Consider the following 922746-nt stretch of genomic DNA (forward strand, 5'->3'; position numbering starts at 1 on the left):
TTAAGAGTTACCAAAGATTTAGATACTCCTGACAATTTGGAGAAATTGTATCAAATTATCGAACATTTTCCGGGACCTATGCCGGTGATTGTCTATCGAGAGAAAAAACGTCAAGCGTTACTGTTGAAATCTAATCGATGGATAGGTTTTAATAGTAACGTACAGAGTCAACTGGAAGACTTTTTAGGTAAAAAAAGTGTTTTCGTAAAAAAAGACCACTAATTTCATTTAAAAACGTTTTCAGCTCTACAAACTAACCTTTAAAAATGTTATATTTGATTAGGTTTTGTTTTAGAAACAAATAATTTTGGAGTGTGAACAAATGAAGCGTATTGGTATTTTAACCAGTGGTGGAGACGCCCCTGGTATGAACGCTGCTATTAGAGCAGTCACACGTCGAGCCATTGATAAAGGGCTTGAAGTGTTTGGTATCAATTATGGATATGCTGGTCTTGTTGCAGGTGATATTTTCCCACTAACAAGCGACGACGTATCCGACCGTATTCAACGTGGTGGAACATTCTTGTATTCTGCAAGATATCCTGAATTTGCTAACGTAGAAGGTCAATTGAAGGGTATTGAGCAATTAAAGAAATTTGGAATTGATGCATTGGTTGTTATTGGTGGAGATGGTTCTTACCATGGTGCATTGCGTTTGACTGAACATGGTTACAATGCAATTGGTTTGCCAGGAACAATTGATAATGATATTCCTTACACCGACTTTACCATTGGTTTTGATACAGCCGTATCTACTGCTGTTGATGCCATTGATAAGTTAAGAGATACTGCTTCTTCTCATGAAAGAACATTCGTTGTTGAAGTAATGGGTAGAGGTGCTGGAGACGTCGCTCTTTGGGCTGGTGTTGCCGGTGGTGCTCAAGAGATTATCGTTCCAGAACGTGAATTTGACATCAAGGAAATTGCTGAACGTGTTAAAGAAGGTCGTGAAAAGGGCAATAAGAATATGATTATTGTTCTAGCTGAGGGTGTTATGCATGCTCAAGATTTCATGAACGAATTGGACAAGTACGGCGACTTCCAAACACGTGCAACTGTCTTAGGACATGTTCAACGTGGTGGTTCACCAACTGTTAGAGATCGTGTTCTAGCAAGTAAAATGGGTGCTTATGCTGTCGACTTATTGCTCGACGGTAAAGGTGGCCTAGCGGTTGGTATCGAAGATAACAAGATTACTTCTCATGATATTCTTGATCTCTTTGATAGCAAGCACAAACCTGATTTATCTCTATATGACCTAAATAAATCAATCAATAGATAATTTATTTAAGCATATAAACGCATTGTTTGTTACAATAAACGATGAAAACAAGAAAAGGGGATTCTCGATGAAAAGAACAAAAATTGTAAGTACACTTGGACCTGCAAGTAACGATGTTGATACTATCGTTAAATTAATTCAAGCTGGAGCAAATATCTTCCGCTTCAACTTCTCACATGGTGATCATCCAGAACATAAAGCTCGTATGGAAATGGTACATGAAGCTGAAAAAATTACTGGCAAGACTGTTGGTATTGTTCTAGATACAAAGGGTGCTGAAATCCGTACAACTGTTCAAGAAGGCAACAAATTTGAAGCTAAGATTGGTCAAACAATCCGTATTTCAATGGATGACTCATTGACTGGTACACCTGAAAAGATTGCTTCAACATACCCTGGACTATACGATGATACACATGTTGGTGGTCACGTATTGATCGATGATGGTCTTGTTGACTTGAAGATCACTGAAAAAGATGACAAGAACCGTGAATTAGTTACTGTTGTTCAAAATGACGGTATCATTGGTTCAAGAAAGAGTATCAATGCTCCTGGTGTTGAAGTTCGTCTACCAGGTATCACTGAAAAAGATTCTGACGATATTCGTTTTGGTTTGGAACAAGGTATCAACTTCATCTCAGCTTCATTCGTTCGTAAAGCTCAAGATGTCTTAGATATTCGTGCAATCCTTGAAGAAAAACATTGTGAATATGTACAAATCTTCCCTAAGATTGAATCACAAGAAGGTATCGACAATATCGATTCTATCCTTCAAGTATCAGATGGTTTGATGGTTGCTCGTGGTGACATGGGTGTTGAAATTCCATTTGAAAATGTACCATTCTTACAAAAGAGCTTGATCAAGAAGTGTAATGCTCTTGGCAAACCAGTTATCACAGCTACACAAATGCTTGATTCAATGCAAGAAAACCCACGTCCTACACGTGCCGAAGTTACTGATGTTGCTAACTCTGTTCTTGATGGTACAGATGCTACAATGCTTTCAGGTGAAAGTGCTAACGGTGACTACCCTGTAGAAGCTGTTGCTACTATGGCTCGTATTGACGAACGTACTGAAAAAGAATTAGACAAGAATAACTCACTTGCAATTCAAAGATTCGAAGACTACAAGGGCTCAAACGTTACAGAATCAATCGGTGAATCAGTTGTTAGAACTGCTGAAGAATTGAACATTAACACAATTGTTACAGCTACTAAATCTGGTTACACAGCACGTATGATTTCTAAGTACCGTCCAAGCGCTGATATCTTGGCTATCACATTTGATGAAAAGACACAACGTGGTTTAACAGTTAACTGGGGTGTTGATCCTATTATCACTGACAAGCCAGAAAACACTGATGAAATGTTCGACCTTGCTGCTAAGAAAGCTCAAGAACTTGGCTTTGCTAAGGAAGGCGATTTGATTCTTGTTGTTGCCGGTGTTCCAGTTGGTGAAAGTGGTACAACAAACGTTATGAAGGTTCAATTGATTGGCTCAACATTGGTTAAAGGCCAAGGTGTTGGTGAAGAATCAGTTGTTGGTAACGTTGTAGTTGCAAACTCAGCTGAAGAAGCAAACAAAAAAGTTAACGAAGGCGACATTCTTGTAACAAAGATGACAGACAAGGATTACCTACCAGCTCTTGAAAAAGCTAGTGCCGTTGTTGTTGAAAACGGTGGTTTGACATCACATGCAGCCGTTGTTGGTATTGCTATGGGTCTACCTGTTGTTGTTGGCGCTAAGAATGCTACATCACTTGTTAAAGATGGTGACACTGTTACTGTTGATTCAAGACGTGGTGTTGTATACAAGGGTGCTTCACGTTCACTTTAATTTTTAATTAAAATAAATTAAAAATGATTTAAATATAATTAGACTGAAAGAGACTGACGAGTTTCTTTCAGTTTTTTTGTGTTTGCGGTAATATCATATTATTAAAAACTTTTGAGGTGAAATTTTGTCGAATAAAGATGTATTGGTTTTTGAGATTGAACAAGCAAAAGGAAAGCCAAGGGATATAAAAAAGAAAAAAGATTATTGTCCTTTCTGTGATACTAAGAATCTGACTAATATCATTGAACAAAAGAACGATATGATTTGGTTGGAAAATAAGTTTAAAACCTTGAAGGATACCAATCAGACATTAGTAATTGAATCTAGTGATCACTATGGAGATATTTCTAACTATTCTGTTGCTAAAAATAAGGAAGTATTTGAGTTTATTTATCACTGTTGGGATGAAATGATTCAAAGTAAAAAATATGAAAGCGTCTTAATGTATAAGAACTTTGGACCAATGTCTGGTGGTTCTTTACGTCATCCACATTTTCAAATTATTGGACTAGATAAAGTTGACGGATACAAGCATATTGAGGAAGAGAATTTTACAGGGATGGATGTTTTTAATTCCAAACATATCAACGTTAATGTGTCACAAAAGCCCATCATGGGTTTCGTTGAATTCAATGTTGCAATTAATAACCCCCAATATATTGATGATTTGGCTGAGTTTACTAGAGTAACGGTTAAATATGTCTTAGATGATTTATATGGTGGTAAGTTCGATTCCTACAATATTTTCTTTTATAAATTTGGAAAGAAAATCATTTGTAAAATTGAAGCTAGATATGTTGTTTCACCTTACTTTGTGGGTTATCGTTTATCGCAGCGTGATGGAGATAAGCAGGTCAGAGGTATTGCAGATGTCTTGTTAAAGAGATTGCAGGAAAATACCCAAAGTGATGAGATAAAGTAAAATAAGTTGATAAATCTGTAGAAGATTTATCAACTTATTTTTTATGAATAACAGTTGTACACAACTTATTTAAACAAATTTTATGTAACTTTGATTTATTGAAAAATAATTAGACCCAATTATTTTTCTTAGCTATGTTCAAAGCCTCGATTCGTGAATGAGTTCCAGTTTTACTAAGAATTGAAGAGATATAATGTCATCTAAAGCTTGATGAATAATATCAACCAAACCAGAAAGATTTATTAAAGTTGAGTAGGGAGGGAAAGTTTATAGTAACCTTGAGTTAAATTAATGATTTCTTTTACATTGATTCGCTCCAAATTAAGATTCTCTTGCATCATAACTCTTCCAATATGATTTGGAAAGATGTTCGATTTTTAAAGCAATTGACATAATGATCATTCCTTAGATTTATTTGATGATTTTATTTTAGTATTTGATAAGTTATGACAGTAGTAATGTTTGTCATTTATTGAGGTGATAAATGTCATGTTTTCTTGTTTATATACATGTTTTACGAAAACATATATAAAAAAAACAAACCATCAAAAGATGATTTGCTCAATATAATTCAATTATTTACCAGGTTGATAATCTTTATCAATAACTAAGATAGGTTTGATAGTCTTACCACTAACAGAATCAGCGTCGGCCTCATTGATTTGGTCAAAGTCGTAGAACTTTTCAGTCAAATCAAATGGAAAGGCACCTAACTTATAAAATTCAATCAAACGAGGGATGTCGATTTGAGGAATCGAGTCACCCATGTTGACGCCGACAACTTTTTTATCATCAACACAAAGATCATTCCAAGTACTAATATCGATGTTATGTGGTGTAACAGCAATTGTAGCGGTTGTACCACCTTGAGTCAAAGCGGCAATCGAATCAGTCATCACTTTGGCAACACCAGTAGTATCAACAGCCCAGTCAACACCAAGACCGCCAGTTAATTTCTTGATAGCTTCAACAGCATCTTCATTTTTACTATTGATAGCGTCGGTTGCACCCATCTTTTTAGCCAATTCCAAACGGGAATCAACAATATCAACGGCAATAACTTTGACACATCCAGAGATCTTACCAGCCATCATGGCAGCTAGACCAACAGCACCAGTACCAAAGACAGCAATTGTGTCGCCAGGTTTTGGTTGTAGAGTATTAAAGACTGTACCACTACCAGTTACATAGCCACAGCCCAAAGGTCCAAGTTTTCTTAGATCAAGATCCTTAGGAACTTTAACAGCGTTTCTCTTGTCGATCACTGTATGAGTTGTAAAAGATGATTGATTGAACATATCACTAACGTGGTGACCATCTTCAGTAAATTGGTCAGATCCGTCAGGACGTGTACCTGAAAGGTTGGATGCAGCATATTTACGACATTGAGTTGGTTTACCTTTCAAACAATTATCGCACTCACCACATGAATAAAATGACATAATAATATGATCGCCGGGTTTAAAATTAGAAACATTTTTACCGACTTTTTCAACAATTCCAGATCCTTCGTGACCTAAAACAACAGGAAAACTAAAGGCGGCATCACCTTTACGTAGAGCCTCATCAGAATGACAAATACCAGAAGCAACGACTTTAACTTGAAGACCGTCATCAGTCACATCAGCTAATTCAACGTCATCCTTAATAACAAATGGATCATTTACTTTATCAACTACAGCAGCTTTAATTCTCATAAGATAAATCCTTCTTCCAAAATTATTTGAAAACGCTTTCTACAATTAGAAATTATTTCACAATATCAAAAATAATTCAATCATATTTTGAAAAAAAGATTAATAAAAACGGTAAAAAAAGTATTTACATTTTGTGATGAAAAGAACAACTAATCGATAAGATATCAATCGTAAGTTTATTTTTGTTATAATGAATCCGTTAAAGTTGTTAATTAATTTTGCAAATTTAGCATTCTTAAAAGTATTATGTAACGTAAACTGGTAGAATATAAAAGCAAAGAAAATTGATTAAAAAGAGTATGGTGAAATATGGAAATAGCAGAAATGTATGGTCAAGTTTTGGCAGGAACTGTGACTGACTTAAATAAGGACGAAGCTTTCGTTCAAATAGATGGGAAGACTTTTGCTTTAGATCTAAATGAATTAACAGAAATTCCAGAATTAGGTGATGAAATCAGTGGATTTATTTATGAGAATCAAGCTCATAAAAACAAAATGACAACTGTTATGCCATTTGTCGTTCAAGGCGTTTGGGATTTTGCTGAAGTAACAGAAGTTAGAACCGATTTAGGCGTTTTCGTAAATGTTGGATTAGAAGATAAGGATATTGTTGTTTCTTTGGATGATCTGCCATTTGAACATTCAGAATGGCCTAAAAAAGGTGATAGTCTGATGGTTAAATTGGAAATTGATCACAAAGGACGCTTATGGGGAAAATTAGCTGATATTGAGCTTTACACTCAAATTGCTCGTAGTCCTGGTGAAGACACTAAGAATAAAGATGAAGAGGGTACTGTTATTGCCATTCGTGAGAGTGGTGCTTTTGTCATGACTGAGAGTTATTATATTGGTTTCATTCATGTCAATGAACAAGGGGAACCTTTACATATCGGCCAACATGTTAAAGCCCGTGTCATTGGTACAAGCCATCGTCGCTTGAACCTCTCAATGAAGCCACGTGCTTATGAAGAAATTACGCCAGATGCACAAATGATTGTTGCTGTGTTGGAACATGCCCAGGAGAAAAAGATTCCTTATACTGATAAAAGTGATCCGGATGATATAAGAGAATACTTCGGTATTAGTAAGGGAAGCTTCAAACGAGCTTTAGGCAATTTAATGAAGCAAGGTAAGATTGAACAAAAAGATGGCTATACTTATCTCAAATAGAGGTAATATTTATGAGTGAAAAACTATCAATTAAGAATCAAAAGATGATTGATGCGATTGCTGATTATGCAAGATATTTACGTTTAGATCGAGGTTTATCCCAAAATACGATTATCTCTTATCAACAGGATCTTCTGGAATTTAGTAGCTTTTTGGAACAACAAAAGATAGCTTTTTATCCTGAGGATCATTTTGTCGTCACTAAATTTTTTGTCAGTCAGGATAAAGAGAAAAAATCTAAGACTTCACAAATGCGAATGTTTTCATCTTTAAAAAGGTTCTATCAATGGATGGAAATGATTGACAAAATCTCGGCCAATCCTATGAACGAATTGGATGCTCCCAAAAAGGGCACACATTTACCAGTGGTTCTATCAATGGAAGAGGTCAACGCTTTGATTGAGTCACCTGATGTTTCTACGCCATTGGGTGTCAGAGATCGGACTATTTTTGAAGTGATGTACGCGACTGGCTTGCGTGTCAGTGAATTAGTCAATCTAAGTATGGATGATCTACATTTGGACTTGGAGTTGATTAAGACTTTGGGTAAAGGGAATAAAGAACGTTTGTTACCAATTGGCGATACAGCTATTACTTGGCTAAAGAAATATTTTGAACAGACACGAAAGCCATTAGTAGAAAAATATGGTGAACAAAAAGAAGTCTTTTTGAACTTTCGTGGTAAGAAATTAACGAGACAGTCGATTTGGCGTATGATCAAGAAGTATATTGCCCAAGTTGGTATTAAAAAAGACGTTACACCACATACTTTGCGCCATTCCTTTGCGACAAATTTGTTGGAAAATGGCGCTGATCTGCGTGTTGTTCAAGAATTATTGGGTCATTCTGATATTTCAACAACACAGATTTATACGCATATTAATCAGACGAGAATGAAACAAGTTTATAATAAGGCTTTTCCGAGAGCCTAAAAAGATGGGAGGGTAAGAATGCTTAGTAAGTATAGTGATGAGAATAAAAAAATTGCGATGGGATTTTTGTCATATATCGGCGATTTGAAGGACTTAGATAATTTAGAACAAGAGTTGGAATTATACTCCGAAGACGAGAATCGGCAGTTGTATCTTTGGAAAAGCAATATGGAAGATTATTCTGGAATTGTGGCCTTGTCGTTCTCAAAAAATACTGTTTTTGTTGAGTATATCTCGCTGAATCCATCCTATCGTTCACAAAGTAATGTGTTTAAAATTTTTGATGATATTCAACAACGCTTTCCAGAATTAATTATTTTAGGAAACTTTACATTGAGTCAGCAAATTCAGCAGTGGCGACAGAATAAGCAGAAACTTGAAAAAGATAAGAAAGAAAAAGAAAACGATTAATGCAAAAATTAAATTTAGTTCTAACTGATTTTCAAGGTCCGATTGATTTGTTGCTGCATTTGATCAAGGAATCAAAAGTGGATATTTACGATATACCAATTGCACAAATTACCCAGCAATATATTGACTATTTAAAAAGTATGAAAGTATTGCAGTTGGATATTGCTGGTGATTATTTGGTCATGGCGTCCACTCTAATGTCAATCAAGAGTAAGATGTTGTTGCCGCAATCTCCAGATGAGATTGAGGACGATATTTCAGAAGATCCACGAAATGAATTGGTTTCACAATTATTGACGTATCAAACTTATAAAAGAGTGGCAGCCTATTTTGAAGAAAAGGAACAAACAAGGCACCAACAATTCGATAAGGGTGTCAGTGTTCCTAAAGAACATCTGAATCAATTTTTGAAACCTGGTTCAGTAGTCTTGAATGATTTGGCGGTGACGTATGCGGAATTATTGAAGGAACAAAAGTTTCATCAGCCGGAAACAGAAACGATTGAAAATGAAACCTTGTCAATTGAAGACGCGACTAAGAACATTTTGAGTGAATTGAAAACAGTTAAAAAGATGACTTTTAAGGCACTTTTGAAATTAAATAATAATATTGAAGAAATAGTCACTGATTTTATGGCGATTCTGGAATTGGCTAGCAAACAGAGAGTCTCAGTCAGCCAGAATGACTTTCAGAGTGAACTATTTATTGAATTGAGGAATTAATGTGTATCAAGCAAAGATAATGGCGTTGTTATTTGTCGCAGGTGATCAGGGTATTAAAGAGCATGATTTAGCTGATCTTTTGGAGATAGATGGTGCGGCTTTGAGACAAAACTTGGAACAATTGAAAGTTAAATTGATAACTGATGGCGAGTCAGGAATTCAATTAGTACAATATAATTCAACTTATAAATTGGTTACTAAAAATGAGAATAGTGAATTATTGACTAAATACTTCAAAGCTGGTTTAGGGACTAAATTGAGTCAGGCGGCTTTAGAAGTTTTGTCGATTATCGCTTATCGTCAACCAATCACGCGAATTGAAATTGATGAGATCCGTGGGGTTCAGAGTTCCGGAAGTATAAATACCCTTTTGGTTCGAAAATTGATTAAAGAGAATGGTAAGAAGAATGTTCCAGGTCACCCTAATTTATATGTGGTGACGGATGAATTTTTTGATTACTTTGGAATTAAGAGTTTAAAAGAATTACCAAAAATAGAGAATTTTGAAGATGCTTCCGAAATAGGAGAAATAAATGGAGAAAGTTAGATTACAGAAATTTATGGCTGATGCAGGAGTTGCTTCCAGACGCAAATCTGAGGAGTTAATTGCTAAAGGTCATGTCAGAGTTAACAATAAAGTAGTTACTGAGATGGGCGTTAAAGTCGATCATCATGATAAAGTTGAAGTCGATGGGATGCCGCTTGAAACAGAAAAGAAACGTTATATTTTAATGTATAAGCCCCGTGGCGTTATTTCTGCCGTCAAGGATAATAAAGATAGAAAAGTTGTGACTGATTTATTAAAGGAAGACGTTGAAGAACGTGTTTATCCTATTGGTCGCTTGGATTATGATACGTCTGGTTTATTATTGTTGACCAATGATGGTGAATTTGCCAATCATTTAATGCATCCTAGATATCACGTGGACAAGACCTATGTAGCTAAGATTGAAGGCATTTTGACGACTGAGGAGATCAAGAAACTAGAGGGTGGAATCAAGTTTAAAGACTACACCTCTGCTCGAGCAAAAGTTTCGGTGATGTCTAAAGACAAGAAGAAAAATTCTTCAATTGTAAAGATAATTATTCATGAAGGTCATAATCATCAAGTAAAAAACATGTTTGATGCTGTAGGACACAAAGTTGAAAAGTTGGCTCGTGAAAAATACGGTTTCTTAACTTTAGATGGACTAGTTTCTGGTAAATATCGTGATTTAACTAGACAAGAGGTAGCCCAGTTGAAGAGTGACAATAAGTAGCATTTATTAAAAATATAAAAGTGGCACATTTTTGGCACACTTTTCGGAATATAGAGGCCGTAATAACTCTTCAGTTGCACCATAATAAGGGTTCTGCTATATTATAAATATAAAATTAAATAATTGGTTTTCAGGGCAGGGTGGAATTCCCGACCGGCGGTAAAGTCCGCGACCCAGCGCAAGCTGGTTGAATTGGTGAAACTCCAATACCGACAGTAAAGTCTGGATGGAAGAAAACAGAGTAAGGTCTGTTTTGGTGTGCCCAAAATAGGCCTTTTTTCTTTGGGAATCAATGGAGAGGTTGATTTTGATGGGAAAGAGTTTAGACAAGTTTCATGAGCTAATTGGAGTAGCTGTTTTTGCGGCATTGGGAACAATTTTGATGTTCTTTGAATTTCCAGTATTGTTTTGGTTACCCTTTTTAAAAATTGATCTTAGTGATGTTGTCACTTTGATAGGGACTTTTGCGTTTGTACCAGTTGGAGGAACTTTGATTGCATTGATCAAGTCAATGGTGCATGTTATTGTTACCGGTAGCGGTGTAGCGGGTTTGATTGGTAATGGCTCAGCTTTTGTTGGAGCGGTTTCATTATTATTACCGTTCAATTATTTTTGGAAAAAGGGTAAAAAAATCTCAGCAATTGTTTTTGGGACCATTGTTATGACGATTGTAATGTCAATTTTAAATTATTTTGTTGTCATGCCACTATACATGAATGTGATAGGAATGAAACTTAATATGAGTTTAGCTGAATATGTGGCAACAGGTGTGGTACCATTTAATATTGTTAAGGCTTTAATCATTTCGATTGCTGTAATGATTGTTTATCCAAGAATTAAAGGACATTTTGCAATAAAATAGATAAACCTTACGTAATTTTATAAATCTTTAAAGAAAAAGTTTAAACTTTTATGATATGCTTTACTAGATAGAAATTAGGAGGTTGGTTTTTAATGGCCGATAAGGATAAAAACAATATGTCTGGCGATACTCGCGTTCCTAAATCCACACAAGGACTTGAGGGATCCGTTAGTCTCGAAGATCTGAAGAAATATCATTTAATTAATAATGGTGAGAATACACCTACGGATGCAGTTTCTGATGATCAAACTTCTAATGATGAGCCTGTAGATAATAATGATAATTCAGATGTTAATAATTCTAACGTCGATGAACAATCTGATTCTATAGATCATCTTCGATCTGAAGAAAGCCAAGATCATTTAAGCGATTCAAAACCGGTAATTAATCCGGATTCAATTGATAATAGTGAACAAAGTTCTCAAGAAGTTAATGAACAACCGGTTGATACTGATGACAATTATGAACAACCAGTCGATAGTGATGAAAATCAAGCAGATACCCAAGAGGATACCAAAAAGAGCGATAAGCCTTGGGAGAATAGTTTTGATACCGATACTGACGACGATGGTCATGTTTCTCGAGCTGTCACTAAAGAAAAGCAACGTGGTAATCATACATTAGTAATAACCTTAGTAATTGCTTTGATTATTATTATGTTTACTCCAGTTGTTTATAATGCTGTGAAAGGCAGTAGTAGTGGAGATTTAGATAGTGCTCAATCTGAAAAATCAGTTGAGAACAAAGATAAGTCTAATAAGAAGAAATCTTCTAAGAAGAAGACGACTCCTAAAAAATCTACTAAGAAATCATCTACTAAGAAAGCAGCTGCAAATAATAATTCAACTGCAAGTAATAAGAGCAATAACGACAGCAATAACAATAGTTCAACAACTGCTAATAATGATACTGATTCTAATGCTAATAGCGGTTCATCAACTGATGGCAGCACTAATAATACAGCATCAGGTACTACTGATAGCAATAGTGGAACGACTACTAATGCTAATGATAGTAATTCGACTTCAAACTCGCAGTCGCAAACTAATCAACAAGCATCTAATACAACGTCGAATAGTAACGATTCATCTACGACGTCAAGCAACGATTCTAGTTCATCAGCTTCGTATTATACGGTTAAAGCTGGAGACAATTGGTTTAGAATCGCATATAATAACGATTTAACAACTGCTCAATTAAAGAGTTTAAATAGTAATGTTGGTACATTGACACCAGGTACTACATTAAGAGTAAAATAGAAGTAATTAAGGGTCTCTGACATTTTTGTCTGGGCCTTTTTATTAAGGAGAGAAAACTAGATGCAAATTGCGATCGATGGACCAGCTTCAGCTGGAAAAAGTACTATTGCTAAATTAATTGCAAAGAATTTAAAATTTGTTTACTGTGATACAGGTGCGATGTATCGGACAGTGACATTGCTTGCAAAAAAGAATGATGTAGGTTATGGTGATACTCTTGATATTTTGAAGTTGATGTCAGAGCACAAGATTCATTTTCTTAATAAGGAAGATGGACAACATGTTTATTTAGATGATGAGGATGTATCTGATACTATTCGAACTGAGGATATTACGAATAATGTTTCTCAAGTCTCAGCTATCAAGGAAGTTAGAACGGAATTGGTAAAAATGCAACGAGATATGGCAAACAATATTGATATTGTGATGGATGGTCGTGATATTGGAACAACTGTTTTGCCAAATGCAGAAGTAAAGATTTTCTTAATAGCAAGTGTAGAAGTGCGTGCTCAAAGAAGATACAAGGAAAATCTTGAACGTGGGATCAAGACACCGTTAAAGGAATTACAGGATGAAATTGCTGCACGTGATTATAAAGATTCACATAGGGAAGTTTCTCCTTTGAGAAAAGCCAGCGATGCAATTGAAATTGATAGTTCAGATATGACGATTGAACAAGTTGTTAAAAAAGTTACAGAAATAGTTAATGAGAAAAAGTAGGGAGGTAGATTATGGCTGTTCCAGTAGTTGCGTTAGTAGGACGCCCCAATGTTGGTAAATCTACTATTTTCAATAGAATAATCAATGAACGACTATCTATTGTAGAAGATACACCAGGTGTAACTAGAGATCGGATTTACTCACGAGCTAGTTGGCTTGGAAAAGAATTTCGCTTGATTGATACCGGTGGTATTGAAATGAGCGGGGAGAAGTTATCAGTTCAAATTAAGAACCAAGCTGAAATTGCGATTGATGAGGCTGATGTCATTGTTTTCATCGTTAATGGTCAAAATAGTGTTACTAAAGAAGATGAGGATGTTGCTAAAATCCTTTATCGGACAAAGAAACCAGTTATTCTTGCTGTTAATAAAGCTGATAATCCAGAACAACGTGAAAACATTTATGATTTCTATTCATTAGGGTTTGGCGATCCTAATCCCATTTCTGGTGCTCAAGGTACTGGTTTAGGTGATTTGTTGGATGAAATTGTTAAGGCATTTCCTAATGATGACAAGGCTGAGGATGATGAATCAATAAAATTTAGTTTCATTGGTCGTCCTAACGTGGGTAAATCATCATTGGTCAATGCTATTTTGGGTGATGAACGAGTTATTGTTTCTGATATGCAAGGAACGACTCGAGATGCTGTCGATACCAAATATCATGATGAAAGACTTGATAAAGATTTTACGATGATTGATACAGCAGGTATTAGAAAACGTGGGAAAGTTTATGAGAATACTGAAAAGTACTCTGTCTTACGTGCGTTGAGTGCAATTGATAAGTCAGATGTTGTCTGTGTAGTTTTGAATGCTGAAGAAGGTATTCGTGAACAGGATAAACGTGTGGCTGGATATGCCCATAATGCTGGTAAAGGTGTTATTATCGTTGTTAATAAATGGGATACTTTGAAAAAAGATACCAATACAATGAAGGACTTTGAAAACCAAATTAGAGTTGAATTTCAATATTTAGCTTATGCGCCAATAATTTTTACTTCGGCTATTAAGGGACAACGATTGGATAAAATTCCAGAATTGGTTGAAAGAGTCTTTGATAATCGTCACCGTCGAATCCAATCATCCGTTCTAAATGATCTCTTGTTGCGGGCAACTTCTATTGCACCAACACCATTAGTTAACGGTAAGCGATTAAGAATCTACTACATGACTCAAGTGGCGATTCAACCGCCAACATTCGTTGTTTTTGTAAATGACAATGAATTATTGCATTTCTCTTATGAAAGATTTTTGATTAATCAATTGCGGGAAACTTTTGACTTTGAAGGGACCCCAATTAAGATTTTACCTAGAAAGCGGAAATAGTCCTAGAATAGTGGCGCTTTATACGTTTTTATTAATATATTTATATTTAGGATAAATTATTGTAAAAAACGGCTTAAATGCTTGCCACATCCGCATTGCTATGGTAGTTTTGTAAATAGAATAATGAATGCATTTAAGGCAGTTCATGTGTTCTAAATTTTTTACAATTTTCGGAGGTATTTTACATATGGCAAATAAAGCTGAACTTATTGATAGTGTAGCAAGCAAAACTGGCTTGACAAAGAAGGATGCAACTTCTGCTGTTGATGCAGTTTTCGAAACAATCCAAGACAACTTATCAGAAGGAAACAAAGTTCAATTGATCGGCTTTGGTAACTTTGAAGTTCGTCAACGTGCTGCTCGTAAGGGTCGCAACCCACAAACTGGTGAAGAAATTAAGATTCCAGCAAGCAAAGTACCTGCATTTAAACCAGGTAAGGCTTTGAAGGATTCAGTTAAATAATTCTCTTTCTTAATTAGGGGCGGTCAATGGACCGTCTTTTTTTACGCAAAAATGGAGGTAAAAATTTGAGTAAAGCAGATGAAGTTATTGATACCATTGATGATGGTGATTTTTCAAAAGTTGATAGTTTAATTCAATCTTCCCTACGAGAAGATGATGATCAAACTAAGTTCTCTTTGGCTGAAACTTTGATGAGTCGTGGCTTATCAGTTCAAGCTAAGACGATTTATGAGCACCTCTTGGACAATTATCCAAGTGAAGGACAGATACTGTCTAGATTGGCTGAAATTGCCGTATCAGATGGTAATAGTGACCAAGCGCTAGATTATATTTCTCAAATCACACCAGATTCACCAGCTTATGCTGAGAATCTCTTGGTGTCGGCTGATATTTATCAATCACAAGGATTATATGAAGTTAGCGAACAAAAATTATTGACTGGAATTCGTGAATATCCCGATGAAGAAGTTTTCAAATTTGCTTTAGCAGAAGTTTATTTCGATGAGAATAAATTCAGCAAAGCACTAACGTATTATGACATGCTCTTGGATATGGGAATTAAGAATTATTCCGGAATATCAATCGTTTTGCGTAAAGCTAGTTCTTTAGCCGGAGATGGACAGTATGAGGAAGCTATCAGTGTTTATGAAGATTTGAATGCAATTGAATTGAATGAAGATGCTCAATTTCAATTAGGTTTTCTCTATAATCAAGTTAAGAATTATAATAAATCCATTGCCATATTGGAAAAGTTATTAGAGACTAATCGCGATTATCCAACAGCTTATCCAATATTAGCCGAAGATTATTTGAATATTAAGAAAAACGATGATGCCTTTAAGTATGCTCAATTAGGATTGAACCTTAATGAGTTAGACGATCGTCTGTATCAAATTGCCTTTGATGCCGGAACTGCTGAGAATACCTCTGAAGCAATTAAGATCATTGAAAAGGGAATCCAAACAGTGGATAATCCTTTACCATTAGTGATCAAATTAAGTGATTATTACATTACTAAAGGACAATTCAAGAGTAATTTGGATCTCTTGGAGGGTCGTGAAATTAGCAACAATCCTAAATTGATTTGGAATTTAGCTAAGTCAGAATTTGAAACTGATGATGTAAATCAAGCTCAAGAGGATATTCTGCAAGTCTTAGACGATTTTAAGGACAATCTAGACTACTTATCAGATTTGATTGAAATCTTGCGTAGCAGTGGAAATAACGATGTTCTCAAGGCGGCTATTCAGTTGTACTTGAAACAAGATCCAGATAATGAAGATATGCAGAATTTGTTAGATCAAATATAAAATAACAAAAGGGATTGAATGTAGATTAAAAAATCTATATTCAATCCCTTTTTTGATAAAAGCTTTTTTAGTCAAAAAAAAGCCGCTTTAGTAAAATTATTGGTCACAGTTACTTTATTATAATGGCTGTAAGCGGTTACTAAAGACTCTTGTGGAGGTCTCTAAATGGAATTTAAACAAATATATATAAATCATATGAAAAATCCAATTGGTTTTGAGTTTGATAACTTATTTATCAATTGTGAGGTGACAGCTAATAATTATCCTAAAAATTTGGAAAAGCGATTAATAATTACTCACTCCGATAAATCAATTTACACAACTGATTGGCAGTTGGCTAAAGATTTGAATTTTAAACCTATTTTTAAATTAGATAGTAAAACAAGGTATACCGTTTTAGTTAAATTAAGATCTGATGAAAAAGTTTATTCTCGAAAAGCCTATTTTGAAACTGGATTAATAAATGGCTTTCACCATAGTCAATGGATCGGAAGCGATGATACTAGTATTCATGGAATTAGTTTAAGCAAGCAGTTTACACTTCCAAAAATTAAACAGGCTCGTTTATACATTAGCGGTCTAGGGTTGTATGAAGCATACATTGATGGACAAAAAGTAGGAGATGAGTATCTAGCTCCCGGATTTACTAATTATAACTATTATGTCCAAATAGCCAGTCATGACGTTTCCAGTTTATTACAAGATTCTGGTTTTCACACGTTGAGGATTATAGTAGGTGATGGTTGGTATAAGGGTAAATTAGGAATTAAAAACCATGGTGGGACGGCTAATCAATATGGAAATATTTTAATGGCTAACGCAGAGTTGGACTATGTAGATGATAGTAAGATTCATCATTCTTTAGGTACCGATATAACATGGAAAACTGAAACATCTCAGATAACCCATTCCGGAATATATTACGGGGAAGATTTGGATGAAACTTTAAGTGTTAAAAGTTTGTCAACAAAGGAATTTAAAAAACCAACGAAACATCTTAAGGATCGGTTGAGTCTACCAATTAAAGAGCATGAAACATTTTATCCTAAAACAGTCAATACTTCTGATCGTAGTGTCGTCTTAGATTTTGGTCAGAATATGGCAGGTTGGGTAACTTTTGAGAATACTTTACCCAAAGGAACTAAAGTTGAATTGCAATATGGGGAAATTCTTCAAAAGGGCATGTTATATCGTGATAATCTAAGATCAGCCCGAGCAACTTTCACATATGTGAGTGATGGCAAAAAACATCTTATTAGACCACATTTTACTTACTTTGGTTTTAGATATGTAAAGTTAGTAGGTTTTCCTAAAGATATAGATGTCAATCTCTTTTGTGCTCAAGCTTTATATTCAGATATGAAACAAATTGGTAGAATTCAAACGAATAATTCATCAGTTAATCAATTATTTAGCAATATCGAATGGGGACAAAAGAGTAATTTTATAGATATTCCGACTGATTGTCCACAACGCGATGAACGTTTGGGTTGGACAGGTGATGCGGCTATTTTTGCTAAAACTGCGAGCTACAACATGGATACTTATCAATTTAACAAGAAATTTGCTTTTGATATTGCAGTGGAACAGAGTTTTCGTGATGGAAAAGTCCCATTATACGTCCCTAATGTTGATGGGGATGATGGTGGAAAAGCTGTTTGGGGAGATGTAGCAACTATTGTCCCTTGGATCACTTATGTACGATCACATGACAGTACAATTCTACGTCAAAATTTTGGTGCCATGATGTCATGGGTCGACTGGATACATGATTATGCCAAATCAACTAAGAATGAATTCTTATGGTTAGATTCTGATCAGCTCGGTGATTGGTTGGCGTTAGATACTGAAGATATTATGCATCTTAAAGGCAAGACTCCAGATGAATTAATTGCTAGTGCTTATTATTATCAATCGGTACGAATTGTTGCGCAAACAGCTTTGATTTTAAATGCTAAACGAGAACATGAATATTACAAGTTATTGGCTGAAAAGATTAAGGAAGCTTTTATTGCAGAATTTTATACCGCTAGTGGTCGTTTAATTACTGATACACAAACGGCATTAGCCTTATGTTTAAAATTAAAATTGTATCCTCAAGGATCCCAGAAAAGGATTACTCAAAAATTAGTTGGTCGAATTGAAAAAGACCAGAATCATTTAACGACAGGATTTGTGGGAACACCGGCATTGTTACCGGCTCTATCGGAAAATGGACAAAATGATTTAGCTGTACAGATATTCTTGAATGATGATTATCCTAGTTGGCTTTATGAAGTAAAAATGGGTGCGACAACAATTTGGGAACGTTGGAATTCAGTTATGCCTGATGGTTCTATCAGCGATAATGGGATGAACTCACTTAATCATTATTCTACCGGCGCAGTAATGCAATGGGCTTATGAGTATCTTTTAGGAATTAAACAAGGTGAGAGCTTAACCATCCAACCAGAAATAACACCTAAGCTTAGAAAGATGAGTGGTTATACGGAACTGGATACTGGAAAATTAAATATTCAATGGAAATTGGTTGATCATCAAGGGTCTAAAGTTAACTTAATATTGGATCTACCATTTGCTAATGCTGCCAAGGTTATTTTGCCTAGGACAAATGCTTGGATTGATAACGGAGTCAGACATCGAAATGGTGATATTTTATCACCTGGTCATCATGAAATATCTTACAATCCAAAGACCAATTTTATTGATACTTTTAACGTTCATACAGCTCTATCACAATTTATAGACAATCGTGAAATAACAGGTGCTTTAAAACAATTAGTACCATTTTGGGATTTCATTCAATTACCTGGCAATATTGAGCATTTTAAGGACTATTCAATCTTACAGTTGAGTCGGGAAATGAAAGGAATAGGTTTTTCACCACTAACTGAGGAACAATTAGAAAAGATAAATCAATATTTTAGAACTTATGCTCAAAGTCAAATAGAAGAGGAAGATGAATTAAAATGAGAAAAATAATGACACGATTTGCAATTTTGATATTGTCTGTTTTTACCGTAAGCGCTGGAGCAACTGCGGCAACAATTCCGTTAATTATGAAGAGCTTTCCAAATATTAGTTCAACAACAATTGAGCTTTTAATGACGATACCTTCATTAGGAATTATCGTTTTCACACCAGTAAGTAATTGGGTAGCTGATCTTATCAGCGTGAAAAAAACTATCATGACAGGCCTTGTTCTAATTTTCTTTGGCGGGGTCATTCCAGCCATTACGATGAATTTTCCATTGATTTTCGTTTCTAGAATTATTTTGGGATTAGGAACAGGTTTATTAATGTCTTTTTCACAGTCATTGATCATTCAACTATATCAAGGTAGAGAGCAACAAAGAATGCTGGGACTATCCAGTGTTTTTCAAGGCTTAGGGATGTTTGTTATGACTTATGCAGCTGGAGTTCTATTAAATAATGGCTGGCAGATGTCGTATTGGGTTTATTTGATTGTTGTACCTATTATCCTTTTAGTTGGTGTTTATGTGCCTAAAACAGTAGGGAAAGTGGTTGATAAAGACCACCCTGAAGCAGCATCTGACAGTAAAAAAATTGACGGGAAAATTTGGTTATTAGCATTATTTGCATTTGTATTTAATGCTACGTTTGCTTTTATATCTATTAAATTTGCTCTCTTAGTTGTTTCAAGAAATTATGGTACTGCTGCTGATGCAAGTACATTATTGGGACTAATGGCCTTTGCCATGGCAGCTGGTGGATTTGTTTTCATGTATGTTCAAAAACATTGGTTCAAATATACAACAGCAATTGGTTTAGGGTTTGCTACGATTTCATTTTTACTTTTGACTATTTCACATTCTCTAATCCTAAGTGGTTTAGGTGTTATCTTAGTTGGTATTTCAGTTTCAATTTTTATGGCTTCAATGGTTGCTAATATCAATAAAATGACATCTGCTAGTCAAGTGGCATTCTCCACCTCAGTAGTTATGACTTGTGCCAATATAGGAACACTTCTATCACCCTATTTTGCTAAAGCAATTTCAAATGTTTTTGGTAATCAAGAGGCTGGATTCACTTTTGAAGCGGGATTAATTATTTTTGCTATCTTATTTGTAATAGCAACTTTTGTTGGAATAAATTACTCAAGATTCGAATATAAAGAGTCAAATAAGTTATCGAATAATGTGAGAACACAAAATTAGGAGAAAAATAATGTTAAGTAAAGAAGCAAAAGAAGCAATTAAAATTGCTAGGACCATCAAAGAGCAGCAATCCGATGCTCTAACTCCAGATCAAGCTGTTTATTTAAGAAATGATGCTGATAAAAATAATAGTGTACCGGTTCCTGATGATATTCAATTGGATGAAGTTACTGAAGGGACTAAAGGTGAACTTTATCATTTTAACAACGTTAAAGATACTGTTTTAATGTTCATCCATGGAGGTGCTTATGCCACAGGAACAGTCAAATCGAGAAGAAATCTTTGTTTTAATCTATTAAGACGTCTTTTGTGTGATGGCTTTTCAGTTGAATATCGACAATGGCCAGAAGCAAAACATCCAGCAGCACAGGAAGATGTTTTGGCAGCGTATAGTTTTTTGAAGAGGCGTTATAAGCATGTGTTAATATTCGGTGAATCAGCTGGAGCTACTTTAGCTTTGACCTTAACGTTGCAATTGAAGGCTGAACATAAGGAATTGCCAGATAAGCTTGCTGTCTTTTCACCAGTAATTACTCAAGTGAATACGATGCCGTCAGAATTTCTCATGCAAGAACGTGACCCTATGTTGCTTGGTGCAGGAGAGCCTGTTCCATACTTTGCAGAACCTTATAAAAATGATCCATTGATTTCACCAATATTTGGTGATTTTACCGGTTTTCCGCCTTTAATGATTAATTGTGGAAGTGAAGAAGTAAAGTATGATGATTCTAAAGTGTTGAACTATCTTTGTCAAAAAGCGGGTGTAGATGTAAATTGGACAGTTTGGCAAGATTTGTTTCATGTTTTTGTATTGTTTGATATGCCGGAAACAAATCAAGCGTTGGACAAGATTGCTAACTTTTTAAAATAAAGTAGGGCACAACCTACTCAATCTTTAAGCATTAACGCAAAAAGAACTCGGTAATCATACTTTGACTACCGAGTTCTTTATTTTTAATTGGAGAAAGCTATATTAGGTTATAAATTTTGATTCTTTTTAAATTGTGAGGGTGAAATGCCGGTGGCATTTTTGAAAGTTCTGGAGAATTGAGAGGTACCGTTATATCCCAAGGTGTTGGCGATTTCATAGACTGATAATTGAGTGAATAGAAGTAATTGCTTTGCCGAAAGAATTCTTTGTGAGGTGAGAAATTCAATGATACTAACACCAGTAGTTCGCTTGAAGAGATGAATCAAGTAAGATTTACTACATCCCATTTCTTGCGCAATCTCGTCAATATTCTTGACAGTTGCTAAATTGTCATAAATATATTCTTGGGTTCGATAAATTAAAAAAGGAATATTCTTTCGCTTGATTTGTGCAACGTTTTTGACGAACCGTTCACCAATCGTTCTCGTGTATTCGTAGATGTTAGTGATATTTTGTTTTAATTCAGTTTTTTTAATACATTCATCGCTGAGATCGTAGGCGTTCTCGGCATACATACCGCCACGGATAGCGGCACGGGTGAACAGTGTGGTTGCAGCAACAGTAATATTTTTTTTGCTACGTAAATCTGAGGTTGCAAGAATACCGAAATTTCCCTTATCCATGAATTGGACATAGTTATTGTTGAACTCTTTCAAATTACCATGTTCGACGCCTAAAAGCATTTGTTGTTCCGCTAAATAGCCATTGTGTGATGGCTTATGAATATTGAATGATTCAAATTCTTGATTAGGACGATCAATAATATCAAAGTCTGACAAAGATAATTGACTTTCAGTAAATTTGGGAGTGCTTTGTGTTAATGACAAATAGAACAAGGTTAGTTGTGCTTCAAAGGTATGAAAGTCAATCAAGGGGACTTTATCATCGTATTTTCCATTGCCACTGATCATATTTGAAGTCGCCCAAACGACTACCTTATGGTGATCAATTTGGAAAGTAGCTATGCTGCCAATTCTTAAAAACATATGAATAGAGATTTTTTGACTTATATTCATTAATAATTTATTAGCTAGTTTTGTCGGCAATTGAGGTGCAATCGGCATCTTGAAAGTTGCGATAGCTTGATCTTGAGAATTGAATACAAAAGTCGATAAATTAGTCGCTTCGAAAAATGATTTTGCTACATCGGTGATTTTCATTAAAAGCCTCATTTCAAAAAACATTATTTGTAAAGAAAAAGCTACATTAAGCAAAAAGATTATATGAAAATAATAATAATAGGATATGTGAATTGTAAAGGAGAAAAAATGAAAATTTATTTAGCATTTGATATTGGGGGAACTAAATTAAAATACGCTTTAATAAGTGAACAAGGGCAACTATTAAAAAGGTACTCTGAAAGTACAATTGTTAGTTCAAAATCAGAATTTATTAAACGCTTTAATCAAATTGTTGATAAATTTGAAACACAAATTTCTGGGATTGGCGTCAGTGTGCCTGGAAAAGTTGATTTTCAAACACAGAAAATAAGCTTTGGAGGATCATTACCATTTTTAGATGGAATTTCATTTAATGAAATTTTAAATACCAGATTACCTGTATTTGTAGAAAATGATGCTAACGCTGCTACTTTAGCTGAAATGTGGTTGGGCTCATTAAGAGATGTTAACAGTGGTGTAATGCTTGTCTTAGGTACAGCCGTAGGATCAGGAATCATGATAAATAAAAGACTTCTATATGGCGTCCATCAACAAGCCGGCGAAGTCAGTTTTGTAAGCTATAGCAAATTGGATAAAGAGCATATGATGGGGAGTCAAGGCTCAGCGGTAGCTTTGATAGAGGATATTGCCCGGAATGCTAAGTTAAGTGAATTAGATGATGGTCGAGCAGTTTTTAAAATGATTAATCAGGGAAACAGTTATGCAGTAAATAGGTTTAAAATTTTTTGTCAAAATTTGGCGTCATTAATTTATAATATGCAAACTATTCTAGATGTAGAACGGTTTGTAATTGGTGGTGGTATTTCACAACAAAGTATCGTTGTAAAAGGAATCAATCAAGCATTATGTGATTTGCGACAAACTAGTTCTTTTGTAAGTACCACTTTAGAAGCACCTAGAGTCGTTAGTTCAAGATTGTATAATGATGCCAATCTTTTTGGGGCTATTTCTCATTTTGAATTAAGGGATGTAAATAATTTGAGCCAAAATATTGAAGATAATTAAGAACGAAGAGGTGTTCTATGGATCAATCAAAGTTAAAGAAAGACAATAGGGATTTTCTTTTTTATATAAGTCGTTTAGCAACTATTTTTTCAATTATGATGTATGTTTCATATATTCCTCAAATTTTAGATAATTTGAATGGTATGAAAGGAAATCCTATCCAACCGTTGAGCGCTACGATCAATAGTGCTTTGTGGGTTTTATACGGATTATTGAAAGATAAAAAGGATTGGCCAGTTATAATAGCTAATTTACCAGGTATAGTTTTAGGATTATTAACCTTTTTAACGGCACTTTAGTTCAATAATCCTTAGTCTTTATTTAGTAACATTTCTGATTGGTATATAATAAATGAAGACTTTATGATTATGTGAGGTAAGAATATGCAAATCAAGCAACTTCCTGAGGATTTCAAACAGGCATTACCAGTACTAGAAAAAATCGAACAAGCCGGCTATGAAGCCTATTTTGTTGGCGGAAGTGTGCGCGATCATATTTTAGGACTGCCGATTCACGATGTGGATATTGCGACGAGTGCTTACCCTGAAGAAATTAAAAGTATCTTTAAAAGAACGGTCGACACGGGGATACAACATGGGACAGTCACGGTCTTGTTAAACGATGATTCTTATGAAATTACGACTTTTCGAACGGAATCGGGCTATCAAGATTATCGTCGACCTGATAAGGTCACTTTTGTTCGTTCCTTGTCGGATGATTTGAAGCGCCGTGATTTTACGATCAATGCTTTGGCAGTCGATTTAAACGGAAATGTCATTGATAAGTTCGATGGTCTTAAAGATCTTGATAAAAAAATTATTCGTGCCGTTGGCAAAGCAGAGGAAAGATTTCATGAAGATGCCTTAAGAATGATGCGTGCTGTCAGATTTCAAGCACAGCTGAATTTTAAAATTGAGGATAAGACGGCGAAAGCAATCGCTGATAACGCTCCTTTATTATCTAAAATCGCTATTGAACGTATTCGCGAGGAATTCGTCAAATTACTCTTGAGTAGGTCTTGGCAAACTGGTTTTGCAGACTTTTTGAACCTTCATTTGAGTGAATTTTGCCCAGGCTTTAAAGATAAGCGAACTGAATTGGCCGAATTGTTAGAATCAAAGGACAAAGTTTTTTTAGATGAAGAAGAAGCGTGGAGTGCAATTGGATACGTTTTGAACTTAAATCATCCTGAATTCAATCATTTCTTACGCAACTGGAAGGTTTCTAATAAGACTAGGGAAATGAGTGTCAATACTTTGAAGATGTTGCATTTATTTGAGAGTCAAGATTTCGATGTTTGGAATATTTATAAATTAGGTTTAGATAATTTCAAACGGGTGATCAGTCTCTGTCAAATATTTCAAATTGAGTTTGACTATGACAAATTAAGACAAAAGGTAAATCAGATTTCTATTAAAAATAGTCATGATTTAGCAATTTCGGGAAAGGATATTTGTCAGATTCTTGAGGTTAAACCAGGCCCAATAATTGGAAAATCAATGTCACAAATAGAGCGAGCTGTCGTGGAAGGAAACGTTTACAATAATTTTGATGAATTAAGACATTATTTGTTAAGTAATCAATAATGCTGTGTTATTATGAAAACAGTAAGTATTTTAGGATTTGAAAGGGTGATAATATGACTAAGCATGTTTTTAAGGAATTAAAATTCTACTTTAGAAACGGTGATACTTGGACGGTCGATCATGGTGAAATGAGCGACGTCTGGATTTCTCGTGTAACTACTAGTTATGGACGTATTGAAGGTGGAAGAATGCAAGAAATCCATCCATGCAAACGTTTCAGAATTGAGATTCTACCTGCAGCTGATTATATTAAGGATACTGATGTATCGACAGCTGCCTTAGCTGATGGGATGTTCAACCGTATTATTAAATATCAAGATATCGAAAAGTGCGACATTGTATTTGAAGATGACGAAGATAAGGAGCCAATGCAAATTTACTTCCCATTCAAGCAAAAAGATGCTGAAGGATTAGATAATGTTTATCAAACTTCAACGATTTCAAGTAAGAGTGGTAATCTGTTTATTTCAATTAATCCAGAGAATACAGTTTATGATTTATATAAAGAAGAACTTTAATTAATCTTACGTACGGGACAGTAGCTAATAACTATTGGTCCCGTATTTTATTGAGGGGAAATATATTATGGGAAATTTAAAAATTGGTTCGATGGTAAAAATTGCTGACCCAACCGATGCGATGAAGGATCAAATTGGAGCAGTCGTTTATTTTGATGAGAAGCGCAACAAAATATTGGTTAGATTTGGTGGAGTTCAACAAATGTATTACACCAAAAATCAACTGCAAGAATATCTCTAAGAAGTTTTACAATCTTTAGGTTACATGTGATAATAAATATTGAAAAAGTCTTAATACCTCTATCTAGATGGGTAGAGGAATTTTTTATTTATAGTGGTGAAAATTAATTGAAAACCTTGAATATAACGAATGCATCGAAAACTTTCGGTGAAAGAACCCTTTTTAAAAATGTAACTTTTACAATTAATGAGGGTGATCGAATTGGTCTCTTAGGATTAAATGGGACTGGTAAGACTACTCTTTTGGATGGAATTGTCAATAACAATGATTTGAATACCATCAATATTGATAAACCTAAAGATTATAAAATTTCCTATCTCAAACAGCAGCCCGATTTGGATGATAATTCATCAGTGATTGATGCTGTTTTTAATGGTAGCGGCGAAAAGTTTCAATTGATTCGTCAATATGAAAACTCATTGACTAAGTTCAATGCCCATTCAACTGATACTAAAATTCAAAATGAATTCTTTAAATTGCAGGAAAGAATGAATGCGGCTGAAGCTTGGCAGATGGAGTCTGATGTTAAAGCAATTTTGAATAAGTTAGGGATCACAGAATTAGATAAGAAGATTTCTGAATTATCAGGTGGTCAACAAAGACGTGTTGCTTTAGCTCAGACTTTGATTTCTGAAGCTGATCTTTTGATTCTGGATGAGCCTACTAATCATTTGGATTATGAAGCTATTGACTGGCTACAATCGTATTTGAGTAAATACAAGGGTTCCGTTTTGTTCGTAACTCATGATCGTTACTTTTTGAATGAAGTAGCAACGAGAATCTTTGAAATTGAAAATCGTAATGTAACTGAATACGATGGTAATTACGAAAAATACTTGCAACAAAAGGCTGACAATGAAGAAATTTACGCTTCCGTTCAACATCATAAGACACAACTCTATAAACAGGAGTTAAAGTGGATGCGTGCTGGTGTCAAGGCTAGAGGGACTAAGCAGCAAGCTAGAAAAGACCGTTTCAGTGATTTAAAAGAGGATCTACAGGATAAACCAGATGTAGAAAAGGAAATGTCAATTGACATAGCTCAACAACGTTTGGGAAATGATGTCTTTGATATCAAAGAAGCTAGCTTGAAATTTGCGCAACATGTTATTTTGAACCAATTCAGCTACTTAGTTTCACGGGGTGATCGAATTGGTATTACTGGGGCAAATGGTTCAGGTAAGACCACCTTTTTGAATGCCATTGCGAAGAAACTTCCCTTAGATAGCGGTGAAATCAAGACTGGTCAGACAGTTAAAATTGGTTATTATACGCAACAAACCGAAAATATGGACCCTGATAAACGTGTCATCAGATATTTGGAAAGTATCGGTCAAGGTGTTCGTAACTCTGGTGGCGAGCACATGTCGGCTTCACAGATGTTAGATACTTTCAAATTTGATCATCAAATGCAAGGAGCCTTTATTCGTGAACTTTCTGGTGGTGAGAAACGTCGTTTGTACTTGTTAGCGATCTTAATGGATCAGCCGAATGTCTTATTACTTGATGAGCCAACTAATAATTTGGATATTGAAACTCTGACAATTTTGGAAGATTATTTGAATAGTTTCAAGGGAACTGTTTTGGCTGTTTCTCATGATCGCTATTTTCTTGATAAGGTTGCAGATAAACTATTGATTTTTGAAGGTCAAGGTGAGATTGAAGAAAGTTATGACTCATACTCAGGCTATCTTCAAAAGGCAACTGCTAAAAAGCAGGCTAAGCATCATGAAATTAAGGAACAAAAGCATCAAGAAGTTAAACAACGTGCAGAGGACAAACCAGAGTCTAAGAAGAAGAAACTAACTTATGCGGAACAGATAGAATATAACAAATTGGAACCAGAGATCGACAAGCTTGATACAGAAATTTCTAATTTGGAAAAAGAATTAAATGACCCAGCTAATGATTATGAGAAATTAATGGATTATCAAAAACAATTGGATGAAGCTAATCAAAAAGAAGATAAATTAATGGAACGCTGGGATTATTTGAGTCAATTCGCTTAGGAGGAAAAGATGCAAAACGAACAACAATATTTAGATCTCTTACAATATGTTTTAGATCATGGTCATAAGAAAAGCGACCGTACCGGAACAGGGACTATCAGTACTTTTGGATATCAGATGAGATTTGACCTACAAGAATCGTTTCCTCTTTTGACAACTAAGAAGATTCCTTTTGGATTGATCAAAAGCGAATTGTTGTGGTTTTTGCATGGCGACACTAATATTAAATATCTTTTAGAACATCATAATCATATTTGGGATGAATGGGCTTTTAAAAATTACATTGAGAGTTCTGATTACAAAGGTCCTGATATGACTGATTTTGGTCGTCGCAGTTTAGTTGACGATGTTTTTGCACAAGAATATAAAGCTCAAAAAGATAAATTTGATAAAGCTATTCTTGAAAATGATACATTTGCACAAAAATTTGGTAATTTAGGCGATGTCTATGGCGCACAGTGGCGTCACTGGCAAAAAAGAAACGGTGGTTTTATTGATCAAATTGCTAATGTTATTCAACAAATCAAAACGACTCCCGATTCTAGGCGTTTAATCGTCAGTGCTTGGAATCCTGAAGATATTCCATCAATGGCATTACCACCGTGTCACACATTGTTTCAATTTTACGTTAATGATGGCAGGTTATCTTGTCAGCTGTATCAAAGAAGCGGTGATCTCTTTTTAGGCGTTCCCTTTAATATTGCCAGCTATGCTTTATTGACGCACTTAATTGCTCGTGAAACTGGTTTGAAGGTCGGAGAATTCGTTCATACCTTAGGGGATGCTCATATTTATTTGAATCACCTAGATCAAGTTAAAGAACAGTTGAGTCGAACTAAAAGTGTGGGACCACAATTAGAAATTAAGAGTGATAAAAGTATTTTTGATATTGATACTAAAGATATTATTGTCAATAATTACCATCCCCAACCAGCTATTAAAGCGCCGGTTGCTGTTTAGGAGGAAAATATAATGATAAGTTTTGTCTGGGCTGAGGACGAAAATGGTGTGATCGGTGTCAATGGACACTTGCCATGGAAATTGCCTAATGATATGAAACGCTTTAAAGATGTGACAACTAATCATCCCATAGTTATGGGACGTAAGACTTTTGAAAGCTTTCCAAATGGACCTTTGCCAAAGCGTTTAAATATTGTCATTTCTAAAAATGTTGATTATCAAGTTCCTGAATCAGTGGTTTTAATTAATGATAAGGTTGATTTAAAAAAGTACGTTCAATCAGATGAAGAGATTATGGTCATCGGTGGTAGAGGAATATTCCAATTGTTTAAGGATGATGTTGATCGACTCTATTTAACTAGAATTGAACATGAATTTGATGGAGACACAAAGATGATCAATTTAGATTATCGGAAATTTAAATTGATCGAAAAAAAAGAAGGTCATATGGATAAGCAAAATATTTATCCATATACCTTCGAGACATGGCAAAAAATTTAATTAACAAAGAAATAAACTGAAAAGTACATTAATGCTGTACCTATCATGACAAAGATGTGCCAAATGACGTGAATGTACTTGATGTTTTTCATCAAATACAGGCAAGCACCGACCGTGAAGGCTACTCCACCGGCAATCAATAGAGTTATTCCAACTTTTCCAATAGCAAAGTACAAAGGCTTCATAGCAATAATGATGGCCCATCCCATCAGGACGTATAGAAATGTTTCAAAATATTTAAAGCGACCAACATTAAAGATCTTGTACAGAATGCCGCCAATCGCTAATAGCCAAATGAAAGCCAGAATAACAATTCCAAAAGTTGAATGCAAACTTATTAAACAATAGGGAGTATAAGTTCCAGCAATCATTAGAAAAATCGAACTGTGATCCAGAACTTGGAAAACTCCTTTAGCCTTGGTGAAGTAGAGACTGTGAAATAAGGTGGAACTGAGATAAAGGAAAAAGAGTGTAAAAGCGTAAATAAAGTAAGCCGTAATATTAAGGGGATTACCTTGATGGAATCCTTTGATTAATAGAAAAATTGCACCAATTATGGCTAATATTATTCCGATTCCGTGAGTTACAGCACTAAAAATTTGATCTGTAATCAGATAAGCTCTAGTTAAAGGATGTTTTTTTGACATTTTTATAACCTCGGTTATTTTCATTCTTTACAAATATTATAAACGTCTCGAAGGTCTTTTCATACGCTTACCGTATTGTATAATTAAGTTTGTTCATATCTAATAATAAAAATATCTAGATATTGTTAAATTTTTTTTTATGTTGCAATGGCTTTTGTTATAATTAAGTCAACCAAGAACTAAGACCCTATGAAAGAGGGATAAAATGAGTAAAGTAAAGATCCTTGCCGATTCATCGGTACAATTAACACCAGAAGAAATAGAAAAGTACGATATCAGTATCGTTCCTTTAACCATCAGTATTGACGAGAAAACTTATGTTGATGGTGTAAATATTACTCGTGAAGAATTTGTTCGTGAAATGGATTCTTCCAAGGATTTGCCTAAGACGTCACAACCATCCATTGGAACATTTATGGACATAATTGATAAAGTTCCAGATGACTATACTGACATCTTGGCATTAATAATGACACCATCAATCAGTGGAACCATTAATGCAGCTAGACAAGTGGCTGATATGGTCGATCGAAATGTTGAAGTTATCGACACAGAATTTACAGATCGGGCTCAAGGGTTCCAAGTGATTCAAGCAGCCAAAATGGCTCAAGCAGGTAAATCTGTAGCTGAAATCAAAAAAGCTTTAGATGAGATCCGTGAGCATACATATTTATATATGGGTGTTACAAGTATTGAGAATATTCTACGTGGTGGACGCTTGAGTCGTTTTGCCGGAACATTGTCAACACTTTTGAATATCAATTTAGTTTTGACGGTAAAGAACAATAGTTTGAATATTGCTAAACGTGGTCGTGGTCGTAAAACGATTGAAAAATATATGAATAACGTAATGGAAGAAATCAAAGGTTTGAAAAATATTAAAGCCGTAGGGATTTCTTATGTTGATAAGATGGATTATGTCAACGAATTGAAGGCTAAATTAGAAGAGATAATTCCAGATGTACCTTTACTCATTAGAGTAACGAGTCCTGTTATAGCAACACATGCAGGATCTGGGGCCTTTGCAATTGAATTTTACACAGAGTAAAGCTGATGAATGCATCAGCTTTTTTTTGAAAGATGGATTAATTAATGAAGAAAAAAAGAATTTGGATCATATTAATAATAGTAATTATAGTAGCAGTCGGAGCTGGATATTATTTTTTCAATAATAATTCTAATAATGAGCAAACCAGTCAAGTCGCTAAAACAGATAGCAAGAAGGCAAAGCCTAAGAAAAAAGTCATCCCTAAAAAGAAGCAGATCAACATTGTTGCAATAGGAGATTCCTTGACGCAGGGCGTTGGGGATTCTAGGAAAAATGGTGGCGGTTATGTCACACGTCTGAGGACAAAGGTACAATCAAAGTACAATGTTAAAACGCAAGCTGCTAATTATGGGGTATCAGGCGATACTAGTAACCAAATTATGGCACGAATAAAATCAGATAAAAAAATGCATCAGGATCTACCTAAGGCTGATATCATTACAGTAACCGTTGGTGGAAATGATTTTATGCATTTATTACAACGTAAGGGACTAGATTTAACTGCCGGCGAGATTGCAGATGAACAAGTGCAGTTTGATAAACGGCTAAAAAAATTGTTGACTGATATTAGAAATTATAATGAAAACGCTCCAATTTATTTGGTTGGGATTTATAATCCTTTCAGTATCTATTTATCAAATGTAAAAAATGCTAAAATAGCCTTTATTAATTGGAACAAGGGGTCAGAAAAAGTGGCCGCTGGTTTCAAGAAGACTTATTTTGTTGATATTAATAATTTGTATCAGACTAAACAAATCAATAAAAAAGTCCAAAAGAGTGGTGTCAATCCTTATCTCTATAAGAAGGACCATTTTCATCCTAATGGGGTAGGCTACGATATGATGACACAGAAAATATTTGTTAAGGTGAATGATACGACAAAGGAGTGGCTGTTTAAGTAATGAAAAATAAGAATTATTGGAAATACGCATTTATTGTCCTAGTGGCAATTTTAGTAGTTGGATTTGGTTATTTAGGAACGAAAGTTTTAAGTTCACCAACTGAAAATTATCAGGTTAGCTCAAAAATAAATAATGATGACAAAGTCTTTACCGTTAATATGGACAAGGCTGAAGCCAATAAAATGGCTCAATATTATTTAAAGAATACCTTGAATGATGGTAAAACAGATTATCAATTGGTTTTGAAAAAAGATGCTGAGTTATCTGGAGCAATATCATTTTTAGGAGCAAAGATTCATTTTACGATTTTAATGCAACCATATGCTAAGACTAATGGGGATGTCCTATTAAAGGCCAAACAAATGAAGATTGGAGACTTATCATTGCCAATTTCATTTGTAATGAATTATATTAAGAATAGCTTCAAGACGCCTAATTGGGTAAGCATTAACGGTAAGGATAAGACTGTTCTCTTAAAATTTACAAAGTTTACTACGAGTGAAGGTTATGGTATTCGAGCTAAGAATATTGACTTGAAGAATGATAAATTATCATTTGAAGTACTTAATACTAAAATTACCGACAATCAATAAAAGGAGTCGCAATGAGAAGAAGTTTTTACGAATATTTAATGACTCTCCGTAATGCAGATAGTGTTGAACCGGAAGCAGAATTTGCGAATAATGCTTTTCACGATCAATCATTTCCGAAGCATGAAGAGAGCTATCAAAAAATATCCGATTATCTTGAATTGAATGCTGGATATTTACCAAGCATGACAATTTTTGATGAGGCGTATCAAAAGTATCAAGAAATCGATAAGAAATAGGTGATGACAATGGCTTTACAATGGTATCCAGGACATATGAACAAGGCAAAGAATCAAGTACAGGACCGACTTAAATTAGTCGACATTGTTCTTGAAATTGTCGATGCAAGATTACCCTTTTCGTCAAGAAATCCGGTTTTGGAACAAATAATTGATCAAAAAAAGCATATTATTATTCTTAATAAATCCGACTTGGCTGATCCTAAAGTGACCGCTGATTGGAAGCTTAACTTTGAACAGGAAGGAACAAAGTCAATCGAGCTCGATGCCAAGCACAACAAGGGACTTGGAAAAATTAAGAGTCTGATTCGAAGCGAACTATCTGAAAAAATTGATCGTTACGAGCAAAATGGTGTCCAAAATTATCGAATTAAAGCAATGTGTATCGGAATCCCTAATGTTGGAAAATCTACAATTTTGAATCGCCTAGTAGGTAAAAACGTTGCTGTCACTGGTAATAAGCCTGGCGTAACCAAGAATCAAAATTGGCTAAAAACAAATATTGGAATTGATCTTCTAGACACCCCTGGTATCCTATGGCCTAAAATTGATGATCCTAAGGTAGGAATGAAGTTGGCTTTGTCAGGAGCCATCAAGGATAAAATCTATGCTCCAGATGACGTGGCAATTTATGCCTTGAACTTTTTGGAAACACATTATATGGACCAATTTTTAGAAAGCTATAAATTAGACAAGTCGGATATTTTCAATCACACTACACCGGAACTCTTAATGGATTTGACTAAGAAGTTTGGCTACAAAGAGGATTACGATCGTGCCTCCAGAAGAATTATTGATGATGTTCGGAAATTGAAATTGGGACGATTGACCTTTGATATTCCTGGGGAGTTTTATGAAGAATAAGTATACAATTTCAGAAATAAGAACCTTTTTGAAACAAGACGCAAAGCCAGAATTATTAGATGAATTAGCTCAGGATACAAGAATTGGTGTAAAAAAATTATTAGAGCAATATTTTAAGCGTCAAAAACGGACTACGGAGTTGATGGAGAAATTTCATCATAAAGAGTTTTTGGAGAAGCCCTTCTGGGATCAGAATTTAGCCGTTGCCGGTGTTGATGAAGTAGGTCGTGGACCTTTGGCTGGTCCAGTGGTGACCGCGGCTGTAATCCTGCCTCCAGACAATACCTTATACGAAGTGGATGATTCTAAAAAGTTGTCCATCACTAAGCGCAATGAATTGTATAAGAAAATCTGTGAACAAGCCGTTGACATTAGTGTGGCACTTGGAAGTCCTAAATTGATTGATCAAGAAAATATTTATCATGCCACTGAGTTAACGATGCGTGATTCGATCAAGAATCTCTACTTGCGTCCCGACCACATTTTAGTTGATGCAATGACGATTCCTGTCGATATCAGGCAGACTAAATTGATCAAGGGTGATTCCAAGTCATTGAGCATTGGTGCAGCTAGTATCGTCGCTAAGGTGGCTAGGGACCGTTTGATGACGATGTATAGTAAAATATACCCGGAGTTTGACTTTGAAGATAATGATGGCTATGGAACTAAGAAACATTTAACCGCATTAGATAAGTTTGGTCGAACGAGGATTCATCGTCTGAGTTTTTCACCGGTTAGAAAGATTACTAAATTATATTAAAGTTAAACATCATTTCCGTAATTTATTTTAAGGGAGTGATGTTTTTTATTATGACAAAATTAACCGAATTTTTGATTAGATGCCGTCTAACAGGGATGGTTTCTAACCAGATAATGCTAAAAATTATAAAAATCTCGATAAAGAGTGCTAATCTAAGGAGTGAAACTTTTCATTTGCTCAAAAAAGAATGGGGACTTGATAAATTTCATCAGTTTCTACTATTATTAGATAGTCAGTCAATAAATAATTTACAAGCGATAAATTACCTTGATGACCAATACCCCGAATTATTAAGAACAATTTATAATCCACCGGCACTCTTGTTTTTTGAAGGAAATATTGCTTTACTTAAAACGGAATGTATTGCGATCGTGGGTTCAAGACAAGCGACAGATTACAGTTTTCGTTGCATTGGTGGTCTTGTTCCGCGACTTGTAAATCGTTATACTATTGTGAGCGGATTAGCTAAGGGCGTTGATTCGTGGGCACATCAAGCGACTTTGAGAAATCATGGTCAAACAATTGCTGTTATTGGAAGCGGTTTGGATACATTTTATCCAAGGGAAAATCGTAACTTGCAAGTCGAGATTATGACTAAAGGGTTAGTAATCAGCGAGTATCCTCCGAAAACTTCAATAGAGCCTTGGCACTTTCCTCAACGAAATCGAATCATCGCGGGTCTTAGTCAAAAAGTCATTATTACTGAAGCAAAGAAGCGCAGTGGATCCTTGATTACAGCGGATTTAGCTTTGGAAAATAACCGTGATGTTTGGGCCATCCCCGGAAGAATCGATGTTACTCTTTCAGCTGGATGCAATAGATTGATTGAAGAGGGAGCAATGCCCTTGATTAATTTTAATGATTTGTAATTTTAAGCTGTTAATCGAAAGTGATTTATCTTTTAGATTGACAAATTAAAATTCTGTGATTAATATATTGAACAGTTTTAATTGATACATTTTGGAAAGGAGCACTTTGCGTGCCATCAACACAAAAGAATTTGGTGATCGTTGAATCACCATCAAAAGCTAAAACAATTGAAAAGTATTTGGGACGTAATTATCACGTGGTTGCAAGCTTAGGTCATGTTCGTGATTTACCTAAGAGTCAAATGGGTGTCGATATTGAACATAACTATGAGCCAAAGTATATTTCCATTCGTGGTAAGGGTCCAGTAATCAAAGATTTAAAAAAGGAAGCTAAAAAAGCTAAACGAGTTTATCTGGCAGCCGATCCGGATCGTGAAGGGGAAGCCATTGCTTGGCACGTCTCACACCTTCTAGGATTAGATGATCAAGATAAAAATCGAGTTGTTTTTAATGAAATTACTAAGGATAAAGTAAAGCAAGCATTTAAAACACCTCGGACGATTGATATGAAACTAGTAGACGCCCAACAGGCAAGACGTGTTCTGGATCGTTTAGTCGGTTATTCTATTTCTCCTATCCTTTGGGCTAAAGTTAAAAAGGGTCTGAGTGCCGGACGAGTTCAATCGATTGCTTTGAAATTAGTGATTGAAAAAGAAAATGATATTAAAAAATTCGTCCCACAAGAATATTGGACGATTGAATCTACTTTTAAACATGGTAAGGATAAATTCAAAGCTAATTTCTATGGTTTAGATGGTAAAAAAGCTGAATTGAACAGTAATGCTCAAGTACAAGATGTTTTAGGAAAAATTGATAAAAAGTCAGACTTTAACGTTGATAAAGTTACTAAAAAAGAACGTAAGAGATTCCCGGCTGCACCATTCACAACTAGTTCCCTACAACAGGAAGCCAATAAGCGTTTAAATTATAAAACTAGAAAAACAATGATGATTGCTCAACAGTTGTACGAAGGAATCAATTTAGGTCGCAAAGAAGGTACTGTAGGTTTAATCACATACATGCGTACCGATTCTAAGCGGATCTCAAAAGTTGCTGAAGCTGAAGCTTCTAAGTTTATTCATGAAGAATATGGCGAGCGTTTTGCTACAATAAAAGAACGTAAGGATAAGAATCAAGAAGGTGCTCAAGATGCCCATGAAGCTATCCGCCCATCTTCAGTAATGAGAACTCCTAAATCATTGAAGGATATTTTAAGTCGTGATCAATATCGTTTATATAATTTGATCTGGTCAAGATTTGTTGCTAGTCAAATGACACCAGCAATTTTTGATACGATGACGGTCGATCTTTCACAAAATGGTGTTATGTTCAGGGCTAATGGTTCTAAGATGAAATTCGAAGGTTATCGAAAAGTTTATCAAAGTACTTCTGAAAGTAGTAAGAAAGATAATATTTTACCGGACATTGTCGAAAATGATAAAGCTAAGTTGCAGACAAATGATCCAGCTCAACACTTTACTCAACCGCCAGCACGCTTTACTGAGGCTTCACTTGTTAAAGCTTTGGAAGAAAATGGTGTCGGTCGTCCTTCTACTTATTCACCAACTATTGATACCATTCAACGTCGTTATTACGTCAAGCTCAACGGTAAGAGTTTTGAACCTACTGAATTAGGTGAAATCGTTGATAATTTAATTCAAAATTACTTCCCCGATATCGTAAATATTGATTTTACGGCTAACTTGGAAGATGAATTGGATCATATTGAAGAAGGTAAAGAGGATTGGGTCAAAGTAGTTGATCGTTATTACAAGCCTTTTGCTAAAGAGTTAGAATCTGCTGAAGACAAGATTGAAAAGGTACAGATCAAAGATGAGCCCGCAGGGATGGATTGTGATATCTGTGGGGCACCAATGGTAATCAAGATGGGAAGATATGGTAAATTCTATGCCTGTTCTAGATTCCCAGATTGTCGTAATACTAAGCCAATTGTTAAAGAAATTGGAGTTGTTTGTCCTAAGTGTAAGAAGGGACAAGTCATCGAAAGGAAATCAAAGAAGAATCGGATTTTTTATGGTTGTTCACGCTATCCTGACTGTGATTTCGTTTCATGGGATAAGCCTATTGGACGTGATTGTCCTAAGGATGGTCACTATTTAGTAGAGAAGAAAGTTAAAGGTGGTCGTCAAGTAATCTGTCCAAATGGAGATTATGAAGAGGATATTCAAAAATAAATGATAGAAAAAGATTTAATCGATAAATTTGTTGATAATTTAATGATTAATCACCATTACTCAAAAGAAACAAAAAAATCTTATTTAGAAGATATAGATAATTTTGTTTCTTTTTTGTCTCAAAATGGTGGCTTTAATGGCTTTACCAAGATCAACCGACTTGATGCTGAGACGTATTTGACTTATTTAGATGAAAAAGATTATGCTGATGAAACAATTGCTCGAAGAGTCTCTGCTTTGCGGTCTTTTTATAACTTCTTAGTGCGAAATAAATTCGTTAAACAAAATCCGTTTGATTTGATTCAATTACGTCACAAGGGTCGTAAGTTGCCAAGATTCTTTTATGAAAAAGAAATGAATCAGCTGTTTGATGCAGTTAAGGGCGATGATCCTTTATCGCAGAGAAATTCCGCATTGTTAGAATTGCTCTATGCCACTGGCATGCGTGTGAGTGAATGTGCTAATCTATTATTAGATCAATTGGATTTTGATAATAGTATCGTTTTGATTCATGGAAAAGGCGATAAGGATCGGTATGTTCCCTTTGGAAGCTACGCAAGATCTGCATTGAAGAGATACTTTGATCAAGGACGAAAAGAGTTGATGACTAAGAATCATCAAGATCATCAATTCGTTTTTGTAAATAATCGTGGTAAAGGGTTGACTAGTCGTGGAATTGAATATATTCTGAATCAAATTATTAAGAAAACTAGTTTGACTTCTGATATTCATCCCCATATGATACGCCATACTTTTGCCACACACATGTTGGAACATGGAGCCGATTTGCGGACGGTTCAAGAATTACTAGGTCATGCTAGTCTTTCGACGACCCAGATCTATACCCATGTGACCATGGAGCATTTACAAAATGATTATAAAAAATATTTTCCGAGGTAAATAAATAATGACTACAATAGTTGCTGTAAAACATAATAACCACACAGCCATCGCTGGTGATGGTCAAGTTACATTAGGCGAGAAATATATTATGAAAGGCTCAGCTCACAAAGTTAGACGGATCTTTGATGACCAAGTCGTTATCGGATTTGCTGGTGGAGTTGCTGATGCAATCACTCTTCAAGATTGGCTAGAAAAGAAGTTAAAAGCTTATTCTGGTAATTTAAAGCGAGCTGCTGTCGAATTAGCTCAAGACTGGAGAAAGGATCCAACCCTGCAAAAATTGGAAGCAATGTTAATCGCAATGGATAAAGATAACTTGCTGTTGATTTCTGGTAGTGGTGAAGTGATCGAACCAGATGAAGATGTTGTAGCTATTGGTTCTGGTGGTAATTTTGCTCAAGCTGCTGCGATTGCCATGCAACGTCACGCCAAGGATATGGATGCTCAAGAAATGGCTGTTGAAGCTATTAAAATTGCCTCAAGTATCGATATTTTTACAAATGAGAATATTATTTCAGATAAATTTTAGTAGGAGTGGAGATTAATAAATGGACACAGATACATTAACACCGAAAGAAATTGTGGCTCAATTGGACAATTATATTATTGGCCAAACTGATGCTAAAAAAGCTGTGGCGATTGCTCTTTATAATCGTTACCGTCGTTTGCAAGTTCCTGAAAAATTACAACAAGAGATTACTCCTAAGAACTTAATGATGATCGGACCTACGGGTGTTGGTAAAACGGAAATTGCTCGAAGACTGGCAAAGGTAGTACACGCTCCCTTTGTAAAAGTCGAAGCAACTAAATTTACTGAGGTCGGATACGTAGGTCGAGATGTTGAATCTATGGTTCGTGATCTTGTCAGTATGGCCGTTTCAATGGTTGAAAAGGAAAAGTTTGATGAAATCAGACCAGAAGTTCGCCGTGATGTAGATAAGAAATTGGTTAAATTATTGGCTCCTGGTGTTAAAAAAGAACAACGTCAAAATAATCCAAATGATTTTTCAAGCATGTTAAGCGCCATGCAAAATAATGCCAATCTAGGTAGCATTTTTAATAACAATGGTACTGATGATGAAGATCCTGATACCAATGCTGAGGTTACCGATGAAGTTCGTGATCAACGTCTCAGTGTTAAAGAACAATTGGACAAGGGTTTGCTTGAAGATGAAGAAGTAACTATTAAAGTTGAAGAGTCCAAAAAAGTTGGCCCAATGGATGATCAAATGGGTCAAATGGGCGTTGATATGAGTGGAATGATGGACTCATTGATTCCTAAGAAAAAGGTTACGAGAACTTTGCCCGTTAAAGAAGCTCGTGAATTGTTGATTCAACAAGAATCAGAGAAACGTGTTGATCACGATGAAATTTACCAAAAGGCTATTGATCGAACTCAGAATAAGGGAATTATTTTTATTGATGAGTTCGATAAGATCACTGCTGGTGAAAAGAAGAACTCTGGTGAAGTATCTCGTGAAGGGGTTCAACGTGACATTTTGCCAATCGTTGAAGGTTCAAGAATCAATACTAAGTATGGCCCAGTCGATACTGATCATATTCTTTTCATTGCTTCAGGTGCTTTTGCTGAAAGTAAGCCAAGTGATTTGATTGCTGAATTACAAGGTCGTTTCCCTATTCGAGTTGAATTGAAAGATTTGACAGAAGATGACTTTATTCAAATATTAACTAAGCCTGATAATGCTTTGACAAAACAATATGTTGCTTTGACTAAAGCTGATGGAATTCATTTGACTTTCACTAAAGAATCCGTTGAAGAAATTGCTAAAATTGCTTTTGATTTAAACAACAGCAATCAAAATATTGGTGCCAGAAGACTTTCAACCGTACTAGAAAAAATTCTAGCTGATATTCTTTATGAAGGTCCAGACATGCAGATGGGTGATATTACAATTACACGTGAGTACGTTCGTCAACAAGTCGGAAAGATTGCAGAAGATCAAGATCTATCACGCTACATTCTATAGGGGGCAATTATGACAGTCTATCAATTGAAAAATGATTTTTTAACAGTAAAAGTAGAATCATTGGGTGCTGAAATTATTAGCGTCAAAAATAATGAGGGTGTAGAGTTCATGTGGCAAGCTAACCCTAATGTCTGGGGAAGACATGCACCAGTCTTATTCCCAATTGTGGGTCGTTTAAAAGATAATCATTATTTTATTGATGATCAAGAATACAAAATGACGCAACATGGTTTCGCTAGAGATCAAGAATTTACACTCGACTCTCAAACAGATTCTCAATTAGTGCTGAGCTTAACAACGAGTGAAGCTAGTTTAGAGAAATATCCCTATCATTTTAAATTGAGGATTGTTTATCAATTAGTTAAGGGTACACTCCAAATTTCCTACCTAGTCGACAGTTTGGAAGATTCAGAAGATATGTACTTCTCGATTGGAGCCCATCCGGGATTTTCAGTACCTTTTGAAAAGGGACTGAATTATGAAGATTTCAACGTTTCGGTTGATCCTAAGGAATCAAGAACTTTAATTCCTATTAATGGCGAGACTGGAAATGTAGATCTTAATAACGAGAAGAAAGTTGAGAATCAAGATTTTCAATTAAAACATGATGCCTTTGTTAAAGATGCGATTGTTTATCGTTTGAATGAACCAACACAAGTAACTATTGCTAGTGAAAAAAGTCAGCATCAAGTAATCTTAGACACAGGGAATGCTAAATTCTTCGGTATGTGGTCGTCTTATCCAACTGAGGGCAATTTTATGTGTATTGAGCCTTGGTGGGGGATAGCCGATCGAGAGGACTCTGACAACCAATTTAAGTCTAAGTATGGTATCAATCGTTTAGCTCCAGGTAATCAATTTGAAGCTTACTTTAGTATTTCGATTAAATAATTAATTAAAAGAAACCAAAACAAAAAGTCTGGTACTGGATTTAATCAGTAGCAGACTTTTTGGGGTTGAAAATTTTTAATGAGAACGATGATTAGAACGATATTGAGCTCTAGTTGGAAGAGAACTATTATTTTGAAGATTGTTACGATGAATATTTTGCTGGCTGATCTTTTTACTATTTAATTTGTTGACAATAATATGCCAGATCAAAAATCCGAAGCCAATAATAAAGCCTAAAATGATCCAAACTATTAAATCTTGATAAACATTGTCAGAATTGCTCAAGCCGATAAATCCGAACAAACCTAAAATAACGGCGCTAATAATGTCGCCACCTAAATTAGTTTTGTTTCTGGTAGCTATGTAGACAATACCAACAGCAAGATAGCCGATTGATAAAATAATTCCTGCAGAGCCGCTGGTGTTACCTTTGTTTTCAAGAACATTTACGAATCCCGCTGCACTGCTTTCAAAGAAGATAAATACCGATAAGATAATCATTAAAATGCCGACTACCAATTTTGTCACTTTCATAGAAATCACCCCGATAAGTTATTTTAATCCCGTTTGACTTTTACTGCTGACCTTGTCGTTGGCGATATTAACAGACAAGGTAGCGCCTTCATCGCCATTTAAACCGGAGGTGTATTTGAGGACTTTCATCTGCATCCCATTGACGGATGATTCACTATAGTCATTAGGTTTGCCCAGTTTTTTGATGATGTTTTCAGTAGTTTGCCCAGTTTTTATTTGTTGGTATTGTGCCAAACTTATTTTTTTAGATCGACTCACTTTTAGGCCAATCAAGGCTTTGGTAACAGCGTGATCATTGTAGAAATGAATGATCAATTTAGAATTCTTATTTCCATTAGCAATTTTGGTCCAAGTCTCTATTTTTGTTTGAACACCATCGACTTTACTAGTGGTGCTAGTAGTTGGTTTGCCAAAAAATTTAATAAGATCATTAAGAGACATTCCATCTTTTTCACTGATATAAGTACCGTTATATTGTTTTAAAGTAATTCCGGTAACTTTTTTGGTAGTTTTCTTTTTCTCAGGCTTTTTTTTACTAGATTGAGTAGTTTTAGCAGTTTCGTTTCCAGGATTATAATAGTATCCTGTAAGCCCTCCTATAAGACCGCCGATAATTAATATAACAATAATTAACCAGAACCACCATTTTTGATAAAATGGTTTCCTGATGGGTTTTAAATGATGAATTTTACGATACTCAGCTCTACTAGGATACTTATGATTATCCATATTAAAATCCCCCTAAAAAAACATAGATACTTTATGAATATTTTATCAGTAACAAGCAAGTTTTACGTCAAATTTAAAAAATTGGTAATAAAAAACAAGATCAATTTTGACCTTGCTTAAAATGAAAAATCTATTTTTGTTGCTCGCGTTGTTGTTTCTTATATTTCAAGCCAATCGGAACTAAATTTTCCTTTCCCTTAAGCAAACGCTTGATGTTAGGGATGTGACGTACGTAGATAATGATAGTCACTATGGCAGCTACGATTGTTAAAATCCAATCGTGAAGAAATAGAGATGCTATTGTAAAAAATAGAACCGTAGTTAAACTGGCAACACTGACCATACTAGTAACATAGACGATAGTTGCTAGAACAATGAAACAAATTAAAAATAATAGTGGATTGTAGGCTAATAGGATACCAGCGCTGGTTGCCACAGCTTTGCCACCTCGAAATTTTAAGAAAATTGAGAAACAATGTCCGATAACAGCGAAGATTCCAATAAAGAGAACCCAGTGCCGGTCTAGATTGAAAAATAGAGGCATCAGTGCGCCCAAAGTTCCTTTTAGAATATCGATAATCAGCACCACTGTTCCAGCATATTTTCCGAAAACACGATAAGCATTGGTAGTACCGACATTGCCACTACCATAATCAAAGATATTCTTGTGAAAGAATATTTTCCCCACTAGATAAGCCGTTGGAAACGAACCGATTAGGTAGGCTAATATTGCACAAATGAGAAGTTTCATTAAAAAATCACTCTCTTAGCTTTAATTTTTTGGTATATTGTAACTCTATGGTGCTTTTATAAGAATTATAGATACCAACTTAGACATTATCCACTATTTTACCAGAAATTAAAAGATTTCTTATGTACGAACATATATTCGTGTTAAGGTAATAGTGTTATAATATTGAAATATTGAATTATGTAGTAAATGAAAAGGAATGATATAAATGCCAAAATCATCTTATGATGATTCGTCAATTCAAATCCTTGAAGGATTAGAAGCTGTACGAAAAAGACCGGGTATGTACATTGGCTCCACTGATTCACGTGGTTTACATCACTTGGTTTATGAAATTGTTGATAATGCTGTCGATGAAGCTTTGTCAGGTTTCGGTAAAGAAATCAACGTTACGATCAATAAGGATAGTAGTATTACTGTCGTCGATCATGGACGGGGAATGCCCACAGGAATGCACTCGAGTGGGAAACCTACTATCGAAGTTATTTTGACAGTGTTACATGCCGGGGGTAAGTTCTCAGAGAACAGTTATAAGACCTCTGGTGGATTGCACGGTGTTGGTTCTTCAGTTGTTAATGCTTTGTCTGAATGGATGACTGTTAGAGTTGTTCGTGATCATAAGGTTTATGAAGAACGTTTTGAAAAAGGCGGTCATCCCGTTGGAACTTTGAAGAAAACCGGATCTACCAAAGAAGGTAGTGGTACTACGATTAGTTTTAAACCTGATGCAACGATTTTTCAGACCACAAAATTTAATTATGATACTTTGGCCGAAAGATTGCGTGAATCAGCTTTCTTGCTAAAAGGTGTTAAATTTACTATAACCGATAAACGCGGCGAAGAAGATAAACAAGACATTTTCCACTATGAAGATGGAATCCAATCTTTTGTTAAGTATTTAAACGAAGGAAAAGACGCCTTAGGTGGAATCTTTTATGTTGAGGGAACTAATTCAGATATTGAAATTGAATTTTCTGGTCAATATAACGATGGTTATTCGGAAAACATTATTTCATTTGTCAATAATGTTCGAACTGCTGATGGCGGGACACATGAAGCCGGAATGAAGTCTGGTTTAACCAAAGCTTTTAATGACTATGCTCGAAAAGTTGGACTTTTAAAGGAAAATAGTAAGAATCTTGAAGGTAGCGATGTTCGTGAGGGACTCTCAGCTATCATTTCCGTTCGCATTCCAGAAGAGATCCTCCAGTTCGAAGGTCAAACTAAAGGTAAATTAGGTACACCTCAAGCTCGTGGTGCGGTTGATCAATTGGTTTATGAACAGATGAGTTTCTATTTGATGGAAAATGGCGAACAGGCTCAAATGTTAGTTAAAAAGGCTCTGAAAGCTCGTGAAGCTCGAGATGCTGCTAGAAAGGCTCGTGAAAGTAGTCGTAGTGGTAGAAAGAATAAAAAAACTGATGGTTTATTGTCTGGTAAATTAACCCCAGCTCAATCGAAAAATCCTGATAAGAATGAATTATTCTTAGTCGAAGGTGATTCCGCTGGTGGCTCTGCCAAGCAAGGTCGGGATCGTAAATTTCAAGCAATCTTGCCTTTACGTGGTAAAGTCTTGAATACACAAAAAGCCAAGCTGGAAGATATTTATAAAAACGAAGAGATCAACACGATGATTTATACAATTGGCGCTGGAGTCGGAGCTGATTTTAAATTAGAGGATCGTAATTATGACAAGGTCATTATCATGACCGATGCTGATGATGATGGGTCACATATTCAGATTTTGTTGTTGACATTCTTTTATCGTTATATGCGTCCATTAGTTGAATCAGGACATGTCTATATTGCTTTGTCACCTCTTTACAAATTACAAAAGGGTAAGGGCGCTAAAACAAAAATAGAATACGCCTGGACTCCTGATGAGTTGCAAGAAGATATTAAAAAAATGGGTAAAGGCTATGAATTACAAAGATTCAAAGGTCTTGGTGAAATGAATGCTGATCAACTTTGGAAGACCACAATGGATCCAACAAATCGGATTCTGATCAGAGTCAATATTGATGATGCAGCCTTAGCTGAACGCCGTGTTACTACGTTAATGGGTGACAAGGTTAAACCAAGACGAGATTGGATCGAAGATAATGTCCGCTTCAATGGAACTGAAGAGGGAGATCATATCTTGGAAAAAGTCGATGACGATACTGATCCGATTGATAGTAAACTTGTCGACGATTTATTGAATAAGGAATAGGTGATAGATAGTGACTGAAAATTCTCCTAAAATTCAAGATATTTCGCTCGAAAAAATCATGGGAGATCGATTTGCGAGATATTCAAAATCAATTATTCAAGAAAGAGCGTTGCCAGATATTCGTGATGGCTTAAAACCAGTTCAACGGAGAATTCTTTATTCAATGTTTTTGGATGGTAATACTTACGACAAAGGCTTTCGGAAGTCAGCCAAGGGTGTCGGTAATGTTATGGGTAATTTTCATCCCCATGGAGATTCCTCCATCTATGAAGCTATGGTTCGTTTGTCTCAAGACTGGAAATTAAGAGCTCCCTTGATTGAAATGCACGGAAATAACGGTTCAATGGATGGGGATCCACCTGCCGCTATGCGTTACACCGAAGCTAGATTAAGCAAAATTTCTATGGAAATGTTACGGGATATCAATAAAGATACCGTTGATGAAGAATGGAATTTCGATGATACTGAAAAGGAACCAAAGGTTCTACCAGCTCGTTTCCCTAATTTATTAGTTAATGGGGCGACAGGTATTTCTGCCGGTTATGCGACTGAGATTCCACCTCATAATTTAGCTGAAGTTATTGATGCAACAATAAAGATGATCGATGATCCTGACGTAACACTTGATGAATTGATGAAGATTGTTAAAGGACCAGACTTTCCTACAGGTGGTATTTTGCAGGGTAAGCAAGGTATTAAGGATGCTTATACGACTGGTCGTGGGCGAGTTTATATTCGTTCTAAGACTTCTATTCAAGAGCTTCGTGGTCATAAATCACAGATTGTTATCACAGAGGTTCCTTATGAAGTCAATAAGGCTCAACTAGTTAAGAAAATGGATGAGATTCGTGTCCTGAAGAAGGTTGAGGGAATTGCCGAAGTTCGTGATGAAAGTGACCGTCAAGGGTTGTCCATCGTCGTTGAATTAAAGCGGGATGTAGACGCTAACGGAATTTTGAATTACTTGTTTAAGAATACCGATTTACAAGTTTCCTATAATTTTAATATGGTTGCCATTGCTGACATGCGTCCTCAACAGGTCGGTTTAGTCCAGATCCTGAAGGAATATGTGAAGCATCAAAAAGACGTCGTTTTACGTCGTAGTAAATTTGATTTGAATAAAGCTAAGAAGCGTTTACATATTGTTGAAGGTTTGATCAAGGCTTTGTCAATTTTAGATAAAGTTATTAAAACAATTCGCTCTAGTAAAAATAAATCTGATGCTAAAAATAATTTGATCAAGAATTATCAATTTAGTGATGAACAAGCAGAGGCCATCGTTTCTTTGCAATTGTATCGTTTGACTAATACTGATGTGACTGAATTAGAGCGTGAAGATAAAGAATTGAATGAACAGATTGACAAATTTAATAAGATCATTAATGATCACGTAACTTTGATGAATGTTATTAAAAAAGAGTTGATCGAAGTGCGTGACAAGTATTCTGATAAGCGTCGAACAAAAATTGAAGCTAAAGTGGCGGAAATTGAAGTTGATACAAAAGTCATGGTTGCTAGTGAAGATGTGAGATTGTTAGTTAGTCATGATGGTTACGTTAAGAGAAGTAGCTTGCGCTCTTATCAAGCCTCTGATCCGGATGCAAATGGTCTGAAAAATGAGGATTATCCAATCGCTGACATGAATGTTAATACTTTGGATCATCTGTTTATTTTTACGGATAAGGGTAATTTGATCTATCGACAAATTTTTGAGATTGAAGATAGTCGTTGGAAGGATACGGGTTCACATCTTTCTCAAAAGGTCGGTTTGGATACTGATGAATCTATCTTGAAAGTATTTGTCTTCAAGGATTTGAAGGAAACTGGAAACTTCTTAGTGGGAACTGATGAAAATTATATTAAACAAGTTGCTTTTAGTGACTTATTGCCAGGACGAACTTATAAGTCCAGAGCTTCTAAATATTGTAAGTTGAAAAATGATGTCTCAAGAGTATTGGCAATTTACTATGTACCAAACGATTCACAGAAATTAATCTATGTATTTACAAAGCATTCTTATGCCTCAGCATTTCCTATCGAAGAAGTGCCAGTAGTCAGCGGTAAAGCTATGGGTGTCAAGTTTGTTAGTTTAAAGGATGATGACAGTTTGGCAGGTTACTTTTTAGCTGATGATGAAAACGATAAGATCGCTGTCTTGACGCAACGAGGCTCGTACAAGCAGATGAAATTATCGGAAATACCAGTTACTAGTCGTGCTCGTCGCGGGGTATTGACTTTGCGTGAATTGAAACGTCAGCCGCATCGAATCTGCTTAGTTACAAATATTAATAACAGTTTGAATTTGTCGATTATAACTGATACCAATAAAGAGATTCCTGTAGATATAGCGATTCATCAGAATGCTGATCGTTATTCTAATGGTTCGTTCATTATGGACCCAGTGACCGATGGTAATCCAATTAGATTTGTGAAAAAAATTCCAGAAAAATAATGATATAAATGGCGGATAATAAGCTTGTATAGTATTATTATCTTATTGATTATATTATTTTTTACTTCATAAAGACCTAGGAGGATTCTCTTATTGTTAGATGAGAAATCAAGAAGAGTTTTTAGTTCTAAAGCATTGAATTATTTTGATGAATTAACTAAAAATATGAGCTATACCAAAACAGCTCAATTGTTAGGAATTACTCAGCCTGCTTTGACGCAACAAATCAAAAAGATTGAAAAAGTAGTGGGTGCACCATTGTTTTATAGTGTTGGTAAAAAGATTTATCTGACTGATTCTGGAACCTTGTTACTGAAAGCTACACATCAAATGTTTAATTTGATAAATAACGTTACCGACCAGATTCAACAAGAGTCCTCAGAAAGATCAGGAACGATTAGTATCGGTTTGCTTTCGACAGCAGAATCAATTGTTATTGAAGACTTTATTGTTGAATATAATCGAATCAATCCTGACGTAGTGATTGATTTGAACCTCTTGAACCGTAAAGAGTTATGGGATAATATTCAAAATAATCGGATTGATTTAGCAATTATGTATTTACCCGATAAGAGTATTAAAAGCTGGAAATTGTATCGGTCAAAAAAAATTATGAGCGATAATATTATGTTGATTCATAATGATAAGAAGATTAATAAGAAAAGAAGCGTTACTTATAAAGATGCTACGGTTAAACCATGGGCAGCATATTTAAAGAGTTACTATTTTTCTGAATTGATCAGTGAAAGGTATCGGGATGCTTTAGTAGATTTTCCACAAGTGATTGCTCGCTTTTCATCAACATACCAATTGCTGAAGTTCGCACAAGAATCTGACGATGTTTATACAATTTTACCGTTGAGTTTCTGTATTGCACATCAGGATAAATTTAAACTTTATCAAACACCACTTGAACCAGCTATCACAAGTGATTTATCATTTGTATATCGAGAGGATAAGGAAAAGATTCCTCGCTTTGAAGATTTTCTCAGTGAATGGGATAATTTTCTAGATAAGATGAGTTATGTTGATCGTCTTAAATCTTCAAGATAAATTTTATAAAGGGGCCACAATTATGCCAAAGGAAAAAGAATTAGTTTTTGGACACAAAAATCCTGATACAGATGCTGTCTCAGCAGCTGTCGCTTATTCATATTTACAAAATCAATTAGGTTACAACACTGAAGCAGTTGCTTTAGGCGAACCTAATCTAGAAACAAAATTTGTTTATGATCATTTTGATGCTAAGTATCCTCGTGTTATTTCAGCTATCAATGGTGAAGTTAAGAAAGTTATGTTAGTTGACCATAATGAAAGACAACAAAGTGTTTCTGACATTGATGATGTTCAAATCACACATGTTGTTGATCATCACCGAATTGCTAACTTTGAAACAAAATTGCCTCTCTATTACCGTGCTGAACCACTAGGCTGCGTAAGTACAATTGTTTGGAAGATGTACAACGAAGAAGAGATTGAAATTCCAACTAAGATTGCCGCTTTGATGGCTTCATCAATCATCTCTGATACTTTGTTATTAAAATCCCCTACAACAACTGATGAAGATCGTGATGCTTTAAAGGATTTGAGTAAGATTGCGGGAATCGACTATGAATCATACGGTCTTGAAATGTTAAAGGCCGGAACTAACTTAGATAGTAAGTCTACTCAAGAATTGATCGACATGGATGCTAAGAGTTTTGATATGAATGGTAACAGTGTCCGTATTGCTCAAGTAAATACTGTTGATATTGATGATACTTTGAAACGTGAAGCTGACTTTATTAAAGATATCAAAGCTGAAAATGTTGACAAGGGTTACAATTTGTTTGTACTTTTGATTACAAATATCCTAACAAGTGATACAACTGGTGTCATTATTGGTGACGATGATGCAATCAAGACTTTTGAAGAGGCCTTGAATACTAAGGTTTCTGATAACAAGGCTAGTTTACCTGGCGTTGTTTCACGTAAGAAACAAGTTGTTCCTCCATTGGATGCTAAGTTTTAATATGATTTAATCAATAAGGAATCTATCTAGATTCCTTATTTTTTAGCAAATTTGCTAATCGCTTACATTTAATAATTTATAAACAATAGGAGCTCAAAAGCGTTGTCATTTCAAGGCACAATTACTATTTAACTATATTTAAATAAGTAAAAACTAATAATAAATTTAATGAAAACAGGCACTTTTCTTGAAAACGTATTCTCAGTTTTGCTATAATATCATTATTGCTGAAAAATGCTTTTTTATCTTGAGATTAGAGGGAGTTTTTATTTAATGAATACGATGAATATTTTAATTGGCCTTATGCCAATGATTGGATGGGGTGTGTTCCCTGTTTTGACTGGTAAATTCGGAGGGAAGCCGGTTAATCAAATTGTTGGAGCAACTTATGGAACGTTTTTGTCGGCCGTTGTTGTATCGTTAGTCATGCAAACACCCATATTGACAGGAAGGGACTTCTTGTTTACTTTCTTGTCTGGTGCATGTTGGTCAATTGCACAAAGTTTGGTTTTTTATGCGTTTACAGAAATGGGTGTTTCAAGAACCATGCCTGTTTCAACTGGATTCCAATTGATTGGAACATCCCTATGGGGTGTCATCGTCCTAGGTGAATGGTCAAGCGTGACTGCTAAATTAATTGGTTTCTTCTCAATTATTTTGATTATAATTGGTGTGTATTTAACAACCTATAGTGAAAAAAAGGTTTCTGAAAGTGAATCTAACGTTGTTAAAGGTATTACATTAGTTTTGATTGCTACAATTGGTTACGTTGGTTATTCTGCTTTTCCACAAGCCGTGACTGTTGATGGTTTCCAAGCCTTTCTACCACAAGCTTTGGGAATGGCTGTTGCTTCAACTGCCTTTGCTTTTATCACTAAGAGTAATCGTGAAGCTAAGCCCTATCGTGCTAAAAGTACTTATTTAAATTTGATAAGTGGTGTGTTCTTTGCATTTGCGGCTTTGACATATCTGATCTCATCTAGAAAGGATGTAAATGGTTTAGCAACTGGTTTTACTTTGTCACAGATGAACGTAATAATCGGTACTTTAGGTGGAATTTATATTCTGCATGAATATAAAACTCATAAGGAAATGATTATGGTTGTTTCTGGTCTAGCTTTAGTTGTGATTGCTGGAATTATTACCGCCTTTATTTAAAATGAAATAGCTAAAATTGAAAATATAAAAAATGAATTTTGAGCTTTTAAATTAGTGAGATATGATATAAATATATAATTCAAAATTATTTTGAAACTATTGGCCAAATAAAGTTGATAATAGTTTGATTTAACAGTTAGAATTTGGCCTTGAAGTGTGCCCTCTGTATTGGAGACAATACAGGGGGCTTTTTTTGGACATAATAAGACAAATTCACTTAATGTTATTACCATGCATTACTATGATCCGACAAAGTTATTTGCCGCAGTTTGTTAAGAATTTTTCCCTAAAATAGAGAAGTTACTTGGTTCTACTGATGTTGACCTTCTCATAAAAAATATGATTTGTGAGGTGCTATTTATTTTATTTCAATTCCCAATTTTCAGCATTCAAAATCCTCTGACTTTTGTATTTTGCTATTAAAAAAAAGAACTCTATAATATCAAATTTTCTTGTGATTAATGATAGAAAGTAGGTTCAAGTATTATTGAAAAATAATCTGATGTGTTAAAGAATGACCGATTGGTTAAATTACTATAAGATTGAAAGTATGAAATATTTATTTAATTTGATTAACCAAAAAATACTATAATTTCATTGCTAAATTTTGCTAGATTTGAATTATTATGTATGAATTGATATAAAAATATTATTGACAGCGTTTACAAATGGTAATATGATATATTTGTAGAATTTAGTAAAACGATTTACTAATTTGGAGATGAGTCGCTTTGAGATTGAATAATAAAACAACTATAAGGGATGTTGCTAATAAGGCCGGTATCTCTGTTACTACAGTGTCTTTGATTCTTAATGGTAAAGGTAAGCGTTTCAGTGATATGACAAAGAAGAGGGTCCATGAGGCACAAAAGGAATTAGATTATTATCCTGACTATTATGCTCGTGGCATGGTAGGACAGCGAACTAATTCATTGGGGGTAGTTATTCCCAATATTATGAATCCTTTTTTTGCAAGTTTTGCTTTAAGCATAGAACAATCAGCTATTCCTAAAGGTTATTTTCCACAAATTTTTAGCGTCAATGGGTTTAAGGAGAATATCGATTTCTTTATTGAACAATTTGCTTCGGGAACTCAGAAGGGATTGATTTTATCTGCACCAGGTGCATCTAAAGAAATTGTGGACAAGCTATCCGTCCATAACAATATACCTATGGTTTTGACCGATCAGGCTGATTTAAATACGGATGATGATCGAGTACTAATTGATGAAGAATCAGCTGGTAGGGAAATTGCAAGGTACTTACTTTCACTGGGGCATAGGCGTATAGCAATTATAATTCCTTATAAGTTAACTATGAACTTAGTAAAACGTTTTACTGGATATAAGGAGGCATTTAAAGAATATGGATTAACTATCTCTGATGATCTTGTTTTTAGAACAGGATTCGGACCTGAAGGGGGTGTTGAAGCAACAAGAAAAATTATAAAGAGTGATGCGACGGCCATCATTGCTATTAATGATGATATTGCGATAGGGGTTTACAAAGGATTAAATTTATTAGGTAAGGTTGTTCCAGATGACTATTCAATTGTTGGGTTTGATGATATTAATATGAATAAATACTTAATTCCTGGATTAACAACAATATCGCAACCGATTGATCAATTAGGAGAAAAGGCTGTCGAGTTGTTGATTAATCGTATAGTATATCCAAATTGTGACAAAAAAATAGTTACTTTAAAAACAAAATTGAAAATTGGTGGATCTACTAAGAAGTTAATATAAAGAAAGAAGGATAAAAGAAGTGAAAAAAGGTATGGTTCTAAATACACAAGTATCATCAGTAATTGCTGACATGGGTCACTTTGATACACTATCAATAGGTGACGCTGGCATGCCGGTTCCAGAAGGTACCAAAAAAATTGATTTAGCGGTACAAAAGGGGCTACCAAGTTTTATTGATGTATTAAAGAACGTTTTATCGGAATTGCAAATTCAAAAGGTTTATTTGGCGGAAGAAATTAAAATTCAAAATCCAGATCAATTAGCAAATATAAAAAAAATAATTGATGTTCCAATTGAATTTATTTCACATAATGATATGAAGAAACGCCTAGGATCAAATAAAGCTTTTATTCGAACTGGGGAGGCTAGTCCATATTCTAATATTATATTGGAAAGTGGAGTTACGTTTTAAATGGAGGTGATTTTTTATGAAAATAGAGATGAAAAATATTTCCAAATCTTTTGGTACTAATAAAGTTTTAGCAGGTGTTAACTTCACAATTAGATCAGGAGAGGTCCATGCATTAATGGGAGAGAATGGTGCTGGTAAATCGACATTAATGAATATTCTGACTGGATTATATGGAGATGATGGTGGTGAAATATATATAGATGGGCATAAAACAAAATTTAAAGGACCATTAGATGCTGAGCAACATGGTATATCTTTTATTCATCAAGAAATGAATAATTTTTTGGAAATGTCAGTCGTTGACAATATGTTTTTAAATAAGGAAATTAAGAATAAATTTGGCATTATGGATGAAAATAAAATGCGTGAGAAAGCTAAATTTTATCTTGATAAGTTAGGAACAAGTATTGATGTTAACAAAGCAATTGGAACATTGAGTGTTGGACGTCAGCAAATGATTGAAATTGCTAAATCCTTAATGACAAATGCAAAGATAATCATTATGGATGAACCAACTGCTGCGTTAACTGAAAATGAAATTGAACAATTGTTTGGTGTCGTACGTGAATTGAAAAAGCAAGGGGTTGGATTTATATATATATCTCATCGAATGGAGGAGATATTTAAAATTGCTGATAAAGTTACTGTAATGCGTGATGGTATTTCAATTAATGAATATGCCACTAAGGATGTAACAATGAAACAATTGGTTAGAGATATGGTTGGTAGGGAAATAGATGATTTTTATCCCAATCGTCAACCACATTTTGGGAATGTTTCTCTTGAAGTTCAGCACTTAACAGAGAACAATGTTTTTAAAGACGTTAATTTTCAAGTTCATGAAGGTGAAATACTTGCTTTTTCAGGTCTAATGGGAGCTGGAAGAACTGAAATTATGAGATCAATATTTGGAATTGATCCACATAATGAAGGTAAGATTCTTATTGATGGTAAGGAAGTTCATATACATTCTCCACAAGAGGCTATTAAACATCAAATAGGTTTTCTGACTGAAAATCGTAAGGATGAAGGACTAATTTTAAATGATTCTTTAAGAGATAATATAGTTTTACCGTCAATTAATGGGTTTGTAAAACATGGCATAATTGATGATAATGCAGTAAACGATTTCACAAATATGCTTTTAAAAAGACTCAGTGTTAAAGCGCAAAGTGCAGAAGTTAGTGCAAAAAGCTTGAGTGGTGGAAATCAGCAAAAAGTGGTTTTAGCAAAATGGGTTGGTTCTGGATCGAGAGTGTTGATTTTGGATGAACCAACTCGAGGAGTTGATGTAGGTGCCAAACGTGAAATTTATGATTTGATGAATGAATTAACTGACCGAAATGTAGCAATTATTATGATTTCTAGTGATCTTCCAGAGGTTTTAGGGATGAGTGATAAAATTGCAGTTGTTTATGAAGGAAGAATTACGGGAATTATTGATACTAAAACTGCGACACAGGAATCGGTTATGACTTTGGCGACAGGGGGATCAAATGATGGAAGAGCAAACTAAAGTTACTTCAAAAAATAAAAAAAATAGTTTTGATTTTAAAAAGTTTATTGGTAAGATGGGGCCACTAGTAGCCTTAATAATTTTGATTATTTTGGTTACTGTTCTAAGTCCGGGGTTTATTCAACCAAGTAATCTGTTAAATTTGCTGCGACAAGTTTCGATTAACGCTGTTATTGCCTTTGGAATGACGTTTGTTATTCTAACGGGTGGAATTGATTTGTCGGTTGGCTCCATTTTAGCATTGACAGGTGCGGTTACTGCCTCAATGTTAGCAAGTGGAGTTTCTGCAGTCGTTGCTTTATTAATAGGCTTTTTAATGGGTGGAATTTTGGGATTCTTAAATGGAGTTTTAATTGCCTATGGAAAAGCAGCTCCGTTTATTGCTACTCTAGCTACTATGACGATTTTCCGTGGAGCTACATATGTATTTACTAATGGTAATCCTATTACTGGGGCTAAAATGAATAGTAGCTTTTTGTTCCAATTTATGGGACGTGGCTATTTAGTGGGAATACCTGTACCAATCTTTATTATGGCTATAGTTTATTTAATCTTGTATGTTTTGTTACATAAGACAACATTTGGACGAAAGACGTATGCATTAGGTGGTAATGAACAAGCTGCATATATTGCCGGTGTCAAAACAAAATTTGTTACTATGTGGATTTATACTATTTCTGGTTTAATGGCTGCCTTGGCAGGTGTCATTTTGACATCACGTTTAAGTTCTGCCCAACCTGATGCTGGAACATCATATGAAATGGACGCTATTGCTGCGGTTGTTTTAGGTGGAACATCATTAGCCGGTGGCAAAGGTCGGATTTTTGGAACATTGATTGGTGCTTTAATTATCGGTACATTAAATAATGGAATGAATTTATTAGGTATTTCTAGTTTCTATCAACAAATTGTTAAGGGTATCGTGATTTTGATTGCTGTGCTATTGGATAGACGTTCATCAAATGACTAATCATTCTAAGGGGGATTCTCTATTATGAAAAAATCTTTAAAACGAATTATTTTAGCAATAAGTATTTCTGCATTAGCATTCTTATCATTAGCCGGTTGCGGTAAGTCCGGTCTGGATTCAGGTAATTCAGAAGATTCTAAAGTTGAAACCAAAAAGCCCAAGGATATAAAAGTTGGAGCCTCACTTTCAACTTTATCTAATCCATTCTTTGTTTCCGTGAAGAAAGGAATTAACAATTTAGCTAAAAAAAATGGTACTAAAGTCCAGATTTCAGATGCTCAGAATGATACTGCCAAACAAAATAATGATGTTGAAGACTTAATAACCAAGAAAGTCGATGTTTTGATTATAAACCCAGTTGATTCATCGGCAATTACTCCTGCAGTTAAGGATGCAAACGAGGCTGGTATTCCTGTAATAACCGTGGATCGATCAAGTGATGGTGGGAAAGTATTATCCCTTGTAGCTTCTAATTCTACTAAAGGTGGAAAAATGGCTGCTAAATTCTTAATCGATAAATTGGGTGCTAATGCTAAAGTTGCTGAATTGCAAGGTATTCCAGGAGCATCAGCTACTCGTGAACGTGGTAAGGGATTTGATAAATACGCTAAAGGTAAACTTGATATTGTCGCCAAACAAACTGCTAGTTTCGATCGTGCTAAGGGATTGAGTACAACTGAGAACATTCTTCAAGGAAATTCTGATATTGTTGGAATTTTTTCACAAAATGATGAAATGGCCCTTGGAGCTGTTCAGGCAGTGAAAGCGACAAACAAAAATATTACTATCGTAGGATTTGATGGCGAGGAAGATGGAATTAAGGCTGTTAAATCTGGCAAGATGTCTGCAACTGTCGCTCAGCAACCGGAAGAAATGGGTAGGTTAGCATTACAAGCCGCATATAATTATTTTGATGGTAAAACTGTTAAGAAAAATATTGAATCACCATTGAAATTAGTTACAACTGAAAGTTTAAATAAATAAAAACATGATTAGAGGAGGATGTGAATTCATTTCATGTTCTCCCCTTTTGAGGAGGCACTAAGAATGACAAATAAAGTAGTTGTTATTGGAAGTATTAATGTTGACAGTATCGAACACATTGACAAGTTACCAAAGCCTGGAGAAACTATTAAAATGAATGCTTTTTCCAAAGCCGGTGGTGGCAAAGGTGCTAATCAAGCCGTTGCCGCAGTGAGATCTGGTGCAGAGACTAGCTTCATTGGTCGTGTTAGTGATGATGATAATGGCAAGATGATGTTGGAATTAATGCAAAAAGACAAGATTGATGTCAAAAACATTATCGTAACGCCTAATGAGGATACTGGACAATCATATATTCTGCTTCAAAAATCAGGTCAAAATTCAATCATTTATCAAGCTGGTGCCAATTCCTTAGTAACGGCTGAGGATATTGACAAAGCAAGTGATGTGATAAAGGCAAGTGATTTTGTCGTTACAGAATTTGAAACGCCAATTGTAGCAGCGATTGAAGCTTTCAAAATCGCTCATAAAGCTAACAAGAAGACCATTTTGAATCCTGCTCCAGCGGTTAAGGATATTCCTGAAGAACTTTTGAAATTGACTGATGTCATCACTCCTAATGAAACTGAAAGTGAATTGATTTCAGGAATCAAGATAACGGATAAAGAGTCGTTAGAAAAATCTGCTAAGTTTTATCATAATTTAGGAATTAGTTGCGTTATTATAACTTTGGGATCGAAAGGATCATTTGTTTCTTGCAAAGATATTGAAGAACAAATTTCCGCTTTCAAAGTTAAAGCAGTTGATACTACGGCAGCAGGCGATACCTTTATTGGAGCTTTGGTTGCTGAATTAAAGAGTGATTTATCTAATTTACACGATGCTATTGTATACGCCAGCAAAGCTTCATCACTAACTGTACAAAAGTTGGGAGCTCAACCATCTATTCCTAAACGTGAGCAAGTTATAAAATAAATTGAACTTAAAAAACACGCCGAAAATTAATTCGACGTGTTTTATTTAAATCAGAGAGTTTATAAATTGATTTGTATTCAAAATCTATACAAATTGGGAGGATATTTATTATAAGTAGTGTTAATGAGAAAATCACATTTTTGTAATGTGTCCATCTAAGGAGAATATTTGTCAGATATTTGTTCCTATCTGACACCTTTAATATAATTCCTAAAATTCAAATAGTTAAATTATTTGACTAGATCAGGATTGATATCTGCGTAATTTTGGAGGCAAATAGTTTGCAATGAAGTGACCGATTTCATCTAAAGAATCGCTAAATAACAGGGTGTTACGAGCCTTAATGTCCAAGAAGCCTTCTTGGGTCATGGAGTCAAAAAAGGTTTCCAATTCGTCATAATAGTGATTTATATTATAGAAGATACAGGGATGATTGCTTTCCCCGATGATAGTCCAAGAAAAGGCTTCAGAAATTTCCTCCAAGGTTCCAGGACCACCGGGTAGAGCAATGTTTGCGATGGAGTCATTAAGCATTGCTTCTTTGCGCTGAGACATATTATTGACTATTTCAAGTTCTGACAATTTATTATGTGCTAAATTACGATCATATAATTTTTGAGTAATGATTCCATGAACAAAACCGTTTTTCTCGATGACGCTGTTAGCCAAGAGATTCATTAAGCCCTTATTGCCACCACCATAAACTAATCCATAATTATTTTCGACAAGCCAATAACCGAGTTTTTGAGTATTTAATTGATAAATCTTTTGGTTGCCTGATGAGGCGCCACAATAGACTGCAATATTTTTCATATTTTTTCCTTATATATTAAAATTTGTTTCACGCTTTAAACGTCTATAGTATAAGACAGAAGCCGTATCCAAGGCGTCTAAAGCTCGCAGTTGATCTTCTGAGAGCTCTCTAGTGCTTAATGCTAGTAAGATGAATGTCGTGTAAAGCTTTTTAGGAGAAAGATCTAAGTTGGTACTGTCACTGTCCCGCTTTAAATCTCGGTGTAAAGCGGTAACAGTTAGTAGTGGGGAATTGGCAGCCTTATTACGACTCAAGAAAAGGTTATCGTTATCCCAATAATTTTTGTATGGTTCAATATATGTTTGATAGGTACTTAGAAATTTTCTTTGATCAAGGTCGAAGTTTAACTGATTGAACTTTTTATAAAAATCAGGGGCCAGGGCTTCTTTATAATTAAATCCCTTAGAGATAATGAGAATTAATAGTCTTGTATAAATACTCAAATCTGCTTTTAGATAGTCAGGCAATTTTAAAAAAACAGTCACGGGAAAGTCTGATTGTTTTGGGACCGTGACACTGTTGATATTTAACGTGGGAATTTCAGGAGTTTTTTTGAGACTGAAGAGATATTTGAAATAAACATTGAGATTGCTAATGACTTTATTGATGGTACTAGGACTCAATTCTAGTTTTTCTAACATGAAATCTTTGAACAGTCTAACGTCCATTTCGTGGACATCAGTAATTTTTTCAGAAATTTTATAGTCAGTATTATGCTGAATCGTATAATTGAAAAAGTCATTTAAAGAATTCATATATTCCGTGTGTGCTTTGGCAGAAATATGTCTAGTTTTTAGATAAGCATTGAAACCAGATAGATAGGGAATTTTAACCATATTGTTGCCTCCTAACTTTACTTTTATTATATCTTAGTTGCTTTGATACACAAATAACGATAGTAATCAGAGTCTGACTACTATCGTTATTTTTTGTACGTTTTAATCTGTTTTATTTAATTGACAGCAATATCCAAAGCTTGGTCGCCAGCTTTCACATCATGTTCTGAAAATTCCCCCATATCCTTAACAGCATCAGAATTAGTAATGATTGTCATGATGGCAGGATCTTTACCAGAATCCTTTACCTGTTTGAGATTCATAGTAGCTATTTTCTGACCTGTTTTAACAGTCTGACCTTCTTTAATAAACATTTCAAAAGGTTTACCTTTTAATTCAACTGTATCAATTCCCAGATGAAGCATGATTTCTAAACCGTGTTTAGAAGTTATCATTAAAGCATGCTTTGTAGGGAAGACGGTTCCAACTATTCCTCCGATTGGAGCTACGATTGTGTTGTCTGTTGGAGCTAAAGCATAGCCATCACCCATGAGTTTTTGTGAAAAAACTGGATCACTGACTTTATCCAAATGGATCAACTTACCGGTTGCTGGTGCAACGAATTCATCAAGCTTTTTTCTAGAAAACAACCCCATATTTTATATCTTCCTCTCTTATTTACCGTATATGTGACGTAGAGTAATAGACATTTTACTTAGTTAGGTTAAACTTCCAAGTCTAACTTGTAAGCGCTTAACATACTTATATATAGTATAACTACTATTTTGTGTTTTCAATAGAAATTTAATTTATTATAATATTAATGATAGAAAAATGTGTATTGGTTGATTAGGTATCTTTAAAGAGAGGAAGTCATATTATATTGTCAATTTATTTTCATTCATACTTTATTAGGCAACATTATTATGTAATTGGTGCCTCTAAGGATGGATTAGTCTTTGTTGGTTCGCAGGATAAAGGATTTGAAGAGTTAAAAAGGATTTATCCAAGTGGGAAAATTATAGATGACAATGGCAGGACACAATTCTATGCTCAACAAATTGAAGAATATTTAGCTGGATGTCGTAAGGATTTTGATATTCCAATAGATGTCAATGGGACTACTTTTCAAAAATCAGTTTGGAAAGAGTTATTAAAAATTCCATATGGACAGACAAGAACTTACACGCAAATAGCGGAGGCTATTAATCGACCCACTGCAATTAGAGCAGTGGCCACAGCTATTGGTAAAAATCCATTGCTAATAGTGATTCCTTGTCATCGTGTAGTGGCTAAGTCAAGGAAGCTAGGTGGGTATCGTGGTGGTTTAACAATGAAACGGGAATTGTTACAATTAGAGTCTGATAAATGAAGTGCATCAGTAGTTTTCTGATACACTTTTTTGCTATTTGAATGTATAAATGCTATATTCACACCGTTATATGAGTGAGTGAACACTCACCTTAAGCGATATAGGTGTTAATTTTTTTCTATAAAGGGATTATTAATGGACATTTCTACGTAATTTCAATTAGAACTATTTCAGTTACTACAAATAAAATGAATATCGAAGGGTTTAACAATTATGGATGACGTGTTTCAAGGCTTTAACAACTGGTTAGATATAAAAACTATGCCTAATGGGAAGAGAAGAGTAATTAAAGCAGCTGTAACGCTTTTTTCTAGACAGGGCTTTGAACATCAACTTCACAGATTGCTCAAGAGTCGCAAATGAGTCAAGCAACTATTTTTAAATATTTTAGATCGAAGAAAGAATTATTACTGTTCATTATTAAACCGATGATTGAGAATATTTTACCGACTACTCAACGAATCTTACAGGATAATCATGATGGTTTGATTAGTTGGGTGCATTTTCTTGTAAATGATCGTTATCATTTTTTATCACGCAATAGGGATGCAGCTATTATTTTGATTTCACAAGTTTTAATTGATGAGCAAGTTAGGGGGATGCTTTTGGATAGGGTAAGTTACTCAAAAAGTCTATTTGCTAAAAAAGTTTGGGAAAACCTATTGATTTCCGATGAAATTAGGGATGACTTGAGTATGCCTGATTTCATTCAGCTTGTTTTAGGACAGATCCTTTTCTACTTTTTACAAAGTCAACGTATCGAGGTAATTGATGATCCAAGACAAATTAATCGTGATTTGCAAAGGATTGAACGGACAATAATTCTGGCAATTAGAAAATAAATTCAAAGAAAAATTGTGATATGCTTAAACTAGTATTTTGAGATATTTTGAGGAGAGTTTAACCTTGAATTTAGAAGCTATTTTAAAAGAGAGATTTGGTTACGACACATTTAGAGCTGGTCAAAGAGAATTAATTGAAAAGGTCTTGGATGGTCAAAAAGCTATGGGTATCATGCCTACTGGTGGTGGTAAATCAATTTGCTATCAGTTGCCGGCTACTATTTTGCCTGGGATAACTTTGGTTGTTTCGCCATTGATTTCTCTTATGAAGGATCAGGTTGACAGTTTAAATGAGGTTGGTATACCGGCCACCTTCTTAAATAGTACAGTAGAATGGCTCGACCGTGAGGAGCGGATGCGCTATATTGAAACTGGCGCCGTGAAGCTCCTTTTTGTTGCTCCTGAAAAAATTGTAGATGATGAATTTTACAGTTGGCTATCACAGTTAGATATTTCATTAATTGCAATTGATGAGGCTCATGTACTGTCTTCATGGGGGCATGATTTTCGAAATAGTTACTTGAAGATGATCAAGCCACTGAAACAATTGTCTGGAGAGCCTGCTTGGTTGGCACTGACTGCTACTGCAACCGAACAAGTACAAGATGACTTAGCTGACATTTTAGAGATTCCAAATGAAAATATTGTTAAAACAGGATTTGCTAGAACTAATTTAACCTTAAAAATTGAGCGTGGTGTTGATAAAGTAAAATTTGTTTCCAATTATGTTTTGAGTCACGCAGATGAATCAGGGATTATTTATGCGGGACGTCGTGAAGATGTTGATAATATTTATACTTTTCTCCAGAAAAAAGGTATCAGGGTAGGGCGTTATCATGCTGGATTGAGTGATCAAGAGCGGCATCAACAACAAGAAGATTTCTTGTATGACCGAATAGATGTTATTGTGGCAACCAATGCTTTTGGTATGGGTATCAACAAGACTAACGTTCGTTATGTGTTGCATTTTACTATACCTGGTACAATTGAGAATTATTATCAAGAAGTAGGTCGTGCGGGACGTGATGGGCTACCAGCAGAGGCCGTCTTATTATATGCTCCAGTCGACTTGCAACTGCATCGATTCTTTATTGGAAAATCTTTGGGTGATGATCAATATAAGATGAGTCTGACCAACAAACTCTTTAAGATGAGTCAGTATGCTGAAACCGAATCCTGCTTGATGAAGTTCATTTTGGACTACTTTGGCGAAGAAGATACTCAGCCTTGTGGTAAATGCTCTAATTGCTTGGACAATCGGGAAGTAGTAGACATCACAGCTGACGCTCAGAAGGCTTTGAGCTGTATTGTAAGGATGGATCAAAGATATGGTAAAAAGATGGTTACGCGCGTCCTAGTTGGGAAAGATGATGTAGCAAATGATTGGCACCATTTTGAAAAGCTGTCGACGTTTGGAATCTTCAAGGATAATACTTTGAAGCAAACTAGTCGATTGCTTGATTTTTTAAGTGCTAATGGCTTTCTTAAGAGTAGTGGAGGAAAGTATCAGACGCTCTTGTTGTCTGATAAGGGGTTGAAAGTACTTAAAGGCGATTTGAATGTTGTTAGAAGAAGAGAGCAAGTAAATACTGAGATTAAGACTAAAACGATGGTGGCCGATGGTAGTTTTGATGTTGACTTGTTTGAAGATTTACGTAAATTAAGATTAGAATTAGCCCGGAAGCAAGGAATAGCACCATTCATGATTTTTTCTGATAAGACATTGAAAAACATGTGTGAGATGATGCCAACTAGTACTGAAGAATTTCTGTCAGTTAGTGGTGTCGGTAAAGTTAAACTTGAACAGTACGGAGAAACTTTCTTGACAGCAATTACAGAATTTCAAAAAACTAAACAGAGAATATCTTAGAATGAAACTTTTAGTATTTCTGAATGTTTTACGAAAACATTAAAGCAAAACGAAAAAAAGAGCAAACAAATTGAAAAAAATCGCAGTAATCTCAGATATACATGGAAATTTTAATGCCCTAAAGAATGTTTTAAAAGATTCGAAAGAACAAGGCGTTGAAGAATATTGGTTCTTAGGAGATTTATTAATGCCAGGACCTGGAACTAATTCGATTTTAGAACTTCTTAAGTCCGTTAATACTACTATAAAATTACGTGGAAACTGGGACGACTTTTTATTTGAAGATATTCTTTCTATCAGCAAGCAATATATTGATGAACCGCAGACAACTTACATTGTAGAGCTCTATAAATACGTCACTGAACATCTGGATCACAAGTACTTGAATGAAATGCGGCAATGGCCAATTTATTCTAAAACTAAAGTTGGTAAATTAAATATTTTATTAGCACATAATTATCCGCAAAAAAATTTTGATCATGAATTGTTGCCATATGCAGACCAAAAGAACTTTGACACATTATTATTTGAGAAACCATATGATATAGCAATCTATGGGCATACACATCATCAACTAATGAGGACCAGTAGCAAAGATCAATTAGTTATTAATCCCGGTTCGATTGGACAACCATACACTGCATGGAATAATTTCAATGCTGACAGACGTGCTCAGTATGCTATTTTAACTTTCGATGATATAGGATATCGTGGAATTGATTTTAGAAAGGTTTCTTATTCAATTACTGACGAATTAAAATTCGCTCAAGCTAATCAATTACCATTTTTTGAGCTTTATAAAAGAATCTTTACAGATGGTAAAGCTTTTACACACAATAATGCAGTTTTAGATGAAGTAATTGCAAAGCATCATTATAAAGAAGCAACTTTGAAATATCTTAAAGAATTATCGAATTCAAAAGATGATAGACAATAAGATGTTGCATTTGGGATTGACATCTTCCCAAATAATACGGCTTCTTATAATACATATTATGTAACCTTAAATAATAATATTTAAATAGGACGTATAAAAATTCACCCTATTTATTTTTTTGGCTTTTTTAGTTTATCTACAATGATTTATAATTATTGGACTCGCTAGCAATAAATCTTTTTTGGAAAGTTTATTGTTATATTAAATCTACTAAATCAGTTGGACGATTTTGGTTAAATTAATTTATTAACCAGAAATTTGAGCGTCATTGAATCGCTTTAGACGTAGAATTACCCATTAAATAATCGAACGAGTTCATAGAATTAACGTCATTAATTTATGATTGACTATACGATTATAATCCTAATTAGTTTATATAGACTTTAAATCGAATTTACTAGAATGCATAAAAATGTTTTGACTAGTATTTATCTATATAACTAAATAACACTTAAGCCTTGATATAACAATGATTCAAGGCATAAATGACGGATAAATTTGCTGAATTAATCATTTTTACCATTGCTTTATTAAACTGAAATCCCTGGATTGTGGGCATATTTGACGTATTTTGAATGTTTTGTTAAATGTAGTTTTGAAATAATATGAATAATTAACTGGATTTAGTATTTTAATTAATGGGTTGAAGTCTAATTTTTTAGCATTAGTAGGTTTCTTTAAAAGTACTTTCATTAAAACTAACATTTTAATGAAAGTACAACAGGAAAATGCAACTAACAATTTTAAAACTAATTGAAAATAAGTTATCTGAAATTCTTTGATTCGTTAACAAACATTATCGGACTAAAATTACTGTACCACTATCCCATATATACCTGTATCAATATTTGCCCGTAGTTTACAGTTTATTTAACTGATTGTGATCATTCTGTCCCCCGTCGAGTCGATCAGCTATTTATTATTAAAGTTTAATAATAAATCAAAAAAATCCTCAAATGATATTTCATTCAAGGACCCTTTTAGTTCGAGCTTTAATTTTATAAATCATGTTCTATTTCTCTAATTTTGTGTAACATGTTGTCAGTCCCCGGCTGACTGATACCATAGCTACCACATTGGTATTTCTTGTCGTCATCGATAATCTTGACCACAAAATCAGCAATGCTAGCTCGAGAGATCATTGTGCCTTTAAAGGTTTCACCTTTAGTGGTCAACTCATAGTCAATCTTAGGATCATTAGTCATATAAGCAGCACGGATGATCGTATAAGATAATTGACTATTTTCAATAATCTTAGCTGCTCGTCTAGTATCTTCTTTTGATTCATGACCTACATAGTTTTCAACCCATGAACCAAAAGGATTGGGTACTTCATGATAAAGACCAGAACCGGTAATCCAAATCAAACGTTGAACTTTAGTTTTTTCCATTGCTTCGACGATATTTTTAGCCCAATGTTCCATTTGCCCGTTAAGATTCGCATAAACAACATCTTGACCGGACATAACTTTACTTAATAATTCTTTATCACTGACGTCCCCATCAACGATTTTAACATTGTTGGCTTGATTCAATTGGTGCAAACGATAAGCATTTCTAAGAACTAAAGTCAATTGATAATCGGGATTATTCAACAAGTTGGTTTCAACAATCCGAGCTATTTTACCATTAGCGCCTAAAACTAATATATTTGTCATCTAACTTATTATCTCCTTCAAAGTTGCTTATTTAAATTGCATTGTAGTGTTACCCACTCCATCAAAAATGGAAACATCGGAACTGATATGACCGACTATTTGTAAGTCACTGATAATTTCACCAGTTTGTTTATAAAAAATCACAAAGCTGTGTCTTGGTGTCCAATAGGCAATATCTCCTACTTTATAACCGCTAGTCTTGGCTTTTTTAGCTGGCAACTTTTCATTGAATCGATAAGTCATTTCGCGTGAATAAAGATTCATCATCTTCACGTTCAGTGGAAAATGATTTAATAAAGCTTGAGCAGTATCACTGTTGTTGAAATCTGCCTCTAGAGTTTGTCCATTCATATTAATAGTTACTTTTGTCATTTAATTATCCTCAATTCTTGGCTCTTAATTTAATTGCTTGTTGTGCCAATATTTTATTGTTTATTGTATCTAGGAACTCATTATAGAAAAAACCATTAGCTAATCCAGTCAAATTACTTAAAGCGTATACCGTCAATGTATAATCATGTGGTTTATCTGGTGGAACTGGGCCAGCATAATGATTGATCACATAATCGTTATTCAAAGAATAGAATCGTGAATACCAACTATTCTTACCTTGCGGTCCTTCAAAATTACGACTAAAATCTGCGGGTATTTCATTAGTAACAGGAATATCAGCCGCTAACCAATGAATGAAAGGAAAACCGGTTCTTAAAACAGCGTCATAATCAATCAAAGATATTGCCAAAGCTTTCGTATCTTGGGGCAAAATTTCTAACTGAATTGGAAACGAGACGACTGGCTGTTCACTAATTTTTGTTGTTGCAAATTTACTATATTCGTCCGGAATAAAACCATTTTTTAAAGCAACATTTATTTTCATATTTTCTCCTTTTTTAATAAAATGTCCGACTGCCGATATTGTGAAGTGAAATCAGACATGAGTACTATTGTTAGATAATAATAAGCACTTTATTTCTTATTCAAAATGTGATCATAATTTACAACTCTCATTTGCTGTCGATTATGCTTATTAATGATGATTTTCTCACCATAAGGAGCAAGCTTAATCGTTCGTTTACCGATGATCTTCCAAGTGCCTGAATAAATGTCCTTGACCCCATGTTGATTTTCGTGCCATTTATGATTCTTGGTAAAAGTTATTTTTTGATGAATACTTTTATTATGATGGTTGATCCAAACTCCAGTGATATCTTTAGTAGTTATTTTTTTCACTTGTGAACTTCGACTGTTATCGTCAGCATTAGTTTGATCTGTTGGACCATAGCGAAAACTGACAAATAACAAAATTGCGATGAATAATAAGGTGCTGATGATACCCTTAAACTTTTTGTTCATTAGAATTTCCTTTCTGTTAAGCTCATTCTTGATTACAAGTACTAGTATAATAGGTCTTGTAAATAATTGAAGAATCTAATGATTAATGTAGTGTTAACTAAAGGTTGACGCTTGAACAACTTTTTGTCGATTCTAATCGGGTATCAAAGCTACTATACTGAGAGTATCGAATTGAATTAGAGGTATAAATTATGTCAGTCAAGAACAAGCTTTATCGTAATTTTATTTTATTACTGGTCATTCTACAAATGTTAGAGATAATTTTTCCGATACATTTAACATTATTAGTAGCTTTGATTGCTGTTCCAATTTTTATTCTTGGACTAGGGCGTTTGAGCAACTCATTTAAAATTGCGACTAGTATCTTTTTGGTTATGGGCGTCATCTTACTATTGACTAGTAAATTATCATTAAATAGTCTAACCAATTCAGTAACCTCAATGATTGATATTGTGGTTTTATTGGTAGTGATGCAATTATTTATGGTACCGGTAACTATAGGTAATTATCAAACGGCCGTTGAAGACTTTATGAAAAAGAAATTACATACGCCCAAAGCCATCTATATTTTTGTTATGGTCGTAACTCACTTACTGTCAAGTATCTTATCAATGGGAACAGTTTCAATCGTTATCTCAGTTTTAGGTGACAGTATCAAACAACGTGTCAACGATTACCAACAGTTTTCAGGAAAGGCTATTACTAGGGCTTTTACCTTAGGAACACTTTGGGCTCCTGGTGCAGCCACGATTTTCTTGATCAGTACAGTAACCAAAGTCAAATGGAATACGCTATTTCTTCCCTGTATTCTTTTGGGAATAATAGGCTTGTTCTTAGCCTATTTTTTGGAGTCAAAACAAAGCTTTTTTAAAAAGCCTCAAGGGACAAATACTTTTAGCGAGTTAATTGAACAATCAAGTAAAGGGCAATCATTGATCCCAGTTTTGATTGCTATTGTCGGCTTATTAATCTTAAGTTTTGTCTTTATGCATTTTAATATTGGAAGTTCTATGGGTTCTGTTACTCTCGCTGGTATTATCACTATTGCGATCTGGATCGTCTTGTTGTTATTGCCTAAGAACAAACGTCAGGAACACTCGCAATCGTTGAATTCAGCAGTTAAGGAATACTTAAACAATGGTGTTTTTAGTGGCGCCTCATTAGCACCATTCTTCATTGGTATTGGAACCTTTACCTATGGCTTTGAACACTCTACAGTTAGTACCATGTTGATCCAATTTCTCAGACCAATCTTTTCTCAGTTGGGTTGGGCTTTGGTCATATTGATTCCATTGATCGTGGTTTTATCCTCATTAGTTGGAATCCATCCCTTAGCATCAGTCGCTCTGATCGGGAAAATTGTTATGTCCGCTCACCTAGCTTTATCCCCATTACTAATCGCCTTGAGTTTAAATATCGGAAGTGTGATAGCATACATGGTCTCTCCATTTGCCGGAATCATAATAATCGTAGCCTCATTACTGGAAGTCAAACCTACAATAATTTCTCTGCGGTGGAACTGGCTGTTCTGTCTTTTGTTTGCGGCAGTAGGATTAACATTTTCAGTTTTGTTTAGTTTTATATATTGAAAAGTTGCAACAGCAATTGGTTCTCGAGTATCATATAATTATTAGGAACACATGTTTGGAGGATACTCATGGAAAAGCAACATTATTTAAAATTAATTGACGAAGAATTGTCAACGGCACCTTGGTTTGTCAAAGAATATTATCAAGCTAAATCGACCGTTCCACTCTCTCCTGCAACGTTGTATCAATACTTAACTGAGTTTAGGCGCTTTTTTAATTGGTTGATCAGCGAAGGAATTGCTTCTGTCCCCAATCAAGCAGACATTCCTTTATCATTATTAGAACATCTGAAAAAAGAGACTGTTGAATTGTACAATTCTGCCCTCCTCAATCAAATAAAGCCATCTGGTTCAGGGGGTAGTCGAACTCATCCAACAATCAATCGTTCATTGAATGCCCTCTCTTCGCTTTTTAAGTATTTAACTGAAGATACTGAAGATGAAAATGGTGAAGCTTATTTTGATCGTAATGTGATGCATAAAATTGCTTTAGTTAGAACGAATGAGACTTTCGCTACCCGTGCTGCTAATTTGAAGACTAAGTTGATGCTTGGCGATACAGATCATAAGTATTTAGCCTTTATTGATGAAAAATATGAAGCTGAATTGACTCCAACACAGAAGCGCTATTTCTTACGTGATAAAAAACGTGACTTAGCTATCAATGCTCTCCTACTAGGTAGTGGTTTAAGAGTTTCTGAAGCTGCAAATAGTGACGTTCGCCAACTAAATTTAAAGACTGGAACAATCGGTGTCATTAGAAAAGGTGGTCAAAAGGATATCGTTCAAATTGCACCTTGGACATTGCCTTATATCAAAGACTACCTTTCCGATAGAACGAAATTGTACCATCCAACAAGTAATGATCGGGCTTTATTCTTAACGGTCTATCGTGGTAAAGCATCTAGAATGCAATCCAGTACAATGGAAAAAATGGTAGCTAAGTATTCAGCAGCCTTTAGCGTACGAATAACGCCACATAAATTACGCCATACGTTAGCTTCTAAATTATATTTAGCAACTAAAAATGAGCAATTAGTAGCAACCCAATTAGGGCAAAACAGTACAGGAGCAACTAGTCTGTATACGCATATGATTGATGAGGAACAACGTAAAGGTTTAAAGAAGCTATAAATATAAATAGAGTCATGAAGTGAGATTAAATTCTTACTTCATGACTCTATTTATATTTATTTTGATTGCCAAATCCCATATAAATCACTAGCTTGACTAGGATAAGCAAATAATTGTTGTTGTAAATCATTAGCACTAACATGTTGTTGAATTAGTAATGATAAGTAATCAACCAACTGATCCGCATCTTGGCTTAAAACTTCAGCTCCAACAATTTGCTGACTCCCCTTATTGAAAATGATCTTTAGTTGTGCCAAATCATCACCATTACGGGCATATGTCTGCCAGTTCTTTATATCCATTGTTTTAACTTCTAATTCTGGTTTATTGGTAGCTTGTTGTGTACTAATTCCCACTTGTCCTAATTTAGGTATACTAAATACGGTTAAAGCGGGAGTTGGATATTTGATTGGGAATTGCACTGACTTTTGCAAGTTATTACCCAAGTATTTCCCTTGATAGATAGCGTAGTTACTTAGCTTAGGAACAGGAACATCACAACAATCACCAAGCGCAAAGATTTTAGGATTACTAGTTCTTAAATTTTCATCAACTTTAATACCTTGTGGTCCAGTTTTGATACCAACGGCAGACAAATTCAAATCTTCTGTGTTTGGTATCCTTCCGGCAGCACAGTAGACTGCTTTTGTTTCAAAACAATCTTGATCTGTAGTCACTTTGTAAAAACCAGTTGATAATTCGGTAATATTTTGAATAGTATTATCAAATTTGAATATTACTCCAGCATCTTCCAAGCGTTTAATTAAAACTTGAACCAAATCTTGGTCAAAAATTCTTAAAGCTTTCTGATTATGTTGAATGATTGTTACTTTTTTTCCCGCTTCAGTAGCTATACTGGCTAGTGCGAATGCGATGATTCCTGCACCGACTATTGTTATATTATCAGGTAAATTAGAGGACTTTAGGAAACTAGCACTATGTTCCATATAGTGGCTTCCAGGAAACTCTAATCTTCTAGGACGTGCACCAGTAGCTAAAATGATTTTTTTGGCTTGATACTCTTGTCCATGAACCGAGATTGTTTTTGAATTTACAAAAGTTGCGTGACCTTCAATAGTGGTTATTCCAGAATTAACCAAATTATTGCCGTATCGTTGATTGGCGGCTAAAGTTACTTTAGCACTATGACTTGCCATTTCTGACCAGCTGAGAGGGGCAACGTTTTTGACTAACTGAGTCATACGAAAATGTGTTTCAGCACTAGCTAATAGTGCACGCTTTGGAGTACTACCACGATTGATTGTTGTTCCTCCCCAATCACGTTCTTCGACGATTGCTACTTTAAATCCACGAGCTGCTAAATTTAAAGCAGCAGAACCACCGCCTACACCCCCTCCGATAATTAGAACATCATATTGCATTTAATCACTCCCTATTTAAAGAATTTCCCAGCCTTATATTGAAGATCCTGTGGAGTTTCTTCAATAGAGCTTTCGGCATTCTTCTTTGAACGGCTTTGGTCGTACCAGACAACTGCCGCCTCTTCTTTGGGGAATTGATTGATTGTTTCAGAACTAATGTTCAAATGATCGGAAACCATTTGAGTTGGTGAAGTAGCCAACCATTTGTTTAGAGAAATATCTGAATAAATAGGATTTTTGAAGACTTCTAGAAAGATCAAAGGCTCATCGCCGATATTCTTAATATAGTGTCCTGCAACAATCGGAATTACACCAACGTCACCAGCTTGAAAATTAAATGTTCTTGCAAGCGAAGCTGAGTTGAAGACGCCAACTTTGGCATGTCCTTGAACAAAATAATCCCATTCTTCTGACTTGAGGTGCCAGTGAAGTTCACGCATACCACCCGGTTGAATCTCTACAATTGCAGCTGAGATTGTTTGTGCAACTGGAAATACCTTTGAATCAACGATCCAAACTTTACCAGCCTCGAATTCATGTGGCTTTAGGTCATTCATATGAAATGTGAACGGTGATGGTACGTCTCCATTAGGATTATTCTTTTTAACTTCAGAAATTGGACCTGGAACTTTACCATTGAAGATATATTTTTCTTTGTTAGGCAAATTAGCCAGCACGCTCTCATCAACTTTAAAATTAGCAGCAATAATATCTTTAGGGGTATGTGCCAGCCAATCAGTTAGTAAGAAGGTATTGTTTTCTGAGAAGTCAGGTTCACTGAATACTAGTAAAAATTCACAGCCTTGATCCAAAGCTTGAATTGAATGCGGAATTCCGGCTTCAAAATTCCAAAGATCTCCGGCCTTGATATCGTCAATAAAGCTACGACCTTCGGCATCTAGAGCAGTTACTCTGGCATTTCCTGCAATCATGAAAGCCCATTCTGCTTCCTTGTGCCAATGCAATTCTCTATATGCTCCTGGTTTCAAACACATATCAACTCCAGCTAAATCATGTGAAGCTGGAAGTTCACGGTTGGTAACTTCACGTGTCCAACCACCCTCTTCAATTCTCATATGTGCATCAGAAAAGCTAAAACGCAAATTAGCCACTGTACCATGATCGGTGATTGGTGGTACAAGCAAATCGGGGTTCTGCAAGTCACGTTCATAATTTCTTGGACCGCGATCGATCCAACCTGCATTATCAGCTGTACGTTCGGGGTCAACTCTTCTATTTGACATCATGTATACCATCCCTTTTTTAATAATTTAATGGTATAGCAAACGATTTCAAAAAACAAATATAAACATATAATACAAAATTGCTTTCAATTATTTGATTATCGAAAAAGACTATGAACCATTATATTTACTTTCGTGTTGCAACTAATCAATGGATAACTAATGATGATTATGAGGGTAGTTCCAATGATATTTTCTCCAATGGACCTATTACCATTACCCTCAATAGGATATTACACTTTATGACACCTCAACTAATGAGTGGCTTCTGCTTACTGATGGATCAATTCAAGACTACGCTGGTGGTAATACACTTGTAAGCGGCTTGAAATATGTTGCTACGTTCGAACTAACTTTTGCTACTAATGTAATTAAATAATTTTAAACATATTATAAAAAGCAACATCTTTTTGAGAAACTCAATACACTCTATATGTATTAAGCAATCTGAATAGATGTTGCTTTTTGCTTTGGACTGAAACAAATGTCCTTGTATCATATTATGTTAGTAAATCATTGAATCAAGTAACTATTGTTCAACTGTTCTATATTTATCACGTACTATCATTATTAAACTTATCACAATACCTACAACTGTAACCAACATTAAACCAGCAAAGACATGACCGGCTCCACTAGTAATTGCATTAGAGATTTCGTTAATTGACTTCGGATGGATTGAAGCAGATAAATAGTTATTTTTCGTTTTCGTTAAGACTGTTACTGATAGAGCAACACCGATTGCTCCCACCACTTGTAATAGTGTATTCAAGGTTGCTGAACCATGAGCATATAAATGTGGAGGCAACTGATTTAATGCTTGCGTTTGCGCTCCCGTCCAAACAATTGCTGTACCAGCCATAAGAATTACATCTAAAATCATTATCAAAGCAATACTAGAATTTGGTGTTAATGTTCTTAAAAAGAATAAAGTAATCAACATGATAATTAAACCAGGAATGACTAATACTTTATACCCATATTTATCATATATTTTACCAGCAAACATTTGTAATGCACCATTGGTTGCACTGCCTGGTAACAAGACTAATCCAGCCAAAAGAACGGTTAAACCAGCACCTGTTTGTAAATACATTGGCAAAATAATCATTGTTCCTTGGAAGATTAGAACACAAACTAAAACTAATGACATTCCCATAACAAAAACGGGGTATTTTAAGACTGATAAATTCAAGACTGGATTATCAATATTCTGTCTTTTGACAAAATAGAATAACGATATAGCACCAATAATCAATGAAATAATTACTACTGGATTCATTAACGAATTTTCAGCTTGACTAAGTCCAAAAACTATTCCACCAAAACCAATTGTTGACGAAATAACCGACGGAACGTCAATGTGCTGCTTAGATACTTCGGTAATATTTACGATATTCTTATATCCGATGAACATCCCCAAAAGGATGAACGGTATTAATATTAAGAAAATAAAGTGCCAAGATGCAAATTGGATTAGTACACCGCTAATGGATGGTCCTAATGCTGGTGCAAATGATAAGACTAATCCTAGCATTCCCATAGCACTTCCACGTTTACTTTTTTCAAAAGTTATTAAAATGGTATTAGACATTAATGGCAACAAAATTCCCATTCCAATTGCTTGTAAAATTCTTGCGACCAATAACATATTAAAATTTAAAGCAAGGCCACCTGTTAATGTTCCAATCAGCAAGCTAGTTGTTGCAATAAAAAATAGTCTCCTAGTTGTAAACATTTGTATTAACAATGCTGTCACCGGCATAATAATACCTAGAGTTAATAGATATCCAGTTGTCAGCCACTGTGCTGTCGATGCACTTATTTTGAAGACGCCCATCAATGTCGTTAAAGCAATGTTTAGAGATGTCTCACTGAACATCCCCATGAATGCACTTATCAGCATTGCCATCAATATTTTATTTGGATTAATTGTTTTATTCATAAAACCACATACTCTTAACACATAATTCTATATTTCCAAAAATATGGAATTATACGGTAAAAATTTAATCTCCTATCTCGATTTTTGTTAAAAATTTTTCAGCTATTTTGAAGTTGAGACTATAGTCAATATACGTTCCACTTTTTTCTCGAATCAATAGTCCACAATCAATCAGCACTTTTAAATGATGTGATAAGGTGGACGCAGGTATTTCGTTCAATTCATGGCTTAGATCACTGGGGCACAGTGATCTTCCATTTTGCAGATGTAAAACAATTTTAAATCGAGTTATGTCTCCTAATGCTCTGTGTACTTTAACCGTTTGTTCTATTGTCACTTTTTATCCCACCTACTCTACTCATAGATATTCACTCCTTTTCAACTCAGTACAGAGTAATATACATATTAATTAGTTCTGTGACACTAGACAAAAATACTAGAATGTATAAAAATTAGATACAATAGATTTTTTATATAAAAGGAGGTTGCTAATGGATTTTAAAAATCAAACTAAATTGCTCTTTGCTAAACAATTAGAGGAAATGTTAAAGACTATACCTATGGATAAAATCCGCATTGTAGACTTATGTAAGCGATGTAATACGATTCCACAAACTTTTTATTATCATTTTCATGATAAATATGAATTAATTGCCTGGATTTTTTTGTATGATTTTTCTAGAACTTACATCAACAAAGAGCTTGAATATTCAATAAATAGTATTGTCGATAATCTAAAGCAAATGAACAAAAGGCGTATTTTCTATCAAAAAACTTACACACAACGCTCACAAAACTCGATTGACCAGTATATTCAAAAATTCAATGTTCAATCGGCAACTGATGCTGTTGAGGATTACTTTAAGAAACCATTATCTTTTGAACAATTAATAGAGATTAAATATCACTCTTATGGAATGATGGGATTATTTCAAGAATGGATTACTGATGACAGTAGTATTTCAATTGAGCAATTAGCCAGTTTTCAATATGAACATACACCAGATTTTTTGAGGAAGACCTATCAGAATTATTCGTTTAAGAACGTACTCAAAAAAAATACTTCCAAAGCAAATGGGCTCTAGAAGTATTAATTAAAATATTCGATTTCTAAATTACCACGGAGTTAGTTTTGAAGTGTTACGGAAATTAGGGGGAATTTCTAATGCCGATGCTGACTATATAAAACGCGCTGATGACGTAAATTCAAGGTAAGCTAAATATGATTTCTCGTCAAAATGAAAAACTGTTCCCAATGTTGTCAAAACGTAATATCGTATTTGTTGCATATTCTCTATCGGCCTGGCTACTTAAAAAGGAACCATGGATTGTTCCTATCCCTGGTACTAGAAAGCAGCAAAGACTGATTGACAATGCTCAAGCCGCAGATATCGAATTAACTGATAAAGACAAAGACGATATAGACTCTTTACTGGAAAAAGTAGATTATGAGCAATTCGAAAAATAAACAACTATCTATTAAAAATACTATTTTGAATATCAGTATAAATAATTTTAATACGAAATAAATTTATCCTACACATGTCTTAATGTTAAAAAGCGTATCTTAATTTTCTAGATTTTACTCTATGAAAATGAGATACGCTTTTATTATTGAAAATTCATTAGTGCAGTGAGCAATGCTTTAACAGGTACGACTGATTTGATAATATTAACTCCAAATTAGATTTTGTTCCGTTTAAATATTCTTTACTTATCTTAATTTTTTCTCTATAGTAATTTTATTCAAAAAAATATCCCCAAAATTGTTCTGACTTTAGGGATATACCTTGTAAATCTGACGGAGCTTTTTGACATTTAAATGGATTCATTACAGTGTGTAAATCTTGTTTTATTTAATTGCAAAATTAAGATGATTTTAATTCTCATATTTTTTAAACTTAAATCTTAATACCAATGAAAATATTAATGCTATCAATGAAAATAGCATAATCCCTTGTGCTTGGTAATGGAAAGCCAAATTTTGTGGGTTCAATAAATTAGAAGTAGCTGATAGAATAGCCAGTCCAAAAGCTCCCCCAATTTGAAGCATGACATTGATCATGCTGGAACTAACTCCAGATAGGTTTTCCGGCGTATCTTCTACGGCAATATTTGTTACAGGACTTAAGACAAGACCTTGACCAATTCCAATAGTAATCATTGGTAGCGCAATAGATAGCCAATAATTCGATCCCATCTGATATAACGTTAGTCCCCCAAAACCAATAGTTGTTATAATTAAACCACCAGTCATTAATTTTATACTACCAATTTTTTTCGTTAAGTCACTGACCAGATTTGCTGAAATAAAATTAAAGATGGTCATCGGTAAAAATGAGATGCCAACCATAATTGGATCCAAATGAAAATTACTTTGCAACATCAGTGGAGTAAAGAACCAAAAGCTAGTAATGGCGGAAGAATAAGTAAAACGAATAATGTAAGCTAAATTACGCTTCATGGAACCAAATAAAGCTAGTGGTAAAATTGGTTTATCTGATTTGTATTCGTGATAAATAAAATAAACTAATAATAAAAATCCTATTGTCAATGAAATTAAATGAGAACCAATACCGCTGATGCCATTGATAATGAAAATAAGTGCTAGGCATGAGAAGATAGATCCATTTAAATCAATTTTTTCATGTTGAATGGTTCCTTTTTGTAAAAAGTTCAGCGACAATATAATTAAAATAATAACGATGGGAATGTTAACAAAAAAGCCCCATCTCCAAGATAAAATGGTGGTAATCCCCGCTCCAACGATAAGTCCAAGGCTCACACCGATTCCTGACATCGCACCATATATTGAAATTGCTACTACTCTATCATTACCTTTGAAGGAGTCCATGATAATTGCTAACGTAGCTGGCGCAATAATTGCGGCTCCAATCCCTTGAATAGCTCTGAAAAGGATTAGCAATCCTGCTGTTGGGGACAAACCCACTAAGCCAGAACTTATCCCAAAAATTATTAGCCCGATAATGAATATCTTTCTTCGTCCAAAAATATCACCCAATTTTCCTCCTAATAAAAGAAGGCTTCCAAAAGTAAGTGCATATGCATTACTTATCCACGCTGCCAAACTGGCCGTCATTTGAAGTGAACTACTTATTTCTTTTGAGCAAGTAAAAACAAGTGATGTATCAACAAGTATGATAAAATACCCCACCAATACAATGGTAATTGTTAAAATGCTTTGTTTTTTTTGCATAACTACATATCCTTTATTAATTTATGTAATCAATCATAATTCACAGCTAAGAAACGTGGAAGAAGCTTTTTTTTATAAGCGTATTAAACAAAATTTACAATTAAGGATGGTTTTTGAAATGCTTGAATTATCAACTTTGAATATTTTTAATACAGTTGTTGAATCTGGCAGTTTTTCCTCTGCCTCAATAAAACTATTTATGTCAACTCCTGCTGTCTTACATCGAATGAATGAAATGGAAAATTCCCTTGGTGTATCGTTATTTCTCCGGAATAGTCAAGGAGTAACTTTAACCAAACCTGGTGAGGTACTTTACGCTAATTCTAAGCAACTCTTGCACCAAAGTGAATATATTGTAGATTTGGTTAAAAAGAGTGCTTTGAAAACTAACTTAACTATTAGAATTGGTAGCGCATTCATTAATCCAGTGAATAACCTAAATGGATTATGGGATAAAATGGCCGCTCGCCTTCCACAATATCATTTGCAGTTTATCCCTTTGGAAAATGATAATTTCAAATTTCCAGATACTTATAATAATATGGGAAAGAAAGTCGATATATTATTCAGCCCTTATGGTATGAGTTCTGTTCAGGATAAAATAAATTTTATTGAAATTGGACATTTTCATTTTACTATTATGATGCACGCTAACGATCCCTTGACGAACAAGGAAAAAATAACACTGGGGGATTTAAATGGCGCTACCGTTGATATGATGCCAACAGGTATCTCGAAGAAAGTTGACAATATTTATCAAGAAATTGAGCGTCAAAACTTAAATATTAAGATATCAAAGATAGATGCTCATTATACTATCAATACTTTTAATAAATTTTCTGAATCAGGTCAATATTTGTTATCACTAAGTTGCTGGAATGATATTTTACCAGGTCTAGTCAGTCGACCATTAGCTATCCCTTATTCCATTCCTTATGGATTTATTACCACAAATAAGCCAGATGCTAATTTGAAACTATTCCTTAAAATTTTACAATCAGAGGTACATGCTGTTAATCAATCCTGATTCAAAAATAAAACAATCATAAAAGAATTATCACAAGTTATTGTCTAATAATCATGGAGCATTTTTAAGTAAATTTTAATCTTATAAATCATGTTCTATTTCCCTGATCCTGTGCAATATGTTTTCAGTCCCAGATTGACTAATTCAAAAACTCCTCTGAAGACCTTAATAATAAATCGTTATTGAATATTCCGATGGGTATAAGTGAGAAAAGCCTATCAGAATTATTCATTTAAGAACGTACTCAAAAAATACTTCTAAAGCAAATGGGCTCTAGAAGTATTAATTAAGATATTCAATTTTTAATTACCAAGGTTGATTAGTTGGGCCGACGGTAAACTCACTAACATTAGTGTCTTCTGGTTGGTCAATGGCAAATGCAACGACGTTAGCAACACGATCAGGTCCAATTTGGTACTTATCGTAATTAGCTTGCATAGCCTTAGCTGCTTGCGGGTCTGTAATAGTATCTAATAGTTCTGTGTGAATTGCAGCTGGATAAATAGTAGCGGTTCTGATATTACTGTTCTCTTGTGCAGATTCCATTCGCAAGACTTCCATTAAATCACGAACTGCGTGCTTTGTGGCACCATAGACGCCGACACCAGGATATGGTTTCAAACCAGCTACTGAAGAAGTTGTAATGATATGTCCACCATTTTGTTCTTTGAAAGTAGGAAGAATAGCAGCAATACCATTCAAGACACCCTTAATATTGACATCAACTGTACGATTCCATTCATCGGTCTTTAACTTGTCAATTTCAGAACTTGGCATTAATCCTGCATTTAAGAAGATGACATCAACTTTGCCAAATTCATTTTTAGCAGCTTCAACTAAAGCTTTATTGTCATCGGGATTTACAACATCTGTTACTTGATAGATTACTTTCCCACCGTTTTCTTTGATCTTGTTTACAATTTGCTGGAGTTTGTCTTCACGACGTGCTCCCAAGACTAGTTTTGCACCTTTACTGGCTAATAACATGGCAGTCGATGCTCCAATACCACTTGATGCCCCAGTAATAATTACTACTTTATCTTTAATCATATTTATAATCTCCTATTTGATTTTTGCTTGTTTGACATTTTGTGTTCATGTCTTAATCAATGACCTTAGTATAGTGCGGAGGTTGACACTTGAAAAATTACAATTTTGAATGCTAGTATAAATATAATTAATACTGGAGGATTGATAATGATTGACTTTTATTTATTGAAAACATTAGTGACATTCGATGAATATGGAACTCTTTCTAAAGCAGCAGGTCATTTGGGTGTTACCCAACCCGCATTAACACGTTCCTTGAAAAATCTTGAGGAGAACTTGGGAGTACAACTATTCGACCGTACACCTAACAGACTTTATTTAACGGACACTGGTAAATATGCGGTTCAACAAGCAAAGAGATTAATTGCGGCTAATTATAAATTTACTGATAAAGTTAAACTTTTTGAGCAAAATCAATCAGTTATCACTATCGGAGCCAATGTACCAGGTCCCTTGATAGTTATCCGTTCTTTAAATCTTGATAGTATCGTTGTCCAAAAAGAACAAGTCCAACAGGATTTTGAAAAAGTTCTTAATGAAGAACAAGTAACCTGTTTATTGACCAACAAGTCTTTGGAAACAAAACAAATAACCTCAGCTTTTCTTGGTAGTGAGAGAATGGCCGTTAACTTAACCTCAGAGAATCCACTAAGTAAAATTGATTCGTTGAGATTTGTTGATTTAGCAGGAAACACCTTTCTATGTCCGCAAGAGATAGGTTTCTGGAAAGATATTTATGAATCACAAATTCCTGATGGCAAATTTATTTATCAAAATCAATCGACTGAGTATAAGGAGCTACTTAGTTTCTCGAGTATGCCCTTCTTCACAACCAATTTAACGAAACTCGATCCTAATTGGGGCAAGAATCTTCCTGATAATCGGGTATTAAAGCCATTAATGGATGCATCTGCAAACCAAACATTCTATATTAGTTTTTTGAAGCGTAATCAAAATCGTCTGAAGACCTTAATTCAAAAAGTGCAGGATCAATGGTCAACCGTTGATTTTTAGTAATAATAAAGAAACACTCAGCAAGAAATTCCCTTATAAGGATTCATGCTGAGTGTTTTTTGATATTACGACAATAACTGGATTCTTACCACTCTAACGAAAATTGAAATTTCGTCACTTCATATTTAAATCTGCCTTATTGTCAAAAACAATGATTTTCTTACCAGTATTCCCGCCAGCCTGAAAATCTAGGTGGGCTTGTTTAATATCATCTAAGTCAAAGGGATATGTTTTGTCGATAGTTACATGTAGTTTACCCTGATTATAAATTTCAATAATATCTACTAATTCTTTGGTAGATAAGATACCCTTGGAATAAATTCCAGTGATACCCCGAAGCCTAGTTTGAATGGGATTAATAATTGCATTTACAGATGTTATGCGACCACCCTTCTTAACGATTTTATAACTATTCCTGAGTGTTTTGAGCCCCGTCAAATTGACAACTAGATCAACATTTGAGACTAGTTTTGTAAAATCTTGTGTTCGATAATCAATAGTTCTATCAGCACCTAAATTTTTCATATATTCGGTTTGGTTCGCTGTTCCAGTTGCTATGACATGGGCTCCAGCATTTTTAGCAAATTGAATGGCATTAGAACCAACCCCGCCAGCTCCACCATGAATAAGAACCTTTTGGCCAGATTTAATTTGACCATCTCGAATCGTTGCTGCGTAAGCTGTTGCGGCACCTAGCACAAATCCACCCAATGGGACTAAATCTAAGGTTTTAGGTACAGCAGCAATAAGGGCAGATTCTTCCAAAACAATATATTCGGAATAAGTGTTCATTAAGGACATACCTACTACATGATCATCAACTGCATATTTTGTTACACCATTACCGATAGCAATAACAATACCGGAAAAATCTTGTCCTAAAGAATGTGGCAGAACTGGTTTGATCTTCTTGGGCATAGTCGAAAATGGACCCTTAGCACGAATACCTATGTCAGGATCATTGACACCAATAGCGACTGTTTTAATCACAATTTGATTTGCTGAAGGCTTGGGAATATCAACGTTAGTCATCTTCATAACATCCACATCGCCATATTGATTGAGCATTATTTTTTTCATAGGCTTACTCTCTTTCTTAATACTGTCATTATGATGATGTACCCGTATTTTTAAAAGTACTAAATTTTTACATAGATACTATCTTTTTAGTTTTAATTGAATCATGGTGCAGGTTAGAGTAAAAAAATTCCAGAAAATCTACTACAGAGTAGTACTTATAAATATAGAAAAAACAGCTAGACCAATTATGATCTAACTGCTTATGCAAATTGCCATCAACTTAATTTAACTAAAATATTTATATCATCTTTGCTTACTTTATATCATAAAAATGTTATTTCTTTGCTCAAAAGTAACCAAGAAGATTGTTCTTTACTTTGCATCGTCTTATTCAGCCAATGTATCATTTTGTAAGCTTTAATTTTCAAGCTTCAATATATGAAAATTTCTCATTCTTACCTACATCGGAGAAATTACATTTTAGATATTTATTACTATAACCAATCAGTAATATATTCATTACTTTTATCCTCTCTAAGAGTGATACCAAGGCCATTATTTTGACTCGGAATGGTAATAACTCCATGAGAATCATTAATCCCTCCGGCAAAAGGACTATCTGATATATAATCGAGTCCATCTAAATCAATATAATTAACATTTTTTAATCCAGCACTTAAATATGATGCCATTGTCATTGCGATATTTGCTTCTGTCGTACATCCAAATAAACAGGATATCCCTTTTTTATCTGCATAATTTGCTATTTCAATAGCCTCTAAAGGTCCACCGCATTTAATCAATTTAATATTGATTGCATTGCCGTAACCCTTGTCAATCACAGATTTAGCGTCTTCCAAATTAAATACTGATTCATCGGCTATAATGGGGATACCGCACGATATGCTTAATCTTTTCATTAATTGAACTTGTGAGACTTTCACAGGCTGTTCGATAAATTCAATATTTAGATTAGATTTTTCCAGTTCCTTTGAAAAATCCATTGCATTTTTACAATCCCAACTTTGGTTCGGATCTATCCTAATTGAAACTCCATTTGGAATATAATCTTGTAACATTAGAATTCTATCTATTTCACTTTTATCACCATTTATTTTGTACTTTATGTGTCGATAACCTTTTTTTAATACTCTTTTTGTCTCAGAAATTGTTTCTTGTTCTCCAAGAATGCTAATCGTAGTATCATTTTCCATCTTTCTTTTAGAAAGATTTAAGTTCAATAATTCATTTATTTCCTCTGATCTATGTCTGGCCATCGCATCAATCAAAGCGGTCTCCAATCCATACCGTGCCGCAATATTTTTTGGATAATTCTTCAAATCAGAGATACTTTTTTCTACAGGAACATTCAAATGTCCATCCAGAAATTCTTTTGAGAATCTTTTCATTTGTAATCGAGACTCTCCAGTTAACTTAATATTCTCAGATGATTCCCCATATCCAACGGACCCATCGCTTAAAAGAACTTCATAGAAAATACCCTTTAAACTATTAGACGATCGAATACTGGTAATAAATGGTCTTTTTAAGGGGATATTCAGTTTAAGTATTTTATAATTTACCAATGTTATCGACTCCATAAGTTCACTTCCCATTCCTTGTACAAATATATTTAGAGATTTAAATTATAATGTACCCAATTCGAAAGCAAGTTGAAATTCTATATTTAAAGTAGTTTTCGATGTAATAAAAATATTATTTAAAGTTAGGTTTACTTTCCTCAGTAATCTTTGCAAATCTCAATACGGTTGCTGGATCATGATGATTAAAGAAGAGCGATTTTTCCGTATCCATATTACGAATCTCTTGCATATCATCCTCATCCAATTTAAAGTCCCAAATCATCAAGTTTTGCTTCATTCTATCCTTATGAACCGATTTTGGAATAATGATAATGCCGTTCTGTGTCAGAAATCTTAACGCAACCTGCGGACCCGTTTTACCATATTTAGCACCAATTTTAATCAAAGTTTCATTCTTAAAGAAGTCATTGCGTCCTTCTGCAAATGGTCCCCAGGACTCCAAATGTGTTGCATATTCTTTCAAATACTTGTTTAATTCGTTTTGTTGATTAAAAACGTGCGTTTCAGATTGATTAATTGCTGGAACGATCCTACTGAATTTCACTAGATCAACGTAACGATCAGGCATGAAATTAGCAACTCCAATGGCCCGAATTTTGCCTTCATCGTATAAATCCTCTAAAGCACGATATGCACCATAGTAATCACCAAATGGTTGATGCAACAAAACTAAATCCAAATAATCAGTTTGTAGTTTTTCAAGTGAAGTTTCAATCGAATCCTTTGTTGCCTGATAACCATAATTGGCAATCCAGACCTTCGTAGTCAAAAAAATGTTCTTACGGTCTACATTGCTTTCCTTTAAGGCTGCACCAATTGCTTCCTCATTATAGTAAATTTGAGCGGTATCAATCATACGGTAACCGACACTTAACGCATCCAGTACAGCTTGTTTGACCTGTTCAAAACTGCCATCACGAACTAAAGCTCCAAATCCTTCTTGTGGCATCTGTACACCATTATTTAATTTAATCATTGGGATATTGTTCATAATTATTTTCTCCTCATAAAAAGCGATATTTAAAGAGTCCTTTATGCGCTCCTCAACAGTGAATATAGTATCAGCTTTAAATTTGGCAGAGAACTGAGCAAAATATTAAATGACTATTAGCTTGTGGTTAATGCTACCTTTTGGTCTTATTTAGAAAGGGCTTACTTGATTACTTTGATTCGATGTTTTTAATTACTTGAATGAAGCTTTCCATTTTTTTAGATGGTGATTTCGAATAAATGATGCCATAAGGAGAAGCGTAATCCCAATCGACTTTAACAGTTTTCATCAATGGATGTATGTCTTTCCAGCTATCTCGAGTTAAGAGCAAATCCTGTGAGTTTGCATAGCGATTAAATACATTCGCATTATAAAAATTAAGTGTATGGATAATATTAATTTCTGGATGCTTCTCTTCCAAATCAGAAGTCATCTTATCTAAAACAGGTGACTGACTTTTTGGTGGTAGAACTAAAGTCTGTCCACGTAAATCGGCAAAAGTTAATTTATCTTTAGTGAAAAGTGGATGATTTTCTGGAATGGCTAAACGAAATGAATCCATCCCTAGTTTGAGAACATTGTAATGATTGTACCACCCGTCGGAATCACACGGTCCAACGATACAATCAAAGCTTGTTCCAATCTTCGTTGAAGGACTTTCCAGCGTAACATCGTCGTCACTAAAGGAAACTAAATTAAACTTGTATGCGTTTAAAGCACTCTTGTGTGTTTTCCAAATATCCATTAAGGGTGTACCTGGTCGCATAATGGAAGCACCCACTTTGATTTCTGATTTTTCTATTTGACCAATTTGTTGGACTTGTTCAAGCATATCAGTGGAATCCTGAATAATTTTTGAAACGCCAGTATACAGACGCTCCCCCGCCGGAGTTAAATTAATTCCACGCGGATTACGATTTAATAATCGAATCCCTAATTGATTCTCCAGCGTGTTCATTTGCTTCATGACTGAAACCGGTGATATAAACAATATCTTTGATGCCTTCGAAAAGCTTCCACTATCAGCAACTTTTAAAAAGGTTAGATACATTTGAACTATCAATAAATTCGCCTTCTTTTAGTTTTAACTATACGTTAATACTATTTTAGCATTTTGGTCACTTCTTTACACGCCTTTTAGTTGTTAGTATATCCAATGTTGAAAAGCAATAATGAAACTCTAGAGGAAAGAAGGATAAATATAATGGAAAGTATTTTTATAACTGGTTCTACAGAAGGACTCGGATATCTAACTGCTAAAAGCTTGATTGAAGCAGGAAACGAAGTAACGTTACATGCTCGTAATCAACAACGTGCCGATGATGTTTCAAAAAAGCTCAAAGGTGCAAAGCACATAGTAATCGGTGATTTAGCAAATCGAGAAGATATCGAGAGTATTGCTGATCAAGTAAACAGTATAGGAACGTTTGATACCGTAATATATAACGCTGGGGTCTCAACACCTGACACTAACTTGACCCTCAAGGTAAACGTTGAGGCGCCCTATTTGTTAACAATGTTAATAAATAAACCTAAGCGAATTATCTATGTTAGCTCAGGAATGCATAAAGGTGCAAAGTTAGACATCAATGACTTATCTGGTACAACAGACTATTCATCGTCCAAGCTCCAAGTTCTTCTATTAATGAAAATTTTTGCTAAGCAATTTCCTGATACGATTGTGACTGCCGTTGATCCTGGTTGGGTTCCAACTAGAATGGGTGGAAGCATGGCAACAGACGACTTGAACATGGGCTTTAGTTCACAGGTAAAACTAGCTACATCGGACGATTCTGCACTTACTGGCAGTTATTTTTATCATTTAAAGCCTGATCGATACGATTCAAGAGTTGATGATACTGACTTACAGCAACAATTATTGAAAAAATTACAAGAGATTACGAAGCGCTGAGTTAAAAAATTATAGATTGGAAAATTAACGTTTATTCAACGTAAATTAGGACGCTGTTCTAAATGTTTTGATTAAATGGTGAGAAAATTGATTTCTCGCTGTTTTCTTTTCTTAGATTGGAATGATAATAATCGTGACTAAGAGAAAAACAAATTTAATTTTATTTAGTATCATTTTATTGGCAATTAATATGAGACTGCCCATTACGTCAATCCCGCCTATACTGGGCTCCTTGCAAAAGGCGACCGGTTTACCTAATAGTTCTGCTGGCCTTTTGACCACAATACCCTTGCTGACATTTGCACTGGTTTCACCAATTTTAGCTTGGATTGGAAAAAAGTTTGGCAATGAATTAACCATTCTTTTGTTCTTTTGCTTACTAGTCGTTGGTAGCTTGTTCAGAATCAGCACGTCGATTGCTATGGTCATGGTCGGAACGTTTTTAATTGCACTTGGTATTGACAGCGCCAACGTACTTTTACCTGCCGTTATTAAAGACAGACTTCAGTTTAAGCCAATGTTAGGCGTTAGTGCATATACAACATCGATGAGTCTTGCTGCTGCATTAGGGACTGGATTTGCTGGAGTAATTGTTGCAGGTAGTTCTTTAAGGATTGCCATGATTATTTTAACAATTATCGGAATCATCAGTGTTCTAGGATGGTTACCAATGATTCATAAAACAAATCGTACTAAATTCCAAGTAGCATCGTCAACTTCTCACAAGAGGTCCATTTGGTCGAGCAAAATTAGTTGGTTAATTTCATTATTCTTTGGTCTACAATCTTTAATTTACTATTCTTTGTTGACCTGGCTCCCATCGATTTTTGTTTCTAATGGATTTTCGAGCGTTCAAGCAGGAACCTTCGTAACAATTGTGCAAATCGGGTCATTCCCTTGCGCTTTTGTCGTCCCCTTCTTGGCTGATCGTAAACATGGAGATGCCATTTTAGTTTGGATACTTGGACTTGGCTTCACTTTAGGGACTATTTGTTTTGGAATTAACGGATTAAATGTTTGGTTTGTCTCGCTTGCTTCATTAGTCGTTGGTATTTCTTCAGGAATTGCATTTAATCTTGCAATCGTTTATTTTGCTCAAAAATCGATAAACGCTGAAGAAACTGCCGAAATTTCAGGAATGGCACAGACAGTAGGTTATCTATTGGCAGCAGTTGGTCCTGTTGTCTTCGGTTATCTTCAAAGCTTTTTCCACTCTTGGGGACCAGTTTTGATTATTTCAATAATATTATCAATTTGTTTGCTGATTGTCGGAATTTTTTTAAACAAACAAAAATCCGTGTTTTAAGACATCCAGGAACGTTTAAAGTTTTTTAAGTAACATCATTACATTTACTATGAAAGAGGTAAAGAGCATGAAAAAAAGAACTCTAGGAAAAGATTTAGAAGTTTCAACTATCGGATATGGAGCTATGGGTTTATCCCATGCTTATGGAGAGGCATTAGATAAAAAAGATGCTATTCAGTTAATCCATGATGCATATGATCAAGGCTATACTTTGTTCGATACAGCGTCTGCCTATGTTGGAAAATACGCAGATGGAAGTACTGCAATCAATGAAGAATTAGTTGGTGAAGCGATTCGTCCATTTAGAAATAAGATTACTCTGGCCACTAAAGGTGGAGTTAGTTTTGAAGGTAACAATTTATTGATTGACGCCAGTCCAAAAAGTTTAAGAAGAAGTGTCGAGAATAGTCTTCGTCAATTAAATGTTGATACGATTGATCTTTATTATCAACACATGCAAGATCCAAAGGTAGAACCCGAAGTTGTTGCGGAAACCATGGGAGAATTGATTAAAGAAGGAAAAATCCGTCATTGGGGAATTTCTAACGCCGATGCTGATTATATAAAACGTGCTGATGACGTAACTAAGGTTACAGCCGTTCAGGGTAAGTTAAATATGATCTCTCGTCAAAGTGAAGAACTGTTTCCAATGTTGTCAGAGCGTAATATTGGATTTGTTGCATATTCTCCATTGGCTAGTGGTTTCTTAACAAGCAATTCTAAACCAATTTTGGATAAAAATAATAATTTGGATTTTCGTAATAGAATGCATCAATACACTACAGATGGAATGGATGAAGCTAAAGATATCTCACAAATGATTGCAAAATTAGCTAAGCAGAAAAATGCTACATCAGCACAAATCTCATTGGCTTGGCTACTCAAAAAGGAATCATGGATTGTTCCCATCCCTGGTACAAGAAAGCAGCAAAGACTGATTGACAATGCTCAAGCTGCAGACATCGAATTGACCGATGAAGAAGAAAATGATATAGACTCTTTGCTGGAAAAAGTAGATTATGAGCAATTCGAAAATAAATAACTATTTAATCACCACTAAGTCATCCCTAGAAATATTTACTTTACTAACATTAAAAAGATAATGAGACCATGTAGTACGGTTATTGAAAGCCAATGTTAATTCCTCGTCCAAAGTCAACTTACCTTTTTGTAGTTTTGATTTCAGTTCATAAATAAATTCACTTTTAGGAAGTGCTCCTATTGCTAAACACTTTCCAGTTTCATCCAGCAAGACAAAGTTACTTAGCGATCGAAGATACCCAAATGGAGCCATCACTTTTCTTGAAGTAAGGCTTAAAATTCCTCCATGTTCGTATAAAGCAGTTAAAAGCTGTAGAACATTTGCTCTATCGACTAAGATTTGCCGATTATAATTGCCATAAGATAGCCAAGTAACTGCGTTGTCAGGTAAATTACTAATTATTACTTTAGGTAATGTTGATACATTGGTATACGATAAAATTCTTCTAATTTTAGGATCTTGCATAACGGAAGGACTATTTTGAAAATCTTTTCTAAGCAATTTAATTAGGTCTATAAAGTCAGCGAGATAGTAATTAAATCCAGGAGTATCCATGTTAATCAGGATACGTTTTGCAATACAGAAAGCGACAGCATCCTGATATTTTGGACATGAGTGTTTCATTGCGTCTTCGTATGCTGTAAATATATCGTACAGTCTTGGGTTTTTGTATGACGTCGTTGTCGTGCCACTATGCTTGAAATAATGATAAAAAGGCTTTTGAATATAGGAAATCTTATTACATGTTGTCAACATGTCCAAAATAATATCTAAATCTTCATAAACCATAGACTTATATGTAAATTTTTCCCACAGACTTCTTTTATAGATTTTATTCCAAGAATAGGCATTGTTTAGACCATGCTTGATATATTCAGATATATCTATATTGTTGCTTTCATGTGACAAACTATGCAGACTTGTCTTTCGATTTTCCCAATCAAAAATTTTGTTAACATCACAGACAACAATATCAGAATCGTTTTTCTCAGCTTTCTCATACATGGATTTAAACATATCATTGTCAACCCAGTCATCTGCATCTAGAAAACCAATATATTTACCTTGAGCGGTTTTTATACCTAGATTTCTGGATGGTCCTTGACCTTGGTTCTCATGATGAATAACCTTGAATTTTGAAGGAGCTTCTCTCATATATTCATCACAAATGCTTCCAGTCAAGTCAGTACTACCATCATCGACAATAATAAATTCTAGTCCTTCATTCATAGTTTGGTGCTTCAAAGAATCTAAACATCGCTTTATATAATTTTCTTCATTGTATGCAGTTACGATAACGGATAATTTCATATGACTAATATTCTCCTATAAGAGCATTATTTTGTTACAGAATCCAAGTGATTAGGCTTTTGTTCGCACTTTCACAACAAAAGAATACATCTTCTTTTATCGTTTGTTAACGCTTTTATGAAAAGAAGTCAGATGCACATGGTACCTATTTTATTTATCGTAGAAAAGTAAGATAATATAATTATTAGTAAATGACTTATTGAGTTTTTAAGAATGTGAGGGATTTTGTATGACTATACTTTTAGGCATAGGATTAATAATTTTGGCAATCTTTGCTATCGTTGGCAATATCAGTAATTCAAAACAATTCGGCAGAAAAATTTTGTCAGATAAGTTATATTTTTATATTTTAGTATTGGTTGGTGGCATAGTTTTAATCATCTTTTAAGCTTTGGCATTGATCATATACAATCACTTCTAAAGAATAACGTTGTAAGAATTTGAAGAAATTCATAAAAACCAATCAATTCATAAAAAATCATGAATTGATTGGTTTTATTTTTAATAATTATTCATTTCTAATAGATACAATGATACTTACCGAAATCAATCCCAGACCAATAAAAAATCCTGATTTGATTGATTCGTTTAAAAATAGCCAGCCTAATAATGTCCCAACAATTGGTTGAAATAAGAAGAATAATCCTGATGTTGGGCTGTGAAATAATACTAATCCCTTGTTCCAAAGGAAAAAGGCAATTGCAGTTGAAACAATTCCCAAATACAAAAGACTAAGCCAAATGTGTAGACTACCCCAAGATATATTAACAAGCGTATTTCTCTGTATAAAAATAATAGGAGTTAAACAAACAATTGCAACAAGGGTAGCTAGGAAAGTCACTTGAATAATGCTATATTTTTCATCTATCAATTCGATAAGAACTGACATTAGAGCCCATGTGAGACCTGCAATGAAAAGAAAGATTACTCCTAATAGTAAATTCTTACCACTAAATCGAAGACCAATGATTGATACCACACCTAAAATAGCAAAGATTAAACTGATCCATTTATTTTTGGTAGGTTTAATTTTCAATAATGGCCAACTGAAAATTATCATAAATGCTGGCGTTGTCGTTGTGATAACTGATCCTAATTGTGCCGATGAAAACATTGTTCCACTCTCTTGTGCAACTATAGAAATTGTGTCACCAATAAGTCCTACCATAAATATCAATAATAGGTTTTTTCTATCCCAGTGCCATTTGATCTTTGCTACTAGGGCGATTATTAATAACGCGATAGAACCAATTAGATATCTTAACCAAACTAGTTGAATCGGTGGAATCTCCTTGACGACGGATTTTACGACGACAAACATACCACCCCAAATACATGCTGATATTGCCAAATAAATACTACCTATTAATTTATTCTTATTCAAAATACAAAAACCTCCGCTTTATTTACTTATAAATTAAGTAATCAGCGGATTTCACACCACTGATTAGCGGTATGAAGGAACATCACATTCAAATAAAGGTGAATATAACAAAATGAAAACCTCCCCTAACTAAAATATGATTTTTATTATATGATTGGATCAAAAGAAACGCAAATTCAAGTTTGGATAAAGCACAAAATTAAGTACTATTCAATGATATTATTTCACATCCCTTTTAGATAACTGTTGGTCCAGAAGAATTAATAAGAGTGATCGAATCGTCTATGTTGTAACAAAATCCTCAATCATTATTAATTTTAAAGAAAAACTCTAGTAACGCTTGATTTCAAAGCTGTTACTAGAGTTTTTCTTTCATTAAATATTGATTATCTTGATCTACGAGCAAATCAATAAAATCATCAACTACATCGGATGTTTTTCGTTGTTTACTCCAAATTAATTGTTGTTTGATTGAATCTGTATCTTGTAATGGCAGGAATTTTAATTTTGAAGTATTACCGACAAAGGCACCACTAGCACATAGAGGATAAGCAGTTTGATTTTCGGCTAGATAAAGTGAATTTGAAACTAAATTTTGAGTACCAACAATTTGCAACTTCTCCAAAGGTATTTTCAATAAAGAACTCATTTCCGATTGCATAATACTATTGCGAGTAATGAAGATAGGTAATTTCTGCAATTCTTGCTGAGAAATAGTCTGTTCATCCGGCAAAATATTTTTAGAGACAACAATCCCCCATTGATCCGTTAAATTCAAATTTTGTACGTAATACTTAGCAGTTTCGCTAGGCTTTAAAACAACCCCCAAGTCAAGCAGTCCTTGATCGAGACGTTCTTGGATATCCGTACTGTCTAAATCATACAATTCAAATTTTACAGCTGGATATTTTTGATGATATAGTTTAATGCTTTTGGCAATCAATTCAGCAGCATTAGCCTCAATACAACCAATAGTGATCGTGCCAACAACATTATTTTCCACCTGTTGAGCCTTTTTCTTAGCATTATCCAACATCGAAATTATTTTGTGAGCATCCCTTTGATACTGGACGCCAGCACGAGTCAGTATCATTTGACGTTGTTTTCTGATAAAGAGCTCTGTTCCCAACTCCTCTTCTAATGTTTTTAATTGTCGGCTCAAAGTAGGTTGAGTAACATGCAGCTCCCTAGACGCTTTCGAAATTGTTCCGGCTTTAGCAATAGCTAAGAAGTATTTTAATAATCTAGTTTCCAATATTTTCTCCTAATATACATGAATTGAATAGGTATTAAGTCAATATAAGTATTTTACATATATAACTTACTCTTTTAAGATTATCTTAGTCAATAAAAGAGGAGTGATGACTGTGAAGACAGTTACTTTGAATAATAATTTAAACATGCCACAATTAGGTTTAGGAACAATAAATGTCGAAAAACTACCTGAGATTTTGCCAGAAGCAATTGACGTCGGTTATCGTTTAATTGATACAGCAGCTAATTACAATAATGAGACCGAGGTTGGTATCGGCATCAAAAATAGTTCTGTTAATCGAGAAGATTTATTCGTTACTTCTAAACTAAAGATCCAAACAGACGGCTACAATGGAACTCTAAAAGCCTTCGAGGATTCGTTGAAGAAATTGCAATTAGATTATTTAGATTTATATCTAATTCATCAACCTTACGGGGATGTCTTTGGCGAATGGCGCGCTTTGGAAAAACTATATCATGATGGAAAAGTTAAGGCTATCGGTGTCTCTAATTTTGCCCCCTTCCAATTAGCTGACTTGAGTTTTCATAGTGAAATCAAGCCGATGGTGGACCAAATTGAAATGCATCCTTTCTTTCAAGAAACTGCTCAAACACAATATGCACTTCAAAACGATATTCAACCAGAATCATGGTCTCCTTTTGGGGAAACTATCAAAGTTTTAAGCAAGTTGCCTATTCTTAAAAGTGTTGCAGAGCAACACGATAAAGCGGTTGCACAAATTATTTTACGTTGGTTAATGCAGCGAAACGTTGTCGCCATCCCACGTTCAGGCAATCTCCAACATTTAAAAGAAAACATTGATATCTTTGACTTTGATCTTTCAAGTAAGGAAATGGATTTGATATCGCAATTAGATACCAATCACTCTACTTTTATCGATCATTTGACTGCTGATGGCGCAGAATTTTTATCGAAAGTAAATTAATGAGGTTTAAATATTGAAAATATACGACATGAATTCAAAACTTTATCAAGATGGAGTTCAAGAGAGTAAACGTTCCAAATCGCTTTGCTTTAAGCTTAACCAAACAGATCCTAGTGATATTAAAACTAGAGCATATCTAGAAGAGTTGTTTGAAGATCGCTTGCCAGATGACAGTAACATCTGGACGCCAACACAGATTGATCGAGCTAAGCCAATCAAGATTGGACATAATGTTTTTATCAATCACAGTTTGATTACAGTGGCTTTAGGCGGAATAGTAATTGATGATAACGTTCAAATTGCCCCTGAAGTTACACTGTTGACAGCTAATCACGATATCGAACATATGAATATTCTAAAGACTGCTCCAATTCATATTAAAGAAGGTGCTTGGATCGGTGCTAAAGCTATCCTTTTGCCCGGATTTACGATTGGCGAGCATGCCATTGTCGGTGCTGGAGCCATAGTAACTAAAGATGTTGAACCTTATAATGTTGTTGGCGGCAATCCCGCAAAAGTTATTAAAAAATTAAATAAATAAGCAAAAATCTCACCAGAAATTTATGGTGAGATTTTTTTACTAACTTTATAATAACTTTTTAATAGCTTCTGATAGATCTGGTAATGGTTGACCATTTAATTCATCGAAAGTACTTTGACTAGCTTGATCTTCTCCATTATTCCCCTTAATAGTATAATCTTGATAAGATTTAGAGATCATTGTAAATTGTTGATTAACGCCGGCTCCATTTAATTTTGAGACAAACTCATCGGCAGAAACTTTTTTAATATCCAATTTCTCGCCTAAAGCTTTTTGAGTAGCTAAGCCTAATTCCTGATAAGTTATCGGTGTTCGAGCAAGATCTAAAATCTCTTGGTCACTACCATTAACAATTACCTTTGCACCAATCTTGGCGTATTCACTCTTCAAAGCAAAAGTCGTTTTACCTTTGTCAGCGAAGTATAGAAATTGTTTCGTCTTCTTAGCGTAATCAATTAAAGATTGGGCGATTTCTAAATACCAGCCATTGCGCAAGAACGTATGAGCAATACCCGAGTCCTTGATCCATTGTTCAGTTTGTGAATGATTTATTTCGAGTCCAAACTTAGAATATTGTGGATCTAAAATACTAGTATAAGCGATATATTTAACATTATTGAAGACGGCCGCATCTACCACGTTTTTTTGAATGTTAGGAATCGATACGGAAACGAAGAGTAGACGGTCAATTCCTTTTAAAGCTTTTTTCATTGATTCTAGATCTGAGAAATCACCGATTCTAACGTTGATACCTTTAGCCTTTAAAGCAGCACCTTTAGCTTCACTTCTAACCAAAGCATATAAGTTATCTTTTTTAGTTATTTTTTGAAGATATTCCAAGGCATAGTGACCATATCCACCACTAGCGCCTGTTACTAAAACATTCATATGTGTGTATTCTCCTTACGTTGAATTATTAATCGTAAGTACATTGTAAAGACTTGATTATTATATTTCACTAGATGAAAGTATTAAAGTATATAGTAAATAGATGAAATATCATTTTTATATAAATAGAATACGTTTAAAAAACGTTAATTTCTTAAGAAAGGAACCTTTAAAATGCCGTTCAAAACGCCTTTAGCCGACCTCATGCGTCCTAAAAAACTAAGCCAGATGGTTGGTCAACAAGAATTGTTAAAAGTTGGACAACCCTTGCGACAGATTATTGATAAGAATGTGAATATCCCTTTAATACTTTGGGGAGCTCCAGGGACTGGAAAAACTAGTTTAGCCCAAATAATTGCTAAGCAAAATAACTACCCCTTCGTCTCATTCAATGCCTCAACTGATAATAAAGCCAAATTGACTAAGTTAATCGATCAATACCCAGACCAGTCGTTTGTTTTATTAATCGACGAAATTCATCGTATGACCAAGACTTTGCAGGATTTTCTACTGCCCTATTTAGAAAATGGGCACATTATGCTAATCGGTTCAACTACTGAAAATCCTATCATGTCAATCGTACCGGCAATTCGTTCTAGATGTCAGATTTTCGAATTTAAAGCGCTCAGTGAAGACGATATAGTTATTACCTTGAATCGAGCAATAAAAGAAGTATATAAATTGACCGATGAACAAGTTGACCCTAAAGCTTTGAAATTAATCGCTATTTCAGCCGACGGGGATCTGCGAATCGCCTTAAATATTTTAGAAACGATTCACGCTATTAATTCCGATAAAATAACAGTTGATGACGTTAAACAATTTTCCAAGCAGCAACATTTCAGTTACGATAAAAAAGCCACTAAGCATTATGATTACTTAGCAGCATATTCTGATTCAATGGCAGGTTCTGACACCGACGCTGCCCTGTATTACTTAGCGGTGCTCTTAAAGAATAACGATTTGCCATCAGTCGTTCGCCGATTACGGGAAATTCCTTATACGTATATCGGTTTAGCCAATCCACAACAAGTCACTCAAATCGTTGTAGCAGCCAATCAAGCTGAAAAAGTTGGGATGCCTAAGGCTAAATATTCCTTGATGTTTGCCACAATGTTGATGTGTATCTCACCGAAGTCCGGTTCCTTTGATGAAATTTGGGAGCGGTTGGATGAAGATACCAATCACCCTAACGAACATCCCATGCCTAAAGGACTACGCGATATGCACTATAAGCATTCTGAAGAAATCACTGGCGGTGGCTTGATAGATTCACCCTTTGCGCAACCACATCAGATTGCCCAACAAAATTATATGCCTAAAGGTTTAGAAGGACGGCGCTACTATTATCCTAAGGACAACAGTAATGAAAGAAAGCTTGGCAAGCAGTATCTGAAATTACATCGCTTTATTTATCAAAAAGATTATCCTGAATAAATTTCAAAAACGTTATGTTTTAGTATGCATAAAATGAAATGATTTCACTTCAAAATAGGTATTTTACATGACCTCACTATCAACTTATGCTTAAAGTAAGTAGATTTATCTTATGACGATTGTATCTATAAAATAGGCAGCACTAACTTCGATAGATCTAATAAAAGTCTACTAACACATAATGATAAGGAAGTTTTTCGATGAATAAGAATGTATTACTATTAGGCGCCTCTGGTACAGCGGGATCTGCCGTTAGACAAGCATTATTGTCACAAACAGAGACACATTTAACACTAGTTTCTCGACACGCCAGTCGAATGATGCCAACTCCAGGACGTGAAACTATAGCTGAGCTTAATGTACACGACCATAGTGCATTAGTTAAAGCTATGCAAGGACAAGATGTGGTCTTTTCTGCATTGTCATCTGAAAATGGTGATTTTGATGAACTCGCTTCACTCGCCCAAGATGTCATTAAAGCCATGCAAGAATGCCATATTAGCCGCTTAATTTTTATGGTTGCTATGGGTATCTATAATGAGATTCCGGAGTCGGTTGGAGCTCAAGATAATGTTCAAAACAATTCGGCACAGATTCATAATCTCCGTGCGGCTAAAGTAATCGAAGCATCTTCATTAGATTACACACTTTTGCGTCCAGGCTTTTTAATTTCTGGCCCTAAAGATGTTGTGATTACACATCGTAATGAGAAAGTTTCAGGCAATACTACTGCCGTTTCATCAGTTGGTGAAGTTGCTGTTCGTTTAATTACAGGAGATATCGATGCCATTCATGATAGCTTGGGTCTCAATCAGCCCGCTATTAAGAAGTAAGCGTCTAAAAAAGACTTCTTCCGTTATTAGGAGAAGTCTTTTTGAATACTTACGTGTTTTTTTACCCACTCAGTCAAGGTAATCATCATATCGTCATTGTCTGTAGTATTAGTTACATCAAGTATCAGGTTTTCACCTTCATCTGTTGAAAAGTTTAACTCAATCCCATTTATACTGAGAAATGTTAATCCAGACAAAAGTGCTGTTCTTTTATTTCCATCGATGAAGATATGCTTTTTAGTAACCTTTTGGATGATAAAGGCCGCTTTGATCCAGACATTAGGGTATAGTTCTTTGCCAAATACTACCTGTTTAGGTTGATTGACCACTAAATCTAAACCTTGCGGGTATTGAATTCCGATAGAGTCACTATTTGAACGTTTAAGAACCAATTGATTAATAGCAATAAATTCTTCCGGTGTTAAATAAATCATAAGTTTTCCAACCTTTTCATTAGATCAGCATGATCATCATATAATTTGTTGGCAGTTTCTAAAACATTAGGGCGTACTTTCTCAATCTTCTTAAATGTTATCTCCTTACCATCTGGTGAGATAGTTTTTTCAAAGCGAGTTTTATCATCAGCATTTAGAAACTCACTATCTTTTTTAGAAATGGGAAAAGCATAGGAGTCGCCATCTTTAATCATTATTACAACTTGCTTTAAATCTTCTGGATTAATCATTTATACCAGCTCCTTTGTACGTATATTATAGGTCATAATACATATATAAAGCCATTTTTAACTAGACTCCATCTGATTCAACTTTTGCTTTGATAATTTTCTCGGTACCATCATCAATGGCAATTTGATAGTAATCGCATTTCCATTTGATTTCAGACAGAGTCTCTTGTAGTTCCTGTATTTGCTTCAAGACAATCTTTTCACGTTTCTTAAACACATCAAGCCGAGTTTCTAAGGTCGAGTCACCCGCTTGAATCAAAGCAACGTATTTTTTTATATCCTTGACGGGCATCCCAGTCTTTTTCAAACATTCTATTGATTGAATCATGTTTATATTGGAAGCGTCAAAAATTCTTGTCCCGTTTTGATCTCTTTTTAAGTCGGGAATCAATCCTATATCATCATAGTAGCGAATAGCTGATTTGGATAAACCAAATTTTTCCCCTACTTCAGTAATATTATACATTTTCATAAAAAAACTTCCTTTTTTTACTTGCGTTCAAGTTAACTTGAACGACTACAATTCATTTTATCAAGTTAATTGGAGGAAACAAGTATGAGTTTGAAAGATAAAGTAATAATTATTATGGGAGCATCCAGTGGCATGGGAGCAGCAACTGCTAATTTATTGGCTCAAAGTGGAGCAAAATTATCTATCGCTGCCCGTCGTTTAGATAAATTAGAGGTAATTAAAAAGCAAAATCCTGCGGCAGATATTTTAACTTTTAAAGCTGACGTTACTAAAATTAATGAGGTACAAGCCGTAGTTGATCAGACTGTTAAAACATATGGACATGTCGATGTAATGTGGAACAATGCCGGAATTATGCCTGTCAACGAATTAAGAAAGGGTGCTAGAAATGAATGGGACAATTTGATCAATATTAATATTCATGGAGTTTTAAATGGAATCAATGCTGTTTTGCCTACAATGATTCAGCAAGGCTTTGGACATATTATTTCGACCGATTCCGTAGCCGGCTTTGTAACGCATGCTAAATTTGCTGTTTATGCCGGTACTAAGGCTGCCGTACGTTCAATAATGGAAGGATTACGTCAAGAAGAAGGAAAAAATGGGATTAAGTCGACAACCATTTATCCCGGACAAGTAGCAACTGAATTAGCTACTTCAATCAATAATGATAAATTACGTCAAAAGATCTCTAATGATATCAAGGAACCATCAATGAGCGTTTTACAACCTGATGAGATTGCTAAAACCGTAGCTTTTGTGATTGATACACCAAAGAATATGTCTATTAATGAGTTAGTAATTCGTCCAACTGCTGAATTGTAGTGATATATATTTAATAAAAAGAGCTGACAAACTGTCAGCTCTTTTTACATGTTAATTATTATTCTGAATTTGATTTGAAAATTCTAAAGGACTACAACACGTTTACCACTGGCTTTGCCTGATTCAAGGTCACTTTGAGCTAAGCTTGCTTCTTCTAATCCATGATAAGCTTTAGCAATTGGAACAGATATTTCGTGTATTTCAATTTTTTTCAAAACTGAATCAAAAACATCTGCTGGAAGATCACTTGCTTCACCAGCATAACTAGTTAAATAAACGCCGGTTGGTATCATGAATGGTGAAAAGTTATCAATCGTCCATTTCCCTCCTAAAGCACCAGTAAAGCAAGCATAGCCTCCCTTTTTCAAGAAACTCATATCTTGGAATAAAGTGTCAAGACCAACTAGTTCCAATACCTTATCGACTCCTGCGGGAGTTATTTTTTTGACATTCTTTTCGAATTCTTGATCGTCTAGTAATGGATAATCGACACCATATTTTTTCAAAGTATCTATTTTTTTAGGATTACGACTAGTTGCAATAACCGTAACCCCTAAATCTTTAGCAATAACCCCTGCCATTAAACCAACGGTTGAAGTACCGCCCCTAATTAATAAAACATCATCTTTTTTAAGCTGTAATCCTTCATTTAAGGAACCGTAAGCTGTTTGCAGCATTTCTGGTAAAGCACCAACAGTTTCCCAATCTAGTTGTGTTTCAATAGGAATAACATTTTCTTCCTTAACCAATGTATATTCAGCGTATGTTCCGTCGATAGCACGTCCTAAACCACCCATCATAGTGGCAACTTTTTGACCGACTTTAAAAGAACTATCGTCATTGACTTCTGCGACAACACCGGTACCTTCGATACCTAATATTCTAGGATAAGAAAAGTCCCCATCTGACTCTCCCTTGCGGCTGGTAACCTCAGATTCATTAACGCCAAAGGCTTTGACATTTATTAAAACATATCCTGGTTTAATAGTTGGTTTGTCTACCAATCTAGGTACTAAGTCTTCAACTTTACAACTGTGTTCAATTTTAATAGCCTTCATTTTTGTGTTTTCCATAATGATATTCCTCTCTAATTTATGATTTACCAAATAATATTTGAACTTTCTTTACTATTTAAATCCTAAACTATACCGTGCCGTTACAGTCAATGGTTTCTGAAAAGATATTAATTTTAAAATCAAAAAACAGCTAGACCAATTACGGTCTAACTGCTAAAACGATCTATTTATTCCCAATCGTAATTGGTTGGGTCTTGCAAACCACGCCCAGTTGCTTTATCGAGCATAATTCTTTGTTCAAAGTGAGCAACGTTGCGCTTTGTTGCCTTAACCATGTCAGGGTTAACTGAAACGTAGTCGATACCACATTGAATTAAGAAGTTGGTAAAGTCTGGATATTCAGAAGGTGCTTGACCACAGATTGAAACAGTTTTGCCATCTTTATGAGCAGCCTTGATCAAGTGTTTAATAGCACGCTTTACAGCTAAATTACGCTCATCAAAGAGACTTGCAACTGTATCATTGTTACGATCACAACCAAGAATCAACATTGCTAAATCGTTAGAACCGATTGAGTAGCCGTCAATGTATTGATTGAATTGATCAGCAAGAATGATGTTTGAAGGAATCTCAGCCATCATGTAAATCTTGAAGTCAGCACTACGTACTAATCCTTCGCCTCTCATAATGTCAGTAACTTTTCTAGCTTCATCAACAGTTCTGACAAATGGAATCATAACATTCAAATTCTTCAATCCAAATTCATTCCGAACTTTCTTAACGGCACCTAATTCGAGTTTAAAGGCTTCAATATATTTAGGATCATAATAACGTGAGGCACCACGCCAACCTAATAGATCAGCTGGTTCATGTGGTTCATACTTCTCTCCACCCTTTAGATTACGATATTCACTTGATTTGAAGTCTGAAAGACGTAAGATAACTGGTCTTGGCGACATTGCCCGAGCAACTTTAGAAATTCCATCGGCTAACATATCAATGACTTTTTCTGGGTGTCCTTGCTCGATCAAATATAGTGGGTGTTCATGGATAAAGGTTGTCCAGAGGAACTCTTCTCTCATTAGACCAATTCCGTCAGCTGGAAGTGTTGAGTACTTGTCAGCTAAGTCTGGATCGCCTAGATTCATCATAACTCCAGTAGCTGTTGGAGCAAATGTTTCTGCAGCAACTACTTGACCGCTTTGTGTGGATGCAGCCGGTTTCTTAAGCATGCTGGCAACTTTACCGTCATAAACGATACCATTTGTAGCATCGACAGTAATAACATCGCCAGTCTTCAAAACATCAGTGGCAGCAACTTTTTTACTCTTTGTACCAACAATACATGGAATCTGCATTTCTCTAGAAACGATAGCAGCGTGGCAAGTCATACCACCATTGTTAGTAACAATAGCAGCAGCTTTCTTCATGGCTGGGACCCAATCAGGTGAAGTCATCAATGTAACAAGGATTTCACCCTTCTTGAATTGATCAATATCATCAGGATTGTCGATTACGTGAACAACTCCGCTAGCTACTCCAGGACTTGCTGGCAATCCACGAACCAAAACTTTACTATCAGCTTCTGAAACCACGTTATCACCTTCGTTTTCAGTAGTCTTCTTTTCCTTATTTCTTTGTGACCAAACTGTTTCTGGACGAGCTTGGACGAGCCAAAGTTTATCAGTGCTTTTATCTAAGGCATATTCCATATCCATGTAACAGCCATAGTGGCGTTCGATTTCTTTAGCATAGCCAGCTAATTCAATAACTTGTTTATCTGTCAAAACTTGTTTGTCTTGTAATTCTTCAGGAACAGCTTCTTCCTTTGTTCCTTCAATTGGGTCTCTGACTAATTGAATAGTTTGTTTAACAACATTTTTCTCAACTATTTTCATAGATTGTTTGTCGACAACAAAGTGATTAGGTGTAACCTTCCCTAAGACAATGTATTCGCCAAGACCATAAATTGAATCAATAACAATCTTAGATGCATCGCCATTAGTAACATCTACTGAGAACATAATCCCTGAAGCTTTGGAGAAGACCATCATTTGAACAGCGGCTGACAAAGCAACTTTTTCATGTGGGAAGTGTTGCTTGTGTCTGTAGTAAGTTGCCCGATCAGTAAATAGTGACGAATAGCATTGTTGAACTCTATTAACAACATCATCTTTGCCTTTAATATTTAAGTAAGATTCCTGTTGACCAGCAAATGATGCGTTAGGTAAATCTTCAGCTGTAGCGGATGATCTGATGGCAACAAAGGGATCTTTTTGACCCATTTTCTCAGATAAATCAGTATAACCTTTTTTGATATCTTCAGCCAAATCATCAGGCATCTTTGCGTCAACAATCAAATTTCTGATTTTTTCACAGGCCTTATGAAGCTCATCTGAATTTTCATAGTCCTTGATACTTTCTAGTAATTCATTAACTTTATCGTTTAGTCCTGTTTGACTCATAAAATATCGATATGCACGTGCAGTTGTAGCAAAACCATATGGTACTGGAATATTCATTGACGAAGTCATCTCTCCAAGTGAAGATGACTTACCTCCTACTAAATTGACATCCTTTCGATGTAAATCTTCGAACCATAAAACATTTGCAGTATCACGACTACTCATAGTATTTGCCTCCTTGAATTTTATATTCTAAATCATTCCTAAACTATAAATGTAACCGCTTTCTTATTACAAATACATTATAGTTCAATCACTCACAAAATGTTACCTTATTTTATGATTTTAGTTTTAAAATTCATTTTATACTCTTTTGAATCAAGTATAATTATATGATATATACGTTAATATATAGGCATTCAATAGACGAAGTGTCTATTGATAAGTAATTTATTTAATCGCTTGATCACAAAGATAAACTATTCACAATGTTGTCATTAAACTCAAGATTTAATTCAATAATTTACCCGAAAATAGATAGTTCTATTAATGATTTAAGTACAAAAAAGACTGATTTATGTAAAAATCAGTCTTTTTGTATTTAAAGATTTTCTTTAAAGAATTTATCAAATTTATCAAATGGAATTAAATCCATTTGATCATATAAATCAGTATGAGTAGCTCCAGGTACAATAACCAATTCTTTTGGATCCTTCAGGCGGTCGTATGACTCTTCAGCCATATAGCGTGAATGAGCTTTTTCTCCAGTTACAATCAAAGCTGGACGCGGTGAAATAGTCTCAATGTGTGCTTGTAAATGGAAATTATAATATCCAAGCGGTGTAGTGGCAGTCCATGCAGCTGCAGAATTAACTGAACGAGGATGGAAGGCTCTGCCACGATAATAATTATAGAATTCTGTTGTTACCGGATCAGCATTCTTTGGCAATTTTTCTGGGAGAATTGTATCGGATTGCAAAGGTTTATTATTTTCATCAAATGGTAATTCATGAAGACCTCGGGCAGGAATGCGATTTTTAGCATCTTCCCAACGCTGTTGTGCCAAGGTGTGCTTCTCTATTTCACGTTGCTTTTCAGTTTTGGAATTATTCATCCCCATCCACATAGAATCGGACATATCATACATAACTGATGTAGCAACGGCTTTGATACGGACATCGACTGAAGCAGCAGTCAAAACGTGGCTACCTAATCCACAAATACCAATAGCTCCAATCCTGTCGCAATTGACAAATTTCTGTAGACCAATGAAGTCAACGGCAGCTGAGAAGTCTTCGACAAAGATATCAGGAGAAGCAACATTTCTGACACTGCCAGAACTTTCGCCTGTAGTTGATTGGTCAAATGCTACTGTTACAAAACCACGCTCGGCCAGAGTTTGGGCATACAAACCGCTTGATTGCTCTTTAACGGCACCAAATGGCCCAGAGATTACGATGGCAGGATACTCTTTACTGTCATCGAAGTCTGTTGGTAAATATAAATGTCCAGCTAGAATAAAACCATAGCGATTTTTGAAACGAACATTTTGAACGTCTATTTTCGGATTAATTTTAAAAACACGTGTATCATTAGCTAATTTACTCATAAATTATATTTCCCTTCTTTATTAAACATCTTGTCTGATAGGACGAATGATAACCTCGTTAACGTCCATATTAGCTGGAGAACTGATGGCAAAAGCTACGGACTTAGCAATATTTTCCGCTGACAAACCAATCTGGTTTTCTACATTGATTTCAGCCTTTTGATTTTCAGGATTATTGATAGATTTATAAAGCTCAGTCGAAACAGAACCTGGTGAAACGATTGTCGTTCGAATATTATTCTGATGCTGTTCCTGACGTAATCCTTCCATGATTGCTCTGACAGCAAATTTTGATCCATTGTAAACTGCTAGAGTTGGCACAACAACATGACCAGCAACGGAATCAGTTGCAATAATATGACCTGACTTCTGCTTGACCATGGTTGGTAAGACTGCAGCAATCCCATTGAGGACGCCCATAACATTAACGTTTAAAATCTGTTGCCATTCGTCACGAGCACGGTTAATCAAAGCATTGACTGGCATAATTCCTGCATTGTTATATAAAACGTCTATCCGACCAAACTTTTCGTTGGCAGTATCAATTAAAGCTTGTACTTCATCGAAATTAGTAACGTCGACTTTTTGAGTAATAATCTCTTCATCAGGAAATTCAGCTTTCAAATCATTCAGTCGATCTAACCTTCTAGCTCCAATGACTAATTTGGCGTGATTTTTGGCTAATTCTTTCGTTGTGGCAGCACCAATTCCACTTGATGCACCAGTTATTACAACAACTTTGTTTTCTATACTCATAGAATAATCTCCTTTATTTTTTATTAATTTTTTTTGCAGGATTCCCGCTCACTTCAACATTGTCAATAACTTTTTTGGTAACGACAGATCCAGGATCAACTATTGAATTTTCACCAACAGTGACACCAGGTAAAATGGTCACTTGTCCGCCAATATTAGCATTTTGCTTAATTCTGATAGGCTTTTTACTTAAATTATCTTTGGAGTAATTAGTAGTCAATAATGTTGTGTTAGGACCGATGATTACATCGTCGTCAATTTGGATACCACCAATATCAACCATCGTGACGTTGCTGTTGATAAAAACGTTTTGTTTAATTTTAATGTTTCTTCCATAATCGGTGTGAAAAGGCAATCTGATTTCATTATTAGGATTCAATTTATATCCTAATATTTCGCTCAATAATTGATTGATCTCTTGTGAACAGAAATGACCAGTATTCAAATGTTGAAGCAAGCGCTGGTTCTGTTCCACTAGACGTTGATCAACTTTAAATAAATCAGTTTGGCATGTCATGACAAATCCTCTTTCCATCGAATAGCTATAGTATAAGATGATTTGCCAAACATGTGAAATACTTCTAAAATATACATAAGTATAATCAAAAGCTATGGAAGCTGGTGTAATTTTGGAATTAAGAATCTTACGTTACTTTTTAGCCGTAGCTCAGGAGAAAAATATTACAAGAGCTGCTGAAAAATTATTGGTCTCACAACCCACCCTATCAAAGCAATTATCTGATTTCGAAAAAGAATTAGGTACCAAATTATTTATTCGAGGACATCGCCAAATAACTCTAACCTCTGAGGGTGTTTATTTAAAATCAAAAGCCGAAGAGATTATTTCACTTGCTGACAAAACATCATTGAATATTAAAAATGATCAGATCATCAGTGGAGACCTAACTATTGGTGCTGGAGAAAGCATTGGGATGAAACGAATCATAGATATTATGGGAAACATTAATCAAGATTATCCTGATGTCAAAATACATTTAATTAGCGGGATGGCTGATGAAATGGAAACCTTGCTTAATCAAGGCAATTTGGATTTCGCTGTTTTCATGGGAGAACGAGATTTAAATGAATATAACTATTTACAGATGCCGGAGACTGATGAGTGGGGATTAATAATGCGCAAGGATTCCTTATTAGCGGATAATGATTTTATTTCTCCAAAAGATTTGTTAGGTAAACCATTGCTTATTTCTGCACAAGAAATCTCCAAAAGTCGCTTTAAAAATTGGTGGGGAAATTTAGGTTCAAAAATGAATATTATGGGAACCTTTACCTTAGTCTTTAACGCTGAGCTATTAGTAGAAAATGGTAATGCTTATATGATGAGTTTCAATCATCTAATTGACAAAACTCACCAGGACAAATTGACCTTCCGCCCACTCAATCCACCTATGATAGAACCTATTACCGTAGTTTGGAAGAAAAATACAGTCCTTTCAAAAGTTGCTCAGTTATTTGTTAAAAGATTGCAGGCTTCATTACATAATGAAGATTTATAACTTTTTAAACTATATAAAAGCTCCTTAATTATATAGACTATTTGAAGTCCATACAACTAAGGAGCTTATTTTGTATTTAAGTTTTTCTAGGGTTACATAATTTTATTTTAAATAAGTTGTGAAAAATATAGTTGAATACCAATTAAATGTGTCCCCTTATTTTCCTTAATATGTACTCACAAAGATGAATTAACGCAGTAATTTCATAGGATGCTGACAGGCGTCTTCTGTGGAAAACTAATGCATAGTTCTTCGTCTAAAGAATGAACTTACCCATAGAATTAACATTCTCCATTTTAGGGAAAATATAGGCAAAACGGGGGCTATTTGTAATAAATAGCCCCTGCAAAATGTTGACGTATCAAGCCGAAAAAATTATAATATATTGATGGGGGCTATTTATCAGTGTATTGTAAAAATAACCCCTTCAATAAAACGAAAAATTTAACCTAAAAAAGACGTAAATTTAGACCAAAGAATTATATTAATGATAAATATGAACTTTTTTCAATTTAGAATGGAGAAATAATGAAACAATTGGTTTTACCGATTAAGGACAGTAATATATTAAGTGAAGTTCAAGATACTCTATTGCGAAATTTTAAATACGGACGCAGAAACTATACGATTTTTCAAACTGGCAAAGCCACCCTACTTCGAGTTTCCGATGTTTTAGCTTTAAAATATAATGATATTTTTGACGAGTATGATGAATTAAGGAAAACAGCATTTATTCATGATAAAAAAACTGGCAAACCTAACACTCTGTATTTAAAACCAATTAATCGTGATTTATTGATTTATCAAAAATGGTTGTTAGAAAACAAAATTAATTCTGAATGGTTATTTCCATCAATGCAGAGACCTGAGCGTCACATAACTGAAAAACAATTTTACAAAATAATGTCTAAAACTGGTGATCTGTTGAATATTAATTATCTTGGTACGCATACGATGAGAAAAACCGGAGCTTATCGTGTTTACATTCAATCGAATTATAATATCGGTCTAGTAATGAGATTATTGAATCATAGTAGTCAACAAATGACTTTGGCTTACTTGGGATTAGATCAGGAATCACGTGAAGCAATGCTTGATCAAATTGATTTTGGATAAAAAAAGGAATAAAACATATTTCACTTTTAAGTGAAATCGTGTTTTATTCCATATTTAATTTAATATAAGAAACCTTAATTAAGTGCCAATTGATTTTGTTGAATCCAAGCGTTAGTTCCGATACGATACATTTTAACATTCGTCAATGGGTTAACAGCTCTTCTATCAACAATCCAGGCTGACTTAGGAGCAACCGTAGCACCGGTATAGTTACCATTATTATCATAAACCTTAGCAGTGGTTGTTGCTGTTACGGTTGTGCCTGCCAAGAAACTAGCCCAAGGTAATGCATCATTGGCTGAAACAAAACCATTGGTAGATACGTGGTAATAGAAGTTACCGTCAATAATAGCAATGATATCGGATGCCCAAGAAGTATCTGGAGCTAAGGACAAGTCAACTCGTTTATTACCATTACGATCGTAGATAGGAGTAACTTTGTCCTTAGTAGTTACGCCACCACGAACATCAGCTACGGAATAGTTATCTCTATTTGTGTAATCTGGATTAGTGCGACCAGAATCAGCTAAATCATATTTAGAAACGTTGGCGTAATCATTTTCATTAGTTAAGTAGTAAGCATAAATATCGTTAGCATTATATTGACTATGTGAGGCTTGATTATTTCCCATTTCTTGTGAGAAGTAAACCATTCCGTCTGAACCAACACTCACCCCAATACCAACATAATTGATATAAGGATTTAGCATGTTCTTTCTATGACCATAATTAGGCTCGGGATCATATGTTTCACTGTAAAATTCATGCGTAATTTTTTGAGCAATAACGGTTGGATCAGTTGAATTGATCATTGAATAAGGCATTTGAGCGATATTCTCTTCTGCATCTAAATAATACGGATACATGTCGGCTGAATTCCAACCGGCATGATTGTCGACACTACCTGTTTGAATAAAACTGTCGGTTCTCTTTTGAGCATAATTATTAAGTTCTGCAACTTCACTTAATGGCATTAGACCATTTTGAGAACGCAAACGATTCAATTCGTTAAACATAGCTGTTTTAACAGCCATGATATCAATATTGCTGTACGTAGATTGAGTTTTAGCAACTCCGTTGGCACTATTTGTATTAGTAGTTACACTACTATTAGCGTCAGATGATGTGGAAGTTGCTGGATTCACAACTTGATTGTTTGTATCACTATTATTATTTGTAGCAGTTTCTACGTTTTTATTAGTATCGCTGTCAGCAGTTGTTACACTTGTCGTGGAATTATTTACATCAGAATTAGTATCAGCGTAAACAATGTTCCCTCCCAGACTTGTGGTAAGAAGTGCGGCTGCGGCTAATAAAATAGCTGCTCTCTTAGTTTTAGAAAACATGATACTCCCCTTTTCCTTGTGAAAATATGCTTATACTTATTTTACCTCATAAACATTATTAATAAAGCTTTAGCTATAATAAATATTTTATATTATTTCATTAAAATAAAAAAGCCTTTCGGCTTCATATTAAGATTTTTCAAAATCTCTAATCCAGGCAATTGCTAAGGCGTCTTTGCCTAAATGAGCTCCAATAACAGGTCCAAAATATGAACGATCGATGGTTACGTCAGGATATTTCTCATGTATCTCACTTGCCCAACGGTCTCCATCTTTTCTGTCGTCAGCGTCTATTACTAATAATCTCAATGGATAATCAACCGAGTCCATAGCTTTAGAAAGTTTTTCTTCAGCTTTCAATTTAGCCTTTTTTATTGAACGTACCTTGTCATAAGCTACGATCTTGTGAGTTTGGTCATCGAATTCTAATAATGGCTTAATATTTAAAACGGTACCAATAACTGCTGAGGTATTAGATAATCTTCCACCTTTAACTAGATTCTTTAAATCGTTGACGACAAAAGATTCACCAATAGAACTTCTTAAGGTATCCAGAAGATCAATTATTTCATCGAGTGGTTTATTTTCCTGAGACATCCTAGCAGCCTCTTGTGCTAAGTAGCCCATTAAGCGTACAGTTATATGAGAGTCGTAGACAACTACGTTAATATTATCAATTGTTTTAGCAGCACTCTTAAGATTATTTACGAATCCGGAGATTGTACTTGCTAAATGAATTGAAATTACGGTATCATAGCCTTCTTTAGCCAATTTATCGTATATTTTCATCATTTCACCAATCGAAGGTTGTGCTGTTGATGGTAACTCTGGTGATTCCTGTAGTAATTTATAGAATTCAGATGTAGTAATATCAATATCTTCACGATATGTTTTAGTATTAAATACTACCTCTATTGGCACAACTGTTATATTATATTTATCGACTGTTTCTTGTGGCAAATAAGATGTACTATCTGTTACAATGGCTATTTTCATAAATTTATCAATTCCTTGTTTGGTTACGTATAATGATTGTATAACCATTAGATTATATCATATTCAATCAATTTTATTTTTGTTACACCACAAAAGTTTCAGAATTTATCATGTAAGAATGGAAAGGAAGCAAAATATGTCTTTTGACGGAATGTTTACCCATGTTATGGTAAACGAATTAAACCAGAATTTGCGCGGTGGACGAATTGCCAAGATTCAACAGCCTTTTGCTAATGAATTGATCTTGACGGTTAGAAGTAATCGAAAGAACCAACAGTTACTTTTATCAGCTCATCCCTCATATGCTCGAGTTCAAATAACTGATCAGCCCTTCGCAAATCCTGCTAAACCCTCCACTTTTGTTATGTCTTTGAGAAAATACATCACTAGTGCGATTGTACAAGATTTTAAACAGCTCAACAATGACCGAATCGTTATTATTGACCTTAGTGCTAAAAATGAATTAGGAGATATTCATGAATATACTTTGATCACAGAAATCATGAGTCGTCACAGTAATATCTTTTTAGTTAATAAGGAAAACGGTAAGATAATTGATTTAGTTAAACGTGTTTCACCCGAGAATAATAGTTTTCGTGGACTCTTACCCGGCGACGATTATAAATTGCCACCTGCTCAAAATAAGATTAATCCTTTTGAACAAAATGATGAAAGTCTATCAGATTTAACTGCTAGTGATTTGCGTAGTAAATATGAAGGAATCGGCTTAGATACTTCAGCTGAATTAGAAGCTTTTCTGAATGATGGCAATACATTGTCTGATTTTATCAATTTATATCAGAACAATCTTCATCCTAACAGTGCTAATTCCAATAGTAAGCACAAGCTAGGCTTTTTCCCAATTGCTTTTACTAATACAACACAGGAAGTTAAGAGCTTCGCAACTTTAAGTGAATTATTGGATAATTATTATTTGGATAAAGCTCGAGTAGACAGAATCGAACAGCAGACTAAGAGTATCACACGTCGCTTAGATATTATTTTGAAAAAGGATAAATCTAAGATCAAGAAACTAAACAAACAACTTGATCAGACTAAGATTATGAGTAAATACAATTTGTATGGAGAATTATTAACTACTTATATGTCGAAAGTGAAACGCGGTTCTTCAACAATTACTTTAACCAATTATTATAATAATGAAGATGTGAAAATAAAACTTAATCCAGAATATTCTCCTTCTGAAAATGCTCAGCATTATTATAAAAAATATCGGAAATTACAAAATTCGATTCCCCATATTAATGAGCAATTAGAAATTACGACAAACGAAGTTAACTATCTTGAGTCAGTCTTAGCCTCTCTTGACTATGTTGATATTGAAGATGTTGATGGCATTGTCGATGAATTGATTGATTCTGGATATATCAAGAAAAGACGTAAGAATGCTCGTAAGAAGCGCAAGAAACATATTGGCGAGGATTTCAGATCAACTAACGGTATTGATATTACTGTTGGTAAAAACAATCTTGAAAATGACCAATTAACAATGAAGCTTTCTCAAAAAAATCATTACTGGTTCCACGTTAAAGATATTCCCGGTTCACACGTCATTTTAAAGACGAGTGATCCTGATGAACAATCAATCACAGAGGCTGCTACAATTGCCGCCTATTATTCAAAGGCACGTGAATCTAGCAAGGTTCCGGTTGATTATGTTCAGATTAGAAATATCCGTAAACCTAATGGCGCTAAACCAGGCTTCGTCATCTTTGAAGGTCAAAAAACAATTTTAGTTGACCCTGATCGTCAAATGGTTGCTGATTTGAAGAAATAGTTGAATTTAGAATGATCAAAATACCTCTAACTGAAAAAGTTAGAGGTATTTTGGTTACTTATTATTCTGTTTTAATTCATCGATTGTCTTTTGCATTCCAGCTTTATCAAGTAGTTTGTAACGTTTATTATCAATTGTTAGTAGATAATCCTCATCACAATTACTAAATATTTTAGTTAGAGGTAAATCATTGCCAATTTTATTGCCGAGCAACAATTTAACTAAGGTGTCGATAACATGAACTGAGCTAGCTAATTCATGACGAATAATATCATTGGTCATCCCACGATACTTCTTAGATACTAACCAACGGTCATTGGGACGGACAAATTCAAAATTATAGATAGCAACTTGATCTTCGTCTTCCAATTCTCCAGAAATTAATTTTGAAAAATCATTATAATCTTCTGGAGTCATAAAGTTATTAACGGAACTAACTTCATATAAGTGTTTATTTTTTTTCATACGAAGAATAACTGATGGTACTAAAAAGTCATGTCCATCTGTTACAACCATCACACGTGCTGAGATATCACTAGTTATACCAGTATTCTTTATCTCTTGAGCACTGAATTGAAAGAGACGATCGTCACCGGAATCAATCAAATTTTTCGATAAGTCAATGATATTTAAAATATTATCATTAGGAATCAATTTTAATGATTTCATTTCCATGTGTGGATCGTCAATTTCGATAATCTTCTTACGCATTGATAATGGAGCATTCCAAGGCTCTCGACCAACAATAATTGGCTCTAAACCATTTTGATCAATTGATTTAGTAAGTTGAAACAAGACAAATTGTCGAATCGTAATATCAGTTTTTGAAGTAATGATTGGTGTTCGTACAACAATTTTTTTACGATCAGTTAATTCCAGTTCATTGCTGATACCACTAGTGACGAAATAATTTCGGTTTGAATAGTCTTTATTGGCCACTGAAACGGCAGATTTATTTTTTACGACTGTTCTGGTAACAATATCCTGACTATCTAGCAGTAATTTACTGTGACCAACACCTTTAACGCCCATTTCGACCATGCGTTCAACATTTTTGCCGTCAATTTCACCCTCGCGAATGATCAAACTATTGTCAATGATATTCTGTAGTGCCGTTAAATAAGGCATATTGATTCCGGTAATCTCAGATAAAACCGGTTTTTCAAATTTACGACGCATAGCCTCCAATAAAACATCTAACATCCAATTAGTGGGGTGAATGATCTTTTCAAAGAGCTCATCATCATCTAATTTACGTAATTTTTCATATCGGTCAAAATTATTGTTGAATTTATCGTTGAGAGCACCCTTATTTAGAACTTCTTCCAAACTAAACCCATTGACAATAATACTTGAATTGGAAGTTTTGCTTGGTCCCAAATACTTTTGTCCGGGAGTCTTCCATTGTGGAAATCTTGAAGTGATATGATCGACAAATGGTTCGGTAGCACCATTGAAAAAGTTACCAGCATCCAATTGCAATTTGTCCAAGTGAAAACCAACGCATAATTCAGCAACTGCGGTGGCTAGAGGGTAACTAGTCGCATATTCCAAGAATTTGGTTTCCTCGCTCAAACGAGGAATAAATTCAGTAATATAACTTTCATCGGTGACGTGATTATAGGCAAAATGTACGGTGCAGACACCAACGATATTGAAAACACGAGCTAATTTAATCGAATAATTTCTCAGTCTTTGAAGTTTTGAATCATTCAAAGAAATAGCTGGTGAGACTAAATTTGAGTCTAGGTGGTGAATACCAATTGGTTCAATATCTTCAATCGTTCCAATAAGAGATGAGTTATCAAACCTATCCCGAACGATCGTAAAGGAATATTCACTGAATCCTCTGATACTTCGTTCAATTTCAATTTTAGTGTCTTCTAGGTCATCGAGTGACATGAAATTATCTAGTTCAAATAAGTTATTGATGTTAGTCCAGCCACTAGAATGACGATTAGAGTATCGACGTCTGGCAATAATTGGGAAGCCAATTGAACGAATAAAACTATAAATTTCCTTTTCATCATCAGATGAAATAAAATTGATGACTGGTAACTTAGCACGATTCAAACGTTTTATGAATAGATCTCTTTTAAAAGTTGCTAAAGAAGAGGCATAGTTTGGTCCCAAAATTTTAGTATTCCCAATTTTACCGTTCAAGCTGGAAACAATCCCTAACGCATTACGATCGCCAACGGTTGGCAAGATAGCGTCGGGATGATATTTCTGTACAAATTTTAAAACATTGTCGCCACTGACTCTTTCCACAATCGTTTTATCAAAAAAGATTCCAGATGATAATAATGATGTTGGATCTTCAACAATAATAGATGTTTTATATCCTAATTTGTGTAAGATGTCGACAGTATCGTATAAAGCAGTAGAAAGGTCGACATTCTTATCACTAATTGTAGGTCCAATAATTAGAATAGTATGAATATCGTTTAATTCCATTGTTCTCTACTCCCCTCTTGTTGCTTGACTGACTCAATGAGGTCAATAAATTCATCAAAAACATAATAACCATCTGTCGGTCCCGGTGCAGCCTCGGGTTCAAAAAGAACTCCCATAATTGGCAAGAATTCATGACGAATTCCTTCGATAGTCCCATCAGCAACACAAATGTTAGTCACGATAAAATCGGAAGAACCGATGAACTTTTGATCCAACGTGTAAGAATGGTTGTGATTGACAAAATCAATTTTGCCACTGGCAACTTCTTTGACGGCCAAAGATGACTCATGGTGAGGTGTTTTTAGTTTTTCAATTTGACATTTATTAGCTAGTGCAATCAATAAATTACCTAAGCCAATTCCAAAAATAGGATATTTCTTCTCTAAAACTTGAATTACCTTAATAACATTAGGTAAATCTATAGGATCTCCTGGTCCGTTAGAGTAGATAATTCCATCTGGATGAAGATTCTCTATCTCTTCGGCTGTCGAATTATAATTAACAATAACCGAATTACAATTACGGTATGATAACTGCCTTAAAATGGAATATTTTAAACCTAGATCAACGATGACAATTTTTAGACCCATATTGGGATTAGGATACGATTGAAGTGTAGAGACACGTTTAACCAAATCGGGCGGTAATACTAAAGCCTTAATTTGATCAATTGCATGTTCATCATGCGTATCCATAATACTAGCCTTCATCTCTCCATGTTCTGCAATGTGGCGTGACAAAGCACGTACATCAACGTTTTTGATTCCAGGAATCTTTAAACTAGTGATCCAGTCTTCAAATGAGACCGAACCATCAACGGTAGATAAACTTGATGAGCCGATAACGACTCCTTTGCATTGAGAATTAATAGATTCATAAAAATCGCGGTTAATTCCTGAGCTACCAACAGCTGGAATTGTAAAGGCAATGATCTGTCCTTCAGAATTAGGATCGGTAACCGATTGCTCAATTCCGGTACGATTATTTGAAATTACCAATTGTCCCGTGGTAATGATAGAAGATCCAAAACTTTCTCCAGGAAATACAGTTCCGTCTTCTAAGATTAAATAACGTTTCATTGTTTAAGCAACTCCTCAAAAATTGTAGTGATCATTCAATTTCAATTTTGTCTTCCCCATCGATTTCTTTCATAGAAACCTTGATTTTTTCTTTTTGGGAAGTAGGAATATTTTTGCCAACAAAGTCTGCTCTGATAGGTAATTCGCGGTGTCCTCGGTCAACCAAGACCGCTAAAGATATTTTCTTAGGACGTCCAGAACTCATCAAAGCATCCATTGCGGCGCGGATAGTTCTACCAGTATAAAGAACGTCATCAGTCAAAATAACGTGTTTATTGTTAATATCAATATCTAGTGGTTGAGTTTTTACTTCACTAATATCTTTTTCATCGTGAGTTTTATCATCACGGTAAGGCGTTATATCCAATTCTGCTACAGGAATAGAGATGTTTTCTAGTTGTTTGAGTCGTGATTCGATTCGATGGGCCACAAAAACGCCACGAGTTTTGATGCCTACTAAAACAAGATCCTCAATTCCCTTGTTCCTTTCAATAATTTCATAAGTGATTCGTGTTAATGCTCTGGTCATAGTTTGACCATCAATAATTTCTTTAGCCATAGTTTCCCCTGCTTTCAAAAAAGCACTCACAAGAATGTGAGTGCTTCAATTTATTTATAATCGCACACAATCCTATTTGTAGATTATAGCACGACTCATTGTTTAGAACGTAATTGCTTGAGTGTCTCTTGGAAAATTTTTGGTGGTTCGATTGAAAATTGCATCCATTCATGTGTTCGCGGATGTTCAAATCCTAGAGTCTCAGCGTGTAAGAACTGTCCTTGACCTTTCAAAGTATTCTTAGGACCATACAATGGATCTCCTGCAACTGGATGACCAATGTATTGCATATGAACCCTGATTTGATGAGTTCGGCCAGTTTCTAATTTTAATTTGAGAAGCGAATAGTTTTCAAATTGTTCTAAGACTTCAAAATGGGTTACTGCATGACGTCCATCTTCGACTACAGCTTGTTTCTTACGGTCAAATTTTGAACGTCCCAATGGTGCATTGATTCTCCCATTCTTTTCTTTAAAGTTCCCATGAACAATTGCAAGATACTCACGAAGATTACTCTTCTCTTTTAGTTGTTTCATTAACGACTGTTTTGCTAAATTGTTTTTAGCTATCATCAACAAACCCGAAGTGTCCTTGTCGATTCGGTGAACTATTCCCGGTCTGATAACATCATCATCATTGATCTGACAATGATACAAGATGGCATTGACCAAAGTCTTATCAGGGTGGCCTGCGGCGGGATGAACTACCATCCCTTGTGGTTTATTGACAACGAGAACATCCTTATCTTCATAGACGACTTCAATGGGTATATCTTCTGGGACAGCTTTAATTGGTTCCTCTTCGGGAATATTGACCGTTATTTTATCACCTGAAACGATTTTAATGCCAGTCTTTGCAACGGATTCCCCATTGACTAAAATATATTTTTCTTTAATTAATTTTTGGATTTGAGATCTAGTCATGTCGTCCAATTCAGTATTTAAATAAGCGTCAAGACGACTTTTCTTTGGTTCGTTGTATTCTAACTCAAAAGATTTGTTAATTATTTTTCTCACCTGCTACCTGGATAATTAATGACACAATTATTAATATTACACCAACTGTAATGTAAGTGTCAGCTAAATTAAATATTGGAAAGTTCATAAAGTCTAAATTAAACATATCGACTACAAAATGTCTACTGAACCGATCAATGGCATTGCCTAGTGTACCTGCTAGTAAAAAGATTAAAGAGAAACGATATAAATATTCCTTCTTATCAGCTTTAACGAACAAATAGACTAAAACAATTACGGCAATAATTGTTATCAAGTAAAAGAACATCATCTTGCCTTCCAACATGCTCCAAGCTGCACCTGTGTTAGTAATATGTGTGATTGATAATAATCCCGGAATGAATTCATGGACACTCATTGGTGCAATGTTGTTTGTGACATAAAACTTCAAACCTTGATCACCAATAATTAAAATTGCGCAAAGCAACCAATAGATCAACTGCACTAGAATAGTCCTCCAATGGTTCCTTCATTATCGACGTCCATATTCAAGGCAGCGGGTTTTTTAGGCAATCCCGGCATAGTCATAACATTGCCAGTCAAGATAACGATGAATCCAGCACCCAATTTTGGAACGATTTCATTAACGTGTAGTGTGAAGTCTCTAGGACTACCAAGACGTTTAGGATCGTCACTTAAAGAATATTGCGTTTTGGCAATACAGATTGGTAAATCATCCCAAGCATTGTCTTTTAAAACTTGTAGTTGGTTTCTAGCTTTTTTACTATATTCGACGTTGTTAGCGCCATAAACTTCAGAAGCGATTGTCGCAATCTTAGCTTCGGTTGTTTCTTCATCCTCATATAGACGAGTATATTTAGATTCTTTTTCAGTTGCCTTAACAACAGCCTTAGCTAAAGCTTGACCGCCTTTACTACCCTTGTGATGAATCTCAGCTAATTCAACATCAACTCCTACTTCATCACACAAACTAGTTAGTAATTTGATTTCATTATCGGTATCAGTCGCAAATTTGTTGATGGCAACAACAACTGGCACATGATAATAACGCATATTATGAATATGGCGTTTCAAATTCTTAAAGCCAAGATTCAAAGCATTTAGATCTTCTTCTTGGATCTCGGCTAACTTTTGACCACCATTGTATTTCAAAGCTCTAATGGTAGCTACGATAACGACTGCATTAGGTGCGTGACTCAATTTAGGAGCAACAATGTCCATAAACTTCTCACCACCAAGATCAGCACTGAAGCCAGCCTCAGTAATAGCGTAGTCACCTAATTTCATTGCTAACTTAGTAGCTAAAATACTGTTACATCCGTGAGCAATATTAGCAAAAGGACCACCATGAATAATTGCTGGCGTATTTTCAAGTGTTTGCACCAAGTTAGGTTTCAGAGCATCTTTTAAGAGTACAGTGATAGCTCCTTCAACGTGTAAATCTCTAACAAAGATTGGTTTCTTATCAAAGGTATAAGCAATCAGGATACTGGAAATTCTTTCTTTCAAATCATCAATATCCTGAGCCAAACACAAGACTGCCATCAACTCGCTGGCTACAGTAATCTCAAAGTGTTCTTCACGAGGGACAGAACTAAAAGGTCCACCTAGACCAATAACCGTGTTTCTTAAAGAACGATCGTTGATATCTAAGGCGCGCTTCCACACAATTCGACGAGGATCAATGTTTAATTCATTGCCTTGATGAATGTGATTGTCAATCAAAGCTGCTAGAGTGTTAACCGCACAAGTCAAAGCATGCATGTCACCAGTGAAATGCAAATTGATATCTTCCATTGGTACAACTTGAGCATAGCCACCACCGGTAGCTCCACCTTTCATTCCCATCACAGGACCTAAAGAAGGTTCACGTAAAGCTAAAACAGTTTTCTTGCCAATTGATTGCAATGAATCGGCCAAACCAATAGCGACGGTAGATTTACCTTCACCAGCTGGCGTAGGATTGATTGAAGTAACCAAAATAAGCTTTCCATCATCCTTTTCCATTGATTTGGTAATACTACGACCAGAAAACTTAGCTTTATAGTGACCGTATGGTTCAATATCATCCGGCGTTAAACCGACTTTTTTGGCAATCTCATTAATGTTCTTCATATTATCATGCTCATTTATTTGAGCAATTTCGATATCACTTGGAAATGACATTGTTTTCACCTGCTTCTTTTTTTATTAAACTTAAAATACCTTTTGTGGATGTGATCTTAAATGGAAAATAATCATGATTACTGAAACTAAATTCCACAGACCAACGATTATTCGCCTTTATGTTAACATCTTGATTTTCAAAAGTACGTGTTTTGTAATAAGGTTCTTTGATAATTACTTGGCTGTCTGTAATTTTCACCCATGAATTAGCTATAATATAAATTACATAGACGAGATCAACGGCCCAAATCAAGATGGGGAAGATACTTAACGACATAATTTCTAGCTGTAAAATTATTCCCAAACAGACCAGACTAAGTGCAACCGACCACATGATGATTCCCCAAGGGCCGGCTGGTTGAACAAAATGTTTCTTTGACATAATTTCTCCTGAAAGGTTTTAATAAATATGATTAAATTGTACACCGATGCCGGATTAAATACTAATTTAAATCTAGGCGTCGTTAGCTTTGTAATAAGGACTGATGAAAAAAATTATAAAGCTACAGAGGTTCATAATTTTGACGACAATCATTACTTGGAATTTTTAGCATTAAAGATTGCTTTGCAAAAAATTATAGAAAATGATTGGAATAATGAGATAGTTTTAATTCATTCCGACAGTCAGATTGTCGTCGACAGTGTCGAAAAAAAATATTCTAAGCATTATCAACCAGTTTTGGATGATATTTTAACAGAGTTAGAGAATTTTCCAGATTACTTCATCAAACATGTTGCTGACAAGGATAATCGTGAAGCTCATTTTCTCGTTCATCAAAAAATGTTAAATATTAGGAAACATTGGCATAAGTGATTTCTATACTGCGAAAACTGTGCTACTATAAAAACGTTTCCAATTTTGAGAGGAGGTACCACCATGTACTACGTTGTTATGAAAGATCGCGATATTCGTGATAACTTGGCTACAGAACAATATTTGATGAATAACGTCAAGTTTGATGAGCCATTAGTTCTTTTCTACATTGAAAAACCCTGCATCATTGTTGGTCGTAATCAAAATACGATTGAAGAAATAAATAGTGATTACATTGAGGATCACAAGATTACTGTTACCCGTCGAATTTCCGGCGGGGGTGCAGTTTATCAGGATTTGGGTAATTTGTGTTTCAGTTTTGTAGTAGATTCTAACGATAAAAATTTTGGTGACTTCAAGTCATTCACTCAACCAATCATAGATGCCTTGCATCAAATGGGCGCCACAACCGCAGAAGTGTCCGGTCGAAATGATTTACTAGTTGACGGCAAAAAGTTCTCAGGAAACGCCATGTATTCTCGTAATGGCAAAACATTCTCACATGGAACTCTATCACTTGATGTGGATCTAGATGTTTTGACCAAGGCTTTACACGTTCAAAAGGATAAGATTGCTTCAAAGGGAATTAAATCAATCAGAAGTCGTGTTACTAATTTACGCCCTTATCTAGATAAAGAGTATCAAAATCTAACAACTGAACAATTTCGTGATCGTTTACTTTTGGAATTATTCCATGCTAATAATTTAGCTGATATAAAAGATAAAGAATACGACATCACTCCAGAAGACCAAAAACAAATCGATAAAATCAAAAAAGATTATTATTACAATTGGGATTGGGTCTATGGTAAGTCCCCTGCCTTTACCGCCAAGCAAAGAAAGCATTTTGACATGGGAACAGTTGATGTTCGTTACAATATTGCTAACGGGAAAGTCGATAATGTAGAAATCTACGGTGACTTTTTCGGTATGAAAGATGTTAATGATATTAAACAGAAATTATTAAATATTAAATTTACTCGTGAAGATATTTTAAAAGTATTGAATCAATTTAATTTGGATGATTACTTCAAGGGTATCCCACAAGATGAATTGACTAAATTATTCACTCCATAAAATTAAAAAACATAAAAAAAGACGGATCGAGAAAAATAATTCTCGACCCGCTTTTTATTTTTGGTATCATTATCCTTAATGAGGGGATAAAAAATGATTAATGAAATAGTTTTGAATAAGCGTCACAAACTAATTGATGTTCATTCAACAGAAAATTTAAATAATACTGATCGCACTAAATTAATTGAGGATTATGATTTAACTAATGAAATCCTCGATTATGCTGATGACGAAAATGAACGTGCCCGTTTTGAATATGACGAACTTAGTCATACTTTTTTAGTCGTTTATAATGTTCAAAATGAAAATGAAGACTCCAATGATTTGTCACAAAGGGTTTTACCAATCTCTTTTGCTATCAAAGATGACCAGTTGTTCCTTTTTACCAGTGATTCCACGCATTACATTAAAGATTACATCTTGGAAGCTAAAGCACATTTCACTGAAGAAAAGGAAAATCTACTTTGGGAATTTATTTTTTTTGCATTCGATCAAATATCTAGCGATTATAGCGATCAAATCAGTTCAACTGATGAACGGAGAAATAAAATTCAAGCTCTGATCAAAAAACACCATTCTTCTGAAAACCAAATTTTAGAGTTATCCGATTTGCAAGATCTGACGACTTATTTAAACACTGCCATTAATGGAAATGTAGCTGTTGTTAATCAAATCGAATTGATTTCAAGTGGCAAAGTTCAACAACTGCACCTTACTAAAGTGACGCGAGAACATCTTCATGATTCAATGATTGAAATTGAACAAATTAAAAACCAAGTCAATTTAAGTTCCGATATCATTGATCGTATTTCCAACACTTATAATAATATTTTAAATAATCGAACAAATACGACCATGAAGGTGCTGACAGTTTACACTATCATTTTAAGCATCCCCACGATCGTATCAGGTTTTTATGGAATGAACATGAAATTACCTGTGGCCGATAAAGGCTGGTCTTGGGTCTTTTCATTGATCATTACTATTGTTATTATTTTAATAATTCTTTGGGATCTGCACCGACGCAATAGTCTTTAGTGCTTTGCCCAATATTGATAGAGGTCAGTTCTTAAAGAACCATTGTATAGTTTACGTTTCTTTGTAGCTAATTCTCCATAGTATTTTTCAAATTCAGTATCACTAGTTAAAATATATTTATTCCAAGTGGGGGCAGTTGAAAAGACTTCTCCCATTTCTTTATATAATTTACGGACGCCTTCCATATCGCTCATTCTTTGACCATAAGGAGGGTTAGAAATAATTGTTCCGTAATCCCCTTCAATCTTCAAATCCTTCACGGCAATCTGTTTGAATTGGATATCATGCAAGACCCCAGCATCATGAGCATTCAATTTTGCTACATCAATCATTGAACCGTCAATATCACTGGCAAAGATATCTAAGTCAAGATCTTTTTTAACGCCAGCTTTAGCTTCTTCCTTTAAATTATCAAGAATTTTATTATCGAACCAATCAAAATCTTCAAATAAGAAATGACGCAAAATACCAGGAGCAATATTTCGAGCTAAACGAGCGGCTTCAATAGCAATGGTACCTGAACCAGTGGTTGGATCTAAAAATGGATCATCTTCTGGATGCCAAACAGTCAATAAAATCATTGCGGCTGCAAAGTTTTCTTTCAAAGGAGCAGCACCGTGTTCAACACGATAACCACGTTTGTAAAGTGAATCACCTGTTGTATCTAAGGTTACTTCAACCATATCTTTATGAATACGAGTTTCAATTTGAAATTTTGCACCAGTCTCAGGCAAACGGCCTCGTCTCATGAAAACATCAGCCATCTTATTAACGATAGCCTTTTTAGTGATTGCTTGAATATCACGTTCTGAGTGTAATTTAGACTTCACTGTTCTAGCTTTAATTGGAAAAGCCGCATTCAATGGCAACCAATTGTCCCAGTCAATGGCGTAAACTTTATCAAACAGTTCTTCAAAGCTAGTAGCTTTGAAAGTACCAATTAACACTTTGATTCGATCGGCACTTCTCAACCAAAGATTTGTTTTAGCAATATCTTCGTTTTCACCGTCAAAATAAACTTTACCATTCTCAGTTCTCGTCTTGTATCCCAAATTTTGTAGTTCTTTTGCGGTTACAGATTCAAAGCCGCTTGACATAGTCGCAATTAATTTCATATTGCCCCTCTTATATTTGTTTTTTTGTATAAAAAAAGGACGAACAAGTCGTCCCTCGCCTTAGTAAATTCCTATAAGCCACGTTTTGTTCATGCATTAGATTGGCAATCTAATGCAGTCAGTAATCATCTATCTACAATTAAGCCTTCACAGTAGATTCATTTCTCGTTATGAAGCGCCCCTACCAAAGTTTGGGTTGCCAGCTTGCGGGGTTTACCGCGTTCCATTATTGCAATTTCTCACAATACTGCGTCTCTGTGGCACTTTCAAGCTATTAACACATAGTTAAAAACCTTAGTGCTTTCACTGCCGTTACCTAAAAGGTACCTTGGCTTATTGAGCCAAGCACAAACACTGCAAGCATCTCAGCTCGCGCTGGCGTGGACTTTCCTCAGCCTAGATAACTAGACCGCGATTACTCGTAATTTACCAACTCGACTAGTATACACTAAAACCTATTGAAATTTCCACCATTATTTTGATTTCCATTAAAATTATTTTGATTTTGACCATTACCATTATTCATTGGACGGTTTGACTGAAAATTATTTTGGCTGTTAAAATTACTGTTCATACCAGGATTAATTTCAGTATGACCACTTTCAATCCCATCATGATTATTCATGTTATTGGGAACGACCGCCGAAGCAAATTGCTTTGCACCGTTATTGTTTTCAGGAACACCATTAGCAAAGTCATGACCAAAGACACGTTTTTCAAGATTTGATAGACGTCTTAAAATGTCATAATTAGTAGTTCCTTCAGCAATAGCACTAGAAACTGGCTTATTAGCTTGAGGTCTTCTACTTTGAGGTCTATTCTGGTTTAAATTATTAACCGGACCATGTGATTGAGCCAAACGTTCATTCTCAGCTTTCAATGAGTTGATTTCGTTAGCAAAAGTTTCGTAATCTTTAATAATACCATCTAAGAATTGATCAACTTCATTTGGATCATAGCCTCTCATCTTAGTTTTGAATTCTTTTTGAAGAATATCATTTGGTTGATAGTTCAATGAAAATTCATTGCCACCATTATTGCCGTTTTGATTCATTCCATTCATATTATTCATTATTAAACACCCCAGTGTTAATTTATTATTCTAAAAAATTGACCTTAGCTATCAAATAACATATTAGCAAAATCCTGCATGGAATCAAAATCAATCAATTCTAATTGATAATCATTCCCACGGTCTTGATAAGATTTTATTGCCTCATAGTCATATTTCGGCTTACCACCACTATCTGGGTCATAAAAAATTACAGCTCCGTTAGTATGTTTTAGCATAAAGCTTTGCCAAATTCTTAATTGTCTACCTGAATGATAACTCATATTCGAGACTTTATTAACATAATCAGCTTTTCTTAAAACATTTTTTAGTAATAGCTGATTGTTCTCATTCCATTTACTGCCGAATTCCGCATATGGTAACATCACTGCATGTCTAATATTATAGCCTTTTTTCTTCACTTCTTGTATAGCTTTGCTAACAATTTGTTCAGTTCCCAATTGTGCTCCGGTTAAAAACCATTCTGTTCCATCTTCGGCGTAATTGGTAATGCGTTCTTGAAAAAAGTCTTGAATTACTTTGGCTTTTGGGTCATCATCTTTAAAAATACCTAATTCAAAGGATCGATACCCTGTTAACCATATATTTTTAAGCATAAAGAATCTCCCTTAATTAATATCTTTGTCATCATGGTATAATTTGCACAGTAGGAGTTGATATTTTGAAAATAAACTACCCTGATGGTCGAATCTTTCACAATAAGCCATCACAAACTTCTCTTGATGTTGATACGACAAATGCCAAAAAGAAAATGATTTTTGGTGATCGTGGTATGACTCTTGAGGAGGAAATCAATGAGAGTAATAAATATTATCGTAGTCATGATATTGCGGTAATATATAAAAAGCCTACACCGATTCAAATTGTAAAAGTCGACTACCCTAAAAGAAGTAAGGCTGTCATTAGAGAGGCTTACTTTAGACAGGCCTCGACGACCGACTACAACGGTGTTTACAATGGCTATTATGTTGATTTTGAAGCTAAGGAAACCAAGAATAAAAATATCTTTCCTTTAAAAAACTTTCACCAACATCAAATTGATCACTTAAAAAAGTGTCAAAAACAAGGCGGTATCTGCTTTGTTATTATAAAATATGTCGCATTAAAACGCTATTTTGTTATGCCAGCTGATAATATTTTCGCCCATTGGGATGCTCAAAAGCATGATGGAGCGAAATCAATTCAATTAGCTGACGTTGTCGACTGTTCTATCGAGATCAAAGCAGATTACAATCCTACTTTACCCTATATTAAGGCTGTTCAACAGCTAATCGAAAGTGGGAAGGAGAAAAAATGAGTAAAAAAAATACCAATATATTCACCTTCAAAAATATTTTAAAATGGTTGTTATCAATTATTGCTGTTTTAGTCGGAATATTTTTGTTTATCTTTGTCTACTATGCTTTCAGCGCACCAACAGTTAGTCAAGAAAACTTACAAAGCGGTGGTTCCTCTTCAATCGTCGATTCAACTGGAAAGCAAATTGCTTCTCTAGGAGACAACAAGAGAAATTACGTAACTATTGATAAAGTGCCCCAACAGATGGAAGATGCTGTGGTTTCAATTGAGGATAAGAACTTTTACAATGAGCCACTTGGTATCGACCCTGTCAGAATTGCGAAGTCAGCGTTTAATAATGTTACTAAAGGTACTCTACAAGGTGGAAGTACTTTAACGCAACAATTAGTTAAGTTAACGGTCTTCTCCACAGAAACAAAGGATCAAACTTTTAAACGTAAAATGCAAGAAGCTTGGCTAGCTATGAGGGTTAGTCAGAAGTTCTCTAAGCAACAAATACTTGAGTTTTATATGAACAAAGTTTATTTAAACAATGGTATCTATGGTGTTGAAACTGGTGCTAAATATTATTATGGGAAGAACTTGAAACAACTTAGTTTGGCGCAGATGGCTCTTCTAGCTGGTTTGCCTAATGCCCCAAGTAACTATGATCCCTATACACATCCTGAGGCTGCTAAGAATCGTCGTGATTTGGTTATTAGAGCTATGTACAATAATAATAAGATTACCAAATCTCAGGCCGAAGAAGCTATTAATACACCAATCAGTTCTGGATTACAACCATATAAGAAAGTAAGCAATAGTAATAATACTAAACGAATTATTGCTGATCCTTATATTAAAGAGGCTATTACTGAAGTTAAGAAAAAGGGATTTGATCCTTATCGAGATAACTTGAAGATTACCGTTAACATGGATTACGCAGCTCAAAAACGTCTGTATAACATTGTTAACACTTCAAACTATGTTTCCTTCCCTGATTCTAAACTACAAGTTGGCGCCTCTGTCGTGAACCCCAACAACGGTAAAGTCGTTGCTATGATTGGCGGAAGAAACTTAGGCGATGTTCAATTTGGACTAAATCGTGCCGTTCAAACTGGACGTAGTAATGGTTCAACTATGAAGCCTTTACTTGATTACGCTCCAGCCATTGAAAACTTAAATTGGTCCACATATCATCAACTGGAAGATACGGAATATACTTATGCCGGTACTGATATCCAATTGAAAGATTGGGATGAACAGTACGAAGGTCAGATGAGTATGAGAAAAGCCTTGGTTAACTCTAGAAACATTCCAGCGGTAAGAACCTTATCAGCTGTCGGGCTTTCCAATGCTAAACAATTCGTTAAAAAATTAGGTATCAATATTAAGGAAAATGGTTTATCCGTAGGTATCGGTGGTAATATTTCCTCACTTCAAGGAGCCTCTGCTTATTCAGCCTTTTCAAATGGTGGGACATATTACAAACCATATTATGTTTCGAAAATTGAAACAGCTGATGGAATCACACATACTTATAATAAATCCGGTACGACAGCAATGAAGGATTCAACAGCTTATATGATTACTGATATGCTTAAGGGTGTGCCATCAACTTACGCTACTTATGCTAATATTTCTGGTTTACATCAAGCTGGTAAAACTGGTACAACCAACTATAGTTCTGAATCCATTGCTGCAAATTCTGCTTTAAGTGGAACAGCCAAAGATTCTTGGTACAACGGTTATACGAAGAATTATTCTATCAGTGTTTGGACCGGTTATGATTCTCCAAATGAAAAAGGTATCTCCTCTACTTACCAAAGCGTTGCTGGTAAAATTTATAAAGCTGAAATGAGTTATCTAGCTGAAAATACTAACAGTAACCCTAACTGGAAGAAACCAAGTTCCGTTGTAAGTAGAAAAATCGTTAACGACGGTTCCACAGATCCAGTGGTTCTCAAACCAGGTAGTTCTCAAAGCTATACTAAAGAACTATTCGTTAAGGGACACGCTCCTGCTAGTTCTTACAAAGAGTCAGATTATTCTTCATCAAGTGCTTCTAAGTCAAGCAGCAATGAAGTAACAAGCAATAATCAATCAAGCAGTTCCTCTGAGTCATCTGATTCCGATAATGATACTAGTGATCAAACTGAAACAGAGACTGGAACTGGATCTGATTCTGATGATCAAACTAACAGCGATACTAACACAACCGATAACAACAATACTTCCAGCGATTCGTCTAATAGTAGTGATACTAATACCGGTACTAGTTCTAACAGTAATAACACTAATAGTACCAACACTGGAAACAGCGATAATAGTACTAACAGTAATACCAATACCGGTGACACAAGCAACAACAATAGTTCTAACACCAATACTGGTAGCGACACTAATACTGATTCCGGTAGCAGTAGTGGCGATAGTAACGGTGGTTCAACTACTAATAGTGGTGCTACTACTAATGGATCGTCAACCGATAGTTCAAGTGCACAATAGTCTTTTCAAAGAGTTGAGATTTGGTTTTTAAACTAAATCTTGGCTCTTTTTTTATACAATAAAACACCTCATAATTTGATTAATTGTGAGGTGTTTGGCAAGAATATTATTCAACTGTAACGTTATCAGCTTTAACAAAATCATCAGTTGCAATACGATAATATTTAGTACCAGTATTATCAAGATAAGCAACCCGATCGACTTTCCATGCGGTATTAGGTGCTAACACGCAATTATTGCATTGATCATCTTGACAGTTATTGAAGTAAGTTATTTTATTACCAGTTTTAACTATCAAATTCATCGGCTGATAAAGATAAACTGATTGAGCTTTTACCCATTCATTAGTAGCAACACGATAATAGGTTTCATTGGAAATCTGAGCAGTCTCATCACTTCTCCAATCAGAATTGGAACTTAGATCGTGATTAGTGATCTGAGAAAATTTATTATCGTTTAATTTATAAAGCGTCACGTCACCCTTGTCAGGTAACGTTGAAACCAAATGATCTTTCTTGATAAGATCAATATCATTATCTACATTATTACCAGCTGTACTTGTTGATGAAGTTATAGGAGTGTAATAAAGATTCAACGACAAATTAATACCTGACAATTGATTATCAATTTGCCCTCCAGAAATTAATTTTAAAAGATTAGCTAAAGTATAATTATTTTTTAGAACTACACTAATAGGTTCACTAGCTTGTTGCTTACCATAGGTCTCAGTGACAGTGGATTTATTTAGGTCAAGTTTAAAAACATTGTCATTTGGTTTACTACTTTCAATATATTTCTGATAATTCTTTATCTCGCTACCAATTGATAGTTGGTATTTAATATTTGAGTATAATTCATTATTAGTATAAACATTCTCCTCAATGGTAAAAACGCTTAACTGAGGTATTTTAACACTGACTGATAAATTATTAGGATCTAGACTTGCTCCATTCAAAGTAATTTCAGGTTGATAAGTAGTATTATATCCTGTACTGCTTATTGAAGAATCTTGTAAGCTTGGCAATGAAATTTTAACATCGGTTTTATCTAATTTAACTAATTTTGTTGCCTGTCCGATTACTTTTTGTGGGTCATTAGCCTCAAGATAGTTAATAGTTAAATTAGCGGCAGACAAATAGACTGGTATTGACGTTTTAGCATTATCTGCTAAAACTATTTGTTTACTCGAATTTAATTTGACTGGAATCGAATCATCACTAACTGGTTGATAAACATTATCATTTTTATCTTTGGCTGGATTAAAGTTAATCTTCACAGTTTTTTGATCTTGTAAAGCAAGTTGCTGTGCATTTGTCAGATTCGTAGTTAAGTCAACAACCTTTTTCCCATCCATTGTTCCTGGGAATGTGACGGTCTTAGGTATTTGATTATCAAGATAATTGATTTGGCTATCACAAGTGATTTTGCCGTTACTATCAATGTTTGCTTTCACAGTCTGTTGATCTGCGTTATAACCTTTAAGTCCGGGAACCTTAACATTAACTTCAGAGTTTTTATCACCAGCGACTGTTACAGTTTTAGTGCCTAAATTAGTATTTAGCGAAACATCTTGAACGACATAATTTTCGTCAACGGTATAAGGTACTGTTATTTTGGCCATATTTCCACTAGATGTTATAGCACCATAATCATGAGGGACTAAATAATCATTGGAATTCTTCTTAAGCCAAGTATTCTTAGCAATCATATAATAGGTATCGTTATTGAAATCGAGGATTTTTCCGACGACCCAACGTCCAGTTCCAATCTGAATCTTACTGATTACCATTTGATTATCATCCAAATTGTAAAAATGGCTACTCTCACCCAATTGGGCGTAACTATTGTCAGTAACCGTTACTTCAGTGCCATCAACGATTACTTTGGGCATGTAAGGATATTGTTGAGCATCAATTGGTGATGCAGTGGTAGTTTGTCCCAATTTGGTTGAATAACTATATTCAATATCTTTTTGATAATAATCCGAATGAACTTCAAAAGTTCCGGTTATCATATTGTTAGTAGTATTAAAGCTTCCAGTTGCAGTTTGAGTAGTGTCAGCTTGCAATGGTGTGGTTGGAATTGTTAATAGTATGAAAAGGCTAAACAACCCTAATGTACATAGATTTAATATTATTTTAAAATAACTATTTGTTTTCAATTTATATTTCAGCATACTTTTTAATTCAACTCCTTTTATTCACATTATAAAAACATCAGTAATCCAGCCAACTTCATTATAGTTCGATAAAAATGGTAGAGTTATTATAAATGATTACAGTTAAGTCAAATAAAAACAATACACGAATCGTATATTACTTTTTGTAAGCTCTAAATTATTTTAGAGTAGTCTTTACTAAGACATATTGTCTTTAAAAATTAATCTACTAACAGATATTAAGAACCTTTCGATTTAATTCATTTTTGCTTCAACTTTAACCGTATCAACATCATTCTTTTGAACGATTGCTAAGGCCTTGCCACTGAACAATTTCACAGTTTGACTGTTACCCACTGTTTGATTGATGGGGTTTCCATTTGCTGAGTTAACAAGTTTACCTCCATCAACTTCAAGTCTAATTTGATCATTTACTCCTTCAACAAAATTACCATTCTCATCAATTGCCTTGAGTTCAAATAGATCAATTTCTTTTCCAGAGAAAATTTCATTAGCTACTACTTTTGTAGTTGTCTTATTAGTTAAACGTTTTGTTTCAGCAACGACTTTATCATTTTGATAAGCAACCACTTTTAATTCACCAGGTTCAAAATCTACTGTCCAAGATGCTTGGCAGTCTTGAGTTTCTTTCTTGCCAAAACTTTGACCATTAATAAACAATTCAATTTCTTTAACGTTGCTAAAAGCTTTAACTAAAACTTTGCCATTTTGATCAAAGGTGATCTCAGACTTATTCCAACTAGGCATGACATGGACCATTGGTTCCTTAGTCCAATGTGCTTGATAATAGTAATAATAGTCCTTAGGAAAACCGCATAAATCTGCAATACCAAATTGCGAACTGATAGCAGGCCAATTAAATGGCGATGGTTCGCCATAATAGTCAAAACCAGTCCAAAGGAATACGCCGCCCATATAAGGATTTTCCTTTAAATAGGATAAAACTTCTTCAGGATGAGCTGTACCACCAAGTCCTGGATCTCCAGGTTTTCTAAGTCCTGGTAAAACCATTGAGAAGTAAGATCCAAAATTATTACATTGACGTAGTTCTTCATTATCCTTATAAATTCCTCTAGTTGAAAAGTATGAGGCATTTTCGGTACTCATCATTGGTAATTCAGGATTGTTTTGATGAATCAGTTTAGCACCAGCACCCATGACGCCGGCTTCTGGATAATTAACTCCCAGAATATCAAGATTCTTAATATAATCAGAGTCCACGATGCCTTCTGGATTCAGTAATTCAGCACCGATAATTAAATGCTCATAATCATTTTTTCTAATTGTTCGAGTCAACTTCTTGGCAATCCTTGTTCCAAAGGTAGTGTTACCAATTAACTCTTCATTAGAAATAGACCAAAAGGCAATTGATGGATGCATTCGATCTCTTAAAACGGTCTGTTCTAAATCATCAACTCGCCATGGTGAACTTTCCAAAAGTCGATTTTCATCAATTAAAATGATTCCGAATCGATCACAGGCATTTAATAATTCTTCTGAGGCGAAGTGATGGGTACTTCTCCAAGCGTTGACACCCATTTTCTTCATAACCTTAACTTTATAGTCTACAATATCTTGATTCAAAGCAGTTCCTACGCCACCAAAATCTTGATGTTCGCATATCCCATGTAATTGATAGTTCTTACCATTCAAAAAGAATCCTGCAGTTGTATATTTGAAAGTATGAATCCCAAAATTTTTAGTTATTTGATCACTTTTGATTTCAAACTTCGCGTGATAGCAATTAGGAGTCTCCGGTGTCCAAAGTTTAGGATTGGAGATTTCAACGTCTGTTGCAAACTTATGGCTCTGATAAGGTTTAATCTCAATGTCGGGAAATTCTGCAATCGTCAAATCATTTAAATGAACTTTAGGCGCAATGACTTGGACTTGATTGGAATTATTATCTACTTCTAATTCTATTCCCAATTTAGCTGTGTTTTTAGTCAGCTCTTTAGTATAAAGATAAGCTTTGTCTGAATCTAAGCTGACCAAATTCCTTTCTTCCAACCAAACATCACGATAAATACCAGCACCTTCATACCACCAACCTTCAGCACCGGTAGTGGTGTCAGCACGGACTAGTAAAACATTGGTTCCCTCGTTACCATAGTGAGCCAGTTCAGAGATATCAAATGAAAAATGATTATAACCGCTATTATTATGACCTAGATAGATTCCATTTAGCCAAACGTCAGCCATTCTCATAACACCTTCAAAGTGAAGAATCGTCTGATTTTGTTTTTGTTCGTCACTTAGATCAAAAGTTCGACGATAATAGCCCACATTGTCTGGCTTTGAACCACTCATTAACTCTTCTGGATCATTAATATAAGAAACATTTCGTTTCCAATCATGGGGAAGATTGATTTTTTCCCAGTTTCCAGGTAATTTGTCACTCAAATCTGTTCCAGCAAGATTCTTCAACCCTTGTTCAGTGTCCCCTTGAGCAATTAACTTTAAGAAATGGTTTCCTCCAGCACTAACCGACACTCTTGGACCCGCCTCATCGGATAGACTTGCGGTAACGCCACCCAAGGCAGCAGCTTTTTTTGCTGTTTTTCGAGGTGGATTCTCCAATTCGCCATAGTGAAACGACCAAGATTTATTTAGATTTATTTTTTTAAACACAATTATCAACTCCCTACTCATAATCAATCATAGTAAAAATATCCCTGTGTTATAATGTTTTTATGCGATTTACAGCAAGCGCTTACTGTTAATTTCCAACTTGGAGGTACAAATGGCTAAGGAAAATTTCAAAGCACTCGATTCACATTCCTCTAAGGAACAACCTGAAATTTATACGAAAGAACCACTAACAATCTTTTTTAAAAGAAAACTCAATCATGACGTTTTATATACCATGATTAATTCTAAGGGATTTAAAGTCTTTGAAGAGCAAGATTATCAAAAAAAACATCAAGATCGTGATTTTGAAATAATGTATGTTTTAAATGGTAGTTTGACCAATACTATTGAGCAAAACGTTACTTCTTTTAAAGCAGGTGAAGGCTATATTTTGAATCCTCAAATCAACCACAAAGAAACTCTCGACGATAACTGTACAGTTGTCTTTATCAATCTCTCCAGTTCACTGTTAAAAAAATTGATGAAGAATTTGAAAAACAATGGACCAGTCTTTTCCTTTTTTAAGCATAATCTAAGTTCTGATAATTCTTGGGAACGCAATTTTTTGGAGTTCACCACTCGCATGCCTTATTTAAATAAGATTTTTGAAATCACTTTAGATTCACTACAACAGGAACTAGTCACGCCTAAAGTTGGTTCGAAGTATTTTCAAGCAGGGTTAGTTCTCCGTCTCCTGGCGGAATTAGAGGACGAAACCTACTTTCACGTAACCAATATTTCACTTGATCAATCAAAGGATGATTTTTTAGTCGATCAAATTATTAGATTGATTGAAAATCATTATGGAGATATAACTAGAAAAGATTTAGAGAAGAATCTACATTATAATTCTGAGTATTTAAATCGATTATTGAAGAGCAAAACTCGTTTAACAATTAGTGAATATGCCCAAAATATCCGGATAAAAAACGCTGAACAACTGTTAATCAATACTGATTGGACAGTCCAAAAAATTTCACAAAAATTAGGTTTTTCGAGTGAAACCTATTTTTATCATTACTTCAAAAGACATTTACAATTGTCTCCCCGCGTTTATCGAAATAAATTTAAAGTTTAATTAGAGTAAAAAAAGAGAGTCAAGACTGAATTCACAATCTTGGCTCTCTTTTGATATTTTCAATTTTATAAATAGTGGTAACTATTTAATATATTCAAAGAAGTTTTATCAGCAGGCTTATATCCTTGCTTTACCATATCTTTAACATAAAGACGATTGTAAAAGAACGCAAAAATAAAAGTCACCAAGAGCGCTCCCCCACCCCACGTAAAGGAACCAAAAATTATTTCTGCTATAACCAAAAAACAAGCCCATTTGAAATCGCCACGAAAAACTGGAGTCCAAAATCCAAAGAACATCTCTGTCCAAGAAAAACCAACTTTAACATTCTTATAAGTTTGATTTTTTTCATTTATCAAATTAGCAAACATACATTTCTCCTTCTATAATCCATTCACAATATACTTAATTGGTTTCCCTGATGCTGCAGCAATCGTATTGTTGGCAACAATTTCTGCCATAGCATCCCGAGCCTCTACCGTAGCATTGCCCAAGTGTGGGGTTAACAAAACATTTTTCATTTGTTTCAATTCATCAGAAACTTCTGGTTCATGTTCATAAACATCCAAAGCAGCACCTGAAATAACGTGCTTCTTTAAAGCTTCTGTCAAAGCCAATTCATCAATAATTGGACCACGTGCAGCATTGACCAGAATAGCACTATCTTTCATCTGTTTGAATTCTTTAGCACCCAATAAATGTTTAGTATGCTCATTTAAAGGCAAATGTAATGTTACAATATCAGATTTTTCCAAAAGCTCATCTTGAGACACAAACTTCGCTCCTAGTTCAATTTCCCGGCTTACAGGCAAACGATGATGCTGTGTATAAAGTATTGGCATATCAAAAGCATGCATTCGTTTGGCAACAGCTTGTCCAATTTGACCTAAGCCAATAATTCCTAAAGTTTTACCTTGCAACTCGTGGCCTAGGAAAAATAGTGGTGCCCAGCCATTAAAACCAGTCGTCCTCATCAAGTGATCACCTTCAGCAATCCGATGCATAAGTCCGATAATCAATCCAATCGTAGATTCAGCAGTCGAAACAGTTGAGACCATAGGCGTATTCGTCACTGCTATGTTTAGTTTTTTAGCATACTTTGTGTCAATATTATTCGTTCCTGTACCAAAGTTTGCTATCAACTTTAATTTAGGGGCGTGATCAAGTACATCCTGATCTACCTGCGTTGACAATGGCGTGATTAAAAATTCACTATCAGACACATGCTGTTTTAATGTGGTCGTATCAATCAATTTATCATCTGTATACATATCAATCGTTAAATCTGTTGCTTTTAATAAAGCCACCGCTTTATCTGGAATTTTTCCAGCAATAAAAACTTTTGCCATTGTTAATCCTCCACTTTATGAATAACTCTTTGTTTAAGTATGACCTCTCGTGATTTTTCTGACAAGTTTTTTTGTTTATATAATTGGTTAAAGGATGAAAGTTAAATATTATATGATAATTTTCAGGAGACCATTCAGAATAAAAAATCGGAAAATAGTACTTGCTAATTATAAAAAAAGTATCTCATAATTGTCAGACTTTTCTAACATTATGAGATACTCTATTACTTTTTACCCGAATAATCAGGCCGTTATTGAATATTTAAAAACAATATTATCCCCTTGAGATTTACTTAGTAACTTACCCTTATTGAGAATTGAGTTACCTAGCTGATAGTTAATATCTTTGGGAATAGAAATAATTAAATTAATATGATCATTTCCTCTATTCCAATTAACATCTATGTCTCCATGTATAGTTTTGATATTACATTTCATTTGATTAATTGACTGATCGAAATATGGTGCAATTCGAATATCCGAAAATCCTACAGAACTTGATAAATTTTGAATGCCGCCAAGTGCTTCATAATACCATTGAATATAACTTGAAAACATTGCATGATTAGCTGAATAATATTTACCATTAAATAATTCTGAAAGAACTTGATTGCCATTTTTTAGCATATTATAAAAACTCATTGAACTTTTTTGTTTTAACCAGTTAGCAACAACCTCATCATTTCCCGACTCATGTAAAACTCTATACATGATTGCTGTACCAAATATACCTGTCGTAAAAATTCCTTTATCCTTACTAATTCTATTTAATAATGCTGATGTTAAATTCTTTTCCGTATTAAGATTCAATAATAACGAAAAAGCTAGACTGGTTTGTGTACCTTTTCCAAAAGTTCCATCGCTATTTTTAAACCGTCCTTCTATCTCTTTTTTGATAGATGTTAACTGTTTTCTTATTATCTCAGTATCTTTGTCTTTATTTAAAATTTTAGCTAATTTTTCCATCAGGATCGAAAACGATAATATTGTACAATATCCTACAAATAGTTTGTCTGGTGTTTCGTCATAGAAATCTTTTACTAAAACACTACCATGATCGCCGATACACTTTGTCGCTAAATCCGTTATCTTAAATGACATTAAATAATCATATTGATTTTTAGCTGCTTGATAATATTTTGTCAGAAATTTTTTATCACCATAAAATTGGTAATATTTATTTAGAATATATGGTAAAACCAATTGCCAAAGAATAGGTCCTTCACCATCTCCAGTGCCATTTGTCTGAATTCCAATATATGGTGCTGTTTCTGGAATACCACCTTTTTCAGTCTGTTCGATCACAAAATCATCAATAACCTTTTTATAAAAGTTCTTTAAATCAAAACTGTATAAATTAGAATTTGCCAAGGCAACAATATCTCCACCATAGCTGAGTCTCTCTCGAGCACAATCTTCAAAAATTGAATGGACATTATTAAGTTTTGTTCTCATACCAGCGTCAAATAACTTTGAATAAAATTCATTATCAATTTCAATGTATCCCGTAGATTTTAAATCCGTGTGAACATATATTGCATTAATATCTGTTAATTTTTCTTCTTCGATACCCTTTACGAAAACATATCTAAAAGAATGATAACAAAATTTATTTTGAAACTTTTGTATTCCATCTCGACAAATAATTATATCTTCTTGAATTGCTTTTTGGGGAGAACCCGGTCCGCCACTAACTCCCGGCACATCTCCAATGTTTCCGGCATAAGAAGTTTCAAAATCTAAACCTTCACTATTTTTAGTTTCACTATAATCAAAAATGATTTCTTGATTATTACAACCATCAATCTTAGCATGGAAAAATCCACTAATCGTTTCTCCAAAATCAATGATAAACCCATCCGTAGTATTAATAATACTTTTTGGATTTACAGTTTGATGTCTTGTGATTTTAGGTATAAAACTTCTAACCATGTGATTCTGATCTTGTTTATTAATCGGTTTTTCTTCAACTAAAGTTTCATTATCATTAATATTAGTATAGTCTACATGCTCTCCTAAATATAAATTATTCATCTTTATTTTTCCTGATTGACAATGCCATTTTTTATTCGTTGAAAGTAATACTTGACCGTTCTGAATTAAATTTAGGACAAACGTTGGATCTCCAATACGTGGTAGTTCATCTCTAAGATTATATTTTCCAAATAATCTTAGTGGCGATGGATTAAACATTCCATTTCCCAATTCTATTTCAATTTTGTTAGATCCTTTTTGTAGATATTTAGAAATATCATAAATATCAAAATAAATTCTTTTTGAAAAATCAGTCCAATCGTTATTTAGTTCAAAGTTACCAACTCTTTGATCATTGATATGGATAATATAATATCCTAAACATGCAATTTTTAAATAGATATTTTCATTATTATTGCTTACAAATTCCTTTTTAAAAATAGGATTAGGATTTGAAGTATAATATTTCACATCATTAATCCCATAATCTGGTCTAGATGCATATATCCAATCACCAGTAAAATTAGGGAATTCTTCTTTATTTGTCATTGTTTGCTTCTGCCTTTCCTTGTTCTTCTTCTTTTAGAATTGCCCTATCTTCAATTTTTACAAATGGGAGCCAAACTAAAATTACCGCTATAAAACAAACCAATTGGAGAATAGCTCCGGATATACTGCCAGTTACTAAGTAACCACTGATAACAATTGGTGTGGTCCAAGGGACTTGAACTAAACCAGTTGGCAGTGGGACTAAATGTAAAGCAAAAGCACCATACGAAATAATAATTGAAACAACATTACTTAACATTAAAGGAATAAAATAGGTAACATTTAGCATTAAAGGTATTCCAAATAATGTTGGTTCACCAATATTAAAAATATATGGAATACCTGCAATCTTCTTCATTTCACGATAACGACGACTATGTGCAATCAAAATAATCGCAAAAATAGATCCAATAACACCAATACTTGCAAATCCATCCCAGAAACTTTGCGAAATAATATTAGGAACAACGTGTCCCGCAAGACTTGCAGTCTTATTCTCATCTTGTAATACTTGAAAAATTGGTGTCATAACACCATTTACAATAGAATCTCCATGGATTCCAAAGAACCATAGTAATTGTCCAAACATTTTAACGAATACGACGCCGATTAATGATCCACCCATCGCCTTTAATGGAGTACCTAAAATTTGATTGAATAAAGATAAAGCACTTAAATTTACAAAAGCATCTAAAATCAATCTAACAATCCAGAATAATGTGATTACAACAAAAGATGGAATTAAAGACTCAAATGGCGATGAAACAGCAGGCGGATCTGAAGCTGGCATTTTTATCTTGATTCCTTTACGATCGATTGTACGGTAGATTATTGCAACGACTATTGATACTAAAATAGCTAGAAAAATAGACTGAGCTCCGATAGTTGTAACATCAAGAAAACTTCCAGCTTTAGTTGTTTTATAAGGTGTTAAAACCATAAAACTAACAACAGAGGTTAGCATTACTTGCATGCCGTTAATTTTCATTTTATCGGCTAAAGTCCTAGATACTGCTAATAGAACAAGCAGACCTCCAATAGTTAGACTAGCATCGTTCACAATGGCTAACTTTGCTGACCATTGACTGACGTTCAAGCCAAATAATGAAGCCATCCACTTATTTACACTAGGAACCGGAAAATTACCAATAATTAAGAAAACAGAAGTTATTACTGTAAATGGCATATATGCCAACATGCCATCCTTAATTGCATTAATGTATATATTCTTATTAAAAGTCATTGATAATTTTCCTAATGACTCTTGAAATTTACTAATAAAATTGCTCAAAAATATGCACCCCCTTTGCATTTGTTATTATCTTAACGATGCTATAATATCAATATAGTAACCGATTACACAATGCCACAACGTGTCCAAAAAAGTATCTTATTTTGATATTAAGGAGAACAGTATGAATTTTAAAGAACTTGATAATTATTTAAAAGGCGTTACATCATATAATTACGAGTCAAACGATAATATACTTAACCATTTTCAGAATAAATATCAATCAATAAATTATCATGGAAAGCCACTTTATATTTTTAACAATCAACGACAATTCAATAACAAAAATCATTTGATTCAGCTACATAAAAGAAATATGGGAAAGGTACCTTATCACACCTATCATTTCATCGTCTTAACTTACATATATTGTGGTTCCTTAACAATGCTAGTGGAAGGGAAGAAAATTTACCTTAAACAAGGGGACCTAATCATTTTAGATAAGCAGGTTCCGCACTGTGTTCTTCCTTCGTCTAAAATGGATCTAGGTATTAATATTATCCTTAGCAATAAATTTTTCGATAATACAATCATAAAACCAGAAAAGAATAATTCTCTTCCCACATTCATTATCGAATTAATGGGCCATCAATATGAACATAATCATTTTCTGATTTTTTCTACAAATTTATTACCAATAATTAGAAACTCTATCCAAAACATACTCTGTGAATACTTTGATAATAATGAATTTTCAAGCCAAATAATTGATAATTTGATTATTATTATCTTTATGTCTCTAGTTCGTCTTAAGCCCATTGAAGATAGTTTCACATCTGCTAATCCAAAAGTTGAAAAATTAATGTCTGAAATCTTAAAATATGCTCATGAAGAATATAAAGAAGGAAAACTAAATAAATTATGTGAAAAGATAAATTATAGTCCCTCACATGTAAGTCGAATGATCCACACTAATACTGGAAAAACTTTTAAATCTATCATTAACTATCAACGCATCGAACATGCCAAAGTTCTATTACAAGACAAAAAAACTCCAATCAGTGAGGTTGCCACTAGAGTTGGAGTTAATAATTTAACTAATTTTTACAAAAGATTTGAGAAAGAAACAGGTATGACTCCTAAAAAGTACCGCGATAATTTGAAGAATTGAAGTGAAGAGAGTTATTACCCTATTACACATTAATGAATATAATTTATTTCTTTTAACTCATTAATGTCAATGCAAACAAAGCCGTATGTTTTTTTATTGAGCAAGTTTTCAGCTCAATAAAAAACAGTCAGATCAAGCGTGATCTGACTGCTGGCTTAAACCATCATCAATTCACTTTGATGAATATCACTGATTAATAATCTTCAATATGTTCTTTCGAAAGGAATCTATCTTCCGTTCGAGATTAAAATCCTCGACTTCCTCAAGGTTAATATTTTGAAAAGGATTATTTATGACCTGAATGATTCTTTTATCATGAGAATTCATAATTGCAATTCTATTCCCGCAACGTATCGCCTCGTTCAAATCATGTGTAATCATAAAAATGCTTGTTTCTTCTTTATGCCAAATATCTAAAATAAGCCGTTGCATCTTTGTTCTGGTAAAAGTATCTAATGCTCCAAATGGTTCATCCATTAATAACAGTGGTGATTTATTGGCTAAAACACGTGCGATGGCAACTCGTTGTTTCATCCCTCCAGAGAGCTCAAATGTTTTAGTATTAGATTGATCACTTAATCCAATTAAATCTAATAAATACGAGACCCTACGATCAATCTCATCTTGTGAAAACTTTCTTGCTTTAAGGCCAAAACCAACATTATCTTTCACTTTAAACCAAGGATAAAGTGAAGAATCCTGAAAGACCACCCCACGTTGCCAATCAGGGCCAACAATCCTGTGCCCATTCATTTCTAATGTACCGTCTATCGGTATGAAACCGGCGAGAGCTTTCAATATAGTGCTCTTGCCACATCCTGAAGGTCCAACCAATACAAATATTTCATTCTTATTGATCATAAAGTTGGCGTTATTTATTACCGTATCATTAGATTGAGGATATTTGATGGTTAAATTTTTTGCTTTAATCAATTCCATCTATATCTCCTCCCAGATAAACAAATCTCTCGAATTGTTTCAACGTTGGTGTATAGCTAATCGTTTGCTGACTATGCATAAATTTACTAGCTTTTTGCATCTCAATAATAAATTTACCTAGATTACCTTTCCTTCCTAAATAATTTGAAGAATATTCCTCCTTTAATGAGGGCCATTTAGTTCCTCTCATTTGTTTATCCGCATCTTTTTCACTGATACCCGTTTGACTTGCAGCCGCTTTAACAGCAACTGAGTAGTTATTTTTGCGTAAATGGTGTGCTTTTGTCAACACGGATACAAACTTCTTTACATCTTTAGGATGATGATTTAAAAATGAATTACTAACCAGAGTAATATTCCCAGTAGAATATCCATTTCGAGATAAATCAGAACTATCTAATAATACCTTTCCATCAATTTGTAATTGGGATAAAGTTGGTTGCCATGTATATGCTGCATCAATATTTCCACGTTTCCAAGCAGCCACAATATTTTGTGTATCCATATCCAGCAACTTTACCTTATGCTCTAAACCAAATTTTTTTAAAGTAATCATTAAACTATAATGTGACGTGGATGCAAATGGCGTTGCTATTTTTCTACCTCTTAAATCCGCAATTGATTGAATTCCTAACCCCTTTTTTACTATCAAACATTCATTTGCCCCACACATCTCATTAATCCAAAGTAGCTTAGCAGGGATGCCTGCAGTTAACGCAACGATTCCATTAGTATCACCCATAGTAGCAAAATCGACTCCACCAGACATTAAGGCTTTATTAGCATCAACTCCAGAATCAAATGTAATAAAAGTTATTTTCCTATTTGGAAATTTTTCTTTAAAATAATTTTTATTCCTAGCCACAGCCACATCATTGGGTGTGTTAAGAATCCCTATTTTAATTTCGCTAGATTTGGCTTCACCTTTGGAGGAGCATCCACTTAGGCTAATTAATATAAAGAATATCAGAATCACTAAGGTATACTTTTTGAATTTCCCCATTATTCCTTACCCTTCCAAAAAATCAATTTTCCTTCAAGTAATTGTAAAATCCAATCTAGGAATAAGCCTAGGCCACCAAGTATAAAGATTCCTAAAAACATAACGCTACTCTTTAAATATTTCGATGCATCAATTACCATCCAGCCAATTCCTGAAGTTGAAGCTACCATTTCTGCGGCAACAAGTGTAGAAAAGGAAACTCCCATTGCAGTCCTGATACCTGTAAAAATATCAGGTAATGTTCCTGGGAAAATAATCCATTTGAAAACTGACCATTTTCTTGCTCCCAATGACTTAGCACTTAGAATATAATCTCTGTTCAAATGATGGACCCCTTCTACACAGGCTATATAAATAGGAGCAAAAGCCGCCAAATAAAGTAAAATAATTTTTGAGCTTTCACCTATTCCCAACCAAAGGATAAGGATCGTATAGTAAGCCAGTGGTGGAATTGGACGATAAAATTGAATTACCGAATCGATCACTGCATGGACCCATTCAAACATCCCAGAGGCTAATCCAAGTGGTACTGCAGTTATTATTGCTAATATTAATGCTGAGAAAAGCCTGAAAAGGGTAATTCCTAAATGTTCCCAAAAGGGAATATTATTATATCCATGAATCAGAATATTCGTAAAAGTAAGCCAAACATCCTGTGGTGATGGAAAAAGAATTGGTGATATTAATTTAAGATTAGTTACTATGAACCAGATTACTAATAAAATTATCCAGACACAAATTGTTGTTAATCTAGCTTTTCTTCTCATATCACCACTCCTCTAATATCTATTACAGCAAATCAAAACGATAATTTGTCACGATTGGTTTACGATCCGTTGTTTGATCTTTGAAGTATTCATATTCACATAATTCCAAATATGATCCAGAGATATTAATGACATTCTTGTATCCTCTGTTATTTAAAGCTCTGACCATATTATAGCTACGTTGCCCCGATAAACAGTGAACATATACAGGACAATCGTTTGGGATTTCATCTAACCTTTGACGAAATTGGCTTAAGGGAATATTAACAGCTGTAGTGATATGTCCTTCTTCATACTCAAATGGTTCACGTGCATCAATAATGAAAGCATTCTTCTCTACTAATTTACGTATTTCGCTGACTTGTACTTGTTTAAATTCACCATTAAGAATGTTCTCTGCTACTAAGGCAGCCATATCTACCGCATTTTTAGCTGTACTAAACCATGGAGAATAGCAAACCTCTAAATGTGTTAAATCAGAAATATGTCCATGCATTGAAATCATAGTAGAGACAATATCAATCTGTTTATCGACGTCTGATTTACCTAATGCTTGAGCACCAAGTACCTCTCCATTTGGATAGCCAAAAATCAATTTTAAATACAATGGTGTGGCATCCGGCATTATTCCAACACGACTCTTGGGAATTACTGTGGCTGTTCGATAGTCAATTCCATCTTTTTGACATTCACTTTCCGTTAGACCTGTTGAAGCAATATTAATATCAAATACATGAATTGCTTGAGAGCCAATCACCCCTCTATTTTCAATTGTTCTTCCATATATATGGTCAATTGCATCTCTGGCCTCCATTTGAGCTGGGAAAGCTAATGCCAAACGTGTTTTTTTACGCGTAATCATATGACTAACTTCAATGGCATCACCGACCGCATAAATATTAGGAATAGAGGTTTGATAATGTTGATCAACTGCAATTCCACCAGTTAATCCCAATTTACAGCCAATTTTACTTGCTAAAGCGACATCTGGCTTAACCCCAATGGCCATGATTACTACTTGAGCTTTGATTTTATTTCCAGATCCCAATTTGATATGATCATCTGTAATTTCTGCTAACCCATCATTTAAAATTACATTCACCCCATGATCATAAAGTTCTTTATGAATCAGTTCAGCAAAATCATCATCAATAGTTCCCATAACATGTTCAGAGGCTTCAACTAATGAAACATGTTTATCGGTTTGGGCTAAATTCTCACATACTTCTAGTCCAATAAAACCACCACCAACTATTGCTACATCAGTTACCTTATTTACTTCCAAGTAGGTATGAATTTTCTTTATATCAACAACATTTCTAACTGAAAAAACATTATCGTGATCTATCCCTTTAATACAACCTGGCATAATTGGGTTTGCTCCTGGAGATAAAATCAGTTCATCGTATGGTACACATTTTAATTCCCCAGTTTGTGTATTTTTAACTTCAACCTCTTTTTTACTAACATTAGCATTAATCACTTCGGAATTAATTTCAGCATCAATATTATATTGATTTTTAAATTGATCGGGTGTCATTAAAACAATACTATCAGCATCTGGGATTAAACCGCTTAAATGATAAGGCAATGAGCAATTAGAGAAGGAAACATTTGGTCCCTTTTCAAACATGGTAATGTCAGCAAATTCATCTAAGCGACGTGCCCTAGCTGCAGCTGAAGCACCCCCAGCGACTCCTCCTACAACGACAATTTTTTTATTATTCATTATTAAATCCTCCTAATATCCATAAATTGTTTTAGATAACTTATTACCAATAATTCCACCCAATACTAAAGCAGCTAAGAAAATCCAGCCTGATACTGAAAATTGTGCAATTGGTGTATAAAGTGCTCCTACGTTACACCCATTAGATAATCTTGTACCAAATCCCATGGTAAAACCACCAAGTGCAAATAATGAAGCGTTTTTCATGTTTAAGGTTGAAACTGAGTGCATTGTTTCTTTAAAAAGTCCAGCAGTGAATATAAAAATAATTGCACCTAGAAAAATCCCCAAGTCTTGAACGGTAACGCCATTAGCTAACAATGGACCTGAATATACTTCTGCTGGTTGATGTGTAAAGTTTGCTAGTGATGTAGCAGAAACTCCAAATGAATTGAGAACTTTCCCAAACCAGAAACCATATGGTGTTGAAGCTCCCCAGCCAGATTTAGTTAATCCCATCATCAGGATAAAAACAATAGTCATACCTACAGCGCCCTGCTTTAATGTCCACGGCTTTTTGAATAGGATATTGTATGTAGGCTTACTGCTCATCGTAAAGTTGGCAATATCTTCATCTTTTGGGTTATCTTGAACACGTTCCGATGGGACTCCTACATAAGTCGATTTTTGGCGTCTTTTCTTTTCATAACTATAAGATAGATAGATAACTAAACCAACTAAAAATGCTGTTAAAATGACTGATCCAAAGTATCCGTCTAAACCATCCCATTTAAATAGGTCTGGCATATAAACACCTTGTGAGAATTTAGCACCTGTTTTAGAAGTCAAAACTGATCCCTTTATCCAAGATTGTGTTGCTTGAAGAGGAAAGCCTATGAAGACTCCAAAGCAAAAGAAAATCAATGTTACGCCGGCTCTTGGTAGATCGGTTGCTAAATCCGTCATGACACCCGTTGCACAGCAAGATGAAAATGCCATTCCAAAGCCAAAAAATAGTCCACCTAAAATCAAACCAATATTAATTGGATTAATTGATAAATCATATGCCGTCAAATTTTTAGCAAACATTAAAAATGTGACATTGGCAATTGCTGTTATTAAAAACATGAACATCATAGTACGCATTAGTTTAGTAGATCCAGTCTTATAGGCACGATTCACACTACCCGCAAACCCTGTATAAGATCTGGATAAAATATAGCCTAGTGCCAACCCCATCAGTAGTCTCAGATAATGTATATTCGAAGGTAAAACAAATGGTGCACCAATAATTAGAACGAGAAATAATATGAAACCAACGGTTTTATCCCAATTTTTAATAGGATTGATAGGTTCTAAACTTCCATCTAAATTTTCCATTATAACTAACCCCCTAACTGTTCTTATAGGGTAAATGTAGCATAAAGTTTATTTATATGTTAATCTCATCGAGATAATTTGACTCTTATACATTTGTGAAATATTTATTATATTAAGAACACATGTTTAGTATTGTTGCTATATTAATGTTTAATTAAGCAATCTACTTATGTAATTATTTCACAATATTTCAGTGTTATTATATTTATGTATTCATTAATAAAAATATTTTATATTGAGGAGGAATCTCAATGTTTAGAGCTATTACAACATTTCAAAAAGTTTATGAAACTCGTAGTATTACACGTGCAGCCAGAGAATTATATGTTACTCAACCCACCGTTTCAATTCAAATTAAAAAATTAGAAGAGGAATTAAATGTACAATTATTCAAACGCAACGGTAATAAACAATTGGTACCTACTGAAAATGCAAACAGATTTTATCGTGATTCTCAATTAGTTCTAAATAACTGGGAAAACTCTCTCAATCACCTCGTTAAAAAACATAAAAGTAATCGAATCAAATGTGTGATTGGTGCATCGCCAACTACCGCTAATCATGTTTTACCTCCTCTAATGCAAAGCTTAGAAAGATATTTTGACCGTTTTGATTTTGAATTAATAACTGGGGACTCTGAAAGAATATTGGAAGAAATAATTAAACATGAAATAGATTTTGGAATCGTAGAAAAGCCTATTGTGACTCACGGAATGGAGCAGATTTCTTTTGCCTCTGATGAATTAGTATTAGCTGGTAACTTGGATAGCCCCGAATGGATTATCGGCAAGCCCGGTTCTACTCAAAGAGAGTACTCTGATAAATATTTCAAAGAACATCATTTGCGCCCAACCAAAATAATTAAAGTAAATGACAATGATCTTATTGTTAAACTCATTTCCAGAAAAATTGGTAAGGCAATTGTTTCTAAGCGTTCAATTATAAATACATTATTACCTTATCAACAATTATCAAATGATTTCTGTAATCAATTCTATTTAATTAATCCCAAACTTCCTAATTCAAATGAAACACAGAAGTTAATTGCTTTGGTAAAAACACTGTTACCACAGTTAAGATTCTAAAAAAGGATGCATACTGAAAATTAATTACTATCAGCAAGCATCCTTTTTGTGACTTCAAATTTAATATTCAACATCTAAACTCAAATCTTGTCCGTTCGTTGCGATTACTCGTTTATACCAGTTGAAAGACTTCTTCTTACTACGCTTTAAGGTACCGTCTCCATGATTGCCACGATCAACATAAATAAATCCATAGCGCTTCTTCATTTCTCCGGAGCCTGCGCTTATTAAATCTATACATCCCCAAGATGTATAACCTAATAATTCAACACCATCATATTCGACTGCGTCTTCCATTGCCTTAATGTGGCTTGCTAAATATTTAATGCGATAATCATCGTAAATTTTACCATCTTTATCAGGTTTATCAGTAGCTCCCAAACCGTTCTCCACGATAAACAATGGTTTATGGTATCTATCATATAGATCAATCATTGTTATTCTTAATCCAAGTGGATCTATTTGCCATCCCCATTCAGATTTTTCCTTTAAGTATGGGTTTTTAACTGAATCAAAAATATTTCCTGTCGTCATTTGTGCAACCTTTTCATTTGCGGTAGCAACTCTTGACATATAGTAAGAAAATGATACAAAATCCACAGTATTATCTGCGAGCAATTTTAAATCGCCCTCATGCATATTTACATCTAATTTTTCCCGCTTGAACATATCTAACACATATTTAGGATATTGTCCTCCAGCCTGAATATCAGAGAAGAAATAATCTTCTCTATTACTTGTTGTGGCTGCATAAACATCCTTTGGATCACAACTATAAGGATAGAATTTTCCTGCTGCAACCATACATCCAATTTTATTGTTAGAATCAATTTCATGTGCCATTTTTGTGGCTTTAGCGCTAGCAATTAATTCATTGTGAGCTGATTGATAAAGAGTTTGCTTCTTTTCTTTTTCATCTAAATCTCCAATATACAATCCTGCTCCCATAAATGGAGCATGAAAAATCATATTTATTTCATTGAACGTTAACCAATACTTAACTAATCCTTTATATCTTGTAAAAAGGACCTTACAGAAATTTAAGTAATAGTCAACCATACGTCGATTACGCCATGAGCCCATGTCTTTTACAAGATGCATTGGTGTATCGAAATGAGAGATAGTTACTAATGGCTCAATGCCATATTTCTTACATTCTTTAAATACATTCTCATAAAACTTTAATCCAGCTTCATTCGGCTCAATTTCATCACCATTTGGAAAAATTCTTGTCCATGCAATAGACATTCTATAAACATTGAATCCCATTTCGGCAAACATTTTAATATCTTCTTTATAGTGATGATACATATCAATCGCCTTAAGAGCCGGATAAAAATGTTTATCATCTAAATCAAACATTTTCTTTTCTCCCATGACAACGGACCTTCTATCATCTCCTAATGGCAATAAATCAACATTTGCTAATCCTCGATTATCTAAGTTATAACCACCTTCTGATTGATTAGCTGCCGTGGCGCCACCCCATAAAAAATTCTTTGGTAATGTCATATCTAATTTCCTCCTTGAATATCAAATATTGGCATTGAAGAACCAATATCCTGTTGTACATTATTTTCTACCAATTTTTTACCCGTTGAATCAAGATTTGTTACCACGACAGGCGTTGTCAGATCGTAACCTTGAGCTTCGATAAATGACATATCGAATTTTAGTAATAGTTGACCAGCTCTAACATGGTCTCCCTGCTTAGCAATCTTTTCAAAGCCTTTTCCCTCCAGTTTGACAGTATCCAAACCTATATGGATTAATATTTCATTTCCAGTATCAGATAATAATCCGATTGCATGTCCTGTCTTATACATAACTTGAACGGTTCCCTCTACAGGTGAATAAACTTTCCCTTCAGACGGTTCAATTGCAATGCCATCTCCTAATAATTTGTCGGCAAATGTTGCATCCTTTACTTGCTCTAGTGGAATCACTTTACCTTTAATCGGGGCTAAAACTGATTGATTATTTAATTTAATAGAGTTCTTATCATTCTCCGCTTCTTCCCTATAAGACAACCAAGTAAATACAAATGCAGAGATAAATGAAACTATCGCTATGATCAATGCATAAACAATATTTGCTGGATATTTCTTAGATAAGAAGGAAATCATCGCAATAACACTAGGTGAAACTGGTGCAAATATTTTTAGATGTAATAATCCTACAAGAACACCACCAATACCTGAACCAAGCATTGCAGATCTCAAGGCTTTTTTGTTCTTCAATAAAACACCAAATAATCCTGGTTCAGTGATTCCAGCCAATCCAGCTGAAATGGCAGATGAATATGCTAATGATTCTTTCTTCTTATCTTTTGATTTGATACCAACAACCAAAATTGCAGCAGTCATAGAGAAATTCATCGCTAACATCATTGGCAGAAACAATGGATCATATCCAACTTTTGCAAAACTAGATAAATAAATTGGATCAAATGCATGGTGTAATCCTGCAATGACAAGCAATGGTAAAAACGCTGCCACAATACCCATTGTTAACCATGGCACATAATTGGTCATGGTCGTAGTTATAATACTTAATCCTTGTCCGATAATTGCTCCAATAGGTGCAAAGATGACTAAAACAATAGGGATAGTAATTAACAAAGATAACATCGGATTGAGAATCGTCTTGCTCCAACTGGGGGTTATTTTATCTATTAATGGAATTATCAGTGACAATACCCAAGTTGCTAGTAAAGGTGGAATAATGGATGATGCATATGTTGTACTATATACAGGAACTTTTAGAAAAGTTACATTTCCTTTAGCTAACATAGAAATTAAGTTTGGGTGAATTAAAAATGCTGATACAACAATAGATAATGCTGGATCAATCTTTAATTTTTTTGCAGCTGTATAAGCTAAAACTATTGGTAAGAAATAAAATCCAACATCACCGATAATAGTCAATAAATTATATGTTGAACCATGTTGTACTCCTATTAAATCTAAAATTACCAGTAATAATTTAACCATCCCACTACCAATGATTACTCCCAATGCAGCGGTAATAGATGATGAAAGATAATCTATGACATTATTAAAAATAACTTTTGGTGTCAATTTCTCTTTGGGCTTTGTTTCTACTTGAGATGAATCACTATCCTTAACGCTATCCGGCAATTCAGAAAAGACACTAGTAACGTCACTACCAATTATGACTTGATATTGTCCACTTTGACTCATTACACCTTTGACACCATCAATTTGTTCAATTCGTTTTCCATTTGCTTTAGATTCATCCTTCAATCCAAATCGTAATCTGGTCATACAATGAGTTGCGTAATCTATATTCTTTTCTCCACCAATATTTTTTAATATTTCATCGGCTGATTTTTTATAATCCATTTTTCCTCCTTAAAGCACAAAAACCTAAATCAAGCCAATTAGACTTTGATTTAGGTTTTGCTCTTAACGATAACAATCCTGATATTTAATTTTCTGTTAATACTCTATTAATATGAATCGTTAAATACGATAGTTCCGCATCAGTAAGTGAATAATTTAGTTCTTTTTTTACATATTTTGCAATCTTCAGAGCACAATTGAATTCATCAGTATAGCTCTGTTTGATCATTTCAAATAACTTATTGTCATTATCAGGCAATGGTTGATTGGTAAGAACGCGTTGTATAAAGAATTTTAAATGTGTCATCAATCTTTCATATGCCAAACTTGTATCTGATAATTCAACGTGAAAAGTATATTGAATTATTCCTAATATCTCTTTAATTAGCTTGGTCATACCTACAGTATGATCCATAGAATTATCTAGCTCAGCATTTACCAAATGTAAGGCCACGGTTACAGCTTCATCATCAGGAAGACGTGTTCCAGTACGTTTTTCAATGATATTTAATCCTTCTTTACCAATTAAATATTCATGATTATAGAAGTGCTTAACTTCCCAAGACAAAGCATTGCCAAAGTCCATACCCTTTTTAAATCGTTGAATGGCAAAATGAACATGATCTGTTAAAGCAACGTAAATACTATCGCTTAGTCTTTTTCCCAAGGATAATTTAGCATACGAAATAATTTCATCACAGGCTTGAAGTTCTTGCATAGGAACATCTTTTAACAATAGTTTGAACCTATCAACGCCATCTGACGTATTTAAAGCAAAGACTTTTTCAATTTTTGTTTGAGGAATAAGATCACCACTGGTTTTGTTAAATCCTAATCCTTTTCCCATCACAATAACTTCATTGCCATCTTGATTAGACGTAACAATATTATTATTGATTACTTTAATTATTCTCAAAAGATATTTTTCCTTTCCGCCCAAAACAAAACCCAGTTATCCTCTTTAAAAGGTATAACTGGGTTTAGCTCATAAAATTACTCTTATGATAACAATCCCGATATTTAAAATATTCTAGAATATTAAGATTGCCTACTTGAAGTCACAACCTATAAATCATAGTAACATAATTTATAAATATTGCAATAGCGCTTACATGGTTTTGATAACAACCTTCGTAATCGAATCTTTAATTAAACTGCCAGTCTTATATTTAGACCTCTCTTGCGAGGAATGGTTTTATTCTTCTTTTATATAAAATGTAGAAGCGTTTCTTCTATATTCAAAATTTTCTAAGTTCTTAATCTTATACTCATGATTATTTATAAAATCCCTAGCAAAACAAGAAGCATATATCAAATTAAGAATATGAATAATTGATTACTCCGACGTAAAATTATTAAAGATTATATTTTTCAATCAAATAGACAGGGGTACACGACCAGGCATGACAATAACTATTCACTAATGGACTACCATAGGGAGAAAACTCAGGATCATCAGGTTTAAATGCTTTCCAAAATGTATCTGCACTTTCCATTTTCGGCAAATAAAAAAGTGCAACACTAATCCTATTTAGAAATTGGCATTGCCTGATCAAATCAGTAACAAATTTAATTTGTAGTTTCAGAATAATTTTAATTATAAGCATTGTTAATGATGCTCATAGTTTTTTTACCCCATTGTGAAAATAAATTTCAATTATTTATTTTCTGATTTCTTTACAATATCATACTCTTTTCTTCAAAAACCAATTATTTAATTGATAACCATAATCTTCCTTATTCTTGCAAAGATCTCTTAATAGATTTGTTCTCCATTTGGCAAAATTTATTACATTTTCCCTTCTATAAGTTTCTTTCTCAAAATATTCCTTATACCCATAGGAACTTAGAATTAATTGATAGTAATATATATCAAACATTCTTTCTATATCTGAATGAGTCAAGGTTCCATAAGTAAGATAGGCCTCTATATATGCTTCCAAAGAAAATATATTAATTTTCCCATTTTTACAATCTGGGTCTGAATAAGTAAATGATCTAATTACTTCCCACACTGCAGGTAATTTAGAGGCGGTAGCAAAATCAATAACCGCCGTAATGTGATCGTCATTACAAATTAATTGATTGATACTATAGTCACCATGTGAATTTACATAGGTAAGGCTGCTTTTATCAAATGAATTGGGTATCTCTTTGATTAAAGATAGTTTGAATTTTAAATCGTTAATTATTTCCTCAGAATTTGAGTTACTATCTTTTTCTGCTTTTTTTATGTATTCCTCAAATCTTTTTCCCTTTTTATTCTTAATATCCAAATTTAACCAATTACTTTTAAAACCATATCTTTTCATAGGATAATTTGAAAGTTTCACATGAATTTTTCCAAGTAGCATAGAAGATTCATTCATAAGCCATAATGGTGCCTCATTTGGATTTACAGTGTATCCTTGTATATATTTTTGTACCGTAACAAATCTTCCATTAATTTTATTGACGGTATTACCCTTATTGTCTCTTAGCAATTCGGAAGTATGAATTCCCTTTTTCATAAGAAAATCACATATTCCAACTTCATTTTTAATACTTTTTTCGGAATATCCAGATTGAAATTCTTTAACTATATATTCAAATCGATTTTTCATTAAAATTTTATAAATCCCCGCACTTCCTCTATTGATGACACTGATTTTATCAATATCAAATATTCCATAATTATTTTCTAAAAGTAGTTTTATTTTGTCGGATGTTAAAACAGATTGATTTAACATTTGATATCACCTCAATGTACAAAAAAATTCTAAATAAAAAGATATACCTTTACTTAGAATTAATTTCAGATTGCTCTATTTTGATTCTTGAATTAAATAAATAATAGTTTTTAATATTTTATTCTCAAAAATTTTCTTTTTCCTACTTGTATAATCATACCGTCCGACACTGTTACCTTACTATCCCCTTCTTTTAATTTCTTTGAATTGATCCTCAATCCACCATTTTTGAGCATTCGCATAGCCGCTCCTTTCGAAGGCAGCAAAGAAGTAGTTGTAAATAATGTTGAGATGGATACTTCACTATCCCCGTTCCAAGCAAAATTAGGTATTTGATTGGGAACCTGTCCTTTTTTGAAAACATTATTAAATTCTTGTTCCGCAGAGTCTGCACTTTTCTGATTATATAATTGCTTAATTATATCTTTTGCTAACATTACTTTAACATCTTTGGGATTTATCAGATTAGAATTCATTTTCTTTTCAATAACATCGATTTCCTTATCTGAAAAAGTAGATATTGATTTATAATATTCTAGCATTTGTATATCCGGAATTGACATTATTTTTCCAAAAATAATATCTGGCTTCTCTGTAATACCAATATAATTATGCTTTGATTTTGACATTTTCATCTTACCATCTAAACCGACTAATAATGGCATTGTCATTACTACCTGCTTACTTTGATCAAAGTGGTCTTGTAATCTTCTCCCCACCAATAAATTATACTGTTGATCATTTCCGCCAAGTTCAACATCAGAATGTAATGCTACTGAATCGTACCCTTGAAATAGTGGGTACAAAAATTCATGTAAATATATTGGTGTCTGATTATTGAACCTTTTTGTAAAGTCATTTCTTTCTAGCATCCTTGCAACAGTAGTGGTTGATAAAAGATCTATCAAGTTCTTTATATTTAATTTTTCTAGCCAACTAGAATTGTAATGTACCTCAACATTCCTCATATCTAAAATTCTTCCAAATTGTTCGACATACGTTCTAGCATTTTTTTCAACTTCTTCCTTACTTAACTGAACCCTCGATTCGGATTTACCAGTTGGATCTCCTATCATTCCCGTAAAATCACCTATAACAAGATGTATTTTATGACCAAATTGTTGAAATTGCTTTAATTTTTTTAAAACAACTAAGTGCCCCAAATGGATATCTGGTGCGGAAGGATCTAACCCGAGTTTAACGTTTAAAGGCTTGTTATTAATAACAGAATCCTTTATTTTCCTCTTTAATTCGGCTTTTTCTACCACACTGGTAACATTAGATGTTAACACACTATATTGTTCCTCAATTTTATTTTTTTGTAATTCAGATACGTCAACGTCCATTAATTATGCCAGCTTTCCTAATAAAACAAATTATCTTCTTATTACATAATTTTAAATTTAGCGTTATCTAACAGTATGCAAAACAAGAAATCGCTTACATAAGCAAGACTAGCACTCTTTCTTCCTAAGTTCTAGGTTAATGCTATTAGACTATTATTCCTTATTTAAATTAGAACAAGAATTAATATCATAATCCATAATAGTCAAGATCTTACAACAATTTTTCCCTACCGACGGGTTTAACCTCACCCGCTTCAGGAATTTCCTCTAAATCCCGACGAAAGTCATGCTTCTTAAACTCCTCAGTACTAAACACATTAACGTGTTCAACAGGCGTATACAAAACACTACCATCTTCGTGCTGGGTAACAGAATACTTAGTACCAACTTTATCAGTCAATTCAGATGGAGCAGTAAAAATAAGGCTATTTCCTGATTTTCTCAAAGTTACTTTTTTACTCATACAACGACCTCCTCTAATATAACTATCATTTTGAGCCCTTTTATAAAAAATACAAATCATACGCACATAGAAATTTCCTCAAACTAAAAAAATTCTGAAACTAAGAGAATTAAACTCCTAATTTCAGAACTTTTAGTATACTCAATTATAAATCAGTTTCATTTTCAGCATTCAACTTATCGCATTCAATAATCAATTGATTGGTCTCTTTAGCAGGGGCTAATTTCATTGAATACTTACGTCCGTATTCGATCATTGTATGATGGGCTCGGTGTAATCCTTCTGGCGGCATGACGCTGACAATTTTCTTTTCTACTTGCAGCGGGTTAGCTTTCTCATCTACAAAGTGTAATCGTTTTGAAATTGCGGAAACGTGCGTATCTACGGCAAAAGTAGGCTGATCAAAGACGTCACTTAAGACGACATTGGCTGTCTTTCTCCCAGCTCCTGGTAGTGCCATGATGCCTTTTCTTGTCTTTGGCACAACGTCATTTAAATCGTTATGAACAATTCCAGCAGTTTTAATAATATTCTTAGCCTTATTATGAAAAAGTCCAACACTTTTAATGATCTGTTCAACGTCTTCAACTTTAGCATTCATCAAATCTTTTGGTTCTGGGTATTTGCTGAATAAAATCGGAACGACTTTATTAACGGAAACATCGGTGGCTTGGGCGCTTAAGATTACTGAAATTAAATATTGAAATGGTGTCCTAGAATCGAGTGATGGTCCGACTGGTCCAATATCTTCTTCCATTTGGTGAATGGCCCAAACTATTTGTTCATCTTTTAACATTAATATCCCAACTTCTTTCGACGATCTTGTAATTGTTCTGCTGTCTTTATATTACTCTTTTCCCAACTAATTAAAATCCGATCCATATATTTTAATGAATAAGCTTGATTCAAAACAGCTTCTCTCAAGGCTAGATCAATCAATTCAACGCTATAATGGTCATCGTCGATCCATTGGTGAATCTGTTCTTGTTCAATTGGTGACAGTGGCCGACCAAATTCAACTTCAATTTTGCGAAATAATTCTTCAGTGTCAGACATCAATTTGTGTTGCTTATCTGATTGTTGTTCTTGTTGCAACAGGCTTTGAATTCGATGATAAATGGGAGTCAACGAATAAATATCACGTTGTTGGTGATGATCCATGATTGTCTTTAATTCAATTATACCCAATTTTATTAAGCCTTGGATGATTGTATAAATACTGGCTTCGTCCATCCCTGTATCGTCAGCTAAATCTTTTGCCATCGGAAAGGTGTTCCCTTTTTGACCATACATGGACAAAGCTAAATAGACAATTAAATCTTTTTCCGTCATTCCCAATTTATGATAATTTTTTAGTATTAAATTATTAATACTGGTGCTGCCACTATCAACAAATTTATTGAATAATTCATCTTCCATATGATTAACCCCAATTAACAAAAAAAGCCCGAGAACATTGTAATCTCGACTTTTTTATTTTTAAATATTATTTATAATTTGAAGACTCTTGCCAGTTCGAAAATCAATTAGATTATAACCGATACTGCCATTCTTCTTCTGGAAAGTAACTTCCCAAGTCGGTTTCTTTTTATACAAACCTAAATTAATATGCAAAATCTTTTTAGCGTTATAACGCTGTGCTACACCATCAATAATTGTCTGACGTACAGGAGCGCTATTTTTATTGAAAGTTTCAGTTTTACCACTTTTAGCATCAATAATAATATAACGATACTTTTGTTTTTTGGTCAAACCGCCAACTGAATAATACTGTTTCTTACGTGTATAGTTACCGAAATAATCCGGTTGAACAATACCTGCTTTTTCTTTTGCAATATCATTAGCTTGCGACTTAGCACTGGAATGTGGTGCAACGGAAAGATTCAAGTATGTCAACGCCGAAACAATAGCGAGTGCAATCAGAGATATGGTCAATAAAATTTTTGTGCTTTTATTCATAATACTTCCCTTTTTTAGTTACCAGAAATAGTATAACAATCTTTTGACTAATTCAAAAATTCATTTATATCTTTTTTAATCGTATCCATATCTTCATTAATTAATGGCAAACCTTTTGGTAACGAATCTAAAATTGTTTTGCCATAATTCTTTGTTAAAATTCGATTGTCTAACAATAGAATAACTCCACGATCAGTTGGGGTTCTAACTAAACGTCCTAGTCCTTGACGTAACTGCAAAATAGCATTAGGTAAAGAATCCACTTTAAAGACGTTCAAATTTTGCTGCTTAAGAATATCTTGCTTGATCTTAACATCAGGTTGTTCTGGCGATTCAAAAGGAATCCGCGTGACAATCAAAATTTCCAACATCTTCTTAGGAAAGTCGACTCCCTCCCAAAAAGAATTAGCACCCAAAAGGACCGAACGACGTCCAATGGCAAAACGTTTCTTGATTTTTTCATTAGAACCGGTAACACCTTGGGCCAAAATCTCCCACTTCTCTTTGACGTCAGTTTCCATTAGACGATTGTAAACATTACTCAAAGTGTTCAATGAATTGAATAAAATCATCGTTTGATGATCCAAATTATCCAGTATATCTACAATATAGCTAGTTACCATCTTATAATACTCATCACTCGAGAGGGATTGAATATCTGGTAAATTAGCTGGCAAATAAATTTTACTATTTTTAGAAATACTATTCATATCAGGCAGAATAACCATTTGATTGATCTGGTTTTGATTTAATTGTGTATCTAAAATAAAATGTGAAAAGTCTTTTTGAACCGTAATTGCAGCTCCGATAGCAAAAATTTGGCTAAAACGATCTGTCGTCTCTTCAATCAAAGTTTTAATATCAAATTGACGCCAGCTGATCTTTAACGTATTAACTTCATAATAATCACGCATCTCAATTTGAACGCCAAACTTATCATCATTGCCTTGTAAGGCTTGAGACAATTCATCTAAGTTAATGATCACCGAACGCAGTTTGCTGTTTTCAATCGTTAAATTAGAGATAACTTTTGAAAGTTCTACCGAAATAAAATTCTTTTGAAAATTATATTGGTCGAACAACGTTTCTACACGATTAGAAATTAACGACAACTCAACAATCAAATCAGACAATAAATCAATTAGCTTGATATTATTTTTTCCAAATTTATGGTCGCTATCTAAGATGGAGACAAACTCTTCACGATCTTTAAATTTGACTTGATTCTGAACATAGGTGCCAAAGATATTGTATTCCAAGCGTTGCATCAATTCATCAACAGCTTGAAAATGTGTCTCCATCCCCTGCAAATCTTGATAATTCCAAAGCTGAGTCGTGACTTCCGTAAAAGCATAACGTAGTGTCACGCGATTTTGGTAAAGAATATCACTGATTTTTTTAACATATTCATTCAGCTTCAAAAAGTCAATAGTCGGTGAACTTGCATCCCGCAGACTACCAGCAAAATGATTGGCCTCATCAACTACTAGATAAGAGTTTTTACCCCAGAATTGACTATCCAAATGTCGAGCCAAAAATGATTGATTCGTTACTAAAATTCGTGATTCTAAATAACGATTCTGTTGATACAGCCAAAAGTCATCTTCACTAAAGATTGAATTTTCTTTGGGCTCGCCACGATGACGAATAATACTGAACAGTGGACTATTATAGTTGGTCAAATGCAATTCACTTAAATCGCCAGTTGTCGTCATGGTCAGCCAAACGATGATTTTCATCTTCAAAATAGCCGTGTGACTGTGCAAGCGATAGTTATCAAGTGCTTCATAGAAACGATCCAAATCAATGAAGTTATAACTGCTTTTCACGATTTCAGCGTGGAACTCATTATGTGTCACCTGATTCAACAATGGTATCGATTGTTCGACAATTTGTTGCTGTAAAACTTTAGTCGTTGTCGCAATAATCAATTTTTGGTCAACATTGACCAAATATGACAGTGGCAAAAGATAACCCAACGTCTTTCCAGCTCCAGTTGGTGCTTCAATTAAGTTCCATTTTTTAACTTTATCACGGTTTTGACTCGTGTGATAAATGTTATCCATTAACTTAGATTGATTGACACGATAATCCAAAATTCCATCTAAGAGTTCCTTCTTAGCTTCACGAGTCTGCGGATATTTAGTCGTGTGATCGATCTTCTCACTGACATGAAAATCCTTTTTTCGTAAGACTAAGCCATTTTTTTCAAATAAGTAGGCTGGTAGAACGATACTGCGTGATTCTTTTTCACGTTCTTCTAGAACAGTTTTGAAAACTAAGTTAGTTTCACGAATAGTATTTTTCCCAAACTTAGCCAACAAGCGCAATGTTTGAATTGGCAATTGCTGGATACGTTTGAGAATAATTAAGAATAATTCCGCTGTTACGTGCGCATCAGAGTTAGCGCTATGCGGATTCCTATGAACAATGCTTAAATAATGCGTTAAATCTTGTAGTTTATAACTACTAATTGTTGGAAAAAGTATTTGCGATAATTCAACAGTATCGATTGCTTTGACATTGAGTTGGTTCATTCCGATACGTTTAAGTTCTCGATTTAAAAAGGTCAAATCAAAATTCACGTTATGTGCAATAAAAACTCGATTTTTTAAAAGTTTAAAAATATCAGGTGCAACTTCTTCAAATGTTGGTGAATCCTTAACATCCTTGTCGCTTAATCCCGTTAAAGCAGTGATACGATTGGGGATTGGGACTTTGGGATTGATTTTTTGATCATAAATATGTGTTATTTCACCGTTTTCGATAAGGGCACAGCCGAATTGAATTATACGCCCGTTGTCATGCCAATTAGAATTGGTAGTTTCTAGATCAACAACAGCGTAAGAATTTTTCAAATCATTCACCTCTCATCTTCAATTTTCTTGTAAATTAACAGCCTTATTAATTTTCAAGAAGTAAAGATATTTACCCACGACGGGGTTGTTCTTGATCGCAGAGATTGCTTCTGCATATAAATTAATTTGTCCCGAATATTTAGAAATTAATTCTTCCAAATTTTTATCCGTGACACGATCAGTTTTATAGTCAAAAATAATTACTCCATGATCTAATTCAATTACTCCATCAATAATACCATGAACTAATATCTTATCGTTAGTAGAATAGTCCTTCGTTGACGTTTTAAATAACTTTTGGGCTGGCATTAAAATTGAACAAGGATATTCTCGACTGACAAACTGATGTTTATCGACTATCATCTGTCCTAAATTGCTCTGATAAAAATCAGCTAGACTCTGACAATCAATTTGTTCCGCTAATTCTTCTGTCAGTAGTTTTTCATTAACCATTTGTTCTACCAAGTCTTGGAAATCAGCTAATTGCGGGGTTTTATCAATGCTGATCTTTTGTAAAACTAAATGAGTTGCGCTTCCGATTGCGGCAGCGGTAACTTTTTTAGTCTTAGTTAGAAATTGCGGTTTAGCAAATGAGCCTAAATTATATTTTGCGGGATTTTCTTCAGTAAGTAAATCATTTCCCATACTTTCTTCATCCGGATCAGCAAATAATCCTTTGATTTCTGAAACGGATTGATAAGCTGTCGTGTTGACGGCTTCTTGATAATCATATTGGAAGTCTAAAATACTTTTAACTGTTTTTTTAAACAAGTCTGTCGGTTCATTAATTTTACTTTGCGGAATAATAATTTTGTTAGCTGTCGCTTGATGCTTTTGAGTATACAGTAAGTTCAATCTCAAATTACATTGCTTGTTTTGATAGACATTTTGATCTACTAATTCACGTTCGTCGACCGTTAAAGTACTAATTCCGACTAAATTCTGAAAATCATTAGCTTTAATTCGAATTGATTCATTGATCACGCCAGTTTGAGGTTGAGCATTATCCCAGAACTTTTTTGTCTTTTCTAAATCTTTAGTAAAGCCAAACATAATCAATTTTTGCTTAGCTCGCGTCAATGCAACGTACAACAAACGCATTTCTTCGGAAACAGTCGCAATCTTTCTTTGATTGGCAATGACGCTTCTTTGCATAGTTTTATACTGCAAGCGCGTCTTACTATCAGTTAAAGTAATCCCAATTCCCTGTTTAACATCAAAGACCGTTGCTCCTTGATAGTCCTGTTTATTAAATTGTTTGGCCATATCCAGATAGATCACGATTGGAAATTCCAATCCCTTAGAAGCATGAACCGTCATGACTTTCACTGTATCATCAGTTGCTTCGATACTATTAGGTTGCGACAAGTCTTTGTCTAGATCTTGTATTCGTTGAATAAAATCAATAAATTGATGCAGTCCCTTATAATTGTTCTCTTCATAAGAATTAGCACGTTGATACAGTGCATGTAAATTAGCTGCACGTTGTTTGCCACCAGGCATCCCAGAAACATATTCCAAGAGTCCTGTTTCTTGATAAATTTTCCAAATCAAACGAGCAATACTATTCTTGTTAGCAAAGTCACGATAATTTTCCAGTTGCACTAAGAAAGCTTTAACTTTTTTAGCAATTTTAGGGTTAACTATCTCCGAATCTAAATATTCCTTTATAGCGGTAAAATAATACTCTTGTTTGTCAGCTAAGCGTATTTCAGCTAGTTCTTCTTCATTTAAACCGACAATTGGTGAGCGTAAGACGGCAACTAAAGGAATATCTTGATAAGGATTATCAATAATTTCTAGCATAGACATCATGATTTGAAGTTCAGTCGTTTGAAAATAATTTTGAGCATCTGTCACCATGACCGGAATATCAGCTTTAGCAAAGTAAGAAATCAAATCAGTGTTGTTCTCTTTAGTTCGAGACAAAATAGCAATATCAGAATATTTAATAGTTCTCAATTCATCTTTTTTGCCATCATAAATTTGAAATCCATCTTGAATGAGCTTTTGGATTCGCTTGGCCGCATTTTCAATCAACATCTGCCGTTTAGCAACATCTTCATCATCGTTATTAATTAATAGATTGAATTCATTTTGACTGTCAATTTCCTTAGGAAAATTAGTTCCCGGAATCAATTGCGAATTTTGATCATAATCAATATCACCGATTTTCTTATCAAAAATACGTCTAAAAATTTGATTGACGAAATCATCAACCGCCACTGACGAACGGAAATTCTTTGATAATTGAATCAATTCATTGGGATTATCTTCTTTTTGAAAATCCTCATATTTTTGAGCAAAGATATATGGAGCAGCTTGACGAAATCCGTAAATTGATTGCTTGATGTCCCCTACCATGAATATGTGATTAGTTTGATTAGACAATAACTGGATAATCTTTTCTTGCATAGCATTAACGTCTTGATATTCATCAATCATTAATTCATGAAATTTAGTCTGGTAATAATCTAGTGCCACTAAGTTGTCATCGACTGGTGTCTGCAAGATATTTACTGCCATGTGCTCCAGATCATTAAAATCTAAGACGTGATTGATTGCTTTCAAATGGTTATATTCCTTGATAAATCCTCGTTCAACTTCAACCAGTTTTTCAATCAAAGCTTGTGCTTGGATTAATGAGTTTTCAACGCCCGTTTCAGAACGAACGAAGAAATCATTGATCAAGCTATCAAGTTGCGTCTTAAGTTTTTTTCTAATTTCTTGAGCGTCTTCTAGGATTGTCAAATCTTGATCAGCTTTGTCATCCTTAGATAGTCGTCCTGCTGTTTTAAATTTGAAATTAACTATCTCTGCTCGAACATCGGTGTAACTTTTGGTCGATAAGTCATTTTCAATTTTTACCAGGTCTTTTACAGCATTTTGAAAAGTATCCATTAGAGCCTTTGCAGCCAGTGGGTCCTCATTTGTTAAATCTAATCCTTGTTGTGCCTGATCTTTGATCTGTTCCAAACGTTGTTTGATCTGGGGAACAGCCATATTCTGATAAAACTTCGAGTCGGAAAAACTATCGTCAAATTGATAAGTTGAGATTAAGCTATCAAGCCATTTTTGAGTTTCTGAATTGGTGATGGCAAAATCGTACAATTTAAAGACAATATCTTTCAAACCATCATCACTACGGTCATCAGTGAAGTTATCGGTTAATTTTAAAAAATCAGCATCATCTTTATCATAATATTTATTACGTAAGTTATCATAAGCTTGTTCTTTCATGATTGATTGTTCTGTCGTGTCACTTAACAATCTAAAATTAGGGTCTAAATCAATTACATAATAGAATTTCTTAATGATACTCAAGCAAAAGGCATGCAAGGTACTGATGTTAGCAATTGGGATACGAAAGATCTGTTTTTGAAGGTGTTTATGTAAATCGCTATCGAGTGATTTGTCGTTGATCAACTCCTTGATTCGTTTCAAGAGTCGTTCTTTCATCTCTAAAGCTGCTGCGTCTGTAAAAGTAGCAACCAAAAGATTATCGACATTTTCGCCATCCTTTAACATCTCCACAATCCGTTCAATCAAAATTGTCGTCTTACCAGAACCTGCCGCGGCGGAAACGAGAATATCGTGTCCACGATGATAGATTGCTTTATTCTGATCTTCGGTCCATTTAGGCATCAGTCTCACCATCCTCTAAAATTGCCTGTATTTCTTTAATGACATCTTCTTTTTTATAATTAATAATGTCATGATAGTCATTTTCTGGAAGCATCGCGTCGAATTCAAAAATAGGACGATAATCGCTATATTGCAACCCTGTCAATTGACCATAGCGATAAGGATTCAAATTTAATTTTCCAGAATAAATTTTTTCGCCAGCTTGTCTGATCAAACGTTCATTATAGTTAAGAATTCGGAATAAGTCTTTTTCAGAAACAACATTGTTGCGACTTTTCTTGGCCACTGGTGAAGTACTAGCAACGGTTCCTTTTAGGGTCCGTGCCTTCGTATCAATATTTGCCAATAATTCATCGTCATTTAACAATAAACCGTTCAATTGAAATTGTTTGAAGATTTTATCTTGCACATCGACATTTAAAATATCTGAATCCAAATCTTTTTTGTTAAGCAATGACTTATCTAATTTGATTAAAGGATTTTGGATATGCTCGTACAAAGCTCCCCCAACCTTAACTTGAGAACTATCGCTTAATAAGTGTAAATTGTTGTAAACACTTTGAATATAGGTCGGCATTTGCATAGTAATACCGTCTAAGAATTGAGCAAAATCGAAACTCTTGTTGCCAGATTTATAATCAATAATTGTTAAATAAGTAATATCGTCTAAAATCATTTCATCGATCCGATCAATCTTTCCACGAACATTGACTAAATGTCCTCCTGGTAACTCGTAGGATAGTCCTGGTAAATCTTGTTTATGATTGATTCGTCCAAAGGTAACTTCAGATTTCTCTGGTTCCGAATTATTTCGCAAAAATTGCAATTTCATGTTCTTAACTAGTTGAATCAACGTAGTCTTCAACTTGTCGGCAATGTATTGCATCCGAGCTGAAGAAGTAAAAATTCGATTCTCGGGCAATTCGATTTGTGTATAGAATAAATCACTCACTAGATCTTGAATTTCACCATCTTCTAGATCTCTTAATGAACGATTCCCTTTTTCGTGTAGGTATTTAACTAGACTGTCTAGGACCGCATGGAAAATAGAACCAGTCTGAGCTGGCGTGACTTCAAACAATCTTCTTGGTTTTAAACGTAAACCATATTTTAAGAAATATTCATATTCGTTCATATAAAATGTTTCTAGTTGTGAAATCGAAACATTGATATTCTTACCATACAAAGCTTCAACCGTATCTGGATTAAGTGTCGTCGGAATATTTTGATAATCGAGTGAACTCAAGGCAAAATCAGTTGTCAGCTCTTCTTTTAATAAGACCTGTCGAACGTATTTCCAAGCATTAGGAATATCAGATTTTTTATCCAGAGCAGAGCGTGATACACGAATCAAATAGTTTAAACTAGAAGCTTTGGACCCTAAATAACGCACCACTTGATCCTCAGTTTGATCATCACTAGAAGGATTCAAAAGTACTAACTGTTCATCCAAACGGAAGTGATTTTTGATCCGCACAACATAACTAGAGAGTTCCTGTTGTTTATTATCCTCAGTAAAATTAGGATACGTGAAAATTAAGCGCTGAGAACTAGTTGTAAAAGTAATGTCGTGTAGAAATGGTTCCGAATTATTGATCACTTCATCAGGTTCATTCAAATACTTGCCATCAGTTAAAGCACCATTCAAAAACTCTCGTTCATCATCGGTCACAATGTTATTTGAAACGGTAGTACCTGGCATATTAGTAGTTGTTGAACCCAAAATGAAGGTGATCTTTCGATTATTCGGTTGGATCATTCCTATTTCAGAAATACTTACAGCATCCAAAGTTGATGGAATCTGTGAATAAGAAGCATTTTCAAAAGCTGCATCCAAAATTTCAATGAACTCTTTAGCATCAAACTCACGCTCTCCAAAGACTGAAACGTATTCATCTAAAATCTGATTGAAGAGGTCCACAATTTGTTCTGGTTGATTAGCTAGAGTTAAATTTTTTTGCTCAGTCGCTTGCTCTTGCCAAATCAATAAATTATCAAAAACTCGGTTTTGTTGTAAAAAGTTATATAAAAAACCGACACTCTCTAGTGATGAATGTGATTTCTTCAAGAATTTTTCCAACTGCGAATAGATATTTTTGACAAAATTCTTAACTAAATTAATCAATTGATATTCTTGTAATTTGATTTTGTCGACTACTGGATCCAGTTTCACATCAGGGGCAAAATTGCTGCCTAACCACTCTCGTTTAGTTAAGCCGTTTGTCAAAGCGTAATTTTCTGTTAAATCGACCGCTTGACGAAAGGCAGGTAGATTGTTCTTAAAATTATCTGGTAGCAATAATTCTGTTCGTAGCAAGCTGATAACATCATCGGTCTGCATTCCCTTGTTAACCAAAGCAAACAACAAATCAACTAAACGTTTAAAGGGATGATTAGCCATTTTCTTTTGAAGATCAATAAAATAAGGAACTTCATTATTTTCCATAAATGATTCAATAAACGAACCATATTCTGATAGATCACGAGCTAGAATCAGAAAATCTTTGTAGCGATAATTCTGAGTTGCGACTAACTGTCTGATATAAGTACTAACGGCTGAAACTTCCGTCTGCTTGTCTGTACATTTCCAGATTTGGACCGAATTTTGACTGTCGAAACCGCTATTTTGAATACCGCCAACACTAGATTGGACCCAATAATCTTCCATTTTGCTTAAATCGGAACTAATTCGTTTTTGATCAGCAAAATAATTTCTCGTAATAATTCTTTGACTACGTGCTGCTTCATGTAATTGTCGATAAGTTGCACCAGAACGGAAGAAAAATTCTGATTCGTCATTATCATTTAAAAGTGGCTTATCTAATACTAGAGAAATATTCAGACTGCCACCATTAACCAGCATCGACTTGACTAAATTGCATTCGGTAGCCGTAAATGAAGAAAAACCTTCAATGTAAAAATAATAATGAGATGTGCCAATTTTTGTATTCAAATAATCTGCTAAAGCGTTCAATTGAAAATCATTAGTATTATAGTTTTGGATTTGTTCTAAATAGGCACTATACATTATGTTCAATTCTTGGATCTTATCCGCAAAAATCCCTTGTTGCCGATTGTCGAGTGCCATAGCAATATCATCGGGTTGAACTTGCCCGTTCATGAATTCATCAAATTGTGAGATCATTTGGTCAATGAATCCAGGCTTGTCGATCATCCCTGCAAAAATCTTCAATTCTGATTTATGCTCTTGAACAATATTTTTCAAAAGCATAGCTGATTTAGTTTGTGTTAATGTTTCTGCATTATAATCGCTACTGTCACGCAAAAAATACCATGCCAAACGTGAGAAAGAAAAGGTTTGAACATTGTGCGTTGCAACTAATGCATCGTTATTTTTTTCAAAGTATCTGAGAATATTGGCCTCAGATTCAAATTTAATGTGATTTGGTACTAAAAAGAAAAATTGTCCATTCGGATCTTTTGTATAATCCTGTTGGAACAGTTCCATCAGCTTCTCATGATGGTCATATTGGTTTTTACCTAGTACAAAATTTAATGTCATTTTTCTTCACCCGCAAAAATTTTATCATAGATGGTCGTTTGAAAGTGGAAATTGCAACAATAGATGTATAAAATATAGTTTTAGAGAAATTGAGGTGAGCATGTGCTTAAAGGAATAGGAAAAAGTCATGGAAAAACTATCATAATGGGAGAACATGCCGTAGTTTACGGTTACCCTGCGTTTGCAATCCCACTACTTAGCATCCCCGTCATCGTAAAAATTCAACAGAGTACGGAAAATACTTTAAATTCAAAGTATTATGCTGGAAAAATCGATCGTATCCCTGATTCACTCTCAGGAGTAAAATTTTTGATCAACCTGTTAGACTCCAAATTAAACACCGACAAAATAAATTACGCTATTAATATTGATAGTGGTTTACCAATTGAACGAGGAATGGGGTCTTCAGCGGCCATTGCAGCTGCCATCACTAGAGCTTTCTTTAGTTTATTCAATCAAGAACTAACTCACAAACAACTTTTAGATTACGTCAATCAATCAGAGACCATTACCCACGGAAAGGCTAGCGGTCTGGATGCTTTAACCGTCAGCTCTGAAAATCCTATCAAGTTCAGTAAAGATGAGCCACCGAAACATTTTAACTTTAATTCTGAAGGTTTCATTATTATAGCTGATTCCGGAGTTAAAGGAAAAACTAAAGAAACTGTCGCTGATGTCAAGAAAATGTATGATGATGACCCTCAAAAAATTGGATCTTATCTGCAACAATTAGGCGATTATGCTACTAAAGCTAGCAACTACTTAACACATGGTAATTTGAAAAAGCTTGGCTTAGTTTTTACTTTGGCCAATGAAGCCTTAACTAAATTAAACCTAGCTATTCCTAAAACTGACCGATTGATTGAGGCCGCTAATAATGCTGGAGCTTTAGGTAGTAAGATTACCGGTGGTGGTCGTGGTGGATGTATAATTTGTTTAGCTAGAAATCTCAAGAATGCACAAATGATCCAAAAAGCACTCACCAAAAATGGTGCTGAACAGACTTGGATTCAACCACTATCAATTTATGCGGAGGATGACGACATTGAGTAAGACAGCTCGAGCCTATACTAATATTGCTTTGATCAAATATTGGGGTAAAAAAAATCAAACCTTGAAACTTCCTTATACCAATAGCCTATCTTTAACGCTGGATCGTTTTTATACTGACACCAAAGCCTGCGTGATCAACAATGACCAAGATATCATTTATTTGAATCAAACCTTATTGGATCAAACCTTATTGGATCAAACCCAAAGTCAGCGAATACGTAATTATTTAGATACAATTCGTCAAATGTATTCATTTAATGAACATTTTCAAATCGACACAGTTAACCATGTACCAACTTCGGCCGGTTTCGCCTCATCAGCTTCAGGGTTCGCTGCTTTAGCAGCTGCTATCAATGAGACCAAACAGTTGAATTTAGATAAGAAGCAATTGTCGATTTTAGCCCGTAACGGTTCTGGTTCCGCTAGTCGTTCAATTTATGGTGGATTCGTCGAATGGATTGCCGGAAGTGACAACGAAACTTCCTTCGCACAACCAATCGAAACGGAATCTGAAATAGATTTAACAATTTTGTCAGTGGTTATTAATAAGAACGTTAAAAAGATTTCTTCGACAGTCGGAATGGAAAATAGCGTAAAAAGCTCCCCTTTTTATCCAAATTGGGTTACACTAGTGGCTTCAGAGATAAAAGAAATTAAGCAAGCAATTGCTAAAAAAGATGTTCAAAAAATTGGGGAAATTGCCGAACACAATGCGATGAGCATGCATGCTTTAACGCTTTCAGCTAATCCATCATTTACTTATTTTGAACCTGAGACTATTAAAATTCTTCAAATAATTCATGAATTACGTCAAAAAGGCATCCTCGCATATGCTACAATTGATGCCGGTCCAAACGTTAAAATTATATGTACGAAAGAATCGCTCAAACAGGTTCAAAAATACATTGAAGAACAATTATCCAATGTAACTTGTGTTGTTGCTAATATTGGTAGCGGCATCCAATACATCTGATACAAATTGAAAGGTATGATATTTTTGTCTACAGGAAAAGCACCTGGAAAATTATATTTGGCTGGAGAATATGCTGTCGTTGAAACTGGATTTCCGGCGGTTCTGACATCAGTTAATAAATATGTAACCGTTACTGTCAGCAAATCTCAAAATGGCGGAACTATTCAGTCAAAAAACTTAAATAAAGAATTAATTCATTGGAATCGTCAAGGAACTGAATTGGTCTTTGATGACTCAGAAAGTCAATTACAATACATTCTCGCAGCTATCAAGTTCACTGAAAAGTATGCTCTTGAATGTGGCGTTAAGTTGAGTTACTACGACTTATTAGTTACTAGTGAATTAGATTCAGAAGATGGTAAAAAATATGGTCTTGGCTCATCGGCAGCCGTGACCGTTGCAGTGGTGAAAACACTGGGAGACTTTTATAATCTAGATCTCTCGGCAATGGATATCTATAAGATTTCTGCCCTTTCACATTTATCCGTTCAAGGAAATGGTAGCTTAGGAGATATTGCAGCGAGCGCCTTTGGAGGCATTGTTGCTTATTACTCACCCGATCGAAACTGGATTTTTAATATGATTCGCAATCATAGTATTACTGAAATTTTATCTTTAAACTGGCCTCAACTAAAGATTCAAACCTTGGATCTTCCAAGGGACTTAGAACTAACCGTTGGTTGGACTGGCTCACCTGCTTCAACTTCAATTTTGGTTGATCGAATTGCCTTAACTAAAGCTCAAAAAGTTGGAAAGTATCAAAGCTTTTTGCAGGCTAGTCGGAAAAATGTTGAACAATTGATCAAGGGCTTTAAAAATAACGATGCCATTCTGATTAAAAAAATGTTCAGTAAATATCGCGATCTACTGGAAGATCTTGCCGACTTCAGCGACGTTCACATTGAAACAGATTTACTAACTAAACTCTGTGATATTGCTGAAAAACTCGGCGGTTCTGCTAAGACTTCCGGTGCCGGTGGTGGCGACTGTGGAATTGTCTTGAGTGATCGCTCTTTAAACGTCACTGAACTTAAAAAAGAATGGCAAAAAGTTGGAATTACCCCACTTACTCTAAAAATCGGAGAAATAATAGCTCATGCCTAAACAAGATGCCCAAATTCAACGTAAAGTTGAACATCTTTTCTTAGCTGAAAAATACTTTACAGATGAATCCTTTGCTGGTTTTGACAATGTCCGTTTATTGCATAACGCTTTACCAGAACTCAGATTAAAAGATATTGATCTGTCAGTTAATTTCATTGATCAAAAAATCTCTCTGCCGGTCTATTTTAATGCCATCACAGGTGGCTCTAAACAGTCGACTCGTTTCAACACTGAGTTATCTCAGTTAGCTCATACACTCAACATCCCTGTTTCCAGTGGTTCTATGGGTGTCTATTTACGTTTACCTGAAACTAGCGACTCTTTTAAAGTTTTACGCGAAAATAATCCTGATGGATTCGTAATCAGCAATGTATCCGCTAAAGTCAATGCGACTCAAGCTCAACAAGCAATTGACCTCTTAAGCGCTGATGCTTTACAGATTCACTTAAATGCTCTTCAAGAGTTAGCCATGCCAGAAGGAGATCAAGAATTCTTCTGGCTCGATAATATTAAACAAATTGTAGCTTCCGTAAACGTTCCTGTGATCGTCAAGGAAGTTGGTTTTGGCTTGTCCCAAAATAATTTGGAAGACCTCTATAAGGTCGGTGTGAAGTACGTTGATATTTCTGGCTTTGGTGGAACCGATTTTGCTCAGATTGAAAGTGCTAGAAACCACGAATTAGACCTAACTTACTTAGATCGATTCTCGCTTTCGACGACTGAATCCCTTTTAGAGTCAATCCCCTATCAAGAAAAGATGACAATCTTTTCTTCTGGTGGAATCAGGACTCCCATGGATGTTATCAAATCTTTACGCATGGGAGCTAGTGCTGTGGGGATGTCAGGCTTAGTCTTGCACCATCTTCAAAAATACTCTTTAAGTGAAACAGAAATATTTTTTGATGAGTTTATTAAGCAATTGAAACTGATTATGGCAGCAATTGGGGCTAAATCAGTTCAAGACATCAAAAAAGCCCCCATCATTTTCGATGAAAGCTTAATCAACTACGCTAAACAACGTAATATAATCTTACCGTCTTAATCCTTTAGGATAGACGTTTTTTATTTGCTGATTGCTATAACGTCCCCAGCTGAACAGTTTACCTTGATAAGATAGACCAATCCATTTGTTGTTAAATTCAGGACGCTTACTTAAGATGATCGATTCACCATGCAAATACTTTTCAAATTGTTCATCAGTTAATTCAAAAATAGTTTTTAAAACATCAGGTTTGAGTGCCAATATCCAAGCGATATCGGGCTCGAACCTATTTTTTTTGAATTCGCCCAGTTTTAAACCATTCCGCAAAATGTGTAATCCCTTAAAACGGTGATCTAAACTAGCTGCTTGATATAAAAAGTCACTAATTCGTAGCCAATTATTTTCCGTTAGACTATTCAAATTAGTTTTGGCAAACTTTTGAACATATTGAAGATCATCTTTTTTCAAGCCATTATTGATTTTACGTTCCTTAGGTTCGGTCAAAGTACCATCTTTGATCATCTTGCACATGAAGTGCCCTTCGCCATTGAATTGATCAGGGAACATTCTTAAAGCTTTGCTTAATTCAGGATTGTCATTGCCCCACTCAGGCTTAGCATCTTCCATTCCTGAATACTTCTTTACCGGAACCAAATGCATGTCAGGATACTTTTTCAAGAACCAGTCGATATTTTGCTCATTTTCTTCCGGAGAAAAGGTACAAGTTGAGTAAACTAGAGTACCGCCTTCCTTTAACAATTTATAAGTTGAATCAAGAATATGTCTTTGACGGTTAGCACATTGTTCCACATAATCCAAAGACCAATACTTAACCGACTCAGGATCTTTACGAAACATTCCCTCACCCGAACAAGGTGCATCAACTAAAACTTTATCAAAAAATTGATCAAACTTTTTTTCAAAATCTTTCGGAGAATTATTAGTTACAACTGTATTAGTAATCCCCATTCTCTCGATGTTTGAAGAAAGGACCTTAGCACGCTTAGTATTTATCTCGTTACTGACTAAAAGTCCCTGAGAGGCCATTTTTGAGGCTATATAAGTCGTTTTACTTCCTGGTGCTGCACAGAGATCAAGAATTTTATCATTAGTCTGTGGCTCCAAAATTTCCGTGACATACATGGCACTAGGTTCTTGACTATAAACATAGCCTGACAAGTGATCGATTGAATTACCGTTGATCTCACCAAAATAACCAATATTGCTATATTCAATAGGTTTATTTAAAGAATAAGAGACATTCTTAAAATTAGATTTCAAAGGATTCAAGCGAAATGCCTCTTGACTGTCATCTTGAATCGCTTCAAATAGCTTTTCGGCTCTCTTTCCCATTAAATTACGATATTTATTCTTAAAGTCTTGACTCAAATCGACTTTCATTAATTATTCACTCCGCTTTTTTACAAAAATTATTTGTGACATTCCCACTAAGATCGTTATCAAAACTGAAACCAATATGAACATATTAAAGGTGCTGTAACTGATGATTGCTATCTTCCAATTGACTAATAAATAGCCCACAATAAACGGAATTAATGTATAGATCAAGTAGCGAACCATTAAACCATTACGATAATTATTCTTCAAATCACCCGTCAAATGTGAATGCGATAAGTCGAACTTCAATGGTACCAAAATATAAAAATCAATGATTACAAGCAAGATAAATAACAAGACAATTCCAACAAGATACATTTCACCATTATTGCTGGTTTCAGCGTTTGTAAAATCATCCGTTTGTGGGACATAACGATGAGTGGAACTAACATGTAGAACTTTTTTAATTTTAACTAGACTGTCTTTGTTGTTAACAGCGTCCCCATCTATGACCGTAGTTACCTGATTCAAGTGATACTTTGACTTGGGCTGATTGGGCGAAAGCGAAATTAGCGTCTGGCTATTTAAAATGTCAGCCCCATCGAAGCCGATATTTCCAATCACAGAAATATAACGATCATTCATTTTGATATACGCTTGCTCCTGCGGTTTATAAGCTTCTAGTTGTGAAGTTTTCCCTTGGACCGCAAACGGAATCTGTGAAATAAAATCATCCTGTGAAAAATAACGTCCTGACGTTATTGGCAGTTTATTAACTTTTTTGTGACTATAAATATAACCTAAATCACTATTGCTCTTTTCAAAGAAAATTATTTGATAAGATGATAACTTCTTAGTTTCACTCAAGTTACTAACTGCTGTCTTTAGATTCTTCTTTGATTTCGTATGCAGGACTAGCGCCTGTTCACTCATTCCTAAACGATTCATTGTATTATTATATTTAATGGAATCGCTTTTTGAGATAGCGACACCAGCAAGCATTACAATTAAAAAAATAACAATACTAGATATTACTTTTTTCATAAAAATTCACCTATTATTTTGTCTGACTGATATTCCTATTTTACACTAAATGACAAAATTTACTTATTTAACTAGGTAAAGTTGATCATGAACTAAATCATAACGCGAATAAACTCGATTAACTTGTTTGATTCTTACGTCATCAACCAACTCAGCTTTGTCCCAGAAAGTCCTACTATTAGTAGCACCATACTTTTCTCCGATTACTAGAAAATTGACATCTAACTCACGGATTCTTTGTAAAATTCTTACATCGATTTCTTCTCGATCAGGACTCCACGCCAAAATAACATTATCGACCTTGTGACCATATTTATTCAAGGCACTTAAAGCATCTAATTTTTCTACATCTGTAACTAAAAGATTTCCTGTTTGATCATGCTTGGCCCAACTACGATCATCAGTACAATACGTTTCTACCTTTAAGTCACGCAATCCCTTGGAAAGATAGCCGTTTCCCGCCATCAATTCTAAAAAACTTTGTTCTGGAAAATCAATTGTTAATTGTTCAACAAAGTCTTGTGTGATCGTAGCCCAATAGCCAAAACGGGTTTGGAGATAAGTTCTAAATTCACCCAGATCATGATCAAGTTTTTCCAAATTCTGTGACATTGTCTCAAACTCTGATTCATTAAGTGTGACATTTTGTTGCATATAATTGGTAATCTCTTTTTCACTGAGCTGGAACTTAGGAAAATGATACCGAGGCAAATGATTATCTAAGAGTGCTTCGCAGATTCGTTGCATAAATTTGACTCGGGCGTTGAAAATCATTCCATTTGGTAAATTAGAAATATCTTGCTTTAAATTGTCAATATAATTCATCTTATCTCCCATTCGAACTGATATTAGTATCCTGCTAATATTTTACTAGAGACGTGATGGAACTTAAAGCAATTATCTAGATTCCCCTATTTTTAAATAAAATCTAAAATTTGTTAATGAAAGTTGTACATTTATTTCCAATAATTTCGAAAAAGTGTAATATCTTAGTTAGTAAGTATAAGAGGTGAAACATGGCAGAAAATAATGGAAGACGTCGGCCTCAGAAGGAAGAAGAATCGGGTTGGAAGTTTTGGTTGCAAACTATTGCAATGACGCTTGCAATCTATGCCGTCTTCTTTTTAGGTTTTAAGTTTATCCTTTCAAACGATAGGGTCTCAGGACCGTCAATGCAGCCGACTTTTGAAAATGGTGATAAGGTCATTTCTGCTAGACATTCAAAGCTTTCTCGTGGTGACGTTATCGTTTTGAAGGCTCCAGATGAGGCTGGTTCGTTCTATATCAAGAGAATTATTGGTCTACCAGGAGATACAGTCGTTTCCAAGAACAATAAAATGTACATTAATGGTAAACTGTATAAGGAGGACTTCCTCAAAGCTGGTTCGAAGTTAAAAGAACCTGATACTAGTTTATATGCGGGTAAACCCTATAGTTACACGTATAATTTTACCTTAAGTTCTCTAGCTAAGAATTCACCTGAGTATAAAGAGAGATACAGTAATTCTTATCTAAAAAAGGTTGAGAAAACTAATAAGGTTCCTGCTGGAACTTACTTTGTTATGGGAGATCATCGAACTGTTTCAAAGGACAGTCGTATTATTGGTTTTATTGATAAAAAGAGTGTCGTCGGTGAGGTTAAGTGGCGTTATTGGCCATTTACAAGATGGGCAATTTTTTAGATTTAAGTTTTAGACAAACTTGTTGGAGGTAGTTTCATGGATAAACCAAATATTGCTGAAATGATAATTCAGTATGAAAAGAATAAAGATATGAATGATACACAATTTGCTTTTGAAAGTCACCTTTCTGTTGAGCGTATTCATAATTTAAAATCAGGTGATTACAAAGCTACTGCGGATGAGGAAAAAACTATTTTAGAGTATATTAAACTGCATCAATAGAATTGCAGTGTTAATGCCTAATAAAAGAGTCGACAATTATTGATTGTCGGCTCTTTTATTTCCAAAAATATTTCATGCACTCTATTTCAAATATTTTTCGATTAATTTACTATTATTAACCATTAGTTTATGACTGTACTTCTTTTCCTGATTAGAATCTCTAACCTTTTTCCATAGAATTGAAGCAACTTTCATTGGAGTTCTATAATTCTTCGAAGATATATCCAATCGAAAGTCCCTTACAAAATTGTTCCATTGATAGGTCTGTTCTTCTTTATTGTGTTTTAGATCCACCTGACTGTTTTCTAATGCCCAAATCAAATCCCGAACAGTCGCATTTGTGTCTGCGTTTCTTTCAACCTCTCTCATCTTAATTCCCATAGATTTACGAAATGAAAATGAGGGAACTTTATAATATTGTTCAAAAAACTTTCTAGCTTCATTATTCAGAGAAAAGCCTGAATTTAGTAACTTTGTATTTAAATTGATATCTTCAGCTTTTAAATTTCCAGAAGTAGACCGCCTAATTTTTCTAACGGGCTTTATACTCGATACGGGTACGCCATCCAAGAACTTTACGATATAATTGGTTAATTCTGCTTTTGTACCATAACTTGGCAATTGATATTCCCTACAAATTTTCTGTAACTCTTCCTTATACCAATAAAAACTAATGAAGACATCGCTACTCATTTTCGAATTGAAACGTGGCTTTTCAGACATTTTTCCTCCAGCAGTTTAAAAGATTACTATAACTATTTATAAAACAAGTTTAAATAATTGTCATTCATTTTTATCTCTTTAAATTTTGAAATATCTGTTGATCATGAAAATAAACAAAACAACCTTTGATACCTCTTTTTAACAAGACATTCATCGAATTCAAAATAATCCGTCGTTTAGCTTCTTCCAGTTTCTCAATATCATTTTCGTGACGATTCTTAAAAGCCTCTTGGTCTTCATATTTAGAAACATCAATTCTTATCTTGTCAGTACCGTCATGTACGATTGAGGGCCCAATAATTACTGCCACGTAATTAAGATCAAATCCTTGAACAGTGTAAATCGAACCAATTTCATTGATAGTTTCAGGCTTTTGAGCCCAAGTTACTTTAGAATAGTTGTATTGATCCCAAGGCAAATGGAATTTTCCTTCATTGACATAGTGTTTCTTACCATCCAAAGTCGAAGGATAATCAGCAGTCGCGACAATACGAGACTCTCCTATCTCGTTATTTTTTGCTCTTAAATCTTGATACATTTTTTCAGCATCTTTATAAATTCGAAAATCATAATCAGCATCACTCGATAAATAATCGGAGTTAATTTGATTCAGTTTGTCTAACTGTAAATCATCGGTCAAGTCATCGATCCATTTGATAATTTTGACTGGTGCTTGCATTCGCATTTGAGCTTTCAAAGTAGCAGTTTTGAAACGAATATTTTTTGGAATTACTTGGGCTAAGCGTTGGTCTGACCAGAAACTCTTTAATTTCAATACTTGACGCGCATCAAATACCAAAATAACCACTTTACTCAACTTAATTATTTCTTCTAATTGATTTTGCTGCATGAAATTATTGTAATGATCACTCTCACTAAGCAATAAATGGGCTTCATCAATCACTACCACATCAGCTTTTTTACCAATTTTATGTAAACGATTGATAAAAGATGTCGGCCGCAAAAATCGATTTTTTCTTAATTGAGGAAACTCACCGGCATTCTCCTGATATACCTTTAATAATTCGGGATGATTGACTAGAAAATAATTATCATTCTGATTTTGTTTGGCAAACGTCTCTAATTTTAAGAACAGTTGCGTTAGAATAACACTTTTACCAGTTCCAGCGTCACCATTTAATTGGAAAACTGATTTTTGTTTACTTTGTAGACCTTGACGAGTGAATTCTAAAATATCATTTAAAACTTGTTCTTGTTCGTCAGTAAGATCCTTATTTGGAAAAATTGATGTTAACATTTTACCTCCAATAAAAAAAAGCCCTGCGGCTTTTATTTTTCGTCACTCTTTAAAATTCCACCAACGGCATAGTGTTCTTTAGCCATTTCATTCAAAACGACGTGAACATGTTCTGCTGGAGCACCAGTATTTTTAACGATGGCGTCAGTAACGTCCTTAACCATACCCTTTAACTGTTCTGGATTACGACCTTCAATAAGATCAATATGTACTAATGGCATAAATTTTCTCCCTTTATTGATGCATGGTTTCAACATGCAATTTTGTTTAACATTTACAGCCCCAAGACTTTGAGACGAAACTGACTATTAACACTAAAAAATTTCATTCACACGATTCAATAACTTTTTAGCTCGGTCGTCCCAAGTTCGTCTCGTTTTGTAATCTTTTGGAACTTTAATTTCACTTAATTCAGCAAAATAAAAAGCATGTAAATTATCTCATAACTTACATGCTTTTTAAATATTTCATTTCCAATTATGACAATCCAAAAATTAAATTAGCAACCGTAAAACGTTTAAAACATCTTTCTTTTCCGGTCCAACATCAATTAATAAAAAACAGAATCAAATAAAGAATCAAGGCATAAAAATCAGGAATCATTGAAATCCAACACAAGCAATGAAGAAAATTTTCAATACCGTATTAATGAGATGAATTGGACAAAAGGATATGACATTTAAATCTAAACTAGAGATGAAATGTTTATGAAAACTGACTATTATACAATTTAGCATAAAAACCATTCTTCATTAACAACTCCTGATGAGTTCCTTTTTCGATGACTTCACCATGATTGATTACAACGATTTGATCCGCATTTTTAATCGTCGATAACCTGTGAGCAATCACAAAACTGGTCTTCTTTTCCATCAAGTTGGTCATAGCTTTTTGAACATCCAATTCGGTCTGGCTATCAATTGAGGCAGTTGCTTCGTCTAAGACTAGTACAGGCGATTCAGCGATAAATGCTCTGGCGATACTGAGGAGTTGCCTTTGTCCTTGGGAAAGCTGACTGGCGTTCTCACTCAAAATAGTTTCATAGCCATCCGGTAATTGATTAATAAACTTGTCCGCATTGGCACGCTTAGCTGCCTTTTTAACGTCTTCGTCACTAGCATTAGGTCTGCCCAATCGTATGTTCTCTAAAATACTAAGATTAAACAGAAATGATTCTTGCTGCACTACTGTAACCAGTTTTCTTAAATCATGTCGACGGATTTTTGTGACGTCATGTCCATCCAATAAGACTCGCCCTTTTTGGAGTGGATACAGATTAGTTAATAGATTCATAATCGTCGTTTTCCCGGCACCAGTAGGTCCAACCAAGGCTACAACTTCTCCTGGATTAGCTGTTAAACTAATGTTCTTTAAAATTGGTGTTTGATCGTATGCAAAAGATACATGCTCAAATGAAACGTACCCTGTCGACTGTTTCATTGCAATAGCCTGCGAGTCATCTATTTCTGGTCTCTCATCAATCAATTCAAAGACACGCTCAGCACTGGCTAACGACAACTGCAAGGTATTTATTAGATTCAATACATTATTGATAGGACCAGTGAAATTACGCAGATAAATTAAAAAAGTAAAGATAACTCCCACAGTGATTTTTCCATAACCACCAATAATAGAAATGGCACCCACAGCTGTAATCAATAAGTATGCAATATTATTCGTCATATTATTAAAGGGACCAATAATTGAAGATAGAGCCTGAGCTTTGAAAGCCGATTTCGTATACTGAGCATTGACTTGATCAAATTTATTCAAAGTCGTTTCTGTATGATTGAACAGTTGCACCAATTGTTTGCCAGAAACAGTCTCTTCAATCTGAGTATTCAATTCGCCTAGAGAACTCTGTTGGGTTGAAAAAGCCCTTTGCGTTAGTTTAGAGATACCTTTTGAAAAAAGATAGGTCGCAACAGTACTTAAAAGTGCAATCACAGTTAAAGTTGGCGAAAGAATCAGCATTGCTAATCCCATACCTAAAACGCTGATTACACCAGTAAATAATTGCACAAACGTCTGCATTAAAGCGGTATTGATATTATCGACATCATTAGTCAAACGACTCATCACATCACCATTGTCATGCGTATCAAAAAATTTCATAGGAAGCCGTTGCAAATTGGCAAAGACATCCTGCCTTATTTGATTACTAGTAGCTTGGGCAACTTTGATAATGATTGAGTTTTGAAAGTAAGTAAACACACTGGAAATCAAATAGATAATTGTCAGAAAAATGCAAACATAAATTAAAGCTTTTAAACGGTTCTTATCAATATATTGATCTACAACAATCCCATTCATTCTATTACCGATAATTGTAACCGCGGTCGTTACTGTCGTCAGTCCAAAGACGATTGCCAATTTCCAACGATAAACTTTAAGATAATTCCACATTCGTTTAATGGTTTCTTGCCAATTATTAAGTGACACTTTTTGACGATGAATATTTCGTGGTCCGCGTCTATGCATGTCCAAAATTAACATCCCCCATCTGCGTTTTAACTAGCTGACGATAAAAGTCTGATTGTTTTAGTAATTCCTGATGAGTCCCTTGGGAAATCAAACGACCATTTTTTAAAACAATAATTTGATCACAATCCATAATGTTCGTCACCCTTTGAGAAATGATGATAGTAGTTTTATTATGGCGTAATTTTTCCAATCGTTGCTTAATTTTTGCATTGGTAGATTGATCAACTGCACTCGTTGCATCATCCAGTACTAAAATATCTGGATTAGGAACTAACGAACGTGCAATATTTAAGCGTTGACGTTGCCCACCAGAGAAATTCTTACCAGCCTGTTCAACATCGGTTTGAAACTTTTCTGGCAATTTTTGAATAAACTCCTTACTCATTGACACAATACTAGCTTGATTGATACTTTCTTGAGTTGCAGTACTATCTCCATAAGTTAAGTTACTGAGAATATTACCAGAAAATAATAATGAATCCTGTAACGCTACTGCCACTTTTTTATGAACATCTTCTAGACTCAGCTTCTGAATATCAATCCCACCAATTTTAATTTCCCCTTGGTATTGATCGTATTTTCTTGTTAGTAGATTAATCACAGAACTCTTTCCCGATCCAGTTTCGCCAATGATTCCTAGCCATTGACCATCTTTTACTTGAAAGTTTAAATCGTCCAGGATTGGTTCGCCTTCAGCATAGCCAAAAGAGACTTTTTCAAACTCAATTCCGCTTCCTGAAGGTATCTTAACAGTCTCATTTTCAATTACTTCTGTTTTTGCTAAATCTAAGACCGCTTGAACTCTAGTGGAACTCGTAATTGCTCGTGAGAAAGCTGTGATAATATTGACCGTTTGGATCATCGCATTCGTGATTTGGATCATGTAGTTAACGAAAGCAATAATTTGTCCATCACTGATGGTGTTACTAATAGCTAAACTGCCACCATAACCAATCGCAATGATAACGCCAAAATTCAACATCAATTGGATAACCGGCGATAAGATAACCGTTGCCAAAGCGGCACTTTGACTCTTTTGTTGTAAGTTGTGATTTTGCTGCGTAAACTGGTGCAATTGATGATTTTCAAGGACATAGGACTTGATTGTCTTTGCCCCTTGAAGATTCTCACGCATCACCTTGTTGACCGTATCTACGGATTGCTGCATTTTAGTATATTTGGGGATACTTTTACGTACAACAATAATTAAAAAGATAATCAAAATTGGCATGATAACGCCTAGAATTGGTGCCAAATCCGGACAAATGATGATTGACATAACTACTCCACCAAACAAAAGCATTGGTGAACGAACTAGTCCACGAGTCACTATCATAACTAAATTTTGCATTTGTGTTACGTCATTAGTGATTCTTGTGATGAGAGTAGCTGGCGATAGGGTCTTTGGCTGACGATCATTTAAAGATACCCTCAATAAATGACTTCGTAATGATTCCCCCATTTTTAACGACGCAAAACTCCCTAATGCACCGCAACTGCCACCAAAGATTAAGCCTAAAATAGCAAACATCAACATTAACAAAGCATGTTGTATCACAAAATTCAGATCTCCTTTTGCTAGACCTTGATCGATAATTTTTGACATTAACGTTGGTTGTTGAAGATCACAAAAAACCTCTCCTAACATAATTAACGGTGCCAAAAAGAAACTCAAGCGAGCTTTTCCATGTATATGTTGCATTACAATATTGAACAATTGATTCACTTCCTAAAAAAGCGTCACGAATCCCAAGGCCTAGTAAGGACTAAGGAATCCGTGGCGCTTATAAAAATTGTCTGTTTTTATTCTAAGCTTGTGTTATGGTGTGTTCAAGTTTTTTTGTTTTTTATTGATATGTTTTCGTAAAACATTTAGTTTAACTATAATTCTACGTTAATTTTTGAGCGCACAAAAAAAGCCATTTTTTAAAATTTCGTATAAAATCTAAAAAATGACTTTTTACTTAAATTCTTCGATTATTTAAGGTTACATAATAAATTTATTTAAAACTTTCTAGAAATAAACTATTAAACCAGTCCTTGAGCTAGCATAGCTTGGGCAACCTTTTCGAAACCAGCAATATTAGCACCAGCTTGAAAATCTTTTCCCAAATCATATTCTTTATCAGCAGCGGCTGTTTTCTCATAAATATCTTTCATGATACTTTGCAACTGCTTGTCGACGTCTTCAAAACTCCATGATAAACGCTCGCTATTTTGACTCATTTCTAGTGCTGATACAGCAACACCACCTGCGTTTGCTGCTTTAGCTGGTCCATAAATAACCTTATTATCCTTATAGACCTTAATGGCACCTGTATCACTTGGCATATTGGCACCTTCTGCTACGTACTTAACACCATCTTTGACAATCATTTGAGCTTCTTTTTCATCAATCTCGTTTTGAGTAGCACATGGTAAAGCTATGTCATATTCAATATCTTGATCCCACACTGAACCTTCAAAGTATTGAGCTGACTTAATTTTTTCAGCATACTCTTTGATTCGGCCACGCTCTACTTCTTTAATTTGCTTAACGGTTGCGAGATCAATTCCATTGGGATCATAAACATAACCATTAGAATCTGAAACAGTTACTACCTTAGCCCCATTTTCTTGAGCCTTTTGTAATGCATAAATAGCCACATTCCCAGCTCCAGAAATTTTTACGATCTTATCTTTTAAGGTATCATTTTGATCTTTAATTAAAGCGTCCAAGTAATAAATTAAACCAAACCCAGTCGCTTCGGTTCTAGCTAATGAACCGCCATACTGCAAACCTTTTCCCGTAAGAATTCCATTTTGTGAACCATTCAAACGTTTATATTGTCCATACAAATAACCAATTTCACGTCCACCAACACCAATATCGCCAGCAGGGACATCTAAGTCTGGTCCGATATGTTTTTGTAATTCTGTCATAAAGCTTTGGCAAAAACGCATAATTTCTGAATCAGATTTTCCTTTAGGATCAAAATCAGATCCACCTTTACCCCCGCCAATTGGGAGTCCTGTTAAACTGTTCTTTAAAATTTGTTCAAAACCTAAGAATTTAATAATACTCAAATTAACACTCGGATGAAATCTCAGTCCACCCTTATAAGGTCCAATGGCGGAATTGAATTGCACACGGAATCCACGATTAACTTGAAAGTTTCCTGTGTCATCTTGCCAAGGAATGCGAAATTGAATTACTCGTTCCGGTTCAACCATTAGGCCTAAAATATTAGCCTTAATATATTCTGGATGTTTCTTCAAAACAGGTTTCAAGCTGTCCAATACGGTAAAAACAGCCTCTTGAAATTCTGATTGATCAGGATCTCTGTTAGTGATTTTTTCTTTCAAATTTTTAATATAATTCTCAACATCTGCCATAAAAAAACCTACCTTCTAATAAAATAAAGATTCATCCATATATTTAATCAGTAATTAAATAACTAGATAGTTATTATTATATCTCTATTATTAGAAAAAATGACTTTTTATTAAAAAAATTCTTCTTTATGCTGGCTTTGATAATTTATAAAACTCTGCTTCCTGATAAATCTTAACAATCGTTCTTTCATAATCCGCATCATTCACTCCAAAAATCACTTTCATATTACTGCCTTCTTGAATAACCAGTTTGACATTGATGCGACTATTATCAAGAAAATCCAAAATCTTCCCAGCTAAAGACGGACGTTGACTCAATTGCCATGAAACCGCTGCTACTAAAGCAATGTTCTTATTGATGATTATCTTATCTAAGTTACAACTATTTCTTAAATTACTAATTGCAGACTCTAAGTTTGGATTTGAAGAATCCTGTTGACACAGAAAACTGAAACCATCATTTCCCGACGGAACATAACTTGCTACAATATGGTGTTTTTGTAAAATTGATAATACTTGTTGCAGTATTTCGATATGTCTATTGAGCTGATATTTTTTAATCGTAATGACAGTATAGTTCTTCTTTCCAGCAATACCCGTAATAATTCTCTTTTCAATTTGTCTATCAATTGATCCGACCACCAGCGTCCCGCTTGCTTTGGGATCGTTCGTATTTAATATCTTAGTAGGAATTTGTTTTTTCCTAACTGGTAAGATTGCTTCTTCTTGAAAAACACCAATTCCCATATATGACAATTCTTGTAATTCTTCATACGATAGAATATCAATTTTTTGAGAATGATCAACAATTCTAGGATCAGCCATTAAGATTCCTGAAACATCTGTCCAATTCTCGTACAGTTTCGCATCCAATAGATTAGCTAGGATTGCTCCAGAAATATCACTGCCACCACGTGCCATTAATTGAATTGACTTATCAATTTGAACACCATAAAACCCTGGGACAACAATATTTTGATACTTACTACGTATTTTTAAAAGTGCCCGTTTAGACGCTCCATAATCAAATCCATTTTCTTTAAAAATCATAACCAAACTAGCGTCAACGAACTTGTAACCTAAATACTTTGCCATTAACTTGGCCGTCAAGTACTCACCACGTGAAATCAAATAATCATGCGAACAAGTAAATAAATTATCCTTGATCTCTAACAAATCCTTTTCTAAGACCAATCCTATTTTTAAATCATCCCTAATCTTCAAGAATCTTTCACTGATACTTTCAAAAATTTCATTAATATCTTCTCCAAGATCGCGGGCTCTTTCCAATTCAATCAACATATCTGTCATTTTAATCGGCTGTTGTAAACTTTTTCCTATGGCACTGACCACTACTACTTGACGCCTGTTATCAGCTTGAATTATGGCTTTTACTTTTCTAAATTGCTTGACATCAGCAACTGAACTGCCACCAAATTTAACGACCTTCATTAGGCAATTACCCCCTGATTAACTATCTCCTTATTACTTATGACATTTTTTTGAATAGTATCAGGTAATCCAGCCATAAAAGCTCTTGGGTCTTTTTCTAAAACAAAATCCATTAATTTATGCATTTTGCCAACACTAATTTGATGAACATAAACGTATTGTTCTTCTTCAATCAAATCAAAATCTTTAAATAGATCTTTAACATCAAAATTAGCTCTAACAACATAATCCTGTTGAAAAATATTGGCATCATATTGTACCTTCTCATCAAAATTACGTTCAAGATGCTGCTTATTCTCCTTAATATCAAGGATATCTTGAACAACCGCATTAGCAGTCGGAAACATCCCAGCGCCTTGACCAAAGAAATCGAGTTTACCAATTGTTTCCCCATTTAAAGAAATCAGATTGTAATTACCAGGCGTATTAGCTTCCAGAGAATCCTTTCGCATTAAAGCAGGTTCAACCACATAATCGTATTCATTATTTAATTTATGAGTTAAACCAAGCAATTTAACAAGATAACCTTTTCGTTCGAAATATCGGACATCTTCACTTCTAATATTTCTAATACCAAAAATTGGTAATCTATCACGATCAGAAATTTTGATGTTATAAGCAATGTCGGCACTAATACAGAGTTTATTGGCAATATCAACTCCGTCAATGTCCGCACTAGGATCATTTTCAGCATAGCCTAATTTTTGAGCCTTACTCAAGACCTCAGCAAACGACTGATTGTTCTTACTCATTTGATCAAGAATGAAATTACTTGTTCCATTGAAAATACCCGAAATACAGTCAACATTATCGATTCGCAGAGCCTTTTCTAACCCCTGAATCCAAGGAATCCCTCCGCCAACGGAAGCTTCAAAATAAAATTTAACATGATTCTTATTAGCAACATCTGTAAATTCTTTCAAATACTTAGCAATCACCGCTTTATTGGCCGTAACAACATGTTTTTGATGATTTAAAGCCTCTAGAATATAAGCATGTGCTGGCTCAATTCCACCAATAGCTTCAACCACCACATCAACTTCATCATCATTGATAATTTCAGCAATACTATCTGTCATTTCCGGCAGAATTTTCTTTTTACCACTCCTAATCAAAATACGGCTTACTGTGAGGCCCTGGGTTTGCATCTTAGCCTTCTTAATTATTTCGTAAACGCCTTTTCCTACGGTTCCAAATCCTAATAATGCAATTCTCATAGGTTTAACCTCCAGTTTTATAATTTGTGTTCATTTTAAGTGAACACTTGTCTTTAAATTAAAAACAGGTTAACATATAGACATTCGAAATACAAGGAGTCATGTTTTATGGACAAAAACTACACAAGTACTAGAAATGACAAAGTAAAACTTTCAGCTAAGGACGCAATAAAGAAAGGCTTTGCCGATGACGGCGGCCTATTCGTCTATCCACAGTTAAATAGTGATATTAGTTTAAAATCTCTCTTATCACTAAATTATCAAGAGATTGCTCAGATAATTCTCGAAAAATTATTACCTGGTTTTTCCAAAGAGGAAATCCAAACAAGTATCTTTGATGCCTATAATGATAGTTTTGACACTCCAACCATTACTCCTTTAGTCGCTGTTGATGACTTTTACGTGCTCGAGTTATTCCATGGACCAACTAGCGCCTTTAAGGATATTGGCTTGCAAATCTTGCCTCAATTGATGAAAAAGGTATTAAAACCCGATAATAAAGTAATGATTTTAACTGCTACCAGTGGCGATACTGGCAAAGCGGCTCTTGAAGGATTCAAGAACCTCGATCAAATGGGAATTACGGTCTTCTACCCCTATCAAGGCGTAAGTAAAGTTCAACAATTACAAATGGAAACGACTAATGGAAATAACACCGACATTACAGCCATCAGAGGAAATTTTGACGATGCACAAAGTAATGTAAAAAAAATTTTCAATGACAAGAATTTCAAACAAAGTCTAGGTAATAAAGTCAATCTCTCTAGTGCTAACTCTATCAACATTGGACGTTTAATCCCTCAAGTTGTTTATTACTTTGCCTCTTATGTGCAATTGGTTAATAAACACTCAATCAAACTCGGTCAAAAGGTTAATTTCACTGTTCCGACTGGAAATTTCGGTGACGTTTTAGCCGGATTCTTCGCTAAACAGATGGGTCTGCCAGTCAATAAATTCATTGTTGCTAGTAATGAAAACAATGTTCTCACACGATTCTTTAATACTGGTATATATGACCGTAATCTCCCCTTCCATCAAACTGTTGCTCCTAGCATGGACATTCAAATTTCCAGTAATTTTGAACGCTTACTTTATTACGAAAGCAATCAAGACACAGCTTATGTAAAAAAACTAATGGACCAGCTCGAACAAAGTGGTCGTTATCAAGTTTCTGACAAAGTCCTCACAGCCATCAGAGACGACTTCTTCTGTGCTTACAGTACTGATGACGAAATAAAATCCTCTATAAATTCTGTTTTCAAACGAGAGCACTATCTTATGGACCCTCATACTGCCGTCGGTTACAAAGCTATGCGTGATTACCAAAAAACTGGCGATCAGACACCCAACATTTTGCTAAGTACGGCTAGTCCCTATAAATTCGTTCACGCAGTCTCAAAGGCAATTCTTGATAACCCTATTGATGACGATAGATTGGCTATGCAGCAACTGCAACAATTCTCTAATGTAGCGATTCCCCAAAATCTCATTAAAGTTTTTGACTTACCAATTCGACATCGAGATGTCATCGAAAAAAACAATATGGAAGACTACATCAAATCTAAAATTGAGGAGAAATTCTATGATAAAAATTCAAGTGCCCGCAACTAGTGCAAATATTGGCGTAGGTTTCGATTGCTTAGGACTCGCTGTCTCGCTTTATTCAACGGTTTACTTTGAAAGAAACCATCAGAAATTAGAAATTAGTGGCTGTCCACTAGAATATCAAAATGAAAGTAATTTAATCTTCCAAGCTTTTGTAAAAGGTTGTACTTACTTGAATCGGCCAGTGCCCAACCTCAAAATAACTATCGAAAACAATATTCCTATCGCCCGTGGCCTAGGAAGCTCAGCTTTTTGTATTGTCGCTGGTCTCAAAGGCGCTAGTGCTTGGTTCAATGCCAAATTATCAAAAGAAGAACTCCTAGCTTTAGCGACAGAAATGGAAGGACATCCCGACAACGTTGCTCCTGCTATCTACGGAAAGATGGTAGCATCCTTCATTGATCAAAATAATGAAATCCAAAGTGTTTCTTTTAATGTTAACGATAAGCTTCAATTCATAACAATTATTCCTGATTATCAAGTATCTACTCAAAAAGCCCGAGCAATCCTTCCCTCTAAAATGTTTTATCAAGATACGACTTATCAAATAGGACACGCATTGATTTTAACCAAAGCAATGGAACAAGGAGATCTAGATCTAATTCACAAGAGTATTGTCGATAAAATGCACGAACCTTATCGCAGCAAATTAATACCTGATTATCAAAATACCAAAAGAATCTGCGAATCAGAAAATGGAACGATGTATATCAGTGGCAGTGGATCAACCATGATGGGTATTGTAGATAATAAAGAAAATGCAATTCATATTATCAATAAAATAAAAAAAGCCCATCCAAATTGGAGGGTTCATCATCTTAAACTTGATACTAAAGGAGCAACTAATGAGTTAGTAAACATCGACAATTTAACGGTAAATATAAATTAAATTTAACAAAAAAATCATAAATCTGATCACGGACCGAATTGGGTTCACACTTTATCGTGTTGGTAGATTAATTCTACTCACACGATTTTTTACACTAATCAAAAAAGGACATCTATAACATCCTCTATAACTTTCTTGCCACCAAATGGAAATCAAAAAGTATAAAGAAATATTATTATGTCCCATAAGTAATTCTATTCCAAGACTACTAATATCAAAACGATTGATTGTATCGCATAAAACCATTATTTTAAAGTAAAAACGAATAGCATATTCTTTTCACTTATTCTAATTATGATTTTGACACGATCAAGTGTCGCTTTAACTTTCTTGGAATTCAGAATATCCTGTCTCAATTCAAACTATTTTTTCAAGAAGGCAAGCACGTTTTTTGTATCTGGTTTCATTCTTCCTGCTAAGAACGCAATTATGGTTGCAACAATGGAGAACAAGAATTCCCATACCGACCATTTAAAAATTAGTGTTAAAGCTAACATAATAAAAACTGAAATTAACATGACTCCATCTCTAGGGCCTAATTTAAAATACGAAAAGAACATCAGATGTCACTTCTTTCACTATTTAATATAGACTAAATAAGTTCAACCAGAATTTGATTGTGTATGTAGAATCTTTAGGTAGCCTTTTTCCTTTTTAATCGCGAGTTGTTCGAATATAGCGGATGGAACAGGCAGATTCCGTAAAATCTCGACAAACACGTTTATCTCCAGCAAGAAGAAGTCTAGGAATAATTCAAACATCCATTTAAATCCCAAAAATATTATAACACCGCTTTCATTCTTGCTGAAAGCCATTTTATAAAGATCATTCCAAAAACTTTCATGTCGTCATTTTGACCACAAATGGTCCACAGATGAATCTAAAAAAAGGCATCTATTTAGGAGCTCACATTGATTCTTAATCCGTGAGACTTAAGTCTAAATAGATGCCTTTTTAATCTATATTATTTTTTATTATCATTATTCAATTTGATGATTTCAAGAATTACATCAACGGCTTTTTCCATGGACTCTTCAGCCACATATTCAAAACGACCGTGCATATTCTCCCCACCAGCAAATAGGTTTGGAGTTGGCAAGCCCTTAAAGGAAATAGTCGAACCATCGGTCCCACCACGAACTGGGGCTTCGTCAGGCTCGATATTGAGATTCTCCATTGCTTTTTCAGCAATCTTCACAACATCCATATGATCTTTAATGACATCAATCATATTGTAATATTGATCTCCCATATCAATTTCAACTGTACCTTGACCATACTTGTCATTCAATTGTTTAACAATTTCAGTAACTTTATTCTTACGACTCTCTAAGCCATCGCGTTCAAAGTCACGAATGATATATGACAAATCAGTATGATCGACCGTACCATTCTCTTCAAGCAAATGGAAAAATCCTTGGCGATCTTCGGTTTGTTCAGGAACTTCCATACTAGGTAAAGCATCTTCAAATTTGCGAGCAACTGTCAATGAATTGATCATAATACCTTTAGCTTCTGATGGATGAACATCCTTACCATTAACGTGAACTTTCAAACTAGCAGCACTGAATGTTTCATACTCCAATTGACCAACTGGTCCACCATCGACTGTATAGGCGAAATCAGCTCCAAAATCAGCTACGTCAAAATTCTTAGCACCGGTTCCTATTTCTTCATCAGGACCTAAGCCGATTTTGATCTTGCCATGTTTAATCTCTGGGTGACCGATAAGATATTCCATCGTTGTAATAATTTCTGAAACACCAGATTTATCATCTGAGCCCAACAAAGTATCTCCACTTGTCGTAATCAAAGTTTGACCAGCATATTTAGTTAATGAAGGGAAAACTTCTGGATCCAAAGTATACTTTCCATCATCGTCCAATTTGATAACACTCTTACCATCATAATTTTCAACGATTTTAGGTTTGATGTTTTCTGAGTTGAAGTCAGCTGTATCAATGTGTGAGATCAATCCCAAAACTGGAACATCATAGTCAAGATTTGATGGCAATTCAGCGGTCAAATATGAATCAACTTTGCGAATCTTAACATCCTTCAGACCAATTTCTTTTAATTCAGTTGCCAATTTCTTCAAAAAGACTGTCTGTCTTTCAGTTGAAGGAATCGTCGTTGAATTCTCATCTGAACGAGTATTTTGTTTTACATATCCCAAGAAACGAGGAATTAATTTTTCATATTTTATTGCCATTACCGCACTCTCCCTATAAAAAGTTATATGGTTCTGTATCTACTTCTGATTGTACTATATCTAGGTCCCATTTATTAGATTTTTTCCAATCTTCTAACAAACTTGCCATTTCTTTTATAAAGATTGCTTCAATATGATGACCTGGATCAACTACGTTTAAACCGTTAGCCATCATATCGTGGGCAGTATGATAGTAAACATCCCCAGTTATAAAGGTATCAGCCCCAGCTGCTAAAACCTCTGGGTAGAATTTACCGCCATCGCCACCAATAATAGCGACTTTTTTAACTTTTTGTCCCAAATCAGATTTCACATAACGCAAATTAGAAACATGAAAAGCATCGCGAACCATCTTTGCAAAATCGATTAAATCCATCGGTTCCTTTAAGTCACCCATGCGTCCAAGTGAATAATCATCATCTTCATTAAGGAAACGAACATTATTCAAGCCTAATTCTTCCATCAACCAATCATTCATTCCACCATGAGCCTTATCAAGATTAGTATGCACCGCATGGACCGCAATATTATGTGACAATAAATCACGATACATTCTATTCTGTGGCGAAGCTAGATCCAAGTTTTTAGCTGGGTGAAACATAATTGGATGATGTGCCAAAATAAAATCGACATTCTTATCAATTGCTTCCTTAACAACTTGTGGACGAACATCTAATGTCGTCATGAGACGATGCACATCTTGATTACGATCACCAATTTGAAAACCGGTAGGATCGCCATCTTCTTTAATTGCCAATGGAGCAAATTCATCAATATGATTGATAATATCTTGAACTTTAATTTTAACCATTATAATATCTCCTTGATATATTTGATATATTGGTTCATTAAATCAATTTTTGCTTGATCGATCTCTTTTGCATGTTTCATATTTTCGAGTGCTTTATGATAGCCGTTCAATTTATGTTGCCACTTTGCAACAAAAGTTGGACTCTTTTTAGTCATCAAAACTGGTCCCATTAAAAATTGAGCCTCAGTTAAAGGTTTAGTTTTATCGACACGACCAGCCTTAATGATTTCATAAACGTGATGCTCTTCATTAACGATATCTTCATCAACGATTTCAAAACCGTTTTCGACCAACCAGTGACGTACAAGCGGTTCACCAATATTTGGTTGCAAAACCAACGTCTTCACATGAGAAAGTTGCTCCTCAGTTGCTCTGGTTAAGATATTTTGAATCAAAATACCGCCCATACCAGCAATCACGACTGTATCAATTTGATCATCAGCCTTAATTACTGCTAGGCCATCACCTAGTCGAACATCAATATTATTGCTTAAACCAAACTTTTCAACGTCTTCTTTGGAGCGAGACATTGGACCTTTTGCTACTTCACCAGCAATTGCAAAATGACAAACATCATTTTCGATTAATTCTACTGGCAAATAGGCATGATCAGATCCTATATCAGCTACTCTTGTATCCTTATCAACCATTTGATAAACGGCTTGTAATCTCTTTGAAAGTAAAGTCACTTCAACCTCTATTCTGCAGTCTTCTTATCTAAGTCTGTCATGTATTCACGTGTCATTGGCATAGCTGTACCACTTGGTCCATTTGTCAAAAGATATTGAATAACATCAATATTTCCACTTTCAAATGAAGCGGCACAAGCTTGTAGATACAAATCCCACATCCGAACAAATCTTTCACCATACATTTGGTCAACTTGGTCCTTAACCTTATTAAAGTTATGGTCCCAAATCTCAACAGTCTTTTGATAGTGACGACGAAGTGGTTCCATATCGCCAATTTGTAATCCAGCGTCTAAGATATGACCAACATTTTCTTTAACATCAGGAATGTACCCACCAGGGAAGATATACTTAACTAACCAAGCATCGACACCAACACCATAGTGTTGACCAGTGATACCATGGATCAAAGCATTACCGTTTGGCTTCAAAACATCTTTAACGGTCTTAAAGTAACCAGGCAAATTATCCTTACCAACATGTTCGAACATTCCGACTGAAACAACGTGATCAAATTTTTCATTAACTTCACGATAATCTTCCAACATAACTTCCATTTGGTCGCTCAAGTTCTCATCTTGAATCTTTTGGTTAACATAATCATATTGTTCTTGACTAAGCGTAACACCTTTAGCCTTCAAGCCATACTCTTTTGCAGCAGTGAACATCATAGTACCCCAGCCACAACCAATATCAAGGATTGTCTCGCCTGGTTTAGTATTCAACTTATTTAAAATATGGCGAACTTTGTTCATCTGAGCTTGCTCCAAAGTATCCTCTGGTGTTCTGAAATAAGCACATGAGTAAGTCATAGTCTTATCAAGCCATAATTTATAAAAATCATTACCAATATCATAATGTTCTTGAATTTCCTTTTTGTTACCCTCTTCTGAATGATTGAACTTAGGGATATACTTCTTCAACTTCAAACTTGACATAAAACTATCAGATTGAGTATAAGCTGATGTGATCAATTTTTGGATTGAACCATCAATTTCAATTTTTTTATCCATATAAGCTTCACCAAGTGTCAATGTGGCGTGCTTAACAACTTCAGAAATAGGAATCTTGTCATTAAACTTAACAGTTATATCAGACTTTCCTTCTGGTCCATAAGTCTTTTCTTTCCCGTCCCAAAAAATCACCTTAATAGGAATTGTGAATGAACGTGAAAATATTTCATCGTAAATCTTTTTATCTAACATAACTATCCTCCAAAAAATATATATACTAATTGTAAAACAAATGTTTAAAAAAAATAAACTAAAACTCTCTTTTTCATAAAAACATATTAAATAATATGTCTCTTTTTCATGAAAAAGAGGATTACCTTTAGGTAATCCCCAATTTTATTCGATTATTCAAGAAAATCCTTCAATTGTTTAGATCTTGATGGATGACGCAATTTTCTCAAAGCTTTGGCTTCAATCTGACGGATTCTCTCACGAGTAACGCCAAAGACCTTACCAACCTCTTCAAGAGTTCTTGTCCGACCATCATCAAGTCCGAAACGTAGCCGAAGTACGTTTTCTTCACGATCTGTCAAAGTATCCAAAACATTTTCAAGTTGTTCCTTCAACAATTCATAAGAAGCGTGGTCTTCTGGACTAGTAGCATCAGAATCTTCAATGAAGTCACCTAGATGTGAATCATCCTCTTCACCAATAGGTGTTTCAAGAGAAACTGGCTCTTGAGCAATCTTCAAAATATCACGGACCTTACCAGTTGGCATATCCATTTCAGCACCAATTTCTTCTGGAAGTGGTTCACGACCTAAGTCTTGAAGTAATTGACGTTGAATTCTGATCAACTTGTTGATTGTTTCAACCATATGAACAGGAATACGGATTGTTCTAGCTTGATCAGCAATAGCACGCGTAATAGCCTGTCTGATCCACCAAGTTGCATACGTTGAAAACTTGAACCCTAACCTGTAATCAAATTTTTCAACAGCTTTCATTAGACCCATGTTACCTTCTTGAATCAAATCCAAGAATTGCATCCCACGACCAACGTATCTCTTAGCAATGGAAACAACCAAACGTAAGTTAGCTTCAGCCAAAGCTTGTTTAGCTTCTTCGTCGCCTTGTTCAATCTTCAAAGCCAAATCAACTTCTTGTTGAGCATTTAATAAAGGAACACGTCCAATTTCCTTCAAATACATACGAACAGGATCATTAACTTTAATATCTGTTGTTGTCGTAGTACCTTTTTTCTTACTCTTCTTGGCTTCGCTCTTTTCCTTTAGAAGTGCAAGTTTACTTGGATTACCATTGTCGTCGACAACGCCGATACCAACATCTTCAAGTTCACTGATAAAGTTATTTAGAGCTTCACCCTTAAGCTTGTAAGGCTTAATGATTTTTTCTTGTAAATCATCTTCTGTGATCTTACCAGTTTTCTTAAGATCCTTAATAAGTTTCTTTGTAGCAGTCTTTAATTCTTTTGATACTGTTGTTTTCTTTGTTGCCATATATTATATTCCTCCAGTATGCTTAATTGCTAAGAATTCTTCTCACATTAATCAATTGCTTCGTTAAATCCAACTGTAACTTATTGTCACCAACCATCGCCGCCTTTTTAAGTTGCTGATTGATTTCTTTGATCTGATCTTCCAGACTGGAATTCTTAATATTACTGATGTAATCATCAATTTCTTGATCATTGTATTCATCAGGCATATTCATCATTTCCAAATCAGCCAATAAATTCTTATCATCATTATCCAATACATTCATAAAATCAGAAATATTAATCTCTTCTTCTACATCATCTGATTCGACATAAGATAATAAATTGTCAAAAATACGTTGGTAACTTTGATGAACAAATTGGAAGCCATCACCTTTAAGATTGACTCGTACCTCCGGAAAATTAATTGCCCAATACAAAAGATATCTTTCGGATTTTTCCAAGCGATCATATTTAGGCTTGACGCTTGAGGTAACTTGGTCAAGCGCTTTTTGTTGAATGTTCTTGTAATTGTTAGCTGGCTCTTTAATAGCCAATTGTCGACGTAAAGTATCAAGTTCTTTGTTGATGGCTTCTTTGGATACTCCCATCTCATCGGCAACTCGACTAACATACATATCAACTTCAACGGGTGACTGTAATTTAACTATTTCATGCAATGACTGATTTAAAAATTCTAACTGATCATGTTCGTTATTTAGATTATAATTACGCTTGAAATAATTCAAAATAAACGAAATAGGTGTTTGAACTCCATTGTTAGTTAAATTTTGAAATTTCTCTGCGCCTTCACTACGGATATATTCATCAGGATCCTTCTTATCAGGAATACTGATTACTCCATAGGTAAAACGATCATCATTCAATTGCGTCAACGCCCGATAAGTTGCCTCGACACCAGGATCATCGCCATCGTAACAAACATTGATTTGATTAGTTAAACGACTTAAAGTATATAACTGATCATCGGTCAAACTAGTACCCATCGAAGCGACACCATTAGTCACTCCAGCTTTATAGGCACTGATGACATCCATGAATCCTTCAAATAAAATAACATTGCTCTTTTCACGAATCTCCTTTTTGGCATTACTCAAATTGAATAACGTTTTTCCCTTATTAAAGATTGACGTTTCAGGACTGTTTAAATATTTAGCTGTGGAAGCATTTTTATCCAAAACACGCCCTGAGAAAGCAACTATATTACCAGATTCATCAGTTATCGGAATCATTACCCGATCACGGAATCGATCGAATAATTGACCCTCTTGATTTTCAGCGAATAGTCCTGACTTTCTCAAAACATCTTCACTGACATCACGACCTTTAAAAAACTGTAATAAAAGGTCGTTATTACTTGGTGCATAACCGATATTAAAGGTTTCAATTAAATCATTACCTAAATCACGATTATTGAGATACTTCAAAGCCTGCGTACCATTTTCCGTTTTCAGCAAAATGTGACTATACAGCTTGGCTGCATCAGAATACATTTTTAATAAAACTCGACTATCTGAATTCTGATACTGAGTAGTTGCTTGATACTGATCAGGTACAGGAATATTTCCCATCTGTGCAACTTCAATTACAGACTCCGGAAATGACTTGCTTTCGATTTCCATGATGAACTTAAAAACATTACCACCGCGACCGCAACTAAAGCAATGAAAAATCTGCTTATCTTCTGCGACTGAAAATGAAGGCGTTCGTTCTTCATGAAAAGGACACAATCCAAATAGATTCTTCCCTGACTTCTTCAACTGCACATACTTACTAACGACGTCCACAATGTTAGTCTTCGAAGTAACTTCATCGATGAATTCCTGAGGAATTCGTGTTGCCACGACACACACCCCCTCACAGAATATTTATGAAACCAAACACACAATCTAACACATTCATTTAGCTAAAACAAATATGTTGGATCACACTCGTGACATAGAAATAAAAAAGTGCTCCCGTAAAAAAGTGCGAACTGGGACCACTAGTCACTTGTCAACTATTTATTATACACGGTTTAGTTTGTTTGTCACGTATTTTACTCAAAGATTTAATACAAAAAGCCCTATAATTGTCAGATTATTTTCCTCTAACGATTATAGAGCTTTTCAATCATTTTTCCATTAAATTATTTTGTAATGACTTTAGATAAATCACCCAGATTAGCAATTAAATGATTAGCAATAACCAATTGTGTCAAACGGTTATTCTTAACTTTTTCATCCTTAGCCATGATCATATTCTCATCGAAGTATGAATCAATAGTTGGACGTAAAGCAGCTAATTGTTTGAATAGATCTTCAGCATTATCATTATTGATCTTTGCTACTTGTTCTTTTAATTTAGCTTCAGAAGGATTCTCAAAGAGTGAATCATCCACCGTTAAATCATCTGAATAGCCAAACTTAGCTTTCTTAGACAAGTTGACGATTCTACCTAAAGCTTCCATGACAATCTTAAAATCATCATCTGAAACATGATTTTGAAGTACCTTAGCAACATCAATCATAACGATTGGATCAACATTTGACCCACCAGCAACGGCATCGATAATATCTACTCTGATCTTATCTTTCTTCAATAATTGACGAACACGGTCAATCATGAAGTCATCAATATCCTTTGTGTGCTTGCTTAAATCTAACTTAGCCGGAACAGTTACATTATCTTCTAAGTAGTTTTGCAAACCATCGAAATTCAATGACCATTGATATTGATTCAAAATTCTAACAATACCATAGGCTTGACGACGTAATGCATAAGGATCATTTGAACCACTTGGAATCAAATCAACAGCAAAGAAAGTAACGATTGAATCAATCTTATCAGCAATAGCTAATGCGGCCCCCACCTTACTTTTTGGAAGTGCGCCTTCAGAAGAAATTGGCATGTAATGTTCTCTAATTGCTTGAGCTACAGCCTTTGTTTCACCCATGATCTCAGCATACTTTTCACCCATGACACCTTGAAGTTCAGAGAACTCATCGACCATGCTAGTTACAAGGTCAAATTTATAGATATCACTAGCACGTAATAGATCCTTTTTCTCGGTTTCAGAAAGATCAAAAATATCAGCCAAATGTTCAGCAATTTGATGAACACGAGCCATCTTCTCATACATGGTACCAATCTTAACGTGGAAGTTAACTGACTTCAATTTTTCAACATAATCAGCAATTGTCTTCTTTTGATCTTCTTTAAAGAAGAAATCGGCATCTTCAAGACGGGCCACTAGAACTTTTTCATTACCACGAACAACATTTTCAATATGTTCGCTGTTACCATTTCTAACGCCAATGAAGTAAGGAGCTAACTCTCCATTTTGGTCACGAACGTAGAAGTATCTTTGGTTATCCTTCATTGAAGTAATCAAGACTTCATCAGGAATCTCCAAATATTTCTTATCAAATGATCCATAGAAAGTAGTTGGATATTCAACTAAGTTGTTAACCTCTTCCAATAGATCTGGATCGACATCAACATCCCAATCATTATCTTTAGCAATCTTATCAATTTGATCAGAAATCATTTGTTTGCGGACTGAGGCATCCACGATCACAAATTGTGATTTGAGTTTCTCAACGTAATTCTTTGCATCGTCAATTTCAATATCTTCGCCTAAGAATCTATGTCCACGAGTCATTCGACCGGATTTAATATCCAAAACCTTGACCGGAACTTCTTCATTATCAAGTAATGAAACTAGCCAATGGATTGGACGAATATATTCAAAATCATATGAACCCCAACGCATTCTAGTTGGGAAAGTAATTGACTTGATAACTTCATCCATATGACTCAAAATATCTTCAACTTTTTGACCATCTTCGTGCTTTTGAATATAAGCGTATTCTGTCCCCTTCAATTCTTCAAAGAAAATATCATCAGGAGTCATTTTTTGTCCGCGGGCAAAGCCTTGAGCAGCCTTAGTCCAATTACCATCGGCATCTTGAGCAATCTTTTTAGAAGGACCTTTAGCTTTAATGTCAATATCAGTTTGTTTATCAGCGATACCTTTAACAAAAATCGTCAAACGTCTAGGAGTAGAAAATTTTTCAATTGAATTAAAGGAAATACGGTTTTCTTTCAAAAACTTTTCCGTTCTTTGAGCAAATTGTTCAACACTCTTGGTTACAACATGGGCTGGCATTTCTTCCAATCCAATTTCTAACAAGTAATTTTTAGTCATTTTCATTCTCCTTTGCTGCCTTGCTATTTGCTAATAATGGGAATCCACGTTTCTTTCTTTCTTCAACGAAGGCTTTAGCTACCTTATGGGCCATCTTTCTAATTCTTGATAAGAAAGCAGCACGTTCAGTAACCGAAACGGCCCCACGAGCATCAAGTAAGTTAAATGTATGTGAACATTTCAAAATATAATCATAAGCTGGATGAACTAATCCTAGATCCATCAAACGATTAGCTTCTTTTTCATAGTCATCAAAGAACTTGAACAACATATCCTGATTACTTTCTTCGAAAGAATACTTAGAATGCTCATATTCTGGTTCCTTGAAAATATCACCATATAAGACGCCATCGCCCCATTCAAGATCGTAAACAGAATTAACATCTTGAATGTAAGAAGCCAAACGTTCTACACCATAAGTGATTTCACTAGTAGTTGGGTGACATTGAAGACCACCAACTTGTTGGAAGTATGTAAATTGAGAAACTTCCATACCATCTAACCAAACTTCCCAACCAACACCGGCACAACCCATTGAAGGGTTCTCCCAGTTATCTTCAACGAAACGAATATCGTGCTCAAGTGGTTCAATTCCTAGAGCACGCAATGAGTCTAAATAATACTCTTGAATATTTTCTGGAGCTGGTTTCATAACAACTTGGAATTGATGATGTTGGTACAAACGGTTAGGGTTTTCACCATAACGACCATCAGCTGGACGTCTTGAAGGTTCAACGTAAGCTGCGTTCCATGGTTCTGGACCGATAGCTCTCAAAAATGTATAAGGGCTCATTGTTCCAGCACCCTTTTCTGTATCATATGCCTGCATCAACATGCAGCCCTTACTGCCCCAAAACTTTTGAAGCGTAAGAATCATATCTTGAATATTTAACTTCTTAACCATATTTTCTCCCTTCAGGCAAAACTCGCCAAACAAAAAAATCCCTTGCAGGGTACACTAAGGTACTCTCTGCAAGGGACGATTATTCGCGGTTCCACCCTAATTCAGGACAAAGTCCTGCTCTTTTATATTAAAATTAAAAAATTTACGCCATGAATCTGTTCAGGGCTTCCACCATCCCCTGTCGCTGTTTTCACAAGTACAAATATAACCATTTTTTAATAGGTTGTCAATTGACTAAAAACGCCAACGTTTCATTTTATCAATAAAATTTTTACTCTTAGAGTAATAGCCTACAGTTCCCAAATAAATTGCGTCAATCGCGTGTTGAATTAGATCCTTATTATTTTCTTTGATCTCTATTTTACCAATTTGATCAAGACTGATCTTACTGAACAGTCGCAAAAAATAAACGATTCTTTTAGGAATGTGCAATCGATGTATATCGCTATCAAAATGTTTTGAACAAATCAAGCCTCCTAAAAGGACTGAAAAGTCAAACACGCCTTCAGTTTCGCCACCGACCACACAAGAATCCATATTTGGTTTAACCCCAAAAGCATCCAATAATTGCATCTGCATAATATTAACAACAATTTGAGCATCATAGCCATTATCTATATATAACAAAGCTTTAAATAGCCTACGATACCAAACATCCGGTACTGGGTCATCAATAAAAGCTTCGTGGAATAGGTCGAATAAAAAAGTTGCATAGGCATTCAATTCAATATCTTGAACTATTTCATCGAATTGTTTGATATTACTAGCTGAGTTCAAATAAGACAGACCACTATCACGCACAACTCCAGTATATTCACCATATGAAAAGGTAATGACTGATCCTGATATTTTAGACTTAGAATTCTGAGTCCCACGAACTAAAAAAGTTCGAAAACCATACTCTTTCGTCAAAATAGTCACAAGTGCATCCCGTTCTTTATAGCGCTGACGTCTAACAACTATTCCAAAAAAATTAGTTGCCGTTTGATGCATTAATTATTGAGGTCCTTCATTGAGTAACCGGCACTAGCTAAGAAGGCTTTATCGTCACGCCAATTCTTTTTAACACGAACCCAAAGCTTCAAATTAATCTTCTCACCCAATAAATGTTCAATTTTAATACGGGAACCAATACCGATGTTCTTCAACATTGAACCGCCACGACCAATAACGATTGGCTTTTGACTCTCACGTTCAACGTAAATATAAGCTTCAATCTGTAACTTGCCAGCTGCACTTCTTTGATTCATTGATTCAACCACGACCGCAATTGAATGAGGAATCTCATCACGAGTATCTTCCAAGATCTTCTCACGGATCAATTCACCGACAATAAAATATTCAGGATGATCGGTAATTTGATCATCAGCATAATATTTAGGACCCTCTGGTAAATGTTTTGTCAAAGTATCCATCAGATCATCAACATTGATTCCTAATGAAGCCGAAATAGGAATAACTTCAGCAAAATCCATTAGATCTTTATATTCATCAATTTGAGGAGCCATTTCATCCGGATTGATCAAGTCAATCTTGTTCAAAATCAAGAAAACAGGTGCTTTAATCTTCTTCAATTCTTCAATAATGAATTTGTCTCCAGGACCAGACTTCTCACCAGCCTCAGTCATAAATAGTACTGCATCAACTTCCTTCAAAGCAGAAACGGCCGCTTTATCCATGTACTGATCCAAATCATTATGTGGCTTATGAATTCCTGGTGTATCCAGGAAAATAATTTGACGATTATCGTCAGTAAAAATGCCTTGAATCTTATTACGGGTCGTTTGGGGCTTAGGCGAAGTGATTGCTATCTGCTCTTTAATAATTCGATTCATAAATGTTGATTTACCAACATTTGGACGCCCAATAATCGCTACGAAGCCTGATTTAAAATTTTTATTATCCATATTAATCCATATCCTCATCACTGAATGCCAGTGGCAAAATTTGTTTAAAGCTATATTCTTTGAACTCGTTATCCTTATTAGCCAAAAATACGATGTTGTCAGGCTCCATGAACTCACTCATCACTTGACGACAAGCTCCACAAGGCTTTGACATTTCCGCAGTATTATTAACTACTAAGATGGCCCTTACTTTAGTTGCACCTTCTGAAACCGCCTTAAAAATTGCTGTTCTTTCAGCACAATTAGTTAATCCATAAGAAGCGTTCTCAACATTAACACCAGTATAAATTTGACCATCTTCACAAATAATTGCTGCACCAACCGCATAATTCGAGTATGGCGCATAAGCATGATCCATTGCTTTACTGGCAAGATCAAACAAGCGTTTTTCGCTAATTTCCACTGACTTCAGTCTCCTTTTTTGTTTCTCACTAACAAGTATAATACAAGAAAATTATCAAACCACAAAGAAATATCCTACCTAGTGGCAATTATTTTCCCTAATGAAACTAATATCCGTGATAACTAAAAATAAATTATCACGGATATCTTTTTCTAATACATAAATTATTTTTCTAAGCCATAAGCACCAAGAATCTTTTCTTGTAGTCCAATCATGACTTTTTCGTCCTCTTTTTTAATATGGTCATAACCATTGAGGTGTAAAATTCCATGAACAATTGTGTAACCTAATTCACGGTCAAATGAATGTTCATAGTCTTTAGCATGTTCGGCCACGATCTCAGTACTGATGAAGAGGTCGCCGAGATCAACTGGCAAATCAGGAATTTGATTTTCCAAATAATCTAGTGAATCCTCACCATCATTAATGGCAAAGCTAATAACATCAGTTGCTCGATCAACGTTACGATACTCTTTATTGATATCATGAATACCATCTTTAGTCACAAAATGAATCGATAACTGCGTATTATCTTTTAATTTCAATTCGTTAAAAGTAAATTGCACAATATCTTTGACCCAATTTTCTCTATCTTTGTCGATCAAATCATCATCATTAAAAATTTCTAAGTCCATAACAATTCCCCAATATTATTTTTCTTTTTTATCTGATTCCTCATAAGCATCAATAATTTCAGCTACTACCGGATGTCTTACAACATCAGCGGAAGTAAAGTTTACAAATTCAATATGTGGCAAGTTTTTCAAAACTGACTGTGCCTGAATCAAACCACTACGAGTATGTCCTGGTAAATCAATCTGCGAAATATCACCATTGACAATCATCTTCGAGTCAAAGCCTAGACGAGTTAAGAACATTTTCATTTGTTCACGCGTCGTATTCTGAGCTTCATCTAAAATAACAAAAGCCTCATCTAGCGTCCGACCTCTCATATAAGCTAGTGGTGCTACTTCAATCACGCCTCTTTCCAACAAACGACCCGTGTGATCTGATCCTAATATGGCATACAGTGCGTCATAAATCGGTCTCATGTAAGGATCGACCTTTTCCTTTAAATCACCAGGAAGAAATCCTAAGCTCTCTCCAGCCTCAACAGCGGGTCTGGTCAGAATAATTCTTTGAACCTTACCTTGTTTCAAAGCTGCAACGGCCATGACAACGGCTAAATATGTTTTACCAGTACCCGCAGGACCAATTCCAAAGGTGATATCATTATGATTTATTGCATTAACATATTGTCTTTGTCCAAAATTACGAACGCGAACTGGTTTTCCACTAAAATCTTTAATTAATTCATCTTTATACAAATCGCCAAAATAATCGAGTGTACCTTTTTCGTCCATCTTTAGACCACTGACGATATCAGCTGATCCTAAAGTTACACCACTATTAGCTAATTCCATGAATTTCTTTAACAAAGCCAATGTATGCTTCACATTGTCTTCTTTACCCGTAACGTCTAAATGATCCCCAAAGGCGTTTATTTCAACTTCTAATCCTTCTTCAATCAAATGTAAGTTACTATCATTAACACCAAAAAGGTTAATGGCATTTTGAGGATTCTTAATTTGAATGCTCTCTTTACTTTGTTCAACTTTTTCTGTCAATAGAAACCAACCTCCATCTTACTTGAATGATAGCACAGTGCAGGTTTTTTTTTACAAAAAAAAGGTTAAAACAATGTAAATTGTTTTAACCTTTAAGAAACTATTAACGACGTTTCTTATTGCGCTTACGAGCAGCCTCAGACTTTAACTTTCTCTTGACACTTGGCTTTTCGTAAAACTCACGTTTTCTATATTCTTGAAGAGTACCACTCTTTGAAACGGAACGTTTGAATCGACGAAGAGCATCATCAAGCGACTCGTTTTCACGAACGACGGTTTTTGCCATATGATAATCCCTCCTTCCGATTTCTAACGTAACTGTCTATTGCTCTTGCAGTTCATATGTTATTATAACAAAAAGAAGGTAATGTTCAAATATTTTTTTTAATTTTTTTGGAGGAAATTATTATGGATCAAAAATTAAGCGTCTTCGTTTTGTCAGATGGTGTCGGTGAAACCGCTCTAAGAGTAGCTAAAGCGGCATTTGCTCAGTTTCCTGATATGGATACAACCTATACTAAATATCCCTTTGTAAAAAATAATTCTCAGCTAATAAGTATCTTAAATTTAGCCAAAGACAAACAAGCTGTCATTTTGCACACTATTGTTTCAACTGAAATTTGTAATACGATCAATGAATTTTGCCAAGAGAACCAATTAACTTACTATGATATCTTGAATCCAATCATTGGAACCTTTTCTCAAATGGTCCATCAAAAACCCTTAAGGAAAAAAGGACTCCTGCATGAGTTAGATAAAGATTACTTCGATATGATCTCCGCAATGGAGTTCACTGTCACAAACGATGATGGTAAAAACCCTAAAGGGTTCTTAGAAGCAGATCTAGTTTTACTCGGTATCTCAAGAACCTCGAAAACCCCTCTATCGCTTTATCTAGCAAATAAAAACATCAAGGTGGAATTTACCACTAGGCCCAACAACGGCCCTCCCAGAGGAATTATGGTCGGTTGATCCGCATAAGATCATTGGATTAACCAATGATATGAATGTTTTGAGAAAAATACGTCGCCAACGTATGATTGCTTACGGACTAGACCCTAATACAACTTACTCTGGAGAAGAAGAAATCCAAAAAGAATTAGATTACTCAAATAAGATTTATGAAAAGATCGGTTGTCCTGTTATCAATGTAGCTGAACGCTCAATTGAAGAGACTGCCGCAATTATTATGGAAAAGCTTAATTTTAATGGTTACAAGAAAAGCTAACTCAATGAGTTAGCTTTTTTGATTTGCTTGAATTAATTTAGTTTTCATTTCTGGATCAAATTTATTTAAACGTAACATTTCAATTTCCGGTTTGAAAGGTGCAATCCCCTTCTTGTCGTTTTCATCCCTTTTTACATATGGTGTTTCCATAATTTTGGGAATATTTTCCAACTGAGGATGATGTGCCACGTAATTTAAAGCATCGAAACCGATCGTTCCAAAGCCAATATCTTCATGACGATCTTTATGTGAGCCACGCTCATTTTTAGAATCATTGAGATGGATCACTGACAGTTTATCCAATCCAACTATGTGATCAAATTCATTCAAGACACCGTCAAAATCATTTTTCACATCATAACCTGCATCACTCATATGACAAGTATCCATCGTTACTGATAATTTGTCATTACTCTGACAATTATCAAAAATTTCCGCAATTTGTTCAAAAGTGATTCCCACTTCTGTCCCTTTGCCTGCCATAGTTTCAATAGCAATTGATACTTTTTGGTTGGGTTCAATTATTTCATTAAGAGCGTGACCAATTTGTTTCAAAGCAACTTCTGGTCCTTGATTGAGATGAGCTCCTGGATGAAAACTCAGGGCTTCAATTCCCAAAGCATCACAACGTTTGATCTCCTCTTTCATAAAAGAAATCCCAAAAGTTAAATTCTGAAGCTTAACCGTATTGCCCAAATTAATAATGTAGGGAGCGTGACCTATTATATGGTCAATTCCGTAGAGTTTTAAAAGCCGTTGACCTTCAGGAATATTCATTTCTGAAACATCTTTTCGACGAGTATTTTGCGGTGCACCAGTGAAAATCATCATCGCATTTGCATCGTAACTGTGAGCTTCTTTGGCTGATCCTGCCAACATTTTAGGCGCCTTCATCGCAACATGTGAACCAATTATCATTTTCTACCTCCTTAGATTCTTCGCCAAAATTATATCATAAAAAAAGTGAAGCCCATTGGACTTCACTTGATAAGCATTAATATATATGGGCCTGATAAAACCTACCCATGACTTTAACAGTATCTGTAACACTAACAAACGCGTGCGGATCGGAATTGATCATTGCGTTCTCTAAATCATGAAGCTCGGCTCGAGAAATAACAGTAAATAAAATTGTCTTCTCTTCATGTTTATATGCACCTTCAGCGTCATGAACAATAGTGATACCACGTCTCATTTCGTTTTGAATTTGTGTAATAACATTCTTAGGTTTGGAAGTCACAATCATCACTTGAAGTTTTTGATCCTTGTTATAGATCATATCAATCACTTGACCATTGATAAAGATACTGACAGCACTGTAAAGAGCGTGAACCCAACCGAATAGAAAACCAGCGCAGGCTACAATGAAAATATTAAATATAATATTAATTGTCCCGACACTCTTACCTGTCTTCTTACGTAGAATAATACCCAAGATATCAATTCCACCGGTCGAAATACCATTTCTCAAGGCCATCCCTGTACCAAATCCGTTTGCTACCGCACCAAAAATTGCACAGACCAAAGGATCAGCTGTGATTTTGATTGGTGGCAATAAATGCATCATTAAACTGGCTAAAGCTACAGCAATAACTGTAAAAACTGTAAATTTATGGTCAATTTTTCTCCATGCTAATACAAATAATGGAGCATTCAATGCAAAATACATAACGGCAGTCGATAGATTAAATGGCAACCACCGTTGAGATATCGTTGAAATCAACTGTGCAGCACCTGTTACGCCTGAACCATAAATACCACCTGGCGTCCAGAACATGTTAACCGCAATTGACACAGCAATGGAATATAAGAATGCTACTGAAACCTTGGATAAGTATTGATGTCTTTCGATCAACTTATCTATTTCACCCATACTAAAAGTTCTCCTAAATTGTCTTAAGTTACCTAAACAATATTAGCACAAATGAAAAATATTTCAGTTATTTATGGTGTTTTTTAATAAATTCTCCACGTCCACCGCTTTCTTCAAGTTGGTATCTCAATGGATTCTTCTTATAGAAGTCTTGGTGGTAGTCTTCGGCATCATAGAATGTTTTAGCAGGAAGAATTTGTGTAACGATAGGATCATCGTATTCTCCAGACTTTGCTAAAGCTTCTTTAGATTCCTCAGCGACTTCTTTTTGTTCCTCATTAGCATAATAGATCACTGGACGATAACTATCGCCACGATCTTGGAATTGGCCAGTAGCATCTGTTGGATCAGCTACCTGCCAGTAAATTTCAACTAATTGTTTATAAGTAATAATGTCAGCATCAAAGGTAATCTTTACAGCTTCAGTATGACCGGTCTTTCCAGTACATACTTCTTCATAAGTTGGATTTTCAACGTGTCCACCAGTATAACCTGAGACAACAGAAATAATACCTGGTTGTTGATCAAAAGGACTGACCATACACCAGAAACATCCGCCAGCGAAAATTGCAGTCTCTTTTTTCATCTATTCAACGTCCCCTTCTTCAACATACTTCTTATAATCTGAATATCCGTTTTCATCCATCTTTTCATATGGAACAAACTTTAAAGCAGCAGAGTTGATACAGTATCTTAAGCCACCCAATTCTTTAGGTCCATCGTTAAAGACATGACCCAAATGCGAATCAGCACCTTCACTTTTTACTTCAGTCCGTTCACGACTCAAACGAGTATCGCGACTTTCCTTTAGTTTGGCAATTGGTTCACTGAATGAAGGCCAACCGCATCCAGCGTCATACTTCTTAGCAGATGAAAACAATGGCTCACCGCTAGTGATATCGACATAAATACCCTTTTTGTAAAAATCATCGTACTTTCCACTGAAAGGACGTTCAGTCGCAGCGTTTTGAGTCACCTCATATTGTTCACTAGATAGACCTTCTAGATTCTTCTTGTACTCACTTGCCATAAAATCACTCCTTCTCATTAACTACAAGTTCTAGTATAAACATCAGAAATATTAAATCTACAAATATGCTCAGAAGCATACTGCCACAGTTGAATCCATTGCTCAGTTGTGCACAATTTAAATAATTTTCTAATGTTGTTCTAAGTCTACAACAATAGACTATTGTTTGGCAATGGGTTGTAAAATTCTAAAAAATAAAAAAAGTTATCTAATTATTAATGCGATTAGATAACTTTTCTACTATATCAAATTAATCTTTTTTACTTACTTCAATTCCGAGGTCAACCAATTGTTGATCTGAAACTTCCAATGGAGCATGTGTCATTGGTTCTGTAGCGTTTGAATTCTTAGGGAATGCAATAACATCTCTGATATTGTCTTTGCCTGAGAGTAACATTGCAAATCTATCCAAACCAATAGCCAAGCCACCATGTGGAGGACAACCGTATTGCAAAGCATCCAAGAGGAAGCCAAATTGTTCATAAGCTTTTTCTTTGGTGAAGTTCAAAGCTTTCAACATCTTTTCTTGAATTTTGTAATCATGGATACGGATTGAGCCACCGCCAAGTTCGTAACCGTTTAAGACGATATCATAACTTTGGGCGTAAGCCTTATGAGGATCTTCGCCATCATTTAGATAGTGAACATCTTCTTCATTAGGCATAGTGAATGGATGATGAGCAGCAGTCCAACGTTGAATACCTTCGTCATATTCAAACAATGGCCAATTAACAACCCAAATGAAGGCGAATTCTTTAGGATCGTAGAGATGTTGTTCTTTAGCAATAGCTTTTCTCAAGTATCCTAAAGCGTCAGCAACAACCTTTTTATTGTCAGCAACGAATAATACTAAATCATTATTTTCAAGACCCAAACGCTCAACTAGAGCATCTTTGTGATCCTTGATGAATTTAGAAACGCCACCAGTCATATCGTCGTCGTTATACTTGAACCAAGCAAGCCCCTTAGCGCCAAAACGTTTGATATATTCTTGATAATTTTCAATATTCTTACGTGAATACTTATCGGCTGCATTCTTAACTACAATAGCTTTAACTTGACCGCCGTTATCAATGGTATTCTTGAAGACCTTGAACTCAGTATCTTTCAATACTTCATTTAAGTTCTGCAATTCCATACCGAAACGAACATCAGGCTTATCTGAACCATAGCGGTCCATTGCATCATCCCAATCAATTCTTGGGAATGGTGTTTTAACCTCAATGCCCTTTTCGTCTTTCATAACACGGGCAATAAGTCCTTCAGTAACGGTCTGGATCTCCTTTTTGTTCATAAAGGAAGTCTCAAGATCAATTTGAGTGAACTCTGGTTGACGGTCTCCACGAAGATCTTCATCACGGAAACAATGTGCCAATTGGAAATAACGATCGAATCCACCGACCATTAGCAATTGTTTGAACAATTGTGGTGACTGAGGCAAAGCGAAGAAACGTCCTGGATAAACACGTGAAGGAACAAGATAATCACGAGCACCTTCTGGTGTTGATGGTGTCAAATTAGGTGTTTCGATGTCAATAAAACCATTTTCGTAGAGATATTCATTAACTGAATGCTTAATTTGAGCACGAGTTCTGATTGCTTTTTGCATTTCCGGTCTACGAAGATCAAGGTAACGATACTTTAATTTAGTCTCTTCTGAAGAATCAATACCGTCTTTAATTTCAAATGGTGGCGTTAATGACTTGTTAAGGATCTCAACCTTTTCAACAACAACTTCAACCTTACCAGTTGTCATTTCATCATTAGTAGCGCCTTCGCCACGTAATCTTACAGTACCCAAAACATTAATAACATATTCTGATCTCAAAGTCTCAGCAATATCTAAGACATCTTGATGGTCAGTATTAAATACTAATTGAACAATTCCCTTATAATCTCTTAGATCAACAAAAACTAAGCCACCTAAATCTCGGCGACGTTGAACCCAACCATCTAGAGAAACTTTTTTACCGACATATTTCTCAGTAATATTACCGCAATAATCTGTTCGTTCTTCCATATTTTATCCCTCGATTTTCTTCAATTCTTCAGCCAAGTTTTCCAACGATACGCTCACTTGATCACCAGTAGCCATATTCTTGACATTAGCTGTATCGTTTTCCAGCTCAGTATCGCCAATTGTTACTGTATATCTAGCATTCAAATTATTGGCTGTTCGGAATTGAGCTTTAATTTTTCTTTGTAGATAATCTTTATCAGCTGAAAAGCCAGCTAAACGTAGATTTGATAAAATCTTAACCGATGCACGTTCTGCCTTATCGCCAATTGTTACCAAATAAACATCTAGATTAGACTTTGTAGGCAAATCCTTATCCTTCAATAGCAACATCAAACGTTCTACACCAAGGCCAAAACCAATTCCTGGAGTTTGTGGTCCGCCCAACTCTTCGACTAGACCATTGTATCTTCCGCCAGCCAAGACTGTGATTTCTTTATTGTCAAAAACAGGATCCGTTACCATAAATTCAAAAATCGTATGATTATAGTAATCAAGTCCACGAACCATTGTAGAATCAACTTCATAATTGATTCCTAAATCTTCAAGCAATTGCTTCAAATAATCGAAACGTTGACTGGAAGCATCATTTAAGTAATCCAAGATTGAAGGTGCGTTAGCAACGATTTTTTTATCATTTTCACCTTTACTATCAAGAATTCGTAAAGGATTTTTTTCCAAACGAATTTGAGAATCTTCACTCAATTGGTCCTTAAATGGTGTGAAATAATCCACCAAGGCTTGATGATAATTAGCACGTGATTCGGGATCGCCTAGAGTATTTATGGCTACCTTTAAATTCTTAATTCCCAAACGATTTAAGAATTCTAAACCAACGGAAATAATTTCCGCATCCAACTCCGGTGAATCTGATCCAAAAGCTTCTACACCGATTTGATGAAATTGACGTTGACGACCTGATTGAGGCCTTTCATAACGAAACATTGGTCCCTTGTACCAAACTTTATAAGGTTTTATTTGATCTGGTCCATAAAGTTTATTTTCCACATAAGCTCGGACAACACCAGCTGTTCCTTCTGGTCTCAAGGCAATGTGTCGATCACCTTTGTCATGGAAATCATACATTTCCTTTGAAACAATATCAGATGTATCGCCTGACGATCTTTCAAAGACATCGTATGATTCAAACATTGGAGTTCTAATTTCAGAAAAACGATATTTATCAAATGTATCTTTTGCGACAGACTCGACATATTGCCACTTTTCAGATTCTCCTGGCAAGATGTCCATAGTCCCCTTTGGTTTTTGATAGCGCATAAATTCCTCCTTAATAAAAAGCACCCCTGTCCAATTCAGACAAGGGTGCTTTTTGCACGGTACCACCTAGTTTTTTTGCTGCAGTTAACGCCTGCCAAACGATTAGAACGTCACGCACTTAATTGTTATCTGTTCTCAGCTTCCAGATTCTCTGTAAAACAATTATTTGTTTTCAATATATTTATAAACTATCCGAAATAAACTATAAAGTCAAGTCTGGTACGTTATTTATTGCAATTTTTTTGAAATTTTACTATATTAAGAAAAATATCGATAAATCGTTAATTTTTTTAGAGAAAAACTCCATTCTATCTTTTAAGTTAGCATTTTTTTCAGTAAGATATACTTATGTAGTAGTATGGTATTTATACCACAAAGGACTCAGTTCAATGAAAAAAATTATAAAATTCTTCATTAAAAACCGGATTCTACTTTCTATCTTGTTATTGCTTACCTTATCGGGTTGGTCAACTGTCGCTCTAGCGAGTGCCAATTCAGTTATTGTTCAATCCGATTCTGTCAACGTTCGAGTCGGACCAGGACTTGCTTACGCTAACATGGGGCAAGTAAAAAAAGGCGACAAATTAGCTATTTTAGCCGAAAAAAACAAATGGTATCAAGTAAGATTATCTGGAGACAAAATTGGCTGGATTGCCAGCTGGTTGATTGACAATACTGAAGTAAGTTCAACAACCAATAAAGTTGGAATTGTAAAAGTACCTAATACAACTGTTTTTAAAAGTGCCGATTCTAATAGTAACGTCTTAGGGACAATCGAACAGTCTGAAAAGGTAACCATAATGTATCAAGAACAAGACTGGACACAGATTCTTTATAACGGAACTGCTGGTTGGGTCAAGTCAAGTTTTATACAAGGGACTGAAAAGACCTCGGGTTCTACCAATACTTCTAATAATGACAATGGTATTAAAACTGTTACTGTTACACAATCCAGTACTAAAATCAGAATTGAACCTAATCAAAACGGTCGAGTGGTAAAATCGGTAAAAGTCGGTAAAAAGCTTGATTACTTGGGCAAAAATGGTAAATGGTATAAGGTCCGTGACTCTGATGGTACTGTCGGTTATGTCGCTAGTTGGGTAGTTACGGTCTCAGGTACTAAGAGCGCTGTTAAATCAGGTGCTACTAATATATCAGAAGCTACGATCGTAATTGACCCTGGTCATGGTGGCAATGATTCTGGTGCTGAATCGAAAAAGAATACCTTCGAAAAGAACTTTACTTTGAAATACGCCAAGGCAATCAAAGAACAACTTGAAAAAACTGGAGCCAATGTCATCTTGACTCGTTCAGGAGATGACAGTAAGTCTCTTGGCGCTCGTGCTCGATTATCAAGTAAGATTCAAGCCGATGCTTTCATCAGTTTACACTTTGATTCCAGTGCCCAAGCCAACTCTGGTTCTGGAGTAACCACTTACTATTACAACAAGAATAAAGATGGTGATCTAGCAAATGATATTAATAATCAGCTAAAGAGCTTGTCTATTGGTAATCGTGGAACAGCACGAAAAGATCTCTATGTATTGCATTACAATAGCCAACCGTCGGTATTGATCGAATTAGGCTATATTAATTCATCCAGTGACTATAAATACATCAATTCCAATTCTTACAAGGAAAAAGTTGCTCAGGATGTAACCAATGGTTTGAAAGAATATTTTAAATAATTAATACTAAAAAGTACCAGTGCAGTAGCCTAGAATGGTTGCTACACTGGTATTTTTTTATGAAAATTTACAATTTCTAATAAAACTAGAATTAATGCTGCTCTAACTTTGTTATAATACTATTAACATTTCTTTGAGAGGACCTGTTGCAAATGCATAGACTTAAAAATATCTTTCCTAAAAAAACTGTTCGTGATCTGTACGATCAAGATGGAAATTTACCTAAATTATTCAGGACCTATAATCGACGTCAACTATTCGAATTAATTATTGGCTTAGCAACTGTCATGTTAGGCGGTTTAGGTATCCTTTTTCTAATACTTTCCCTACTTGATTTGTATGTTTTCTCATATACTCTAAATATTAGGAACATGTCAACCGGCGCCACTGTACTGATGGACAAACCCGAATGGCAAAAATATCGTCAACTATACAAACAACAAGTCGCAAGCCATAAAAATAAAAAAACAATATAAATAGCGCCTATCAAGGTTCACAAAGACAATTGTCTCGCGTGAATCTTAATAGGCGTTTTTTAATCTAATTAATTATTTATAAGGATGAACACAATCTGCCAAGCGAGACTGAATATAATTCAATTCCGTCTTTTTTAATTCCCGACTCTCTTTAATCGTTTTGACTAGTCCAAGGATTGTTTCTCTTTCAGTCGCATTATCTAAATCCAAACAATAGCCATTTCGACGCAAGAAATAATCCATTGCCGCAATTGCTGTCTGGACATTATATTTTTCAAAAATATCATCACAGATAATTGTACAAAACAGATGTGTCAAATAAACATTTAACTTATCAAATTGATTCAAAAACTCCATATTGCTCTGCAATCTTTTTTCACTGAATGTGATTTCTTCATTATTTTCTATCGCCAAATGGATTGCTACAATTTGATCGTAAGTTAATTTTTCGAGTTTGTTTTCCATATTATTTCCTAATTTAAATTATTTTTTTAATCTCTAAAAGATCATTCACGCGATAATCATAAGAAAAATCGACTGCTTGATTATTGAGTAAAATCGTCTTAGCCCCCACACTATGACCGAATTTAACATCAATTTCTCGATCGCCAACGACCCAAAGTTCGTCTCTTTTTAGATCATATTTATTGATCAAATAATTCAACATATCAGGATCTGGTTTGCGTTTGTAGCCATCGTCGACACTGATTATTTCCTTGAAGAAATGCTCAATTCCTAAGGATTTTGCTAAATCATAAATTGATTGATCTCGATGCGTAACGACAAATTGAATATAATGTTTTTCATCACAATATTTCAAAATATCTTTAATATGAGGAACAAGCGTAATCTTATCATGATACTCACTCTCGTAGTGATGATAAACTTTATAAAACAAATCCACCGCTTGATCAGGATTTTCCTGATCTTTTAATAAATCAGTTACAAATTTTCTAACTGAGGTTTTCTTTGATTCTTTAAAAATCGTATCTTTTGATAAACTAATACCAAAGTTTTCTCGTAGAGATCTTTGCGTAGCATTGACAATCCCGGGATAACTATTAGCAATCGTATCATCAAAGTCCCAAACAATACTTTTCATTTTTATCGCTCCATTAAAATAGTTACTGGTCCATCATTAGTAAGTGACACTTGCATGTCAGCTCCAAATTCACCAGTTTCAACGTTTATATCATAATCACGCAAAGCATTATTAAATTGCTCATATTTTTTACTGGAAGTCTCAAAATTCCCTGCTCCAATAAAACTTGGTCGGTTACCATGTTTAGTCTCGGCATAAAGGGTGAATTGGGATATTGAAAGAATCTCCCCACCAACATCTTTAATCGACAAATTCATTTTATCATCAGTATCCGAGAATATCCTCATATTGGCAATTTTTCGTGCCATATACTTGATTGTTTCATCATTATCTTCATCAGCAAAAGCCACTAATAAACAAAATCCCTGATCAATTTGACCAAGGATTTTTTGATCCACAGTGACCTTAGCTTCAGAAACTCGTTGTATAACAACTTTCATTAAGCTACCGTCCTCTTTATTTCATAAACATTCGGAATATTTTTCAATTTTGAAATAATATTGTCCAAATGTTCCTTATTATTGACACCAATGCTTACGTGAACAATGGCCATTTTTTCTTTATCAAGTCTTCCAATCACATTATTGAGCGTATTTGTATTGGAATTGATCACTTGCAAAACCTCATTGATCAACCCATTACGGTTGAACGCATAAATATCCAATTCGGCAGTGTAGCGTTTCTCTTTTGTAACATTGTCCCAAGAAACATCTATAAAGCGACTCTTAGCCTCTTCGCTTTGGACATTCGGACAATCAGCCCGATGAATCGTCAATCCACGTCCCTTAGTAATATAACCGACGATTTTATCTCCTGGTATAGGACTACAACACTTAGCCAGACGAATTAAGAGATTATCGATTCCTTGAACGGAAATACTATTATTGGCATTATTACGTTCTTTTTGTAGCTTAGGATTCTCATTTTGTGGTTGCTGTGGCTTTTCATCCGTTTCAGTAATAACAGAGTCTTCAAGTTCTTTTTTCTCAGCTTCACGTTTCTTTTCAGGATCTTCATTCAACAACTTATGAACCACGTTGATTGGCGAAAGCTCACCATAACCAACTGCATTAAAGAGTTCATCTGGATCAGTATAATTAAAGATCTTCATCGCTAATTCCAAATGTTTCTTATCTAAATACTTTTTACTGGAAAGGGAACGGTTCTTTAATTCTTCTTCAATAGATTCACGACCAAGAACAATATTATTCTCACGGTCTTTAGTTCTAAAATAACGTTTGATCTTATTACGAGACCTAGAAGTGAATACTACATTGACCCAATCTCTACTTGGAGATGAGCTGGAATTAGTCAGCATTTCCACAATGTCGCCATTCTTCAACTGATAATTCAATGGCACCATTTTGCCATTAACTTTCGCACCAATTGAGTGATTACCCACTTCAGTATGCACTTGATAAGCAAAATCCAATGTGACGGCACCCTTTGGCAGTTCAATAACTTCGCCTTCAGGAGTGAATACATAGACGCGATCATTAAAGATTTCACCTTTAACTGATTTCATAAAATCAGAAGCGTTGTCGGAATTTTCCTGTAACTCAAGGATTTCTCTAAAGACGTCAATCTTTTGCTCATCATCGTCAAGATGAACCCCTTCGAAGTTACCTTCCTTATAGGCCCAATGAGCAGCAACACCATATTCAGCAACTTGATGCATCTTAAAGGTTCTGATCTGAACCTCTAGTGGCTGACCACCAGGACCTATAATCGTCGTATGTAGCGATTGATAGCCATTAGCCTTAGGGACAGCAATGTAGTCCTTGAAGCGTCCTGGAATAGGCTTCCATTTGGAGTGAATCGAGCCTAAGACGGCATAACAATCCTTCACTGATTCAACCACAATTCTAATTGCCAACAAGTCATATAGTTCTGAAAATTGTTTATGCTTGTCACGCATTTTTTTATAAATAGAATAGATGTGTTTTGGTCGACCATAAATATCATATTTAATATGTAAGGCGTCAACATTTTTCTTGATATAGTCAATTGCTTCTGCAATATAAGCTTCACGTTGGTCACGTTTACTATTCATTAAATGAACAATACGATAATATTGTTGCGGATTAATATAATGCAGCGACAGATCTTCTAATTCCCACTTGATTCGACTAATACCTAAACGGTCAGCTAGTGGTGCATAAATTTCCAAAGTTTCATTAGCAATCCGACGTTGTTTATCAGGACGCAAAGCTTTTAGAGTACGCATATTGTGCAAGCGGTCAGCCAGTTTTACCATGATGACACGTAGATCCTTAGCTGTAGCGAGAAGCATCTTTCGATGATTTTCAGCCAAAAGCTCCTGATGCGAATGATACTTATACTTACTGATCTTAGTGACGCCGTCAACAATTGTTGCTACTTGATCGCCAAATAATTCTCGAACATCTCCGAGAGTAATATTGGTATCTTCAACGACATCATGCAAATAACCCGCTGCTACTGTATAAGGATCCATTTTGAGAGAAGCTAAGATTTGTGCAACTTGTGTTGGGTGAATAATGTATGGTTCACCAGTAGCCCGTTTTTGTTCCTTATGAACATAAGCGGCAAAGTTATAAGCTTTATTAACAAATTCAACGTGATCATCATTCATGTACTCACGACAAATATCCAAAACTTCCTCTGGAGTATAGTCCTTATTCTTTTTCATTAAATTCACCCCTATTACAATAAAAAGCACTCAATGAGTGCTTTTTAAATTTATATATCATTATGATTGGTTCGTTCTTAAATTTCAATTATTTCTCTTCATCTTGAAATAAGAAATAAATCAAGATACTCAAAACCAGATAGATTCCGGCTAAAAAGTAACCATATCTGCCATATTTAATGAAGACACTAATCACAAATATCACCGGAAAAATCACTAAATTATAAAAAGATAACTCATATTTTCTTGTAAACCATCCAATAAAACCAGCAAATAAAAGATTGATAATAAAGAATAGCCAAATAATTCGATTAGTTCTTCCTAAATGAAATAAATTAAATAGGATTGGCATAATAAAAACTAAAACAATAGAGATTAAAGCAAGATAAGTCGTTTTTGACTTTTCAATCATTTTCCAAATATTTTTCACGTTCTATTTCCTCATTTTACTGTTAGTTCATACTTATATGATAGCACGGATAGGAAGTACATGGGTGCCGTTTCTGCTCGCATTATTCGAGGTCCCAAGCCGACTGACAAAAAACCATTTTGATTCAAAAACTCTACTTCATCAAAAGCGAATCCACCTTCGGGTCCAAAGGTACACATAATAGAAGTAGGCTCTTCTTGAATAGCTTGAGCGAGTTGACTAATTTCACCCTGCTTAGCCGATTCCTCATAAGCCACCAAATTAGTAGCTTCCTTTTCCTCGATCAATTTATCTAACTTATCCAAATAAATTACGTCAGGAATTAGTCGACGTTTAGATTGTTGCGCCGCATTTTTAGCAATTTCCTGTAGTCGCATTAATTTCTTCTCAACTACATTCTTCTTCCAATGCATAATTGAATACTTTGAATCAAAAAAGATAATTTTTTTAGCACCTAATTCTGTAGCCTTTTGCGTAATCCATTCAACTTTGTCTTTTTTCGACAAAGAACAGGCGATCGTAACGCCTAATGGCATTTCAGTCGTTGTGCGCTCATCCTTATCTACTACGACGGTTAAATTTGAAGCATCATTATCAATCTCTGAAATTTTTGCTACAAATAAAGTTTGTGTCGAATCTACTAAATAAATTGTATCTCCAACTTTATGACGTAAAACTTTAACAATATGCTTATAACTCTCTAAATCATCGATCACAAATTTCGATTGATCGATAACTTTTTTAACGAAGTATTGCTCCATCTTCTGCCTCGAATTCCTCTTTTCTTCTACAAATCAAAGTTGACCAGCCTTTCAAATGGAAGACTTCTAAGACAATAAAGCCGATTTCTGCCATTTTTTCAGTGATCAATTGTTCCTTCTCATTAATAATACCAGACAAAACAACAAATCCATTATCATTTAAATGCGAATCAATTTGGGGAATAAATTTCAAGATTACATCAGCCAACATATTGGCCACGATGACATCCACCTTACCACTGACACCATCTAGTAAAGAGTTTTCATAAACTTCAATATCCTCACAACCTGGATTCAATTGAATATTCTCCTTAGCGGCTGCTACAGCAACTGGATCAAGATCATAGGCTTTAATATCTCTGACTCCCAATTGACGGGCTTGTATCGAAAGAATTCCTGAACCCGTTCCAACGTCATATAAGGACTTCGCATCGCCTAAGATTAGCTCCAGAGCTTGCATACACGAATAAGTTGTCGGATGAGTCCCGGTACCAAAGGACTTGCCCGGGTCCATAACAATTGTATGTTCATCTGGATATTTAGGCTGATAGTTTACCCAATTAGGTACAACAGTCAAATAGCGACTGATCTTAACGGGATGATAATACTTCTCCCACTCAGTTTGCCAATTATTATCATCTAAATCACTCACATCAATTTCAACACCAGTAATATCGAAACCATATTGTGGTAAAGCTTTAATTTGTTTTCGCAAATTGTTTAAAATCTCTTCGCTGTAATTATTTTCATCAAAGTAAGAATTTATCTTTGTCTTAACTGATTTATTTTCATCATCTACCATTTCTGTACCGTTAGCACCAATGCGCATAAAAATATCAGAAATAATCTCTGGATCGAAATTGTTCGGTATTTCGACAGTAATTTTTTTCCAAATCATAACGTTCCTCCATTAGTAATAAGATTACTAAAATTTGCGCATAAAAAAAAGACGTTTCAACGTCTTATTTTGCTAAATTTCCAATTGTACTCATAAATTGAAGTTCTGTAGATCTAATTTTTTCTTTAGCTTTTTCAAGTTGGCGGTGATCAATGAGGTTTTTATCAAAGTCCAAACAATTGATGGCACTGATCACTTCCATAAGGTATTGATTTAAACTGTCAGCTAATGAACTATTTTCTAAATTATACTTCTCTAAATACTTATTACACATTCGAACAAATTGATGCACATTAACTGTATAATTATCCGCCAATCGAGAATAAGTTTCGTAACGTAAGGCTTCCCCGCGTTCAATAACCTTCATCGTCTTAAAATGTTCTGAAAAAACTTCTCGATAAATCAAAAATCTTTCTAACAAAAAGTTTGTTTCTAATAAGTGATTCTTACCATTGATTTTTCCCATAAATCCACCTCATTTCGTTTTTTATATAATACCATATGTTTTTATTTATGAAAAGCATTAGTTTTAATTAATAATCAAATTAATAAAAAAAAGACTATTTCATATAAATGAAATAATCCTCTCTATAAAGACTAATACTTTCTGCTAATTATCCTTAATTTCATTATCTTTTCCCGGATGCGTTTTTCCATCAATAACTTTCTTGCGTAAAGATTCATCGTTTTTAAATAATTTTTGAGCCTCAGATAATTTTTTTGGACTGTTCTTAATTTCTTGTGAAATTTTACTAAAATCATTTTCGGCAGGATCTTCTTGATGTTTTTTAAAAAAACTCATTATAATTCGCTCCTTATCCTGTTGTAACTCCATAATTATATACCAATATAAAAAATTACTAAAAATATTTTCATGCCAACAATTTCTGTTTACTTTCAAAAATTGATAGCTTTGTTATTATATACTAAGTAAGAGTTAAGTTTTAGGGATTGGTGAAGAAAATGAGTAAAAAAAAGAAAATACAAAAAACTTTAGTTGAAAAAATTCTTTATAAGAAAAAGGTCACTTATCAACCAATGACTTTTGAAACTGAGGCTGATGGTGATACCCAAGAAATCGTAACTGATAAAACTAGCCGTAACGGCTACAAAATTTATAAGACATTAGTCTTAACTGGTAATAAAACTGGTCCGTTAGTGGGAATGCTTCCTTTAGACAAACATCTTAGTTATAAAAAATTAGCTAAAATCTCTGGTAATAAAAAAGTGGGCATGATTCCTCTCAAGGACCTTGTTAAGACTAGCGGTTTCGAACATGGCGCTAACAGTCCTGTCGGAATTCGTTCACTTCATAATTACCCCATTTACTTTTCAAGAGAAGCTGATGAGGCCGAGAAAATTATTGTCTCAGCTGGAAAAATTGGTCAATCGCTTTTAGTAGAGCCACATGACCTAGCCAAAGTAGTCGATGCTAAATTCGGTGACTTTGCCGTTGATAATCCAGAGTAATAAAAAAGCCGAGATGACTATATTAATCATCTCGACTAGTTTTAATACAAATATTATGCAGCTTTTTGTTTTAAATTAGCGATAGCTTTTTCAATGGTAGTACCGTTGCCATAGCGATTACTATTATTAACATCAACTGCTGTGAATAATTGATCCTTCATATCTAAAAGAATTCTATATTTCATATTATTCACGCCTCCTTTATGTTCCGTATATCTGAGAGGTAGCGATTAACAGTTATACTACGTTCTTAAAGTTAAAAAGTCAATGAAATTGTCTTGCTTGACTTTTTTAGCATAATGAATAAAAATTACTATACAATAAAAAGGAGAAATAAATGAACAACATTTGGAAATACGTTTTAGGCTTCTTCATTGCCCTTCTACTATTTGGAATCTTCATTCATCTAATTTTACCGTTGATTGTGATTCTAGCAATTGTGGGTGGCATTTATTACTTATATAAAAAACATCAAAAAGGTAAATATACTCCTGAGGGACGTAAAAAAGTTAATTAAAAATAATACTAGTGTAATGACCATTCTGAATGGCTCACACTAGTATTTTTTCATTTTCTTACTTTATCAACATCAGACGTAGCTGCAATTAACAGTAAAACTGCCCCTGCCACTGCGGCTGAAATCAAATTGGAATTACTGAACCATTTAAAGATAAATCCCAAAACGGCCACGACTAGTAACAAAATCCCTAGCCAAAGATCAATTTTCATCAATAACTTCATTATATACATTCCTTTTATTATTATTTTCTGACAAAGAATACTAAAATAGTAAGTGATTATTATGAATATTATACATTATCTTGGAGGATTAAAAATGGACAAAGCACAAAGACTCAGTATTCTAGATGATTTGATCAAACTGGAAACTGTTAATGGCAATGAGGAAATTGTTGCTAATTATCTCAAGGATCTCTTTGAAAAGCATGGTATCAAAACGGAATTAAATAAATATGACGATAATCGTTATAACTTAATTGCCACACTTAAAAATACTGATGAACCATACCTAGGTTTCACTGGACACGAAGATGTAGTCGGAACGGTTGACGACAGTAAATGGAACTACGGTTCTTTCAACCCTAAGCATATTGACGGCAAAATCTTTGGTCGCGGCTCTTCTGATATGAAAGGCGGCTTAGCTGGTTTAGCTATTGCTTTGATTGAATTAAACGATGATCCTGACTTCAATGGAAACATTAAATTCATCGCTACTGTTGGTGAAGAAATCGGCGAACTCGGTGCTGAAAAACTTGCTAAGGAAGGTTTCACTGATGACTTAAGTGCTTTAATTGTTGGTGAACCAAGTAATTCTTCATCACGTTTAGTAATGGATCAATTGATCAATCACGGTTTAGTCGAAACTAATGGTGCTAAACCAGAAACTCGGATGGCCGCCTTTTGTGCCCACAAGGGATCTGTTACTTACAAAGTTATCTCACATGGTAAAGCCGCCCATAGTTCTATGCCTGAGGTCGGAATCAATGCTCTTGATAATTTAATTTCCTATTATAATAAGCAAAACGAATACTTTAAAAATTTAGTCAGCGTTGAAGACGATATCTTGGGTACGACTAAACCTTCTGTCACCGTTTTAAATGCTGGCGAACAAGAAAACACTATTCCTGATTACGCTGCAATGACCGTTAAGATCAGAACAATTCCTGAATACGGCAATGATAAAATCATTAGTGAATTAAAAAATTTAATTGCTCAAATGAACCAAGAGGATCCAAAGATGAATTTGGAGTTTGATTTAGAAAGCAGCAATTGGCCAGTTAAAACTGATATTAACTCAGATTTCATTAATTTAGTGCGTGATAGCTATAAAGCGGTGTTAGGTGTCAATATTTTAACCGTTGGTGCACCTGGTGGTACTGATGCTTCTAAGTTCGTTCAGGCAAATCACGACTTGGACGTTGTCGTTGCTGGTCCTGGTAATGAAAGTGCCCATCAGATCAACGAATTTGTCTTTGAAGATGACTACTTGCAATACATTGAGATTTATAAGACTATTGCTGAAAAGTACTTTGCTGAATAAGATATATTTTTAAATTGACTGCGAGCCGTTTGATATGGTTTCGCAGTTTTTGTTATTAGTCACAAAAAAATGAGAGTCAGAATCAATTGACTCTCATTTTAGAATTTAAAAGAAGGCTGATATTCCAATAACAAACAAAAATAATCCAATTATAAAAGATGACCAGACTGCTAGCAAAACGAATCGTGACGTATCTTTATTGGCATTTTGTTTCAAATACTTAAAATACTTAACACTAATAAAGATTTGCCATATACCAATAATTATAAATAAAATAGCTACTACTATATCCACTTTACTCATTATGGAACCCCCTAATCTTTTTTAGATTGAATCCGTATAATTGAATCAAAGAAAACAAGCAATTAAACTTATTCCTCTCCCCTTTAAATTCCAAATTTTCACAATTCCATTATGCTCTTCTTGGTAATCGCTTACAATAATCTTGAACGTTTTTCCTTATTATCTTAGGATTCTCTTTACAAATGACAATATTAATCCATATAAATACTAATTTCATTATGCATAATCCAAGACAATTATCGTTTGTTACAAAAATGTTACGATAATGACAAAGAATGCTCCTTTTAAGACAAAAGTTAATATTAGAGTAGCTAACTTAGTACTATATATATTGAATATAATTTGTTTTAAGGAGATATTTTGAAATGAAAAAGAATAAGATTTTGTTAGCATCTACACTGGCTGTTTTAATTGCTCCAAGTGTTTTGAATAACGCTTCATACGAACCTGAGGCTTCTGTACAAGCTGCTACTACAACAGTTGACAGTATTAAAACCCCCATTGGAACTGTCGACTATGGTGGGGCTTATACAGTTGATGCAAACGGCAATCAAACAAGTCTCTATCTTTCAGGAAAATCATCTTGGAAGTTAGGCAAATCTGTTCTTATTAATGGATCAAGGTATTATGAAGTAGCTACAAATAAATATATCAGTTCCGATCATATTACTCTAACAGATGGACTTCCTACTACAAGTAGTGTCATCAAGCCTGCTGTCCCTAATCAAGTTGGTACTTTAAATACTGCTGGTAAAGTATTTGATATCAATGGAAACTTTAATGGAGTAGTCTTACCTGCAAGTTCCTCATGGAAACTGGGTCAACTAGTAAACATAAATGGTAATGCATACTACCAAGTGGCAACTAATGAATACGTTCTAGCTGGAAACGTTATAATAAATTCAACCTCTGGCACATCAATAAACACTGTCATTACTTTAAATAATGCTTCCCGAATTGTAGATGATAATGGTAATTATACTGGCAAAACATTACCAGCTTACTCATCATGGAAAGCAGATCGTACGAAGACTATGTACAATGTAACTTATTATCGTGTTGCCACTAATCAGTGGGTATCAAATGTTCCCATCAAGAGTTACTCTTTGGTAGCAAATCTAAAAAGTAGTCAAGCCGTATATAATACAGAAACTAATTCTATGACCAGAAGCTTACCTGCGGGCTCTTCATGGAAATTCAATAAAGTTGTTCGCAATAAAAATAACCAATTCTGGGGAAAAGTTTCCACTAATGAATGGTTATTGCTCGATTCTAACGTCTCAATGTCATATGGAGATTCTGATACAGTGCCAAGCGTTGCTGTTAGCGAGCCTGAATTTGCTACAAATCTAAATAATTAATAATTTTATTTTTTACGGTATTAACAAATTACAATAATCCTTTTATGTTCGTTAGATGAACAATATAAACTCATCTGACCTTCATAGAGGGATTTTTTATATATTTAAATATAATTAAATCTATGAATTTAGTAGTAAAATAATTCTATAAACCTTAATTAAGGAAATCAAGGTTATCAAATGAGGGAGATTATAATATGTTTAAAAAGGGAAAGAACATATTTAGTCTACTAATCATAATTGCTTCAATTTTTATGACTGGCTCGACAAATATGATCGAAGCGCAAGGTTCAGGAAACTTATCAGAAACTGGTACAGTTGATACCTCTAAGGATTGGGGAAATCAATTCATTACTAAGGCTCAATTGCAAGATGCTAACGGGGAGGTCAAGAATTCCTTTGGATTATATGAGGATATTTATGCCAACTGGGAATTTTCTACCAATAATCAAAAAATAAATAATGGCGATACAATGAAGATTACTGTACCTAAGCAATTTACTATCACGAATAATATCGTTAATTCCAAAACACTTAAAGATAAAAATGGCAATGAAATTGCCACCATTACACTAGATAAAACTAGTCGTATTATTACTGTTACCTTCAATAACTACGCTGCCACTAAATCTAAAACTAGCAACGTTACAGGTTGGATCAGTTTAAAAACAAATTGGAATAAGAATTTAATTACAGCTAATCAAAATGTTAATATCGATTGGAATCTGGATAAGTCCGTTATAAACAACCCAGACTCCACTACTTCGGCCACGGTCACTCCACCATCAAATAATCAAAATGACAATACCATACTTTATAAATATGGTAGCTTTGATAAAGATAAAATTCTCTGGAATGTGGAAATCAATTATTCTGGTGAAAAAATTTCAAAAGCTAGCTATAGAGATTTTATCGGTGAAAATCAGGACTTGATAGCAAATAGTATAAAAGTAAATTCAGCTACACTGGAAACTGATGGTTCGGTAACAAATGATAAGGAAAATCAATATACTAATGCCAAAGTTACCTATGGTGATGACAATAAAAGTTTTAGTATTGATTTAGGAGACATTAGTCAGCCGATAAATATTAGTTATTACACCAAAATAACTAACTATGATAATCTCTCCGACAACTACTCTAATTCAGGAGACTTACTTTCTGGTACTAAGATTGAACAAAATATTACTGTTAATGATTCCACCACTTCAATCGGTGGTTCAGCTAGCACCAGCGGTATACTCATCTCTCCATTAGGTCAAAAAACTTGGTCCGTACCTTCTGGTGTCACATTACCAAAGTCAATCACAGTTCACTTACTTCGTCGCAACAATGAAAAAGATGAATACGAAGACGTTGTACAACAAAAAGTTTCCGCAGACAGTAATTGGCAATATATTTTTCGCAATCAACCAAAATATGATTCACAGGGAAATCTTTATCAATATACCGTTAAAGAAGAACCTATCAAAGGTTTTACACCCGTATACAATTCCACAAATTATGATATAACTAACTATCCTTCTGAAACATTTAAAGTCACTAAGATTTGGCACGATGGCAACAACGCCCAAGGTACCAGACCAGATAGCGTCTTGGTTCACCTCTTTGATGATAAAAATCAAGCTGGTAGTACTAAGTCCATTAATCTAAGCGATGCTAACAATTGGACATATACGTATACCGATTTACCTTATGTAGAAAATGATAATTGGTACGTTTCTGAAATAGGTTACGACGGTAAGCAAACTAATACTATTCCAAAAGGTTACATAAAAACTCAATATGCTAACAATGGCAATCCCCAAGATCAAACTATTATCAATACTTTAGCAACTTCATTAACTGTCAAAAAAGAATGGAAAAATGATGACAAGCTAAGTCGTCCAGAATCTGTTAAAGTTCAGCTGTACTCTTACTATTCTAATGATGAAAAAAAGGATTATACAAAAGTTGGTGATCCAGTTACTTTGAATTCTCAAAATAATTGGAGCTACTCATTTGGCACAAATTCTAATACTGAAAATAAAGATGATTCAACTAATCAATTGCCTAAATATGATAAAAACGATAAGGAACTCAATTATCTTGCTAAAGAGATTGACACACCCACTGGCTATACTGTTTCTAATAGTTTTAATAATGATAAAACTATAGAAACTATTACCAACATCAAAAAGAAAGACTCCTCTACTGATACTGAAACTGATAAAACTAAAGATTTTACTGTTACTAAAAAATGGCACGACGACAATAATGCCAATCGACCAAAATCTATTCAAGTTCAGCTGCTAGCTAATGGGAATCCTCAGGGAGACATTGTTAAAATCACTCCTGATAAAGATAACAATTGGACATATACTTGGACTAATTTGGATAAAAATGTCGATTATTCAGCCAAAGAACTCAATACCGATACCAAATACACTACTAATGTAGATAAGATTGACGACAATCATATTACAATTACTAATACTTTAAAGTCCGATTCTAATGGAACAACACCTACACCAAACAACCCAGACAATCCCCAACCAGAAACACCTAGTACATCTGATAAAACACCAACAGAACCACATCCAGACACACCATCTGTAGAACGTGACCCAGATCCTGATACTTCTCTTGTTCCTGACACACCAATCATTCCAAATGTGCCAAATACAAGTACCAATACCAGTAAGAATTCTAATTCAGTTATTCCGACTAAATCATTGACGCCAAATACTGATAAAACAAGAAATTTTGATCCTGATCCAATGGTTCCAAAACTACCTTATGACACTACTAAATTACCGCAAACTGGCAATCAAAAATCAAAATGGTTTTACCCTTTAATTGGCCTAATGATCCTTGGATTACTTATTTTTAAAACTAAAAAAAGAATGTCAACTACCACTGACTAAAGTCAGTGGCTTGTAGGTGATACATAAACTGTCTATCTACCAGCTACAATTTGCATAGATACACGCCACTTGACGAATACGTCTTACATGCTAATTACCAATGCCTTTTTAGTCCGCAAGTTGCCAAACGGACTTATTATCTACTGGGTTATGGTTAGTAGACCCTTGTTCAGTATATTGATAGCCGCATTATGATCTCTGCTATGATGAGCTTTACATATTGGACAATCCCATTGTCTATCAGATAAAGTCAACTTATTGTCACCACTCATGACGTGTCCACACGTGGAACACGTCTGGGTGGTGTTTTTTGGATTGATTGTTATAAATGTCTTACCGTATAAATCAGCTTTATAGGTTAACATCGACAAAAAGGTTCTCCATCCAACATCAGAGATTGACATCGCTAAAGCATGATTTTTTAATAAATTGGAACTTCTCAATTCTTCAGCTACTACTAAATCGTGGTTATTGATGAGTGTAGTAGACAATTTATTCAAGAAGTTGTGCCGTTGATTTTTAATCTTAGTACTTAATTGGGACACTAGTAGTCTTTGCTTTTGATAGTTCTTTGAAGTCCTAAGTTTTCTTTTTTCGGACTTGGCACGAGTGCCTCGTCTAGATAGTGTTCGTTGTTCTTTAGCTAATCTCTTTTTGACTCTTCGATAAAACCTTGGATTACTAAAGACAACATTATTACTTGTTGTTAAGAAATTCTCAGTATTCAGATCAATTCCGATACTTGTCCCAGTTTTAATCTTTTCTGAAACGAATGGTGTATCAGAACCCAATTGAAGTGAGACAAAGTATCTGTTACAAGCATCTTTATTAACAGTGACGGTACCGATTCTTATATCTGTCTTATGATCAAATATTCTTTTATGTTGTCCCTTTATTCTAAGTTTGCCAAGCTTTGGTACTTGAATATGTTTGTTATCCAAAAATCTAACTGAACCAGAATAAATATTCATTTTAGCTTTTTTAGGATACTGACAATTAGTCTGATATTTCTCAAAATATCCTTTCTTATGAAATTTCGGAACTCCAGCTTTATGGACCTCTCGAAACATTTGCCATGCCTTCAAATAATTTTGAACGGCATTAGCTTTGGCTAAACTATCAATTCTTTTGTCTTCCATATATTGGTAATGATTAGATAATTCACGGATCTTTTTACGTCTTTTCAATTCATCAATACGTGTTTGAACTATCTTTATTGGCAGCCCAATTTTGCTTAGATGATAGACTTCTCTATCTATTCCAACCAATTTATTATAGATAGTTCGACTGATATTAGAATTTAATTTTATTAATTCTTTTTGCTTATAACTTGGGTAAATACGTACTTTAATTCCATAGTGATATTCAAGCTCAGACATTGACTTCAAATCGTTCACCACCTATGTGGTATAAGTATACCAGAACATATGTTCTGGTAACAACAAAAAAGATGGCTATCCATCCCCTGACTAAAGTCAGGGGATTTCCGCCAGTTCTTTATTAAATCTAATCCATCAACTGTAATAGAACCACTACTAGGTTGTAATATACTGACTAAACTTTTTAAAGTAGTCGATTTCCCAGCTCCATTGTGTCCCAAAAAGCCAAAAATCTGTCCTTCAGGAATTTTTAAAGATAAATTCTGCAAAGCCTTTTTCTCGCCGTAATTCTTAGATAGATCATCAATTTCAATCATGTTTTTAATCTCCCTATTAAGTAATGCGTCTTGATGTAAATCATTATACCAACTGAATGCCTACTACCTAGCCCTTTATGGAAAACTTAAGACATTCTGTATATGATATTTCAATTATCAAAATGTAATTAATTTTATTTTGATTTTTGCTTTTTGAAGTATTTTTTTAAGTGTATCTCTCTACTAATTTTTTAATCAGACCTATAATTGAGCTGATGAATATTATTGAATAATTTTCATTATTTTAAAAGCTGGTGAAAGAATTGAAAAAAGTTGATACGAAATCATTAACAAATGACTTTGCCCAAGGATCACTCGAACAACTATTTGAAAAATTACAGACATCTAAAAATGGTCTTAATCAAACAGAAGCTGAAAAAAGGTTAACTAAATATGGGCCCAATACAATCCATCACAGTAAACAAAAGTCTCAAGTTAAAGCCTTTCTTAAAAATTTTGCTAGTTTAATGGCAATTTTGCTTTGGATCAGTGGTTTGATTGCAATCCTAACCGGATCAGTTGAACTAGGAATCGCCATTTGGTTGGTCAACATTATTAACGGTATTTTTAGCTTTTGGCAAGAATATAAAGCTGCTAAAGCGACCGACTCACTAATGGCTATGTTGCCAACTTATACAAGAGTCTTTCGGAATGGAAAAATAAAACAACTGGACGCTAAAGACATCGTCCCAGGCGACGTATTTGAATTACAAGCTGGTAATTCAGTTCCAGTTGACGCTCGATTACTTGAGGCAACTTCGATTCAAGTTGATCAATCAGCTCTAACTGGTGAAACTGTCCCCGAATCTAAAACTGTTAAATTTACACCTGGAGAGGGAAAATTTTCAGAATCGAATCTAGTCTATGCCGGCACGACGATTGGCTCTGGTGATGGAAAGGCTGTGGCCTTGGCTACTGGTATGAAAACCGAATTTGGAAAAATTGCTTCATTGACTCAGAAACAAAACAAATCTATCAGTCCACTGCAACAAGAATTGAATCGGCTAACTAAACAGATTTCAATGATTGCGATCGCGGTTGGGGTTGTCTTCTTTATTGCAGCAATCCTCTTCGTTCATCACCCTGTAGCACAATCATTCATTTTTGCTTTAGGGATGATTGTAGCCTTTATCCCTGAAGGATTGTTACCAACGGTCACATTATCATTAGCCCAAGGTGTTCAAAGAATGGCTAAAAAGCATGCTTTAGTAAAAGACTTAAACAGTGTCGAAACTTTGGGTGAAACTAGCGTTATTTGTTCTGATAAAACTGGTACTTTGACTCAAAATCAAATGACCGTCAATCATATCTGGCTACCTTCTGGAGAATATACAGTCACTGGTCAAGGATATGTCAATAATGGAAAGATTCAAAAAAATCATCAAGACATCAATTATCAAACTAGTCCTGACCTTTCACAATTATTGAGAGTTTCGGCTTTTGACAACGATACAACTGTGGAATCTACTAACAATTCTCAAAAGCCCAAAATACTAGGTACACCGACGGAAGCTGCCTTGGTTATCATGGCTCAAAAAGCCGGTTTTGATGCCTCTACAGAATTGAAAAAAATGCCCCGTTTAAAGGAACTACCTTTTGATTCTGATCGTAAGAGAATGACCACTATTCATCAAGATGGTCAAAAACTCTTCATTGCCGTTAAGGGTTCACTGAGTGACTTATTGAAGCAATGTTCTAACATTCAAATCAATGGGCAAACTCAATCAATTACTTCAGCGGATAAAGCAAAGATTAACCAAGCTAATAAAAATTACGCAACGAAAGGCCTTCGTTCCCTAGCAATCGCATATCGAATTATTCCTTACACTGATCAAAAACAAATTGACCAATTAAACATTGATAATACCGAAAAAGATTTGACTTTCGTTGGGTTGACCGTCATGGCTGATCCGCCTCGTCCAGAAATTTATGACGCTGTTAAGAAGTGTCACAACGCTAGTATCAAAATCATTATGGTCACTGGCGATAGCGAATTAACCGCTAAATCAGTTGCCGTAAAAATCGGTATTACAAGTGATAAGGTTACCGTCGTCACAGGGTCACAATTGGATGAGATGTCTACTAACGACCTGCAAAAAGTTTTACAAGGTGAAGTAATTTTCGCTCGAGTTGCACCTGAACAAAAGTATAAGATTGTTTCAACCTTACAAAAAATGGGTAAAATCGTGGCTTCAACTGGCGATGGCGTCAATGATGCTCCAGCTTTAAAGAAAGCTAACATTGGTGTAGCTATGGGTGTCACCGGCACAGACGTTGCTAAAGACGCTGCTGATATGATTTTAACCGACGATAATTTTGCTTCTATCGTTGCTGCGATTGAAGAAGGTCGAACCGTCTACAGCAATATTCAAAAATTCTTATTATATATCTTTAATTCCAACGTTCCCGAAGCCGTACCCTCTGCTCTATTTCTGCTCAGCCGTGGTTTGATTCCATTACCACTGACTGTTCTACAAATCCTAGCAGTTGATCTAGGTACCGACATGTTGCCTGCATTAGGCTTAGGATCTGAGAAACCTGAACCCGGTATTATGAATCAAAAACCACGGGCACATAACTCTCATCTTTTAAATAAACATTTAATTTTGACAGCCTTCGCTTGGTACGGGGCTATCGCATCTTTAGTTTCAACTCTAGCTTATTTCTTCGTCAACTTTCAAAACGGTTGGCCAGTTAAGAATCTATTATCCAGTGGTATTGGCTATAATCGAGCCACAACTATGACCTTAGCTGCCATCATTTTCTGTCAGATTGCTGCCGCTTTAAACTGTCGTAGCAAATATACTTCTGTCTTTAAATTAGGTATTTTTAGTAACCACCGTGTCTGGGCCGGAATTATTTTTGAAATCGTGCTTCTAGCAATTCTAGTTTATACACCCGGTATTCAATCCGTCTTTAATACTGCTCCATTACAAGTTAACGATTGGATCTTTCTCTTCATTATTCCTATTCCCATCTTTTTAATTGAGGAATTACGGAAATTAATTGTTAGATACAGACATCAAAATAGATAAAATTCTTGAAATTAACTAGGCAATCGTATCTTGATTGCCTAGTTATTTTTATTTTAGGCACAAATATTATTTTACGTTCTACTTTTCCATTGCAAATCCAGAATTATTGTTATACTGTATTAGTGTACTAGTACAAACAAACTATAAGCGAGGACATTGATCTTGAATTCAATATTTTTGAGAATAGAAGACTTACATAAATCGTTCGGCAATAAAGAAGTTTTAAAAAGCATTAATTTCACCGCTCAACAGGGACATATTATTGGATTAATTGGTGCTAATGGCGCTGGAAAAACAACTATTATGAAGGCTATTTTGGGTATTTTGTCTTTTCAAGGAAAAATTACAATTAATAATCAAGAAGTCTCCATAAACCAACACCAACCTTTACAATCAGTCGGAGCCTTAATCGAATATCCCGGACTCTATCCCTATCTTACTGGACGGGAACAGCTCAAACTTTTTTCAATTGGTCAAAACCGCGAAAAAAAAGTTGAAGATATCATTAAGAAATTACGGATGGAACATTTTGCCGACCAAAAAACTAAAAGTTACTCTTTAGGAATGAAACAAAAACTTGGCGTTGGTTTAGCTCTTTTGAACAATCCTCAATTCGTTATTTTAGACGAACCAATGAATGGTCTCGATCCTAAAGCAACTAAAGAATTGCGTGATTTGATTGTTCAAGAAAAAAAGACTGGCACAACTTTTCTAATTTCCAGTCACATTCTTAGCGAGTTACAGAGAATAGCTGACGATGTAATCGTCATCGATCATGGCAGTGTTGTTACAGCTACAACTATGAATGAACTTTTATCAGCCAATAGAAAGTTTTATTTATTGGAGACTAACAACAATAAATTAGCCACTGACATTTTATTAAAGAATCGTTATCAAATTGTAAATAAATCTATTTTGACAGTCGCAGTTACTAAGAATTTCTCTATCAATAATCTTTTACAATTACTGTTATCCCAGGGTATAAGAATCAACGATATTAAACAACAGGATGGCGATCTTGAAGAATCACTTCTACAAGTCCTAGATAAAGAAGGTACTAAAGCATGAGAACGTTGATTAGACAGGAATCATACAAATATATCAAGCAGCGAGGCACACAAATATTTTTGATTGGATTATTTATTTTTCAATTATTAATTGTTTTTTGTTCCCAGCGATATCCAAAAGTTATATCCAATAAAGATGCTTTTCTCAATAATTATCTTTCAGATTTTCTTATAACATTTTTCTTCATTTCTATCAGTAGCACCATCATAAGTAAAGAACGTCAATTCGGCACTTTACGTTCCCTACTTTATCGAAATTTTTCATACATTCAAATCATCATTAGTAAAATAATCACCATGCTAATTTTTACCATCATTATATTTTTGAGTAGTTCTGTTGTTAGCTTAGGCTTCAAGTTCATTTTTGCTAATAAATTGGATTTAACTAAAGCAGTCTGGAAAGCTTGGTTGTTAACTAGTCTAAACAATTTCTTAACACTGATATTTTTGATGAGCCTCGTTATCCTTTTAGGAACATTGATCAACAACTCCAATCTAGCTTTAATGACTGGTCTTATTGGCTATTTTGTCATTAATATCTTCAATCAATTATTACTAGGATTGATTAGTAAGTTCAACTGGCTCAAGTGGAATCCCTTAAACATGATGAATCTCGGTGAACAAATTCAAAATCATGACTTGCATCAACTGACACAGCTCTCGTTAACCCAGATTTCCGTCGGTTACATTCTTTATATGTCAATATTCATTATTTTAGCTATCTATAGTTTTTGTAAAAAATCAATCTAATAAAAAAAGTGTATTCTCCGTCATCATAATGATTTGGGAGAATACACTTTAGTTTTTACTACATTTCTTTATTTCTAATAACTACCACTGACAAAACCATCGTTATCAAAACAACCACTAGGCTGATCGAAATATAGTTCCACAGTTGATTATTAGGAATTAATTTCAAGCTAATCTTCAATGCAACACTAAAGAAGTCAAAGTATTTCAACCAACTCCAGTCAGCAATATTATGTAGCGTTGCCACTAAAATCGGAAAAGCAACGATAAAAACTGATCCTGTTACAATTGATGATGTTAAAAGCAAAACTAGAATTGCTAATTCGAAAATTACGCTAATAAAGAAAGCAATTACTAACGATGTTTTAAAAATCATTGTTAACAGACTCGACCAACTTGTACCCACAGAACGGGATAATGTCATCCCCGTCACAATACTAGTAAAAAAGTAAATCAAGCTAAAAGCAAAGATATTAATCAACATAATAAGATACTTAGAAACGATAAATTGTGTTCGAGTAATTCCTGAAACTAAAGTATTTTTATACGTCTTTTGGCTAAATTCATACCCTATCGTCATCACAAAAATGCCGATGAAAATATACACTAATAGACTAGATGATAATGTACTAGCATTGATACCATCTTTCAAGCTCCAGACTTTAATAGAATTTAATTCCTTCATCGAATAGTCTGAAACTATAATTCCACCAATAAGCTCTTTCCCTGTAATAATAGCAGAATAAATAATCGTAACTAATAATGTTAGATAGATTCCCATCGTGTGACTCAAGCGATAGAAGTCAGCTCGTAATTGATTAAGCATTCTTGAATCCTCCTATCAGCTTTGTATAGTAATCTTCCAATGATTTCTCTTCTTTAGTTAAACCTATAACTGCAACGCCATTTTCCACTAATACTTGATTCAATTTAGGAATATCAATTGCTAAAGAATGAATTAAGATATTCTTATCATCAATAACTGTAAATTTTTCTGAAAATTTTTCATCAATCAGTTGTGAAGCTTTAGAAACATTATCGACCGTCACAATCAAGCCTGATTGATTGACCTTATCTAAATCTTCTCTAGTGATTTTCTTAACCAATTGTCCATTATAAATGAAGCCAAAGCGAGTCGAGACTTGATATAATTCTGTCAGAATATGACTAGAAATTAGGATTGTAACTTGTTTTTCTTGATTCAATTTCTCTAATAATTTTCTAAATTCAATAATACCTGAGGGATCAAGACCATTGATAGGTTCATCTAAAATTAAAAGATCAGGCTCTGGTAAAATAGCGATTGCCAAACCTAAACGTTGCCTTTGACCAAGCGATAAATTTCTAGCCTTCGTGTGTAATTTCTTCGTCAAACCTACAAATTGAACTATTTTCATAATCTTCGTAGAATCATTGATGCCACGTTGAATGGCCACTAATTTTAAATTCTCTTGAACTGTCAATTTATCAAAAGCAGCTGGAGTTTCAATAACTGCTCCAACGTGTTTGAGTGCCTGTTGATTGATTTTTTGACCAAATAATTCAATTTGTCCGACCTTGAGTGGTGACAGTTGAGTAATTAGACGCATGATTGTTGTTTTGCCGGCACCATTAGCCCCAATCAATCCATAAATATCGCCTTTTTGTAAAGTAAAACTTAGATTGTCGATAGCTTTATAGCGTCCAAATGACTTACTGACATTATCTACTGACAAAATTGTTTTTGTCATAACAATCCCTCCCTTCAATTAATATAGTAAATATTGCTCCTTAACTTTAGATATAAATAAATCTTAATTAATTATTAATTCTGAAGAAACCGACACTTTCATACGATAAAATTGAAATAACGAACGATTAGAGGTTACAGTATGCACTCAAAAATATTAATAATTGAAGATAATGAGGATATTCAGTCACTTTTATTCGATGTACTGTCGGATAATTATTTAGTTTATAAAGCTCTTGATGGAATCAATGGCGTCAGTGAATTTAAGAAGGTGCAACCAGACTTAATTATTTTGGACTTGATGTTGCCACAGATTAACGGCGAAAGCGTTTTGAAAATTATTCGTCATCAATCAAAAGTTCCCATTATCGTTCTAACTGCCATTCAAAATAAGGATAAGACTGTTGCCATGCTTAACGATGGGGCCAATGATTATTTGACTAAGCCTTTTGATATTGCTGAATTACAAGCACGCATTTCAGTGCAATTACGTAACAACCAAACTGACAACAACCACTTATTGTCCTTTGATAACATCTTCTTAAGCAATCAAACACACGAAGTAACTGCTAACAATAAATCTTTAGTATTATCCAAAAAAGAATTTAATCTGTTACAGATTCTTTTAGCTCATCCCCATCAGGTTTATGAAAAAAGTCAATTATTCCAAATGATTTGGCATGAAGAATATTTCGACAGTTCCGACAATACTTTGAATGTTCACATCAGTAACTTACGTCACAAATTAGCTAATGCCACTGGTAATAATTACATTGTCTCAATTTGGGGCATTGGCATTCGCTTTGTCTGAGAGGTATATCAATATAGTAATATTTTTGACAATCAGCTGCCTTATTTTAATTTCAATTCTTGGTTTAATATTGCATGATATCTCTCGAATCACTAAGGATTTGAATTACATTAACGAAAATGATACTAATGGTAAAGTTACGACTAGCACTACTCTTCTTGTTATCAAAAAGTTAGCCCAAGCTTGCAATTTCAACTTAGAAAAAAAGCAACAATTAAAAGAAAATCAGGAAATCCAAAATAAGCAATTCAATCAAATGTTGACCAATTTGACTCATGATATTAAAACCCCACTAACCGTCTCGATTGGTTATGTACAACTATTAAACCAAAACAGCACTGGCAAGAATCAACAAGATTTAACTAGAGTTCAGGATAACCTCAATTCGGTCAACTACTACCTTCACTACTTAATGGATTTCAATTTGATCAGAGAAAAGAGCAAGAATCTCAATATTACTCAATTCAATTTATCAGATGTTCTACAAAGGGAATTATTCAATTACTATGACCAATTGAACGCTAAAAAAATTAATGCCCAAATCGAAATTGCTCCCAAGATCATTGTGAACAGTGATGAAATGTTATTCAAACGTATTTTTCAAAACCTTCTTGGCAATATTCTTAAATACGCTACGACCGATATGCGTGTCATGCTAAATAATGATGGTGGTATCATTAAACTTTCCTTTGAAAACCAGACAGCCGAAAAAATAAACGATGGAACACAATTACTCAATCGCTTTTACACCGCTGATAACTCTCGAACAAATCGAAGTATTGGTTTGGGATTAAGCATCGTCCAATCACTTGTTACTACTCTCGGTGGCAAAATTAAATTAGAAACCAATCATAATAAGTTTGTTGTCAAATTAACTTTCAAACACTTACAGACAAAAAAGGCTTCTACAATCGTTTAGACGGTTATAGAAGCCTTTTTCTATTAAAAATTTTATTTAATTAGATATTTCTGAAAGAATACCAATTCATCATCATTTGCTTTTTTGGCAATCTCATCCTTTTGGTCAATCAAAAAGACATGTCCGCGACGATTTTTTTCATCACCATACATTTTACAAATATGTGGTACATTTTTAGCAGTTAAGAATCCATCGAATTTGAGTGAACTATTTCGAATAAAATCATCAATAGCTGTACAGATATAAGTTGGTAGGAAGTTCTCTTGAATATATTTTTCCGTATCTAATTTTTCACGTTGATTCTTCTTTATTTCTGGTGTGAAATAGGCCTCAGTTACACCCCGGGACTCAAGCACAAAATTAGCTGAGCTATTCAATGCCAATGCTCGAAAATTCAAATCAGTCAGTTCATAATTGAACAGTTTCCGGTAGGACTCATTTGTCAAAATAGTCGCATACTGCTCAGCCATCTGACCACCAGCACTGTCTCCGATTAGGAAAACATTTTGAGTATCCAATCCATATTCAGCTGCATGTTCTGCCACCCAATGAATATAACGATCGACATCATCTAATTCCTCAGGAAAAACTACATCTGGTGCTATTCGGTAATTAGCGTTCACAAAAGCGAAACCTTTTTTAGCCCAATTTAAGCCGTAGAACTGATATGTCTCCTTCGTTCCATAGCACCAACCACCACCATGAATATTTATAATGGTAGGAATTGGTTTATCAACATTCTCAGGTAAATAAAGATCCAAAAGGTTCCACTTAGGATCAGGACCATAAGATAGATTGTCAATTCGTTTAACACCTTTCACTTCAGTTGGAAGTCCGGCATCACGTTTATCATCGTTATCCTTGGCACTCTTTCTGAATTGCATAATTTCATCGATAAGTTCTTGTTTCATTATTGTAAACGCCTCCATCTATTGAAATTTTAGCATAAAAGAAGTAAGCCGTTACACAAACTATTATATTTTCAAAAAAAGCCGATACACTGCCACATTAATGGCTGTCGTATCGGCATTTTAATCTTATTTAGCAAATCTAGTTGCCTTTCTATTCACAATATATTCATAAGTTACCATCAAAATCGCTCCAATAACAATTCCTAGAGCATTAGCCAAAACGTCATTGATATCACTAGTCCGATTGATTAAGAAAAAATGTGATAAATAATACTGTGCCGTTTCGATTCCACTACCAATCATGAAGCCAGTAAAGGCCATCGAGAGAACTGATACGTGTGAGAAAAGATTCTTGATCAAAAAACCTAAAGGAATCGTCAAGATGATATTCTCCGCAAAACCGATATCAATTATATCAAGTTGATGCAGATTTACATGTCCAACCCCCGCTGACATCACATAAACTGATGTTCCATCAAATGAGATTGGTGTAAAGAGAATCATCCCTAGAAAAGTCAAATAGACCAGGCTTATGAGATAGAAATGACGCTTCTCAAATTTTTCAATATTATGATTGATGAATAAAGCACTAATTATCGAGATAGTTAATATTACTAATAAAGGTATAAAACGCATAACAATCGCTCCTTTCATAACTTGTCATTTATTAATTTATACTTACACTTTAAAACTTATTTATTTAAGCAAGCTTAAAATTAATTGACTAAATTATGAAGTTATTATGGTTTTATATATTTAATGGAACTCAAATCATATCTTTAAAATATCTGATTCCTTCTTCTCCATAAATCAAAATATTCTCTCATGTATTTAACGGGAAATGGAATCACTGTATATTGACCATTTCTAATATATTGAACCCTCATCAATCCTGACAAATCATCAAAGATATTGGCAAATTCATCAATATCCTCTCCATTTACAAACACTATTCTTCTTAACCTAATTGTTCGAGAAATATTTTCTTTCAAACTATTAATATCTCCCACATAGTAGTACAATTCTCCATCCATTCTAGTAAATCCCATCCCTTTAAATCCAGGAAATAATGAATATGGCTCTTTTTGACGGACAGAATTATTAAATGTGTAATCAAATCTATTTTCTAAATCTCTACAAATATTACGAACTAATTTATTTCTAAAAGAAGTCTCTCTGTGATTTTTCAATTCATCATGAATTTCACCGATAGTTAAATAGCTTTTCTTCAATCCTTTTATATAAACTATAATTTCATTTGCTTTCGAAATATATTCTTCACTTTCACTATCATTTTTCAAGAACTTCAAATCGTTAATAACTTTCTTTTTGGAAAGTACAGAATTTATATCAGATTTTTTAACTCTTTGATGTATCTCATCTTGAAATGGGATAACCTGTTCACTACCTCTAAGTATCATAAAAAGATTTCCATTACTCCTTATGACACATTCGATATTATCAAAAAAATATTTTTTCTTCTGATTATTTCCATTGAACAGACTCCCACAGATTTCCGAAAGTTCATCATCCATATTAAGATTATTCAAATCAATTTTCTTATCTATAAAGGTTAAGTTTCCTACAGAATCAACTGTCATTTTCACAATATAAACAATGGCTTCATTTTTTTTCAACCAATTAACCCAAAAATATTCATATTTACTAGTGATTTGTATTAAATCCTTGGAGATTAATTTTAATTTTTTACTGTTAATTTCTTCTTTTATAGCTAAATTATATAAAGTGGTAACAAATTCTGATTTGTTACTAGAATAGTTTAATTCACCATTTCTTAATTTACCAAATCCATCTGGGGTGATATGTTGAATGACTTCGTCGGATGAGCCTATTATATAATCCTCTTTAGCTTTTTTATCCTTCCGTACATCTCTCAGTATTTGAATATTTAGTTCCTTTGAAGGTTTATTAGAAAAAGTTATATTTACATTTTCTAACAAATTATCGTTATACTCTTTAAAAAAGTTCATTAATTTAATATTGTTCTCATCATCACCTTTTAAAAAAATATTAATACTCGCACCATTAAAATAGTCAAAAATATCACGTTGAGATTTAGTTCCTCTTCCGGGAAAACATTGCTTTTCAATTGGAAATTTTTTTATTTTTAATTTTTCAATAAAAAAATCTTCAAAATATTTTTGTAATGCGTTAACCACAAAATTAATTACCCCTAATTTACTATTTTCATATTTTTCCAAACTGCCTAAATCGACAAAGTCTATATTATTATTACTATAAGGATTTTTAATTTTATATAAACTATCATCCTGACAAAAATCAGATCTTTGCATCAATCCACGCTTGTCATTCCAAAAATAAAACGCATTATGTTCATTTTCCTTAGCCTTAGTAAAGGTAACTACTCTTACAATTAAATTCCTTTTCCAATCTAATTTGACCTCTAAAGCATATCTCTGATCTAATCTTTTTCTTTCCCATTCTGGCTTAGAAATATAAAGTAAGGGTGTTTTATTAAAACCAATATTTAAGTTTTTATCCCCAGCGATTTGATTGATTAATAATTGAACAATGCAATTAGAGTATATTTCGTTAGTAAATCTAATTTTTTTAAAATAGAATTCTCCAATTTCTTTGGATTTTTTAAATGTACCTTTTTCGAATAAAATTAAATATCTATTCTTAGACATTAAAGACAGTGTTATAAAGTCCATATGAGAAAGTACTTTGTAAAGAGAATTACGCTTATCGTAGTTTTCTATACAGACACAAGCCAAGTCATATTTTAAATTTAAATTCAAATAATTCAATTTGTAAGAAGTTCTATTAGTTTGTATCCATTCATCAACTTTCAATTAAAAATTCCTTTACCTTTCTCACATCAGAAGATGCTAAACTAACAATTCCTTTACTATTAATTAATCCGGGGATTTCCATAATACGCCCACTGACAGTCGTAGTTATTTCATTTTCACCTTGTGCAATAATATTTATAATGATTACTCTCCAGGATTTTCCAGTATTATTTTCTAATGTATCTAGCTTCTTAGTATTTTTCTCTCTAGCTTTATCTTGCCGTTCTGAATAACTATTTCCCCAATTCTTAAAATCAATAACAATCCCTTTATTTTTAACTTTATAATCAAATAATTCTGTATTCTCTAACTGCTCAATATCTTCCAGTTTTTCATCCAAAATATCCTCAAAAAGCACTTTACCTACTTTTTCCCCTAAAATCCCCTTATAAAGGGTAAATTGAATAGGGTTAATAATGTAATCTTTTTTCCCCCAGAATAAAGGATAATTATGCTCTTTAAAATTCTGAACAACTTTAGGATTCTTTAAACAAATATCCAATCCTGATGATTCCGAAGAAATAATCATATTGGCTTCATTATCCTTCTCAAAATCAAAATCACCTTCATTCAAGGAAATACATTTTGTTTTATATTCAGTTTTTTGATAAGGATTGCTCAAGTATTGTAAACTTCTTTTTATCTCTTTTTGAGCTTCTGCTAGTTCCTTTTTATTGACAGTGGGATTCTTTAAAAGAAATTCACGTACTTTATTATATTCAAGTCTATATCGTGGACTATTTCTTAATCCTTTTAAGAGTTGATTGTTATCACGACTGGTCTTTGCAGTTTTATTTGCATTATCTAATTTTGAATTATCCGTTTGTATCCAATTATTTTCTTCACCTTTGTAACTCATTAATGCTTGAAACTCTGGACTATATCTTTCACGATGAGGAGTCACGTAATTAATATTATTAATAACTTGATAATTAGCAACTACCAATGGATTTTCAATTTTATTAAAAGTCCGATTCATTCTTCCCAATGCTTGAATAATTCTTGTTACTAAGCTTGATACAACACTTTGTAGATATCGCGGATATTTAATGTATCGTCTTTTCTCCATTTTATTAAGAATATTTTTTATTTCATAATTCGTAATTTCATTTGCATCCAATAAATATTCTAATTCAAAGACAAACTTCAAGACATCCGTATCTAACTTATAATTTCTCAAATTTGTTATGATATTAGTGACTTCCCCTAAATAAATACCTCCTAGATCAATTTCAGTATTACGTGGATCGCTATTATTATTAGAATCCATTGAAATATTCTTTGAGATTTTCTTCTCAAATGATGTCATTTTATGCTGCAAATTTTGCCCTACACCGATTGACAAATATGCGCTTAACAAGTAAATCCTTTTCCCATTCTCGACTAAATTCAAAGATTTTTTGATTTGTTCTGGAACTGATATATTATTCTTCGCAATAATACATAATTTAGGATATTTATCATCATCTGGGCCTAGAATTTGTTTACATAGTATTTTAAATACATCTTCAATTAGATCACGATACATTTCAGGACTATTATCTGGCAATTTAGATTGCAATCCCAAAAAAGAAGTGATCTTAGAATCTTTAATGAAATAAATAAAACTTTCAAATAAAGAGAGGTATCTCCTTCTAAAATAATCTTGATTCCCCTCTTTTTTTTCGTTATCTCCTTTGGATATTCTATTAAGTGTCTCTTGTAATTTAGAGTTAAGTTCATTTACCATACTTTGATCGTAATTTCCTATAATGTCTGAATGCTCCCTTAAAATTGATTCAATAGAGTTATCAGCTCCTACCATTGCGACTTTTATTTTAATCCCTTGATTTTTATAACGCGTATGATAATCGAATTCTTTTAAGGTCTCTTCTGTTAAAAACCTTCTTCCATCTTTTATAAATTTGTCGCCCAATTCAGATTTCAAAAATTCCAGATCATAATTATCCAAAACTGTTGGCATTTGCGAAGTGGCTGATAATCCCAAAACCATACATTTTTTAGTCAAAGCTATAAGAAATTTTTCTGGTGTGGCATTAATAATAGAAGCATTAATTTCTGTCTGTAAATCATGTTTGTCTGAATCCTTAAAATAGTATAATGTTATGCCCTTCTTTTGAAATTCTCGATAATCTTCCACTTTGAACTTCTGTAATTCATTAGAACTTTTTTTATTAAATTTATTGCCAAAATCGACTTCGATATTTCTCAACATTCGAATTTGCACATCTTCTAAACCTAAAGCCCTATATATGGTGAAAAATGCATTCTCCTCATCCATTCCATTCTCATTGTCCTCACGATGAGTATTACTTAACTCCACATATTTAATAGCACATTTTAGAATCAGACGATTAAATGATTTTATAAAGTTGGATGTTCTTCGTAACATATTTTCAAAACCTAAATCATTAGATCTATCATTATCAATTAAGACCTGATTTTTTACTGAGCTAAAGTGCGAATACCATTTTGCATTATCGCTGATTAATGTGTGTAGTGAGGCGTGAATCAGAAAATTATCTTCTCCATATTTACTAGGATCTCTTTTCATCTTATACAAATAGGACAAGAAAAATTGCTTATTTATAGCTTTGGAATTATTAACCAAATCTTTATAATTGTCCTCACTAGTTATGATTTCCTTAAGACTATCCGGAAGTTCATTTTTAATAATCTCAATTCCCTTAAAAATATTTCGAAACAAGGCTATCAAATCAACCTCTATCTTTAATGAGTCATCAATTATTTTATCCAATATTTTTTTCTTAGTACTATCTACCTCATCAAAAACCACAAGTGATTTTTCTATCATTTTCGAATATAAAAAAGATTTTCCATTTTTCTCAAAAAATGTTGTATAACTTCTAATAAATTTATCAGTAGTACATAGATAAATTTGATATCTTTCTAAATCAATTGTCGGATATACCTTATAAAACCAATTGCTAAGTCCTGTTTCATCATTCGCCAAAAATCTTTTTACCTTATTTTGACATTCTATATCTAGCATGCTACCTTCTGTGCCGTCAGATTCAAATAAAAGTCTTTTGAATAAAGCTTTTCTAAAATCATATTCGACATTCTTTAAATTTTTCCAAATGCCATTATTTTCATCTTTCGAATCTATTACTTCAACAAGATCAGAAATATCCTTTAATTTTTTGAATGCCAACTCAACCTCATTATCTTTAAAAATTTTTTCCAAATCAGCAAATGTAGATTTTATGATATTAGTCGTGTCTTTAATAGATCTAATAACCGCTATTTTTTCATAGTCATGAGGATCGTCATCATTTGACCTTCCCTTCTCCCAAAAATCTCGAAATTTGTCTCGCTGCAAATTCTTTTTTTGATCTGTAACAAAAAAGAATTTAAATGAAGAATCAATCCTGGCACGTTTACATGCAAATTCAATAACACTATGTGATTTCCCACTACCCGTAGGGGCATCTAAAAACAATAATTTATTTTTCTTTTTTTCTTTTGTTATTTCATGATAAATATTTTCAAAATCCGTATAATTGATTTTATATTCACCTCACAGAAAATATTATTTACTTATAATTTTTTGCTCTTTATTCTGTACTAACAAATGTCATTAAAGCAAATTAATATTATTTATTCAATGAATTCCCACCACTATTGAAGGATAATGTGTTTCCATTATTATCATTTTTCAGATCATTAATTTCTAAATTAATTTAATATAAATTTATACGTCAAAAAAAAATCCCGATTCTTTTCTAAAGTGCTTCATAATTGTTAGACAAGAAATCTAACAGTTATGGAGCGCTTTTTATATGGTTAAATACAGTTCAAAATTAAAGGCAGAGGTTGTTGGTGAATACCTCCAAGGTAGAACCAGCATGCAAAGTCTCTCAGAGAAACATAATTTACCTAAACGGCAAGTCAGTTTCTGGATTCAAAAATATCGCTTAAGCGGCGTAGACTCGCTTAAGCGAAAAAAAACTAAACGGAGCTTTTCAGCTGAATTTAAAATTGATGTGATAAACTACTATCAAACTCATGATGAAACTTTAGCTGAAGTATCCGCCAGATTTGATGTTAACAAGTGTCAGATTAGTTCCTGGAGAACGGCATTCAATAAACATGGCATAGAAGCCTTGAAGTCTCATCCGAAAGGCAGAAAATCCAAAGTGAAAAATGATAAAAAGAAATTACGTCATTTAATAAACAAGAATGAATTAGATCAACTTCGCGAGGAACTCGCAAAGAAGAATCAAGAATTATATGACACAAAGTTGGAGAATGATATTTTAAAAAAATCAATGACCCTGTTCGGAACTTCAAAGGACGCAAAAAAACACAAATAGTTGATCAGATCAGGGTAGAACAAGAGTCTCTTCCAAAAGCAGAACGGTATAAGATAGGCGATATTCTTAAGGCCATTGGACTTAAAAAGGCCACTTACCATGATGAGCGTAAACATATCAAAAATCATGTAGATAAGTACAAAGATATAAAAACTGAAATATTAAAAATTACTGAAAGTGGAAAATGTCGTGGACGCCTAACCTACGGTTATCGTCGCGTACAAGAAGGATTAATTAAACTAGATATTCACATAGCAGATGCCGTAGCTCGTCGCTTGATGAATGAGTTAAATGTTCAAGTAAATCTTTATAATCGTCATAAAAATGGAAAGTATTCCTCATATAAAGGAACTGTTGGAAAGGTCGCACACAACATTTTACATCAACAGTTTAATGAAACTGAGCCCTTTAAAGTCCTGCATACAGATGTCACACAAGTTCGTTTAAGGGATAACGAATGGGCTTATGTTTCCGCAATTACCGACGAGGCAAGCAAAGAAGTTCTAGCGTTCCAAGTAAGTAATAGTCCCAATAGTAAATTAATTATGGATACATTAAATGAATTAACGACAGTTATACCTAAAGGAAGCAACCCAGTGATACATTCAGATCAAGGCTGGCATTATCAACTAAATTATTATACTGATAGGCTTTCTGAAGATGGATTTATACAGAGCATGTCTCGCAAAGGAAATTGTCTCGACAATGCGCCAATCGAAAGTTTCTTTCATCTATTCAAAACAGAATGTCTCAATGGATTTCCACCTTGTAAAGATATGAAAGAATTTAGGAAACTTTCTAAGGAGTACGTCGATTGGTTTAACAATCGACGCATCTCAAGAAAAACAAAAGGCATGACTCCCCGCGAATACAGGGAACATGCCTTATCAGCTTAACAATATTCAATTTTGTCTAACTTTTGTGTTGCACTTTATTCCAGAATCAGGATTCTTTGATTATCTTATTTATCTAATTCAGCAATTTGTGCTTCAATCTGTTCATTGTTTCTAAATTCATCATAAGTCGTATCAGCTCGATCGACTACACCGTTTTCTGTCAGATAAATCAAACGATTGGCAATAGTCTGAATAAATTGATGATCATGAGAGGCAAACATGATTGAACCTTTGTAATCTATCAAACTATCGTTCAAAGCTGTAATAGATTCCAAATCTAAATGGTTAGTTGGATCATCAAGTAGTAAAACATTAGCTTTTAACAGCATCATCTTCGACAACATGACCCGAACTTTTTCGCCACCAGAAAGGACGTTAACTTTTTTCGTAACATCATCGCCAGAGAACAACATTCGTCCTAAAAAGCCACGCAAGAAAGTATCATCATCTTCACCCTTTTCAGCGAACTGACGTAACCAATCAATAATTGGTGTATCTTCATTAAACATTGCATTAAAGTCTTTTGGCAAATAAGCTTGACTAGTTGTGACACCCCAAGTTACTGTACCTGAATCTGGCTCTAACTCACCTGTCAAAACTTTGAATAAAGCAGTTGTTACCATGTCATTCTTAGCTAAGAAAGCTACTTTATCATCTTTATTTAAAATAAAATTAACATTCTTCAAAATTGTTTTTCCATCAATGGAAATCGTCAAATCTTTTACTTGTAGTAAGTCATTTCCAATTTCACGATTAGGTACAAACTTAATAAACGGGTAACGACGTGAACTTGGTTGAATGTCATCTAGAGTGATTTTATCCAACATTTTCTTACGTGAAGTAGCCTGTTTTGACTTGGAAGCATTGGCTGAGAAACGAGCAATGAAATCTTGTAATTCCTTGATTTTTTCTTCCTTCTTGGAATTTTGATCTTGCTTCATTTGTTGAGCCAACTGTGAAGATTGTTGCCAGAAATCATAGTTACCGGCATAAAGCTGAATCTTACTGTAATCAAGGTCAGCCATGTATGTACAAACCTTATTTAAAAAGTAACGGTCATGGGATACGACGATAACAGTATTTTCAAAATTAATTAAAAAGTCTTCCAACCAGTCAATTGAATCGACATCTAGTCCATTAGTGGGCTCATCCAATAACAAAACATCTGGTTGACCAAAGAGAGCTTGAGCTAACAGAACTTTAATCTTTTGGCCAGCAGTCAAAGTAGACATTTTCTCTTGGTGCAAATTTTCAGGAATATTCAAGCCTTGAAGCATTTGAGAAGCTTCACCTTCTGCTTCCCAGCCACCCATTTCACCAAATTTGGTTTCCAAATCGGCTGCTTTTAAACCATCTTCTTCATTAAAGTCAGGTTTCATATAGATGGCATCTTTTTCTTGCATGATTTTATACAAATCAGCGTGTCCCATCAAAACTGTTTCCATAACAGTATAATCATCGTAATCAAAATGATTTTGCTTTAATGTTGCTAAGCGTTCATTAGGTCCTAATTTAACAGAACCAGTGGATGGCGTGATTTCACCAGACAATACTTTTAGAAAAGTTGATTTACCGGCACCATTTGCACCAATCAAACCATAACAATTGCCCGGGGCAAACTTAATATTTACATCCTCGAATAACTTACGATCGGCAAAGTGCAAACTAACGTTACTTACAGTAATCAAATATATAATCCTCATTTCTTAAACATAGTTAAACTGCATTATACGGACTATTTTCACAGTACGCAAGTAATTGTTTCTTTCAAATAGCCGTAAATAAATAATAGATCCCACTTAATCCAATAAACAAATAAATAAAAATTTTCATTAATCTAATATTTAAGTGTGTTACTAAACGATTAGCTAACAGCGTCCCCATAATAGCTCCAATAATACCGATAATAACAAATTTCAAATTATCTGCCTTCAAAATTCCCGTACTAAAACGTAAACTTGTCATCACAAATGTATCTAATAAAAAGAAGGTTTGCAAATTAGCTAAGTAATTCTCTTTGGAATCTGAAATGGTCAAAAAATACAGTGCCATCAGCGGACCACCGATACCAAACATCCCATTGAAAAATCCTGAAATTAACGCAAAGATCACCATTATCAAAGTTGGTATCGCCTTTATCGTGATTGATTTCCAATTCATTATAGAATAATAGATTGACAAGATTACCAACAATAAACCTAATAATAATTTTAAATATCCACTTGCCAAGACACTACTTAAATAAAGTGAAGATATTGCCATGACAATATAAATTAAGAATGGAACTACTAATTGGCGCCACTTCAAAAATTTTCGATAACGCCAAGCCAACATGATTGTCGCTACTAACATGGTCAAAGTTGAAACTCCAGCACTTTGATTGATTGGCAACAAATGTGGTAGAAAAATCATCATGACGATACCTGAGCCAAATCCGGTCACCCCTTGAACGAATCCGGCTAATAATGCCGCTAAGATTATAATAACTATCCAACTCACTAGTTTTCCCCTTTAGTTTTAAAATATCGATAAAGCAACATCAAAATTGCCCCAATAACTATCCCCAAGGTATTTGAAATCACATCATTGATATCACTGGTTCGATTTATTAAGAAGAGATGTGACAATACATACTGAACTGTTTCAAAACTGCCACTCAAAATAATTCCTAAGATAGCGATTAAGGTTAATGGTAACTTTGAAAAATATTTCTTTATAATCACACCTAACGGTACAGTCATAATAATATTTTCTACAAACTCGAGATTAGTCAACTGTAATTCCTGTAAATTAACGCGGCCAACCCTTGGTGTCGTCAAATGAATCACCAAACCATTAGAAGCAATTGGCATAAATAAAACTGCTAACAAACACATTGTATATAACCACGAGAGAATCATAAAACGTGGATGTTGAATTTTTTTAAAATTGATAGCAATGTCCAAACCACTGACCCCTACCAAAAGAACAATGAATAACGCCGGTATCCAACGCACTTGTTACCACCTCTTCTTCTAATTTATCAAATAGGTTCTATCATAATACTTATACCCAACTAAAAAAAGTACCCTAATGCATCTGAAAATACATCAAGGTACCATTGATCATCTTTTAAAATCCTTTAATCACTTTAGAATCACCAATTAAAGGCAATAATTCTGGTTTGCCATAATAATAGCCTTGGCGTAAATCAATTCCTAGTCGATTGCTCATCTGATCATCATCAGAATTTTCAATTCCTTCAAGGATCAAACGTTGACCGAATTCTTGACTGATACCCTTCCAAGCCCGTAATTTTTCTCGCAAGTGTGGATTCTCAATATTGGAACGAAAATTCTGCAAGGCAAACTTAATCTCTGAGGCTAGAGGCAAAAGATCTTTAATATTTTCATAGTCATTATCACCCGTTCCGACATCATCTAATGAAATCTGCATTCCATGTTCCATAAATTTGCGTAAATAAGGAACTAATTTCGCATCAGGGTATTCTCTTGGCCCTTTTTCTTCAGTTAATTCCACCACCAATTTAGTTGGATAAAGTTGCATCTGACTCTTGATAATTGCCCTAGCCATTTGCGTATCCATCAACTGCTCTCGATTGACATTGACCGAACAATATTGCACTTTCATCCCTAAAATTTTAGTAGTCTTCACTAACAAAGCCGCGTTTACTTGTAAATCAATATCAATAAATGATTTAGGCAAGCGCCACCCCTCTGGAGTCAACTGTTTAATTAATAATTCATAGCCAAAAATTGTCTTTGTCCGAACATCAATTTGTGGCTGTACAAAGTATCGATAAATTGGTCTCAATTTATCCCATCGCCCTTCTAAGTAGAAGCTAAATTTTTAACCTTTTTAATACAAATGACTATACTTTATAGTATATAATAAACACGGAAGAATGAATTATAAATGAATATAAATAAATATAATAATAGAGAAGTCGTGATAATTGAATGAAAGTGGCCATAATAGGATGTACTCATGCCGGTATTGCTGCGATGAATCAGTGTCTAAAGTATTATCCTCAGACGGAAATTACTGTCTGTGAGCGTTCCAAAGATATTTCATACCTATCTTGTGCAACTTATCTACACATTGGAGGTAGCGTTGACGACCTAGGTGATGTTTCCTACGCTAATCCTGAGGAATTCGTTAAAAAAGGTGTCAAAATGCAAATGGAACATGATGTCATCAAAATTGATCCACAGGCCCACACCATCCTGGCACAAGATCTTAAAACTAAAGAATTCGTCCATGATAAATACGATAAGTTAATCATGGCAACTGGCTCAATCACTTCAATTCCTGTCATTGCAGGTATCGAAAATCCTAAAGTTATGCTCTGCAAAACCCGCAATCAAGCTCAAAAGTTACACGAAGCAGCTAAAGGACGCCATATTATTGGTATCCTTGGCGGAGGATATGCTGGTGTCGAAATGGCAGAAGGATTCGTTAAATCAGGGCATGAAGTTGTCCTCTTTCAAAGAAATAAACAACTTTTAGACGAATATATGGATTCCAACATTTCCAACAACGTAAAAAGTCTTTTAAAGAAAAACGGCGTATCCGTCCTAACCGATACTACTGTCACCCGCTTTGATGATACTAGTGATAATCAAATTAAGATTACAACCAAACAGAATGAATATCTAGTTGATATGGTTGCGATTTGTCCTGGTGTCTTACCTCAATCGGACCTCTTGAAGGGACAAGTTCAAATCGCTAAGAATGGTGCTATTATTACTAATCAGTACATGGAAACTTCCAACCCTGACATTTTTGCGGCTGGAGATGTGACTCAAGTACATTATAATCCAACACTCAATACCAAGTATATTCCTCTAGCTTCACATGCAATTCGCCAGGGAAATATTGCAGGTATGAATCTGTTCAAACGACGCATGAAATCAATGGGAACTCAAGCTACCACTGGTATGTTGATTTTTGGGCATACAGTTGCTTGTACAGGTTTGACCTTTAGAGCCGCTCAAAAGTCCATTTTTGATGCTCAACATGTTTTCTTTACGAGTAATTATCGTCCTAATTTTATGCCTACCAATAATCAAATCAGTATTGATTTGATTTACGATCGAATAAGTCGTCGCGTTTTGGGCGCCCAATTAATGAGTAAACATGAAATTTCACAGTCAGCCAACACCGTTTCCGTAATTATTCAAAATAATAATACTATTGACGAATTAGCTTATGTCGATATGCTCTTCTCCCCTAATTTTGATGAACCATTTAATTATCTTAATCTGGTAGCTCAAAAAGCAATCGATAAAGAATTAACCAATAATAAATGAATTTAAAAAGTTCAGTACGATCTCCATTTAAAAATGGTTATCATACTGAACTTTTTAATATCATATATTATCTTAATTCAAACCTGTAGGAAGCTTTTGATAGGCACGACCGTGTGTATCATTAATTGTAGCCTGATATAAAGTATCAATTGCTGCTGGTCCATCAGTGTGTCCCATACCCCAAAATTGCAATGACTTGTTCAAATCAGCCGCAACTTGATGATAATTATTTGTAGACTTCAATTGCTTGGCACTCTTAACCAAAATAGCCATTAGTTCAGAATTGCTGCGAACTTTTTCATCCTGACTAGCCGTATGAATAGCTTGCATTAAAGTTTCAGATGGTTCCATTTTTGTCATTTTAAAATCCCCCCTATTTTATATGAAAAGGGTAACATTAGAATATTTTGATGTCAATTTACAGTTATAGGTAAGCATAATTAATGATAGTTTATTCAAAATATCTTATTATAGATAACAAATGGAATTACTGTTCAATCCATTTATAAATAGTAATGAGCATAATATTTGCTTAAGTCATCAATATAGCGTAAATTAGTAACTGTAATAAGAGTTGCGTGCAAATAAAGATTGCACAATTGATTTTAATATTGGAAAGGATCTTAATGATGAAAATTAATTTTAAAGATGAAGCACAAAAGTATTTAGCAGATAAAATTCCCGCAGGAAGCACCGTTATTTTAACAACAGATGATGGTTCAAATAAGTATTCTAGCCTAGGTGGTAGCTGTGCTATTGGCGACAAATTTCAATTAGTTATTCTTAAAGATGAGGATCCTAAGTATACTGTTCCGATTGAAAATAATGCTGGTTACAACATGAGTACAGCTTCACAATATACTGATTTCTTTACTGATGGTTTGAATATTTCATTGTGGCACAACGCTTTAGCACTTAAAGATAACTCTGGTATTCTTGACGGTGCCCTCTCAGTTGTTGATTGGAGAAATGTTAAGTCTGAAACCGCTGAACAACGTAAAAATAAAATGGTTAAACTCGGCGATCAAATTTGCTAATTGAACAGATTTTTAAGATGTGAATAAATTTAAGTGTTAATTCACATCTTTTTCTTTAAATATATAAATTGTGAACAATTTACTTGCGTACGATATAAAATCGAGGTATAGTATTACTTGTAAACAAGTTAAAGAATATAAATGATTTTTAAATACGAAAGGAACTTAATTATGAAAATTAATATTAAAGATGAAGCACAAGCATATTTAGCAGAAAGAATCCCTAGTGGTTTCCCAATGATCTTAACTACAGATGATGGTTCAAATAAGTATTCTAGTTTAGGCGGTAGCTGTGCTATTGGTGATAAATTCCAAATCGTTGTCTTAAAAGATGAAGATCCTAACTACACTGTTGAATTAGAAAACAATGCCGGTTTTGATTTAAGAACATCCCCTAATGACGCCGATCTTCTAACAGATGGATTGAATATTTCATTGTGGCATAACGCTTTAGCCCTTAAAGACAACTCTGGTATTTTAGATGGTGCCCTCTCAGTTGTTGATTGGAGAAATGTTAAACCTGAAACTGCTGAAGAACGTCGCGATAAAATGGTTAAACTTGGCGACCAAATTTGTTAATCAAATTTTAAATAGATTTAAAAAATCTTCTTGGAAGTTTTCTAAGAAGATTTTTTTGTGGTCAAATTTCAGTATAATACTAACTATTAGAACTGATGATGGAGGTACATTTAATGAAATATCCTATTTTACTCCTTGATTTAGATAATACGATTCTCGATACCAAAACTAATGCTGAAAAGGCATTACACCAAATGTCCAAATCCATTGATTTTCCCTTTAATAACGAGCAAATTCAATATTGGCATCTATTAAATGATAAACTCTGGGAAAAGTTTGAACGGGATGAAATAACGCGTCCTAAATTATTAACAAGTCGTTTTGAATTGTATTTCGAACATTACAATCGTCAAGTTAATGTTGATGAGTACAACAAAACTTATTTAAAACTCTTCAAATCACAAGATACCCTGATTCCGCACGCAAAAGAAACCTTACAAAAGCTCAAACAAGATCATCATCTTTTTGCGATTTCTAATGGAACCAAAGAAAAGCAATATAATCAATTGACCCAGGCACATTTGATCAATTTCTTTGATAAACTTTATTTGTCCGAGGACATTGGTTTTCAAAAACCTGATCCAGCATTCTTTGAATTCGTTATCGGAGATCTTAAAAAGTCTAAATCGGAAATGCTAGTAATTGGCGATTCACTCACTGCCGATATTTCTGGCGCTAATGCCGCAAAGATTGACAATGTTTGGTTTGATCCCCAAAAGAATAATAATCCAACCAATTTCAAACCTACTTATGAAATCAATGACTTAAGACAATTAATTTCTCTATCCGCAAATTAAGAAATATAATCTTTTTTAGAATAAATAACGCCAGATAATCAAAATACGATTACCTGACGTTATTTATTTAGTATATAAAACTAAGCATTTCTTCGACGCTGAAAGAATTTGACAATTTCTACAATCAAGATCATCAAGACGCCAGCACCTAACACAATTGCCCATTGCAATAGATTTAATTCTGTCACGTGGAAAAGACTATTAAATCCAGGTACAACAATTGTTAAGGCTACCATGATAAAGGAAACTGCAACACCTATATTGAACATCTTATTTTTGAAAGGATGAACTTTAAAGATTGATTGATACGTTGATTTCACATTGAAAGCATGGAACAACTGGATCAAGGCCAATGTTGCATAAGCCATCGTCAAGGCATCAGCGTGAACAGCTGCATTGCCACTGTGGACTGGGAACATAATTGCTAAGCCGTATACACCCAGCGTAATCAGACCTTCTAAAATTCCTTGGTAAACAATGGATGAACCAATTCCACCACTTAAGAAGCTAGATTTACGACCACGTGGCTTTCTATCCATGATTCCCGGTTCAGTAGGTTCAACCCCTAAAGCAATCGCAGGAAATGTATCTGTTGCTAAATTGATCCAAAGTAATTGAACCGGCAACAAAATATCCCAACCCAATAGTGTCATCATAAACAAGGTTAAAACTTCACCTAAATTGGCTGAAAGCAAATATTGAATTGATTTCTGAATATTTGAAAAGACTTTTCTACCTTCTTCAACGGCAACAATAATCGTGGCAAAGTTATCATCCGCTAAAACCATATCAGAGGCTCCTTTGGACACCTCAGTTCCTGTGATACCCATTCCAATACCAATATCAGCGGATTTCAAAGCTGGGGCATCGTTGACGCCATCACCAGTCATAGCAACAACTTTTCCTTTATTCTGCCAAGCATTAACAATTCTAACTTTGTGTTCAGGTGAAACACGTGCATAAACAGAATATCTTTTTACTTTTTTGGCAAATTCCTGATCACTCATTTGATCCAACTGAGCACCTGTAATAACCGCTCCGTCATCTCCAGGTTTGATGATTCCCAAACGACCCGCAATAGCTTCGGCTGTATCTTGATGGTCCCCTGTAATCATAATTGGACGAATACCAGCACTTTTAGCATCTTCAACCGCCTTAGCAGCTTCTGGACGTTCAGGATCAATCATTCCAACTAATCCAGCAAAAATCAAATCGTGTTCGATTGTATCAGAATCAACCGTTTCAGGAATTTCATCAATGACCTTATATCCCATTGCTAAAACTCTCAAGGCTTTTGTTGCCATAGATTTATTTTGTTGCAATATTTCTGTTTTATCAGTATCCGTCAAATCACGTACTTCGCTTGAAGTAGCCTGAATTCGATTAACTCTTTGCAACAACATATCTGGAGCACCCTTAACGGCAACGAAAAATTTTCCATTGGGTAACTTATGGATTGTTGACATCAATTTACGTTCTGAATCAAATGGTACTTCAGCTACACGTGGTTCTTTAACTAGTTCATCTTCAACTTTAAAATCATGATCAAATCCGAATTGTACTAAAGCTGTTTCAGTTGGATCTCCAACTAAAACTCCATCATTTTGAATCTTAGTATCATTACTAAAGGTCATTACTTGAAGCACCTTATCAGAACCAGAAATGTCTGCTGAGGCATCCTGCAATTGACCATATTGATAAACTTTTTCAACCGTCATTTTATTTTGAGTTAAAGTACCCGTTTTATCAGAAGCAACAATGTCCGTACTGCCTAGTGTTTCAACCGCGGGTAATTTTCTAACTAGAGCTTTTCTTTTGGCCATTCGCGTCGTACCTAAAGCCAAAATAATTGTTACAATAGCTGGCAATCCCTCGGGAATAGCTGCTACGGCTAAGGATATTGCTACTAACATCATATTAATGATCAATTCATTCATTGGTAAACCACTGCTATTATTAAAAATACCAACAGCAAAAATTACCGCTGCAATAATTAGAATTAACCAAGTTAATGTTTTACCTAAGGAATTCAAATTGTCTTGTAATGGGGTACCAGTTTCTTCAGCCCGATTAATCATACCGGCAATTTGACCAACTTGTGTATCCATCCCAACGCCAACAACAATTCCAGAACCACGACCATAAGTAACATTACTATTCATATAAGCCATATTCTTACGATCGCCTAGAGGTATGTCTTCATCAGGTAATACACTACTTTCTTTTTCAACTGGAACTGATTCTCCAGTTAAAGCCGACTCTTCAATCTTCATCGAAGCTGAATCAAGCAAACGAATATCAGCTGGAACAATATCCCCTGCTTCTAAAAGTACCAAATCACCTACTACTAAGGCTTCACTGCTAACCGTTTCTAATTTGCCATTACGACGAACATGGGCTTCAGGAGTTGACATTTCTTTTAAAGCATCAATAGCTTCTTCGGCCTTAGACTCTTGGAAAACTCCGAAGATAGCATTAACAATTACAACCGCTAAGATCAAGCCAGCATCAGCCCACTCTTTAGCAACTACCCCTGAAATAAAAGCTGCCACTAATAAAACAATGATCATAAAATCCTTGAATTGATCAAAAAAACGTTGGACCAGACTTTTTTTCTTACCCTGTGCTAATGCATTAGGACCGTTTTTTTCTAAACGTTGTTGAGCCGTTTCACTACTCAGCCCCGTTTTACTAGTTTGAAACTTATCTAACAACGCCCTCTCATCTAATACATAGTAACGGGAGTGTTTAGTTTCATTGATTTTTTTCATTGATTTATTCCTCCTTATAAAAAAAGACCTGTACGCCAAATACACGTACAAGTCTCACTAAATTAAGACAAAACCAGAGCTACGTCTTGTTGATGATTTTGTCGCAGGCAACCTCTGCAAGTTACTCCCTTGTTTAAAATTATTATAAATGATACAGAACTTTAAAGCAAAAGAAAAAAGTCGAAGTTAAGAAAAATTTTTCTTAGCAACGACTTTTAAGTAATTTCAAAATTATTTTAGAACATAACTAGCATTAACCCATTCATTATTACCAACACTGTAATAAGTTACACCGTTAACAACCTTTGTTTGGTCTGTCTTCCATGTACTATCATTTGCTAGAAGACGGTTAGTAATTCCCTTCATTGTTCCATCGCTTTGAAGAGCGACCAATTGAACGGCATATGAAGAAGCATTATCAACTTTAATCACGTTAGTTGTTGAACTTGTTGAACCACTATCAGTTACAGCTGATGAGCTACTATTACCACTAATGTAGTTTGCAGCAATCCATTCGTTTGTAGCAACACGATAATATGTCACACCATTAACAGATTTAGTTTGATCTGTCTTCCATGAACTATTATTGGCTAAATTACGATTAGTAATTCTTTGCATTGTACCATCACTTTGCAAAGCCATCAAAGGAACGTAACTAGCAGAAGTATTGTTTACTTTGACAATGTTACTGGATGAACTAGTAGCACTATCGGAATTAGAACCGCTGTTAGTTGTTGCAGAATCATCAGAACTACTATCATTTGTAGTTGTTCCACTTGGTGAAGTGTAACTTGTGAAGTAGCTGTCATAGAGTTCAGAAACATCAAAGTATCCGTAACTACCATTAAATGTATATGAACTAGACCATTGCCATGCATGTTCACTTGTATACCATTCTTTACCGCTTGGACTATATGGATAAGAAGCAATCCAGCCTTGACCAACTGTCATGACTGAACCAACCCATGAACCCATTGTATAAATTACAGAACGGTAACCATACTTAGCAACTTCTGTCATGAAGGCTGCGTTATTGGCATCATTTTGAGCCGCTGACAATCCTTGTTGTTCAGAGCTTTCAACATCAGTAGCTAAAACCATCTGCCTGAGCAAGCTTTGCAGCGTAATCAGCTTCCGCCTTAGCACCACTGACACTACTATATCTAGCATAATGATAACCATTAACATAAAGTCCAGCAGATTTAGCAGCTGCAATATTACCAGCAGCCGTTGTATCTTTGAAAGATGTACCTTCACTAATTTTAGTAACCATCGCTTTAACACCATAGTTGTCATGCATATCTTTAAAATTAGAAACAGTCATTGCACCATTATTATTGGATACATCCACCATATCTACACGTGCAGCTTGAACATTAGTTGCACAGAAAAACAAGACTACCATCGACATTAATGTAGTAAGAGCTACAATAATCCTTTTCTTTAAAACCATAATTCCCTTCTCCCTTTCGTCGCCATCGCAACAAATAGATTATAAGGCAAATTTCTTGACATGGTTTGAAAGTTACAGAGTTGTTCACTGAAAGTAATATAGTAATAATCTTGTAACAAAATAGTAAAAAAAGAATATTGAAATTTTGACAAAAAAGTAGGTTATTAAATACCGTACTTCCAGTTAATCATATTATGGTTCATAACTTATATTAATTTATATCTTAAAAATAGTACCTATTAACCGTTTGCTTTAATAAAGCTAATGGTTAATAGGTACTTCTTATTGAAATAAATTTAGTTTTTTCTTATGAAATCTCGATACCAATAGAAACTCTTCTTAGGAATTCTAGCTAGATCCTTTTGATCATCATCATTTCGATTTATATAAACAAAGCCATAACGTTTCTTATAACCATTTAGCCAACTCAATAAATCAGTAAACGACCAAGCACAATAACCTAAAATATCTACTCCGTCAGTTAACGCACGCTGCATTTCGATAATATGAGTTTGTAAATAATCAATTCGATATTGGTCATTAATAACGCCATTTGCTTCCAATTTATCCTGCGCACCTAACCCATTTTCAGTAACCATGATTGGCAACTGATATTTTTCGTAAACTCGACGTAAAGTAATTCGAAATCCTATTGGATCAATTTCCCATCCCCACTGGGTTTTATCTAAATATGGATTTTGAACACTATCAAACATCGGTGTTTCTGGAGTTTGTGCCTGTGCATCTTTAGGTTGCATCAAGTAGGGATCCGTTTTAGAAATTTTTTTTTCATGTTGATTCCCCTTATCGGGATGTTCTATTTGGTTTTGCTGGAAAGTCCCTCCATGATAATAGTTAATTCCTAGAAAATCAGGTTTAGCTGACTTCAATAATTTTGTATCCTCAAATGTTACTGTTGGTGCTACCCCCAAATTCTTTAAATGATTCATAACTAAAGTCGGATATTTTCCTCGACAATAAACATCCAACCACCAGTTGTTATTAAAATCATCGGCATTATCAGCAGCTAAGACGTCTTTAGGATCGGCTGTAATTGGATAAGCTGGACCATAACCAAAGCTTGGTCCAATTTGATCGTTTGGAACCATTTGATGAAATAAATTGATGGCCTCAGCATTTGCTAAATTAACAATATGATTAGCCGCATACATTCGCTTAATATCCGTCACGTTAGGTGGATGTGATGCCCAACGATATCCCATTGCCGTAAAAACATTTTGTTCATTGAATGTTACCCAATAACGTACTCTACTACCATATGCTTCAAAAACAGCTCGACAATATTTTTTAAAAGCTTCAATCACTTCGCGTGATTCCCAGCCATGATATTTATCTTGTGAAGCTTGTGGTATATCCCAATGATACAAGGTAATGATTGGTTCAATTTTATTTTTCCTCAGTTCATCAATCAGATTACTGTAAAACTCTATTCCAGCTTGATTGACCTCTCCATCACCATCAGGAATAATTCTCGACCAAGAAATGGAAAAGCGATATGCTTTTAATCCCATTTTAGCCATTAAATCAACGTCTTCTTTATACCGATGATAATGATCAACAGCCACATCACCATTTGTTCCATGAAAAGTTTTCCCTGGAATCTTAGAAAATGTATCCCAAATTGAGGGACCCTTACCATCCTCATTCCAAGCGCCTTCAATCTGATAAGCAGCCGAGGCCGCTCCCCAGAGAAAATTTTTAGGAAACTTTTTTAGTTTTTGATAATACATAAATTTAAGCTCCCTTTACTGACGTATCGGTAATTGAATCGTTAGCATCATCTTTACTTGATTCTTCTGCCTGTTCAGTCTTTAATTCTTGACGATCAAGTACTCTAAAGAACGGATAATAAGCGGCAACGGCTATGATTAATTCTATTAATTGCCAAACGGCGGCACGCCAATCACCACCAGTCATTAAGAAGCCACTGATAATCGTTGGTGTTGTCCAAGGTACTTGTGCAACGATCATACTGATAACGCCAAACTTCATTAGATAATAAGTAATGAATTCCAAAACCATTGGTGTAACGATGAATGGAACCATCAAGGTAGGATTTAAAACAACTGGTAAACCAAACATAATAGGTTCACTAATATTGAATACTGAAGGCATAATACCTAAATTACGCATTGCCTTGTAGCGTTTACTCTTGGCTGTAAACATACAAAGAACTAACCCTAAAATAGCTCCAGTACCACCGATGGTTAATCCGAAATTCAAAAATCCATCAGCTGCAATATGTACTGGTGCATGACCTTTAGAAACAGCATTGATATTAGCTGTTAAAAAGCTTAGAAAGACTGGTGTGTAAATACTTCCGATAACGTTGGTACCATGAACACCAACGACCCAAAGTGCCACAACCAAGAAGATAGCTAATTCAATTCCCCAGATGCTATCCAAACCAACAACAAGTGGTGAGAAAATCAATTGAATAACGGAATTGATGTTAATATGCAATACAACTCTTATGAGCCAAACTATGAAAAGTGCAATTGAGCCAGGGATCAAAGAAGAAAATGACTTAGCAACTGCAGGTGGAACGGAATCTGGTAACTCAATGGTCCAATTACGAGCAACACAGAAACGAATAATTTCACTAGAAATAATACAAACAACAATCGCAGTAAAAATACCGCCAGATCCAAGATCAGCTGGATCAATTGTCAATTTATCATTTAACATAGCTAACAAAAATGCAACCGTGGGAATAACTGTTCCTGTCATAGTATCAAGTTTATTAGCCTTAGCTGATTGATAGCTGATCCCCATAGCAACAATCAAAGCTAAAATACCAAAAGTAACAGTAACTGCCGCATTCAAATAACCCGAAATTGGTTTAATAAAATCGGCCCACCAAGTAAATGGTAAGTTAGCGACAATCATAAAAATACTACCAAAAATTGTGAATGGAATGGTGATAATCATCCCATCACGAAGTACTACCATATACTTCAGATTTCCAAATTTTGCTAAAGCTGGCAAAAATCTATTTTGAAATCCAGAAATAATGTTTTTCATAAATACCCCTCCAATTAGTTAGTTTTTATATTAAAAGAACTAGCTAAAATGTAACCGCTTTCTGATGAAACGTCAAGCCCTTTTCTGCACTCAATTATTAATATGTTCGAAAAAAATACTAACTATGTTATGAATCACACAGTTAGTACTGAATTTTTACATATCTTAATTAGTAAGCGGCATGATTCTCCTCTTGAAATTTAATTCTGCCGTTGGTAAATCTAATATTTTTCGTGTAATCAATGCACAACCCCCTAATAAGTTGTCATTATCGGCATTATCAGCCAATTCTAAATCAAGCGGATGTGACATAATTTGATTTAATTGTTGTTTAACCTCAACTAGAATATCTGGAATTGCTCGTAAGATTTTCGAACTTAAGACGACCTTCTCTGGATCAAATAAAAGCAAAATATTTTGTAAAATTATAGTTAAACTTTTTTGAAAGTTTTTTAAAATATTCATGGCTTCCTCATCACCCAAATCATACCAACGAAGAATGTCGGCTACTACAACTCTTTTGTTCTTCAATTTCTCTAATTGATTAAGAACTGCCTGATCCGACCCTACTTCCTCTAAAGAGATGGGAAGATTGTTTCCAAGTCCAAGGAATTTAGCTTGGCCAATTTCCCCTGCTTCACTATTGAAGCCACTATACAATTCTCCATCAATAATCAAACCAACCCCGACCCTGTCAGTCAGGCTCAATGCAGCAGCACTTTTTATTGTTCGACTGGAGAAATCTCTAATAGCTAGAGCAGCTAAATTAGATTCATTTTCTATCAGAACAGGTACATTAAAACGGCTTTGCAAAATTTGAACCAAGTCATAATTTGCCAAATCATGATTTAAAGCATTAACCACTCGATTATTCTTTACAACACCACCGATAGCTACAGATATTCCTGATAAATTATTATCCAATTTAAGCAATTTGATTGCTTGATACAAGGCCAATAATTGTTGTGAGGCTTCTTTACCTTCAATAGGAAATTCTTGTCGATCAATTATACTGCCATCTAACCAATTAGACATACAACTAATCGTTGTACTATTAATCTTAGCATTAATCGTATAACCTGCTTGGGCATTAAAATTAGTCAAGATTGGTTTACGACCACCACTACGAGTACTATTTCCTTGACCAATGTCATAGACCAGATTATCGTTAGATAATTGCGTAAAAATATTATAAACTGTTGACTTAGTTAATCCTAGATTTTTTGCTACATCAGCTCTAGAGGTTGGTGTCTGATTAAAGACCTCTCTTAAAACATTTAACTCATTAATTCTTCTGATCGTTAATCGATTCATACTCGCCACCCCTTAATTATCAATAAGAATTATAATATTTTCATTTTAATAATTCTATACACTTACAATAATACTACACATGTATAGACCAACTGATAAATAAACTCACTTATACCGAAAATGATTATAAAAGCCATCAATTTTCATTCAAAAATTGACGGCTTTTATTCACTAATCAGCTTTCTTTACACCACAAATTCAGCCTTATTATTAATCAGTTTTGCGCTCTCTATCAATTCACTATCATGTAAATAGACATTTATATCACCAGTAATACCCTTTGTTTCAACAGAGATTTTATCTCCTTTACGTTTGGCAATAATCTGAGCCACATCTTGACCATGAATATCAACTACCTTAGTTGAGACAATTCCTTCTTGCAATTGATACAAATGAATATCAACATCCTTTGTATAATTATAGGATGCATGAGCTGCTTTTTCATTACGGACAATAATACTATTTTCACGCACTAATACAGGTAGACTTAATTTATCAAATTTTTGATTGACCCATTTACCCGATTCTGGAGCTTGATAAACTTGATTATCTAAAATACTTGTCCACGTACCGCCTGGTAAATAAAAATGAGCCTTACCTTGATCATTAAAGATTGGTGCCACTAAAATTTGCGAGCCAAACATATATTGAGTCCCATTGTCATAGACATTAGGATCATCTGCAAATTCCATAAACATTGGCCTCATTAAAGGATTCCCAAAATGAGCACTATGAGAAGCTTGCGTATAGAGATACGGCATCAGTGACAACTTTAAGTCTACATAACGTTTAGTATTCTTGACAGCTTCTTCATCAAAGTTCCATGGAACTCGATATACATTACTGCCGTGATAGCGACTATGCGATGACAGAAGTCCAAATTGTGTCCAACGCTTGTAAAGATCTGCTGTTGGTCGATCATCCCCATCTTCAAAGCCACCGATATCATGGCTCCAAAAACCAAAACCTGATAATAAGAATGATAATCCCCCACGTAAAGTATCACGCATAGAACTATAATTCGATAAACAATCCCCACCCCAATGAACTGGGTATGATTGTGATCCAGTAGTGGCAGAACGAGCAAAGACAACGGCTTCCTCTTTACCTTTAATTTCCTCAATAGCTTCATAAACTGCTTGATTATATTGTAATGTGTAATAATTATGTTCTTGTTGTGGATTGGAACCATCAAAGAATTTCACATCATCAACTGGAATTCTTTCACCAAAATCGGTTTTGAAACAGTCGACACCCATTTTCAACAAATCTTTCAATTTATCTTGATACCACTTCTTAGCATCAGGATTGGTAAAATCGACGAAACCATTACCAGCTTGCCAAAGATCCCATTGCCAAACGTCACCATTTTGTCGCTTGATTAAATAGCCCTTATCTTTTGCTTCTTTGAATAAGAGTGATTTTTGTGCAATATAAGGATTTAACCAAACACAAACTTTGATACCTCGGTCATGTATTTTCCTTAACAAACCTTCTGGATCAGGAAATTGTTCTTTATCCCAATTTAAAGTACACCATTCAAACCCTTTTTGCCAAAAACAATCGAAATGGAAAACATCCAATGGAATGTGACGTTCTTTCATACCATCAATAAATTTCAAAACAGTTTCTTCACTATAGTCAGTTGTAAAAGACGTACTCAACCATAGACCAAACGACCAAGCTGGTGGTAGATTAATCTTCCCAGTCAATTGCGTATAACGGTGTAAAACCTCTTGAGTTGTTGGTCCATAAATAACGTAATACTGAAGCGATTGTCCTTCAGTACTAAATTGAACTCGATCAACATTTTCAGAACCAACTTCAAATGAAACTTTCTGTGGCTCATCGACAAAGACCCCATAGCCACGACTACTGATATAAAATGGAATATTTTTATATGCTTGTTCGCTTCCAGTACCGCCATCTTGGTTCCAAGTATCGATCGATTGACCATTTTTAACAAAATTGCCAAATCGTTCACCTAAACCATAAATTTTTTCGTCAATGTCCATCGACAATTGCTCACGCATATAACTCTTCTTAGTCTCACGATCATAAATTACACCTTGAGCTTTCAAGGGTGACTCTGTAACTAATTTTTTATCCGATAAAAATTTCAAACTAAAGTCTTGTTTCAAAGGTAACTCAAGTCGCAAATCTCCACTTTGTAGTGATGCAACACACTTATCTACATCAACTTTGACACTTGGCTTTAAATCATTAATTTTAAATCTTGGTCCATGATCATCACTATCAAAATGTTCGAGTTTGACGCCAATAACATTTTCAACTGGTGAAGTAATCGTTAAGGTCGTTGCTCCCAGATTCAACTGATCCCCACGACTTTCAACCTTTTTAAATGGAGCAAAGGCTTTTAAAGTGTTATCGACTTTCTTAGCTTCATAAATCTCCATTGGTGAATCAATATTAAATTCCTCACGATTCATCCAATACCCATTAGTAAACTTCACTAATTGCACCTTCCTTATTGAGATTTTAGTTAGTTCTTTTAACGAACTAACTAAGTTAACGCTTACATTATAAACATGATTTACTACTTAATTCAATTACTTTCCTACTTTTATTTACAAAACAATTTATTTCTTAAAGTATAAAAATAACCGTAATTGTATTCAACTACGGTTATTGCTTTTATAAAATTGTTCGTTGATTGGATCTTTTAGTAACTCTTTTTATTTGCCACCAATATGCAATAATCCCAAATAAAATCCAGACTACTAGAATTGGTACGTCTTTCCAAAACAAGGCTAATTGGTTCATTCGAAGCGCATCAATCGTATGCCTATATGGGAAAAAACCACCAATAAAACGCAACCAAGTAGGATATTTCTCAAAAGAAATCAAGGTACCAGAAACCAAATATCCTACAGCACTAATTATATTAGAAAAGAAATACGGTTCGGACATCCCCATTGAAAGGACAAACGATACAATACCCAAAATCACTCCTGATACAACTGCCATAAAGGACAGCATAAACAATAATCTCAAAGAAATATTTCTGTTAATCAGCCATAACAATAATCCATTAATTATGACCATTGTTTCTGCTACTACACTAGAGATCAAAATTTTACTTCCCCAATAAGCCATTGAAAATGGGCGGCTGATCATTACTTCCAAAATGATACTTCTATTAATATCCCCAACTAGTAAATTATTAATACTGCCAAGTGCTAAAAGTGGTCCTGATATTAATACTGAACTAGTCGCAACTTTCCAATCAATTTGACCGGTCTCACTATTCGTCACAGCCACAAGCAGCAACATATTCAAAATTGGAATAATTAAAAAGTAAACTAGAATGACTCGCCAATTACGAATATAGGATAAAGTTGATAATTGTGTCTTAATCATAATTCGCCTAGCCTCCCCGTCTTTTTGGATAAACGCAATATACGAGAAGCTATTGACCACGCAACACCGATCCAGATACTGGTACTAACAATCATCGCTAAAATATCTTCAAAGGTTAATTGTTCTGTCAAAATTCTAACGGGACCACTAATAGGAATTATCCATCTTGTTACTTTTACTAAACCAGACAATTTTTCTGGGAATCCAAAGACTCCTGACATCAAAACTATCGGTATATTAATTAATTGTTCATAAATAATGGCATCGCTACTTAAGACAAAACAAATAGCAATTGTTAAACTCATTGCCGTAGAACTAATAAATAATAAACTTCCACCAGTAATAATTTGAAGCCAATCAAATTGTATTTCCACTCTTAATATTAATGCTAAGAGATAGCTCAGTGGGAAAGCTAAGAAGCCAAATACCGTCGCCGGCAATACTAAAACAGCCAAAGCAATTCGTTCATCTACTTGCTGATTCAAAACCATATCTAAGGTTTGTTGGTACTTTTGAAAAGAAATAGCTCCTGCAGCTGTAGTGGCGGAAGACCACATCCCTACAATTGCCGCTTTAATCCAAATTTGTTCATCAACTTGACCTTGTGAATAATCAACGAGATAAAGCGTTAAAAACATTGAAACGGTACTCGTTAATAGTAACCAGAAAAAATATTGATTTTTAGCATACAGTTTTGTTTGAAACCAGACCATCATAAGAAAGCTTCTCATTGTTCTCGCCTCAATTCTGGAGCGAAAGCAAGATACGATTCCTCAAGTGTCGCTGGACGATCAATGTGATGTACTGATGATTTAGCAATAATTTCTGACACAGTACCAGTTTCTTTGACTTTACCATCACCAATAAGAATAATCTTATCGGATAAAGCTTCTACTTCACTCATAATATGACTTGTCAATAAAATGGCAACACCAGTATTTTTAACTAACTTTTGCAAAACTCCATGAATCTCTTTTGCTATCTCAACATCTAAGCCATTAGTTGGTTCATCTAACAATAATAATGACGGACTGCCTAACAAGGCTCGGGCAATATGTAATCGTTGATACATCCCCCGAGAAAATGTCCATACTTGTTTATTAGCAACGTTTTGTAAATCTACCAGTTTTAAAACACGTTGAATTTCACTTCTTTGTTGACGCCACTTTATCTTATTCAAATTAGCAAAGAAGACCAAATTATCATAAGCACTAGCACGACCATAAAAACCTAATTCACCACCAAAAACTACTCCAATTCCAGAATGGTCAAAATGTTTTGACTTCCAGATATCATGTCCATTGATTTTTACTTGTCCAGAACTTGGGTTTAAGAAGCCTCCTACCATTGATACTGTTGTAGTTTTTCCAGCACCATTGGGACCAATCAAGGCAACAATCTCACCTTGATGGATTTTTAAACTTACATCTTTAACTGCTGCAAATTTTTTTCCATGATTGTCAAACGTCTTTTGGAGATGTTTAACTGTTAATATTTCTTTTTTCACCTAATCACTCTCTTTAATTAAAATCTGAGTTTTCGATGTCTCCAATCATTGCTTTATTATTTTTAGTCATAATTCATACTTCCTTTTTATAAATTATCTGTATTATAGCATTTTTATTAATTTATATTTAATATGATTTGATTATTGCTAATTTATTTATTGAATTGAACCTAAAAAGACCAGTGTGACAACTATACTAATAGTTAACCACGCTGATCTTTTCTTAATATTTAATATAATTTCTTAAAATAATTTTCTAAAAACTTAGAGATCCCATCATTAATATTAGTCTCAGTTATATAATTGGCTGCTTGTTTTACTTCTGGTTGAGCATTACCCATTGCAACTGAATACTTAGCTTCTTTCATCATACCCAAATCATTCATCCCATCGCCAAAAACGAATGTGTGATTTCTATCAATTTCATTTTCCAATTGAATTTGCTTAATTGCTGTCCCTTTGTCAGTCTTCAAGGGAATCATTTCAATATTGCTGGGTCCAGATGAAGACAAGTGTAACAATTTACTATCGCTTAATTGCTGTCGTACTTGATTCAATTCGGCCATATTTCCTCGACTCAAAACGACGCCATTAGTGATTTGAGGAGAAATTTTTTGTAAATCATTCAAACTCTTAATTTCTCTATATCCAAAAGCCTCATCAAAATTACCAGCGTTTTGAGCAATAAAATGAGGGATTTTTTCTGTAAAATAAGCTATTTTGGGTGTAAATAACATCATCGGTAACTTATTAATCTGAGTAACTCTATATGCCAAATCAACTGCCTTAGATCCTAAATATTTAACTTCTTGTCCACCGACGCCATCAAAAACAGCTCCATTGGAAGTAACCAGTCCAACGTCATGATTGAGACGATCTTGAGTAATTTTAGCGAGTTCATACATTCTACCTGTTGCAATATAGAATTTCACATCGTATCTTTGCAAATATTCAATCGTTGCTTTAGTTCTAACTGAAACTTTCTTATGGTCACCTGATAGAAGTGTTCCATCAAGATCGGTGAAAACTAAATATTTTGACATTATTATCTTCCTCGCATTATATAAATAATTACATAATACATTGTAGCAAATTATTGGAACCGTTTACTTAGATTCTGCAAGATAATCGATTTTTGCTTGATTTACTAAAGTATCCAATTTTAAATCCTTTCTATTGATAACCTGACCAAAAGATGTCCAATCTCTATATAATTGAGAATCATCACTTACTTCAAGTATCAGCCAGTAATTATCCAGCTTAGCGAGATGAAAGGCTGTCAATTCGCCTTTTGTTTGTCGTAATAGTAAATCGATTTGTGAATCTTCAACCTTCAATTTCGTCATTCGAATGCTATAAGGATTTTTGCCAACAATTTCTAAATTTTTTGGACTCGATAAAAGGATTGGTTCTAATTCAAATAGTTCTTTCTTTTTAATAATCTTTTGTGCTAATTTGCCATATCGTTTAAATTGCGACGAATCAGCATGAATTCGATAACTCTTTTTATTCAAATATAGTTCAAAAACATAGTTAACTGCCCCAACTTCATCACTGTGAGTTGCATACATTAATAGTGTTCCCGGTTCATTTTTGTGTGAAACTGTAAAATTATTTTCTCCTTCTTCAACAAATGCTTGACGATCTTTTGGTTCAATCACTAATTTATACATTCGAAAAATCAATCCATCAGTCATTTTTTACCTCGGGTAATGATTTGATAAATTTGGCTGGAACACCACCAACGACACAATTATCTGGAACATCTTTAACTACAACTGCCCCAGCACCAATAATGACGTTATTTCCTATATGAACACCACCAATGATCGTGACATTTCCGCCGATCCAAACATCACTACCAACAGAAATGGGTTCAGTATAAGTAATCAAGTAGTGACTACCATCTTCTCTGATACCAAATCTTTTAGTAGCATCCTCGGAATGTTCACCACAATAAAATTTTGTATCTGGAGCAACAATTACTCGATCTCCTAATGTAATTTTATTGGAATCTTGAAAATAGCAGTTTCCATTAATAAATACATCATCGCCAAAACTGATATGCTTCCCATAAACAGCTCCAAATTTTCCGTTGATTGTTAACCTTTGACCCACTTTTGCAAACAATTCATGCATTGCCTGTTGTCGCTTTTCTTGGTCATTTTCAGTATTTATTTCATGAACCAATTCTTTACCGTTAGTAATCATTGATTGCAATTCTAGATCACGATAATCATAATCCTGACCGGCTAATAATTTCTCATGTTCTGTCATCATCAAAAATTTCCTCCTAATATTTTAAATCTCGTAATTTCTTTGCTGGTGATCCAACGTAGACACTATTTGATTCCACATCTTTTGTTACTAATGAGCAAGCACCTACAATAGAATTCTCACCAATCGTCACTCCAGGTAAGACTGTTACATTAGCTCCTAGCCAAACATTTTGTTGAAGATGTATGCTCTTGGTAATTAACTGTTGTCGCTTCTGTGGATTTTCAGCATGATTGACTGTAATCAAACTAACGCGTGGACCAATTTTAACATTACGATCAATCCAAATTCCGCCTAGATCCATAAAGAAACAATCTTTATTAATAAAAACATTCTCCTTAACAAAAGTTTGGCAACCGACGTCAGCATTAAAAGGTGCTTTAATATCAGTTGATTCTGGAACTTGATAGCCAAACAATTTACTAAATAAAGCTCTTCGCTCTATAACGGTGTGAGATTTTTGATTAATCTGGTCAATTATTAAAGTATTCTTCTCAACAATATTATCAATGGTAACTAATTCCTCACTAGAAAGGTCTAAGACTCCACCTTGACGAGCTTTCTTTAAAACTATCTCTTTTTCTGCCACATTTTCACACTCTTTTTCTTGTTCTTATCTTTAGAGTAAGCGTAAAAATCTCTAACGTCTAATACCTATCTTGTATCATGACAAATTCATATATTGCATAACAAAAAAATCCCAAAAGCTTTTCTCAACTTTTAGGATAATTTTTAAACTGTTAATTCAATTTGATTACCTTCGGGATCACAAACGACACTCTCATAATAGCCGTCACCAGTAACCCTGGGACCACTTAAATGCTTATATCCTGCATCAGAGATTTTCTTACTTAACTCATCAACCTTTTCTTTAGAACCCAAAGACATGGCAATATGCATGTAGCCCAAAGGATAGCCATCAAGCTGGTGCTTATTCAGATCCTCTCTAGTACAAATTTCCAATCTTGTCCCATCTGGAAAAGACATAAAACGTGATGAAAATGTCGTCACAGGATTATGATATTTTTCAGAAGCCTTTGCCTCAAAGAATTCTTCATAAAATTCAACAGTTTTTTCTAGATCCTTAACAAATAACCCAACATGCTCAATTTTCATTACTTACCCCTCTATTCAAATCTACGGTACTTATATTTATTAGTATAGACAACCTTTTGCCCTTTACCTAAAACGATATCGCCAAATCCTAAGTGATGAACAGCATCTGGTAAAGTTTGCATTTCCATTGCTAAGGAGCTGTACTCATGTTTTTCAGTTTTTTCAGTGTCCTTTGGATCTGCTGTAAAAATAACCATCCCATTACGATCCGTATATAAATCAACTGCTCGTTTATCAGATTTAATGGTTGCTGCACGATTATCAACTACAAAGGCATCATCGTATTCATACTTATTTAATAATGCTAATTCATCCAAGCCTTGACCAATAGTTTTAGCTTTTTTGAAGTCATAAGGTCCGTCAGTCGCTAAGAAATCCCCCGTTGGAATTTTTCCATCGTCAACTTTCAAAAAGCTATTAGCATTAATTTGTAATTTCTGCTGACGAATATTTTCATCATCAACATCAAAATAAACATGACACGTTGGATTAAATAAAGTATCGTGATCGGTTTCAGCACTATAGATAATCGATACTTCATTGTCATCATTCAAAATATACTCTACGTTAACTTTCAATGTGCCCAAAAAGCCATCTTCGCCATGAACTGTATGACTCAATAAAACAGCATTTTCAGCAACTTTCTTTGATTCAAAATTTTGATATTGCAATCCATGACTACCACCATGAAGTAAATTCTCACCTTCATTTTGTTCCATTTGATAATCAACACCATTTATTTGAAAACTAGCGTCCTTGATTCGTCCAGCTACACGACCAATTGTTTTACCAACTTGATAAGGCGTCTTAATATAATCGTCCAAATTATCAAAATGCTCAATCAATGAATGTTTTTTACCGTCCTCAATTACTTCAAAGTTTTGCCAAGTTGCAGCATAACTTAAAACACTAATACTTGTTTGATTCTTATTACTAATTTTATAGAGGTAAACCGGTTCGGAATCAATTTCCCCAAAAATTGTCTTTGAAACTGCCATATTTTTACCTACTTTACCTTTTATTTAGTCCATTGCCTTTTTTATATTAGCCAAAGTTACTTGTGATGTATCAGTGAAATTGATATCTGCCTCATTTAATATTTTAGGATCACCGATTCCAACTGATGTTTCATGAGCACCGTTAATGGATTTAACTCCTGAAACAGCATCTTCTAAGCCAATACATTCTTCTGGCTTTAAATTCAAAATCTCAGCTCCACGGCGATAAATCTCAGGATCTGGCTTACCATGCGTCAACGTATCAGGATCTACTCTTTCATTGAAATATTTGGCTAAATCCAATGCTTCAAGAACCTTGGGTGAGTTTTTAGACGATGAAGCTAGAGAAATCAAATAATGATGTGCATCAAGATCCTGAATAAATTCCTTCATACCAGCAAGAATGTCATCATCAGTTAATCCCTTCAAAAGATTCAAGTAATTATCATTTTTTTTAGTCGCATATTTTACTTTTTCGTCTTCAGTGTAATCGTTTTCTTTGCCACCAGATTTAAGAATCAAATTCAATGAATCCATCCGACCAACACCTTTAAGCTGGTTAGCTAGGTCATCGGTCCAAGTGACACCTAATTCGTCCGCCAATTGATGCCAAGCTTGAGCATGATAAACTGACGTGTTAGCAATCACGCCATCTAAATCAAATATAAATCCTTTAATCTGTTCAAATTTAACCATATTAAACTCCTTTTGATAAAAAGATGCCTGAAAAGTTTTCAGACACCTCAAATTTTACAATTATTTAAGCATTAGTGGTTTGTCATAAACCTTAATTTGAAGTGGATCACCAGATACCAATTTAAACTCTGGTCCATCTTCCTTGACTGATATTTCGATGACACGACCTCTAAACACCTGTCTAAACGAATAGCTATTCCATTTCTTTGGCAAAAATGGTTTATAACTCAAAGTGCCATCGTCATGAACACGCATTCCAGCAAAGCCTTGAACCATCGCAAGCCAGCCACCTGTCATTGAAGTTATGTGCAATCCATCTGCAGTGTCATTATTATAATTGTCTAAGTCCAGTCTAGCGGTTCTCTCATATAAAGCAACCGCTTTCTCTTCATAATGTAAATCAGCCGCCAAAACAGAGTGGATTGCAGGAGAGAGACTTGATTCATGGACCGTTAATGGTTCATAGAAGTCAAAGTTACGCTTCTTCTCCCTTTCTGAAAAGTCATCAATAAAGTCCCAGATTCCTTGAAGAACATCGCCTTGCTTGATGTATGGAGAACGTAAAATCTTATCCCATGACCAATGTTGATTAATAGGCAATTGATCCTTAGGGATGGAACTAACTGGCTCAATATCCTTGTCTAAGAAACCATCATGTTGCACGAAAATACCTAAATCTTCATCATATGGCAAGTACATTTTATCGACAATGTCTTGCCAATTAGACATTTCGTCTTTTGAGACATCCAATTTCTTAAATTGATCAGATGTTACTTCACCAAGAATTTCTAATGTATATTTCAAGGTCCAGCGGGCCAAGAAATTAGTATACCAATTATTATCAACGTTATTCTCATATTCATCCGGTCCTGTAACGCCATGAATCATATATTTGCCGTTACGTTTACTGTAATGAACTCGATCAGCCCAGAAGCGTGACATTTCTGTCAGCATCTTACTACCTTCATTAAGTACAAATGATTTATCACCGGTATAACGCGTGTAGTTATAAATAGCAAAGGCTATATCGCCGTTACGGTGAATCTCTTCAAAAGTGATCTCCCATTCATTATGGCATTCAATTCCATTGAACGTCACCATTGGATAGAGCGCTCCTTTTAAGCCTTGTCTTTGAGCATTGATATAAGCACCTTTTAGTTGGTTATAACGATACATTAGTAAGTTACGAGAAACTTCGGGTTGAGATACTCCTAAATATACCGGAATACAGAATGCCTCAGTATCCCAATAAGTTGCTCCACCATATTTTTCGCCAGTAAAGCCTTTAGGTCCAATATTCAATCGAGAATCTTCACCAGAATATGTTGTGAATAATCCAAAGAGATTGAAACGCATCCCTTGTTGGGCATCAGTGTCACCATCGATTTTAATATCCGATTGATTCCAACGATTTTCCCAAACATTTTCATGGGCTCTTAACAAGTCATCATATGAGACTCTAGCAATTTTTGCTGCGATTCCTTCTTGGGCATCTCTAATATCATCGACTGACTCATAATCACGTGAAGTAACAACTACAACACGCTTTTCAATTGTACCCACATCATTAGGATTCAAATTAGCCTCAAAAGTTTTACTAGTCTCCATTTTATCAATCTTAGAATCAATTTCTTTAAGATCAGTAACATAACCAACTTGCATTCCAGACGTAAATCTTGGTGTACCAAAATCATTTGGCTTAGTTTCAGCAATAATACTATTGTCAGTAATCTCTAAAACCTGCCAGAAATGTTCATCATAATTAGCATCCTCATTTTTAACATCCGCATCTAAAGCCGATATAACTTTAATTTCGATTGATTGATCACTCAAGTTTTCGAAGCTAACTCTTTGAACAGACAGTTCCTTTGAAGCCACACTGAGGAATCTTTCGAATTGAAATTTAACTTTTTGACCATCTTTATCAACCACAAACGAACGACTCAAAGTAGCATGTTTCATATCAAGATCTAGTGTAAAATCACTAATCTTATCTTTATATAAATCAAGCTTTGAACCATTGATCAAAAAATTCATCTTGATAAAATTGACTGCGTTAATGACTTTTCCAAAGTATTCTGGATAGCCATTCTTCCACCAACCAACTCGAGTCTTATCCGGGTACCAGATACCTGCTAAATAAGTTCCAGGAAGACTATCACCTGAATAATCTTCTTCAAAATTACCACGCATCCCCATATATCCATTACCTAAACTAGTGATGCTTTCTTGTAATCGTTTATTTTCCTTGTCTAATTTGTGTGTGACCACATTCCAAGGATCCACTTCAAATATTCTCTTCATAATCAAAACCACCATACATATAAATTTATCTACTAATTAATCTTTTCCATTACAGTTACTGCATATGGTTGCAAAGTCATATTCTTACTAATTTTCAAAGTATTATCATTCGTCAACTTTGTTCTCCATACATTCTGAACTACTTTTCTAGGCAATGTGACAGTCCGTTTACCATCACTTAAATTACTAATAACTAAATATTCTTGTTCAGAATTCTTTCTCAAATAAGCAAAAACATTAGGATCATTATCCAAAATCAGTTCAAAGTCTCCATCAGTAAAGGCTGATTCATTCTTTCGTAAAGCAATCAATTTCTTATAAAAATTCAATATTGAATGAGAATCTTGCAATTCTTTTTCCACATTGATCTTTTTATAATTATCATTAATTGCTAACCAAGGATCTCCTTTTGAAAACCCAGCGTTAATCTCAGAACTCCACTGCATCGGTGTCCTAGCGTTATCTCGTGACCAGTGTGACATAATTTTCATAGCTTCTTTCGGATCATGACCTTGCTTGATAATTTCCTCAAAACGCTTTTTAGTGTTCAGTCCATCCATCTGCTCTGGCTTAGTAAAAGGATAATTGGTCATTCCTAATTCTTGGCCTTGATAAACAAATGGGGTTCCACATAACAACATATAAGTTGCCGCAATAGCTTTAGCCGACTGAGCAGTCTCATTACCTAAAACGGTATTAATTCGAGGATTATCGTGATTTTCCACGTATAAAGCATTCCAACCACCATCTGCCAAATCTCTTTGCCATCTAGCCAATACTTTTTTAAAACCTAAAGGATCAATCCTCTGCTCACCTAATTGACCTTCTTGAACGTTTTGCTCTAGTTCGAAAATCATATTAATATAGCCATCACGTTTAGGGTCAGTCCAGTTAATAGCCTTACGGCTAGTAACACCACTGGCTTCACCAACCGTCATTACTGAATATTCATTAAAGATATCTCGTAATTCAGACATATATTTGTCGATTCCTTTAACATTCATAAACGGTGCCCAAGGATTGTCTTTAATTTTAAAATCCCAAGGTTCCTTTTGAATATGACTAATAGCGTCCATTCGAAAACCATCGATTTCTAAATCAAGCCACCAACGAATCATTTTATAAATAGCCTTACGAACTTTAGGATTCTTCCAATTCAAATCAGGTTGTTCCGCAGCAAAAACATGGAAATATGCCTGACCAGATTTCTTATCATAAGTCCATGCAGAATGACCCGAAAAACTCTTCCAATCATTTGGCATTTTATCTGGACTTGCATCCGCCCAAAGATAATAATCACGATAAGGATTATTTTTCCCCTTTTTGGATTCAATAAACCAAGGGTGTTGATCAGATGTATGGTTCACTACTAGATCCAAAATAACCTTTATTCCAATTTTATGTGCTTTTTGAAGTAGCTCTTTAAACTCATTCAAATCACCAAACTCTGGCTCAATACTTTCGTAATCCGAAATGTCATAGCCATTATCGACATTAGGAGATTTATAAATTGGATTAATCCAAATAAAATCGATACCTAAATCCTTTAAATAAGGTAATTTTTCAATGATTCCACGAATGTCGCCTATTCCATCACCATTAGAATCTTTAAAACTACGTGGATAAACTTGATATCCTACCGCATTTTTCCACCAAGTTTTACTAGTCATATTATTCCTCCACTTTTACGGCAAATGATTCCCAAGGCTGCAACTCAAGATTAGAAACATCCGTTATAGCATGATCATAATTTTGAATAATCATAGATCCAGGTTTAATATCTGGTAATTGCAAACGATGAATGTCATTAGAAAAATTATTGACGATCAACCACTTTTCACTCTGATAAATTCTTTCAAAGACAAAAATATCAGGTTCTGTCTCCAAAAGTTTAAAGTCTCCCCAAATCATAATGGGATTATCTTTTCGTAATTGGATTAATTTCTTATATGTATAAAAAATCGAATTACTATCATTCAAAGCGTCCTGAACATTAATAGATTTATAATTAGGATTTACTTCTAACCATGGTGTTCCAGTCGTAAATCCAGCTTGTGCGCTCTCATTCCATTGAATTGGTGTTCTAGCATTGTCACGACCCTTAGTATTGATTGATTTAATGATATCTGCTTTTTTATATCCTTTAGCGATTCTTTCACGATACATATTACGGCTTTCAATATCAGAAATTTCGGAGAAATCTTTAATCGGTTTATTGGTCATCCCAATTTCTTCACCTTGATAAATATAAGGAGTTCCCTTCATCATATGGAGTAAAATGGCTAACATTTTAGCGCTTGGAACACGATATTCTTGATCATTTCCCCATCGAGAAACTATTCTTGGTAAATCATGATTATTCCAGAATAAAGAATTCCAACCTTCATCGCCAAGCTCTGTTTGCCACTTGGCTAAAACCTTTTTCAACTTACCAATATCTAATGGTTGTAAATCCCATTTCTCCTTACCGGGCTGTTGGTCCAATCCACTATGCTCAAATTGAAATACCATAGACAACTCATGACGTTCGGGACTCGAATAAAGTTTGGCTATTTCAGGAGTTGCACCCCAAGTCTCACCAACTGTTAACATATCTTTGCCACCAAAAGTAGCTTGGTTCATTTCTTGTAAATACTCATGAAGTTTAGGACCATTTCCAGTAATCATTTTGTCAGGTTGTTTCCCAATCAAATCAATTACATCCATCCGGAATCCTCCGATTCCCTTATCAATCCAGAAGTTCATCATTTTATAGACCGCTTGACGAACTTTTTCATTTTCCCAATTCAAGTCAGGTTGTTTCTTACTGAAAAGATGTAAATAATATTGACCCGTTTTCTCATCAAATTGCCAAGCTGATCCACTAAATGACGATTCCAACTTGTTCGGCACTCCGCCGTCTTTAGGATCGCGCCAGATATAAAAATCACGATATGGGTTATCCTTGCTTTTCTTAGATTCAATGAACCACTTGTGTTCATCAGAAGTGTGGTTAACAACGAGGTCCATAACGATACGAATATTTCTCTTTTTAGCTTCAGAAATCAACTCGTCCATATCGTTCATAGTACCGAATTCCTTCATAATATTTTGATAATCAGAAATATCATAACCATTATCATCATTGGGTGAACGATAGACTGGTGAGAGCCAGATAGCCCCAATCCCTAAATTCTGTAAATAATCTAGTCTACTAATAATTCCTTGTAGATCACCAATTCCATCACCGTTTGAATCTTTAAAGCTACGTGGATAAACTTGATATACTGTTGTTTCTTGCCACCAATGTTTTTGCAAATTTAGCACCCCTTGTCTAGTCTTTAACTAATGCGAATCCTTTAGGACTAATAGTTAATTCATGATTATTTGTTATTGTTAAATTACTTAAAATGACACTTTGATTAATTTTTACATTTTGATCCTTAATTCCTGAATTTAATATGATCTTCACGATCTTTTTATCATCTTTACGACTAAGAATTAATAGACCATCATCTTGAACTCTTTCCCAAACCATCTTACCTTCAGAAAGCACCTCTTGATTGTTTCTTCTGAATCTGATTAATTGTTTGAAAAAGTCATATAGTTGTAAATCTTGTTTCGATTTATCCCAAACCATACACTTACGACACCCTGGATCATTACCGCCATCCATACCTATCTCGTCGCCATAGTAAACACATGGAACACCTGGCTGAAGATAAGTGAATGCTAGAACTTGTTTCATTAGATCCTTATCATCATTGGTTTCCGTTAACAATCTAGCTGTATCATGGGAATCTAAGACATTGAATTGAATCTGATCAGTCTGATCCCGATAAAGCATTAATTGATTATTGATATCAGATACCATCTTGTCTATAGGTATCTCTTGCTTAATTAAGTATTTTGAAATCGAATCTGTATATGCATAATTCATTACTGCACTAAATTGGTCTCCTTGTAGCCAACCTTGAGATGAATGCCAAACTTCTCCCAAAATGTAAAAATCTTTTTTAACGCTATCACAAGTTTTCTTAAAATCACGCCAAAATTCATGATCGATTTCATTAGCCACATCTAAGCGCCAAGCATCTATATCGAATTCTTTAATCCAATATTTTGCAATTCCTAATAAATATTTCTTAACTTCAGGGTTAGCAGTATTTAATTTAGGCATATGCGGCGTAAATCCAAATGTATCGTAAGTGATATTCTCAGCTTGATCAAAACCTGTATCCTGATAAGTTATCGGGAACTTATTGATATGAAACCAGTCAGCATACTTAGAGTCACGACCGTTTTCAAGTACATCTTGCCATTGAGGCGAATTATCCCCCATGTGATTAAAGACGGCATCCAGCATGACTCTGATGCCACGCTTATGACATTCATTTATTAATTTCTTAAAGGTTTCTTTATCACCAAAAGCTGGATCTATTTCCATATAATCAATTGTGTCGTATTTGTGATTAGATTTAGCTTTGAAAATAGGACAGAAATAGATTTCATTGATACCTAAGTCAGTCAGATAATCCAAATGATCAATTACACCTTGCAAATCACCGCCAAAAAAGTCAGTTTGACTAGGGTCCTTCGATCCCCAATTTAATGTGTTTTCTGGATCATTAGTTTTGTCTCCATTGGCGAATCGTTCAGGAAAAATTTGATACCAAACAGTTTTCTTAACCCACTCTGGTGCTTTAAAACGATCAATTTCATGAAAATATGGCATTCTGAAATAATTATCAGCACTATCCAAAACATTCTTTTCAAATGAAAATATACCGTGATCACCATAAAAAATAGTTATTCCATCATTTCCAGTAATCTTGAAGGCATATGAAATTCGTTTAAACGGTTCAGTTAATTCAATTGTCCAAAAATCATACAAGTCAGTCGTTAAATAGCGTTCCATTGAACTGGTTTTTTCTTGCCAATGTTGTGTATCCAATGTATACGGATCACCATGTATTAGATCAACCCTTTTAACATCACCACGCGCAGTTCTCAATCTAATATGCATTAAATTATCCTTATAAAGATAAGCAAACTCACTATCGGGACGATGATAAATTGCTGGCGTATTCATTAAAATAACCTCTTACTTTTCAAAAATTTGAATAAAAAAAGCTCTGCATCAAATAAATTCAAGACATTCACGTATTGAGTAAATTTTATGCAGAGCCAGATAAACTATACGAATTTAGTAATTCAAGTTTCTAGAATCAAGGTTCCAAGCTTAATTACTTAACAGCACCTGATGTGACACCTTCGACATAGTACTTCTGCATATAAATGAAGAGTAATGTAATTGGAATCGCAATCAGAACACATCCTGCGGTAAATGTCATAAACAAAGAATTAGCAGTTGTCTTTGTCATCATTGAATATAGACCAATGGCAACGGTGTAATTCTTAACGTCATCACCCATGATGATTTTAGCAAAAATGAAGTCCATCCATGGACCCATGAATGCTGTCAATGCTGTATAAACAATAATGGGTTTAGATAATGGTAATGTGATCTTTGTAAAGATCTGCCACTTATTAGCACCATCGATCATAGCTGATTCATCCAGAGCCATCGGAATTGTATCAAAGAACCCCTTAGCAACATAGAATGTTAAAGCTGCACCTGCAGAATAAACAAGGATCAAGGCCAACAGACTACCAGCTAGATTTAAACTAGATTTAAAGCTTTAAGTACGTAGTAAATAGCAATCATACTCATGAAAGCTGGGAACATGTTTAAAACTAAAGCAACCTTTAAAAATGGTTTACGCAATTTAAATCTTAAACGAGATAAGGCGTACGACATCGAAATGGTTATAAAGGTTGATAAAACACAAGTACATACAGAAACGATTAATGTGTTTGTAAACCACCGAACAAATGGATAACTTCCTGAAGAATCGGCTATCAATTTTACATAATTATTAAAAGTAAAATGCTTTGGAATGATGTATGGAACAAAGGCTCCACCCTCAGCTCTAAAACTATTCAATACAATCCATACGATTGGAAATAGCCAGACAATAGCCATGACCGTTAGGATGGTATAAACAATAGCCTTGGTACGTTTCTTTTGTGCTTTGTAATTGATTTCTTTTTTCTTTGCCATTTTTTAACCCTCCTTGTATGAATTGGTATGAGTATATGCCCATAAACTGAACACTGCAGATAGAATAAAAATTAAAATACCGATAACAGAAGCTAAATTGTAATCCATAGTATTTACAGTCAAATTATAAAGCCAAGTTACAAGTAGATCTGTCGATCCAGCACCATAATAATTTGAATTTGTAGGTCCACCACCAGTTAATAGGTAAATAACATTGAAGTTATTAATATTACCAATCAACTGTTGAATTAATGATGGCATCATAACAAATAAAATTTGTGGAAAAGTGATTTTCATAAAAATTTGAAATTTATTAGCACCATCCATGATGGCTGCTTCAATTTGTTCCTGATCAAGATTTTGAATAATACCAGTTGTAATCAACATTGTGGCTGGAATACCAATCCATAGGTTAACTATGATGATTGAAAACTTAGCCATTGTAGGATCTGTTAAAAATGGAATTGATTTACTTATCCAACCCCAATTTTTAAGCATTGCGTTAACAGGACCAGCATCATTTAACAAATTACGCATGATTAATAGAGAAATGAACTGTGGAACGGCCATTGTCAAGATAAAAATCGTACGCCATACTTTCTTAAATTTGATTCCTTTAGTATTGATCAACAAAGCCAAAATAACACCTAATAGAAAACATGATACGGTGGCTACAAAGGCCCAAATTAATGTCCAACTCAATACCGGGAAGAAAGTTGAAGCTATATCACCAGTAACAACTTGAGAAAAGTTATGAAAGCCTACCCAACTAAACAAATTCTTTGGCGGTAAATTATTATGATCATAATTGGTAAATGCTATTGCAATCATGTACAATAGCGGCAAAATTGTGAAGAACAACACACCTAATAATGGAATTGTCATTAGAGTCTGATGGAATCTTTCATTCAAGAGACTTCTAAGATCATCCTTCAAAGATGGAATTGGCTTATTAGCAGCCTTTAGTTCAAAAATATGTCTAGCACTCTTTAAATTAACTACATAGAGTATTACTAAAACGATACAAATCAAAATTGCTGCGATACCAAACAATAGGATAAGCATCGAATTGTCGCCTTTTTGCAAGACGTCCATACCCAATTTAGAACTATAAACCAATCCTTGTTTCTTGGTTCCTAACGACTGTAACATCGCTAAAGCATGAATACCATTGCGAATTAGCCAGAATATAAATCCAACTTCAGCAACTAAAAATATTAAACCTTTAAGAATTTGTTTATTTGCAAAGTTTGAAAAGCCCATAATTATAAACGAAAGCTTCTCTGGCAATCCGCCCTTCGTAAACAATTCTCTAAATGTTATATGTTGTTCCGTGGAATGTTTCTTAAACATATAATCGCACCCTTACTTTTTTTTTAGAGAAAATTGTTTTAATTTGACTTCTTTGATGCAACAGAAACAACTTTATCTAATTTCTTTTGATAATCTGATGACTTAATCTTACCTTTGTAAGTATCATTAATGACTGAATCCATTTGTGGCCATAGATCTGTAATTTGTGGTACCTTAGGCATAACAACTGAATGATCTGAAGCTGACATTGTCATAACTGATTTAGCAGTTTCATCATCTTTAACTACTTGTAAATCTTGTGCTTTAGCGTTTGAAGGTACAACACCATTCTTTTCAAATTCAACTTTTTGTGTAGCTTCATTAGTCAAATATTTAGCAAGTTTCATAGAAGCAACTGGTGATTTAGTTTGTTGGTTAACACCGTAAACTTTAACACCTAAGAATGCCTTCATTTGAACATCGCCACTACCAAAGTTTACTGTTGGATATGGAGCAACAGCCATGTTCTTTCCTAGAGCCTTCTTAACATCATTCTTTGACCATGGGCCTGAAAGGAATGCATCTGTTTTTCCAGATTGTAAGTTTGATAATGCGGCAGCGTTTGTTTGTACAACACCTGAATTATCCTTTTGCTTTGCAATCCAACTTAATACTTGAATACCTTTTTCATTATTGAAGTTAGTGCCTTTAACTGTTTCACCATTCTTACCATAAAGAACGTCTCCATTACTCATGAACAATGGTGTAAAGATGTAATTAGCACCTGCTTCAGCAAAGTTTGTACCTAACTTACCTTTTGATGTTAATGTATCCCAACTCTTAACATCTTCGGCTGATAATTTAGCTTTATTATAATAAAGAACTTGTGACTCAATACCGTAAGGGAATCCGTAAACTTTGCCCTTCCATGTAACACCATCAACAGCTGACTTAACATCATTTTTCTTGATTGAATTACTGTATTTCTTTGAAACTGGGTAAAGTAATCCGGCATCTGCCATTTGACCAACTTGATCATGTGGCATCATGAAGACATCAGCAGCCTTATCTGGATCTTTTGAAACATCTTTCAATGCATCAGCTGATGATCCAGCTTTAATCGTAACGTGTACCTTAGGGTTGGCTTTTTCAAATTTCTTAACCTGACCCTTGATAGCAGCGATATGCTCAGTATCAACCCAAAGCTTAATATTTTGAGTATTACTACTACTACTTGATGAACTACTGCTCTTGCTACCACAGCCTGCTAAAACTACCATGGACATGCTAAGAACTAATCCACCTAAAAGAATCTTTTTCCAATTCTTCTTCATGTTTCTCTCCTCCTAAAAAATATCTAATCACTTAACAACTTCTATATTACCTATTTTTTGAAAAGTTGCAATCGCTTTCACAATGTTACCGCTAACAGAATTCATTATTGTCATTTTCTTATAAAAATCTACCTTTAATTATTTAAAGGTATAAAAAATAGAAGCCCTCAACGTTTGTGAGTGCTTCTTTTTTTAAAATCAATAACTATCTGAGTTCTCCCTCAATGATGATAGGGTCATAATCAATAGTTAAAATACCATTTTGTACATTAACTAGTGAATTATCGATCAAATTAGTATAATGATCACTTCTGACATTGACTTTGGCACGCCCCGACTGTCCTTTCAAGGTAAATAGTCCGACTCTAATCTTGTTACCTAATTTATAGGTAACTTTAACAACCTCATTTTCCAAAGCTTTAATATCATAAATACCTTCATATTCAATTTGATCTTGACTTAATTCATGCATTCTTTCCATTAATGCACTAAGATCCATTTTCTGATCTTTCCAATTAACTTTATCTTTTTCAAATAGACTTGGTGTATGCTTCATACCTGCTTCTTGTCCAGCATAAATTAACGTAGAACCCTTTTGGAATTCTGAAAAAGCTGTCCAATTGAACATATCATTCTCATTAATAAATAATTTATGTGCTCTAACTTGATCATGATTCTCCAGAGCTCTCATTTTAATGTAATTTTTAGGATAAATATACTCTTGTTGATTCAGAGCTTCTACGTACCGCTCCAATGGAACTTTGTCATTAATATATGCATGCCATATCTCGTCAATATCATAGTCATAGGTCATATCAAATGCTTGATACATTTCACTATCAGATTCAGCACAATAACCTCTGTCCCGTAAGTATTTAATATAGCCACCACCAGAAGTTTCTGCTAGCCATATCATATCTGGATTAACCTTAGCAACATCTTTGCGAGCTTCTTTCCAGAAATCAAGCGGTACTTGTGGTGCCACATCGCATCTAAAGCCATCCACTAAATCAGCATATTTCTTTAAAGTCTCAATTTGATACTTCCATAAATCTTTATGAGAATAATCTAATTCCGCAACGTCAGTCCAGTCAGGGTTCTTGTTTAAAAGATTCCCCATATCATCGCGCAAGAACCAACCCGGATGTTCTTTTAAAAGAACTGAATCGCGTGAAGTATGATTATAGACAATATCAATCATCAATTTCATACCCATATCGTGAACAGTTTTTGAAAAATGAACGAAATCATCCCATGAACCAATTTTAGGATCAATTGAACGATAATCCTTAATAGAATATGGTGAGCCTAATTTACCTTTACGATCCTTTTTACCAATTGGATAAATAGGCAATAGCCAGATATAATCTGTTCCTAACTCCTTAATACGTTCCAAATCGCTCTCAAGAGCTTTCAAAGTACCCTTCTTAGTATGATTTCTTACAAAGACACTATAAATTTGAGCTTTTCTTAATTCTACACTTGTATTTTTTGCCATAATTTACACCCCTACTATTTTTTTGATTCCAAAGCACAGCATCCCCATGGATCAATGGTTACATTTCCATCAGATACTTTGACAACATGGTTAGTTAGCATTTGCTTCCATTTTCCCTGTGGTAAATGATAGGTTTTAGCTTCAGTGGAAAAATTAACAATGACTAACCCCTTGTCAGCATTCGTTTGTCGTAAATAAGCATATATTTCTGGATCAGTGATCAACAATTGGTAATCACCATTAGTAAAGCAATCATCTTTCTTTAATGCTAATAAACTTTGATAAAAAGTAGCAACGCTAGTTGGCTGCTTCAATTCCTGTTCGACATTATTCTCATCAGTCAAAGCCCAATTCCACGGTTGTTTCTTTGAAAATCCGTGATATTTGGAGGTATCCCATTGCATTGGGCCTCGAGCTGTCATTTCGTCTTGATTATTCAATAATTGCAAAATAGTTTTATCATCAAAGGATTTTTTACGTAGCGTCTTTATTAAATCCACAGCTCTTTGATCATTGAAATCATTAATATGCTGGAATTTTAAACCATGCATACCTAATTCCTCACCATAATAAATTACCGGAACACCTCTTTGTAAAAACATCAACATCGCTAATAGTTTAGCTACATCCGTATTCTCAACTGGTAAATTTAATCGGTCCAATACTCGACTAATATCATGGTTGCCCCAAGTCAAGGTTGGCAAGCTAATTCCATTAAGAATACTTTCCCAAGTAACGTAGGTTTTTTTTAAGCAATCCAATGATAGTCGTCTAGTTTGAAAGAACCCAGGGATCTCTGAATTACTATCATCGTACACTTCACCATAATTCCCCGAATTAACAACTACATCACAGCCATCTTCATTAGGTCTAGTGTATTCAGCAGCATCACGAGCCTTGGCAGAAGATGCTTCACCAAACAAAAAGGTATCAGGCTTATAAGCTTTAATGTCCCTAACAAAATTTCCTAAGTATTCTTTTACCTTTGGTAACCTTGCATAAAAGGTATCATCAGCTGGATACTTTTCATTTGTAAGCAAAGAATTCTGCTCCAAATTAGCCTTAGCTATGTGAATAAAAGCATCCAAGCGGAATCCATCGACGCCCTTTCCAAGCCAAAACTTACCAATATCGGCAATTGATTTTTGTACTTCCGGATTTTTCCAATTCAAATCTGGCATTCGCTTATCAAATAAGTGAAAATAATAGTCATTTTCATTATTTGGATTCTTTTCCCAAACACTTCCGCCGAAAAATGAACCCCAATTATTAGGTTCATGTCCATCTACTTCTTGATGCCATATATAATAATCCTTAAAAATACTATTAGGATTATTAATAGCGTCTTTGAACCACGGATGTTGATCGGAAGTATGATTAATTGGTAAATCCAAAATAATATGTAATCCTAAATGATGAGCTTTTTGTATCAATTCTGTAAAATCATTCATATCCCCTAAAATAGGATCTATTGCAAAATAATTAGACACATCATAACCATTATCAACTTGTGGTGAAACAAATATAGGATTAAGCCAAATAGTATTACAGCCTATACTTTTAACATAATTTAAATGCTTAATTACTCCTCGAAGGTCTCCAATACCATCATCGTTGGTGTCCTGAAAACTTTTGGGGTAAATCTGGTATATGATTGCTTTATCATACCAATTCACAATACATAGCCCCCTTCTTGTAAACCCTTACATACCAGTATAAAAAAGTAAGCCCCACTATAGCAAGGCTTTAAACGATGTTATCGGTAACAATTTAATTACGTAAAGTTCCTCCCAAACTAATTTTAGGTTCAAAGACAAGCGAGCCTTGGGGAGCAGCATTCTGGATCTTATCTAAAAGATTTTCCCCACAAGCACTTCCCATTTCAATGATAGATTGCTTGATTGTCGTAATCTTAGGCGAAGCTATTTGATTCAAAAACACACCATCAAACCCTGTAACGCCAAAATCCTCAGGAATTTTACCGCCACAACGAATAATACCACGTTCAATACCAATAGCTAAACGATCGGATGCACAAATAAAAGCCGTATTCTTAGGAATATTATCCCAATTATTCTCCACAAATTCTTCTGACATGTGACTATGATTTCCAAAACGATGCAATTCTGGAATCATTTGTTTCTCCTGAACTTGCTGGAGATAACCAGCCTCACGAGAATATTCAAATGATTCCTTACTGTCGATTCCAATATAGATCAATTTTTCATAACCCTTTTTCAAGGCTAACTGTGATAACAGATACGTACCTGCTTTATTATTAGTATCAACATAATCCAAGCCATAACGATTCTCGCCAAATAAAATGACTGGCTTTTTCAACTTTTTTATCCACTCAACATCATTTATTCGCATTCCCGTAATAATATACCCATCACAATTCCCAATATCGAAATTGCGGCGAGTAACTAGTTGCAATGAATACTGATGCAAATCCAAAATCTTAGCAATTCCAATCATCAAATTCATATAATATGGTTCAGTCGTATCAATGTCCTCTAGAATGCATAACTTAACAATTCTAGTACTATTATTTGCCAAAGCTTTGGCAATCACATTAGGATGATAATCTAACTCCCGCATGGCTTCATAAACCACTTGCTTCAACTCATCAGTGACCTTATCCGGATGATTGATTACTCTCGAAACCGTCATTTTTGAAACATTGGCTTTCTTTGCTACATCTAATAAAGTAGTCATGAGTTCTCCCTCCATACCACAATTTTATTATAACAATATAAAAACCCTTTCAGTGCTATTTTTATATATTTTTCATTTTACACATATATTCATTAAATTTGATTTTAAAAAAAGATCAGTTCTGTCATCCATTTTTTGATGGTTGACTAAACTGATCTTTTTGATATTTATAACTTTAATAACATTCATATCCTTTAGCTTTTTTGAATTCTCAAAATCCTTACATCATAACCTTGTAGAACAATCTGCTTAGATATAACTTTCTGTGACAAAAGATCCAAACTTCCTGGATAAGGATTATCAATTTTCTTAACTTCAGAATCGGTATTAATAATAAAAACAAATTTAGTATCATCGTTTTGTCTTACCATTACTTCTACATCATTTTTACTAGAATCAGCTTTCAAACCAGCCTGTTTTAAGATATCAGTCAAGAAATAATCCATAGCCTTATCATTCAAACGTGTTCCAGAATAATAGGCATATCCTTGACCAAAATGATTTCTCGTCAAGGCAGAGTAATTCGAATAGAAAACCTCAGTACCATAATGAGCTAATGATTGAGCAGTTTGTGGTTGAATCAAATCACAAACCAAACTCCCATTTCCAATCTTTTGACTATCATTTTCAAGTGTATGTTGTGTTTCAAACGGTAAGGCGTCAGTTTCATCATATTTAAGCCCTAGAACATTCTTCAGTAATCCTGGATAACCACCTAAATACACATTATCATTTTTATCAGAGATCCCTGAAAAGTAATCCGTTACAAAAATTCCACCTTCATTAACAAAATCTTCAATTCTTTGAGTTAAAGATTCGGAATTAATGTACATATTTGGAGCTATAACAATCTTATATTTTTTAAAATCAGTCTCTTTTGAAATCATATCGATACTAATTTTCTTATTATAAAAGGCCTTATAGTAATCATGAATTCCATTGACATAATTGAGATTAGTTGTTGGACCCATACAATCTTCTAATCCCCAATAACTATTCCAGTCAAAAATAATTGCTACTTTTGAAGAAATTTTTGATAATTTTATTTCATCAGGCAAATTATATAATTCTTCACCTAATTGTTTTAATTCTTTAAAAACTCTCGTTTTGGTTGAATCACTATGGGAAATCATGGCACTATGAAATTTTTCAGATCCATTGCGCGATTGTTTTAATTGGAAAAATTGAATTGTTTCTGCACCATGAGCCATTGCCTGATAACTAAGCATTCGCATCTGATTAGGAAATTTTAAAGAATTAAATGGTTGCCAATTTTGCTGACTAGGAGTCTGCTCCATTAGCATAAAGGGCTTTCCTTTTAGGCCACGCATCAGATCGTGTTGCATTGCAGTATAGCTCGCAGGGGTATCGAAACTAGGATAATTATCCCAAGAGACTACATCCATTTCTTTTGCCCATTTGAAATAATCAAGATCCTTTTGTGAACCCATTAAGTTCGTTGTAATTGGTCGATTATCATATTTTCTTATGATATCCCGTTCCATCTTAAAGTTATTCAACAAACTATCAGATTGAAATCTACGATAGGCTAAGTCTAATCCTGACAAAACTGATTTTCCATTACTAAAGGTATCTCCTAGTCTCATCGGTGGCATGATTTCATCCCATTGACGATAAGTATGACTCCAAAAATTAGTATTCCAAGCGCAATTAATTTTTTCTAAATCATTATCATATTCCTTTTTAAGCCATCTACGAAATTCTCTTGCGCAATTATCACAATAACAATAACCATTATATTCATTAGATATATGCCAATGAGTTATATTTTTTACATTTGAATAACGCTTAGCTATTTTTTCGACTAATTGAGCTGCTAATCTTTGGAAGCTTTTACTATTAGGACACGCATTCTCACGTTTGCCACCAATCTGTCGATGCCCATTTGTGTCTACCCGATTGATATCAGGATATTTTTTTGTCATCCAAAAAGGAATTGCCCCAGTAGCAGTTGCCATAACTATTTTTATATTGTTTTTCTCCAATAATCTCACAATTCTATCAAGTTGTGAAAAATCAAACTCATCCTCTGTTTGTTCCAATAAAGACCAAGAAAAAACATTAATCGTTGCTGAATTAACATCAGCTAGTTTTAATTTATCCCAGTCAGACTGCCATGAGCTTTGTGGCCATTGCTCCGGATTATAATCACCACCATATAAAATAGACATAGTTTTACCTTTACCTTTCATAATTAATTAGAGATTAATCTAACACAGATGACACACATAGTAATTAAGGAAAGCAATTTAAAAATGCTATATTTTGAAACTACTTATATAAACTTCTGAATTTTCCCGGTGTAACTTTTTCACTTCGTTTAAACATTGATATAAAGTAACTATTAGTATTGAAACCAACTTCTCGACTAACTTCATCAACTGACAATTGTGGTTCATTCAACAATAATTCTTTAGCCATTTTAATACGATAATCAATCAAAACTTGATGAGGCGAACTACCATAATTATTTCTAAAGGCTTCTAAAATATATTGCAAGCTATAATTGGTTACACTTACAAAATCGGTATTAGATAGGTTCTCTTGATACGATTTTCTGATTAAATTTAAAATAGGAATAATTATATTTCGATTTAATAAATAATTTCTTGAATTAATAGCACAGTATTTTTTTACTAATAATAGGAATTCGTAAACTAATGTAGACGAATCATATATATTTAACCGATTATTTTCTTTAAAATCCTTATAATGATTTTCGATGAAAGCTTGAAGTTTGATTTCTGGAGACTCAATAAAAAGATAGTCATGAAATCCTAAAATCTGGGTAATCTCAGAAATTAGTAGTCCTCCAAATGTAAAATAATTGGTTAACCAAGCTCCTTTTTTAGAGTAATAAGAGTGGGGAATATTCTGATTAATCAAAATACCCTGATTCTTTTTTAATACGATCTCTTTACCTTCAATTTCTACTATTCCAACTCCAGAATAAGTTTGTAACCAATGAACATAATTATATCCTTTCGGTCTAGATAGATTCTCTTGTCGCCACTTATATCCGATACTGTCAACATATAGTGGTAAGGATCTATCCTTTGTTTTAAAACTATATCGCATTATTTCACCTTCAATATTTGATATTTAGGAAGCATTATCTGTAATTACAATACCATTTTAGTATGTTAAATTGAAGGTAATTAGAGGAGAGGAAGGCTTTGAAATGAAAGTGATTACAAACTGGTTTCAAAATAGTTTTAGTCCTGCACTGGCTAAATTAAGCAACATGAAATATATGCTGGCACTGCGTGATGGCATGATTATCACAGTGCCGTTTACAATTTTTGGTAGTATCTTTATGATCTTAGCAAATTTACCAATTCCAGGTTGGACACAATTAGTAGCCCCATTTCAAGCTCGATTACAATCAGCTGTAAGTATAGCGTTTGGTATCTTAGCTGTAATTGTAGCAATTGGAATGAGTCACGAAATGGCCAAATTGAATAAAATTGATACTCTCACAGGCACTGCAATTGGTGTTTCAGCTTTTTTACTTTGTATGCTGAACAATAAGTTTCAAATTGATCCATCAACTTTGGGTTCAGACGGAATGTTTACTGCAATTATTGTTTCTATTATTTCAAGTGAAATAGTAGCCTTCTTTATTAGAAAACATATTGTTATTACACTACCAGACTCTGTTCCTCCAGCAGTCGCAAGTTCATTTGTGGCTTTGATTCCAGCTTGTGCTTCATTAGGCTTTTTCTGGATTATCAGAGTTTTATTCAATATTAAAATAAATGCAGTTATTCAAGCAATTTTTTCGCCACTTGTTGGTGGTCTTAATAGCTTTTGGGGAGTGGAATTTGCTCTATTCCTAACATTAATTCTTTGGACTGTTGGTATACATGGAAATAATGTTTTGGGTGCTGTTGCCTCACCCGTCTATACCTACTTTTTGATGTCAAATATCAAAGATGTTTCAAAAGGTATAGCCCCGACTCATATCACTGCCGATGGTTTTCTTGATTTCGGAATGAATATTGGTGGTACTGGTGCTATATTAGCTTTAGTTATTTGCTGTCTATTATTTGCCAAAAGTAAGCGCTATAAACAACTGGCAAAATTGGGCGCCATTCCCTCAATATTCGAAATCAGTGAACCAATTATGTTTGGATTCCCAGTAGTTTTGAATCCTACTCTTTCAATCCCATTTATCATTATTCCTATGGTTCTCCAAGGAATCACTTATTTCTTGATGAAAGCACACATAATTGGTATGGTCATCGCACAAGTTCCATGGACAACGCCTATTTTTATTAATGGCTACCTGATAACTGGTGGTGACTGGCGTGCTCCCGTATGGCAATTGATAGAATTAATAATTGCCGTCGCAGTTTACTTACCATTCTTTAAAGTACTTGATAGATCTGCTTACAAACAAGAACATGTTACTAATGATTAGGTAAAAATATTAATAATAAATAAAAGGCATCAGGATAGATCAAATTTTTGATTTGTCCTGATGCCCTCTTTGTTCTAAATATAATTAAATTTATTTATTATAAAACAACATAAATAGTCAACATGTTTGAACATCTTTTTCAAATGGATCAGAATTTACTTGGGCATTGAATGGGAAGGTGATTTAATTGCTGATATATTTACTAGCCGCAACTATTTTTATAGTTCAATGTTTTATTATGTTCTATATATATGTAAAACAACATAAGCGCTTTGTTGAAAAATTGAAAAATGCCTATCAACCAGATCCAGATAAGGATAATTTCTTCTATTTCATGTTGTTACCATGCCTAAATGAAGGAAAAGTTATTCAAACTTCATTAAAACGTTTGCTTAAACTTAAAGGACAAAAAGAAATTATTGTTATTGATGATGATTCAATCGATGACACAATTTTGCAAGCCAAAAGATTAAAAGGACCAATCGCTATTGTTCAACGTAAGTTACCTAACGCTCGAACTGGCAAAGGTGATGCTTTGAATAGCGCCGTACCAACGATTCAAAAAATCATGCGAAATAAAAAGCTTGATCCTAAAAATTGCATTGTTGGTGTCTTAGATGCCGATGGAATTTTAAGCTCCAATAGTATTTGTAAACTAAATCAAGGCTTTAGAGATCCTAATGTCGATGCTATTCAATTAAGAGTTAAAATGCAGCATCCTAAAAAAATTTTACAAACATTTCAGGATATTGAATTTTTTGTCATCAATCATTTGATTCAGCTTACAAGAACATATCTAAAAGCTGTTGCTTTATGTGGCAACGGCCAATTTTTCCGAGTATCATCAGTTTTCAAGGCCTTGGGAACAACTCCTTGGGGCAATGCTCTTCTGGAGGACTACGAACTAACCTTACGAATGGAATTACACGGATTAAAGATCAAATATATTGACGAAGCATATGTTGAACAAGAGGCACTTTTAAGTGTTAAAAAGTTGATCAAGCAGAGAGCTAGATGGGCTCAGGGAGGCTGGAATTGTTGGAAATATCTCAAACCTATTACGTTCTCCAAAAAAGTTACTTTAAGTCAAAAATTTGATACCTACTTTTTCTTCATCCAACCACTTATCAATATTTTTGCTGATTTCAGTATTATCTATTTAACCATTAAATTTATTCTCCATTATATTTACAATCCTAAATTTATTTTAACTATATTTATTTTGATGTTAATTTCAAGCTTTTTCTTTGGTACCATCTTTACTATTATTTACATCAGAGAATTAAAACTGACTGACAAGGCAAATTTAACTATCCATGCTAGCGATGTAATCAACGAAAAATTTCACGTAAGAAGAGCTCTACTTTCCATCGGATTAATTTCCTACATTTATATTGTTCTCTTCTTTAGTCTAATTATCTCCGGTTATCATTTATTGGTCGGTCACACTAGTTGGGATAAAACACAGCGTAATTAAATTTATTGCTTTGACAAATTTCCATTAATATTTTTTCTAGGCATCAAATCAATTTTAATGTAGCAAAGATTGTAAGATTAAATTGCTTATGAAATAATAAAATTAATAAATCCAAGGAGGATAATTTTATGAGTTCAGTCACACAAATTATTTTCATTATTACTAGTTTTATTATTTCCATATCACTATTAGTTGGTCTTATATTAATATCCATCAGTCTTTTTAATATTAAGAGTTTGCTCAAAAAGCGTAATCATCTATTGGAACAGACAAGTCGTCCTTATATCCTTTGCCGCAAAATAAATTCACAACAATTAGAATTTCGAAACGCTGGCAATACTCCTGGGAAAATAACTAAGATCGACACCGATAGCAATGCTAATTTTAATAACTTAATTGGTACTACTATTTTTTCCAATCAGACATATACCTTTAATATTAATCCTACAGAAAAATTTGAAATCACTGTCAATTACCGTGACCAAATCAATAACTATCAATCTTCCTTTTCAAATACTTTATAAATCTATTACTCATCTTACAAACCTTACAAAAACGTTAGGATACAAGCATTTATAACTATGATACTATCCTAGTGAGCCAAGGAGGGATTTTGATGAGCAAAAGAGTAAAAATCAGTTTAATAACTATAATAATTCTACTAATACCAATAATTGGATATCAATTCTGGTACGTTCCTAATTTTACTGGAGACGATTATTACACTTATATCAGTAATTCCTATAAAGAAATTATTGAAAAAGACGATTCAGGTGCTAATATGAAAGAATATTATTACCAACAAAAATCTTACGACAAAGAAGGCAATGAAAAACTTTTAAAGTTCAACAGTACGATTGGTCGTCCTATTAAAGCCAATAACTATTTAAAAGTAACTTATAATCCAAAGCATAAAAGGGTTCTTTCCTGGGAAAAAGTTCAAAAAGATAATATTCCGCAGAAATCTATTGATAAAATTTCAAAATAAACATGTTTTATTTAATAAAAAGTCCATTGAACGATATTATACTTTCATTCAATGGACTTTAATATTACTTATTATAATTTAAAAATACTTCTGAGAAAAAGCAGTTACTTTAGTAATATACTTCAGAGTTGCCTTATCAAATGACTCCGCATGTGCAGCGTTCTTAACAATCCATAATTTCTTAGGACCGTTATCATATCTATAATTCTTATACGCATTAGCAGTTGGTACAAACTTATCTTTTCCACTATGAATAATGAACAATGGCACTTTATTATTTTTCAAGGTATTCTTTGTACTTGCTTGATAAAAATTATATCCTGCTAAAAAGTCACCGAATAAACTTGCGGTTGGCACAATTGGAAAACTTGGCAAATTGAATTTATCTTTCAATTCATAAGTCAATTCCCCCGAGATCGTACTATAACCGCAATCAGCAACTGCAAAATCAACGTTCTTAGGATGTTCCCCTAACGTATACATAACGGTTGCAGCTCCCATACTGACGCCGAAAAGGCCAATATGAGACTTCGACCCATACTTATGATTGATTTTTTTGATCCAATTAACAATATCAAGCCGGTCGCTCCAACCAAAACCAGTATATTGTCCTTGACTCATTCCATAGGCCCGATTATCTGGTGAAAGAACGTTATAACCGGCATTGTGAAACATTCTGACATAGGAACCCATATATTTACTAGCACTACCAAAGCCATGGACAACAACCACGGTTTTAGTGGTCTCCTTCTCTGCTGGTAAAAAGCGAGCCTTTAACTTCAAATTATCTTTTGATGTTTGTTGCCAGATATCTTGTTTCTGTCTTAAAAACCAACGATCATCTTTGTTCAACTTACTTTTGATATCACTACTATAACCGGTTTTATTAAAAGCATAATTAAACATATAACCACTAGCAGCTATATCGGCTACCAAAATAACGCCAATAACCACTGAAAGTGAAATCTTAATAAATTTTTTCACTGTAAACTACCCTTATTCATAAATTAATTTGCTAAATAATGATAATCTACTTGGCAATTTAATTGCAAATTAAATTCTAATCACTTGTTACTTGTTCCGATTTAGCTCTATTGGCTGTAGCATCACTATGGAACCAGTGAATATGTGAATCAAAGAAAGCTATCATATCATTCATAAAGTACATAATATATGTCAAGAATAGAACTGGACTAGCGTCACCTTGTGTAGCTGTGACACCCCAAAGAACGATTGACATAACTCCTTGAACTGTCCAGAAATAATATTGTTCACGGAAACGTAATGTACATAGAAGTGCTCCAGTAAAACCAATAGCAGCTGCTACAGAATCAATTACTGGACGTGGACTGATGAATAAATTTGTATCCATCAAATAAAGCAATCCCCATGCAGCAAAGAAGAATACAGCCGTTAAAAGCCACTTAACAGGTGTCAATCCATGGATATGCTTTTCAGCATCTTTAGCCCATTGTGGACTTACTAAAACAGGAATATCCAATAAAATAATATAACTTAATTGTAGAACAACATCAGAGAAGTTCTTAGCATTGATGGCAACAAAGATATAAATCAGTGCTGAAACCAATCCCAAAACACCATTCAAAGGCTTAGCGTTAGTAATGGCAACTGTACATGTAAAACCTAAAACGGCCGCAAACCATGTCCAAATAGCAATTGCGTTAATAGAATGTGAAAGTGTTGATGCAGTGATGGCCCCCAAGCCAAACATTAGTAGCATGTAACTCTTGAAACTCCAATGTTTCATTTGTTCAACATACCACTTTGGATTAAAAATACTCATTGATTCTTCTCCTCTGGACGAATTCAAAATACTTGATTGTGGTAATTATATTCTGAATTCATCAAATTTTATTTATCTCCTAAATTGAATTTAAGAAAAATATCAATTTAACCGACAGCTAAAATCATACCACCAATCGAAGAAGAATTGGTCAATGGATTCTTAAACGTATTGAAGACATATCGGTGTAAAGCGCTTAACTTACCCGCTAAATGGGTAATTTATCATTTGATACAAGATATAGATTTTTTTTAATTCATATCACTACATCTAGTTATAACGAAGCCATAATTGCTAATGCATTAAATTATAACGAACAAAAAAAGAGCATTTCCAAATTAATAGAAATGCCGACAAGTTTTCTTAGATCATTTATTTATTAAATTTTACCAACCAGATCACCACTAGGTTTGATGGTTTCATCCCCCGGATGCCAATTTGCTGGACAAACATTATCGCCATGGGCTTCTACAAACTGTGCTGCTTGCAAAGTCCGTAAAATCTCTTTAGGATTTCTACCAACACCCATCGCATTAACGGTATATGATTTAATAATCCCTTTAGGGTCAGCAATAAAGACTCCACGATAAGCTTGACCACTGTCTTCGTCAAGAATATTGAAGAAGTCAGTCAATTGATGCTTCTGATCAGATAACATCGGATATTTAATCTTTCCAATAGTATCAGTTGTCTCTGCCCAAGACATATGTGAAAACTGACTGTCAACAGATACCGAGTAAATCTCCGCATTAGCAGCTTTAAAGTCATCGTGAAGATCTTGTAGCTCACTTAATTCAGTTGGACAAACGAATGAAAAGTCGGCAGGGTAGAAAAAGATAATTGACCACTTACCCAATAGATCAGACTTATTAAAAGTCTTCAACTCTCCATTTTGATATGCATTAACGTTGAAATCTGGTATTTCTTTATTAATATAATTCATTGTTAGGTCCTCCTAAAATTCAATTTAATTATACAACAATCTTTTTAAATTACCAGAATTTACCCATTTTATGTTTAAACAATTATGCATATCCGAAATCTAAATCCATTTCAAATATTGAATTTTTTGTGTGACAATATAGTCATTACTAGAAGAGAGGAATTGATCTTTTGAATGAGGAAAAACAAATTTCTGCTATAAAGCAGTACTCATATGACAAAATGAAAAACGATTCTACGGGACATAATTTCGATCATATCCAAAGAGTAGTCGCAACCGCTGAACAAATTTTACAGACTGAACCTGCCGACAAACTAGTCACGCTTGCAGCCGCCTATTTACATGATGTTGCCGATGACAAATTAGTTCAAGATCCTCAAAAACTTGAACAAGAAATCCATAGTTTTTTGCTTGATATTAATCTATCTAAAAAACAAGCCGACGAGATTCTTTACATCACACATAACCTATCCTTCAGTAAATCCCTCAACAGCCCACCTAAATTATCTTTATCTGGACAAATTGTCCAAGATGCTGATCGTTTGGATGCTATCGGAGCAATCGGCATCACACGCGCAATCTATTATGGTGGAAAACATTCAGAGACTATCTATGACCCAGAAATTCCGCCACGAAAGAATCTAAATAAATCTGAATACCGCAATTTAAAGAATGAAACCATCATCAACCATTTTTATGAGAAACTATTGAAACTAACTGAAATGATGAATACAACTACAGCCAAGAAAATAGCGCAAGCGCGACATCAATATATGTTAGATTTTCTTACTGAATTCAAATCCGAATGGAATATTAAAAAATAAAGAGGTCAATAAATTTGAAATCATTTGCAGAACAAGACAAAGAATATTACGAACATATTATTAGAAATTTGAAGAATCGGGGCGTTAAATTAGAAGATATCGCAGAGATTGTCATCTTCTTGGAAAAAGATTACGTCCCGGGGTTAGATACGGACATTTCAATCTACGCCATCAATAAGGTCCTTCATAAACGTGAGGCTCAAAATGCCATTATGACTGGTATTGAGCTAGACGTCCTTGCTGAAAAGGGATTGCTTTCAGGCCCAATGCAACGAATCATGCGCACTGATGAATCAACCTACGGAATCGATGAGAATATGGCAATAACTTTAGCCTCACTCTATGGATCCGTTTCCGTTACCAATTATGGTTACGTTGATAAATTGAAACATGGAATTTTAGCTAAGTTAAACGATAAATCAACAGGAAAAATTAATGTCTTCCTAGATGATTTGGTTGGCGCTATCGCTGCTGGTGCTTGTGGTTGGTTAGCCCATAATGAATCCGTTGTTAAAGAAATGATTAATAAATAAAGTTTAAAATCCTTATTCAACAATCAAAACACTACCGGCGTGTTCTGAAACATAACGTGTCACAGAACCAACGAGAGCTCTAGTAAGTGAATTTTTACCAGTTTTTCCCATAACTACTAAATCAATATTATTATTTTGAGAATAATTAGTTAATTCAACACGAGGCTCACCTTCTAACAGTTTCACATTACACAACAAACCAGCGTTCTTGACTAAATCTTTCCCTTTATTTAAGTCGTTTTTAGTCCCTATTTTCAGATCTTCAATTAACCCCGGTACATAAGATACACCTACGTTCGTTGGTAAATTAATGGTATTGACTACACCTATTAAATAAAGCTTCGACTCAAATTTTTTTGCCAATTCAATCGCTGTATCCAATGCTCTATACGAAACCTCACTGCCATCAATTGCTACTAAAATTCTTCTAAACATCATCTTATCCTCCTGTCAATTTCATCTACTTTAATTTTATCAACTTCCAGAAGAATTAGATATTTTTACACATTTACCCTAGTACTGATTAATAATATCAATCTAAAGAGATTTACTTTTTAGTTATTAAAATTATATTATTCTTAAGATAAAACGTTATCATTTAAATCATTAGTTATATAAGGTTACTTTTATTACTCAACTGTAATATAATATTTTTGTTGGAAGAAACCCAAAACATGCGATAATCAAATATTCAATAGTACAATCCTTCTATAGAATAATTCTTCTAACGATAAACACTGCCTACATGGCGGTGTTTTTTTCATATTAATCGCTAGTTTTCACCATTTTAGATATAATAAGCAAAAGTCTAAGAGGTGAAAATATTGAAAAAAAAATTAAAAAAGCTTATTAGATTAAATATATTCTTCACTTCGGCTATGATCCTAGGCGATCTTCTAATTGTTCATCATCATACTAATGACAATCAAGATGCCGTCAGACAAGTCAGCGCTTCTAATCAAATGCGTATTCGTAAGGGATTAAAAACCGTCCATGCCGATGAAGAATTTGAACATAGCGACGATTAGAATAACAAAGTACAAAGTTTCCTTAGTTTCCAAATTCGAACATATTAAATACATTAAAAATATTTTAATCTAAAATTATACTATCTTCGAATGGAATGTTTAAATTTGCTTAGATATAATTAGGAAAAATATTTAGGAGCTTAACATGAAACGTAAAGCACTTCTCTTAATTTCTCTAGCAACCATTGCTTTTAACAACTCCATCATCATTGTCAATGCCGACACTACCAACCACTCAGATGAGAAGCGAGCCGAAAAGTTCTTCAAAAAAATCAAGAATTTCAACCAAAAAATCAATCAAGATATACTTGATAAGACTGTTGCCGCAAATAGAACTCTCAAGAATAAGTATCAATCAACCAACGAGGAAACACTCAATCTCAATCGCTATTGGACAACTTTTATTAAAAAAATTAATTATTTAAAAAATGATCAATTAGAAATCTATGTAACTGCCGATTTTAAAAAACTGTCACAATCAAAAAGATCGCAAATAATCGAATTTACACAGCAATTAGCCCTTAGTCAACTTGATACCTTTAAAGCCGTGAGTGATTTGGCTTATGGTGAGAGCTTAGCTGTTACGATTTTTTGCGATGGAAACTATTTAGGGCGTAGCCTTTTTATGAATAATAAAGAGTTTAGATGGAAATCCTAAGAAAACGTGCTTATCCAAAAGAATTATTATAAGATATATTAATATTGGGGGGATTAGCATGAAGACTTTTTTCAAAAGAAAATTAACTACTTCATATTTATCGGGACGTTCCTATACTTTTTCATTATTTCATTTCTAATAATTCCAGTTGGCGACGATTTTTTTTGGTGGGGGAAACCAGGACATTATCTACTAACACATAATTTTTTTAGTTCTGATCCTGGTGTAGGAGGTAGTTCTAACGGAAGATATTTAGGAAATCTTTTGGAAATAACTATAATGCATAGTCCTATAATTGCGGGGTTTCTTTATGCAACCGTCATTTCACTTTTTATTTGGTGTTTATGGAAATTAAGTGGCAAGAGATTAGCTTTAGTCATGGCGTTAGCTTTTTTTGTAACTACGCAAATGGGTTATATTCAAACCGTTTTTCTGTGGTTTGCCGGATTTATTAACTATTTACCACCTATTACCGCCTTGTTGCTTTACTTTGTCCTATTAGAAAAATATTTACGACAAAATAAAATTATTTTTTTACCAGGATATTTTTTAATCTCGGTAATTGGTGGATTATTTGTAGAACATATGACGCTTTATCAAATTTTTGTGGGTATACTTTCAATTCTATCCATTTATTTATTAAATAAACGCACAAGTAAGCATCTTTCAATAATGCCTGCATTTTTGTACAGTTTGGGAGCACTTTGTTCAGCGGCATTAATGTTCAGTAACCCTTCGTATTATCATGGCAGTGACTACCGGACTATTTCTCCCAACCCTTTGACTTACATTGATAATTTTGTCAGTATAACCCACTTTTGGATGATCACTTTTAACTACATTACAATTATTTTGATCTGTGTGGCAATTATCCTAATTAGTTTAAATAAATTCAAGAAAACAAGTTCTAAATCTTTATCAATCATCCCGGCAATATTCTTCATTATTTATTATCTTGGCATCAATACTTACCTTGATCCGACTTTAAAGCTTAAACTTACCAAGAATTCAATTGATTCTACGCTGGCCTCAACTGACAGTCTTATCGGTCTAGCCTTTTTAATTTACCTAATTATTTGTACCCTAATTATCTTTAGGGGATTAAACAATATTAATGTAAAATTTTATCTGTTTAGTTATTTTGCTTTATGCATCCCCTTTTTCTTCATTACTTCTCCTATCTTTATCAGAGAATATTTTTCATCATATGTATTCCTATTCATTATCAGTATCATTTACATCAATAAAGCACTCGCTTTTAAATATCATCTAACGCCTAAGTTGCTCACCCGTACACTTGGAATTGTCGTTTGCCTAAGCTACTTAGTGGTCATGACAATGATGCTTTCCAATTATCAAGTTAACCTTAAAAGAGTTGCCGATGATGATTTTCTCTATGAAGAAAAAACTTTAAAACATAAAGTTCCTTATCCAAATTACGTAGCTTCAAACGATTCTCTAATGATGCAATCCCCAATGTATTGGCATAATCGTCTCGGTTTCAAATTCAACGACTATTTTTATAATAAAAAGTATAAATAATGTAAAAAAATTATTGAATATTTTACTAATCTAATTTGTTGCAAATTGAATTGCAGTAATTTCTTGTCAAAATTATCCTTTTTTAAATATACTTCAATAAACAATTGAAGGAGGGATAATTTTTATGAAGAATATTCTTACGAAAAAGGGACCAGTTTCTTTAATACTATTTGTGGTACTAATTGAATTACTTGGGGGATTATCTTCAGCTTTTGCCGGTAATATTAAACTAAAGTATAATGCTTTGGACTTACCGCCTCTGTCGCCGCCTGATTACGTATTTGGGATTGTCTGGCCGATTCTCTACTTAATGATTGCCATCGCTGGATATTTAATTATTTTTTCAGATAAACCGTCTTCAAGATTAAAGTTCGTTGCCTCCGGATTATTTTGGCTACAATTATTGTTAAATTTCATTTGGTCGATAATATTTTTTAACGAATATTATCTCTGGGGAGTAGTAGTTATCTTATTATTAGATATCATTGTTCTGCTATGTCTATTCTTCTTTTCAATGATAAATCGAATCGCCAGTTATCTTCTGATTCCCTATATGATCTGGATACTTTTCGCAACCTATCTAACTATCGGCGTGACAATTCTAAATTAAGGACCCCCTTATCAAAAAACGTATCTAAAGTGCTTCATAACTATTAGATTTCTTATCTAATGATTATGAAGCATTTTTAATTTAGAACTCCTATACTTTTGATCTCAACTCTTTTATTCAAAATAATTTTAGAGAACAAAATTATTAATTTCTATGATATTAGACGCACGTATTTCCTATTCATTTGATAGAAGTTACAATCCTAAGTACAACACACCTGCAAAGATGGACAAATGCTTTACCACTTTCTTTAAATCAAAAAAATAACATTCAATTAAATTGATTGAATGTTATCCAGCAGCGTACATCATAGTTTTCGGCGGATTATTTTTTAATTCCAAGGTTCCAACAACATAGTTAATGATAAAACCGATTGGAAATAGAATACTAAAATTACCCCTGGTTGAAATACTGTTGTTATCTAACTTATTTACCGTAACAAAGCCAATATCATCACCACATATAACTTTATATGTTCTCTCAGAACTATTTTCTACAACCAAAATAAATTCTATCAACATCACCTATCGCCTCTTTCTTTTGATCAAGCTCTTATTTCTTTGATAATCATAAGTTTTATTTGTTAAGTCTTGTACTTTAACATAAATTATTTTAGAACTATCCATTAAATTTGCTTTATAAACCTTATATTTTAGTCTCATTGTACCACGTCCTAACAGGTTGAGCATAAGGATATATTATCCCTTAACTATATGACCCTGTAAGGCTACAATCAACACAATATTTAACGTCTTTTATAATTTGTGAAAAATAAACCCTTTAACGTTATACTGGGACAAAAAATAACGTCTAATTAAATTGATCGAATGTTATCCAGCGGCGTACATCATAGTTTTTGGCGGATTGTTTTTATATTTCAAGCTTCTAACAACATAGTTAGTGATAAAGCCGATTGGAAATAGAATACTAAAATTACCCCTAGTTGAAATACTGTTGTTATCTAATTTGTTTACCGTAACAAAACCAATATCATCATCACATATAACTTTATATGTTCTCTCAGAACTATTTTCTACAACCAAAACGAATTTCATCATCATTATCTATCGCCTCTTTCTTTTGACCCAAAACCTTATATTTTGGTCTCATTGTATCACGTTCTAACGGGTTGTCCGAGTGTAACTAATATAATTTTGTGTTATATCATAGTTTGAATTAAACTCCTTTTTTATTTTTAATATGGCTGGATCTACCACATCATATTCAACATTTAAAATATAATTCATAGTGACTGTTATAATTATTATTTTAATTCTAGAATTTTCATCTTTTCATGACTGTAATCATATTGTCCCACTGACCGACATATTGAAGTCTAGTTACACTCACTAATCATTATACTAATCTCTCAAGACCAAATTGTTTTTGATATGTCGCACTCAATATATTAATGCTTTTCATTTCTCTTTCATTTTTCACATAGTAAAAAAATAGGAATGCTGTTAAGTCAGCATTCCTATTAATTCATACAAGAATTTTTATTCTCTTTCACTCTAAATAAGGAGAGTACAGGATTTGAACCTGCGCGCCTGCTATAAAACAGGTTCGCCGGATTTCGAGTCCGGTGCATTACCACTCTGCCAACTCTCCATAATAAAGGTCTTTACAGACCTATTTTAAATTAATATTGCATAAGAGTAAACATATCATACCCTTTTATTTTATCACGTCCGTGCAAATCAGTTAATTCGATTAAGAAGGCTGTCCCAACAACAATACCGCCTAATTTTTCAATTAACTTGATTGTAGCGGCTAATGTACCGCCTGTGGCCATTAAATCATCAACAACCAAAACCTTTTGTCCTGGTTTGATCGCATCTTTTTGCATATACAACGAACCTTGACCATATTCTAGGTCATATGTGACTGAGACGGTCTCACGAGGAAGCTTTCCTTTCTTACGAGCAGGAGCAAAACCAATCCCCATATTATATGCCACCGGGCATCCGACGATAAAGCCACGTGCCTCAGGTCCTGCAATCATTTCTGCACCACGACTTTTAGCATACTCAACAATCTTATCGGTTGCTGCAGCATAAGCTTTACCATCAGCCATTAATGGTGAAATATCTCGAAATAGTACACCAGGTTCTGGAAAATCTTGAACATTAGCTACATATTTCTTAAAATCAATATCCATTTTTTTAAATTCCCCATTCAATCTAACAATGGCAATCGTAATCACTCATCCAGGATAAGAGATCGTCAAAGTTGGACTCAATTAATATTTTTTCAACATCATTGCGTTGTAATCTCTTTAAGTAAGTCGGAGATTCAATCAATTCGCGTTGTTGTGAAGCATTAGCCTTTTCAACAAAGCCATTTACCATTTTAACAAAATTTAGCTCAAAAAACACTTTTAAATAAAAATCAATGTCATTTTTTTCAAAATTAAGGTACTTAGCAACCAAGTCCATCTGATCTACTTTAATATTTTGATGAGTATAAAGATACTTTAAAAGTGTCTTCATCCTTGACATATCTGGCTTTAGATACCCCCTTGTTAAATTAGTATGGAAGAATAAGGCTGTGTGAGTCGATTTATTATTTTGAATAAATTTTTCAAATAATTTTAAATCATGCGGACGATCATAAATCAAAATGTTCTCCCCATCGACATCTTCATTATATCGAACCATCTTAGAATTAACTTTTGATCTCTTCGCAGCCTCATAATAAGTTTCGTTAAAGAAAACAATATTATCAAAATGATCCATTATCTCAGCGGATATTCGTTTATTACGATAATCCAGATAAATCTTTTTCAAAGTTTGAATTTTCGCAGCCATGGGTGAAACTTGAAAATCATCTAGCATTAATTGCAAATTCTTACGACCAGCCCACTCATTGATTCCAATCTCACCGTAAACGTCACAAATCGCACCATTCACTTCTTTGGACTTTTGATACATCCCAAACCCAATTGCGTCAACTTGATGGCTCTGATCGGCAATTTTCACTTTCAAATGCGTACCATCTTGACCGATTGATCTAGGTTGCATTAATTCAACATTCTCCAATTTAATAACTGGTTTAGGATTTCCCATTCCAAATGGAGCTAAGGCGTTGATACTCTTGATCAAATCAAAATTTAAATCAGCTACATTAAGATCCAAATCGTAATTCTTCACAACTGGAGCTTTGTAATCATAACCCTGCTTGGCTGGTTCAGTTTGAACTAATTTAGTTAATTTATCAAGTTGTGTTTCTTCAATTGAAAAGCCACATGCCTGTGCATGTCCTCCAAAAGCAGTAAATAAATCTTGATACTGTTGTAAGGCGGTAAAAAGATTGAAACCTTCGGGACTTCGACCTGACCCTTTCATAATGCCGCTATTTTCGTCAAATTGTGTCGCTAAAACTGGTTTATTTTCTTGATCCATGGCACGGCTAGCAACGATTCCTAAAACTCCTTGGTGCCAATTATTACCTTTTAAGACTAAAACACCGTTATCATGCTGTGCTTGGATTTGACTCTGAGCGTCTGCAAAAGCCGTTGCAACTAATTCTTGTCGATGAGAGTTGATCTCCTCAGTCTCATTGACAATTTCTTTAGCAAAGTTTTCATCGCCAGTTGTCAACAATTCAATGCCAGATGAAGCATTATCTAAGCGACCTAAGGCATTGATTCTTGGAGCAATTTTAAAGCCAATATCCTCTTCACTGATATCGTTTAGTTTAACTTTGCATTTTTTAATTAAGGCACTCAACCCTACATGATGATTTTGTTTCATTTGCTTGAGTCCCTCAGTTACAATAACTCGATTCTCACCTTTTAAAGCCACTGAATCAGCAACTGTTCCAATTGCGGCTAGATCAATCAATTCTAAAGCTTCGTCTCCCAATAGCGCATCAGCAATCTTAAAAGCTACTCCTGCACCTGATAAGTATGGACAGACGTATTCTGAACCTGGAATAGTCGGGTGCACAATAGCATCCGCTTCAGGTAATTCTTTTGGCAGATCATGGTGATCAGTTATAATAACTTTGATACCACGATCCTTTAAATATTTGATCTCATCTTTGCCACTGACACCATTATCGACCGTTATCAGAAGATTTATTCCTTTATCGGCTAATTCCTTATAACGATCCAAATTAGGCCCATAACCGTCTTTAAAACGATCAGGAATATAAAAAATTGGTTTAGCTCCCAATTTTTGCAACGTTAATTTCATAATTGAGGTACTTGTTACACCATCAGCATCGTAATCGCCGTAAATAGCAATCTTACTCTCGGAATTAATTGCATCATCTATGATTTCTAAAGCCTTGTCCATATCGTGCAAACCGAACGGATCTTGTAATTCATCAACATTGGCATGTAAAAATGACTCGACCTCAGAATCGTCAACAATTCCCCGTTGTAGCAACAATTGTGCCACGATTTTATTTATATCTTTTTTAGAAGCAAACTCTTCTATTGCTTGTTTTGTGGGTTCTTTACGCTTTTCCCAATTTATTAATGTCAATCCATCACCTACTAACAACTAATTATATCAATTAATGAACGCAAAAAAAAAGGCTTGACAGAATCATTTATAATTTGATCTCATAAATTCAGCTATCGGCCCTTTTAAGCTTAAATTAAGAAAATACTGCTAAAGTTTTTTTATTGGCTGGTTGATTACTAACAAGTGATCCTTGTAGAGCCCAGCGATTAGTTCCCCCATCAGCACAAGTTATCAGCGTTAAAAGAGTTTGCCCTTTTATATCATCTAATAAATAAACTGCTGTTGGTGGAACGATTTTTTTATAAAATATCTTATAAGTATAAACTCGTTTCATATCAGTAATATAAGCCATATCACCGATTTCAGCATTCTCTAACGGTGAAAATAACGCTCCCTTATTGGTCATATAGTGACCAGCTAGCGCATAATTATTCTTACCCATCTTTTCATTCTCTTTCATCGTGCCACCACCAGTGGATAACGAATTATCGCTCAATCCCACGACGATTGGAAGACGAAGGTTAACAGAGGGAACAGCCATTTTTCCAATCACGGCTGCATCGTTATTGACTGATGCTTTGGCAACCTGAGTTGCAGAGATCGGTTTTACTTTTTTGAAATCGAATTGTCCCTTTTTCTTTGCATTAGAATGTGCTTTTTTAGCTGTCAAAGTAGTTAAGTTTCGTTCTGAAATTCTTTTAACTGCATATTCTTTGATTGGTTGGTTAAATATCAATGCCAAAGCAACTAAAAGAAGGATAATTGTTCCAAAAATTGAAAAGAATTTCTTCATCTTTTTCATTCCGTTTCAATAGATTTTCTTAATAATACTTTTAATATTAAAGCATAACTTAAAAAAAGTTAAATTATTAATTCACTTGATAGTTCAAGGATATTGATTTAATACTAACTAAATAAGTTATAATATAACTATAAACTAATTTGGAGGTAATTTTATGAGCATTCTTGTTTTAGGTGGGGCCGGATATATCGGTTCACATACAGTTGATCATTTATGTGAACTTGGTTACGACGTCATTGTAGCAGATAATTTATCCACAGGACACAAACAAGCTATCAATTCAAAAGCTAAATTTTATCAAGGCGATGTCCGTGATAAAGAATTCTTGATCAAGTTATTCCAAAATGAAGATATTACTGATGTTATTCATTTTGCCGCATTCTCAATCGTTCCTGAATCCATGAAAGACCCACTCAAGTACTTTGATAACAATACTAGTGGTATGATCTCGTTGCTTCAAGTTATGCATAACTTTGACGTTAAACATATTGTCTTCTCGTCAACTGCAGCAACTTATGGTGAACCTAAACAAATTCCGATTAAGGAAACTGATCCAACTGTTCCAACTAATCCTTATGGTGAAAGCAAGCTGGCTATGGAGAAAATCATGCACTGGTGCGATGTGGCCTATGGTATTAAGTTTGTTGCTCTAAGATACTTCAATGTTGGTGGTGCAAAGCCTGACGGATCAATTGGTGAAGACCACAATCCAGAAACTCATCTTATTCCAGTCGTTTTACAAGTCGCTGCCGGTCAACGCGATGAATTGACGATTTTTGGTGATGACTATGATACTAAAGATGGTACCAATGTTCGTGATTATGTCCACGTTGAAGATTTAGCCGAAGCTCATCGTTTAGCTATGGAATACCTTCGTAGTGGCAATGACAGCAATGTCTTTAATCTTGGTTCATCGACTGGATTTTCTAATAAGGAAATCTTGGAAGCTGCCCGTAAAGCAACTGGCAAAGAAATCCCTGCCAAAATGGGACCAAGACGTGCTGGCGATCCTAGCACTTTGATTGCTGATTCAACTAAAGCTAGAACGATTCTTAAATGGAGTCCTAAGTATGATGATGTTGAAAAAGTTATCAGCGACGCTTGGAACTTTAAATCAAAACACTTAAACGGTTATGAAGACTAATTTCAAAAAAGCTTATCGAAAGATTTTTCGATAGGCTTTTTTTACTGCACACTATCAACGAAAGTCCAGTTTAACTTTGCGTGATAGCTACCTGATTTATTTAACTTATTATTCATTTCCAACAAAACACCTTTATCCGTGCGCCAACTGAGCGAATTCATCTCTTGTCCACCGCTTGTTTCTGAAACTATCGCTGAACTATTCAAAAGGTCAGCTTCAGAATCATCGTTAATATACTTCAAATGACCCTGTAGCTCATTTTCTTGGTCATCTTTTAATGGTGCTTCCTGCGATAAAAAAAGTTTTAAAGCCGTTTTATTGCGTCTCATATCATCAATATCTAAGATATTGTTTGGCCAGTTGGTCTTTTCTTGACGATAAATCAATTTTTCATTAGCAATCGGTTTGATGCTGCCGTAGTCAATATCATTAACCGAATATTCCAATTTATTAGTAATTAAATTAATTGTTCTTGCCTCACTGAATTTCTGATATGCGGTATCATTGTCATCTACTCCATGAATATATCCCGTCGAGCGATATGTTTCCCGCTTATTAACATCACCAATTTTGATGTCAATTTCAATCGTATGACTTTGATTGATTCCAAAATTCAACCCCGAAATTTCCACAATATCGTCTGATTTCCCATCGGTGTTGATTTGGTAATCACTATCAGTTCCGTCAACTAAAACATTATTAACTTTAGTACCTTTTCTGATTGGCAAATAATACGTTGCATTTTTCAAGCGACTTCCAGAACTGTTATTAGTAATTTTAGTATCATAAACAAGATTGTCATTACCAATTACATCAAACAACATAGTTGCTGAATCATTCTTATCACTCACCGTTTTATTAGTCAAAGTATCGTCAATTGAAATCTCTGGACCATCTTTTGATAGAACATTTAATTTGGCCTTGTTAGTATCGTATTCATATTTTTTACCACCGGTTTTAACTTCGATATGGGCAAAAATCTCAGTTCCATCATCATCCAGAGTCGTCACTGGCGTAGTATGTGAGATAGAATTTTTACCAACTTCAATTTCTTCTTGTTCGTGGTCTATTGGATCTTCCTTGAACCAGCGAATCGAATAGGCCAAATCTTCTTGATCTTCAAATTCACCAATATTTCCCATCAGTTTAAAAGTGGCTGTTTCACCAGCATAAACCGTCTGGTCCTCTAGACCTCCACCGACCATTAAAGTAGTACTAGCTTCCTTAATACCTCCATTCGAACTATTAATTGCTGTGGCAGTAACCTTAACTTCTCCACTAATAGAACGGGTATTAGCTTCAATTAAACCGGTATCCTCATCGATTGTAGCAATTTCAGGCTTATCAATACTCCATTTGACCGTTCCCGTAAAATCTTTTGGTTCAATGTCAGCTCTAGCGTAAGTTGATGTAGTAGTTATGTCATTTTTCAAATTATAAATATAATCGTCATCAGTCGTAACTTTTAAATCGGTGACATCAACGTCACTATCTAAAGCATGGACTGTTGCAACTTGCGACCACACTTGTGGATCAAAAATAGTGGGGCCAAAAAGCATATACCAAGCTGTTCTTAACTGATAATACTTAACTCCCACTTCTGTTGGCGTGACAGTTAAATTGCGTTTATCGCCACCTTTTTTATCACTTACGCTGCTCCATTTTTTACCATCAGAACTTTCATACCACTGGTAATGTTGCCAAGAAGTAAAAGTTAAGATAGTCGTCAAAAAGGACCGACCTGCATCGGTATAAAGTGTGATGGGGGTCCCCTCAATCGTATAGGCATTAGCCTGCGGCTGTAGACTATAACCCGAAGTCATCCAAATTCCAAGAAATTTCCTAACATCCCCAGTTGGTTCATGTTTAGGAACAATTGTCACTTCATCGCGATTATCGATCAATCCCGCCGTTAATTCAGCTGCCTCAACTTCTTTACTTTTTTTAATTGCAAAACGCCCGACAAAAAAAGAAAACATAATTATGCAAACAAGAAATTTTTTGAAACTATTTGATTTACGCATATTTATGAATACCCTTTCCTTTATTATACAAAGAGTATATCATCCCCAAAAAAAGGTATAAATATCAAATTTAATAAAATATTTTTAAATAAATAGACTTATCGTCAATATTTTTATTCTAATATTCAACTATAACAAAAAAGACCATGAAAAATTCATGATCTTCTTTCGTCTATATCAGATATTCCAAATCACTACCAGCTGTTGGATAAGCCAATATTTCCTTTGTGACGTCTTCATGCGTCATCTTCTGCTCAATTGCTTTAGTTAAAAGATTAATCAGACTATCAGCTTCGTTGCTCAATAACGTAGCACCGATAATTTGCGATTGATCATTTAAAACAATTCTTACCTTAGCTTTAGGTTCATTGGTGTGGCTATAAGTAAACCACTTAGTAACATCTTGATCTACCACTTTACTACCAGTCTGCTCACCCACTTGAGCCAATTTAGGACTGCCATAAACGACTGTCGGAATTAATGGAAGTTTGATATCTGAGGTTGTCTTTTGCAAAATCACATCACTAACGTAACTAGCTTCAAAGCCTGCCACCGGAGTCAATTTAGGTGCTTTAGTAGAAACTACATCCCCAATAGCAAAGATTCTCTCGTTACTAGATTGCAATTGCTTATTTACAACTACCCCATGACGATCCACTTTGACACCAGCTTTATCCAAATCCAAATAATCGACATTAGGGATTCTTCCGGTTGCTCCAATAACAATATCGCTGGACAATTCAAAATTATCAGCCTTGAGAATGAACTTGTCACCTGATTTAGCAATTTCCTTGGTATCAATATTGAAGTGAAATTCAACGCCTTTGTTTTCTAGTTGCTTAACTAACTCTAAGGCGTACTTTTCATTAAATGCCTTCAATGGATGGTCATTGTGATGAACGACATGTACCTTAGCTCCTGTTGCATTAGCAATCGTCGCCAATTCAAAAGCAATGTAACCCGCACCAATAATAGTAACTTCTTTAGGCATTTGCTTTAAGGACAAGAAATCTGTACTAGATAAGAGATTTTCTTTACCCTTAACATCCAAATAGCTTGGACGTTGACCTGTAGCGATAATAAAGTGATCTGCTTGATAAGTCACTTCATTTACTGACACTTCTTTATCAGATACAAATTTAGGTTCTCCATCAATTGTTGTGATTCCCGCATCAATAGCTCCCTTTTTACTGCTATCAGAAACCGGATCAGTAAAGGTCTCCTTAAACTTCTCTAAGTCAGTCCAATTAACATAAGGAACATCACCAAAACCTTTTCCTTGCAATTGAACCATTCGATCACGTGCTTCAACCGCTCCAATCAAAACCTTTTTAGGGTCACAGCCACGATTTGGACAAGTTCCTCCCCAAAGATTATTCTCAATGACGGCCACGTTCTGACCAGCTCCACTCAAATCATATGCAGCTGCTAAACCGCCAGGACCAGCTCCGATAATAATTGTGTCAAATTTTTCCATATAAATTCCTCCAAATAAAAAAAGTACTTATAATGAATTAACTAACTCCATTATAAGCACTTTCTTAATTTTTGCCGTCTTCTTTGCCTCGATTGAGGTTCAAGACTGACATGAAGGCTTCTTGAGGAATTGAAACTTTTCCAATTTCCTTCATTCGTTTTTTACCAGCTTTTTGCTTATTCAACAACTTATCACGACGAGTTCTATCACCACCATAGAGTTTAGCAGTAACATCCTTTCGATAAGCTTTAACATTTGAACGAGCTACAACTTTATTTCCAATGGTTGCTTGAATAGGAATTTCAAACATTTGACGAGGGATAACTTGCTTCAAACGAGCCACAATATCTCGACCACGCTTTTGAGCAAAATCTTTATGAACGATAAAGCTCAAGGCATCCACTGGTTCACCATTCAATAGAATATCCATTTTTACCAATTCACTTGGTTCATAATCATCAATATCGTAATCCAATGAAGCATAACCTTTAGTACTTGATTTCAAATCATCAAAGAAATCAAAGATTATTTCTAGCAATGGCAATTTATAAATAACGTTCACTCGATATTTATCTAAATAATCCATCGTTACGAATTCGCCACGCTTATGTTGACAGAGTTCCATAACAGCACCCACATAATCTTCAGGGACCATTATCTCCGCTCTAACATAGGGTTCACGGACTTCTTTTATTTCAGAGGCATCTGGTAACTCAGATGGATTATCGACCACAATATTTTTACCATCATTGGTTGTTACGTGATAATCAACTGAGGGCGAGGTTGTAATCAAATCAAGATCAAAATCTCTTTCCAATCGTTCCTGAACAACATCCATGTGCAATAAGCCTAAGAATCCACAACGGAATCCAAAGCCCAAAGCTTGTGAAGTTTCTGGTTCAAATTCCAAAGCAGCATCATTTAATTGTAATTTCTCTAATGCTTCATGCAAATCCTCATATTTAGCATTGTCAACTGGATAAAGTCCTGCAAAGACCATTGGCGTGCTCTTACGATACCCCGTCAACGGTTCAGCCGTAGGATTATTAGCTAATGTAACGGTATCACCAACTCGTGTTTCCTTAACTGATTTAATGCTGGCAGTAATATAGCCAACATCCCCTGCCATCAAATAGTCACGTTTAACCGCCTTAGGAGACATCACACCAACTTCTGTGACTTCAAAGGTCTTCTTATTACTCATCAATTGAATCGTGTCTCCAACCTTAACAACGCCTTCACGGACACGTACATCTAAGACCACGCCACGGTAACTGTCATAGACTGAATCAAAGATCAAAGCCTTTAAAGGTTTATCGAGATCTCCAGTTGGAGCGGGAACATCCGAAACGATTCTCTCTAAGAGTTCATCGACACCAACACCAGTCTTAGCGCTCATTAAAATTGATGATTCAGCATCAATCCCGATCATCTCTTCAATCTCTTCTTTAACCTTGTCCGGTTCAGCCGAAGGAAGATCAATTTTATTGATAACCGGAACGATCTCCAAGTCGTTATCAATTGCCAAATAAGCGTTAGCTAATGTTTGAGCCTCTACCCCCTGTGCTGCGTCGACAACTAACAATGCGCCCTCACAGGCAGCCAAAGAACGTGAAACTTCATACGAGAAATCTACATGTCCTGGGGTATCAATCAAGTGAAATATATAAGTCTGACCATCTTTAGCCTCATATTCCAATTCAACCGCATTCAATTTAATCGTAATTCCACGTTCACGTTCCAGATCCATATCATCTAGGATTTGAGCTTTCATTTCACGTTTCGAAACCGTTTTGGTTCTTTCCAAAATTCGATCAGCAATCGTTGATTTACCATGATCGATATGCGCTACGATAGAGAAATTACGAATTCTTTTTTGTCTTTCTTTTAATTTATCGAGATCTAAATCCATAAATTATTCCCTTCTATCAGAAATTTATCATTCTTTCTATTTTACACTATTGTACTACTATGTTCTATATGTAAAAAAGAAGAGACCAATGGCCTCTTCTTTTTTACTATTATTCGCCTTTAAAGGCATCTCTTACTTTATTGAAAAAGTTACTATCTTTTTCTTTAACTTTGTCTCCACCAGCTTCGGCAAATTTCTTCAAAGCACTGCGTTGTTCACCAGAAAGTTTGCGGGGTGTAACAATGTTTACTGTAACCTTTTCGTCACCGATACTCTTGCTATTCAAAACAGGAGCACCCTTGCCACGCAATCTGAATGTAGTCCCAGTTTGTGTACCACTTGGCACATTAAGCTTAACGGGACCATGCACAGTATTGACTTTAATTTCATCACCTAAAGTAGCTTGAGGGAAACTAATATTTACTGAAGCATAAATTGTCGAACCATCACGTCTAAACTCCTTGCTTGGAGCAACATGGAAGACAATATAAAGATCACCATAAGGTCCACCGTTGGTTCCAGCCTCACCTTGACCATCAAGACGCATTTGTTGTCCATCTTCAACACCAGCTGGAACTGTAACCTTAAGTTCATGCTTTTCGTTTACCTTACCTGAACCATGGCAAATATTGCATTTTTCTTTGATTTCTTTACCAGTACCATTGCAGACATCACAGACAACTCTAGTACGCATACGACCAAGTGGAGTCTGACGATCAACTTCTACATAACCTGAACCGTGACACTTAGAACATGTCTCTGGATGTGTACCAGGTTTTGCACCTGAACCACCACAAGTAGAACATTCTTCTTCACGATTGTAGGAAATGTTAGTTTTCTTACCAAAAACTCCTTCTTCGAAAGTCAGATCCATACGATATTGAAGATCGGAACCTTGTCTTGGGGCATTAGGATTTTGACGAGCAGCACCGCCACCGCCAAAGAATTGGCTAAAGATATCTTCAAATCCGCCGAACTGATCTCCAGCTCCAGCACCATTGAAACCACCAAAACCTCCTTGGCCACCATTCATACCGGCAGAACCATATTGATCATATTGAGCACGCTTTTGTGGGTCTTTTAAAATTTCATAGGCTGCATTAACTTCCTTAAATTTGTCTTCGGCATCAGGTGCCTTGTTCAAATCAGGATGATATTTTTTTGAAAGTTTACGAAACGCTTTTCTGATATCATCATCAGAAGCATTTTTATCAACGCCTAGTACGTCATATGGATTTCTATCTGCCATTAAATCACCTTTGTATGACAGGACAATTAAGTCCTATTCCTTTTTAACGCTCAAAAGAGCAGTTATTGTTTTACTATACCATAAATTGGTTTTAGTAATTAACTGACTGCTCTTCATCACAATTATTATTTCTTATCTTTATCAGGATCTACTTCTGAAAAGTCGCCATCAACGGTACCGTCATCTGACTTCTTGCCATCAGTTGAATCCGTACCAGTAGCACCTTTATCGCCACCAGCTTTTTGTTGTGCTTGTTGAGCTTGTTGATAAAGTTTTACAGACAAGTCTTGGACAATCTTATTCAAATCGTCACGTTTCTTCTTCATGTCTTCAAGATCACCAGAATCTTGAGCCTTCTTCAAAGCATCACGAGCATCTTGGGCCTTCTTAATTTCGTCATCAGAAACTTTACCCTTAACGTCTTTTAGAGTCTTGTCAGTTGCAAACAATGTTTGTTCAACATCGTTCTTAACGTCAACCTCTTCCTTACGCTTGTTATCTTCTTGTTCGTGTTCCTTAGCTTCTTTCATCATCTTGTCGATTTCTTCATCGCTCAAACCAGATGAACTCTTGATAGTGATCTTTTGTTCCTTGTTTGTTCCCATATCCTTAGCAGATACGTTAACAATACCATTCTTATCAATATCAAATTTAACTTGGATCTGAGGTACACCACGTGGTGCAGCAGGAATATCTGTTAGTTGGAAACGACCCAAAGTCTTATTATCTGCGGCCATTGGACGTTCACCTTGAAGAACGTGGATATCAACAGCACTTTGATTATCAGCAGCAGTTGAGAATACTTGTGACTTACTTGTTGGAATAGTTGTATTTCTGTCAATCAATTTAGTGAATACTCCACCCATTGTTTCAATACCAAGTGACAATGGTGTGACATCAAGTAAGACAACATCTTTAACATCACCAGAGATAACACCACCTTGAATAGCAGCACCTAAAGCAACAGCTTCATCAGGGTTGATTGAGTGATCGGGAGCTTTACCAGTCCACTTAGCAACAGATTCTTGAACGGCTGGAATACGTGTTGAACCACCGTTTAAGATAACCTTGTCAATGTCAGAATTTGTTAGATTTGCATCTTTCAATGCATTGTCAACTGGAATCTTAGTTCTTTCAACTAAATCTGATGTCAATTCATCGAACTTAGCACGTGTCAATGTTTCTTCCAAGTGTAATGGACCATTAGCACCTGATGAAATAAATGGAAGACTGATTGATGTTTGAGCAACACCTGACAAATCTTTCTTAGCTTTTTCAGCAGCATCCTTCAATCTTTGAAGAGCCATCTTATCTTGTGATAAGTCAACGCCATTCTTTTCCTTGAATTGTGCAACTAGCCAATCGATGATCTTTTGGTCAAAGTCATCACCACCAAGATGTGTATCACCATTTGTTGAAAGTACTTCGAAGACACCATCGCCTAGCTGAAGTACAGAAACATCAAATGTACCACCACCAAGGTCATATACAAGGATCTTTTCGTCACCCTTATCATTATCTAGACCATAAGCAAGTGCTGAAGCTGTTGGTTCGTTAACAATACGTTGAACATTTAAACCAGCAATTTTACCAGCATCCTTAGTAGCTTGTCTTTGTGAATCATTGAAGTATGCAGGTACTGTGATAACAGCGTCTGTTACTTTTTCACCTAAGTAGTCTTCAGAAAACTTCTTAATGTGTTGAAGAATGAATGCTGAAATTTCTTGTGGTGTATATTCCTTACCGCCAGCTTTAACTTTGTATCCAGCCTCACCCATGTGACGCTTGATTGAAGAAACTGTATCAGGATTTGTGATTGCTTGTCTCTTAGCAACTTCACCAACTTGAATTTCACCATCTTTGAAAGCAACTACTGAAGGAGTAGTTCTGGCACCCTCTGGGTTAGTGATGATCTTTGGTGATCCACCTTCCAAGACGGCTACAGCTGAGTTTGTAGTACCTAAATCAATACCGATAACTTTTGACATAAACTAAAACCTCTTTTTAAATTTTTAATTATTATTTTTATTATTGTGCAACAACGACCATCGCTGGACGCAAGACACGATCTTCTAATTTGTAACCTTTTTGCAAAACTTGTACTACAGTATCCTTCTTATGCTTATCATCAGCAGGAACTGTCTGAACAGCTTGGCTGAACGTTGGATCAAATTTTTCACCAGCGTTGTCTATTTCAGTTACGTGATTATTTTGAAGTGCCTTAACCATATGTTGTTGAACCATTTCAATACCCTTTTTCAATTGCTTGCTGGCTTCATCGTCAGCTTCAACATTTAGAGCACGTTCAAGATTATCCAAGACAGGAAGAATTTCTGTTGCCAACTTTTGACCATCATATTTAAGAATACCAGAAACTTCTTTATTATGACGATTGTTCATGTTTTGAATTTCAGCTTGGCTTCTTAAGAATTTATCTTCCAAATCCGCATTCTTAGCTTTTAGATCTTTAATCTCTTTATCTTTGGGATCGATCTTTTGAGCACTTTCTTTTTTCGCTGATTTTTCAGCCTTTTTATCAGTCTTTGAAGTTTCCTTAGCAGCTGATTCTTCTGCTTTTTTAGAAGACTTCAAATCTGGATCTTTTTCTTTATCTGCCATTACTTCCTCCTAAATTTCAAGAATCATCATACCTTGAATAATAATCGATCAGTCTTTTGGCTAATTCAACTCTAAATTCACCTAACAATCCAATTAATTGTGAATAATGCATTGTCGTTGGTCCTAACAAGGCAATAACACCTTTACCGTGATGACCCACATCATAATTAGCAGTTATAATGCTGTAATTTTTCAATGCATCACTACCAAGCTCACTACCTAAACGAACTTTGATACCATCGTCTGCGATACTTGGATCTAACAATTTTCTTAAATCAGTACTTTGATTCATCAGTGAAAATAATGATTGAACTTGTGATAAGTCTTCATTATTAGCATAATTCAAAAGATTCAATTGACCATCAACATAATACTTTTCAGATTCAGCTTTCTTAAAGAGCGTATCCATCATATCTAACAATCCATCAGACGAATACATATACTCAGAAAGAATTGCTGGAACATCTTCATGCAGCATTTTAATGACCTTAGGCAATGGCTTTCCTACCAACTTATCATTAACAATATTAACTATTTTTTCAATCAATGAAGTATCAAAATCATCATCAATTGTATAAATGTTATTTTCTACATTATTATCACTCGTAACAATAATTGCCATAAGCTGATGTGGATTCAAAGGAACGATTCTAAATCCTGTTAGAAGGATCGAATTGCTCTCTGGACCCAAGGTAATCGCCGTATAACTAGTTAAATGAGATAAGATCTTAGCAGATTGTTCGATAATATCGCCTATTTGATGATAGGTTTTACCGAAGTCATCGTCGATCCTTTGTGCAATATCTTGCGGTACACTAGTCGGCTGTACCAAATGATCAAGATAATAACGGTATCCCATTGCTGAAGGAATTCTTCCTGAAGAAAGGTGGGTTTTCTCGAGATAACCTACTTCTTCAAGAACTGCCATTTCATTTCTGATTGTTGCAGAACTAACGTGAAACGGTAGTTGATTCATCAACGTTTTTGAACCAACCGGCTGGCCGGTATCTGTAAAAATGCGCACGACTTCTCTCAAGATTGCATCTTGACGTTGTGATAACATTATACCGTCCTCCTTTTAGCACTGTTCATACCTGAGTGCTAACAATGTAAAATATAACAATCTATCCTTATGGTGTCAAGTATGCAAGCTCATTTTTAAAAATTATTTCTTTAATTGCTTTTTTTAATAAAAAATATGATAGTATCAAGGCAAAATATATATGATGAGGTGTAATTATGTCTAATCAAATTATCAGTGTAAAATTCATGCGAGCCCACAATTATCAAGAATTAGTTCAGGCTCCCACCTTAATCTCACTGACAGCCGGTAAGGCCTACAGCTACGTGAACGTTGGTTTCAAAGTCAAAATCAACGATTTAGTTATTGTACCCAATAGTGGCTACAATGAACTTCCCGTTGTCCCAGCAGTCGTAACGGCACTCAACAGTGATTATGACCTAGGAATTGCTACTCGACCTATCCTTGCAGTCATCCCTCAAGAGATCATCAAGAATCAAGAAAATAAATCTATCGAAGTACTGGAACATTTACAAAAACGTGCCGAATTGTTGGATGATCTTGAGACCATTTATGAACAAAATACTAAATTACAGAAATTCCAAGAAATGGCGAAATCGAATCCACAAATGGAACACCTACTAAAGAAATTAGTTCAACAAGACAAATTACTCAATGAAAATAAAGATTAATTAAGAGAATCCATCTATTATAAAAATTACGATTAGATGGATTCTTTATTTTGCAAAATTCGTAAAGAATCCTCTTTATCTTGTTGCAGTTGTTTGATTAAACCATCAGCTCCGGAGAATTTTACTTCACCACGCAGGCGATCTACCCATTCCAAACGAAGCCTTTGACCATAAATATCTTGATCAAAATCAAAAATATTCGTTTCAACAGTAACGCCAGTATTCTCTTTGAAGGTAACATTATACCCAACGGAAGTCATAGCACCATACCATTTTCCATCAATCTCAACTCGGGTTGTGTAGACGCCAATTCCTGGCAATAATTGAGCTTCATCTACTGCTAAATTAGCTGTGGGAAACCCCAAAGTTCGTCCACGTTGCAACCCATGGATTACTGTACCTTGATTTTGATAGCGGTAGCCGAGAAAACGATTGGCAGACGAAATTTGTCCTTCACTGATAAATTTTTTAATAGCACTAGAGCCAATCTTTCGGTCATCAAGCGATTGTTCCGCTACAGTAACTGTCTCAAATTGATCTCGACTATACTGAGGCAATGTCATCATATTAGCAATATCTTTTTTACCATAAGTATAATCAAATCCAGCCACAACAAACTTGGCCTTTAAATCAATCATGTATTGATCGACAAACTCTTGTGGTTTCAATTGAGCAAAGTCTTGGCTAAATTTCACAAAATACATTATATCCACGCCTAATTTTGCTACTAATTCAGCTTTTCTAGACATGGTAGATAAATACTTATAATTTTTTTCATGTTGATAAACAGTTCGTGGAGAACGATCAAAGGTTAACAAAACCGACTTTAAATTATGCTTTTTAGCTAAATTGACACCAGTTTTAATCACTTTTTGATGTCCTAAATGAACCCCATCAAAAAAACCCATGATCAAAACAATATCCTCATCTGGTCGTTGCTTTTTTTTCAACGGATGCTTAACATTTATTATCTGCATTTTTAATCTCTTCTATTTATTATTTAATAACATTAAATCAGGTATCCACATATCACGTATTTTATCATACTTATAAAGTGCCTTTGTGGTACCTGCTTTCATGACCCGTAATTGCTTTGTAGTATCCGCATTTTTGAGTTCTAAGAAGCCCCCATGAAGTACCCTTACTTCCCACTCATAATCAGTTAATTCGTGGCTAGGAACATCTTTTAGGACATCATCAATTTTTCTTAGGAAACTGTGGTCATCCTCAGCCATCATCTTTTCAATTTGTCCCAAGGTATATGTTTCTTCTATTGAAAAGCCAGCACTTTTTACTCGTGTCAGTTGTGACATAAAAGCGGGCAAGCCCAATAGATGACCGAACTCCACTGCTAGAGTCCTCACATAAGTCCCTTTAGAGCACTTAACATGAAATTTAATTGTTTGAAGTCCAGAATTCTGATCAAAAATTGGTTCATCCATAATATGGAAATCATAGATATGGATATGACGTTCTGGCCGCTCTACTTCAATACCTGCTCGAGCATACTCATACAATTTTTTCCCATTAACTCTAACCGCTGAAAACATTGGAGGTATTTGGGTTAGATCACCCGTCATTTTTTGAAAAATATCGTTTAATTCTGCGATGGTGAACGGCTTATCTAATTTCTGTTCAGCTACCGTCTTACCTTCTCGATCCTCTGTAGTTGTGGAACGTCCTAAAGTAATTTCTCCTTCGTATTCCTTTGGCGAACCTGTCAGAGTATTTACTAATTTAGTTGCCTGACCTACACAAATTGGTAAGACTCCGTCAACTAATGGGTCTAAAGTTCCCGTATGACCAATTTTTCGTGTATGTAAAACCTTCCTTAATTTATAAACATAATCCGAACTTGTTTGTCCAATTTCTTTATTTAATGGAATTACTCCGTCCATAATAATTCTCCATCCCTATTTATTGAGTCTGATCAGGTTTCCCCAACAAACTAGTTTAAATACCATTAAGAATAATTTTACTAGTCTTTTTAAAGAATAGAAAGAATTCCACAAAAAATACCTCTAACTTCAAAAGTTAGAGGTATTTTTGTATTTTAACGATTTGCTTCGTCCTGATGTAACTTAGCAATCAACTTATCAATTTTTTCACCGTAGCGAATTGATTGATCTTGTTTAAATTCTAATTCAGGAACCTTATACAAAGTAAGATTTTGACCTAATTCTCTTCTAATCAGTCCTGTAGCTTTGTCTAATCCGGCTTGGGTCTTTTCAACATCACTAGCTTTTTCAGAAAGAATACTGAAGTAAATTGTAGCTTGTTGTAAATCACCTGTCATTTCGACGCCAGTTACAGTAACACCTTGAACGCGAGGATCACGAACACGTTTTAAAAGAATATCGTTAACTTCTTTTTGAATCTCTTGTTCTACTCGACCAATTCGATGTTTTACCATATTCTCATCTCCTATTTAACTGGAACTTCTTCCATTACATAGGCTTCGATTTCGTCACCGATCTTAATGTCATTGTAGTTTTCGATTGTGACACCACATTCGAATCCAGAACCAACTTCTTTGACATCATCCTTGAAACGCTTAAGTGAAGCAAGCTTACTTTCAGTGATAACAATACCATCTCTAATAAGTCTTACGCCACTGTCACGTTGAACTTTACCACTATTTACGAAACAACCGGCAATAGTACCAATCTTAGAAACATTGTATGTTTCACGGACTGTTAAGTTACCAATAACTTTTTCTTCATAAACGGGTTCAAGCATACCCTTCATGGCTGATTCAACTTCATCAATTGCCTTGTAAATAACTCTATGTAAACGAATATCAACTTTTTCATCCTTAGCTTGAACTTTAGCTTGAGCAGTTGGACGAACATTAAATCCAATGATGATAGCATTACTTGCTGCAGCTAAGTTGACATCACTTTCGGTAATTGCACCAACAGCGGAATGAATAATATTGACACGTACACCCTTAACTTCGATCTTCTTCAAACTTCCAGCAATGGCTTCAGCAGAACCTTGAACATCGGCTTTAATAATAACGTCGACTTGTTTAAGTTCTCCTTCTTTCATTGTTTCAAACAAGTTGTCTAGTGTAACAGGGTTAGTATTTTGACGTTCCTTTTGAAGAGCACGACTAGCACGTTCCTCACCAGCTGCACGAGCAGTCTTTTCATCATCAAAGACAACAAACTTATCGGCAGATTCAGGAACCTCATTCAAACCAGTAACTTCTACTGGCTCAGAAGGTTTAGCATCATCAATTTCTTTACCGTTGTAATTAGTCATTGTTCTAACACGACCAAAGGTGTTACCAACAACAATTGGATCACCAACATGTAAAGTACCTTGTTGTACTAATAGTGAGGCAACAGGTCCACGACCCTTGTCCAACTTAGCTTCAATAACTGTACCAATAGCCTTTTGCTTAGGATTTGCTTTCAATTCCAAGACATCAGCTTCTAGTAAAATCATTTCCAACAATTCATCAATGTTAGTTCCCATCTTAGCTGAAATATTAACGAAGATAGTATTCCCACCATAATCTTCAGGAACAAGATCATATTTCATCAATTCTTCAGTAACATGTTGTGGATTAGCACCTGGCTTATCGATCTTGTTAATAGCTACAATGATTGGATCATTAGCAGCCTTAGCATGGTTGATAGCTTCAATGGTCTGTGGCATAACACCATCATCGGCTGCAACAACTAAGATAACGATATCAGTAATATCAGCACCACGAGCACGCATATTAGTAAAGGCAGCATGTCCTGGAGTATCCAAGAATGTAATCAATCTGTCCTTTAGACGTACTTGATAAGCACCAATATGTTGTGTAATACCACCAGCTTCAGAGGCAGTAACGTGAGTATGTCTCAAATGATCAAGCAAAGTAGTCTTACCATGATCAACGTGTCCCATAATTGTTACTACTGGAGGACGTGTTACCAAATTATCAGTTGTGTTAACTTCTGTTTGGAAGTACTTGTCAATATCGGCAACATCTTCTTCAACCTTTTCTTGAGCCTTAATTCCATAATCAGCAACTAACAATTCAATAGTATCTTTATCCAATGACTTGTTTTGATTAATCATAATACCCAACATGAATAATTTCTTAACGATTTCAGCTGGTTCTCTATGAATTAATTTACCAATATCTTGAGCATTCATACCAACACTATAAACAAGTGTTTCTGGCAATGGACGATCTTTTCTTTGTGGCATTGGCTTCTTAGGTTCGACACGCTTACGTTGTTGACGCTTACGTTCCTTCTTCTTCCTACGACTACCAAATGGATTAGCAAGATTTTGCTTATGACCAAAGTCACGATTATTATTAGTTGGTTTAGCCTTCTTATACTCTGGCTTTGGAACTGCAACGTTCTTTACTGTTGCTTTTGGTGTTTCCTTAGCTTTAGCAGCAGTATTATTGTTGTTGTTTGGTCTTCTATTTTGGGAATTGTTATTATGGTTATTGTTGTTATTATGGTTGTTATTATTATTTCTATAACGATTTTCGTTGTTAGGACGGTGATTGTTCTTATGGTTATTATCACTATTGTGATTATTGTGATTATTGTGGTTATTCCTTGTTGGATGACTTGGAATATGACTAGCATCTTGAATATTTGTCTTAAATTGTTCTAGATACTTATTACCAGCACTTTGTCTTGGACGTGGAGCTTGCCCTTGAACAGTTGAACGATCACGTCTGTTATTGTTGTTACGGTTACGATTGCGATTATCACGTGATTGAGAATTGCGGTTATCGTTATTGCGATTTCCATTGTTGTGATTATTGCGTTCGTTGTTGTTACGATTGTTACGTTGGTTATTGTTATTACTACTATTGTTACTATTAGGGCGGTGATTATTGCTTGAATGATTAGCGCTGTTTGGACGATTACCAGTGGAGTTGTGATTATTGTTACGATGGTCAAAATGACCGTTACCCTTATTAGCATCTCTTCTTACAGCAGTAATCTTAATCTTTGTCTTATGATCACCTGAATTGTGATTACTACTTTCATGTTTTTCACCTGTAGATTTTGATGCATGATTGTTTTGAGCATGATCATTGTGTTTAACAGGGGCTGGTCTACTTCCATTATTGTGATTGGGTTTCTTACCACTCTTTAAGTTACTTACAATTTTCTTCTCATCATTTTCATCTACTGATGACATATGGTTCTTCACATCCATACCTAATTTTGCAGCAGCATCAAGAATTACTTGATTCTCAACACCATTTTCCTTTGCAATAGTATAAATTCTCTTTTTGACCATCCTATCACTCTCCTTAATTGTCCATAATTTCTTTTAACCTTTTAGCAAATCCCAAATCAGTTATTCCCATAACTTTTCTGTCTTTTCCAATAGCCATTTTTATTGAATTACTATCGATTGTATCTACCACAGGTACATTATAATAACTTGCTTTATTGTGCAAATCTTTTTTAGTTCGTGGACTACAGTTATCTGCCATAACCACAAGCTTTACCTTGCCAGCACGAATGCCATTAACAGTTAGCTCCGTTCCACTGATGTATTTACCAGCACGAACAGCTAGACCTAGTAAATTTAAAAACTTATTCATTAATGTTTCTTTCCCAAATCACCAAATAGATCCATTCTGGCCTTTTGATGATCCACAAAATCAAATAATTCATCATAGAAATCTTCTGGTACTGCATGTGAAAATACTTTTTCCAATGATTTCTTAGATTTTGCGGTTTTAATTGCTTCAGGGTCTAATCCAACATAAGCACCACGACCAGGCTTCTTACCAGTTGGATCAATCGAAATAGTACCTTCTTTATCTTTTACGATCCTGACCATTTCTCTTTTAGGATACATCTTATCTGTTAAAATATCCTTACGCATGGGTATCTTACGAGTTGCCAAATCTATCACCCCTTTTATTCTTCTGGATCTGTTGAACTATCGTCATCAATATCTATATCTGAATCAGATTGATCTGCAGGATTTTTAGCATCATCAGCATTGGCTGCATTTTCTCTAGTCTTATCAATATCAATTTTGCCACTTTCAACATCATTAATATCAACGTCTTGATCATTATCGTCAACAAATTCAACTTGTGATTCAGGCTTAATATCAATCTTATATCCAGTTAGTTTTGCAGCTAAACGTGCATTCTGACCTTTTTTACCAATTGCTAATGATAAATGATAATCTGGAACGATAACAATACATTGCTTCTTATCGTTTTCATCAAATTGAACAGCAATAACTTCAGCAGGATTCAAAGCATTGGCGATAAAATCAACTGGATCATCAACGTAAGGAACTACATCAATGTTTTCACCATTCAATTCATCGACAACTGATTGTACACGTGAACCCTTTGGTCCTACGCAAGTTCCGACTGGGTCAACATCTGGATTATCTGACTTAACGGCAATTTTAGTTCTATCTCCAGCTTCACGAGCGATTGAAACAATTTCAACAGTTCCATCATATATTTCAGGAACTTCTTGTTCAAATAAACGCTTTACTAAACCGGGATCAGTCCTAGAAACAAAGACTTGAGGTCCTTTAGTAGCATTCTCAACTTTTGTCACATAGACTCTGATACGATCACGTGAATTGTAAGTCTCGCCAGGCATTTGGTCACTCTTAGCCATGACAGCTTCAATTTTACCAAAATTAATGTAAACATATCTATTATCGCTACGTTCAACTGTACCTTGAATAATCTCATGTTCATATTGACTATATTCATTATAGATGATATCGCGCTCAGCTTCACGTACTCGTTGCATAATAACTTGTTTTGCAGTCTGAGCAGCAATCCGTCCAAAATCCTTTGGCGTTACTTCTTCTTTGATGTGATCTCCGATTTCATAACCCCTACTTTTCTTTTGAGCATCTTCAAGATTAACTTCCAGACGGTCATCAGCTACTTCATCAACAACTTCTTTAACCGCATAAACATGTATATTACCCTTTTTCGCGTCAAATTCAACATCAACGTTTTGAGCTTGATTATAGTTTCTCTTATAAGCAGCAACTAGAGCAGCTTCTAATGATTCAATAACATATTCTTTCTTGATACCCTTTTCGCTTTCAAGTGCATCAAGTGCTTCAACCATTTCTTTACTCATGATTTTCTCCTTAGAATTCTATTGCAAGTCGAATCTTAGCGATGTTGTCGCGACTAATTTCTACTTGTTTCCTTAAATTCTTAACTTTAACGTTCAAAGTTATCTTCTTATCTGTTACTTCGATCAAAGATCCTTCAAAAGCTTTTTGACCATCTTGTTTTTGATAGAGCGATGCGTGTACATAGTCGTCGACATAATTTGATAAACTCTCATCATTCTTTAATGGACGCTCCGCACCAGGAGATGAAACCTCTAAGTAATAAGCGGGATCAATTGGATTCAATTCATCCAACTTCTCACCGTATTCCTCACTAATAAGGGCACAATCATCAATACTGATTCCACCCTTCTTATCAGCATAAACTCTCAAATACCAATCTCCACGTTCATGAACGAACTCCAAATCAACTAAAAAGAAATCATGTTGATCTAAGATTGGCTGTAAAATGGCTTTTAATTCTTCAACTTTTGTATCCAAGGACATTCCTCCAAAGTAATCGGCAATAAAAAGAGTGAGCATTTCTGCTCACTCATTAATCAGTAATTAACTAGTAGTTAATTTAACATATATTAATTATTAAAGCAACTTATAACGACCGTACCTAGAACAATGATAACTGATTTTCGTCTGGCATGCCATCTAAAACATGATTTTCTGTCATATACTCAATAACTGTCTTAGATACCTTCCCACGAGTTCCCAAATCTTGCTTAGACAAGAATGGCTGTTCTTCACGCGCAGCAACAATTTGTTTAGCAACGTTATCACCCAATCCAGGGATAGCGTTAAATGGTGCTAATAAAGTTTTATCATCAATAATTTTGAAATCAAATGCGTCTGACTTATCAAGGTCGACCATTTTGATCTTAAAGCCACGTTCCAAACACTCATTAGCCAATTCCAAAACTGTCAACAAATTCTTTTCTTTAGTCGATGCATCCATACCTTTATCATTGATAGCCTTCATAGCTGATTTAACAGCATCTTTACCAGTAGTCATAGCAACTAAGTCAAAATCATCGGCACGAACTGAGAAGTAAGCACAATAGTAATAAAGTGGATAGTGTACTTTAAAGTAAGCAATTCTAAGCGCCATGATAATGTATGCCGTCGCATGAGCTCTAGGGAACATGTACTTGATCTTCAAACAAGAATCAATATACCAATCAGGAACATTGGCATCCTTCATTGCTTGCTTCCAGTCATCAGGAATACCACGTCCCTTACGAACATGTTCCATGATTTGAAAGGCCATTTGTGAATCCATACCATAATGAATCAAATCCATCATAATATTATCACGACAACCAATAACATCTTTCAAAGTAACAATACCCTTATCAATCAGCTCTTCGGCATTTCCTAACCAAACGTCTGTACCATGTGAAAGACCAGAAATTTGTAATAATTCAGCAAAGGTAGTTGGATGAGTTTTCTCTAACATCCCTCGTACGAAACGAGTACCAAACTCAGGTACACCCAAAGTACCAGTCTTAGAAAAAATTTGTTCTGGCGTAACATTCAATGAATCAGTTCCACTGAACAGCTCCATAACTCCAGGATCCTTGACTGGCAAAGTCTTAGGATCAATACCAGATAAGTCTTGTAGCATACGAATCATCGTTGGATCATCATGTCCTAAAATATCTAATTTCAAAATATTATCATGAATAGAGTGGAAATCAAAATGTGTTGTTTTCCACAAAGCCGATTGATCATCAGCTGGATATTGAATCGGCGTAAAGTCGAAAATATCCATATAATCGGGCACAACGATAATCCCCGCTGGATGTTGTCCAGTTGTCCTCTTGACACCAGTTGAACCCATCGCTAATCTTTCCTCTTCAGCGTTACGAAGATTTTGACCAGTCAATTCCTCATAATTCTTAACATATCCAAATGCGGTTCGATCAGCGATCGTACCAATTGTTCCAGCTCGGAAAACGTGATCCTCCCCAAACAGGACTTTTGTATAGTTATGAGCCACTGGCTGATAATCTCCAGAGAAATTCAAATCAATATCAGGAACCTTGTCACCTTTGAAACCTAAGAATGTCTCAAAAGGAATATCCTGACCATCTTTTTTCAAATCAGCCCCACACTTAGGACACTTTTTATCAGGTAGATCATATCCAGAACCAACTTCACCATTAGTAAAGAATTCTGAGTATTTGCACTCAGGACAACGATAATGTGGTGGCAGCGGATTAACTTCTGTGATACCTGTCATTGTTGCAACAAAACTTGAGCCAACAGAACCACGGGACCCAACCAAATAACCATCCTTATTAGATTTATAAACCAATCGTTGCGCAATCAAGTAAATAACTGAGAATCCATTACCAATAATACTTTTCAACTCACGATCCATTCGTTTTTGAACTAATTCTGGTAAGGGATCTCCATACAATTCGTGTGCCTTATTCATCGTCAAACTGTGGATTTCCTCTTCAGCTCCCTCCATTTTAGGAGTATAGAGCTTATCTTTGACCGGTGACATTTCATCAATTGAATCCATAATCTTCTTAGGATTGTCAACGATTATCTCTTGTTCAGTCTGCTGATCCATATAGTCGAATTCATCAAACATTTCATTAGTTGTTCTAAATTGAACATCTGGTAATTCAGGCCGACGGGCTAAAGCATTGCTTTTAACAGCTTTGATAACAATGTCTCGATAAACTTTATCGTGAGGATCGAGGTAATGTACATCACCAGTAGCAATGACAGGTTTACTTAATTCTTTGCCTAATTTGACGATATTCTTTAAAATTTCTTCCAAAGCATCCTCATCTTTGATGATCTTAATATCAATCAAATGTTGATAAAGTGTCTTAGGCATGACTTCTAAGTAGTCATAATATTGTGCCAATTCACGCGTATCATCGTAGCCCTTTTGCATCATACTAGTGAATACTTCGCCATTTTCGCAAGCAGACCCGACAATAATACCTTCACGATATTTATTTAATAAACGTCTCGGAACACGTGCTGTTCGATAAAAATACTGTGTCATCGAATACGAAACAATTTTGAACATATTCTTTAATCCAGCTTGAGTTTTCGCCAATAAAATTGCGTGAGTCGGACGAGCTTGCTTATAAGCTTCTTCTCCACCAATATGATCGTTCAATTGATTGACGTTAGTCGTACCAAATTTGTCCTCCAATTCATCGAACAACTTGTACATCAAATATCCAGTAGTTTCCGCATCAGAGTCAGCTCGGTGATGGTGCTCCAGTACAATGTGATATCGTTTGGCTAAAGAATCCAATTTGTGATTACGATACTCTGAATGCAAGGTTCTCGACATTTCTAAGGTATCAACGACCGGCATGGATAGACGCTCTTTTCCCATTCTGGTTAAAGCAGCATTCATGAAGCCCATATCAAAGGTTACGTTATGACCAACTAAGATATCGTCGCCAATGAAATCCATGAATTCTTTAATAATGACTGTTTCATCTGGCGCATCTTTTACCATGTCATTAGTAATACTAGTTAAGTTAGTAGTTATCTCAGATAATGGGTGTCCTGGATTAATGAATTTATCAAAACGATCAATAACCTCGCCATCTTTCATTTTAGTGGCACCTATTTCAATAATTGAATCGTATACAGCTGACAACCCCGTCGTTTCAGTATCAAATATGACATACTCTGAACCATTTAAAGGTTGATCACGCAAATTGAAGGCGATGGGATTGCCTTCATCGACCAAATCAATTTCAACGCCATACGCAATCTTAACGCCAAATTTTTTACCAGCATTGTAAGCTTCTGGAAAGGCTTGGAGAGCGTGATGATCAGTAATAGCAATTCCTGACTGCCCCCATTCGCTGGCCCGCTTAATCAAATCAGTTGCACTAGGAATCGCATCCATCTGGCTCATATTCGTATGAGCATGCATTTCAATTCGTTTATTAGATTCATCCGCCGTATCTTCTCTGTTTTCGTGCTTAATAACATTGATGTCATTGGCCATAATGACCAACTCACGAGAAAAATTATCTTCTTGTACATTACCACGAACTCGAATCCAAGATCCTTGGTCCAAGTTGGCAAAAAAGTTTTCATCATCTTCACCGTTAGAGAATTTTTTGATACTGAATGAAGATGTGTAGTCAGTTACTTTCATTATCAAAAGCGAACGACCAGATTTTAATTTACGAACATCAATATCAAAAACGTAGCCTTCCACAACCTTGTTGCGATCCTCTTCTATGATGTCAACCATCTGAGTTATTTCTTGGTCATTAGGAATCTTTCGTCCAACTTTAGAAACATTGCCTGCTGGTTTGGCAGCTTTCTTTTCACTGACCTCTTTAGCCTTAGCTTGAAATTGCTTGGTCTTTTCATCATTAGCAGCTTTCATGGCTGCAGCCTTTTGTTGATACTTCTCTTTATCAACATTTGTTCTAATTCGAAAATCAGGGAATCCTAAACTACTATATTCTGATTGCAAACCTTCAACTAATTTACCGTCGACAAAATCAGCCATAAAACTGTTGGACACATCCAAAAAGACCTGACCATTTTCGACATGAGGTGGCGTTTGACTTATCTTATCCAAGACCATTGGCGATTGCACATTGCAATCATTCAACACATAATTCCAATAGTCTTTAATATCTTTTTCTGTTAATTCAGAGTTAGTTGTTTTGATCTCAAAATTAATTTGAGCAATTCCGTCAAAGCTGGCTCTTAAAGCTTTTACAAAAACCATAAATTCATTGAACGGCAATACGTGATCGAATTCAAAAAAGAACGTCCAACGTTTACTATTCTTATGAACTTCAAGCTTATTTAATTTTCCATCAGCAAATGAATCATTCGACTCCAACAAGCGGTCTAATTTGATTTGTTTAACTAAAATTTCAAAAAGTTGTTTTGTGTCTGACATATTCTTTCCTTCAAAAAATAAAAAAAGGCCTAAGCCTCATTACTGATTCTTAAGCAATATTTTTACTGAATTTACTAATTCATCTTTATTTACTTCAATTGTCTCACCGGTACTTCTAATCTTTAGTTCAACAATTCCGTCACCGGCTTTTTTACCAACAGTGATTCTAATTGGCAAACCAATTAAATCTGAGTCAGCAAATTTAACACCAGGACGTTCCTTACGATCATCAAGTAAAACATCAAAGCCTTCATTTTGCAACAATTCTACAACTTCATCGCTAAGTTTCCCTTGAACATCGTTATTGTATTTGATTGGAACCACGTGAATTTGATATGGGGCTAATTTAACAGGCCAAATAATACCATTCTCATCATTATGTTGTTCAATGATAGCTGACAATAGTCTAGAAATACCAATACCGTAACATCCCATAATCAATGGATTAGATTTACCATTTTCATCTAAGAAATTAGCACCGAGTGCCTTAGAGAACTTAGTTCCCAATTTAAAGATATGGGCAATCTCAATTCCACGAGTAAATTTAATCTTACCGTGACCATCAGGTGAAGTTTCACCCTCTTTGATGACACGGAAATCTCTGAATTCAGGAGTCTCAGATACGATATCATCAAAGTTAGCATTGAACAAATGGACGTCAGCTCTATTAATTCCAACAACAAAATTCATTAAACCAACCAATGAGCTATCATAAAGAACTTTAACTTTGTCATCCATTCCTTTAGGACCAATGAATCCTGGTACACTATGGAAAACATTTTGAACTTCATCGGCTGTAGCTTCACGCAAGAAGTCAGCACCCAAATAGTTCTTCACTTTAACATCATTAACGTCATAGTCACCACGAATCATAACTAAGACAGGTTCGTCATCAGCCATGTAAGCAACAGCCTTCATAATTCTTGAAGCATCGACTTTTAATAATTCGGCTAAAGCAGAAATAGTATGCACATCAGGCGTATCGACTTCTTTAGCTTCTTTTTTTGCTTCAACTAGATTCTCATCCATTTTACTAGCAGCCATTTCCAAGTTAGCTGAATAGTCACTATCATCTGAATAAGCAATCGTATCTTCACCGATTTTGGCAATTGCAGAAAACTCTTTAGAATCAGTACCACCCATAGCTCCTGCATCGCCAATAATAGCTCGATAATTCAATCCACAAATATCAAAGATATTGCGATAAGCCTGTTCCATTTGATTAAAGATAACATCCAATTGATCCTTGTTAGCTGTGAAAGAATAAGCATCTTGCATTAAGAATTCACGACCACGAAGCAATCCATAACGAGGGCGATCCTCATCACGATACTTCATTTGCATTTGATATAAAACTAGTGGCAATTTCTTGTAACTATTCAAACTTTCTTTGACAACACTAGTAAAAGTTTCTTCATGTGTTGGTCCTAAGACGAATTCTCTTTCATGACGATCCTTTAATTTGAAAAGATTATCACCATAGGTTTCATAACGGCCACTTTCCTTCCAAAGATCTGCGGGCAAAATAGCAGGCATTTGCATTTCTGCTGCATCAATTTTATCCATTTCTTTACGAATAATATCTTCAAGCTTACGAATTACTGACCAAGCAAGTGGTAAATAACTATAGACACCTGCAGAAACTTGACGAACATATCCGGCTCTCAGCATCAACTGATGACTGACAGCTTCAGCATCTGAAGGAGTTTGCTTCAGAGTTGGAATATATAATTTTGATTGTTTCAAGTTCTTATCCCCCTATTTTATAAAGAAACGCTGAATATCATTCCAAGTAACGGCAATCATTAATAAGACCAATATCCCAACACCAATTAAGGTAATAACAGTCTCATATTGTTCTGGTATGGGCTTTCTTCTGATTGCTTCAACGATATTTAACAGAATTTTTCCTCCATCCAATGCTGGAATCGGAATTAAATTAACAATACCCAAGTTCATTGATAGCATCGACGTGAACAAAATAATATTAACCAAGCCTTGCGAGGCGACTTGTGAGGTCATCGAATAGATCCCCACTGGACCTGATAATTGATTGATATTAAAACCACCTGACACCATTTTACCTAGGGCATGGAAAACTGCTACAGTCGTTCCCCAACTATAGGAAAAGCCATACTTGATTTTAGCTCCAATACTGGAATCACGCTTAGGCATAATTCCAATAAATCCAAAACTTTGACCTTGTGACTTAACAGACTTAGGTGTCAATTTGACGGTTCTCACTTTATCACTAGATTTAACTTTCAAGCTAACCCTTTTACCAGGATTATTTTGAATGTTAGTTGACAAAGCGGTCCAAGAACCAGTGCTTTTACCATTAACGCTTAAAATTGTATCGTTTACTTTTAAGCCAGCTTGTTGTGCAATGGAATTCTTTTCAATATGCCCTAACTGATTAGTTGCTACACCATTCATCATAAAGGCGGCAAGAATTGCTGCTAGAACAGCTAGAATAAAGTTATTGAATGGTCCAGCAAAATTAGTGATCATTCGCTTCCAAACGGAAACGGACTGAAGTTGTACATCGCGTGGTGCGATTTGCACCTCAGTACCATCCTCTTCAACAATTGTGGCATCATGGTCGACTGAATACTTCTTTACTACCGATTCATCGCCATTTTCGTAACCTTCAATTTCCAAGTCATCAACTAAATCAGACTTAGAAATCTGTACTGGGACCGCATTTGCATCGTAAACTTTACTGGAAGTTATAATTTTAGTTACTTTATTTTGATTATTTAATACTAAAGATGCCATTGTTCCTGGTTGAATATCAGAATCATCCTCTTGTGCACCCGCCATACGAACGTAACCACCTAAAGGCAAGAGCCTCAAAGTATACGTCGTATGGTTTTTACGATAAGCGACAATTTTTGGACCCATCCCAACTGAAAATTCACGAACTAAAATTCCTGACTTTTTAGCAGCATAATAGTGTCCAAATTCATGAACAATTACTAATATCCCAAAAACAATTATAAATGTAATTATCGCGGTCATTTTAACCTCCACGAGTTGCTTATACTAAACCGAATATATGTAGCAATGGTAAGACAATCAACATACTATCGAAACGATCGAGAATCCCACCATGACCTGGCAAGATATTTCCAGAATCTTTTACTTTGTAATAACGCTTATAGGCTGATTCGATCAGATCACCCATTTGTCCCATAATTGATAGAACAAAAGCGATTATTAACATCGTCGTCATTGAATACTCTTGTGGAACAAAAATCATATAAATACCTGAAAGGATCAATGCCATAATAATTCCAGCAATAGTACCCTCCCAAGTTTTATTAGGACTGATTGCGGGCCACAACTTATGTTTACCAATTTTTCTACCAAATGTATAAGCAAAAATATCGGTTGACCAAACAACAATCAAAGCGTACATCAACAATCCTAAACCTGGCTGTGAATTTCTAACAGCTGCCAAATAATGGAAACCTGTTCCAATATACAGCATGGCAACAATTGAAACACCAGCATCTTCAAAATTAAATTTGTTCTTAGTTAAAACAGTAATTATCAACAAAATTACCGCAAAAACATAAAATAAATCTAATCTAGAGATACTCTTAGGAAACCAGCCTTGATAAAATCCATTAGGTACAACTAAAGCTAATGTTCCTAAAATAGTTACTAAAAAATCAAACGAAACGATAATTCTCTTTCGCATGATATAAATTTCAAATACACCAACTGCGGCCAGAGCTGCGGCAGCAACTTCTAACCAAACTCCACCTGCAAGCAATATGGGAATAAAAATTGCTAATGCAATAACGGCAGTAATGACACGTTGTTTCATAATTTTCCCCCAAACTAAACCGATCCGAAGCGTCGATCTCGACGATCAAATTCTTTAATGTCTTCAACTAAGTCAGCTACCGAAAAATCAGGCCAATAACTGTCGTCAAAAATCATTTCTGTGTAAGCTAATTGCCAAAGCATAAAGTTAGAGATTCGCTCTTCACCACTAGTTCTGATCAACAAATCAGGATCAGCTAAATCTTTTAATTGATTAGTTAACAAATGGTCTGAAAACATTGAATCATCTATCTCATTTGGATCTATTGAACCACTAGCAGCCTCAATTGCCAAATTTTTAGCAGCATTGACAATTTCGGCACGACCACCATAGTTGAAAGCAAAATTGAGGATCATCCCAGTATTATCCTTGGTATCCTCAACTGCTTTCAAAACTACTTTTCTGGTTTTTTCTGGCAAGTGATCAGTAAATCCGGTTACGAACACTTGAATGTTCTCTTTAATTAGATCAGGCATAAAAGTCCCAAAGAAGTCCACTGGCAACTTCATCAAGAAATTGACCTCTTTACTAGGTCGACTCCAATTTTCAGTTGAAAAAGCATAAAGGCTCAAAACCTTCACGCCTAAATGACTAGCAGCGGTTGCAATTGTTTTGACATTATTCATGCCTTGCTTATGACCAGCAATTCTCGGTTGACCTTTTCTTTTGGCCCAACGTCCATTGCCATCCATAATAATTGCAATATGTTTCGGGACTAATATATCTGGATCTAATTGTCTTTTACTATCGTCTGTCATCAGGATTACTATCCTTCAGTAATTTCTTTTTCTTTGGCTGCTGCAAGTTTATCTACATCGGCGATTGCTGAATCAGTAACTTTTTGAACTTGATCTTCAACATCATGAAATTCATCTTCAGTTACTTCATTAGCTTTCAATTGCTTCTTCAAATCGTCCATAGCTTCACGACGAACGTTTCTAACGGCGATACGGCTCTCTTCAGCCTCTTTACCTACCTGCTTAGCAATCTCTTTTCTACGCTCACCTGTAAGCTGTGGAATGACCAAACGAATTACACTACCATCATTAGCTGGATTCAAACCTAAATCAGATGAATTGATCGCATGCTCGATATCATCAAGTGATGATTTATCATAAGGCGTGATCATCAAAACACGTGCTTCGGGAATATTAATTGAAGCAACTTGGTTCAATGGTACATCAGTACCATAATATGAAACTTTAACGTTACTCAAGATTGAAGCATTAGCTTTACCCGCACGGATATTGGCTAATTCTTTTCTTAAAACGTCAATTGATTTTGACATATTTTCTTTTGCTTTTGAAACAGCTTTGTTAGTCATCATTACCACCCTTTATTATTGTTCCAATATTTTCTCCTTGAACAACCTTCTTAATATTTTCAGGTTTGTTCAAATTGAATACAATCAATGGAATATCATTATCCATTGACAATGATGAAGCAGTTGTATCCATAACTCCAAGATTCTTATTAATAATATCAAGTTGTGTTAATTCTGCATACTTCTTAGCATTAGGATCTTTCTTTGGATCAGCTGAGTATACACCATCAACGTTATTCTTAGCCATCAAAATGACATCGGCTTCAATTTCAGCGGCACGAAGTACAGAAGTAGTATCAGTTGAGAAGTATGGATTACCAGTACCACCAGCAAATATTACTACACGTCCCTTTTCTAGATGTCTAATAGCCTTTCTTCTGATATAAGGTTCAGCCACTTGACGCATTTCAATGGAAGTTTGAACACGTGTTGGTACACCGATGTGTTCCAAACCATCTTGTAAGGCAAGTCCATTCATAACCGTAGCCATCATACCCATGTAGTCGGCTTGGGCACGATCCATTCCCATTTCGGCACCCGTTTCACCACGCCAAATGTTACCACCACCACAAACAATAGCAACTTGAACTCCTAAGTCATGAACACTTTTGATTTGTTCAGCTATTTGTTTAATGACTGGTGGGTTAATGCCAAAACCCTTTTCACCAGCTAAAGCCTCTCCAGAAACTTTTAAAATTACTCTTTTATACTTGATATCAGGCATAAGTACTCTCCTTTAAATTTGCTATTAAACATTTTAACATATTAGATTAGTCTAAATTTATCTAAAGACTATTTTTAAATAAAATTTGCTCGGATACAACCCTAAATACAAGAAAAGGCCGTTTAATTCACAATGAATTAAGCGACCTCTCTTTCAAATTAATAATTAATTACTTCATTTGATTCTTAACTTCTTCAGCAAAATCTTCTTGTTTCTTTTCGATTCCTTCGCCAACTTCGTAACGAACAAATGAAACTAATTTTGAATTCTTTGATTCAACAAATTGTTGAACAGTCATATCTGAATCCTTAACAAATTCTTGGTCAGCCAAACTAATCTCTGACAAGTACTTGTTTACACGGCCTTCAACGATTCTTGGAATAATCTTTTCAGGTTTACCTTCAGCCTTTGTTTCTTCAGTGAAGATAGCTTTTTCATGTTCCAAACGATCAGCAGGAACTTGATCACGATCCATGTATTCTGGATTGATAGCTGCAACGTGCATAGCAACGTCTTTAGCAGCATCTTCGTCCTTACCCTCAAGTGTAACAATGGCACCAATAAGGCCACCATTGTGTAGGTATGAACCAAATACTTGTGAGTCTGTCTTATCAAGAACTTGGAAACGTCTCAATGAAATCTTTTCACCGATAACAGCTGTTAAGCCTGTGATGGCATCGTTAACTGTTTGGTCGCCAATTTTAAGTGCCAAAGCTTCATCCATGTCTTTTGGTTCATTAGTAACAATTACTTTACCAATTTCGTTTACAAGATTGATAAATTTGTCATTTGATGAAACAAAATCTGTTTCTGAGTTAACTTCGATAATAGCAGCTTTATTACCTGAGATTTCAATATGTGCTAAACCTTCAGCAGCAATGTTGCCACTCTTCTTAGCGGCTTTAGCAATACCTTTTTCGCGAAGTTTGTCGATAGCCTCTTGCATATTACCGTCAGCAGCAACCAATGCCTTCTTAGCATCCATCATACCAACGCTTGTCTTATCACGTAATTCTTTAACTTGAGCAGCAGTAATTTTAGCCATTAGTAATCCTCCAGTCGTATAAATAAAGCCATCTTACTCAGATGACTCTATATTTACGCTTATTATTATTTGTTATCTTCGTTATTGTTTTTAGCTTCTGCTAAATCTTCGATTGATTTTGCATCAGCAGCGTCTGAATTTTCGTCTTTTTTGTCATCCTTAGCGAAATCTGCGTCTGTAACAGCTTCTTCACCTTGTTTACCTTCAACGATAGCATCAGCCATCTTAGATGTAATTAATCTAACGGCACGAATAGCATCATCATTTGAAGGAATGATAACATCAATAGGATCTGGATCTGTATTTGTATCAACCATAGCTACGATAGGAATGTTAAGTTTCTTAGCTTCGTTAACAGCAATGTTTTCCTTATGAGGGTCAACAATGAACATAACATCAGGGATTCTTGGCATATCTTCGATACCACCAAGGAATTTCTCCAACTTAGCTTGTTGCTTTTCAAGTAAAGCAACTTCTTTCTTAGGTAGACGATCAAAAGTACCATCTTGTGACATAGCTTTGATATCTTTTAATCTCTTGATACGTTTTTGGATTGTATTCCAGTTTGTCAAAGTACCACCTAACCAACGATGGTTAACATAGTATTGACCAGCACGTGTTGCTTCTTCAGCAATAGAATCTTGTGCTTGTTTCTTTGTACCAACGAATAGGAAAATACCATCATCACCGGCAACGGCCTTCATATAGTTGTATGCATCGTCGATCATGCGTACTGTTTTTTGTAAATCAATGATGTAAATACCATTTCTTTGTGTAAAGATAAATGGCTTCATCTTAGGGTTCCATCTTCTTGTTTGGTGACCGAAATGTACACCGGCTTCAAGAAGTTGTTTCATAGAAATAACTGACATAAAAAGTTCCTCCTGGTTTTTACCTCCACCTAAGTCATGTCTAGTTGAAACACATCTGTGCACCAACAACTAAATCGTTAAGTGTGTGTATTCAATACAGCTAAATATTATAAGGGAATATTATTATGAAATCAAGTAGTCACGCCAATTTATTCCATTACTTTTTAATAAGTTTTCTTTTTGAAGCCGTGATAGCTTTTTAATAGCAATTTCCCGTTTCAAAGCTTGCGACTTATTTTCTAATTCTTCGGTATACATTAATTTAACTGGCCGTCTAGTCTTAGTGTACTTGGCACCTTTACCGGCATTGTGAGTTGCAACCCTCTTTTTTACATTGTTACTTGTGCCAGTGTAAAAAGTTTTATCGTTGCATAATAATATATAAACGTAATATTTACTAGTTTCCATTAATTATCTGATTAGCCTCTTTAGTCAAATGATGCTTTTCATCATAAATTATTAAATCTGGTTCAACTCTTAGGGATGCTTCTTTAACCGTTTTAATAACATCTAATAAAACAAAATTAGCATCTTTTTGTGTACTAGTTCTAACGAAACGTATACGCTTTGGCTGCAATCGTTGCTGCAACATTAAAGAAAGTAGTTCACTTAAACGCTCTGGTCGATAAACTAAATACGCATGAGAATTTTCTTTTAATAAAACCTTAATTGAATATAAAATATCTTCTAAATTGGCTTTTAATTCATGACGGGCAATTGCCAACACTGGATTCTCCTTTAAAGGAGTCTGGTCAGATACTTTGAAATACGGTGGATTGCAAACAAGCATGTCGACTGTATCATGATCAATATGCTTTTGAACATTCTTCAAATCATCATTTATTAGATGTACTTGTTGCTCCAAATTATTATCAACAATACTCTTTTGAGATAACTCAGCTAGTTTCTTTTGAATTTCAACTAAATATATTTGCGCTTTAGTTTTAGAAGCCAATGACAATCCAATGGCTCCATTTCCCGAACATAAATCGACTATTTTTCCTTTTTTTACTGTTTTAGCAAAATTATAAAGTAAAATAGTATCAAGGTTGAATGAATAAAGCTTTTTATCTTGATTAATGATTATTCCACTATGCGAAATAATATCTTGAGAATAAATCGACATGTTGCACCTACTTTATGGTATTTTAAATAAGTTAAGATTATTTTAGGGAGAATGATAATTCTATGTTTTATAAATTTATCCGTGTAATAGCGAGAGGCATTGTTTTTATTTTAAATGGCCGTTATAAAGTCGTGGGTAAAGAAAATCTACCTGACAAGCCTTTTATCTTAGTAGCACCGCACCGTACTTGGTGGGAACCAATTTTCTTTGCATTAGTAATTTCCCCACGTGAAGCTACTTTTATGGCTAAAAAAGAACTTTTTAAGAATCCTATTTTAAGATTCATTCTTGTGCACGCACACGCTTTTCCTGTTGATCGTGCTCATCCAGGACCCTCAGTAATAAAAACACCAGTTAAAGCTTTGAAAAAAGAAGACAAGGTTTTAATTATGTTTCCATCAGGAACTCGTTACTCCGAACAACTAAAAGGTGGAGCTTCACTGATTGCCAAACTTTCAAAAGCCCCACTAGTTCCCTTTGTTTATCAAGGGCCCTTATCTTTTAGCGATTTAATGAAACATAAACAGATCACCATTGGTGTAGGACCTGAGATTGACTTTGACTTCAAGGCTAAACTTGACGAAAAACAAACTAAGCAAATCAACGATGATATGGAAAAAGCTTGGGATAAAATTGATGATGAAATTGATCCATCTTTTGAATATATCCCACCTAAGAAAAAAAACAAGTAATTATATAAAAATGGACATGAATTACTACTTCTATATATGTTAGGCTACCACAGCCAAATATATAAAAGTGTATTCATGTCCATATTTTTATGGTTTTTAAAATGAATCTTATCAAGGAATAGCCTTTTTACAGCTTGACAGGATTATAAGAAAGAAGTTTGAATCATCCCCATTATATAGGGAGCACGCCACCTGAATAGCACTATCTTGTCGATTAACGGAATCATCCCTATACACATAGGGAAACACGCAACTAGGGAACGTCATAGACATCTGTGGCGAGAATCATCCCTATATACATAGGGAACACCCGGAGAACGTCATGGAAAAGATTTACCCCATAGAATCATCCCTATATACATAGGGAGCACACTAAGAAAAGACTGATATATCAACATTCTAAAATTAGAATATCACTTATTTTTATCAACTTGAAAAATATAACTATCAGTTTCTTAAAGAATAACCTCTCTTTTTATTCTAAGCAACTGTATTTTCAAGATTTTAACAATCGACAAAAAGGTAGAAGCAATATTTCAAAGGTAGAAGCAATATTTCAAATGAAATTTCACTTCTACCTTTTTATTTATTAAATGGAATTCTTACCAATATCACGTCGATAAAAAATATTTGCCTGATCCATTTTTTGAAGTTCTCGATAAACTTTTTTCTGAGCTTCTTCAACTGATTTAGCTTGTGCCTGCATCAAATATAAACGTCCACCATGACTAAACAATTGCTCTTGCTCTCGTTTTACGGCCGCATAATTGATTGCTAATGGGCATTTCTTGAAACTGTCCCTATCTCCTAAAGAACCAAATACGGGTTTTGTAGGATAACCCTTACTGACAGCGAAGACTCCTAAATTTAAACCTTTTTGTTGCCACTTTATCGACTCAAGCTTTTTATGATTTAGGATGGAAAAAATTATTTCAGACAAATCAGACTCTAAGCGTGGTAAAACTACTTCTGTTTCGGGATCACCGAATCGAGCGTTAAATTCGATAACTTTGATTCCTTTTTTTGTCTTTATCAAACCGGCATAAATTATACCTGTATATTTGATGCCTTGTTGATATAATTCACTGACAAAGGGTTTTAAAACTGTCTCAATAGCTGTCTGCTCAAGTTCTTTAGAAATATTCATTACCGGACAAACAGCTCCCATGCCGCCTGTATTAGGCCCTTTATCTCATCAAGTATCTTCTTATAATCTTGAGCTAGTGGCATTGGATAGAATCGCTTGTGATCTACAAAAGCCATCAGCGAAAATTCTTCACCCTCCAGAAACTCTTCAATCACAATCTTTTGAGTATTAAACTTATGACCTTCTAACAAATCGGACACAACAACCTTGGCATCAGCTAAATTCTCTGCAATGTAGACGCCTTTACCAGCTGCTAGTCCGTCTGCTTTGATCACGATTGGAAATTCTTGATCTTTTAAAAAGTCGAGTGCTTTAGTTAACTCGTTAAATTCACAATATCGGGCTGTTGGGATTTCTGCTGCTGCCATAATCTTTTTAGTAAAAGTCTTTGACCCTTCAACCTGAGCAGCTTTTTTATTTGGTCCAAAAATTTTCAGCTTTTTGGATTTAAAGAAGTCAACGATACCATTTACCAAGGGTTCTTCTGGTCCAACAATCGTAAAATCAATATTGTTCGTTTGAGTAAACTTGGCTAAATGTTCAAAGTCATTTTCATCAATAGCAATCGTTTTAATTTTAGAAAATTTCATCCCGTCGTTACCCGGAGCGCAAAAGACAACATTATCAACATTTTTCATCAATGACTTACATATAGCGTCCTCTCGGGCTCCTGAACCAATAACAAGTATTTTCATTTTTCACCTCTAATGTTTGAAATGTCTTCTGCCAGTGAAGACCATTGCAATACCAAACTTATCAGCCATATCAATTGAGTCTTGATCTTTGATTGATCCTCCTGGTTGAATAATAGCTGTAATGCCATGTTCAGCTGCGTATTGAACGCAATCATCCATCGGGAAAAAGGCATCTGAAGCCATAATTAGTGGTGCATGCTCATCAGCTAATTCTTCTTGTTCAATGGCAATCTTAACTGAGCCAATTCGATTCATCTGACCAGCACCAACGCCTAAAGTCTTATCCGTTGTAGTGATAACGATTGCATTACTCTTAACGTGCTTAACCACTTGTTGACCAAAGAGCAAAGCCTTCATTTCTTCTTTTGTAGGAGCTTTTTTAGTTACGACTTTAAATTCATCAATCTTATCAACTGTCGTATCACGTTCTTGAACTAAAAGTCCTCCCATAACTGAAACATATTCATGCTTATCAGCTTCCTGGGCCTTTGAAAAATCAAGTGTCATCAAACGAATATTTTTCTTAGCTTCTAGAATTTCTAAAGCCTCGGCAGTAAAACTTGGAGCGATTACGATTTCTAAGAAAATCTTGTGCATTTCTTCAGCAATTTCTTTAGTTACTTCGCGATTAACCGCTACAATACCACCAAAAATTGACATAGTATCGGCTGTATAAGCTTTACGCCAAGCTTGATAAATTGATTCATCATCGACACCAATACCACAAGGATTCATATGCTTCAAAGCAGCGACACAAGGTTTGTCAAAGTCGGCGACAATTCTTAAAGCAGCGTCGGCGTCTTTAATATTATTGAAGGACAATTCCTTACCATGCAATTGTTTAGCAGAAGCAATTGAATAATCAGATGGCATAGCACTCTGATAAAAGGCAGCCTTTTGATGAGAATTTTCGCCATATCTCAATTCTTGATGGAAATCATAACCAAGCACTTCAACATCGGGGAACTCTTCGCCATTCAAATCTGATAAGTAGTGAGCAATAATACTGTCATATTCAGCGGTGTGTCTAAAAGCTTTGGCAGCTAATTTTTGTCTCAAAGCTAAATCGTCAGAATTGTTTTCAATACTATTTAAAACGGTTTGATAATCATTATTATCAATTACTACATAGACACTCTTGAAATTCTTTGAGGCAGAACGGATCATAGAAGGTCCACCGATATCAATTTGTTCAATAGCTTGTTCTGGAGTGACATTTTCTTTGGAGATGGTCTCTTTAAAGGGATACAAATTAACACAAACTAAATCAATCATCTGAATGTTCAATTTTTCCAACGTCTTCATATGTTCTGCATTGTCACGTTTAGCTAAAAGTCCTGCATGAACCATAGGATGAAGTGTCTTTACTCGACCGTCAAGAATTTCTGGAAACTTAGTTATTTCATCTATTTCAATAACCTTAACATCATTTTCTTGTAATTTTTTATAAGTACCACCAGTTGAGACGATCTCAAAGCCATTATTGATCAATCCTTTGGCAAACTCTACGACGCCTGTTTTATCAGAAACACTAATTAATGCTCTTTTCATTATTAACTACCCCATTATTTTTTATTAATAAATCACGAACTACAGCGCGATACATTTGATGCTCAGTTTGATGAATCCGACTTTCCAATCTAGTTTCTGTATCATCTTGTAATCTGACAACTTTAGATTGCTTGATAATAGGCCCTGTATCGACCCCTTCATCAATATAGTGAATTGTGACGCCTGTTACTGGTTCATTGGCTAAAAAAGCTCGATGGATTGCCTCTAATCCAGAATATTTAGGTAACAGCGACGGATGAATATTGATTATCCGATTAGGATAATTGCTTAATAAAGTTTTTGTGACAACTCGCATATAACCAGCCAACAAAATATATTCCACTTCTAATGGCTTCAACTTTTCTACAATGGCCTTTTCATATTCACTACGGTTGTTATAATCAGACAATTTATTAACAAACGTTTTAATATGATGGTTCTTGGCTCTTTGCAAAACTTGAGCTTGTGGTTGATCACAAACCAGGATCTCTATTTCCAAACCTAATTTCTTTAATTCTTCTGAACTAGCGATACTTTCAAAATTACTACCATTACCTGAAGCAAAGATGGCTACTTTCATAGCTTCTCTCCTTTCAAGATCAAACTATCAGTCTTTCTTTTAACAACTGAACCTATCGTATAAGCCAGGGTTTCAGATTGATTTAATTGATTCAAAACTTCAATTTCATTCTTCGGGTCAACTGCTAAAACGATACCTAATCCCATATTGAAAATATGATACATATCAGATAATTGTAATTGCCCATACTTTTGTAACGCCTGGAATATTGGCAATTCTGGCCAAATATCAACATTGATCTCAGCGCCAAGATCATCAGGCAAGATACGAGGAACATTCTCATAAAAACCCCCGCCAGTAATATGAGCAATTCCCTTAACTAATCTCTGCTTTAACAAAGGCACCAATTCTTGGGTATAAATCTTAGTTGGCTCTAATAGAATGTCTCCTAGTTTTTGGTTAGGAAACTCTGGTAAACGTGTTTCAACATTAAAATCATGTTCCTGAAAGAATATTTTGCGAACTAACGAATAACCATTGGAATGAATGCCACTAGAAGTAATCCCAATTAGAACATCCCCTAATTCAACTCTTTTTTTAGTTAATAGCTCATCTTTTTCACAGATCCCGACCGCAAAGCCAGCAATATCGTAATCATTTTCCCCATAAACTCCAGGCATTTCAGCAGTTTCTCCACCAATCAAAGCGGCATCAGCTTGCTTGCAGCCAGCAATCACGCCTTTTAGAATCATTTCGACTTTTTGATTTACTTTGCCAGTTGAAATGTAATCAAGAAAATACTGAGGAATTGCCCCTTGAGCTAAAATATCGTTAACACACATAGCGACACAATCGATCCCAATCGTATCCCATTTTCTTAATTCATTAGTTAAGAGTAATTTAGTTCCCACACCATCATCACTAGAAACTAATACGGGGTGTTTAAACCCCATTGGAATCTCATAAACGCCGCCAAAATTACCAATACTCTTGCTGTGAGTATTTTGTTTCACAAATTTAGAAATCTTATATCCTGACTCAACATTAACGCCCGCATCCTGATAGGGATTTGTCATTTTGAAAACTCCTTATTTTTTAGACTCATAATCATATAAGTAAGTTGGATAGTCGCCATTAAAATATGACATATCTAATCCAGAGTATGGAGCATCTGCTTTTAATCCAATCGCTGAGATCAAACCTTTTTCACTCAAAAATTGTAAAGAATCCGAGCCAAAAATTTGATTCATTTCTTCAACACTTTTATGAGCTGCGATCAGTTCACTCTTTTCTTGAATATCAATACCGTAAAAACAGGGATGCATGAATCTTGGCGAAGCAATTCTTAAGTGTACTTCTAATGCCCCGGCCTCTTTTAACATTTGAACGATATATGCACAAGTTGTCCCTCGAACAATTGAGTCATCGACTAAAATGACTCTTTTTCCCGATACGACACCTTTTACCGCTGCTAATTTTTGACGGACACTCTTTTCTCGCAATTCCTGTGTTGGCTGAATGAATTCTCGACCCATGTACTGGTTTTTAATCAATCCCATTTCATAGGGCAAGCCACTGGCTTCAGCATAGCCACTAGCAGCTGACAAAGAAGAATTGGGAACTCCGACCACAATATCTCCTGGCGCAGGGAATTCTTTGGCTAAAATGGCTCCCATACGTTTTCTAGCGGAATGTACGTTGATTCCTAAAATATTTGAATCAGGACGAGCAAAGTAAACATATTCCATCGAACAAATTGCCAATTGTGTTTTTGTCGTCCAATGATCGATTTTTACACCTTTATCATTAATTGTGATCAATTCACCAGGTTTTACATCCCGATAAAAAGTTGCTCCAACGGCATCCAAAGCACAAGTTTCACTGGCTACTACATAACCGCCAGTCTTTAATTTTCCAATTGAAACTGGTCGGAAACCATGTGAGTCTAAAGCGACGATCAATTCATTCTTAGTCAAGAGTAAATAGGCAAATCCACCTTGAATCTTGTTCAAAGCTTCAACTATCTGTTCATGAAATGTCGACTTTTGAGATTGTTTGATCAAATGGACTAGAACTTCTGAGTCAGAACTAGATTTAAAAATATGTCCATCTTTTTCTAACTCTTTTTTCAAAGTATCTGCATTAGTGAGGTTACCGTTATGAGCGAGGGCCAATTGACTGTCAGTGAAATCAAATAATAATGGTTGCACATTCTCAATTTTGTTCTCACCAGCCGTCGAATAGCGAACGTGACCAATAGCAGAATTACCAAGCAAACTATTTAAATACTCTGGCTTAGAGAATACCTGGGTCAACAATCCTAAATTACGATAAGCACGTAGCTTTTGACCGTCATTGGCGACAATTCCTGCACCTTCTTGACCGCGGTGTTGAAGACTGTGCAATCCCAAATAGGTTAGATAATTGGCATCTTTAGCACCCCACACTCCAAAGATTCCACATTCTTCATTTAAGCTTTTGACTTCATCAAACATGAAATTGCCCCTTTCCAATTGTTTAGAGCTTCCATTCCGTTAATCGAAACAGAAGTGTCACTTGTCGCGACTTTGAAATCTGTCTCATTTGTTACTTGACCCAACAATTCAAAATCTTGTTGTATTAAATCTTCAAACGCTTGTTTGTTTTCGGGCCTAATGGAAACTAAGAAACGTGATTGAGTCTCTGAAAACATTTGTGCATTAGTCAAACTTGTTTTAATTTCAAAACCTAATTTATTTTCAAAAGCTGATTCTGATAAGGCTACAGCTAGACCACCCTCACTTAAATCGTGGCAACTCGCAACTAAATTTCGAGTAATTGCTTGATGGATCAAATCTTGATGAAGTTTCTCTTTATTCAAATCTAGGGGACTTAAATCTCCTTTTATAGAACCAGTCTGTTGCAATTGAATTTCGGAGCCGTTGTAATCATCAGTAGTTTTACCAACTAGATAAATCAGGTCCGTAGCATTTTTAAAGGCAATAGTCGTTACTTTCTGTAAATCGTCAATCAATCCGACCATCCCAATCATAGGACTAGGATAAATGGCCTCATCGTTGTATTCGTTGTAGAGTGACACATTCCCTGAAATTACGGGAGTATCAATTTCTCGACAAGCACTGGCGATTCCTTCAACGCTCTTATCCAATTCCCAGAAAACTTCTGGATTCTCAGGATTTCCATAGTTCAAGCAATCTGTAATACCGATTGGTTGGCCACCACTGGCAACGATATTTCGAGCTGCTTCCATAACGGCAATTTGACCACCAACGTATGGATTTAAATAAACGTACTTAGAATTACTGTCATTTGTCATTGCAATGGCTTTTTTAGTACCACGAATTCTTATTACGCCTGCATCACTACCTGGAGTTATTAGTGTATTAGCTTTGACTTGTGCATCATAAGTTTGATAAAAATGACGTTTACTTGCGATATTTGGTCGTTGGAGCATTTCTTGCCAAGTATTCTCCAAAGACTCAATTTGTGGTTGGAAATGATAACTCTGATTTTCTTTGATACGTTTTGGTTCTATTTCAGGACGATCATATTCTGGCACGTCTTCGGTCAAACTCTCTACTGGAATATCGGTCACTAATTTCTCATGATGATAAATTTTATATTGTTTATCGGCAGTTACGTGTCCGATCACCACTGCATCTAGTTCAAAATGTTTAAAGAAATCTAAGACTTTAGTTTTAAACTGGGGCTTAATACACAAGACCATCCGTTCTTGTGACTCTGAAAGCATCATTTCATAAGCTGACATTTCAGTTTCACGCTGGGGAACATCATCTAGTTTCAAAACCAGTCCACTGCCAGCTTTTGATGCCATTTCGGCTGTTGAAGAGACTAACCCTGCAGCACCCATGTCTTGAATTCCTAAAACCCATTCTGGATGTTGTTCAATGATTTCTACACAAGCATCCATCAATAGTTTTTCAATAAAGGGATTTCCAACTTGTACTGCTGAACGTTGTTTGTTTTTAGTATCAGTGAATTCATCTGAAGCAAATGTGGCTCCATGAATCCCATCGCGACCAGTTTTAGCTCCAACATAAACGATCAGATTTCCTTCGCCACTAGCTGTTCCATGTTTGAAATCAGTCTTATTCAAAAGTCCAACACACATAGCATTAACGAGAGGGTTATTTTCATAACATTTTTCAAAAGAAATTTCTCCACCAACTGTTGGCAATCCAATACAATTTCCATAACCGCCAATTCCTGCCACAACTTCATCAACTAAATGTTTAGTTTTACCATTGTCCAATGGTCCAAATTTCAAACTGTTTAATAGGGCAATCGGTTCTGCACCCATAGAAAAAATATCTCTAATGATACCTCCAACACCTGTAGCTGCTCCTTGATAAGGTTCAACCGCTGAAGGATGATTGTGACTTTCAGCTTTAAAGACTACCGCTTGACCATCGCCAATGTCTAAAATACCAGCGTCCTCGCCAGGACCAGCTAATACTCGATCACTCTTGTTAGGCATCTTTCTCAAAACTTTTTTAGAATTCTTATATGAACAGTGTTCACTCCACATAACGGAGTACAATCCTGTTTCTGTATAATTGGGTAACCGATTTAGAATTTTCTCACAAATCAACTGGTATTCTGTATCACTCAAACCCCATTTTTGATACAGTTTGGAATCTTTAATTTCTTTTGCAGTAGGTTCAATTATTAATTATTCACCCTTACCTGATAATTGATTATTGATTGGAACAATTTGAGTCCATCATCGGAACCCAAAATCTGTTCCATAGCCCTTTCTGGATGTGGCATCATTCCCAGAACATTTTTACGTTTGTTGGTTACTCCGGCAATCTGTTGCACGCTTCCGTTAATATTCTTGTCATATCTAAAAACAATCTGTTCATTTTCTTGTAAACTCTTCAAAGTTTTTTCATCACAGAAATATCTACCTTCTCCGTGAGCAACAGGAATTTGCAGGCGTTGATCTTTTTCATATTGATTGGTAAAGGCTGTCCGGTTATTTTCAACTATTAAAGTCGTCGTTTCACAGATAAAACGACTTTTTTCATTTTGAATTAAGGCACCGGGCAATAAATGCAATTCTGTTAAAATTTGAAAACCATTACAGATACCCAACACGATTTTTCCTTCATTAGCAAAACGGATAATTTCCGAAATAATTGGTGCATGGACAGCAATAGCTCCACTACGCAAATAATCTCCATATGAAAAGCCACCCGGAATCAAGACACCATCGAAACCATTCAGACTTTTCTGTCGGTAATCAACTAATTCAGCTTCTTCATTAATACCATCTTTAATTGCATAATAGAGATCCATATCACAGTTGGAACCAGGAAAATTCACTACTGCAAACTTCATCTATTTTTCCTCCACAATTTCATAACGATAAGTTTCGATATTAGGATTAGTCAGTAATTCATCGCAAATTGCATCGACATCTTGATCCAATTGAGAGTAATCATCAAAACGTAATTCAAAGTACTTACCCATAGAAACTTGCGAAACGTGATCATATCCCATGGTTTGAATAGCTGATTTAATTGCTTCCCCTTGAGCATCCAGAACTGAGGTTTTCAGTGTCACATAAACTTTTACTAATTTCATCATTTTCTCCTATCGCATTGCTAATCGTTTTAGAACTTCTAAATAAGTTTTTACTAAGTCACCTTCATGCTTACGAAAAACATCTTTATCCATTGAATCGTGGCTTTTCTTATCCCAAAGACGACAATTATCTGGAGAAAATTCATCCACCAAAATGATTTTTCCATTTACTTTTCCAAATTCTAATTTGAAGTCGACTAAGTCAAATCCACTTTTGGAGAAGAATGGTACTAATAATTGATTTATTTTCAGAGTCATTTGCTTAATGAAGGCGATTTCTTCATCGTTAGCAATTCGTAAGGCTTTAACTTGGGAATCATTAATGAAAGGATCGTCTAAAGCATCGCTTTTATAATAAAATTCGATAATGGGATCACTTAAACGCAGACCACTTTCAACTTGAAATTTTTTAACTAAACTTCCCGAAGTAATATTTCGTAAAACGACTTCTAGTGGGAAAACTTCACTACTCTTCACCAATTGTTCGTGATCTGATAAATTCTTGATCAGATGTGTTTCAATTCCATTCTTGATCAAATAATCGAATACTAAGGCTGAAATCTGACAATCTAATACACCTTTACCAGGTAATTCTTCTTTTTTCTTACCATTAAAGGCCGTTGCTTGATCTTTATAGACCATCAATAATTCGTCATCATTTTCTGTTTGATAAACGTTCTTAGCTTTGCCTTCATAAAGCAATTTATTTTCTGCCATGACCTACACATCCCAAATTAAATTTTTGTCAATTGCTTGTTTCTCTTGTTCAATCTTTTCAGTCAAAATAGTGATATGTCCCATTTTGCGATTATTCTTTATTTCAGCTTTACCATAGTCATGGAAATGCCACCCTGCATGATCAGGCAATTCTTCTTTAGCTTTTAATAAATGTTGACCCAAAAGGTTGACCATCACAGCCGACTTTAATAGTTCAACTTTGGGCATTGCTAAATTACAAACGCCACGAATATGAGCTTCAAATTGTGAAACATTACAAGCTTCAATAGTTAAATGGCCTGAGTTATGCGGTCTTGGAGCAATTTCATTAACAAAAACTTCATCATCGGTTGAAATGAAAAATTCGATGCACATCGTCCCAACTAGTTCTAAATTCTGAGCTAATTTTTCTCCAATCTGATAAATGAGCTGACTAGCCTTGGAACTGATTGCCGCCGGACAATTGCTTAAATGTAAAATATTATCTCGATGAATATTTTCGATCACTGGAAAAACTGAAGTCTGACCTTGACTATTAGCAGAGACGACAACCGAAACTTCTTTTTTCAAATTGATTTTTTTTTCAACAAGACAAGGACCTTGCATCAATAAGTGTTCAATTTCTGCGAAGCAGACATTTTCAGGATCTGTCACTAGAATTTGTCCTTTACCGTCATACCCGCCCGTAATCGTCTTGATAATCACCGGAGCCTGTAATTTTTCAATTGCTCGATGGTATTCAAAAATATTTTTTATAACAACATGGGGAACGGTTCTAAAATCATTTTCTTCAATAAAATTTTTTTCTAAAATTCTGTTTTGGGTAATGCTTAAAGCTTTGGTTCCTTGTGGCACCTGAGTGTACTTTTTAACTTCAGCAATCGTTTCAGCGTCGACATTTTCAAATTCGTAAGTCAATACATCGCAACGCTTAGCTAAGGCAATTAATTTTTCCAAATCATCATAATTGGCAACAATCTGGTCATCTGAAACTTGTGCTGCCGGGCAATTTGCCGTTGGATCTAAAATGATAACCTTATATCCCATCTCTTTAGCTGAAAGAGCCATCATTTGTCCCAATTGCCCTCCGCCAATGATCCCAATTGTAGAACCAGGTAAAATTGCTTTATTCAAGATTTTTCCCACTTTCTAATGATTGATCATGCATAGCTTGCACGTAATCTTCCAATGAAATAGCATATTGACGATTATTCAAAGCACAAATCTTCGTTGCTAGGATAGCAGCGTTCTTAGCTCCAGCTTCACCGATAGAAACTGTTGCGACAGGAACACCCGCTGGCATTTGGACGATTGACAATAAAGAATCCATCCCTTTTAGATACTTAGATGGAACCGGAACGCCAATCACCGGAAGACTAGTAGATGAAGCAATCATACCTGGCAAATGTGCTGCTCCCCCAGCACCTGCCACAATCACTTTAAAACCGTTGTTTTCAGCATTGTTGGCAAAATTTAGCATCTCTTGTGGCATTCGATGTGCTGAAATCACTTTGACTTCATAGCTGACTTGAAGTTCTTTTAAGACGTCTAAAGTATTCTGCATAATTTTCAAATCTGAAATTGAGCCCATAACTACTGCTACATCATTCATTAGTTTTCCACCCTTCTGTTCTTGGTAACCAAATTCTATCAATTTATGAAAATTCTTTCAACACAAAATACGTATTTAATTCTAAAAATGCTAAATATTGTTCGTATATATCGTTTTCAAATGGATATTTTTAAACATTATTAATTTTTATAGCCAATAATAAACGAACTATTTGTTTTTAGAAATTCTAAACTTATATAAATTAATTCCACAAAAATAGGTCCAATAACCCGAAATCGAGTTATTGGACCTATTTTCATTAAATATCTGAGAGTTATTTCAATCTCAAAAGCTTTTCCTACTTCTTCTTTTGTGAAGCTTTCATAGTACTCATTAATTGGTTAAGCTTCTTTTGTGATGGTTTTTGTCCCATTTGGGCCATCATTTGTTTGATCATATCCGCACTAATTGGTGGATTATCTTGGAAGTATTTCTTCATATACCATCTGGCAATAAAGAATCCGCCGACTAATCCGATTAATAAGGCTAAGATACCAACGATTATTGTTGTTCCCATTTATGTTTCACCCTTTCCATACATCTACTAATATTACAAAAAAAAACTACTAATTGAAAGTGTTAATCGTCACGAAGTCCCTTTTTACGTTGAATTTCTCTAACTTTTTCGGGAGTGACCTCATTTCCTTGCTTATCAAAGACACGAGTCATTTCTAGTTGTGATCTAAAACTTGCTCGAAAGTTCTTTAAATATTCTTTTCTAAGCTCAGCTTGCTGATCTTCTTCTTCTTTAGTAATTGTTCCGTCCTTAGCTTTGTGAGCTAGTTCGTTGATTCTTTTTAATAATTTCTCTTGTTCGTTCATAATTTTCAATTCCCCTTATTATATCGAACACTTGTTTGAACTTGCACCTATATTTTGATACAATCTAACTAAGATATTAACAATGAGGTGTTCTAATGTCAAAAGCTGAAGGCTCTAAACAGTCACAAATTTTACAATGTATTTATGATTATTTAGATGAACATGGCTATCCACCAACTGTCAGAGAGATCTGTGAAGCGGTGAATCTATCGTCTACATCGACGGTCCATGGTCACCTATCTCGTCTCGAGAAGAAAGGTTTCATTCAACGCGACCCTACTAAACCTAGGGCAATTGAATTAACTGGTGCCGGTTTGAATTCTATCGGTATCAAATCTAAACAGATCCCTATTTTGGGTGCTGTCGCTGCGGGTCAGCCAATCACAGCTGAACGTAATCCTGATGGTTACTTCCCAATTCCACCTGACCTTAATCGTGAGTCCGGTGAATTATTCATGCTTGAGATTCATGGCGAAAGTATGATTAACTGTGGAATTTATGATGGTGATCACGTTATTGTACATGAGCAAAACTTTGCTAACAATGGCGAAATCGTAATTGCTATGACTGAGGATATTGAGGCTACATGTAAGAGATTCTATCAAGAAAATGGACATTACCGCCTACAACCTGAAAACGATACAATGGACCCAATTATTTTAGATAGTGTCGAAATAATTGGTAAAGTTGTTGGATTATATCGTTCACAAATCTTTTAATTCTAACCACTTACAATTGTGAGTGGCTTTTTTTATCGAAAAGGAGCAACAAATGACTGAATTCTACCTAATTCGCCACGGACAGACCAAGGCAAATGTTCTAAAAATGAAACAAGGCAATATTAATACTGAAATCACATATTTAAATGAACATGGACAAGAGCAGGCCAAAACTTTAAAAGATAAATTTGATATCAGTTTTGCTGATCGAATTATCTGTAGTCCCTTAAAAAGGGCCCAACAGACAGCTGATATTTTAAATTCTTCTACTAATTTGCCAATCACTTATGATAATCGACTAAGAGAAATTTCCTATGGTCAATGGGATGGAAGAAAAAATGCTGATTTAAGAAAGGCTTATCCTGATGCTTATAACGATTACTGGAATGACGCCAAGCCAATCTATTCTAATTATGCCACTGAGGGCGAAAAGTTTACCGACGTAATTAAACGCGTCAATAGTTTTTTACTAGATTCTGTAGCTAAATTCCCTGACGAAAAAATCATTTGTGTTACTCATGGTTTCACAATTAAGGCGGCTGCTTTAGGCATTTTGCAGCCCAAAGATATGATGAGTATTCCCGAACCTAGAAACACTAGTGTGACTAAAATCATCGGCTTATCACCAACTGAATTTTACTTAGAATACTATAATCAACTAGCTAACTAAAAAAAACTCTAATAACAAGTTCAAACTTGTTGTTAGAGTTTTTTAATTATGCTGTATTAAATTAGTCGCGACGGAGTTCTTTAATACGAGCAGCCTTACCTGTACGAGCACGTAGGTAGTAAAGCTTGCTACGACGTACACGACCATGTCTGATAACTTCGATTTGTTCAACACGTGGTGTGTTTAATGGGAATGTTCTTTCAACACCAACACCATTACTCATCTTACGAACAGTGTATGTAGCACTGATACCTGAACCATGTCTCTTGATTACGACACCTTCAAATAATTGAATACGTTCACGGCTACCTTCGACAACCTTAGCATGTACACGAACAGTGTCACCACTACGAAAGTCAGGAATGTCAGAACGTAATTGTTCTTTAGTAATATCTTGAATTAAGTTATTCATTAATAATTTCTCCCTATTCGACACTCTTATATATCTCTGACATACAGCGGAATATCGTTAATATGTGTCCAAACACTCTTACAATGATACTTTATTTGAACGAAATTGTAAACTATCTATTTTGACGAATTTCACGCAAAAGCTTTTTTTCTTCATCAGTCAGTTTAGCTGTTTCTAATAAATCAGGACGACGTTCTAAAGTCTTCTTCAAAGCTTGCGTTAAGCGCCAAAGACGAATCTTTTCATGATCCCCACTAGTTAATACCTCAGGGACCTTTTTACCGCGGAAATCGGCCGGCTTAGTGTATTGAGGGTATTCTAGTAATCCATTAGAGAATGACTCCTCTTCTGCAGAAAATGAATTACCAAGAACTCCAGGCACGAATCGTAAAGTTGCATCAATCATACTCATCGTAGGTAATTCTCCACCCGTTAAGATATAATCTCCAATTGAAACTTCATCAGTCACTAAATCCTTTACCCGCTCATCAAAACCTTCATAATGACCGCAAATAAAAACTAATTGGTCTTCCTTGGCAAAATCACGTGCCATTTTCGTGTTGAAGGTTTTTCCTGCTGGATCTAATAAGACGACTCTTTTTTTGCCCGGCTTTTTTGCTTCAACGTGTTCCATAGCATCATAAATAGGCTGTGCTTGCAACAACATCCCTGCTCCACCGCCGTAGGTTGTGTCATCGACATGATGTTGCTTGTTAGTTGTAAAGTCACGAAAATCAACTACGTCAATATTGACTAATCCACGTTCCTGAGCTTTACCAATCAAAGACTCATTTAGTGCCTGAAACATTCTTGGAAAAATGCTTAAAATTGTAATATCCATTAATCTATCAATCCATCCGGTATTTCAACCTCAACAACTTTTTTGTCGAGATCGACTTTCTTAATAACATCCTTAATATAAGGCAAAAGGACTTCCTTATACTTAGTTCCTTTAACGACCCACACGTCATTTGATCCTAATTCCATGATTTCAGTTATCTGACCAATTTCGCCTAATTCCTTATCCACAACTTTTAATCCAATAATTTGTTTATAAAGAAACTCGCCGTCATTTAACTCCGAAGTAAGCTCGCCTTCGGCAAACAATTCTGACTTAACATACTTTTCAACGTCATTGATATTGTCATAGCCTTTCAACTTTAAAAGCACAAATTGTTTGTGCTTACGGGCTGATTCAACGATGAACTCTTCAGTAGTCTTATTCTTTTTAAAGAATAACTTGGAACCACTTTTAAAACGATCTTCTGGAAAATCTGTAATTGGAACGACTTTTAATTCGCCTTTAATACCATGCGTATTGACAATAGTACCAACTCGATATAATTTTTCAGCCATTTTTCCTCCGCAATAAATAAAATAGGACCGAGACAAAACATAGTTTCGTCTGGTCCCATCAAAATTACTATTTTGTATACTTGCTTTCATGGAACTTTTGCATAATACCATGTTGTTTCAACAAGTGACGAACTGTATCTGAAGGTTGTGCACCTTTGTTTAACCATTCAACGATCTTGTCATCATCAAGTTTGATTTCTTCTGGTTGTGAGATTGGGTTGTAGTAACCAACTTGTTCGATAAAGCGGCCATCACGTGGTGAACGTGAATCTGCAACAACTAATCTATAAAATGGGCGTAACTTACTACCCATACGTTTCATTCTAATTTTAACTGACATGTATTTGTTTCCTCCTAAATACTTAACTTCGTTAGTATACACAAAAAAAAGAGTGCTGTAAAGTTTTTTTCTTTACACCACTTGATTTTTTTACGATTTGAAACGTTTGATTTTCTTTAAGCGTTTCTTTTTACGCTTCTTACTCTTTCTGACCATTGAATGCATAGCCATCTTACCCAAACGTCCTTGCATTCCATTGCCCATCAATTGATCCATTCCAGCCATGTTACCTTTACTCATCTTATTCATCATTTCACGTGACTGCTTAAATTGTTTGATCATTCTGTTAACATACTGCACGCTTTGACCGGAACCCTTTGCAATTCTTCTTCTTCTCGAAGGATTCAACATATCAGGATTTTCACGCTCTTGAGGTGTCATCGAAAAGACGATTGCTTTTAAATGGGCAATATCTTTTTCACCAATATTGATGTTGGCTAATTGAGGATTATTAGCCATACCTGGAATCATCTTCATAATTTCATCTAGTGGACCCATTTTTTGAATCTGGTCCATTTGATCAATAAAATCATTGAAGTCAAAACTATTCTCACGAATTTTTTCTGCAACTTGCTTAGCTTGTTTTTCGTCGTAATCAGTCTGAGCCTTTTCAATCAAGGTCAGCATATCACCCATACCAAGGATTCGGTTGGCCATACGATCTGGATGGAAGACATCTAATTGATCTAACTTCTCACCTTGACCAATGAACTTGATAGGTTTACCGGTAACGGAACGAATTGAAAGAGCAGCACCACCACGGGTATCACCATCCAACTTAGTCAATACCACACCAGTGATATCTAATTGTTGATCAAATCCTTGAGCAACCTTAGCTGCAACTTGACCAGTCATAGAGTCAGCAACGAAAAGAATTTCATTTGGTTCAGCCAACGCTTTGATTTTGGTCAATTCGTCCATCAATTGTTGATCAATTTCCAATCGACCAGCCGTATCAATAATGACATAATCATTTTTATTCTCGTCAGCTACTTTTAAACCATTGCGAACAATATCAACCGGATTGTGTTCAGTACCCTCATCATAAACTGGAACATCTAATTGCTGTCCAATAGTCTTTAATTGTTCAACTGCAGCTGGACGATAAACATCTCCGGCAATAAATAAAGGACGAGCCTTTTCTTTATCTTTCAGATAATTAGCTAGTTTTCCAGCTGTAGTAGTTTTACCAGCACCTTGAAGACCAACCATCATAATGATTGTCGGTATATGTGGTGATTTGTTTAGTGGGACAGCTTCCTGGCCCATTAACTTAGTTAATTCCTCATCAACAATTTTAATAACTTGTTGCGAGGGCGTCAGACTTTCCATAACTTCGGCGCCTAGTGCACGTTCTCTTACTGTTTTAACGAATTTCTTTACAACATCAAAATTAACATCCGCTTCAAGTAAAGCCATACGTACTTCACGCATAACTTTACGGATATCTTCATCAGAAAGCTTTCCTTTACCTTTTAAGGCTGAGAAAACTTTTTGCAAACGTTCGCTTAATCCTTCAAAAGCCATATCCTACTCCTATTATTTTTCATTTATTTTCGAAATTCTTTGAACTAATTTTAATAATTCAGTATCACCAGAATACTTCTTTTCAACTAGTAACTGCAATTTTTCAGCAATATCATCTATTTCAGTCGTTTTCTCAATCAATCCCAATTCTCTTTCAAAAGATTCTAAAAGATTCACTGATCGATGTAAGTTGTCTAAGACCGCCTGTCGTGAAACTTCTAATTGCTCAGAAATTTCGCTCAAGGAAAAATCCTCAACATAGTAAAGGTCTAAATAGCGACTCTGTTTCTTGGTCAACAGTGAATGATAAAAATTGTATAAAAGATTGATCCGTGTCGTCTCATCAATATCCATCTACTTATCAGAAGCCCCAACAATCAACTCTTTGAAGAGTCCATAAATAAATTTCTCAGGATCAAAGTCACGTAAATCATCCATCTGTTCGCCCAAACCAACTAGTTTAACTGGTATGTGCAACTCATTTCGAATGGCTAAGACAATTCCACCTTGGGAACTACCATCCAATTTTGTCAAAACGATTCCTGATACAGCTGTCGTTTCATTAAATTGCTTAGCTTGGCTTAGGGCGTTTTGTCCTGTCGAACCATCTAATACCAAGAGAACTTCTTGTGGTGCTTCTGGTAACTCACGAGTAATGACACGTTTAATCTTTTCAAGCTCACGCATCAAACCCTCTTTATTTTGCAAACGGCCTGCTGTGTCAACTAGTAGAATATCAAAATCTTCATTGATAGCTCTTTGAACAGCGTCATAAACCACTGAGGCTGGATCAGTATGCGCCTTACTTGCTTGAACAGGAACATTAACACGTTTACCCCATTCTTGCAATTGTTCAATGGCTCCCGCTCTAAAAGTATCTCCCGCAGCTAAAAGGACCTTTTTACCTTCTTGTTGATAACGATGAGCCAACTTTCCAATTGTTGTTGTCTTACCAGCACCATTGACTCCAACAAATAGAAATATTGTCGGTGTCTTATCAGTACTGAATTTCAAACTATTATCTTCATCTTTCCCTTCTTCACCGTACATATCAACTAATTTCTTTACAATTACGTTAGAAACGTCAGAACGCTTCTTAGCATTTTCTAATTTTACTTCTTCACGCAATTCATCAGAGATTCGTACAGCCGTTTCATAGCCAACATCAGACTCAATCAACAACTCTTCCAAATCATCGAAAAAGTCTTCATCAACACTTCTAAAGTTTGCCAAAAAGCGATTAAAGCGGGCACTAAATGAATTACGACTCTTCTTTAGACCCTCGTCATATTCTTCAACGTCGTTTTTAGATTCCTCTTTTGAAGTTTCTTTTGGTGTTGTTGGTGCTTTTTCTGGTGTTTCTTCTTGTAGTTTATCATTAGTAGATTCACTAGTTTCAGTAACGGTCTCTTCAGAAGTGTTCTCAGCCTCGTTTGTCTTAACAGATTCTTTTGTTGATTCAATTTCGTCTGGCTTTGTCTCAGAAACAATTTTCTTATCACTTTCAGTTGAATTCAAATCTACTTTTTCGGTTGACGTTACTTCCTTTTCAACCGTCGATTCAACTTTTTGATCATCGCTCGAAGCAGACTCTGCTGATTCTTTAGTCTCTGGTGTGGCTTCTTTTACTTTCTCTTCTGTATCCTCTGTGGTTGGTTTTGGTTCAGTGACTTCTTCTCCTTTATCGGAATCAGTAGAAGTTTTATCAGTTTCAGTACTTTGGTCAGTTTCTTGGGATTTCTTTTCTAATTCTTCGTCTTTTTTAGATTCAGAATTATCTTTCCCAGTAAAAGCCTTTTTAATACGATCAAATAATCCCATAATTAACTCCTTATCCTTTGACTTCGACAGATAGCATCCGAGATACACCGGATTCTTCCATGGTTACTCCGTAAAGACGATTTACATTCATCATCGTCCCTTTACGGTGGGTAATAACAATAAATTCTGTATTGTCATCATATTGATTCAAGTAATTAGCAAAGCGATATACATTTGCATCATCCAAAGAAGCTTCAACTTCATCCAAGATACAAAATGGAACTGGTTTAACTTTAATGATAGCAAATAATAAAGTTATTGCCGTCAAAGCTTTTTCCCCACCAGATAACAGACTTAAACGTTGGAATTTCTTCCCAGGTGGTTGAGCAATGATCTCAATTCCCGTTTCCAAAAGATCATCTGGTTGCGTCAAAACTAATTTGGCCCGTCCTCCAGCAAACATCTCTGGAAAAATAACTTCAAAAGCATTCGCCACGTCATCGAAAGTCTTCTTGAATCTAGTTGTGACTTCCTTATCCATTTCGGACATTGTTTCTAACAACTGTGCTCGAGCTTTCAAGAGATCATTTTGTTGTTGGGTTAAGAATTCATATCTATCCTTTACTTTATCATATTCAGCAATAGCAGACAGATTAACATCCCCTAATTCTTCAATTCCCATCTTAAGCAGACGTGCTTCTTTTTGTAATTCATCTTGATCATAATCGCCCTTATTTAATTCCAATAAGGAAGCCTCATAAGTCAATTGATACTCCTTAGATAACGTATCCAAGCGACTATTGATTTCATTAGACAGTTTAGTATCTTGGATGGCTAAACCTTCTTGTTGATCTGAAGCGCTCTTTTGCAAATCAAAATTGCGTTGCGCTTTGGCATTCAGATCAGTTGCTAAAGTCTGCTGCTGTTGTCTTTCACTCTTTAAGTCAGCAACCACTTTCTGTAAGTTATCAATTTCTTTTTTCAATTCAGCAATGTGTTTCTTAACTTCTGAGCTACTCATATTAAGCTTATCTTTTTCAGAATTCAAAGTTTTTAAATTAGTCTGAATGTTTTCTAATTGCTGAACAAGATTTACTTGTCTCTTTTGTAATTCATCATTTTGAGATTGTTCATTCTCATGGTTACTTCTTACAACCGCTAATTTTGTTTGTAAGGATTGCTCGTTTTCATTAATAGAACTCAATTCAGTATCAAAGTCGGCTAATAATTTTTCCTTTTGTTTAATGTCGGCTTGGACTTGGTCAATTTGTTTTCTAATATCATCAGACTTTTGCACTTGCTTTTGCAGATTATTCTTTAATTCAGCTTCCTCAGTTCGATTGTTCGTTAATCCATATTGAATGACTTCCAAATGTTCGTTAAAATGTTTTTCCTCATTCTGATGTGTCGACATCGAATTTTCTAGCTGATTTTTTTCTTGCGTAAAACTACTTAATTTTTCATCAGCTGTTTTCTTCTCCGCATTTAATGCGATCAACTCTTGACGTAAGTCTTGTACTGATTTTTGTTTCTGATCTAATAGTATTTCTCTTTTAGAAAGTTCCGTTGTTAAAGCCGTTAAATCTTCTTTTCTAGTCAAAATATTCGAATTAACTCGACGTTGTTGCCCACCAGTTAACGAACCACCAGCATTTACAACATTCCCATCCAGCGTTACAACACGATATTTTCGACCTACTGCAGCGGAAATTTTCGTTGCTACATCAATATTTTGGGCAACTAATAGATTTCCTAAAATATTCTTAACAATATTTTCGACTTTGGAATCATATTGAATCAAGTCACTAGCGACTCCAACAAAACCCGCGATTGCTTGGGCTTTGTTCAAATCATTAGTGTAAACATTACGGGGTTTAATAATATTTATAGGCAAGAACGTTGCCCGTCCACCACGACTTTGACGCAAAAAACCAATAGCTTTTTTAGCTGCCACTTCATTTTCCGTAACTATCGACTGTAATTGATTACTAACAACTGTTTCAATGGCCAATTGATAATCCTTGGGTACTGAAATCAATTCCGCAATAGCTCCAACTATTCCCGTAAGATTTTGATTATTTAAAACATTTTTAGCCCCTTCGAAGAAGCCAGCATGTTCCTCTTCCATGTTCTCCAGAACTTTTTTGCGCGCTTTTATTTCTTGAAGTCCTTCTAAGATATTTAAATAATTGCGATTCTCATTTTTACCTGTCTCAGTTACTTTTTCAATTGAAACACTAAGCTTTTCGTCATGTTCAATTAAGGATTTATTATTAGCTACTAAAGATTTAATTTGCTCTTGAATAGCTTGTCGTTTGCTTTGCGAATCCTGTAGACCTTCATTCACTGTCTGTAATTGATTGTTCTGATCCTCAATTAAAGCTTGAATTCGATCCAACTGTTTTTGTGAAAATTTCTGCTCATTATTGTTAGAAACTTGATCCTGCAATAGATTGACATATTTATCACGCAATTCATCAATATTATCTTGAATATCGGCCGGTGTTTTTTGTTTTAACTGTTGAAGATCTTTTAATTGCCGTTGATAATCAATAATTTGTTTTTGACAGTCAGCTAATTTTTTATTCGATATTTGCAATTTAGCTTCATTGTCATTTTTTTGTTGTTGAATACTTGTTAATTGATTTTTCAATGATTCCTGACTGGAAGAATTGAAACCACTTCGTTCGTCTGCAACAGCTACTTTACCGTTATAAACTTCTAAATTTCTGGTATCTTCAGTCAATTTACTTTGATGTTCATCAATTTTTTTAGTTAAAGATTGAATGGCATTATTATTATCTTCAACTTGCTTATTAGCAATTTTAACTTGTTGAGCGATATTTTGCGCACTCATCTTAACTTCACGCAATTCTTTATTAATTTGGTGCTTTTGCGATGATAACTTCTTAATTTCAATCGTTAAGATTTTTTGATAAATACTATCATATTTACTCTTTTGCTCCTGATAATCACGAGCAATACTGGCTTGTTCTTTCAAAGGCTCTACTTGCTTGGACAACTCTGAAACAATATCAGAAACTCGATGTAAGTTATCAGTTGTTTCTGAGAGTTTATTCTCAGCTTGTTGTTTCTTTTGTTTAAATAAAGAGACCCCAGCGGATTCCTCAATAATGCTACGTCTCTCTACAGGCTTACTGTTAAAGATTGCTTCAACTCGCCCCTGAGAAATAATCGAAAACGATTGTTTTCCCATCCCTGAATCCATAAATAATTCTGTAATATCACGCAAGCGACAAGGTTTTTTATTAATCAAAAACTCAGTATCGCCATTTCTAAAGAGACGTCGACAAATAGTGATATTATCTTGAGAAGCTTTTAACTCATGATTATGATTATCGAACTCTAAAATAACTTCTGCACGATTCATCTGTGGACGTGTCGCACTTCCGGCAAAAATCACATCGACCATCTTGTCACCACGCAAGCTTTTTGCTGATTGTTCTCCCATCACCCAACGAATGGCTTCAGTAATATTTGATTTTCCACTCCCATTGGGTCCGACGATACCCGTGATTCCACTAGTAAAGTCGATTTTTGTTTTATCAGCAAATGATTTAAACCCATTGATCGTTAATGATTTTAGTGGCATAAACTAAACTCCTATAATTCTTCTAATGCTCTCTTGGCAGCCATTTGTTCAGCGTGTTTCTTGCTGTAACCAAGACCCTTGGACAAAATCTTACCGTTAGCAATTAATTCAACTTTAAATTTTTTATCGTGATCTGGACCTTCTTCGTCGATTACTTTGTAATCAATTTCAACTTCGCCAGATTGTTGTAATTTTTCTTGTAAATGTGTTTTAAAATCAGTGTCTTCAGAGAATTCTCCGGAATCAATATGTGGATAAACAACTTTTTTCAAAAATTCATTAACCACATGATTACCTTGGTCAAGATATAATGCACCATTGAATGCTTCAAAAATATCCTCTAACAACGTATGTCTCTGACGAGCTCCTTGCTTTTCTTCGCCTTTACCAATTAAAAGATATTTTTCAATATTAATCTCTTTAGCAAAGCGAGCAAAACTATCAGTTCTAACGATATCTGATCTTAAACGTGTTAATTTTCCTTCGGGCAATTCTGGATATTTTTCAAAGAGATAACGAGAAATATTGATTTCCAAAACGGCATCTCCTAAAAACTCCAATCTTTCATAATCGCCAATTCCTAATTCTTTATGCTCATTGTCGAATGATGAATGAGTCATCGCTCTTTCAATAAGTTTCTTATCATTAAATTTAATTCCATATTTTTCATCTAAAAATTCTAAGAATTTCGGATCTAACATAATGAGTCCCCTCTCTAATAATTCTAATTATACTAAACTTTTAACTTAAATAATTATCTGGATAAAAAAATAAGACCGAGCGGCCTTATTTTTGATGTGAAGAAATATAATCGACTGCTTCATCAACAGTAGTGATCTTTTCTGCATCGTCATCTGGAATCTCTGAACCAAACGCATCTTCTAATTCAAGCACAAATTCAACTAGGTCAATTGAATCGGCGTCAAGATCCTTAGTGAATGATGTTTCTCTAGTAATTGTTGATGGTTCAACTTCAAATTTATCAGCAATCAATGAATTGATTTTGTCAAAAACTTCTTGTTTTGTCATGGAGTTTCTCCCTTATTTTTCTGAACTCATTTTCTCAAAGTATTTATTAGCTTTATTAATAGTATCGTTTTGTAGCATATCATTAATTTGCTTAACAGTATAATAGACTGTCTTCGCATCTGCTGCACCATGGGCTTTAATAACTGGCGACTTTAAGCCAAGTAAAACCGCCCCACCAGCTTGAGAAGTATCAAACATCTTCTTTAATCCCTTTAATGATGGCGAAACAACAGCTGCACCCATTTTAGTAAAAATACCATTATTTAGCAAGGCGTCCTTCAATTCACTCAATAGAATTGTTGCTGTACCCTCAGTTGCCTTCAAGGCTGCGTTGCCTGTAAATCCATCGGTAACGATAACATCTGCCACGCCAGCTAAAATATTATTAGATTCAACATTACCAATAAAATTGATTCCTTCAGTATTTTTAAGCAATTGATAAGCTTCTTTGTGTAAAGTGTCACCCTTGTCATATTCAGTACCATTATTCAATAACGCAATTCGGGGTTTATCAATTTTTTTGACATCGTGAGCATAAATCGATCCCATAATAGCCCATTGCTGTAAGTAGGCGGGCTTTGCTTCAGCATTAGCCCCTACATCTAGAACGTTTACTCCTAAAGAAGAGTTTGTTACTGGCAAAGTTGGCATCAATGCCGGACGATCAACTTGCTTAATACGACCAACAATGAATATACCAGCAGCCAGTAAAGCACCTGTATTACCTAAAGAAAATAATGCATCATTTTTGCCTTCCTTAACTGACTTAGCAGCCAGCACCATTGAAGCATTCTTCTTGGAACGAATTGCCTTCACCGGTTCATCTGTTCCTAAAATTTTCTCTTCTGTATGAACAATTGAGATTCGGGTAGTATCTTTAAGATAATCTTTAATCCGTGTTTCATCTCCATACAGGACAAACTCCAAATCATTCCACTCATCGCGAGCTTGTTCAATTCCCTTAACAATTACTTCTGGGGCATTGTCTCCACCCATTGCATCAACAGCTATTCTCATTTTATTTCCTCACTAATCAAAATTATTAAGCTGATCAAATTCATCTTTGATAAATGATCTTAAGACTTCCGTCTTCGAACTATTCATCAATTTCTTATCTTCAAATAAATTCTTAGCTTCTTCTTGGGCAACCTCTAATATATTAATATCGTTGATTGGATTACCAACTTTAAATTCTGGCAAACCTGATTGACGATTCCCCAATAGATCGCCCGCACCACGCATTTTTAAATCTTCTTCCGCCAAAACGAAACCATCATTGGTAGAAGTTAGTATTTTCATTCTTTCTAAAGCAGCTTCATTTTTAGGGTCGGCAATCAGAATACAATACGATTGTTTTTCCCCACGTCCAACACGACCACGAAGCTGATGTAACTGCGACAAGCCAAAACGATTAGCATCATAGATCACCATTACTGAGGCATTAGGGACATCAACTCCAACCTCAATAACCGTAGTCGATACTAAGACGTCAATCTCTTTGTTGCTGAAATCGTTCATCACGGATTCTTTTTGATCGTTAGGCATCTGACCATGCAATAAACCTATTTTATACTTCTGACCAAACAATTCCGTAAATTTATCATAAATTAATTCTGCATTTTTTAAATCAATTTTTTCAGATTCAGAAATAAGCGGTGTTACCACATAAACTTGTGCTCCGGTACTTAATTCTTTAGCCACGAATTGATACATTTGCTGAATTTTTTGACTTCTGATCCAATAAGTTTCAATCTTTTTTCGACCGGCCGGCAATTGATCAATTCGTGAAACGTCCATATCACCGTAAGTAGTTATCGCTAGAGTTCTCGGAATCGGCGTGGCTGTCATTGCTAAGACATCAGGGTTATTCCCCTTTTGTCGCATGGCTTTACGTTGATTTACCCCAAACCGATGTTGTTCATCAATTACGATCAATCCTAAGTCTTTGTAATCAACCCCTGCTTGAATCAGAGCATGCGTTCCCACGATGACATTAGTTTTACCATTAGCAATATCTTGCGTGATAAAATCATGTTCTTTTTTTGTTTGGGAGCCAGTTAACAAGGCTGTTCTAATTTTTAGCGGTGACAGTAACTTACTGATTTTATCAAAATGTTGCTGTGCTAGAATTTCAGTCGGCGCCATAATAGCAGCTTGATACCCTGCCGTCACTGAAGCAAGCATAGCAATCACTGAAACGATTGTCTTACCTGAACCAACATCCCCCTGCAAAAGGCGATTCATATGATGTTTTGATGACATATCGTCCAATATTTCTTTAACCACTCGATTTTGAGCTTTGGTCAATTGAAATGGCAATTCATTAACAAATTTATTAATAAATTCTTGATCATACTCTTCATTGATTCCTATATTTTTTTGACTATCTTCAAGTTTAATACTCTGTAAACCACATTGAAACAAGAAAAATTCTCTGAATTTAGCACTCCGACGTGCTTCGTCACTCTGGTCAGCCGTTTTGGGGAAGTGAATTCCCTCAACAATTTGCTCATCATTCAATAACTTATACTTTTCTCTTAAAAAATCAGGAATTACAGTTTCAATTTGCTGATGATATTTTTCAAAAGCTAACTTTATCAAATTAATTAGAGTTTTTTGATGGATATTTTTATTAACTGAATAAACTGAATCGATCGAATCATCACTATTGACATCAATAACCTTAATACCGGTTAATGAGCGACGATTCTCATTCCATTTACCATAAATAGCTACTTCACTGCCTGTTTCAAATTTATCCTTTAACCAGGGCTGATTAAAAAATGTCACCATCACGGATTCATTTTCGACCAGAATTCGAACATTCAAACGATTTTTCTTATACCCAAACCTAAAGACAACTGGATCACTGGCAACGACGCCCTTTAAAAGAATTTTTTCTTGATCAGTCGCATCGTTTAAAGACTTGGCTTCCATATCCTCATAGCGGAAAGGAAAATAAAACAACAAATCATAGACATTTTCTATTCCTAGCGATTTCAAAGACTCCAACCTTTTCGGTCCAACGCCTGGCAAGGTTGCTAACGATATTTTTCTAAGATCCATAAATTCTCCTTTCCTCAAATAAAATCAAAAGAGGCCTGACAAAACTAACGTTTCATCACTGCCTCCTTTTAACTATTCAACTGAAATCAAATATGGATAAACCGGTTGATCACCTTGATGTATCTCAGTTTCAAGATCTGAATATTTATTATCCAGATAATCGGAAATCTTTTGAGCATCATCAGTATTTCCATCTTGACCGACAAGAATCGTAATGACTTCACTATCTTCATCAATCATCTTATCAAGCATTCTTTCAGTACCAGCAATAATATCAGAATCATCGACCAAAATCTTACCGTCGACAATTCCCATATAATGACCCTTGCTGATCTTTAGACCGTCAATTTCAGTATCGCGGATAGCTTGAGTTATTTGACCACTCTTAACAGTATCTAAGGAGTCTTCCATGTTGTCTTTGTTTTCTTCCAAGTCTGATTCTGGATTAAAGGAAAGCATTGCTGTCATCCCTTGTGAGATAGTCTTGGTCTTAACAATCGCAACTGGAATATCTGCTAGATCGACTGCTTGCTTAGCTGCCATAACAATATTGCCATTATTTGGTAAAACTAAAGCTCGCTTAGCATTCGATTGATTGATTGCATTAACAATGTCATTAGTTGATGGATTCATCGTTTGACCACCATTGATAACATGTGTTACTCCTAAACTCTCAAACAATTTAGTCAAACCTGCACCAGAAGAAACGGCGATTACGGCATAGTCAATTTGTTTTTGTTTATTATTAGTTTCCTCTTGGAGAGGTTCATCCTCTTCAAGGATCGTTTCATGTTGTAAACGCATATTATCAATTTTGATTTTTGACAATGAACCATATTTACGTCCAGCTTCCCAAACTTTGTATGGATAATTCGTATGTACGTGAACCTTAACTACTTCATCATCCGCAACACAAATTAATGAATCACCAATTTTATCTAAATAATCACGTAATTTATTATTATCGAATTTTTCATCTGAAGTTGGATTTTTGCCCAATTCAACCATCATTTCAGTACAGTAGCCATTCTTAATTTCATCAGTATTGAAATGACCTTGAGCTGTTTGGTGATGAGTTGCATTGACCATTTCCGTCATATCACGCTCATCAGGCACATACTCTTCATCAACAGTAGTTTGACCACTTAAACCTTCTAAGAAACCTTCATAAATAAAGACCAAACCTTGACCACCGGAGTCAACGACGCCAACTTCTTTCAAAACTGGTAATAGTGACGGCGTCTTTTCAAGACCTTCTTTAGATCCTTCTACAACTGCTTGCATAATTTCGATCGTATCATTAGTACTCTCTACTTTCTTCATAGCAGCTTCAGCACCAAATCTAGCTACAGTTAAGATAGTTCCCTCAACCGGCTTCATAACGGCCTTGTAAGCTGTTTTAACACCATCATCGAACGCTTTAGCTAAGTCCATAGCCGTTAAAGTATCTTTAGCCTCAATACTTTTTGAGAAACCACGGAAGATCTGTGATGTAATAACACCAGAATTTCCACGTGCACCCATCAAAAGTCCCTTAGCAAGGGCTTTACCTAGTATCCCAACATTATTGCTTTCTGATTCATTAACTGCTTTAAAACCACTTTGTATTGTTAAACTCATATTAGTTCCAGTATCCCCATCAGGAACTGGAAAGACATTCAACGAGTTTACAAACTTAGCGTTTTTTTCAAGTCTATGTGATGCAACTCGCACCATATCTGAAAATTCTTTTTTGGTAATTAGTTCTTTGCTCAAAAGTTTTCCCTCCAACCAGCTTTATTCAATGTCATCTAGAACTTTTATTCCTTGAACATATACATTAACAGTGCCAGCTGGTGTTCCAAGCATTGTTTCTAGGTTATATTTTACTTTTTCTTTTAAATTCTTTGCTACTTCGGATATTTTAATACCATATCCCACGATTATGTAGACATCAACAGCTAGTTTACCATCTTCTTGCTGAATAACTACTCCTCTAGAAAAGTCTTCACGGTTCAGGATTGTGTTCATGCCATCACGCAATTGATTTTTGCTTGCCATACCTACAATTCCGTAGATATCAGAAGCAGCTCCACCAACGATTGTCGCAACAGTATTTGTTGAAACTTCAATTTCACCATGCTTTGTTTTTATTGTAACTGCCATTTCTGGATCCTCCTATTCTTTGGACCTAAGCTATCATAAACATTAAAATTTTATCATAGCAACATTTCGAATTAAAGAATTAAACTATATTAAACTCTATTATTACACAATTAGTCTATTGATTTCATTTGTTGATTATGGTAAATTAGTCAGGTGATATTTAAAGAAAACATGTAGCCAAAGGAGGTCGGTCCCATGGCAAAAGATATTATTACAGGCCGTAAAACAGTGTTCGGTAACAAACGTTCACACGCTCTTAACCAGTCAAAGCGTTCTTGGAAGCCAAACTTGCAAAAAGTTCGTATCATGGTTGATGGTAAGCCAAAACGTGTATGGGTTTCAGCTAGAGCATTGAAATCAGGAAAAGTTACTCGTGTATAATTATCACTTATTAATGTAAAAAGGACTAGCAATCAATATTGTTAGTCCTTTTTATTTTACACTTAACAAAAATTATTTTATTTCAGGAGGAATTTTAATGAAAATCACAATTGGCAATCAAAATAATAACGATGAACAACTCACCAAGGCTATTATTGACGCTAAAGATGGTGATGTAATTGAATTATTGCCTGGAACTTATTTTTCAAAAGACAATCCTTTTATTTGCACCATCGGTAGAAATATTACCCTTATTGGGAAATCAGCCCACAAAAATGACACCACAATATATGCCAGCTTTACCATTGGAGACCAAAATATTATTATTTTCAAAAATCTCAATATTAGTTACACTGCCAATGGCGAGAATACCTTGTCTGCTTATGATGGAGCTAAAGTTTACGGTAATAATATTACAATCAATCGCCAAACAAGCGACGACTGGGATACTATTTACGGACAAAATTCTTTCTTCTCTTTTAAAGATTCAGAAATCTTAACTGGTAGAAAAGTTAAAGCCATTGGCATATCACTTGAAAAGAGTAAATTGTTTGCCGACAATACTTCCATTCAGCTTTTGTTCCAAAAAAATTCTCAGACTCTTTTAAGGGATACTAAAATTTACCATAAAATCGAATTAAGACGACATTCTAGTCTATATTTTAAAGATTTAACAATTGATTCCAGTAAAGTCCGTGTCAAAAACGATCTAGCTGTTAAAACTTCATCCAATATTTCTGGACAAAATCTAACTTTTTTACGGAAAAACCCTCAAATCAGAATTTTGAACAGTCGTTTTAATGTAGATCAATTTCAACCAAAACCCGAAATAATCCACTTCAAATTTGATCAAGATTCTCAAATTCAGGCTGATGGTAAATTACCAACCAATCATCAAACCTAAGAATTAGTTCAATTTATCCAAGCTCTGTGCTAAATCAGCAATCAGATCTTTTGGATCTTCAATTCCAACTGACAATCGTACTAATTGGTGCGTAATACCAGCCTTTAATTGCTCCTCAGTCGATAATTCGGCATGTGTCATCTTATATGGCAATTCAATTAAACTTTCCACAGCGCCCAAACTAACGGCTAATTGAATCAAATTAGTTCCTTCAACAAATTTTGTTGAATCCAATCCTTCTTTCAATTCAAACGAAACAATGCCACCAAAACCATCTGCTTCATCTTTAGCAATCTCGAAATCTTTACTACCCTTAATTCCTGGATAATAAATCTTAGCGATTTCTGGACGTTTCTGTAAGAATTCCACAATTTCTTTAGCATTGCTCAAATGACGATCCATTCTCACCGCTAAAGTCTGAATCCCACGACGAACCAAATTGGAATCTTCTGGTGACAAAGTTGAGCCAATGCTATTTTGATTGAAATAAATTCTTTCAGCCAATTCTTTGTTCTTAGCCACCGCTATTCCCGCAATCACATCAGAATGACCACTGAGATACTTTGTGGCTGAATGAACCACAATGTCACCTCCTAAATCGAGGGGACGTTGTAAATATGGCGATAAAAAGGTATTGTCAACGATTGTTAAAAGATGATGCTTCTGTGCTACTTTAGAAATTGCTTTCACACTAGTGACATGTAACAAAGGATTAGTAAAACTTTCAAAGTATATTGCCTTAGTATTTGACCTAATTGCTTCTTCAACCGCAGTTGGATCTTGAGTATCGACAGCTGTGAACTCTATTTTCCATCGCTTGAAGAATTGATTGATGATCCTAAAAGTTCCACCATAGATTTCTTTTCCAATTATCAGATGATCTCCCGGTTTAAAGATAGCCAAAACTGCGTGAATGGCAGCTGATCCAGAGGAAAAAGCGAATCCTTTATAACCGTCTTCTAACATTGCCATTTGTTCCTCAAGATAATTTCTGGTTGGATTTCCCGAACGGGCATAATCATACAAAACATTAGCATCAACTGATGGATAAATATAAGTTGACGAATTATAAATTGGGACATTGACGGCTCCTGTATTGTTATCATTTTGCGGTTTGCCATGAACCAACTTTGTATCAAACTCTGACATTATTGTCCTCCAATTTTTCAATTTTATTATCAATCATTATAATTACAAATATAATTATAATTAAAATATTTGACGTACCCCCAGTGTAAACTAGTAGACTATTAGGTAACAACAAATAAGGAGAGAAACTAATGAGTAAAATTATTGCAGTAATGGCAAACAGTGTTGAAGATATTGAATATAGTTTCCCAGCCCAAGCACTTAAGGACGCCGGACATTCAGTTACTTTAGTCGGTGCACAAGCCAACGAAAAATTAACTGGTAAACATGGCACTGAATTTACAACTGACAAAGGTATTGATGACATCAACTTTGATGATTACGATGCATTATTGATACCCGGTGGCTTCTCACCTGATAATCTACGTAGTGATGACCGTTTTGTTAAATTAGCTAAAAAGTTCTTGCTAACCGACAAACCAGTCTTCTCAATCTGTCACGGTCCACAACTATTGATTCAAACTGGATTAGTTAAGGGTAGAACTTTAACTTCGTACGAGACAGTTCAAACTGACCTTTATTATGCTGGTGGTATTGTTAAGGATGAGCCAGTCGTAATTGATCGTCATTTAATCACAAGTCGTACGCCTGATGATTTAGAGGCCTTCAACGAGGCTATTGTTAACGAATTAGCTTAGCCTTTAGAATAATTAATATTAAGAATTAGGGATATAACCATCTATTAGCTAAATTTGCAGTATAAACGCGGAATATAACATAGCCTTTCCGCCTAAATAAATGGACCAAGGTAATCATATATTTTGATTACCTTGGTCCATTTGTTTTAATGTTCAAAAAATGACCACGCTATGTCCCGTTTCTTATCAACTAAATCACATGGCGTTCAAAAGGATCGTCAGAAATTCCATCTTCAAGAATTTGCTTTGACCACTCTTTAGCTGAGAACAATGAGTGATCACGATAATTACCACAGCTATACTTATCTGTTCCTTGAACATCTTTCCATTCAATATCATTAGCAATAGCATCAAGTGAACTCTTTAAGGCCTCTGCCACCTCGGTTGTTGAATGCTCACCCCAAGTAATCAAATGAAAACCAGTTCGGCATCCAAATGGTGAACAGTCAATCACGCCATCCAATCTGTCTCGTAATAACCCAGCTAAGAGATGTTCGATTGTATGCAATCCAGCAGTAGGAATTGCATTTTCATTTGGTTGAACTAGACGCAAATCAAAATTAGAAATTGTGTCTCCTTTTGCTCCGTGTTCTACCGTAATCAATCTAACGTAAGGTGCCTTTACCTTTGTGTGATCTAATGTGAAGCTTTCTACTTTTGCCATAATTAATATTTCTCCTTAAATTTTATTTGTTTAAATTATTTTCTTACTTGTTTTGTCGTGGTATAACTTGACTATTTTGGTTCTTCTCCTCATTTTATCCTCAAATTTTAATTCTTAAATCATCTCCTTGTTTGATTCGCTTATTTAATTTATTTGTTAGGGTCTGGTTGTTGTCTTCTAACAAAAGCAAGGAAATTGATTGTATAAGAGCATGGTATACGGACGTCAATTAGACGTCCCCATAACGCTCTCTAATTTGTGGCTCCGCCACAAAAGCAAAGGTATACGGACGTCTTCGACGTCCCCATAACGCTCTCTAATTGTGGCTCCGCCACAAAAGAGAGCGTAAAAAAAATCGTCCCTACACTGCAGACTAACTCTCCAATGTAGGGACGATTACCGTGGTACCACCCTAATTCATACTTTGTTTACACAAAATACCTCAACGACACTAACATGTCCGGGATGATATCGCATCCTTGCGTACCTTGGCTTTCACCGTGGTAAGACTCCAAGCTCATCTTCAACCAACGTTTGTTCCGTCTTTTCACTAAACAACGGTCACTTTTCAAACTAATAATTGATTTACTCTTCTCTTCAACGTCTAATAAAATTAAATAAGTTTTAATTGTTTGATTGGTGATTAATTTACACTTCTTAATTATTATTGTCAATCTTTTTTGAAATATTATTCTGTGCAAAAAAACTACTTCAATTCAATTTTGAAGTAGTTTTTTTTATGTTATTAATTTTTATCTTTACTTTGAATTACTGCAACGATTCCACTCTGAAAGCTGAAATCAATTGTCTCACTCAGAAATTCATTACTGGCCCAACTTACTGGGTGTCCTGCACTAAAATCGTCTAATTTATACTTAGCATCATAAATATTTAAATGGGTCACGGGTCCAAGATTTACGAAGGCAATGTATTTCATACTATTTTCATGATAAACCGTATAACGTCCCGGTCTAAAGAAGCGAATAGTATTGGTTCCCGACTTATAATACAGTTTATCGTAAAAATCTAAAAATCTCGGATCGAATGGTAAAAACAAATTGATCAGAAAATGATCGATTCGACCTCCGGTAGCCCCGTAAACGTAATACTCCTGAGCATTGAATTTTTCTCTTGCAGCTAAGAGACATAATTCTGAATCGGAATCATCTTTTTCAGGCGGAAATTTTTTAAAATCAGGTACGTTTTCTCTTAAAAGCTTCTGCTCTTTTTTACTGATAGAATCAAAGTCTCCAATAGCAATCTCTGGAATTATGCCATTTTCTAGCAAATAGAGTCCACCACGATCAGCTCCGACCCAAGGTCCGGGTATTGCTTTGATACTTTGACTCAATTCATCAGGATATTCAGTTTTGGGACCACCTAAAAGAATATTTACACGTCTCATTGTTTTGCATTCACAGCCAAAGATCTAAGATTATCTACACGTTCTGTAATATCATTTTGACCGAATAAATATGAACCAGCTACAAAAATATCAGCTCCTGCATGGGCACATTTTGCAATTGTCTCGTTATTTACTCCACCATCAACTTCAATTTCAAAATCATCGTCAGCTGCTGTTTGACGCAATTGATCAAGACGTTGAATTTTTTTAGTCATATTAGTAATAAATTTTTGACCACCAAAGCCAGGATTTACAGTCATAACTAGAATCTGATCAATCACTGGGAATAATTCCTTAACCGTTTCCAAAGGCGTTCCCGGATTAACTACTACTCCAGCTTTAACGCCTAAACTCTTGATCAAATCAATTGAACGATAAATATGTTGCGTACTCTCGGCATGGACTAGAATCGTATCGGCTCCAGCATCAACTATTGGTTTGATGTAAGCATCAGGATTTTCAATCATCAAATGAACATCAAGTGGTTTGTCCGTAACTTGGCGCATCCCTGCTACTACGCTAGGACTAAAGGACATATTGGGTACAAAGTGACCATCCATAATATCAATATGGAACAAATCTGCCCCTGCTTGCTCGGCTAATTTAACATCACGTTCAAGGTTCATAATATCTGCAGACAAAATTGAAGGTGCAATTTTTACTGTCATTTAAATCAACTCCTCAATATCTTTTTTTGTATGAATTAATTTCATTCAAAAAGTAAAGATAATTGTCATAGCGACTTTGCATTATCTTACCTTCTGACAAAGCTTTTTTAACTTCACATCCCGGTTCATTGACGTGACGACAACCTCTAAATTGACAACCATCACGATAATCTAAGAATTCTGGAAACAAGGTCGGCAATTCTTCTGGTGTTATCTCCATCAAATCAATCGAAGAAAATCCTGGCGTATCGGCAACTAAACCCTCACAAATGTTAAATAGAGAAACTTGTCTAGTCGTATGTTTACCACGATTTAAAGTCTGGGAAATAGCTGCTGTCGCCAATCCTAACTCCGTGTCAATATGATTCAACAACGTAGACTTACCCGCACCAGATTGTCCCGTAAAGACTGTTACTTTATCAGCAAAAGTGGCTTTTAATTTGTCCAATTGCTGTGAATTATAGCTATCTTGGTCGTCAAAAACTAAATATCCAGCCTGATGATAACCAAGTAAGTCTTGTTTGAGTTCAACATATTTATCATCTGATAACAAGTCCGCTTTTGTCAAAAAAATCACTGGTTCGATTCGATTATGTTCAATATTGACCAAAATCTTATCTAACAAATTGCTAGAAAAGTTTGGTTCAGCTGCCGAAGTTACAACGATTGCCTGATCGACGTTAGCAATCGGTGGACGCACAAGACTATTTTCTCGTGGCAAGATCTCTAGTATGTAACCCAAATCTCCTGTAGCGTCAAATGAGACTTTATCGCCCACTAAAGGTTTGATTTTACGCTTCCGAAAATTACCTCGTGCCCGAGTCCTGACTATTTCTTCACTTTCATTATCAAAAACGTCATAAAAACCACTGATTGATTTTATGATTCGTCCTGTTTTTTCCATAAATCACCTATTTGACTGAACCACCAAGAACAGTTTTATTATCTCGTTCAACTACATATGATCCAGTTTGTCCATCTTTCAAATTAAAACTCAATGTTACTGGTGTATCTTGCGTAATGGTCATTGTTCTATAAGCGGTTGTTATATTGTGTGCAGCATCTGAAATGTAAATTGTGACACTATTATTCCCATTAGTATCATAAGGAATCGTAATATCTTTTGTGACGGTACTAGTCGATGATGAACTATCGCTATCATCAGTACTATCGCTATCATCAGTACTATCGCTATCATCTTTACTATCACTATCATTGTCATCATCTTTATCGCTAGTAGTAGACTTATCAGGCTCTTTACCCTTCGACATGACAACACTCAACGTACCGCCTTGACTTATTGTACTATTAGCGGCTGGATTTTGACTAATCAAAAGTCCAGAATCCACATCATCCGAATACTCATATGACACATCCAAGGTCAAATCGGCTTCACTAGCATAATCTTGAATGCTCTTAAGATTATATCCATTTAAATCCCGTACTTTAACCATCTTAGGTTTGACTGTCTTGACCTTAGCAATTGTCAGTGTCAAGGATTTATCTTTAGTGACTACTTTTTTGCCCTTAGGAATGCTCTGCTTCAAAATAGTTCCAGCTTCATATTCATTCGTAGCTTTATATTTAACTTTGACCTTAAAGCCACGCTTCTTCAAATTATCGGAAATATCCTCATACTGTTTGCCAACTAATTTTGGCATTTTATAATAAGTTGCTCCAAGGCTAACAACTAGATTCACTTGAGCACCATTTTTTAATTTTAACCCTTTTGCTGGGATTGATTTGATCACATGTCCTGCTTCAACATCATCATCGTTTTCTTTTGACAAATCACCGACTTGAAGGTTAGAACTTTTTAACATTACTGAAGCTTGTTTCATTGTTAAATTATATAAGTCTGGAACGGTCGTCTCTTGATTGCTCTTGATTATCATTGCTACTACAAACAAAATCAAGACTAATGGTACCAAGGAAATCAAAATAATAATTCGCTTCTTACGACTGATCTTTTTAGGCGTATGTTTTGGAACTGCAGCATCATCATCGGTACTATCCAGCGGTTCCATCACACGTGTTTCTTCTAAATTATTGATTGGGGTCGGTATGAATTTAGGTTCATCAGCTCGTTTAGGCATCAGACAAGTGCTGAGATCATTGCACATTTCTTTAACAGATTGATAACGCTGATCTGGATCCTTCGCTGTGGCCTTTAAAACTGCGTTCTCCAAAGGTTGAGGAATGTTTGGATCTATCTTACGCAAATCTGGCATTTCTTCCTTAGAATGCTTCAAAGCGACAGTAACCGCTGTATCTCCTGTAAATGGAACATGCTTAGTTATCAATTCAAATAAAATTATTCCTAAAGCATAAATATCGGACAAAACAGTTGCTGAGCGTCCTTTGATTTGTTCTGGCGACATGTAGTGAACCGATCCTAACAAGGAATTGGTTCTCGTGATCGAACGTTCACTCAATGCTAAAGCAATTCCAAAATCAGAAACTTTAACTTGAATTGGATCTTTAGCTTCATCAACCAAGATATTTTCTGGTTTCAAATCACGATGAATAATTCCGTGTTCATGCGCATCAGAAACAGCCATACAGATTTGTATCATAATATCGACAACTTCATGATAGGGGATCGGATAGTGATTCCTAATATACTTCTTCAAATTCGGGCCATCAACATATTCAATTACAATGTATTGCATACCACTATCATTTCCAACATCCAAAACATTAACGATATTAGGATTGGAGAGACCACTAGTTGCTTTAGCTTCACGAGCAAACCTTCTTTTGACTGATTCATCATCTTGAAGGTCATATCTTAAAGCTTTGACTGCAACTTTACGATTTAATAAAGTGTCGTTGGCTAAATAGACATTCGCCATACCACCTTCACCAAGCGTACCTAGAATCTCATAACGACCGCCTACTAGGTAACCCTTCTCCATTTAATGCTTACCTCCGTCTTCATTTGTAGAAAAAAGTAGGGCGGTAATATTATCTCTTCCTCCGGCAGCATTAGCTTTATCAATCAAAATATGGCACTTAGCTTCAAGCGTGATATCCTTTGCCAAAATATCCTTGATCTCATTTTCAGGAACCATATTAGTCAAACCGTCGGTGCACAATAAAATAATTGAGTCATCGATTAAATCAAAATTCTTTACGCGTGGTTGGACCGTCTGTGACACTCCTAAAGTCTGCGTGATGATATTTTTTTGCGGATGATTCTCAGCTTCTTCTGGACTTATTTGACCAGTTTCTAAGAGTTCATGAACCAATGAATGATCGACACTCAACTGTTTCAATTCATTATTCGTATAAATATAACATCTAGAATCACCGACATTTACGACCATCATCTTCTCATCAATGAAGAAAACTCCGACCATCGTTGTTCCCATACCGCTTAAATCATCAAATTGATTTGAGACTGAAACGATTCGGTCATTTTCCTTACTCAATTCACTAATGATCCATTCACGCAACTCTGTAATGTTATTGACTTCTGATTCTTCAAAATTGTGTCCCAAATGGGAAACTGCCATATCAGAGGCAACATCCCCACCACGATGGCCGCCCATTCCATCGGCTACGATTCCGAACACAATACCTTTTTTGTTTTTAAAAACATTGACGTAATCTTGATTATTTTCTCTGAGTTTTCCAACATCAGTTAATAACGCATACTTCATTAGTCTCAACCTTACCTCTTTAATTTTTTCTAACAAAAGCTGCTACAAAGAAACCATCTGTAAAGTAATCACTTGGGAAGATTTTCAACATTCCGTGAGTGATCGAACCATCTAAAGCTGGTTCATGTTTGACTGGAATCAAATCAAAATTTAAATGCTTGTCAAGAAACTTCTTTACTACTATTTCATTTTCTTCGTCGTCAAAAGTACAAGTACTGAAAACTAATTTACCATTTACTTCTAGTAAATCAACCATGCTATCCAAAATTTCTAACTGAACTCGTTGAAGATTTTCCAAATCTTCGGGCTTTCTAAAGAATCTTAATTCTGGCTTTCTTCTCATCAAACCTAAACCAGAACATGGAGCATCTACCAAGATACGATCAAATTTAGTATTGAGTAGATCCTTTGCTTTTCTCGCATCAACAGCACCCGTACTAATAATATCGCCATAGCCCATTCTTTGACCGTTATCACGAACTAATTTAGTTTTATGCTTATGAATATCTAAAGCAACTACCTCACCGTCTTTTAAATAACTAGCAATGTGAGTCGTCTTGCCTCCAGGTGCAGAGCAAGCATCCAAAACCTTGCTATCAGGCTTGATATCAAGAGCTGGTGCCACTAACATAGAGCTTTCATCTTGAATAGTGTACAAACCGTCTCTAAATTCCTGAGTATCTACTAAGTTACCACTCTTACAAATTAACCCCACCGAAGAAATTTTACTTGGTGAAACATCAAAGCCCTTTTTATCCAAAATTTCCTTTAAATCAGCAACAGTTGTCTTATTAGTGTTAACTCGAATAGAAATATGTGAAGGTTGATTGATTGAACCTAAGATTTCCTTAGCCTTGGCCTTGCCTTGTTGATCAATAAATAAATCCACTAGCCAGCGAGGTACACTGTTACGCAAACTTAGGTCGTAGACAGAGTCGCTCTTAGGCAGTTCTTTATAGCCATGACGTTGATAATTTCTCAAAACGGCATTTACTAAATTACCAGCCCCACGTCCAGCTTTTTGTTTAGCTATTTCAGTTGATTCATTTAAAACTGCATGGGCTGGTATCTTGTCTAAAAATTGTAATTGATAAATGGCGCTCATCAATAACAAATCAAGCCATAGTTCAACTTTTTTATCCTTATCTTGTAAATAAGGTTTCAATTGGTACTCTAAAACGTACTTATGTTGAATTACACCATAGACAATATTAGTCATTAAACGACTGTCAGCATCTGATAAATCAGAATTCTGAAGTAAGTTGTTAATTTCAATATTTGAATATGCTTTATTTTGGAAAACTCTAGTTAGAGCTATAACTGCTAATGCTCGAGGATTATTTTTCATCGATTATTTGTTGTCCTTTTTTAAGATCTTTGCCTAAACCATTCATGTAGTTGGCAATATCCATAATTTTTTTACCGGCTGGTTGAATACGTTTGATTGAAAGTCCCTTTTTATCGCCAGCAACGATCACCAAACGCTTTTTGCCTAGGTCATAAATACTACCAGTTGGTAATTGCGTATCAATTGTTTCTACTTCAGTCTGATAGAGCTTAGTTCTTTGTCCATTTAACATCACCCAAGCACCTGGATCAGGACTCAAAGCTCTGATTTGATTAAAAATCGTTTCAGCGGGTTTGGTAAAGTCCAAATGTTCCTGATCTTTAGTAATATTAGGCGAGAAAACTACCTTTTCAGGATCTTGCTTGATCGGTTTAATATCACCACTCAAGATCTTAGGAATAGTATCAAGCAACAATTCACGTCCAACTATTGCTAATTTTTCAAACAAACTACCGTTATCATCAGTCTTTTCAATCGTTAGTTTCTCTTGACTGATGATATCGCCAGCGTCCATCCCTTTAACCATATACATAATGGTAATACCAGTCTCTTTGTCGCCATTGAGTAACGACCATTGAATTGGAGCTCCACCACGGTACTTTGGTAGTAGTGATCCATGGACGTTGATAGCGGCCACTTTGGCAGAATTCAAAAATGAAGTTGGTAAAAATTGGCCGTATGCAGCCGTAATAATTAAGTCCGCTTGCAGTTCCTTTAATTCAGCCACCTCTGGACTACCAGATAACTTGGCTGGTTGAAAAAGTTTAATATGCTCATCTTCAGCAATTAATTTAACCGGACTTTTTTGTAGCTTTTGCTTCCGACCAACTGGCTTATCTGGTTGAGTTACCGCTGCAATTATGTCATAACCTTCCTTAAGAAGTCCCCGAAATACCGTTGCGGAAAATTCTGGTGTTCCTAAAAATATAACTTTTGTCATTAAATCACCCTTTAATCTATATGTTGTGGTTCATTATCAATTGCAATCGTAAATCCTTTTTTGGCATCCGCCTGGGTCTCATTTAAAATTTCTAGTAATTTGTCATGCAATTTTGGTTCATGCTTATATTTTACAATAATTTGATAATAATATTTGTTTTGTTTACGTGAAATCATCGTGGGACTAGGACCAAGTAAGATAGCATCTTTAGACAGAGCTGTTTGTAACTGTTTCTTTAACCAATAACTCTGTTTCAATGTCTGACCTTCGTCTTTATTAGCCACACTGATCAAGGTTGTAAAATAATACGGCGTGTAATTGGATTGATGGCGGAGATACATTTCCTGTTTGAAAAATGTCTCGTAATCTTGCTTGGCGGCGTCCTTGATAGCATAGTGATCTGGATTAAAGGTCTGAATAACCACACGACCAGTCTTTTTAGCTCGACCCGCACGACCACTAACTTGTGTCAACAGTTGAAAGGTCCGCTCACTAGCCCTAAAATCAGCCAAACTCAAAGTGGTATCGGCATTGATTACACCAACTAAAGTAACATCTGGAAAATCCAACCCTTTAGCAATCATCTGTGTTCCTAATAGAATATCAGCTTGATGACTGCCAAATTTTTGAAGAATCTTAGCATGTGCGCCCTTTCTTCTAGTCGTATCAACATCCATTCTCAAAACTCGTGCTTCGGGAAATAGATCATTTAATTGCTGTTCAATATTTTGTGTGCCGGTTCCATAAAAACCAATTTTTTTACTTCTACAGTTAGGACAACTATTAGGAACAGGTTCTTCGTGACCACAATAGTGACACTTCATTTTGCCGAGATCCTTATGGTAAGTCAACGAAACATCACAATTTGGACACTTCAAGACAAATCCACACTCTCGACACATCATAAATGAAGAATATCCACGTCTATTTAACAAAATAATTGCTTGATCATGATTTTCTAGAGTTGCTTGCAAATTATTTTTCAATACTGGCGAAAAGTCACCTTTGATGGATGAATTTTCAGCGTCACGCATATCCACTATCTGTACATGTGGCAAATTCTGATTATTGATCCGTTTTTTCATCCTGATCAAGTGATAAACACCCTTTTCAGCTCGTGCTCTTGACTCCAGAGATGGTGTTGCACTTCCCAAGACAACGGGACAATGGTTAACTTTTGAACGCCACAACGCTACGTCACGAGCATTATAGCGTGGATTATCATCTTGTTTATAACTTGCTTCATGTTCCTCATCAATAATAATCAAGCCAATTCTTTGCAACGGGGCAAAAACGGCGCTCCGAGCTCCAACGACTACTTTAACATCTCCATTTTCAATTCTAGTCCACTCATCATATCGCTCACCACTGGACAAACCACTGTGTAAAACGGCTACTTGATTGCCAAAGCGGCCTACCACACGATTGACCATTTGTGGAGTTAAGGAAATCTCTGGAACTAACATTAAAGCTGTTTTATCTTGTTGCAAAGCTTTTTCAATTGTCTGTAAATAAACTTCGGTTTTTCCACTACCAGTAACACCTTCAATTAAAAAAGTTTCTGGCTGTTCCCTACTGATAGCCTGACCAATTTGATCAACAGCCACTTGTTGCTCATCAGTTAATTCTAACTTTGTAGTCTTTTCAGGATTAATTCCTTCCGGCTTACGTAATTTAGTTACCTCAACAATTTTTAACAACTTATTTTTTTCAGCCGTCTTTATTGCAGAACGTGCTATTCCAAAATTTTTCTGAAGCTCACTCATTTCAACCGGTAGATCATTTAAATGTTGTATTAAAAAATCCAATAATTTAACTTGTGATTTAGCATTCCCACGTAACTCATTTTTTGCTTCATGCAACTGAATTATATTCAAATCAGTCATAACTGCCTGACGTTTGATCTGTTGTGCCTTATTTTCGACCACATAACGAAGGTCAATTTTTTCATTCTTACGTAAACGATTGATCAAGCGAATTTGAGAATCGGTCAGAGAATTAGTGATTTCGAAAGTAGCTTGTCCTTGAAACAAATTTAAAACCTCTGGATCTGTCTTGTCCAACGGTATCGCATATTGTTTATACTTTGCGCGCATGACGCTTGGTAGCATTGTCTGCAAGCATGAGATTTGAAAAGAATAAGTCTTATCAGCTAACCAATACGAAAGTTGCAACATTTCATTAGATAAAACTGGCTTCAAATCAATCACACGTGAAATTGGTTTCAATTTTCCCTTGAAATCACTTTGATCCTTAGTTTTCATGACAAAACCTTGAATCTTCCTCTTGCCACGTCCAAATGGTACCTCGACACGCATCCCTGGAACCACTACATCATTCAGTGCTTCAGGAATTGAATATTCAAATGGTCTATTTGTCTGCATAGTAGGTACGTCTACAATTATCTCTGCTACTGTCATAAAAACCACCCATAAAAATAAATTTCTAAAAATAAAATAAAAAAGCCTCCACTAATTCAATAATCAGTGAAGGAATGATTTATTCGTCTTCTTCTTTTTTCTCTTCTTCAATCTTTTCAGCTTCTTTTTCAAGAAGAATTGAATTAGGATCAATTTCAATTTTATCGTCAGCAATTTCTTCAAGTGCACGACCGACTGTTCTTGGTGATTCGTACTTATTTAACAATTCAATATCACCATTTTCCAATTGGTGAGCACGCTTGGCAGCTAGAACTGCTAATGAGTAACGAGAATCAACTCGATCTAAAAGTTTATCAATTGATGGATAAATAATCATATTATCAATCTCCTATTATTTTTTTATATTTATCAATTACACGCGGCACTCTTAAGTGTTCGCTTCTAATTATACCTTCTATTTTTTCAACTGCATTAGGTATTTTATCATTTACGACGGCATAGTCATAGCTTGTCATCATTTCGATTTCGTTTTTAGCTTGAACCATACGTTTGTCGATAGTCTTTTCATCATCAGTTCCACGATTAGTTATACGATCTCTTAAGCTTGTCAAATCAGGTGGTGTAAGGAAAATAAACACACCATCAGGCATTTTTTCACGAACTTGCATCGCACCATTGACTTCAATCTCCAACAAAACGTCAATTCCAGCATCTAATTTCTGATTAACGTATTTTAGTGGTGTTCCATAATAGTGGTCGACATACTTAGCATACTCTAACATGCCGCCATTTTTTATTTCTTCTTCAAATTCCTCATTTGTTCGGAAATAGTAATCGACTCCATCGACTTCTCCAGGTCTCATTTGACGAGTAGTCATTGAAACAGAATAATCAAACTTGATTGATGAATTCTTCAGCATAGCTTTTCTAACGGTTCCTTTACCTACTCCTGATGGACCTGATAAAACGATTAACATTCCCCTTGTTGACATAATTAAATTATCCCTACTATCTATATAATATGGTATCTATCATGCAATAAAATCATATGATTTTCAAGGCTTTAAAACTTGTCAACACAAAAAAATTTAAGGAAATCAAAAAATAGAGTTGCTCTTTCGAACAAAGGTTCGTATAATAAAGATACAAACAAGTGTTCGGGGGATTTAAAAATGCAAGCAAAACAAGCATACAATCGTTTCACTACAAATTTAATCAATAATACCACTAACTTTATTAACAATAATTTTGATTTTAACATTGACAGTAATAAACAACTTCAAATTAAACAAATGCCTTTAATGCAATTAGAACTTTTCGCAGAACAGAGTTTTCAAAAAAAATCTTCTGTCATTATTACAATGTTAAACGATGAACGGTTTCAAGGCAAATTTATTTCACGAGTTAATCAAAATAAATACGTTTTTAAGGTAAGCGACGCCTTCTTTGAAATTGTTACACTCGATCGAATTAAATCAATTAATCTAGTCTAGTCGCTTCTGTTCGCCTTCAGCCAATTCTAATAATTCCTGCGCATGTTTTCTCGTTAAATCAGTGACCTTTGTACCAGCCAACATCAATGAAATAGCTTCAATTCTTTGGAGATCGTTAAGTAATGAAACTTTTGTTTCAGTTTTATCCTTAACGGTCTCTTTTTTGATTTCAAATTGAATATCACTCATAGCTGCAACTTGTGGTAGATGCGTGATACATAAAACTTGTAAGAACTGTGAAACCTTATATATCTTATCACCAATCGCCTGAGCCACACGACCACTGACACCAGTATCTATTTCGTCAAATACAATCGTCTCAACATTCATCTTTTCGGCGATAATAGCTTCAAAAGCCAAGATCACACGTGACAATTCACCACCAGAAGCTACCTTAACTAATGGCTTATAATCTTCACCAACATTAGTTTTTAAATTGAATTGGATTTGATCGATACCTTTATTTGATAAATTATCATCATCCAAGGATCTAAATGAAACGTCAAATTTAGCATCCGGCATATAGAGGTCCTTTAATTGATGATTAATTGATTTTTCTAATGCTGTTGCCGTTTTATGACGCTTTTTAGACAAAGATTTGCCTAATTCTAATAAATTAGCTTGAGCCTGCGCAATTTCTTGGGTTAATTTATCTTCAGTATCATCGTCTATATCAATCTTTTTTAATTCGTCGTGTGCTTTTTTATCAAATTCGATTACTTCATCTAAGGTAGGACCATACTTCTTTTTTAAATTATCCAAAGTTATCAGACGTTTTTGAATATTGTCTAAACGATTCTCGTCAAAATCCAAATTCTCCAATTGATCAGCAATCGTTGCGGCATTATCTTGCAATTGATAATAAGCCCCGTTGACGGAATCATACAATTCCTTATACGACTTATCGTAATCCATAATTTCTTCTAATTGATTCCGAACATTACCGAGCGCATCGACTACACCGACATTATTCTCAGATAATCCACGATAACTTTCCTGAAGTGCAGAGCTGATTTTTTCAAAGTTAGATAATTGATTCTTTTCATCCTCTAGCTTATCATCCTCGCCCTCTGTAACCTGAGCACTGTCAATATCTTCGATTTGAAATTTAAGCATGTCGATTCGTTGCGCTAAATTCTGTGAATTCTTTTGAATCATCCTTAAACGACTCTTTTTAGCTTGATAGGTCTCAAAGATTCGACCATATTCGACTAGATCCTGTTGAAATCCATCGTCAGCAAATCGATCCAAAATATTAATATGATTTTCCTCGTCTAATAATTCTTGCTGCTGATTTTGACCGTGAATTTCGACTAAAAATTTCCCTACTTGTCGTAAAACATTCGTCTTAACTAATTCATTATTAAGTCGACAAACATTTCGTCCCTTACGATTAATTTCTCGCTTAATGATAATCTGATTGTCATCGTGGACAATTCCATACTCGTCTAAAATAGCAAAAATAGGACTACTTGATCTAACTTCAAATAGTCCCTGCACATTTAATTGTTCTTGTCCCGTTCTAATAAAATCAATTGAGGACCTGCTCCCCACTAATAAGCCTAAGGCGTCGATAATAATTGATTTACCTGCCCCAGTCTCACCAGTTAAAGCCGTCATCCCACTTTTGAAATCAATTTGAAGTTTATTGATGATTGCAAAATTATTGATTATTAGTTTTTTTAGCATTATCTCACCTATTTATTAAGATTTGCATATGCTGCTTCCATGGTCTTTTCAACTGAAACGCTATCCAAAATTTTACCTGCTTGTTTTTGTTCAGGCTTTTGAATATGCATCAAAAATTCAATATTGCCTTCTCCACCTTTGATGGGAGAAAAGTCTAATCCAGAAACGATAAAACCGGCTTCTTTAGCAAAATTAGTAATTTTTTCTAAGACCATTTTATGTACTTTATGATCACGGACAATTCCGTGTTTACCAACATTTTCTGGTCCAGCTTCGAATTGAGGTTTAATTAAACAAACAGCATCAGAACCAGGCAAGATAATATTAAACATTGGTGGCAAAATTAACTCTAAGGAAATAAATGACACATCTGTCATCGCAAATTGAGGTAGTCCTTCATGAAAATCATCGGGTTTACTGTAGCGGAAATTTACCCGTTCCATGACCACGACACGATCGTCTTTGCGCAATTTCCAAGCTAGTTGATTATAGCCTACATCCAAGGCGTAAACTTTTTGAGCACCATTTTGTAAAGCCACGTCAGTAAAACCACCAGTTGAAGAACCAATATCCAAACAAATCTTATCTGTCAGATCAATATCAAACGACTTCAAAGCTTTTTCTAGTTTATAGCCGCCACGACTGACGTACTTACTGTGGGCGTTTTTTGCCAAGTGAAAAATCGTATCCGGATCGACCTTTTCACCAGGTTTATCAAAGCGCAAGTTATCTTGATTATAAACTTCTCCCGCCATGACTGAGCGCTTTGCCTGCTCACGAGATTCAAATAAATTCTGTTCAACTAATAAAACATCAATTCTTTTTTTTGCCAATATGTGTCACCTATTCTTTGAAATAATCTAAAAAGCTTACCAATAAGTTCTTATCAAATTCAGTTTCCTTCAAAACAGAATTCAAGGCATCTTTTACCAAATCATTCAATTTTGTCTTTGTAGCTTCTTTACCAATCAAATTAGGAAAAGTATTTTTAGAGTTATCTTCCCCGTCATCAGCATCATTTAGGTCATCTTTTAATTGAAAAGCTAGACCAATATCATTAGCGTATTGAACTAAACGAGATGACAATTCATGATTAGCGCAAAATGCACCAATTGTAACTGCCGCTGTAATTAAATCGGCGGTTTTTTCTTTATGCAAAGTTGTTAATTCTTCTTCATTAAGAACTTTATTTTCCATAGTAATATCAGTCATTTGACCAGCAACCATACCCATGGGACCAGCATTGTGAGCTAAAATTCTAACGGCTGCCATACGTTTATCAGTATCCAAACTAGATTTAGCAATCCAATAAAAAGCCTGTGTCAACAATCCATCACCAGCCAAAACAGCTGGACCAACACCAAATTTTTTGTGATTTGCCAACTTACCCCGACGGTAATCAGAATCATCCATCTCTGGTAGATCATCATGGATCAAAGAGTAAGTATGCACTAATTCAATAGCTCCAGCTATATCATACATTTTTGATAAATTCTCTTGTTTAATACCACAAGAATAAGCTACGGCTAAAAACAACATTGGGCGAACTCTCTTACCACCTGCATCCAATGAATAAAGCATTGCATCTCTTAAGGTATCTTGTTTTATTTCTGTTCTTAACTTAGTATCTAAAAATTTATTGAAATCGGGTAACACTTGTTCACAAAAATCAGAGAAATTCTTTATTTCCATAATTAATCCTGATCCTTATCTTGATCTTTTTTAATATTGATCTCTTCGCCATCTTTAATCATAACTTTTGTAACAGTTTCCTCAGCATCACTGAGTGTCTTTTCTAGTTCTTTACTTAAAGTTACGCCTTTTTTAAATTTTTCCATGGCTTCTTCTAATGGAACATTACCCGATTCAAGATTGGTTACAATTGCTTCTAGATCAGCAAGATTTTCTTCAAAAGTTTTTTTCTTCTCAGCCATTCTTATCCTCACTTACTTCTTTGGTTACTAGCTTGACGTTACCATTTTTAACTCTCAGGTCAACCTCTTGGTCAACTTGATAATCTGTCACATCTCGTAAAACTTTACCCGATTTATCCACCGGAATCGCAAAACCACGGCTTAAAGTCTTAAGGGGGCTCAGAGAATCTAAACTAGCAACCTCACTATTAAATATATTACGATTTTTATTGATAACTTTGTTCACATTATTAATCAAAATCTGATATAAACGATTGACTTGATTCCCATAACTGTAGATTTGATCTCTGGGAGATGACTGTACCAAACGGTTAGCATATTGAATCAATTCTGTTTTAGATCTACTCAATGAGTTTGCAAAATTTTGTTGAAGTTTATCCTGTAAGTAGTCAACCTTTTGAAGATACACTTCGTATATTCGCTCAGGATGCTGTAAAAATACATTCTTAGCTAAAGAATCGACTCTATCCTTATAGTTACCAATAATCTTAGTTTGAGCATTGTAGAGCCTCATATTAAGATCCTGCAAATGAGCCAGGACATCTCGTAAAACAGGCGTAGCTAATTCAGCAGCAGCTGTTGGTGTGGCAGCTCTTAAATCAGCAACTAAATCAGCAATCGTAGTATCAGTCTCATGACCAACTGAACTAATAACCGGAATTTTACTTTGAACAATTGCTTGTGCAACGATCTCTTCATTAAAAGGCCACAGATCTTCAATCGAACCACCGCCACGACCAATAATAATTGTATCGTAATTTCCGTTCTCATTGATTCGTTCAAGTTGTTTAACAATCGTTGGTGCTGCCTCTTGTCCTTGAACCTGAGCAGGATACAAGACGATTTGAACTATTGGGAAACGTCTTTGTACTGTTGTCATAATATCATGAATAACCGCTCCGGACTGACTAGTAACCACTGCAATTCGTTTAGGAAATTGAGGGATCGCTTTTTTAGGCAAATCAAAGACACCCTGTTGTGCCAGTTTCTTTTTTAATTGCTCAAAAGCTAAATATAACGCTCCTAACCCGTCAGGTTCCATTGATTCCACATAAATCTGATAAGAACCACTCGGTTCATAAAGTGAAATTCTTCCTTTGACGAGAACTTTCATTCCTTCTTCGGGCTGAAATTTAACTTTACTAAAATTAGACTTAAACATAATTGCTGAAATCTTAGCTTTATCATCTTTTAATGAAAAATATTGATGGGCATTAGGACGCATTCGGAAATTGGATATCTCGCCCATCAAATAGACGTGTCCCAAATAAGGGTCCACGTCAAATTTTCTCTTCAAGTATTGTGTTAAAGCTGTAACGGTTAAATACTGTTCATTATCCATTTGCCCTGCCTTCGGCTAATTCGATCACTTGATCTACTAATGCAGTGATGGTCATTGGACCAACCCCACCGGGAACTGGAGTAATCATTGAAACCTTGTCTTTAACATCTTCAAAATCGACGTCACCACAAAGTTTCCCCTGATCGTCTCGGTCCATTCCAACATCGACTACAATTGCTTGATCTTTTACGTAATCTTTCTTGATAAATTTAGCTTGCCCAATGGCAACTACCAATACATCAGCCTTACTTGTTATTTCTTTGAGGTTCTTAGTATGAGAATGTGTGATTGTTACGGTAGCATTTCGATCCAACATTAATGCAGCAGTCGGTTTACCTACAATATTGCTTCGACCAACAATTACAACATTTTTTCCATCAAGGTCGACATTATAATGATCCAACATCATTAAAATACCTGAAGCAGTTGCTGGCTTAGTCAAAGGTGTTCCAATCCATAGATTTCCAACACTGATTGGTGTGAAACCATCGACATCTTTTCTAGGATCGATTGCTTCAATGACCTTGTCCTCATCAATATGATCAGGAACGGGTAATTGCACAATAAATCCATCAATTGTCGAATCGTTGTTTAATTCAGAAATTTTTTCCAATAATTCTTGTTCAGTAACGGTGGCATCGAAATGAATAAGTTGAAAATTGATTCCTAATTTTTCTGCGCGACGTTTTTTATTACGAACATACACTGCACTGGCACTGTTGTCCCCAACTAAAATTACGGCAAGTCCTGGCGTAACACTCTTCTTCTTGAGTGCCGCCACTCTTTGAGTCATAGTTTCGTCTAAAGCTGCTGCTACTTTTTTACCCTCTAATAATTCCATACTAATCACCATAAAAAGGCTGGCAAAAAATCACCAGCCTTACCCTTCTACAAAATTAGATAAAATACCATTAATGAAGGACTTTGAGTCCTTGTCGCCAAAATCACTAGCTATTTCAATTGCCTCATCAATAGCTACCTTTTTTGGTACTTCCAAACTGTTTTCCATTTCAAATAACCCGACACGTAAAATTGTACGGTCAATTCTTGACAATCGTTGCACAGTCCATTTGTTTTTCAAATGAACCGCAATTTTTTTATCAAGGTCATCTTGGTGTTCAATTACACCTGAAACTAAGAATGTCAAATAATCCGGAACGCTTTCCGTAGCTAAATCGCATAATTGCATGGTAGAAGAAATAGCTTCTTGCGGCGTATCCTGAGTAGTTTCAATAGAAAATAGTGATTGAACTGCGAGTTCTCTGATCTTATGTCTACTTATCACTAGTTTTATTCCTTTTTATCTGTTGTTACACGTTCTATTTCGCCAGTTTCCTTTTTAGCGATCAATCCTACAACATGTACATTAATTTCACTCAAGTCTAAATCGGTCATGAATTCAAGTTGTTCAATGGCTGATTTTTGGATCTCCAATGAAACTTTAGGGATCGAGACGCCATAGTCTAAATATACGTAAACATTAGCAGATATTTGATCATCATTAAATGATACGTCTACACCCTTGCCGTGATTGATAATGCCAAAGAGTGAATCAATTCGATTAGAAATTGTTCCACGCATTTCTACGACACCATCAACTTGGTTCGTGGCGATTCCAAGCAGGATTTCAATAACTTGATGTGATATTTCAACATTACCGTTTATTTTTCCACTATCTTGTTGTAGAGAAACATATTTTTGTTCAGCCATAAACTTATCTCCATAATCAGTTATTAATTAGCACGTGAAATGTAAGTACCATCTTGCGTATTAATAGTTAACATATCGCCTTCATTGACGAAGAATGGTACTTGCACAACTAAGCCTGTTTCCATTGTTGCTGGTTTTGAACCACCGGATTGTGTGTCACCCTTGATTGAAGCTTCTGTTTCTACAACTTTAAGATCAACTGTATTGGGAACATCTACACCAAGCGTTTCGCCACCGTACATTACAACACTGACTTCCATATTTTCTTTCAAATATTTCAATTCGTCTCTAATTTCATCACCAGGTAATGAAAGTTGTTCATATGTTGTTGTATCCATGAAGACATAATTGTCGCCATCAGCATATAGATATTGCATCTTTTTGTTTTCAATGTTAGCCTTTTCAACTTTAGCAGTTGATCTGAAAGTCATTTCTTGAACGGCACCTGTTCTTAAGTTCTTTAACTTTGAACGAACAAAAGCACTACCCTTACCTGGTTTTACATGCTGAAACTCAACAACACGCCAGATACCATCTTTTACTTCAATTGTTAAACCATTTTTAAATTCGTTTACTGAAATTGACATTTTTTTCTCCTTGGTTAATTAAATTCATCCTACAAAACACTATACATTATCTTACCAATATTTCGGGGTTAATGGCAATAACTCATACTTATTATATAAAAAAAAGAGGAACATTGTCCTCTTCTTCATCAATATATTAATATACTGAAACTTTCTTCTTGTCTTTGCCAAGTCTTTCAAACTTAACAACGCCATCTGTAAGAGCGAACAATGTATCGTCGCTACCACGACCAACATTAGCACCAGGATGAACCTTTGTACCACGTTGTCTATAAATAATTGCACCAGCAGTGATAGCTTGGCCATCAGCACGCTTTGCACCTAGTCTACGACCAGCAGAATTACGGCCGTTGGCAGTTGATCCACCACCCTTATGGTGAGAGAAAAATTGTAAATTCATTTTAAGCATGAAGTTTACCTCCTAATCAAGATCTATTTTATTTTTTTGTGCCTGAACTTCAATGTTTTTAGGATAGCTACCTTCGATATCTTTCAATATCCAAAATAAATTATCCAATAATAAAGCCGTATCATGGGATACTTCTTTATCAAACTGGCAACCAAGATGGCCACCGTTGACTTCATCTATGACGACTTGAGGACTAGCCTCAGTAAGTTTCTCCAGATTGTTGATGGTTCCAATTGTCACTGCGGAAACAGCGGCACAAACCAAATCCTGACCGTATGGTCCCGAATCGGCATGTCCTTTGATTAGGAAAGAATCGATCACTTGCTCTGAATTACGATGGAAACTTGCCTTTATCATAATTAAGCCTTGATACTATCGATAAGTACCTTTGTATATGGTTGACGGTGACCTGTCTTTGTATGTGAATGCTTCTTAGGTTTGTACTTGTAAGTAACAACTTTCTTTTCCTTACCTTGCTTTTCAACCTTACCAGAAACAGTTGCGCCCTCAACTACAGGACTACCAACTTTAACACTTTTACCATCAGAAACGAGGATTACATCATCAAATGTAACAGCGTCCCCTTCTTTGACATCAAGTTTTTCAACATAAATTGAAGAATTTTCTTCAACCTTATATTGCTTACCACCAGTTTTAATAATTGCGTACATAAGCGTACACTCCCTTCTAAGACTCGCCAACTAGGTGCACTAAGCTTAAACCTAGTTTTGAGCGGTTGTAGATGCAATAGCGATTGCAACTAATAAAATATAGCAAATTTCACATACTTTTTCAACTATCTACCATGATTTTTTTACTTGGACTACGTTTTTGTCTTACCCAAACATAAATTAAAATGATGATTCCAACTAGATTGATTGCCAACATCAAGATGCCTAATGGAGTATAACTTGAATGAATCTCAATAATATTCCTGTTTGGCTGCGTTCGAATTTGTACCGTGCCACGCTTGGAATTCTTTACCCGAACCTTTTCATTATTGATAGTAACGTTTATTCCAGCATAATTTTGAACAGGAATATCCATTGTAACAGCCTTCGGATTATAATATTGAACCCAATACTCATTTTTCTTCGTAAAAAATTGAATCTCTTGGGATTGTCCATTAATCAAAAATTGATTATTAGTGGTGGCTGCTTGATCATGATAATTTACTACATATTTTTTATAATCAATTTTCTCATGTAGATTCATCGGCGAAGTTGTTTGTAAATCCTTAGCTTGTAAAAAGTTTCCATATCCTAATCCCAATATTGCTACTAATAGAATCAATAATCGCAATATAACTGGGCTTTCCTGAAATAACATTAAGATAACCCTTATTCCAACAACAATGACGAAAAGACTAAAAATCATCTGGAATGATAAATTTAAGCGACTTAAATTAATTCCCTTTATATTGATTCCAAATAATAACAAATACGTTAACGGAATCAATTCTAAAATAATTATTTTGTAACTGAATGTCCCTGTCCAAAAAATAAACAACAACAATAGAACAAAAAGGATTGCGATCGCTAACAATAAATACTGATTAGCCAATTGTAAATGCATCCCGTTGAACCACTTAATAAAATTGAATTTAGCATAATCTGCTTGAATCAATTTCTTTGTTACTTGATCTTCAAGCATAACGCCCCAAAATCCTACAGTTAAAACTCCCGTCAACAATCCACTTTTTAGAATTTGTAAAAACCATTTTTTAAAATACTCTACAGAGTGTGTTTGTCGATTAAAAAATAGAATAATTGGCATCGGCAATATCGTTAAAAGTACACCCAAAGATACGATTGGGCTTGTCCAAATAATCAATGAAAGCCCTAAAGCAAATGTTAACCATTTTTTTGAATGTAAACTAAAAATTTGATAAATCCCAAAATAAACCATTGGCAAAAATATTAAGACTAAATAGTTTTCCAGTCTTTGTTCCTGATAGACCAAAAAGAATCTATTCAATGAAAAAGTATAAAAAGCTGAAAATAACAATGCTTCAAAAGTATTGTGTGAAAACTTTTTCATATAATAATAGGCACTCAAAGACGTTAAGTAGGTAATCACGACCATAAAGAGTAAAAAGCCAGCTAACAGATTTTGGCTCAAAAATAAAGCTCCGGGTAAAATCGTTAACCACGGACTATATAGATTCAATAAACTACCTGAATGATTCCAGTAATCAAAATTAATTGGCGTTGAAATATCTTCTAGGCTTTTAATGTGAGCAATGTTAAAGATCATTGTGTCCGTGATAGCAGTATTTCTGAAAAAAACAAATACATAAAATAAGCTAAATATTAAAAATATTATTCCTAAAATAATTTTTTTCCAAGAATTACTCGACATGCTTACCTCCTTTTATAGGATTTTTTAATAATTATACTAAAAAAGGACTGTGAAGAGTTCATTCAACACAATCCTTTAGAATATTCTTTTTCAATAAATTGGTAATGTCGTCATAACCATGTGTCCGATGATCAAAAAGAAAAATAGCGTTGCTAAAACTAGTTTACCACTGCTAAGTTTCAATCTTCTGATTACGCTCGTTATTAGTATCAAAGCAATAATTAACCCGATACCAATTAAAATCCCCATTAAATTACTAATAATCGCCTTTTGCGTTAAAAACGCTGCTATGACATCAATCAAAATGAAAGCAATTGTAATAACAAATGAAAACTTCCTTTTCAAATCGCCCACCTCTAAAATCCTAAACACCCAAAAAGGCGCTTAAATTTAAGCACAACAGCTTTATTATAAAGGCGGTATTTATTAATTGCAATATATTTTTTTATAACTTATATGATTGCCAAGGCAGATCTTTAGGATAACGATAATTAATTACTGAGACACTTTTGAGATCATCTGCGTCCAATTCCAATACTAAACGATCATCGTCATACGCAGGCCACTCGTATTTTATCTCTTCATTATAGGGCTTTCCATTTTCAATAAATTCTCTCAAAAGCTGTGTGATATAAGTCTGATTTTTTCGATAATCAATTTTTAATTCATTTGTTGGCCGATTCAAATAAGCTACGATACCACCATGCTTACCCTCCTCTACTTTGACGTAATTACAATATACTTCAGCATCGCTATTTTTCGTCAACAGTTCTGCTAACCTTCGAGCAGGTAAGGCATACATTGCCGTACCTAACATTTCGATCAAAGCAGCTTTAGAATCTGGTTCATGTAATAATTCCTTTTTAAAAATTGGCGCATTCTTTCCAAATAAATCAGGAAGGACTTGCCCTTCAATTTTCTCTTGATCCATATCCTCAAAAAATTTCAATTCGTTGCTACCCGCTGAAATCAAACTCTTAAAGCCTGTTTTTTTAACACGTGCTATTAATTTTTCCTGCCAATCATCAGAAATCAGATCCTGGTCGATTACCGGTCCAAACCAATTTGTAGCAAAATGATCTTCCAAAGCTTTTTCTTGAACTAATTGTAACCCATCATCAGTTAGGTTGAATAAGTCTTTACTCGATTTAATATTATTAGCTCGGCAAACTCTTTTAACAACCGCATCGGCGGTTTTCGAATCACGAATTGTCTGAACTCCCCCAGAGAAAAGAATAACTTTCTTGACCCGATCTAAAATACTGGAGTTTGATGCCATCAAAGCCGCAATAGACTTGGCACCAGCTGATAGACCTATCAAATTAATATTCTCTACATCTCCACCGAAACTTTTAGCATTGTCAATTACCCATTGAATACACATCAACTGATCTGACATACCAACGTTAGTATCGCCGCCATCAATCTTACCCCAACCAAATAACCCAAGACGGTAGTTAGGAACAACGTGGACAACTCCTTGGTGGTCTAGCCAAGACATTTGTTTTTGATAATTCCCTCCTGTAGTAAAACCTCCACCAAAGAATTCAATTACAATAGGATAATGTCCCTCAACATTAGGTGTACAAATATCTAAATTCAAACAATTTTCACCAAAACGAATTTTACTGTCGTTTTGCTTCAAGGCCTCATTTTGCATTGGTTGAATCCCGTTGTGTACTGCATACTGGAGCTTATTGATTTCATTTTTACCAAACTTAGTAATGGAGAACTCCTCAGCCCGCTTAAACCTGCGACCGTAACCAAAAGGAATCCCCAAAAAATCAAGATGATGATGATCAACAATTCCTTGATACGTACCAGTTGTAGTTTTTATAATCTTCTTCATCAAATAAACCCCCAATGAACGAAATATCAATTTAATTAATATTCTAAACCAATATTATTTTTCTACAAGAATTTAATGTAACCATTTTTACAAGAAAGCTATATAAAAATATTCATAAATTACCTTGTTTAGTTATTTAACCTTGTATATAATTTCAGAGATATGCTTTTAAGGGAGAGGAATTTTATGGTATTAACAGATGCACAAAAACGTGCCAATGAAAAATGGCATAAGAATCACCGTGAACGTGCCAATTATATTGCAATGCGTTCATCAGCTAGAAGTTTTATTAGAAAAAAATCAACTATTGACGATTTAGAGGAACTACAAGAAATAATCGATGGACGAAAAAAAGAACTTGCCAAATCATTAAATGACTAGATTTAGCTAATGTATGCCCTTACATTATAAAGATGTGTTTTTCCTGTAAAAAGTAAGACATATGTTTATATCAAATTTTATTTTTCTGATATAATTTATTTGTGGATGAGGTTAAGGAAGCCCTGTCCAGTAAGTGTTTTGTCCAGATGCTGATGACATTAAAAGCTGCAATTATTTCGGAGATGAAGATTATGAAATTGATAATTAGAATCAAGTCATTATTAAAAACCGAAAAAAACGATGCTTCCACACAAGATCGAGAAGTACTTTCTGAATTAGAGTCAGAAAATAAACCTTTCTTGTCCGGTAAGTAATGTTATTCAGTAAATTATTATTAGGGATGGTTCACTTAATTTATAAGTGAGCCTTTTTTTATATCAAAATTTTTCAGTTATCATCAAAATTACATTGACATCAACTCTATACTTTCACTATAATAGTAAAAGTGATGTCACAGTGGCTCAGTTGGATAGAGCAACGGTCTTCTAAACCGTAGGTCGTGAGTTCGAATCTCACCTGTGGCATAATAATACAATTTTAGAATGATTCTAAATACTTAAAGCAATTCATGATTGTTGTTAAATCAACGATTATGAATTGCTTTTTGTTTAAACATTTTAACCAATTCTAATTTTTTATATCTTTGTTCCACAACTTGCCCACAAAATTAATTATGCCTCTAAAAAATTTAAATTAATGATTGCAAGTTAAAGTACTTTTCACTATAATAGTACGAGTGATGTCACAGTGGCTCAGTTGGATAGAGCAACGGTCTTCTAAACCGTAGGTCGTGAGTTCGAATCTCACCTGTGACATTTTTTTATACTCTAAAAGTCGTCAGAATAAATTCTGGCGGCTTTTTTTATTAATAAAAATTAATTTTTAGATCAAAAAAAGACCCTTTCAAGAAGAAAGGATCTTTCCTTATTCATCGTTGAGGATAGAATTGCAACTTTCGTTGCTCATTTAATATATCATCTATCAACTAAAAAATCTTTATTTTAAAAGATACGTAAAAAAGTTGTAATAAATGATTAATATTGAATATAATTCTGATTACCCCAATTTCAATAATTTATTCATAGCTTCTTCAATTGACTTACCGCATGCAGAAACCCGAGTGTTTTTCTTATCGAATACGGTAAACAACTGACGTTTAGTATCTAAAGTCACTTTATATCTCATATTGCTTACCTCCAATTATTTGAATCCTAATTATACACCCATAAACAAAAAATACAATGAAATCAACTTAAAAAATATAATTATTATTCTATTTGAAAAATAATTCCTTACATGCATTGGCAATAGCAATTTTAACGTGCTCGAATGTTAACCCACCTTGGATATAAATGATGTATGGAGCACGCATAGGACCATCACATGAAAATTCAATACTAGCTCCTGAAACAAAAGTTCCGGCAGCCATAACAACTTTATCCTCATATCCAGACATTTCACTTGGTACTGGTAAAACATTGGAATCGATTGGTGAAAACTTCTGTACCATTTCAGCAAATTTGACCATTTTATCGGGATCGTTAAACTCAATAGTTTGAATCAAATCTGTCCGGTCAGCATCCCACTTAGGTGAAACGTTTAATCCTAATTTCTCAAAAATACCAGCTTCAAAGATGGCTCCTTTAATCGCATTGCCAGTTACTCTAGGTGCTAAGAAAAATCCTTGGAACATCTCTGACAGACGACCAATCGTTGGCCCCTCAGAAGCTCCGATTCCAGGTGCCGTTAGTCGATAACTAGCTAGTTCTACTAGATCTTTTTTACCGACAATGTAGCCGCCGACTTTAGCTAAGCCACCACCAGCATTCTTGATCAATGAACCTGCCATAATATCAGCGCCTACTTCAGTTGGCTCGATTGTCTCTGAAAATTCTCCATAACAATTGTCGACAAAAATAATTGCATTGGAAACTGTCTTAACTTGTTTAATTATTTCAGCTATCTCTGCAACTGTGAGACTCTTTCTAACTGAATACCCGCGAGATCTTTGAATGGCAATAACTTTAGGATTTTGGTCTTTAATCTTTTTCTTCATTAAATCAAAATCGACTTGATCTCCATTCATCTTTACATAGTCAAAGCCAATTTTGTAATCGATCAATGAACCACGTTTGTTCCCAGCCGTGCCGATTACTTCTTGCATCGTATCATATGGCTCTCCAGTAACATATAAAAGATTATCTCCTGGACGTAAAAGTCCAAACAAGGCAGTTGCTAGTGTATGGGTCCCTGAAACAAATTGTGGACGTACCAAAGCAGCTTCAGTTTTAAATACATCAGCATAAACTTGTTCTAGTTGGTCACGACCACGATCGTCATCGCCATAGCCAGTAGTTCCCAACAAACTACTCTCATCAATACTTTCCTTTCGAAAAGCCTCTAGTACCTTATTTTGGTTGTCCAAGACTTGTTCATCAATCTCCATTAACTTAGGAGCAATCATTTTATCTGTTTCCTTAATTACCTCTTTTAATTTATCTGGAAAAGCTGCATCCCATTTAGCCATGATATCCCCCTATAAATTTTTCAATCTTTTCTTCGATTGTTTTTTGATAATTATTATCATTACTGATATTATACCAATCCACATCCATCTGATTACGAAAATATGTAAATTGCCGCTTAGCAAAGTGACGAGAATTCTTTTTGATCTCTGACAGACAGCTTTCTAGAGAAGCTTTTTCTTCAAAATACGGAAACAATTCTTTATAGCCAATGGCATTTTTGGATTGGATAAAAATATCACGATGATCGAAAACATACTTTGCTTCATCCACTAATCCCAATTTAACCATTTTATCAACCCGTTGATTGATACGCTCATAAAGTTTAGGTCTATTATCTGTTAAACCAATCAAATAAAAATCAGCCCACTTATTTCCATTCTCCTGCTCCACAATTGATTTACCTGTTGTTTGATAAACTTCAATGGCTCGCATTAATCGTCGAGGATTTTCAATATCAATTTTTTCAAAAGCTTTAGGATCGTCTACCTTTAAAATCTCTTGCAGCCGTCCCAAACCCTCGTCTTCTTCAATTTTAAGCAGTCTCTGACGAATTTCTTTATTAGCCTTCATCTCTCCACCTAAATTCAAATTGTTAATCAGAGAGCTTAAATAAAAGCCTGTTCCACCTACAACAAAGGGAATCTTCTTTTGAGTATTTAATTCATTAATGATTTGTCGTGCTTTTTCTTGAAAATTCTTCACTGTATATCTTTGATCAGGATCACAAATATTTACCAAATGATGTGGAACCTCTTGTAACTCTTTAGGCGAATCCTTGGCGGTACCAATATCCAAATGTCGATAAATTTGCATCGAATCGCCCGAAATTATCTCACTATCAAACTTTTGAGCTAGTTTTAAACCCAAAGCACTTTTACCAACCGCCGTTGGTCCGACGATTGCAATAACTTTTTTCAAAAAATTACCCCACTTAATATAGTCTTTTATAGATATTTTAAAGGAAATAAGCCATAATGAGAACTAAAGACAGGAGGAAATATATTATGGCAAAAAATCAAAAACATTTACGTTTTGTTAAAGGCTTCCTTGTTGGTTCACTAACAACTGCTACAGCAGTTTATGGTGCATTGCATGCCTTTAAGAAAAAGGTTATCGAACCAGAAAACAAAGAAAGTGAACGTGTTGAGGAAAATCGTAAACGCGCTAACCGTAAGAGCCTACAAGCTCACCAAGGCTAATCTATCAATTTAATTACAAAAAATGCTGTGTCAGAAATTTTTCTGCACAGCATTTTTTTATAATTTAGTAGTCTTTTTAGTTTGACCTTCCCAATCAGAAAAGCGATCCTCTAACCACTTAACATCAGAAAAGTTCCATTTCTTCGTCAATTTGATAGCAGCACGAACACAAATATTCTTACTATCTCCGTATAAATATACAGGAAGATCAGGTCTCAATTCGCCCTCATTATACTTTAATTGCGTATAGGGAAGGTTTCTTGCACCTAGGATATGTTTTGCATCGAACGCATTTTTTTCTCTTAAATCAACAATTTGAGCTTTTCTCATTGTTTTCTCAAAGGTCTTTTGGTCAATGGAACCACCCATTTGTCTACCCTTATACCAGAAATAGAGCCATGATCCAACCCAATAGACTAAAAATCCTATTACGATAACATACAAAACTGCATTTAATACTTGCATTAACAAAAACCCCTAATCAACTTTAATCAATGAAGCAGCACCAATAACACCCGCACCGTTACCAAGACTAGCGAGTCTTAGTTCAGTAGAATCCTTGATAGTAGCAAATTCGTTTTTACGCATTGCTTTATCAACTTTGTTAAGTAAGAAATCACCAGCAGCTGAAACGCCACCACCGATAACGATATACTTCGGATTCAATGTATTGGCAATATTTCCAAGAACAAATCCAAGTGATTCACAAACATAATCAGCAACAATCATTGCTAGGTCATCATCTTTTTTAGCTAAATCGAAAACATCCTTAGCTGAAATATCTTGACCATCATCAAGCATGGCCTTTAATTCAGAAGACCCAGCATATTCAGAAGCACGATCTCTAGCTACACGAACAATCCCTGTAGCTGAAGCAATCGTTTCTAGACAACCTTTTTTACCACATGTACACATGAAACCATTAGGATCAACAGTAACATGACCAATTTCACCAGCAGCACCATTTTGTCCATGCAACAAGTGGCCGTTAGCGATGATACCACCACCAACACCAGTTCCAAGCGTTACGAAAACAACATCATTAGCATTATTACCAGCACCTTGCCATCTTTCGCCAAGAGCAGCCACATTAGCATCATTTTCAATTGTTACAGGGATTCCAGTTCCTTTTTGAATATCTCTAACTGGATAGACTGGATCTGTCCAGTTTAGGTTATAAGCACCTTTGATAGTACCCTCTTCAAAATTAATAGTACCTGGAGAACCCAAACCAATTCCATCGAATTGATCTGAACTCATGCCGTACATTTCAATATGATGATTAATTGAATCAATAATATCAGGAATAATTAATTGTCCATCAGAAAGGATATTTGTTTCAATACTCCATTTTTGTTGAATCTCACCTTTATCAGTGAGAATAGCAAATTTGATTGTTGTACCACCAAGGTCAACACCGATTAACTTTTTGTCTGTCACTTTGATCTGTCCTTTTCTTTCTTTTCTTCTTTTCTATGCTCCCGTTTTAAGACCAATTGAGCACTGATAAAAGTCTTTTTGTCGATCATTTGGCTCTCATATAACCGTTTAACTTCAATAAACATGAGCTCTATATCCCACAATCTCTTACCAACGTGAACATAGGTCCCAAATCTCTTTAATAACTGTTGAACGTCATAGAGAGTCGTAAAACTCATTCTATCATCCATAAACTACCATCCCTCTTGCGTACATGTAATAAGAAATGGCCACAATCACTACTAAAGCCAATATTCTAATTATCATTTTAGGACGCTTAATACCAGGTAAACTCAAAGCGTAGCCTAAGAAGAAACCTCCGACCGCACCACCGACGTGTCCCCAGATATTAATACTTGGCATAAATAGATCCAACAAGAGATTAATTACGATCAATCCTAGAAAACTTTTCCCGACTTCTGTCATAAACCGATTCTCACGATATATTAAAGCTAAAGATAGAAACGCTGCAAACATCCCGAAAATCGCAGTACTGGCACCTACAGAAATAGCATTTTCATTGCCAAAAGCAAAACTAGCTAAATTCCCAGTAATACCACTCAACATGTAAATCGTAAAAAAGCGCCAATGTCCGACCATCGGCTCTAATCTTTGACCAACATATAACAGTGTAAACCCATTCATGAAAATATGGAAGATACTTAGATGTAAAAATATTGGTGTAATCAAACGCCACCAATCACCAGTTTGTATACTGGAATTAGTCATTGCACCGAGAGTCATCAGTGTACTAGCATTCTGCGAACCACCAGACAGGACCTCAACTAGATATAGGCCAATAGTTACAACTAAGAGAGTCCATGTCACATAAGCATTGCTTTGTCTATTAAACATCTTATCTATCCTTATTGCTAAAAATTATTTTATCAACTGGTTTATCTAAAACATAAATTGGCCATGGTGCTTGCTCATAACATTGTTGTGATGAAGCCAAAGAAATGGTTTTAGTTGGATATTTGGCTAAGTAACGGTCAAAATAACCCGTTCCAGAACCTAAACGCTCATGCCTATCTTTAGAGAAAGCCAAACCCGGTACAATTAAAAGATCTGGCGGATCCATCAAATTATTATCATAATTTTTAGGCTCCTTACTCCCAAATGGACTTTCTTCAACTTCAGTGTCCTTAGTATATTTAACAAAGTTCATTGAGTAATCCGGAAAAGTCTTTGGAATATAGACTTCCTTTCCCATTTCAAAGCATTGATTAATAATAGGAAAAGTTGGTATCTCATCATCCATACTCAAAGTAATCCCAATACTTAATGCATTTTGAAAATCTAAATCATTAAAAAGCTGAAAATAAAGATCATTGAACTCCCTTTGAGCTTGATCAGATTTCATAAAATTATTGATGAGATCAAGCTGCTTTTTTCTAAAGCTAACTTTATCCAACTAATCACTCCCAATCCTAGTAAAAAAAAACAACAGGGATTTTAACCTGTTGTTTATTTTGTTTCACGATGCAATGTAACAGTACGTTCGCGTGGACAATATTTCTTAAGTTCAAGGCGATCGGGATTGTTACGCTTGCTCTTGTTTGTTAGATATGTACGTTCATGACATGAAGTACATTCCATTGTTATGTTTACTCTCATTATTGGAACATCCTTTCATAAATACTTAACTAAATTCAACTAATTAAATATATCATTTTTTACGGTATTTTAAAAGGTCAAATTAGGATTATTTCTGTCCCGTTAATTTATAGTAGTCCGTATAGATCTGCTTTGCAAGCAATTGAGGGTAACTTCCCTTCTCACTAGTAAGATTAGGGAAAACAATAGCCATGGCAATATTAGGATCATCATAGGGTCCAAAAGTTACCAAACTGTTAGTAACTGTTTCTGGAGGATCTGAACTAGGATTGTCAGGATTGTAATAGAATGACTGTGCAGTACCAGTCTTAGCAGCAACCTTAGGTTCAAGACTAGCTAATCTAGTAGCGGTAGTCCAATAACCACTACCGTGAACGGCAGCGTACATACCCTTTCTTACGACATCCAATTCATCATTGGTGAAACCAACTTTATTCAAGACAGATGGCTTAGTAACTGAGGTTAAAGCTCCCTTAGTTCCATCATCCTTAGTCTTTTGAATTGATTGCACAATATACGGCTTCATTCGATAACCACCGTTAGCAATAGTTGAAATATATTGTGCCATTTCAATTAAGGTATAAGCATCATAGTTACCATAAGATAAATCCAGTGCAGAACCAGTCTTTAATTGCCCACTACTATTTGTAGTAGAACCTTCAATACCAGTTGTTTCACCAGAAATATCAATCCCAGTTTTTACACCTAAGCCAAATTGGTTGAAGTATCCTCGTAATTTCGAGAAAATGTCTGAATCCATTTTAATATAAGAATGTGGCGTATATTTAGCATTAGCTTCTTTCATGGCTAAAGCCATCATATACTCATTAGATGATACTTGTAGCGCTTGAATAGCACTTAAACTGCTAAAGGTACCGACTGGATAAACTGATTTTTTAACTGATGTACCTGGCAAATAAATAGGATTATCAGCTAATGTATTATTAGTTGGTGTAATTACACCGTCCATCATCGCACCCAAGACTGTAGCACCCTTAACCGCAGAACCCATAACGAAGGTTCTATTGATAACGCCTAAAGCATCTTCAGAAGTTTTACCAGTTTGAGGATTGTTGTGAATCCCAGCCATAGCTAAAATAGCACCAGTCTTTGGATTCATTGCTACAACGTAAGCACCATCAGAGTACTGAGTAATTCCAGCTGATTTAGCAGCACTAAATTGTTCCTTCAAAGCGCTCTGAACTTGTTTTTGAAATTTAGAGTTGATAGTCAAATTAAGGTTACCACCCTTTTGACCACCATAAACAACGCTACTCTTCTTGATTTGGTTATTAGAGCCAACTTGAACTTCACGTTTACTCTTAGTACCAGAAAGAATTGATTCATAGCTCTTTTCCAAGTAACTAGTACCGACACGGTCATTTCTTGAATAACCAGAAGCAAGCATACTATTCAACTCATCATCAGGAATACCTTGTTGCTCAGTCGACACGCCACCAATGATACTTTCAATTGATTTACCTTGAGGATACTCACGGTCCCAATTACTGCCGATACTTACTCCAGGTAACTCGGTTAAATGTTCACTAACTTGTGCAATCTCTCTAGAAGTCAAACCTTTATCTTTTAAGAAAACAGTTGAAAGCGAATAAGCTGAACTCATCTTTTTAAATAAAGTAGCCCTTTGGAGATCCTTGTCACTCAAATGGATACCTTGCTTTTCAACATATTTAACTTCATTAGCGTAAATCTTAGTAGTTGACAGAGCCTCACCGTTAGAATTTACACGATAAGATTTAGGCATCTGTTTAACTACTTTAGATGATTTCCCTGGTGCAGACAAAATGTAATCGGCCTTATCACGACTGCTCAAATTAGTTTTTTCAACTGTTAAATATTTAGTTAGTCGATTAACAATTTGATAGATATCACTCGATTTAACACTACCACTCTTCGTATAAGTAATAGCATTCTCAGTTGAATTACCTACCAAAAGCCTACCTTCCGAATCATAAATCATCCCACGTGGAACACTACCAGTCATTACTGTCTTGTCTGTTCGGTCGACTTCAGCTTGAAACTTACCACCATAAACGATCTGTAAATATGCAAGTTGTCCAACTAATAAAGCGAAGAGGACAAAGACAATAAAGAAAAGTAAATTGAGACGAAATGGAATAGTCGACTTTGCTTGACCACCGGTTCTCTTTTTTATTATATCAAGTATTCTTCTCATATTATCCTTCAAAAAACGAATAGTTATTCATTAGATTTAAAAATATATTTTGGTCCATCCAACTTTGGATCGTACTCTACCAATAGATCATATCTGGCAAAAAACCAAGTATCACTATCAGTTATAAAATATGTAATACCATCCACAATTGTACTAGACTCTGGATCAAGTGGCTTTTCCTTTCGCATCGCTATTGAAAACCCATCATGAACCATAGTTTTACCGTAAACTTTACCGTAGAAATGTATTCCATCTCCGGGAACCAAATCCAACTCTTCTCTAAACCATTTAGAAGCTTCATCTGTTAGTTCAATTTTCATAACGTTCACCTCATTATTTTATAAAGTAAACATACCAGAAATTGTCGCTACTAAGCAACTTCTACGGTCTTAATTGTTAGATCATAACTTCCAACAGGAGTTTCAACCGTTACAACATCACCAACATGTTTGCCCAACAATGCTTTAGCAATCGGTGAGTCATTAGAGATCTTTCCTTGATCAGGATCAGATTCAGCTGCACCAACGATCGTGTAAACGTCAGGTTCTTCGCCATCTTCTTGAACGGTAACTTTTTTACCAATGGAAATTTCGTCACTAGCAACTTCATCAGTATCAATAACATTAGCGTATTGAATCATTTCAATAATTTGTGAAATACGTGATTCAACAACACTCTGTTCATCTTTAGCAGAAGTATATTCTGAATTTTCTGATAAATCACCAAAACTTCTAGCAATTTTAATTCTATTAATTACCTCTGGACGTTTAACTTTTTTCAGATTCTCCAATTCTTCTTCCAGTTTTTTCTTACCTTCAGCTGTCATAGGATAACTTTTTTCTGCCATTTTTATAACTTCCTTCAAAATAATTTATTAAGTTTATAATTTCAAAATGTCATCTAATCTACATCGATTAGATGACATTTTATTGTTCTATCTATGATTATACATTATTGACCGGTTGTTGCATATCTACTGTTGTGTTCTTCAAGTGTATGTGAGTACGTAATCTTACCAGTCTTCAAGTTTGCAAAGAAGTAAAGGTAATCTTGATCCCTATCAGATGGATTCAATGTTGCATCAATTGAATCAATACTTGGCGTATTAAAAGGACCAGGTCCATATCCTTTATTCTTATACAAATTATATGGTGATTTTACACTAGTATCTTTATTATTCAAACTAGTTTTATGCGTATTCAAAGCATACATAACTGAAATATCAGATTGCAGTGGCATATCAATTGCCAAACGATTATAGAATACACCCGCTATCTTCTTACGATTCTTAGTATCCAAGCCTTCACGTTCAACTAACGAAGCAATCGTTAAGACTTGTTGAACAGTATAGCCCTTCTCTTTGATCGTAGAATAATAAGGTTGCAATTTCTCATTTTCATTATCTACCATCTGATTGACCAATTCCTTGAGAGTCATTCCCTTATAAACACTATATGTAGCTGGGAATAAATAACCCTCCAGATGATATCTGACATTCTTTTTGGCCATTGAAGAATCTAATAATTGAGGATATTTCTTTTGAAGTTGTTTCAAGTAAGATTTATCCTTCATCAACTTCAAAAAGTCCTTCTTCTTAAACTTCAAACTCTTCTTGGTTCCACTTTGAATGGCACTACCTATTTGTTCGATTGTAACACCTTCACGAACTAAGACCGTATTGCCAGAATTAGTCGTTGGTGGTTCAGCACTACCACCTTTTTGCAATTGTTTGACAACATCACTGACGCCCCACGATTGCTTAAACTTATAGTACCCAGCTTGAAAATCATTATAATTTTGAGCTTTAATATAGAAATTAAAAACTGTTGCACTCTTAATAACTTTATCCTTTTCAAGAGCTTTAGCAATTTCTTTACTAGAAGAACCTATTGGGATTTTAACAACGATATCTTCTTTACTATTTGCATTGTATGGTTGAAGCGAACTATTCACATAGTTAAAACAAATTATAGCAACAACTACTGCTAAGACGGCAATGACACCGACAATCCAGTAAGCAATATGGTTAGCAACGGAACGTTCCTGCGCACGAGTTTTTATCTTATCGCTTGATTCTTGCGCTAATGCTTCTTTTTTTTCATCCTTTTGGCTCAAGACACAGCCTCCCGAGTTAATTTATTAGAATTATACCATTAGTTTTGGAATAATTATCTAATTTCCACATTAAATTTTTGAACCAAACTGTCTTTAACGAGTGAAAAGGCCTTTTCAACTTCTTCATCGGTCAATGTATCATTAGGATTCAAAAACTCTAAATGATATGCAAGTGATTTGTAATTTGTCTTAATGTTCTTGCCTTCATAAACATCAAAAATAGTTACATCATTTAGATATTTACCACCATTTGCATAAATATCCGCGATGATTTCTCCATTTTCAACAGAACTTTTAACTAAAATAGCCAAATCACGACTGATACTTGGATACTTTGGAGCACTCTGAGATTTAATATTCTTACTATTCAAATCAAACAATGCATCAATACTTAATTCGAAGACATATGTCTCATCAACGCTTTGAGCTTTTTGATACTTAGGATGTAACTTACCAATCAAACCAACAACTTGACCGTTAGCTAAAATCTTAGCTGTCTGTCCAGGATGAAGATTAGAATATTCTGAAGTTGCCTTGTATTCAAATTTAGCATCAGCATTAGTAAACATTAATAATTCATCAACGATCCCCTTGAGATAATAAAAATCACTCTTTTGAGCCTTAGTATTCCAAGAATCACCACTCACGTTACCACTAATGGCACCGGAAAGATATTCAATTTCGTTTGGACGAGCTTGGCCTTTAGGACGATCAAAAATACGAGCTTGTTCAAAAATTCTTAAATCATTATTATTACGAGCTTGGTTATAGGCAATATTACGTACTAAACCAGGAATTAAACTATTACGTAAATATTCATGATCTTCAGTCATTGGATGCAAGAGCTTAGTATATTCAGTTTTGATCGTATTAAAAGCATCAACTTCTTTTTTACTGAGAAGTGAGAAATTAATAACCTCGTCCATACCTTCGCCAAGCAAGACATCACGTAATTTATTACTGAATTCACGCTTCTTACTGTAGCCGCCTCGTGTTTCCATACCAGCAGGTAAAGTATTAGGCAAGTTTTCATAGCCATAAATACGGTTTACTTCTTCTACCAAGTCAGCCTCAATACTCATATCAAAACGACGTGTGGGAATCGTAACTGAGATTTTATCGCCATTGACTTTTACAGTAAATCCTAAACGATCCAATATTTTCACAATTTCATCAGTTGGAAGATCTAACCCCATCAAATGATTAATATGGGAAATACTACCATCAATTTCTACAGGTTGCGCTTCTTTATAACTTCCTGTAATAACCTTGGAAATTTCTTGAGCATCACTGAATTGATCGGCTAATTGTGCAACGCGAGTCAAGGCTTCAGTAACAATTCCATTATCAACACCCTTTTCAAAACGATTTGAAGCATCATCGCGAAGGTCATGTCTTTGGGCAGTTTTACGAACACTGGCACCGTCAAAGACTCCAGCTTCAAGTAAGACGTTCTTAGTATTCTCATCAACACTAGCTTTTGTTCCATTGACGATTCCGGCTAAACCTAAAACTTCCTCCCCTGATGTAACAACCAAATCATTATGATTCAAAACTTTATCTTCGTCAGCAAGAATTAACTTGTCACCATCTTGAGCCTTTTTAACTATCAAACTCTTCTTAGGGAGTTTGTCAAGGTCATAAGCTTGAATTGGTTGACCGTATTCGATCATGACATAATTAGCGGCATCAATAATACTATTTACAGGACGAATACCTTGATTCCACAATCTTCTTTGGACCCAAAGAGGACTCTTTTTTACCGTAACATTCTTCAATTCACGAATTAAGTAATCGGGAACCAAATCTTTATCCTCAACTTTTACTTCAACATCGTTCAAATCTGTAATTTTCTTATTATCAAGCTCTGGCTTTGTAAAAGTTGGCTTCTCATCATAAGTAGCACCAATTTCCCAAGCAGCACCACGCATACCCAAAGTGTCAGCTCGATTAGGAGTAATATCAATATCGATCATTTGGTCTTTCAAACCTAATAAATCGTAAACTGCTTGGCCTGGTTTTTGAGGCTCGTCAAAAACATAAATTCCATTTTCGAATTCCTTAGGCATGTATTGAGCTGGTACACCAACTTCATCTAATCCACAGATCATACCATCTGACTCTTGTCCACGTAACTTGCCACGTTTGATTCTGACACCATTTGGTAAGTGTGATCCGTGTAAAGCAACAATAACGTATTGATCTTTTGCCACATTAGGGGCACCACAGACAATTTGCTTATCTTCTGATTCACCAACGTCTACCATACAAATTTTTAAGTGATCTGAATCAGGATGTGGTTTCACGCTAGTGATATGTCCGATGACTAGTCCGTCCACTCCTTCACCCAATTTAACGGGACTAGATTCAATTCCGGTCAAAGAAATTTTATTAGCCATTTCTTCGACTGTATGTGTAACAGGAATATATTCTTTTAACCAATTAATAGAGATTTTCATTATCTTAATTTACTCCTTTGAATTGTTCTAGGAATCTTACATCGTTTAAATAGAAGTCACGGATATCATTGATTCCGTATTTCAACATGGCAAATCTCTCAGGACCAAGTCCAAATGCCATACCACTGTACTCATTAGGATCAATGCCTGACATCTTCAAAACATTAGGATGAGTTAGTCCTGCACCTAAAACTTCGATCCAGCCGGTATATTTACAAATACGACAACCTTCACCACCACAATTAAAGCAAGATACATCAACTTCAACTGATGGCTCAGTAAATGGGAAATAACTTGGTCTAAAGCGAATTTCACGTTCATCACCAAAGACGTGACGACACAGGGCCTCTAGTGTTCCCTTGAGGTCAGCCATACTAATATTCTTATCAACTACTAAACCTTCAATTTGATGGAATTGGTGTGAATGAGTTGCATCGTCATCATCACGGCGGTAAACGACACCAGGTGAGATCATCTTCAAAGGTCCCTTAGTAAAGTCATGAGCTTCCATGTCACGACCTTCTTGAGCTGAGGTTTGGGTTCTCATCAACAATTCGTCAGATAGGTAGAAAGTATCTTGCATGTCACGTGCAGGGTGATCCTTTGGTATGTTCAGTCTTTCAAAGTTATAATGATCCTCTTCTACTTCATATCCGGGAGCTACCTCATAACCTAAGCCGATAAAGAATTGTTCAATATCTTCAATAGTTTGATTCAAAATATGTTTTGTTCCTTGGACTTGTTTTGTTGCAGGTAGCGTAACATCAATTTTTTCTTCTTCAAGTTGATGTGCTACCATTTTTTCATTCAATTCGGACATCTTTTCTTCAATAGCTTGTTGGATATCCTTCTTTACATTATTAGCTAAAGTTCCAATTTCAGGACGCTTTTCAGCTGGAACATCTTTCATACCACGAAGGGCCTTTGTAATTGGACCCTTCTTTCCTAATAGATTAACTCTTAGGTCATTTAATTCCTGTAGTCTTTGTGCACGTTTGGCTTCGTCGATACCATTTTCTCTTAAGCTCTTTAACTTATCATCTAATGACATATTTTTCCTCCTGCATAAACTTGATTTTAACTGGCAATAATTTGTAAATGTACCAGCTGACACTTACAAATTACTGCCAGATTTTACTTTTGAGGTCTTATTGATTTCTAGTTGATTTTAAATTTTTCTACAAAAAAAGTCCCCGTTCCTAAATAAGGGACGAGGACTCGCGGTACCACCCTAGTTCATACTAAATAATGTATGCACTCAAGAAGTTATATAGTAACCAACTGCAAACTTTAAAATCTAGAAAGTGAATTCATCATTTCATTCATCAAGTCTTCTCAGTCTACGACCCTTCCTGTTATGAAATCCATGATTACTATTTTTCATCAAAGTTTAATTTATTTTCATATGACTAATTATACAAAAACTATTGAGTTTCGCAAGTTTTAAAGTGTTTGTAAACCATACATTAAGACACCACTTGCTACAGCAACATTGAGTGATTCAGCTTTTCCTAAAATTGGAATATAAATATTCTCATTACAAGCATTCAAAACATCTTGTGTTACTCCGTGTGCTTCATTACCCATAACCAAGGCATAGTCAGAAACCTTTTCTAATTCATTGTATGGTTTAGCTTCTGAATTTACTTCTGATCCATAGATTACTAAATCAGATGCCTTAGCTAAATCAATGGCCTTGTGAATATCCATTCGATAGATTGGCAAGTGAAATTGGCTGCCTTGCATCGAACGTTGTACTTTTGGCTGATAAAAATCAGCGCTATCCAAACTAGTAATCACGCCATCATAACCAGCTGCATCAGCAGTTCTTACGATAGTTCCAACATTGCCAGGATCTTGAACGTCATCTAACATGACCCATTTCCCTGTAATTTCTGACAAGGAATCGTTATCCTTAACTTTTAATACCGCAAAAATTCCTTGGGGTGTCTTTGTTTCTGATAACTCTTTAGCAACATCTTCAGAAATAGTTGTAGCAATATCATAATATTTCTTAACCAAACGATCATCGCTATACTTATCGGTCACCAACACTTGAACAAAATCTTGTTCATACTGGTCGGCCTCACGAACTAAATGGAAACCTTCTACCATGTATGTTCCCGTTTTTCGAATGTATTTTGTTGATGCTAATTTCTTTAATTGCTTAATTTCGTCATTTTTCTTTGATTCAATATATTTCATATAGTCTCATCCCTCTTGTTCTATAATATAAATATTAACACATAAGATGATTTGAGGTGATTAGTTGTGAAACATCTTTCCATTAATGTTAATGGTTTAGTTCAAGGAGTCGGATTTCGCTACTCGACTTTACAAGTTGCTGTCGAGCTGGGCGTTACTGGGACAATCAAAAACGAAATTGATGGTTCAGTGTCGATTGAAGCTGAGGCAGAACAAAAAATTCTTTACATTTTCTTAAATCGGGTTAAATCTTCACCATCGCCCTTTGGAAAAGTTGAGAAATTGGACTATACTTTTTCTGACGACTTACAACATTATGAAAAATTCATCGTGATTGGTTGAAACGTCAATTGAGTTAAAGTATATTACAGTATATACGACTAAAAGGGTGGTTTATTAATTGAATAAAAAATACGTCAAATATCTATCAGTGCTTTCGTTATTTTTAGTACTGACACTAGTTTTGACGGGGTGTGCTCAAGGTTCCGCAAACCTTCACGCTCCTACTAGTGGGCCATACGGTTTTATTTACAAATGGCTTGGAGTTCCGTTCCAGAATCTAATTCTCAAGACGGCACAAACTATTGGTGGTAAAAACGCCTACGCTTGGGGAATTGTTATTATTTCTTTCGTTGTCCGTTTGATTCTTGTTCCACTATCATTAAATCAACAATACAAGTCTACAAGACAACAAGAAAAAATGCGTGCTGTGCAACCTCAATTGAAATTAATTCAAGTTGCACAAAAAAAGGCTAAAGATCCAGCTGCACAACAAAAAATCAGTGCTTTGATGATGGATGTTTATAAGAAGAATAACCTAAGCTTAACTGGTGGTTTGGGATGTTTGCCATTACTTTTGCAAATGCCAATTTTGATTGGTATTTATCAAGCGGTGCAATATTCTAAAGAAATCGGTGCTTCAACTTTCCTATCAATTCCACTAGGAAAACCAAGTGTCGTCATTGCCATAATTGCTACACTGTTCTATTTATTACAGGGATGGATGTCTCTACAGATCGTTGCTCCTGAACAGAGAAAACAAATGCAAACAATGATCATGATGAGTCCCTTGATGACCTTCTTCATTTCTATGATTTCAACTGCAGCTCTAGCACTTTACTTCTTAGCTGGTGGTATCGTAATTGTGATTCAACAATTGATCACAAATTATATCGTTACGCCAAAGATCAGAAAACAAACTGATGCTGAATTAGCTAAGAACCCTGTCAAAACAGTTGTTACACAAGAAATGCTTGATGGCATTCTAAACGGTGGCAGTACTCCAACCACTCCAGAAGGTCACGCTAAACAAACTGAGGAAAAAGAATTCCATAAGAATATCCGTGAACTAAATAAGGGTAAACAAAATCGTAATAAAAAATAATAATTTAACTAAAAAGGGTAACAGTAATCTATCGTGATTACTGTTACCCTTTTTCATACAGACTATTACATTGACGGACTTCCATGAACAACATATCCATCTGGATAAATCGTCCAATCATCACTGCTTTGTGTACTACTTGTTGCTGAATCATCCTTTTTAGTAGAACGAATCCAATAAACTGATTCACCATTACTATCTTTAACGGTATCTGAATCGCCACTAGTTGCGTTAATAACAACTGAGTAGTTATTATCAGAAGACTCTCCGCTTTGGTTCTCAACTAAAGCTATTGCCTCCTGAGAACTATTGACACTATTAGTACTTGCTGAAGTCTGGTCATTTTGTGTAGTTTGACTAGTATCTTGATCACTTTCAGTATCAGTATCCTCAGTCGAATTATTTTGATCAGTCTGTTGCGTATCTGTAGTGGTATCTTTAGTTTCATTAGTTGTCGACTTCTTAGTTTTAGTTACTTTGCTAGTAGCTTTATAAGCCTTTTGTAAACTACTTTTCGTTAAATTAGATGATGAATCAATCAATGAATTTATTTCACTATAAGCCAATTTATTCTTAATATTTTTATAAATAAATAATCCAACAGTTTGAAATTCAGTTGTTTCCAAATTGGAAAATACTTTTTTAACTTTCTTAGTACTATTAGATTCAACTACTGTATCACCATTCTTATCAGCTGATATCTCGTCGTCATTACTATGTACTAAGAGAAGATTCGATTTATTAAATGATACATTTTTGTTAGTCCGATTAATAATCTTTAAATCAATTGTATCTGCAGCCAAACTGCTTCGGCTAAATTGAAAAGTCATCTCATTTTTTTCTGAGCGACTTAATTTTGCATAATCAATCGTTTTTGGCGAATCCTCAGTAGCCTTAATATTGTTATTATCGTTAACGCTAACCTTGGAACAACCCGTGACAATTAATATCATACCTAAGATGACCCATAAAAGTGTCTTCTTCAATTAGATTCCCCCTCAATAATGGTACTAATAATATACCACTATTAATATTTTGAGAAACCCTAATTATTATAGATTGCTTTTAACGTTGCTATGTCTGATTCTGTCAATTGCGTTACTCCTTGATCAGTCGGATACATGACAGATTGAATATCGCTACTATGTCCCAATCCTAAGGCATGTCCCAATTCGTGAGTTGCCACAGAAACTGAGATACCCTCTGAATAATGGACGTTCAATCTAGCTGTACCGTGGTTCCAATCGCCAAGTGTACTTTGGAATATTTCGGGTCCACCTTTACCTAACTCCATGTTGATCGTATTGCCTTGAACGCTTGTCGTGTCCTGATTATAAGTACCTAGAGTAATTTCATTTTGCATTTGTGAAGCTTTTCCGGCTACAAGTTTAACAATACCCGTATCGTTATATGTCTTGATAGCACTGTAAAAAACATTTTTCACAGACTGTGGAACGCCCTTTTGAAAATGATAATAATAAGTATTAGACAAAGCTACCTGCTGAACGTTTGATTCAACTGGCGTGGTCGAATCAGTTGACTTGGTCTTTGATTTTGTTTTATCTGTCTGTTGATAAGTTTTATCATTCTTTACTTCAATTTTTCCGACATTAGCTTTTGAAGAAAAACTCTGTGCATTTTTAATGATTGAATTTCTGATCTGTTCCCCATATGCCATTATCGGTAATTTATTTTTACCAGTCATCATCTGACCAGTAAAAAATACCAAAACAGCTATAACAATTACTAAAAATAATCCCCTGATTAACGTTTTAATAAAATAACGCATCTCAGTTCTCACTTTCTTTTCATTGTGTAAATATATTTAAAGACATTTTCACTTCAAATGCAAATATTTGTTTGCATTCATCCTTTACTTACTTATAACAAATAGCATGAAATAATCGACAATTGATTATCCCATGCTATTTGTTATTTTAAATTTCTGATTTTTTACTTGCTTCTTTTTCATCGTCATTTTCATCAGTTTTTTCTTGAACTAGTGGCAATTCAATTTTAAAAACAGTTCCTGAACCAACGACACTTTCAACTTCTAGACTGCCATGATAGATTTCAATCAATCTTTTAGCAATAGAAAGCCCTAATCCGTTTCCTCCGCGTTTTCTAGACCTTGCCTTGTCAACTCTATAGAAACGATTAAAAATCCGTTTCAAATCGTTTTTAGCGATTCCTAGGCCATAGTCTTGTACAACGACTTCAAGCAAAGCTGAATTAGTTGATGCCGCAAAATTGATTTCCTTACGATCAGCTGAGTATTTAAATGCATTATCCAACAGAATAACTAAAACTTGTTCCAAATGATTTCGATAAATCTTCACTTTGCTACCTTCGCGAATATCATCATCAAAATTAATTACAAAGTCTGAATGTAACATTTTGAAATCGTTATAAACCTGTATAAATAATGGCTTGACCTCAGTTGTCTGTTCTAAATAAGCACTGTCAATTTGCTCAACACGTGTCAAATCTAGCATCTCTTGAATCAACGACTGCATACGCTTCAATTCTTGCAGTGAAGAATTAATCGAATCGTTCAACACTTGAGGATCATCTTTTCCCCAACGTTGCAACATACTCAAGTGACCTTCCAACACCGCCACAGGAGTTCGTAATTCATGAGAAACATCTTCAACGAATTCCTTTTGTTGATTCGTATAAGCCTGCATCCGATCTAATGTCTTGTTGATATTGACCGTCATATCATATATTTCATCGTTTCTTTTACGTAATTTAATTCTAGAATCAGAGTCAGGCTTTTTGTTAAGATCATCAATCGTTTTGTTGATTTTTTTCAAATCATTCAAAACTAATGTAACCGCAAAATAACTGAGTACAACTCCAATAATAAAAACCACGACTCCGCCAGCAATCAACTTAGTCGTAAATGAATGTATTTCATTCACAGAAGCCACATGCTGAACGGTTCTCATCGCTAAGATACCAACAAAGATATAAGCCAACAAAATGACGATTGAAATCAAAGCGGTCCACTTGAATCTAATGGAAATTCTCATCGTCTCATCACATATCCTTTACCACGAACGGTTGAAATATAACTTGGTGCACCAGCACGATCAATTTTATTTCTGAGGTATTTGATATAAACATCCACTACATTAGTTTCTGTTGATGAACCAGTTCCCCAGACACGTTCCAAAAGATCATCACGACTTAGAACTGTTCCAACGTTTTCCATCAAAACACTCAAGAGATCGTATTCACGACGAGTCAAATCAATAACTTCACCGTTTCGTTTTAGAGTTTGGGTCGTCTTGTCAATTACTAGATTCTTATATTTTAGAACTTGATCGTTATTTCTAGTAACATCAATATCTAAATCAATTCGTCTCAACAAAGCTCTAATACGAGCTAATAGCTCCTCAATAGCAAATGGCTTAACAATATAGTCATCAGCCCCATGATCCAAACCTGAAACACGATCAATAATAGAATCCCTTGCGGTCATCATAATAATTGGCGTGTTCTTTTCTTGTCGAATGCGTCGACATACTTCGATTCCGTTTAGTTCTGGCAACATTAGATCTAATAAGATCAAATCCCAATCTTCTGACAATGCTGCATCTAAACCAGTTCTACCGTCACGTTCAACAGTTACTTCATAGTTTTCATGTTGAAGTTCAAGTTGAACAAATTTAGCCATGTTCTCTTCATCTTCAATAACAAGTATTTTAGCCATACTTTTCTCCCATACATTAAATATTAAATTATCTTTAATTATCGCTTAATCATTAATTTGAATATGCCATATTCTTGGCAATGCACTAATGATTTTAACATATAGCAAAAATTAAAAGAAGACAAGCTTTTATTTTTATTTTTTTAGAAAATAAAAAAGAGACGAATAAATCGCCTCATTTTCTAAAATTAACTCAATTATTGTTCTTCATACCATGTATAATGGAAAATTCCTGGCTTGTCATTTCTTTCGTATGTATGAGCACCGAAGAAATCTCTTTGAGCTTGAATTAAGTTAGCAGGCAATACTTCTGAACGATATTGATCGTAATAAGAAATAGCAGCCATAAATCCTGAAACAGGAATACCAGCTTGAACAGCATAACTTACAACGTCACGAACATCTGATTGATATTCTTTAACGATTCCCTTGAAGTAATCGTTCAACAATAAATTATCCAATTGTGGTTCTTCATCATATGCATCAGTAATCTTTTGTAAGAATTGAGCACGAATGATACAACCAGCACGCCAAATTTGAGCAATCTTACCATAATTTAGATCCCAATCATAATGATCAGAAGCTGCTTTCATTTGAGCGAATCCTTGAGCATAACTGATGATCTTACTGAAGTACAAAGCTTTACGGATCTTGGCAACCAAATCGTCAACATCTTTAATAACTGGCTTTGTTTCAGGCTTTGGAAGAACCTTACTTGCTTTAACACGTTCATCCTTGTAAGCAGAAACGTAACGAGAATAAACTGATTCAGTGATCAATGATTGTGGAACACCAAGTTCTAGAGCACTTTGTGAACTCCACTTACCAGTACCCTTGTTACCAGCCTTATCTAAGATTTTATTAACGATGTAGTCATCTGAGCCTTCGTCGTCTTTTCTAGTTAAAATCTTAGCAGTAATATCAATTAAGTAACTTGAAAGTTCACCCTTGTTCCAGTCATTGAAGACATCAGCAATCTTATTAACATCATTGTTAAACAAGTGCTTTAACAAGTTGTAACTTTCTGAAATCAATTCCATATCACCATATTCGATACCATTATGAACCATCTTTACATAGTGACCGGCACCATTTGGTCCAATATATGTAACACATGGAGCACCGTCTTCATCAGCTTTAGCAGAAATTTGTTCCAAAATAGGAGCAACTAAGTCATAAGCTTCTTTTTGACCACCGGGCATCAATGATGGACCTTTCAAAGCACCCAGTTCACCACCAGAAACTCCCATACCAATGAAGTTAATTCCTGATTTGTCTAGACGTTCACTACGTTCCATTGTATCTTCGAAGAATGTATTACCACCATCAATCAATACATCGCCTTTATCTAGTAAAGGTAGCAATTGTTTGATAACGGCATCTGTACCAGCACCAGCCTTAACCATCATCAAAATACGACGAGGTGTTTCTAGTGAGTTTACAAAGTCTTCAATTGTATAACTAGGTACTAATTTCTTTTCAGGATGTTCCTCAACAACAGCCTTAGTTTTTGAACCTGTACGATTGTAGATAGCAACTTCATATCCGCGACTCTCAATATTTAGGGCAAGATTCTTACCCATAACAGCCATACCAATAACACCAATTTGTGGTTTTGCCATTAATAATTACCTCCGATTTTTGTTCACAGTACTAATTTTAACAAAAAAATTGAAAAGGAGTACATAAAAGGACTTTTTTACCAATTTTTTTATAATCATTATTTTTATAATCAAAAAAGAGCAGTTTCAACTACTCTTTTTTAGTGTCATCATTAAATAAATTCTTTAGTTTAGCAAATTCTGGATTAACGTGTTCTTCTTCATTTTGTTTCTTAAACTCGTCTTCAGAAATAACGCTCCAATTTTTACCGGAAGGCATAATATTGTCTTCGGCTTCTTTTTTAGTTAAAACTTTCGATGGAATACTTAACAAAATATTATCCACGATTGATTCATAAACATTAATTGTTGGATTATCGTCATCAATTGGAATAACGACATTATAATCCTCAAGGTCTTCATCAGCCACATCATCAATATTATATGCCTCGTTGATTCTAATATCGACTGGTAAATCAACTGGTAAAAGGCTTCTAGTAGAAGGCACAGTCAAAGTTGTCTGTACCTTAATATCAGAAATAACTAAGCCATGATCATTGAATAGTCGACCATCGACTTTTACTGGAGAAATATCCAAAACGTCCTTAGAACGTGTCCGCATCTCCTTAGTTAAATCGAGTGTCTCATTGAATTCAAAAGGCTTGTCCTTGTATCGACGTACATCTTGAACATCCCAATTTAGCATTAATTTACCCCTTTCATATAAGGTATTCTTCCAAAATTTTGTTCCTGTTTATTTTCAAGCTGAAAAATTCGATCAACTTTTATTTCTAAATTCAAAAATACTTGTTCCTTTTTACCTACCCGAGTGATCAATTCAACATTATTCTTTTTCAAACTATTTAAATATTCTTGACCTACTCGATTAAATCCTAATATTCGTAGATAAGGATTCTCATAGACATCATTAATATCCGACTCTTTCACATTTATTAACGTATACATCAACAAACGCCTGAGTCGTGCCATAGTATAACGCTTTGACTTTATTCGTTCAATAAATTGATTAAAATCAGAACTTGAATTAATTTCCTTTTTTAGTTTATACTCTAGCCCCTCGACCATCTGATAAACTTGTCCTAGTTCTTGAGGTGTGTGACTCAGAATCTGGTACTTCAAATAAGGAAAATACTTGTCCCAAGTGACTAGCTTTTGATCCTGCAGCATTTCATTGGCTAATTTAGGAACCAAATCGCTAACGGAAACTTTCTCTTTCAGAGCTTCTCGAATCTTGGTAGCACTATAATCATTGGCCAAACGTTTGATCGTGGCGACTTGTATATCATAATCACCCTTGATGATTTCCGTTGCATAATTAATGCCTAACAATTGATTAGGTAGCTTTTCAACATCAATTCCCAATGAATGATAATAATTGGTTAGATTAGTGGCTGAGCTTTGATTGTAATTTTGAGTGAAATCTGATTTTGAAGCAATTATTTTTTGGGCCATTTCAAGAAAGTCAAGTTGATTCTCAGTTCCAAAGACTAAATGATCAATCTCTAACTGATTTAATAGCTTCATTGCTCCTTGAGCAAAAAATTGGGCTGGTTCAAGTGCAAATGCGAAAGGCAATTCCACGACTAAATCAACCCCATTTTCAATTGCTAATTGAGCTCTATTCCACTTATCCAATATAGCAAAATCACCCCGCTGAACAAAATTGCCAGACATGACGGCAATTAAAACATCAGGGTGATACTGTTGTTTGATTTTTTCAATAAATAATTGATGCCCTTTGTGAAACGGATTAAATTCGGCAACAAAACCATAGACTTTTGTCATAAGATCCTCTATTTTTCTGCAGAAAAGAACCAGCGATTAGAATCATCCTTAATTTCTGACTCGCCAAAATCGGCTGTTACTTGAATATTTTTGAAGCCAATATCTTCAAGAATCATTTTAAAGGTTGCAGTAGGATAAGTTCTTTCCTTATGCAATTCAGTATTGACCGAATATCCTTGAATCTTTTCATCCCAATTAAAGAAGGTCAATTCATGCTCGATACTGTGAGGATATTCTCCTTCAAAACTATTCCACATAAAGGCTGAATCCTCTGTTCGATGATTAAACATGTAACCTGGGAAAACTTCATCCATTTGATAAAGTGAATGGGCATCGAACAGATATTTACCGCCATCATTTAAGTGATCATAAGCTTGTTTGAAAGCTATTGCCAATTCATCTTCATCAGTCAAATAACAGATAGAATCATCAAAACAAGTAATAACATCAAACTTATCGAAATCATACAGATCCATCATATTGCTTTGAATAAAGGGAATCGACTTACCAGCAGTCTTAGCTTTCTCTTCTGCAATTTTCAACATTTCTTCGGACAAGTCAGTTCCCGTAACTTGAAAACTATCAGCTAACAAAATAGTCAAATCACCAGTTCCGCAAGCTACATCTAACAACGACTCATTACTCTTGACCTGTTTTTTTACGTACTCTGCCCATTTAGCATAGAGTGAATCATCCATCAATTCACTATAGACTCGTGCAAATGAGTTATAAATCATTCTTCGGTTACCAAACTTGAAATATCAACTTCGGTTGCGTTTGACCAAAGTTTTTCCAAGTTGTAGAAATCACGTTGTTCTGACGTAAAGACATGGATAATAACGTCATGAAGGTCAATCAAAACCCATTCAGAATTGCGATTTCCTTCGACGTGTCCTACATCAATATCGTTTTCTCCAGCCTTATCCAAGACTGATTGAACGATGGCGTCAACTTGACGCTGTGATCCTGCGTCCATAATGACAAAGTAATCAGCCATAATACTTACTTTACTGATATCCAAAACTTTAATGTCATTAGCATGTTTCTCATCAGCCGCTTTAACGGCAATTTCCATTATATTCTTTGAGTCCAAATTATAATTCTCCTTTTGTTATCCAGTAATTGTAACTAATAAACGTTTCTGGATATATTTCTCTATTCTTATCAATCAAATGTGCTAAAGAATGTTTCAATTCAAAAGCTACCGCTGAATTCAAAGACTTCTTTGCATAGTCTCTTGCTTCATTGATCCCTGGAAAATCTCGTTTAGGTTCAATGAAATCACCTACAAACACACATTTATCAACTTGGGTCATATTGGTAGAACCAACAGTATGTCTTCTGATAGCATTTAAAACATCTTCATCATAGATACCTAACTCATCTTTAACAATTTCTGCACCAACAACACCGTGCCAGATTGCATTGTTATATTTCAATAGTTCAGGATTCAAATGCTTATTTTTAATGACACTGATAAATTCTTCATCGCTACGCTCTTTAGCGTAATCATGCAATAAACCAGCTAATCCTGCTCTTTCAACGTCTCCACCATACTCTGCTGCTAATCCACGACTTACTTTTTCAACTCTTAAACAGTGGGTATAACGAAAATCACTTAATGTGTGTTGCATCTGATCTACTATCTTATCTCGATCAATGTCTGCTTTGATTTTGTCATAATTAAACTCATTCATTATATAGCCCCCGGTCTTTGATATACCAAGCAACGTCATCTGGAACCAAATATTTAATGGATTTACCCTTTTTAACGCGCTCACGAATCATACTTGAACTAATTTCTAATTCAGGTGTGTTTACCCAAAGTATAGGGTACTTTGATTTTTTCTCAAAGCCCTTTCGACAAACTCCTACAAAATGAATCATTTGGATTAACTCATCAATATGTGACCATTTCGATAAATTCTCAACCATATCGCCACCAATAATAAAATAATATTCCGTATTCGGATTATATTCTTTTAATAATTTGATGGTCTCATAAGTATAGCTGATTCCGCCACGATTGACATCAGTTAAGTCCAAATCAAAATGCATGTTATCACGAATAGCCAATTTAATCATATTAATTCGATCATCGCTACTAATTGAAGGTAGAGTTTTTTGTACCCCCCGATGTGGCGGTATTTTGTCTGGTAAAAATAAGACCTTATCAAGACAAAGCTGTTCATAAACCTGCTCAGCAATCAATAGGTGGCCTAAATGAATAGGATTAAATGTCCCTCCCAAAATACCAACATGCTTTTTAGGTAAATTACTATGAAATTCTAATTTTGCTTTAGTTAATAGTTGTTTTTGAGTATCCATTTTTCATCACTTAAATTACATTTTTTCTAATTCGATTGAGTATTTACGGTTCTTGATCTTAGGAGCTTTTTTATAAAGTACCATTTTGGAACCGATAGTTTGAATATGAACAATTTGATCATCAAAATCATTCAAAGCATCAATCAAATCCTGTGGTTCTACCATCGTATTTTGCAAGAGTGACACTTTGATAATTTCATCTTTATTGATCAAAATTTCTAATTGATTCAAAAGATTCTCGCTTAAACCATCACGACCAACTTGAATAGCTGGCTTCATAGTAGCGGCTTGACTTCTCAAGTAACGATTCTTTTTTCCTTTTATTATCATTAAATTTTCTCCTTAAATAATTGCATCTCTGATTGAGACATGAACCCCAGCGGGTACGTACGCTTTAACTTTACTGCCAGCGGGAATTGTAACCCAGCCCAAACCATAGATAACAATATCCGACTTTTCATGAGCCGAAAAGATTTGTTGTTTCATTTTAGGAAAATCTTCAATCTCAGTTGGTGGAGCCAAAATATCTCCTAAATGTCTTTCGTAAAAATCATCGGCATTAATAGTCTTTGTTCTGTGAATTGGCAAACCTTGGTTAACGTAGAAAGTAACATTGGTTTTATAATCTAGAAAATCAAATCTAGCTAAACCAGCCACAAAGATGGTTTGTCCATCACGTAATTGGAAAGTAACTGGACGTAAAGGCTTCTTAGGCGTAACTGTTTTTAAATCCTTGGCATTCAAAAAATGAGCTAATTGATAGCTGTGAATAATTCCCGGTGTATCAATCAAATTATGTCCATCATCTAGTGGAATATCAATTCGATCAAGTGTTGTTCCAGGAAATCTGGAAGTTGTAATCAAGTTCTTAATGTCTGAATTAGAACTGATAATACGATTAATTAAGGTAGACTTGCCTGTATTAGTAGTCCCGACGACATAAACATCCTTGCCATCTCGATATTTTTCAATCATAGCCATTAATTCATCAATATTGGTTCCCTTGACTGCCGAAACTAAGATTTGATCGGTCGATTTAATGCCATTTTCCTTACTCTTTTGTTGCAACCAATTCAAAAGTCGATTTTGGTTAACTGAACTAGGCAACAAGTCAACCTTATTACCCACGACAAGTATCTTCTTATCGCCAACAAAACGTTGCAATCCAGGAATAACACTACCTTCATAGTCAAAGATATCAACAACGTTTACGACTAAAGCGTCTTTTTCAGAAATGGAATCCAACAATTTCAAGAAATCATCATCTGAAACATCAACATCGGTAATTTCATTATAATTCCGCAATCTAAAACAGCGCTTGCATAATAATTCTTTTGAATCATCCTCAGAGTATTTCTTCAAAGTAGATTCTTGAACATATCCAGGCTTAGTCTTATCTTCGGTTTGGAGTCTAGCACCACAACCTATACAGTACAACTTATCATCAATTTCTGTCATTTAATGAATCCTTCCAATATAAATTTTTATCACGTTTTTGCATTATTTTCAAAATAGGACGTTCAAAAAATCTATTGACTCGCGTCTTTTTAGCATCAGTTTTTACTAACGGTTTAACTAAAACTGTCTTTAATCCAGCCATATTACCCGCCAAGACATCTGTCATAACTTGATCACCAACGAATAAAACATTTGCTGGATTTATTTTTTCTTCTCTTATGTGATTCATAATTACAAATGGCAATGGTTTAACTGCTCGAGCTACAATACTGACTGGTAACTCTTCGACCGCTTTTTCCACACGTTCGTAACTATTATTTGAAACAATCATAACTTCGATATCATTTTTAGACATCTGATTGAGCCATTTTCTCAATGACAAATCATATCTATTACTATTCCATGGTAAAAGCGTATTATCAAGATCTGTCATAATTGTCGTGATCCCTAACTGTTTAAGATCACCAATCTCAATATCGGTAATTTTATCAAGCATAATATATGGTTTAAACATTTTTAATCCTCATTATCTGCTAATTAGTAAAAAAACGTAATTTGGGTTATCCAAATTACGTTTGTTTTAACAATTAAGCCAAAGCTTTTTTAGCTGTGTCTACTAAACTTGTAAATGCCTTTGGATCTTCAATAGCAACTTGAGCCAACATCTTACGATTAATGTCGACATTAGCTAATTTCAAACCATGCATTAATTTGCTGTAACTGATTTCGTTCATTCTTGCAGCAGCATTGATTCTTGCGATCCAGAGTTTTCTGAAATCACGTTTTACTTGACGACGATCACGGAATGCATAACGGTATGAAACCATGATTTGTGTATGTGCTGCTTTAAAAGTGATATGTTTTGAACCACGATATCCTTTAGCTAATTTTAAAACTTTCTTACGACGTTTGCGAGTTACTGTTCCACCTTTTACACGTGGCATAATGACTCCTCCTTTTGATTATAAAGAATAAATAATTAGTATGTAGCTAACATTTGTTTGATACGTTTCATATCACTTGAACTTACCATACCTGGCTTAGCCAATTGACGACGTTGCTTCTTTGTCTTACCGTGGAAACGGTGACTTGTGTAAGCATGCATTCTCTTCCAACCACCATTAGCAGTTTTCTTAAATCTCTTTGCTGATGCACGGTGTGTTTTTTGTTTAGGCATTGAAAATCCCTCCACTATTTCTTCTTTTTGTTATCTTTTGCATTAATTGGATCAAGCATTAAGAACATACTACGACCGTCCATTTTAGGCCTAGTTATCACTGTTGCAACATCCTTAGTAGCTTCTGCGACACGGTCTAAGACTTCCTTACCTATCTCTTTATGAGTAATTGCTCTACCCTTAAAGCGAAGAGAAACTTTGACCTTATCACCCTTAGATAAGAACTTGCGAGCATTATTAAGCTTAGTATTGAAGTCATTTTCTTCAATAGTTGGACTTAAACGTACTTCCTTAAGACTAACGGTTTTTTGTTTTTTACGTGCTTCACGATCTTTCTTTTGAAGATCAAACTTGTATTTACCATAGTCCATAATTCTGGCAACTGGTGGCTTAGCACCAGGTGACATTAGAACTAAGTCCATACTAGCGGCATCTGCTAAACGTTGTGCTTCTGCCCTTGGCTTAACACCAACTTGATCGCCCTTTTCAGAAATCAATCGAACTTCTTTTGCACGTATTTGATCATTTATTAATAAATCTCTTGCTATGAGTAGTCACCTCCGAAGTAATTTAACCCACTAAAAAAGTGGGCCGCATAAGCATGCCCACTATATATTTACGCAATCGTATTAACCTAGAGGCGAATGCATAGGTGAGAAGCGGGCGCTTCTGCTTAATCTCAACAGTTATAAACTATAACAATATAAACGCGACATGTCAATAAACATCGGCAAATTTGTTATAGAAAAGCTGAGAAAACTCAATATGAGTAATTTATCACGTTAATTTAGCTAACACAAGTTTTTAGACTTATATTAGACTTACTCAAAATATCTTAAGTTTCAAAGATGATATTTATCATAGGAAGAATCCGGTTATATTTAAATAGGGCTTAGAAATCAAAAACTGATTTCCAAACCCTATTAGTTTATTCAGGATTAATTTCTAATTTCGGTACTTTTCTTGAATCGCTATCCACTTTTTGTCCATCAAGATCCCATTTGTTTCTCAAGTAGAAGTATATCGGAACACCTATAGCAGTGACACTAATTCCAATAATCGTGGTAACAAACTCTGTCAATAAAGTACATACCAAGATGAATACTCCTCCTAAAATGGCAATAATAGGAACGATCGGATATAGCGGAACTTTATAAGGTCTCTTCAACTCTGGCTGAGTATGACGTAACTTAATGACTGCGATGAAAGCCATGACGTAAAACACCCAAATCACGAAAATCAGCATATTAGTAATGGCATCGAATTCACCAGTTAACATCATTAAGCAAGCAATAATCAATTGAATTGCACCAGCAGCCCAAGGAATTCCCGCTTTATTTAATTTGGCAAAGACATCACCAAATGGTAATTTATGCTCTTTACCCATAATATATGGAATACGCATACTTGTCATTGTATAACCATTCAAACCGCCATAAACTGAAATCAAAATTCCAATTGTAACCAATTTACTACCCATATTACCAAAAATCATTGTGGACGCATCTGAGGCAGCATTTAGATTACCAGCAATTTGATTAATTGGTAATACATACATGAAGACTGCATTGACTAAAACATAAACTAACATGATAACTGCAATTCCTAAAGAAATAGCTTTTGGCAAATCTTTACGAGGATTCTTCATTTCTCCAGAAATATTTCCTACATGAATCCAACCATCATATGCAAACATAGTTGCTAATAATCCATTTCCCATTGCTGTAATTAAATTACGATGCGGTCCTGCAACAACTGGAAATAATGATAACTCTACCGGTCCTTTGTGCATGAAACCAAACAAGACAATCAAGGCTAATGGAATCAGTTTTGCAACTAAAGAAATAGATGTAACTCGTCCTCCTACTTTAGCACTGATCCAATTAAGTGAAGTTACTGACAAAGCACTCAAAATTGCTACTGGAACTATCCATGAATTAGAAAGTGTAAATAAATGCGTGAATTGTGTACCAAAAGCAATTGATATGGCTGCTACATTGGCGGGAAAATAAATGATTGCTTGTGCCCAGCCAGCCATGAATCCCCAAAAGCCGCCATAACTATGTTCAATATACTTGGTTAATCCACCCGTTTCAGGATACGCAGCTGCTAACTCGGCTCCTGTCAAACCGGCACAAATAGTAATGAATCCTCCCAATAGCCAGACAAACATAGTTAAACTAGTTGATCCTGTATAGTTAGTAACAGCTGACGCTTTAAAAAATACTCCCGTTCCAATTACGCTCCCAGTTACAGTAGCAAAAGCGGGGAAAAAACCAATTGTCTTTTTCAATTTGGCATCTTGATCGCCCATAATCTTATACCTCCACGTAAAAAACCTATTTTTTAGAAAAGAAAAGATGTTGCATTCAAATGCAGCATCTTTTCAGGTTTCAAATTAATTTTTAACCAATGCCTCCGTCGGCTTTAACTGGCTTCAAGAATTGATCAATAATTTGTGAAACACGATTAAGATCAACATTACCACCAGATACCATAGCAACAGTCTTTTTATTCTTGAGCCATCTGTCATCAATTTTATGTGATTCAAGAGCTGCTACTGGAAGTGCACCAGCACCTTCTGCTACAACCTTTGTTCTTTGTAATAGATCTTTCATAGCATGAGCAATTTCATCTTCATTTACTAATACGATTTCATCTACCAATTCACTAACGATTGGGAATGTGATATCTCCAGGTACAGCGACATCTGTTCCATCTGCCAATGTGAAATCTTCATGATGTTTAGTTATTTGACCAGCTTTAACTGATGCATACATCCCATGAACATTTTCTGATTGAACTCCAACAATATGAATATTAGGATTGAATGATTTCAATGCAGTAGCCATTCCAGAAATCAAACCGCCACCACCAACAGGAATAATAACAGTATCTACATCCCAAATGTCATCAAGAATTTCTAAACCGATTGTTCCTTGCCCAGCAATAACGTATTTATCGTTGAACGGATCAACAATAGTTTTTCCTTCCCTTTTTGCACGTTCGAACATCCACTGATGTGCATCATCAAAAGTTGCACCATGAATGTCTACTTCAGCACCATATCCTCTTGTAGCGTCACGTTTCATTTGTGGAGCTTCATCAGGCATAACAACCGTTGTATCAATTCCTAATAAATGTCCTGTTAAAGCCACACCCTGAGCATGATTACCAGCTGATGCTGTAATAACGCCTCGATTTAATTCTTCTTGCGATAAATGATTAATTTTATTATTGGCACCTCTGAATTTGAACGACCCCGTTAATTGCATATTTTCTAATTTTAAGAAAACATCTCCATCAACAACATTACGGCTCAAAAACATGGATTGAACTAGAGGAGTTTTACGAGCATATTTTCCAACAATTGCCTTTGCTTCTTCAATATCATGAATATCAACAATATTATCAATGCCTACACCTTTAAGCATGATCCGTACCTCACCAGTCTTTAGTTTTTATCTATATTTAATCAATATTTAGTTAGTTGTTTCTTCATCAATTGATAATTTTGTATATGGTAGATCAAGTGAATCTGCCAATCCTTTATTAGTTATCTTACCTTCAAAAAGGTTAACTCCTGATGCTAAGGACTCATCCGTCTTAATGGCTTCATTAATACCTTTATCAGCAATTTCCAGTAAATAACTTAAATTGCCCTTTGCCAAAGCCATTGTTGCTGTACGTGGCACTGCTCCCGGTTGATTAGGAACTGCATAATGAATAATTCCATCTTTTACAAAAATTGGATCGTCGATAGTCGTTGGATGATCAATTGTTTCAACCGTTCCACCTTGATCAATAGCTACATCGACTAGAACACTTCCTGGTTTCATTGATTTAACCATGTATTCCTTAACCAACTTAGGTGGTCTTGAACCTGGAATTAAAATCGTTGAAATAAAGATATCTGCATCTTTAATTTCTTTAGCTAGATTTTCTTCATTGGATTTAACAACTCTAAGCTTCTTACCTGCAAATTTATCTTGTAAAAGTTTAATTCTTTCATCATTCAATTCAATAATTACTACTGAGCATCCCATGTTCAAAGCTAATGTAGCGGCATTTGTAGCGGCATTCCCACCACCAAAGATTACAACGTTGCCACCATCGATTCCAGGAATGCCGGGTAAAAGAATTCCCTCGCCTTGATGTTGTGCTTCAAGATAATAAGCACCCATAATAACTGATCTTCGTCCAGCAATTGCACTCATTGGTGCTAACAGTTCTAATTTTCCATCTTTAACAATTGTTTCTCCACCAATTGCAGTTGTACCTGCTTTCATCATTGCCTCAACAGTTGGCTTTGATGATGCTAAATGTTGAAATCCCCAAACGATTTTACCCTTTGAGAAATACTTATATTCTTCGGGATCGGGCTCCTTAACCTTGATGATCAATTCGGCTTTCCAGCCATCTTCATGACTAACCAATTTACCACCAGCATCGACATACTCTTCGTTTGTAAAGCCTGCACCAATACCTGCATTTTTTTCAACAAGTACCTCGTTGCCAGCTTCAACCATTTTACGGACATTTTCTGGAGTTGCCGCTACACGACCTTCTCCTTCTTTTTGTTCCTTAATTACAGCGATTTGCATATTTACACTCTCCTTTTGTGAAAAAAATAACTATTTCCTTACAAGGGCATGATAACGCTCACAACTAGCGGTATCAACCTATTTTTTTGCTTCACAAACTAAAAAATCGGGATAACCATTGCCAAGATTGAGAAAATTTTATCAAAATATTTTTTCATTTCACAAATTATCACATTTTAGAACATCTTTGATTTATATTTTGTATATGAAATAAATACAACTGTTTATTTTAAGTGAACACATCACAATTTTTTTGATTAAAAAAAATACACCCAATCATTTTCATGACTGAATGTATTTGAATTATAAAATATTATTTAACTGACAAATATTGATTAATCTTTATCATCAGATTTATCAGTAACATCTTTACGACTGAAATTATTGATATCAGCAACAACAGAACTTACAAACATCTTAGCATTTTCTGATGATGAATCATCTTCACCATATTTTCTAACTGAAACTGTTGCATCTCTTGTCTCTTCATCACCAACAACAACTGTATATGGAATCTTCATTGTTTGAGCGTCACGGATCTTGTAACCCATCTTCTCATCACGATCATCAATTTCAGCACGGATATTCTTAGCACGTAATTCACTAAGAACGTCGTTAGCATAATCCGTATGTAATTTTTGGTTAACAGGAATAATTCGAACTTGTGTAGGAGCCAACCATGTTGGGAAAGCACCCTTGTAAATTTCAATTAGGTAAGCAATGAATCTTTCCATAGTTGAAACAATACCACGGTGAATCATAACTGGTCTATGGTCTTCACCATCTGAACCAACGTATGTCAATTGGAACTTCTCTGGTTGCATGAAGTCTAATTGAATTGTTGACAATGTCTCTTCATTACCAAGAGCTGTCTTTGTTTGTACATCAAGCTTTGGACCATAAAATGCAGCTTCACCTTCGGCTTCATAATACTTCAAGCCCAGATCATCCATAGCGGCTTTAAGCATTGATTGTGATCTGTTCCACATTTCATCATCATCGAAATACTTTTCAGTATTAGCTGGATCTCTGTAGCTAAGACGGAATGTGTAATCATTGATATCAAAGTCTTTATAAACTTCAACCATCAATTGCAAAGTACGTTTGAATTCTTCTTGAATTTGATCAAGGGCAACGAATGTGTGACCATCATTTAGAGTCATTTCACGAACACGTTGTAAACCACTCAAAGCACCTGATTTTTCATATCTGTGCATCATACCAAGTTCAGCAATACGAAGTGGTAGATCACGGTATGAACGATTATGATGCTTGTAAATTTGGATATGTGAAGGACAATTCATTGGACGAAGTTCAAGCATTTCGCCATCACCCATGTCCATTGGTGGGAACATATCTTCACGATAATGTGCCCAGTGACCTGAAGTCTTGTAAGCATTCAAGTTCATCAAAATTGGTGTATAAACGTGCTTGTATCCCCAAGCAACTTCCTTATCAATAATGTATCTTTCAATAACACGACGAATAGTAGCACCATTTGGCATCCAGTATGGAAGACCTGCACCAACCTCTGGATCAACGAAGAACAAATCAAGATCACGACCGATTGTTCTGTGGTCACGTTCTTTAATTTCTTGACGACGTTTCAAGTCAGCCTTTAATCCATCTTCCTTGTAGAAAGCTGTACCATAAATTCTTTGTAACATTGGATTACTTGACTTACCTTGCCAATAAGCACCAGCAACAGAAAGCAATTCAAAGTGTTTCAAAGCTTTAAGATTATTTAGAACTGCATCGTAACCAAAGTCAACAAAACCATCAATTGTATAGACAGGAATCTGTACTGACTCAACTGCACCAATCAATGATGACTTGTAAGGATCGTCTTTGAACATTTCAACAAGATCCTTTTTATCCATCATAGATCTTTCAATCTTATCGTTATTCTTGATAATCTTATTCATCAAGGCAGTGATTTCTTTCAATTCATCGACACTGATTTGACCATCTTCGTTATCAGTATCAACATAGAATCCATCATCGTTGGCTTGTTTTTCACCAAAGTGAAGATCTTTCTTAAATTTCTTAGCAGCAGCACTGAATACTAATGCTGCAGTATTTCTCAATACTTTTAAAGCGTCATCTTTGTCTTCACCAGAAATGATTTCAATCTTGGCATCTTGTTTGATAGGACGTTCAAGATCAACCAAAGTATCATTAAGCTTACCAGCAACAGCTTTTTTACCTAATGAAGTACTAATTGACTTAGCAACGTCTAAAGTAGTTGTGCCTTCGTCAAACTCCTTAACAGAATTATCTGGGAATGTTAACTTGATTTTTGACATAGACTATTTCCTCCTAAATTTTAGATAACAAAAAATGCGTCCCTGAAGTATAGACATATAACTAAATATGTACATACTTCAGGGACGCATCTGCGCGGTTCCACCCATGTTAAAACTGTATAACAAATAACAGTTTTCACTCTATGGTTATAAAGTAACCAACAATTATATAGTTTTATATGGAAGTGGTAACTCCAGTAATGGGTAAGCTTTCAGTAATCGTACCCTCCCTGAATAGAACCGAAGTGTTATCTTTCATGTCTTTATTGAAACACTTATTTTTAAATAATACAAGTTATTTTTTAAATCTTCTATTCTGACCAGTTACAATGACTTCACGTGAAAGATACTTAACTCGTTCCATGATACGTTTGGCTTTCACAGGTTCCTCTTCGCCACGTTGATTCACGGACAAATGCTGTTCAAATTCTTTCATGGAAAAGTTAGATGAAAAGAAAGTTGGCAAATTTTCCTGCATCCGATACTGCAAGATAACTCCCAAAACTTCATCCCTGATCCAACTGGACATCGTATCCGCACCAATATCATCCAGCATCAAAATATCAGCAACCTTAATCTTATTAACTTTTGCTAAAACGTTATTTTGACCAATAGAATCCTTCATCTCCACAGCAAAGGTTGGAAAATGCACCAAGGTCGTATGAACGTCATGCTTAAATAGTTCATTCGCAATTGCACCAAGAAGATACGTCTTACCAACGCCAAAATCGCCAGCCAAGAACAGACCTGGGGTAAATGTTTTTGAATGTAAATAATTATCAATAAAATCTAATGCTTGTGCCAACGCATCTTGGCGGCCTTCACCATCATAATCATCCAGTTTGGCACGACGAATGTCTGGAGCCATGTCCATCAAGACGAAACTTGATTCATATTGATTTCTCTTTTCTCGATTTTGAGTTCGTTCATTAGGATAATAAGCAACTTCAATATTGTGATTACTAACAATTAGTTTAGGATAATACCCCTTACTCAACTCACTTGCATGATTTTTATTATTATAAAATTCATAAATACTAGCCGCACTAGTAGAAATCGCATCGGAATTGATTTTATTTTCATTTTCTTTTAAAAATTTCTGTACATCGGGATCATTCAAAGCATTATTAAGAAGACGGCGATAATCCTCCGTCAAATTTTTTGAATTCAAATATTCTGCTAATCTACTACCTAAATTGTCCATGCTTAATTATCCTTATTTCTCAATCTTTTCAGTCTATTCTGAAGATCTGTCTGTTCGTTCTCTTGACTTGCTTTCTTTGGTACCTTAGCTTTAATTTTACTCCAATCAGTCGCTTGTTCAACTTTACGATTTTTATTGTTATAACGGCGTTTAGGATTACGTGGACGATTTTGAAAATCGCTAATTCGTTTCAAAGCCTGTTCTGCCGTTTTAACCCCGTTTTGCTGCCAATCATTTGCGACTGTCTCCATCAAAGGCAAAGTCAAGGTTGGTGATGTCTGTAAAATATAATAGACCATAATATTTAATACTGATGGTGATAGAAATGACTTCATTGCCATATTCCGTAAAGCTTTGGATTCCACTGTACCAGTAAAGCCACCGCTTTTTTGTTTTTGAGCAGCCAAAAATTCTGCCGGCCTCAACTCTCGAGCTTGCTTTAATAACAATTGATCAGAACGATTTAAATTACTGTCATCACTTTTTTCTTCTTTTTCTGAATTTGCTTGATGTCTAACTGAAATATTGGCATTTTTCTCAAATCGATCCTGAATGTCTTTTTTTAATCGTGTAGGGTCAATCTCATTTTTTACAATATCACAAGTTCGTCCAATAGCATTAATTATTGTATTTTCATCTAAATCATAAAAAGCATGTAAATTCAAAATCAACTCCTGATTTTGCAATAAATTATCAGGGCTAATTTTAAATAAATGCTGGATCCGATCGGAAATCAATTCCCAGTCTAATTGGGGTACTTTCTCTTCGCTCAGAGATGGGCTCTGATGATCATTTTCATTAACTTTAAAGTTACTCTGCGTATTTTTCACTTCTGTAGGGGCATTGATCAAATCGTTATTGCTTAATTGAAAGACTTCCAGAAAATCCTTAGTAATTTCATTAGAGTTTTTCAAGATCAAATTAGAATGAGAATACTTATCGGCTAACAAATGAAATTTTTTTTCACCAACTTGTTCGTACAAAAAAATGCTCATCAAATCATCTTGAAAAAATTCATCCGGAGAAAGTGGCTCAAACAATTGATAAATGTAATATGGTCCTATATCATCTTTTTTTTGATACGTTCTAATTAAACCTAAAGCTTCTGCTTTGATTCTTGCATCATAAAATCGTTTTAAATCAATTCCCAACAAACTCATTAGTTCGGCATGACTCTTTCTTTGCGTAACTAATTCTTTATTAGGTAGTTTTTCCCAAAGCAATAAATATAAACTAAAGGCTTCTATACCCAAGATTGGTAAATACAAATCCGTCAAAATATGCCGATCGTCATCATTTAAATGACCACTGGGTAAGCACCAGTAGCCAACTAATGGCGTGAATTTATCTGTTCCAAAATTACTCGTTGCCAATAGGACTCCCCTTACTTCTTATCAATTTTCTTACCATTGGACATCATTTCTTGAACTTCCTGCATGAAACCATTCATATCTTTAAATTCACGATAAACACTGGCAAAGCGTATGTAAGTCACATCGTCAACTTTAGACAATATTTTCATCACATGCTCACCGATTACTTGCGATCTGACTTCACTTTCTCCAGTAGATCTGATTTCATTTTCAACTTTGTCGACAATATCATTCATTTGATCCATAGTTACAGGACGCTTTTCAGCCGCACGAACTAAGCCGTGAAGTAATTTTTCTCGACTAAATTCTTCCCTATTTCCATTTTTCTTGATGACTAATAGTGGTGACTTCTCTAATCTTTCAAACGTTGTGAAACGAGTACCGCAATACTCACATTCACGTCGTCTTCTAATTGCACGTCCTTCATCGCTGGGACGACTATCAATAACTTTTGATGAATCATGATGACAGTGTGGACAAATCAAGATTCCAACCTCTTTTCCAAATTAAAGTTGTGCTACTAACTTATTAAATTCTTTTGTAAGATTTGCTAAATCTCCTGAATTATCAATCACAAAATCAGCACGATTCTTTTTCTCGTCCATCGACATTTGTGAATTGATCTGCTCCAAAGCAACTTTTTTGGTTAAGCCATTTCGCTTCATTAAACGTTGTAATTGAATCTGTGGCTCTACATAGATACTAATCACGCCGTCAAAATAATTCTGATAATTGCCTTCAAACAAAAGCGGTATTTCAAAAATAGAGATTGTCTTTTCAGATGATTTCTTATTAGTTTCAATCGTCTGTAAAATTTCTTTTTTTATCAATGGTCTCGTAATGGCATTCAATTTAGCTAGTTGCTCTTGATCACTAAAAACAATGGAACTTAATTTCTTACGATTCAAGGTTCCCTCAGGCAATAAAATACCCTCGCCAAATTGTTGCGTAATCTGTTGCAATCCCACTGTACCAACTTTGACCACTTCTCTAGCCACATAATCAGCATCATAAATAACAAACTTGTTTTGTCTAAATAGATTTAAAACGGTTGATTTGCCTGAAGCAATTCCTCCCGTTAAACCGTAGATCTTACTCATTTCACTACCTGGCACCTTGGGCAAAAATGCGTTCCTCGACCTCCAACTTTAATTTTTTCAATCAAGGTTTGGCATCTTGGACAAGGCGTTCCTTCTTTTCCGTAAACTTTTAAATTATTTTGCATGTTACCCATATGGCCGTTTGCATCCACATAAGAACGGACGGTTGAACCACCAGATTCAATTCCTATTTTCATCTCTTTATTGGATGCTTCAATGATATTTTGAATATCTTCATCACTCAAATGATTAGCAGGCGTTTTGGGGTGTAATTTTATTTTCCAAAGTACCTCATCGACGTAGATATTTCCCAGACCACTCATGACCGATTGGTCTAACAGAACAGTCTTAATATCTTTATGATGACGCATAATTCTTGGTTTCAAATTTTGAAAAGTGAATTCCGACGATAAGGGCTCTGGTCCTAATTTTTTTATAGATTTATTCTCTGATAAATCATCAGTTCTCCACAGCTGCATTCGGCCAAATTTACGAACGTCATTATAAATCATTTTTTCGCCATTATCCAATGTAAAAATAGCATGCGAATGTTTGTCAATAGCACTAGGATCTGCCGAAATCCTATATCTTCCTTCCATTCGCAAATGACTAATTATTGTATAACCATTATCCAAATGAATCAATAGAAACTTAGCTCGTCGATCAACATTTTCGATTATGGCGCCAGTCACAAATTCAATGAACTGTTCCACATCCCCGGTAATCAAATTCTGATACCGAATCTCCACATGTGTTATTTTACGACCCTTAACTCGAGCGTTCAAACCTCTTTTAACCGTTTCAACTTCTGGCATTTCTGGCATTTTATCACCTACTATTTAGCTTCGTACCAAGTTTTTCCATGAGCCGTTTCAACTTTCAAAGGTACATCCAATTTTACAGCTGAATCCATGACGCTTGGAACTAATTTCTCTAATGTTGCAATTTCTGTCGCCGGTGCTTCAAAAATCATTTCATCATGTACTTGCAACAATAGATTAGCTTGCAATTTTTCCTTTACTAACATCTTTTGCATATTGATCATTGCCACTTTAATAATATCCGCAGCACTACCCTGAATTGGCGTATTCATAGCCGTTCTTTGGGCAAAATTACGCATATTAAAATTCTTTGAATGAATATCTGGTAAATAGCGACGACGATGCATAATTGTTTCCACGTAACCATTTTCACGGGCATATTTAACAATATCATCCATATATTTTTTAACGCCTGGATATTGTTCGAAATATGACTCAATAAAAGCTGCGGCTTGTTTACGACTAATGCCGATATTTTGTGACAGACCATAGTCACTGATACCATAAACAATCCCAAAGTTAGTAGCTTTAGCTTGACGACGCATATTAGGAGTCACTTCATCAGTACTATTCAAACCAAAGATCCGCATAGCCGTATGTGCGTGAATATCGTAATCCTCGTTGAAAGCCTCTTGCATGTGTTCGTCTCCTGAAATATGGGCCAACACGCGTAATTCCACTTGTGAATAATCAGCTGAAAAAATCTCCCAATCCTTATGCTGAGGAACAAAAGCCTTACGTATCTGCTTTCCTTCATCAATTCTAATAGGAATATTTTGTAGATTAGGTTCAATTGAAGATAGACGTCCGGTTTGCGTCAAAGTTTGTAAATAAATCGTATGAATTTTGTTATCCGGCTGAATAAACTTTTGTAATCCAACCACATAAGTCGATTGAATCTTAGAAATTTGACGATAATCTAAAACCATCTGAACGACAGGAGACTTATCCTTTAACTTCTCTAAGACATCGACCGAAGTAGAATAACCTGTTTTAGTCTTTTTAATCACGGGCAATTTCAAATCTTCAAATAAAACGACACCTAGTTGTTTGGGCGAGTTAATATTAAACTCTTTACCCGCCTCTTGATAAATCTTTTGCTCAATTTCATTCAGCTTCTTTGCAAAAGTATTCTCCATTTCCTGTAATTTGGAGGCTTCAACCGTAATACCCTTAATTTCCATTTCAGCCAAAACAATTGATAATGGCAATTCAATTTCATCATAAAGGCTATCTTGGTCATTATCCTTTAATTCAGCAAGCATCTGATCTTTCAAGGTATCAATAACTTGAGCCTCCTGAGCTAGGAAATTCAACAATACTTTTTCATCTTCAGGAACGGCTTTTTTAACACCTTTACCATAGAACTCTTCTTGGGTTGGCAAACTAATATTATAATTGTGAGCTACTAAACCAATGTCTTGTTTGTTGTCATTGGTATCTAGTAAATAGGCCACTAATAACATATCGAAACTAACCCCAGCGAGCTGACAGCCATAACGATGCAATAACGCTATAGTCTGCTTATTGTCAAAGAGATACTTCTCTTTTGTTTTATCAGCCAGCCAAGTTTTCAGTGATTGATTTTCCAAAACTGAAACATCAGTCGTTCCATAGTATGTCTGACCATCGGAAATTAAAATTCCAATGATTGGCGCTGTATGATAGTTTTCTCCAAAGCCTTCTACGACCAAAGTATGAACTTTTTGGCTTTCAACAATCTCTTTAATTGCTGAATCATTTAATTCTTTGACCTCAATTTTAACTAGGTCTTTTGAACTATCTTCTGTCTTAATATCCATTCTTTCCAAAAATGATTGAAAATTCATCTTTTGATAAAATTGAATCAACATTTCTTGATTATCTCCACGATATTCCAAATCGCTCAAATTTAATTCAACCGGCGAATCACAATTGATCGTAGCTAATTTTTTACTTAAAAATGCTTGGTCCTTATCGTCGATCAAATGCTCTTTTAGTTTGCTCTTCTTCATTTCATCAACATGTTCATAAATATCTTCCATACTGCCATATTGATTGATCAATTTAATAGCAGTCTTTTCACCGACTTTTTCAACGCCAGGATAATGATCAGAGTTATCACCCATTAAACCTTTCATATCAATGATCTGTTGTGGAGTAATACCCAATTTCTCTTTGACATGTTTTGGAGTATAACTTTCCGTCTCCGTCACGCCTTTGACATTTACACGTACAGTAACTTTATCAGTCGTCAATTGAGTCAAATCACGATCCCCTGTAATGATGGTAACGTCCATGCCATCTTTTTCAGCTTTACGTGACATAGTTCCGATGATGTCATCAGCTTCATAATTAGGCAACTGATACGTCTTGATTCCTCGGTAATTTAATAAATCTTGAATCAATGGCAATTGTTCCATTAATTCTGGCGGAGTTTTCGCACGTGTCCCTTTGTATTCTTTGAACATTTCTGTTCTAAAAGTAGTTTTACCAGCATCAAATGCCACCAATGTATGCGTTGGCTTTTCATCTTTTAAAATCAAATCCAACATATTGTTGAAAGCATACAGGGCGTTGGTATGAATGCCATCCCCGTTGACAAATTTATCTAAGACGTTGTGCATGGCGAAAAATGCTCTGAAGGATACACTATTTCCGTCTATTAAAAGTAATTTTTTATTTTGTGTCATATTTTCTCCAATTTAATTGAATTAACTAATCTTATTTTAACAAATCAAAGCACCTAAAAAAAGTTACTCCCTCGTTAAATAACTTTATCTATCAAAAAAGCCGACGCCATAACTACTAAGAGCTATTATATCGACTTTTACAATAACTTATTCATTTTTTTGATATTTAAAGTGAACATAAAGAATTGATCCAAGTACTAGTACAGATAAAATCGTCAAAATAATAAAGTCAACTTTTGTTCCAGAAATTGTATTAACCACTGAATTATTAGATCCACTAGTCAAAGCGGCAGCTGAAATAACTACTGACAAGACATTAGTACCTAATGAACCCGCGTACTGTTGCATCATACTAAACAAAGAGTTCTGATCAGATTTCTTAGCGCCTTGAACTTGGCGACTCCCATCAGACAATGAGGTCCCAAATCCAAAATTAAAACCAATTCTGAGAATCAAATAAATCAAGGTAATACTCATCAAAGTTAAACTTTCACTTTTTATTAAGAAAAGCCCTGATCCTACAGTAATCAGAATACCACTGATAACCAATGGCAATGTAGGACCTTTTTTATCGTACAAATATCCTGCAAAAGGCCCCATAACTGCTCCTAGTAGTGAACCAGGTAACAACATTAAACCAGCTTCAGCCGAATTCAAGTGTAAAGCTGTTTGTGCGAAGATTGGTAAGACGAATGACAAACCAATATTAATAAATTGCAGACTGAAATAACTGAACAAACGTAAACGTAAGACAGGTAGTTTTAATATTGAAAAATCAATCAATTGACGTTTACTCTGACTATTGTACCAAGCAAAAATGAGCACAACTACAATTGATACTACGATCCATAGCAAAAATTGACTCGAAGTAAAACCATGAGTTCCAGCTTGATCAAACGTAAATAAGATCATTGAAAATATAATTGCTAAACCAATTACACTAAAATAATCAAAAGAAATCCCCTTAGTCCCAAAAGCTTTTCCACGAATGGACAATTGTCCGATAATAAATAGAACAATAATTAAAGGAATTACACCTACAAATATTTCTCGCCAACTCCACATACGATTAATTATTCCACCATAAGTTGGTCCTAGTGCTGGGGCCAATGAAATAACCACTCCTGCTAAACCAGTATACAATCCTAACTTAGCTGGTGGTACTTCTTCAAAAATCAAATTAAACATCAACGGTGTCGACAAACCAGTCGCAATAGCTTGCAATAATCTTCCAGCCATTAATACCGGAAAATTAGGAGCCATCATACAAATGATTGAACCAATCAGACATAAAGATGCCGCAAAGATAAAAATTTTTAATGGATCAAATTTTTTTAAAATATAAGCTGTCGTACTCATTACAATTGTCGTTAATAACAAGTATCCGGTCGTTAGCCACTGAACCGTGCCTAAACTGACATTCAATTCCTTAGTCAGAGTTGGAAAAGTTACATTCATCGATGTTTCAATTAAAATTCCAGTAAACGATAATAATCCGACGGCAAAAATTGATAATTTTACACGTGTTGAAACAGTATCTTTCACGTTTAGTTCCTCTTTTCATAAAAAAAGAGCCATGACAATTCGCTCTGTCATAGCCCTTACTATTTAATTTATTGTTGATTAGGATTTAAGGTACTTAGCAATTGTTCATAAGCAGTTTCATACTTTTGAACATCACCGGCACCCATGAATATCATCACAGTATTATGATATTCCAATAATGGAGACATATTATCAAGTGTTAGAACTTTTCCACCCTTATGAATCTTGTCGCCAAGATCTTTACTTGTAATATCGCCATGGGCTTCACGAATAGAGCCAAAGATATTAGTTAAGTAAACTTCATCAGCTAGATCCAATGACTTAGCAAAGTCATCCATCAAAGCTAAAGTTCTTGTATAAGTATGTGGTTGGAAGACCGCAATAATCTTCTTATCAGGATATTTTTGTCTAGCAGCATCAATCGTTGCTTTGATTTCTTGTGGGTGGTGAGCGTAGTCGTCGATGATAACTTGGTCAGCCACTTTCTTTTCACTGAAACGTCTCTTAACACCACTGAAGGTTTGTAATTCACGATTAATCAAGGCATGGTCAAGTTTTTCCATATGACCTACACCGATGACAGCTAATGAATTTAAAACATTGTGTTCGCCAAACAATGGAACTTGGAAATTACCAATATTTTCACCATCAATTGAAACATCAAATGATGAACCTTTGACCGTTCGCTTGATATTAGTTGCACGAATGTAATCTGATTCATTTAAACCATATGTATAAATAGGTGTATCAGCTTTGATGGTCTTAGCATGTTTATCTTCGCCCCAAATGAAAATACCCTTTTTAGTCTTTCGAGCTTCTGATTCAAAGGCGTCAACAACATCATTGATCCCACCAAAGAAGTAATCAGGATGATCAAAGTCAATATTAGTAATAATCAAATAATCAGGAGAATAGGCTAAGAAATGACGACGATATTCATCGGCTTCGAATACAAAGAACTTAGCATCTTTGATTCCTTTACCAGTACCATCACCAATCAAATATGATGTCTTAGCAATTCCGCTTAAAGTATGTGCCAACAAACCAGTTGTACTAGTCTTACCGTGTGAACCAGCGATACCAATTGAAGTATAATCTGAAACTAACTCACCAACTAATTCTGGATATGTAATTACTTTTAAGTGCATATCATTAGCTTTTTTAATTTCTACTTGATCATTACTAAAAGCGTTTCCCTTAACAATAGTTAAGCCTTCGTGAATATTTTTCTCATCGAAAGGCAAAATCTTGATTCCTGCTTGTTCAAGACCACGTTGAGTAAATGTATATTTATCAATATCTGAGCCTTGAACTTCATATCCTAAATCTTTCAAAATGAGTGCCAAAGCGCTCATTCCTGTTCCTTTAATTCCAACAAAATGATAAACTGTCTTTTCCATAATAGCTCCTAATTAAACAAATTCTTTGCTTCTTCAAAATCAAATGCTTGACCAGCTTTTCCTTGATCAAGTACTAGAATACCACGTTTTTGCGGTGCATTAGGAATTCCTAATTCTCTAGCAGAACAGATCATTCCGTAACTATCGACACCACGCAACTCACCTGGCCAAATTTCCTTGCCAGTAGGCATAACAGCACCTGGTAAAGCAACGACAACTAATTGTCCTTCGTCAATATTTGGAGCACCACAAACGATTTGGACTGGTTTATCTAAGCCGACATCAGTCTGAGTAATATGTAAATGATCTGAATCAGGATGAGCCTTCATTTCATCAACATGTCCAATTACAAACTTCGGACTTTTATCAGCTTCTAATTTGTCAGAAAAACCTGCTTTAACAAGCGTATCATTTAAAACATCTACTTGTTTATCATCTAAGAAAACTTGACCGGATTCATTTTGAATTCCTAGTTTCTCTCCTAGGTCAAAGAAATTGAAGCCAATAGCTTCGTCATTCTTTTCATTGAAAATACGTACAATATTATCTTTTTGGGTCGTATCCTGTGAAATACCAACATCATTGCCTAATTCCACAATTAGAACGTCCCCTAAAACTTCTGGATTATAAAAGCTTAATAGCAAGTTTTTCCCCTCACTTGATCAATTATTTGTTAATTACGCTGTTAATAAAGGTCTCAACTTCTTCTTTAGTTTTTCGATCTTTATTTACTAGTCTACCAATTTCTTTTCCATTTTCAATAACAACAAAGCTAGGAATACCCATAATTCCTAATTCTTGAGCAACTTCCATGTTATTATCACGGTTAAAACTGATCCAAGTGAAATCTGAGTACTCTTTTTCTAATTCTGGTAGTTTTGGTTCGATAAATTTGCAATCTGGGCACCAATCAGCGTGGAAAAATAGGACATACTTGCCTTCCTTTGTTGCTTCATGCCAATCTTTTACATTATAATCTTCAATTGTCTTCATATTTATTCACCTCTGTCAATAAGATACTTTTTATTTTTAAAACGGTCAATTAAATGTTCTTGAGCATTCGATTGAGATATAATAGTGTTAATATATCAGTAAATCGAAATCAAGGAGTGATTTTTTATGAGTAAAAAAGGTATCGGTTCATTAATCGTTACTGGTTCTGTACTTGTGGCTGGTGCAGCCGCTACAGTTTTAGTAAAACACCATCTGGATAGCGAGAAAATAATTGATAAAGTTAAGTCTGTTTTAGGCGAAGATAGTAAAGTTATTGGTTCTTGGGTTGAACCATTTTATCAAAGAGTCGATGTAAATGGTCGTTCAACATGGGGAATCGTTGGTGGCGTTACTACCATGGACGAATTCGACGTCGCTCAATATCATTTCATTGCTGACGCCATTACCGGTGAATTACTTAACATTAAAAAAGTACAATAAAATTAATAAACTAGTTTTCGAAATGGGCTTTCAGGTAATTGATCCTGAAGCCTTTTTTTGAAAACTTTTTTTCATACTCAGTTTCAATATTATTAACATTCAATTTATCATCGTTGTGTAAATCTAATGATATTTCATCAAATTTCATACCATAATTATTCATGCTAACCAATGAGTACTCGAATAAACCTTGATTATCGGTCTTAAACTGTAAATAGCCATCATCATTCAAGATGTATTGATATTGTTTTAAAAAGTCTTTATAGGTTAAACGACGCTTTTCATGACGAGTCTTAGGCCAGGGATCAGAAAAGTTTAAATAAATACCGTCAACTTCCCCTTCACCAAATAATTCAGATAAACCAGAACCATTAGCTAACAATAACTGCAAGTTGGGTAATTTCAATTCAACTTGCTTTTTTAATACCAAAGCAATTGCCCCTTCTTGAACATCCATTGCAATATAGTTGTTTTGAGGATTTTCTTGAGCTAATTCAGTTATAAATTTACCTTTCCCCGAACCGACTTCGATAAATAAAGGCTGTTTTTTAGCAAAACGTTCTTGCCACTTACCCTGCATATTTTCAGGCTGTACTGCAATCAGGTCAAGGTTTTCATTGATCATATCCTTAGCCCAAGGTTTGTTTCTTAATCGCATAAATCAAATTTTCTCCATTAATCTAGATATTTTTTTAATTGTCGTGGCATATAGAAGTAGTTCACAAAAATCAACACTAATAAACCAGCCGCAATAATTATCAAACTATTGATACTTAAACCAAATTTATAAAGGATAGCTAAAGCACTAACAATCCATTGAATTCCTAAGATGACTGTACTCAACTTTGTAAACGAAGCAATCTTCATTTTACCCGAAATTGGATATAATCTCTGCATTAAATTTTGCATAACTTCTTTAAAGTATGGTTTTAATTGAAATCCTACTAGATAAATAAACAACATTTCCACTATCAACGAAATATAAAAGCTGTCGATCAAACAGAGCATTATTGCTTGAATAATCGTCAATCGTAAAAACAAGCCTATATATTCATTGTTTCTCACGAATCCACGTGCAAATAAATACAAATAAGTATTGTTATTACTTGGTTTAATAAATTTATAAACCCAATCTAACCACTTACGGCGCTTAATCTTGCTATTAACTCCAGGAACATCTGTAAATAAATTATAGAAACGTTTGATTCGAAACATTCGTTGATTCTCTGTTTCAATCGCATATTTCCACTGTAATTGTCCACTGGTCTCTAAAGTCTTAACTCTCATATTTAGAAATAGGTAATAAATCACACCTACAATCACCATTAAGGGACTAAATGAATAAACTGAAAGAATTAAAGATACTATCAAGATTAAATTCGAAACCAATTTCATACTGAAATTTCCAAAATGATCTCGTCCATAAAGTGCCATCAAATTTACATTCAAAAAGCCTAACTTGTAAACAATTAAACCAACTGCAACTAAAACAATATCGGCTATTCTCATTCCTGCAGCTCGTGAAGCAAAAGCTGACAGCAAGAAGTTAGCTAAAGCCAAAGTCACGATTGGAATAAACACACTGTAATTTTTAGCAGCCTTAAAATATTTATAAAATTCTTTTTCCTTAACTAACAAAAATGTGCTGTCAGGATCTTCCATTAAGGTTGCAATACCACCAACTTGAACTGCTAAGAAAAGCAACAGAATTACAATTGGTTTTCCCAACATTAATTGATGATGAATTGTTCCTAAGAGATTAGAATACCAAAAACCTAAGGCACCTATCAAGACAATAAAGGCTAAAACAAAATTGTCGTTAAAGATAAGTCGCAAATATTTAAATTGGTCTAGTTGATGACGTCTTAATCTCTCTTGCCATAATTTAGTCATTAGAGATCCTCGTGGGACATCTTGATATAGATATCGTCTAAATTACTGTCTTGTTGCATATCAAATTTAGCCTTTAATTGATCCAATGTACCATCAGCACGAACTTGACCATGATTGATCAAGACAAATTTATCCGCATGATTTTGAACTGTCGCCAAAACGTGCGTCGACATCAAAACTGAACATCCCGCCTTTTTCTTGGCTTCAACGACGTTCAGTAAATCATTGACTGCCAATGGATCTAATCCTGTAAAGGGTTCATCAATAATAAATAAGGAAGCATCAGTCATGAACGCACAGACAATCATTACCTTTTGCTTCATACCCTTAGAAAAGTTTTGTGGAAACCAATCTAATTTATTATCTAAACGAAATGTTTTTAGTAATTCATTGGCATTCTTCCACGTCTGATCATGGTCTAAACCATAAGCCATAATTGTTAAATCAATATGCTCCCTTAAGGTCAATTCTGGATACAAAATGGGCATTTCAGGAACATAAGCAATTTTTTTTCGATATTTTTCAACATCATCATGTAAACTTATTCCATCAATCAAGATTTGTCCGCCACGAGGAGTCAAAAGTCCAATGATATGTTTAATAGTTGTTGATTTACCAGCACCATTCAAGCCAATCATTCCAACAACTTGCCCACTTTTAACTGTGAACGTTTCTTTTTTTAAAACTGATACTTGACCGTATCCACCGGTCAGTTCTTTTACTTCTAAAGTCATGGATTAAACCACCTATTATCTGTTTTTAATAATGTTAATATGATAGCATTGTAGTAAATATATTGCTGTTTTTGAAAGGAGATTTTTTACATGGATGATTGTGTATTTTGCAAAATCATTAACAATGAAATTCCAAGTACTACCATTTACGAGGATGATGATATCAAAGCATTCTTCGATATTTCTCAAGTAACACCAGGTCACACACTGGTCGTTCCTAAGAAACACGTTCAAGACATTTTTGCTTATGATGAAGATCTTGCTGAACGCGTCTTCAAGAAGATTCCGATGATTGCTCGTGCCATCAAAGCTTCTAATCCTAAAATCATTGGTATGAATATCTGCCAAAATAATGGCGAGATTGCTTACCAAAGCGTTATGCATTCACATATTCACCTAGTCCCTCGTTATTCAAAAGATGACGACTTTTCAATGCACTGGGGAGACAACACGGGTCTTGCAAGTAGTGAAGAACTACAAGATCGTGCTGACAAGATCAAACAAAACTTGGAGGATTAAAGATGAAATTCTTTACTGGATTCGCAATCGGGGCAGTTTCAGGTGTCGCCATTCATTTACTCCAATCAAAAGACACCACGTCTAGTGTTAATAATACCAAGTTATTTCAGAATATAAAAGATTTTAAAGACATATTAGCTGATCTTCAAAAAAATGCTACTGTTGTACCTGAAGTTATTTCAGGCATTCAAGAAGATTTAACTGACTACTCACAAAGCATTAAGCCAGATGTTGAAGAATTACAAGATTCCATTGCCGAAATGAAAGAAAACCTTGATAAATTGAACAAAAATTGAGGTCAAATATGAATTTTCTGTGATTTTTTCATAAAATGATAAACTATTAACCACTTTTTATGGTAGTCTTTTCAACTGTAGAGATATATAAATTAAGGATGTGTAAAGATGAATAAACGATTAACTAAATGGATCTTGGCACTTGCTGGTCTATTGATGGTAACTGTTGTTGCCGGATGTTCCGGTAACAAGACTGTTGCTACGCTTAAGGGTGGTAAAATCACTCAGGAACAATATTATAAAGAAATGAAGAGTTCTTCCCAAGGTAAGCAAACACTTCAAACAATGATTATCACAAAGGCCCTTGAAGACCAATATGGTAAGGATGTTTCCACAAAGCAAGTTACTAAAGAATACAACAAGTACAAGAGTCAATACGGTTCTTCATTTAGTTCACTTCTTCAACAAAATGGTATGACAACAGCTCAATTTAAGAAGAATCTCCGTACAAATCTTCTTACAGAAGTTGCATTGAAGAAGAACAAGAAAGTTACAAACAAACAACTTAAGAAAGAATGGAAGAGTTACCAACCTAAGATCACTGTTGCACATATCTTAGTAAGTAAGAAATCAACTGCTCAAGAAGTTATTCAAAAACTTCAAGACGGTGGCGACTTCACTAAACTTGCTAAACAATATTCAACAGACTCAGCTACAAAGAACAAAGGTGGTAAATTAGCAGCCTTTGACAATGATTCAACAAGTATTGATTCATCATTCAAGACAGCTGCTTACAAGATCGACAAAGTCGGTGATTACACAACAACACCTGTTAAGACTAACTATGGTTACAGTGTTATCAAGTTACTTAAGAAACCTGCTAAGGGTAAGATGAGTGACCACAAGGCTGAACTTAAGTCTAAGCTCTACGCTTCATGGTTACAAGATTCAACCGTTATGCAAAAGGTTATTTCTAAAGTCTTGAAGAGAGCCGATGTTTCTATCAAGGATAGTGATTTGAAAGATGTTCTTTCAGGTTACGTATCATCATCTTCTTCATCAAGTAAGAAATAATAATAGATAAGTAATTGAAAAGATTCTTGTGAAGTGAACTCCAATAATTGGAGTGAATTTCATTAATATGTCTGATCGCAGAAATGTGGTCAGGCATATTTTTTTTGGCATTTATTTCTCATTTCAATTGGTATTAGTCAATTGTTTGATTGTCGAATTCGTTTATTATTATAAAATTTGATTCATTTAGATATTGCTTGCTCTAATTGTTTTCGTGTCGCGTATTTATAATTCAGCACAGTTCCTATCTTTAACTGATGGATCTTTGGATCCCTTGATCTGAATGCATTGTCGATAAATATCCAGTATCTTTGGTCATTTTTAGAACCGATAAAAGAGACTCGATAATGAAATCAGTATTTGGATGCAATGAGGTGCTATACGAAAGTATTTCTCCTGAATAAAAATCAATGAAGATTGAAAGATAAAGTCTTTCATCTGTGGTTTCAAATCTCCATCTTGCCTCAGTTACGTCAGCCCCAATTTTCTGTATCGGCAAAAGTATAGCAAAACAATTTGATAAAAGGTTGTTCCTGTTATAAACCAAAAAAATGTGAGATAGATACATCTTAAAAAATGATCTATTCTCCAATTTTTAATTTACAAAACTCGTGATTAATCTCATGTTTTTGAACCTAACTGGGTTTGGAAACACTTAGTTACTTAAAAAAGGTCCGATATGAATTTTAAAATTCATATCGGACCTTTTTTTAAGCAACTATAGATTATCTAATTCTTAAGAAGTAATTCACTTATTTTTTAACTTTTTATAAAGTAATCCTTCCGGAACCGAAATAACGATCAAGACAATTAGAGTAGCGCAAATCGCATAATATGATATAGGCGTAAAACTAGCATACTTATTTTGTTGCACAATAGTAGCCATTAAGGCAACTATTTCAAATATATAACTTTTGCGGCCCATCTTATATAAAATGGTCTTCAATTACTGAAGTCCCCATGTAACCAAAGAACCTTCATTGCTTAACTTAGCCCAAACACCTCTACCATCAGGAACCTGTCCAATTAGTCCACCAACAACTGTAGATATGGCTGCCGTTGGACCCGCGGTTAATCCTGCTGTGGCGGCTACAGAAGCAATAGCCCATGCAACTGCACCCATTCCCGCAAGCTTTGCAGTTTTTACAATAGCCGAATTAAGATAAACCGTAAATCCCGTACTATTAGTCTTTATATATGTTTCGCCCTGACGCAACATGTCCTGTCTTAAAAGAGCCGTTCTTTCCGACACGGAAATTTTGGCATATGCTTCTGGATTATTTTCTTTAAGTGCATTTAGGATTTGACTATTACTAATACTTATATACTTATCCGGTATCGTCATTTCTTCATTTACATTATTGATTGAATCCGCCTTTGCAGTAACTACTCCAATAGAGGTAGATTCTAACATTAACAATGCAGCTCCGGAAATAGCAATCCTATTCATTAAATTCATAATATTCAATTTCCCTTTCATTTTATGGAATAATAGATTAAAAAACTCAAAAGATATTATCTAGAATTTATCTCTTTTTAATCTATTTCCTATTCCAACTTTTATTATGAAGCTGTTTCCTTTATAATGAAAGAAAGGGGTACTTTCGAAAGAGCTCCTTTCTACATACTCGTTGGGGGGATAAAAACATGAATATATCTGAAAAATTGAAATATCAGAGAAAAAAGAATGGTCTTTCACAAAACGATGTCGCAAAAAAATTACATATTACAAGACAAGCAATATCCCAATGGGAAAGAGAAGAAAGTTATCCAGAATTAGAAAATTTACATTTAATATCAAGTATTTATCATATCAACTTATCTTATTTTTTTGATTAATTATTTGTTCATTGATTCATCTATTAAACCAGTCTGAGGAACCCAAAGTGTGTTTTATAAATAGGGAATCTCAGACTATTTATTTTCAACTATCTCTCCGACACACTTCATCCACAAACATGAAGACACATTTTCCTTACTCAAACTTTATTATTAGTAGTATCAATTCTGAATAAAGAAACTATATTTTGAATTAAATCTAAAACTAACTGAATTTCCAGATTTGAAGTGAAACCCAATAATAAGAAGAACTTAAGACATAACCATCTATTAGCTAAATTTTCAAAGTAAACGCAAAACTATCATAGCTTTTTCCTTAAACCAAATAGACCAAGGTAATCAAAGTACGATTGCCTTGGTCTATTATTTTAACGCTCGAATGACCACATTATATCTTGCTTTCTTATATTTATAAATTACAATAACTAGTCTAATACACCTAAGCCTGTAATCTTTTTATTAGTAGCTAAAGACATTTGTAAGAAGCCAAATGCTTCAAGTTCTCGTGCTCTATTTAGATTACCGGCATCAATAACTTCAACTTGACTTCCCTCAAGTGATTCTTTCAAAGCCTGCTTAGCTTCCAAAGAATCTCCAGCTGTCAAAATTTTAGTTGGAACAGTTTCATTTACTTTCTTTGTTACCAAGGTATTCGAAAAGTTTGTATTGAATGCCTTAATAACTTGCGAGTCTGGTAGTAGATTTGCAAGTTGTTCAGTTGCCGAACTATCGGCTGGGACAACTAATCCATCCCAAGTTTCAAAGTTAACTGGATTAGTAACATCGACAACTACTTTTCCCTTTAACTCGGATTTATTTGCTTTAGCAATTGCAAGAGCTGCATCATATGGAACTGCTAAAACAACGATTGATCCTAATGTTGGTACTGCATCGGAATGTCCCAATTTAGTAACCTGGTTGCCACCTTGAGTCATCAATCCGCCAATTGCTTGTCCCATATTTCCTCTACCAAAAATTGTAATATCTGCCATTACACAATCCTCCTATGAATGTATCGCTTTCAAACATACATTCACACTAACTAATCTCAAAAAAGTTGTCAAAGAATTGATTTTTCAAACCGAATAATTACATTTTAGCTGTGCTTATAAAATGAGCGATTATCCAATCCAAAGACTCGCTCTGAAAACTTGCCATTTTCAGTCTTAGTCAATGCCTTAGTAATCATATTAATGGATGCGTCCATCACGATATTATGCAAAACCTCAGCCTCAAGCAATTTAGGGCGTTCTGGGGAGCCATATTCCAACAAACCATGATGTGAAAGAATCATGTGTCGTAAAAGAATCATATCTTCACTCTCTAAATTAATCTGTAAATCAGTTGCAGCTTGAACAATTTCCTCATCGACAATCGTAATGTGTCCTAACATGTTACCTTCAAAGGTATATTCAATATCAAGATTACCTGTCAATTCAACGATTTTACCAAAATCATGTAAACAAGCACCGGCAATTAACAGTGCTCGATTGATTTGTGGATAAAGATCAGCAACTTTTTCAGCTAAACGAACCATACTCAATGTGTGATAAGCTAAACCACCTTGAAAATCGTGATGATTGCTTTTTGCAGCAGCACTGATAAAGAAACGATCGTGATATTTCTTAAACAAGTAACGGACAATTCTATTCCAAGCTCCATTAGTAATTTGTAAGAAGACATCTTCAAATTCATCTTCCATATCTGACTTCTTCATGGGTGCCGTTTGAACGAATTGGGCCATGTCAACCGTCTGTGGATCAAGTAATCCTAAACGAGTAATATTCACTTGGGGCTTGCCTTGATAAAGGTCTCTTCTACCTTCTAATTGGACAATAGCCCCAACATGATACTTCTTAGCATCTTCTTCGCTTGCATCCCAATATTTTCCAGGGATTTGACCAGACTTATCTTCAAAAACTAATGACAAAAAGTTTTTCCCATTTTTTGCTAGGCGAAAATCCGAGCGCTTAATGATAACTTCCAAACTCATGTTTTCACCTTTGTTAAAATCAATAATATGTTTAACCATTATTACTTCCCCCCAACCTTAAGATATGATCTTGCGATAAATGTTTTGGCTCATTAGCAGTGACATAAATGACTTGATTACTCTTAGCCACCTCTTGAATCAATTTAAATACATTATTCGTTCTAGAGATATCAAAATCAACAAACGCATCGTCAATTAAAATCGGTAGTTTGATTAAATCAGCGATTTCAGTTACGAAAGCCAATCTTAATGATATGTACAATTGGATGGTTGTCGCCTGTGATAATTCGTGAACATTAAATTTATTTTTATCTTGACTGATAACGCCAATATCATTTTTATTGAAATCAATTCGAATATAATTATTATTCGTTAACAAGGAAAAATATTGTGTTGCTCTAGCAATCATCCTCGGATAACGATTCTCCGTAGCAATATTGAGCATCTTACGAATCCACTTGCTAGCCAATTTTCTAGCCAACCACTCATCGTAGTATTCAACAATATCGGCCTGATTTTGAGCTAATTGGTCTACAAGTTTTTGATATTGTGTATTGTCATAAACCTGTTGCATTTGTTCTTTCAAAGAACCCATCTGTCGACTCAATTCATTATTTCTATCGGTCAATTGTTGCTTCTTTTTTGTAACCTGATTTAAATCTCTCATCAAAGAATCGTGACTATTATACTGTTGTAATTTCTTTAAATCATCGCCTAAAAAGGCCTTATCCTGTTTTACTTCATTAATAATTCTTTGATTTTGAACTTGATTGGTGTGCATTTGGACAAAGGTTTCAACATTTGGCACTTGATATTTAGCAACAATTCGTGAAATTTCGGCATTGATTTCTTGCAAACGCTGATTACGATCATTAGTAATTTTTTCAGTTTCAGACGCACTTTGAGCATTCAAATCTGCTCGAGCTTTAATCTTATCTAATCGCGTAAAATACTTTTCTATTTGTTCATTATAATTATCTTTCTTATAGGATTTATCCAAAACATTCAGTTCAATCAAAATATTACGCCATTTATTTAAATCAACTTCGATAGCTTTGATACCATCACTTAGTCCATTTTGGATCGTTCTAAAATTTGCCAGTTGAATGACAACACTTTGTAAATTGAGGATATTTTCCCTAGTCAAATTCTCGTATCCCTTTTGTTGTAAAAAAGAAGGTCCACTAGCTCCCTTAAATTTAGAATTTTTCCCCTGATACCAGTACCAAACACCACAAGCAATCGCTACGATAGCAAAAATCAATTTCAAAGGATTCTTTGTTAAAAACATCAAAATCACAGCAATACCTATAATAATCAATGGAAGATTATAGTTCTTAGTATTTTGCTGTGGTGTAATTTTCCCCAGTTCAGAGCTGGACAACGGTTTCATATCTTCTGACAATTGGGGATTATTTTTAAAGAGTTGATCGACTTGCGTATCGACCTTCAAAAGCTTTGACTTCATATCGTCACGATGAAATTGTAAATTTTGCAATTCAAACTTTTGATTGCGAATATAATCCAGACGTTTTTGATTAGTCCGATAATTGACCAAAATCTGCTTTTCGACATTGTCCAATTGTGCCACACGATTTGTCGTGGAAGTTTCCTGCAAAGTACTCAATTCCTGATTATCAGTAAGAAAGTTCTCCCAATCATCATTGCTAACTGAGATCCCACTGCCAGCAGGGACTTTTGATGAAGAAAGCTGTTCGTAACGAGGCCACTTCTTATCCAAATTACGCAAGTCATTTTCATTCTGACTGACACTTTTCAATAATTCTTCATTACGATCAAATTTTTCCTGAACTTGTGCTAACTGACTTTCAACTTTTCGATAAGCAACTTGTTGATTCTCAAATTCTGATTTTTCAACTAAAAGATCATCACGTTCTTTTAGTTTCGTCACTAATGGCTGCTTTTGTCCACGTTTTTTGTAAATTGTTTCCGCAGCCTCATTCATTCGATCAGCTGTAGCTAGCCATTCTTTACTACCGACAGCTCCCACTGACATTATTTCTGTCTCCAATTGCTTTTCATCTAATCCATAGATAGACAAAATATTTTTATCGTCAAAAACATGCGTGTGTTCAAAATCATCTTTAGTGAAGCTGCCAATAATCTCTTGCAAAAGACTTTCTGGCACTTGTTGATCATCATGAAATAAGGTAACTGTTCCGTTGCCTTTTCCTTCAACTCTACGAACTAGCCAAAGACTTTTGTCATCAGACTGAAACTCTAATTCACCACCATAACTACTACTATTTTTGGGCTTATACTGTAAATATTTATTATCTCCACGGGCCGAAGCGAAGCCAAATAAGATACTTTTAATAAAATTTAAAAGGGTCGTTTTTCCAGCTTCATTTGAACCAAAAATAACTTGATAATCTTGTTTAAAGTCAAATTCTTGATCGACCCATTTACCAAAGCCGTATATTTTTGCCTTAATTAATTTCACGATTACTCTCCAGTATATTTTTGATTAATTGTATTTTTAGTCAATTCAATTATATTTTTCAAAAAATCAGATTCATTAATATGTTTACGAATAATATCAGAACTATAAAGTTTGCTATCTAGATCTTTAATAGCATCCAAATCAATTACTTCTTTTTCTGCTTCATCCCAATATTTCTGATCAATTGTAGCCAGTTGTGGATTATCATTGTACTTCAAAATAATTTTATACAATAATCCTGGCGTATTCATATTAGATACCTGTTGCCAAAGTTCATGACGATGAATTACTTTTAAGACATCTTCATGCAACTTCTGTGCATCATTTATCGTTAAAGTTAAGAGAACTTGTGGTTCATTCAATTTAGCCCCAATCTTTTTTATTAGAGATTGAACCGTATCATCGCTCGTTACGCTTAAACCGGACTTCTCCCAGTCATAGACGCTGCTTTGAACAAATCTTAAGTGCGTTGTTTGTTTGTCAACTGAAACGATATAAAAGCCCTTAGGAGTCGTTTCATTTTGATTGCGGCCTTGAATGTCCCCAGGATACACAATCACTGGTCTTTCGTGTAGAACTTCTCGCTTATGAATATGACCTAAGGCCCAATAATCGTAGCCTTTTTTCAAGAGATCATTGATTTTAAAAGGAGCATAATTATCATCACCGACACCTGCATGCAAGATACCAATCTGATAATCAACTGAATTACGTTCAGGATAATTTTCCACCACGTTCTTTTTAACGTGTTGTTGATGATAGCTAAAACCAGCTATTCCCACTTTTTGTCCATCCTTAGCGATTAAAGTTTTCATTTCAGGATTTTCTCCAAAGACAGTCACGTTCTCAGGAAAATCAATGACTGAAAAATCATTACGATAATAATCGTGATTGCCATAGATCATAAAGACTTTAATATTAACTTGAGACAACTTTTCGAATTCAGATTTTAAAAACATTTGAGCCTTTAATGAACTATCTGTATCGTCAAAAATATCTCCTGCTAAGATAACAAAATCAACTCTTTCAGATATTGCTGTCTGAAAAAGCTTTTTAGCTGCCTCATAGGTTGAATCTTTGAGTTGATCCTGTAATTGTTTTGAAAAGTCACTGATGCCGACAAAAGGTGTATCTAAATGCAAATCGGCTGCATGCAAAAACTTCATTCTGAAACTCCCCCATAAAAGAAAAGGACTTGAGCAAAAATACCTCAGCCCTAAGTCCTTATTATTTATCTTGGTAAATTTCGGCGATTGGCTTTGAAATGATCTTGTTCAATTCTTCCATCATCGAATTCATCTTTTGCTCTTTTTCCATTAAGTTTTGAATTTCACTGTAATTTGAAAGTTGATCTGTCAATTCACGCATTCCTTTGATATCGTCATCCGTGATTTCTTGACCTTGGGCTTGCTTTTGTTGGAGTTCAAATTGTTTGTTTTGAACTTTATCAAAAAGCTTGTAAGCCAAGTCATTTGCCTTAACGGCTTCAAAAGCAAGTTTTAATTCAGAAACTTCCGTTGTCTTTCTTAAATCTTGTTCGAGTTGGTTGGCACTATCATAAATGTTCATACAGTCCTCCTATTGACCAAAAAAATTCTTAATATCATTATACCATTCCGTGGCTTTATCTTTAACGTTATTTACACCATCTTCAATAGATTTTGTAATATTTTTGCTACCAGAAGAATCGTCTTTATTAGCTTGAGCTAAATTAGCGGCATCTTTTACTCCAAAGTCAGTACCTTTAGTTTCTGGTAAAATATTCGTCATCTCATTCTTAAAGAGTGTTGCCAAACCATTTTCACTATAGGCCGGGATGAAGTGATCTTTATCAGAATTATCGAATCCAATCCAATTGGCTACAACGATATCCGGTGTATAACCTATCATCCATTGATCCTTTGTCCCATCATAACCCCAAGAACGTGGAACCTCAGTACTACCTGTTTTACCAGCAATTTGATATCCTGATGGCTTGGCGGCTTTACCAGTACCCTCGTTATATACACCCAACATCATACTAGTCATTTCTTTAGCCGTATTTTTACTGATAATCTGCTTAGTAGAAGTATTAGTGTTATTAACAATCACCGTACCAGTCGAATCAACGATTTTAGTAATGAAATGCGTATTAGCTAATTTTCCTTCATTAGCAAAAGCTGTGTAAGCGCGAGCCATTTGTAGTGGAGAAACACCATTTTCTAAACCACCCAAAGCTAGTGCTAAATTCTGATCATTTTTGTGAATTTTGATACCAAAGTTTTCAACCGAATTGACACCTTTTTGCACGCCAATCTTATCTAATAAAGCAACTGCTGGTACATTCTCACTTTGAATCAAAGCCTTGTACATCGGAATTGACTTTTGATACAAACCATCAGCATTGGTAGGAGTATACTTATTTTTACCAAAACTAGTTACTTCATCAGGCAGTTCGGAATCATAGCTATAGCCGTTTTCAATGGCTGGAGTATAGACTGCCAATGGTTTGATAGTCGATCCAGGCTGTTGTTTCATCTGCGTTGCCCGATTGAAGCCTCTAAACGTATGGTCACCTCGACCACCCACAACTGCTAAGATTCCACCGTTCTTTGGATTTACCGCTATTGAAGCACCTTGTATCTTAGTACCATCAGCTGCATTAGCTGGGAATAAATAACTATTATTAAATGAGTTTTGCATCTTAGTTTGAATATTTTGATCTAAGGTCGTATAAATCTTGTAGCCCTTATTCAAAATATCATCTTCCTTAAGACCATACTTGTTGACAGCCTCAGAGATAACAGCATCAAAGAAGTAAGGATACTTGTAAGAACTATTACCCGAATAATTATCATTCAACGTAATTGGTGTATTCTTATAATACGTAGCTTGAGCGGCTGTTATCTTCTTAGTTTGAGTCATCAAGTCTAAGACCAGATTACGTCGTGCCTTTGAGTTAGACATACTATCAATCGGATTATAATTATTAGGAGCCTTTAGAATAGCCGCTAAAACGGCCCCCTCAGCTGGATTCAATTCTGAGGCATTCTTACCAAAATACTTTTCAGAAGCATCCTGAACTCCCCAAACACCGTTACCAAAATAAGCGTTATTCAAATACATTGTCAAAATTTCTTTTTTTGAATAAACTCGATTGATTTCAATAGATAGAAATAATTCCTCCCCTTTACGGGAAAGAGTCTGTTTCTGCGTCAAAAGTGAATTCTTAGCCAACTGTTGCGTCAAAGTACTTCCACCACCAGTAATGCCATGATGTATTACATACCCCAAAGCAGCGCGCATGTATCCCTTAATACTGAATCCGGGATTGGTCCAAAAGGTTCGATCCTCAGTCGAAATGACTGCATTTTGAATATTCTTAGAAATCTTGTCGAAACTGACATAAGTCCCCTTGTTAGCATACAATTCGCCAGCATCATCTCCATCTTTATCCAAAACAGTTGTTTTATTCTGTAAAGATGATTGTAAATTTTCTACATTCGACGTTTTTGCCTTATAAGTCCAAAAACTACTTAAAACTAATATCGCCATTAGAACCAATAAAATGATCCAACGCGTAATTTGAAATCTTTTCCAATATTTTTTGATAAAAGACCAAGCAATTAGTAACTTCGGTTTGAGCCAAACCCAAAACCTGTTTTCATTATTCATTGTTTAAAATACCTCTGTATAAGAACAAATTTTATCACATTATTGGAATATTTTTTAATCTACTCACTAATATTTAAGGAGTTGCAAAGTAATGTATCAAAAAAATATCATTTATCATTCTAAAAAACAAGAAGATTTATCGCTTCGTCAACTATTAAAAAAGTGGCTAATACCTAAGAAGTGGCAGCATTTTCTCCGCATTCAGCACGACGTTTTAATTAATCAAAAATATCATCCCTTTAATACAATTGTTAAAGATAAGGATGAAATAACACTTAAATTCAATTTTCCACCCCGTACTCAACAACATTACCTGCCTGGTCATGATCCAGTCCAGGTTGCTTATGAAGACAATGATATTATCGTCGTCAACAAAGCTGCTGGTAAAAAGACCCATCCCAATACCAATCAAGAAGATGATTCTTTGATGAATGACGTAGAATCATATCTGAAAAATGGTCACCCTTACATGGTTCATCGAATCGACATGGAAACTTCAGGACTAGTCTTAATTTCTAAAACACCTTATCTAGTTCCAATTTTTAATCGGCAACTAAGCAGTAAGAAATTACATCGTCAGTATCTAGCCGTAGTAAAGTTAAACAATCCTATTGCTGAGCGTGGCACTATTGACTTACCGATTGACCAAGACCCTGAAGATGTTAGAAAGAGAATGGTCAAAGATTCTGGGTTAAGAGCTGTTACCGAATATAACGTAATTAAAAAGAATTCCAATTATGCCCTGTTAAATCTAAACCTTTTAACTGGTCGTACACATCAACTCCGCGTTCACTTATCTTATTGTGGTTGGCCGATTGTAAATGACCCCCTTTACAACTCTGATCCTAAAAATGGCAAATTATTATTATTTGCCTACAAATTAGTCTTTGAAGAACCTTTTACGGGTAATTTAAAAATAATTGAGGCAAAGTTATCAAAAGATATGTATAATTTAATATGTGCTTATTTTAAGCAACCAAAAAGCTCATCTAATCCCGACAATTAGATGAGCTCTCTTTTTGTCTAAAAAAGTTTAGGAGTGAGTCAACTTTTCTAGTGGGCTGTAACTATAAGGGACATAATCATCTTAATAATCGCCCCGACAGCAATTAATAAGATATAACCCACGACTAACTTTGTCACAGCTTTAATTACTAAAGGATATGTCTTTGTCTTTATCTGTTCTTTTAGATAAGGACGTAGATCATCCCAAATATTTGGATAAAGCAGTACGAGTAACAGTGTAATGTAAGGTACTACTTTTAAAACAGCCAAAATGGGAATTAGCAGGAAGGCTAAGGCCCAACTAGCCTTAAATAAACTCAATGCATTGGTTTTGCCTATTCTGCTGACCAATGTATTCCGACCATTTTTAACATCTGCTTCTAAATCACAAGTTCCATTACTTAATTCTGCACAAAAAGCAGCAAAAGTATTTGGCAAACTAACCAAAATTATTGAAATTGCGGTACTAGAATCAAATTTGCCAACTCCAACTAACCCTAGATAAACATAGGTCACTGGAATCAACTGGGTAATGGCAACAGCCACCACTATTTCTCCAAACATCGTAGAGTTTAATGGCTTTGGACCCGCAGAATACAATAAACCAACACCGATACCAATAATACCAAGTACTAAAGTTATCCAGCCGGTTTTGTAAACTAAAAAGGCTCCAATTATTAATGGAAAAATGGCCAAACCGTACATCCATTTTTTGACTATTGCCAGTGATTCACGATTGATTCCGATCGTACTGATTTTCTTACGGTATTCTTCACTCGTGGAATTTCGATAATCCATATAATTATTGTGAAAATTAATAAATAAATGAATGAAAAATACTGCGACAAAACCCAATAAACCGTAAATCAAGTTAAAAGTTTCATAATTTAGATAGGTAAAAACGATTGCTAAGATCAACCACGCAATATCTAACGTTGTTGTCTTTATTTCTGATAGTTCGCTAAAAAGTTTTCTATCCAAAATTAATTCACCCTACATTTCTTCTGGAGCTCTAACACCAAGAAGTGCTAAAGACATTTGTAAGACCGTTGAAACTGATTTAACTAAGGCTAATCTAGCTTTCAAGCCTTCATCATCAGCCAAAATCTTACTGTGTGCATAATATTGATTGAAACTCTTTGCTAACTTTAGAACATATTTAGCGATTACTGATGGCTCATAAGTTGCTGCAGCACGTTTAACAACATTAGGGAAATCTTCAAGCATCTTGATAGTGTCCCAAGCTTCTGGATCAGTTAATGAAAAGTCAGTAGCATCTGCATAATCAGCATCAGATTTTCTCAAAATACTTAAAGCACGAGCATTCGTATATTGAACATAAGGACCTGTTTCACCTTCAAAACGAACAACTTCTTCCAAATTGAAGTCAAAACTATCACGACGATCATTCTTCAAGTCATGGAAGACAACCGCACCGACACCAACAGCTTCCGCAACTGCATCTTTATTCTTCAAATCAGGATTCTTTTCTTCGATTTGCTTCTTAGCTAAGTCGACTGCATCGTTTAAAACATTATCTAATAAGATAACATTTCCCTTACGTGTCGAAAGTTTCTTACCGCCAGCTGTAATCAAACCGAATGGAATATAAACAATATCGTCAGCCCAGTCATAACCCATTTTCTTAAGAACAATCTTTAATTTAGCAAAGTGCTCTGCTTGTTCACTACCAACAACATAAAGCGATTTAACGAAATCGAACGTATCCTTACGGTATTTAGCGGCTGCCAAATCACGTGTGATATACAACGTAGCTCCATCAGTCTTCTTGATCAAAGCCGGTGAAAGATCATATTCTGATAAGTCAACGATCTCAGCTCCACGACTCTCTTGCAAAAGTCCTTTTTCTTCCAAAGTATCAACAATTGCATCCATCTTGTCGTTATAGAATGATTCACCCGTAAAGTGATCAAAAGTAACATCCAAACGATCATAAATTGATTGGAATTCTTTCAATGAAAGTTCCTTGAACCATGTCCAAAGACTAAGAGCCTCTTTGTCGCCATCTTCCATCTTCTTAAACCAAGCACGAGCCTCATCGTCTAATTCTGGTTTAGCCTCTGCCTCTTTATGGAAACGAACATAATATTTCAAAAGGTTATTAATAGGATCTGCTTCAACTTCTGCCTCTGAACCCCACATCTTATAACCAACAATCAACTTACCAAATTGTGTTCCCCAATCACCCAAGTGATTAATTTTAACTGGTTGATAGTTTAATTTACTGATGATCTTTGAAATCGAATTACCAATTACAGTTGAACGCAAATGACCCATTGACATAGGCTTAGCAATATTAGGTGATGACATATCGATTGGTACGTTGCGTCCCTTACCTTCGTCTGCGTTACCATAATTATTTTTTTCTGTTAAGACTTCTTTAATGACATCATTTGAAAAGCTCTTTTTATCTAAGAAAAAGTTAATATATGCGCCTGTGTTTACAACTTGTTCAAAACCAGTCGTATCAATTTTGCCAACTAATTCTTCGGCAATCATCTTAGGTGCTTTGTGCAATGACTTAGCAAGAATAAAAGTTGGAAACGCATAATCACCAAGATCTGATGTCTTAGGTTTCTCAATTAATTTTGTTACTTGTTCCTCAGTAATTTCGTCAGGTAATACCTTAACTAAGGCATCAACTACTTGTTTTTTAAAGTCCATATTTTCCTCCTATTGGATAAAAAAAACGCCTCTTCCAATAACTATAGTATTGAAAGAGACGAGATTTCCCGCGGTACCACTCTAATTGATTAATATCCACTCATTAATTAATATATTAAATTTATAATTATTAAGATGGGATGCGACTTAGTCACTGAAATGATCAACTTACACCAAAATTTGATCTCGCTTTAAATCAATTAACTAATTAGTCCTTCTTTTGCAAAAATATAATAGCACATAAAAAAGGCAATAACAATCTTTATCAGCTATTTATCTTTTAAAAAAGTGTGACACATCTGTGACACACTCTAATCAATTTCTATAACTTACTAGAACTTCTATAATTAAGATAAAGCGAACTACGAGAATCGAACTCGCGACACTAGCTTGGGAAGCTGGTATTTTACCATTAAACTAAGTTCGCATTTGACAACTAGTTAATTATACAACAAATTATGCCAAAAAGATAAATTTTATTTAAATTTACTTTGAGAATTTACAATATAAATTGATTTTTATTTTTCGTTACCATAGAATCAGAAGTGACGATAGATTTCTATCAATATATTGCATCAAGGAGAAGATTATAATGAAAAAAACATTGGTTACTTTATTAGCCGCTGTTTCATTAATGGGTGGATTTGCTACAGTTGCTACAGGCTGTTCAAATGGTAATACACAACAAGTAGAAAAACACTCTGCTAAAAAAATCACTAAGGACGAAATTAAGGGGCATGACTATGTTGGTGTCAGTTCCGATAATAAAGATGAATTTATCACTTTCTTTACTGGTAAGGACAAAAAGACTGTTCAATTCGTTCGTGTAAGCAAAAATGGTTCTCAAAAGGCAATCACAGATTTCAAAAAAGCCAAATTGGTTATGAATAAAAAGAATGCTAAGAAATTCAAGATTGATGGTTTCAGAGTTATCAAGGAACCCGATTTCGAATGGAACTTTGTTAAAGTTGGTAAAACAACAATTAAATCTCCTGATGGCAAGAAATGGAAACTATTTAACGGCTCACATAAAAAGGCAATCAAAGCCGTACAAAAGAATGCTAAATAACTTGAAATATAATAAAAGCAAATCCAGTAATGGGTTTGCTTTTTTATATTTACTTTTTCAGCAAACAAAAAGACCCATAGCTCAAGCTATAGATCATTTATTTACTATAAAATTCAGTTATTAATTAAACAGTCGTCTTTAATTTGTTAACTGCTTCTTCAATTGTTTTACCGTTTGCAAAGACTTTTGTATTTGTATCCACAACGGTAAACAATTGAGACTTTGTATTCAAGCTTACTTGATATTTCATTTGTCTACCTCCTAAAATTAACTCAACGGATGAACCTAATTATATTACTAAATTAATAAAAAGCAAGCCCTTACATTTTGGAATTTTCCTACTAATTATTTAGTTCAGTGGTAGAATTTTCAATAAGTTCTCGATATAATTAGTTTAGAGAATAAGGAGAAGATGCAAAATGAAGAATATGTCCAAAAAAGAATATCCGTCGTGGTACCCTCGTAAACGGGGGCATAACACAGTTGAGTTTAATAAACCTGATAGATGGTACGAATGGTCGGCCATTCTTGGTATTATCTTTTTTGCGATTTTTTTACTTATAATAAATTAATGATTTTAAAAAAGACGTCCAATTGGACGTCTTTTTTTTTATGAAATAAATGATTTATACATCGTATTGAGTTTCATGAATACCTGCATTCATCAAATCATATGGTGTCTTCATCGTCGACGAATCCCAGGAAGCAATTCCGACGATCATTGAAATTGCCATTGTTGAAAGCGAGTCATTAGCCTTAACATTTTTTTCAAAGCCATCTTTGATTCGACTCGTGGCAATCCCAGCACCTTTTGCATCAGTATACGAAAGAATCGCCCAAGTAGGATCCTCATTATTCAACAAGTAAGTAATATCATTAGTTCTAGTCTTTTCTTTAATGGAGTCCGTCGTCAATTTCAACAATAATTGCATTTGATTTTGACTCATCATGCGCTTTAAATCATTAAAATAACGGATTTTAATGATTGCTGTCGTTACAGGTATATCAAATCTTCGGTTTGTTTCCGCAAAGACCGCTATATCTTCAATATAAGCCACTGTAGTCCGCAAATTGGTTTGTTCATCAAATGCCCCACGTTCAATTAAAGCTGTTCTCAACTCACCATTGGACTTTTGAATAGCAACTAGGTTTTTAGTCATCATATACAAAGTTAACGACAAAAGTATCGGCATAATCATCCAAAAGCTTAATTTCCATGGAATACGAGCTGTTTGACTCACGTATTGATAAATCATGATCACTGCTTGAATACCAATGAAAACTATATTAGCAATCAAACTTGGCAAAATGTCAAAGAAATACGTAATCATCAATAAAAGAATCGTACAGAACAAATAAATTACGTTCAAAAGGATACTACCTGATAAAGCCATCAGTACAGCCGTAGCACTGAATAAAGAAATAAATAATAACAATCCAACATCTTGTAAGAGTGAATCTTTTTCATCATTGTTGTTTGTCATTCTTATTACCCCCATTCAAATGTCCTTGTTTTCTGACCGTCAAAATTATAGCTATGCCAATTAAAATAATCACGACCAAAGCCATCCCTAGATAAAGGATTAACTGAGAATTTTTAGTGAAAGTCTGTTTAGTTTCAAGTGATTTATCAATTGCTTTGTTCTTCTTGAAACGATAACTGTAATGAGCATTATTTAAATCAACGACCACAGCATCTCCCGTAAATTGTTGAATATTTTTCTGAAAATTAATCTGTGTCGAAGCCAAATATGCATCTTGAGAATTTGCCCCGGTAACGACTAACATCCCCCGCTTATCATTGTAAGGGGAACGTATTAATTGAGCCGTTCCAATATGTTTGCCATAATCTTTTTCAATACTCAATTTTTCATTAGATACAATCCGACTAAAGTTTTTTGAATATTTGAAATACAATTTAGAATTCAATTGCTTGATCATTTGATTATTCTGAGGTGTTCCCAAAACAATCACATTACTGTCTTTTAAAACAGATTTACTAGGAATTTCTTCATAAAACTGAATCTTACCAGTATTACTTTTAGCAAAATTACCAATCAAATTAAAAATATTCGTCAAAGATTTGAAATCATTTGCTTTGAGATTCTTCGGTACAATTACAGCTAAATTATCATACGTCTCATTATTGATGAACAAAGTTGGATAGTTGGTGAATAGTAAGTCATTACTCCGTTCTGATTTAACGATCATCTTAGAATTAGGATTTACTTGTATCCAAGGTGTATTGCTATTATCACTTGTATCCTGATCCTTCATCTCTAGGTCAAAGCCAACTCTGACAGTGAAACTACTCCCCAGTGCCAATCCCCTAGGTAGCTTGACGGTCAATGTATCGTTGTCAGCTTTATTAGCGGTTAATTTCTTGCTGCCAATAACTGTATTGTTAACATAGACCGTGACGAGTGACCGATTGAAATTCAAGTTCTTACTATAATTAAAATGCAAAGTTATTTTAGAGCCGTCAGCATTAGAACGGTCATTTGGCAATTGAATCAAATAACTAGTTTCCTTATGACCGGCGCCTTGAACTTGATTTGCTGTATCCGTTAAATAATGAGTGCCATTATCTCGTAATGAAGAAGTAAATGTCTCAGTATTTTGATCAATATCTTCAACAACTTTGTCAGTTTCCTTCATCAATTCTTCATTAGCCACAAAACGAGCTGCTTTTTTGAGTAAAGAACCTGAATTAGCGGTAACAATCAAATAATATTTACCATCTGTATAGTATGTTTTAATCACAGCTTTATTTTTCACTTCATCTGCACTGACTTGTTTCTTTAGATCTTTCGGCAAATGAGAGTACTTAGCTACTGCTAAGATATAATCGTTTTTAGCAGCAGCCAAATTCTTCATTTGAACGACTGGAATTTGGTCATTTTCAGTTGTAATAATCCGAGATTCACCTGACAAAGCAATCATGCTAGCGGTCAATTCACTATCAGTTGGATTATTGGCTGTAGCAATCTTTGATATGCAATAGTATCTTGTCCTGAGAAATGTGCATAAAAGGAACTCAAAGTATTTTCAGCTTCTTTTAACTGATATTCAAAATTAATATTAGAGCCATCACCTATCGTTAACCAATTGGCTGGCGTTTGCTGCAACTGATAATTCTTTGACGTCTGATCTAAGACTTGACCATCAATCGTTAAGTGGTTACTACCACTGAGCAATTTCAAAGGAACATCGATCTTTTGTGTCTGATAACCCGTTTTATTTCCTGGTCTAAAAGAATAAAATTTCACACCATTTAAAGCCACTGTAATATCCGATGTCTGTCGATTAGCCAATTGTGAAACCTGATAATTGAGGTTAAAAGTAACCTTTTTGACATCCCAATAATCCATCTTAGTGAAATACATATTTGCCTCAACGGACTTGCCAGACAAAGTAGTAATACTATTTTGAAATTGTTGTGTATACGTCTGATTATCAGCTGCTTTTATTGTAGTAGGAGTCGATAACCATAAGGTTAATAAGAAAATCAAGCTCGTTAATAAAAGACTACTTATAACGTTTTGTTTTATACCATTTGGCTTGTTTATGAAAGACTTGTTCACGAATATACCCCACCATTCCATATGCAGCTACCGCTAGCCACATTTGACTATAAACTAAATACATAAAAATAATTAATAACAAATTACTAAAAGTCAATTCGCCACGTTCAGTTGTTATCGTTACAAAAGTACTGATTACAAACATTAATACCGCAAATAACCACAAGTAATTGCTGAATCCTTGTAGATTCGAATGAACGATTCCTGCAACCGACAATACAAAGACGGAATCAGATAAAACTAAAGACGTCATCAATAGGAAATAAATTGTCAAAAAATACAATAGGTCGAATCGAATCGGCCGGCCTTTTTTCTGAAATAGTAATTTAGCATTCTTTATAATGACATAAATATTTCCCTTGACCCAACGTGTCCGCTGATGGAACCAAACGTCTAAAGTTTGAGGTTCCTGTTCCCAAGTAACTGCTCGAGGTTGAAATTTGATTCGATACCCCATTTGATAAATTCGAAAACTGATTTCAGTATCTTCTGCTAAAGCTTTAACATCCCAACCACCGACTTTTTCAATCACACTACGTCTAATCACATAGTTAGTTCCAGGAATTGTACAAAGGTGAAATAATTGCTGTCTGCCAGCCTGTGCCATCCATTGAAAAGATAACGTTTCAATATTAATAAAGCGAGTAAGCAAGGTGGCATTTTTGTTACGTGTTCTAAACTTTCCAATTACAGCCGCCAAACGGTCATTACCCAACAATTCAGCTACGAGAATTCGTAAAGCTCCATGCTCAGGCGTATTGTCCGCATCATAAATTGAAATTAAGCTTCCTTTAGCTTTAGTTAATCCGATGTTTAAAGCGTTGGATTTACCTTTACCACCAGTAATATTATCTGTATTGATCACTTTGAGTCGGTGGCTTCCAAATTGATCCTGTAAGTTTTTCAATAAATCTGCTGAATTGTCGCTTGAATTGTCATTGATAACGATAACTTCATAACGATCTTGAGGATAATCAAAACTAAGTAATGACAAGACTGTCTTGACGATTACGATACCTTCGTTGTGAGCAGGTACTAAGATCGAAACAAAGGGTGGATCTTTCGGTAACTTTGGATCCGGCTTAGAAATATGGCGCAAATACCACGTATAGCCGGCTACTGTCAAAATTAGATTGACGACCAAGGTCCCCCAAATTGAAATCACAGCGACCATCAAAAAGAAATCTAGGACTGAAATAGTATCACTTCCTTAACTAACGTCTGAATCTATTCCAATAGACTTTTTGTCCAATAAAAATAAAAATCAATAAAATAATCATAATTATGACAAAGAAAACCGCTAAGATATGTCCTTGCACTTTGAAATAATTACTAAAGAGTGAAGTTGGCTTACCATCTGAAAATTGCTTATTCAAGTTAGAACTAGCCGATCGAATCTCTTCAACTTTCCCATTAACAATATAGGAACCGTGATTGTATTGCAATGAGGTAGTTTCTGTACTTATTTTACTACTTAACCCAGAATCCACCGGGTCATACCAACTCAGTGGCAAACTCTTAATTTCTGATTCCACATGCTCCAATTCCTTTTGTGTATAAGGCATTGGGATACTCAATGATGTCGGAATGGGAAATGTAGTCGTATCGCTTTTTTTAACATTATTTAAGGATGTCGCCGGCATCGAAAAATAACTTTGTTTAGAAATTTGCGAATTATTATCCTGATTCACATAGGTAACTTTTTGTCCATCGGGCAACAATAGCCAATGATCAGCGTATTTCAACGAATTGCTCCGTAAAATCTTATCCTGATTCCAAAATCCTTCTGCACTAACACCAACTGGAAAAACTTGTTGTCTAGCTAAACTAACAATATAAGTTAGAAAATCTCGATTCAGAATTTGTCCATCCGTGTCCGAGCCTGAACTAACTGTCGGCATTTGTAAGAAAATAACGCCACCACGATTCTCAACATTTCTTAACACTGCTGTAAAACACTCAAATGCTTTCATGCCAGTATTCTCACTCACAGAAGTCATGCTGATTGCAAATGGAATATCCATTTTGTAAAGAAAGCGACTCAATTTATCTAAAGTCTCCAAATTGGAATAGGGTGACACATTGCTAATAGTCAACAACGGTTGAAATTTCCCAGTCTTTCCAAAAAGCTGTGCGATCATCTGAGTTTGAACAATCATACTTAATCCTTTGTGCGTAAAGAAGGGTAAATACCCCTGTTTACCATTAATGTAACCAAACGGATAAGTCTTTTGATCTTCTTGTTGCGTCATTAGGGTTCCAATTTGTTGTGATTGAGCATTTTTCTTAGTAATCACTGTAATACTTTGCTTAAAGGGTAATGTCTCTTGATTGTCAGATGATTGCAAAATCAATTGCTGTTGATAAATCTTTTTTACTTTAACTCCTAATTGACTCGCTTCTGTGGCGGTAAGATTTTCTCCGATATGTAATTTAATACCGGAAAACTTGTCCCTATCTGCAACGAAATTTTGATTTATCAAACCGACTTGACGCCAATTGATCATTGTTATTACACCTAAATAATTTTTATTCAACATACCTTTTTTATAATCCGCTTGTTGAACTGTTTTAACTTGTAGATTCATACTCGTCAAACTACGCTGCAAAGCATCCACATTTTTCTTATCGGATCGAACATCATTTTGAGAATCATAAACTAACAAGACTCGATCACTAGTCGTAGAAGCCTCAATCACTTGAGTTTTCCCCATCACTAAACCAAAAAATAGCAAACTCACAATAAACATCAATGATTTAATTTTATTCACGAGCCTCATCTCCTTTGGTATTCCACAATGTATGATTGAAAAGATCAGATACAAACATCAGTAATGACATATTCAAGCTAACCGGTACCAAGAAAAGATGCTTGGCCAAATCAGCATCGCCATCACCAATAATCGAAACGATTGGGACAAAAATCACGATTGTCATCAATCCAAAAATTAAAAAGAAGCGCAAAATTCCCATGTAGCGTTTTGCCTTGATATCTAAATAAAAACCTACACTGTAGACAGAAATAAAACCAATTGCTAATAAACAGTCAAAAGCATATTTACCAGGAAAAAAGGCCCCCATAAACGAGCTATAAGCCGTAAAGGTTTTCAGCTGTTCGCCTGGCTTATGTCCACTTTTTCTCACAAAATCTCCTACGGCCCTAGGTTGGACTGCCGTAATATCCTTAGCCGCTACATCTAATAAATTATTGAACTGTTTCAAATTGGAAGCATAGTAACGAATGACCCAGCCAAAGCCAGTCTTATCCATCAAGTGTTTTTTGACATACTTACTGCTTGGATCCAATGTAGCATAATCTTTAGAATAATAATTTTCCCCTCGCATCAAAGCAAATTGTCCATCAACACCACCATGTTCAACTTTTTTAGTAGGGTCACCTGTTTCCAAAAGAACACCATGAGAAAAGGTTTGAAAAGTATTGGCCCCAACGATTTCTGATCCAATTGATTTATAAATTCCTATTCCCGACATCAGAACTAAGACGATTCCTAAAGCGGTCGCCATCCTTCTGGCCTTAAAGTTTGGCAAAAACATAATTCCAATTGCCACTACGCCGAAACTTAAAGCTAAAGGCGCATTTTGCTGTTTATTGGTTATTAACAAAATAGTCGAAATAAAAAATAGAAAAGTCATCGGCCATCTTCTTGAATAAACATTTCTCGCCAAGGAAATGATTGAAGCACACAAATAAAGCATAAATATTAACATCCCTGGTTCAGCGAAAAATGAATTAAAATACAACGTATAAGCTGAATCTGCAAAAATAAAAACAATCAAGAAAGCCATGACGTAGCTTTTTATTCTCCGATATGGATGAACAAAAGCATTGGTTAATAAATAGATCCCACCTAAATAAAATAGATAGTAAACTAAACCCATGAAGCGAATATCAAAAATGGTTCTACTATAAAATAATTTATTTAGAAATAATGCTATTTGAATAAACAATGATTGTGAAGATAATACCGCAATATTATTTTCATTAAAATATTGCATAATACCAAACTTTGGAATGACATAATCACTGTACTGACTGTAATTAGTTGGTAGTCGATAAATTCCATTGCCTAAAATTGAACGATAGAAATCACCATTGTCAGCCAATCCATGGATCGGTGGGACAAATAAAATAATTCCACTAATAACTGCCGCTAAAATCGTGGCAAATAGGGCTGGGGAAATTACGTTAGAAAATTTTTTCAAAAAACTATATATATATTTTCTCAATGATCTCATCCTCAATATCTTGCTGCTAATAAAGTCGTTAAATTATTAAATGAATAGGCTTCGTTTTGATGTTTGATACCTATTCCACCATAAATATCTGATTTTTTATCCTTAACCTGATATTTCCAAACCAATTTCATCGTTTGACGATACATTTTTTTATCACCTTGAGTAGCAAATATCATTGCAGCAATGGCATAGCTACCAGCTGAATGCGACCGACTAACCACGTTTCCATTGACTGAATAACTATTATATAAAGTGTTATTTTTAACTTGCTGTTCTAACCAATTTAACGAAACTTTCTTTATTTTGCCAATCTCAGCTAAATGCAATAATGTCTCCATTGCCTCAGAAGTATTCAAATCGGCATCGCTGTACGATTTACTTTGCCAATTATAGCTTGAGGAATAGAGAGGGAAAGCATCGCCTAGGTAGCCATCCTTGACCACTGCTAATTGCTTTTGATACATTTTCTTTTGCTTAGTAGTAGTTTCAAAATATTTCAAAGTCAAAAAGTCATAGTAAGCTAATGAACCCTCTACACTGGCTTTTTTTGTTCCCACATCATAGAAACTAGCAATTTTACCATTACTCATCGTATTCTTTGCCAGCATAGCGAACCTAGTAGCTGCTTCCTTTTTAAAAGTTTTATTTCCAGTTTCGTCGGCATAGATCTGCAAGGCTTTAATAATCCTTAAATCATCCAGAGTCGCATTGACGTCGAATTTTTTATTAGTTGATGGCGTGTAACGATAACTAAATTGCGTTTTTTGATCAAAAGTCTTCTTAGTGGCACGATAAAACTTTCTAAAATCACTATATTTATGATTATAAGCAAGATATTGCAACCACATTCCTGAAGATTCAGAGAGTAATTCATGACCACGAGCGACATCCTTTTCATAGGATTGCTTTCTATAATTGGTATAAATCCCCTTTTTAGTCAACATCTTATTTTCAATAAATGCTTTTAACTTCTTTTCATTAGTTGAATAATTGCCATAATCTGATTTTTCGACAAAATCACTTTTACCACTGGGAATAGTCACTTTTACATCTTGTTTACTACAACCCATTAAAGTGAAAAAAATCAAAATCATAGCCACGGTTTGTAATTTTTTTTTCAAGCTTTTCCCTCCACTACTAAACAAATTTAGCTTAATACATCTGTCTTGCCTTTAATAGTTTTTTACAACCAACTTGAAGGTTTGTCTTTAATTTAGTTTATTCTAACTTAATTATAATATTTTCGGGATTAATTTTTTATTTTTGTTATAATCAAACTTAAGAGGGGGCGCTTTCATGAGTATAAATATTAATTTAATAAATGGAGAAAGTATCAAAATTAATGAAGATACTTATATCGTTGCTTGGAAATATCAATCATCACTAATGGCCAGCAATGCCGATCACTACTATCTTGACTGTATCTTTAAGGGAAATTTTGAAGATGGTAAAGTTACCGAAGATGACGAAGAAAACAAGCTTGAAGGTTTAATCAGTGCCGCTGATTGGATTTCAATTGGCAAGGGAAATAAGAACTCGCTCAAAACTACAGCTGTTTTAAGTATTACCAGAAATTAAAAAAAGGTCTCAGCTTACGCTGAGACCTTTTCTGCTCTCTGGGGGGAAAGCAGTAATCAGAATTTTGATTACGCTAAATCTTAACACGAAAAAAAGCTAATTTCCATAAAATAATTGAAAACAAATAATTAATTATTTGCCAATTAAAGTACCTTTGAAGCGGTTTTCACAATATCGCACAGTCATCTTATAAAACTTTATTTTCTGTAAAAACAAAAAAAGCACGAACAGTAATTAGTTAGAAATTAATTACTACTAATGCTTTTTTATCAATCATTGAAATTAATACTGTGACATATAAGTATCTCTTTCCCATTGTGAAACAGTTTGTTGATATCTAGCCCATTCAGCGTTCTTAGCTGCAAACAAGCTATTAGTCAACTCCTTACCAAGGGATTGTTGAACATACTCATCTTTGCGGAGTGCTTTCAATGCATTGTGCAAAGTTGAAGGTAGATCAACAATACCTTCTTCGCGACGCTTGTCTTCTGACATTTCATAAATATTATCTTTAACTTCTGGCATTAAATCATAATTACTCTTAACGCCATCTAAACCTGCATCAAGGATACATGCAATAGCAAGGTATGGATTTGTTGTTGGGTCAACACTTCTCATTTCAATACGTTTGGCCTTACCAGTTGCAGCAGGTACACGGATCAATGGTGAACGGTTCTTACTTGACCAGGCAATATACGTAGGTGCTTCATAACCTGGAACTAAACGTTTATATGAATTAACAGTAGGATTATTTACAGCTGTAAGAGCACGTGCATGTTTCAAAACGCCACTCATAAACTCTTTAGCTGTGTCTGACAACATATCATCTTTAGTATCAAAGATATTTGTATCGCCATTAAACAATGACATATTGATATGCATTCCAGAACCATTAATACCCTGAACGGGTTTTGGCATGAAGGTTGCAAATAAACCATGTTTTCTAGCAATTGTTTTTACGACCAACTTAAAAGTCTCAATGCTATCCGCAGCTGATAAAGCATCTTGATACTTGAAATCAATTTCTTGTTGTCCAGGAGCAACTTCGTGATGACTGGCTTCTACTTCAAAGCCCATCTTTTCTAATCCTAAAACTATATCTTTACGAACATTAACACCTAAATCGACTGGTGAAAAATCAAAATAACTACCATCATCATTTAAATGAAGAGTTGGATTTCCTTGTTCGTCAGTATTGAATAAGAAGAATTCTGGTTCAGGTCCAATGTTGAAATGACTGTAACCCATATCTTGCATCTTCTTGATGATTCTCTTCAAATTAACTCGAGGATCGCCAGCAAATGGTGTGCCATCCGTTTCGTAAATATCACAGATCAAACGGGCAACTTTTCCATGTTCTTCGCCCCATGGGAAAATCAACCAAGTTGATAAATCTGGATGTAATAACATATCACTTTCTTCGATACGAGTAAATCCATCAATTGATGATCCATCGAAAGTAATCTTATTTGCAAGTACCTTATCCAATTGTGAAATAGGTACTTCAACATTTTTGATGATTCCATTGATATCTGTAAACATTAAACAAATAAATTCAACGTTTTCATCATTTGCCATTTTTGTAATATCTTCTGCAGTATAATGTTGCATTTTTTAGCCACTCCTATTGTATATACCAATTTTTTGTAGACTTCTAATAAACGTTATTAATATACCGTTCTATTAATAATAAGATGATAATACCAATTCCATTTATCAGTGTCAAATATTTCTATTTGATTTCTTAATAAATTCAATAGCAAATACAAATTATTTTGTATATGAAAATTCTATCACATTAATGAAATTTGTTCGTAAATTATATTTGACTTTTTTACTTTTCCCAGTTAAATTATATATACGAACGAAATAGAATATAAAAATAATAATTGTTCGTAATTAATGGAGTGAATAATACATGCAAGTATTTGATTATGAAGATATTCAACTAATACCGAACAAGTGTATCGTCGATAGCCGTTCAGAATGCGATACAAGTATCCAATTTGGACCTAAAAAATTTAAAATTCCCGTAGTTCCAGCAAATATGCAGACAATTCTCGATGAAGGACTTGCTGAAAAATTAGCTGAAAACGATTATTTTTACATTATGCACCGTTTTGAACCCGAGAAAAGAATTCAATTTATTAAAGATATGCAACAAAAAAGCCTCTTTACTTCCATTAGCGTTGGTATCAAACAAAATGAATTTGATTTTATCGACCAACTAAAAAATGAAAACTTGAAGCCTGATTACATCACGATTGATGTGGCCCATGGTCACAGTGATCGTGTTATCAAAATGATTAAATATATCAAACAGATTATTCCTACTAGTTTCTTAATTGCAGGAAATGTTGGTACCCCTGAAGCTGTCCGTGAACTAGAAAACGCTGGTGCCGACGCTACCAAGGTCGGTATCGGTCCTGGTAAAGTTTGTATCACTAAATTAAAAACTGGCTTTGGGACCGGTGGCTGGCAATTGGCTGCTATTAGACTCTGTGCTAAGGCCGCTAGTAAACCTATTATTGCTGACGGTGGTGTTCGAAACGACGGAGATATCGCTAAATCAATTCGCTTCGGAGCTAGTATGGTTATGATCGGTTCACTTTTGGCTGGTCACAAAGAATCTCCCGGTGAAGTCATTGAAAAAGATGGTAAAAAATACAAAGCCTATTTCGGTTCTGCGTCTCAATACCAAAAAGGCGAATATAAAAATGTCGAAGGCAAGAGAATGTTAGTTCCTTATAAAGGAAAAATTCATGATACCTTAATAGAAATGCAACAAGATCTACAATCGGCCATTTCCTATGGCGGTGGTAAAGACTTAAAATCATTACGTAAAGTTGACTATGTAATTGTTAAAAACTCGATTTATAACGGCGATGTTTATTAAATAAACTATAAAAAAAGAGGCTGACGACTGGGTGTTCGTCAGCTTCTTTTTTATGAATGGGATAGTTCATATTCAATTCGATAAGATAAGTGTCCATCAAACAACTATAAACTTATCAAATTTACCATTACTTTAACACATTACCGATTAATTAAACAGTATCAAAACTTTTTAATTTGATAAATTATTTTTTAATAAAAAAATTAGCGAAAATCCCCTGTCTTTAGTCGGGGGATGGATAGCCATCTTTTTTATCCTTTTTGTTGCTGCCAGAACATACGTTCTGGTATACTTATGTCACAAAGATGGTGAACGATTTGAAGTCAATGTCTGAACTTGAATATCATTATGGAATTAAAGTACGTATTTACCCAAGTTATAAGCAAAAAGAATTAATAAAATTAAATTCTAATATCAGCCGAGCCATTTATAACAAATTGGTTGGAATAGATAGAAAAGTCTATCATCTAAGCAAAATTGGACTGCCAATAAAGATAGTTCAAACACGTATTGATGAATTGAAAAGACGTAAAAAGATCCGTGAATTAGCCAATCATTACCAATATATGGAAGACAAAAGAATTGATAGTTTAGCCAAAGCTAATGCCGTTCAAAATTATTTGAAGGCCTGGCAAATGTTTCGGGAGGTCCATAAAGCTGGAGTTCCGAGATTTCATAAGAAAGGATATTTTGAAAAGTATCAGACTAATTGCCAGTATCCTAAAAAATCTAAAATGAATATTTATTCTGGTTCAGTTAGATTTTTGGATAACAAACATATTCAAATACCAAAGCTTGGCAAACTTAGAATAAAGGGACAACATAAAAGAATATTTGATCATAAGACAGACATAAGAATCGGTACCGTCACTGTTAGTAAAGATGCTTGTAACAGATACTTTGTCTCGCTTCAATTAGGTTCTGATACACCATTCGTTTCAGAAAAGATTAAAACTGGGACAAGTATCGGAATTGATTTGAATACTGAAAACTTCTTAACTACTAGTAACAATATTGTCTTTAGTAATCCAAGGTTCTATCGAAGAATCAAAAAGAAATTAGCTAAAGAACAACGAATACTATCTAGACGAGGCACTCGTGCCAAGGCTGAAAAGAGAAAACTTAGGACTTCAAAAAACTATCAGAAACAAAGACTACTAGTGTCCCAATTACGTACTAAGATTAAAAATCAACGTCACAACTTCTTGAATAAATTGTCTACTACACTCATTAATAACCACGATTTAGTAGTAGCTGAAGAATTGAGAAGTTCCAATTTATTAAAAAATCATGCTTTAGCGATGTCAATCTCTGACGTTGGATGGAGAACATTTTTGTCGATGTTAACTTATAAAGCTGATTTATACGGTAAGACATTTATAACAATCAATCCCAAAAACACCACCCAGACGTGTTCCACGTGTGGACACGTCATGAGTGGTGACAATAAGTTGATTTTATCTGATAGACAGTGGGATTGTCCAGTATGTAAAACTCACCATAGCAGAGATCATAATGCGGCTATCAATATACTGAACAAGGGACTACTAACCATAACCCAGTAGATAATAAGTCCGTTTGGCAACTTGCGGACTAAAAAGGCATTGCTAATTAATGTAAGACGTATTCGTCAAGTGGCGGTACGCAGAGCTGTATCTATGCAAATTGTAGCTGGTAGATAGACAGTTTATGTATCACCTACAAGCCACTGACTTTAGTCAGTGGTAGTTGACATAATTAACTATGCATTTGTCTAGTGTTTAAATTATGAATGCCTTTGTTTCTTTCTTCAAAGCCTTCAGTTTTACTAACAATATATCTCGGGCGATCATTTACTTGGTCTAAAACTCGACCTAAGTAACTACCAATGATACCGATGGATAACATCAATAATCCTAAGGTAAACAATAGAATGGTAATACCTACAGACGCCACACTATAGTTACGACTAGCAATCATATAACCCAGATAAAAAACACTGCTTACTAGTGGAACCATCGAGAACACATTAACGAATTGCAAAGGTTTCATTGAAAATGAAGTAATTCCATCTAATGCTAATTTAATCATCTTAGAAAGTGGATACTTAGTTTCGCCAGCAATTCTTTCTTGGCGATGATATTTGACACTCGTTTGACGAAAACCAATCCAAGTTACTTGTCCTCTTACAAACGGATCTTTTTCATGGAGTTTCAATAATTGATTGACCGCTTTACGATCCATTAATCGAAAATCACCAGTATCCAATGGCATTTTGATTGTCGCTAATTTTTCAAAGGTTCGATAGAACATTTTAGCTGTAAATTTTTTAAAAACCGTCTCGCCATCTCTTTGCATCCTTTTACCATAAACAATTTGATATCCTTCATGCCATTTTTGAATCATTTGAGGAATTACTTCTGGTGGATCTTGTAAGTCAGCATCCATCACTACCACGGCATCACCTTTGGCATAGTGCAATCCAGCGGTAATTGCTAATTGATGTCCAAAGTTTCTAGAAAATTCAACCAATTTAATATGATTATTTTGATTCATAGCCTTTTTAATGATTGGTACTGACTTATCACTTGAACCATCATTGACAAAAATCAACTCATAACTCTCTTCTTGTTGTTCAATGTAATTCAACAACGTATCAATAGTAACTTGAATGCCGGCCTCTTCGTTAAAAACTGGTAAAACTATCGAAATTAATTGATTCATAGTCAATCATTCCTTTCTGTATCTATTTGTAAATACTTGATAAATCATATAGCGTTCCTGATTGACCTGGAGTACCCATACCTTGACCCATTGAGCCATTTGATTTATTAGATTTTTTCATCTTTTTAAGTTGTTTCTTAGTTAGTTTCTTTTTACCAGTTGGTTTCTTCATTGAACCACTAGGCGCTTGACCTTGGTTCTTAGATTTAGTGCCAGATGGCTTCTTACCAGGTTTTGCCCCACTAGGCTTAGTGCCACTTGGTGGATTACCAACTGAACCATTCTGATTGCCTTGACTCGGCTGAGTCATATTGCTACTTGGCTTTTTAGACTTATTCTTAGTTGAAACAGTAACCGAACTAGAAGCATTAGTTTGAGTAGTGTTGCTACTGCTTAAAGTTACCTTCTTAGCGTGTTTCTTAATCCAATTGACAATTGTCGAATTAGAGCCACCTGTCTTACCACCAGAGTAGTAATACTTCAATTTTCCTTCTTTGACTAATTTCTTGAATTGCTTCAATGTTATTGCCTTGTCGGTACCATTGAAACCACCCATAGCCATGACGGCTTTTCCAGTAGCAATAATATATGGTGCAGCAGTACTAGAATCATCTGTAGCAAATAAATACTCAGCGTTTCCTTGGTGTTTCTCAAGATACTTCAAAAGAGTTGAATCAACTTGAGAATTACCCATACCGCCACCACCTGCAGATGACAACAAGCTTGGACCCGCACTAGGAATACCATCACTAGATCCAGCTAAAGTAGGTGTCAATGACCACCAAGTTGGGGCTAGCATTACAATTATTAAAGCAACAATTGGCCAAATGCGTTTATTCTTCAATTTAATAGCAATCCCAGGAAGTACAAATAGTGGAATTGAAATAATGATTCCAGCAATCAACAGTACCCAAGAAAGCGTTGGATAATAATCAGTTAAATACCAAGCTTGCAAAATACTTGTAGACAAAATGGAAATTGGTAATAACATTGCCCAAAGCGACTTTTCTTTCCATTGCATAATCATCGTATAAATCCCGATACCTGCCAAAGCAGCCATCGCTGGTGCCAACATGATTGTGTAATATGGATGGAAGAAACTTGCAACTGAGAAGAACCCAGCAACTGGGACTAACCAACCTAACCACAACCAAAGTTCTTTTCTTTGTGGCGTCAAAGCGTACCATTTCTTCATTCTAGAACCTCTGAAATAGGCATAACTGGAAATAACACCAAAAACAGCTAATAACATTAACCAACTAATTTGTGGTCCCAATTCTTTCTGTAATAATCTAAACGGTCCAGCTGTACCGATATTGAAGGCTCCAGCGCCTCCACCACCAGTACCAGCACCACCGCCAGCTTTATTGCTACCGCCGGGTTGCCCTTTTTGACCACCCATACTTGGTGCATTGCCACCCTTTTTAGAGCCAGATGGTTTAGATGGAGGATTCCCATTAGCGGATTTCTTCTTAGAACCACTCGGTGGAGTTGGTGCGTTAGTTGATGATTTTTTCATTCCGCTAGGTTTCTTTGACTTAGAACCAGATGGCGGAGTCATTGATTTACTACTCTTTTTAGAAGAATTCCCCATCCCTGGGAAAGCCCCACCAGTACCAGTTGTTTGTCCAAGTAATCTTTGAGTTCCGTTATATCCAAAGTCTAATTCTAAAGCCGAGTTGGTTTCCGAACCACCCTCATAGGGACGATTATTTGAATTAGTCATATCTACTGACAAAGGCCAAATTAATGTGAAAACGGCCAAGAAAACAGTAGCAATTGATAAATGAGCCAATTTCTTTTTCCAATTGACTTCACTAGCCAACCAGTAATAAAGATACATCGCTGGTAAAATCATGAATGCTTGTAGCATTTTTATATTGAACGAAAAACCAATCAGTGCAAAACCAATCCAGACATAACGTTGTTTTTTACTCATAACGGCTTTTTGGACAAACCAGATTGACAATAGTAGGAAAAATACCAATGTAGCATCCATATTATTTGTCCGCGAATCCGCAACTACAATTGGTGTCAATGTCATGATCAAAGCAGAGATTTGAGCTGGTATTTTACCAAAACGTTTAGCTACCATATTGTAAATCAAATAAACAGAACCAATTCCAAACAGAATTGATGGTAAAACGACACTCCAGCCATGAACACCAAAGATTTTGGCACTGATAGTCATAAACCAAAGTGCTACTGGCGGTTTATCAACGGTAATAAATCCTGCCGGATCAAAACTGGCATACCAGAAATTTTTAAAACTCTTGGTCATACTGACAATAGCGGCAGTATAGAAATTATTAGCCTCACCAGCTTCCCAAATATTCCATGCATATAGAAATGCTGCTAATATTAAAATAGCAATTAGCCAGTAATCATATTTAATAGTTCTTAATTTATAAAAGAGATTATTATTTTTCTTCTTTTGAATACGACTAGCTTCTTTTGATTCCATCATCTATCTTCTCCCATCTTTTAAAAAACTTTACTGATAAAAAAACAAATGATTGAATAAACTAGGACCGACAATAATATCGGTGGTAAATGTAAATTGTTTTTCATCTGTTCAATTCCTTTCTTTACGACAAGGACAAGATTAGACAAACTAACTTAAATTAAGCTTAAATTAATTTTTATGCTTTATACTTAATATTAGTAATTGATAAAAGGAGTCAGTAATGTCAAATAATATTAAAATTTTAGTAGTTGAAGATGACGAGAATTTGGCCAACAATATCGCCACTTTCTTGTCGGATTTTTCAGAAGTTCATATTGAAAATGACGGTTTAAGTGGTAAATTTGCTGCCACAGAAAACGTTTATGATCTAATCATCTTAGACATCATGTTGCCGGAAATGAATGGATACGATGTTTTAAAAAATATTCGTAATGATAAAATTAATACTCCTGTTCTAATACTGACCGCCAAAGCTGAGATTGACGATAAAGTTCATGGCTTTAATCTAGGAGCTGACGATTATTTAACTAAACCGTTTCATCGTGAGGAACTATTAGTTCGTGTTAAAGCTCTATTAAAACGAAGCGGGGTTCTTGCCGATGATTCGATCTTAAAAATTAGAAATCTTGAAGTAAATTTGAATAATCACACTATTTTGGCAAACGGCCAACCTATTTCTCTTAATGGAAAAGAATATGATTTATTAGTTTATTTGTTACAAAATAAAAATACAATTTTAACTAAAGATCAAATTTTCGAGCGTATCTGGGGATTCGATTCTGATACCTCCATCACTGTAGTAGAAGTATATATGAGTAATCTTCGAAAAAAATTACGTCCTTCTCAAAACGACAGTTTGATCAAAACAATTAGAAACGTTGGGTACATCTTCCAAAATGAAAATGAAATCTAAACAAAATACCATCACTCGTCGGCAACAATTTAAATTGTTTCTTTCCATCATGGCCGCATTTGCCATTCTCTTCTTAACCTTAGGTCTGATTATTTTTAACCTATTTCAATCATCAACTTACAAAAGCATTGATAAAGACGTCAAAAGCGAAGTTATTACTGTCAAAAAACAGCCTAATATGCAACAAAATACTGGACCTGATCCTCAAGGCCGAAATCCCAATCCTGATACTAAAAAAAAGGAACCTAGTCCTAAGGCTCCTTTCCAAGCATCAATTTTGGTTTTCAACAATAGTGGTAAATTACTCAATAAAACAAGCCTAGGAAATCGCTATTCAATACTAAAGAATATAAAATTAAACAAAAAAAATCTTAATAAAAAACAAACCATTACAATTAAGAATATGAACTTCCGATCTATTTTAATAAAAATCTCAAAAAATAATAATAATCCTATGTATGCCGGTCATTATGTTTTGATTATGCAAAATATCGATACACAGATTCAAACAATGGAAAATTTTGAGAAAATCTTGATAATTACTTTCTTCATTTTTTGGATTATCGCTTTAGTCATTTCATACTTTTTGGCGCGAATCAATATGTTGCCAATTGTTCGTTCTTGGAAACAACAGACAGAATTTGTAAATGATGCCGCTCACGAACTGCGGACTCCGTTAACCATTATCCAAGGAAAACTTGAATACATGCTGACCAAGCCTAACAAGAAGATAATTGATGAAGCAGAGTCGATTTCCGTTTCATTAGATGAAGTGAGCCGTTTAAATTCACTAACCAATAATCTGCTCGACTTAGCACGATTTGACAATGCCACTACCAAATTAAATTTTGAATACACTCAACCGGACTTTTTCTTAAAAGATCCAATAATGCCTTTCAAGGACATCATCAATTCACAATCAAAAGTCTTTCAAGTCAGCCTCTATCATCACCCTACCTTACTTTTAGATCGCAATAAGATTAAACAATTACTAATCATCATTCTCGATAATGCCACTAAATATACTCCCAAAAATGGCACCATCAGAATATACGACCAAATTGAAGGCTCTAAATATCAATTCATCATTTCCGATACTGGAGTTGGTATTAGCGATGATGATAAGGATAAAATCTTTACCAGATTTTATCGAGTCGACAAGTCACGCACCCAGAGCAGCGGCGGTCATGGCTTGGGCTTAGCAATCGCTAAACAAATCGTAGAAAACCATCATGGCCACCTTTTTGTGAGAGATAATCTACCTCAAGGCAGTGAATTTGTAATTGAATTGCCAATTAAAAAAAATTAAAACCAATTATAATCCAATTTGTTTTACAACTCTTTATATGAGAGCAGTAACACAATGGCGATTATTTAATGGTTTTATTTTTTTTATTTCGAATATAAATCATACGCTTTCATGTGATTTTGATTAATATTTTTAATGCAAATTTTAATATTTTCGACTTCATTTCACGAAAAAAATCCTTTATTACTTTGAACCATAAAAAAATTATTCAAATGATAAGATATTTCAATCATCTTTTAAGGGAGCTTTATTTATGAAATGGAATCGTCTTTTATTTTGCATACTTTCATTGTGCTGTTTAGTATTATTAAAGCCAACATCTATTAACGCGGCGGAAGAAAAATTGACTGATGCCGACATCGCTGAAGTCTATCCACATAAAAACAACACCGAATTAATTGTCAGTTACATTCTTGAAGAAAAAAAAGAATTAATTTTGAAAACTAACGAAGAAAATGTTATCGACCTAGAAAGTTTAGAACGTGAAATTGGCTCTGACAAAATCTTGGTTGATTCTGACAAAAAAGAATTCAAGCTAACTTTGGACAAGCCAGAAACAATTTCTTTCAAATTATTTGTAAATAATCAAAAACCATTTACATTGTCAATTTTGAAAGCTAACGGCGAAAAAATCTTTGACTATGATCTCAATCAACCAGAAAAATATAGTGCAACGTTTGATGATGTTTCTGACGACGAGGACAATATCGGCTGGAACTTTTCTGAATTCTTGCGTGTCAGCGAGGGCCAAATTTTCGAGCATTCTGATGGGACCAGTACTAGACCATATTTATATTTTGGTGACTATGATTATGCTATTAGAAAAGCTTCAATCAGTGAATCATTCGATATCAATGGTAAGTCTCGCAAAAACAGCTTAACTGCTGCTAACTCAGCGATTCTTTATTCAGAACCTGGCAGTCGTATTTTAGATGGTCCCAAAGGATCTGGTAATCACATCTATACGACCCATTATGGAGATCATCAAAAAGGAGATTTTGATTCTTTAGAACTTTCTGAGATGGCCTATGAAGGTTTAAAAATGGAAGACAAGCCACAAGGAGCAGCGAGAAATTTTATTTCTAACAATGTTTTTAATTATGTCGTCCCTTCTGACGGAAAAGGCGTGCCTGGAACTTCTGGTCCTGATAAAATCGGCATGAGTTATGCTATGCTAGAAACTCCTAAATTTTACTATCGAACCAATTTAAAAACTGGTCTCGAAGAACAAAAAATGGTCTATAAACAAAGACCGTTTTACGTTAACAAAAAGGGACGTCACAACCCTGAAATTACTACTACCATCAAACTTAGTTTTAATAGTATGGGACGTGTCGTTACTAAAATAACATTTACAAATACCAGCAAAGTCAATCCAGAGACTCACGAAGCCGATACATTTGGTGGATTTATTGGTTTTTCGAATCAAGATTTATCCCTGAATAAAGATGGTAAAGAAATCACTGATAAAAATGGTAAAAGAATCGGAAATTACCTTCCCCTAAGAACACTAGGAAACAAGCGTGGTATGTACATTCAATCAGCAGATAATCAAATTCGACACAGTATTTACACTAATCAACCTAATGGTCCTGCCGCTTTTGCCGCCCGTTCAACCAGTAGTTCTTATATTGCTACAAAGGGATACAGTTATAATCCTGGTTTGATTGGAATAGTTGCGTTTAGAGAAAGGTATTACCCTTGGAAAATTGGTAAGCCTCAATCTAGCGGCGTCTTCGGCGGCGCTTCAAGATATTTCAATAAAAGCAAAAATCAATTCCTATCTCCTTATGTTCCTGAAGGATTGTTTAACGCTTTTGATGACCAATCCGACAAAGGCGATTCTGAGAGAAAAGATGCCTCTGGAGCTCGACTAGGTGTTGCAGAAGGGAAACCAACTTGGGATGCAGGAATAACCATGCGTACTGAGGCACAACATCTTCACCCCAAAGAATCAGTTTCTATGGAATATACTTCTCAAACAGATATTAAAGGAACAACTTTTAATCCCGTTATCGAATTGGATCTACAAGGAAGTGATGATGATCCACAAATCTTACCAATGTCGAGTGACACTTTACCAATTTCTGGTCAATGGTACGACTTCGACAGTAAAGATGTCACAATGCATTATTCAATTGACAGTGATAAAGAGGAAGATTATCAAATTCTTTTTAATGCCTCTCAAAAAGACAGTGATATTTTCTATGGTAACCACCATGAAATCGTAAATCAAAAAATTTCTCTAAAAGGATTAGAAAAAAATAAGCATAAAATTCGTTTTTACATGGAAGATAAGGAAGGCCACCGCTCGCCTATCAAGGAACATGTTATTAAATTCGTAAAACCAGCTACAGATAAACCACAAATCGTAGTTACTTCCCCTGGTTCTACCATTAAAGAACCTCACGATCCAATTGATAATTTAATTGACCTAAAGGGTTATTGGTCCGATAAGAATAGTAAAAAGATCAAAAAAATCACTTACAAAATTGATGATGGCGATGAAATCACCGCTGCTGAAAACCTTGATAATCCTAACCTAGGTAAATTAATTCCTTGGAAATGGAAGGAATTAGACATTGAAAATTACAATGATTTTGAAACTCACAAAATCGAAATAACCATCGCGGATGAAGATGGCAATGAAGGTCTTGAAGAATTTTATTTTCGTCATCAACCCGGAGCTTTGAAATTAACCGCACCAGAAAAAATTGATTTCGGAACCGTCGCTGTTTCCCAAAATGGAAGCTCTAAAACCGCCCCACAAATTGAGGAAGGAAATGTTATTTTAGATGACTATCGAAGGGAAAATTCTGGTCCCATCTCCGTAAGTCTTTCGATGGACACTTTCTATAAGGAAATTGAAGAAGTTCACGATGACTCAGACACCGGAGATGATAGTTCTTCCATTGGCGACCATGATAGAGTTGTTTCTCCTACAGATTCTCTAATTCATAAAGCCTACTGGAAAAATAAACTTGTCGATAGCAACAATCTAATCATTGGCACCTCGGATGGTAAAACATCCCCTAAATGGAGGGATTCAGTTGATTTTACCAATGAAGTCCTTAAAAATCTGAAACTTGACTTCCAATCCCGTAACGAAGGCTTAAAAACTGGGAAATACGTTAGTCATTGGACTTGGCAAACTGTTGAATCCATTCAATAGTTGATTCTAAAATAGCCTCTTTAAAGTTGAAATAAACTTTAAAGAGGCTATTTTTGTGATTATTACTTATTCTGATTTTTTTCATCCAATGAATCAGAGATTTTCTTTAAATACATAACCATCTCTTCTTCCTTATTATCTTCCGGTTCTTCCTCTTCTTGACGATTATGAATGATCTTATTCATAACTTTAACGAGTAGAAAAACCACAAAAGCGATAATCAAGAAATTAATGATTGATTCAAGAAAAGTCCCATACTTAAAGGTAGCGTCTCCAACTGTTAAAGCTAAATTACTGAGATTGACCTTACCCAAGAACATTCCAATCAGAGGATTTATTAAATTACTTACCAATGATTGCACGATTGATGTAAAGGCAGCACCCATAATAACACCAACAGCCAAATCCATTACGTTACCACGACTGATAAAATCTTTAAATTCTTTTAACATAATATGATCTCCCCAAATCTTTATATTACCTTAATTATTACCTTTTTCAGGCAACTTTGGCAAATTATTTACTATCCAATTTAATTATTCTCAAATTAATTCTGGAAAGAATATAATGTAATTGTTACTTTCGATGAAAGGTTGAATTCTAATGAACTATTTTGATATGTATAAATTAATTCTAGAGATTATATCCGAAAAGAACCCTAAAGATTTTCAGGAGCTTTTAGACGATTCACAGCATTACTCACAAGTAAAAGACTACATTGCTAGTGACAACAATAATCAATTTTTAATCAGTGATATGCAAAATACTCTCCTTGAAATGATCAATAATAACTTGGTCTCTGGTACCGTCAGTCCATTGAAATACGTCACTCTAATCAAATTGAACGGTCTCACGATTGCGGGATTCCAATACCTTAAACGACTCAAATACTCTGATTCTAAAAAAGAAATTGAGTCCCTAATGAAGCAAAGCAATTTACCCATGACGACTGAATCTCTAACCAAAATACTTTCTAAAATCATTTTTAGTTAAAACTAACGTATTTACACTAGTCAACTAAGTTATCAGTTGACAGTCTTCTTATTAAGAGCTAATCTTACATTGTAATGATTCTTATTAAGCAAATCGGAGGTTATTTTATGTCAAAGACTAAAGTAGTTATTGTTGGTGCATCACATGGTGGGCATCAATCCATTTTGGAATTATTGAAGCGTTACGATGACGTTGATATTAAATTATTTGAAGCTGGAGATTTCGTCTCCTTCATGTCCTGTGGTATGGAGCTATATTTAGAGAATAGCGTCACTGGAGTCAATGATGTTCGTAATTTCAGTCCAAGCGACTTCTCAGATAACAAGAACGTTGAGATCCTAAATAACCATCAAGTTACTAAAATCAATTCAGACAAAAAAACTGTTACCGTAGTTAATACTAAAGATCAAAATAGTCAAGAATATCCATATGACAAATTGATCTTAAGCTCTGGCGTTAACCCTAAGCCTATTCCTGTACCGGGAAACGATTTGAAAAATGTTTTCTTAATGCGTGGTTATGATTGGGCAACACAGATTAAGGCTAAGTTAGAAGATCCAGAAGTTAAAAACATCACTGTTGTTGGTGCTGGTTATATTGGTATTGAAGCTGCCGAAGCCAGTGTTAAAGCTGGCAAGAATGTCACTTTGCTCGATGTGATCGACCGTCCTCTAGGAACATATCTTGATAAGGAAATGACTGATATCCTCGAAAAACATCTTGAAGACAAAGGTGTCAAGGTACTTACTGGTGTTAATATTAAAGAATATACCGGTAGTGATAAAGTTACTGCTATCAAAACAGATAAAAAAGAGATTCCTAGCGATTTAGTCATTCAAGCTGCTGGTGTTCAACCAAATACTGATTGGCTCAAGGGTACTGTCGAACTAGATAATCGTGGCTGGATCAAGACTAACGAATATCTCCAAACTAACTTAGACGATGTGTATGCTATCGGTGATGCTACCTTGGCTTATTCAATTCCAGCAGATAACCACGTTCCAATTGCTTTGGCAACTGTAGCTCGTCGTGAAGCTAGATACGTTGTAAAACACTTATTCGAAAAGAACCCGGCTCTACCATTCAGTGGTGTAGTTGGATCATCAGCTTTGAGCGTCTTTGATTATCACTTCACTGAAAGTGGTCTTAATAGCTTTACTGCTAAACGTTCAAATGTTGACATCAAGACTTCCTTCTACCAAGGCAGTTTGAGACCAGCTTATGTACCTGCTGGCAAAGATAATCCAACTGTTTATGTCCAATTATTCTTCAATCCTAGTTCACATGTTCTCTTGGGTGGCTCTGTTCTTTCAACTTATGACATCACGGCTCAAGGGAATGTCTTAGCTTTAGCTATTCAACACAAGTTAACCGTTGAAGACTTAGCCGATGCTGACTTCTTCTTCCAACCAGGCTTTGACAGACAATGGAGTATTTTAAACGTTGCTGCTCAACACGCACTTGGAGAAACTGATTTCTAATCCATCACATAATAATAAAGTCAAAAAGGCAAGGACATTATTTACCAATGTCCTTGCCTTTTAAATTCACTTTATTCTAAAACTGCCGTTGGCGAGATTCGAACTCGCACCTAGTAAACTAGACAGCGACCTGAACGCTGCGCGTCTGCCAATTCCGCCACAACGGCAAAATAGTACAATTGCTTTCAGAAATATACTACAATTAAAATGATACTACAAATGGAGGTACTTGCAATGGAAAAAATTAATAAATCGGTATTAAATCAAGTGATAACTCCACGAAATCCTGAATCCTACAAGGGAAACTATGGTAAGGTTCTCATTATTAGTGGTTCAACTCATTTTGGTGGAGCCACCATTCTTTGCAGCAGTGCTGCTGTTAATACAGGTAGCGGTTTGGTGACTGTTGCTACTATTCCTGAAAAATTTACCGCTATCAACGTTAAAATTCCTGAAGCAATGACTATTGATTACCAAAATAAAAAAGCTTTAACAGAAGCTATAAAGAACAGTGATGTCATAGCAGTTGGTCCAGGATTAGGTACCTCCTCTATTGCCAAAGGAGTTGTAAAAGCGGCTTTAACACAAACAAATAATAAACAGACTCTGATCTTAGATGCTTCAGCAATAACCATCATAGCTCAAGAAAATTGGCCTTTAGAATCTAAAGCTAATCTGATTTTAACTCCTCACCAAGGGGAGTGGCAGCGTTTATCTGGTTTAGATATTGCCGAGCAAAATCCAAAAAGTAATGCACAAAGTTTACAACAGCTAAATCCAGAAGCGCTTTTAGTTTTAAAGAAACATCATTCTGAAGTTTATTATCATGAAACAACTGCTCAAATTGAAGCTGGTAATCCAGGGATGGCCACCGGTGGTATGGGTGACACCTTAACTGGTATTATTGCTGGCTTCATTGCTCAATTTGGCTTCTCTTTTCAAACAGTAAGTGCTGGACTCCTACTTCACAGTACAATTGCTGATAAACTGAATAAAGATAATTACGTAGTTTTACCATCGAAAGTAATTGAAAAACTACCTAAATATATGGCCAAGTATAGTTATAAAGATTAGTTTTCCCATTTAAAAACCCAGTGTAGCGACCAAAAACGGTCATTACACTGGGTTTTAATATTATTTGATATTAAAAATTCTTCTGATTCGAGACACTTTGGAACCTAAAATTCGATCTGCTAGTGCCGTCTTCAAAACTAGATAGCCATAAACAACGCCGCCTAATCCAGCTTCTAGAACTAAAACAACCACACTAATAATTCGATCCGAATTACCAACAAAATGGAAGACAACCCAATTAACAAAGATCACTGAAACAAACATGACTAATGAGAATAAGATTATGCCACTAATCCGCCGTGAAATTCGACCAGTATCAAATGGATAAATTCGATGTAACTCTCTTAACATTAGCCAAGAAACTACACCCATCCCGATACTAGTGGCTACCAATGGTCCAAATTCATGGAAAATTCCTATCATTGGCAATTGAACAACGACCTTAACAATAAGACCATAGATGAAATATTTAATAGCTAATCTGTTACGATACAAAGCTTGTAAAATTGCTGAAAGAACTGTGAACAATCCTAACAAAATGGAAATTATTGATGAGAACTGCAACATCAAAACACCCAAGGAATCATAACGATAAAAGGTTGTCCATAACGGTTGCGCCACGGCGTACATCCCTAACGAAGCCGGTATCATGATAAAGAAGAATAATTCCAAGGTATTAGAAATCTGATCTTCAATCTTTTTCTTATTACCCTTAGAATACAGTCCTGAAAGAATTGGAACTGCTGTAACTGCCATCGCAGATGATAAGGAAACAATAATCATAATCAATTTATTAGCTTGGAAACCAAATAATGAATAATAATTATCAAGCTGTGCTCCTGTTGCGTTAACGAACATTCTCATAAACTGATTAAAGGTTGATTGATCATATAAATTGAAGAAAGTAATTCCAGCATCCAAAATAATAAATGGAACCGCTTGTTCAAAGATTTCGCGAGTAAAGCTTCTTTCATTCAAGTTCTCAATTGGCTTACTATTTCTCGATAATTGTCGTAATTTCGGCATTTTTTTCAAAATAGCAAATACTAAAATGACAATAGCCACTGCCGCACCAATAAATGCCGCAAAAGTTGACTGAACTACCGCGTTGATATAACTACCCTTATTGATCACCATAATTAGATACGTGGCAATCAACATATAGATAACTCTAGCAATCTGTTCAATGAATTGAGAGATTGCTGACGGAGCCATATCCGAATAACCTTGTAGATAACCACGTAAAATACTCAAAATAGGAATAATCAACACTGCTACTGCCAATGATTTGATAACTGGAATACTTCGAGGATCACCATCAGTAAATAAAGTCGCCAAGACTGGAGCTCCAAAAAACATGACTGCCCCAAAAATTATACCCATGAAAGTCATAATTTTTAGACCGTGCTTAAATAACCTATTTCCAGTCGCGTACTGGTTCAATGCGTTATAATGCGAGATTTGTTTTGAAATTGCACCTGGAATTCCCGCTGTTGAAACAATTAAAAACAAACTATAGATATTATAACCCTTAGCAAACAATGCGTTAGCTGCCGGATAATCAGAACCCATCCAGGCCATCCAAGGAATAATATAGATTGCACCTAAGATCCGAGAAAAAATACTACCAGCAGTCATCCATGCTGAACCCTTTAACATCGTACTCTGTGAGGACGATTCCGGGTCTAAGACTGGCATTACTTCTTCTTCTTCTTGGCTCTTATTTTTGCCCAAAACATGCACCACCTTAAAAACTATCCATTTAATTATAGCAAAGTTCTTATCCTAAAGATTTTAAATTACGCTTAAATTTTAAGAAATGCAAACTATTTTTGAGATATTTCTCTCAAATTTAGACAATTTGGCAATATATTTGCTGTTCTTACAAGGTATATTAATGATAGAATATAATTTGTTGAGTATTTAAACAAAAAATATTATACACATAGACAAAAAAGTAGTTTCATGCAATTATTCATTTATAAAGTATCAGCCCTCACCCTTTAATGTTAATTAGTTTTCATATTCAGCCTAAAAAAGACCTCGGAAACATTTTCCGAAGTCTTTTTTTGTTTTTTACTTAACAACAATATTAACAATCTTATTAGGAATGACAATCACTTTAACAACATTTTTACCATCAATGAATTTTTGAACTTTTTCATCAGCAGTTGCTAATTTTTCAAGCTCATCCTTAGGCGTATCAGTTGCCACTTGCAACTTGTCTCTTAATTTACCGTTGACTTGAACGATAATCTCAACAGTATCTGAAACCAATTTACTTTCATCATATGTTGGCCAAGCAGCGTAAGAAATTGATTCAGCGTTTCCAAACTTATTCCAAAGTTCTTCCATCATATGTGGAGCGATTGGTGCCAAGAGTTTAACCAAGCCTTGGGCGTATTCTTTAGGCATCGTCTCAACCTTATGTGCCTCGTTAACGAAGACCATCATTTGAGAAATGGCAGTATTGAAATGCAATGCATCATAATCCTCAGTAACTTTTTTGACAGTTTGATTATAAACTTTGTCCAACTTACCATCGTTGTTATCTGTTAAGAAGCCATCACGCAATGTGCTGTAGTCATCATCGTTGACGAACAAGTTCCAAACTCGATCCAAGAATTTAGATGATCCAGAAAGACCATTTTCTGACCAAGCAATTGAAGCATCCAATGGTCCCATGAACATTTCATAAGTTCTCAAAGTATCGGCACCGTATTGTTCAACCACATCATCAGGATTGACAACGTTACCCTTTGACTTAGACATCTTTTCATGACCCTTACCAAGAATCATTCCTTGATTAAATAATTTTTGGAATGGTTCCTTAGTTGGTACAACACCTAGGTCATACAATACCTTATGCCAAAATCTTGCATAGAGTAAGTGAAGCACCGCATGTTCTGCCCCACCAATGTAAAGATCAACTGGTAGCCATTGTTTTAGCAAATCATAATCAGCTAATTCTTTATCATTATGTGGATCAATATATCTTAGGTAATACCATGAAGAACCGGCCCACTGTGGCATTGTGTTAGTCTCACGACGTCCCTTACGACCATTCTTATCCACGACATTGACCCAATCAGTCAAGTTTGCCAATGGACTCTCACCAGTACCTGATGGCTTGATATCACTATCTTCAGGCAACTTAAGTGGCAATTCATCTTCAGGAACTAGTGAAGTTGTACCATCTTCCCAATGAATAACTGGGATTGGTTCACCCCAGTATCTTTGACGGGAGAAGACCCAATCACGAAGACGATAATTGACTTTCTTCTTACCGATTCCCTTGTCTTCTAAGTATTCAACCATACGACTGATGGCATCTTCCTTATTTAGACCATCCAAAAAATCAGAATTGATATGTTTGCCATCGCCAGTAATTGCTCCATCATCCAAATTACCTTCAATAACTTGTTTCATTGGCAAATTGAACTTCTTAGCAAAGGCAAAATCACGATCATCATGTGCTGGTACGGCCATAACGGCACCTGTACCATAAGTTACTAGTACATAATCAGAGATCCAAACTGGAATTTTGTCGCCATTGACTGGATTAATTGCATAAGCACCAGTGAAAACGCCTGTTTTTTCATCGTTTAAATCAGTCCGATCAAGATCAGATTTGTGTGACACTTCTTCTTTATAGGCATCGACAGCACTCTTTTGCTCAGGAGTTGTGATCTTATCAACTAAGTCATGTTCAGGTGCTAGAACCATATATTGAACACCAAAGGCAGTATCTGGTCTAGTTGTGAAAATATTGACTTTTTCATCATGATCAACTAATGGGAAAGTGATTTGAGCTCCGACAGAACGACCGATCCAATTACGTTGCATTTCCTTGATACTTTCAGGCCAATCAATGTCATCTAAGTCATCAATCAATCTGTCAGCGTATGCTGTAATCTTCAACATCCATTGACGCATAGGTTTTCTAATAACTGGGAAACCACCACGCTCAGTTTTGCCATCAATGATTTCCTCATTAGCAACAACTGTTCCTAAATCAGGAGACCAGTTAACTGGAACCTCAGCCTCATAAGCCAGACCCTTTTTATACATTTGTTCAAAGATCCATTGAGTCCATTTATAAAACTTAGGATCAGTTGTTTGAACTTCACGGTCCCAATCATATGAAAAGCCAAGTGAATTGATCTGACGTTTGAAATTTTGAATATTCTTCTCAGTGAAATCAGCTGGTGTATGCCCAGTATTCAAAGCGTACTGTTCAGCTGGAAGCCCAAAGGCATCAAACCCCATGGGATGTAAAACATTATATCCTTGAGCACGCTTCATTCTAGCGATGATGTCTGTTGCAGTATACCCCTCTGGATGTCCCACATGTAGTCCTTGTCCTGATGGATATGGGAACATATCCAAAGCATAGAAGTTTTTCTTCTTTGGATCATTAGTAGTTCTAAAAGTATCATGCTCTTTCCAATACTTTTGCCATTTCTTTTCTACGGTATTGTGATTGTACATATTTCTCCTCCTATACAAAAAAAGCCCTATGATTTTAAAATCATAGGACGAATTATCGCGTTACCACCTAAGTTCCGCACCAAATAAGTACGACTCTCAAAATCCTTAACGAGGATCAGGCGCAGTCACTTACTTAGTTTCGGCAACTATTGTCAGTGGACGAGTTCGAAAATAAAAATCTACGCATTCACATCAACATGCGCTTTCTGTAAAGAATTTTTATAATCTACTACTTCCGTTGTCTTATATCTTATACCAATAATGTTTGTCCGACAACCAATAAATCTGAATTAAGATTATTTAATTTCTTAATATTGTCAACCGTCGTCTGAGCTTGTGAAGCAATTGAATCAATCGTATCACCGTTTTGAACTGTTACAGATTTATTGTCTTGGTCACTTGAATCATTATTAGAATCATTAGAACTATAATCATTTTGGACATTAATTGCAGTTGAATCTGAATCAGAATCAGAGTCGTCAGCTGGAACATATTTCTTCACACCGTCACGTTCATCTTGAACAACAACTGGCGCTTGTTTAGTCCCATAAGCATCCCCAACGTTACCAACATCGCCATCTTCGCTAGTTGTATTATTACTATTAGTCGTTGTGGCTGTATTAACCATATTAACATTGCTATTCTGGCTAGCTGATAATGGTTGACCATCTTCTCCGATAACTTGCGTAATAACTAAAGTCTTACCTGGATAAACATAACTGCCAGTCTTTAAATTATTAATACTCATTAAATCCTCAACAGAAATATTAAACTTATCGGCAATTGATTGTAAAGTATCACCTTGAGCCACAGTATAAGTTTTATCTTTGTTAGTTGTATCTTGATCAAATCGAGTTAAATTATACTTTTCAATCATACTATTTAATTTGTCAGCATAAGTCGTATCGGTCGCATAACGACCTGTCAAAAATTTAGTTGCGTCTTTATAAGAGGTAGTGTTACTCTTCCAAGCACCTGCATAAAGTTGCGAATTGCCAGAAGTACCGCCTCTTAATAATGAAACGTAATCCTCAAGCGATTCCTTGTAGGAAGGATACTTTCTGAAATTAGAATCAATGGAATAAAGATTACCACTACCATCATCTTCTTGAGTACCCATATTTACGGATTCGCCATTATAATCTCCCTTAATACCAAAGAGATTATAATTAGGAGCACTAGCCAATCCACTAGTTCCCCAACCGCTTTCAACCATTGCCTGCGCAATCATTACGGAGGCATAAAGGTCGTTGTTTGAGGCAAGCTTACGGGCAGAGTTACCGATATAATCAAGGAATTGTTGATCCCCGGTACCTTTAGAACTAACTGGAGTATTAGTGATCGTTGAATTTTGAGATAATAAATTATTAACAGACAAAGCTTCAGCTTTAACTGGTGTCGGAGTGGAAATATCGGCAATTTCAGCCACAGCAGCACCGACAAACATACTGGAACCCAAAATCGTCATATTTTTACGCAAATTTGCATTCTTATTTTTTTTATTATTTAATCTAGTCAAACGACTATCTTCAATTTTTCTTTCACGACGTGTAATAACCATAAGTATTTTGCTCTCCCTCAAAATCTTTATACTTTATTATATTTCTTAACAAAAACTTAAACAATAGAGAGATTAAAAATCATGAAAATATCTAAAAAACTAATTATTACCAATGTTTTACTCGTATTATTCTTTGTTTTCTGGACAATTAATATTACGCAGAAAACCACCTTAATTACCAATTTCGATAATTTTTTTATTGATCAAATTTACCATCACAATAATTTTTCACTCAATATTTTTCGACCAATAACTAATCTCGGCGATACGCTTCCAACTATCCTCATTGCGGCAGCTTTTTTTGTACTTTTAATAATTAAAAAGTATTACTATGCGGCAATCTTCTTGGTGCTGAACAAAGTCGTTGTTGCTCTTTTAAATAGTCTAATAAAAAACATAATAGAACGACCACGACCAAGTCATTACCATTATGTTTATGCTGGCGGCTTTAGTTTCCCAAGTGGCCATTCGGCAAGCTCATTTGCGTTATACATCTCACTATTAATCATTGCTTGGTTTATCTTCAAAAACATCAAGTTCAAATTACTGATTAGTATATTAACAATTAGCATCGTCATATTAGTTGGCTATAGTCGAATTTTTCTTGGTGTACACTATCCTAGCGATGTGTTAGGTGGATACACTTTAGCGGCTATAATTTTAACTTTTAACTCTCTATTATTTGGAGCCAAGAATTTTTCGATTCTTCAGCTCAAAGGCATTAAGAACTAATCCCACTATCAATAGTACAAGAGAAGCAACATAAATGTTGTGCAATCCTGAAAAAAGAATTTGTCTCATTTTGGGTAAAAGCTGCTGTGGCAATGAATTAGCCGTTTGTGGATCAATTAATTTATTCATCATATCAACGGTAATATTCTTATTTTCTGCCGCACCTTTGGCTAAAGCAGTATTCAAAATGATCCCATAAACTGAAACCATCATTGATTGACCGATAGTTCTTAATAGCGTATTAAAACTGGTAGCAACACCAACATTTTCCGGTTCAACGACAGTTTGAGCTGTAACGGTTGTTGTCGTTATTGTAAGACCAAACCCTAAACCGGCTACTGCAGCTAGACTACAGAAATAAATAAATGGCGTCGTTGGTCCTGCCATCAATAACAATCCATTAGCAATTGCTAGGAAGAAGAGACTGATATAAATAACCCGATTAGGTGCCATCTTCTTTATCAAAGTACCAGCCCAAAACGATCCAAAAATCCAAACAATTGAACTAGGAGTGACTGCAAATCCTCCCATAGAAGGACTCAATCCTAAGATTCCCTGCATCCATGTAGGAATATAGGCTTCAAAACCAATAAGAAATCCACTGACAATCAAAGCTAAGACATTTTGAATGACAAAGGTCTTATTTTTGAACAATTCCATTGGCAAAATCGGATCTTTAACCCGTTTCTCAACTCGAATAAATAAAAAGATTGAAACAATTGAAACAACTACTAAAGCAACTGTCAAAATGGCTTTTCCCGTACCAATGTTTTGTAAAGCTAACATCAAGGGTAATAGGACAAAAATCAATAAGACCGTTCCTGTATAATCAATATTTAATTTTGCATGTTCTCTTTTGTCCTCTTTAAAGAAGATCCAAATCAGAGCCATCGTTAACAAACCAACTGGCAAATTAATCAAGAATACCCAATGCCAACTTAATTGTTCAACAATGAAACCTCCCAAAAGCGGTGCTATAACTGCGGCAATTCCCCAAGCCGATCCGTTAAAGCCTAAAATTTTAGCTCTTTTTTCTAAGGGATAAATATCAGCAATAATTGTAAACGTTAAAGGTTGGATTGCTCCAGAACCAATACCTTGTACCACCCGAGCTAGAATTAGAGTTAACATCGAATTAGACATTGCACAAAGTGTTGACCCTATTACGAATAAAACTAATCCAATCATCAAAACAGGTTTACGTCCAACTATATCAGACAATTTCCCGTAGATTGGCGTTGCAACTGCCGTCATTAATAAATAAATTGAGAAAACCCAGTTCATTAAACTAACGCCATGCAAACTTCCAATAATAGTTGGCATAGCGGTCGAAACAATTGTTCCTTCAATAGCTGTCATAAAAGTAGCGATAAAGACAGCGATTGTAACAATTACGACATTTGATTGATTCTTCTGTGTCATTAAATAATTCCTCCATAAAAAAAGAGACCCTCTCTAAAGTTATACTTTAAAGAACGCCTCTGTAATCACCGACTAAATTTTCAAGAAACTCTTAATATCATTAACTTTATCAAGTTTTTCCCATGGTAAATCGATATCTGTACGTCCGAAGTGGCCATAAGCAGCCGTCTTCTTATAAATTGGTCTTTGTAGATCAAGCATTTTAATAATACCGAGTGGACGTAAATCAAAGAACTTATTAATAACTTCTTCAATTTGATCCTCGGAAAAGTTGCTAGTACCAAATGTATCAACATGAATGGAAACTGGTCTTGCTACACCGATGGCATAGGCAATCTGGATCTCAACTTTTTCAGCAACTCCGGCAGCTACTAAATTCTTGGCAATATATCTAGCTGCATAACTAGCTGAACGGTCAACCTTAGTAGCATCTTTACCAGAGAATGCACCACCACCGTGACGAGCAAATCCACCATATGTATCAACAATAACTTTACGACCAGTCAAGCCAGAATCCCCTTCTGGTCCACCGATCACGAAGCGTCCTGTTGGATTGATCAAGATCTTCGTCTTGTCATCCATCATATCAGCTGGAACAACTTCATCGATAACATATTTCTTAATATCTTTTTTAACTTGATCCAGACTAGCTTCAGCCTTGTGTTGTGTACTTAAAACAATTGTATCAACACGAACTGGATGATCGTTGCCATCATATTCAATAGTAACTTGTGACTTAGCATCTGGCATCAAGTAATCAATTGTTCCATTCTTTCTAACTTCAGCTGTTTTTCTCATTAACTTGTGAGCTAGAGAAATTGGTAAGGGCATGAATTCTTTTGTTTCGTTTGTTGCAAAACCGAAAACAAAGCCTTGATCACCAGCACCGATTTGATCCAATGGATCAACGTCTTTTTCGTTATCACGTCTTTCCAAAGCATCATCGACACCCTGAGCAATATCAGGAGACTGTTCATCTAGTGCCACCAATACGGCACAACTATTACCATCAAAACCTGGGTTTGAACCATCGTAGCCAATATCGGTAATGGTCTTACGAACAACGCTTTGAATATCAACATATGCAGTAGTTGATATTTCCCCTACAACTAGAACTAATCCAGTTGTGACAGTTGTTTCGCACGCAACACGTGCATCTTTATCCTTTGCTAAAATAGCATCAAGAATTGCATCACTTATTTGATCAGCAACTTTATCTGGATGTCCTTCTGAAACTGATTCAGAAGTAAATAAATAATTTTTTGACATATTCTCTTTTCCACCTTTTCGGTTACAGGGCCTCTCCTCGTAAAAAAAAAGGATCCCATCAGGAACCTCTTAATAGGTTAACACAAAATTAATTTATTTTCATAAAAAACAGCAATTGACGTCCAACTTTTTCTACACTAATATAATTTTATGAACAAAAGGAGTTTTTATGGACAATTTAAAATCTAAAAGACTATTGGCATCCCTGATAGAATTCATAAGTTACCATATTTTCCCATTTATCTTTATTTTCGTTAATGGACTCAATAACTATTCTATTCATGGATTTTTACTAATCATGGTCGCAATGGTCGCCCTGTACAAAGAATATCTTCTTCAATTAAATCCTAATAAATATTTCCACATACTATACACACTCATTTATTTGGCTTTAGCAATTCTTTCACTTCATTCGCTCAATAAATTTGTCATTATTCTAATTTTTGCACAATTAGCTTTCTTATTTATGTTGAGATATTTACCCGACAGTTTTCAAAACATTTCTTCATTAATTTCAGACTTTATCGTACCAAGTTTTATGTCAATTGCGATTGCTTTTACCTATATGCATTTTATTTCAGTAAACTTTGTAGTTCCATTGCTTTTGATAAACTTATCGAGTGTTTTGATAAATTATTTTGAAGGTTCCAGATCTGACTATCTACAATTGGTAGCTTTGTCCGTTCTTTCTTTGATCCTATTCTTATTAAATTACATTAATGTTTGGACAGCTTTAGTTATTGTCATTTTTGTTGTTGCAATGTCCATGTTGAAAAAATACCGTAATTTTTCAGAACCTAATCTTTGCTATCGTATAATTGGAAACATTATCCTAATTATTTAAGAATAATCCTGAAGAAAAAATTTCTTCAGGATTTTTTGATAAAAAAAACATCTAACTATAAGTTAGATGTTTAACGTTTTTGGAATGGAGGATACAGGGATCGAACCTGTGACCTCCTGCTTGTAAGGCAGATGCTCTCCCAGCTGAGCTAATCCTCCAAAATGACCCGTACGAGATTTGAACTCATGTTACCGCCGTGAAAGGGCGGTGTCTTAACCACTTGACCAACGGGTCATAAAATTTATTTATGTAATGCGCTCTTAAGCACAAGAAATATAATACAATAATAATAAGTGCGTAGCAAGCTTTTTTTGAACTTTTTTTAAATTTCAGGAGGATATTTAAATTTGAACATACAAAAATACTTCGAATCCGCAGAAACAATGGATTTAGCCCAAGACATGTTGGGACATACTTTTACTTATACATCTGACCAAGGATTATTTTCAGGACTAATTGTTGAAACCGAAGCCTACTTAGGACCAATCGACATGGCGGCCCACAGTTACAATGGCAGACACACTAAAGCTAACGATCCACTCTACCAAAGCGGCGGAACTATTTATATCTATTCTATTCACAGTTGGTTAGATATGGATATCAGCATTCAAAAAGCTGGAACTCCAAATGGAATCCTAATTCGAGGTCTACAGCCTTTAAAGGGAATCGACTTGATGGAAGATAATCGTAAGAAAACTGGCTTTGAGGTTTCCAATGGTCCCGCCAAATGGATGGCAGCCTTCGGTATCAAAAACAAGGATCTTTCCGGAACAAAATTAAATGACGGTAATTTTATTTTTTCCGAAAAAAAAGTCCAGACCCCTAAAGAAATTTCAGCAACGCCGCGAATCGGCGTGAAGAATAAGGAACCTTGGACTTCTAAGAATATGCGCTTTATTGTTAAGGGGAATCCCTATGTTTCTAAATTACCCAAGCGTGATATGGATCTTGATTCATACGGTTGGCTATAATTTGTCACTTCTGGCCCGAAGAGCATATAAGATGGCGACGGTATCTACCACCTCTTGTAACATTGCTCCAATAATTGTTGGAATTAAGCCAAATGCAGCAACAATCATCAAGGCTATACAGATGAAGATTCCAATTAAGACGGCTTCTTTTGCCACTTTCATCGTATCGTGAGCAATTTTTACGGCCGTTGAAACCTTACTTAGATCATCTTGTAAAATCACCGCATCGGCTGATTCACTAGCGGCATTGGCACCTTTGTAACCCATTGCAATACCGACATCTGCTAAGGCTAAAGCAGGTGCATCATTGACGCCATCCCCTACCATAACGGTTGGATGATACTTTTTATCTAATCCATTGATTATTTTCACTTTATCTTTTGGCAAACTGACTGGAAAATATTTCGTAATACCTACTTTGGAAGCAACCATTTCGGTTGCCTCTTTTTTATCCCCAGAGATCATCAAAATATTTTCAATACCAAAATTCTTCAATTCTTGAATCGTTGATTTAGCCTCAGGGCGAATTTGATCCAACAAACTATAGACACCAGCATACTTATCATCTATTGATACGTACACTCCTGAGCCCTTGACCTCATCAACAATCTCTGTCGTTACAAATTTGCCTTGACCAACTTTAACAACATGACCAGCAATTTCACCTTGAATACCCTCAGCCGTGACTTCCTTCAAATTCGAAGCATTAACAAAGCCTACTTCATTTTGCACAGCATAATCCACAATTGCCTTTGCCATCACATGGCTTGAATTTTGTTCCAAAGAAGCTGCATAACTAAGTACTTGTCGTTCACTAAAGCCATTTTTCACTTGAAAATCATCAACTACCAATTTTCCCATAGTTATAGTTCCCGTTTTATCAAAAGCAACCGTCCTAGCAGCATTGAGTTTCTCTAAAGCTGTTCCAGATTTAACAATAATTCCATTACGGCTAGTCCGACTCATTCCTGACACAAAAGCAATCGGAGCAGCGAGAATTAAAGGACACGGCGAGGCAACCACTAACACTTGGGCAATCCGTATTGGGTCTTTTGAAACATACCAGGCAATCCCTGCAATTAAATAGGCAATCAAAGTGAAGGGTACAGCATAACGATCAGCCAAACGGACAAAATGTGCCGGATGTGTCTCTGATTCTTTAACCAATTTCACAATTGCTTGATACTCTGAATCAGCTGCAATCTTTTCAGCTTTAATTTTAAAAGGATTGTCGCCATTGATTGATCCTGACATAACGTAAGTTCCCTTTTGAACCGTTACAGGTGCCGATTCACCAGTTAATGACGACTCGTCAATTTCTGAAGTGCCTTCAAAAACAATCCCATCGACAGGAACTTGTTCTTTAGGACGAATCAATAAGGAATCTCCCACTCTTATTTCATCAATATCTCTATCTTCAATCCCTTTAGCAGTAATCAAATGAGCCTTAGATGGCGTGTTATCCAAAAGCGACTTCAATTCACTTTTAGCTTTATTAGCCGCAAACTCCTCTAGAGTATCTCCTCCTGTGAGCATAAGTAAGACAATCCAGCCTGCCCAATATTGACCTAAAACAATCGTAGCAACTATCGCTGTAATAGCCAAAAGATCGATACCGAAGTTCCCCGATTTCAAAACTTTGATCATGTCGACAAACATAATCAAAGCTAACAACAATCCTAAAACACTAATAAGTAGTTGAGCATAGTTTGGCAAACGGAATAGAAATTCTAAGACAGCCGCAATAAATCCTATCGCCAAAGTTCCATATAATTTGATCTTGTCAGAATTCAAGAAATCACGTCCTTCCACAGAATATCCTCTATTTATTAAAAATTATACATTGTTCCAGTGAATAATAGAAGCGCTTTCAGACACAATATAGAATCATTCTCATTTAATTATCAATTCATTTTTTGACTTATCATTTGATAAACAAATCACATCATCGTTATATTAATGTAACAAAAAAGCCCATCAAAGTTGATGGACCACAAATTTAATTCATAACGATACAGTTATTCTTTTTCCCGTGCAAAGTAAAACGTAACAGCTGCATAAATAAAAACAATTATTGTGATAAATATATGGACACTATAGAGAACTGTATTAGTTGGTCCCCCAGTTGCTTGGCTATTAAAAAAGCCCAAAGCATTTATTTTAGTAAAGAAACTTATAAAGTAAATCGTTGTCATATATACTAATTGCTGTGAAACATTTCCGATACAAGACAATTGATACTTTATTAAAAAAGCCCTCTCTGAATCTAAATTAGTATTGTTATACAAAGCATCATTTAAAATACGATTATCTGTACCCACAAATATAGCGCAGAGAAATAGTCCTATAAAGTATGTGAAGTTCACCAAGGTCAAAATTAATCCTAACAGTAGTAACGGATACCTTAACGCTTGATGCTTCTTTAAAATCATTGGTCCTAATTCAAAACCTATCAGATAAATTGCATAAATCAACATCAAAGAATTAAATCCAAAACGAACTGTACTATCAAAAACTGCGTAGAGCATCACAAAATTCATTACAACTCCACGATTAATCGCTACCAAGCTAACTGGAAAAATCTTCTTATGAATATCAATTTGATAATAAGCCAAGAACAGAAATAATATTATCGCTATGATACTAATTAGTAAATCAAAAGAGTGTGATACTTCTTTTAATCTAGAGTAGCGAATAATAAAGATCAACATCACTAAACTGGCTAAAACAATCAAACTGAATAAAGAGTTGACCCGAAATTTTTGCTTAGTTTCGATTCCTTGATAGAAAGTCAAACGGTGTGTAATATTCATCCCACCGACCATACTTGCAAAAAACAGAAAAGCTAAAAAGATAAAGGATATACTTGTCATCTGCGTCTTAGTAGCAATTAATTGAACAATTATTAAAATAATCAAAGTTAAGGCAACTGACAAAGTATGCATTTGATTGAATTTAAACTCTTTATCCATTTTTCCACGAGATCTAACCGTTAAATAATACGGCCAAATCCAACTCGAAGCCAGTCCCAAAAGAATACCACCTATTATTCCTAAAATTGGATTACTTGCTCCTAATATGCATAACGACCCTATAACGCCAAATAGACTGGACATTGCCAACATTGTCGAAGCCGGCAATGTTATAAACGTTGTTAAAAGCATTCCTAAAGCTCTAAATGTATAAAGCATTAAAAAGGGCAACGCATAAACAAAAACATTTTTATTTTGGTTATACAAAGTCAAACAAAAAAAATACGGTATTGCAACTCCGGCATTAGCCAGAAGATCCAAAACACCTTCATTAAAGATATTCGTTATTCGCTTCATTTTTTTCTCACCCTGAAATTAATTGTCTTTGAATATTTTAACAGAAATCTTCAAAAAAAAATGGAACGCAGATTAAAATCTACATTCCAATTCAATTATTTCACATGAACTAGGTCATCAGCGACTAATCTTTCAGCAATCTGAACAGTATTCCAAGCTGCACCTTTGAGTAAGTTATCAGATACAACCCACATATTAAAAGCTCCTTTATTTTCCAAATCAGGACGAATTCTTCCTACAAAAGTATCACGCTTCCCAACAGCATTGATTGGTTGGGGATATACTTGATGCTTAGGATCATCTTGCAAAACAGCGCCTGGAGCTTGTCTGATCAATTCTTGAATTTGCTCAACAGTGGCTGATTGATCTTCAACCTCGATATAGATTGATTCGCCATGACTGATTGGCACTGGAACTCTGACACAAGTGGCAGTAACTTTGATTTCAGAAGAATTCATATCTCCAAGCATTATTTTCTTAGTCTCATGAATCATTTTCCACTCTTCATGAGAGTACAAATTATCTTCCAAAACATCAATCTGTGGCAAAAGATTGAAGGCTAATGGATAATGTTCTTTATCACCCTTGGTAGGGAAAATATTGGCTTTCATATCTTTGCCATCGAGATACTCCTGTGCTTGAGTATACAATTCATCTAAAGCACTTTGACCAGCACCACTTGCGGCTTGATAAGTTGAAACAATGATCTGCTTCAAGCCAAAAGTCTTTCTAATTGGCTCTAAAGCGACCATCATTTGAATGGTTGAACAATTAGGATTGGCAATTATACCATGATGATTATAAAGTGCTTTTTCGTTTACTTCAGGAACTACCAACGGAACGTTCTCTTCCATTCTAAAGGCACTTGTATTGTCAACACAAACTGCCCCACGCTTAACTGCTTCGGGTAATAATTTCTTAGAAACTGCCCCTCCTGCAGAAGCCAACACAATATCAACGCCTGTAAATGAGTCTGGCTTAGCTTCTTCAACGGTTATATCTTGTCCCTTAAACTGTAACTTCTTACCAGCTGAACGAACTGATGCTAACAATTTCACCTTACTTACTGGAATAGTTGACTGCTCTAATTGTTGAATCAAACGTGTACCTACGGCACCTGTGGCACCTAAAATTGCTACTGTATATCCATCACTCATAAATCTTCATCCCTTAAATCAATTTTTTAAATTCTCTGTAAAAATCCGTAACCGTTTCATAGCTTCTTTAATATCATCCATTGACGAAGCATAAGACATTCTAAAATGTCCTTCGCCACCTTCACCGAAAGCAACTCCAGGAGTGACACCAACTTTTCCTTCTTCTGCTAATTTATTGGCAAACTCAATTGCCGTTAAATTAAATTCTGCTGGAATTTCTGAGAAAGTATAAAAAGCTCCCTCTGGCAAAAGCGTTGGATAGCCAATGTCATTTAGTTGGTCAACAATATAATCACGTCGTTCTTGATAAATTTTACGCATTGCAATTGGATCATCTATTCCATTCGTCAAGGCTTCTTTAGCTGCATATTGGGCTGGATTGGAAGGTGCCGTAACGACAAAAGCATGCATCTTAGCAGCATTAGTTACGAAATCTTTTGGAGCGGCAATATAACCAATTCGATAGCCTGTCATTGCATGTGACTTAGATAAACCATTGATTAGAATTGTTTTACCAGGCAAAAGCTTTGCTAGAGAAATATGTTTTCTACCATATGTCAATTCAGCATAGATCTCATCAGAAACGACAAACATATTTTTGTCTTTTACTACGTCAACAATCTCTTGCAATTGGTTCTTTGAGTAAACGAAACCAGTTGGATTACCGGGAAAGTTAAGCATTAATGCTTTAACTTTATCTGCCCCTTCTTTTTCAATCACTTGAGCTAGCTTTTTACCAGTCAATTGAAAACCGTCTTCAGTCGTATTGATCTGAACTGGAATACCACCAAGTATTTTTACAATTGGAATATAAAGCGCAAAAGTAGGCGTTGGTATCAAAACCTTATCTCCAGGGTTAATAATAGCTGCCAATGAATCATAGATAGCTTCAGTCGCACCGATTGTCACAACTATTTCAGTTTCGGGATCATACTGAATCTCAAATTGTTTATTTAAATAATTTGAGATGGCTTCTCTTAAACCAAGTATTCCTTTTTGAGCAGAATAATGAGAATCATTTTCCTTAATGCTTTCAATTGCTGCCATTTTGACATGCTCAGGAACATTGAAATCGGGTTCGCCAAGCGTTAATTTAATTAATCCGGAAATCTTAGCAAATTTTTCAGCAAATACTCTAATTTGAGAAATTCCCATGGGATCAATCGTTTTATTTACAACATTTTTTACGGTTGAATCTAATTCTGGCATTTTGTGACACTCCTTAAATTATAATAATCTAATTTTATAACAAATTAGGCTTATTTAATTAATTTAAATATAATTATTTCTAAATAATTTGTTCTAATCCAATCACTAAGTGATCAATTGACATAATTTCATGAATTGCCAATTTAACTCCTGTCATAAACGACTCCCGATCAGTTGTACTTTGCGATATGGTCAAAGTTTCTCCAACACCACCAAAAATAACCTCTTCATCAGCTACGAATCCAGGTAATCGTAACGCGTGAATCTTAATTCCATGATAGTCGCCGCCACGAGTATGCATTGGATCATTATTGCTATGTGGAATTTGTTCATGTCCACGTGCTTGATAGATCAATCTTGCCGTGTTCAAGGCCGTCCCAGAAGGAGCATCAATTTTATCTTCGTGATGCTTTTCGACTATCTCTGATTCGTCAAAATATTTTGCTGCTACTTGGGCAAATTTCATCATCAAAACAGCTGAAAGGCCAAAGTTTGAAGCAATAATTCCACCCAATCCCTTCGCATCAGCCATTTTTTTCAATTCAGCTGTTTGATCTTCGGACATCCCGCTAGTTCCGATTACCGGTCTGATTCCCTTTCCAATCGCAAATTTAGTATTGTCGAAGACAGCACTTGGAATAGAAAAATCGATCCAAACATCGGCTTTTGTATCAATCTTAGATACTTGATTAAAAATCTTTACATTCTTATTCAGACCATAATTCTCCGGATTCAAATCCTTAACCACTGGATTAAATCCAGCAACCAATTGCATATCGGTGCTTTCATTGACCATCTTGACAGCTTTTTGACCCATTGAGCCATTAAAACCAGAAACTATAACATTTATCATTTAAAAACTCCTATAAATCTAGTTTTTTAAAAAGAACCTTTTTCTCATCATTATTCAACGTAGCAATCGGTAAACGACAGCCACCTACTTGATAACCCAATTTATTCAAAGCAGCTTTGGTTGGGGAAGGTGATGGATACATGAATAAGGCATTCATCTTTGGTGTTAATTGACGTTGAATTTTTCCTGCCAATTGATAATTTCCACTATCCAAAGATTGGTACATCCTCGTCAATTCCGTTCCATAAATGTGTGAAGCCACTGAAACGACACCATTAGCACCAATAATCTTTGCAAATAAAGCTTGTGCATCTTCGCCACTATATACATTGAAATCATCATCCGTGTGTTCAACGATATATTCCAAATCTTCCATCGTATTGCACTGTTTAATGCCTTGAATATTTTTATTCTGAGCTAATTTAACAACAGTCTCTTTAGCCATTAAGACACCTGTCCGACCAGGAATATTGTAAATCATAATTGGCAAAGGTGAATTTTTTGCAACTGCCTCAAAGTGATTTATCATCCCTCGTTGATTGGGCTTGTTATAGTAAGGTACAACCACTAAAGCCATATCAATTCCATTGATCTGTGACAGTTTATTAATAAAATCAATTGTTTGCTGAGTATTATTGCTGCCGGCACCAGCAATTATAGGAACACGCCCTGCAACGATTTCAACAAATTTACGATATAGAGTCAATTTCTCATCTTCCGTTAACGTCGGAGTTTCACCAGTCGTTCCGCCGATAACAAATCCCTTTGAACCAGTCTCTAAAAGATGTTCTGTTAATTTTTTCAAAGCTTTAAAATCAATTTCTTGATTCTCATCAAATGGCGTTATTATTGCCGTCATTAAATCAACATTTTTAAGCATTAGTTTCCCTCCAAATTCATCCGATAATTTAAAAAACCAACCATAGCGTTAATGCCCTTTTGAATAGCCCCTTCATTCGGTAAAAAATCTGCTGAATGCAAAGCTCCAGGACTTTCGACACCTAACCAAAACATTGTTCCCGGAATTTTATTAAGTAAATACCCAAAATCCTCTCCTGTCATTTTGGGAGTTGTTTCTTGAAAATCTACCTGAGAATTATTTTTCATGTAATCAATAAAATTCTTAGTTAATTTAGGATTATTTTCAACTGGGAAGTAGCCGCCTTGGTTATACTCCACTTCGATTCGACAGCCAAAAGATTTCTCTAAGCCATCAGCAATCTCTAGAACTCTCTGTCGAATAAATTCAATCATTGTTTGTGTGAGACCTCGAATCGTCCCTTCCAATCGAGCCTGACCAGCTATAACGTTACGAATGACGCCCGCCTCAAACTTACCGAAGGTAATTACTCCACATTTAGTTGGATCAATGCTACGAGAGACCACTGTTTGGACCTGATTAACAAAATTAGCTGCAATTACTATTGCATCATTTGCCAAGTGTGGATAAGCTGCATGTCCACTCTTACCTTTAACAGTGACATTAACCTCCGTAGTCCCAGCAAACAAAGTACCGTTACGACATCCTATAACGCCTGCTTTTAATTGTGAGTTATCATGGAGTCCATAAAATTCATCGACTTTAAACTTTCCCTGAAAGGCATTCGAATCATAAGCAATCTTTCCACCGCTTTGACTTTCTTCTGCTGGTTGAAAGAAAAAAACTAAATTGTCTTTTGGTTGATTGACACTGAAATAATTAAGAATACCCAAAGCAACTGTCATATGGATATCGTGACCACAAGCATGCATAACATGAGGATTTTTAGATGCATAACTTAAATGATTGACCTCATCTACTGGCAAAGCATCCATATCACAACGATAACCGATATTTCTTGAAGGTTCTTTCCCTTTAACCAACACCAACAGAGCAGTTGGTAATTCTGGTAGCTCTTTAATTTCCAAATTGGTTTGGGGAAACCTATTAATCACTTGCTTCAAATAAGCTTGAGTTTGATATTCATTCAAAGCTAATTCGGGAATCGTATGTAAGTGACGTCGAATTTTAATTAATTCATTATTAGTTAGTGTCATCCCTATAGCTTCCTTAAATTACTTTCGATTTGGGTTTTATCAGTCGTCTTTTGATCCTTGATTTTCAAAACTTTGGCGGGTACCCCAGCTACGACACTATTTTCAGCCACATCTTTAGTTACGACAGCACCAGCGCCAATGACGGCGCCATTACCGACCTGAATGCCTTCTAAGACAACCGCATTAGCACCTACAATTACGTTATCGCCAATTCTTACTGGTTGAGCAGATGCAGGTTCAATCACTCCAGCTAAAACTGCTCCAGCACCAATATGAGAATTCTTTCCGACAATAGCACGACCGCCTAAAACAGCGCCCATATCGATCATTGATTTATCGCCAATTTCAGCTCCGATATTGATAATAGCGCCCATCATTATAACGGCGTTATTGCCAATTTCGACTTGATCACGAATAATAGCACCCGGTTCAATTCGAGCATTGATGTGGTTGATATCCAACATAGGAACAGCTGAGTTTTGAGCTTGTGTCTCTACATAATAATTGGTTAAGTTATTAGCTTGCAAAATTGGTTGGATAACTTGATAATCACCAATAATAATTGCTAATTCATCACTTTTAAAAACATTTACTTCCTTAGGAAAATCAACTTTTTGAATATCTGCTTGTAAATAAACTTTAACCGGAGTTGTTTTCTTAGAGTTTCCTATATAATTAATAATTTCTTCTGCATTCATCTTCGACATAATTTTCTCCTTAATAATCCAGATCTAAACTAATTAAATCCTCATATGTTTCACGTTTAACTACTAATTTATCTTGACCATTCTCCACAAATACTACTGCTGGTCTGGGATTACGATTATAGTTCATAGCCATCGAATAACCATAAGCACCAGTATCAAGTACTGCCAAAATATCTCCTGGACTAGTCTTTGGAATAGCCTGGGAGTCAATCAAAATATCTCCTGACTCACAATACTTACCAGCAATATGAACCGTTTCAACATTTTCTTGATTCATTTTATTAGCAACAACCGCTTCATATTTGGCTTGATACAAGGCAGGTCTGATATTGTCTCCCATACCGCCATCGACTGAAACATAAGATTTCAAATTGGGAATATCTTTTCTTGAACCAATCTTATAAAGTGTATATCCTGCTGGACCAACAATTGAACGCCCTGGTTCAATCCAAATTTCAGGAATACTTCGATCCTGACAAGCTTTTTTTAATTCTGCGGCAATTTCAGAAATAAAAGTTTTAGCTGCAATCGGATCATCATTATCGTTATAACTAATTCCAAATCCACCACCTAGGTTAATAACCTTAGGCCAATAATTGAAATCAGCTTGAAACTGTTTAGAAATATCCACCATTTTTTTAGCTAATAATTTAAAGCCCTGTGTACCAAAAATCTGTGAACCAATATGAGCATGAATCCCTAATAATTCCATATGCGGATCGCTAAGTACCAATTGCATTGCCTGTTTGGCCTGATCTGAATTTACATCAAATCCAAATTTACTATCAGTTTGCCCTGTTTGATCATATTTATGTGTATGTGCTGAAATACCAGGGGTCAATCGCAACATTACTTTTATATTCTGATCAGTATCTTTTAAAATCTGAGATAGTAATGCAATTTCGTGAAAGTTATCGAGAATAATCAACCCTACTTGATTTTTCACGGCCATTAATAATTCTGCTCGCGATTTGTTATTGCCGTGAAAGCTAATTTTTTCACTGGGAAAACCAGCTTGCAGTGCTGTATATAATTCTCCACCTGAAACAACATCTACGTGAACATCTTCTTGTTTCATAACTTGATAAATAGCCTTGATTGCAAAAGCTTTGCTAGCATAACTAATTTGATAATTTAAGTTTTCTTTTTGAAAGGCTGATTTGAATTTTTTTATTTGATTTCGAATCATCGCTACATCAAATACATATAGTGGAGTGCCATACTTCTCAACCAAATCAACGCTATCTACGCCACCAATCATCAAATGGTTGTCTTTACTAGTTAAATCATTAATAATCATTTTCAAAACTCCTTTATCAAATAAAAAAAGATCTCTTTGCTTAACAACAAAGAGATCTCAGAATTGATCCACAGAAATTTGTCATAAGCGCAACGTGGTTATTTACCACGACAGTTCGTATCATCTTATTAATACGCCCCAGTTCATTAGACACTGCAACATCCAACACTTCGGCAATTTTCCCTTTCAATAAGTTCAAAGCTCTTACAGAAGCTCCCTCATTTACTAATGTCAATTGCGACCTCTTTTATTGATATTAAGATTATAACAACACTCATTATTCGTCAAGTAATATTAGAAATATTTCATTTTTTCTAACTTTATTCACTTTTTTCTTGTCATAACAAACAAAAATGATACACTCATCATTAAAAACTATTTAATTTTTAGGGGTGTATTTTATGAAAGTCATCAAATTTGGTGGTAGTTCCCTTGCCACTGGCGAACAATTTGAAAAAGTTATTAAAATTATTAATGACGATTTAGAAAGGAAAGTCATCGTTACCTCAGCTCCTGGTAAAAGATTTCCAAATGATACTAAAGTAACTGATTTACTGATTCAATATGCACAAATAGTTATGAATCAAAGCGATACTCAGGAAATAATTCAAAGAATTACTGACAGATACCAAGAAATCGTTGATTATTTTAAACTTACCGATTCAACTTTGAAACTTATCAAAGATAAATTAATCAAATTATCTCATGATAGGTTTTCAGATAATGATCATCTTCTAGCAGCTTTCAAAGCTCATGGTGAATATTTGAATGCCATTTTATTAAACAATGTTTTAAATGCTCAAGGTATTAAATCGGTTTTCATCGATCCTAAAATTGCTGGAATAGTTGTTCATGGACAGCCAAATGATGCTGACATTTCACCTGAAACTTATTTTAATTTAAGCAAATTATCATTGCCAAAGGACTCTCGTGTAGTTTTTCCTGGGTTCTTCGGTTATAGCAAGAACGGTTCAATCTATACTTTTTCTCGTGGCGGTTCCGACATTACCGGCGCTATTCTCAGTCGTGGACTTAATGCTGATTTATATGAAAATTTCACAGACGTAGATGCCATTTATGTCGCTAATAACAAGATTGTCAAACATCCTCAAGCCATAAAAAAAATGTCCTACCGAGAAATGAGAGAACTGTCGTATGCTGGATTCTCTGTTTTCCAAGATGAAGCCATTATTCCAGCCGTTAAAGGACAAGTTCCCGTTAACGTTAAGAATACCAATAACCCCGAAGCAGCGGGTACAATGATAGTTCCAGAGCAATTTATCTTTGATCCAGCTAATCAAATTACCGGTATTGCATGTTCCAAAAGATTTTCAGCACTTTATCTACACAGATATTTGCTAAATAAAGAAGTTGGTTTCACTTTAAAACTTTTGAAAATCTTTTATAAATACAATATTTCTTATGAACATATGCCCTCAGGAATTGATGATCTTACTGTTATTTTTGACCGTAGTAAATTAGATAAAGATATTATTCAAAAACTCTGTCGCGATGTTAAAGAAACCCTTCAGCCAGATTACTTAGAATGGATCAATGATTATGCGATTATTATGGTTGTCGGCGAAGGAATTGCTCACAATATTAATACCATTGGTAAAGTCATTGATTCCTTAACACAGAACAATATTGCAATTCATATGATCAACCAAGGCGCTTCAAGAATTTCTATTATGATTGGAACTCAAGTTGCAGACGCTGATAACGCCGTTCGGCAAATTTATAAAACATTTTTTGAATAAGTGAGGTAACAATAAATGGTTAAAATATTAAAAGTTCATGGTTCAGAAAACAAATTTTTCATTCTTGACCAAACAATCTTAGAACAGCCGCTAAATGATACTGAATTAAAAAATTTAGCTGTTAATTTATGTCAAAATATTCTAAATGGTGCCGATGGTCTATTAGTCGTTGAAACTAGCGAAAATTGTTTGGGTAAAATGCGTGTAATAAACGCTGATGGAAGTGAAGCCAAAATGTGTGGGAATGGCTTGCGGACAGTCAGTCGTTACTTATCTGAAAAATATCAGTTAAATGAATTTCAAGTTGAGACAGAAGAATCAAATTTACATGTTAAACGGGCTTCAGATTTTTACGAAAACGTACCTGCATTTAGTGTTGAGATCTCACCAATTTCTTTTAATAAAAATGATCTTTCTTTCTCTTATCATGGATTAGACGAAATGATTGATGAACCCGTTGATGAATTTATTTCTAACACAAAATTTTCGGCTGTAGCAGTGCCTAATCCACACTTGATCAGTTTTGTACCAGAGATTAATCAAGAAGATTTAAAAGCCTTAGGAAGCAAATTAAACGCTTCTAATGACTACTTCCCTGAAGGAGTTAATGTTAGCTTTTGTAAAATCCTTGATACTAATAAATTGTTCGTTCAGACATTTGAACGTGGTGTCGGTTTTACCAATGCCTGTGGTACAGGAATGTCTGCCACTAGCCTTTTATTCGCCATGTTACACTCTGACAAATTTGATCCTACTAAAAATATTTCCGTTTACAACCCTGGCGGAATGGTCATGACACAAATCAATTTGAATTCGACAAAGGAATTAAGCCAAATAAGGTTAATTGGTAATGCTACCTTTACACATGAAATTGAATTGGCAGAAAGCGATTTGCACCAAAACAAATTGGATAATTTAAAAGTTAATTCAACTGGCGAAGAATTAGCTTATCAAGAATTTGTGAAGAGTATAAATAATTAGATAAAAAAATAGACCCATGATAGGAAACCATCATAAGTCTATTTTTTCCTTGATGCGCCCAGTAGGAGTCGAACCTACAACCTTCTGATTCGTAGTCAGACACTCTATCCAATTGCGCTATGGGCGCATATCAATAACTCAACAAAAACAATTATAGCATACACATTATTACCTTGTATATAAATTTTATGTAAATAAATAATAAAACCTCTATTTTCGATTTAAATATCTTGGTAATTTATAGTCAACAATATCTTTTGGATCTACAAAAAAAGACTCATCATCATCTTCAGATACTTGAGAAAGAGGATAGTATTCTACCAAATATGCTGGTTTTTTTCCTGCAAAAACTTCAAGAATTGTTCCAGTAATTCCCTTGTTTGTTTTTACCCACGTGTATTCTGGGAGTAATTTAATATTCATAGTAAGAATTTTCCTTTCTTTTTATAATTTATAAAAAATGACGTTAATCCTAGCTGCTCTTAAATTGTTTTTTCTCACTAGATCTTATTATAAATAATTTATCCTGAATAATAATTTGAATCTTGTAGCACCATTGTATATCTTATTTTTACAAATAAAAGATTAAAAAACAAAAAGACTACCATATAATTAATATGATAGTCTCTTTACACTGTATTATACAGCTATTTAAGTTGGTACAAATAACCTACGGAGAGTAAGGGATTTGAACCCTTGATACAGGTCAATACCCGTATACATGATTTCCAATCATGCTCCTTCAGCCACTCGGACAACTCTCCAAGTAAAAAAAAACTCCGGATGTCAGACTCGAACTGACGACACCCTGATTAACAGTCAGATGCTCTACCAACTGAGCTAATCCGGAATAATTACAGCGTGGCAGCTACCTATCCTCGCGGGTAGTTTCCCACCAACTACTTTCGGCGTGGAGAAGCTTAACTTCTGTGTTCGGCATGGGAACAGGTGTATCCTTCTCGCTATCGCCACCACACTATATTCGCTCGTACCTTCAAAACTAGATATTAAGATTATGAATTAATTAATGAAACACTTCAAACTGTGAACTCTTCTCGGTTAAGTCCTCGATCTATTAGTACTGCTCAGCTCCATGTATCGCTACACTTCCACCCGCAGCCTATCTACGTCATATTCTTTAACGGATCTTACTTCCTTAACGGAATGGGAAATCTCATCTCGAGGGGGGCTTCACACTTAGATGCTTTCAGCGTTTATCCCGTCCATACGTAGCTACCCAGCGATGCGCCTGGCGGCACAACTGGTACACCAGAGGTATGTCCATCCCGGTCCTCTCGTACTAAGGACAGCTCCTCTCAAATTTCCTACGCCCGCGACGGATAGGGACCGAACTGTCTCACGACGTTCTGAACCCAGCTCGCGTACCGCTTTAATGGGCGAACAGCCCAACCCTTGGGACCGACTACAGCCCCAGGATGCGATGAGCCGACATCGAGGTGCCAAACCTCCCCGTCGATGTGAACTCTTGGGGGAGATAAGCCTGTTATCCCCAGGGTAGCTTTTATCCGTTGAGCGATGGCCCTTCCATATGGTACCACCGGATCACTAAGTCCGACTTTCGTCCCTGCTCGACTTGTCAGTCTCGCAGTCAAGCTCGCTTATGCCTTTACATTCTACGAATGATTTCCAACCATTCTGAGCGAACCTTTGAGCGCCTCCGTTACATTTTAGGAGGCGACCGCCCCAGTCAAACTGCCCACCAGACACTGTCCCTCGTCGCGATAAACGACGTAGGTTAGAGTTTTCATATAACAAGGGTAGTATCCCACCAATGCCTCCATCGAAACTAGCGTTCCGATATCAACGGCTCCTACCTATCCTGTACATGTCACACAAAAACTCAATATCAAGCTACAGTAAAGCTCCATGGGGTCTTTCCGTCCTGTCGCGGGTAACCCGCATCTTCACGGGTATTATAATTTCACCGAGTCTCTCGTTGAGACAGTGCCCAAATCATTACGCCTTTCGTGCGGGTCGGAACTTACCCGACAAGGAATTTCGCTACCTTAGGACCGTTATAGTTACGGCCGCCGTTTACTGGGGCTTCAATTCTCAGCTTCGCAAAAGCTAACTGATCCTCTTAACCTTCCAGCACCGGGCAGGCGTCAGCCCATATACGTCATCTTACGATTTAGCATAGACCTGTGTTTTTGATAAACAGTTGTTTGGGCCTATTCACTGCGGCTGGCTGTTACACCAGCACCCCTTCTCCCGAAGTTACGGGGTCATTTTGCCGAGTTCCTTAACGAGAGTTCACTCGCTGACCTTAGGATACTCTCCTCGACTACCTGTGTCGGTTTGCGGTACGGGTAGTTTATTTCTAACTAGGAACTTTTCTCGGCAGTGTGAGTTACTGTGCTTCGCTACTAAAATTTCACTCCCCATCACAGCTTGTCCTTAAAGAGTTAAGCATTTGACTCAACTCAAGACTCACTGCTTGGACACGCATATCCATCAGCGTGCACACATCATCCTCCTGCGTCCTTCCATCGTTCAAACAAAATAAACTAGTACAGGAATATCAACCTGTTATCCATCGATTACACCTTTCGGTCTCATCTTAGGCCCCGACTAACCCTGGGAGGACGAGCCTTCCCCAGGAAACCTTAGTCTTTCGGCCGACCAGATTCTCACTGGTCTTTCGTTACTCATACCGGCATTCTCACTTCTAAGAACTCCACTACTCCTCACGGTATAGCTTCAATGCTCTTACAACGCTCTCCTACCACGTATCTTACGATACATCCACAGTTTCGGTATCATGCTTAGCCCCGGTACATTTTCGGCGCAGAATCACTCGACTAGTGAGCTATTACGCACTCTTTGAATGAATGGCTGCTTCTAAGCCAACATCCTAGTTGTCTATGCGTTTCCACATCCTTTTCCACTTAGCATGAATTTTGGGACCTTAACTGGTGATCTGGGCTGTTTCCCTTTCGACGGTGGATCTTATCACTCATCGTCTGACTCCCGGGTAAAGATCAATGGCATTCGGAGTTTATCTGAATTCAGTAACCCAAGACGGGCCCCTAGTCCAAACAGTGCTCTACCTCCACGATCCTAATCCCCGAGGCTAACCCTAAAGCTATTTCGGAGAGAACCAGCTATCTCCAAGTTCGTTTGGAATTTCACCGCTATCCACATCTCATCCCAGCATTTTTCAACATACACGGGTTCGGTCCTCCAATGCGTTTTACCGCATCTTCAACCTGGACATGGATAGGTCACTTGGTTTCGGGTCTACATCAACATACTAGATCGCCCTATTCAGACTCGCTTTCGCTCCGGCTCCGACTTTTCATCTTAACCTTGCATGTTAACGTAACTCGCCGGTTCATTCTACAAAAGGCACGCCATCATCCATAAACGGACTCTGACTACTTGTAGGCACACGGTTTCAGGATCTATTTCACTCCCCTTCCGGGGTTCTTTTCACCTTTCCCTCACGGTACTGGTTCACTATCGGTCACTAGGGAGTATTTAGCCTTGGGAGATGGTCCTCCCGGATTCCGACGGAGTTTCTCGTGTTCCGCCGTACTCAGGATACTGAATGGAGAAGTATTGATTTCACTTACGAGGCTTTCACTCTCTTTGGCCAGCTTTTCCAAGCTGTTCAGCTATCTCAACTATTTGTACTCACAACATCAGTCCTACAACCCTAAAGAGCAAGCTCTTTAGTTTGGGCTATTCCCGTTTCGCTCGCCGCTACTCAGGGAATCGAATTTCTTTCTATTCCTGCAACTACTTAGATGTTTCAGTTCATTGCGTATTCCTCTTGACTGCTATGTATTCACAGACAAGTAAATATCCATTACGATATTTGGGTTCCCCCATTCGGAAATCCCCGGATCAAAGCTTACTTACAGCTCCCCGAGGCGTATCGTCGTTAGTTACGTCCTTCATCGGCTCCTAGTGCCTAGGCATCCACCGTGCGCCCTTTATAACTTAACCTAATAAATTACAAAAGCAATTTAAATCATTTGCCATAACATAAGTTACAGCTGGCAACTAAAAAGTTGCCGCGCAGTTTTCGGTGTTTCTTTAATTCATTAATTCTTAATATCCAGTTTTCAAGGTACGAGTATGACATCTCTGTCAATGGAGGTTAACGGGATCGAACCGATGACCTCCTGCTTGCAAAGCAGGTGCTCTCCCAGCTGAGCTAAACCCCCATGTTACTATTAAGCTTTGCAGAGAATGGGCCTAAATGGACTTGAACCATCGACCTCACGCTTATCAGGCGTGCGCTCTAAACCAGCTGAGCTATAGGCCCGAAAGCGCCAGGTAGACCTCTCAAAACTAAACAAAGTTTTAACGATTGTGTATTCCGTTGGTACCAAAGTACCATATCCTTAGAAAGGAGGTGATCCAGCCGCAGGTTCTCCTACGGCTACCTTGTTACGACTTCACCCTAATCATTTGTCCCACCTTAGGCGGCTAGTTCCCCGAAGGGTTACCCCACCGACTTTGGGTGTTACAAACTCTCATGGTGTGACGGGCGGTGTGTACAAGGCCCGGGAACGTATTCACCGCGGCATGCTGATCCGCGATTACTAGCGATTCCAGCTTCATGCAGGCGAGTTGCAGCCTGCAATCCGAACTGAGATCGGTTTTAAGTGATTTGCTTGCCCTCGCGAGTTCGCAACACGTTGTACCGACCATTGTAGCACGTGTGTAGCCCAGGTCATAAGGGGCATGATGATTTGACGTCGTCCCCACCTTCCTCCGGTTTATCACCGGCAGTCTCACCAGAGTGCCCAACTGAATGCTGGCAACTGATAATAAGGGTTGCGCTCGTTGCGGGACTTAACCCAACATCTCACGACACGAGCTGACGACAACCATGCACCACCTGTATCCATGTCCCCGAAGGGAAAGACTAATCTCTTAGCTTTTCATGGTATGTCAAGACCTGGTAAGGTTCTTCGCGTTGCTTCGAATTAAACCACATGCTCCACCGCTTGTGCGGGCCCCCGTCAATTCCTTTGAGTTTCAATCTTGCGATCGTACTCCCCAGGCGGAGTGCTTAATGCGTTAGCTGCAGCACTGAAGGGCGGAAACCCTCCAACACTTAGCACTCATCGTTTACGGCATGGACTACCAGGGTATCTAATCCTGTTTGCTACCCATGCTTTCGAATCTCAGCGTCAGTTACAGACCAGAAAGCCGCCTTCGCCACTGGTGTTCTTCCATATATCTACGCATTCCACCGCTACACATGGAGTTCCACTTTCCTCTTCTGCACTCAAGTTCACCAGTTTTCGAAGCACTTCCTCGGTTGAGCCGAGGGCTTTCACTTCAAACTTAATGAACCGCCTACATTCTCTTTACGCCCAATAAATCCGGACAACGCTTGCCACCTACGTATTACCGCGGCTGCTGGCACGTAGTTAGCCGTGGCTTTCTGGTTGAATACCGTCAGTACGTGAACAGTTACTCTCACATATGTTCTTCTTCAACAACAGAGTTTTACGATCCGAAAACCTTCTTCACTCACGCGGCATTGCTCCATCAGACTTTCGTCCATTGTGGAAGATTCCCTACTGCTGCCTCCCGTAGGAGTTTGGGCCGTGTCTCAGTCCCAATGTGGCCGATTACCCTCTCAGGTCGGCTACGTATCATCGCCTTGGTGAGCTATTACCTCACCAACTAGCTAATACGCCGCGGGTCCATCCAGAAGAGATAGCAAAACCATCTTTTAAACAAAAAACATGTGTTTAATGTTGTTATGCGGTATTAGCACTTGTTTCCAAATGTTATCCCCCACTTCTGGGCAGGTTACCCACGTGTTACTCACCCGTCCGCCACTCACTTAGATCTAAATCATGATGCAAGCATCAATCAATAGGAAAGTTCGTTCGACTTGCATGTATTAGGCATGCCGCCAGCGTTCGTCCTGAGCCAGGATCAAACTCTCATATTAAAAGTTTGTGACTCATAAAAAATATTACTAGCGAATTGACTTCGTTGTATATCAACAAAAATGTTGACCTACACAATTTTAGTGTTAAAACTTTGTTCAGTTTTCAAAGGTCTACCAGCTGATTAAGCGCTTACGCTCATCAGCGACTTAATTATTTTATCAAGCCGACAAGTTGATGTCAAGGACTTTTTTAAAATAATTTTACTAACAATTCAATGAAATGAATCAGAGAATTGTTAGGTGTTATCTCAACAGACAACTTAATAATCATATCGAAGATGAAAGACCAAGTCAAGCATTTTCTCAAGAAAATTTAGAAGCAATGGAGATGAATAAATCATCAAACCGTTGACTCCGTTGAACTGTCGCAACAACAAGATATATATTACCAATCGGTGTAATGAGTTGCAAGTCTTTTTTACAAAAAAATTGAATTTTTTCAGAAATTAATCAATATTAACTATTAATCACAGCTTTTTACTATTCTTTTAGTTAATAGTTCCCTCGGTTCTCTTCAAATAACATACAAAAAGACACCGAAAGCAGTTACTCTTCCAGTGCCTTTTAGTTTATTTATTATTACTTAGTTCTGGAGCGTCAGTCTGATACAAGTCAAGCATCGACTTATTATCATTTTGTTCAATTAGACTGGTACCCTTCTTCTTCTCAGCAGCTTTAAGCTTCTTCAAAGCCGTACTCTTCTTATATGAGTAGTTTTTCTTATTAACCGTTGTAAAGCCTGGCAACTTATGGAATCTCAGTAGATCGCCATTTATGACTCTATCAGACAATGATAATTCAGTTGTGACCTTATTAGCCAACTTGTCCTTTTCAGTCTTAGAAATCTTCTTATCAACTTTACCATTCTTAGTATTATAGTAGGTACTTCCTACCTTAGTAACCGTTGGCGATACAAAATCACCATTCCTGAAGGCCACGACTTGCGAATGTTCACTCGATAATAGATCACTACCAAACTGAATCATATTCTTATTATCAATTCCCAATAGATTTAAAATAGTTGGCAAGACATCAATTTCTCCACCATAAGTATGGTTAATACCGCCTTTTAATCCATCCATATGAATCATAAATGGTACACGTTGATACTGGGCATTATCAAAATCGTTAAATCCTTTAATACCTGTAAGTTTAGCCATTGCCTTTTTATGGTTGTCAGAAATACCATAGTGATCACCATAGAAGACAATCATACTCTTTTTGTCTAATCCGGTTTCTTTTAACCAATTCATAAACTCGCCAATAGATTCATCCAAATACCTTGCTGTTTGGACATAACCATCGACAGTCTTATCGCCAGTATTCGTCTTAGAAATGCTCTGGTTCTTTTTATCCAAAGTATATGGATAATGATTAGTAACAGTAATCAGTTTTGCATAAAATGGCTGTGGTAACTGTTCAATATATTGGGCAGAATCCTTCAAGAATATCTTATCCTTCATACCATAGCCAACGTTATAACTCTTCTTTTGCTTATAATAATTGGAACTAAAGAAGTAATCATAGCCCCATGACTTATAAGCATTATCACGATTCCAGAAACTTGGAACATCCCCATGGAATGATGCCGAAGTATATCCGGCTTCCTGATCTAGAATAGCCGGTGCGGCTTGGAAAGTATTACTTGTACCATCAGTAACCATTGCTGATCCCTCAGGCAAGCCAAAGAGCGAATTTTCAAGCATAAGCTCAGCATCAGCTGTTTTCCCTTGACCAACCTGATTAAAGAAATTATCGAAACTCAAAGTATTACTTTCATGATAAATCTTATTTAAGTTAGGAGTTACTTCTTCTCCATCCCACTTATAATCAATCATGAATTGCTGCAAACTCTCTAAGTGAATGATAAACACATTCTTACCCTTAGCTACGCCACTATACTCTACATTGGGCTGGACATAATTATCCTTCATGTATTTCTCAATTGAATCAATGTCAGAACTCTTAGCCTGAGACTTAACTGCATTAGTTTTAGTAGTTTTTATCAGATCATAAATATTAAAAACGTTTAAGCCTAAATATTTAACAATATAGTTATTATCAAACGTTCTTGTCAACAACTGTGAACGATCACTCTCAGCAAGAGTTAAATTTGCTCCGAATAATAAAACTGCTAAAGAACTGATCAAAATTGGAATTTGCCAATTCAATCGTTTAACATCCATCTTAATTACATGAAAAGCCAATAGTAGTATCAATACTAAAACATCTATAAACACAAGAAAATCAGTTGGCTTTAAAATTCCCATAATACTTTTACCTAAGTTGTTGGTTACTGAACCAGAACCCTTGATAAGTACCATAGTTAAAAAATCTGAAAATTCACGATAATACAAAATATTCGAAAATAACCAGACAGAATCCAAGAAATCAACGATCAGAAGGAAAATATACGATTTTCTTCCTTTCATGTATAAAGCAATCCCAAACAGCAACAGCATGATTGGAATTGGATTAATAATCATCAAAAATGTTTGGATCGAACCCTTAACGCCTAAATTAAACTTAGTAGTATAAGCATAGACCGTCTTAAGAGTATATAAAAACACAGCTAGAAGTACAAATCCTAGCCTAGTGTTTAAAAAATTGGAAATACCTTTAATAATACGCTTCATTATTTTCGCTCCATAGATTTATTAGCAACTTGTTGTTCAATTTTTGGTTTTTTCGAAACTGCGATAATCCCTAAGAACATCCCCAAATAATACGTAATAAATCTCCATAAAAACATACCTAAGATTAAACCTGACGAAGAAGGTATAAACCCAGCAAAAAGTGTTTTAAAACTGAATTCAGCCCCACCTGATCCACCAGGAATTGGAAAGATTGAAACAATCATGACAATCATAATGTGCATGACTAATACATCCACGATATTCACATGGTCACGATTCAATGCCAATAAGACAAAATAGACTACAAAGTAATACAAGAATAATTGGACAACCGTCAAAAGAGCTGCCTTAATAACTTTTTTCTTCTCACGTTTTAAAACTAAACTCTCTTTATAAAAACTATCAATGCTATTGATAGCTGACTGTAAAATTTTATCACGTTTTTCTTCATTTAGAAAAAATAAAATCGGTTTCAGAATAATTTGAACCATTTTTTTAGTGAAATCATAATAATACATGATCATTAATAAGAAAGAAATAGTAACCACATGAATGATCATTCCAAATACAATCAAAGTGGCCAAACCTGAAAAATGCTTTGCTACACTATTAAAACTTACTAACATGGCCACAATAAAATTAATCAACACCATTGCTTGATAAATGACAAATTTCATTAACAATACGGAGCTAGCACGTCCGCCATCAATTTTCGATTGCATCAAACCAACTAACTGGGCTGGTTGACCTCCAGAAGAAAATGGCGTGATTGCATTAAACAGAGCTTGGATCAAAGGAATCCGATACATTTCCCACCAACCAAACTTTCGATCTTCTTTTTTCTTTAATAAAGTATGTAATACCATTGCCTCAACCCCGTAGGATAGCAAAATTGATAAAAATGCTACCGCGAGCCAAAAGTAATTCAAATTCTTAAACGTTGCGACTAAAGAACTGAAATTGATTTTTCGTGCTTCCCACCAAAAAATACCAATTCCTAAGCCTAACATTACAAAAATTGCAGCTATATGTTTTCTACTCATTATTTATCCCGTTTAGCAATATTATATTGTTCAGTATAAAAGTCATGCCAAATCTTACTCAAATTGTCTTCTGAATATTGATTAGCAGCTTCCTTTGATTTTTTCTTATAATTCTCCAAAATCGATCGATCTTGATTAGCACGATTTATAAAAGCATTCATGTCAGAAAATCCATCTGCTTTTTGATAATAACCGTCAATAATGGCTCGATACAATTCCAAATCACGTAACAAAACTGGTGCCCCACAACTGAATGCCTCTAAGACAGACATTGGGAACAATTCATCATATGATGGTAATAAGAATAAATCACAAATATTATAATAATTTACCAAATCATTTCGGTCAACGATACCTGTAAAAGTCATATTACTAGGAGCATTATCAATCATTTCCTTATAACGGTCATATCCATCAGTAATCTTGCCAAATGAAAATCCACCCGCCCAGATAAATTGAATATCTGGATTGACTTGAGCCAATTTATAGAAATCATCAATTCCCTTACGCTCTTGAACTTGTCCGTCACCGAAAACAACGAACTTGTCTTCTGGAACTCCAATTTTTTTTCGAAATGCAACTTTTTCTTCAGCTGTCTTTTCATAAAAATTATCAGTTGATACAAAATTAGGAATATATTTAATTTTCTTACGATCTAAACCATGTGCAACCAGTTTATCAATAAAAGTTGGATTCACAACTACGATTTGATCCATTCTTTTATAAAAACTTATCACATATTTATAAAAAATACCTCGCGCCGGTTGGGGCAAATTGATACTGCCTTCCAATGTTTCCGGTAGAAAGTGAACATAACCAATCTTACGTCCTCTCTTATTAGAAAAAGTTGATAAATAAAATTGAGGGTCAATTGTATGATAATGGCTCAAATCACTTTTATGGTAGTCATTAATTTTAATTTCAAATTCATCGCTAAAACGATCTTTTAGTAGATTGATCAGTTCAATATAGGCACTACCTACACCCTGACCAGCTACTTTATCAGCCGATGAAAACATGTTTATTTTAATCATTAGAATACTCCTCCGGATCAATTGATGAATCTGAAAGCTTCTCTCTTACAAAGTAATCTTCAGCATGACGATAAAAACTGAGAATTGAATTGCCAAATCCATCCGACGAAATCCCATATAATACCTTTTGCCGTGCTTGGCGATCATCGAATGAATTAGGATGATCCAAATACGTCTTGATCTTGGGTACTAATTGGTCGTCTTGGTTGAATGTTACACCAACTGAAGGATCAGTCAACAAGGCGTCAGTATAAGGTGCACTTCTAACAATGATTTTCAATCCAGAAGCAATCGCCTCAATGTAAGTTAAACCTTGTGATTCGGTATCACTTGAGGACACAAAGATATCAGCCATATGATAATATGGTGAAATTTGATCATGGGCAACTTCGCCAGTAAATATGACATTATTGCTGATCTTCAAGTCTTGACTCATCTGAACTAATTCATCCATATCAGGACCGTCTCCTACGATAACCAACATAATTTTAGGATCGTATTGTAACAGTTCTGGCATTGACTTCAACATATGATCAATTTTCTTTTCCAAAGCAATTCGACTTAACATCAAAATAACTGGTGTATCTTTAGATAAACCCAATTTTTCACGAATAACAGCAGCATTGACCGGTTTAGTATATTCGGATAAATCCACCCCAGTTGGAATAATTGAAACTGGAGCTTTTATACCGTAGCGATCCATAGTTTCTTTCACTTGTTTACTAGGTGCTACGACTCCTGATGCATTCTTTAAGAAAAGTCTCGTCATCTGTTTAACATGATATGGCTTTAGTAAATGACCATTGAGAACATAGTGTAAATAGTCCTCATACATAGTGTGATAAGTATGAACAAATGGAATCTTCAACTGCTTTGCGACAAATTTTCCTATCATCCCTAATGAAAACTCAGTTTGAGTATGAACAATATCCAACTTTAATTCTTTTGCCAATTCGACTGCGTGAAACATTCCTCTGATGGCAATTCTTCGATCAGTAAACGAAATAAAGGGAACGCTAGCCAGGCGAAAGATATTTGGCTCAATCGTTTCCTTTGGAACATTTGGATCAGTCGTCGTAAAAATATAAACTGAATGACCCTTTCTTTCCAGATCATTCTTCAGTGTCTGAATCGACGTTGCAACCCCACTGACCTGAGGGAAGTATGTATCAGTAAAAATCCCGATGTTCATAAAATCACATCTCCTTGCGAACTCTATAAAGTAGATTATAACAAAAAAAAGAAGGAATCACTTCCCCCTTCGATGTCTTAAGCTATTAATTTTTTAAAATTTTGATTTTTCATCAAAAAATAGAATATTACGGCACCAATTGCCACAACAACCAATTCACCTAATCCGACCGTGACAAAATTTAAAGCAAACGGCAATTTTAAGACGAAGTGTAATTCTGCTCCAACAATCAAACCGTTAACCACCGCACAAATTATTGGTACTAACCATAAAAATTTATTTTCCTTTGGCAATCTCGTAATCAAGTAACAAGCAATTGCGGTCGCCAAAGTTCCTAGGATCAAATCATAAGCCCCTAATGAGGCACTAAATATATTAGAAATAAAACATCCAATAATCAAAGACCAACTATACTTATGATTGAAAAACGGCAATAACATCAAAATCTCTGAAACTCTAAATTGAATTTGACCGTATGAGAATGCCGAGATAACTGGTGCAATGGTCACTGCTACATAAAGCGCAGCAATCAAAGCTAACTGTGTAATATCCCTTACCTTTAAATTACTCAAAACAAAACCCTCCACTGTTTTAGTCTTTTAGCAGGTTAATCAGTGTAAACTGCTTTAAATAGGTTATCTTATTTTCAAACCCTTAGCAAGGAAATCCCTACTTTAAAGTCCCTCTAGAACGTAATTGTTCATCAATCAATTCTAAAACCTTTTTTTGATCTGCTGGATTTTCAACAAAATCATACTTATCACCATCAATTTTCATCTTAGGACTGTAATCATAATCATCATACCAACCATCATAACGACTAAGAAGTTGCTTATAATATTCAGGCAAAGTAGGATCTTGTTCTGGTTGTTCATATGAACGACCGCGTTTTTCAATTCGATGAATCATTGTATCATAAGAAATATCAAGATGTACCAATAAGTCAGGAGCTTTCTTAGCTGCAGCATATGGTAATTCTTGCATCATATTATCCAAAAGCTCGTCATAAACTTTTACTTCTTGTGGAGTTGCTCTACCCATATCAGCATTCATATGGAAAAATAATGAATCTTCATAGATTGAACGGTCCAAAACATTATTATCCTGTACCATTGCTTTCTTAATTGAATCAAAACGTTTGTTTAAAAAGTAAATTTGTAATAGAAATGCATATTTTTTAGGGTCTTTATAAAATAATGGCAAAACCGGATTATTGTCAACTTGTTCATAAAATGCTTCTGTTCCCAAGTGTTCTGATAAAATAGTCGCCAATGAACTCTTTCCGGCTCCAATTGCGCCGCTCAATACGATCATCATTATTCTCCTCCGTAGCTTTATAATACTTTATTTGATTTGTTTATTTGTAAAAAACAACATTCACTATGATACCACTTCAAATCTATATATTGAATAAGATTTTTTCATTTCACAAGATATGGTATTGTTTTACAAACGAAGAAGTCACTCTTTCCATAGCTTAGCGAGTTTGGAACTAATTTTATTAATATTTGTTACCAATCCCCTATCACAATTATCGTAATCATCCTATAATTAATTGTGTACTAAAGGAAATATTAGTTTCATTAAGGAAGGGGAAAATATGGGGAATAAATTACGAAATATTTTTATATCTATACTGGCAATCTTAGTTTTGGTTCTGACGTTTAATCTTCAAAATGTTAAGGCTGCAACTAACTACACTAGTTCGGATATGATCACAGAAGCAAAAATAGTCAATCAGGATAAAACCTATACAGTAGGTGGGACAGTTCCACTTACTTATGAGTTTGATTCTACTGGCCATCAGCTTAAAAATAACGATACTTTAACAATTGATGTGCCAAGCCCACTATCCGTAACATCAGGATCTCAATTTGATGTTACCGATGATAATGGACAAGTTATTGGTACGGCTGTTTTAAGCGATAACAATCAAATCATCGTTACTTTTAATGAAAACGTCGAAGAGCTTGAAAGCGTTCAGGGGACTCTTTCGATCAACACTGGCGTCAATGTCGACCGCAAGGCTCAAATCGGTACTAACAACGTCGATTTTCCCGTTAAGGATAATCAGACTCAGACTAGCATTTTAAAAACCAAAACTAACGACAAGAACATTTCTAAAAAGGGTGTACTTGGCAAAGACTCTCAAGGAAATGATATCGTTACTTGGACCATCTTGGTTAACAGAAACGAATTAGATTTTGGTAACCTAACCGTCAGCGACCAAATCACTGATACTAACCTTGCTTATGTTCCTGGTTCAGTTGTCGTTCAAGAGGCAAACTGGATCGATAAAGATGCTGGAACCTATAAACGAGGCAATACTGTTTCAGCAGATAAATATAGTTTGACTGAAACTGGCAGTGGCTTTGACTTAGCAATTCCTAAGTCAGGGAAACAAATGTACGCCATTGTCTTTCAAACTAAAGTTACTGACCCCGACAAATTGACTGATGGAACAGTCTTTAGAAATGATGCTTCTATGACGGGATCATTTAGTGGAAATAATGGCAATGGAACTCAAATAATTGAAGATTCTGCTTCTGGGAAAGTTTCTAACGAAACTAACTCTGGCAATGGTAGTGGAACTAAACTAGGCAGCGTCGTTTTGACTAAAAACGATGAACAAAACAATAATGTTCTAGAAGGTGCCATCTACGATCTTTATAAAGTTGGCTCCACTACTCCACTACAAACAGGACTAACTACTGACACAAATGGTCAAATTAAAGTTTCTAGTTTAAGTGCTGGCGACTATTATTTCAAAGAAACTAAAGCTCCATCTGGCTACCAATTGAATGAAAATGAGATTCCTTTTACCATTACTGGACAAACCACTACGCCAATAAAAGTAAATGGCGTCGATGAACCCGAAAAAGAAGAATTAGGTTCAATTGTAATTAGAAAAATTGACGCCGAAACTGGCTACAAATTGGCTGGTGCTGAATTCAATATTGTCAACGATCAAGGAGTCGTAGTTGGAACTATTACAACTGATCGTTTAGGAATTGGTCATTATTACAACTTACCTATTGGTCACTATAAATTAGTGGAAACTAAAGCTCCTCAAGGCTATCTTAAGGGACAGGATGTTGAATTTGACGTTACATCCAACAATTTAACGCCAGAATTAATCTCTGTTGAAAACGAAAAAGAAGTTACTGGTGAAGATAGTTACAGTATTGTTTTACAAAAGTTTGACACGGATGATATGACTTTAGGAGTTCCCGGAGCAGAATATACGCTTTATACTACTGATGGAACTGCTTTAATGTCAGGTATTACTAATGAATTAGGTGTTATCAGAATTGATAATCTTAAGCCTGGAAATTATTATTTCCAAGAAACCAAAGCTCCTCAAGGTTACGATTTAAATCCAGATAAAATTTTGTTCACTATCAAAGAAAATGATAACGAAGCTGGTGTTGGTACCTTAATAACATCTGATCCTCAGACTAAATCTGAACCTGGAGATAACAATAATGGTAACGAAATCGACCCATCTGAACCCGGCGATACTGATGAAGGAAACTCTGAAGAACCTAACACTGAGAAACCTAACGTTGAAGAACCAGATGATAATAACGGTGGTCTAATCGTTGACCCAGAACATCCAACAGCAAATAATGATGATGACGATCAAATAGGATTAATTCCTAACCCAACAAATCCTGATTCTACGACAAATAATTCAGGTGCAAACAATGAAAAATTACCTCAAACTGGTAACAATTCTAATTTGTTGGCTTCCCTTCTTGGATTGGTCATTTTAATCAGTATTGTTTATCACAAGCAACGTCAAGCTTAATCAAAAATAATATAAGTAATGTGGAATAAATTCTAATTTATCCTGCGTAAAATGAAACAATCCCGATAATCAAAATACGATTATCGGGATTGCTTTTTTTAATACATAAAATTAGAAAGCTCCACCTCCGGAACCGCCACCAAAGCCTCCAGAGGACCCACCAGAAAAGCCACCGGAACTAACACTGATACTAGAATCTCCTGCTGATAAGGCACTAGTAAAGGCTGATTGAAATCCGGAACTACTACTATTAAGAAAGCTAGTACTACCCAAGTAATAATATAAGATAGGTGAACTATTAATGTCCTCTGTACTGAAGTTTACCTTCAATGCCTTGACCACTTTATCCGATACACCAAAAGCTACCGCATACGGCAAAAATCGTTCCCAAAGGACCAAATCTCCCACTTGAGCTAATTTAATATCGTCAATATCATTCAACATACGTTTAAAGGCTCTAATCTCATTAACGGTTATTTCCCCTAAATCAGTATAAGGAGTTATCCTTTTTCTAATAAAATAATATGGCACCCAAGTAATAAGTACCAAAACAGTTAACATTACCACACTTAAAATCAAATGGGATGATAAAACTAAAGAAACTGCCAGCATAACTCCAAGAATTATATCAACTACAATTGTAATATTTTTAAAATCATTGACTAATCCTAAATTACCCAAATCTAAATATTTTTCGCGACCATGAGCAGCACTTTTAGCCCATTGATCAAATTTAGTACCTAATTTATTACTATGCTTACGGGCGAAATGACGAATCTGTTTGATTCGAACTGATTTACCATCACCAATCTTTTCAAATAAATATTGATAAAAGGTTAAAGTTGGTTTTACTAGAGCTGTACTCTTATAATCCTTACCAATTTTCTCAAGCTTCATTCGATTATGCCCAACTTCATCTAAAATATCGGCGGTCAACGATAAACTATCAGCCCTTTTAGATCTATCCAAAATCACTTTAGCAAAGCTGGGGAGAAATTTAGGCTCATCAAAGAAATGATGCAATGGCATTGGAATTTGATGTTTTTGTCCCGGATTTTTATGTAATTTAATAATTTGATATAAGTAAATCATCAAAATAATCACGATGCCGGCGGTCATAATGACCCAATAAATAATCTTTTTCTGTTGTCTTTTAGCATTTGCTTCTTGAGCAAGTTTCTTTTCCTGAATTAAAATTTCTGCTTTAGCATTCCTATTAACAACTTTTTTATTAGTCGCTGTAACTGCGGTTGGAAAAATCATATGCGTTTCAACAAAATTATTAGCGGGCAAACCATCTAAAGTAATTGTAACCTGACCAAGTTTACGATTTACTTCATTGTGCCCTGATAAAGGACCGTGAGCCCAAGCTTGTAACTTAGAAATATTTTTTTGAGGAAGATTAATTTTAATCTTTATATTATTTAGCTCATTATCCCATCCCTTACCAATTACTTTCCAATTCAATTCAGCTGTATCCAAATAATTGGTTATCAATCCATATATGCGATAACGATAAATATAAGTAACCCGACTTGAATCAACTGTGTGATAAACCTTCATATTCATTGAATCTTTAGTCTGGTTGATCTTAAAAGTATTATTAGCCTCTGAATCACTCTTAATTAACTTATTTTCACCATGACCATCATCAAATGATATCTCCGGTTGACTAGTACCATCTATTCCTCTTAAATCTTGATTATAGTAGACTCCATGAAATTGGCCTGTAAAATCATAAGTTATCCTTTGTGTTAAATCGGCATTCCCATCTTTTAAAACATTGACGTCAACGTCATAATCCTTAATTGTAAAATCATCGGCTTTAACTGTAGTCGTTGATTGAAAGGCTAAAAAAATACTAAAAAAGGCAAAGATAAATCCCCATATCTTTTTCATACATCCCCCAAATTTGATAATTAATTAATTTCATCATACTAAAGTTTTGTCATTAATGGGATATTTTAATGCAAAAAAAAAGCGATCAATTGAAAAATCAATACGCATTCTTAACGATACGTTGAATTTCTCTTTCTTGATCACGTTTTTTAATTGTTTCACGCTTATCATATTTTCTTTTACCTTCAGCTACGCCGATCAATACTTTAGCAAAGCCATGTTTCAGATAAACTTTCAAAGGAATTACCGTAATTCCCTTCTCTTGCACAGTTGAACTTATTTTACGAATCTCTTTTTTATGTAAAAGTAATTTCCGATTTCGCAATGGATCATGATTGAATTGGTTTCCTTGGTCATAAACGCTGATATTAACGTTCTCTAACCATAGTTCCCCATTCCTTGGCTGTACGAAACCATCTTTAATATTAATCTTACTAGCACGAACTGATTTGATCTCAGTTCCTGTCAGAGAAATTCCCGCCTCATAAGTATCTAAAATATTGTAATCATGACGAGCTTTACGATTATTGGCTACTTCATTAGCAGCCTTTGTGTGATGTTTCTTCATTGTTCATCACCGTCTTTCGTATTTACCACGTCTCTTATGGTTGTTATTGTGATTATTATTATGTCCATTGCCGTTGTGGCGACCATGTCCACCGCGACCGTGACCATGTTGCATTGAGCGCTTCTTCTTAAATTCAGCTTCACGCTTATCTGCCTGTTCTTGCTCTTCAGGAGTCAAGACACGTTCAAAGTCCAGTTGACGATGTTCAACATCTGCTCTGATCAACTTAACTTTAATTGGTTGTCCAACCTTGAAAGTCTTGCCAGTGCCACGACCATGCATTGACATACTCTTCTCATCATATTCATAGAAGTCGTCTTTCATATTAGAAATATGAATCAAACCTTCGATTGTATTATCCAATTGGATAAACATTCCAAAGCTTGTAACCGAACTGACCACAGCATCAAATTCGGAACCAACTTGATCTGCCATATACTCAGTTTTCTTCAAATCATCAACGGCACGTTCAGCATTGATAGAGATTCTTTCACGACCAGATGTATGTTGAGCCACGTCAGGCAACTTGGCCTTCCACTTAGCTTGTTCATCATCAGTGAAGCCAATTTCAGCATAACTGTGAATCATTCGATGAACCATCAAATCAGGATAACGTCTAATAGGTGATGTGAAATGAGTATAGTACTTAGCGGCTAAACCAAAATGACCCAGTGGATCGTCTGAATATCTAGCTTGTTGCATACTACGCAACAACATAATTGTAACAACTGGTTCCTCTGGTGTTCCCACAACTTTTGTCAAAACATCTTGGAACATCTTTGGCGTAATCTCTTTCAAATTACCTTGAACGGGTACACCCATAGCTGCGACGAATTCAAAGAAACTCTTAACCTTCTCATCATCTGGCTTTTCGTGGACACGATACAAGAATGGCACGTGCTTCAAGTTATAATTCATAGCAACTGTTTCATTAGCAGCTAACATGAATGATTCAATCATCTTTTCAGAAGTACCACGTTCTCTTAATTTAATATCAATTGGCTTACCATTTTCATCGACAATGATTTGAGCTTCAGTTTCTTCAAAATCAATGGCTCCACGTTCATGACGTTTGGCAAAAAGAATCTTATGCAAATCAGCCATATTCTTAAGCATTGGTACCAATGGAGCGTATTCATCGTTGAGTAGTTCGTCGCCCTTTAAAATTTCGTTGACATTATTATAAGTCATGCGATATTTAGACCTAATCACACTAGGGTAAATATCATATTTAACAATATTACCTTCATGATCGATTTCCATATCACAAGTCAAAGTCAAACGATCTTCATTAGGATTCAATGAACAGATACCATTTGACAATCTAAATGGCAACATCGGAATAACTCGATCGACTAAATACGTACTAGTCCCACGAGCATAGGCTTCTTGATCAATTGGAGAACCCTCCTTGACGTAATGAGTTACATCGGCAATATGAACTTCCAAGTGGAAATTACCATTTGGTAACATATCAACACCAACGGCATCATCAAAGTCCTTAGAATCATCCCCATCAATCGTAATGACCATGTTATCGGTTAAGTCTTTTCGACCAACTCGATCGCTATCTAAAACATGATCCGGAATCTCTTCGGCAGCTTTAAGTACTTCACTAGGGAATTCTGGATTGATATCATTATCGACAACAATCGACATAATATCGACACCGGGATCATTTTTATTACCAATGATCTCTAAAGCAGTTCCCTCCATACTTTGTGGATGTTTATCGTTAGGATACTCATCAATTGATACTTGAACCATATCACCCATCTGTGGATGAAGACCCTTATCAGAGATGAAAATCATATATGAAGCAATTTTCTTTTCGTGACTTTGGACGTAACCATAGAAGCCAGTTTTCTCCACTTGTGAGTCACTATAAGGATGAAATTCACCAACAGCTTTAGTCAATGATCTTTCAACAATTTTAGTAACTTCACCTTCTGGTCCCTTGTCGATCCAGGGATTTGATGGCTTAGTAATTTTTACGTCTACGGTATCGCCATTAACCGCATGCAAGGTGTTGCTTCTAGCAATAAAAGCATCTGGTTCCACTTCGTCATAACGAACGAAGCCAAATCCCTTATCGTTGCCCTTAAATTCACCTTCGACAACATTTTCAGGTGCAGCCATTCTAAATTCATCTTTATTAGTCAGACTGATTTTACTCTCGCCTTCCAAAACAGCCAAAGCTTTGACCACACGCTTGAAAGCTGATGCGCCATGGAGTCTTAATACATCTTCAATTTGTTCAGATTTATATCGACGATCAGGATTGCTCCTAAAAACCTCCAATATATCCGCAATTAATTTATTTTCTTTATCTGGCATTTTGTTCCTCAATTATTTTCTAAAAAGTTTAACACAGCACTCTCTAACTGTTTGTGAGCACTGTTGATGGTTAAAACATGCCCTGCATCATACAAATGCAACTGTGACGTTTCAACCTTTTGAGCCACAATTTTTGCAGCATCAGGATCTACCAATTTATCACTCGTACCTTGACCAATAAAATATGGTCGTTTTATTTCAGCTAAGTTTTTATTTACACCAACGGTTGTTTTTCTAATATCAGTTAACATTGAATCAATTTTTGTATCTACAACTCTAATTTTAGAATCAATTTCGACTTCTGTTAAGCCCTGTTGAAAAGAATACACCTTTTTCGAGTATGTCATAAAGGCTTTTCTTATTTCTTCAAAATTAGTCGTATACAATGGCGAACCAAAAACTCCACCAGCAACTATTCCTGGAATCTCTTCTAAGGCTTTAGTTGCAAATATCGCCCCTAATGACAATCCAAAGACAGAAATTTGCTTCTTTCCTTGCATCTCTAGGAATCCAATCGCACTTTTAGTCTGTTGCCACCATTTATCAGGACTCCCTAATTCTAAAATATCTAACGGTTCACGTGTTCCGTGACCAATAAACATTGGTGCGTATACCGAATAGTTATTTCGTTCTAAAGCTCGACCTAACAGTCGCATATCATTGGATGTCCCCGAAAAAGAGTGCAGCAATAAAACTGCTTTTTCTCCTTTATCAAAATAAAATGGCTTTGGCGTCATTATTTTCATATATTACGCTCCTTATAACAAAAAACCTCCTGAGAAACTTCAGGAGGAATAAATTGCTTAGTGAGATGATAAGTATACTAGTATTAATGAACATACAAAAAATAGTACTAGTAAAACGTAGGTAACCTTAACCATAAAGGCTTCGAAACCACGTTTCTTTTGGTTGCTGAATAGGTCGCCACCACCACCAGATAATGCATTCAAAGCATCTTGTTGCTTTGTAGGTTGCATTAAGACGGCAATTATTATCAAAATGGAAACGATTATCAACACTGTTTCAATAACGTTATACACCTGTAAAACCTCCGTTCATGGTGTTGAAAGCTGAAATCACTTCTAAAACAATAACATAAATATGGTCAAATTTCTAGTTAATTCCATTAATCAAATCCTTTAACTTCTGCGAAATTTTGGCTCTCTGACCAGCATTGACCATGAAGACAATCCTATCTCCTGCCTTGATCAAAGTGTCACCCCTAGGAATTAATTGACGTTCACCACGGTATACCGCAATGACCAAAATATTTTTGGGAAAGGGAATATCACGAATATATTTACCGTCAATCGAACTGCCCTCATATATGGGAACTTCTAAACGATCATTAAACTTGCTAACTCGATTCAAATAATCAGAATTCAAGTTTAAACGTTCCTTTAATGATTCGTAAATTGGTGCTCCATTTAAAAGATCCACTACAATGTAGGCAACTAATGATAAAACTGCTAGAGGCATCAAATGCTTCAATGATCCTACCATTTCTGTGACCAAAATAATTGCTGTAAAAGGTGCTTTACCAATACAAGCAAAGTAACCTGCCATAGCAAAAATAATTAAATTACTTTCAAAAGCAATTGGCAACAACCCTAATTGATTCATACAAATTGCATAGATAGCTCCAATGATAGCTCCTAAATTCAAGATTGGCAAAAAGATTCCACCAGGTAGACCTGAACCATAAGAGATCATTGAATAAATAAATCTTAACGCAAAGAGTCCTAATAACAATAATAAACCTGTTCCATATTTATCCAAATTAATAATAATCCCATTACCACCACCAATAAAGTTTGGTGCAATCATTCCAATTGGAATAATCAAAATCAACGGAATAATCCCATGAATAAATCTAGGCAAACGTGTCTTGTTGTAAAGACTTGGCATCCACAACAAAACAATTTGATACAAACGTCCCATAATTCCTAAAATAATTCCTAAAACAATCAGATGCCAATAATATTTGATCGGCAAGCTATATTGATAAGGTACTCGTAAAACTGGCTGTAAACCAAAGACATATAAAGCAACAACATTGGCACTGACAGCACTGGCTAGAGAAGTTACCCACACTAACGGTGAAAAATTATGATAAACTTCTTCCAAAACAAACATTGCTCCAGCAATTGGGGCACTGAAAGCCGCCGCTAATCCAGCTGCCGCACCACTAGCAATCAAGACACGTTGATTAACACCGACATTATCGTGCGTTAAATCACCCACACCTTGTCCGATCGCCGATCCCAACTGAATCGAAGGACCTTCTCGACCAAGGAATAATCCTGGACCAATACTTACGATTCCACCAACAAATTTTTTCCAAAGAATCGACCACCATTTCAAATGCATCTCTCCACCCAATTGAGCTTCGACCTGTGGAATACCTGATCCAGAAATATTGGGTTCTCCTTTTAATAAATAACCTACAAAAACTGCCACGATAATCATCGCTACAACTAATCCAATTAACAATAAAACATTGGTACGTGCAGCTACATATAACCCTTGAAAAATTTTTAACGATTGGGCAATTGACCATCTAAACATACTTACGACAATTCCTGAAATAATTCCGACTAATACACCTTCTAAGGTTAGTCTTAATTTCTCATTATCAGTAATTACAACTTTCATTATTATCCCCTACATTAAAAATTTAATTTTGGTACCTCATAAATTGAAGGTGATTCTTGATAGAATCCCGCCTCTAATAATTCCATATCTGTCAAAATTTGTTCATCACTAACTAGTCTTTCCCGATGATTGACGAGTGTTTGATAAACTGAATCGTAATACAAGCCATAATCACCCAATGGCGTCTTAATCTGCTTTTTAATCCAATCGCCATTAGAATTGCGATATTTAGCCAAGCCATAATACATCGGACTGTCTTCGCCAAATCCTGGAGTTCCAGGCATAATTCCAGCTTTTAGATCATTTTCTTGTTGATCGGCACCATACTTGATAAAGGAACCATTCATTCCATGAACGATAAAGCGAGGGTATTCTTGGGCAACATCTGTGCTGACCTTTACTTTAACTTTCATTTTTGATCCGTAATGCAAGTCAACATCAAAATAATTATCAACTGCATCGCTTACTTCAGTATTTCTGATATCATAGACAACTTTATCAGGACGTCCAAAGATCGCTACCATTCGATCCATCAAATGAATTCCAAGACCATAAAACTCACCTTGTTCTTTGGTCCCTTTGCCATTTACTGTGTTGGGACGATAGTAGTCAATGTGTGACTCAACTTCAACAATATCCCCTAAAAAGCCTTGATCAATTACTTGTTTTGCAGCCAAATAATCACCATCAAAACGACGATTTTGATATGGCATTACCAAAACATTGTTGTCTTTTCCTAATTGAATCAATTCTTTAGCATGTTCCAAAGTATCAACAAAAGGTTTTTCGACAATAACCGATTTCTTAGCCTCGATTACACTCTTAGCCAATTGATAATGTGTCTGTGCTGGCGTACAGATCGTAACTAAGTCAATCTCTGGATCATTTAGAATATCATCTAATTCATTAGTGAATTTAACACCTTTATCACGATAAGGCTTAGCTAATTCTTCATTAGGAGCCTTTCTTGTATAAACTGTTTTCAATTGAAAATTATCTCGAATATTCAAATATGGCAAATGATAACGATTAGCTGATTTACCAAAACCAATAAATGCAATTTTTAGCGTCATTTTTTTCTCCTTCAATCATCAATACTTCTATTGTACAAAAAAAACAGCCCGAGGGCTGTCTTTATTAATCACTTATCGTAATTATTTGTTTAAGTTATAGAAACTCTTGATACCCTTGAATTCAGCTTGATCGCCAAGTTGGTCTTCAATTCTCATCAATTGGTTATATTTAGCAATACGGTCTGTACGACTCATTGAACCAGTCTTGATTTGACCTGCGTTTGTAGCAACAACAAGGTCAGCAATTGTAGTATCTTCTGTTTCACCTGAACGGTGTGAAACAACGGCTGTAAAGCCAGCTTCCTTAGCCATTTCGATAGCTTCAAATGTTTCTGTAAGTGTACCGATTTGGTTAAGCTTGATAAGGATTGAGTTTGAAACTCCCATTTCAATACCCTTCTTCAAGTAGTCTGTGTTTGTAACGAACAAGTCATCACCAACAAGTTGTACTTTCTTACCAAGTTTAGCAGTAACTTTTTGCCAGTCTTCCCATTCATTTTCATCAAGTGGATCTTCGATTGTAATAACTGGGTACTTGTCAACGATTCCATCAAGCAAGTCGATGAATTCGTCAGTTGTTAGGCTAGCACCGTTTTCGCCTTCACCCTTAAGGTTGTATTTCTTTGTTTCAGGATCGTAAAATTCTGATGAAGCACAGTCAAAACCAATAGCAACGTCTTCGCCAGGTTTGTAACCAGCCTTTTCAATAGCTTCAACCAAAATCTTGAAAGGAGCTTCGTTGTTTTCAAGGTCAGGAGCAAATCCACCTTCATCACCAACAGCTGTGTTCAAGCCACGGCTTTCAAGAACAGCTTTTAGTGAATGGAATGTTTCTGAACCCATACGAACAGCTTCACGCATTGACTTTGCACCAACAGGCAAAATCATGAATTCTTGGAAATCAACGTTGTTGTCAGCATGCTTACCACCATTGATAACGTTCATCATAGGTGTTGGAAGTACGTGAGCATTAGGACCACCAAGGTATTCGTACAATGGAAGACCCAATTCGTCAGCAGCAGCACGTGCAGCAGCAAGTGATACACCTAAGATAGCATTAGCACCTAGGTTACCCTTGTTTGGTGTACCATCTAAATTGATCATTGCTTGGTCAATGGCACGTTGGTCAGTAACGTCCATACCAATAACTTTTTTAGCAATCTTGTCGTTAACGTTAGCAACGGCTTTAAGAACACCTTTACCACCGAAACGTGATTTGTCGCCATCACGTAATTCAACAGCTTCGTGTTCACCAGTTGAAGCACCTGATGGAACAAGTGCGCGGCCAAAGCCACCTAATTCAGTATATAGTTCAACTTCAACAGTTGGGTTACCACGTGAATCAAGAACTTCACGGCCTAAAATATCAGTAATTACAGACATATTTTAAAAATCTCCTTTATGATTTTAATACAACCTAATTTTAACCTTTTTGACACTTAAAATAAATAACTTAATAGAAGTTAATTATTTATTGAAGTTAGCCAAGGCAATAAATGATTCTGGATCCATTGATGCACCACCAACAAGTCCACCATCAATATCTTCTTTAGCCATCAATTCTTTAACGTTAGCAGGTTTTACAGAACCACCGTAAAGAATACGTACTTTGTCAGCTGTGTCATTATCGTACAAGCTAGCAATCTTTTCACGGATTACGTGAACCATTTCTTGTGCTTGATCAGCAGTAGCAGTCTTACCAGTACCGATAGCCCAGATTGGTTCGTAAGCGATAACTGACTTAGCTAAGTCAGCAGCAGAAATACCTTTAACGGCATTTTCGATTTGACCAGTTACCCAGTCTTCTGCTTTTCCAGCTTCACGTTGTTCTAGTGTTTCACCACAGCAAATGATTGGCAACATGTTGTTCTTCAAGATAGCAAGAGCTTTCTTGTTGATGTCTTCATCAGTTTCACCGAAGTATTGTCTTCTTTCTGAGTGACCAATGATTACATAGTCAAGACCCATTTCGTCAAGTGCTTTAGGTGAAGTTTCACCAGTGAATGCACCAGCATCTTCAAAGTATGAGTTTTCAGCAGCTGTCTTTAATGGTGTGCCCTTAGCTCCTGCAACAAGTGTTGTAAGATCAATGGCTGGAGCACCAATAATTGTTTCTACGCCAGATTCTGGTAACTTACCTTTGATACCGTCTAAAAATTCTTGGGTTTCTTTAGGATTTTTGTTCATCTTCCAGTTACCCGCAATAATAGGTGTACGCATAAATTAATTCTCCTTATGAAAAATAATTATTTATTTGAGATTGAATCGATACCAGGCAATGTCTTACCTTCAAGGTATTCAAGTGAAGCACCACCACCAGTTGAGATGTGTGTCAACTTATCAGCAATACCAAGACTCTTAGCAGCAGCAGTAGAATCACCACCACCAACAATTGTGATAGCATCTGTTAAGTTACCCATAGCACGTCCAACTTCTAGTGTACCTTCAGCAAACTTGCTCATTTCGAAAGCACCCATTGGTCCATTCCATACAACAGTCTTTGCACCATTTAATTTGTCTTGGAACAATTTAACTGTCTTAGGTCCAATATCAAGAGCCATTTCGTCATCGGGAATGTCAACGCCGTCAGTAGTTGTTGCTTCTGCGTCATTTGAGAATTCTTTAGCAACGATGTGGTCTACAGGAAGGACAATCTTGTCTCCAGCTTTTTGAAGGAGGTCTTTAGCTAGATCAACTTTGTCAGCTTCGAATAGTGACTTACCAATCTTGTGGCCTTGAGCAGCTAAGAATGTGTATGCCATACCACCACCGATTAAGATGTGGTCTGATTTTGGAATTAAGTTTTCAATAACACCGATCTTATCTGAAACCTTTGCACCACCAAGGATTGTTACGAATGGGTGTACAGGATTGTCAACGGCGTTACCTAAGAACTTGATTTCCTTTTCCATTAAGAAACCAGCAGCAACGGGCTTACCAGCAGCCTTCATAGCTGTTGAGATACCAACGTTTGAAGCATGGCTTCTGTGGGCTGTACCGAAAGCATCGTTGATAAATACGTCACCAAGTGATGCCCAGTATTCGCCAAGTTTAGGATCGTTCTTGCTTTCACGTTTGCCAAAGTCGTTATCAATATCTTGGAAACGAGTGTTTTCCATCAATAGGATTTGACCGTCTTTAAGATCGTTGATAGCATCTTCAAGTTCTTTACCTTCGTTAGTTGGTACGAACTCTACAGGCATACCGCTTAATTCTTGAAGTTTAGCAGCAACAGGCTTCAATGATAAAGCTTTCTTGTCTTCGTCACTCTTAATACGACCCAAGTGAGATAGCAAGATAACCTTTCCACCATGTTCTGAAACATATTTGATTGTTGGGATAGCACCAACGATACGGTTAGTATCGCCGACAACACCATCTTTAATAGGAACGTTGAAATCTACACGCATCAAGACTTTTTTGCCTTTTACGTCAACGTCAGAAACAATAAGTTTAGCCATTGTATATAAATCCTCCAATATTTTCCTTAAAAAAAAGCGGAAGGAGTTATCCTCCCTCCGCCAATTTAAATCACACTAAATTAGGTTTTTGAAATCACTATTTTAGATTAACGAATTAGTCTAATGTAGCAAACTTTTCAAGTGTACGAACCATTTGTGCTGTAAATCCTGATTCGTTGTCATACCAAGCAACAGTCTTTACAACTTGGGCGTCACCCTTACCAACAATTTGTGTTTGTGTTGGGTCAAAGATTGAACCAAATGATGTACCGATAACATCTGATGATACGATTTGGTCATCGTTGTAACCGAATGAAGGGTTGTTGTCAGTATACTTCTTGATTGCATCGTTTACTTCATCAACTGTAACTTCTTTGTCAAGAGTTGCAACTAATTCAGTAACTGAACCTGTGATAACAGGTACACGTTGTGCATGTCCGTCAAGTTTACCTTTAAGTTCTGGAACAACAAGACCAAGAGCCTTAGCAGCACCAGTTGAATGAGGGATGATGTTTGCAGCAGCAGCACGTGCAGCACGAACATTACCTTTACGTTCTGGACCATCTTGAAGTTTTTGTGTAGCTGTGTAAGCATGGATTGTTGTCATTGTACCAGCTTTAATGCTGAATTCTTTGTTTACAGCATTTGCTAGAGGTGCAAGACAGTTTGTTGTACATGAACCAGCTGAAGCGATCTTAACGTCATTTGTTAGAATGTCGTCGTTAACGCCATAAACAACTGTAGGCATGTCACCTGATGGAGCTGAGATCAATACACGTTTTGCACCGGCATCCAAGTGAGCTTGGGCCTTGTCAGCAGATGTGTAGAATCCAGTACATTCAAGAACGATGTCAACACCGTCGTTTGCAACCCATTTAAGGTCTGCAGCGTTCATTTCAGCATATACAGGAATCTTCTTACCATCAACAACGATAGCTGCATCTTCAGCAGTGATCTTGTCAATTTCGAAGTTACCATGAGCAGTATCATACTTCAACAAGTGTGCAAGCATAGCAGGTGAAGTTAAATCGTTAATTGCAACAACTTCCAAATCTGTTTTGCCAGCTGCTTGAAGTGCAGCGATACGGCGGAATGCCAAACGACCGATACGGCCAAATCCATTAATACCAACTTTTGTAGTCATACAAAAATTCCTCCTTCAGGAAATGAAAAAATATTATTTTAAAGGGTTATCCCTTAAAATCAGTTTTGAGGCAGACTCATCAGTAATTAAGATCGTATGATGAGGTGCGTTTTTCATATATGACTGGATTGCGTTAGCTTTACTTTCGCCACCAGCAATCGCAATCACATACTCTATTCTATCAAGGTCCCGGACATGAAGTCCAATCCTAGGTACCTTATATACAAGTTTACCACTTTGATCAAAGAAATCGCCAAACGCTTCTGATACGGCGTGACCATTATCAATAATGTCCTGCTCTCTTTGAGAAAGATTTCTTCTCTCAGCCATAATACTTGCAGTGCCAATGCTGTGAATAACAACATTACTTCTATATATTAAATCAAGAACCGACTTAATTGAAGTCTCTTCTTGCAAAGATTCAAAACTTTTTTCAGAAATGTCTTCCGGAAGATACATTGCCCGGTACTGGCTCTGCGTCTTTGAAGCCATTTCTGCGCAAACACTGTTAGCTTGAATCATCACAGATTCACCGACGCCGCCTCGTGCTGGTAAAAATACCAATTGGCGGTTCTTGGAAAGGTCTGGCGAAAGATTTCGTGCAACTTGTGCTAGTGTACTACCACCAGTAACAGAAATCATCGATTGACCCGTTGGCAACAATGTTCCTAAAAGCTGATTAAGTCTTCTACCGAATGAATCGATCACCCGTTGTTGCTTATCAGCGTTACCGGGCAATACAATACACCGACTAATCCCAAGTTTTTTACTCAATTGTTTTTCCAAAAGAGCCGTTCCTTGATAATCGGCTAATACATCCGTTAGTCTGATTACTGCATCGCTACCTGTTTTTGTCAAAGACATCCCAGATTTCGAAGATATAATCAAGCCTTGCTTTTTCAATAAGTCTGTTTCAGTTCTTAACCCACGTTCCGTAATGTTAAGATCATCAGTCAACACTCTGCGCCCGACCGGTTCCATTAATGAGATACTCTGAAGTATTTTAAATCGCTTTTCCAGAGTCTTAATGAAGTCTGGGGCAACCAAATCCAGCAATTCTAAATCTTCATTATTAGTCATTTGATATACTCCATGGGACAAATGCCGTCCCTGTATGTCTGTTTACGACCCATGTACTCAAAAAATAAAAGCCGTTGATGATTTAACTCATCTCCTAAGCACAACTATTAGTATAGACTCTCTTGTGAATATTTCAAGTCATATGCAACAAAAAATGCAACTTATATTATTTTTTTTACTGATTTACTTTTTATACCTAAGTGCGCTAAAATTAAACCATGCTTGCGTCGTTAGTATAATGGATAGCACACAGGATTCCGGTTCCTGGAATGTGGGTTCGACTCCCACACGACGCATTGATATTTTCACAAAGTCCAAACTTTATGTGTTGATGAATCAACAAAGAGCTTATTTTTACCGTTTCACAAGAATTATATTATACAAAAGCAAGATAATCTTTCGGGTTTTACCTAAAAGACTATCTTGCTTTTTATTTTTTCATACTATCGAAGACAAAATGTCGTAAGGTTTGATTAAATTCCTCGGGGATTTCTGCCATAATATCGTGCCCGCAATTATTCATCGTTACGCTCGTAATATTAATATTCTTTTCAGCTAAAATATCTCCAAAATGATAATCAAAATAAGGACTTTGTCTGGCAACGACTAATTTTACCGGTACCTCGGTATTAATTAATACCTTACGCCAATCCTTTTGAACATGGTCGAATAATAACGATAAGTTATACTTTCGATCAAAGGGATGCTCCATCTTTGCTTTACTAAGTGGATCAAAAACTCGATCATCTAAGCCATGCAACGTTTCTCGAACCTTTTTAGGTTGTTGCAATTGATATTTAAAATTCTCTTCATTAATATTTTCAAATCCATATTGCCAATCAAGGTCATTTAACATTTTGGGTGATTGGTCAATCGCCATTACAGACTTAACATTTTTACTCTTGCTTAAATAAGCATAGCAAGTACTTGCTCCCATTGAATGTCCAACTAGAATTGGTTGATCTAATTTTAAATGATTAACCAATGTTACTAAGTCATCACTCAATTGATCTATCGTTAAATTCTGTTGTGTCCTTTGAGAAGCACCGTGATTCCTGTGATCATAAGTTATCACTCGGTAATTCTTCATTTCAAGTAAATATTTTACCTGCAAACTCCAAATCTCTTGGTAACCACCAAACCCCGGCACCAAAACAATTGGTTGCCCAGTTCCATAATCGTGATAATTCAACTTGATTCCATCATCTGTAATTAATTCCATCTTTTTCTCCTATCCAAGTGGTCATCATAATTATTATAATGCTATTTTGCTGAAAGCAAATAATGACGGCAACCATTTCTTCGATGATTGCCGTCATTATTTGTTTTATATTAATTTTTAGATCCAGGGATTCTTCACTAAAATCGGATCACCAAGGGTCTTCATCATAATAGTCGAACCACTATTAGCGTACTCCTCAAGCGAAAAGCCATTATTGTTACGAATAACCTGCAAATCAACGTGAACGCCAAACTGATTCAACTTTTTCAGAAGGTTTTTAGCCGACTCCTTTGAAAGCGGCTCTTGCGGTAACCAAACCAAATCCAAATCACTCGTCATTTTACTTGTCTTGGTGGCAGTCGCTAGTTCAAAACCGACGCTGCCGCTTATTCCCCATTTGAAATCTTTTAAAATTTTTGACACTACTGGCAATGCTTTGATAGCTGGAATATCTTGACGGTCGCTAGATACATTGACCCAACATTTTCCCTTTACCAATTCATATGGAGTAATAACTCGAACTACATTTTCAGAATTAACAAAAGTTGCAAATCGCTGTTCCCGTTTCATCCCTCTTACGCCAACGGGAATTTGATTATCAACAATTGGACTGCGTCGTACAACTACGGTTAACGATTCAAGAAAACTCTTGTCAGCCCAGTCAGATAGACCGTCAGTCAAACTAGCAACTGAATCAATTTTTAATAAATCATGCGGATGAATTTCTACCATTGTTCATCAACTAATTGACGGACTTTCAAAGTAGCCTTACGACCACTGGCCTTAGCAATTGGTGTCTCATAGCGGAAATGCAAAGTCTTGTCGCCATCTAAACTTGCGATTGCTTCATCAATAATTTGATCAATTTTTTCGACATTTTCATCAGTAGCTTCCCAAGAACCGATACCCTTAACTAACTTGTATAAAGCACCTAATTTCTCATAATTATCAATATCATAAGCCATTGCTGGTACGTGCTTAGTGGCCTCTTCAAGTTCAGAAATAGTTCTTTGAGTAATTCTTGCAGCACTAGCCTTTGACATAGCTTGAATCGTGATTGAATCATCATCAAGTGCAATCATACGGTTTGATTGAAGTCCATGAGCTAAGAAACCACCAGATACAGCATCTCCTGGAATAAAGTCAATTACTGGGTGCCCAGCTTGTCTAGCCTTAGCGTATGCAGCAGCACTTGAACCAAGAGCCACATGAATTCCAATCAATTCTTCTTGATAGCCATAAGCTTGACTAGGTACATCAACGATTAAGATAATTGGACGTTTGACATCCTTATCTTTATCTTCTGCTACAACCTTATTAATAATGCTTGCCACAGCGAATCCTTCTTGCAAACCAACTTCGCCATTACGAACACGTGGGAAATCATTTTCAGCATCAGGAACAATGGCAACATATTCTTTGCCATCCTTTTGAGCATGAAGCACAGTTGAAACAGAACTTGTCGCATTCTTGATTCCAGTAATAGCTTCAAACCAAACACGACCACGACTCTTAGTTCCCTCTTTGAAACTAGTAATAGCCTCAGGAATATCATGTTTAACTGTTTCGACTTGTTTAAATAAATCATCGTAAGTTTCAATATCTAACTTTTTACTCAAATCTAACTTATCTAACAAGCTTAAGTAAAAGTCGACATTCTCTGTTCGATGAGCATCTTTTTTAGTTTTAATTTCATTAACCAAAGAAGCCTTAATACTGTCAACAGTATCGTCAACAACCTCATCAACCAAACCTGTAGCCAATCTTTGTTTAGTCCCTAAAGTATTCCAAATCAAGTTCTTATCGCTTGAATCAAATTCACGAACACCAGCTTCTTGTTCAATAACTTCTGGACCATTCAAAGCAATTCTAGCTTTATTAGTAGCAATCAAATAAGACAAAATAGAAGCTGTGATTGACATACCACCAAAAGATCCAACACGTCCCGGTACCAAACCAATCACTGGAACATACTTCTTCAAAGCGATAACGACGTTTTGAATTTCAGAAATTGATAATAGACCATAATTAGCCTCTTGGAGACGGACACCACCAGTATCCAAAACTAAAATTGGATAAATTGTTTTACCGTTCTTATTATCTTCAAGAGCTTTTTCTAAGGCTGCAACAATTTTACTACCGCTGACCTCACCGATACCGCCGCCTTGGAATTTACCTTCAATTGAAATTACCAAGACATTATTGCCGTCGATCTTACCTTTCATCAAAACAATTCCATCATCACTCTCAGGAACAATGCCTTGAGGCTCCAAGTGTGGAGAAATCATATCATCAAGTGGACCGACTAACTCTTTAGCAGTCTCTGCATCCAATAATGAAAGTGCACGTTCACGTGCGTGTAATTCAACAAAACTATTCTTCATTTTTTAGTTCCTCCAATGCTTGAGTTAAACGAAGATTAACAACTCCTGGAGTTGAACCAAAGTCGTTAATTTCAATGTTGGCTTGGATTGGATATCTATCAAAGAAACGTTTCAAGACATTTGCCCAAACTTCTTTGAAACCATCACTACCAGTTACGATATTAACTTCTGTTTTCTTATCTGTTGGTCTGAAAATAACTTCGAGATCGCCAGATGCAACAACACCAACATGGACTGGTTTTGCAATTGCATCAGTTGTATCGAAATTAAAGTGTAATTTTTCCATATTTTTCTCCATTCCTAATTCAAATGTTTTAAAAAGTAACTTGCAGCAAACAAATCAGCACAACCACCAGGAGAAATATTTTTTTCTTTGGTGAAAGTTTGTAAAGTTTTGAATTGCGGATTATCAATCACGCTAGTGGATGAACGTACTATTTCTGAAGAGAGTCGTTGGAATTCTTGTAAAGTTTGTAAATTACTGCGATAAACGATATTCGTATCATTAACATTGCTATACAAAACCAACAATCTCCGCATCCAAGTATCATACGTATCACTTTCAGCTTGAAAACTTAAGGCTTTAGAAACATTGACGAAACCACTTTGGGCTTCACCTTTAGCTCCAGTCAAAGCATACTTTTGTTGCGTTACCATCCCGTGCGTTTTAGTTTTAGTAACAAACTTATCCTGCAAACGTGACAATTTCTTTACTCCTGTAAGGATCTGTTCCAAATCATCGGTTTGTAAGCTACTAATAACACTGACCAATAATCCTAAGCTCCAAATAGCACCTTTATGCGTATTGACCCCATTGGTTGCCTTGAACATATTTTTTTCGGCAATTCTTCCAATACGACCAATTTCTTCACGTAATTTAACATCGAGTGGTTGTTGATAAGAGACACGAATCATTTCTTCGAAACCACTTAGTAAACTATCTGCCGATCTATAAAATAAATCGATATTCATATCCGTATGCGATCCATTAGAAATTGCATCGACTAATCCAGGTTTAGGCGAAAAAGAAACCTCCCATTTTAAAGCTATCACTGCTTGTTGTGCTAGTTGTAAATAATTTGTTTCAATCATTAATTATGACCAACTTCTGAATTTTGCAGGTGGATTGTAGAGTCCATCTGACCACTTAACTAAGTCGTCCATGTTTTGAGCTGCAAGAAGCGATCTCTTAGCTTCATTACGATGTACGTCTAAGTCTTCTGGTAAAGCAACGATTCCTTTAGCACGTAGATCAGCTAATTGTTTAGGATTACTTCTCAAACCGACTGGTGTGACACCAGCAATTGCCTCAATCGCGGCTTGTCTTTCGGCCATACTATCGGTCTTGTAAAGATAAGCAATTCCCTCTTCTGTCACGATATGAGTCGTATCTTCGCTATAGATCATAATAGGAACGTTAGCTAACTTAGCTTCCTTTTGAACTTCTTCGGCATCCAAATGATCAACGAATACTGGTTTCTTATTGGAGCCAAACGTCTCAACCATTTGTACAACTAATTTTTGTCCTTTACCTAATGGATCATTGTCAGGACGCAAACTTTGCCAAGCTGGGGTTGAATGACGACGACCATGTGGATTACTACCCATATTAGGAGCACCACCGAATCCAGAAAGACGTCCATTAGTAACAGTTGAAGAATTACCATATTTATCAATCTGTAAAGTTGAGCCCACGAACATGTCTAGCGCATATTGACCAGCCATTTGACCAAAGGCACGATTGGAACGCATACTGCCATCTTTACCGACGAAGAAAATATCAGGACGATGAGCGATATAATTTTCCATTCCGACTTCTCCACCGAAACTGTGGATTGTTTGGACCCAGCCACTTTCAATTGCAGGAATCAAAGTAGGTGTTGGGTTAACTTCCCAATTAGGAACAATCTTCCCCTTCAAACCAAGTTGTTCACCATAAGTTGGCAATAACAATTCAATTGCGGCAGTATTGAAACCAACACCATGGTTAACTGTTTGAACATTATGTTTTTCATAAATACCACGGATTGCCATCATTCCCATAAGAATTTGCAATTCGGTCACATTTTGAGGATCACGGGTAAATAGTGGTTCCAATTGATATGGTTCATCAGCAGGAACAACAATATCGACCCAGTCACCAGGAATATCCACACGCGGAACTTTATCAACGATTTCATTAGCTTGAACGATGACGATTCCATCCTTGAAAGCAGCTGATTCAACAATAACTGGTGTCTCTTCTGTATTAGCACCGGTATAAAGATTTCCATCACGATCAACTTTGTCAGCGGCAACTAGGACAACATTAGGAATCAAATCAACATACAAACGAGCGTATAACTCTAAGTAAGTATGGATATCGCCAACTTCCACCGTTCCATCAGCAATCATTTGTGAAATTCTAGTACTCTGAGGTCCTGCAAAGGAAAAGTCTAATTTCTTAGCAATACCAGTTTCAAAAATATCCAAATGCTCAGGACGGGACACACTGGACATGATCATATGTAGATCATGAACTTTTTCAGGATCTACTGAAGCTAAAGTCTCTGATAAGAAACTAGCTTGTTTTTGATTGTCACCTTCCAAAACAACTCTGTCGCCAGGTTTGATAACATTTTCTAATAATTCTTTAGCATTTTCTGTTTTAACTAACTTACCGTCTAATAATGATGAAATATTGCTCATCTTACTAGCTTTGGCATCACGGTTTTGAGTCCAACTTCTATTAGCCATCGATTATCCTCTTTTCCATTTTTCTAACAAAAATTCAATATCATCGAGATTCATACTATTCATGGTGATGGTTCTAAAATCAGGAAACTTACTCTTAACTAACTTAGTAAAAGTCTGCCCAGGTTTAATCTCAAGTGTTGTATCAATTCCAAGTTCAGACGCAACATCCATCATCGTGTCCCAATAAACGGGATGAGTCAGGTTGTTGATCATATCGTATTTGATACCGTCGACTTTTCTTATAGCGTGACCATTGTAATTAGCTAAGTAAGTACATTGTGGATTCTGCAATTCAATATTTGCCAATTCTTTTTCCAACACGTCAGCAACTTTTTGCATCAAAGGAGAATGTGACGGAACTGGCACTTTTAAAAGTACTGTTTTCTGAGCACTGTTTTCCTTCGCCAATGTCAAAACTTTCTTAATACCCACAATCGAGCCAGAAATCACAGTTTGTAATTCCGAGTTTTGATTTGAAGTAAAGACTGGTTGGTCATTATTATTAACTTGACTCACTAAATTGGAAACTTCTTTTCTCGTCAAGCCAACGATTGCACCCATCCCATAGCCTGTTGGATAAGATTCTTGCATCTTCATTGAACGGATGTAGACAATCTTAATCGCATCATCTTCACTAATAACACCTGAAGCAACTGCTGCTGCAAAAATTCCTAAAGAATGACCTGCAACTGCGTCTGGTTTTTGCTTAATTGACTGTAACTGTCGGATACTAAATAATTGCAACATCAAAATTCCTAACTGAATCTGAATCGAATCATGATATGCTTTCTCATCATCTTGCAATTGCACTCCAGTTAATTCTTTTACCCGTTGAATCATTTCTTGTGGGACTTCTTTCAACATCCCACTTCTTTGACCACCTTGGCCTGGAAATATCCACAAAGTTCTGATAATTAATCACCTCCAACAATCCTTCCTATTGATCTCACAGATTCAGTATAATTGCGAATTCATAACATGTATAATATATAAAAAGCAAGATACTTAACCATTTGGTTATGTGGAGGTGCGTATTTTGAATCTTAATCAATTAAAATATTTTGTCGTCGTTGCTAATCAGGAAAGCATCACCAAAGCAGCTAGTATTCTTTATGTATCGCAGCCTGCTGTGAGTAAAACTATCAAGCAATTAGAAGATGAATTGAATACCAAGCTGTTTGATCGGACGGGTCGAACTCTGAAATTGAATCGAGCTGGTAAATTATTTTACAGTTACGTCAACGACAGCCTAGAGGAATTGAATCGAGGAATATCTGCTGTTAAAGGTGGACTTGATCAAACTCAATATCCCGTTTCCCTATTAATGGAAGTAGCCTCTCCTTTTATTCCTAACATTGTCACTAATATTAAAGAAAAATTCCCTAATGTTAGATTGAACATCGCTCAACATAACGTTAGGGAAACCGATTTTAAACGATTCGACTTTATTATCACAAGTACTCCTTTACAAGGATTGACCAATGTACCCGTATTAAAGGAAGAAATTTTTGTTGGTTGGAATATCAACTACGGTTATAGCCAGCATTTCGTCAAACCAGAGGAATTAACTTCTGAGAAAATGATTGGTCTCTCTCCTGACAACCCCTTGCGTGTGACAATCGATAAATATTTTTTAAAACGGGATATCACTTTAAACTATAAGTATGAGGCCGATGATCCGGCAACTGTCCGTGGAATCATTGAAGCTGGTGTTGGTCTAAGTTTTATTCCCTCTGTCACTTGGCAAACTATCGATTCCAAAGTCCAACTAGCACGCCTGACTCCTGACCCTTTACAACGAACGATTTATCTTGCTTCACCCCATAAAAATCTTAGCAATACCCAACGTGAAATCAGTAATGAACTGATTTTGATTTTCTTATCCTTTCAACGCTCCGAATTAAAAATTTAGTTGCAATTTTTTCGAGATGAGAATATATTGAGTCTAAATATTTCCTTTTGTTGATCTCACAATTTTACAAGGGGAGATCGTCACATGAATATAAAAAAAGACATTACGCCCAAAGCTGATATAGGTGACTATATGAAAGTCTTTGCTTGTACTGCCGTTATGATGCAGACCGTACTTAGTTTAGTTTTATCAGCCAATCCTAGTTTTAGTTATCAAACTCCAATCGGAATTATTTATAACTTGGTGAAGTTTACTGCTCCAGCCTTTATTTTTGGTATTTTATATACCACGACTCGGACCACAAATGAAAACACCTGGGGTAATTATGGTGGATATATGAAGAAACAATGGTCTGCTCTTTTTGTGCCCACGATTTGGTGGACCCTAGCTTACCTATTAATTTTTCCAAATGTCCAACAAGTCAATAAATTTAATAATCTTGCTTCTTTTTGTTGGCATTTCATCAATGGTAATGCTGCACCGCACTTGTGGTATAACACGATGATGTTACAGTTCATCATCTTAATGCCTTTCTTTTGGGCTCTAGCCCATTGGGTAAAGGGCAATGTTAAACGTGGTCTTTGGACCATTATTTTGACTGTATTAGTATTCGGTGCTTGGATTTATTTCTACGATATGCAAGTCTTTCACGGACCTCATGAACAAAGTTGGTACTTACTGGATAGAATCTTTATTAGTTTCGCTATCTATGGTATTTTTGGAGTCTTAGCTTGGATGTTTCGTACTAAATTGGAAAGCTTTCTCAAAAAGGCCTTTCCAATTTTGATAATCTTACTAGTAGCTGTCTTCTACTGGACCAACCGCGAATTATTTGCTTTCGGATACCCAGTTAGTTTAGCCAATGCGCCTTACTATAAGCCTTCAATGACACTGTATGCTCTTTTAGTAATCGGATTAGTAGCAACACTTGCAATTCATCACATTAATACTAATTCGAAAGCTTTACCGATTTTTCACTTTCTAGCAACTTACGCTTATCGAGCTTACCTGTCCAACGTTTTCTGGCTTCAAATCATTTGGAGATTAGGTGGACAAAATTTATCAGAAATTAATCCAATTTTAGCTATTGTTGTTTGCTATTTATTAACTTGGATATTATCATTTGCTTCAGCCTACACGTTCCACATTGTTTGGTCTAAAGTTAAAAATTCTGTTACTAGACAGGGTGTTTCTACCGAAACCAAATAATTATTTTTATTTATCAAGCTTTGTTTGTTGACCCCATATTAATATTATGCTAAATTAGCACTGTGCTATTAAGAGTGCTAATTAAAAACAGGAGGCATTTTATGTTAGTTCCTACAGTTATTGAACAGAGTTCACGTGGCGAACGTGCCTATGATATTTACTCAAGATTATTAAAAGACAGAATCATCATGTTGTCAGGTGAGGTTAACAGTCAAATGGCTAATACAGTCATTGCTGAATTGCTATTCCTAGACGCTCAGGATTCAGATAAGGATATTTCTATGTACATCAACTCTCCCGGTGGCTCAGTTACCGATGGATTGGCTATCATGGATACTATGAATTTCGTTAAATCTGACGTCCAAACAATTGCAACAGGTATGGCTGCTTCAATGGCCAGTGTCTTGTTGTCAGCTGGTACTAAAGGCAAGCGTTTTGCCCTACCAAACTCAACTGTCCTCATTCACCAACCATTAGGTGGTGCTCAAGGTCAACAAACAGAAATTGAAATTGCTGCTCAAGAGATCTTGAAGACAAGAAAGAGATTAAATCACATTTTGGCTGATAATTCTGGTCAAACCTTTGAAAAACTACAAAAGGATACTGATCGTGACAACTACATGACAGCCCAAGAAGCTAAGGATTATGGTTTGATTGATGAAATCATGACTAATAAAGCTGAAAAGTAATTTTTACTCAGTAAAGTTTTAAAAACAGCTAGATCATTTTGATCTAGCTGTTTTTTTGTTCTCTTCATTTTGACAATTGAATTAATTATTTTCTTGATTTTCCTATTCCCAGCATTTGATAAGGCGATAGATACAACCCTTTCATAATTATTTTTGAAACTGCTTCCTTAGTCAAACCATCATCGCCATCGATCCAAGTTTTAATAATAGTCAGAATCATACTAGTGATCAAACGAATCGCATACTCATTTGGAATACTAGAAGTAAAATCTTGATTTCCCTTAACTCGCTTTAGATCATTCAAAATAGCCGTTTTTAATTCTGCCGTAATTGTAGGATAAAATTCTGGATCGCCATTGATTCCTAGCATAAATCTGACTAATTCTTTGTTTTCAGCAACCAAGTCGACCAGATTTTTAATCACTGGATATGGTTTGTCCTCAGAAAAATATCGATAATCCATTGATTCACTCATTTCCGTACGCAAAATCATCTGAACTTGCTCGATGAATCCTTTGGTGACTTGATTGACCAAATCATTTTTATCAAGAAAATGTAAATAAAATGTTCCACGATTAATGTGACTGACTCGAGTAATGTCACTGACTGAAATTTGAGCCAAAGGTTTTGTCTGCCCAACTTCTAGCAATGCTTGAATAATATTTGTTTCAGTTTTTTCTTGTCGCTCTTTTTGTGATGCCATGCTACTCTCCTAACTTAATCAACACTTTTTACAAATCTGAACATTGAAATAGAACCATCTAATGGTTTAATGACCTTGAACAATTAATCAACACGGTGTTCATTATATTATCAGTTGGAGGGGAAATACAATGACAAATTTTATTTCAGTCAAAAATGAAACCAAAACTTATGGGAAAGGAACCAATGCCGTTAATGCTAATGATGATATTAGTTTTGAAATTGCTCAAGGAGAACTCACTATTATTTTAGGAGCCTCTGGAGCTGGGAAGTCCACACTCCTAAATGTTTTAGGAGGAATGGACAAGCTTACTAGCGGATCAGTCAATATTAATGGCGTCGAGTTAGCTACTTTAGATACAAAAGGTTTAACAACTTATCGTCGTAAAAAAATTGGCTTTGTTTTTCAATTTTATAATCTAGTTCAGAACTTAACAACCTTGGAGAATGTCGAATTAGCAGCTGAAATCACCGAGCAGCCGATGCGTGCAAAAGACGCTTTAGAAGCAGTGGGACTTAAATCTAGGATGAATAACTTTCCTGCCCAACTATCAGGTGGTGAACAACAACGAGTTGCCATCGCACGTGCAATTGCTAAAAACCCTGATCTACTACTGGCAGATGAACCAACAGGTGCTCTCGATTACAAAACAGGTAAAAAGATTTTACAACTATTTCAAGATTTCACCCATAATTATCACAAAAACGTAATTATCGTGACTCATAATAGTCTGATCAAAAAAATGGCCGACCATGTAATCGAAATCACCGATGGTCAAATTAAGTCGGAGACACATAATCCTAATCCAATGCCAGTTGAAAAACTCGAATGGTAGGTGTAGAAATTGAAAACATTAAATAAAAATATTAGACGAGAATTTAAGATGTCATTAGGGCGCTTTCTGTCCGTATCAGCTCTATTAATATTAGGTGTCTTCATATTAATCGGCCTAAACGTTACTGGTCCCAATATGCGACAAACTGCTCAAAATGCCTATGATAAATCAAATTTGGCTGATGCAAAAATAACTACATCTACATATTTAAGCCAATCTGATCAAACTTATTTAAAAAATTTAAAACAGATCAAACAGCTTAACTTTGGCCATAGTAAAGATGTTCTGATCAAAAAAACACAACATGCTTTACGAATCGAAAGTGTTCCAACTTCCCTTTCTAAAATGACTCTAACTAAGGGACATCGACCAGAAACTGCCAACCAAATAGTCTTAAGCGATAACTTACGTGGCAAATATCATTTAAATGAATCTATTAATTTAACTGGCACTAAAAAGCAAACCGCTTCCGGTCTGAAGAAAAGCACCTTTAAAATCGTTGGTTTTGTAAAATCCACCGAATATCTCAAAAAAGATAATATTGGTAACACTACTGCTGGTACTGGACAACTTTATGGTTTCGCCTATCTCAAAAAGCAGGCCTTTTCAGCTCTCAATCCTAATTTTGCTCGAGTCAGTTTTAAAAATGTCAGTGGTAATGCTTACTCTCAAAAGTATGAAAATAAAGTTTCTAAAATAGTTAAATCATTACAACCTAAAATGAATCACCACAATAAACTTGAAACTGCTAAATTGCGTAAAAAGATCAACCGAAAACTAATCACTGGAAATCAAACTATCAAGGCAAGTGATTCTAAGCTTTCAACAGCTAAATCAACCTTACAAGTTGCACAGAAAAAACTTTCGACACAAATAGAACAAGTCGAGGCATCTGGAAATACTGCTGCTCTTACTCAATTGTCGGCTCAAGCTGACCAACTAAACGAGCAAAGTAAAACTTTAAAATCCCAAAAATCAGCTTTACTTAAAGCAAAAAATAACCTGCAACAATTGCAAGATAAAAAGAAACAGCTCAATAATATGTCCCTAACTATTCAAGGACGAAATGACTACAACGAAGGCTACAATAATTACGGTGAGGATGCGCAAAGAATCGATTCATTAGGAAAATCTTTTCCAGCCTTCTTCTTTCTAATTGCTATTCTAGTCAGTTTTACAACGATGAGACGAATGGTTGAGGAAAAACGGATTGAGATGGGAACATTACGGGCTTTGGGCTATTCAAAAGCTGAAGTTATGCGAGAATTTTTAGTATACAGTTTCCTTGCAGCTTTATTGGGAACTGTTTTAGGAAGTTTCCTAGGATTAATAACTCTTCCCAGAATAATTTTCAAAGCTTACACAGCTAATTTTACTTTTAACAAATTACAACTTGATTTCCATCCTTGGTATATTGTCTTATCATTTTTAATTGCCTTTCTTTCGACTGTCCTAGCCTCTTGGTTGGCTGCCCGAAAAGAACTTAAAACAGATCCAGCTCAATTGATGTTACCAAAGCCTCCAGCAAGCGGTTCACGAATCCTACTAGAACGAATCAATTTTATTTGGCGTCATCTAAACTTTTCCTACAAAGTCACCGCTAGAAATCTCTTTAGATACAAGGGTCGCATGCTCATGACTATTGTGGGTGTTGCGGGTGCCACAGCCCTGATGATCACTGGATTTGGTATTAAGGATTCTTTGAATACTATTGTTACTCGACAATTTGGCCACATTAGTAAATATGACATCGTTACTGCCTACAATCCGGATGAATCAAGTCAAAATATTAAGCGTGCCAAAAATATTGTTCGTGATTCTAATAATGTTAAACGTTTCGATGGTGCCTATTTTGCCAACGTTTATGCCACTTGAAAAGGTGATTATGCTCGTGAAAATATTTCAATAACTGTTCCTACAGACTCCCAGAAATTAAATCGATATATCAAATTACAAGATTACAAATCCTCGAAAGCACTGAAATTGACCAATAAGGGAGCTATTATTTCCCAAAAATTGGCTACTCTGCAAAATGTCTCTGTTGGTGACAAGATAAAAATCCACGAAACTGACGGCACGACTCATAAAATTAAAGTTGCTGGGATTACGACGATGTATGCAGGCCACTACATTTATATGAATCAACACTATTACAGCAAGGTCTTTAATAAGAAATTCCAATCTAATGCCTATCTCGTAATCTTAAAAAATTCTTCTAGAAAGCAAGTCAATAACTTTGCAGCCAAATTTAATCGTCAAAAAGCTGCCGTCCAAACAGTTCAATCTCAAGAAACTAAATCGACCATCACTAACATTTTGAGTAATCTCAACAATCTTATTCTTGTTTTGGTATTGAGTGCTTCATTACTTTCGCTAGTTGTTCTCTATACCCTCACTAATATCAATATCAGTGAACGTGTGCGTGAACTATCTACCTTGAAAGTCTTAGGATTCTATCCTAATGAAGTCTTGATGTACATCTATCGTGAGACAAATATCCTGACTGGAATTGGTATCGTGTTGGGACTCGGAGTTGGCTACGTCTTTCACGGCTATATCATGAAATTGTTACCGCCAGCTACGGCCATGGTTGCTCCGGGATTATCGTGGTCCAATCCTATTATTTCAGTCATCTTAATGGTTATCTTCTCATTTGCGGTCATGATGATGATGAATTATAAAATTAAAAATATTGACATGTTAGAAGCTTTAAAATCTGTTGACTAATAAAGCTAATTAACATCCGGGACAAAAGCAGGACTTCGGTTCTGCTTTTTTTGTTTTTTGAATTTTTATAGACAAATAGGCTACGTTATTGTTAAGACTTATTTCACAATAAAAAAGCAATAAATTTTTATACAATTAGTTTGAAAGCGCTATACACGGGCGTTCAACTGGACACCTTTTTTTATTTAGTCTATCCTTAAATAGTTATTAGATTAAACAAAGAAGGGGTAATTTATGAATAAGGGTGAAATTCAAAATAGTCTTGCTCGAAAGTTATTCATTATAACTTTACTCTGTGGAACTTTTACAATGTCGATCAGTCAGTCTTCACTTTCAACGGCTTATCCAACCTTGATGAAGTTCTTTGGAGTCACAGCACCAACGATCCAATGGTTAACAACGGGATTTATGTTGATCATGTGTATTATGATGCCAATCAGTCCTTGGCTATTAAATAATTTTTCATTTAAAAAGATTTTTCTGAGTGTTGTCGGTATTTTTGCCGTCGGAACACTAATTATCATCGTAGCGCCAAATTTCCCACTGGCGATGTTAGGTAGAGCTCTTGAAGCTATTGGTGTTGGTGTCTTGTTTCCATCATTTCAATCAGTTCTCTTAACTATCACACCAGAGAAAAAGCGTGGTTCGACAATGGGATATGCTGGCCTGGTCATGGGATCAGCCTTGGCATCAGGCCCTATTATTTCAGGAATTGTTTTAAATTTTCTCAAGTGGCAAGGATTATTCGTAATTTTCTTAATCATTATGATTGTCATCTTTATCAGTGCACTTTTTAATATTAAAGATGTTATGCCACGTCACAAAGCTAGTCTAGATTTGATCTCAACGGTTTATCTACTAGGACTCATAGGTCTACTTTACGTTGTTAATCAGGCTGGAAGTACTCACAGCTTGACTACCAACTTAATTATTCTTTTAGTAATAAGTATTATTCTTACAATTTTATTTATTCATCGTCAATTAACCAAAAAAGAACCCCTACTCGATTTGAAAGTTATGAAGAATTTTAATTTCGATTTAGCCGTTCTCTTAACAGGATTTTCCTATATTTCTTTGATTGTCGTAACTATTATCTATCCACTCTATTACCAAAACATCTTACATGTTTCGGTTTTAGCTTCTGGATTAGCCCTAGTTCCACCAGCTATTATTCTGAGTATTTTGAATCCATTAACGGGAAAATTAGCTGATAAAATTGGTTTCAAAGCCACTTTGATTTCCGGTATGTCAATGATTGTCGTGGGTTGGTTCCTATTGTTCGTACTTCATACTAAATTAGGTATGTGGCCAATGATTCTTATCGCTATCCTTATTGAAGGTGGTAATGCCTTCGTAATGATGCCCGCTACTACTCTTGGTGGTAATTCTCTACCAGAAGATTTAATTCCACATGGTACTGCAATCATTACTACCGTTAGACAATTATTAGGTTCCTTAGGAGTCAGTCTTGCAACTTTGATTTTGGTAACAACTAATCAAACCCACAATCTACCAGCTAACAACGGCTTGATTGGCTTCCAGCACGTCTTTGCTTTCTTCTTTGGAATGGCAATTATCGGTTTCATCTTTGCTTTATTGATTAAGAATAATAAAGAGCAAACTGAATAACCTAAGATTTTTATTCAGATTCTATAAAAATAGAGTGGACTCTTTAGTCACTCTATTTTTTTGTCATAAATTATGAGGTACAATTAAATTCTGAATTACATTAATCATGGGGAGAATTATTTTGAATTTCAAAGAAAAATCTACTCGTAAAACAATCTTAATTGCCACCATCTTCTTTATCTTCCTCTTAGTTTGGACTCTTTGGCAATTTCATTTTAATTACATGGTAGCCTCATATGACACCATTTTTCACTCACAAAGAATCTATGAAATACGTCTAGCCTTTTTGAAACATCAATTACCAAGCTGGGTCAACTTCAATACTTTCTTTAACACAGGACAAGCTATTAATGGGATGTATCCAGACTACACACTCTGGCCCTTTGTTTGGATAACTAATTTTCTCACGCCGATCCATCAGATAATTGCGATTCGTTCGCTGATAGCGGGCGCAACTTTTATTGTAACTTTTCTATCCTTGAGAAAACGCTTCTATAGTCAAAATGCTATTTTAATGGCTAGTATCTTTGCCCTATCTGGCTCAGTTATCAAAGACCTCACGGGTGAAATGCAATCAGGTACTGCCATTATTATGATTTTCATCTTTCCAATCTTTTTTACGCTCAAAGAAATTGTTCAAAGTTATGAATTCAAACCTCAGTTAATTATCAAAACAGCCTTGTTGTTGACTATTGTTGCCAATTCACACTTGTTGAGTGCCGTTGTTTTGGGACTTGTAGCTGGAATTTGCTTAATTATTGAAACCATTGTTCATCGAAATTATTTTGCCTGGATCAACTTAATCTTGGCAGCAATTCTAACTTTAATTTTATGCTTACCAATAATTTATCGTGTCATCACAATTTCTAAATCAGGCTTATTGTCGCCTTTTGGTAAGGGAAACATCGTTAGTCTCTCACTTTGGGAATTGATTAAAAAGCCAACTTGGGATGCTAAGGCAACTATTTCAATCACCACTATTATTCTTTTAATAATCTCAATTCTAGGAATCCGAAAAGAAAATTTCCAACGCACTAGGCCTTGGTTCATTACAGAATTAATCCTAATAATTCTCTCAACAAATATTTTCCCTTGGAAATTATTCAATCATGTTCCAATTATCAACAATTTCCAATATGCCAATTGGCGCTTTGGTATATTTATTGGTGTCATTCCAGTTCTATTAGTTCTTTTGACCTTTAAAAAGAAGATTTTAACACCTATCTTATTAACAATGACCTTAATAAGCTTTTCAATGGCAACTTTTACAGCTATCCATAATCAATACTTTCACACTAACAAGGCGATCATTGTAACTGAATTTACTAAAACGCAGATTCCCCAAAACAAGTCCGTCAAGTTAACCTCAACTGGTATCAATAGTGATAAAATCATGCGTTCACTTCTGCCAGACTATGCTCCAAGTACTACCCCACTACAACCAGAAAGTGACGGAATGTTCCTCGATCAAAGTATTATTTATCCCTTAGCCAACCATCTTGGACAAGGCACTCAAAAAGATATTGCTTTAAGCCATAAAAGTACGCCTAATAGTATTAATTGGCAGCTTTCCAATGCTTCAAAGGGCAAAATATCTTTGCCAACTTATGCTTACAAGTCGCTTCACTATCATGTCACAATTAATAATCACGCGGTCCCTTGGACACTTAACAAGCAAAGCCTCTTTACTGTTCGAATTCCTAAGAACCTCGACAAAGCTAATATTAAAATACATTGGTTAATGCCTAAGGCTTACCTAATCTCACTTATCTGTGCAACAATTCTATATTTAGGACTACTGGTATTCTTGATAAAAACTAATTTTTCATAATAAAAGGCGACATCTATTCTGAGTATACACACTCTAATAGATGTCGCCTTTTGAATTTTAATTATTAATTTAAACTTTTTGAGCTTCTGCCAATTCATTCAATTTTCGTAAACGATGATTGATCCCTGATTTAGAAATTGGACCACTTGGCACCATCTCGCCTAACTCCTTGAGTGAAACTTCAGGATTTTCCAAACGTAAAGTTGCAATCTCCTGCAATTTATCTGGAAGTGTATCTAATCCAACTGTTGACTGCAAATGCTTAATATTTTCAATTTGACGTTCGGCTGCAGCCACAGTCTTATTAATATTAGCATTCTCACAATTGACTAAACGATTAACTGAGTTTCTCATGTCACGCACGATTCGAATGTCCTCAAATTTCAACATTGAATTAGTTGCACCGATCAACTGTAAGAAATCAGCAATTTTTTCAGCCTCTTTTAGATAAACGATATAACCACTCCGACGCTTAGTTGTTCTAGCATTCAAGTGGAAATAATTCATCATCTGAGCAATTCCCTCATTGTGGGTCTCATACAATGAATAGATTTCTAGATGATACCTTGAGGTCTCAGGATTATTAACACTACCCGTGGCTAAGAATGCTCCACGCAAATACGAGCGCATTCGTTGATCTTCATTTATAACTTCATCCGGCACATCAGTATTGATCGACAACCCTGATTCATCTAAAATATCTAAATCTGTCAAAACTCGATTAGTATCATATTTCAAACGTACTAAATATTGATTATTCTTTTTCAATTTCATCTTTTTGCGCACAATTAATTCTGATTCTATACCGTACTTTTGCTTGATCAAAGAGAAAATTCTTCTGGCAATAGCAGCATTTTCTGTCTGTGCAGTCAAGACGAATCGATGATTTTGTAAACTTAATGAACCATTCATCCTTAATAAGGCTGATAATTCTACTCGAGCATGTTCAGGATGAACGACTAATTTTGTGAGTTCTTGTTTGACCTCACTTGCATATGAAACCACTAACGTCTCACCTCATTTTTTCTATTACCAGATTGTAACGACAGATTGATGATCTCTCGTGCAACCTTTTTACCATCATGAAAAGCACCTTTGTCATGTAGCGACAAGAAATCATCTTGAATAACTTTACAACCCATTTCTCTTAAACCTTTAAAGTCCGTCTCTACTTGATTCACGTACTCATCGTACTTTTTATGATCCATATAATTCTTAGGAATATCTCTAGTATTGACTAAAACAGTATCAATAAAATTGCCGCCTAAGTGTCTGTTTAAAACTCTAACATGATCGGCATCGGTAAACCCTTCGGTCTCGCCAATTTGAGTCATGATATTGCAAATATAAACGACCTCAGCAGAAGTTTGCTTAACTGCCTCACCAATATCTTTAATCATCAAGTTTGGCAAAATACTAGTAAATAGACTACCAGGTCCTAAAACGACTACATCAGCTTGCATGATAGAAGCAATGACTGAAATAACTGATTTAGGCTCTCTATTTGGTTCGTCAGAATCGGTAACCCAAACTCGTTTGACATGCTTTCCCGAATGAGTAATTTCATGTTCTCCGGCTAACTTAGTTCCATCAGTGAACTCAGCGTGTAAAGTTAGTTTAGTGTTGCTAGCTGGATAGACATGACCATCTACTTTCATCATTTCAGATAGTTCTTGAACGGCATCAAAAATATTAGGTGACATTTCATTTAAAGCAGCAATAATTAAATTTCCCAGCGCATGGCCAGAGAAGAAATCATCATTACTTCTGAAACGATATTGGAAAACGTCTAAATCTACCTGTGGCAAATCAGACAAAGATGCCAAGACGTTTCTGATATCCCCAGGAGGGACAACGTTAATATAATCACGAATAATACCGGATGATCCCCCATCATCGGCAACTGTAACAATTGCGGTTATATTAGCATCCATCTTTCTTAAACTATTTAATACAACTGGTAAACCAGTTCCCCCACCTATAACTACAACTTTTGGACGACGTCCCTTAACGACTCGAACTATCCTATTTGCTGCCATCTTCGATTACCTTCTTTTGAGATTTTTCCATGTCACGATGAGTTACGTCAACGTAGTACTTTTTCTTAAGGTCAGCACCTAAACGTTGAGCAATTGCTACAGAACGATGTTGACCACCAGTACAACCAATAGCAATTGTTAAACTAGTCTTACCTTCATTTTTATATCCGGGCACAATATCCTTCAATAAATCATAAAATTTATCATAAAAATTCTTGGTTTGCGGATCATCCATAACATAGTCGTAAACTGGTTTATCTATTCCGGTCTGCGTTTTAAGCTCTTTGATATAAAATGGATTTTTCAAGAACCTTACATCCATTACAATATCAGCATCAATCGGTAAGCCATATTTAAAGCCAAATGACATTACTTCAATATGGAACGTTGGTACTCCAGTTGATTCTTGAAAATTATCAAAGATTTCTTCACGCAATTGACGTGGAGTTAAATCAGTCGTATCAATTTCAACTGAAGCTCTTCCACGAATCTCTGCTAGAAGCTCTCGCTCTTTTTCAATTCCATCCAACAATCTACCTTCCATTGCTAAAGGATGGCTCCGACGAGTCTCTTTGTAGCGAGAAACCAACTCTTCATCTGAGGCATTCAAGAAAAGAATCTTCATATCAACTTTTTGATGTTTTTCTTGCTCGTCTTCATCAACTTGTGACAACATTGAAAAGATTTCATCGTAAAATGTACGTGATCTAATGTCGACAACCAAAGCTACTTTCTTAATTGTTCCGGACTCATGAACCAATTCCCAGAACTTAGGAAGCAAATTGGGTGGCATATTATCAATACAAAAATAACCTAAATCTTCAAAAGATTGCATGGCAACGGTCTTACCCGCACCACTCATTCCGGTTACTATTACTAAATTAAGCGTATCTTTCGCCATTTTGCACCTCACATTCTCTCTAAGCATACCATAACAATCCGGGCGTGTCAGTTTCTAGAATCAAATGCTTCGAATATTTTTCCCTATTTATTTGTAATTAAAAAAAGGCCACCTAATCCCATAAATTAATTTATGAAAATAGACGGTCTTATTTTTAAGGTAATTGAATATCAGAAATTTCAGCCAATCGTTGCAATAATTCATCTTGCAATTTAATATCATCGGCCCTTTGATCGTAGTGTGTTTCGTTATCATGATAAAAATACTTGCCACTAAAATCTGTATTATCTTCAACCAATTTTACTTGTGTCAAATAGCCTAATTTCAAGTCATCATTAGCACCATCTCCACCCATACGTGTTGGAACCCAACCTGGGTCAACTGCATTGGAGGGAATTTGCCACTTACGAGCAATTGCTTTTGTTAACAATAAAATCAAAAGTTTTGAAGCAGAATAATTAACTCCTGATTCAATCTTATCCATCGTAAAATGACTACCCAAATGCATTCCTGAAGATGTATAGATCAAGCTCTTGGGTTTAGTAATCAAGGCTGTCAAGACATATGGAGCCAAGACATTGACTTTGAAAATTGTCTTTTGATCATTTGAATAGACTCCAGCGTTGTGAATAATACTATCAAAAGTACCAAAGTCATTAACTTCTTGGGCAATATTTTTTAGATCTGTCATTGAGGACAAATCACCCACTACTATCCCTTTAGCACCTGGCAATTTCTGCATTACTGCTTGAGCTTTTTTTTCATTTCGTGCATGTAAAACAACTTCATTACCATCAGCAATCAATTTTTTAGCTTCAAGAAATCCTAGACCAGTAGTTGAACCGGTGATGAATACTTTTTTCAAATTATCATCTCCAAAATTATTGTGCGTCTTTAGTTCGTTTGGTATCACGTTCTAGAATTGGCTTCAAATATTGACCAGTATAGCTCTCCTTGATTTCGGCAATCTGTTCTGGAGTTCCAATACCGACAATATTTCCGCCGCCTTCGCCACCTTCAGGACCCAGGTCAATCAACCAATCGGCAGACTTAACAACATCCAAGTTATGTTCAATCACTAAGACCGTGTTGCCTTCATCAACTAAACGTTGCAAAACGCCTAGCAGACGTTTGATATCGTCAGTATGCAAGCCTGTTGTTGGTTCATCTAAAATATAGAAATTCTTACCATTAGATTTCTTATATAGTTCTGAGGCTAACTTCATTCTTTGAGCCTCACCACCAGATAATTGTGTGGCTGATTGTCCCAATGAGACATAACCTAAACCAACATCCTGAATCGTCTGTAACTTACGTTTGATCTTAGGAATATTGCTAAAGAAACCTAAAGCTTCAGATACCTTCATATCAAGAACTTGGGCAATATTCTTACCCTTGTAAGTTACTTCCAGAGTCTCTGAATTATAACGTGTGCCATGACAAACTTCACAAGGAACATAAACATCTGGCAAGAAATTCATTTCAATTTTAATAATTCCGTCTCCGTGACAGTTTTCACAGCGACCGCCTTTAATATTGAAAGAAAATCTTCCCTTCTTATAGCCTCGTAACTTGGCCTCATTAGTTTGAGCAAACAAATCTCTAATGTCGTCAAAAACACCTGTATAAGTAGCAGGATTACTTCTCGGAGTCCGACCAATTGGACTCTGATCAATAGCAATCATCTTTTCCAAGTTCTCATAGCCAGTAATCTTTTTGTATTTACCTGGCTTCTCAGAATTATGATTCATTTTCTGTGCCAAAGCACGTTTCAAAATCATGTTAACTAAAGTTGATTTACCAGATCCAGAAACTCCAGTAACAACAATAAATTTACCTAGAGGAAATTTCACATCTAATTTTTTCAAATTATTTTCAGCAGCACCAAACACCTTAACTGCTTTTCCGTTACCCTTACGACGTTTTAGTGGTACCGGTACAAACTTCTTTCCAGCTAAATATTGTCCAGTCAATGACTTAGGATTGTCTTCAACTTCTTTTGGAGTCCCTGCGGCCACGATTCGACCACCATTTTCACCAGCTCCAGGACCGACATCAATCAAATAATCAGCAGCTCGCATGGTATCTTCATCATGTTCAACAACAATCAACGTATTACCAAGATCACGCATTTTTTTCAATGATCTAATCAATCTATCATTATCACGTTGGTGCAACCCAATTGAAGGTTCATCCAGAATATACATAACCCCAGATAAATTAGAACCAATTTGTGTAGCCAGACGAATTCTTTGAGCCTCGCCACCAGATAAAGTCCCAGCTGATCGTGATAATGTTAAATATTCCAAACCAACATTAATTAAGAAAGCGAGCCGATCTTTGACTTCTTTCAAAATTGGCTTAGCAATAACGGTATTTTGTTCACCAAAAGTTACCGCTTTAAAAAATGGCAATTCATTTTTGATCGACATATCGGAAACTTCAGCAATATCTTGACCTGCAATCTTAACAGCTAAAGCTTTTCGATTCAATCTTTTACCATGACAAACTGGACATTTCAATTCAGTCATGTATTTACGCATGACCTCACGTGTAAAATCACTATTTGTCTCATGATAACGACGATCTATATTAGGAATTACTCCTTCGAATGGTACATCAACATCGCGGACCCCACCAAAATCATTCTCATAGTGAAAATGGAATGTCTTGCCATCAGAACCATTTAAAATTGTCTTTTGATCCTTTTTAGGTAATTTCTCGAAAGGTACGTTCATATCAATGCCAAATTCTTTACATGCTTGGGCCAGCATTTCTGGATAATATTGTGAACTAATCGGATTCCAAGGTTCAATTGCTCCCTCAGCCAAAGTCTTACTTTGATCAGGAATAACTAAATCTAAATCCACTTCTAGTTTGATTCCTAAACCATCACAGTTTTCACAGGCCCCAAAGGGAGCGTTGAAAGAAAATAGACGTGGTTCTAGTTCACCTACAGTGAATCCACAAATTGGACAAGCATTTTTTTCAGAGAAAACCATCATATCTGAGCCAATCACATCAACATTCATATAGCCATCAGATAATCTTAAAGCAGCCTCAACCGAATCGAACAAACGTGATTTAATATGATCATTAATAACAATTCGATCGACCACCACATCAATACTATGTTTCTTATTCTTATCTAGCTCAATGTCTTCACTGACATCACGAATTTCACCGTCAACTCTAATTCGAACATAACCTTGTTTCTTAATTTGATTCAAGGCTTTTTTGTGTTGTCCACGTTTTGATCTTACGACTGGTGAAAGAACTTGTAATTTAGTCCCTTCATCCAACTTTAAAATAGCATCAACCATCTGTTGAGCTGATTGACTCGTAATCTTAGTTCCGTCATTAGGACAAATTGGCGTCCCTACACGAGCCCAGAGTAAACGTAAATAATCATTGATCTCAGTAACCGTACCGACCGTTGAACGAGGGTTCTTCGAAGTAGTCTTTTGATCAATCGAAATAGCTGGGCTTAACCCATCAATCGAATCAACATCTGGTTTATCCATCTGTCCTAAAAATTGCCGTGCATAGGATGACAAACTTTCAACATAACGTCTTTGACCTTCAGCATAAAGCGTATCAAAAGCCAGTGAACTCTTACCAGAACCTGATAAACCAGTCATAACAACTAACTTATCACGAGGAATCGTCACATCAATATCTTTTAAATTATGTGCACGTGCACCATGAATAACAATTTTATCATTTAACATATTTATTACTTTTCCGCCTTTAATTCCAAAATCGTATCACGTAGATGGGCTGCAGCCTCAAAATCGAGTTTCTTAGCTGCTGCTTCCATCTGATCATTTAAGTTTTTAAGCAGTTCTTTTTGGTCTTTCTTACTCATATCCTTGAAGTCAATATCATCATCGATCTTCTCTGTTTCTGAAGATGAATTATCAACCTTTTGGAACATAGAAATAGCATCCCTGATAGGTTTAACAATCGTCTTAGGCATTACATGATGCTCTTCATTAAATTTCTCCTGAATCTCACGACGACGAGCAGTTGCATTAATTGCACCACGCATAGAATCAGTAATACTATCTGCATACATTATAACCTTACCGTGCTCATTTCTAGAAGCACGACCAATAATCTGAACTAATGATCTTTCTGCTCTCAGGAAACCTTCCTTATCAGCATCCAAAATAGCAATCAAAGATACTTCAGGTACATCAATACCCTCACGCAATAAGTTAATTCCAATTAAAACATCGAACTTGCCTAATCGAAGATCTCGAATAATCTTAGTACGTTCCAAAGTTTTAATATCACTGTGCAAATATCTAACTTTAATTCCCAAGTCTTTAAAGTAATCCGTCAGATCTTCAGCCATTTTCTTCGTTAAGGTCGTGACAAAGACACGTTCATGTTTAGCCACTCGATCGTTGATCTCAGCAACCAAATCATCAATTTGTCCCATAATAGGTCGAACCTCAATTTTAGGATCCAACAAACCAGTTGGACGAATAACTTGTTCAACTTTATGCGGTGTTCGATCTAATTCATATGGACCAGGAGTGGCTGACACATAGAGAATCCGATTAACATGTTTTTCAAATTCATCAATCTTTAATGGTCGATTATCCAAAGCGCTCGGCAAACGAAAACCATAATCAACTAGTTGTTGTTTTCTAGCACGATCTCCATTATACATTCCTCTAATCTGTGGCATAGTAACATGAGATTCATCAATCATGATATTAAAATCTTTAGGGAAGAAATCAAGCAGAGTAAATGGTGGCTCCCCTTCTGCACGTCCTTCCATATGACGTGAATAATTTTCAATTCCAGAAGTATAACCCATCTCACGCATCATTTCGATATCATACTCAGTTCTTTGCTTGATTCGTTGAGCTTCCAGTAATTTGCCTTCTTTAGTGAACTTTTCAACCTGTTGGTCCATCTCATTTTTAATTCTCTTCAAAGCTTCATCCATCTTGGAATCGCTGATCATAAAGTGAGTAGCTGGGAAAATTCCAATATGATCCATTTGACCTTTAACTTCTCCAGTCAAAGCATCCATCTCAATAATACGGTCGATTTCATCACCAAAAAATTCCACTCGAATAGCATTATCATCTCGTGAGGCTGGAAAAATATCGATCACATCGCCACGTACACGGAATCTTCCACGTTGAAAGTCGATGTCGTTTCGTTCAAATTGATTGTCGACTAATTCTTCTAACAACGTATCTCGAGCAATTTGTTGTCCAACACGTAGAGAAATGATACTGTCAGCGTATTCTCTTGGATCACCTAATCCAAAAATACAAGAAACCGAAGCTACAACAATAACATCGTTTCTCTCTAAAAGTGAACTAGTCGCGGAATGACGTAATTTATCAATTTCATCATTAATACTTGAGTCTTTTTCAATGTAGGTATCACTTGATGGCACATAAGCCTCAGGTTGGTAGTAATCATAGTAACTGACAAAATATTCGACAGCATTATTAGGAAAGAATTCCTTCATTTCACCATATAATTGACCAGCCAAAGTCTTATTATGAGAAATAATTAAAGTTGGCTTATTAAGATTTTTAATCACATTAGCCATAGTGAAGGTTTTACCAGTTCCAGTAGCACCTTCAAGGACCACTTCTTTGTCACCATCTTTGAAATCTTTAGTGATTTTATCAATTGCTTGAGCTTGATCTCCAGCAGGTGAATACTTAGAAACCAAATCAAATTTATTATCTTTTACTCTATCTATCACAGATTAACTTACCCCCTTAAGCTAAAAAAAACATCTAACTCTCGCACACGAATTAGATGTAATTAATGTCAGGCTTATATCGCTTGCTCTATATTACCATAGCGAACATATTTTCGCTATTTTTTTAATTTTCATTTGTTAGCTTTGGTAACATCAAGAAAATTATCAGTCCAACAAAGAATAAAATGCTCAATGAAGCGGCCCCAATTGTTGATTTACCAGTTATTTGTGTCACAATTCCCACCAAAACTGGTCCTAAGACGGCTGAGAATTTTCCTAAAATATTATAGAATCCAAAAAACTCACTACCGGATTTCTTAGGAATCAACTTGCCAAAGTAAGAACGACTCAATGCCTGAATTCCACCTTGACTAGTTCCCACCAGAACAGCTAAGATCCAAAAATCTATTGTCGTAGTTAATTTCAAAGCATACAAACAAATTCCCAAGTACAAAATTATCCCCAAAAGGATTCCTGCACGGGTGGAAAATTTATTGGCTAACCAGCCATATAAAATTGAAAATGGAAAGGCGACTAATTGTACAACTAATAGAACTAACATTAATGTTGTCGTATTAATTCCCATATCCATCCCAATTGAGGTAGCCATCGTAAAAATCGTGTCTACTCCATCAATATAGAAGAAATATGCTACCAAAAACCAGGCGGCTGCTTTATATTGACGTAGATGCGTAATGGTTGACCAGACACGTTTAAAACTAGAAACAACTGGATGAGGATTTTCTGGCAATGAATAAACTTGATGAACATTCTTTAACAGCGGTATGTAAAAAATTATCCACCAAATAGCTGCTAATAAGAAACTCCAGCGAGCCACTCCATAACTCGATAACATCCCAAAACCACTTGTTAATTGTAGAACTAAAAACAACACGAAGGCGAAAACTCCACCTAAATAACCGTAAGCATATCCATTTGAAGAAATGGCATCCATCTCTTTATTATCAGCTACATCAGTCAAAAAACTATCATAAAATAAATTTCCAGCTGAATAACCAATTATCGACAGGATATACACACCTATGAGTAATTGCCACTGATTTGGAGGGACAATTGCTAAACCTAAAGTCATGATAATCCCTAAAAACGCAAAATAATTCATTAATCTTTTCTTATGATGTGGATAATCCGCTAGAGCTCCCAAAACTGGGGCCAAAATTGAAACTAAAAGTGTTCCAAAACTATTGGCATAACCCCAAAAGGCGGTAGCGTTGGAAGCTGATACACCGGAAGCTTGCGCAACTGATTTAAAATAAACTGGCAAAACCGCTGTCGTAACAATAATTCCATATCCAGAATTAGCCCAGTCATAAAGGATCCAACTCCACTGTTTTTTATTAAACCGCATAAATTCCCTCTATTCTAATCATTAAATACATCCTCAATACAATTGCCAGCAATTGGACGATCAAACTTCAATCCCAGTAATTTGGCAAAGGTCGGAGCCTCATCTACTAAATTAGCAGCTTCAACCGTCTGATTTTTCTTAATCATTGGTCCATTGAAAATCAAAGTTGTCTTGTAACCAGGTTTGTCTGGATGATAACCGTGAACACCCTCATAACGATCACTATCACCCATCATAGTCAACAAGACTTCTTCTACAACGTTTGGACGATCACTTTCATCTGTAAAGTAATAACCAGCCTTAGCTTCAACCATCAGTGTACAGTTTGGATCAGCTCCCATAGTGGCAGCCTCCTTTGAAGAATAAATCTTTTCCACACCTTCAACACTGCCAATCAAATCTTTTAATCGCTTCAATTGTTCAAAGTTTCTCGTATAAATATACGTACAACCATCACAAGTTTTGGCCATAACAGACCAATTTTTTTTGAAAGTCTGATCAGGCTTTGCTTGAAGCCAACCTCGCTTAGCAAATAATGTGTTTAAATGGATCATTTTATTCACATTAATTTGATAATGATCACCTAAAATAACAAAATTAGTATCCTCAAAAGTGCCAGCTTCTTTGGTTGCATCAATTACTTGTTTAACATGTTCGTCTAAACGATGCAAAGCTTTTAAAGCATCCTCAGATCTAACCCCATAACGATGACGCATACTGTCCATATCAACTAAATGCAACAGTGTCAGATTAGGTTTCTTGTTCTTAATCGTATCTACCGCACAAGCAGTAATAAAATCATCTAGTTGTGGCTGTTTAATACCGTTACGCAATTTACCATATTTTTTATCCATTTCTAAAATAAATAATGGTGAACTAGCCTTCAACGAGACTAAAACTTGGTTGGTCCAAATCCGATTAGGAAAAATCTCCGCTAAATTATAAGTGATCTTACTACCAGCAGTTACTGGCCATAAGAAAGCTGCCGTTTTTAAACCCTTCCTATGAGCTAGATCATACAATGTGGTTGATTTGACATCTTTTTGATACCAATACCAATCAGGCGAACGACGCTCCGGTTGAATTTTAGTATTATTAACGATTCCATGGACGCTTGGATATTGTCCCGTAATGATCGTGGTATGTGATGGGTAAGTCAAAGTCGGATAAATTCCTTGAACCTTTTTTACCCAAGTTCCCCCCTGGACCAGCTTATTCAAAGTTGGTAACTCTTCACGATGTTCATCAATATCTCTAAATCCTAGAGAATCGAGTGAAATAATAATTAAATGTTGATTGGTTGCCAATTATCTCTCCTCTTTTCAAAAACTACATGAAAATATTATATCGCAGTTGTGAAATACTTGTAACGAAACAAAAAGATAGAGACAAAAGTTCGACTTTGTCTCTATCTTATTTAATTCATTAAACTAGTTATTCCCAGCCTTCAATCTCCTTAGCAAAGGTAGCTAATTTTTGAGCAGCACCATCTTCGGTGTCACCCTTAACACCAACATAAAACTTCAATTTTGGCTCAGTACCTGAAGGTCTAGCAGCAATCCATGTATCGTCTTCCAAGATATACTTCAAAACATTAGCCTTAGGCAAACCAGTTTCTTTAGTACCTGCAGCAGTAGTATCAGTATCCTTAAGATAATCAATTGATTCTACAACTTTAACGCCGTTGACTTCATCAATTCCTTCTTCACGAAGTGTCTTCATAATTTGAGCCATCTGATCTTTTCCAGAGATACCTTCAAACGTCTTAGAAATGGTCTTTTCACGATAGTAACCAAATTCTTTATAAAGATCCTCTAAAGCATCATAAATGGTCTTTCCTTGAGATTCATAATAAGCAGCTGCCTCTGCTAAAAGTAAAGTAGATTGCATGGCATCCTTATCACGAACAAATGGCTTTACAAGATAACCGTAACTCTCTTCAAAACCAAAGAGAAATTCATTACTACCTGTTTTTTCAAATTGCTCAATTTTTTCAGCAATGTATTTAAAACCAGTCAAAACATTAAACATCTTAATATTATATTTATCAGCAATAGCAGTTGCCAATTCAGATGAAACAATCGACTTAACTACAGCACCATTAGCTGGCAATGCATTCAAGCCTTTTTTGGCTTGTAACAAATAATTTAGTAAAACAGATGCGATTTGATTACCTGTCATCAATTTATATGATCCATCTGGTTGTCTAACTGCGGCGCCTAAACGATCAGCATCAGGATCAGTTGCAATTAGAATATTAGCACCAATTTTTTTACCACGTTCAATTGCCAAATCAAATGTTTGAGCAAATTCTGGATTTGGAAATGGAGTTGTTGCAAATTCAGGGTCCAAAATAGCCTGCTCAGTTACCATATTGAAGTTTTTAAAACCTAATTTTTGGAAAATCCTTGGGGCAATCATTTTACCGGTACCGTGAAGTGGTGAATAAACAAATTTCATCTTATCACCAATATTATTGATTAAATCACGGTTTACAATAACAGTCTCCAAGTTCTTCATATAGTTCAAATCAACGTCTTCACCAATCAAAGTCAGAAGCTTCTCAGCTCGTAATTTAGTAACTGGTTTTACCTTAATAGCAAATAAATCATCAGCTTTTCTTGCAAAACTAGTAATATTATCTGACTCAGCTGGTGGCATTTGTCCGCCGTCTGGTCCATAAATTTTAAAACCATTATATTGTTTAGGATTATGGCTAGCTGTAATCATAATTCCAGCATAAGTAGGAATACTTCTTACAGCAAAAGATAATTCTGGAGTTGGTCTTAAGCTATCGAATACATAACTATGAATTCCGTGAGCTCCTAAAACCTTAGCTGACTCATAAGCAAAATCTTGTGAGTAATAACGTGAATCGTAACTGATTGCTACACCTTGTGCTTTTACTTTATCATCTAAAGTATCCATAAATGAAGCTAAACCTTCAGTGGCCTGACGAACAGTATAAATATTCATCCGATTGATACCAGGTCCAATCAAGCCCCTCATTCCAGCAGTACCAAATTCCATTGGTTGGTAGAATGCTTCTTCAGCAACTTTTTGATCATCTTTCATCTCTTCAAGTTGCTCTTTCATATCTGGATCTAAATCCTTATAGTCGAGCCATTTTTGCATATTATCTTGCCAAGACATTAACTTTGTCCTCCTAATTTGTAAGTACTTACAATCATTATATCAATTATAGAGTACTATTTATATTTGATTACGCAACTTTACCAACAAAATTTTAAAATATCCTTAAAATTACGTCCCCAAAATATCAAATTAGTCGAAATTATTACTAATGATTCTGTTTATATCCGTATCATAGTATTTGGCCAAAGCAATTAGAGTATCAATATCTGGCATCCTAATCCCGGTTTCATAATGAGATAACGTTGTAACGTCAATATTTAAACAGCTTGCTACTTCTTTTTGAGTTACATTTTTATTCTTTCTTAAAACCTTTAGATTACTAGCAATATTAAAGCCAGATTCATTCATTAATTGATTTATTTTTTTATCTACCACTTCACGCATAAGAATCACTTCCTGTCTTTTACGTATAGTATATGTTTAAACATGTACATATTCAATTCATATTCTGATAATATTTCTTTCAACAATTAGTGAATTATTATTACGTAAAGGTAGAAAAAAAGATTATGAAATGGACATATTGTCCACTCCATAATCTTGATCATTTGTTTAATCTATTTTATTTAGCTGCAACTTTTTCATCAGCAATCTCTTGAATATAATTGTAAGCTTGTTGACCAGCTATACCGCCTTCACCGACAGCCGTAGCTACTTGACGAAGATCTTTCTTACGAACATCTCCAACAGCGAAGATACCAGGGATCTTTGTTTCCATATGTTCATTTGTATCAATCCAACCATCTTCATCAAGAACGCCTAAATCCTTGAATGGTTCTGTCATTGGCTTGATACCAACATAGATGAAAGCACCCTTTGCAGGAACGACATGCTCGTCGCCGGTCTTTTTGTCAATATATCTAACGCCGGAAACTTTATCATCGTCACTCATGATTTCTTTGACATCAGCATTCCAAACAAATTTAATTTTATCATTCTTGAATGCACGATCTTGTAAAATCTTTTGGGCACGTAATTGATCACGACGGTGAATAATTGTTACTGACTTGGCTAATTGTGTTAGATAAATTCCCTCTTCAACAGCGGAATCTCCACCACCGATTACGGCAACATCTTGACCTTTAAAGAAGGCACCATCACAAACGGCACAGTAGGAAACACCACGTCCTGACATTTCATTTTCTCCAGGAACGCCAATCTTCTTATATTGTGAACCAGTTGCAATGATTAATGCTTTAGCTTCATAATCACCATCATCAGTATGAATAATCTTAACATTACCCTTATCTTCAACTGATTGGACAGCACCGTATCCAAAATCAGCACCAAATTGTGTTGAGGATTTATACATCTTCTCACTCAAATCTGGTCCTAAAATTGATTCAAAGCCAGGATAATTTTCAATCGCAGCGGTGTTGTTCATTTGTCCACCGTAAATACCACGATCAAGAATCATTACTGATAAATTAGCGCGTGAAGCATATAGAGCAGCAGTTAAACCACCAGGACCTGCTCCAATAATTACTACATCATATGATTTCATCGTCGAATTACCTCCTATTACTTATCAAATCTTACCATTTATTTTTTAATTAGCAATTAGATTGCTCACAACTCATTATACCAAGGATCATCTAATTTCTTTCGACGATAGATGAATAATCCAATTGCTGCAAAGAATAACAACAATGATAACACTTGCGAAACTCTCACTCCAGGCAAAATATATAAACTATCTGTCCGCATTCCTTCCACAAAAAATCTCACAGCTGGATACCAAATTAAATAAGTCAAAAAGACTTCTCCGCGTTTTAAAAGGTGCTTTCGGTTTCTTAAAATTAAAATTAAGATTAATCCAATCAAATTACCTAAAGACTCGTATAAAAATGTTGGTTGTCGATAAGCACCATTAATATACATCTGCTCAATTATAAAATGTGGCAAATGTAGTGATTGTAAAAAGTCTAAAGTCGTTTTAGCGCCAAAGGCTTCTTGATTCATAAAGTTGCCCCAACGACCAACGATTTGTCCCAATAGAACCGATGGTGCAGCAATATCCAACATCAGCCAAGGTGAAATATTTCGTTTCTTGCATAGAACTAATAAAACAATAAAAGCGGCAATCAATCCACCATAAATGGCAATCCCACCATGCCATACCTTGATTATTTCACCAGGATTTGCCAAATAGAATGGCAATTCGAAAATAACGTAATACAATCGTGCCCCTACTAATGCGATTGGAACACCGTACAAGACTAAATCAAGAATATTATCAGGATCCAAATGTCTTCTCTTGGCTTCTCTCATAGCCATAATTACTCCAACCAAAGCTCCTAAAGCAATAATTACACCATACCAATGTATCTCTAAGCCACCCAAATTTAGAGCAATGGGATTTAATGCTAACAAACTAAAGTTCATTACTTACCTTCTTTATCATTCTTTGTTTTTTCTTCATTTTCCTTAATTAATAGGCCTAAATTATCCTCAAACTTCTTAGTTGCGTCGTAACCCATCTTTTTAGCACGATAATTCATCGCTGCTACTTCAATGATAATAGAAATATTTCGACCAACCTTAACTGGTACCGTAATCTGTGGCACATCCACATCAAAGAAAGTCCGACTATCTTCCAGAGTTCCAATACGATCATAATTTTTATCAGCTGACCAATTTTCAAGATTGATTATCAACTGGATCTCACTTTGAGAACGTACCGCACCAGCACCAAAAAGGTTCATTACATCAATAATTCCAATGCCACGAATTTCCAGCAAGTGATTCAAAATTTTAGGTGCTTCACCAACAATCGTCTTTTCATCACGTTGATAAACATCGACACGATCATCAGCAATTAAACGATGACCTCGCTTTATCAATTCCAAAGCTGTCTCACTTTTACCGATTCCAGAATGACCTGTCAACAAGATTCCTATTCCATAAACATCAACTAAAACGCCATGAATAGATTCTCTAGGTGCTAATTGTTCATCTAAGTATTCAGTGATCATACTTGAAAGGCGTGTCGTTGGTAGTTCTGAACCAATAACTGGAACATTATGCTCTTTAGCTGCTTTCAATAATTCCTTACTGGGTTGAATATTTCTTGATATCAATAAAACGGGTGTATCTTCGCGACATAATTCCAACATAACTTTATATCTATTATTAGAAGTCATCGACCGTGAATATGACGTCTCTGTTTGACCAAACAATTGGATTCGTTCACTTGGATAGTAGTCAAAATATCCCGTTAGTTCAATTCCAGGACGAGAAATATCAGTTGTGATGACCTTCTTCTCTTTTAATAATTCTTCTCCAGCATAAACTTTCAATTCGTTATCTTTTACCATTTGATATACTGTAACAAAATTTGTCATTGCTAACCCCCACTGATTTTATATTTATAATAATTTTATCATTTTAAAAACAAAAAAACGCGCACTAGACGCGTCTTTGAAAATTATTCATCGTATAACTGTTGATAATCGAGTTGCAAATTGCTAAAATGACTGCCACAACTAGGGCTGAACCAAAGCCATTAAAGCTAAAGCTTGTCGAACCGACTAATGATGACGTCAGTTCCAAAGTGATTGCATTTATAACAAAAGAAAACAATCCAAAAGTTATAAACGTAATTGGTAACGAAATAATATGTAACAGAGGTTTAATAGTCCAGTTTAAAATAACTAGTACAATACTAGCAATAATAGCTGTAGCTAAACTGTCCACTCGAAACATATTCGGCAATAAACGCGCAATTGCTAAAAACAAAAGCGTTTGTATTGCCACTTTTATTAGTAACTTCATTTCATACCCTCATTAATAGTCAATTTTAAATCAGTAATATTTTTTGGCAGACTTTAATCTACGGCTTCGCTTATTAAAATCAGTTTCTTGAATATTACGCTTTTCTGGAAACCAAAAGACACAAATAACATAAACCAAGACTGGTAGAAAATAAGTGAATGGTAGTAGAAAAATAAAAGCAAGGCGAATCCAAATTGGATCAATTCCAAAGTGAGCACCTAGACCACCACATACACCAGCTAACATCCGATTAGTACTTGATCTTGTGATTCTCTCTTTCATACAACTTCACCTCGACTTGTCCAAAAAATATACTACATATTCATAAAAATATCAATATTACTCATCAATATCAGGAATATGCTTCCGATTCAGTTCTACCACATGTCCGGTATTCAAGTAAACAACCCACTCACAAATATTGGTTGCATAATCGCCAACTCGTTCCAGATAACTTGCCACCAACATATATGATGAACCACTTAAAACATTTTCGACCGTCTTTTGCATATCTTTGATACATAGCTCGTTAATCAGACCGCTCTTAGCATCTATTTCAATATCGCGGTGAGCAACCTCTTCAGCCATTTTGCTATCTTTTTTCAAGTATGCTTCCAATGAATCTTCAACAATACTTGTACTCATATCACCCATCTCAGCAATTAATTTCTCAATTTCGGGAATTCTCGTTTCACCCTTAACCCTAATTGTTTCCTGAGCAATACTAACTGCATGATCGCCCATTCTTTCTAAATCAGAACTTGCTTTTAAAACCGTTACAATCATTCTCAAATCAGATGTTACCGGTTGTTGTAAAGCAATCATTTCAAAAGATTCCTTTTCGAGATCCATCTCTCTTTTATTAATCACATGGTCATTTCTGATGACCTCTTTGGCAAGAGCCTTATCATGATCAATATATGCCTTAACGGATTTCATAATAGCTTCGCTAGCCATCATACCCATTTCTGAGAATCGCAAATGTAAGTTATTTAATTGTTCTTCGAAAGTAGTGCGCATCGTTTTTTCTCCTAACCGAATTTTCCTGAAATATAATCTTCAGTTTGTTTTTCTTTTGGATTTAAGAAGATATTCTTTGTCTTATCCATCTCAATCAATTCCCCATTCAGGAAGAAAGCAGTTTGATCGGATATTCTCGAAGCCTGTTGCATATTATGTGTAACGGTAACGATAGTATAATCCTCACGTAACGCCAACATCGTATCTTCAACTTTAGCTGACGATATTGGATCCAAAGCTGACGTTGGTTCATCTAATAAAATAATATCAGGTTTCACTGCTAAAACTCTAGCAATACAAACTCTTTGTTGTTGTCCACCAGATAATGACAAAGCACTTTGATGCAGCTTATCTTTCACATCATCCCAAACAGCCGCATTTTTTAAACTAGTTTCTGCAGCTTCGTCCAAAGTAGCCTTATCTTTAATTCCAGCTAATCTCAACCCATAGATAACATTATCATAAATAGAAAATGGGAACGGATTTGGCTGTTGGAAAACCATTCCAACCTGTTTTCTTAACGATACTGTATCAATATTAGGAGCATAAATATTTTTACCATTTAATGAAATGGTCCCCGTAATTGTAACATCAGGAATTAAATCGTTCATTCGGTTCAAACATCTTAAATAAGTTGATTTCCCACAACCTGAGGGTCCAATCAGAGCTGTGATCTCATTTTTATTGAAGTCAAGATTAATTCCCTTTAATGCTTCTTTTTTACCATAAAATAAATGTACATCAGAAGATGTTAAAATTTTTTCTGCCAATTTTATCTCCTATCCAAAATGTCCTGAAACATAGTCCTCAGTTATTTTAATCTTAGGACGTGTGAATATTTTTCTAGTTTCATTAAATTCCACCGCATGTCCCAAGTGGAAAAAAGCAGTGTAATCGCTAATTCTAGCAGCCTGTTGCATATTATGCGTCACAATAATAATTGTATAGTTATCTTTCAAATTCAACATTGTCTCTTCAACGTTAGACGTAGAAATTGGATCTAACGCACTAGCTGGCTCATCCATTAACAATATATCCGGCTTCATTGCAATAGCTCTAGCAATACATAAACGTTGTTGTTGACCACCTGAAAGAGCTAACGCACTTTTATTTAAATCATCTTTAACTTGATCCCATAATGAAGCCTGCTTTAATGTTGTTTCAACTATTTCGTCTAATTTTTTCTTATCATGAAGTCCATGACGTTTTAGAGCAAAAGTAATATTATCATAGATTGACTTAGAAAACGGATTAGGACGTTGAAATACCATACCAATATGTTTTCTCACCTCGTAAATATCAACATTATTTTTGTTAATATCGAGACCACGATACATAATCTTACCTTTAACACTAGCACCTTCAACGTTATCATTCATCCGATTCAAAGATCTAAGAAACGTTGATTTACCAGAACCAGAAGCACCAATAAGTGAAGTGATCTTGTATCTTTCAAATTGAAGTGAAGCTTTATGCATTGCTTCCTTTTCACCGTAAAATACTTGTAGATCCTCTGTTTTTATTGCAATTTCATGTTTATCTTCATCCAAATGAAGGATGTATTGTTGATCATTTTGTTCCGTCATATATTATTTACCCGTCATCTTTTTGTAAACTAAATTCCCAATATATCTTGAAAGAAGGTTAAAAATCAAAACAGCTATAATCAATACCGCTGAGGCACCAGCTGAGACCTGAACGGCATCTGGAATCAAACCTTCAGAGTTAACCTTCCAAATATGAACTGCCAAAGTTTCCGCTGGACGCATCAAATTCAAGGGACTCGTAATACTGAAAACGTTGAAATTGGTAAAATCTAATGGTGGAGCACTTTGACCAGCCGTATAAATTAAAGCAGCAGCTTCACCAAAAACTCTACCAGCACCGATAATCATACCAGTAATGATTCCTGGCAAACCATCAGGGATGATAACGTGAATGACTGTTTCCCATTTTGAAAGTCCTAAAGCTAATCCTGCTTCACGTTGTGACTGTGAAACTGAGCGTAAAGAATCTTCAACATTTCTAGTCAGTATGGGCAAATTAAAAACTGTCAACGTTAATGCCCCGGAAAGAATGGAAAATCCAAATTTGAAACTAATTACGAATATCAAAAAACCAAACAATCCCACAACAATTGATGGCAAAGAACTCAAAACTTCGATGGAAACTCGAATCAATTCCACCAGCTTATTTTTACCCGCATATTCAGATAAATAAATTCCCGCTGCAATAGAAATAGGAATTGAAATCAGCATTGATAAAATTAATAGGAAAAATGAATTAAATAACTGTATTCCAACACCACTTCCAGCTTGAAAAGCTTTTGAACCTGAAGTTAAGAAATGCCAATTAACATAGCGTAATCCACTACCTAGGATATACAGTAGTAATCCTGCCAGGATCAAAACAATGACCCCTGACATGAAATAAATCACGCCTGTAGCGATTTTATCTTTTGTTTTTTCATTGAACATTAGAACTCACCCCGCTTAGCAATGGTTCTAATCACAAAGTTGAACAACAATGACATTAACAATAACAATAGTGCCAATGACCAAAGAGCGTTATTAGATGTAGATCCCATAATGGTATTACCCATATTCATAGTTAAAACACTGGTTAATGTAGAAGATGGAGATACTAAATTCTGTGGTAAAAGCATGGCATTACCAATAACCATCTGTACTGCTAAAGCTTCACCAAAAGCTCTTGACATACCAAAGACAACTGCCGTCAAAATACCGGGTGTGGCCGAGCGTAAAACAACTTTATAAATTGTTTGCCATCTTGTAGCACCTAATGCTAAAGAAGCTTCACGGTAATATCTAGGAACTGATTTCAAAGCATCCACAGACATGGATGTAATTGTTGGCAAAATCATTACAAATAGAACAAATGAGCCTGCTAAGATACCAAATCCACTTCCCCCAGCAATTTTTCGAACAAAAGGAACCACGATAGTCAATCCAATGAAACCATAAACAACTGAAGGAATACCAACTAGTAATTCAATAACTGGTTGTAAAATTTTTCTTCCCCAAGTTGGTGAAATCTCAGTCATAAAAATTGCGGCAGCTATTGCAAACGGTGTCCCTATCAATGCCGCAATCAATGTGACTGAAAATGAGCCGACAATCATTGGTGCAGCACCAACGATAGGGTGTCCTGCACTATCTAATTTATTTGGCGCCCAAACTGAATGAGTCAAGAAATCAATTGGGTTAACGCCATCTTTGATAAAAATAATGACCCCTCTTGACGCAATAAAGCCAATAATTGTAACAACTAGTAAAACAATAATGGCAGTAAAACTGAAAGAAATTATCTTACCTCGAGTTTCCCTTTTAGCCGAAACAGACTTTTTAGTTAAACTTTCCCTAATTGGATCTTTCAATTACTTTACCCCCTTGGAAACGGGCGTAACATTGCCCTTATAATCCTTTTGATACTTCATTTCTTTAATAGGTACATAGTTCATTTTTTTAACAACATTTTCCTGCACGTGATCCGTCATAATGAAATCAAGGAAATCCTTTGTCATCCCTGTTGGATTACCTTTAGTGTACAAATGCTCATAAGACCAGATTTTCCATTTATTATTTTCAATATTTTCAACGGTTGGCTTAACATTATCTATTTCGACAGTCTTAACCGAATCATTCAAGTATGGCATAGCTAAATAACTAATTGAGCCATCAGTGTTATTGACGATTTGTCTAACCATCCCACTGGAATCTTGTTCTTGTGAACGAACGAATGGGGTACCATTCATTACATCACTTTCAAATGATGAACGAGTACCACTACCGTCAGCTCGATTAATAATTGTAATTGGTAAGTCTCGTCCACCAACTTGTTTCCAGTTCTTTACTTGACCTGAAAAAATTTGTCTTAATTGTTTAATGGTCAACGACTTCACTCTTACCTTTTTATTGACCACGGGGACCATTCCTACTGCAGCAATACGATGATCAACTAACTTACTAGCATCAATATCTTTTTTTTGCTCAGCATATAGATCGGAATTACCGATGTTAACTGCGCCTTGTTGAATCTGGCTCAATCCTGTTCCAGTTCCCCCACCTTGGACATTCACATATTCATTAGGGTTATCCTTAGTAAATTCTTCCCCGGCAAGTTCAACTAATGGTTGAGCAGCTGACGATCCAACTGCTGTAATAGTTTTTTGGCTTCCGCTGCCTTTGCAACCACTTAAAATAAAAATACTTGATAATACGATTGCAAATAATGCGACAAGTCTCTTTTTCAATGTTCTCACCTCTATCGGATTAGGATAATACATTTATGTATATTTTTTGTATAAAAACCATCCTGAAAACAAATTATTTTAGTTTCTCCAGTTTGATTCGAATCATATAATAAAAAATAACGAACATAGAATGAAATAATATTCTACGTTCGTTATTTTTTGTTCAATATTTAATTCTACAAAGGAATATTGACTGTGAAAGTAGTTCCTAATCCGATATGTGATTCAAGTCGAATATCTCCATCCAAAGTGTCTAAGGTTTCTTTAACAATAGCCAAGCCTAATCCGGTTCCACCAGTTTCCAAACTTCTTGAACGATCTACTCGATAAAATCTTTCAAAAATTCTTCCTTGATCAGTTTCTGAGATACCAATACCAGTATCCTTAATAACAAATTTAATTCGATTTTCAATCTCGTCGTGGTGTACTTCAAGATCAATCTCACCATTTTCTTTATTATAAGAAACAGCATTCTTTATCAGATTTCTAAAAATCAAATTAATCTTTTCTTTATTGATCGATACCTCTTCATTACCAAAGAATTTCTTTTTAACTGTAAGATTATGTTTTTTAATCGGCAAAGCTTGTCGCTCTAAGATTTGGTCAATATCTTCATGCAGATTGACGGTTTCTGCTTTATAATTGCCCTTTTTCACTCTTGAAAGTGACAAGATATCTTGAATTAATTCTGTTAAACGAATGCTTTCACTGTGAATAATTTTTAAGAAATGATCCAATTTTTCTGGATCATCTTTAGCACCATTCAATAGGGTTTCAGAAAAACCTTCGATCGAAGTAACCGGCGTCTTCAATTCATGACTAACATTATTAACAAAATCAACTTGCATTCTTTCAATTCGACGACTTTCCGTCAAATCATACAAAATAACTAATACCTGTTGATCAAAATCTTCACGCGAGTGTACCAAACGAATTACATTAGCATCAACAAACTTTTGTGAGTTACCAATTAATTGAATCTCACGATGATGGTTTTTATTTTTCTTCAAGGTATGCTCAATCATTCGACTCAAACTATAAGTCTTAACATCCTCAATAAATGGATGAATATCGTTAGAAATATTAACGTCCAATAATCCAGACATTGCTTGGTTATGCATCAAAATATCACCTTGAGAATTCAACAACATTACCCCAATAGGCAAATGTCCTACTAAACCACGAAAACGTCGCTCACGTAAACGAACATCGTCACGTAGGTCATTGATATCCATGCTAATCTTATTAGTCTGTTCTACTAATCCATAAAGTTCGTCATCAGGAGACAATATCAGTGACGACATTTCTTTGTTTTTACGAACTCGACGAAGATTTTCAGTAACGCTCTTAATATCATTACTCAAAATCTGTCGTTTCCGATAGTAGAATAGAATTACTGAATCAGTAATAACAAAATACATCAATGCTACCAAGACAAATGTTAAAGGTGCTTGGCTCCACAAGCGATTGTACTGTTTAGCAACCACATAACGACTTGAGCCAGACATATAATACATAATTCTTTCACCCAAATTAGTGTCAGTTATATAATTCTTCCCTTGTGCCACTCGACCTCGATGAAACATATCATAAGCTTTCTTCTGAAGATACGTCTCCTCCTTGTTGCTGTCTACATATTCAAGACCAGCGATTTTAGCTGCTTCACTAGGATCATGATTCTTTTTTAATTCTTGATATGAAATAGTCTCTTCAGTAAACATGTCTTTTTGTGAATCTCCCAAAATAGTATCGGAAAATATCACTAACACCACGAAGATAACTACTGAGATTAAAATAGCGATAATTGGTCCTATTCTTCTTTTCATCGTCATACCTCTAAAATATAACCGAATCCATGTACGGTTTTTATTATTTGTGGGTCTTTTGTATCCTTTTCAATTTTATCACGTAGGTGACTAATTTGGATGTCAACCATCCGCATTTGTGAATTAGAATTCATCCCCCAAACACTGTTAAAAATTTGTTCACGAGAAACTACAATCCCCTTGTTTCTAATCAAAAACTCCAATAATTCGTATTCTTTTCTCGTTAAATTAATTTCTTTGCCATCAATTGTTAAACTTTTAATATCGGTATTCAGTTTGAAGTCACTTTTCTCACGTTTATTAGAGGTCCGTCTTAAGACAACTTCGATTCGAGCCAAAAGTTCCTTGATGCTAAAGGGCTTAGTAATATAATCATCAGCACCACCAACTAGTCCTTTGACCTTAACATCTTCTGAATCTACGGCTGTTAAAAAGATTACTGGAGTTAAATTACCGCTCTGACGCATTTTTTTTAAAACTTCCATCCCATTCATTTTGGGAAGCATTTGATCCAAGAGCATCAAATCAAATGTATTCTGACTGACTTTTTCAAAGGCAATCTGACCATCGGCAGCAGTAGACACTTGATAATCATTACTTTCCAAATTATATTCGATCAATTCCAAAATTGCAGGTTCATCATCAACAACTAAAATTTTACTTTTCATCATTGGCCCCTTGTAATTTCCATTGGAGATAGGCATAAATAAATGGATCTAAATCTCCATCCATAACTGCTTGACCATTACCAGTTTCATAGTTAGAACGATGATCCTTAACCATTGTGTAAGGATGGAATACGTAAGAACGTATCTGCGAACCCCATCCGATATCCTTTTGTTCACCTTGAATTTCAGCGTGCTTCTTAGCTTGTTCCTCTTCTTTTCTTTGGAAAAGTTTAGCTTTCAACATATTCATAGCCGTTTCTCGGTTTTGCAGTTGTGATCGCTGTGCCTGAGAACTAACGACGATTCCGGTTGGCAAATGAGTAATTCTAACCGCAGACGAGGTCTTATTGATATGCTGACCACCAGCACCCGAAGATCTAAAGACATCCACTCTTAAATCATCATCATTGATTTCAACATGAATGCTGTCATCTAATTCTGGCATAACATCAACTGAAGCAAATGACGTATGACGTCTACCAGCGGAATCAAATGGTGAAATTCTAACTAGACGGTGCACGCCTCGTTCTGAGCGTAATAATCCATAAGCATTTTTTCCACGAATCATCATTGAAACACTCTTAATGCCAGCTTCATCACCAGGTTGATAATCTTCTATCTCAACTGAAAAATTATGCTGTTCTGCCCAGCGCTGATACATTCGCAAAAGCATCGAACCCCAATCTTGAGATTCGGTCCCACCAGCACCAGGGTGGATCTCCATAATGGCATTATGTGCATCATACTGTTCAGACAATAACATCATTAACTCATATGAACGAAGCTTTTGGGCTAGTTTAGACGAATCGTCTACCATTTGATTCATCAAATCCTCTTCGGGATCTTCCTGATAAAGTTCAGCGGAAACTTTAATATCATCTAAGCTTTGACTAAGTTCCTTGAAATTATCATATTTATCTTTCATAGTCTTAGTTTCATCAATAACTTTTTGAGCCTTCTCATGATTATCCCAGAAACCTGCTACGGTCATTTTAGCTTCATTCTCAGCAATACTTTCTTCCAAGGCATCTAAGTCAAAGAGACCCCCTGAATTGACTTATTTTGTTCTCCATCTCGGAAATCTTATTTTTAATCTCACCAAATTCCATATAATCACCCTTATAAAAAAAGCAGGCACAAGGCCCGCTTTTTTATCTTTCCATATTTTGTCTAATTTCGGCCTTCATGAATAGTCTTGTTACATCATATTCAATATCTGAAACCATTTCTTCAAACATACGATATCCTTCTTCTTGGTATTCAACCAAAGGATTCAATTGCCCATAACCACGTAGACCAATTGATTGACGTAATTGATCCATGGCATCAATATGATCAGTCCAATGTTCATCAACAACTCTTAAGATTACAACCTTTTCAAATTCAAGCATTTGAGCGGGATCACCTAATTGTTGTTTCTTTTCTTCATAGTTTTTAGTAACAAAATCCATTAAATATTTAACAATATCCTCAGGCTTCTTAAGCTGTAAGTCGACTGGAGAAATTTGATTATCGTTGACCAATGCGGATTTGGCAAAGTCAGAGATAGCTTCCAATTCCCAATCTTCTTGCTTACCTTGAGTATGAACATTTACTTGTGCCTGAATAGTGCGTTTAATCATCGGAAGCAATACACGATCAAGATCTTTATCTTCGGTAATAACTTCCATTCTTTCTTTATAAATAACCTCACGTTGTTCACGCATAACGTCATCATATTGAAGAGTATTCTTACGTGTATCATAATTATTACCTTCAACACGCTTTTGAGCTGATTCAACTTGACGAGTCATCATCTTACTTTGAATGACAGCATCATCATCTTCAAGCTTCAAAGCTTTGAGTACATTCTTAATTCTCTCAGAACCGAATCGTTTCATCAAATCATCTTCAAGTGACATATAGAATTGTGTCACACCAGGATCACCTTGACGACCAGAACGTCCACGCAATTGATTATCAATACGACGTGATTCATGACGCTCTGTACCTAAAACAGCTAAACCGCCTAATTCAACAACACCAGGTCCAAGTTTGATATCAGTACCACGACCAGCCATATTAGTAGCGATTGTAACGGCGCCACGTTGACCAGCATTCATGATAATTTCAGCTTCCTTAGCATGATTCTTAGCATTCAAAACTGCGTGGGGAATTCCCTCTTTATCCAATAATTTAGATAGATATTCAGAAGATTCAACCGCTACAGTACCAACTAAAATTGGCTGACCCTTTTCATGACGAGCCTTGATATCTTTCACTACTGCCGCAAATTTACTCTTCAAGGTTGGGTAAAGCAAATCATCTTTATCATCACGAATAACAGGCTTATTAGTAGGGATGGAAATAACTTCCATGTTATAAATTTCTCTAAACTCTTCTGCCTCAGTCTTTGCAGTACCAGTCATACCTGCCAATTTGTCATACATCCGGAAAAAGTTTTGATAAGTAATATTAGCCATGGTCTTAGTTTCATCCTGAATCTCTACACCTTCCTTAGCTTCAATAGCCTGGTGTAAACCATCAGAATAACGACGACCATCCATAACACGACCAGTAAATTGATCAACAATCTTAACTTCACCATCTTGAACCACATAATCAATATCAAGACTCATGATAAAGTTAGCTCTCAAGGCTTGATCCAAATGATGATTAAGAACCGTATTGTCAATATCATAGAGGTTATCAAGACCAAAATAATCTTCTGCTTTTCTAATTCCTGTTTCAGTTAAACTGATTGACTTTGTTGGCCAATCAATCTTGTAATCATCTTTTTCAAGAGTTTTGGCAAAACGATCAGCACGAATATACATAGCGGTTGATTTCTCAGCAGCACCAGAAATAATCAATGGCGTTCTAGCCTCATCAATTAAAATTGAATCAACCTCATCGACGATTGCATAGTGGAGAGGACGTTGAACCATTTGTTCTTTATAAACGACCATATTGTCACGCAAATAATCAAAACCAAGTTCACTATTTGTTGAATAAGTAACGTCACAATTATAAGCATCACGCTTCTCTTCTGAATCCATACTGTTAAGGTTCAAACCTACAGTAAGACCGAGCCACTTGTACAACTCGCCCATTTCTTTAGCATCACGACCAGATAAGTATTCATTGACAGTAACAACATGAACACCCTTGCCGGCTAAAGCATTCAGATAAACAGGCAATGTAGCTGTCAAAGTTTTACCTTCACCAGTTTTCATTTCAGCAATGTTACCTTCATGTAAAGTGATACCACCGATTAATTGAACTCTAAATGGATAAAGGCCCAATACTCTCTTGGCACCTTCACGAGCAGTAGCAAAAGCTTCAGGTAAAATATCATCCAACGTTTCACCATTAGCCAGTCTTTCTTTAAATTTAGGAGTCTTAGCTTGAAGTTCTTCATCAGAAAGTTTGCTATAAGCATCAGCATAACTTTCAATCTTATCGGCAATCTTGCCCATACGTTTGACTTCTCTTTTATCGCTTTCGACCCATCTTCTTAGCGGATTTGCCATATTTATATATCTCTCCTAAGTGTAATAAACATACTCTTAATAGTAGCATTAATTTTTAAACTTTTAAACTCAATATCTTTGAAATAGACTTTTCAGGAATACAATGATACACCATTTTCTTATCTTATAGTATTAAGAATGCTTTACAAAGAAGAATTGACCACAAAAAAAGCTGAAATCTTACTGATTTCAGCTTTTTAGAACTGTTATTCATTTATTTTATTCATTAGTTTCAATCAAACCATATCTACCATCGTTACGCTTGTATACGATGCTTGCTCCATTTGTTTCTGAATCTTCAAAAATAAAGAATTCATGACCAAGCATTTCCATTTGTAAAACGGCTTCTTCAGCATTCATTGGTTTCAATGACAAACGTTTTGTTCTTACGATTTGTGATTTATCTTCCTCAGTATCTTCAGATGTAACATCATTTAAAGGAATATCTCTAATGCTGCCACCTTCACGGCTCTTACGATTTACACGTGTCTTAAACTTCTTGATTTGTCTTTCAAGCTTATCAATTACAAGATCAATTCCGGCATATAAATCATCGTTTACTTCCTCAGCTCTCAATGTGATATATGGTAATGGAATAGTTACCTCAACCTTTGTACCTTTTGATGGATATGTTTTCAAATTTACATGAGCAATTGGATTGCTGTCATCGCTGAAATATTTTTCCATCTTTGAAATTCTTTTTTCAACATATTCGCGAATTGATGAAGTTACCTCAATATTTTCACCACGTACATTAATAGTTAACATAATAATCTCTCCTTCCGACGAGTAGGAAATTAAAGAGCATCTTTACATCTCTTTAATGCAATTATAATATTCTTATGCCTTGTTGACAACGTTTACACTATCTTGATAATGAAAACGTTGAAATATTTTGAAATCCTTGCTCTGAAAATATATCATGAGCATACATCAACGTACGCCCCGTCGTATAAATATCATCCAATATTAAGATTCTCTGATTCCTTGGTATAAGATTGATTTCAGGCAAACCCAAAAAGGTTTGAGGCGTTCTCATTCTCTCTAAACGATTCTTCTGAGCTTGTGGCTTATCAGCATCAACTTTTACTAAAAGCTTTTTCAAATCAAAAATATCAGCATACAATTCATAAACGGGGTCAAAACCACGTTGCTGAAAGTGACCTCGACTAGCAGGAATATAAGTAATCACATCAAATTGATTTTTCAAAGACCAACTCTTAATATCTTGATAAAACAACTTTGCTAACAAGACATCTCCATATCGTTTATACAGCTTGAAATAGCTGTGTATGAACTGATTATACTCAAACAAAGCTTGATGACAATTAATTTCTTGATATTTTTGCTCCCAAATTTGACAATCAGAACAAATTTCAAAACTATCTGGCTTAAAACAATGAGGACAATTATTTCGACCTGCCAACGGCGACAGCTGTTCTCGACATAAATTACAAATATAGTTAGGGATTATTTCTTTAAATGAGAAAATTTCAGTTATTTTTAAATTATTTATTATCTCCATTCCGCAATTAAGACACCGCATCACTTCACCTGCCGATTCAAATATGATATTTCCGCACAGGCTAAACGAATTTGCTGATTATAGTACTGATAATAAAAATGAACCTCATCGTCGAAGGAATCTTTGGCCCTTCCAGCTCGGCCAGCAATTTGAATTAAAGAGGTTTTGGAAAATTCTTTAGCATCAGCATTCAAAACTATAACCATAATCTTTTTAAAGGTTACTCCACGTTCCAGAATTGTTGTCGTCAAAATTGCTTGTACCTTGCGCTCACGAAACAGTTGAACTTTTTCTAGCCGTTGTTTATCCTGTGAACTCACCGATACAAAACTCAATTGTGGATAAAACTTCTCTAATTTTTTAGCAAATGATCTCATCACAGGAATCGAAGGAAAGAAAATCATTACACGAACATTATTTTTTAAAATTTGCTCCAACTTAAGACGTATCCGTGGATTCAAATTGAGAAAATCGATCTTCTTAAACAGTAAATGACAATGAGGTTCCGGCAAAGGATGACCGTGAAATCTTTGATATAATTGGGATAATGTTATTTGTTTACTTTTAACTTTTTTCAATAACTGTTTCGGTGGTGTAGCGGACAAAAAGACTGTCATACCAGTTTTTTTACGAGATTTTTTGATAGCCTTATGCAACATTAAATTTCCAGCCAAAGGATAAGAGTCAACCTCATCAATGATCAAGAGATCAAAAGCTCGTTCAAACCTTATTAATTGATGGACCGTCATAACGGCAATCTGAGTCAAATGATATTTTTCTAAACTTTTACCATGAAATAGACCAATTGAAGTTGTCGGAAAGACTTTTTGTATTCGTGGAAATAATTCAACGCATACATCTACTCGAGGTGAACAGATAGCAATTCTTTGACGCTGTTTCAAAGCCTGTTCAATCAAGGGAAAGATCATTTCCGTTTTACCTGCACCGGTTACCGCCCATACTAAGTGATCTTGATGGTGCTTAAAAGCATTTAAAAGCTCTGTAACGCCTTTTTTCTGATTTGCTGTTAATTCACCGTCCCACTGTAAATATTGGCCTTGCTGTGGAAATAAGATGTCTGTGCCCGTAATTACCAATTGGTCGGTCCTTCTAATCTTCCCTAGATTGATACAATTGCGACAATAGTCACATTTAGTTGTGATTTTTATTGGCATCAAACAACGATAACAAACTATTGTCCCCGCCTCATTTTTAGTTGCTTTGACCTTCTTTCCACCTTGGGAAAGTAAATTCTTTTGGATATCAGAATCCAAATCACGCACATTGATAATTCGCCCACCGAGATATTCATTTAAATTATTCATGATTAAAATTACGTAAAAGGAGAACATCTTTGCAAAATTACAAAACTATTGCTCAAACGGGCAGTCACGAAAAAGATATAAAGAAATCACGCTTTATTGCTCATATTGCTCAAACTAATTCAGAGGCTGAAGCCAAGGAATTTATTCAAAAAATTCGAACGCAGGAATCAGGTGCGACTCATAATTGTACTGCTTACGTCGTTATGGAAAACATCAAAACTGAACGCATGTCAGACGATGGCGAACCCAGTGGTACCGCTGGATCACCTATTCTCAATGTCTTACAGCAACAAGACCTTTTGAACGTTACCGTAGTTGTAACCCGTTATTTTGGCGGTATAAAACTTGGAGCCGGAGGTCTCATTAGAGCTTACTCTTCAACTACCGCCGAGGCCGTTAAAGAAATTGGCTTAGTAGAAAATCGAATTCAACAAGGTTTTGAATTAACTATTCCTTATCATTTATTTGATAAATTTGAAAATTATAGCAAAAATGAAAAAATTAAACTTGAAAACAAACAATTTGCGGCTGATATCAAGTGTGAAATCTATTTAGATTTAGGAAATGTAGATACAGCTGTTCAAAATATTAAAGATCTTTTCCAAAATCAAATCTCTTTGAAAAAAACTGAAAAAACTTTTAAACAAGTACCTGTAGAAGCAAACTAAAAATGGGTCCAGTAATCAAATCATGATTACTAGACCTATTTTTTTATCCCTCTTTAATATTTACCCGTCTGAACCGTAAATATTGCTGAATCGTTTCCTTTACTCTTACTTTCCCTCCACATCTGGTACATATCACGGTATTCTGAATAATCTTTATACATATTGTTTCGAATCGATCTAGGAATTGTTTCCCAATCAATAAAATTTATTCTAGAAACATAAATGCCACGATGCTTTACCATAGCATATGACTTATTCTTGGGCGATAAGCCACCATAAAATGATAAAAACATCGAATCTCCCCAGGCGTTATCGGTCACAACCATATTTTTGTAAGGGGAACCCAAGACCTTTTTAGTTTTGTTTTTACCAAGAGATACTTTAGTATAATCCGATTCACTAGCTGACTCTTCTGTTGGTATAGTTGCATAACCAATCTTTTCTTGCAGCAACGGATTAAATCGATCAACTAAAACATTTTTATACTGGTAAGTTGAAAGAAAAATAAATCCTCCAAATACCATAGTCATAAAAATGACAGCTACTATCAGCCACTTTTTATAAACAATTTTCAACTTCAAATCTTTATCAATTTTATTCACCGTTTTAATATCTCCCTTTAAAAACTCATCTAAGGAAACTTTCAAAATGGAACTAAGATTGATCAACAAAGAAATATCGGGATATGTTCGTCCTGTTTCCCAACTAGAGACAGTCTTATCAGAGACATTTAATTTTTGGGCTAAATCCTTCTGCGTTAAATTGTTTTGCTTACGATACCTTCTTAATTGTTCATTCAATTCCATTTTAATTTCTCCTCAATATCAATTTAACGGGGACTAGTTTATTTAACTACCTACATACGATAGAATTCAATAATATCTATATCTGACTTTTGTGGAATAAACTCTAACAACAAAAAAGCAGGCGCTATAACGACGTCTGCCATAATATTTTTAATTTTTCTTCTCTAAACGTTTTACAAATTTTTGAATCGCCTTTAACAAAGGTTGTCGATTATCGCCTAACAACCCAATTGATTCAATAAATAATTCCAAACCAATCAATACACCGACCGTCAACAATACGCTTCCCCAAAGTGTTGACAATGGATACAACAGTGAAATAAAGGCAAACACTAGGGACAAGCCATAAATAACTAAAACAGTTTGACGATGCGACAAGCCCAATTGCATCAAACGATGGTGCAAATGATGCTTATCAGCTTGCATGATCGGTTTCTTATTCAATAATCTTCTTAAAATTGCATAAACAGTATCAGTTATTGGCACTCCCATGATAACCACTGGCATCAATAGAGTAATAAACGTAACGTTTTTTAAACCTTTAAGTGAGAAAACAGCCATCATGAAACCAATAAATAATGAACCTGTGTCACCCAAAAAGATACTAGCTGGATGAAAATTATGCGGTAAGAATCCAACTAAAGCTGAAACCATAGCAAATATCCAAATAGCAACGTAAACGTTAGTGAAATTCAAAAAGAAGTACGCCATCACTCCCATTGTGAATAAGGCTATGATTGAAACTCCAGTAGCTAAACCATCAAGCCCATCAATTAGATTTACCGCATTGGTAATCGCAATTATCCAAATGATAGTAATTGGGAAACTCCACCAACCTAAATTAAAGGATCCAATGATCGGCAGCGTTACCTCGTTCATTCGAATCCCAGCCAAGAAATAAATAACCAATGAAGCCGCGAAGATTCCAGCTAATTTAGCCTTAGGCGACAACTCACGAATATCATCAATAATACCTGTCAAAACAATAATACATTCCGCTAAAAATACACTGAACAATTCATGGGTTGGAAATTGTTCTCGCAATAAGGCAAATGTGGCGAAGTTAAATGCAATAAAAATAGCCAGACCACCCATAGTTGGCATTGGTTTAATATTTACCCGCCGAGCATTAGGTTTATCGACAGCACCCAAAATATAAGCCAATTTCACCACAAAAGGAGTTATCACGGCCGAAAGAATCATCGTTAAAAATAATTTTACTATTACACTAAACATACCCGACATTTTTGAAAAACTCACTTTCCATTAATAGAACAATTATACAATACCTAAGTCTTAAACAAAAAGAAAATTAAAAAAAGAGCGTATCAACGATACACCCCTCTAAAAACTATTTACTTAGCTAATTCTACTTTTCTAACTTCACGAACCACAGTAACTTTGATATGACCAGGATACTCAAGATTCTGTTCAATCTCCCCTTTTATATCACGAGCTAGAATTGCGGCTTTATCATCGGAAATTTCCTCCGGTTTAACCATGACTCTAATTTCATGGCCAGCCTGAATTGCATAACTATGATCAACACCATCATGCTTATTGGCAATTTCTTCCAGTTTCTCAAGTCGATGGATGTAATTTTCCATCGATTCAGATCTTGCACCAGGACGCGCTGCCGAAATAGCATCAGCGGTTGCGACAATTGTTGCAATAAATGATGTTGGTTCAACATCCCCATGATGCGAGGCAATTGTATTAATAACTACCTCTGGTTCCTTATACTTAGTGGCGATATCAACACCTATTTCTACGTGTGAACCGTCAACTTCACGATCGATAGCTTTACCGATATCGTGTAATAAACCTGCTCGTTTTGCTAACATAACATTTTCACCCATTTCAGCAGCCATTATAGCGGATAATTTAGCTACCTCGATTGAATGATTCAAAACATTTTGACCGTAACTTGTACGATATTGCATACGTCCGATGATCTTAATTAGATCTGGATTGATCGAAGTGATGCCCAAACTATAAATAGTTTGTTCACCAATTTCACGAATATGATCATCCATTTCTTTTCTAGCTTTATCAACCATCTCTTCAATACGAGCTGGATGAATTCGACCATCTTCAATTAGTTTCTCCAAAGCGATTCGAGCAATCTCTCTTCTGACAGGATCAAATCCGCTCAAAGCGACAGCTTCTGGAGTATCGTCAATAATTAAATCAACTCCAGTAAGGGATTCAATTGTTCGAATATTTCTACCTTCACGTCCAATGATTCTTCCCTTCATATCCTCATTAGGCAACGTTACAGTAGTTACAGTCGATTCCGATACAGTATCGGCTGCACTTCTTTGAATGGCAGAGACGATCAATTCCTTAGCGTCTTTTTCAACACGTTGTTTGGCTTGCTCGTCACTTTCCTTTATCATTTTGGCACGTTCATGTACCAATTCTTTGTTCAACTTACCAAGAATAATTTTTCTTGCTTGTTCACGAGTTAAGTTACTTACTCTTACCAGCTCCGCTTGCTGTTCATTAAGAGTTTCAGTCAATTGTTTATCTTTTTCACTAAGTTTATGTTGTCGTGCTGAAATATCATTCTCATTATTTTCGATATTTTCCTCACGCTTTTCAAGCGATTGGTCTTTTTTATCCAAAATGTCTTGTCGTTCGAGAATTCTATTTTCTTGTTTCTGAATGTCCTTACGACGTTCCTTCAATTCATCTTCCTGTTTCTCACGGTATTGATGAATCTCATCTTTAGCTTCAAGCATTGTCTCCTTTTTCAAGGATTTGGCAGCTTTCTTTGCATTTGAAACAATATCTGCAGCAGTTTGTTTAGCTTGTGAAAGTTTCTTTTCGTAGGCATCTTTACAGAGAGCATATCCGAATAGGATACCCACAATCAATGTTACTAGAGCGAAAGAGAAGGTTATGATAGCTGGATACATGCTACCACCTCCATATTTGCTTTTTTAAAAGATTTGTTTGTAAAAGTAATTGTTACAAATTATTTACATACAACTTAATATTATAGAATAAATATGACCTGTCAACCAAGTAAAAAGAAAAAAAAGAGACTTATTCAGTCTCTTTTTTATTAGAATCAGGAATTAAATCAATACTTGACGCCTTTTTCACGGAATCTTTTGGATCTTTTTTATTTTTAGAATCTTTTGAATCTTCTTTGGAATCTTTGGAATCTTTAGAGTCTTTTGAATCATCATCTGATTTTTTGGCTCCATCCATTCCATAAGCTTCACGAACTTTCTTTCGAATCTCATCCATCTTTTCAGGATTCTCAGACAAGTAGGTCTTCGCATTTTCTCGACCTTGGCCGATTCTTTCATCTCCATATGAATACCATGAACCACTCTTGTCGATGATATCTTTTTCGACAGCCATATCAACCAATTCACCGGTTTGAGAAATTCCCTTACCATACATGATATCTACCAAAGCAACCTTAAATGGTGGAGCCACCTTGTTTTTAACAACTTTAATCTTAGTACGGTTACCAATAACATCTGAGCCATCTTTAATCTGTTCAGCACGGCGTACTTCAAGTCTGATCGTAGCGTAGAATTTCAAAGCACGACCACCAGGAGTTGTTTCTGGATTACCAAACATAATACCGACTTTTTCACGAATTTGATTAATAAACAGTGCAATTGTCTTAGTTTTATTGATAGTACCAGATAATTTACGCAATGCTTGTGACATCAATCTAGCTTGTAGACCAACATGAGCATCACCCATTTCGCCTTCAATTTCGGCACGTGGAACTAAAGCGGCAACTGAATCAACAACAACAATATCCACAGCACCACTAGTCACTAACGCATCAGCAATCTCTAAACCTTGTTCACCTGTATCAGGTTGGGATAGCAATAAATCATCAATATTAACACCTAATGCTTTGGCATACTCTGGATCCATCGCATTCTCGGCATCAATATAAGCGGCAGTTCCACCTTGCTTTTGTACCTGAGCAACGGCATGCAAAGCTACAGTAGTTTTACCAGAACTTTCTGGGCCATAGATTTCAACAATTCTTCCACGTGGAAATCCACCCACACCTAGAGCGTTGTCTAGGGCTAATGAACCTGTAGATACAGTTGAAATTTGAGTGTTTAAATCATCACCCATTCTCATAATGGCACCTTTACCAAAATCCTTTTCAATCTTTTTTAAGGCTACATCTAAAGCCTTTTGTCGTTCATCTTTAGCCAAATTGCTTTCCTCCTAATGCATTCATCACTAAGTATATTATTAGTAATCCACTAAAAAAGCAAGAAAAAAGCGAACAAATGTTTGTTCGTTATATTATTTTCCAAATGAGAGCAAATCCACACAAAACTGACTTCAAGCGAATTGCTTGTCTAGTACCTTCAAAATGAAATTCTTTAACTATTTCTTCATTATTTTGGCGATTCCAAACGCCAATAAAGACTGTTCCTACGGGATTGCCTTCCAATGGATCTGGACCCGCCACACCTGTGAAGCCCAGTCCAATATCAGCATTCAAATTCTGTGCCGATAATTCAGCCATTGCTTTAGCAACAGGATTGCTGACCACTGTATAACGATCAATCAATCCTGGATCCATGCCTAATAACTGAACTTTTATATTATCTGCATAAGTGACAAAGCCACCATCAAATATATTTGAGGCACCAGGTACTGATGCAACTGTAGCTTGAAATAGACCAGCGGTTAAACTTTCCGCAGCTGTTACTTTTAAAGATTTCTCTTTCAAAAGATTTACTGTCTCTTCAGCAAAATTAGCCCAAGCTTCAGGCGTTCCCTTTTCAAAATCAGTTTTTTCAACACTTTCTAAAATCTCTGCTGCTTTGTTCATTGCTCTCTCTTTCAAATTACGTATTTATCTCTTAAAAATATCTCTTGCTTGATAGAAATAATCTCCACCTGAATAAAGTGTAAAGATCAAACAAATATATAAGAATATTTGACCAATAGGTATATTAATTGCGGAGAAGAAGATATTATTCATCAATAAGAAAATAATTGCAACCATTTGAGTCGTTGTCTTGATCTTACCAGGCATTTGAGCAGCCATAACTTTGCCGCCCTCTTCAAGAACAATTGTTCTTAGACCAGTAACAGCTAGTTCACGGCAAACAATGATTGCTACAACCCAAGCTGGAGCCATTTTGAAACTTACTAGAAAAATAAACGCTGTCATAACTAGCATTTTATCTGCTAAAGTATCAGCAAATTTCCCAAAATTTGTTACTAAGTGACGTTTACGAGCTATTTTCCCATCTGCTAAATCTGTTAATGATGCTACGACAAAGACTATTGTGGCGAAAACTCGATTCATCGGAATTAAATTGCCGAGAACAAATAAATCTCCCCAATCAGACCAGTTAAAAGCTAATAAAATAATGAATACCGGAATTAAGATAATCCGAATCATTGTTAGTTTATTTGGTAAATTCCAAACCATTAAAATATCCTCCAAAATAATAATATTTGTCATCTAAAACAGACAAGCGCAGTAATCAAAGTAGGATTACCACGCTTGTCTATCTAAATAACACATGTACCGTATTCCCACTACTTTATTTTTCAATATTAAACGTAAGCGTTTTGACGATTGAGCTACTACTATCAACAGTACCTAAATCAAGCTTCTTACCATCAATTGTAATCTCTGTATTATTAACGTTACCTGTTTGAATCTTGAAACTTGTCGTATCAGCGGGAACCGTAGTTTCTTTTTTCTCATCTGCACTCAAGGCTTGTTGCCAAGTCGTATTGGAGCCTTCCGTAAATTGAATCCAAGCTTGACCACCTTTTCCTGTCACAACAACTTTTAAACCAGAAGAAGGAACGTTTTTAACGGTATAAGTGTCATCTGTATCACTCGCCTTAACACTGACTGATTTTGTATCAGCTTTTTTAGCTGTCTTCTTGGTTTTCGTTGTTTTTTTGGTTTTCTTACTTGTAGATTTCTTAGTTACCTTAGTTGTATTGTCCTTAGGAATCGTGACGCTGGAAGCATTTTGACTACGATGAATCATTCCAAAGGCAATCACAGCAATAATAACAATAACAACAATACCAACTACTATTTGAGGAATATAGTTACCTAAACTAGAAAAGAATGAATTTGACTCTTCTTTAATTGAGCGGGTTTTATTCTCCTGTGGAGCTTCTTCTTGAGCAGGTTGAGAATTAGGGATGTCTGCTTTATATTCTTCTAAGACATCATCACCAGAAATTCCAACCGCATCAGAGTACTGTTTGATAAATGCTCTTACATAAAAATCACCAGGAAGATGATCAAATTGACCCTCTTCAATCGCAATTAAATAGCGTTTTTGAATTTTTGTGATTTGTTGCAAATCATCAATTGTATAACCTTTTTTAATACGTGCATTTCTTAACTTTTGGCCAATTTCGTCCATTATTTACCACCGATTAACTAATTTTTCTAAGTATAACATAAACCATTATCTAACTACTAGCGACCTTATAACAGCCACCCTCCAGCAAAATAAATTGTTTGCCCAGTTAAATAATTTGATTCAATATTGACTAGGTAGCTGACTAGGTCGGCTATCTCATCTGGATTAGCCAGTCTATCAGCTGGTATTTCCTCTTTAACGTTCTCTAAATCTTCACTACTAAACTCTTGAGTATTCATTTTTGTATTTACGGCACCTGGCGCTACCACATTGACAGAAATACCTAATGAAGCAACTTCTTTGGCATACGCATCAGCAAATGACGACATTGCACCTTTTACTGTACTATAAACCACTTCCATAGCCGAACCAATTTTTCCGTAAATTGAACCTATGAAAACAATTCTTCCATGGTGCGTCTTAGCCAATTTATCCTGCAATTGCTTCAAAATCAGAATTGGCAATTTAACATGAATATTCCACAAGGCATCAATTTCTTTCTCAGAAATATCAACTAACAATTTATAATATGTATTTCCCTGTGCAAAAACGATTGCATCTAAAGCAAATATTTGTTTTGTCAAAGATTCGACTGCTTCGTTTCTCATATCAAACTTAATTGGAATGAAGTCTTGTTTCGGATATTTTCGCACTAATTGTTGGCGTAATTTATCAGTCCGTTCGTAATTTTTATTGTAATGCAAGTAAAGCGACCAACCTTTTTTTGCCAACGTTTTAGCAGTACTGGTTCCAATATCGCCTGAACTTCCCATGATCAATGCATACATAATTTACTTCCTATTTGGTAATAAGTTATAGTAAGTACTATTTTCATCTTTTAAAAATTGTTCTGAAACGTCTAACAGATCTGATTTACTAATTGAATTGATCATCCGAATTAATTCTAAATAGTCAACATCATAAAAATACAATTCCGCCATCTGGTTAGCAATAGCTTCAGGTGAGTTTTGAGCAAACAAATAAGACCCAATAGCATCGCGTTTGATCCGCTCAAATTTATCATCACTCAAAACCTTTTTCAGAAACTCATAAGAAAGATGTGTTCGCAAATATTCTTGAAATCTTTGAACATTATTAGTAGCTCCACTAATAATGATAAAACAATAGTTGTTTTCTGCAACCACATTGTAAGAAAAACTATCATCAATTAGACCTAATTTACTCATTTCTTGATAATTATCAGAGGATTCACCAATTAAGGTTTCCATGACCATATTCATAACATATTGACGTCTAACTAAATCATATCCCGTTAAATTAGTGTCAATTCTAATACCATAGGCTGACCGTGATTGGGTGATATCCATTTCTTCTTGACCACCTCGACCAATTGGAATTAATTTTTCAAAAGTTTTATCGACACGAGGCCCTTGAGTTTGAAAATTAGAATTTTCAACAATATTTTCAACTTTTTCAGGATCAACATCACCCACAATGACCAAATTCATATTGCTAGGACGGTAATTAATCTGATAAGTCTCTAATAGATTTTGATTATTAATTGTTTGTAGGGATTCACTGGATCCGGCGATATCTTCAGCAATTGGGTCATTGGGATAAAGTTGACCCAAGATTCTTTGTTCCAATACAAATTCTGGCATATCCAGATACATCTGAATTTCTTGGTCAATGATTCCCCGTTCAGAGGCAACATTCTTTTCGGTGAAATAAGGGTTTTGTACTAAATCTAAAAGAACTTTTAAATTCTCATATGGTTTTTCCAATGTCTGAAATAAATAAGCCGTCTTCGTATAACTGGTATAGGCGTTAGAATTAGCTCCGTATTTAGCAAATTTCTCAGATGAATCATAAGTTGGCTTAGCGAATAACTTGTGCTCAATAAAATGGGCAATACCTGCAGGTAAAACTTTTTCCCCTTGTTTAGTATCGACTGAACCAAAATTAGTCATCATCACGCCATAAACTTGATTAAAACCGCTTAAAGGGACAATTTCAATTTGTAACCCATTAGCCAGTTTTTTTACGTGTCTTTCTAGTTTATCTGTCATTCTAATCTCCAACCAATTGATATTGAGCAATCGCATGCATATGTTCAGCAACTCCGGAAATTTGCTTTTTATCCAATTGTGCCAATTTTTCTTCAAATTGTTGATCATTCAAAAGAGTACTTGGATAAACCGTCTGCCAAATACTACGCATAATATAATGCTGAATTGAATCACTAGAAATTTTCCGTTGAGTCAACATAACCTTTTGTGCATGCTCTATTTGTGCATCAGACATTTTTCCTTGTCTGATATAGGAAATTTGGTCATTGATCAACTTCAAAGTTTTATCAACCGAGTTTGCATCCAAGCCGGCTTGAATTATTACCAAATGGCTAATCGGTTGATAAGAACTTGAGACAGAATAAGCTAGGCTATTTTTCTCTCGAACTTGTAAAAAGAGTTGCGATTGATCATCGCCACCTAAGATCAAGTTCATAACTTGTGGGGCTAAACGATTGAAATCTTTTGAAACTCTTTCAGTTGAATATGCCAAACCAATTCGACTCTGATTAAGATGCTTATGCTCAATTTGTGTATTTGGGTGCTTTATCAAGTCATCGAACTTACTAAAAGAAATCTGTAAATCTCCCCGATCATTTTGTAGTTTATCAACAAAAATACTTTCGTTTAAGTAATTGAGAAATTCAGTCTCAGACACATTTCCAACCACATTGATAATTACAGTATCATTCTTTATCACATCGCGATAGACTTCTAATAACTTCTCATTAGTGAGTTCCTTTAATTGCTCGATACTTCCCAAAATTGGAATTTGCCGATTAGGATCATTTTGATAAATTAACTTAATCAAGCCTAGAGAACTAACTAAATCTTGATTGTCTTGAATCGAGATTAAATTCGACATCAAATTACGCTTTTCCGTTTCAAAGGATATTTGATCGAACTTATTTTGTTCCAAGTTAGGTTGGAAAATAATTTCTCCTAATAAATCCAGATTCTCTTTAAGTTGATTTTTTCCATCAATTAAAAAATTAGGATCAGCGAATTCAACACTAAAGGCTAAATCATTAAAATTCAATAAATTACGTGTAAAAACATTGATTTCAGATCCGTAGAGTTCCATTTCACGATCATTTATCGCTTGAAAACTAGGATAATTTTCAGTTGAATTGGACAGTACATTTGCCAGTAACCGACGACTTGTATTTTCTTCTTTATTCAAGGGGCGCAAAAAATCCACTTGAATTTTAATTGTCCGGAATTTTTTGATTGGATCAATGTTCAAAAAAACATTTTTTGCTAGCTTTTTTCTCAATTTTTCACCTGATTTTTTCTAATTGTTTCTAATTGCTCCTCAGTAATCAAAACTTTTCTCGGTTTACTACCTTCTGATGGACCAACGATTCCCTTATCTTCCATTTCATCAACCATTCTGGCTGCTCGATTATAACCAATTTGAAATCTTCTTTGCAACATAGAAACACTGGCTGACTGTTGTTTTACTATCAAATCGACTGCATCATCCCAGTACTCATCATTTGGTTTGTCACCGCTTGAAGTGGAACCATCATCCACATCAGTAGGGATCATATCTTCATCATACTCTGCAGCCTGTTGGTTGCTGACAAAATTGACCACATTTTCCACTTCCGACTCAGAAATATAAGCCCCTTGTAATCTAACTGGTTTACTCTTACCAATTGGCTGAAAAAGCATATCACCACGTCCTAAAAGCTTTTCAGCTCCTACAGAATCCAAGATGGTCCGTGAATCAACCCCACTAGAAACAGCAAAAGCTATTCTTGAAGGAATATTAGCTTTGATCAATCCAGTAATAACATCAACTGAAGGACGCTGTGTGGCAATGATAATATGCAATCCAGCAGCACGAGCCATCTGTGCCAGTCTAACAATAGCTGCTTCTACTTCATGTCCTGCAACCATCATCAAATCAGATAATTCATCAACTATAACGACGATATATGGAAGGCGCTCCATCTTTTGATCATCCTCAGCCGTTTTATTGAACTTATCGACATCAGCATTATATTCGCCAATATTACGATGACTAGTTTCAGCAAACAGTTTGTAACGCCGCTCCATCTCTTTAACAGCTTTTTGTAAAGCCCCAGCGGCCTTACGTGCATCCGTTACAACTGGAATCAATAGATGTGGGATGCCGTTATAAACATTCAACTCTACCATCTTCGGATCAATCAAAATCAATTTGACTTCACTTGGCTTAGCCTTCATCAAAATTCCTGTAATAATTGTATTGATTGCTACAGATTTACCACTACCAGTTGAACCCGCAATTAACAAATGCGGCATCTTAGTGATATCAGCTTCGATGATATTTCCAGAAACTTCTTTTCCTAGTGGCACAATCAGAGGATGTGTCTTATCCTTTTGATTTTCAGTAATGTCTCTAAATGAAACCGTTGAAATCGTTCGATTAGGAACTTCAATCCCTACAAACGACTTACCAGGAATCGGAGCTTCAATTCTAATATCCTTAGCTGCCAGTGCTAAAGCCAAATCATCAGCCAAATTAACTATTTTGCTTACTTTGACACCAACTGCTGGCTGAATCTCATATTTGGTAATAGTTGGTCCAAGACTAGCTTTTTTAACTTCAACATCTACACCAAAACTTTTGAATGTTTGTTTTAATTTATCCTTATTTTCATCAATCAATTGAACTTCGGCACTCTGATCAGTTTGTGGAACTTGTTTTAATAAGTCTGGACCAGGAAGCTGGTAATCACTGTCATCTGTCTCTGATACTTTCGTACTAACAGGATCTGGTAGATCTTTATCCTTAGTGCCATCAATTCCGTAAGGTTTAGAAACAATCTCTGCCTTACTTTGTGAATCAGCTTCAGTCAAATTCGGTGTCTTATCGGAAGTACTAGGCATATCAATATGAAAATCTGAATCATCAGTTTTCTCCTGAACTGCCTTTTTAGCAAAACTATTCACGTCTTTAAATTTAGCTTCATCACGCTCAATTGCTGGTGATGACGTCATTGTAGGAGCATTAGTTTTCTTTTCTTTTTCAACTGCTCGTTGATCTACATAATCACTATATTTCCCAGTAATAGCATCTTTTATTTTGATAGTTAAATGTTTGAAATAAACTAAAACATTCGTTGTAACGATAGATACCTGTTTCATCGTTACATTCAATAACATTAAAATACCAATAAAAATAATCAATCCCGTTACAAAATAAGTTCCCACAGTTGAAAACATTGGCATAAAGAAGCTATATAAATAAGAGCCAATCATTCCTCCACCAACAGATTCGCTAACTGAAACTTGAGTAATATTAGCTGCTAAGGTATTCCATGTCACTAAATTATAATTATGATACAACGACATATTGGAAAAAAATATGCCATGCAAAATTATCAGTGTCCCCAAATATACAAACAGTAACCCGAAATTTCTTTTAGGCGTCATAACGGGTATTCGTCCAGTTGCAATCACAAATGCTGCAACAAAAATACTGATGATCAATAAGACCGGATAACTATCTCCAACGAAGATTCGATAAATATTATCAAAAGTTTTTCCCACGATTCCAAACTTGAATAAACCTAAAATCGACAGAATTATCCATACAAGACTAATCAGTGATTTGATCAGACGTGAATTATTGGTCGTTTTTTTTCTCTTTCTAGGCTTTGAAGTTGCCTTTTTTCTTGCCATAAATACCTCACACGTTTCTAAAAGTAATCATCTAAAATTATACCTTTTTTAGACCTTAAAAAAAACAGTCCAACAGGACTGTTTATTTATCTGAATTCTTCTTCTCTTTAGCTTTTAGTTCCTTTAAAGCCTCATTAGGTTCAATCTTTATATTTTTATTAAAATTCAATGAGAAACCACGATTCAAGGCCACACTAGTAATTTGATACGTCATAGTCTCAATGTATTCAACTACTGGACGAGACAATTGTTGAATATCTTTTGGTTCAAGATCTTGAACTTCACCTTGAAAACCAACTGGTTGAACGATTTGTCCTACTAATCCTGACACTTTAAAGGGAGCGTTCTCAGGATGAATCTCAAATGGTACAACTACTTGAAGAATCTTTCCTTCTTTTTCACTTAAAGGCTGCCCATTCTCATCTTTAAAGTCTGGGTGCTCTACACTGATGTTTAGTTCAGTTTTAACATCAGCACTGCTTGATTCAACGTCGTAATGAAAAGCCTGAACATTTACTGCACCTTTATTGATTTTCATTATAAATTTTACCTCTAATCTAATTTATCATTTTCGTAATGATGACTTAATTCCAATCCCTCAAAATGCTGTTGACGAACAGCCTCATAGATTACCAAGGCCGCACTGTTGGACAAATTAAGTGCTCGAATATTATCACTCATAGGGATTCGAAGACATTTTTCTGGATTCCGACGCATGAAATCCTCTGGCAGTCCAGTCGTTTCCTTGCCAAATAGAAAATAATGATCTTTTGAAGTATCGGTAAAGTCTTGATCACTATAAATTTTATTGGAAAACTTAGTGATCAAATACAAATACTTATCATCTGGAATGGAATCTAAAAAATCATTTAAATTATCATGATAAGTAATATCGACCTTATCCCAATAATCTAACCCTGCTCTTTTCATATGAGCATCGTCAGTATTAAAACCCAAAGGGCGAATCAAATGTAATTTAGTATTAGTACCAGCACAAGTTCTAGCAATATTACCAGTATTAGCCGGCATTAAGGGTTCATATAGTGCAATATGATTAGTCATTTTTATCTCCTTTATTAACGAAAAAGCGCATACCCTCGGTGAAAACCACAGCAAGGACATGCGCTAGTAAAAGCCTTATGTTTACTTGCTTTTGTCAAAATTACTTCTGAGAAAAACAAATAACAGTAAACTCATCTCACTTATTATATACAATATATCAGGTCTAGACAATAAGAAAATGAATTATTTATGAATATCCTCAGTTTTTTTTGTATCTTTTTCAACCGTTTTTTCTGGTAAGTCATCATCGTCATACCAATTAGAATTTCGCTTGAACCAATTGAAGAAACGAAGACAAATAATTTTTAAAATAGCAAATATTGGAATACCAGCTATCATCCCAATCAAACCATACATTCCAGCTGAAACCAATAATACCAAAATGGTTGTCACCGGATGCATCTGCATTTTATTACCCACGATAATTGGTGAAATCACTCGAGTTTCGACTGTCTGTTCAACTATAAAGACGATTAAAACCTTTAACACCATCGAAGGCGCAATAAAAGACGCAATTACTAATGATGGGATCAATGCTAAAGTAGATCCAATATAAGGAATTAAATTTAAAATTCCTGCCACGATTCCTAAAACTAATGCATATCTTTGGCCAATGATTAGATAGCCAACAAAAAACATCACAGCTACCCAAAAAGCTACGGTTAATTGCCCTGTTATGTAAGAACTCAATGATTGACTGATTTCAGAAAGCATATCGCCAACGGATTTCTTAACACGATTAGGCATAAATTTAACGATTGAATCTTTAAATTTCTTATCGTCCTTTAACATAAAGAAAAGAATGAACGGTGCAGTCATGATGATAACAACTACGTTAGTTAGCACACCAACTGCTGAACCAATATTATTCACAGTCTGTGGTAAAATTTGATCCATTGATTTCTCAAAGCTCTTAGTTACACTAGCGTTCGTTTGAATTAGGCGCTCTTTGATCATATGTAATTTAGGATCAGAAAACATATTCTGTAGGCTCTTATTCATCGAGTTCCAATATTGTGGCCAATTTTTAACCAAAGAATCAATTTGTTCTTGCACAAAGGGAATCAGTGACATAACACCCCATATCAATAAAGCCAATATGATAATAAAGACAAAGGTTATTGATATGATTCGTTTAACATGAAACTTACTTTCTAAGACATTGATCAAAGGATTAATCAAATAGTACAGTACCAACGCCAAAATAACTGGTGGCATCGTTATACCTAAGATTTGACTGAGTGGGTCGAAAACGAAGCTTATCTTAGAAAAAAGATATATTATTAAAAATACCAAAAAGACATTAATCAAAATTACTGTTAATTGGTTATTCAAAAACCACTGATAAAACCAACTTTTTCTTTTTTCTGGCGTTTCTTTCATAAAGTACTCCCCAAAAATTTTCTATTAAGAATATACTATATACTATACAATGTTTGGAGGTTTTTGTAATGTTTGAAAAGGTTCTCTTTAGTGGTTACACAAATAAATCTGGTAAGGGCGTCTATTCAGCCGAATTAAATTCTGACAATGGCGAATTATCAACGCCAAAAGTCCTAGTTGAATTGAACAGTCCTACGTATATTGATGTAACTAATGATATGAAATTGATTGCTCTAGCTAAAAAAGACGATCGTGGTGGTATTGTTGTCTATGACATCAGTGGTGATGAACCAAAATTATTAGATGAAGATTATTCTGAACAGACTTCACCATCTTATGTTAAATTTGATGCCAGTCGTAATTTAACTTTTAGTGCATATTTCCATTTAAGTAAGGTAAAGATCGACCATTTAACTGATGATGGTAAAATCGAACACTATTCTGAGGTTAAATTTGAGGGACATGGTCCCCGAGTTGAACAGGATCAATCAAAGCCACACTTTAGTGCCTTAACTCCTGATGGTAAATTGATTATCTGTGATTATGGTGCTGACCGTATTTATATTTACGATTTAAGTGATCCAAAAAATCCAAAATTAATGAATAACTACATTGCTCCTGCTGGCTATGCTCCAAGGCACTTAGTTTTCAATCCAACTAAGCCTTATGTTTATGTTGCTTGTGAATTATCATCCAAGGTCCTTGTTATGGAATATAATGCAGAAACCGCAGGTCTAACATTAGTTGACGAAGTTGATGCTGCTAAGGATGAACAAAAGAATACTACTGCTGCCATTAGAATTACTAAAGACGGTAAATTCTTATATGCTTCAACTCGTGGTGCTGATACGATTGCACTGTTCTCCGTTAATGAAAAGGGCGACCGTCTTAAGAAAATCAATACTACTTCTAGCGATGGCAAAGGTCCTAGAGATTTTGAGCTTGACCCATCAGAGAAGTATTTAGTTGCTGCTAACCAAGATTCCGACAATGTTACTATTTTCAAGAGAAATATGAAAAAGGGAATTTTGACTAGTTTGGAAAATAATATTTCCATTCCTGAGTGTGTATGTGTACACTTTATTTAGTTTCAAATTTAATCAGGAGAATAATTAATTATTATGTTCATTGAAATCATTAAGACCATTATCCTTGGAATAATCGAAGGTTTCACTGAATTTCTACCAATTAGTTCTACTGGACATTTATATTTAGCTGATGAATTTATTAAATTAAAAGAATCAACTGCTTTTATAAATATGTTTATGGTAGTTATTCAATTTGGAGCAATTTTAGCGGTTATCCTTATTTACTTCCACAAGTTAAATCCTTTCTCGCCCAAGAAGAATCAACATGAAAAGAAGCAAACTTGGAGTATTTGGTTCAAAGTTATCTTAGCCATTATCCCATCTGTCGTAATTGGGCTTCCATTAAATGACTGGATGGATGCTCACTTAACAAGTTGGCAAGTTATTTCAGCTACATTGTTGATTTACGGTATTTTATTCATTGTCGTTGAAAACTGGCTTAAGAATAAGCAACCACAAACTGCTGAACTTGAAGATCTCTCATACAAAACAGCCTTTCAAATTGGACTCTTCCAAGTACTTTCACTAGTACCTGGTACATCACGTTCTGGAGCAACCATTTTGGGTGGTATGACTGTAGGTACTTCAAGATTCGTCGCTACAGAATTTTCTTTCTTCTTAGCTATCCCTACTATGTTTGGTGCTAGTTTATTGAAGATTTTAAAATTCTTTGCTCATGGAAATACTTTCTCAGGAGATCAAATTATTATTCTTCTGATTGGTACATTTGTTTCATTCATCGTGGCTTATGCTTCAATTAAATTCTTACTTGACTATATCAAACGCAATGACTTCAAGGCCTTTGGTTGGTATAGAATCATCTTAGCTATTATTGTAGTTGCCTACTTCGGCATCAAAGCAATGGTCGCTTAATAATAAAAGCGGGACAAAACATGGCTTTCTCCTAATTGGAGTAAGTTAATCATGTTTTGCCCCGCTTTCTGTTAGAATGTATTTATCAAATATTAAAAAAGAGGTTGATGATTATTTTTAAAGAAGTCGCTGTCGAAAATTTCACTAATATTCCCTTGGCCGTCTCTAAGGGTGCTAATCGAATTGAGTTAAATGATAATTTAGCTGTTGGAGGTACAACTGTCAGCCTAGGAGTTCTCCAAGAAACAACTAAGTATCTTCAAGAAAAGTCCATTCCCGTCGTTGAAATGATTCGTCCTCGTGGAGGAAATTTTGTCTACAACGACCTAGAAATCAAAATGATGGAGGCTGACCTCTTCCAAGCTCAAAAATTAGGCGTTGACGCTGTCGCCTTTGGTGCTTTAACAAATGATGGCGCTATTGATGAAGACGCTATGGAACAACTGATTGCTGCTTCTTCAGGAATGCAAGTCGTCTTCCATATGGCTTTCGACGCCCTGGCAGAGGAGAATAAAAAAGGTACAATAGATTGGCTAATAGATCACGATGTCGATCGTATTCTAACTCATGGTGGGCCCTTAACCACTCCAATCAATGAAACACTCGACAATATTAAAAAATATATCGATTATGCTGATGACAGAATTACAATTTTACCCGGTGGCGGTATCAATTACCAAAATTGTGATATGATTGCCGAAAAATTGAACATTAAAGAAGTTCACGGTACAAAAGTTATTCAAGGTATCAACGATTAATAAAATAAAAATGCACGATAGATTCAGTTTTGAAATCGAGACTGATATCTATCGTGCATTTTTTCTTATAATTTTCATTTATTATTCAAGCTTTTACAAAATATTGCATAAAGATTCCAGCAATACTGAAATAAATCAAGACACTCGTTAAATCACTCAACGTCGAAATAAAGGGACCACTTGCCACAGCTGGATCGAAGCCAAAGCTAGACATCAACATTGGAATCAAACTTCCAGCTAAATTAGCGACAGTTATCGCAGCACACATAGCCATCCCAATCACCATTCCTAAAACAAAATTATGTTTCCAAATACCAACTAATAAGAATACAGAAATTCCTGTAACCAAACCAGTTACAAACCCAGTAATCAATTCTTTACCAACTAGCTTTACAAATTCGTGGCGATTGATTTCTTCTACCGCTAAACGTCTAACAGCCACGGCCAAACTCTGCGTTCCTGCATTTCCGGCTGTACCAGTAATAGTAGAAATAAAGACCGCCAAAATACTGGCCTCAGCTAAAAGATTTTCATAATGATTAATCAGAGTCGCCGTAATCATACTCAATAACAACAATGTGATTAACCAAGGCAACCGCTTAGAAGCAGCTTTGAAAGGACCATCGTTATTAGTTTCATCCATACTAACACCGGCCAAACCAGAATAATCTTGTTGAGCTTCGTCATCAATAACTTCAATAACGTCATCAACCGTAACGATACCGACCAACTTATTAGCATGATCTACGACTGGCACAGCTAAAAATTCATAATCTCTAAAAATTTGGGCAACTTCTGCCTGTTCAGCATCAACATTGACCGTTATAACGTCACTATTCATCTTAGCACCTAACGTATCATTGTCATCTAACATGATTAAATCACGTAACGACATAACCCCAACCAAGTCATCATGACTGTCCAAAACATAAAGATAATAAATTGTCTCCGCTGTTTGAGCGAACTTCTTTAAAGCCCTGATTGCCGTTTTTGCAGTCTCTTCTTCATGAAATTGAACATAATCGGTGGTCATAATACCACCAGCCGTTTCAGTATCATAATGCAATAACCCTCGTAAATTATTAGCATCGTTACGTGGCATTTGTTCTAAGAAACGATCAACGTCAACCTTATCAAGATGTTCCAATACATCAGCTGCGTTATCGTCGTACATATCGTTGAGCATTTTAGCAGCATACTGTAAATCCATTTCCTTCAATAATTCAGGAATAGCTGGATTATCATCTTCAATAGTATCAAACATGTCACCCATTTCATCTGGTTCTAGAATCGAGTATAGTGTGATCCGCTCTTCTTTGTTTAAAGTGAGGTAGAACGTACTTTGATCATAAAAATGCATATCAAGATAGGTTTTTCGAAATCGTTTCTTATCATCCCTATCAAGGTACTCTTTTAACTGTTCAAATTTTTCTTGCAGTCTTTTTTCATTTTCATCCATTTCTCTCACCCCTTAGCACACCCTTTAAGATTACCATATCTTTGGGTAAAGGAGCCTTTAAATTTAATAACTCTTTAGTAACGGGATGAACAATTCTCAAATTATAACAATGTAAAGCTTGACGAGAGATTCTTTGATCTTTTTTACCGCTATACATGTCATCTCCAATTATGGGATAGCCGATTGCTGACAAATGCACCCTTATCTGATGCGTTCGACCCGTCAGCAACTTTAATTCCAGCAAGCTAGCTTTTGGATAATGTGCAACTGTTTTATAGAGTGTTTTTGATTCTTTGCCATTTTTATAATCAATCACACGTCTGTAAAAAGCTTGAGGATCAATTCCAATAGGTAAATCAATCAATCCCTGCTTAGGATTTATCTGACCATCAATCATTGCCAAATAAAACTTCTGAAAATCTTCCGTATGTAAGATTTGATCCAATAAGGAATGTGCATAGGAGGTTTTTGCAAAAACCATCAATCCAGAAGTATCACGATCTAATCGCGTTACCAAATGAATGGAACTATTTTCATTTTTAGCAATCAAATAGGCTTTGACTAGGTTAGCCATTGTTTTACCATCACGCGCTTTAGCAGGTAAACTAGCAATCCCTGGAGGTTTATTTATAACCAATAAGTAATCGTCCTCAAAAATGACATCAACAGGTCCACGCATTGGTTCAATCAAGTCTGATGGCTTTTCATTGCTCAAGACAACCAATACTTCGTCTCCTGTTTTTAATCCAAAATTAAAATGACGTTGGCGATGATTAACGAAAATCTGTCCACCTTTATTTTTTAAATTGTGCAACTGACTAGAGGAAAATTTATGTTGCACTAAAAAGCGACGAACGGTCCTTTTATCATTATCATTGATGACGAATTTCAGAAAACGATTATTCTTTTTCATGTTGTGCTAAGAAGGCAGTTTCTACTCTAGTCCAGAAATGACGATGACGATATTGAGCAAATTGAGCTCGTTGATGATTTAATTTGATTGTTATTTTCTTCACATTTCTTAATTTAGTTGTTATTCCATCACAACTGATCACATAATCATCCGCCGTTTGTGGATAAAGATCTACTTGCTGATTATGAGGAATAATTATTGGCGAAGATATTGTTCGATAAACTCGATTATTAATTGATGCAATCTCAATCATTTGAAAGACACTAATTTTAGGATGGATCAATGCTCCACCAACTGACTTAGAGTAAGCTGTTGACCCTGTAGGTGTTGAAAAGCAAAGTCCGTCCCCTCTAAAGCTTTCAAAAAATTCTTTGTCCAAGTCAACCCGGGTCTTCATTGTCAAAGAAGAAAGACGTCTGACCACTGTTTCATTGATAGCAATACCATGAAATATCGAACCTTCTTTATTTTCAACAGCAACATCCAATACCGGATAACTGGTTGATGGAATATTATCTTGGCAATCAATAATTCTCTTTGCTAACTCATCAATTTCCGTATCCATCCAATCGGAATAAAAGCCGAGATGTCCTGTGTGCAAAGCCAAAAATCTTACACTATCTAGATGTGCTGCATAGGCATGAAAAGTACTTAAAAGCGTTCCATCTCCGCCGACACTGATAACTAATTGCGGATTGCGACGGTCTAAAATCAATCCAGCTTCTAATAAACGGCTACGTAATTTATTCGCAGCTGCCACTGACTGTTCTTTATTATTATTATTAATCCATAATTTCATTTTTTATCTTGCTCCGTTGGGCTATTTAGATCTCGTTTTCGATCTGTAAAATATTGTTGTGCATCTTGAATTTCTTCACGAATTTTTGACATTTCTTCATCCAACATAAAGGAAGCTTCCGCCGCCCGTTTTAAACGTTCGTTGATTTCGTCTGGAAAATCTCCCTTATATTTATAATTAAGAGAATGCTCAATTGTCGACCAGAAGTTCATTGCTAAAGTTCGAATCTGAATTTCCGCTAGAATATTGATCTGACCATTTGCCGTTTGAATAGGATATTCAATCACCACATGGTAAGAACGATATCCACTCGGTTTACTATTAGCGATATAATCACGTTCTTCAACTACTCTCATGTCCTCTCTAATATGGAGTAGTTTGGCCACATCGTAAATATCTTCAACAAATTGACATTGAATCCTAATCCCAGCAATATCTTGCATATCCTGTTCCAAAAGTTCTTTAGAAATAAATCTTCGACGCATTTTTTCCTTAATACTATCAACAGTTTTCACACGTCCAGTGACAAACTCAATTGGTGAATGTTCGTTCTTTTCTAGAAACTCCTTACGTAAATTTCTAAATTTGATCTTTAATTCGTCAACTGCTTGTGAATATGGTATCAAGAATTCATTCCATTTTATTTCTGACATAGTAACCTCGCTTTAATATAAATATATCGTAAATTTATGAAAGTTTCATCTAATACAAATAATACAACCCTCAGAGTTTAAAATTTTACCTTTTTGAAAAATGTTGGTAGAATGACAATGCAATAGAGATGGAGGAAAAACATAATGTGGGAAGTATTTATATATATCAATCCCTTATGTTCGTACTGTTTACGAGTGGAACAATCGATTATCGATTTTACCAGAAAACATAATATCGACACACAATATCATTTTGTCACGAACTGTAATATGGCAACAATTAATGATTATCTACAACAAAAGGGCTATAAGATTTCAAATATTGAGGAACGCAATAATGCATCCAAAGAAGTAATTGAAGCTGCAAAGCTGTACAAAGCTGCCTCATGTCAGGGCAACAAGAAAGCTCGCAATTTCTTAATGAATCTTCAAGAACAAGTCAATGTCTTAAACAATCCCTTTGATAATACCACTATCAGACGCGCAGTTAACAATAGTGGCCTTGATTACAAAGCTATTATGACAGATAAAGACAGCCAATGCGTCGTCCAAGGATTGAAACGAGATCAACAGTTATCTATGGAAATGAGTGTTCAAAAAGCACCAACAGCTGTGATCTTTGATTGTGAAGATGAACAAAAACCCGGTGTCATGATTAATGATTTTGGTAACGCCGCTTCCCAAGATGATATTAGTAAGAATATTAATCTAATGCTAGAACGAGAACTACCTAAAAATGAAACTAGTCGTTTTGTTGAGTCCGGAACAGTTGTCAGTCTAGATAAATTTAGAAGATAATTATTTGTAAACAATTGAGCATGAGCACTAAAAAATCCTTCATCATTGATGAGGGATTTTTTGATAACGATATTTAATCAATGGTTGGTCTAAAAATATATTTTTTTGACCACATTGACGTTGCCAAGCTGGAGTCTTATAAATCGGTGCCTCAGGTTTAAAGAAACGTCCTTTTAAATATTCCTCAAGAGGACGATTATGTTTTAAATAAAAATTCAATTTAATTTCTTTAGTTACGATATCATTTTGGCGGCGAATCCTTTCCAAAAAATAATCGTCTAATAAAAGATCTTTTAAAATTCTCCCAGAGAATTCCGTACGAAACATCTTTTCGAACTTATCAGAAGAAAAAGTTTCCTTTTGATATATTAAACGATTAAATGGTCCTAAAAAATTAATGTGATGAAATAATCTAAAACATTTTTGTTGTGAGTCAAGCATTAAAATATAATATTTAAAATTATCATTATAATCAATAAATTTTAAATGTTCTCTTTTCAATTTATTGCTTAGGTAGTGCCCACCTAAAATCCAAATATTTTTCATATTTGCCTTGTGATACCCTATAACACGTTTCTTCAAAACTTCTACATCCAAATTGGCACACTGATATTCGAAAGCTATCCGCTGATCCACTAAAATATCAGGACGCTGTTTAATTTTTTTCAAATAAACTTCTGTTTCCAAGGTATGAGGTTTAAGTTTACCAATTTCTGTTTTAATTATTTTTTTACCCAGTAAATGTATCTCACGTTCATTTAAATCATTATCTTTTTTGTTCTCATGTCGAAAATATTTTCTGTTATTTGTCGATATTAACTTAACTCTTTTTTGGCATTTACAACAAAAGTATTCGTTTCTCTCCAAAGCATCACAAGCATTTATTAACAAACCGGTTTTATCTAAAGCTGCATACATTTCAATCACCTCTGATTGAAATTACGAAAAAAAAGATCGATTCATTACGAACCGATCTACTTTTTATTTATTTAACAAAATAATATCTAGTTAATTCCAAAGCCGTCTTCGACATGATTTCTTTACCATACTCAGATAAGACAGCCGCTGTAACCTTAGTTTTAAAACTATACTCACTAAGCAAAGCTACGACATCACTATAAGTCATCTCGTGCATTTCATCTGTAAACAGAATTAATTGCAAATAGTATTTGTTATTATATTCCCAAAGATTAGAAATGCCACTTTCTAAGTGTAATAAATCAGCCAATTGGACGTAGTCCTCAAAGTCCTTAAATTCAACAATAATTGTCTTTGTAGGTGTATCTGGGTCGTTCAAATATGGGGCTGTATCACTGTCATATTCTTCAGTACCTATTTTTGAATCATCATTATTATTAACGACTGAACCCTGTAGCCCATTTAATGGCAATGAATCTGTACTCTCAGAATCATCACTCTTACTAATTAATAGTTCCAAACCTTCTTTGTTTGGCATTATTTGGAAAGTAACTGGTTCATTGTTTGTAAAGACATGATCCTTATCAACTTCATCCAAAATACTGTAGAAGAATGATTCAATTTGTTTTTTATTACCCAACAAATCCAGAACGGTAACTCCACGTTCCTTTAAATCATCTGTACTAAGAATGACTCTGATTGTATTATCATTAAGTCGATCCATTTCCATCATAGTCACCTCAATTCTGTATCTATATTCTAACAGTCTCAAAAACTATTTAAACTATCATATACCGATAAATCTAGCCATTGAATTAATATACTAAATACAGAAAAACTAGTCAAAGAAAGTGACTCTCAATTTTAATCGAATTCATATTTAATTAAGTATTTGCATAATGCTTTCTACGACCTTATTTGGTTTACGGACGTCTCTGACGTCCCCATAACACTCCCTAGAAAACGGCTTTGCCGTTTAAATGCATGGTCTACGGACGTCTCTGACATCCCCATAACACTCCCTAAAAACGGCTTCGCCTTTAAATGCATGGTTTACGGACGTCTCTGACGTCCCCATAACACTCCCTAAAAACGGCTTCGCCTTTAAATGCATGGTCTACGGACGTCTCTGACGTCCCCATAACACTCCCTAAAAACGGCTTCGCCGTTTAAGGGAGTGTAAAAAAAAGGATCACTTCCCAAGGAAAGTGATCTACTTATATTTTATAATCCAGCCATTAATTGAGCCTTTTGAAGTTCCATTGTTCTGACACTTCTTGGCAAGAATCTTCTGATTTCGTCTTCATTGAAGCCGACTTGAAGACGTTTATCATCCATGATGATAGGACGCTTCAATAAACCAGGATTTGTTTGAACTAAGTTTAACAATTGATCAATTGTTAAATCGTCCAAATTAACCTTAAGATTTTGAAATGCCTTTGAACGTGTTGAAATAATTTCTTCTGTTCCGTTCTCAGTCATTTGTAAAACTTGTTTGATTTCTCGCTTATTTAAAGGTTCTGAGTAAATGTTTCTTTCTTTGTAAGGAATGTCATGTTGTTCAAGCCAAGCCTTGGCCTTCCGACATGATGTGCAACTTGGAGATGTATAAATGGTAACCATATATAATCTCTCCTTTCCTGTGTAGTATCAAACTCTTTAAACACTTTATTATTATAACTTATTACAAGTATAAAATCTATACTTTTTCAATAAAAAGTTACGAATATTTGTTCGAGATTTGTTCTATTGTGAAAAAAATTACCCACTATAATGCTGTTTACATAAATCGTTCACAAATTATATCAGTTTTAACTTATTTGTTCCATTAGTAATAATTGCTATTCTTTTCAATGTAAGCGCTAACTATAAGCTTCTTTAGATTTCCATTTCCAGACCTTGAAATGCGTTAACTACTGGAATCTGTTCAGCATATTTTTGTGTTTGACTTAACATTGTCTCAACGTCAACGGTTTGAGGAAGATGACTGATCATCAGACGCTTTACATTAGCATCTTTAGCTAAGGTTCCAGCTTCCTTAGTATTCAAATGCCATTTACGACCTGTGACATCTTCTGGAAAATTAGTATCAGCAATTAATAAATCTGCATCTTTACTAAAATCAACTAAACCGTCAAAATAAGTTGTATCAGCGGTATAAACGATAACCTTACCAGTCTTATCAGTGATTCGCATTGCATACGCTGGCACTGGATGAACTGTTCTGAGAAATTCGAATTTCAAAGTTCCAATCTCAGTTGGTTCATAATCATTATAAGCAATACCCTTGGTTGCATTAGGTTCTGTCAATTGCGCAAAGTTGACAAAATCTTGAGTATGACCATAAATAGGTAGTGGGCTTTCCTTTTTAGCAGCGAGCCAATTGTATTGTAAAACCCCAACATCTGCCGTGTGATCATGGTGATAATGAGAAAGAATTACAGCGTCTAAATCTGTCGGTTGCATGTAATTAGATAAAGCGTTTAATACTCCACTACCACAATCAATCAACATGTTCTTGCCGTCGTTTTGCAACAAATATCCTGATGTACCAATACCCTTATAGGGATATCCACCGTAAAAACCTAAAACTGTAACTAACATAGAAAACCTCCAAAAATTTTAATTGAAAGGATTTCAATAATTATGAACATAACATTAAAGCTAGGCACATATTTTTTTCTAAAGAGTCAGCTAACTTCTGCTGATACTTTATTAAAACCCTTATTAAGTACTAATGCAGACCATCTTTTGATAAAAAAATTATCCACTTTTGCACAATATCGCAGTATCAATGGATCTTACGAGTCATCCAATAAGTTGTATTCCTTGACATATTTAAAATTAAATCCTGATCAAGCTAAACTTTTTGAGGACAAACTATTCAGTACCCATCCCTACTCCTTTAATTCTACCTCAACCGCAGTCTTTCAAAAAAGGGATAGTCCTAGAGAATATTTAATTATTAAAACATTTACTAGTCCTATTGAAGTCAAAAAATGGGGAAAAAAATTACAACTAGAAATTCAAAATCAAATCCAAGGTGGCAATGAAGAGGATTTTGGTTTCTTTACAAAAAGTTATTCCATCACAGACTAAATTTTTGTTTAATTCCATGCCAAGAAATTTGATAACTTACAAAGCCAAACAATCCATAAAAGATCACATAGCCACCATAAATCAAGATAATATTTCTCGATTTTCCTGCTGTATTTGACATTGCAATTGAAGTCACCGCCTGCATCAAAGCAAAAATCAACGGTATTAAAAAAGTCAATGTATTCTCTCGACGAACAATTCGTTTGATTTCATTTTCCTCCACGCCAATTTTTTGAAGTGTTCGTAATTGTCTGGATTGATAATCATCACGCAAAAGTATTCTCAACGTTAAAACACTGCCTAAAGCAATTAATAACGCTACACTAAATAGTGACACAATAAAGAGATAGAAGCCACCTCCTTGGACAAATTCCTTTTTTAAGCTTCCTTGACGAATAAATCCTGCTTGTGTATAGATTGAAGGCGCATATTTAACAGGTTCCTTCTTCAAAACTTCAATAGTTGAATTAGATAATGACGATTTAAAGTTGACCTTCATGTAATAAGAATTACGAAAACCATCTAGTCGATTCAATTGCTTGGCACTTAAACGATCTCCCTTTTTAAAATCCCAGCCGTAAAAAGTATCTTCAACTTCAGCTGGCATTTTCTGATAATAATCATCTGGAACAATCATCATTGGTCCAAAATGCATTGAACTTCCATAAGGAAAAGAACTACCGGTTTCAACGGTGGAGATCAACGGAGCATCTTTTACTTCGATATCATGCTCTTTAAAATGATGTGAATCAAAAATTGACCCATTATAATCAATTTTTAAAAATTGATGCGAATCAATCTTGCTATTCCATTTTCGCATTCTTCTGGGCAAACTCATGTAATCGGTGTAAGACATGAACGTCATCGGCTGACGCACAAAATCTCGATCATCCTTTTTATAATAAGAAACTAAATTTACTTTCACTGGGGTTTTGTATTCACCCTTGATCTTTGCCTTGCTGTTTCCTAATTCTTTTTTGATAACTGCAACCGTATTTTTATCAGCGGCTAATTCAAAAGGGTAAGCCCCATTGTAGTTACGATGAACCGCTTGGTAGCCAAAGTAGCAAAAGGTCAGTAGCATTAAAGCCAATGCTGAAAGTTCTGTCACGAACCACAGTGTCGAAATATTTTGAAACAGTCGTTCCTTCAAATATTTAAAAGAAAACATATTGATTCCAGAATATGAAACAGACCGTATTCCTTGTAAAACATTCAGTATCGTTGGCAAAAAGCCAAAATAGACTAAATAAGTTCCAAAAACATCAGCCAGCATTACAAAGAATATTTCCGTGAGCGGTTTTGCCGAATAACTAATTGTATGCATATCATAAAATAATGAAACCGTGCATAATTGTGCCAACAGTAACAACAGTAAACCAAAAATTCCCGCTGGAATTCTCAACCACCACCGGGTCTTTTTTGTTCGTTTAGCCTTGCTTTTTTGTAAAATTCGTATTGTTTTAATAGAATTGACAATGCTTAAAATCAATGTGGAGAAGAAAAATAGTTTTGCCAGTAGGAAAATATCATTCCAACTGATATGCATTAAAAAATTGAATCTTAAACGCATCAGAAAAAATAACATCATCCCCATAAATTTTTGAAAAATCAACGTAGCTAATAAACCTATAAACCACGCGAGCGTTTGGACAAGTGCCGTTTGAATAAAGCTTATTCCGACGATTATACTTCGCTGCATACCTAATTTTTTAAAAGTAATAAACTCATTTCGCTGCTGTTGAATAAAAAAGCCTCCAACGTAGATCATGTAGACGAACGCACAGAAGGCAAATAAACCACTCATCATTATCGTTATTTCTGAAATAAAAGAATTCCACGACCGCAATGATGCTCTTACAGAGGGATTGTCACCTAATGAAATTAAGATTCCAAAGACACCAATGGCAAAGCTGCACGCTAAAATGTAAATCAAATAACTGTCACGCATGTTATATAGACTGCGCTTAATAATCTTTCGATACATTAAAGTAATTTCCTCCTCCAATTGTTCTTTGCATATTAATTATCTGTTCAAAAAACTTATCACGATTGCCCGGATTGACGATCTCTGAAAAAACTACTCCATCCTTGATAAAAACTACTCGGCTACAATAACTAGCTGTAAATGCATCGTGGGTAGCCATCAGAATAGTCGTCTTTTCACGTTTATTCACCAGTTGCATATAATTCAACAAAATCGTAGCCGATTTAGAATCAAGGCTTCCTGTAGGTTCATCTGCAAATAATATTTCCGGATTATTGATCAAAGCCCTTGCTGCAGCTACAATCTGTCTTTGTCCGAGTGACAGTTCATCAATATTTCTCTTACTTAATTTCTCAATATTGAGTAAATTCATCATATAATTGAACCGTTCCTCAATCAGTTTTTTGTTAGAACGGTTCAAGGCTAAGGGCAAGATGACGTTCTCCTTAACATTCAATGAATCCAATAACTCGAAGCTTTGATAAATAAAGCCCATCTTATTTCGGCGATATTTAGTCTGCTCACGATCGTGCAATTGCGTTAAGTCTAATCCATCGACAATAATTTGACCGTGATCTGGTCGTTCATTGGTCGAGATCATATTCAAAAGTGTTGTCTTGCCTGCACCTGAAGGTCCCATAATACCCAAAAATTCGCCATGCTCGACTTTTATGCTTATGTCCTTGATGGCGTGAACTGCATTCTTTTTTCTACCAAAATCTTTTGATATATTCTTTACTACTATTTGCACAGTAATTTCTCCATAATTAAATAATTATTGTTATCATATTACATAGTGTCTTCATTCTAGCACGGAGGGAATTTTAATATGGCTAAAATTATGATTATTGAAGATGATCGATCCATCTCCAAATTAATCAGTGAAAATCTTGCCAAATGGCAAATCAATTCTTATATCACTGAGGATTTTAATAATATCATTGATCAATTTAATGCTTACAAACCAGATTTAGTTTTACTCGATATCAATTTACCAGTTTACGATGGTTATTACTGGAACCAAGAAATTCGTAAAATTTCTAAAATTCCCATCATTATTATTTCGTCTCGTAATTCTAATATGGACCAAATCATGGCAATGAATATGGGAGCCGACGATTTTGTAGAAAAACCTTTTTCAATTGATATTCTGGTTGCTAAAATCAATGCTCTTTTACGTCGAACCTACGATTTCACCAAGAACAGCAGTGACGTAATCGAACACAATGGACTGAAATTGAATCTTTCCAGTGGCTCTGTTGAAATTGCCGACAACAAAATTGACTTATCCAAAAACGAATATAAATTATTACAACGCCTACTAAAAGATCAAGGTAAAATCGTCACTCGTGAGCAATTATTGAATTTTATGTGGGATGATGAACGCTTTGTCGACGACAATACTCTTACGGTCAATATCAACCGTTTGCGTGGAAAAATCGAGAAGTATGGATTAAAAAGCTATATTGTCACAAAAGTTGGCCAAGGCTACATCATTCCCTAATGAGGTAAATTATGACATTTTTTAAATACTTAAAAGATCACATTTATTCAATTCTAGTCGTCTTAATTGGTGTAACCTTTATTGAGATTGTTTTGTTTCTCGATCCTAATGTTAATTTTCATCCGGGAACATTGGTTTACACTTGGATCTTGGCAATGATTTTTTTAACCGTTAATCTGGTCATCTCTTATAATCACAAAAAAAATTGGTACAAACAATTAGCAAATTATCAAGAGGATCTCTCAAAAGAACTAGTCGGTGCCAATAACAATGAACAAGATTATATTCAGAATAAAATCAATAATATTTCTTTGGAATATCGAAATGAATTGACAAAACTCTATCAGAATCAAAAGGATCAGCGTGAATACACTGAATCCTGGGTCCATGATATTAAAGTACCTTTGGCCGCTTTAAAATTGTCTCAGGACGATAATTTAGATCCAGAACTGATTGCAGAGGAATTAGACCAAATTGACTATTTAGTAGATCAGGCACTCTATTTTGCACGATTGAATAATTTTTCAAACGATTATCTAATTCAAGAACAGAATTTAAACAATATCGTTAAAGCTGCTATCCGCACTAACAAACGCCTCTTTATTAACAAACGAATTGGAATAACTTTAAATATTACTGATAAAAAAATTCTAACTGATGAAAAATGGCTCAGTTTTATTATCAATCAAATTATTTCCAATAGTTTAAAATATACGCAACAAAACGGCAAAATCTCTGTCTTCACAACTTCTGATAATAATAACGTTGAACTTCATATCAAAGACAATGGTATCGGAATCGCTGATCAAGATATTAGTCGAATCTATAATAAAGGATTTACTGGTTCGAATGGAAGAAGATCCGGCAGTAAATCTACTGGGATGGGACTCTACCTTGTCAAAAAAATGATTGATAAATTAGGACATACAATTACTGTTAAATCACGAGAAAATCAAGGTACTGAATTCATCATTACCTTTCTAGATTTACCATACTATAAATAAAAATAGGCTCTTACTTAAATATTGACATTTGAGTAAGAGCCTATTTTTAGTATGAAAACTTTTTCTATTGATTCAATAATTCATAGCTGATTCTAATTCCATTGTAAAAATTACGTATTGTTAGATTTTCATCAATATCATGATTGTGTTCATCTGAATTAGCGTAAGGGATAGTAAATACTGGCACTTTTAGAATATCTTTCCAAACATAATTTGGAACAGATCCTGGCATAACTGGCTCAATATAGGCTTTACCAGTTGCTTTTTTGATAGCCTGATAAATCCAATCTATTTGTTCAGGAGTCGTTTCTGTTTTCTCAGGTGGCAGTTTGCCCAATACATTTACAGTTAGATTTCCTGTGGCAATTTCTTTTTTGAATACCGTCAAGAGATCTTTTTCAATAACGGGAATACTTTGTGTTCCCACTAAACGACAGTCAACTTTTAAACTAGCTACATGGGGAATACTGGTTTTAACGCCGGGACCCATATAACCGGATTTAATACTAAAAATATTGAATGTTGGTTCAAACATCAGTTTCTGATAATAAGTTTCCTTATCCATTGACAATTGCTTAATTCCCGCCTGATCAATAATCTGAGTCTTATCAAACGGCAATTTTTCAATCCAAATTTTCTCTTGGTCAGTCGGAGATACCACGCCATCGTAAAAATGTGGCAACTTGACTTTACCAGTCTGTGCATCATAAATCTTAGACAAATAATTTAACAACAAAGTTACGGGATTAGCCATAATATTACCGAAACTACCAGAATGATTATCATGTGTACCTGTTTTAGTAACAAGCTCAAATGAAAAGACTCCACGATTTCCTAATCGTATGACATTAGTCCCATCAGGATTAGCAGAGCCATCAACGACAATGACCTTATCAATGCTTTGTAATTTATTCTGAGCCAATTTTTGAACCGTAGGAGCTAAATTAGGACTCCCCTGTTCCTCCTCACCTTCAATAAATAAAGTTACGTTAAACGGCAAAGAATCGTGCGTCTCCAGATAGGTATACATCCCAAATATTTGTGCTAATAATTGCCCTTTATTGTCACCTACTCCACGACCAAAAAAACGCTTTGAACGTTTCGAAAGGACAAACGGATCTTCCTTCCACAAACTTATATCACCTGCTGACATGACATCATAGTGACCATAGAATAGAACATGCTCTTTACTTTGACCTGACAAATTAGCAATAATTATGGGATGCCCAGCAGTTTGTATAATTTCCACTTGTGCATGCAATAAATCTTTTAACAATTTCACTAGAAAATCTATTGCCGTCTGAATTCCTTCATTGGTGACACTCAAACTTTTAATGGAAATGAATTTTTTCAATATCTCCTCAAACTGTACTTGATGTTTTTTAATGAACTCGTCTCTTTGGTTCAAATTATCGCTTCCTATTTTTCGATTACAATGATAATAACATTAATAAAAAAGACGTAAAATACCCCGCAATCGTTATTAACATCTAACGACTACGAGGTATCTGATTATCTTAACTCGTTTCATATTCTATTGATAATACTGATCCATAGCTTGTTTAACTTCACTTAAAGTAATATCTTTAGGATCGTCATTTTTTGATTCCGCCATGGCCTGTTCATAAAGCTTCGAATCCATTTCATCTTCAATCTTCTCGACCACTGCAGTCAGAAGAAGCGATGAGACACTCATATTTTTAGATTTGGCATAATTTTTAATCAGTTTTTCATCACAATCATCCAAATGGAAAGAAATATTTGCCATTTTTCAACATCACCTGCTTTATATCAATCGTAATATCTCAATGAATGAATCTATCTCGACGCTCATCATTCACAATTCAATATTATATAAAAAATATTCTTTAATTTGAATATTTTTGTGAAAGATATTTAAGACATGATGTCTACATTTTCAATGTTAAGGCGTTGATTGCCACAACAACAGTAGAAAGCGACATAATGACAGCTCCAACAGCAGGACTTAATACGAAACCAATCCCCGCTAAAATCCCGGCTGCTAGTGGAATGGCAATGATGTTATAACCAGCACCCCACCAGAGGTTTTCAACTGTCTTACGATAAGTTTTACGTGACAATTTCAAGAATTTGATGATATCGCTAGGGTCACTGTTGTACAAAATAACATCAGCAGAGTCAATAGCTACATCAGTTCCTGCACCAATAGCAACACCAATTGTAGCTGCAGCTAAACTTGGAGCATCATTGATACCATCACCAACCATCATGACGTGATGGCCATCATTTTCTAACTTCTGAATAACTTTATTCTTATCTTCTGGTAATAGCTCGGCACGGAATTCATCAATTCCCATTTGCTTAGCCATAGTGGCTGCAGCATTCTTATTATCACCGGTTAACATAATCGGTGTAATATTTTGAGCTTTCAATTCTTTGATAAATTCAATTGTATTTTTCTTGATTCGATCACCTAAGGCAACAAATCCTAATACGTGATTATCATTTACCAAGTAACTAATTGTATTTCCTTTATCCAAATAAGTTTGAACCTTTTGATCATCTATCGAGATATTTTCTTTCTTCAAATACTTCATATTGACTAGATAATACTTTTGACCGTCAAGTTGTCCACTCATACCATAACCTTTAATAGCTTGGACATCGTCAAAATTAGTTGCTTTAACTTTCTTATCTTTAGCATATTGAACGATACTTTGAGCAATTGGATGACTTGAGCCATTTTCCAAACCAGTAACTAATGACAACAGTTTTTCATTATCAATTGATTCATCTAATCTATTCAAGCCATTGACCGTAAACTTACCCTCAGTTAAAGTTCCAGTCTTATCCATAGCGATGTAATCAATCTTACGACTGTTTTCCATTGCTTGATTGTCACGGATGATCAAACCATTAGTAGCTGCAATTGAAGTACTACGTGACATAACTAAGGGAATTGCTAAACCTAGTGCATGTGGACAAGCGATGACTAAGACCGCAACCAAACGATTCAAGGCTGTATTCATATCACCTACGACCAGCCAGTAAACAAAGGCAATAATTCCGACTGACAAAGCGGCATAGAATAACCAACTTGAAACTTTATCGGCCAATTTTTGTGTCTTAGAACGATTATTCTGTGCATCAGAAACTAATTTACTAATTTGTGACAAGTAACCTTCGTTAGCGGCTTTTTCAACTTTTACTCTGATAGTTCCCTCACCATTGATCGAACCACCAACTACTTTACTTCCTTGCTCTTTCTTAACGGCTTTGGATTCACCTGTTATCAATGATTCATTGACATAAGTTGATCCGCTAACTATCTGACCATCAAGGGGAACTGATTCACCAGCTCTAATTTCAATTAAGTCGTTGTCTTTAACCATCGAAATATCATGATCCATAGTTTCATCACCGTGAACCATATGAACTTTATCAGGTACTAATGAGGCAATTTTTTGTAAAGCATTACCCGCACTCATAGTGGATTTCATTTCAATCCAGTGTCCTAATAACATGATTACGATCAACGATGCTAATTCCCAAAAGAAATCCATAATATGACTCGATGATTGAACAAAATTGTTCATCACGAAAGCATATAAACTATAAATATATGCAACACTGATACCCATAGTAATCAAGGTCATCATAGCTGGTTGCTTAGACTTTAATTCGCCTTTGGCTCCACTAATAAAAGGTTTTCCACCATAAAAATATAGAATTGTTGCTAAAACCAAAACGATCCAATCTGATCCTGGAAATTGCACTTGAAATGGTAGATTTAAGCCCATGAATGGAGAAAGGATAAACACTGGTATTGCTAAAACAAGCGAAATCCAAAACTTTTGCTTCAAGTCCCCCATATCCATCATGTGACCACCATGCATCATCATATGATCGTCGGACATATCCATTTTTGAATGGTCCATATTCTTCATATCCATTTTTTCATCCATGTCTTTCATTTCAAATCTGCCTCCAAACAATTACAGTCTACTTTTTTGGGTGCTGTCTCTGCTTTCTCTTGTAAAGCTTGAATTATTCCTGAAATATCACTTTGAGAAATTTCTGAACTATTAACTAAATCTTTAATTGCCTCACCCTTTTTCATACAACAAAGATTATCAAACAAATTATTTACACTCTGGTGAATTGCCATATCTTCCTCTATCAATGGCCGATATATATACGGACGTCTTGATTCATCAGCTCGCAAGAAATTTTTCTTTTGCAAGCGGATAATCAAAGTTTTAATCGTGGCAGGTTTCCAATCCGTTTTTCGTTCCAGAATATCAATCACTTGTTTACTTGTTACCTGACCAAGTGTCCAAATAATCCTCATTACTTGCCATTCGGACTTACTCATTGTTTCTATTTCTGTCATAAACTTTGGCTCCTTTTAGTTTACATTCGTAGTCTTCCTTATCAACAGTACAAAGTTTACATCTGTAAACATACGATGTAAAGCTTTTTGACTTTTAATTTTAACCATTCACATCATCCATACTTTCTATTTAGCATTATATCCAAAATGTAATCGTTAGCATACTTTTTTGCATATTACGCAAAAAAGAGTTCTAAGTAATGACAATTCATCACTTAGAACTCTTAATTTTAAATAATTATCTAATTGGACAAGCTCCACCAGCACAATCTGACTGATCGACCAATTCAATATCTTTTTTATCATGATTATCATTTTGTTCAGCGAATACTTGAGCAACGTTTTCGTTTACTTCTGATTCACGTTCTTGATAAACTTTCTTGGCGATTGGTTCTTTAGGTGCCTGTTTGAAACCTGAACCAGTGTATGGCAATAGAGATGTTGATTTTGTCACATTTCTATACTGATACATCAATCCGGCAATTTGATCGGCTTCCTTAGGTTGGAAAGTAATGGTACAACTAACCGCATTATCAGACCAATAAGTTTGTAAGAAAGCTTGTGTAGCGAATTGTTCAGCGATAGAGACAGAACCTGCTGAGGCAAAATTAGGATCATCAGCATTAGCTGCTCTAACTGGAAATTCCACACACATTGTATGTTTTGTATAGACATCAGGTTCGATTTTATATCCACAAGCCTTAAGGGCAGGCAATAATGGGTCACTATCTTGGAATCTGATCCTTTGAATTAAGTAACCTGAATAATGGAAATGCATACCTTCGGATACACCAGCAAGTTTTGCTACAGTACCAGATGGCTTAACAGTCGTATGTTTTACTGAAGCCTTGCATCCTAATTCCTTTGAGTACTCCTTGTCAGCTATTACAACTGAATGATATAGGTCGTCAAATTTATCAGCGACTCTTTGGTCATAAATTGGCTTTTGAATAGTATCCCCTGTTTCAGGATCTGTGACAGATTCAAAACCAGTTACAACACGATTACCAAAAGTCGTCAAAATCCAATCTTGGATACCGGACATTGACACACCGATACGACGATTCTTTTGAATAACCTTACGAGAAATTTCCCAATCGTAATTACTAAAAGTAACACGTTTAGTATATCTAGCAGCAAGTTTGAAAGCATCCTCTAGTGACCAGCCTTGTTCTTGAGCAATCAAAGGAAATACTTCAAACAAGTTACATGGCTCACCATTGCTTAAAGAGATCTCACCACAAGGGTTAGTTCCTTCAACCCCATCATCAATTCCTGGTTGGTAGCCATCAATGGCACGTCCATAGTTACGAGACAATTCCAAATTAACGATTCCTGGTTCACCATTATGAGCAATCGAATCTGCAATTGGTGCATATTTATTGAATTTAGAATCAACCGCAACACTATTATTAGAAGCCCAACGGTGATGGTAAAGTTTCTTTTGATCTTGCTTCATTGTGATAAAGTCCTCATCAGTAGCACCACCTAAAGCCAATTCTGCTGAACGACGGACATTACCAGCAACAACCGTTTTACCAATCAAATTACCCATATCGGTACAATCGACAGAAGTTAATTTTTTACCCACAGCGTTGTTCAAAACTTCGTTAATATCAAAGAACATTTCAATCAAAGGAACAGGACCAGAAGCAGTTCCACCAAAGCCCTTGATCTTTTCACCCTTAGCACGAATCTTAGTAATATCTAAGACAACATCCTTTAGGCCATCATTAGTATCATTGAAATGAGTATCGATCATATTGGCATTGGCAATCACCCAACCCTCACGAGTATCAGGAAGAATGTAATTACGCGTATTTTCAAGACTGTGAGACTTTTTCCACTCATCGCGATCAATTGCACCTGCTGCAATAGAATCTTCATATGAGGCGCTCTCTTTACCAATTAGAACGGTTAAATTGACCTTGTTGTCAACTATTGGCATAAGTTTCATATTACTTGGAACGACAGAGAAACCAACGCCACCACCCTTCATTAATTGATCAAACATGAATGAAAATGGCATTGAAACAGCTAATTGATCTTGCTTCAAGTATGAGGGAACAATATGACTATCTCCATACTTCTGTGGTCTGACGGCAACAAACCAACAATTATTTAAGGCATCACCATTACGATGTTGATATTCTGTACCAGAAATCCAAAGATTTCTACCAGATGGTGTAGCTGCAAGTCCATAAACTAACTTATAAAGATTTTGTGCTTCATCAACTAATCCGGCATATTGTTCATCAGTTAAATCATCACTCTTTAATCGTGGATCAAGATTAATATTTCCTTCAATTACTCGTTTAACAGTTTCAGACCAATTTTCAGTCCGTCCAAGTTCTGGAATCCAGCGGGCATAAGTTCTTTTATAAGTGACCCAGCCCAATTCGCCCCAGTGGGGTTTAATTGTTTTTTTAACTTCATCGACAAAGTCGTTTGATAAAATAATTTTATTAATAGTCTTCATTAATATTCACTCCACACATTTGAGATAACACAATATATAGTACCTTTATCCTTAATTAATAACAACATATAGTGTAAAAGTATTTATATTGACATTTGAAAAGAATTTTTGCGTATTGATATTTCGGCAATTTACTTCTAAAAAAATTTATTTTTGATTTTAACCAATTCGTAAAAATTCAAAGTCGCAATTACTATTCTAATATCTCTTAAGATGGCTTAGCAATGATTTTTTCAATTTAAGTTCTAGCCCAAATTGCAAGTAGGATAACGTAAATTTTTTCCTTGACTTGCTCAATTCATTGTCAGATAAACGATTGCTGGACAAATTTTTTTATAACGAAAAATTTCAGTTTTATGCCATTATTGTCTAAACAAGTCAGTTAATCCTTGTTAGAACAAGTGTTCTTCAAGATAAATAAAAACTAGACCAATTTTTAAAAATTAGTCTAGTTTTTATTTTTTATAAATTTTTTTCGTTACAACTCGATATAATCCGACGGCTGCTAAAATCGCAATTATCGGCAAAAATTCAATCCGATATCTTCCCTGCACTTCAATTAGAAGTTGCGCAGATACAAAAGCCAACAATGGTAATAAAAGTAAATACAAATTATTATTGAACTTCATTTTAAATAAGTCTATTGAGCCAATCCAAGAAAAGACTATCAAAATTATTGAACCTAGATAAGCCAAATAGTCGACTCGCTGGACCGTTTTAGGAGAGTGATTCTGACTATAACCAGTAAAATTAGTTGCCATTGTTCGAGATGACCACAGAACTTGTATTTTATTTATAAACAAACTTATCCACTTTTTGTTCTTATCAAGATAATTTATTTCTTGATGTAAAGCTGCATATTCCTTTTTAGCCATAACTTTACGTGGCTTGCTGGCATCAATTAAACGGTCCAGATCAGGAGAATAAGTTCCATTCGATTGTTTATCAAGCCCGGTCACAAACTTCCATTCAGGGTCATAATTTGACAATCCGTATGAATTTACCGATGCCTTAATTCCCCACCCGGCTAATGAGAAGAGTACCAAATAAATTGCTAGAGCTAAGAGGATCCTTAGAGGCTTTTGATAGTGTACCCCCCCCCTCCGAGTTTAAACACTAAATAAACAATCGTAAAGGCGACAATACCAGCTATGATGACTGGTCCAATGGGGCGAATCAAACAACCAACTGTTAAGGTAATACCTGACAAAATATAACTCCAAAGTTTATCCTGCATAATCAAATAAAATGTAATTAAATAAAATAATGATCCAAGATATTGATTACTTGCTTGACTATTCAAAGCAAACCAATCAAGATCAATCATTAAAAGTAAAACTGCTAATCGAGCAATTTTAATATTATTAAAAATTTTTACGACCAACAAATATGTAAATAATAAAATAAGTGCTTGATAAATAACATTCAAAAATTGAATTGCAAAAATATGATAGCCAAAAATCTTTACAACTGCTAAAACATAAACCATATATCCTGATTGATAGGCAAATCTGGAGAAATAATCGTTATCGGTTTGGTAAAGTTTATCACCATTAAAAAACCCAGGAACACGCGTCCAAAAATTTCCGAAATCACTTATCTGAGTCTTTGGTACCACTAATACCCAAGCAGTGGCAGCAATTATGAAAATTAAGAGCATTCCAAAAAGAATCGACCAATTAACTTTTTTACTTGAATCGTCGATTTTGACCAAGCCATAACCCACAGCTATTACTAAAACAAAAGCAATGATTAAAGTACTCCAATTAAAAGCGCGATTCACCATCGCATAATTCTCATAATAGAAAAGTGTCATTGTAATCAAAACTAAACTAGTGAAAATTGCTAAAACGCCTAATATGAATTTACTAATACCATTTTGTATCTTTAAAATAAATATCCCCGTCCTTAATGTTTATTCTTGTACCCTAACAATTCCTAATTTTAGCATTTCTAATTAGATTGGTTACTATTTTATAAGACTTTTTCCATAAATAAGCTACTTGCTATTTTCACCCTTCTTAAATTGTGAACCGATAAAATAAGTAATAACCGACATAAAAATGGCCACTGCGGCAAATATTACTAAAGAAGTCCAATTATAATAGCCACCTGTTAGAAGCATGAAAACAAAAAATACTACAAAATATATTCCAAAGACCTGTTTTCGATTAATTTTAGTGGTCACCTGAATCAAAGATAATAAAAAGATCAACAAAACTTCCCATGGAAAATTGTCCAAAATCCCCCGTTGATGTATAAGATTACTTCCGATTACTATCACCAACCAAAATCCAATAAAAACTAAAAAATTTCTAATAACTTTATTCTTCATAAAACCCCCTTTAAACAAATAATTATTTACTAGCGTAACATATTTTTAAATTCTATTTTGATTAAATCTATTTGTTAATTTATAAATATTTTTGAATTTATATTGAGATTTTTCTTGATAAAAAGCTGGATTATTTAATTTATATTTATGATGAGATTTAACCCAGAAAGTTGTTTCTGGATTATTGATTGTATAAAAATTATTAGTATTTAAATTGAATCTTTTATACAACTTCTTTTGTCCAATATTTTCAGGACGAAATTTTTTTATTCCCATGATGACCTGTGTTCCAATCTTAGGAATGGGGAAAGTTTCACTAGGATAATAAACAACTTCTTGAGGATTATTAATTCCAAAACTACTATATAAATCCCTTACACGAGCAAATCCACCTGCAAATACTGTCTTGATAGTTTTATTCTCTAATGATTTATCACCACTAATAATCTTTTCAATATAAATCGTTGCTTTAGTTTCTGGAGCCAAAGGCCTTCCTATCATCGAATTAAGATTGACAATTTGTCCTTTAACAACAAATTGATTAGCATTTTTTAGACTTTGTAAGCTCATACTCTCGTCATCATACCCATTAGGAACAGTCGTGAAGGCCTTTTTAAAATTAGGCTGGTCAATTACTTTAACTTTCTCTAAACGTCCTTGCCAGCGCTTCTGATTAACTTTTATCTCACTTTTTCTCTGGCCCTGTTGTGCGATTGAATCGTGACTTATTGGTTTATTACATCCTGAGAGCAATATCAAACTTAATATTGTTATCATTAATAATTTAAATTTCATTTTCGACACCCTTTTTTGAATTATCAAAAGTGTATCACTGCTTTCGAGAAGATATATTATATTGCACAAAAAATATCCCTAACTTATTTAAAAGTCAGGGATATTTATGCCTTAAAAGAATTACTTATTCAAGTATTCTTCAACAAGCTTCTTATTATCTTCATTAGTAATTGATTCATTAACAGCACGATCTGCTAGTGTAGCAAGATCCTTTGTGCTTAATTTCTTCATTAAACTTCTTACACGAAGAACTGATGTGGCACTCATTGAATACTCATCAAGACCCATGCTCAAAAGCAATGGAAGCATTGTGTTGTCACCAGCAGCTTCTCCACACATGCCGGCCCACTTGCCTTCCTTATGAGCTGATTCAATAACATGTTTGATCAATCTCAAAATTGAAGGGTTGTATGGTTGATAGAGGTATGAAACATGTTCATTACCACGATCAGCGGCCATTGTATATTGAATCAAGTCGTTAGTACCAATACTAAAGAAATCAACTTCCTTAGCAAATTGGTCAGCCAATACAGCTGCGGCAGGAACTTCCATCATCATTCCTAATTGAATGTCGTCGGAAACCTTTACACCGTCTTTAACTAACTTAGATTTTTCTTCTTCAAAGACCTTCTTAGCATCTCTGAACTCTTGTAAAGTACCGATCATTGGGAACATGATACGTAGATTACCAAAAGCAGAAGCACGGAGCAACGCTCTTAATTGAGTTCTAAAGATTTCTTGTCTGTCCAAACTGATACGGATAGCACGATAACCTAAGAATGGGTTCATTTCTTCTGGAAGTGGTAGGTATGGCAAGTGCTTATCACCACCGATATCCATTGTACGGACAACGACTGCCTTACCATTCATTCCTTCTAGAACTTTCTTATAAGCTTTGAATTGATCTTCTTCAGTTGGAAGACTATCTGATTGCATGTACAAGAATTCTGTACGATACAAGCCAATACCTTCGGCACCATTATCAATAACACCCTTTAAGTCATCAGGTGTACCAATATTAGCAGCGATATCAAAGTGCTTGCCATCAGCTGTAACTGAAGGTTCGTCCTTTAACTTCTCCCATTCAGCTTTTTCTTCTGCGAAGTCTTTAGCTTTTTGAGTATAGCTCTTAATATCTTCATCAGATGGATCAACGATAGCAGCACCGTTTAGTCCATCAACAATAACAGTGTCTCCAACCTTAACATCCTTAGTAATTGTGTCAGTACCAACAACAGCAGGCAATTCAAGTGAACGTGCCATAATAGCTGAGTGGGCTGTACGACCACCGATATCAGTTACAAAGCCTTTAACATACTTCTTATTCAATTGAGCTGTATCACTAGGTGTCAAATCATGAGCTATAATTACCACTTCATGATCGATCAAAGCTGGATTTGGTAATTCAACTCCTAATAAATGAGCCATGACACGTTTTGTAACGTCACGAACATCAGCAGCTCTCTCTTGCATGTATGGATTATCTGTCATACCTTCGAAGATTGAAATAAAGTTTTCCGAAACATCATGCAATGCTTGTTCAGCATTAACACTCTTATCAGAAACTTCTTTTTCAACTGCGCCTGTAAATTCTGGATCAGCCAAAATCATCTTGTGGGCATCAAAAACTTGAGCTTCCTCTTCACCTAGAGATTCCTTAGCGGTATCTCTGATTTTTGTAAGCTCATCATCTGATGTTGAAATAGCATCCTTAAGACGACTGATTTCTGCATCAGCATCTGAAATACTTTTCTTAGTGAAAGACAAATCTGGTTGAACTAAAAGGTATGCTTCAGCAGTAGCGATACCATCACTAGCTGCAATTCCCTTAATAGTTTTAACCATTATTCTGCCAATCCTTCCTTTGTCATTGTTTCTCCAATAGCAGCAACTGCATCACTAGCATCGTCACCATCAGCTGTAATTGTAACGTCAGCACCTTGGCCAACACCGAGTGACATAACACCCATGATTGACTTCAAGTTTACTGATTTGCCTGAGAATTCAATGTTAATGTCTGAGCTAAATTTGCTAGCTGTTTGTACCAACATAGTAGCTGGACGTGCATGGATACCTGTTTCTGCAATAATGTGAAAATCTTTCTTTTCCATAATTAATACCTCACCATATAATATAAAATTCTGTAGTTACACTACAAATATTCACTAATTAATTTACCATTATCTTCAATTTTTCACAAGGGGTTTGCATAAAAAATAGCGATATAACACAGTCATGATAAGACGTTTAACGCTTACAACCCCTGTCGCTGAAAGCGTTTATATTATAAAACTTTTTCAGTGCTTATTGAAAAAGTTTTCCTAATAATCATTAAATAAATAAAAATTTAAATTTTCAAGACTTAGCACTTGCATTAGTCGAGTGCTAATTATATACTACCGTTGTATCCTGAGCAAAAGGAAAGGTGGGGTGCGTATGCTTTGTCAGAATTGTCATAAAAATGAAGCGACAATTCATTTATATACAAGTGTTAATGGTCAACGAACAGAAATCAATCTCTGTCAGGACTGTTATCAAAAATTAAGAAATCAAACTAATGAAGGTATGAATAATATGGCACAAAATCCATCAGGTGGATTTTCTAGTTTTGAAGACTTGTTTAACGCCTTAAATGGTGCACAACAACCTAATGCTTTTGAACAACAACAAGGTCCCCAAACTCAAGCTGGCGGTGGAAATGGAAATTCCCGTCGTCCTCGAGGTAATGGAGTCTTAGACCAATATGGAGTTGATTTGACTGCTTTGGCTAAAAAAGGCCAAATTGATCCTGTTATCGGTCGTGACAAGGAAATAAACCGTGTAATCGAAATATTAAATAGAAGAACTAAGAATAACCCTGTTCTAATTGGTGAAGCAGGTGTTGGTAAAACTGCCGTCGTCGAAGGCCTAGCACAAAAAATTGTTGACGGTGACGTACCTGAAAAATTACAGAATAAACGCGTTGTTCGCTTAGATGTAGTTTCACTAGTTCAAGGTACTGGTGTACGTGGTCAATTCGAACAAAGAATGCAACAATTGATCAATGAATTGCAAAAGAATAAGGAAATCATCTTATTCATCGATGAAATTCACGAAATCGTTGGTGCTGGTAATGCTGAAGGTGGTATGGATGCAGGAAATGTCTTGAAACCTGCCCTAGCTCGTGGCGATCTACAACTAGTCGGTGCAACCACTCTAAATGAATATCGGACAATCGAAAAAGATTCCGCTTTGGAACGTCGTCTTCAACCTGTCCAGGTTAACGAACCTAGCATTGATGAAACGGTCCAAATTTTAAAAGGTATTCAACCAAAATATGAGGATTATCATCATGTAAAATTCTCAAATGAAGCTATCAAATCTGCGGCTGAACTATCAGCACGTTACATTCAGGATCGTTTCTTGCCAGATAAGGCAATCGATTTAATTGATGAAGCCGGTTCTAAAAAGAACTTACAAATCAATCATGTTGATATGGCTGATTTAGACAATAAGATTTCTGACGCTGAAGTTCAAAAACAAGCTGCTCTTCGTAATGAAGATTATGAAAAAGCTGCTTACTATCGTGATCAAGTAACCAAATTCCAGCAAATGAAAGATGGCGCTAAGAGCGAGCCTGCTGACAAGAGTATTGTTACTGAAAAAGATATTCAAAAAATTGTTGAAGAAAAAACCAACATTCCCGTTGGCGAATTACAATCTAATGAACAGGCTCAATTGAAAGATCTTGAACCTGATTTGAAAGCTCATATTATAGGACAAGATAAAGCTGTCGGTGATGTGGCTCGTGCTATTCGCCGTAACAGAGTTGGTTTTAACAAATCTGGTCGTCCTATCGGATCATTCCTATTTGTAGGACCTACTGGTGTTGGTAAAACCGAATTAGCTAAACAACTTGCTCGTGAGTTATTCGGTTCAGAAGATTCAATGATCAGATTCGATATGTCTGAATATATGGAAAAACATTCAATTTCTAAGTTGATCGGTTCACCTCCAGGGTACGTTGGTTACGAAGAAGCTGGCCAATTGACTGAAAAGGTTCGTCGTAATCCATACAGTCTTATCCTATTAGATGAGATTGAAAAAGCCCATCCTGATGTTATGCACATGTTCTTGCAAATCCTCGATGATGGACGTTTAACTGATTCTCAAGGTAGAACCGTTAGTTTTAAGGATACTATCATTATTATGACTTCTAATGCCGGTCAAGGCATGCAAGAAGCTAATGTAGGATTTGGTGCTGAAGCATCCGGTACGACTAATTCAATTATGAATCGTCTATCTGAATACTTTAAACCTGAATTCTTGAACAGATTTGATGGGATCGTTGAATTCAACTCCTTAACTAAGAATAACTTGCTTAAGATTGTTGATTTAATGTTAACTGATACTAACAATATGATCGCAGATCAAGGATTAAGCATTCATGTTACTAAAGATGCTAAAGATAAATTAGTCGATTTAGGATACAATCCTAAGATGGGTGCTCGTCCACTTCGTCGTGTGATTGAAGAACAAATTGAAGACAAAGTTGCTGATTATTATCTAGATCATGCCAAAGATAAAGAATTACAAGCAAGTATTGTCAAAGGTGAAATTAAAATTTCTAAGTATAGTGCACCTGATACCGAAGAATAATGGTGGTGCTTTAAGTGTGGATCAATTGTGATTCACACTTTTTTTTGTACAAAAAAATGATGAGTGCAGTAACTAATATATAGTTATCACGCTCACCATTTTCTATATCACTAATCATTTTCAACCTGTAAAACTTTCCCATTGTTTGCATTGATCTTAATATTTTTTTCTTGCGATCCCTTTTTAACAGTGACATCCCAATATGTAGTTCCTAAATCCTTATCCAAGCTAAATTCTGTACTCTTACCACCCTTAACCTTCTTTTCAGCAATTCTAGCGGCTTTTTTCACACTAATTAAATTACTCAAATCAAGGGTATCCGCTTTACGATCAGATTCATTTTGATCATCTTCATCCAACTCTTCTTGAGAATTTTGTAGGATCTTTTTATTTTTTGCGTTGATATTAACTTGATATTCTTTTTGATCATCTATTCCTTCTACTTTATAGACAGGACCACGCAAAGATTTTTCCAATTCTAACGACGTTACAGAAGTATCAGGATAAGTTTTTTGATAGACCTTTATAGCCTCATTAGCACTGACCTTAGTTTTACTAATTAATGTTTTTGAAGATTTTACACTACTACTCTCAGCATTATTAGCTTTATTAGAACATCCCCCAAGCAAAATAGATATGAATATTGCGACACCAAATCCGATTACACGTTTTTTCATCATCGTATCCTCACTTATTCTATTAATTACTATAGTTTAATTATACTGAAATGAGGGCATTCTTAGCAATTTAAAACTCGTGATATGAAATAATATGACATTTTTGAAAACCATTTAAACATATTTCTTTCGATATTCTTTAGGTGAGATACCACAAATTATTTTAAAATTACGATAGAAATACGCTGTTGTCATATAACCTACTTTACTTGAAATCTCAGAAACACTTTGTTTGGTTTCTTTCAATAAATACTGTGCTTGCTCAATTCGATATTCATTCAGGTACTTGGAAAAACTCATTTTTAATTCCTTTTTAAACAATTGTCCTAAATAATCAGAGTTTAAATGCAAACAATCTGAAACGTAACGTAGATTCAAGTCGTCTTGATAATTCTTCTTAATAATCTCTATTACTCGTCGTATGTTTTCTGAATAATCCTTATTTAAAGGATCACCGACGGAAACTTTTTCCAATACCTCTTTCAAAATATTTATAATATCTTGTAAATTTTCTGAATTATTAATTCTCATGACATAACCCTGATAATCATCATTATTGTGACCAATCTTGGCGTTAATTTCAGAATAGATCAAGAAGGCAATCTGTCTCACGTAAGATGGACTAGCTCCTTGTTTTGATAGTTCACTAAAAATTTGTAAAAATTCCTTATCTAGTTCTTCACAATCGTCCAAGGCAATCGCCTGCTTAACTTTGACTAAAGAAATCTTAGGTAGAGTGGCTTGTTTTAGCCAATCAACTCGTAATTTGTTACTGCTAAATTCATTACTCTTCTCATAAAATTTATATATCGTCGACAATCTAACAGCTTGTTCATAGCTTTGACTAATATTATTCCAATCATAGACCGTTTCTCCAACAGTAATAAATGATTCTCCCGTAATTATCTGTCGGTCTTCCAGCTCACGAACAAATTTTAAGAGTTTCCCTCGTCCACCAATAAAACCAATATCAATTACACGTCCCTGGCTAAATTTCAAGACTTGACCATATTCATCACAGAGATGATCAATCCTTTCCGTATCGTCAACACGATTACAAGCAATCACAGTTAAACCATGTCCAATCAACTCAGGATTAATTCTCAATTGATGAAAAAGAGCCACGATTTGATTTTTATCTAAATCATTTTCAAATAATTTTTTAATTTGCAAATTAAGAGAGGTTCTCGAATCTTGTCGCATAACAATTTGAGAATCTAATTTATGTTTGACTTTCTTCAATGCCTCAACTAGTGCATTTGCATCAATTGGTTTCAAAATATAATCAACTGCTCCTAATTTTAATCCAGTTCGAACATAGTCAAATTCCTGATATCCCGAAAGAATCATGAATTCAAATTGATGTCCTTGTTCCTTAGCAATTTTGACAAACTCCAGACCATTGATTTTCGGCATATTAACGTCGGTAATAATCAAATTGATTTCATTGGTACTCAAATATTCTAAAGCTTGCTTTGCGTTTCGAGCTGATTTGACTACTTCAAATCCATAATCTGACCACTTGATTATTTTTTCTAATCCTTTCAAAATCATATATTCATCATCAATTATTAAAACTGAATACATATATTATTCCTCCAAAAAGATTTGCATTTTGACAGTTACTCCGTTAAATCGATTATTGGTAATAAACATTTTAAAGTCATGTCCAAATGCCCCCATCATTCGTGCCTTAACATTCATTAATCCAATAGATCGATTGCCATTAATTGATTTCACTTCTTGTGAAGCTAATTTATCATTCAAATCTTTCAATTGTTCTTCAGTCAACGGCGTCCCATTATCAGCTATCGAGATCTCCACCATATTCTTTAATTTATCTGCCCTAATATGAACCGCATTGTCAAATCTTTCCAAATCTATTCCATGTCCAAAATAATTTTCAATTAATGGCTGGATAATAAATTTAGGAACTTTCATTTTTTTTAATTTCTCATCTAAATTTAATTGATATCCAATTTGATCAGGAAAACGCATTTGATACAAATAAATGTATTTTTCTGCAAATTCAAATTCTTTATCCAATGTCACCGTTGATTCTTGACTAATATTATTTCTTAATAAATTAGCAAAACTAAATACAACATCCGCCAACTCCTTTTGGCCCTCGTTAATGGCATACATCCGAATGTATTCCAAAGTATTATAGAGAAAATGTGGATTTATTTGTGATTGGAGGGCCTTCATATTAGCATCTTTTTGTTCCAATTGAAGCTGATATATTTGTAAAACATATTGATCAATCGCATCCAACATATCATTTATTCCTGTCGCTAAAGTGTTTAACTCACCTTCCTGGGTTGGTACCGGCACACGGGTTTTTAAATTTCCATTTGAAATTGCATCTAAAGAATCTGTCATGGCTTTTAGGTGTATACGATAATTATGAAAAATATATTTCAAACTCCACCATAAAAATCCATCAATTACAATTGCACCTACTAGAAATATCAACAAATTAAAGGCTATACGTCGATAAATTATCACTTTAGGAACTAATCCAATTATTAGATCACCATTACCGGCTACTTGTTTTTTCAAGAAATATTTCTTCTTCAATACATTTAACAATATATCTTCTTGATTAGGATTCTGTGTTAATACTTTATTTGCATAACCAGACAATTGAGAATTAAAACTATATCTTATCCTCCCCAAATTAGACATTACAAAAACTTGTAAATCCGATTTATTGGGAGAATACGATAAATTATCATCAAGATTCTTTATTGGAAAATTAACAATAACCGAGCCAAAGGATTGAAAAGTAGCATCGTTAATTAAAGGAACACCATAATATAATCCCTCGGATGTCAACTTCTTGGCGTCGACTCTCACTCCACCTGGATTGTCTGGTGTTAAAATAATTCCCTGACTTTCTTGATTCAAAGTAAATGCAATTCTATTAGAATTATTATTTTGCATAAAATCAGCTGCTTGATTAGGTAAAAAATAAAAGTCCTCTTCATTAGAGTGATTTTGACTATAGGTTAAATAATCGGCTGAATTTAATTGAAAAAAGTTTTGTAAGTTCTTCACTTTAGATGGCGTTTGAATAATATTCTTAGCAAACTGATTAGCTTCAGCCTGCTCAACATTAATCACTAATGAAGTTCGATTAACTCCGGACATCAGGGTTTGATTCATGCTTCCAAAAATATCATGTATTTTAAAAATAGCCATTATAACCGCAAATAAGGTAATGGTAGTCACCATTACCTTAATATAGAATGTCATTAACTTTTGTAAATTATAACGATTCCTTAACATTTTTAAGCCCCGATCAATTTAACTCCTCAACGTGCATATGCCAATTTCTGCCTACATATTGAGTATAAATTATCATTAAACTAACTGTAGCAAATAAGATTAATCCGGAAAACTTATAGGTAACTCCAATAACAACAGCTAATCCAATAATCTCTTTTATATTATCAAAAAAATTAAAAAAGAAATGCGCACAGGCAAGTTTGAAACCATTAATAATGTTAATTTCAAATCCAGCTTTGATGCTTAAAACGTATGCATAAATACAAATTGTCGAAAGTAAAACTATACCAATAATAAAATCAGTTACGATAAAAGATAGACCACGCAATTGCACAGACAAAAACAAACTATAACTTAAAACAACTGTTACAACAGCAAAGCTATAAAATAATTCATTACCAGCTGTGAAATTTTCTTTAAATAATTTCCAAGCAATTTTCCAAGACACTTGGCCGTATTGAAATCCGTAGTCATAATATAATTCATTAACTACTAATAATGCTGGGCCAACTCCTAAGATTATTCCTCCACAAAAACTTAGTCCCCAGAAAAATAAATTTAATTTAATTATCGTATATACTTTAATAAAAATTTGCTGTACCGCACGGGAAACCATATCTTTACCTCTTTTCGAAGATCAAATCTTTAAAATTAGCACAAAAGGAGGTTAGACTTTCTCCCTCCTTTTACGCGTAAAGATTATTTATTATAATGAATTACTTATTATTTCCATTTTTTTGAAATTCATCATATTGTTTTTGCATTTCTTTTTGAACTTTATCATAGCCAGCTTTCTTAAGTTCTTTATTCATCTTAGGAATTGTAGTGTCTGGATCGGAAGTACCGGTCTGTAATCCAGCAAGATATTTGTTCATAACATTAGAAATATTTGTCATTTCTGTCTTGACATTCTTTGTATTAAATTGGAAGCCAAGAATTGGTGAATCAATTGATTTAGAAATATTATCTTTACGTTCTTGAATCATAGTGCTAGTAACGTCTGTTGTAGGTGTAATTTTATTGTTGTCACCTGTTTGCCATGGTGCTGAATGATATTTTTCCTTATAGCCTTTAAGTAATTTGACACGTTTCTTATTGTCAACATACTTCCATGCCTTGCCTTTTTCACCATAAACTAAACCATTCAAGAGTTCAGGATCATTGTTGATGACACCAAGTACTTTAACTGCTTTAACTTTATTCTTCGAGTTATTACTTACAACATAATTGTACATACCAGCCTGAGCTGTCGTTTTAACAGCTGGACTCATTGGACGAGAAACAATTTCTTGACCAGCTGTCTGGGATAATTGATGATCTCCGTAATCGAAGGGGCCTTGTGTCTCTTGACGAGCAAACCATGTATCACCGCTTAATGGACGATCAGTATTATCAGTAGCTGCATCTTTTTGAATATAACCTTTCTTATAATAATCGTGCATTGTTCTCAAAGTTTCTTTGTACTGAGTATTATTATAAGGATTGATAATCTTTTTACCCTTATTAACGGCGTCAACTGCAAATGGATAATCTTGATCAATAACAAAGTCTAGATTTGAGCCAATACGGAAAGTAGGACCAGTAGAGAATGTCAAAACCTTCTTATTCTCTGAATGGAATTTGGCAAATACATCTTCCAAATCTTTATATGAGTTTATTTTGCTTACATCAATGTTATATTTATCCAAATATTTTTTATTAAACGATACAACTTGTTGTGCATATACGTTTCCGTTGATAGGCATAGTATAAAGTTTTCCATCAACCTTATTACCTTTAATATAAGCAGAGTTTAAATCCTTATATGCTGAAGGAGCGTATTTAGGAAGCATCTTAGTCAGATCTGTATAAGCACCTTTTTGTGCATTGACAGCGTAGTTATCGGCCTTAGCGATATCATATTTTTCACCTGATGAAACGATAACTGACATTTTCTGTGTATAATCACCCCAACCAATATATTGAATTTTGATTTTAGCTTTAGTTTTTTTCTCTAAAATCTTATTTGTCTTAGAAATCAAAGTATCATAATTCTTTGGTTTATCACCAATTTGATACATTAATAAGGTTGGTACATCACTGTCACTAGCCGATTTACTAGAACCACAAGCTGTCAATCCCACAGCTGTCATTGCTAATAATGCTGCGCCCATTGAACGTTTAACCCATTTCTTCATGAACAAAACCCCCTATAATCTAGATATTTCTTCTATTTTTATTCTTTAACGCCACCAATAGTTAAACCACGAACAAAATATTTCTGGAAGAATGGATAACTACATGCAATTGGCAATGTAGCTATAACAACCATAGCCATTCTTGTCGCTTCTTTAGGAATTGCCATCAAACTTCCACCAAACTGGGTTCCCGCTGAAGCATTTTGCGACAACATTTCAATATTAGATTGAATCTTCATCAATAAATATTGTAATGGAATTAAATTGTCACTTTGAATATATAGCAAGGCATTAAACCAATCATTCCAATAACCTAAAGCGGCAAACAAACTTATTGTTGCAATACCTGGAACAGCTAACGGAATAACAATTTGTGTAAAAATCCTCATTTCGCTGGCACCATCAATTCTGGCCGATTCAATGATTGATTCAGAAACCTGACGCTTGAAGAAAGTTCTCATAACAATGATATTAAAAGGACTTACGGCCATGGGTAAAATCAAGGCCCACAGTGTATCTTTTAAATGAAGCATATTTGTTACAACAATATAGTTAGCAACCATACCTGGAGAAAATAACATTGTGATCAAACAGAAAACAGTAAAAAATTTTCTATATTTGAAATTACTCCTTGAAATTGCATAAGCATAAGTTGAAGTAAAAGTTGAATTAATTACAGTTCCAACCACTGTTACTAAAACTGAAATCCAAAGTGAATTCAATAATTCTCCCCCCATTGTTGCCAGATACTTATAGCCAGCGAAACTCCATACCTTTGGCCAGAGACGATAACCATATGTAGCTAGCGCATTCTCATCAGTTAAAGAAATAACAACAACGAAGAATAGTGGTAGTAAACAGGATAAAGCAAATATTGCCACCACTATGTTGAAGAACAAATCTGCTCCTCGATTGAAGGAGTGAACTGAGACACTATCTATTTTTTTCTTTTTTTTCAAAGTTCAAATCTCCCCTCTAGAATAGTGCTGAATCACTATCTAATCTTCTTACAATTGCATTTGTAACCAGAAGCATAATACAGCCAACAACCGATTGATAAAGACTGGCTGCACTAGACATACCAATATCACCAGTTGAAGTTAAGCCATTATAAATATATGTATCTAGAACCGAGGTTACATTATATAGAGCCCCCGAATTTTGTGGTACTGTGTAAAATAGTCCAAAATCAGCACGGAATATATTACCAACGGCTAAGATTGACATTAACGTCATTAATGGTACTAATTGTGGAAGCGTAACATTCTTTATTTGTTGCCATTTATTGGCGCCATCAACTGTAGCAGCTTCATAATATGTTGGATCAATTCCCATAACAGTTGCAAAATACAAAATACTGTTATAGCCGATTCCCTTCCAAGTACCAATAAATAGTAAGATAAATGGCCAATATTTTGGTTCAGCATACCAATTAATATCAGTATGTAACATTGTGTTTAAAAGTCCTTTATCGGGATTTAGAAATGCCATTACAAAGTAACCAATAAAATAACCCATGATAAGAAGTAAGGTAAAAGCATTGACGTTTGATATACTTTAACCAATCTCTTATGACGTAACTCGCTCATTACAATAGCGAAAAATACTGAGATAACTAGGTTTAAAGTAATAAATCCTAAGTTATACAAAAGTGTATTCTTAGTGATCAACCAAGCCGCATCAGAGGTAAATAGGAATTTGAAGTTTTGAAAACCAACCCACTTACTCTGCGCTAAACTGGCCAAAAATCCATCTGGCGAAAATTGAAATTCCTTAAATGCCACAACATTAGCAAAAACAGGAATATAGAAGAAAAATATCATCCAGATAGCACCTGGTAGTGCAAAAAGAATAAAGGGGCCATTGTGAATAATGTTGTACCAAAAGCCTTCTTTTTTCTTAGCTGCAGCAGCAATCTCTTCAGGACTTTTTTGAATTTTATTATTGTCTTCCATTGTTTTCCTCCTCCCTTAAAAATATTTATTTAACTTACAGGAAGAATTATAGCGCTTACATTGTTGACTAAATAAGTTACAAACTAGAGATTTGGTATACATATTCTAGTTCTTATCAAAAAAGCCTCTCAAATGATATATCATTTGAGAGGCTTTTTTTGATTTCTATTTATTCGCTATTGTTAGAATTCTCTTTAAAAATGGGGCCAGACTCTGTGAACCAAATTCAGCCCTCTTAACTTCCTTAAGATAATTAAAAGTATGCGTTTTTGATTCCTGATAAATCTCTTCAGCACTATTAAGAAATTCACGATTATTAGTTATCAAATAATCACAAACTAATTCCAATGACTGCATTTGATCAATTGCATTATCTATCCACGGTAACATTTCGTTACGAAGATTAGTTTGACCATAGTTTTTAAAATATAAAGCATCGTACTTAATTTTACTAAATTCAGACTTAAGCTTTAATATTTCTTCTCTTGTAGTCGTCTGTTCATCAAAGTTTTTAAGAAATTCTTGTAGTTTAGGATCTAATTTTGGTGATTCAAGATTTAAATCGGGCATAGCCCCATTAAATTGCATATGTTGTGATAGATTCTCTAAGGCTTTAGAACCTTTGGATGATTCAAATGTATGATTTTCAACAAAATTAAAAGCATTATGTTCAACGATACTTCTTATACGATCATTATTCCAAAGGTGCCATGAATAAGCGGCATTAACAAAAATAGCTGTTTTAGATGCTTCAGCATGCATCATAGGGTTTAACATAATACCGTATATTTTATGACTATCAACATTATTCTTCAAATAATGCTTAGCACCACCCATAATTAAATTATTACGCGATCCATCATTGACTGGCCAATTAATCCACATTTGCACTGAATGGTACTCTGAACCCTTCAAAGTAAGATTTTCTTTTAAAGTATCTAAAAACTCATTTGAAACAACACCAAAAGTTTTTCCACCAGTAACAACTAAATGAACATTATTTGGTAAACCATGATTTAACTCCTGTAAATCATAATGCCCACCATCCTCATCACCATTAGAATAATAATAATAAGGGACGAAAATCATATCTGTAGTTATATCAGGATAATTCTTTTTACGTTTCTTTAAAAAATTTGAAAGATCTTTCATCAATTTAATATAATCATTATCTCCGTGTTCAGGCCAAGGAGCATCATCAGCTAGAATCCCAAACTCCCTAACTCCAATCAACATTAATTGATCAAACTTCTTTTCAATAATCCTCAAATCACTAATGTAATTCCGATCGAATCTGATTGGATCGTGCATAAAGGGATGAATCGTCCAAACAAATTTTGTTTTGGTTTCATTTCCCACTCTAGCTAACTTCTCAATGTCTGTTAAACGATTCTTAGGGTATAACTCACGCCATTTCTCATTATGATATGGATCATCTTTCGGAGCAAAAACATATTGATTCATTTTCAACTCACTACCAAACCGCATTAAGTCAATTCTTTCTTCATCTGTCCATGGATTACCATAATATCCTTCGATAAAACCACGTCTCTTAACATCTGAAAAATCTTGAATAACTAATTGATGCACACACAGTTTTTCCGACTGACTTAAGATCTGCTCAAGTGTCGCCAAACCATAAAAAACAGCATTTGTATCATCGCCCAATAATTGAATCTTAGATTCAGTAATAATTAATCTATAACCATCATAATGTTTTGATGGATGCTTGGATATTTTGACAATCAGATTACTCATTTCAACACTAATCTGAGTATTATCGACGTAATTAATTTCAAATTTCTTAAGAAGATTCATTATTCGATTTTTAGTATACCGATCTAAATTTTTATCAATTATTAAATTGACCTGAGGCAATAAGGAAATAGTCCCTTCGTCATAAATTATATCTTGTGGAATTGGGAATAATTTATACTCCATTTTTCATTTCTCCCTCAAAAAAGGTTGGACAAAACTGTTTGTTTTGACCAACCTTCACTTTTTACTTAAGTAATAAGAAACATAGAACTAAATCATTACGATCTTTCAAATCAAAATCGGTCTGCTCATGAAATTTCTCCATGCGATACAGCAACGTATTTCGATGTAAAAATAATTCTTTCGACGTTTTTGCTAAATTGGAATCACATTTATAAAGCATATTAATCATCTGAGTTGTCTTTGCATCAATATTTATCCTTTTTTTGAGTGATTTGAACATATCTGTATTTTTTAAATTCTGTTCAATTAAGAAATCCAGAATAACGGTAGACAAATTATTAACATTATCTTTCATTTCTAAAGATTTATGAAATAATTGTCGTTCCATATCAAATATATTAGGAAGTTTCGCATCCACCGGCCAAAACTGTCCCACATAAACGTGACTCTTAGTATAGAAATCAGAATCGATTAATTGGATCATTCTCTGGACTTCGAGCTTGTCCATATTACTTTTAGTTTCCTTTTCAATCAATATTCCAGTATATTTATTAATCCAAAAACTATCCACTACATCATCAAATGTATCTTTGAATACATTCAACCATTCATTTGCTCGATTATCGGATTCTAATTTTTGAACCTCAAACTGAATAACACGTACGTTTATTTTTTCGTTCGGAACCTTATCATTCTCATGTATTAAAAAACTCCACCAAGGATTACTAACGGATTTATTGTCATTTTTTTGACTAATTAATGACAAAAGAAATTTTTCTTTACTACTTAATTGATCCTTACGAATCACAATCCATTGTCCTGATATCAAAAAATTATAATCATTGGGGTCAGAACTGGGTTCAAAGGCTTCTTGCGCGTCTGGGTACAATTCTAATAATTTAGCAATACTTCCAAGCATACTTCAACCACCTATTTTAACGAATTGCGTTTGTAGTCTTTTCATCGAAGAAATGTGCTTTGTTTAAATCAAATGTCAAATGAACTGTATCACCTGGTTTGTGATAGTCACGAGCATCAACAATTGCAACAAACTCTGTACCATCAACCTTAGAATAAAGCATTGATGTAGCACCTAACAATTCAGAAACCACAACCTTACTTTCAACTGTTGCTTCTGGGAAGGTCTCTTCCATGGCACCTTCAGCATGAATATCTTCTGGACGAACACCCAAGGTAACATCCTTATCATCATAACCAGCATCATCAAGAACCTTTGAACGACCTTCTGGAAGTTTAAGTTTTAGTCCTTCTCTATCTGTTACAATACCATCTTTATAATGAACATCAAAGAAGTTCATTGAAGGTGATCCAATAAATCCAGCGACAAATCTGTTCTTTGGTGATTCATAGACTTCTTTAGGAGTCCCAATTTGTTGAACTTCACCCATTGACATAACGACAATTCTATCAGCCATTGTCATTGCTTCAGTTTGATCATGGGTTACATAAATTGTTGTCGTATGTAACTCTTGATGCAATCTTGCAATTTCAGCACGCATGCTAACACGAAGTTTAGCATCCAAGTTTGATAGAGGTTCATCCATTAAGAAAATAGGAGCATCACGAACGATAGCTCTTCCTAAAGCAACACGTTGTCTTTGACCACCTGACAATGCAGCAGGTTTTCTATCAAGATAATCAGTCAAACCTAAAACTTTAGCAGCATAGTCAACCTTCTCTTTGATTTTATCCTTATCATACTTACGTAATTTCAATCCAAAGGCCATATTGTCAAATACTGTCATATGTGGATACAAAGCATAATTTTGGAAAACCATGGCAATATTACGATCTTTAGGCGCTGTATCATTTTCATATTTACCATCAATAATTAACTCACCTTTAGTAATATCCTCTAGTCCAGCAATCATACGCAAAGTTGTTGATTTACCACAACCTGAAGGCCCAACGAAAACGATAAATTCCTTATCCTTTACATGTAAGTCAAAATCGGATACAGCATAATTATCCTCTTCAGCATTAGCATATCTTTTATAAATGTGATTTAAATCAATTTCTACCATAATTAAAACCTCTCAAACATTTAGTTATTAGTCTATCCTTACTTGATGTACTCATTGTATTTTAAAAGCGCTTACATTGAAATTACAAAATAACTAAAAACCACCATCATTTTTGTACACTTTTACTAAAAACTAAATTTATAGGTTTTAATTTCAGCAGGCTCTAACATATTCAAACTTTTAGTTGGATAATCTTCCTCAATAAAATTAACGGTTTTAGCTTTACTCAAAATATTACTATCAACAGAAGATTCATTCTGAGTTAAATTATAGCCTCGCAAAATATTACCACTACTATTTTCAGCCTGCTTCAAACTAGTCACAGCAAAACTATCCGATTTAAGCGTCATAAATGCAGATTCTGGCTTTCTTTTACCAGTATGAATACTTGTTTGAATACTTTGAATAGACACTTGGTTTGTTTTGGCCTGCTGATAAGTTTCAGTTTGACTCATAATTGATTGGTCATGAAAGGCAATACTATATTCAAAAGTAAATTTACCAAGACATTGAGCATCTGGTGTTCCAAAATAACCCCAGTCCCCCATTTCTCCAACACTACAAAGCAATGTAAGAGCAATTGTATTATTATCTGGCAATATCTCATATTCATTCAAACCAAGATTACCGATCGTAACACCACCCTGATCATCACAAATATTAACGAAATTTTGTTGATGTTGTGGATTCGTTGGATTTTTCCATGAGTCACTAACATGATTAGAACGTTTAACCGTTTCAAAAATAGAATCTGCTGAATTGTAATTGCTCTTCAAATTAGTTCTAAATAGGACTCGCATCCGATGATCCTTCATCTGATTATTAAAGCTGGTCTTAAACTTCAATTGATCTGCATTCTTGGACAAAGTGATTACCGTTGTTATTGTCAATGGAACTAATTTATCAGAACGTTTAGCTTTTCTTTGAGTTATATCGATTACGGCTTGACGTTCATATTCTAGGCGAGCATCAGCAGATTCAGGAAGCATCATTGTTTGTTGTATTTGAATTTTAGCCCCTAAAAAGTTGTTTTGTAAAACTTTGATTTTAGCCTGAATATCTGATGACAAAACAGTTTTCTGATCTACTGATTGACGATAAATATATTCATTTCCAATATCACCTGTATCTTCAAAAATTAACTGATTATCGTATTCTCGATTGGTTTTCTTATCTAAAATATTTAAACTACCATTATCTTTAATAGAAACCCTGAGCCAATTGTTCTCTAAAATGCGTTCATCAGCATCATAGTATTGTTTTACTTCCGGCTTTCTAATTTGATTCGTCTTGCTCAAAGCTAGAACCTTCCATGAAAATGCAGGCATAGCTGTAAGATTTAATTGAATAGTAATATATAGAGCCATGTAAGGGATTCTAAATTTATCTTTTGGCAAATCATATCCAAATCGAACATCAGAACTGACAAAATCAAATGGTACTTCTCGTCCAGTTTGATCAATTACTTTAAATTCTGATAAATCATTTTGAGCTTGTTTCATAGCCTCATATTGATCTTCTGGTTTACCATCGGCAAATAGAGCTCTTTCCCATTCAATCTCAACAGTCTTCATTTCAGTTTTTTCATGACCATTAGTATTGACCAAAATAAAAGGCTTACTATCTTGAGGAAATTTAGATGTATTAATCTGATTTGCTAAAGTAGCAATAGCATCTCTAGCCACAAATTTACCAACCTCTTTGGCCTTAGCAAAACGTGTCATCATTTCACGATGAACATCATCAACTGAACAGCCACAAATACTATCATGCGGATTATTCTGTAAAAGCATTTTCCAAGCATAACGCAATTGATCATGTGGATAATCCGTTGTTCCGTTATAGGCCATAGTTGACAATGGCTCGGCAATATTTTCTAATTCTCTTTCTACTTTGGTATTTTCCTGCTTCAAGTAAACTCTAGAAGATGAAGTATTAGCCAAAGTATACCAACCATCGGTTTCTTGACTCGTCAATTCACCATTTATTTTTCCTAAATCTTTAGGAATACTCTTTGAAACTGCTTGTAAGTAATCATCAAAGTTAGAATGAATAAATTCATAATCTGGGTAAAGTTCTTGGGCAACATCTAAAGCTTGAATTACATTCTTTTGTACTGGTTGATGGTCGACACCATTCATCATTAACAAATTATCGGTCGAAGCATATTTCTCAGCATCAGCTAGCTTTTCATCCCAAAATTTCTTAGCCTCAGCTTTATCAATTGGAATTTCATTACCATTGCTATACCAATTAGCAAATAACACACTTAATACTTTAGAATTGTCCGGTCCTTGCCACCACATTTCTGAATATTGTGAAGTATATTTTTCATTATCAAAGACCTGATTATTCAAGCCTGTCGGTTTTACCCCACGTCCAAAGGCCGCATACTTCAAATCTGCTAATTTCAACATTTGAGGGGTTTGACCCATATTTCCAAAAGTATCGGGGAAATATCCTAGATTAACACGATTTCCCCATTTCTTTGACTCCTGATTTCCAATCAACATATCTCGAACATTTGCTTCTGGACTGATTAGGAAATCATCTTGCAAAATATAAAAAGGTCCAATTCTTAATTTACCTTCTTGAACTCTTTTCTCTACTTCACTTCGTCGTTCTGGTCGTACTTTCAAATAATCATCAAGAATAATTGTTTGACCATCAAGATGAAAACTATTAAATCTTGGTTCTTTATTAAAAAGATCCAATAAATCATCCATCAGTTTAACTAGACGCATATGATGTTGTTCATAAGCCATATACCATTCGCGATCCCAATGACTATGTGAAATAACGAAAACTTTTTTTTTACCCATAATTTTCTCCATCTATTCTTTAATTTGATAATCAAAATAATTTAAAAATAATTCACAGTACATCATGTTAGCCCATGAAAACCACTCACGAGTATATTTACTAGGATCATTTACATTGAATCCTTCATGCATCATATTAGTTCCATTAGTCGTTGCAACCATATTATTCAATAACCTGGCTTTTTCGGCTTTATCAGCTTGTGTTAATCCCTGAATTGCCAAAGCAATATGCCAGATATAATCCTTTGGTGTATGAGGACTACCTAGGCCCTTACCATATTTTCCAGAAAAATAATAAGGATTTTCAGAACTTAAAATAGTTTTACGCGTATTCAAATACTTTTGATCATCCATCGTTGTGTAGTGCAAATACGGTGCACTCAATAAATTGGGTACATTCCCATCATCCATGATTAGAAAATGACCTAACCCATCAGTCTCATAAGCATAGATTTTTTCACCTGCTTGATTAGTGGTTGTCCCATATTTTTCAATACCAGCTCTAACCTCAGTTTGAATTTTTTTTGCTTGTTGAACAATAGTTGAATTATTTAAAACGCTACTGAACAATTCCTGAATATAATCCAGAATTAAAACTGCAAACATATTGGCCGGTATCAAATATCCGTAGACACAGGCATCATCGCTTGGTCTAAAGCCTGACCAAATCATTCCTGTTTCAGAAACGGGTGACCCAAATCCATTATTTACCAAAGTATCCTCTGGACGATCCTCATCCCGTTCAAAACGATACTTAGATTTAGTCGTGTGATATTGCTCAACTTCAAAAACATCAAGTAGCTTTTTAATTCCACTGACGAAACTATCATCAAATTGATCAATTCGTCCTGTATTCTTATAGAGTAAGTAAGCTAGCTGTACCGGAAAACACAGTGAATCAATTTCAAATTTACGCTCCCAAATCCAAGGCGTCATTGTTGTATGATCCTTATGATGTCCAGCATTATTAGCTTCACTATTAAAAGCATTAGCATATGGATCATGATTCATATTGAAAAACTGCCGCTTAATTACACCGCGAATAAAATCAGATACCTCAGGGATTTTTTGTGCCATTACCAAATATGGCCTAACCTGGCAAGTTGAATCTCTCTGCCACATCGCTGGAATATCACCAGTTAAAATAAAATTATCATCAGCGGCAATTTTCTTAACAGTCGTTTCTAGAGTATTTGCATAAGTTACATTAAATACTTTGGCCCAATCAACATGTTCGGCACCAGCCTTTTTAGTAACGTTTACCATAAATTGCTTTATTTCAGGTGAAATCGTGTGTTTAATCAAATTCTAGTCCTCCAATTGATATATTATTTGCCACATAAGTATAATGCAAACGTTTACAAAAAACTAGTATCTTTTTTTTAAAATATGCTATATTATGTACATACAGAAAGGAACAATAGCTAATGGAACCTAAATACAAGTTGATATATCAAACATTAAAAAATAATATTTTAAATCAAAAATATTCAGTTGGGGATAAATTACCAAGTGAGAATCAATTGGCTCAAGATTATAAGGTAAGCCGAATCACCTCTAAACGTGCTTTGAGTGAATTAGAAAACGATGACCTTGTGACTCGTCAAGCTGGCATTGGTACTATTGTTAAAAAGAGAACACTTGGTGCTATTCCCAAATCCGAGATAATTTTTGTGATTCCCTTCGCAAATAATACTGAGTTTGGCGATTATACTAGTGGAATTCTCCAAATATTCAATGAGGCAAATGGCTTTCAACTAACTACCATCAATAACCATGCATTTCGTGATTTGCCACTGGACCGTCTTCGTTCAGCTAAGGGCATAATTTACTACGTTGAATCCATTCATCTAGAATTACCAACTATTACAAAATTATATTTAAACAATATTCCAATCATTCTTTTAGATAAGTCCTTTGAAGATCTGCCTATCCCCTGTGTTACCTCTGATAATTTTGCTGGAGGATCTTTAGCAACTAAAGAATTACTCAAGTATAATCATAAAAACCTTACTTACTTAACAAGTAAAGATAGTTTAAATGAAGCTTCTGTTCGCTCCCGTTATTTTGGCTTTTTATCCATTTTAAGAAGAGAAAAAATTTTGCCAGCAATTTTACAAACGGATTTCTCAGACAATAATATCAATCAATTAATCGAGAATATCAAATCAGGCAGAATCGATGGCATAGTGGCTGAGAATGATATTATCGCTATTAAATTAATGAACGAATTACGTAATCATGGTATTAAAATTCCGCAACAACTTTCCATTATTGGATTTGATAACATTCAAGCTTCTAAATTGAGCTATCCAGCGTTAACAACTATTAATCAAGATTTTGTTTCCTTAGGAAAAACTGCAGCTACTATTTTATTAAAATTGATTCAGTCCCCTGACATTGATCCTCAACAACGTACGACAATTCCCGTTAAATTAATTAAACGGCAATCGATTAAAATATAGGAGCAAATAATCTCATGTTAGTCAATCAAATTGATACTAGGCAAGGAACCAACAGTACTCCCGAATTTTCACACGGTAATACTCTGCCGTATACTGGTATTCCTTTTGGAATGAATTATTTTATTCCACAAACAACCTTCGACAATACATCCTGGTCCTTTTCACCAATGTCACACCAATTTGCTGGTATAAAAATAACCCACCAACCCAGTCCTTGGATTGGTGACTTCTCTGATTTCATTGTGTCAGCAATTACAGGTGATATAGATTTGAAAGCAGACGTTACTAATCAGATGGGATCTTATCGTCCAGACGCCGCCACCTTTAACCCTCATTATTTATCTATTTACGATCAACGCTATGAAACAAAAACTCAAGTAGCTCCTACAACTTATGGTGCTCTTCTCAAATATACTTTCGATGAAATTAATCCCAAAATCATCATCCACATCCCCAAGAATGGTTCTTTTATTCTCAATGAAAATAAAAATGAAATAAAATTACTTATTAAGAATTATGATTCCCATTTTAACGACGACTTTAAATCATATGCTTCTTTAAAATTTAGCAATAAATTTATTTCAACTTTAATAACTCATCAGGATAATCCAAAATATGATTCCATGATTCTGTCCTTTAATAACATCGATGAACTATTAATAAGATTAGCTACTTCCTTCATTAGTTATGATCAAGCGCATTTTGCGTTAAAACGTTTGACAAATTTAAATTTTGAAAGCGCAAAAAAAACTGCACAAGAAACTTGGCAGTATTATTTAGACTTAATTAGTGTATCTGACTACAATACGATTAAAATGTCCACTTTTTATCATTGTCTTTATCGAACTTTTTTATTTCCACAAAGATGTTTTGAATTGGATTCTAATAATAATCCAATTCATTATGATTTATATAACGATAAAGTAAAAAAAGGCTACCTTTATATGAACAACGGTTTCTGGGATACTAGTAAAACAGTTTATCCATTATTTGCAATTCTAATTCCAAAAGAATATCACCAGATGCTTTTAGGCTTTTACAATAGTTATTTGGAAAGTGGTTATCTACCAAAATGGCTTGCTCCTGATGAACGAGGCATGATGCCTGGAACTTTAATTGATGCAGTGATTGCTGATGCGGCAATTAAAGGAATTCTAACTAAATCAGAAATCAGAAATTTTCTTAAAGCCATGCTAAAAAGTGCCAATCAAGAGAGTCATGACACTCGATTGGGTCGAATGGGAATGAAAGATTTCAATAATTATGGATACTTGCCATCTGATAAATATTCTGAATCCGTTAATCAAACTCTAGACTATGCCTATAGTGATTTTTGTATTTCGCAAGTTGCCAAATTGCTTTATGAAGATAAAATAGCTCAAAAATACTCTCATTCCGCTTTAAACTATCAAAACCTTTTCGATCCTAAGACTGGTTTAATGCGTCCCAAAGATAGTTCTGGCAATTTCAAATCAGATTTTAATGCAATTCGTTGGGGAACTGATTATACAGAGGGAAGCTCCTGGCAAAATAGTTTTTCTGTCTATCATGATATAAACGGTTTAAAAAAGCTCTATCAAAATCCGAATTTCATACAAACACTTTTAAAATTAAGTAATCAAAAGCCAGCTTTTAAAGTTGGTGGATATGGTTTTCAAATTCACGAAATGACTGAAATGGTCGCAATTGATTTTGGACAAATTGCCATTTCTAATCAACCTAGCTTTCATTTACCATATTTATTCGAATATACTGATCATCCAGAATACACAGAATTATTAATTAAACAGTTAGTCAATCAATTTGACGATACAATGAATGGATTCCCCGGTGATGAAGATAATGGTTCAATGTCAGCTTGGTTCATCTTTTCTTGTCTAGGTTTTTACCCAGTATGTCCAGGTAGTGATGAATATGTTTTTGGTATTCCGATTTTCAACAAAGCAACTATTCATTTACCTAATGGCAAACAATTTAACATTAAGACTAATCGTAACTGTCCTCAAAATCAGTTCGTTCAAAAACGAATGCTTAATGATCAGCCATTAAAAAGTCGGTCATTGAAATATGTACAAATAATTAACGGTGGTAACTTAGATACCGAACTTTGTCTTCTTCCATATTCAAAAGAAAATATAGAATTACCATTTTCATTAAGCAATTAATGAAAAGAGTAAGGAAATTTAATAATTTCTTTACTCTTTTTTATGCTTCTTTTAATTATCCTTAAGATACTATCAGAAAGGCAAAGAGCCTTTTTCTTCTATGTTAGAATTACAATAATTTAACGTTAGAAGGGAATTTTATGGGAAAGAAGCATATACATCAACATTTTTCCCATAACGGGGAAAAAACAACTATGGAAAATGACGTACTCTCACCTAAAATAAAAAAAATTGCACGTGATGATGTTGAGATTAAGATTCACTATGTTGACTCATTGGGCAAAGACATCATTAAGCCAGCTACAATTAAGGGACACTATTTGGATAAATTAGATATTCCTTGGCAAGAAATACCGGGATATGTTTTGTCATCCGTTACTAATTTCCAACAAACTTTCATTCCGAATGATGACGGGATTTACTTGGTTTATGCTAGTCAATTGTCAGCTCCAGTTATTGTTTATCATCGAAACACCAATGGTAATTTGATTGCTGATCCTCAATACTTAGAAGGTGAGTTGAATCAGAAATTCAACTCTAAACCACTGGAAGAAGCCAATCATTTTCTCGTACATGCACCTAAACATGCAAAAGGACAATTCACAGATAAAGTCCAGGAACAAGAATATATCTATAACGTTTTGCCTATTAAGGATGTTAAGATCAAGGATAATTTATATATTGAGGTACGTGACAATGTTGATGTCTTTAGTAAACCAACTAGCAAAGTTCCTCTAGACAAAGAGTTACCCTATGGAACAACTTGGAAAGTCTATCGAGCTGTTGAAGAAACTTATAATCATACAATTTGGTATAATCTCGGTGGTAATACTTGGGTTCCAAGTGGCAAAAAAATATCCACTCAACTCATTAACCGTATTTCACCCAGTCAAGAAGTGCTTAACAGTCCACTTGACGAAACTGCCAGCAATATCAGCTACACTTATTCAGTAATTGATAATATGACCGTCAATCGTTCTGTCAAAATACTTTATTATTCAGATCAATACATTACCGCTTGGAAAACTCCTTACGGTGACATGGATAACCAAAGATATCGTGGCGATCAAACTGTTTTAGTTAAAAAATTGGTTCAACTAGATAACTATAGTGTTTGGGCTCAATTAGATGATGGTTACTATGTTGAAAGCAAGTATTTAAATCTATAATCTACAAAATCTGTAAACTCTATTATTTAGAGTTTACAGATTTTTTGTTCTACGCAAAAAAAGATCATACTGATAATATTTTCTCAGCACAATCTTTTACGACAACTAAGCAATTCCTTCCATATTTTGTTGCTTAGTCATTTTCTTTTTCATCTGAAGATAAATAAAGTTAGTAACCAATCCTATCAAAGCAACTGCAATTGCAACATAAAACGCCTTGCTAAAGTTACCACCATTAGCGTTTGCCATATTGACAGCTATTTTAGGAGCAATGAATGCCGCAGCAGAATATCCTACGAAAACAATTCCGTAATTAGTCCCCTGATTTTTAGGACCAAAGTTTTCCATGACTAAAGGTGGGAAGACTCCCATCACTCCACCGAAACATAGTCCTAAAACAATGATTCCTAATGCAAATCCAATTTGTGAATGTAGTGTTACTAATACAATAAAAGCTAGGATAATAACACTTAGAATAATATTCAAAGTTGAGTTACGCCCTAATTTATCAGAAACACTGCCCCAGATCACTCTCCCTGCACAATTGCTTAAGGAATATAAACTAACATAAAAGGCTGCCGTTGTTGCCGACAATTTGAACATTTGTTGTCCAATCACTGAAGCATTTGAAGCAATCATCAAGCCTGAGAATGCACCAGTTAAAAGCATCATGAAAATTAAATAAAAATAAGGTGAACGAAGCATTGCTAACCAATTCTTATTGACCACTTTGCTTCCATTCTTAGTTTGCGGAGTCCAACCAGTGGGTTTGAAATTAACCGGAGCTTCTTTAATAAAGAAGCTAGCAATTAAGACTACCACTAAGTAAATAATTCCTAACATTCTAAAAGCGTACAAAACATTTTGAGTTTCAATAAAATAATTTCCGATTGGAGCCGCAATAATCGCAGCACCACCCATACCAGCAGTGATGATTCCTGATGCCAGCCCCTTTTTGTCAGGAAACAATTTGATTGTATTACTCAAACAACCAGAATACGCTAGTCCTTGTCCTAAGCCACCGATCAAACCATAAGTCAGATATAGCATTGCTGGACTAGTCACGATTCCAGTTAGGAAAAAGCCTAATCCAAAGAGAATTCCTCCAATTGTGATCGACCACTTAGACAATCCTTTATCGGTCAAAAAACCACCTAGAATCATCGGTATCGGGCTAATAGCTGAATTAATAGTGAAGGCTAACATTATCTCAGCCATACTCCATCCTTTAGTTGCACTCAATGGTCCTGCAAAAACACTGAATGCATAAACTGCACCTGTGCATAACAGAATTGCAGTTGAAGCAATTAAAACTTGCCATCTATTCATTGACTTATTCATGATTTAACCACCCTTTATAGTACTTTCAGATTACATATCTTTCAAAGCATTATTTGCGGCAATACGTCCGAATGTAAAAATATCACTTAATGAATTACCACCAAGGCGATTACCGGCATGAATTCCTCCAGCAACTTCACCGGCCGCATATAATCCTGTAATAATTTTTCCATCTTGATTAATTACATGAGCATCTGTATCAATTTTCAAACCACCCATCGTGTGATGAACCGCGGGTTTTCTAGGTGTTGCATAAAATGGTGCAGTTTGAACTTTCAAATCAAAAGCGTTCTTGTGAAATTCAGGATCCTCTCCTTGATCAACATAAGAATTGTAGTCATTGATAGTCTTAACAAATACTTTCGGATCCATTCCAATTTGTTTAGCTAAACCTTCTAAAGTATCATCACGATACAAAGTACCCTGTTCAACCTGTTTATCAATTTGATTCTGACTAGTATTGTAAGCTGTCTTTTTAATTTCATCATCAGCTATCAAATAGAATAAGCTTCCATTATCAATAGCAGCCTTCGTTAATTCATCACGACTGCCATATTCATTAACGAAACGTTTTCCTTTTTGATTGACCATGACATAGTTCTGAGGTGGAACTTGTAGTCCACTGAAGAGTTCGCCCGTTTGTGGATCAGACACCGGCATCATCTGTGAGAATCCCATACCTACCAATTCTGCTCCTGCACTTTGACCTAGACGGATACCATCCCCTGTAATAGCTGGAGAATTAGTTGTCATAATATCGTCATCGATATTGGACCAATAAGTGTTGTACTCTTTGAGCATCTTAGTGTTAGCGCCAAAGCCACCAGAAGCTAGGACAATTGCTTTAGCATGAACTATCACTTTTTTACCGTCAGAACTTTTGGCGATGATTCCTTTGACTTGTCCATCTTCAATTATTAGTTGTTTAACGGCAGTATCGGTAATGATTTTTCCATCATGTGCTTCAAGGAACTTCTTTAAAGCTTCAATAAAGGCAAATCCTTGACTGCCTAATGGTTTATGTCCTCGTCTCCACAATGCTCCAACTGGCATTGTCACTTGAGTCTTATCAAATTTAACACCGACATCTTCCAGCCATTTGACTGATTCTAAAGCATGATCGGTCAATTCTTTAACTAAATCATATTGTCCATAAATTTTATTTCCATTTAAATCAACTCTTTTACCACCCAGATAAGTCTGAATCCGGTGTAAAAGCTTTGAATCAAAAAGATAAGCTTTTTTATCTTCATTTTCCTTTAAATATTCATTAATTTGTTTTTTCAAAGCACGAAAATCAGTTAAATATTCTTGATCGATTGTTTCTTCATCAATTTCCGTAATTTCTTTTAAGGTATGACGTTCCCCAGGAATCTCTTCAAATTTATTCTGCCATTTGGGGTCAGAGGCATTCATTGGTCCACCAGCACGTACGGTATTTCCACCAACAGCAGGAAATTTTTCAATGACAATTGCTTTTTTCCCTTGTTGAATAGTTCTAGTTGCAGCGGTAAGTCCGGCCCCACCAGCACCGACTACAGCAACGTCGGTATTATACTCGATAACATTTTGCTTATTAGGTCCACTGGCTCTCTTACGTTTTTTCAAATCATCTGGGTTAGCGCCGGCCAATTTGACTGCCTTGGCAACACCATCGATCACACCATTACTAGTTATTGAGGCACCAGCTACGACATCAACGTTTAAAGTTTGTCCATCAATGATTTCCTGTGGTACACGTTTGAATGCAACGTCAGCAATTCCTTGAGTTTCACTAGAAGTATCAATATCAATTTTTTCAATCCGATCATCTGATAAAGTAACTTCCATTGGTAAATCGCCATTATGGCCCACCGCAGTGACCTTAAAGGTTCCGGGTGTATAAGAAATATCTTCTGGAATATTCATTTGAGCAATAATATCAGCAAATTTCATGAATTTGGCAAAACAACTATCCAGAAAACTGATTGTCCGTTCTGAATTAAGATTGCCATTTTCATCAAAGGCCTCTTGAGCTCTACCCAACAAGAATTCTGAACCTGGCATGACACTGGCATTGACTCCAGGTGCATCTAAAATTTGACGTAAATGCAATTGAGCTCTGGACGATCCTTGGATACTGTATGAAGCACCAACAATCATAACTGGTTTCCCATCTAGGGGATGTAAATTAAACGAAAGCCACTCGATAATACTCTTTAAAGCAGCTGGAATTGAATGATTGTGTTCGGGTGTTGCAATGATTACTCCATCAGATGCTTCGATTTTTTGATTAAACTCTTGAATAATCTCACTCTTAGATTGATCTTGTGATTCATTAAACATTGGAACATCTTTCAATTCAAGAATTTCAATTTCAGCTTTATCCATAAAGTGCTTCTGCATGAACTGCAATAACATGCGATTATATGATTTCTTGGCATTTGTACCAACGATTCCAATAAATTTCATTATTACATGTCCTCCCCATTTGCAACTTGATCCCAAGAAAATTGTTTATTCTTTTCAAAGAATTTATCATCGGTCATCAACTTCTGGGTTAACTGTACGAAAGAAATAAATTCATCAAAGTCTTGGTCCAGCTCTTGAACTTTTTCTTTGTAAACTAATTGACCGTCATCATCAAAAGCCTGCAATGATCTACCCAGCAAAAATTCAACATTAGGCATAATCAAAGCTTTTAATTCTGGAGCCTCCAGAATTTGACGCAAATGACCTTGTGCTCTGGAAGTACCCAACGAACCATTTGAAGCACCTATAATCATTACTGGTTTATTGATTAATGGACGTGTAGTGTAAGAAAGCCATTCAATGGTATTTTTCAATACTGCTGGAATTGAATGATCATACTCCGGTGTTGCAAAGATTACCCCATCACTGTTAGCGATTTTCTTTGACAACTCTTGGACAGATTCTGGGGCCTTTTTATCCTCAGGTTCATCAAAAACAGGAATATCCGCAATTTCACAAATTTCTAATTCTACTTTTTTACCATAATGTTGCTTCATATACTGCAATAAACGACGATTGGTTGATTCTAAAGAATTAGTTCCTACGATTCCAACTAATTTCATAACATCCTCCTCTTCAAAATGTGTAAAGAAACACAATTGGTTTCTTAAATTAATTTTTTTAGTTAGATTGCAAAAATGATACTATTAATAGTAATTATTAATTACTGAATTCAGTTTGTGCATTTTTTAACTATGAGTTCAGTTTAAAGTGTAGGATCTAATTTGTGAAATATTTATTTAATTATGATGTCATAGATAAATCGTTATAAGTCAGGAGTAGATTATGCCAAAAATAGATTCTTTAAATATGTTGCGTTTCTTGGATATGTTATTGAAGCACGGAAATTATACTAAGGCTGCTAAAGACTTATATATTTCACAGCCTTATTTAACACAGACAATTCAAAAAGTTGAAAGTGAATTAGGAATTGAAATTATTAATCGCAAGGTTTCACCTTTACAATTGACCGACGCTGGTAGAATTTATTATCAATATCTCAATTCCTTGGAAACTGAAAAAAGTAATTTTCAAAAACAAATAATCCAATATTCCTCTCCTCAAAAAACAGTCCTTAAAATTGGAGTTCTTTCCAGTCTTGGAACATATTTATTACCCATCTTTTTAAATCAATACTTAGCCAAGCACCCTCAAGTAAATATTGAATTACAAGAGGATATCCCTGAAATTAATGAGAAAAAAGTTCTTACTGGTGACATCGATTTTCTTCTTGGACAAAATCCTGAAACCATCTCTCCACATTTAACCGTCCGCAACCAAGGGACCCATGGATACTTCGCCATCATCCCTAAAACTTCCCAATTTTTTCGTAAAGGTGTCAATTCTTTAGAGCCCAATTCAGTTTCTTTGAAAAAGCTCCTCCAAGAAAAACTAGTTCTTACCACACATGGTTCTGCCATTCGTCAGCAAGTCGATTATTTATTGCAACGATACAAAATCACTCCCAATGTCATTTTAGAAAGCAACAATATCTTCACGACTTCTAAACTAGCAACTAGTGGTTTAGGTGTCACTTTTCTACCTGAAAGCGTCTATATCCACCCAAATGCTAACGAGTTTAATATTTATCCTTTACCACAAAGCATCATCTCTCTTGATTACTTCATCGCTTACCAAGCGAATCGTACTCTTACCCAAGTTGAAAAAGATTTAGTTGATTCGTTTCTAGTGAATTTACGAACAAGTATCGATCAAGATCCTACTCTACTGTGATGTAAAAAAAACCGATATAGCAACCATTATCAAAAATGATTGTCATATCGGTTTTTTTATTATTTAAATTCATATTCCTATAAAATAGTTCCTAAAGCAAAGACCAAAGGAATGGTTATCAAGCACAAGATAGTTGATAAACTCATCACTGAGATTGCCGGTGCAGCATCCCCGTGAGCTTGCAAAGTGAAAAGTACAACTAAACCTGCTACTGGACAGGCTGCCATGACAATCGTCGTATAAAAAGCAATCCCAGTTACTCCAATAATTTTCAATAAGAAAATACTAATTATCGGGAAAATTAAATTACGTAATAAAATCGTCAATCCAATCTCTTTATTCAACATATCCTTCGTAAATTTGATATTGGCCAAACTATTACCAATAACAATCATCGACAATGGTGTATTTATCGAACCAACATATTTAATCACTTGATTAGGCATATTAGGAATTCTTATTGAAAAGGCAAATATAAAAATACCTAAAACAATTGCAATAATGTTGGGATTCAACAATACTTGTCGCCAACTAATTTTTTCAGATGTCCCATTTTTAGTATCTTTGAACAAAGATACTCCCTGTGTCCAACTAAAAATATTAAATCCAGCCAACGATACAACTGCAAAAAAGACCCCCTTGGAACCAAATAAGGAACTGATTAAGGGAATTCCCATAAAACCAGCATTAGAATAAATACTGCCGTACTGAGTGATTCTCTTTAGATTCTCATTTTTTAATCTTCCAAAAATTAATTTAACCACAATAATTTCAATTACATAAAGTACTACAACACCGATAGCAGCTAAAATAAATTGCCTAATGCGTGATTGCGAATATGGTTGTTCAAAAGCATTGATAATTAGACACGGTGAAACAATGTATAATAAAACATTTGTTAAGTCACTTGAAGTTTGCGAATGCATGAATTTCAATTTATTTATTAAAATACCCACTAGCATTAAACAAAACATCAAAGCAATTTGATTGATCAATTGCCCAATATTCATATCTCTATCTTCCTCCAGTAATACTTTAACCAATTTTCTGGGGTAAAACAAAATTTTTTTGAGATATGAGTCTAGTTGGCACACTAAAATATCTATATAACCAAAAAACGTGAGGAACATATTCCTCACGTTTTATATTCTAAAAAGTTTCACTAAATTCTTCTTCGACTTGTTGATGGAAATCCTAATTCTTCTCGATATTTAGCCACTGTTCGACGAGCAATTTTCAAACCATCACCAATCAACAAATCAGAAATCTTTTGATCACTCAAGGGTTTACTTGAATTTTCACTTTCCAAAAGATTCTTGATTTTTTTCTTCACTTGATCAACTGATTGTTCCTTTTCACCTACTGTAACTTTGCTGCGACGTGAGAAGAAGCTCTTCAATTCAAAAATTCCAAAATCTGTTTGAATATATTTACCATTGACGGTCCGACTGACAGTAGACTCACTCAATCTCAATTTTTGAGCGACATCTCGAATTAATAATGGTTTTAGAGCTTTTGAATTTTGCATAAAGAATTGATATTGAGCATTGACGATACATTTCCCAATAATTGAAATAGTTTCAATTCGACGTTCCAAATTATATTCCAAAGTTCTATATTGACTATATTTTTCACGAATATACTGTTTAACATCAATATCAGTCGATTTTTCTAAGCGATCATAGGTCTCCTCTGCAAAAACAATTTGTGGTTGACCATATTTAGTTACTGACAAACTCAATTTATCTTTATTCTTTTTGACTCGCAATTCTGGGACGACATACTGTTCACCTTGAGAGGTATATCTTTGACCAGGATTAGCGGTTAATGACTGGATAAAATCAACATCCTTTTGTAACTTCTCGTTCGACAATTTCAATTTTCGACGTAATTGTTTCCATTCATGTTTAACAAAAATATCAAAATTATCACTCAACATCGACATAATTTCTGGATCAGCATGCTCAGCCTCAGCTTGTAGATACAAACATTCTTGTAAGTCTCTGGCTCCAATCCCTGGAGGATCCAATTGATGCAGCAATGTTTTAGCATCTAGTAACATTATTGGTGTTACCTCTTCCAGTTCATGCAAAATTTCTTTATCTGATAGTGTCAAATATCCATTAGGATTCAACTGTTCAATTAAATAAATCACTAAATCCCTCAACGTTGTTTTACGCATGGTCAATTGTACCTGATCTAATAAATACTCAAACAACGACTGTTGATTATCTCTTATTTGATAAGAAGTTTGATTACTATTCTCAATAAAGGGCATGTCCAAATCAATATGAACATCAAAGAGTGGATTCTCTAAACTCTGTTCATTCAAATAATCTGCCAAATCAATTGCATCCGATTGTAAAACTAAAATTGATTGGCGCATTCCTTGGGTTAACGACAAACCTTGAACCTGTTTTTGGTTAAGGCTTTGTTTCAATTCCATCAGATTCACTCCCCTTCAAAATTATAATTATATAGCCAAAATGTAATTCACTAATATGATAACTACTATAATGATAGCGCTTTTTTAGAAATTTGTATTTAACCTTAAGAAATTTATTTTTCTATCAATTTCCTCTCAAAATCTGTAGATCATCAAATAATTACAATATTCATTATTCAATTATTTAGAATTTTGAAATTGGTATATCCACGCATTGCCGATGTGTATAGTTTGTTCGATAAATGGTCTTAATTATTTACTACTAATATAAAGCATTTTATACTCTATTTGTAAAAAAGGATTTGTTCTATTCGCAATAAGTTAAATCTAACTGAAAGGAGAATAACTCATTGTATTTTTTACATTACTTATACTAACGAGCTGTTCAGATTTTCAAATCTAACAGACTCTTTCATTGGAGATGCTTAAAATGAAAAAATCATATCTATACACGTACTTGGTTGGATTAGTTTTAGCATTCTTGCTTATTTTTATGCCGCCTCAATTTTCTGCTCAAGCTGCAACGGCATCAAATAATTCAGCTTCTGTAACAACTACTACAACTACAAGAGCAATTGAAGGAATCACTGGTCTAGAAAGTAATGACGCAACAGTTACCGATATGAAAGGTAATGCCGTCAATCCTTCTGACGACCTCTATTCATGGTTGAATTTCAATGTCAATTATAATTGGAGTATCCCTGACAATGTTCAGATCAAAGACGGTGATACAACTTCATTTGAACTTCCAAATGGGTTAGTCGCTTCTGGTGACTTATCATTTCCTATCTATAACTCAAGTGGCACAGCAATTGGTACAGGAACTATTAAGAATGGTTCTTCAACCGGTACAATCACATTCAATAACGTCCTAGAGAACACATCGTTGAATCGGAAAGGTACTCTACACTTAATTGCCAAAGGTACCCAAACCAATACCAACAACGATGGACAAAATTGGATGTTTAACAAAGTTGGCTGGGTCGGTGGCTACGATCAAAATGGCGTTCCAAATGAATTAACTTGGAATATTGCCTTCAATCCTAACGAACACGACTTAAGTGGTGTTACTATCACTGATACACTTGGAGCTAACCAAACATATATCCCCGGTAGCTTGACAGCTATTGGTGGATCATATGAAAATGGTGGCTTCGTAAGTAACGGCGTTCAATTACACCCAACAGTCACTGCTAAAGGCAATACTGTTACAATTACATTCCCTGACAAGGTTTCGACCGCTGTCGATATTTATTATAAAGTTAAAGTAACACCTAATCCTGACGGTACAACTACTTGGTCTAATAATGCCACAATGGCTTCCAGCGAAGGAAACTACAATGTTGGCTCCGAAACTTCTTGGGGTGGCAGTGATACAGGCGACGGCAATGAAGTCGGCAGTATCAATTTAAAGAAAACCGACTCCATTACTGGAAAAGCCTTACCTGGCGCAGAATATAAATTAGTTGATAGTACTGGCAATGTCTTAATGACTAACGTTACTACTAATTCAGATGGTATAATCAACATCAAGAATTTGCTATTAGGTACTTATACTATGACTGAGGTCAAGGCTCCTGCTGGTTATCATTTGAATCCTGATCCAATTACTTTTACCATTCCAGATAATGGCAATTTAAATTTGAATCTAACTCAAACTAATGAGCCAATCGGTGAAGGCAATGTTGTTTTGACCAAATCAGATTCCAAAGTCAATAAGCTTTTACCCGATGCTATTTACGACCTCTTAGATGGTCAAGGTAATATTATCCAAAGCAACTTAACGACTGATGAAAATGGTCAGATCAAAGTAACTAATCTTGCTGTTGGGTCATATTCATTTGTTGAAACAAAGGCCCCCGAAGGTTATGAATTAAATAGTGATCCCATCAAGTTCGAAATCACTAGAGATAAGACTACTCAAGTTGAGGCAACTAATGATGAGACTCCAAAAGAGCCTGATACACCAATCACCCCACCTGATGTAACTCCTAATGAACCTGACGAACCTGATGAACCTAACGAACCTAATGAACCTAACGAACCTAACGAACCTAATGAACCTAATGAACCTAATGAACCTAATGAACCTAATGAACCTAATGAACCTAATGAACCTAATGAACCTAACGAACCTAACGAACCAGAGAATCCTGGTGTAACGAATCCTGTTGAACCCGAAATCCCTGGCGTAACAAATCCTGTTAAACCTGAAGTTCCTGGCGTAACAAATCCTAGTGAACCTGAAATTCCTGGTACAACGAATCCTATTGAACCCGAAGTTCCTAGTACAACGAATCCTAACGAATCTGAATCTCCAAATAATTCAGAAGTTCCTAATGTAACAACTCCAGATACTGGTGATATTACTACTAATGAAGTACTTCCACCTATGAATTCAGGCAGCGGTACTAGTGGCAATGTTGGTTCAACTACAAACAATGAACCTGATACCGATCAAAAGGGCACCTTCCCTCAGACTGGTAACGAAGGCGGATTATTCATGTTAATTCTTGGATTATTTATTACCTTAGGCATAGTTCTAAAATATATTATCAAGAAATTTAGCTTTTAATTAGGATTTCCATTAGAATCCTCTATTAGGTTTTAATGCATAAATAAAAACACTCAATTCCGTTTTATGAATTGAGTGTTTTTTCTGTAAAAAATTATCCAATAAAATTTAGATCAAAGATAGAAAAATAGTTACAATCAAAAGATCCGCGCTACCGCCAAGACTGAGATTATTCTCATTACAATAATTATTCAGATCATTTAAAACCTTTTTTCCGGCCAAATTGCCGCATCCCCCAACATTCAAAATCTCTTGAGCAAATTTTTGCACATTTTTTAACGCATCCATATTCCCACGTTTAACTACGTTAGAGTCATATGATTGAGAAATGATTACCATTAAAGTATCTAATAAAATATTATTAAAATCATTCCCACTTTGAGATTTTAAATATGGTAAAGAATTATCAAAAACAATTGGATAACCATCTTGAGCCTCACCGCGGATACCAGTAACTCCATATTTAAGATACATCCTTTCTCCGTTACTCAAGTTTTGCTTTTTATCCAAGTCTTTGAAATCATTTTCAGTCAAGCCCTGAAGCATTTCTTGAGTCACTGAAGAAATATTATTTTGATCATAGCCACTAGCAGCTAATAATATTCCTAAAGAAAAGATGGCTCCCTTATGTGTATTGATATTTTCTGTTGCTAAAAACATAGCTTTCTCAGCTTTAATTCCAATAGGACGAATGATTTTAAATAAATCTCGTAAATCATCACCCTGAAAATCTATTCCCGCCTGGGCAAATTCTTTTAAATATGGTTGCAATGATACAGCACTGTCAATAAAAGTAAAGACGTCCATATCCAAATGGGTCAAATGATCCACTGGATCAACTAACCCTGGTTTAGGTTGAACGTCTACTTCATATAACAAAGCTTTCAAAGCAGCATCTGCTAAATGTTCACTTAATTCCATGAAAGCTCCAAATTTTTATTTATTAATTTATTTATATAGTTTTGCATCTCACCAACACTATGAGTTCGACTTCGAGCACAGATTTTAGCAGGTTGATTGCAGAGTAGACATTTTCTTTCCGCTTGGTGAAAATCTTTTCTACTCAACGGATGTAAAGAGCCATCACTGTTCGTTAATACATCTATATCAAACAATCTACCCAATTTATTATTATCTTCGAACTCCATCGAATGCTTCTTCACTGCAATATTCGACTCATTCAGAATCAAAAATGCCTCGGGACCGGTCGCTATATTCCATATTAACTGATAATCAACTTCCAAACCTTGCGTAAATTGCTCTAATCCGGACTGAAAAACTTGTATCAAATAAAGATTGTTTTTAATTGGACCAGGAATATTTAATTTTGCACTAATCAATGATTGATTTTCATCTAGCTTTCTAAAAAGAATCCGCTGTTCATTTACCCGATTATCTCGATTTTGCAATACTTGGGCAATATCCTGTGAAACACCTTCAGAAAATACATCAATCATTTTTGTCACTCCTAATCTTTAACTTGGTTAACTATATCGATCAAACTGCCATCACGATATTCGATCAAAGCAACTGGACGGTTAGTAAATTGCAATTTTTCTGGCTTGCCAACAATTGCTTGTGCACGTTTTTGAAGTTCATCGATTGTATAGACAGGAACTCCAGGAACATTCTTTAAAGCTTCAATTAAATCTTTTCTCTTCGGATTAATTGCAATACCGACTTCGGTTACCAATACGTCAATACTATCGCCTGGTGTAACTACAGTTGTTACATCTGGGACAACTGTTGCAATTCTACCACGAACCAATGGGGCAGAAATAATTGTCAACTTAGCATTAGCAGCATCTTGGTGACCACCAATAGCACCACGTAAAACACCATCAGATCCAGTCATAACATTGACATTGAATTTAGTGTCAATTTCCAAAGCTGACAAGATGCAGACATCCAATTGATTAACAGCGGCACCCTTATTATATGGATCAGCATACCATGAAGAATCAATTTCTTGTTGATTTTCATTGTTGGCCATACTTGCAGCCGCACCCTTATCGAAATCTTGAACATCCAGAATCTTATTAACTAAGCCCTCTTCAAGTAGATCGACTGTAGGCTTAGTAATTCCACCTAAAGCAAAGGAAGCTTTAATATTTTTAGCAATCATGGACTCCCTGAGGTAACGACTGACAGCTAGAGCAGCACCACCTGAACCAGTTTGGAAACTAAAACCATCTTTGAAATATTGAGAATGAGTGATTACTTGATTGACCATTTGGGCAATCTTCAATTCCTTAGGATCTTTAGTGAAACGTGTAGCACCAGAACCAATCTTGTCAGGATCTCCGACCTTAGGAACTTTAACAACATAATCAACTTGAGTCTGCTTAATACTTGCGGGAGTATTAGGATAAGGCATGATTGTATCAGTCAACAAAACTACCTTGTCAGCATATTTAGCATCCATCAATGAATAACCCATTGACCCAAAGACAGCATCACCGTGGATGGCATTAGCATTACCGACTACATCGGCATTAGGAACACCCAAAAAGGCAACATCAATTTTTATCTCACCATTTTCAATAGAACGAGCACGATTTCCATGTGAACGAAGAACTACTGGATCTTTCAAACCACCATGTGAAATAAAATCTCCCAAACTTCCACGCATACCAGAAGAAGTGATATGAGTAACTGTTCCTGCTTTAATAGCTTTTATGACCATATCATTCATTACATTTGTCAATGAACTAGGTGCTAAAGTCAAATCTTTAAAGCCTTCATTGATAATTTCTTGCATGACCATGTTGAAAACAAAGTCACCTTCACGGAAATGGTGATGGAATGAAATTGTCATGCCATTCTTCAATCCGGTTTTAGCAATAACATCTTGAATTGAATCTACCAATTTATTATCACCTTGAGAAACTTTTACTTGGTGTGCTACATAAGTCGTTTCGGGACTACCAATCTCTGTAGTTTCAAATGGTTTAAAATTCTTATCCTTTAAAATTTCATCAGGAATTTCACGATTTACTTTATTCAGCATAACTGTTGCCCTCCTCGTCAACTAAATGTGAAGCTTTAGCTAAAGCCATAGTTCTTTCTGCACGGGCAACGACCGGCTTATCGACCATCTTACCGCGTAATGAAATAACTCCTGAACCCTTCTTATGGGCTTCTTCAATTGCATTGAGAACATCTTTAGCATTTCTAATTTCTTTTTCACTTGGTGCATAAATTGCATTAACCAATGGAATCTGACGAGGATTGATAACTGATTTACCATCAAATCCAAGTTCATGAATAATCTCTACTTCATGATTGAATCCTTCGGTATTATCAACATCAGAATAAACTGTATCAAATGCAGCAATTCCAGCAGCTCTAGCACCATGCAAAATCATATTACGAGCAAATGAGAGTTCCGCACCATCAGGATATCTATGTGTCTTCATATTTGTAACGTAATCTTCGGCTCCAAGAGCAATCCCAATCAAGCGATCAGAAGCTTTAGCAATAGCAGGAGCGTTCAAAACTCCCTCGGCACTTTCAATTGCGGCCATCATATGAGTCCGTCCATTTTCAATACCGAAGAATTTCTCAGCCTCAGCAATCACCTTTTCAGTTTCAACTACATCATCAGGTGTCTCTGTCTTAGGCAAACGGATAACCTCAACACCAGCTTTTACCATTGCATAAATGTCGGCTTTACCCATTTCTGTATCTAAGCCATTGATTCTGACAACTAATTCTGAATTGCCGTAATCAACATTTTGCAAAGCTTCAAAAACCAACATTCTTGCAGTATCTTTTTCAGTCAATGAAACTGAATCTTCTAGATCAAACATAATTGAATCTGCTCCATAGATACCAGCATCTTTGATCATAGCTGGATTGTTACCAGGAACAAACATCATAGTTCTTCTCAAACGTTCCATTATCCAAGTACCTCCCAATTTGGTTGATTCTTTGTGTCTGTCGCACGTTGAATAGCTGCAATCAAACGAGCTTTAATCGTACAATCCAAAGCACCCTTATCTACGGCATGAACATTAACATTTTCAATATCATATTCAGCCAATAAGTCTGTAATAACTTTTCTAATTTGTTTTCCAAATTGTTTTTCTACTTGTGAATCAAGATTGATATTAATTCCTTTTCCTTGAGAAAGGATGAACTGAATATCGCTTGATTCAAGAGTTCCTGCTAGTGCTGTATGCTTAATTTCCATCATGAATCCTCCTTAATAAGGTTCCTAAATTACTCTTTATAAAATTAAAGGTTGTTTCTGGTACATATTTTTGTAACTGTTCCAAATTACTTTCAGCAATCGCCTGACGAACCTTAGTAGCACTAATAATATCTTGATCAATTTGCTTACGTTTTAACACTTCTAAAGTTACTTCTGGAGGCAAAATTTTTTTTAAAGATTGATTATAAATTTCCGTCGTAGGCGAATATGGTTCTTGACCTACGAAACGCTTAGTAATCTTCAAAGCTTTTGCAATTCGTTTAAAAACCTGTGCATCCAATTGTGTTTGATAAGTAGCTACATCAGCACGACTCTTAATAAAATAAGATGGAAAAGTTACAAAACTGACCATATATTGTCCACCACTGACAACTTGGACATTACTGAAGTCTTTAATACCTTCTTTGATCAATTTCATTCGTTCTGAAGTCTTAAATAGAGATGCATCCTGATTGACTACGAAGACATAAACAAAATCACTCGACTTACTAGCCTGCTCAATCAAATAACGATGGCCAAGCGTGAACGGATTAGCATTCATAACAATTGCCGAAATATTTTTTCCCGTTGCTTTGGGAAGATCTGCAATATATTGATCAATTGAGTAATCGCCAGTTTCCAAAAGTGTCGAAAATTCAGTTTTTGCAATGGCTTGAAAACCTAAGTATTCAAAGCTTTCTTGATATTGCGGTTTAGTAAAAACAAAAATATGAAAGATATTCTGATTGGCTAATATATTGATCAATGACGAGACTAATTTATTAAAAGTATTTCCACCTTGATAATCAGGTGCAATCGCTAAGTATTTTAAAACATTTTCAAAATACGAGCCTGTGGCAATCAACTTATCTCCATCATAAATACCAATAGTCTCAGTAATATCAGCAATATTTTCAATATACAGGCCTTCACTTTGAACTAGGCTTTGCCACTGTTTGTAATAATATCTATCGTTTAAATTTATTGTTATCGTATCCAATTTAATCTCCTAAGCAAAAATTCTCATTAGGAAAATTGAGAGCGTTACGGTGATGGCTCCACCAAGACGAACTGCAACTTGAGCAAATGGCATCAAGTTCATACGATCACCGGCAGCAAGAATTGCTAGAGCACCAGTACCACCTTGTCCTGAACAGCATGAGACGGCAATTGCAGTATCAACTGGATACATCCCCAAGAATTTAGCACTGAAGAATGCAGCGACAACGATAGCGGTTACAGTAATGAAAATTGTAATCAACATTGGAATATTAGTAAAAACAGTTACCAATGATTTCCAAGGCGTCATCGCAACACCAACACCGAATAATAGGAGTGGTGAGATACCTTTAACTGTTAAACTATAAAGTGATTTTCCACCTTCTTGAACTGAGTCAGGAATCCAACCTAACATTTTGGCAACCATAACAACGATCAACAAAACGATTGGGGCTGGTAAATGAATCACACTATTAGCCCAAACACCAAGTAGATAAAGTGTAATAGCTAAAATACCTGAAACCAACATTTTAGAAATATTAGCTGTATCAGATTTGGATGACAAACTACCTAATTCGTCATCGTTGTCTCCTTCAACTAAGCGACCGTTACCAGTCAAATGTGGCTTCTTAACTCCGATCTGTCTCAAAATTCCCGCTTCGACAACCGCAACCAAACTCCCCAACATAACGCAAGGTAAGATCTGGGCAAAAATATTTTGTTGTCCCATTGAAATAATAGCAGCATAACCTAATGACAGTGGCAAAGCACCTTCGCCAACTCCACCAGCCATAATCGGTGCAACAATGAAGAAGTAAGATTTATAAGCTGAAAGTCCTAACAAACTTCCGACACCCATACCAATTACAGGTCCGACAACCTCACAAATTAAAAGAACTACAATAATACGTGTACTAGCCTTAATCAAAGTCTTTCGATTCATGGCTGAAATACTACCAACAATCAAAAGTGCAATGAAGACAGCTAGAAAATTGTTATTGTTCATAAAATCAGTTACAACTTTAGTCGTACTGCTTGGCAACCAATTCATATAAACTAGATATGATGGTAAAAAAGTGACAACTAAAACTTTACCACCTAAAGAATTCAAAATTGGAATATGTTTTCCAATTTCCTCAAGCATAAAAGAAAATAACGTCATAATGCCAATAGCACCAATCATGTCATTTGGCATTTGCTTAGTAACCGTTAATAACACATAGGTTACCAATAACAATAGATATAAAGGCATGGGCACGATTCCGATATTCAGGCCCATAAACCTTTGAATAATATTCTTTTTTTGATCTTCATCAGGTACAGAATTCATTTGCATTATCTAAACCTCATTTTTTCACAAATTTTGTTACTGCGTCTGAAACGGTCTTTACTACGTTCTTATCGAAAACACCTGGAATAATTTTTTCGGGTTTAGGATCTTGAATCATAGTGGCCAATCCCTCTGCCACACTAGCTTCCATTTCAGAACTGAAATGTTGTACATGGTTCTCAAGCAAGCCTCTAAACAAACCTGGGAAAGCCAAAATATTATTAACTTGATTTGGATGTTGGGAACTCCCTGTTGCAACGACAACAGCCCCAGCTTCTTTAGCAAGTTCTGGTTCAATCTCTGGCTTAGGATTTGCTAAGGCAAAAACGATTCCTTTATCCATTGATTCGACCATTGCTTTAGTTACTAAATTACCAACTGACAAACCAACGAAAGCGTCGGCATTATTCATTGCATCTGCTAGAGTTTTAGCAGTGGTTTGATAATTGATTCTCTTCATTAAGTCATATTGATAATCGTTTAAACTGGTTTCTTTGCTATTAATGACACCTTTTTGATCAACTAAAATAATGTTCTTCATACCACTCTTGAACAGTAATTCTGCCGTGGCGAGTCCTGAAGCACCAACACCATTAATAACAACTTTCATATCCTTAAGATCTTTATTAACGACCTTAGCTGCATTAATCAATCCTGCTAAAACAACGATTGCTGTTCCTTCTTGATCATCGTGGTAAACGGGAATATCAAGTTTCTCTGCTAATTTCTGTTCAATTTCAAAACATCTGGGTGCTGCAATATCTTCCAAGTGAATTCCTGCAAAACTCTTACTGATATTAACAACGGTTTGGACAAATTCATCGACATCGACTTTATCTAGGGCTAATGGAATTGCATTAACATTAGCTAAACGCTTATACAACAATGCTTTACCTTCAATAACAGGCAATCCGCCTTGAGGACCAATATCGCCAAGTCCTAAAACAGCTGAACCGTCAGTAATAATTGCTACTAACTTTCCACTGACAGTATATTTAGATGCTAAATCGTGATCTTTAGCTATAATTTTACTGATCTCAGCCACGCCCGGAGTATACGCTTCACCTAACTCTTCCATAGTTGAAACCGGTAATTCTCCATCAATCTGAAGAACACCTGTATGAGCTTTATGTATTTTTTTTACTAATTCCATGTCCATAGATGTCGCCCCTTTTTAATTTTTTAAAAAATATTGCATTTATTTAACATTTTTTAATTCGTATACTACTCTCTTTTCAAAAAATTGCAAACGTCTTCACAAACTTCACAAACTTTCAAAATTGAAATTGGTCCCTAAATAAGGTAACTTATATATGCAAAGGAGAATTGATCATGGCTCAAGAAGAAAACACTTCACTACTTGTCGATCTCGCTCAAGACTATTACCTCAAACATTTAAACCTTGGCGAAATTGCTAAGAAGTATAATATTAGCCGTTATAAAATTTCAAAATATTTGAACGAAGCAGTCGAAAAAAAAATAGTGACAATTAATATAAGTTCACCATTTTCACGAAGTCCCGATTTGGAAAATAGGCTTCAAAGAGCTTTTCCAAATCCCAATTTTTATGTTTTAAAAAATACTGAAGATATTGCTCACGCAAATGATCGTTTCTTTTCTTTTGCTGCAAAATACTTGCAAGATTTAATTGATGGTAAAAAAATTATTGGTCTGACTTGGGGCGACACTATTTATCATGTGATTGATTCATTTCAGACTACCGCTAAAGAAAATATGGTTTTCACGCAATTCATTGGTGAAAATGCTAAACATAATTCTCTTGCTGGTTCAATGCGCATGGTTCAAAAAGTTGCCACACGCTATAACGGTAAATACTTAACGATTGATGCCCCACTTTATATTACTAATAAAGAAGTTCGACGCTTACTGGCTTTGGAACCAGCTATTCAGCCAACTTTAGCTACAGCTCAACAACTCGATTTAATTTTTTCTAGTGTGGGAACAATTGACTCCATCAATAGTATTGATGCTTGGAATAATTCTAAAAATATTCTTTTCCCTGATGTCAACCCCAACTCAATTGCTGCATTGGTTTATGGTCGTCCTATTGATAAAAATGGCAATCTATTAGTCGATAGCGAACATGATAAGGTATTCGGTATCAGTTTTAAAAAAGTTATGGAGGTCCCTACTCGTGTAGCTATCGTCAATGATAAATTCAAATCTTCAGCACTAAATGCTGCTTTGAACGGAGACTACTTCACTGATATTATTTTGAATGAACCAACAGCTAATAAGATTTTGGCAGAATTATAAATGATTTTAAGTATAAAAAAAGCTGATGCAACAACTATTACTTAGTTGCTACATCAGCTTTTCTTTTACTTTAGTAATTTTCAATATATTCAATAATATCGCCTGGTTGACAATTCAAGACCTGACAGATCTTTTCTAACGTGGAAAAACGAATGGCTTTGGCTTTATTATTTTTCAAAATTGAAATATTTGCTTGCGTAATTCCTACTTTTTCGGCTAATTCTGTCACACTCATGTTTCTTTTTAGTAACATCAAATCCAAATTAATTTTAATCATATCGTCAAATCATTCTCATCTTTCATTTTAATAGAATTGACTAATATTTGTTCCATCGCCGATACAAACGCCGCAATTGCTAAAGGTAAGAAAATAACTGCTCCAACAATTAAAATCAATCCTGGAGCGTCTCCTTGATCAGCCAAATAATAGACAAATGGCATAATCCCTAGCAGAACTACGAATACGGCAATAAACAAATAACGAATCATTCTGACCGAATGTAACGCCGTTATAGAAAAGAAATTATGTTTATCAATTAAAAAGAATATCTTATAAAGGTAATAACTGATCACTAAAATCAATAAGCACCCTATAAGAAATGAAAGAATCATCATTAGTTGCAAACCAAAAATTGTATGCCTTCTTATTGATAAAAATAACAATGTTGATAATATGAATCCAAACATCAGAAAAATCAAATCAATGACTGCAGTTACCAATTTTAAAAGTGTCGTTTTAATTTTCATACTCTTATCTCCCATTAACTGTTAAGAGTACTTTAGCACTATTCATATTGATAAACAATATCTATTTATCGTTTTTCGATAGATAATTTATATTTACTAATGACAAATCCTAATAATAATCCAACAATTGCTGGTACTACCCAACCAAGTCCCAAATCAGCTAAAGGTAAATATTTATTCAAATGTAAAATATTTTGAATCCATGAAATTTCCCTCCAAATCTTCGGTAAAGCTTCCAATCCGGCGAAGAAAGCTGGAATTATGGTAAACACAGTCGTCATTCCATAAACCCATTTCGATTCACCAATCAAGGGACTCAAAACTGCTACAACAATCAAAACGATTGCTAGAGGATATAAAAACATTAAAATTGGTGTCGAATAATTGATCAGTTTTGTCAATCCAATATTTGCAATCAAAAAAGATGCTACCGATACCACTATCAAAGTAATTTGATAATTAAACTTGGGAAACATCTCTTCAGCTGTCTCACCAAAAGCAGATACCAATCCAATTGATGTTTTCAAACAAGCGATAATTGCAATCAAAGCTAATAACAAACTACCAAAGGAACCAAAGTAGTAATTGAACACTTGAGCTAAAGTTATCCCACCATTTGATGCCAAGGGCAATTTAGCCACACTCATCGTTCCTATCAAAGCTAGAAAAGCATAAATTACACCCATAATAATCACACTAATTACCCCTGATTTAATCGTATCTTTAGCAATCTGCGCGGGTTCTGTAATTCCTAAAGATTTAATCGTCTCAATCACTACAACGCCAAAAGCAAGCGATGCCAACGCATCCATCGTGTTATATCCTTCAGTGAATCCTGTTAAAACTGGGGCTTTCATGTATTGATTCTGAGGCAACGCGTTTAAACTTCCCATTGGCTTGATAATTGCCGTTATGACTAAAATTCCCAATAGAATTAAAAAAATTGGTGTCAACCATTTGCCGACATAGGTCATTAACTCACTAGGTTTCCGTGATAAAAACCAAGTAGCTATAAAAAATATTGCTGAAAAAAATAGTAGAATTACCCCCTGATTATTCTTCGCAACAAACGGCGCAATTCCCAACTGAAAAGAAATCGTAGCTAATCGAGGAATTGCAAATAACGGGCCCATCGTGACATATAATAAAATTGTAAAAATATATGCATAAGGTCGATTCACTTTACTTGCTAAATCAAAAACACTGTTGCTGGCAGTGATTCCCATACTGGCTACACCTAAAAGTGGCAATCCTACCCCAGTTATCAATAAACCGATAATCGCTAACCAAACATTTCGTCCAGCTTGCTGTCCCAAGAATACTGGAAAAATTAAGTTTCCAGCTCCAAAAAATAGTCCAAATAACATTGAACCGATAAAAAATAAATTTTTCCACGTTAATTTTGTTTTCATTAATTCTATTCTCCAACCAAAATAGTAGTCTTGTCTAAAAAGCACATTTAACTATGATAATAAATTCTTTCGTTTGAGACAACTAATATTCAACTTTTCATAAAAAAATAGCCACTGTTAGAATCCCTGTATGAATTCTAATCAGAAGCTATTTAATTGCTTATTATTTTAATAATTAAGCTAAGTAAGTATCTTGTACCCATTCGTTTGTAGCAACACGATAGTAAGTATGACCATTAAGAACTTTCTTTTGGTCTGTCTTCCAGTCAGTATTATTAGCCAAGGCACGGTTTGTAATTGCTTTATATGTACCATCAGATTGAAGGGCAAGCAATTGAACATAAGTACTGTTTTTATTATTAACCTTAATGACACCCTTATTATTTTGAGATGTACCATTTGTCTCAGGAGTACCATCATATTGTGTCAAGTTGTAACTTGAAATAATATTATTTAATGATGAAGCATAGTTAGGAGCTGTAGCATATCTACCTTGTAACCATGCAGTAGCATCCTTGTATGAACTTGTGTTTTCTTTCCATGTACCCTTGTAATAACTTGAGTTCCATGAAACACCATTACGAAGTTTATCCCCATTGTCTAGGAATGATTCATAGTAACTAGGATACTTTCTAAAGTTAGCATAAATTGTATACCAACCTTGTGATGAGCTCCACTCTGAAGTAGGCATTGATACATAGGCTCCATTATAGTCGCCCTTAATACCGAACAAGTTATGACCCTGAGTAGCTAAAGTTGAGGCACCCCAACCACTTTCAAGAATAGCTTGAGCCAACATAACTGATGTATAAAGATTGTATTTTGCGGCAGCTTTTTGAGCCATTGGAACGGCTTCATTCAAAAAGGCTTGTTGTTGTGAATATGTCACACCAGAAGCAGCTTGAACAATAGCTGTTGCATTAGATGCAGCTGATGTAGATTCACTAGCAGCTTGAACAATTGATGAGTTGGCAACAGTTGTATCGGCTTTAGTTTTGTCTGATCCAGCAATAACGTTATCTTTATTATCTTCTGGTTTATTATTTACTTGTTCTGTATTTGTGTCGGATGCACTAGTAGCATCATTTGTTGTAGCAGCTGATACTACAGAGGGCGTAGCAGTTGCAGCTAATGTACCAAGTACTAAGGCACTTGTAATTAGATTTTTTTTAGACATAGAATGTTTCCCCTTAATAAATAATCTAGTTATAGATTACTATTTAAAAAAATTAGATTCAAGAAAACTCGGATTTTGTAACAAAAATTAAACATTAGAAAATAAATTGTAATTTTTTGTTACTTGACATTAAGAATTTATTAAGATGTTTAAGATTCTTTTATATCAAATGACTAAATTAAATTCTTTCAAAGTAATTGGATAACAAGCTTAAGTTAAATAAACCCAATTGGTAGCCAAATTAATTTTTAAAGAAATAAGAGCAATCCCCTGATATTACACAAATCCGAGTCTTTTTTCGCCTCCTTTTATTTTGATTTTTTACACTACCATTAAAATATTACAATAAAAAAAATCGCTATTCAGCGATTTTTTATAATTTTGAAGTTAACTTAACATCTGGATACTTATTAGCAAACCAATTTTCCGCAAATCTATTCTCAAACAAGAAGAGTGGCTTGTCATCTAAATCCTTTACCAACATATTTCTAGTTGATGACATAGACTCATCAAGTTGGTCTGGATCAACCCACCGAGCAATTCTAGAACCAATGGGATTCATAACTACATCACAATTATATTCATTCTTCATTCTAAATTGGAAAACTTCAAATTGAAGTTGCCCAACGGCGCCTAAAATATAATCATTGGTTGTGTACTTTTTATAAAGTTGCACGGCACCCTCTTGAACCAGCTGTTGCATCCCTTTATGGAATGATTTCTGTTTCATAACATTCTTAGCTTGAACTTCCATGAACATTTCAGGAGTAAATTGTGGCAAATCTTCAAATTGTACAGCTTTCTTACCAGAATAAATCGTGTCGCCAATTTGAAAATTACCAGTATCGTACAAGCCGACGATATCTCCGGCAACAGCCGTCTTAACTGACTCCCTTTGATCTGACATAAACTCTGTAGCGTTATTTAAACGCATCACTTTTCCAGTTCTATTCAATGTAACATCCATTCCTCGAACAAACTCGCCGGAACAAATTCTAACAAAGGCAATTCTATCACGATGATTAGGATTCATATTAGCTTGAATTTTGAAGACGAAACCTGAAAACTCAGGATCGTCAGGTTCAACAACTTCATCGCTATCTTTTTGCTTGTGTTCTGCAGGTGCTGGAGCCATGTCCAAGAAAGTATTCAAGAATGTTTCCACGCCAAAATTAGTTAACGCTGATCCAAAGAAAACGGGGGTTTGATTACCTTCTTGAACTTTCTTCAAGTCAAACTTATTCCCAGCTTCCTTAACCAAATCGACTTCACCGAGAGCTTGTTCGTAAACTCCATCTTCTTCGATTGGATTAGCTTCTTCCAATTTTCCTTCTTTATTTAAAGGCAAGAAACGGTCATCGCCATCCTTTCGATAAAGTTCCAAACGGTTATTTTGAATATCATAAAGTCCCTTTAATTCTTTACCCATACCGATAGGCCAGTTCATCGCACAACCTTCAATATTCAAAAGATCTTCCAATTCGGCAATCAAATCCAAAGGATCACGACCATCACGATCCAATTTATTCATAAATGTAAAAATAGGAATACCACGTTGTTTAACAACTTTGAATAATTTCTTAGTTTGAGGTTCAATACCTTTAGCTGAATCAATTACCATGACTGCCGCATCGACGGCCATCAAAGTCCGATAAGTATCTTCAGAAAAATCCTCATGTCCTGGTGTATCCAGAATATTGATATCTTTATCATGATAATGGAATTGCATAACTGAACTAGTTACTGAAATTCCACGTTTCTTTTCAATTTCCATCCAGTCACTAGTCGCAAATTGACCAGATTTTTTAGCCTTAACTGTACCAGCGGAACGAATTACTCCACCAAAGTACAACATTTGTTCTGTAATAGTAGTTTTACCAGCATCAGGATGAGAGATAATGGCAAAGGTTCTCCTTTTATCTACTTCTTGTTCTAATTGTTTTTGGTCCATAATATTAGAGCGCAAATCAAAACTAGTTAATTCATGATGAAACGTCCTGCTCTGCGCGTTTTAATCCTCCATATTCTTTTCATATAATTTAATTTATTTTTTCTTCGAAAAAAAAGAAATACGGTTAGTATTTCTTTTTGAACATATTATTCGTAACTACCTTTAATTTATTATCAGGAACAGTCACAATAACATTTTCAATTCTTGAGCCGTTTAATTCACCAGATGTTATTACAATACCATCTTTTAACTCATATGACTTAGGATGCTTTGCATCAGGAATCTCACCAATATGCATGATCAAGTATCCAGCAATCGTATCAACATCCTCCGCTTGAATTTCCTCTTCAAACAGTTCATTAAAGTCCTCAATTGTCATCAAACCCACTAATGAAAACTTATTAGCACCTAAACGTTGAAAATTCTTCGTTACTGGGTCATATTCATCATCAATCTCACCGACAATTTCCTCTAGAATATCTTCAATTGTTGATAAACCAACAATACCGCCGTACTCATCGACAACCATTGCAACTTGTGTCTGGGTACTTCGCATTTGCAACAGTAAGGCATCAATATTGGTGGCCTCAGGTACAAACAAAGGCTCTTTCATGATTGATTTGAAATTGATATTTTCAAAACCAATCTCACGTGATTTTTTCAAAATATCCTTGATATGGACAATTCCAATGATATTATCTTTATCGCCGCCATATACCGGAATCCTGGAGTATGGCTGATTCAAAATATCATCAATATTCTCATCGACAGGATTATTAATATCAATCATAAACGCATCAGTTCTGGGAGTCATAATTTCTCTCGCTGTTTTATCTCCAAAACGTATGATTCCTTGCAACATCTGATATTCGTCAGAATTGATTGTTCCGCTATTTCTAGACTTTCGTAACGTTGCAATCATTTCATTTCTCGTAACCGAATCGTCTTTGTGACTAAAGTCAATCGGCGTTATTTTCATCAAGAAATTTATCGTTACATCCAATAACCAGACAAAGGGATGTAACACCTTCCCAACCATTCGTATCAATGGTTCTGTAAAACTTGCCACTTGATAAGGTCGTTGTAACGCTATTCTTTTTGGATACAATTCCCCAAAAATCAAAGTAATAAACGATAAAACTACTGTTATGATAATAACTGCGACCTCATGACTACCTGGAAAATCTCCAAGCACTCCTTCTAGTCTAGTACTTAAGGTTACCGCTGCACTAGCAGAAGACAAGAATCCAGCCAAAGTTATTGCAACTTGGATCGTCGATAAAAACTTATTAGGACTATTGATTGCATTCAAGATCCTCTTGGCTCGCTTATTACCACCCTTTGCTTTTTCCTCAACGGACATTTTATTAACAGAAACAATCGCCATTTCGCCTGCTGCAAAAAAAGCATTTAATAACGTTAATACAATTATTAAAATCAGCTGCCCGGAAAGCGACGCTCCAGAAGAGTCACCACTCATTTAACTCGCACTCACTTTCATATTCATCTGTAAATAACATAAACAAAACAATTATAACAGGTGTTATTCCATTCAACAATAAACCTTTTTCATGTTAAAATAAGAATACTAGTATATAGGGAGTAACTAAAAATGTCTAATAAAAAAATTTCCATTATCTATCTTTTCTTCTTCATAATCCCTTACATCCTTTGTCTATCAATTATTGGCGTCTCTTATAATTCTTTGGTTCTCCACGCTTTGACCTGGAGAATCATTGTAGGTGGAATCGTTGGTGCTTTTGGAATGTTTGCGGTAAAAGTTATCGCCCAACGTCCAGTACTAATCATGTATCGCAGTTCTACTAGAAAAGTTTTAAAAGAACTTATCCATTTTTTTGTTTTGGAAAGAAGCAAACCAGTTATTGGTGCTAATCTTTTTTTTGACTTTGGATTATCAATGGCTAGTATTTATCTAGTTGCTAAATTCATGCCACTCAGCTGGATCTTAGGTCGCACAATGGGTTGGCTAGTATTTCTACTGATAATTTCACTAACCTTAGCATCATATTTGGAATTTGAATCTTTATCCATTTACACAGAAAAGAAAAAATAATACTTGACTTATTTATAATTTAATCGTAGATTTGAAATAACTTAATTGCAGGAGGAATAGACATGTTGAATTTTAATTTGAACCAAAATGAAACTAAATCATGTTGTTGTGTAGTAATGAATGAACATTACTATACTTTTTCGACATGCCTAATTCCACTCAATTGATAAACAAGTAGTGTAAACTATTAAATCAAGAGGAGTTGACATTAGTCAGCTCCTCTTTTTTTGTATTTACAAAACTTAGAAAGGAGTTACTTGTGGAACCAATCAAAATTGGTATTTTAAATTTAATGCAAAACAAATTGGAAACCATGCGTAATTTTCAACGAGTTCTCGCTTATGAAAATATTGAATTACAGTTTTACTATTCGGCAACTCGTTATGTCAATCGCACTCTCGATTCTGCTATTACTGACAATATGAAGCCATTAGACTTAGAGGACATCAAAACACTGGATGGCTTTATCATCACTGGCAGTCCGGTTGAAAAATTAGATTTTCCTCAAGTTTCCTACTTTGATGAGGTCAATTCTCTAATCGACCAACTGAACCAAACAAATCTACCACAGTTGTATGTCTGTTGGGGCGCCATGGCTGCCCTTAATCGTATTTATAACATTCAAAAAAAATTGCTACCGCATAAGGTCTTTGGCGTTTTTCAAAATCAAATCACTAAAGACAGCTACATTTTAAATAATATCAGCGACAATTTCCCTGCACCACATGCTCGTTACGCGGAAATGGATCATGAAGAAATAGAACAAAACCCATTCTTGTCCATCAATGCTACTAGTCAAAATGGTCTATTAACTTTAGTCCAATCAAATAACAAGAATCAGACTTTCATTTTTTCTCACCTTGAATATCAACGTGAAAGTCTGGATAAAGAATATCGTCGTGAAGTAATGAGTCCCAAGGTTAAACATCCCTTCCCAGCTTTTAATTACTATTCGCCACTGGATGAGAATCCGATGTTTTCTTGGAAAGAAACACAAAAGAACTTTTATAAAAATTGGCTACAAACAGTCACTGAATATAAACTAACAACTTGCTAAGGAGATTATTATGACAAAAATTGCTCAAAATATTACAGATTTAATTGGAAATACCCCTATCGTTAAATTAAATAAGGTCGTACCAGAAGATGCTGCTGATGTCTATGTGAAATTGGAATTTTTCAATCCTGGTAGTTCCGTTAAGGATCGAATTGCTCTTGCTATGATTGAAGCCGCTGAAAAAGCTGGCAAGATCAAGCCCGGTGATACTTTAGTCGAACCAACCTCAGGTAATACTGGTATTGGTCTTTCACTAGTTGCTGCTGCTAAAGGTTACCATCTTATCATTACCATGCCTGACACAATGAGTATCGAACGTCGTAAATTGATGCAAGGTTACGGCACAGAACTCATTTTGACACCTGGTGCTAACGGTATGGGTGGTGCGATTAAAAAAGCCACTGAATTATCAAATGAAAATGGCTACTTCATGCCCATGCAATTCCAAAATCCAGCTAATCCAGAGATTCACGAGAAAACAACTGGTAAGGAAATTATCGATGCTTTCGGCGATACTCCAATTGATGGCTTCGTCGCCGGCGTTGGTACTGGTGGTACTCTTTCTGGTATTAGTCATGCACTAACTAAGAAATATCCCAACATTAAAGTATGGGCCTTAGAAGCTGCTGAATCTCCATTACTAAAAGAAGGTAAAACTGGTGCCCACAAGATCCAAGGAATCTCAGCTGGATTTATTCCTGACACGCTCGATGAAACTTCTTATTCAGACATAATAGAAGTAACTAGTGATCAAGCTATCAAAATGGCTCAAGAAGTTAGCCATAAGGAAGGCTTTCTACCTGGTATTTCAGCAGGAGCTAATATCTTTGGCGCTATCGAAATTGCTAAGAAGCTTGGAAAGGGTAAATCGGTTGTTACGGTTGCACCTGATAATGGTGAAAGATATCTTTCAACTGCATTATTTGATTAATCATTTCTGTAAAAGATAAGAGGGGAAAAAATGAATTGGGAGATCATTAAACAGAGCCTGCCCATGTTTCAAAAAGGGTTTGAATTAACTTTATACCTATCATTAATTGGTATCATTGGATCAATTATCGTCGGATTGATCTGTAGTCTTATCAAGTTTTTCAAAATACCAATTCTCCAAAAAATTGTAAGTATCTACGTTGAAATATCGCGTAACACGCCCCTTTTAATTCAACTATTCTTTCTATATTATGCTTTCCCTGCTTTGGGCATAAAACTCAGTGCTCAATTATGTGGGATCATCGGTTTAATATTTTTAGGAGGAAGTTACATGGCAACTGGCTTTTCTGGTGGATTCAATGGCGTCAAACAAAATCAGATTGAAAGTGGTAAAGCTATTGGCTTAAATAACTGGCAATTAGCTCGATACGTCATCTTTCCACAAGGATTCATTCTTAGCGTACCTGCCTTAGCTGCTAACATCATCTTTTTAGTAAAGGAAACTTCAATTTTTACTGTAATTGCTATTCCTGAATTGACTAATACAGCTATGGATCTGATCGGACTGTATTACAACTCGACTGATTACCTATTTGTCTTAGTCATTGCTTACGCTTTAATCCTGATTCCATTGTCACTTATTTTGACACTTTTAGAAAAGAGGGTTCGCTATGGCTCATTCGGGAATTAACGTTATTTTTTTAGGTCACAACTTTTCTAGATTGCTGACAGGATTATGGACTACCGTTCAGATCGCCGCTATTGCTATCGTTATTGGCTTGATTTTAGGAGTACTTTTAGGAATTTTGCGGACGTTTCATAATCGCTTTTTAAGATTAATTTTAAGACTGTACTTGGAGTTCTTTCGAATTATTCCTACGCCAGTTTTATTATTTCTATTCTATTATATTTTGCCAAAGCAGATTAACATGCAAATACCTGGGCAACAAATTGCAACGTTAGTATTTGCTTTATGGACGGCTGCAGAAATGAGCGATATCGTCCGTGGGGCTTTGATTTCAGTACCAAAACATCAACGAGAGTCCGGTTTGGCAATTGGTCTTTCAAGAATGCAGCTTTATCGTTATATTCTAATTCCACAGGCATTTACTTTAGAACTTCCTGCTACGATAAACCTCATTACCCGTATCATCAAGACGACCTCATTGTTAATGCTGATCAGTGTCATGGATGTTATCAATATTGGTCAACAGATTATTGAAGCCAACAACCAACACTATCCAACTGGGGTCTTTTGGGTCTACGGAATAATCTTTTTGATGTATTTCTTAATTGATTATCCCCTCTCTTGGTGGGCTAATCGCTTAGAAAGGAAGAATCTAGATAATACTAATGACTAAACAAATTTTAAAAGTCGAACATTTAGACAAAGCATATCAAAATCAATCAGTTCTTCATGATATTAATTTTTCCATAAATAAAGGTGAAGTTATCACTCTTTTAGGACCATCTGGTTCTGGGAAAAGTACTCTTATTCGTACACTCAATGGTTTGGAGAACTATCAAGCTGGCAAAATTTTCTTTGAGGGACAGGAAGTCGTTCCTACAGAAAAGAATTGGCAAAAACTACGTCAAAAGATTGGGATGGTCTTTCAAAGTTATGACCTCTTCCCCAACCTGACTGTTTTGGACAATATTTTATTAGGTCCAACCAAAGTCCAAAAGAGAAACAAAGAAGAACTTTTGCCTGAAGTAGTTGATTTACTAAAAAGAGTCGACTTAGAAGAATATCAAAACGTCTATCCAAGACAACTATCTGGTGGTCAAAAGCAAAGAACTGCAATCGTCAGAGCTCTAATGCTTCATCCAGAGTTCATGCTTTTTGATGAAGTAACTGCCTCGCTTGATCCGGAAATGGTTCGAGGAGTTTTAGACATTATAAAAAATTTAGCTAATCAAAACGATATGACAATGATTATTGTTACCCATGAAATGAATTTTGCTAAACAAATTGCTGATCGAGTTTTATTTTTACAAGATGGTTCGATTCTAGAAGATACTAACGGTCAAGATTTCTTTGATCATCCGCAAACTGATCGAGCTCAAAAATTTTTAAAAAGTATGGATTTTTAAAATTTAGGGGAGATTTTTATTATGAGAAAAAAATGGACCAAGTTAATTTCATTTGCAACTGTTCTAATGACTTTAATGCTGATATTATCCGGCTGTGGTAGCAACAGTAATAATGCCTCATCAACTTCTAATTCCAGTAGTGTGGCACAAATAAAAAAACGTGGTACGATTAAAGTTGCTGTTTTTGGTGATCTTCCACCTTATGGCTGGGTCAATAAAGATGGTAAGAGAGTTGGTTATGATGTCACCTTGGCACATAAGATTGCTAAAGATTTAGGCGTTAAATTAAAATTTGTTCAAGTAAATGCTAACAACCGTGTCGATGCTTTGAACGCAAACAAAGTTGATATCATCTTAGCTAATTTCACGGTTACGAAGGCTCGTCGTGATGTTGTTGACTTCGCCAAACCATATATGAAGGTATCTGTTGGTGTAATTTCGCCAAAGAATAAAGCCATAACTGAACCTAAACAATTACAAGGCAAAAACTTAATCGTTACTAAGGGAACGACCGCTGAAAATTACTTTACTTCTAAACAACCTAAGGTTGATCTTCTAAAATTCGATTCTAAGACTCAACAATTCAACGCTTTAAAAAACAATCGTGGCGTTGCTTTAGCTGACGATAATTCCTACTTGTATGCTTGGGTCAAAAATAATCCTAACTATACCGTTGGAATTAAAAGTATCGGACCAAAGCAATATATTTCTCCCGCTGTCAAAAAAGGTAACAAATCTCTTTTGAACTGGACCAATAAGGAAATCACCAAATTAAACAAGCAAGGCTTCTTCACAGATGACTATAATAGCCAATTAAAACCTTACTTTGGTAGTGAAGTTAAGCCTAACGATATTATTTTGCCTCAAAAGTAGTTTCTAAGTCATTATACTTTCTATGAACTTATATCTTGTGAGACAACAAAAAATGATGAAATTTTATACAGGGGGATATACAAAAAATGAAAAAGCGAATTGCTTTAATTTTAACGACAGTTGTAGCCTTGATTTTGGTTCTAACTGGTTGCTCAAACAAAAATAGCGCCAACAACGACACTAAGACACAAGGAACATTAACTGTAGGTCTAGAGGGTACCTACGCACCTTATTCATATCGTGACGATGGTAAACTTAAAGGATTTGAAGTTGACCTTGCCAAAGATATTGCCAAGAAACTAGATTTGAAGACTAAGTTTGTTCCTACTAAATGGGACTCATTGATTGCCGGATTAAATTCTAATACTTTCGATGTTGTTTTCAATAATGTAGCTAAGAATCCATCACGTAAGAAACACTATATTTTCTCAACGCCTTACATTTACTCCAAATCAGTTATCATTACTAAAGATGGTACTGGTATCAATTCCGTAGATGATATTAAGGGTAAGAAGATTTCTGCCGGAACTGGAACAGATAACTACAATCATGCCGAAAAATTTGGTGCTAAAGTGGTTCCTGCTGCTGACTTCCAAACTGACATGTCAATGATTGATCAAGGACGTGTTGCTGGTGCCATCAACTCTAGAGAAGCTTTCCTATATTGGAAGAAGAGTCATAAGAATACTGATTTGAAATACATCACTATTCCTGATAACAAACTTGAACCATCAGAAATTGCTCCAATTTACAACAAAAAATCAACTCACCTACGTGGCCGTGTCAACAAAGCTATCAAGGAACTTTACAAAGACGGTACAATGAAGAAACTTTCAATTAAGTACTTCGGTGAAGATATTACTAAAAAATAACTTATAAACTCATTGAGGGGGTTTTAACTTCATGTGGCACATTATCATTACATCGTTACCAGAAATGATTTCTGCAATGTTGCAATTTACCATTCCATTAGCTATCATTTCATTCATTTTTGGTCTGATCTTAGCCGTTTTAACAGCATTAATTAAATTTATTGAACCAAGTGAAAATAAACTGATCAAATATCCTTGGTTAGTGCTTCGCGCTATTGCTAACTTTTATGTTTGGTTGTTCCGTTCTACTCCACTACTAGTTCAATTATTTATCATCTTCTTTGGTCTTCCTAGTGCTGGTATTCAACTTTCACCATTCATCGCAGCCGTAATTGGCTTCTCAATGAACACCGGTGCTTACGCTTCGGAAACGATTCGTTCGGCTTTATTATCAGTCCCTCAAGACCAATGGGATGCAGCTTTTACCTTAAACTTCACGACTAAACAGACTTTAATGAAAATTGTACTGCCACAGGCCGTTAGAATTGCTTTGCCTCCATTGTCTAATTCATTCATTGGTTTAGTGAAGGATACATCATTAGCTAGTTCAATTACCATTCTAGAAATGTTCCAAGTCAGTCAACAAATTACAGCCAAGAATTTCCAACCACTTTTGATGTATTCATTAGCTGCTTTCTTGTATGCCGTTATCTGTTCACTACTTACGCTATTACAACATTATCTTGAACGTAGAACTTCAAAATATGTCAAAGGAAGTGAAGCTTAATGATCACATTAAAGAATGTCGTTAAAAAATACGGTAATAAAGAGGTACTCAAGGATATCAATGTTGAGTTTCCAGATGGTAAAACTACTGTTATTTTAGGACCTTCCGGTTCTGGTAAATCCACTCTACTGAGGTCGTTAGATTTACTAGTTAGACCAGAAAGTGGGACTTTAAACTTTGGTGATTTAAAATTGGATTATTCTCAACCAGTTTCAAAGAAATTAAGCTTTGACGTTCGAAAGAAAACTAGCATGGTTTTCCAAAATTGGAACCTCTTTCCCAATTTAACCGTGTTACAAAACATCACAACAGCTCCTGAGACGGTTCTTGGTAAATCCAAGAAAGAAACACAAGAACGTGCTAAGAAGCTCTTGGAGCAAGTAGGATTGAGTGAATATGCTGATCGTTATCCTAGCCAACTTTCTGGTGGACAACAACAACGTATTTCCATCTGTCGTGCTTTAGCTATGGATCCTGAGTACATCTTATTAGATGAACCAACTAGTGCCCTTGATCCAGAATTGGAGACACAAGTACTGTTAATCCTAGAAGAATTAAGTAAAATGGGCCAATCAATGATTATTGTGACTCACAATATGGAGTTTGCGCGTTCCGTTGCTGATAAAATCGTCTTCGTTGAAGATGGGAATATTCTTTTCGACGATACTCCAGATCAGTTCTTTAATCATCCCACTACTAGAATTAAAGATTTCTTATCGGGGATTACCTTTAATGATAAAAGTTTACAAAATTAATGAGTATGATAAAAAGGGCTTCAGTCAACTGACTGAAGCCCTTTTTATCTAATCTAAATTTCAATCCACTACATTAATCGTTTCATTGTAGTGAAACTTATTATCAGAAAAAGTAAATTTCAAAACGGAACAGTTTTTCATTTCAACATGTTTAACAATTTCATCTAACGGAATCCAATTTTTCAAGAAAAGATAAATTGAAGCGCCATGACCAACTGCTAAAATTTGTTGATTATCTTTTCGATTCATCAAATCAGTCAAAACTTCAACCATTCGTTTTTGTACGGCATCAGCTGAATCTCCACCATAAGGTACAAAAGCATCTCCAACTGAGCCAATCTTAACATCATACTTGGGATTAATAAATTGATCTTCACCCTCAAACAAACCAAAGTTCCACTCTTTCAGACCCTTGAGGCGCTGATAGGGTTGCTTGGTAACCAATTCCAAAGTATCGCAAGCACGTTCTTGAGTCGATGAATAAGCATGATCAAACTTAATGTGTTCTCTTTGAAAATATTTGCCAACCTTCTTAGTATCAGCAATCCCCTTTGCGGTCAAAGGCGAATCACAGATGCCTTGAATTTTCTGTAATTTATTGAAGAGAGTCTGTCCATGACGCATTAAATAAAGTGTTTTAACCATTAATCATTCACTTCAATCGTTTTTTCGTAATTAAAAGCTTTATTATCATATGAAAATTTCATTGCTGAACAATTGGAAATATGAAGCTTATGCTCTTTGACCCACTTTAAAACGAACATATGGATTGCACCACCATGACTAACTGCCAAGACCTGTTGATTATCAGGACGTTCCATAATTTCAATCAACGTTTGATTGACCCTTCTTTGTACTTGATCAGCCGATTCCCCACCATAAGGCACAAAAAAGTCACCATAGGAACCGACACTTTTATCAACTGGAGGATTTAAACGCTCACTTTCACCTTCAAAGACACCAAAATTCCATTCTTTTAGACCTTTTAACCTTTGATAAGGTTGTTTAGTAATCTGTTCCAATGTATCGCAAGCGCGTTCTTGAGTTGATGAATAAGCATGATCGAACTCAATACCTTCTCTTTGAAAAAGCTGCCCCACTTTCTTGGCATCAGCAATTCCCTTTTTTGTCAAAGGTGAATCACAGGCTCCTTGAATCTTGTGTAACTGGTTGAATTGAGTCTGTCCATGGCGCATCAAATAAAGCGTCTTACTCATCAGATCATCCCTCTTTCAATAAATTAATTAAATTATCGTGATAAATCTTTTTTCTAGTCGATGTAGAAATATCCATTTCATCAATTGCTTTCATAACCTCAGAAGTGGCTCCATTAGGCATGACTGCAAATGGGGCATCAGTTCCGAATAGCAAATGATCTTCACCATAAAAATCTAAAGCTAATTCCAAAGCCTTCGTATTGCCCAAGATAGCCGTATCAACATAAAATTTCTTAAAATCTAAATATTCTTGCTCGGACATAGTGTGTTTTATTCGACCATCAAAAAATGGCACCATTGCTCCAGCGTGATGAACTATAATTTTTAAGTTAGGATACTTTTCAAAATACCCTGCTTCAACAATTTGATACATTGCCTGTGTTAATTCATATTCCCAACTAAAGGTAATATTATTATCTCGTTTAGATTCATCGAATACTGGATGCAACCAAATTGGCACCTGCAATTTTTCAGCTTCTTGAAAAATGACTTCAAATGAGTCATCTGCAATTGACCTTCCTAAAGCTCGTGTAAATAATTGAATACCCACAAATTCACTATTTTTTGAAACATCTTGAATGATCTTTACAGTTTCTTTGAGGTTATTCATAGGCACCATCGCTACAACAGCCTCAAAAATATTACTATTATCTTTTTGGATTTGTAACAATTCACTATTAGCTTTCCAACACATTTGAGCAGATTTTTGACTATCAAAGTAATCCTCAGGATTCAAATTAACGTTAGAGATTATTTGTTTCACATTTTGTGGAAAAGCTTGATTTCTAATTTTAAAATCACTTAAAGAGGGAATTTGTAAAAAAAGATTGTCCTCAATAATACTGGGAACATCTTTTTTAATATCATTTAGTAACTGCTGTGGCAAAACATGTGCAAAAGCATCTAATTTTAGATCCATGCTGGTTTATCTCCATCCGTATTAGGCTTATCCAAACCAACACTTTCACCAATGTGGCTCTTAGGATCATTGATCAATTTGATTACAAAATCAGCGATACTCTTTCGTGATACTTCGGTGCCCTTAAAAGCATCCGTTTTCTGAGTAGTCTCATAATCAACTTCATCTTTATTAGTCATCCAAGCTGGGCGAATCATAGTGTAATCTAAATCTGACTTCTCAATCAATTGAGCTGATTTCCTAAATCCTGGTAAAAAGTCGGCAATAGCTGATTCGTTCCATTCACCAAACTTACCCAAAACTTCATGATATGCACCTAGTGAACTAATGAAGATCAAACGCTTTTGTTTAGCTTGATCCATTGCCTTAATTAAGCTAGCCGTCTGATCGGCTAAATTAACCCCACCGACATTCGAATAAACAAGATCTACATCTTTCATAGCCTGAACTAATTCAGCAGTTTTCAAAGTATCGCCATCAATCACTTCAACTCGTGGATTATCTTGATATTGTGACAAACGTTGACTATTCCTTAAAAAGAGCTTTAATTCTATCGTAGAATTCTTTAATAATTCTTCAGTAACGATACGTGCTGTTTGACCATAAGCTCCGACAATTAAAATTTTACTCATATTCTCTTCTCCTAACGTGTAAAATCACTTTCTTCTTTAGTGAATGCTCCCACTACCTTATGGGGTAAATATGGTTCCTCTAAATATTTCACATCTTCCAAATCCAGTTTTAATTTAAGTGCATCAACTGAGCTAGCCAAATGATCTGGATTAGTAGCACCAATGATCGGTGCCACAACTTGTTTCTTCTGTAACAACCAGGCAATGGCTACTTGTGCCATGGTGACGTGATACTTATCGGCAACTTCACCAACGCGTTTAACAATTTCCATATCGTTATTTTCAGCTTGATCATACTTACTCTGAGCTACCTTATCAGTTTGAGAACGTTTCGTATTCCCCTCCCAAGTCCGACGTGTCAAATGTCCTGAAGCTAAGGGACTGTACGGCGTTACGGCAATATTTTCTTCCTCACAAAGTGGCATCATTTCTCGTTCCTCTTCGCGGTACAACAGATTCAAATGATTTTGCATAGAAACAAATTCAGTCCAATTGTGCTCTTGAGCAATAGCCTGAGCCTTCTCAAATTGCCAAGAATACATCGCAGAAGCTCCAATATAGCGAGCTTTCCCCGATTTAACAACATCATGTAAAGCTTCCATTGTTTCCTTAAGTGGCGTGTTATAGTCAAATCGGTGAATAATATACAAGTCTACATAATCCATATCCAAACGTTGCAAGCTCTTGTCGATTTGCGTCATTATAGCTTTTCTAGATAATCCATGTTGATTAGGCTTATCAGACTTCGTAAAGAAGACCTTTGTAGCAACAGCTAATTCATCACGGTTAGCATACTTCTTCAAAGCTTTTCCTAAGAATTCTTCACTATCGCCGTAAGAATAAATATTAGCAGTATCAAAGAAATTAATCCCTAGGTCCAAAGCCCTTTTAATCACTTGCTCACTCTTTTCATAATCGACTGCCCAAGGAAATACGCCCGTCTCGGGACGTCCAAATCCCATGGTTCCTAGACAAATTCTTGAAACATCCAATCCTGTATTACCTAATTTACGATATTCCACTTCAAAAGCTTCCTCTCTGGTAATTATTGCATAGGTTTTTCCCACTCTCGAATAGTACTTACTGCGGTTTGATCACCCAGCCTATCCAATTCTTTGACTTCATTATCATCCAAAGTTACTTGAGATGCTTGATAGGCGTCCTCAATATGCTTGGCTTTAGTTGCACCGATAATTGGAACAGTACCTTTAGCAATAGCCCACGATGTAGCAATTTGAGCAACATCTAAATTTTTAGTTTGGGCAACTTTTCTCATTCCATTAATTAAATCTTCTAACTTATCCAACTTGCCATTATAAACTTGCGCACGTTCACTATTCTCAGGGAAAGGATGCTTAGTGTCATACTTGCCTGACAAAGCTCCTTGCTCTAGTACCATATATGAGAAGAATGTAATATCATTTTCGTTACAGTAATCAATAATTCCGGAAGTTTCAGAAGTTCTATCCAACAAACTTAAATGATTTTGGACAGCAGAAACTTTTAATCCCACGGCATTCAAAATCTCATTAGCACGTTTAATTTCTTTTAAACTATGATTTGAAACACCAATGTATTTGATTTTGCCACTCTTAGCTAGAGGAATAATCTTCTTAGTCCATTTATCGACATCAGCGGGATTATGAATCCAATAAATATCGATATAATCGGTATTCAATCGTTTTACACTACCGGCAAACATATTTTCAACTGGCTTATCCGTCTCATCCGCAATTTGAGGAGTAAATTTCGTTGACAAGAGAATCTTATCTCGATCAATGTTCTTAACGAATTGTCCTAATATTTCTTCTGAAGCACCCATTCCATAAACAGCTGCAGTGTCCCAAAGATTCAAGCCTAATTTCATGGCTGTATCAAAAACCGGTCGAAGATCTTTTTGGGTCAAACTGTTACCAAAGACTTTGTTCGATTGAGATTTATCTTCACCCCATGCCCAAGTTCCTAAAGCAACCTTAGGTAAATTCAAATCTTTTTGCATTTTATTCATTAATTTAGTTCTCCTTTTTCAATTCATGTCGTAAGTAATCAATTCTTTCCAATTGTTTCTCTTGAAAATGAATCTCGTCTAACTTCGACTTTCGTTTTTGACTCAATAAGTCGATTCGCTCCTGTCTTGAATTAGGAATTTCTAACAACAGACGCATGTATCTTTCAATCTCCTTATTTTTAAAACCAATATCGTGCAAAGCCATGATCGTACTTAGGCGTTCAATATCTTGACTATCATATTGCCACTCACCCATCACAATTTTCACAACATTGCATAATCCCCAAGATTCATATTCATTCAAAATGCGAATGGGAATACTATATTTCTTGCAAACTTCTTTTTTATTCATAATTTTTCTCTCAAAAAAAATAGATGCTCCTTTAAGGAACATCCATATTATTACGCCATTTTAATGAAATGTATAATGCTTATTTTTAATCTTTTGAAATGCTCTCAAGGTATTTCTTAGCAAATTCAATAAAAGTAGATACGGTTCGTGATGAAGTCTCATCTGCTTTCCAAGCGAGAACTGAATTATATGTTAAAGCTGGTTTCAACGGAACGAAGGTCACATCGTCATACTTTGCTTCCAAGTTTAAACTCAGGGCACTGCCTAGACCACGTTTAACCAAAATAGCTGAATTATATAGTAAATTATACGTCGAAACAAATTCAATAGATTTAGCATATCTGCCAAACCAGTGATTGATTTCATTTTGCATCTGTTGACTGTGTGACATAATTAAAGCTTGATCTTTCAAATCTTTAGCCGTTATATATATTTTTTTAGAAAGCGGTGAATCATTACGAATCAAAATCCCCCAACTCTCCATTTGTGAGAACCGGGCAAAATCATATTTGGTAGTATCAACTGGCTCAATCATGACACCCATATCTAGCAAACCTTGCTCGATTCCAAAATTTATATCCTTAGCATTGCCACTTTGAATATTAAATGTTACCAAGGGATATTTCTTATGGAAAGAGACAATAATATCACTCAATTCATTCATCCCGCGAAACTCACCACTACCAATAGAAATATTACCAGATAGTTCTGTTTTATCTGAAGAGAGTTCATCTTTAATTTTGTCGCTCAATTGTCGCATCTCTTCGGCACGTCTTCTGAGTAACATTCCGTCTTCAGTCAGAGTAATCTTATGGCTTTGCCTAACAAAAAGTTTTGTTCCCAATTCTTCTTCCAAGTTAGCAATCTGTCGAGAGAGCGTTGGTTGACTGATATGCAATAAATTTGCAGCTCTAGTAATATTTTCTTCTCTAGCAATCATTAAGAAATAATTCAAAACACGTAGTTCCATAATTTCCTCCTAATAAAAAAGACCACCACTACGGCAGTCTCTAGGATATAGCAATCCTAATGGTGTGACAGTTCCTCATATCTTTGCATCCAAAGATCAACATAGGCCTGTGAAAAAGGGCCCTTTTTCTTATCGATCCAATCAATTAAAACGTCGACATTATCATGTAAAATTGTATCTATTTCAGGTGGATAATTCCACATTTTACTGTGTGCAGCATATTCATTCACATCCAGTAATCTTTTTTCACCATCTGGAAAAACTTTAACATCTAAATCATAATCAATATATTTGATGGCCTCTTTATCTAAAGCGAACGGCGTTGCCAAATTACAGTAATAAGACACTCCACTATTTCTAATCATAGTAACAATATTGAACCAATATTTTTTATGAAAATAAACTAATGCGGGTTCCCTAGTTACCCAGCGACGTCCATCAGCTTCAGTGACAAGAGTATTCTCATTACAACCGATAATTTCATTCTCACTTGTCTTTAGCACCATTGTTTCACGCCAAGTACGATGTAAATGACCATCATGCTTATAACTCTGGATTGCTACGTAATCCCCTTCTCTAGGAATCTGCATAACATACCAGCTTTCTAAAAACCTAAAACTTATCCAAAAAAAGTATAACAGAGCTGTGAAACGATTAAAAGATAAACAGTTAATTGTCTGCGTCTAACACTTTTTTTATTTCATCATAATGGTAACCTTTTGTCATCAAATAATTGATCAATTTGGCTGGTTTATCGTAGCGGTGTTGCACTTTAGTTATCATATTTCTTAATTTTTCAAGCTCCTCATCTTCATCAACTTGTAAATCTAATTTTTTTATTGCCTCACTAGTGATTTCACCATCAAATCCCTTTTGATAGAGACTCTGACGAAGTTTAGTCAACATTTGTTGAAAAGAAGCTCGTTTTTGTTTACGAACTTGTTTTTGAGCAAATTCAATTGCGTTTTCTAATAAAATATCCCGATCAATTCCACTCAATTTATCTTGAATAATATTATTTGGAACACCCTTTTTGACTAATTTTTGCTCAATAATTTTCGGCCCATTGGCACTCATCCGTAATTGAGTGTTGATAAAACTCTGAGCGTAATTATCGTCGTCAAGATAATGGAGATCTCGCAAGCGCTGCAACGTTATCTCAACTGCGTCCTTGTGATATTCCTTCTTATATAAATATTCTTTGATTTCTTTTTCCGTCCGCAATTGATAACTCAAATAATTTACTGCATCGCCATAGGCTTTATTCACATTTTCACGATCTTGAATCTCTTTAACTTGATTATCAGTTAATTCAACATCTTTCATCAAGCGAAACTCAATCAAAGTATTCTCTGCTACAGGAAAAGCATACTTACCATCAAGATAAATATTGAATCTCCCCTTACGTTTCTGGGCCTGGATTTTCGTAATTTTTGCCAAAATATTATTACCTCACATGTTATACTCAAGTGTAAGTTTATCGCAAAAACAATCAAAGGAAAAATTATGGATACAAATATAACTCAAGAATTAAAAGTTGGTGACAAATTTCCACTGACTATCAAACGGATTGGTATCAATGGTGAAGGTATCGGCTTTTTCAAGCATGTCATCGTCTTTGTGCCCAAGGCTGTCCCCGAAGATGTCATCGTCTGTGAAGTCACAGATGTTCATCCCCGCTTTTTAAATGGTCGTATTCACAAAATCAGACAAGCTAGTCGCTTCAGAAATCCTGATACACCAGCTTTGGCTAGTAAAGTCGGTGGATTAGAATTCGCCCACATCAAATATGAGGATCAGTTGAAATTTAAAGCTGATATTCTCCGTGAATCATTGGCTAAGTATAAGCCCTATGCCTATGATAAATATATGATCCGCCCCACTGTTGCTTCTGTTCAACAGGAAAAATATCGCAACAAAGCTCAATTTCCTATTCAAGAAATCAATGGTGAAATCCGTTGTGGACTTTATAAGACCGGAACTCAGGAATTAGTTGATCTACCAGAGATGCCAACACAAATGGATCTTACTATGTCGGCTATCCGTAAAATTGTTCAGATGGTCAAGGATTTAGAAATTCCCGTTTTCAATCCTGAACAAAAGTCGGGAATTCTAAGTATGATCGTCATTCGTGAATCAGTCGAATTTAACCAACTACAAGTTACTTTCATTACTCGTTCACCTAAATTTATCAAGGAACATCAATTGATCGAAAGTATTCAAAAAGAAATTCCCGAAGTCAGTTCTATTTCTCAAAATATCAATAAAGAAGATCAAGGTTCTGTCTGGGGTGATGAAACAAAATTGCTCTGGGGTGAAAAGTATCTCCAAGAAGACATTAATGGCTATCTTTTTAACCTATCCCCACGTGCCTTTCTTCAATTAAATTCACTTCAAACTGATAAACTATATGACCTCGTCAACAAAGCTCTTGAACCTAATCAGCGTGATATTTTACTCGATGCCTATTGTGGTGTTGGAACAATTGGCATTACTATGGCAGATACTGTCAAACATATTTATGGAATTGAAATTATTCCTGAAGCCATCGAAGATGCTAAACAAAACGCCAAATTGAATAATGTTGAAAATGCCGATTATTACGTCGGTTCCGTTGATAAAATTTATCCTGAATTATTAAAAGATGACATCAACGTTAATTCAATCGTGGTTGACCCACCAAGAACTGGTTTGGAGGATAGTTTGATCACAACTTTAGTCCGTAATCCCGTTGAAAAACTAGTTTACGTTTCTTGCAATCCCTCTACATTAGCTAAAGATCTAGTTAGATTGACTGATCGTTATCGAGTTATCTATTTACAACCAGTCGACATGTTCCCACAGACACCACATGTTGAAACAATCGTTAAGTTAGTTAAGAGATAAGCGTCACTAATAATCAACTTTCAAATATTAAGACAAATGGCTCCAGGTAATTAATACGTTACCTGGAGCCATTTGTCTTAAATAAAAAATTATATTGTGTTTCACATTTATATCATAAACTTACTAAATAGTCGTTTCACCAGTAATCAATTTAACTGGCAAAACATAATTATCTTCTAATTGACATTCGTGATCATCAATTCTTTTTAACAATAAATCAATCATCATCGTCACAATATCAGCAATAGGTTGCATGATAGTCGTCAATTCAGGATGGTAATTTTGGATAAATCGAGTCCCGTCATATCCAATCAATCTGATATTTTCAGGAATCTTAATACCTAATTCTCGCGCTTGTTGAATGACCAAGAGCGCCGTTAAATCATCGGTACAAAAGATTCCATCAACGTTTTTTTTCAGCAACATTTCCTTGATCTTTAGTCCTTTGATATTAGGAGTTGAACTAAAACGTAATTCCAACAAATCAAATGTTCGATCTCTTTTCGCCAAAGTATCCTTAAATCCTGTCAATCTGGCATTAGTTGGACTATTCGGACGATTGGCCCCAGTAATGATCTGAAAATGTTCACTACCTGACGCCAATAATGCTTGGGCTGCCAATTGCCCACCGTGATAATTATCAGAGCTGACAATCGGAATATTTTCCGATAAATAACGGTCAAAAGAGATTATCGGTAAACCGACTTTTTGATACTCTTCGATACCGAGATTATGCGACCCAGCAATAATCCCATCAACTCGATTGGCCATCAACATTCTTAAGTAAGCTCGTTCTTTTTCCGAATCGCTGCCAGCATTACAAAGAATCATTCGAAACCCTTTTTTAAAAAGTTGATCTTCAATTTCTTGAACCATTTGACCAAAGAAAGGATTACTGACGCCTGGCAAAATAACTCCAATCAAATGAGTCTTCTTCCCTTTCAATGACCGTGCCAAACTATTGGGTTGATAATTCAACTCTTTCATCGCCGCAAAAACCTTTGTTTTCGTTTTTTCAGACAGTGAACCATAATTGTTAATTACCCGTGAAACAGTTGTAGGAGAAACCCCTGCTAGTTTTGCAATGTCATCTAACGTCGCCATAATCTACCTCATCAATAAATCTTATCTAATTGAACCTTTTTTATCGAAACATGTTCTGATTCCACAAAGAAACGTTGACCTTGTGGAAAAATACGACCAGTAATGACCTTTTGTCCACCATTAATGTACAATTCAAAAACAGTGTTGTCCAAATACATTTCAAAATCAATTGACTGGTTAATGGCAGTCTCTGCACTCCGCGTCGTTCCAAAGTCGGTCGCAAACTTAATTCCCATATTGGTTCGATCAACTAATATTTTACCATTAGTTGTATCAAGCATGACCTGCAATTCCTCACCAAGATCAGTCTTGATCGTCAAAGTTCCAATTGAATCCAACACTCGTCCCGACAGTTTCGCTTGTGGCGTGATTTCTTTTGAGGCAAGTTTTTGCTCAATTAATTGCTCATTTTCAATCACGGGAATTTGATAGAGCTGATTATTTTTAATCTTTAACTCCTTGATCAGGCTAAAACAGTTGGCCCAGCCCTCATTATCTGATGGATAAGAAGTATCAGGCAGGCCAATCCAACTAACCGTTAAAGCACGACCATCTGGTGCGTTGAATCCGTGTGTAGCATAGACATCAAAACCATTATCCAAATTCTCCATCTTACTGGGATTGATAAAAGTGAAGGTTTCCCAATCAAATCTTTCGCCAATCACATAAGCATTAGGGAAAACATTATCATGTTTCAACACATTATTGTTGACTCCCTGTGGGCAAAAGATCAAAACCGGACGATCATCGACAAACAATAAATTAGGACACTCGATCATGTAACCACAATCTTGTTGTGTGAATTTCAACTCCGTCTTATAAGACCAAGGACCCGTTACTTGTGCGGCTTGATAAACTAAAATATGCCCAGTATCATCTTTTTTTCGTCCACCGATCAACGCAAAATATTGACCATCGTGTTCAATGATCTGTGGATCACGAAAATGATCTGTGAAACCAGACTTAGGTTCAGGTATTAAAGGAGTCGAAATTTTCTCAACCTTATTATTCTGATCCATCCAGGCACCGTCTTGTTTTGGATGTCGAACCCAATTTTTGTCCCTGACATTGCCGGTATACATTAAGAATAATTTATCCCCAACAGGAATAGCAGAGCCTGAATAAGTCCCGTGACTATCCTGCTTATCGCCCGGCAAAAGTGTTGGTCCATAATCTTGCCAATGAACTAAATCATCTGAAATCAAATGCGACCAATTCTTTAAACCATGTACCGCACCATAAGGGTAAGATTGGTAAAATAAGTGCCACTGACCATTAAAATATGAAAAACCATTTGGATCATTTAACAGACCCGTTTTTGGTTGAATATGATAGCCCAATCGCCAATGCGATTGCCCTATTTTTTTTCTAATATCTTCAATTTGATTGTTTGACCAAGCTTGATAAGGTCTATATCTCAATTCAGTCGTCCAATTTGTAATCATAATTCCTGCCCATACTTTCTTTAATTGCTTTTATTGTAAGCGCTATTAGTTGCAATTGTCAATCGTATGACATTTGCATTTATGATGTATTCCAATAGCTATTTATAAATAGTATCTAATCATTAATAATATTTTTGTCAAACGTTTGACAATTTTAAAAACGCATGTATTATAGAAAGTGTCAAAGCGCTTACATAGTCTACTCAGGGAGGGAAACAATAATTATGAAACATGCTGAAGTTGCTGAACGTGTTATTAAATACGTTGGTAAAAATAATCTCCAAGCAGCTGCACACTGTGCAACTAGATTGAGGTTAGTTGTTAAAGATGAATCAAAGATTGATCAAAAGGGTTTGGACAATGATCCAGATGTTAAAGGAACCTTTGAAACCGATGGTCAATATCAAATTATCATTGGACCTGGAGATGTTGACAAAGTTTATGATGCTCTTATCTCCAAGACCGGATTAAAAGAAGCTACCCCTGATGATATTAAAGCTGTAGCTCAAGCCGGTAAGAAGAGAAATCTTTTAATGGACTTCTTAAAAGTTCTTTCTGACATTTTTATTCCTATCATCCCAGCTTTGGTCGCTGGTGGTTTATTGATGGCTTTGAATAACGTTTTAACAGCTGAAAATCTCTTTATGACTAAATCGGTTGTTGAAGTTTATCCTGGAATCAAGGGCATTGCTGAAATGATCAACGCAATGGCCGGAGCTCCGTTCACTTTTCTACCAATCCTATTAGGATTTTCCGCTACAAAACGCTTCGGTGGCAATCCTTATCTTGGTGCGGCTATGGGTATGGTCATGGTTTTACCTTCATTGGTTAACGGAAATAGTGTAGCTGCTGTCACTGCCGCAGGAAAGATGCCTTATTGGAATATCTTTGGACTCCATGTCGCTCAGGCTGGTTATCAAGGACAAGTTTTACCAGTTCTAGCAGTCGCCTTTATTCTTGCAAATTTGGAAAAGTTCTTCCATAAACATATCAAGAGTGCATTTGATTTTACTTTTACACCAATGCTTTCAATTATCATTACCGGATTCTTAACCTTTACTATTGTTGGACCAGTACTAAGAGCTGTCAGTGATGCATTGACTAATGGATTAGTCGGACTTTACAACACTACTGGTGCTGTCGGTATGGGAATCTTTGGACTATTTTATTCAGCTATTGTTATTACTGGTTTACATCAAACCTTCCCTGCTATCGAAACTCAATTATTAGCTAATATAGCTAAAACTGGTGGTTCATTCATTTTCCCAGTTGCCTCTATGGCTAATATCGGACAAGGTGCCGCTACTTTAGCAATTTTCTTTGCTACAAAGAGTCAAAAGCAAAAAGCCTTAACATCTTCAGCCGGTATCTCAGCATTACTAGGTATTACTGAACCAGCAATTTTCGGTGTTAATTTAAAGATGAAGTTCCCATTTATTTTTGCCGCTATTGCTTCAGGAATAGCCTGCGTCTTCTTAGGTATTTTCCACGTATTAGCCGTTGCAATGGGACCAGCTTCTGTTATCGGATTCATCTCCATTGCTTCCAAAGCAATCCCCGCTTTCATGCTAAGTGGTTTAATTTCGTTTGTAATTGCCTTTATCCCAACTTTTATTTACGCTAAAAAAGTTCTTGGCAATAATACCGATCCCGTTGAAAAAGACAATGATGAATCAAATGAGACTACTGTTAACGATGAAATTTTGGTTGCCCCAGTTAGTGGTATCAGCGAAAGTCTTCGCAACGTTAATGATAAAGTCTTCTCTGCTGAAATCATGGGTAAAGGAGCTGCTATTGAACCCAACGCTAATCAAGTTATTGCTCCTTCTGATGGTGTAATCACTGTAACTTACGATAGTAAACACGCTTATGGTATTAAAACAAACTCTGGTGCTGAAATTTTGATTCACTTAGGCTTAGATACCGTTAACTTAAATGGTAAATACTTCACAACAAACGTAAAAAAGGGTGATACTGTTCATCAAGGTGACCTACTTGGTACCTTCGATGTCGAAGCTCTAAAGAAAAATAATTATGATCCAACTGTAATGCTAGTCATCACTAATACTAATGATTACGATAAGGTAGAGCGTTTGAAGACGACAAATATCAAAGCTGGCGACAAGATTGTTGCTCTAGACCAACCAGCAGATGGACCTGTCGCTGCCACTATTTAGAGGAGGATTATCTTGCCAGTTGAATTTAATCGAGATACAGGAATTATCAATCTACACAATGAAAAAATTAGTTATATCATTCAGATTTTAGGGAACCGTTACCCTGTTCATCGCTATTTTGGAAAATATATTCCTAACTATTCTAACTTAGACGATTTGCCTAAAGGAAATCACGCCTTTGCTGTTGACACGACAGAGGATTTTCCTTTCTCTATAACTTCTTTGCCTTTAGAGTACTCAACTATAGGAGATGGTGACTATCATCAACCGGCATACTTAATTAAGGATGAACAAAACCACTGGCTTCCAACATTAAAATATTGTGGATTATCAATTACTGATAAACTGCCTCACGGTAATCTACCCCAAAGTATTGGCGATAGTTCTGAGGTGACAACTTTAGTCTTGCATTTAGCGGATGACGTCACCAAACTTCAAATGGATCTTAATTATACAATTTTTGAAAATTTATCTTTAATTATCAGAAGCACTACCCTTCATAATTTGGGTAAATCGGCTTTAACCATTGATGCTTTGGATAGTCTGCAACTAAATTTGTCTGATGATAATTTTATTAGTTTTACACTGAATGGAACTCATGCTCATGAGGCTAACCCAATGACAAGTCAAATCGACTCAGGTATTCAATTGCAGCACTCTTTTAGAGGAACTAGTGGACCACAACACCAGCCCTTTATTGCCTTATCTCGCCCTGAAACATCCCAATTCAACGGTGAAGTAATTGGAACTGCCTTAATCTGGAGCGGCAACTTCGAAGACAGTATTGAAGTCGATCAATATCAAAAGACACGTCTAAAAATAGGACTGGAACCAACGACTTTTTCTTGGCAATTAAAACCCCAGACTGATTTTCAAACTCCAGAAGCAATCTTGACTTGGAGTAACCATGGATATAATGAAATGTCACAGATTTTTCATCAGTTTTCAACTCAAACTAAGCTCAGTAAACCAAGTCCAATCGCCATTAATACTTGGGAATCAATGTTTTTTAACGTCTCTGATAGTAAACTCAGTAAATTAATTAATAAAGCTGCTTCATTAGATATTGAAATGGTTGTTCTAGATGATGGCTGGTTCACCAATCGTAACAGTGAACAAGGTCAATTAGGAGATTGGCAAGTTGATTCCAATAAGTTTCCTAACGGATTATTACCCTTGGTTGAACGTGCCCACCAAAGAAAACTCAAATTTGGATTATGGATCGAACCCGAAATGGTTACTACTAATAGTAATTTATTTCAGGAGCATCCCGATTGGGTTCTTAATTACGCAAACCGCCCTCTAGTGACTGCTAGACATCAATTGGTTCTCGACTTATCTAGAGAAGTTGTTCGTGAGCATCTTTTGAAAACAATTACTAATTTAGTAAAAAGCAATCAACTCGATTACTTAAAATGGGATATGAATCGCCATTTGACTCAAGTCGGAAACACTCAACTTCCAGCCACAGAACAAGGTGAGATTTACCATCATTATGTTTTGGGACTATACGATCTGTTGAATAAACTAAGACAAAGTTGTCCCAATCTAATAATTGAAAATTGTTCTGCTGGTGGAGGCCGCCTTGATTTTGGTATGGCTAGCTACACCAATCAAACTTGGTTAAGCGACTTAACTGATTCTTATGATCGCACAAAGATTGCCAACGGCTTCAGTTACTTATTTCCACAGGCAATCTTCAGCAATCATGTCTCTGCAGTTCCCAACGGACAGAATCATCGCTCTACCCCTTTAGAATCACGATTACAACTGGCAAGTATCGGACAAATGGGATTCGAACTAGATTTAGAAAAACTTTCAGTTGAACAAAAAGATTCTATTAAAAAACAAATAGAAACTTACAAGAATTGGCGAAAATTATTTCTCTATGGTTCGTTTTATCGCCTCACCGAAATCAATGATCTCAATATTGCTTGGTTAATAACCAGTTCGGATAAGAAAACCGCAATTTTCTTTTATTCTTATGGATTGACCTCGTCCGTCAGAAAAATTCAGAATATGCCATTACATTACTTGAAAGATAATATTAACTATTCGGTAAATAATCGAATTTATTCTGGATTGCAACTAAATCAAATTGGACTCGCTATTTCACCAAGTAAACAGGATTTTGAAACCTCTTTAATTTTTATTACAGAAAATAGTCACCCTTCAAATTGACTTAAATTCTATTAAGAAACAAAAAATGACACCACAATTAGAGCTCATACAACCTCTAATTACGGTGTCATTTTGTTTTATATTCTGATTACTCTTACGACTTAGCGACAACGAAATAATTGCCTTCAGGATCTTGGAAATTGAAATTTAACACGCCATTAACTTCACTAATTTCACCAGCACTGATCAACTCATCGTGTAATCTATTAAAATCATCTGAAAAGAACATCAATGATGGCACAGTTTCATCGACTTCTGGCAAATAGATTCGAATGTAATCTTTGGGAAAAATCGACAATTCAGTTCCTGAAGAAATACTGACGATAACATTTTGGTAACCGCCATTGAGCGTCTGTCTGGCCACAACTTTGCCACCAAATTCTTCTGTCCAAAATTCTACATTCATATCGACATCATCAACATACAACATAATTCTAGTTATCATTTTTAAAGTCCTTGTCCCAAACAACACCCATAGTTTTTTCACCAGTATGAACACTGATAGCTGGTCCTAAATGACTCGTTGACACACGAACACTTGGGAAGTCAGTTTGAAAACTAGTTGACCATTTCTGCAACATTTCGCGATTATTAGAATCGACTACAGTTACATGAACTGACCAATCAGGATGTTCTTCTAAATATTTTTGAATCTTTGAAGAGATCATTTTATAAGCACGATGCATTGTTCTTTCTTTAGCAATCGCAAAAATCTTACCATCTTCAAACGTCAATAATGGCTTAACATCTAACAAGCTACCGATAATAGCGGAGCGATTACTCAAACGTCCTGTTCGACTCAAATGCTTCAAATCATTGACCGCAAAATAAATATCGGTTGAGTCACGAAGATTTTTCATCTCATCAATAATCTTTTCAGGTTCAATTCCTTGTTGCACCATCGAAGCAGCTAACATACAAAGATCTGCTTCAGCGGCACTAGCTGCCATCGAGTCAAATGGATAAACCTTGGCTTTGTCATAAGATTTTACAAACATTCGTAGATTATCCATGAAAGATGTAATCCCTAGAGATAAATGAATTGAAATAATCGTATCGTATCCTTCATCTACCAAGTGATCATAGGCTTCTTGAATCTGTCCCATAGAAACTTGAGCTGTCGTTGGTAATTCAGGCTCATTTCGCAAATAATCATAAAATTTCTGATCAGTTAACTCTTCTGTTTCCTTATATTGTTTATCTCCCAAAATGACTGTTATTGGCAAGACGGTGATGTTGTATTGCTTGATCTGCTCAGGTGTTAAATACGATGCTGTATCAGTTACAACTGCCGTTTTCATAAGTTTTCCTCTTTTTCCCGTTACATTATATTCATGCATATAATGATAACATTTTATTATAATTTTTAAATCATGAGGGTTGTTTTAATCTCCAGAAAGCGCTATTATTTTTGTTAAGTAAACATTTACTAAATGGAGGATTATTATGAATACAACTAGTCTTTTAAAGGGTTATCAGGAAAAATTTGGTGCCGACGCAGAAAAAGTCTTCTTCTCACCTGGCAGAATTAATTTAATCGGTGAACACACGGATTACAACGGCGGCAACGTCTTCCCCTGCGCTATCAGTTTAGGTACTTACGCCGCCTTTGGAAATCGTGACGACCAAACTATTCAAATGTACTCAAAGAATTTACCCGACAAAGGTGTCATTTCATTTTCGCTAAATGATTTAAAATATGATAAAAACGACGATTGGGCTAATTATCCTAAAGGAATGATATATTTTATTACCCAAGCTGGTTATAAAATCGATCACGGATTCAACCTTTACATCCATGGAAATCTACCCGATGGTGCTGGCTTGTCATCTTCTGCATCAATTGAATTACTCATGGGAACAATTTTAAAAAATGTCTTTTCATTAGATATTGATCAAGTTGATCTCGTTAAAATGGGTCAAAAAGATGAAAATGACTTTATCGGTGTTAACTCAGGAATTATGGACCAATTTGCCGTAGGTATGGGTAAAGAAAATCAAGCTATCTTACTCGATACTAACACCATGGAATACCACTACGCTCCAGTTAAATTGGGCGACAATGTCATTGTCATTATGAATACTAACAAACATCGGACTTTGGCTGATTCTAAATACAACGAACGTCGCAGTCAATGTGAAGAAGCCTTGAAACTACTTCAGACAAAACTTGATATTAAATCACTTGGCGAATTATCTATTGATGAATTTGATCGTAATTCATACTTAATTGATGACGACATTCTTATCCGTCGTGCTCGTCACGCTGTTTTTGAAAATCAACGTACCTTAAAAGCCATCAATTACTTAAAAGAGAATAACTTAATTGAATTTGGAAAACTAGTCAACGCTTCACATATCTCACTTCACTACGATTATGAGGTAACCGGTAAGGAACTCGATACTTTAGTGGCCGCTGCTTGGAAACAAGATGGCGTTCTTGGTGCTAGAATGGTCGGTGCTGGCTTCGGTGGCTGTGCAATTGCCATCGTCAATAAAGATAAAGTTGATGATTTCAAGCAAAATGTCGGTCAAATATATCAAGAAAAAATCGGATATGCGGCTGACTTCTACATTGCCCAAATTGCTGACGGTCCCAAAGAAATTGCTTTAAACGAGGTGGAAAAATAATGTCTTCTGTTAATAAATTTGTTGATCAAATCATCAACGCTGATAACGACTACCAAGAGCTCGATCGTGTTTACTTATACAATCGTATCTGTTCCTTAGTTGGCGATGACAATCATCAAGAAAATGACGATCTCAAAGTCGCCTTGATTCAAACGGCTATTAAAAATAATAAAATTGAAAATAATCAAACAGCCAAGGAAATTCTCAATGACCAATTGATGGACTTTCTAACTCCTTTACCTTCAAGAGTAAATCAAAAATTCTGGAATCTTTATCAAAAGGATCCCCAAAGTGCAACAAATTATTTTTACAAGATGAGCCAAGATAATGACTACATTAAAGTTAAGGCTATCGCTAAAAATATTTCCTACGACGTCGCTACTGACTACGGAAATTTGGAAATCACGATCAATCTTTCTAAACCAGAAAAAGATCCCAAGGCTATTGCGGCCGCTGGTAAAACTAAACAGACTGGTTACCCTAAATGTCAACTTTGCCTAGAAAATGAAGGTTATCTAGGACGTCTCGGCTATCCTGCCAGAAGCAATCATCGAGTGATCCGCTTTACTCTTGGTGGAGAGACTTGGGGCTTCCAATATTCCCCTTACGCCTACTTTACTGAGCATGCTATTTTTCTCAATACCAAGCATATTCCAATGGTTATCAATCAGCATACGTTCAATAACCTAATAGAAATCACGCGTCTCTTCCCTCAATATTTTGTCGGAAGTAACGCTGATCTACCAATTGTCGGCGGTTCCATGCTCACCCACGACCACTACCAAGGTGGACGCCACGTCTTTCCGATGATGAAGGCTCCAATTGACCGTCCGATCGAAATTGATGTCGATAATGTTACTGCAGGTATCGTTAAATGGCCCCTTTCAACAATTAGACTAACTAGTAAAGATCCTGAGGAATTAGTCAAGGCAGCCACTTTGATCCATGAGAATTGGATGAATTATTCTGACGAAACAGTTGATATCAGATCCCACAGTGGCGAAACTCGTCATCATACCGTGACCCCAATTGCTTATCGTAAAGATGATGACTATATCATGGATATAGTTTTGCGTGATAATCAGACTTCTGCTAAATATCCTGACGGTATCTTCCATCCCCATCAAGATGTTCAACATATCAAGAAGGAAAATATTGGTCTAATCGAAGTTATGGGTCGAGCAATTTTACCAGCTCGTTTAAAAGACGAACTCAAAGAAGTTGAACGCTACGTTCTAGGTCAACCTAACAAGATGGCTCAATACCATCAGACTTGGGCTGATCAATTAAAACAAAAATATGAATTTACCGAAGATAATGTGGAAAAACTTGTTAATAAAGAAACTGGTCTAGTCTTTGCTAGAGTCCTCGAAGATGCTGGTGTCTTCAAGTGGAACTCCAAAGGTCAACAAGCTTTCGATAAATTTATTCAGAGTTTAAATTAATGGCAACTCTACGTGACATTGCTAAAAAGGCTCAGGTTTCACCAGCAACCGTTTCACGAGTTCTTAACAATGATCTAACTTTGTCGGTGACCGATGAGACCCGAACCAATATTTTAAAAATTGCTACAGAATTAAATTACAAAAAAGCCAGTCACCCCAACAGTCGTTATCAAAAGCATATTGCCCTCGTTCAATGGTATTCCGAATCCAAAGAACAAGATGACCTCTACTATATGACTGTCCGTGAAGGAATTGAGCAACAAGCTCCTAAATTCGGTTTTCAGATCAGCCGTATCTTCCACAATGATATTGAGGAAATCCCCCAAGATACTGATGGTATCATTGCAGTGGGAAAATTCAGCCCACAACAAGTTAAAACGATGGAGTTGATCTGTCCCAACATTGTTTTTATTGATGACGATCAATTTTCTAAGGGATTCGATACAGTTTTGACTGACTTCAAATATGGCATACAAAAAGTAATTGATTTTTTCATCAAACAAAATATTCAAGATATTGGCTTAATCTATGGTGAGGAAAACTCTACCGACAATCTTAGAGTAATCTCTGATTCTCGTTATCAGTATTTCAAACAAATTATGACCGAAAAAAATTTATTTGAACCTAAATATTGTTTCAAAGGCGACTTTACAAAAGATTCAGGCTACGATCAAATGACTAAAGCTCTAGACGAAGAGAATTTTCCCCACGCCTTCTTTATCTCTAACGACCTTATGGCCGCCGGTGCTTTAAAGGCACTTCAAGAAAATGTTGTCGATGTTCCTAAAAGAGTCAGCCTCTTTAGCTTTGACAACACCTCCCTTTCTCGATACGTCAATCCTGAATTAAGTTCAGTCGATGTAGCCACTGATCAAATGGGCAAAGCTTCTGTTGATCTAATGCAAGATCTCTTGACTAATCCTCGACACGTTTCAAAGCGCCTTGAATTAGCGACTAAATTAATCTTTCGTCAAACAACTTTGCTTTGATTAATATATCGTAAATCTAGACAAAAAGTGGATACTACTGAAATTTCTCAACACGGAATTTTCAGTAATGTCCACTTTTTTTATAATTACAAAATTGACTTTGAGAATAGAAGATAAATTAAAAATAATCCTATTTAGCCCACAAAAATTTAATCAAAATCCTATCAACTTGTTTATTCTCATGTAATTTACTATGGGCTGCCATTTTACCAACAATTTTCTTTTCTTGATAAGATTTAGCCCGCTTTGAAACAAGATACTTCAACGACTTAGATGATGAATTAGTGACGGCACCATCAGAATGAGTTCCATCGTTTTTATCTCCATAAATATTTAAGACTTTCGTATTCGTTGGATAAATTTTTCGTAATTTCAAAAGTTGTTGATAAGTTTGATCCATCTTATCTGGCTTTCCAGCCTTATTTAAGGTTACCTGATTAGGCTCATCATCTTCATCAATAATGCCATTGAAGTGACCTGCAATATCGACTACTTTATTGACTTTAGGGAGTTTCTTATTCTTATAATTATCTAAAATATAATAATTGATGGCCATATTTCCCATAGAATGACCGACTAAATTAACTTTTTTAAATTTATAATCTTGTTGTAAAGCCTCGATAACATTCTTTGCCCACAGTCCAGCCGTGTGATAATTAGTCATCTTATTGTTATCATAATTAACTTCAACGATCGGATTCTTCGTTTTTTGAGGAATTGAACCAATAATCTTGACATAACCATTAGGACTGACATTGACGCGAATAATCTTTCTAGTCACGCCAGCTTGTTTTATAGCCTCAGTCATCTGTGTCTCAGCTTTATAGCTACTGCCATAGCCGTGAAAGAATATCGTTGGAATCGACTCTTGAACATATTTTTTAGATTTAATAGCTTGCGCTTGGCAGCTATATGTAAATATTCCTAAAACCACCAAAATCATTGCGACAACAGTTGAAAAAATTAAACTTTTTTTCTTCATGATTTGACTTCCTCTCGGTTTATATGCTTAATTGTAGCCACTTTCTATTCATATTCCTAAGAAAAAGGTCCTAGAGAGATTGACACTTTTTAAATCATTAATTATGATTAATCTAATATATCTAATATATTTTTAATAAAAAGGAGATATTTATAATATGACCAAAGCAGATGCAACAAAAATTGACTGGAACAATCTTGGTTTCAACTATATGGACTTACCATATCGCTTTACTGCATACTGGAAAGACGGTGCCTGGCAAAACGCTGGATTAACGGAAGATAGTACTCTTCACATTAGTGAAGCTTCACCAGTCTTACACTACGGTCAAGCAGCTTTTGAAGGTATGAAGGCTTATCGTACCCCAGAAGGAAAAATTCAATTGTTCAGACCCGACCGCAATGCTAAACGTCTAAAGGATTCATGTGAACGACTTTTAATGCCCGTTTTCCCAGAAGACAAATTCGTAGAGGCAGTAAAATCAGTTGTAAAAGCTAATGCTGACTTTGTTCCTCCTTATGGCAATGGTGCCACGCTTTATATTCGTCCCTTAATTATTGGTACTGGTGAACAAATTGGTGTCCACGCTGCCCCAGAATATATCTTTACCATCTTCGCAATGCCAGTTGGCAACTACTTCAAAGGCGGTCTTACACCAGTTAATTTCACTACTTCACAATACGACCGTGCTGCTCATAAAGGTACTGGTCAAAGTAAAGTTGGTGGTAACTACGCTGCCAGTCTCTATCCCGGCGAAAAAGCACATGATAATGGTTTCGCCGACTGTGTTTACTTAGATCCTATTGAACATAAAAAGATTGAAGAAGTTGGTTCAGCCAATTTCTTCGGTATCACTAAAGACAACGTCTTCGTAACACCTAAATCACCTTCTATTCTTCCAAGTATCACCAAATACTCACTACTTTGGCTAGCTAAGAATCGCTTGGGACTTGGTGCCGAAGAAGGCGATGTCTATGTTGATCAACTAGACAAATTTGCTGAAGCTGGCGCTTGTGGTACTGCCGCCGTTATCTCACCTATCGGTGGTCTGGAACACAACGGTAATCTTCATGTCTTCTACAGTGAGACTGAAGTTGGTCCTGTAACTAAGAAATTGTATGACACCTTAACTGGAATTCAATTCGGTACTGTTGAAGCACCTGAAGGTTGGATTCAAGTAGTCGAATAAAAAAATCTCTCTTTTCCTTAAGTCTGCATGATAAGATATTATCAAACAGATAATTGAAAGAGAGATTTTTTATATGAAAATTTATTTTGCAAATGGACTATTTGCTCTAGCCGACCGTATGTTTAATGAAAATGTTGTTGCTCAAATCAGAAAAATGGACTCCTCTATTGAAGTCTATCTTCCTCAAGAAAATGGTGACATCAATGACAAAATGAATTACGCTGACTCCATCAAAATTGCTCAAGAAGACAACAAAGAATTACTTTCATCTGATTTAATCGTTGCTATTTTAGATGGTGACACTATGGACGACGGTGTTGCTTCTGAAATTGGTTTAGCCTTTGGAAAAGAAATTCCTATTGTTGGGGTCTATACTGATCTTCGTCAACACGGTGTCGAAAATCCTGAAAAGCTTAAGGCTGTAGGTACCATTGGTGAGAATCCTTTCGCCTACATTAATAATTACACTATCGGACTTATCAAAATGAATGGTGTCGTCGTGAACAATATCGACAGTATGTTACAAGAAATTAAAAAATATCTATAAATTATTTTTGATATTTTGACATAATTATATTTCAGTTCAGTTACATTGACTTTACAGTTAAGTTATAACTAATTTACAGTTAAGTTATATTCAACATTTCTTGGTCTAGACGTTATATTATTACTTTCGTTAAGAAAAATAGTACATAAATAATACAAAAGTAATATAAAAGTTCTATTCGGGGGAATAAATCTATATGAAGATCAAAAATTTTGTAGCATCTATATTTACTGTAACAACACTCGCATTAATTGGCGTAAGTGCTCAAGCACAAACTGTCAATGCTGCAACAGTTTCCACAGTTAACAGTACTGGTGTAGTTTATGTCACAAATGCTAGTGGGGCTAATATCTATGGTCAACCTAACGATCAAGGCGTTTTTGGAAGTACAGCCATGACCTTAGCTAATAAAACTGCTTGGAAATTTGATAAAACTGCAACTATTAACGGAGCTGTCTATTATGAAGTTGCTACAAATGAATGGGTCTCATCTAGTGATATTTCCACAAATGCTCCTGGAGTTGCTTTAAATAAAGATATGTACATCAATATCAAAGGTGGCGTCAACTTATATGATGCACCAAACGGTAACTTTACAGGTAATGTTGCCACTGGTAATACGATGGTTCATGTTTACGAAAGCAAGACCGATGCAGCTGGTAATACTTGGTATGATGTTGGTCGTAGTCAATGGATCAATGGTAAATACATGTCCAATGACAATGTTAAACAAACTTTGACAATGTCAGCTACTGCTTATGATCCCGTTGTCCTTGGTTCAAATATGGGTTACAGCGGCGTAGCTGCTAACTTATCAAAATTCCCTAAGGGGACTCATCTAAGAATCACTGCTAACGGCAAGACTTATGATCGTGTTGTTAACGATACTGGACTTTTCGCTTATAGCAATCCTAACCAATTAGATATCGCTATGCCAAATTCACAAGCATTACAATTTGGTCGTCGAAACGTTACTGTTCAAGTTCTTGGATAAGAAAATTTATAAAAAATAATTATAGAGTGTCCGTTTTAATTGGAATTTACCAATTAAAGCGGACATTTTTATTTAACCTTTTTTATCTGATGTACATCTCCATTGAGCATTAAGGTCATTCGTATCAAAAAAGTAATTCCAATAACAAAAGCAATAATTGCAATGATCAAGGGCGCTGTAACTATCACATATAAATCAATTCCTAAAAGAATCATAAATATCAAGTTGTGATAAATTCTTTCCACAATTATCATTTCCTTTTTTCTATTTATGAATATTTTATTATTATGAGTGAAATTAACAAGTTATTTACCCTTCTGAAGCGGTTTAATAACCAATACGTCTACTTTTATTAGCGAACAAAAAAAGAAGCTCTCACGTATGGAGAGCTCCCTCTAGTTAGATACAAGTGGTAAGATGAAATTTACTGCAGTTTCATCAACTTTCAGATTAAATCTAATAAATGAATCTTACTACTTGAAACATATCTTACTATAAATACATTTTGTTCAACTAATGGATCCTAGCGATACTCATGTTTTGGTTGTGCGACTAACTAATTAGGTCGATTTTATGTTAATTTTTGACGCTAGTTCCAAAAATGCCGTTGAACTGCACTGACTCTAACCTTCTTTTGTTCTTTACTGATTCTACCATCTAAACGATAAAACTTTCTAAACCAAATTCTTTTTAGGGCTGCAGTTCCTGACACTTCATCTTTACCACATCTATAATATAACCCATTTCGGAAACGATTACAATTTTAAGCTCTAATTATAATTTTCACTATTCTATATCTTAATTTGCATACAAAAAGAGCTCTCACTTGTGGAGAGCTCCCTAGTTAGATATAAGTGGTAAGATGAAATTTACTGCAGTTTCATCAACGTTCTAAATTGAATCTGACACATGAATCTTACTACTTGAAACATATCTTACTATAAATATATTTTGTTCAACTGATGGATCCTAGCGAACCATGTTTTGAGCTTGCGCGACTACTTTGAAAAGGTCGATCTTATGTTAACTATTGTCGCTAGTTCCAAAAATGCCGTTGAACTGTACTACTCTAATCTTCCTTTGCTTTTTACTAATCCTACCATCTCCTGGAAACGATAAAATTTTCTTAATCAAAATCTTTTAGGGCTACAGTTCCTGACATTTCATCTTTACCACGTCTTTAATATACCACCTTAAGTAAGCGTTTGCAATATTTTACTTATTCTTTTTATACAATCGTTCATTATCTTTTATCTCACTCAAATAGAACTTACTCTCAACAGCCTCTGGGTCAACGATCGTACCATTTTGATACTCAATCTGATATATTTTTTCATAATCAGAAATACTCATCTTTTTACGCTCATTCAACATTTTCAAAACATTTTCTGAGACAATTCCTGAGGCAAAATCTTTTTGAATCTCAGCACTATACAATTCACCGACAGCACCAGAACCGTAACTGAACATCAATAATTCTTCACCACTACGAGCGCCATTGATCAAATAAGATAATAGCCCTAAATATAATGAACCCGTGTAAAGATTCCCTACCTCTCGACTGAATTTAATACTTTGTTGATAATGCTCAGTCAATTCAGCATATTTATCATCAGGAATCTTCCCTTCCAAAGTTCTCAATGCCTTAGTTCCCATTTTTGTATAAGGAATATGGAAAAGTAACGTTGAAAAATCATCAATCGTAGCGGAATACTTAGTTTGATATTTTTCCCACAGTGTCTTAAAGAAGTCGACATATATTTCATTAGAATACTTTCCTCGAGCGAAAGCAGTCTTGGAGAAAGTAGGACGCCAGAAATCACCCACATTTTTTGTCATGTAAACTGACTTATAGTTCAATTTCAAGACGCGAGGATTTTGACTAACAATCATTGCTACAGAGCCAGCACCTTGTGTTACTTCACCCGGCGTCTTGATACCGTAACGAGCAATATCGGTTGCAATCACTAGTGCTTTTTTATCAGGATTCTGGCTCACGAAATCATACGCTGTTTGTAAACCAGCCGTGGCTCCATAACAAGCTTGCTTGATTTCAAAGGAACGAATATCCTCTGGTAACTCTAAAAGATCCATCAAAAAAGCTGCAGTAGATTTAGATTCATCAACGCTACTTTCAGTTCCAACAATCAATAAACCTAAAGAGGCTTTATCAGCTTCCGTTAAAATACTATCGGCGGAACTGGCAGCCATAGTCACCGCATCCTCATAAGGTCTAGGGACAGCTTGTTTATCTTGACCAATGCCAATTGTAAATTTATTAGGATCCACATCCCGTGCCTTAGCTAATTCAACAATATCAATGTAATCCTTAGGAGTATAAAAGCCTATTTTATCAATACCTATATTCATTATTTACCTCTTAATCTTGTTAAAATCTGTTTTGCATTTGCTATCGTATAATTTTTCGTCTGATTCAAGATTTTGGACACTTCCACAATCTCTTCACCCTCGGCGCCAACTGACACTGCTAAAGATTTACTCTGCAAACTCATATGACCTGCCTGAATTCCAGTTGTAACTAGAGCTCTTAATGCCGATAAATTATTTGCTAATCCAACTGCAGCTATTATTGATTGGAGTTGTTTGCTACTTTCAATTTTCATAATAGCCAAACTCATTTGTGCCATTGGCAAAGCACTGATTGCGCCACCGACACTACCTAGCTCGACTGGCATTTTCAAGGTCCCTACTAAATGGTCATTCTGAATTTTCCATGTGCTGAAAGGCTGATACTGCCCAGTTTCAAAAGCAAAACTGTGCGCTGCTGCTTCTTGAGCACGAAAATCATTGCCAGTTGCTAAATACACCGCATCGATTCCATTCATAATGCCCTTGTTGTGCGTCACAGCTCTTTTAACTGACTGCTTAGCAAACTCAGCTAGACGGGTGATTCTTTGAGCTACTTCTAGGCCAGACATTTCTTTAGTCTTTAATTGTTCAAAATCAATTTCTGCCTCTGCTGTAATAACTTGACCGTTACCGCTATTGGAAAGAATACTGCACAAAATATCTCCAGAAACCATCGTAGTAATTTTTTGAGCAGTTTTTTCTAAAATTGAATTCACCATATTGGCACCCATTGCATCGACAGTATCAATTCCAAGTTCTAATTCTAAGAAGTCATCATAACGATTAAATTTCAGGGAAACAACCCCGCCACCACGACTGATCAAACTAGGATGAGCCTTTTGAGCAAATTCAAAAATTTCTGAACAAGACTGTTCAAGTTTTTCAATATCAGAAACTGATAAATTTTCTAAAACAATCTGTCCATAAACAATTCTTTCACTTGGAAAAGTTTTAAATCCACCGCTATTCTTGATCCGTTTGGCAGCATTAGAAGCCGCGGCGATTACCGAGGGCTCCTCAATAACCATAGGGACCACATAGTCTTTGCCATCAATTAAAAAATCAGTTGCAAAACCATATGGCAAACTAAAAACTCCAATCTGGTTCTCACTCAGACTGTTAGCTAAATCTATTGTGATTGGTTGGCGTTCTTTTAAACCTTGTGCTTGCTTGGAATTGATTAGACCACGTTTTTTCAGCAATTCGATTCGCTGTTCATTAGTCATTTCGTAGATTTTCATATTAATTCAATCCCCATAGCCATCGCCATGCCTCCACCAATACATAATGAAGCTAAGCCTGTCTTCTTTTTCTCTTGTTGCAAGGAATTTATCAAAGTGGCAATCATTCTACTTCCTGTGGCTCCTAAGGGGTGTCCTAAGGCAATTGCTCCTCCATAGATATTCAATTTAGCCGCTGGTAGATTTAAATCACGACTAACGGCAACAGCTTGTGAAGCAAAGGCCTCATTAACTTCAAATAAATCGAAGCCATCTACATCTGTTTGATAACGATCAAAATACTTTTTAATAGCATAATATGGAGCATATCCCATATAATTGGGATCTATTCCTACTTCAACATAGCCGGTAATTTTGGCTACGTAATTTAAATCCAATTCTTTTGCACGGCTTTCTTTCATCAAAATAACCGCAGCTGCACCATCATTGATTGGTGAAGAATTACCTGCAGTAACTGTTCCTTTCTTATCAAAAACCGTTCGTAATTTTCCCATCTGTTCCAAAGTCGTTGTGGGACGAATTGACTGATCAGTCGTAATTTCTTCACCGTCAACTTCTATTGGAATAATTTCCTTCTCTAATTTATCTTTTGCCTGATGGGCCTTTTGATGTGAATCATAAGCAAATTCATCTTGTTGCTGGCGAGTCACATGATATTTTTTAGCAACATTTTCAGCTGTAATACCCATTGGCAAATTATTAAAAGCGTCGTTTAAGCCGTCGTTGAACAAGGTATCTGAAAGTTTAGGGCTAACTTCCATTTTTCCAGCCCTAGGGGCATAGAATGGAGCATTTGACATACTCTCCACTCCTCCAGCTACAACAATTTCAGCGTTACCCATTGTGATAGCTGAGATACCTTCATATATAGCCTTCATCCCTGATCCGCAAACTTGATTGACGGTCATTGCAGTCGAGTCAACTCGGCCACCAGCCTTCAATCCAATTTGTCGAGCAGTATTTTGGCCCATACCTGCTTGATATACATTTCCGAAAATGAACTGGTCAACTTTTTTAGGATCAACTTTGTTCATATCTAATAACTTTTTTACTAACTGCGTTCCAAGTTCAACTGCCGACAAATTGGCATACTCGCCACGAAATTTACCGATAGCTGTTCTCTTCGCATCTATAATTACAATTGGATACATAATCTATTTCCCTTCAAAATTGGTAGAATATCCTTAAGCTTTCATGATAATTTAATTGAGTAATAAAAACAATTAATTGGTGGAGATTTCTTATGCGTACGATTGATTTAATCTTATTATTAAATGATTTTAAAAAAAATAATCATATTTTCATCGAAGTTGATGACCAGAGATTACCTGTCGTTGACATTGAAGTCAGTGACAACAAAATCTTCTTAAAGACTTCGTCCAACTTGCACGGTCTGAAAAATTGGGAATTCATTGTTTTGCTCAACAAAAAAGAATATTACGAGTTTCCGATTTTTTATCAATACAAAAACAGTCACCGGCAACTTTTTGGTTTCAGAGTTGCTAATGACTGCTTACTATTAGGTTAATTATTTAGTTGATTTCTTGCTTGCAGGTTTGCTTTCTGCTTGAATCTTTTTAGCAAGTTCAAGAATATAAGGTTTCAATTCATCCTTAACTTCGGGGTGAGTCAAACCATATTCAATATTAGTCTTTACATAGCCAAATTTATTACCAACATCATATCTTTGTCCTTTGAATTCATGGGCAAAAACACGTTGTGTCTTATTCATTCGATCAATTGCATCTGTCAATTGAATTTCATTACCAGCACCTGGTTTTTGAGTTGCTAGTAAATCGAAAATTTCAGGTGTCAATAAGTAACGACCGATGATGGCTAAATTACTTGGAGCATCTTCAACTTTTGGCTTTTCAACGAATTTCTTAACATTATATAATCCAGGTTCAGTTTCGCCTTCAGGATCGATCACACCATATTTTGAAACGTCTCTTTCAGGGACCTTCATAACGGCTAATGTTGAAGCGTGTGTTTTTTCATAATCATTGATCAATTGCTTTGTCAAAGGAACCTTATCCTTCATCAAATCATCACCCAACATGACTACAAATGGCTCATCAGCGATAAATGAGCGTGCTTGAGCAACGGCATCGCCTAAACCATTTGGATGTGCTTGACGACTGTAATATAAGTTAACGCCTAAACTAGTGGTATCTTGAACGACTTTCAAAAGATCAGTCTTATTCTTTGCCTCAAGGTTTTGTTCCAATTCAGGTACAGAATCAAAGTGATCTTCGATGGAACGCTTATTCTTTCCAGTAATAATCAAAATATCTTCAATTCCAGAAGCCTTAGCCTCCTCAACGATAAATTGGATTGTTGGCTTATCAACAATTGGTAGCATTTCCTTTGCTAAAGCCTTTGTTGCTGGTAAAAATCTTGTTCCCAATCCTGCTGCTGGTATAATTGCTTTTCTAACTTTCATCAATTATTCTCCTTTTCGTGCGATTTCAGATAACTAGTTAACTTACCAGTATTCTTCCTTAAAAATGGACCGCCATATGCTTCGGCAAACCCGACGTTAACGGCATTCCCAAATAAAAAGATTGTCACTGACATATTCACCCACAATAAAAACACAATAATGGCACCAATCGTTCCGTAGTTGTCCCAAGCTGATCCAAAGTATTTCAGATAGTAAGAAAACAACTGCGATAACCCCAGCAAACCAATACTAGTAATAATGGTTCCTGTTATTATGTAATAAAATTTTAGATGAATATTGGGTAAAAAATAATATAAAGCAAAAACGATCATCAACATTATAACAATTGCGAATGGCCATTTCCAACGTATAAAGACATCAATAATTGTTGACTTCACGCGTAGCAACGGCATCAGCCAATTTAAAAAAATTTGACCAAATGTAAACGTTACAATTGCCGCCACACCAATCAACAATAACATTAAAGTCATTAAGAATGCGAAACCACGTCGGATTATATAATTTATAAATGTTTGCTTAACAAATAAATTATTAATATCCAAGCCATAAGCTTCATTCATCGTCATTTGAACGATATTTAAACCTCGAGAAATCGCCCAGATAGCTACGACAATACCAACTGATAAGACACCTTTATTAGAATTGGACAGGACTTTAACTATCGTCGGCAAGAAATAATGGTGCAAGTCATCTGGCAAAATGAATTCAATATAACTAATCACTGTCGGTTTATCTAAGTGCAATAGTGGAATCAAATTTCCAACAACAATGACTGCTGGAAATAATGACAACAGGATATAATAAGTGATTGCTTTTGAAGCCATAGGAACATTTGAGTCACTCACTGCTTGAGTAACGTATTTAACAAAGCCAATAAACTTTTGTTTCTTAGTTATTGATTGCCGAAATAGCGGTACCCGCTGTTGTTTTTCTTCCATTATTTATTTCCACCATTTTAAAGTAAGTATTTAGCATCATATTCAGGATCTTGGGATGTCAAAATCTTAGGACCATCTTTTGTAATAGCAATGGTATGTTCATATTGCGCTGAATCGGTTCCGTCGGCAGAAACAAAATATTCCCAGCCATCAGCTTTCACAAACTTATCTTTGATCTCCCAAGTACCTAAATTAACCATTGGTTCGATTGTAATTGTCATACCCTCACGCAAGCGCAATCCTTGTCCAGGTTCGCCGTAATGAGGAACGTTAGGAGCTTCATGCATTGATGGTTGAATTCCGTGACCAATCAAATCACGAACGTCACCCATATGATTTTCATCTTCAACGTAGTGTTGGATTGCATAACCGATATCGCCTAATCTGTTGCCAATTACGGCTTGATCAATTCCTAAGTAAAGTGCCTTGTGTGTCACATCCATGAGTTTTTGATCTTCAGCTGAAATATCGCCAACTGCATAGCACCAGCAAGAATCACTTTCATAACCATTGAGGTTAACTGTCATATCAACCTTTAGGACGTCGCCATTTTTCAAGATCAAATTCTTACGAGGAATCCCATGAGCAACTTCATCATTAACACATACACAAGTTGCATACTTGTACCCTTCGAAGCCTTTTTCTGATGGACGACCACCGTGTGAAACGATATAGTCGTTAGCAAAATTTTCGATTTCCATTGAAGAAATTCCTGGTTTGATAATATCACGCAAACCAATATGTGTGTTAGCCAATAATTCTCCTGACTTACGCATTCCTTCTATTTCTCTTGCAGATTTTAGTGTAATCACTTTTTAACATGTCCCTTCAAAAAAATGTTAGTTTTATTATAACATTGCGAGGTTTCTTAATTTGATGGTCGGTGATATTAATTTTTGCTATAATATCTAAAGATTAAATAATGAGGCGACAATTATATGACAAAAGTAAAAATTGTCTTTGCCAGTATTACTGGTAACGACGAAGATATTGGTTACGTTTTGACTGAGAAATTCGAGGATTTAGGTTGTGACGTAGACATGAGCGAGGTTTCACAGACAGATGCCGAGGATTTCGAAGATGCTGACATTTGTATCGTTGCTAGCTACACTTACGATCAAGGAATCGTCCCCGATGAAGCTTTAGACTTTTATGACGATATGCAGGACCTCGATTTAAGTGGAAAAGTCTATGGCGTCTGTGGCTCCGGAGATACTTTTTATGAAGATTTTTGCCGAGCCGTCGATGAATTCGGACAGGTCTTTGACAAAGTTGGTGCTACTCGTGGAGCGGAACCTGTGAAAGTCGAACTCGATCCTGAACAAGATGACATCGACCACTTAGACACATTTGCCGAGCAAATCTATAAAAAGGCTCAAGAAATGGATTTCTAAAATGGACTTCTTAAAAAAATATCGCAACTTTGCAGTCTATTGCCTCTTTGGATTTCTGGCATCTTTATTGAATATTGTCATTTTTGACTTATCACACAATTATTTCCACATTACCCTGTGGATTGCCAATACAATTGCTTGGTTCATTTCCAATTTCTTTTCATTCTTCGTAACCAAGATTTTTGTTTTCAAATCCAAACTAGAGAATATTAGGAAACTTTTGAAAGAAGGAGTATTTTTCCTAGTGTCACGCATATTCTCATTAGTGTTCGACGATATCTTCATGATTGTTGCCGTACTAATTTTCCCATGGAATAACTTAATTATTAAAGCCATCGACCAATTGATCGTCGGAATCTTTAATTACTTCTCTTCCAAACTAATTTTCAATTATCAAAATCGTCACTTAATTGAACGATTAAAAAATCTTAAAGCCAAACGAAAAAGCCGGAATGAAATCTAATTCCGACTTTTTTTATAGTTTGATTAAATATCCCGTCCTCCGCAACAAATTCGGACTGAATAACGATTCTATAATTTATTTGTTTCTAATATTTTAAACTTAACTATTTAAACTCATCAGGTTTTTGAGTCGTCTGTTTAAAGTAATAACTCATTGCATCAAGAATTCTTTCTGAGGCTTTACCGTCACCATAAGGATTTTTAGCATTAGCCATACGGTCATACTCATCCTTGTTAGTAATCAGATTAGTCATTTCCTTTTCAACAACGTCAGCGTCTGTTCCGACTAATTTCAAGGTTCCTGCTTCGACACCTTCAGGACGTTCTGTTGTGTCACGCAAAACTAGAACTGGTTTACCTAATGAAGGAGCTTCTTCTTGCACACCACCGGAATCGGTCATGATGAAATAACTTCTGGAAGCAAGATTGTGAAAATCAACAACATCTAATGGTTCGATCAAATGGATTCGATCAACGCCACCAAGAATATCCTTAGCGGTCTGTTGAACAACTGGATTCAAGTGTACCGGATAAACTAATTCAATATCGTCATGCTTGGCAACAACTTTTTTCATTGCCTTGAAGACTTGTTTCATCGGTTCGCCTTGATTTTCACGACGGTGCATTGTGATTAAGATCATTTTCTTATCAGGATCGATGACATCCAAAATATCATGATGATAATCTTTATGAACGGTACTCTTCAAAGCATCAATTGCAGTATTACCAGTTACAAATATATTTTCGCCATGATGATTTTCTTTCAACAAATTGGCCTTACTCTCATCAGTTGGAGCAAAGTATAAGTCAGTTAGATCATCGGTCATTTGACGATTCATTTCTTCTGGCCATGGTGAATACTTGTTCCAAGTTCTTAAACCAGCTTCAACATGTCCAATCCGTGTTTGATGATAGAAGGCTGACAAAGCAGCACTAAAGGTTGTGGTCGTATCGCCGTGAACTAGAACAATATCAGGATTTTCCTTCTCAATGATACTATCTAACTCCTTTAAAACGAGTCCAGTAATACCACTGAGAGTTTGACGTTCCTTCATTATATTCAAATCATAATCTGGTTTGATTTTAAATATTTCTAGAACGGAATCTAACATTTCACGATGTTGGGCAGTAACAACAGTTACTGTCTCGAAACGGTCACTGTTTTGCTTCAATTTCAAAACTAGTGGTGCCATTTTTATTGCTTCAGGTCTTGTACCAAAGACTGTCATAACTTTAATTTTATCCAAAATTATCACCTCAATAAATTACCTACAGTATATCAAAGATAACTTTATTAATATACTACAAGTGGTATACGTCTAGCTTTTCTTTGAATCTAACCTGCAATTTTTTACTATATTAAAATTAATAGATATATCTGCTCTCTTAAATGTCATTTTCTGAAACTTTTTGAGTATAATATAAGTATTATGATAAATATACCTTTTCTAATAATCCTCAGTGTTTTAACTATCTTAGTCGCCTTTTTCATGGTCATTGCCATTTATAATACTTTTATCAAATCAACCACTAAAAAGTATTGGTGGTTGATTCTGATTGGCCTAGCAATCCTCTATATGATAGCGTTTTACATCTATTTTCACATCCAATAGTGGGTTTACAGAAATACTTTGTTAAAAAAAGTATTAATTTTAGTGGTTTTGAGTTAGAATTATCAATGTATTCGAAAATGAATTTTATGGAGGTTTATCGATGGTTTTAACAAACGGTAACGAAATTTTCAATAACGCCCGTAAAGGCAAGTATGCTGTTGGTGCTTTTAACATCAACGACTTGGAATGGACACGCTCAATTTTGGCTGCTGCCCAAGAAACACAAACACCTATCTTGGTTCAAACATCAATGGGTGCTGCTAAGTACATGGGTGGATACGAACTATGTCTACACCTAGTACAAGACACAATCAAGAACATGGGTATCACTGTTCCAGTTGTTATGCATTTGGATCATGGTAACTATGAAGCTGCTAAGGAATGTATCGAAGTTGGATATAACTCAGTTATGTTCGATGGACATGACTTACCATTCGACGAAAACCTTGCAAAGACAAAGGAAATCGTTAAATTAGCTCATGCTAAGAATATCTCTGTTGAAGCTGAAGTTGGTTCAATCGGTGGTACTGAAGATGGTATCGTTGGTTTAGGTGAATTAGCTGATGTTGAAGAAGCTAAGACTCTTGACGCTACTGGTGTTGACTACCTAGCTGTTGGTATTGGTAACATTCATGGTGTTTACCCATCAAACTGGAAGGGCTTAAGCTTTGACCGTCTTAAGGAATTAGCTGACGTTATTTCTACTCCACTTGTATTGCATGGTGGTTCAGGTATTCCTAAGGAACAAATCATCAAGGCTGTTTCAATGGGTATCTCAAAGGTTAACGTTAATACTGAATTACAACTTGCATTCGCTAAAGCAACACGTCAATACATCGAAGACAAGAAAGACTTAGATGTTGATGCTAAGGGTTATGACCCACGTAAGTTGCTTGCACCTGGTGCTAAGGCTATTACTGATACAACTATCGAACGTATCAAGTGGTTCGGTACACCATCAATCAAGGCTTAATTTAATTAATAAATCAAAAGACAAGGACTTTGGTCCTTGCCTTTTTTTGTGGGGAAAATTAAGCAAATAAATTGTAATTTCCGCACTATTGTGAAATTTATTATTGTTATAAAAAATGATAAATTTAAAAATATTTACCCTTTCATCCCTTGGAACAACAATCTCTTTGAATATTCCAATACGATATATACAGGTTTATATCTTGTGATATTCACAAGTATTTGATACACTGTGCTTGTACCAATAAAGAAAGCGCTGACATAGAAAGGAGGGGCTTGTATAGCAACTTTTAAATCCAGAATAGGTTTAAAGTCTATCTATGCCTCCCGTATAGAAAGAATCATATACATATCTATGGACTAGATGCTTATTCTAGATACTTAGTTGATTTTAAATGTAACTTCCCAAATTACATTCGGATAGAAGTACTCATTTCTTAAATTTGCCCAAGGATTTAACTCCCAGACCAGATCTCCCCTAGTCGTTAGATACCCATCATCTAATGACAAATTATTAATTTCTTAACTTCTATCCTTAAAATCAACTACATATAAAAAAGAGTAGCCAGGTTCCCCGCCTAGCTGCTCTTTTTTAAGTTGGCTTCATAATTAAGCACTTTACCTTCAATCGTCATTTTGTTTCGACCGCTATTCTTAGATTCATACAAGTAATCATCCACTCGCTTGAAAACATCATTGAATGAACGATCCTCTTTTTTCAACACCGTTATACCAAAGGATAACGTTACGTCCAAACGGCTATCTTGAATAAATAAAGGTATATCTTTTAAAGCCTTATTGATTTGATTAACAATATTTTTAGCATCCTCGAGGTTCTTATCTCTTAATAAGATAATAAATTCTTCTCCTCCATAACGAAAGAGCTGACCTTTACTACCATCCAAATGCAATTCACGTTCGACTAAATGCGCCACGTGTCTTAAAACCTCATCACCAATTTCATGTCCATAACGATCGTTAAAATTTTTAAAACGATCAATATCAAACATAACCACTGTCAAGGTCTTTGAACTGTTTGAAAATTCATCGTAAACTTCCTTTTTGAATACAAATCGAAATAGCATTGGCTGACTGAGCTACTTCATGTTTACTGAACAATTGAGCTCCTAAAACCTTTCTCGTATCCTTATCATATACCAGATAAATCGTTAGCATATCCGTTGTAGGCATATACTCAGGACGATAGTAATCATGATAAACCACCTGATCAGCATTCATCCCATTAGCTAAGGCACTCTTTAAAGTTAAGCCCGTCTCTGCCAAAGTATAACCAAATATCTCCATTGCAGTTGTTGCTTGAGTTCCCATGTATTTACGAATATTGCCAAAGACATTGATTCCTGCTAAAGTTCCTTGACGTACAGCACTCGATGCCAATGGAATATATTGCATTTCACCAGTTGGATTGAACTTAACAGCACAAGAATCCCCTGCTGCCAAAATATCGGGATCTGACGTCTGCATATAGTCATCAACTAAAATAGCACCATAACCATTCATCTGAACCTGACCGCGTAACAAATCAGTATTAGCGAAGAAACCAGTACAAACAATCACCAAGTCGGCTTTGAATTCATGTCCAACTTTAGTCTTGATTGTCAATTGATTTCCATCTTCAATCTCTGATACACGTTCTCCTAAAGCAACTTTGACATCATGTTCTTTTAATTTATCAATGATTGTCTGTGATAAAGGTTTATCAACGTAATTATTTAAAATCTGATCACGCGACTGAATCAAGGTAACTTCATGGACCGTATTGGCATAACTTTCAGCCAATTCAACTCCAACATATCCAGCTCCAACAATTGCAATGCTTGGATAGTTTAAAGCTGATTCATAGATCTTTTTAGCTTGATCATAACTCTTGCATAACAAAACACGAGGATTATCCATGCCGCCGATTGGTGGTACACCAACTTCTGAACCAGTTGTCATAATCAGCTTGTCGTAAGTATCCTCAAATATTTCTTCTGTATTTAAATCTTGAACAACTATTTTTTTATTTTTTGAATCAATTTTAATAACATTGTGTTTCATCTGAACTTTGGCGCCATAACCCTCTAGTGTGGTTGGATCAGCATAAAACATATCCTCTAGATGATTAACGATTCTTCCTAAATATAAGGCGATTCCGCATGATAGAAACGCAATATTATCATCACGTTCATAGACTGTCACTTCTGTATCCGGATGCTTTTTTAAAATTTGTTCTACAGCAGCCGTTCCAGCATGTGTACATCCGACAACGATAACTTTCATTAGTCGGTTCCTCCTCTATTGTACCCAGTTAAATATTATCTAAAAAAACACTTAGTTGTATTATATCAATATATTAAATATTTGTTATGTTATAAATGGAATTTTTAGATTTTCAATATCGGTAACTTAAGATGATTTATTTGTAATATAATGATAAGTGTATTGACTTTTTTAAATTAGTTGGTGATTAAACTATGAACAAAATAAAATATTCAAATGACACAAATTCTGATATTTACAAAGATAGTATAAAGATAAGAGAAATCGTTTTTGTTGAAGAACAAAATGTTCCTAAAAGTATTGAAATAGATGATGATAAAGTTAACTGCACTTATTTCACACTCTATTCAGATGAAAAGCCAGTCGCTACAGCTCGTTTTCAAGTTACATCTGACAATGGAATCCACATTCAACGAGTGGCGGTTTTAAAAGACTACCGTCAAAAACACCTAGGATCATTTTTACTGAAATATATTTTTAAATATGCTCAAGAGCACAACTTCAATTACGTTATTTTAGGCGCTCAAGATCATGCTCAAGCTTTCTATAAAAAACTTGGCTTTAAAGTCATTGGACAACAGTATCGTGAAGCTGGAATCTTTCATCATGACATGCGACTCAATTTATTGTAGAATCTTCATGGCATTTCTCACTTATTTGTTCAAGAAACGTATTAATAAAGGAGTTCATTATGTATAGATACTTTATTCAACCTCAACTCGATAAGGTGAATAATTCTTTAATTGGTTATGAATTATTGATGAAAGAGAAGAAACCTGAAGGCTGGCGTCCTCCGCTCAACTTTTCAGACGTTCCTTCACACTTAATGGCAAAAGTTTTAATTGCTACAACCAAAATCTTATCTTTAAAAATTGGCTCCGTCTCTGTGAATATCAATCGTAACCAACTAATGGACGAAGAAGTTAGGGCTGCGATTATTGAGGCTCAACAAATTTTACGTCCCTTACGTTTAGTAGTTGAATTAACGGAAGATACTCCTAATCAAAATTGGTCTAACGAAGAATACATTTCCCTAATCAAAGATTTTATCGATCACGGAATGGACTTTAGTTTGGACGATTGCGGTACTGGTACTAATCAGATGGATCAAATCAAAGATATGATTCCTTTAGCTTCAGAAATTAAATTTGCTATTCAAAATTTTGGAGAAAAATTACGTGATCCCGATATAGAAAGCAAAGTTATCTTTTGGAGAGATATTTGTCGCAAAGAAAACATTCGCTTTATTCTTGAAGGAATCGAAGACGAAAAAGATGACAAATTAGCTGATAATTTGGGCATCGACTTACGCCAGGGTTACTTTTATGGCAAACCTAGACTATTGAAGTTGAAGGCTGATGACGATAAATTCTAATATACAAAATGGATATAGTTTTTAAATGAAAAATAGTATAAACTAAAAAATCCCCCTGTAAAGATTAAAGTGCTTCATAATTGTTAGACAAGAAATCTAACAGTTATGGAGCGCTTTTTATATGGTTAAATACAGTTCAAAATTAAAGGCAGAGGTTGTTGGTGAATACCTCCAAGGTAGAACCAGCATGCAAAGTCTCTCAGAGAAACATAATTTACCTAAACGGCAAGTCAGTTTCTGGATTCAAAAATATCGCTTAAGCGGCGTAGACTCGCTTAAGCGAAAAAAAACTAAACGGAGCTTTTCAGCTGAATTTAAAATTGATGTGATAAACTACTATCAAACTCATGATGAAACTTTAGCTGAAGTATCCGCCAGATTTGATGTTAACAAGTGTCAGATTAGTTCCTGGAGAACGGCATTCAATAAACATGGCATAGAAGCCTTGAAGTCTCATCCGAAAGGCAGAAAATCCAAAGTGAAAAATGATAAAAAGAAATTACGTCATTTAATAAACAAGAATGAATTAGATCAACTTCGCGAGGAACTCGCAAAGAAGAATCAAGAATTATATGACACAAAGTTGGAGAATGATATTTTAAAAAAATCAATGACCCTGTTCGGAACTTCAAAGGACGCAAAAAAACACAAATAGTTGATCAGATCAGGGTAGAACAAGAGTCTCTTCCAAAAGCAGAACGGTATAAGATAGGCGATATTCTTAAGGCCATTGGACTTAAAAAGGCCACTTACCATGATGAGCGTAAACATATCAAAAATCATGTAGATAAGTACAAAGATATAAAAACTGAAATATTAAAAATTACTGAAAGTGGAAAATGTCGTGGACGCCTAACCTACGGTTATCGTCGCGTACAAGAAGGATTAATTAAACTAGATATTCACATAGCAGATGCCGTAGCTCGTCGCTTGATGAATGAGTTAAATGTTCAAGTAAATCTTTATAATCGTCATAAAAATGGAAAGTATTCCTCATATAAAGGAACTGTTGGAAAGGTCGCACACAACATTTTACATCAACAGTTTAATGAAACTGAGCCCTTTAAAGTCCTGCATACAGATGTCACACAAGTTCGTTTAAGGGATAACGAATGGGCTTATGTTTCCGCAATTACCGACGAGGCAAGCAAAGAAGTTCTAGCGTTCCAAGTAAGTAATAGTCCCAATAGTAAATTAATTATGGATACATTAAATGAATTAACGACAGTTATACCTAAAGGAAGCAACCCAGTGATACATTCAGATCAAGGCTGGCATTATCAACTAAATTATTATACTGATAGGCTTTCTGAAGATGGATTTATACAGAGCATGTCTCGCAAAGGAAATTGTCTCGACAATGCGCCAATCGAAAGTTTCTTTCATCTATTCAAAACAGAATGTCTCAATGGATTTCCACCTTGTAAAGATATGAAAGAATTTAGGAAACTTTCTAAGGAGTACGTCGATTGGTTTAACAATCGACGCATCTCAAGAAAAACAAAAGGCATGACTCCCCGCGAATACAGGGAACATGCCTTATCAGCTTAACAATATTCAATTTTGTCTAACTTTTGTGTTGCACTTTAATCTTCCGTTACGGTGGCGAAGAATTTATTATTATTTTTCGAGGAAAAACTGCCGACGAATGCATTCCTATTGTTGCCGATCTAAGAAATACACTATTTAATTCACCACTATTTTTAAATGGACAACAGTTAAATGTCAATGTATCATTTGGAGTTTCCACATTAAAAGAATCTGACAAGAACTTCAGTGACCTCTTCAATCGCGTTGATAGCTATCTGTATAAATCAAAAAATGCGGGTAGAAATAAAATGACTGTTGAAAATGAAACTTTAAATTTTGACGATTTTAAAAACTCAATATAAAGAGCAATGGGACCAATAACTTTTTTTGAGTTATTGGTCCCATTATTTTTAAACAAAAAAATAGTGAGAAATTAATCTCACCACCGGGAAGGAATCAGTTGTTTTTAAATCTGGTAGTCCCTATATGTCATAGTAAACCATGTAAACTCAGACCGCAATAGTATAAATCAATAATCTTAACTCTTTTTTATAAAACTAGAAAGAATAATGATGCTTCAGTGAAGGAACAACGATTTTATCAGAAATACCAATAATTATTCCCTGACAAAACATTGCCAAAATCGTCCCAATACCGACTGACAAAATTCTACCAGATACTAAGAAACAAATAATCATAATTATAACTGGTGGAGTATAACTGACCAACTGCCCCCAACCAGCCGAGCCGTGAAGATATTTGAATCTTAACAGATAAGCCATTTCATCGTTAGGGTGTTGAATCAAGTTGCAACGCTGATAAATTGAAGTTCCAATCGAAACTAAGATCAAGCCCGCAACATCGATCACTAATCGTACATAAATTGGCTTCATTTCAAAATGAAGCGGGTTCAAAACATCACTAAAGAAACCCACTAAATAACTAAATGGCAATGAAAATAGTAAATTGGAAATAAATATATGACTATCAAATTTTCCAATCAAAAGTTGATTAACAATTGTAACAATCACCGCATAAATAAATAACGTTGTTCCATAACTAGAATGTAGCAACTCTGAAATATTGACCGCTGAGGCTGTCCACACGGCACTTCCCATATTACTGTCAATCATCAATGCATTTGCGAATGCATCCAAAATGATAGCAAAAATCAAATAGCCTAGACGTTTTTTAAACTTATTATCTTCCAAAATAAAATTCCCCTTAAAGCCTACGACCTTATCAAATAATAAAAGCCATCTAATTCAAAATTCAAATTAGGTGGCTTTTATTATTAAGAAGATTTATCGCATCGGCCTAATTACTATAAGTTAGTTTAAGTTAGGCTGAAAACGTTGTCAATATAACTTATTTATTTTCTAGGATGATTCATTTCGTCCATACTTAACAAATGATACTTGTGTTCATGATCTGGATCATAGGCTTCAATTTGAGCCATCATACCAGTATCTTCATGTTCCAAAATATGACAATGATACATGTAAACACCGAATTTCGTGAATTGAACAGCAATTCTGACTGTTTCACCGGCGTTTACACCAACAGTATCCTTCCAACCATGTTCATTAGGATATGGTGCTTTACCGTTACGGCTGATAACTAAGAATTGACAACCATGCATATGGAAGGGATGAATCATACCGCCATCCATCTCATTAGTATTGACGACATCCCATAAAACGGTATCACCAATCTTTTGACGACGATCAATTCTTTGCATATCAAAGAGTTTACCATCCAATCTTACCTGATCATCCATACCTGACATTACAGTCCGTGTGACAGGCAATCCTGGGGTAACTTCTGGAGCATCGATTGTTGTAAGATGTTCTGGCAATTTTGTATCGTCAGGAGCATACTTTCCAATCTTGAATTTCATAATTGGCATGTCATCACTCATCAAAGCAACAACATCCCCTGGCTTCTTGTCGCCAAAGTCAACGATGACTTCAGCACGTTCAGCACAAGTTAGCATCAATTTAGTAAATCTAACTGGTTCTGGCAAAGTACCACCATCAGAAGCTATTTGAGTAAATTCATGATTGTCATCGAAATGCAAACGCCATTCACGGCGATCAGAGCCATTCAACATTCTTAAACGAACTCTTTGGGTTGTAACATTAAAGACACCATTGATCGTGCCATTGACTAAAGCATACTTTCCCAATGTACCATCAACATCATAATCTTTCTTATAATCTAATTGATTATCATGGTAACTTCTATCTTGTAAAATAATTGGAATATCATCAACTCCATAATTACGTGGAAACGGTAATTTAGCTTCCTCATCATCAGTTACAACAACAGCTGCAGCTAAACCATTCCAAACTTGACGAGCTGTATTTGGACATGGATGTGGATGAATCCAATCAGTTTGAGCTGGTTGATCCAATGTGAAATCAATATCACGACTGCCACCTGGATAAACTGGTGCATGCGGACCTCCATCAACAATTGGTCCTGTGACATTCAAACCATGCCAATGAAAGGTAGTAACCTCTGGTAATTGATTAACAAGGTGCACATGATAGTGAACCCCTTGTTTTAAAACAATTGTTTGACCAAGCAAGGAAGCATTGTAGCCCCAAGTCTTAGTCTTAACACCAGGCAAAATTTGTGTTTCACCTGCTTGTGCCGTAATTGTGTAATAAACATCGTTGCCATCAACTTTATTTGGTTGTAAAGCTGCAGGAATATTCAATGGTTGATCTGGCATATCAACCTTTTCTAGTGGAACATATCCACCATCATGTAAATCAAATACTGGTTCATCATAGAAATAATCATTGTAAACTTTTGTTTCTGACATTCATAATCGCCACCCTATTTAGTTTTTGATCGAAACGTACAAACGCAATTTACTAAAGCTTCAATAAACATACCGATGCCCATCATATACATCGCTATCATGTTTTTGTTAGCAAAAACAAAATACAATAAAATTGCATAAAAAATTAGCATGAATAATGAAAAAGCCTTAGAATTTCCTGCCATATTATCACCACCAAAATTTATTACAGTTCTATTCTAATACAGTTTTTAAATAATTAGAAACAAACTTTGGCTTGCCTAAAAAAATTAATATTTGTATATAACTAATTCACCATTAATATAATTAGCCATATAGACCTCTGAAACATCCAATCCTCGCTTCTCTAATTCCGATTCGACCCAAGCTTCATCTTTACCAGAAGTTGCCAATTCGTCCATATCAATTTTCCCATCCAAGATAATTGGATATTTATAACCATCTTCATTTTTCAAAATAATCGTCAATTGTCCATTACGTTCAAAGACCGCTCGTGTGACCTTTCTAACATCTAAAACGCCCGCCTGACGTAATTTAAACGACAAATCATTTGCCGACAGACCATTTTTCAACGCTAAATCAACATCGACGCGGCCATTTTTTACAATCACTTGCGGAGTTCCTTTGATAACTTTCTTGAAGAAATTATTGTGATTAGTTAAGAACTTAGCCACAAAGACTACCAAGGTCCAAATCAAAAGAACCAAAGTAAATTGTAAGATCGTAATACTAGAATTGTAGATCATCCCACCGACGATACCACCAAGCACATAATTCTGTAATTGATCAATAGCACTAGTCGGCGCAATATTGCCACGTCCAAAGAGATTAATTTGTAAAACCATGAATAAGAAGCCAATAATAAACTTTAAAGTTAAATCACCATATAACAAAACCATTGTCCCACCTATTTTTTAATTAATTGTATTTTTTGAGTACTAATAATGCTTGCTTTAGTCAAAGTATAACTACTTTGATTATCGTCAAAGCTGACTCGATAAATATTCTTGCCCGCCTTGATCAGCATTCCTTCAGTTAAACTTGAATTGTTAGAGTAAAGTTTTTTAGTCGAAAGATCTTTTTCTTTAGCAATCGATTTCATTAAACTCAAGGTTTCACTGGATTTATTACTAATATCCAATTGCTGTTCATAATTATTGTAATTAATTCCAATAAATAAAAAGATTCCCAATCCAAAAATTATCAAAAGATCCCGATACTTGTTATCAGAACGATTTCTAAAATATAAATAACTAGTTACAAATATAGCTACTGCTAATACTAGAATTCCAATGATAAACAGGAAATTTGGTTCATTATTATGTGCAACCAAATAATCATATGAATAAAAACTCATTTATATCCCCTCAACTATTTTTTTATTTACGATTAGTATAGCAAATAATTTATTTTTTCCATCTCTAAGACCCTTGTCAAATACCTTTTCTTGCGCAAGTAATATAATTGCTTCATAATACTTAAAAGTTATTAATACCCTAAGGGAGTGATTACTATCAACAAAACTTCTAATCTATGTACTTGGTTAAATATGAAGAACTTCGACAATGATATTCAAGTCAAACTGGATAAAGCTTTAATAAAATATCAACTATCTGCTGCCGAATTTAGCTTCTTACACTATCTTTATGATCAATACGACTCAAAAGCTAGTTTATTAGAAATCAAAGATTCTCTTCATCTAAGTTCCGCCGCCACTTCAAGAATGGCTGTTCGTTTGGAAAACAAAGATTGTAAACCAATCGTTCGTTATCACAGTGATGAAAATCAAAAAGAGGTCTGTTTACAAATTACTGAATCCGGGATCAAACACTTTAAAGAGACCGCCGCAGTCGTTGATTCTATTTTGGATGAGTCATTTAATAGTAAAGCCTTTCAAGAATTATGTAAAAAATTAATCAATAAATCCTAAAACCACAAAACTCAAATGTTTCTTGCTAAATTATTTAATAATATTGAATAATTATTCATGTGAGAATATAATTTTATATAATGAGTTTTATTTTGGTCCCTTGGCTCAGCAGGATAGAGCAACTGCCTCCTAAGCAGTAGGTCCCCGGTTCGATTCCGGGAGGGATCATTTTTAGTATAGTAAGATAAAAAATCATTATCCACAAACATTAAGTGAGCCCAATAACTGAAATCAAGTTATTGGGTTCATTTCGCACTTATCCTATTCTTTACATTTGTGAGGTTACTTTATGACAACAATGACATGTAGTAAAACACTTTCTATCAGTAACCATCGTGTTTTCGCTTCAGATTTAAATGAACATGAGACTGTCTTTGGTGGAGAAACATTAAAAAGAATCGATGACAATTCTTCCATTGCAGCTTCCAGAATTGCTCGAATTGGAACTGTTACAGCTTCAATCGATCAAGTCAATTTCATCTTACCCTTCAAAATTAACGACTCGATGTGCACTGAGTCATACGTTTCGGGTGTGGGTGGTCGCTCTATTGAAGTCTTTACTAAGATTATCGGCGAGCATTTGAAATCCGGCAAAAGATTCCTCGGTCTAACTTGTTTCTCCACTTTTGTCGTAACTGACAAGAATATTGTCTTACCCAGAATTCACCCTGACACTAGTGAGGCTGAATTTGTCTGTGCTGGATATGAAAAACGACAAGATCAACGTTTGAAAAAATTGTTAGAACAGGAAAAATTCAATAAAAATATTAGTTTAAATTTTCCTTGGCAATAATTTTAGTAATGAAAAAGACATCTATTCGGTATTTTAGTTTCTCTCGAATAGGTGCCTTTTTAATTCAATTTTTATTGCTTATTATATGTTTACGTTTCCCTTTATTCTTCTGATCACGCAAACGTTTCTTAGCCTTAGGCTTACTCTTTACAACACTCACTGGCTTTCTTTTAGCAACGGGTTTCTTCGTAATTTTTCCATCATGATCCAAATATACTTTACGAATATCAAGTTTAGTAAAGTCGCGTAAATTCTTAAAATCATGGCTATTGCCAAAGGTAATTACGTTACCGCTCTTACCCATTCTGCCGGTCCGTCCGCCACGATGAATATATTCACTATTATCTCTTGGAACCATATAATTAACGATTGTCGTTATATTATCAATGTCCATCCCTCGAGCAGCCACGTCAGTTGTTAACAACAAATTAACTTTTTTACTGGCAAAAAGTGTCATCGTAGTCTTTCTTTGTTGGGAAGACATCTTACTGTCTAAGGAAACGAAATTGGTCTTATTATGATTCAAATCACTGATTGCTTTATGAAGCGAACGAGAATTATTGAAAAAGACTATTCCCAAAAATTTTTTATTGTGAGCCATTTCTCGAATTAAAGCATTCTTAATAAATTCACTGTTGGCCTCAATAAAGTAATGTTTAATCCCAGCAGTATAGGTCGTATCATTTCTTTGATCAATTACTTCAAACTCTTGACCAAACCACTTACTCATATCCTTAAAAATCTCATTCCCAGTAGCGGAGAAAAATGTCATCTGAACATCAGCTGGCATTTGTGCAATCGTTTGACGGACTGTTTCCAATTTTGATTCGTTCAACATTTCATCTGCTTCATCGACAATGACAGAATCAATATTTCCTAATTTAATCTTGCGTGACTGCGTCAATTCATTCAAACGGCCCAAAGTTGCCACAATAATCTCGGGCTTCTCTTTTAGTTTCTTTAATTGACGTTGTGGATTAGCTCCACCAGTAATTGCTTGCACTCGACAATCTACTAACTTAGCTAAAGGCTGAATAACGTCTCTAACTTGCATAGCCAATTCTTGCGAAGGCTCCAAGATCAATACTTGAAGTCCATCTTTAGGAACCAACGTCTCTAGCATTGGCATAACAAAACCGAGAGTCTTTCCTGAACCGGTTGGTGCCATAGCGACAAAATCCTTGCCTTCTTTAAAAGGTAAGTAAACTGCTTCCTGAATCTTAGTTAAAGCCGTAAATTGATTTTGCTTAAAGTAATCTTGATATAATTTTGGTATTTCCACTTTATTTTTCCTCATCTGCGCCGAAAACAAGTCCTGCACTCGTTCTGGCCTGTTCTAGAATTCTATTTACAATTCTAGCGTACTTTAAGAGTTTTTCATAAGTTTCTTGATCATTTTCATTAATAATTCTGGCAAATTCACTAGCCTCTGAGTCCATAGGATTGTCACTCTTTGATGTTGGCAAAGTTGTAATATTCTTATCATCATCAGCCAATTTAACGTGAGTAATATCTCCACCACTGTCCATCAATAAAGTTTTTCTATTGAAGTAAATTTCTGAAGTCATATAAGAATTCTTAGTTTTACCAACGATTATATTGACATCGAATTTAGGATATTTCAACGTCAAACTACCACTGCCATCAATTCCTGAATCCAAAATTTCTGGAACATAGTTAACTGAATCAGGTTGACCAAACAAAACTACAGCATCATATACTGTGTAGACTCCCAAATCATACAATGCACCGCCAGAAAATTTAGGATTAAATATATTTGGCAATTCACCAGCTTTATAAGCGTCATAACGACTCGAATATTTCATATAAGATAGCGTAGCTCCACTTAATTCATCACGATTATTCTCAACATAGTGTTGAATCTTCTTGAAAATTGGTTCGTGAATTTGGCGTGCTGCTTCAAACAAGAATAGACCATTCTTGTGTGCTAGATCGTCCAAAATTGTAAATTCTCTGACGGTAGAAGTACTAGGCTTTTCAACAATCACATTCTTTCCATGCTCTAAAGCCAATTTGGCCTGTTGAAAATGCAGCCCATTTGGCGATGCAATATAGACTGCTTCAAAATCACTGCTACTAAAGAATTCATCTAGATCAGTACTTACTTGGATATCCTTTTTAGACAAATCCTTAATAAACTTATTAGCCTTTGCTTCCGTTCTGGAAAAGACGTGTTTTAATGAAAACGACTTTGTTTCATCTGTTGCTCTAATAAATTGTTCTGTAATCCAATTAGTCCCAATTATTCCTAAATTAATCATAAAATCACCTCTTCTCAATTTTACTTTTATGTAAGCGCAATTACTACTAAAAAAGTTTCTAGAATCTATCAATATGGTATATAATTGCAATTTAAGCTATTTGAGAGGGGTAGTTTTGCTTTATGAACTCGGAAACAGATAAATTCAGTCTGAAAAGAGACTTAGGTTTCTTCTCAGCACTATCAACCGTAATGGGGCTAGTTATCGGTGGTGGGGTCTTTTTCAAAATTTCCAGTGTGACCGCTGCTACTGGTAGTGCCAGTCTGACCATTTTAGTCTGGCTATTAGCCGGCTTTATCACTATCAATGCTGGTTTGACAGTCGCTGAACTAGCTTCAGCCATCCCCGTAGCTGGTGGTATTTATAAATATATCGAATATATCTATGGAAAAATCCCAGCTTTTCTTCTCGCTTGGGCACAGTCAGTTATCTACTATCCAGCGGGAATTTCAGCTCTATCAATTATTTTTGCAACACAAGTTATGAATCTCTGCAACATTTCTAAGACTTGGCAGATTCCAATTGCCATTTCACTGGCAGTTTTCTTATATCTAGTCAATCTTTTGGGAGCAAAGGTTGGTGGTAGGATTCAAGCAATTTCTCTAATTGCCAAACTTATCCCAATTGCTCTAATCATCATTGTTGGTATTTTCACACCTTCAAGTAATCCCGTATCACTCTTCCCAGTTACCGCAGGTACACATGCTAGTTTTTGGTCATCGCTTGGTGGTGGACTATTAGCAACCATGTTTGCCTTTGATGGCTGGATGAACGTCGGAAGCTTAGCCGGCGAGATGAAACGACCTGAAAAAGACTTATCCAAATCAATTATTGTCGGATTATTTGCAATTACTTTGATCTATGTTTTGATCAGTTTCGTCTTTATTAAAGAATTACCTTTCCATCTGATTCCTGGTAATCAAAATGCCGCTTCTGAATCTGCCATCCGTATTTTTGGTAATATCGGTGGAAAAATTGTCACAATCGGTATCTTGATTTCAGTCTTCGGATCAGTTAATGGCTACACGATGACTGGTGCAAGGGTTCCTTATGTGCTTGGCGTTGACGATGATATCATCTTCTCCAAATTCTTTTCCAAGTTAACTAAGAATACTCGCGTTCCTGCTAATGCTGGCTTGATTCAAACAATCATTGCTATCATTATGATTTTCATGGGTAGTTTTGATTATTTAACCGATATGTTAGTTTTCGTTATGTGGATCTTTTCAATGATGATGTTCGTCGGAGTCTTTATTTTACGGAAAAAAGAACCGGAACTTACTCGCCCTTATAAAATTAACTTCTATCCGATTCCACCATTGATTTCCCTTGCTGGTGGAGCTTATATCATTATTTCAACTCTGTTCCGTCAACCAGGATTGGCTATGACTGGAATTGGGATCACTCTACTAGGTTTGCCAATTTATTATATTCATTATTTACATAAAAAGAAGTCGCTATGATGGCGGCTTTTTTTGTTTGACGTTATACTTTGGATGAATATAAATAAATACAAGGTGTTTTCACATGAAAGTTCAATTTCAGAATAAATTTGAAAAAGGGTTAGTTTTAACTACCCTCAAAATTCAAAAGTTATTGATTTATCGTATTATTCAAAAAACCTTATTGCTAATTTTTCCATTTGCTCTCTTCGGTAGTTTCATTAAAATAATTCAAACTGTCGTAATTGGTAAAGAAGGTTTTTTAACCGATATTTTCCCTGATATCACCAACGACCTTATATATCGTCAAATCGAGGATATTTCGACCGGTCTATATAATTTGTCACTCGGTTGGATCTCAGTGATTGCCATTTTTGGTGCTGCCAAATACACAGCGAAACACTTTCGCCGTGACGACCAATTAGCCGGTATTACAGCCATCAGTGCTTATCTGATCATTGATTATACCTATTCCAAAGTTCAACCTTACTCCTTTCATCCCCAATTATTAGGTTTGAGAGGATTACTATTTGCCATTATCTTAGGAATCTTCATCGGTTGGATCTTTAAGAAAACTAGCCGTCCGATCCCAGAACATTCGCAAGTATCGACGAAAAACGTTTTGGATCGTTCTTTCATTTCAGCCAAGTCAATCGTCATCTCACTTGTGATAGCAATGATCATCAGCATTTTAGTCAATATTACCTACTATATTAATGCGCCTAATAATTATGTCAGTGCATTAGCTTCACAATACTCCTCCAAAAGTAATTGGGGACAATTCTTCAAGACCATTATCTTCTCACTTTATACCTTAGTCATGTCGTTTTTAGGGTGGTCTGGAGCCTATTCATCCCTCGGCGTGGAGAAAATGGATGCCCTGTCGACGGTTAATCTCAATTACGCTTTAGATAAACATACTGCTTGGAATGCCCCTAATCCCTTCACTAGTTCGTCGTTGTATCATGCTTTCGCTACCTTCGGTGGAACTGGTGCCGTTTTGGGGTTGATTATTGCCATCTTGATTGTGGCTAAAGATCAAGACTTTCAAACTGTCGCTCGTTGGGCCATTATTCCCAGCCTTTTCAATATTAGCAGTGGCCTGATGACCGGAATCCCGATATTATTTAATGTCATTTTTCTAATTCCATTTATTCTGGCTCCGATGGTCAACATGACGTTGGCCGCATTAGTCATTCAATTGCATTTAATGCCACCTAGCGTCTATCCTGTGCCCATTGGAACTCCCGGACCACTAATTGCCTTCATCGGTACAAACGGTAGTTGGCAGGCCTTAGGATTCTCAATTTTGGCTATCATTATTTCCGTTTGTATTTATATTCCCTTTGTTAAAATGGCCATTAAAGTTAAAGAGCTTGATAATCTCGCTCTTGAAGAAGGTGAACATTAATGCGGATGCACACACGTTCATTACGGAAAAATAGGAATTTTAAATATTTAGTTGCTATGCTGATCTTTCTTATTCTTTTAGGAATACCTTCATATATTTGGACCAAAAAAAATGTAACCACCCTAGCCGGTCGTTACAATTCTCCCATGACTCCAATTATTATGATTCCTGGTAGTAGTGCTTCCTCAAATCGGTTCGATGGTCTTGTTCAGACTGTCAATCGAAAGTACAACGAACACCACAGTCTTTTAAAAATGACCGTTCACACCGATAATTCTATTACTTATAGTGGAAAAATACGTGCAAATGACACCCAGCCCTTTATCGTAGTTGGCTTTCAAAACAACAACGATGGCTATTCAAATATCAAAAAACAAGCCAAGTGGTTCGATCTAGCTTTCAACACCATTAAACGGCGTTATCGCTTCAACAACTTCAACGCTTTTGGACATTCAAATGGTGGTTTAATCTGGACCCTCTTTCTCGAAAATTATTTTGATGATTCAACCATGACAATCAATCAGCTTTTAACTGTTGGTACACCATATAATTTTGAAGAAAAAAGCAGTTCTAACCGTACCCAAATGTTAAATGATCTAATCAAGGGACGGTCAAAAATTCCCAACGACTTAGCTTATTATTCAATTGCTGGCACACAACTCTATACCGATGACGGTATTGTCCCTCTAGGCAGCGTCGATGCTGGTAAGTACATTTATGAGGGCACAATCAAACACTATACCTTGATTACTCTAACCGGAGATAAGGCTCAACATTCTGATATGATCAACAATAACCAGTTTATCAATATCTTTCATCAATATATTGTTGGTAATGGTGTCAATAATCCTAATTCCCCTGATAGCAAACAAAGTGCCATCGCTAATAATTAGCTTGTATTAAAACTATTTTTTAAATACAATTGGCATATGGTATATATAGACTGGAAACTAGAATTGGTAACAAACTTTTTTGTTCTGTTTGCAATTCTTCAATTAAAAAATTACTTTATTAAAGATTTCAATTTCAAAGAAATATTTACCGATATAACCTTATCCTTAATTTTTGGTTATATCGGTTTATTTGTTGATGATATCTTCATTCTCTTTTTCGTAGGATTACTATTATTGCTCTATTGGTTATTCGTAAAAAAAGATCGTCTCAATATGCAAAAATCAATTGCTTTAATCATGGCCGCTAATATTGAACTAGTTTTATTCTGCTTAGGCTCTTACACTTCCAGAATTATCTTTTTCATTTCCAACAATAAATGGCAATTAAAATTATTAGAAACTTATCAGGAATACTTTGTTACAACTTCACTACTTATCAATATTACTTATTTAGCTATTCTAATTATAATTATTCAGCATTTTCGTTATCAAACCATTAATTTATGGATTCAAATTGAAAAATATCAACTCGGTAAACGTGTTTTTGCTTTGACTTTTAGTATTTTTATTTCATTCATGATTATATTGATCATTAGTGATCTACAGGCAGTCACAGCAACAATTCAAGCCAGCATTATTTTAATTTTTTCAATTCTATTAATCGTTGCTTACTATCAACTGGTCTTCTTCGTTCACACGATAGCCATTCAAAATGAGGCTCGTGAAAAGGTAACTTATAATAAACAACTAAACGAATATCTAACTAGTGTGCAGCAACAATATACTGAATTGCGCAAATTCAAACACGACTTTCAAAATATCATGCTAGCTATTAAGCCACTGATTGATTCAAGTAATTCTCAAGAATTAAAAAATTATTATCACGATATTACTCAAGAAAACAAAGAAATGTCCACAATCAGTCAAGGCAATATTTCTCAAGTTAGTAAAATTGATAGTGATTTGATCCGTGGTTTAATTATTCAAAAATTCTTTATTGCGCAAAGTCGTAAAATTGATTTTCATTTGGAGTTAATGAGAGATAATTACCAATTTAAAACTGATAGTTTGATCACAGTTAGAATTCTAGGAATCCTGATCGACAATGCGTTAGAATATGTTGACAGCTTTACAACTGGAGACAAAAGAATCACTTGTGCGATTACCCAAAATAGTCAAACTACTGAAATCACAATTGATAATCCTTTGAAAGATGATATAAACCTCAAAAATATTTTCAAAAGTGGTTACTCAACTAAAATCTCCCATTCAGGTTTTGGCTTAAGTAACGTCCGCAAATTGATCAGCCAAACTGATAATCTTTATTTAGAAACAAAAATAATTCATGAACATCTATTGATGACCCTTATCATTGTTGGAGGTGATTAATTGTACCCTGTTTATTTATTGGAAGACAACGAAATTCAAAGACAGAAATACGCCGAATTTATTAAAAATGGTATTCTGATTAACGATACTAACATGGAACTCATATCAAGTTCTGGAACAACTGATCACTTCTTTAAAAAATACATTCCTAAAAAACAAGCACTTTATTTTTTGGATATGCAAATTCTCAATGACAAAACGGCTGGATTGAAATTAGCCCAAAGGATTCGTCAAGATTCACCCTTATCGCAGATTGTCTTTATCACGACCCATGATGAACTCTCTTTAACCACATTGGAACGTAAAATTGCTCCGATGGATTACATTCTAAAGGATAAGGGATTAGAGGAAATCAAGAAACGAATCACTGAAGATATCGGAGATACAAAAAAAGAATTACAAGAATATAACCACTGCTCCAAAAATCGTCTCGACTACAAAATTGGCAGCCGCTTCTTTTCTATCACTATGGATGATCTCATCATGCTCTATACCAAGAAAGATATTCCTGGGCGAATCTTTGTTATCGCTAAAAATCAATTAGCTGAATTCAATGGCTCACTCAATACCTTCGAAAAAAATTACCCGAACCTTTTTCGTTGCAACAGAAGCTACTTAGTTAATCTTGACAACGTTTCTAGTTACGATAGTAAAACTAGAGAATTATTTTTCGTTGATGAATCCAGTTGTGAAGTTTCTTTTAGAAAAAATAAGGAACTGATTAAATTAATGTCTCATAAAGAAAAGTAGAATTCAGGAAATCAAATTGATTTCTGGATTCTACTTTTTATTTATTCAAATTATTTAATTTGTTCTATTCATAATTTACCTACCAACCAACGCATCCAAACTTACTCCGTACATATCGGCAAAACGTATCATTGTATAGATATCGGGAGTTCTCGTATTATGTTCATATTTTGAAATCGTCGTAATATCAACATGCATCATCTTAGAGACTTCTTGTTCTGACAATTTTAATTGTTTACGACATTCTCTTAAGTTATTGCCTAAGAAAATTCTTTTACGATCTATTATTTCCATAATATTCCCTCAATTCTTAGTTATGGAAACATTATATTTCAAAAACAATAAGCTAAACATAAAATTCTTATGAACGTCGTGTTTTTACCGATTAACGTTAAGTAAAAAGCTTTATTAAACCATAAACAATCAAAAAAGCTGCAAAAAGCATACTAAAAATCACAGCGATAATGGAAAATAACAATGGTGCTGACTGATTTTTCATATTGTCAAAATATTGCTTAGATACAACTAGTTGCCAAATTCCTAGGGCTAATGCACCAATGCCTAATATCCAATTCATCGTTTTCTCCTTTAATTTTCATTTTCCTCTATTCTAAAAGACGTCAAAAAAACTGCAACTAATTTAGTTGCAGTTTTTTGATTATACGTATTGGTTATTTCAAATCCAAACCAACAACACTTTCAATATGGTTTGCCATAGGGAACATATCAACTGGTGTAATATCGCCAATCTCATATGTATCACTTAATAATGACAAATCTCTAGCTAAAGTGGCTGGATTACAACTGATATAAACAATCTTCTTAGGTTTAATATTCTTCAGTGAATCAATCAAAGAGTTAGCCAAACCTTTACGTGGAGGATCAACCATCAAAACGTCAACTGACATGTTGTTCTTTGCCCATTCGTTTAGGACATCTTCGGTTTTACCAACAACAAAATCGGCATTTTCAATATTATTCAATTTAGCGTTTTGATCAGCATCTTTTACCGCATCTTCAATAACTTCGATACCAGTTACATGCTTTGCTTTATCAGCCAAGGAAATTCCAATTGTACCAATACCAGAATAAGCATCAACAACATTTTCCTTGCCGGTCAATTCAGCTTTGTCGATTGCCATTTGATAAAGTTTTTGTGTTTGAACAGGATTAACTTGGTAGAAAGATCTTGGTGAAATTCGGTATGTGTGACCTAGAATTTTATCATCAATATATTTCTTACCAGCTAATAGAGTCATTTCTTGACCAAAGATAACATTTGTATTTTTAGAATTTACATTCAAATACAATGATTTTACTTCAGGATTGTCCATGATTTCTTTAGCAATGTCCTTATAATGGGAAATATCACGTGTACGCGAAACCAAAACAACCATCATCTCACCAGTAAAGTAAGCACGACGTACCATGATTGTTCTAATTTGACCTTTTTGATTTTGTTCATCATAGCCACGGACTTTATATTTACGTAAAACATCACGGACTTTGATAATTTCAGCATCAATTTTAACATCTTGGATCAAGAAGTTTTCCATTGGTACTAAATCATGTGAACGACGACGATAAAAACCAGTTGTTAATTTACCATTAATTTGACGAACTGGCACTTGAGCCTTGTTACGGTAATTGAATGGTGATTCCATCCCTACAGTATCGTTAACCGTTACATTCTTTAAACCAATCTTTTCCATATCTGTGACAACTTGATTATGCTTGAATTCTAGTTGCTTGTCATACTTCAAATGACTCAAAGGTGCAATTCCAGTTTGAGCATAAATTGCATCAATATCATGCACACGATCAGGAGATTCTTTAAGCACTTTTAAAGTTCTTGCAAAGCCAAAATTCTTATTAATCCGTGTAATAACGGCATTCACCGTTTCATTTGGCAATGCGTTATCAACAAAGAGTGTAAAGTCATCAACTTTAGCTACACCCTTGCCTTCATACGAAAGATCTTGAATTTCAAGATCAATCTTTTGATTCTTCTTTAAATTTGGTTTATCCATTTTTCACCTATACATAGAAAAAAGAAGTGTCCAAAACTGATCCACTTCCAATTTCTTTTTTTATTTCTTATCTTTATTTTTACTATCGAGATTACGTTCTTCTTCGATAATCTTTTCGCCAGCATCTTTTTCGCTAAGCGTTGGCGTATCAATTGCTTTTAAGGGAATTGAATCCACATTAGCATAAATATTTAAATGTCCATGCAAATTAACGAATTCCATTGGTGCATCCCCACCATACTCACCATCAAGGTTAACCATCAAACGATTCTCATCATTTGCATGTACCGAAATACGTTTAGTTTTCGTATAAATAACCTTAGGATTGTAGACATGACGACCACCATTTAAAACTAAAGCAATCAAGTGAACCAAGTCACGCAAATTAGTCTCTTTAACAATGATCAATGAAAAGGTTCCATCACCAATCACTGAATTAGGTGCAATCTGTTCCATTCCACCAATCGAGTTAGTTAATCCTATCAAAAACATCGTGGCTTTTCCATCAAAAACACCGCCATCATATTCGATGTGCATGTCAATCGGACTAACGCGAGGCAACATTTCAGCTCCTTTAACTAAGTAAGCTAAATATCCCAAAATTGATTTATAAGCTGACGGAACTTCATACGTTAATTCCGTCATTGAACCACCACCGGCGATATTAATAAAATACTTTTCGCCAGCTTGTCCAATATCAACTGGTAGTTTTTGACCCTTCAAAATAACCTTAGCCGCTTCAACCACGTCATCTCGAGGTATCTTTAGAGCTCGAGCATAATCATTAGTAGTTCCAGCAGGAATAATTGCCATCTCTGGGCGCTTATCCAAATCGGCAATCCCATTAACGACCTCATTGATAGTTCCATCTCCACCAGCAGCAACGATTAAATCAAATCCCTCTTTAGCTACTCTTCTGGCTTCATTTTTGGCTGAGTTCTTCTTTGGTGTAGTTCGGTAAGCACTAGCCTCATAACCAGCTTTTTCAATAATATTCAAAATATCTCCAACATTACTGTTCATAGTCTCATGACCTGAAGTTGGATTATAAATAAGTCTAGCACGCATATCTTTCCCTCACTAACGACTCTTTAATTCTTCCATCAAAAGCTTATTAGCAACCTTAGGATTGGCCTGTCCATGAGTCTGTTTCATGATTTGTCCAATCAAGAAGCCGACGGCACGATCTTTACCATTCTTAAAGTCATCAATTGATTGTTGATTATTATCTAGAATTTCTAAAATCATTGGTTTCAATACATCAGGATCTGACTCTTGAACAAGCCCCTTATCTTTGACCCATTTCTCAGGCTCAGTTCCATTAGCAATAGTTTCTTGGAATACTTTCTTCGCAATCTTAGAAGAAATTGTTCCATTAGAAATCAAATTGATCATCTTAGCCAAATGTTCTGGTGTCAATTTAGTATCTAACAAGCCAATACGTTTTTCGTTCAAATAACCATTAACTTCACCCATCAACCAGTTAGAAACTAATTTTGGATTAGCCTTATAAGAAACAGCTTCATCAAAGAAATCTGACATTTCCTTTGTATCAGTAAGAACACCTGCATCATATTCAGGAATACCTAACTCATTGATATAGCGTTCACGTCTCTTGGCAGCAGTTTCTGGCAAACCAGCTTTGATTTCAGCAACCCATTCTGGTGAAATTTCATAATCAGGTAAATCAGGTTCTGGGAAGTAACGATAGTCATCCGCACCAGATTTAACACGCATTAAGAATGTTTCACCTGTCTTTTCATCAAAACGTCTTGTCTCTTGACCAATTGTTCCGCCTTGCTTCAAAATAGCAGCTTGACGTTGCTCTTCATAAGCGAGTCCTAACTTAACATGATTGAATGAGTTCAAGTTCTTCAACTCAACTTTAGTACCATAAGTATTTGAACCAACTGGACGGATGGAAATATTAGTATCAACACGCATTGACCCTTCTTCCATCTTAACATCAGATGCACCAGTAAATTGAATAATCTTACGTAAGTTTTCTAGATATTGATAAGCCTCTTCTGGAGAATGCATGTCAGGTTTTGAAACAATTTCAATCAATGGTGTACCTTGACGGTTCAAATCGACATAAGAATAACCATTATTTCCGTGCGTATTCTTACCGGCATCCTCTTCAACGTGAAGTTCTTCAATACCGATCTTCTTCTTTTTACCATCAACCTCAACTTCAATATAACCATCATGTGCTAATGGTTTGTCTTGTTGAGTAATTTGATAAGCTTTAGGATTATCAGGATAGAAATAGTTCTTACGATCAAAGTGTGTATGATTTTCAACTTGAGCATTTAAAGCCAAAGCTACCATGACACCTAAACGATAACCCTCTTTATTTACAGTTGGTAATGTTCCTGGAAAACCAAAGTCAATAACATTGGTATTGATATTAGATTCAGCACCATAAGCAACTGGTGAAGGACTATACATTTTGGATTTTGTCTTTAATTCAACATGGACTTCTAGTCCGATAGTCGTTTCAAAATTCATTAGTCTTCCCCCTTAAGTGCAGTTGGTATTTGTTCATAAAATTTATTTTCTTCTTGCAATGCATATGCAGCATTCAAAACATCTTGTTCAGCAAATGGCTTACCAATAATTTGCAAACCAACAGGTAGACCCTCAGCCAATCCAGCAGGAACAGAAGCAGCTGGTAGACCGGCTAAGTTAGCTGGAATTGTCAAAATATCATTCATATACATAGCCAATGGATCGTCAACCTTTTCACCAATCTTGAAAGCAGGTGTAGTTGTTGATGGTCCCATAATTAAATCATAGTCTTTTAAGACATCTGTCATTTCTTTAATAAAGATAGTTCTAACTTCAGCAGCCTTCTTAAAGTAAGCATCATAAGCGCCAGCTGACAAAGCAAATGTACCTAACATGATACGACGTTTTACTTCATCACCGAAACCTTCAGATCTAGAGTTAACGAACAAATCATTGATATTCTTAACATCTTTAGCACGATAACCGTATCTAACACCATCATATCTTTGAAGGTTAGATGAAGCTTCACTAGATGCCAAAACATAATAAACTTCAACCGCATGTTTCAAAGTAGGTAAGCTAACTTCTTCAACAGTAGCTCCCATCTTCTTGTAAGCATCCAAAGCTTTATTAACGTTTTCTAATACATCTTTATGTGTGCCTTCTTGCCAGAATTCCTTAGGAACAGCAATTTTAACGCCAGACATATCCTTGTTCAAATTAGCTTGATAATCAGGAACTTCTTTAGCCGAACTAGTTGAATCATGATCATCATGACCAGAAATCACTGAAAGAACTTTAGCAGAATCTTCTACGCGTTTTGACATGACACCAACTTGGTCAAGACTTGAAGCGAAAGCAATAACGCCCCAACGTGAAACACGACCATAAGTTGGTTTGATTCCAAAAATACCATTAAAAGCAGCTGGTTGTCTAATTGAGCCACCAGTATCTGTACCTAAAGCAGCAATTACTTCACCAGAAGCTACAGCAGCAGCTGAACCACCAGAAGATCCACCAGGTACACGACTAAAGTCCCAAGGATTAACTGATGTACCAAAATAAGATGTTTCTGTGGATGAACCCATAGCAAACTCATCAAGATTAGTTTTACCGATATCAATTGCACCAGCTTTATCTAATTTATCCATAACAGTAGCGTTATAAACAGGCATAAAGTTGTACAAAATTTTACTTGCGGCAGTTGTCTTCAAACCGTTAGTTACAATATTATCCTTGATAGCAATTGGAATTCCTGACAAAGGACCCCTAATGCCATCTTCATCAATCTTTTTTGCAGTATCAATTGCTTTATCGTTCACTGTGATAAAAGTATTGAGCTTGTCTTCTTTTGAATTGATATCACTCAAAGTTTGATTAGTTAAATCTTCTGCAGTCAATTCTTTGTCGGATAATTTCTTATGCAACGAATCGATTGTTTCCTTCATGTAATCCACTATTCATCGTCCTCCTTGTCAACAATCGTTGGAACTTTAATAAGGTTATTGTCGGTTTCGGGAACATTTTCAAGCATTTGTTCTCTAGTCTGAGTGTGAATCCCCTTATCTTCACGGAAGACAGTTTCTGTATCACCCATGTTGTAAGTTGGTTCGATACCCTTAGTATCGACGCTAGCCAAGTTACCTTCCATATCGACAATCTTGCCTAATTGACTGACAAAATCATCTACTTCATCATCTTGAAGTTTCAAGTTAGCTAATTTAGCAACATGTAAAATTTCATCTTTTGAAATCATAAAGTTTCTCCTTTTTTAATCTGCATCATAAACGTGTGAAGTGAATTTACCATTAGTTCTCGTAACCACTGATTGTTGCTCGTCAACTGTCTGAATATTAATATCCAAATCAGCTCCCGATGGCAAGTACTTCGAAGCACTCTGTTGAACAAACTGAGTGAAACTAGTTATCTGAGCCAAACCATCGAATTGTGTATTGATCGTAATATCCATTGATTTCAAACTAGTTCCATCATAATGAGCCTGAGCTGTTACACCAGAAAGATTAGGGAAATAATTCTCAATGTGATCTTTAAAATTCGAAAAGGCATCAGAATCACTACTGCTGATGGCATTCTCTCCATTAACAGTTGGCAACATTTGATTCTTATAATCCAACGTTGTCCAATCACCTAAAGAACTACTCTTGCTAACAGAATATTGGAAATAAGTCCCACCGACAAGAGTATCTTGAGGCGCTACTGAATACAAGCCCACGACGATTGGAATATTGCCAACTTCTTTATTAGCACGAAGTCGTTTAACTACTTCTTTAGCAATCCTTTCACCTTGTTCTTTTTGTTCCTCAGTACTGATACTTGTCTTATATGTGGCACCATATTGTTTTTTCTGATAGTAATCAGTTTTATTCATCGCAATACCAATCGACATCCCTGCCAATTTGTATTTACCATCCTGCTTAGTTAAATAATCCTCTTCCAACATTTGTTGAAAATACATTGGTGTACGTTTATTTTCAGCAGTTGACCCATTGGATTGAGGGTTAAGTCCAGAAGAATTCTTCTTAGACTTACGACCCAACCAATTAGTTACAGTACTAGCGGATAAAATCTGTCCTTCTTGGAAAACATATGAATTAGTTGAAAATTGTTTCTTCGACAACTTCATCAATCCACTTTCAAAACTTCTACTATTAAATTGATTAGTATTATCAGCAGCAGTAATTCCAGAAATAGCACTAGTCTTGTATTTTCCACCACTTAATAAAACATCATAACTACTCGAGTCAGATGAGGTTGTCGTCTGAACATTGCTTTTACTTGTATCGCTGCCACCTGATGACAAACTAGAATCCTGTAGATTACCACAGGCAGCTAAAAGAAACGAGCACATCAGTAATAATGATGTAGTTTTTAAGAATTTTTTCAAAACTGTTCTCCTACTCTTTGGCATCATCCAAAAAACTGGACAATGTTGATTCATCAATAATCTGCGTTCCCAATTGCTGTGCCTTAGTTAATTTGCTGCCAGCTTTTTTTCCAGCAATCAAAATATCGGTTTTCTTAGTGACGGAACTAGTTACATTAGCACCAAGATTTTCTAACATTTCAGTCAACTGTGAACGTTTATAATTTTGTAATGTTCCGGTTATAACAATTATTTTATCAGTAAAATGGTCATTTGTTTCATTAGAATTCGAACTACCAATAAAATTCATATTAATATCTACTGATTTTAATTCATTTATTAATTTTTTAACATCATCATTCTTAAAATAAGTTGAAATACTATTAGCAATTATCTCACCCATTGTATTAACTTCAAGAATTTCTTCAGATGAAGCATTCATTATACTATCTAAATCACCAAAATGCTCGGCTAAAATTCTAGCAGCCTTAGCTCCGACATGACGAATCCCTAAACCAAACAATAAACGTTCAACGGAATTACTTTTAGAATTATCAATTGCCGTCAAAAGATTATTAATTGATTTCTCTTTAAATCCATCTAAAGTAGCCAAATCATCAGCGGTTAATTTATATAGATCTGCCACATCTTTAATCAACTCTTTAGTATAAAGCTGTTCGATAATTTTAGGACCTAGCCCGTCAATATTCATCGCATTTCGAGAAGCGAAATGTGTTAATTGTTCTTTAACTTGAGCTGGACACTTGGGATTAATACAACGCAAAGCCACCTCATCTTCCAAATGAATCAATTCCGAACCACAGTAGGGACAGTGAGTAGGAATCTCAGCTGGTATTAAGTCCTTAGGACGTTTATTCAAAACAACCTGTGAAACTTCTGGGATAATATCGCCAGCCTTGTGCAATAAAACAGTATCACCGATACGAATATCTTTTTGCTTGATCATATCTTCGTTATGTAATGTAGCACGCGAAACGGTAGTTCCAGCTAAACTAACTGGATCCATCACAGCTGTTGGTGTCAAGACACCGGTTCTTCCAATTGTCCAAGTAATTTCATGAACGATTGATTCAGCCTGCTCTGGTGGAAACTTATAAGCAATTTCCCAACGTGGCACTTTTACCGTATTACCGAGTTGTTGTTGAAGTGCTAAATCATCAACTTTCAAAACAACCCCATCAATACCATAATCTAATTTATCCCTCAATTCGCCATAACGTTCAATAAAATCTTTTACACCATTCAAACCAGTTGTCACTTGGGCTGTTGGATTAACATTGAAGCCTAAATCTTTCAAGGTCTCCAAAGCCTGATGTTGCGTTGTAACGTTTAGATCATCGAAAGTCACAATCGTGTACATAAATGTCTTCAATTTTCTTGAGGCTGTAATCTTAGGATCTAGTTGTCTTAAACTACCAGCGGCCGCATTTCGAGGATTAGCAAAAACTTGATGTCCCTGATTCTCACGTTCTTGATTCAAACGTAAGAATTCTTTTTTAGACATGAAACATTCGCCACGAACTTCAAATGACAAAGGACGACTTAATTTTTGTGGAATGTCCTCAATTGTCTTAACATTTTCAGTTACATTTTCACCGATTGTACCATTGCCACGAGTTGACCCTTGAACTAAGATACCATTTTCATAAATTAATGAAAGTGAAAGACCATCAATTTTTAATTCAACATTATAATCAACTTCATGTCCAACATTTTTTTCAATTCGATCATTGAATTCGGCCAATTCAGCTTCGGAAAAAACATCCCCCATCGACAGCATGGGAATCTCATGTGTCACCTTATTAAAATCCGGTAATGTAACATCCCCAACTTCCTGCGATGGTGAATCCGGCGTGACTAATTCAGGATACATTTTTTCTAATTCTAGTAGACGATTATAAAGTTTATCATAAACATTATCTTCTACTACGGGAGCATCCTTTGTGTAATAAGCATCTCGCCAACTGTTCAATTGGGGACGAATTTTATCTAATTCTTGACTAGCTTGGGATTTTGTTATTTCAGCCATGCTCTCACCTCTTAATTAATCAGTAACTTTTTTGATTGGTGCATATTCAGCCAAAAGTCGTTTGATGCCTTGACTGTCAAAAGCTATATCCAATTCTGCATTCTTACCTTCACCATTAACTTTGACGACGGTTCCTCGACCCCATTTCTTATGGTCGACTTTATCGCCAACATTCCAATTAAGTTTTTCAGCACCTTGTGCACCCTTGGCTTTTAAAGTTGGTGAGGTAAAGGTTGCAGCCGTTGCAGCACGATGACGACGTTGTTTATAAGGCATTTCTCGACTCGTCCCCATGTTACCAGCATTAGGATTTACTTGTTCAAGCGCGTCGTCGTTGATCTCTTCAACAAAACGAGAAGTTGGATTATTCTGAATTCGTCCATACAGCGTACGACTGTAAGCATTGGTTAAGTATAGCCTCTTTTCGGCGCGAGTGATACCAACATATGCTAAACGACGCTCTTCTTCTAGGTCGTCTTCTTTGAGTAGCGAGCGACCTAGTGGGAAAATTCCTTCTTCCATACCAACTAAAAAGACTACTGGAAATTCCAAACCTTTAGCCGCATGTAATGTCATCAAAGTAACTTCAGTCTGTTCTTCTTCAATATCATCTTGGTCACTCACTAATGACAATTCAGTTAAAAACGTTGTTAGACGAGTTTCATCAACTTCTGGGTCTGGTTCATAAGCTTGATCAAATTGAGTTGAAACAGTCAAAAGTTCTTCAATATTTTCAACACGAGCTTGCGATTCCAAATTATTCTGTTGTTTCAAATCATCAATATAACCGGAATCCTCCAATAAGTGATTCATCAAGACGGTCATTGATTCAGTCTCAGAAAGCTTAGTTAGATCATCAATTACCTTAGCAAAATGACCAATCGTCTTTCTAGGTTTAGCAGCCAATGGCGAAAGTTCAATATTTTCACTGGCCTCTAGCAAGGACCATCCATGCTCGTCAGCATAGTTTTGTAACTTATCAATTGTCCCCGGACCAATACCACGCTTGGGACTGTTGATCACACGTTGAAAACTCATCGAGTCATCGTGATTAGCAATCAAACGTAAATATCCTAATACATCCTTAATTTCCTTTCGGTCATAAAATTTATGACCCCCAATAATCTTATAAGGCATGTTGGCTTGCATTAATTTCTCTTCGAACGTACGCGACTGTGCATTAGTCCGATAAAGAACCGCAAAATCACCATAATTAAAGCCTTTTAACAGTAAGTTCTTGATTTGGTCGACCACGTATAAAGCTTCGTCTGACTCATTTTGACCACGATAAAATTTAATTTTTTCACCATCGTTATTATCAGTCCAGAGTTCCTTAGGCTTGCGATTAGAATTGTGATTAATGACTTCATTAGCAGCCTTCAAAATCAATTTAGTAGAACGATAATTTTGTTCCAATTTAATTGTCGTTGCTTCTGGATAATCCTTTTCAAAATTCATAATATTTTGAATATTAGCGCCACGCCAACCATAAATACTCTGATCAGCATCACCTACAACACAGACATTGCGATACTTAGCACCCAATTGTTTAACTAATTTATATTGAGCCTCATTAGTATCTTGGTACTCATCAACGTGAATATATTGGAATTTTTCTTGATATTTATCTAAAACATCAGGATTTTGATCAAATAGTTGACTAGTTGTCATAATTAGGTCATCAAAATCTAATGAATTGTTGCGATCCATTTCTTTAGCGTAAGCATCATAAACACTGGCAACCGTTTGTTCATAAGGACTAGCAGCCACTTGTGCATATTGCGATGGAGTTTGTAACTCATTTTTAGCATTGCTGATTGTACCCAAAAGAGCTCTTGGATCATAACGCTTCGGGTCCAAGTTCATTCGCTTCAAAATTTGTTTCATTAAAGTTCTTTGTTCACTAGGGTCAGCAATCGTAAACGTCTTAGGCTTACCCATCTTATCAATATCTCTTCTCAAAATTCTTACACAAAGAGAGTGAAAGGTTGAGACCCAAACATCATTGGCAGATTCATCTAATAATTTACCAATTCTTTCTTTCATTTCTTTAGCAGCCTTATTCGTAAAGGTAATCGCTAAAACATGCCAAGGCATGACATTTCTTTCTTCAATCAAATAGGCTACACGGTGAGTTAAAACACGTGTTTTACCAGAACCTGCACCAGCCATGATCAAAAGTGGTCCTTGTGTGGCCTTAACCGCATCTTGTTGCTCGGGGTTAAGTCCTTTTAACATAGTATCGTCCAATTTAAAAATCCCTCAAATCTTTGTGTAAAAAAATTTAGTTGTACTTAAAATAGCTGTTTATATTGTAGCAAATTTTTGTGTTTAGAGCGAAAAACTGTGGCTCAAATTGAACATATGTTTTTAATCTAAAAATTAGATTAGTATCATAACTATTTTTTGTAATATAAGTACGATACAGAACATAGTCTTTTCCGCTTAAAACAAATAGCGTCAGGTAATCATAGTTCGATTACCTGACGCTATTTGCCTTAATGCTCGAAGACTGAGCATGTTCTGTATCGCTCTTTATTCTAATCCAACGCGTTTAAAGATTTCATCGACATTACGTAAGTGCCAATGATAATCAAAGGCATCATCTAAATCCGCATCGGATAATTTATCAGTTACGCGTGAATCATTTTCTAGCATAGTTCGGAAATCTTTCTTTTCATCCCAAGCTTTGGCAGTCATTGGTTGAACAATATCATACGCTTGTTCACGAGAATAACCTGCTTCAACTAATTTTAACAAGACACGTTGTGAATAAATTAAACCATGTGTAATATTCATATCTTCTAACATTTTATCGGGGAAAACTGTCAGATCTTTGGTGATCTTGGTAAATCTTCTCAAAATATAATCTAACAACTCTGTTGTATCTGGAATAATAATACGTTCAGCTGATGAATGTGAAATATCACGTTCATGCCACAATGGCATATCCTCCAAGGCTGTAAATGCATGACCTCTGATTACACGAGCTAATCCGGTCACATTTTCAGAACCAATAGGGTTACGCTTATGTGGCATAGCACTGGAACCCTTTTGACCAGCAGCAAAGTACTCTTCGGCTTCACGCACTTCGGTTCTTTGGAGGTGACGTACTTCTAGAGCGAAACGTTCAATTGAAGTAGCAACCAAAGCCATCGTTTGGATGTATTCAGCATGCAGATCACGTGGCAAGACTTGTGTTGAAATCTCTTGGGCACGAATGCCTAATTTATCACAGACAAATTTTTCTACACTTGTAGGAACATTGGCATAACTACCAACTGCTCCACTGATTTTTCCAGCTTCAACACCTTTGGCAGCATGATCGAAACGTTCAATGTCACGTTTGATTTCAGAATACCAATTGGCCAAAACCAGACCGAAAGTCGTAGGTTCCGCATGTACTCCATGAGTTCTACCAATCATAACTGTATCTTTATACTTTAAAGCTTTTTCTTTAACTACTTCGAGAAATTCATTGAGATCTTCACGAATAATATCATTAGCCTGCTTCATCAAGTAGCCATAGGCTGTATCAACGACATCAGTCGATGTAAGTCCGAAGTGGACCCACTTCTTTTCAGGTCCTAAATAACGTGAAACATCTCTGGTAAAAGCAACTACGTCATGCTTAGTTTGTTTTTCGATCTCAGCAATTTCAGCTACGTCAAACTTAGCATTTTGAGCAATCAACTTAGCATCTTCAGCAGGAATTTCGCCTTCTTTACTCCATCCTTCAACAGCGGCAATTTCCACTTCAAGCCAAGCCTGAAATCTATTTTGGTCCGTCCAAATTGGTTTCATCTGTTCAGTTACATATCTATCAATCATGAATTATTCTACTCTCCAAATATTAGTTGTTAAGATATCATTTTTTAATTCTTCTAAATCGTCCGAAAAAATTGAAATATATCCGACATCCCTGTCGGCTTGATTCTTAGCTTTCAAACCTGTGTAATAGTTAAATTTCCATTGAGATTTTTCCTGAAGCAAATCTAAACTTTGCGGTAAATTACCTTCAATAATCTTCAAGGTTGCTGCATTGACCATTGGGAATATTTCAGGAAGCGGCCAATCACAAATTGCTCTGATATGTAGTTCGAACTGTGAAATGCCGGTTGCTTCTTGATAAACATTTGCAGAATAATTAATTCCAGGGAAAATTCTTTTGACGTACAAAACTCCGGAATCGGACAAAATGAATCCAATGCCAAAAATCCCTACATAATTAACATTCTGAGCTACCAACAACGCAACTCGCTGCATTTCGGCTTCCACATCAGGATTATTCTTTTTATATATAAAAGAACTCATCAAATGTTCGCCATCATAAATTTCTTGAATCATTGGAAAAGTATGGATTTTACCATCTTTTCCCTTACTTACCATAATGGAATACTCAGACTTAGTTTCAATCCAAGCCTCCAAGATATAGGTTCCATCTTTTAGTAACTTCTGAACTCGTTGAACATCTCGATAATTGTACAAAATATGTCGTTTTAAAACTGATTGATTCTTTTGGATTGGTTTAAGAATACAGGGAAATCCGATCTCTACAATTGCTCTTTTAATATCATCGACCGTTACAATTGAAAAGAACGGTGGCACATTGATATTCAAATCATTCAAAAAAGTTCTCTCAATGTATCGATCTTGAACAATTTCCAGCAAATCTGCACCTTGCACAACATTAAAGTCTTTAGCAAGTTCCTTCAACAAACTGCTGTCAAAATTTTCATCCATATACAAAAGGAGGTCGCTTCTATGGCCCAATTCACTTAGATTCTTAAGATCCTCTAAGGTACCGACTAAATAACTATCGGCTGCTTGAGTCGCAATATCGCTATCTTCAGAAGTTAACAGTATAGTCCTAAAGCCCATCCGCTTTGCTTCCAATTCAAAAATATAAGTCTCACTGCCTCCGCCGATTATTCCTAATGTCTTACCGGGCGCAATAAAAGTCATAATTCCACCTTCCTAATTACTATTCGTCTTCTTTTCCAAAGACTACTTGTCCATCTTCAAAAGCGGTAATTCTAGCTAATGAATAAATTGGTGTACCTGATTTATCAATCATCTGTCTTCCCTTTTGGAAAGACTTTTCAATTACAATCCCAATGCCAGCTAGTTGTGCACCTGCGGCATCAATAATTGTATTCAGACCATTAACAGCTTGACCATTAGCCAAGAAATCATCAATAATCAAAACCTTATCACTACTTGAAAGATACTTCTTGGCAATACTGATATGGTTAGAAGTCTTTTTAGTAAATGAATAAACTTCTGATGAATAAAGATCATCGCTCAAAGTAACGGATTTGTGCTTTCTAGCGAAAACAACTGGGACTTGAAATTTTAAACCAGTCATAACAGCTGGTGCAATACCTGAAGATTCAACTGTTAAAATCTTGTTGATTCCTGCATCCTTAAAATGTTCATAAAATTTTTCGCCCATTCTTTCCATTAACATTGGGTCAATTTGATGGTTTAAGAAACTATCTACTTTAAGCACGTCCTTGCCTAAAACACGACCATCTTTTTTGATTCTTTCTTCTAGTTCCTTCATTACATTCTCCCCTATTTAATAGAATAATTAGAGTCTATCATACTTTGTTTTTCACTTGATACCTTGATCATACTTTTTAAGATTATATTTTTGTATAACCCGAATAATTTTACTTGTGTAACCAGGATCAGTCGCATATCCATCAGCTTGTAAAGCAACTGCTGCATCAATATAATCTTTTGATTGTAAAACTTGCTTGTACTGCTGCGAATTCCACGAGGTACCATTCACTAACAATTTTGTATGATCTTTCATTGACTCACGAAAATCCGAATAAACTCGAAAACGTCCGTTGATAGTTACCCACTGACCATCAGTATATTCCTTTGTCTGTAAAACTTTCGTATTTGCAGGATCGTCTCCCTTAATACCAAAGTAATTATTATATTGGCTAGCCAAAGTACTGGTTCCCCAGTCACTCTCCAAAATAGCTTGGGCAATTGTAATACTAGGTAAAACACCATAATCCTGTCCCAACTCGACCGCATATGGCGAAATCTTTTTTATAAAAGCAGTGTGCTTCTGTTGAACCATTTCAACTTTCGTCTCATTTTGATATTGGACATATCGCCTGTAACCAAAGAAGCTGATAACAAATAAAGCCACAATTGCTAATAAAATGACAGTTGTATTATTATTTTTCCGTCCGCTTTTGCGTCGAGGCGTCCGATGTTTCGTATATCTTCTCTTTTGTGGCAATTGATCTATCCCTTTTAAGTTTATTAACTATAATTATAGCTGATAACTTTGAAAATTTTGTGATTTGACTCAGAAATTTAAAAATCATTTATTTTCTTATTCCAACTGTACTTGTCCTCTCAAACATAACCACCAAGATAATAGTGCTAATAATTCCAAAAGAGCTGAAAATAAGAAAATACTTTTATAATTAAGATTCATTGCTATAATGGCCATCAACATTGGTCCTAAGACGTTTCCAAATGCTTGTGCCGACTGATTATAGCTAAAAACTCTTCCAAAGATTGAATTAGGAATATTTCGAACTGTCAAAATTTGTAGGGATGGAATTAAGGCAGCATCAGATATTCCTAAAATAAATCGTAAGGCAATCAATTCCCAAACGTTTTGAATCAAGCTAGTTAATAATAGACAAACAATCGCAATACTCAAGAAAATCAATATGCTTTTCAAAGCCCCTAAACGATCTATTAAGTTTCCAACAACACCTGCCATTAAAATTGTTGCTAAACCCGGTGCAGCAGATACTATTCCAGTCATTATTACTATATTAGGACCGTCAAAATTCAATTCTCTGACTAGTAAACTGATGATTGGTGTAATTGCATTAGTAGTAGCTTGAATCGCTAATAGCGACCCAAAAAGAGCAAAGAAGAATTGCCAACCAATCTTTTTCATAATAGGCAATACCTCTTTCAATTCTTCCTTACTGATGGGAACGAATTCTTCATGTACACCAACCCAAGTGGCTAGAAAAACCAAAAACATTAAAAAGCTCGTCAAATAAAACGTCCCACGATATCCAATGATCGTGATCAAAACTCCTCCCAATAAAGGCCCCACCAAAGTCCCAGTAATACTCCCAGTTACTAATTTACTCATAACTTTTCCTTGAATTCTTTTGGGAACTGAAACCGACATCAAGGCATTAGCATTATTAATATAGCCTGAAAAAGCCCCCTGCAAGCAACGAAAAAATAGTAAAAACCAAATATTCGGTGATAAACCAACCAAAAGTATTGTCAGAGTCATCATCCCTGAAGCACGTAAGCACATTAACTTACGCCCCTTTAGATCTGCTAATCTTCCCCACAGTGGAGCTACAAGAGCTTTAGTTAGATATGTCAGCGAAAAAGCCGCTGCTCCAAAAAAATTCAATTCTGTTTTGTTAAAATTTCCCAGAGTATCGATAAATAGGACGATAAAAGGTAAAGTAATGGCATTGCCCATATCAGTGACCAAACTGCCGAACCAAAGAATTCTAAAATTTCTTTTCCAATCAAGCATTATTAACTATTCCTTATTTTTTAATAACAATAATAGACTAGTAATATTTAATAACTGTAAATTTAATGTAAATTCTCTTTGAAGACACAAAAAAAGCTAACTCCTGTGAGTTAGCTTAAAAGTTCAAAGTTTATTAAAGTTATAATTAGTCCTTAACAACGTTTGAAGCTTGTGGTCCACGATCACTATCTTCGATGTCGAATGTTACAGCTTGACCTTCTTCAAGTGTCTTGTAACCGTCACCTTGGATTGCTGAGAAGTGAACAAATACGTCACTACCATCTTCGCGTGTAATAAAACCATAGCCTTTTTCTGCGTTAAACCATTTAACTGTTCCGTGTTCCATCAGACTATTCCTCCTGATAAATAATATATTAGTTGTGCATTTATTTCGTGGTACATTATGGAAGAAAGTCTAAAGTACGAAACATTCAAACCATCCGAACCATTCACCATTCAAAAATACAACTCTTATAGTAACATGATTAACAACTTATTACAATCTACGTATAAAGTTTTCCCCGATAAACGCTCAAATTTTTACATCATCAACGTAAGGAATGGAATTTTGTGCACCCTTAACCTGCACCGCAATCGACGAGGCCTTGCTAGCAAACTTCATTGCTTCAACCATATTATCTAAATTAGAATCTAACTTAGCGGCCAAATAACCAATGAATGTATCACCCGCAGCGGTCGTATCAACTGCTGATACTTTGTAAGCATTCACAAAATCATCTTTACCATCAGTGTAATAAAGTGATCCCCTGCTACCAATAGTTATTATAACACGCTTGACACCCATTTTATTCAATTTATCTGCAGAATTTATAATTGATTTTTTATCGACTGCTTTTACGCCTGTTATAGCCTCTGCTTCGGTTTCGTTAGGAACAATAATGTCAGTTAATTGAAATAATTCTTCCGGAATATCGGTTTTGGCTGGAGCAGGATTCAAAATCGTTACAACATTATTTTTTTTAGCAATGCGAAATGCCTCCAAGGTCGCTTCAATCGGAGTCTCAAATTCAGAAATCAAGCAATCAGCCTCAGCAATAGAACTTTCAGCATTCTTCACATCGTCCACACTGATAGTTTGATTAGCACCACCGTAAATCAAAATGCTGTTTTGACCATTGTCATCTAATAGAATATAGGCCTTACCCGTTCCAGCTTTAGGATCAACCGTAATATTTTCCATATTCAAGCCATCTTTTTTAAAAGTATCCAACATAAAATCTGCTGCATGATCTTGACCAATTTTGGCAATGAAAGTAGTTTTTGCACCACCACGAACTGCGGCAATTGCCTGATTAGCCCCTTTTCCACCTCCAGCATTGGATTCGTCACTCATTGCCATAGTTTCTCCAGGAACTGGTAAACGTTTAATGTTTAAAATCGTATCAACATTGATTGAGCCTAACACAACAACTTTTTCCATGTTAAAGTCACCTTTTCTTTTTTAGTAATTAATTTTGTATTCCTATTATTCATCAATTATTAATACTATCAATATTCTTCTATTTTCCACAAGTTAACTCTCATATTATTTGAAATAATGATAGAATATATTCTTAGTAAATGAAAATTTTAAGGATGTATTTATGACAAGAACAGCTAAACTAAGTTTTTACTTCATACTATTCATCATCTTCGGACTAATTGGTATGTGGATGCCATTATTAGGTGACGACCTCCATTGGGGGACCTATTTCGGTAGTAATTATTTTCCCCAGGGAATCTTTACCTACTATGATGGACGTTACTTAGGCGATCTATTAGTTATCGCCATTACTAAAGTAAAAGTTCTCGCCTTTTTGGCTTATGGGATTTTTCCTACTACTATTGTTTATTTAATTCAAAAAATTCGGGAACAAATTTCTCCCGCTAAAAATATTGGATTGGTTTCAAGTGCTTTAGCAACCGCCTTAATTCTTCTAACCCCAGCTTCTATTTTTAAACAAATTTTGGGCTGGCATGCTGGATTTGCTAATTACTTGCCCTCTACTATCTTCCCGTTATTTCTTCTATATCTGGTCTTAAAAAACTATGATAACAAGAATGTTCATTATTACCGTACTAGCATGTTTTTAATCTTTTTAGCCGCAATTTCGGCTCAATTCTTTGCTGAACATATTACATTGTTAAACTGTTTCAACATTATTTTAGTTTGGATTTTTCTAAGAAAACATTTTGGAGAGCAATTCAAGAAGGTCCTCAATTTAATCTTAATTGGTAACTTTATCGGTGCTATCTTGATGTTTATCAATGGAGCTTATCTTAAGATATTATTTGGTTCTGATTCTTACCGTTCAGTGAGTGGCGGTGAAACTAAAGACACAATGCTCCATTACCTGAGAATCAGTTACACTCCTAAACATTTGATTATTGTCGGTATAATTTTAATGTTGTTTACAATCTTGGCAATTCTTTATAGTCTGAAATTAAAGAACACAAAACATAAGCTTGCTAATTTTGCTCTATTATTATCAACATATGTTGTTATCGCACCATTCATCGTTGTTTCACCATTTGGTTCCAGATGTATGTTTGCTAGTTATATTTTCTTAGTAACCATCTTTACAATCAACCTTGATATTTTCTTCAATAATTATGAAAAAATCTTATTACCACTATTTAGTTTAATAGCCTTAGTATTAGGAGTCCGCATGGATTACCTAGCTCACGACTATGGACAGACTTTTGATATGCAAATTGAATATTCACAATATCAAAATACCATCAGTCGTGATAGTCAGTACTTCCTCAAATATCGTGACGATAAGTATATTTGGATGACGGGTCCTATTGAAACTGATAATAACTTCTCCGAATTATATGTTAAAAACAAGGATCGCAATATGGTTCCAATCAATTACTATGATTGGACTGATGTTAAGCGCAAATTAAAGAACAAGAAATTCAAGAGTCGCGATGAATATATGAAGGCTTTTGATAAAGGAATTTTGAAAAAAGTTAAACTGATTCAAGCAAAAAATTAATTTAATTCTCAAATATTAAAAAAGTGGGACATAACATAGCCTAATAAAGGGCTGAAAATGTTATGTCTCGTTTTTTATTCCAAATTACCCAAAACCTATACCGATTATATTCATTTAACCACTCTATCAACATTTAAAGACATTTTGTCATAAAAAAAGCATACATACCACTCATGAAATAGATGATATGAATAAATAATTTCATATTAGATTCATTTGACTATTTAAATTCAATATAATTTCAAAAATTATTAATTAATCTTTATTGCTGTTTACAAATTCCATTTTTAATATCAAAATCGTAACAAAAAAGAATCTTCAAATTTTTTCAAGCCGAGAAACCCTATTATAACAAGCTTCAGACAACATATTCATAATTCTTAATTATTTAAGATATTTCCAAATCAATACTATTAATGCAACATTTTTTATTATTAGCCATTCTAATTCACTTTAGGAAAAAGCTTTTTACAAAACTTGAATCAAAAAAGACATCGAATCATATTACACTATGAATTGTATTAAGGAAACACCTCATATATCTAATAAATATTTAAGTACATACGGCAGTGTACATAGAGATTGATATATAAAATAAAAAAAGACATTTATGGTCGGCATACCATAAACATCTTAATTAAGAATTCACACACATAGAATTGAATTTAAATTAGTTAATAGAACTTTTTACTTGTTGTTCAGTTACATCAAACATGGCAACATATTGATCAGTAGCAACACGTACGAAAGGCATACCTTGAGATGTATAAATTGCAGAGTCGGAATACCATTTAGTTCCGGAAGCAAGTGATACGTCTGTTCTTTGTTTCAAATTATGATCATAAACACGTACAGACCCATTATCGTCAGATGATTGAACTTTAATAATCATTTGGCGTTTTTTGTATGCAAAACTATCATTTGTACTCAAAAACTGATTCGGAGCAACTTGGAAATACTCATTGCCATTGATTTTTTCTAACTTATTAACTTTCCAAGTACTGTCCTTATCGACGGAAATATTGGTCTTATTACCATTCTGATCATAAACAGAAGCTGCCTGTTCTGTAACTTGAGCATAGTTTCCTGTCGTTACAGATTGAGCATTAACATCAGTAACACTAGCGGTTGCAGCGATACTGCCCCCAAATAATGCACATACTAAAAGAGCAATAGATTTTTTCATAATTATACCTCACTATAATTTAATAATTTAAGTCCCTCGGCTATTTTTTGGCATAAAAATAGCGTACATAAGATTGATTCTTTCATATAAAATAAAACTATAACAATTCACACATTTGCCTATATTTTTTATCGGCATATCTATAAGCAACTTAATAGTACAAGGATTCGACACATTTTTCAACATATTTCTCTCTATAATGATATATAATTCTATTAATTTTTTTATATAATCAATATTCCTATGCAGTTGGAAACGTTTAAAAAGGTAAAAAATTATTTTAATAAAAAGAGCATTCTAGTATATTCCTAGAGTGCCCTTTTTATAAACTAGTATTTTTCTGTAAATTGTTGCTGTATGACGTACCACATTCCTACATATTCATTAGTTGCCACACGAACGAATGGCATACCTTCTGAAGTCGTGATTACACGATCAGAATACCAGGATGTATTCGGTGCCAGTGCAACTTTGGTACTTTCAACAAGATTATGATTATAGACAGGAACATCGCCATCATCACTCGAAACCTTGATGACCTCTGGTCTGTTGCGATAAACAAAGCTATCATTTGAACTCAAGAACTCATTAGTAGCTACTTGATAATAATCGTTTCCATTTACAGTAACCGTCTTCCCAAGATACCAGTCACTACCCTTTGGCTCTGACTTTCCAAGAGATAATCCAAATGAATTATATAGTTGAGCAGAACGTACATCAACTTCTACAAAATTACCGCTAGTCACGGATTCAGCCTTGACACTATGGACGGATAAAATCGAAAAGGTTAAACCCAGCAAAGCGACCAATAATGTCACCATTACTTTTCTTTTCATAATTTAAACTTCCTTAGTCTCCTTAGACTTAATCAATTATAATTTGTTTAAACATGTTTTACAAAAATTAGCTATTTTATTGATAAAAAAATAAACCATCTAAGGTATTCCCTAATGATTTATTTCTTTTAATAAATTCTTATTTTGATTAAACTTTGCTAAATAATAGGCCAAATTATAATAATCATCGTATTGATCTTTTTTATCAGGATCATTTTTAACGGCACATGCAGCACTGTAATTTAATTCGTCCAAGAAATATGAAGTATGATTTCTTTGTGCGTAATTCAATCCACAGTGACTAAAACGATATGCTTTTTGATAAAGCTTCATATCAATGAAAGACTTGGCAAGAGTCTTACAAAGAAACAATACTTCTAACTCATTAGCATTTGGTATTTCTAATTTTTCTTCAAAGGAATCACTAATCATTTGAAAATAATACTGAGCTCGATCAATATGACTTTGTTTCAAATATCCTAATCCCTTGAACAAATAAGCTAGTAGTGTGTATATGTCATCATTAGCTGATTTAGTTAATTGTAGAACTTTATCTAATGTAAACAAAGATTCATCAATATTATTTTTTTGATATTCAACAATTCCTATTATTAATTCATATTGTTTCATATCGTTATTATTGAGTTTCCCTTGTAAACTAGACATTTTTTGATCAATTTCATTTAATTTGAACGACAAAGCATCATGCTCAATTTTGTCCAGAGCACTCTCCTTTTCAACTGAATCCCGACTTGAAAAGTCACTAAAAACATCATTCAACGACAAATTCAATTTCAAACAAATCTTGATTAAAATGTTTACCGTTGGAGCTGTATTATGCTTTTCTATCTTGCTAATTGTGTTTTGAGTGCAAATATCGTCGGCCAACTCGATTTGCGTCAAATTCATTTCTCGTCTTTTATTATAAATAATAGATCCAAGAAACAAGAACAACACTCCCATCTATCTAATATCAATATTTATCAGTAATACTATACCACCTTATAAAAAAATATATACTTCATTTAATGTTATTAATGTTAAATTTTAAATACATAATTATGATATAACGACTATTTAATGAATTAAACAGTGATATTAAGGCGATTTTTTAAAATTTAGTTGTATTATTTTAATTTTCTCAAAAATTAATTAAAAGATTCAAAACTGACTCTAATAAGCTACAAAATTAGCCTAAAAAAATTGAAACTAGTATTATGAATAGTAACGTATATAAAAGGAGTAATTGAAAGTGACAGAATCAACATTTTGGTCGCAAATAGCAAAAAAAGCTAAAAAACAACAGCGACCTTTCTTTACCATGGCGCCTATGGAGGCTGTAAGCAATACCGTTTTTCGTCAAGTCATTGCTAAAGCAAGTGCACCAGATACTTTCTTTAGTGAATTCGTTTATGCTAAAGGAATAACTGATAAAACAACTAAATTTCCAGTTGACGGACGACTTTTTATTGATCCTAGAGAACAAAAGAAACCAGTCGTTCAACTTTGGGGAGATGTCGCCAGTGACTTTGCTAGTGGAGCTGAATTTTTAAAAAGCCATGGCTTTTCAGCTGTGGATATAAATACCGGCTGTCCAGATAAAACAGTTATTAAAAATCATGGTGGCACTTACTTGATTCGCAATCCAGAAAAAATTGACGATATTGTTGCTGCTACTAAACAATCTAATCTGGCCGTTAGTATCAAAACTCGATTAGGATATAGTAAAGTTGATGAATTTAACAGTTGGATTCCTAAGCTTTTGAGCCAACAAACTGATCTTCTAACTGTCCATTTGAGAACTAAGATGGAAATGAGTAAAGTTCCTGCGCATTATGAAGTAATTGATGATCTTATTAAAATGCGTGATGAAATTGCTCCACAAACTTTATTGCAGATTAATGGCGATATTCCCGATTACCAAGCTGGGCTCAAATTAGCTCAAGAACACCCCGGTCTCGATGGCATTATGATTGGTCGTGGAGTTTTTGCCAATCCTTTTGCCTTTGAACAAAATCAAAAAAAACATTCTTTGAATGAATTATTAAGCTTGTTACGTATGCAACTCGATTTGTTTGACGACTTTGCCACACACTATGATGTTCCGCGTTTTCCATCATTAAAACGTTTCTTTAAAATCTATGCTCGTCCTGAATTGGGTGCTATTGACTTACGTAATGAAATGATGCAAGCTAAATCAACTGATGAAGTCCGTCAGATTCTAGATGATTTTCAGAAATAGATAAAAAATAAGAGGAACAACCACAATGGTTATTCCTCTTATTTTTATCTAAATTTGTTTAAACAGATGCGGGTAAGAAGATTCGAACTTCCACGGAGATAATTCTCCACAAGATCCTTAGTCTTGCGCGTCTGCCAATTCCGCCATACCCGCATGCAACAGAAACTATTATACATATAATCAAATAAATTATCAAGATGATTATTTAATATCTCGTAAATAGACTAATTTTCCATGACATTTACCACAAACATAACGTTTAGTATCAATTCTTCGTACCCTTCGATAGATTGTTTGACAGTGACTACATTGATATAAGTGATAATTTTTAGATCTTACAGTGCGCTGGATTGGTGAATAGCGTAGACCATCCACCTGTTTTAAAAGTACCTTGAAACTATGATCTCGATGTTGAGCTGGCAAGCCATCATTATACAAATGATAATGACACAATTCATGTTTAATGACCCCTACCAATGTCTCATAACCAAATTGTCGATAAATTTTAGGGTTGATATCAATATTACGATCACGTAAATGAAATCTCCCACCAGTGGTTTTTAAACGGTTATTAAAATATGCCTGATGAACAAAAGGCTTCCCAAAATATTCTTGAGAAACCTTCTTCACTAATTCATTTAATTCTAAATCAGACATATTAAGCTAAATCAGTCAACTTTTGAATTAATTTTGAAAACTTATCCATTGCTTCATCTTGTTCTTTTTCAGAAGCGTCAAATCTATGACGGTCAATTTTTTTATCATCGCCAATACTATCAGTCATTTCACCACAAGCTTCAACATACTTTCTAAAGGCTGAAACCAATGTGATATGCGTCCCCATTAATCTTGCAGGAGCGCGACCCTTATCTAATTTAGCAAGTGTCTCTTGATACTTTTTAGTTCCAGAAGCAAAATCCTTTTGAATCTTTACATATTCTACGCTGTCAATTTGATCAACTTTACTACGATCCAGTGCATCACGAAGCTTCTCAAATTCAGGATTTAATTTATCTTGTTCTTCTTGAATAGTTTGAACAGTTGCATTAATCAAATTACCATATTGCATTGCTTTTTTTTGTGCAGCATTCATAACAGTTACCTCTTATTTTCTTGTTGTGTCTTCTCAGTATAAATATCTCTTTCAATTGTAAATCTAGGGCGACCTTTAACTTCACTAAAGATTTTACCGACATATTCGCCAATCACACTAATACTAATTAATTGTACACCACCGAGTGCCCAAATAGATATCATTAGTGATGACCAACCTTCGACAACGTTTCCGTTGATTTTTTGAACCAAACTATAGATCAACAATACGATACTAATCAAAACGATGAAAAATCCTAATCCCATAATCATCTTAATCGGAACAATTGAAAAAGAAGTAATTCCATCAATTGCAAACTTGATCATTTTACGCAAAGGATATTTCGAAACGCCGGCAAAACGCTCCTTGCGGGCATAAAATACTTTAGCTGATTTAAAACCTACCAAAGGCACGATTCCTCGCAAAAATAAATTACGTTCTTTATAGCTCAACAACACCTTGCAAGCACGTTGGCTCATTAGTCGATAGTCAGCGGAATCCGGTACTAACTTAACGCCTAGAAACCCCATGAAACGGTAGAACATTTCTGCCGTCCCACGTTTAAAAGCTGTATCAGTATCACGATTATTCCTAACCCCGTAAACAATTTCTGCACCTTGTAAATATTCGTTAACCATTTTCGGTATGGCATTAACATCATCTTGTAAATCGGCATCTATCGTTATAACGGCATCAGAATCTTCTGAGGCTGTTGTTACACCTGCTAATAAGGCCCCTTGGTGACCAAAATTACGACTCAATTTCACACCTGAAACGCAATTATATTTATCAGAAAATTCGGAAATCAAAGCCCAAGTTTTGTCTTTGCTGCCATCGTCAACGAATACAATTTTACTATTTTTGGAAATTTTACTGGCATTCATTAATCCAGATAAAATATTTGTCAATTCTTTTGTAGTTTCATGTAGCACTTCTTCCTCGTTATAACAAGGAACGACAATGCTTAATTTCACTCCATCAGACATTTATTTCGTCTCCCGCTTTAATTTAATGAAATCACAACAACTATACAATCCTAAACCAGCTAAAATAGCCACTATCGGTAAGAATTCAAGTCGATATCGTCCTTGGACTTCAATTAATAATTGTACAACGGCATACGCCATAAGTGGCAAAATAACCAAGAATATTTTATTATTATCGAGTTTTAATCTAAAGAGTCTTATTGAACCGATCCAAGAAAATACTATCAGGATTACACTCCCCATGTATCCCAATAATTTAACTAAATTAGTCATTTTTAATGAATGAATCGTATCAAATCCTGTAAAGTCAATTGCCATTGATCTTCCAGCCCAGAGGGTCCGATTCTTTTGCCAGAACAATTTCAGCCAACCATGTGTAGCATTCAAATTGTTAACATTCTCATGAATGACCTTATATTCCTTAGCACTCATTTTATTTCGACTAGCCTTAAGATCAAACCGATTGACCATCCCTTGATCATAAGAACCACTAGAATTTGCATCCAAACCAACTACGAATTTCCATTCAGAATCCCGATTAGTTAAGCCATAAGAATTTAAGCCAGAATTTTTAATAGCTAAACTAGCTCCAGAAAAAATCATCTGGTAAATAACTAGCGTGATTACTACTTTGACAATTCCCATCCAAGAAAATTTACCTTTGCTAATAAAGAGATACAACAAACCATAGACGATGATTCCGGCAATAACAACTGGACCAATTGGACGAACAATACTCCCAATGGCTAATGTCAAGCCAGCTAAAATATAAGTCCAATATTTATCCTGCATAATCAAATAAAACGTCAACATAAACAGGAGCATCCCAATATATTGATTATCGGCTTGGCTATTTAAAGCAAACCAATCCAAGTCAATCATCAAAACAAAGACTGTCAAACGAGCTACTTTCACTTTATTAAAAATCTGCATTGAAATTAAGTATGTCAAATATAGGATTAAAACTTGATAAATAATATTTAGAAATTGTATAGCAAAAACGTGTTCACCAAATATTTTTACTACCGTCATAACGTAGACTAAAAAGCCCGTTTGATAAGCCCACTTAGCAAAATAATCATTATCGTAGCTGAATATACTTTTTCCTGCCAAAGCCTTTGGTGCTTTAGTCCAAAAAGTTTTGAAATCACTGACCTGCGTCTGCGGAACTAGCTTCAGCCAAATTAAGGCAACAATCAAAAAGATGAACAACATGCTTATTAAAATTAGTCGATTCAAATTCTTATCGTCATCACGAATTCGATACAAAAGATACCCTATTGCACCAACAAAAATAATTGCACAAAGAAGAACCAGTATGGTTAATACTGGTTCTGGTTTTAAATAATTTAATGTCAAGAATCCCCCCATTTGAATTAAAACAACTGATGTAAAAATTCCTAGACATATAAGCACCAATTTACTAATTATACTTTGAAATCTGCTTAACATATTTACCCTTCTATGTTGCTATTTTTTCTGTCCTTTAGTGAAGTCTGCCAACTTCAAAAGACACTGAGAAATATCCTCCATACTTGCAGCATAGCTAAATCTCAAATGATTTTCGCCACCGATTCCAAAGAAACTACCTGGTAAAATTGCCAAATGCTCTTTTTCTAATAAATCGTTAGCAAATTTAACATCATCCTGTTCTAAATCTTCTGGAATCTTAGCAAATAAGTAGAAAGCACCGTTAGGCGTTGGACATTTAAAACCTAATTTATTCAAACCACTCAACAACTTATCACGTCTTGCTTGATACTGCTCACGCATCGAAATAGGATCATCATAACCATTCTTATATGCTTCAATTGCTGCAAATTGAGTTATTGAGGTAATCGAAGTTGTAGCCAATTCATGAATCTTGTTGATCTGACTAATAATTTCAGCTGGACCACAAACGATTCCAAGACGCCATCCAGTCATTGCATGCGACTTAGACAATCCATTCATAACGATTGTCTGTTCAGGAAGAATATTTCCGAATGAAATATGTTTAAAATTATAAGTCAATTCACTATAAATTTCGTCACTTATTACAAAAATATCACGATTTCTTAAAATATCAGCTAAAGCTTTTAATTCTTCTTCGGTATAACTAACACCAGTTGGATTACTTGGGAAATTCAACAAGAATATCTTAATTCTAGGATTAGTTTCTAAGACATTTTTCAAAACATCTGGCGTTACTTTAAAGTTAGTTTTTGAAGTATCAATATAGACTGGTGAAGCCCCATTAAAGTCAGCATCTGGACCATAAATAGTGAAGGCTGGAGATGGAATTAATACTTCATCACCTGATTGCAAGATAGCATTGAAGGCTGAAAAAACACCTTCAGTAACTCCAGTCGTTGCAACAATTTGTGTTTTAGGATCATAATTTAGATCATATTTATCATGTAGATATTTCGAAACGGCACTCAAAAGTTCATGATTACCCTCAGGTACAGTATAATGGGTTTTATTATCATTAATTGCCTTGATAGCAGCTTCTTTGATATGCTCTGGTGTTGGAAAATTAGGTTCACCAACGGTCATATTAATGACACCTGGAATACTTTTGGCGCGCGCATTGAATTTAAAAATCTCTTGTTGCTTAATTGCAATAACAGATGGTTTCATAAGGGAAACTAGATTATTGTTCACTGTTAAACACCTCTTCATAGAATATTACAATAATACAGTTTCATTCTAACACACGAGATTATATATACGAAAAGCTGTCAATCATAACCTCGATTCAAATATTAAAGAAAAATGACATCAGGCAACCATATTTGATTGCCCAATGTCACTTTTTATCTAGTCAAAAACAGTATATGGCAAGCGACGCTTGTGTGCTGTTTTCTTGTACCAATTCTCTATAATTTCAGCGCTCTTAGAATCGATCTCTTTACCTTCTAGGTAATCATCAATATTCTTATAAGATACTCCAAGTGCCTTTTCATCTGGTAAACTTGGACGATCTTCTTCTAGATCAGCCGTAGGTATCTTCTCATATAAATTCTTTGGAGCTGAAAGTTTTTCTAGTAGCGCCTTACCTTGGCGTTTATCCAAGCGGAATAGTGGCGTTACATCAGCTGCGCCATCACCATATTTTGTATAGAAGCCAGTAATGTTTTCTGCCGCATGATCAGTTCCTACAACGACGCCTTGATTGTCGCCCGCAATAGCATATTGAGCAATCATTCTAGTTCTAGCTTTGATATTTCCCTTATTAAAATCAGAAATATGCATATCGTTATTCTCAACAGCTTTAACCATATTGTCGACACTATCTTTTATATTAACTCGAATTACTTTATCAGCTTGCATCCATTCGATAGCCTGCATTGCATCTGATTCATCCGCTTGTTCCCCATAAGGTAAACGAACGGCAATAAATTTATAATCATCATTGCCTGTTTCTTCTCGTAATTCCGTCATCGCCATTTCTGACAACTTTCCAGCTAAAGTGGAATCTTGACCACCAGAGATACCCAAAACAAGCGTTTTTAAAAAACTACGATCTTTTACATAATTCTTCAAAAAATCTACTGAACGTCGAATTTCAGTTTCAGGATCAATTTCTGGTTTAGTATGTTCAAATTCTATAATCTCTTTTTGTAAAGGTCTCATTTTTAGTCACCTAATCTAATATTGTTTACATCGTTACGAATTTTTTCGATATATTTCATCTTATGACTGTATAGCTTTGAAGACAAATCAACCGGATAAACTTGTGGATTCAAAATACGTTTGTATTCATCCCAAAGTGAATCTAAATTATCAGCACAGTATTTTCTGATTTCTTTGACATTAGGCAAATCATAAACCAATTTACCGTCAACAAAGATATCATGCAACATTGGCTTAGCTTGAAAATCCTCCACAGTCTTATTGATATAAGTATATTGAGGATGGAACATATAAAGTGAACCATGTTCTCTAGGATCTTCATTCCAGAAAGTCACATAGTCTCCTTCGGTCTTATTATTCTTACGGTTATTGGTAATTCTCCAAACTTGTTTCTTACCTGGTGTCGAAATCTTTGCGGCATTACTTGAAAGTTTCAAAGTGTCCATCATGTTGCCACGATTATCTTCAATACTTACCAACTTATAAACAGCGCCTAAGGCTGGTTGATCAAAAGCAGTAATTACCTTAGTACCGATACCCCAAACATCAATTTTGGCATCCTGCATCTTCAAATTAAGAACAGTTTTTTCATCTAGGTCATTTGAAGCATATATCTTTGCATTAGGGAAACCAGCTTCATCAAGTTGTTTTCTGACACGTTTTGAAATATATGCCATATCACCGGAATCAATTCTGACCCCTAAGAAATTGATCTTATCGCCCATCTCTTTAGCAACCTTGATAGCACTAGGCACACCACTTTTTAAAGTGTCATAAGTATCAACTAAGAAAACACAATTCTTATGAGTTGTTGCATAAGCTTTGAAAGCATCATATTCATTACGATAAGTTTGAACTAAAGCATGCGCATGTGTTCCAGAAATAGGAATACCAAACAACTTACCAGCCAAAACGTTGCTTGTAGCGTCAAAACCAGCAATATAAGCTGCTCTAGTTCCCCAAATAGCTGCATCAACTTCTTGAGCACGACGAGAACCAAATTCCATTACTGGATCGTCTCCACAAACAGTTTTGATACGAGCAGCCTTTGTGGCAATCAATGTCTGAAAATTAACCATATTTAAGATAGCTGTTTCAATTAATTGACATTGTGCTAGTGGACCTTCAACTTGAAGGATTGGTTCTTCATTGAAAACTAAATCTCCTTCATAAGCTGACCGCACGGTACAGCTGAATTTCATGTCCTTTAACCAGCGTAAAAATTCTTCGTCATATTCCCCATATTCACGTAAGTATTCAATATCTGAATCGGAAAAGCTCAAGTTCTTCAAGTAGTCGACTACATGTTCCAAACCTGCAAAGACTGCAAAACCATTATCGAATGGCAAGCTTCTAAAGTAAACTTCAAAAACAGCCCGGCGATTATGCAAACCCTTCCTCCAGTATGTATACATCATATTTAATTCATAATAATCAGTATGCAAAGTTAAATCTTCATCTTGAAATTGAGTCATGATTGCTCCCTTATTTATTTTATTGCCATATATTCTACTCTAATTAGCTTTTAAAGTCGCTTCATATCCTTCACTAACTTTACGAGCTAATTGTTCAATCGAATAGTGATCACGTACTATCTGATACAGATTCATTCCTTTTTGATTCAAATTATCATCTTTCCAAAAACTATGTGCTTCATTCAAGGCTTGAATCAATTCTTGTTCATTGTTAGATTCAACTAACCAACCGGTATCATCTCGAACAACTTTATCTGTCAATCCAACATCTGTGGCAATAACTGGCTTACCATAGGCGGCGGATTCCAAATAGACAGCTGGTAAGCTTTCGGATTTAGATGTCAGAATCGAGATATCGCAATCTTGATAAAAATTACCTGTATTTTCCTTAAAACCGACGAAATCCACTTTATCGGAAATGCCTAAATCAGACGTTAACTTCCGTAAACTATCCATCAATGGTCCATCACCCACTAAAATCAATCTATAATTGAAATTAACTTTGCTTAAAGCTTCCAACAATAACCGATGATTCTTGACTTCAACTAACCGTGCAACTTCTAAGATGGTAAAAGTCGATTGACGATTAAATCTTGGATTGGCTCCAGTGAAATCAATGGCATTAAAAACTTCAAAAGTTCTCTTAGCATCAATTTTCAACGATTTAAAGTAATCTGCCAAATCAGGGTTCATATAGAATAATGAATTTGCCTGTTTTAAAGCGTGTAGATTTAATTTGAGCATGACTTGTCCCTTTATACCTGAAAAGTCGATTCTAGGGTCAGAATGGACGGTAATTACCCATTTAGCCTGAATTTTCTTCCTAATCAAAGAAACAATATAATTAGCTCTTGGACCATGAGTGTGAACAATATCAAAATTATTATTATTAATATAATTTGTTAATGGTTTTAGAATAGACAGATCAAAGCGTTGCTTTTGTGGCAAAACCGTCACGTCCAATTCATTCTCACGTGCCATTTTAGACACTGGTCCTTCCTGAAAAGTTAACAGAACACTTTTTTCACCGATTATTTTCTGACCCTTCATCAGGTTAACAATATAAGTCCGAGCACCGCCGTCTTCATTACCGGCATTGATATGTAAAACACGCATTTTGACACCTCTCAAATTAATCTTTCTCGTGTATAATAATACATTAAAGGAGAATGCTATGCACAAAAATAGAATAGATATTTTAGGTACACAATTTGATAATTTTACTGAAAAGCAATTTCATCAGCATCTAGATTACGATCTAGATACTCATGCTAACAAGTTTATCGTAACAGCTAACCCTGAAATTGTGCTCTCAGCGAGAAAAGACAGCAAATTTTTGAAAATTGTTAACAACGCTGACTATGTCATTCCTGATGGAATTGGCATTATCAAAGGAGCAAATAGCTTGGGCACTCCTATGCATGAACGTATCACTGGATTCGATACGTTAAAATATTTGGTTGAAACTGCTAATCGTAAATTACTCAAAGTCTACATTCTTGGCGCTAAACCAGAAGTTATTAAAGCTACTGCTGAAAAAATCAAACATGATTATCCTCAAGTTGACCTAGTCGGTTATCACGATGGTTATTTTAAGGATGACAAGCCGATTGTTGATGAAATTGTTAAAAAGAAACCTGACATCGTCTTGGTAGCGCTTGGTTATCCTAAACAAGAATATTTCATCAATAAATACCGTTATAACGCCGACGCAATTTGGATTGGTGTTGGCGGCAGTTTTGACGTTTTCTCAGGAACAAAAAAAAGAGCTCCAAAAATTTTCCAAAAACTTAGTCTCGAATGGTTTTATCGTCTAATTACGGAACCCACAAGATTTGGTCGAATGTTGGCAATTCCTAAATATATGAAATTAATCAAACAAGAAAAGAAAAAGAAATAAAAAAATTCCTCTAGCCTAAAAAGTTAGAGGAATTTTTATTAATTCATTTAATCTTCTACATCAATTGTATAAGGATCTTCATTCGTCCGTAAAAAGATTCGTGCATTCAACATTGCATAAGCTAAAATCGAGACAAAGTAAACGCTGACTGATGGAGCCTCAATTACATGCCCCGTCAATAATGCCATACCAAACCCTAGACAAACACTAGCAACTAACATAATCCATTTAGATGACCACATGCTCCCAAATTTTCTAAAGAATGTGCCAATCAAATATATCAAGCAATATAGTAACGGTGCTAGATAAACGATTGTTCCGATTACACCAAATTGAAAGAAAATATCAACATAATCCATTTCGACCAATTTAGCGTCCTGAACTTTCTTAAAGTTTGTAGCATATCCCATTCCAAAGACCTTTTGTGGCAAGGTAGATTTGGAGAAGTTATGCGCTGCATTTTCAAAGTAAACTGTTCGACCACTAAATAAATAAGAAACTGTCTTATTAGTTTGAACGTATTTCTTTTGATCTTTAGTAATACCTTTTTTAGTTTTAGCCTTTTGTTTTTTATCTTTGATCATTTCGGTATGCAATTCTGAGGTTCTCGCCACAGCCATTGCTGGATAAGCTTTAATGATTCCACCTAAAGTGATTGCTAATAAAATAAAAATTCCTGCAAAGTATTTTCTTCTATCACGATTTCGAAAGAACTGAACGATACTTGCCAAAATAGCCAAACAAAGACTGAATAGAAGAGCTAATAACGAACCCTTCGTTCCAATCAATAGAGCTGAATAAATGGCCAAAATAATTGAAATCCAATAATACAATCTTGTCCACCGATTAATTTTCTTCAATGCATACCAAACCATAATTGGGAAAGTAATTGAAACAATAGCACTCAATTCGTTAGCCGCAAAGAACCAGCCACTTTCACCCAACTTGTAGTAAGAATATGAACTGAAACTAGTATTAGTAAAGTGAGCAATCAACATGATGATACTGATGATATTAACTGCAATAAAGATAACTTTAGGGAAAAAGCGATTGATGATTCGATCCTCTGCTAATTCCTCAAAAGCATATAAATAACCCAATAGCATAATTGGATAATACAAACTTTTAGCCAAGGTTGTAATTTCTAAAGAAGTTACGAACAAAGACTTAGTTTTATAATTTATGAATAGACTGATGACTGAAACTAAAGCTAATATGACAAAATAGCCAATCATCATAAACCCACGCCTATTATCTCGATTCAATATTAAGAATATAAGTAAATAGAAGACCGTCACGGCCATAACAGCCATGCGAATCAACACCCCAAACGTGACACTCATATGTGTCTGAGTCATTAACCCAGTAACGGCGTCCAATACTGGTTGAAAAACAATGTACAACATTAAGAAGATGCTATACTTTTTAATAAATCTTTGCATATGTGGTGACTCCCAGTTAAAAATTTAAAACGTCCTAAACAATATATTACCCTAAAGCTCTTTTGAAAGGAAACCTTTATCTCTCCAGATAAAATTCAAATCTGTCTCCAGCATACTGCGAACGGACATATTCAAACGGACGATTATCGTCCAAAGTAGTTACTTGTCTTACCCGCAAGATGGCAGATCCACGTTTAACATTCAAAAAGTTAGCAATCTTTTCAGAAGCCAAAATTGCTGAAACTGTTTGGGTAGCATCACCTAATTTTAACCCTGCTTTGTCCTCTAAGGCTTTATATAGTGAAGACGTAATGTCTTGCTTATCCAAAGAAGAAACGATGGAGACAGGAATTGTGGCGACTTCAAAACAAATTGGTTGATTGTCAGCATAACGGATTCTTTCCATTCGTAATACTTGATCGCCATCAGTTAGTTTTAGCTTTTCCATTTCACTGATCGACGGATCGGCCACGTGGTATGAAACAGTTTTACTAGAAGGCTTCTTGCCTTGACTTTCAGTTATTTCGGTAAAACTAGTCGTTCCAGACATTTTTTCTTGGACTTTGCTACTGGCAACATAAGTTCCAGAACCAACTTGTCGTTGTAAAATTCCCTCATCGACTAAAGTTTGAATAGCTTGACGAAGAGTCATTCTACTGACATCAAAATCTTGTGATAGTTGTCTTTCAGATGGAATACGTTCTCCAACATTCCATTTTCCCGACTCAATTTCTTTTCTTATCTCATTATGTATCTGTATATATACTGGTACCTTCATTTTCTGGCACTCCTTTATGTGCATTACTTTCATTAATTATACAGTATTTCATATAAAAATTAATAACTGCTCTAAAAATTAGAAAAATAAAAAGGCAAAATTCATATTCAGAATTTTGCCTTTTTTCATTAATTGGGTTAGATGGATTCGAACCATCGCATCACGGGATCAAAACCCGTTGCCTTACCGCTTGGCTATAACCCAATGAATGGAGGGGAGTGGATTCGAACCACCGAACCCGAAGGAGCGGATTTACAGTCCGCCGCGTTTAGCCAGACTTCGCTACCCCTCCATGAGATACTACGTCTTTCATTCGACTTAATAATATTACCGAAAATATACATTCTTTTCAAGTGATTTTCTAAAAAAATTACTTTTTCAGCCAAAAAATAATGAATTTAGATAAAACATACTTTTTATCCAAATAAAAATAGAGGACATTACTAGAATATGGCAACACGCCATAATTCCAATAAAGTCCTCCATTATTTAATTTTAATAAATTTTAGTTAACACCTTGCATTAATTTCTTGATCTTAGGAACAAACAAAATCAAAATAACTGCGGCAACTAATGTAACGATACCTGTAGCGCCAAAGAACATCATTTCATTCTGAGGATCACCAGGTTTAAATAATTTAACAATTTGTGCATTAGCAGCTTGTCCAGCTGAATCAGCCAAGAACCACATACTCATCATTTGTCCTTTGAAAGCTTTTGGAGCTAACTTAGTCGTAGCAGACAAACCAACTGGTGAAATCAACATTTCACCAATTTCAATAATTCCCCAACTTAGAACTAACCAGAGTGGACTAACTTTGCCACCTGGTGCTAATCCCATCAAAGGAATAATCAAAACGAAATATGAAATAGCTGTAGCAACTAGTCCCATCCAGAATTTAGATGGTGATGATGGTTGTATCTTACTCAATTTGATCCATAGCCAAGCAAAGAATGGCGTATAGATAATGATGAAGAATGGATTAAGCATTTGGAACAATGGGGCTGACAACTTAAATCCAGCAAAACTTAGTCTAGTTTGTTCAGCAGCAAAAAGTGCTAGAACAACTGAACCTTGTTCTTCAATGGCCCAGAAAATAACAGCAGCCAAGAACAAAGGAATGTAAGCCAAGACACGAGATCTTTCAATCTTTGTGACTTTCTTACTTGTTATCATCATAACAAAATAACCAATTGGTAAGGCGATACCTAAGATACTGATGATTGTAATAATGTTATCAATTGTAAAGGCATGAGCGAACATCATAACGATAACAATAACGATGATTGCTACAATTACAATTGCAACACGTTGGAAGAATTTAGTCCGTTCTTTGTCTGTAATTGGATCTGGTGCTTTTAAACTTTCCTTAGGAAGGTACTTGCGACCATCCCACCAGTAAACAATCAATCCAATAAACATTCCAATAGCGGCTAATGAAAAACCAGCATGGAAATTAAAATGATTACTCATAGCATTTACAGCTGGTGGAGCAAACAATGAACCTAAATTAATACCCATGACATAAATACTGAATCCAGAATCACGTCTTGGATCCCCTTCAGTATACAATCCACCAACCATTTCGGATACGTTTGGCTTCAATAATCCGGTACCAATAACAATTAAAGCTATTGATGAAAATAATCCTGCTTGACCAATAGGAAGTGACAAGACGATGTGACCAAGCATAATGGCAACACCACCCCAGAAGACAGTTCTTCTAGCTCCCAATAATCTATCACTGATAAATCCACCAAGAACACTAGACATATAAACTAATGAACCATAGATAGACATAACAGAAGCGGCAGTGGTACGGTCCATGCCTAGACCACCCTTAGTTACCGCATAATACATATAGAATAGTAAAATGGCACGCATACCGTAGTAACTGAATCTCTCCCAAAATTCAGTTAAGAACAGTGTCCGTAGACCTGTCGGTTGACCGAAAAATCCTCGGTCCTTTTTCTCATCCATTCGAAACTTCTCCTCACATTACACAATGATGTATTAATATTAAGCTTTTAAAAGCACCATGTCAAAACCATTTTAATAAAAGCTCCATAAATACTTACACATCAATAAAAAAAAATAAGAGACCTTTAAGATAGGCTCTTATTATTCTAACCTTAGTGCTTAAAATCCATGGTTGCTTCAACAGCATTTTTCCAGCCACCATACAAATCCAAACGCTTAGTTTCACTCATTTCTGGTTGATAAACTTTTCCAGCTTGGTAGTTTTGCTTAATATCGTCCAAATCTTTCCAATAGCCGACACCTAACCCAGCCATGAACGCTACTCCTAAGGAGGTTGTTTCCAATTCAGATGATCGTTGTAAAGAAATCCCCAAAATATCAGCTTGAAATTGCATTAAATAATCATTGGCAGATGCCGCACCATCAACTTTTAAAACTTCAATTGGAATTCTCGAATCAGAACTCATCGTTTCAATAATATCTTTTGTCTGATAAGCAATTGCCTGCAAAGTTGCCTTGATAATATCATTATCAGAAGTCCCTCTTGTGATACCAAAAATAGTTCCATGAGCTTGATTATCCCAATAAGGTGCCCCCAAGCCAGCAAAAGCGGGTACTACGTAGACTTCATCCAAATCAGTCGACTTCTTTGCAGCTAAAGAAGTTGAAGGAGTATTGCTAATCAATTTCATATCATCTCGTAGCCATTGCAATGCAGCCCCAGCAATAAAGACGCTACCCTCCAGAGCATACTTAATTTCTCCATCAACACTATAAGCGATGGTTGTCAAAAGATTGTTGTCTGACATAGCTGGTTTGTTTCCAGTGTTCATCACAGCAAAAGCCCCGGTACCATAAGTATTCTTAACCATCCCTGGTTCAAAAGCCATCTGCCCAAATAGAGAAGCTTGCTGCGAACCCGTCATTCCTGAAATAGGAATCTCTGAACCATAGAATTGATAATTCTTAGTAATTCCGAAGACTTCCGCATTAGACTTAACTTCTGGCAACATAGCTTTGGGAATGTTAAAAATTTTTAAGAGTTCTTCATCCCACTTCAGAGTATTGATGTTATACAACATGGTTCGGCTAGCATTAGCGCAATCAGTCATAAAACTATCGCCATCGGTCAATTTCCAAAGTAGCCAAGTATTGATAGTTCCAAACAGCAATTCACCATTTTCAGCTCTCTTTTGGGCTCCCTTGACATGATCCAAAATCCAGCGAATCTTTGTTGCTGAAAAATATGGACTAATAATTAGACCTGTTTTTTGATGAATTTCATCTTTATAACCAGCTTCAATTAAGTCATTAGCTAATTTCGAAGTTTGACGACTTTGCCAAACAATAGCGTTATATATCGGCAACCCTGTCTTTTTATCCCAGACCACAGTTGTCTCTCTTTGACTGGCAATACCGATCGCCTTAATTTGCTTAGGCTTAATTCCAGAATCAATCAAAGCCGTTGCAATCGTCGTTTGAACAGCATTCCAAATTTCATTAGGTTCATGTTCCACCCAACCTGGATTAGGCAAAATTTGTCTGATAGGATGTCTAGCGATAGCAACTTGCTTACCGCTATGATCAAAAATAATTGCTCTGGCTGTGGTTGTTCCTTCATCAATCGCTAAAATATATTCTTTATCCATAATTACTCCCAAACATCAAAAAAGGCGCATCACGCCTCTTATTTAGTTGCTCTGTGCTTAAATTTTCTAGTGGCACTGACTGCATCGCGCCAACCTTCATACAAATAATCAGCCCGTTTAGAGTCCATTTCAGGCTCAAAAGTTGCTCCAGTGGCATATTGCTGTTTGATATCTTCCAAATCATTCCAGTAACCGACTGCTAAACCTGCTAAAAAGGCTGCACCTAAAGCTGTTGTTTCCAAATCTTTAGCTCGCTGTACTGGAGTTTGTAAGATGTCAGCTTGAAATTGCATCAAATAGCGATTATTAGCCGCTCCACCGTCGACTTTAAGCGTTGGTATCTCAATGCCCGTATCCTCTTTCATCGTCTCTAAAACGTCACGAGATTGATATGCCAGTGATTGTAAAGTAGCCTTGATAAAATCATTTTTAGTCGTTCCTCGCGTCAAACCAAAGACGGCACCACGAGCATTGGCATCCCAATAAGGTGCACCTAGTCCAGTAAATGCTGGTACGACGTAAACCTCATCTTGATCCGTTGAAGCTAGAGCAGTTTCCTCTGATTCAGGCGCTGATCCAACGAGATTCATAGCGTCACGTAACCATTGAATAGCTGACCCTGCAACAAAAATACTACCTTCCAGTGCGTAATAAACGCGATTATTGATACCATAACCGATCGTCGTCAAAAGATTATTATCTGATAATTGGGGTTTTTCACCTGTATTCATAACGATAAAAGCACCTGTACCATAAGTGTTCTTAACCATTCCTGGTTCAAAAGCCATCTGTCCGAATAACGCTGCTTGTTGATCGCCAATCATTCCTGAGATGGGAACCTCTGATCCATAGAAATGATAATCTTTGGTTTTAGCATAAACTTCCGAATTAGGACGAACTTGGGGCAACATTGCCTCTGGAATATTTAAAATTCTTAAAATATCCTTATCCCACTCCAAAGTGTGAATATTAAATAACATCGTCCGACTAGCATTAGAATAGTCCGTCACATGGGCTGCTCCGCCTGACAACTTCCAAAGGAGCCAACTATCAATCGTTCCAAAAAGTAATTCTCCATTTTCAGCACGCTTTTGAGCACCCTTAACATGGTCAAGGATCCAACGAATCTTAGTAGCTGAGAAATAAGGATCAATCAAAAGTCCCGTTTTTTCATGAATCATTTCACCATAACCACGTCCTGCCAATTTCTCAGCGATATCAGACGTTTGGCGACTTTGCCAAACAATGGCATTATATATCGGCAAACCGGTCTCTTTATCCCAAACCACCGTTGTTTCCCGCTGATTTGTGATTCCAATCCCCTGTATTTGATCTGGTTTAATACCTGATTCGATAAAGACATTAGCAATCGTTGATTGAACGGCATTCCAGATTTCATTAGCATCATGTTCTACCCAACCTGGTTGCGGAAAATGTTGCGTAAATTCACGCTGGGCATCGGCTATTTTGCTCCCCTTTTGATCAAAAATAATAGCTCGTGTACTAGTTGTTCCTTCGTCAATTGCCATAATATATTTTTTAGACATCACTTCACCCCATTTTATGTAAACGTTTCATATCAGAATCTTATAACATCTGTAGAATATTGCAAATGTTTCGCCGGCTTTTTTATAATTCTGTTTAAAAAGTCGATTATTAATATTTTTTGAGTCTATCTTTTGACTTATTAATTAGTAAAAAGCCAATAAATAAAATTACCGAAACGATAGAAACCAGCCAGCCTAATTTCAAACCTGGCACATTATAATTCAAAACAACATGATGTTTACCAGATTGTAAATTAATTGCCATTAAGTTAGAAACGACTTTATGAACTTTAACTTTCTTACCATCGACTTTAACATTCCAACCATTATCATAAGGAATACTCAACAACAATGGTGACGGTTGTTTAACATTAATCGTGCCTCTAACTGTATCGTGATTCAAGTCAGACTTAATTTTCAATTCGTTTCGTTTGAATTTATCAGTTGTTAAATCAAATTTAGCTTGATCTAATGATTGGAAATAACGTGGATTCAAATCCAGACTTTTGTTAGTCACAATTTTAACCTTAACTTTTTGATTTCGTTTGAAATCACCGAGACGTAACGTCGCTGCACTGAACACATTCACTGACGAAGTCTTGATATACTTGCCATTAACATAAATTCTACTGTTCATATAATTAAATGGCGTTACGTAAAAGTATAACGGTCCACTAGCACGTGCAACCAATTGGTACGTATAGGCTTTTTTACCTTTTTCAGTTGTCTGATTCATACTAGTCAATAAGACATTTTTCAAATATGAGGTACTGCTGCCATTCAGAGATTGCCACAATCCATTTTGATTATCCAAAGCTTGATTAGCTTTCATCTTAAAATCATAGACATCTGGATCTACTAAAAAACCTAAGGTAGGAGCATTGTAATTCTCCTCAACATAGTAATGATTATTCCACTGACGAATCCGATAGTAAACTCCAAACAAGGCATTGGTTATTTTAGTTCCCCCAAAATAACTGATTCGCCGGACATTCAAATTAAAATACCCTAAATCTCGCATCATTTCCAGAGTATCTTGATTCAAAGTTGAACTGTAAAGACTCAAACCATTGATATTAAATAAATTGGATCGTTATAATTGTTATATTGTTCTGGAAAAGCTTTATTCAACCCTGATTTAGAAACAATGATTCGATGCCCTAAGTGGCTTTGATCTTTAACCTCTTTTAGAATCTTATTTTCACTGTCAAATTCATTTTGATAAATTGTTTGACTGCCAAAACTAGCTGTCTTCATGACCGCATTGAAATTAGCGACAACTTCAAAAATCACCAGCAAGTATAACGGTATTAAAAATTGTTTCTTACGTTTTAATAGTAAAAGACACATTCCTGACAACACGATACAAGCCAAACTCAACCAGAAATATCCAATACTAAATTCATTAGTTAAACTGTCAAATCCTAACTGCTCAATAACTTTTGGTAAAAGCCACTGCGTTAAATAACCTAAACAAATTAGAATACCCGCTACACAAGTACTTTTAACAATAACGCTTGATTCTTGAATAACCCCATTTTCCCATGCCTTGCGAGCGATAAAAATACAAACAAAAGAAAAAATAAAACTATTTCTAAAAGGAAAACCGGCTGGATTTTGAAACATATGCCACATTGTATTAAAAGTGGTAACAAACATACTTACCAATAAGACTCCCAATAAAAGAGCCGAATTTTGTTTATCACGATTTTTAACTCGCGCGCTGATGAAATAACTTAATAGTAGAATTAAAATCGTTGAGGTCATAAAAACAGACGGACCGTGTTCCAAACGCTGATCAAAACTATTGCCGCCAACACCCAATTCCGTCAAAGCTTCCAGTCCAAAACGGGCCGATGGTAAATAATTAAAAATGTTAAAGGAAGTTTTTGCGGTCTTTAGCATTCCAGCCAAAGTAGGAATCAATACCACCGCCGAACTCAAGCCAGCTAAAACTGAAGTAATCAAATAATATCTAATGACCTGCCATTTATCTTTTTGCTTGAAAAGATGGTCCTCTAATCCAATGAAGACGAAGAAACAGATCGAAAAGATACACAACATGTAACCTAAATAATAATTAAAAATTATCGAAAATAAAATAGCAAAATAATATAAAACATACTGATGATGCTTAATCAAATGCATCACACCTACAGCTACCAATGGCAACATGATCAGATCATCCAACCACATAAGATCATAAAAATACGAAGCCACGAAACCACAAAAACTGTATGCAATTGTAAATATTAAATTAGTCCAAGTACTCTTTTGAAAATATTCTTTCAAAAAATAAGCCATCGAAATTCCCATAGTCGATATTTTAAGCATAATCAAAATATCAGCCGCAATCGGAATTGCTTTGGGACTGAATAGAACCAACAGTAAATTAAATGGCGACAATAAATAATAGCTGATAACTGGAAAAAAGTTGTCACCCAACGACTGACTGAACAAATACAAATGCAGATTACCCGAAACTAATTGACGCCTTAATTCAGTTAAAAAAGTTAAGTATTGCGTTCCCAGATCACTGCTCAAAAAATTATTACTACCAAAAGGAACTAAATTGGAAATAGCAAAAATAATTGAAATAATAGCCAAATTAACGAAAAAAGCTCCCAAATAGTACCCAACATGACGTTTAACCATATGAATTTCTCCTTGTCGACTAACAAAATAATAAGAAAAAAATGTTCATAAGTAAACATCCAAGCATTTAAAATACTATTAGTAAAATATTAGACAGCAAAAAAGCTTGCTTACGCAAGCTTTCGTTCATATCGTTTTTCATATTATTTACCTCATTTAGTTAAATAGTTATTTGTTTGAATGGTTTTAATTCGTATTTTTGGTTTGAATGTTGTTATTAGTAATAATAACTAGTTTAAAAATCTTTTTGCGTTGTAATTCCTAATCATCTTAGTACAAAAAGTAGCTAAGACAGATACACCCGTAAGAACGAGAATTGGATGTTTCCTCATATGCTTCACCTCGTTTTTCGTATAGCCATATTTGACTATGAATACATAGTACCGCCATTTTATGAAAGTATTCCGACAAAAATAAGAATTATTTATGAATTTAGAGAGCGAAAGGCAACCGGGAATCTCCGAGGATTTACCTAAGAATAGAAATTACAGGTGCCTTTTGCCCGTGGTTTCTATTCTGTAGTAAACCGGAAGAGATTGTTGACCGCAGCTCATTTCTTAAAGAAAGGCCAACAAAAATACCCATATTAATCAATAGAATATCAATCAATACGGGTAAAATAGTTAAAAATTATGATTCAAAAATAAATTTATTTATCAGCTTTTTCTACAGCGGCACCTGCTAAAGCACTAACGTAGTTAACTGGTTTGTCAAAATTAGGTTGGAATAAGAAATCAACCATCGACAATTCATCAATTGTTACTTTCTTTTGGATAGCTAATGACAATAAGTTAGCTGATTGTGAGACGTCATACTTACTTGTCAAAGCTCCACCTAAAACAACTCTAGTCTCAGGGTCCCAGACAAGGTTCATCAATACCGGTGTCGTTGATAGCATAAATTCAGGACGATAATTATCTTCCAAACTTACTTCGGCAACTTTTTTACCCAAAGCATCAGCATGAACTTTAGTTAAACCACTTGCAGCATAGGTTCTGCCAAATAATTCGACAGCTGAACTAGCTTGTGTTCCCATATAAGCAACAGTATCCTTTTCAATATTCTTACCAACTAGAATTCCTTGACGAACAGAATTTGTAGCTAAAGGAATATATTGGTCATCCCCTGTTGGATTGTAGTGAACAGAAGCTGCATCACCAGCTGAATAAACATCTTTAATACTTGTATGCATATATTTATCAACAATTAATGCACCATTTGGTAAAGTCTTGAACTTATCTGCAAACATTTTTGTATTAGGACGGAAGCCGACACACATTACCGCAATATCTGCTTCATAGCTATTCTTATCAGTTTTGACAATAATGCTATGGTCTGTTTCTTCAAATGAAACAACCTTTTCATTCATGCCTAAAGTTACGCCATTGTCGCGATAATCCTTTTCAGCAATGGCTGACATATTAGGGTCAAGGTTTTTTGACAAAACATCAGGTAAAGCATCAATCAAAGTTGTTTCCTTGCCTAAAGTAGCATAACCTTCAGCCAATTCAGCACCAATATAACCAGCACCAATTACGATAGCACTCTTGATTTCCCCCGCATTTTCTTTCAATTCATTGGCATTAGTCCAATTCTTGCACAACATAACACGTTTTGAATCAATTCCAGAAATCGGTGGAATAACTGGAGCTGAACCAGTTGTAATAACCAATTTGTCATAATCTTGTTCAAAAGTCTTACCACTAGTTAAATCTTTCACTGCCAATTTCTTGTTATCAAAGTCAATATCTGTCACATCATGTTTCATATACATATGTGCACCCAAATCGCTCAAAGCGTCTGGACTTGCATAAAACATTTTGTTCGGATCAGAGACACGATCGCTTACCCAGAGTGCAATCCCGCATGACAAAAATGATAAATTATCATTACGTTCAAAAACTGAAACTTCCCAATCAGGGTGTTCCTTTAAAATATTCATTGCTGAAAAAGTTCCCGCATGAGTACATCCTACAATACTTACTTTCATAATAGACACCGTCCTTTTTCTTACTATTATAAATTATTCACTAATACATTGAAAGCGATTACCCCATATTTAAAAAAATATATCATCAATACATATATTTGTTATAATTGCTTATAAATTATATTTTAAAAGTTTCTTATTATCCTCAGATAAAGCCATTCAATAAATGAGATAAATAATCTATGATAACGTTATTATAATAATAATAATCAAATTTGTGATATTAAAAACAAATAAATAATTTTTCACGAAATGAATTTAATTGTTTAAACACATGTGTTATATTATTCATGTGCAAGGGGAAAAGATATGGAAATGCAATTCCTTCTTTAAGCTCTTAAAAGGTTGCGATACACATCCTCATATCGTTAACCTAACTTTACTCGTAGAGTAGTAAAAATTGCCCCCTCAATCAATTTTTACTACCTGCGTAATACTATTTTATGATAATTACTTTGAATGCTTTCATTAATTACACTTAATAAAATCCCTCTTTATTTGACAAGTATGGAAACCTCACAAGCATTCATATCTCTTCCTCTGACACTACTGGTAATGTGCTATATCAAACTGATGTAGCAAAAAACAAGCCCATCCCCCCAGATGAGCTGTTTTTTTTACCATAATACTTTTTTAATAAAAATAATTATAGTCAATTAATTTTGGAAATAAATTCTAAATTAATCTAATCAAGAATTTTAATGAAATATATTACAATATTGAAATCAAACAATTTATTTTACAAGAATTGATTAAATATGTTTAAACATATGTTGTATATTATTAGATGTGCAAGGGATAAAGATATGAATCTAACCAAGTTCCTCCTTTATCACTCTTAGCAACAGATCTGATACATTCCTCATATCATTTCTGACAATCTATTACTTTGATTGAATCCCATTAATAAATAATTACTTTATTGCATTCATGTCCGTCCCTCAACACTTTCGTAAAAAATAACTCATCCCCCCTCAGATGAGTTATTTTTTTGCTCCATATAGATTATTCCTAAAGAGGACACAATTTGTTACTATTATCATTCTTTTAATATTAATATTCGTACTAGAAATAAATAAAAATATTTTTCAGTTTTGACTAAACATGTTTAAACATATGTGCTATATTATAACTGTGAAAGGGGTAAAGATATGAGATGCGATTCCTTCCTTTTTAACTCTTAAACTACGATACATCCTCATATCGTAAACTCATAAAAAATCACTAATTGATCCCCTCAATCAATCAGTGAATCCCATTACAATAATTTACTTTGAATGCTTTCATTAATTAATTAACAAATTCCTCTATTTTAATAAATTTGGAAACCCTCATAAGCATTCATATCTTTCCCCCAACACTATTGGCAATGTCGTTACCCAAACGTAACGAAAAAAACAGCTCATCCCCCTCAGATGGGCTCTTTTTTTGTCCTAAAATAAAAAGCATCTATTTATTCACACCGATTATCATAATCAATGGAATTAATAAATAGACGCTCATTTTTTTACACTATTCTACTTAATGCTTCGATGCACTACTTGTGGCATCTACCTCTGGCTTTGTTTCAGGCTTTGAATCTGGTTTTTTAGAAGCACCGGCAGTTGCGTCAAGTTGATTATCTGGATCAGGAACTAATTTTTGTCCAGTTTCTTTTAAATATTCGTCAACAATTGGCTTCAAATCAACTGCCCACTCGTTAACACCCTTGTAGTTGCCTTCTTCATCATGCATCGCTTTGTAATAGTGCATCACATGATGGTCACCGCTATTACCTGGTACAGGCATTGAAACCAAGTCAGTTTTACCAGTTCTCAATTCGTGAATAACTTGTTTAACATGTTTAATAACACGTTCTTTACCTGGATGTACCATTGCTAAAGAGTCCCCAACTTGTGCAGGAGTTCTCTTGGCAAGCATTTTCTCAGTTGGCAAAAAGTTATTGTAGTAAATAAATTGGTTATTTTCATCGACGTATGTCAATTCCAATGGTGTCGTCTTTAACATATAGTTCAATTGATTGACCGTTAATAATCCACAATCCAATTTAACATACGTGTCGCCTTCGACTGCATTGGTCTTCTTAGCTGCTTTGTCCAACCAATCATCATCTGACATGTCAACACCTTCAACTGTAGTGTCGATTTTGTTTGATGAAGTCAAATCTTCATTTTCATAGTCATCCGTTGCATCAATCATGTTGATCACCTTCGCAAACTTAATAAATTTTTGTAACGTTGTATCTAAGAAATCAATTGTGCCCTTGTCTTTAAGATCACCATTATCATCAAAAGCTTCTTTAACATCACCCAAGAGGAATTCATTGCCTGGCAGTACTATAGCATTAACTCCTGGAGCTTCTAAAATCTGTCTCAAATGTAACTGTGCTCTAGAAGAACCTTGTGTGTGATATGAGGCACCAACAATCATAACCGGTTTACCATCGAATGGATGAATCTTGTAAGACAACCATTCAATCACATTTTTTAAAGCGGATGGGACAGTATGATTATGCTCTGGAGTAGCGATAATAACTCCATCAGCAGCTTGAATCTTCTTACTTAAGTTTTGAATCACAGCACTATTAGTTTGGTCATTATCTTGATTAAACATTGGCACATCATTGATACCAAGAACTTCAATCTCAGCTACACCTTCGGCATGCTTAGCAATGAATTTTAAAAGTGTCCGATTATAAGATTGATCAGCAATTGAACCAGCAATTCCTACTAATTTCATTATTATTCCTCCTAGTCCTTTTCCCAAGAAAATTCTTCAGCTTTTTGCTTATTAACTTCATTAGCATTATTCAATTGCTTAGAAATATTAACAAACTGAACAAAGTCCTGGAAAAGACCATCTAGTTGCTTGACAACTTTTTCATCTTTCAAATTACCATCGTCATCAAATGCCTGCAAAGAATGACCCAATAAAAATTCTGAACTAGGCATAATCCGAGCTTTTAATTCTGGCGAATCGAGAATCTGACGTAATTGCGATTGAGCCCGTGACGACCCCAAAGATCCATAAGATGCTCCTGTAATCATAACTGGTTTGTCTACAAATGGATGAATCCCATAAGATAACCAAGCTAAAGCACTTGAAAGAACCGCCGGAATCGAGTGATCATATTCTGGTGTAGCAATGATTACCCCGTCGCTAGCTTCAATTTTTTTGGCCATATCCAATGCTTCTTGAGGCACATATTCGTCTGCACTCTTTTTATAAAGAGACAAATCTTTGATTTCAAGTAATTCAATTTCAGCAGTAGCTTGAAAATGTTTTTTCATATATTTTAATAATTCACGATTAGTCGACTTCTTAGAATTAGAACCGACTATGGCAATAAATTTATTCATCAATAATCACCTTATTCACAATTATTATCTTACAATTCTATTGTAAATTTATTCACAATTTTAATCAACATATTTTTGGAATCTATTTCATATAAAATAATTATATTTTTCTAAAATTATCTTGTAATCCACTTGTAGTAAAGCATTCTAGATCCTTAGTAATAAAAATAGCTTCAATCCCTGGCTGCTTTTCAATCATTGCTAGTCCTTGAACAAGCCCCTGATAAAATCCAATTGTGGACCAGATCTCTCCATCAATTGATAAATCACTAACAATCGTTACACTAGCTAAATTATTCTTAATCGGATACCCCGTCTTACTGTCAAACATATGATGATATTCATGTCCATCAATCACTAATTTTCGTTCATAAATACCTGATGTACCAATTGATTTAGCATTTGTATGCAACACTCCCAATGACACATTTCGAGATTTGATAGGATTTTGAATCCCAATGTTCCACATCTTATCAGAATGTAAGCTCTCTCCTACTAATAAGACGTTTCCGCCTAAGTCAATCAGACCCGTTTTGACACCTAGTTTTTCCCATAAATCCTTAATTCTATCGGCAATATATCCCTTAGCGATTCCACCCAAGTCAATTTCCATGCCAGGATCATCCAAAAAGACAGTTTGTTTAGCATCATCCAGCTTAATCCGCTCTGGATCAATAATCTTCAGACGCTTCTTTATATCGACATCGTCAGGTTTATTGGCGCCCTCAAATCCAATTTTCCACAATTTGACTAGAGGTCCAATTGCAACGTTGAATCCTAAATGCTTACGACTGACCAGAACTGCCCGCTTAATCAATTCATAAGTATCATTTGGAACCGATACTGGAGTTTTTCCAGCTTGATGATTAATTGACATCACTTCTGATTGAGTACGATTAACTGTTAATTTATCTTCAAATTCTTTAATCAAATCATAGGCAGCACTTAATTCCTTTTCACCAGCTGGTTCAGACACTGAAAGATTAATCACAGTCCCCAAGGCATAATATTTTTTATTAATCAATCCCATTTGACTTCCTCGTTCCTCTTCACAAATTAATAAAATATTCACAAGATTTCAATTTAGAGTTATATTAACCATAACATCTAGAGGAATTGGAGTGAATGAAATGTTTAAGGATTCGAAATTAAATTGGAATGCAACATATGATGTCATTGTTCTAGGTTTCGGTGGAGCTGATGCTTCTGCTGCCAGATTTGCAGCCGATAACGGTGCCAAAGTTTTAATCACTGATTCAGCTCCTGAAGGTCATGAAGGTGGCAATACCCGTTATGCTGGACAAGTTATTTCTTCAGGCGATAACTTAGATGACTTGCGCAAATATTATCAAGATTTGGCGTATCCATTATCCTATGACAAAGATTTGATGGAAACATTCATTATTGGACTTTACAATATTCCTAATTATTTGAAAGATTATTTAGGAGTCAAGCCATTCATCATGGGTAAACATCCTGAATCACCCGTTTCAAAAGCCTTGCACTTTATGGCTCACGAATATCCGGAATTCCGTGGTCAAGCTACTCACGAATTAGTTGCTGTTCACGAAGGCGTAGCTGACTCCGCACTTTGGAAGAACCTTCGTCAACAAGTTCTCAAGCGCAGCGATAAAATTGACGTCTTATATCAGACACCTGCAACTCATTTGATTCAAGATCCCGCTACTGAAGCAATCGTCGGCGTTCAAATCAAACGCAACGATCAATTGTTAAACGTTCATGCCAAAAATGGGGTCGTTATGGCAACTGGTGGTTTTGAAAATAATCCTAAAATGGTTGAAAATTATCTAGGCGAAACAAGTCTAAATCCCATCGGTTCCCTCTACAACAAAGGTATCGGCGTCAAAATGGCCAGTGAAGTCGGTGCTCAACTTTACAACATGAATAACTACGAATCATACGGAATCTTTCACGGTTTAACCCCCAAACCAGCTAAGGGACAACGTTCACAATTTCTACCCTTCGACTGGCCCGCTTTCCATCAAGGCAGTTTGATCGTAGTTGGCGATGACGGAACACGTTACTTCGATGAAAACGAGATCCACCGCCACGGTCACATCAAAGATCACGGCAATTGGAGAATCCCACACGCACAACGCCATCCTTATGTAGTCTTTGACCAAAAGAAGTATGACGAATTAATTAATGACAAGAATGCCCCTTATCCAGAATTTATGAAAGCCGTCGTGAAAGCTGATGATTTACCAAGTTTAGCTGAAATTATGAACGTCGACGCCGATAAATTAGTTAAGACCATCAAAGATTTCAACTACTTTGCCAATCAACATCGTGATTACGCTTTTAACCGTGACGAGAAAACTTTGACAGCCTTTGACGATGGTCCCTATTACGCCTTAGCAATGGTACAAGGATTGTTGAATACACAAGGTGGTCCAGTGCATAATTCTAAAGCAGAAGTTGTTGATAATGATGATCAAGTAATTCCTCATCTTTACGCCGCTGGTGAATTAGGCAGTCTGATGGGACGTCAATATAACGGTGGTAGTAATTTAGCCGAAAATCTAATTTTCGGTAAGATTGCTGGTGAAAATGCCGCCAGTGTCAAAACAGAGACCACTCAACCAGAAGTCGATGTCCAAACATCAGCAAGTATTCATGAATCTGGTTTAGGTTCAGATGTTTCCGAAGAACATTTTGAAACCCAAGCCAATCAATATATCGGTAAGTCAAGTGCCGGCATGGGTAATGAAATCGTCGTTCGAGTAACCGTTGATGACGATAAAAATATTCAAGACGTTGAAGTTTTGAAACAAAGCGAATCAGAAGATTACGGTTTGAAAGCTGTGAAAGAATTACCTAAAGAAATCGTCAAGAAAAATTCCGTTGATGTCGATACGATTTCAGGTGCCTCCGCTTCCAGTCGTGCTATCAAAGAAGCTGTGCAAAACGCTTTGAAACAAATTGATTAATTGATTTATTGTATAAAACTTAACTTAAAACGGTAAGTATTATTTTTCATTAAAGTGTTCATTCAGTGTGAACACTTTTTTTCTGTATAAAATTTGGATAACGTAAAGAAACAACAAAATCACTCTATTTTATCTTCATAATTTTTTAGTGATTAAATTATTATGGATTACATTTTGTGATACATTAAAATTAAATATGATTATTCGTGGGGTCTTTTTATACTACAATACGTAATATTATTAATATTAAAGCTTTGGAGAAATTTATATGTTTAAAATACGGGGGGATCAAGATGAAAAAAATAATTACTTCAGCAATTCTAATAGCTACTACACTTTCTTTAGCAGCATGCTCAACAAATAAATCAGCAAGCTCTTCTACTAATAAAAGGGACAAGACTACCTCAATAGTCAAAAAGAAAAAAAAGAAGACTCCTTCAACTAAGAAGAAATCTCCTAAAAAATCTAATCAAAAGAATGCTAATAAAACTAGTCAACAGGTAACTAATCAAAATAATCCTCAACAGAATAATACCAATCAACAAGCCCAAAATCAGGTATCTGACCAATCTCAACAGACCTCAAATACCAACATTAGTCAACAACCTCAGCAACAGCCCATTCAAGACAACCAAGATACTCAGCAACAAGCAAGTAATGGCATTTCTTATGATGAGAATACTTTAACTGGATTCGTTAATAAATATGGTGAATCCCCTGCTGCTTATAAAGTGGAGCATAATGGAATGAGTCAACTACAAGCGTTGGAGAGCACACCAGATAGTATGAAAACTTTTGGTGAAAAGCAAACACAACAAGGTATGGAAAACGGATCATTGAATCCTGATGGTAATCCATCAAATCAATACAGTTATCATAAATAATATTTTATCACGTATAAATACTTTAAGGGGAAATTATGGAATCTTTAGACTTAACAGACGCTGACGCCCATAAACTCATATCTATATTGAAGAAAACAGTTTCCAAAAACAAATATGTACTTACCGAGGGATCAAAGGGTAGGATAAAGATAACGGGCAAGTTAGATGGTATCGAACATCAGTTTGTATTATATTATATGTATGCAATTGATAATATCCATTTGAATTTTGCAGATTCTTCTACTGGATACACATTGGTTAGGATAAACTTAGATAGTAGCTTCCATAACAATTCTGATGGGAAAGTCCGCGGTCACCGTGTGGAGCTTTTCTCCGAGACAGAGTTCAAAGCAAAACATGATACATTCACGCATTATAAAGCCTATCCTCTACCACATAATAGTTTTAAGGATTGTGATGATTTTTTTACTACATTACAACAAATATTTGACTATACTAATGTTAAGAATCATAAAAGTATATCATTCATAGAAAATAATATTCTATCAATTTAATTCATGAAAGGAGGTATTAAGATGTCAGACGTGATTGATTCTGTAGAAATTGCCAATGAATGGCTAGAAAAACTTAATAACCAATCAAATTTTATTCCACTGGATGGAAATAAAATTAGATTTAATACCCCTTTTGTGGATCCGTTTGGTGATCAAATTTCTTTATTAATTACATCAAATCATAATTCAACATACACTGTTTCTGATCAAGGCTATACTATTTGGAATATCGAATCTAGAGGCACAAATCTAACAAAAAATAATTCCGTTAGATTTAAACTGCTTCAAAGCATTCTATACACCAATAAAGCATCCCTAAGCAATAATTTTGATATTTATAAAACCACTGCTTCTCGACAGGAAGTGGCTCAAATAATAAATGACATATTGGATAGTGTAATTAAGATTTCAGATTTAGCGTTTGGATCTAGAAGTAATGCCAGAGGAATGTTTAAAGATGATGTGTTAGATTATATCACTGAAAATAAAAAAAGATTTAGTTTTGATATTGGATTTTCCGTAAAAGGTAAATCTAATTTAGTATACGATTTGGATTTTGTATTCCACCAAAAAATTAAAGATACTCAATGGACAAAATTATATACATCACTGAATAAAAATGTATCAGAAATGGTAATGGGAATTTGGTTAGATACCGAATTATATAGGAAAAACAATCCGGGTAATGATATTTCTTTCAATGTTCTAGTTAAAGAAATGGATTTAAAATCTACTCAATTTAAAGACAATTTAATTCAACATAATATAAATGTGATTTCTTTTGATGATAAAGAAGATTTTGAGAAGAACTTTGCTATTTCTTAAATTTGAAGTAGTCTCTTCTGATCAGGAAAATTTAAAATTCTAACTCAGATTTTCATAAAACAAAAATAGAGCCCCCAAATGCTGACTTAACAACATTTCAGGACTCTATTATTTTTACTAAAATTCTCTAATGCACTTATTATGCCGTGTGCAGGAGTCGAACCTGTGACCGCCGGTTTACGATACCGATGCTCTACCAACTGAGCTAACACGGCAAAAAAGAAATCCTATAAAAAAATACACCTAATTCTATGAACTAGATGTAATTTATTGAAGACACCTAGGATTTCCTAAGTATTTATAACTCCGGATGTCAGACTCGAACTGACGACACCCTGATTAACAGTCAGATGCTCTACCAACTGAGCTAATCCGGAATAATTCAATAGCTCTTTAACAGAACTATTAAATTTTATCAATCTATACGGATTGAGTCAATACTTATTTAGCATTTTCTTTAGTAATTTTTGTTACTCCACCCATGTATGGTACTAAAACATCGGGAATCGTTACAGAACCATCTTCATTTTGATAATTTTCAAGAATAGCAGCAACAGTACGACCAGCAGCAAGTCCTGAACCATTCAAAGTATGAGCTAATTTTGTCTTGCCATTAGCGTCACGATAACGGATATGAGCACGACGAGCTTGGAAATCAAGACAGTTAGAACAACTTGAAACTTCACGATACTTGTCTTGAGCAGGCATCCATACTTCAAGATCATAAGTCTTAGCGGAACTGAAACTAGCATCCCCACTTGATAATACGATTACGTGATATGGAAGGCCCAATTGTTTCAAAATGTTTTCAGCATTAGCTGTCAACTTTTCCAATTCGTTGTATGATTCCTCTGGTTTAGCAATCTTTACCATTTCAACTTTGTTGAATTGATGCATTCTAATCAAACCACGAGTATCACGTCCAGCAGAACCTGCTTCAGAACGGAAACATGGTGTTAGAGCCGTTACATACTTAGGCAAATCCTTTTCGTCCAAAATCTTACCAGCAAAGTAGTTTGTCAAGGGAACTTCAGCAGTTGGAATCAATGTCAAAGGATTTTCATCGACTGTAACGGTATAAACATCCTTAGTAAACTTAGGAAATTGGCTTGTACCAAACATAGCTTCATTGTTAACCAAGTATGGAGGAATTACTTCGGTATAACCTTCCTTTTGATGTTGATCTAACATGAAATTATAAACCGCACGTTCCAAACGAGCACCCATGCCGATATAGTAAACAAAACGACTACCAGCCACTTTTGTAGCTTGCTCAAAATCTAGGATACCCAATTCTTCCCCAATATCCCAGTGATGACGAGGTTTGAAACCTTCCTTAGGAATAGCTCCGACTTTTCTGATTTCCTTATTAGTACTTTCATCAGGACCAACGGGAACAGAATCGTCAGGAATATTAGGTAAACGAACCAAGATATAATTCATCTTGCCTTGGGTCTCTTCAAGTTCAGCGTCTAACTCTTTAATATCAGCTCCGACTTGTTTCATAGCAGCGATTTCGTCACTAGCATCTTCTTTGTTGCGTTTCTTAGTAGCGATACCTTGAGAAACAGTATTTCTCTTTTCCTTCAAAGTTTCACTCTTAACTAATAGCTCACGACGTTTAGTGTCATAGCCAATTAATTCATCAATTTCTTCACTCGTAACACCACGTGAGGCTAACTTGTTCTTGATCCAATCAGGATCTTTTCTGATTAGCTTGATATCTAACATATGCTTTCTCCCTTTTTTTACTAAGAATACAAAAAAGCCGACTCATCCCAATGAAGGGACGAATCGACTATTCGCGGTACCACCCAGTTTCAGCGTACACAAAGTACACTACACTTTCAGACTTTATCGGATCAACCCGAACGGCATTACCCGTTGCCAGAATGCTGGAATAAAGACCTTAACGATTTTCACCAACCATCGTTTCTCTGAAAGGTTTTTGAGTAGGCACTCTCTTAGCGTTATATACAATTCTTATAATAATTTAAACTGACCCAAATATCAACTAATAGTGGTTATGTTTTTGTTCATGTTTGACATCAATATCTTCCAATTTCAGGAATTTAGTTTTATAACGAATCTTATAATACAGCCAACAAACAAATAATATAATCAAACCACTATAGCTAATCAAAAGTCTTCCGATATTAAAATTGACCATTGAGCGGACATCTTGACCTAGGATAATGATAATACCCAAAACAATTGCCAAAATTGGTCCAAATGGGAACCACTTAGCTTTGTAACGTAAATCATCTAAATCGTAACCCTTGTATAAGTATGCTTTTCTAAATCTGTAGTGTGAGAAAGCAATTCCTAACCAAGCAATAAAACCAGTCAATCCACTAGCAGCAACTAATAACTCATAAAATGAATCACCGTACAAACTAGTGAACAAAGCAATTGCCCCCACTAGAGCCGTTAATAGTAGTGAAAATACTGGAACGCCACGACCATTAGTTTTTGCAAAAGCCTTAGGTGCCATTCCCTGCTTACTCATCGACCAAAGCATTCGACTGGCCGCATAAAGACCAGAATTAGCCGCAGAAATAACTGATGTTAAAATTACCGCATTCATAACGCCAGCAGCCAGTGGAATTCCCACCTTTTTAAAGACGATCGTAAAGGGACTGATAGCAATGTCACCCGCGCCAGATCCCAATAAATTAGGGCTAGTGTAAGGAATCAATGCCCCAATTACCGCAATAGATAAGATATAGAATAACAGAATTCTCCAGAAAACTTGTTTGATAGCCTTGGGAATACTCTTTTCCGGAGTAGCTGACTCGCCAGCTGTAATACCGATCAATTCAGTTCCCTGAAACGAGAACCCAGCAACAACGAACACACTCAGAATTGCCGGTATCCCCCCAACAAATGGTGCTTTCTTATAAGAATAATTAGTTAAACCAACGAAGTTCTGGTTACCCAAAATCCCCAAAATGCTTAACACACCAACAATCAAGAAGATAATCACTGCTAAAACTTTAATTGATGACAACCAATATTCAGTTTCACCAAACGAACTAACTGAAATAAAATTAATTACCAATAAAATAATCATAAAAGTTAAACTAATTTTCCACGAAGTCCAACTTGGGAACCAGTACTTAACCACCAACGAGATTGTTGATAAATCTACCGCCAAAGTAATGGCCCAATTAAACCAGTAATTCCATCCCAGCGCAAAACCAAATGCTGGATCAATAAATTTTGTTGCATAAGTAGCGAATGAACCTGAAACAGGCATGTAAGTAGCCATTTCACCCAAGCTGGTCATCAAGAAATAGACCATAATACCGATAGCCACGTACGCTATCAGAGCTCCTCCCGGTCCAGCTGTCGAAATTGAAGAACCACTGGCAACAAATAAACCAGTTCCAATCGAACCACCCAACGCAATCATTGATAGATGACGAGTCTTTAACGATCGACTCACATCATTATTTTCCATCTTTCATTCCCCTTTTATTTTGGGCACAAAAAAAGCCCTTATTCTCAGAGGAACTACTGACAATAAGGATTACGATCATCCCATTAATCAATAGCTCAACGTTAGAAAGTAATCTTGCTCTTAAAACAAGTATTACTTTCTGATACGACAGTCTACTGCCTCTTAAGCAATAGCCCAATCAACTTTACCAAGTAGGGATAAAATGATTTCGGCAATTTTCCCTTTAATGTTTTTTCAATGTACCCTATCTGCACTCCAAAACATGACTAATAAAAATTGCGCCTCTATCTGATTACAAAACATTATAAATAAATGTTAAGATAGTAGCAAGTAGTGTTTCTTATATTTTTTAAATTATTTACCAATCTTTTCTAATTTAACATTGCCGGGGGAAACAAACATGTTGGAGCAAATTTTCTTAGTTAAGCAAGACGTAGAGAAGTATCGAATGCTAACTGTTATTAAGTCGCTGCCACCTCGTGAAGTAAACTTGAGTAATATTAGTAGTAGATTACAATTTACGTATCAAAAAACATATAATATTTTCCAAGCACTGTTAGAAGATTTTACCGAAGTCGCTCCGGAAATTGATCCTAGTGATACCAAGATCGAATCGATCGATTTCAGTAAGATTTCCGTTGATACTTACCGCCTATACTTAGTAAAGAACTCGGTAGTCTTTCAAGCTTTCAATTATGGCTTGACCAGTGCTAACCCATCATTTGAGAGTTTTAGTAGTGATCATTTCACTAGTAAGTCAACTCTCAATCGTCGAATGTCCAAGTTCAGAGCTTTTCTCAAGAACTTTGGATTAAAGATTTCAAATTCTACCTTAGAAATTAAGGGCAATGAAAAAAATATCCGATGGATGGCTTATTATGTCTATTGGTATACCTACCATGCTCAAGAGTGGCCATTTAGCTTGATTCAGGAGAATTCAATTGATCAGATCATTTCAAAAGCCGGATTGACTTTTGACAATCCCATCGTACATTTTCAGTTGAAGTATTTCCTAGCTATTTCTCGAATCCGTATAATTAAACGAAACTATATCGAAGAATTACCATATTATGATGTCGTCTTTAGTGACCAGACCTTAGGAAAGGATATCTTAACTCATGACGACTATCCTATCGTGCCATTAAATGCTTTAAATAATGAGAATAAATTGATCAATCTCTTTAGAAATACCGCCTTTCAACCAAGCGATACAGCATTTGATCGCCCAATCAATGCTAACGCCAGAATCAATCCGAAGTTCTATGCGCTCGTTTATCACTTTATAGATTTTCTAAAGGAACATTATCACGATGATATGTCCGTCTACCATAATCAAAAAACGTTGAAGCATATCATGACCTACGTAAAGTGCAACACAAAAGTTAGACAAAATTGAATATTGTTAAGCTGATAAGGCATGTTCCCTGTATTCGCGGGGAGTCATGCCTTTTGTTTTTCTTGAGATGCGTCGATTGTTAAACCAATCGACGTACTCCTTAGAAAGTTTCCTAAATTCTTTCATATCTTTACAAGGTGGAAATCCATTGAGACATTCTGTTTTGAATAGATGAAAGAAACTTTCGATTGGCGCATTGTCGAGACAATTTCCTTTGCGAGACATGCTCTGTATAAATCCATCTTCAGAAAGCCTATCAGTATAATAATTTAGTTGATAATGCCAGCCTTGATCTGAATGTATCACTGGGTTGCTTCCTTTAGGTATAACTGTCGTTAATTCATTTAATGTATCCATAATTAATTTACTATTGGGACTATTACTTACTTGGAACGCTAGAACTTCTTTGCTTGCCTCGTCGGTAATTGCGGAAACATAAGCCCATTCGTTATCCCTTAAACGAACTTGTGTGACATCTGTATGCAGGACTTTAAAGGGCTCAGTTTCATTAAACTGTTGATGTAAAATGTTGTGTGCGACCTTTCCAACAGTTCCTTTATATGAGGAATACTTTCCATTTTTATGACGATTATAAAGATTTACTTGAACATTTAACTCATTCATCAAGCGACGAGCTACGGCATCTGCTATGTGAATATCTAGTTTAATTAATCCTTCTTGTACGCGACGATAACCGTAGGTTAGGCGTCCACGACATTTTCCACTTTCAGTAATTTTTAATATTTCAGTTTTTATATCTTTGTACTTATCTACATGATTTTTGATACGTTTACGCTCATCATGGTAAGTGGCCTTTTTAAGTCCAATGGCCTTAAGAATATCGCCTATCTTATACCGTTCTGCTTTTGGAAGAGACTCTTGTTCTACCCTGATCTGATCAACTATTTGTGTTTTTTTGCGTCCTTTGAAGTTCCGAACAGGGTCATTGATTTTTTTAAAATATCATTCTCCAACTTTGTGTCATATAATTCTTGATTCTTCTTTGCGAGTTCCTCGCGAAGTTGATCTAATTCATTCTTGTTTATTAAATGACGTAATTTCTTTTTATCATTTTTCACTTTGGATTTTCTGCCTTTCGGATGAGACTTCAAGGCTTCTATGCCATGTTTATTGAATGCCGTTCTCCAGGAACTAATCTGACACTTGTTAACATCAAATCTGGCGGATACTTCAGCTAAAGTTTCATCATGAGTTTGATAGTAGTTTATCACATCAATTTTAAATTCAGCTGAAAAGCTTCGTTTAGTTTTTTTCGCTTAAGCGAGTCTACGCCGCTTAAGCGATATTTTTGAATCCAGAAACTGACTTGCCGTTTAGGTAAATTATGTTTCTCTGAGAGACTTTGCATGCTGGTTCCACCTTGGAGGTATTCACCAACAACTTCTGCCTTTAATTTTGAACTGTATTTAACCATATAAAAAGCGCTCCATAACTGTTAGATTTCTTGTCTAACAATTATGAAGCACTTTATACGTGACAAGAGATATTGTCTTTTATTACATCATGGCACCTTATTCAATCATGCACCTAGATTCGATGTATGCCGAAGGCAATCAAGCCTCATATACTGACTTATACAAAGATATTTATACCTTCTTCTCAAATGTCGATCAAAAAGAATATCTCGGGATTTACAATGCGGCAGAATTAATCTCCAAGAACCTTTATCAAGTCCTTCCTAGTTATATTTCAACCATTCGTGCCTCAGATATTATCAAGGTTAAAGTTTTGATTGATCCTGGAAACCAAGCAGCTGAAGTCGTCTTAAGAAACATCAGAACTTTAAAATTCGTCGAAATCGTTCCAAGCGATGTCTACGAAGACGTTGATGTCTTGATAACTTCACTTGATGTTTTACCATTAGACATCGAGAAGAAGAAATATCCAAAAGATTTGAAAGTAATTTCTTGGGATATTTCTTCAACCAGACCGGATTACATTTGGCTGTTGATTCAATTGAATCAAGTTTACGTCAAGAAATTGAAGAGTAAGATTGACAGCAATAAGAAAAAACGTGCACTTTAAAGTTTTGGTTAATTGTTCCCGCCCTCCGCAAAAATTGAAATTCGGCTGGAACGCTGAGGGCATCGTTTGAAACCAATTTTACAAATCAAAAATTGTTTCCAAATCGAGCCTTCTTCTAAATTGGCAAAAACCGCCAATCAAGAAGAATTTCTCGGCTGAGCCGATTTCAATTTTTGCTCTGGGCTAAGTTAGAGTTTATTTTTTATAATTCATAGTTTTGACCACACTAAAATACCTGTACTAATTGATAAAGTGCTTCATAATTGTTAGACAAGAAATCTAACAGTTATGGAGCGCTTTTTATATGGTTAAATACAGTTCAAAATTAAAGGCAGAAGTTGTTGGTGAATACCTCCAAGGTGGAACCAGCATGCAAAGTCTCTCAGAGAAACATAATTTACCTAAACGGCAAGTCAGTTTCTGGATTCAAAAATATCGCTTAAGCGGCGTAGACTCGCTTAAGCGAAAAAAAACTAAACGAAGCTTTTCAGCTGAATTTAAAATTGATGTGATAAACTACTATCAAACTCATGATGAAACTTTAGCTGAAGTATCCGCCAGATTTGATGTTAACAAGTGTCAGATTAGTTCCTGGAGAACGGCATTCAATAAACATGGCATAGAAGCCTTGAAGTCTCATCCGAAAGGCAGAAAATCCAAAGTGAAAAATGATAAAAAGAAATTACGTCATTTAATAAACAAGAATGAATTAGATCAACTTCGCGAGGAACTCGCAAAGAAGAATCAAGAATTATATGACACAAAGTTGGAGAATGATATTTTAAAAAAATCAATGACCCTGTTCGGAACTTCAAAGGACGCAAAAAAACACAAATAGTTGATCAGATCAGGGTAGAACAAGAGTCTCTTCCAAAAGCAGAACGGTATAAGATAGGCGATATTCTTAAGGCCATTGGACTTAAAAAGGCCACTTACCATGATGAGCGTAAACGTATCAAAAATCATGTAGATAAGTACAAAGATATAAAAACTGAAATATTAAAAATTACTGAAAGTGGAAAATGTCGTGGACGCCTAACCTACGGTTATCGTCGCGTACAAGAAGGATTAATTAAACTAGATGTTCACATAGCAGATGCCGTAGCTCGTCGCTTGATGAATGAGTTAAATGTTCAAGTAAATCTTTATAATCGTCATAAAAATGGAAAGTATTCCTCATATAAAGGAACTGTTGGAAAGGTCGCACACAACATTTTACATCAACAGTTTAATGAAACTGAGCCCTTTAAAGTCCTGCATACAGATGTCACACAAGTTCGTTTAAGGGATAACGAATGGGCTTATGTTTCCGCAATTACCGACGAGGCAAGCAAAGAAGTTCTAGCGTTCCAAGTAAGTAATAGTCCCAATAGTAAATTAATTATGGATACATTAAATGAATTAACGACAGTTATACCTAAAGGAAGCAACCCAGTGATACATTCAGATCAAGGCTGGCATTATCAACTAAATTATTATACTGATAGGCTTTCTGAAGATGGATTTATACAGAGCATGTCTCGCAAAGGAAATTGTCTCGACAATGCGCCAATCGAAAGTTTCTTTCATCTATTCAAAACAGAATGTCTCAATGGATTTCCACCTTGTAAAGATATGAAAGAATTTAGGAAACTTTCTAAGGAGTACGTCGATTGGTTTAACAATCGACGCATCTCAAGAAAAACAAAAGGCATGACTCCCCGCGAATACAGGGAACATGCCTTATCAGCTTAACAATATTCAATTTTGTCTAACTTTTGTGTTGCACTTTATTGATAAATCTCAATTAGTACAGGTATTTTGTTATGCTTTTATTAAATTACTTCTTATGACGTGAAGATCTCGTATTACCTGATCTCGTTGTCTTATTAGAATCCTTATTTTTAAAGAATGATCTACCACGACTCTTCTTGCCATTTCTATTGGAATAGTACAAGTACATCCAAACGGCAATGGCAATCAAAACAATAATTCCTATGATAATAGCAATCCACTGTTTATTGTTGCTCTCCTGCTTAGGACTAGCAGAATCTTTGATACTGTCGACTTCTTTTTGTTGAATCGTTATAGATTTATCAAATGAAGTCGAAAAGCCTGAATCATTTTTCAAAGTTATGTGTGCTTTATAAGTCCCAGAGCCTAATTTCTTAACTGGAATAAAATAGTTAAATTGGGAATTAGGAGCGATTTGGAGGTTGTTAGCACTATAGTTGATGGTTTCCATTATGCTTGATTTTAGCTTCTAATGAGACTTTATTGATGTTTATTGGGGCTGTATTGTCCAATGTGTACGCAATTCCGGTTGAACCCGCTACAGCTTTAGGTGCAGCTGTTGTCAAATGCATCTTCGGCATCACACCATCATCTTTTGAACGCAGTACCACCCCTTTAACATAACGAACTTGATTTTTGATGTTGATATTCTTCGATTCAGTCGGACTAACCGAGGCTGTCGTCGTCACACCACCCAAAATAATTCCGGCATATTCGGAATCAGGCGATTTCACCTTGAATTCAACAGTTTTATTTTCACCAGTCTTCAAGTTAACCGTTTGTTTTCTTTGTCCATCAACCAATGAAGTCAGTGAAGGTAACTTTGATTTATATAATTTAGCATCATATTTATCATAACCAATCACACCTGAATCAGCCGTATAAGCATTGTTAATCTCAGCAGTAACTTTAATTGATTTGCTACCGGTATTTGCAATCAATACTTTTAGAGTCTGTTCTTTTTTAGGTGTAATCTTCAAATCAAAATATGATTCATCTTTATTGATTTGATTATCGGGCAAAATTGCTTGAATAGCATACGATTTGTCAGGTGCTGCTTTCACAGTCGTCCCTGGCCAAAAGATTGCCAACAATAACAATAATGTTGAGAAAAATACAATTATTCTTTTTTTCATTTTTAACTCCTACCTGAGTACCAAATAGCCCAAAAGATAAGGAAAATCACTGACAATAGAACACAAACAATCAGAATATAAGTGGTCGTCTTGTTATAGATCAGTCCCTTGCAACGTTTGTTGATATCATTAGCCTGATCTTGCGTAATTTTATATGTCTTATGGAAAGTCCAAGTAGCCTTGCCGCTTCGAGCCGCCCCTTTGACGACGTACTCACCCGCCTGAATTGGAGTTTGATTCTGATCAAAATCAACCGGAATCTTAGAATTGGGGGCTACTTTGTCATAAGTTGTATCAGCTATCATTTTTTTAGGTCCAAGATTGAACCGATCCAGCCAGCTTTTACGTTTAACAGTCATATGAACGATAACATTTTTCATTTGACCGAGTTCTTTATTTTGCAAATTAATAATAATATGTGGTTTCTTATCAATCACATCCAAAGTTAAATTATGCAAACTAACAATGCCACCGACAGCTTTATTATCACCAGTTATCCAAACTGGGACATTAGCATTGCCCTTGGCTCCATCTTTGGAAGTGTCGTAGACATTAAAACCACCCATGATCAGTCCGTCAATTTTTGAATCGGGCAATTTTATTTTAAAAGTTACATCCTTAGTTTTGTTAGGCTTCAAAACGATATTTTTGGCCTTAGTCATACTAGAAAAAGCATACTGCAAGCCATATTGCCCCGCCAAAACTTTATCAGTATAAACAATTTTTCCGTCCATTGATGTCGTCGCATTGGTAGGCTCAATTCTAAGATGTAATTTATTGATCCCAAAATTACCAATAGATATTTTAACCGTGCGCTCAGCACCAGGTTTACCGACAATTTCAAATCTATCGGTCACATCAGTATCACCATTTTCAATCAATGGGGTCACTGTAACTCCGTTAATATCTGCTTTTACAACTAAATCATTAACCATAAAGCCTAAAAAGGCAAAGAATATCGCTGATAGAAAATATATTATTTTTTTACTCATTGATCTGCCCCTGATATTTACTTCACCTCTAATAATACTAAAAAAGCCGTTCCAAGTCTTGGAACAGCCTAATATTTAATTATTTATCAAACAATATTAACGACGACGACGTCTTGTTGGTGTTCCACCGTTACCACCATTATTATTATTTTTATTGTTGTTTCTCTTACCTAAGTAAATTCCTAATCCCAGAATAATTGCCAATGCAAGAATTCCTAATAGAATATATAACCAGAGGTAATTTGGCTTGATACCAGCTAATTTGTTGTACTTAGCAGCATCGTTATTAGTAATCGTGAAATCTTTATTTAAGACCCAGCTCTTGATTCCACCAGCAGTCTTATAAGTTAATTTCAGATGGTAATCACCAGATTGCAAGGCTTTCTTACCCCATGGAATACTTAAATCATAATTAGTTGTTGGCGCAATACTTTGTGAATCATACAATTGCGTAATTTTGAAACTCTTGTCACCCTTCTTTGTGACAACTGCTTTAGCTGACAAACTTCCAGTATAAGAATTAGTTGAGTTATGAATATTGGCTTTAACACCTTGTTTTTGACCCTTAGAAGTTGTAGTCAAATCAGGTTTAACAGTTCTAACTGAATATTTTGGTTGAACTGCTTCGGCACCCTTTTGATGAATTTGAACAGGAATTGAATAACTGAACTTATTCTTAATCAAGTTACCATTTGATCCAACAGTACCCTTAGCCTTTTCCTTATAAGGAGCTACAGTGACACCACCCATGATAGTACCGTCAAACTTCTTAGTTGGAATCGTCACATTCAATGTCAAAGTAGCCGAAGTATTCCCCGGTACTTTGAAAGTTGATTTCTTAGGCGAAATAGCATCCCTAGTTTGAATCTTCAATGATGGGTCAGTAACTTTCATACTATTATATGATAAAGCACCATTATCATTGGTATATGCTGTGGCAGCATAATAAATAAAATTACGCGTTGAACTAGCTTTATTGATCACTTGTAGCTTTATCTCTGTCTTTTGTCCAGGTGTCCCCGTAATATAATAACTTCCGTTATCAATATTAACGACATCATTACTCTTACCACTTGGAGCAATCGTATAATCTCCAGAAGTGGCAGCGGTAACATTCGTTACACCTAATAAGCTTAAAAATAAGGCAAACATTAATGGCAACAAAAATGAAAACTTTGACTTAAATTTTAACATTTGAAACCTCCATAATAAAAACACCTATAAATGTATTAACCAGTTATATTATAAAATAAAAACCACTACTATTGTAGTAGTGGTCATTATTTTTAAATTTTTATTGCTTTATTAATTAACCTTGAGAACCAGTATCAGTAGATACAGGAACTGTCTTCAATGTCCATGTAACTGTAGCATTGTATGACTTTGAAGTACCTGTCTTAGCAGCTGATGCAGTATCATTCAAGTTCAACGTTGCATCTTCAGCATCTTTATTGAATGAAGCATTGATAGGACCTTCAGCATATGTACCTGCTGCTAAATTGATAACATTAGAGTCATCAGCGGAACCATTACCTTTGCTATCACCATTGATATGAGCTTCAGAAGTCTTAGCAACACCATTTGTTGAAACGTTTACACCTTTATCATTCAATAGTTTTGTTGGTGTCAAATTCAAAGTATAAGCCTTAGCATCAGCAGTATCTGATGAGCCTTCTGGCATGAACTTAGTGATTGATGCATCAACTGTGAAACCAGGTGCACCTGTACGAGAATCTGTAACTGTCAATTTGTCTTGACCTTGACTATCTGTTGCTGGGTTACCATTTGTATCGTTGTTGTCCAAGTTAACTGTTGTACCTTCGGCAGCGTTAGCAAATCCGAAATCAGGAACAGCATCCAATGTTAATAGACCTGATTGAACTGTAACGTTAGCATTTGATTGTGCACTTGCTTCACCATCGCCAGCACCTGTAGCTGAATCATAGGCGATTGCTAATTTACTGTCTTCACCACCAAGTGGTCCTACATCTGTATCTTTAGCATATGAAACACTACCATCTGTTGTATTTGTCTTACCACTTGAAGTAGCAGCTTGTGCTGTTACAGCTGGTGCTAAAGCTCCCAAAACGATTCCTGCTGTTGCTAGTGATCCTACTAAAACATTTTTAGATAATTTCATGATATATCCTCCCTGATATAGAAAATTATTTTTTGTTTTTGTCTTTCTTGATTACAATTAGATAATAACAAATTTTACGTTCCGTACATCTCATAATTTGTAAAACTTATTTATCTAAATTGAATCATTTTGTTACCCTTGAAAACCGTAAAGATTTGAAGTCTTTCCGTAACTTCAATCCATAAAAAGCGAATAGACCAATCAAAATAGTGAATCCTAAAATGACTAATCCGGAATCATGTGCGTCACCCGTTTGTGGGTATGTTGACATGTTGTTGACACTGACCGAAGGGATATAATCGGTATCCTTTTGCTTAGCCTGGGTCTGACTACCAGTACTGCTACCAGTGTTATCACCAACTAAGACGTTAGCATTGGTTGCTCCGCCGCTTCCACCTGAGGTTGTACTTTCAGATGTCTTAGCGACTACCGCAACGGGTGCTGATTTGTCAGCGCCACCTCCTGTCGTGCTGTCAGATCCAGCAATAACGTTGTTAATGCTGAATCCTGCTACCACACCTAACAAAATAACGGCAATTGCGAAGAAACCGACTATTCGCTTTTTGACTGTGAGACTTTTAGTAGTTCTCAATCTTCTTTTCATATAAAAAACCTCTCATCAAAAGTCAGTCTATTTTCTCCTTACAAGAAGTATAATACCATCCGTATACTAAAGACTTACTCCGAAATAATTAAGAAATTCTTACAAAAAATGAACTATTCTTGTAAAAGATAATATTTGACGATATTGCTACGCTCCGCAAATGGAAGCGCTTGGTCGGCACTATAAACATATTTAAATTTTAATTTTTTCAAAACAGTCTGTGGAACCTTATTATTCTCCTCAGTCGATGCCCAAATTTCTCTTAAATGAAGTTCTTTGAATCCATAATCAATAATTAATCGAACAGATTCTGTCGCATATCCTTTTTGACGATACTTTTGGTCAATGACAAATCCGATCTCGCGCGTTTGCGACAATCCTGAATACTCACCACGATGATTCATTTCAATAATTCCTATCATTATATTATTATTTTGGGTAGCAATAACATGAGCGTCTTTGCGTTGACGATATAATTCAAATAATTCATGAGCGGTTTGCTCGCTGTCGGTGTATTCTAAACCAGCTAGATCATGATTATTTTTGTCCTGTACCAATTCGAAGTATTGTGGAAAATCCGTTTCTTCAAAATCTCTTATTTTTATATCTTTTCCTATTAATAACATCCTCTGACCTCATAACAAAACAAATTTACAATCTAATTTCTAGGTTTTTGATTTTCAGTAACTTATAATAACTCTAATGACAAAGATGAAAGGTGTGAATCATATGGATTTGGAATTTAAAGGACAAACCGTTTCAACAATTGGCACTCCTCTATCCGTGGGCGACAATTTTCCTAACTTCACTGTTTTAAATAAGGATAATCAGGAGGTTCAACTTAAGGACCTTTTGGACAAGCCTCTATTAATCAGTGTTGTACCCAATATCAATACTAGTGTTTGCAGCGTTCAAACTAAACACTTCAATGAAGAAGTCGATGGGCATTCTGCTATCAACTTTGTAACTATCTCAACTAATACTGTTGAAGAACAATCAAAGTGGTGTGCTGCAGAAAATGTCAAGAACATGCAAATGCTATCTGATGTTAAACATGATTTCGGTGAGAAGTCTAATATCTGGATCAAAGATTTGGATATTCTAGCACGTTCAGTCTGGGTAGTTGATCCTAACGGTACGATAACCTATTCTGAAATTGTTCCTGTACAAACTGACGAACCTAGTTATGACAAAGTATTGGACCAAATTGACCAAATGAATTAAAATTTATTTGGTCAATTCTGGTGTTTGTACAATTCCTATGCAAATACCGTGAATCATCCCTAATATTGATTTTTTAGTTAATAAAAGGCAGCCTGGTGGCTGTCTTTTTTTCGTTTTTGATTTTTACTACTGTAACTACTATATAAGATTAGTTACTTTTCGCTTCTTTGCTGCATCCTTACAGATTCTTTGTAGATACGGCCACAATTCTTTACTCATGCGCTTTCCTGCTACATCCTAAAAGGTTCTCTATAGATATAGCCGTAATTCTTTGTCCATACGCTCTCCTGCTGCATCCTAAACGGGCTCCGGACAACAGCTTCCTGTGCTTTGCTACAGAACCGCAACTATTCGCAAGTTCGGCGAATAATTGTGGCTCTTAGGCAAATGCTCGGAAGCTCCCGTTGTCCTGCGCCCTCTTTTTAACGACGTCTGTGTTTTACGAATGTCACGAAATGCAGGATACAGGCTAACAATACAAAGAATATTACGGTGAAGCTGATGTAATTCAACCAGAAATTACCGCTTACCCATGGTCTCAATGGTATTTGTATCCCCATTGTTATTAATGCCATTACGGCAATCATAAAGAATAACTGTATATATCTTTTCACGGTTGAATCATCCTTTCTCTTCTTCACGGAAATCTTCTTGGCATACTTCTGACACAGTTTCTTCTTATTATATGGAATTTCTTTCATACCAAAAGTTCCTGGTAAGACTATTTCTCCTACTTTAATCACTCCTGCGGCTGTCATTACACGGTCGATTGTCTTAAATGATTCGTCGGTTACTCCGGTAAGAAAATTTTCTAGTGGTGACACGTAACAAGAAGTGATGCTCAAATAATGTTTATTCTTAAATTGTCCTGGTATGGTATCCCCGTTTTCTTTGAAATAGACAAACTTTGGTCGCATGCAGTCGAAAAAGTTTTTTAAAACTCCTGTCAATTCTCGCCAATATGTTGGAGCTGCAAAGACCCAGACGTCACTTTCGCTCAGCTTTTGCGTTAAATCATCCAAAACTGGATTTTTTTCATGATACTTATGTGGTGTAATATCATAATTTTCTAAATATATCGTTTCTGTTTCTACATCACTATCGACATTTTCCAATACTTGATCAAGCATTTGCGCATTGAGGCCATGTTCTTGATGTGAGGCTAAGATTCCTAATATTTTCATAAGTACCCCCCTAAAGAGTTCTCACTACCTATAGCAAATATAATAAAGAAGGAAAGTAAAATCAAACGAAAGCTGTAATTTTATTTGTGACCATAAATTATCATAATTATAAGGTACAAAACACTAGCATTATTAAAAAATTGTTGCTACAGTATGATTAACTAAGGAGGTTTTGTGTATATGAAAGTTCTTATTATTGGTGCTCATGGTAAAGTGGGGCACCTATTAATTGGAGAGTTACAATCAAGAAACATTGAATTTGTTGCTGGATTGCGCAGTCAAGAACAAATCAAGGCCTACAACGAGAATAACATTGAAACACAATATATCGATCTCACTGCTTCACTTGATGATATTAAAAATTCAATTGAGGCTTCTGGAGCTGATGTCATCGTCTTCTCTGCCGGTGCTGGTGGTAGTAGCGACGCCTTGACAATTGAGATTGACCTAGATGGTGCCATTAAGACAATGATGGTTGCTGAAGCAATTGGAATCAAGCGTTATATCATGGTCAGTTCACTCTTCAGTGATAACCGTGACAAGTGGGACGCCAGTGGCATCAGACCATACATGACCGCTAAACATTATGCCGACGATCATTTGCGTGGCACTAGCTTGGACTACACGATCATCCATCCCGGAGCCCTTACTAACGACGACGGAACCGGTAAAGTTAAATTGCTCGGACCCAATGAGAGTGGCTCGATTCCACGTGTCGATGTCGCTAAAGCCTTGGCATTTATCATCCAAAATCCTAATACAATCGGTAAGGAATACACCTTCGCTAGCGGAGACCAACCTGCCGAAGACATTTTCAGTTAAATCTATTACTCAATAAAGACACTTTTAGCAATCACGCTTGATTGTTCGAAGTGTCTTTTTGTTCGTGATTTATCCCTATATAACATTTTATAATATAAATTAATTTATCGTAATTATTTAAACACGAACTATATACAATATATAAACATAATTAATCGTGTTTTTCTTGCATTTATTTAAAAATTCTGTAATAATTTCTTAAGTAAAGAAAAACCTAGGGGGATTAATTGTGGAATCCACAAATAATGTAAATTTAAGTTTCATCGAAAAATTATTTCATCTCAAAGAAGCTCAGACGACTGTTCGTCGAGAGATTCTAGCAGGATTGACAACCTTTGTCTCAATGGCATATATTCTCTTCGTCAATCCCCAAGTTTTAGGGGTCGCAGGGATGGACAAAGGAGCTGTCTTCACCGCTACAGCCCTTTCCGCTATTTTAGGGTCACTGCTTATGGCGTTATTAGCAAATTACCCTATTGCAATTGCTCCAGGTTTAGGTGACAACGCCTTTTTTACCTACTCTGTAGTTTTAGCTATGGGCATTCCTTGGCAAACGGCAATGGCTGGTGTTTTCATCTCCAGTATTCTCTTCTTAATCATCTCTGTAGTTAAATTACGTGAAATAGTCATTGATTCGATCCCGCACGATTTAAAACTCGCTATGGCATCAGGAATCGGTCTCTTCATTGCCTTTGTTGGTCTGCAAGGTGGCGGACTCGTTGTCAGCAGCAAATCAACTTTAGTAGCGATGGGATCATTGACAGTACCTACTACCTGGCTTACCATATTTGGACTGATCGTAACTGGGTTATTGATGGCAAAGAAGGTTCCCGGATCAATTTTTATCGGAATGGTTCTGACTACGATCTTAGGTTTAGTAACCAAACTTATTCCCTTGCCTCACCACATTGTTTCATCGATTCCTAGTATGAGGCCTACTTTTGGAGTTGGTATCGCTCACTTACCTGATTTAGCTAATCCACAGCTTTGGGCAGTTGTCTTAGTCTTCTTATTAGTAGCTTTCTTTGATACTGCTGGTACTCTGATCGGCTTGGCTGAACAAGCTGGCTTCATGAAGAACAACAAGATGCCTCGAATCGGTAAAGCTTTGATGGCTGATTCCATTTCGATGTTTGGTGGCGCTGTTATGGGAACTACTCCTACAGCCGCCTATGTTGAATCGTCTGCCGGAATTGCTGTCGGTGGTCGGACTGGTTTAACATCCCTAGTTGTCAGCGTCATGTTTGCTTTAGCAATGTTCTTCTCTCCACTTTTGAGTATCGTTACTTCCAATATTACCGCACCTGTTTTAATCATTGTCGGTATCTTGATGGCTCAATCAATGAAACAAATTGACTGGAGTAAGTTTGAAATTGCCATGCCTGCCTTTTTAACTATCGTGGGTATGCCTCTAACTTACAACATCTCTTATGGATTTGCTTTCGGAATCCTCTTTTATCCTTTAACAATGTGGGCCGCTGGACGAGGCAAAGAAGTTAAACCTGTGATGTATGTTCTCTTCGTTGTCTTTATCATCCTGCTCTACATTATTAATATTTTACCTAGCAAATAGTAAATCAAAAATAGACCATTCCTTAAAACAGGGATGGTCTATTTTTTAGCTCTATTCACCTAAATTCCTGATTTCATAATTGAAGAAATTATTCTTTATATCTTTTTTTATACCAAATATGGTTGTATATAATGGATTTTGTCAAAATCTGTTAAATTAATTGTCTTATATAGATACATTTATAATTAAATAACACTATATGATATATACATAATTACAAATATTAATCTTACTTGGGGTGGAAAGATTATGAAACATCAGGGAACTAAATATAAATCATTCTTACTAATTATGTTCTTTTTCACATTAATGACCTTTTTTATGCCGTCAACTACAGTACAGGCTGTACCATCTGATGATGACGTTTTGAAAGCCGCACCTAGCGGAATGAAATTAGGCAATCTATTTGAGTACCCAACAACTTATACCGGAAGTAAAACCGTCAACAACTCCGTTCAAGTCAGAACAGCTGGCGGCAGTAATCCTAATCCAGTTGACGTTATTCAAATGACCAACGGTGACAAGCAAGTCTCCTCGATTTGGGGAAGAAAAACTAATCCCGATGACTCATCTAAAGACTACAATTATTTTGATTTGAGCAAAGAACAGACCATTTCCGGTTGGATCTATGTTGGACCAACTTACAACGTCTCCGGTGACGGTATTACTTTGGTTTTACAAAATGACGACAACGGTATCAACGCTATCGGTCGTTACCATAAAGATAACCTCCTTTTATCCGATGATGATTACGCTGCTTCTGGTGAATCTCTTGGGGTTTATGGATCCACTGATTCCCAATTTACTACTACCGATCCCAGTCAATTATCCAGTTCAGCTATTCAAAACAGTTTCGCACTGGAATTCGATTCTTTCCGTAATGATTCTGTTGTGACAGGATCAGCTATTGATCTTGCTATGGGTAATATTAAAGATAGCTATTTTGATAATCTTCTTGATTCCCAAAATACTGCCGAAACTAAGGGTCAACATGTGGCTTGGAGTTATCCAGCCGACAGTGGTACTTATGAAAAGACCGCCACTGGTAAAGACGCTTGGCACCACTTCTCTTTCACTTACAAACCAGATACTGACGACAGTAATTACGGCTATATCAGTTACGTTTATAATGATCGTGAAAATGATGGTACCGTTAAGCCATATCGGACTTGGGATAAACGTCCTCGAGATAGTGACAGTCCAATAAAGATCGACCTTAGAAAGTTCAATCTAAAAGACGGACAGACTAAGATTCGTTGGGGCTTCACTAGTTCTACTGGTTCACCAAATTCAACTCCTGGATCAAACGATATTATCGTTGAAAAGATTCCTTCTGTCTTAAATGTCCTCGACCAATCAGGTCTATATGACGTTACACAAGGACGCAATATTAAAGATCTTGACCACAGAGCTGCTAATCCAACTGATGATGACAAAGATTATACCGTTGATGATGGCGATAAATTAGCATTTACTTATAACCTAAACTACAGTTCTGGGATAACTGGAACGGGTGACATCAAGGCTAAAATCCAGCTGCCACAAAATGTTCTCTATCAAAATGACGATAATAATCATATCGGTGAAATCGACTATACCGACGATCCTAATAGTAAAACTTATATCGACGCTTCACAATTGAGTACGACTACAAACGCTGAGGGCGACGATGTTCAAACATTGAATCTTGATCTGAGTGCTTTGTCCGAAAAGAATACCAATGTGAAAGTTACGATTTACGGTACTGCCAACGCTCCCACTAGCAACACTTTGAAGACGACGACGGTCAATCCTGAACACACGTCTTACAAGAGTGACTACTACAACAACGATGTTATGAGTTACGGCTTTATGATCACTAACGAGCGTTTACAGATTGCTGCTGACAAGGATAGTGAGACTCAAAAAGTCAAACTTTCTGACGACTTCAATTTAACAGGAACCGCTAAGTATTTAATGAGCTCAAAATTCAATGGCGACGACCTGTCTGCTTACGGTGAAATCTACGACAAAGACGGCAACGATACCGATTTAAAGAGTACTTGGACTGTTCCCGTTGCGAAAGATTCCACGACTGGTGACTTTTCGCTCAATATCCCTAAAGAAACCCTCGACGTCGGAACTTACAAAATCAAAGTCCATCTAACTGACAGTAACGACTTAGTTTCTAACACTATTACTTATAACATCACCGTTACTAAAAATGAACTAATCATCACCCCCGATAAGACCGATATCACTGTAAACGACAACAAGCCAGTCGATTTGACCGGCAGCTACAAGTATTCCGACAACGCCGATTTTCAAGATAAGAACGTAACCAAGACTTACGAAATAACCAACGCAAACGGAACCACCCACAAGTTGACCCAAACCATGGCCCACGATAAGAAAATTGATGTTGACCTCAAACCAATTGCCTATGACCAATCACCCGACCAGACTCTCAGCGACTACTTGAAGAACCCTAAGAGCGATAACGTCTTAGCTGAAGGTAAAAACGTTGTAAAAATTACCGTACAAGATGGAACTTATGCCAGTGCCGAAACCACCGTCAACATAAACGTTCCTAAATTGTCCCCAACTATCACCAAAACAACTTCTAACGGAATCAACGTTTTAGGACCAACCGGAAAAGTACATTTTCCAATTGATTTCTCTTACGGTTCTGATTACACCTTGAATCCTAACGAATTGATTGGCGTCTTCACAGTCGATCAACAAGATCCAGTTAGTTTAAAGATCAATAATCCAACAACCGCTCAAAATTCTAGTTTCGACATGAGCTTTGATTTAGCCGGCAATCAAATAAATCTACCAAGCGACAAAAATTCCGCAACCGTTACCCTCTACTTCACCGATCCTTATGGACGAAAGACCAATACCGAAAGCTTCAATTTGAGTATTTTATCCTATGCTTTGGAATTAGACTTCAACAACTATCGCTTCCAAACAATCGATCCCAAGACCTTTGAAGCCGGATATATCAAACGCTCTGGCGATTGGGACCTCAACGTAACCAGTTATAAAGCAAGTTGGGTCTTAAAAGCCGAAGCCGATAATTTAGATTATGAAAGTACCCAACAACCCTCAAACCTTTCCATGGCCTACGTTAATAAAGACGATTTAGCAACCGCCTTACAAAGCAATCCTCAGATTGCCAAAAGCGATAAAATGGAAGCTCAAACCGTTGATATCAGCGACCAGTGGAATAGCGATAATGGCATCTTGTTAAAAACCAACACCTTACCAAAACAAGGCGATTATACAGGAACCATTCATTGGAATTTAACCGAAAGCCTTTAATATAGAGAGCGCGAAAAGCCCCGGTTAGCTTCCGAGCATTAAGGACAAAGGACCCCAATAACTCGAACTTAAGTTATTGGGGTCCTTTGTTTTTAAGCGGAAGAAGCTGGGGCTTTTCGCGCGTTTACATCGCATGTTTGATTAACAAAACATAAATGAGGTATTGCTTTAAAGAAAATAAGCCATAATAACTCGAACTTAAGTTATTGAGTCCTATTATTTTTAAGCGGAAAAAGCTATGTTGTGTTTCGCGTTTACGCTGCATGTTTGATTAACAAGGTAGTAATATATTCCCGTCCACCCAAGCACTCATATCAAATACGGCAAAGAAAAACAAATCTCAATTTCTAAAACTAATAAACTGCAATCGAATCGCATTCAAAACTGCAATGATCGTTACACCGACATCAGCGAAAACTGCTTGCCACATGTTGACCATACCTAATGCTCCTAACAGTAAGAACAAAACCTTAACTATCAAAGCAAAACTGATATTCTCGACTACGATTTTTCGTGTCTTTTTAGCAATTTTCATAGCTTCAGAAACTTTGGAAGGTTCGTCACCCATGATGACAATATCGGCAGCTTCAACGGCGGCATCTGATCCTAAACCGCCCATCGCAAATCCAATATCAGCCGTCGCTAAAACAGGCGTATCGTTGATTCCGTCACCAACAAAGGCAACTTTCTTGTTATTTTGAGGTGATACCTTCAATAAATCATTGATAATTGAAACCTTATTTTCCGGCAAAAGGTCTGTATAGACGTTCGACATTTTCAAACGCTTAGCTATAGTGGTGCCGACTGCTTGGTTGTCGCCGGTCAACATGACGTTCTTGTGAATACCACGATTATTCAAGAGCTCGATTGCTCGTTTGGCGTCAGTTTTCTCAACGTCAGCAATGACGATATCGCCCCAGAATTGTTGATTAACCGCAACATAGACCACCGTTCCCACAGCATCAGTCGCTTGGAAATTCTTGACCTGTTGCATCGCTTTGACATTGCCGACGATCACTTCTTGACCATTTACTTTGCCGTAAAGTCCATGACCTGCCTTTTCGATCACGTTTACCGCTGGTACGAGTTTACCTGAATAAGCTTTCAAAATCGAAGTCGCAATCGGATGAGTCGAGTTCTTCTCCAAACTCGCTGCCATCTGCAACAATTCATCTTTAGTGACATTTTTAGGGTTGACCGCCACAACTGAGAATTGCCCCTTCGTCAACGTTCCCGTCTTGTCAAAAGCCACCGTGTCAACGTAATTCAAGGCTTCCAAGTAATTGCTGCCCTTGACCAAAATACCTTGTCTGGAAGCCGCCCCGATACCGCCGAAGAAACTCAGAGGTACTGAGATGACCAAAGCACAAGGACAAGAAATCACTAGGAAAATTAGAGCCCGATAGACCCAAGTGTGCCAATCACCCGTCATTAGTGAGGGAATAATTGCTAAAGCCACCGCCAAAATAACGACGATTGGCGTATAAATTTTGGCAAATTTAGTAATGAACTTCTCCGTGTCAGCCTTTTTATTGCTGGCATTCTCAACTAGATCTAAAATCTTGGCAACGGTCGAATCATTGTAGAGTTTAGTAACCTTAATCTGCAAAGTCCCCGTCTGATTGATTGATCCGCTCAAAGCCGTGTCGCCTATCTGCAAATTCTGCGGCATTGACTCCCCGGTCAAAGCAGAAGTATCCACTGCCGAACTTCCTAAGACAACTGTTCCATCAAGCGGAATCTTTTCTCCCGGCTTAACCAAGATTGTTTCACCAATTTGAACAACACTTGGATCAACAACTTTGTTCTGTTGCCCCAAAATTAACGTTGCTGAAACCGGCTTGACTTCAAGCAATGCAGAGATTGATTTCTTCGATCTGTTGACGGCAATATCTTCGAAAACATTACCCAACTCGTAAAATAACATCACGGCAATTGCTTCGGGATATTGTTTCAGAATAATAGCACCAATAGTAGCGATACTCATCAAGAAATTCTCGTCGAAAATCTCACCATGAAAAATATTTTTGATCGCTTGCCAAACGATTCGAGCCCCAATGACTAAGTAAGCCGTGACTAGCAAAATAATATTCAATGGCTGAGAAACCAGTGAACTCGAACCCACGATCAATAAAACAAATGCAATCAATAGTCGCGTGATCGTCCACTTAGTTCCTAGACTCAATTCATTTTTGATTGAATTAGTTTTCTTTTTAGTTTTGTAATCAGTTTGGACATTGTACAACTTCATCAGTTTTGCCCTCCTTGAAAAGGTTTACATGCTCATATGAATATATGAACATTCATTCATATATAAATTATAATATAATGAGTTGTTATATTGCAACCTAATTTCAACAAGAGGATTAATTAATGTCAGAACAAAATTTTGAAATCGAGCATCAAAAGGCTCTGCATAATTTAAAACAGAATTTGCCAGATAATCAGGATTTGGAGGCAATGGTCAACGTCTTCAAGGCTTTCGGGGATATGACCAGAGTCAAAATAATTTTGGCTTTGTCAGAAACGCCACTGAGTGTCGGGGAAATCGCTGATACTTTGGATATGAGCCAGTCGTCCATTTCCCATCAATTAAGCATTTTGAAACAGTTGAATTTGGTCTCCAACGCAAGACGTGGAAGAAATATCCACTATCGTTTGAGTGACCAACACATCATTACTATTTTCAATCAGACTAAGGAACATATTATTGAGGATGATAATGACTATTAACCTACCAACTGCAAAATTTCAAGCATAGCAAATAGTCCACAGATACTAGATAGAACATCTAGTATCTGTGGACTATTTGTATTATCTATTATTCACCATAACCTGATGATTCATAGCCATTAGTTACACCACTATCTGAGCCATCACTAGTTGATGAACCACTGCCATACGAATTACTACTATCATTTGAAGAAGTAGTATTGTTGGAACTATTACTGCCTGTCGTAGATGAAGTGGAACCACTAGTATTGGAAGAAGTCGTGCCACCACCGTAATAACTATTCGACGACGAACCACTACCACCAGTTGATCCTGTATATGAAGAACTGTTGCTTGAAGTTCCTCTTGAAGAACCGCCAGTATATGATGAAGCCGTCCCATTACTACTATTCGTGGACCCAGTTCCAGTTGTTGAAGAACCAGTTGTCGCAGAATTGTCGGCCGTACTTGTAGCATTACCAACAGAACTACTGTTATCAGAAGCATTATTATTGGTAGTCTCAGTTTGTGTAGCTACTTTCTTACTCTTTTTAGTCGATTTCTTCTTCTTAGTTTTCTTTTTAACGTCTGGTTGAATCTTTTCGTCTAACTTATAAGCAATCGTCCCCGTTTTAACGTGCTCGAGGTTTAAATTACCGCGGACAAAATTAGTTACCCGTTGCAATTCAGACTGCTTGATCACTTTCATACTCTGTTTAGCAATTCTATTACTTTCACCCTTTAGATGAGTCTGGTCAATTTCGCCATCACCAGCAAAATAACTTTTAGCCAAAACTCTCAAATCAGCGAAAGTCAGATCAGTTTGTGTTTGCTTAGCCAAAGTATTGAAGAAATCTTGATTTAACAAAGTCGAAATTGAGTCACTCTTGCGTAAAATACCGCTCAATATCTCAAATTGACGAACTTGGCGACCATAGTCATCATTAGCGTCATTCACATAATTAATAGCCTTAGTACTATTCATGTGCGTCTTTTGACCCTGCTCAAAAATATCGACACCATTTATCTTATCAATGACCTGTTCCATGGCGTTCATGTTAATAAGTGCGTAAAAATCAATCGGTACATTCAAGAACTTACCAACCGTAGTGACCGCAGTTTTTGCCTGACCATAAGAGTAAGCAGCACTGATTTTAGCCGGAGATTTCCCCTTAAAGCCCGGTACAACAACCGCTGAATCACTAGGAATACTAGTAATAGACGTCTTCTTAGTCTTAGAATCAATCGTCACGACCATCATCGAATCCGTGCGACCAGTGTAATTACGACCCGATTCATCATTGTCCGTTCCCATTAATAAGATAGAAACCGGAGTCCTCTTTTTCAAAATAGAACTAACATTTCGCTCTTTATCCACACCCGACGGTGCAAAAGAACTATTAATTGCAGCCTTTACACTCCGATAATGCGACATCCCAAATGCCGCCGTACCAAGAATAATCAAAGCCACAAGTGATAAAAAGACATTACGAAAAGTATGACTTTTGTGTTTTGTGTGCATTTGTTTTCCCCCATTGGTTCTTTACCCTATTGTGTTAATTTTATCATATTTACCAGGGTGTTTCGGGATATGGGACAAAAAAAGCCAGATCTATGTGATAGACCTGAACTTCAAGTTGGAATAAATATTATTGTTTTTTATTAAAAATGACTAAAATTAATACTACTATTTACTTTCATATTTCTTATAATTAAATATGGTAAAAAAATAAGAAACGAAAGAAGAGAAACATAATGAAATTAAATTCCAAATTGGTTTACTGGCTGAAGAATAATAAAATTCCAATAATCCTGCTTAGTTACTCTACCCCAAGTATTTTAATTCTTATAATAGAATTTATTGGTGGTTTCGAGGGAATCAGTATATTACAATTTTTTAACTCGATTTTATTAGGTGTCATTATAGGATTAGCATTTGGTATTAACGTCAGTATTGCGTATCTTTCAAATGATAATTTATCAAAAAATGCAAGTGTGATTTGTTTTAGAGTAATTTACTTATTTTTATTAGACATTTTTACCATTTACCTAGCAAATAATAAATCCAACATTTCAAGTACAATAAATTCTAGTTTGTCAAATTATTATGTTTTTCTTACATTTTTAACTATATTAACTGTGATAACCTTATTTTATTTTTTTAAAATCTTACAAGTATTCTATCGTTCAATAATGAAGAGGAGAAAGGCATTATTCGATGGCTTTGAAAAATCCACCGAAATAAGGGGTGATATTATTGGATTCGATGGGATAATAATTGTTGCCTTAATCGGATTCTTTGGGGTATTAATAACCGTCATATCACAATGAAAATAAATTAAAATTGCAAGCTTAGATTTTCATTCTGTTAATAGCGGTTTAAAAACATAGGTATTTGCAATCATTTTGTTCTTTTTAAACGAAATGATTTTCCTGCTATTTTAATAACGTGAGCATGATCAAGAATAACATTACCAATTGAGTTGTTATACTGATGAACTATCTGTGAATGAATTTATACAAAGTATGTCTCGCAAGGGAAATTGTCTCGACAATGCGCCAATTGAAAATTTCCTTCATCTATTTAAAATAAAATGTCTCAATGGATTTCCACAATGTAAGAACATTGTGGAAATTAAAGAAATTTCAAAGGATTACGTTGATTGTTTCAACAATCAGCGTAATCGAGTAGGAGGTGACGATTAGTCACCGACCTCTCACACCACCGTACGTACGGTTCCGTATACGGCGGTTCACTAATTTAAGCATTTTGAATAGACTCGAGCTTCTTGGACATATTTATTAGCCCAAGGGACTCGAGTTTTCTATTCGTTAAAGTGTATAACAACGTCTTACTATGGGCTGTTCGCCAGTATCCCTTACGGGTATTGGCGAATACCCAGGCTTGATTCTTTGTCATACCAAGTTTTACTAGGTTTCTAATCTTAGTTTTAATTTTCTTCCATGATTTCCAAATATATTGTCTGATTCTCGAACGAAGCCATTCATCTAAATTTTTAATGAATGTTTTCATATTTCCAATCCCATAGTAGTTGAGCCAACCTATCATCTTTTGATGTATCTCTTTAAAGAGAACATCGAGGCTTCTTCCTCGGTTCCTCTTTGTCATTAACTTAAGTGACTGTTTGACTCTCTTCTTAGCTTGTCCGCTAGGTCTTATATAAACACCTTTAGTAGACACACCAAGTGAGAATCCTAGAAATTTCAATCTTAATGGAGAACCAACTTTGGTCTTCTTTCGATTGATGGTTAATTTCAAGTCTTTCTCAAGAAATTTCGAAATACTTTCAAGAACCCGGTATCCAGCTCGTTTACTTTTGACATAAATATTACAGTCATCGGCATAGCGAACAAACTTATGTCCACGGGACATAAGTAATTTATCGAGCTCATTCAAATAGATATTAGCTAGTAATGGGGAAAGATTGCCACCTTGTGGCGTTCCTTTCTCGGACTTTTGAAATAGTTGTCCATCCATTACACCACTAGTCAGGAATTTGCGAATCATTCTCAATAACCATTCATCATCGATATATCGTTTGATGAATTTCATTAGTAAGTCATGATTGACTGTATCGAAGTATGATTTTAGGTCAAGGTCTATCATAACGTGATAGACTTGATCATAAAATTCTGCGACACATTTTATGGTATCATGGGCACTTCGATTTGGTCTAAATCCAAAACTATTATCAGAAAACATATTCTCAAACACAGGCGTCATTGCTTGTGCAATCGCCTGTTGTATCAAACGGTCAGCGACCGTTGGTACACCCAGCTTACGTTTGGACCCATCAGGTTTAGGTATTTCTACTCTTCTGACAGGTTTGGGGTTATAAGCTAGATTGAGATTATCTCTATTCAAAACTAATTCTTTAAATGAAATGCCACCCTTATTCGTACCTTCACTACCAAGTTAACGCCCATGCCAGGCGCACCACAAAAATAGAGTTGATAGCAAAATACCTATCAACTCTATTTATCGTACAACCAAAACTTATTGAATCCTTTCTCTGAAGAAGACATTACCTGTGTCGTATCAAAGGAATCAATGGTCAATTTCTGCAAGTTTAAATACTCATTAGATTCGAAATACATCAGCTGTACGGTTGAAGTCGTCTTAACAGACAATCAGCAACGAATTCTATATTGTTATAACGAAGAACCAATAAGGACGCTCGACGTAACTACTAATCAATTTAATTTTAATGTTGCAAATCAAAAATCCAATCTTTTAAAGGACCATTCAGAAGATAAAATTAAAACTTATATCAGTGAACATTCAACACAATATGACAATTTAGGAACTGAACTGGAGGAGTAAAATAATCCATTTCCAAGGTATTATTAAATAACCTAGAAGCATTAAATCTACAAAAGATGAAGGCATATTTCCAATCTACATAAACCAAACAAACAGTGAACAACTTCCGTTTACAGAGGCATTACTTCGCTTAACTGAACTAGAAATAGATTGGCAAAATTGGATATCATAATTTAGCATTTTTAGATAAGCACGAGAATTTGATTCTCATTAGTAGTTCTGGTGTCGATAAAGCTCACTTAGTAATTAGTCTGGAAATCGTAGCTTACCAGCAAGACAAGCGAGCGTTATTCATCAATTGTCATGAATTTCAAATGAGATTACACAGTATACATGAAAAAATTAATGGAAAGAACAATTCGTCGCTACGTGCAATATGAATTTTTAATTATCTATGAGGTAGGCTATTTGCCAATCAGCCATGATCAAGATTAATTTACTATTCCAATTGTTCAATACTCGATATAAACAAAATTTTACAGTTATGGAAAGCTTTCTTGTCCGCTTAGTATACCATGCTCACGCTATTAAAATAACAAAAAAATCACATCATTTAAAGGAAACAAAACGACTGCTAAAAACTTACATTATTAAACCGCTCTTGACAAATACTTCTATCGATCTTTTGATTGACTTAAACTTTTACAATGTTTAGTTTTTTTATCCATTAAAAATACCTTACCCTTTATTTCAATGAGGTGACCATACTTCTACGCTGGTACCGCTAGAATAAAGTCGGCCATTTACTATTCACTTATTTTTAAATATTTATCGGGATGAAAAAAGAAATTTACAACATTCATCTTTCCTGATAAATAACAAATAAATATTGAAGCACTACATGACAAAAATATTAATAAAAATAGAAAAAGAAAATAATTTGATATTCCTATCCTAAGTAAAACAATCTTGAAAAATGATGAAAAAGGCAAGTGTACTAAATATATAATGATTGAGTATTTACCATACTTTTCAAAATAATTGAAGAATTTATTATTACGAAAATGATAGAAAAGGAAAAACATTAAAAATATACTTCCAATTTTAAAAATGGCTGTGTTTAACAACATATCATTATTTCTAAACCACATACCACCCAAATAAATTCTAACTGCTAATCCCAATACCGTAATTATTAAAGAAACTGCAAACACTACATAGCTATTAAGAATATTTATATTTTTCCCAATTATGATACCCACATAGAAACAAGGTAACCATGAAAATGCTGAGTATATAAAATACGGTAAATCTATTAATTGTACTAAGACAAACAGAATTATACATAAAACTAATTGAGTATGAAAAGGTATTCTCATAATATTTATTAATCCTATAAAAACAAACACAAAAAACAATGCATATAAGAACCAAAGATATTCTATTGGTTGCTTATATATATATATTAAACTTCTCCACGAATTCAATCTATTAACGGTTGTTAAATGCTGTAACGATACAAATAAAATAGAAAACACAATATAAGGTATTGAAAAATTTATAAATTTTTTTTAATAGAGTACAGGTATTCTTTACTAGACTTAGGATTTTTATATAGAAATCCTGATAATGCAAAAAAACATGGCATTATAAATGTATATATTATTGCAAGTAATGATTTAGAAATCACATCATAGTTAGAAAAGTTGTTTGTTTCATAAATTTCATTTATACAATGTACAACCAAAACAAAAAAATAGTAAGTCCCTTGCCAAAATCAATCCACCTAATTCTTTTTATTAAATATCTCTCCAATAATATAATTTAATAAAATTCACTTAATATTTTTCAATTAAATGATTCGTTTAACACTATTTTATTTTCTAATTAGAAAAGTGTTTATTTTATTTACGGCATTGTTAACTACTCTAATGTTATTAATTCCAATTTTTTTAAATATCCACTGTCTTAACAGATCAATGCTAAAAATAATAATATATATTAATAGAAATATCACTATAGCACCAAAAAGGTTAAAGTGCTTCATAATTGTTAGACAAGAAATCTAACAGTTATGGAGCGCTTTTTATATGGTTAAATACAGTTCAAAATTAAAGGCAGAAGTTGTTGGTGAATACCTCCAAGGTGGAACCAGCATGCAAAGTCTCTCAGAGAAACATAATTTACCTAAACGGCAAGTCAGTTTCTGGATTCAAAAATATCGCTTAAGCGGCGTAGACTCGCTTAAGCGAAAAAAAACTAAACGAAGCTTTTCAGCTGAATTTAAAATTGATGTGATAAACTACTATCAAACTCATGATGAAACTTTAGCTGAAGTATCCGCCAGATTTGATGTTAACAAGTGTCAGATTAGTTCCTGGAGAACGGCATTCAATAAACATGGCATAGAAGCCTTGAAGTCTCATCCGAAAGGCAGAAAATCCAAAGTGAAAAATGATAAAAAGAAATTACGTCATTTAATAAACAAGAATGAATTAGATCAACTTCGCGAGGAACTCGCAAAGAAGAATCAAGAATTATATGACACAAAGTTGGAGAATGATATTTTAAAAAAATCAATGACCCTGTTCGGAACTTCAAAGGACGCAAAAAAACACAAATAGTTGATCAGATCAGGGTAGAACAAGAGTCTCTTCCAAAAGCAGAACGGTATAAGATAGGCGATATTCTTAAGGCCATTGGACTTAAAAAGGCCACTTACCATGATGAGCGTAAACGTATCAAAAATCATGTAGATAAGTACAAAGATATAAAAACTGAAATATTAAAAATTACTGAAAGTGGAAAATGTCGTGGACGCCTAACCTACGGTTATCGTCGCGTACAAGAAGGATTAATTAAACTAGATGTTCACATAGCAGATGCCGTAGCTCGTCGCTTGATGAATGAGTTAAATGTTCAAGTAAATCTTTATAATCGTCATAAAAATGGAAAGTATTCCTCATATAAAGGAACTGTTGGAAAGGTCGCACACAACATTTTACATCAACAGTTTAATGAAACTGAGCCCTTTAAAGTCCTGCATACAGATGTCACACAAGTTCGTTTAAGGGATAACGAATGGGCTTATGTTTCCGCAATTACCGACGAGGCAAGCAAAGAAGTTCTAGCGTTCCAAGTAAGTAATAGTCCCAATAGTAAATTAATTATGGATACATTAAATGAATTAACGACAGTTATACCTAAAGGAAGCAACCCAGTGATACATTCAGATCAAGGCTGGCATTATCAACTAAATTATTATACTGATAGGCTTTCTGAAGATGGATTTATACAGAGCATGTCTCGCAAAGGAAATTGTCTCGACAATGCGCCAATCGAAAGTTTCTTTCATCTATTCAAAACAGAATGTCTCAATGGATTTCCACCTTGTAAAGATATGAAAGAATTTAGGAAACTTTCTAAGGAGTACGTCGATTGGTTTAACAATCGACGCATCTCAAGAAAAACAAAAGGCATGACTCCCCGCGAATACAGGGAACATGCCTTATCAGCTTAACAATATTCAATTTTGTCTAACTTTTGTGTTGCACTTTAAATTGATTAAATTCAATTAAGACGGATTTTTTATTTATAATTTCATTAATTTTTGTAAACTCGTGGCAATCTTTCACTCAAAGAACAAAGAATTTCATAACTGATTGTCCCTGCATATTTAGCGGCCTCAGTTGCCGTAATTTCATCATTACCATCTTTACCGATCAATGTTACCTTCGTTCCCACTGGCAATTCTTTTGGCAAGCGAACCATAAACTGATCCATGCAGACTCTCCCAACACTTTGACAACGTTGTCCGTTGATCAAAACATCGCAACCTTGCATTCTTCTCAACCAACCATCTTCATAGCCGATAGGTATTGTTCCGATCCATTCATCTTCTTTGCTAGTATAAGTGGCACCATAACCGACACTTTGTCCCGCTTTAATCTTTTTTACAAAGACTAACTCTGAAAACAGACTCAAAGCCGGTTCCAACTTGAATGGCAATTTAGTAATATCAGTCCCTGACGGATTCAAGCCATACATTGCAATACCATATCTCACCATATTAACGGCTAAATCACGATGCCATAGAGCTGTAGCAGAATTAGCACAGTGAACATAAGTGAATTTCGTTGGTAAATCACTAGTCATTTCCTTGAAATCTTTAACTTGTTTTTCAAAATATTTTTCATCAGGACTATCCGCTGTAGCAAAATGCGTATAAAGACCTTCAGGAATAAAGGCTTCTGGATGTTCATTCAAGAAATTGCAAGCTTCAATTAAATCAGCTTTTTCTTGAAAACCGATTCGGCCCATGCCACTGTCAATTCCTAAATGAATTTTCACATTCACGGCATGCAATTCAACTGCAACCTTCAGCCAATCTAAATTGCCCACTGTAAGCGAAATATCGGCACGTGCGGCAACTTTGGCGTATTCGACAGGAACTATACCTAAAACTAGAATTGGAGCACTAACGCCGTTATTACGAAGCTCTAATCCTTCGTCTAGTGTTGCTACACACAGACCCGTTGCGCCAAAAGCAATTTCAGCTTTAGCAACTTTTACCAGTCCGTGTCCATAAGCATTGGCTTTAACAACCGCAAAAATTTTTGTGCCATTAGGAACTGCCTTGAGCTCGTTTTGCATATTTTCCTTTAACTTATCCAAGTCGACTTCCACATAGGCTGGACGATGAATTGATGGTAACATTATTTTGCCTCCTCTAGAATAACCTCAGTTATTACTAGTTCATCTGTATCTGAAATGGATACATGGATATTACCCTTAAAAATTTCGGTTTTGATATATGGTTGACCAGATTCATGATTCAAAACACTCAAATCATGAAAACCAATGCCACGTAAACCAGTTCCCATAGCCTTAGTAAAAGATTCTTTAACTGAAAAGCGTCCTGTTAAGTAAGTCATTTTAGACTTTTCAGTATTTAAACTATTGAAAACTTCAATTTCATCAGCATTTAAAATCTTTTCTAGAAAACGTGGATGACGTCCATAAATTTTTCGTACACGATCAATTTCTGCAATATCTATCCCTAATCCTTTGATCATACATACCTCTCGCAATCTATTTTTGTAATTAATATCCTACAAGTGAAGTAAAACATAATTTGATAATTTCTGCAGTTCAATTTGTTAACTAATTACAATTTGAGTTATTTAAGCTTAAATCATAGCATTTATACGTCTTTTTTCAAGTTTTGACACTTCAAAATGTGCTTAATTATTTTGGTTTCACAAAAAATAGGCCTAATAACTCAAGATCGAGTTACTAGGCCTATATTTGAAAGCTAAACGTTTGTTTTGCTCTTTTAATTTTTATTAAAGATTTGTTCTGATCTTGAATGACTTCTTGCTACGACCATTACGTTTGTTATCATGTTCGCGATGTTTACTATCACCATGTTTATCATTGTGATTATCACGACGATCATTGCGTCTTCTACGGTGATTATTTTCACCATTTCCGCCACCACGATGATGGTTGTACTTACCACGACGACCATGTCCTGATCTACTATGACTAACTTTACGTGATGGAAGTGGTCTTTCAGGAGCAATCTTGATAGGAACACTCTCGGCATCCTTGATAGTCTCGCTTAAGAACACGCGAGCAATATCTTCAGCAGAATAATTGGCTAACAATTCTTCAACAGCTGAATCGAAACGATCCAAGTGCTTGTCATGTTCCAAAGTATCCTTGATATCTTCCTTAACTGATTCCAATTGTCCTTTAAGAACCTCTTTATCAGTTGGTGGAGCAAGTGGTTCCATACGTTTCTTAGTTAAGTTTTCAATTGTACGTAGATAACTCATTTCGTTTGGTGTAACAAAAGTTACAGAAACACCAGAGTGTCCGGCACGACCTGTACGTCCAATACGGTGAACATAACTGTCTGGATCTTGAGGAATATCATAGTTATAAACATGTGATACACCAGAAATATCCAAACCACGAGCAGCAACATCAGTTGCAACTAAAAAGTCTAGTTTACCTGACTTGAACTTACGTAAAACGCTAGTACGTTTATCTTGTGACAGGTCACCATGAATACCTTCAGCATTGTAACCACGAGCTTGCAAACCACGTGTCAATTCATCAACACGACGCTTTGTCCGTCCGAAAATCAATGCTAGTTCTGGAGCTTGAACATCGAATAAACGAGTCATCAAGTCAAACTTTTCAAATTCTCTAGCTTTAACAAAATATTGTTCGATCTTGTCAGCAGTTAATTCCTTTGATTTAATTTTGACAACCTTAGGATCAGTCATGAATTTATCAGCAATCTTCATGATAGGTTTTGGCATTGTAGCTGAGAAAAGCAATGTTTGATGTTCATGAGGAACGTTTGAAAGGATATTTTCAATATCTTCAACGAATCCCATATCTAGCATTTCATCAGCTTCGTCAAGTACAACAGTCTTGACATTGCCAAGTTTTAAGGTGTGACGGTTGATGTGGTCAAGCATTCTTCCGGGAGTACCAACCACGATCTGAGGGTGATTCTTCAAGGCACGGATCTGTCTTCTAATATCTGATCCACCATAGACACATTGAACCTTAACCTTCTTGTCACTACCTAAGCGGTAAAGTTCTTCTTGTGTTTGAATAGCTAATTCTCTAGTTGGAGAGATAATCAATGCTTGAATGTTACTTGATTGAGTATCAACGGCATTTAAAATTGGTAAACCAAAGGCTGCCGTCTTTCCTGTACCAGTTTGAGCTTGTCCAATAACGTCATCACCAGTCATAACTAGTGGAATTGTTTGGGCTTGGATAGGTGTTGTTTCCTCAAAGCCTGCTTCGTTAACGGCGCTCAGTAATCTGGGATCTAAATCTAATTCTTTAAATTTCACAAATGTCCTCCATTTTTTAAAACACGATAAAATAACAATCTACCTACTCTACCACGTTTTATCCACAATCTCAATTGACACGACTAAATTAGTTCATGTAAAACGCTTTCTAAATGAATTCCATGACTGGCCTTTAATAAGATGGTGTCACTTGGTTGTAATTCTTGTTGCAAATTGCTTGTTAATTCACTCAGTTGATCTTTCCCATACCAAAGAAGATTGCTTGAATTATATTTGTCGCTTAGTTTGTCACGCAAATACTTCATGTCATCGCCAACTAGATAAACTTTGGCAAAGTCTTTAGGATCAATGTGACTAGCTAGAGATTCATGCAATGATTTTGCAGCATCCCCGAGTTCGAGCATATCTCCTAAGACAATTATCTTTCGACCAGTCTTAATATCCTTGAGACTATGTAGTACTTCAATTGCTGCCGTAGGATTAGAGTTATAAACGTCGCTCAAAATATCAGCACCATTTTTAGCCTTCATCCATTCAGTTCTATTTGCAGTCACAAATAATTCTTGTAAAGCTTTTTGCATAGCTTCCGGTTTAATATGAGAGATTCGACCAACCAACATTGCTGCTAGAGCATTATTAACATTGTATTCACCCATCATTGGAATCTCGAAATCAAGTTCTGGCCACAAATTAACTTTGAATTTAGTAGTTGTTTTACCAGGAACTATTTCAGTTGCATAAAGATCATTGGAAGTGTGATTGCCGAACTTAAATTTAAGCTGATCTACTTTCTCAGCACGTTCTAACAATAATGGTTCATCTCCGTTATAAACAAAGGCGCCATCTTCATGCAGGTGATTTACGATTTCCATTTTGGCATCGGCAATTTTGTCTCTAGTACCAAAGAATTCGATGTGTGCTTCTCCAATCATGGTAATAACAGAAATATCTGGGCTAGCAATATTGCTTAAATGATCAATTTGACCAGGACGATCCATGCCCATTTCAACAACCAACACTTCTGTGTTAGTCGGCATATTTAAGATTGTGTATGGCACACCTATTTCATTATTGAAGTTTTGAGGTGTTTTAGCAACATTATTGCTTGTACTGAGAATTTTAGCAATCATATCCTTGGTAGTTGTTTTACCGTTGCTACCGGTCACGGCAATAACTCGTGGATTAACTTTTCTTAAATAATATTTGGCTAAAGTTTCAAACGCTTTTGAAACATCTTCAACTGTCACATATGGGATTTTGTTATTTGGAATATCATGGTCGTTTTGCCAAATAGTGGCGCTAACGCCATGCTCAATTGCACTGTTAATGAACTCATGCCCATCGCGCTCCCCTTGCAATGGGAAAAACAAATCTCCAGTTTTTGCCTTGCGACTGTCGAAACAAACCCCGGTTATTTCAACATCTGGTATATTTTCACTTTCGATTTTTAGTGCTGAGTAAACTTCCCTTAACTTCATCTTCATAAATAAACTTCCTTATTTGAAAAAATAATTTTATAAGATATAAACAAAAAAAGAGTATACTAAGATACTTAGAAAGGATTTGATGTATATGGCATCTAGTACAAATGAGGTGCCTGAACCGAACAATTATTGGAAAAAGAATCTTATAGTCCTTTGGTTTAGTACCTTTGTATCAGGTATTGGCTTTAGTATGATTACACCCTTTATGCCATTATACATTAACCAGTTAGGTAATTTCACAAAAAGTCAACTTGTGATTTGGAACGGTATTGCCTTTTCATCAACCTTCTTGGTCATGGCGATCATCTCTCCAATTTGGGGTAAGATTGCTGATCGAAAAGGTCGAAAATTAATGCTGATCCGAGCTTCACTAGGTATGGCGATCGTTATTTTCCTACAGGCCTTTGTAACTGCTCCATGGCAATTAGTTGTTTTAAGACTCCTTCAAGGTGTCTTCTCTGGATTCGTCAGTAATTCCAACACATTAATTGCTTCAACAGCTCCAAGATCTGAAAGTGGAAAAGCCTTGGGTACCCTAAATACCGGTGTTATTTCCGGTACGTTGTTAGGACCACTGGTTGGCGGTGTAATCGCACAGTATTTTGGTTATCGAATTCCATTCATGATAACCGGTTCATTACTTTTCATTGCCTTTATCTTAGTTACGATCTTTATTAAAGAAGATTTCAAACCGATTCCTAAGGGCGAGGAAGAATCAACCAAGGAAATTTTCCACAAGTTGAAAAATCCTAATTTGATTCTGGCGATGTTTGTTACAACTATGATTATTCAAACATCTAACAATTCTATCAACCCCATCATCAGTTTATACGTTAAGCAACTGATGCATAACTCCAGTCAGGTGACTTTAGTTGCGGGTGTAGTCGCCGCAATGCCGGGGATTGCTAATATCATCGCTGCACCAAGATTTGGTGCTCTAGGAGACAAGATTGGAACTGGAAAAATTCTAATTGGTGGTTTGATTTTTGCAATCTTAGTTTATATTCCACAAGCCTTTGTTACTAACGTTTGGCAATTGGCTGCCTTAAGATTTTTAGTTGGTGTCTCTGATGCCTGTCTAGTTCCGCAAGTTCAAACCATTTTGGCAAAGTATACTGATTCAAAATACACCGGACGAATCTTTGGTTACAATCAATCTTTCCAATCAGTCGGCAACGTCTGTGGACCACTTTGGGGTTCTTATATCACCAGCGCTTTAAGCTATTCAGCTGTCTTCATCAGTACCAGCGGTTTAGCATTGATTAATTTCATTTGGGTCTTCACTCATTTAAAGTCACGGAAAAATAAAACTAAATTATAAAAATGCACTGAATCTGATTTCACTGCAAAAAAAAAAGCCATCCAATGGATGACTTTTTTTATTTGTTGTCCAAACCATATTTCTTGTTGAAACGGTCGATACGTCCATCTGCTTGAGCAAACTTTTGTTTACCAGTGTAGAAAGGATGTGAATCTGATGAGATTTCAACACGAATTAATGGGTATTCTTTACCTTCGTAATCAGTTGTTTCTTGAGATTCAACAGTTGAACCAGCTAAGAATTTCTTACCTGTTGATGAGTCCATGAAGACAACTTGATGGTAATCTGGGTGAATTCCTTGTTTCATTCTATGTCGCTCCTTTGCCATAAGTCCTTAACGGAAATATAGATTATAAATTACTAACAGTGTCTAATAATATCATGAGTTAGCCAATTATTCAATACAATTCTAATAATGTAAGTTGACTTTTACACTAGAAACTGAATTGATTAAGTCAATATCGTGGTCAATCAACAGCATCGTTGGATGTTGTTTTTTTATTGCTTCGATAATTTGTTGCCGCGTGATGACGTCTAAATAATTCAACGGTTCATCCCAGAAGTACAGATTAGCTTCTTCCGACAAGCTGACTGCCAAAGCCACTTTCCGACGTTGACCTTGACTCATCTGTTCTATTGGTTGTTCAAAGAGATAACGTTCAAAACCTAATTTACGTAAATTTGAAAAAACCAGTTCCGGTTCAATTTGTTTCTGTTTAGCCAATTGTCTGATTGTGCCTTGCAACTCATTATCCTGACGCAGATAGGAAATCTTTAGTCCCTTAGCCAATTGGATATCTCCACTCTGTTCAAAAAATTGAGATAACCCTAAAATATTTTTGACAATTGAACTTTTTCCAATTCCATTGGGTCCCATAAGCGAAACAACCTGATTCACTTCTATTTTAAAATTAACTTGAGGGACCGTTATTCCCCCTTTTTTCAAAGATAATTCAACAACTTGTAGAAATATTTTAGGGTACTTTAATTCTTGATAATTAAACTTTAATTGCCCTTCGATCTCAATATTCTTCAATAAAGACTGCTTCTCATTTACCGATTTATCAACTCGTTTCAGTACATGTTGTGCCTTTTTCATCATTTTTCTGGCAGTACTATCAGGATTAGCTTCTGATTCCAATGCCCAATTTTTTCGTTCACTAGCCGTAACTTTTAAACGATTAATGTTTTTTTGCAACTGTCTTTTTTGAGATAATTCTCGTTCATCTTGACAATTCTTTTGCTGTTGCCAAGTATCAAAATTTCCTTTATAAATCGAAACTCCATTTCGATCAAGTGATATTACATGATTAATCACCAGATTTAAAAAACTTTTATCATGACTTATAATTATAAATCCTTTTTTACCTTTTAAGTAATCGGCCACTGCTTTTCGACCTTCAATATCTAAATGATTTGTTGGTTCATCAATCAGTTGAAAACCTGATTCATCAAGAAACAGAATAGCTAATAATACTTTAGTTTGTTCACCAGGACTTAATGTTGAAAATTCTTGTTGCAAAACATCCACATCAACTTGTAATTTTTCTAGCTCAATTTCAATTTTCCAAAGATCATAATCTTCTAATTGAGCCAAATTTTTAATAACTTCAACAGTTGGAATATTCTTATCAATAATCGCCTGTGGATAATAATAAAAATTCAAATTAGAAACTATTTCTCCTGAAAAATTTAATTTTCCAATTATCATTTTTAGTAAGGTTGTCTTACCACGACCATTACGTCCTATCAAACCTAGTTTCCACGACTCATCTATTTTTAAATTGATCTTATTGAAAAGATCTGTCGCCATTTGATCATATCTAAAACTAACATCTTTTATTTGTATTGTTCCCATAAGAAAAATACCTCCGATGTAGTCAAGAATTTATCTGGACTACATAAATTTATATGACGAATTAAAAAATTTCTTTCTCAATTTTAAAACTCCCTTTCATTTCCACATAATCATTTACGTAGTTCAATCTTTTTACTAGAAACTGAATTGATTAAGTCAATATCATGGTCAATCAACAACATCGTTGGATGTTGTTTTTTTATTGCTTCGATAATTTGTTGCCGCGTGATGACGTCTAAATAATTCAGCGGTTCATCCCAGAAGTACAGATTAGCTTCTTCCGACAAGCTGACTGCCAGAGCCACTTTCCGACGTTGACCTTGACTCATCTGTTCTATTGGTTGTTCAAAGAGATAACGTTCAAAACCTAATTTACGTAAATTTGAAAAAACCAGTTCCGGTTCAATTTGTTTTTGTGTTGATAACTGTCTAATAGTCCCCTTTAATTCATTATCTTGTCGCAAATAAGAAATCTTTAAATTATTAGCCATCAAAATATTACCAGTCTGTGTAAAAGGTTGTGACAATCCCATAATTTGTCTAAAGATTGTCGTCTTACCAATTCCATTCGGTCCGACTAAAGACACTACTTGATTGCATTTCACTTTAAAATTTACTTCTGGAGTCACAATATCCTCGTGTCTCAATTTTAAATTCTCCACTTGCACAAATATGTCAGGATGATTTCTTTTTTCGTAATTTAATTCCAGTGGTGCTTCTATTTCGATGTTTTTCAACAAAGTTTTCTTTTCGTCAATTGCAGAATTAACACGCTTCTCAGCCGTCTTAGCTTTTTTCATCATTTTAGCAGCCTTGGTTCCGATAAAACCTTTATTAAGATGCACCTTTTCGTGATATTGTTTCCGATTCTTATGTGCTTCTGTTTGGCGTGACCAATTCTCACGTTTTACAGCAGTCTCATGCAAGCGATTGATATCCTTTTGCAATTGAACCTTTTCATTAACTTCATGTTGATTTTGTAATTCCCACTGCTTTTGCCAAGTATCAAAATTTCCCTTGTACACCGCTACATCACTACGATCAATCGAAATGACATGGTCAATTACTGGATTTAAAAAGCTCTTATCATGGCTAATCACAATAAAACCTTTTTTCCCTTTGAGATATTCTGAAACAATCTTTCTACCTTCAACATCTAGATGATTGGTTGGTTCATCAATTAATTGAAAACCTGATTCATCAACAAACAAAATTGCCAATAAAACTTTAGTTTTTTCACCTGGACTCAATGTTGAAAATTCTTGTTGCAAAATATCCACATCAACTTGTAACTTCTCTAACTCAATTTCAATTTTCCAAAGGTCGTAATCTTCTAAATGTGCTAAATTCTTAACGACTTCAACGGTTGGAATATTTTTATCAACAACCGTCTGTGGATAATAGTAAAAATTCAAATTGGAGATAATCTGACCTCGATACTGCAATTGGCCTAGCAACATTTTCATCAACGTTGTTTTCCCTCGACCATTTCGACCGATTAAACCTAATTTCCAACTTTCATCGATTTTCAAATTCAAAGTATTAAATAAGTTATCCGCCATTTGGTCATATTTGAAACTGACATTTTCTATTTGAATTGTTCCCATAGAACAACACCTCACTTAAGGTGTGTTGTGGATCGACTTTAATAAATTCGACAAAAAAAGAGAACGCTAAACAGCGTTCCCTAGTTTACTTTTGGGAAGCACTGTTGAGAATTTCAAGCCGAGCCAAATTACACACCATATATTTCTATATTTGTATAATTTTTAACTCAAGCTTATCTTCTCAACGGCGCACTTCCTCTCTTGTTTTAATCTATCTATAAAGCTACCAATTTAAATTCTTAAAGTCAAGGCTAAACCAAATCATCTTTGCCGATCAATTTTACATCAGCGTTCAAGCAATGAAGTTTCCAAACAACTTGATCGTATCCACGTAAAATATTTTCAGCATGATCAATCACGGTTTGACCATCAGCCAATAGTCCGGCAATCATCAAACAAGCTCCTGCTCTGATCTCTTCTGCTGTCACATTAGCGCCCTTTAATTTGGTACCGCCATGAACAAAAATCAGATCATTTTCGCTAGTGATATTAGCACCCATTTTTGTCAATTGAGCAATATGTTTTACTCGTTTTGGATAGATTGTATCAACGACCATTGCCTCACCACTAGCTTTCATCAGTAATGGAGTAATTGGTTGTTGAAGATCTGTCGCAAAACCTGGATATGGCATTGTCTTAATATTAACGGCCTTTAGATTAGGAGAGGGTTTAACGAAGATACTATCTTCACCAACCTCTAAATTAACGCCCATTTCATCAAGCTTAGCTAAAAAGGCATCCAAATGTTCACTGATAATATTTTTCACCAAAATATCACCACCATTAGCTGCAGCTAAACTCAAATAAGTTCCCGCTTCGATCCGGTCTGGAATAATAGTGTGGGCATTATTCGAACGAAGTGTCTCTACACCTTCAATTCTAATAGTTTCTGTCCCTACACCACGAATGACTGCTCCCATGTTATTCAAAAATGTTGCTAAATCAATAATTTCTGGCTCCTTAGCAGCATTTTCAATTATAGTTGTTCCCTTAGCCTTAACAGCTGCCAGAATAACATTAATTGTTGCCCCTACTGAAACCATATCTAAAAAGATTTTAGCTCCTTTAAGACCTTCTTCAGGAGTTGTAATAATGATTTGCCCATGTCTGTTCTCAACGTGTGCACCTAGTGCTTCAAATCCTTTGATATGTTGATCGATCGGACGTGGTCCAATATCATCCCCACCGGGAAAACCAACAACTGCTTTACCAAAACGACCTAGCATTGCTCCCATAAAATAATATGAAGCTCTCAAGCTACTAACTTTTCCACTAGGTAATTCAGCAAAATGGATTTTTGTTGGATCAATTTTTAGTACATCATTATTCATTTCAGAAGTAACGTTCATATCTTTTAAAATTGAACGCAAATTTTTTACATCTCTAATTTGTGGTACCGAATCTAACACTACAGGTGTCTCAGACAAAATGGCAGCTGGAATCAAAGCTACGGTACTATTCTTAGCTCCGCCAATTGTCACTTCACCTGATAATTTTTTCCCACCGTTGATTACAAGTTTTTGCATAAGCTTTTTCCTAACTATATTTAACTACTTCAAAAGAAGATTACATATCTTCTTCTTTAAGACCTGAGGCTGCACCGATAAAGGCTTTGAACAAGCCTTCTGGTTTAGTTGGTCTTGACAAGAATTCTGGATGGTATTGAGCAGCGACGAAGAATTTATTTTCAGGAATTTCAATAACTTCAACCAAATGATTGTCTGGTGAAACACCTGAGAAGACTAATCCCAAGTCTTCAAATTGTTTACGATATTCATTGTTAAATTCATATCTATGACGATGTCTCTCTTGAATAACTGATTGATTACCGTAAGCTGCTGCAGTCTTTGTACCTGGCTTTAGTTTACATGGATATGAGCCCAAACGTAAAGTACCGCCACGATCTTCAACATCTTTTTTATCTGCCATAATATCAATAATCTTATGAGCAGCATTTTCATCAATTTCACCAGTCGTAGCGTCTTTGATACCAGCTACATCTCTAGCAAATTCGATACTTGCCATTTGCATACCTAAACATAAACCAAGATATGGTACATCATGTTCACGAGCATACTTGATTGAAGCAATCATACCTTCTAGACCACGGCTACCAAAACCACCGGGAACTAGAATTCCATCAGAATCTTTCAAGTAATCAGCCACATTATCTTCGTTGATCAAATCAGCTGAGATTTTCTCGATTTCTATTTCTGTATTATAAACGTATCCAGCGGAACGAAGAGCTTCTGTAACGGAAATGTAAGCATCTTGTAATTTAGTATACTTACCAACCATTGTAATTTTAGTCTTATGCTTCAAATTATGTACACGGTCGACCAACTTATGCCAATCACCCATGTCAGCTTCTTTAGTATCAAGATGCAAGTAACGGCAAACGATATCATCGAAGTTTTGTGCTTGCAAATTCAAAGGAACATCATAAAGTGAACTAGCATCACGGGATTCGATAACTGCTTCAGGATCAACATCACAAAATGATGCAATCTTGTCCTTCATGTTTTGTGGCATTGGAAGTTCAGTTCTAACAACCAAAATATTTGGTTGAATACCGATACCACGTAATTCCTTAACACTGTGTTGTGTTGGTTTTGTCTTCATTTCGCCAGCAGCCTTCAAGTAAGGCACTAGTGATGTATGAATATAAACAACGTTTTCAGAACCAACTTCAGCTTTCATTTGACGCAAAGCTTCAAGATATGGTTGTGATTCGATATCTCCAACAGTACCACCAACTTCAGTGATGATAACGTCTGAATCAGTTGTTGAAGCAGCACGCATGATCTTTTGTTTGATCATATCTGTAATATGTGGAATAACTTGAACAGTTGCACCGTTGTAATCTCCACGGCGTTCACGACGAATAACTTCTGAATAGATTTTACCAGTTGTAACATTTGAGTACTTGTTCAAATCATTATCGATAAATCTTTCATAATGTCCAAGGTCAAGATCAGTTTCTGTACCATCGTTAGTAACAAAAACTTCACCGTGTTGGTATGGACTCATTGTTCCTGGGTCCACGTTGATATATGGATCGAACTTTTGCATTGTCACCTTAAGGCCGCGATTTTTTAATAATCTTCCAAGGGATGCGGCAACGATTCCCTTACCTAATGATGAAACGACTCCACCTGTAATAAAAATGTATTTAGTCATAACTTCCTCCACATATTAATTCTAGGGATTTCTTACTCACAAAAATAAAAAAGTCCCCTATTCAACATGAACAGGGAACTTAAAGTTGTCTATCTAATAGAGCCCGAACTATATAATACCGTGATATGTTCGAGTCGTCAAACTTTTAATTCGAATTTTTAATTATTTTCGTCATCGTCTTCGTCGTCATCATCTTCATCGTCTTCGTCGAGATCGATGTCTTCATCATCATCATCCGCGTCAAATTCAGATAATTGACCTTCGATACCATCTTCTAGTCCATCATCATGAGCATCATCGTCATCATCATCAACTGAAGTTATATCTGAATTAGTGAACTTCGATAGATCTGGTCCATTATCAGAACCATCACTGTCATCGTCATCATCCATATCAGAAACATCGAGATCGTTGTCATCATCATAATCAACAACATCGTCATCGTCATCATCGTCACTCAAGAAGGCATTAACCTTTTGAGCAGCCTTATGAGTATTTTCAGTACCATTATCCTCAGGATGATTTACTTCCTCATCAACTGAATCATATGGATACCATTTACGTAGTCCCCAAACATTTTCACCAAGTGAAAGAAAACTACCATCATTATTCAAATCAGTATAAAATTGTGGAAGTGACTTCTTGACTTCTTCATCCGACTTGCCTAAGTAGTCTTGGATTTCATTAACGATGTCAGAGAAGTTCATAACTTCCTTCTTGTTCTCGTTAAGAATCTCATATGCAACCTCAATCAATGAGAGTTCGTCTTTATTTTGATCCTTGAATTTATCAAACTTCAAACGTGTACACGTCCTTTCGCAGCGTCTTACTTATAATCATATCTACCTATACGCCAAAAATCAATCTAAACTTGTAATTACCTATTACATTATTGTCGTAAACCAAGTCATAATCAATATTTATTTTTCCTGAAAGTGGTTTACTAACAATTTCTATCTGTGAATCCTTAGTAAAAGTATCTAAAGGCAAAACCCCATATTCAGTTTCTAACTGTCCATTATTGTGCTTCTGATGTGTAAAATATAAAAGTGAAGAGAGATTAGTATCTTTGGCAACTCGTTTAACGTGAATCTCACCATCTCCAGCAACCTTTACCAGAATAGATGCCTTAGCACCATTCTCTAGACTTTCATTAAATCTTAAGTAAATCGACTTGCCAATCTGGGTAAATTTTCCAGGTTCCGCAATTTTAGTCCTCGTCAAATTTCCCTCTTGAAAAGTTTCAATACTTAAGTTCACATTTATATCAATACTATTATTTTCCAATCCTTACCGCCTCTGCATGCTAAAATTATATTAATTAATTAAAAGAAGTGATTAAGTGAACAATTCTATTATATTATACGACCAAAAAATAAGCTCTAACAAGGATCTGCTTATTCCATTTTCAGATACTGGTGCCATTTTAAAATTTGTCTCCGAAAATAATCAACCTGTGATTCATTTTTGGGTCACACCACCGACAGTTATTTTAGGGATGCAGGACAAGCGTCTTAGTAATTTGACTGCTGGCTTAGACATGTTATCAGAAAAAAATTATTTATTCTACCTAAGAAATTCTGGAGGTCTTGGAGTTGTTACTGATTCAGGAATCCTCAATTTTACCATTTTCTTACCTGATAAAGATAATCTTTTAATTGACGATGCTTACGAAAAAATGTACACCGTTTTAAAAGAAAGTTTTTCTCCAAATATTCAGACTGGAGAAATCACCAATTCGTATTGTCCTGGAACCTTTGACTTGAGTATCAATCAGAAGAAATTTGCTGGTATCTCACAGCGTCGTTCTGGCAATGCTGTGGCAATCATGGCCTATATTGGTATCAATGGCAACCAAAAGAATCGCAGCCAATTGATGAAAGACTTTTACGAGATCAGTAATTTCCCACCCTCAAAAAAAATTGAATATCCTAATATCGATCTTCACGTAATGGAAAACTTGGATCAACTATTGGGAATTAAATTAACACTAGATCAGGCTAAGCAAAGAATTCTCAAGACACTAGCTAAAAGTTATACTATCAATAAAAGCGACTTCTTTATTATCCAAAATTCCCAACCTTATCGAGACGCTTATAATGCTACATTAAAAGATTTAATTAAAAGAAATCAAAAGCTATTGGAGGAAAAATAATGTCATACAATATTGAAATGTTACCACGTGAGAAAGTTTTCCGCGATCCAATTCATAATTATATCCACGTTCAACACAAGGTTATTTTAGATCTAATCAACACTAAAGAATTTCAACGTTTGCGTCGAGTTAAACAATTAGGAACTGCCTCATTCACTTTCCATGGTGCAGAACATTCCCGCTTTGGACACTGTATCGGAGTCTACGAAATCACACGTCAAATCTGCGACAACTTCAAACAAAATTATTCTTCCAAAACTCCTGGCGACGGTTTGTGGGACGACAACGAAAGAATCGTTGCCCTGTGTGCTGCATTGTTACACGATGTTGGTCATGGTCCTTATTCGCACACCTTCGAACATATTTTTGACACTGATCATGAAATGTGGACTAGAAAAATTATTACCTCACCCGAAACTGAGATCAACCAAGTTTTACGTCAAGTCTCAGAAGATTTCCCGCAAAAAGTTGCTAGTGTCATTTCACATACTTATCCTAATCCCCAAGTCGTCCAAATGATCTCTAGTCAAATTGACGCTGATCGGATGGATTATTTACTCCGTGACGCCTACTTTACCGGGACCAAGTATGGCATGTTTGATCTAACAAGGATCTTACGTGTAATGCGCCCTTATAAAAACGGAATTGCTTTTGACTACGATGGAATGCACGCGGTTGAAGACTATGTACTCAGCCGTTTTCAAATGTATCAACAAGTTTATTTCCACCCGGTTTCTCGTGGTATGGAGGTCGTTTTGACTAAACTTTTACAACGGGCCAAAGATCTCTACGAACACAACCATATGAATGGCTTTGAAATGCCTAATTTACTGATTCCTTTCTTTGAGAATAATGTTAATATCAATGATTATCTACAATTAGATGACGGCGTTTTGAATACTTACTTCACACTTTGGCAAAATTATCCCGATGAAATTCTTAAAGATTTATCTTACCGTTTCTTAGCCCGTAAACCCTTTAAGTCAGCCAAATATGATAAAAAGACTAAGCATTTATTGCCACAAATCGCCGACATCGTGGAAAGTGTCGGTTTCCAAAAGAAATACTACACTGCTACTAATACAAGTTACGACTTACCTTACGATGTTTACAATCCCAATTCCAACAAGAGTCGAACTCAAATTGAGATCATGCAAGATGATGGTTCCTTAATCGAATTGTCAACTATCAGTCGATTAGTTAATGCTTTGACTGGTAAAATTTCTGGAGATGAACGTTTTTACTTTCCTAAGTCCATGTTAATCAAACATGCTGACGATATTTTCAGCAATGAGTATGATAAATTCCAAGAACACATTCACAACGACAAAATAGTTTAAGACTATAACGCTTTCAAATTTCCTAAAATTTTATTAAAATAAATGTGTATAACACAATATCATCACGTAATTCTTATTCAGCAAACTATGATCAGAAATCTAATCATAACTGAGCGATTGGAGGGCGAAACATGAAAGAATTTTCTAATGAAACAAGGACCAAGAATCTTCAAGAAATGCAAGATAAAGAATTGGATCTCCTAGTTATCGGTGGCGGGATTACTGGTAGCGGCATTATTTTAGATGCTCAAAGCCGTCAGATTCAATCTGGTTTAATCGAAATGCGAGACTTTGCTTCAGGAACTTCTAGTAGATCGACCAAATTAGTTCATGGTGGCTTGCGTTACTTAAAACAAGCTGCTATTAAGGAAGTCCATGAAGTCGGCAGTGAACGGGCAATTGTTTACAACAATGCACCACAAATCACAACACCACTAAAAATGATGTTGCCATTTTACGATGGCGGTACTTTTGGACCTTTCACTACAGCCATTGGCTTAGACGTTTACGATCGACTTGCCGAGGTCAAACATTCCGAAAGAAAGTACATGTTAAATTCACGTGATACTTTAGAACGTGAACCCTATCTTAAATCTGAAAATCTTAAGGGTGCCGGTGTTTATGTCGAGTATCGCACTGACGATGCTCGACTAACCTTAGAAGTTTTGAAAAAAGCTAATGACTTGGGAGCAAAAATTGCTAACTACGTTAAAGCTACCGGATTGCTCTACGATCAAGGAAGAGTCTGTGGCGTTACTTTTAAAGATTCGATTACTGGAGAAATTGGCGAGATTCATGCTCGTAAAGTTGTCAACGCCTGTGGTCCTTGGGTCGATGAGATTAGAAAAATGGATGATTCTGATAAGGGTAAACATCTCCATTTGACCAAGGGCGTTCATTTAGTCATCGATCATGAAAAATTCCCCATTTCTAATTCAATTTACTTTGACACACCATTCCATGATGGCAGAATGATGTTCGCTATTCCCCGTGAAGGTAAAACTTATATTGGAACTACCGATACTACCTGGGAGAAAGATCCAAAAGAACCAACTATTACTGCTATTGATGTGACTTATATTTTGGCAGCGGCTAATCAGATGTTTGATCTACCAGAACACTTAACCCCAGATGATGTCGAAACTGGTTGGGCTGGCGTACGTCCCTTGATTCAAGAAGAAGGTAAATCTCCTTCAGAAATTTCTCGAAAAGACGAAATTTTCCAATCCACAAGTGGTCTCCTATCCATTGCCGGTGGCAAATTAACTGGTTATCGGAAAATGGCCGAGAAGATTGTCGATCGTGTTGCTGAACAGTTATCAGTTGAAACTAGTTATGAATTTCAATCTGCTCAAACTAAAGACTTGATTCTTGGCGGCGGCGATGTCGGTGGCGGAGAAAATTGGATGGACTTCTTTGACGAAGCTGTCCATGATGGTATCACTAACTATGATTTAACTAGAACACAAGCCGAAAAATTGGTTCAAAGATATGGTTCTAACGTTTCTGATATTTTTGAGCTTCTTCCCAGCACTAAGACAAAGGCCAGATTACCTAGAATTGATTGGGCTATGCTCAACTATGGTTTAGTAAATGAAATGGTTGAACATCCCATCGACTATTTATTACGTCGAAGCAGTCAAATGCTTTTTGATTTAAAGCATATGAAAACCATCAAAACTAACGTTATAGATTATATGGCTAAATACTTCAATTGGAGCGATGAAATTAAGAAGTCAATGACCGATGAAGTTAATCAAAAGTTGGCATTAACTGATTTGAGCGATATTAAAAAGAAATACGCCCAATATATCAAACAATAATTATTAATTCATGCATCATTTATGTTAAAAATCAGCTAAATTTTTATGTCCCCTCTTTCAATTTTGAAAAAATATAGTAAAGTGAAGTCTGTACTTGTAAAAATCAATGAAGGAGAATTTGGCGAAAATGTTTAAGGAATTCCAAGAATTCATTTCCCGTGGTAGTGTTGTTGACTTAGCCGTCGGTGTTATCGTTGGTGCCGCCTTCAATAGTTTGGTATCAGCGCTAACTACCTACATTTTAAATCCGCTAATTGGTCTCATTATTGGGCAAATTGATTTATCAGATATGAAGTTCCAAGTTTTAGGTGCAAACTTCTTAATTGGTGACTTCATCAATGCCATAATCAATTTCCTAATCGTTATGTTCGTTGTCTTTGTAATCGTTAAAATGATGAACAAAATGCGTCGTGATGGTTCACGTAGTAAGTTTGATAAAAATGGTGACGAGATCCCCGATCCACAAACTGAATACTTACAACAAATCCGTGATTTATTGAGATATCAACAAAGACATGACAATAATAATCGTTACTAGAAAATGAAGATAGCAAAATAAAATACCTGTGTTAATTGATGAAATCTCAATTAGTACAGGTATTTTTCTATACTCTATTATCTTAACGGTGTAACAACTTTCAAATCTAAAGCTTGCAAGAATCCACTCTTACCGTCGACTACCATTGGTATAACATTGACACTTGGTGCAGCACTGGTTACATAACTCTCGTCCAGTGGCATCATACCATTGATACTGATATCCAAGGATTTTGGCATCCCTTCAATATGAATTTCATTATCAATCGCTGGAGTCTTAACCACATCGTCACAAATCTTATGCACATAGATCAAGCTAGCCTTAACTTCACCATTTACCATGCCACTCATTGTAAATTTATGTCCACAAAGCGTTCCTTTCTTTACAAGTCCAAAAATTGGATGTAGGTCAACTGGTGCCGTATACCACTCATGATCAACCTTCATATCATCAAATTTGAAACCCAAACGTTCGCCCATTTCGTAAACTCCGGAAACGTAATAAGAAGCAATCCCTAATTTAAGTTTATCTTGAGGGAATTTATCTGGGTCCATGCCATAACCAAAGACTTTGACCCAACTAGAATAATTATGCTGGTCATCTTCTCCTGACTGAACTGTAATCTTATCAACTCGACCCATCAAGCCTGACAAAACAATCGGGATATATGATGCATAAGCTCCTGGTAGTAATCCGGTTGGTAAGTATGAAACATTATTTTCTTTTGCCGTATCATTAATCATTTTATATAAATCTGGCGTTGTTGCTTGGGAATAATAAATAGGCAAGGTTGTAATTACATTCTTCTTTGCCCTTAATACCTTGCAGATATCTTCTGCACTAGGCGTGAAACCACCTTTTTTATCACGAACTAAAGGCGTGTAATCCAAAACTACATCAGCATCTAATTTAACTGCTTCTTCGATACTATCTGTTACAGTAATTCCTGTCTTTGGAAAATTAAAAATTTCACCAGCATCTCGACCAATTTTCTTTGGGTCTACGTCAACTGCTGCAACCAATTTCAACGATTGTTTTTCTTGAATCATTCTAATTGCTGCTCTACCAACATTCCCGAGACCCCAAACGATAATCTTATACTGTTTCATTTTATCACCCCAACTGACCTTTACGGTCCTTTATATTGCTCATGTTATCACGAGATGTTTAAACAATAAACTATTTAACCATATAAAAAAGAGCCACTTTTTTAGAAGTGACTCTTTTTCTAATTTACAACATAAATATGCTTTATTTTGTCTTCTTTGATTGGAAACGTGTATCAAACAAAGGACTGACTGGTTCATTGTCATATACTCGTTTGATTGCTTCACCGATAAGTGGTCCAACGGAAACTTGAACCATCTTATCAATAATTTTTTCTTTAGGAAGATTGATTGAATCTGTTACGACTAAGGTCTTGATTGGTGATGCTTCAATTCTTTCAATAGCTGGACCAGAAAGAATTGGGTGTGTACAACATGCATAAACTTCAGTAGCACCGGCATCCATCAAAGCTTGTGAAGCTAGTGAGATTGTACCAGCTGTATCAATCATGTCATCAATAATGATGGCGCGTTTGCCTTTAACATTACCAATAATATTCATAACTTCGGCAACATTGGCACGTGGTCTACGTTTATCAATAATAGCGATTGGAGTCTTCAAGAATTCAGCCAATTTTCTAGCACGTGTTACACCACCATGATCAGGTGAAACAACTACAGCGCCTTCTTCAAGGTGGTTTGTTAGGAAGTAATCAGCTAACAAAGGAGCACCCATCAAATGATCAACTGGAATATCGAAGAATCCTTGAATTTGTGCAGCATGAAGGTCAAGTGCAAGTACACGATCAACACCGTCACGTTCCAACATATTAGCAACTAATTTAGCTGTAATAGGTTCACGTGAACGTGATTTACGATCTTGTCTAGCGTAGCCATAATATGGAATTACGACATTGATCACACTAGCTGAAGCACGTCTTAGTGCATCAACCATGATCAACAATTCCATCAAATTATCATTAACAGGAGCTGAAGTTGATTGAATCAAGAAAACTTCGGCACCACGAATACTTTCTTCAATGTTAATTTGAATCTCGCCATCACTAAAACGTGTAACTGATGACTTTCCTAGTGGTACTCCAACGACCTTAGCAATTTTTTCTGCTAAAGGTTTGTTAGAATTCAATGCAAAAATTTTCATTCGTCGTTCATTATTTTGAAATGACATTTAATTATTCACCCTTATTTCCAATCTTCACTTTTTGATAGTGGTAATCTTTCCCAAAAATCTTCTTTATTAGTTTGTCTTTGACGTGCAATTGCCATCGCATGCTTTGGAATATCACTTGTGATAGTTGAACCAGCTGCAATAAATGAATGGTCAGCCATTTCTACTGGAGCAATAATATTTGAATTGCTACCGATAAATGAATGGTCACCAATATCACTGTGCCACTTCTTAACGCCATCATAGTTGACGAAAACAACTCCACAACCGACATTAATATCAGTTCCTAAAGTAGCATCACCAACATAAGTTAGATGACCTACTTTAGTTCTATCACCGATTTTAGCATTTTTGATCTCACAGAAATTACCAATATGTACATCTCTGCCAATCTCAGCCTTAGGTCTAAGATGTGAATTAGGTCCAATATTACTACCCTTGTGCATCACAGCTTTTTCAATTGTTGAACTAATAACTTCAACATTGTCTTGAATCTCTGAATCAGAAATTCTTGAATCTGAACCAATCACACACTCAGAACCAATAGTTGTTTTTCCAAAAATCTTTACATTAGGTTCAATTACAGTATCATTGCCAATTTCAACATCAACATCAATGTAAGTGTTGTCTGGATCAACAATCGTAACACCGTCACGCATATGATTTTCGTTGATTCTTCTTTGCATAATTTTTTCAGCTTGCGACAAAGCCACACGATCATTGACACCCAATGACTCGCTTAAGTCAGCCATTTCAAAGGCTGAAACTTTTTTACCTTGTTCTTTAAGCAATGAAATTACATCTGGCAAATAATATTCGCCTTGAGCATTATCATTGTTGACCTTATGTAAGTTTTCAAACAACAACTTATTGTCAAAACATAATACACCAGTATTAATTTCTTGAATTTCTTGCTCACTCTTTGAAGCATCCTTTTGCTCAACAATTTTTTCAACATTGCCACCATTATCACGGACAATTCGTCCGTAACCAAATGGATTGTCGGCATGTGCTGTCAAAATAGTAACGGCAGCTGCTTCCTTTTCATGATAATCAAGTAAATTCTCAAAAGTTTCGGCGGTAAATAATGGCGTGTCACCATTAACAATCAAGGTTATACCTTCCTTGCCACCCAAATCCTTTTCAGCTTGCATTACAGCATTGGCTGTACCTAACTGTTCTTCTTGCAAAGCATACTTAGTTCTGTCGCCAAGCAAATCTCTAACCTTATCAGCACCATTGCCAATAACAGTTTCAACAAAGTCAGGTTTAATTTTTTCAACTTGTGTCAAAACATGGTCGACCATTGCTCTACCTGCAACAGGATGCAATACTTTGTATAGTCTCGACTTCATTCTTGTACCTTTTCCGGCAGCAAGAATTATTACATAACGATTCGACATCAGAAACTCCCTTCAGTCATTCAAATATCCTTATATATAATAGCATTATTCCATATAACTGCTCAATCAAGAATTTATTCAAAATAGCTAAAATCAGTATTTGTTAAATAATTTCCTGGTTCAACGTTCAAAATTCGATTTTTAGTATCAATTTTAGTTACCTTAAAGATTGATGTTACATCAGAATCGCCAAATTGACTGTTGATGTTAATATTTTCCGCAAAAACAGTGGCACCGACAAAGATTGCATTGAATTCAGAGATCAAACTACGCAATCCATTGATAGTTCCGCCACCCTTCATGAAATCATCAACTACTAGAACTCGTGAACCCTCTTCTAAACTACGCTTAGAAAGTTCCATCTTTTCTACTCGATCTGACGATCCGGAGGCATAATTAACGCTGATGGTTGATCCTTCAGTAATTTTAGAATCTCGACGGACAATCACAAACGGGATATTCAAGAAATTAGCCACACTTTGGGCAATCGGAATACCTTTAGTAGCAACAGTCATTACTACATCAATTGAACTTTGTGAATACTGTGTTGCAATCATTCGACCGACATTTCTTAATAATTCAGGATCAGCTAAAAGGTCTGTTAAGTACAAGTAACCTCCGGGTAGAATACGGTTGGGTTCAACTAACTTCTTAGAAGTCTCTTCGACAAATTCCGTAGCTTCTTTCTTAGAAATTCCTGGTGTAAAAATAACGCCACCGCCAGCTCCAGGTAGAGTCTCCAAAACTCCAATCCCTCTAATCATGAAGGTTCTTCTCAAGATTCCTAAATCCTCAGATATTGATGACTTAGCTGATTCATAACGATCCGCAAAAAACGCTAAAGAAATCAGCGTATGTGGTCGTTCCAATAAATAGCGAGTCATATCAATTAAACGTTCGCTTCTTCGTGTTTTCATCTTTTTTTCTCCTAAAACGTATCTCTCTACAAGATTATAAAGCAAAACTATGAACAATTCATATTTTTTTGAATGTAAACCATATCATTTTACTAAATTTATTGATAAAAATATAGTTTGAAACATAATTTTTAAAATTTAAGACTTATCCGCAAAAAAATATCCAATCACACTATGTAAAGTGCTTCATAATTGTTAGACAAGAAATCTAACAGTTATGGAGCGCTTTTTATATGGTTAAATACAGTTCAAAATTAAAGGCAGAGGTTGTTGGTGAATACCTCCAAGGTAGAACCAGCATGCAAAGTCTCTCAGAGAAACATAATTTACCTAAACGGCAAGTCAGTTTCTGGATTCAAAAATATCGCTTAAGCGGCGTAGACTCGCTTAAGCGAAAAAAAACTAAACGGAGCTTTTCAGCTGAATTTAAAATTGATGTGATAAACTACTATCAAACTCATGATGAAACTTTAGCTGAAGTATCCGCCAGATTTGATGTTAACAAGTGTCAGATTAGTTCCTGGAGAACGGCATTCAATAAACATGGCATAGAAGCCTTGAAGTCTCATCCGAAAGGCAGAAAATCCAAAGTGAAAAATGATAAAAAGAAATTACGTCATTTAATAAACAAGAATGAATTAGATCAACTTCGCGAGGAACTCGCAAAGAAGAATCAAGAATTATATGACACAAAGTTGGAGAATGATATTTTAAAAAAATCAATGACCCTGTTCGGAACTTCAAAGGACGCAAAAAAACACAAATAGTTGATCAGATCAGGGTAGAACAAGAGTCTCTTCCAAAAGCAGAACGGTATAAGATAGGCGATATTCTTAAGGCCATTGGACTTAAAAAGGCCACTTACCATGATGAGCGTAAACGTATCAAAAATCATGTAGATAAGTACAAAGATATAAAAACTGAAATATTAAAAATTACTGAAAGTGGAAAATGTCGTGGACGCCTAACCTACGGTTATCGTCGCGTACAAGAAGGATTAATTAAACTAGATATTCACATAGCAGATGCCGTAGCTCGTCGCTTGATGAATGAGTTAAATGTTCAAGTAAATCTTTATAATCGTCATAAAAATGGAAAGTATTCCTCATATAAAGGAACTGTTGGAAAGGTCGCACACAACATTTTACATCAACAGTTTAATGAAACTGAGCCCTTTAAAGTCCTGCATACAGATGTCACACAAGTTCGTTTAAGGGATAACGAATGGGCTTATGTTTCCGCAATTACCGACGAGGCAAGCAAAGAAGTTCTAGCGTTCCAAGTAAGTAATAGTCCCAATAGTAAATTAATTATGGATACATTAAATGAATTAACGACAGTTATACCTAAAGGAAGCAACCCAGTGATACATTCAGATCAAGGCTGGCATTATCAACTAAATTATTATACTGATAGGCTTTCTGAAGATGGATTTATACAGAGCATGTCTCGCAAAGGAAATTGTCTCGACAATGCGCCAATCGAAAGTTTCTTTCATCTATTCAAAACAGAATGTCTCAATGGATTTCCACCTTGTAAAGATATGAAAGAATTTAGGAAACTTTCTAAGGAGTACGTCGATTGGTTTAACAATCGACGCATCTCAAGAAAAACAAAAGGCATGACTCCCCGCGAATACAGGGAACATGCCTTATCAGCTTAACAATATTCAATTTTGTCTAACTTTTGTGTTGCACTTTACTATGCATGATTGGATATTTTTTATTATCGAGCTTGTTCTTTTTATATAGGACTGTACGAGTCCACTAACGAGTTCTTATTATTCAGCTTCGGCTTCAGAATCTGTTTCAGCTTCGGCCTCGGGTTCACTATCAAAGTGAATATCAATTGACTTTGTTAATAGATCGGCATAGCTATAGGAAACTCTTTCAAATGAATTTTCATTTTGATCCAAATCTACAACAAAGACTGAATGAAACGTTTCTGATAAAGTTCCGCGACGGCGGATAACTTTCTTACGACCTGCTTGTGCAACAATAGTCAAATTCTCACCTAAGTGTGAATCTAAACGACTCTTGATTGTCTTCAATGATGTTGGCATTATAATAATCACTCCTTAGGAGTGAAATTTTACCACGTTTTATTGAAAATTTCAAGAATTTAATTCATTGATTAGTTAATTATTTTTAAATTCTTCAGTCATCTTTTTGAACTGATCAATGGAGACCTGCTCTGCACGGGCATTTTCAGCAATTCCACATTTTTCAAAAATCGTCTTAATCTTTTCACGATTTTCATCAGTTCGACCTTGCCAATTCAACAAATTGTTCATTAAACTCTTTCGCTTGTGAGCAAAAGCTGAGCGAACGACTTTGTTGAAAAAGACTGGATCAGCAATATCAATTTTATCCTTTGGCAGCCGATCCAAAACAGCTACGGCCGAATCAACTTTGGGACGAGGAATAAATGAATTGCGACCAACGATTCGATCAATTCGTGCATTCATTTGTGTTTGAACGGCAATTGTTAAAGAACCGTACTCGCGATGTCCCGGATTCGCTGTTACCCGCTGTGCCACTTCTTTTTGCATCATCAAAACCAATGATTGGAATGGATAATCGCTATTGATCAAGTTCAACATGATTGGCGTAGTGATGTAATAAGGCAAATTGGCGACAACTTTAATTGTCTTACCTTCCAAATCATGATCTTGTACGAATTTATCTAAATCCACTTTTAAAATATCTTGATTAATGACTTCAATATTATCGTAATACTGTAAAGTATCAGCCAAAATAGGAATCAAATTCTCATCAATTTCAAAAGCATAAACTTTCTTCGCCACTTGTGCTAACTTCTCTGTTAAGGCTCCAATACCAGGACCAATCTCAATTGCTATTTCATCAGACTTTAAGCCACTGGCATCAACAATTTCATCCAAAACTTTTTCATTCGTTAAAAAATTTTGTCCTAAACTTTTTTTAGCACGTAATTTATATTTACGCATGATGTCATTGGTACGAATAGGATCAGCGATGCTTAATCTATTTTGTGTCATGGGTACTTCCTTTATCAAATTTTTTAACAGTCGTGACTAAATCTTGTGGTGCTATTTGAAACATATTAAGTCGACTTAGAAATTGTTTAGCATTCGTATAGCCAATTTTTAACTCTGAACCAACAAATAGCCTCCGTTGGTGTGAATCAGTTTGACCGACCAATCCTAAATCAACCATATCGTCATAGTCATAATTTTCAAAATTGTTTTCAGTTCTCGTATAAACTGCCTGTAATGCAGACTTAATATCTTCGTCCTTAGCATGTTCAATACCCAAACTGCCGTCGCTTTTTTTAGGAACTGCTTGTGAACGTGGTAAAAAGGCTTGTTTTGCATTAGGCACAGCTTTTTGAATGATTGTTCGCAAACGATTGCCGTTAAAATCTGGGTCAGTGAAGATTATTACGCCTCGTTTTTCTTGAGCAATCTTGATATGTTCTATTGTTTCAGCATTCAGAGCTGAACCAGTTGTTTCAATCGTATCGACATCGTCACCAAAACAATCTTTTAAACGATTCGTATCAGATTTTCCTTCAACAACTATAATTTCTTTTATTTTTTTCATAATTATAAATTGTACACTTTGTGAGCATTCTTAAATGTCGCACTAGCCACTTCACTAGGAGCGATATCCTTGTACTTAGCAATCGCGTCAACGACATATCTCGTATAGGCTGGTTGATTAGCGTGACCACGATATGGCTCAGGAGTGAGATATGGCGCGTCAGTTTCAACCAATAAACGATCCAATGGCGTATTCTTAGCAGACTCATGAACTTCCGGTGCATTCTTGAACGAAACGACACCACTGTATGAGATCCATAATCCTAAGTCTAAGAACTTATTGAGCCAATCAACATCTCCATTAAAACTATGCAAAATAATTCCTGATTTAGACATATCATGATCTTTCAAAATTTGATACATATCTTCAAAGGCATCACGACAATGAATCGAAACGGGCATATTGTACTGCTTAGCAACATCTAATTGTTGAATCAAAACTTTTTGTTGAATCTTAGGATCAGGATCTTCTTCCCAATGATAATCCAAACCAATCTCACCAATTCCTACAACCTCAGGTAATTTGATCTGATTAACTAATTGTTCTTCGTTGTATTCCTTGGCAAATTCTGGATGCCAACCGACCACAGCATGTAGCGGTTGATAGTTTTGAGCTAAACGGATAGCTTCAAGATTGAAGGCTTCATTAGAACCAATGATAGCCATCTCTACAACGTCCAATTCTTTCGCATTATCAATAAATTGCTGTGTCTTCCCTACAAAAGCCTCATCGTTTAAATGTGTGTGCGTATCAAATATTTTCATTAACCTAAAATAGCTCCATTTTTGTGTGAATTATCCACGATAGCAAGTTTAACTTCGTCATCTTTTTCAGTTGAAAGCAGCATTCCGTTACTCCATTCGCCCACCATCTTACGTGGCTTAAGGTTAACGACGGCTAGAACTTTCTTACCAATCAATTCTTTGTAATCTGGATAGTACTTGTGCATGCCTGAAAGGATCTGACGATCAATGCCTGAACCATCATCAAGTTTGAACTGCAATAATTTACTAGAATTTTCCACTGGTTTCACATCAAGAATCTCAGTTACAACCATTTTAACCTTTGTGAAATCATCAAATTCGATTTCCTTAGGGAAACCATCATCATTTTCTTTTTGAACCTTTGTCTTAGCTTGAGCTGATTTACTCAACTTGCCGCCACCATTTTTAACTTGTTCCTCAGCCATCTTGTCCTTGATATACTTAACTTCTTCATCAGTGTCAAGACGAGGGAAGATTGGTTCTGGTTTACTTGTAACAGTTTTTCCCACTACAGTATCGCCGAAATCAAGTGACTTATCCTCTTTATAGTCGAGTCCTAATTGATTAAAGATCTTTACTGGAGATTGAGTCATTACTGGACTGATCAATAGAGCAATCAAACGCAATGATTCAGCTAGATGACCAAGAACAGCTTGTAATTCGGCTTTCTTACTATCATCTTTAGCTAAAGCCCAAGGTTTAGTTTCATCAATGTACTTATTAGCACGACTAATGAAAGCCCAAACTGAAGCTAAAGCGTCAGGAAATTCAAACTTATCCATATGTTGACGATACTCTTTTAAGGTATCAGCATAAATTTTCTCCAAATCTTTATCTAAGTCTGTCACTGCAGCAATTGACAAGACTTTTCCATCGTCATATTTATTTATCATTGAAATTGTTCGGTTCAACAAATTACCTAAATCATTTGCCAAATCATAATTAATACGATCAATGTAATCTTCTGGTGTAAAGGTACCATCATTGCCGAATGGAATAGCACGCATCAAATAATAACGTAATGAATCCAATCCATATCGAGAAACCAACATTTCAGGATAAACGACATTGCCTTTAGATTTAGACATTTTACCGTTTCTCATCAATAACCAACCGTGACCAAAGACTTGCTTAGGTAGTGGCAAATCTAGTGCCATCAAGAAGATTGGCCAATAGATTGTATGGAAACGAACGATTTCTTTACCTACAAATTGCACATCAGCAGGCCAGAATTTATTAAAGAGCGTTTCATCGTCGCTGCCGTAACCTAGAGCAGTGATATAGTTCATCAAAGCATCTAGCCAAACGTAAACGACATGTTCTGGATTACTTGGAACTTTAATTCCCCAGTTAAAACTTGTTCGTGAAATTGACAAGTCTTCTAGTCCTGGTTTAATAAAGTTATTGATCATTTCGTTCTTACGAATCTCTGGTTCGATGAAAGTTGGATTATCTTGGTAATATTTCAACAAGCGGTCAGCATACTTGCTCATCTTAAAGAAGTAACAAGGTTCTTTAACTAGTTGTACTTCATGACCAGATGGTGCCATTCCTCCAATAACTTTGCCATTATCATCACGGTAAACTTCGTCCAATTGTGATTCGGTAAAGTATTCTTCATCATCGACTGAATACCATCCGGAATATTCACCCAAATAAATATCCCCTTGCTTAAGTAGACGTTCAAAAATCTTTTGAACAGCCTTAACGTGATATTCATCAGTTGTTCTAATGAATTTATCATTTGAGATATCAAGCTTCTTCCAAAGCTCCTTGATTCCTTTAGCCATCATGTCAACATATTCTTTAGGTTGCATATGCTTCTCTTCAGCTTTTTGTTCGATTTTTAGACCATGTTCATCCGTTCCTGTAAGGAAGAATACATCATAGCCCTCATTGCGCTTGTAACGAGCCAAAGTGTCCGCTGCAATCGTTGTGTATGAGTTCCCAATTGTTAATTTTCCTGATGGATAATAAATGGGTGTTGTAATGTAAAAAGTCTTTTTCTCTTCAGTCAATATATTAACCTCCACCACTTTCAAATTGATATTAAGTATAGCATTTTTTTATATTTGTGAAAAAACGTTCGTTGCGTCATCGTCAATTGCTAAAATCGACGAATCGATATTTAGATCTTCTTTATTAATTACGACCAATTTAGCTTGTGGTGAACTGTATTCTAATAATCCTGCAAAAGGATAAACCTTAAAACTTGTTCCTACAACAACTAATAAATCAGCCTTTTGGACCATTAATGCGGCATTTTGAAAGTTCTTAGGATTAATATTTTCGCCATACAAAACAGTCGTTCCCGGGCGAATAATCCCATTATCTTTGTGATGCCGATAATCCTTCAAGTATTCTTTATAATCAAATTGCTTTCCACAAGTTAAGCAGTGAATGTCATCGTATAAATTACCATGAAATTCAACCACATTTTCAGCTCCAGCTTTGGTATGCAATTTATCAACGTTTTGAGTGACAATAGCACCCTTTTGATTGCTGATCTGAGCCATTTTTTGATGAATGATATTCGGTTGTGCATCTGGAAAATACATGTTTTGGACAACAAAGTCATGAAAAATATCGGGATGTTTGAGCAAGTTGTCATGACTCAACATATATTCAGGTGGAAAATTATAGTTCTTTCGCTTATACAATCCATTTTTGGAACGATAATCGGGAATCCCTGATGGCACGGAAACACCTGCACCAGTTAGAAAAGTTACAAAATTAGCTTGCTTAAGTAATTCCTTTAACTCCTCAATTTTTTCTTGCACGATAATTCCTCCTATCTGATTAAATACTTAACTCCTTCTTCTTTAAACACATCGGAAATTTGATATTGATAGAAAGCCTTGTAAAACTCAGGTGTCACTTTATCAGGATTAATGTCCAATGTCGTGACGCTTTGACTATCATTGAGTCCCAATAAGACGAAAGCATCTTTACCCGTAGCACGATTCTTAAACGAAGAATGCTTAACTTGGTAAACCTGATTCAATGACAATCTCAACTGACGCTTAGATAATACTGGTGTGATGTTCAAGAATTCGTGGAAGCCTAAGCCCTCATAGCCACTATATAAAATGATTTCATTGTAAGAATCCAAAGCATTTACCAGAGCTCGTCTAAAGTGAAAGGCATCTGACAAATCATTTTCTTCAGCAATTTTGACTAAATTATTGGCATATTTGAATGACTTAGGAAATTCCTCTTGCCACTTCTGATCATTAGCATGATTGCTAAAAATGATCCCATCAAATATAATCAGAGTCCGATAAAAACGCATATTAGCAATATCCAACTCCACTTTAGGATGCAAGGCAGCTTCAATTCCCTTGAGGTACTCCGCTTTGATCTCATCTGTATAAGTCCCATCAGCTTGTTGATCACGCATAACTGAAAAATGCTCAAGTGTCTCAAAAACTGAATTTGCTACTGCCAGAATTCGACCATCATAATCTTGCTTGCCAGATGTCACGGCACAAGAAATGCTTGGCTCATCTGATAATTCCAAAGCAATATGATATAACTCGTGAGCTAAGACAAATGTTTTATACTTCTCATTTGTGATCACCACCTGAATATCTTGTCCTTTAATCTGATGACTGGCTTGATCTAAGGTTAAGAACTCATGGTCAGAGTAATCAGAATATATCTTTATTTTCTTATTATATTGTTGCTCAATTTTTTGTACCTGTTCTACAATATTTGTAGATAGATCATTATTATCTATTTGTTTCATTTACTGCACCTCATTCAAAGGAGATTTTATATATGGATATTAAAGTATCATTACCAAATAATTTATTACCAGATAAGTTTGGCAAATATGCTGCTCCAGAAGATATAAAAAATGGGAAACCTATTATCAGTTTCCCAATTCAATTATCTAATCTTCCGGCAGAGACAAAGACTATTGCTTTGACTTTTACTGATCCCGATTCAATTCCAGTTTGTGGTTTCGAATGGATCCATTGGACAGCAGCAAACATCCCAAGTTCTCAGTTAGAGATACCCGAGAATTTCAGTCAGCTCGCTAAAAGTCCGATCGTTCAAGGAAAGAACAGTTCGGCTAGTCCACTAGTTGATGGTCCCAAAGATGTACCGACAGGCTACAATGGACCAAATCCACCAGATCAAACCCATGATTACGTTCTTAGGGTATTTGCTCTGGATGATAATCTTAATTTGGAAAATGGTTTCTGGATGAATGAATTATTACACAAGATGAATGGTCATGTCCTAAGTTCTGCTCAACAGATCATTCCTAGTCGTGCTTAATCCGATTCTTTTAAATGCATTTTATGAAAAAAGTTAAAGACATAACCTTCTCTAACACCGAAATTCGAAAAACGAATCTCGGTAGAGGGGGTCTTTTTTATTATTTCAGAAATTATCAGTATGCCACCCAAAATAACTTCATACCTACCGTCACTTAATTCCTTAATATGACTGCGCTTTTCCATCGACGAATGAATCAATTGATTAAATAATCCATCGATTTGATCCACGGTAATAACTGAGTTATGAAGCGTCTTCTTTTTCTTGTTTTCACGATTCAAAATGCTTGTAACAGCCCTTAAAGTCCCACCTAAACCGACGAAGGTAGCATCTGCCCCCATCCAATTCAAATGGTCGAGTCGGTCGTTAATAGCTCTTTTAGCTGCTTTTAATTGTTCACTTTTTATTGGATCACTAGCTAAATACAAATCCGAAATTGAAATGGCACCGATTGGAATACTCAACCCGTGTTTTAAACGGCCCTTTTTGGCTAAACTAATCTCACTGCTACCACCACCGACATCGACGATTAAAGCATCTTTGATCCGCATCGTGCTCCTCACAGCAACATAATCATAATAAGCTTCTTCTTGCTCATTGATAATCTCCAGTTGCAGACCAGTTTCTTTCAAAACTGCAAAGATCAACTGCTCTTGATTCTTAGCCATTCGCACAGCTGCTGTAGCGATTAAACTAGTTCGGTCTACGTGATACCTTTCAATTCGAGTTTGAAATTTCTTTAGAACAGCAATAGTCTCTTCAATTTGTTCATTGGTCAATAAACGACTCTGCGCGATTGATTTTCCCAACCGTACAGGTTCCCGCCAACGATCTAAAGTTTTAAAACGATTCTTTTTTGAAGATCGATACACTGATGTTCTAATGGAGTTAGATCCAATTTCAATAACTGCTAACTTCAAATTTACATCACATCCCATTGTATCAATTATATAAAAAAATAGACCTACATAGTAGACCTATTTTCACAAAGCTAAGAAATTAATTCATTTCTTAATTGTTTTCGTTCATTAAAGAATTGTTTATACCCTAGATAACAGGAAATAATCGAACCAATACTAGTTGATCCCAAAAGCATAAAAGTAATCATAATCTGATATTTAATTGCCTTTACAGGGTCAACTCCCGCAAAAATCAATCCTGACATCATTCCCGGTAAACTGACTAGTCCTAACGTCTTAATCGAATCAATCGTCGGTTGCATGCCACTTTTGATACTATCTCGTAAAATATCGAGTGACGCCAATTTAATATCAGCTCCCAAAGCTAATTTCTCCAAAACTTGTTGGTGTCGATCGGTAAATGTCTGCATCATATTCCGATAGCACAAGCCGATTGCCACCATGATATTGCTAGCAATCATTCCTGTAACGGGGACGATTTGTTCGGGAATGAATTTAATTGAACCGGTCCACACCAAAATTACTAAGGTAAAGGTAGTACCGACAGCAATGGCCAACAATGAAATCAAAAAAGCCTTAGGAATACCGTTTCCACGCTTACCTGCATTCCACGATGCATTGACCACAATAATAATGAAACAAGCTAAGGTCAGCCAAATATCGTTAGTTTTGATGACGAACTTCAAAATATATCCAACGATTGCCAATTGGATAATAGCTCGTATAACGCCAATAAAAATAGCTTTATCAATGTGTAACTTTTCAATGTAACCAATTACCAATGCAACTAAAACTAAAACAAACCCTAAGGCCAAAGTAGAATTAGATACTGTTAAATTAGTCATGAAATTACCTCCCCGTTTTTTATCGTAATTTTATCATGGGATGCCGAAATCTCTGATTCATCATGTGTGACCCGTAGAATCGTTAAACCTTGCTGATTAAACTCTTGTAACATTTTATGAACGATCCGTTTGTTTTCCACATCTAATCCAGCTGTTACTTCATCAGTTATCAACACCTCTGGTGGAAAAAGTAAATTCCTGATCAAAGCAATTCTTTGTTTTTCCCCACCAGAGACATCGTTGACGCTCTTATCAATGTAACTAGCATCTAAATTGACCATTTTTAAATAATCAATGACCTTTTCCTCATCAAAATTACTATTTCGCACTTCAAAAGGAAATTCCAAATTATCACGAATACTTTTCCCAAATAAGGTTGGCTGTTGAAAAGCATAAGAGACTCGTTGACGGTAATTAGTCGGTTCATAAGTCTCAATTTTTTTGCCGTCAAATCTTACCTCGCCACTAGTAGCTGTAATCATTGACGCCAATATTCTCATAAGGGTACTCTTGCCACTACCTGAGGGACCGACAAAAGTTACATATTTACCTTTTTCAATTTCTAAATTAATATCTTTTAAAATCTTCTTATCACCGACCTGATAAGACAGATTTTTCACTTCAAAAATCTTTTCCACAATCTCTCACCTCTTAACTATTTTTCTCCACTAAAATAATTATCAATGCCAATGCATCTTACACCTAATAATTTGCTTGCAAAATTCAATTCACAAAAAAAGACTATTCTCTATAGAATATACTAGATACTACAATTCTAAGGAATAGTCATTTTTATTAAATCTATTTTATTTCTTTACTTCTTGAATCAACTTAGCTTGCGCTTCAGCTTGAAATTCTTTTTGAGCTTGTTTAGCAATCTTTTTTTGTTCAGCTGAACTCATTGAAGAATTGGCTTGCATAGCCTTTGTTACTGCGGCTTGAACGTAAGCTGCCCCTTCTTTTTTCATCTGAGCTTTAAAAGTTTTGCTGCTCATTTTCTTTTGAAGTTGTTTAGCTTGAGTAGTTGTTAGAACTAACCAATCGCTACCAACCTTAAAAGTATTTGTTTGTTTAACAAATTCTTTATTATTGTCGGAAATACCAAACAAGAATGAGTAGAAACCATTCTTATATTCCCAACGAGTTGTCTTTTGCTCTAAGGTTGCAGCTGAGTAGTTACCAGTCTTGACAACGTTTTTAACATGAACATTTGCCTTAGTTGTCTTAGGCTTTTTAGCATTTGCTGTTTCTGGTGTCCGATAAACATAAACGTTCTCTTTACCGCTAGTACCTAATTTCTTCTCTAACAACAAATTAGAACCTTTTTGAGCTGATTGAATTTGATAAGTAGTCTTATTAGTTACTTGCTCCATTCCAAAATGATTGTATTCATTTGAAATCAACAAAACCAAACTGATGATGAACAAAGCGATAAACGTAAAAGATAGTGAATAACCAACTTTTTTATTCTTTAAAAAGACAGCGAAGAAATAAGCTAATCCTGCAAAAATTAAAATGGAAATTAAAATCATTATTCTTCACCTGCCAATTTAGTTTTCTTCAATTGATCAGTATCAATTGCTTGAGACTTGGAACTATTATTGACCAAGAATGTGATGAAGAAACCAATCAAACAGAAAACAATTGCTACAGCAAAGGCAGCGTGATAACCGCTCAAAGTAGAATCATAGAACTTCTCTTGATAAGCCAATGGCGAAGCCTTTAGAAGTGATTGTCCTGGTTTCAAATTGTTTGTTACGTTAGTCAAGACACTGATCAAAATAGCAGTACCCATAGAACTAAATACTTGTCTAACAGTATTATTAACGGCTGTACCATGACTCATTAAGTTGAATGGCAAAGCATTCATACCATCAGTTGTAACAGGCATTAAGACCATAGAAATACCAAACATACGGATCATGTAAAGGATAACGATATCAAGAATTGGCGTGCTCTTTGTCAAGAACAAGAATGGAATTGTACCAGCAGTTAACAAGAACATTCCCATACGTGCCAAATCTTTTGGTCCATACTTATCAAAAGCATTACCAGTAATTGGACTCATGACACCAATCATCAAAGCTCCTGGTAGTAATGTTAAACCAGAATGGAAAGCGGACATTCCTTTAACGATTTGAAGATAAAGTGGCAATACCATTTCAACACCGACCATAGCCATATTAGTAACTGATGACAAAGCGGCGGCAGTAGCGAACTTCTTTTCTTTGAAGACACGCAATTCCAAGAATGGTTTCTCCATATGCAATTGACGGAAACCAAATAAGAGAATAAAGATAATTCCCACAACAATTGTTCCGATAACAGTCATTGAACCCCAACCGTCATCACCAACTGATGAGAAGCCATACAAAATAGCCCCAAATCCAAGTGTTGATTCAATCAATGAAAGAACATCAAGTTTTGTACGATGAGTTTGAATAACTGGACGCATGAAGAAAAAGGCTAAGATCAAAACGATCACAACGATAGGAATGATCATACCGAAAAGTTGTCTCCATGATGAGTTGTCAATGATGAAACCTGAAAGTGCAGGTCCGATGGCTGGAGCAAGTCCAATAACCAATCCACCTAATCCCATGGCAGCACCACGTTTATTAGCTGGGAAAATTGATAGCATAACGACTTGCATCAATGGCATAGTAATACCAACACCAACCGCTTGAATCAAACGCCCTGCTAAAATAGTTCCAAAGTTTGGAGCTGTAAAACACATAATTGTACCGACTAAGAAAGTCGACATTGCGATAATATACAAAATTTTTGTACTGAAATTGTTACTTAACCAAGCAGTAACAGGAATCATAATACCGTTAACCATTAAGAAACCAGTTGTCAACCACTGAACATCAGAAGTTGTAACGCTGAATTCTTTCATTAAGGTTGGAAAGGCGGTAGTCAAAATTGTACCGTTTAAGACAGTACAGAATGTACCAACAAGAAGTACTAAAACCAAAAGATTACGGTTAAAGGGCTTCCCGTGAGCATCCACGATTGCTTCATTATTCGCCATAATAACAAAAATCCTCTTCTCTATTTTATTTAGAATCTATCTCAATATTGTCTAAATTATCATAGACCTTAATCAAGATACCTTCTAATTCTGTTTGTTCCTCAGAAGTTATGCCTTTAAAAATTTCACCATTACTCTTTTGAAAAGCTTTGCGAACTTCCCCGTAAAGCTTCAAGCCTGCGTCAGTAATGGTAACAATTTTCTTACGACGATTATTCGGATCAGCATGCCGGGATACAAATCCGCGATCCTCAAGTTTTTTTAATGAACGAGCAATACTTGCTCCATCGAATAAGGTGATCTCACCGATTTTATCTTGACTAATTTCTTGATGTTTATAAACAATGGCTAAAAGGATACTTTCAAAAGCATTCAAATCCTCTTTTTTTAAATAACTTGCAGCTATTCGCTTTTTAACCATGGTGTATCGCATCACGAAACCAATCAAATTATAATCGTCCATTAACCCACCTCATTTTTTTCAAAAAAAACTTTAATTTTTTAGAACAAAAAACATGCTACACCCGACTCTTGATAAAATAAAGAGTTAAGCATAGCATTTTTCTGTAAAAACGTTTTTATTTTCAGAAATTAATCAAAATAGTTAACGCCAATAGCCTTTCTAACCTTAGATAAAGTTTGGTTGGCAACAACATTAGCATTGTCACTACCCTTTTTCAAAATATCATAAACGCCAGGGATATCTTTTTCATACTCAGCACGACGATTACGAATAGGTTCAAGAATTTCTTGTAAAACATCATTCAAATAACGTTTTACTTTGACGTCACCCAAACCACCGGCTTGATATTGCTCTTTCAATTCAGCGACCTTGTCCTTATCTGTAGCAAAGGCATCAAGATATGTGAAAACCGTATTGCCCTCTATTTTACCAGGATCTTGTACGTGAACGTGATCGGGGTCAGTATACATGGACATTACTTTCTTAGTGACTTCATCAGCTGAATCTGATAGGTAAATACAATTGCCCAAAGACTTGCTCATCTTGGCGTTACCATCAATTCCGGGCAATCTACCTTGTCCCTTAGGTGGGAAATAACCCTCTGGTTCTACCAAAGTGTCAACATCGTATGTATTATTAAAGGTACGAACGATTTCACGAGCTTGTTCCATCATAGGTTCTTGATCATCGCCAACTGGTACTGTATCGGCCTTAAAAGCTGTAATATCAGCAGTTTGACTAACTGGGTATGTTAAGAAGCCAGCTGGAATGCTTTGACCAAAACTCTTTTGCTTGATTTCAGTCTTAACAGTAGGATTTCTTTCCAAACGAGATACAGTTACAAGGTCAAGGTAGTACATTGTCAATTCATTCAAAGCAGGAATCTGTGATTGAACTAAAATATTAGTTTTAGAAGGATCGATACCTACAGAAAGGTAATCAAGGGCCACTTGAATCAAACTGTCACGCACTTTTTTAGGATCGCGAGCATTATCTGTCAAAGCCTGCATATCAGCGATCATGATAAACATTTTGTACCTACCCTCATTTTGTAACTTCACACGATTCTTCAATGAACCTAAATAATGACCAATGTGTAACTTACCTGTAGGACGGTCACCTGTTAAAATTGTATTTGTTTTCATAGCTTTTCCTCCTGAATTTTATCAAAGCAAGTATTTGAAGTATAAAAAAAGCGCCTATTGTATTACAATAGGACGCTTGCACGTGGTACCACCTGTTTTGTAGAATTTATCTACCACTCTCGGCTTTAAAGTTGCCACCTTTACCCATTTCCTAAAACAAGGTCGATAACTTTCTCAGCCATGAAGTTATTCTCTGAACCAACTTACTTGAATTAGTACTCAAAAATGCTTATGCTTTAATATACTCTAATTGCTATTAGCATAGTTAAAAAACAACAAATTGTCAACGCGAGGTATTTTTTTATGACGATTAATCAATCAAAAGCAGCAGAACAAAAACGAGTTAATGAAGTCGCTGAAAAAATTAACGACAAAATTGAACGTGTCGATCAAAATATCGACCAGGCCCATAAAGAAACCAGTCGTATTGAACGTAACTATGGCGAAAACACCAAAGTCAATACCACTGAAGTCGATGACCAAATGGAAACTAACGCTTCTGTTCAACAACAGAAACAATTAGTTGCCTTAGCCGTCGAGAATGAAAACATTTTAAATTCAAATAGATTAAAACTAGAAAATTTAAAAGGATCACCTTATTTTGGAAGAATCGACATTGTCGAAGACGGTGAAGAAGACACCCTTTATATTGGAACCTCAACGCTTCAAGATGATGATGGTGAATTCTTAATTTATGATTGGCGAGCTCCAATTTCTGGTATTTATTACAATGGGATGCTTGGAAAAGTTACTTATCCTACTCCCAATGGCAAAGCCGAAGTTGATCTCAAGAAAAAACGCCAATTTCAAATTGTTCACAACAAGATCAGAAATATGTTCGATACTAACGAAACCGTTGGTGACGAAATCCTCCAATCTGTTCTAGGCGAATATAGCGATGAGTATATGAAAAATATTGTCGCTACGATTCAGCATGAACAAAATACTATCATTCGTGACACCAGATCAGACGTTCTCTTAGTTCAAGGGGTTGCGGGTTCTGGTAAGACATCCGCTATTTTGCAACGAGTAGCCTACTTGCTCTATCACAGTCGTTCAACTATGAATGCTGATAATATCGTCTTATTTTCACCTAATAAATTATTTAGCAATTATATTTCCGAAGTTTTGCCTAGTTTAGGTGAACGCAACATGCGTCAAGTCACTCTCAATGAATTCATTTCCTTAAGATTAACCGGCATTCAAGTCGAGACCCTCTTTGAGCGTTACGAAAAAGACGAACGCAATCTGCCTGAAACAACCGTTAAGATGCGTCTATATAAGGAAAGCGGCGCTTTCTTGGATAAATTAGAACAACTGGAAAATGACAATCCCAATCACACCCCATATTTTGAGGACGTTATCTTCGAAGGTAAACCATTCTTCACGCGTGATGAGATTATGGCAATTTACCAACATATCAATTCTGCCTATCGTATTCCTGATCGCTTCTTGAGAACTAAGAATGCCCTTATCAAGCGTCTCCAAAAGCGTATTCACGACGATCGTAACGAAGACTGGGTCCAAGACGAGATTGATAACCTTTCTGACGAGGATTTCCAACAAATAATTACTGATCACAATATTGAGGAATTGACTAATCAAAGGGAAATCATTGCTGAGGAATTCTTACGTGACCGCTATGCTCCAATCTATAACGCCTTGATTAATAATTATTTCTTTAATCCATACAAGGAATATTTATATTTGCTCAACGAAATGCCACAAGATCTAGTTTCTGACAGTGTTTGGCAAACAATGATTGAAGCTATCGACCACCAAGTCGAAGCCCACAAGCTTAATCTAAGTGACTCAATTGCGGTACTTTATTTACGCGATTTTCTTACGGAAAGTGGTGTCAACCACTCTATCCAACACATTTTCATTGATGAGGTTCAAGACTACACTATGGCTCAATTGAAATACATCTCCCATGCCTTTCCTAATGCTAAGATGACTCTTTTAGGAGATCGTGCCCAAGACGTTCTTACTAGTTCATATCGTAAAAACGACTTAGTAACTGAGGTCAACGAATTGTTCAAAAACAAGCGCATTACAACTATCACTTTGAATCAGAGCTATCGTTCAACTGCTGAAATCACTAACTTTGCCAAGAAACTATTACCTAATGGCGATGAGGTCAAGGCTTTTTCTCGTCAAGGCGAAGATCCAGTTATCAAGGTATTTGACGACCAAAACTACTATCAAGGCCTAAAAGATACTGCTAAGGAACTGAACAAGAAGTATGAAACAGTCGCTATCCTAGCTCGTAACCGTGCTCAGGCAGATCAGATCTACGCCCATTTCAGTGACGAATCCATTGTGACTTTAGTTGACGCTGATTTTCGTTCCATCCCTAAGGGAATCCTGATTTTACCGATTTATTTAGCCAAGGGATTGGAATTCGACGCTGTTATCGGTCATGATATTTCCGCCAAAAATTATCCAGATGATCGTAGCATTGATGTTTTGTACACAATCTGTACTCGAGCAATGCACAGCTTGACTCTTTGTGTTGATAATAAAGTGTCGCCACTCTTGCAGGAGGAACCACAAGAATTAATTTCAGAATACTAGATTTCACATAAAACAATAGGGTCAGGTAATTGTATTTAATTACCTGACCCTATTTGTCTTAATATTTAAATTATAATTGTACCGATAGCAGCACTGATCATTGCTACAAAAATGGCCATTTTTTCATCTTTGGTGTACAAATATGTCAGTGCATAACACCAACCCAAAGCCATCATCATTAAGAATTGTAAAAATGATCCCGGCAAACTGATTAAACCAGCAATAATTCCACTAAAAATAATTCCCATGACGGCGCTATAAGCTGAACTTTCTCTGAAGAAATAATTGAAGAAAAATCCAGTTTGAACCAACTGTTGTTGCACGGCTATGACAAAGACATTTGCCACCATGTTGAAAACAAACACTTTCTGGTCAGAACTAACGACGTCGTCATTTTGAAAACTAGGTAATTTACCAGTCACTTGCAAATAACTGACCATAATTCTTAATAGACAAGCCATAATAATCATCAAACTAATAAAGCCAATATTTGATACTAATGAATAGGCAAAACCATCAGCCGTATCTGAAAATGATTTCTCTTCACGAACATACTTTCTAATCATTAGAAACAAAGTTACAAGTCCAATGATAAAAAAGATGATAACAATCGGGACACTCAAACCCTTTTGTGAGGCAGCATGATTTTTCAGTATTAACGTAACGATAGAAAATACGATCCATATTAAGTATCTAACAAAATCGGTTCCAGGGGATTCTCCTACGCGCATAATAAATTCTTCCAATCAATAATTTTACTTTGTCATTATATCATACGCTAATACTTCATTTTAGGGGCGTTTTACATTATTATTGAGAGAGTTATTCATGGGGGATTTATTTTATGTACAAAAAGCAGCGTATCTTTTATCTAGACTTTATTCGCGTTATCGCCATTTTATTAGTCATCTTCATTCACGTCTCAACTGTTGATACAGTGAAGCACATCGGAACTACTGACTGGCAAATCATCAAAATGTTAAATTATTTTGCCCACATCAGTGTCCCTATTTTTTTTATGATTTCAGGGGCATTAATTCTTAATAGTCCAAGAACTCTATCCTTAAAATATACTTGGCAAAAGCGTATTCCACGAGTGTTGATTCCCTTTATACTTTGGTCAGTAATTATTCCTACTGTAGTTTATCAATCCTCCAATCAATTATCATCACCTGCTTATTGGAGAAGTTTAAAATTCATGCTCAGCAAACCGACTTCACCAATTCTCTGGTTCATGTATCCTTTGATTGGAATTTATATTTTATCCCCCGCTCTAAAAACCTTTGTGGATAATGCCAGTATGAAAATGTTAACTTACATTACTGGTGTTTGGTTAGTCACCTGTTCTTTATTGCCATCTCTCAACGTCATGATGGGTAAAGATATGAAACACGTCTTTCAACTATCCCCTGTCGCAAGTTTTATGTTGATTGGAGGTTTCGTAGGGTATTATTTATTAGGATATCTTCTTAGTAAGATTGATCCCCGTAAAATCAGTGCTTGGGCGTTGTTGACACTTTTTATTGGAATCGGTACTTTCGGAAATTTCTTCTCTGAATCGGTTCCTAAAACCTTTGATGTCAACAATAGTTACTATGTCACATCACTGTTTATTCCTATCATGTCAATTTCAGCATTCATTCTCCTCCAAAAGTGGGGTATGAATATCAAATCTCATAAAACTATTAGTTTCTTCGAATCCTTTTCACCATTAGTTTTTGGAATTTACTTAATTCACAATCTTATCGTATTTTTCATTGAGCCTTGGTTTATGAAGAATATTGATATAAAGGGCATTCCTGCAACATTCTTACGTTATTTTACAGTTGTTATTATTTCCAGCTTGATAATTTGGCTGTTGAGTCTGATACCTGGAATCAATTACTTACTCACTGGACATACACGTAACAAAAAATAGTTCTAAAAAGCGTCCTTAAGCTTTGATTATCCTATCAAAGTCTAAGGGCGCTTTATTTGTTTATTCTAATCCTTTTTGATCTTAATCTCTTTTAATAAAAAACCCAAAGCAATTAAGATAATACCTGTTATTGTTGCTAAAATTCCAGAAGTAGCTCCAGTTTGTGGTAAAGAACCAGCTTCATTTGTTGTCTTCAAATCAGGTGTTTGTGATTCATCTTCATCCTTACCAACTGCCTGAGATAAAATCCCTTCATCCAAGTTGCTGTCAGTTTGTTCATCTTTGTTGTTGTCTGAACCATCGGTAATTAGATTTTGGTCGTCATTGTCATTTTCATCTGATTCATTTGCTTCGTCAGAATCATCATCTTTATCAGTATCAGGTTCTGTTGTGCTGCCACCGTTATCTTCGTTATTGTCTGTATCTGGTGTTTCAGAATCTGAATCTCCGCCATTGTCTTCGTTATCGCCAGTACCTGGTGTCTCGGAGTTTGAATCTTCACCATTATCTTCGTTATTATCAGTATCTGGTGTTTCGGAGTTTGAATCCTCATCATTGTCTTCGTTATTATCAGTATCTGGTGTCTCGGAGTTTGAATCCTCATCATTATCTTCAAGATCACCATCAGGCTCAATATCTTCTTCCTCTTCATCATCAGGATCGTCAATATTTGAGCCATTATTTTCATCAGTATATTCGGGCAACTCAGCCTCACCAGGAATTGTCACAGGTCTTTCAAACTCTGTTTCTTGTGGGGTATCATCCTGTAGGTCCCATCTGTGGGTCTCTGCATTTACATTGACTTTATCAGCCACAATATTACCATCAAGATTTTGATTAACATTTATTGTTGCCTTAGGAGCTAAAACGCTTCCTTGAAATGCTCTATCAATATCTATTTCTCCGTCATATAAATTACCGGCAGTTGTACTATCATAAAAATTCCACAACAGATGATTATCATCGAAGTAATCAGTCTCTTGATTTGGACGTTCCGTATTGTCCTGCCCGTCACCATTATTAAAAATCAATTTAATTTGAGAATTAACCGTATATTTCTCTTGCCCTTTAGTATCGACATTTATAATGACGCTGGTTGCAGCATCGTTATTGGCAGACAAACCGTAAATGGTCAACGGTGTCCCTGAAGTCAATACATCTGCGTCCAAATTGATGACAATTTGATTATCCTCATTAGGTTGATAATTATCTAAGTTAATTACACGCTGGTTTTGATCTGGGAAATTACTGTTATTAATAGTCGTCGTTGGGGCAGTATTAGCCAAAGCTGTTGATTTGTTATCTAATACATTAAAATAATGTGCAAAATCAATATATTTATTGCCATTTTTATCTTGATACGTCTCATCTTTTGTCAAATGATCAATGTTAGTTCCATCTACAACAGTTCTATTCGTATTTGAAACATCCACATTATTATTTTCGCCAAAAACGACCTTATTTGTCCTATCGGCAGTCCCTTGAACAAAAGAACTACTTGCAATAGTATTATGATTTTGAACATAGGAAACATCCTTATTCAAATATCCTTCGCCAATACTAGTCCCAAAATTAACATGTCCATTCAAAGTACCTACAGCCAAATTACCATTGGTATGGGCATTCAACGTTGCTTCATTAGCGAAGATATGAAAATTGGAAGCATACCCTAAGCGATTAGAAGCTTCATTTGTAAAATCATCACTGACTTGACCACCATCTTGTACATCGGGATTTTCCGTTCTAGATGTATTGTTTTGTTGAGCTTGAGTTGTTTGACTCTGGTTAGCACTTGTTTGATTACTTGTAGAAGTGCTTTGAATTGAGGCTACTTGATTATTAGTACTTTGGGTAGTAACTGTTGTGCTATCAGAAGTATCATCAGCACTAACCGTTGTGGCACTTATCCCCGTTAGAACCACTGCACTGATTGCCACACATGATAATGCCCAATTTTTTCCCTTTTTCATTGACATAATTAACTAAATCTCCCTATCTAAAATTTAGAATAATTATTATTATCCAATAATTATAGTAATAATTACATTTAAGCAAATTATTGCTCTACTATAATTTATTGTCAAATTACGATTTAAATATTGCACAACGATTTTACGAAAGTTTTTCTAAAATATTACAATAAGCAAAAAGCACAATTTAAAAATCTGATAATAATCGGACTTTTGAATTGTACTTTCAGTTTATTGGCTAATTTATTTAATAAAAATAATATCAAAATGATAAATGATAGCAAAAAAATAGTTTTATTGATAATTAAATTTAAATCTAAGTTAAATTTCTGTATCTTACTTTCTATTTTCAGTTCCCATAACAAAAACAGCCACACAACCAAACCCAGTATGGCTTGAAATTGTCATACCGATTGGATTTATTTGTACATCGGCGTTACTGACTCTATTTAAAATATGTTGCTTAACAAAATCGGCTGCTTCCCAGTCACCACTAGTTGTGATAATAATAGGTTGGTCCAAATCGTTCTTCATTGCTGAGACTACCTTTTCAGCTAAAGTTATCAAAGACCGTTTTCGAGTTCTAATTTTAGAAACGAATCGCAACTTGCCGCTTGGATCAACATCTAACAACGGCTTAACCTTGAGTAAAGTTCCCAAAGTTGCTGACGCGCGTGAAATTCTGCCACCGTGATAGAGATATGTCAGGTTATCAACCGTAAACCATTGTTGCAAACGAAGTTTATTTTGATCAAACCACTTTACTAACTCATCTAAACTGGCGCCGGATTTTTGCAATCGCACGGCCTCCAAAACCAAACGGCCTTCACCACCACTGGCTGCCAAGGTATCAACGATTCGAATATGTGCGTGGGGATTATCCTCTAAAATAATTTCACGAGCTTGTCTGGCACTGGACATCGACCCACTCAACCCACCGGAGAATCCAACATAGACAATCGGAATATCTTTTTCAACATATTTCTTGAAAAATTCAGTGTACTCGCCAATATTGACTTGGGTAGTTGTTGGTAAAACACCTGCCTTAATCTGTTCATAAAATTTAGTTAGTGGATAACTTTTTCCGAAGTCATTAACTAACTCTTGTCCTTCAATTTCTGTATGAAAATAAATTGCGTCAACATTATTAGTCTTTAAAAATTCAACCGGTAGATCACATTCTGAATCTGTTATTATCCGATACATTTCTATACCCCCGTTATGATTCTTCTCATAATAATAGCATTTATTATTATAATGTAAACTATATAATCTAGTTTTTAAAACTAGGTGGTTAATCACATTAATAGTTGAAATAATCCTACAAATATTTATAAATAACCATTCATCAATATTATAATACATAATTATTTTTTCTAGTCACTTATCACCTTTTAAAAACTGCCTCAATTCCCACCTACAAATCTAATTAATTTATTTAATATTCATCTGGGTTTAAAATTAAATTGTGAATTATTTTACTAAGGGAAATAAAATTTCAATAAAGGAGATAAATAATAATGAAGGCAACCAAGGCATTGTGGGGGTTATTTCTATTTATTATGAGTTTATTTATTATAGGAGGAGTTTTATTTAGCAAGGAAATGTTGCCATATACTATTATATTTTTAGTAATAGCTGCTTTAATTTTATTTGGTATATATAAATTTGCTGGAAATATTTTTAACAAGACATTCGACAAAACTAAAGATCTAATAGACTCAAAGAATAACAACAACGGTTCTTTGAGAGCACAATATCGTAGAGAGAAACAAAATAATTCTAATTTGAGACATAGATAATATTTGTAATAATGCAATAATAACAAATCTCGTACCTTCTTTAACCGCTAAGAAGGTATTTTTTTCGGTTCAACAGCTGTGCGTGCAAAAACATTATTAAATCAACGTTTATAAGCATTTGTTTTGCACATGTGCATTTTGCACATTTTCCAAAAAGCTCTCCGTGCAAAATAAAATCAAAGTCCTTTGACTTTTTATGATATTCTTAGAATTTTAAAAAATAAAAAAAACACCTAAACGCTGTTATATCAGCACTTAGATGTTTTGATTTTTATAATTGATGTTCTTTGATGTTCTTAAAAAGCCGTCTATCGGATTTGAACCGATGACCTCCACCTTACCATGGTGGCGCTCTACCTATCTGAGCTAAGACGGCAATACATCTCCTACATTCTATCAAATTTGTCTCGTGTAGAAAATGCTTTTACTTAAAATGCTTCGATAATTTCTGCAATTCCAGTAGCAAAGAAGAAGAAGGCTAACATGAAGACGATAAAGCCTCCAGCTAATACTGGATTAAACAACAAGATTATCGCAAACAAAAGATTCAAACATGCTAAAATCACAATCAGAATATAATATTTTCTACCAAAAAAATGATAGAAACGTGACGTAAATATTTGAAAGATTGCATCCAACAGGAACCAAATGGCAAACATATAAACAATAAATACGACACCTACTTGAATATGTGAAATAAAAATAATTCCAATAATAATATCAATAATAGCTGTAAAAATCGTCCAGCCGCTTCTGACTCCTAAAACTCTCGTCATCTGTGAACCGAACCATAATTGGTAAACTCCTCTAATAATCACAAAAAATCCGAATATTACAGCAATTGTAGATAAGCTCTTCAATGGATACCAAGTTACTAAATAGCCTGCATACAAAGAAACCAATCCAACAATGAATCCAAACCAGTCAAATCGCTTTTTAGGATCGACCATAATCATTCCCCCCCTTGTTTTTTCAGTAATAATTTTAACATTAAGAGTTATCAAAGTTGAGTAATATGCGCTATAATAGAAAGGCTAATAATATTATTAGGCTAAACGAAAGGTTGTAAAATTGTCCCCTAACAAAGAAAACTATCTAAAAACTATATACGAACTAAATTATGATTTCACTAAAATCACCAATAAGCGTATCTCTGAAATCATGAATGTCTCCGCACCTTCGGTCACAGAAATGTTGAATTCTTTATCGAGCGAAGGATATTTGACACACACGCCATACAATAAAATTGTTCTAACTCCTAAGGGTAATAAAGTCTCCGAAAAGTTAGTTAGAACACATAGACTTTGGGAAGTCTTCCTACATGAATGTTTGAAATACCCAGTTGATAACGTTCATCACAACGCTGACGCCTTGGAACATGCTTCAGATGATGGTTTAATTGACCATCTAAATGATTTTTTGGATCATCCCCAACGTTGTCCTCACGGTGGAATTATCCCCGGTAATGGTCAGGGAGAAACTGATGCTGATGACAAATTGCTCAGTATGATTCCTGACAATACTAAGGTCCAGATCGTCAGAGTTTCTGATAATTATGACTTTCTACAATATTTTGGTAGTTTGAATCTAGAAATTGATGATACAATTGAAGTTCTCAAACATGAAAAATTTGATAATTCCTTAGTTGTAAAAAAAGAAGATGGTACCAAATTAACTATCGGCGCTAAAGCAATTGATTATATTTTCGTCGAATTAAGATAATTACATTTAAACCCCAAAAAGAGCCAAGTAATCAAAAAGATGATTACTTGGCTCTTTTTTGACTCGAAAAATGAACTTGTTATTTTCAGTTCTTATTCTGAGATTTCAAATTATTTTGTAAAACTTTTTGATAGAACGTCGCCATCACCAATTGCTCGTATGGTTGCAACCAAATTGATAACAATTCATGCGTCAATGCATTCAGAATTTCCCAGAAGAAAAACTCTAAACAGATGGAAAAGTAAGTCCATTTATAGCCACGCATTAAAATTGTACTGCGACTGAAACTAGAAAATGCTATTCGTAAATTCCATTTTCCCTGCACGGCAACGTCATCTTTAAAAATTAAAAAAGACTGAGAAAAGATAACCAAAAACCAGATTCCTGGAATTATATAAAGCATAAAACCAGCTTCTAAAAATAATCCCAATAACGCCGTTATGAGCAACAGTGGAAAGAAATATCTTCCCGTGAAAGCTTGCAAGCTATCCTTCAAAGCATTGATTTGATAATCGGGATTACGTATTTTGTCTACCAAAGTATAAGAAATCCCCGCACAAATCATGACAAAGAAGAAAAAGAATGCATAGATAATGACATTACTTTCAGGTGTCAAACTCAACATGTATTGTGCCGCTGAACTAGGATCATTAGCCATACTTGTTGATATTTCTGACAGGCGACGGCTAGCCTGCTCTGGATCAGCTAAATTAACATTAATATTAGCCATCCAACTCGTATAAATTTTCATTCCAAAATATACTGCTAAGAACCTTAAGAGAATCGGAATAATATTAAGGGCAACATTTCCCTTAATATCTTTAAAAAAAGCCCGATGAGCGTCTCTTCTTACTTCCAAAGCAGATATTCGATTGTTAGTATTCATCGACATCCCTCACATTAATAACGCCATTATAACAAAGATGAACTCACTAAACTAATTTACTTAATCGTAATCGGAGCTTTATTCGTTTGTACTACCAACAAGTTCTTGGCATCAGTTCTATTTTGATAACTGTTGCCATACTTCTTATCAAAGTATCTAACATAACCATTATTAGAAGTTAAATTCAAACCATCAACTGTCAAACTGCTTCCATTGAAATGACCCGATCCAAATATTTTGAATTCATTTCGATTCATCATAGTAGTCTTGGAGACACTAATCTTACTATGATTTGCCAAAGATTTTATCGTATCCAAATTAGAGTGTTTAATACTCAAATCTGAATCATCTAAATTAAAATGAGATTTTAAAATAGTTGCATTGGTTGCATTGATATCAGAATGCGCATTGGCAACCAAATTAGCATTGGTGATTTTAGTATTCTTTATATCAAAAACAGCATCATAGATATTCATCTTATCAATATTTTTAATCGTGGCATCAGTCAAATACAAATTCGAATCATAATCTAAATCTTTGGCTGATTTAACTAAATTATTAACCGTTACGTCACTTATCTTGATATCACCACCCGCTACGCGCAGATTAACATTATTAAGGGACTCGTTCATTGGAATCGTAATCGTTATATTATCATTTTCAAGAACGCCAACACCAATCATTCCCTTTTTCTTTTGACCCATAACAGTCAAAGTATCATTTTTGATTTTGTATGTAGGAGCGGAAGACTTCTCACTATTGATACGAACTTTATAACGGTCCCCTAGACGAATATTTACATTGGCATCGTTTCCCTCCACATAGACATTTTTAAATTTATCTAACGGATAAGTTTCATCGACTCTTTGTACTACCTTAAAACCGTGTTCCCAGGTAACTGATTTATTACCACCCATAATGAAACCACCGAGTAGCAATAATCCACCTATTATCAGTAGATAAAAACCGGTAACAAAATACTTACGCATTCTTCTTCTCCCCCTTTATTGGAGTCTTTCTACCGTAGAGTAACTTCTTACCCAACCAACGGAAGAAGATGACAATTACGCTAAAGAACCACTTGAACAGCGCGATAATTATTGGAATCAAAAAGAAATCGATCCCTAAAATCACCAATCCAACACCTAGATAGAAAACAGTTGTGGCAAATGATTGAAAAATAACTGAAAATCCCATGAAAATGGCACCGATCCCACCTATTACTGAAGCAGCTACTAAGAAAAGAAACGACAAAACTAAAAATATTCCTAAAGCAACAGTCAACGCAAGCATTAATATCACTACAAAAGCAATCGGCAAGGCAATTGGGGATGCCATCAAGGCTAAAATCACCAAACCAATCATCGCTATGTTCTTTTTAAAACGCTCATTATTCGTTAGACGGCCATCATTGACATGCTGATAGTTCTCTTCGGACATTTTGATGGAATAATCTGCTAAAACTTTTCTTGCTAAATTTTTAGGCGTTCCCAATTTATTGATAATTGCATCCGAACTGGTTAACTTAGCATCGGTCAAATATTCTTGATAGAATTCAACGACGTCGTTTTGTTCGGATTCACTCAATTGATGTAAATATATCTTAAATTCATCAATGTAAGAATCTATTGCTCTATTACTCATTATTCCCCTCCAAAATTTTGTCAGTAGCGCTCTTTAATTCCTGCCAATTCTTTTTGATTTGTTCCAGCTGCTCTTCACCTAGTCGAGTAATCTTATAATACCGACGATTACGCCCTTCATAGGCTTCGTCATAAGTACTCAGCCAACCTTCTTTTTTCAAGCGTCGTAAAATGGGATACATCGTCGATTCAGAAATTGGAAAAACCTTCTGAACTTCTCTAGTAATTGCGTACCCATAATAATCTTCTCTTGTCAGCAGGGCTAAAACAGAACCTTCAAGAATCTCAGTTGATACTTGAATCGCCATATTGTTCCCTCGTTCCTACTATACTATACGACGTATAATATCATTTAATTAACAATATGCTTTAATTAATAGTATAAGTCAATTCTAGAAATAAAAATGCTTGACAATAAACTCTCTAGGAAGTAAGATAATTTCAACATTTTAAAACAAATATAAAAAACGACGACAGAAGAGTAATTGAGTAAACTAGTCCAGAGAGTCAACGTTGGTGCGAGTTGTCCTAGTCCTTAATGAAACACATCTGTAAGTTGAATGATTGAAAAACAGTAGATCATTTCGGTAGCACCGTTACAGCTGAAGTTATTGTAACTTCATGAGTCTAATATTGTGAGATATTAGAAACCAGAGGTGGTACCGCGAATATTCGCCCTCTTGATCTTTTGAGATCAAGAGGGCGTTTTTTATTTTCAGTATCTTTTATTTACAATGACTTCTTGAGGTTAATATCGTGAGGTATTAACGAACTAAGGTGGAACCACGTGAAAACGTCCTTTAGCAATAATTGCTAAGGGACGTTTTTTTTATATTTGAAAAGGGGAAGAAATTATGATCAATTATATTTTTGAAATTTTACCATCGCTTCTCAGCGGTACCGTTATGACTTTGAAAATCTTCTTTTGGACTTTGATCTGTTCATTGCCACTAGGAATATTAGTATCACTAGGACGCAGTTCTAAATTCAAACCATTGAGTTGGATTATCTCATTTTATATCTGGGTTATGCGTGGAACTCCATTACTTCTACAACTGATTTTCGTTTTCTACGGACTACCTAATATGCCCTTTGCCCATATTGTTTTTGAAAGATATGATGCGGCCCTCTTCGCTTTTATCCTCAATTACACTGCTTATTTTGCCGAGATTTTCCGTGGTGGCTTTGGAACTGTCAGCACTGGACAATTCGAGGGCGCTAAAGTTTTAGGACTAAATTATTGGCAAACAATTCGTAAAATAATCATTCCACAAGTTGTTAAGATTGTCCTACCTTCAATTGGTAACGAAGTTATTAACTTAGTTAAAGATTCATCTTTGGTTTATGTAATTGGTCTAGGGGATCTCTTAAGAGCTGGAAATATTGCCAGTTCCCGTGACGTTACCTTATTACCACTAGTTTTAGTGGGTATCATCTATCTACTGTTAACTTTGATCTGCACTTGGATCTTAAAAATCTTAGAAAAGCGCTTTAGTTATTACCGTTAGGAGAGAGAATTATGTTGAAATTAACAAATATCACAAAAAGTTTTGATGGCAAAACCATTCTTGATAATTTAAATTTAGAAGTCAAAGATAATTCAATTTTAAGTATCGTGGGTCCCAGTGGTGCTGGTAAAACAACCCTCTTACGTTGTATTGCAGGACTAGAAAGAGTCGATTCAGGAACTTTTTCTTTAAATAATCAACCATTCGATCCTTATGATGAATCAGTCAAAGAACGGGTCATTGGCGTCGTCTTCCAAGATTTCAATCTTTTCCCTCATCTGTCAGTCATGGAAAACATTTCTTTAGCACCAAAATTGGTCCTAAAACAAGATCAAACTACCGTTCAAAATAACGTCAATAACCTGTTGGAACAATTAGGACTCACTTCTTTAAAAAATCAATATCCGTTCGAACTATCAGGTGGACAAAAACAACGAGTTGCCATTGCGAGAGCTTTGGCTATGCAACCACAAATACTCTGCTACGATGAACCAACTTCCGCACTCGATCCTAGTTTGCGTGACACCGTGGCTCAAGTTATCCTTGATTTGAAAAAAACTGGCATTACACAAATTGTCATTACTCATGATCCTGATTTTGCTAAAAAAATTGCCGATCAATTGCTCGAAGTTAAACCGTTAAACGATTAGTCTCAGGGGGATTAATAATATGAAGAAAAAAATTTTAATATTTATCGCACTATTATTCTTTGCCTTGGGATTGACCGGTTGCAGCAGCAATCAAAAGTCGGTCGCTCAACAAGCTAATACTGCTGATACTTGGTCACACATCAAAAAACGCGGTCGAGTTATTATCGGTTTAGACGATACTTTCGTGCCAATGGGCTTTCGACAAAAAGATGGCAAGCTTGTCGGTTTCGATATTGATTTAGCCAAAGCAGTTTTCAAACAGTACGGTATCAAAGCTGACTTTCAGCCTATTGATTGGAATATGAAAGAAACTGAACTTAGAAACCAGACAATTGATCTAATCTGGAATGGTTATACGATTACACCAGCTAGAGAAAAACAATTAGCCTTCTCACGTCCTTATATGGCTAACCGTCAAGTTCTAGTAACTAAGACTTCAGAGAAAATCAATTCCTTCAAAGGTATGCAGAATAAAACCTTAGGAGTTCAAACCAGTTCTTCTGGTGCCAGTTTGCTGGACGAACATCCCACAATGTTAAAAAATTACATCAAGAATAAAACGCCAGTCCTCTATGATTCCTTTAATAATGCTTTAATGGACCTAGATGACAATCGGATTCAAGGACTCTTGATTGATAGTGTCTACGCTGGTTACTATATTAGTAAAGAAAAAGATCCCGATTCATACAACACGACCCGCGGCGGTTTCAGTGGTGAAGACTTTGCCGTTGGTATGCGTAAAGGCGACAAAACTCTCAAGAAAAAAATTGACACCGGATTGCAACATTTATCTAACACTGGTGAGTTACAAAAAATTAGTCAAAAGTGGTTTGGTAATTCTGACAATATTCTAATAAAACCAAATAATAAGTAAAAAGCATCCATTTAGAAGTCCAAACGATTTTTGAAATCGGTGAGACTTAATAAATAGATGCCTTTTTATTTTGCTTCTATTTTGGCAAACGGATCAATAATCCCCTGCAATAAGGGTAAATTTTGTAATTGACCGACCCAATTTGAATCAACTCGATCAGACAAATACTGGCAGCTAGCCATTGTTCCTGCAATACTAGCAATCGTATCTGTATCCTCTCCTAAATTGACCGCTAAAATAATTGCTTCATTGATTGATTTAGAATTCAAAACAGTCCAAACTACTGCTAATAAAGTATCTACCACATAACCAGTCGATTTGATATTATCGCGACTACGATCCTTAAATCCTGGCTGAAAAATAGCTTGATAATAATCGAATTCTTTCCATTCAATCGCATCAACAGCTCCACGAAATTCATTGGGTAAAACTTGTAAAGTATCGGTAAGATTTTTTCCATTTAATAAACTGTGTAATATTTCTAAATAAATATAACTGGCCATAATTGCTCGAGGATGACGATGGGTCAAAGTTGTATAATTCTTTGTTAAAGCTAATCTCTTTTTCAAATCAGATTCATTTCTCAAATCAATTGCTAGTGGTGCCAGACGCATGAGAGCACCATTGCCGTTTGCAAATTCACTCGGATCACCACATTCAAGTGCTGGATAATGATTTATTGACCAATTTCGAATCGCTTTAGCACACGTTTGTCCAATCCCAAAGGCTATATTATTAGGCGTGAATTGATTGTCATACATGTACTCTTCAAATTTCTGCATTAATTGTTCATAATCTCCGCCTTCAACCAAATTACTCATTAAGGGTAATGTAAAGGAAGTATCATCCGACCAACTACCCGCTGGTTGTTCCCAAGTACCGCCACTTTCCATCGTATCGACATAATAAGAATCCCGTTTAGCAAACTCAAACGGAACACCAATGGCATCTCCCACGATTCCTGAATATAAAATATTTTTAATCTGAGCAATATTCACATTATCATCTCCGTGAAAAAAACTGAGGCCAAATTCTCAGCCTCAGTTATTAAATATTTTTATCGAGATTATCTATCCCATCTATAGCACGTTGTCCCTAGAAGATCAACAAAATAAAGGCCAGAAATATGCCAAACATTGCCAGCCAACTGACTTTTTTCTTATCTTCATGAATTTTTCGCAATCCATTTTTATTCATAAGCATCATTCCTCCGTGCCAACTTCGTTATATCATCTAAATTTGTTTATGAAAAGGCTTTTTAATAAAATTTATTAATTAAATTTCCCCTAATCCTTTTAATTTAAACTATATTTTAACCCTAAATAATGTAAACTCAACATTATTTTTCATGTATTAAAGAAATATTTAGTATAATTGGTACATAAACATAAAGGAGCAACATTTTTAACCATGGAAAAGAAGAATCGAGTATACCTTGCCGGACCTTTTTTCAGTGAAAATCAAATTAAACGCTTAGACGAAATTCAAGCCCTATTAGAAAAGAACTCTACTATTGGAGATATTTTTAGACCTGGGAAGCATGAATACACCGCTGCCGAATTTGGTTCACTCGAATGGCAAACCGCCGTTTATAAACACGATATAAACAACATTAATATTTCCGATGTAGTAGTCGCAATGTTAGACTATAAATTGGAAGAAAAAGAAATGGAACCAGATTCCGGAACCATGTGGGAATGTGGCTATGCAGTGGCTAACAACATTCCAGTTATTGGAGTTAGAAATAATTCTGATGAGCCATTAAATCTCATGCTAGCCGGAAGCTTAACTGCCTTTTTCAATGGTCATGACAGCATTCAAAAAATTAAGGACTACGACTTCAATTCATTGATGACCAGATATGAAAATGTCAAGGTACTGTAGGAGGACACCATGTCACAAGTAACCCAACGAACCGAAAAATCAATTATAACTGCTATGATTTCTTTATTACAAAAGAAACCTTTTGAGAAAATCACGGTTGGTGACATATGTGACGAGGCCCTGATCAACCACAGCACTTTCTACCGTTATTTCAGTGACAAGTATGCGTTATTACATGCCGTTTTCTCCTATCTACTAGACGACTTGCTTAACAACACTACCAATTCCAAAACCATCGTTACCCAGATTGCCGACTTTATGGAAAAGAACAGCAAGTTCATGCATCACATTTCACCGCAGTATCAAACAAAAGCTAACCTTTATCCTGAATTTAGAAGTATTTTACGCGATATTGTTAAAACCAAAAGTAAGGACCCTAACAGTCAAAATGATCCTTTAATTAAGATGATCACCGAATCAGATACCCCCGAATTAATGATTAGCTTCATCGTCGGTGGTTTGATTGGACTAGTTGAATACTTGGAAGACAATGACTTTAATGTTTCTTATGATAAGTTTATAGAGTTCGCCGGAAATTTCTTCAGCCAATGGGGCAAAGGATAAAATTATTTTTATCTCATAACCATTTATACAATAAAATCTAATTAACAATCGAGGATCCTGTCACGCATTTGGCACGATCCTTTTTCTGATATAAAATGTAATTTGCTACTATTAAAAGAGATAATGATGCAAACATCTTCGTCAAAAAAGTATTTTTTAATAAGCATGATGCTCGTAGCTGCCAAGTCCTACCCTGTTTGGATTTCTTCAAACCATTTCTAATTCTTGGAGTCTAATAATTGCTATCCGTATTATTGACGACCTCAGGAATCTTCATCGCTAATCACAAACCTATTACAGAATAAGGAGTTTATCATGAAATATATATTTTTCGATTTCGATGGCACAATTGCCAACACCAAACTAGGTACCGTTAAAGCCTTAGCTTATATGGCTCAAACTTTAAAACTAGACGACCTTGGACCTGACACTTATCAGAAGTTCATTGGACCAGCTATTACCGAAAGTCTGGGAAAGTTTTACCCTGATTTACCCAAATCACGCTACCAGGAAGCTATCGATGCTTATGATGCCTACTATAAAACTGAAGGGCTCTATCAATTAACGCTTTATCCACAAATTGAAGATGTTCTGGCAGCTTTAAAAGATGACGGATACCAATTATATATTTCTTCAGCCAAAGTTGAATCATTGATAAAGAAATTAATCACTCACTTAAATTTAGACGACTACTTCACTGGTCTTTACGGCGCTTCTGAAGATGAAATAACACGTTCTTCTAAAGAAGATATTTTAAAATATGCCTTAGAAAATGCCCAAGCCAAAAAGGATGAATCAATCATTATCGGCGATCGTGCTACTGATATTATCGGTGGCATTAAAAATAATATCCATACATTGGGAATAACTTATGGCTTTGGTAGCTTTCAAGAATTGCGTGAAGCCGGGGCTGAATCAATCTTAGAAGACCCCACTGAATTGCCTTCTGAAATTAGGTCATTTTAATTTAGAAAAAAAATCACTTTCCCCTTGCTATGAAACGGGTTCGATAGAATATCATAATAGATGTAGAGAGTAAGACATGTCGATACTACTTCGTTAATAATTTTTAACAAAGGAGATCATATTATGCTATTCAAAATATTTAGAAAAAATCACACAACCGCAGATATTAAATTAGAAGATAACAATCAATTAGGTGCTTTGAAGTTGGCTGCTCAAAAGACTGCCGAAGAATTCAACCTTGACAGTCAAAGCGTTCAAAGTAGTTTATTTGCTAGTGCTGCACAGGATCCTACTATCTTGGAAAATCGGGTTGCCTACATGTTTGTCACAAGCGATAAAAAACATAAGGCACATACTATGACTTTAACCTTCAAGGAGCCTGTTGCTTGGGGAAATGATAAAATTCCCGTTGACTACTTAATTGTTGGTGTTTTGCCTGATGGCAGTAGTCCAGATGATATCGACCACTTGAATCAAAAAATCAGTAGTAAAATTTCTGAAAATTCCGATAAATTGGACGAAATCAGATTCAATGACACTGAATTAAACAAATTGAACCAATCATTTACTGAATAATTGTTGTCATCAAATACATAAAAAAAATTCGATACTAGATTTCCTCAAATCTGTACCGAATTTTTTTATAGAATTTTATAAAATACTGCTACTTATTAACATCGAAAGTATATCCACTTGGATAAAATTCTAAGCGATAAGCCCGATAGACATAAGCTTTAGATGAAGCATTTTTAATTGTTACATTAAAGACTTGATTATTATCTTTGTCAACTTCAATAATATTACTTTCTTTACCATTATTCTTAAATCCGAAATCAATCAATGTATTGCCATTGCTTTCACGTTCGGCATAACCAATGATATTAGTAAAATTACCCTTACCTAAAGATTTTCCATAAGCCCAAGTTTGGTCAATGGTCATCTTCTTAGTATTGATATGATACTGAACGGCTTGCGAATACTTACCAGAAGTCTTCTTGTTACCATTAGTTACATCAATATTATTGTCATAAAGAATAATATTCTCACCATTTTTATCTTTACTCAATTGATAAAGTCCGTGTTGTCCTCCGGTAATCGTAGTACCCTTCGTTGGAGTCAAAAGCTTACTACGATATTTCTTCGGCCAGCTAGACTTAGACTTACCACTGTAAATCCAAATAATTTTATTAGTCTTATAATTTAATTTCATGATCATATCTTGATTACGACCGGAAATCATAATTGTATTATCAGTCTTATCGTAATCCACCGCATTTTGATGGAACCAATCAATCTTGCCATCGGAACCCTTCTTATAGTTCTTATACATTGAACTAGGTAAGAGTTTCTTCAAATCAATCACTTTGACAATTTTACCAGTTTTATGCGAAATTTGAACCATGACATCTTCCTTATACTTGGAACCGTCATTTACTGTTGCTAGAATATCTTTATTCGGCAATTCTAATAAATCATGATGAATAACCGTTGTTTCATCTTTGGCATTACCACTATCGTTTGATTTAACCTTACTATTAAAGCTATATTCCTGATAAACTCGACCCATGACATCTGTTTCAATCAGATCATTATAAACGGATGAATCAACGTTCTTTTTGGTCAAAATAAGTAAGTGACCATTATCAGTCTGTTCAATCGTATGTTGTGAATAATTGGTAGAATACCATCTGACATTTCCATCAGCATCAATTGCGAATGGTTCTTTAGTCGTTCGATTGATCAGAGTCAATTTGTTTTGACCAATATCCATCTTATCCTTATCATTTTTAGAAACCACAATTTTAGCATTGGCGATATACTTAGGAAGAGCCCCCGTCTTTAACGTCAATTCTTTCGTATCAGTCGTACCATCCTTATAAGTCACGGTTATAGTAATAGTATTATTATCGTCAGCATATAACCCTGCTACAGGTACTTGATGCGTCTTGTGATAACCCTTAACTGAATTTGTGACACTAGTATTAGCAGTCTTTCCAGCTACAGTATAACTAACTTTTGCTTCCTTATTAGTCTTGAAAATAACCAAAGCTGTTAATGGTGAATCCTTATATGGATTAACTTTCGTATAGGGATTCTCCAAAGTATAGGCTTTATTCTTAGTAACTTTCTGATATTCTTTCGTTAGATCCTTTTGTTCATTTTCCCTAGTAGAGATTAATTTTGAACCAATGTTCTTTTTAATCTGGGCCGTAGACAAAGTCTGAGCATCATCAGATTTACTAGAACACCCCACCAGTATAAACAATACAAAGGGAATTAACGCAAGTAAAAAAAACTTTTTCCTCCTCATAGACAACTCCTTAATTTTTCGATTCTCAACTGTTATATTATATGGCAAAAATGTTGACATTTCGTCAACATTCTTTGAATTTTTTATGAACTTTTTAATTTTTCCTTAATCTAAAAAAGAAAATCAAGCAATTTATCTTGAAACAATTATCTCAGTTATATCGGCATCAAACTAATCTTTTCAATTTATCTTAGCGATGGACCTATAATTTTACTAAGAAGATTATTATAATAGTTATTATAAAGTTTAATTAAAGGGGTGCTTAAGATGACAGAAATTTCATCAGACGACTATTTTGAAATTGTTAAAAAAGTTTGGGCAACTGGCAAATTCAAAGATATGGGCGTTACCACTGGAAAAAAATATATTCAAATGTACGATGAATTCATGCGCAACGTTGGTAGTGGTCAAATTACAGAAATTGAAGAAAAGTTCCATCCTGATGACTGTACGTTAATCGCCTCAAACGATGTTGATAAGGGACAAATGGTTATCATGTGTTCTCAAGAAAAAGATGGTAAAACTTATCTTGAAACATTTTCAGCTATAACCGATGTAGATTTTACAAAGATGAATCCCGTTGAGAGCACCTTTTATCATGAGATGATTCAGGCTGATACTCAAAAACGAATTAAAGAAATCGAGAAATAGAAAAACGATTCAAACATACTTAAAAATATGTTTGAATCGTTTTTTTATACATTGATTAGAGAAATTGCATTATGCCATCCCTGTACCTTTTTTGTACAATCAAGCAAATTCATTTTTGAATTGAATGTTTGATATTCTACGGCTTCTCCAATAGTTTTTTCATTATAGATTCCTAATTGCAGTCCAGCTAAGAATACTGACCCCAGCACACTTAACTCTTCAACATTAGGAATTTTTAATTGTGCTTGTAACAAATCACTTTGAAATTGCATCAAATAATTATTAGCGGTTGCCCCACCATCGACTTTCAAAGATTTAATTTGGCAACTGGTATCCTTTTTCATCAATTGCAAGACATCATTTATTTGATAAGCAATACTTTCCAGTCCAGCTTTAACAACTTCATTTTTTCTTGTTTTCCGTGTCATCCCAGTTATTGTACCAGTCGCATTATCATTCCAATATGGAGCTCCCAAACCTGTAAATGCCGGAATCAAATAAGTTTTGTCATCCTTATTAGCACGATAGGCCATCTCCTCAGTCTCTGCACTGTGTTCAATTAACCCCAAATCATCTTTTAACCATTTGATAACTGCACCTGAATAATTAATATTTCCCTCTAAAACATACGTAGGCTTTCCATTAATTTGCCAAGCAACAGAAGTCATCAGGCGATTCTTCGATCTGACTGGATCAGAACCAACATTCATCATAATTGACGATCCTGTTCCATAAGTTGATTTAACATCGCCGAAATTAATACATCTTTGTCCAAACAAAGCTGCTTGGGAATCTCCCATCACGCCATAAATTGGAATCTTATGATTTAAAATTCCTTCAAAATCAGTCATGCCAAATTGATCATTAGAATCAACAATCTGAGCTAAATATGATTTCTTCAAATTAAAAATCTTCAATAAATCATTATCCCAATCTCCTGTCTCTAAATTCATCAATTGGGTTCTGGAAGCATTAGAAGGTTCTGTTTTAAAATTTCCACCTTTTGTTAATTGATAAATCAACCAGCTATCAATTGTCCCTAGGCAGAGATCTCCTTTTTCGGAAGCAATTTTTACTTCGGAAACATTTTCCAACAACCAAGTAAATTTAGCAGCAGTGAAATAGGGTGACAGGGGCATACCAGTTTTTTGATATACTGTTTTCAAAACGCCAGTCTTTCCAATCCGTTCACAAATCTCCTTTGCTCGTGAACACTGCCAAACGACTGACTCTGACAATGGCTTACCAGTTGACTTAGACCACGCGGCGGCGGTCTCTCTTTGATTGGTAATCCCTAGACCAACAATCTTCTTAGAATCAACTTTCGGATCGTCCAAAAGTTTTCTAATTAAAAATAATATATTTTGATAAATTTCTCGTAAATCATGACTCACCCAACCTTGTTTACTGATGATTTGATGATGACTGCGCGTTAGTTTCCTTAGAATCTGACCATCTTGATCAACTAAAACAACCTTTGTACCTTGTGTACTCTGATCAATTCCTAATAAGTATTTCATAATAAAATTCACCTCAAATTAAGAAATTGATTTTTGAACGTTCTTAGCAATGCCTGAACCATCAAGTCCATAATAGCCAAAGACTTCATCCTGTGTTCCGGCAATTGCCGGTTCATCAGGAAAACCTAAGATATGTAGCTTGGCATTACCATTAGTAGCCACTACTTCAGCTACAGCTGAGCCAATTCCGTTATAAATACTGTGTTCTTCAATTGTATAAATATCAGAAAATTCATTACTGATTTGAGCCAATAAATTTGCATCTAATGGCTTCAAACTTACTAAATCAATAACGGTTGCCTTGATGCCTTCTTTAGCCAATAGATCAACAGCTTTTAAGGCTTCAGGTACTGTTTCACCCATTGCTACTAAAGCCACATCTTTGCCATTTCTTAAGACATTAGCTTTGCCCGGTTTTACAAAAGCTTCTTCTGGTGTGGAATAACAATTGCTTAGAGCTTTTTTACCAATTCTAATATAGGCTGGTTTATCAGATTTAACTAAATACTTAAATAAGCCAATTGTTTGATACTGATCGCAGGGCATATAAATTTCCAAATTAGGGATAGCTCTAGTAATTGCTAAATCTTGAAGAGAATGGTGAGTACTGCCAAGAACACTGTATGAGTTTCCACCACTGATTCCGAGCAATTTAACATTCGTGTTGGAATAAGAAACATCCACTTTGACCTGCTCGATACTTCTCATGGTCAAGAATGCTGCCGGTGAAACTGCAAAGGGACGCTTGCCACTATGAGCCAATCCAGCACTGATCGTAACTAGATCTTGTTCAGCAATACCTACTTCCACAATTTGTTTAGGAAGTTCATTAGCAAAAGGAACTAAGGAACCAGAGCCTCTGGAATCACTGGTTAAGACGGTAATATCAGAATCCTTTTTTCCAGCATCTATTAATTGTTCACAAATAACTTCTCCAACTTTTCGTGCATTTTCTTCTGACATTATTTTCTGTCCTCCAATTCCTGATTAAATACTGCCAAGGCTTCTTCATATTGTTCTTTAGTTGGAACCTTATGATGCCATTCCACTTTATTCTCAGCGAACGAAACACCACGACCTTTAATAGTATCGGCTAAAATCAAAGTTGGTTTGTGCAAGACTGGTTTCAAATCAAATGCAGCGACTAATTGTGACATATCATTGCCATCAATTTCGACAACATTCCAGCCAAAGGCTTCATATTTAGCTTTCAGCGGTTCGCTATTCATGACATCCTTCGTTTTGCCAGTAATTTGTAAACCATTATGATCAATAATGGCAGTCAAATTATCTAAATTGAAATTACCTGCAGCCATTGCGGCTTCCCAAACTGATCCCTCAGCTTGTTCACCATCGCCCATCAAAACATAAGTATGATAATCTTTGTCATCCATCTTAGCGGCTTTAGCAATTCCGACACTTAAAGCTAAACCATGCCCAAGAGAACCCGTATTCATTTCAATTCCATTCACATGATTATTAGGATGACCAATATATGCTGATTTGAATTGTGAATATGTTAGTAGATCACTCTTGGGAAAGTATCCGCGGTCAGCTAAAACGTTCAATAATATTTCTACCGCATGACCTTTGGATTGAATATATCTGTCACGATTTGCACTTTTAAAAGATTCTGGCGACTGATTCAAAACTTTATAGTAGAGAGCAACTAAAATATCGGTACAAGATAAATCTGAACCAGTATGGCCGGTTTTAGCACGATAAATCATTTCCCAAGTTGCTTTTCTCATTTCAATAGCCTTTTTCTCTAATTGTTCGACTTCCATAAAAATTTCTCCTTACAATTGATTTCAGTAATCGCTTTCAAAATTTATACTAAACTGTTTAGCTAAATTTTTCAATAGTTTAGTATAAATATGAAGCTATCAAATATATTAATATTCTTAGTTTATAAGCATAATTACTATTACATAGGCGATTCTTCGATTATCATTAATTTAAGTTTAGCAAATTAAGTTTAATAAACTATTGAATTAAGTTCTTATCAGCTTTATAGTTTACCTATGGAAACGATTTCCAGATAATTAATTTATTAAATTAAAGGAGTAATTATTTATGAGTGTAGATAAAATTAAACTAGGTTTTGCTCCAACAAGAAGAAACATCTTCTCTGCTGATGCTGCAATCGAATATGCTGATTACACACGTAAGAAATTAGATGAATTAGGGGTCGATTATGTTGATATTAAAGATGTTAACGATGATGGACTACTTTACGATGATAATGGTATGAATAAAATTGCCGATAAATTTCAAAATGCTCACATTGATGGATTGTTCCTAGCCAATGAAAATTTTGGAACTGAATATGAATGTGCTCGTCTTGCCAAGAAATTAAATGTGCCTGTTTTACTTTGGGGACCTAAAGATGAAGCCCCAGCGGCTGATGGTTCACGTTTGAGAGATACCCAATGTGGTTTGTTTGCTATTGGTAAAGTTTTACGTCGTTTCCAAATTCCCTTCACTTATGTAAAGAACTGTGATCTTGATGACCCGGCTTTCGAACAAGGTGTGCGTGATTTCATTAAAGTTTGCAACGTCGTTAAGACTTTTAAGAACACTAGAATTCTTCAAATTGGACCTCGTCCCTTTGACTTCTGGAGCACAATGGTCAATGAAGGCGAACTGTTAGAGAAATTCAATATTTCCCTTTCACCCATTCCTTTAACTGAATTGGTTGAGAAGATCCATGAAGTTGTCGACAAGAAAGATCCTGAAATTGTTGAATCAGAAAATACTTTAAAAGAAATTGCCGACGTTAAAATTTCTGATAAAGATTTACAAATGGTTGCTGCACTTAAAGTTGCTATCAAAAAACTAGCCAAAGACTATGGCTGCAATTCTGCTGCTATCCAGTGTTGGACTGCACTTCAAGATGAAGGACTTCCTGTAACTTGTGAAACTGATATTCATGGTGTCATCTCTGAGTTGTTGGTTGAAGCAGCTACTTTAGGCGATCACCGTGCTATCTTTGCCGATGTTAACTGTCGTCACCCAGATAATCCCAATGGTGAACTGTTACAACATTTAGGAGTATTTCCATTCTCAACCGCCAAGAACAAACCGACTTTGCCTAAATCTCACTTTGTCTTCGACTATCCAGGGTCCGTTGGTTTCCAAGCTCAAGATGGTAACTACACCCTTTGCCGCTTTGACGGCGATAATGGCAAATACTCAATGTTAATGGGAAATGCAAAAACTTGTGCTGGCCCATATGAACAAGGAACTTATATCTGGTTACAATTTGCTAACCTCAACCGTTTTGAAACAAAATTAGTTTATGGTCCATATATTCATCACATGGCAGCAGTCCGTGATGATGTTGTGCCTGTTCTCTATGAAGCATGTAAATATTTAGGAGTTACTCCTGATTTCTATGATCCAATTGAAGATGATGTTAAAGCCTATCTTCGTGGTGATAGTTCTTCAATTCTTAAATAATCTGAATACAAAAATGTATAAAAAAAGCGGCGTATTTTCGTTTTGAAAATACACCGCTTTTTTATAATCTTATAATTCTTTACCATTTGATTCGATAACTCTTTGATACCAATAGAATGACTTCTTCTTATATCTATCCAAAGTACCATTGCCATTATCATCTAAGTCAACGTAAATGAATCCATAACGCTTAGACATTTCACCTGTTGATGCACTAACCAAATCAATGCATCCCCAAGGAGTATACCCCATTAAGTCAACACCATCATCAATCGCACCAGCCATAGCTTGAATGTGCTCTTTCAAATAATCAATTCGATAATCATCTTCAACGTAGTGATTCTTATCGGGTTTATCAATTGCTCCCAAACCATTTTCAACGATGAACAATGGTTTTTGATAACGATCATATAGTTGATTCAAAGCAATTCTCAAACCAGTTGGATCAATTTGCCAGCCCCAGTCACTAGCTTTCAAGAATGGATTCTTCACACCACCCAATAAATTACCGCTAACGGTGTCATTATCCTCTTTAGTGACCTCAACTGCTGAAGACATATAATAACTGAATCCAATATAATCAACTGGATACTTCTTGATCAAATCTAATTCCTCATCAGTTCTATCCAAATCAGCTAGTTTCAATCCATATTCAGCTAGCAATCTCTTAGTATAGCTAGGATATTGTCCACGAACTTGAACATCGCTACAGAAGAAATTGAAATCTTGATTTTGTTGCAAAGTAGCTAATTGATTAGCTGGATTAGCGTCATAACTATATGTTGTAGCGTAAAGAATCATACAACCAATTTGTAAATCTGGATCCAATTCATGACCAATCTTAACAGCCATAGAACTGGAAACAAATTGATTATGCCATGCTTGGAAAACATTCTTCTTATCATTAGCCCCGTTTGAAGGAACTAATCCCTGACCCATAACTGGGAAATGTGCTGCACTATTGATTTCGTTGAAAGTCATCCAATATTTAACTTTCTTATAGTAACGTGTCAAAACCAGCTTCATTAGGCTCTGTTTCATCACCATTTGGAAAAATTCTTGACCAAGCAATCGAAAAACGATAGCACTTAAAGCCCATCTCAGAAAATAATTTGATATCATCCTTAAAACGATGATAGTAATCAATGCCTTCATGATTAGGATATTTATACTTACTTTCGTCAATAGTCCAATCAAATTCAGGACTTTGAACAATTTGAAATCTCTTTTTACCACCAGGCAATGCATCCGCGATTGATAAACCACGTCCGCCTTCCTTGTAGCCCCCTTCTAGTTGGTTAGCAGCAGTAGCTCCACCCCATAGGAAATTCTCTGGAAACTTTGTCATTCAAATTCACCTCAAATTATATTTTATAATACTAATTGTAACCGTTTTACTAAACAAATGATATTGTTTTATATAAAAAGTTCGGAATTCTTTGCATTATTATTTTTAATTTAGTATTATTTTAGATGATAGGAGGTCACGTCATGACTGTAAAAATGGATGACATCGCTCGCCTCGCCAACGTTTCAAAATCGGCTGTATCCCTAGCCCTAAATGGTAAAGACGGAGTAAGTCAAGAAACAAGAGATAAGATTTTTGATGTTGTTAACAAGTATGGTTATAAACCATTGCGTAAAAGCAAAAAAAATACCGATAAAATCATCACTAGCGTTAATTTCTTAGTAGTCAAGGCATCAGGATTGGTTAGTGGCAATTACCGCTCATTACCATTCTTCGATAGTTTAATCTCATCACTTTCAGAAGAAGTTAGTGACACTGGGGGAAATTTAAAAATTATTACCACCGATAGCGAGACCTTGCCTCAAACCCTCGATGATCTGAGAAAAGATCAAACTAACGGCACAATCGTTTTAGGTACAGATTTAAACGCTACACAAGCAGAGTTGATCAACAATAAATTAAATAATGTCGTCTTTGTAGATACCTACTTTGATAACATTACTGCCGACTTTGTAACGATGGACAATTACCAAGGAGCTCTATTAGCAGGTAATTACATTTTGGAGAAAGGCTATACTAATATCGGTTATTTTGCCTCTGATAAGATTATTTCCAATTTCATCGAGCGTCGCCGTGGTTTAAGAGATGCTTTGAAATCAGCTAATATCAAGATTGATAACAATCATTTTTACTCAGTTTCTCCAACCGAAGTAAATCCTAAAGGATTAGATATCGACAATATTACCAAACAAGGACTTCCTGATGTGATTTTCTGTGAAGATGACTACATTGCAATCAGATTAATTAAAGCAGCCCAACAAAAGAATATCAAAATTCCTAAACAACTGGCAATCGTCGGTTTCGATGATATTTACGAAAGCTCACTCATAAGTCCTGAATTAACTACAGTTCATGTTCCTGTTGATCAAATGGCACAGCAAGCATTATTCCAATTGCAAAAGAGACTCTTTACACCAAATTGGTTACCACAAAAGACACTTGTCTCTACTAAACTAATTAAAAGAAACTCAATTTAAAATCGAAACTAAAAAAGTTTCGATTTTTTTGTTACTCAAAAACGCACTTATATCACGAAAGAAGTATATGTTTAACACTATTTTAGCTTAATTTTAGTAAATTACACTTGATGTTTAATAATCTATGTGATAATTTAGAACTGTTAAAGAAAGCGGATACATAAAGGAGGATATTGATGCTATCAATTAAAAATCAGCAAATTTACAAAAATGGAAAGCCTTTCTTTTATTACGCTGATACCTGTTGGAGTGCCTTTACAAATATCAGTAATGACGATTGGAAATATTATCTGAACTATCGAAAACAACAAGGTTTTAATACTATTCAAATAAATATACTTAAACAATGGGATGCTAGTGGTGATGATTTAAATATCTATCCATTCCCTATTACCACTAATGAGGATGGCTCTTATTCATTCGATTACTCAACATTAAATACTAATTATTTTGATCGTGCTGAAAAAATGTTAATAGAAATGCAGAAAAGAGACCTAGTACCAGTTTTAGTTTTGATGTGGGCTAATTACGTACCCGGTACTTGGGCTTCACACATCGCAAAAAATAATTTATTCCCTTATGAAGCAATTGAAAAATACGTTACTTATGTTACGAAAAGATTCAAAAAATTCAATCCAATTTATTTTGTCAGTGGCGATACTGATTTCCCATCTGAGGAAACAACAAAATATTACCGAAAGGTCTTTGAAGTAGCTAAACAAAATGATTCTAATGCTCTTTATTCCTTCCATATCAAAGGCAGATTTGAGCAATTACCAGACGAATTTAAAAATAAAATAGACTTTTTTAGTTATCAATCTGGACATAATTTTGAGGGGCAAAGTACTGCTTATAAAATTCCAATTCATCAAAGGATATTAGGATTTAATAAACCAATTATTAATACTGAACCATGTTATGAGCAAATCAGTTATAGCAGAAATATGTATGGTAGATATTCCGCAAGAGATGTTAGAAAAGCTTCTTGGAGCTCTGTTTTATCAGGAGCTAATGCCGGTATTACTTATGGTGCACATGGGATTTGGAGTTGGCATCATACCGGAGCAACTTTTGGAATTGTTGAAGGTGAGGGATTCGATGCCCCATTTGATTGGCATGATGCAATTCATTTCAATGGTGCCAATGATATTGCCTTCCTAAAAAATATTATTTTAAGAGAATTTCCCAATGGTTGTAGTCCTACGAATATTTTAATCAATAATGAAGAAAGCATCCGCTCAGCTTTTAACAAAACAAGAAATAAATTAATTATCTACGTTCCTACTAATACAAAGATCAATCTAAAAGATTTTAATTTTGACGAAACTAACTCAAAAGTAAAAGTAATTGATTTATTAAATCATAATAATAAATCACTCAATTGGTTTAAACCCAAAACTCTTGATATGAGTAATGTTCAAGCCGATTCAGTAATTATTCTATCAAAGGAGTAAGGAAATCATGACAGACAAAGAATTAGCAAAACAAATTGTAAATCTTGTCGGTGGTAAAGATAATGTAAACAGTTTAATTCACTGTGTTACTAGATTAAGATTTAAATTAAAAGATGAAAGTAAGGCACAAACTGATAAAATTAAAAATCTTGAAGGAGTAATGACTGTTGTAAAAAGTGGTGGTCAATATCAAGTTGTTATCGGAGATAAGGTCACAGAAGTTTACAATCAAGTTATGCCTATCTTGGGACTAAAGGTTGACGACGATACTAACGAATCTGCTTCTGATAAAAATACAGATAAAAAGAGCATTTGGAATTCATTAGTTGAATTATTATCATCACTTTTCATGCCAGTGCTTGGTCCCTTGGCTTCAGCTGGTATTTTAAAGGGTATTTTAGTCCTATGCACAATTACTGGATTGATGACCGAAAAATCTGGTACTTACATGATTCTATATGCAGCATCAGATGCCGTCTTCTATTTCCTTCCAATTATTCTAGGATTCTCTGCTGCTAAAGCATTTAAAACAGATCCATATCTTTCAGCAATTATAGGTGGTGCTTTAATTTATCCACAAATGGTAACTGCATATACTGCAGGTAAGTCACTTACATTCATGGGAATTCCAGTTATTTTGATGAACTACACTCAAACTCTAATTCCTATCGTTGCTGCCATTTACTTACTATCAATAGTTCAAAAATATCTTAAAAAAATTGTACCTAAGCAATTAAAGGGAATTTTTGTTCCACTTCTTTCCTTAGTTATTGTTGTTCCACTATCATTCTTGATTGTCGGTCCAATTACAAGTACCTTAAGTACATGGTTAGCTGATGCTGTCCTTTGGGTTTATGGAGTCGCACCAACAATTGCTGGTTTTATTCTTGCCGGTATTTGGCAACTAGCCGTTTTATTAGGTTTACATTGGGCCTTTATCCCTATTTTCCTAAACAATATTGCTACAAAAGGATTTGACCCCATTAATGCCATGCTTTACTGCACTGTTTTTGGGCAAGTCGGTGCTGCATTGGCTATGTCGATCAAAGCTAAAGATCCTAAATTTAAAGAATTATCAATTTCCGCTACCATTTCAGGATTTCTTGGAATCACTGAACCAATTATTTATGGTGTCACACTTCCACATAAGAAGTCATTCTTAATGGCTTCAATCGGTTCTGCATTCGGTGGTGCGATTGCTGGATTCTCAAGTGCAAAAATGTTTGGTGGTTTCGCTTCCGGTGGTATCTTTGGTATTCCAATGTTTATTGGTAATCATGGAATCAATGCTTCATTCATTGGATTCCTAATTTCATTAGTCGTTGCTTTCGCAATTTCTCTAGTATTAACGTTAGTTTTAGTCCCAGGTGTCAAACCAAGCAAAAAAGAAATCAAATCTGAAAATACAACAGTCACAGATTCAGAAATTGAATCTCCTCTAACAGGAACCATTATGTCACTTTCTTCAGTGAACGATGAAGTATTTTCTACAGGTATTATGGGTAAAGGTGTTGCCATTAGTCCCTCGCTTGGAGAGGTTTATGCTCCATTTGACGGACAAGTAGTTTCGGTTTTCCCAACTAAACATGCCATTGGTCTAAAATCAAAAGACGGTATTGAATTATTAATTCACTTAGGATTAGATACGGTAAATCTCAAAGGTAAACATTTTGATACACAGATTAAAGCCGGTGATGAAATTAAGGCTGGTCAATTACTTGAAAAGTTCGACTATCAAGCAATTCAAAAAGATGGTTACGATATCATTGTTCCAATTATCATTACTAATTCTAAAGAATTCAAAAATATTAATATTCTAAAACATAACCAATCATTGACTCATGGTGATGATTTACTCGAAGTTTCAAATAATGTAAAAACTGATATCACTAATGATACTGTTTTAACAAATGCTTAATAAAAAGAAGGCACACTTCAATAGAAGTATGTCTTCTTTTTTACAAAATATTCATTTTCTAACCAATAAACCCTAAAATCTTAATCACTAACATAGATACCAAGATACTGATAATAGCATGAAACATAAATAAAACCGAAAAAGCTACAAAATAAATTGCTCCTGTCATCACTGCCACACGTAAGTTAAATAGATAAAGAATAGAGCCTGACACTAATAACGTTACGACCCAAGGCAAGATTCCTTTGTTAACAGTCATGAAATCATTATGACTCAAATCATAGCCAGTACTGGAAATCATGATTGTCAAAATAATGTACACAATTATCATGCCCCAAGAAGCATTGGCAAAGCTAGATTTCAAATTATCCAGAACTGTATCAAACAACATACTGATCGACAATTTAGTGTTAACATCCAAACTTTGTGCCAAAGTACTTAGGCTGAATTGTGCTTTCAATAAGAATTTTTGCAACAAATATAAAGCAATCGAACACATATAATATGGTGCTAAGCCAATAAAGAAGTTTCCTAACATTTGATAGACATTACGGTCATTCCAGCGGTGTTCCACTGAACCTAGGGAACCTGATTGTCGATAGTTCATATTCAACAATTGAACCTTGGTAACCTGATGACCAAATAAATAGGCAAACAGCGCATGACCTAATTCATGGATCACTACGCCAATACCACCAACGACTAATTGACTATTATTACCCAAATTATCGACTAACATAATTTTCGAAAGATGTCCAAGCCATGAAGTAACCAACGATGTTAAGTATGGTACCACTGTAAAAATGGCTACAAAGATTAATACAAAATCAAAGTAATTATTCCACAAAACAATCTCTCCTTAGTCAGTTTTGTAAATTATATTACTATTCTACTTTTTTTGGCGTCTTTAAACGATAATTTGTATCATTCTTAAGCAATTGATAAATGGTTGCAGCCACTGGTACTCCTAAAAGCATCCCCACGATACCGCTCAAACCACCACCAATAGTGATAGAAGCCAATACCCAGATTCCTGGCAATCCAATTGAAGTCCCTACAACCTTTGGATAAATAACATTGCTTTCAAATTGTTGCAATACCAAAATGAAGACTACGAACAAGACCGCTTTTAACGGCGATTCGACAGCAATCAATAAGAAACCAACGATGCCACCCATCCAAGCTCCTAGAATCGGTATTAAGGCCGTGATGCTAACGAAAGCTCCGACCGGCAAAGCGTATGGGAACTGCAATATCAACATTCCAATTGCACAAAGACTTCCCAAAATGATGGCCTCAGTCACCTGTCCAGCGATAAAACTAGAGAACATATTATTGGTAATCCCAATCACGCGATTGAATTTTGCGATATGTTCCTTTTTCATATAAGCCCGCATTAACTTCTTAAATTGACGACCTAATTTCTCTTTCGTAGCCAAGATGTAAATAGCAAACGTCAAAGCTAAAATAAAATTAACGAAACCCTTAGTAATCCCTGTGACAATTTTAAACGTAGAACCAAAGATACCACCAACGCCACTAGTTAAATACTTCATAACCTTAGATTGAACCGAAGACCAGTCAATATTCATTGATTCCAATTGATCAGAAATAAATGAATTGTGATTTACCTTCTCCAAAATATTAGACAAATCATTGATAAATGATGGAATAAATTTAAAGAAATTCGCCAAAGCACTAAAGAATTGTGGTAAAACGAGCCAAAATACTCCCGCTAAAACCAAAGAAACAATTATCAAAGTACTTAGGATAACTAAACCTCGTCGACTCTTTTGAAGAAACTTGATTTTAGTATTGGGGAAAAAGTACTTTTCCAATTTAACACAGAGAATATTCAAAACATACGCCATCACTGCCCCAAGAATTAAGGGCAATAAAACTCCGAACAAATTCATAACATTATTGTAGATTTGCACTGGATATATCAAGATAAATAGCAATAGAACAACAATAATACTATATTTAATTATACTTTTTTTACTAAGATTCATATATTTTCCCCCAATTTACTGTTTAACCAATATATCACAAAAAAAGGACGAGACAAAACATGTTCAATTCAAACACGTTAATCTCGCCCTTTAAAATTATTAAAGCTGATTATCCTTAACCCACTTTTTTATAATCGCAATTTCTTTCTTATTACCATTATATTCAGAGAAAACTAAAGCTTTATTAATAAAGTCATGTACTTTCGGATTATCACCGTTAAGTTGGTTCTCATTCATTGCCAATTGTGCATAAATTCTGGCAATATAGTAAGTAACATGATTTTCTGAACAAATTTTTACACCATATTTCAACAAGGTATTTGCTGTTTCCAAATCCTGCTTTTCTGAATAATAAATAGCACAGTAAAAAATAATGTTGATATAACGCCAAATCTTATTAACATCATCAATTGACATCGTATAAATATTATTAAAGACTTTGCTAAAATAATACTCGCTCTTGGCATCATCTCCTTGCTTGGCGTAAACCAAACCCATACCTACAAAAGACAAGAAAGTAAAAATTGTTTCTCCTCTAGCATCTAATTCTGATAAGATTCGATTGAAATCAAAGACAGCGTCGAATAAATCACCGTTATCTAAAACATTCAAATAGCCCTTTAAATAATAATATTGCATCATTAAATTCTTATCATTATTCAAAGTCTTAACATCTATTCCATCAATGATAACTCTAGCATCATCATATTCTTGAATAATCAAATTGAACTCAGCTTGCCCCATTTGCTTAGAAACTTTCTTACTGCTACTATCGCTGACCCCAATAATACTATCTAAAGACAACCCCAAACGATTACACAACTGTATTAAAATTTTTAACGATGGAATCTTCCCATTATTCTCAAACTTACTCAAAGTAGCTTGTGTACAAACGCCATTACTTAATTCCTTTTGAGAAAGTCCTAATTCTTTTCTTCTATCAATAAACGTCTGAATATCCACGTCATCGCTCCTATATAACATATTTATATAATAATTAATATAATTATATACCTATAATCAGGTCCTGTCATTGGAGCTCAGCAGCCATATCGTATACTTGTATTGTAATTATTACTATTTAATATACAAAGTTCAAATATTATTCCAATTCAATATAAATTTGCTTTTTAGAGCAAAAAAAATTGGAATTTCTTCCAATTTTTTTTAATTATTTATTTTTTAAATCGTTAATAGAATTAATATTCTTCATATATGTTGGTACAGCTAATCCAACTTTAGCTCCATCAAGGTTGGCTCCTAAGTCAACAAACTGACCTTTATAATCGGAATAGAATTTAGCAGCAGTCTTAGGTAACCAAGCACTAACCGTAGCGTCGGCAGCTTTAGTAGCGACAGAAGCCCAAACTGGTTGCATTTCCATTGATTGAATAGTTACTTTATAACCCTGATCTCTTAAGACCTGAGCAATAACATTTGTTGAAGCAATTTCAGAATCCCAAGCGACATATGTTAATTTCAACGATTGTCCATGGACCTTCTTAACACCCTTAGTCCATTTAGCAACTACTTTTGGATCCTTTTTGATCCAATCTGTAGCAGCTTTCTTAGGTGAGACTCCAGCATTAACCTTCAACATGACATCAGACATCTGTGAAGGTGTCCAATGGAAATTGTCTAAGATCTCATAGGCTTCAGGTTTATCTTTCTTCAAGCCCTTACGAACAATCGTACTGATATGCTCAGCTTCACCATAGACATTCTTAGGATCTTTTAAGAACTTCAATTTATACTTTTTGAACATCCAATGTGGTTGCCATCCGGTAATCACAATTGGTTGTTTGTTTTTATAAGCTTTATCCAAAGTACTAGTCATGGCCGAAGTTGAACTTGGTTGTAACTGCCAATTCTTCTTATCCAAACCATACTTCTTGATAGCTGTTTGAGTTGTACTCATTTCACCAGCACCAGCATCAATACCAGTGATCGTGTAATTAATTTGAGGCCCCAACTTTTCCTTACTGTTGTATGGAGCTGTTTGTGAACTACATGCGGAAATAATTGGGATAATCAAGATTGCTAATAAGAAAAGTTTAATAAACTTTTGTTTTTTCAAAAAATCCCTCCTAGTTCTTTCTGCGTGTTCGAGTTAATGATTGAGTCAATCTATCTAGAATAATTGCCAAGATAACGATTGACAAACCAGCGGCAAAACCATTACCTGCATCGTTTCTACCAACGGCAAAGTAAACTTCTGTACCAAGTCCCATAGCACCGATCATAGAAGCAATAACAACCATTGATAATGAAAGCATCATACTCTGGTTAACACCAGCCATCAAACTGCTTTTGGCAATTGGCAATTCAACCTTAAATAATTTTTGCCACTCTGTTGAACCAAATGAATCTGCAGCTTCAACAAGTTCATTAGGAACTTGACGAATACCCATATTAGTCATTCTAACTGTTGGTGGCATAGCGAAAATAACTGAGGCAACGATACCAGGTACCATACCGATACCAAACAATGCAACGGCTGGAATCAAATAAACAAAGGCTGGCATTGTCTGCATGAAATCAAGAATTGGTTTCAATATAACTTCTGCTACATGACTCTTAGCCATCAAAATACCAAGTGGAATACCTATTACAATAGCGATTAAACTGGCCGTTAGAACCAGCGACAACGTTTGTGTCATATCACGCCAGTAGTTAAGGTTCCAAATCAAGAGAAGACCTAAGAATTCAAAGATCAATAGTCCCCAATTTTGTTTATCGCGATTAACAAAATATGTTAAAGCAAGTATTAGTACGATAAATAGCCAGATTGGAATGAGATCGAAGACCCATTGGAAAGCACTATTAATGGCACCAATAAAATTAGTGACACCGTTGAAAAATCCGGTGAATTGAACTAACCAGTCAACAAAACTGTCAACCCAGTTAGCCAATGGAATTTTGGAAATACTACCTAAAATAAGACTACTCAAAATCGCTCACCTCATTTCCTGCTAAGGCACCCAATACAGCACCTCGAACAATAATTCCCTTCAATTGCTTCTTGTCATTGACAACAGCAAATGGAATACCTGTTTGAGAAATATCATCCATTAAATCAGAAATTGGTGTATCTTCCGTTGTTGTTGGAACTTTATTTTGAATAATAGGTGTAATATCCCCTTTCTTCTCACGAACTAGTTTGATAACATCATTGGCATCAACGACCCCTAATAATTTACGATTGTCGTTAATGATATAGGCAGTCGAAACTTCATTAGCCTTCATCATCTTCAAGGTCAAACGTGGACCAGCTTTTTCAATATTGATTGTCATCGGACGAATCATAACATGTCCAGCAGTCAAGACTTTACTACGATCAACGTTTTCAATAAAGTCTTCAACATAGCCATTAGCGGGATGTGTCAAAATATCTTCTGGCGTACCAGTTTGAATAACCTTGGCATCCTTCATAATCATAATACGATCACCGATCTTCAATGCTTCATTCAAATCATGACTGATGAAAATAATCGTCTTATGAAGGCGTTCTTGAATATCAAGTAATTGATCTTGCATATCAGTTCTATTCAATGGATCAAGAGCTGAAAAGGCCTCATCTATCAAAAGAATCTCAGGATCGTTAGCTAAAGCACGAGCCAAACCAACACGTTGTTGCATACCACCTGATAATTGGTCAGGATACTCATCGTTATAGCCAGTAATACCGACAGTCTCTAAAGCATCCTTAGCTTTCTTTTCACGTGTCTCTTTATCAACGCCTTGGATTTCTAGACCATACTCAGCGTTTTCCAAAACTGTCCGGTTAGGTAATAGTCCAAAGTTTTGAAAAACCATACTCATTTTCTTTCGACGAACGTCACGAAGCTTCTTTTTATCCATCTTCATTACATTCTCGCCATCAATCAAAACTTCACCCTCTGTGGGCTCGATAAGACGATTGATCATTCTTACCAATGTTGATTTACCACTACCTGATAGACCCATGATAACGAAAATTTCGCCATTATAAATCTTAAAATCAGCTCGGTCGACACCGACTGTGGCACCTGTTTCCTTGAGAATTTCTGATTTACTTTTTCCTTGTCGACTTAATTCTTTAGCTTTGGGAATCCTCTTACCAAAGATTTTTGTTAAGTTCTTGACTTCTACTTTTGTACTCTTATTAGTACTCATTAAATCCCCCATTCTTGGAATCGAAATAAACATACCTTCCTATGTTCATTATTTAGAAATAAAAAAGCTGTTATTTAACAAAGAAATAATAACGACCCTTATAACCCTAACAAATATGCCTCGCTTGTGCAAATATTTGAATCTATTGTAAGCATTTTAAACGTCTAAAAAAGGCGCCATATCCCTTTTTTAGGATATGCGCCTAGAGCAATCATAGTATAGTCTTCAAGAGTTTTCACAAAGTAATTTTCATTAATTTTTACATCAATTTTATTTATTAAAAATGTACATTTCCAAATCTTTCAATCGTAAATTGGATTTCCAATTAATTTTATAAGTGCATTTCCTTTTTAGCATACTCTTCTGTACCATCAGTTGTAGCCTTATCATAATATGCACATTTGAAATTAATTACATCTAAAGTTTCTTGCATTTTCTGCATTTGATTTTGAACCGATGTCTTTAATTCTTGAAACATTTGTAAGCGTTCATCTAAAGTATCGTCACCTTCTTTAGTCCATTGAACGAATTGTTTAATATCTTTAATCGGCATACCAGCATTCTTCAAACATTCAACCAACTTCAAGGAACCAATATTTTCTTCAGTGAAGCGTCTCACACCAGCTTCATTCTTATTAAGATTGGGAATTAGGCCCTCTTTATCATAGTAACGAATTGTTGGTAAAGACAGGCCGAACTGTTCCGAGACTTCACCAATAGAATAAGTTGTTACCATTTCTTGCATTTATCATTCCTCCATAATTGTTAGAATTGACCTCAACCTAACGTTAAGTCGAGATATTGCTTTGATATTAACATTTAAATTCAAAAAATCCTAGAAATTGAAGTATTCTATTCTAAAAAATGATGGATCCAATAACTTGATTTCAAGTTATTGAATCCATCATTTTTAATATTTTAAGCCAAATTTTATTACTTTGTTACATTTTTATTTTTGGCCCAATCGTTAGTTAAGAAATAGCTATCCATCTTATACTGTGTTTCTTTGGGATTGGCTTTCTTAGTCTTGTAATAGCTCTTTAAATGGTGATCAAGCATTAACCAACCACGCCATCCCATATGAATAGTATCTTCGGCAATATAATTGGAATCTTTTACATTGGAAAGATCAACAATTTTATTAAAACCTTGAGTCTTCAATTGATACTTAATTTTTTTATCAAAATTAGTAATTGAGCTCTTTGGCATACCAGTATATTTAACCCAATGCGGATTAATTGGCTGAATAACAAACATCACTTCTACCTTATTTCTAGCAAACATGTAGAGCAAAGCCTGAAAATCATTATATTCTGGAGAACTAGTATATTTCACATGACGATGTGTATTCTTGTAGATATTGATTCTCTTTCTTAATTGACGCTTATAAAAAGTATCGCCAATCTGCATATCATTATCACGTGAACTCCGTTTGGCCATTTGGGTAGCTAATTTATTCAAATCCTTGTAGTCGTACTCATCGGGTAATTTGTTAGCTGCCTTGGCAATCATGGGTTCATGATCGTTCATTGACAAAGACCCAAATAGATTATCCTGACTCTGTAAACTAGACCGAACAAAGCTTTCAATGTAAAAGCGTTGAAAACTAGTAATCTGTTTACCTTCAGAGATCCGCTTCAAAGCATCGTCTTCAATCGGACCTTTACTAACGCCTAGATCAAGGATTCTGCCAGCAACATACTTGTTCATTGCCTTATCACCAGTATTAGACTTCAAAATAAAACCAGTTAATTGTAATGGCGACAAAAAGTATTTAAAGGCCTCAGCCTGCACACCAGATCTACTGAACCACTGTGGAGAAATAATTAAAACAGCTTTATTTCCCTTTAAGTTAGTCATTCCACCCACATTCATTGCTTGTGTCAATGATGCAGTTCCCGGATTACCTTGCAAAAACGGCTTATTATTCCAATGGTATTTTTGAGCCATTGAAGACGGATGGAAAGGATCCATTCTCGAGAGTTCTGATGAACCAATAATAGGAATATAATTTTCTTTTTCAGCAGCGTTCTTAACACTTTCACCCTTCAAAACTCGGATATCCAATGAGGTTGCTGCTTGTCTAATTTTTTGAGGCGTTACCGTCTTAAAGTTGATTGGGGCCCATAAAAGAATCAATAACGCAGCTATAGCAACTATGACAGGCCCAAAAATCATCCATAACTTTTTCTTCATAATCTATTCCAATTCTTGTACACGTTGAGCAATTTTATTGATTGTTGACCATTGTGAACGATCAAATTCAGATACTGGCACTTGAATTCCAAAATCATCTTGTAAAGTTACTAAAACTTCAACTGTTGCCATTGAATCCAAAACGCCATCTTTAAACAAATCTTGATCAAAATCTTTACCGGCATCGTCCAAACCTGTAACGTCTTTTAAAATACCTACAATTTTTTCTTTAATATCCTTAATATCATCCATAATAAACTCTCCTATCTATAGTTTAAGCAAACCATAATTTATTTAAAATTCCTGAAAAAATCATGAAACTGAAACATACAACATTAAAAGTTAAGAAGATAGCAAAAGCTTCAGTAAACTTATTGCTTGGAATCTGTTTACGATGTCTCTTCTTATATCTCAACCAGGCATCATTAGTAATCATTGCCCCGGCATGGAAAATACCATAAACAATGTAGTACCAAGTTTCGCCGTGCCAAAATCCCATAATTAAGAACAAAGTAATATAACCAAAATTGGCGATCTTAACACGGCTCTTCATCCATTTATGCTTGATAACGGTAAACATCAAACGCATATAAATGAAATCACGGAACCAGTATGACAAGGTAATGTGCCATCTATTCCAAAAGTCTTTAATGTTATGTGATTTAAATGGTGCTCTAAAGTTCATTGGCGTCTTGACACCTAAAAAGTTACTGATAGAAACCGCAAAGAGTGAATACCCAGCAAAATCAAAGAACAAATACATACTATATACGTACATATAGGCTAACAGGGACCAAGAAAGACCTAATGGAGTTTCGCCACGATATGACAAAACTGCGATTTGAATCTTTGGCAACAACAAAGTTCCAAAGAAATATCCAATAATGAACTTGTACAAGAGACCCTGCATCAATTTATTAACACCACTGTGCAAAAGTTCAACATATTCTTCACGACTAGGTACTTTTAAAACATCTTTTTGAAAACGTCTGAATCTATCAATTGGTCCAGATGAAATTGTTGGGAAGAATAGTAAGAATCGAATAAACTCATAAGGCTTAATATCCTTAATTGCTCCGTCACGAATTTCCATAATAATTTCAACAGCTTTAAAGGTTAAATAACTAATTCCCATAAAGCCAAATAAGGAAATTGTGGCATTGTTTAGAAGTGGGTCTATTTTTACAAAGACTAAAGGAATAATCGCTAAAACTACGAATGAAGTAAATATCCAAAAGTCATTATGCTTTTTCCGATACGATAGGTAAACGAAAACTAAAAGCATTTCGTAAAGGATATAAAAGATTAACGAAATTCCTTGTGACATATTGCCACCGAAAAAGGTGATAACTAAGATAATGACTGTTGCAATGAAATCATATATTCTAAGACGTTTGCCAAACCATAAACCAATCATGATTGGCAACAAAAGCAACATTAAATAGATAAAATAATGCGGACTGCTATAAGGTGTAATATTATTCATTGATCTGACCTATCAAAGTCTTCCTATCAATTTTGCCATTTTTACTAATTGGTAGTTGCTTTACAAATCTCAAAACATTGGGAATCATATATTCCATCGTCGTTTCTTTCAAAGAATCCTTAATATCGGAACTTAAGTCATTAGCATCATCATCTTCAAATTCATTTTCCAATACAATACAAGCAATCATTTTGCTGACTTGCTTCTTATTATTGTATAGAGGCACTGTACAAGATTGTTTAACTTGTTTTAGATTGCCTAGCATTGAATCCACTTCTTCTAATTCAATTCTGTAACCATGCATTTTAATTTGAAAATCAGTTCTTCCGTGATAGAACAGCAAGCCATCACTAGCTTCACTAACCATATCGCCGGTGTGATAGAAAACTTTACCATTAATCACTTCAAAAGCTTTCTTTGTTTGGACTGGATTATTCAAATATCCCTTTGATACATCTGGTCCGCTGACCAATAACTCACCTGTTATCATCCCTGTTTTTTTATCAACATTTCCAATAATTTCGTGATCCATATTAGGTTTCAAATAACCAATTGGAAGTCGATCGAACTCAGACAGAACCTTCTCATCAATTCTAATGGCCGTAATAGCGACGGTATTTTCAGTTGGACCGTAAGTATTATAAAGTTCTGCATCAGGAAATTTTTTCAATAATTTCTTAGCTGTAGCATGAGTCAATTCTTCACCACAGAAAATGAACTTCTTTAATTGAGGTAAATGTTCTGCATCGAAACCTCTAAATAACAAGCACATTTCAAAAAATGAAGGTGTTGAAACCCAAGTGTTGAAATCGGAATCAACGATTGCGCTCTGCAATTTACCAAAATTCTTTGTCGTATCTTTATCGACTACATTTAAAACCGCTCCATTCATCAATCCGGGATAAATATCAAAGACAGAAAGGTCAAATGAGAACGGTGCTTGTAAGAGCATATTCATTTCACTAGAATAATTGAATTCTTTTTGAGCCCAATGCGTGAAATCTAATATGTTGTTAGTGCTGATTTGAACACCTTTTGGTGTACCAGTAGTTCCTGAAGTAAAAATAATATAAAAATTATCATCTGGACCAACACTACGATTACTGTCATAAATATTATTTTCAGAATTTAAAATGTGTTCCAATTCACTCTTGGTTACTTGAGGAGTATCGACGTCAAAGTCATTTGTTTTGCTCCAATTTAAAATCAAGGCAGGCTTTGCGACAGAATTAATTTGAATGACTCTTTGAGGATCTGAACCATCATCAACTGGAATATAAGCATGTCCAGCTTTGATAGAGCCCAGAAACATTACTAACATCTCAAATTGTTGACCACCAAAAATTATTAGCGGACTCTTAGCAGGCAAATAATTATCTTGAATAAAACTTGCTATACGATCCGATTTTTGGATCAATTCTTGATAGGTATGTGTCTGAGTTCCATTTTTGTAGCAAATTTTGTCAGGATTCTGCAATGCGACAGTAGTTATTGCTTCAATGATTTTATTCATCGTAATGTTTCCTTCTTCCGTTAAAATTCGTTATAAATAAATTTGGCACTACCGACACCGTTATATCCATATATATATATAAGTACTAGGAAAATAGCGAAAAATATAACCGTTTTAATAATAAAAACTGTAACCGGCTTCTTTAGAAAAACTAGGAAATTATTTTTCATAATTTACACCTCACTGAAAAGAGTTTGCTTATGCGAAAACTATCTAACCATTCAATATAAATGGTGTCAAACCAATAAATGAAGCCAAATAATTGAATATTGTTATTTATATATCATTCGTATAAACATTATAATAATGAGTATCCTTATCAGGTTTGGCTTTTTCTATAAGAAAAATTATTCTTTTTTGACACAAGCCAACTGACACATGAATTCTGCACGATATTTGTTTAAACAAATTCATTATAATAAAAATTAATCAAACTTACCACGATAGACACTCCGTCTTTGGCAATATTCAAAAAAATTGAATATCAATTAATTAACGTTTTTTTAAATCCATTAATCGCTTTGCCAAAATTCATTATGAACGAGCGGAAATAAAAGTAAATAATTGATTCATACAATTACCAAAGTGTTAGTCCCATGTGACATTTTTGTAAGATAATACGCTTACATACAACCAAGATTGTTTTTTATTTATTTGTTCGAAATAATTAAAATCATAATTATCATATCTAATTATTTTGGATATTTTTACAAAAAAAAGAGATTCCCATTTGATGGAAATCTCCCTTTTTATTATATTTTTTATATTTTATAACTACCAACTGGCTTTTCTAACACCAGGTATCTTGCCATCATGTGCCAAACGACGAAAGTTCAATCGTGACATGCCAAATTTTCTCAAATAGGCATGTGGACGACCATCCAGTTCATCCCGAGAATGCAATCTTACTGGGGAAGCATCTCGTGGCAATAAGCTCAATTTCTTATAGTCATGTTCAGCCTTTAATTTTCTCCGTAACGGAGCATATTTTGCTACTGTTTCTTGTAATCTTTTTTCACGTTCAATTTTAGCTTTACGAGCCATATATCAACCTAACCTCTTTTATTAAATTATTAAGAAGTCATAACGGGTGATTTCTTACTACGGTTCTAACGTATCAGTCTGAAATAGTTATTTCAAATACTTTGTTTGAAATCTACATAAGCACCAATCAAGTTGGCATCATTATGGTAATCGCAACATTTTATCACGGGCATAAATGGGGCAATCTTCACTACATCCAATATCTTATGGATTTCTTTCTCAATATTAGGTATCAAAAAATCTGCTTGAGAAATACCGCCTCCTAAGACAATCATCTCAGGATCAAAACTGTATTGTAAATTGTAGATTGCTACTGCCAAATGATGGTACAAATCTTGAGTCAAAGTTTGAGCTAATTTATCGCCATTTTTAGCCAATACGAAAATTTCTTTTCCTGAATATTTAGTGTTTCTTTCTTCGTTATAACGCTTAGCTAATGAGACCGCCGTTCCTAGTTCACTCAATGTTTGGCTTCCTTCTGAAAGAGTATAACCAAATTCACCTCCAAAAAGATGCTTACCGTGATGTACGTGACCGTCTAAAATCACTGATCCACCTACGCCAGTTCCAATAACCATGAATATTAAGTTTTTCATTCCTTGAGCAACCCCGCTATCCATTTCAGCCAAGGCAGCACAATTGGCATCATTTTCCATACTTACTGGTAAAGCAAATTGCTTCTCTAACTCTGCTTGTATCTTAAAATTATGAATATACGGTAAAGCACTAGCACCTTCAATTACGCCGTTTTTCTTATTGACGGCTCCGGGAGTACTCATTCCAACCCCTGCTAAATCATGATTTTCTTTAAAAGAATTAATCACTTTAGTAAGTCCAGAATAATAACCATTCAAGTCATCTGGAGTCTCAAATGATCCCTTGTCAGTTAATTCTTGTTTCTTTGCATTCCATAAACCATATTTAATACTTGTACCGCCCACATCAATCAAAGCTACATCTTTCATTCTTGCTCTCCTCTCGTGCAACCGTTATCATTTAATACATTCAGAGTAACATATAAATCAAAAAGTTATTTAAATTCTCGTTTTAGAAATCAAAAATAATCGAAATCCAAAAATAATTTTGCTCATTATATAACATAATCATTTTTCATTTTTTATAAAAAACATTTATGAATTACGATATAAACCATTCAGAATTTTTTGCTAAACTCTAAGTATGAAATAGGTTTATAGGCCAAAAAGTTAGGGGGTTAGCTAATGAAATCAATCAAAAAAATCATTTACTTATTAGCGTTGGCTAGCCTTGGTCTGTCCTTAACACCCCTAACAACAGTCCAAGCAGCCGATACTAAGGCTTTGACTGTTCAAAATAGTCTCGATAGCACTTCTAGTGATAATTCAACAGA

At 35.2% G+C, this 922746-nt stretch carries 847 protein-coding genes, 20 tRNA genes, 3 rRNA genes, 1 other RNA gene, 10 pseudogenes, 4 riboswitches and 3 other annotated features (2 of these 888 cut by a window edge); of the genes and pseudogenes, 263 read left to right on the top strand and 618 right to left on the bottom strand.

What is annotated here, in order from left to right; all coding sequences use genetic code 11:
• The 4 genes from dnaE to LA20249_RS02330 all read left to right on the top strand — a co-directional run.
• Window positions 1-222, top strand: partial view of a DNA polymerase III subunit alpha gene (dnaE, locus tag LA20249_RS02315; RefSeq protein WP_057739419.1) — the end only. Its footprint begins 3102 nt before the window's first position; the window shows 222 of its 3324 coding nt (coding positions 3103-3324); its start codon lies beyond the left edge, outside the window; it ends in the stop codon at window positions 220-222.
• 100 nt (window positions 223-322) lie between these two features.
• On the top strand, window positions 323-1282 hold the full coding sequence (gene pfkA, locus LA20249_RS02320) for a 6-phosphofructokinase (protein ID WP_057739421.1): 960 nt from the start codon (window positions 323-325) through the stop codon (window positions 1280-1282).
• Between the two features lie 67 nt (window positions 1283-1349).
• On the top strand, window positions 1350-3119 hold the full coding sequence (gene pyk / locus LA20249_RS02325; RefSeq protein WP_057739422.1) for a pyruvate kinase: 1770 nt from the start codon (window positions 1350-1352) through the stop codon (window positions 3117-3119).
• Window positions 3120-3243: 124 nt separating this feature from the next.
• Window positions 3244-4041, top strand: coding sequence for a DUF4931 domain-containing protein (locus LA20249_RS02330; RefSeq protein WP_057739424.1), 798 nt, complete (start codon window positions 3244-3246; stop codon window positions 4039-4041).
• Window positions 4042-4616: 575 nt separating this feature from the next.
• Here LA20249_RS02330 and LA20249_RS02340 read toward each other — a convergent pair.
• Entirely contained in the window at window positions 4617-5738 is a 1122-nt protein-coding gene (locus LA20249_RS02340) for an NAD(P)-dependent alcohol dehydrogenase (protein ID WP_057739426.1), read from the bottom strand.
• Window positions 5739-6047: 309 nt separating this feature from the next.
• Here LA20249_RS02340 and LA20249_RS02345 point away from each other — a divergent pair, with 309 nt between their 5' ends.
• From LA20249_RS02345 to LA20249_RS02415, 15 genes are all read left to right on the top strand, one after another.
• Window positions 6048-6908: a CvfB family protein gene (locus LA20249_RS02345; RefSeq protein WP_057739428.1), complete on the top strand. Its 861-nt coding sequence runs from the start codon at window positions 6048-6050 to the stop codon at window positions 6906-6908.
• A gap of 11 nt (window positions 6909-6919) precedes the next feature.
• Entirely contained in the window at window positions 6920-7840 is a 921-nt protein-coding gene (gene xerD / locus LA20249_RS02350; protein ID WP_186809191.1) for a site-specific tyrosine recombinase XerD, read from the top strand.
• 18 nt (window positions 7841-7858) lie between these two features.
• On the top strand, window positions 7859-8251 hold the full coding sequence (locus LA20249_RS02355) for a hypothetical protein (protein WP_057739430.1): 393 nt from the start codon (window positions 7859-7861) through the stop codon (window positions 8249-8251).
• A complete protein-coding gene (locus tag LA20249_RS02360) occupies window positions 8251-8973 on the top strand; it encodes a segregation and condensation protein A (RefSeq protein WP_057739432.1) in 723 nt (240 codons plus the stop codon). Before LA20249_RS02355 ends, LA20249_RS02360 begins: the two co-directional genes overlap by 1 nt.
• A gap of 1 nt (window position 8974) precedes the next feature.
• The gene (gene scpB, locus LA20249_RS02365; RefSeq protein ID WP_101836858.1) at window positions 8975-9520 is read left to right on the top strand and encodes an SMC-Scp complex subunit ScpB; all 546 of its coding nucleotides are present in this window, start codon (window positions 8975-8977) and stop codon (window positions 9518-9520) included.
• Window positions 9507-10232, top strand: a complete 726-nt coding sequence (locus LA20249_RS02370; protein WP_057739434.1) for a pseudouridine synthase — start codon at window positions 9507-9509, stop codon at window positions 10230-10232. The genes scpB and LA20249_RS02370 overlap by 14 nt, the downstream gene beginning before the upstream one ends.
• A 122-nt stretch (window positions 10233-10354) precedes the next feature.
• A riboswitch (FMN riboswitch) is annotated at window positions 10355-10474 on the top strand.
• A 68-nt stretch (window positions 10475-10542) separates the two neighbouring features.
• Window positions 10543-11094 (top strand): ECF transporter S component, encoded by a 552-nt coding sequence (locus LA20249_RS02375; protein ID WP_057739436.1) that lies wholly within the window; start codon window positions 10543-10545, stop codon window positions 11092-11094.
• A gap of 92 nt (window positions 11095-11186) precedes the next feature.
• Window positions 11187-12353, top strand: coding sequence for a LysM peptidoglycan-binding domain-containing protein (locus LA20249_RS02380; protein WP_057739438.1), 1167 nt, complete (start codon window positions 11187-11189; stop codon window positions 12351-12353).
• Window positions 12354-12413: 60 nt separating this feature from the next.
• Window positions 12414-13073 (top strand): (d)CMP kinase, encoded by a 660-nt coding sequence (gene cmk, locus LA20249_RS02385; protein WP_057739440.1) that lies wholly within the window; start codon window positions 12414-12416, stop codon window positions 13071-13073.
• Window positions 13074-13084: 11 nt separating this feature from the next.
• The gene (gene der / locus LA20249_RS02390) at window positions 13085-14398 is read left to right on the top strand and encodes a ribosome biogenesis GTPase Der (RefSeq protein WP_057739442.1); all 1314 of its coding nucleotides are present in this window, start codon (window positions 13085-13087) and stop codon (window positions 14396-14398) included.
• A 187-nt stretch (window positions 14399-14585) separates the two neighbouring features.
• The gene (locus LA20249_RS02395; protein WP_057739444.1) at window positions 14586-14861 is read left to right on the top strand and encodes an HU family DNA-binding protein; all 276 of its coding nucleotides are present in this window, start codon (window positions 14586-14588) and stop codon (window positions 14859-14861) included.
• A 65-nt stretch (window positions 14862-14926) separates the two neighbouring features.
• Complete coding sequence (locus tag LA20249_RS02400; protein WP_057739858.1) at window positions 14927-16171, top strand: tetratricopeptide repeat protein; 1245 nt, start codon at window positions 14927-14929, stop codon at window positions 16169-16171.
• 165 nt (window positions 16172-16336) lie between these two features.
• The gene (locus LA20249_RS02405) at window positions 16337-19144 is read left to right on the top strand and encodes a family 78 glycoside hydrolase catalytic domain (RefSeq protein ID WP_057739446.1); all 2808 of its coding nucleotides are present in this window, start codon (window positions 16337-16339) and stop codon (window positions 19142-19144) included.
• Window positions 19141-20349: an MFS transporter gene (locus tag LA20249_RS02410; protein ID WP_057739448.1), complete on the top strand. Its 1209-nt coding sequence runs from the start codon at window positions 19141-19143 to the stop codon at window positions 20347-20349. The genes LA20249_RS02405 and LA20249_RS02410 overlap by 4 nt, the downstream gene beginning before the upstream one ends.
• Window positions 20350-20359: 10 nt before the next feature.
• Window positions 20360-21220, top strand: a complete 861-nt coding sequence (locus tag LA20249_RS02415) for an alpha/beta hydrolase (RefSeq protein ID WP_057739450.1) — start codon at window positions 20360-20362, stop codon at window positions 21218-21220.
• A 107-nt stretch (window positions 21221-21327) separates the two neighbouring features.
• Here LA20249_RS02415 and LA20249_RS02420 read toward each other — a convergent pair whose 3' ends face one another.
• On the bottom strand, window positions 21328-22440 hold the full coding sequence (locus LA20249_RS02420) for an AraC family transcriptional regulator (RefSeq protein WP_057739453.1): 1113 nt from the start codon (window positions 22438-22440) through the stop codon (window positions 21328-21330).
• Window positions 22441-22548: 108 nt separating this feature from the next.
• On the opposite strand from LA20249_RS02420, the gene LA20249_RS02425 reads away from it, so the two are divergent.
• The 8 genes from LA20249_RS02425 (at window position 22549) to LA20249_RS02455 (ending at window position 29281) form a co-directional block, all read left to right on the top strand.
• Window positions 22549-23466 carry an ROK family protein gene (locus LA20249_RS02425; protein WP_057739454.1) on the top strand — a complete coding sequence of 306 codons (918 nt, stop codon included), beginning with the start codon at window positions 22549-22551 and terminating at the stop codon, window positions 23464-23466.
• A 17-nt stretch (window positions 23467-23483) separates the two neighbouring features.
• Complete coding sequence (locus tag LA20249_RS02430) at window positions 23484-23765, top strand: SemiSWEET family transporter (protein ID WP_057739456.1); 282 nt, start codon at window positions 23484-23486, stop codon at window positions 23763-23765.
• 84 nt (window positions 23766-23849) lie between these two features.
• Window positions 23850-25052 carry a CCA tRNA nucleotidyltransferase gene (locus LA20249_RS02435; protein WP_057739459.1) on the top strand — a complete coding sequence of 401 codons (1203 nt, stop codon included), beginning with the start codon at window positions 23850-23852 and terminating at the stop codon, window positions 25050-25052.
• 53 nt (window positions 25053-25105) lie between these two features.
• Window positions 25106-25570, top strand: a complete 465-nt coding sequence (locus tag LA20249_RS02440; RefSeq protein ID WP_057739461.1) for a hypothetical protein — start codon at window positions 25106-25108, stop codon at window positions 25568-25570.
• Between the two features lie 67 nt (window positions 25571-25637).
• Complete coding sequence (locus LA20249_RS11635) at window positions 25638-25811, top strand: hypothetical protein (RefSeq protein ID WP_157054444.1); 174 nt, start codon at window positions 25638-25640, stop codon at window positions 25809-25811.
• A gap of 107 nt (window positions 25812-25918) precedes the next feature.
• On the top strand, window positions 25919-27820 hold the full coding sequence (locus LA20249_RS02445) for an ABC-F family ATP-binding cassette domain-containing protein (protein WP_057739463.1): 1902 nt from the start codon (window positions 25919-25921) through the stop codon (window positions 27818-27820).
• 9 nt (window positions 27821-27829) lie between these two features.
• Window positions 27830-28780 (top strand): thymidylate synthase, encoded by a 951-nt coding sequence (locus LA20249_RS02450; protein WP_057739466.1) that lies wholly within the window; start codon window positions 27830-27832, stop codon window positions 28778-28780.
• A gap of 12 nt (window positions 28781-28792) precedes the next feature.
• Window positions 28793-29281 carry a dihydrofolate reductase gene (locus tag LA20249_RS02455; RefSeq protein WP_057739468.1) on the top strand — a complete coding sequence of 163 codons (489 nt, stop codon included), beginning with the start codon at window positions 28793-28795 and terminating at the stop codon, window positions 29279-29281.
• Here LA20249_RS02455 and trhA read toward each other — a convergent pair.
• Window positions 29278-29928 (bottom strand): PAQR family membrane homeostasis protein TrhA, encoded by a 651-nt coding sequence (trhA, locus tag LA20249_RS02460; protein ID WP_101836859.1) that lies wholly within the window; start codon window positions 29926-29928, stop codon window positions 29278-29280. The genes LA20249_RS02455 and trhA overlap by 4 nt on opposite strands.
• A gap of 205 nt (window positions 29929-30133) precedes the next feature.
• Between trhA and LA20249_RS02465 the strand changes: the two genes are divergently transcribed.
• From LA20249_RS02465 to LA20249_RS02520, 12 genes are all read left to right on the top strand, one after another.
• A complete protein-coding gene (locus tag LA20249_RS02465) occupies window positions 30134-30976 on the top strand; it encodes a DegV family protein (protein ID WP_057739473.1) in 843 nt (280 codons plus the stop codon).
• A gap of 44 nt (window positions 30977-31020) precedes the next feature.
• Complete coding sequence (locus LA20249_RS02470; RefSeq protein ID WP_057739475.1) at window positions 31021-31878, top strand: DUF459 domain-containing protein; 858 nt, start codon at window positions 31021-31023, stop codon at window positions 31876-31878.
• Window positions 31878-32471 carry a YpmS family protein gene (locus tag LA20249_RS02475; RefSeq protein ID WP_057739477.1) on the top strand — a complete coding sequence of 198 codons (594 nt, stop codon included), beginning with the start codon at window positions 31878-31880 and terminating at the stop codon, window positions 32469-32471. Before LA20249_RS02470 ends, LA20249_RS02475 begins: the two co-directional genes overlap by 1 nt.
• 11 nt (window positions 32472-32482) lie before the next feature.
• Window positions 32483-32707 carry a YozE family protein gene (locus LA20249_RS02480; protein WP_057739479.1) on the top strand — a complete coding sequence of 75 codons (225 nt, stop codon included), beginning with the start codon at window positions 32483-32485 and terminating at the stop codon, window positions 32705-32707.
• A gap of 9 nt (window positions 32708-32716) precedes the next feature.
• Window positions 32717-33571, top strand: coding sequence for a ribosome biogenesis GTPase YlqF (ylqF, locus tag LA20249_RS02485; protein ID WP_186809190.1), 855 nt, complete (start codon window positions 32717-32719; stop codon window positions 33569-33571).
• Window positions 33561-34331 carry a ribonuclease HII gene (locus LA20249_RS02490; RefSeq protein ID WP_057739483.1) on the top strand — a complete coding sequence of 257 codons (771 nt, stop codon included), beginning with the start codon at window positions 33561-33563 and terminating at the stop codon, window positions 34329-34331. Before ylqF ends, LA20249_RS02490 begins: the two co-directional genes overlap by 11 nt.
• A 173-nt stretch (window positions 34332-34504) precedes the next feature.
• Window positions 34505-35200, top strand: coding sequence for a DNA-processing protein DprA (dprA, locus tag LA20249_RS02495; RefSeq protein ID WP_235806781.1), 696 nt, complete (start codon window positions 34505-34507; stop codon window positions 35198-35200).
• 110 nt (window positions 35201-35310) lie between these two features.
• Window positions 35311-37395: a type I DNA topoisomerase gene (topA, locus tag LA20249_RS02500; protein WP_057739487.1), complete on the top strand. Its 2085-nt coding sequence runs from the start codon at window positions 35311-35313 to the stop codon at window positions 37393-37395.
• Window positions 37396-38295 (top strand): tyrosine recombinase XerC, encoded by a 900-nt coding sequence (xerC, locus tag LA20249_RS02505; RefSeq protein ID WP_057739489.1) that lies wholly within the window; start codon window positions 37396-37398, stop codon window positions 38293-38295.
• Between the two features lie 7 nt (window positions 38296-38302).
• The gene (gene hslV / locus LA20249_RS02510) at window positions 38303-38827 is read left to right on the top strand and encodes an ATP-dependent protease subunit HslV (protein WP_057739493.1); all 525 of its coding nucleotides are present in this window, start codon (window positions 38303-38305) and stop codon (window positions 38825-38827) included.
• Between the two features lie 19 nt (window positions 38828-38846).
• On the top strand, window positions 38847-40286 hold the full coding sequence (hslU, locus tag LA20249_RS02515) for an ATP-dependent protease ATPase subunit HslU (RefSeq protein ID WP_057739495.1): 1440 nt from the start codon (window positions 38847-38849) through the stop codon (window positions 40284-40286).
• A gap of 9 nt (window positions 40287-40295) precedes the next feature.
• Entirely contained in the window at window positions 40296-41177 is an 882-nt protein-coding gene (locus LA20249_RS02520; protein WP_057739497.1) for an aldose 1-epimerase family protein, read from the top strand.
• Between the two features lie 75 nt (window positions 41178-41252).
• On the opposite strand, the gene LA20249_RS02525 is transcribed toward LA20249_RS02520, so the two are convergent.
• The 3 genes from LA20249_RS02525 to plsY all read right to left on the bottom strand — a co-directional run bounded on the left by LA20249_RS02525 (window position 41253) and on the right by plsY (window position 43191).
• Window positions 41253-41711 carry a hypothetical protein gene (locus tag LA20249_RS02525; protein WP_186809189.1) on the bottom strand — a complete coding sequence of 153 codons (459 nt, stop codon included), beginning with the start codon at window positions 41709-41711 and terminating at the stop codon, window positions 41253-41255.
• An 18-nt stretch (window positions 41712-41729) separates the two neighbouring features.
• The gene (locus LA20249_RS02530; RefSeq protein WP_057739499.1) at window positions 41730-42440 is read right to left on the bottom strand and encodes a DUF3862 domain-containing protein; all 711 of its coding nucleotides are present in this window, start codon (window positions 42438-42440) and stop codon (window positions 41730-41732) included.
• Between the two features lie 130 nt (window positions 42441-42570).
• Window positions 42571-43191: a glycerol-3-phosphate 1-O-acyltransferase PlsY gene (plsY, locus tag LA20249_RS02535; protein WP_057739501.1), complete on the bottom strand. Its 621-nt coding sequence runs from the start codon at window positions 43189-43191 to the stop codon at window positions 42571-42573.
• A 208-nt stretch (window positions 43192-43399) separates the two neighbouring features.
• On the opposite strand from plsY, the gene parE reads away from it, so the two are divergent.
• The 11 genes from parE (at window position 43400) to rbsK (LA20249_RS02590) (ending at window position 57629) form a co-directional block, all read left to right on the top strand.
• On the top strand, window positions 43400-45403 hold the full coding sequence (gene parE / locus LA20249_RS02540; protein ID WP_057739503.1) for a DNA topoisomerase IV subunit B: 2004 nt from the start codon (window positions 43400-43402) through the stop codon (window positions 45401-45403).
• Window positions 45404-45413: 10 nt separating this feature from the next.
• Window positions 45414-47855 carry a DNA topoisomerase IV subunit A gene (gene parC / locus LA20249_RS02545; RefSeq protein ID WP_101836860.1) on the top strand — a complete coding sequence of 814 codons (2442 nt, stop codon included), beginning with the start codon at window positions 45414-45416 and terminating at the stop codon, window positions 47853-47855.
• A 93-nt stretch (window positions 47856-47948) separates the two neighbouring features.
• Window positions 47949-48908 carry a LysR family transcriptional regulator gene (locus LA20249_RS02550; RefSeq protein ID WP_057739505.1) on the top strand — a complete coding sequence of 320 codons (960 nt, stop codon included), beginning with the start codon at window positions 47949-47951 and terminating at the stop codon, window positions 48906-48908.
• A 22-nt stretch (window positions 48909-48930) separates the two neighbouring features.
• Window positions 48931-49866: a manganese-dependent inorganic pyrophosphatase gene (locus LA20249_RS02555; protein ID WP_057739862.1), complete on the top strand. Its 936-nt coding sequence runs from the start codon at window positions 48931-48933 to the stop codon at window positions 49864-49866.
• A 273-nt stretch (window positions 49867-50139) separates the two neighbouring features.
• The gene (gene rbsU, locus LA20249_RS02560) at window positions 50140-51024 is read left to right on the top strand and encodes a ribose/proton symporter RbsU (RefSeq protein ID WP_057739507.1); all 885 of its coding nucleotides are present in this window, start codon (window positions 50140-50142) and stop codon (window positions 51022-51024) included.
• Between the two features lie 731 nt (window positions 51025-51755).
• Window positions 51756-52772, top strand: coding sequence for a LacI family DNA-binding transcriptional regulator (locus LA20249_RS02565; RefSeq protein ID WP_057739509.1), 1017 nt, complete (start codon window positions 51756-51758; stop codon window positions 52770-52772).
• A 19-nt stretch (window positions 52773-52791) separates the two neighbouring features.
• Complete coding sequence (gene rbsD / locus LA20249_RS02570) at window positions 52792-53184, top strand: D-ribose pyranase (protein ID WP_057739511.1); 393 nt, start codon at window positions 52792-52794, stop codon at window positions 53182-53184.
• Between the two features lie 16 nt (window positions 53185-53200).
• Entirely contained in the window at window positions 53201-54700 is a 1500-nt protein-coding gene (locus tag LA20249_RS02575) for a sugar ABC transporter ATP-binding protein (RefSeq protein ID WP_057739513.1), read from the top strand.
• The gene (locus LA20249_RS02580; protein ID WP_057739515.1) at window positions 54684-55670 is read left to right on the top strand and encodes an ABC transporter permease subunit; all 987 of its coding nucleotides are present in this window, start codon (window positions 54684-54686) and stop codon (window positions 55668-55670) included. Before LA20249_RS02575 ends, LA20249_RS02580 begins: the two co-directional genes overlap by 17 nt.
• 24 nt (window positions 55671-55694) lie before the next feature.
• A complete protein-coding gene (locus LA20249_RS02585; protein ID WP_057739516.1) occupies window positions 55695-56654 on the top strand; it encodes a D-ribose ABC transporter substrate-binding protein in 960 nt (319 codons plus the stop codon).
• Between the two features lie 63 nt (window positions 56655-56717).
• Entirely contained in the window at window positions 56718-57629 is a 912-nt protein-coding gene (gene rbsK, locus LA20249_RS02590) for a ribokinase (RefSeq protein WP_057739517.1), read from the top strand.
• A 243-nt stretch (window positions 57630-57872) separates the two neighbouring features.
• Here the strand turns inward: rbsK (LA20249_RS02590) and LA20249_RS02595 are convergent, their stop codons facing one another.
• From LA20249_RS02595 to LA20249_RS02605, 3 genes are all read right to left on the bottom strand, one after another.
• Complete coding sequence (locus tag LA20249_RS02595) at window positions 57873-58442, bottom strand: LOG family protein (RefSeq protein WP_057739520.1); 570 nt, start codon at window positions 58440-58442, stop codon at window positions 57873-57875.
• Window positions 58443-58451: 9 nt separating this feature from the next.
• Complete coding sequence (locus LA20249_RS02600) at window positions 58452-59279, bottom strand: site-specific integrase (RefSeq protein ID WP_057739522.1); 828 nt, start codon at window positions 59277-59279, stop codon at window positions 58452-58454.
• 116 nt (window positions 59280-59395) lie between these two features.
• A complete protein-coding gene (locus LA20249_RS02605; protein WP_057739524.1) occupies window positions 59396-59875 on the bottom strand; it encodes a PTS sugar transporter subunit IIA in 480 nt (159 codons plus the stop codon).
• Window positions 59876-60102: 227 nt separating this feature from the next.
• On the opposite strand from LA20249_RS02605, the gene LA20249_RS02610 reads away from it, so the two are divergent.
• The 5 genes from LA20249_RS02610 to LA20249_RS02625 all read left to right on the top strand — a co-directional run bounded on the left by LA20249_RS02610 (window position 60103) and on the right by LA20249_RS02625 (window position 64240).
• Window positions 60103-60591 carry a methylated-DNA--[protein]-cysteine S-methyltransferase gene (locus tag LA20249_RS02610; protein WP_269467166.1) on the top strand — a complete coding sequence of 163 codons (489 nt, stop codon included), beginning with the start codon at window positions 60103-60105 and terminating at the stop codon, window positions 60589-60591.
• 213 nt (window positions 60592-60804) lie between these two features.
• Entirely contained in the window at window positions 60805-60954 is a 150-nt protein-coding gene (locus LA20249_RS11640; protein ID WP_157054445.1) for a hypothetical protein, read from the top strand.
• Entirely contained in the window at window positions 60951-61433 is a 483-nt protein-coding gene (locus tag LA20249_RS02615; protein WP_057739528.1) for a TetR/AcrR family transcriptional regulator, read from the top strand. The genes LA20249_RS11640 and LA20249_RS02615 overlap by 4 nt, the downstream gene beginning before the upstream one ends.
• Before the next feature lie 64 nt (window positions 61434-61497).
• Window positions 61498-63303, top strand: a complete 1806-nt coding sequence (recQ, locus tag LA20249_RS02620) for a DNA helicase RecQ (protein ID WP_057739531.1) — start codon at window positions 61498-61500, stop codon at window positions 63301-63303.
• Window positions 63304-63373: 70 nt separating this feature from the next.
• Complete coding sequence (locus tag LA20249_RS02625) at window positions 63374-64240, top strand: metallophosphoesterase family protein (RefSeq protein ID WP_057739533.1); 867 nt, start codon at window positions 63374-63376, stop codon at window positions 64238-64240.
• Between the two features lie 998 nt (window positions 64241-65238).
• On the opposite strand, the gene LA20249_RS02630 is transcribed toward LA20249_RS02625, so the two are convergent.
• The 4 genes from LA20249_RS02630 to LA20249_RS02645 form a co-directional block, all read right to left on the bottom strand.
• Window positions 65239-65898, bottom strand: coding sequence for an NAD(P)H-binding protein (locus LA20249_RS02630; RefSeq protein ID WP_057739535.1), 660 nt, complete (start codon window positions 65896-65898; stop codon window positions 65239-65241).
• A 27-nt stretch (window positions 65899-65925) separates the two neighbouring features.
• A complete protein-coding gene (locus LA20249_RS02635; RefSeq protein ID WP_057739537.1) occupies window positions 65926-66270 on the bottom strand; it encodes a cyclophilin-like fold protein in 345 nt (114 codons plus the stop codon).
• Window positions 66271-66280: 10 nt separating this feature from the next.
• A complete protein-coding gene (locus LA20249_RS02640) occupies window positions 66281-66775 on the bottom strand; it encodes a YbhB/YbcL family Raf kinase inhibitor-like protein (RefSeq protein ID WP_057739539.1) in 495 nt (164 codons plus the stop codon).
• 89 nt (window positions 66776-66864) lie between these two features.
• Complete coding sequence (locus LA20249_RS02645; protein WP_057739541.1) at window positions 66865-67251, bottom strand: hypothetical protein; 387 nt, start codon at window positions 67249-67251, stop codon at window positions 66865-66867.
• A 191-nt stretch (window positions 67252-67442) separates the two neighbouring features.
• Between LA20249_RS02645 and LA20249_RS02650 the strand changes: the two genes are divergently transcribed.
• Window positions 67443-68840 (top strand): hypothetical protein, encoded by a 1398-nt coding sequence (locus tag LA20249_RS02650; protein WP_057739543.1) that lies wholly within the window; start codon window positions 67443-67445, stop codon window positions 68838-68840.
• 68 nt (window positions 68841-68908) lie between these two features.
• The gene (xerS, locus tag LA20249_RS02655) at window positions 68909-69973 is read left to right on the top strand and encodes a tyrosine recombinase XerS (RefSeq protein ID WP_101836862.1); all 1065 of its coding nucleotides are present in this window, start codon (window positions 68909-68911) and stop codon (window positions 69971-69973) included.
• A gap of 56 nt (window positions 69974-70029) precedes the next feature.
• On the opposite strand, the gene LA20249_RS02660 is transcribed toward xerS, so the two are convergent.
• From LA20249_RS02660 to LA20249_RS02675, 4 genes are all read right to left on the bottom strand, one after another.
• Entirely contained in the window at window positions 70030-71355 is a 1326-nt protein-coding gene (locus LA20249_RS02660) for a dihydrolipoyl dehydrogenase family protein (RefSeq protein WP_057739548.1), read from the bottom strand.
• Window positions 71356-71366: 11 nt separating this feature from the next.
• A complete protein-coding gene (locus tag LA20249_RS02665) occupies window positions 71367-72599 on the bottom strand; it encodes an oxalate decarboxylase family bicupin (RefSeq protein ID WP_057739864.1) in 1233 nt (410 codons plus the stop codon).
• Between the two features lie 529 nt (window positions 72600-73128).
• On the bottom strand, window positions 73129-74544 hold the full coding sequence (locus tag LA20249_RS02670) for an MDR family MFS transporter (protein WP_057739550.1): 1416 nt from the start codon (window positions 74542-74544) through the stop codon (window positions 73129-73131).
• A gap of 64 nt (window positions 74545-74608) precedes the next feature.
• Window positions 74609-74881 (bottom strand): ArsR/SmtB family transcription factor, encoded by a 273-nt coding sequence (locus tag LA20249_RS02675; RefSeq protein WP_057739552.1) that lies wholly within the window; start codon window positions 74879-74881, stop codon window positions 74609-74611.
• Window positions 74882-75035: 154 nt separating this feature from the next.
• Between LA20249_RS02675 and LA20249_RS02680 the strand changes: the two genes are divergently transcribed.
• Window positions 75036-75629: a TetR/AcrR family transcriptional regulator C-terminal domain-containing protein gene (locus LA20249_RS02680; protein WP_057739553.1), complete on the top strand. Its 594-nt coding sequence runs from the start codon at window positions 75036-75038 to the stop codon at window positions 75627-75629.
• A gap of 137 nt (window positions 75630-75766) precedes the next feature.
• On the top strand, window positions 75767-76012 hold the full coding sequence (locus LA20249_RS02685; protein ID WP_057739554.1) for an aldo/keto reductase: 246 nt from the start codon (window positions 75767-75769) through the stop codon (window positions 76010-76012).
• 411 nt (window positions 76013-76423) lie between these two features.
• On the opposite strand, the gene LA20249_RS02690 is transcribed toward LA20249_RS02685, so the two are convergent.
• On the bottom strand, window positions 76424-77761 hold the full coding sequence (locus tag LA20249_RS02690) for an MFS transporter (RefSeq protein ID WP_083477958.1): 1338 nt from the start codon (window positions 77759-77761) through the stop codon (window positions 76424-76426).
• A gap of 118 nt (window positions 77762-77879) precedes the next feature.
• Between LA20249_RS02690 and LA20249_RS02695 the strand changes: the two genes are divergently transcribed.
• Window positions 77880-78788 (top strand): LysR family transcriptional regulator, encoded by a 909-nt coding sequence (locus LA20249_RS02695; protein ID WP_057739559.1) that lies wholly within the window; start codon window positions 77880-77882, stop codon window positions 78786-78788.
• A 306-nt stretch (window positions 78789-79094) separates the two neighbouring features.
• On the opposite strand, the gene LA20249_RS02700 is transcribed toward LA20249_RS02695, so the two are convergent.
• The gene (locus LA20249_RS02700) at window positions 79095-79838 is read right to left on the bottom strand and encodes an SDR family oxidoreductase (protein WP_057739560.1); all 744 of its coding nucleotides are present in this window, start codon (window positions 79836-79838) and stop codon (window positions 79095-79097) included.
• Window positions 79839-79985: 147 nt separating this feature from the next.
• On the opposite strand from LA20249_RS02700, the gene LA20249_RS02705 reads away from it, so the two are divergent.
• Window positions 79986-80852, top strand: coding sequence for a LysR family transcriptional regulator (locus tag LA20249_RS02705; protein WP_057739562.1), 867 nt, complete (start codon window positions 79986-79988; stop codon window positions 80850-80852).
• Between the two features lie 114 nt (window positions 80853-80966).
• Here the strand turns inward: LA20249_RS02705 and LA20249_RS02710 are convergent, their stop codons facing one another.
• From LA20249_RS02710 to LA20249_RS02725, 4 genes are all read right to left on the bottom strand, one after another.
• Entirely contained in the window at window positions 80967-81932 is a 966-nt protein-coding gene (locus tag LA20249_RS02710) for an NADP-dependent oxidoreductase (protein ID WP_057739564.1), read from the bottom strand.
• Window positions 81933-82366: 434 nt separating this feature from the next.
• Window positions 82367-83458 carry a dipeptide epimerase gene (locus LA20249_RS02715; RefSeq protein WP_158294585.1) on the bottom strand — a complete coding sequence of 364 codons (1092 nt, stop codon included), beginning with the start codon at window positions 83456-83458 and terminating at the stop codon, window positions 82367-82369.
• A 130-nt stretch (window positions 83459-83588) separates the two neighbouring features.
• Entirely contained in the window at window positions 83589-84467 is an 879-nt protein-coding gene (locus LA20249_RS02720; protein WP_057739568.1) for an aldo/keto reductase, read from the bottom strand.
• A 169-nt stretch (window positions 84468-84636) separates the two neighbouring features.
• The gene (locus LA20249_RS02725) at window positions 84637-85530 is read right to left on the bottom strand and encodes a LysR family transcriptional regulator (protein ID WP_057739569.1); all 894 of its coding nucleotides are present in this window, start codon (window positions 85528-85530) and stop codon (window positions 84637-84639) included.
• 141 nt (window positions 85531-85671) lie between these two features.
• Here LA20249_RS02725 and LA20249_RS02730 point away from each other — a divergent pair, with 141 nt between their 5' ends.
• From LA20249_RS02730 to LA20249_RS02740, 3 genes are all read left to right on the top strand, one after another.
• The gene (locus LA20249_RS02730) at window positions 85672-86379 is read left to right on the top strand and encodes an SDR family NAD(P)-dependent oxidoreductase (RefSeq protein WP_057739571.1); all 708 of its coding nucleotides are present in this window, start codon (window positions 85672-85674) and stop codon (window positions 86377-86379) included.
• 121 nt (window positions 86380-86500) lie between these two features.
• Window positions 86501-87685 (top strand): MFS transporter, encoded by a 1185-nt coding sequence (locus LA20249_RS02735; RefSeq protein ID WP_083477962.1) that lies wholly within the window; start codon window positions 86501-86503, stop codon window positions 87683-87685.
• A gap of 67 nt (window positions 87686-87752) precedes the next feature.
• Window positions 87753-88727: an aldo/keto reductase gene (locus LA20249_RS02740; protein WP_057739575.1), complete on the top strand. Its 975-nt coding sequence runs from the start codon at window positions 87753-87755 to the stop codon at window positions 88725-88727.
• Here LA20249_RS02740 and LA20249_RS02745 read toward each other — a convergent pair whose 3' ends face one another.
• Window positions 88728-90038 (bottom strand): glycosyltransferase family 2 protein, encoded by a 1311-nt coding sequence (locus LA20249_RS02745; protein ID WP_057739577.1) that lies wholly within the window; start codon window positions 90036-90038, stop codon window positions 88728-88730.
• A 229-nt stretch (window positions 90039-90267) separates the two neighbouring features.
• On the opposite strand from LA20249_RS02745, the gene LA20249_RS11645 reads away from it, so the two are divergent.
• Window positions 90268-90426: a hypothetical protein gene (locus LA20249_RS11645; protein WP_157054446.1), complete on the top strand. Its 159-nt coding sequence runs from the start codon at window positions 90268-90270 to the stop codon at window positions 90424-90426.
• 120 nt (window positions 90427-90546) lie between these two features.
• Here LA20249_RS11645 and LA20249_RS02750 read toward each other — a convergent pair whose 3' ends face one another.
• Together LA20249_RS02750 and LA20249_RS02760 are read right to left on the bottom strand one after the other, a co-directional pair.
• Window positions 90547-91422, bottom strand: a complete 876-nt coding sequence (locus tag LA20249_RS02750) for a DMT family transporter (RefSeq protein WP_057739579.1) — start codon at window positions 91420-91422, stop codon at window positions 90547-90549.
• Between the two features lie 358 nt (window positions 91423-91780).
• Window positions 91781-92677: a LysR family transcriptional regulator gene (locus LA20249_RS02760; RefSeq protein ID WP_057739581.1), complete on the bottom strand. Its 897-nt coding sequence runs from the start codon at window positions 92675-92677 to the stop codon at window positions 91781-91783.
• A gap of 106 nt (window positions 92678-92783) precedes the next feature.
• Between LA20249_RS02760 and LA20249_RS02765 the strand changes: the two genes are divergently transcribed.
• Together LA20249_RS02765 and LA20249_RS02770 are read left to right on the top strand one after the other, a co-directional pair.
• Window positions 92784-93623, top strand: coding sequence for an aldo/keto reductase (locus tag LA20249_RS02765; protein WP_083477963.1), 840 nt, complete (start codon window positions 92784-92786; stop codon window positions 93621-93623).
• Between the two features lie 13 nt (window positions 93624-93636).
• On the top strand, window positions 93637-94164 hold the full coding sequence (locus LA20249_RS02770; RefSeq protein ID WP_199488139.1) for a DapH/DapD/GlmU-related protein: 528 nt from the start codon (window positions 93637-93639) through the stop codon (window positions 94162-94164).
• A 45-nt stretch (window positions 94165-94209) separates the two neighbouring features.
• On the opposite strand, the gene LA20249_RS02775 is transcribed toward LA20249_RS02770, so the two are convergent.
• Complete coding sequence (locus LA20249_RS02775; RefSeq protein WP_057739583.1) at window positions 94210-95052, bottom strand: NAD(P)H-binding protein; 843 nt, start codon at window positions 95050-95052, stop codon at window positions 94210-94212.
• 174 nt (window positions 95053-95226) lie between these two features.
• On the opposite strand from LA20249_RS02775, the gene LA20249_RS02780 reads away from it, so the two are divergent.
• Together LA20249_RS02780 and LA20249_RS02785 are read left to right on the top strand one after the other, a co-directional pair.
• Window positions 95227-96489: a replication-associated recombination protein A gene (locus tag LA20249_RS02780; RefSeq protein ID WP_057739585.1), complete on the top strand. Its 1263-nt coding sequence runs from the start codon at window positions 95227-95229 to the stop codon at window positions 96487-96489.
• A gap of 200 nt (window positions 96490-96689) precedes the next feature.
• Window positions 96690-97322: an NAD(P)H-binding protein gene (locus LA20249_RS02785; RefSeq protein WP_057739587.1), complete on the top strand. Its 633-nt coding sequence runs from the start codon at window positions 96690-96692 to the stop codon at window positions 97320-97322.
• A 26-nt stretch (window positions 97323-97348) separates the two neighbouring features.
• On the opposite strand, the gene LA20249_RS02790 is transcribed toward LA20249_RS02785, so the two are convergent.
• The 3 genes from LA20249_RS02790 to LA20249_RS02800 all read right to left on the bottom strand — a co-directional run bounded on the left by LA20249_RS02790 (window position 97349) and on the right by LA20249_RS02800 (window position 98479).
• A complete protein-coding gene (locus tag LA20249_RS02790) occupies window positions 97349-97756 on the bottom strand; it encodes a type II toxin-antitoxin system death-on-curing family toxin (RefSeq protein WP_057739589.1) in 408 nt (135 codons plus the stop codon).
• Window positions 97753-98007 (bottom strand): hypothetical protein, encoded by a 255-nt coding sequence (locus tag LA20249_RS02795; RefSeq protein WP_057739591.1) that lies wholly within the window; start codon window positions 98005-98007, stop codon window positions 97753-97755. The genes LA20249_RS02790 and LA20249_RS02795 overlap by 4 nt, the downstream gene beginning before the upstream one ends.
• Window positions 98008-98068: 61 nt before the next feature.
• Window positions 98069-98479 carry a MerR family transcriptional regulator gene (locus LA20249_RS02800; protein WP_057739593.1) on the bottom strand — a complete coding sequence of 137 codons (411 nt, stop codon included), beginning with the start codon at window positions 98477-98479 and terminating at the stop codon, window positions 98069-98071.
• 84 nt (window positions 98480-98563) lie between these two features.
• Between LA20249_RS02800 and LA20249_RS02805 the strand changes: the two genes are divergently transcribed.
• The gene (locus LA20249_RS02805; protein WP_057739594.1) at window positions 98564-99304 is read left to right on the top strand and encodes an SDR family oxidoreductase; all 741 of its coding nucleotides are present in this window, start codon (window positions 98564-98566) and stop codon (window positions 99302-99304) included.
• Between the two features lie 83 nt (window positions 99305-99387).
• Here the strand turns inward: LA20249_RS02805 and LA20249_RS02810 are convergent, their stop codons facing one another.
• The 5 genes from LA20249_RS02810 to LA20249_RS02830 all read right to left on the bottom strand — a co-directional run bounded on the left by LA20249_RS02810 (window position 99388) and on the right by LA20249_RS02830 (window position 105607).
• Window positions 99388-100377 (bottom strand): zinc-binding dehydrogenase, encoded by a 990-nt coding sequence (locus LA20249_RS02810; protein WP_235806782.1) that lies wholly within the window; start codon window positions 100375-100377, stop codon window positions 99388-99390.
• Window positions 100378-100547: 170 nt separating this feature from the next.
• Window positions 100548-102950 (bottom strand): phosphoenolpyruvate synthase, encoded by a 2403-nt coding sequence (gene ppsA, locus LA20249_RS02815; protein ID WP_057739597.1) that lies wholly within the window; start codon window positions 102948-102950, stop codon window positions 100548-100550.
• 376 nt (window positions 102951-103326) lie between these two features.
• Window positions 103327-104334, bottom strand: a complete 1008-nt coding sequence (locus tag LA20249_RS02820) for an alpha/beta hydrolase (RefSeq protein ID WP_057739599.1) — start codon at window positions 104332-104334, stop codon at window positions 103327-103329.
• A gap of 21 nt (window positions 104335-104355) precedes the next feature.
• Window positions 104356-105090 (bottom strand): SDR family oxidoreductase, encoded by a 735-nt coding sequence (locus LA20249_RS02825; protein WP_057739601.1) that lies wholly within the window; start codon window positions 105088-105090, stop codon window positions 104356-104358.
• A 13-nt stretch (window positions 105091-105103) separates the two neighbouring features.
• A complete protein-coding gene (locus LA20249_RS02830; protein WP_057739604.1) occupies window positions 105104-105607 on the bottom strand; it encodes a DapH/DapD/GlmU-related protein in 504 nt (167 codons plus the stop codon).
• 112 nt (window positions 105608-105719) lie between these two features.
• Here LA20249_RS02830 and LA20249_RS02835 point away from each other — a divergent pair, with 112 nt between their 5' ends.
• Window positions 105720-106607 carry a LysR family transcriptional regulator gene (locus LA20249_RS02835; RefSeq protein WP_057739606.1) on the top strand — a complete coding sequence of 296 codons (888 nt, stop codon included), beginning with the start codon at window positions 105720-105722 and terminating at the stop codon, window positions 106605-106607.
• Window positions 106608-107135: 528 nt separating this feature from the next.
• Window positions 107136-107723 (top strand): site-specific integrase, encoded by a 588-nt coding sequence (locus tag LA20249_RS02840; RefSeq protein WP_057739608.1) that lies wholly within the window; start codon window positions 107136-107138, stop codon window positions 107721-107723.
• Window positions 107724-107797: 74 nt separating this feature from the next.
• Here LA20249_RS02840 and LA20249_RS02845 read toward each other — a convergent pair whose 3' ends face one another.
• Window positions 107798-109069 carry a CAP domain-containing protein gene (locus LA20249_RS02845; protein ID WP_057739610.1) on the bottom strand — a complete coding sequence of 424 codons (1272 nt, stop codon included), beginning with the start codon at window positions 109067-109069 and terminating at the stop codon, window positions 107798-107800.
• Window positions 109070-109198: 129 nt separating this feature from the next.
• Window positions 109199-110065: a DegV family protein gene (locus LA20249_RS02850; RefSeq protein WP_057739872.1), complete on the bottom strand. Its 867-nt coding sequence runs from the start codon at window positions 110063-110065 to the stop codon at window positions 109199-109201.
• 136 nt (window positions 110066-110201) lie between these two features.
• Between LA20249_RS02850 and LA20249_RS02855 the strand changes: the two genes are divergently transcribed.
• Window positions 110202-111863: an Rqc2 family fibronectin-binding protein gene (locus LA20249_RS02855; protein WP_057739612.1), complete on the top strand. Its 1662-nt coding sequence runs from the start codon at window positions 110202-110204 to the stop codon at window positions 111861-111863.
• Window positions 111864-111917: 54 nt separating this feature from the next.
• Here LA20249_RS02855 and LA20249_RS02860 read toward each other — a convergent pair whose 3' ends face one another.
• The 7 genes from LA20249_RS02860 to LA20249_RS02890 form a co-directional block, all read right to left on the bottom strand.
• Window positions 111918-114320 (bottom strand): ATP-binding protein, encoded by a 2403-nt coding sequence (locus tag LA20249_RS02860; protein ID WP_057739614.1) that lies wholly within the window; start codon window positions 114318-114320, stop codon window positions 111918-111920.
• Complete coding sequence (locus tag LA20249_RS02865) at window positions 114311-115399, bottom strand: carbamoyl phosphate synthase small subunit (protein ID WP_057739616.1); 1089 nt, start codon at window positions 115397-115399, stop codon at window positions 114311-114313. Before LA20249_RS02865 ends, LA20249_RS02860 begins: the two co-directional genes overlap by 10 nt.
• A 31-nt stretch (window positions 115400-115430) precedes the next feature.
• Complete coding sequence (pyrR, locus tag LA20249_RS02870; RefSeq protein WP_057739618.1) at window positions 115431-115958, bottom strand: bifunctional pyr operon transcriptional regulator/uracil phosphoribosyltransferase PyrR; 528 nt, start codon at window positions 115956-115958, stop codon at window positions 115431-115433.
• Window positions 115959-116053: 95 nt separating this feature from the next.
• Window positions 116054-116974: an RluA family pseudouridine synthase gene (locus LA20249_RS02875; protein ID WP_235806785.1), complete on the bottom strand. Its 921-nt coding sequence runs from the start codon at window positions 116972-116974 to the stop codon at window positions 116054-116056.
• Window positions 116958-117419: a signal peptidase II gene (gene lspA, locus LA20249_RS02880; protein WP_083477964.1), complete on the bottom strand. Its 462-nt coding sequence runs from the start codon at window positions 117417-117419 to the stop codon at window positions 116958-116960. The genes LA20249_RS02875 and lspA overlap by 17 nt, the downstream gene beginning before the upstream one ends.
• Entirely contained in the window at window positions 117419-119101 is a 1683-nt protein-coding gene (locus LA20249_RS02885; protein ID WP_057739620.1) for a formate--tetrahydrofolate ligase, read from the bottom strand. The genes lspA and LA20249_RS02885 overlap by 1 nt, the downstream gene beginning before the upstream one ends.
• Window positions 119085-119483 carry an EbsA family protein gene (locus tag LA20249_RS02890; protein WP_057739622.1) on the bottom strand — a complete coding sequence of 133 codons (399 nt, stop codon included), beginning with the start codon at window positions 119481-119483 and terminating at the stop codon, window positions 119085-119087. Before LA20249_RS02890 ends, LA20249_RS02885 begins: the two co-directional genes overlap by 17 nt.
• A 27-nt stretch (window positions 119484-119510) precedes the next feature.
• Here LA20249_RS02890 and LA20249_RS02895 point away from each other — a divergent pair, with 27 nt between their 5' ends.
• The 3 genes from LA20249_RS02895 (at window position 119511) to LA20249_RS02905 (ending at window position 122030) form a co-directional block, all read left to right on the top strand.
• Window positions 119511-119915, top strand: a complete 405-nt coding sequence (locus LA20249_RS02895; RefSeq protein WP_057739624.1) for a reverse transcriptase-like protein — start codon at window positions 119511-119513, stop codon at window positions 119913-119915.
• Window positions 119916-119978: 63 nt separating this feature from the next.
• Entirely contained in the window at window positions 119979-120992 is a 1014-nt protein-coding gene (locus LA20249_RS02900; RefSeq protein WP_057739627.1) for a lipoate--protein ligase, read from the top strand.
• Window positions 120993-121085: 93 nt separating this feature from the next.
• Complete coding sequence (locus tag LA20249_RS02905; protein ID WP_057739628.1) at window positions 121086-122030, top strand: magnesium transporter CorA family protein; 945 nt, start codon at window positions 121086-121088, stop codon at window positions 122028-122030.
• On the opposite strand, the gene LA20249_RS02910 is transcribed toward LA20249_RS02905, so the two are convergent.
• The 4 genes and pseudogenes from LA20249_RS02910 to LA20249_RS02925 form a co-directional block, all read right to left on the bottom strand.
• Entirely contained in the window at window positions 122027-123145 is a 1119-nt protein-coding gene (locus tag LA20249_RS02910; protein ID WP_057739630.1) for a THUMP domain-containing class I SAM-dependent RNA methyltransferase, read from the bottom strand. The two genes, LA20249_RS02905 and LA20249_RS02910, sit on opposite strands and share 4 nt — an antisense overlap.
• A 69-nt stretch (window positions 123146-123214) precedes the next feature.
• Window positions 123215-123572, bottom strand: an RNA gene (gene rnpB / locus LA20249_RS02915) — RNase P RNA component class B.
• A 258-nt stretch (window positions 123573-123830) separates the two neighbouring features.
• A pseudogene (gene gpsB / locus LA20249_RS12055) lies at window positions 123831-124199 on the bottom strand (cell division regulator GpsB); the annotation flags it as partial.
• A gap of 62 nt (window positions 124200-124261) precedes the next feature.
• Window positions 124262-124813 (bottom strand): SLOG family protein, encoded by a 552-nt coding sequence (locus tag LA20249_RS02925; protein WP_057739632.1) that lies wholly within the window; start codon window positions 124811-124813, stop codon window positions 124262-124264.
• A 65-nt stretch (window positions 124814-124878) separates the two neighbouring features.
• On the opposite strand from LA20249_RS02925, the gene recU reads away from it, so the two are divergent.
• The gene (recU, locus tag LA20249_RS02930) at window positions 124879-125514 is read left to right on the top strand and encodes a Holliday junction resolvase RecU (RefSeq protein ID WP_057739635.1); all 636 of its coding nucleotides are present in this window, start codon (window positions 124879-124881) and stop codon (window positions 125512-125514) included.
• Window positions 125511-128003, top strand: coding sequence for a transglycosylase domain-containing protein (locus tag LA20249_RS02935; RefSeq protein WP_057739637.1), 2493 nt, complete (start codon window positions 125511-125513; stop codon window positions 128001-128003). Before recU ends, LA20249_RS02935 begins: the two co-directional genes overlap by 4 nt.
• 106 nt (window positions 128004-128109) lie before the next feature.
• Here LA20249_RS02935 and LA20249_RS02940 read toward each other — a convergent pair whose 3' ends face one another.
• Window positions 128110-130179 carry a hypothetical protein gene (locus LA20249_RS02940; RefSeq protein WP_057739639.1) on the bottom strand — a complete coding sequence of 690 codons (2070 nt, stop codon included), beginning with the start codon at window positions 130177-130179 and terminating at the stop codon, window positions 128110-128112.
• Between the two features lie 237 nt (window positions 130180-130416).
• Window positions 130417-132813 carry a glycoside hydrolase family 2 TIM barrel-domain containing protein gene (locus LA20249_RS02945; protein WP_057739641.1) on the bottom strand — a complete coding sequence of 799 codons (2397 nt, stop codon included), beginning with the start codon at window positions 132811-132813 and terminating at the stop codon, window positions 130417-130419.
• 112 nt (window positions 132814-132925) lie between these two features.
• Here LA20249_RS02945 and LA20249_RS02950 point away from each other — a divergent pair, with 112 nt between their 5' ends.
• Window positions 132926-133891 (top strand): helix-turn-helix transcriptional regulator, encoded by a 966-nt coding sequence (locus LA20249_RS02950; protein WP_057739643.1) that lies wholly within the window; start codon window positions 132926-132928, stop codon window positions 133889-133891.
• A gap of 65 nt (window positions 133892-133956) precedes the next feature.
• On the opposite strand, the gene LA20249_RS02955 is transcribed toward LA20249_RS02950, so the two are convergent.
• From LA20249_RS02955 to LA20249_RS02970, 4 genes are all read right to left on the bottom strand, one after another.
• Window positions 133957-134262, bottom strand: coding sequence for a hypothetical protein (locus LA20249_RS02955; protein WP_057739645.1), 306 nt, complete (start codon window positions 134260-134262; stop codon window positions 133957-133959).
• 12 nt (window positions 134263-134274) lie between these two features.
• On the bottom strand, window positions 134275-135240 hold the full coding sequence (locus LA20249_RS02960) for a 2-hydroxyacid dehydrogenase family protein (RefSeq protein ID WP_057739647.1): 966 nt from the start codon (window positions 135238-135240) through the stop codon (window positions 134275-134277).
• 243 nt (window positions 135241-135483) lie between these two features.
• A complete protein-coding gene (locus LA20249_RS02965; RefSeq protein ID WP_057739650.1) occupies window positions 135484-137763 on the bottom strand; it encodes a family 78 glycoside hydrolase catalytic domain in 2280 nt (759 codons plus the stop codon).
• Window positions 137753-139054: a PTS sugar transporter subunit IIC gene (locus LA20249_RS02970; protein WP_235806787.1), complete on the bottom strand. Its 1302-nt coding sequence runs from the start codon at window positions 139052-139054 to the stop codon at window positions 137753-137755. Before LA20249_RS02970 ends, LA20249_RS02965 begins: the two co-directional genes overlap by 11 nt.
• Before the next feature lie 124 nt (window positions 139055-139178).
• Between LA20249_RS02970 and LA20249_RS02975 the strand changes: the two genes are divergently transcribed.
• The gene (locus LA20249_RS02975) at window positions 139179-140165 is read left to right on the top strand and encodes an AraC family transcriptional regulator (RefSeq protein ID WP_057739654.1); all 987 of its coding nucleotides are present in this window, start codon (window positions 139179-139181) and stop codon (window positions 140163-140165) included.
• A gap of 186 nt (window positions 140166-140351) precedes the next feature.
• Here LA20249_RS02975 and LA20249_RS02980 read toward each other — a convergent pair whose 3' ends face one another.
• From LA20249_RS02980 to LA20249_RS03000, 5 genes are read right to left on the bottom strand one after another with little or no spacing between them, the layout of a single operon-like run.
• Entirely contained in the window at window positions 140352-141104 is a 753-nt protein-coding gene (locus tag LA20249_RS02980; protein WP_057739656.1) for an ABC transporter ATP-binding protein, read from the bottom strand.
• Window positions 141091-142107: a taurine ABC transporter substrate-binding protein gene (locus LA20249_RS02985; protein WP_057739658.1), complete on the bottom strand. Its 1017-nt coding sequence runs from the start codon at window positions 142105-142107 to the stop codon at window positions 141091-141093. Before LA20249_RS02985 ends, LA20249_RS02980 begins: the two co-directional genes overlap by 14 nt.
• On the bottom strand, window positions 142107-142874 hold the full coding sequence (locus tag LA20249_RS02990; RefSeq protein ID WP_057739659.1) for an ABC transporter permease: 768 nt from the start codon (window positions 142872-142874) through the stop codon (window positions 142107-142109). Before LA20249_RS02990 ends, LA20249_RS02985 begins: the two co-directional genes overlap by 1 nt.
• Window positions 142875-142896: 22 nt before the next feature.
• On the bottom strand, window positions 142897-144603 hold the full coding sequence (locus LA20249_RS02995) for an FAD-dependent oxidoreductase (protein ID WP_057739661.1): 1707 nt from the start codon (window positions 144601-144603) through the stop codon (window positions 142897-142899).
• A gap of 12 nt (window positions 144604-144615) precedes the next feature.
• On the bottom strand, window positions 144616-145923 hold the full coding sequence (locus LA20249_RS03000) for a YeeE/YedE family protein (RefSeq protein ID WP_101836863.1): 1308 nt from the start codon (window positions 145921-145923) through the stop codon (window positions 144616-144618).
• A 251-nt stretch (window positions 145924-146174) separates the two neighbouring features.
• Between LA20249_RS03000 and LA20249_RS03005 the strand changes: the two genes are divergently transcribed.
• The gene (locus LA20249_RS03005) at window positions 146175-147008 is read left to right on the top strand and encodes a LysR family transcriptional regulator (RefSeq protein ID WP_057739663.1); all 834 of its coding nucleotides are present in this window, start codon (window positions 146175-146177) and stop codon (window positions 147006-147008) included.
• 60 nt (window positions 147009-147068) lie between these two features.
• On the opposite strand, the gene LA20249_RS03010 is transcribed toward LA20249_RS03005, so the two are convergent.
• From LA20249_RS03010 to LA20249_RS03070, 12 genes are all read right to left on the bottom strand, one after another.
• Window positions 147069-148520: a 6-phospho-beta-glucosidase gene (locus tag LA20249_RS03010; RefSeq protein WP_057739665.1), complete on the bottom strand. Its 1452-nt coding sequence runs from the start codon at window positions 148518-148520 to the stop codon at window positions 147069-147071.
• Between the two features lie 2 nt (window positions 148521-148522).
• Window positions 148523-150373, bottom strand: coding sequence for a beta-glucoside-specific PTS transporter subunit IIABC (locus LA20249_RS03015; RefSeq protein ID WP_057739667.1), 1851 nt, complete (start codon window positions 150371-150373; stop codon window positions 148523-148525).
• A gap of 85 nt (window positions 150374-150458) precedes the next feature.
• Entirely contained in the window at window positions 150459-151289 is an 831-nt protein-coding gene (gene licT, locus LA20249_RS03020; RefSeq protein ID WP_057739880.1) for a BglG family transcription antiterminator LicT, read from the bottom strand.
• A gap of 769 nt (window positions 151290-152058) precedes the next feature.
• Window positions 152059-153102: a phosphotransferase gene (locus LA20249_RS03030; RefSeq protein ID WP_057739672.1), complete on the bottom strand. Its 1044-nt coding sequence runs from the start codon at window positions 153100-153102 to the stop codon at window positions 152059-152061.
• Window positions 153103-153212: 110 nt separating this feature from the next.
• Window positions 153213-154448, bottom strand: a complete 1236-nt coding sequence (gene tyrS, locus LA20249_RS03035) for a tyrosine--tRNA ligase (protein ID WP_057739674.1) — start codon at window positions 154446-154448, stop codon at window positions 153213-153215.
• A gap of 211 nt (window positions 154449-154659) precedes the next feature.
• The gene (locus tag LA20249_RS03040) at window positions 154660-154911 is read right to left on the bottom strand and encodes a hypothetical protein (protein WP_057739677.1); all 252 of its coding nucleotides are present in this window, start codon (window positions 154909-154911) and stop codon (window positions 154660-154662) included.
• A gap of 145 nt (window positions 154912-155056) precedes the next feature.
• Complete coding sequence (locus LA20249_RS03045) at window positions 155057-155707, bottom strand: endonuclease III domain-containing protein (RefSeq protein WP_057739679.1); 651 nt, start codon at window positions 155705-155707, stop codon at window positions 155057-155059.
• Window positions 155707-156330 carry a DnaD domain protein gene (locus tag LA20249_RS03050; protein WP_057739681.1) on the bottom strand — a complete coding sequence of 208 codons (624 nt, stop codon included), beginning with the start codon at window positions 156328-156330 and terminating at the stop codon, window positions 155707-155709. Before LA20249_RS03050 ends, LA20249_RS03045 begins: the two co-directional genes overlap by 1 nt.
• A 60-nt stretch (window positions 156331-156390) precedes the next feature.
• Window positions 156391-156870 carry a cell wall elongation regulator TseB-like domain-containing protein gene (locus LA20249_RS03055; protein ID WP_057739683.1) on the bottom strand — a complete coding sequence of 160 codons (480 nt, stop codon included), beginning with the start codon at window positions 156868-156870 and terminating at the stop codon, window positions 156391-156393.
• Between the two features lie 47 nt (window positions 156871-156917).
• Complete coding sequence (locus LA20249_RS03060; protein WP_057739685.1) at window positions 156918-159728, bottom strand: helicase C-terminal domain-containing protein; 2811 nt, start codon at window positions 159726-159728, stop codon at window positions 156918-156920.
• 18 nt (window positions 159729-159746) lie between these two features.
• A complete protein-coding gene (addA, locus tag LA20249_RS03065; RefSeq protein WP_057739688.1) occupies window positions 159747-163373 on the bottom strand; it encodes a helicase-exonuclease AddAB subunit AddA in 3627 nt (1208 codons plus the stop codon).
• A complete protein-coding gene (locus tag LA20249_RS03070; protein ID WP_057739690.1) occupies window positions 163366-166896 on the bottom strand; it encodes a PD-(D/E)XK nuclease family protein in 3531 nt (1176 codons plus the stop codon). The genes addA and LA20249_RS03070 overlap by 8 nt, the downstream gene beginning before the upstream one ends.
• A gap of 102 nt (window positions 166897-166998) precedes the next feature.
• On the opposite strand from LA20249_RS03070, the gene mvk reads away from it, so the two are divergent.
• From mvk to fni, 4 genes are read left to right on the top strand one after another with little or no spacing between them, the layout of a single operon-like run.
• Entirely contained in the window at window positions 166999-167949 is a 951-nt protein-coding gene (mvk, locus tag LA20249_RS03075; protein ID WP_101836864.1) for a mevalonate kinase, read from the top strand.
• Window positions 167942-168922: a diphosphomevalonate decarboxylase gene (mvaD, locus tag LA20249_RS03080; protein ID WP_057739692.1), complete on the top strand. Its 981-nt coding sequence runs from the start codon at window positions 167942-167944 to the stop codon at window positions 168920-168922. Before mvk ends, mvaD begins: the two co-directional genes overlap by 8 nt.
• A gap of 24 nt (window positions 168923-168946) precedes the next feature.
• Window positions 168947-170026 (top strand): phosphomevalonate kinase, encoded by a 1080-nt coding sequence (locus LA20249_RS03085; protein WP_057739694.1) that lies wholly within the window; start codon window positions 168947-168949, stop codon window positions 170024-170026.
• Entirely contained in the window at window positions 170019-171068 is a 1050-nt protein-coding gene (fni, locus tag LA20249_RS03090) for a type 2 isopentenyl-diphosphate Delta-isomerase (protein ID WP_057739696.1), read from the top strand. Before LA20249_RS03085 ends, fni begins: the two co-directional genes overlap by 8 nt.
• On the opposite strand, the gene LA20249_RS03095 is transcribed toward fni, so the two are convergent.
• From LA20249_RS03095 to LA20249_RS03105, 3 genes are all read right to left on the bottom strand, one after another.
• Entirely contained in the window at window positions 171057-172409 is a 1353-nt protein-coding gene (locus LA20249_RS03095; RefSeq protein ID WP_057739698.1) for an RsmB/NOP family class I SAM-dependent RNA methyltransferase, read from the bottom strand. The two genes, fni and LA20249_RS03095, sit on opposite strands and share 12 nt — an antisense overlap.
• Window positions 172410-172412: 3 nt before the next feature.
• Window positions 172413-173390, bottom strand: coding sequence for a hypothetical protein (locus tag LA20249_RS03100; protein WP_057739701.1), 978 nt, complete (start codon window positions 173388-173390; stop codon window positions 172413-172415).
• Window positions 173391-173453: 63 nt separating this feature from the next.
• The gene (locus LA20249_RS03105) at window positions 173454-174215 is read right to left on the bottom strand and encodes a hypothetical protein (RefSeq protein WP_057739703.1); all 762 of its coding nucleotides are present in this window, start codon (window positions 174213-174215) and stop codon (window positions 173454-173456) included.
• Between the two features lie 191 nt (window positions 174216-174406).
• On the opposite strand from LA20249_RS03105, the gene lepB reads away from it, so the two are divergent.
• Window positions 174407-175072, top strand: coding sequence for a signal peptidase I (gene lepB, locus LA20249_RS03110; protein ID WP_057739705.1), 666 nt, complete (start codon window positions 174407-174409; stop codon window positions 175070-175072).
• A gap of 36 nt (window positions 175073-175108) precedes the next feature.
• Entirely contained in the window at window positions 175109-175294 is a 186-nt protein-coding gene (locus LA20249_RS03115) for an LBP_cg2779 family protein (RefSeq protein ID WP_057739707.1), read from the top strand.
• A gap of 81 nt (window positions 175295-175375) precedes the next feature.
• Here LA20249_RS03115 and LA20249_RS03120 read toward each other — a convergent pair whose 3' ends face one another.
• The 8 genes from LA20249_RS03120 to LA20249_RS03155 form a co-directional block, all read right to left on the bottom strand.
• Window positions 175376-176017, bottom strand: a complete 642-nt coding sequence (locus LA20249_RS03120) for an SAP domain-containing protein (RefSeq protein ID WP_057739709.1) — start codon at window positions 176015-176017, stop codon at window positions 175376-175378.
• A 70-nt stretch (window positions 176018-176087) separates the two neighbouring features.
• The gene (locus LA20249_RS03125; protein ID WP_057739711.1) at window positions 176088-177275 is read right to left on the bottom strand and encodes a DUF2075 domain-containing protein; all 1188 of its coding nucleotides are present in this window, start codon (window positions 177273-177275) and stop codon (window positions 176088-176090) included.
• Between the two features lie 32 nt (window positions 177276-177307).
• Window positions 177308-177496 (bottom strand): 2-hydroxymuconate tautomerase, encoded by a 189-nt coding sequence (locus LA20249_RS03130; protein WP_057739713.1) that lies wholly within the window; start codon window positions 177494-177496, stop codon window positions 177308-177310.
• Between the two features lie 484 nt (window positions 177497-177980).
• Entirely contained in the window at window positions 177981-179756 is a 1776-nt protein-coding gene (locus LA20249_RS03135) for an ABC transporter ATP-binding protein (protein WP_371861829.1), read from the bottom strand.
• Window positions 179749-181476, bottom strand: a complete 1728-nt coding sequence (locus LA20249_RS03140) for an ABC transporter ATP-binding protein (RefSeq protein ID WP_057739717.1) — start codon at window positions 181474-181476, stop codon at window positions 179749-179751. The genes LA20249_RS03135 and LA20249_RS03140 overlap by 8 nt, the downstream gene beginning before the upstream one ends.
• A gap of 311 nt (window positions 181477-181787) precedes the next feature.
• The gene (gene gdhA, locus LA20249_RS03145) at window positions 181788-183134 is read right to left on the bottom strand and encodes an NADP-specific glutamate dehydrogenase (protein ID WP_057739719.1); all 1347 of its coding nucleotides are present in this window, start codon (window positions 183132-183134) and stop codon (window positions 181788-181790) included.
• A 126-nt stretch (window positions 183135-183260) separates the two neighbouring features.
• On the bottom strand, window positions 183261-184586 hold the full coding sequence (locus LA20249_RS03150) for an aspartate kinase (RefSeq protein WP_057739721.1): 1326 nt from the start codon (window positions 184584-184586) through the stop codon (window positions 183261-183263).
• Window positions 184586-185803 carry a homoserine dehydrogenase gene (locus LA20249_RS03155; RefSeq protein ID WP_057739723.1) on the bottom strand — a complete coding sequence of 406 codons (1218 nt, stop codon included), beginning with the start codon at window positions 185801-185803 and terminating at the stop codon, window positions 184586-184588. Before LA20249_RS03155 ends, LA20249_RS03150 begins: the two co-directional genes overlap by 1 nt.
• Window positions 185804-185911: 108 nt before the next feature.
• On the opposite strand from LA20249_RS03155, the gene thrC reads away from it, so the two are divergent.
• Together thrC and thrB are read left to right on the top strand one after the other, a co-directional pair.
• On the top strand, window positions 185912-187414 hold the full coding sequence (gene thrC / locus LA20249_RS03160) for a threonine synthase (protein WP_057739725.1): 1503 nt from the start codon (window positions 185912-185914) through the stop codon (window positions 187412-187414).
• Window positions 187386-188297, top strand: a complete 912-nt coding sequence (gene thrB, locus LA20249_RS03165) for a homoserine kinase (RefSeq protein ID WP_057739727.1) — start codon at window positions 187386-187388, stop codon at window positions 188295-188297. Before thrC ends, thrB begins: the two co-directional genes overlap by 29 nt.
• A gap of 362 nt (window positions 188298-188659) precedes the next feature.
• On the opposite strand, the gene LA20249_RS11810 is transcribed toward thrB, so the two are convergent.
• The 15 genes from LA20249_RS11810 to rpsU form a co-directional block, all read right to left on the bottom strand.
• Entirely contained in the window at window positions 188660-188857 is a 198-nt protein-coding gene (locus tag LA20249_RS11810) for a hypothetical protein (protein ID WP_101836865.1), read from the bottom strand.
• A 404-nt stretch (window positions 188858-189261) separates the two neighbouring features.
• Window positions 189262-190509: a peptidase T gene (gene pepT, locus LA20249_RS03180; RefSeq protein ID WP_057739733.1), complete on the bottom strand. Its 1248-nt coding sequence runs from the start codon at window positions 190507-190509 to the stop codon at window positions 189262-189264.
• Window positions 190510-190522: 13 nt separating this feature from the next.
• A complete protein-coding gene (locus LA20249_RS03185) occupies window positions 190523-191320 on the bottom strand; it encodes a Nif3-like dinuclear metal center hexameric protein (protein WP_057739735.1) in 798 nt (265 codons plus the stop codon).
• Window positions 191320-192009, bottom strand: a complete 690-nt coding sequence (locus LA20249_RS03190; RefSeq protein ID WP_057739737.1) for a tRNA (adenine(22)-N(1))-methyltransferase — start codon at window positions 192007-192009, stop codon at window positions 191320-191322. Before LA20249_RS03190 ends, LA20249_RS03185 begins: the two co-directional genes overlap by 1 nt.
• 8 nt (window positions 192010-192017) lie before the next feature.
• A complete protein-coding gene (locus tag LA20249_RS03195; protein ID WP_057739739.1) occupies window positions 192018-193214 on the bottom strand; it encodes an SAM-dependent methyltransferase in 1197 nt (398 codons plus the stop codon).
• 152 nt (window positions 193215-193366) lie between these two features.
• Window positions 193367-194482: an RNA polymerase sigma factor RpoD gene (gene rpoD, locus LA20249_RS03200; RefSeq protein ID WP_057739740.1), complete on the bottom strand. Its 1116-nt coding sequence runs from the start codon at window positions 194480-194482 to the stop codon at window positions 193367-193369.
• Between the two features lie 22 nt (window positions 194483-194504).
• Entirely contained in the window at window positions 194505-196325 is a 1821-nt protein-coding gene (gene dnaG / locus LA20249_RS03205) for a DNA primase (protein ID WP_057739742.1), read from the bottom strand.
• A gap of 284 nt (window positions 196326-196609) precedes the next feature.
• The gene (gene glyS / locus LA20249_RS03210) at window positions 196610-198670 is read right to left on the bottom strand and encodes a glycine--tRNA ligase subunit beta (RefSeq protein WP_057739744.1); all 2061 of its coding nucleotides are present in this window, start codon (window positions 198668-198670) and stop codon (window positions 196610-196612) included.
• A complete protein-coding gene (gene glyQ / locus LA20249_RS03215) occupies window positions 198663-199574 on the bottom strand; it encodes a glycine--tRNA ligase subunit alpha (RefSeq protein ID WP_057739747.1) in 912 nt (303 codons plus the stop codon). Before glyQ ends, glyS begins: the two co-directional genes overlap by 8 nt.
• Window positions 199575-199808: 234 nt before the next feature.
• Entirely contained in the window at window positions 199809-200567 is a 759-nt protein-coding gene (recO, locus tag LA20249_RS03220) for a DNA repair protein RecO (protein ID WP_057739749.1), read from the bottom strand.
• Window positions 200567-201481, bottom strand: coding sequence for a GTPase Era (gene era / locus LA20249_RS03225; protein WP_057739750.1), 915 nt, complete (start codon window positions 201479-201481; stop codon window positions 200567-200569). The genes recO and era overlap by 1 nt, the downstream gene beginning before the upstream one ends.
• 1 nt (window position 201482) lies before the next feature.
• The gene (locus tag LA20249_RS03230; protein WP_083477966.1) at window positions 201483-201884 is read right to left on the bottom strand and encodes a cytidine deaminase; all 402 of its coding nucleotides are present in this window, start codon (window positions 201882-201884) and stop codon (window positions 201483-201485) included.
• Between the two features lie 164 nt (window positions 201885-202048).
• Window positions 202049-202519, bottom strand: a complete 471-nt coding sequence (gene ybeY / locus LA20249_RS03235) for an rRNA maturation RNase YbeY (protein WP_057739752.1) — start codon at window positions 202517-202519, stop codon at window positions 202049-202051.
• A 15-nt stretch (window positions 202520-202534) separates the two neighbouring features.
• Window positions 202535-203512: a PhoH family protein gene (locus LA20249_RS03240; RefSeq protein WP_057739755.1), complete on the bottom strand. Its 978-nt coding sequence runs from the start codon at window positions 203510-203512 to the stop codon at window positions 202535-202537.
• 103 nt (window positions 203513-203615) lie between these two features.
• Window positions 203616-203798, bottom strand: coding sequence for a 30S ribosomal protein S21 (gene rpsU, locus LA20249_RS03245; protein WP_010019742.1), 183 nt, complete (start codon window positions 203796-203798; stop codon window positions 203616-203618).
• A gap of 122 nt (window positions 203799-203920) precedes the next feature.
• Between rpsU and LA20249_RS03250 the strand changes: the two are divergent.
• A pseudogene (locus LA20249_RS03250) lies at window positions 203921-204740 on the top strand (pyruvate, water dikinase regulatory protein).
• Window positions 204741-204749: 9 nt separating this feature from the next.
• Here the strand turns inward: LA20249_RS03250 and LA20249_RS03255 are convergent.
• The 6 genes from LA20249_RS03255 to hisS form a co-directional block, all read right to left on the bottom strand.
• On the bottom strand, window positions 204750-205658 hold the full coding sequence (locus LA20249_RS03255; protein WP_057739757.1) for a deoxyribonuclease IV: 909 nt from the start codon (window positions 205656-205658) through the stop codon (window positions 204750-204752).
• A 76-nt stretch (window positions 205659-205734) separates the two neighbouring features.
• Window positions 205735-206613 (bottom strand): YitT family protein, encoded by an 879-nt coding sequence (locus LA20249_RS03260; protein WP_057739759.1) that lies wholly within the window; start codon window positions 206611-206613, stop codon window positions 205735-205737.
• A gap of 67 nt (window positions 206614-206680) precedes the next feature.
• Entirely contained in the window at window positions 206681-207199 is a 519-nt protein-coding gene (gene msrA, locus LA20249_RS03265; RefSeq protein WP_057739760.1) for a peptide-methionine (S)-S-oxide reductase MsrA, read from the bottom strand.
• Complete coding sequence (gene msrB / locus LA20249_RS03270) at window positions 207200-207643, bottom strand: peptide-methionine (R)-S-oxide reductase MsrB (RefSeq protein ID WP_057739762.1); 444 nt, start codon at window positions 207641-207643, stop codon at window positions 207200-207202.
• Between the two features lie 250 nt (window positions 207644-207893).
• Window positions 207894-209663 carry an aspartate--tRNA ligase gene (aspS, locus tag LA20249_RS03275; RefSeq protein ID WP_057739764.1) on the bottom strand — a complete coding sequence of 590 codons (1770 nt, stop codon included), beginning with the start codon at window positions 209661-209663 and terminating at the stop codon, window positions 207894-207896.
• 3 nt (window positions 209664-209666) lie between these two features.
• Window positions 209667-210938 (bottom strand): histidine--tRNA ligase, encoded by a 1272-nt coding sequence (gene hisS, locus LA20249_RS03280; RefSeq protein WP_057739766.1) that lies wholly within the window; start codon window positions 210936-210938, stop codon window positions 209667-209669.
• Between the two features lie 389 nt (window positions 210939-211327).
• Between hisS and LA20249_RS03285 the strand changes: the two genes are divergently transcribed.
• Together LA20249_RS03285 and LA20249_RS03290 are read left to right on the top strand one after the other, a co-directional pair.
• The gene (locus LA20249_RS03285; RefSeq protein WP_057739768.1) at window positions 211328-212626 is read left to right on the top strand and encodes an N-acetylmuramoyl-L-alanine amidase; all 1299 of its coding nucleotides are present in this window, start codon (window positions 211328-211330) and stop codon (window positions 212624-212626) included.
• Between the two features lie 152 nt (window positions 212627-212778).
• Window positions 212779-213102 (top strand): hypothetical protein, encoded by a 324-nt coding sequence (locus tag LA20249_RS03290; RefSeq protein ID WP_057739771.1) that lies wholly within the window; start codon window positions 212779-212781, stop codon window positions 213100-213102.
• Window positions 213103-213174: 72 nt separating this feature from the next.
• On the opposite strand, the gene LA20249_RS03295 is transcribed toward LA20249_RS03290, so the two are convergent.
• The 9 genes from LA20249_RS03295 to LA20249_RS03335 all read right to left on the bottom strand — a co-directional run bounded on the left by LA20249_RS03295 (window position 213175) and on the right by LA20249_RS03335 (window position 219766).
• The gene (locus LA20249_RS03295; protein WP_057739773.1) at window positions 213175-213567 is read right to left on the bottom strand and encodes a hypothetical protein; all 393 of its coding nucleotides are present in this window, start codon (window positions 213565-213567) and stop codon (window positions 213175-213177) included.
• A gap of 13 nt (window positions 213568-213580) precedes the next feature.
• A complete protein-coding gene (locus tag LA20249_RS03300; protein WP_057739775.1) occupies window positions 213581-214204 on the bottom strand; it encodes an HAD-IA family hydrolase in 624 nt (207 codons plus the stop codon).
• Window positions 214205-214206: 2 nt separating this feature from the next.
• Window positions 214207-214644 carry a D-aminoacyl-tRNA deacylase gene (gene dtd / locus LA20249_RS03305; protein WP_057739777.1) on the bottom strand — a complete coding sequence of 146 codons (438 nt, stop codon included), beginning with the start codon at window positions 214642-214644 and terminating at the stop codon, window positions 214207-214209.
• Window positions 214644-216875 (bottom strand): RelA/SpoT family protein, encoded by a 2232-nt coding sequence (locus LA20249_RS03310; protein WP_057739779.1) that lies wholly within the window; start codon window positions 216873-216875, stop codon window positions 214644-214646. The genes dtd and LA20249_RS03310 overlap by 1 nt, the downstream gene beginning before the upstream one ends.
• An 88-nt stretch (window positions 216876-216963) precedes the next feature.
• Window positions 216964-217305 carry a hypothetical protein gene (locus LA20249_RS03315; RefSeq protein ID WP_057739782.1) on the bottom strand — a complete coding sequence of 114 codons (342 nt, stop codon included), beginning with the start codon at window positions 217303-217305 and terminating at the stop codon, window positions 216964-216966.
• Between the two features lie 11 nt (window positions 217306-217316).
• A complete protein-coding gene (locus tag LA20249_RS03320) occupies window positions 217317-218066 on the bottom strand; it encodes an RsmE family RNA methyltransferase (RefSeq protein ID WP_057739784.1) in 750 nt (249 codons plus the stop codon).
• Complete coding sequence (gene prmA, locus LA20249_RS03325; RefSeq protein WP_057739786.1) at window positions 218047-218964, bottom strand: 50S ribosomal protein L11 methyltransferase; 918 nt, start codon at window positions 218962-218964, stop codon at window positions 218047-218049. Before prmA ends, LA20249_RS03320 begins: the two co-directional genes overlap by 20 nt.
• Window positions 218965-219028: 64 nt before the next feature.
• Window positions 219029-219430 carry a hypothetical protein gene (locus LA20249_RS03330; RefSeq protein WP_057739788.1) on the bottom strand — a complete coding sequence of 134 codons (402 nt, stop codon included), beginning with the start codon at window positions 219428-219430 and terminating at the stop codon, window positions 219029-219031.
• Window positions 219431-219574: 144 nt separating this feature from the next.
• Window positions 219575-219766, bottom strand: a complete 192-nt coding sequence (locus LA20249_RS03335) for a hypothetical protein (RefSeq protein WP_057739790.1) — start codon at window positions 219764-219766, stop codon at window positions 219575-219577.
• Between the two features lie 161 nt (window positions 219767-219927).
• Here LA20249_RS03335 and LA20249_RS03340 point away from each other — a divergent pair, with 161 nt between their 5' ends.
• Window positions 219928-220434 (top strand): aminoacyl-tRNA deacylase, encoded by a 507-nt coding sequence (locus tag LA20249_RS03340; RefSeq protein ID WP_057739792.1) that lies wholly within the window; start codon window positions 219928-219930, stop codon window positions 220432-220434.
• 53 nt (window positions 220435-220487) lie between these two features.
• On the opposite strand, the gene LA20249_RS11965 is transcribed toward LA20249_RS03340, so the two are convergent.
• Window positions 220488-220619: a hypothetical protein gene (locus LA20249_RS11965; RefSeq protein ID WP_257790479.1), complete on the bottom strand. Its 132-nt coding sequence runs from the start codon at window positions 220617-220619 to the stop codon at window positions 220488-220490.
• A gap of 152 nt (window positions 220620-220771) precedes the next feature.
• On the opposite strand from LA20249_RS11965, the gene LA20249_RS03345 reads away from it, so the two are divergent.
• Window positions 220772-220951: a hypothetical protein gene (locus LA20249_RS03345; protein ID WP_057739794.1), complete on the top strand. Its 180-nt coding sequence runs from the start codon at window positions 220772-220774 to the stop codon at window positions 220949-220951.
• A 50-nt stretch (window positions 220952-221001) separates the two neighbouring features.
• Here LA20249_RS03345 and LA20249_RS11650 read toward each other — a convergent pair whose 3' ends face one another.
• Window positions 221002-221175 carry a hypothetical protein gene (locus LA20249_RS11650; RefSeq protein ID WP_157054447.1) on the bottom strand — a complete coding sequence of 58 codons (174 nt, stop codon included), beginning with the start codon at window positions 221173-221175 and terminating at the stop codon, window positions 221002-221004.
• A 94-nt stretch (window positions 221176-221269) separates the two neighbouring features.
• Here LA20249_RS11650 and LA20249_RS03350 point away from each other — a divergent pair, with 94 nt between their 5' ends.
• Window positions 221270-222493 carry a M20/M25/M40 family metallo-hydrolase gene (locus LA20249_RS03350; protein ID WP_057739796.1) on the top strand — a complete coding sequence of 408 codons (1224 nt, stop codon included), beginning with the start codon at window positions 221270-221272 and terminating at the stop codon, window positions 222491-222493.
• Between the two features lie 105 nt (window positions 222494-222598).
• Here LA20249_RS03350 and LA20249_RS03355 read toward each other — a convergent pair whose 3' ends face one another.
• A complete protein-coding gene (locus tag LA20249_RS03355) occupies window positions 222599-222796 on the bottom strand; it encodes a hypothetical protein (protein ID WP_057739798.1) in 198 nt (65 codons plus the stop codon).
• A 365-nt stretch (window positions 222797-223161) separates the two neighbouring features.
• Between LA20249_RS03355 and LA20249_RS03360 the strand changes: the two genes are divergently transcribed.
• On the top strand, window positions 223162-224157 hold the full coding sequence (locus LA20249_RS03360) for an SLAP domain-containing protein (protein ID WP_057739799.1): 996 nt from the start codon (window positions 223162-223164) through the stop codon (window positions 224155-224157).
• Window positions 224158-224354: 197 nt separating this feature from the next.
• Window positions 224355-227063: a Cna B-type domain-containing protein gene (locus tag LA20249_RS03365; RefSeq protein ID WP_057739802.1), complete on the top strand. Its 2709-nt coding sequence runs from the start codon at window positions 224355-224357 to the stop codon at window positions 227061-227063.
• Window positions 227064-227203: 140 nt separating this feature from the next.
• On the opposite strand, the gene LA20249_RS03370 is transcribed toward LA20249_RS03365, so the two are convergent.
• Together LA20249_RS03370 and LA20249_RS03375 are read right to left on the bottom strand one after the other, a co-directional pair.
• Entirely contained in the window at window positions 227204-228451 is a 1248-nt protein-coding gene (locus LA20249_RS03370; protein ID WP_101836866.1) for an RNA-guided endonuclease InsQ/TnpB family protein, read from the bottom strand.
• Window positions 228452-228555: 104 nt separating this feature from the next.
• Window positions 228556-228759 (bottom strand): annotated as a pseudogene (locus LA20249_RS03375) (ATP-binding cassette domain-containing protein); the annotation flags it as partial.
• Between the two features lie 263 nt (window positions 228760-229022).
• Between LA20249_RS03375 and LA20249_RS03380 the strand changes: the two are divergent.
• From LA20249_RS03380 to LA20249_RS03390, 3 genes are all read left to right on the top strand, one after another.
• Entirely contained in the window at window positions 229023-231794 is a 2772-nt protein-coding gene (locus tag LA20249_RS03380; protein ID WP_057739805.1) for a cation-translocating P-type ATPase, read from the top strand.
• 162 nt (window positions 231795-231956) lie between these two features.
• Window positions 231957-232862 (top strand): ABC transporter ATP-binding protein, encoded by a 906-nt coding sequence (locus LA20249_RS03385; RefSeq protein WP_057739807.1) that lies wholly within the window; start codon window positions 231957-231959, stop codon window positions 232860-232862.
• Window positions 232859-233611, top strand: a complete 753-nt coding sequence (locus LA20249_RS03390; protein ID WP_057739809.1) for an ABC transporter permease — start codon at window positions 232859-232861, stop codon at window positions 233609-233611. The genes LA20249_RS03385 and LA20249_RS03390 overlap by 4 nt, the downstream gene beginning before the upstream one ends.
• Window positions 233612-233669: 58 nt before the next feature.
• Here the strand turns inward: LA20249_RS03390 and LA20249_RS11655 are convergent, their stop codons facing one another.
• On the bottom strand, window positions 233670-234437 hold the full coding sequence (locus tag LA20249_RS11655) for an ABC transporter permease (protein WP_146983790.1): 768 nt from the start codon (window positions 234435-234437) through the stop codon (window positions 233670-233672).
• On the bottom strand, window positions 234430-235341 hold the full coding sequence (locus LA20249_RS03400) for an ABC transporter ATP-binding protein (RefSeq protein ID WP_057739811.1): 912 nt from the start codon (window positions 235339-235341) through the stop codon (window positions 234430-234432). Before LA20249_RS03400 ends, LA20249_RS11655 begins: the two co-directional genes overlap by 8 nt.
• Before the next feature lie 141 nt (window positions 235342-235482).
• On the opposite strand from LA20249_RS03400, the gene LA20249_RS03405 reads away from it, so the two are divergent.
• Window positions 235483-236151, top strand: coding sequence for a response regulator transcription factor (locus LA20249_RS03405; protein ID WP_057739813.1), 669 nt, complete (start codon window positions 235483-235485; stop codon window positions 236149-236151).
• Between the two features lie 70 nt (window positions 236152-236221).
• On the top strand, window positions 236222-237070 hold the full coding sequence (locus tag LA20249_RS03410) for a sensor histidine kinase (RefSeq protein ID WP_235806789.1): 849 nt from the start codon (window positions 236222-236224) through the stop codon (window positions 237068-237070).
• A 32-nt stretch (window positions 237071-237102) separates the two neighbouring features.
• On the opposite strand, the gene LA20249_RS03415 is transcribed toward LA20249_RS03410, so the two are convergent.
• The 4 genes from LA20249_RS03415 to LA20249_RS03430 all read right to left on the bottom strand — a co-directional run bounded on the left by LA20249_RS03415 (window position 237103) and on the right by LA20249_RS03430 (window position 244281).
• On the bottom strand, window positions 237103-237981 hold the full coding sequence (locus tag LA20249_RS03415; RefSeq protein WP_371861823.1) for an alpha/beta hydrolase: 879 nt from the start codon (window positions 237979-237981) through the stop codon (window positions 237103-237105).
• Window positions 237982-238107: 126 nt separating this feature from the next.
• Window positions 238108-238617, bottom strand: coding sequence for a VanZ family protein (locus LA20249_RS03420; RefSeq protein ID WP_057739815.1), 510 nt, complete (start codon window positions 238615-238617; stop codon window positions 238108-238110).
• Between the two features lie 143 nt (window positions 238618-238760).
• Entirely contained in the window at window positions 238761-240818 is a 2058-nt protein-coding gene (locus LA20249_RS03425; protein WP_057739817.1) for a hypothetical protein, read from the bottom strand.
• Window positions 240808-244281: a hypothetical protein gene (locus LA20249_RS03430; RefSeq protein ID WP_057739819.1), complete on the bottom strand. Its 3474-nt coding sequence runs from the start codon at window positions 244279-244281 to the stop codon at window positions 240808-240810. Before LA20249_RS03430 ends, LA20249_RS03425 begins: the two co-directional genes overlap by 11 nt.
• 340 nt (window positions 244282-244621) lie before the next feature.
• On the opposite strand from LA20249_RS03430, the gene LA20249_RS03435 reads away from it, so the two are divergent.
• A complete protein-coding gene (locus LA20249_RS03435; RefSeq protein ID WP_101836851.1) occupies window positions 244622-245155 on the top strand; it encodes a helix-turn-helix domain-containing protein in 534 nt (177 codons plus the stop codon).
• An 8-nt stretch (window positions 245156-245163) separates the two neighbouring features.
• Window positions 245164-246051: an IS3 family transposase gene (locus LA20249_RS03440; RefSeq protein ID WP_335583116.1), complete on the top strand. Its 888-nt coding sequence runs from the start codon at window positions 245164-245166 to the stop codon at window positions 246049-246051.
• 65 nt (window positions 246052-246116) lie between these two features.
• Here the strand turns inward: LA20249_RS03440 and LA20249_RS03445 are convergent, their stop codons facing one another.
• From LA20249_RS03445 to LA20249_RS03460, 4 genes are all read right to left on the bottom strand, one after another.
• On the bottom strand, window positions 246117-247739 hold the full coding sequence (locus LA20249_RS03445) for an ABC-F family ATP-binding cassette domain-containing protein (RefSeq protein ID WP_057740364.1): 1623 nt from the start codon (window positions 247737-247739) through the stop codon (window positions 246117-246119).
• A gap of 79 nt (window positions 247740-247818) precedes the next feature.
• Window positions 247819-248550, bottom strand: a complete 732-nt coding sequence (locus tag LA20249_RS03450; protein WP_057740362.1) for a sulfite exporter TauE/SafE family protein — start codon at window positions 248548-248550, stop codon at window positions 247819-247821.
• A complete protein-coding gene (locus LA20249_RS03455; RefSeq protein ID WP_057740360.1) occupies window positions 248550-249047 on the bottom strand; it encodes a VanZ family protein in 498 nt (165 codons plus the stop codon). The genes LA20249_RS03450 and LA20249_RS03455 overlap by 1 nt, the downstream gene beginning before the upstream one ends.
• Window positions 249048-249162: 115 nt before the next feature.
• Complete coding sequence (locus LA20249_RS03460) at window positions 249163-249864, bottom strand: EAL domain-containing protein (protein WP_083477985.1); 702 nt, start codon at window positions 249862-249864, stop codon at window positions 249163-249165.
• A 146-nt stretch (window positions 249865-250010) separates the two neighbouring features.
• Here LA20249_RS03460 and LA20249_RS03465 point away from each other — a divergent pair, with 146 nt between their 5' ends.
• The gene (locus LA20249_RS03465) at window positions 250011-251363 is read left to right on the top strand and encodes an FAD-dependent oxidoreductase (RefSeq protein WP_057740357.1); all 1353 of its coding nucleotides are present in this window, start codon (window positions 250011-250013) and stop codon (window positions 251361-251363) included.
• A gap of 72 nt (window positions 251364-251435) precedes the next feature.
• Here the strand turns inward: LA20249_RS03465 and LA20249_RS03470 are convergent, their stop codons facing one another.
• Window positions 251436-251723, bottom strand: coding sequence for a bacteriocin immunity protein (locus tag LA20249_RS03470; RefSeq protein ID WP_057740356.1), 288 nt, complete (start codon window positions 251721-251723; stop codon window positions 251436-251438).
• Window positions 251724-251992: 269 nt separating this feature from the next.
• On the opposite strand from LA20249_RS03470, the gene LA20249_RS03475 reads away from it, so the two are divergent.
• The 3 genes from LA20249_RS03475 to LA20249_RS03485 all read left to right on the top strand — a co-directional run bounded on the left by LA20249_RS03475 (window position 251993) and on the right by LA20249_RS03485 (window position 253776).
• The gene (locus LA20249_RS03475) at window positions 251993-252400 is read left to right on the top strand and encodes an iron-sulfur cluster biosynthesis family protein (protein ID WP_057740397.1); all 408 of its coding nucleotides are present in this window, start codon (window positions 251993-251995) and stop codon (window positions 252398-252400) included.
• A 171-nt stretch (window positions 252401-252571) separates the two neighbouring features.
• A complete protein-coding gene (locus LA20249_RS03480) occupies window positions 252572-252979 on the top strand; it encodes an iron-sulfur cluster biosynthesis family protein (RefSeq protein ID WP_057740355.1) in 408 nt (135 codons plus the stop codon).
• Between the two features lie 113 nt (window positions 252980-253092).
• Window positions 253093-253776: a YjjG family noncanonical pyrimidine nucleotidase gene (locus LA20249_RS03485; RefSeq protein ID WP_057740354.1), complete on the top strand. Its 684-nt coding sequence runs from the start codon at window positions 253093-253095 to the stop codon at window positions 253774-253776.
• Between the two features lie 80 nt (window positions 253777-253856).
• On the opposite strand, the gene LA20249_RS03490 is transcribed toward LA20249_RS03485, so the two are convergent.
• The 29 genes and pseudogenes from LA20249_RS03490 to LA20249_RS03625 form a co-directional block, all read right to left on the bottom strand.
• Window positions 253857-256547 (bottom strand): cation-translocating P-type ATPase, encoded by a 2691-nt coding sequence (locus LA20249_RS03490; protein WP_057740353.1) that lies wholly within the window; start codon window positions 256545-256547, stop codon window positions 253857-253859.
• Between the two features lie 231 nt (window positions 256548-256778).
• Window positions 256779-257648, bottom strand: a complete 870-nt coding sequence (locus LA20249_RS11925; RefSeq protein ID WP_057740351.1) for an SLAP domain-containing protein — start codon at window positions 257646-257648, stop codon at window positions 256779-256781.
• Window positions 257632-258000, bottom strand: coding sequence for a GH25 family lysozyme (locus tag LA20249_RS11930; RefSeq protein ID WP_057740349.1), 369 nt, complete (start codon window positions 257998-258000; stop codon window positions 257632-257634). The genes LA20249_RS11925 and LA20249_RS11930 overlap by 17 nt, the downstream gene beginning before the upstream one ends.
• Before the next feature lie 296 nt (window positions 258001-258296).
• A complete protein-coding gene (locus tag LA20249_RS03500) occupies window positions 258297-259751 on the bottom strand; it encodes a glycoside hydrolase family 1 protein (RefSeq protein WP_057740347.1) in 1455 nt (484 codons plus the stop codon).
• A 4-nt stretch (window positions 259752-259755) separates the two neighbouring features.
• Window positions 259756-261045 carry a PTS sugar transporter subunit IIC gene (locus LA20249_RS03505; RefSeq protein ID WP_057740345.1) on the bottom strand — a complete coding sequence of 430 codons (1290 nt, stop codon included), beginning with the start codon at window positions 261043-261045 and terminating at the stop codon, window positions 259756-259758.
• 165 nt (window positions 261046-261210) lie between these two features.
• A complete protein-coding gene (locus LA20249_RS03510; protein ID WP_057740343.1) occupies window positions 261211-262359 on the bottom strand; it encodes an ROK family protein in 1149 nt (382 codons plus the stop codon).
• A 185-nt stretch (window positions 262360-262544) separates the two neighbouring features.
• The gene (gene yicI, locus LA20249_RS03515) at window positions 262545-264833 is read right to left on the bottom strand and encodes an alpha-xylosidase (RefSeq protein ID WP_057740340.1); all 2289 of its coding nucleotides are present in this window, start codon (window positions 264831-264833) and stop codon (window positions 262545-262547) included.
• Between the two features lie 181 nt (window positions 264834-265014).
• On the bottom strand, window positions 265015-265740 hold the full coding sequence (locus LA20249_RS03520) for a hypothetical protein (protein ID WP_057740337.1): 726 nt from the start codon (window positions 265738-265740) through the stop codon (window positions 265015-265017).
• Entirely contained in the window at window positions 265737-266471 is a 735-nt protein-coding gene (locus LA20249_RS03525; protein WP_057740335.1) for a hypothetical protein, read from the bottom strand. Before LA20249_RS03525 ends, LA20249_RS03520 begins: the two co-directional genes overlap by 4 nt.
• Complete coding sequence (locus tag LA20249_RS03530) at window positions 266468-267247, bottom strand: ABC transporter ATP-binding protein (RefSeq protein WP_057740334.1); 780 nt, start codon at window positions 267245-267247, stop codon at window positions 266468-266470. Before LA20249_RS03530 ends, LA20249_RS03525 begins: the two co-directional genes overlap by 4 nt.
• Before the next feature lie 230 nt (window positions 267248-267477).
• A complete protein-coding gene (locus LA20249_RS03535) occupies window positions 267478-268290 on the bottom strand; it encodes an HAD family hydrolase (RefSeq protein ID WP_057740331.1) in 813 nt (270 codons plus the stop codon).
• Window positions 268291-268353: 63 nt separating this feature from the next.
• Window positions 268354-268944, bottom strand: coding sequence for a putative quinol monooxygenase (locus tag LA20249_RS03540; protein WP_057740329.1), 591 nt, complete (start codon window positions 268942-268944; stop codon window positions 268354-268356).
• Window positions 268937-269527 carry a sugar O-acetyltransferase gene (locus tag LA20249_RS03545; RefSeq protein ID WP_186809196.1) on the bottom strand — a complete coding sequence of 197 codons (591 nt, stop codon included), beginning with the start codon at window positions 269525-269527 and terminating at the stop codon, window positions 268937-268939. The genes LA20249_RS03540 and LA20249_RS03545 overlap by 8 nt, the downstream gene beginning before the upstream one ends.
• 13 nt (window positions 269528-269540) lie before the next feature.
• On the bottom strand, window positions 269541-270113 hold the full coding sequence (locus tag LA20249_RS03550) for an LbetaH domain-containing protein (protein ID WP_235806798.1): 573 nt from the start codon (window positions 270111-270113) through the stop codon (window positions 269541-269543).
• A 143-nt stretch (window positions 270114-270256) separates the two neighbouring features.
• Window positions 270257-270640 carry a VOC family protein gene (locus LA20249_RS03555; protein WP_057740323.1) on the bottom strand — a complete coding sequence of 128 codons (384 nt, stop codon included), beginning with the start codon at window positions 270638-270640 and terminating at the stop codon, window positions 270257-270259.
• 11 nt (window positions 270641-270651) lie between these two features.
• Window positions 270652-271638, bottom strand: coding sequence for an aldose epimerase family protein (locus LA20249_RS03560; protein WP_057740321.1), 987 nt, complete (start codon window positions 271636-271638; stop codon window positions 270652-270654).
• A gap of 24 nt (window positions 271639-271662) precedes the next feature.
• Window positions 271663-272334, bottom strand: a complete 672-nt coding sequence (gene pgmB, locus LA20249_RS03565; protein WP_057740317.1) for a beta-phosphoglucomutase — start codon at window positions 272332-272334, stop codon at window positions 271663-271665.
• A gap of 60 nt (window positions 272335-272394) precedes the next feature.
• Window positions 272395-274638, bottom strand: coding sequence for a glycoside hydrolase family 65 protein (locus LA20249_RS03570; protein ID WP_057740314.1), 2244 nt, complete (start codon window positions 274636-274638; stop codon window positions 272395-272397).
• A 32-nt stretch (window positions 274639-274670) separates the two neighbouring features.
• A complete protein-coding gene (locus tag LA20249_RS03575; RefSeq protein WP_057740311.1) occupies window positions 274671-276308 on the bottom strand; it encodes a glycoside hydrolase family 13 protein in 1638 nt (545 codons plus the stop codon).
• Between the two features lies 1 nt (window position 276309).
• Window positions 276310-277935, bottom strand: coding sequence for a glycoside hydrolase family 13 protein (locus LA20249_RS03580; RefSeq protein WP_057740308.1), 1626 nt, complete (start codon window positions 277933-277935; stop codon window positions 276310-276312).
• A 16-nt stretch (window positions 277936-277951) separates the two neighbouring features.
• Window positions 277952-279709, bottom strand: a complete 1758-nt coding sequence (locus tag LA20249_RS03585) for a glycoside hydrolase family 13 protein (protein WP_057740306.1) — start codon at window positions 279707-279709, stop codon at window positions 277952-277954.
• A gap of 154 nt (window positions 279710-279863) precedes the next feature.
• Window positions 279864-280741, bottom strand: a pseudogene (locus LA20249_RS03590) (sugar ABC transporter permease).
• A gap of 3 nt (window positions 280742-280744) precedes the next feature.
• Complete coding sequence (locus LA20249_RS03595; protein ID WP_057740303.1) at window positions 280745-282094, bottom strand: carbohydrate ABC transporter permease; 1350 nt, start codon at window positions 282092-282094, stop codon at window positions 280745-280747.
• Between the two features lie 38 nt (window positions 282095-282132).
• A complete protein-coding gene (locus tag LA20249_RS03600; RefSeq protein WP_057740300.1) occupies window positions 282133-283368 on the bottom strand; it encodes an extracellular solute-binding protein in 1236 nt (411 codons plus the stop codon).
• A gap of 205 nt (window positions 283369-283573) precedes the next feature.
• The gene (locus LA20249_RS03605; protein ID WP_057740297.1) at window positions 283574-284866 is read right to left on the bottom strand and encodes an alpha-amylase family glycosyl hydrolase; all 1293 of its coding nucleotides are present in this window, start codon (window positions 284864-284866) and stop codon (window positions 283574-283576) included.
• Between the two features lie 14 nt (window positions 284867-284880).
• Window positions 284881-286542, bottom strand: coding sequence for a glycoside hydrolase family 13 protein (locus LA20249_RS03610; protein WP_057740295.1), 1662 nt, complete (start codon window positions 286540-286542; stop codon window positions 284881-284883).
• Between the two features lie 94 nt (window positions 286543-286636).
• Complete coding sequence (locus tag LA20249_RS03615; RefSeq protein WP_057740292.1) at window positions 286637-287584, bottom strand: LacI family DNA-binding transcriptional regulator; 948 nt, start codon at window positions 287582-287584, stop codon at window positions 286637-286639.
• A gap of 194 nt (window positions 287585-287778) precedes the next feature.
• A complete protein-coding gene (locus LA20249_RS03620) occupies window positions 287779-289776 on the bottom strand; it encodes a beta-galactosidase (protein ID WP_057740289.1) in 1998 nt (665 codons plus the stop codon).
• A 100-nt stretch (window positions 289777-289876) separates the two neighbouring features.
• Window positions 289877-290683 carry an AraC family transcriptional regulator gene (locus tag LA20249_RS03625; protein ID WP_057740286.1) on the bottom strand — a complete coding sequence of 269 codons (807 nt, stop codon included), beginning with the start codon at window positions 290681-290683 and terminating at the stop codon, window positions 289877-289879.
• A gap of 103 nt (window positions 290684-290786) precedes the next feature.
• Between LA20249_RS03625 and LA20249_RS03630 the strand changes: the two genes are divergently transcribed.
• The 4 genes from LA20249_RS03630 (at window position 290787) to LA20249_RS03645 (ending at window position 294493) form a co-directional block, all read left to right on the top strand.
• Window positions 290787-292028: a PTS sugar transporter subunit IIC gene (locus LA20249_RS03630; RefSeq protein ID WP_057740283.1), complete on the top strand. Its 1242-nt coding sequence runs from the start codon at window positions 290787-290789 to the stop codon at window positions 292026-292028.
• A 187-nt stretch (window positions 292029-292215) separates the two neighbouring features.
• On the top strand, window positions 292216-293505 hold the full coding sequence (locus LA20249_RS03635; protein WP_057740280.1) for a glycosyltransferase: 1290 nt from the start codon (window positions 292216-292218) through the stop codon (window positions 293503-293505).
• A gap of 128 nt (window positions 293506-293633) precedes the next feature.
• Window positions 293634-294029 (top strand): hypothetical protein, encoded by a 396-nt coding sequence (locus LA20249_RS03640; protein WP_057740277.1) that lies wholly within the window; start codon window positions 293634-293636, stop codon window positions 294027-294029.
• A 92-nt stretch (window positions 294030-294121) separates the two neighbouring features.
• On the top strand, window positions 294122-294493 hold the full coding sequence (locus tag LA20249_RS03645; RefSeq protein WP_057740274.1) for a YxeA family protein: 372 nt from the start codon (window positions 294122-294124) through the stop codon (window positions 294491-294493).
• A 78-nt stretch (window positions 294494-294571) separates the two neighbouring features.
• On the opposite strand, the gene LA20249_RS03650 is transcribed toward LA20249_RS03645, so the two are convergent.
• From LA20249_RS03650 to LA20249_RS03660, 3 genes are all read right to left on the bottom strand, one after another.
• Window positions 294572-295477, bottom strand: coding sequence for an alpha/beta hydrolase (locus LA20249_RS03650; RefSeq protein WP_057740271.1), 906 nt, complete (start codon window positions 295475-295477; stop codon window positions 294572-294574).
• A 76-nt stretch (window positions 295478-295553) separates the two neighbouring features.
• A complete protein-coding gene (gene pnuC / locus LA20249_RS03655; RefSeq protein ID WP_057740268.1) occupies window positions 295554-296297 on the bottom strand; it encodes a nicotinamide riboside transporter PnuC in 744 nt (247 codons plus the stop codon).
• Window positions 296298-296676: 379 nt separating this feature from the next.
• Complete coding sequence (locus LA20249_RS03660) at window positions 296677-297240, bottom strand: peroxiredoxin (RefSeq protein ID WP_057740265.1); 564 nt, start codon at window positions 297238-297240, stop codon at window positions 296677-296679.
• 170 nt (window positions 297241-297410) lie between these two features.
• On the opposite strand from LA20249_RS03660, the gene LA20249_RS03665 reads away from it, so the two are divergent.
• Window positions 297411-298064 carry an HD domain-containing protein gene (locus tag LA20249_RS03665; RefSeq protein ID WP_057740262.1) on the top strand — a complete coding sequence of 218 codons (654 nt, stop codon included), beginning with the start codon at window positions 297411-297413 and terminating at the stop codon, window positions 298062-298064.
• A gap of 14 nt (window positions 298065-298078) precedes the next feature.
• Window positions 298079-298597: a phosphatidylglycerophosphatase A family protein gene (locus LA20249_RS03670; RefSeq protein WP_057740259.1), complete on the top strand. Its 519-nt coding sequence runs from the start codon at window positions 298079-298081 to the stop codon at window positions 298595-298597.
• Window positions 298598-298609: 12 nt separating this feature from the next.
• Here the strand turns inward: LA20249_RS03670 and LA20249_RS03675 are convergent, their stop codons facing one another.
• Window positions 298610-299032 carry a universal stress protein gene (locus LA20249_RS03675; RefSeq protein ID WP_057740256.1) on the bottom strand — a complete coding sequence of 141 codons (423 nt, stop codon included), beginning with the start codon at window positions 299030-299032 and terminating at the stop codon, window positions 298610-298612.
• A gap of 389 nt (window positions 299033-299421) precedes the next feature.
• Here LA20249_RS03675 and LA20249_RS03680 point away from each other — a divergent pair, with 389 nt between their 5' ends.
• From LA20249_RS03680 to LA20249_RS03695, 4 genes are all read left to right on the top strand, one after another.
• Window positions 299422-299625, top strand: coding sequence for a hypothetical protein (locus tag LA20249_RS03680; RefSeq protein ID WP_057740254.1), 204 nt, complete (start codon window positions 299422-299424; stop codon window positions 299623-299625).
• 145 nt (window positions 299626-299770) lie between these two features.
• Window positions 299771-300283 (top strand): hypothetical protein, encoded by a 513-nt coding sequence (locus LA20249_RS03685; RefSeq protein ID WP_057740251.1) that lies wholly within the window; start codon window positions 299771-299773, stop codon window positions 300281-300283.
• An 81-nt stretch (window positions 300284-300364) separates the two neighbouring features.
• Entirely contained in the window at window positions 300365-301825 is a 1461-nt protein-coding gene (locus LA20249_RS03690; RefSeq protein WP_219729626.1) for a DUF6056 family protein, read from the top strand.
• 124 nt (window positions 301826-301949) lie between these two features.
• Window positions 301950-302435: a TspO/MBR family protein gene (locus LA20249_RS03695; RefSeq protein WP_057740246.1), complete on the top strand. Its 486-nt coding sequence runs from the start codon at window positions 301950-301952 to the stop codon at window positions 302433-302435.
• Between the two features lie 290 nt (window positions 302436-302725).
• Here the strand turns inward: LA20249_RS03695 and LA20249_RS03700 are convergent, their stop codons facing one another.
• The 6 genes from LA20249_RS03700 to LA20249_RS03725 all read right to left on the bottom strand — a co-directional run bounded on the left by LA20249_RS03700 (window position 302726) and on the right by LA20249_RS03725 (window position 307703).
• Window positions 302726-302956, bottom strand: a complete 231-nt coding sequence (locus LA20249_RS03700; RefSeq protein ID WP_057740244.1) for a hypothetical protein — start codon at window positions 302954-302956, stop codon at window positions 302726-302728.
• A 309-nt stretch (window positions 302957-303265) separates the two neighbouring features.
• On the bottom strand, window positions 303266-303496 hold the full coding sequence (locus LA20249_RS03705) for a hypothetical protein (RefSeq protein ID WP_057740241.1): 231 nt from the start codon (window positions 303494-303496) through the stop codon (window positions 303266-303268).
• 460 nt (window positions 303497-303956) lie between these two features.
• Window positions 303957-304046: transfer RNA gene (locus tag LA20249_RS03710), tRNA-Ser, on the bottom strand.
• Window positions 304047-304077: 31 nt separating this feature from the next.
• Window positions 304078-304596 (bottom strand): adenine phosphoribosyltransferase, encoded by a 519-nt coding sequence (locus LA20249_RS03715; protein WP_025085743.1) that lies wholly within the window; start codon window positions 304594-304596, stop codon window positions 304078-304080.
• A gap of 22 nt (window positions 304597-304618) precedes the next feature.
• Complete coding sequence (recJ, locus tag LA20249_RS03720) at window positions 304619-306928, bottom strand: single-stranded-DNA-specific exonuclease RecJ (RefSeq protein WP_057740392.1); 2310 nt, start codon at window positions 306926-306928, stop codon at window positions 304619-304621.
• Window positions 306929-307043: 115 nt separating this feature from the next.
• Entirely contained in the window at window positions 307044-307703 is a 660-nt protein-coding gene (locus tag LA20249_RS03725) for a class A sortase (protein ID WP_083477980.1), read from the bottom strand.
• 163 nt (window positions 307704-307866) lie between these two features.
• Here LA20249_RS03725 and galE point away from each other — a divergent pair, with 163 nt between their 5' ends.
• Window positions 307867-308856: a UDP-glucose 4-epimerase GalE gene (gene galE, locus LA20249_RS03730; RefSeq protein ID WP_057740236.1), complete on the top strand. Its 990-nt coding sequence runs from the start codon at window positions 307867-307869 to the stop codon at window positions 308854-308856.
• A 41-nt stretch (window positions 308857-308897) separates the two neighbouring features.
• Here galE and LA20249_RS03735 read toward each other — a convergent pair whose 3' ends face one another.
• The 7 genes from LA20249_RS03735 to hrcA all read right to left on the bottom strand — a co-directional run bounded on the left by LA20249_RS03735 (window position 308898) and on the right by hrcA (window position 319200).
• Window positions 308898-310880: a hypothetical protein gene (locus tag LA20249_RS03735; RefSeq protein ID WP_057740235.1), complete on the bottom strand. Its 1983-nt coding sequence runs from the start codon at window positions 310878-310880 to the stop codon at window positions 308898-308900.
• 172 nt (window positions 310881-311052) lie between these two features.
• A complete protein-coding gene (locus tag LA20249_RS03740) occupies window positions 311053-312357 on the bottom strand; it encodes a dihydrolipoyl dehydrogenase family protein (protein WP_057740232.1) in 1305 nt (434 codons plus the stop codon).
• Window positions 312358-312421: 64 nt separating this feature from the next.
• Window positions 312422-314269: a translation elongation factor 4 gene (gene lepA, locus LA20249_RS03745; RefSeq protein ID WP_057740229.1), complete on the bottom strand. Its 1848-nt coding sequence runs from the start codon at window positions 314267-314269 to the stop codon at window positions 312422-312424.
• A 109-nt stretch (window positions 314270-314378) separates the two neighbouring features.
• Window positions 314379-315518 (bottom strand): molecular chaperone DnaJ, encoded by a 1140-nt coding sequence (dnaJ, locus tag LA20249_RS03750; RefSeq protein ID WP_057740227.1) that lies wholly within the window; start codon window positions 315516-315518, stop codon window positions 314379-314381.
• Between the two features lie 125 nt (window positions 315519-315643).
• Complete coding sequence (gene dnaK / locus LA20249_RS03755; RefSeq protein WP_057740225.1) at window positions 315644-317506, bottom strand: molecular chaperone DnaK; 1863 nt, start codon at window positions 317504-317506, stop codon at window positions 315644-315646.
• A gap of 40 nt (window positions 317507-317546) precedes the next feature.
• Window positions 317547-318137, bottom strand: a complete 591-nt coding sequence (gene grpE, locus LA20249_RS03760; RefSeq protein WP_057740224.1) for a nucleotide exchange factor GrpE — start codon at window positions 318135-318137, stop codon at window positions 317547-317549.
• 16 nt (window positions 318138-318153) lie between these two features.
• Complete coding sequence (gene hrcA / locus LA20249_RS03765; RefSeq protein WP_057740223.1) at window positions 318154-319200, bottom strand: heat-inducible transcriptional repressor HrcA; 1047 nt, start codon at window positions 319198-319200, stop codon at window positions 318154-318156.
• A gap of 176 nt (window positions 319201-319376) precedes the next feature.
• Between hrcA and LA20249_RS03770 the strand changes: the two genes are divergently transcribed.
• Window positions 319377-319850, top strand: coding sequence for a hypothetical protein (locus LA20249_RS03770; RefSeq protein WP_057740222.1), 474 nt, complete (start codon window positions 319377-319379; stop codon window positions 319848-319850).
• A 32-nt stretch (window positions 319851-319882) separates the two neighbouring features.
• Here the strand turns inward: LA20249_RS03770 and ribF are convergent, their stop codons facing one another.
• From ribF to LA20249_RS03865, 20 genes and pseudogenes are all read right to left on the bottom strand, one after another.
• A complete protein-coding gene (gene ribF / locus LA20249_RS03775; protein WP_057740220.1) occupies window positions 319883-320827 on the bottom strand; it encodes a riboflavin biosynthesis protein RibF in 945 nt (314 codons plus the stop codon).
• A 12-nt stretch (window positions 320828-320839) separates the two neighbouring features.
• A complete protein-coding gene (gene truB, locus LA20249_RS03780) occupies window positions 320840-321748 on the bottom strand; it encodes a tRNA pseudouridine(55) synthase TruB (RefSeq protein ID WP_057740219.1) in 909 nt (302 codons plus the stop codon).
• A gap of 155 nt (window positions 321749-321903) precedes the next feature.
• A complete protein-coding gene (rbfA, locus tag LA20249_RS03785) occupies window positions 321904-322263 on the bottom strand; it encodes a 30S ribosome-binding factor RbfA (RefSeq protein ID WP_057740218.1) in 360 nt (119 codons plus the stop codon).
• Between the two features lie 11 nt (window positions 322264-322274).
• Window positions 322275-324077: pseudogene (gene infB, locus LA20249_RS12060) on the bottom strand (translation initiation factor IF-2); the annotation flags it as partial.
• A 915-nt stretch (window positions 324078-324992) separates the two neighbouring features.
• Window positions 324993-325121, bottom strand: a pseudogene (locus LA20249_RS12065) (translation initiation factor IF-2 N-terminal domain-containing protein); the annotation flags it as partial.
• A 13-nt stretch (window positions 325122-325134) separates the two neighbouring features.
• Entirely contained in the window at window positions 325135-325431 is a 297-nt protein-coding gene (locus LA20249_RS03795; protein ID WP_057740216.1) for a L7Ae/L30e/S12e/Gadd45 family ribosomal protein, read from the bottom strand.
• A complete protein-coding gene (gene rnpM, locus LA20249_RS03800) occupies window positions 325431-325739 on the bottom strand; it encodes an RNase P modulator RnpM (protein ID WP_186809197.1) in 309 nt (102 codons plus the stop codon). The genes LA20249_RS03795 and rnpM overlap by 1 nt, the downstream gene beginning before the upstream one ends.
• A gap of 14 nt (window positions 325740-325753) precedes the next feature.
• A complete protein-coding gene (gene nusA, locus LA20249_RS03805; RefSeq protein ID WP_057740215.1) occupies window positions 325754-326962 on the bottom strand; it encodes a transcription termination factor NusA in 1209 nt (402 codons plus the stop codon).
• Window positions 326963-326972: 10 nt separating this feature from the next.
• A complete protein-coding gene (gene rimP, locus LA20249_RS03810) occupies window positions 326973-327440 on the bottom strand; it encodes a ribosome maturation factor RimP (RefSeq protein WP_057740213.1) in 468 nt (155 codons plus the stop codon).
• A gap of 124 nt (window positions 327441-327564) precedes the next feature.
• Window positions 327565-331866, bottom strand: a complete 4302-nt coding sequence (locus tag LA20249_RS03815; protein ID WP_057740211.1) for a PolC-type DNA polymerase III — start codon at window positions 331864-331866, stop codon at window positions 327565-327567.
• A 39-nt stretch (window positions 331867-331905) separates the two neighbouring features.
• Window positions 331906-333612, bottom strand: a complete 1707-nt coding sequence (locus LA20249_RS03820) for a proline--tRNA ligase (RefSeq protein WP_057740209.1) — start codon at window positions 333610-333612, stop codon at window positions 331906-331908.
• A gap of 12 nt (window positions 333613-333624) precedes the next feature.
• Window positions 333625-334887 carry an RIP metalloprotease RseP gene (gene rseP / locus LA20249_RS03825; protein ID WP_057740207.1) on the bottom strand — a complete coding sequence of 421 codons (1263 nt, stop codon included), beginning with the start codon at window positions 334885-334887 and terminating at the stop codon, window positions 333625-333627.
• 19 nt (window positions 334888-334906) lie between these two features.
• On the bottom strand, window positions 334907-335701 hold the full coding sequence (locus LA20249_RS03830; RefSeq protein WP_057740205.1) for a phosphatidate cytidylyltransferase: 795 nt from the start codon (window positions 335699-335701) through the stop codon (window positions 334907-334909).
• Window positions 335702-335715: 14 nt separating this feature from the next.
• Window positions 335716-336465 (bottom strand): isoprenyl transferase, encoded by a 750-nt coding sequence (locus tag LA20249_RS03835; protein WP_371861836.1) that lies wholly within the window; start codon window positions 336463-336465, stop codon window positions 335716-335718.
• Window positions 336466-336467: 2 nt separating this feature from the next.
• The gene (gene frr, locus LA20249_RS03840; protein WP_057740201.1) at window positions 336468-337025 is read right to left on the bottom strand and encodes a ribosome recycling factor; all 558 of its coding nucleotides are present in this window, start codon (window positions 337023-337025) and stop codon (window positions 336468-336470) included.
• Window positions 337018-337749 carry a UMP kinase gene (gene pyrH / locus LA20249_RS03845; RefSeq protein WP_057740199.1) on the bottom strand — a complete coding sequence of 244 codons (732 nt, stop codon included), beginning with the start codon at window positions 337747-337749 and terminating at the stop codon, window positions 337018-337020. Before pyrH ends, frr begins: the two co-directional genes overlap by 8 nt.
• Window positions 337750-337918: 169 nt before the next feature.
• On the bottom strand, window positions 337919-338794 hold the full coding sequence (tsf, locus tag LA20249_RS03850; RefSeq protein ID WP_057740193.1) for a translation elongation factor Ts: 876 nt from the start codon (window positions 338792-338794) through the stop codon (window positions 337919-337921).
• A 65-nt stretch (window positions 338795-338859) separates the two neighbouring features.
• Entirely contained in the window at window positions 338860-339666 is an 807-nt protein-coding gene (gene rpsB, locus LA20249_RS03855; protein ID WP_057740191.1) for a 30S ribosomal protein S2, read from the bottom strand.
• 123 nt (window positions 339667-339789) lie between these two features.
• Window positions 339790-340074 carry a GIY-YIG nuclease family protein gene (locus LA20249_RS03860; RefSeq protein WP_057740188.1) on the bottom strand — a complete coding sequence of 95 codons (285 nt, stop codon included), beginning with the start codon at window positions 340072-340074 and terminating at the stop codon, window positions 339790-339792.
• Window positions 340064-340792: a tRNA1(Val) (adenine(37)-N6)-methyltransferase gene (locus LA20249_RS03865; protein ID WP_057740186.1), complete on the bottom strand. Its 729-nt coding sequence runs from the start codon at window positions 340790-340792 to the stop codon at window positions 340064-340066. Before LA20249_RS03865 ends, LA20249_RS03860 begins: the two co-directional genes overlap by 11 nt.
• Window positions 340793-340854: 62 nt before the next feature.
• Between LA20249_RS03865 and LA20249_RS03870 the strand changes: the two genes are divergently transcribed.
• The gene (locus LA20249_RS03870) at window positions 340855-341484 is read left to right on the top strand and encodes a lysophospholipid acyltransferase family protein (RefSeq protein ID WP_057740184.1); all 630 of its coding nucleotides are present in this window, start codon (window positions 340855-340857) and stop codon (window positions 341482-341484) included.
• A 589-nt stretch (window positions 341485-342073) separates the two neighbouring features.
• On the opposite strand, the gene LA20249_RS12020 is transcribed toward LA20249_RS03870, so the two are convergent.
• From LA20249_RS12020 to LA20249_RS03935, 14 genes and pseudogenes are all read right to left on the bottom strand, one after another.
• Window positions 342074-342520: a phosphoribosylglycinamide synthetase C domain-containing protein gene (locus LA20249_RS12020; RefSeq protein WP_371861837.1), complete on the bottom strand. Its 447-nt coding sequence runs from the start codon at window positions 342518-342520 to the stop codon at window positions 342074-342076.
• Window positions 342515-343326, bottom strand: a pseudogene (gene purD / locus LA20249_RS12025) (phosphoribosylamine--glycine ligase); the annotation flags it as partial. The gene LA20249_RS12020 and the pseudogene purD, both read right to left, overlap by 6 nt.
• A gap of 9 nt (window positions 343327-343335) precedes the next feature.
• Window positions 343336-344877 (bottom strand): bifunctional phosphoribosylaminoimidazolecarboxamide formyltransferase/IMP cyclohydrolase, encoded by a 1542-nt coding sequence (gene purH, locus LA20249_RS03880; protein WP_186809198.1) that lies wholly within the window; start codon window positions 344875-344877, stop codon window positions 343336-343338.
• The gene (gene purN, locus LA20249_RS03885) at window positions 344858-345457 is read right to left on the bottom strand and encodes a phosphoribosylglycinamide formyltransferase (RefSeq protein WP_057740180.1); all 600 of its coding nucleotides are present in this window, start codon (window positions 345455-345457) and stop codon (window positions 344858-344860) included. The genes purH and purN overlap by 20 nt, the downstream gene beginning before the upstream one ends.
• The gene (purM, locus tag LA20249_RS03890; protein ID WP_057740178.1) at window positions 345454-346473 is read right to left on the bottom strand and encodes a phosphoribosylformylglycinamidine cyclo-ligase; all 1020 of its coding nucleotides are present in this window, start codon (window positions 346471-346473) and stop codon (window positions 345454-345456) included. The genes purN and purM overlap by 4 nt, the downstream gene beginning before the upstream one ends.
• Window positions 346474-346485: 12 nt before the next feature.
• A complete protein-coding gene (purF, locus tag LA20249_RS03895; RefSeq protein ID WP_057740176.1) occupies window positions 346486-347892 on the bottom strand; it encodes an amidophosphoribosyltransferase in 1407 nt (468 codons plus the stop codon).
• Window positions 347868-350087, bottom strand: coding sequence for a phosphoribosylformylglycinamidine synthase subunit PurL (purL, locus tag LA20249_RS03900; RefSeq protein ID WP_057740174.1), 2220 nt, complete (start codon window positions 350085-350087; stop codon window positions 347868-347870). Before purL ends, purF begins: the two co-directional genes overlap by 25 nt.
• Window positions 350087-350761, bottom strand: a complete 675-nt coding sequence (purQ, locus tag LA20249_RS03905) for a phosphoribosylformylglycinamidine synthase subunit PurQ (RefSeq protein ID WP_057740172.1) — start codon at window positions 350759-350761, stop codon at window positions 350087-350089. Before purQ ends, purL begins: the two co-directional genes overlap by 1 nt.
• Window positions 350762-351007: a phosphoribosylformylglycinamidine synthase subunit PurS gene (purS, locus tag LA20249_RS03910; protein WP_057740170.1), complete on the bottom strand. Its 246-nt coding sequence runs from the start codon at window positions 351005-351007 to the stop codon at window positions 350762-350764.
• 9 nt (window positions 351008-351016) lie between these two features.
• The gene (purC, locus tag LA20249_RS03915) at window positions 351017-351724 is read right to left on the bottom strand and encodes a phosphoribosylaminoimidazolesuccinocarboxamide synthase (protein WP_057740167.1); all 708 of its coding nucleotides are present in this window, start codon (window positions 351722-351724) and stop codon (window positions 351017-351019) included.
• A 3-nt stretch (window positions 351725-351727) separates the two neighbouring features.
• Window positions 351728-352858 carry a 5-(carboxyamino)imidazole ribonucleotide synthase gene (purK, locus tag LA20249_RS03920; RefSeq protein WP_057740165.1) on the bottom strand — a complete coding sequence of 377 codons (1131 nt, stop codon included), beginning with the start codon at window positions 352856-352858 and terminating at the stop codon, window positions 351728-351730.
• A complete protein-coding gene (gene purE, locus LA20249_RS03925; RefSeq protein WP_057740163.1) occupies window positions 352851-353336 on the bottom strand; it encodes a 5-(carboxyamino)imidazole ribonucleotide mutase in 486 nt (161 codons plus the stop codon). The genes purK and purE overlap by 8 nt, the downstream gene beginning before the upstream one ends.
• Before the next feature lie 298 nt (window positions 353337-353634).
• Complete coding sequence (locus LA20249_RS03930; protein ID WP_056951281.1) at window positions 353635-353853, bottom strand: YneF family protein; 219 nt, start codon at window positions 353851-353853, stop codon at window positions 353635-353637.
• 62 nt (window positions 353854-353915) lie between these two features.
• Window positions 353916-354158 carry a DUF896 domain-containing protein gene (locus tag LA20249_RS03935; protein WP_057740161.1) on the bottom strand — a complete coding sequence of 81 codons (243 nt, stop codon included), beginning with the start codon at window positions 354156-354158 and terminating at the stop codon, window positions 353916-353918.
• A gap of 95 nt (window positions 354159-354253) precedes the next feature.
• Here LA20249_RS03935 and lexA point away from each other — a divergent pair, with 95 nt between their 5' ends.
• Together lexA and LA20249_RS03945 are read left to right on the top strand one after the other, a co-directional pair.
• A complete protein-coding gene (gene lexA / locus LA20249_RS03940) occupies window positions 354254-354877 on the top strand; it encodes a transcriptional repressor LexA (protein WP_057740159.1) in 624 nt (207 codons plus the stop codon).
• A 52-nt stretch (window positions 354878-354929) separates the two neighbouring features.
• A complete protein-coding gene (locus LA20249_RS03945; protein ID WP_057740157.1) occupies window positions 354930-355547 on the top strand; it encodes a histidine phosphatase family protein in 618 nt (205 codons plus the stop codon).
• A 61-nt stretch (window positions 355548-355608) separates the two neighbouring features.
• On the opposite strand, the gene rplS is transcribed toward LA20249_RS03945, so the two are convergent.
• From rplS to LA20249_RS04015, 14 genes are all read right to left on the bottom strand, one after another.
• Window positions 355609-355959 (bottom strand): 50S ribosomal protein L19, encoded by a 351-nt coding sequence (rplS, locus tag LA20249_RS03950; protein WP_057740155.1) that lies wholly within the window; start codon window positions 355957-355959, stop codon window positions 355609-355611.
• A gap of 112 nt (window positions 355960-356071) precedes the next feature.
• Window positions 356072-356800, bottom strand: a complete 729-nt coding sequence (trmD, locus tag LA20249_RS03955) for a tRNA (guanosine(37)-N1)-methyltransferase TrmD (RefSeq protein ID WP_057740153.1) — start codon at window positions 356798-356800, stop codon at window positions 356072-356074.
• Entirely contained in the window at window positions 356800-357315 is a 516-nt protein-coding gene (rimM, locus tag LA20249_RS03960; protein ID WP_057740151.1) for a ribosome maturation factor RimM, read from the bottom strand. Before rimM ends, trmD begins: the two co-directional genes overlap by 1 nt.
• Before the next feature lie 67 nt (window positions 357316-357382).
• Window positions 357383-357655: a 30S ribosomal protein S16 gene (gene rpsP, locus LA20249_RS03965; RefSeq protein WP_057740148.1), complete on the bottom strand. Its 273-nt coding sequence runs from the start codon at window positions 357653-357655 to the stop codon at window positions 357383-357385.
• Between the two features lie 90 nt (window positions 357656-357745).
• Window positions 357746-359182 (bottom strand): signal recognition particle protein, encoded by a 1437-nt coding sequence (gene ffh / locus LA20249_RS03970; protein ID WP_057740146.1) that lies wholly within the window; start codon window positions 359180-359182, stop codon window positions 357746-357748.
• A gap of 12 nt (window positions 359183-359194) precedes the next feature.
• On the bottom strand, window positions 359195-359536 hold the full coding sequence (ylxM, locus tag LA20249_RS03975) for a YlxM family DNA-binding protein (protein ID WP_057740144.1): 342 nt from the start codon (window positions 359534-359536) through the stop codon (window positions 359195-359197).
• Window positions 359537-361003, bottom strand: a complete 1467-nt coding sequence (gene ftsY / locus LA20249_RS03980; RefSeq protein WP_057740143.1) for a signal recognition particle-docking protein FtsY — start codon at window positions 361001-361003, stop codon at window positions 359537-359539.
• Between the two features lie 10 nt (window positions 361004-361013).
• Window positions 361014-364556, bottom strand: a complete 3543-nt coding sequence (gene smc / locus LA20249_RS03985) for a chromosome segregation protein SMC (RefSeq protein ID WP_057740142.1) — start codon at window positions 364554-364556, stop codon at window positions 361014-361016.
• A gap of 11 nt (window positions 364557-364567) precedes the next feature.
• Window positions 364568-365257, bottom strand: a complete 690-nt coding sequence (rnc, locus tag LA20249_RS03990; RefSeq protein WP_057740141.1) for a ribonuclease III — start codon at window positions 365255-365257, stop codon at window positions 364568-364570.
• A gap of 85 nt (window positions 365258-365342) precedes the next feature.
• Window positions 365343-365585, bottom strand: coding sequence for an acyl carrier protein (gene acpP, locus LA20249_RS03995; protein WP_057740139.1), 243 nt, complete (start codon window positions 365583-365585; stop codon window positions 365343-365345).
• Between the two features lie 12 nt (window positions 365586-365597).
• The gene (plsX, locus tag LA20249_RS04000; protein ID WP_057740137.1) at window positions 365598-366602 is read right to left on the bottom strand and encodes a phosphate acyltransferase PlsX; all 1005 of its coding nucleotides are present in this window, start codon (window positions 366600-366602) and stop codon (window positions 365598-365600) included.
• Window positions 366603-366614: 12 nt separating this feature from the next.
• Entirely contained in the window at window positions 366615-368651 is a 2037-nt protein-coding gene (gene recG / locus LA20249_RS04005; RefSeq protein ID WP_057740135.1) for an ATP-dependent DNA helicase RecG, read from the bottom strand.
• Window positions 368652-368723: 72 nt separating this feature from the next.
• A complete protein-coding gene (locus LA20249_RS04010; RefSeq protein ID WP_101836867.1) occupies window positions 368724-370406 on the bottom strand; it encodes a DAK2 domain-containing protein in 1683 nt (560 codons plus the stop codon).
• A gap of 21 nt (window positions 370407-370427) precedes the next feature.
• Window positions 370428-370796, bottom strand: coding sequence for an Asp23/Gls24 family envelope stress response protein (locus LA20249_RS04015; protein ID WP_057740133.1), 369 nt, complete (start codon window positions 370794-370796; stop codon window positions 370428-370430).
• 195 nt (window positions 370797-370991) lie between these two features.
• Here LA20249_RS04015 and rpmB point away from each other — a divergent pair, with 195 nt between their 5' ends.
• Window positions 370992-371177: a 50S ribosomal protein L28 gene (rpmB, locus tag LA20249_RS04020; protein WP_010019437.1), complete on the top strand. Its 186-nt coding sequence runs from the start codon at window positions 370992-370994 to the stop codon at window positions 371175-371177.
• Window positions 371178-371274: 97 nt separating this feature from the next.
• Window positions 371275-372081: a DUF1565 domain-containing protein gene (locus tag LA20249_RS04025; RefSeq protein WP_057740131.1), complete on the top strand. Its 807-nt coding sequence runs from the start codon at window positions 371275-371277 to the stop codon at window positions 372079-372081.
• Between the two features lie 3 nt (window positions 372082-372084).
• Here LA20249_RS04025 and LA20249_RS04030 read toward each other — a convergent pair whose 3' ends face one another.
• Entirely contained in the window at window positions 372085-373230 is a 1146-nt protein-coding gene (locus LA20249_RS04030; protein WP_057740130.1) for a trans-sulfuration enzyme family protein, read from the bottom strand.
• Between the two features lie 131 nt (window positions 373231-373361).
• On the opposite strand from LA20249_RS04030, the gene LA20249_RS04035 reads away from it, so the two are divergent.
• Entirely contained in the window at window positions 373362-373868 is a 507-nt protein-coding gene (locus LA20249_RS04035) for a type 1 glutamine amidotransferase domain-containing protein (RefSeq protein WP_057740128.1), read from the top strand.
• A gap of 190 nt (window positions 373869-374058) precedes the next feature.
• Here LA20249_RS04035 and LA20249_RS04040 read toward each other — a convergent pair whose 3' ends face one another.
• The 11 genes from LA20249_RS04040 to gmk form a co-directional block, all read right to left on the bottom strand.
• A complete protein-coding gene (locus LA20249_RS04040; RefSeq protein ID WP_057740126.1) occupies window positions 374059-374532 on the bottom strand; it encodes an S-ribosylhomocysteine lyase in 474 nt (157 codons plus the stop codon).
• Window positions 374533-375277: 745 nt separating this feature from the next.
• On the bottom strand, window positions 375278-375937 hold the full coding sequence (locus tag LA20249_RS04045) for a thiamine diphosphokinase (RefSeq protein WP_057740124.1): 660 nt from the start codon (window positions 375935-375937) through the stop codon (window positions 375278-375280).
• Window positions 375934-376605, bottom strand: coding sequence for a ribulose-phosphate 3-epimerase (gene rpe / locus LA20249_RS04050; protein ID WP_057740122.1), 672 nt, complete (start codon window positions 376603-376605; stop codon window positions 375934-375936). Before rpe ends, LA20249_RS04045 begins: the two co-directional genes overlap by 4 nt.
• A 13-nt stretch (window positions 376606-376618) precedes the next feature.
• Window positions 376619-377509 (bottom strand): ribosome small subunit-dependent GTPase A, encoded by an 891-nt coding sequence (gene rsgA, locus LA20249_RS04055; protein ID WP_057740119.1) that lies wholly within the window; start codon window positions 377507-377509, stop codon window positions 376619-376621.
• Between the two features lie 7 nt (window positions 377510-377516).
• The gene (pknB, locus tag LA20249_RS04060; protein ID WP_101836868.1) at window positions 377517-379523 is read right to left on the bottom strand and encodes a Stk1 family PASTA domain-containing Ser/Thr kinase; all 2007 of its coding nucleotides are present in this window, start codon (window positions 379521-379523) and stop codon (window positions 377517-377519) included.
• Window positions 379524-380270: a Stp1/IreP family PP2C-type Ser/Thr phosphatase gene (locus tag LA20249_RS04065; RefSeq protein WP_057740384.1), complete on the bottom strand. Its 747-nt coding sequence runs from the start codon at window positions 380268-380270 to the stop codon at window positions 379524-379526.
• Window positions 380271-380289: 19 nt separating this feature from the next.
• Window positions 380290-381618, bottom strand: coding sequence for a 16S rRNA (cytosine(967)-C(5))-methyltransferase RsmB (gene rsmB, locus LA20249_RS04070; protein ID WP_057740114.1), 1329 nt, complete (start codon window positions 381616-381618; stop codon window positions 380290-380292).
• On the bottom strand, window positions 381608-382558 hold the full coding sequence (fmt, locus tag LA20249_RS04075) for a methionyl-tRNA formyltransferase (protein WP_057740112.1): 951 nt from the start codon (window positions 382556-382558) through the stop codon (window positions 381608-381610). The genes rsmB and fmt overlap by 11 nt, the downstream gene beginning before the upstream one ends.
• 11 nt (window positions 382559-382569) lie before the next feature.
• Entirely contained in the window at window positions 382570-384978 is a 2409-nt protein-coding gene (gene priA, locus LA20249_RS04080) for a primosomal protein N' (RefSeq protein ID WP_057740110.1), read from the bottom strand.
• A 79-nt stretch (window positions 384979-385057) separates the two neighbouring features.
• Window positions 385058-385315, bottom strand: coding sequence for a DNA-directed RNA polymerase subunit omega (gene rpoZ / locus LA20249_RS04085; RefSeq protein WP_057740107.1), 258 nt, complete (start codon window positions 385313-385315; stop codon window positions 385058-385060).
• Between the two features lie 4 nt (window positions 385316-385319).
• On the bottom strand, window positions 385320-385931 hold the full coding sequence (gene gmk, locus LA20249_RS04090) for a guanylate kinase (RefSeq protein WP_057740105.1): 612 nt from the start codon (window positions 385929-385931) through the stop codon (window positions 385320-385322).
• Between the two features lie 180 nt (window positions 385932-386111).
• Here gmk and LA20249_RS04095 point away from each other — a divergent pair, with 180 nt between their 5' ends.
• Complete coding sequence (locus tag LA20249_RS04095) at window positions 386112-386432, top strand: hypothetical protein (protein ID WP_057740103.1); 321 nt, start codon at window positions 386112-386114, stop codon at window positions 386430-386432.
• Here the strand turns inward: LA20249_RS04095 and recN are convergent.
• The 15 genes from recN to LA20249_RS04170 all read right to left on the bottom strand — a co-directional run bounded on the left by recN (window position 386424) and on the right by LA20249_RS04170 (window position 398313).
• Window positions 386424-388121 (bottom strand): DNA repair protein RecN, encoded by a 1698-nt coding sequence (gene recN, locus LA20249_RS04100; RefSeq protein ID WP_057740100.1) that lies wholly within the window; start codon window positions 388119-388121, stop codon window positions 386424-386426. The genes LA20249_RS04095 and recN overlap by 9 nt on opposite strands.
• 8 nt (window positions 388122-388129) lie before the next feature.
• Complete coding sequence (locus LA20249_RS04105; RefSeq protein ID WP_057740098.1) at window positions 388130-388954, bottom strand: TlyA family RNA methyltransferase; 825 nt, start codon at window positions 388952-388954, stop codon at window positions 388130-388132.
• Between the two features lie 10 nt (window positions 388955-388964).
• A complete protein-coding gene (locus LA20249_RS04110) occupies window positions 388965-389813 on the bottom strand; it encodes a polyprenyl synthetase family protein (RefSeq protein WP_057740096.1) in 849 nt (282 codons plus the stop codon).
• Between the two features lie 2 nt (window positions 389814-389815).
• Window positions 389816-390055 carry an exodeoxyribonuclease VII small subunit gene (locus LA20249_RS04115; protein WP_057740094.1) on the bottom strand — a complete coding sequence of 80 codons (240 nt, stop codon included), beginning with the start codon at window positions 390053-390055 and terminating at the stop codon, window positions 389816-389818.
• Window positions 390048-391397: an exodeoxyribonuclease VII large subunit gene (gene xseA / locus LA20249_RS04120; RefSeq protein WP_057740092.1), complete on the bottom strand. Its 1350-nt coding sequence runs from the start codon at window positions 391395-391397 to the stop codon at window positions 390048-390050. The genes LA20249_RS04115 and xseA overlap by 8 nt, the downstream gene beginning before the upstream one ends.
• Window positions 391390-392238 (bottom strand): bifunctional 5,10-methylenetetrahydrofolate dehydrogenase/5,10-methenyltetrahydrofolate cyclohydrolase, encoded by an 849-nt coding sequence (locus LA20249_RS04125; RefSeq protein ID WP_371861835.1) that lies wholly within the window; start codon window positions 392236-392238, stop codon window positions 391390-391392. Before LA20249_RS04125 ends, xseA begins: the two co-directional genes overlap by 8 nt.
• 39 nt (window positions 392239-392277) lie before the next feature.
• The gene (gene nusB / locus LA20249_RS04130; RefSeq protein ID WP_057740088.1) at window positions 392278-392682 is read right to left on the bottom strand and encodes a transcription antitermination factor NusB; all 405 of its coding nucleotides are present in this window, start codon (window positions 392680-392682) and stop codon (window positions 392278-392280) included.
• A gap of 5 nt (window positions 392683-392687) precedes the next feature.
• Complete coding sequence (locus tag LA20249_RS04135; RefSeq protein WP_057740086.1) at window positions 392688-393107, bottom strand: Asp23/Gls24 family envelope stress response protein; 420 nt, start codon at window positions 393105-393107, stop codon at window positions 392688-392690.
• Window positions 393108-393130: 23 nt separating this feature from the next.
• Window positions 393131-393694: an elongation factor P gene (gene efp, locus LA20249_RS04140; RefSeq protein ID WP_057740084.1), complete on the bottom strand. Its 564-nt coding sequence runs from the start codon at window positions 393692-393694 to the stop codon at window positions 393131-393133.
• Between the two features lie 136 nt (window positions 393695-393830).
• A complete protein-coding gene (gene rpmA, locus LA20249_RS04145; protein ID WP_057740082.1) occupies window positions 393831-394103 on the bottom strand; it encodes a 50S ribosomal protein L27 in 273 nt (90 codons plus the stop codon).
• A 12-nt stretch (window positions 394104-394115) separates the two neighbouring features.
• Window positions 394116-394460, bottom strand: a complete 345-nt coding sequence (locus LA20249_RS04150) for a ribosomal-processing cysteine protease Prp (protein WP_057740080.1) — start codon at window positions 394458-394460, stop codon at window positions 394116-394118.
• A gap of 2 nt (window positions 394461-394462) precedes the next feature.
• Window positions 394463-394774, bottom strand: a complete 312-nt coding sequence (gene rplU / locus LA20249_RS04155) for a 50S ribosomal protein L21 (RefSeq protein ID WP_057740078.1) — start codon at window positions 394772-394774, stop codon at window positions 394463-394465.
• 9 nt (window positions 394775-394783) lie between these two features.
• Window positions 394784-394851, bottom strand: a sequence feature (ribosomal protein L21 leader region).
• A 44-nt stretch (window positions 394852-394895) separates the two neighbouring features.
• Window positions 394896-396464: a glycosyltransferase family protein gene (locus LA20249_RS04160; RefSeq protein ID WP_057740075.1), complete on the bottom strand. Its 1569-nt coding sequence runs from the start codon at window positions 396462-396464 to the stop codon at window positions 394896-394898.
• Window positions 396465-396554: 90 nt separating this feature from the next.
• On the bottom strand, window positions 396555-396809 hold the full coding sequence (locus LA20249_RS04165) for a hypothetical protein (protein ID WP_057740073.1): 255 nt from the start codon (window positions 396807-396809) through the stop codon (window positions 396555-396557).
• Window positions 396810-396909: 100 nt separating this feature from the next.
• The gene (locus tag LA20249_RS04170; protein WP_057740071.1) at window positions 396910-398313 is read right to left on the bottom strand and encodes a carboxylesterase family protein; all 1404 of its coding nucleotides are present in this window, start codon (window positions 398311-398313) and stop codon (window positions 396910-396912) included.
• A 186-nt stretch (window positions 398314-398499) separates the two neighbouring features.
• Here LA20249_RS04170 and LA20249_RS04175 point away from each other — a divergent pair, with 186 nt between their 5' ends.
• The 4 genes from LA20249_RS04175 (at window position 398500) to LA20249_RS04185 (ending at window position 399509) form a co-directional block, all read left to right on the top strand.
• Window positions 398500-398694 (top strand): hypothetical protein, encoded by a 195-nt coding sequence (locus tag LA20249_RS04175; RefSeq protein WP_057740069.1) that lies wholly within the window; start codon window positions 398500-398502, stop codon window positions 398692-398694.
• 191 nt (window positions 398695-398885) lie between these two features.
• A complete protein-coding gene (locus LA20249_RS11970) occupies window positions 398886-399008 on the top strand; it encodes a hypothetical protein (RefSeq protein ID WP_257790482.1) in 123 nt (40 codons plus the stop codon).
• A gap of 136 nt (window positions 399009-399144) precedes the next feature.
• Window positions 399145-399218: transfer RNA gene (locus tag LA20249_RS04180), tRNA-Arg, on the top strand.
• A gap of 217 nt (window positions 399219-399435) precedes the next feature.
• Window positions 399436-399509: transfer RNA gene (locus LA20249_RS04185), tRNA-Arg, on the top strand.
• Between the two features lie 241 nt (window positions 399510-399750).
• On the opposite strand, the gene LA20249_RS11975 is transcribed toward LA20249_RS04185, so the two are convergent.
• The 3 genes from LA20249_RS11975 to miaA all read right to left on the bottom strand — a co-directional run bounded on the left by LA20249_RS11975 (window position 399751) and on the right by miaA (window position 402140).
• On the bottom strand, window positions 399751-399879 hold the full coding sequence (locus tag LA20249_RS11975) for a hypothetical protein (protein WP_257790483.1): 129 nt from the start codon (window positions 399877-399879) through the stop codon (window positions 399751-399753).
• 88 nt (window positions 399880-399967) lie between these two features.
• The gene (locus tag LA20249_RS04190) at window positions 399968-401221 is read right to left on the bottom strand and encodes a methionine gamma-lyase family protein (RefSeq protein ID WP_057740068.1); all 1254 of its coding nucleotides are present in this window, start codon (window positions 401219-401221) and stop codon (window positions 399968-399970) included.
• A complete protein-coding gene (miaA, locus tag LA20249_RS04195; RefSeq protein WP_057740066.1) occupies window positions 401214-402140 on the bottom strand; it encodes a tRNA (adenosine(37)-N6)-dimethylallyltransferase MiaA in 927 nt (308 codons plus the stop codon). The genes LA20249_RS04190 and miaA overlap by 8 nt, the downstream gene beginning before the upstream one ends.
• Window positions 402141-402226: 86 nt before the next feature.
• Here miaA and LA20249_RS04200 point away from each other — a divergent pair, with 86 nt between their 5' ends.
• Entirely contained in the window at window positions 402227-402421 is a 195-nt protein-coding gene (locus LA20249_RS04200; RefSeq protein WP_057740063.1) for a DUF3042 family protein, read from the top strand.
• Window positions 402422-402478: 57 nt separating this feature from the next.
• Here LA20249_RS04200 and LA20249_RS04205 read toward each other — a convergent pair whose 3' ends face one another.
• From LA20249_RS04205 to LA20249_RS04265, 13 genes are all read right to left on the bottom strand, one after another.
• Window positions 402479-402886, bottom strand: a complete 408-nt coding sequence (locus tag LA20249_RS04205; RefSeq protein WP_057740061.1) for a rhodanese-like domain-containing protein — start codon at window positions 402884-402886, stop codon at window positions 402479-402481.
• A 12-nt stretch (window positions 402887-402898) separates the two neighbouring features.
• On the bottom strand, window positions 402899-403861 hold the full coding sequence (locus LA20249_RS04210) for an ROK family glucokinase (RefSeq protein WP_057740059.1): 963 nt from the start codon (window positions 403859-403861) through the stop codon (window positions 402899-402901).
• Entirely contained in the window at window positions 403858-404091 is a 234-nt protein-coding gene (locus tag LA20249_RS04215) for a YqgQ family protein (RefSeq protein ID WP_083477979.1), read from the bottom strand. Before LA20249_RS04215 ends, LA20249_RS04210 begins: the two co-directional genes overlap by 4 nt.
• A complete protein-coding gene (locus tag LA20249_RS04220; RefSeq protein ID WP_057740057.1) occupies window positions 404084-404755 on the bottom strand; it encodes a rhomboid family intramembrane serine protease in 672 nt (223 codons plus the stop codon). Before LA20249_RS04220 ends, LA20249_RS04215 begins: the two co-directional genes overlap by 8 nt.
• A 1-nt stretch (window position 404756) precedes the next feature.
• Window positions 404757-405314, bottom strand: coding sequence for a 5-formyltetrahydrofolate cyclo-ligase (locus tag LA20249_RS04225; RefSeq protein ID WP_057740055.1), 558 nt, complete (start codon window positions 405312-405314; stop codon window positions 404757-404759).
• A gap of 53 nt (window positions 405315-405367) precedes the next feature.
• The gene (gene rpmG, locus LA20249_RS04230; protein WP_075887565.1) at window positions 405368-405517 is read right to left on the bottom strand and encodes a 50S ribosomal protein L33; all 150 of its coding nucleotides are present in this window, start codon (window positions 405515-405517) and stop codon (window positions 405368-405370) included.
• A gap of 88 nt (window positions 405518-405605) precedes the next feature.
• The gene (locus LA20249_RS04235) at window positions 405606-407714 is read right to left on the bottom strand and encodes a peptidoglycan D,D-transpeptidase FtsI family protein (RefSeq protein WP_057740053.1); all 2109 of its coding nucleotides are present in this window, start codon (window positions 407712-407714) and stop codon (window positions 405606-405608) included.
• A gap of 23 nt (window positions 407715-407737) precedes the next feature.
• A complete protein-coding gene (locus tag LA20249_RS04240; RefSeq protein WP_057740051.1) occupies window positions 407738-408034 on the bottom strand; it encodes a HesB/YadR/YfhF family protein in 297 nt (98 codons plus the stop codon).
• Between the two features lie 50 nt (window positions 408035-408084).
• On the bottom strand, window positions 408085-408561 hold the full coding sequence (greA, locus tag LA20249_RS04245) for a transcription elongation factor GreA (RefSeq protein ID WP_057740049.1): 477 nt from the start codon (window positions 408559-408561) through the stop codon (window positions 408085-408087).
• 104 nt (window positions 408562-408665) lie between these two features.
• Window positions 408666-409829, bottom strand: coding sequence for an endolytic transglycosylase MltG (gene mltG, locus LA20249_RS04250; RefSeq protein WP_057740047.1), 1164 nt, complete (start codon window positions 409827-409829; stop codon window positions 408666-408668).
• Between the two features lie 53 nt (window positions 409830-409882).
• Window positions 409883-412288 (bottom strand): phenylalanine--tRNA ligase subunit beta, encoded by a 2406-nt coding sequence (gene pheT / locus LA20249_RS04255; protein ID WP_057740045.1) that lies wholly within the window; start codon window positions 412286-412288, stop codon window positions 409883-409885.
• Window positions 412289-412292: 4 nt separating this feature from the next.
• A complete protein-coding gene (gene pheS, locus LA20249_RS04260; protein ID WP_057740043.1) occupies window positions 412293-413339 on the bottom strand; it encodes a phenylalanine--tRNA ligase subunit alpha in 1047 nt (348 codons plus the stop codon).
• Between the two features lie 392 nt (window positions 413340-413731).
• A complete protein-coding gene (locus LA20249_RS04265) occupies window positions 413732-414493 on the bottom strand; it encodes a TrmH family RNA methyltransferase (RefSeq protein ID WP_057740041.1) in 762 nt (253 codons plus the stop codon).
• Between the two features lie 66 nt (window positions 414494-414559).
• On the opposite strand from LA20249_RS04265, the gene LA20249_RS04270 reads away from it, so the two are divergent.
• Entirely contained in the window at window positions 414560-414835 is a 276-nt protein-coding gene (locus LA20249_RS04270) for an acylphosphatase (protein WP_057740039.1), read from the top strand.
• Window positions 414836-414893: 58 nt separating this feature from the next.
• Window positions 414894-415877: a membrane protein insertase YidC gene (yidC, locus tag LA20249_RS04275; protein ID WP_057740037.1), complete on the top strand. Its 984-nt coding sequence runs from the start codon at window positions 414894-414896 to the stop codon at window positions 415875-415877.
• 65 nt (window positions 415878-415942) lie between these two features.
• On the opposite strand, the gene LA20249_RS04280 is transcribed toward yidC, so the two are convergent.
• The 31 genes from LA20249_RS04280 to LA20249_RS04430 all read right to left on the bottom strand — a co-directional run bounded on the left by LA20249_RS04280 (window position 415943) and on the right by LA20249_RS04430 (window position 445983).
• Window positions 415943-416863 carry a hypothetical protein gene (locus LA20249_RS04280; protein ID WP_057740035.1) on the bottom strand — a complete coding sequence of 307 codons (921 nt, stop codon included), beginning with the start codon at window positions 416861-416863 and terminating at the stop codon, window positions 415943-415945.
• 59 nt (window positions 416864-416922) lie between these two features.
• Window positions 416923-417666: a matrixin family metalloprotease gene (locus LA20249_RS04285; protein WP_101836869.1), complete on the bottom strand. Its 744-nt coding sequence runs from the start codon at window positions 417664-417666 to the stop codon at window positions 416923-416925.
• A gap of 148 nt (window positions 417667-417814) precedes the next feature.
• Complete coding sequence (locus LA20249_RS04290; RefSeq protein WP_057740034.1) at window positions 417815-418912, bottom strand: sensor histidine kinase; 1098 nt, start codon at window positions 418910-418912, stop codon at window positions 417815-417817.
• Window positions 418909-419595 (bottom strand): response regulator transcription factor, encoded by a 687-nt coding sequence (locus LA20249_RS04295; RefSeq protein WP_057740032.1) that lies wholly within the window; start codon window positions 419593-419595, stop codon window positions 418909-418911. Before LA20249_RS04295 ends, LA20249_RS04290 begins: the two co-directional genes overlap by 4 nt.
• 197 nt (window positions 419596-419792) lie before the next feature.
• A complete protein-coding gene (gene gndA, locus LA20249_RS04300; RefSeq protein ID WP_057740030.1) occupies window positions 419793-421217 on the bottom strand; it encodes an NADP-dependent phosphogluconate dehydrogenase in 1425 nt (474 codons plus the stop codon).
• Window positions 421218-421347: 130 nt separating this feature from the next.
• A complete protein-coding gene (locus LA20249_RS04305; protein WP_057740028.1) occupies window positions 421348-421902 on the bottom strand; it encodes a YceD family protein in 555 nt (184 codons plus the stop codon).
• A complete protein-coding gene (locus LA20249_RS04310) occupies window positions 421902-423002 on the bottom strand; it encodes a nucleotidyltransferase (protein ID WP_057740026.1) in 1101 nt (366 codons plus the stop codon). The genes LA20249_RS04305 and LA20249_RS04310 overlap by 1 nt, the downstream gene beginning before the upstream one ends.
• A gap of 8 nt (window positions 423003-423010) precedes the next feature.
• On the bottom strand, window positions 423011-423739 hold the full coding sequence (locus LA20249_RS04315) for a class I SAM-dependent DNA methyltransferase (protein WP_057740024.1): 729 nt from the start codon (window positions 423737-423739) through the stop codon (window positions 423011-423013).
• Entirely contained in the window at window positions 423736-424095 is a 360-nt protein-coding gene (gene rsfS, locus LA20249_RS04320) for a ribosome silencing factor (protein WP_057740022.1), read from the bottom strand. Before rsfS ends, LA20249_RS04315 begins: the two co-directional genes overlap by 4 nt.
• Before the next feature lies 1 nt (window position 424096).
• Window positions 424097-424699: a bis(5'-nucleosyl)-tetraphosphatase (symmetrical) YqeK gene (gene yqeK / locus LA20249_RS04325; protein WP_057740019.1), complete on the bottom strand. Its 603-nt coding sequence runs from the start codon at window positions 424697-424699 to the stop codon at window positions 424097-424099.
• A complete protein-coding gene (locus tag LA20249_RS04330; RefSeq protein ID WP_057740018.1) occupies window positions 424692-425330 on the bottom strand; it encodes a nicotinate-nucleotide adenylyltransferase in 639 nt (212 codons plus the stop codon). Before LA20249_RS04330 ends, yqeK begins: the two co-directional genes overlap by 8 nt.
• A 15-nt stretch (window positions 425331-425345) precedes the next feature.
• Window positions 425346-425660, bottom strand: coding sequence for a YhbY family RNA-binding protein (locus tag LA20249_RS04335; protein WP_057740015.1), 315 nt, complete (start codon window positions 425658-425660; stop codon window positions 425346-425348).
• 12 nt (window positions 425661-425672) lie between these two features.
• Window positions 425673-426788, bottom strand: a complete 1116-nt coding sequence (gene yqeH, locus LA20249_RS04340; protein ID WP_057740014.1) for a ribosome biogenesis GTPase YqeH — start codon at window positions 426786-426788, stop codon at window positions 425673-425675.
• Complete coding sequence (locus tag LA20249_RS04345) at window positions 426775-427302, bottom strand: YqeG family HAD IIIA-type phosphatase (RefSeq protein ID WP_057740011.1); 528 nt, start codon at window positions 427300-427302, stop codon at window positions 426775-426777. The genes yqeH and LA20249_RS04345 overlap by 14 nt, the downstream gene beginning before the upstream one ends.
• Before the next feature lie 73 nt (window positions 427303-427375).
• Window positions 427376-427732 (bottom strand): 50S ribosomal protein L20, encoded by a 357-nt coding sequence (gene rplT, locus LA20249_RS04350; RefSeq protein ID WP_025084494.1) that lies wholly within the window; start codon window positions 427730-427732, stop codon window positions 427376-427378.
• Between the two features lie 35 nt (window positions 427733-427767).
• Complete coding sequence (gene rpmI / locus LA20249_RS04355) at window positions 427768-427965, bottom strand: 50S ribosomal protein L35 (protein WP_025084493.1); 198 nt, start codon at window positions 427963-427965, stop codon at window positions 427768-427770.
• Between the two features lie 14 nt (window positions 427966-427979).
• Complete coding sequence (infC, locus tag LA20249_RS04360; protein ID WP_057740009.1) at window positions 427980-428513, bottom strand: translation initiation factor IF-3; 534 nt, start codon at window positions 428511-428513, stop codon at window positions 427980-427982.
• A gap of 380 nt (window positions 428514-428893) precedes the next feature.
• Window positions 428894-430279 carry an APC family permease gene (locus LA20249_RS04365; RefSeq protein WP_057740007.1) on the bottom strand — a complete coding sequence of 462 codons (1386 nt, stop codon included), beginning with the start codon at window positions 430277-430279 and terminating at the stop codon, window positions 428894-428896.
• 91 nt (window positions 430280-430370) lie between these two features.
• Complete coding sequence (gene tdcB / locus LA20249_RS04370; protein WP_057740005.1) at window positions 430371-431399, bottom strand: bifunctional threonine ammonia-lyase/L-serine ammonia-lyase TdcB; 1029 nt, start codon at window positions 431397-431399, stop codon at window positions 430371-430373.
• A 48-nt stretch (window positions 431400-431447) separates the two neighbouring features.
• Entirely contained in the window at window positions 431448-432569 is a 1122-nt protein-coding gene (ald, locus tag LA20249_RS04375) for an alanine dehydrogenase (protein WP_057740003.1), read from the bottom strand.
• Window positions 432570-432904: 335 nt separating this feature from the next.
• Window positions 432905-434875 (bottom strand): threonine--tRNA ligase, encoded by a 1971-nt coding sequence (gene thrS, locus LA20249_RS04380; protein WP_057740001.1) that lies wholly within the window; start codon window positions 434873-434875, stop codon window positions 432905-432907.
• Between the two features lie 295 nt (window positions 434876-435170).
• Window positions 435171-436079, bottom strand: a complete 909-nt coding sequence (gene dnaI / locus LA20249_RS04385) for a primosomal protein DnaI (RefSeq protein WP_057739999.1) — start codon at window positions 436077-436079, stop codon at window positions 435171-435173.
• Between the two features lie 2 nt (window positions 436080-436081).
• On the bottom strand, window positions 436082-437452 hold the full coding sequence (locus tag LA20249_RS04390; RefSeq protein WP_057739997.1) for a DnaD domain protein: 1371 nt from the start codon (window positions 437450-437452) through the stop codon (window positions 436082-436084).
• An 11-nt stretch (window positions 437453-437463) separates the two neighbouring features.
• Window positions 437464-437937 (bottom strand): transcriptional regulator NrdR, encoded by a 474-nt coding sequence (gene nrdR, locus LA20249_RS04395; protein WP_057739994.1) that lies wholly within the window; start codon window positions 437935-437937, stop codon window positions 437464-437466.
• A 21-nt stretch (window positions 437938-437958) separates the two neighbouring features.
• Window positions 437959-438552, bottom strand: a complete 594-nt coding sequence (coaE, locus tag LA20249_RS04400; RefSeq protein WP_057740377.1) for a dephospho-CoA kinase — start codon at window positions 438550-438552, stop codon at window positions 437959-437961.
• On the bottom strand, window positions 438549-439376 hold the full coding sequence (mutM, locus tag LA20249_RS04405; RefSeq protein ID WP_057739991.1) for a DNA-formamidopyrimidine glycosylase: 828 nt from the start codon (window positions 439374-439376) through the stop codon (window positions 438549-438551). Before mutM ends, coaE begins: the two co-directional genes overlap by 4 nt.
• An 11-nt stretch (window positions 439377-439387) precedes the next feature.
• Window positions 439388-442045 (bottom strand): DNA polymerase I, encoded by a 2658-nt coding sequence (gene polA, locus LA20249_RS04410; protein ID WP_057739989.1) that lies wholly within the window; start codon window positions 442043-442045, stop codon window positions 439388-439390.
• 147 nt (window positions 442046-442192) lie between these two features.
• Entirely contained in the window at window positions 442193-443590 is a 1398-nt protein-coding gene (locus tag LA20249_RS04415) for an MFS transporter (protein ID WP_057739987.1), read from the bottom strand.
• Between the two features lie 68 nt (window positions 443591-443658).
• A complete protein-coding gene (gene murC, locus LA20249_RS04420; protein WP_057739986.1) occupies window positions 443659-444990 on the bottom strand; it encodes a UDP-N-acetylmuramate--L-alanine ligase in 1332 nt (443 codons plus the stop codon).
• Window positions 444991-444998: 8 nt separating this feature from the next.
• Complete coding sequence (gene ytpR, locus LA20249_RS04425) at window positions 444999-445634, bottom strand: YtpR family tRNA-binding protein (protein WP_057739984.1); 636 nt, start codon at window positions 445632-445634, stop codon at window positions 444999-445001.
• A gap of 22 nt (window positions 445635-445656) precedes the next feature.
• Window positions 445657-445983 (bottom strand): thioredoxin family protein, encoded by a 327-nt coding sequence (locus LA20249_RS04430; RefSeq protein WP_025084477.1) that lies wholly within the window; start codon window positions 445981-445983, stop codon window positions 445657-445659.
• A 126-nt stretch (window positions 445984-446109) separates the two neighbouring features.
• On the opposite strand from LA20249_RS04430, the gene LA20249_RS04435 reads away from it, so the two are divergent.
• On the top strand, window positions 446110-446424 hold the full coding sequence (locus tag LA20249_RS04435; protein WP_057739982.1) for a hypothetical protein: 315 nt from the start codon (window positions 446110-446112) through the stop codon (window positions 446422-446424).
• 10 nt (window positions 446425-446434) lie between these two features.
• Here the strand turns inward: LA20249_RS04435 and trmB are convergent, their stop codons facing one another.
• Genes trmB through LA20249_RS04450 form a run of 3 tightly spaced genes read right to left on the bottom strand, consistent with a single transcriptional unit; the run spans window position 446435 to window position 449051 of the window.
• Entirely contained in the window at window positions 446435-447082 is a 648-nt protein-coding gene (gene trmB / locus LA20249_RS04440) for a tRNA (guanosine(46)-N7)-methyltransferase TrmB (RefSeq protein ID WP_057739980.1), read from the bottom strand.
• A gap of 17 nt (window positions 447083-447099) precedes the next feature.
• Entirely contained in the window at window positions 447100-448317 is a 1218-nt protein-coding gene (locus LA20249_RS04445; RefSeq protein WP_057739978.1) for an ABC transporter permease, read from the bottom strand.
• On the bottom strand, window positions 448317-449051 hold the full coding sequence (locus tag LA20249_RS04450; RefSeq protein WP_057739976.1) for an ABC transporter ATP-binding protein: 735 nt from the start codon (window positions 449049-449051) through the stop codon (window positions 448317-448319). The genes LA20249_RS04445 and LA20249_RS04450 overlap by 1 nt, the downstream gene beginning before the upstream one ends.
• Before the next feature lie 90 nt (window positions 449052-449141).
• On the opposite strand from LA20249_RS04450, the gene LA20249_RS04455 reads away from it, so the two are divergent.
• From LA20249_RS04455 to LA20249_RS04465, 3 genes are all read left to right on the top strand, one after another.
• Entirely contained in the window at window positions 449142-449570 is a 429-nt protein-coding gene (locus tag LA20249_RS04455) for an HIT family protein (RefSeq protein WP_057739974.1), read from the top strand.
• A gap of 2 nt (window positions 449571-449572) precedes the next feature.
• A complete protein-coding gene (locus LA20249_RS04460) occupies window positions 449573-449866 on the top strand; it encodes a hypothetical protein (protein ID WP_057739972.1) in 294 nt (97 codons plus the stop codon).
• Between the two features lie 108 nt (window positions 449867-449974).
• Entirely contained in the window at window positions 449975-450880 is a 906-nt protein-coding gene (locus LA20249_RS04465; RefSeq protein WP_057739970.1) for a peptidylprolyl isomerase PrsA, read from the top strand.
• 946 nt (window positions 450881-451826) lie between these two features.
• On the opposite strand, the gene LA20249_RS04475 is transcribed toward LA20249_RS04465, so the two are convergent.
• A complete protein-coding gene (locus LA20249_RS04475) occupies window positions 451827-452294 on the bottom strand; it encodes a hypothetical protein (RefSeq protein WP_157054449.1) in 468 nt (155 codons plus the stop codon).
• A gap of 233 nt (window positions 452295-452527) precedes the next feature.
• On the opposite strand from LA20249_RS04475, the gene LA20249_RS04480 reads away from it, so the two are divergent.
• Window positions 452528-452719, top strand: coding sequence for a helix-turn-helix domain-containing protein (locus LA20249_RS04480; RefSeq protein WP_057739964.1), 192 nt, complete (start codon window positions 452528-452530; stop codon window positions 452717-452719).
• Between the two features lie 425 nt (window positions 452720-453144).
• Here the strand turns inward: LA20249_RS04480 and LA20249_RS04485 are convergent, their stop codons facing one another.
• The 6 genes from LA20249_RS04485 to LA20249_RS04510 form a co-directional block, all read right to left on the bottom strand.
• On the bottom strand, window positions 453145-453711 hold the full coding sequence (locus LA20249_RS04485) for an NADPH-dependent F420 reductase (protein WP_057739962.1): 567 nt from the start codon (window positions 453709-453711) through the stop codon (window positions 453145-453147).
• Between the two features lie 104 nt (window positions 453712-453815).
• Entirely contained in the window at window positions 453816-454751 is a 936-nt protein-coding gene (locus tag LA20249_RS04490) for a 3'-5' exoribonuclease YhaM family protein (RefSeq protein WP_057739960.1), read from the bottom strand.
• Window positions 454744-457176: an ATP-binding protein gene (locus LA20249_RS04495; protein WP_057739958.1), complete on the bottom strand. Its 2433-nt coding sequence runs from the start codon at window positions 457174-457176 to the stop codon at window positions 454744-454746. Before LA20249_RS04495 ends, LA20249_RS04490 begins: the two co-directional genes overlap by 8 nt.
• A 2-nt stretch (window positions 457177-457178) precedes the next feature.
• Complete coding sequence (locus LA20249_RS04500) at window positions 457179-458342, bottom strand: metallophosphoesterase family protein (RefSeq protein WP_057739957.1); 1164 nt, start codon at window positions 458340-458342, stop codon at window positions 457179-457181.
• A 61-nt stretch (window positions 458343-458403) separates the two neighbouring features.
• Window positions 458404-458745, bottom strand: coding sequence for a YlbF family regulator (locus tag LA20249_RS04505; protein ID WP_057739955.1), 342 nt, complete (start codon window positions 458743-458745; stop codon window positions 458404-458406).
• Between the two features lie 9 nt (window positions 458746-458754).
• Window positions 458755-460830: a PBP1A family penicillin-binding protein gene (locus LA20249_RS04510; RefSeq protein ID WP_057739953.1), complete on the bottom strand. Its 2076-nt coding sequence runs from the start codon at window positions 460828-460830 to the stop codon at window positions 458755-458757.
• Window positions 460831-460921: 91 nt separating this feature from the next.
• Between LA20249_RS04510 and LA20249_RS04515 the strand changes: the two genes are divergently transcribed.
• A complete protein-coding gene (locus tag LA20249_RS04515) occupies window positions 460922-461836 on the top strand; it encodes an RluA family pseudouridine synthase (protein ID WP_083477977.1) in 915 nt (304 codons plus the stop codon).
• 47 nt (window positions 461837-461883) lie between these two features.
• On the opposite strand, the gene LA20249_RS04520 is transcribed toward LA20249_RS04515, so the two are convergent.
• The 3 genes from LA20249_RS04520 to LA20249_RS04530 form a co-directional block, all read right to left on the bottom strand.
• Window positions 461884-462816, bottom strand: a complete 933-nt coding sequence (locus LA20249_RS04520) for a prenyltransferase (RefSeq protein ID WP_057739951.1) — start codon at window positions 462814-462816, stop codon at window positions 461884-461886.
• 12 nt (window positions 462817-462828) lie between these two features.
• Window positions 462829-464520, bottom strand: a complete 1692-nt coding sequence (gene argS / locus LA20249_RS04525; RefSeq protein WP_057739949.1) for an arginine--tRNA ligase — start codon at window positions 464518-464520, stop codon at window positions 462829-462831.
• A 356-nt stretch (window positions 464521-464876) separates the two neighbouring features.
• A tRNA-Gly gene (locus LA20249_RS04530) sits at window positions 464877-464947 on the bottom strand.
• Window positions 464948-465112: 165 nt separating this feature from the next.
• On the opposite strand from LA20249_RS04530, the gene LA20249_RS04535 reads away from it, so the two are divergent.
• Window positions 465113-465589, top strand: a complete 477-nt coding sequence (locus tag LA20249_RS04535) for a hypothetical protein (RefSeq protein ID WP_057739947.1) — start codon at window positions 465113-465115, stop codon at window positions 465587-465589.
• 124 nt (window positions 465590-465713) lie between these two features.
• Here the strand turns inward: LA20249_RS04535 and LA20249_RS11980 are convergent, their stop codons facing one another.
• From LA20249_RS11980 to LA20249_RS04565, 8 genes are all read right to left on the bottom strand, one after another.
• A complete protein-coding gene (locus tag LA20249_RS11980; protein WP_257790484.1) occupies window positions 465714-465839 on the bottom strand; it encodes a hypothetical protein in 126 nt (41 codons plus the stop codon).
• A gap of 376 nt (window positions 465840-466215) precedes the next feature.
• Window positions 466216-467073, bottom strand: coding sequence for a hypothetical protein (locus LA20249_RS04540; protein ID WP_057739945.1), 858 nt, complete (start codon window positions 467071-467073; stop codon window positions 466216-466218).
• Window positions 467057-468544: a cellulose biosynthesis cyclic di-GMP-binding regulatory protein BcsB gene (locus LA20249_RS04545; protein WP_307724098.1), complete on the bottom strand. Its 1488-nt coding sequence runs from the start codon at window positions 468542-468544 to the stop codon at window positions 467057-467059. The genes LA20249_RS04540 and LA20249_RS04545 overlap by 17 nt, the downstream gene beginning before the upstream one ends.
• The gene (locus tag LA20249_RS12030) at window positions 468541-469173 is read right to left on the bottom strand and encodes a cellulose biosynthesis cyclic di-GMP-binding regulatory protein BcsB (protein WP_335583111.1); all 633 of its coding nucleotides are present in this window, start codon (window positions 469171-469173) and stop codon (window positions 468541-468543) included. Before LA20249_RS12030 ends, LA20249_RS04545 begins: the two co-directional genes overlap by 4 nt.
• Window positions 469118-470347: a glycosyltransferase family 2 protein gene (locus LA20249_RS04550; protein ID WP_057739943.1), complete on the bottom strand. Its 1230-nt coding sequence runs from the start codon at window positions 470345-470347 to the stop codon at window positions 469118-469120. Before LA20249_RS04550 ends, LA20249_RS12030 begins: the two co-directional genes overlap by 56 nt.
• Window positions 470348-470387: 40 nt before the next feature.
• Window positions 470388-471944 (bottom strand): hypothetical protein, encoded by a 1557-nt coding sequence (locus LA20249_RS04555; protein ID WP_057739941.1) that lies wholly within the window; start codon window positions 471942-471944, stop codon window positions 470388-470390.
• Window positions 471937-473430, bottom strand: coding sequence for a glycan biosynthesis hexose transferase WsfD (gene wsfD / locus LA20249_RS04560; RefSeq protein ID WP_057739939.1), 1494 nt, complete (start codon window positions 473428-473430; stop codon window positions 471937-471939). The genes LA20249_RS04555 and wsfD overlap by 8 nt, the downstream gene beginning before the upstream one ends.
• A gap of 2 nt (window positions 473431-473432) precedes the next feature.
• The gene (locus LA20249_RS04565) at window positions 473433-474551 is read right to left on the bottom strand and encodes a hypothetical protein (protein ID WP_057739937.1); all 1119 of its coding nucleotides are present in this window, start codon (window positions 474549-474551) and stop codon (window positions 473433-473435) included.
• A gap of 175 nt (window positions 474552-474726) precedes the next feature.
• On the opposite strand from LA20249_RS04565, the gene LA20249_RS04570 reads away from it, so the two are divergent.
• Complete coding sequence (locus LA20249_RS04570; protein WP_057739936.1) at window positions 474727-475008, top strand: hypothetical protein; 282 nt, start codon at window positions 474727-474729, stop codon at window positions 475006-475008.
• Window positions 475009-475290: 282 nt separating this feature from the next.
• On the opposite strand, the gene glnA is transcribed toward LA20249_RS04570, so the two are convergent.
• A complete protein-coding gene (gene glnA / locus LA20249_RS04575) occupies window positions 475291-476619 on the bottom strand; it encodes a type I glutamate--ammonia ligase (RefSeq protein WP_057739934.1) in 1329 nt (442 codons plus the stop codon).
• A 307-nt stretch (window positions 476620-476926) separates the two neighbouring features.
• On the opposite strand from glnA, the gene guaC reads away from it, so the two are divergent.
• On the top strand, window positions 476927-477904 hold the full coding sequence (guaC, locus tag LA20249_RS04580) for a GMP reductase (RefSeq protein WP_057739932.1): 978 nt from the start codon (window positions 476927-476929) through the stop codon (window positions 477902-477904).
• A gap of 317 nt (window positions 477905-478221) precedes the next feature.
• Window positions 478222-479469 carry an RNA-guided endonuclease InsQ/TnpB family protein gene (locus LA20249_RS04585; protein ID WP_101836918.1) on the top strand — a complete coding sequence of 416 codons (1248 nt, stop codon included), beginning with the start codon at window positions 478222-478224 and terminating at the stop codon, window positions 479467-479469.
• A 172-nt stretch (window positions 479470-479641) separates the two neighbouring features.
• Here LA20249_RS04585 and LA20249_RS04590 read toward each other — a convergent pair whose 3' ends face one another.
• Window positions 479642-480607: a glycosyltransferase family 2 protein gene (locus LA20249_RS04590; protein ID WP_057739929.1), complete on the bottom strand. Its 966-nt coding sequence runs from the start codon at window positions 480605-480607 to the stop codon at window positions 479642-479644.
• 22 nt (window positions 480608-480629) lie between these two features.
• Window positions 480630-483071 carry an ArnT family glycosyltransferase gene (locus tag LA20249_RS04595; RefSeq protein WP_057740374.1) on the bottom strand — a complete coding sequence of 814 codons (2442 nt, stop codon included), beginning with the start codon at window positions 483069-483071 and terminating at the stop codon, window positions 480630-480632.
• A gap of 223 nt (window positions 483072-483294) precedes the next feature.
• Between LA20249_RS04595 and LA20249_RS04600 the strand changes: the two genes are divergently transcribed.
• The 3 genes from LA20249_RS04600 (at window position 483295) to LA20249_RS04610 (ending at window position 488468) form a co-directional block, all read left to right on the top strand.
• On the top strand, window positions 483295-483987 hold the full coding sequence (locus tag LA20249_RS04600) for a response regulator transcription factor (protein ID WP_057739927.1): 693 nt from the start codon (window positions 483295-483297) through the stop codon (window positions 483985-483987).
• Window positions 483971-485296: a sensor histidine kinase gene (locus LA20249_RS04605; protein ID WP_057739926.1), complete on the top strand. Its 1326-nt coding sequence runs from the start codon at window positions 483971-483973 to the stop codon at window positions 485294-485296. The genes LA20249_RS04600 and LA20249_RS04605 overlap by 17 nt, the downstream gene beginning before the upstream one ends.
• Window positions 485297-485549: 253 nt before the next feature.
• Entirely contained in the window at window positions 485550-488468 is a 2919-nt protein-coding gene (locus tag LA20249_RS04610) for a hypothetical protein (protein ID WP_146983801.1), read from the top strand.
• A gap of 62 nt (window positions 488469-488530) precedes the next feature.
• On the opposite strand, the gene mscL (LA20249_RS04615) is transcribed toward LA20249_RS04610, so the two are convergent.
• On the bottom strand, window positions 488531-488920 hold the full coding sequence (mscL, locus tag LA20249_RS04615; protein ID WP_057739924.1) for a large-conductance mechanosensitive channel protein MscL: 390 nt from the start codon (window positions 488918-488920) through the stop codon (window positions 488531-488533).
• Window positions 488921-489071: 151 nt separating this feature from the next.
• Here mscL (LA20249_RS04615) and LA20249_RS04620 point away from each other — a divergent pair, with 151 nt between their 5' ends.
• Both LA20249_RS04620 and LA20249_RS04625 read left to right on the top strand, forming a co-directional pair.
• Window positions 489072-489461: a hypothetical protein gene (locus LA20249_RS04620; protein ID WP_057739923.1), complete on the top strand. Its 390-nt coding sequence runs from the start codon at window positions 489072-489074 to the stop codon at window positions 489459-489461.
• Window positions 489462-489568: 107 nt separating this feature from the next.
• Window positions 489569-490942 carry an FAD-dependent oxidoreductase gene (locus LA20249_RS04625; protein WP_057739922.1) on the top strand — a complete coding sequence of 458 codons (1374 nt, stop codon included), beginning with the start codon at window positions 489569-489571 and terminating at the stop codon, window positions 490940-490942.
• Window positions 490943-491025: 83 nt separating this feature from the next.
• Here the strand turns inward: LA20249_RS04625 and LA20249_RS04630 are convergent.
• Window positions 491026-491109, bottom strand: a tRNA-Leu gene (locus LA20249_RS04630).
• A 67-nt stretch (window positions 491110-491176) separates the two neighbouring features.
• On the opposite strand from LA20249_RS04630, the gene LA20249_RS04635 reads away from it, so the two are divergent.
• Window positions 491177-492016 (top strand): NAD(P)H-hydrate dehydratase, encoded by an 840-nt coding sequence (locus tag LA20249_RS04635; RefSeq protein ID WP_057739921.1) that lies wholly within the window; start codon window positions 491177-491179, stop codon window positions 492014-492016.
• A gap of 60 nt (window positions 492017-492076) precedes the next feature.
• Here the strand turns inward: LA20249_RS04635 and LA20249_RS04640 are convergent, their stop codons facing one another.
• The 3 genes from LA20249_RS04640 to LA20249_RS12005 all read right to left on the bottom strand — a co-directional run bounded on the left by LA20249_RS04640 (window position 492077) and on the right by LA20249_RS12005 (window position 498068).
• Window positions 492077-493714, bottom strand: a complete 1638-nt coding sequence (locus tag LA20249_RS04640) for a putative polysaccharide biosynthesis protein (protein WP_057740372.1) — start codon at window positions 493712-493714, stop codon at window positions 492077-492079.
• Between the two features lie 378 nt (window positions 493715-494092).
• On the bottom strand, window positions 494093-496507 hold the full coding sequence (leuS, locus tag LA20249_RS04645) for a leucine--tRNA ligase (protein WP_057739920.1): 2415 nt from the start codon (window positions 496505-496507) through the stop codon (window positions 494093-494095).
• A gap of 40 nt (window positions 496508-496547) precedes the next feature.
• Window positions 496548-496759, bottom strand: a binding site (T-box leader).
• Window positions 496758-498068, bottom strand: a complete 1311-nt coding sequence (locus LA20249_RS12005; protein ID WP_057739919.1) for a glucosaminidase domain-containing protein — start codon at window positions 498066-498068, stop codon at window positions 496758-496760. (Overlaps the previous feature by 2 nt.)
• A gap of 81 nt (window positions 498069-498149) precedes the next feature.
• Here LA20249_RS12005 and LA20249_RS04655 point away from each other — a divergent pair, with 81 nt between their 5' ends.
• Window positions 498150-498800, top strand: coding sequence for a phosphatase PAP2 family protein (locus LA20249_RS04655; RefSeq protein ID WP_083477975.1), 651 nt, complete (start codon window positions 498150-498152; stop codon window positions 498798-498800).
• Here LA20249_RS04655 and LA20249_RS04660 read toward each other — a convergent pair.
• Window positions 498747-500222 (bottom strand): MDR family MFS transporter, encoded by a 1476-nt coding sequence (locus tag LA20249_RS04660; RefSeq protein WP_057739917.1) that lies wholly within the window; start codon window positions 500220-500222, stop codon window positions 498747-498749. The two genes, LA20249_RS04655 and LA20249_RS04660, sit on opposite strands and share 54 nt — an antisense overlap.
• A gap of 72 nt (window positions 500223-500294) precedes the next feature.
• The gene (gene metK / locus LA20249_RS04665) at window positions 500295-501491 is read right to left on the bottom strand and encodes a methionine adenosyltransferase (RefSeq protein ID WP_057739915.1); all 1197 of its coding nucleotides are present in this window, start codon (window positions 501489-501491) and stop codon (window positions 500295-500297) included.
• Window positions 501489-501569, bottom strand: a riboswitch (SMK box riboswitch). It overlaps the preceding gene by 3 nt.
• 91 nt (window positions 501570-501660) lie before the next feature.
• Here metK and LA20249_RS04670 point away from each other — a divergent pair.
• Window positions 501661-502335, top strand: coding sequence for a hypothetical protein (locus tag LA20249_RS04670; protein ID WP_057739913.1), 675 nt, complete (start codon window positions 501661-501663; stop codon window positions 502333-502335).
• Between the two features lie 85 nt (window positions 502336-502420).
• On the opposite strand, the gene LA20249_RS04675 is transcribed toward LA20249_RS04670, so the two are convergent.
• Together LA20249_RS04675 and LA20249_RS04680 are read right to left on the bottom strand one after the other, a co-directional pair.
• Window positions 502421-502493 (bottom strand) — tRNA-Val (locus LA20249_RS04675).
• Window positions 502494-502497: 4 nt separating this feature from the next.
• Window positions 502498-502569, bottom strand: a tRNA-Glu gene (locus LA20249_RS04680).
• 113 nt (window positions 502570-502682) lie between these two features.
• Between LA20249_RS04680 and LA20249_RS04685 the strand changes: the two genes are divergently transcribed.
• Complete coding sequence (locus LA20249_RS04685; RefSeq protein ID WP_057739911.1) at window positions 502683-503306, top strand: DNA-3-methyladenine glycosylase; 624 nt, start codon at window positions 502683-502685, stop codon at window positions 503304-503306.
• Here LA20249_RS04685 and LA20249_RS04690 read toward each other — a convergent pair.
• From LA20249_RS04690 to lysA, 9 genes are all read right to left on the bottom strand, one after another.
• Window positions 503301-505118 carry a heavy metal translocating P-type ATPase gene (locus LA20249_RS04690; protein ID WP_371861838.1) on the bottom strand — a complete coding sequence of 606 codons (1818 nt, stop codon included), beginning with the start codon at window positions 505116-505118 and terminating at the stop codon, window positions 503301-503303. The genes LA20249_RS04685 and LA20249_RS04690 overlap by 6 nt on opposite strands.
• A gap of 206 nt (window positions 505119-505324) precedes the next feature.
• The gene (locus LA20249_RS04695; RefSeq protein WP_057739909.1) at window positions 505325-506635 is read right to left on the bottom strand and encodes a hypothetical protein; all 1311 of its coding nucleotides are present in this window, start codon (window positions 506633-506635) and stop codon (window positions 505325-505327) included.
• 95 nt (window positions 506636-506730) lie between these two features.
• Entirely contained in the window at window positions 506731-507792 is a 1062-nt protein-coding gene (locus tag LA20249_RS04700; protein WP_057739907.1) for an aspartate-semialdehyde dehydrogenase, read from the bottom strand.
• Window positions 507793-507810: 18 nt separating this feature from the next.
• Window positions 507811-509001 carry an aminotransferase class I/II-fold pyridoxal phosphate-dependent enzyme gene (locus LA20249_RS04705; protein ID WP_057739905.1) on the bottom strand — a complete coding sequence of 397 codons (1191 nt, stop codon included), beginning with the start codon at window positions 508999-509001 and terminating at the stop codon, window positions 507811-507813.
• 79 nt (window positions 509002-509080) lie between these two features.
• Entirely contained in the window at window positions 509081-509854 is a 774-nt protein-coding gene (dapB, locus tag LA20249_RS04710) for a 4-hydroxy-tetrahydrodipicolinate reductase (RefSeq protein WP_057739903.1), read from the bottom strand.
• Window positions 509855-509864: 10 nt separating this feature from the next.
• Window positions 509865-510734 carry a 4-hydroxy-tetrahydrodipicolinate synthase gene (gene dapA, locus LA20249_RS04715; RefSeq protein WP_057739901.1) on the bottom strand — a complete coding sequence of 290 codons (870 nt, stop codon included), beginning with the start codon at window positions 510732-510734 and terminating at the stop codon, window positions 509865-509867.
• On the bottom strand, window positions 510734-511891 hold the full coding sequence (locus LA20249_RS04720) for an N-acetyldiaminopimelate deacetylase (RefSeq protein WP_057739900.1): 1158 nt from the start codon (window positions 511889-511891) through the stop codon (window positions 510734-510736). Before LA20249_RS04720 ends, dapA begins: the two co-directional genes overlap by 1 nt.
• A 2-nt stretch (window positions 511892-511893) precedes the next feature.
• Window positions 511894-512598, bottom strand: a complete 705-nt coding sequence (gene dapD / locus LA20249_RS04725) for a 2,3,4,5-tetrahydropyridine-2,6-dicarboxylate N-acetyltransferase (RefSeq protein WP_057739898.1) — start codon at window positions 512596-512598, stop codon at window positions 511894-511896.
• 10 nt (window positions 512599-512608) lie between these two features.
• Window positions 512609-513898 (bottom strand): diaminopimelate decarboxylase, encoded by a 1290-nt coding sequence (gene lysA / locus LA20249_RS04730; protein WP_186809201.1) that lies wholly within the window; start codon window positions 513896-513898, stop codon window positions 512609-512611.
• Between the two features lie 77 nt (window positions 513899-513975).
• Window positions 513976-514153: riboswitch (Lysine riboswitch) on the bottom strand.
• Between the two features lie 146 nt (window positions 514154-514299).
• On the opposite strand from lysA, the gene LA20249_RS04740 reads away from it, so the two are divergent.
• Window positions 514300-515658, top strand: coding sequence for an aspartate kinase (locus tag LA20249_RS04740; protein WP_057739894.1), 1359 nt, complete (start codon window positions 514300-514302; stop codon window positions 515656-515658).
• 15 nt (window positions 515659-515673) lie between these two features.
• Window positions 515674-516639 carry a diaminopimelate epimerase gene (gene dapF / locus LA20249_RS04745; protein WP_057739891.1) on the top strand — a complete coding sequence of 322 codons (966 nt, stop codon included), beginning with the start codon at window positions 515674-515676 and terminating at the stop codon, window positions 516637-516639.
• A gap of 53 nt (window positions 516640-516692) precedes the next feature.
• Here the strand turns inward: dapF and LA20249_RS04750 are convergent.
• From LA20249_RS04750 to LA20249_RS04820, 15 genes are all read right to left on the bottom strand, one after another.
• Window positions 516693-516766 (bottom strand) — tRNA-Arg (locus LA20249_RS04750).
• Window positions 516767-516849: 83 nt separating this feature from the next.
• On the bottom strand, window positions 516850-517062 hold the full coding sequence (locus LA20249_RS04755) for a hypothetical protein (protein WP_057739889.1): 213 nt from the start codon (window positions 517060-517062) through the stop codon (window positions 516850-516852).
• Window positions 517063-517312: 250 nt separating this feature from the next.
• A tRNA-Ser gene (locus tag LA20249_RS04760) sits at window positions 517313-517403 on the bottom strand.
• Window positions 517404-517416: 13 nt separating this feature from the next.
• Window positions 517417-517489 (bottom strand) — tRNA-Asn (locus LA20249_RS04765).
• 9 nt (window positions 517490-517498) lie between these two features.
• Window positions 517499-517615 (bottom strand): 5S ribosomal RNA (rrf, locus tag LA20249_RS04770).
• Window positions 517616-517694: 79 nt separating this feature from the next.
• Window positions 517695-520611 (bottom strand): 23S ribosomal RNA (locus LA20249_RS04775).
• Window positions 520612-520759: 148 nt separating this feature from the next.
• Window positions 520760-520832: transfer RNA gene (locus tag LA20249_RS04780), tRNA-Ala, on the bottom strand.
• Window positions 520833-520858: 26 nt separating this feature from the next.
• A tRNA-Ile gene (locus LA20249_RS04785) sits at window positions 520859-520933 on the bottom strand.
• A gap of 83 nt (window positions 520934-521016) precedes the next feature.
• Window positions 521017-522583: ribosomal RNA gene (locus tag LA20249_RS04790) — 16S ribosomal RNA — on the bottom strand.
• Together the 16S, 23S and 5S rRNA genes with 4 tRNA genes alongside form the textbook arrangement of a ribosomal RNA operon.
• Window positions 522584-523152: 569 nt before the next feature.
• Entirely contained in the window at window positions 523153-525219 is a 2067-nt protein-coding gene (locus tag LA20249_RS04795) for an LTA synthase family protein (RefSeq protein WP_057736952.1), read from the bottom strand.
• Complete coding sequence (locus LA20249_RS04800; protein WP_057736950.1) at window positions 525219-526262, bottom strand: lysylphosphatidylglycerol synthase transmembrane domain-containing protein; 1044 nt, start codon at window positions 526260-526262, stop codon at window positions 525219-525221. Before LA20249_RS04800 ends, LA20249_RS04795 begins: the two co-directional genes overlap by 1 nt.
• A complete protein-coding gene (locus LA20249_RS04805) occupies window positions 526262-527296 on the bottom strand; it encodes a glycosyltransferase family 4 protein (RefSeq protein ID WP_057736947.1) in 1035 nt (344 codons plus the stop codon). Before LA20249_RS04805 ends, LA20249_RS04800 begins: the two co-directional genes overlap by 1 nt.
• Window positions 527289-528488: a glycosyltransferase family 4 protein gene (locus LA20249_RS04810; protein ID WP_057736945.1), complete on the bottom strand. Its 1200-nt coding sequence runs from the start codon at window positions 528486-528488 to the stop codon at window positions 527289-527291. Before LA20249_RS04810 ends, LA20249_RS04805 begins: the two co-directional genes overlap by 8 nt.
• Window positions 528489-528565: 77 nt before the next feature.
• Complete coding sequence (locus tag LA20249_RS04815) at window positions 528566-529060, bottom strand: QueT transporter family protein (protein WP_057736943.1); 495 nt, start codon at window positions 529058-529060, stop codon at window positions 528566-528568.
• A 97-nt stretch (window positions 529061-529157) separates the two neighbouring features.
• Complete coding sequence (locus LA20249_RS04820; protein ID WP_057736976.1) at window positions 529158-529802, bottom strand: deoxynucleoside kinase; 645 nt, start codon at window positions 529800-529802, stop codon at window positions 529158-529160.
• Window positions 529803-530088: 286 nt separating this feature from the next.
• Between LA20249_RS04820 and LA20249_RS04825 the strand changes: the two genes are divergently transcribed.
• Entirely contained in the window at window positions 530089-532299 is a 2211-nt protein-coding gene (locus LA20249_RS04825) for a SpaA isopeptide-forming pilin-related protein (protein WP_057736941.1), read from the top strand.
• A 111-nt stretch (window positions 532300-532410) separates the two neighbouring features.
• Here the strand turns inward: LA20249_RS04825 and LA20249_RS04830 are convergent, their stop codons facing one another.
• From LA20249_RS04830 to LA20249_RS04885, 12 genes are all read right to left on the bottom strand, one after another.
• Complete coding sequence (locus tag LA20249_RS04830) at window positions 532411-534198, bottom strand: DUF2207 domain-containing protein (protein WP_057736939.1); 1788 nt, start codon at window positions 534196-534198, stop codon at window positions 532411-532413.
• A gap of 97 nt (window positions 534199-534295) precedes the next feature.
• On the bottom strand, window positions 534296-534766 hold the full coding sequence (smpB, locus tag LA20249_RS04835; RefSeq protein ID WP_057736937.1) for an SsrA-binding protein SmpB: 471 nt from the start codon (window positions 534764-534766) through the stop codon (window positions 534296-534298).
• A gap of 6 nt (window positions 534767-534772) precedes the next feature.
• Window positions 534773-537103 (bottom strand): ribonuclease R, encoded by a 2331-nt coding sequence (gene rnr, locus LA20249_RS04840; RefSeq protein WP_057736935.1) that lies wholly within the window; start codon window positions 537101-537103, stop codon window positions 534773-534775.
• 8 nt (window positions 537104-537111) lie between these two features.
• Window positions 537112-537849 carry an alpha/beta hydrolase gene (locus LA20249_RS04845; protein WP_057736933.1) on the bottom strand — a complete coding sequence of 246 codons (738 nt, stop codon included), beginning with the start codon at window positions 537847-537849 and terminating at the stop codon, window positions 537112-537114.
• A 57-nt stretch (window positions 537850-537906) separates the two neighbouring features.
• Window positions 537907-538143 carry a preprotein translocase subunit SecG gene (secG, locus tag LA20249_RS04850; protein ID WP_025085070.1) on the bottom strand — a complete coding sequence of 79 codons (237 nt, stop codon included), beginning with the start codon at window positions 538141-538143 and terminating at the stop codon, window positions 537907-537909.
• A 73-nt stretch (window positions 538144-538216) separates the two neighbouring features.
• On the bottom strand, window positions 538217-539758 hold the full coding sequence (locus tag LA20249_RS04855; protein WP_057736931.1) for a ClC family H(+)/Cl(-) exchange transporter: 1542 nt from the start codon (window positions 539756-539758) through the stop codon (window positions 538217-538219).
• A 14-nt stretch (window positions 539759-539772) separates the two neighbouring features.
• On the bottom strand, window positions 539773-540831 hold the full coding sequence (locus tag LA20249_RS04860; RefSeq protein WP_057736929.1) for an oxidoreductase: 1059 nt from the start codon (window positions 540829-540831) through the stop codon (window positions 539773-539775).
• An 81-nt stretch (window positions 540832-540912) separates the two neighbouring features.
• Entirely contained in the window at window positions 540913-542214 is a 1302-nt protein-coding gene (gene eno / locus LA20249_RS04865; protein WP_057736927.1) for a phosphopyruvate hydratase, read from the bottom strand.
• Window positions 542215-542298: 84 nt separating this feature from the next.
• Window positions 542299-543051 carry a triose-phosphate isomerase gene (gene tpiA / locus LA20249_RS04870; protein ID WP_057736925.1) on the bottom strand — a complete coding sequence of 251 codons (753 nt, stop codon included), beginning with the start codon at window positions 543049-543051 and terminating at the stop codon, window positions 542299-542301.
• A gap of 26 nt (window positions 543052-543077) precedes the next feature.
• Window positions 543078-544292, bottom strand: coding sequence for a phosphoglycerate kinase (locus LA20249_RS04875; RefSeq protein WP_057736923.1), 1215 nt, complete (start codon window positions 544290-544292; stop codon window positions 543078-543080).
• Window positions 544293-544407: 115 nt separating this feature from the next.
• Window positions 544408-545436, bottom strand: coding sequence for a type I glyceraldehyde-3-phosphate dehydrogenase (gene gap / locus LA20249_RS04880; protein WP_057736921.1), 1029 nt, complete (start codon window positions 545434-545436; stop codon window positions 544408-544410).
• A gap of 33 nt (window positions 545437-545469) precedes the next feature.
• Window positions 545470-546516: a sugar-binding transcriptional regulator gene (locus tag LA20249_RS04885; RefSeq protein WP_057736919.1), complete on the bottom strand. Its 1047-nt coding sequence runs from the start codon at window positions 546514-546516 to the stop codon at window positions 545470-545472.
• Window positions 546517-546740: 224 nt separating this feature from the next.
• Between LA20249_RS04885 and LA20249_RS04890 the strand changes: the two genes are divergently transcribed.
• A tRNA-Arg gene (locus LA20249_RS04890) sits at window positions 546741-546812 on the top strand.
• Between the two features lie 134 nt (window positions 546813-546946).
• Here the strand turns inward: LA20249_RS04890 and LA20249_RS04895 are convergent.
• The 7 genes from LA20249_RS04895 to LA20249_RS04925 form a co-directional block, all read right to left on the bottom strand.
• Complete coding sequence (locus LA20249_RS04895) at window positions 546947-547738, bottom strand: alpha/beta fold hydrolase (protein ID WP_057736917.1); 792 nt, start codon at window positions 547736-547738, stop codon at window positions 546947-546949.
• 117 nt (window positions 547739-547855) lie between these two features.
• A complete protein-coding gene (locus tag LA20249_RS04900; protein ID WP_057736915.1) occupies window positions 547856-548470 on the bottom strand; it encodes a malonate decarboxylase holo-ACP synthase in 615 nt (204 codons plus the stop codon).
• Complete coding sequence (mdcD, locus tag LA20249_RS04905; RefSeq protein WP_057736913.1) at window positions 548464-550122, bottom strand: biotin-independent malonate decarboxylase subunit beta; 1659 nt, start codon at window positions 550120-550122, stop codon at window positions 548464-548466. The genes LA20249_RS04900 and mdcD overlap by 7 nt, the downstream gene beginning before the upstream one ends.
• Complete coding sequence (locus LA20249_RS04910; RefSeq protein ID WP_057736911.1) at window positions 550112-550408, bottom strand: malonate decarboxylase subunit delta; 297 nt, start codon at window positions 550406-550408, stop codon at window positions 550112-550114. Before LA20249_RS04910 ends, mdcD begins: the two co-directional genes overlap by 11 nt.
• A 14-nt stretch (window positions 550409-550422) precedes the next feature.
• Window positions 550423-551214 (bottom strand): triphosphoribosyl-dephospho-CoA synthase, encoded by a 792-nt coding sequence (locus tag LA20249_RS04915; RefSeq protein WP_057736909.1) that lies wholly within the window; start codon window positions 551212-551214, stop codon window positions 550423-550425.
• 3 nt (window positions 551215-551217) lie between these two features.
• Complete coding sequence (gene mdcA, locus LA20249_RS04920) at window positions 551218-552858, bottom strand: malonate decarboxylase subunit alpha (protein ID WP_057736907.1); 1641 nt, start codon at window positions 552856-552858, stop codon at window positions 551218-551220.
• A 3-nt stretch (window positions 552859-552861) separates the two neighbouring features.
• A complete protein-coding gene (locus LA20249_RS04925; RefSeq protein ID WP_083477861.1) occupies window positions 552862-553761 on the bottom strand; it encodes an ACP S-malonyltransferase in 900 nt (299 codons plus the stop codon).
• Window positions 553762-553894: 133 nt separating this feature from the next.
• On the opposite strand from LA20249_RS04925, the gene LA20249_RS04930 reads away from it, so the two are divergent.
• The 3 genes from LA20249_RS04930 to clpP all read left to right on the top strand — a co-directional run bounded on the left by LA20249_RS04930 (window position 553895) and on the right by clpP (window position 556668).
• Window positions 553895-554770, top strand: a complete 876-nt coding sequence (locus LA20249_RS04930) for a LysR family transcriptional regulator (RefSeq protein WP_057736905.1) — start codon at window positions 553895-553897, stop codon at window positions 554768-554770.
• A gap of 84 nt (window positions 554771-554854) precedes the next feature.
• Window positions 554855-555979, top strand: a complete 1125-nt coding sequence (locus LA20249_RS04935) for an acyltransferase family protein (RefSeq protein WP_057736903.1) — start codon at window positions 554855-554857, stop codon at window positions 555977-555979.
• 101 nt (window positions 555980-556080) lie between these two features.
• Entirely contained in the window at window positions 556081-556668 is a 588-nt protein-coding gene (gene clpP / locus LA20249_RS04940) for an ATP-dependent Clp endopeptidase proteolytic subunit ClpP (protein ID WP_057736901.1), read from the top strand.
• An 85-nt stretch (window positions 556669-556753) separates the two neighbouring features.
• On the opposite strand, the gene LA20249_RS04945 is transcribed toward clpP, so the two are convergent.
• Complete coding sequence (locus LA20249_RS04945) at window positions 556754-557371, bottom strand: TetR/AcrR family transcriptional regulator (protein ID WP_057736899.1); 618 nt, start codon at window positions 557369-557371, stop codon at window positions 556754-556756.
• Between the two features lie 130 nt (window positions 557372-557501).
• Between LA20249_RS04945 and LA20249_RS04950 the strand changes: the two genes are divergently transcribed.
• From LA20249_RS04950 to LA20249_RS04970, 5 genes are all read left to right on the top strand, one after another.
• On the top strand, window positions 557502-558206 hold the full coding sequence (locus LA20249_RS04950; protein ID WP_057736898.1) for an ABC transporter ATP-binding protein: 705 nt from the start codon (window positions 557502-557504) through the stop codon (window positions 558204-558206).
• Between the two features lie 48 nt (window positions 558207-558254).
• Window positions 558255-560081: an ABC transporter permease gene (locus LA20249_RS04955; RefSeq protein WP_057736896.1), complete on the top strand. Its 1827-nt coding sequence runs from the start codon at window positions 558255-558257 to the stop codon at window positions 560079-560081.
• 108 nt (window positions 560082-560189) lie between these two features.
• The gene (locus LA20249_RS04960; RefSeq protein ID WP_057736893.1) at window positions 560190-560933 is read left to right on the top strand and encodes an ABC transporter permease; all 744 of its coding nucleotides are present in this window, start codon (window positions 560190-560192) and stop codon (window positions 560931-560933) included.
• A gap of 234 nt (window positions 560934-561167) precedes the next feature.
• Window positions 561168-562562 (top strand): MDR family MFS transporter, encoded by a 1395-nt coding sequence (locus LA20249_RS04965; RefSeq protein WP_057736891.1) that lies wholly within the window; start codon window positions 561168-561170, stop codon window positions 562560-562562.
• Window positions 562563-562683: 121 nt separating this feature from the next.
• Complete coding sequence (locus tag LA20249_RS04970) at window positions 562684-564393, top strand: hypothetical protein (protein ID WP_057736889.1); 1710 nt, start codon at window positions 562684-562686, stop codon at window positions 564391-564393.
• A gap of 69 nt (window positions 564394-564462) precedes the next feature.
• Here the strand turns inward: LA20249_RS04970 and whiA are convergent, their stop codons facing one another.
• The 28 genes from whiA to LA20249_RS05105 all read right to left on the bottom strand — a co-directional run bounded on the left by whiA (window position 564463) and on the right by LA20249_RS05105 (window position 595524).
• Complete coding sequence (whiA, locus tag LA20249_RS04975) at window positions 564463-565398, bottom strand: DNA-binding protein WhiA (protein WP_057736887.1); 936 nt, start codon at window positions 565396-565398, stop codon at window positions 564463-564465.
• A complete protein-coding gene (locus LA20249_RS04980; protein WP_057736885.1) occupies window positions 565398-566432 on the bottom strand; it encodes a gluconeogenesis factor YvcK family protein in 1035 nt (344 codons plus the stop codon). The genes whiA and LA20249_RS04980 overlap by 1 nt, the downstream gene beginning before the upstream one ends.
• Window positions 566419-567333 (bottom strand): RNase adapter RapZ, encoded by a 915-nt coding sequence (gene rapZ / locus LA20249_RS04985; protein WP_057736883.1) that lies wholly within the window; start codon window positions 567331-567333, stop codon window positions 566419-566421. The genes LA20249_RS04980 and rapZ overlap by 14 nt, the downstream gene beginning before the upstream one ends.
• A gap of 154 nt (window positions 567334-567487) precedes the next feature.
• A complete protein-coding gene (locus LA20249_RS04990; protein WP_057736882.1) occupies window positions 567488-568198 on the bottom strand; it encodes an SDR family NAD(P)-dependent oxidoreductase in 711 nt (236 codons plus the stop codon).
• A gap of 16 nt (window positions 568199-568214) precedes the next feature.
• Window positions 568215-571064 carry an excinuclease ABC subunit UvrA gene (gene uvrA, locus LA20249_RS04995; protein WP_057736880.1) on the bottom strand — a complete coding sequence of 950 codons (2850 nt, stop codon included), beginning with the start codon at window positions 571062-571064 and terminating at the stop codon, window positions 568215-568217.
• Window positions 571065-571069: 5 nt separating this feature from the next.
• On the bottom strand, window positions 571070-573076 hold the full coding sequence (uvrB, locus tag LA20249_RS05000) for an excinuclease ABC subunit UvrB (protein WP_057736878.1): 2007 nt from the start codon (window positions 573074-573076) through the stop codon (window positions 571070-571072).
• A 124-nt stretch (window positions 573077-573200) separates the two neighbouring features.
• Entirely contained in the window at window positions 573201-574445 is a 1245-nt protein-coding gene (locus LA20249_RS05005; RefSeq protein WP_057736876.1) for an MFS transporter, read from the bottom strand.
• Between the two features lie 14 nt (window positions 574446-574459).
• Window positions 574460-575752, bottom strand: coding sequence for an alkaline phosphatase family protein (locus LA20249_RS05010; RefSeq protein ID WP_057736875.1), 1293 nt, complete (start codon window positions 575750-575752; stop codon window positions 574460-574462).
• A 127-nt stretch (window positions 575753-575879) separates the two neighbouring features.
• The gene (locus tag LA20249_RS05015) at window positions 575880-577598 is read right to left on the bottom strand and encodes a phospho-sugar mutase (protein WP_057736873.1); all 1719 of its coding nucleotides are present in this window, start codon (window positions 577596-577598) and stop codon (window positions 575880-575882) included.
• Window positions 577599-577730: 132 nt separating this feature from the next.
• Window positions 577731-577985, bottom strand: coding sequence for a helix-turn-helix domain-containing protein (locus LA20249_RS05020; protein WP_057736870.1), 255 nt, complete (start codon window positions 577983-577985; stop codon window positions 577731-577733).
• Window positions 577986-578163: 178 nt separating this feature from the next.
• The gene (trxB, locus tag LA20249_RS05025; protein WP_057736869.1) at window positions 578164-579105 is read right to left on the bottom strand and encodes a thioredoxin-disulfide reductase; all 942 of its coding nucleotides are present in this window, start codon (window positions 579103-579105) and stop codon (window positions 578164-578166) included.
• A gap of 65 nt (window positions 579106-579170) precedes the next feature.
• A complete protein-coding gene (lgt, locus tag LA20249_RS05030) occupies window positions 579171-579986 on the bottom strand; it encodes a prolipoprotein diacylglyceryl transferase (protein ID WP_057736868.1) in 816 nt (271 codons plus the stop codon).
• Complete coding sequence (gene hprK / locus LA20249_RS05035; protein ID WP_057736867.1) at window positions 579986-580945, bottom strand: HPr(Ser) kinase/phosphatase; 960 nt, start codon at window positions 580943-580945, stop codon at window positions 579986-579988. Before hprK ends, lgt begins: the two co-directional genes overlap by 1 nt.
• Before the next feature lie 64 nt (window positions 580946-581009).
• A complete protein-coding gene (locus LA20249_RS05040; RefSeq protein ID WP_057736866.1) occupies window positions 581010-581375 on the bottom strand; it encodes a phage holin family protein in 366 nt (121 codons plus the stop codon).
• Between the two features lie 30 nt (window positions 581376-581405).
• Window positions 581406-581657, bottom strand: coding sequence for a PspC domain-containing protein (locus LA20249_RS05045; RefSeq protein WP_057736865.1), 252 nt, complete (start codon window positions 581655-581657; stop codon window positions 581406-581408).
• A 57-nt stretch (window positions 581658-581714) separates the two neighbouring features.
• Window positions 581715-582395, bottom strand: coding sequence for a phosphate signaling complex protein PhoU (gene phoU, locus LA20249_RS05050; protein WP_057736864.1), 681 nt, complete (start codon window positions 582393-582395; stop codon window positions 581715-581717).
• An 11-nt stretch (window positions 582396-582406) separates the two neighbouring features.
• Complete coding sequence (gene pstB, locus LA20249_RS05055) at window positions 582407-583171, bottom strand: phosphate ABC transporter ATP-binding protein PstB (RefSeq protein WP_101836870.1); 765 nt, start codon at window positions 583169-583171, stop codon at window positions 582407-582409.
• 3 nt (window positions 583172-583174) lie between these two features.
• Window positions 583175-583981, bottom strand: a complete 807-nt coding sequence (pstB, locus tag LA20249_RS11730; protein WP_057736862.1) for a phosphate ABC transporter ATP-binding protein PstB — start codon at window positions 583979-583981, stop codon at window positions 583175-583177.
• A 3-nt stretch (window positions 583982-583984) separates the two neighbouring features.
• Entirely contained in the window at window positions 583985-584872 is an 888-nt protein-coding gene (pstA, locus tag LA20249_RS11735) for a phosphate ABC transporter permease PstA (protein ID WP_057736861.1), read from the bottom strand.
• A complete protein-coding gene (gene pstC, locus LA20249_RS05065) occupies window positions 584872-585792 on the bottom strand; it encodes a phosphate ABC transporter permease subunit PstC (protein WP_057736859.1) in 921 nt (306 codons plus the stop codon). The genes pstA and pstC overlap by 1 nt, the downstream gene beginning before the upstream one ends.
• Window positions 585793-586668, bottom strand: a complete 876-nt coding sequence (locus LA20249_RS05070) for a phosphate ABC transporter substrate-binding protein PstS family protein (RefSeq protein WP_057736857.1) — start codon at window positions 586666-586668, stop codon at window positions 585793-585795.
• A 176-nt stretch (window positions 586669-586844) separates the two neighbouring features.
• The gene (locus LA20249_RS05075; RefSeq protein ID WP_057736856.1) at window positions 586845-588494 is read right to left on the bottom strand and encodes a sensor histidine kinase; all 1650 of its coding nucleotides are present in this window, start codon (window positions 588492-588494) and stop codon (window positions 586845-586847) included.
• A 2-nt stretch (window positions 588495-588496) separates the two neighbouring features.
• Window positions 588497-589162 (bottom strand): response regulator transcription factor, encoded by a 666-nt coding sequence (locus tag LA20249_RS05080; RefSeq protein ID WP_057736854.1) that lies wholly within the window; start codon window positions 589160-589162, stop codon window positions 588497-588499.
• Window positions 589152-590271 (bottom strand): peptide chain release factor 2 gene (gene prfB, locus LA20249_RS05085; protein WP_101836871.1). Its coding sequence is split into 2 segments (ribosomal slippage): window positions 589152-590219 and window positions 590221-590271, totalling 1119 coding nucleotides; the frame shifts between segments, so codons are not numbered across the junction. Before prfB ends, LA20249_RS05080 begins: the two co-directional genes overlap by 11 nt.
• 42 nt (window positions 590272-590313) lie before the next feature.
• A complete protein-coding gene (secA, locus tag LA20249_RS05090) occupies window positions 590314-592674 on the bottom strand; it encodes a preprotein translocase subunit SecA (protein WP_057736849.1) in 2361 nt (786 codons plus the stop codon).
• A 219-nt stretch (window positions 592675-592893) separates the two neighbouring features.
• Complete coding sequence (gene hpf / locus LA20249_RS05095) at window positions 592894-593442, bottom strand: ribosome hibernation-promoting factor, HPF/YfiA family (RefSeq protein ID WP_057736847.1); 549 nt, start codon at window positions 593440-593442, stop codon at window positions 592894-592896.
• Between the two features lie 97 nt (window positions 593443-593539).
• Window positions 593540-593926 (bottom strand): ComF family protein, encoded by a 387-nt coding sequence (locus LA20249_RS11835; RefSeq protein WP_235806721.1) that lies wholly within the window; start codon window positions 593924-593926, stop codon window positions 593540-593542.
• A gap of 293 nt (window positions 593927-594219) precedes the next feature.
• Window positions 594220-595524 (bottom strand): DEAD/DEAH box helicase, encoded by a 1305-nt coding sequence (locus LA20249_RS05105; RefSeq protein ID WP_158294586.1) that lies wholly within the window; start codon window positions 595522-595524, stop codon window positions 594220-594222.
• A gap of 29 nt (window positions 595525-595553) precedes the next feature.
• On the opposite strand from LA20249_RS05105, the gene LA20249_RS05110 reads away from it, so the two are divergent.
• Window positions 595554-596192 (top strand): YigZ family protein, encoded by a 639-nt coding sequence (locus LA20249_RS05110; RefSeq protein WP_057736843.1) that lies wholly within the window; start codon window positions 595554-595556, stop codon window positions 596190-596192.
• Window positions 596193-596245: 53 nt separating this feature from the next.
• On the opposite strand, the gene LA20249_RS05115 is transcribed toward LA20249_RS05110, so the two are convergent.
• The 14 genes from LA20249_RS05115 to LA20249_RS05180 form a co-directional block, all read right to left on the bottom strand.
• Window positions 596246-596998 (bottom strand): helix-turn-helix domain-containing protein, encoded by a 753-nt coding sequence (locus LA20249_RS05115; RefSeq protein WP_083477858.1) that lies wholly within the window; start codon window positions 596996-596998, stop codon window positions 596246-596248.
• A gap of 150 nt (window positions 596999-597148) precedes the next feature.
• Window positions 597149-598234, bottom strand: coding sequence for a glycosyltransferase family 4 protein (locus tag LA20249_RS05120; protein WP_057736970.1), 1086 nt, complete (start codon window positions 598232-598234; stop codon window positions 597149-597151).
• Window positions 598235-598353: 119 nt separating this feature from the next.
• Complete coding sequence (rny, locus tag LA20249_RS05125; RefSeq protein WP_057736841.1) at window positions 598354-599919, bottom strand: ribonuclease Y; 1566 nt, start codon at window positions 599917-599919, stop codon at window positions 598354-598356.
• A 130-nt stretch (window positions 599920-600049) separates the two neighbouring features.
• Window positions 600050-601201: a recombinase RecA gene (recA, locus tag LA20249_RS05130; protein ID WP_057736840.1), complete on the bottom strand. Its 1152-nt coding sequence runs from the start codon at window positions 601199-601201 to the stop codon at window positions 600050-600052.
• An 88-nt stretch (window positions 601202-601289) separates the two neighbouring features.
• On the bottom strand, window positions 601290-601829 hold the full coding sequence (locus LA20249_RS05135; protein ID WP_057736839.1) for a CinA family protein: 540 nt from the start codon (window positions 601827-601829) through the stop codon (window positions 601290-601292).
• 24 nt (window positions 601830-601853) lie between these two features.
• Window positions 601854-602438 carry a CDP-diacylglycerol--glycerol-3-phosphate 3-phosphatidyltransferase gene (gene pgsA / locus LA20249_RS05140; RefSeq protein WP_057736836.1) on the bottom strand — a complete coding sequence of 195 codons (585 nt, stop codon included), beginning with the start codon at window positions 602436-602438 and terminating at the stop codon, window positions 601854-601856.
• Between the two features lie 115 nt (window positions 602439-602553).
• Window positions 602554-603402: a helix-turn-helix domain-containing protein gene (locus tag LA20249_RS05145; protein ID WP_057736834.1), complete on the bottom strand. Its 849-nt coding sequence runs from the start codon at window positions 603400-603402 to the stop codon at window positions 602554-602556.
• A gap of 65 nt (window positions 603403-603467) precedes the next feature.
• The gene (ymfI, locus tag LA20249_RS05150) at window positions 603468-604193 is read right to left on the bottom strand and encodes an elongation factor P 5-aminopentanone reductase (protein ID WP_162254615.1); all 726 of its coding nucleotides are present in this window, start codon (window positions 604191-604193) and stop codon (window positions 603468-603470) included.
• Window positions 604194-605432, bottom strand: a complete 1239-nt coding sequence (gene yfmH, locus LA20249_RS05155; protein ID WP_057736830.1) for an EF-P 5-aminopentanol modification-associated protein YfmH — start codon at window positions 605430-605432, stop codon at window positions 604194-604196. It abuts the gene before it with no gap.
• A gap of 1 nt (window position 605433) precedes the next feature.
• Window positions 605434-606708 carry an EF-P 5-aminopentanol modification-associated protein YfmF gene (gene yfmF, locus LA20249_RS05160; RefSeq protein ID WP_057736828.1) on the bottom strand — a complete coding sequence of 425 codons (1275 nt, stop codon included), beginning with the start codon at window positions 606706-606708 and terminating at the stop codon, window positions 605434-605436.
• A complete protein-coding gene (locus LA20249_RS05165) occupies window positions 606705-609107 on the bottom strand; it encodes a DNA translocase FtsK (protein WP_057736826.1) in 2403 nt (800 codons plus the stop codon). Before LA20249_RS05165 ends, yfmF begins: the two co-directional genes overlap by 4 nt.
• A gap of 82 nt (window positions 609108-609189) precedes the next feature.
• Window positions 609190-609645 carry a DUF1149 family protein gene (locus tag LA20249_RS05170; RefSeq protein WP_057736824.1) on the bottom strand — a complete coding sequence of 152 codons (456 nt, stop codon included), beginning with the start codon at window positions 609643-609645 and terminating at the stop codon, window positions 609190-609192.
• Between the two features lie 14 nt (window positions 609646-609659).
• Window positions 609660-610169, bottom strand: coding sequence for a tRNA (uridine(34)/cytosine(34)/5-carboxymethylaminomethyluridine(34)-2'-O)-methyltransferase TrmL (gene trmL / locus LA20249_RS05175; RefSeq protein ID WP_057736822.1), 510 nt, complete (start codon window positions 610167-610169; stop codon window positions 609660-609662).
• A 183-nt stretch (window positions 610170-610352) separates the two neighbouring features.
• Window positions 610353-611552, bottom strand: a complete 1200-nt coding sequence (locus LA20249_RS05180; protein WP_057736820.1) for an AI-2E family transporter — start codon at window positions 611550-611552, stop codon at window positions 610353-610355.
• Between the two features lie 68 nt (window positions 611553-611620).
• Between LA20249_RS05180 and LA20249_RS05185 the strand changes: the two genes are divergently transcribed.
• From LA20249_RS05185 to LA20249_RS05195, 3 genes are all read left to right on the top strand, one after another.
• Window positions 611621-612640, top strand: a complete 1020-nt coding sequence (locus LA20249_RS05185) for a lactonase family protein (protein WP_057736818.1) — start codon at window positions 611621-611623, stop codon at window positions 612638-612640.
• 33 nt (window positions 612641-612673) lie between these two features.
• A complete protein-coding gene (locus LA20249_RS05190; RefSeq protein WP_057736816.1) occupies window positions 612674-613513 on the top strand; it encodes an undecaprenyl-diphosphate phosphatase in 840 nt (279 codons plus the stop codon).
• Between the two features lie 113 nt (window positions 613514-613626).
• The gene (locus LA20249_RS05195; RefSeq protein ID WP_057736968.1) at window positions 613627-614271 is read left to right on the top strand and encodes a copper homeostasis protein CutC; all 645 of its coding nucleotides are present in this window, start codon (window positions 613627-613629) and stop codon (window positions 614269-614271) included.
• Between the two features lie 85 nt (window positions 614272-614356).
• Here LA20249_RS05195 and mgtE read toward each other — a convergent pair whose 3' ends face one another.
• From mgtE to yjbM, 4 genes are read right to left on the bottom strand one after another with little or no spacing between them, the layout of a single operon-like run.
• Window positions 614357-615730, bottom strand: a complete 1374-nt coding sequence (gene mgtE, locus LA20249_RS05200; RefSeq protein WP_057736814.1) for a magnesium transporter — start codon at window positions 615728-615730, stop codon at window positions 614357-614359.
• Window positions 615723-616643: an RluA family pseudouridine synthase gene (locus tag LA20249_RS05205; RefSeq protein ID WP_057736812.1), complete on the bottom strand. Its 921-nt coding sequence runs from the start codon at window positions 616641-616643 to the stop codon at window positions 615723-615725. The genes mgtE and LA20249_RS05205 overlap by 8 nt, the downstream gene beginning before the upstream one ends.
• A complete protein-coding gene (locus LA20249_RS05210; protein WP_057736810.1) occupies window positions 616630-617442 on the bottom strand; it encodes an NAD kinase in 813 nt (270 codons plus the stop codon). The genes LA20249_RS05205 and LA20249_RS05210 overlap by 14 nt, the downstream gene beginning before the upstream one ends.
• Complete coding sequence (yjbM, locus tag LA20249_RS05215) at window positions 617439-618095, bottom strand: GTP diphosphokinase (RefSeq protein ID WP_057736808.1); 657 nt, start codon at window positions 618093-618095, stop codon at window positions 617439-617441. The genes LA20249_RS05210 and yjbM overlap by 4 nt, the downstream gene beginning before the upstream one ends.
• A 144-nt stretch (window positions 618096-618239) precedes the next feature.
• Here yjbM and LA20249_RS05220 point away from each other — a divergent pair, with 144 nt between their 5' ends.
• The gene (locus tag LA20249_RS05220; protein WP_057736806.1) at window positions 618240-618893 is read left to right on the top strand and encodes a DsbA family protein; all 654 of its coding nucleotides are present in this window, start codon (window positions 618240-618242) and stop codon (window positions 618891-618893) included.
• A 42-nt stretch (window positions 618894-618935) separates the two neighbouring features.
• Here LA20249_RS05220 and LA20249_RS05225 read toward each other — a convergent pair whose 3' ends face one another.
• The 4 genes from LA20249_RS05225 to LA20249_RS05240 form a co-directional block, all read right to left on the bottom strand.
• Window positions 618936-619811, bottom strand: a complete 876-nt coding sequence (locus tag LA20249_RS05225; RefSeq protein WP_057736804.1) for a competence protein CoiA — start codon at window positions 619809-619811, stop codon at window positions 618936-618938.
• 67 nt (window positions 619812-619878) lie between these two features.
• A complete protein-coding gene (locus LA20249_RS05230; RefSeq protein WP_057736802.1) occupies window positions 619879-620541 on the bottom strand; it encodes an adaptor protein MecA in 663 nt (220 codons plus the stop codon).
• Between the two features lie 494 nt (window positions 620542-621035).
• Window positions 621036-621434: a transcriptional regulator SpxA gene (gene spxA / locus LA20249_RS05235; RefSeq protein ID WP_057736800.1), complete on the bottom strand. Its 399-nt coding sequence runs from the start codon at window positions 621432-621434 to the stop codon at window positions 621036-621038.
• A gap of 255 nt (window positions 621435-621689) precedes the next feature.
• Window positions 621690-622415 (bottom strand): MBL fold metallo-hydrolase, encoded by a 726-nt coding sequence (locus LA20249_RS05240; protein ID WP_057736798.1) that lies wholly within the window; start codon window positions 622413-622415, stop codon window positions 621690-621692.
• A gap of 147 nt (window positions 622416-622562) precedes the next feature.
• Here LA20249_RS05240 and LA20249_RS05245 point away from each other — a divergent pair, with 147 nt between their 5' ends.
• Window positions 622563-622910: a hypothetical protein gene (locus LA20249_RS05245; RefSeq protein WP_158294587.1), complete on the top strand. Its 348-nt coding sequence runs from the start codon at window positions 622563-622565 to the stop codon at window positions 622908-622910.
• Here the strand turns inward: LA20249_RS05245 and LA20249_RS05250 are convergent.
• A complete protein-coding gene (locus LA20249_RS05250) occupies window positions 622900-624897 on the bottom strand; it encodes an ABC transporter permease (protein WP_057736794.1) in 1998 nt (665 codons plus the stop codon). The two genes, LA20249_RS05245 and LA20249_RS05250, sit on opposite strands and share 11 nt — an antisense overlap.
• On the bottom strand, window positions 624878-625648 hold the full coding sequence (locus LA20249_RS05255) for an ABC transporter ATP-binding protein (RefSeq protein ID WP_083477857.1): 771 nt from the start codon (window positions 625646-625648) through the stop codon (window positions 624878-624880). The genes LA20249_RS05250 and LA20249_RS05255 overlap by 20 nt, the downstream gene beginning before the upstream one ends.
• A gap of 78 nt (window positions 625649-625726) precedes the next feature.
• Here LA20249_RS05255 and LA20249_RS05260 point away from each other — a divergent pair, with 78 nt between their 5' ends.
• Both LA20249_RS05260 and LA20249_RS05265 read left to right on the top strand, forming a co-directional pair.
• On the top strand, window positions 625727-626401 hold the full coding sequence (locus LA20249_RS05260) for a response regulator transcription factor (protein WP_057736790.1): 675 nt from the start codon (window positions 625727-625729) through the stop codon (window positions 626399-626401).
• An 11-nt stretch (window positions 626402-626412) separates the two neighbouring features.
• Window positions 626413-627405: a sensor histidine kinase gene (locus LA20249_RS05265; RefSeq protein ID WP_057736788.1), complete on the top strand. Its 993-nt coding sequence runs from the start codon at window positions 626413-626415 to the stop codon at window positions 627403-627405.
• A gap of 64 nt (window positions 627406-627469) precedes the next feature.
• Here the strand turns inward: LA20249_RS05265 and LA20249_RS05270 are convergent, their stop codons facing one another.
• The 11 genes from LA20249_RS05270 to LA20249_RS05315 form a co-directional block, all read right to left on the bottom strand.
• Window positions 627470-628759 (bottom strand): M20/M25/M40 family metallo-hydrolase, encoded by a 1290-nt coding sequence (locus tag LA20249_RS05270; RefSeq protein WP_146983804.1) that lies wholly within the window; start codon window positions 628757-628759, stop codon window positions 627470-627472.
• A gap of 180 nt (window positions 628760-628939) precedes the next feature.
• Window positions 628940-629173 carry a type II toxin-antitoxin system RelB family antitoxin gene (relB, locus tag LA20249_RS05275; protein ID WP_057736783.1) on the bottom strand — a complete coding sequence of 78 codons (234 nt, stop codon included), beginning with the start codon at window positions 629171-629173 and terminating at the stop codon, window positions 628940-628942.
• A 142-nt stretch (window positions 629174-629315) separates the two neighbouring features.
• Window positions 629316-631361 carry a heavy metal translocating P-type ATPase gene (locus LA20249_RS05280; RefSeq protein ID WP_186809203.1) on the bottom strand — a complete coding sequence of 682 codons (2046 nt, stop codon included), beginning with the start codon at window positions 631359-631361 and terminating at the stop codon, window positions 629316-629318.
• Window positions 631358-631780: a CopY/TcrY family copper transport repressor gene (locus LA20249_RS05285; RefSeq protein ID WP_057736781.1), complete on the bottom strand. Its 423-nt coding sequence runs from the start codon at window positions 631778-631780 to the stop codon at window positions 631358-631360. The genes LA20249_RS05280 and LA20249_RS05285 overlap by 4 nt, the downstream gene beginning before the upstream one ends.
• A 238-nt stretch (window positions 631781-632018) precedes the next feature.
• Window positions 632019-634259 carry a ribonucleoside-triphosphate reductase, adenosylcobalamin-dependent gene (gene nrdJ, locus LA20249_RS05290; protein ID WP_057736779.1) on the bottom strand — a complete coding sequence of 747 codons (2241 nt, stop codon included), beginning with the start codon at window positions 634257-634259 and terminating at the stop codon, window positions 632019-632021.
• 455 nt (window positions 634260-634714) lie between these two features.
• The gene (locus LA20249_RS11840; protein ID WP_236900099.1) at window positions 634715-635218 is read right to left on the bottom strand and encodes a hypothetical protein; all 504 of its coding nucleotides are present in this window, start codon (window positions 635216-635218) and stop codon (window positions 634715-634717) included.
• A gap of 113 nt (window positions 635219-635331) precedes the next feature.
• Entirely contained in the window at window positions 635332-636045 is a 714-nt protein-coding gene (locus tag LA20249_RS11845) for a hypothetical protein (protein ID WP_057736775.1), read from the bottom strand.
• Window positions 636046-636258: 213 nt separating this feature from the next.
• On the bottom strand, window positions 636259-636594 hold the full coding sequence (locus tag LA20249_RS05300; protein WP_057736773.1) for a hypothetical protein: 336 nt from the start codon (window positions 636592-636594) through the stop codon (window positions 636259-636261).
• Between the two features lie 45 nt (window positions 636595-636639).
• A complete protein-coding gene (locus LA20249_RS05305; protein ID WP_057736771.1) occupies window positions 636640-637389 on the bottom strand; it encodes a hypothetical protein in 750 nt (249 codons plus the stop codon).
• Window positions 637390-637509: 120 nt separating this feature from the next.
• The gene (gene ptsP / locus LA20249_RS05310) at window positions 637510-639234 is read right to left on the bottom strand and encodes a phosphoenolpyruvate--protein phosphotransferase (protein WP_057736768.1); all 1725 of its coding nucleotides are present in this window, start codon (window positions 639232-639234) and stop codon (window positions 637510-637512) included.
• Window positions 639234-639500 (bottom strand): phosphocarrier protein HPr, encoded by a 267-nt coding sequence (locus LA20249_RS05315; protein WP_057736766.1) that lies wholly within the window; start codon window positions 639498-639500, stop codon window positions 639234-639236. Before LA20249_RS05315 ends, ptsP begins: the two co-directional genes overlap by 1 nt.
• A 325-nt stretch (window positions 639501-639825) precedes the next feature.
• Here LA20249_RS05315 and LA20249_RS05320 point away from each other — a divergent pair, with 325 nt between their 5' ends.
• Window positions 639826-642027, top strand: coding sequence for an ATP-dependent Clp protease ATP-binding subunit (locus LA20249_RS05320; protein WP_057736764.1), 2202 nt, complete (start codon window positions 639826-639828; stop codon window positions 642025-642027).
• Between the two features lie 110 nt (window positions 642028-642137).
• On the opposite strand, the gene LA20249_RS05325 is transcribed toward LA20249_RS05320, so the two are convergent.
• The 12 genes and pseudogenes from LA20249_RS05325 to LA20249_RS05380 form a co-directional block, all read right to left on the bottom strand.
• Complete coding sequence (locus tag LA20249_RS05325; protein WP_057736762.1) at window positions 642138-642704, bottom strand: PepSY domain-containing protein; 567 nt, start codon at window positions 642702-642704, stop codon at window positions 642138-642140.
• Between the two features lie 114 nt (window positions 642705-642818).
• On the bottom strand, window positions 642819-644291 hold the full coding sequence (locus tag LA20249_RS05330) for a response regulator transcription factor (protein ID WP_057736760.1): 1473 nt from the start codon (window positions 644289-644291) through the stop codon (window positions 642819-642821).
• 3 nt (window positions 644292-644294) lie between these two features.
• Window positions 644295-645995: a sensor histidine kinase gene (locus tag LA20249_RS05335; protein ID WP_057736758.1), complete on the bottom strand. Its 1701-nt coding sequence runs from the start codon at window positions 645993-645995 to the stop codon at window positions 644295-644297.
• 13 nt (window positions 645996-646008) lie between these two features.
• Window positions 646009-646611 (bottom strand): DUF624 domain-containing protein, encoded by a 603-nt coding sequence (locus LA20249_RS05340; protein ID WP_057736756.1) that lies wholly within the window; start codon window positions 646609-646611, stop codon window positions 646009-646011.
• Window positions 646612-646711: 100 nt separating this feature from the next.
• Entirely contained in the window at window positions 646712-648172 is a 1461-nt protein-coding gene (locus LA20249_RS05345) for an ABC transporter substrate-binding protein (protein WP_057736754.1), read from the bottom strand.
• Between the two features lie 38 nt (window positions 648173-648210).
• Window positions 648211-649131: a carbohydrate ABC transporter permease gene (locus LA20249_RS05350; protein ID WP_057736751.1), complete on the bottom strand. Its 921-nt coding sequence runs from the start codon at window positions 649129-649131 to the stop codon at window positions 648211-648213.
• Window positions 649132-649147: 16 nt separating this feature from the next.
• Window positions 649148-650127, bottom strand: a pseudogene (locus LA20249_RS05355) (ABC transporter permease).
• A 165-nt stretch (window positions 650128-650292) separates the two neighbouring features.
• The gene (locus LA20249_RS05360; protein ID WP_057736749.1) at window positions 650293-652068 is read right to left on the bottom strand and encodes a beta-N-acetylglucosaminidase domain-containing protein; all 1776 of its coding nucleotides are present in this window, start codon (window positions 652066-652068) and stop codon (window positions 650293-650295) included.
• Between the two features lie 61 nt (window positions 652069-652129).
• Window positions 652130-652987 (bottom strand): helix-turn-helix domain-containing protein, encoded by an 858-nt coding sequence (locus tag LA20249_RS05365; RefSeq protein ID WP_057736746.1) that lies wholly within the window; start codon window positions 652985-652987, stop codon window positions 652130-652132.
• A 16-nt stretch (window positions 652988-653003) separates the two neighbouring features.
• Window positions 653004-654113, bottom strand: coding sequence for an ABC transporter ATP-binding protein (locus tag LA20249_RS05370; RefSeq protein WP_057736744.1), 1110 nt, complete (start codon window positions 654111-654113; stop codon window positions 653004-653006).
• Window positions 654114-654238: 125 nt separating this feature from the next.
• Window positions 654239-656935 carry an alpha-mannosidase gene (locus LA20249_RS05375; protein ID WP_057736742.1) on the bottom strand — a complete coding sequence of 899 codons (2697 nt, stop codon included), beginning with the start codon at window positions 656933-656935 and terminating at the stop codon, window positions 654239-654241.
• 12 nt (window positions 656936-656947) lie between these two features.
• Entirely contained in the window at window positions 656948-658240 is a 1293-nt protein-coding gene (locus LA20249_RS05380; protein ID WP_371861841.1) for a glycoside hydrolase family 125 protein, read from the bottom strand.
• Window positions 658241-658362: 122 nt separating this feature from the next.
• Here LA20249_RS05380 and LA20249_RS05385 point away from each other — a divergent pair, with 122 nt between their 5' ends.
• From LA20249_RS05385 to LA20249_RS05395, 3 genes are all read left to right on the top strand, one after another.
• Complete coding sequence (locus LA20249_RS05385; RefSeq protein ID WP_057736740.1) at window positions 658363-659400, top strand: GntR family transcriptional regulator; 1038 nt, start codon at window positions 658363-658365, stop codon at window positions 659398-659400.
• Window positions 659401-659414: 14 nt separating this feature from the next.
• Entirely contained in the window at window positions 659415-661565 is a 2151-nt protein-coding gene (locus LA20249_RS05390; protein WP_057736737.1) for a GH92 family glycosyl hydrolase, read from the top strand.
• Between the two features lie 140 nt (window positions 661566-661705).
• Window positions 661706-662734 carry a MucBP domain-containing protein gene (locus LA20249_RS05395; protein ID WP_057736735.1) on the top strand — a complete coding sequence of 343 codons (1029 nt, stop codon included), beginning with the start codon at window positions 661706-661708 and terminating at the stop codon, window positions 662732-662734.
• A gap of 105 nt (window positions 662735-662839) precedes the next feature.
• Here LA20249_RS05395 and LA20249_RS05400 read toward each other — a convergent pair whose 3' ends face one another.
• From LA20249_RS05400 to LA20249_RS05410, 3 genes are read right to left on the bottom strand one after another with little or no spacing between them, the layout of a single operon-like run.
• Entirely contained in the window at window positions 662840-664075 is a 1236-nt protein-coding gene (locus tag LA20249_RS05400; protein WP_057736733.1) for an L-lactate MFS transporter, read from the bottom strand.
• Window positions 664076-664105: 30 nt separating this feature from the next.
• Entirely contained in the window at window positions 664106-666526 is a 2421-nt protein-coding gene (locus tag LA20249_RS05405; protein ID WP_057736731.1) for a flavocytochrome c, read from the bottom strand.
• 2 nt (window positions 666527-666528) lie between these two features.
• Window positions 666529-667149 carry an NADPH-dependent FMN reductase gene (locus LA20249_RS05410; protein WP_057736730.1) on the bottom strand — a complete coding sequence of 207 codons (621 nt, stop codon included), beginning with the start codon at window positions 667147-667149 and terminating at the stop codon, window positions 666529-666531.
• 223 nt (window positions 667150-667372) lie between these two features.
• Here LA20249_RS05410 and LA20249_RS05415 point away from each other — a divergent pair, with 223 nt between their 5' ends.
• Window positions 667373-668320, top strand: a complete 948-nt coding sequence (locus LA20249_RS05415) for a LysR family transcriptional regulator (RefSeq protein WP_057736728.1) — start codon at window positions 667373-667375, stop codon at window positions 668318-668320.
• 77 nt (window positions 668321-668397) lie between these two features.
• Here LA20249_RS05415 and LA20249_RS05420 read toward each other — a convergent pair whose 3' ends face one another.
• Both LA20249_RS05420 and rpoN read right to left on the bottom strand, forming a co-directional pair.
• Window positions 668398-669330, bottom strand: a complete 933-nt coding sequence (locus tag LA20249_RS05420; RefSeq protein ID WP_057736726.1) for an AEC family transporter — start codon at window positions 669328-669330, stop codon at window positions 668398-668400.
• A 152-nt stretch (window positions 669331-669482) separates the two neighbouring features.
• Window positions 669483-670766 carry an RNA polymerase factor sigma-54 gene (gene rpoN, locus LA20249_RS05425; RefSeq protein WP_057736723.1) on the bottom strand — a complete coding sequence of 428 codons (1284 nt, stop codon included), beginning with the start codon at window positions 670764-670766 and terminating at the stop codon, window positions 669483-669485.
• 430 nt (window positions 670767-671196) lie between these two features.
• On the opposite strand from rpoN, the gene LA20249_RS05430 reads away from it, so the two are divergent.
• A complete protein-coding gene (locus tag LA20249_RS05430; RefSeq protein ID WP_158294588.1) occupies window positions 671197-673341 on the top strand; it encodes an MSCRAMM family protein in 2145 nt (714 codons plus the stop codon).
• 108 nt (window positions 673342-673449) lie between these two features.
• Here the strand turns inward: LA20249_RS05430 and citG are convergent, their stop codons facing one another.
• Genes citG through LA20249_RS05470 form a run of 8 tightly spaced genes read right to left on the bottom strand, consistent with a single transcriptional unit; the run spans window position 673450 to window position 681024 of the window.
• Entirely contained in the window at window positions 673450-674262 is an 813-nt protein-coding gene (citG, locus tag LA20249_RS05435; RefSeq protein ID WP_057736719.1) for a triphosphoribosyl-dephospho-CoA synthase CitG, read from the bottom strand.
• Window positions 674253-674798, bottom strand: coding sequence for a citrate lyase holo-[acyl-carrier protein] synthase (gene citX / locus LA20249_RS05440; RefSeq protein WP_057736716.1), 546 nt, complete (start codon window positions 674796-674798; stop codon window positions 674253-674255). The genes citG and citX overlap by 10 nt, the downstream gene beginning before the upstream one ends.
• Window positions 674799-674809: 11 nt before the next feature.
• Window positions 674810-676351: a citrate lyase subunit alpha gene (citF, locus tag LA20249_RS05445; protein ID WP_057736714.1), complete on the bottom strand. Its 1542-nt coding sequence runs from the start codon at window positions 676349-676351 to the stop codon at window positions 674810-674812.
• A complete protein-coding gene (gene citE, locus LA20249_RS05450; RefSeq protein ID WP_057736712.1) occupies window positions 676341-677243 on the bottom strand; it encodes a citrate (pro-3S)-lyase subunit beta in 903 nt (300 codons plus the stop codon). Before citE ends, citF begins: the two co-directional genes overlap by 11 nt.
• Window positions 677243-677536: a citrate lyase acyl carrier protein gene (gene citD, locus LA20249_RS05455; protein WP_057736710.1), complete on the bottom strand. Its 294-nt coding sequence runs from the start codon at window positions 677534-677536 to the stop codon at window positions 677243-677245. Before citD ends, citE begins: the two co-directional genes overlap by 1 nt.
• Window positions 677526-678536 carry a [citrate (pro-3S)-lyase] ligase gene (gene citC, locus LA20249_RS05460; RefSeq protein WP_083477855.1) on the bottom strand — a complete coding sequence of 337 codons (1011 nt, stop codon included), beginning with the start codon at window positions 678534-678536 and terminating at the stop codon, window positions 677526-677528. The genes citD and citC overlap by 11 nt, the downstream gene beginning before the upstream one ends.
• Before the next feature lie 9 nt (window positions 678537-678545).
• Window positions 678546-679829, bottom strand: coding sequence for a 2-hydroxycarboxylate transporter family protein (locus LA20249_RS05465; RefSeq protein WP_371861842.1), 1284 nt, complete (start codon window positions 679827-679829; stop codon window positions 678546-678548).
• A 52-nt stretch (window positions 679830-679881) separates the two neighbouring features.
• Window positions 679882-681024: an NAD(P)-dependent malic enzyme gene (locus tag LA20249_RS05470; protein WP_057736708.1), complete on the bottom strand. Its 1143-nt coding sequence runs from the start codon at window positions 681022-681024 to the stop codon at window positions 679882-679884.
• 173 nt (window positions 681025-681197) lie between these two features.
• Between LA20249_RS05470 and LA20249_RS05475 the strand changes: the two genes are divergently transcribed.
• Complete coding sequence (locus LA20249_RS05475; protein WP_057736706.1) at window positions 681198-682142, top strand: sugar-binding transcriptional regulator; 945 nt, start codon at window positions 681198-681200, stop codon at window positions 682140-682142.
• Between the two features lie 70 nt (window positions 682143-682212).
• Here LA20249_RS05475 and LA20249_RS05480 read toward each other — a convergent pair whose 3' ends face one another.
• From LA20249_RS05480 to LA20249_RS05505, 6 genes are all read right to left on the bottom strand, one after another.
• On the bottom strand, window positions 682213-682419 hold the full coding sequence (locus LA20249_RS05480) for a helix-turn-helix domain-containing protein (RefSeq protein WP_057736704.1): 207 nt from the start codon (window positions 682417-682419) through the stop codon (window positions 682213-682215).
• Window positions 682416-682889, bottom strand: a complete 474-nt coding sequence (locus LA20249_RS05485; protein WP_057736702.1) for a DUF2975 domain-containing protein — start codon at window positions 682887-682889, stop codon at window positions 682416-682418. The genes LA20249_RS05480 and LA20249_RS05485 overlap by 4 nt, the downstream gene beginning before the upstream one ends.
• 65 nt (window positions 682890-682954) lie before the next feature.
• Window positions 682955-684301 (bottom strand): branched-chain amino acid transport system II carrier protein, encoded by a 1347-nt coding sequence (gene brnQ / locus LA20249_RS05490; RefSeq protein WP_057736700.1) that lies wholly within the window; start codon window positions 684299-684301, stop codon window positions 682955-682957.
• Window positions 684302-684476: 175 nt separating this feature from the next.
• Complete coding sequence (locus LA20249_RS05495; protein ID WP_057736698.1) at window positions 684477-685478, bottom strand: glycoside hydrolase family 73 protein; 1002 nt, start codon at window positions 685476-685478, stop codon at window positions 684477-684479.
• A gap of 373 nt (window positions 685479-685851) precedes the next feature.
• On the bottom strand, window positions 685852-687429 hold the full coding sequence (locus tag LA20249_RS05500; RefSeq protein WP_057736958.1) for a peptide chain release factor 3: 1578 nt from the start codon (window positions 687427-687429) through the stop codon (window positions 685852-685854).
• A gap of 124 nt (window positions 687430-687553) precedes the next feature.
• A complete protein-coding gene (locus LA20249_RS05505) occupies window positions 687554-688909 on the bottom strand; it encodes a hemolysin family protein (RefSeq protein ID WP_057736696.1) in 1356 nt (451 codons plus the stop codon).
• 132 nt (window positions 688910-689041) lie between these two features.
• On the opposite strand from LA20249_RS05505, the gene LA20249_RS05510 reads away from it, so the two are divergent.
• From LA20249_RS05510 to LA20249_RS05555, 10 genes are all read left to right on the top strand, one after another.
• On the top strand, window positions 689042-689503 hold the full coding sequence (locus tag LA20249_RS05510) for a hypothetical protein (RefSeq protein ID WP_057736694.1): 462 nt from the start codon (window positions 689042-689044) through the stop codon (window positions 689501-689503).
• A 259-nt stretch (window positions 689504-689762) separates the two neighbouring features.
• A complete protein-coding gene (locus tag LA20249_RS05515; protein ID WP_057736692.1) occupies window positions 689763-690560 on the top strand; it encodes a homoserine O-acetyltransferase/O-succinyltransferase family protein in 798 nt (265 codons plus the stop codon).
• A 10-nt stretch (window positions 690561-690570) separates the two neighbouring features.
• A complete protein-coding gene (gene cysK, locus LA20249_RS05520; protein WP_057736690.1) occupies window positions 690571-691491 on the top strand; it encodes a cysteine synthase A in 921 nt (306 codons plus the stop codon).
• 30 nt (window positions 691492-691521) lie between these two features.
• Window positions 691522-692181 carry an amino acid ABC transporter permease gene (locus LA20249_RS05525; protein WP_057736688.1) on the top strand — a complete coding sequence of 220 codons (660 nt, stop codon included), beginning with the start codon at window positions 691522-691524 and terminating at the stop codon, window positions 692179-692181.
• Window positions 692162-692851: an amino acid ABC transporter permease gene (locus tag LA20249_RS05530; RefSeq protein WP_057736686.1), complete on the top strand. Its 690-nt coding sequence runs from the start codon at window positions 692162-692164 to the stop codon at window positions 692849-692851. The genes LA20249_RS05525 and LA20249_RS05530 overlap by 20 nt, the downstream gene beginning before the upstream one ends.
• Window positions 692844-693584, top strand: coding sequence for an amino acid ABC transporter ATP-binding protein (locus LA20249_RS05535; protein WP_057736684.1), 741 nt, complete (start codon window positions 692844-692846; stop codon window positions 693582-693584). The genes LA20249_RS05530 and LA20249_RS05535 overlap by 8 nt, the downstream gene beginning before the upstream one ends.
• A gap of 21 nt (window positions 693585-693605) precedes the next feature.
• Complete coding sequence (locus LA20249_RS05540) at window positions 693606-694457, top strand: transporter substrate-binding domain-containing protein (RefSeq protein ID WP_057736682.1); 852 nt, start codon at window positions 693606-693608, stop codon at window positions 694455-694457.
• A gap of 86 nt (window positions 694458-694543) precedes the next feature.
• Entirely contained in the window at window positions 694544-695329 is a 786-nt protein-coding gene (locus LA20249_RS05545) for a transporter substrate-binding domain-containing protein (RefSeq protein WP_057736680.1), read from the top strand.
• Between the two features lie 31 nt (window positions 695330-695360).
• Complete coding sequence (locus LA20249_RS05550) at window positions 695361-696056, top strand: amino acid ABC transporter permease (protein WP_057736678.1); 696 nt, start codon at window positions 695361-695363, stop codon at window positions 696054-696056.
• On the top strand, window positions 696056-696811 hold the full coding sequence (locus LA20249_RS05555; protein ID WP_057736676.1) for an amino acid ABC transporter ATP-binding protein: 756 nt from the start codon (window positions 696056-696058) through the stop codon (window positions 696809-696811). Before LA20249_RS05550 ends, LA20249_RS05555 begins: the two co-directional genes overlap by 1 nt.
• A gap of 60 nt (window positions 696812-696871) precedes the next feature.
• Here LA20249_RS05555 and LA20249_RS05560 read toward each other — a convergent pair whose 3' ends face one another.
• The 10 genes from LA20249_RS05560 to recX form a co-directional block, all read right to left on the bottom strand.
• A complete protein-coding gene (locus LA20249_RS05560; RefSeq protein ID WP_057736674.1) occupies window positions 696872-697456 on the bottom strand; it encodes a histidine phosphatase family protein in 585 nt (194 codons plus the stop codon).
• Complete coding sequence (locus tag LA20249_RS05565) at window positions 697456-698028, bottom strand: histidine phosphatase family protein (protein ID WP_083477853.1); 573 nt, start codon at window positions 698026-698028, stop codon at window positions 697456-697458. Before LA20249_RS05565 ends, LA20249_RS05560 begins: the two co-directional genes overlap by 1 nt.
• A 4-nt stretch (window positions 698029-698032) precedes the next feature.
• Window positions 698033-698947 carry an amidohydrolase family protein gene (locus LA20249_RS05570; protein WP_057736670.1) on the bottom strand — a complete coding sequence of 305 codons (915 nt, stop codon included), beginning with the start codon at window positions 698945-698947 and terminating at the stop codon, window positions 698033-698035.
• Window positions 698938-699579: an SDR family oxidoreductase gene (locus tag LA20249_RS05575; protein WP_057736668.1), complete on the bottom strand. Its 642-nt coding sequence runs from the start codon at window positions 699577-699579 to the stop codon at window positions 698938-698940. The genes LA20249_RS05570 and LA20249_RS05575 overlap by 10 nt, the downstream gene beginning before the upstream one ends.
• An 11-nt stretch (window positions 699580-699590) precedes the next feature.
• Window positions 699591-700601 carry an aldo/keto reductase gene (locus LA20249_RS05580; protein WP_057736666.1) on the bottom strand — a complete coding sequence of 337 codons (1011 nt, stop codon included), beginning with the start codon at window positions 700599-700601 and terminating at the stop codon, window positions 699591-699593.
• 23 nt (window positions 700602-700624) lie between these two features.
• Window positions 700625-701587, bottom strand: a complete 963-nt coding sequence (locus LA20249_RS05585; RefSeq protein WP_101836876.1) for an aldo/keto reductase — start codon at window positions 701585-701587, stop codon at window positions 700625-700627.
• 4 nt (window positions 701588-701591) lie between these two features.
• Window positions 701592-701939: a MerR family transcriptional regulator gene (locus tag LA20249_RS05590; RefSeq protein ID WP_057736664.1), complete on the bottom strand. Its 348-nt coding sequence runs from the start codon at window positions 701937-701939 to the stop codon at window positions 701592-701594.
• Window positions 701940-702024: 85 nt separating this feature from the next.
• Window positions 702025-702909, bottom strand: coding sequence for a LysR family transcriptional regulator (locus LA20249_RS05595; RefSeq protein ID WP_057736662.1), 885 nt, complete (start codon window positions 702907-702909; stop codon window positions 702025-702027).
• 56 nt (window positions 702910-702965) lie between these two features.
• Entirely contained in the window at window positions 702966-703499 is a 534-nt protein-coding gene (gene ntdP / locus LA20249_RS05600) for a nucleoside tri-diphosphate phosphatase (protein WP_057736660.1), read from the bottom strand.
• A gap of 79 nt (window positions 703500-703578) precedes the next feature.
• Window positions 703579-704349, bottom strand: coding sequence for a recombination regulator RecX (recX, locus tag LA20249_RS05605; protein ID WP_057736658.1), 771 nt, complete (start codon window positions 704347-704349; stop codon window positions 703579-703581).
• A gap of 66 nt (window positions 704350-704415) precedes the next feature.
• Between recX and rlmD (LA20249_RS05610) the strand changes: the two genes are divergently transcribed.
• The gene (gene rlmD, locus LA20249_RS05610; RefSeq protein ID WP_057736656.1) at window positions 704416-705795 is read left to right on the top strand and encodes a 23S rRNA (uracil(1939)-C(5))-methyltransferase RlmD; all 1380 of its coding nucleotides are present in this window, start codon (window positions 704416-704418) and stop codon (window positions 705793-705795) included.
• Between the two features lie 123 nt (window positions 705796-705918).
• Here rlmD (LA20249_RS05610) and LA20249_RS05615 read toward each other — a convergent pair whose 3' ends face one another.
• Together LA20249_RS05615 and LA20249_RS05620 are read right to left on the bottom strand one after the other, a co-directional pair.
• A complete protein-coding gene (locus tag LA20249_RS05615; RefSeq protein WP_186809206.1) occupies window positions 705919-706902 on the bottom strand; it encodes a LacI family DNA-binding transcriptional regulator in 984 nt (327 codons plus the stop codon).
• Window positions 706903-706910: 8 nt separating this feature from the next.
• Window positions 706911-708344, bottom strand: a complete 1434-nt coding sequence (locus tag LA20249_RS05620; protein WP_057736652.1) for a sucrose-6-phosphate hydrolase — start codon at window positions 708342-708344, stop codon at window positions 706911-706913.
• Between the two features lie 224 nt (window positions 708345-708568).
• Between LA20249_RS05620 and LA20249_RS05625 the strand changes: the two genes are divergently transcribed.
• Window positions 708569-710521 carry a sucrose-specific PTS transporter subunit IIBC gene (locus tag LA20249_RS05625; protein WP_057736650.1) on the top strand — a complete coding sequence of 651 codons (1953 nt, stop codon included), beginning with the start codon at window positions 708569-708571 and terminating at the stop codon, window positions 710519-710521.
• Between the two features lie 12 nt (window positions 710522-710533).
• A complete protein-coding gene (locus tag LA20249_RS05630; protein ID WP_057736648.1) occupies window positions 710534-712702 on the top strand; it encodes an alpha-galactosidase in 2169 nt (722 codons plus the stop codon).
• A gap of 94 nt (window positions 712703-712796) precedes the next feature.
• On the opposite strand, the gene LA20249_RS05635 is transcribed toward LA20249_RS05630, so the two are convergent.
• Window positions 712797-713147 carry a VOC family protein gene (locus LA20249_RS05635; protein ID WP_057736646.1) on the bottom strand — a complete coding sequence of 117 codons (351 nt, stop codon included), beginning with the start codon at window positions 713145-713147 and terminating at the stop codon, window positions 712797-712799.
• Window positions 713137-714003 carry a DegV family protein gene (locus LA20249_RS05640; protein ID WP_057736644.1) on the bottom strand — a complete coding sequence of 289 codons (867 nt, stop codon included), beginning with the start codon at window positions 714001-714003 and terminating at the stop codon, window positions 713137-713139. Before LA20249_RS05640 ends, LA20249_RS05635 begins: the two co-directional genes overlap by 11 nt.
• 145 nt (window positions 714004-714148) lie before the next feature.
• Between LA20249_RS05640 and LA20249_RS05645 the strand changes: the two genes are divergently transcribed.
• Genes LA20249_RS05645 through LA20249_RS05655 form a run of 3 tightly spaced genes read left to right on the top strand, consistent with a single transcriptional unit; the run spans window position 714149 to window position 717767 of the window.
• A complete protein-coding gene (locus LA20249_RS05645) occupies window positions 714149-715333 on the top strand; it encodes a galactokinase (protein WP_057736642.1) in 1185 nt (394 codons plus the stop codon).
• Complete coding sequence (locus LA20249_RS05650; RefSeq protein WP_057736640.1) at window positions 715333-716778, top strand: UDP-glucose--hexose-1-phosphate uridylyltransferase; 1446 nt, start codon at window positions 715333-715335, stop codon at window positions 716776-716778. Before LA20249_RS05645 ends, LA20249_RS05650 begins: the two co-directional genes overlap by 1 nt.
• A complete protein-coding gene (locus tag LA20249_RS05655; RefSeq protein ID WP_057736638.1) occupies window positions 716778-717767 on the top strand; it encodes a LacI family DNA-binding transcriptional regulator in 990 nt (329 codons plus the stop codon). Before LA20249_RS05650 ends, LA20249_RS05655 begins: the two co-directional genes overlap by 1 nt.
• Window positions 717768-717897: 130 nt before the next feature.
• Here LA20249_RS05655 and LA20249_RS05660 read toward each other — a convergent pair whose 3' ends face one another.
• Complete coding sequence (locus LA20249_RS05660; RefSeq protein ID WP_186809205.1) at window positions 717898-718752, bottom strand: alpha/beta hydrolase; 855 nt, start codon at window positions 718750-718752, stop codon at window positions 717898-717900.
• 154 nt (window positions 718753-718906) lie between these two features.
• Here LA20249_RS05660 and LA20249_RS05665 point away from each other — a divergent pair, with 154 nt between their 5' ends.
• From LA20249_RS05665 to LA20249_RS05675, 3 genes are all read left to right on the top strand, one after another.
• The gene (locus LA20249_RS05665) at window positions 718907-719938 is read left to right on the top strand and encodes a branched-chain amino acid aminotransferase (RefSeq protein WP_057736634.1); all 1032 of its coding nucleotides are present in this window, start codon (window positions 718907-718909) and stop codon (window positions 719936-719938) included.
• Between the two features lie 73 nt (window positions 719939-720011).
• Window positions 720012-720485, top strand: coding sequence for a nucleoside 2-deoxyribosyltransferase (locus tag LA20249_RS05670; protein ID WP_057736632.1), 474 nt, complete (start codon window positions 720012-720014; stop codon window positions 720483-720485).
• Window positions 720486-720681: 196 nt separating this feature from the next.
• Window positions 720682-721479 (top strand): RlpA-like double-psi beta-barrel domain-containing protein, encoded by a 798-nt coding sequence (locus LA20249_RS05675; protein ID WP_057736630.1) that lies wholly within the window; start codon window positions 720682-720684, stop codon window positions 721477-721479.
• A 68-nt stretch (window positions 721480-721547) separates the two neighbouring features.
• Here the strand turns inward: LA20249_RS05675 and LA20249_RS11660 are convergent, their stop codons facing one another.
• The 5 genes from LA20249_RS11660 to LA20249_RS05690 all read right to left on the bottom strand — a co-directional run bounded on the left by LA20249_RS11660 (window position 721548) and on the right by LA20249_RS05690 (window position 726241).
• The gene (locus LA20249_RS11660) at window positions 721548-721724 is read right to left on the bottom strand and encodes a hypothetical protein (protein WP_158294589.1); all 177 of its coding nucleotides are present in this window, start codon (window positions 721722-721724) and stop codon (window positions 721548-721550) included.
• Between the two features lie 344 nt (window positions 721725-722068).
• Window positions 722069-722191, bottom strand: a complete 123-nt coding sequence (locus LA20249_RS11985) for a hypothetical protein (RefSeq protein ID WP_257790468.1) — start codon at window positions 722189-722191, stop codon at window positions 722069-722071.
• A gap of 503 nt (window positions 722192-722694) precedes the next feature.
• Complete coding sequence (locus tag LA20249_RS05680) at window positions 722695-723849, bottom strand: hydroxymethylglutaryl-CoA synthase (protein WP_057736627.1); 1155 nt, start codon at window positions 723847-723849, stop codon at window positions 722695-722697.
• Complete coding sequence (locus LA20249_RS05685; protein ID WP_057736625.1) at window positions 723849-725090, bottom strand: hydroxymethylglutaryl-CoA reductase, degradative; 1242 nt, start codon at window positions 725088-725090, stop codon at window positions 723849-723851. Before LA20249_RS05685 ends, LA20249_RS05680 begins: the two co-directional genes overlap by 1 nt.
• Window positions 725087-726241 (bottom strand): thiolase family protein, encoded by a 1155-nt coding sequence (locus LA20249_RS05690; protein WP_057736623.1) that lies wholly within the window; start codon window positions 726239-726241, stop codon window positions 725087-725089. The genes LA20249_RS05685 and LA20249_RS05690 overlap by 4 nt, the downstream gene beginning before the upstream one ends.
• Window positions 726242-726333: 92 nt before the next feature.
• Between LA20249_RS05690 and LA20249_RS05695 the strand changes: the two genes are divergently transcribed.
• Window positions 726334-726618, top strand: a complete 285-nt coding sequence (locus LA20249_RS05695) for a hypothetical protein (protein WP_057736621.1) — start codon at window positions 726334-726336, stop codon at window positions 726616-726618.
• On the opposite strand, the gene galU is transcribed toward LA20249_RS05695, so the two are convergent.
• Genes galU through map form a run of 3 tightly spaced genes read right to left on the bottom strand, consistent with a single transcriptional unit; the run spans window position 726619 to window position 729304 of the window.
• Window positions 726619-727533, bottom strand: coding sequence for a UTP--glucose-1-phosphate uridylyltransferase GalU (galU, locus tag LA20249_RS05700; protein WP_057736619.1), 915 nt, complete (start codon window positions 727531-727533; stop codon window positions 726619-726621).
• A complete protein-coding gene (locus LA20249_RS05705) occupies window positions 727533-728492 on the bottom strand; it encodes a YihY/virulence factor BrkB family protein (RefSeq protein ID WP_235806720.1) in 960 nt (319 codons plus the stop codon). Before LA20249_RS05705 ends, galU begins: the two co-directional genes overlap by 1 nt.
• A gap of 17 nt (window positions 728493-728509) precedes the next feature.
• Window positions 728510-729304, bottom strand: coding sequence for a type I methionyl aminopeptidase (map, locus tag LA20249_RS05710; protein ID WP_057736615.1), 795 nt, complete (start codon window positions 729302-729304; stop codon window positions 728510-728512).
• A gap of 126 nt (window positions 729305-729430) precedes the next feature.
• On the opposite strand from map, the gene LA20249_RS05715 reads away from it, so the two are divergent.
• Both LA20249_RS05715 and LA20249_RS05720 read left to right on the top strand, forming a co-directional pair.
• Complete coding sequence (locus LA20249_RS05715; protein ID WP_057736612.1) at window positions 729431-729886, top strand: flavodoxin; 456 nt, start codon at window positions 729431-729433, stop codon at window positions 729884-729886.
• Between the two features lies 1 nt (window position 729887).
• Window positions 729888-730349, top strand: coding sequence for a GtrA family protein (locus tag LA20249_RS05720; protein ID WP_057736610.1), 462 nt, complete (start codon window positions 729888-729890; stop codon window positions 730347-730349).
• 103 nt (window positions 730350-730452) lie between these two features.
• Here the strand turns inward: LA20249_RS05720 and wecB are convergent, their stop codons facing one another.
• Window positions 730453-731595: a non-hydrolyzing UDP-N-acetylglucosamine 2-epimerase gene (gene wecB, locus LA20249_RS05725; protein WP_101836878.1), complete on the bottom strand. Its 1143-nt coding sequence runs from the start codon at window positions 731593-731595 to the stop codon at window positions 730453-730455.
• Window positions 731596-732061: 466 nt separating this feature from the next.
• Between wecB and fba the strand changes: the two genes are divergently transcribed.
• Window positions 732062-732934 carry a class II fructose-1,6-bisphosphate aldolase gene (gene fba / locus LA20249_RS05730; RefSeq protein WP_057736608.1) on the top strand — a complete coding sequence of 291 codons (873 nt, stop codon included), beginning with the start codon at window positions 732062-732064 and terminating at the stop codon, window positions 732932-732934.
• Between the two features lie 577 nt (window positions 732935-733511).
• Here the strand turns inward: fba and LA20249_RS05735 are convergent.
• A complete protein-coding gene (locus tag LA20249_RS05735; RefSeq protein WP_057736606.1) occupies window positions 733512-734018 on the bottom strand; it encodes a GGDEF domain-containing protein in 507 nt (168 codons plus the stop codon).
• Window positions 733978-735216, bottom strand: a complete 1239-nt coding sequence (locus LA20249_RS05740) for an FAD-dependent oxidoreductase (RefSeq protein ID WP_083477852.1) — start codon at window positions 735214-735216, stop codon at window positions 733978-733980. The genes LA20249_RS05735 and LA20249_RS05740 overlap by 41 nt, the downstream gene beginning before the upstream one ends.
• A 194-nt stretch (window positions 735217-735410) precedes the next feature.
• Between LA20249_RS05740 and LA20249_RS05745 the strand changes: the two genes are divergently transcribed.
• The 5 genes from LA20249_RS05745 (at window position 735411) to LA20249_RS05765 (ending at window position 738483) form a co-directional block, all read left to right on the top strand.
• Complete coding sequence (locus LA20249_RS05745) at window positions 735411-735848, top strand: GNAT family N-acetyltransferase (protein WP_057736604.1); 438 nt, start codon at window positions 735411-735413, stop codon at window positions 735846-735848.
• 59 nt (window positions 735849-735907) lie between these two features.
• Complete coding sequence (locus LA20249_RS05750) at window positions 735908-736591, top strand: EAL domain-containing protein (RefSeq protein WP_057736601.1); 684 nt, start codon at window positions 735908-735910, stop codon at window positions 736589-736591.
• 121 nt (window positions 736592-736712) lie between these two features.
• The gene (locus LA20249_RS05755) at window positions 736713-737246 is read left to right on the top strand and encodes a helix-turn-helix domain-containing protein (RefSeq protein ID WP_101836851.1); all 534 of its coding nucleotides are present in this window, start codon (window positions 736713-736715) and stop codon (window positions 737244-737246) included.
• 8 nt (window positions 737247-737254) lie between these two features.
• Complete coding sequence (locus LA20249_RS05760) at window positions 737255-738142, top strand: IS3 family transposase (protein WP_335583116.1); 888 nt, start codon at window positions 737255-737257, stop codon at window positions 738140-738142.
• Window positions 738143-738165: 23 nt separating this feature from the next.
• Window positions 738166-738483, top strand: coding sequence for a GGDEF domain-containing protein (locus LA20249_RS05765; protein ID WP_057738582.1), 318 nt, complete (start codon window positions 738166-738168; stop codon window positions 738481-738483).
• A 195-nt stretch (window positions 738484-738678) separates the two neighbouring features.
• Here the strand turns inward: LA20249_RS05765 and LA20249_RS05770 are convergent, their stop codons facing one another.
• From LA20249_RS05770 to LA20249_RS05785, 4 genes are all read right to left on the bottom strand, one after another.
• Window positions 738679-739332: a YczE/YyaS/YitT family protein gene (locus LA20249_RS05770; protein WP_057738584.1), complete on the bottom strand. Its 654-nt coding sequence runs from the start codon at window positions 739330-739332 to the stop codon at window positions 738679-738681.
• Between the two features lie 161 nt (window positions 739333-739493).
• Window positions 739494-740954 carry a multicopper oxidase family protein gene (locus tag LA20249_RS05775; protein WP_057738585.1) on the bottom strand — a complete coding sequence of 487 codons (1461 nt, stop codon included), beginning with the start codon at window positions 740952-740954 and terminating at the stop codon, window positions 739494-739496.
• A 269-nt stretch (window positions 740955-741223) separates the two neighbouring features.
• Complete coding sequence (locus tag LA20249_RS05780; RefSeq protein WP_057738587.1) at window positions 741224-741853, bottom strand: DUF421 domain-containing protein; 630 nt, start codon at window positions 741851-741853, stop codon at window positions 741224-741226.
• An 8-nt stretch (window positions 741854-741861) separates the two neighbouring features.
• The gene (locus LA20249_RS05785; protein ID WP_057738589.1) at window positions 741862-742311 is read right to left on the bottom strand and encodes a DUF3290 domain-containing protein; all 450 of its coding nucleotides are present in this window, start codon (window positions 742309-742311) and stop codon (window positions 741862-741864) included.
• A 147-nt stretch (window positions 742312-742458) separates the two neighbouring features.
• On the opposite strand from LA20249_RS05785, the gene LA20249_RS05790 reads away from it, so the two are divergent.
• The 3 genes from LA20249_RS05790 (at window position 742459) to LA20249_RS05800 (ending at window position 743677) form a co-directional block, all read left to right on the top strand.
• Entirely contained in the window at window positions 742459-742884 is a 426-nt protein-coding gene (locus tag LA20249_RS05790; RefSeq protein ID WP_057738591.1) for a MarR family winged helix-turn-helix transcriptional regulator, read from the top strand.
• Between the two features lie 94 nt (window positions 742885-742978).
• Window positions 742979-743052, top strand: a tRNA-Arg gene (locus tag LA20249_RS05795).
• Window positions 743053-743173: 121 nt separating this feature from the next.
• Window positions 743174-743677: an acyl-CoA thioesterase gene (locus LA20249_RS05800; RefSeq protein WP_057738593.1), complete on the top strand. Its 504-nt coding sequence runs from the start codon at window positions 743174-743176 to the stop codon at window positions 743675-743677.
• Between the two features lie 64 nt (window positions 743678-743741).
• On the opposite strand, the gene LA20249_RS05805 is transcribed toward LA20249_RS05800, so the two are convergent.
• Both LA20249_RS05805 and LA20249_RS05810 read right to left on the bottom strand, forming a co-directional pair.
• Complete coding sequence (locus LA20249_RS05805) at window positions 743742-744959, bottom strand: DEAD/DEAH box helicase (protein WP_057738595.1); 1218 nt, start codon at window positions 744957-744959, stop codon at window positions 743742-743744.
• 1 nt (window position 744960) lies between these two features.
• Window positions 744961-745959: a Gfo/Idh/MocA family protein gene (locus tag LA20249_RS05810; protein WP_057738597.1), complete on the bottom strand. Its 999-nt coding sequence runs from the start codon at window positions 745957-745959 to the stop codon at window positions 744961-744963.
• Window positions 745960-746081: 122 nt separating this feature from the next.
• Here LA20249_RS05810 and LA20249_RS05815 point away from each other — a divergent pair, with 122 nt between their 5' ends.
• The 5 genes from LA20249_RS05815 to LA20249_RS05835 all read left to right on the top strand — a co-directional run bounded on the left by LA20249_RS05815 (window position 746082) and on the right by LA20249_RS05835 (window position 751844).
• On the top strand, window positions 746082-747422 hold the full coding sequence (locus LA20249_RS05815; protein ID WP_057738599.1) for an APC family permease: 1341 nt from the start codon (window positions 746082-746084) through the stop codon (window positions 747420-747422).
• Between the two features lie 64 nt (window positions 747423-747486).
• Window positions 747487-748812 (top strand): PTS transporter subunit EIIC, encoded by a 1326-nt coding sequence (locus LA20249_RS05820; RefSeq protein WP_057738601.1) that lies wholly within the window; start codon window positions 747487-747489, stop codon window positions 748810-748812.
• Window positions 748812-749705 (top strand): alpha/beta hydrolase, encoded by an 894-nt coding sequence (locus LA20249_RS05825; RefSeq protein WP_057738603.1) that lies wholly within the window; start codon window positions 748812-748814, stop codon window positions 749703-749705. Before LA20249_RS05820 ends, LA20249_RS05825 begins: the two co-directional genes overlap by 1 nt.
• Window positions 749706-749768: 63 nt before the next feature.
• Window positions 749769-751094, top strand: coding sequence for a sensor histidine kinase (locus LA20249_RS05830; RefSeq protein WP_057738605.1), 1326 nt, complete (start codon window positions 749769-749771; stop codon window positions 751092-751094).
• On the top strand, window positions 751095-751844 hold the full coding sequence (locus tag LA20249_RS05835) for a response regulator transcription factor (protein WP_057738607.1): 750 nt from the start codon (window positions 751095-751097) through the stop codon (window positions 751842-751844).
• Window positions 751845-751919: 75 nt separating this feature from the next.
• On the opposite strand, the gene LA20249_RS05840 is transcribed toward LA20249_RS05835, so the two are convergent.
• The 17 genes from LA20249_RS05840 to rbsK (LA20249_RS05920) form a co-directional block, all read right to left on the bottom strand.
• Entirely contained in the window at window positions 751920-752138 is a 219-nt protein-coding gene (locus LA20249_RS05840) for a helix-turn-helix domain-containing protein (RefSeq protein WP_057738609.1), read from the bottom strand.
• A gap of 97 nt (window positions 752139-752235) precedes the next feature.
• Window positions 752236-752421 carry a hypothetical protein gene (locus LA20249_RS05845; RefSeq protein ID WP_057738611.1) on the bottom strand — a complete coding sequence of 62 codons (186 nt, stop codon included), beginning with the start codon at window positions 752419-752421 and terminating at the stop codon, window positions 752236-752238.
• A 94-nt stretch (window positions 752422-752515) separates the two neighbouring features.
• A complete protein-coding gene (rlmD, locus tag LA20249_RS05850; protein ID WP_057738613.1) occupies window positions 752516-753874 on the bottom strand; it encodes a 23S rRNA (uracil(1939)-C(5))-methyltransferase RlmD in 1359 nt (452 codons plus the stop codon).
• A gap of 60 nt (window positions 753875-753934) precedes the next feature.
• Window positions 753935-754942 (bottom strand): diacylglycerol kinase, encoded by a 1008-nt coding sequence (locus LA20249_RS05855; RefSeq protein ID WP_057738615.1) that lies wholly within the window; start codon window positions 754940-754942, stop codon window positions 753935-753937.
• A gap of 12 nt (window positions 754943-754954) precedes the next feature.
• On the bottom strand, window positions 754955-756385 hold the full coding sequence (gatB, locus tag LA20249_RS05860; RefSeq protein ID WP_057738617.1) for an Asp-tRNA(Asn)/Glu-tRNA(Gln) amidotransferase subunit GatB: 1431 nt from the start codon (window positions 756383-756385) through the stop codon (window positions 754955-754957).
• Window positions 756385-757842 (bottom strand): Asp-tRNA(Asn)/Glu-tRNA(Gln) amidotransferase subunit GatA, encoded by a 1458-nt coding sequence (gene gatA, locus LA20249_RS05865; protein WP_057738619.1) that lies wholly within the window; start codon window positions 757840-757842, stop codon window positions 756385-756387. The genes gatB and gatA overlap by 1 nt, the downstream gene beginning before the upstream one ends.
• Window positions 757842-758141 carry an Asp-tRNA(Asn)/Glu-tRNA(Gln) amidotransferase subunit GatC gene (gene gatC, locus LA20249_RS05870; protein ID WP_057738621.1) on the bottom strand — a complete coding sequence of 100 codons (300 nt, stop codon included), beginning with the start codon at window positions 758139-758141 and terminating at the stop codon, window positions 757842-757844. The genes gatA and gatC overlap by 1 nt, the downstream gene beginning before the upstream one ends.
• Window positions 758142-758156: 15 nt before the next feature.
• Window positions 758157-759290 (bottom strand): CamS family sex pheromone protein, encoded by a 1134-nt coding sequence (locus tag LA20249_RS05875; protein ID WP_057738623.1) that lies wholly within the window; start codon window positions 759288-759290, stop codon window positions 758157-758159.
• 10 nt (window positions 759291-759300) lie between these two features.
• Window positions 759301-761319 (bottom strand): NAD-dependent DNA ligase LigA, encoded by a 2019-nt coding sequence (ligA, locus tag LA20249_RS05880; RefSeq protein ID WP_057738625.1) that lies wholly within the window; start codon window positions 761317-761319, stop codon window positions 759301-759303.
• A gap of 15 nt (window positions 761320-761334) precedes the next feature.
• Window positions 761335-763557: a DNA helicase PcrA gene (pcrA, locus tag LA20249_RS05885; protein ID WP_057738693.1), complete on the bottom strand. Its 2223-nt coding sequence runs from the start codon at window positions 763555-763557 to the stop codon at window positions 761335-761337.
• A 297-nt stretch (window positions 763558-763854) separates the two neighbouring features.
• Window positions 763855-765150 (bottom strand): adenylosuccinate lyase, encoded by a 1296-nt coding sequence (gene purB, locus LA20249_RS05890; protein WP_057738627.1) that lies wholly within the window; start codon window positions 765148-765150, stop codon window positions 763855-763857.
• 3 nt (window positions 765151-765153) lie between these two features.
• The gene (locus LA20249_RS05895; protein WP_057738628.1) at window positions 765154-766284 is read right to left on the bottom strand and encodes an ATP-grasp domain-containing protein; all 1131 of its coding nucleotides are present in this window, start codon (window positions 766282-766284) and stop codon (window positions 765154-765156) included.
• A 19-nt stretch (window positions 766285-766303) separates the two neighbouring features.
• Window positions 766304-766885, bottom strand: a complete 582-nt coding sequence (locus LA20249_RS05900) for a xanthine phosphoribosyltransferase (protein ID WP_057738630.1) — start codon at window positions 766883-766885, stop codon at window positions 766304-766306.
• Window positions 766886-766936: 51 nt separating this feature from the next.
• Entirely contained in the window at window positions 766937-767584 is a 648-nt protein-coding gene (locus LA20249_RS05905) for a glycoside hydrolase family 73 protein (RefSeq protein WP_057738632.1), read from the bottom strand.
• Window positions 767585-767680: 96 nt separating this feature from the next.
• Window positions 767681-768871, bottom strand: a complete 1191-nt coding sequence (locus LA20249_RS05910) for an MFS transporter (RefSeq protein ID WP_057738634.1) — start codon at window positions 768869-768871, stop codon at window positions 767681-767683.
• Between the two features lie 145 nt (window positions 768872-769016).
• Window positions 769017-769217, bottom strand: a complete 201-nt coding sequence (locus tag LA20249_RS05915) for a cold-shock protein (protein ID WP_010020786.1) — start codon at window positions 769215-769217, stop codon at window positions 769017-769019.
• 186 nt (window positions 769218-769403) lie between these two features.
• Complete coding sequence (gene rbsK, locus LA20249_RS05920; protein ID WP_057738636.1) at window positions 769404-770312, bottom strand: ribokinase; 909 nt, start codon at window positions 770310-770312, stop codon at window positions 769404-769406.
• Between the two features lie 163 nt (window positions 770313-770475).
• Here rbsK (LA20249_RS05920) and LA20249_RS05925 point away from each other — a divergent pair, with 163 nt between their 5' ends.
• Window positions 770476-771873 carry a hypothetical protein gene (locus LA20249_RS05925; protein WP_057738638.1) on the top strand — a complete coding sequence of 466 codons (1398 nt, stop codon included), beginning with the start codon at window positions 770476-770478 and terminating at the stop codon, window positions 771871-771873.
• A gap of 670 nt (window positions 771874-772543) precedes the next feature.
• Here LA20249_RS05925 and LA20249_RS05930 read toward each other — a convergent pair.
• From LA20249_RS05930 to LA20249_RS05940, 3 genes are all read right to left on the bottom strand, one after another.
• Complete coding sequence (locus tag LA20249_RS05930) at window positions 772544-773059, bottom strand: SLAP domain-containing protein (protein ID WP_057738640.1); 516 nt, start codon at window positions 773057-773059, stop codon at window positions 772544-772546.
• 329 nt (window positions 773060-773388) lie between these two features.
• Entirely contained in the window at window positions 773389-773895 is a 507-nt protein-coding gene (locus LA20249_RS05935; protein ID WP_057738642.1) for an SLAP domain-containing protein, read from the bottom strand.
• Window positions 773896-774006: 111 nt separating this feature from the next.
• Entirely contained in the window at window positions 774007-774858 is an 852-nt protein-coding gene (locus tag LA20249_RS05940; RefSeq protein ID WP_083477913.1) for a helix-turn-helix domain-containing protein, read from the bottom strand.
• 289 nt (window positions 774859-775147) lie between these two features.
• On the opposite strand from LA20249_RS05940, the gene LA20249_RS05945 reads away from it, so the two are divergent.
• Window positions 775148-776137 (top strand): tRNA dihydrouridine synthase, encoded by a 990-nt coding sequence (locus LA20249_RS05945; protein ID WP_057738646.1) that lies wholly within the window; start codon window positions 775148-775150, stop codon window positions 776135-776137.
• Between the two features lie 67 nt (window positions 776138-776204).
• On the opposite strand, the gene LA20249_RS05950 is transcribed toward LA20249_RS05945, so the two are convergent.
• From LA20249_RS05950 to LA20249_RS05990, 9 genes are all read right to left on the bottom strand, one after another.
• A tRNA-Leu gene (locus LA20249_RS05950) sits at window positions 776205-776290 on the bottom strand.
• Window positions 776291-776338: 48 nt separating this feature from the next.
• Entirely contained in the window at window positions 776339-776794 is a 456-nt protein-coding gene (locus LA20249_RS05955; protein WP_057738648.1) for a SprT family protein, read from the bottom strand.
• Window position 776795: 1 nt separating this feature from the next.
• Window positions 776796-777230 carry a hypothetical protein gene (locus LA20249_RS05960; RefSeq protein WP_057738650.1) on the bottom strand — a complete coding sequence of 145 codons (435 nt, stop codon included), beginning with the start codon at window positions 777228-777230 and terminating at the stop codon, window positions 776796-776798.
• A 5-nt stretch (window positions 777231-777235) separates the two neighbouring features.
• Window positions 777236-778216, bottom strand: coding sequence for a glycosyltransferase family 2 protein (locus tag LA20249_RS05965; protein WP_057738652.1), 981 nt, complete (start codon window positions 778214-778216; stop codon window positions 777236-777238).
• Window positions 778217-779575 carry a YhgE/Pip domain-containing protein gene (locus LA20249_RS05970; protein WP_235806754.1) on the bottom strand — a complete coding sequence of 453 codons (1359 nt, stop codon included), beginning with the start codon at window positions 779573-779575 and terminating at the stop codon, window positions 778217-778219.
• A gap of 111 nt (window positions 779576-779686) precedes the next feature.
• Complete coding sequence (locus LA20249_RS05975) at window positions 779687-780862, bottom strand: aminotransferase class I/II-fold pyridoxal phosphate-dependent enzyme (protein ID WP_236900078.1); 1176 nt, start codon at window positions 780860-780862, stop codon at window positions 779687-779689.
• A gap of 156 nt (window positions 780863-781018) precedes the next feature.
• Complete coding sequence (gene nadE / locus LA20249_RS05980; RefSeq protein WP_057738658.1) at window positions 781019-781834, bottom strand: ammonia-dependent NAD(+) synthetase; 816 nt, start codon at window positions 781832-781834, stop codon at window positions 781019-781021.
• 2 nt (window positions 781835-781836) lie between these two features.
• On the bottom strand, window positions 781837-783309 hold the full coding sequence (locus tag LA20249_RS05985) for a nicotinate phosphoribosyltransferase (RefSeq protein ID WP_057738660.1): 1473 nt from the start codon (window positions 783307-783309) through the stop codon (window positions 781837-781839).
• 39 nt (window positions 783310-783348) lie between these two features.
• The gene (locus LA20249_RS05990) at window positions 783349-784425 is read right to left on the bottom strand and encodes a glycosyltransferase (protein WP_057738662.1); all 1077 of its coding nucleotides are present in this window, start codon (window positions 784423-784425) and stop codon (window positions 783349-783351) included.
• A 58-nt stretch (window positions 784426-784483) separates the two neighbouring features.
• Here LA20249_RS05990 and LA20249_RS05995 point away from each other — a divergent pair, with 58 nt between their 5' ends.
• Entirely contained in the window at window positions 784484-785209 is a 726-nt protein-coding gene (locus tag LA20249_RS05995) for a WecB/TagA/CpsF family glycosyltransferase (RefSeq protein WP_057738663.1), read from the top strand.
• Window positions 785210-785256: 47 nt separating this feature from the next.
• On the opposite strand, the gene LA20249_RS06000 is transcribed toward LA20249_RS05995, so the two are convergent.
• The 13 genes from LA20249_RS06000 to LA20249_RS06055 form a co-directional block, all read right to left on the bottom strand.
• Window positions 785257-786651, bottom strand: coding sequence for an O-antigen ligase family protein (locus LA20249_RS06000; RefSeq protein WP_057738664.1), 1395 nt, complete (start codon window positions 786649-786651; stop codon window positions 785257-785259).
• A gap of 76 nt (window positions 786652-786727) precedes the next feature.
• Window positions 786728-787429 carry a GntR family transcriptional regulator gene (locus LA20249_RS06005; protein WP_057738666.1) on the bottom strand — a complete coding sequence of 234 codons (702 nt, stop codon included), beginning with the start codon at window positions 787427-787429 and terminating at the stop codon, window positions 786728-786730.
• Between the two features lie 132 nt (window positions 787430-787561).
• Window positions 787562-787633: transfer RNA gene (locus LA20249_RS06010), tRNA-Gln, on the bottom strand.
• Between the two features lie 5 nt (window positions 787634-787638).
• Window positions 787639-787721 (bottom strand) — tRNA-Tyr (locus LA20249_RS06015).
• Window positions 787722-787934: 213 nt separating this feature from the next.
• On the bottom strand, window positions 787935-789410 hold the full coding sequence (locus tag LA20249_RS06020) for a peptide MFS transporter (RefSeq protein ID WP_057738668.1): 1476 nt from the start codon (window positions 789408-789410) through the stop codon (window positions 787935-787937).
• A gap of 152 nt (window positions 789411-789562) precedes the next feature.
• Window positions 789563-791059, bottom strand: coding sequence for a glycerol kinase GlpK (glpK, locus tag LA20249_RS06025; RefSeq protein WP_057738670.1), 1497 nt, complete (start codon window positions 791057-791059; stop codon window positions 789563-789565).
• A gap of 38 nt (window positions 791060-791097) precedes the next feature.
• On the bottom strand, window positions 791098-792606 hold the full coding sequence (glpK, locus tag LA20249_RS06030) for a glycerol kinase GlpK (RefSeq protein ID WP_057738672.1): 1509 nt from the start codon (window positions 792604-792606) through the stop codon (window positions 791098-791100).
• A gap of 109 nt (window positions 792607-792715) precedes the next feature.
• The gene (locus tag LA20249_RS11935; protein WP_250645055.1) at window positions 792716-793651 is read right to left on the bottom strand and encodes a YfhO family protein; all 936 of its coding nucleotides are present in this window, start codon (window positions 793649-793651) and stop codon (window positions 792716-792718) included.
• 17 nt (window positions 793652-793668) lie between these two features.
• Window positions 793669-795261: a YfhO family protein gene (locus LA20249_RS11940; RefSeq protein WP_250645056.1), complete on the bottom strand. Its 1593-nt coding sequence runs from the start codon at window positions 795259-795261 to the stop codon at window positions 793669-793671.
• A 649-nt stretch (window positions 795262-795910) separates the two neighbouring features.
• Window positions 795911-797251: an FAD-dependent oxidoreductase gene (locus LA20249_RS06040; RefSeq protein WP_057738674.1), complete on the bottom strand. Its 1341-nt coding sequence runs from the start codon at window positions 797249-797251 to the stop codon at window positions 795911-795913.
• 1521 nt (window positions 797252-798772) lie between these two features.
• Entirely contained in the window at window positions 798773-799990 is a 1218-nt protein-coding gene (locus tag LA20249_RS06045) for an NAD(P)H-dependent oxidoreductase (RefSeq protein WP_057738676.1), read from the bottom strand.
• An 11-nt stretch (window positions 799991-800001) separates the two neighbouring features.
• Window positions 800002-800610 (bottom strand): NADPH-dependent FMN reductase, encoded by a 609-nt coding sequence (locus tag LA20249_RS06050; RefSeq protein WP_057738678.1) that lies wholly within the window; start codon window positions 800608-800610, stop codon window positions 800002-800004.
• 100 nt (window positions 800611-800710) lie between these two features.
• Window positions 800711-801640: an FAD:protein FMN transferase gene (locus LA20249_RS06055; protein WP_057738680.1), complete on the bottom strand. Its 930-nt coding sequence runs from the start codon at window positions 801638-801640 to the stop codon at window positions 800711-800713.
• A 100-nt stretch (window positions 801641-801740) separates the two neighbouring features.
• On the opposite strand from LA20249_RS06055, the gene LA20249_RS06060 reads away from it, so the two are divergent.
• The 4 genes from LA20249_RS06060 to LA20249_RS06075 all read left to right on the top strand — a co-directional run bounded on the left by LA20249_RS06060 (window position 801741) and on the right by LA20249_RS06075 (window position 805785).
• On the top strand, window positions 801741-803561 hold the full coding sequence (locus tag LA20249_RS06060; protein WP_057738682.1) for an FAD-binding protein: 1821 nt from the start codon (window positions 801741-801743) through the stop codon (window positions 803559-803561).
• 293 nt (window positions 803562-803854) lie between these two features.
• Window positions 803855-804445 carry a hypothetical protein gene (locus LA20249_RS06065; protein ID WP_057738684.1) on the top strand — a complete coding sequence of 197 codons (591 nt, stop codon included), beginning with the start codon at window positions 803855-803857 and terminating at the stop codon, window positions 804443-804445.
• A 35-nt stretch (window positions 804446-804480) separates the two neighbouring features.
• Window positions 804481-804960 carry a DUF6978 family protein gene (locus LA20249_RS06070; RefSeq protein ID WP_057738686.1) on the top strand — a complete coding sequence of 160 codons (480 nt, stop codon included), beginning with the start codon at window positions 804481-804483 and terminating at the stop codon, window positions 804958-804960.
• A 21-nt stretch (window positions 804961-804981) separates the two neighbouring features.
• Window positions 804982-805785: a DUF1828 domain-containing protein gene (locus LA20249_RS06075; protein WP_057738687.1), complete on the top strand. Its 804-nt coding sequence runs from the start codon at window positions 804982-804984 to the stop codon at window positions 805783-805785.
• Window positions 805786-805927: 142 nt separating this feature from the next.
• On the opposite strand, the gene LA20249_RS06080 is transcribed toward LA20249_RS06075, so the two are convergent.
• From LA20249_RS06080 to LA20249_RS06095, 4 genes are all read right to left on the bottom strand, one after another.
• A tRNA-Thr gene (locus LA20249_RS06080) sits at window positions 805928-806000 on the bottom strand.
• 89 nt (window positions 806001-806089) lie between these two features.
• Window positions 806090-806162: transfer RNA gene (locus tag LA20249_RS06085), tRNA-Asn, on the bottom strand.
• Window positions 806163-806226: 64 nt separating this feature from the next.
• Entirely contained in the window at window positions 806227-807516 is a 1290-nt protein-coding gene (serS, locus tag LA20249_RS06090; protein ID WP_057738689.1) for a serine--tRNA ligase, read from the bottom strand.
• 283 nt (window positions 807517-807799) lie between these two features.
• Window positions 807800-809248, bottom strand: a complete 1449-nt coding sequence (locus LA20249_RS06095) for an amino acid permease (protein ID WP_057738691.1) — start codon at window positions 809246-809248, stop codon at window positions 807800-807802.
• 83 nt (window positions 809249-809331) lie between these two features.
• Window positions 809332-809543: riboswitch (Lysine riboswitch) on the bottom strand.
• Window positions 809544-809648: 105 nt separating this feature from the next.
• Here LA20249_RS06095 and LA20249_RS06100 point away from each other — a divergent pair.
• Window positions 809649-810644 (top strand): helix-turn-helix domain-containing protein, encoded by a 996-nt coding sequence (locus LA20249_RS06100; RefSeq protein WP_235806756.1) that lies wholly within the window; start codon window positions 809649-809651, stop codon window positions 810642-810644.
• A 6-nt stretch (window positions 810645-810650) separates the two neighbouring features.
• Here LA20249_RS06100 and LA20249_RS06105 read toward each other — a convergent pair whose 3' ends face one another.
• From LA20249_RS06105 to LA20249_RS11855, 3 genes are read right to left on the bottom strand one after another with little or no spacing between them, the layout of a single operon-like run.
• Complete coding sequence (locus LA20249_RS06105; RefSeq protein ID WP_307724104.1) at window positions 810651-811595, bottom strand: IS3 family transposase; 945 nt, start codon at window positions 811593-811595, stop codon at window positions 810651-810653.
• Entirely contained in the window at window positions 811547-811876 is a 330-nt protein-coding gene (locus tag LA20249_RS11850) for a helix-turn-helix domain-containing protein (protein WP_236900081.1), read from the bottom strand. The genes LA20249_RS06105 and LA20249_RS11850 overlap by 49 nt, the downstream gene beginning before the upstream one ends.
• On the bottom strand, window positions 811873-812079 hold the full coding sequence (locus LA20249_RS11855; protein WP_236900083.1) for a helix-turn-helix domain-containing protein: 207 nt from the start codon (window positions 812077-812079) through the stop codon (window positions 811873-811875). Before LA20249_RS11855 ends, LA20249_RS11850 begins: the two co-directional genes overlap by 4 nt.
• A gap of 59 nt (window positions 812080-812138) precedes the next feature.
• Here LA20249_RS11855 and LA20249_RS06115 point away from each other — a divergent pair, with 59 nt between their 5' ends.
• From LA20249_RS06115 to LA20249_RS06125, 3 genes are all read left to right on the top strand, one after another.
• Window positions 812139-812690 (top strand): hypothetical protein, encoded by a 552-nt coding sequence (locus LA20249_RS06115; RefSeq protein WP_199488136.1) that lies wholly within the window; start codon window positions 812139-812141, stop codon window positions 812688-812690.
• A gap of 304 nt (window positions 812691-812994) precedes the next feature.
• On the top strand, window positions 812995-813528 hold the full coding sequence (locus LA20249_RS06120; protein ID WP_101836880.1) for a helix-turn-helix domain-containing protein: 534 nt from the start codon (window positions 812995-812997) through the stop codon (window positions 813526-813528).
• Between the two features lie 8 nt (window positions 813529-813536).
• Window positions 813537-814424 (top strand): IS3 family transposase, encoded by an 888-nt coding sequence (locus tag LA20249_RS06125; RefSeq protein WP_255887630.1) that lies wholly within the window; start codon window positions 813537-813539, stop codon window positions 814422-814424.
• An 85-nt stretch (window positions 814425-814509) separates the two neighbouring features.
• Here LA20249_RS06125 and LA20249_RS12070 read toward each other — a convergent pair.
• The 6 genes and pseudogenes from LA20249_RS12070 to LA20249_RS06160 form a co-directional block, all read right to left on the bottom strand.
• Window positions 814510-815599 (bottom strand): annotated as a pseudogene (locus LA20249_RS12070) (DUF916 domain-containing protein).
• A gap of 2 nt (window positions 815600-815601) precedes the next feature.
• Window positions 815602-816591, bottom strand: a complete 990-nt coding sequence (locus LA20249_RS06140) for a WxL protein peptidoglycan domain-containing protein (RefSeq protein ID WP_057739011.1) — start codon at window positions 816589-816591, stop codon at window positions 815602-815604.
• Between the two features lie 96 nt (window positions 816592-816687).
• Window positions 816688-817785, bottom strand: a complete 1098-nt coding sequence (locus tag LA20249_RS06145) for a DUF3324 domain-containing protein (RefSeq protein ID WP_057739010.1) — start codon at window positions 817783-817785, stop codon at window positions 816688-816690.
• A 115-nt stretch (window positions 817786-817900) separates the two neighbouring features.
• Window positions 817901-818731, bottom strand: a complete 831-nt coding sequence (locus LA20249_RS06150; protein ID WP_057739009.1) for a WxL domain-containing protein — start codon at window positions 818729-818731, stop codon at window positions 817901-817903.
• A 124-nt stretch (window positions 818732-818855) separates the two neighbouring features.
• A complete protein-coding gene (locus tag LA20249_RS06155) occupies window positions 818856-819335 on the bottom strand; it encodes an LPXTG cell wall anchor domain-containing protein (RefSeq protein ID WP_057739008.1) in 480 nt (159 codons plus the stop codon).
• Window positions 819336-819448: 113 nt separating this feature from the next.
• Window positions 819449-819961, bottom strand: coding sequence for a GNAT family N-acetyltransferase (locus tag LA20249_RS06160; protein WP_057739007.1), 513 nt, complete (start codon window positions 819959-819961; stop codon window positions 819449-819451).
• A 103-nt stretch (window positions 819962-820064) separates the two neighbouring features.
• Between LA20249_RS06160 and tpx the strand changes: the two genes are divergently transcribed.
• Window positions 820065-820559 carry a thiol peroxidase gene (gene tpx, locus LA20249_RS06165; protein ID WP_057739006.1) on the top strand — a complete coding sequence of 165 codons (495 nt, stop codon included), beginning with the start codon at window positions 820065-820067 and terminating at the stop codon, window positions 820557-820559.
• A 422-nt stretch (window positions 820560-820981) separates the two neighbouring features.
• Here tpx and LA20249_RS06170 read toward each other — a convergent pair whose 3' ends face one another.
• Window positions 820982-821743: a flavodoxin family protein gene (locus tag LA20249_RS06170; RefSeq protein ID WP_057739005.1), complete on the bottom strand. Its 762-nt coding sequence runs from the start codon at window positions 821741-821743 to the stop codon at window positions 820982-820984.
• Window positions 821744-821923: 180 nt separating this feature from the next.
• Between LA20249_RS06170 and LA20249_RS06175 the strand changes: the two genes are divergently transcribed.
• The 3 genes from LA20249_RS06175 (at window position 821924) to LA20249_RS06185 (ending at window position 827444) form a co-directional block, all read left to right on the top strand.
• Entirely contained in the window at window positions 821924-822565 is a 642-nt protein-coding gene (locus tag LA20249_RS06175; RefSeq protein ID WP_057739004.1) for an SDR family oxidoreductase, read from the top strand.
• A gap of 226 nt (window positions 822566-822791) precedes the next feature.
• The gene (locus tag LA20249_RS06180; RefSeq protein WP_269467168.1) at window positions 822792-824138 is read left to right on the top strand and encodes an NCS2 family permease; all 1347 of its coding nucleotides are present in this window, start codon (window positions 822792-822794) and stop codon (window positions 824136-824138) included.
• A 249-nt stretch (window positions 824139-824387) separates the two neighbouring features.
• Window positions 824388-827444, top strand: a complete 3057-nt coding sequence (locus LA20249_RS06185) for an L-type lectin family protein (RefSeq protein ID WP_057739002.1) — start codon at window positions 824388-824390, stop codon at window positions 827442-827444.
• Between the two features lie 340 nt (window positions 827445-827784).
• On the opposite strand, the gene LA20249_RS06190 is transcribed toward LA20249_RS06185, so the two are convergent.
• Window positions 827785-829695, bottom strand: a complete 1911-nt coding sequence (locus LA20249_RS06190) for a heavy metal translocating P-type ATPase (RefSeq protein WP_057739001.1) — start codon at window positions 829693-829695, stop codon at window positions 827785-827787.
• A 122-nt stretch (window positions 829696-829817) separates the two neighbouring features.
• On the opposite strand from LA20249_RS06190, the gene LA20249_RS06195 reads away from it, so the two are divergent.
• Window positions 829818-830177 (top strand): ArsR/SmtB family transcription factor, encoded by a 360-nt coding sequence (locus LA20249_RS06195; RefSeq protein ID WP_057739000.1) that lies wholly within the window; start codon window positions 829818-829820, stop codon window positions 830175-830177.
• An 88-nt stretch (window positions 830178-830265) separates the two neighbouring features.
• Here LA20249_RS06195 and LA20249_RS06200 read toward each other — a convergent pair whose 3' ends face one another.
• On the bottom strand, window positions 830266-831678 hold the full coding sequence (locus tag LA20249_RS06200; protein ID WP_083477928.1) for an LCP family protein: 1413 nt from the start codon (window positions 831676-831678) through the stop codon (window positions 830266-830268).
• A gap of 233 nt (window positions 831679-831911) precedes the next feature.
• On the opposite strand from LA20249_RS06200, the gene LA20249_RS06205 reads away from it, so the two are divergent.
• Window positions 831912-832487: a hypothetical protein gene (locus LA20249_RS06205; protein WP_057738999.1), complete on the top strand. Its 576-nt coding sequence runs from the start codon at window positions 831912-831914 to the stop codon at window positions 832485-832487.
• A gap of 195 nt (window positions 832488-832682) precedes the next feature.
• Complete coding sequence (locus LA20249_RS06210) at window positions 832683-832862, top strand: IS3 family transposase (protein ID WP_162254636.1); 180 nt, start codon at window positions 832683-832685, stop codon at window positions 832860-832862.
• 55 nt (window positions 832863-832917) lie between these two features.
• Here LA20249_RS06210 and ltrA read toward each other — a convergent pair whose 3' ends face one another.
• Window positions 832918-834042 carry a group II intron reverse transcriptase/maturase gene (ltrA, locus tag LA20249_RS06215; protein WP_057738998.1) on the bottom strand — a complete coding sequence of 375 codons (1125 nt, stop codon included), beginning with the start codon at window positions 834040-834042 and terminating at the stop codon, window positions 832918-832920.
• 186 nt (window positions 834043-834228) lie between these two features.
• Here ltrA and LA20249_RS06220 point away from each other — a divergent pair, with 186 nt between their 5' ends.
• Together LA20249_RS06220 and LA20249_RS11860 are read left to right on the top strand one after the other, a co-directional pair.
• On the top strand, window positions 834229-834501 hold the full coding sequence (locus tag LA20249_RS06220) for a hypothetical protein (RefSeq protein WP_057738997.1): 273 nt from the start codon (window positions 834229-834231) through the stop codon (window positions 834499-834501).
• Between the two features lie 200 nt (window positions 834502-834701).
• Window positions 834702-834881 (top strand): hypothetical protein, encoded by a 180-nt coding sequence (locus tag LA20249_RS11860; RefSeq protein WP_235806761.1) that lies wholly within the window; start codon window positions 834702-834704, stop codon window positions 834879-834881.
• Between the two features lie 366 nt (window positions 834882-835247).
• On the opposite strand, the gene LA20249_RS12075 is transcribed toward LA20249_RS11860, so the two are convergent.
• Together LA20249_RS12075 and LA20249_RS12080 are read right to left on the bottom strand one after the other, a co-directional pair.
• Window positions 835248-836003: an acyltransferase family protein gene (locus tag LA20249_RS12075; protein WP_371861868.1), complete on the bottom strand. Its 756-nt coding sequence runs from the start codon at window positions 836001-836003 to the stop codon at window positions 835248-835250.
• Window positions 836000-836188, bottom strand: coding sequence for a hypothetical protein (locus LA20249_RS12080; RefSeq protein WP_371861867.1), 189 nt, complete (start codon window positions 836186-836188; stop codon window positions 836000-836002). The genes LA20249_RS12075 and LA20249_RS12080 overlap by 4 nt, the downstream gene beginning before the upstream one ends.
• A 343-nt stretch (window positions 836189-836531) precedes the next feature.
• Here LA20249_RS12080 and LA20249_RS06235 point away from each other — a divergent pair, with 343 nt between their 5' ends.
• A complete protein-coding gene (locus LA20249_RS06235) occupies window positions 836532-837065 on the top strand; it encodes a helix-turn-helix domain-containing protein (RefSeq protein ID WP_101836880.1) in 534 nt (177 codons plus the stop codon).
• A gap of 8 nt (window positions 837066-837073) precedes the next feature.
• Window positions 837074-837961: an IS3 family transposase gene (locus LA20249_RS06240; protein ID WP_255887630.1), complete on the top strand. Its 888-nt coding sequence runs from the start codon at window positions 837074-837076 to the stop codon at window positions 837959-837961.
• Window positions 837962-838044: 83 nt separating this feature from the next.
• Here LA20249_RS06240 and alr read toward each other — a convergent pair whose 3' ends face one another.
• From alr to LA20249_RS06260, 4 genes are all read right to left on the bottom strand, one after another.
• Window positions 838045-839157 (bottom strand): alanine racemase, encoded by a 1113-nt coding sequence (gene alr / locus LA20249_RS06245; protein WP_057739148.1) that lies wholly within the window; start codon window positions 839155-839157, stop codon window positions 838045-838047.
• Complete coding sequence (gene acpS / locus LA20249_RS06250; protein ID WP_057739149.1) at window positions 839157-839516, bottom strand: holo-ACP synthase; 360 nt, start codon at window positions 839514-839516, stop codon at window positions 839157-839159. Before acpS ends, alr begins: the two co-directional genes overlap by 1 nt.
• A gap of 270 nt (window positions 839517-839786) precedes the next feature.
• On the bottom strand, window positions 839787-841322 hold the full coding sequence (locus LA20249_RS06255) for a degradosome RNA helicase CshA (RefSeq protein ID WP_057739150.1): 1536 nt from the start codon (window positions 841320-841322) through the stop codon (window positions 839787-839789).
• Between the two features lie 83 nt (window positions 841323-841405).
• A complete protein-coding gene (locus LA20249_RS06260) occupies window positions 841406-842767 on the bottom strand; it encodes a UDP-N-acetylmuramoyl-tripeptide--D-alanyl-D-alanine ligase (protein WP_057739151.1) in 1362 nt (453 codons plus the stop codon).
• A gap of 88 nt (window positions 842768-842855) precedes the next feature.
• Here LA20249_RS06260 and LA20249_RS06265 point away from each other — a divergent pair, with 88 nt between their 5' ends.
• Window positions 842856-844088, top strand: coding sequence for a multidrug efflux MFS transporter (locus LA20249_RS06265; RefSeq protein WP_083477938.1), 1233 nt, complete (start codon window positions 842856-842858; stop codon window positions 844086-844088).
• Between the two features lie 58 nt (window positions 844089-844146).
• Here LA20249_RS06265 and LA20249_RS06270 read toward each other — a convergent pair whose 3' ends face one another.
• The 7 genes from LA20249_RS06270 to LA20249_RS06300 all read right to left on the bottom strand — a co-directional run bounded on the left by LA20249_RS06270 (window position 844147) and on the right by LA20249_RS06300 (window position 852020).
• Window positions 844147-844395: a type B 50S ribosomal protein L31 gene (locus LA20249_RS06270; RefSeq protein WP_057739153.1), complete on the bottom strand. Its 249-nt coding sequence runs from the start codon at window positions 844393-844395 to the stop codon at window positions 844147-844149.
• 102 nt (window positions 844396-844497) lie between these two features.
• Window positions 844498-845946 (bottom strand): ribosomal protection-like ABC-F family protein, encoded by a 1449-nt coding sequence (abc-f, locus tag LA20249_RS06275; protein WP_057739154.1) that lies wholly within the window; start codon window positions 845944-845946, stop codon window positions 844498-844500.
• A 110-nt stretch (window positions 845947-846056) separates the two neighbouring features.
• Window positions 846057-847553, bottom strand: a complete 1497-nt coding sequence (gene abc-f / locus LA20249_RS06280; protein ID WP_057739155.1) for a ribosomal protection-like ABC-F family protein — start codon at window positions 847551-847553, stop codon at window positions 846057-846059.
• 251 nt (window positions 847554-847804) lie between these two features.
• A complete protein-coding gene (locus tag LA20249_RS06285; protein ID WP_057739156.1) occupies window positions 847805-849079 on the bottom strand; it encodes a UDP-N-acetylglucosamine 1-carboxyvinyltransferase in 1275 nt (424 codons plus the stop codon).
• A 40-nt stretch (window positions 849080-849119) separates the two neighbouring features.
• The gene (locus LA20249_RS06290) at window positions 849120-850733 is read right to left on the bottom strand and encodes a CTP synthase (RefSeq protein ID WP_057739157.1); all 1614 of its coding nucleotides are present in this window, start codon (window positions 850731-850733) and stop codon (window positions 849120-849122) included.
• Window positions 850734-850891: 158 nt separating this feature from the next.
• The gene (gene rpoE / locus LA20249_RS06295) at window positions 850892-851533 is read right to left on the bottom strand and encodes a DNA-directed RNA polymerase subunit delta (RefSeq protein WP_057739158.1); all 642 of its coding nucleotides are present in this window, start codon (window positions 851531-851533) and stop codon (window positions 850892-850894) included.
• 46 nt (window positions 851534-851579) lie between these two features.
• On the bottom strand, window positions 851580-852020 hold the full coding sequence (locus tag LA20249_RS06300) for a YwiB family protein (RefSeq protein WP_057739159.1): 441 nt from the start codon (window positions 852018-852020) through the stop codon (window positions 851580-851582).
• Between the two features lie 55 nt (window positions 852021-852075).
• Here LA20249_RS06300 and LA20249_RS06305 point away from each other — a divergent pair, with 55 nt between their 5' ends.
• The 4 genes from LA20249_RS06305 to mscL (LA20249_RS06320) all read left to right on the top strand — a co-directional run bounded on the left by LA20249_RS06305 (window position 852076) and on the right by mscL (LA20249_RS06320) (window position 856589).
• Window positions 852076-852888, top strand: a complete 813-nt coding sequence (locus LA20249_RS06305) for a lipoate--protein ligase family protein (RefSeq protein WP_057739160.1) — start codon at window positions 852076-852078, stop codon at window positions 852886-852888.
• Complete coding sequence (locus LA20249_RS06310; protein WP_057739161.1) at window positions 852888-854228, top strand: HD domain-containing protein; 1341 nt, start codon at window positions 852888-852890, stop codon at window positions 854226-854228. The genes LA20249_RS06305 and LA20249_RS06310 overlap by 1 nt, the downstream gene beginning before the upstream one ends.
• Before the next feature lie 131 nt (window positions 854229-854359).
• Window positions 854360-856051 carry a glycerol-3-phosphate dehydrogenase/oxidase gene (locus tag LA20249_RS06315; protein WP_057739162.1) on the top strand — a complete coding sequence of 564 codons (1692 nt, stop codon included), beginning with the start codon at window positions 854360-854362 and terminating at the stop codon, window positions 856049-856051.
• A 127-nt stretch (window positions 856052-856178) separates the two neighbouring features.
• The gene (mscL, locus tag LA20249_RS06320; RefSeq protein ID WP_057739163.1) at window positions 856179-856589 is read left to right on the top strand and encodes a large conductance mechanosensitive channel protein MscL; all 411 of its coding nucleotides are present in this window, start codon (window positions 856179-856181) and stop codon (window positions 856587-856589) included.
• A 77-nt stretch (window positions 856590-856666) separates the two neighbouring features.
• Here mscL (LA20249_RS06320) and LA20249_RS06325 read toward each other — a convergent pair whose 3' ends face one another.
• The 4 genes from LA20249_RS06325 to purR all read right to left on the bottom strand — a co-directional run bounded on the left by LA20249_RS06325 (window position 856667) and on the right by purR (window position 861144).
• Window positions 856667-857698, bottom strand: coding sequence for a hypothetical protein (locus tag LA20249_RS06325; protein WP_057739164.1), 1032 nt, complete (start codon window positions 857696-857698; stop codon window positions 856667-856669).
• 142 nt (window positions 857699-857840) lie between these two features.
• The gene (locus LA20249_RS06330; RefSeq protein ID WP_057739165.1) at window positions 857841-858824 is read right to left on the bottom strand and encodes a ribose-phosphate diphosphokinase; all 984 of its coding nucleotides are present in this window, start codon (window positions 858822-858824) and stop codon (window positions 857841-857843) included.
• 14 nt (window positions 858825-858838) lie between these two features.
• Window positions 858839-860227, bottom strand: a complete 1389-nt coding sequence (gene glmU, locus LA20249_RS06335; protein ID WP_057739166.1) for a bifunctional UDP-N-acetylglucosamine diphosphorylase/glucosamine-1-phosphate N-acetyltransferase GlmU — start codon at window positions 860225-860227, stop codon at window positions 858839-858841.
• 74 nt (window positions 860228-860301) lie between these two features.
• Window positions 860302-861144 (bottom strand): pur operon repressor, encoded by an 843-nt coding sequence (purR, locus tag LA20249_RS06340; RefSeq protein ID WP_057739167.1) that lies wholly within the window; start codon window positions 861142-861144, stop codon window positions 860302-860304.
• 233 nt (window positions 861145-861377) lie between these two features.
• On the opposite strand from purR, the gene LA20249_RS06345 reads away from it, so the two are divergent.
• The gene (locus LA20249_RS06345) at window positions 861378-861911 is read left to right on the top strand and encodes a helix-turn-helix domain-containing protein (RefSeq protein ID WP_101836851.1); all 534 of its coding nucleotides are present in this window, start codon (window positions 861378-861380) and stop codon (window positions 861909-861911) included.
• An 8-nt stretch (window positions 861912-861919) separates the two neighbouring features.
• Window positions 861920-862807 carry an IS3 family transposase gene (locus LA20249_RS06350; RefSeq protein ID WP_313811430.1) on the top strand — a complete coding sequence of 296 codons (888 nt, stop codon included), beginning with the start codon at window positions 861920-861922 and terminating at the stop codon, window positions 862805-862807.
• A 117-nt stretch (window positions 862808-862924) separates the two neighbouring features.
• Here LA20249_RS06350 and LA20249_RS06355 read toward each other — a convergent pair whose 3' ends face one another.
• The 7 genes from LA20249_RS06355 to LA20249_RS06385 all read right to left on the bottom strand — a co-directional run bounded on the left by LA20249_RS06355 (window position 862925) and on the right by LA20249_RS06385 (window position 869240).
• Window positions 862925-863206, bottom strand: coding sequence for a Veg family protein (locus LA20249_RS06355; protein ID WP_057738372.1), 282 nt, complete (start codon window positions 863204-863206; stop codon window positions 862925-862927).
• Window positions 863207-863281: 75 nt separating this feature from the next.
• Complete coding sequence (rsmA, locus tag LA20249_RS06360) at window positions 863282-864163, bottom strand: 16S rRNA (adenine(1518)-N(6)/adenine(1519)-N(6))-dimethyltransferase RsmA (protein ID WP_057738370.1); 882 nt, start codon at window positions 864161-864163, stop codon at window positions 863282-863284.
• Window positions 864150-864728 carry a ribonuclease M5 gene (rnmV, locus tag LA20249_RS06365; protein ID WP_057738368.1) on the bottom strand — a complete coding sequence of 193 codons (579 nt, stop codon included), beginning with the start codon at window positions 864726-864728 and terminating at the stop codon, window positions 864150-864152. The genes rsmA and rnmV overlap by 14 nt, the downstream gene beginning before the upstream one ends.
• A gap of 2 nt (window positions 864729-864730) precedes the next feature.
• Window positions 864731-865492: a TatD family hydrolase gene (locus LA20249_RS06370; protein ID WP_057738366.1), complete on the bottom strand. Its 762-nt coding sequence runs from the start codon at window positions 865490-865492 to the stop codon at window positions 864731-864733.
• Window positions 865492-867510 (bottom strand): methionine--tRNA ligase, encoded by a 2019-nt coding sequence (gene metG, locus LA20249_RS06375; RefSeq protein ID WP_083477905.1) that lies wholly within the window; start codon window positions 867508-867510, stop codon window positions 865492-865494. The genes LA20249_RS06370 and metG overlap by 1 nt, the downstream gene beginning before the upstream one ends.
• A 48-nt stretch (window positions 867511-867558) precedes the next feature.
• Window positions 867559-868260, bottom strand: coding sequence for an NAD-dependent protein deacylase (locus tag LA20249_RS06380; protein ID WP_057738388.1), 702 nt, complete (start codon window positions 868258-868260; stop codon window positions 867559-867561).
• A gap of 23 nt (window positions 868261-868283) precedes the next feature.
• The gene (locus LA20249_RS06385; RefSeq protein WP_057738364.1) at window positions 868284-869240 is read right to left on the bottom strand and encodes a hypothetical protein; all 957 of its coding nucleotides are present in this window, start codon (window positions 869238-869240) and stop codon (window positions 868284-868286) included.
• A gap of 32 nt (window positions 869241-869272) precedes the next feature.
• On the opposite strand from LA20249_RS06385, the gene LA20249_RS06390 reads away from it, so the two are divergent.
• On the top strand, window positions 869273-869779 hold the full coding sequence (locus LA20249_RS06390; RefSeq protein WP_057738362.1) for a YbhB/YbcL family Raf kinase inhibitor-like protein: 507 nt from the start codon (window positions 869273-869275) through the stop codon (window positions 869777-869779).
• Here LA20249_RS06390 and LA20249_RS06395 read toward each other — a convergent pair.
• From LA20249_RS06395 to trpS, 7 genes are all read right to left on the bottom strand, one after another.
• The gene (locus LA20249_RS06395; protein WP_057738360.1) at window positions 869776-870699 is read right to left on the bottom strand and encodes a Ppx/GppA phosphatase family protein; all 924 of its coding nucleotides are present in this window, start codon (window positions 870697-870699) and stop codon (window positions 869776-869778) included. The two genes, LA20249_RS06390 and LA20249_RS06395, sit on opposite strands and share 4 nt — an antisense overlap.
• A 71-nt stretch (window positions 870700-870770) precedes the next feature.
• Complete coding sequence (locus LA20249_RS06400) at window positions 870771-871544, bottom strand: ABC transporter permease (RefSeq protein WP_057738358.1); 774 nt, start codon at window positions 871542-871544, stop codon at window positions 870771-870773.
• Entirely contained in the window at window positions 871541-872182 is a 642-nt protein-coding gene (locus LA20249_RS06405) for an ABC transporter ATP-binding protein (protein WP_057738356.1), read from the bottom strand. Before LA20249_RS06405 ends, LA20249_RS06400 begins: the two co-directional genes overlap by 4 nt.
• A gap of 168 nt (window positions 872183-872350) precedes the next feature.
• Complete coding sequence (locus LA20249_RS06410; RefSeq protein ID WP_057738354.1) at window positions 872351-873076, bottom strand: DUF4811 domain-containing protein; 726 nt, start codon at window positions 873074-873076, stop codon at window positions 872351-872353.
• Window positions 873076-874578, bottom strand: coding sequence for an MDR family MFS transporter (locus LA20249_RS06415; RefSeq protein WP_057738352.1), 1503 nt, complete (start codon window positions 874576-874578; stop codon window positions 873076-873078). Before LA20249_RS06415 ends, LA20249_RS06410 begins: the two co-directional genes overlap by 1 nt.
• Window positions 874579-874603: 25 nt before the next feature.
• A complete protein-coding gene (locus LA20249_RS06420) occupies window positions 874604-875041 on the bottom strand; it encodes a MarR family winged helix-turn-helix transcriptional regulator (protein WP_057738350.1) in 438 nt (145 codons plus the stop codon).
• A 128-nt stretch (window positions 875042-875169) separates the two neighbouring features.
• Window positions 875170-876186, bottom strand: a complete 1017-nt coding sequence (gene trpS, locus LA20249_RS06425) for a tryptophan--tRNA ligase (protein ID WP_057738347.1) — start codon at window positions 876184-876186, stop codon at window positions 875170-875172.
• Between the two features lie 303 nt (window positions 876187-876489).
• Between trpS and helD the strand changes: the two genes are divergently transcribed.
• Window positions 876490-878763, top strand: coding sequence for an RNA polymerase recycling motor HelD (gene helD, locus LA20249_RS06430; RefSeq protein ID WP_057738345.1), 2274 nt, complete (start codon window positions 876490-876492; stop codon window positions 878761-878763).
• Between the two features lie 65 nt (window positions 878764-878828).
• On the opposite strand, the gene LA20249_RS06435 is transcribed toward helD, so the two are convergent.
• Window positions 878829-879494, bottom strand: coding sequence for a CPBP family glutamic-type intramembrane protease (locus LA20249_RS06435; protein WP_057738343.1), 666 nt, complete (start codon window positions 879492-879494; stop codon window positions 878829-878831).
• Between the two features lie 113 nt (window positions 879495-879607).
• Between LA20249_RS06435 and LA20249_RS06440 the strand changes: the two genes are divergently transcribed.
• On the top strand, window positions 879608-880681 hold the full coding sequence (locus LA20249_RS06440) for an acyltransferase (RefSeq protein ID WP_057738341.1): 1074 nt from the start codon (window positions 879608-879610) through the stop codon (window positions 880679-880681).
• 65 nt (window positions 880682-880746) lie between these two features.
• Here the strand turns inward: LA20249_RS06440 and LA20249_RS06445 are convergent, their stop codons facing one another.
• Both LA20249_RS06445 and LA20249_RS06450 read right to left on the bottom strand, forming a co-directional pair.
• Entirely contained in the window at window positions 880747-882657 is a 1911-nt protein-coding gene (locus LA20249_RS06445) for a collagen-binding domain-containing protein (RefSeq protein ID WP_057738339.1), read from the bottom strand.
• A gap of 330 nt (window positions 882658-882987) precedes the next feature.
• Window positions 882988-883857 carry a DegV family protein gene (locus LA20249_RS06450; protein ID WP_057738337.1) on the bottom strand — a complete coding sequence of 290 codons (870 nt, stop codon included), beginning with the start codon at window positions 883855-883857 and terminating at the stop codon, window positions 882988-882990.
• 314 nt (window positions 883858-884171) lie between these two features.
• Here LA20249_RS06450 and LA20249_RS06455 point away from each other — a divergent pair, with 314 nt between their 5' ends.
• Complete coding sequence (locus LA20249_RS06455) at window positions 884172-884453, top strand: hypothetical protein (RefSeq protein WP_057738334.1); 282 nt, start codon at window positions 884172-884174, stop codon at window positions 884451-884453.
• A gap of 302 nt (window positions 884454-884755) precedes the next feature.
• On the opposite strand, the gene LA20249_RS06460 is transcribed toward LA20249_RS06455, so the two are convergent.
• Both LA20249_RS06460 and LA20249_RS06465 read right to left on the bottom strand, forming a co-directional pair.
• Window positions 884756-884829: transfer RNA gene (locus LA20249_RS06460), tRNA-Thr, on the bottom strand.
• Window positions 884830-884881: 52 nt separating this feature from the next.
• On the bottom strand, window positions 884882-885403 hold the full coding sequence (locus LA20249_RS06465; protein WP_057738332.1) for an HdeD family acid-resistance protein: 522 nt from the start codon (window positions 885401-885403) through the stop codon (window positions 884882-884884).
• A gap of 121 nt (window positions 885404-885524) precedes the next feature.
• Here LA20249_RS06465 and LA20249_RS06470 point away from each other — a divergent pair, with 121 nt between their 5' ends.
• Complete coding sequence (locus LA20249_RS06470; protein WP_057738330.1) at window positions 885525-886175, top strand: metal-dependent transcriptional regulator; 651 nt, start codon at window positions 885525-885527, stop codon at window positions 886173-886175.
• 85 nt (window positions 886176-886260) lie between these two features.
• Here LA20249_RS06470 and LA20249_RS06475 read toward each other — a convergent pair whose 3' ends face one another.
• The 4 genes from LA20249_RS06475 to LA20249_RS06490 are packed head-to-tail and all read right to left on the bottom strand — an operon-like array spanning window position 886261 to window position 889012.
• Window positions 886261-887061, bottom strand: a complete 801-nt coding sequence (locus LA20249_RS06475) for a DUF975 family protein (protein WP_057738328.1) — start codon at window positions 887059-887061, stop codon at window positions 886261-886263.
• A gap of 56 nt (window positions 887062-887117) precedes the next feature.
• Window positions 887118-888050 (bottom strand): DUF4097 family beta strand repeat-containing protein, encoded by a 933-nt coding sequence (locus LA20249_RS06480; protein ID WP_057738326.1) that lies wholly within the window; start codon window positions 888048-888050, stop codon window positions 887118-887120.
• On the bottom strand, window positions 888043-888705 hold the full coding sequence (locus tag LA20249_RS06485) for a DUF1700 domain-containing protein (protein ID WP_057738324.1): 663 nt from the start codon (window positions 888703-888705) through the stop codon (window positions 888043-888045). Before LA20249_RS06485 ends, LA20249_RS06480 begins: the two co-directional genes overlap by 8 nt.
• Complete coding sequence (locus LA20249_RS06490) at window positions 888698-889012, bottom strand: PadR family transcriptional regulator (protein ID WP_057738322.1); 315 nt, start codon at window positions 889010-889012, stop codon at window positions 888698-888700. The genes LA20249_RS06485 and LA20249_RS06490 overlap by 8 nt, the downstream gene beginning before the upstream one ends.
• 153 nt (window positions 889013-889165) lie before the next feature.
• Window positions 889166-889387 (top strand) — a binding site (T-box leader).
• 171 nt (window positions 889388-889558) lie between these two features.
• On the opposite strand from LA20249_RS06490, the gene LA20249_RS06495 reads away from it, so the two are divergent.
• The 3 genes from LA20249_RS06495 to LA20249_RS06505 are packed head-to-tail and all read left to right on the top strand — an operon-like array spanning window position 889559 to window position 891736.
• Entirely contained in the window at window positions 889559-890212 is a 654-nt protein-coding gene (locus LA20249_RS06495) for an amino acid ABC transporter permease (RefSeq protein WP_057738320.1), read from the top strand.
• Between the two features lie 11 nt (window positions 890213-890223).
• Window positions 890224-890862 (top strand): amino acid ABC transporter ATP-binding protein, encoded by a 639-nt coding sequence (locus LA20249_RS06500; protein WP_057738318.1) that lies wholly within the window; start codon window positions 890224-890226, stop codon window positions 890860-890862.
• Between the two features lie 19 nt (window positions 890863-890881).
• Window positions 890882-891736 (top strand): transporter substrate-binding domain-containing protein, encoded by an 855-nt coding sequence (locus LA20249_RS06505; RefSeq protein ID WP_057738316.1) that lies wholly within the window; start codon window positions 890882-890884, stop codon window positions 891734-891736.
• Window positions 891737-891801: 65 nt separating this feature from the next.
• On the opposite strand, the gene LA20249_RS06510 is transcribed toward LA20249_RS06505, so the two are convergent.
• Window positions 891802-892734, bottom strand: coding sequence for an ADP-ribosylglycohydrolase family protein (locus LA20249_RS06510; RefSeq protein WP_057738314.1), 933 nt, complete (start codon window positions 892732-892734; stop codon window positions 891802-891804).
• A gap of 412 nt (window positions 892735-893146) precedes the next feature.
• Between LA20249_RS06510 and LA20249_RS06515 the strand changes: the two genes are divergently transcribed.
• The 4 genes from LA20249_RS06515 to LA20249_RS06530 all read left to right on the top strand — a co-directional run bounded on the left by LA20249_RS06515 (window position 893147) and on the right by LA20249_RS06530 (window position 895726).
• Complete coding sequence (locus LA20249_RS06515; protein ID WP_057738312.1) at window positions 893147-893620, top strand: nucleoside 2-deoxyribosyltransferase; 474 nt, start codon at window positions 893147-893149, stop codon at window positions 893618-893620.
• A 9-nt stretch (window positions 893621-893629) separates the two neighbouring features.
• Window positions 893630-894184, top strand: coding sequence for a TetR/AcrR family transcriptional regulator (locus LA20249_RS06520; protein ID WP_057738310.1), 555 nt, complete (start codon window positions 893630-893632; stop codon window positions 894182-894184).
• A gap of 315 nt (window positions 894185-894499) precedes the next feature.
• A complete protein-coding gene (locus LA20249_RS06525) occupies window positions 894500-895150 on the top strand; it encodes an HAD hydrolase-like protein (RefSeq protein WP_057738308.1) in 651 nt (216 codons plus the stop codon).
• Window positions 895151-895273: 123 nt separating this feature from the next.
• Window positions 895274-895726, top strand: a complete 453-nt coding sequence (locus LA20249_RS06530; RefSeq protein ID WP_057738306.1) for a PTS sugar transporter subunit IIA — start codon at window positions 895274-895276, stop codon at window positions 895724-895726.
• 88 nt (window positions 895727-895814) lie between these two features.
• On the opposite strand, the gene LA20249_RS06535 is transcribed toward LA20249_RS06530, so the two are convergent.
• A complete protein-coding gene (locus tag LA20249_RS06535) occupies window positions 895815-897461 on the bottom strand; it encodes an aryl-sulfate sulfotransferase (RefSeq protein ID WP_083477904.1) in 1647 nt (548 codons plus the stop codon).
• Window positions 897462-897728: 267 nt separating this feature from the next.
• Between LA20249_RS06535 and LA20249_RS06540 the strand changes: the two genes are divergently transcribed.
• On the top strand, window positions 897729-898112 hold the full coding sequence (locus tag LA20249_RS06540) for a hypothetical protein (RefSeq protein WP_057738304.1): 384 nt from the start codon (window positions 897729-897731) through the stop codon (window positions 898110-898112).
• A 44-nt stretch (window positions 898113-898156) separates the two neighbouring features.
• Here LA20249_RS06540 and LA20249_RS06545 read toward each other — a convergent pair whose 3' ends face one another.
• Genes LA20249_RS06545 through LA20249_RS06555 form a run of 3 tightly spaced genes read right to left on the bottom strand, consistent with a single transcriptional unit; the run spans window position 898157 to window position 901419 of the window.
• Window positions 898157-899632, bottom strand: a complete 1476-nt coding sequence (locus tag LA20249_RS06545) for an FGGY-family carbohydrate kinase (RefSeq protein ID WP_057738302.1) — start codon at window positions 899630-899632, stop codon at window positions 898157-898159.
• Between the two features lie 18 nt (window positions 899633-899650).
• On the bottom strand, window positions 899651-900595 hold the full coding sequence (locus LA20249_RS06550) for a transketolase family protein (RefSeq protein WP_057738300.1): 945 nt from the start codon (window positions 900593-900595) through the stop codon (window positions 899651-899653).
• Window positions 900595-901419, bottom strand: coding sequence for a transketolase (locus LA20249_RS06555; RefSeq protein ID WP_057738298.1), 825 nt, complete (start codon window positions 901417-901419; stop codon window positions 900595-900597). Before LA20249_RS06555 ends, LA20249_RS06550 begins: the two co-directional genes overlap by 1 nt.
• A 289-nt stretch (window positions 901420-901708) precedes the next feature.
• On the opposite strand from LA20249_RS06555, the gene LA20249_RS06560 reads away from it, so the two are divergent.
• Complete coding sequence (locus tag LA20249_RS06560; RefSeq protein ID WP_057738296.1) at window positions 901709-903094, top strand: L-fucose/L-arabinose isomerase family protein; 1386 nt, start codon at window positions 901709-901711, stop codon at window positions 903092-903094.
• A gap of 69 nt (window positions 903095-903163) precedes the next feature.
• Here the strand turns inward: LA20249_RS06560 and LA20249_RS06565 are convergent.
• Window positions 903164-904442 (bottom strand): annotated as a pseudogene (locus LA20249_RS06565) (glycoside hydrolase family 1 protein).
• Window positions 904443-904585: 143 nt separating this feature from the next.
• Between LA20249_RS06565 and LA20249_RS06570 the strand changes: the two are divergent.
• From LA20249_RS06570 to LA20249_RS06580, 3 genes are all read left to right on the top strand, one after another.
• Window positions 904586-905599 (top strand): LacI family DNA-binding transcriptional regulator, encoded by a 1014-nt coding sequence (locus LA20249_RS06570; protein WP_057738294.1) that lies wholly within the window; start codon window positions 904586-904588, stop codon window positions 905597-905599.
• 176 nt (window positions 905600-905775) lie between these two features.
• Window positions 905776-907053 (top strand): glycoside hydrolase family 140 protein, encoded by a 1278-nt coding sequence (locus LA20249_RS06575; RefSeq protein ID WP_199488137.1) that lies wholly within the window; start codon window positions 905776-905778, stop codon window positions 907051-907053.
• 7 nt (window positions 907054-907060) lie between these two features.
• Window positions 907061-908971: a PTS beta-glucoside transporter subunit IIBCA gene (locus LA20249_RS06580; protein ID WP_057738292.1), complete on the top strand. Its 1911-nt coding sequence runs from the start codon at window positions 907061-907063 to the stop codon at window positions 908969-908971.
• A 58-nt stretch (window positions 908972-909029) separates the two neighbouring features.
• Here LA20249_RS06580 and LA20249_RS06585 read toward each other — a convergent pair whose 3' ends face one another.
• The 14 genes from LA20249_RS06585 to LA20249_RS06650 all read right to left on the bottom strand — a co-directional run bounded on the left by LA20249_RS06585 (window position 909030) and on the right by LA20249_RS06650 (window position 922342).
• The gene (locus tag LA20249_RS06585) at window positions 909030-909818 is read right to left on the bottom strand and encodes a hypothetical protein (RefSeq protein ID WP_057738290.1); all 789 of its coding nucleotides are present in this window, start codon (window positions 909816-909818) and stop codon (window positions 909030-909032) included.
• A gap of 37 nt (window positions 909819-909855) precedes the next feature.
• On the bottom strand, window positions 909856-910983 hold the full coding sequence (locus LA20249_RS06590) for an AI-2E family transporter (RefSeq protein ID WP_057738287.1): 1128 nt from the start codon (window positions 910981-910983) through the stop codon (window positions 909856-909858).
• A 99-nt stretch (window positions 910984-911082) separates the two neighbouring features.
• Window positions 911083-911946, bottom strand: a complete 864-nt coding sequence (locus LA20249_RS06595) for a helix-turn-helix domain-containing protein (protein ID WP_057738285.1) — start codon at window positions 911944-911946, stop codon at window positions 911083-911085.
• A 208-nt stretch (window positions 911947-912154) separates the two neighbouring features.
• Complete coding sequence (locus tag LA20249_RS06600; protein ID WP_057738283.1) at window positions 912155-913060, bottom strand: glycine betaine ABC transporter substrate-binding protein; 906 nt, start codon at window positions 913058-913060, stop codon at window positions 912155-912157.
• A 10-nt stretch (window positions 913061-913070) separates the two neighbouring features.
• Window positions 913071-913937, bottom strand: a complete 867-nt coding sequence (locus tag LA20249_RS06605) for an ABC transporter permease (protein WP_371861852.1) — start codon at window positions 913935-913937, stop codon at window positions 913071-913073.
• The gene (locus tag LA20249_RS06610; RefSeq protein ID WP_057738281.1) at window positions 913927-915138 is read right to left on the bottom strand and encodes a quaternary amine ABC transporter ATP-binding protein; all 1212 of its coding nucleotides are present in this window, start codon (window positions 915136-915138) and stop codon (window positions 913927-913929) included. The genes LA20249_RS06605 and LA20249_RS06610 overlap by 11 nt, the downstream gene beginning before the upstream one ends.
• Window positions 915139-915469: 331 nt before the next feature.
• Window positions 915470-915874 (bottom strand): MerR family transcriptional regulator, encoded by a 405-nt coding sequence (locus LA20249_RS06615; protein ID WP_057738382.1) that lies wholly within the window; start codon window positions 915872-915874, stop codon window positions 915470-915472.
• A 197-nt stretch (window positions 915875-916071) separates the two neighbouring features.
• Window positions 916072-917334 (bottom strand): D-alanyl-lipoteichoic acid biosynthesis protein DltD, encoded by a 1263-nt coding sequence (dltD, locus tag LA20249_RS06620; protein WP_057738279.1) that lies wholly within the window; start codon window positions 917332-917334, stop codon window positions 916072-916074.
• Between the two features lie 3 nt (window positions 917335-917337).
• Window positions 917338-917586, bottom strand: coding sequence for a D-alanine--poly(phosphoribitol) ligase subunit DltC (dltC, locus tag LA20249_RS06625; protein WP_371861851.1), 249 nt, complete (start codon window positions 917584-917586; stop codon window positions 917338-917340).
• Between the two features lie 22 nt (window positions 917587-917608).
• Window positions 917609-918820, bottom strand: coding sequence for a D-alanyl-lipoteichoic acid biosynthesis protein DltB (gene dltB, locus LA20249_RS06630; protein WP_057738277.1), 1212 nt, complete (start codon window positions 918818-918820; stop codon window positions 917609-917611).
• The gene (gene dltA, locus LA20249_RS06635) at window positions 918813-920333 is read right to left on the bottom strand and encodes a D-alanine--poly(phosphoribitol) ligase subunit DltA (RefSeq protein ID WP_057738276.1); all 1521 of its coding nucleotides are present in this window, start codon (window positions 920331-920333) and stop codon (window positions 918813-918815) included. The genes dltB and dltA overlap by 8 nt, the downstream gene beginning before the upstream one ends.
• A 20-nt stretch (window positions 920334-920353) precedes the next feature.
• Complete coding sequence (locus LA20249_RS06640; protein ID WP_057738274.1) at window positions 920354-920503, bottom strand: teichoic acid D-Ala incorporation-associated protein DltX; 150 nt, start codon at window positions 920501-920503, stop codon at window positions 920354-920356.
• Window positions 920504-921107: 604 nt separating this feature from the next.
• Complete coding sequence (rpsN, locus tag LA20249_RS06645) at window positions 921108-921377, bottom strand: 30S ribosomal protein S14 (RefSeq protein WP_057738272.1); 270 nt, start codon at window positions 921375-921377, stop codon at window positions 921108-921110.
• A 92-nt stretch (window positions 921378-921469) separates the two neighbouring features.
• The gene (locus LA20249_RS06650) at window positions 921470-922342 is read right to left on the bottom strand and encodes an ROK family protein (RefSeq protein WP_057738270.1); all 873 of its coding nucleotides are present in this window, start codon (window positions 922340-922342) and stop codon (window positions 921470-921472) included.
• Window positions 922343-922597: 255 nt separating this feature from the next.
• Here LA20249_RS06650 and LA20249_RS06655 point away from each other — a divergent pair, with 255 nt between their 5' ends.
• Window positions 922598-922746: the 5' portion of a WxL domain-containing protein gene (locus tag LA20249_RS06655; protein WP_057738268.1), read on the top strand. 658 nt of this gene lie beyond the right edge of the window; the window shows 149 of its 807 coding nt (coding positions 1-149); the start codon lies at window positions 922598-922600; its stop codon lies beyond the right edge, outside the window.

This window comes from Companilactobacillus alimentarius DSM 20249 (assembly GCF_002849895.1).
Classification (GTDB): Bacteria; Bacillota; Bacilli; order Lactobacillales; family Lactobacillaceae; genus Companilactobacillus; species Companilactobacillus alimentarius.

Excerpts from the sequence above, each read along its gene's own strand:
- LA20249_RS04035 (WP_057740128.1), top strand. The coding sequence starts at position 373,362 with ATGAGTAAAATTATTGCAGTAATGGCAAACAGTGTTGAAGATATTGAA.
- LA20249_RS05525 (WP_057736688.1), top strand. The coding sequence starts at position 691,522 with ATGAATTGGGAGATCATTAAACAGAGCCTGCCCATGTTTCAAAAAGGG.
- metK (WP_057739915.1), bottom strand. The coding sequence starts at position 501,491 with ATGTCAAAAAATTATTTATTTACTTCTGAATCAGTTTCAGAAGGACAT.
- lexA (WP_057740159.1), top strand. The coding sequence starts at position 354,254 with ATGTCAAAAGCTGAAGGCTCTAAACAGTCACAAATTTTACAATGTATT.
- LA20249_RS11650 (WP_157054447.1), bottom strand. The coding sequence starts at position 221,175 with ATGAAGTTATTGATGAAAATTGATCTTTGGCTAGGGATTTTGTTACTA.
- era (WP_057739750.1), bottom strand. The coding sequence starts at position 201,481 with ATGGATAATAAAAATTTTAAATCAGGCTTCGTAGCGATTATTGGGCGT.
- efp (WP_057740084.1), bottom strand. The coding sequence starts at position 393,694 with ATGTCAATTTCAGTAAACGAATTTAAAAATGGTTTAACAATTGAAGTA.
- LA20249_RS04795 (WP_057736952.1), bottom strand. The coding sequence starts at position 525,219 with ATGAAGCGTATTATTAAAGGTATTTCCAATTTTTTAAACACTAGGCTA.
- LA20249_RS05325 (WP_057736762.1), bottom strand. The coding sequence starts at position 642,704 with ATGAAAAAACGTGTAATCGGATTTGGTGTCGCAATATTCATATCTATT.
- LA20249_RS04660 (WP_057739917.1), bottom strand. The coding sequence starts at position 500,222 with ATGACACAGAAGAATCAATCAAATGTCGTAATTGTTACAATCGCTGTC.
- LA20249_RS03055 (WP_057739683.1), bottom strand. The coding sequence starts at position 156,870 with ATGAATAAAAGCACAAAAATTTTATTGACCATATCTCTGATTGCACTC.
- LA20249_RS06145 (WP_057739010.1), bottom strand. The coding sequence starts at position 817,785 with ATGTTAAAATTTAAGTCAAAGTTTTCATTTTTGTTGCCATTAATGTTT.
- LA20249_RS06385 (WP_057738364.1), bottom strand. The coding sequence starts at position 869,240 with ATGAAACAAATAGATAATAATGATCTATCTACAAATATTGTAGAACAG.
- LA20249_RS04655 (WP_083477975.1), top strand. The coding sequence starts at position 498,150 with ATGAAAATATCTAAAAAACTAATTATTACCAATGTTTTACTCGTATTA.
- LA20249_RS02380 (WP_057739438.1), top strand. The coding sequence starts at position 11,187 with ATGGCCGATAAGGATAAAAACAATATGTCTGGCGATACTCGCGTTCCT.
- LA20249_RS03050 (WP_057739681.1), bottom strand. The coding sequence starts at position 156,330 with ATGGAAGATGAATTATTCAATAAATTTGTTGATAGTGGCAGCACCAGT.
- lgt (WP_057736868.1), bottom strand. The coding sequence starts at position 579,986 with ATGAACTTTAGTTTGTTAGCATTAAATCCCATTGCTCTAAATTTGGGT.
- LA20249_RS02440 (WP_057739461.1), top strand. The coding sequence starts at position 25,106 with ATGACTAAGCATGTTTTTAAGGAATTAAAATTCTACTTTAGAAACGGT.
- LA20249_RS05820 (WP_057738601.1), top strand. The coding sequence starts at position 747,487 with ATGAAAGTTCAATTTCAGAATAAATTTGAAAAAGGGTTAGTTTTAACT.
- LA20249_RS05165 (WP_057736826.1), bottom strand. The coding sequence starts at position 609,107 with ATGGCAAGAAAAAAGGCAACTTCAAAGCCTAGAAAGAGAAAAAAAACG.
- pstB (WP_057736862.1), bottom strand. The coding sequence starts at position 583,981 with ATGACGGAACAAAATGATCAACAATACATCCTTCATTTGGATGAAGAT.
- yqeH (WP_057740014.1), bottom strand. The coding sequence starts at position 426,788 with ATGACAGAAATTGATGATAAGTTGTACTGTATAGGTTGTGGTGCTAGA.
- LA20249_RS04570 (WP_057739936.1), top strand. The coding sequence starts at position 474,727 with ATGAGTATAAATATTAATTTAATAAATGGAGAAAGTATCAAAATTAAT.
- thrC (WP_057739725.1), top strand. The coding sequence starts at position 185,912 with ATGGACAAAAACTACACAAGTACTAGAAATGACAAAGTAAAACTTTCA.
- LA20249_RS04705 (WP_057739905.1), bottom strand. The coding sequence starts at position 509,001 with ATGCCAGAATTAGATTCAACCGTAAAAAATGTTGTAAATAAAACGATT.
- LA20249_RS04635 (WP_057739921.1), top strand. The coding sequence starts at position 491,177 with ATGGAAAAAATTAATAAATCGGTATTAAATCAAGTGATAACTCCACGA.
- LA20249_RS02685 (WP_057739554.1), top strand. The coding sequence starts at position 75,767 with ATGATTTCTCGTCAAAATGAAAAACTGTTCCCAATGTTGTCAAAACGT.
- LA20249_RS06440 (WP_057738341.1), top strand. The coding sequence starts at position 879,608 with ATGTACAAAAAGCAGCGTATCTTTTATCTAGACTTTATTCGCGTTATC.
- LA20249_RS03095 (WP_057739698.1), bottom strand. The coding sequence starts at position 172,409 with ATGAAAGTCGATTTGAGTCAAGACTTTAAGAATAAATATCGTAATTTA.
- LA20249_RS02470 (WP_057739475.1), top strand. The coding sequence starts at position 31,021 with ATGAAGAAAAAAAGAATTTGGATCATATTAATAATAGTAATTATAGTA.
- dltB (WP_057738277.1), bottom strand. The coding sequence starts at position 918,820 with ATGAATAATATTACACCTTATAGCAGTCCGCATTATTTTATCTATTTA.
- LA20249_RS05655 (WP_057736638.1), top strand. The coding sequence starts at position 716,778 with ATGGCAACTCTACGTGACATTGCTAAAAAGGCTCAGGTTTCACCAGCA.
- LA20249_RS05420 (WP_057736726.1), bottom strand. The coding sequence starts at position 669,330 with ATGAATATTGGGCAATTGATCAATCAAATTGCTTTGATGTTTTGTTTA.
- LA20249_RS05005 (WP_057736876.1), bottom strand. The coding sequence starts at position 574,445 with ATGCGGTTTAATAAAAAACAGTGGAGTTGGATCCTTTATGACTGGGCT.
- LA20249_RS03040 (WP_057739677.1), bottom strand. The coding sequence starts at position 154,911 with ATGAGTAAAAAAGTAACTTTGAGAAAATCAGGAAATAGCCTTATTTTT.
- xseA (WP_057740092.1), bottom strand. The coding sequence starts at position 391,397 with ATGGATAATGAACAGTATTTAACCGTTACAGCTTTAACACAATACTTG.
- LA20249_RS02980 (WP_057739656.1), bottom strand. The coding sequence starts at position 141,104 with ATGGAATTGATTAAAGCAAAAAATTTAACCATCAAATATCCTCAATCT.
- LA20249_RS04550 (WP_057739943.1), bottom strand. The coding sequence starts at position 470,347 with ATGGTCGCTGTGATTTCAATTTGGGGGACCTTGGTCGTCAATCTAATT.
- purR (WP_057739167.1), bottom strand. The coding sequence starts at position 861,144 with ATGAAAACACGAAGAAGCGAACGTTTAATTGATATGACTCGCTATTTA.
- LA20249_RS11970 (WP_257790482.1), top strand. The coding sequence starts at position 398,886 with ATGAAATTGATAATTAGAATCAAGTCATTATTAAAAACCGAAAAAAAC.
- LA20249_RS03700 (WP_057740244.1), bottom strand. The coding sequence starts at position 302,956 with ATGTTGATAGAATTTATTTTGGTTGTAGAAAATAGTTCTGAGAGAACA.
- LA20249_RS05395 (WP_057736735.1), top strand. The coding sequence starts at position 661,706 with ATGGGAAAGAAGCATATACATCAACATTTTTCCCATAACGGGGAAAAA.
- LA20249_RS04720 (WP_057739900.1), bottom strand. The coding sequence starts at position 511,891 with ATGACACTAACTAATAATGAATTAATTAAAATTCGACGTCACTTACAT.
- LA20249_RS03185 (WP_057739735.1), bottom strand. The coding sequence starts at position 191,320 with ATGGTTAAAATTAAAGTTCAAGATATTATCAATCATATTGATGAATTT.
- rplU (WP_057740078.1), bottom strand. The coding sequence starts at position 394,774 with ATGTACGCAATTATTAAAACTGGTGGTAAGCAATATAAGGTTGAAGAA.
- eno (WP_057736927.1), bottom strand. The coding sequence starts at position 542,214 with ATGTCTGTAATTACTGATATTTTAGGCCGTGAAGTTCTTGATTCACGT.
- LA20249_RS03705 (WP_057740241.1), bottom strand. The coding sequence starts at position 303,496 with ATGATGATGAAATTCGTTTTGGTTGTAGAAAATAGTTCTGAGAGAACA.
- priA (WP_057740110.1), bottom strand. The coding sequence starts at position 384,978 with ATGACAGTAGCAGAGATAATTGTAGACGTACCTACTATGCAGACAAAT.
- trmD (WP_057740153.1), bottom strand. The coding sequence starts at position 356,800 with ATGGATATTACAATTTTAAGCATTTTTCCAAGAATGTTTCAGGCACTA.
- LA20249_RS02635 (WP_057739537.1), bottom strand. The coding sequence starts at position 66,270 with ATGACAAAAGTAACTATTAATATGAATGGACAAACTCTAGAGGCAGAT.
- dapD (WP_057739898.1), bottom strand. The coding sequence starts at position 512,598 with ATGTCGAAGATGAATGCAGAAGAAATTATTAATTATATAGGAAACTCT.
- LA20249_RS05265 (WP_057736788.1), top strand. The coding sequence starts at position 626,413 with ATGACATTTTTTAAATACTTAAAAGATCACATTTATTCAATTCTAGTC.
- rlmD (WP_057736656.1), top strand. The coding sequence starts at position 704,416 with ATGGATACAAATATAACTCAAGAATTAAAAGTTGGTGACAAATTTCCA.
- LA20249_RS03105 (WP_057739703.1), bottom strand. The coding sequence starts at position 174,215 with ATGAATTATATTGACAATTTAAAGCAAGATATTTCTAATTTACCAAAT.
- LA20249_RS05775 (WP_057738585.1), bottom strand. The coding sequence starts at position 740,954 with ATGTCAGAAACAAAAGTTTACAATGATTATTTCTATGATGAACCAGTA.
- LA20249_RS06325 (WP_057739164.1), bottom strand. The coding sequence starts at position 857,698 with ATGAAACAGTATAAGATTATCGTTTGGGGTCTCGGGAATGTTGGTAGA.
- LA20249_RS05135 (WP_057736839.1), bottom strand. The coding sequence starts at position 601,829 with ATGAACAAAGCAGCAGAGATTTTAGAAAGTGTTGAAAAAACTGATTTT.
- LA20249_RS03695 (WP_057740246.1), top strand. The coding sequence starts at position 301,950 with ATGAAGAATATTCTTACGAAAAAGGGACCAGTTTCTTTAATACTATTT.
- LA20249_RS02940 (WP_057739639.1), bottom strand. The coding sequence starts at position 130,179 with ATGCTGAAATATAAATTGAAAACAAATAGTTATTTTAAAATAATATTA.
- purB (WP_057738627.1), bottom strand. The coding sequence starts at position 765,150 with ATGATTGATAGATATGTAACTGAACAGATGAAACCAATTTGGACGGAC.
- LA20249_RS11845 (WP_057736775.1), bottom strand. The coding sequence starts at position 636,045 with ATGGTGAATCGCGCTTTTAATTGGAGTACTTTAATCATTGCTTTTGTT.
- LA20249_RS03355 (WP_057739798.1), bottom strand. The coding sequence starts at position 222,796 with ATGAGTAAAGTGGATATAGTAGTAGCTATTTTATTTATAATTATTGGT.
- mdcD (WP_057736913.1), bottom strand. The coding sequence starts at position 550,122 with ATGAAGAATAGTTTTGTTGAATTACACGCACGTGAACGTGCACTTTCA.
- LA20249_RS02800 (WP_057739593.1), bottom strand. The coding sequence starts at position 98,479 with ATGAAAATGTATAATATTACTGAAGTAGGGGAAAAATTTGGTTTATCC.
- LA20249_RS04455 (WP_057739974.1), top strand. The coding sequence starts at position 449,142 with ATGGATGATTGTGTATTTTGCAAAATCATTAACAATGAAATTCCAAGT.
- LA20249_RS05485 (WP_057736702.1), bottom strand. The coding sequence starts at position 682,889 with ATGAAAATTAAAACGACACTTTTAAAATTGGTAACTGCAGTCATTGAT.
- ribF (WP_057740220.1), bottom strand. The coding sequence starts at position 320,827 with ATGCAGATAATAAATGTTAAGCATCCGTTGAAAAAAAAGCAACGACCA.
- LA20249_RS05560 (WP_057736674.1), bottom strand. The coding sequence starts at position 697,456 with ATGGTTAAAACACTTTATTTAATGCGTCATGGACAGACTCTCTTCAAT.
- LA20249_RS04670 (WP_057739913.1), top strand. The coding sequence starts at position 501,661 with ATGGACAATTTAAAATCTAAAAGACTATTGGCATCCCTGATAGAATTC.
- LA20249_RS03120 (WP_057739709.1), bottom strand. The coding sequence starts at position 176,017 with ATGTCTGAAAAGCCACGTTTCAATTCGAAAATGAGTAGCGATGTCTTC.
- LA20249_RS06200 (WP_083477928.1), bottom strand. The coding sequence starts at position 831,678 with ATGCACACAAAACACAAAAGTCATACTTTTCGTAATGTCTTTTTATCA.
- LA20249_RS03030 (WP_057739672.1), bottom strand. The coding sequence starts at position 153,102 with ATGTTAAATCAATCTGTTTTAACATCCGACAAAATAAAACTACTTTTA.
- LA20249_RS04135 (WP_057740086.1), bottom strand. The coding sequence starts at position 393,107 with ATGGCTGAACAAAAATATGTTTCTCTACAACAAGATAGTGGAAAAATA.
- msrA (WP_057739760.1), bottom strand. The coding sequence starts at position 207,199 with ATGAAAAAAGAGACTGCAATTTTCGCTGGCGGATGTTTCTGGTGTATG.
- LA20249_RS02985 (WP_057739658.1), bottom strand. The coding sequence starts at position 142,107 with ATGGGGAAATTCAAAAAGTATACCTTAGTGATTCTGATATTCTTTATA.
- LA20249_RS03830 (WP_057740205.1), bottom strand. The coding sequence starts at position 335,701 with ATGAAACAACGTGTCATTACTGCCGTTATTGCATTAGCAATTTTTATT.
- LA20249_RS03485 (WP_057740354.1), top strand. The coding sequence starts at position 253,093 with ATGAAATATCCTATTTTACTCCTTGATTTAGATAATACGATTCTCGAT.
- LA20249_RS05815 (WP_057738599.1), top strand. The coding sequence starts at position 746,082 with ATGAACTCGGAAACAGATAAATTCAGTCTGAAAAGAGACTTAGGTTTC.
- LA20249_RS04860 (WP_057736929.1), bottom strand. The coding sequence starts at position 540,831 with ATGACGCTAAAAATTGCATTTATTGGTTTTGGTAAATCAGCTAATCGT.
- ybeY (WP_057739752.1), bottom strand. The coding sequence starts at position 202,519 with ATGGACTTAGAAATTTTTAATGATGATGATTTGATCGACAAAGATAGA.
- mscL (WP_057739163.1), top strand. The coding sequence starts at position 856,179 with ATGTTTAAGGAATTCCAAGAATTCATTTCCCGTGGTAGTGTTGTTGAC.
- grpE (WP_057740224.1), bottom strand. The coding sequence starts at position 318,137 with ATGGCAGATAAAGAAAAAGATCCAGATTTGAAGTCTTCTAAAAAAGCA.
- LA20249_RS05240 (WP_057736798.1), bottom strand. The coding sequence starts at position 622,415 with ATGTTAGTTACAGTTTTAGGTTTTTACGGTGGATATCCCTATAAGGGT.
- trxB (WP_057736869.1), bottom strand. The coding sequence starts at position 579,105 with ATGAAATCATATGATGTAGTAATTATTGGAGCAGGTCCTGGTGGTTTA.
- phoU (WP_057736864.1), bottom strand. The coding sequence starts at position 582,395 with ATGCGCACTACTTTCGAAGAACAATTAAATAACTTACATTTGCGATTC.
- pfkA (WP_057739421.1), top strand. The coding sequence starts at position 323 with ATGAAGCGTATTGGTATTTTAACCAGTGGTGGAGACGCCCCTGGTATG.
- LA20249_RS03045 (WP_057739679.1), bottom strand. The coding sequence starts at position 155,707 with ATGTTAAAAGATGAACAAATAGTTTGGGCCATTCACCAAATGGAAGAA.
- LA20249_RS05410 (WP_057736730.1), bottom strand. The coding sequence starts at position 667,149 with ATGAAATTAGTTGGAATCGTAGGAACTAATTCTTTAGAATCAACCAAT.
- LA20249_RS06505 (WP_057738316.1), top strand. The coding sequence starts at position 890,882 with ATGAAGAAAAAAATTTTAATATTTATCGCACTATTATTCTTTGCCTTG.
- LA20249_RS06285 (WP_057739156.1), bottom strand. The coding sequence starts at position 849,079 with ATGCAAAAACTTGTAATCAACGGTGGGAAAAAATTATCAGGTGAAGTG.
- mscL (WP_057739924.1), bottom strand. The coding sequence starts at position 488,920 with ATGTTAAAAGAATTTAAAGATTTTATCAGTCGTGGTAACGTAATGGAT.
- rbsK (WP_057739517.1), top strand. The coding sequence starts at position 56,718 with ATGACAAATAAAGTAGTTGTTATTGGAAGTATTAATGTTGACAGTATC.
- pheS (WP_057740043.1), bottom strand. The coding sequence starts at position 413,339 with ATGTCATTAGATGATAAGTTAAAGAGCTTAAGAGAAAATGGTATCGAC.
- LA20249_RS04595 (WP_057740374.1), bottom strand. The coding sequence starts at position 483,071 with ATGGAATCAAAAGAAGCTAGTCGTATTCAAAAGAAGAAAAATAATAAT.
- LA20249_RS04875 (WP_057736923.1), bottom strand. The coding sequence starts at position 544,292 with ATGGCTAAACTTATTGTTTCTGACGTTGACGTAAAAGGCAAAAAAGTC.
- LA20249_RS03130 (WP_057739713.1), bottom strand. The coding sequence starts at position 177,496 with ATGCCATTAGTACATATTGATCTTATTGAAGGTCGTAATCCAGAACAG.
- ylqF (WP_186809190.1), top strand. The coding sequence starts at position 32,717 with ATGGCTTTACAATGGTATCCAGGACATATGAACAAGGCAAAGAATCAA.
- LA20249_RS03470 (WP_057740356.1), bottom strand. The coding sequence starts at position 251,723 with ATGACAAAAATGGAACCATCTGAAACTTTAATGCAAGCTATTCATACG.
- LA20249_RS02695 (WP_057739559.1), top strand. The coding sequence starts at position 77,880 with ATGCTTGAATTATCAACTTTGAATATTTTTAATACAGTTGTTGAATCT.
- LA20249_RS05480 (WP_057736704.1), bottom strand. The coding sequence starts at position 682,419 with ATGATTAAAATTAATTTGGATTTGATGTTACTAAAAAGAAACATGAGT.
- dltA (WP_057738276.1), bottom strand. The coding sequence starts at position 920,333 with ATGAATAAAATCATTGAAGCAATAACTACTGTCGCATTGCAGAATCCT.
- LA20249_RS05320 (WP_057736764.1), top strand. The coding sequence starts at position 639,826 with ATGCTTTGTCAGAATTGTCATAAAAATGAAGCGACAATTCATTTATAT.
- LA20249_RS05840 (WP_057738609.1), bottom strand. The coding sequence starts at position 752,138 with ATGGAAATAATAGATCGTAAAAGAATTTTCTTAGGCAATAACTTAAGA.
- LA20249_RS05585 (WP_101836876.1), bottom strand. The coding sequence starts at position 701,587 with ATGAATAAAATGCAAAAAGATTTGAATTTACCTAAGGTTGCTTTAGGA.
- rapZ (WP_057736883.1), bottom strand. The coding sequence starts at position 567,333 with ATGGCGAAAGATACGCTTAATTTAGTAATAGTAACCGGAATGAGTGGT.
- LA20249_RS02720 (WP_057739568.1), bottom strand. The coding sequence starts at position 84,467 with ATGAACAATATCCCAATGATTAAATTAAATAATGGTGTACAGATGCCA.
- LA20249_RS02360 (WP_057739432.1), top strand. The coding sequence starts at position 8,251 with ATGCAAAAATTAAATTTAGTTCTAACTGATTTTCAAGGTCCGATTGAT.
- LA20249_RS06120 (WP_101836880.1), top strand. The coding sequence starts at position 812,995 with ATGGTTAAATACAGTTCAAAATTAAAGGCAGAAGTTGTTGGTGAATAC.
- LA20249_RS02450 (WP_057739466.1), top strand. The coding sequence starts at position 27,830 with ATGCAAAACGAACAACAATATTTAGATCTCTTACAATATGTTTTAGAT.
- LA20249_RS03335 (WP_057739790.1), bottom strand. The coding sequence starts at position 219,766 with ATGAGTTTTTTTAAAAAACATCAAGAAGATCCTGCCGAAAATGATTTT.
- LA20249_RS06185 (WP_057739002.1), top strand. The coding sequence starts at position 824,388 with ATGAAACATCAGGGAACTAAATATAAATCATTCTTACTAATTATGTTC.
- pyrR (WP_057739618.1), bottom strand. The coding sequence starts at position 115,958 with ATGGCTAAAGAAATTATTGATGGTCAAACTATGACCAGAGCATTAACA.
- LA20249_RS02490 (WP_057739483.1), top strand. The coding sequence starts at position 33,561 with ATGAAGAATAAGTATACAATTTCAGAAATAAGAACCTTTTTGAAACAA.
- citX (WP_057736716.1), bottom strand. The coding sequence starts at position 674,798 with ATGATTGATGTATTTTCTGAAGGTGTTTCACAGGATATTGCCCAAGTA.
- LA20249_RS02840 (WP_057739608.1), top strand. The coding sequence starts at position 107,136 with ATGAAACAATTGGTTTTACCGATTAAGGACAGTAATATATTAAGTGAA.
- hpf (WP_057736847.1), bottom strand. The coding sequence starts at position 593,442 with ATGTTAACTATTAATGTACGTGGTGAAAATATTGAGGTAACTTCATCA.
- LA20249_RS04535 (WP_057739947.1), top strand. The coding sequence starts at position 465,113 with ATGAAAAAAACATTGGTTACTTTATTAGCCGCTGTTTCATTAATGGGT.
- LA20249_RS02375 (WP_057739436.1), top strand. The coding sequence starts at position 10,543 with ATGGGAAAGAGTTTAGACAAGTTTCATGAGCTAATTGGAGTAGCTGTT.
- LA20249_RS05260 (WP_057736790.1), top strand. The coding sequence starts at position 625,727 with ATGGCTAAAATTATGATTATTGAAGATGATCGATCCATCTCCAAATTA.
- fmt (WP_057740112.1), bottom strand. The coding sequence starts at position 382,558 with ATGACAAAAGTTATATTTTTAGGAACACCAGAATTTTCCGCAACGGTA.
- LA20249_RS03555 (WP_057740323.1), bottom strand. The coding sequence starts at position 270,640 with ATGAAAATTGAGCATGTTGGGTTATTTGTTAAGGATCTAGAAAAAACT.
- LA20249_RS06065 (WP_057738684.1), top strand. The coding sequence starts at position 803,855 with ATGAAAAAAATAATTACTTCAGCAATTCTAATAGCTACTACACTTTCT.
- ffh (WP_057740146.1), bottom strand. The coding sequence starts at position 359,182 with ATGGCTTTTGAAGGATTAAGCGAACGTTTGCAAAAAGTTTTCTCAGCC.
- LA20249_RS05910 (WP_057738634.1), bottom strand. The coding sequence starts at position 768,871 with ATGCTTGATTGGAAAAGAAATTTTAGAATTCTTTGGTTCGGCAGTTTG.
- LA20249_RS05750 (WP_057736601.1), top strand. The coding sequence starts at position 735,908 with ATGTATAGATACTTTATTCAACCTCAACTCGATAAGGTGAATAATTCT.
- LA20249_RS05185 (WP_057736818.1), top strand. The coding sequence starts at position 611,621 with ATGTTTGAAAAGGTTCTCTTTAGTGGTTACACAAATAAATCTGGTAAG.
- LA20249_RS03945 (WP_057740157.1), top strand. The coding sequence starts at position 354,930 with ATGACTGAATTCTACCTAATTCGCCACGGACAGACCAAGGCAAATGTT.
- LA20249_RS02395 (WP_057739444.1), top strand. The coding sequence starts at position 14,586 with ATGGCAAATAAAGCTGAACTTATTGATAGTGTAGCAAGCAAAACTGGC.
- LA20249_RS05530 (WP_057736686.1), top strand. The coding sequence starts at position 692,162 with ATGGCTCATTCGGGAATTAACGTTATTTTTTTAGGTCACAACTTTTCT.
- LA20249_RS04445 (WP_057739978.1), bottom strand. The coding sequence starts at position 448,317 with ATGACTAAATTATGGCAAGAGAGATTAAGACGTCATCAACTAGACCAA.
- LA20249_RS05960 (WP_057738650.1), bottom strand. The coding sequence starts at position 777,230 with ATGAATGCTGCACAAAAAAAAGCAATGCAATATGGTAATTTGATTAAT.
- LA20249_RS03735 (WP_057740235.1), bottom strand. The coding sequence starts at position 310,880 with ATGCGTAAATCAAATAGTTTCAAAAAATTTCTTGTTTGCATAATTATG.
- der (WP_057739442.1), top strand. The coding sequence starts at position 13,085 with ATGGCTGTTCCAGTAGTTGCGTTAGTAGGACGCCCCAATGTTGGTAAA.
- pcrA (WP_057738693.1), bottom strand. The coding sequence starts at position 763,557 with ATGTTAAAAGGACTTAACCCCGAGCAACAAGATGCGGTTAAGGCCACA.
- purE (WP_057740163.1), bottom strand. The coding sequence starts at position 353,336 with ATGAATGATGTAGCAGTAGTTATGGGCTCAATTTCAGATTTGAAAATT.
- LA20249_RS03390 (WP_057739809.1), top strand. The coding sequence starts at position 232,859 with ATGAGAACGTTGATTAGACAGGAATCATACAAATATATCAAGCAGCGA.
- pstA (WP_057736861.1), bottom strand. The coding sequence starts at position 584,872 with ATGTTCAATGAAAAAACAAAAGATAAAATCGCTACAGGCGTGATTTAT.
- LA20249_RS04700 (WP_057739907.1), bottom strand. The coding sequence starts at position 507,792 with ATGAGTGATGGATATACAGTAGCAATTTTAGGTGCCACAGGTGCCGTA.
- LA20249_RS02680 (WP_057739553.1), top strand. The coding sequence starts at position 75,036 with ATGGATTTTAAAAATCAAACTAAATTGCTCTTTGCTAAACAATTAGAG.
- dltD (WP_057738279.1), bottom strand. The coding sequence starts at position 917,334 with ATGAAGAAAAAGTTATGGATGATTTTTGGGCCTGTCATAGTTGCTATA.
- LA20249_RS02850 (WP_057739872.1), bottom strand. The coding sequence starts at position 110,065 with ATGAAAATAGCCATTGTAACAGATAGTACATCTTATTTGCCACAAGAA.
- LA20249_RS03490 (WP_057740353.1), bottom strand. The coding sequence starts at position 256,547 with ATGAAAAAAATCAATGAAACTAAACACTCCCGTTACTATGTATTAGAT.
- LA20249_RS06290 (WP_057739157.1), bottom strand. The coding sequence starts at position 850,733 with ATGACTAAATACATTTTTATTACAGGTGGAGTCGTTTCATCATTAGGT.
- LA20249_RS04845 (WP_057736933.1), bottom strand. The coding sequence starts at position 537,849 with ATGAAAATAATGACGCCAAAGCCATTTTATTTTGATAAAGGAGAAAAA.
- LA20249_RS02480 (WP_057739479.1), top strand. The coding sequence starts at position 32,483 with ATGAGAAGAAGTTTTTACGAATATTTAATGACTCTCCGTAATGCAGAT.
- LA20249_RS04290 (WP_057740034.1), bottom strand. The coding sequence starts at position 418,912 with ATGAGAATTTCCATTAGATTCAAGTGGACCGCTTTGATTTCAATCGTC.
- LA20249_RS03100 (WP_057739701.1), bottom strand. The coding sequence starts at position 173,390 with ATGAAAAAAGTAATATCTAGTATTGTTATTTTTTTAATTGTAATGCTT.
- secA (WP_057736849.1), bottom strand. The coding sequence starts at position 592,674 with ATGGCAAATCCGCTAAGAAGATGGGTCGAAAGCGATAAAAGAGAAGTC.
- hisS (WP_057739766.1), bottom strand. The coding sequence starts at position 210,938 with ATGCGCTATCAAAAACCAAAGGGGACTATGGACATCTTGCCAGGAGAA.
- LA20249_RS11930 (WP_057740349.1), bottom strand. The coding sequence starts at position 258,000 with ATGGTTTTAAAGAAAAGGATTATTGTAGCTCTTACTACATTAATGTCG.
- LA20249_RS05985 (WP_057738660.1), bottom strand. The coding sequence starts at position 783,309 with ATGACTCAATTTCAAGATGAAGATTTAACTTTGCATACTGATTATTAT.
- yjbM (WP_057736808.1), bottom strand. The coding sequence starts at position 618,095 with ATGTCAGAAATAAAATGGAATGAATTCTTGATACCATATTCACAAGCA.
- LA20249_RS05145 (WP_057736834.1), bottom strand. The coding sequence starts at position 603,402 with ATGGACGAAATTGGCCAAAAGTTAAGAAATGCACGTATTAAAAAAGGT.
- LA20249_RS02905 (WP_057739628.1), top strand. The coding sequence starts at position 121,086 with ATGATTAATGAAATAGTTTTGAATAAGCGTCACAAACTAATTGATGTT.
- LA20249_RS04515 (WP_083477977.1), top strand. The coding sequence starts at position 460,922 with ATGTATCAAAAAAATATCATTTATCATTCTAAAAAACAAGAAGATTTA.
- mdcA (WP_057736907.1), bottom strand. The coding sequence starts at position 552,858 with ATGGCTAATAGAAGTTGGACTCAAAACCGTGATGCCAAAGCTAGTAAG.
- pheT (WP_057740045.1), bottom strand. The coding sequence starts at position 412,288 with ATGAAAATCTCTATTAATTGGTTAAAAGAATATATTCCTGTTACACAT.
- LA20249_RS04945 (WP_057736899.1), bottom strand. The coding sequence starts at position 557,371 with ATGGCATCACAAAAAGAGCGACAAGAAAAAACTGAAACAAATATTATT.
- LA20249_RS11975 (WP_257790483.1), bottom strand. The coding sequence starts at position 399,879 with ATGAGATATAAAGTGACTTTAGATACTAAACGTCAGTTGTTTACCGTA.
- gmk (WP_057740105.1), bottom strand. The coding sequence starts at position 385,931 with ATGTCAACAAGGGGAATGTTAATCGTTTTATCAGGTCCATCAGGAGTA.
- LA20249_RS05625 (WP_057736650.1), top strand. The coding sequence starts at position 708,569 with ATGAAACATGCTGAAGTTGCTGAACGTGTTATTAAATACGTTGGTAAA.
- LA20249_RS06345 (WP_101836851.1), top strand. The coding sequence starts at position 861,378 with ATGGTTAAATACAGTTCAAAATTAAAGGCAGAGGTTGTTGGTGAATAC.
- LA20249_RS05080 (WP_057736854.1), bottom strand. The coding sequence starts at position 589,162 with ATGAAAAGTAAAATTTTAGTTGTTGATGATGAACCTGCAATTTTGGAA.
- LA20249_RS05900 (WP_057738630.1), bottom strand. The coding sequence starts at position 766,885 with ATGAAGGAACTAGAAGAAAGAATCAAAAAAGATGGTCGTGTTTTAGGC.
- LA20249_RS02855 (WP_057739612.1), top strand. The coding sequence starts at position 110,202 with ATGTCTTTTGACGGAATGTTTACCCATGTTATGGTAAACGAATTAAAC.
- LA20249_RS05930 (WP_057738640.1), bottom strand. The coding sequence starts at position 773,059 with ATGAAAAAATCTATTGCTCTTTTAGTATGTGCATTATTTGGGGGCAGT.
- tsf (WP_057740193.1), bottom strand. The coding sequence starts at position 338,794 with ATGGCTAAAATTACTGCTGCTCAAGTTAAAGAATTACGTGATAAGACA.
- LA20249_RS06450 (WP_057738337.1), bottom strand. The coding sequence starts at position 883,857 with ATGTATCGGATAATAACAGATTCAGAATGTGATCTACCGGTTGAATTT.
- argS (WP_057739949.1), bottom strand. The coding sequence starts at position 464,520 with ATGGACTTTAAAAAACAAGTAGTTGATGCCTTAGTTAAGGTATTACCT.
- LA20249_RS11645 (WP_157054446.1), top strand. The coding sequence starts at position 90,268 with ATGACTATACTTTTAGGCATAGGATTAATAATTTTGGCAATCTTTGCT.
- LA20249_RS05500 (WP_057736958.1), bottom strand. The coding sequence starts at position 687,429 with ATGGACCAAAAACAATTAGAACAAGAAGTAGATAAAAGGAGAACCTTT.
- LA20249_RS04450 (WP_057739976.1), bottom strand. The coding sequence starts at position 449,051 with ATGACTTTAGAAGTAAAAGAACTGACCGGTGGATACGGTCAAGTATCA.
- LA20249_RS05915 (WP_010020786.1), bottom strand. The coding sequence starts at position 769,217 with ATGGAACACGGAACAGTTAAATGGTTTAACGCAGAAAAAGGCTATGGT.
- LA20249_RS04965 (WP_057736891.1), top strand. The coding sequence starts at position 561,168 with ATGAATAAGGGTGAAATTCAAAATAGTCTTGCTCGAAAGTTATTCATT.
- LA20249_RS03740 (WP_057740232.1), bottom strand. The coding sequence starts at position 312,357 with ATGGAAAAATTTGACACAATTATTATCGGAGCTGGTCCTGGCGGTTTA.
- LA20249_RS03340 (WP_057739792.1), top strand. The coding sequence starts at position 219,928 with ATGAGTAAAAAAAAGAAAATACAAAAAACTTTAGTTGAAAAAATTCTT.
- LA20249_RS05575 (WP_057736668.1), bottom strand. The coding sequence starts at position 699,579 with ATGAGTAAAATTTTAATTGTCGGAGCTTATGGTCAAACAGCACGTATC.
- LA20249_RS03255 (WP_057739757.1), bottom strand. The coding sequence starts at position 205,658 with ATGATAATTGGTTCACATGTTGCGATGAAGGCGCCTAAAATGTTGGCA.
- yqeK (WP_057740019.1), bottom strand. The coding sequence starts at position 424,699 with ATGAATGAGTTTAATTATGACAAAATCAAAGCAGACATTGATCGAGAT.
- LA20249_RS05405 (WP_057736731.1), bottom strand. The coding sequence starts at position 666,526 with ATGAAATTTATTGGAATCGTTGGTACAAATGCCAAGAAATCATATAAT.
- LA20249_RS05305 (WP_057736771.1), bottom strand. The coding sequence starts at position 637,389 with ATGAAATTTAAATTATTAATGATAACAATATTAAGTTTGATATTGCTC.
- LA20249_RS02745 (WP_057739577.1), bottom strand. The coding sequence starts at position 90,038 with ATGAAATTATCCGTTATCGTAACTGCATACAATGAAGAAAATTATATA.
- LA20249_RS03070 (WP_057739690.1), bottom strand. The coding sequence starts at position 166,896 with ATGACATTAAATTTTGTACTAGGTAAAAACCAATATGACCATCATGAG.
- thrS (WP_057740001.1), bottom strand. The coding sequence starts at position 434,875 with ATGTCAAAAATCAAGTTAACATTCCCAGATAATTCTGTTAAGGAGTTT.
- LA20249_RS12005 (WP_057739919.1), bottom strand. The coding sequence starts at position 498,068 with ATGGTTATTACACGTCGTGAAAGAAAAATTGAAGATAGTCGTTTGACT.
- rbsU (WP_057739507.1), top strand. The coding sequence starts at position 50,140 with ATGAATACGATGAATATTTTAATTGGCCTTATGCCAATGATTGGATGG.
- LA20249_RS06650 (WP_057738270.1), bottom strand. The coding sequence starts at position 922,342 with ATGAAAGATGTAGCTTTGATTGATGTGGGCGGTACAAGTATTAAATAT.
- LA20249_RS05810 (WP_057738597.1), bottom strand. The coding sequence starts at position 745,959 with ATGATTAATTTAGGAATAATTGGGACTAATTGGATTACAGAACAATTT.
- acpS (WP_057739149.1), bottom strand. The coding sequence starts at position 839,516 with ATGATCAAAGGATTAGGGATAGATATTGCAGAAATTGATCGTGTACGA.
- LA20249_RS05075 (WP_057736856.1), bottom strand. The coding sequence starts at position 588,494 with ATGAAAAGAAGAATAGGACCAATTATCGCTATTTTAATCTCAGTAGTT.
- LA20249_RS06420 (WP_057738350.1), bottom strand. The coding sequence starts at position 875,041 with ATGGACGATTATAATTTGATTGGTTTCGTGATGCGATACACCATGGTT.
- LA20249_RS03350 (WP_057739796.1), top strand. The coding sequence starts at position 221,270 with ATGGACAAAGCACAAAGACTCAGTATTCTAGATGATTTGATCAAACTG.
- LA20249_RS06355 (WP_057738372.1), bottom strand. The coding sequence starts at position 863,206 with ATGCCAACATCATTGAAGACAATCAAGAGTCGTTTAGATTCACACTTA.
- LA20249_RS02465 (WP_057739473.1), top strand. The coding sequence starts at position 30,134 with ATGAGTAAAGTAAAGATCCTTGCCGATTCATCGGTACAATTAACACCA.
- LA20249_RS11855 (WP_236900083.1), bottom strand. The coding sequence starts at position 812,079 with ATGGTTAAATACAGTTCAAAATTAAAGGCAGAAGTTGTTGGTGAATAC.
- LA20249_RS05170 (WP_057736824.1), bottom strand. The coding sequence starts at position 609,645 with ATGAAAATCAATAAAGGTGCAGTAAATGTTCAGGCTTTTCATTACGAC.
- LA20249_RS04025 (WP_057740131.1), top strand. The coding sequence starts at position 371,275 with ATGAAAATCACAATTGGCAATCAAAATAATAACGATGAACAACTCACC.
- LA20249_RS04895 (WP_057736917.1), bottom strand. The coding sequence starts at position 547,738 with ATGGAATTAATTACAGATGATGGAATCAAGTTGAATTATCACGATTAT.
- aspS (WP_057739764.1), bottom strand. The coding sequence starts at position 209,663 with ATGGAAGAACGAACAGATTATTGCGGTAATATTACTGAGAAATATGTC.
- LA20249_RS04430 (WP_025084477.1), bottom strand. The coding sequence starts at position 445,983 with ATGAAGACAATTGAAGATTATAATGTAAAAGATTGGCATGAAGCAACA.
- LA20249_RS05690 (WP_057736623.1), bottom strand. The coding sequence starts at position 726,241 with ATGTATCCAATTGTAATTATAGATGCGAAGAGAACAGCTATCGGTAAA.
- rpoZ (WP_057740107.1), bottom strand. The coding sequence starts at position 385,315 with ATGATTATTTATCCATCAATTGATAAACTTTTAGATCGAGTTGATTCT.
- ftsY (WP_057740143.1), bottom strand. The coding sequence starts at position 361,003 with ATGGGATTATTTGATCGTATTAAAAAGGCTTTTACTGGGAAAGATAAT.
- LA20249_RS04980 (WP_057736885.1), bottom strand. The coding sequence starts at position 566,432 with ATGGCAGCAAATAGGATAGTTCGAGTCGTTAAGGGACGTCGTCCAAAA.
- LA20249_RS03345 (WP_057739794.1), top strand. The coding sequence starts at position 220,772 with ATGAACAACATTTGGAAATACGTTTTAGGCTTCTTCATTGCCCTTCTA.
- smc (WP_057740142.1), bottom strand. The coding sequence starts at position 364,556 with ATGCCACTAAAATCATTAACGATCAATGGGTTTAAATCATTTGCTGAT.
- LA20249_RS03310 (WP_057739779.1), bottom strand. The coding sequence starts at position 216,875 with ATGAAAAAGAATAAGGACTATACTCCAGAGGAAGTTTTGGATATTTGT.
- LA20249_RS05230 (WP_057736802.1), bottom strand. The coding sequence starts at position 620,541 with ATGGAAATGGATCGACTTAATGATAATACAATCAGAGTCATTCTTAGT.
- gatB (WP_057738617.1), bottom strand. The coding sequence starts at position 756,385 with ATGAATTTTGAAACGACTATCGGACTAGAAGTCCATGTTGAATTAAAG.
- LA20249_RS03010 (WP_057739665.1), bottom strand. The coding sequence starts at position 148,520 with ATGACATTACCAAAGAATTTTTTATGGGGTGGCGCCACGGCAGCTAAT.
- LA20249_RS04175 (WP_057740069.1), top strand. The coding sequence starts at position 398,500 with ATGGTATTAACAGATGCACAAAAACGTGCCAATGAAAAATGGCATAAG.
- LA20249_RS11965 (WP_257790479.1), bottom strand. The coding sequence starts at position 220,619 with ATGAAATATAGAATTCTTTTAGATATGAAGGATCAATTATTCACAGCA.
- ptsP (WP_057736768.1), bottom strand. The coding sequence starts at position 639,234 with ATGGTTAAAACTATTAAGGGAATTGCAGCTAGTGATGGTATCGCTACT.
- LA20249_RS03480 (WP_057740355.1), top strand. The coding sequence starts at position 252,572 with ATGAAAATTAATATTAAAGATGAAGCACAAGCATATTTAGCAGAAAGA.
- glpK (WP_057738672.1), bottom strand. The coding sequence starts at position 792,606 with ATGTCTAAAAAATATATTATGGCAATTGACGAAGGAACAACTAGTACA.
- LA20249_RS03645 (WP_057740274.1), top strand. The coding sequence starts at position 294,122 with ATGAGCAAAAGAGTAAAAATCAGTTTAATAACTATAATAATTCTACTA.
- LA20249_RS04365 (WP_057740007.1), bottom strand. The coding sequence starts at position 430,279 with ATGGGCGATCAAGATGCCAAATTGAAAAAGACAATTGGTTTTTTCCCC.
- LA20249_RS02825 (WP_057739601.1), bottom strand. The coding sequence starts at position 105,090 with ATGAGTATAGAAAACAAAGTTGTTGTAATAACTGGTGCATCAAGTGGA.
- LA20249_RS05670 (WP_057736632.1), top strand. The coding sequence starts at position 720,012 with ATGAAAATTTATTTTGCAAATGGACTATTTGCTCTAGCCGACCGTATG.
- LA20249_RS05540 (WP_057736682.1), top strand. The coding sequence starts at position 693,606 with ATGAGAAAAAAATGGACCAAGTTAATTTCATTTGCAACTGTTCTAATG.
- LA20249_RS06465 (WP_057738332.1), bottom strand. The coding sequence starts at position 885,403 with ATGGTCGATCCTAAAAAGCGATTTGACTGGTTTGGATTCATTGTTGGA.
- hslU (WP_057739495.1), top strand. The coding sequence starts at position 38,847 with ATGGACACAGATACATTAACACCGAAAGAAATTGTGGCTCAATTGGAC.
- LA20249_RS02405 (WP_057739446.1), top strand. The coding sequence starts at position 16,337 with ATGGAATTTAAACAAATATATATAAATCATATGAAAAATCCAATTGGT.
- LA20249_RS02790 (WP_057739589.1), bottom strand. The coding sequence starts at position 97,756 with ATGATTTATTTAACACCGGAAGAATTTATTGCTATTAATCAATTGGTT.
- LA20249_RS02845 (WP_057739610.1), bottom strand. The coding sequence starts at position 109,069 with ATGTTTTCTAAAACTAAGAGAGCAGCTATTTTATTAGCCGCAGCCGCA.
- LA20249_RS02900 (WP_057739627.1), top strand. The coding sequence starts at position 119,979 with ATGTACTACGTTGTTATGAAAGATCGCGATATTCGTGATAACTTGGCT.
- dapF (WP_057739891.1), top strand. The coding sequence starts at position 515,674 with ATGGTTAAAATATTAAAAGTTCATGGTTCAGAAAACAAATTTTTCATT.
- LA20249_RS11980 (WP_257790484.1), bottom strand. The coding sequence starts at position 465,839 with ATGAAATATCAAGTAAGCTTGAATACAAAGTCTCAATTGTTTACCGTT.
- LA20249_RS06055 (WP_057738680.1), bottom strand. The coding sequence starts at position 801,640 with ATGGGATTGATTAATAAAAAATATTATGCCTTGGGGACTGTGATTAAT.
- LA20249_RS02885 (WP_057739620.1), bottom strand. The coding sequence starts at position 119,101 with ATGTCATTTCCAAGTGATATCGAAATTGCTCAAATAAATGAGCATGAT.
- LA20249_RS03330 (WP_057739788.1), bottom strand. The coding sequence starts at position 219,430 with ATGGGAAAAATCAATGGTAAGAATCACTTATTAGAAACAAACTTTTTG.
- LA20249_RS05340 (WP_057736756.1), bottom strand. The coding sequence starts at position 646,611 with ATGGTTTCCCGTGCGGTACAGCAAATTTTTATTAAAGTATATACGATA.
- plsX (WP_057740137.1), bottom strand. The coding sequence starts at position 366,602 with ATGAGAATAGCTGTTGATGCAATGGGTGGAGACAATGCCCCAGAAGTA.
- LA20249_RS02415 (WP_057739450.1), top strand. The coding sequence starts at position 20,360 with ATGTTAAGTAAAGAAGCAAAAGAAGCAATTAAAATTGCTAGGACCATC.
- LA20249_RS05855 (WP_057738615.1), bottom strand. The coding sequence starts at position 754,942 with ATGCGTGCTAGACTTATTTATAATCCAACTTCAGGTCATGAGACTATG.
- rpmI (WP_025084493.1), bottom strand. The coding sequence starts at position 427,965 with ATGCCTAAACAAAAAACACACCGTGCATCAGCAAAGAGATTTAAGAAA.
- LA20249_RS04540 (WP_057739945.1), bottom strand. The coding sequence starts at position 467,073 with ATGACAAACAACAATGATGAAAAAGATTCACTCTTACAAGATGTTGGA.
- LA20249_RS05845 (WP_057738611.1), bottom strand. The coding sequence starts at position 752,421 with ATGAATTGGATATTAGGCATTGGTGCATTAGCCCTAGGAATTTGGCAA.
- LA20249_RS03870 (WP_057740184.1), top strand. The coding sequence starts at position 340,855 with ATGTTTTATAAATTTATCCGTGTAATAGCGAGAGGCATTGTTTTTATT.
- LA20249_RS05635 (WP_057736646.1), bottom strand. The coding sequence starts at position 713,147 with ATGATAACTAGAATTATGTTGTATGTTGATGATGTCGATATGAATGTA.
- LA20249_RS03015 (WP_057739667.1), bottom strand. The coding sequence starts at position 150,373 with ATGGATTATAAAAAATCAGCCGATGAAATATTAAAAAATATTGGTGGA.
- LA20249_RS05995 (WP_057738663.1), top strand. The coding sequence starts at position 784,484 with ATGCACAAAAATAGAATAGATATTTTAGGTACACAATTTGATAATTTT.
- LA20249_RS02830 (WP_057739604.1), bottom strand. The coding sequence starts at position 105,607 with ATGACATGCCAAACTGATTTATTTAAAGTTGATCAACGTCTAGTGGAA.
- lepB (WP_057739705.1), top strand. The coding sequence starts at position 174,407 with ATGGCAGAAAATAATGGAAGACGTCGGCCTCAGAAGGAAGAAGAATCG.
- LA20249_RS05990 (WP_057738662.1), bottom strand. The coding sequence starts at position 784,425 with ATGCGTGTTTTACATATCAATGCCGGTAATGAAGACGGCGGTGCTCGG.
- LA20249_RS05115 (WP_083477858.1), bottom strand. The coding sequence starts at position 596,998 with ATGGAATTGAATGAACAATTAAGAAGGTATCGTAAGCAAAACAATTTA.
- dnaI (WP_057739999.1), bottom strand. The coding sequence starts at position 436,079 with ATGGACAATTTAGGTAGTAGATTAGCAGAATATTTGAATTCAAAAAAT.
- LA20249_RS05210 (WP_057736810.1), bottom strand. The coding sequence starts at position 617,442 with ATGAAATTATGGATTAATAATAATAATAAAGAACAGTCAGTGGCAGCT.
- LA20249_RS04110 (WP_057740096.1), bottom strand. The coding sequence starts at position 389,813 with ATGGAAATAAAGAATTTCTCTGATTTTTGTGAACAAGTGTTACCCGAT.
- LA20249_RS04330 (WP_057740018.1), bottom strand. The coding sequence starts at position 425,330 with ATGGATACTCAAAAACAACTATTAACTAAAGCAAAATTAGAATTTCAT.
- acpP (WP_057740139.1), bottom strand. The coding sequence starts at position 365,585 with ATGACAAAACAAGAAGTTTTTGACAAAATCAATTCATTGATTGCTGAT.
- LA20249_RS02700 (WP_057739560.1), bottom strand. The coding sequence starts at position 79,838 with ATGATTAAAGATAAAGTAGTAATTATTACTGGGGCATCAAGTGGTATT.
- LA20249_RS04200 (WP_057740063.1), top strand. The coding sequence starts at position 402,227 with ATGGCAAAAAATCAAAAACATTTACGTTTTGTTAAAGGCTTCCTTGTT.
- LA20249_RS05940 (WP_083477913.1), bottom strand. The coding sequence starts at position 774,858 with ATGGGAGTGTTGTTCTTGTTTCTTGGATCTATTATTTATAATAAAAGA.
- polA (WP_057739989.1), bottom strand. The coding sequence starts at position 442,045 with ATGACACAAAATAAAAAATTACTTTTAATAGACGGAAATAGTGTATCC.
- LA20249_RS06310 (WP_057739161.1), top strand. The coding sequence starts at position 852,888 with ATGTCATACAATATTGAAATGTTACCACGTGAGAAAGTTTTCCGCGAT.
- rpsP (WP_057740148.1), bottom strand. The coding sequence starts at position 357,655 with ATGTCAGTTAAAATTAGAATGAAACGTATGGGTAGTAAGTTACGCCCA.
- dnaJ (WP_057740227.1), bottom strand. The coding sequence starts at position 315,518 with ATGGCAGATAGAAATCCATATGACGTACTAGGCGTTGATAAAAATGCT.
- LA20249_RS04800 (WP_057736950.1), bottom strand. The coding sequence starts at position 526,262 with ATGAGTAGAAAACATATAGCTGCAATTTTTGTAATGTTAGGCTTAGGA.
- prmA (WP_057739786.1), bottom strand. The coding sequence starts at position 218,964 with ATGATTTGGAAAAAAATTACTGTCGAAATACCGAACAATTTCGATCCA.
- rplS (WP_057740155.1), bottom strand. The coding sequence starts at position 355,959 with ATGAATAACTTAATTCAAGATATTACTAAAGAACAATTACGTTCTGAC.
- LA20249_RS06500 (WP_057738318.1), top strand. The coding sequence starts at position 890,224 with ATGTTGAAATTAACAAATATCACAAAAAGTTTTGATGGCAAAACCATT.
- LA20249_RS03155 (WP_057739723.1), bottom strand. The coding sequence starts at position 185,803 with ATGAGAATTGCATTATTAGGATTTGGAACCGTAGGAAAAGGCGTTTAC.
- plsY (WP_057739501.1), bottom strand. The coding sequence starts at position 43,191 with ATGAAACTTCTCATTTGTGCAATATTAGCCTACCTAATCGGTTCGTTT.
- LA20249_RS06040 (WP_057738674.1), bottom strand. The coding sequence starts at position 797,251 with ATGAAAGTAAGTATTGTAGGATGTACTCATGCGGGAACTTTTTCAGCA.
- LA20249_RS06315 (WP_057739162.1), top strand. The coding sequence starts at position 854,360 with ATGAAAGAATTTTCTAATGAAACAAGGACCAAGAATCTTCAAGAAATG.
- LA20249_RS02965 (WP_057739650.1), bottom strand. The coding sequence starts at position 137,763 with ATGACAAATAAAGAAGAATTCCCTAATTTTACTGGTGATTGGATATAT.
- LA20249_RS06075 (WP_057738687.1), top strand. The coding sequence starts at position 804,982 with ATGTCAGACGTGATTGATTCTGTAGAAATTGCCAATGAATGGCTAGAA.
- LA20249_RS06270 (WP_057739153.1), bottom strand. The coding sequence starts at position 844,395 with ATGAAACAAGGAATTCACCCAGATTACCATCAAGTTGTCTTCATGGAC.
- LA20249_RS06445 (WP_057738339.1), bottom strand. The coding sequence starts at position 882,657 with ATGTCAATGAAAAAGGGAAAAAATTGGGCATTATCATGTGTGGCAATC.
- addA (WP_057739688.1), bottom strand. The coding sequence starts at position 163,373 with ATGCCTAAATGGACCGAAGATCAGAATAAAGCAATCTATCATCGTGGA.
- LA20249_RS02660 (WP_057739548.1), bottom strand. The coding sequence starts at position 71,355 with ATGCAATATGATGTTCTAATTATCGGAGGGGGTGTAGGCGGTGGTTCT.
- LA20249_RS03420 (WP_057739815.1), bottom strand. The coding sequence starts at position 238,617 with ATGCGTTTTATACCTTTATTAGTAATATTAACTATCTCGATAATTAGT.
- LA20249_RS05800 (WP_057738593.1), top strand. The coding sequence starts at position 743,174 with ATGACAACAATGACATGTAGTAAAACACTTTCTATCAGTAACCATCGT.
- LA20249_RS05385 (WP_057736740.1), top strand. The coding sequence starts at position 658,363 with ATGGAACCTAAATACAAGTTGATATATCAAACATTAAAAAATAATATT.
- LA20249_RS05755 (WP_101836851.1), top strand. The coding sequence starts at position 736,713 with ATGGTTAAATACAGTTCAAAATTAAAGGCAGAGGTTGTTGGTGAATAC.
- citE (WP_057736712.1), bottom strand. The coding sequence starts at position 677,243 with ATGGAACGTTTGAGAAGAACTATGATGTTTGTTCCTGGTAACAATCCA.
- LA20249_RS02665 (WP_057739864.1), bottom strand. The coding sequence starts at position 72,599 with ATGTCAAATAGAAGAGTTGACCCCGAACGTACAGCTGATAATGCAGGT.
- LA20249_RS04345 (WP_057740011.1), bottom strand. The coding sequence starts at position 427,302 with ATGTTTAAACCATATATTATGCTTGATAAAATTACCGATATTGAGATT.
- LA20249_RS02990 (WP_057739659.1), bottom strand. The coding sequence starts at position 142,874 with ATGAGAAGAAAAGCTAGATTAACAACAATTTGTGTCTGGATAATTTTA.
- LA20249_RS06150 (WP_057739009.1), bottom strand. The coding sequence starts at position 818,731 with ATGAAATTATCTAAAAATGTTTTAGTAGGATCACTAGCAACAGCAGGA.
- LA20249_RS04485 (WP_057739962.1), bottom strand. The coding sequence starts at position 453,711 with ATGGCAGATATTACAATTTTTGGTAGAGGAAATATGGGACAAGCAATT.
- LA20249_RS02765 (WP_083477963.1), top strand. The coding sequence starts at position 92,784 with ATGACTGTGAAGACAGTTACTTTGAATAATAATTTAAACATGCCACAA.
- recG (WP_057740135.1), bottom strand. The coding sequence starts at position 368,651 with ATGGATCTTAGAAAAATATCGTTAGCAACCTTGCCAGGCGTTGGACCG.
- LA20249_RS05190 (WP_057736816.1), top strand. The coding sequence starts at position 612,674 with ATGTTCATTGAAATCATTAAGACCATTATCCTTGGAATAATCGAAGGT.
- LA20249_RS06175 (WP_057739004.1), top strand. The coding sequence starts at position 821,924 with ATGAAAGTTCTTATTATTGGTGCTCATGGTAAAGTGGGGCACCTATTA.
- LA20249_RS03575 (WP_057740311.1), bottom strand. The coding sequence starts at position 276,308 with ATGACTAGTAAAACTTGGTGGAAAAATGCGGTAGGATATCAAGTTTAT.
- LA20249_RS05535 (WP_057736684.1), top strand. The coding sequence starts at position 692,844 with ATGACTAAACAAATTTTAAAAGTCGAACATTTAGACAAAGCATATCAA.
- rpsB (WP_057740191.1), bottom strand. The coding sequence starts at position 339,666 with ATGTCAGTTATTTCTATGAAACAACTTCTTGAAGCCGGTGTACATTTC.
- LA20249_RS03570 (WP_057740314.1), bottom strand. The coding sequence starts at position 274,638 with ATGAAGAGAATATTTGAAGTGGATCCTTGGAATGTGGTCACACACAAA.
- LA20249_RS04695 (WP_057739909.1), bottom strand. The coding sequence starts at position 506,635 with ATGAAGCGAATAACGAATATCTTTAATGAAGGTGTTTTGGATCTTCTG.
- LA20249_RS06615 (WP_057738382.1), bottom strand. The coding sequence starts at position 915,874 with ATGGTAACAACTTATTCTATTGGTGAAGTCTCGGAACAGTTCGGCCTG.
- LA20249_RS02925 (WP_057739632.1), bottom strand. The coding sequence starts at position 124,813 with ATGCTTAAAAATATATGGTTAACAGGGTATCGATCCTTTGAATTAGGT.
- LA20249_RS04885 (WP_057736919.1), bottom strand. The coding sequence starts at position 546,516 with ATGACTAATAATGAAGATTTAGAATTGCTGGATTTGGTTGCCCCAGAC.
- LA20249_RS02630 (WP_057739535.1), bottom strand. The coding sequence starts at position 65,898 with ATGACAAATATATTAGTTTTAGGCGCTAATGGTAAAATAGCTCGGATT.
- LA20249_RS04240 (WP_057740051.1), bottom strand. The coding sequence starts at position 408,034 with ATGAAAATTGAACTAACAGATGAAGCTTCTAAATGGTTTAGAGAAGAG.
- LA20249_RS11810 (WP_101836865.1), bottom strand. The coding sequence starts at position 188,857 with ATGTTCTTTTCGTATTTTAAATTAGGCCCTAGAGATGGAGTCATGTTA.
- clpP (WP_057736901.1), top strand. The coding sequence starts at position 556,081 with ATGTTAGTTCCTACAGTTATTGAACAGAGTTCACGTGGCGAACGTGCC.
- LA20249_RS04480 (WP_057739964.1), top strand. The coding sequence starts at position 452,528 with ATGAATATATCTGAAAAATTGAAATATCAGAGAAAAAAGAATGGTCTT.
- citF (WP_057736714.1), bottom strand. The coding sequence starts at position 676,351 with ATGCTGAATAAAGTAAATCGTGAAATTCCTGATGAAATTTTAAAGGAT.
- LA20249_RS04600 (WP_057739927.1), top strand. The coding sequence starts at position 483,295 with ATGTCAAATAATATTAAAATTTTAGTAGTTGAAGATGACGAGAATTTG.
- LA20249_RS11925 (WP_057740351.1), bottom strand. The coding sequence starts at position 257,648 with ATGGTTTTAGCTACTGATGTTGAAAGCTCTGAACAACAAGGATTGTCA.
- LA20249_RS05645 (WP_057736642.1), top strand. The coding sequence starts at position 714,149 with ATGAATACAACTAGTCTTTTAAAGGGTTATCAGGAAAAATTTGGTGCC.
- LA20249_RS06495 (WP_057738320.1), top strand. The coding sequence starts at position 889,559 with ATGATCAATTATATTTTTGAAATTTTACCATCGCTTCTCAGCGGTACC.
- LA20249_RS02955 (WP_057739645.1), bottom strand. The coding sequence starts at position 134,262 with ATGTTTGCTAATTTGATAAATGAAAAAAATCAAACTTATAAGAATGTT.
- LA20249_RS05570 (WP_057736670.1), bottom strand. The coding sequence starts at position 698,947 with ATGGATCTAAAATTAGATGCTTTTGCACATGTTTTGCCACAGCAGTTA.
- murC (WP_057739986.1), bottom strand. The coding sequence starts at position 444,990 with ATGGAAAAGACAGTTTATCATTTTGTTGGAATTAAAGGAACAGGAATG.
- LA20249_RS03365 (WP_057739802.1), top strand. The coding sequence starts at position 224,355 with ATGTTTAAAAAGGGAAAGAACATATTTAGTCTACTAATCATAATTGCT.
- LA20249_RS11655 (WP_146983790.1), bottom strand. The coding sequence starts at position 234,437 with ATGCTTAATCAATTACGAGCTGACTTCTATCGCTTGAGTCACACGATG.
- LA20249_RS03125 (WP_057739711.1), bottom strand. The coding sequence starts at position 177,275 with ATGTTAACATCAATTTTTCCAAATAAGGATCTTACTGACGAACAAGAA.
- LA20249_RS04315 (WP_057740024.1), bottom strand. The coding sequence starts at position 423,739 with ATGATTTATAACTCATTTGCACGAGTCTATAGTGAATTGATGGATGAT.
- LA20249_RS05935 (WP_057738642.1), bottom strand. The coding sequence starts at position 773,895 with ATGAAAAGAAAAGTAATGGTGACATTATTGGTCGCTTTGCTGGGTTTA.
- rpsN (WP_057738272.1), bottom strand. The coding sequence starts at position 921,377 with ATGGCTCGTAAAGCTAAAATTGAACGTGAAAAAAGATTACAAGAAACA.
- LA20249_RS04955 (WP_057736896.1), top strand. The coding sequence starts at position 558,255 with ATGTCATTAGGGCGCTTTCTGTCCGTATCAGCTCTATTAATATTAGGT.
- rpmB (WP_010019437.1), top strand. The coding sequence starts at position 370,992 with ATGGCAAAAGATATTATTACAGGCCGTAAAACAGTGTTCGGTAACAAA.
- xerS (WP_101836862.1), top strand. The coding sequence starts at position 68,909 with ATGGAAAAGCAACATTATTTAAAATTAATTGACGAAGAATTGTCAACG.
- dnaK (WP_057740225.1), bottom strand. The coding sequence starts at position 317,506 with ATGTCAAAAGTTATCGGTATTGATTTAGGTACTACAAACTCAGCTGTA.
- LA20249_RS02730 (WP_057739571.1), top strand. The coding sequence starts at position 85,672 with ATGGAAAGTATTTTTATAACTGGTTCTACAGAAGGACTCGGATATCTA.
- LA20249_RS04855 (WP_057736931.1), bottom strand. The coding sequence starts at position 539,758 with ATGAAAGTTGTAATTACTGATAATGAGAAATTAAGACTAACCTTAGAA.
- LA20249_RS04015 (WP_057740133.1), bottom strand. The coding sequence starts at position 370,796 with ATGGCAGTTACAATAAAAACAAAGCATGGTGAAATTGAAGTTTCAACA.
- LA20249_RS03525 (WP_057740335.1), bottom strand. The coding sequence starts at position 266,471 with ATGAGAAGCTTTCTTATGATGGTCTGGTTTCAAACAAAACTGTATGCT.
- LA20249_RS06220 (WP_057738997.1), top strand. The coding sequence starts at position 834,229 with ATGGTCAATTTCTGCAAGTTTAAATACTCATTAGATTCGAAATACATC.
- gndA (WP_057740030.1), bottom strand. The coding sequence starts at position 421,217 with ATGGCAAAACCACAAATTGGTGTTATTGGTATGGCTGTTATGGGTAAG.
- LA20249_RS02435 (WP_057739459.1), top strand. The coding sequence starts at position 23,850 with ATGCAAATCAAGCAACTTCCTGAGGATTTCAAACAGGCATTACCAGTA.
- LA20249_RS04435 (WP_057739982.1), top strand. The coding sequence starts at position 446,110 with ATGAGTAAAAAAGGTATCGGTTCATTAATCGTTACTGGTTCTGTACTT.
- LA20249_RS11940 (WP_250645056.1), bottom strand. The coding sequence starts at position 795,261 with ATGGTTAAACGTCATGTTGGGTACTATTTGGGAGCTTTTTTCGTTAAT.
- nrdJ (WP_057736779.1), bottom strand. The coding sequence starts at position 634,259 with ATGAAGACTATTAATAAAATTATTTTATCAAACGACTTTGTCGATGAA.
- LA20249_RS02475 (WP_057739477.1), top strand. The coding sequence starts at position 31,878 with ATGAAAAATAAGAATTATTGGAAATACGCATTTATTGTCCTAGTGGCA.
- LA20249_RS03770 (WP_057740222.1), top strand. The coding sequence starts at position 319,377 with ATGTCTAATCAAATTATCAGTGTAAAATTCATGCGAGCCCACAATTAT.
- glmU (WP_057739166.1), bottom strand. The coding sequence starts at position 860,227 with ATGTCGAATCGTTATGTAATAATTCTTGCTGCCGGAAAAGGTACAAGA.
- yfmH (WP_057736830.1), bottom strand. The coding sequence starts at position 605,432 with ATGACAGATAAACTAGAAAGACACGTAAAAAAACTGGCTAATGGGTTA.
- rsmB (WP_057740114.1), bottom strand. The coding sequence starts at position 381,618 with ATGAAAAATAATCCTCGAGCATTAGCAGTTATAGCTCTAACTAGAGTT.
- LA20249_RS04510 (WP_057739953.1), bottom strand. The coding sequence starts at position 460,830 with ATGAATAATGAAAACAGGTTTTGGGTTTGGCTCAAACCGAAGTTACTA.
- LA20249_RS06400 (WP_057738358.1), bottom strand. The coding sequence starts at position 871,544 with ATGACTAATTTAACAGTATCTAATTCTACTTTGGCCTTAGGGTTTGTT.
- LA20249_RS04335 (WP_057740015.1), bottom strand. The coding sequence starts at position 425,660 with ATGATAATAAAAGGAAAAAAGAATCGTTACTTGAGAAGTCAAGCCGCT.
- LA20249_RS02735 (WP_083477962.1), top strand. The coding sequence starts at position 86,501 with ATGATAATAATCGTGACTAAGAGAAAAACAAATTTAATTTTATTTAGT.
- cmk (WP_057739440.1), top strand. The coding sequence starts at position 12,414 with ATGCAAATTGCGATCGATGGACCAGCTTCAGCTGGAAAAAGTACTATT.
- LA20249_RS04170 (WP_057740071.1), bottom strand. The coding sequence starts at position 398,313 with ATGAAGAAGATTATAAAAACTACAACTGGTACGTATCAAGGAATTGTT.
- greA (WP_057740049.1), bottom strand. The coding sequence starts at position 408,561 with ATGGCAGAAAAAAGTTATCCTATGACAGCTGAAGGTAAGAAAAAACTG.
- LA20249_RS06580 (WP_057738292.1), top strand. The coding sequence starts at position 907,061 with ATGACAGACAAAGAATTAGCAAAACAAATTGTAAATCTTGTCGGTGGT.
- LA20249_RS04285 (WP_101836869.1), bottom strand. The coding sequence starts at position 417,666 with ATGCGTTATTTTATTAAAACGTTAATCAGGGGATTATTTTTAGTAATT.
- parE (WP_057739503.1), top strand. The coding sequence starts at position 43,400 with ATGCCAAAATCATCTTATGATGATTCGTCAATTCAAATCCTTGAAGGA.
- LA20249_RS04065 (WP_057740384.1), bottom strand. The coding sequence starts at position 380,270 with ATGAAGTATGCGTTATTAACTGATGTTGGAAAACTCAGAGAAAATAAT.
- tdcB (WP_057740005.1), bottom strand. The coding sequence starts at position 431,399 with ATGCTTAAAGGTGTAGGCATTGATAATATTGTTGATATTCATGATATT.
- LA20249_RS05565 (WP_083477853.1), bottom strand. The coding sequence starts at position 698,028 with ATGAGTAAGACGCTTTATTTGATGCGCCATGGACAGACTCAATTCAAC.
- alr (WP_057739148.1), bottom strand. The coding sequence starts at position 839,157 with ATGTTACCATCAATTCATCGTCCAGCCTATGTGGAAGTCGACTTGGAT.
- rbfA (WP_057740218.1), bottom strand. The coding sequence starts at position 322,263 with ATGGTAAAACATCGAATTGGTCGAGTAGAACAAGAGATTCAAAAAGAA.
- LA20249_RS02520 (WP_057739497.1), top strand. The coding sequence starts at position 40,296 with ATGACAGTCTATCAATTGAAAAATGATTTTTTAACAGTAAAAGTAGAA.
- dapB (WP_057739903.1), bottom strand. The coding sequence starts at position 509,854 with ATGATAAATGTTATAGTTTCTGGTTTTAATGGCTCAATGGGTCAAAAA.
- LA20249_RS06160 (WP_057739007.1), bottom strand. The coding sequence starts at position 819,961 with ATGTTATTAATAGGAAAAGATATAAAAATAAGAGATTTTGAAGAAACG.
- LA20249_RS06390 (WP_057738362.1), top strand. The coding sequence starts at position 869,273 with ATGGATATTAAAGTATCATTACCAAATAATTTATTACCAGATAAGTTT.
- LA20249_RS05250 (WP_057736794.1), bottom strand. The coding sequence starts at position 624,897 with ATGTATCGAAAGATTATTAAGCGCAGTCTATATAACATGCGTGACAGT.
- LA20249_RS05685 (WP_057736625.1), bottom strand. The coding sequence starts at position 725,090 with ATGAAAATCTACGAAATGACTAATGAACAGCGAATCGAATTGCTGAAA.
- LA20249_RS06455 (WP_057738334.1), top strand. The coding sequence starts at position 884,172 with ATGAAGGCAACCAAGGCATTGTGGGGGTTATTTCTATTTATTATGAGT.
- msrB (WP_057739762.1), bottom strand. The coding sequence starts at position 207,643 with ATGGCAAGTGAGTACAAGAAGAATCTAGAAGGTCTATCTAGTGAACAA.
- LA20249_RS03620 (WP_057740289.1), bottom strand. The coding sequence starts at position 289,776 with ATGTCTATTTTATATGGTGGTGATTATAATCCGGAGCAATGGCCACAA.
- glpK (WP_057738670.1), bottom strand. The coding sequence starts at position 791,059 with ATGGATAAAGAATATATTTTAGCGATTGATGAAGGAACAACCACAGCC.
- LA20249_RS03815 (WP_057740211.1), bottom strand. The coding sequence starts at position 331,866 with ATGTCAGACACAAAACAACTTTTTGAAATTTTAGTTAAACAAATCAAA.
- LA20249_RS03595 (WP_057740303.1), bottom strand. The coding sequence starts at position 282,094 with ATGTTTAAGAAACATTCCACGGAACAACATATAACATTTAGAGAATTG.
- LA20249_RS04625 (WP_057739922.1), top strand. The coding sequence starts at position 489,569 with ATGTCAAAGACTAAAGTAGTTATTGTTGGTGCATCACATGGTGGGCAT.
- LA20249_RS06520 (WP_057738310.1), top strand. The coding sequence starts at position 893,630 with ATGTCACAAGTAACCCAACGAACCGAAAAATCAATTATAACTGCTATG.
- LA20249_RS04115 (WP_057740094.1), bottom strand. The coding sequence starts at position 390,055 with ATGGCTGAGAAGAAAAAAACTTTTGAAGAAAATCTTGCTGATCTAGAA.
- LA20249_RS05550 (WP_057736678.1), top strand. The coding sequence starts at position 695,361 with ATGTGGCACATTATCATTACATCGTTACCAGAAATGATTTCTGCAATG.
- LA20249_RS02960 (WP_057739647.1), bottom strand. The coding sequence starts at position 135,240 with ATGGCAAAAGTTTTTATTGCTGGAAAAATTCCAGATAAAGCGGTGGCT.
- LA20249_RS04305 (WP_057740028.1), bottom strand. The coding sequence starts at position 421,902 with ATGCTAAATTGGGATGTTCAAGATGTACGTCGATACAAGGACAAGCCT.
- dapA (WP_057739901.1), bottom strand. The coding sequence starts at position 510,734 with ATGCTTAAAAATGTTGATTTAATGACGGCAATAATAACGCCATTTGAT.
- glyQ (WP_057739747.1), bottom strand. The coding sequence starts at position 199,574 with ATGGTTAAGAAGTTAAATATTCAAGATATGATTCTTACGCTTCAAAAG.
- LA20249_RS02410 (WP_057739448.1), top strand. The coding sequence starts at position 19,141 with ATGAGAAAAATAATGACACGATTTGCAATTTTGATATTGTCTGTTTTT.
- citD (WP_057736710.1), bottom strand. The coding sequence starts at position 677,536 with ATGGAAATTAAGCATACAGCACTAGCAGGAACTCTTGAATCAAGCGAT.
- thrB (WP_057739727.1), top strand. The coding sequence starts at position 187,386 with ATGATAAAAATTCAAGTGCCCGCAACTAGTGCAAATATTGGCGTAGGT.
- LA20249_RS02600 (WP_057739522.1), bottom strand. The coding sequence starts at position 59,279 with ATGGTTAAAATTCCCTATCTATCTGGTTTCAATGCTTATCTAAAAACT.
- LA20249_RS06540 (WP_057738304.1), top strand. The coding sequence starts at position 897,729 with ATGACAGAAATTTCATCAGACGACTATTTTGAAATTGTTAAAAAAGTT.
- LA20249_RS03475 (WP_057740397.1), top strand. The coding sequence starts at position 251,993 with ATGAAAATTAATTTTAAAGATGAAGCACAAAAGTATTTAGCAGATAAA.
- gatC (WP_057738621.1), bottom strand. The coding sequence starts at position 758,141 with ATGATTTCAAAAGATGAAATTTTACATGTTGCTAAATTAGCTAACTTG.
- LA20249_RS06070 (WP_057738686.1), top strand. The coding sequence starts at position 804,481 with ATGGAATCTTTAGACTTAACAGACGCTGACGCCCATAAACTCATATCT.
- LA20249_RS06060 (WP_057738682.1), top strand. The coding sequence starts at position 801,741 with ATGTTTAAGGATTCGAAATTAAATTGGAATGCAACATATGATGTCATT.
- LA20249_RS02605 (WP_057739524.1), bottom strand. The coding sequence starts at position 59,875 with ATGGGGTTGTTTTCTAGAAAAAAGCTTGATGAATTCGTTGCACCAGCA.
- LA20249_RS05315 (WP_057736766.1), bottom strand. The coding sequence starts at position 639,500 with ATGGAAAAGAAAGATTTTCACATTATTGCAGAAACAGGTATCCATGCA.
- LA20249_RS04610 (WP_146983801.1), top strand. The coding sequence starts at position 485,550 with ATGAAATGGAATCGTCTTTTATTTTGCATACTTTCATTGTGCTGTTTA.
- LA20249_RS03585 (WP_057740306.1), bottom strand. The coding sequence starts at position 279,709 with ATGAATACGCCAGCAATTTATCATCGTCCCGATAGTGAGTTTGCTTAT.
- ntdP (WP_057736660.1), bottom strand. The coding sequence starts at position 703,499 with ATGCAGATTCCTAGAGAAGGGGATTACGTAGCAATCCAGAGTTATAAG.
- LA20249_RS04160 (WP_057740075.1), bottom strand. The coding sequence starts at position 396,464 with ATGTCGAGTAATTCTTGGAAAAAAATTATTTTAGGAATAATATTTTTA.
- LA20249_RS03400 (WP_057739811.1), bottom strand. The coding sequence starts at position 235,341 with ATGACAAAAACAATTTTGTCAGTAGATAATGTCAGTAAGTCATTTGGA.
- rsgA (WP_057740119.1), bottom strand. The coding sequence starts at position 377,509 with ATGGAAAAAACAGGACGAATCATAAAATCAATCAGTGGTTTTTATGAC.
- LA20249_RS04640 (WP_057740372.1), bottom strand. The coding sequence starts at position 493,714 with ATGCCAGTCTTAGACCCGGAATCGTCCTCACAGAGTACGATGTTAAAG.
- LA20249_RS06005 (WP_057738666.1), bottom strand. The coding sequence starts at position 787,429 with ATGAAGGTACCAGTATATATACAGATACATAATGAGATAAGAAAAGAA.
- LA20249_RS02705 (WP_057739562.1), top strand. The coding sequence starts at position 79,986 with ATGATTGACTTTTATTTATTGAAAACATTAGTGACATTCGATGAATAT.
- frr (WP_057740201.1), bottom strand. The coding sequence starts at position 337,025 with ATGACTAACAAAGCTGTTTCAAAAGCAAAAGAAAATATGTCAAAATCA.
- LA20249_RS03360 (WP_057739799.1), top strand. The coding sequence starts at position 223,162 with ATGAAAAAGAATAAGATTTTGTTAGCATCTACACTGGCTGTTTTAATT.
- LA20249_RS05555 (WP_057736676.1), top strand. The coding sequence starts at position 696,056 with ATGATCACATTAAAGAATGTCGTTAAAAAATACGGTAATAAAGAGGTA.
- purC (WP_057740167.1), bottom strand. The coding sequence starts at position 351,724 with ATGGCAGAAAATAAATTGCTTTATGAAGGCAAAGCTAAGAACGTTTAT.
- LA20249_RS02690 (WP_083477958.1), bottom strand. The coding sequence starts at position 77,761 with ATGCAAAAAAAACAAAGCATTTTAACAATTACCATTGTATTGGTGGGG.
- LA20249_RS02575 (WP_057739513.1), top strand. The coding sequence starts at position 53,201 with ATGAAAATAGAGATGAAAAATATTTCCAAATCTTTTGGTACTAATAAA.
- rnc (WP_057740141.1), bottom strand. The coding sequence starts at position 365,257 with ATGTTAGATCCGAAATTCTTAGAATTTTTAGATGAAAAATATGGAATT.
- LA20249_RS03320 (WP_057739784.1), bottom strand. The coding sequence starts at position 218,066 with ATGGAGCAATACTTCGTTAAAAAAGTTATCGATCAATCGAAATTTGTG.
- LA20249_RS04295 (WP_057740032.1), bottom strand. The coding sequence starts at position 419,595 with ATGGCTAAAATACTTGTTATTGAAGATGAAGAGAACATGGCTAAATTT.
- galE (WP_057740236.1), top strand. The coding sequence starts at position 307,867 with ATGAGCATTCTTGTTTTAGGTGGGGCCGGATATATCGGTTCACATACA.
- trhA (WP_101836859.1), bottom strand. The coding sequence starts at position 29,928 with ATGTCAAAAAAACATCCTTTAACTAGAGCTTATCTGATTACAGATCAA.
- LA20249_RS06195 (WP_057739000.1), top strand. The coding sequence starts at position 829,818 with ATGTCAGAACAAAATTTTGAAATCGAGCATCAAAAGGCTCTGCATAAT.
- rpoN (WP_057736723.1), bottom strand. The coding sequence starts at position 670,766 with ATGGAATTGAAACAAAGCCTTAACCAAAAACAGGTTCAAGGTTTGTCG.
- LA20249_RS03540 (WP_057740329.1), bottom strand. The coding sequence starts at position 268,944 with ATGACTGATGGATTGATTTTTCGAATGTATAAATTAGTGATTGAACCA.
- LA20249_RS02595 (WP_057739520.1), bottom strand. The coding sequence starts at position 58,442 with ATGAAAAATATTGCAGTCTATTGTGGCGCCTCATCAGGCAACCAAAAG.
- LA20249_RS03500 (WP_057740347.1), bottom strand. The coding sequence starts at position 259,751 with ATGTATTATCAAAAACTAAAAAAGTTTCCTAAAAATTTTCTCTGGGGA.
- LA20249_RS04605 (WP_057739926.1), top strand. The coding sequence starts at position 483,971 with ATGAAAATGAAATCTAAACAAAATACCATCACTCGTCGGCAACAATTT.
- pgsA (WP_057736836.1), bottom strand. The coding sequence starts at position 602,438 with ATGGTTTGGAATTTACCAAATAAACTAACAATGATTCGGATTATCTTA.
- LA20249_RS05335 (WP_057736758.1), bottom strand. The coding sequence starts at position 645,995 with ATGTTAAGGAATCGTTATAATTTACAAAAGTTAATGACATTCTATATT.
- LA20249_RS05015 (WP_057736873.1), bottom strand. The coding sequence starts at position 577,598 with ATGTCTTGGCAAGATAATATGCAAAAATGGCTCGACTATAAGGATTTA.
- gdhA (WP_057739719.1), bottom strand. The coding sequence starts at position 183,134 with ATGGCAGATGTTGAGAATTATATTAAAAATTTGAAAGAAAAAATCACT.
- LA20249_RS05925 (WP_057738638.1), top strand. The coding sequence starts at position 770,476 with ATGACAAGAACAGCTAAACTAAGTTTTTACTTCATACTATTCATCATC.
- LA20249_RS05120 (WP_057736970.1), bottom strand. The coding sequence starts at position 598,234 with ATGTTTAGTGTAATAGTAAAATTATTTTTAACGATGATTCTTTCGGCC.
- LA20249_RS05665 (WP_057736634.1), top strand. The coding sequence starts at position 718,907 with ATGACCAAAGCAGATGCAACAAAAATTGACTGGAACAATCTTGGTTTC.
- citG (WP_057736719.1), bottom strand. The coding sequence starts at position 674,262 with ATGGAATTAAGTGAACATTTAGCAGATGCTGCTTTGAAAGCTTTGTTA.
- pgmB (WP_057740317.1), bottom strand. The coding sequence starts at position 272,334 with ATGGTTAAATTTGAACAGATTAAAGGATTTATATTTGATTTAGATGGC.
- LA20249_RS03795 (WP_057740216.1), bottom strand. The coding sequence starts at position 325,431 with ATGAATAAGTTTTTAAATTTACTAGGTCTAGCTGTTCGTGCTGGTAAA.
- LA20249_RS05180 (WP_057736820.1), bottom strand. The coding sequence starts at position 611,552 with ATGAAAGAAACGCCAGAAAAAAGAAAAAGTTGGTTTTATCAGTGGTTT.
- LA20249_RS05370 (WP_057736744.1), bottom strand. The coding sequence starts at position 654,113 with ATGGTAGAAATTGATTTAAATCACATTTATAAAAGATATGCTAATGCT.
- LA20249_RS06000 (WP_057738664.1), bottom strand. The coding sequence starts at position 786,651 with ATGCAAAGATTTATTAAAAAGTATAGCATCTTCTTAATGTTGTACATT.
- LA20249_RS03295 (WP_057739773.1), bottom strand. The coding sequence starts at position 213,567 with ATGGAAAACAAACTCGAAAAATTAACTTACGATCAAATTGTAGCAATC.
- LA20249_RS02585 (WP_057739516.1), top strand. The coding sequence starts at position 55,695 with ATGAAAAAATCTTTAAAACGAATTATTTTAGCAATAAGTATTTCTGCA.
- rimM (WP_057740151.1), bottom strand. The coding sequence starts at position 357,315 with ATGGCTGAAAAATTATATCGAGTTGGTACTATTGTCAATACGCATGGT.
- LA20249_RS03520 (WP_057740337.1), bottom strand. The coding sequence starts at position 265,740 with ATGATTAAGACACAATTATCAACTTTATCCTATATTCGTAATTGGCGA.
- LA20249_RS05040 (WP_057736866.1), bottom strand. The coding sequence starts at position 581,375 with ATGAAGTTACTAATAAAAGTGGCAATACAAACGCTTTTGTTTTTAGCA.
- galU (WP_057736619.1), bottom strand. The coding sequence starts at position 727,533 with ATGAAAGTTAGAAAAGCAATTATACCAGCAGCAGGATTGGGAACAAGA.
- LA20249_RS04740 (WP_057739894.1), top strand. The coding sequence starts at position 514,300 with ATGAAAGTCATCAAATTTGGTGGTAGTTCCCTTGCCACTGGCGAACAA.
- ligA (WP_057738625.1), bottom strand. The coding sequence starts at position 761,319 with ATGGCTGAAATAACAAAATCCCAAGCTAGTCAAGAATTAGATAAAATT.
- tpiA (WP_057736925.1), bottom strand. The coding sequence starts at position 543,051 with ATGCGTACACCTATTATTGCGGGTAACTGGAAGATGAACAAAAATCCT.
- hprK (WP_057736867.1), bottom strand. The coding sequence starts at position 580,945 with ATGACAAATTTTGTTACAGTATATCAAATGGTAAAAGATAACGAATTG.
- hslV (WP_057739493.1), top strand. The coding sequence starts at position 38,303 with ATGACTACAATAGTTGCTGTAAAACATAATAACCACACAGCCATCGCT.
- LA20249_RS05365 (WP_057736746.1), bottom strand. The coding sequence starts at position 652,987 with ATGCTTGGAAGTATTGCTAAATTATTAGAATTGTACCCAGACGCGCAA.
- LA20249_RS04950 (WP_057736898.1), top strand. The coding sequence starts at position 557,502 with ATGACAAATTTTATTTCAGTCAAAAATGAAACCAAAACTTATGGGAAA.
- trmL (WP_057736822.1), bottom strand. The coding sequence starts at position 610,169 with ATGACTAATCATATTGCACTATATGAACCCTTAATGCCGGCTAATACT.
- serS (WP_057738689.1), bottom strand. The coding sequence starts at position 807,516 with ATGTTAGATATCAAGCTAATCAGAAAAGATCCTGATTGGATCAAGAAC.
- smpB (WP_057736937.1), bottom strand. The coding sequence starts at position 534,766 with ATGAAGAAACATCACACAAAGGCTGCTAATGAAGTAGCCAATAATCGT.
- cysK (WP_057736690.1), top strand. The coding sequence starts at position 690,571 with ATGACAAAAATTGCTCAAAATATTACAGATTTAATTGGAAATACCCCT.
- LA20249_RS05735 (WP_057736606.1), bottom strand. The coding sequence starts at position 734,018 with ATGCTATTTCGATTTGTATTCAAAAAGGAAGTTTACGATGAATTTTCA.
- LA20249_RS04915 (WP_057736909.1), bottom strand. The coding sequence starts at position 551,214 with ATGATTGAAACAAATTATTTACAACTAGCACAACAAGCAGTGATAGCT.
- LA20249_RS03615 (WP_057740292.1), bottom strand. The coding sequence starts at position 287,584 with ATGACTACTTTATTAGATGTAGCAAAGAAAGCCAATGTTTCAAAAATG.
- purQ (WP_057740172.1), bottom strand. The coding sequence starts at position 350,761 with ATGAAGTTTGCAGTAGTGAATTTTCCTGGTTCCAACTGTGATATGGAT.
- LA20249_RS06415 (WP_057738352.1), bottom strand. The coding sequence starts at position 874,578 with ATGGCGAATAATGAAGCAATCGTGGATGCTCACGGGAAGCCCTTTAAC.
- mgtE (WP_057736814.1), bottom strand. The coding sequence starts at position 615,730 with ATGGATGAAAATGAAAAAAGACTGCAAGAAAAATTTGAACAGTTAAAA.
- LA20249_RS05720 (WP_057736610.1), top strand. The coding sequence starts at position 729,888 with ATGGACTTCTTAAAAAAATATCGCAACTTTGCAGTCTATTGCCTCTTT.
- LA20249_RS02340 (WP_057739426.1), bottom strand. The coding sequence starts at position 5,738 with ATGAGAATTAAAGCTGCTGTAGTTGATAAAGTAAATGATCCATTTGTT.
- LA20249_RS02995 (WP_057739661.1), bottom strand. The coding sequence starts at position 144,603 with ATGAATAATAAAAAAATTGTCGTTGTAGGAGGAGTCGCTGGGGGTGCT.
- LA20249_RS05895 (WP_057738628.1), bottom strand. The coding sequence starts at position 766,284 with ATGACTTTTATTGCGCCCGGTAAGACATTAGGAATAATCGGCGGAGGC.
- helD (WP_057738345.1), top strand. The coding sequence starts at position 876,490 with ATGACGATTAATCAATCAAAAGCAGCAGAACAAAAACGAGTTAATGAA.
- LA20249_RS03285 (WP_057739768.1), top strand. The coding sequence starts at position 211,328 with ATGAAAAAAATTATAAAATTCTTCATTAAAAACCGGATTCTACTTTCT.
- hrcA (WP_057740223.1), bottom strand. The coding sequence starts at position 319,200 with ATGTTATCACAACGTCAAGATGCAATCTTGAGAGAAGTCGTGCGCATT.
- recO (WP_057739749.1), bottom strand. The coding sequence starts at position 200,567 with ATGCATCAAACGGCAACTAATTTTTTTGGAATAGTTGTTAGACGTCAG.
- LA20249_RS05475 (WP_057736706.1), top strand. The coding sequence starts at position 681,198 with ATGGCTCAAGAAGAAAACACTTCACTACTTGTCGATCTCGCTCAAGAC.
- LA20249_RS04820 (WP_057736976.1), bottom strand. The coding sequence starts at position 529,802 with ATGATCGTATTGAGCGGCGCAATTGGAGCCGGAAAGAGTTCATTGGCG.
- LA20249_RS05020 (WP_057736870.1), bottom strand. The coding sequence starts at position 577,985 with ATGCGTGAAGTGGTAGATAAAAAAATAAATCAATTAATGAATGAATCT.
- fni (WP_057739696.1), top strand. The coding sequence starts at position 170,019 with ATGCCTAAACAAGATGCCCAAATTCAACGTAAAGTTGAACATCTTTTC.
- dltC (WP_371861851.1), bottom strand. The coding sequence starts at position 917,586 with ATGGATGATATTAAGGATATTAAAGAAAAAATTGTAGGTATTTTAAAA.
- LA20249_RS06370 (WP_057738366.1), bottom strand. The coding sequence starts at position 865,492 with ATGAAAATATTTGATACGCACACACATTTAAACGATGAGGCTTTTGTA.
- LA20249_RS04215 (WP_083477979.1), bottom strand. The coding sequence starts at position 404,091 with ATGGATGATAGAATGAGTTTTACGACTCTCTATGACGTTCAACAGTTA.
- LA20249_RS06330 (WP_057739165.1), bottom strand. The coding sequence starts at position 858,824 with ATGTCATTTCAAAATAATGAACGACGAATGAAAATTTTTGCATTGAAT.
- LA20249_RS03535 (WP_057740331.1), bottom strand. The coding sequence starts at position 268,290 with ATGTCAAAATATTTAGTTTTCACCGATCTTGATGGAACACTTCTATCA.
- LA20249_RS03625 (WP_057740286.1), bottom strand. The coding sequence starts at position 290,683 with ATGCGATATAGTTTTAAAACAAAGGATAGATCCTTACCACTATATGTT.
- LA20249_RS06555 (WP_057738298.1), bottom strand. The coding sequence starts at position 901,419 with ATGGAAGTCGAACAATTAGAGAAAAAGGCTATTGAAATGAGAAAAGCA.
- LA20249_RS03005 (WP_057739663.1), top strand. The coding sequence starts at position 146,175 with ATGTTTAGAGCTATTACAACATTTCAAAAAGTTTATGAAACTCGTAGT.
- LA20249_RS04620 (WP_057739923.1), top strand. The coding sequence starts at position 489,072 with ATGAACTATTTTGATATGTATAAATTAATTCTAGAGATTATATCCGAA.
- LA20249_RS02785 (WP_057739587.1), top strand. The coding sequence starts at position 96,690 with ATGAATAAGAATGTATTACTATTAGGCGCCTCTGGTACAGCGGGATCT.
- LA20249_RS03405 (WP_057739813.1), top strand. The coding sequence starts at position 235,483 with ATGCACTCAAAAATATTAATAATTGAAGATAATGAGGATATTCAGTCA.
- LA20249_RS05220 (WP_057736806.1), top strand. The coding sequence starts at position 618,240 with ATGTGGGAAGTATTTATATATATCAATCCCTTATGTTCGTACTGTTTA.
- LA20249_RS06570 (WP_057738294.1), top strand. The coding sequence starts at position 904,586 with ATGACTGTAAAAATGGATGACATCGCTCGCCTCGCCAACGTTTCAAAA.
- LA20249_RS05415 (WP_057736728.1), top strand. The coding sequence starts at position 667,373 with ATGCCAAAAATAGATTCTTTAAATATGTTGCGTTTCTTGGATATGTTA.
- LA20249_RS02425 (WP_057739454.1), top strand. The coding sequence starts at position 22,549 with ATGAAAATTTATTTAGCATTTGATATTGGGGGAACTAAATTAAAATAC.
- LA20249_RS06435 (WP_057738343.1), bottom strand. The coding sequence starts at position 879,494 with ATGCGCGTAGGAGAATCCCCTGGAACCGATTTTGTTAGATACTTAATA.
- LA20249_RS03510 (WP_057740343.1), bottom strand. The coding sequence starts at position 262,359 with ATGAATCGATTAACGATCAGAAGAATTAATGAGTTAAATGTTTTAAGA.
- LA20249_RS05640 (WP_057736644.1), bottom strand. The coding sequence starts at position 714,003 with ATGAAAACGGCAGTTGTAACTGATACAGCATCGTATTTAACACCTGAG.
- purS (WP_057740170.1), bottom strand. The coding sequence starts at position 351,007 with ATGAAATTAGTAAAAGTTTATGTGACACTGAAAACCTCAGTTCTGGAT.
- LA20249_RS02530 (WP_057739499.1), bottom strand. The coding sequence starts at position 42,440 with ATGGATAATCATAAGTATCCTAGTAGAGCTGAGTATCGTAAAATTCAT.
- LA20249_RS05595 (WP_057736662.1), bottom strand. The coding sequence starts at position 702,909 with ATGGAACTACGTGTTTTGAATTATTTCTTAATGATTGCTAGAGAAGAA.
- LA20249_RS03935 (WP_057740161.1), bottom strand. The coding sequence starts at position 354,158 with ATGAACGAACAAGAGAAATTATTAAAAAGAATCAACGAACTAGCTCAC.
- LA20249_RS02710 (WP_057739564.1), bottom strand. The coding sequence starts at position 81,932 with ATGAAAAAAATAATGCTCAATCAATATGGCGATGTGGATGTTATGAAG.
- LA20249_RS05300 (WP_057736773.1), bottom strand. The coding sequence starts at position 636,594 with ATGAAGAATAAAGTTATTAGAAATTTTTTAGTTTTTATTGGATTTTGG.
- LA20249_RS04310 (WP_057740026.1), bottom strand. The coding sequence starts at position 423,002 with ATGACAAAAGTCTATGGTTTTGTTGCCGAATTTAATCCGTTTCACAAA.
- LA20249_RS04505 (WP_057739955.1), bottom strand. The coding sequence starts at position 458,745 with ATGAACATTTATGATAGTGCCAACCAACTCGAACAAGATTTAAGAAAG.
- recN (WP_057740100.1), bottom strand. The coding sequence starts at position 388,121 with ATGCTAAAAAAACTAATAATCAATAATTTTGCAATCATCAATAAACTT.
- LA20249_RS05745 (WP_057736604.1), top strand. The coding sequence starts at position 735,411 with ATGAACAAAATAAAATATTCAAATGACACAAATTCTGATATTTACAAA.
- rpmA (WP_057740082.1), bottom strand. The coding sequence starts at position 394,103 with ATGCTTAAAATGAATTTACAATTTTTCTCTCACCATAAGGGTGGTGGA.
- purH (WP_186809198.1), bottom strand. The coding sequence starts at position 344,877 with ATGAAAAGAGCATTAATTAGTGTTTCTGATAAAACAGGCGTCGTAGAG.
- LA20249_RS02865 (WP_057739616.1), bottom strand. The coding sequence starts at position 115,399 with ATGAAACGTTATTTAATCTTAGAAGACGGAACTGTATTTCCTGGAGAA.
- LA20249_RS03860 (WP_057740188.1), bottom strand. The coding sequence starts at position 340,074 with ATGGAAACTAGTAAATATTACGTTTATATATTATTATGCAACGATAAA.
- LA20249_RS04490 (WP_057739960.1), bottom strand. The coding sequence starts at position 454,751 with ATGGTTAAACATATTATTGATTTTAACAAAGGTGAAAACATGAGTTTG.
- xerC (WP_057739489.1), top strand. The coding sequence starts at position 37,396 with ATGATAGAAAAAGATTTAATCGATAAATTTGTTGATAATTTAATGATT.
- purN (WP_057740180.1), bottom strand. The coding sequence starts at position 345,457 with ATGAAAGTAGCCATCTTTGCTTCAGGTAATGGTAGTAATTTTGAAAGT.
- LA20249_RS02910 (WP_057739630.1), bottom strand. The coding sequence starts at position 123,145 with ATGAAATTAATTGCGACTATGTCAAGCGGCTTTGAATCTGTAACCGCA.
- lepA (WP_057740229.1), bottom strand. The coding sequence starts at position 314,269 with ATGGATTTAGATCTCGATAAATTAAAAGAAAGACAAAAAAGAATTCGT.
- LA20249_RS06045 (WP_057738676.1), bottom strand. The coding sequence starts at position 799,990 with ATGAAATTAGTAGGAATTGCTGGTTCAATTGCTGATCAATCTTATAAT.
- LA20249_RS06140 (WP_057739011.1), bottom strand. The coding sequence starts at position 816,591 with ATGAGTAAAAAAATAATATATTTTCTATCAGCGATATTCTTTGCCTTT.
- LA20249_RS04205 (WP_057740061.1), bottom strand. The coding sequence starts at position 402,886 with ATGCAAGTATTAAATGCAGTTTTGTATGTTATCGTAATAGGATTTTTA.
- LA20249_RS04475 (WP_157054449.1), bottom strand. The coding sequence starts at position 452,294 with ATGTTAGAATCTACCTCTATTGGAGTAGTTACTGCAAAGGCGGATTCA.
- LA20249_RS02370 (WP_057739434.1), top strand. The coding sequence starts at position 9,507 with ATGGAGAAAGTTAGATTACAGAAATTTATGGCTGATGCAGGAGTTGCT.
- LA20249_RS05390 (WP_057736737.1), top strand. The coding sequence starts at position 659,415 with ATGTTAGTCAATCAAATTGATACTAGGCAAGGAACCAACAGTACTCCC.
- LA20249_RS02615 (WP_057739528.1), top strand. The coding sequence starts at position 60,951 with ATGAGTCAAGCAACTATTTTTAAATATTTTAGATCGAAGAAAGAATTA.
- LA20249_RS04465 (WP_057739970.1), top strand. The coding sequence starts at position 449,975 with ATGAATAAACGATTAACTAAATGGATCTTGGCACTTGCTGGTCTATTG.
- LA20249_RS02950 (WP_057739643.1), top strand. The coding sequence starts at position 132,926 with ATGGCTAAGGAAAATTTCAAAGCACTCGATTCACATTCCTCTAAGGAA.
- LA20249_RS04030 (WP_057740130.1), bottom strand. The coding sequence starts at position 373,230 with ATGTCAGAGTTTGATACAAAGTTGGTTCATGGCAAACCGCAAAATGAT.
- LA20249_RS06190 (WP_057739001.1), bottom strand. The coding sequence starts at position 829,695 with ATGAAGTTGTACAATGTCCAAACTGATTACAAAACTAAAAAGAAAACT.
- LA20249_RS06485 (WP_057738324.1), bottom strand. The coding sequence starts at position 888,705 with ATGAGTAATAGAGCAATAGATTCTTACATTGATGAATTTAAGATATAT.
- relB (WP_057736783.1), bottom strand. The coding sequence starts at position 629,173 with ATGGCAAATATTTCTTTCCATTTGGATGATTGTGATGAAAAACTGATT.
- LA20249_RS06235 (WP_101836880.1), top strand. The coding sequence starts at position 836,532 with ATGGTTAAATACAGTTCAAAATTAAAGGCAGAAGTTGTTGGTGAATAC.
- LA20249_RS04095 (WP_057740103.1), top strand. The coding sequence starts at position 386,112 with ATGCAAGCAAAACAAGCATACAATCGTTTCACTACAAATTTAATCAAT.
- rseP (WP_057740207.1), bottom strand. The coding sequence starts at position 334,887 with ATGACCGCGATAATTACATTTATAATTGTTTTTGGGATATTAGTAATT.
- LA20249_RS05280 (WP_186809203.1), bottom strand. The coding sequence starts at position 631,361 with ATGAAAGACATGGATGAAAAAATGGATATGAAGAATATGGACCATTCA.
- LA20249_RS05400 (WP_057736733.1), bottom strand. The coding sequence starts at position 664,075 with ATGAATAAGTCAATGAATAGATGGCAAGTTTTAATTGCTTCAACTGCA.
- LA20249_RS06475 (WP_057738328.1), bottom strand. The coding sequence starts at position 887,061 with ATGAATACTAACAATCGAATATCTGCTTTGGAAGTAAGAAGAGACGCT.
- purM (WP_057740178.1), bottom strand. The coding sequence starts at position 346,473 with ATGACAAATCCCTATCAGGATGCGGGCGTTAATGTTGAGTCAGGATAT.
- LA20249_RS05345 (WP_057736754.1), bottom strand. The coding sequence starts at position 648,172 with ATGAAGAAATGGGTTAAACGTTCAATGGGCGCAGCATTATTAGCAATG.
- LA20249_RS03675 (WP_057740256.1), bottom strand. The coding sequence starts at position 299,032 with ATGTTTAGAAGAATTTTAGTAGCAATTGATGGCAGTGAGGTTTCGTAT.
- LA20249_RS03865 (WP_057740186.1), bottom strand. The coding sequence starts at position 340,792 with ATGTCGATTTATTCTCAAGATATTATTTCGCATAGTGGAATAATCATT.
- LA20249_RS03135 (WP_371861829.1), bottom strand. The coding sequence starts at position 179,756 with ATGCATAGACGCGGACCACGAAATATTCATCGTCAAAAAGTGTCACTT.
- LA20249_RS03685 (WP_057740251.1), top strand. The coding sequence starts at position 299,771 with ATGAAACGTAAAGCACTTCTCTTAATTTCTCTAGCAACCATTGCTTTT.
- pepT (WP_057739733.1), bottom strand. The coding sequence starts at position 190,509 with ATGGCAATAAAATATGAAAAATTAATTCCTCGTTTCTTGGGATATGTA.
- brnQ (WP_057736700.1), bottom strand. The coding sequence starts at position 684,301 with ATGAAAACAAAATTAACGTGGAAAAATTTATTTTTTATCGGTTCAATG.
- wsfD (WP_057739939.1), bottom strand. The coding sequence starts at position 473,430 with ATGAGATCATTGAGAAAATATATATATAGTTTTTTGAAAAAATTTTCT.
- LA20249_RS05785 (WP_057738589.1), bottom strand. The coding sequence starts at position 742,311 with ATGAGTTTTTATTCATATGATTATTTGGTTGCACATAATAATGAACCA.
- LA20249_RS03260 (WP_057739759.1), bottom strand. The coding sequence starts at position 206,613 with ATGGGTGAAATAGATAAGTTGATCGAAAGACATCAATACTTATCCAAG.
- fba (WP_057736608.1), top strand. The coding sequence starts at position 732,062 with ATGGTTTTAACAAACGGTAACGAAATTTTCAATAACGCCCGTAAAGGC.
- LA20249_RS06560 (WP_057738296.1), top strand. The coding sequence starts at position 901,709 with ATGAGTGTAGATAAAATTAAACTAGGTTTTGCTCCAACAAGAAGAAAC.
- LA20249_RS02555 (WP_057739862.1), top strand. The coding sequence starts at position 48,931 with ATGCCAAAGGAAAAAGAATTAGTTTTTGGACACAAAAATCCTGATACA.
- gap (WP_057736921.1), bottom strand. The coding sequence starts at position 545,436 with ATGACTACAAAAGTTGGTATTAATGGATTTGGCCGTATCGGTCGTTTG.
- LA20249_RS02860 (WP_057739614.1), bottom strand. The coding sequence starts at position 114,320 with ATGGAATTAAACGATATTCATACTATTCTAATTATTGGACCTACAATT.
- LA20249_RS05470 (WP_057736708.1), bottom strand. The coding sequence starts at position 681,024 with ATGGACATGGAATTAGTAAAAAAAATACATAAAGCTCATACAGGTGTT.
- LA20249_RS02670 (WP_057739550.1), bottom strand. The coding sequence starts at position 74,544 with ATGAATAAAACAATTAATCCAAATAAAATATTGATGGCAATGCTGATA.
- LA20249_RS03505 (WP_057740345.1), bottom strand. The coding sequence starts at position 261,045 with ATGAAAAACATTATTTCTGGATTTCAAAATAGATTTTTGCCAGCTTTA.
- LA20249_RS04045 (WP_057740124.1), bottom strand. The coding sequence starts at position 375,937 with ATGAGACGTGTAAATATTCTTTTAGGTGGTCCCAAAACTGAATATCCT.
- LA20249_RS03660 (WP_057740265.1), bottom strand. The coding sequence starts at position 297,240 with ATGAATTATATTAATAAAGAAATACCAGATTTCAACGTTAATGCATAT.
- LA20249_RS03290 (WP_057739771.1), top strand. The coding sequence starts at position 212,779 with ATGCATAGACTTAAAAATATCTTTCCTAAAAAAACTGTTCGTGATCTG.
- abc-f (WP_057739155.1), bottom strand. The coding sequence starts at position 847,553 with ATGGGAACAATTCAAATAGAAAATGTCAGTTTCAAATATGACCAAATG.
- LA20249_RS02525 (WP_186809189.1), bottom strand. The coding sequence starts at position 41,711 with ATGAAAGTGACAAAATTGGTAGTCGGCATTTTAATGATTATCTTATCG.
- LA20249_RS05105 (WP_158294586.1), bottom strand. The coding sequence starts at position 595,524 with ATGAATAATTTAAATGAATATCTCGGTGGGCGAATTATCAATGTGCGT.
- LA20249_RS05375 (WP_057736742.1), bottom strand. The coding sequence starts at position 656,935 with ATGGGTAAAAAAAAAGTTTTCGTTATTTCACATAGTCATTGGGATCGC.
- LA20249_RS02895 (WP_057739624.1), top strand. The coding sequence starts at position 119,511 with ATGATTAAATTGTACACCGATGCCGGATTAAATACTAATTTAAATCTA.
- LA20249_RS05510 (WP_057736694.1), top strand. The coding sequence starts at position 689,042 with ATGTCTAATAAAAAAATTTCCATTATCTATCTTTTCTTCTTCATAATC.
- LA20249_RS05590 (WP_057736664.1), bottom strand. The coding sequence starts at position 701,939 with ATGAATAAAAAAGAAGTTTGCAAGAAATATAGTATTCCCATTCGCATT.
- LA20249_RS05495 (WP_057736698.1), bottom strand. The coding sequence starts at position 685,478 with ATGTCTAAAAAAAATCTAATTACAAGTGCCTTAGTACTTGGTACATTA.
- dtd (WP_057739777.1), bottom strand. The coding sequence starts at position 214,644 with ATGAAAGTTGTTATACAACGAGTTTCTGAAGCTAAGGTCACTGTGGAT.
- LA20249_RS03560 (WP_057740321.1), bottom strand. The coding sequence starts at position 271,638 with ATGGCAGTTTCAAAGACAATTTTTGGGGAAATTGATTCCGAACCGGTT.
- rnmV (WP_057738368.1), bottom strand. The coding sequence starts at position 864,728 with ATGAAAAAAATAAAAGAAATTATAGTTGTTGAAGGAAAATCTGATACG.
- trpS (WP_057738347.1), bottom strand. The coding sequence starts at position 876,186 with ATGAAAACAAATACAATTTTAACAGGTGACCGTCCTACAGGTAAGTTA.
- LA20249_RS04500 (WP_057739957.1), bottom strand. The coding sequence starts at position 458,342 with ATGAAGTTTTTGCATGCAGCCGATTTGCATTTAGATACACCTTTTGTC.
- LA20249_RS04190 (WP_057740068.1), bottom strand. The coding sequence starts at position 401,221 with ATGGCTAAATGGGATGCAGCTTTTCCAGATAAATTAAAAGAGGTAATT.
- LA20249_RS03640 (WP_057740277.1), top strand. The coding sequence starts at position 293,634 with ATGAGTTCAGTCACACAAATTATTTTCATTATTACTAGTTTTATTATT.
- LA20249_RS02780 (WP_057739585.1), top strand. The coding sequence starts at position 95,227 with ATGCCGTTCAAAACGCCTTTAGCCGACCTCATGCGTCCTAAAAAACTA.
- LA20249_RS05965 (WP_057738652.1), bottom strand. The coding sequence starts at position 778,216 with ATGTCTGATGGAGTGAAATTAAGCATTGTCGTTCCTTGTTATAACGAG.
- LA20249_RS04125 (WP_371861835.1), bottom strand. The coding sequence starts at position 392,238 with ATGGAATTATTAGAGGGTAAAAAAGTAGCAGCAGCTTTAGACGAAACT.
- truB (WP_057740219.1), bottom strand. The coding sequence starts at position 321,748 with ATGGACGGAGTAATTCCATTAAATAAAGAAATTGGACAAACAAGTTCG.
- LA20249_RS06610 (WP_057738281.1), bottom strand. The coding sequence starts at position 915,138 with ATGAGTACTAATAAGAGTACAAAAGTAGAAGTCAAGAACTTAACAAAA.
- LA20249_RS04810 (WP_057736945.1), bottom strand. The coding sequence starts at position 528,488 with ATGAACATCGGGATTTTTACTGATACATACTTCCCTCAGGTCAGTGGG.
- LA20249_RS06545 (WP_057738302.1), bottom strand. The coding sequence starts at position 899,632 with ATGAAATACTTATTAGGAATTGATCAGAGTACACAAGGTACAAAGGTT.
- leuS (WP_057739920.1), bottom strand. The coding sequence starts at position 496,507 with ATGTACAATCACAATACCGTAGAAAAGAAATGGCAAAAGTATTGGAAA.
- LA20249_RS03195 (WP_057739739.1), bottom strand. The coding sequence starts at position 193,214 with ATGTTAGATAAAAAGATTTACGATGAAATATTTTCACGTTCATTCACA.
- LA20249_RS03930 (WP_056951281.1), bottom strand. The coding sequence starts at position 353,853 with ATGGGAACAACAATAATCGTTGGTATCTTAGCCTTATTAATCGGATTA.
- rbsK (WP_057738636.1), bottom strand. The coding sequence starts at position 770,312 with ATGGAAAAAGTTGTTGTGTTAGGCTCAATCAATGTTGATACGATTTTA.
- LA20249_RS02420 (WP_057739453.1), bottom strand. The coding sequence starts at position 22,440 with ATGAAAATCACCGATGTAGCAAAATCATTTTTCGAAGCGACTAATTTA.
- LA20249_RS05780 (WP_057738587.1), bottom strand. The coding sequence starts at position 741,853 with ATGGTTTTGTTATATGGTGATTTAACTTTAAAGTTTATTATTGGCTTC.
- LA20249_RS03415 (WP_371861823.1), bottom strand. The coding sequence starts at position 237,981 with ATGAAACAAGAACTTATCGATGAAATTATGCAATTCAGAAAGAGTGCC.
- LA20249_RS06550 (WP_057738300.1), bottom strand. The coding sequence starts at position 900,595 with ATGTCAGAAGAAAATGCACGAAAAGTTGGAGAAGTTATTTGTGAACAA.
- rpoD (WP_057739740.1), bottom strand. The coding sequence starts at position 194,482 with ATGGCAACAAAGAAAACAACAGTATCAAAAGAATTAAAGACTGCTACA.
- glyS (WP_057739744.1), bottom strand. The coding sequence starts at position 198,670 with ATGACTAAAAATTACTTGTTAGAAATTGGATTGGAAGAAATGCCAGCC.
- LA20249_RS05675 (WP_057736630.1), top strand. The coding sequence starts at position 720,682 with ATGAAGATCAAAAATTTTGTAGCATCTATATTTACTGTAACAACACTC.
- LA20249_RS03000 (WP_101836863.1), bottom strand. The coding sequence starts at position 145,923 with ATGGAAAATTTAGATGGAAGTTTAGAACCTATCAATCCTATTAAAAAT.
- LA20249_RS06515 (WP_057738312.1), top strand. The coding sequence starts at position 893,147 with ATGGAAAAGAAGAATCGAGTATACCTTGCCGGACCTTTTTTCAGTGAA.
- LA20249_RS02650 (WP_057739543.1), top strand. The coding sequence starts at position 67,443 with ATGTCAGTCAAGAACAAGCTTTATCGTAATTTTATTTTATTACTGGTC.
- LA20249_RS06205 (WP_057738999.1), top strand. The coding sequence starts at position 831,912 with ATGAAATTAAATTCCAAATTGGTTTACTGGCTGAAGAATAATAAAATT.
- LA20249_RS06210 (WP_162254636.1), top strand. The coding sequence starts at position 832,683 with ATGTCTCGCAAGGGAAATTGTCTCGACAATGCGCCAATTGAAAATTTC.
- rsmA (WP_057738370.1), bottom strand. The coding sequence starts at position 864,163 with ATGACACAAAATAGATTAAGCATCGCTGATCCTATTCGTACCAATGAC.
- rplT (WP_025084494.1), bottom strand. The coding sequence starts at position 427,732 with ATGCCACGTGTAAAAGGTGGAACAGTAACTCGCAAACGTCGTAAGAAA.
- LA20249_RS04900 (WP_057736915.1), bottom strand. The coding sequence starts at position 548,470 with ATGGTAGAAATTCATCCGCATGATTTATTAAAAATTGATTCAGTTGCT.
- LA20249_RS05825 (WP_057738603.1), top strand. The coding sequence starts at position 748,812 with ATGCGGATGCACACACGTTCATTACGGAAAAATAGGAATTTTAAATAT.
- LA20249_RS05715 (WP_057736612.1), top strand. The coding sequence starts at position 729,431 with ATGACAAAAGTAAAAATTGTCTTTGCCAGTATTACTGGTAACGACGAA.
- rpe (WP_057740122.1), bottom strand. The coding sequence starts at position 376,605 with ATGACAGTAAAAATTGCACCTTCAATTTTGTCTGCAGATATTATGAAC.
- trmB (WP_057739980.1), bottom strand. The coding sequence starts at position 447,082 with ATGCGATTAAGAAACAAACCTTGGGCTAAGGATATGATCAATGAAAAC.
- LA20249_RS05955 (WP_057738648.1), bottom strand. The coding sequence starts at position 776,794 with ATGTCTGATTTAGAATTAAATGAATTAGTGAAGAAGGTTTCTCAAGAA.
- LA20249_RS02645 (WP_057739541.1), bottom strand. The coding sequence starts at position 67,251 with ATGAACAAAAAGTTTAAGGGTATCATCAGCACCTTATTATTCATCGCA.
- LA20249_RS05620 (WP_057736652.1), bottom strand. The coding sequence starts at position 708,344 with ATGATTACAAATTGGACGACTGAATTGAGATATAGACCTTATCAAGCT.
- LA20249_RS02810 (WP_235806782.1), bottom strand. The coding sequence starts at position 100,377 with ATGGAAAACACAAAAATGAAGGCTATTAAAATTGAACACAGTTGTAAA.
- LA20249_RS06575 (WP_199488137.1), top strand. The coding sequence starts at position 905,776 with ATGCTATCAATTAAAAATCAGCAAATTTACAAAAATGGAAAGCCTTTC.
- glnA (WP_057739934.1), bottom strand. The coding sequence starts at position 476,619 with ATGCAACATTATACTGCAGAAGATATTACAAAAATGGCAAATGATGAA.
- ylxM (WP_057740144.1), bottom strand. The coding sequence starts at position 359,536 with ATGGATATTGATGAGACGACACGGATCAATCTTTTATACAATTTTTAT.
- LA20249_RS04235 (WP_057740053.1), bottom strand. The coding sequence starts at position 407,714 with ATGAGAAGAATACTTGATATAATAAAAAAGAGAACCGGTGGTCAAGCA.
- LA20249_RS02455 (WP_057739468.1), top strand. The coding sequence starts at position 28,793 with ATGATAAGTTTTGTCTGGGCTGAGGACGAAAATGGTGTGATCGGTGTC.
- nadE (WP_057738658.1), bottom strand. The coding sequence starts at position 781,834 with ATGAGACCTTTACAAAAAGAGATTATAGAATTTGAACATACTAAACCA.
- LA20249_RS06260 (WP_057739151.1), bottom strand. The coding sequence starts at position 842,767 with ATGAAGATGAAGTTAAGGGAAGTTTACTCAGCACTAAAAATCGAAAGT.
- LA20249_RS04910 (WP_057736911.1), bottom strand. The coding sequence starts at position 550,408 with ATGGAAAAATTACACTTTAATTTCGATACAACTGATGCAATTGCAAAA.
- xerD (WP_186809191.1), top strand. The coding sequence starts at position 6,920 with ATGAGTGAAAAACTATCAATTAAGAATCAAAAGATGATTGATGCGATT.
- uvrA (WP_057736880.1), bottom strand. The coding sequence starts at position 571,064 with ATGTTAAATGATAAAATTGTTATTCATGGTGCACGTGCACATAATTTA.
- LA20249_RS03600 (WP_057740300.1), bottom strand. The coding sequence starts at position 283,368 with ATGAAGAAGAATTGGAAAAAGATTCTTTTAGGTGGATTAGTTCTTAGC.
- LA20249_RS06535 (WP_083477904.1), bottom strand. The coding sequence starts at position 897,461 with ATGAGGAGGAAAAAGTTTTTTTTACTTGCGTTAATTCCCTTTGTATTG.
- abc-f (WP_057739154.1), bottom strand. The coding sequence starts at position 845,946 with ATGGGAACAATACAAATAAAAGATGTTAGTTTTAGATATGATCAAATG.
- LA20249_RS05695 (WP_057736621.1), top strand. The coding sequence starts at position 726,334 with ATGCGTACGATTGATTTAATCTTATTATTAAATGATTTTAAAAAAAAT.
- LA20249_RS11640 (WP_157054445.1), top strand. The coding sequence starts at position 60,805 with ATGGATGACGTGTTTCAAGGCTTTAACAACTGGTTAGATATAAAAACT.
- LA20249_RS03465 (WP_057740357.1), top strand. The coding sequence starts at position 250,011 with ATGAAAGTGGCCATAATAGGATGTACTCATGCCGGTATTGCTGCGATG.
- LA20249_RS06490 (WP_057738322.1), bottom strand. The coding sequence starts at position 889,012 with ATGGCGATTCAAGTATCAACTGAGATTCTTGAAGGTTCTGTTTTAGCC.
- purF (WP_057740176.1), bottom strand. The coding sequence starts at position 347,892 with ATGTTTGATGAAGTCAAAAGCTTAAATGAAGAATGTGGAATCTTTGGA.
- LA20249_RS05330 (WP_057736760.1), bottom strand. The coding sequence starts at position 644,291 with ATGTATTCAGTTTTAATAATTGATGATGAATATATGATTTTGAAAGGA.
- LA20249_RS06640 (WP_057738274.1), bottom strand. The coding sequence starts at position 920,503 with ATGAAAAATAATTTCCTAGTTTTTCTAAAGAAGCCGGTTACAGTTTTT.
- LA20249_RS04265 (WP_057740041.1), bottom strand. The coding sequence starts at position 414,493 with ATGAAATATATTGAATCAAAGAAAAATGACGAAATTAAGCAATTAAAG.
- LA20249_RS05705 (WP_235806720.1), bottom strand. The coding sequence starts at position 728,492 with ATGGAAGAAAAACAACAGCGGGTACCGCTATTTCGGCAATCAATAACT.
- LA20249_RS05360 (WP_057736749.1), bottom strand. The coding sequence starts at position 652,068 with ATGGAGTATAAATTATTCCCAATTCCACAAGATATAATTTATGACGAA.
- LA20249_RS06525 (WP_057738308.1), top strand. The coding sequence starts at position 894,500 with ATGAAATATATATTTTTCGATTTCGATGGCACAATTGCCAACACCAAA.
- mutM (WP_057739991.1), bottom strand. The coding sequence starts at position 439,376 with ATGCCAGAAATGCCAGAAGTTGAAACGGTTAAAAGAGGTTTGAACGCT.
- ppsA (WP_057739597.1), bottom strand. The coding sequence starts at position 102,950 with ATGAGTAGTCGTGATACTGCAAATGTTTTATGGTTCGAAGATTTACAT.
- rpmG (WP_075887565.1), bottom strand. The coding sequence starts at position 405,517 with ATGAGAGTAAACATAACAATGGAATGTACTTCATGTCATGAACGTACA.
- LA20249_RS06050 (WP_057738678.1), bottom strand. The coding sequence starts at position 800,610 with ATGAATAAATTTATTGCCATAGTCGGTTCTAATTCTAAGAAGTCGACT.
- LA20249_RS04150 (WP_057740080.1), bottom strand. The coding sequence starts at position 394,460 with ATGATAAAGGCAAGTTTCCATCGTAATTCAGAGCAAGTGATCGATTCT.
- rny (WP_057736841.1), bottom strand. The coding sequence starts at position 599,919 with ATGTATCCAGCTATCATAACCTTCTCTTTCGCTCTAGTAACATTGATT.
- LA20249_RS06170 (WP_057739005.1), bottom strand. The coding sequence starts at position 821,743 with ATGAAAATATTAGGAATCTTAGCCTCACATCAAGAACATGGCCTCAAT.
- LA20249_RS02820 (WP_057739599.1), bottom strand. The coding sequence starts at position 104,334 with ATGAGTAAATTAGCTAATGATACACGTGTTTTTAAAATTAATCCGAAA.
- LA20249_RS11635 (WP_157054444.1), top strand. The coding sequence starts at position 25,638 with ATGGGAAATTTAAAAATTGGTTCGATGGTAAAAATTGCTGACCCAACC.
- LA20249_RS03715 (WP_025085743.1), bottom strand. The coding sequence starts at position 304,596 with ATGGATATTGATTTTAAGAAATATGTAGCTAATGTTCAAGATTTTCCA.
- LA20249_RS05680 (WP_057736627.1), bottom strand. The coding sequence starts at position 723,849 with ATGAATATAGGTATTGATAAAATAGGCTTTTATACTCCTAAGGATTAC.
- pnuC (WP_057740268.1), bottom strand. The coding sequence starts at position 296,297 with ATGAGTATTTTTAATCCAAAGTGGTATGTTGAACAAATGAAACATTGG.
- LA20249_RS04935 (WP_057736903.1), top strand. The coding sequence starts at position 554,855 with ATGAATATAAAAAAAGACATTACGCCCAAAGCTGATATAGGTGACTAT.
- LA20249_RS03725 (WP_083477980.1), bottom strand. The coding sequence starts at position 307,703 with ATGAAGAAATTCTTTTCAATTTTTGGAACAATTATCCTTCTTTTAGTT.
- LA20249_RS05285 (WP_057736781.1), bottom strand. The coding sequence starts at position 631,780 with ATGACAGAAATAGAAACAATGAGTAAGTCCGAATGGCAAGTAATGAGG.
- LA20249_RS04220 (WP_057740057.1), bottom strand. The coding sequence starts at position 404,755 with ATGTTTAATAGACAAAGCAATGCTTATGTGACATGGACTCTCTTAGTT.
- LA20249_RS02805 (WP_057739594.1), top strand. The coding sequence starts at position 98,564 with ATGAGTTTGAAAGATAAAGTAATAATTATTATGGGAGCATCCAGTGGC.
- coaE (WP_057740377.1), bottom strand. The coding sequence starts at position 438,552 with ATGAGTAAGATCTACGGTTTAACGGGAGGAATTGCTTCAGGCAAATCA.
- LA20249_RS05545 (WP_057736680.1), top strand. The coding sequence starts at position 694,544 with ATGAAAAAGCGAATTGCTTTAATTTTAACGACAGTTGTAGCCTTGATT.
- LA20249_RS04755 (WP_057739889.1), bottom strand. The coding sequence starts at position 517,062 with ATGAATATTAAATTACTCCCAGAATACACGTGGGTAAAAACAAACAAG.
- spxA (WP_057736800.1), bottom strand. The coding sequence starts at position 621,434 with ATGGTTACCATTTATACATCTCCAAGTTGCACATCATGTCGGAAGGCC.
- LA20249_RS02580 (WP_057739515.1), top strand. The coding sequence starts at position 54,684 with ATGGAAGAGCAAACTAAAGTTACTTCAAAAAATAAAAAAAATAGTTTT.
- tpx (WP_057739006.1), top strand. The coding sequence starts at position 820,065 with ATGGATTTGGAATTTAAAGGACAAACCGTTTCAACAATTGGCACTCCT.
- LA20249_RS06590 (WP_057738287.1), bottom strand. The coding sequence starts at position 910,983 with ATGAATCTTAGTAAAAAAAGTATAATTAAATATAGTATTATTGTTGTT.
- guaC (WP_057739932.1), top strand. The coding sequence starts at position 476,927 with ATGCAAGTATTTGATTATGAAGATATTCAACTAATACCGAACAAGTGT.
- LA20249_RS05430 (WP_158294588.1), top strand. The coding sequence starts at position 671,197 with ATGAAAAAATCATATCTATACACGTACTTGGTTGGATTAGTTTTAGCA.
- LA20249_RS03545 (WP_186809196.1), bottom strand. The coding sequence starts at position 269,527 with ATGATGACAGAACATGAGAAATTATTAGCCGGTCAGGATTATGATTAT.
- rpsU (WP_010019742.1), bottom strand. The coding sequence starts at position 203,798 with ATGGCAAAAACCGTCGTTCGTGAAAACGAGTCGCTTGATGATGCTCTT.
- LA20249_RS03605 (WP_057740297.1), bottom strand. The coding sequence starts at position 284,866 with ATGGCAAAAAATACAAGTGTAGAATTAAGAAAAGCTCAAATTTATAGT.
- lysA (WP_186809201.1), bottom strand. The coding sequence starts at position 513,898 with ATGATTATTAATGATTTAACTAGTAAAGACAACCATTTGATGATTGGT.
- LA20249_RS04460 (WP_057739972.1), top strand. The coding sequence starts at position 449,573 with ATGAAATTCTTTACTGGATTCGCAATCGGGGCAGTTTCAGGTGTCGCC.
- LA20249_RS05650 (WP_057736640.1), top strand. The coding sequence starts at position 715,333 with ATGTCTTCTGTTAATAAATTTGTTGATCAAATCATCAACGCTGATAAC.
- LA20249_RS03115 (WP_057739707.1), top strand. The coding sequence starts at position 175,109 with ATGGATAAACCAAATATTGCTGAAATGATAATTCAGTATGAAAAGAAT.
- LA20249_RS04590 (WP_057739929.1), bottom strand. The coding sequence starts at position 480,607 with ATGAATCAATTAATTTCGATAGTTTTACCAGTTTTTAACGAAGAGGCC.
- LA20249_RS06265 (WP_083477938.1), top strand. The coding sequence starts at position 842,856 with ATGGCATCTAGTACAAATGAGGTGCCTGAACCGAACAATTATTGGAAA.
- pyk (WP_057739422.1), top strand. The coding sequence starts at position 1,350 with ATGAAAAGAACAAAAATTGTAAGTACACTTGGACCTGCAAGTAACGAT.
- LA20249_RS06530 (WP_057738306.1), top strand. The coding sequence starts at position 895,274 with ATGCTATTCAAAATATTTAGAAAAAATCACACAACCGCAGATATTAAA.
- LA20249_RS02430 (WP_057739456.1), top strand. The coding sequence starts at position 23,484 with ATGGATCAATCAAAGTTAAAGAAAGACAATAGGGATTTTCTTTTTTAT.
- pknB (WP_101836868.1), bottom strand. The coding sequence starts at position 379,523 with ATGGAGAAGGGTTACCTAGTAGGCGGTCGTTATGAGATTCTAGGTACG.
- LA20249_RS02740 (WP_057739575.1), top strand. The coding sequence starts at position 87,753 with ATGAAAAAAAGAACTCTAGGAAAAGATTTAGAAGTTTCAACTATCGGA.
- LA20249_RS03300 (WP_057739775.1), bottom strand. The coding sequence starts at position 214,204 with ATGAAAAGTATTGTTTGGGACTTTGATGATACGATTGCTAATAGTTAT.
- LA20249_RS04825 (WP_057736941.1), top strand. The coding sequence starts at position 530,089 with ATGGGGAATAAATTACGAAATATTTTTATATCTATACTGGCAATCTTA.
- LA20249_RS03630 (WP_057740283.1), top strand. The coding sequence starts at position 290,787 with ATGAAAGTGATTACAAACTGGTTTCAAAATAGTTTTAGTCCTGCACTG.
- LA20249_RS03435 (WP_101836851.1), top strand. The coding sequence starts at position 244,622 with ATGGTTAAATACAGTTCAAAATTAAAGGCAGAGGTTGTTGGTGAATAC.
- pyrH (WP_057740199.1), bottom strand. The coding sequence starts at position 337,749 with ATGCCTGATATCAAGTATAAAAGAGTAATTTTAAAAGTTTCTGGAGAG.
- LA20249_RS06480 (WP_057738326.1), bottom strand. The coding sequence starts at position 888,050 with ATGCGTAAGTATTTTGTTACCGGTTTTTATCTACTGATAATAGGTGGA.
- LA20249_RS02975 (WP_057739654.1), top strand. The coding sequence starts at position 139,179 with ATGAATTTTAAAGAACTTGATAATTATTTAAAAGGCGTTACATCATAT.
- LA20249_RS02795 (WP_057739591.1), bottom strand. The coding sequence starts at position 98,007 with ATGATTAATCCAGAAGATTTAAAGCAAGTTGTAATAATGATTAAAGAT.
- LA20249_RS02345 (WP_057739428.1), top strand. The coding sequence starts at position 6,048 with ATGGAAATAGCAGAAATGTATGGTCAAGTTTTGGCAGGAACTGTGACT.
- ald (WP_057740003.1), bottom strand. The coding sequence starts at position 432,569 with ATGCAAATCGCTGTAATTAAGGAACAAAAAGAAGGAGAAGGTCGTGTA.
- LA20249_RS02640 (WP_057739539.1), bottom strand. The coding sequence starts at position 66,775 with ATGAAAATAAATGTTGCTTTAAAAAATGGTTTTATTCCGGACGAATAT.
- LA20249_RS06155 (WP_057739008.1), bottom strand. The coding sequence starts at position 819,335 with ATGAAAAGAAGATTGAGAACTACTAAAAGTCTCACAGTCAAAAAGCGA.
- LA20249_RS06095 (WP_057738691.1), bottom strand. The coding sequence starts at position 809,248 with ATGGAAAATAATGATGTGAGTCGATCGTTAAAGACTCGTCATCTATCA.
- LA20249_RS06020 (WP_057738668.1), bottom strand. The coding sequence starts at position 789,410 with ATGGATGAGAAAAAGGACCGAGGATTTTTCGGTCAACCGACAGGTCTA.
- nusA (WP_057740215.1), bottom strand. The coding sequence starts at position 326,962 with ATGAGTAAAGAAATGGTTGAAGCACTTGATGCACTTGAAAGCGAAAAG.
- LA20249_RS04040 (WP_057740126.1), bottom strand. The coding sequence starts at position 374,532 with ATGGCAAAAGTAGAAAGCTTCACATTAGATCACACAAAGGTAAAGGCA.
- LA20249_RS02890 (WP_057739622.1), bottom strand. The coding sequence starts at position 119,483 with ATGTCAAAGAAACATTTTGTTCAACCAGCCGGCCCTTGGGGAATCATC.
- LA20249_RS05205 (WP_057736812.1), bottom strand. The coding sequence starts at position 616,643 with ATGAAAAAGAATAATCGTTTTCTGAAATTCGTCATCAATGATAATGAT.
- LA20249_RS06410 (WP_057738354.1), bottom strand. The coding sequence starts at position 873,076 with ATGATTTTAATTTCCATTTTAATTTTTGCAGGATTAGCTTATTTCTTC.
- LA20249_RS06100 (WP_235806756.1), top strand. The coding sequence starts at position 809,649 with ATGTTGGAGCAAATTTTCTTAGTTAAGCAAGACGTAGAGAAGTATCGA.
- LA20249_RS03150 (WP_057739721.1), bottom strand. The coding sequence starts at position 184,586 with ATGAAGGTCGTTAAATTTGGTGGCAGTTCAGTTGCTGATGTCAAGCAA.
- LA20249_RS05740 (WP_083477852.1), bottom strand. The coding sequence starts at position 735,216 with ATGAAAGTTATCGTTGTCGGATGTACACATGCTGGAACGGCTGCTGTA.
- LA20249_RS02355 (WP_057739430.1), top strand. The coding sequence starts at position 7,859 with ATGCTTAGTAAGTATAGTGATGAGAATAAAAAAATTGCGATGGGATTT.
- LA20249_RS04830 (WP_057736939.1), bottom strand. The coding sequence starts at position 534,198 with ATGAAAAAGATATGGGGATTTATCTTTGCCTTTTTTAGTATTTTTTTA.
- rnr (WP_057736935.1), bottom strand. The coding sequence starts at position 537,103 with ATGCCAGATAAAGAAAATAAATTAATTGCGGATATATTGGAGGTTTTT.
- LA20249_RS05225 (WP_057736804.1), bottom strand. The coding sequence starts at position 619,811 with ATGTATGCAGCTTTAGATAAAACCGGTTTGTTAATAAATGCTTGTGAT.
- LA20249_RS05045 (WP_057736865.1), bottom strand. The coding sequence starts at position 581,657 with ATGAAAGAGAGAATCACAAGATCAAGTACTAATCGGATGTTAGCTGGT.
- LA20249_RS02775 (WP_057739583.1), bottom strand. The coding sequence starts at position 95,052 with ATGAATGTTTTAGTAACAGGCGCTAGTGGTGGATATGGTCACTATGCC.
- LA20249_RS05505 (WP_057736696.1), bottom strand. The coding sequence starts at position 688,909 with ATGAGTGGTGACTCTTCTGGAGCGTCGCTTTCCGGGCAGCTGATTTTA.
- tyrS (WP_057739674.1), bottom strand. The coding sequence starts at position 154,448 with ATGGACGTTGACGTATCTGAATTACAAAAAAATAAAATTGAGGAACAA.
- LA20249_RS04805 (WP_057736947.1), bottom strand. The coding sequence starts at position 527,296 with ATGATTAAAATAAACATGTTTTCATCGGCTGATAAAGTAGCTGGTCAG.
- rlmD (WP_057738613.1), bottom strand. The coding sequence starts at position 753,874 with ATGGATAAACCAAATTTAAAGAAGAATCAAAAGATTGATCTTGAAATT.
- LA20249_RS02935 (WP_057739637.1), top strand. The coding sequence starts at position 125,511 with ATGAGTAAAAAAAATACCAATATATTCACCTTCAAAAATATTTTAAAA.